General features: G+C 73.6%; 765 protein-coding genes, 2 tRNA genes, 2 rRNA genes, 4 pseudogenes and 1 riboswitch (2 of these 774 cut by a window edge). Of the genes and pseudogenes, 417 read left to right on the top strand and 356 right to left on the bottom strand.

Annotation, left to right across the window (positions count from 1 at the left end; all coding sequences use genetic code 11):
* The 3 genes from AMOR_RS04055 to mtnP form a co-directional block, all read left to right on the top strand.
* Positions 1 to 1,762: ribosomal RNA gene (locus AMOR_RS04055) — 23S ribosomal RNA — on the top strand; it begins 1,216 nt to the left of the window's first position.
* Between the two features lie 146 nt (positions 1,763 to 1,908).
* Positions 1,909 to 2,025, top strand: a 5S ribosomal RNA gene (gene rrf, locus AMOR_RS04050).
* Between the two features lie 146 nt (positions 2,026 to 2,171).
* The gene (gene mtnP / locus AMOR_RS04045; protein ID WP_248355346.1) at positions 2,172 to 3,050 is read left to right on the top strand and encodes an S-methyl-5'-thioadenosine phosphorylase; all 879 of its coding nucleotides are present in this window, start codon (positions 2,172 to 2,174) and stop codon (positions 3,048 to 3,050) included.
* Positions 3,051 to 3,185: 135 nt separating this feature from the next.
* Here the strand turns inward: mtnP and AMOR_RS04040 are convergent, their stop codons facing one another.
* The 7 genes from AMOR_RS04040 to AMOR_RS04010 all read right to left on the bottom strand — a co-directional run bounded on the left by AMOR_RS04040 (position 3,186) and on the right by AMOR_RS04010 (position 7,979).
* Complete coding sequence (locus AMOR_RS04040; protein WP_248358667.1) at positions 3,186 to 3,674, bottom strand: ester cyclase; 489 nt, start codon at positions 3,672 to 3,674, stop codon at positions 3,186 to 3,188.
* Positions 3,675 to 3,842: 168 nt separating this feature from the next.
* Complete coding sequence (gene nikR / locus AMOR_RS04035; RefSeq protein ID WP_248358666.1) at positions 3,843 to 4,262, bottom strand: nickel-responsive transcriptional regulator NikR; 420 nt, start codon at positions 4,260 to 4,262, stop codon at positions 3,843 to 3,845.
* Positions 4,263 to 4,295: 33 nt separating this feature from the next.
* The gene (locus AMOR_RS04030; protein ID WP_248358665.1) at positions 4,296 to 5,078 is read right to left on the bottom strand and encodes an energy-coupling factor ABC transporter ATP-binding protein; all 783 of its coding nucleotides are present in this window, start codon (positions 5,076 to 5,078) and stop codon (positions 4,296 to 4,298) included.
* On the bottom strand, positions 5,078 to 5,647 hold the full coding sequence (locus AMOR_RS04025) for a hypothetical protein (RefSeq protein ID WP_248358664.1): 570 nt from the start codon (positions 5,645 to 5,647) through the stop codon (positions 5,078 to 5,080). The genes AMOR_RS04030 and AMOR_RS04025 overlap by 1 nt, the downstream gene beginning before the upstream one ends.
* Positions 5,631 to 6,266 carry an energy-coupling factor ABC transporter permease gene (locus AMOR_RS04020; protein ID WP_248358662.1) on the bottom strand — a complete coding sequence of 212 codons (636 nt, stop codon included), beginning with the start codon at positions 6,264 to 6,266 and terminating at the stop codon, positions 5,631 to 5,633. The genes AMOR_RS04025 and AMOR_RS04020 overlap by 17 nt, the downstream gene beginning before the upstream one ends.
* A gap of 12 nt (positions 6,267 to 6,278) precedes the next feature.
* Positions 6,279 to 6,719, bottom strand: a complete 441-nt coding sequence (locus tag AMOR_RS04015) for a hypothetical protein (RefSeq protein ID WP_248358660.1) — start codon at positions 6,717 to 6,719, stop codon at positions 6,279 to 6,281.
* Between the two features lie 219 nt (positions 6,720 to 6,938).
* Complete coding sequence (locus AMOR_RS04010; protein WP_248358658.1) at positions 6,939 to 7,979, bottom strand: cytochrome D1 domain-containing protein; 1,041 nt, start codon at positions 7,977 to 7,979, stop codon at positions 6,939 to 6,941.
* Between AMOR_RS04010 and AMOR_RS04005 the strand changes: the two genes are divergently transcribed.
* Entirely contained in the window at positions 7,978 to 9,108 is a 1,131-nt protein-coding gene (locus AMOR_RS04005) for an ATP-dependent DNA ligase (protein WP_248358656.1), read from the top strand. The genes AMOR_RS04010 and AMOR_RS04005 overlap by 2 nt on opposite strands.
* The gene (gene ligD / locus AMOR_RS04000; RefSeq protein ID WP_248358654.1) at positions 9,105 to 10,058 is read left to right on the top strand and encodes a non-homologous end-joining DNA ligase; all 954 of its coding nucleotides are present in this window, start codon (positions 9,105 to 9,107) and stop codon (positions 10,056 to 10,058) included. Before AMOR_RS04005 ends, ligD begins: the two co-directional genes overlap by 4 nt.
* Here ligD and AMOR_RS03995 read toward each other — a convergent pair.
* Both AMOR_RS03995 and AMOR_RS03990 read right to left on the bottom strand, forming a co-directional pair.
* Positions 10,055 to 11,026 (bottom strand): MBL fold metallo-hydrolase, encoded by a 972-nt coding sequence (locus tag AMOR_RS03995; protein WP_248358652.1) that lies wholly within the window; start codon positions 11,024 to 11,026, stop codon positions 10,055 to 10,057. The genes ligD and AMOR_RS03995 overlap by 4 nt on opposite strands.
* Positions 11,027 to 11,141: 115 nt before the next feature.
* Positions 11,142 to 11,354 carry a hypothetical protein gene (locus AMOR_RS03990; RefSeq protein WP_248358650.1) on the bottom strand — a complete coding sequence of 71 codons (213 nt, stop codon included), beginning with the start codon at positions 11,352 to 11,354 and terminating at the stop codon, positions 11,142 to 11,144.
* Between the two features lie 114 nt (positions 11,355 to 11,468).
* Between AMOR_RS03990 and recJ the strand changes: the two genes are divergently transcribed.
* Complete coding sequence (gene recJ / locus AMOR_RS03985) at positions 11,469 to 13,196, top strand: single-stranded-DNA-specific exonuclease RecJ (protein ID WP_248358648.1); 1,728 nt, start codon at positions 11,469 to 11,471, stop codon at positions 13,194 to 13,196.
* 2 nt (positions 13,197 to 13,198) lie between these two features.
* Here recJ and AMOR_RS03980 read toward each other — a convergent pair whose 3' ends face one another.
* Together AMOR_RS03980 and AMOR_RS03975 are read right to left on the bottom strand one after the other, a co-directional pair.
* Positions 13,199 to 14,206, bottom strand: coding sequence for an MDR family oxidoreductase (locus AMOR_RS03980; protein ID WP_248358646.1), 1,008 nt, complete (start codon positions 14,204 to 14,206; stop codon positions 13,199 to 13,201).
* Between the two features lie 143 nt (positions 14,207 to 14,349).
* On the bottom strand, positions 14,350 to 14,577 hold the full coding sequence (locus AMOR_RS03975; protein WP_248358643.1) for a YHS domain-containing protein: 228 nt from the start codon (positions 14,575 to 14,577) through the stop codon (positions 14,350 to 14,352).
* A gap of 262 nt (positions 14,578 to 14,839) precedes the next feature.
* On the opposite strand from AMOR_RS03975, the gene aspS reads away from it, so the two are divergent.
* Positions 14,840 to 16,654 (top strand): aspartate--tRNA ligase, encoded by a 1,815-nt coding sequence (aspS, locus tag AMOR_RS03970; protein WP_248358640.1) that lies wholly within the window; start codon positions 14,840 to 14,842, stop codon positions 16,652 to 16,654.
* Positions 16,655 to 16,956: 302 nt separating this feature from the next.
* Here aspS and AMOR_RS03965 read toward each other — a convergent pair whose 3' ends face one another.
* Both AMOR_RS03965 and AMOR_RS03960 read right to left on the bottom strand, forming a co-directional pair.
* Positions 16,957 to 18,105 (bottom strand): HNH endonuclease, encoded by a 1,149-nt coding sequence (locus AMOR_RS03965; RefSeq protein WP_248358637.1) that lies wholly within the window; start codon positions 18,103 to 18,105, stop codon positions 16,957 to 16,959.
* Between the two features lie 524 nt (positions 18,106 to 18,629).
* Positions 18,630 to 19,166 carry a GNAT family N-acetyltransferase gene (locus AMOR_RS03960; RefSeq protein WP_248358634.1) on the bottom strand — a complete coding sequence of 179 codons (537 nt, stop codon included), beginning with the start codon at positions 19,164 to 19,166 and terminating at the stop codon, positions 18,630 to 18,632.
* Positions 19,167 to 19,257: 91 nt separating this feature from the next.
* Between AMOR_RS03960 and AMOR_RS03955 the strand changes: the two genes are divergently transcribed.
* The 5 genes from AMOR_RS03955 (at position 19,258) to AMOR_RS03935 (ending at position 24,752) form a co-directional block, all read left to right on the top strand.
* Positions 19,258 to 20,892 carry a glycerol-3-phosphate dehydrogenase/oxidase gene (locus AMOR_RS03955; RefSeq protein WP_248358631.1) on the top strand — a complete coding sequence of 545 codons (1,635 nt, stop codon included), beginning with the start codon at positions 19,258 to 19,260 and terminating at the stop codon, positions 20,890 to 20,892.
* A complete protein-coding gene (locus AMOR_RS03950) occupies positions 20,892 to 22,187 on the top strand; it encodes an FAD-binding protein (protein ID WP_248358628.1) in 1,296 nt (431 codons plus the stop codon). Before AMOR_RS03955 ends, AMOR_RS03950 begins: the two co-directional genes overlap by 1 nt.
* On the top strand, positions 22,184 to 22,651 hold the full coding sequence (locus AMOR_RS03945) for a 4Fe-4S dicluster domain-containing protein (protein WP_248358625.1): 468 nt from the start codon (positions 22,184 to 22,186) through the stop codon (positions 22,649 to 22,651). Before AMOR_RS03950 ends, AMOR_RS03945 begins: the two co-directional genes overlap by 4 nt.
* 124 nt (positions 22,652 to 22,775) lie before the next feature.
* A complete protein-coding gene (locus tag AMOR_RS03940) occupies positions 22,776 to 23,702 on the top strand; it encodes a diacylglycerol/lipid kinase family protein (RefSeq protein ID WP_248358623.1) in 927 nt (308 codons plus the stop codon).
* 39 nt (positions 23,703 to 23,741) lie between these two features.
* Positions 23,742 to 24,752, top strand: a complete 1,011-nt coding sequence (locus AMOR_RS03935; RefSeq protein ID WP_248358621.1) for a hypothetical protein — start codon at positions 23,742 to 23,744, stop codon at positions 24,750 to 24,752.
* Between the two features lie 47 nt (positions 24,753 to 24,799).
* On the opposite strand, the gene AMOR_RS03930 is transcribed toward AMOR_RS03935, so the two are convergent.
* Entirely contained in the window at positions 24,800 to 27,559 is a 2,760-nt protein-coding gene (locus AMOR_RS03930; protein ID WP_248358619.1) for an SNF2-related protein, read from the bottom strand.
* A gap of 168 nt (positions 27,560 to 27,727) precedes the next feature.
* Between AMOR_RS03930 and AMOR_RS03925 the strand changes: the two genes are divergently transcribed.
* Positions 27,728 to 29,659, top strand: coding sequence for a zinc ribbon domain-containing protein (locus AMOR_RS03925; protein WP_248358617.1), 1,932 nt, complete (start codon positions 27,728 to 27,730; stop codon positions 29,657 to 29,659).
* A gap of 116 nt (positions 29,660 to 29,775) precedes the next feature.
* Entirely contained in the window at positions 29,776 to 29,937 is a 162-nt protein-coding gene (locus tag AMOR_RS03920) for a hypothetical protein (RefSeq protein WP_248358615.1), read from the top strand.
* A 48-nt stretch (positions 29,938 to 29,985) separates the two neighbouring features.
* Here AMOR_RS03920 and bfr read toward each other — a convergent pair whose 3' ends face one another.
* Positions 29,986 to 30,465: a bacterioferritin gene (bfr, locus tag AMOR_RS03915; protein ID WP_248358613.1), complete on the bottom strand. Its 480-nt coding sequence runs from the start codon at positions 30,463 to 30,465 to the stop codon at positions 29,986 to 29,988.
* 87 nt (positions 30,466 to 30,552) lie between these two features.
* Positions 30,553 to 30,780, bottom strand: a complete 228-nt coding sequence (locus AMOR_RS03910; RefSeq protein WP_248358611.1) for a (2Fe-2S)-binding protein — start codon at positions 30,778 to 30,780, stop codon at positions 30,553 to 30,555.
* Positions 30,781 to 30,920: 140 nt separating this feature from the next.
* On the opposite strand from AMOR_RS03910, the gene AMOR_RS03905 reads away from it, so the two are divergent.
* Positions 30,921 to 31,520, top strand: coding sequence for a phosphorylase family protein (locus AMOR_RS03905; protein ID WP_248358608.1), 600 nt, complete (start codon positions 30,921 to 30,923; stop codon positions 31,518 to 31,520).
* Here the strand turns inward: AMOR_RS03905 and AMOR_RS03900 are convergent.
* Complete coding sequence (locus AMOR_RS03900; protein WP_248358605.1) at positions 31,517 to 32,593, bottom strand: sensor histidine kinase; 1,077 nt, start codon at positions 32,591 to 32,593, stop codon at positions 31,517 to 31,519. The genes AMOR_RS03905 and AMOR_RS03900 overlap by 4 nt on opposite strands.
* A gap of 145 nt (positions 32,594 to 32,738) precedes the next feature.
* Here AMOR_RS03900 and AMOR_RS03895 point away from each other — a divergent pair, with 145 nt between their 5' ends.
* A complete protein-coding gene (locus AMOR_RS03895; RefSeq protein WP_248358602.1) occupies positions 32,739 to 34,157 on the top strand; it encodes a trypsin-like peptidase domain-containing protein in 1,419 nt (472 codons plus the stop codon).
* Between the two features lie 9 nt (positions 34,158 to 34,166).
* Here the strand turns inward: AMOR_RS03895 and AMOR_RS03890 are convergent, their stop codons facing one another.
* Together AMOR_RS03890 and AMOR_RS03885 are read right to left on the bottom strand one after the other, a co-directional pair.
* Positions 34,167 to 34,946 (bottom strand): YdcF family protein, encoded by a 780-nt coding sequence (locus tag AMOR_RS03890; RefSeq protein ID WP_318653848.1) that lies wholly within the window; start codon positions 34,944 to 34,946, stop codon positions 34,167 to 34,169.
* A complete protein-coding gene (locus AMOR_RS03885) occupies positions 34,943 to 35,620 on the bottom strand; it encodes a TVP38/TMEM64 family protein (protein ID WP_248358599.1) in 678 nt (225 codons plus the stop codon). The genes AMOR_RS03890 and AMOR_RS03885 overlap by 4 nt, the downstream gene beginning before the upstream one ends.
* 160 nt (positions 35,621 to 35,780) lie before the next feature.
* On the opposite strand from AMOR_RS03885, the gene thiS reads away from it, so the two are divergent.
* The 5 genes from thiS to AMOR_RS03860 all read left to right on the top strand — a co-directional run bounded on the left by thiS (position 35,781) and on the right by AMOR_RS03860 (position 40,641).
* On the top strand, positions 35,781 to 35,981 hold the full coding sequence (gene thiS, locus AMOR_RS03880) for a sulfur carrier protein ThiS (protein ID WP_248358597.1): 201 nt from the start codon (positions 35,781 to 35,783) through the stop codon (positions 35,979 to 35,981).
* A 2-nt stretch (positions 35,982 to 35,983) separates the two neighbouring features.
* Complete coding sequence (locus tag AMOR_RS03875) at positions 35,984 to 36,757, top strand: thiazole synthase (RefSeq protein WP_248358596.1); 774 nt, start codon at positions 35,984 to 35,986, stop codon at positions 36,755 to 36,757.
* Positions 36,758 to 36,854: 97 nt separating this feature from the next.
* On the top strand, positions 36,855 to 37,868 hold the full coding sequence (locus tag AMOR_RS03870) for a hypothetical protein (protein WP_248358594.1): 1,014 nt from the start codon (positions 36,855 to 36,857) through the stop codon (positions 37,866 to 37,868).
* Positions 37,853 to 40,078, top strand: coding sequence for an Ig-like domain-containing protein (locus tag AMOR_RS03865; RefSeq protein ID WP_248358591.1), 2,226 nt, complete (start codon positions 37,853 to 37,855; stop codon positions 40,076 to 40,078). Before AMOR_RS03870 ends, AMOR_RS03865 begins: the two co-directional genes overlap by 16 nt.
* A 194-nt stretch (positions 40,079 to 40,272) precedes the next feature.
* Positions 40,273 to 40,641 (top strand): response regulator, encoded by a 369-nt coding sequence (locus AMOR_RS03860; RefSeq protein WP_248358589.1) that lies wholly within the window; start codon positions 40,273 to 40,275, stop codon positions 40,639 to 40,641.
* A gap of 29 nt (positions 40,642 to 40,670) precedes the next feature.
* Here the strand turns inward: AMOR_RS03860 and AMOR_RS03855 are convergent, their stop codons facing one another.
* Positions 40,671 to 41,477, bottom strand: coding sequence for a hypothetical protein (locus AMOR_RS03855; RefSeq protein ID WP_248358587.1), 807 nt, complete (start codon positions 41,475 to 41,477; stop codon positions 40,671 to 40,673).
* Between the two features lie 46 nt (positions 41,478 to 41,523).
* Between AMOR_RS03855 and AMOR_RS03850 the strand changes: the two genes are divergently transcribed.
* Entirely contained in the window at positions 41,524 to 42,141 is a 618-nt protein-coding gene (locus tag AMOR_RS03850; protein WP_248358585.1) for a thiamine phosphate synthase, read from the top strand.
* A gap of 10 nt (positions 42,142 to 42,151) precedes the next feature.
* Here the strand turns inward: AMOR_RS03850 and AMOR_RS03845 are convergent, their stop codons facing one another.
* Positions 42,152 to 42,790, bottom strand: coding sequence for a class I SAM-dependent methyltransferase (locus AMOR_RS03845; protein ID WP_248358583.1), 639 nt, complete (start codon positions 42,788 to 42,790; stop codon positions 42,152 to 42,154).
* Between the two features lie 114 nt (positions 42,791 to 42,904).
* Here AMOR_RS03845 and queD point away from each other — a divergent pair, with 114 nt between their 5' ends.
* The 3 genes from queD to AMOR_RS03830 are packed head-to-tail and all read left to right on the top strand — an operon-like array spanning position 42,905 to position 50,075.
* Complete coding sequence (queD, locus tag AMOR_RS03840; protein WP_248358581.1) at positions 42,905 to 43,297, top strand: 6-carboxytetrahydropterin synthase QueD; 393 nt, start codon at positions 42,905 to 42,907, stop codon at positions 43,295 to 43,297.
* A 56-nt stretch (positions 43,298 to 43,353) separates the two neighbouring features.
* Complete coding sequence (locus AMOR_RS03835; protein ID WP_248358579.1) at positions 43,354 to 46,410, top strand: PD-(D/E)XK nuclease family protein; 3,057 nt, start codon at positions 43,354 to 43,356, stop codon at positions 46,408 to 46,410.
* Positions 46,407 to 50,075 (top strand): UvrD-helicase domain-containing protein, encoded by a 3,669-nt coding sequence (locus tag AMOR_RS03830; RefSeq protein ID WP_248358577.1) that lies wholly within the window; start codon positions 46,407 to 46,409, stop codon positions 50,073 to 50,075. The genes AMOR_RS03835 and AMOR_RS03830 overlap by 4 nt, the downstream gene beginning before the upstream one ends.
* 16 nt (positions 50,076 to 50,091) lie before the next feature.
* Here AMOR_RS03830 and AMOR_RS03825 read toward each other — a convergent pair whose 3' ends face one another.
* Complete coding sequence (locus tag AMOR_RS03825) at positions 50,092 to 50,391, bottom strand: DUF2795 domain-containing protein (RefSeq protein ID WP_248358575.1); 300 nt, start codon at positions 50,389 to 50,391, stop codon at positions 50,092 to 50,094.
* A gap of 189 nt (positions 50,392 to 50,580) precedes the next feature.
* On the opposite strand from AMOR_RS03825, the gene AMOR_RS03820 reads away from it, so the two are divergent.
* From AMOR_RS03820 to AMOR_RS03805, 4 genes are all read left to right on the top strand, one after another.
* Positions 50,581 to 51,510 carry a class I fructose-bisphosphate aldolase gene (locus AMOR_RS03820; RefSeq protein ID WP_248358573.1) on the top strand — a complete coding sequence of 310 codons (930 nt, stop codon included), beginning with the start codon at positions 50,581 to 50,583 and terminating at the stop codon, positions 51,508 to 51,510.
* A gap of 323 nt (positions 51,511 to 51,833) precedes the next feature.
* Entirely contained in the window at positions 51,834 to 52,352 is a 519-nt protein-coding gene (locus tag AMOR_RS03815) for a DUF507 family protein (RefSeq protein ID WP_248358572.1), read from the top strand.
* A gap of 150 nt (positions 52,353 to 52,502) precedes the next feature.
* Positions 52,503 to 53,369, top strand: a complete 867-nt coding sequence (locus tag AMOR_RS03810) for a hypothetical protein (protein WP_248358571.1) — start codon at positions 52,503 to 52,505, stop codon at positions 53,367 to 53,369.
* Complete coding sequence (locus AMOR_RS03805; protein ID WP_248358570.1) at positions 53,366 to 53,755, top strand: hypothetical protein; 390 nt, start codon at positions 53,366 to 53,368, stop codon at positions 53,753 to 53,755. Before AMOR_RS03810 ends, AMOR_RS03805 begins: the two co-directional genes overlap by 4 nt.
* A 9-nt stretch (positions 53,756 to 53,764) precedes the next feature.
* Here AMOR_RS03805 and AMOR_RS03800 read toward each other — a convergent pair whose 3' ends face one another.
* Together AMOR_RS03800 and AMOR_RS03795 are read right to left on the bottom strand one after the other, a co-directional pair.
* Positions 53,765 to 54,526, bottom strand: a complete 762-nt coding sequence (locus AMOR_RS03800) for a DUF3108 domain-containing protein (RefSeq protein ID WP_248358569.1) — start codon at positions 54,524 to 54,526, stop codon at positions 53,765 to 53,767.
* A gap of 25 nt (positions 54,527 to 54,551) precedes the next feature.
* Positions 54,552 to 55,304, bottom strand: a complete 753-nt coding sequence (locus tag AMOR_RS03795; protein ID WP_248358568.1) for a DUF3108 domain-containing protein — start codon at positions 55,302 to 55,304, stop codon at positions 54,552 to 54,554.
* A 294-nt stretch (positions 55,305 to 55,598) separates the two neighbouring features.
* Here AMOR_RS03795 and AMOR_RS03790 point away from each other — a divergent pair, with 294 nt between their 5' ends.
* Positions 55,599 to 55,817, top strand: coding sequence for a hypothetical protein (locus AMOR_RS03790; RefSeq protein ID WP_248358567.1), 219 nt, complete (start codon positions 55,599 to 55,601; stop codon positions 55,815 to 55,817).
* 6 nt (positions 55,818 to 55,823) lie between these two features.
* Here the strand turns inward: AMOR_RS03790 and AMOR_RS03785 are convergent, their stop codons facing one another.
* The 3 genes from AMOR_RS03785 to AMOR_RS03775 are packed head-to-tail and all read right to left on the bottom strand — an operon-like array spanning position 55,824 to position 58,628.
* The gene (locus tag AMOR_RS03785) at positions 55,824 to 56,468 is read right to left on the bottom strand and encodes a YggS family pyridoxal phosphate-dependent enzyme (RefSeq protein ID WP_248358565.1); all 645 of its coding nucleotides are present in this window, start codon (positions 56,466 to 56,468) and stop codon (positions 55,824 to 55,826) included.
* A complete protein-coding gene (locus AMOR_RS03780; RefSeq protein ID WP_248358562.1) occupies positions 56,465 to 57,049 on the bottom strand; it encodes a Maf family protein in 585 nt (194 codons plus the stop codon). The genes AMOR_RS03785 and AMOR_RS03780 overlap by 4 nt, the downstream gene beginning before the upstream one ends.
* 13 nt (positions 57,050 to 57,062) lie before the next feature.
* Positions 57,063 to 58,628 carry a peptidylprolyl isomerase gene (locus tag AMOR_RS03775; RefSeq protein ID WP_248358560.1) on the bottom strand — a complete coding sequence of 522 codons (1,566 nt, stop codon included), beginning with the start codon at positions 58,626 to 58,628 and terminating at the stop codon, positions 57,063 to 57,065.
* 129 nt (positions 58,629 to 58,757) lie between these two features.
* Between AMOR_RS03775 and mreC the strand changes: the two genes are divergently transcribed.
* Genes mreC through rodA form a run of 4 tightly spaced genes read left to right on the top strand, consistent with a single transcriptional unit; the run spans position 58,758 to position 63,328 of the window.
* Positions 58,758 to 59,633 (top strand): rod shape-determining protein MreC, encoded by an 876-nt coding sequence (gene mreC, locus AMOR_RS03770; protein ID WP_248358558.1) that lies wholly within the window; start codon positions 58,758 to 58,760, stop codon positions 59,631 to 59,633.
* Positions 59,630 to 60,139: a hypothetical protein gene (locus AMOR_RS03765; protein ID WP_248358556.1), complete on the top strand. Its 510-nt coding sequence runs from the start codon at positions 59,630 to 59,632 to the stop codon at positions 60,137 to 60,139. Before mreC ends, AMOR_RS03765 begins: the two co-directional genes overlap by 4 nt.
* Positions 60,140 to 60,141: 2 nt before the next feature.
* Positions 60,142 to 62,217: a penicillin-binding protein 2 gene (mrdA, locus tag AMOR_RS03760; RefSeq protein WP_248358554.1), complete on the top strand. Its 2,076-nt coding sequence runs from the start codon at positions 60,142 to 60,144 to the stop codon at positions 62,215 to 62,217.
* The gene (gene rodA / locus AMOR_RS03755) at positions 62,207 to 63,328 is read left to right on the top strand and encodes a rod shape-determining protein RodA (protein ID WP_248358552.1); all 1,122 of its coding nucleotides are present in this window, start codon (positions 62,207 to 62,209) and stop codon (positions 63,326 to 63,328) included. Before mrdA ends, rodA begins: the two co-directional genes overlap by 11 nt.
* 211 nt (positions 63,329 to 63,539) lie before the next feature.
* On the opposite strand, the gene trxA is transcribed toward rodA, so the two are convergent.
* A complete protein-coding gene (gene trxA / locus AMOR_RS03750) occupies positions 63,540 to 63,869 on the bottom strand; it encodes a thioredoxin (protein WP_248358550.1) in 330 nt (109 codons plus the stop codon).
* A 160-nt stretch (positions 63,870 to 64,029) separates the two neighbouring features.
* On the opposite strand from trxA, the gene AMOR_RS03745 reads away from it, so the two are divergent.
* The 6 genes from AMOR_RS03745 (at position 64,030) to AMOR_RS03720 (ending at position 69,033) form a co-directional block, all read left to right on the top strand.
* Positions 64,030 to 64,551 carry a hypothetical protein gene (locus AMOR_RS03745; RefSeq protein WP_248358547.1) on the top strand — a complete coding sequence of 174 codons (522 nt, stop codon included), beginning with the start codon at positions 64,030 to 64,032 and terminating at the stop codon, positions 64,549 to 64,551.
* A gap of 61 nt (positions 64,552 to 64,612) precedes the next feature.
* Complete coding sequence (locus AMOR_RS03740) at positions 64,613 to 65,467, top strand: cytochrome C assembly family protein (protein WP_248358545.1); 855 nt, start codon at positions 64,613 to 64,615, stop codon at positions 65,465 to 65,467.
* Positions 65,464 to 66,792, top strand: coding sequence for a glutamyl-tRNA reductase (gene hemA / locus AMOR_RS03735; protein ID WP_248358542.1), 1,329 nt, complete (start codon positions 65,464 to 65,466; stop codon positions 66,790 to 66,792). The genes AMOR_RS03740 and hemA overlap by 4 nt, the downstream gene beginning before the upstream one ends.
* Before the next feature lie 15 nt (positions 66,793 to 66,807).
* The gene (gene hemC, locus AMOR_RS03730) at positions 66,808 to 67,752 is read left to right on the top strand and encodes a hydroxymethylbilane synthase (protein ID WP_248358540.1); all 945 of its coding nucleotides are present in this window, start codon (positions 66,808 to 66,810) and stop codon (positions 67,750 to 67,752) included.
* A 13-nt stretch (positions 67,753 to 67,765) separates the two neighbouring features.
* Positions 67,766 to 68,542, top strand: coding sequence for a uroporphyrinogen-III synthase (locus AMOR_RS03725; RefSeq protein ID WP_248358537.1), 777 nt, complete (start codon positions 67,766 to 67,768; stop codon positions 68,540 to 68,542).
* Positions 68,543 to 68,559: 17 nt separating this feature from the next.
* Complete coding sequence (locus tag AMOR_RS03720) at positions 68,560 to 69,033, top strand: DUF4265 domain-containing protein (protein WP_248358535.1); 474 nt, start codon at positions 68,560 to 68,562, stop codon at positions 69,031 to 69,033.
* A 3-nt stretch (positions 69,034 to 69,036) separates the two neighbouring features.
* On the opposite strand, the gene truD is transcribed toward AMOR_RS03720, so the two are convergent.
* Complete coding sequence (gene truD, locus AMOR_RS03715) at positions 69,037 to 70,482, bottom strand: tRNA pseudouridine(13) synthase TruD (protein ID WP_248358533.1); 1,446 nt, start codon at positions 70,480 to 70,482, stop codon at positions 69,037 to 69,039.
* A gap of 141 nt (positions 70,483 to 70,623) precedes the next feature.
* Between truD and AMOR_RS03710 the strand changes: the two genes are divergently transcribed.
* Positions 70,624 to 70,824, top strand: coding sequence for a twin-arginine translocase TatA/TatE family subunit (locus tag AMOR_RS03710; RefSeq protein WP_248358532.1), 201 nt, complete (start codon positions 70,624 to 70,626; stop codon positions 70,822 to 70,824).
* A 28-nt stretch (positions 70,825 to 70,852) separates the two neighbouring features.
* Here AMOR_RS03710 and AMOR_RS03705 read toward each other — a convergent pair whose 3' ends face one another.
* Positions 70,853 to 71,047 (bottom strand): hypothetical protein, encoded by a 195-nt coding sequence (locus AMOR_RS03705; RefSeq protein WP_248358531.1) that lies wholly within the window; start codon positions 71,045 to 71,047, stop codon positions 70,853 to 70,855.
* 199 nt (positions 71,048 to 71,246) lie between these two features.
* Here AMOR_RS03705 and AMOR_RS03700 point away from each other — a divergent pair, with 199 nt between their 5' ends.
* A complete protein-coding gene (locus AMOR_RS03700) occupies positions 71,247 to 71,504 on the top strand; it encodes a hypothetical protein (protein ID WP_248358530.1) in 258 nt (85 codons plus the stop codon).
* A gap of 92 nt (positions 71,505 to 71,596) precedes the next feature.
* Positions 71,597 to 72,388 (top strand): PHP-associated domain-containing protein, encoded by a 792-nt coding sequence (locus tag AMOR_RS03695; protein WP_248358529.1) that lies wholly within the window; start codon positions 71,597 to 71,599, stop codon positions 72,386 to 72,388.
* Positions 72,389 to 72,398: 10 nt separating this feature from the next.
* On the opposite strand, the gene AMOR_RS03690 is transcribed toward AMOR_RS03695, so the two are convergent.
* Together AMOR_RS03690 and AMOR_RS03685 are read right to left on the bottom strand one after the other, a co-directional pair.
* A complete protein-coding gene (locus tag AMOR_RS03690) occupies positions 72,399 to 73,088 on the bottom strand; it encodes a hypothetical protein (protein WP_248358528.1) in 690 nt (229 codons plus the stop codon).
* Positions 73,089 to 73,137: 49 nt separating this feature from the next.
* The gene (locus AMOR_RS03685; protein ID WP_248358527.1) at positions 73,138 to 73,323 is read right to left on the bottom strand and encodes an Em GEA1 (EM1); all 186 of its coding nucleotides are present in this window, start codon (positions 73,321 to 73,323) and stop codon (positions 73,138 to 73,140) included.
* A 234-nt stretch (positions 73,324 to 73,557) separates the two neighbouring features.
* On the opposite strand from AMOR_RS03685, the gene AMOR_RS03680 reads away from it, so the two are divergent.
* Positions 73,558 to 75,345, top strand: coding sequence for an adenosylcobalamin-dependent ribonucleoside-diphosphate reductase (locus AMOR_RS03680; protein ID WP_248358526.1), 1,788 nt, complete (start codon positions 73,558 to 73,560; stop codon positions 75,343 to 75,345).
* A 3-nt stretch (positions 75,346 to 75,348) separates the two neighbouring features.
* Here AMOR_RS03680 and AMOR_RS03675 read toward each other — a convergent pair whose 3' ends face one another.
* The 6 genes from AMOR_RS03675 to AMOR_RS29700 are packed head-to-tail and all read right to left on the bottom strand — an operon-like array spanning position 75,349 to position 80,780.
* Complete coding sequence (locus tag AMOR_RS03675; RefSeq protein WP_248358524.1) at positions 75,349 to 75,771, bottom strand: secondary thiamine-phosphate synthase enzyme YjbQ; 423 nt, start codon at positions 75,769 to 75,771, stop codon at positions 75,349 to 75,351.
* A 47-nt stretch (positions 75,772 to 75,818) separates the two neighbouring features.
* Complete coding sequence (locus AMOR_RS03670) at positions 75,819 to 76,700, bottom strand: putative RNA methyltransferase (RefSeq protein ID WP_248358522.1); 882 nt, start codon at positions 76,698 to 76,700, stop codon at positions 75,819 to 75,821.
* Between the two features lie 13 nt (positions 76,701 to 76,713).
* Entirely contained in the window at positions 76,714 to 77,160 is a 447-nt protein-coding gene (locus AMOR_RS03665; protein ID WP_248358520.1) for a hypothetical protein, read from the bottom strand.
* Between the two features lies 1 nt (position 77,161).
* Positions 77,162 to 77,995, bottom strand: a complete 834-nt coding sequence (gene proC, locus AMOR_RS03660) for a pyrroline-5-carboxylate reductase (protein WP_248358518.1) — start codon at positions 77,993 to 77,995, stop codon at positions 77,162 to 77,164.
* A 17-nt stretch (positions 77,996 to 78,012) separates the two neighbouring features.
* Positions 78,013 to 79,494 carry an FAD-dependent oxidoreductase gene (locus tag AMOR_RS03655; RefSeq protein ID WP_248358516.1) on the bottom strand — a complete coding sequence of 494 codons (1,482 nt, stop codon included), beginning with the start codon at positions 79,492 to 79,494 and terminating at the stop codon, positions 78,013 to 78,015.
* Complete coding sequence (locus AMOR_RS29700) at positions 79,491 to 80,780, bottom strand: 2Fe-2S iron-sulfur cluster-binding protein (protein WP_318653846.1); 1,290 nt, start codon at positions 80,778 to 80,780, stop codon at positions 79,491 to 79,493. The genes AMOR_RS03655 and AMOR_RS29700 overlap by 4 nt, the downstream gene beginning before the upstream one ends.
* Positions 80,781 to 81,003: 223 nt before the next feature.
* Here AMOR_RS29700 and AMOR_RS03640 point away from each other — a divergent pair, with 223 nt between their 5' ends.
* Both AMOR_RS03640 and AMOR_RS29785 read left to right on the top strand, forming a co-directional pair.
* Positions 81,004 to 82,518: an NAD(P)/FAD-dependent oxidoreductase gene (locus AMOR_RS03640; protein ID WP_248358514.1), complete on the top strand. Its 1,515-nt coding sequence runs from the start codon at positions 81,004 to 81,006 to the stop codon at positions 82,516 to 82,518.
* Between the two features lie 31 nt (positions 82,519 to 82,549).
* Positions 82,550 to 82,855, top strand: a pseudogene (locus AMOR_RS29785) (class I SAM-dependent methyltransferase); the annotation flags it as partial.
* 100 nt (positions 82,856 to 82,955) lie between these two features.
* Here the strand turns inward: AMOR_RS29785 and AMOR_RS03635 are convergent.
* Positions 82,956 to 84,368: a hypothetical protein gene (locus AMOR_RS03635; protein ID WP_248358512.1), complete on the bottom strand. Its 1,413-nt coding sequence runs from the start codon at positions 84,366 to 84,368 to the stop codon at positions 82,956 to 82,958.
* Positions 84,369 to 84,373: 5 nt separating this feature from the next.
* Positions 84,374 to 85,759 (bottom strand): hypothetical protein, encoded by a 1,386-nt coding sequence (locus tag AMOR_RS03630; RefSeq protein ID WP_248358511.1) that lies wholly within the window; start codon positions 85,757 to 85,759, stop codon positions 84,374 to 84,376.
* Positions 85,760 to 86,458: 699 nt separating this feature from the next.
* On the opposite strand from AMOR_RS03630, the gene AMOR_RS29780 reads away from it, so the two are divergent.
* The 4 genes from AMOR_RS29780 (at position 86,459) to AMOR_RS03610 (ending at position 95,518) form a co-directional block, all read left to right on the top strand.
* Positions 86,459 to 86,860 carry a hypothetical protein gene (locus tag AMOR_RS29780; protein WP_404800937.1) on the top strand — a complete coding sequence of 134 codons (402 nt, stop codon included), beginning with the start codon at positions 86,459 to 86,461 and terminating at the stop codon, positions 86,858 to 86,860.
* Positions 86,861 to 86,874: 14 nt separating this feature from the next.
* A complete protein-coding gene (locus AMOR_RS03620; RefSeq protein ID WP_248358509.1) occupies positions 86,875 to 87,747 on the top strand; it encodes a hypothetical protein in 873 nt (290 codons plus the stop codon).
* 118 nt (positions 87,748 to 87,865) lie between these two features.
* Positions 87,866 to 94,555, top strand: coding sequence for an Ig-like domain-containing protein (locus AMOR_RS03615; protein WP_248358507.1), 6,690 nt, complete (start codon positions 87,866 to 87,868; stop codon positions 94,553 to 94,555).
* Positions 94,556 to 94,600: 45 nt separating this feature from the next.
* Entirely contained in the window at positions 94,601 to 95,518 is a 918-nt protein-coding gene (locus tag AMOR_RS03610; RefSeq protein ID WP_248358505.1) for a DMT family transporter, read from the top strand.
* Between the two features lie 238 nt (positions 95,519 to 95,756).
* Here the strand turns inward: AMOR_RS03610 and AMOR_RS03605 are convergent, their stop codons facing one another.
* From AMOR_RS03605 to AMOR_RS03590, 4 genes are all read right to left on the bottom strand, one after another.
* Positions 95,757 to 96,236 carry a hypothetical protein gene (locus tag AMOR_RS03605; protein WP_248358503.1) on the bottom strand — a complete coding sequence of 160 codons (480 nt, stop codon included), beginning with the start codon at positions 96,234 to 96,236 and terminating at the stop codon, positions 95,757 to 95,759.
* A complete protein-coding gene (locus AMOR_RS03600) occupies positions 96,233 to 98,074 on the bottom strand; it encodes a TldD/PmbA family protein (RefSeq protein WP_404800936.1) in 1,842 nt (613 codons plus the stop codon). Before AMOR_RS03600 ends, AMOR_RS03605 begins: the two co-directional genes overlap by 4 nt.
* Before the next feature lie 108 nt (positions 98,075 to 98,182).
* Positions 98,183 to 99,526, bottom strand: a complete 1,344-nt coding sequence (locus AMOR_RS03595) for a nucleotide sugar dehydrogenase (protein ID WP_248358501.1) — start codon at positions 99,524 to 99,526, stop codon at positions 98,183 to 98,185.
* Positions 99,523 to 101,703 carry a heparinase II/III family protein gene (locus AMOR_RS03590; RefSeq protein ID WP_248358499.1) on the bottom strand — a complete coding sequence of 727 codons (2,181 nt, stop codon included), beginning with the start codon at positions 101,701 to 101,703 and terminating at the stop codon, positions 99,523 to 99,525. The genes AMOR_RS03595 and AMOR_RS03590 overlap by 4 nt, the downstream gene beginning before the upstream one ends.
* Before the next feature lie 315 nt (positions 101,704 to 102,018).
* Between AMOR_RS03590 and AMOR_RS03585 the strand changes: the two genes are divergently transcribed.
* From AMOR_RS03585 to AMOR_RS03530, 12 genes are all read left to right on the top strand, one after another.
* Positions 102,019 to 102,594: a hypothetical protein gene (locus tag AMOR_RS03585; RefSeq protein WP_248358497.1), complete on the top strand. Its 576-nt coding sequence runs from the start codon at positions 102,019 to 102,021 to the stop codon at positions 102,592 to 102,594.
* Between the two features lie 484 nt (positions 102,595 to 103,078).
* The gene (locus AMOR_RS03580) at positions 103,079 to 104,929 is read left to right on the top strand and encodes a DUF4091 domain-containing protein (protein ID WP_248358495.1); all 1,851 of its coding nucleotides are present in this window, start codon (positions 103,079 to 103,081) and stop codon (positions 104,927 to 104,929) included.
* Between the two features lie 110 nt (positions 104,930 to 105,039).
* Positions 105,040 to 106,698, top strand: a complete 1,659-nt coding sequence (locus tag AMOR_RS03575; protein ID WP_248358493.1) for a serine/threonine-protein kinase — start codon at positions 105,040 to 105,042, stop codon at positions 106,696 to 106,698.
* A 188-nt stretch (positions 106,699 to 106,886) separates the two neighbouring features.
* Complete coding sequence (locus AMOR_RS03570) at positions 106,887 to 107,384, top strand: MerR family transcriptional regulator (RefSeq protein WP_248358491.1); 498 nt, start codon at positions 106,887 to 106,889, stop codon at positions 107,382 to 107,384.
* A gap of 80 nt (positions 107,385 to 107,464) precedes the next feature.
* Positions 107,465 to 108,010 (top strand): sigma factor-like helix-turn-helix DNA-binding protein, encoded by a 546-nt coding sequence (locus AMOR_RS03565; protein ID WP_248358489.1) that lies wholly within the window; start codon positions 107,465 to 107,467, stop codon positions 108,008 to 108,010.
* Between the two features lie 115 nt (positions 108,011 to 108,125).
* Entirely contained in the window at positions 108,126 to 109,703 is a 1,578-nt protein-coding gene (purH, locus tag AMOR_RS03560) for a bifunctional phosphoribosylaminoimidazolecarboxamide formyltransferase/IMP cyclohydrolase (protein ID WP_248358487.1), read from the top strand.
* Between the two features lie 531 nt (positions 109,704 to 110,234).
* Positions 110,235 to 111,377, top strand: a complete 1,143-nt coding sequence (locus AMOR_RS03555) for an HNH endonuclease (protein ID WP_248358486.1) — start codon at positions 110,235 to 110,237, stop codon at positions 111,375 to 111,377.
* A 364-nt stretch (positions 111,378 to 111,741) separates the two neighbouring features.
* Positions 111,742 to 113,832 (top strand): hypothetical protein, encoded by a 2,091-nt coding sequence (locus tag AMOR_RS03550; protein WP_248358484.1) that lies wholly within the window; start codon positions 111,742 to 111,744, stop codon positions 113,830 to 113,832.
* 58 nt (positions 113,833 to 113,890) lie between these two features.
* Positions 113,891 to 115,153, top strand: coding sequence for a phosphoribosylamine--glycine ligase (gene purD, locus AMOR_RS03545; RefSeq protein ID WP_248358482.1), 1,263 nt, complete (start codon positions 113,891 to 113,893; stop codon positions 115,151 to 115,153).
* Entirely contained in the window at positions 115,150 to 115,665 is a 516-nt protein-coding gene (gene purE, locus AMOR_RS03540) for a 5-(carboxyamino)imidazole ribonucleotide mutase (RefSeq protein WP_248358480.1), read from the top strand. The genes purD and purE overlap by 4 nt, the downstream gene beginning before the upstream one ends.
* A gap of 7 nt (positions 115,666 to 115,672) precedes the next feature.
* Positions 115,673 to 116,941: an LptF/LptG family permease gene (locus AMOR_RS03535; protein ID WP_248358478.1), complete on the top strand. Its 1,269-nt coding sequence runs from the start codon at positions 115,673 to 115,675 to the stop codon at positions 116,939 to 116,941.
* Positions 116,938 to 118,020, top strand: coding sequence for an LptF/LptG family permease (locus tag AMOR_RS03530; RefSeq protein WP_248358476.1), 1,083 nt, complete (start codon positions 116,938 to 116,940; stop codon positions 118,018 to 118,020). Before AMOR_RS03535 ends, AMOR_RS03530 begins: the two co-directional genes overlap by 4 nt.
* A gap of 60 nt (positions 118,021 to 118,080) precedes the next feature.
* Here AMOR_RS03530 and AMOR_RS03525 read toward each other — a convergent pair whose 3' ends face one another.
* Entirely contained in the window at positions 118,081 to 119,205 is a 1,125-nt protein-coding gene (locus AMOR_RS03525; RefSeq protein WP_248358474.1) for a glycosyltransferase family 4 protein, read from the bottom strand.
* The gene (locus tag AMOR_RS03520; protein ID WP_248358472.1) at positions 119,202 to 121,625 is read right to left on the bottom strand and encodes an HAD family hydrolase; all 2,424 of its coding nucleotides are present in this window, start codon (positions 121,623 to 121,625) and stop codon (positions 119,202 to 119,204) included. The genes AMOR_RS03525 and AMOR_RS03520 overlap by 4 nt, the downstream gene beginning before the upstream one ends.
* Positions 121,626 to 121,726: 101 nt before the next feature.
* Here AMOR_RS03520 and AMOR_RS03515 point away from each other — a divergent pair, with 101 nt between their 5' ends.
* The 3 genes from AMOR_RS03515 to AMOR_RS03505 all read left to right on the top strand — a co-directional run bounded on the left by AMOR_RS03515 (position 121,727) and on the right by AMOR_RS03505 (position 124,470).
* Positions 121,727 to 122,773, top strand: a complete 1,047-nt coding sequence (locus AMOR_RS03515) for a class I SAM-dependent methyltransferase (protein WP_248358471.1) — start codon at positions 121,727 to 121,729, stop codon at positions 122,771 to 122,773.
* 96 nt (positions 122,774 to 122,869) lie between these two features.
* Entirely contained in the window at positions 122,870 to 123,706 is an 837-nt protein-coding gene (locus AMOR_RS03510) for an ABC transporter permease (protein WP_248358470.1), read from the top strand.
* A 35-nt stretch (positions 123,707 to 123,741) separates the two neighbouring features.
* Positions 123,742 to 124,470 carry an ABC transporter ATP-binding protein gene (locus AMOR_RS03505; RefSeq protein ID WP_248358469.1) on the top strand — a complete coding sequence of 243 codons (729 nt, stop codon included), beginning with the start codon at positions 123,742 to 123,744 and terminating at the stop codon, positions 124,468 to 124,470.
* Here AMOR_RS03505 and AMOR_RS03500 read toward each other — a convergent pair.
* Positions 124,422 to 125,387, bottom strand: coding sequence for a glycosyltransferase family 2 protein (locus AMOR_RS03500; protein ID WP_248358468.1), 966 nt, complete (start codon positions 125,385 to 125,387; stop codon positions 124,422 to 124,424). The two genes, AMOR_RS03505 and AMOR_RS03500, sit on opposite strands and share 49 nt — an antisense overlap.
* An 86-nt stretch (positions 125,388 to 125,473) precedes the next feature.
* Between AMOR_RS03500 and AMOR_RS03495 the strand changes: the two genes are divergently transcribed.
* The 9 genes from AMOR_RS03495 to AMOR_RS03455 all read left to right on the top strand — a co-directional run bounded on the left by AMOR_RS03495 (position 125,474) and on the right by AMOR_RS03455 (position 134,905).
* Positions 125,474 to 126,883 (top strand): sugar transferase, encoded by a 1,410-nt coding sequence (locus tag AMOR_RS03495; protein WP_248358467.1) that lies wholly within the window; start codon positions 125,474 to 125,476, stop codon positions 126,881 to 126,883.
* A gap of 51 nt (positions 126,884 to 126,934) precedes the next feature.
* A complete protein-coding gene (locus AMOR_RS03490) occupies positions 126,935 to 127,591 on the top strand; it encodes an L-threonylcarbamoyladenylate synthase (protein ID WP_248358466.1) in 657 nt (218 codons plus the stop codon).
* Positions 127,592 to 127,645: 54 nt separating this feature from the next.
* Positions 127,646 to 128,992 (top strand): DUF1015 domain-containing protein, encoded by a 1,347-nt coding sequence (locus tag AMOR_RS03485; protein ID WP_248358465.1) that lies wholly within the window; start codon positions 127,646 to 127,648, stop codon positions 128,990 to 128,992.
* A gap of 81 nt (positions 128,993 to 129,073) precedes the next feature.
* Positions 129,074 to 130,099, top strand: a complete 1,026-nt coding sequence (gene hemB / locus AMOR_RS03480; protein WP_248358464.1) for a porphobilinogen synthase — start codon at positions 129,074 to 129,076, stop codon at positions 130,097 to 130,099.
* Positions 130,096 to 130,332: a DUF4177 domain-containing protein gene (locus tag AMOR_RS03475; protein WP_248358462.1), complete on the top strand. Its 237-nt coding sequence runs from the start codon at positions 130,096 to 130,098 to the stop codon at positions 130,330 to 130,332. The genes hemB and AMOR_RS03475 overlap by 4 nt, the downstream gene beginning before the upstream one ends.
* Before the next feature lie 4 nt (positions 130,333 to 130,336).
* Positions 130,337 to 130,876, top strand: a complete 540-nt coding sequence (locus AMOR_RS03470; protein WP_248358460.1) for an RDD family protein — start codon at positions 130,337 to 130,339, stop codon at positions 130,874 to 130,876.
* A 71-nt stretch (positions 130,877 to 130,947) separates the two neighbouring features.
* On the top strand, positions 130,948 to 133,149 hold the full coding sequence (locus tag AMOR_RS03465; RefSeq protein WP_248358459.1) for a D-alanine--D-alanine ligase family protein: 2,202 nt from the start codon (positions 130,948 to 130,950) through the stop codon (positions 133,147 to 133,149).
* Positions 133,150 to 133,253: 104 nt separating this feature from the next.
* Positions 133,254 to 134,726 (top strand): DmpA family aminopeptidase, encoded by a 1,473-nt coding sequence (locus tag AMOR_RS03460; RefSeq protein ID WP_248358458.1) that lies wholly within the window; start codon positions 133,254 to 133,256, stop codon positions 134,724 to 134,726.
* 68 nt (positions 134,727 to 134,794) lie between these two features.
* Positions 134,795 to 134,905 (top strand): aminopeptidase, encoded by a 111-nt coding sequence (locus AMOR_RS03455; protein ID WP_248358457.1) that lies wholly within the window; start codon positions 134,795 to 134,797, stop codon positions 134,903 to 134,905.
* Positions 134,906 to 134,992: 87 nt separating this feature from the next.
* On the opposite strand, the gene AMOR_RS03450 is transcribed toward AMOR_RS03455, so the two are convergent.
* The gene (locus AMOR_RS03450) at positions 134,993 to 135,883 is read right to left on the bottom strand and encodes a hypothetical protein (RefSeq protein WP_248358456.1); all 891 of its coding nucleotides are present in this window, start codon (positions 135,881 to 135,883) and stop codon (positions 134,993 to 134,995) included.
* A 275-nt stretch (positions 135,884 to 136,158) separates the two neighbouring features.
* Between AMOR_RS03450 and AMOR_RS03445 the strand changes: the two genes are divergently transcribed.
* On the top strand, positions 136,159 to 136,434 hold the full coding sequence (locus AMOR_RS03445; protein WP_248358455.1) for a hypothetical protein: 276 nt from the start codon (positions 136,159 to 136,161) through the stop codon (positions 136,432 to 136,434).
* A 9-nt stretch (positions 136,435 to 136,443) separates the two neighbouring features.
* Positions 136,444 to 136,516: transfer RNA gene (locus tag AMOR_RS03440), tRNA-Ala, on the top strand.
* A 398-nt stretch (positions 136,517 to 136,914) separates the two neighbouring features.
* Here the strand turns inward: AMOR_RS03440 and AMOR_RS03435 are convergent.
* The 8 genes from AMOR_RS03435 to AMOR_RS03400 all read right to left on the bottom strand — a co-directional run bounded on the left by AMOR_RS03435 (position 136,915) and on the right by AMOR_RS03400 (position 148,347).
* Positions 136,915 to 139,728 (bottom strand): M4 family metallopeptidase, encoded by a 2,814-nt coding sequence (locus AMOR_RS03435; protein ID WP_248358454.1) that lies wholly within the window; start codon positions 139,726 to 139,728, stop codon positions 136,915 to 136,917.
* 48 nt (positions 139,729 to 139,776) lie between these two features.
* Positions 139,777 to 140,253 carry a hypothetical protein gene (locus AMOR_RS03430; protein WP_248358452.1) on the bottom strand — a complete coding sequence of 159 codons (477 nt, stop codon included), beginning with the start codon at positions 140,251 to 140,253 and terminating at the stop codon, positions 139,777 to 139,779.
* Between the two features lie 352 nt (positions 140,254 to 140,605).
* Positions 140,606 to 140,758 carry a hypothetical protein gene (locus AMOR_RS03425; protein ID WP_248358450.1) on the bottom strand — a complete coding sequence of 51 codons (153 nt, stop codon included), beginning with the start codon at positions 140,756 to 140,758 and terminating at the stop codon, positions 140,606 to 140,608.
* 353 nt (positions 140,759 to 141,111) lie between these two features.
* Entirely contained in the window at positions 141,112 to 142,476 is a 1,365-nt protein-coding gene (locus tag AMOR_RS03420; protein ID WP_248358448.1) for a protein kinase family protein, read from the bottom strand.
* A gap of 148 nt (positions 142,477 to 142,624) precedes the next feature.
* The gene (locus tag AMOR_RS03415; protein ID WP_248358446.1) at positions 142,625 to 143,251 is read right to left on the bottom strand and encodes a hypothetical protein; all 627 of its coding nucleotides are present in this window, start codon (positions 143,249 to 143,251) and stop codon (positions 142,625 to 142,627) included.
* A 372-nt stretch (positions 143,252 to 143,623) separates the two neighbouring features.
* A complete protein-coding gene (locus AMOR_RS03410) occupies positions 143,624 to 146,167 on the bottom strand; it encodes a hypothetical protein (protein ID WP_248358444.1) in 2,544 nt (847 codons plus the stop codon).
* Between the two features lie 356 nt (positions 146,168 to 146,523).
* Complete coding sequence (locus tag AMOR_RS03405; protein WP_248358442.1) at positions 146,524 to 146,790, bottom strand: EamA family transporter; 267 nt, start codon at positions 146,788 to 146,790, stop codon at positions 146,524 to 146,526.
* Positions 146,791 to 146,880: 90 nt separating this feature from the next.
* Positions 146,881 to 148,347: a c-type cytochrome gene (locus AMOR_RS03400; protein ID WP_248358440.1), complete on the bottom strand. Its 1,467-nt coding sequence runs from the start codon at positions 148,345 to 148,347 to the stop codon at positions 146,881 to 146,883.
* A gap of 263 nt (positions 148,348 to 148,610) precedes the next feature.
* On the opposite strand from AMOR_RS03400, the gene AMOR_RS03395 reads away from it, so the two are divergent.
* On the top strand, positions 148,611 to 149,588 hold the full coding sequence (locus AMOR_RS03395) for a PH domain-containing protein (RefSeq protein ID WP_248358437.1): 978 nt from the start codon (positions 148,611 to 148,613) through the stop codon (positions 149,586 to 149,588).
* Between the two features lie 5 nt (positions 149,589 to 149,593).
* Here the strand turns inward: AMOR_RS03395 and AMOR_RS03390 are convergent, their stop codons facing one another.
* A complete protein-coding gene (locus AMOR_RS03390; protein WP_248358435.1) occupies positions 149,594 to 152,359 on the bottom strand; it encodes a M1 family metallopeptidase in 2,766 nt (921 codons plus the stop codon).
* Between the two features lie 76 nt (positions 152,360 to 152,435).
* Positions 152,436 to 153,431 carry an NAD-dependent epimerase/dehydratase family protein gene (locus tag AMOR_RS03385; protein ID WP_248358433.1) on the bottom strand — a complete coding sequence of 332 codons (996 nt, stop codon included), beginning with the start codon at positions 153,429 to 153,431 and terminating at the stop codon, positions 152,436 to 152,438.
* A gap of 218 nt (positions 153,432 to 153,649) precedes the next feature.
* On the opposite strand from AMOR_RS03385, the gene AMOR_RS03380 reads away from it, so the two are divergent.
* Both AMOR_RS03380 and AMOR_RS03375 read left to right on the top strand, forming a co-directional pair.
* Complete coding sequence (locus AMOR_RS03380; RefSeq protein WP_248358431.1) at positions 153,650 to 155,065, top strand: pyridoxal phosphate-dependent decarboxylase family protein; 1,416 nt, start codon at positions 153,650 to 153,652, stop codon at positions 155,063 to 155,065.
* A gap of 59 nt (positions 155,066 to 155,124) precedes the next feature.
* Positions 155,125 to 156,399 carry an ATP-grasp domain-containing protein gene (locus tag AMOR_RS03375; protein ID WP_248358429.1) on the top strand — a complete coding sequence of 425 codons (1,275 nt, stop codon included), beginning with the start codon at positions 155,125 to 155,127 and terminating at the stop codon, positions 156,397 to 156,399.
* Positions 156,400 to 156,565: 166 nt separating this feature from the next.
* Here the strand turns inward: AMOR_RS03375 and AMOR_RS03370 are convergent, their stop codons facing one another.
* The 6 genes from AMOR_RS03370 to AMOR_RS03345 form a co-directional block, all read right to left on the bottom strand.
* Positions 156,566 to 156,916 (bottom strand): MTH938/NDUFAF3 family protein, encoded by a 351-nt coding sequence (locus AMOR_RS03370; protein WP_248358427.1) that lies wholly within the window; start codon positions 156,914 to 156,916, stop codon positions 156,566 to 156,568.
* 51 nt (positions 156,917 to 156,967) lie between these two features.
* The gene (locus AMOR_RS03365; protein WP_248358425.1) at positions 156,968 to 157,387 is read right to left on the bottom strand and encodes a hypothetical protein; all 420 of its coding nucleotides are present in this window, start codon (positions 157,385 to 157,387) and stop codon (positions 156,968 to 156,970) included.
* A gap of 92 nt (positions 157,388 to 157,479) precedes the next feature.
* Positions 157,480 to 158,853 (bottom strand): CUAEP/CCAEP-tail radical SAM (seleno)protein, encoded by a 1,374-nt coding sequence (locus AMOR_RS03360; RefSeq protein ID WP_248358423.1) that lies wholly within the window; start codon positions 158,851 to 158,853, stop codon positions 157,480 to 157,482.
* Positions 158,854 to 158,881: 28 nt separating this feature from the next.
* On the bottom strand, positions 158,882 to 159,160 hold the full coding sequence (locus AMOR_RS03355) for an oxidative damage protection protein (RefSeq protein ID WP_248358422.1): 279 nt from the start codon (positions 159,158 to 159,160) through the stop codon (positions 158,882 to 158,884).
* 178 nt (positions 159,161 to 159,338) lie between these two features.
* Positions 159,339 to 159,545 (bottom strand): helix-turn-helix domain-containing protein, encoded by a 207-nt coding sequence (locus AMOR_RS03350; RefSeq protein WP_242394706.1) that lies wholly within the window; start codon positions 159,543 to 159,545, stop codon positions 159,339 to 159,341.
* Positions 159,546 to 159,755: 210 nt separating this feature from the next.
* Positions 159,756 to 160,976 carry a molybdopterin molybdotransferase MoeA gene (locus AMOR_RS03345; RefSeq protein WP_248358421.1) on the bottom strand — a complete coding sequence of 407 codons (1,221 nt, stop codon included), beginning with the start codon at positions 160,974 to 160,976 and terminating at the stop codon, positions 159,756 to 159,758.
* 112 nt (positions 160,977 to 161,088) lie between these two features.
* Here AMOR_RS03345 and AMOR_RS03340 point away from each other — a divergent pair, with 112 nt between their 5' ends.
* Positions 161,089 to 161,904 carry a TIGR00266 family protein gene (locus tag AMOR_RS03340; RefSeq protein WP_248358420.1) on the top strand — a complete coding sequence of 272 codons (816 nt, stop codon included), beginning with the start codon at positions 161,089 to 161,091 and terminating at the stop codon, positions 161,902 to 161,904.
* Between the two features lie 13 nt (positions 161,905 to 161,917).
* On the top strand, positions 161,918 to 164,359 hold the full coding sequence (rnr, locus tag AMOR_RS03335; RefSeq protein WP_248358419.1) for a ribonuclease R: 2,442 nt from the start codon (positions 161,918 to 161,920) through the stop codon (positions 164,357 to 164,359).
* A 17-nt stretch (positions 164,360 to 164,376) separates the two neighbouring features.
* Here the strand turns inward: rnr and AMOR_RS03330 are convergent, their stop codons facing one another.
* Positions 164,377 to 164,688: a hypothetical protein gene (locus AMOR_RS03330; RefSeq protein WP_248358418.1), complete on the bottom strand. Its 312-nt coding sequence runs from the start codon at positions 164,686 to 164,688 to the stop codon at positions 164,377 to 164,379.
* 93 nt (positions 164,689 to 164,781) lie between these two features.
* Between AMOR_RS03330 and AMOR_RS03325 the strand changes: the two genes are divergently transcribed.
* The 5 genes from AMOR_RS03325 to AMOR_RS03305 all read left to right on the top strand — a co-directional run bounded on the left by AMOR_RS03325 (position 164,782) and on the right by AMOR_RS03305 (position 171,276).
* Positions 164,782 to 165,528 (top strand): sulfite exporter TauE/SafE family protein, encoded by a 747-nt coding sequence (locus AMOR_RS03325; protein WP_248358417.1) that lies wholly within the window; start codon positions 164,782 to 164,784, stop codon positions 165,526 to 165,528.
* Between the two features lie 252 nt (positions 165,529 to 165,780).
* Positions 165,781 to 166,983 carry an HlyD family secretion protein gene (locus tag AMOR_RS03320; protein ID WP_248358415.1) on the top strand — a complete coding sequence of 401 codons (1,203 nt, stop codon included), beginning with the start codon at positions 165,781 to 165,783 and terminating at the stop codon, positions 166,981 to 166,983.
* Positions 166,962 to 168,974: an ATP-binding cassette domain-containing protein gene (locus AMOR_RS03315; protein ID WP_248358413.1), complete on the top strand. Its 2,013-nt coding sequence runs from the start codon at positions 166,962 to 166,964 to the stop codon at positions 168,972 to 168,974. The genes AMOR_RS03320 and AMOR_RS03315 overlap by 22 nt, the downstream gene beginning before the upstream one ends.
* The gene (locus AMOR_RS03310) at positions 168,971 to 170,131 is read left to right on the top strand and encodes an ABC transporter permease (protein WP_248358411.1); all 1,161 of its coding nucleotides are present in this window, start codon (positions 168,971 to 168,973) and stop codon (positions 170,129 to 170,131) included. The genes AMOR_RS03315 and AMOR_RS03310 overlap by 4 nt, the downstream gene beginning before the upstream one ends.
* Positions 170,128 to 171,276, top strand: coding sequence for an ABC transporter permease (locus AMOR_RS03305; protein WP_248358409.1), 1,149 nt, complete (start codon positions 170,128 to 170,130; stop codon positions 171,274 to 171,276). The genes AMOR_RS03310 and AMOR_RS03305 overlap by 4 nt, the downstream gene beginning before the upstream one ends.
* 80 nt (positions 171,277 to 171,356) lie before the next feature.
* On the opposite strand, the gene AMOR_RS03300 is transcribed toward AMOR_RS03305, so the two are convergent.
* From AMOR_RS03300 to AMOR_RS03265, 8 genes are all read right to left on the bottom strand, one after another.
* The gene (locus AMOR_RS03300) at positions 171,357 to 171,800 is read right to left on the bottom strand and encodes a CBS domain-containing protein (RefSeq protein WP_248358407.1); all 444 of its coding nucleotides are present in this window, start codon (positions 171,798 to 171,800) and stop codon (positions 171,357 to 171,359) included.
* 2 nt (positions 171,801 to 171,802) lie between these two features.
* A complete protein-coding gene (locus AMOR_RS03295) occupies positions 171,803 to 172,507 on the bottom strand; it encodes an ABC transporter ATP-binding protein (RefSeq protein ID WP_248358406.1) in 705 nt (234 codons plus the stop codon).
* Positions 172,508 to 173,230, bottom strand: coding sequence for an ABC transporter ATP-binding protein (locus AMOR_RS03290; RefSeq protein WP_248358404.1), 723 nt, complete (start codon positions 173,228 to 173,230; stop codon positions 172,508 to 172,510).
* Between the two features lie 9 nt (positions 173,231 to 173,239).
* A complete protein-coding gene (locus AMOR_RS03285) occupies positions 173,240 to 174,343 on the bottom strand; it encodes a branched-chain amino acid ABC transporter permease (protein ID WP_248358402.1) in 1,104 nt (367 codons plus the stop codon).
* Between the two features lie 11 nt (positions 174,344 to 174,354).
* Complete coding sequence (locus AMOR_RS03280) at positions 174,355 to 175,221, bottom strand: branched-chain amino acid ABC transporter permease (RefSeq protein ID WP_248358400.1); 867 nt, start codon at positions 175,219 to 175,221, stop codon at positions 174,355 to 174,357.
* Between the two features lie 189 nt (positions 175,222 to 175,410).
* Positions 175,411 to 176,562, bottom strand: a complete 1,152-nt coding sequence (locus AMOR_RS03275) for an ABC transporter substrate-binding protein (RefSeq protein ID WP_248358398.1) — start codon at positions 176,560 to 176,562, stop codon at positions 175,411 to 175,413.
* Between the two features lie 92 nt (positions 176,563 to 176,654).
* On the bottom strand, positions 176,655 to 178,019 hold the full coding sequence (locus tag AMOR_RS03270) for a hypothetical protein (protein ID WP_248358396.1): 1,365 nt from the start codon (positions 178,017 to 178,019) through the stop codon (positions 176,655 to 176,657).
* A 198-nt stretch (positions 178,020 to 178,217) separates the two neighbouring features.
* Entirely contained in the window at positions 178,218 to 180,608 is a 2,391-nt protein-coding gene (locus tag AMOR_RS03265; protein WP_248358394.1) for an endonuclease MutS2, read from the bottom strand.
* A gap of 115 nt (positions 180,609 to 180,723) precedes the next feature.
* On the opposite strand from AMOR_RS03265, the gene AMOR_RS03260 reads away from it, so the two are divergent.
* Positions 180,724 to 181,515: a tetratricopeptide repeat protein gene (locus AMOR_RS03260; protein ID WP_248358392.1), complete on the top strand. Its 792-nt coding sequence runs from the start codon at positions 180,724 to 180,726 to the stop codon at positions 181,513 to 181,515.
* Here the strand turns inward: AMOR_RS03260 and AMOR_RS03255 are convergent.
* Complete coding sequence (locus AMOR_RS03255) at positions 181,512 to 181,976, bottom strand: hypothetical protein (protein WP_248358390.1); 465 nt, start codon at positions 181,974 to 181,976, stop codon at positions 181,512 to 181,514. The two genes, AMOR_RS03260 and AMOR_RS03255, sit on opposite strands and share 4 nt — an antisense overlap.
* A 111-nt stretch (positions 181,977 to 182,087) precedes the next feature.
* Here AMOR_RS03255 and AMOR_RS03250 point away from each other — a divergent pair, with 111 nt between their 5' ends.
* The 12 genes from AMOR_RS03250 (at position 182,088) to AMOR_RS03195 (ending at position 193,692) form a co-directional block, all read left to right on the top strand.
* Positions 182,088 to 182,372 carry a hypothetical protein gene (locus AMOR_RS03250; protein ID WP_248358388.1) on the top strand — a complete coding sequence of 95 codons (285 nt, stop codon included), beginning with the start codon at positions 182,088 to 182,090 and terminating at the stop codon, positions 182,370 to 182,372.
* 28 nt (positions 182,373 to 182,400) lie between these two features.
* On the top strand, positions 182,401 to 183,513 hold the full coding sequence (locus AMOR_RS03245; protein WP_248358386.1) for a glycosyltransferase family 4 protein: 1,113 nt from the start codon (positions 182,401 to 182,403) through the stop codon (positions 183,511 to 183,513).
* 9 nt (positions 183,514 to 183,522) lie between these two features.
* The gene (locus tag AMOR_RS03240; RefSeq protein ID WP_248358384.1) at positions 183,523 to 184,332 is read left to right on the top strand and encodes a polysaccharide deacetylase family protein; all 810 of its coding nucleotides are present in this window, start codon (positions 183,523 to 183,525) and stop codon (positions 184,330 to 184,332) included.
* Positions 184,329 to 185,348 carry a lysylphosphatidylglycerol synthase transmembrane domain-containing protein gene (locus AMOR_RS03235; RefSeq protein WP_248358382.1) on the top strand — a complete coding sequence of 340 codons (1,020 nt, stop codon included), beginning with the start codon at positions 184,329 to 184,331 and terminating at the stop codon, positions 185,346 to 185,348. The genes AMOR_RS03240 and AMOR_RS03235 overlap by 4 nt, the downstream gene beginning before the upstream one ends.
* Before the next feature lie 12 nt (positions 185,349 to 185,360).
* Positions 185,361 to 185,984: an RNA polymerase sigma factor gene (locus AMOR_RS03230; protein WP_248358380.1), complete on the top strand. Its 624-nt coding sequence runs from the start codon at positions 185,361 to 185,363 to the stop codon at positions 185,982 to 185,984.
* Entirely contained in the window at positions 185,981 to 186,796 is an 816-nt protein-coding gene (locus tag AMOR_RS03225; protein WP_248358378.1) for a DUF4384 domain-containing protein, read from the top strand. Before AMOR_RS03230 ends, AMOR_RS03225 begins: the two co-directional genes overlap by 4 nt.
* A 61-nt stretch (positions 186,797 to 186,857) precedes the next feature.
* On the top strand, positions 186,858 to 188,519 hold the full coding sequence (locus AMOR_RS03220; protein WP_248358376.1) for a caspase family protein: 1,662 nt from the start codon (positions 186,858 to 186,860) through the stop codon (positions 188,517 to 188,519).
* A gap of 59 nt (positions 188,520 to 188,578) precedes the next feature.
* Positions 188,579 to 189,568 (top strand): carboxypeptidase-like regulatory domain-containing protein, encoded by a 990-nt coding sequence (locus AMOR_RS03215; protein WP_248358374.1) that lies wholly within the window; start codon positions 188,579 to 188,581, stop codon positions 189,566 to 189,568.
* Between the two features lie 89 nt (positions 189,569 to 189,657).
* Positions 189,658 to 191,076 carry a tetratricopeptide repeat protein gene (locus tag AMOR_RS03210; RefSeq protein ID WP_248358372.1) on the top strand — a complete coding sequence of 473 codons (1,419 nt, stop codon included), beginning with the start codon at positions 189,658 to 189,660 and terminating at the stop codon, positions 191,074 to 191,076.
* Positions 191,077 to 191,131: 55 nt separating this feature from the next.
* Positions 191,132 to 192,304 (top strand): exo-beta-N-acetylmuramidase NamZ family protein, encoded by a 1,173-nt coding sequence (locus AMOR_RS03205; RefSeq protein ID WP_248358370.1) that lies wholly within the window; start codon positions 191,132 to 191,134, stop codon positions 192,302 to 192,304.
* A 3-nt stretch (positions 192,305 to 192,307) separates the two neighbouring features.
* Positions 192,308 to 192,892: a nicotinate (nicotinamide) nucleotide adenylyltransferase gene (gene nadD, locus AMOR_RS03200; RefSeq protein ID WP_248358368.1), complete on the top strand. Its 585-nt coding sequence runs from the start codon at positions 192,308 to 192,310 to the stop codon at positions 192,890 to 192,892.
* Entirely contained in the window at positions 192,889 to 193,692 is an 804-nt protein-coding gene (locus AMOR_RS03195; RefSeq protein ID WP_248358366.1) for a hypothetical protein, read from the top strand. The genes nadD and AMOR_RS03195 overlap by 4 nt, the downstream gene beginning before the upstream one ends.
* 30 nt (positions 193,693 to 193,722) lie before the next feature.
* Here the strand turns inward: AMOR_RS03195 and chrA are convergent, their stop codons facing one another.
* On the bottom strand, positions 193,723 to 194,910 hold the full coding sequence (chrA, locus tag AMOR_RS03190) for a chromate efflux transporter (RefSeq protein WP_248358364.1): 1,188 nt from the start codon (positions 194,908 to 194,910) through the stop codon (positions 193,723 to 193,725).
* A gap of 236 nt (positions 194,911 to 195,146) precedes the next feature.
* Here chrA and AMOR_RS03185 point away from each other — a divergent pair, with 236 nt between their 5' ends.
* On the top strand, positions 195,147 to 195,635 hold the full coding sequence (locus AMOR_RS03185; protein ID WP_248358362.1) for a hypothetical protein: 489 nt from the start codon (positions 195,147 to 195,149) through the stop codon (positions 195,633 to 195,635).
* A gap of 500 nt (positions 195,636 to 196,135) precedes the next feature.
* Here AMOR_RS03185 and AMOR_RS03180 read toward each other — a convergent pair whose 3' ends face one another.
* Positions 196,136 to 198,595, bottom strand: a complete 2,460-nt coding sequence (locus AMOR_RS03180) for an AAA family ATPase (RefSeq protein WP_248358360.1) — start codon at positions 198,593 to 198,595, stop codon at positions 196,136 to 196,138.
* Positions 198,596 to 198,712: 117 nt separating this feature from the next.
* Here AMOR_RS03180 and AMOR_RS03175 point away from each other — a divergent pair, with 117 nt between their 5' ends.
* Entirely contained in the window at positions 198,713 to 199,678 is a 966-nt protein-coding gene (locus tag AMOR_RS03175; RefSeq protein ID WP_248358358.1) for a patatin-like phospholipase family protein, read from the top strand.
* Between the two features lie 3 nt (positions 199,679 to 199,681).
* Here AMOR_RS03175 and AMOR_RS03170 read toward each other — a convergent pair whose 3' ends face one another.
* Positions 199,682 to 200,767 carry a metallopeptidase family protein gene (locus AMOR_RS03170; RefSeq protein WP_248358356.1) on the bottom strand — a complete coding sequence of 362 codons (1,086 nt, stop codon included), beginning with the start codon at positions 200,765 to 200,767 and terminating at the stop codon, positions 199,682 to 199,684.
* Between the two features lie 232 nt (positions 200,768 to 200,999).
* On the opposite strand from AMOR_RS03170, the gene groL reads away from it, so the two are divergent.
* The 3 genes from groL to AMOR_RS03155 all read left to right on the top strand — a co-directional run bounded on the left by groL (position 201,000) and on the right by AMOR_RS03155 (position 205,571).
* Entirely contained in the window at positions 201,000 to 202,634 is a 1,635-nt protein-coding gene (gene groL, locus AMOR_RS03165; RefSeq protein ID WP_248358354.1) for a chaperonin GroEL, read from the top strand.
* Positions 202,635 to 202,782: 148 nt separating this feature from the next.
* On the top strand, positions 202,783 to 204,453 hold the full coding sequence (locus AMOR_RS03160; protein ID WP_248358352.1) for an FAD-dependent monooxygenase: 1,671 nt from the start codon (positions 202,783 to 202,785) through the stop codon (positions 204,451 to 204,453).
* 137 nt (positions 204,454 to 204,590) lie between these two features.
* Positions 204,591 to 205,571, top strand: a complete 981-nt coding sequence (locus AMOR_RS03155; protein WP_248358350.1) for an ankyrin repeat domain-containing protein — start codon at positions 204,591 to 204,593, stop codon at positions 205,569 to 205,571.
* On the opposite strand, the gene AMOR_RS03150 is transcribed toward AMOR_RS03155, so the two are convergent.
* Genes AMOR_RS03150 through AMOR_RS03115 form a run of 8 tightly spaced genes read right to left on the bottom strand, consistent with a single transcriptional unit; the run spans position 205,549 to position 213,193 of the window.
* Positions 205,549 to 206,544, bottom strand: coding sequence for a PfkB family carbohydrate kinase (locus tag AMOR_RS03150; protein ID WP_248358348.1), 996 nt, complete (start codon positions 206,542 to 206,544; stop codon positions 205,549 to 205,551). The genes AMOR_RS03155 and AMOR_RS03150 overlap by 23 nt on opposite strands.
* A 32-nt stretch (positions 206,545 to 206,576) precedes the next feature.
* Entirely contained in the window at positions 206,577 to 207,284 is a 708-nt protein-coding gene (locus tag AMOR_RS03145; RefSeq protein WP_248358346.1) for a mannitol dehydrogenase family protein, read from the bottom strand.
* On the bottom strand, positions 207,281 to 208,060 hold the full coding sequence (locus AMOR_RS03140) for a mannitol dehydrogenase family protein (protein WP_248358345.1): 780 nt from the start codon (positions 208,058 to 208,060) through the stop codon (positions 207,281 to 207,283). Before AMOR_RS03140 ends, AMOR_RS03145 begins: the two co-directional genes overlap by 4 nt.
* 39 nt (positions 208,061 to 208,099) lie before the next feature.
* The gene (locus tag AMOR_RS03135) at positions 208,100 to 208,876 is read right to left on the bottom strand and encodes an L-iditol 2-dehydrogenase (protein WP_248358343.1); all 777 of its coding nucleotides are present in this window, start codon (positions 208,874 to 208,876) and stop codon (positions 208,100 to 208,102) included.
* Between the two features lie 18 nt (positions 208,877 to 208,894).
* On the bottom strand, positions 208,895 to 210,088 hold the full coding sequence (locus tag AMOR_RS03130) for an ABC transporter ATP-binding protein (RefSeq protein WP_248358341.1): 1,194 nt from the start codon (positions 210,086 to 210,088) through the stop codon (positions 208,895 to 208,897).
* Positions 210,089 to 210,103: 15 nt separating this feature from the next.
* On the bottom strand, positions 210,104 to 210,934 hold the full coding sequence (locus tag AMOR_RS03125; RefSeq protein ID WP_248358339.1) for a carbohydrate ABC transporter permease: 831 nt from the start codon (positions 210,932 to 210,934) through the stop codon (positions 210,104 to 210,106).
* A 1-nt stretch (position 210,935) separates the two neighbouring features.
* Positions 210,936 to 211,862: a carbohydrate ABC transporter permease gene (locus AMOR_RS03120; protein ID WP_248358337.1), complete on the bottom strand. Its 927-nt coding sequence runs from the start codon at positions 211,860 to 211,862 to the stop codon at positions 210,936 to 210,938.
* A 17-nt stretch (positions 211,863 to 211,879) separates the two neighbouring features.
* Positions 211,880 to 213,193, bottom strand: coding sequence for an ABC transporter substrate-binding protein (locus tag AMOR_RS03115; RefSeq protein ID WP_248358335.1), 1,314 nt, complete (start codon positions 213,191 to 213,193; stop codon positions 211,880 to 211,882).
* Between the two features lie 185 nt (positions 213,194 to 213,378).
* Here AMOR_RS03115 and xylB point away from each other — a divergent pair, with 185 nt between their 5' ends.
* Positions 213,379 to 214,848 carry a xylulokinase gene (gene xylB, locus AMOR_RS03110; protein WP_248358333.1) on the top strand — a complete coding sequence of 490 codons (1,470 nt, stop codon included), beginning with the start codon at positions 213,379 to 213,381 and terminating at the stop codon, positions 214,846 to 214,848.
* A 281-nt stretch (positions 214,849 to 215,129) separates the two neighbouring features.
* Here xylB and AMOR_RS03105 read toward each other — a convergent pair whose 3' ends face one another.
* Complete coding sequence (locus AMOR_RS03105) at positions 215,130 to 216,497, bottom strand: GGDEF domain-containing response regulator (protein WP_248358331.1); 1,368 nt, start codon at positions 216,495 to 216,497, stop codon at positions 215,130 to 215,132.
* A 23-nt stretch (positions 216,498 to 216,520) separates the two neighbouring features.
* Here AMOR_RS03105 and AMOR_RS03100 point away from each other — a divergent pair, with 23 nt between their 5' ends.
* From AMOR_RS03100 to AMOR_RS03045, 12 genes are all read left to right on the top strand, one after another.
* Positions 216,521 to 217,294 (top strand): chemotaxis protein CheW, encoded by a 774-nt coding sequence (locus AMOR_RS03100; protein WP_248358330.1) that lies wholly within the window; start codon positions 216,521 to 216,523, stop codon positions 217,292 to 217,294.
* Positions 217,295 to 217,432: 138 nt separating this feature from the next.
* Positions 217,433 to 218,776: a response regulator gene (locus AMOR_RS03095; protein WP_248358329.1), complete on the top strand. Its 1,344-nt coding sequence runs from the start codon at positions 217,433 to 217,435 to the stop codon at positions 218,774 to 218,776.
* Between the two features lie 108 nt (positions 218,777 to 218,884).
* The gene (locus tag AMOR_RS03090) at positions 218,885 to 222,022 is read left to right on the top strand and encodes a valine--tRNA ligase (protein ID WP_248358328.1); all 3,138 of its coding nucleotides are present in this window, start codon (positions 218,885 to 218,887) and stop codon (positions 222,020 to 222,022) included.
* A gap of 16 nt (positions 222,023 to 222,038) precedes the next feature.
* Positions 222,039 to 222,875 (top strand): carboxylating nicotinate-nucleotide diphosphorylase, encoded by an 837-nt coding sequence (gene nadC / locus AMOR_RS03085; protein WP_248358327.1) that lies wholly within the window; start codon positions 222,039 to 222,041, stop codon positions 222,873 to 222,875.
* 104 nt (positions 222,876 to 222,979) lie between these two features.
* Positions 222,980 to 223,972 (top strand): biotin--[acetyl-CoA-carboxylase] ligase, encoded by a 993-nt coding sequence (locus AMOR_RS03080; RefSeq protein ID WP_248358325.1) that lies wholly within the window; start codon positions 222,980 to 222,982, stop codon positions 223,970 to 223,972.
* A gap of 49 nt (positions 223,973 to 224,021) precedes the next feature.
* The gene (locus tag AMOR_RS03075; protein WP_248358323.1) at positions 224,022 to 224,786 is read left to right on the top strand and encodes a type III pantothenate kinase; all 765 of its coding nucleotides are present in this window, start codon (positions 224,022 to 224,024) and stop codon (positions 224,784 to 224,786) included.
* A complete protein-coding gene (locus tag AMOR_RS03070) occupies positions 224,783 to 225,334 on the top strand; it encodes a tetratricopeptide repeat protein (RefSeq protein ID WP_248358321.1) in 552 nt (183 codons plus the stop codon). The genes AMOR_RS03075 and AMOR_RS03070 overlap by 4 nt, the downstream gene beginning before the upstream one ends.
* A 1-nt stretch (position 225,335) precedes the next feature.
* Positions 225,336 to 226,475, top strand: a complete 1,140-nt coding sequence (locus tag AMOR_RS03065) for a hypothetical protein (RefSeq protein WP_248358319.1) — start codon at positions 225,336 to 225,338, stop codon at positions 226,473 to 226,475.
* A gap of 56 nt (positions 226,476 to 226,531) precedes the next feature.
* Positions 226,532 to 228,136, top strand: a complete 1,605-nt coding sequence (murJ, locus tag AMOR_RS03060) for a murein biosynthesis integral membrane protein MurJ (RefSeq protein WP_248358317.1) — start codon at positions 226,532 to 226,534, stop codon at positions 228,134 to 228,136.
* Positions 228,137 to 228,291: 155 nt separating this feature from the next.
* Entirely contained in the window at positions 228,292 to 228,507 is a 216-nt protein-coding gene (locus tag AMOR_RS03055; RefSeq protein ID WP_248358316.1) for a hypothetical protein, read from the top strand.
* 14 nt (positions 228,508 to 228,521) lie between these two features.
* Positions 228,522 to 228,887, top strand: coding sequence for a hypothetical protein (locus tag AMOR_RS03050; RefSeq protein ID WP_248358314.1), 366 nt, complete (start codon positions 228,522 to 228,524; stop codon positions 228,885 to 228,887).
* Between the two features lie 102 nt (positions 228,888 to 228,989).
* Positions 228,990 to 229,301: an STAS domain-containing protein gene (locus AMOR_RS03045; RefSeq protein WP_248362666.1), complete on the top strand. Its 312-nt coding sequence runs from the start codon at positions 228,990 to 228,992 to the stop codon at positions 229,299 to 229,301.
* A 181-nt stretch (positions 229,302 to 229,482) separates the two neighbouring features.
* Here the strand turns inward: AMOR_RS03045 and AMOR_RS03040 are convergent, their stop codons facing one another.
* The 3 genes from AMOR_RS03040 to AMOR_RS03030 all read right to left on the bottom strand — a co-directional run bounded on the left by AMOR_RS03040 (position 229,483) and on the right by AMOR_RS03030 (position 232,859).
* The gene (locus tag AMOR_RS03040; RefSeq protein ID WP_248358312.1) at positions 229,483 to 231,267 is read right to left on the bottom strand and encodes a response regulator; all 1,785 of its coding nucleotides are present in this window, start codon (positions 231,265 to 231,267) and stop codon (positions 229,483 to 229,485) included.
* Positions 231,268 to 231,397: 130 nt separating this feature from the next.
* A complete protein-coding gene (locus AMOR_RS03035; RefSeq protein ID WP_248358310.1) occupies positions 231,398 to 232,204 on the bottom strand; it encodes an anti-sigma factor family protein in 807 nt (268 codons plus the stop codon).
* Positions 232,205 to 232,220: 16 nt separating this feature from the next.
* Positions 232,221 to 232,859, bottom strand: coding sequence for a sigma-70 family RNA polymerase sigma factor (locus tag AMOR_RS03030; RefSeq protein ID WP_248358308.1), 639 nt, complete (start codon positions 232,857 to 232,859; stop codon positions 232,221 to 232,223).
* Between the two features lie 384 nt (positions 232,860 to 233,243).
* Here AMOR_RS03030 and AMOR_RS03025 point away from each other — a divergent pair, with 384 nt between their 5' ends.
* Entirely contained in the window at positions 233,244 to 234,569 is a 1,326-nt protein-coding gene (locus AMOR_RS03025; RefSeq protein ID WP_248358306.1) for a radical SAM protein, read from the top strand.
* Positions 234,566 to 235,768, top strand: a complete 1,203-nt coding sequence (locus AMOR_RS03020) for a class I SAM-dependent rRNA methyltransferase (protein WP_248358304.1) — start codon at positions 234,566 to 234,568, stop codon at positions 235,766 to 235,768. Before AMOR_RS03025 ends, AMOR_RS03020 begins: the two co-directional genes overlap by 4 nt.
* A 289-nt stretch (positions 235,769 to 236,057) precedes the next feature.
* Here AMOR_RS03020 and AMOR_RS03015 read toward each other — a convergent pair whose 3' ends face one another.
* From AMOR_RS03015 to AMOR_RS03005, 3 genes are all read right to left on the bottom strand, one after another.
* A complete protein-coding gene (locus AMOR_RS03015; RefSeq protein WP_248358302.1) occupies positions 236,058 to 237,200 on the bottom strand; it encodes an HNH endonuclease in 1,143 nt (380 codons plus the stop codon).
* A 437-nt stretch (positions 237,201 to 237,637) separates the two neighbouring features.
* On the bottom strand, positions 237,638 to 238,135 hold the full coding sequence (locus AMOR_RS03010) for a PAS domain-containing protein (RefSeq protein WP_248358300.1): 498 nt from the start codon (positions 238,133 to 238,135) through the stop codon (positions 237,638 to 237,640).
* A 120-nt stretch (positions 238,136 to 238,255) separates the two neighbouring features.
* Positions 238,256 to 238,795, bottom strand: a complete 540-nt coding sequence (locus AMOR_RS03005; RefSeq protein ID WP_248358297.1) for a hypothetical protein — start codon at positions 238,793 to 238,795, stop codon at positions 238,256 to 238,258.
* An 81-nt stretch (positions 238,796 to 238,876) separates the two neighbouring features.
* Here AMOR_RS03005 and AMOR_RS03000 point away from each other — a divergent pair, with 81 nt between their 5' ends.
* A complete protein-coding gene (locus AMOR_RS03000) occupies positions 238,877 to 239,503 on the top strand; it encodes an alpha/beta hydrolase (RefSeq protein ID WP_248358295.1) in 627 nt (208 codons plus the stop codon).
* Here AMOR_RS03000 and AMOR_RS02995 read toward each other — a convergent pair.
* Positions 239,500 to 240,462, bottom strand: a complete 963-nt coding sequence (locus tag AMOR_RS02995) for a CPBP family intramembrane glutamic endopeptidase (RefSeq protein WP_248358294.1) — start codon at positions 240,460 to 240,462, stop codon at positions 239,500 to 239,502. The genes AMOR_RS03000 and AMOR_RS02995 overlap by 4 nt on opposite strands.
* Before the next feature lie 94 nt (positions 240,463 to 240,556).
* Between AMOR_RS02995 and coaBC the strand changes: the two genes are divergently transcribed.
* The gene (gene coaBC, locus AMOR_RS02990; protein WP_248358292.1) at positions 240,557 to 241,780 is read left to right on the top strand and encodes a bifunctional phosphopantothenoylcysteine decarboxylase/phosphopantothenate--cysteine ligase CoaBC; all 1,224 of its coding nucleotides are present in this window, start codon (positions 240,557 to 240,559) and stop codon (positions 241,778 to 241,780) included.
* A gap of 96 nt (positions 241,781 to 241,876) precedes the next feature.
* Here the strand turns inward: coaBC and AMOR_RS02985 are convergent, their stop codons facing one another.
* Positions 241,877 to 242,074, bottom strand: coding sequence for a hypothetical protein (locus tag AMOR_RS02985; RefSeq protein ID WP_248358290.1), 198 nt, complete (start codon positions 242,072 to 242,074; stop codon positions 241,877 to 241,879).
* Between the two features lie 135 nt (positions 242,075 to 242,209).
* Positions 242,210 to 243,154: a zinc dependent phospholipase C family protein gene (locus AMOR_RS02980; protein ID WP_248358288.1), complete on the bottom strand. Its 945-nt coding sequence runs from the start codon at positions 243,152 to 243,154 to the stop codon at positions 242,210 to 242,212.
* Between the two features lie 68 nt (positions 243,155 to 243,222).
* Here AMOR_RS02980 and AMOR_RS02975 point away from each other — a divergent pair, with 68 nt between their 5' ends.
* The 4 genes from AMOR_RS02975 to AMOR_RS02960 all read left to right on the top strand — a co-directional run bounded on the left by AMOR_RS02975 (position 243,223) and on the right by AMOR_RS02960 (position 247,163).
* Positions 243,223 to 244,113 (top strand): uracil-DNA glycosylase, encoded by an 891-nt coding sequence (locus AMOR_RS02975; protein WP_248358286.1) that lies wholly within the window; start codon positions 243,223 to 243,225, stop codon positions 244,111 to 244,113.
* A gap of 3 nt (positions 244,114 to 244,116) precedes the next feature.
* Positions 244,117 to 245,499, top strand: a complete 1,383-nt coding sequence (locus AMOR_RS02970) for an NfeD family protein (RefSeq protein WP_248358284.1) — start codon at positions 244,117 to 244,119, stop codon at positions 245,497 to 245,499.
* 71 nt (positions 245,500 to 245,570) lie between these two features.
* Entirely contained in the window at positions 245,571 to 246,347 is a 777-nt protein-coding gene (locus tag AMOR_RS02965) for a slipin family protein (RefSeq protein ID WP_248358282.1), read from the top strand.
* Between the two features lie 120 nt (positions 246,348 to 246,467).
* Positions 246,468 to 247,163, top strand: coding sequence for a head GIN domain-containing protein (locus AMOR_RS02960; RefSeq protein ID WP_248358280.1), 696 nt, complete (start codon positions 246,468 to 246,470; stop codon positions 247,161 to 247,163).
* Positions 247,164 to 247,645: 482 nt separating this feature from the next.
* Here AMOR_RS02960 and AMOR_RS02955 read toward each other — a convergent pair whose 3' ends face one another.
* The gene (locus AMOR_RS02955) at positions 247,646 to 248,557 is read right to left on the bottom strand and encodes an isoaspartyl peptidase/L-asparaginase family protein (protein WP_248358278.1); all 912 of its coding nucleotides are present in this window, start codon (positions 248,555 to 248,557) and stop codon (positions 247,646 to 247,648) included.
* A gap of 146 nt (positions 248,558 to 248,703) precedes the next feature.
* On the opposite strand from AMOR_RS02955, the gene AMOR_RS02950 reads away from it, so the two are divergent.
* Genes AMOR_RS02950 through AMOR_RS02925 form a run of 6 tightly spaced genes read left to right on the top strand, consistent with a single transcriptional unit; the run spans position 248,704 to position 253,838 of the window.
* The gene (locus tag AMOR_RS02950; protein WP_248358276.1) at positions 248,704 to 249,885 is read left to right on the top strand and encodes an acetyl-CoA C-acetyltransferase; all 1,182 of its coding nucleotides are present in this window, start codon (positions 248,704 to 248,706) and stop codon (positions 249,883 to 249,885) included.
* A gap of 16 nt (positions 249,886 to 249,901) precedes the next feature.
* A complete protein-coding gene (locus tag AMOR_RS02945) occupies positions 249,902 to 250,603 on the top strand; it encodes a CoA transferase subunit A (RefSeq protein ID WP_248358274.1) in 702 nt (233 codons plus the stop codon).
* Positions 250,604 to 250,614: 11 nt separating this feature from the next.
* Positions 250,615 to 251,271 (top strand): 3-oxoacid CoA-transferase subunit B, encoded by a 657-nt coding sequence (locus AMOR_RS02940; RefSeq protein WP_248358272.1) that lies wholly within the window; start codon positions 250,615 to 250,617, stop codon positions 251,269 to 251,271.
* Positions 251,272 to 251,317: 46 nt separating this feature from the next.
* Positions 251,318 to 252,112: an SAM hydrolase/SAM-dependent halogenase family protein gene (locus AMOR_RS02935; protein WP_248358270.1), complete on the top strand. Its 795-nt coding sequence runs from the start codon at positions 251,318 to 251,320 to the stop codon at positions 252,110 to 252,112.
* An 11-nt stretch (positions 252,113 to 252,123) separates the two neighbouring features.
* Positions 252,124 to 252,483: a TIGR02266 family protein gene (locus AMOR_RS02930; RefSeq protein ID WP_248358268.1), complete on the top strand. Its 360-nt coding sequence runs from the start codon at positions 252,124 to 252,126 to the stop codon at positions 252,481 to 252,483.
* Between the two features lie 44 nt (positions 252,484 to 252,527).
* Positions 252,528 to 253,838 carry a class I SAM-dependent RNA methyltransferase gene (locus AMOR_RS02925; protein ID WP_248358266.1) on the top strand — a complete coding sequence of 437 codons (1,311 nt, stop codon included), beginning with the start codon at positions 252,528 to 252,530 and terminating at the stop codon, positions 253,836 to 253,838.
* Positions 253,839 to 254,054: 216 nt separating this feature from the next.
* Here the strand turns inward: AMOR_RS02925 and AMOR_RS02920 are convergent, their stop codons facing one another.
* The 5 genes from AMOR_RS02920 to AMOR_RS02900 form a co-directional block, all read right to left on the bottom strand.
* On the bottom strand, positions 254,055 to 254,573 hold the full coding sequence (locus AMOR_RS02920) for a hypothetical protein (protein WP_248358264.1): 519 nt from the start codon (positions 254,571 to 254,573) through the stop codon (positions 254,055 to 254,057).
* Positions 254,570 to 256,159: an ORC-CDC6 family AAA ATPase gene (locus tag AMOR_RS02915; RefSeq protein ID WP_248358262.1), complete on the bottom strand. Its 1,590-nt coding sequence runs from the start codon at positions 256,157 to 256,159 to the stop codon at positions 254,570 to 254,572. Before AMOR_RS02915 ends, AMOR_RS02920 begins: the two co-directional genes overlap by 4 nt.
* Positions 256,160 to 256,697: 538 nt before the next feature.
* The gene (locus AMOR_RS02910) at positions 256,698 to 257,258 is read right to left on the bottom strand and encodes a hypothetical protein (protein ID WP_248358260.1); all 561 of its coding nucleotides are present in this window, start codon (positions 257,256 to 257,258) and stop codon (positions 256,698 to 256,700) included.
* A gap of 251 nt (positions 257,259 to 257,509) precedes the next feature.
* On the bottom strand, positions 257,510 to 258,025 hold the full coding sequence (locus AMOR_RS02905; RefSeq protein ID WP_248358258.1) for a hypothetical protein: 516 nt from the start codon (positions 258,023 to 258,025) through the stop codon (positions 257,510 to 257,512).
* 467 nt (positions 258,026 to 258,492) lie between these two features.
* Complete coding sequence (locus tag AMOR_RS02900; protein ID WP_248358256.1) at positions 258,493 to 258,642, bottom strand: hypothetical protein; 150 nt, start codon at positions 258,640 to 258,642, stop codon at positions 258,493 to 258,495.
* Positions 258,643 to 259,395: 753 nt separating this feature from the next.
* Here AMOR_RS02900 and AMOR_RS02895 point away from each other — a divergent pair.
* Together AMOR_RS02895 and AMOR_RS02890 are read left to right on the top strand one after the other, a co-directional pair.
* A complete protein-coding gene (locus AMOR_RS02895) occupies positions 259,396 to 260,874 on the top strand; it encodes a DUF4932 domain-containing protein (RefSeq protein WP_248358254.1) in 1,479 nt (492 codons plus the stop codon).
* Between the two features lie 134 nt (positions 260,875 to 261,008).
* A complete protein-coding gene (locus AMOR_RS02890) occupies positions 261,009 to 262,070 on the top strand; it encodes an energy transducer TonB (protein WP_248358252.1) in 1,062 nt (353 codons plus the stop codon).
* 23 nt (positions 262,071 to 262,093) lie between these two features.
* On the opposite strand, the gene AMOR_RS02885 is transcribed toward AMOR_RS02890, so the two are convergent.
* From AMOR_RS02885 to AMOR_RS02875, 3 genes are read right to left on the bottom strand one after another with little or no spacing between them, the layout of a single operon-like run.
* Positions 262,094 to 263,218, bottom strand: coding sequence for a hypothetical protein (locus AMOR_RS02885; RefSeq protein ID WP_248358250.1), 1,125 nt, complete (start codon positions 263,216 to 263,218; stop codon positions 262,094 to 262,096).
* 7 nt (positions 263,219 to 263,225) lie between these two features.
* Complete coding sequence (locus AMOR_RS02880; RefSeq protein WP_248358248.1) at positions 263,226 to 265,817, bottom strand: TonB-dependent receptor domain-containing protein; 2,592 nt, start codon at positions 265,815 to 265,817, stop codon at positions 263,226 to 263,228.
* A gap of 29 nt (positions 265,818 to 265,846) precedes the next feature.
* Positions 265,847 to 267,106, bottom strand: a complete 1,260-nt coding sequence (locus AMOR_RS02875) for a M48 family metallopeptidase (RefSeq protein ID WP_248358246.1) — start codon at positions 267,104 to 267,106, stop codon at positions 265,847 to 265,849.
* Here AMOR_RS02875 and AMOR_RS02870 point away from each other — a divergent pair.
* From AMOR_RS02870 to AMOR_RS02840, 7 genes are all read left to right on the top strand, one after another.
* Entirely contained in the window at positions 267,105 to 267,815 is a 711-nt protein-coding gene (locus AMOR_RS02870) for a hypothetical protein (protein ID WP_248358244.1), read from the top strand. The two genes, AMOR_RS02875 and AMOR_RS02870, sit on opposite strands and share 2 nt — an antisense overlap.
* Positions 267,816 to 267,825: 10 nt before the next feature.
* The gene (locus tag AMOR_RS02865; RefSeq protein WP_248358242.1) at positions 267,826 to 269,223 is read left to right on the top strand and encodes a VWA domain-containing protein; all 1,398 of its coding nucleotides are present in this window, start codon (positions 267,826 to 267,828) and stop codon (positions 269,221 to 269,223) included.
* A gap of 746 nt (positions 269,224 to 269,969) precedes the next feature.
* Positions 269,970 to 271,358, top strand: coding sequence for a tRNA (N6-isopentenyl adenosine(37)-C2)-methylthiotransferase MiaB (gene miaB / locus AMOR_RS02860; protein WP_248358240.1), 1,389 nt, complete (start codon positions 269,970 to 269,972; stop codon positions 271,356 to 271,358).
* Positions 271,355 to 271,804, top strand: a complete 450-nt coding sequence (locus AMOR_RS02855) for a VanZ family protein (protein WP_248358238.1) — start codon at positions 271,355 to 271,357, stop codon at positions 271,802 to 271,804. Before miaB ends, AMOR_RS02855 begins: the two co-directional genes overlap by 4 nt.
* A gap of 12 nt (positions 271,805 to 271,816) precedes the next feature.
* Complete coding sequence (locus AMOR_RS02850; protein ID WP_248358236.1) at positions 271,817 to 272,344, top strand: gamma carbonic anhydrase family protein; 528 nt, start codon at positions 271,817 to 271,819, stop codon at positions 272,342 to 272,344.
* On the top strand, positions 272,341 to 272,802 hold the full coding sequence (locus AMOR_RS02845) for a cyclic nucleotide-binding domain-containing protein (protein ID WP_248358234.1): 462 nt from the start codon (positions 272,341 to 272,343) through the stop codon (positions 272,800 to 272,802). Before AMOR_RS02850 ends, AMOR_RS02845 begins: the two co-directional genes overlap by 4 nt.
* A gap of 141 nt (positions 272,803 to 272,943) precedes the next feature.
* The gene (locus AMOR_RS02840; protein ID WP_248358232.1) at positions 272,944 to 273,639 is read left to right on the top strand and encodes a DedA family protein; all 696 of its coding nucleotides are present in this window, start codon (positions 272,944 to 272,946) and stop codon (positions 273,637 to 273,639) included.
* Here AMOR_RS02840 and AMOR_RS02835 read toward each other — a convergent pair.
* Positions 273,636 to 275,978, bottom strand: coding sequence for a TIGR02266 family protein (locus tag AMOR_RS02835; protein ID WP_248358230.1), 2,343 nt, complete (start codon positions 275,976 to 275,978; stop codon positions 273,636 to 273,638). The genes AMOR_RS02840 and AMOR_RS02835 overlap by 4 nt on opposite strands.
* Positions 275,979 to 276,168: 190 nt before the next feature.
* On the opposite strand from AMOR_RS02835, the gene guaB reads away from it, so the two are divergent.
* From guaB to AMOR_RS02760, 15 genes are all read left to right on the top strand, one after another.
* Positions 276,169 to 277,632 (top strand): IMP dehydrogenase, encoded by a 1,464-nt coding sequence (gene guaB / locus AMOR_RS02830; RefSeq protein ID WP_248358228.1) that lies wholly within the window; start codon positions 276,169 to 276,171, stop codon positions 277,630 to 277,632.
* 130 nt (positions 277,633 to 277,762) lie between these two features.
* On the top strand, positions 277,763 to 279,319 hold the full coding sequence (gene guaA / locus AMOR_RS02825) for a glutamine-hydrolyzing GMP synthase (RefSeq protein ID WP_248358225.1): 1,557 nt from the start codon (positions 277,763 to 277,765) through the stop codon (positions 279,317 to 279,319).
* A gap of 110 nt (positions 279,320 to 279,429) precedes the next feature.
* Positions 279,430 to 281,358: a hypothetical protein gene (locus tag AMOR_RS02820; RefSeq protein WP_248358223.1), complete on the top strand. Its 1,929-nt coding sequence runs from the start codon at positions 279,430 to 279,432 to the stop codon at positions 281,356 to 281,358.
* 22 nt (positions 281,359 to 281,380) lie between these two features.
* Positions 281,381 to 282,592: a hypothetical protein gene (locus AMOR_RS02815; protein WP_248358221.1), complete on the top strand. Its 1,212-nt coding sequence runs from the start codon at positions 281,381 to 281,383 to the stop codon at positions 282,590 to 282,592.
* 64 nt (positions 282,593 to 282,656) lie between these two features.
* Entirely contained in the window at positions 282,657 to 283,436 is a 780-nt protein-coding gene (locus AMOR_RS02810; protein ID WP_248358219.1) for a tetratricopeptide repeat protein, read from the top strand.
* 13 nt (positions 283,437 to 283,449) lie between these two features.
* A complete protein-coding gene (locus AMOR_RS02805; RefSeq protein WP_248358217.1) occupies positions 283,450 to 285,273 on the top strand; it encodes an AMP-dependent synthetase/ligase in 1,824 nt (607 codons plus the stop codon).
* Positions 285,274 to 285,369: 96 nt separating this feature from the next.
* The gene (locus tag AMOR_RS02800) at positions 285,370 to 285,750 is read left to right on the top strand and encodes a response regulator (protein WP_248358215.1); all 381 of its coding nucleotides are present in this window, start codon (positions 285,370 to 285,372) and stop codon (positions 285,748 to 285,750) included.
* A 104-nt stretch (positions 285,751 to 285,854) separates the two neighbouring features.
* Positions 285,855 to 286,193: an SCP2 sterol-binding domain-containing protein gene (locus tag AMOR_RS02795; RefSeq protein WP_248358213.1), complete on the top strand. Its 339-nt coding sequence runs from the start codon at positions 285,855 to 285,857 to the stop codon at positions 286,191 to 286,193.
* A 17-nt stretch (positions 286,194 to 286,210) separates the two neighbouring features.
* Positions 286,211 to 287,386, top strand: a complete 1,176-nt coding sequence (locus AMOR_RS02790; RefSeq protein WP_248358211.1) for a CaiB/BaiF CoA transferase family protein — start codon at positions 286,211 to 286,213, stop codon at positions 287,384 to 287,386.
* Positions 287,387 to 287,528: 142 nt separating this feature from the next.
* The gene (locus AMOR_RS02785; protein ID WP_248358209.1) at positions 287,529 to 287,789 is read left to right on the top strand and encodes a hypothetical protein; all 261 of its coding nucleotides are present in this window, start codon (positions 287,529 to 287,531) and stop codon (positions 287,787 to 287,789) included.
* A gap of 86 nt (positions 287,790 to 287,875) precedes the next feature.
* On the top strand, positions 287,876 to 289,237 hold the full coding sequence (locus tag AMOR_RS02780; RefSeq protein ID WP_248358206.1) for a hypothetical protein: 1,362 nt from the start codon (positions 287,876 to 287,878) through the stop codon (positions 289,235 to 289,237).
* Between the two features lie 16 nt (positions 289,238 to 289,253).
* Positions 289,254 to 290,189: a metal ABC transporter substrate-binding protein gene (locus AMOR_RS02775; RefSeq protein ID WP_248358204.1), complete on the top strand. Its 936-nt coding sequence runs from the start codon at positions 289,254 to 289,256 to the stop codon at positions 290,187 to 290,189.
* Entirely contained in the window at positions 290,186 to 290,953 is a 768-nt protein-coding gene (locus AMOR_RS02770; RefSeq protein WP_248358202.1) for a metal ABC transporter ATP-binding protein, read from the top strand. The genes AMOR_RS02775 and AMOR_RS02770 overlap by 4 nt, the downstream gene beginning before the upstream one ends.
* The gene (locus AMOR_RS02765; protein ID WP_248358200.1) at positions 290,950 to 291,810 is read left to right on the top strand and encodes a metal ABC transporter permease; all 861 of its coding nucleotides are present in this window, start codon (positions 290,950 to 290,952) and stop codon (positions 291,808 to 291,810) included. The genes AMOR_RS02770 and AMOR_RS02765 overlap by 4 nt, the downstream gene beginning before the upstream one ends.
* 216 nt (positions 291,811 to 292,026) lie before the next feature.
* Positions 292,027 to 292,103: transfer RNA gene (locus AMOR_RS02760), tRNA-Met, on the top strand.
* On the opposite strand, the gene AMOR_RS02755 is transcribed toward AMOR_RS02760, so the two are convergent.
* Positions 292,082 to 292,723, bottom strand: coding sequence for a hypothetical protein (locus AMOR_RS02755; protein WP_404800933.1), 642 nt, complete (start codon positions 292,721 to 292,723; stop codon positions 292,082 to 292,084). The two genes, AMOR_RS02760 and AMOR_RS02755, sit on opposite strands and share 22 nt — an antisense overlap.
* A gap of 358 nt (positions 292,724 to 293,081) precedes the next feature.
* Here AMOR_RS02755 and AMOR_RS29775 point away from each other — a divergent pair.
* The 5 genes and pseudogenes from AMOR_RS29775 to AMOR_RS02735 form a co-directional block, all read left to right on the top strand.
* Positions 293,082 to 293,462: pseudogene (locus AMOR_RS29775) on the top strand (recombinase family protein); the annotation flags it as partial.
* A gap of 94 nt (positions 293,463 to 293,556) precedes the next feature.
* Positions 293,557 to 293,664 (top strand): helix-turn-helix domain-containing protein, encoded by a 108-nt coding sequence (locus AMOR_RS29770; protein ID WP_404800932.1) that lies wholly within the window; start codon positions 293,557 to 293,559, stop codon positions 293,662 to 293,664.
* 120 nt (positions 293,665 to 293,784) lie between these two features.
* Positions 293,785 to 294,114, top strand: a complete 330-nt coding sequence (locus AMOR_RS02745) for a hypothetical protein (protein ID WP_248358194.1) — start codon at positions 293,785 to 293,787, stop codon at positions 294,112 to 294,114.
* A gap of 212 nt (positions 294,115 to 294,326) precedes the next feature.
* A complete protein-coding gene (locus AMOR_RS02740) occupies positions 294,327 to 294,701 on the top strand; it encodes a hypothetical protein (RefSeq protein WP_248358192.1) in 375 nt (124 codons plus the stop codon).
* A 398-nt stretch (positions 294,702 to 295,099) separates the two neighbouring features.
* Positions 295,100 to 295,246: a hypothetical protein gene (locus AMOR_RS02735; protein ID WP_248358190.1), complete on the top strand. Its 147-nt coding sequence runs from the start codon at positions 295,100 to 295,102 to the stop codon at positions 295,244 to 295,246.
* On the opposite strand, the gene AMOR_RS02730 is transcribed toward AMOR_RS02735, so the two are convergent.
* From AMOR_RS02730 to AMOR_RS02710, 6 genes are all read right to left on the bottom strand, one after another.
* Positions 295,236 to 295,664, bottom strand: a complete 429-nt coding sequence (locus tag AMOR_RS02730) for a hypothetical protein (RefSeq protein ID WP_248358188.1) — start codon at positions 295,662 to 295,664, stop codon at positions 295,236 to 295,238. The two genes, AMOR_RS02735 and AMOR_RS02730, sit on opposite strands and share 11 nt — an antisense overlap.
* A 77-nt stretch (positions 295,665 to 295,741) precedes the next feature.
* Positions 295,742 to 296,269 (bottom strand): recombinase family protein, encoded by a 528-nt coding sequence (locus AMOR_RS02725; RefSeq protein WP_404800931.1) that lies wholly within the window; start codon positions 296,267 to 296,269, stop codon positions 295,742 to 295,744.
* Positions 296,270 to 296,396: 127 nt separating this feature from the next.
* Positions 296,397 to 296,825, bottom strand: coding sequence for a hypothetical protein (locus tag AMOR_RS02720; protein ID WP_248358186.1), 429 nt, complete (start codon positions 296,823 to 296,825; stop codon positions 296,397 to 296,399).
* A 42-nt stretch (positions 296,826 to 296,867) separates the two neighbouring features.
* Complete coding sequence (locus AMOR_RS29765) at positions 296,868 to 297,086, bottom strand: recombinase family protein (RefSeq protein WP_404800974.1); 219 nt, start codon at positions 297,084 to 297,086, stop codon at positions 296,868 to 296,870.
* Positions 297,087 to 297,240: 154 nt separating this feature from the next.
* Positions 297,241 to 298,002 carry a hypothetical protein gene (locus AMOR_RS02715; protein ID WP_248358184.1) on the bottom strand — a complete coding sequence of 254 codons (762 nt, stop codon included), beginning with the start codon at positions 298,000 to 298,002 and terminating at the stop codon, positions 297,241 to 297,243.
* A 23-nt stretch (positions 298,003 to 298,025) separates the two neighbouring features.
* Positions 298,026 to 298,268 (bottom strand): helix-turn-helix domain-containing protein, encoded by a 243-nt coding sequence (locus AMOR_RS02710; protein ID WP_248358182.1) that lies wholly within the window; start codon positions 298,266 to 298,268, stop codon positions 298,026 to 298,028.
* 486 nt (positions 298,269 to 298,754) lie between these two features.
* On the opposite strand from AMOR_RS02710, the gene AMOR_RS29630 reads away from it, so the two are divergent.
* The 3 genes from AMOR_RS29630 (at position 298,755) to AMOR_RS02700 (ending at position 300,041) form a co-directional block, all read left to right on the top strand.
* On the top strand, positions 298,755 to 298,883 hold the full coding sequence (locus AMOR_RS29630; RefSeq protein WP_256468116.1) for a hypothetical protein: 129 nt from the start codon (positions 298,755 to 298,757) through the stop codon (positions 298,881 to 298,883).
* 20 nt (positions 298,884 to 298,903) lie between these two features.
* On the top strand, positions 298,904 to 299,152 hold the full coding sequence (locus AMOR_RS02705) for a hypothetical protein (RefSeq protein WP_248358180.1): 249 nt from the start codon (positions 298,904 to 298,906) through the stop codon (positions 299,150 to 299,152).
* Between the two features lie 370 nt (positions 299,153 to 299,522).
* A complete protein-coding gene (locus tag AMOR_RS02700; RefSeq protein WP_248358178.1) occupies positions 299,523 to 300,041 on the top strand; it encodes a hypothetical protein in 519 nt (172 codons plus the stop codon).
* 87 nt (positions 300,042 to 300,128) lie between these two features.
* Here AMOR_RS02700 and AMOR_RS02695 read toward each other — a convergent pair whose 3' ends face one another.
* A complete protein-coding gene (locus AMOR_RS02695; protein ID WP_248358176.1) occupies positions 300,129 to 301,070 on the bottom strand; it encodes a LysR family transcriptional regulator in 942 nt (313 codons plus the stop codon).
* 152 nt (positions 301,071 to 301,222) lie between these two features.
* On the opposite strand from AMOR_RS02695, the gene AMOR_RS02690 reads away from it, so the two are divergent.
* From AMOR_RS02690 to AMOR_RS02680, 3 genes are all read left to right on the top strand, one after another.
* The gene (locus AMOR_RS02690; RefSeq protein WP_248358174.1) at positions 301,223 to 302,026 is read left to right on the top strand and encodes an SDR family oxidoreductase; all 804 of its coding nucleotides are present in this window, start codon (positions 301,223 to 301,225) and stop codon (positions 302,024 to 302,026) included.
* 171 nt (positions 302,027 to 302,197) lie between these two features.
* Positions 302,198 to 302,812, top strand: a complete 615-nt coding sequence (locus AMOR_RS02685) for a dihydrofolate reductase family protein (protein ID WP_248358172.1) — start codon at positions 302,198 to 302,200, stop codon at positions 302,810 to 302,812.
* A 20-nt stretch (positions 302,813 to 302,832) separates the two neighbouring features.
* Complete coding sequence (locus AMOR_RS02680; protein WP_248358170.1) at positions 302,833 to 303,642, top strand: leucine-rich repeat domain-containing protein; 810 nt, start codon at positions 302,833 to 302,835, stop codon at positions 303,640 to 303,642.
* Positions 303,643 to 303,812: 170 nt separating this feature from the next.
* Here AMOR_RS02680 and AMOR_RS02675 read toward each other — a convergent pair whose 3' ends face one another.
* Positions 303,813 to 304,382, bottom strand: coding sequence for a TetR/AcrR family transcriptional regulator (locus AMOR_RS02675; protein ID WP_248358168.1), 570 nt, complete (start codon positions 304,380 to 304,382; stop codon positions 303,813 to 303,815).
* 89 nt (positions 304,383 to 304,471) lie between these two features.
* Here AMOR_RS02675 and AMOR_RS02670 point away from each other — a divergent pair, with 89 nt between their 5' ends.
* The 3 genes from AMOR_RS02670 to AMOR_RS02660 all read left to right on the top strand — a co-directional run bounded on the left by AMOR_RS02670 (position 304,472) and on the right by AMOR_RS02660 (position 309,313).
* The gene (locus AMOR_RS02670; RefSeq protein WP_248358166.1) at positions 304,472 to 305,449 is read left to right on the top strand and encodes a methyltransferase domain-containing protein; all 978 of its coding nucleotides are present in this window, start codon (positions 304,472 to 304,474) and stop codon (positions 305,447 to 305,449) included.
* 19 nt (positions 305,450 to 305,468) lie between these two features.
* Positions 305,469 to 306,335 carry an alpha/beta fold hydrolase gene (locus AMOR_RS02665; protein WP_248358164.1) on the top strand — a complete coding sequence of 289 codons (867 nt, stop codon included), beginning with the start codon at positions 305,469 to 305,471 and terminating at the stop codon, positions 306,333 to 306,335.
* Positions 306,336 to 307,207: 872 nt separating this feature from the next.
* On the top strand, positions 307,208 to 309,313 hold the full coding sequence (locus AMOR_RS02660; protein ID WP_248358163.1) for a hypothetical protein: 2,106 nt from the start codon (positions 307,208 to 307,210) through the stop codon (positions 309,311 to 309,313).
* Between the two features lie 366 nt (positions 309,314 to 309,679).
* Here AMOR_RS02660 and AMOR_RS02655 read toward each other — a convergent pair whose 3' ends face one another.
* On the bottom strand, positions 309,680 to 310,051 hold the full coding sequence (locus tag AMOR_RS02655) for a pyridoxamine 5'-phosphate oxidase family protein (RefSeq protein ID WP_248358162.1): 372 nt from the start codon (positions 310,049 to 310,051) through the stop codon (positions 309,680 to 309,682).
* A gap of 32 nt (positions 310,052 to 310,083) precedes the next feature.
* Positions 310,084 to 310,644 carry an RrF2 family transcriptional regulator gene (locus AMOR_RS02650; protein WP_248358161.1) on the bottom strand — a complete coding sequence of 187 codons (561 nt, stop codon included), beginning with the start codon at positions 310,642 to 310,644 and terminating at the stop codon, positions 310,084 to 310,086.
* 268 nt (positions 310,645 to 310,912) lie between these two features.
* Here AMOR_RS02650 and AMOR_RS02645 point away from each other — a divergent pair, with 268 nt between their 5' ends.
* The 3 genes from AMOR_RS02645 to AMOR_RS02635 all read left to right on the top strand — a co-directional run bounded on the left by AMOR_RS02645 (position 310,913) and on the right by AMOR_RS02635 (position 315,932).
* On the top strand, positions 310,913 to 311,194 hold the full coding sequence (locus AMOR_RS02645) for a hypothetical protein (RefSeq protein ID WP_248358160.1): 282 nt from the start codon (positions 310,913 to 310,915) through the stop codon (positions 311,192 to 311,194).
* A 268-nt stretch (positions 311,195 to 311,462) separates the two neighbouring features.
* The gene (locus tag AMOR_RS02640; protein ID WP_248358159.1) at positions 311,463 to 312,788 is read left to right on the top strand and encodes a hypothetical protein; all 1,326 of its coding nucleotides are present in this window, start codon (positions 311,463 to 311,465) and stop codon (positions 312,786 to 312,788) included.
* A gap of 717 nt (positions 312,789 to 313,505) precedes the next feature.
* A complete protein-coding gene (locus AMOR_RS02635; protein WP_248358158.1) occupies positions 313,506 to 315,932 on the top strand; it encodes a right-handed parallel beta-helix repeat-containing protein in 2,427 nt (808 codons plus the stop codon).
* Positions 315,933 to 316,101: 169 nt separating this feature from the next.
* Here AMOR_RS02635 and AMOR_RS02630 read toward each other — a convergent pair whose 3' ends face one another.
* Genes AMOR_RS02630 through AMOR_RS02620 form a run of 3 tightly spaced genes read right to left on the bottom strand, consistent with a single transcriptional unit; the run spans position 316,102 to position 318,507 of the window.
* Positions 316,102 to 316,887, bottom strand: a complete 786-nt coding sequence (locus AMOR_RS02630) for a DUF2182 domain-containing protein (protein WP_248358156.1) — start codon at positions 316,885 to 316,887, stop codon at positions 316,102 to 316,104.
* 52 nt (positions 316,888 to 316,939) lie between these two features.
* Positions 316,940 to 317,710, bottom strand: a complete 771-nt coding sequence (locus tag AMOR_RS02625) for a DUF899 domain-containing protein (RefSeq protein ID WP_248358154.1) — start codon at positions 317,708 to 317,710, stop codon at positions 316,940 to 316,942.
* A 38-nt stretch (positions 317,711 to 317,748) separates the two neighbouring features.
* Positions 317,749 to 318,507, bottom strand: coding sequence for an SDR family oxidoreductase (locus tag AMOR_RS02620; RefSeq protein WP_248358152.1), 759 nt, complete (start codon positions 318,505 to 318,507; stop codon positions 317,749 to 317,751).
* Between the two features lie 133 nt (positions 318,508 to 318,640).
* On the opposite strand from AMOR_RS02620, the gene AMOR_RS02615 reads away from it, so the two are divergent.
* From AMOR_RS02615 to AMOR_RS02600, 4 genes are all read left to right on the top strand, one after another.
* Entirely contained in the window at positions 318,641 to 319,861 is a 1,221-nt protein-coding gene (locus AMOR_RS02615) for a helix-turn-helix domain-containing protein (protein ID WP_248358150.1), read from the top strand.
* A gap of 25 nt (positions 319,862 to 319,886) precedes the next feature.
* Positions 319,887 to 320,540: a Vgb family protein gene (locus tag AMOR_RS02610; RefSeq protein WP_248358148.1), complete on the top strand. Its 654-nt coding sequence runs from the start codon at positions 319,887 to 319,889 to the stop codon at positions 320,538 to 320,540.
* A 378-nt stretch (positions 320,541 to 320,918) separates the two neighbouring features.
* Positions 320,919 to 322,115 carry an efflux RND transporter periplasmic adaptor subunit gene (locus AMOR_RS02605; protein ID WP_248358145.1) on the top strand — a complete coding sequence of 399 codons (1,197 nt, stop codon included), beginning with the start codon at positions 320,919 to 320,921 and terminating at the stop codon, positions 322,113 to 322,115.
* Positions 322,116 to 322,118: 3 nt separating this feature from the next.
* Positions 322,119 to 325,295 (top strand): efflux RND transporter permease subunit, encoded by a 3,177-nt coding sequence (locus AMOR_RS02600; protein ID WP_248358143.1) that lies wholly within the window; start codon positions 322,119 to 322,121, stop codon positions 325,293 to 325,295.
* Positions 325,296 to 325,319: 24 nt separating this feature from the next.
* Here the strand turns inward: AMOR_RS02600 and AMOR_RS02595 are convergent, their stop codons facing one another.
* The 7 genes from AMOR_RS02595 to AMOR_RS02565 all read right to left on the bottom strand — a co-directional run bounded on the left by AMOR_RS02595 (position 325,320) and on the right by AMOR_RS02565 (position 332,477).
* Positions 325,320 to 325,973, bottom strand: coding sequence for an ABC-type transport auxiliary lipoprotein family protein (locus AMOR_RS02595; protein ID WP_248358141.1), 654 nt, complete (start codon positions 325,971 to 325,973; stop codon positions 325,320 to 325,322).
* Complete coding sequence (locus AMOR_RS02590) at positions 325,970 to 326,944, bottom strand: MlaD family protein (protein WP_248358139.1); 975 nt, start codon at positions 326,942 to 326,944, stop codon at positions 325,970 to 325,972. The genes AMOR_RS02595 and AMOR_RS02590 overlap by 4 nt, the downstream gene beginning before the upstream one ends.
* Positions 326,941 to 327,723 carry an ABC transporter ATP-binding protein gene (locus AMOR_RS02585; RefSeq protein WP_248358137.1) on the bottom strand — a complete coding sequence of 261 codons (783 nt, stop codon included), beginning with the start codon at positions 327,721 to 327,723 and terminating at the stop codon, positions 326,941 to 326,943. Before AMOR_RS02585 ends, AMOR_RS02590 begins: the two co-directional genes overlap by 4 nt.
* Positions 327,720 to 328,796, bottom strand: a complete 1,077-nt coding sequence (locus AMOR_RS02580; protein ID WP_248358134.1) for an ABC transporter permease — start codon at positions 328,794 to 328,796, stop codon at positions 327,720 to 327,722. The genes AMOR_RS02585 and AMOR_RS02580 overlap by 4 nt, the downstream gene beginning before the upstream one ends.
* Before the next feature lie 230 nt (positions 328,797 to 329,026).
* A complete protein-coding gene (locus tag AMOR_RS02575) occupies positions 329,027 to 329,455 on the bottom strand; it encodes a nuclear transport factor 2-like protein (RefSeq protein WP_248358132.1) in 429 nt (142 codons plus the stop codon).
* A 56-nt stretch (positions 329,456 to 329,511) separates the two neighbouring features.
* The gene (locus AMOR_RS02570; protein ID WP_248358130.1) at positions 329,512 to 329,910 is read right to left on the bottom strand and encodes a hypothetical protein; all 399 of its coding nucleotides are present in this window, start codon (positions 329,908 to 329,910) and stop codon (positions 329,512 to 329,514) included.
* Between the two features lie 302 nt (positions 329,911 to 330,212).
* Positions 330,213 to 332,477 carry a M1 family metallopeptidase gene (locus tag AMOR_RS02565; RefSeq protein WP_248358128.1) on the bottom strand — a complete coding sequence of 755 codons (2,265 nt, stop codon included), beginning with the start codon at positions 332,475 to 332,477 and terminating at the stop codon, positions 330,213 to 330,215.
* 457 nt (positions 332,478 to 332,934) lie between these two features.
* Between AMOR_RS02565 and AMOR_RS02560 the strand changes: the two genes are divergently transcribed.
* Positions 332,935 to 333,834 carry a DMT family transporter gene (locus tag AMOR_RS02560; protein ID WP_248358126.1) on the top strand — a complete coding sequence of 300 codons (900 nt, stop codon included), beginning with the start codon at positions 332,935 to 332,937 and terminating at the stop codon, positions 333,832 to 333,834.
* A 61-nt stretch (positions 333,835 to 333,895) separates the two neighbouring features.
* Here the strand turns inward: AMOR_RS02560 and AMOR_RS02555 are convergent, their stop codons facing one another.
* Positions 333,896 to 335,119: an NAD(P)/FAD-dependent oxidoreductase gene (locus AMOR_RS02555; RefSeq protein WP_248358124.1), complete on the bottom strand. Its 1,224-nt coding sequence runs from the start codon at positions 335,117 to 335,119 to the stop codon at positions 333,896 to 333,898.
* Positions 335,120 to 335,351: 232 nt separating this feature from the next.
* On the bottom strand, positions 335,352 to 336,665 hold the full coding sequence (locus AMOR_RS02550; protein ID WP_248358122.1) for a cytochrome P450: 1,314 nt from the start codon (positions 336,663 to 336,665) through the stop codon (positions 335,352 to 335,354).
* A 425-nt stretch (positions 336,666 to 337,090) separates the two neighbouring features.
* Here AMOR_RS02550 and fusA (AMOR_RS02545) point away from each other — a divergent pair, with 425 nt between their 5' ends.
* The 3 genes from fusA (AMOR_RS02545) (at position 337,091) to AMOR_RS02535 (ending at position 341,602) form a co-directional block, all read left to right on the top strand.
* Positions 337,091 to 339,181: an elongation factor G gene (gene fusA, locus AMOR_RS02545; RefSeq protein WP_248358120.1), complete on the top strand. Its 2,091-nt coding sequence runs from the start codon at positions 337,091 to 337,093 to the stop codon at positions 339,179 to 339,181.
* A gap of 14 nt (positions 339,182 to 339,195) precedes the next feature.
* A complete protein-coding gene (locus AMOR_RS02540) occupies positions 339,196 to 340,488 on the top strand; it encodes a hypothetical protein (RefSeq protein WP_248358118.1) in 1,293 nt (430 codons plus the stop codon).
* Positions 340,489 to 340,915: 427 nt separating this feature from the next.
* Positions 340,916 to 341,602: an OmpA/MotB family protein gene (locus AMOR_RS02535; RefSeq protein ID WP_248358116.1), complete on the top strand. Its 687-nt coding sequence runs from the start codon at positions 340,916 to 340,918 to the stop codon at positions 341,600 to 341,602.
* Between the two features lie 62 nt (positions 341,603 to 341,664).
* On the opposite strand, the gene AMOR_RS02530 is transcribed toward AMOR_RS02535, so the two are convergent.
* The gene (locus AMOR_RS02530; protein ID WP_248358114.1) at positions 341,665 to 342,243 is read right to left on the bottom strand and encodes a DUF4337 family protein; all 579 of its coding nucleotides are present in this window, start codon (positions 342,241 to 342,243) and stop codon (positions 341,665 to 341,667) included.
* A gap of 21 nt (positions 342,244 to 342,264) precedes the next feature.
* Between AMOR_RS02530 and AMOR_RS02525 the strand changes: the two genes are divergently transcribed.
* Together AMOR_RS02525 and AMOR_RS02520 are read left to right on the top strand one after the other, a co-directional pair.
* Positions 342,265 to 343,182: a DUF427 domain-containing protein gene (locus AMOR_RS02525; protein WP_248358112.1), complete on the top strand. Its 918-nt coding sequence runs from the start codon at positions 342,265 to 342,267 to the stop codon at positions 343,180 to 343,182.
* Positions 343,183 to 343,271: 89 nt separating this feature from the next.
* Positions 343,272 to 343,859 carry a 50S ribosomal protein L11 methyltransferase gene (locus AMOR_RS02520; RefSeq protein ID WP_248358109.1) on the top strand — a complete coding sequence of 196 codons (588 nt, stop codon included), beginning with the start codon at positions 343,272 to 343,274 and terminating at the stop codon, positions 343,857 to 343,859.
* 102 nt (positions 343,860 to 343,961) lie between these two features.
* Here the strand turns inward: AMOR_RS02520 and AMOR_RS02515 are convergent, their stop codons facing one another.
* Entirely contained in the window at positions 343,962 to 345,884 is a 1,923-nt protein-coding gene (locus AMOR_RS02515; protein ID WP_248358107.1) for an LTA synthase family protein, read from the bottom strand.
* A gap of 218 nt (positions 345,885 to 346,102) precedes the next feature.
* Between AMOR_RS02515 and AMOR_RS02510 the strand changes: the two genes are divergently transcribed.
* Both AMOR_RS02510 and AMOR_RS02505 read left to right on the top strand, forming a co-directional pair.
* Positions 346,103 to 346,342, top strand: coding sequence for a hypothetical protein (locus tag AMOR_RS02510; RefSeq protein ID WP_248358105.1), 240 nt, complete (start codon positions 346,103 to 346,105; stop codon positions 346,340 to 346,342).
* A gap of 143 nt (positions 346,343 to 346,485) precedes the next feature.
* Positions 346,486 to 347,499 carry an alpha/beta hydrolase family protein gene (locus tag AMOR_RS02505; RefSeq protein WP_248358103.1) on the top strand — a complete coding sequence of 338 codons (1,014 nt, stop codon included), beginning with the start codon at positions 346,486 to 346,488 and terminating at the stop codon, positions 347,497 to 347,499.
* Here the strand turns inward: AMOR_RS02505 and prpR are convergent.
* Positions 347,469 to 349,403 carry a propionate catabolism operon regulatory protein PrpR gene (gene prpR / locus AMOR_RS02500; RefSeq protein ID WP_248358101.1) on the bottom strand — a complete coding sequence of 645 codons (1,935 nt, stop codon included), beginning with the start codon at positions 349,401 to 349,403 and terminating at the stop codon, positions 347,469 to 347,471. The genes AMOR_RS02505 and prpR overlap by 31 nt on opposite strands.
* Before the next feature lie 239 nt (positions 349,404 to 349,642).
* On the opposite strand from prpR, the gene AMOR_RS02495 reads away from it, so the two are divergent.
* From AMOR_RS02495 to AMOR_RS02460, 8 genes are all read left to right on the top strand, one after another.
* The gene (locus AMOR_RS02495) at positions 349,643 to 352,060 is read left to right on the top strand and encodes a 3-hydroxyacyl-CoA dehydrogenase/enoyl-CoA hydratase family protein (protein ID WP_248358099.1); all 2,418 of its coding nucleotides are present in this window, start codon (positions 349,643 to 349,645) and stop codon (positions 352,058 to 352,060) included.
* A gap of 50 nt (positions 352,061 to 352,110) precedes the next feature.
* A complete protein-coding gene (locus tag AMOR_RS02490; protein ID WP_248358097.1) occupies positions 352,111 to 353,283 on the top strand; it encodes an acetyl-CoA C-acyltransferase in 1,173 nt (390 codons plus the stop codon).
* A 30-nt stretch (positions 353,284 to 353,313) separates the two neighbouring features.
* Positions 353,314 to 355,092, top strand: coding sequence for an acyl-CoA dehydrogenase family protein (locus AMOR_RS02485; protein ID WP_248358095.1), 1,779 nt, complete (start codon positions 353,314 to 353,316; stop codon positions 355,090 to 355,092).
* A gap of 23 nt (positions 355,093 to 355,115) precedes the next feature.
* Positions 355,116 to 357,149 carry an NADPH-dependent 2,4-dienoyl-CoA reductase gene (locus AMOR_RS02480; protein ID WP_248358093.1) on the top strand — a complete coding sequence of 678 codons (2,034 nt, stop codon included), beginning with the start codon at positions 355,116 to 355,118 and terminating at the stop codon, positions 357,147 to 357,149.
* A gap of 300 nt (positions 357,150 to 357,449) precedes the next feature.
* A complete protein-coding gene (locus tag AMOR_RS02475; protein ID WP_248358091.1) occupies positions 357,450 to 358,253 on the top strand; it encodes an electron transfer flavoprotein subunit beta/FixA family protein in 804 nt (267 codons plus the stop codon).
* 38 nt (positions 358,254 to 358,291) lie between these two features.
* Positions 358,292 to 359,254: an electron transfer flavoprotein subunit alpha/FixB family protein gene (locus AMOR_RS02470; RefSeq protein WP_248358090.1), complete on the top strand. Its 963-nt coding sequence runs from the start codon at positions 358,292 to 358,294 to the stop codon at positions 359,252 to 359,254.
* Positions 359,255 to 359,266: 12 nt separating this feature from the next.
* The gene (locus tag AMOR_RS02465; protein WP_248358088.1) at positions 359,267 to 361,207 is read left to right on the top strand and encodes a (Fe-S)-binding protein; all 1,941 of its coding nucleotides are present in this window, start codon (positions 359,267 to 359,269) and stop codon (positions 361,205 to 361,207) included.
* Entirely contained in the window at positions 361,204 to 363,060 is a 1,857-nt protein-coding gene (locus tag AMOR_RS02460; RefSeq protein WP_248358086.1) for an AMP-dependent synthetase/ligase, read from the top strand. Before AMOR_RS02465 ends, AMOR_RS02460 begins: the two co-directional genes overlap by 4 nt.
* Before the next feature lie 706 nt (positions 363,061 to 363,766).
* Here the strand turns inward: AMOR_RS02460 and AMOR_RS02455 are convergent.
* Positions 363,767 to 364,150 carry a hypothetical protein gene (locus AMOR_RS02455; RefSeq protein WP_248358084.1) on the bottom strand — a complete coding sequence of 128 codons (384 nt, stop codon included), beginning with the start codon at positions 364,148 to 364,150 and terminating at the stop codon, positions 363,767 to 363,769.
* A gap of 265 nt (positions 364,151 to 364,415) precedes the next feature.
* Here AMOR_RS02455 and AMOR_RS02450 point away from each other — a divergent pair, with 265 nt between their 5' ends.
* Positions 364,416 to 365,363 (top strand): hypothetical protein, encoded by a 948-nt coding sequence (locus tag AMOR_RS02450; RefSeq protein WP_248358082.1) that lies wholly within the window; start codon positions 364,416 to 364,418, stop codon positions 365,361 to 365,363.
* A gap of 73 nt (positions 365,364 to 365,436) precedes the next feature.
* On the opposite strand, the gene AMOR_RS02445 is transcribed toward AMOR_RS02450, so the two are convergent.
* From AMOR_RS02445 to AMOR_RS02425, 5 genes are all read right to left on the bottom strand, one after another.
* On the bottom strand, positions 365,437 to 366,990 hold the full coding sequence (locus AMOR_RS02445; RefSeq protein ID WP_248358080.1) for a right-handed parallel beta-helix repeat-containing protein: 1,554 nt from the start codon (positions 366,988 to 366,990) through the stop codon (positions 365,437 to 365,439).
* A 107-nt stretch (positions 366,991 to 367,097) separates the two neighbouring features.
* A complete protein-coding gene (locus tag AMOR_RS29625; protein WP_256468115.1) occupies positions 367,098 to 369,032 on the bottom strand; it encodes a hypothetical protein in 1,935 nt (644 codons plus the stop codon).
* A 309-nt stretch (positions 369,033 to 369,341) separates the two neighbouring features.
* Entirely contained in the window at positions 369,342 to 369,740 is a 399-nt protein-coding gene (locus AMOR_RS02435) for a nuclear transport factor 2 family protein (protein ID WP_248358078.1), read from the bottom strand.
* Positions 369,737 to 370,639: an alpha/beta fold hydrolase gene (locus AMOR_RS02430; RefSeq protein ID WP_248358076.1), complete on the bottom strand. Its 903-nt coding sequence runs from the start codon at positions 370,637 to 370,639 to the stop codon at positions 369,737 to 369,739. Before AMOR_RS02430 ends, AMOR_RS02435 begins: the two co-directional genes overlap by 4 nt.
* Positions 370,640 to 370,672: 33 nt before the next feature.
* Positions 370,673 to 371,224: a hypothetical protein gene (locus tag AMOR_RS02425; protein ID WP_248358074.1), complete on the bottom strand. Its 552-nt coding sequence runs from the start codon at positions 371,222 to 371,224 to the stop codon at positions 370,673 to 370,675.
* A 108-nt stretch (positions 371,225 to 371,332) separates the two neighbouring features.
* On the opposite strand from AMOR_RS02425, the gene AMOR_RS02420 reads away from it, so the two are divergent.
* A complete protein-coding gene (locus AMOR_RS02420) occupies positions 371,333 to 372,004 on the top strand; it encodes a CGNR zinc finger domain-containing protein (protein ID WP_248358073.1) in 672 nt (223 codons plus the stop codon).
* 78 nt (positions 372,005 to 372,082) lie between these two features.
* Positions 372,083 to 372,436: a hypothetical protein gene (locus AMOR_RS02415; protein ID WP_248358071.1), complete on the top strand. Its 354-nt coding sequence runs from the start codon at positions 372,083 to 372,085 to the stop codon at positions 372,434 to 372,436.
* 86 nt (positions 372,437 to 372,522) lie between these two features.
* On the opposite strand, the gene AMOR_RS02410 is transcribed toward AMOR_RS02415, so the two are convergent.
* Positions 372,523 to 373,755, bottom strand: a complete 1,233-nt coding sequence (locus AMOR_RS02410) for a zinc ribbon domain-containing protein (RefSeq protein ID WP_248358069.1) — start codon at positions 373,753 to 373,755, stop codon at positions 372,523 to 372,525.
* A 202-nt stretch (positions 373,756 to 373,957) separates the two neighbouring features.
* Here AMOR_RS02410 and AMOR_RS02405 point away from each other — a divergent pair, with 202 nt between their 5' ends.
* The 3 genes from AMOR_RS02405 to AMOR_RS02395 all read left to right on the top strand — a co-directional run bounded on the left by AMOR_RS02405 (position 373,958) and on the right by AMOR_RS02395 (position 375,813).
* The gene (locus AMOR_RS02405; protein WP_248358067.1) at positions 373,958 to 374,215 is read left to right on the top strand and encodes a hypothetical protein; all 258 of its coding nucleotides are present in this window, start codon (positions 373,958 to 373,960) and stop codon (positions 374,213 to 374,215) included.
* Positions 374,212 to 374,940 carry a ferritin family protein gene (locus AMOR_RS02400; RefSeq protein ID WP_248358065.1) on the top strand — a complete coding sequence of 243 codons (729 nt, stop codon included), beginning with the start codon at positions 374,212 to 374,214 and terminating at the stop codon, positions 374,938 to 374,940. Before AMOR_RS02405 ends, AMOR_RS02400 begins: the two co-directional genes overlap by 4 nt.
* Before the next feature lie 189 nt (positions 374,941 to 375,129).
* Complete coding sequence (locus AMOR_RS02395) at positions 375,130 to 375,813, top strand: hypothetical protein (protein WP_248358063.1); 684 nt, start codon at positions 375,130 to 375,132, stop codon at positions 375,811 to 375,813.
* A 113-nt stretch (positions 375,814 to 375,926) separates the two neighbouring features.
* On the opposite strand, the gene AMOR_RS02390 is transcribed toward AMOR_RS02395, so the two are convergent.
* The 3 genes from AMOR_RS02390 to AMOR_RS02380 all read right to left on the bottom strand — a co-directional run bounded on the left by AMOR_RS02390 (position 375,927) and on the right by AMOR_RS02380 (position 379,811).
* Entirely contained in the window at positions 375,927 to 377,738 is a 1,812-nt protein-coding gene (locus AMOR_RS02390; protein WP_248358061.1) for a carbon starvation CstA family protein, read from the bottom strand.
* A 177-nt stretch (positions 377,739 to 377,915) separates the two neighbouring features.
* Positions 377,916 to 379,094: an NAD(P)/FAD-dependent oxidoreductase gene (locus tag AMOR_RS02385; RefSeq protein WP_248358059.1), complete on the bottom strand. Its 1,179-nt coding sequence runs from the start codon at positions 379,092 to 379,094 to the stop codon at positions 377,916 to 377,918.
* 117 nt (positions 379,095 to 379,211) lie between these two features.
* Entirely contained in the window at positions 379,212 to 379,811 is a 600-nt protein-coding gene (locus AMOR_RS02380) for an OsmC family protein (RefSeq protein ID WP_248358057.1), read from the bottom strand.
* A gap of 339 nt (positions 379,812 to 380,150) precedes the next feature.
* On the opposite strand from AMOR_RS02380, the gene AMOR_RS02375 reads away from it, so the two are divergent.
* The 6 genes from AMOR_RS02375 (at position 380,151) to AMOR_RS02350 (ending at position 388,326) form a co-directional block, all read left to right on the top strand.
* Positions 380,151 to 380,843 carry an RNA polymerase sigma factor gene (locus AMOR_RS02375; protein WP_248358055.1) on the top strand — a complete coding sequence of 231 codons (693 nt, stop codon included), beginning with the start codon at positions 380,151 to 380,153 and terminating at the stop codon, positions 380,841 to 380,843.
* Positions 380,840 to 381,505 carry an NrsF family protein gene (locus AMOR_RS02370; RefSeq protein WP_248358053.1) on the top strand — a complete coding sequence of 222 codons (666 nt, stop codon included), beginning with the start codon at positions 380,840 to 380,842 and terminating at the stop codon, positions 381,503 to 381,505. Before AMOR_RS02375 ends, AMOR_RS02370 begins: the two co-directional genes overlap by 4 nt.
* A 427-nt stretch (positions 381,506 to 381,932) precedes the next feature.
* Positions 381,933 to 384,332: a hypothetical protein gene (locus AMOR_RS02365; protein ID WP_248358051.1), complete on the top strand. Its 2,400-nt coding sequence runs from the start codon at positions 381,933 to 381,935 to the stop codon at positions 384,330 to 384,332.
* A gap of 272 nt (positions 384,333 to 384,604) precedes the next feature.
* Positions 384,605 to 387,076 (top strand): PKD domain-containing protein, encoded by a 2,472-nt coding sequence (locus tag AMOR_RS02360; RefSeq protein ID WP_248358049.1) that lies wholly within the window; start codon positions 384,605 to 384,607, stop codon positions 387,074 to 387,076.
* A gap of 134 nt (positions 387,077 to 387,210) precedes the next feature.
* Positions 387,211 to 387,696, top strand: coding sequence for a YbaK/EbsC family protein (locus AMOR_RS02355; RefSeq protein WP_248358047.1), 486 nt, complete (start codon positions 387,211 to 387,213; stop codon positions 387,694 to 387,696).
* 105 nt (positions 387,697 to 387,801) lie between these two features.
* On the top strand, positions 387,802 to 388,326 hold the full coding sequence (locus AMOR_RS02350) for a hypothetical protein (RefSeq protein WP_248358045.1): 525 nt from the start codon (positions 387,802 to 387,804) through the stop codon (positions 388,324 to 388,326).
* A gap of 11 nt (positions 388,327 to 388,337) precedes the next feature.
* Here AMOR_RS02350 and AMOR_RS02345 read toward each other — a convergent pair whose 3' ends face one another.
* Positions 388,338 to 389,294 (bottom strand): NADP-dependent oxidoreductase, encoded by a 957-nt coding sequence (locus AMOR_RS02345; protein ID WP_248358043.1) that lies wholly within the window; start codon positions 389,292 to 389,294, stop codon positions 388,338 to 388,340.
* Between the two features lie 200 nt (positions 389,295 to 389,494).
* Positions 389,495 to 390,235, bottom strand: a complete 741-nt coding sequence (locus tag AMOR_RS02340) for an inorganic diphosphatase (protein ID WP_248358042.1) — start codon at positions 390,233 to 390,235, stop codon at positions 389,495 to 389,497.
* A gap of 279 nt (positions 390,236 to 390,514) precedes the next feature.
* Between AMOR_RS02340 and AMOR_RS02335 the strand changes: the two genes are divergently transcribed.
* Both AMOR_RS02335 and AMOR_RS02330 read left to right on the top strand, forming a co-directional pair.
* On the top strand, positions 390,515 to 391,360 hold the full coding sequence (locus tag AMOR_RS02335; RefSeq protein ID WP_248358040.1) for a GNAT family N-acetyltransferase: 846 nt from the start codon (positions 390,515 to 390,517) through the stop codon (positions 391,358 to 391,360).
* Positions 391,357 to 391,860, top strand: a complete 504-nt coding sequence (locus tag AMOR_RS02330) for a DUF1801 domain-containing protein (RefSeq protein ID WP_248358038.1) — start codon at positions 391,357 to 391,359, stop codon at positions 391,858 to 391,860. Before AMOR_RS02335 ends, AMOR_RS02330 begins: the two co-directional genes overlap by 4 nt.
* Positions 391,861 to 391,914: 54 nt before the next feature.
* Here the strand turns inward: AMOR_RS02330 and AMOR_RS02325 are convergent, their stop codons facing one another.
* Positions 391,915 to 392,688, bottom strand: coding sequence for a hypothetical protein (locus AMOR_RS02325; protein ID WP_248358036.1), 774 nt, complete (start codon positions 392,686 to 392,688; stop codon positions 391,915 to 391,917).
* Between the two features lie 164 nt (positions 392,689 to 392,852).
* Positions 392,853 to 393,659: a hypothetical protein gene (locus tag AMOR_RS02320; RefSeq protein WP_248358034.1), complete on the bottom strand. Its 807-nt coding sequence runs from the start codon at positions 393,657 to 393,659 to the stop codon at positions 392,853 to 392,855.
* 385 nt (positions 393,660 to 394,044) lie between these two features.
* Between AMOR_RS02320 and AMOR_RS02315 the strand changes: the two genes are divergently transcribed.
* Positions 394,045 to 395,787 carry a methyl-accepting chemotaxis protein gene (locus AMOR_RS02315; protein WP_248358032.1) on the top strand — a complete coding sequence of 581 codons (1,743 nt, stop codon included), beginning with the start codon at positions 394,045 to 394,047 and terminating at the stop codon, positions 395,785 to 395,787.
* Positions 395,788 to 395,826: 39 nt separating this feature from the next.
* Positions 395,827 to 396,279 (top strand): cache domain-containing protein, encoded by a 453-nt coding sequence (locus AMOR_RS02310; RefSeq protein ID WP_248358030.1) that lies wholly within the window; start codon positions 395,827 to 395,829, stop codon positions 396,277 to 396,279.
* Positions 396,280 to 396,375: 96 nt separating this feature from the next.
* On the opposite strand, the gene AMOR_RS02305 is transcribed toward AMOR_RS02310, so the two are convergent.
* Both AMOR_RS02305 and AMOR_RS02300 read right to left on the bottom strand, forming a co-directional pair.
* Complete coding sequence (locus AMOR_RS02305; protein WP_248358028.1) at positions 396,376 to 396,630, bottom strand: hypothetical protein; 255 nt, start codon at positions 396,628 to 396,630, stop codon at positions 396,376 to 396,378.
* A gap of 175 nt (positions 396,631 to 396,805) precedes the next feature.
* Positions 396,806 to 397,327 carry a L,D-transpeptidase family protein gene (locus AMOR_RS02300; RefSeq protein ID WP_248358026.1) on the bottom strand — a complete coding sequence of 174 codons (522 nt, stop codon included), beginning with the start codon at positions 397,325 to 397,327 and terminating at the stop codon, positions 396,806 to 396,808.
* A 137-nt stretch (positions 397,328 to 397,464) separates the two neighbouring features.
* On the opposite strand from AMOR_RS02300, the gene AMOR_RS02295 reads away from it, so the two are divergent.
* Positions 397,465 to 398,322, top strand: a complete 858-nt coding sequence (locus AMOR_RS02295; protein ID WP_248358024.1) for a L,D-transpeptidase family protein — start codon at positions 397,465 to 397,467, stop codon at positions 398,320 to 398,322.
* 54 nt (positions 398,323 to 398,376) lie between these two features.
* On the opposite strand, the gene AMOR_RS02290 is transcribed toward AMOR_RS02295, so the two are convergent.
* Positions 398,377 to 398,718, bottom strand: coding sequence for a hypothetical protein (locus AMOR_RS02290; protein WP_248358022.1), 342 nt, complete (start codon positions 398,716 to 398,718; stop codon positions 398,377 to 398,379).
* A gap of 273 nt (positions 398,719 to 398,991) precedes the next feature.
* On the opposite strand from AMOR_RS02290, the gene AMOR_RS02285 reads away from it, so the two are divergent.
* The 11 genes from AMOR_RS02285 to AMOR_RS02235 all read left to right on the top strand — a co-directional run bounded on the left by AMOR_RS02285 (position 398,992) and on the right by AMOR_RS02235 (position 415,024).
* Positions 398,992 to 402,654, top strand: coding sequence for a phosphoketolase (locus AMOR_RS02285; RefSeq protein ID WP_248358020.1), 3,663 nt, complete (start codon positions 398,992 to 398,994; stop codon positions 402,652 to 402,654).
* A gap of 18 nt (positions 402,655 to 402,672) precedes the next feature.
* Positions 402,673 to 404,772, top strand: a complete 2,100-nt coding sequence (glgX, locus tag AMOR_RS02280; RefSeq protein ID WP_248358018.1) for a glycogen debranching protein GlgX — start codon at positions 402,673 to 402,675, stop codon at positions 404,770 to 404,772.
* A gap of 171 nt (positions 404,773 to 404,943) precedes the next feature.
* Positions 404,944 to 406,308, top strand: a complete 1,365-nt coding sequence (locus tag AMOR_RS02275; RefSeq protein ID WP_248358016.1) for a V-type ATP synthase subunit B — start codon at positions 404,944 to 404,946, stop codon at positions 406,306 to 406,308.
* Positions 406,309 to 406,319: 11 nt separating this feature from the next.
* Positions 406,320 to 406,946 (top strand): V-type ATP synthase subunit D, encoded by a 627-nt coding sequence (locus AMOR_RS02270; RefSeq protein WP_248358014.1) that lies wholly within the window; start codon positions 406,320 to 406,322, stop codon positions 406,944 to 406,946.
* Positions 406,946 to 408,721: a V-type ATP synthase subunit I gene (locus AMOR_RS02265; RefSeq protein ID WP_248358012.1), complete on the top strand. Its 1,776-nt coding sequence runs from the start codon at positions 406,946 to 406,948 to the stop codon at positions 408,719 to 408,721. The genes AMOR_RS02270 and AMOR_RS02265 overlap by 1 nt, the downstream gene beginning before the upstream one ends.
* 12 nt (positions 408,722 to 408,733) lie before the next feature.
* Positions 408,734 to 409,183 carry an ATP synthase subunit C gene (locus AMOR_RS02260; RefSeq protein WP_248358010.1) on the top strand — a complete coding sequence of 150 codons (450 nt, stop codon included), beginning with the start codon at positions 408,734 to 408,736 and terminating at the stop codon, positions 409,181 to 409,183.
* A gap of 8 nt (positions 409,184 to 409,191) precedes the next feature.
* Entirely contained in the window at positions 409,192 to 409,965 is a 774-nt protein-coding gene (locus tag AMOR_RS02255) for a hypothetical protein (protein ID WP_248358008.1), read from the top strand.
* Entirely contained in the window at positions 409,962 to 410,636 is a 675-nt protein-coding gene (locus tag AMOR_RS02250; protein ID WP_248358006.1) for a hypothetical protein, read from the top strand. The genes AMOR_RS02255 and AMOR_RS02250 overlap by 4 nt, the downstream gene beginning before the upstream one ends.
* Complete coding sequence (locus AMOR_RS02245; protein ID WP_248358004.1) at positions 410,617 to 412,452, top strand: V-type ATP synthase subunit A; 1,836 nt, start codon at positions 410,617 to 410,619, stop codon at positions 412,450 to 412,452. Before AMOR_RS02250 ends, AMOR_RS02245 begins: the two co-directional genes overlap by 20 nt.
* A gap of 30 nt (positions 412,453 to 412,482) precedes the next feature.
* Positions 412,483 to 413,298 carry a polyphosphate kinase 2 gene (gene ppk2, locus AMOR_RS02240; protein WP_248358002.1) on the top strand — a complete coding sequence of 272 codons (816 nt, stop codon included), beginning with the start codon at positions 412,483 to 412,485 and terminating at the stop codon, positions 413,296 to 413,298.
* Between the two features lie 7 nt (positions 413,299 to 413,305).
* Positions 413,306 to 415,024, top strand: a complete 1,719-nt coding sequence (locus AMOR_RS02235) for a SulP family inorganic anion transporter (RefSeq protein ID WP_248358000.1) — start codon at positions 413,306 to 413,308, stop codon at positions 415,022 to 415,024.
* Positions 415,025 to 415,167: 143 nt separating this feature from the next.
* Here the strand turns inward: AMOR_RS02235 and AMOR_RS02230 are convergent, their stop codons facing one another.
* Both AMOR_RS02230 and AMOR_RS02225 read right to left on the bottom strand, forming a co-directional pair.
* Positions 415,168 to 415,491, bottom strand: coding sequence for a hypothetical protein (locus tag AMOR_RS02230; protein WP_248357997.1), 324 nt, complete (start codon positions 415,489 to 415,491; stop codon positions 415,168 to 415,170).
* A gap of 231 nt (positions 415,492 to 415,722) precedes the next feature.
* Positions 415,723 to 416,715 (bottom strand): aldo/keto reductase, encoded by a 993-nt coding sequence (locus tag AMOR_RS02225; RefSeq protein WP_248357995.1) that lies wholly within the window; start codon positions 416,713 to 416,715, stop codon positions 415,723 to 415,725.
* Positions 416,716 to 417,497: 782 nt separating this feature from the next.
* Between AMOR_RS02225 and AMOR_RS02220 the strand changes: the two genes are divergently transcribed.
* The 5 genes from AMOR_RS02220 to AMOR_RS02200 all read left to right on the top strand — a co-directional run bounded on the left by AMOR_RS02220 (position 417,498) and on the right by AMOR_RS02200 (position 425,057).
* Entirely contained in the window at positions 417,498 to 418,037 is a 540-nt protein-coding gene (locus AMOR_RS02220) for a hypothetical protein (RefSeq protein ID WP_248357993.1), read from the top strand.
* A 257-nt stretch (positions 418,038 to 418,294) separates the two neighbouring features.
* On the top strand, positions 418,295 to 419,626 hold the full coding sequence (locus AMOR_RS02215; protein WP_248357991.1) for a hypothetical protein: 1,332 nt from the start codon (positions 418,295 to 418,297) through the stop codon (positions 419,624 to 419,626).
* Between the two features lie 144 nt (positions 419,627 to 419,770).
* On the top strand, positions 419,771 to 422,329 hold the full coding sequence (ptsP, locus tag AMOR_RS02210) for a phosphoenolpyruvate--protein phosphotransferase (protein ID WP_248357989.1): 2,559 nt from the start codon (positions 419,771 to 419,773) through the stop codon (positions 422,327 to 422,329).
* Positions 422,326 to 423,306 carry a 1-phosphofructokinase gene (gene pfkB / locus AMOR_RS02205; protein WP_248357987.1) on the top strand — a complete coding sequence of 327 codons (981 nt, stop codon included), beginning with the start codon at positions 422,326 to 422,328 and terminating at the stop codon, positions 423,304 to 423,306. Before ptsP ends, pfkB begins: the two co-directional genes overlap by 4 nt.
* A gap of 5 nt (positions 423,307 to 423,311) precedes the next feature.
* Positions 423,312 to 425,057, top strand: coding sequence for a PTS fructose-like transporter subunit IIB (locus AMOR_RS02200; RefSeq protein WP_248357985.1), 1,746 nt, complete (start codon positions 423,312 to 423,314; stop codon positions 425,055 to 425,057).
* A 68-nt stretch (positions 425,058 to 425,125) separates the two neighbouring features.
* Here the strand turns inward: AMOR_RS02200 and AMOR_RS02195 are convergent, their stop codons facing one another.
* Positions 425,126 to 425,980 carry a class I SAM-dependent methyltransferase gene (locus AMOR_RS02195; RefSeq protein WP_248357983.1) on the bottom strand — a complete coding sequence of 285 codons (855 nt, stop codon included), beginning with the start codon at positions 425,978 to 425,980 and terminating at the stop codon, positions 425,126 to 425,128.
* A 149-nt stretch (positions 425,981 to 426,129) separates the two neighbouring features.
* On the opposite strand from AMOR_RS02195, the gene AMOR_RS02190 reads away from it, so the two are divergent.
* Together AMOR_RS02190 and AMOR_RS02185 are read left to right on the top strand one after the other, a co-directional pair.
* A complete protein-coding gene (locus AMOR_RS02190; protein ID WP_248357981.1) occupies positions 426,130 to 427,107 on the top strand; it encodes an AraC family transcriptional regulator in 978 nt (325 codons plus the stop codon).
* Positions 427,108 to 427,262: 155 nt separating this feature from the next.
* Positions 427,263 to 428,546, top strand: coding sequence for an Hsp70 family protein (locus AMOR_RS02185; protein ID WP_248357979.1), 1,284 nt, complete (start codon positions 427,263 to 427,265; stop codon positions 428,544 to 428,546).
* A gap of 10 nt (positions 428,547 to 428,556) precedes the next feature.
* Here the strand turns inward: AMOR_RS02185 and AMOR_RS02180 are convergent, their stop codons facing one another.
* Positions 428,557 to 429,045, bottom strand: a complete 489-nt coding sequence (locus AMOR_RS02180) for a VOC family protein (RefSeq protein ID WP_248357977.1) — start codon at positions 429,043 to 429,045, stop codon at positions 428,557 to 428,559.
* A 270-nt stretch (positions 429,046 to 429,315) separates the two neighbouring features.
* Here AMOR_RS02180 and AMOR_RS02175 point away from each other — a divergent pair, with 270 nt between their 5' ends.
* Positions 429,316 to 429,738 (top strand): DUF3788 family protein, encoded by a 423-nt coding sequence (locus tag AMOR_RS02175; RefSeq protein WP_248357975.1) that lies wholly within the window; start codon positions 429,316 to 429,318, stop codon positions 429,736 to 429,738.
* A gap of 19 nt (positions 429,739 to 429,757) precedes the next feature.
* Here AMOR_RS02175 and AMOR_RS02170 read toward each other — a convergent pair whose 3' ends face one another.
* Together AMOR_RS02170 and AMOR_RS02165 are read right to left on the bottom strand one after the other, a co-directional pair.
* A complete protein-coding gene (locus AMOR_RS02170; protein WP_248357973.1) occupies positions 429,758 to 430,528 on the bottom strand; it encodes a nitroreductase family protein in 771 nt (256 codons plus the stop codon).
* A 73-nt stretch (positions 430,529 to 430,601) separates the two neighbouring features.
* Complete coding sequence (locus AMOR_RS02165) at positions 430,602 to 431,411, bottom strand: MBL fold metallo-hydrolase (protein ID WP_248357971.1); 810 nt, start codon at positions 431,409 to 431,411, stop codon at positions 430,602 to 430,604.
* A gap of 113 nt (positions 431,412 to 431,524) precedes the next feature.
* On the opposite strand from AMOR_RS02165, the gene AMOR_RS02160 reads away from it, so the two are divergent.
* The 4 genes from AMOR_RS02160 to AMOR_RS02145 all read left to right on the top strand — a co-directional run bounded on the left by AMOR_RS02160 (position 431,525) and on the right by AMOR_RS02145 (position 436,993).
* Positions 431,525 to 432,427 (top strand): LysR family transcriptional regulator, encoded by a 903-nt coding sequence (locus tag AMOR_RS02160; protein WP_248357969.1) that lies wholly within the window; start codon positions 431,525 to 431,527, stop codon positions 432,425 to 432,427.
* 292 nt (positions 432,428 to 432,719) lie between these two features.
* Positions 432,720 to 433,457, top strand: a complete 738-nt coding sequence (locus AMOR_RS02155; protein WP_256468114.1) for an ABC transporter ATP-binding protein — start codon at positions 432,720 to 432,722, stop codon at positions 433,455 to 433,457.
* The gene (locus AMOR_RS02150; protein WP_248357967.1) at positions 433,454 to 435,814 is read left to right on the top strand and encodes an ABC transporter permease; all 2,361 of its coding nucleotides are present in this window, start codon (positions 433,454 to 433,456) and stop codon (positions 435,812 to 435,814) included. The genes AMOR_RS02155 and AMOR_RS02150 overlap by 4 nt, the downstream gene beginning before the upstream one ends.
* A 3-nt stretch (positions 435,815 to 435,817) precedes the next feature.
* Complete coding sequence (locus tag AMOR_RS02145; RefSeq protein WP_248357964.1) at positions 435,818 to 436,993, top strand: efflux RND transporter periplasmic adaptor subunit; 1,176 nt, start codon at positions 435,818 to 435,820, stop codon at positions 436,991 to 436,993.
* 406 nt (positions 436,994 to 437,399) lie between these two features.
* On the opposite strand, the gene AMOR_RS02140 is transcribed toward AMOR_RS02145, so the two are convergent.
* The gene (locus AMOR_RS02140) at positions 437,400 to 438,293 is read right to left on the bottom strand and encodes a transposase (RefSeq protein ID WP_248357962.1); all 894 of its coding nucleotides are present in this window, start codon (positions 438,291 to 438,293) and stop codon (positions 437,400 to 437,402) included.
* Between the two features lie 235 nt (positions 438,294 to 438,528).
* Between AMOR_RS02140 and AMOR_RS02135 the strand changes: the two genes are divergently transcribed.
* From AMOR_RS02135 to AMOR_RS02125, 3 genes are all read left to right on the top strand, one after another.
* Positions 438,529 to 439,746: a sensor histidine kinase gene (locus tag AMOR_RS02135; RefSeq protein ID WP_248357960.1), complete on the top strand. Its 1,218-nt coding sequence runs from the start codon at positions 438,529 to 438,531 to the stop codon at positions 439,744 to 439,746.
* A 14-nt stretch (positions 439,747 to 439,760) separates the two neighbouring features.
* Entirely contained in the window at positions 439,761 to 440,282 is a 522-nt protein-coding gene (locus AMOR_RS02130) for a DUF1697 domain-containing protein (protein ID WP_248357958.1), read from the top strand.
* 386 nt (positions 440,283 to 440,668) lie between these two features.
* Positions 440,669 to 441,565: a 5'-3' exonuclease gene (locus tag AMOR_RS02125; RefSeq protein WP_248357956.1), complete on the top strand. Its 897-nt coding sequence runs from the start codon at positions 440,669 to 440,671 to the stop codon at positions 441,563 to 441,565.
* 63 nt (positions 441,566 to 441,628) lie between these two features.
* Here AMOR_RS02125 and AMOR_RS02120 read toward each other — a convergent pair whose 3' ends face one another.
* The 4 genes from AMOR_RS02120 to AMOR_RS02105 are packed head-to-tail and all read right to left on the bottom strand — an operon-like array spanning position 441,629 to position 444,757.
* The gene (locus tag AMOR_RS02120; protein ID WP_248357954.1) at positions 441,629 to 441,922 is read right to left on the bottom strand and encodes a GYD domain-containing protein; all 294 of its coding nucleotides are present in this window, start codon (positions 441,920 to 441,922) and stop codon (positions 441,629 to 441,631) included.
* Positions 441,923 to 441,959: 37 nt separating this feature from the next.
* The gene (locus AMOR_RS02115) at positions 441,960 to 442,769 is read right to left on the bottom strand and encodes an ATP-binding cassette domain-containing protein (RefSeq protein WP_248357952.1); all 810 of its coding nucleotides are present in this window, start codon (positions 442,767 to 442,769) and stop codon (positions 441,960 to 441,962) included.
* A 2-nt stretch (positions 442,770 to 442,771) separates the two neighbouring features.
* Positions 442,772 to 443,785, bottom strand: a complete 1,014-nt coding sequence (locus AMOR_RS02110) for an ABC transporter permease (protein ID WP_248357950.1) — start codon at positions 443,783 to 443,785, stop codon at positions 442,772 to 442,774.
* A 3-nt stretch (positions 443,786 to 443,788) separates the two neighbouring features.
* Positions 443,789 to 444,757 (bottom strand): sugar ABC transporter substrate-binding protein, encoded by a 969-nt coding sequence (locus tag AMOR_RS02105; RefSeq protein WP_248357949.1) that lies wholly within the window; start codon positions 444,755 to 444,757, stop codon positions 443,789 to 443,791.
* Positions 444,758 to 445,031: 274 nt separating this feature from the next.
* Here AMOR_RS02105 and AMOR_RS02100 point away from each other — a divergent pair, with 274 nt between their 5' ends.
* From AMOR_RS02100 to AMOR_RS02090, 3 genes are all read left to right on the top strand, one after another.
* Positions 445,032 to 445,406 (top strand): ArsR/SmtB family transcription factor, encoded by a 375-nt coding sequence (locus AMOR_RS02100; RefSeq protein WP_248357948.1) that lies wholly within the window; start codon positions 445,032 to 445,034, stop codon positions 445,404 to 445,406.
* Entirely contained in the window at positions 445,387 to 446,301 is a 915-nt protein-coding gene (locus AMOR_RS02095; protein WP_248357947.1) for an SRPBCC domain-containing protein, read from the top strand. The genes AMOR_RS02100 and AMOR_RS02095 overlap by 20 nt, the downstream gene beginning before the upstream one ends.
* Before the next feature lie 283 nt (positions 446,302 to 446,584).
* The gene (locus tag AMOR_RS02090) at positions 446,585 to 447,331 is read left to right on the top strand and encodes a GolD/DthD family dehydrogenase (RefSeq protein WP_248357946.1); all 747 of its coding nucleotides are present in this window, start codon (positions 446,585 to 446,587) and stop codon (positions 447,329 to 447,331) included.
* Positions 447,332 to 447,344: 13 nt separating this feature from the next.
* On the opposite strand, the gene AMOR_RS02085 is transcribed toward AMOR_RS02090, so the two are convergent.
* From AMOR_RS02085 to rpiB, 9 genes are all read right to left on the bottom strand, one after another.
* Complete coding sequence (locus AMOR_RS02085) at positions 447,345 to 448,529, bottom strand: ABC transporter ATP-binding protein (RefSeq protein ID WP_248357945.1); 1,185 nt, start codon at positions 448,527 to 448,529, stop codon at positions 447,345 to 447,347.
* A 25-nt stretch (positions 448,530 to 448,554) separates the two neighbouring features.
* Positions 448,555 to 449,643: an ABC transporter ATP-binding protein gene (locus AMOR_RS02080; RefSeq protein ID WP_248357944.1), complete on the bottom strand. Its 1,089-nt coding sequence runs from the start codon at positions 449,641 to 449,643 to the stop codon at positions 448,555 to 448,557.
* 6 nt (positions 449,644 to 449,649) lie between these two features.
* Positions 449,650 to 450,504 (bottom strand): carbohydrate ABC transporter permease, encoded by an 855-nt coding sequence (locus AMOR_RS02075; RefSeq protein ID WP_248357942.1) that lies wholly within the window; start codon positions 450,502 to 450,504, stop codon positions 449,650 to 449,652.
* A 17-nt stretch (positions 450,505 to 450,521) separates the two neighbouring features.
* Entirely contained in the window at positions 450,522 to 451,418 is an 897-nt protein-coding gene (locus AMOR_RS02070) for a carbohydrate ABC transporter permease (protein ID WP_248357940.1), read from the bottom strand.
* Positions 451,419 to 451,512: 94 nt separating this feature from the next.
* Positions 451,513 to 452,946 carry an ABC transporter substrate-binding protein gene (locus AMOR_RS02065; protein ID WP_248357938.1) on the bottom strand — a complete coding sequence of 478 codons (1,434 nt, stop codon included), beginning with the start codon at positions 452,944 to 452,946 and terminating at the stop codon, positions 451,513 to 451,515.
* A 184-nt stretch (positions 452,947 to 453,130) separates the two neighbouring features.
* Entirely contained in the window at positions 453,131 to 454,702 is a 1,572-nt protein-coding gene (locus AMOR_RS02060) for an FGGY-family carbohydrate kinase (RefSeq protein ID WP_248357936.1), read from the bottom strand.
* Between the two features lie 39 nt (positions 454,703 to 454,741).
* Positions 454,742 to 455,680 carry a zinc-binding dehydrogenase gene (locus tag AMOR_RS02055; protein ID WP_248362660.1) on the bottom strand — a complete coding sequence of 313 codons (939 nt, stop codon included), beginning with the start codon at positions 455,678 to 455,680 and terminating at the stop codon, positions 454,742 to 454,744.
* Positions 455,568 to 456,920, bottom strand: coding sequence for a LacI family DNA-binding transcriptional regulator (locus AMOR_RS02050; protein ID WP_248357934.1), 1,353 nt, complete (start codon positions 456,918 to 456,920; stop codon positions 455,568 to 455,570). Before AMOR_RS02050 ends, AMOR_RS02055 begins: the two co-directional genes overlap by 113 nt.
* Before the next feature lie 203 nt (positions 456,921 to 457,123).
* Complete coding sequence (rpiB, locus tag AMOR_RS02045; RefSeq protein WP_248357932.1) at positions 457,124 to 457,579, bottom strand: ribose 5-phosphate isomerase B; 456 nt, start codon at positions 457,577 to 457,579, stop codon at positions 457,124 to 457,126.
* 373 nt (positions 457,580 to 457,952) lie between these two features.
* Between rpiB and AMOR_RS02040 the strand changes: the two genes are divergently transcribed.
* The 4 genes from AMOR_RS02040 (at position 457,953) to AMOR_RS02025 (ending at position 462,387) form a co-directional block, all read left to right on the top strand.
* Positions 457,953 to 458,954, top strand: a complete 1,002-nt coding sequence (locus AMOR_RS02040) for a dihydroxyacetone kinase subunit DhaK (RefSeq protein ID WP_248357930.1) — start codon at positions 457,953 to 457,955, stop codon at positions 458,952 to 458,954.
* A gap of 3 nt (positions 458,955 to 458,957) precedes the next feature.
* Positions 458,958 to 459,596: a dihydroxyacetone kinase subunit DhaL gene (gene dhaL / locus AMOR_RS02035; RefSeq protein WP_248357928.1), complete on the top strand. Its 639-nt coding sequence runs from the start codon at positions 458,958 to 458,960 to the stop codon at positions 459,594 to 459,596.
* A gap of 67 nt (positions 459,597 to 459,663) precedes the next feature.
* Positions 459,664 to 460,725, top strand: a complete 1,062-nt coding sequence (locus AMOR_RS02030) for a zinc-binding dehydrogenase (RefSeq protein WP_248357926.1) — start codon at positions 459,664 to 459,666, stop codon at positions 460,723 to 460,725.
* 186 nt (positions 460,726 to 460,911) lie between these two features.
* Positions 460,912 to 462,387: a hypothetical protein gene (locus AMOR_RS02025; protein ID WP_248357923.1), complete on the top strand. Its 1,476-nt coding sequence runs from the start codon at positions 460,912 to 460,914 to the stop codon at positions 462,385 to 462,387.
* Here the strand turns inward: AMOR_RS02025 and AMOR_RS02020 are convergent.
* On the bottom strand, positions 462,384 to 462,986 hold the full coding sequence (locus tag AMOR_RS02020) for a PH domain-containing protein (RefSeq protein WP_248357921.1): 603 nt from the start codon (positions 462,984 to 462,986) through the stop codon (positions 462,384 to 462,386). The genes AMOR_RS02025 and AMOR_RS02020 overlap by 4 nt on opposite strands.
* Before the next feature lie 168 nt (positions 462,987 to 463,154).
* On the opposite strand from AMOR_RS02020, the gene AMOR_RS02015 reads away from it, so the two are divergent.
* Entirely contained in the window at positions 463,155 to 463,730 is a 576-nt protein-coding gene (locus AMOR_RS02015; RefSeq protein WP_248357919.1) for a TMEM175 family protein, read from the top strand.
* A gap of 189 nt (positions 463,731 to 463,919) precedes the next feature.
* Entirely contained in the window at positions 463,920 to 464,945 is a 1,026-nt protein-coding gene (locus AMOR_RS02010; RefSeq protein ID WP_248357917.1) for a hypothetical protein, read from the top strand.
* A gap of 12 nt (positions 464,946 to 464,957) precedes the next feature.
* On the opposite strand, the gene AMOR_RS02005 is transcribed toward AMOR_RS02010, so the two are convergent.
* Positions 464,958 to 465,260, bottom strand: a complete 303-nt coding sequence (locus AMOR_RS02005) for a DUF2277 domain-containing protein (RefSeq protein WP_248357915.1) — start codon at positions 465,258 to 465,260, stop codon at positions 464,958 to 464,960.
* Positions 465,261 to 465,554: 294 nt separating this feature from the next.
* Here AMOR_RS02005 and AMOR_RS02000 point away from each other — a divergent pair, with 294 nt between their 5' ends.
* The 5 genes from AMOR_RS02000 to AMOR_RS01980 all read left to right on the top strand — a co-directional run bounded on the left by AMOR_RS02000 (position 465,555) and on the right by AMOR_RS01980 (position 470,721).
* Complete coding sequence (locus AMOR_RS02000; RefSeq protein ID WP_248357913.1) at positions 465,555 to 466,442, top strand: DUF4382 domain-containing protein; 888 nt, start codon at positions 465,555 to 465,557, stop codon at positions 466,440 to 466,442.
* Between the two features lie 100 nt (positions 466,443 to 466,542).
* Positions 466,543 to 467,136: a hydrolase gene (locus tag AMOR_RS01995; protein WP_248357911.1), complete on the top strand. Its 594-nt coding sequence runs from the start codon at positions 466,543 to 466,545 to the stop codon at positions 467,134 to 467,136.
* A 29-nt stretch (positions 467,137 to 467,165) separates the two neighbouring features.
* Entirely contained in the window at positions 467,166 to 467,705 is a 540-nt protein-coding gene (locus AMOR_RS01990; RefSeq protein WP_248357909.1) for a GNAT family N-acetyltransferase, read from the top strand.
* Positions 467,706 to 468,488: 783 nt separating this feature from the next.
* Positions 468,489 to 469,556 carry an HNH endonuclease gene (locus tag AMOR_RS01985; RefSeq protein ID WP_248357907.1) on the top strand — a complete coding sequence of 356 codons (1,068 nt, stop codon included), beginning with the start codon at positions 468,489 to 468,491 and terminating at the stop codon, positions 469,554 to 469,556.
* 385 nt (positions 469,557 to 469,941) lie between these two features.
* Positions 469,942 to 470,721 (top strand): sulfite exporter TauE/SafE family protein, encoded by a 780-nt coding sequence (locus AMOR_RS01980; protein WP_248357905.1) that lies wholly within the window; start codon positions 469,942 to 469,944, stop codon positions 470,719 to 470,721.
* Here the strand turns inward: AMOR_RS01980 and AMOR_RS01975 are convergent.
* Both AMOR_RS01975 and AMOR_RS01970 read right to left on the bottom strand, forming a co-directional pair.
* The gene (locus AMOR_RS01975; protein ID WP_248357903.1) at positions 470,718 to 471,137 is read right to left on the bottom strand and encodes a DoxX family protein; all 420 of its coding nucleotides are present in this window, start codon (positions 471,135 to 471,137) and stop codon (positions 470,718 to 470,720) included. The two genes, AMOR_RS01980 and AMOR_RS01975, sit on opposite strands and share 4 nt — an antisense overlap.
* A gap of 105 nt (positions 471,138 to 471,242) precedes the next feature.
* Positions 471,243 to 473,408, bottom strand: coding sequence for a lipid A deacylase LpxR family protein (locus AMOR_RS01970; protein WP_248357901.1), 2,166 nt, complete (start codon positions 473,406 to 473,408; stop codon positions 471,243 to 471,245).
* Between the two features lie 265 nt (positions 473,409 to 473,673).
* On the opposite strand from AMOR_RS01970, the gene AMOR_RS01965 reads away from it, so the two are divergent.
* The 8 genes from AMOR_RS01965 to AMOR_RS01930 all read left to right on the top strand — a co-directional run bounded on the left by AMOR_RS01965 (position 473,674) and on the right by AMOR_RS01930 (position 485,528).
* Entirely contained in the window at positions 473,674 to 475,020 is a 1,347-nt protein-coding gene (locus AMOR_RS01965) for a carbohydrate porin (RefSeq protein ID WP_248357899.1), read from the top strand.
* Between the two features lie 512 nt (positions 475,021 to 475,532).
* The gene (locus tag AMOR_RS01960) at positions 475,533 to 479,336 is read left to right on the top strand and encodes a hypothetical protein (RefSeq protein WP_248357897.1); all 3,804 of its coding nucleotides are present in this window, start codon (positions 475,533 to 475,535) and stop codon (positions 479,334 to 479,336) included.
* A gap of 66 nt (positions 479,337 to 479,402) precedes the next feature.
* On the top strand, positions 479,403 to 480,065 hold the full coding sequence (locus AMOR_RS01955) for an FKBP-type peptidyl-prolyl cis-trans isomerase N-terminal domain-containing protein (protein WP_248357895.1): 663 nt from the start codon (positions 479,403 to 479,405) through the stop codon (positions 480,063 to 480,065).
* A gap of 57 nt (positions 480,066 to 480,122) precedes the next feature.
* Complete coding sequence (locus tag AMOR_RS01950; protein ID WP_248357893.1) at positions 480,123 to 480,800, top strand: hypothetical protein; 678 nt, start codon at positions 480,123 to 480,125, stop codon at positions 480,798 to 480,800.
* A gap of 34 nt (positions 480,801 to 480,834) precedes the next feature.
* Entirely contained in the window at positions 480,835 to 481,218 is a 384-nt protein-coding gene (locus AMOR_RS01945; RefSeq protein WP_248357891.1) for a hypothetical protein, read from the top strand.
* Positions 481,219 to 481,283: 65 nt separating this feature from the next.
* Positions 481,284 to 482,573, top strand: a complete 1,290-nt coding sequence (locus AMOR_RS01940) for a GPI inositol-deacylase (protein WP_248357889.1) — start codon at positions 481,284 to 481,286, stop codon at positions 482,571 to 482,573.
* Positions 482,574 to 482,584: 11 nt separating this feature from the next.
* Positions 482,585 to 483,433, top strand: a complete 849-nt coding sequence (locus AMOR_RS01935; RefSeq protein WP_248357887.1) for a DMT family transporter — start codon at positions 482,585 to 482,587, stop codon at positions 483,431 to 483,433.
* A gap of 181 nt (positions 483,434 to 483,614) precedes the next feature.
* Entirely contained in the window at positions 483,615 to 485,528 is a 1,914-nt protein-coding gene (locus tag AMOR_RS01930; RefSeq protein ID WP_248357885.1) for a patatin-like phospholipase family protein, read from the top strand.
* An 18-nt stretch (positions 485,529 to 485,546) separates the two neighbouring features.
* Here AMOR_RS01930 and AMOR_RS01925 read toward each other — a convergent pair whose 3' ends face one another.
* From AMOR_RS01925 to AMOR_RS01915, 3 genes are all read right to left on the bottom strand, one after another.
* Complete coding sequence (locus tag AMOR_RS01925; RefSeq protein WP_248357883.1) at positions 485,547 to 487,097, bottom strand: adenylate/guanylate cyclase domain-containing protein; 1,551 nt, start codon at positions 487,095 to 487,097, stop codon at positions 485,547 to 485,549.
* A gap of 84 nt (positions 487,098 to 487,181) precedes the next feature.
* Positions 487,182 to 489,254 carry a multicopper oxidase family protein gene (locus AMOR_RS01920; RefSeq protein ID WP_248357881.1) on the bottom strand — a complete coding sequence of 691 codons (2,073 nt, stop codon included), beginning with the start codon at positions 489,252 to 489,254 and terminating at the stop codon, positions 487,182 to 487,184.
* Between the two features lie 170 nt (positions 489,255 to 489,424).
* Complete coding sequence (locus tag AMOR_RS01915; protein WP_248357879.1) at positions 489,425 to 490,324, bottom strand: ion channel; 900 nt, start codon at positions 490,322 to 490,324, stop codon at positions 489,425 to 489,427.
* A 233-nt stretch (positions 490,325 to 490,557) separates the two neighbouring features.
* Here AMOR_RS01915 and AMOR_RS01910 point away from each other — a divergent pair, with 233 nt between their 5' ends.
* Positions 490,558 to 490,818, top strand: coding sequence for an IPT/TIG domain-containing protein (locus tag AMOR_RS01910; RefSeq protein ID WP_248357877.1), 261 nt, complete (start codon positions 490,558 to 490,560; stop codon positions 490,816 to 490,818).
* Positions 490,819 to 490,857: 39 nt separating this feature from the next.
* On the opposite strand, the gene AMOR_RS01905 is transcribed toward AMOR_RS01910, so the two are convergent.
* The 4 genes from AMOR_RS01905 to AMOR_RS01890 form a co-directional block, all read right to left on the bottom strand.
* Positions 490,858 to 491,790 carry a metallophosphoesterase family protein gene (locus AMOR_RS01905; RefSeq protein WP_248357875.1) on the bottom strand — a complete coding sequence of 311 codons (933 nt, stop codon included), beginning with the start codon at positions 491,788 to 491,790 and terminating at the stop codon, positions 490,858 to 490,860.
* Positions 491,791 to 491,800: 10 nt separating this feature from the next.
* Positions 491,801 to 492,151 (bottom strand): cupredoxin domain-containing protein, encoded by a 351-nt coding sequence (locus AMOR_RS01900; RefSeq protein ID WP_248357873.1) that lies wholly within the window; start codon positions 492,149 to 492,151, stop codon positions 491,801 to 491,803.
* 134 nt (positions 492,152 to 492,285) lie between these two features.
* Positions 492,286 to 493,812 carry a glycoside hydrolase family 13 protein gene (locus AMOR_RS01895; protein WP_248357871.1) on the bottom strand — a complete coding sequence of 509 codons (1,527 nt, stop codon included), beginning with the start codon at positions 493,810 to 493,812 and terminating at the stop codon, positions 492,286 to 492,288.
* Between the two features lie 4 nt (positions 493,813 to 493,816).
* Positions 493,817 to 494,719 carry a carbohydrate kinase family protein gene (locus AMOR_RS01890; RefSeq protein ID WP_248357869.1) on the bottom strand — a complete coding sequence of 301 codons (903 nt, stop codon included), beginning with the start codon at positions 494,717 to 494,719 and terminating at the stop codon, positions 493,817 to 493,819.
* Between the two features lie 237 nt (positions 494,720 to 494,956).
* Between AMOR_RS01890 and trxC the strand changes: the two genes are divergently transcribed.
* Positions 494,957 to 495,409 carry a thioredoxin TrxC gene (trxC, locus tag AMOR_RS01885; RefSeq protein ID WP_248357867.1) on the top strand — a complete coding sequence of 151 codons (453 nt, stop codon included), beginning with the start codon at positions 494,957 to 494,959 and terminating at the stop codon, positions 495,407 to 495,409.
* Between the two features lie 248 nt (positions 495,410 to 495,657).
* Here trxC and hypE read toward each other — a convergent pair whose 3' ends face one another.
* Genes hypE through hypF form a run of 5 tightly spaced genes read right to left on the bottom strand, consistent with a single transcriptional unit; the run spans position 495,658 to position 500,928 of the window.
* Positions 495,658 to 496,716, bottom strand: a complete 1,059-nt coding sequence (gene hypE, locus AMOR_RS01880) for a hydrogenase expression/formation protein HypE (protein ID WP_318653845.1) — start codon at positions 496,714 to 496,716, stop codon at positions 495,658 to 495,660.
* Positions 496,706 to 497,287 carry a D-sedoheptulose-7-phosphate isomerase gene (locus AMOR_RS01875; protein ID WP_248357865.1) on the bottom strand — a complete coding sequence of 194 codons (582 nt, stop codon included), beginning with the start codon at positions 497,285 to 497,287 and terminating at the stop codon, positions 496,706 to 496,708. The genes hypE and AMOR_RS01875 overlap by 11 nt, the downstream gene beginning before the upstream one ends.
* Complete coding sequence (gene hypD, locus AMOR_RS01870; protein ID WP_248357863.1) at positions 497,284 to 498,402, bottom strand: hydrogenase formation protein HypD; 1,119 nt, start codon at positions 498,400 to 498,402, stop codon at positions 497,284 to 497,286. Before hypD ends, AMOR_RS01875 begins: the two co-directional genes overlap by 4 nt.
* A complete protein-coding gene (locus tag AMOR_RS01865) occupies positions 498,399 to 498,668 on the bottom strand; it encodes a HypC/HybG/HupF family hydrogenase formation chaperone (RefSeq protein ID WP_248357861.1) in 270 nt (89 codons plus the stop codon). The genes hypD and AMOR_RS01865 overlap by 4 nt, the downstream gene beginning before the upstream one ends.
* Complete coding sequence (gene hypF / locus AMOR_RS01860; protein ID WP_248357859.1) at positions 498,646 to 500,928, bottom strand: carbamoyltransferase HypF; 2,283 nt, start codon at positions 500,926 to 500,928, stop codon at positions 498,646 to 498,648. The genes AMOR_RS01865 and hypF overlap by 23 nt, the downstream gene beginning before the upstream one ends.
* Positions 500,929 to 501,080: 152 nt before the next feature.
* Between hypF and AMOR_RS01855 the strand changes: the two genes are divergently transcribed.
* The 15 genes from AMOR_RS01855 to AMOR_RS01790 all read left to right on the top strand — a co-directional run bounded on the left by AMOR_RS01855 (position 501,081) and on the right by AMOR_RS01790 (position 514,636).
* Positions 501,081 to 501,413: a hydrogenase maturation nickel metallochaperone HypA/HybF gene (locus AMOR_RS01855; protein ID WP_248357857.1), complete on the top strand. Its 333-nt coding sequence runs from the start codon at positions 501,081 to 501,083 to the stop codon at positions 501,411 to 501,413.
* Between the two features lies 1 nt (position 501,414).
* A complete protein-coding gene (hypB, locus tag AMOR_RS01850; RefSeq protein ID WP_248357855.1) occupies positions 501,415 to 502,215 on the top strand; it encodes a hydrogenase nickel incorporation protein HypB in 801 nt (266 codons plus the stop codon).
* A gap of 84 nt (positions 502,216 to 502,299) precedes the next feature.
* Positions 502,300 to 503,427, top strand: coding sequence for an NADH-quinone oxidoreductase subunit B family protein (locus AMOR_RS01845; protein ID WP_248357853.1), 1,128 nt, complete (start codon positions 502,300 to 502,302; stop codon positions 503,425 to 503,427).
* Positions 503,428 to 503,455: 28 nt separating this feature from the next.
* Entirely contained in the window at positions 503,456 to 505,240 is a 1,785-nt protein-coding gene (locus AMOR_RS01840) for a nickel-dependent hydrogenase large subunit (RefSeq protein WP_248357851.1), read from the top strand.
* A 4-nt stretch (positions 505,241 to 505,244) separates the two neighbouring features.
* Positions 505,245 to 505,493, top strand: coding sequence for a hypothetical protein (locus AMOR_RS01835; protein ID WP_248357849.1), 249 nt, complete (start codon positions 505,245 to 505,247; stop codon positions 505,491 to 505,493).
* 8 nt (positions 505,494 to 505,501) lie between these two features.
* Entirely contained in the window at positions 505,502 to 506,062 is a 561-nt protein-coding gene (locus AMOR_RS01830) for a NifU family protein (protein ID WP_248357847.1), read from the top strand.
* Positions 506,059 to 506,739 carry a DUF5947 family protein gene (locus tag AMOR_RS01825; RefSeq protein WP_248357844.1) on the top strand — a complete coding sequence of 227 codons (681 nt, stop codon included), beginning with the start codon at positions 506,059 to 506,061 and terminating at the stop codon, positions 506,737 to 506,739. The genes AMOR_RS01830 and AMOR_RS01825 overlap by 4 nt, the downstream gene beginning before the upstream one ends.
* Positions 506,736 to 508,049, top strand: coding sequence for a hypothetical protein (locus AMOR_RS01820; RefSeq protein WP_248357842.1), 1,314 nt, complete (start codon positions 506,736 to 506,738; stop codon positions 508,047 to 508,049). Before AMOR_RS01825 ends, AMOR_RS01820 begins: the two co-directional genes overlap by 4 nt.
* Positions 508,046 to 508,546 carry a hydrogenase maturation protease gene (locus tag AMOR_RS01815; RefSeq protein ID WP_248357840.1) on the top strand — a complete coding sequence of 167 codons (501 nt, stop codon included), beginning with the start codon at positions 508,046 to 508,048 and terminating at the stop codon, positions 508,544 to 508,546. The genes AMOR_RS01820 and AMOR_RS01815 overlap by 4 nt, the downstream gene beginning before the upstream one ends.
* Complete coding sequence (locus tag AMOR_RS29620; RefSeq protein WP_256468113.1) at positions 508,543 to 508,665, top strand: hypothetical protein; 123 nt, start codon at positions 508,543 to 508,545, stop codon at positions 508,663 to 508,665. The genes AMOR_RS01815 and AMOR_RS29620 overlap by 4 nt, the downstream gene beginning before the upstream one ends.
* A 499-nt stretch (positions 508,666 to 509,164) precedes the next feature.
* Positions 509,165 to 511,399 (top strand): NADP-dependent isocitrate dehydrogenase, encoded by a 2,235-nt coding sequence (locus AMOR_RS01810; protein ID WP_248357838.1) that lies wholly within the window; start codon positions 509,165 to 509,167, stop codon positions 511,397 to 511,399.
* Between the two features lie 43 nt (positions 511,400 to 511,442).
* The gene (gene mdh / locus AMOR_RS01805) at positions 511,443 to 512,393 is read left to right on the top strand and encodes a malate dehydrogenase (protein ID WP_248357836.1); all 951 of its coding nucleotides are present in this window, start codon (positions 511,443 to 511,445) and stop codon (positions 512,391 to 512,393) included.
* Positions 512,394 to 512,544: 151 nt separating this feature from the next.
* Positions 512,545 to 512,916 carry a GFA family protein gene (locus AMOR_RS01800; RefSeq protein WP_248357834.1) on the top strand — a complete coding sequence of 124 codons (372 nt, stop codon included), beginning with the start codon at positions 512,545 to 512,547 and terminating at the stop codon, positions 512,914 to 512,916.
* Between the two features lie 122 nt (positions 512,917 to 513,038).
* Positions 513,039 to 513,377 (top strand): YciI family protein, encoded by a 339-nt coding sequence (locus AMOR_RS01795; protein WP_248357832.1) that lies wholly within the window; start codon positions 513,039 to 513,041, stop codon positions 513,375 to 513,377.
* Entirely contained in the window at positions 513,374 to 514,636 is a 1,263-nt protein-coding gene (locus AMOR_RS01790) for an RNA polymerase sigma factor (RefSeq protein ID WP_248357830.1), read from the top strand. Before AMOR_RS01795 ends, AMOR_RS01790 begins: the two co-directional genes overlap by 4 nt.
* A 28-nt stretch (positions 514,637 to 514,664) precedes the next feature.
* Here AMOR_RS01790 and AMOR_RS01785 read toward each other — a convergent pair whose 3' ends face one another.
* The 5 genes from AMOR_RS01785 to AMOR_RS01765 all read right to left on the bottom strand — a co-directional run bounded on the left by AMOR_RS01785 (position 514,665) and on the right by AMOR_RS01765 (position 520,731).
* Positions 514,665 to 515,279: a TetR/AcrR family transcriptional regulator gene (locus AMOR_RS01785; RefSeq protein WP_248357828.1), complete on the bottom strand. Its 615-nt coding sequence runs from the start codon at positions 515,277 to 515,279 to the stop codon at positions 514,665 to 514,667.
* Positions 515,264 to 516,754: an amidase gene (locus tag AMOR_RS01780; protein WP_248357826.1), complete on the bottom strand. Its 1,491-nt coding sequence runs from the start codon at positions 516,752 to 516,754 to the stop codon at positions 515,264 to 515,266. Before AMOR_RS01780 ends, AMOR_RS01785 begins: the two co-directional genes overlap by 16 nt.
* Before the next feature lie 82 nt (positions 516,755 to 516,836).
* Positions 516,837 to 519,482, bottom strand: coding sequence for a carbohydrate binding family 9 domain-containing protein (locus AMOR_RS01775; protein ID WP_248357825.1), 2,646 nt, complete (start codon positions 519,480 to 519,482; stop codon positions 516,837 to 516,839).
* A gap of 60 nt (positions 519,483 to 519,542) precedes the next feature.
* The gene (locus AMOR_RS01770) at positions 519,543 to 520,331 is read right to left on the bottom strand and encodes a DapH/DapD/GlmU-related protein (protein WP_248357823.1); all 789 of its coding nucleotides are present in this window, start codon (positions 520,329 to 520,331) and stop codon (positions 519,543 to 519,545) included.
* A gap of 73 nt (positions 520,332 to 520,404) precedes the next feature.
* Entirely contained in the window at positions 520,405 to 520,731 is a 327-nt protein-coding gene (locus AMOR_RS01765) for a hypothetical protein (RefSeq protein ID WP_248357821.1), read from the bottom strand.
* Between the two features lie 230 nt (positions 520,732 to 520,961).
* Here AMOR_RS01765 and AMOR_RS01760 point away from each other — a divergent pair, with 230 nt between their 5' ends.
* Positions 520,962 to 522,755 (top strand): Kelch repeat-containing protein, encoded by a 1,794-nt coding sequence (locus tag AMOR_RS01760; RefSeq protein ID WP_248357819.1) that lies wholly within the window; start codon positions 520,962 to 520,964, stop codon positions 522,753 to 522,755.
* 101 nt (positions 522,756 to 522,856) lie between these two features.
* On the opposite strand, the gene AMOR_RS01755 is transcribed toward AMOR_RS01760, so the two are convergent.
* From AMOR_RS01755 to AMOR_RS01745, 3 genes are all read right to left on the bottom strand, one after another.
* Complete coding sequence (locus AMOR_RS01755; protein ID WP_248357817.1) at positions 522,857 to 523,048, bottom strand: hypothetical protein; 192 nt, start codon at positions 523,046 to 523,048, stop codon at positions 522,857 to 522,859.
* A gap of 97 nt (positions 523,049 to 523,145) precedes the next feature.
* Positions 523,146 to 524,759, bottom strand: a complete 1,614-nt coding sequence (locus AMOR_RS01750) for a glycine--tRNA ligase (RefSeq protein ID WP_248357815.1) — start codon at positions 524,757 to 524,759, stop codon at positions 523,146 to 523,148.
* 171 nt (positions 524,760 to 524,930) lie between these two features.
* Positions 524,931 to 525,410, bottom strand: a complete 480-nt coding sequence (locus tag AMOR_RS01745; protein ID WP_248357813.1) for a CBS domain-containing protein — start codon at positions 525,408 to 525,410, stop codon at positions 524,931 to 524,933.
* Between the two features lie 162 nt (positions 525,411 to 525,572).
* On the opposite strand from AMOR_RS01745, the gene AMOR_RS01740 reads away from it, so the two are divergent.
* Positions 525,573 to 526,475 (top strand): LysR family transcriptional regulator, encoded by a 903-nt coding sequence (locus tag AMOR_RS01740; protein WP_248357811.1) that lies wholly within the window; start codon positions 525,573 to 525,575, stop codon positions 526,473 to 526,475.
* A gap of 37 nt (positions 526,476 to 526,512) precedes the next feature.
* Here AMOR_RS01740 and AMOR_RS01735 read toward each other — a convergent pair whose 3' ends face one another.
* Positions 526,513 to 528,759: an OPT family oligopeptide transporter gene (locus AMOR_RS01735; RefSeq protein WP_248357809.1), complete on the bottom strand. Its 2,247-nt coding sequence runs from the start codon at positions 528,757 to 528,759 to the stop codon at positions 526,513 to 526,515.
* A gap of 243 nt (positions 528,760 to 529,002) precedes the next feature.
* Between AMOR_RS01735 and AMOR_RS01730 the strand changes: the two genes are divergently transcribed.
* From AMOR_RS01730 to AMOR_RS01710, 5 genes are all read left to right on the top strand, one after another.
* Positions 529,003 to 529,203 (top strand): hypothetical protein, encoded by a 201-nt coding sequence (locus AMOR_RS01730; RefSeq protein ID WP_248357807.1) that lies wholly within the window; start codon positions 529,003 to 529,005, stop codon positions 529,201 to 529,203.
* A gap of 11 nt (positions 529,204 to 529,214) precedes the next feature.
* Positions 529,215 to 531,980 (top strand): sensor histidine kinase, encoded by a 2,766-nt coding sequence (locus AMOR_RS01725; protein ID WP_248357805.1) that lies wholly within the window; start codon positions 529,215 to 529,217, stop codon positions 531,978 to 531,980.
* A 10-nt stretch (positions 531,981 to 531,990) separates the two neighbouring features.
* The gene (locus AMOR_RS01720; protein ID WP_248357803.1) at positions 531,991 to 532,365 is read left to right on the top strand and encodes a response regulator transcription factor; all 375 of its coding nucleotides are present in this window, start codon (positions 531,991 to 531,993) and stop codon (positions 532,363 to 532,365) included.
* A gap of 14 nt (positions 532,366 to 532,379) precedes the next feature.
* Positions 532,380 to 533,870: a DUF294 nucleotidyltransferase-like domain-containing protein gene (locus tag AMOR_RS01715; protein ID WP_248357801.1), complete on the top strand. Its 1,491-nt coding sequence runs from the start codon at positions 532,380 to 532,382 to the stop codon at positions 533,868 to 533,870.
* 80 nt (positions 533,871 to 533,950) lie between these two features.
* Positions 533,951 to 534,505 (top strand): hypothetical protein, encoded by a 555-nt coding sequence (locus tag AMOR_RS01710; protein WP_248357800.1) that lies wholly within the window; start codon positions 533,951 to 533,953, stop codon positions 534,503 to 534,505.
* Positions 534,506 to 534,559: 54 nt separating this feature from the next.
* Here the strand turns inward: AMOR_RS01710 and AMOR_RS01705 are convergent, their stop codons facing one another.
* Positions 534,560 to 536,092: a right-handed parallel beta-helix repeat-containing protein gene (locus tag AMOR_RS01705; protein WP_248357798.1), complete on the bottom strand. Its 1,533-nt coding sequence runs from the start codon at positions 536,090 to 536,092 to the stop codon at positions 534,560 to 534,562.
* A gap of 282 nt (positions 536,093 to 536,374) precedes the next feature.
* Between AMOR_RS01705 and AMOR_RS01700 the strand changes: the two genes are divergently transcribed.
* Both AMOR_RS01700 and argG read left to right on the top strand, forming a co-directional pair.
* Positions 536,375 to 537,202, top strand: a complete 828-nt coding sequence (locus AMOR_RS01700) for a 1,4-dihydroxy-6-naphthoate synthase (protein ID WP_248357796.1) — start codon at positions 536,375 to 536,377, stop codon at positions 537,200 to 537,202.
* A gap of 90 nt (positions 537,203 to 537,292) precedes the next feature.
* On the top strand, positions 537,293 to 538,648 hold the full coding sequence (gene argG / locus AMOR_RS01695) for an argininosuccinate synthase (RefSeq protein ID WP_248357794.1): 1,356 nt from the start codon (positions 537,293 to 537,295) through the stop codon (positions 538,646 to 538,648).
* A gap of 111 nt (positions 538,649 to 538,759) precedes the next feature.
* Here argG and AMOR_RS01690 read toward each other — a convergent pair whose 3' ends face one another.
* Positions 538,760 to 541,522 carry an Ig-like domain-containing protein gene (locus tag AMOR_RS01690; RefSeq protein WP_248357792.1) on the bottom strand — a complete coding sequence of 921 codons (2,763 nt, stop codon included), beginning with the start codon at positions 541,520 to 541,522 and terminating at the stop codon, positions 538,760 to 538,762.
* A gap of 128 nt (positions 541,523 to 541,650) precedes the next feature.
* Positions 541,651 to 542,313, bottom strand: a complete 663-nt coding sequence (locus AMOR_RS01685; protein ID WP_248357790.1) for a hypothetical protein — start codon at positions 542,311 to 542,313, stop codon at positions 541,651 to 541,653.
* Between the two features lie 640 nt (positions 542,314 to 542,953).
* Between AMOR_RS01685 and AMOR_RS01680 the strand changes: the two genes are divergently transcribed.
* Positions 542,954 to 543,445, top strand: a complete 492-nt coding sequence (locus AMOR_RS01680; protein ID WP_248357788.1) for an SRPBCC family protein — start codon at positions 542,954 to 542,956, stop codon at positions 543,443 to 543,445.
* 116 nt (positions 543,446 to 543,561) lie between these two features.
* Positions 543,562 to 544,737, top strand: coding sequence for a hypothetical protein (locus AMOR_RS01675; protein WP_248357786.1), 1,176 nt, complete (start codon positions 543,562 to 543,564; stop codon positions 544,735 to 544,737).
* On the opposite strand, the gene AMOR_RS01670 is transcribed toward AMOR_RS01675, so the two are convergent.
* Positions 544,718 to 546,010, bottom strand: coding sequence for an IPT/TIG domain-containing protein (locus AMOR_RS01670; RefSeq protein ID WP_248357784.1), 1,293 nt, complete (start codon positions 546,008 to 546,010; stop codon positions 544,718 to 544,720). The genes AMOR_RS01675 and AMOR_RS01670 overlap by 20 nt on opposite strands.
* Before the next feature lie 315 nt (positions 546,011 to 546,325).
* On the opposite strand from AMOR_RS01670, the gene AMOR_RS01665 reads away from it, so the two are divergent.
* The 8 genes and pseudogenes from AMOR_RS01665 (at position 546,326) to AMOR_RS01630 (ending at position 555,486) form a co-directional block, all read left to right on the top strand.
* Positions 546,326 to 548,527 carry an Ig-like domain-containing protein gene (locus AMOR_RS01665; RefSeq protein WP_248357782.1) on the top strand — a complete coding sequence of 734 codons (2,202 nt, stop codon included), beginning with the start codon at positions 546,326 to 546,328 and terminating at the stop codon, positions 548,525 to 548,527.
* Between the two features lie 125 nt (positions 548,528 to 548,652).
* Positions 548,653 to 549,555 carry an alpha/beta fold hydrolase gene (locus tag AMOR_RS01660; RefSeq protein WP_248357780.1) on the top strand — a complete coding sequence of 301 codons (903 nt, stop codon included), beginning with the start codon at positions 548,653 to 548,655 and terminating at the stop codon, positions 549,553 to 549,555.
* Between the two features lie 130 nt (positions 549,556 to 549,685).
* The gene (locus AMOR_RS01655; RefSeq protein WP_248357778.1) at positions 549,686 to 551,044 is read left to right on the top strand and encodes an NAD(P)/FAD-dependent oxidoreductase; all 1,359 of its coding nucleotides are present in this window, start codon (positions 549,686 to 549,688) and stop codon (positions 551,042 to 551,044) included.
* Positions 551,045 to 551,227: 183 nt separating this feature from the next.
* Positions 551,228 to 552,628 (top strand): annotated as a pseudogene (locus tag AMOR_RS01650) (PAS domain-containing sensor histidine kinase); the annotation flags it as partial.
* A 133-nt stretch (positions 552,629 to 552,761) separates the two neighbouring features.
* Positions 552,762 to 553,118, top strand: coding sequence for a response regulator (locus tag AMOR_RS01645; protein WP_318653880.1), 357 nt, complete (start codon positions 552,762 to 552,764; stop codon positions 553,116 to 553,118).
* Between the two features lie 229 nt (positions 553,119 to 553,347).
* The gene (locus AMOR_RS01640) at positions 553,348 to 553,770 is read left to right on the top strand and encodes a hypothetical protein (protein WP_248357776.1); all 423 of its coding nucleotides are present in this window, start codon (positions 553,348 to 553,350) and stop codon (positions 553,768 to 553,770) included.
* 128 nt (positions 553,771 to 553,898) lie between these two features.
* Positions 553,899 to 554,921 carry a tetratricopeptide repeat protein gene (locus tag AMOR_RS01635; protein WP_248357775.1) on the top strand — a complete coding sequence of 341 codons (1,023 nt, stop codon included), beginning with the start codon at positions 553,899 to 553,901 and terminating at the stop codon, positions 554,919 to 554,921.
* 133 nt (positions 554,922 to 555,054) lie between these two features.
* Complete coding sequence (locus AMOR_RS01630; RefSeq protein WP_248357773.1) at positions 555,055 to 555,486, top strand: response regulator; 432 nt, start codon at positions 555,055 to 555,057, stop codon at positions 555,484 to 555,486.
* A 7-nt stretch (positions 555,487 to 555,493) separates the two neighbouring features.
* Here the strand turns inward: AMOR_RS01630 and AMOR_RS01625 are convergent, their stop codons facing one another.
* The 5 genes from AMOR_RS01625 to AMOR_RS01605 form a co-directional block, all read right to left on the bottom strand.
* A complete protein-coding gene (locus tag AMOR_RS01625) occupies positions 555,494 to 556,498 on the bottom strand; it encodes a cupin domain-containing protein (RefSeq protein WP_248357771.1) in 1,005 nt (334 codons plus the stop codon).
* Positions 556,499 to 556,571: 73 nt separating this feature from the next.
* Complete coding sequence (locus AMOR_RS01620; protein WP_248357769.1) at positions 556,572 to 557,453, bottom strand: aldo/keto reductase; 882 nt, start codon at positions 557,451 to 557,453, stop codon at positions 556,572 to 556,574.
* Positions 557,454 to 557,544: 91 nt separating this feature from the next.
* Entirely contained in the window at positions 557,545 to 559,047 is a 1,503-nt protein-coding gene (locus AMOR_RS01615; protein WP_248357767.1) for a YihY/virulence factor BrkB family protein, read from the bottom strand.
* A gap of 122 nt (positions 559,048 to 559,169) precedes the next feature.
* On the bottom strand, positions 559,170 to 560,444 hold the full coding sequence (locus AMOR_RS01610; RefSeq protein ID WP_248357765.1) for a DNA polymerase domain-containing protein: 1,275 nt from the start codon (positions 560,442 to 560,444) through the stop codon (positions 559,170 to 559,172).
* Positions 560,445 to 560,448: 4 nt separating this feature from the next.
* The gene (locus AMOR_RS01605; RefSeq protein WP_248357763.1) at positions 560,449 to 561,438 is read right to left on the bottom strand and encodes a zinc-dependent alcohol dehydrogenase family protein; all 990 of its coding nucleotides are present in this window, start codon (positions 561,436 to 561,438) and stop codon (positions 560,449 to 560,451) included.
* 158 nt (positions 561,439 to 561,596) lie between these two features.
* Here AMOR_RS01605 and AMOR_RS01600 point away from each other — a divergent pair, with 158 nt between their 5' ends.
* From AMOR_RS01600 to AMOR_RS01585, 4 genes are all read left to right on the top strand, one after another.
* Positions 561,597 to 561,773 (top strand): FmdB family zinc ribbon protein, encoded by a 177-nt coding sequence (locus AMOR_RS01600; protein WP_248357761.1) that lies wholly within the window; start codon positions 561,597 to 561,599, stop codon positions 561,771 to 561,773.
* 48 nt (positions 561,774 to 561,821) lie between these two features.
* Positions 561,822 to 563,549, top strand: a complete 1,728-nt coding sequence (locus tag AMOR_RS01595) for a transporter substrate-binding domain-containing protein (protein WP_248357759.1) — start codon at positions 561,822 to 561,824, stop codon at positions 563,547 to 563,549.
* A complete protein-coding gene (locus tag AMOR_RS01590) occupies positions 563,546 to 564,961 on the top strand; it encodes a sigma-54-dependent transcriptional regulator (RefSeq protein WP_248357757.1) in 1,416 nt (471 codons plus the stop codon). Before AMOR_RS01595 ends, AMOR_RS01590 begins: the two co-directional genes overlap by 4 nt.
* Positions 564,962 to 565,220: 259 nt before the next feature.
* Positions 565,221 to 566,546 carry an anaerobic C4-dicarboxylate transporter gene (locus tag AMOR_RS01585; protein WP_248357755.1) on the top strand — a complete coding sequence of 442 codons (1,326 nt, stop codon included), beginning with the start codon at positions 565,221 to 565,223 and terminating at the stop codon, positions 566,544 to 566,546.
* 87 nt (positions 566,547 to 566,633) lie between these two features.
* On the opposite strand, the gene AMOR_RS01580 is transcribed toward AMOR_RS01585, so the two are convergent.
* The gene (locus tag AMOR_RS01580; protein ID WP_248357753.1) at positions 566,634 to 567,356 is read right to left on the bottom strand and encodes a YebC/PmpR family DNA-binding transcriptional regulator; all 723 of its coding nucleotides are present in this window, start codon (positions 567,354 to 567,356) and stop codon (positions 566,634 to 566,636) included.
* A 280-nt stretch (positions 567,357 to 567,636) separates the two neighbouring features.
* Here AMOR_RS01580 and AMOR_RS01575 point away from each other — a divergent pair, with 280 nt between their 5' ends.
* Positions 567,637 to 569,127, top strand: a complete 1,491-nt coding sequence (locus AMOR_RS01575; RefSeq protein ID WP_248357751.1) for a N,N-dimethylformamidase beta subunit family domain-containing protein — start codon at positions 567,637 to 567,639, stop codon at positions 569,125 to 569,127.
* Positions 569,128 to 569,192: 65 nt separating this feature from the next.
* On the opposite strand, the gene AMOR_RS01570 is transcribed toward AMOR_RS01575, so the two are convergent.
* The 3 genes from AMOR_RS01570 to AMOR_RS01560 all read right to left on the bottom strand — a co-directional run bounded on the left by AMOR_RS01570 (position 569,193) and on the right by AMOR_RS01560 (position 572,325).
* Positions 569,193 to 569,873 carry a methyltransferase family protein gene (locus AMOR_RS01570; RefSeq protein WP_248357750.1) on the bottom strand — a complete coding sequence of 227 codons (681 nt, stop codon included), beginning with the start codon at positions 569,871 to 569,873 and terminating at the stop codon, positions 569,193 to 569,195.
* A 135-nt stretch (positions 569,874 to 570,008) separates the two neighbouring features.
* On the bottom strand, positions 570,009 to 571,262 hold the full coding sequence (locus AMOR_RS01565; RefSeq protein ID WP_248357748.1) for a glucose-1-phosphate adenylyltransferase: 1,254 nt from the start codon (positions 571,260 to 571,262) through the stop codon (positions 570,009 to 570,011).
* Between the two features lie 52 nt (positions 571,263 to 571,314).
* Entirely contained in the window at positions 571,315 to 572,325 is a 1,011-nt protein-coding gene (locus AMOR_RS01560; protein ID WP_248357747.1) for an aldo/keto reductase, read from the bottom strand.
* 183 nt (positions 572,326 to 572,508) lie between these two features.
* On the opposite strand from AMOR_RS01560, the gene AMOR_RS01555 reads away from it, so the two are divergent.
* The gene (locus tag AMOR_RS01555; protein ID WP_248357745.1) at positions 572,509 to 574,626 is read left to right on the top strand and encodes a dehydrogenase; all 2,118 of its coding nucleotides are present in this window, start codon (positions 572,509 to 572,511) and stop codon (positions 574,624 to 574,626) included.
* Positions 574,627 to 574,716: 90 nt separating this feature from the next.
* Here AMOR_RS01555 and AMOR_RS01550 read toward each other — a convergent pair whose 3' ends face one another.
* Positions 574,717 to 575,847 (bottom strand): YbhB/YbcL family Raf kinase inhibitor-like protein, encoded by a 1,131-nt coding sequence (locus tag AMOR_RS01550; RefSeq protein WP_248357742.1) that lies wholly within the window; start codon positions 575,845 to 575,847, stop codon positions 574,717 to 574,719.
* A 262-nt stretch (positions 575,848 to 576,109) separates the two neighbouring features.
* Between AMOR_RS01550 and senA the strand changes: the two genes are divergently transcribed.
* Genes senA through AMOR_RS01535 form a run of 3 tightly spaced genes read left to right on the top strand, consistent with a single transcriptional unit; the run spans position 576,110 to position 579,965 of the window.
* Positions 576,110 to 577,387, top strand: coding sequence for a selenoneine synthase SenA (senA, locus tag AMOR_RS01545; RefSeq protein WP_248357740.1), 1,278 nt, complete (start codon positions 576,110 to 576,112; stop codon positions 577,385 to 577,387).
* Positions 577,375 to 578,334: a selenoneine biosynthesis selenosugar synthase SenB gene (gene senB / locus AMOR_RS01540; RefSeq protein WP_248357738.1), complete on the top strand. Its 960-nt coding sequence runs from the start codon at positions 577,375 to 577,377 to the stop codon at positions 578,332 to 578,334. The genes senA and senB overlap by 13 nt, the downstream gene beginning before the upstream one ends.
* Positions 578,331 to 579,965 carry an alpha-amylase family glycosyl hydrolase gene (locus tag AMOR_RS01535; protein ID WP_248357736.1) on the top strand — a complete coding sequence of 545 codons (1,635 nt, stop codon included), beginning with the start codon at positions 578,331 to 578,333 and terminating at the stop codon, positions 579,963 to 579,965. The genes senB and AMOR_RS01535 overlap by 4 nt, the downstream gene beginning before the upstream one ends.
* A 441-nt stretch (positions 579,966 to 580,406) precedes the next feature.
* On the opposite strand, the gene AMOR_RS01530 is transcribed toward AMOR_RS01535, so the two are convergent.
* The 6 genes from AMOR_RS01530 to AMOR_RS01505 are packed head-to-tail and all read right to left on the bottom strand — an operon-like array spanning position 580,407 to position 586,876.
* The gene (locus tag AMOR_RS01530; protein WP_248357734.1) at positions 580,407 to 581,210 is read right to left on the bottom strand and encodes an ABC transporter permease; all 804 of its coding nucleotides are present in this window, start codon (positions 581,208 to 581,210) and stop codon (positions 580,407 to 580,409) included.
* 7 nt (positions 581,211 to 581,217) lie between these two features.
* Complete coding sequence (locus AMOR_RS01525; protein WP_248357732.1) at positions 581,218 to 581,982, bottom strand: ABC transporter ATP-binding protein; 765 nt, start codon at positions 581,980 to 581,982, stop codon at positions 581,218 to 581,220.
* Between the two features lie 48 nt (positions 581,983 to 582,030).
* Positions 582,031 to 582,747: an ABC transporter ATP-binding protein gene (locus AMOR_RS01520; RefSeq protein WP_248357730.1), complete on the bottom strand. Its 717-nt coding sequence runs from the start codon at positions 582,745 to 582,747 to the stop codon at positions 582,031 to 582,033.
* A gap of 10 nt (positions 582,748 to 582,757) precedes the next feature.
* Complete coding sequence (locus tag AMOR_RS01515; RefSeq protein ID WP_248357728.1) at positions 582,758 to 584,725, bottom strand: branched-chain amino acid ABC transporter ATP-binding protein/permease; 1,968 nt, start codon at positions 584,723 to 584,725, stop codon at positions 582,758 to 582,760.
* Positions 584,726 to 584,737: 12 nt separating this feature from the next.
* Entirely contained in the window at positions 584,738 to 585,616 is an 879-nt protein-coding gene (locus AMOR_RS01510) for a branched-chain amino acid ABC transporter permease (RefSeq protein WP_248357726.1), read from the bottom strand.
* 36 nt (positions 585,617 to 585,652) lie between these two features.
* Positions 585,653 to 586,876, bottom strand: a complete 1,224-nt coding sequence (locus tag AMOR_RS01505; protein ID WP_248357724.1) for an ABC transporter substrate-binding protein — start codon at positions 586,874 to 586,876, stop codon at positions 585,653 to 585,655.
* A gap of 735 nt (positions 586,877 to 587,611) precedes the next feature.
* On the opposite strand from AMOR_RS01505, the gene AMOR_RS01500 reads away from it, so the two are divergent.
* On the top strand, positions 587,612 to 590,671 hold the full coding sequence (locus AMOR_RS01500) for a choice-of-anchor D domain-containing protein (protein WP_248357722.1): 3,060 nt from the start codon (positions 587,612 to 587,614) through the stop codon (positions 590,669 to 590,671).
* A 102-nt stretch (positions 590,672 to 590,773) separates the two neighbouring features.
* On the opposite strand, the gene glgB is transcribed toward AMOR_RS01500, so the two are convergent.
* From glgB to AMOR_RS01480, 4 genes are all read right to left on the bottom strand, one after another.
* Complete coding sequence (gene glgB / locus AMOR_RS01495) at positions 590,774 to 594,439, bottom strand: 1,4-alpha-glucan branching protein GlgB (RefSeq protein ID WP_248357720.1); 3,666 nt, start codon at positions 594,437 to 594,439, stop codon at positions 590,774 to 590,776.
* A gap of 9 nt (positions 594,440 to 594,448) precedes the next feature.
* The gene (locus AMOR_RS01490) at positions 594,449 to 596,473 is read right to left on the bottom strand and encodes an alpha-1,4-glucan--maltose-1-phosphate maltosyltransferase (protein ID WP_248357718.1); all 2,025 of its coding nucleotides are present in this window, start codon (positions 596,471 to 596,473) and stop codon (positions 594,449 to 594,451) included.
* Between the two features lie 104 nt (positions 596,474 to 596,577).
* Entirely contained in the window at positions 596,578 to 598,482 is a 1,905-nt protein-coding gene (locus AMOR_RS01485) for a 4-alpha-glucanotransferase (RefSeq protein WP_248357716.1), read from the bottom strand.
* Positions 598,483 to 598,581: 99 nt separating this feature from the next.
* The gene (locus AMOR_RS01480) at positions 598,582 to 599,049 is read right to left on the bottom strand and encodes an RpiB/LacA/LacB family sugar-phosphate isomerase (RefSeq protein ID WP_248357714.1); all 468 of its coding nucleotides are present in this window, start codon (positions 599,047 to 599,049) and stop codon (positions 598,582 to 598,584) included.
* Between the two features lie 317 nt (positions 599,050 to 599,366).
* Between AMOR_RS01480 and AMOR_RS01475 the strand changes: the two genes are divergently transcribed.
* From AMOR_RS01475 to AMOR_RS01435, 9 genes are all read left to right on the top strand, one after another.
* Positions 599,367 to 600,368 carry a dihydroxyacetone kinase subunit DhaK gene (locus AMOR_RS01475; protein ID WP_248357712.1) on the top strand — a complete coding sequence of 334 codons (1,002 nt, stop codon included), beginning with the start codon at positions 599,367 to 599,369 and terminating at the stop codon, positions 600,366 to 600,368.
* Positions 600,369 to 600,371: 3 nt separating this feature from the next.
* Positions 600,372 to 601,052 (top strand): dihydroxyacetone kinase subunit DhaL, encoded by a 681-nt coding sequence (dhaL, locus tag AMOR_RS01470; RefSeq protein WP_248357710.1) that lies wholly within the window; start codon positions 600,372 to 600,374, stop codon positions 601,050 to 601,052.
* Between the two features lie 3 nt (positions 601,053 to 601,055).
* Complete coding sequence (locus tag AMOR_RS01465) at positions 601,056 to 601,847, top strand: triose-phosphate isomerase (protein WP_248357708.1); 792 nt, start codon at positions 601,056 to 601,058, stop codon at positions 601,845 to 601,847.
* Between the two features lie 42 nt (positions 601,848 to 601,889).
* Positions 601,890 to 602,825, top strand: a complete 936-nt coding sequence (locus AMOR_RS01460; protein WP_248357706.1) for a substrate-binding domain-containing protein — start codon at positions 601,890 to 601,892, stop codon at positions 602,823 to 602,825.
* A 67-nt stretch (positions 602,826 to 602,892) separates the two neighbouring features.
* Positions 602,893 to 604,425, top strand: a complete 1,533-nt coding sequence (locus tag AMOR_RS01455) for a sugar ABC transporter ATP-binding protein (RefSeq protein WP_248357704.1) — start codon at positions 602,893 to 602,895, stop codon at positions 604,423 to 604,425.
* Positions 604,426 to 604,445: 20 nt separating this feature from the next.
* The gene (locus AMOR_RS01450; RefSeq protein ID WP_248357702.1) at positions 604,446 to 605,456 is read left to right on the top strand and encodes an ABC transporter permease; all 1,011 of its coding nucleotides are present in this window, start codon (positions 604,446 to 604,448) and stop codon (positions 605,454 to 605,456) included.
* An 11-nt stretch (positions 605,457 to 605,467) separates the two neighbouring features.
* Positions 605,468 to 606,352, top strand: coding sequence for a TIM barrel protein (locus AMOR_RS01445; protein WP_248357700.1), 885 nt, complete (start codon positions 605,468 to 605,470; stop codon positions 606,350 to 606,352).
* An 8-nt stretch (positions 606,353 to 606,360) separates the two neighbouring features.
* Positions 606,361 to 606,912: an SIS domain-containing protein gene (locus AMOR_RS01440; protein ID WP_248357698.1), complete on the top strand. Its 552-nt coding sequence runs from the start codon at positions 606,361 to 606,363 to the stop codon at positions 606,910 to 606,912.
* Between the two features lie 66 nt (positions 606,913 to 606,978).
* Positions 606,979 to 607,182, top strand: coding sequence for a hypothetical protein (locus AMOR_RS01435; RefSeq protein ID WP_248357696.1), 204 nt, complete (start codon positions 606,979 to 606,981; stop codon positions 607,180 to 607,182).
* 106 nt (positions 607,183 to 607,288) lie between these two features.
* On the opposite strand, the gene AMOR_RS01430 is transcribed toward AMOR_RS01435, so the two are convergent.
* From AMOR_RS01430 to AMOR_RS01420, 3 genes are all read right to left on the bottom strand, one after another.
* Positions 607,289 to 607,984: a hypothetical protein gene (locus tag AMOR_RS01430; RefSeq protein WP_248357694.1), complete on the bottom strand. Its 696-nt coding sequence runs from the start codon at positions 607,982 to 607,984 to the stop codon at positions 607,289 to 607,291.
* Positions 607,985 to 608,073: 89 nt separating this feature from the next.
* Positions 608,074 to 610,671 (bottom strand): PEP/pyruvate-binding domain-containing protein, encoded by a 2,598-nt coding sequence (locus AMOR_RS01425; protein ID WP_248357692.1) that lies wholly within the window; start codon positions 610,669 to 610,671, stop codon positions 608,074 to 608,076.
* Positions 610,668 to 611,651 carry a UbiA prenyltransferase family protein gene (locus AMOR_RS01420; RefSeq protein WP_248357690.1) on the bottom strand — a complete coding sequence of 328 codons (984 nt, stop codon included), beginning with the start codon at positions 611,649 to 611,651 and terminating at the stop codon, positions 610,668 to 610,670. The genes AMOR_RS01425 and AMOR_RS01420 overlap by 4 nt, the downstream gene beginning before the upstream one ends.
* 50 nt (positions 611,652 to 611,701) lie before the next feature.
* On the opposite strand from AMOR_RS01420, the gene AMOR_RS01415 reads away from it, so the two are divergent.
* A complete protein-coding gene (locus AMOR_RS01415) occupies positions 611,702 to 614,308 on the top strand; it encodes a PEP/pyruvate-binding domain-containing protein (protein ID WP_248357688.1) in 2,607 nt (868 codons plus the stop codon).
* 63 nt (positions 614,309 to 614,371) lie between these two features.
* Here AMOR_RS01415 and AMOR_RS01410 read toward each other — a convergent pair whose 3' ends face one another.
* On the bottom strand, positions 614,372 to 615,451 hold the full coding sequence (locus tag AMOR_RS01410) for a hypothetical protein (RefSeq protein ID WP_248357686.1): 1,080 nt from the start codon (positions 615,449 to 615,451) through the stop codon (positions 614,372 to 614,374).
* A 34-nt stretch (positions 615,452 to 615,485) separates the two neighbouring features.
* On the opposite strand from AMOR_RS01410, the gene AMOR_RS01405 reads away from it, so the two are divergent.
* Positions 615,486 to 617,912: an efflux RND transporter permease subunit gene (locus AMOR_RS01405; RefSeq protein ID WP_248357684.1), complete on the top strand. Its 2,427-nt coding sequence runs from the start codon at positions 615,486 to 615,488 to the stop codon at positions 617,910 to 617,912.
* Here the strand turns inward: AMOR_RS01405 and AMOR_RS01400 are convergent.
* The 8 genes from AMOR_RS01400 to AMOR_RS01365 form a co-directional block, all read right to left on the bottom strand.
* Positions 617,887 to 618,747: a phosphatidylserine decarboxylase gene (locus AMOR_RS01400; protein WP_248357682.1), complete on the bottom strand. Its 861-nt coding sequence runs from the start codon at positions 618,745 to 618,747 to the stop codon at positions 617,887 to 617,889. The two genes, AMOR_RS01405 and AMOR_RS01400, sit on opposite strands and share 26 nt — an antisense overlap.
* A gap of 2 nt (positions 618,748 to 618,749) precedes the next feature.
* On the bottom strand, positions 618,750 to 619,916 hold the full coding sequence (locus tag AMOR_RS01395; RefSeq protein ID WP_248357680.1) for a DUF3419 family protein: 1,167 nt from the start codon (positions 619,914 to 619,916) through the stop codon (positions 618,750 to 618,752).
* 58 nt (positions 619,917 to 619,974) lie between these two features.
* Positions 619,975 to 621,495, bottom strand: a complete 1,521-nt coding sequence (locus AMOR_RS01390; RefSeq protein WP_248357678.1) for a wax ester/triacylglycerol synthase family O-acyltransferase — start codon at positions 621,493 to 621,495, stop codon at positions 619,975 to 619,977.
* 139 nt (positions 621,496 to 621,634) lie between these two features.
* Positions 621,635 to 622,168: a xanthine phosphoribosyltransferase gene (gene gpt, locus AMOR_RS01385; RefSeq protein WP_248357676.1), complete on the bottom strand. Its 534-nt coding sequence runs from the start codon at positions 622,166 to 622,168 to the stop codon at positions 621,635 to 621,637.
* A gap of 74 nt (positions 622,169 to 622,242) precedes the next feature.
* Complete coding sequence (locus AMOR_RS01380) at positions 622,243 to 623,382, bottom strand: BMP family ABC transporter substrate-binding protein (protein WP_248357674.1); 1,140 nt, start codon at positions 623,380 to 623,382, stop codon at positions 622,243 to 622,245.
* A 64-nt stretch (positions 623,383 to 623,446) separates the two neighbouring features.
* A complete protein-coding gene (locus AMOR_RS01375; RefSeq protein WP_248357672.1) occupies positions 623,447 to 624,367 on the bottom strand; it encodes an ABC transporter permease in 921 nt (306 codons plus the stop codon).
* On the bottom strand, positions 624,364 to 625,461 hold the full coding sequence (locus tag AMOR_RS01370; RefSeq protein ID WP_248357670.1) for an ABC transporter permease: 1,098 nt from the start codon (positions 625,459 to 625,461) through the stop codon (positions 624,364 to 624,366). The genes AMOR_RS01375 and AMOR_RS01370 overlap by 4 nt, the downstream gene beginning before the upstream one ends.
* Entirely contained in the window at positions 625,458 to 626,984 is a 1,527-nt protein-coding gene (locus AMOR_RS01365; RefSeq protein ID WP_248357669.1) for an ABC transporter ATP-binding protein, read from the bottom strand. Before AMOR_RS01365 ends, AMOR_RS01370 begins: the two co-directional genes overlap by 4 nt.
* 53 nt (positions 626,985 to 627,037) lie before the next feature.
* Between AMOR_RS01365 and AMOR_RS01360 the strand changes: the two genes are divergently transcribed.
* Both AMOR_RS01360 and AMOR_RS01355 read left to right on the top strand, forming a co-directional pair.
* Positions 627,038 to 627,700: a response regulator gene (locus AMOR_RS01360; protein WP_248357668.1), complete on the top strand. Its 663-nt coding sequence runs from the start codon at positions 627,038 to 627,040 to the stop codon at positions 627,698 to 627,700.
* A 143-nt stretch (positions 627,701 to 627,843) separates the two neighbouring features.
* Positions 627,844 to 628,560 carry a sensor histidine kinase gene (locus AMOR_RS01355; protein ID WP_248357667.1) on the top strand — a complete coding sequence of 239 codons (717 nt, stop codon included), beginning with the start codon at positions 627,844 to 627,846 and terminating at the stop codon, positions 628,558 to 628,560.
* Positions 628,561 to 628,573: 13 nt separating this feature from the next.
* On the opposite strand, the gene AMOR_RS01350 is transcribed toward AMOR_RS01355, so the two are convergent.
* Positions 628,574 to 628,972: a hypothetical protein gene (locus AMOR_RS01350; RefSeq protein ID WP_248357666.1), complete on the bottom strand. Its 399-nt coding sequence runs from the start codon at positions 628,970 to 628,972 to the stop codon at positions 628,574 to 628,576.
* 1,061 nt (positions 628,973 to 630,033) lie between these two features.
* Here AMOR_RS01350 and AMOR_RS01345 point away from each other — a divergent pair.
* Entirely contained in the window at positions 630,034 to 630,741 is a 708-nt protein-coding gene (locus AMOR_RS01345) for a transposase (RefSeq protein ID WP_248357665.1), read from the top strand.
* A 93-nt stretch (positions 630,742 to 630,834) separates the two neighbouring features.
* Here the strand turns inward: AMOR_RS01345 and AMOR_RS01340 are convergent, their stop codons facing one another.
* The 6 genes from AMOR_RS01340 to AMOR_RS01310 all read right to left on the bottom strand — a co-directional run bounded on the left by AMOR_RS01340 (position 630,835) and on the right by AMOR_RS01310 (position 640,059).
* Entirely contained in the window at positions 630,835 to 632,931 is a 2,097-nt protein-coding gene (locus tag AMOR_RS01340) for a NarK family nitrate/nitrite MFS transporter (RefSeq protein ID WP_318653844.1), read from the bottom strand.
* The gene (locus tag AMOR_RS01330; RefSeq protein ID WP_248357664.1) at positions 632,928 to 633,461 is read right to left on the bottom strand and encodes a molecular chaperone TorD family protein; all 534 of its coding nucleotides are present in this window, start codon (positions 633,459 to 633,461) and stop codon (positions 632,928 to 632,930) included. The genes AMOR_RS01340 and AMOR_RS01330 overlap by 4 nt, the downstream gene beginning before the upstream one ends.
* On the bottom strand, positions 633,458 to 634,924 hold the full coding sequence (narH, locus tag AMOR_RS01325) for a nitrate reductase subunit beta (protein WP_248357663.1): 1,467 nt from the start codon (positions 634,922 to 634,924) through the stop codon (positions 633,458 to 633,460). Before narH ends, AMOR_RS01330 begins: the two co-directional genes overlap by 4 nt.
* Before the next feature lie 14 nt (positions 634,925 to 634,938).
* Positions 634,939 to 638,553 carry a nitrate reductase subunit alpha gene (locus AMOR_RS01320; protein ID WP_248357662.1) on the bottom strand — a complete coding sequence of 1,205 codons (3,615 nt, stop codon included), beginning with the start codon at positions 638,551 to 638,553 and terminating at the stop codon, positions 634,939 to 634,941.
* Positions 638,550 to 639,074, bottom strand: a complete 525-nt coding sequence (locus AMOR_RS01315) for a cytochrome c family protein (protein WP_248357661.1) — start codon at positions 639,072 to 639,074, stop codon at positions 638,550 to 638,552. Before AMOR_RS01315 ends, AMOR_RS01320 begins: the two co-directional genes overlap by 4 nt.
* A gap of 190 nt (positions 639,075 to 639,264) precedes the next feature.
* On the bottom strand, positions 639,265 to 640,059 hold the full coding sequence (locus AMOR_RS01310; RefSeq protein ID WP_248357660.1) for a DUF3014 domain-containing protein: 795 nt from the start codon (positions 640,057 to 640,059) through the stop codon (positions 639,265 to 639,267).
* A gap of 102 nt (positions 640,060 to 640,161) precedes the next feature.
* On the opposite strand from AMOR_RS01310, the gene AMOR_RS01305 reads away from it, so the two are divergent.
* The 4 genes from AMOR_RS01305 to AMOR_RS01290 all read left to right on the top strand — a co-directional run bounded on the left by AMOR_RS01305 (position 640,162) and on the right by AMOR_RS01290 (position 643,044).
* Positions 640,162 to 640,422, top strand: a complete 261-nt coding sequence (locus AMOR_RS01305; RefSeq protein ID WP_248357659.1) for a hypothetical protein — start codon at positions 640,162 to 640,164, stop codon at positions 640,420 to 640,422.
* Between the two features lie 27 nt (positions 640,423 to 640,449).
* Positions 640,450 to 641,442 (top strand): aldo/keto reductase, encoded by a 993-nt coding sequence (locus tag AMOR_RS01300; protein ID WP_248357658.1) that lies wholly within the window; start codon positions 640,450 to 640,452, stop codon positions 641,440 to 641,442.
* A gap of 18 nt (positions 641,443 to 641,460) precedes the next feature.
* Positions 641,461 to 642,294, top strand: a complete 834-nt coding sequence (locus AMOR_RS01295) for a hypothetical protein (RefSeq protein ID WP_248357657.1) — start codon at positions 641,461 to 641,463, stop codon at positions 642,292 to 642,294.
* Positions 642,295 to 642,363: 69 nt separating this feature from the next.
* The gene (locus AMOR_RS01290) at positions 642,364 to 643,044 is read left to right on the top strand and encodes a DUF6064 family protein (RefSeq protein ID WP_248357656.1); all 681 of its coding nucleotides are present in this window, start codon (positions 642,364 to 642,366) and stop codon (positions 643,042 to 643,044) included.
* Between the two features lie 45 nt (positions 643,045 to 643,089).
* Here the strand turns inward: AMOR_RS01290 and AMOR_RS01285 are convergent, their stop codons facing one another.
* The 9 genes from AMOR_RS01285 to AMOR_RS01245 form a co-directional block, all read right to left on the bottom strand.
* Complete coding sequence (locus AMOR_RS01285) at positions 643,090 to 644,205, bottom strand: metallophosphoesterase (protein WP_248357655.1); 1,116 nt, start codon at positions 644,203 to 644,205, stop codon at positions 643,090 to 643,092.
* Positions 644,206 to 644,270: 65 nt separating this feature from the next.
* The gene (locus tag AMOR_RS01280; protein WP_248357654.1) at positions 644,271 to 647,420 is read right to left on the bottom strand and encodes an efflux RND transporter permease subunit; all 3,150 of its coding nucleotides are present in this window, start codon (positions 647,418 to 647,420) and stop codon (positions 644,271 to 644,273) included.
* Positions 647,417 to 648,607, bottom strand: a complete 1,191-nt coding sequence (locus AMOR_RS01275; protein WP_248357653.1) for an efflux RND transporter periplasmic adaptor subunit — start codon at positions 648,605 to 648,607, stop codon at positions 647,417 to 647,419. Before AMOR_RS01275 ends, AMOR_RS01280 begins: the two co-directional genes overlap by 4 nt.
* Positions 648,608 to 648,691: 84 nt before the next feature.
* Positions 648,692 to 649,558 (bottom strand): hypothetical protein, encoded by an 867-nt coding sequence (locus AMOR_RS01270; RefSeq protein WP_248357652.1) that lies wholly within the window; start codon positions 649,556 to 649,558, stop codon positions 648,692 to 648,694.
* A 77-nt stretch (positions 649,559 to 649,635) separates the two neighbouring features.
* A complete protein-coding gene (locus tag AMOR_RS01265; protein WP_248357651.1) occupies positions 649,636 to 650,964 on the bottom strand; it encodes a TolC family protein in 1,329 nt (442 codons plus the stop codon).
* A gap of 14 nt (positions 650,965 to 650,978) precedes the next feature.
* Entirely contained in the window at positions 650,979 to 654,182 is a 3,204-nt protein-coding gene (locus AMOR_RS01260) for an efflux RND transporter permease subunit (protein WP_248357650.1), read from the bottom strand.
* Between the two features lie 21 nt (positions 654,183 to 654,203).
* Positions 654,204 to 655,322 (bottom strand): efflux RND transporter periplasmic adaptor subunit, encoded by a 1,119-nt coding sequence (locus AMOR_RS01255; RefSeq protein WP_248357649.1) that lies wholly within the window; start codon positions 655,320 to 655,322, stop codon positions 654,204 to 654,206.
* A 53-nt stretch (positions 655,323 to 655,375) separates the two neighbouring features.
* The gene (locus AMOR_RS01250; protein WP_248357648.1) at positions 655,376 to 655,900 is read right to left on the bottom strand and encodes a MarR family winged helix-turn-helix transcriptional regulator; all 525 of its coding nucleotides are present in this window, start codon (positions 655,898 to 655,900) and stop codon (positions 655,376 to 655,378) included.
* 82 nt (positions 655,901 to 655,982) lie between these two features.
* Positions 655,983 to 656,786 carry an alpha/beta fold hydrolase gene (locus AMOR_RS01245; protein WP_248357647.1) on the bottom strand — a complete coding sequence of 268 codons (804 nt, stop codon included), beginning with the start codon at positions 656,784 to 656,786 and terminating at the stop codon, positions 655,983 to 655,985.
* Positions 656,787 to 657,181: 395 nt separating this feature from the next.
* Between AMOR_RS01245 and AMOR_RS01240 the strand changes: the two genes are divergently transcribed.
* The 3 genes from AMOR_RS01240 (at position 657,182) to AMOR_RS01230 (ending at position 661,536) form a co-directional block, all read left to right on the top strand.
* Entirely contained in the window at positions 657,182 to 658,384 is a 1,203-nt protein-coding gene (locus tag AMOR_RS01240; RefSeq protein WP_248357646.1) for an acetate/propionate family kinase, read from the top strand.
* Between the two features lie 38 nt (positions 658,385 to 658,422).
* A complete protein-coding gene (gene pta, locus AMOR_RS01235) occupies positions 658,423 to 660,558 on the top strand; it encodes a phosphate acetyltransferase (protein WP_248357645.1) in 2,136 nt (711 codons plus the stop codon).
* Positions 660,559 to 660,630: 72 nt separating this feature from the next.
* The gene (locus AMOR_RS01230) at positions 660,631 to 661,536 is read left to right on the top strand and encodes a hypothetical protein (protein ID WP_248357644.1); all 906 of its coding nucleotides are present in this window, start codon (positions 660,631 to 660,633) and stop codon (positions 661,534 to 661,536) included.
* A gap of 12 nt (positions 661,537 to 661,548) precedes the next feature.
* Here AMOR_RS01230 and AMOR_RS01225 read toward each other — a convergent pair whose 3' ends face one another.
* From AMOR_RS01225 to AMOR_RS01160, 14 genes and pseudogenes are all read right to left on the bottom strand, one after another.
* Positions 661,549 to 662,415: a ferritin family protein gene (locus AMOR_RS01225; RefSeq protein WP_248357643.1), complete on the bottom strand. Its 867-nt coding sequence runs from the start codon at positions 662,413 to 662,415 to the stop codon at positions 661,549 to 661,551.
* 99 nt (positions 662,416 to 662,514) lie between these two features.
* Complete coding sequence (locus AMOR_RS01220; RefSeq protein ID WP_248357642.1) at positions 662,515 to 662,997, bottom strand: CoA-binding protein; 483 nt, start codon at positions 662,995 to 662,997, stop codon at positions 662,515 to 662,517.
* 168 nt (positions 662,998 to 663,165) lie between these two features.
* Entirely contained in the window at positions 663,166 to 664,056 is an 891-nt protein-coding gene (rbsB, locus tag AMOR_RS01215; protein WP_248357641.1) for a ribose ABC transporter substrate-binding protein RbsB, read from the bottom strand.
* A 35-nt stretch (positions 664,057 to 664,091) separates the two neighbouring features.
* The gene (locus AMOR_RS01210; protein WP_248357640.1) at positions 664,092 to 665,036 is read right to left on the bottom strand and encodes an ABC transporter permease; all 945 of its coding nucleotides are present in this window, start codon (positions 665,034 to 665,036) and stop codon (positions 664,092 to 664,094) included.
* Positions 665,014 to 666,459, bottom strand: coding sequence for a sugar ABC transporter ATP-binding protein (locus tag AMOR_RS01205; RefSeq protein ID WP_248357639.1), 1,446 nt, complete (start codon positions 666,457 to 666,459; stop codon positions 665,014 to 665,016). Before AMOR_RS01205 ends, AMOR_RS01210 begins: the two co-directional genes overlap by 23 nt.
* A gap of 11 nt (positions 666,460 to 666,470) precedes the next feature.
* Entirely contained in the window at positions 666,471 to 666,887 is a 417-nt protein-coding gene (rbsD, locus tag AMOR_RS01200; RefSeq protein ID WP_248357638.1) for a D-ribose pyranase, read from the bottom strand.
* A gap of 165 nt (positions 666,888 to 667,052) precedes the next feature.
* Positions 667,053 to 668,069, bottom strand: a complete 1,017-nt coding sequence (locus tag AMOR_RS01195) for a zinc-binding dehydrogenase (RefSeq protein WP_248357637.1) — start codon at positions 668,067 to 668,069, stop codon at positions 667,053 to 667,055.
* Between the two features lie 436 nt (positions 668,070 to 668,505).
* Positions 668,506 to 669,039: pseudogene (locus AMOR_RS29760) on the bottom strand (cache domain-containing protein); the annotation flags it as partial.
* Positions 669,040 to 669,225: 186 nt separating this feature from the next.
* Positions 669,226 to 669,750, bottom strand: coding sequence for a hemerythrin domain-containing protein (locus tag AMOR_RS01185; RefSeq protein WP_248357635.1), 525 nt, complete (start codon positions 669,748 to 669,750; stop codon positions 669,226 to 669,228).
* 99 nt (positions 669,751 to 669,849) lie between these two features.
* A complete protein-coding gene (locus AMOR_RS01180; protein ID WP_248357634.1) occupies positions 669,850 to 670,308 on the bottom strand; it encodes a hypothetical protein in 459 nt (152 codons plus the stop codon).
* Positions 670,309 to 670,317: 9 nt separating this feature from the next.
* A complete protein-coding gene (locus tag AMOR_RS01175) occupies positions 670,318 to 670,980 on the bottom strand; it encodes a DUF6448 family protein (RefSeq protein WP_248357633.1) in 663 nt (220 codons plus the stop codon).
* On the bottom strand, positions 670,977 to 671,657 hold the full coding sequence (locus tag AMOR_RS01170) for a TetR/AcrR family transcriptional regulator (RefSeq protein WP_248357632.1): 681 nt from the start codon (positions 671,655 to 671,657) through the stop codon (positions 670,977 to 670,979). The genes AMOR_RS01175 and AMOR_RS01170 overlap by 4 nt, the downstream gene beginning before the upstream one ends.
* Before the next feature lie 137 nt (positions 671,658 to 671,794).
* A complete protein-coding gene (locus AMOR_RS01165) occupies positions 671,795 to 673,039 on the bottom strand; it encodes an MFS transporter (protein ID WP_248357631.1) in 1,245 nt (414 codons plus the stop codon).
* 39 nt (positions 673,040 to 673,078) lie between these two features.
* Positions 673,079 to 674,341 (bottom strand): L-lactate MFS transporter, encoded by a 1,263-nt coding sequence (locus tag AMOR_RS01160; RefSeq protein ID WP_248357630.1) that lies wholly within the window; start codon positions 674,339 to 674,341, stop codon positions 673,079 to 673,081.
* Between the two features lie 423 nt (positions 674,342 to 674,764).
* On the opposite strand from AMOR_RS01160, the gene AMOR_RS01155 reads away from it, so the two are divergent.
* Positions 674,765 to 675,511: an SDR family NAD(P)-dependent oxidoreductase gene (locus AMOR_RS01155; RefSeq protein ID WP_248357629.1), complete on the top strand. Its 747-nt coding sequence runs from the start codon at positions 674,765 to 674,767 to the stop codon at positions 675,509 to 675,511.
* A 115-nt stretch (positions 675,512 to 675,626) separates the two neighbouring features.
* Here AMOR_RS01155 and AMOR_RS01150 read toward each other — a convergent pair whose 3' ends face one another.
* Both AMOR_RS01150 and AMOR_RS01145 read right to left on the bottom strand, forming a co-directional pair.
* Positions 675,627 to 676,670 carry an NAD(P)-dependent alcohol dehydrogenase gene (locus AMOR_RS01150; protein WP_248357628.1) on the bottom strand — a complete coding sequence of 348 codons (1,044 nt, stop codon included), beginning with the start codon at positions 676,668 to 676,670 and terminating at the stop codon, positions 675,627 to 675,629.
* A gap of 101 nt (positions 676,671 to 676,771) precedes the next feature.
* The gene (locus AMOR_RS01145; protein ID WP_248357627.1) at positions 676,772 to 677,230 is read right to left on the bottom strand and encodes a response regulator; all 459 of its coding nucleotides are present in this window, start codon (positions 677,228 to 677,230) and stop codon (positions 676,772 to 676,774) included.
* Positions 677,231 to 677,383: 153 nt separating this feature from the next.
* Here AMOR_RS01145 and AMOR_RS01140 point away from each other — a divergent pair, with 153 nt between their 5' ends.
* On the top strand, positions 677,384 to 678,163 hold the full coding sequence (locus AMOR_RS01140) for a HipA family kinase (protein WP_248357626.1): 780 nt from the start codon (positions 677,384 to 677,386) through the stop codon (positions 678,161 to 678,163).
* Positions 678,141 to 678,539 carry a DUF3037 domain-containing protein gene (locus AMOR_RS01135; RefSeq protein ID WP_248357625.1) on the top strand — a complete coding sequence of 133 codons (399 nt, stop codon included), beginning with the start codon at positions 678,141 to 678,143 and terminating at the stop codon, positions 678,537 to 678,539. Before AMOR_RS01140 ends, AMOR_RS01135 begins: the two co-directional genes overlap by 23 nt.
* 2 nt (positions 678,540 to 678,541) lie before the next feature.
* Here AMOR_RS01135 and AMOR_RS01130 read toward each other — a convergent pair whose 3' ends face one another.
* The 6 genes from AMOR_RS01130 to AMOR_RS01105 form a co-directional block, all read right to left on the bottom strand.
* A complete protein-coding gene (locus AMOR_RS01130) occupies positions 678,542 to 679,114 on the bottom strand; it encodes an RNA polymerase sigma factor (protein ID WP_248357624.1) in 573 nt (190 codons plus the stop codon).
* 47 nt (positions 679,115 to 679,161) lie between these two features.
* Complete coding sequence (locus AMOR_RS01125) at positions 679,162 to 679,410, bottom strand: hypothetical protein (protein WP_248357623.1); 249 nt, start codon at positions 679,408 to 679,410, stop codon at positions 679,162 to 679,164.
* Positions 679,411 to 679,722: 312 nt separating this feature from the next.
* Positions 679,723 to 680,922: a 3-phosphoglycerate dehydrogenase family protein gene (locus AMOR_RS01120; protein ID WP_248357622.1), complete on the bottom strand. Its 1,200-nt coding sequence runs from the start codon at positions 680,920 to 680,922 to the stop codon at positions 679,723 to 679,725.
* Between the two features lie 139 nt (positions 680,923 to 681,061).
* Positions 681,062 to 681,487: a DUF309 domain-containing protein gene (locus tag AMOR_RS01115; protein ID WP_248357621.1), complete on the bottom strand. Its 426-nt coding sequence runs from the start codon at positions 681,485 to 681,487 to the stop codon at positions 681,062 to 681,064.
* Positions 681,484 to 682,617, bottom strand: a complete 1,134-nt coding sequence (locus tag AMOR_RS01110; RefSeq protein ID WP_248357620.1) for an energy transducer TonB — start codon at positions 682,615 to 682,617, stop codon at positions 681,484 to 681,486. The genes AMOR_RS01115 and AMOR_RS01110 overlap by 4 nt, the downstream gene beginning before the upstream one ends.
* A 301-nt stretch (positions 682,618 to 682,918) precedes the next feature.
* Entirely contained in the window at positions 682,919 to 683,701 is a 783-nt protein-coding gene (locus tag AMOR_RS01105; RefSeq protein WP_248357619.1) for an acetoacetate decarboxylase family protein, read from the bottom strand.
* Between the two features lie 213 nt (positions 683,702 to 683,914).
* On the opposite strand from AMOR_RS01105, the gene AMOR_RS01100 reads away from it, so the two are divergent.
* From AMOR_RS01100 to AMOR_RS01090, 3 genes are all read left to right on the top strand, one after another.
* Complete coding sequence (locus AMOR_RS01100; RefSeq protein ID WP_248357618.1) at positions 683,915 to 684,283, top strand: immunity 8 family protein; 369 nt, start codon at positions 683,915 to 683,917, stop codon at positions 684,281 to 684,283.
* Positions 684,284 to 684,375: 92 nt separating this feature from the next.
* Positions 684,376 to 685,497, top strand: a complete 1,122-nt coding sequence (locus tag AMOR_RS01095; protein ID WP_248357617.1) for a pectinacetylesterase family protein — start codon at positions 684,376 to 684,378, stop codon at positions 685,495 to 685,497.
* A gap of 146 nt (positions 685,498 to 685,643) precedes the next feature.
* The gene (locus AMOR_RS01090; RefSeq protein ID WP_248357616.1) at positions 685,644 to 686,348 is read left to right on the top strand and encodes a hypothetical protein; all 705 of its coding nucleotides are present in this window, start codon (positions 685,644 to 685,646) and stop codon (positions 686,346 to 686,348) included.
* Between the two features lie 159 nt (positions 686,349 to 686,507).
* On the opposite strand, the gene glgP is transcribed toward AMOR_RS01090, so the two are convergent.
* From glgP to AMOR_RS01070, 4 genes are all read right to left on the bottom strand, one after another.
* On the bottom strand, positions 686,508 to 688,637 hold the full coding sequence (gene glgP, locus AMOR_RS01085) for an alpha-glucan family phosphorylase (RefSeq protein ID WP_248357615.1): 2,130 nt from the start codon (positions 688,635 to 688,637) through the stop codon (positions 686,508 to 686,510).
* 136 nt (positions 688,638 to 688,773) lie between these two features.
* Positions 688,774 to 689,433 (bottom strand): DJ-1/PfpI family protein, encoded by a 660-nt coding sequence (locus tag AMOR_RS01080; protein ID WP_248357614.1) that lies wholly within the window; start codon positions 689,431 to 689,433, stop codon positions 688,774 to 688,776.
* 91 nt (positions 689,434 to 689,524) lie between these two features.
* Positions 689,525 to 690,124: a hypothetical protein gene (locus AMOR_RS01075; RefSeq protein ID WP_248357613.1), complete on the bottom strand. Its 600-nt coding sequence runs from the start codon at positions 690,122 to 690,124 to the stop codon at positions 689,525 to 689,527.
* 79 nt (positions 690,125 to 690,203) lie between these two features.
* A complete protein-coding gene (locus AMOR_RS01070) occupies positions 690,204 to 691,709 on the bottom strand; it encodes a hypothetical protein (protein ID WP_248357612.1) in 1,506 nt (501 codons plus the stop codon).
* A gap of 209 nt (positions 691,710 to 691,918) precedes the next feature.
* Between AMOR_RS01070 and AMOR_RS01065 the strand changes: the two genes are divergently transcribed.
* Positions 691,919 to 692,575 (top strand): alpha-ketoglutarate-dependent dioxygenase AlkB, encoded by a 657-nt coding sequence (locus AMOR_RS01065; RefSeq protein ID WP_248357611.1) that lies wholly within the window; start codon positions 691,919 to 691,921, stop codon positions 692,573 to 692,575.
* Positions 692,576 to 692,600: 25 nt separating this feature from the next.
* Here the strand turns inward: AMOR_RS01065 and AMOR_RS01060 are convergent, their stop codons facing one another.
* On the bottom strand, positions 692,601 to 693,650 hold the full coding sequence (locus AMOR_RS01060) for an NAD(P)H-dependent flavin oxidoreductase (RefSeq protein WP_248357610.1): 1,050 nt from the start codon (positions 693,648 to 693,650) through the stop codon (positions 692,601 to 692,603).
* A gap of 83 nt (positions 693,651 to 693,733) precedes the next feature.
* On the bottom strand, positions 693,734 to 694,726 hold the full coding sequence (locus tag AMOR_RS01055; RefSeq protein ID WP_248357609.1) for a hypothetical protein: 993 nt from the start codon (positions 694,724 to 694,726) through the stop codon (positions 693,734 to 693,736).
* A 203-nt stretch (positions 694,727 to 694,929) separates the two neighbouring features.
* On the opposite strand from AMOR_RS01055, the gene AMOR_RS01050 reads away from it, so the two are divergent.
* Positions 694,930 to 696,006, top strand: a complete 1,077-nt coding sequence (locus AMOR_RS01050) for an HAD-IA family hydrolase (protein WP_248357608.1) — start codon at positions 694,930 to 694,932, stop codon at positions 696,004 to 696,006.
* A gap of 91 nt (positions 696,007 to 696,097) precedes the next feature.
* Here AMOR_RS01050 and AMOR_RS01045 read toward each other — a convergent pair whose 3' ends face one another.
* The 14 genes from AMOR_RS01045 to AMOR_RS00980 form a co-directional block, all read right to left on the bottom strand.
* Complete coding sequence (locus AMOR_RS01045) at positions 696,098 to 702,739, bottom strand: fibronectin type III domain-containing protein (protein WP_248357607.1); 6,642 nt, start codon at positions 702,737 to 702,739, stop codon at positions 696,098 to 696,100.
* Between the two features lie 60 nt (positions 702,740 to 702,799).
* A complete protein-coding gene (locus AMOR_RS01040) occupies positions 702,800 to 704,068 on the bottom strand; it encodes a pilus assembly protein TadG-related protein (RefSeq protein ID WP_248357606.1) in 1,269 nt (422 codons plus the stop codon).
* Between the two features lie 3 nt (positions 704,069 to 704,071).
* The gene (locus AMOR_RS01035; RefSeq protein WP_248357605.1) at positions 704,072 to 704,389 is read right to left on the bottom strand and encodes a hypothetical protein; all 318 of its coding nucleotides are present in this window, start codon (positions 704,387 to 704,389) and stop codon (positions 704,072 to 704,074) included.
* A 17-nt stretch (positions 704,390 to 704,406) separates the two neighbouring features.
* On the bottom strand, positions 704,407 to 705,231 hold the full coding sequence (locus AMOR_RS01030) for a tetratricopeptide repeat protein (RefSeq protein WP_248357604.1): 825 nt from the start codon (positions 705,229 to 705,231) through the stop codon (positions 704,407 to 704,409).
* Positions 705,228 to 706,190 carry a type II secretion system F family protein gene (locus AMOR_RS01025; protein ID WP_248357603.1) on the bottom strand — a complete coding sequence of 321 codons (963 nt, stop codon included), beginning with the start codon at positions 706,188 to 706,190 and terminating at the stop codon, positions 705,228 to 705,230. The genes AMOR_RS01030 and AMOR_RS01025 overlap by 4 nt, the downstream gene beginning before the upstream one ends.
* Before the next feature lie 11 nt (positions 706,191 to 706,201).
* Positions 706,202 to 707,164 (bottom strand): type II secretion system F family protein, encoded by a 963-nt coding sequence (locus tag AMOR_RS01020; RefSeq protein WP_248357602.1) that lies wholly within the window; start codon positions 707,162 to 707,164, stop codon positions 706,202 to 706,204.
* Between the two features lie 3 nt (positions 707,165 to 707,167).
* The gene (locus tag AMOR_RS01015) at positions 707,168 to 708,505 is read right to left on the bottom strand and encodes a CpaF family protein (RefSeq protein ID WP_248357601.1); all 1,338 of its coding nucleotides are present in this window, start codon (positions 708,503 to 708,505) and stop codon (positions 707,168 to 707,170) included.
* Positions 708,492 to 709,652 (bottom strand): AAA family ATPase, encoded by a 1,161-nt coding sequence (locus tag AMOR_RS01010; protein WP_248357600.1) that lies wholly within the window; start codon positions 709,650 to 709,652, stop codon positions 708,492 to 708,494. The genes AMOR_RS01015 and AMOR_RS01010 overlap by 14 nt, the downstream gene beginning before the upstream one ends.
* A gap of 7 nt (positions 709,653 to 709,659) precedes the next feature.
* On the bottom strand, positions 709,660 to 711,120 hold the full coding sequence (locus AMOR_RS01005; RefSeq protein ID WP_248357599.1) for a type II and III secretion system protein family protein: 1,461 nt from the start codon (positions 711,118 to 711,120) through the stop codon (positions 709,660 to 709,662).
* Positions 711,117 to 712,058, bottom strand: a complete 942-nt coding sequence (gene cpaB, locus AMOR_RS01000) for a Flp pilus assembly protein CpaB (protein ID WP_248357598.1) — start codon at positions 712,056 to 712,058, stop codon at positions 711,117 to 711,119. The genes AMOR_RS01005 and cpaB overlap by 4 nt, the downstream gene beginning before the upstream one ends.
* A gap of 32 nt (positions 712,059 to 712,090) precedes the next feature.
* On the bottom strand, positions 712,091 to 712,489 hold the full coding sequence (locus AMOR_RS00995; RefSeq protein ID WP_248357597.1) for a TadE/TadG family type IV pilus assembly protein: 399 nt from the start codon (positions 712,487 to 712,489) through the stop codon (positions 712,091 to 712,093).
* Positions 712,486 to 712,992 (bottom strand): A24 family peptidase, encoded by a 507-nt coding sequence (locus AMOR_RS00990; protein ID WP_248357596.1) that lies wholly within the window; start codon positions 712,990 to 712,992, stop codon positions 712,486 to 712,488. Before AMOR_RS00990 ends, AMOR_RS00995 begins: the two co-directional genes overlap by 4 nt.
* Positions 712,993 to 713,069: 77 nt before the next feature.
* Complete coding sequence (locus AMOR_RS00985) at positions 713,070 to 713,249, bottom strand: Flp family type IVb pilin (RefSeq protein ID WP_248357595.1); 180 nt, start codon at positions 713,247 to 713,249, stop codon at positions 713,070 to 713,072.
* Between the two features lie 347 nt (positions 713,250 to 713,596).
* Positions 713,597 to 714,124 carry a hypothetical protein gene (locus tag AMOR_RS00980; RefSeq protein ID WP_248357594.1) on the bottom strand — a complete coding sequence of 176 codons (528 nt, stop codon included), beginning with the start codon at positions 714,122 to 714,124 and terminating at the stop codon, positions 713,597 to 713,599.
* Positions 714,125 to 714,434: 310 nt separating this feature from the next.
* On the opposite strand from AMOR_RS00980, the gene AMOR_RS00975 reads away from it, so the two are divergent.
* From AMOR_RS00975 to AMOR_RS00965, 3 genes are all read left to right on the top strand, one after another.
* Positions 714,435 to 715,448, top strand: coding sequence for a sugar ABC transporter substrate-binding protein (locus tag AMOR_RS00975; RefSeq protein WP_248357593.1), 1,014 nt, complete (start codon positions 714,435 to 714,437; stop codon positions 715,446 to 715,448).
* 66 nt (positions 715,449 to 715,514) lie between these two features.
* Positions 715,515 to 717,032 carry a xylose ABC transporter ATP-binding protein gene (locus tag AMOR_RS00970; protein ID WP_248357592.1) on the top strand — a complete coding sequence of 506 codons (1,518 nt, stop codon included), beginning with the start codon at positions 715,515 to 715,517 and terminating at the stop codon, positions 717,030 to 717,032.
* A 39-nt stretch (positions 717,033 to 717,071) separates the two neighbouring features.
* Positions 717,072 to 718,304 (top strand): sugar ABC transporter permease, encoded by a 1,233-nt coding sequence (locus tag AMOR_RS00965; RefSeq protein ID WP_248357591.1) that lies wholly within the window; start codon positions 717,072 to 717,074, stop codon positions 718,302 to 718,304.
* A gap of 24 nt (positions 718,305 to 718,328) precedes the next feature.
* Here the strand turns inward: AMOR_RS00965 and AMOR_RS00960 are convergent, their stop codons facing one another.
* The 4 genes from AMOR_RS00960 to AMOR_RS00945 form a co-directional block, all read right to left on the bottom strand.
* A complete protein-coding gene (locus AMOR_RS00960) occupies positions 718,329 to 719,420 on the bottom strand; it encodes a Gfo/Idh/MocA family protein (RefSeq protein WP_248357590.1) in 1,092 nt (363 codons plus the stop codon).
* Between the two features lie 88 nt (positions 719,421 to 719,508).
* Entirely contained in the window at positions 719,509 to 719,928 is a 420-nt protein-coding gene (locus AMOR_RS00955; RefSeq protein ID WP_248357589.1) for a DUF6691 family protein, read from the bottom strand.
* Positions 719,925 to 720,611, bottom strand: a complete 687-nt coding sequence (locus AMOR_RS00950) for a YeeE/YedE family protein (RefSeq protein WP_248357588.1) — start codon at positions 720,609 to 720,611, stop codon at positions 719,925 to 719,927. Before AMOR_RS00950 ends, AMOR_RS00955 begins: the two co-directional genes overlap by 4 nt.
* Positions 720,608 to 720,832, bottom strand: coding sequence for a hypothetical protein (locus AMOR_RS00945; protein ID WP_248357587.1), 225 nt, complete (start codon positions 720,830 to 720,832; stop codon positions 720,608 to 720,610). Before AMOR_RS00945 ends, AMOR_RS00950 begins: the two co-directional genes overlap by 4 nt.
* Positions 720,833 to 721,025: 193 nt before the next feature.
* Here AMOR_RS00945 and AMOR_RS00940 point away from each other — a divergent pair, with 193 nt between their 5' ends.
* Positions 721,026 to 721,628 carry an OmpA family protein gene (locus AMOR_RS00940; RefSeq protein WP_248357586.1) on the top strand — a complete coding sequence of 201 codons (603 nt, stop codon included), beginning with the start codon at positions 721,026 to 721,028 and terminating at the stop codon, positions 721,626 to 721,628.
* Positions 721,629 to 721,631: 3 nt separating this feature from the next.
* On the opposite strand, the gene AMOR_RS00935 is transcribed toward AMOR_RS00940, so the two are convergent.
* The gene (locus AMOR_RS00935) at positions 721,632 to 722,180 is read right to left on the bottom strand and encodes an RNA polymerase sigma factor (RefSeq protein WP_248357585.1); all 549 of its coding nucleotides are present in this window, start codon (positions 722,178 to 722,180) and stop codon (positions 721,632 to 721,634) included.
* A gap of 201 nt (positions 722,181 to 722,381) precedes the next feature.
* On the opposite strand from AMOR_RS00935, the gene AMOR_RS00930 reads away from it, so the two are divergent.
* The 6 genes from AMOR_RS00930 (at position 722,382) to AMOR_RS00905 (ending at position 730,051) form a co-directional block, all read left to right on the top strand.
* Positions 722,382 to 723,152, top strand: coding sequence for an ECF-type sigma factor (locus AMOR_RS00930; RefSeq protein ID WP_248357584.1), 771 nt, complete (start codon positions 722,382 to 722,384; stop codon positions 723,150 to 723,152).
* Positions 723,153 to 723,157: 5 nt separating this feature from the next.
* On the top strand, positions 723,158 to 724,912 hold the full coding sequence (locus tag AMOR_RS00925) for a serine/threonine-protein kinase (protein WP_248362652.1): 1,755 nt from the start codon (positions 723,158 to 723,160) through the stop codon (positions 724,910 to 724,912).
* Positions 724,913 to 725,194: 282 nt separating this feature from the next.
* The gene (locus tag AMOR_RS00920) at positions 725,195 to 725,653 is read left to right on the top strand and encodes a universal stress protein (RefSeq protein WP_248357583.1); all 459 of its coding nucleotides are present in this window, start codon (positions 725,195 to 725,197) and stop codon (positions 725,651 to 725,653) included.
* A 145-nt stretch (positions 725,654 to 725,798) separates the two neighbouring features.
* Positions 725,799 to 727,622 carry a nitrite/sulfite reductase gene (locus tag AMOR_RS00915; protein WP_248357582.1) on the top strand — a complete coding sequence of 608 codons (1,824 nt, stop codon included), beginning with the start codon at positions 725,799 to 725,801 and terminating at the stop codon, positions 727,620 to 727,622.
* 137 nt (positions 727,623 to 727,759) lie between these two features.
* Positions 727,760 to 728,785 carry a sulfate ABC transporter substrate-binding protein gene (locus AMOR_RS00910; protein WP_248357581.1) on the top strand — a complete coding sequence of 342 codons (1,026 nt, stop codon included), beginning with the start codon at positions 727,760 to 727,762 and terminating at the stop codon, positions 728,783 to 728,785.
* 33 nt (positions 728,786 to 728,818) lie between these two features.
* Positions 728,819 to 730,051 carry a porin gene (locus AMOR_RS00905; RefSeq protein WP_248357580.1) on the top strand — a complete coding sequence of 411 codons (1,233 nt, stop codon included), beginning with the start codon at positions 728,819 to 728,821 and terminating at the stop codon, positions 730,049 to 730,051.
* Positions 730,052 to 730,134: 83 nt separating this feature from the next.
* Here the strand turns inward: AMOR_RS00905 and AMOR_RS00900 are convergent, their stop codons facing one another.
* The 15 genes from AMOR_RS00900 to cobA all read right to left on the bottom strand — a co-directional run bounded on the left by AMOR_RS00900 (position 730,135) and on the right by cobA (position 745,111).
* Positions 730,135 to 730,401 (bottom strand): hypothetical protein, encoded by a 267-nt coding sequence (locus AMOR_RS00900; protein WP_248357579.1) that lies wholly within the window; start codon positions 730,399 to 730,401, stop codon positions 730,135 to 730,137.
* Between the two features lie 190 nt (positions 730,402 to 730,591).
* Positions 730,592 to 731,668, bottom strand: a complete 1,077-nt coding sequence (locus AMOR_RS00895; RefSeq protein WP_248357578.1) for a sulfate/molybdate ABC transporter ATP-binding protein — start codon at positions 731,666 to 731,668, stop codon at positions 730,592 to 730,594.
* A gap of 8 nt (positions 731,669 to 731,676) precedes the next feature.
* Positions 731,677 to 732,567 carry a sulfate ABC transporter permease subunit CysW gene (cysW, locus tag AMOR_RS00890; protein WP_449658181.1) on the bottom strand — a complete coding sequence of 297 codons (891 nt, stop codon included), beginning with the start codon at positions 732,565 to 732,567 and terminating at the stop codon, positions 731,677 to 731,679.
* A gap of 77 nt (positions 732,568 to 732,644) precedes the next feature.
* The gene (gene cysT, locus AMOR_RS00885; RefSeq protein ID WP_248357577.1) at positions 732,645 to 733,484 is read right to left on the bottom strand and encodes a sulfate ABC transporter permease subunit CysT; all 840 of its coding nucleotides are present in this window, start codon (positions 733,482 to 733,484) and stop codon (positions 732,645 to 732,647) included.
* On the bottom strand, positions 733,481 to 734,200 hold the full coding sequence (locus tag AMOR_RS00880; protein WP_248357576.1) for a phosphoadenylyl-sulfate reductase: 720 nt from the start codon (positions 734,198 to 734,200) through the stop codon (positions 733,481 to 733,483). The genes cysT and AMOR_RS00880 overlap by 4 nt, the downstream gene beginning before the upstream one ends.
* A complete protein-coding gene (locus tag AMOR_RS00875; RefSeq protein WP_248357575.1) occupies positions 734,197 to 735,474 on the bottom strand; it encodes a sulfate adenylyltransferase subunit 1 in 1,278 nt (425 codons plus the stop codon). Before AMOR_RS00875 ends, AMOR_RS00880 begins: the two co-directional genes overlap by 4 nt.
* Entirely contained in the window at positions 735,475 to 736,377 is a 903-nt protein-coding gene (cysD, locus tag AMOR_RS00870; protein WP_248362649.1) for a sulfate adenylyltransferase subunit CysD, read from the bottom strand.
* A 193-nt stretch (positions 736,378 to 736,570) separates the two neighbouring features.
* Positions 736,571 to 737,020 carry a M67 family metallopeptidase gene (locus AMOR_RS00865; protein ID WP_248357574.1) on the bottom strand — a complete coding sequence of 150 codons (450 nt, stop codon included), beginning with the start codon at positions 737,018 to 737,020 and terminating at the stop codon, positions 736,571 to 736,573.
* Positions 737,017 to 737,973 (bottom strand): PLP-dependent cysteine synthase family protein, encoded by a 957-nt coding sequence (locus tag AMOR_RS00860; protein WP_248357573.1) that lies wholly within the window; start codon positions 737,971 to 737,973, stop codon positions 737,017 to 737,019. The genes AMOR_RS00865 and AMOR_RS00860 overlap by 4 nt, the downstream gene beginning before the upstream one ends.
* Entirely contained in the window at positions 737,970 to 738,935 is a 966-nt protein-coding gene (gene cysK, locus AMOR_RS00855; RefSeq protein WP_248357572.1) for a cysteine synthase A, read from the bottom strand. Before cysK ends, AMOR_RS00860 begins: the two co-directional genes overlap by 4 nt.
* 6 nt (positions 738,936 to 738,941) lie before the next feature.
* Positions 738,942 to 740,108 carry a molybdopterin-synthase adenylyltransferase MoeB gene (moeB, locus tag AMOR_RS00850; protein WP_248357571.1) on the bottom strand — a complete coding sequence of 389 codons (1,167 nt, stop codon included), beginning with the start codon at positions 740,106 to 740,108 and terminating at the stop codon, positions 738,942 to 738,944.
* 3 nt (positions 740,109 to 740,111) lie between these two features.
* Positions 740,112 to 740,387 (bottom strand): MoaD/ThiS family protein, encoded by a 276-nt coding sequence (locus AMOR_RS00845; RefSeq protein ID WP_248357570.1) that lies wholly within the window; start codon positions 740,385 to 740,387, stop codon positions 740,112 to 740,114.
* A gap of 28 nt (positions 740,388 to 740,415) precedes the next feature.
* On the bottom strand, positions 740,416 to 741,690 hold the full coding sequence (gene thrC, locus AMOR_RS00840) for a threonine synthase (RefSeq protein ID WP_248357569.1): 1,275 nt from the start codon (positions 741,688 to 741,690) through the stop codon (positions 740,416 to 740,418).
* Between the two features lie 31 nt (positions 741,691 to 741,721).
* Positions 741,722 to 741,797, bottom strand: a riboswitch (SAM riboswitch).
* A 119-nt stretch (positions 741,798 to 741,916) separates the two neighbouring features.
* Positions 741,917 to 743,752 carry a nitrite/sulfite reductase gene (locus AMOR_RS00835; RefSeq protein WP_248357568.1) on the bottom strand — a complete coding sequence of 612 codons (1,836 nt, stop codon included), beginning with the start codon at positions 743,750 to 743,752 and terminating at the stop codon, positions 741,917 to 741,919.
* 18 nt (positions 743,753 to 743,770) lie between these two features.
* On the bottom strand, positions 743,771 to 745,111 hold the full coding sequence (gene cobA, locus AMOR_RS00830; RefSeq protein WP_248357567.1) for a uroporphyrinogen-III C-methyltransferase: 1,341 nt from the start codon (positions 745,109 to 745,111) through the stop codon (positions 743,771 to 743,773).
* Positions 745,112 to 745,422: 311 nt separating this feature from the next.
* Between cobA and AMOR_RS00825 the strand changes: the two genes are divergently transcribed.
* Positions 745,423 to 747,192, top strand: a complete 1,770-nt coding sequence (locus tag AMOR_RS00825; RefSeq protein ID WP_248357566.1) for a hypothetical protein — start codon at positions 745,423 to 745,425, stop codon at positions 747,190 to 747,192.
* 145 nt (positions 747,193 to 747,337) lie between these two features.
* The gene (locus tag AMOR_RS00820) at positions 747,338 to 747,940 is read left to right on the top strand and encodes a hypothetical protein (protein WP_248357565.1); all 603 of its coding nucleotides are present in this window, start codon (positions 747,338 to 747,340) and stop codon (positions 747,938 to 747,940) included.
* A 123-nt stretch (positions 747,941 to 748,063) separates the two neighbouring features.
* Here the strand turns inward: AMOR_RS00820 and AMOR_RS00815 are convergent, their stop codons facing one another.
* Positions 748,064 to 748,546 (bottom strand): hypothetical protein, encoded by a 483-nt coding sequence (locus AMOR_RS00815; RefSeq protein WP_248357564.1) that lies wholly within the window; start codon positions 748,544 to 748,546, stop codon positions 748,064 to 748,066.
* A 205-nt stretch (positions 748,547 to 748,751) separates the two neighbouring features.
* Positions 748,752 to 749,129, bottom strand: coding sequence for a hypothetical protein (locus AMOR_RS00810; protein WP_248357563.1), 378 nt, complete (start codon positions 749,127 to 749,129; stop codon positions 748,752 to 748,754).
* Positions 749,130 to 749,213: 84 nt separating this feature from the next.
* Here AMOR_RS00810 and AMOR_RS00805 point away from each other — a divergent pair, with 84 nt between their 5' ends.
* From AMOR_RS00805 to AMOR_RS00795, 3 genes are all read left to right on the top strand, one after another.
* On the top strand, positions 749,214 to 749,618 hold the full coding sequence (locus AMOR_RS00805; protein ID WP_248357562.1) for a PaaI family thioesterase: 405 nt from the start codon (positions 749,214 to 749,216) through the stop codon (positions 749,616 to 749,618).
* A gap of 117 nt (positions 749,619 to 749,735) precedes the next feature.
* Complete coding sequence (locus AMOR_RS00800; RefSeq protein WP_248357561.1) at positions 749,736 to 750,035, top strand: muconolactone Delta-isomerase family protein; 300 nt, start codon at positions 749,736 to 749,738, stop codon at positions 750,033 to 750,035.
* Positions 750,036 to 750,133: 98 nt separating this feature from the next.
* Complete coding sequence (locus tag AMOR_RS00795; protein WP_248357560.1) at positions 750,134 to 750,925, top strand: DUF169 domain-containing protein; 792 nt, start codon at positions 750,134 to 750,136, stop codon at positions 750,923 to 750,925.
* Positions 750,926 to 750,928: 3 nt separating this feature from the next.
* Here the strand turns inward: AMOR_RS00795 and AMOR_RS00790 are convergent, their stop codons facing one another.
* Together AMOR_RS00790 and AMOR_RS00785 are read right to left on the bottom strand one after the other, a co-directional pair.
* A complete protein-coding gene (locus AMOR_RS00790; RefSeq protein WP_248357559.1) occupies positions 750,929 to 751,408 on the bottom strand; it encodes an aminoacyl-tRNA deacylase in 480 nt (159 codons plus the stop codon).
* 144 nt (positions 751,409 to 751,552) lie between these two features.
* Positions 751,553 to 752,395, bottom strand: a complete 843-nt coding sequence (locus AMOR_RS00785) for an ATP-binding protein (RefSeq protein WP_248357558.1) — start codon at positions 752,393 to 752,395, stop codon at positions 751,553 to 751,555.
* A gap of 116 nt (positions 752,396 to 752,511) precedes the next feature.
* On the opposite strand from AMOR_RS00785, the gene AMOR_RS00780 reads away from it, so the two are divergent.
* The 4 genes from AMOR_RS00780 (at position 752,512) to AMOR_RS00765 (ending at position 756,319) form a co-directional block, all read left to right on the top strand.
* On the top strand, positions 752,512 to 754,149 hold the full coding sequence (locus AMOR_RS00780; RefSeq protein ID WP_248357557.1) for an ABC-F family ATP-binding cassette domain-containing protein: 1,638 nt from the start codon (positions 752,512 to 752,514) through the stop codon (positions 754,147 to 754,149).
* 62 nt (positions 754,150 to 754,211) lie between these two features.
* Positions 754,212 to 754,853, top strand: coding sequence for a recombination-associated protein RdgC (gene rdgC, locus AMOR_RS00775; protein ID WP_248357556.1), 642 nt, complete (start codon positions 754,212 to 754,214; stop codon positions 754,851 to 754,853).
* Entirely contained in the window at positions 754,840 to 755,487 is a 648-nt protein-coding gene (locus AMOR_RS00770) for a hypothetical protein (protein WP_248357555.1), read from the top strand. The genes rdgC and AMOR_RS00770 overlap by 14 nt, the downstream gene beginning before the upstream one ends.
* Positions 755,488 to 755,554: 67 nt before the next feature.
* A complete protein-coding gene (locus AMOR_RS00765; RefSeq protein ID WP_248357554.1) occupies positions 755,555 to 756,319 on the top strand; it encodes an MBL fold metallo-hydrolase in 765 nt (254 codons plus the stop codon).
* A 56-nt stretch (positions 756,320 to 756,375) separates the two neighbouring features.
* Here AMOR_RS00765 and AMOR_RS00760 read toward each other — a convergent pair whose 3' ends face one another.
* Positions 756,376 to 756,768: a response regulator gene (locus AMOR_RS00760; RefSeq protein WP_248357553.1), complete on the bottom strand. Its 393-nt coding sequence runs from the start codon at positions 756,766 to 756,768 to the stop codon at positions 756,376 to 756,378.
* A gap of 146 nt (positions 756,769 to 756,914) precedes the next feature.
* On the opposite strand from AMOR_RS00760, the gene AMOR_RS00755 reads away from it, so the two are divergent.
* From AMOR_RS00755 to AMOR_RS00745, 3 genes are all read left to right on the top strand, one after another.
* Positions 756,915 to 758,126: a GAF domain-containing sensor histidine kinase gene (locus AMOR_RS00755; protein WP_248357552.1), complete on the top strand. Its 1,212-nt coding sequence runs from the start codon at positions 756,915 to 756,917 to the stop codon at positions 758,124 to 758,126.
* Between the two features lie 75 nt (positions 758,127 to 758,201).
* Positions 758,202 to 758,768 carry a hypothetical protein gene (locus AMOR_RS00750; RefSeq protein WP_248357551.1) on the top strand — a complete coding sequence of 189 codons (567 nt, stop codon included), beginning with the start codon at positions 758,202 to 758,204 and terminating at the stop codon, positions 758,766 to 758,768.
* Positions 758,769 to 759,241: 473 nt separating this feature from the next.
* Positions 759,242 to 759,817: a hypothetical protein gene (locus tag AMOR_RS00745; RefSeq protein ID WP_248357550.1), complete on the top strand. Its 576-nt coding sequence runs from the start codon at positions 759,242 to 759,244 to the stop codon at positions 759,815 to 759,817.
* Between the two features lie 106 nt (positions 759,818 to 759,923).
* On the opposite strand, the gene AMOR_RS00740 is transcribed toward AMOR_RS00745, so the two are convergent.
* The gene (locus AMOR_RS00740) at positions 759,924 to 761,906 is read right to left on the bottom strand and encodes an ABC-F family ATP-binding cassette domain-containing protein (RefSeq protein WP_248357549.1); all 1,983 of its coding nucleotides are present in this window, start codon (positions 761,904 to 761,906) and stop codon (positions 759,924 to 759,926) included.
* A gap of 109 nt (positions 761,907 to 762,015) precedes the next feature.
* Here AMOR_RS00740 and AMOR_RS00735 point away from each other — a divergent pair, with 109 nt between their 5' ends.
* Both AMOR_RS00735 and AMOR_RS00730 read left to right on the top strand, forming a co-directional pair.
* On the top strand, positions 762,016 to 762,510 hold the full coding sequence (locus tag AMOR_RS00735) for an asparaginase domain-containing protein (protein WP_248357548.1): 495 nt from the start codon (positions 762,016 to 762,018) through the stop codon (positions 762,508 to 762,510).
* Between the two features lies 1 nt (position 762,511).
* Entirely contained in the window at positions 762,512 to 763,171 is a 660-nt protein-coding gene (locus tag AMOR_RS00730; RefSeq protein ID WP_248357547.1) for a hypothetical protein, read from the top strand.
* 285 nt (positions 763,172 to 763,456) lie between these two features.
* Here the strand turns inward: AMOR_RS00730 and AMOR_RS00725 are convergent, their stop codons facing one another.
* From AMOR_RS00725 to AMOR_RS00695, 7 genes are all read right to left on the bottom strand, one after another.
* Positions 763,457 to 764,602 (bottom strand): HNH endonuclease, encoded by a 1,146-nt coding sequence (locus AMOR_RS00725; protein ID WP_248357546.1) that lies wholly within the window; start codon positions 764,600 to 764,602, stop codon positions 763,457 to 763,459.
* Positions 764,603 to 765,073: 471 nt separating this feature from the next.
* On the bottom strand, positions 765,074 to 766,828 hold the full coding sequence (gene aceF / locus AMOR_RS00720; RefSeq protein ID WP_248357545.1) for a dihydrolipoyllysine-residue acetyltransferase: 1,755 nt from the start codon (positions 766,826 to 766,828) through the stop codon (positions 765,074 to 765,076).
* Positions 766,829 to 766,842: 14 nt separating this feature from the next.
* Positions 766,843 to 769,506, bottom strand: a complete 2,664-nt coding sequence (gene aceE / locus AMOR_RS00715; protein WP_248357544.1) for a pyruvate dehydrogenase (acetyl-transferring), homodimeric type — start codon at positions 769,504 to 769,506, stop codon at positions 766,843 to 766,845.
* 128 nt (positions 769,507 to 769,634) lie between these two features.
* Positions 769,635 to 770,930 (bottom strand): TolC family protein, encoded by a 1,296-nt coding sequence (locus AMOR_RS00710; protein ID WP_248357543.1) that lies wholly within the window; start codon positions 770,928 to 770,930, stop codon positions 769,635 to 769,637.
* 2 nt (positions 770,931 to 770,932) lie between these two features.
* Positions 770,933 to 772,159, bottom strand: a complete 1,227-nt coding sequence (locus AMOR_RS00705) for an ABC transporter permease (protein WP_248357542.1) — start codon at positions 772,157 to 772,159, stop codon at positions 770,933 to 770,935.
* Complete coding sequence (locus tag AMOR_RS00700; protein WP_318653843.1) at positions 772,156 to 772,917, bottom strand: ABC transporter ATP-binding protein; 762 nt, start codon at positions 772,915 to 772,917, stop codon at positions 772,156 to 772,158. Before AMOR_RS00700 ends, AMOR_RS00705 begins: the two co-directional genes overlap by 4 nt.
* Positions 772,918 to 772,925: 8 nt before the next feature.
* Entirely contained in the window at positions 772,926 to 774,344 is a 1,419-nt protein-coding gene (locus tag AMOR_RS00695; protein ID WP_248357541.1) for an efflux RND transporter periplasmic adaptor subunit, read from the bottom strand.
* Positions 774,345 to 774,495: 151 nt separating this feature from the next.
* Here AMOR_RS00695 and AMOR_RS00690 point away from each other — a divergent pair, with 151 nt between their 5' ends.
* The 5 genes from AMOR_RS00690 to AMOR_RS00670 all read left to right on the top strand — a co-directional run bounded on the left by AMOR_RS00690 (position 774,496) and on the right by AMOR_RS00670 (position 778,433).
* Entirely contained in the window at positions 774,496 to 775,641 is a 1,146-nt protein-coding gene (locus tag AMOR_RS00690) for a YkgJ family cysteine cluster protein (RefSeq protein ID WP_248357540.1), read from the top strand.
* 66 nt (positions 775,642 to 775,707) lie between these two features.
* Complete coding sequence (locus AMOR_RS00685; protein ID WP_248357539.1) at positions 775,708 to 776,484, top strand: class I SAM-dependent methyltransferase; 777 nt, start codon at positions 775,708 to 775,710, stop codon at positions 776,482 to 776,484.
* Positions 776,481 to 776,909 (top strand): thioesterase family protein, encoded by a 429-nt coding sequence (locus AMOR_RS00680; RefSeq protein WP_248357538.1) that lies wholly within the window; start codon positions 776,481 to 776,483, stop codon positions 776,907 to 776,909. Before AMOR_RS00685 ends, AMOR_RS00680 begins: the two co-directional genes overlap by 4 nt.
* Positions 776,910 to 776,977: 68 nt before the next feature.
* Complete coding sequence (locus AMOR_RS00675; RefSeq protein WP_248357537.1) at positions 776,978 to 777,328, top strand: peptidase associated/transthyretin-like domain-containing protein; 351 nt, start codon at positions 776,978 to 776,980, stop codon at positions 777,326 to 777,328.
* 1 nt (position 777,329) lies between these two features.
* Positions 777,330 to 778,433 (top strand): radical SAM protein, encoded by a 1,104-nt coding sequence (locus AMOR_RS00670; RefSeq protein ID WP_248357536.1) that lies wholly within the window; start codon positions 777,330 to 777,332, stop codon positions 778,431 to 778,433.
* Positions 778,434 to 778,484: 51 nt separating this feature from the next.
* Here AMOR_RS00670 and AMOR_RS00665 read toward each other — a convergent pair whose 3' ends face one another.
* From AMOR_RS00665 to ppnP, 3 genes are all read right to left on the bottom strand, one after another.
* Positions 778,485 to 779,819, bottom strand: a complete 1,335-nt coding sequence (locus tag AMOR_RS00665) for a hypothetical protein (RefSeq protein WP_248357535.1) — start codon at positions 779,817 to 779,819, stop codon at positions 778,485 to 778,487.
* Between the two features lie 63 nt (positions 779,820 to 779,882).
* Entirely contained in the window at positions 779,883 to 781,010 is a 1,128-nt protein-coding gene (locus tag AMOR_RS00660; RefSeq protein WP_248357534.1) for a PrsW family glutamic-type intramembrane protease, read from the bottom strand.
* 69 nt (positions 781,011 to 781,079) lie between these two features.
* Entirely contained in the window at positions 781,080 to 781,361 is a 282-nt protein-coding gene (gene ppnP, locus AMOR_RS00655; protein ID WP_248357533.1) for a pyrimidine/purine nucleoside phosphorylase, read from the bottom strand.
* Between the two features lie 181 nt (positions 781,362 to 781,542).
* On the opposite strand from ppnP, the gene AMOR_RS00650 reads away from it, so the two are divergent.
* The 4 genes from AMOR_RS00650 (at position 781,543) to AMOR_RS00635 (ending at position 786,846) form a co-directional block, all read left to right on the top strand.
* On the top strand, positions 781,543 to 784,479 hold the full coding sequence (locus AMOR_RS00650) for a serine/threonine-protein kinase (protein ID WP_248357532.1): 2,937 nt from the start codon (positions 781,543 to 781,545) through the stop codon (positions 784,477 to 784,479).
* A gap of 322 nt (positions 784,480 to 784,801) precedes the next feature.
* Positions 784,802 to 784,972 carry a hypothetical protein gene (locus AMOR_RS00645; protein ID WP_248357531.1) on the top strand — a complete coding sequence of 57 codons (171 nt, stop codon included), beginning with the start codon at positions 784,802 to 784,804 and terminating at the stop codon, positions 784,970 to 784,972.
* A gap of 20 nt (positions 784,973 to 784,992) precedes the next feature.
* Positions 784,993 to 785,931 carry an MvdC/MvdD family ATP grasp protein gene (locus tag AMOR_RS00640; protein ID WP_248357530.1) on the top strand — a complete coding sequence of 313 codons (939 nt, stop codon included), beginning with the start codon at positions 784,993 to 784,995 and terminating at the stop codon, positions 785,929 to 785,931.
* A gap of 330 nt (positions 785,932 to 786,261) precedes the next feature.
* On the top strand, positions 786,262 to 786,846 hold the full coding sequence (locus AMOR_RS00635; RefSeq protein ID WP_248357529.1) for an RNA polymerase sigma factor: 585 nt from the start codon (positions 786,262 to 786,264) through the stop codon (positions 786,844 to 786,846).
* A 200-nt stretch (positions 786,847 to 787,046) separates the two neighbouring features.
* Here AMOR_RS00635 and AMOR_RS00630 read toward each other — a convergent pair whose 3' ends face one another.
* Positions 787,047 to 787,424 carry a tautomerase family protein gene (locus AMOR_RS00630; RefSeq protein WP_248357528.1) on the bottom strand — a complete coding sequence of 126 codons (378 nt, stop codon included), beginning with the start codon at positions 787,422 to 787,424 and terminating at the stop codon, positions 787,047 to 787,049.
* 141 nt (positions 787,425 to 787,565) lie between these two features.
* Between AMOR_RS00630 and AMOR_RS00625 the strand changes: the two genes are divergently transcribed.
* Positions 787,566 to 787,850, top strand: coding sequence for a hypothetical protein (locus AMOR_RS00625; RefSeq protein WP_248357527.1), 285 nt, complete (start codon positions 787,566 to 787,568; stop codon positions 787,848 to 787,850).
* 53 nt (positions 787,851 to 787,903) lie between these two features.
* On the opposite strand, the gene AMOR_RS00620 is transcribed toward AMOR_RS00625, so the two are convergent.
* On the bottom strand, positions 787,904 to 788,266 hold the full coding sequence (locus tag AMOR_RS00620) for a nuclear transport factor 2 family protein (RefSeq protein WP_248357525.1): 363 nt from the start codon (positions 788,264 to 788,266) through the stop codon (positions 787,904 to 787,906).
* A gap of 146 nt (positions 788,267 to 788,412) precedes the next feature.
* On the opposite strand from AMOR_RS00620, the gene AMOR_RS00615 reads away from it, so the two are divergent.
* On the top strand, positions 788,413 to 790,038 hold the full coding sequence (locus AMOR_RS00615) for a peptide chain release factor 3 (RefSeq protein ID WP_248357523.1): 1,626 nt from the start codon (positions 788,413 to 788,415) through the stop codon (positions 790,036 to 790,038).
* A gap of 34 nt (positions 790,039 to 790,072) precedes the next feature.
* Here the strand turns inward: AMOR_RS00615 and AMOR_RS00610 are convergent, their stop codons facing one another.
* Positions 790,073 to 791,146 (bottom strand): 3-deoxy-7-phosphoheptulonate synthase, encoded by a 1,074-nt coding sequence (locus AMOR_RS00610; protein WP_248357521.1) that lies wholly within the window; start codon positions 791,144 to 791,146, stop codon positions 790,073 to 790,075.
* Between the two features lie 91 nt (positions 791,147 to 791,237).
* Positions 791,238 to 792,191, bottom strand: coding sequence for a cation diffusion facilitator family transporter (locus AMOR_RS00605; protein WP_248357519.1), 954 nt, complete (start codon positions 792,189 to 792,191; stop codon positions 791,238 to 791,240).
* A 206-nt stretch (positions 792,192 to 792,397) separates the two neighbouring features.
* On the opposite strand from AMOR_RS00605, the gene AMOR_RS00600 reads away from it, so the two are divergent.
* The 11 genes from AMOR_RS00600 to AMOR_RS00550 all read left to right on the top strand — a co-directional run bounded on the left by AMOR_RS00600 (position 792,398) and on the right by AMOR_RS00550 (position 806,508).
* The gene (locus tag AMOR_RS00600) at positions 792,398 to 793,501 is read left to right on the top strand and encodes an EAL domain-containing response regulator (protein ID WP_248357517.1); all 1,104 of its coding nucleotides are present in this window, start codon (positions 792,398 to 792,400) and stop codon (positions 793,499 to 793,501) included.
* A gap of 275 nt (positions 793,502 to 793,776) precedes the next feature.
* A complete protein-coding gene (locus AMOR_RS00595) occupies positions 793,777 to 794,490 on the top strand; it encodes a hypothetical protein (protein ID WP_248357515.1) in 714 nt (237 codons plus the stop codon).
* Complete coding sequence (locus tag AMOR_RS00590) at positions 794,474 to 795,670, top strand: cytochrome c biogenesis protein ResB (protein WP_248357513.1); 1,197 nt, start codon at positions 794,474 to 794,476, stop codon at positions 795,668 to 795,670. The genes AMOR_RS00595 and AMOR_RS00590 overlap by 17 nt, the downstream gene beginning before the upstream one ends.
* On the top strand, positions 795,671 to 797,476 hold the full coding sequence (locus tag AMOR_RS00585) for a cytochrome c biogenesis protein (protein WP_248357511.1): 1,806 nt from the start codon (positions 795,671 to 795,673) through the stop codon (positions 797,474 to 797,476).
* Positions 797,477 to 797,598: 122 nt separating this feature from the next.
* Entirely contained in the window at positions 797,599 to 798,318 is a 720-nt protein-coding gene (locus tag AMOR_RS00580; protein ID WP_248357509.1) for a Bax inhibitor-1/YccA family protein, read from the top strand.
* A 132-nt stretch (positions 798,319 to 798,450) separates the two neighbouring features.
* Positions 798,451 to 800,217, top strand: a complete 1,767-nt coding sequence (locus tag AMOR_RS00575) for a transporter substrate-binding domain-containing protein (RefSeq protein WP_248357507.1) — start codon at positions 798,451 to 798,453, stop codon at positions 800,215 to 800,217.
* A complete protein-coding gene (locus AMOR_RS00570) occupies positions 800,214 to 801,623 on the top strand; it encodes a sigma-54-dependent transcriptional regulator (RefSeq protein ID WP_248357505.1) in 1,410 nt (469 codons plus the stop codon). Before AMOR_RS00575 ends, AMOR_RS00570 begins: the two co-directional genes overlap by 4 nt.
* 350 nt (positions 801,624 to 801,973) lie before the next feature.
* Positions 801,974 to 803,311: a dicarboxylate/amino acid:cation symporter gene (locus tag AMOR_RS00565; RefSeq protein WP_248357503.1), complete on the top strand. Its 1,338-nt coding sequence runs from the start codon at positions 801,974 to 801,976 to the stop codon at positions 803,309 to 803,311.
* Positions 803,312 to 803,725: 414 nt separating this feature from the next.
* Positions 803,726 to 804,466 (top strand): hypothetical protein, encoded by a 741-nt coding sequence (locus tag AMOR_RS00560; RefSeq protein ID WP_248357501.1) that lies wholly within the window; start codon positions 803,726 to 803,728, stop codon positions 804,464 to 804,466.
* 9 nt (positions 804,467 to 804,475) lie between these two features.
* Entirely contained in the window at positions 804,476 to 804,883 is a 408-nt protein-coding gene (locus tag AMOR_RS00555; RefSeq protein ID WP_248357499.1) for a nuclear transport factor 2 family protein, read from the top strand.
* 284 nt (positions 804,884 to 805,167) lie between these two features.
* Positions 805,168 to 806,508 carry a di-heme oxidoredictase family protein gene (locus tag AMOR_RS00550; RefSeq protein ID WP_248357497.1) on the top strand — a complete coding sequence of 447 codons (1,341 nt, stop codon included), beginning with the start codon at positions 805,168 to 805,170 and terminating at the stop codon, positions 806,506 to 806,508.
* A 5-nt stretch (positions 806,509 to 806,513) separates the two neighbouring features.
* On the opposite strand, the gene AMOR_RS00545 is transcribed toward AMOR_RS00550, so the two are convergent.
* From AMOR_RS00545 to AMOR_RS00520, 6 genes are all read right to left on the bottom strand, one after another.
* Positions 806,514 to 808,055, bottom strand: coding sequence for a hypothetical protein (locus AMOR_RS00545; protein WP_248357495.1), 1,542 nt, complete (start codon positions 808,053 to 808,055; stop codon positions 806,514 to 806,516).
* A 19-nt stretch (positions 808,056 to 808,074) separates the two neighbouring features.
* Complete coding sequence (locus AMOR_RS00540) at positions 808,075 to 808,437, bottom strand: DsrE family protein (RefSeq protein ID WP_248357493.1); 363 nt, start codon at positions 808,435 to 808,437, stop codon at positions 808,075 to 808,077.
* 1 nt (position 808,438) lies between these two features.
* Positions 808,439 to 808,672, bottom strand: coding sequence for a sulfurtransferase TusA family protein (locus AMOR_RS00535; RefSeq protein WP_248357492.1), 234 nt, complete (start codon positions 808,670 to 808,672; stop codon positions 808,439 to 808,441).
* A gap of 385 nt (positions 808,673 to 809,057) precedes the next feature.
* Entirely contained in the window at positions 809,058 to 810,089 is a 1,032-nt protein-coding gene (gene tdh, locus AMOR_RS00530; protein ID WP_248357490.1) for an L-threonine 3-dehydrogenase, read from the bottom strand.
* A gap of 36 nt (positions 810,090 to 810,125) precedes the next feature.
* A complete protein-coding gene (locus tag AMOR_RS00525; RefSeq protein WP_248357488.1) occupies positions 810,126 to 811,319 on the bottom strand; it encodes a glycine C-acetyltransferase in 1,194 nt (397 codons plus the stop codon).
* Positions 811,320 to 811,423: 104 nt separating this feature from the next.
* Positions 811,424 to 813,040 carry a phytoene desaturase family protein gene (locus tag AMOR_RS00520; RefSeq protein ID WP_248357487.1) on the bottom strand — a complete coding sequence of 539 codons (1,617 nt, stop codon included), beginning with the start codon at positions 813,038 to 813,040 and terminating at the stop codon, positions 811,424 to 811,426.
* 481 nt (positions 813,041 to 813,521) lie between these two features.
* Here AMOR_RS00520 and AMOR_RS00515 point away from each other — a divergent pair, with 481 nt between their 5' ends.
* From AMOR_RS00515 to AMOR_RS00505, 3 genes are read left to right on the top strand one after another with little or no spacing between them, the layout of a single operon-like run.
* Positions 813,522 to 814,367 (top strand): hypothetical protein, encoded by an 846-nt coding sequence (locus AMOR_RS00515; RefSeq protein WP_248357485.1) that lies wholly within the window; start codon positions 813,522 to 813,524, stop codon positions 814,365 to 814,367.
* 59 nt (positions 814,368 to 814,426) lie between these two features.
* On the top strand, positions 814,427 to 819,049 hold the full coding sequence (locus tag AMOR_RS00510; RefSeq protein ID WP_248357483.1) for an Lhr family helicase: 4,623 nt from the start codon (positions 814,427 to 814,429) through the stop codon (positions 819,047 to 819,049).
* Positions 819,049 to 819,924, top strand: coding sequence for a DNA-formamidopyrimidine glycosylase family protein (locus AMOR_RS00505; RefSeq protein ID WP_248357482.1), 876 nt, complete (start codon positions 819,049 to 819,051; stop codon positions 819,922 to 819,924). The genes AMOR_RS00510 and AMOR_RS00505 overlap by 1 nt, the downstream gene beginning before the upstream one ends.
* A gap of 47 nt (positions 819,925 to 819,971) precedes the next feature.
* Here AMOR_RS00505 and AMOR_RS00500 read toward each other — a convergent pair whose 3' ends face one another.
* From AMOR_RS00500 to AMOR_RS00490, 3 genes are all read right to left on the bottom strand, one after another.
* Complete coding sequence (locus tag AMOR_RS00500; RefSeq protein WP_248357480.1) at positions 819,972 to 820,439, bottom strand: cupin domain-containing protein; 468 nt, start codon at positions 820,437 to 820,439, stop codon at positions 819,972 to 819,974.
* Positions 820,440 to 820,691: 252 nt separating this feature from the next.
* Entirely contained in the window at positions 820,692 to 823,070 is a 2,379-nt protein-coding gene (locus AMOR_RS00495; RefSeq protein WP_248357479.1) for a N,N-dimethylformamidase beta subunit family domain-containing protein, read from the bottom strand.
* A 310-nt stretch (positions 823,071 to 823,380) separates the two neighbouring features.
* Positions 823,381 to 825,636: a CHASE domain-containing sensor histidine kinase gene (locus AMOR_RS00490; protein WP_248357477.1), complete on the bottom strand. Its 2,256-nt coding sequence runs from the start codon at positions 825,634 to 825,636 to the stop codon at positions 823,381 to 823,383.
* 228 nt (positions 825,637 to 825,864) lie between these two features.
* On the opposite strand from AMOR_RS00490, the gene AMOR_RS00485 reads away from it, so the two are divergent.
* Positions 825,865 to 826,257 (top strand): SET domain-containing protein, encoded by a 393-nt coding sequence (locus tag AMOR_RS00485; RefSeq protein WP_248357475.1) that lies wholly within the window; start codon positions 825,865 to 825,867, stop codon positions 826,255 to 826,257.
* Positions 826,258 to 826,348: 91 nt separating this feature from the next.
* Entirely contained in the window at positions 826,349 to 826,786 is a 438-nt protein-coding gene (locus AMOR_RS00480; protein WP_248357473.1) for a hypothetical protein, read from the top strand.
* Positions 826,787 to 826,851: 65 nt separating this feature from the next.
* Here AMOR_RS00480 and AMOR_RS00475 read toward each other — a convergent pair whose 3' ends face one another.
* A complete protein-coding gene (locus tag AMOR_RS00475) occupies positions 826,852 to 828,822 on the bottom strand; it encodes a Cache 3/Cache 2 fusion domain-containing protein (protein WP_248357471.1) in 1,971 nt (656 codons plus the stop codon).
* A 180-nt stretch (positions 828,823 to 829,002) separates the two neighbouring features.
* Between AMOR_RS00475 and AMOR_RS00470 the strand changes: the two genes are divergently transcribed.
* The 6 genes from AMOR_RS00470 (at position 829,003) to AMOR_RS00445 (ending at position 839,129) form a co-directional block, all read left to right on the top strand.
* Positions 829,003 to 830,997: a sigma-54-dependent Fis family transcriptional regulator gene (locus AMOR_RS00470; protein ID WP_248357469.1), complete on the top strand. Its 1,995-nt coding sequence runs from the start codon at positions 829,003 to 829,005 to the stop codon at positions 830,995 to 830,997.
* 297 nt (positions 830,998 to 831,294) lie between these two features.
* Entirely contained in the window at positions 831,295 to 834,375 is a 3,081-nt protein-coding gene (fdnG, locus tag AMOR_RS00465) for a formate dehydrogenase-N subunit alpha (RefSeq protein ID WP_248357466.1), read from the top strand.
* Positions 834,376 to 834,401: 26 nt separating this feature from the next.
* Complete coding sequence (locus AMOR_RS00460) at positions 834,402 to 836,543, top strand: 4Fe-4S dicluster domain-containing protein (protein WP_248357464.1); 2,142 nt, start codon at positions 834,402 to 834,404, stop codon at positions 836,541 to 836,543.
* A 118-nt stretch (positions 836,544 to 836,661) separates the two neighbouring features.
* A complete protein-coding gene (locus AMOR_RS00455) occupies positions 836,662 to 837,489 on the top strand; it encodes a formate dehydrogenase accessory protein FdhE (protein ID WP_248357462.1) in 828 nt (275 codons plus the stop codon).
* Between the two features lie 233 nt (positions 837,490 to 837,722).
* Positions 837,723 to 838,325, top strand: coding sequence for a DUF1326 domain-containing protein (locus AMOR_RS00450; protein ID WP_248357461.1), 603 nt, complete (start codon positions 837,723 to 837,725; stop codon positions 838,323 to 838,325).
* A 12-nt stretch (positions 838,326 to 838,337) separates the two neighbouring features.
* Positions 838,338 to 839,129 (top strand): DUF2182 domain-containing protein, encoded by a 792-nt coding sequence (locus AMOR_RS00445; RefSeq protein WP_248357460.1) that lies wholly within the window; start codon positions 838,338 to 838,340, stop codon positions 839,127 to 839,129.
* A 121-nt stretch (positions 839,130 to 839,250) separates the two neighbouring features.
* Here the strand turns inward: AMOR_RS00445 and AMOR_RS00440 are convergent, their stop codons facing one another.
* On the bottom strand, positions 839,251 to 839,478 hold the full coding sequence (locus AMOR_RS00440; RefSeq protein ID WP_248357458.1) for a hypothetical protein: 228 nt from the start codon (positions 839,476 to 839,478) through the stop codon (positions 839,251 to 839,253).
* Positions 839,479 to 839,740: 262 nt separating this feature from the next.
* Here AMOR_RS00440 and AMOR_RS00435 point away from each other — a divergent pair, with 262 nt between their 5' ends.
* The 9 genes from AMOR_RS00435 to AMOR_RS00395 all read left to right on the top strand — a co-directional run bounded on the left by AMOR_RS00435 (position 839,741) and on the right by AMOR_RS00395 (position 849,542).
* A complete protein-coding gene (locus AMOR_RS00435) occupies positions 839,741 to 840,223 on the top strand; it encodes a chemotaxis protein CheW (RefSeq protein WP_248357457.1) in 483 nt (160 codons plus the stop codon).
* Positions 840,220 to 840,600 carry a response regulator gene (locus tag AMOR_RS00430; RefSeq protein WP_248357456.1) on the top strand — a complete coding sequence of 127 codons (381 nt, stop codon included), beginning with the start codon at positions 840,220 to 840,222 and terminating at the stop codon, positions 840,598 to 840,600. Before AMOR_RS00435 ends, AMOR_RS00430 begins: the two co-directional genes overlap by 4 nt.
* Positions 840,597 to 842,714: a methyl-accepting chemotaxis protein gene (locus AMOR_RS00425; protein ID WP_248357455.1), complete on the top strand. Its 2,118-nt coding sequence runs from the start codon at positions 840,597 to 840,599 to the stop codon at positions 842,712 to 842,714. Before AMOR_RS00430 ends, AMOR_RS00425 begins: the two co-directional genes overlap by 4 nt.
* Positions 842,711 to 843,943, top strand: a complete 1,233-nt coding sequence (locus tag AMOR_RS00420) for a CheR family methyltransferase (RefSeq protein ID WP_248357454.1) — start codon at positions 842,711 to 842,713, stop codon at positions 843,941 to 843,943. The genes AMOR_RS00425 and AMOR_RS00420 overlap by 4 nt, the downstream gene beginning before the upstream one ends.
* Complete coding sequence (locus AMOR_RS00415; RefSeq protein ID WP_248357453.1) at positions 843,940 to 844,479, top strand: hypothetical protein; 540 nt, start codon at positions 843,940 to 843,942, stop codon at positions 844,477 to 844,479. Before AMOR_RS00420 ends, AMOR_RS00415 begins: the two co-directional genes overlap by 4 nt.
* Entirely contained in the window at positions 844,476 to 846,566 is a 2,091-nt protein-coding gene (locus AMOR_RS00410) for an ATP-binding response regulator (protein WP_248357452.1), read from the top strand. The genes AMOR_RS00415 and AMOR_RS00410 overlap by 4 nt, the downstream gene beginning before the upstream one ends.
* A complete protein-coding gene (locus AMOR_RS00405; RefSeq protein ID WP_248357451.1) occupies positions 846,563 to 847,564 on the top strand; it encodes a chemotaxis protein CheB in 1,002 nt (333 codons plus the stop codon). The genes AMOR_RS00410 and AMOR_RS00405 overlap by 4 nt, the downstream gene beginning before the upstream one ends.
* Before the next feature lie 323 nt (positions 847,565 to 847,887).
* On the top strand, positions 847,888 to 848,964 hold the full coding sequence (locus tag AMOR_RS00400) for a 3-oxoacyl-ACP synthase III family protein (protein WP_248357450.1): 1,077 nt from the start codon (positions 847,888 to 847,890) through the stop codon (positions 848,962 to 848,964).
* Between the two features lie 41 nt (positions 848,965 to 849,005).
* A complete protein-coding gene (locus AMOR_RS00395; protein WP_248357449.1) occupies positions 849,006 to 849,542 on the top strand; it encodes a hypothetical protein in 537 nt (178 codons plus the stop codon).
* 51 nt (positions 849,543 to 849,593) lie between these two features.
* On the opposite strand, the gene AMOR_RS00390 is transcribed toward AMOR_RS00395, so the two are convergent.
* On the bottom strand, positions 849,594 to 850,433 hold the full coding sequence (locus tag AMOR_RS00390) for a class I SAM-dependent methyltransferase (protein WP_248357448.1): 840 nt from the start codon (positions 850,431 to 850,433) through the stop codon (positions 849,594 to 849,596).
* Positions 850,434 to 850,454: 21 nt separating this feature from the next.
* On the bottom strand, positions 850,455 to 851,639 hold the full coding sequence (locus tag AMOR_RS00385; RefSeq protein ID WP_248357447.1) for a 6-phosphofructokinase: 1,185 nt from the start codon (positions 851,637 to 851,639) through the stop codon (positions 850,455 to 850,457).
* A 140-nt stretch (positions 851,640 to 851,779) separates the two neighbouring features.
* Here AMOR_RS00385 and AMOR_RS00380 point away from each other — a divergent pair, with 140 nt between their 5' ends.
* The 3 genes from AMOR_RS00380 to AMOR_RS00370 all read left to right on the top strand — a co-directional run bounded on the left by AMOR_RS00380 (position 851,780) and on the right by AMOR_RS00370 (position 854,581).
* Positions 851,780 to 852,850 (top strand): trans-sulfuration enzyme family protein, encoded by a 1,071-nt coding sequence (locus tag AMOR_RS00380; protein ID WP_248357446.1) that lies wholly within the window; start codon positions 851,780 to 851,782, stop codon positions 852,848 to 852,850.
* 160 nt (positions 852,851 to 853,010) lie between these two features.
* Positions 853,011 to 854,198, top strand: coding sequence for a DUF748 domain-containing protein (locus tag AMOR_RS00375; RefSeq protein WP_248357445.1), 1,188 nt, complete (start codon positions 853,011 to 853,013; stop codon positions 854,196 to 854,198).
* Positions 854,195 to 854,581: a peptidoglycan-binding domain-containing protein gene (locus AMOR_RS00370; RefSeq protein WP_248357444.1), complete on the top strand. Its 387-nt coding sequence runs from the start codon at positions 854,195 to 854,197 to the stop codon at positions 854,579 to 854,581. Before AMOR_RS00375 ends, AMOR_RS00370 begins: the two co-directional genes overlap by 4 nt.
* Before the next feature lie 72 nt (positions 854,582 to 854,653).
* Here the strand turns inward: AMOR_RS00370 and AMOR_RS00365 are convergent, their stop codons facing one another.
* From AMOR_RS00365 to AMOR_RS00335, 7 genes are all read right to left on the bottom strand, one after another.
* The gene (locus AMOR_RS00365; RefSeq protein ID WP_248357443.1) at positions 854,654 to 860,374 is read right to left on the bottom strand and encodes a sensor histidine kinase; all 5,721 of its coding nucleotides are present in this window, start codon (positions 860,372 to 860,374) and stop codon (positions 854,654 to 854,656) included.
* Between the two features lie 4 nt (positions 860,375 to 860,378).
* The gene (locus tag AMOR_RS00360; protein ID WP_248357442.1) at positions 860,379 to 860,768 is read right to left on the bottom strand and encodes a response regulator; all 390 of its coding nucleotides are present in this window, start codon (positions 860,766 to 860,768) and stop codon (positions 860,379 to 860,381) included.
* 215 nt (positions 860,769 to 860,983) lie between these two features.
* Positions 860,984 to 861,598: a serine O-acetyltransferase gene (locus AMOR_RS00355; RefSeq protein WP_248357441.1), complete on the bottom strand. Its 615-nt coding sequence runs from the start codon at positions 861,596 to 861,598 to the stop codon at positions 860,984 to 860,986.
* Positions 861,595 to 861,891 carry a hypothetical protein gene (locus AMOR_RS00350; protein ID WP_248357440.1) on the bottom strand — a complete coding sequence of 99 codons (297 nt, stop codon included), beginning with the start codon at positions 861,889 to 861,891 and terminating at the stop codon, positions 861,595 to 861,597. The genes AMOR_RS00355 and AMOR_RS00350 overlap by 4 nt, the downstream gene beginning before the upstream one ends.
* Positions 861,857 to 863,485 (bottom strand): amino acid adenylation domain-containing protein, encoded by a 1,629-nt coding sequence (locus tag AMOR_RS00345; RefSeq protein ID WP_248357439.1) that lies wholly within the window; start codon positions 863,483 to 863,485, stop codon positions 861,857 to 861,859. Before AMOR_RS00345 ends, AMOR_RS00350 begins: the two co-directional genes overlap by 35 nt.
* Positions 863,486 to 863,495: 10 nt before the next feature.
* A complete protein-coding gene (locus tag AMOR_RS00340; protein ID WP_248357437.1) occupies positions 863,496 to 864,638 on the bottom strand; it encodes an acyl-CoA dehydrogenase family protein in 1,143 nt (380 codons plus the stop codon).
* Between the two features lie 106 nt (positions 864,639 to 864,744).
* Entirely contained in the window at positions 864,745 to 864,948 is a 204-nt protein-coding gene (locus tag AMOR_RS00335; protein WP_248357435.1) for a hypothetical protein, read from the bottom strand.
* 144 nt (positions 864,949 to 865,092) lie between these two features.
* On the opposite strand from AMOR_RS00335, the gene AMOR_RS00330 reads away from it, so the two are divergent.
* Positions 865,093 to 866,538: an aminoacyl-histidine dipeptidase gene (locus tag AMOR_RS00330; protein WP_248357434.1), complete on the top strand. Its 1,446-nt coding sequence runs from the start codon at positions 865,093 to 865,095 to the stop codon at positions 866,536 to 866,538.
* A gap of 68 nt (positions 866,539 to 866,606) precedes the next feature.
* Here AMOR_RS00330 and AMOR_RS00325 read toward each other — a convergent pair whose 3' ends face one another.
* Positions 866,607 to 867,338, bottom strand: coding sequence for a lysophospholipid acyltransferase family protein (locus AMOR_RS00325; RefSeq protein WP_248357433.1), 732 nt, complete (start codon positions 867,336 to 867,338; stop codon positions 866,607 to 866,609).
* Between the two features lie 48 nt (positions 867,339 to 867,386).
* Here AMOR_RS00325 and AMOR_RS00320 point away from each other — a divergent pair, with 48 nt between their 5' ends.
* Both AMOR_RS00320 and AMOR_RS00315 read left to right on the top strand, forming a co-directional pair.
* The gene (locus AMOR_RS00320; RefSeq protein ID WP_248357432.1) at positions 867,387 to 867,920 is read left to right on the top strand and encodes a ribonuclease H family protein; all 534 of its coding nucleotides are present in this window, start codon (positions 867,387 to 867,389) and stop codon (positions 867,918 to 867,920) included.
* A gap of 89 nt (positions 867,921 to 868,009) precedes the next feature.
* A complete protein-coding gene (locus AMOR_RS00315) occupies positions 868,010 to 869,023 on the top strand; it encodes an aldo/keto reductase (RefSeq protein WP_248357431.1) in 1,014 nt (337 codons plus the stop codon).
* 10 nt (positions 869,024 to 869,033) lie between these two features.
* Here AMOR_RS00315 and eutC read toward each other — a convergent pair whose 3' ends face one another.
* From eutC to AMOR_RS00300, 3 genes are read right to left on the bottom strand one after another with little or no spacing between them, the layout of a single operon-like run.
* Positions 869,034 to 869,810 (bottom strand): ethanolamine ammonia-lyase subunit EutC, encoded by a 777-nt coding sequence (eutC, locus tag AMOR_RS00310; RefSeq protein ID WP_248357430.1) that lies wholly within the window; start codon positions 869,808 to 869,810, stop codon positions 869,034 to 869,036.
* Complete coding sequence (locus tag AMOR_RS00305) at positions 869,807 to 871,198, bottom strand: ethanolamine ammonia-lyase subunit EutB (RefSeq protein WP_248357428.1); 1,392 nt, start codon at positions 871,196 to 871,198, stop codon at positions 869,807 to 869,809. Before AMOR_RS00305 ends, eutC begins: the two co-directional genes overlap by 4 nt.
* Complete coding sequence (locus tag AMOR_RS00300; protein WP_248357427.1) at positions 871,199 to 871,726, bottom strand: ferritin-like domain-containing protein; 528 nt, start codon at positions 871,724 to 871,726, stop codon at positions 871,199 to 871,201.
* Positions 871,727 to 871,976: 250 nt separating this feature from the next.
* Here AMOR_RS00300 and AMOR_RS00295 point away from each other — a divergent pair, with 250 nt between their 5' ends.
* Positions 871,977 to 872,861 (top strand): 1-acyl-sn-glycerol-3-phosphate acyltransferase, encoded by an 885-nt coding sequence (locus AMOR_RS00295; RefSeq protein WP_248357426.1) that lies wholly within the window; start codon positions 871,977 to 871,979, stop codon positions 872,859 to 872,861.
* Between the two features lie 3 nt (positions 872,862 to 872,864).
* Here the strand turns inward: AMOR_RS00295 and AMOR_RS00290 are convergent, their stop codons facing one another.
* A complete protein-coding gene (locus AMOR_RS00290) occupies positions 872,865 to 873,188 on the bottom strand; it encodes an FKBP-type peptidyl-prolyl cis-trans isomerase (RefSeq protein WP_248357425.1) in 324 nt (107 codons plus the stop codon).
* Between the two features lie 63 nt (positions 873,189 to 873,251).
* Positions 873,252 to 873,977, bottom strand: a complete 726-nt coding sequence (locus AMOR_RS00285) for an SIMPL domain-containing protein (protein WP_248357424.1) — start codon at positions 873,975 to 873,977, stop codon at positions 873,252 to 873,254.
* Positions 873,978 to 874,071: 94 nt separating this feature from the next.
* Between AMOR_RS00285 and AMOR_RS00280 the strand changes: the two genes are divergently transcribed.
* The 6 genes from AMOR_RS00280 to AMOR_RS00255 all read left to right on the top strand — a co-directional run bounded on the left by AMOR_RS00280 (position 874,072) and on the right by AMOR_RS00255 (position 880,880).
* Positions 874,072 to 874,311: a hypothetical protein gene (locus tag AMOR_RS00280; RefSeq protein WP_248362644.1), complete on the top strand. Its 240-nt coding sequence runs from the start codon at positions 874,072 to 874,074 to the stop codon at positions 874,309 to 874,311.
* A gap of 156 nt (positions 874,312 to 874,467) precedes the next feature.
* On the top strand, positions 874,468 to 876,024 hold the full coding sequence (gene cimA / locus AMOR_RS00275) for a citramalate synthase (RefSeq protein WP_248357422.1): 1,557 nt from the start codon (positions 874,468 to 874,470) through the stop codon (positions 876,022 to 876,024).
* Positions 876,025 to 876,046: 22 nt separating this feature from the next.
* Complete coding sequence (leuB, locus tag AMOR_RS00270; RefSeq protein ID WP_248357421.1) at positions 876,047 to 877,117, top strand: 3-isopropylmalate dehydrogenase; 1,071 nt, start codon at positions 876,047 to 876,049, stop codon at positions 877,115 to 877,117.
* A 92-nt stretch (positions 877,118 to 877,209) separates the two neighbouring features.
* On the top strand, positions 877,210 to 878,454 hold the full coding sequence (locus AMOR_RS00265) for an acyltransferase family protein (protein WP_248357420.1): 1,245 nt from the start codon (positions 877,210 to 877,212) through the stop codon (positions 878,452 to 878,454).
* A 65-nt stretch (positions 878,455 to 878,519) separates the two neighbouring features.
* Positions 878,520 to 879,053: a DUF2378 family protein gene (locus AMOR_RS00260; RefSeq protein ID WP_248357419.1), complete on the top strand. Its 534-nt coding sequence runs from the start codon at positions 878,520 to 878,522 to the stop codon at positions 879,051 to 879,053.
* A gap of 204 nt (positions 879,054 to 879,257) precedes the next feature.
* Positions 879,258 to 880,880 carry a fumarate hydratase gene (locus AMOR_RS00255; RefSeq protein ID WP_248357418.1) on the top strand — a complete coding sequence of 541 codons (1,623 nt, stop codon included), beginning with the start codon at positions 879,258 to 879,260 and terminating at the stop codon, positions 880,878 to 880,880.
* 69 nt (positions 880,881 to 880,949) lie between these two features.
* Here AMOR_RS00255 and AMOR_RS00250 read toward each other — a convergent pair whose 3' ends face one another.
* Positions 880,950 to 882,803, bottom strand: a complete 1,854-nt coding sequence (locus AMOR_RS00250) for a methyl-accepting chemotaxis protein (protein ID WP_248357417.1) — start codon at positions 882,801 to 882,803, stop codon at positions 880,950 to 880,952.
* A 232-nt stretch (positions 882,804 to 883,035) separates the two neighbouring features.
* On the opposite strand from AMOR_RS00250, the gene AMOR_RS00245 reads away from it, so the two are divergent.
* A complete protein-coding gene (locus AMOR_RS00245; protein ID WP_248357416.1) occupies positions 883,036 to 883,860 on the top strand; it encodes an aldo/keto reductase in 825 nt (274 codons plus the stop codon).
* A gap of 6 nt (positions 883,861 to 883,866) precedes the next feature.
* Here the strand turns inward: AMOR_RS00245 and AMOR_RS00240 are convergent, their stop codons facing one another.
* Complete coding sequence (locus AMOR_RS00240) at positions 883,867 to 884,349, bottom strand: hypothetical protein (RefSeq protein ID WP_248357415.1); 483 nt, start codon at positions 884,347 to 884,349, stop codon at positions 883,867 to 883,869.
* Between the two features lie 96 nt (positions 884,350 to 884,445).
* Positions 884,446 to 886,506 (bottom strand): elongation factor G, encoded by a 2,061-nt coding sequence (gene fusA / locus AMOR_RS00235; RefSeq protein ID WP_248357414.1) that lies wholly within the window; start codon positions 886,504 to 886,506, stop codon positions 884,446 to 884,448.
* Positions 886,507 to 886,691: 185 nt separating this feature from the next.
* Between fusA (AMOR_RS00235) and AMOR_RS00230 the strand changes: the two genes are divergently transcribed.
* The 5 genes from AMOR_RS00230 to AMOR_RS00210 form a co-directional block, all read left to right on the top strand.
* On the top strand, positions 886,692 to 887,300 hold the full coding sequence (locus AMOR_RS00230; RefSeq protein ID WP_248357413.1) for a tRNA-uridine aminocarboxypropyltransferase: 609 nt from the start codon (positions 886,692 to 886,694) through the stop codon (positions 887,298 to 887,300).
* Between the two features lie 83 nt (positions 887,301 to 887,383).
* On the top strand, positions 887,384 to 887,827 hold the full coding sequence (locus AMOR_RS00225; protein ID WP_248357412.1) for a hypothetical protein: 444 nt from the start codon (positions 887,384 to 887,386) through the stop codon (positions 887,825 to 887,827).
* 120 nt (positions 887,828 to 887,947) lie between these two features.
* On the top strand, positions 887,948 to 888,538 hold the full coding sequence (locus AMOR_RS00220; RefSeq protein WP_248357411.1) for a DUF2239 family protein: 591 nt from the start codon (positions 887,948 to 887,950) through the stop codon (positions 888,536 to 888,538).
* A 19-nt stretch (positions 888,539 to 888,557) separates the two neighbouring features.
* Positions 888,558 to 888,926 (top strand): GIY-YIG nuclease family protein, encoded by a 369-nt coding sequence (locus AMOR_RS00215; protein ID WP_248357410.1) that lies wholly within the window; start codon positions 888,558 to 888,560, stop codon positions 888,924 to 888,926.
* A 206-nt stretch (positions 888,927 to 889,132) separates the two neighbouring features.
* A protein-coding gene (locus AMOR_RS00210) for a hypothetical protein (RefSeq protein ID WP_248357409.1) crosses the window boundary here: on the top strand, positions 889,133 to 889,829 show its 5' portion. The gene runs 1,511 nt beyond the window's last position; only the first 697 of its 2,208 coding nucleotides appear in the window; its start codon is at positions 889,133 to 889,135; its stop codon lies off the right edge, out of view.

Genomic DNA, 889,829 nt, shown 5'->3' with positions numbered 1-889,829 from the left:
GCATGGCACCGAAGCCACGGGATCAGCGCAAGCTGATCGGTAGGGGAGCGTAGAACCGACGGCGAAGCCAGACCGCAAGGACTGGTGGAGTCTGTTCTAGAGCTGATGCCGATATGAGTAGCGACAAAACGAGTGAGAAACTCGTTCGCCGTAAGCCCAAGGTTTCCTGGGGAAGGTTAATCCGCCCAGGGTTAGTCGGGCCCTAAGCCGAGGCCGAAAGGCGTAGGTGATGGATGACAGGTTAATATTCCTGTACCACCCCGTTGGCGTTGAAGCGAGGGGGGACGGAGAAGGGTAGCGCAGCCGGGTGACGGTTGTCCCGGTTCAAGCCCGTAGGCGGGCCTCATACGATGAAAAGGTGAGGCCATTACGCCGAGAGGTGATGACGTGGGCGTAAGCCCTGAAGTGCGTGATCCCATGCTTCCAAGAAAATCCCCGCGCGGAGCCAGCGAGGTGCCCGTACCGCAAACCGACTCAGGTGGGCGAGGAGAAAATCCTAAGGCGCTTGAGAGAACTCTGGTCAAGGAACTCTGCAATCTACTCCCGTAACTTCGGAAGAAGGGAGGCCCGAAGCCGTGTAAGGACTTGCTCCTGAAGCGACTTTGGGTCGCAGATAAATGGCGGTAGCGACTGTTTAACAAAAACACAGGACTCTGCAAACACGCTAAGTGGATGTATAGGGTCTGACGCCTGCCCGGTGCCGGAAGGTTAAGGAGATTCGTCAGAGCGCAAGCTCAAAGCGATGAACCGAAGCCCCGGTAAACGGCGGCCGTAACTATAACGGTCCTAAGGTAGCGAAATTCCTTGTCGGGTAAGTTCCGACCTGCACGAAAGGCGTAACGACTTCCGCGCTGTCTCGACCAGGGACTCAGCGAAATTGAAATAGCTGTGCCGATGCAGTTTACCCGCGGCAAGACGGAAAGACCCCATGAACCTTTACTACAACTTGCCACTGACACTAGGAATTGCTTGTGTAGGATAGGTGGGAGCCTATGAACCCCGGGCGCTAGCTTGGGGGGAGGCAACGGTGAAATACCACCCTGGCGATTTCTGGTGTCTAACCTGGACCCCTCATCGGGGTTGGGGACAATGGCTGGTGGGTAGTTTGACTGGGGCGGTCGCCTCCCAAAAAGTAACGGAGGCGCGCTAAGGTTCCCTCAGCCTGATTGGAAACCAGGCGTCGAGTGCAATGGCATAAGGGAGCTTGACTGCGAGACCGACGGGTCGAGCAGGTGCGAAAGCAGGTCATAGTGATCCGGTGGTTCTGTATGGAAGGGCCATCGCTCAACGGATAAAAGGTACTCTGGGGATAACAGGCTTATCGCGTCCAAGAGTTCACATCGACGACGCGGTTTGGCACCTCGATGTCGGCTCATCGCATCCTGGGGCTGGAGCAGGTCCCAAGGGTTTGGCTGTTCGCCAATTAAAGCGGTACGCGAGCTGGGTTCAAAACGTCGTGAGACAGTTTGGTCCCTATCTGCCGTGGGCGTAGGAGAAGTGAGAGGATCTGTCCTTAGTACGAGAGGACCGGGATGGACGCACCGCTGGTGTACCAGTTGTCTCGCCAGAGGCATCGCTGGGTAGCTATGTGCGGAAAGGATAACCGCTGAAAGCATCTAAGCGGGAAGCCAACCTCAAGACGACTTCTCCCGGGCGCAAGCCCCTGAAGCCCCCTCGAAGACTACGAGGTCGATAGGCCGGAGGTGTACGCGCTGTGAGGCGCTCAGCTGACCGGTACTAATAGGGCGTGCGGCTTGGTCTCCCTCTTCTCAGGTCGTAGGTGACCTGCTCGAGGTCGAGATCGAGATGCTTCGATTAGAATCTCGCAACTCTGCCGCGCTGCGCGATGCTCCATTACCCTTCGTACGGTTGTCAGAAGGCTTCGTCCTTCTGCTCTTTATACAAGTTTGCGGTGGCTATATCGGTGGGGTCACACCCGTTCCCATCCCGAACACGGTAGTTAAGCCCACCAGAGCCGATGGTACTGCACCGGAAGCGGTGTGGGAGAGTAGGTCGCTGCCGCATCTTTTTGGCCCGCCCGCGCGATTCGCGCCGGCGGGCCTTTTTCTTTTCCGGCTCCGACTTTCCGTCCGGAACGACGCGATGTCCGCCCGTCCGGTGTCGGGGTAGATTCGACCCTTCGCCGCGACCGCGGCGCGAGGAGGCCTTCGATGTCTCGGGTGATGGTCGGAGTGATCGGCGGCACGGGGCTCGGCGAGGCGCTCGGCGCGCTCGGCGGCGGCGAGCTCCGCGAGGTGGACACCCCCTACGGTCGTCCCTCCGGCCCGATCACCCTCGCCGAGGTGGCGGGGGTCCCGGTGGCGCTCCTCGCCCGGCACGGCGAGGGCCACCTGAAGAACCCCTCCACCGTCCCCTACCGCGCCAACATCTGGGCGCTCAAGTCGCTCGGCGTCACCCACGTCCTCGCGAGCGGGGCGGTGGGGAGCCTGCGCGAGGAGGTCGCCCCGCGCCACCTCGTCATCCCGGACCAGGTGATCGACAAGACCCACCGGCGTCCGGGCACCTTCTTCGACGACCTCGCCGTCCACGTCGAGTTCGCGAACCCCTTCTGCTCGACCCTCCGCAACGTCCTCGTGAAGGCCGGGACCGGCTTCCCCACCCGCATCCACCAGGGCGGCACCTACGTCTGCATGGAGGGGCCCCAGTTCTCCACCCGCGCCGAGAGCGAGCTCCACCGCAGCTGGGGCGCCTCCCTCATCGGCATGACGGTGATGCCCGAGGCCAAGCTCGCCCGCGAGGCCGAGCTCTGCTACGCCCTCGTCGCCCTCCCCACCGACTACGATTGCTGGAAGCCGCACCCCGCCTCGCTCGACCAGGCCCGGCTCATCGAGGAGATCCTCGGCAACGTCAAGGCCGCGACCCAGAACGCGCTCGAGCTCGTCCGCCGCGCCGTCCCCCTCGTCGCCGCCCTCGACAAGCCCTGCTCCTGCCAGTCCGCCCTCGCCCTCGCCATCTGGTCCGACCGCTCCCGCCTCGCCCCCGACGTCAAGGAGCGCCTCCGGCCCATCCTCGGGCGGTATCTGGGCTGACGGAAGCCTTCGGGCCTCGGGCGCCGGCGGAGACGGCGCCCGCGGGGCACCGTCGTCCGGGCCTTCGCCGCGAGCGCGCGCCACGAGCACGGCACTTCTGCTCGAGGCCCGACGCCCGAGACCCGTCTCGCCGGCTCAGTGCGGCTGGATCGGCTGCGCCGCCGCCTCGCCCCGCCGGCCGGACGCGGCCATCGCCTCGGGCGACGGCGCGAGGCCGAGCTGCTCGAGCATCTCCGCCCGGTCGAACACGAGGTGGAACGAGGCGACCCGGTCGCCCCGGAAGCGCAGGACCTGGATGTACTCGACGCTCACGTTGCGCCCGGTCGCCGGCAGATCGCCGCCGGGGCTCTTGAGCGTCGCGCGGTGCGTGCCGGTGAACACGCCCTCCTCGACCGCCACGTCGTCGAGGACGTGGACCGCCTTGATGTCCACGTGCGCGTCCGGGAACGCATCGATCCAGCTCTTGTAGAACGCCTTCACCGCCTGCTTCCCGCTGAGCTCCGTGCCCCCGGGCGCCCGCGTCGACACGTCGTCCGTCATGGTCTCCGCCATCGCGTCCACGTCATGCGCGTTGAACGCGCTCGTGCCCTTCTCGAACACCGTACGTACCGTCGAGCTCGCCATGGCCATCCCTCCGTCCTCGGGTTCGGCACGGAGGTGCGCCCGCCGCTCCCGGCGTGCAATGCCCTTCGGGGATCGCCCGAGGCAGGTGGTGCAAACGTCGGCTTGCGCGATCGACCCTTCGCTCGACCGGCGCCCGCGATCCGGCGCCGCGCGCCGGACCGGCGGCCGCTAGCGCAGCCCCTGGCCCGTGGTCGCGGGGACGACCTTCCCGTACTTCACGCCCTTCGTGCTGACGAGCCCCTCTCCCATCGAGACCACGTCCCTCGCGCGCCCGCGGAGGACCAGGACCTCGAGGCAGTTGTGCTCGTCCATGTGGACGTGGAGCGCCGAGACCACCGCCTTGTGGTTCTCGTGCTGGATGTGCGCGAGCTTCTGGGCGAGGCTCGAGGAGTCGTGATCGTAGACCAGCGTGACGACCGCGACCCGCTCCTCCCGCGCCGGCGACTCCGACCACTCGCGCTGGACGAGCGCGTCGCGGATGAGATCCCGGATCGCCTCGGAGCGGTTCACGTACCCCTTCTCGCCGATCAGGCGATCGAACCGGGACAGGAGGTCGTCCTCGAGCGAGACGCCGATGCGCTCCAGCATGTGCTCCTCCGTCGTGGCCCTCGCGGGCGCAAGTCACTCCGCGTCGTGCACGTGGTAGTGGGCGTGCTCGGCGTCCCCGTGCCGGTGCGCGTGGCGGTGGGCGAGGCCGCTCTCGACGAGCAGCCGGTCGTCGCCGAGGAGCGCGCCGGTCGGGCCGTCGAAGAGGACGCCGGCGCGCCCCGGGGCGAGCAGGATCGCGCGCGGCGCCAGCTCCTCGGCGACCGAGAGGTTGTGGGTCGAGTAGATCTGCGTCACGCCCTCGAGCTCCCCGAGCAGCTCGACGAGGCGCGCCGCAGAGGCCGGATCGAGGTTCGCGGTCGCCTCGTCGAGGAGGAGCGCGCGGGGGCCGGCGGCGAGGATCGCCGCGAGCGCGACGCGCTTCTTCTCCCCGCCGGAGAGCTCGAACGGCGGGCGACCGAGGAAGCCCGTGACGTCGAGCCGCTCCGCCCAGCGCGCCACGCGGGCGTCCGCGTCGCCGAACCCGAGCTGCCGCGGCCCGAACGCGATCTCGTCGGCGACGGTGGGGTTGAAGAGCATCGCGTCGACGTTCTGGAACAGGAAGGCGACGTCGCCCCGGAACCGGCGCCTGAAGCCCGCGTCGTCCAGCGCACGCGCGTCGAGGGGGGCACCCTCCCACCCGATCCGGCCCGCCGTCGGGAAGAGCAGCCCGTCGAGGAGCTTCAGCAGCGTCGTCTTCCCGCAGCCGTTCACGCCGAGGAGGACGACCCGCTCGCCGGGCCGGACCGCGAACGAGACGTCCCGGAGCACCGCGCGCCCGGAGAGCTCCATCGAGACGCCGTCGAGGACGAACGACACTAGAACCCCCGGGACCGCATCGCCTCGGACACGTCGCGCGCGTTCCGGGCGGAGAGGGTGAACAGCGCGCCCGTGATCCCGCCGGCGCCCCGGACCACGTCGAGCGCGCCCGGACGGCGCGGGAGGCGGCTCCGCAGCCCGAGCAGCGACTCGGTCGCGAGGAGGCGCAGGGCGTGGATCTGGGCGAGGGTCACGACGACGAGGCGCGAGAGCGTGGGCCAGGGCGCGAGCGCGCAGAGCAGGTCCACCCGCGCGAGCACCGCGAAGGTGACGACGGCGATCACCGCGGTCCGGAGCGCGAGGGCGACGAACGGCGCGGGGTCCGGCCACGCGCCCGCGACGAGGCGCAGCCAGCCGGCGGAGAGCAGCGAGAGGCCGACCGACAGCGGCACCACGGACCGGAGCGCCTTCCCGAGCGTGCCGGCGAGCCCGCGCCGGAACACGAGGCACACCAGGGCGCCCGCGGCGGCGAGCGCGCGCGGGTCGGACACGGCCGAGAGCGCGAACGCCGCCGCGACGCCCGCGGCCAGGAGGGCGCGATCCCGGCGCGGGTCAGGCGGGGACGCCACGCAGGTTGGCCTTCCGCAGGAGGGCGAGCGCGAACACGGTGTAGAGCCCCTCGACGACGCCGGTGACCGCGAGGCTCGGGATCATCATCGTCCAGAACGTGACGGTCAGGGGCAGCGGGAAGTAGCGCTCCGAGAGCCGGTGCTGCAGCCCGAGGACGAGGGCGATCGCGAGCGTCGAGACCTGCGTCGAGAGCCAGCCGCCGGCGAAGGCGGCGCCGCGCTCCGACACGCGCCGGAGGAGCCGGTAGGCCGCGACGCCGGCGAGCGGTCCGAGGAGGCCCATCGCGAGGGCGTTCACGCCGAGGACGGTGATCCCGCCCGCGCCGAAGAAGAGCGCCTGCAGGAGGAGCACCAGCGACTCGCACACGAACGCGAGGAGCGGGTGGTACAGCGCCGCGAGGAGCAGCACGCCGACGAGGTGCGTGGAGGTGCCCCCCGGGACCGGGATCATGATCGTCTGGATCACGAACGCGAGCGCCGTGAGCGACCCGACGACGGGCAGCGACTCCGACGCGGCGCGGCCGAAGTGGCGGCGCACGCCCCACGCCCAGAGCGGCGCCGCCGCCGCGTAGGCGGGGACGGTGATCTGTGGCGACAGGAAGCCGTCGGGGACGTGCATGGGGCGCCGCGCTCAGCGCGCCCCCTTCCGGCGGTAGACCGCGAAGAGCCCGGCGAAGAGGGCGGCGATGGCGGCCACGCCGAGGAGCGGGCGGAGGATGAAGGCGGTGCCGGGGAGGCCCGACTTCCGGGCCGCCGTCGCGGCCGCCGCCGTCACGTCCACGCGGGCGTCGAGGCCGTGCCCCTCCTCGCCGACGACCTTCACCCGCCACGCGCCGGGCGCGTCGGGCACGAACGAGAGCCACCCGTTCCGGTCCGTGCGGCCGGACGCCCACGCGGTCGCCGGGTCGGCCGGAGAGTAGATCTGGTAGGGCGCGTCCGCGACGAGGTCGCCGTCCGACTCGTACACCTTGACGGCGACGGCGCGACCGCGCTCCACGTCGTGCAGGATCTCGTGGGCGTGCGCCAGCGCGGGCCACGCGAGCAGCGCCAGGGTCGCGGCGAACGTCCTCATCTCCTCGCCTCCCGCTCCGGCGCGACGACGGCGGCGCCGTAGCACGATTTTCGAGGAACGTAGTACCGGACCGCTCCGGTCCGCGTCAAGGACGCCGCGGGCGCACGCGCGGAGGCGCCTGACCACCGCGGCGCCTCGCCGCCATCCCGGGCGTCGACGTCCGTGAGCCCGAGCTCCGGCACGGCCGTCTGCGGAACCCCCTCGCCCGGGTGTCGGGGATCATCCCGAGATCGCGACCCCCCACGGCAGCGCCCCCGTCCGGACGCGAATCTTGACGGTCAGTGACGCGGTGTCGATCACGGCGACGTCGCCGGAGGGGCCGGTCGCCACGTACAGCTTGCGGCCGTCCGGGGTGAGCGCGAGCCCCCACGGGCGCTCCCCGACGTCCCTGACGCGCCCGGTCACCTCGAGCCGCGCGAGATCGACGACCAGCACCGTCCCCGCTCGGCCGCCGGAGACGTACGCGCGACGGCCGTCGGCGGAGATCGCGACGCCCATCGGACGCGTCGCCGGCGGGAGGGGCACCGTCGACACCGCGCGGAGCGCGCGCCCGTCCAGGATCGCGATCGAGGCGTCGTCCTCGCACGCCACGACGGCGAGCGCGCCGTCGGGCGTGAACGCGACGCCTCGCGGCCGCCGACACGTCCCGGCGCTGCCCAGCACGACGCCGCGCGCGGGGTCGACGAAGTCCACGCGGTCGCTCCCCTCGCTCGTCACCGCGACGACGCGGCCGTCGGGCCGGGCCGCGACGCCCTCCGGCTCGGCGCCGACGCCGACGGACGCGACGGGAGCGCCGGTCGCCGCGTCGACGATGGCCGCCGTCCCGGCCTCCTCGTTGGAGACGACGAGGCGCCCGCTGCCGGGGACGACGTCGAAGGTCTCCGGGTCCGCCCCGGCGGCGACCGTCGACACCAGCGCTCTCCGCGCCACGTCGACGACCGCGATCCCGTCCGCGCTCCGGTCGGGAAGCCCCACCGCGGTGACGCCGGAGCCGGCGCGGGGCGACCCGCTCACCGCGACGTACAGCTGCGTCCCCGAGCGATCGAGGCGGAGGCCTCTCGGTCGCTTCCCCACCGGGATCGTGGCCAGGACGGCGTCCCGCGCCGTGTCGATCACCGTCACCGTGCCATCGCCCTCGTTGCTCACGAAGGCGAGCGGCGGCGAGGTGCGGGGCGGCGCCGCCTGCGCGCGGGCGGCGACGAGGGTCGCGGCGGAGACCCCGGCGAGGACGAGGAGGGCGCGTGCGCGGACGGTGGGCATGGCCGCGAAGTTGAGCGCGGCAGGCGCGGGCGGCACCGCCCTCGACGTTGCGCCAGCCGCCGACCCCCGCGAGATCTCGAGGGTGGCCGCCTCGCTCGCCCCCGCACCCATGCTCGCCCGGCTCGAGGAGGCGCTCCCCGAGGGCGCGTGGTCCTACGAGCCGAAGTGGGACGGGTTCCGGTGCATCGCCGAGGCGCGCGGCGGGGAGGTGCTCCTGCACAGCCGTCACGGCCGGCCGCTCGGGCGCTGGTTCCCGGAGGTGGCCGAGGCGGTCGCGGCGCTCGGCGCGGAGGTGATCCTGGACGGCGAGATCCTCGTCCGCGGCCCATCGGGCGACCTCGACTTCGCCGCGCTCCTCGCGCGGATGCACCCGGCGGCCTCGCGGGTAGCGCGGCTGCGCCGCGAGACCCCCGCGTGCTTCGTCGCGTTCGACCTCGTCTCCGTGGGCCGCGAGCGGCTCGAGGCGGCGCCGTTCGCCGCGCGGCGCGCACGGCTCGAGGCGCTCCTCCGCGCGCCGCCTCCCGGGCTCCTCCTCACGCCGTCGACGCGAAACGTCGCGCTCGCCCGGCGCTGGTTCGCGGCCGCCGGCGGGAGCGGGATCGACGGCGTCGTCGCCAAGGCGGACGCGGCGCCGTACCAGCCGAACCGGCGCGTCATGGTGAAGGTGAAGGCGATCCGCACGGCCGACTGCGTGGTCGCCGGATACCGCACCTACGCCGGGGAGCCCGCGGTGGCGTCGCTGCTGCTCGGGCTCTGGGACGGACCCGTGCTGCGGCACGTCGGCGTGTCCTCGCAGCTCGCCGAGCGCGAGCGGCGCCGCCTCCACGCGGCGCTCTCGGTGCGCGCGGTGCCCCTCGCAGGCCATCCGTGGGCTCGCGGCTTCAACGTGGACCGGAGCCCGGTGGGGCGCCTCGGAGGCTCGGCGGGGCGATGGGATCCCGGCACCATGCCCCTCGACTGGACGCCACTCGCGCCCGACCTCGTCTGCGAGGTCGCCTACGACCGGCTCGACGGCGATCGATTCCGCCACCCGGCGCGGCTCCTCCGCTGGCGCCCGGACCGGGAGGCGCGCTCGTGCACCCTCGACCAGCTCGCGCCCGCGGGCGCGGCCCGCGAGGCACGGCCGTGAGCGCGCCGGACGTGCTGGAGCTCGCGGTCGGCGGCCGCACCGTCCGCATCACGCGGCCGGAGAAGATCCTGTACCCGGCGACGGGCTTCACGAAGCGGGATCTCGTCGAGTACCTCGTCGCGGTCGCGCCGGCGATGCTGCCGCACCTCGCCGGCCGCGCCGTGACGCTCGCGCGCTTCCCGGACGGCGTCGACGGCGGGTACTGGTTCCAGGCGAACTGCCCGGGCGGGAAGCCGGACTGGCTCCCGGTGGCGGAGGTCACGGGCACGCGCGGCCAGACGCTCCGGTACTGCCGGCTGGAGGAGCCGGCGGCGCTCGCGTGGGCGGCCAACACCGGCGCCATCGAGCTGCACCCGTTCCTCGCCCGCGCCGACCGGCCGGGCGCGCCGACCGCGCTCGTGTTCGATCTCGATCCGGCGCCGCCCGCGGCCCTGCTCGAGGCCGCCGCGGCGGCGCTCGTCGTCCGGCGGCTGCTCGCGCGCGCAGGCCTCGCGGCGCTCCCGAAGACGTCCGGCGCCTCCGGGCTGCACGTCGTCGTGCCGCTCGACGGGACCCAGACGTTCGACGAGACGAAGGCGTTCGTGCGCGCGGCCGCCGAGGCGCTCGCCGCGGCGGCGCCCGACCGCTTCGCGGCGCGCCTCTCCCGGAGCGGCCGCGGCGGGAAGGTCCTCATCGACTGGCGGCAGAACGCGGGCGGGCTCCAGACGGTCGCGCCGTACTCGCTCCGCGGGACGCCGCTCCCGCTCGTCTCGACGCCGGTGAGCTGGGACGAGGTGGAGGACGCCGTCCGCGCGGGAGACGCGGCCCGGCTCGCGTTCGGTCCGGCGGAGGTGCTCGCGCGCCTCGAGAGGCTCGGCGACCCGTTCGCGCCGGCGCTCGCGGGCGGCCAGCGCGTGCCGGCGGCGGACCCGTCCGCGGAGCCGCCCTGGGCGGACGCGCCGCCTGCCTAGCGCCCGACGTCCCAGGGCGAGCCCGGGCCGGTGTCGCCGGGCCGGACCGCGCCCGCCTCTCCGGGGCGAGCCGCGCCGGGCCGGGCCTCCGCGGCGGGCGCTCCCGCCGCGCGCGCGCCCTCTCCGATGGTGAATGCGTGCCGCTCGCCGCGGCCGAGGTACTTCACGCGATCGGAGAGGCCGGCCCCGACGACCGCCTTCACGAAGTCCTGCAGCGGCGAGCGGAACACGGGGTAGTCGTCGAAGTGGACGGGGATCGAGAGGTCGGGCCGCACGATCCGGATGGCCTCCACGCCCTGCGCCGCGTCCATCGTGACGAGGACGCCGAGCACGCGCGCGCCGCCGAGATGCAGGAGCGCGAGGTCGACGTGGGGGTAGCGCTCCGGGATGCGCCGCAGGTCGTCGTGGACGAGGGTGTCGCCCGAGACGTACATCCGGAACATGGCGTCGCCGCTGCCGGCGCCGAGCTCCCACATGCTGCCGATGACCGGCGGGAGCAGCGCCGACACCACCGGCGGTCCGTGCCGCCCCGGCATCGCCGTGATCCGGAGCCAGGCGCTCCCCTTCCGGACGAGCACGTCGTCCCATGCCGAGAGCGCGTGCGTCCGCGAGAACCCCTTCCGCGCGAGCGCGCGGGCCGCGTGGTGTGTGGTGATGACCGGCAGCTCCTTCGGGAGCCGCGCGGTCGCCTCCTCGTCCCAGTGGTCGCCGTGGAGGTGGGACAGCACGCAGGCGTCGAGCGGCGGAAGCGCGTCGATCTCCAGCGCGGGGTCGGTGAGCCGGCGGGACGTCATCCCGTAGCCGAGGTGGGCGCGATCGCCGGTGTGCAGGAAGTTCGGGTCGGTGAGGAGCGTGAAGGCGCCGAGCTGGACGACGGTCGTGGCGGTGCCCACGAACAGGACCGAGCCGCGCTGCGGGCCGGGTCGGTCGAGGCCGGGGCCGAGGTGGAGGATCGAGCTGCGAGCCACGGGGCACCTCCGGGGTTCGGCTCCAAGGTGGCGCCCGGGTCGCGCCACGGCAGGACGCGGTGCCCTGGCCGCGAGGTCGCGCGGCGGAGGGCCCGGCGTCCCGCCGGCGCGCTGCTCAGGGCGCCGGCGCCGGCGCGGGCGCCGTGGAGGTCGTGGCCGTGGGGCCGGGGCGCGCCGACGCGACCTCGACCCTGAGCGCGCGCGGCCGCGACCCGACCGACGCCGCGTAGAGCGCGAGCAGCGCGAAGGGCACGGCGAGCCGGAGCAGCAGCACGAGCGGGTGGGCCGTCGCCCTGCGGCGAAGGCGCTCGATCCGCTGGGCTTCCATGGGCGACCTCCTCGGCAGGGGTGATCAGACGGTGCGTCGCCGGTGCGGACCCGGCCTGCTCGCTCCGGTGCCCCGGCCCCCCCCCTGTCAGGCCGGCGTGCTACCGAGCCCTCCGTGACGGGAGCGCCGGCGAAGCGGTGGGTGGAGACGGCCGTGGACGAGGCGCGCGCGGCGGCGCTCGCGGCGGCGCTGCGCCTCCACCCCCTCGCTGCCCGTGTGCTCGCCGCGCGCGGGCACGACGACGCTGGCGCGGCGGAGCGGTTCCTCGCGGCGCGCCTCGCGGACCTGCCGGATCCGTTCACGATGAAGGGCATGGCGGCGGCGGTGGACCGGATCGTCCGCGCGGTCGGGGCTCGCGAGAAGATCGCCTGCTACGGCGACTACGACGTCGACGGCGTCACCTCGACCGCGCTCCTCGCCGGCTTCCTCCGCGCCGCGGGCGGCGACGTGGTGACCTACACGCCCCATCGCCTCGTCGAGGGCTACGGGCTCAACCGCGACGCCGTGGCGAAGCTCGCCGGGCAGGGCGTCCGGCTCCTCGTCACGCTCGACTGCGGGATCACGAGCGTCGAGGAGGTGCGGGCGGCGACCGCGCTCGGCGTCGACACCGTCGTCGTCGACCACCACACCGTCCCGGTGGAGCTGCCGCAGGCGGCGGCGATCCTGAACCCTCACCAGCCCGGCTGCGACTATCCGTCGAAGGACCTCGCCGCGGTGGGCGTCACCTTCGCGCTCGCGATGGCGCTCCGGAAGCGGCTCCGGGAGCAGGGCGCCTTCGGCGAGCGGCGGCCCGAGCCGAACCTGAAGGACGCCCTCGACCTCGTGGCGCTCGGCACGGTCGCGGACGTCGTCGCGCTCGTCGGCGCGAACCGCATCCTGGTGCGCTGGGGCCTCGAGGCGCTCGCCCGCTCGCGCCGGCCCGGGATCCGCGCGCTGAAGGCGGTCGCCGGCATCGCGGAGGGCACGCCGATGAGCGCGGGCCAGGTCGGCTTCCGGCTCGGGCCCCGGATCAACGCGGCGGGGCGACTCGACGACGCGGGGCGCGGCGTGCGGCTCCTCCTCGCGACGGACGAGCGGGAGGCGCAGGCGCTCGCGGAGGAGCTCGATCGCGAGAACCAGGCGCGCCAGGAGATCGAGCGGCGGATCCTCGACGAGGCGCTCGCCGACGCGCTCGAGCGCGTGAAGGCGGGCGTCCGCGGGCTCGTCCTCGCGCGCGACGGCTGGCACCCGGGCGTGGTGGGCATCGTCGCCTCTCGCATCGTCGAGAAGTTCCACCGGCCGGCGGTGCTGATCGCGATGGAGGACGGCGCAGGGAAGGGCAGCGGCCGCTCCATCGAGGGCTTCCACCTCTACGACGCGCTCTCGGCCTGCTCCGGCCACCTCGCGCGCTTCGGTGGCCACAAGCACGCAGCGGGCGTGACGGTGGCGCGGGACCGCGTGGACGCGTTCCGGAGCGCGTTCGAGGCGCACGCCGCGGAGCGGATCCGGGACGAGGACCTCGTGCCGCGCTGCCGGATCGACGCCTACGTGGACGACCGCGAGATCACCGACCGCGCCGCCGAGGATCTCGAGAAGCTCGGACCCTACGGCGCCGGCCACCCGGAGCCGATCTTCGCGCTGCGCTCCGCCGCCGCGCGCGCCCGCACCGTCGGCGCGTCTGGCGCGCACCTGAAGCTCGTCCTCGGCGGCCGCGGCCTCGACGCGATCGGCTTCGGGATGGGCGACCGCCTCGCCCTCTGCGGAGAGGGGCCGGTGGACGCCGCGTTCACCGTCGGCTTCGACGAGTGGGACGGGCGGAAGCGGCTGCAGCTCAAGCTTCGCGACGTGCGGCGGAGCGGGTAGCCTCACCTCACCGCGACCACCGCCCGCCCGCGCACCTGCCCCGCGAGGATCTTCTCGCTCCACGCGGGCACGTCGGCGAGCGGGATCTCCGTCGTGAGCGCGTCGAGCAGGTCCGGCGGGAGATCCCGCGCGATCCGCGCCCAGGCGCGCTCGCGCCGCTCGCGCGGCGCCATCACCGAGTCGACGCCGAGGAGCCGCACCCCGCGCAGGATGAACGGCAGCACGGTCACCGGCAGGTCGGTCCCGCCGGCGAGCCCGCACGCGGCGACCGCGCCGCCGTAGGCCGTCTGGCGGAGCACGGTGCCGAGCACCGCGCCGCCGACGGCGTCGACGCCGCCCGCCCAGGTCTCCGCCTCGAGCGGCTTCCCGGGAGGCTTCGAGAGCTCGGCGCGGGGGACGATCCGCTTCGCCCCGAGCTTCTCGAGGAACGCGTGCTCCTCGACCCGCCCCGTCGACGCGGCGACCTGGAACCCGGCGCGCGCGAGGAGGGCCACCGCGACGCTGCCGACGCCGCCCGCCGCGCCGGTGACGATCACCTCGCGGCCGCCGGGCTTCACGCCCGCCGCGTCGAGGGCGTCGACGCAGAGCGCCGCGGTCAGGCCCGCGGTCCCGACCGCCATGGCGCGCCGCGCGGTGAGCCCCTTCGGCAGCGGGAGCGCCCACGCGCTCTTCACGCGCGCGAGGCCGGCGTATCCCCCGAAGGACGCCTCTCCGATCCCCCAGCCGGTCACGAGGACCTCGTCACCGGGCCGGAACGCCGGGCTCGCCGACTCGAGCACGGTCCCGGCGAGATCGATCCCGGGGACCATCGGGACCTTGCGGAGCACCTTGCCCTTCCCGGTGACGGCGAGCCCGTCCTTGTAGTTCAGGCTGGAGTACCGGACCGCGACGGTGACGTCCCCCTCCGGCAGATCGGCGGGGGAGAGATCCTCGAGCCGGACGGAGCGGCTCGGGCCGTCCTCCCGGACGACGAGTGCGCGGAACTGCGAGGGCAGCGAGGGCTGGGCCATGTCGCCTCCGGCGCCGCGGGGGGGAGGGGCGGCGCAGACACGAGGGCGCATCCTGCTGGGACGCGCGTGACGGGTCCAGAGCCCGGATCAGGGTATGGCGAGAACCCGGCGTGGCGCCTCGACACTCGGGCCAGGAGAGCCGGTCAGGCGACGCCCCAGCGGACCTTCCGTTCCCCGAACAGCGACCCCGCCTTGGCGAGCTCGCCGACGTGGATCCGCTCGGCCTGGCGCTCGAAGCGGTCCCTGCATCGATCGGAGCAGAAGAAGTACTTCCGCTTCTTGTACTCGAGCGCCTCCGCGTCGTCCTCGATCACCGGGCGGCCGCAGATGGGATCGATCGCCACGCCGCCGTCCTCGTCCTCGGTCCTCATCGCGTCCTCCTGCCCTCCGGGTTCCGTCGTGCACGGACGAGGCCAGCCGCGTCCAGCCTGTCGCGCCGCGGCTCCGCGCGGCCGCCGCGGCCCGGTGCTGCAGGATCTCCAGCCCGCCGGGTGAAAAACCTCCCGGCCCGCGCGGTCGGGACGGGCGCCCGGACGCCCCCCCCGCGGCGTCCGTGCGCGGGCGCCCCGTCTTCCTTGACGCCCGAGTATTCGCGGTGTTAGCTGCCTCTCCCCACGTTTCGGAGGCACGCCTTTGCCGCGCTTCATCACCGAGCTCAAGCGGACCCATTCCTGCGGTGAACTGACCTCTGCCGACATCGGCAAGGAGGTCGTCCTCTTCGGTTGGGTGAACAACCGGCGCGACCACGGCGGGGCGGTGTTCATCGACCTTCGCGACCGGGCGGGCGTGACGCAGGTCGTCTTCGAGGAGGACGTCCGGCCCGACGTCCACGACCTCGCCGGTCAGCTCCGGCTCGAGTACTGCGTCGGCATCCGCGGCAAGGTCGTGTCCCGCGGCGGCAACGTGAACCCGAAGCTGAAGACGGGCGAGATCGAGGTCCACGCGCAGGAGCTCGAGATCTTCAACCGCTCCGAGCCGGTGCCGTTCCAGATCGAGGACAAGACCGACACGAGCGAGGAGAAGCGGCTCCAGTACCGCTTCCTCGACCTGCGACGCGCGCCGCTCCAGAAGACGCTCATGACGCGCGCGAAGGTGAACCACCTCACCCGCAACCACTTCACCGATCAGGGCTTCCTCGAGCTCGAGACGCCGTTCATGGGCAAGTACACGCCCGGCGGCGCCCGGAACTTCCTCGTCCCGTCGCGGCTCAACCCGGGCAAGTTCTACGCGCTCGCGGAGAGCCCGCAGCTCTACAAGCAGCTCTACATGGTCGCCGGCTTCGACCGGTACTTCCAGATCGTCCGCTGCTTCCGCGACGAGGACCTCCGCCTCGACCGCCAGCCCGAGTTCACGCAGATCGACGTCGAGATGTCGTTCGTCGAGCAGAACGACGTGTTCGACGTGATCGAGGGCCTCGTCGTGAAGCTCTGGAGGGAGGTCCTCGGGGTCGAGATCCCGCGGCCGTTCCTCCGGATGCCCTTCGACGAGTCCATGGCGAAGTACGGCAACGACAAGCCGGACCTCCGCTTCGACATGCCGCACGTCGTGCTCACGGACCTCGTGAAGCAGCACGACGGCGGCGGCCTCCCGCTCCTCGCCGACGCGGTGAAGGCGAAGGGGATCGTCAAGGCGATGCGCGTCCCGGCCTCGGCGAACTTCTCGCGCACCGAGATCGACAAGCTCGAGGAGTACGTGAAGGGCATGGGCGCGAAGGGCCTCGCCCGCGCGAAGGTCGGCGAGGGCGGCGAGTGGACCCAGTCGCCGTTCGCGAAGACCGTGACGCCGGAGCTGCGTCAGGCGATCAACGCCGCCTGCGGCGCGCAGCCGGGCGACCTGCTCCTCTTCCAGTTCGGGAAGGAGTCGGTGGTCCACACGGTGATGGCGAACCTCCGCGTGCACCTCGCGAAGAAGATGGGGCTCATCCCCGAGTACGGGTCGGGCGGCCAGTGGCGGTTCCTCTGGGTCGTCGATCCGCCGCTCTTCGAGTACGACGAGGAGTCGAAGACCTGGGCCGCGGCGCACCACGCGTTCACGCGCCCGCGCGACCAGGATCTCCAGTACCTCGAGACGGATCCGGGGCGCGTGTACTGCTGGCGCTACGACCTCGTGCTGAACGGGTTCGAGATCGGCGGCGGCTCGATCCGACTCCACGACCCCGAGGTCCAGGCGCGCGTGTTCAAGGCCATGGGCATCTCGGACGAGGAGGCGAAGAGCAAGTTCGGCTTCCTCCTCGACGCGCTCAAGATGGGGGCGCCGCCGCACGGCGGGATCGCGCTCGGCATGGACCGCCTCGTCATGCTCCTCACCGGCGCCGAGTCGCTCCGCGACGTCGTGGCGTGGCCCAAGACGCAGAAGGGCACCGATCTCATGACCGGCGCCCCCGGCGACGTGGACCAGAGGCAGCTCCGCGAGCTGCACGTGAAGTCGACGGTCGAGCCGGGGAAGTGACGAGCTCGCCCGCGGGCATGATCGCCGCGTGGGCTCCGGTTCACGTATCGTGAATGAATCCCCTCTTCCCCACCGGGCTGACGATTCATCACATCTCGGACCACCGCGACCGTCGCCGCAGGGACGCCGCGTCTGTGTTGGCGAGCGGGGAAGGGGCTCTAGAAGAAGGGGGACGGCCGGGGCGTGCCCGCAGGGGCGAGACGTCGCCGCGGGGATCGGCCACCAAGAAGCCTGCGTCGCGACGACGGCGATGGGGCCCGGCCAGCCGGAGGCTTCGGGAGGCGCTCCGACGCGCCCGACGGTCACGTTGGCCCGGTCAGGGCCGCGGCGGGAACTTCGGCGCACGCACCCGCCGAGCCGGCGTCGCGGCGCCCCGTCGCCGCGGTGGCCTTCCGGGCCGGCGCGTAGCTGTCCATCCATGCATCGCCGAAGATTTTCCGAGCGGCGAGCAAGTTGTGGCGAGCGCAGAGGAGGCGAACGTTCTCGATCGTCGACTTCCCGCCGAGCGCCTTCGGCTGGATGTGGTCGTACTGGAGACGGTGGCGCGAGCCGCAGGTGCCGCCGTTCTCGAGAGCCCACCGGCAGCAGCCGTCGTCCCGCACCCACACCGCCCGCTTCACCTCCGCCGGGATGTGGTCCGGTCTCGACGGCCGCTTCTCGCGCCGCGGCTTCTCGACCAGGCCCTTCCGCTTCTCGGCCCGGTCGAGCAGGAGATCGAGCGCGGCCTCGAGGATCACCTCGGTGCTCGCCCCCGGGTGCGAGTGCGAGAGGGCCTCCTTCGCCGCGGCGACCTTCGCCTCTAACCGCTTCGTGACGGTGAGGTGCATCCGGCGGAGTTCGGCGGTGAGCGGCTCGAAGGTCGGCGGCGTCGTCCGGGAGACCGGGGCGTTCACGGTCCGTGTGTCCACTTTGGCATCGACGAGTTCTGCCGGCGAACCGGGCGCAATGACGCGGGCGGTCGCCAAAGCGCCGAGCTCGAGCGCTGCGGCGGGTTCGGGGTCGCGAGCCGACGGCGGCGCCGCGGCCGCGAGGCGAACGGTCGTCACGACCTCCCGGCGCGGAGGCCGCTCCACCGGCTTCAGCTCAGCGACGACCGACCGCGCCTCCTGCTTCGAGAGGTGGAGGAACCGAGGGATCACCTGGTCCCGGTTCTCCGGCGTGAGCACCTGGGCGAGCTCACCGACGGTGGAGAGGCACAGCTTGCCGTCCTCGAGCGGCTCGACCAGCTCGGGGAAGCGCTGGATGAGCTCGGCGGCGGTCTTCCGGTAGAAGGCCGCGCTCTTCGAGAGCCCGAGCTCCCGGTTCAGGTAGGTGAAGAGGCTCGGGTAGCCGAGCTCGAGCCACAGCCGCTTCGCGTCGAAGTCGGCCAGGGCGACGAGGAAGGCCGCCATCGCGTGGCGCTCGCGGCGGAGGAGCTCGGAGAGGCGGTTCGAGGAGTCGCGAGCGTTCATGCGGGCATCGTCTCACGCGAAAGTTCTCACCCTCCGCAAACGCACGGATTCGAGCACTGGCGCGAGAATTGGCGAGCCGCCTCGCGCCGGGGTTCGGACGCCGCTCGCGACGCGCAACGCGCGCGGAGCGCTGCGGGAGAGGCGTCCTCGCGTGGGCGCGACGCGCGATCCGCGAGAGCGCCGGAGACGTGTCAACCGCCCGACGCGATCGGTTGGGTTCCCCCGAACGCGCCCGCATCCGCGCCTCGCGCCCGGAGCTCGCCGTCATTGCGATGCAGGCTTCTCGGTAGCCGATCCACGCGGTCGACGTTTCCCCACCGCGGACCCGCCTCGGCCGGCCCCCTTCTCAGCCCTCCTTCACTTTCACCGATCAAGACCGGCCGGGCGCAAGGCGCCGGTTCTCGTTCGGCTTGTGATGAATCATGAGCCCACCGGGGGAGAGGGTCAGGGCGAGGGGGCCGTTCGACGTCGGCTCGTCGGCGCCGTCGCTTCTCATCTGAAAGCGCCGAACCCGCCGCTCGTGTTCATCGGACGGCCGTCGCGTACCGCACGGCCTGGAGCTCCGTTCCGCGGAGGTTCACGGTCTTCTCGGCGCCGTCGACGGCCCACCCCTCCTTCTCGTAGAAGCGACGGGCCCGCGGGTTCGCCGCGAGGACCCACAGCACTGCGCGAGCGTACCTGTGCTCGCACATCTCCGCCCGCGCCCGCACCATCAGCGAGTGCGCCGCACCCGTCCCCGCGGCCTCGCGCTCCAGGTACAGCGCGTAGAGCTCTGCCGTGTCGGCCCCGACGTCCGCGTCGCGCGGCGGGCCCCACGCAGCGAAGCCGATCGCCCGGCCGTCGCGCTCCACGAGGGAGATGCGGTGCGCGCTCGCCGGCGCGAGCGCCTCTCGCCAGATGGGCACGCGGTCAGCCGCGGAGAGCGCGTCGAGCGCACTGTCGGCGACGAGGCCGCGGTAGGCCCACTTCCAGGAGTTCACGTGGACGGCGCAGATCGCGGCGCAGTCGCAGGCGTCCGCGAGGCGAAGTGTGAAGTCCGTCGATGCCGGAGTGGTCGGCACGCCAGGCAGCATGCCACCCGCCCGGGGTCAGGGCGCGTGTTTTCCGACGCGCCGCGCCGCCCGCGCGCTACCCTCCCTCCGAGGCGGCAGCGTGGACTACGACGTCATCATCCTCGGTGGGGGCATCAACGGGACGGGCACCGCGCGCGACTGCGCGATGCGCGGCCTCCGGGTGCTCCTCCTCGAGAAGGCCGACTTCGGCGTCGGCGCGAGCGGCAACAGCTCGGGGATGATCCACGGCGGCATCCGCTACATGCTGTCCGACCGCCACGTCACGGCGCTCGCCTGCCGGGACTCCGGCTACATCCAGCGGATCGCGCCGCATCTCCTCTTCCGGATCCCCTTCCTGATGCCGTTCGCGTCGCGGCGCGAGGGCGCGACGCTCCGGGAGCGCGCGACCTTCTACGCGACGGAGGTCTACGTCGGCACGTACGACCTCTTCCAGCCGCTCAAGCGCGGGAAGCCGTCCACCCGGCTCGACGCCGAGGAGCTCTACCGCCTCGAGCCGGGCCTCCGCCCCGGCCTGCACGGGGCGGTGACGCTCGATGAGTGGGGCATCGACGCGTTCCGTCTCTGCGTGCTGAACGCGCTCGCGGCCCGGGGGCACGGGGCGACGATCCGCACGTGGACCGAGGCGCGCCAGGTGATCACCGAGGGCGGCCAGGTCCGCGGCGTCCGGTGGCGCGACGCGCTCACCGGCGAGGAGGGCGAGTCGCACGCGCCGGTGGTCTTCAACGCCGCCGGCGCGTGGTCCCCCGCGCTCGCGCGGGCGAGCGGGGTGAAGGTCCCGATGCGCCCGGGAAAGGGCGTCCACCTCACGCTCGATCGCCGCTGGTCCAACTACGGCGTGATCGTCTCCGCGGTCGACGGGCGGCAGATGTTCCTCATGCCGCACGAGGGCGAGTCCATCATCGGCACCACCGACGACGACTACTACGGCGACCCGGACGACCTCGAGGCGACCAACGACGAGGTCGAGTACCTCCTGGAGGGCGCCGCCTCCCTCGTGCCGGGCGTGCGCCGGGCGCGGATCACCCGCGCCTGGTGCGGCGTCCGCACCACCCTGTACGCCTACGGCCCGAACGAGGACGCGCTGTCGCGCGAGCACCAGCTCCTCGACGGCGCGACGCAGGGCGCGGCGGGGATGATCTCGATCGTGGGCGGGAAGCTCGCCTCCTACCGCGCGCAGGCGGAGGAGGCGACCGATCGCATCGAGGCGCTGCTCGGGCGGCCCGTCACGCCGTGCCGGACGCACGAGGTGCCGCTCCCGGGCGGCGACGCGGTGCCGGACCCCGCCGCGCTCGCGCGCGAGTTCCCGGTCGCGGCGCCCGTCGCGGCGCGCGTCGCGTACCGGCACGGGAGCCGGGCCCGCGACGTGCTCGGGCTCGTGCGCGACGACCCGCGGCTCGGCCTCGTGCTCTGCCGGGACGAGGGGATCCTCGCCGCGGAGGTCGTGTGGTGCTGCCGGCACGAGGAGGTCCGCCGCCTCCAGGACCTGCGCCGCCGGTGCCGGCTCGCCGTCGGCGCGTGCGGAGGCCTGGACTGCGCCCGCGTCGGTGCGCAGCTCGCCGGCCGGACCCTGTCCTGGTCGGCGGACAGGGTCCGCGCCGAGCTCGCGGACCTCCTCGACGCGGGCTGGCGGGAGCGCCGCCCGGTGCTGGATGCCGCGCAGCTCGCCCAGGAGGAGCTGCTCCGCGGTGCGCACGGGCTCGGGGAGGTCGGCTGATGCGCCTCGACGCCGACGTGCTCGTCATCGGAGGCGGCATGGCCGGCGCGGTCGCGGCGCTCGCCGCGCGCGACGGGGGCGCCCGCGTCGTTCTCGCGCGGCGTGCGCCCGGCGCGACCGCGCTCTCGTCCGGCGCGATCGCCGTCGCGCCCGATCCGGGCGCGTCGCCGGACGAGCCGCTCGCCTGGCGTCGCGGCCCGCTCGAGGCGGCGCGGAGGCTCGCGGCGCGCCGGCACGATCACCCGTACGCCGTCGTGGGATCGGCCGGGCTGTGGCGGCTCGGCGAGGCGCTCGGGTTCGTCGCCCGGAGCCTCGACGGCCTGCTCGCGCCGGCGCTGGAGCGGCCGCGCTTCCTGGCGACGCCGTTCGGCACCGCGGCGGGCGTGGCGCTGTGCCAGCGCTCGATGGAGGCCGGCGACCTGCTCGCGGTCCCGGGGCCGCTGACGGTGTGCGGCTTCGCCGGGCACCTCGCGTTCGACGCGGAGCTGGTCGCGGCGGGCCTCGGCCGGTACACGGCGCGCGGCGGCCCGGACGTGATCGCGGCGCAGGTCGGCCTCCCCTTCGACGACCCCGCCGCGCGGCCGCACGAGCTCGCCCGCGCCCTCGAGCGGCCCGGCGCCGCCGAGCGGCTCGGGGAGGCGCTCCGCGCCACGCCTGGGATCGGCGGCGCGGGGACGGTGCTGCTCCCGCCCGTGCTCGGGCTCGACCCTGCCGCACGCGTCCCCGAGCGGATCGCGGCGGCCGCGGGCGTGCCAATCGCGGAGACGCTGTCCGACGTCCCGAGCGTCCCGGGGCTCCGGCTCCACGCGGCGCTCGAGGCGCGGCTCCGCGCCGCGGGCGTCGCGGTGCTCGGCGGCGCGGTCTCGGGGGCGCCGCTGCCCGGGGCGGCGGTGGACGTCGGGGGCACCGCCGTCGTCGCCGGGACCTGGATCCTCGCGAGCGGCCGGTTCGTGGGTGGAGGCGTCGCGCGGCGCGGCGTCCTCCTCGATCCGGCGTTCGGGCTGGCCGTGCAGGCGGCGGAGGGGCGGGAGGCGGGCGTCCATCTCGCGCTCCGCCCGGCGGCGTCCCTGACGGTCCGCGACCGCCGGTCGCCGCAGCCGCTGCTCTCGGCCGGGCTCCGGGTGGACGCGGCGCTCCGGCCGCTCGACGCGCGCGGGCGGCCGGTCCACCCGCGCCTCCTCGCGGCCGGCGCGATCATCGGCGGCCACGAGCAGGCCACCGACGGCACGGGGTTGGGTGTCGCGATCCTCACCGGCTTCCTCGCGGGCCGCGCGGCGGCGGGAGGCCTCGCGTGAGCCGGCTCCGGGCGCTCGCGTACCTCGGGTACCGCGCGACCATCGCGCACCCGCTGAAGCGCCTGTTCCGGCAGCGGGGCACGGGCGAGGCCCGGTTCCGCGCCGCGTACGAGGTCGAGGGGCTCGCGCCCACCGCGGATGCGGCGCGCGAGATCTCCCTCGCGGCGCAGGCGTGCATCTCCTGCGGCCTGTGCGAGACGGGGTGCGACCTCGCGGGCGCCGTCCCGGCCGTCCGCGCGCTCGGGCTCCACGCGACGTTCCGGCTCTACTCCCGCAACCCCGCCGAGCTGCACCTCGCGGCCGGGGCGCTCGACGCATGCGCCGCGTGCGCCAAGGGGTGCGAGTCCCTCTGCCCGACGGGGGTGCCGATCGGACGGGTGGTGGACGCGCTCCGGGAGCGCGTCGCCGCGGGCGCCAGCGCAGCGGCGGGGCCGGCCGGAGCTGCGCCCGCCGACGCGGCGTGACGTCGGGTCACGGGAGAGCCGGGCCACGGGGCAGGGCCAGGGGACGCGGGTGACGGGCACGGACAGACCGGGGTACGCGTTCGGGCACGGGTACGGGCGGGTGGCGCTGGTATCCTAGTGGTCCGTGAAGCCGTACCTCATCGTCAACCCCGCCAGCGCCGCCGGCCGCACCGGCCGGCACTTCGACGCCATCGCGCGCGCTGTCCGCGCGAACGTGGGCGACTTCGACTGCGCCTTCACCCACGAGCCCGGCGACGCCGTCCGCCTCGCTCGGGCGGCGCGCGACGCCGGCGCCGGACTCGTCGTGGCGGTGGGCGGCGACGGCACCGCGAGCGAGGTCATCGACGGGCTCGTCGAGGGGGCGCCCCGCCCGGCGCGGCCGCTGTTCGGGTTCATCCCCCGGGGCACCGGCGGCGATCTGCGGAAGACGATCGGTCTCGCGGGGGACGTGGAATCGGCGGCGCGCGCGCTCGTGACGGGCAGCGAGGCGGTCCTGGACCTCGGCCGCATCACGTTCGCGGGCGAGGATGGCGCGCGCCAGGTGCGGCACTTCGCGAACGTCGCCGGGTTCGGCGTGTCGGGCGTCGTGTCGGCGCTCGTGAACCGCGGCCTCAAGCTGCCGTCGGGGAAGCTCTCGTTCATGCTCGCCAGCGCGCGGGCGCTGCTCTCGTGGTCGGACCGGCCGGTGCGCTGGCGCGCCGACGACGGGCCCTGGCAGGAGGAGCGGCTCACGGCGCTCTCCGTGTGCAACGGGAGGTACTTCGGCGGCGGCATGCTGGTCGCGCCGGACGCGCGGATGGACGACGGCCTCTTCGACGTGGTCGTGTGGAAGGGGCTCGGCCTCCGCGACTTCATCACCAAGAAGCGGATGCTGTACGACGGGAGGCACGTGGAGCTCCCGAACACCCGCGTGCTGCGCGCGCGCACCGTCGAGGCCGAGCCGCTCGAGGGCGCCGAGGTCCCGCTCGACGTGGACGGCGAGGCGCCGGGGTACCTTCCCGCACACATCACCATCCTGCCGGGGGCGCTGCGGATTCGCCTGGGTCGCTGACCTCGCCGGGCAGGGGACGCGGGGACTACCATGGACGCCATGAACGCCATCTTCGCCGCAGCGCTGCTCGCCGCCGCCCCCGCCGGCAAAGGCACCACGCCCGTGGTCCGCCACGAGGGGCAGCCCGCGCCGGAGGTGCGGACGCTCGCCGGGCCCCGCGAGCTCGCCGCGCTGTGCGGCGATCTCACGCCGCTGGAGCGGCTGCGCACGAAGGGCGACGCGCTCGATCGCGGCGAGGCGGAGGTGCGCCACGCGGGCGCGCGCGAGGAGGCCCTCTCCAGCCGGTACGAGGTCACCGTGCCCGGCGGGAAGCTCGCCTTCGCGCCCTACGACGGCCCCGAGCGGCGCCTCACGCTCGCCGAGCCGTTCTCGCTCGTGCTCGGACCGCGCGCGAAGCTGTGGACCGCGTCCGAGCGCGGCCTCCCGGTCGACGTCGACGCCGCGGGCGCGCGCCGGATCCTGGACGCGCAGCGCGCCGGGCGCCTCACGCTGGCGGTGACCTTCGATCTCCCCGAGGACGCCACCTGCGGGGCGGAACCGCGCCTCGGGACCTACACGCTCGCCGTCGATCCCGTCGACTGGCGGTGGATGGACGGCGCGACGACGCTCGCCCGCGGCGGCGCCAACGCCGACCGGCCGCTCGTGACCGCCGCCCAGGGCGCCCGGCCGAAGGTCGACGTCGGTGAGCCGATCGCGGGGCCGGGCGAGGCGAAGAAGGCCGTGCTCGCGCACGCGGCCGAGCTCGAGGCCTGCTACGCGGACGCGCTCCGGGCCGATCCGGCCGTCGACGGCGTCCTCGTCGTGGAGGTCTCGCAGGCGGCGAAGGCCGTCATCGCCGCCGACTCGACCGGCGCGCCGGACCTCGCCGCGTGCGTCGCGCGGGTGCTCGCCGCGCTGCCGCCGCCGGCCACCGGCAAGGCCGCCGTGCCGATCCGCTTCGAGCTGGTCGCGCCGAAGGTGGCCGGCGCCGCGAGCGCGCCTGCTGGCGGGGCGGCAGTGGTCCCGGCCCCCGCAGCGCCCGCGGCGGCGACGGCGCCCGTGGGGCGCTGAGCCGCGAGCGGCGGTGGAAGGGCGGTGCGCGGCGCCGCGCCTGCCGGCTAGACGCAGCGCCAGTACGCGGTCGCCACCAGCGTGCGCCGCTCCTTCACCTCGGACTTCTTCTTCAGCTCGGCGATGGCGCGATCCTTCTCGCCGTACCGCTGCGCCTCGAGCGCGCGGAGGTCGTCGAGCTTGCGGCGGTACTCGCGCTCGGCGCGCTCGAGGAAGGCGCGCCGGTCGCGGAGGGGAAGGTCCGACTTGTCGTGGAGCGCGGCGCGCGCCTTGCCCCACGCGGCGCGGGCGTCCTCCACCGCCTTCCGCGGCGCCGCCAGCGCGTCCTCGACCGAGCGGTCCCAGCGATCTCGCGCGGCGTCGAACGTGTCCCCGATGCGGGCCTGGAGGTCCGCGACGAGCTTCGCGTGGATCGCCGCGAGCGCCTCCTCCTGCGCCTGGCCGATGGACACCGTGGCGCCGCGCGGCCCGGCCTGCGTCTCGTCGGCGGGGAGCGCCGCGAACGCGTCCGCGTCCTCGGCGGGGAGCGCGTGGAACCGCTCGCCGTCGAACCAGAGCACGAGGTGCACCACGCGCTCCTCGGAGACGAGGGCGTCGAGCGTGTACTTGTACGCGAACCACCAGCCCTCTCGGCCGGCGAGCTTGCCGAGCGGGGCGGGCAGGATCCGGTTCGGGAGCTCCAGGAAGGCGACGGCGTCCTGCGGGCGCGCCCGGATCTTCTCCGCCGCGGCCTGAACCAGCTTCGCGCGCTTCGAGCGGCCCTTGGCCGGCCCTTCCAGCACGACGGGCGTCGGCGGCGCCTCCTCGTCGAAGGCAGCGGCGACGAGGGCCTCCTCCTCCGCCTCCCGCCGGGCCACCGCCTCCTTCGCCTTCTGCTCCGCGACGCGGAGCTTCGAGCGGACCTCGCCGTCGAAGCGCTCGAACAGGAGCGCGCGCGCCGCGGCGTACCGGGCGCTGATCCGGTCGTCGAGCTCCGAGCGGAGCTTCTTGAACGCGGTGTCGATCTCGTTCGGATCGCGGCACGACTGGTAGATGTCGAGGACCCGCTTCTCGAAGTCGATGCCGGTCCCGAGCGCGCCGAGGATCTCGTCGGAGGAGCCGAAGACGCCGTCGAACAGGGCGAGCTTCTGGGAGAGCAGGTCGTAGAGCCGCGCGTCGGCGGCGTTCGAGCGGTTGAGGAAGTTCAGGACCAGCACGTCCCGCTGCTGGCCGTAGCGGTGGCACCGGCCGATCCGCTGCTCGACGCGCTGCGGGTTCCAGGGCAGGTCGTAGTTCACGACGAGGTTGCAGAACTGGAGGTTCAGCCCCTCCGCCCCGGCCTCGGTCATGATCAGGATCTGCGTCGTGTTCCGGAACTCCTCGACGAGCGCGGCGCGCTTCTCCGTGCCGCCCACGTCGCCGGAGAGGCACGTGCAGGAGTAGCCCTTCGACTCGAGCAGCTTCTTGAGGTAGTCCTGCGTGCGCCGGAACTCGGTGAAGACGACCGCCTTCTCCGGCCAGCCGCACGCCTTCGCCACCGTGAAGCAGCGGTCCAGGCCGCGGACGAGGGCGTCGCCCTTCGCGTTCACCTGGATCGTGCGAGCGAGCTTCGCGCAGGCGCGGAGCTCGCCGAGCTCGTCGTTCATCCGCCGGAGCGCCAGCTGCCCCTTCGGGCGCGCCGCGGACGACGGGTCGTCGAACAGCTCCTCGACTTCCTCCGCGAACCCGTCCATCTCGAGGATCAGGTCGGCCTGGGCGGTGCACTCCACGCCCGCGATCTTCTGGTCGAGGGTGTCGGCGAGCCGGTCGAGGGTCGCCGCGAGCGCGAACGACGAGGACGCGAGGATCTTGCGGTAGACGAGGACGAAGAGCGCCCGCCGCGCCATCGGGATCGCGTACGCGTCCTCGCGGCGCAGGTACTCCGAGACCCGGTCGTACAGCTCCTGCTCCTGGGCCGTCGGCGCGAAGTCCTCCACGATGGAGCGGCGCGCCGTGTACTTCACGTACTCCTTCACCTGGCGGCGGAGGGTCCGGATCACCACCGGCGCGAGGCGCGCCTTCAGATCGGCCGCCTTGTCCTCGGTGAGCTCGCCCGACGCGTACTGGAGCCGGAACGCCTCCTCGTTGCCGAGGAGCGCGTCGTCGATGAACGCGGCGAGGCCGAGCAGCTCCATGAGGTCGTTCTGGAGCGGCGTCGCGGTGAGGAGGAGCTTCGGGCACTTGCGGAGCGCCTTGCGGAGCGCCTGACCGGTGCGGTGATCCTTGCGGTACGCGTTCCGGAGCCGGTGCGCCTCGTCGATGATCGCGACGTCCCACGGGACCCGCTCGACCTCGCTCACGCGCATCGCGGCGAACGGGTGGGAGCAGATGACGATCCCGCCGGTGTCGAACGGGTTCGTCTTGAGCCCCTGCTTCTCGCGCTCCCGTACGACGTCGCCGTCGACCACGTCGGCGTCGAGGCCGAACTTGGACCGGAGCTCCTCGCGCCACTGGGCGCGGAGCGTGGCGGGCACGAGGATGACGGCGCGCGCCTTGCCCTCGGCGGCGAGCTGCGCGAGGACGAGCCCGGCCTCGACGGTCTTGCCGAGCCCGACCTCGTCCGCGAGGACGGCGCCGCCGGTGGGCAGCGAGGCCAGCGCGAACGCGGCGGCCTCGATCTGATGAGGGTTGAGGTCGACCGCGGAGTGCGCGAGCGCGGGGGCGAGCCGGGACGCACCGCCGCCGCCGCGCGCGGTGAGCGCCTCCGCTGCGACGCGCTGGTGGAATCGCGTGAGCTGGGGCTTCCCGCCCTCGACCGCACGCGCCGCGACCTGTGACACCCCGCCCATCCGCCACGCCTCCCGACCACCTTCGGAGCGCCACGCGCCCGCCCACCCATCACCCTCGGTCCGCCAGGCTGCGAACTGGACAGGACCGCCGGTATCCCGCGATACCGGAGAGCGATACTCTAGCAGCAACTCGATCCGAGGTGCAGGGGCGATGTACCGTCGAAACGGGTGTGCCGCGGGGTCGTGGCATGTGGACGCGACGGCCTCGCCGAGCGCGCCGCGAGGCTCGAGCGCGGGCACAGGAGGGAGCGCAGCGTGAAGTTCGCGTGCGACGCATGCGGGAAGCGGTTCGCGACCACCGACGACCCGGTGCCGGGCCGCACGTACAAGGTCCGCTGCCGGTGCGGCCACACGATCGTGCTGCGCCCGTCGGCGGGCGTCGCCGCCGCGCCCGTCACGGCGCCGCGCGCGTCGCCGCCGCCCATCGTGTCCCGCCCGCCCGCCCCGGCGGCGACTTCCTCGGTCGCGCTTCCGGCGCCGCGCGCCGCTCCCTCGCGCCCGGTGTCGGAGAGCACGACCGCGCACCGCCGTACCGGCGCCCCGCTGCCGGTGCCGACCTGGGACGCGCCGGTCGATCCGTCCACCGGAACGCTGCGCTCGCATCCGGCCGCGACGCCGGAGCGCGATCTCTTCGGTCCCGCGCCGGGCGTCGTGGATGCGGCGCCGGCGCCCGCGCCGGAGCGCCGCCCCGCGCCCGCGCCGCGTCCCGCACCCTTGCTCGAGCCCTCCGCCACGGCTCCGCTGGCCGCGACCGCCTCGCCGCTCGACGATCCGTTCGCTGCGGCGAAGCGCGCCCCCCTCGACGATCCGTTCGCGGCCGAGAGGCGCCCCCCCCTCGACGATCCTTTCCGGGCGGACGCGGCCGCGTCGCGCGATCCCTTCCTCGTGGCGGCGTCGGCGCCGGGCTCCCAGGATCCGTTCGCGCAGGCCTCGGCGGCGGCCGATCCGTTCGCCGCGGCGCCCGCGGTCGCGGATCCGTTCGCCCCGCCGCGCGCCGAAGCAGATCCGTTCGCCGGTGCGCCGGCGGTCGCGGACCCGTTCCCCCCGCCTCCTGCCGAAGCGGATCCGTTCGCCGCGCTCGGCGCCCTGCCGCCGGCGGATGCGCCGGCGCCGAGCGCTCCGGCCGTGCCGGCCCCGGACGACGCCCCGGTCGACGCCGCGCCCTCGTCGCCGTCCGGCGCCGGCGCGACCGCGCCGGTGCCGGACGAGGGCTCGGGCGAGTTCACGCTCGAGCTGTCGCGCTCCGAGTCGCTCCCGGCTCGGGGCGACGCGCCCGTCGGTCCTCCGTCGCCGCCGCGGAGGCGGTCGGTCCTCGCGGGCGTCGCCGCGGCTTGCGTGCTCGCCGCCGCCGGCGGGTTCGCCTCGCTCCGCGCGATGCGGGCGGGAGGGGAGGAGAGGGACGCGAGGCCGAGCGCGACCGCGAGCGGGAACGCGACCTCGAAGCCGATCCCGAGCCCGGTCGCGGCCGCGACGCCGCCGCCGACGCCGGCGCCGACCGCGACCCCGAAGTCGAACGCGCCACCGCCCCCGTCCCCGCCGTCCGGGACCCGGCCGCCGGAACACCACGCGGCCGTTGCCAACGCCCGCCGCGATCCCGCGCCGCGCGCCGACTCGCCGTCGCGCGCTCACCCGCGCTCGGACACGCCGCCCCGGTCCTCGCCGCCCGACAGGGCGCCCGCGCCTGCCACGTCCGGCGTCGCCTTCGAGAGCACGCCCGACGCGCCACCGGCCATCGACCCGGGGATGGCGGCCGCGCTGTCTCGCAAGGCCGATGCGCCCGTCGCGCCGCCGGCGGCGGCGCTCGACCCGGCCGAGGTCGAGTCGGTCGTGTCGCGCGCGCGGCCGGCGTTCGACGGCTGCGTGGCGGATGCGCTCGCCGGCCCGGAAGGCGGCGCCATCGCGGGCCGCCGCACCGGGCTCCTGCTCCTCGTCGCCCCGACCGGGCGCGCCGAGGGGACGCTCGAGGACGCGGACCTCGCCGGACTGCCCATCGGCGCGTGCCTTTCGCGCGCGGCGGCGCGGCTCGCGTTCCCCACGTTCCGTGGCGACCCCGTCGCCGTCCGCGTGCCGATCGTGATCGGCCGCGGCGGCGCTCGGTGAGCCGGCGCGCGAAGGCCCTCGGGGCTCCCACGCGCCGCCCGGAGGGGGCGGGCGGCGGGCGCTGAAATACGAGCGCCGGAGCGCCGTAGGGCTCGGGGAACGGAGGTCACACGATCATGAAGGCCATCGCGCTCCTCGCCCTCTCCATCGCCCTCGAGGCGGGCTTCCTCTTCACGCTCACCGCGCCCGCCCCCGCGACGGTCCGGGCCGTCCCCGCCGCGCAGGTGACCACGGCCCGCGCGCCGCAGGCGCCCGTCGCGCCGCTCCGCCGGTCGTAGCTGGCAGCGAGCCGGCCGTCACCTGCGCAAGCCGGGCGGCGCGGCGGCTCAGCTGTCGTCGTTCTTGATCTGCTCGGCGAGGTAGTTCTGCACGCCGACCTGATCGAGGAGCATGAGCTGGGCCTCGAGCCAGTTGGCGTGCTCCTCCTCGTCCTCCAGGATGTCCTCGAGCAGCTCCGCGGTCCCGTTGTCGCCCGACTTCCGGCAAAGCTCGATGCCGCGGTTCAGGACCGGGATCGCTTGCTTCTCGAGATCCAGGTCGAGCCGAAGCTGCTCCGGGACGTTCTCGCCGATGTTGACCTTGCCGAGCCGCTGCATGTTCGGGACGCCCTCGAAGTAGAGGATCCGCTCGATGACCTGGTCGGCGTGCTTCATCTCGTCGATCGACTCGTCGCGGTTCTTCTTGTAGAGCCGCTCGTAACCCCAGTTCTCATCCATGCGCGCGTGGATGAAGTACTGGTTGATCGCCGTGAGCTCGTTCGTGAGGACCTCGTTCAGGAGGTCGATCACCTGCGGGTCGCCCTTCATGCAGCCTCCGGTCGAGTTCGGGTCGCGGAGTGTTGCCCGCGCCCGGGCCGGATGCCCTCTCCCGGAAGGGGCTTCCCCCGTGAGGCGCTAGGCGGCGTCCTGCTCCGGCTGCTGCTGGGCGGCCTGCTCCACGGACTGGGCGCGAGCGGCCGCCTGGGCGTGCTCCATGGCGACGAGGCGGGCGACCGCGAGCCGGCACGTCCCGCACGAGGATCCCGCCCCGGTGCGACGGAACACCTCGTCGAGAGCATGGCCGGCGGCGGCTTCCTGGCGGATCTGCCGGTCGGTCACTCCCCTGCACACGCAGACGATCACTGCCGTCCTCCAGGGCCGCGTCCAGGGGCCCGGCGAAGATGAGAGGCATTCTCAATATCAGAAGCGGGGCGACGAGGCAATCCCCCGCAACTCTCCGGTTCGCATCCGGGTTCCGGGTCGGGAGGGTTACGATGTCGCCGATGGCGAACGCCCCGGCGCTCCTCCTCTCCGCGTTCCCGCCCGAGCTCGCGGGGCTCGACGCCGCGCCGCCGCCGGGGTGGGTGACGGCGTGCACCGGCGTCGGCGCCGTCGCGGCGGCCGTCGAGACGGCGCGGCACCTCGCGCGCGTCGCGCCCGCCCGCGTCCTGTTCGTGGGCACCTGCGGCGCGTACGACGCGCGGCTCGCGCCCGGCGCGCTCATCGCCGTCTCCGAGGCGATCGCGCTGTCGCTCGACGAGGTGGAGGGGCGGGCGTACCGGCCCGAGATCGAGCGGACCCGCTGGCCCGCGACCTTCCCGCTGCCGCTGCCCGCGTATCCCGTCGCCGTGCCGCCCGCGATCACGCGCACGGCGGACGGAGCCCGCGCGCTCGCCGCGCACGCCGCGGCCGAGCACCTCGAGGTCACCGGCGTCTTCGCGGCGTGTCACTCGGCGGGCGTGCCGGTCGCGGCGGCGCTGGCCGTCGCGAACCGGGTCGGACCGGACGCGCACGCCGAATGGCGGGCGAGCCACGCCGCCGTGAGCCGGGCGCTCGTCGACGCGCTCCGCGCCCGCGGCGTGCTCGGCCGGAGCGCGCCTTAGGCGGCCGGCGGCGCGGCCCGGGCCTCGCGCGGCAGGACCACCTCGAAGACCGTGGAACCGTCCGCGCTCCGCGCCGCCACCTCCCCGCCGTGGGCGCGCGCGATCTCCTTCACGATGTAGAGCCCCAGGCCGAGGCCGCGCGTGTCGTGCCCCGCGCGCCGGAACGGCTCGAACAGGTGCGGCGCGAGCTCCGGCGCGATCGGCGGGCCGCGGTTCTCGACCTCGAGCCGCAGCGCCGGGCCCCCGCCCCGGACGCGCACCGCGACGCCGGCGGCGCGGTCGCCGTGGACGATGGCGTTGCCGACCAGGTTCGAGACGAGCTGCGCGAGGCGCTCCTCGTCGAGCTCGGCGTGGTCGTCGCCATCCACCGCCACCGTGATGGGCACGTCGGGGTACGCGGCCTCGAGCTCGCCGACGACGCGTGCGCAGATCGCGCCGAGCCGCGCCGGCGCGAGCTGGACCGCGAGCACGGCGCCGTTGCGCGTGCGCGCGAGATCGAGGATGTCGCGGATGAGCCCGTCCATCCGGTCCACGGTCCCGCGCATGCGGGTGACGGCCACCCGCTGGCGATCCGCGAGGGGTCCGAGGCGCGGGAGGAGCTCCAGGCCGGCGCGGAGCGCGCCGAGCGGGTTGCGGAGGTCGTGGCTCACCACCGCCACGAGTCGCTCCTGCAGCTCTCCGATCCGCCGGGCCTCCGCGCCCGCGGCCTCCGCCTCCTCGCGCGCACGCTCGGCGCGATCGCGCGCCGCCCGGAACCTGCCGGCGAGGAGCGAGGCGGCGACGCCGAAGAGCACGAACCCGGCGACCCGGTGCGCCTCCTCGCGCGTCGCGACGCCGAACCGGAACGGCTCGCCGAGGAAGAGGAAGTCGAACCCGGCGGCGCAGAGGAACGCCGAGAGCAGGCCGGGGCCCACGCCGCCGTGCAGCGCCGCGTAGAAGACCGCGACGAGCGGCAGGTAGAAGTACGCGCCGCCGAACGGCTGCACGGTGAGCTGCGACAGCGCGACGGCGCCGACCGCGACACCGAAGGCGACCGCGTAGTTCATCGCCACGGACTGCCGGGGGCGTGCCACGCGCGAACCCTAATCCGGCATGCGCGCCGGGCACGACGTTCCATCGGGGCGCCCCCTCCGGCGCCTTCTCCTGCGCGCCGGCTCGCGCGTGGACGAGGCTACCGGGCCCGGACGCGGGTATCCTCACGACCATCGGGAGGACACCATGACCCACCGCTCGCTCGCCCCCTGCATCGCCGCACTCACCCTCGCGGTCCCGCTCGCCGCCCGGGCGGCGAGGCCATCCGCCGACCCGGCCGCCGCGCCGGCGAGCCCGGCCGTGCTTCGTGCGCTCGACGGTGCCCTGGAGGGCGTCGTCGCGAAGGTCTCCCCGGCGGTGGTCCAGGTGGCCGTCACGGGGTACGGTCCGGCCGACGACGAGGGCGACGGCGCGTCCGTCATCGTCCGGCAGCACGCGGTCGGGTCCGGGGTCATCGTCGATCCGTCCGGGTTCGTCGTGACGAACGCGCACGTCGTCGAGGGGGCGCAGCGCGTCCGCGTCCTTCTCCCCCAGCGCGACGGCGGCCCGGGCGCCCACCGCGTGAAGCGCATCCACGACGCGCGCGTGGTCGGCATCGAGCCGGACCTCGATCTCGCGCTGCTCAAGATCGACGCGACCGGGCTGCCGACGCTCGTCCTCGGCAAGCGCGACGTGAAGCCGGGACAGCTCGTGTTCGCCGTGGGGAGCCCGCAGGGGCTCGCGAGCAGCGTCACGATGGGCGTGGTCTCGTCCGTCGCGCGCCAGCCGCTCCCCGATCGGCCGATGCTCTACATCCAGACCGACGCGCCCATCAACCCGGGCAACAGCGGCGGCCCGCTCGTGGACACCGAGGGCAACGTCGTCGGCATCAACGCGTTCATCCTCACCCAGGGTGGGGGGAGCGAGGGCCTCGGGTTCGCGATCCCGGCGCCCGTCGTGCAGTTCGTCTACGAGAGCCTCCGCCGCTACGGACACGTGCACCGGACGGTGATCGGCGTCTCGGCCCAGGAGATCACCGCGGGCCTCGCGACGGCGCTCGGGCTCCCGCAGGACTACGGCGTCGTCGTCTCCGACGTCGCGCCGGAGGGGCCCGCCGCGCTGGCGGGGCTCCAGGCCGGCGACGTGCTCGTCTCGATGGACGAGCGGCCGGTGGACACGATGCCGGCCCTCTCGACGGCGCTGTACCTCCACCCCGCGGGCGCGCCGGTCGGGCTCGTCGTCCGGCGCGGGACGGCCACGAAGACGCTGTCCGTGAAGGGCCGGGAGCCGCCGCCGCCGGAGGAGCGGCTCGCCGCCCTCGCCGACGTGTCGAAGAGCAGCGTCCCCCGCCTGGGCATCGTCGGCGTCGAGCTGGACGACCGGACGCGGCCGCTGCTGCCCGGGCTGCGGGATCCGACGGGCGTCGCCGTCATCGCGCGCACGCTCGACTCGCAGCTCGAGGTTCCGCTCGTGCCCGGCGACGTCATCCACGCCGTGAACCGGACGCCGGTCCGCTCCCTCGCGGAGCTCCGGACGGCGATCCAGGGGCTCCCGGATCACGGCGCCGCCGCGCTGCGCGTCGAGCGCAGGGGACAGCTGTCGTGGGTGGAGGTCGATCTCGACTAGGCCGTCCGCTCACCGCGTCCAGCCGAGGAGGTGGTAGACGAGGCGGCCGGTCGCCTCGCGGAGCGCGTCGGTCGAGGCCGCGAGCTCCTCCGCGCGCGGGAGCCACGACGCGCCGCGCCCGTCGCCCGCGCGCCGGTCGACGGGCAGCGCGTCCGGCTCGAGGCCCGCGGCGCGGAAGCAGCCGAGCGCGCGCGGCATGTGGGCGGCGCTCGTCACGAGCAGGAGCCGCCGCCAGCCTCGCTCGCGAACGATGCGCGCCGACTCGACCGCGTTCTCCCGCGTGTTCCGGCTCGCACTCTCCACGAAGATCCGTTCCGGCGCGACGCCCGCCTCGAGGAGCACGCGGCGGAGCTGGTCCGCCTCCGGGCGGTCGCCCGGGACCGGGAAGACGAGGCCGCCGGAGAGGAGGACGTCGCGCGCCTGGCCGGCGCGGAGGAGCGCCGCGGCCCGGACGATCCGGTCGGCCGCTGCGGTCAGCTCCACCGCGCCGCTCGCGCGCGACGCGGAGGCGTCCACCATCCCGCCGAGCACGATCACGACGTCGTAGGGCGGGTCGGGGTGGAACGTGTCGGGTGCGCCGGCCTCGACCGCGCCGACGACCCGCCGCGAGACGGGCTCGAGGGCGAAGAGCACCAGGACGGTCACCCCGAGGAGCGGGAGCGCTGCGGCGAGCCCGGGGCGGCGGCGCCGCAGCAGGAGTCCGGCGAGGACGAGCACGATCGCCCAGCTGAGCGGCGCGACCGCCAGGTCGAGGACCTTGGAGAGCGCGACGAACACGGGCGGGGTCACCGCTCCGGCGCGGCGGCGGACGCGGCGCCGGTCGCGCTGCGGGCGGCGGCGGCGACCCGGAGACACCCCGCGGCCGCGACCGCGGTGAGGAGCGCCCCGCCGGCGAGCAGCCACCGGCTCGAGGCGGCCCCCGGCGCGGACACGATCCCGCCGAGCGCGGCGTACGTCGAGACCGCCGGGATCGATCCCAGGAGCGACGCGGCCGCGAAGTCGCGGAGCCGCATCCGCGTGGCGCCGAAGCCGAGGTTGACGATCGCGAAGGGCGTCACCGGCGACAGGCGGAGCAGCAGCACCAGCCGGAACGCGTCGCGGTCGGAGAGGCCTCCCGGCAGGGCGAGCTCGCCGCGGGCGCGCGCGGGCAGCCCGAGGCGGCGCCCGGCGAGGAACGCCGCCGACCCCGCCGCGGTCGTGAGCGGCACCGCGAGGAGCGCGCCGGCGAGCGGACCGAACGCGAGCCCCGCCGCGAACGAGAGCGGCGCGACCGGGAGCGCCAGCAGGCCCGCGCCGAGGTAGGCGGCGGCGAACGCGAGCGGGCCCGCGGGACCGAGGCCGCGCGCGGCGCCGGCGAGGCGCAGCGCCCACTCCCGGACGGGCAGCGCGGCGCCGGCGAGGGTCGCCAGCGCGGCGACGCCGAGGAGGAGCGCGAGCCGGCGGGGCACGAGGGGGAGCCGCACGCGCGGAGAGTCGCATGGGACGCGGGCGAGCGCGAGGCGTCGGGGAGGGGGCCGGCGGCGCGGCGGGGCCCCGCCCGCGGCCGCTCTGGCGAGGGGAGGGGTACCGGCGGGTCGCCGGCGTTTGACGTGCTCGGTCCCCCGTTGCTAGATCGCGGGCACCATGCAGGTCAGGTTGAATGGAGAGCTCCGGGAGATCCCGGATGGGATGACCGTCGCCACGCTCCTCGCGCACCTCAACGTGAAGGCGCAGCGCGTCGCGGTCGAGGTGAACGAGACGGTCGTCACGAAGGATCGCTACGAGGCCCAGAAGATCGGGGCGGGCGACTCCGTGGAGATCGTCGCGTTCGTGGGAGGAGGGTAGCCGTGGCCGACACCTGGAGCATCGGGAAGTACAGCTTCACGAGCCGCCTGCTCGTCGGGACGGGCAAGTATCCCGACTTCCCCACGATGAAGCGGGCGCTCGTCGCGTCGGGCGCGGAGGTCGTGACCGTCGCCGTCCGGCGGCTCGACCTCTCGAAGAAGGGCGAGGCATCGCTCCTCGAGTGGATCCCGAAGGACATGAAGCTCCTGCCGAACACGGCGGCGTGCTTCACCGCGGAGGAGGCGATCCGGACCGCCCGCCTCGGCCGGGAGCTGGAGATGGGCGATCTCGTGAAGCTCGAGGTCATCGGCGACCGCCGGACGCTGTTCCCCGACGTGGAGGGGCTCGTCGAGGCGTCCCGCGTGCTCGTGAAGGAGGGCTTCACGGTCCTGCCCTACACGAACGACGACCCCGTGACCGCGAAGAAGCTCGAGGACGTCGGGTGCGCGGCGGTGATGCCCCTCGGAGCGCCGATCGGCTCGGGGCTCGGTCTCCGGAACCCGTACAACCTCCGCATCATCATGGAGACCGTGAAGGTCCCGGTCCTCGTGGACGCGGGCGTCGGCACCGCGAGCGACGCCGCGCTCGCGATGGAGCTCGGCGCGGTCGCGGTCCTCATGAACACCGCCATCGCCGAGGCGAAGGATCCGGTGCTCATGGCGGAGGCGATGCGGGCCGGCATCGAGGGCGGCCGAAAGGCGTTCCTCGCCGGCCGCATCCCGATGAAGCTCCACGCGTCGGCGTCGTCGCCGATGACGGGGCTCCTCGGGACCTGAGGCGACCCGAAACCTGAACCCGGACCCGGGGTGATTCCGGGTACCGGGCGAGCGCACGGCTGGTGTACCCTTCCCTCCTTCGAGGGGAGGGTGACGCGTGACGCTCGCCGTCGTCGTGGTGCTGCTCGCGGTCCATGCCGCGTCGCCGGGAGAGCCTGCGGACCCGCCGGCGCGACCGTCCGACGCCGCGCCGGCGGACGAGGCGCCGGCGGACGAGGCGCCGGTCGCGGCGAAAGCTCCGGCGTCTCCGCCAGCCCGCGCCGCGGACTCGATGCCCGACCCGCCACCCGCGATCACGCCGGCGCGGCCCGGCGACGAGGGCGTCTTCTGGCTCCGGTTCGGCGAGACCATCGCCGGCCGGTTCGTCTCGACCGGCCCGGGGGGCGACGAGGTGGAGCTCCGCACCGGCGATCGGGTGCGCTTCCCCGCGGGCGCGATCGTGGGCCGCTACGGCGACCTGCCGAGGCTCGGGGGTGACCCCCGGGACGAGGATCCCGCGTGCGGCCATCACCTGCACGTCCCCTCGGCCCTGGCGCTCCGCGCGGGCGACGTGGCGGTGAGGGCGACGGCCGCCGCCTTGCCCGCCGTCGACGCCGGCGTGACGCCGTGGCTCACGGCGTCCGTCGCGCTCTCGGTGCCGTCGCTGTACGTTCCGTCGCTGGACGGCGCCTCCTTCCCCCGGCCCGCCGTCGCCGCGAGCATCGCGGTGCACGCGCATCCGCTCGGATGGCTCCACGCGCTCGGCGGCGTGCAGGCGATCTCGGGCCGCGAGGGTGCGGTCGCGCTGCTCTACGGCTCGGTCACCGCCGGCACGCCGGCCGCGCACCTCACCGTGTACGCCGGTCCGCCGCTGCCGGAGGCGGAGCGGCTCGGGCGGTTCGACGCGGTGGTGGTCGCCGCGGCCGGCACCGTCAGCGTCTTCCCGCACGTCGCGCTCGTCGGCGAGGGCTGGGTGACGCCCCGCGCCGACGCGCGCGAGGCGCTCGGCGCGCTGGCGCTGCGGCTGTTCGAGCGACGGTGGTCGGTCGACGTCGGCTGGATCCAGACGACGGCGGGGGAGGGCGCACCGTGGTTCGCGCTCGGATGGAGGGGCACGTGGCGACGAGACTGATCGGGCCGTTCGCGGCGGCACTCGCGGCGGTTGCCGCGCTCTCCGGGTGCGTCCTGCACGACGGCCGCCAGGCGGTCACCATCGAGCCGGCCGGCACGCTCTACGCGTCGGACGCGGTGGTCCTCCGCGTCTCCGCGCCGTCGAAGGACGTCTCGCTCGAGCTCGACGGGCACGCCCTGCCCGGCACGTGGCCGACCGGGCGCGACTTGCGGGTGCCGCTCGAGGCCGCCCCCGGCCGCCATCGCCTCGTCGCCCGCGCCACCTCCGGTGCGCTCCCCTCGTCGGCCGAGCGCGACGTCGAGGTCGACCCGGCGCCGTTCGGGATCGCCTCCGTCGATCCGGCCCCCGGCACCGTCACGGTCGGCGGCGCCTTCAACGTGCGGGTCACGTTCACGAACCGGATCGAGGCGGGCACCACGCCGACGGCGGCGCCGCTGCGGGGCACGCTCGAGGCACCGTCGATGATCGCGGTCGACGGCGACCGCCGCGGCGTGACGCTCACCTTCTCCTCCCTCGGCGACGCCGGCGAGATCGGCGTGGTCCTCGGCGTCCTGCCCGTCGGCCGTCAGTGGGGCGTGTCGTACCAGCTCGGCCCGTGGCGGGCGCCGGCCTTCACCGTCGCGGTGACGTCGCCCGCGCCCGGCACCCGGGCAGTCGGCCCGCTCCACTTCGTCGCGTCGGCGTCGGGCGAGGTCCCGGCAGCGGCCGAGCTGGTCGCCGGGGACCGCGTCCTCGCCGCGCTCGGCCCTCCGCCCTGGGACGTCGCGTTCGACCCGATGGTGCTGCCGGACGGCGTCCACCGGCTCGCGGTCCGCGCGCCCGGGTACCACGTGCAGGGCGCGTTTCCGGACGTCGTCGTCGACTCCACCGTGCCGCGCGTCGTCTCGTGCGTGCCGGAGTCGAGCGCGCCGGATCAGGCGCGGTCCGGGGAGTGCCTCGTCGTCACGTTCAGCGAGCCGGTGTCCGGGTCGTTCGGCGATGCGGCCATCGTCGCCGGCGGCGTGCGACGCCCGACCGCCTCGTCGGCGGCGTACAGCACGCTGCGCCTCTGTCCCACGCAGCCGCTCCCGCCCGAGTCGCTGCCGGTCGAGGAGACCGTCGCGCTGCCGCCGCTCGTCGACGCCTCCGGGAACCCGCTCGCGCCGTTCACCTGCTCCGTGACGGTCCGGTCGTGGCGGGCGACGTACGGGACCGGCGGGATCGCCGCTGGCCTCGTCGCGGCGGACGTCTTCCAGTCCCCCGCCACGTGTCCCTACGACGGTCCGTACGCGCCGACCCTGTTCGCGATCCCGCCGCCCGGCGCGCCCGGCGCGGGGCGGGTCCAGGCCTGGGCCGCGCCGAACGGCGTCTGGTCGCTCGCGTCGGTCGCGAGCGCCGAGGCCGGCTCGACCGCGAGCGATCTCGCGTCCGGTGCTTGGATCGAGCGCACCGGCGCGGGCGTGGGGCACGTCTACTTCTGCGACGCACCCGGGGTCGCGCTGAACGCCGACACCGGCGAGGACGCCCGTCGCCCCGCGGCGGAGCCGGAGTGGCCCTCGATCGCGTGGTCCGAGGCGGATCCCGCGGGGGGACGGCGCATCCGCGTGAAGCGCTTCAGCTACGGCCTCGGCTGGCGGGACGACCTCGGCTCGCCCGCGCGCCTCGCGGACGGCTCGATCGCCGACGCGCCCGCGGTCGCGGCCGACGTCCGTTCGGACGGCTATCTCCGCCAGCTGCTCGCGTGGATCGAGACGGCGCCCGGCGGCGTCCCCCAGCTCCGCGGGGCGGAGGCGGTCTTCGGGTGGACGATCCTCCCGCAGGTGGCGAACCGCGACGCCGCGGTCGGCGTCGTCGACGTGGTCCTGGGCGAGATCGCCTCGTCCACGGGCGCGCTCGCGTGGCAGGAGGGCGATCAGATCGTCGCCGCGCTCCGGCCCCGCGGGGGCGAGTTCGGCGCGGGCCAGGTGCTGAACGTCGACGCCGCGCACGCGGCGCGGCTCCCGCGGCTGAACCTGTACGCCGACGCGCCCACCGTGTACTGGGTCGAGCGCACCGCGTCCGGGGACGAGGTCTGGGCTCGCCGCTGGAGCGGCTCCGGATGGGAGCTCCTGCCGGGCCCGGTCAACGATGGTGCGGAGGGGAGCGCCATCCGCGAGCTCGACGTCCTGGGTGGCACGGTCGTCTGGACGGACGACGCGAGGGTCGTGCGGCTCAGGGAGCGCGGCTTCTAGGGCTTGCTCGGTCCCCATCCCGGACCTCGCCCCCGGGGACGAGCGCCTGCTGGACCACGGCCCCCGCGCTCGGCCGCGCGCTCCGTCGTGGCTGCCGCTCTCCTCCGCGCCGCCGCGGGAGGCGGGCGGCGCATCGGCCGTACCGTTTGCCGCCCGGCGTTCGGATTGCGATCATCACCGGCGGAGGGAGCCGGGTGCCGACCACGCGCAAGATGCTGCTCATCGAGGACGACGCGGAGACCCGCGCCGCCCTCACCGAGCTCTTCACGAAGGCCGGCTTCGGCGTGGTCTCGTCCGACGAGGGCCGCAAGGCGCTGGAGCTCGCCGCCGTGACGAAGCCGCAGGTCGTGGTCCTCGACCTCGTGACCGGCGGCATGAACGGCTGGGAGTTCCTGGAGCGCCGGCGGAGCGAGCCCGCGCTCCGGGACGTGCCGGTCGTCGTGCTGAGCGCCCGCCGCCGCGAGCCACTCGACGTCGACCTCTTCCTCACGAAGCCCGTGGCTCCCGAGGCGCTGCTGCGGGCGGTGCTGGCCCTGACGGCGCGGCCCCGCACCCGGGCGTGAGGCGGAGTCGCCGGCGGTCGCGCGGGCGATCAGCCGTTCGGCGTGATGCGCGTCGCGTCCTCGGCGACGAACCGGAAGACTCTGGAGGGCTTGCCCCAGCTCCCGGCGGTGAAGCCGCGGCAGACCTTGTCGTAGGCCTCGGGGTGCTGGTGGGGCGCGAACTCCTCGACGGTCCCGTGCAGCGCGAAGCCCTGGAACGTGTCCAAGTCGACGACGATGCGGGTCTCCTGCCGGTTCGACTTCAGGTTCATGTACGTCTTCAGCGCGAGACCGTCGCCGTGGTACAGCACCGGCTTCCCGTTCTTCACCTCGTGGTGGAAGATGAAGCGGGGGGAGATGTTCGCGGTCTCCCCGACCCCGACGAGCGCGTATCGCACGCCGCCGACGATCTGCTGCAGCTCCTCGAAGGGCACGTTCTCGAAGAACTTGAGCGTGTAGGGGCTGTGGTGGACGGTGAAGATCGACGATCCCTTCACCACGAGCCCGTCCGGACCATCCTCGAGCAGATCCGAGGCGCTCGTGTTCAGCGAGAGCGGCTTCGTCTTCACCTGGAAGCCCTGGTACTGCTCCACGCGGGTGAGGTGGACGGTGACGCACTCTCCCCTGGTCGGCGAGCGGGCGATCGGCCCGACGAGCGTGATGCGGAGCTCGCGCCCGGTCGGGCCGGGCTCGAGGCGCTGCACCCGGTTCACCGAGACGGCGTTGAACGTGCCGGCGAGGCTCGTCGTCCCCATGAACGACAGCACCTTCTCGTACTTCACCGTCGGGAAATGCGCCGCCTGCTTCGCCTTCTGCTCTTCGAGGAAGGCGAGGAAGCTCTCGAGCTCGCTCGACACGATGCCTCTCCCGCGCAAGGATGAATTCCGGGAGGCGAGATTACGGATGGCGGTCCCGGTTGTCCACCTGATCACGGACCGGCGGCTCTCTGCCGATCTCGAGGCGCGCGCTGCGGCCGCGCTCGCAGGGGTCCCGCCGGGGGCCGTCGCGATCCACCTGCGCGAGAAGGATCTCCCCGGGGGCGCGCTCCTCTCCATGGCGCGGGCGCTCGCCGCGGTGTGTCGCGCCCACGGCCAGCTGCTCCTCGTCAACGATCGCGTCGACGTCGCGCTCGCGGCGGGCGCGGACGGCGTGCACCTCCCCTCCGCCGGCGTCCCGCCCGCCGACGCGAGGCGCCTGCTCGGTCCCGCCGCCCTCGTCGGGGTCTCGTGCCACTCCGCGGACGACGTGCGCCGCGCGCGCGACGGCGGGGCGAGCTTCGCGACGTTCGGACCGGTCCACGACACGCCGTCGAAGCGCGCCTACGGGGCGCCCGTCGGGCTCGGCGCGCTGCGCGCCGCCGCGGCGCTCGGGCTGCCCCTGGTCGCGCTCGGCGGCGTCGACGCGGGGAACGCCGCCGAGGCGTTCGCCGCCGGGGCGCGCGGCGTCGCGGCGATCCGCGCGTGGCTCGCCGGTCCGGATCCCGCCGCCGCGGTGCGCGCGCTCCTCGCCGCCGCGCCGTGAGCCGCGGACGTCAGCGAGGCGCCAGCGCGAGGAAGTACTGGTAGGGGAGGAAGGTCCGCTCGTCGACGAGCCGGAGCCCGGCCTCCCGTGCAGCGGCGAGGAAGTCGTCGCGGGAGATCTTCAGCTCCGGCGGAGGCCCGACCGGCAGCGAGCCCGGGTGGAAGTCGACGTTCACGATCCGGCCGCCGGGCGCGAGCCGGGTCGCGAGCCGCCGTAGCGTCGCGACGCCGTCCGGGAAGTGGTGGAACGTGTTCACCACGAGCACGACGTGGCACGGCTCCGGCGGGATCGGCGCGCCGTCCGTGGCGAGGATCGGGGTCACGTTCGAGACGCCCGCCGCCCGGGCGCGCGCCTCGAGCAGCGCCAGCATCCGCGGTTCGACGTCGATGGCGAGGACGCGCCCCGACGGGCCCACCGCACGCGCGAGCCGGAGCGTGAAGTACCCGGGCCCCGCGCCCGCGTCGCACGCGACCTGGCCGTGCGCGAGCCCGAGCGCGGCGACGACCTCGTCGGGCTTCTGCCAGCCGGCACGGTCCTCGCCCTCCAGCTTCGCGAGGTAGGCCGCGAAGTCCTCCGGGTTGCGGTGACGGTCGAAGCCGCCGTGGTCGTGGCCCGCGCCGTGATCGTGATGGTGTCGGTGTCCGCCCATGCCGGGGGAGAGCCTGGCCCGGCGAGAACGCTTCGCGCCGCGCCAGGGAGGGGCGTCCGGAGGCGGCGCCGCCAGGGTGCGCGCCGCGCCGCACCCGGGTATATTGCGCGCGCCATGGGCAGCCCCGTGTTCGAGATCTCGAAGGACTTCGTGTTCAGCGCCGCGCACCAGATCCGCTTCCACGGCGGCAAGTGCGAGCGGCTGCACGGCCACAACTGGCGCGTCCGCGTGCACGTGCGCGCTTCCCAGCTGAACCGCATCGGCATGGTCATCGACTTCGCCGACCTGCAGAAGCTGGTCGCCGAGGTCGGCGGCCGGTTCGACCACCAGACCGTGAACGAGGTCCCCCCGTTCGACGAGGTGAACACCACCGCCGAGCTGCTGGCCCGCTTCTTCTACGTGGAGACGGCGCGGCGGCTCGAGGAGCGGGAGGCCGGGCGGGTCGTCGTCTCGCGCGTCGAGGTCTGGGAGAACGAGGGCTCGCTCGCGGTGTACCGCGAGGAGTGACGGGCGGGCGCGGTACCGGGCCGGCCTAGTCAGAAGCGCGAAGTAACCTCGACCCCGTGCCCACCCTCTGCCTCGTCGCCACGCCGCTCGCGGCGACGCGCGCCGCGCGCCGCCTCTGCGACGCGCAGGGCGGGATCCTCTTCGGCCCCGCCGTCGCGACCGTCGACCGGATCGTCCCGGGGATCGTCGCCGCCGCGGGCGACCGCCGGCCGATCCTGCCGCCGCTCGCGGAGCGGATCCTCGCGGCGGAGGCCGGCGAGGCGGCCGGGGGGGCGCTCGCCGGGCTGCACCCCGAGAGCGGCCTCGCCGCGGCGCTCGCCCGCGCGCTCGCCGAGCTCAGGCGAGGCGAGGTGACCGCGGCCGAGGCACGGGAGGCCGCCGGCGAGCTCGCGGGCGCGCCCGCCGCGCGCCTGCGGGCCGTCGCGGCGGCGCTCGAGGCGTACGAGGCTCGCCTCGCGGCCCTCGGCGCGCTCGATCGCGCCGGCGCCGCCCGCGTCGCGGCCGAGGCGGCCCGCCGCGGGGTCTCCTCCGCCGAGACCGGCGGGCTCGACCTGCTCGTCCTCGACGGCATCGCGGCGCTCGCGCCGGCGGAGTGGGACCTCGTCTCCGCCCTCGCGGCGCGCGCCCGCCGGACGCGCGTCCACCTGCCGTTCTGGCCGGAGCGGCCCGACGCGTCCGCGCCCGCCGAGCCGCTCCTCCGCCGCCTCGAGGCGCTGCACGAGATGGCCGCGCGGCGCGACGTCGAGGTCGTGCTCCCGCACGTCGACGAGGGCCGCGCGCCCCGGATCGCCGCGGCGCTGCTCGCGATGGGCGGTGGCCGCGCCGCCGCGCCCGCCGGCGACGCAGGTCTCGTGCTCGCCGCGGCGGGGGCCGGCGAGGAGGGCGTGCCGCGGGCGGCGGCGGCCGTCGTCGCGCGACTCCTCGAGCAGGGCCTCGCGCCGGCGGAGATCGCCGTCGTCTCGCCGGCGCCGCGCCGGCACGCCGCGGCGCTCGCGCGGGCGCTCGGCGACGTCGGGATCCCGTTCGCCGCCGGGCGCGGCGAGCCGCTCGCCGCCGTCCCGGTCGTCCGCCTCGTGCTGGACGCGCTCGCCGCGGCCGGAGCCCTGGACCGGAGCGCCGCGGAGCGGCTCCTGGGCTCCTCCTGGCTGTCGCGGCGGGGCGGCGCGGGGCTCCGCGGCCTCCTCGATCGTGCCGGCGCCCTCGACGGCCGCGTCTCGCCCGGCGAAGCGCTCCGGCGGCGCGCCGCGCTCGTCTCCGCCGGCAGCGGCGCCCGCGAGCGCGCGGCGCTCCTCGGCGCCGCCGACGCGGTCGACGCCCTGGACGCGCGCCTCCGGCCGCTCGCCGCGCCCGCGCTCGCCCGGGTCCATGCGGCCCGCCTCGCGGCGCTGGTCGACGGCGCGGGGCTCCGGCGGCAGGCCGCGCGCGGCCCGCGTCCGGTCGCGGCCCGCGACCTCGCGGCGCTCGCCCGCGTCGACGAGGCCGCCGACGCGGTGGTTCGCGCCGTGGCGCTCGCGGGCCGCGGGGAGGCCGCACTTCCGCCGGCCGCCTTCCGCGCGCTCCTCGCACTCGCGATCGACGAGGCGGCGTTGCCCGCCGGTCCGGAGCCGGTCGCGGGCGCGGTCGAGCTGTGCGGGCTCGACGAGGCGCCCGGGCTCGTCGCGCGCGCCGTCGTGGTGGCCGGCGCCGGGCGCGGGGCGTACCCCGCGGCGCCGCCGCCCGAGCCGCTCCTGCGCGACCCCGAGCGGCTCGCCCTGAACCGGCGCGTCCGTCGCGCCGCCGTGCCGGTCGCGGCGGCGCGGCGGGCGGAGGCGCTCCACCGGGCCTTCTCCGCCGCGGCCGCCGCGCGAGAGGCCCTCGCGTTCGTGTGGGCCGCTCCCGGGCCGGGCGGAGGGGGCGGGCCGCTCGCGCCGCTCGCGGCCGAGGCGCTCGCGGCGGCCGGCGTCGCGCCGCCCGCGGCGCCCGACCCGGAGCCGGGGCTCGCCCGGGCGCGCACGCCGCGCCAGGCGCTCCGGGCCGCCGCGCGGGGCGGGGCGGCGGCCGCCGCGGCGCTCGCGCCGACGCCGCTCGCAGCCCGGGCCGCCGACGCCCTCGCGCGCGGCGCGGTCGAGGCGGAGCGGCGGGCGGCGGTGATCGCCGGTCGCGCCGAGCCGGTCGCGGGGGCGGTGGACGGCGCGGCGGGCGCCGCCCTCCGCCGGGCGCTCCCGGAGGCGTGGGCGCCGACGCAGCTCGAGGCCTACGCGCGCTGCCCGTTCCGCGCGTTCCTCCGGATCGGGGCGCGCCTGCCGGATCCCGACGCGGCGGACCTCGAGATCGGTCCCCGCGACGAGGGGACGCTCGTGCACGCGGTCCTCGAGCGCTTCGTGCGTGGCCGCATGGCCCGGCGCGCGTGGCCGCCGGCGGGGACGCCAGAGGACCTCGCGGAGGCGCGCGCCGCGGCGGACGAGGTGTTCGCGCGGTTCGAGCGCGAGGGGCGGACCGGCGATCCCGCGGTGTGGACCGCCCGGCGCGAGGCGGTGCGCGCCCGCATGGAGCGGATGGTCCGCGCCGAGGCTCGCGATCACGGCGGGCTGACGCCGGTGGCGGTGGAGCACCGCTTCGGCCGCGGCGCGCCGGAGCCGGCGCTCGCGGTGTCCGCGGACGGCGAGACGGTGCTGCTCGAGGGCCGCATCGACCGGATCGACGCCGCGCCCGACCGCCTCCTCGTCCTCGACTACAAGAACGCCCGGAGCGGCACCGCCTACCAGGGCGAGCTCGCGCCGGAGGCGCTCGGCGAGACGAGCTTCCAGATCCCCGCGTACCTCCTCGCGGCGGCGCGCGCGTTCCCGGGCCGCTCCCGCCTCGAGGCGGCGTACGCGCTCGTCCGCCGCGCCGAGCGGACGAGGCCGCTCGCGCTCGACGCCGCCGACCCGCTGCTCGCGCCCGACGCCGTCGCCCCGCCGGGCGCGGAGGACGGGGGCGCGCCGCGGTCGTTCGCCGCCGCCGTCGTGGACACGGTGCGGAGGATCCGCGCGGGCCGGTTCCCCATCGCCTCGCGCGACTGCACCGGCTGCGCGTTCGGCGCGGTCTGCCGGTTCGAGGGCGCCGCCGAGCGGCGCGAGGAGGCCGGCACGTGAGCCGGCCCATCGTGTTCGGCCCGGCGGCGCGGGCGCTCTTCGAGCTGTCCGCCCCGACCGCGGTGTCGGCCGGCGCGGGCTCCGGCAAGACCACCGCGCTCGTCGAGCTCTGCCTCCGGCTCCTCGACGGCTCCGCGCTCGGGACGCCGTGCGCGCCCGCGGAGATCGTGGCCATCACCTTCACCGAGAAGGCGGCGGAGGAGCTCGGCGAGCGCCTCCGCGGCGCGATCGCGGCACGCGCGCGCGACGCGCAGGCGGCCGCGCCCGGCTCGGCGGCGGCGCAGGCCTGGCTCGAGCGGCTGCATGCGCTCGATCGGATGGCCGTGGGGACGATCCACGGCTTCTGCGGGCGCCTGCTCCGGGAGCACGCGCTCGAGGCGGGGCTCGACCCGGACTTCGAGATCGCCGACGAGGAGCGCGCGTCCGGCTGGCTCGCGGCCGCGGCGCAGGCGGCGGTCGTCGCGGCGCTCGACGCCGGCCGCCCCGAGGCGCGCGTCCTCGCCGCCGGCCTCGGCGCGAGCGGCGCCCGCGGCGGCCTGCCGGTGGTGGTCGCGGGGCTCGTCCGGGAGCGCTCGACGCGCGGCGACGCCGGCCCGCTCCGGACGGTCGCGGCGGACACGGTCGCCGCCGCCGCGGCCCGCGATCGCCTCCTCGCGCTCGCCGAATCGGTCGTGAACGCCAGTGGGGCGGCGTCGAGCCCGGCCGCGAGGGTCCTCGTCGACGCCGTCGCCGCGGCGCTCCGCGCGCTCGAGCCCGGCGACCGGAGGGATCCGCTCTCCGTCGCGGCCCTCGGCCGGCTCGCCACCCTCGGCGAGGCCGCGCGCGGTCGCATCCTGAAGGCGGACGGTCCGCTGCGGGAGCTCAAGGACGAGCTGGCGGCGGCCGTGGAGGCCTTCCTGCCGGCGGCGGCCCACGTCCTCGCTGCGCCGCAGGAGGCGGAGCTCGCCGCGATCGTGGCGGACGCGGAGGCGCGGTACGCGACGCGGAAGGCCGCGGCGCGGGCGGTCGACTTCGACGACCTGCTCGTGCGCGCCCGCGATCTCCTCCGGCGCGTCGACGCGCTCCGGCCGGAGCTACGCGGCCGCGTCCGCGCGCTGCTCGTCGACGAGTACCAGGACGTGAACCCGGTCCAGCAGGAGCTCTTCGACGTCCTCGCGCGGCCGGACCCGGCCGGGCCCGGGCCCGTGCTCGTCGCCGTCGGCGACCTGAAGCAGTCCATCTACCGGTTCCGCGGCGCGGACGTCGCGGTGTTCGCCCGGCTCGTCCGCGCCTTCGAGGCGGGCGCGGGGCGCGTGCTCCACCTGTCCGAGAACCACCGCTGCGCGCCGGCCGTGCTCGATCTCGTGAACGAGATCTTCGTGCGCGCGCTGCAGCCGCCGCCCGGCGCGCCGCCGCGGGACGACGAGATCGCGTTCGGCGACCGCGACCGCCTCGTCCCGACCCGGCCCGAGGGGGCGCGCCCCGCCTGCGAGCTCCTCGTCGACGACGGCGACGGCAGCGCGGCGGCCCGTCGCGAGCGCGAGGCCCGGGCGATCGCGGCGCGGATCGGCGCGATCGTGTCCGGCGCCGCGGGCGTCGCCGTCCGCGAGCGGCGGCCCGACGGCGGCGAGGCGCCTCGCCGCCCGCGGTCGGGCGACGTCGCGATCCTGTTCCGGCGGCTCACGCAGATCGCCCCGTACGAGCGCGCGCTCCGCGCCGCCGGGATCCCGTACCGGCTCGCGCGCGGCGGCGGCTTCTACCAGGCGCCGGAGGTCCGCGACGTCGGCGAGCTGCTCGCGGCGCTCGCGGATCCTTCGGACGCGGTCGCGTGGGCGGCGCTGCTCCGCTCGCCCGCGTGCGCGGTGAGCGACGGGACGCTGCTGCTCCTCGCGCAGGTGGGGCTCGGGCGGCTCGCGTGGATGGAGGAGGGGACGCTCGCGGCGGAGGTGGAGGGGAGGGTGAGCGGGAGCACGACCGCGACCGCGACGCATCCCCCGTCACACTCGACGTCACCGGATCCGAACCCGAACGCGAACCCGCGCGCCGTGCCCGGGCCCCGCGTGCCGTGGCCCGTGGGCCCTGGCCCGACCGCGACCCCGACCGAACCGCCCTCCGCCATCCCCGCCGCCGAGTGGTCCCGCCTCCTCCGCCTCCTCTCGACGTTCCGCGGCCTCCACGCGCTCCGCGATCGCCTGCCGGTGGACGCGCTGCTCGCCCGCGCGGTGGAAGCCCTCGATCTCGACGCCGCGCTCCTCGCCGGGCCGGACGGCGAGCGGAGGGCCGTGAACCTCGACAAGGCGCTCGCGCTCGCCATGCGGTTCGCCGAGGACGGCGGGACCGCGGCGGCCTTCGCGACGCACCTGCGGACGCAGGCAGCGCGGCCGCCGCGCGAGCCGGAGGCGGAGCTCGAGGCGGCGGACGCCGTCGCGCTCCTGTCCGTGCACCAGGCGAAGGGGCTCGAGTGGCCGGTGGTGTTCGTCCCCGATCTCGGCGCCCGCGCCCGGAACGACGGCCGTCGCGCGCTCCTGGACGGGGAGGGCCGGCTCTGCTCGATGCTGTACGCCCCCGCGCGGGAGGAGTTCGTCGAGACGGTGGCCGTGCGCGCGGCGCGCGACGCCGATCGGCGCTCCGCCGCCGCCGAGTCGCGCCGGCTGCTGTACGTGGCGCTCACGCGCGCGCGCGACCACCTCGTGCTCTCCGGCGAGGCCTCCAACGGGGCGGAGACCTGGCGCGGGCTCGTGGAGGCCGCGCTCGCCGAGCGTCCGGACCTCGCGCGGCGCGTGCCGGTCGAGGACGCGGCGACCGACGCGGCCGGTCCGCCCGTGGACGGCACGGTGCGCGTCGAGCCGGCGGCGAGCGAGCCAGCGGCCGCTCCCGTGCTCGCGCGACCGCCGGTCGTCGCCGCGCTGCAGGTCGCCGTCACCGATCTCGCGGAGTACGCGCGCTGCCCGCGGCGGCACCTGTACGCGCGCGTCCTCGGCGTCCCGGAGCCGCGGGCCCTCGCCGCGACGCCCGCCGCGGACGACCCCGGCCGCGCGACCGCCCGCGGCACGCTCGCGCACGCGATGCTCGCGGAGGCGGATCTCGGCGCGCCTCCGCTCGAGCGCCGCGCCCAGCTCGCCGCGGCGGCGGCACGGCGCGGCTACGATCCCGGCGCCGCGGGCGTCCGGAAGATCCTCGCCGAGGTCGCCCGGTTCTCCGAGTCGCCGGGCGGCCGCGCCCTCGCGCTCGCGGCGCGCGAGGGCCGCGTCGATCGCGAGGTGCCGTTCCTCCTCCGCCTCGACGGCGACGGGCCACCGAGCGTGTACCTCGTCGGCGCCGTCGACGCGCTCGTGCGGGAACGGAGGGGCGAGGGGCTCACCGTCGTGGACTACAAGTACGCGACGCCGCGGCCGGGATCGGCCGAGCGGTACCGGCTGCAGCTGCTCGCGTACGTGCTCGCCGCGGCCCGCGCGCACCCCGGCGCGAAGGTCCGCGCCCGCCTCCAGTTCCTCCGCGGCGACCACCGCGCGATCGACGTGACGCCGGGCGCCGCCGAGCTGGACCGCTTCGCGCGCACCGCGCCGCGGCTCGCCCGCGAGGCGCTCGAGGGCGGCGGCGAGCAGGCGCCCGCTGCGCTCGGGCGCGACGAGGCGCGCTGTCGCGCGGAGGGATGCGGGTACGTGGGCAGGTGCTACGGCAAGTGAGAACGGCGCCCGTGGACTACGGGTGTTTGGTGGGCGCCGCCCCCGTCTCCACCGCTTCCTTCCCGATGTCTCCGCGGTGGTGGACGTCCTTCGAGAACATGCCGAACCTCGCGCTCGCCTCGCCGAACTCGCGCTGGACGTCGTTCGGGCTCGTGTAGATCCGGTCCGGCAGCGACCGGAGGAAGTTGATCGCATCCTGCGGCGCATCCGCTTCCCCCGCCGCGGTCGCGAGGTCGTCGCGCGAGATCGGGTACTCGACCTCGAACAGGATCGCCTGCGGGCTGCGCTCGGGGGGCTCGCCGAAACCTCGGGCCATGTCGCCTTCCTTTCGGGGTGGTGACCTTCAACGTGCGCAGCCCGGACGGAGAGGCCAAGCGGACCCAGCGTCCGGGCAGGCGGACGGCGGCTTTTCCGCTTGCCCTGCTCGGTCGCGACTCTCTAGATTGCGGCGACTTCAGGGTGCTGCGTCCCTTAGATTTCGACCCCAAACACAGGGAGAACCGAAATGCCCGAGACCACGACCGAGCGCGTGAAGCAGATCCTGTCCTGGTACGCCTCCGACAACCCGGGGACGCTCGCCAACCTCCACCGGATGCTGATGACCGGCCGGCTCGCAGGGACCGGCAAGATGGTGATCCTCCCGGTCGACCAGGGATTCGAGCACGGCCCGGCGCGGTCGTTCGCGAAGAACCCCGACGGCTACGACCCCGAGTACCACGTGCAGCTCGCCATCGACGCCGGCTGCAACGCCTACGCGGCGCCGCTCGGCTTCATCGAGGCGGTCGCGCACAAGTACGCCGGCCAGATCCCGTTCATCCTCAAGCTGAACAACTCCGACTCGCTGTCGAAGCTCGGCGGCGCCCCCATCTCCGCGGTGACGGGCTCCGTGAAGGAGGCGGTCCGCCTCGGCTGCGGCGCGATCGGCTACACGATCTATCCGGCGTCCGACGCCCGGAACGAGCAGCTCGAGAACCTGCGCGCCCTCACCGAGGAGGCGAAGGCCCACGGCCTCGTCGTGGTGGTGTGGAGCTACCCGCGCGGCTCCGGCGTGTCGAAGGAGGGCGAGACCGCGGTCGACATCAGCGCGTACGCCGCGCAGATCGCCGCGCAGATGGGCGCGCACATCATCAAGGTGAAGCCGCCCAAGGCGCTCGTCGAGCACCCCGAGGCGAAGAAGGTCTACGAAGAGCAGAAGATCCCGATCGCGACGCTTCCGGAGCGCGTGCGCCACGTCGTGCAGAGCGCGTTCAACGGGAAGCGCATCGTGATCTTCTCCGGCGGCGAGGCGAAGGGCACGGACGCCGTGCTCGAGGAGATCCGGGGCCTGAAGGAGGGCGGCGCGTTCGGCTCCATCATGGGCCGCAACGCCTTCCAGCGCCCGAAGGCCGAGGCGCTGAAGCTGCTCGCAGAGGTCATGAAGATCTACACGACGTAGCTCGGCGCGCGTCGGCGAGATCCAGCGAGGGCGGCGCCTGCGAGGGCGCCGCCCTCGCGCTTTTTCGCGGCACCGGCGCCGCAGCGCGGCGAGCAACCGGCGGTGCGCGCCCCCCGCAGCGGAGCATCCGGGAGGGGCCGTGCCCAGGGGGGCCGGTGCCTCGCCGAGCAAACGCATGGAACATGCCAGACGTGGACGTTTTCGCTTGCCACTTCCGGCAGGCGGGGTTTATACGGCGATACCTTTTCTCCTGCGGTCTTCGCACCGGCTCTGAGTGGCCCGCGGCGCGGACCGCAGGCCGTCGACGGCGAGGGACTCACTCCATGCGGCTTTACCCGAAGGTCATCCCGACGATCGCCCGCGAGGTCGTTCAGACCCTCATGCAGGACGGCGACATCGAGGTCGAGACCCTCCGCATCGCCGACGCCGAGATGGACATGGCGGCGATCATGAAGGAGTACCTCGCCGCCGAGGAGCGGGTGAACGCCGCCACGCGGGAGGCGCTGGAGCGCCGCGGCTACGATCACTCCCGGTTCAACCAGGTGAAGCGCGAGATGGCCGACGTCCGCGGCTTCAAGATGGGGGACGAGGGGATCGAGTACGTCATCGGCCAGATGATCGAGTTCCTGCTCATCTCGAGGAACGTCGAGGAGGTCTACGCCGAGGACAACTCGCTCCGGAAGAAGGTCTTCCAGATCTTCAAGAAGCACCTCGACGTGGACGACGAGATCGATCGCGAGGCGCGCGCCCGGCTGAAGCACCTGCAGGAGGGGACGAGCGCGTGGGACATCGAGTACCAGAAGACGATCGAGCTCCTCCGGCGCTCCCGCGGCCTCATCTAGGGTAGCGGCAGGACGCGGCGGTTCGAGCGGCTCCCGGGACGGGGGCCGTTTTCGTTTTCCGGGCGCGTGCGCGTCGTGCCGCGCGCTCTCCGCGGCGAAGTCGAAAAATTGACCCCCGATATCGCCCGATTACCCTCGGTGTGATCCCGGATGCGGCGCGCCGAGCCCTACTACCGAGGCATCCGCGGCAGCGCCGCGCTCGCGACCGATCGGCTCGCGCCGGACGCCGTCCCCGCGGAGGCGCTCGAGGCCGGCGAGATGCGGCGCGTCCCGTTCGCGGGCGAGCTGCTCGGCGCGGTGCGCGTCCGCTCGGCGTTCGCGCCCATCCCGCTCGACGTCTTCGATCGCGCGTCGGCCGTCCTCGAGGCGGAAGAGCAGGCCGCCTACCTGCACCTGCTGCGGCTCTCCTACGCGGAGGGGCGGAACTGGTGCCGCGCCGGGAAGAAGGACCTCATGGCCCGGCTGCGCCTCTCCGAGCGCCGCCTCCTCCGCGTCCTCGACGCGCTCGTGACGAAACGGTTCGCGCGGCCGCTCCACCGGGACAACCGCGGGACGCTCTGGCGCGTGTACCTGCCCGCCGAGGCGGCCGGCGAGCGCGTCGGGGACGAGGTGCTCCTCGGCCGCGCGGCGCCCGCCGCGGTTCCGGCGCCGCTCCCCGACGAGCAGGTGGCGCGCACGCGTTCGGGCGCCCGGGCGAACGTCGCGGCGGGGACGCCGCGAGCGGCGCCGGGGCTCGTCGTGCGCGACGGCGAGCGGCCCCCCTCGCGCCGGCCCTCGCCCGCGGCCGTCGCGGGAGGAGCGGATCGCGGCGACTGCGTCCGTCGCGGGTCGCTCGAAGGGGAGCTGGCCCGCGCGCTCGCCGCCGCGCGCGGCGAGCGAGACGCCACCGGCCTCGCACGGGCCGAGCGCGAGATCCGCGACCTGCTCGCCGAGGGGCAGGCGCCCGCGCGCATCGCTGCATGCATCGAGACCGTCCGGCGGCGCGCGGCGCGCGCAGCCGGGGAGGGTACGCCATGAACCGCTCTTCCGCCGTCCTGGCCCGCGTCGCGGTCGTCTCCTCCGTTCCCGCCACCGCGCCCGGGCCGGCTCCCGCGGCCGCCCCCGAGGCGCCGGCGCCCGGCAACGCGGTCGACGCGCTCCGCGCCCGCCTGGCCGGCTCGACCGCGCGCGAGCACGTGGTGCTCGACTTCCTCGAGGACGATCTGCGCGAGGCCCGCGCGGCGCTCTCGGCGGTCGCGGCATACGTCGCGAACGTCGAGGCCGCGCTCGCCGACGTGGCGCCGTCGCAGCAGCGCCTGCTCTCGCTGGCGCTCGGCGGCGCCCCGGCCGATCGCATCGAGTACCTCGGCTCCACCCTCGCGAGCGTCCGCCGCCGGCTCGCGCAGGTCGCCGCGCGGATGTAGGGACGGGCACTAGCGGCGCACGCCGCGCGCGGCGGTGAGCATCGCGCGCACGGGTCCCGCGTCCACCTCGCCCACCACGCCGACGAGCAGTCGCGCAGGATCCCTCGAGATCCAGAGGTGGATCGCGGACGGCGGCGCGTTCGGCGCGTTCGCCCGGCGCAAGGAGGCATCGACCCGCAGCGTCTCGAGGCGGCCGAGCGGCGTCTGGACCTTCTCGGTGCGCGGCGCCACCGTCCCCGTCACGCGCCAGTACCGTCCGCGCGCGACGAGGTCGAGGCAGAAGGTGTCGCCGGGCGCGAGGTGTGCGGCGCGCAGGCGGTAGAGCGCCGAGAGCGCGTCGAGGGCCTCGCCCTGCCGCGCGTACGTCGCGGTGCTCCGCCTCCCGGCCACCTCGTAGGTGATCGTGACGTCGGCGCCCGGCGGCGCGAGCTTCGCGTCGCCGACCTTGTGGACCCCGTTCTCGTCCGCCTCCTCGCGGTACCGCTCCGGCCGGAGCGTCCGCGGGTCGACCCAGGAGAGCGCGACCGCCGCGATCCGGGTGAGGTTCGCGAACGACGCGTCGGTCCTCGCGCGGGCGCGGAGCGGCACGATCCGGCCACCCGACATCGGCCGCTCCACCGAGAGCTCGAGCGTGCCCGCCTTCACGATCCCGAGCAGGTCGAGATCGTACGTGAGCGTCTCGCCCGTGCTCCAGGGGAGCGGACCCGCGGGGAGCGGCAGGCCGCAGGGCGGCGCGGCGAGAGCGAGCGCGGCGAGCGCGGCGAGCGTCACGCCGGGAGCATAGCGCAGCGGCGCGCTACCGCGCCGCCACCTCGGCCCCGGGGCGGTAGCTCTTGAGCGTCACGACCATGCTGCCGACGGCGAACTCCGCGGAGGCGCGGACCAGCACGTGCCGCGGATCGTCGGAGAGCCACATGAACGAGTCGCGCTTCGTCGAGAACTTCCCCTCGAGCGCGGTGCGGACCTTCACCTTGACCGTGGGGAACGTGCCGGCGGGCGTCTCGACGGCCTCGCGGGCGAGCACCTCGGCGACGAGCGTGAACTGCTTGTTCCCGGAGCAGACCGGTACCTCGTACCGGTGCCCGACCTGGAGCTCCTGGAGCCGGAGCCACATGAACGCGCTCGTGAGATCCTGCACGTCGGCGGCGACCGGGAAGGTCTCCTCCTTGCGCTTCCCCTTCCGCTGCACCACCACGGTCGCCTGCTTGCCCTCGCGGTCGTACCGCGCCGAGTCGACGTGGTAGTCGCCGATCTCGTACGCGCGGAGGTCGGAGCCGCGCGGGAGCCTCGTCTCGTTGTCCCAGTACGAGACGAGGTTCTCGCGGATGTCGATGACCCCCGCGATCCCCCCGGTCTTCGCCTGGAACAGCACCGGCCAGACGGTGCCCTCGGGCTGGCCGACGAGGATCCGGCCCTCGCCGGTCGGGAGGCTCAGGTACGAGACGCTGAAGACGGTCTCCTCGCCCGGCGAGAACCCGGCGACGGCCGTCGCGGGCAGCGTGGCCGCGACCAGGGCGGCGGCGAGGGCGAGCGGGGCGGTGTGCGACATGTCTCGACTCTCCTCAAGTGCGGCTCCGGCGAGGTCCTCGTCTACCAGCAGCAAGCCGGGTGCCACGCGCCGAGCGGGGGGCGGCGCCACGGAGTTGCTGGGGAATCCGGCTGCCCCGCGCGACGTGGGAGCCGGAAACGCGACAACGGTGTCGTCCGGCCGTCACGCGCCGCACCGGTTGCCCCGTTCAGGAATGGCGCTCGCCCGCCCGGATATTCCCGAGGCGACGCGTCCCGCGGTCGCCGGCTCGCGGAGCGGCCGTGCCTGGTCTACGCTCGGCGACGCGGAGGGACGATGCCGTTCGACGCTGGGTACGAAGAAGACGACCAGGGCTCGTCCGACGAGGGCGGGCGAGAGCGCCGCTTCCAGGACTTCGACTGCCCGGACTGCGCCGCCAACAACCCGTACGACGACGCGTTCGGGGACGGCGACGAGGTCCGCTGCTACTACTGCGGCCAGGAGTTCCGGGCCGAGGTGACCGACTCGGGGCGTCTGAAGCTCAAGGCCACGTGACGGCGCTCACGGCGCCTTCGCCGGCCGGGCGCCGAAGATCGCCGTCCCGACGCGTACGAAGGTGGAGCCCTCCTCCACCGCGATCCTCCAGTCCGCGCTCATCCCCATCGACAGCTCGCGGAGCCCGAGGTGATCGCGGAGCGCGCGCAGCCGGCGGAAGTGCGGGCGGGGATCGTCGCCGGGCGGCGGGATGCACATGAGGCCCACGACCTCGAGCGCAGGCATCGCCGACACGGCCCGCGCGAGCTCCGGCACGGCTTCCGGCGCGCAGCCCTCCTTCGAGGCCTCGCCTCCGACGTTCACCTCGAGGAAGACGCGCGCGACCGCGCCCTTCTGCGCGGACCGCCGCGAGAGCTCCTGGGCGAGCTCGAGGCGATCCACGGTGTGGACGTACGCGACCTTCCCCGCGAGGTACTTCACCTTGTTGGTCTGCAGCCCGCCGATGAAGTGCCAGCGGAGGTCCGCGAGGTCGGCGAGCGCCTCGGCCTTCGCGCGCCACTCCTGCGCGTAGTTCTCGCCGAAGTCGCGCTGCCCCGCGGCGTACGCCTCGCGGATCGCCTCCGCCGGCTGGGTCTTCGACACGGCCACGAGCGTCACGTCGGCGGGGATCCCGGCGCGCACCGCCCGGAGCCGCTCGGCGATCGTGCTCACCGCGGCTCCCAGGGCATCGGGTACCCGGCGCGGCGGAGCAGCTCCGCGGTCTCTGCGAGCGGGAGGCCGACCACGTTCGAGACGCTGCCGGCGATCGCCTCGACGAACGCGCCGCCCGCGCCCTGGATCGCGTACGCGCCGGCCTTGTCGAGCGGCTCGCCCGTCGCGACGTACCACGCGACCTGCGCGGGCGTGAGCATCGCGAACCGCACCTCGGAGCGCACCACCGCGTCGAGCTCGACGCCGAGCGGCCCGGAGACGCGCCGGACGCAGACCGCCGTCAGCACGTCGTGCCGCGTGCCGGAGAGGGCGCCGAGCATGCGCGCGGCGTCCGCCGCGTCGGCGGGCTTCCCGAGGATCTCGCCGCCGAGGACGACGGCGGTGTCGGCCGCGAGCACGATCTCGCCCGCCACCGCGCGCGCCTTCTCCCGCGCGACGCGGAGGACGTAGTCGCGCGCGGGCTCGCCCGGCCGGACGCTCTCGTCCGTGTGCGCCGGGCGGACCTCGAGCGCGAGCCCGAGCTGCGCGAGCAGCTCGCGCCGCCGCGGGCTCTGGGACGCGAGGACGAGGTGGGGGGCCAAGGCGGCCCGTCCTCTACTCGGCCTGCGCGACCGCGCCGCCGAGCAGCGCCCGGTTCTCCTCGATCCGCGCGCCGTCGCGGAGCGTCTGCAGCCAGGCCACGCGGGCCGCCGCCTCCTTCTGCCGCCGGAGCTGCGTCGCGAAGGTCTCGCGCTGGGCCGCGAACGCGGCGTCGTCGGGGCGCTCGCGCACCTTCACGACCGCGACCACCGGGCCGGCCGGCGTGTCGTAGACCTTCGGGAGCACGTCGCCGGCCTTCGCGGCGAGCGCGTCCGCCGCGAGCTCGGGGGCGGGGCCGATCTTCGGCAGGAACTGCGTGCCCGCGGCGAACGCCGGGGTCTCGTCCGCCACGATGGAGGTGGCGCCGAGCTTCACCTGCTTCTTCTTCCCCTCGTCCGTCTTCGGGAACTGCTCGGCGAGCGACTTGCCCTTCCGCGCCGCCTCGAGGGCCGCCTCGGCCTTCTCGTGGACGAGCTTCTGCGCGCGCTCCCTCGAGAGCAGCTCGCGCGCGATGTCCAGGCGCGCGGCCTCCAGCGGCACCTGCTTCGCCGGCACGACCTCCTCGGACTGGATGAGCATCCAGCCGGCGGGCGTCCGGACCGGATCCGAGACCTGACCCTTGTCGAGCGCGAGCGCCGCCTTCGCGAACGCCTCGTCGAAGGTGCCCTCCGCGACGAACCCGACCTCGCCGCCACGGTCCTTCGTGTCGAGGTCCTCGGAGACCTCCTTCGCGACCTTCCCGAAGTCGTCGCCCTTCTTCACGCGCGCCTGCGCGGCCTCGATCTTCGCCTTCGCCGCAGCGTCGTCGGCGGGCGAGGCGCCCGGCGCCACGCGGGCCACGATCCGGCGCACGCGCGCCTTCTTCTTCTGGTCGAAGCGGTCGGGATTGGCCTTGTAGAAGGCCTCGATCTGCTTCCCCTGATCGTCGGCGAACGCCTTCACGTCGGCGTCCGACGGCTTCACCTCCGTCTGCGCGGCGGCGAGCGGGAACTGGACGAACGCGACGGACACCTTGTCGGCGCCGGCCTTCCACGCGGCCTTCACCTCGCCGTCCGAGACCTTCACCGTCTCGTCGAGCGCGGCGACCATCCGGTCATAGAGGAGCTGCTCGCGGAGCAGCGCCTCGAACTTGGCCGGGGACCCGTAGGAGCGCTTCACGAGCTCCTCGTACACGTCGAACCGGAACTCGCCGTTCTCCTGGAACTGCGGCATCCGGCGCACCTCGGCGGAGATCTCCGCATCGGTGACGACGAGACCGCGGCGCTTCGCCTCCTGCACGACGAGGGCGCGCTCGATCACGTTGTCCATCGCGCGCTTGCGGATCTCGACGGCGGCAGGGCCGGTGACGTCCTGGCCGAACTGCGCGAAGAACTGCGCGAGGCGCTCCGCCTGCTCCTCGAAGTCCCGGGCCGGGATCACGGCTCCGTTCACCCGCGCGGCGTAGGCCGGCGTGCCGCCGCATCCGGCCCCGCCCTTGGAGAAGGACCCTGGTCCGAACGAGATGACGAAGACGACGATGATCGCCCCGAGGAAGATCCAGGTGAGGAGGCCGCCCTTGGTGGCGCGAAGGCTATCGAGCATGAACCGGTGCTCCGGGTTGTTATGGTCGGGCGCCCTTCGAAGGGACTGGGCGCCGGAAGGTTGAACACCCTAGCCAACAGGGGCTAAAATGCAAGGGAATTTGGCCCCGCCCGAGTCCCCGGAGAGTACGTGCTGGCATTGCTCAAGCGGTACCGCGAGCTGATCCTCGTCGCGGTCCTGCTCCTCGTTCCGCTCGGCGTCTTCTTCGCTCACGCGAAGAAGCCGAGCGAGCGCTCGCGCCTGGATCGAGCCGTGCTGTGGGTGACCACTCCCGTGGAGCGCGCGGTGGGGTGGACGGTCACGGGCGTGATGAATGGATGGCGCGGCTACGTCGCCCTCCGTGGCGCACGCGAGCGTGCGATGGAGATCTCGCGCGAGAACAACCTCCTCAAGCTCGAACGGCTCGAGCTCCTCTCGGAGCGGGCCGAGGTCGAGCGGATCCGCCGCCTCCTCTCCTTCGCGGAGGGGGCGTCCTCGCGCTCCTACCTGGGCGCGCGGATCATCGGCGTCCGGCTCTCGCCGAGCGGGCTGCAGACGCTCACCCTCGATCGCGGCGCGAAGGACGGGATCGCGCGCATGATGCCGGTCGTCACCGCGGACGGCGTGGTCGGCCGCGTGCACGCGCTGACCGATCACAGCGCCGACGTGCTCGTGCTCTCCGATCGCAACAGCTCCATCGCGGTGCGCGTCGACCGCACCCGCGCCCGCGGTAACGTGCGCGGGCTCGGCAAGCCCGACGCGTGCAAGCTCGACTACGCGCTCCGGACCGAGGACATCATCGAGGGCGACCTGCTCGTCACCTCCGGCACGGACGGCGTGTTCCCGCGGGGCCTCCCCGTCGGGAAGGTGACGCAGCTGCGGCGCAGCGCGAACGGCCTGTTCCAGGACGCTCGCGTCGTTCCGTCGGTGGACGTGACGCGGGTGGAGGAGGTCCTGGTGGTGACCTCCTCCGAGCTGCCCCCGGAGGCGCTCCCCGCCGCGCTTGCGCCGAGCGACAAGCCGTGAAGCCCCTCGCGCACGTGATCTTCGCCCTGCTCCTCGCGGGGCTGCAGGCCGCGATCCTCCGCTGGGCCGGCGGCGGCGCGTTCTCGATGTCGCTGCTCGCGGCGTGCGTCGTCTACCTCGGCCTCCACGGCGGGAACGTCGACGGCTCGGTGGGCGCGGCGGGGGTCGGGTACGTGCTCGATCTCATGACCGGGTCGCCGAAGGGGCTCATGACCTTCCTCGCCGTCCTCGTCTTCGTCATCGTCCGCGCGGTGGCGGCGTCGGTGGACGTCCGGAGCCGCGCCGGGTTCGCCGCGCTCTCGGGGCTCGGCGCGCTCGTCTTCTCGCTGGGCGCGATGCTGCTCCTCGGGTACACCGCCGCGCCGGAGGCCGCGCCCGGGGCGACCCTGGTGGGGAGGATGATCCTCGAGGCGCTCCTCACGGCGGCGGCGTCCCCGCTCGTGCTGGCCGGCATGCGCCGCGTCGACACGCTGTTCCACCGGGAGGAGCCCGGGCTGCTCCGCTGACCATGTCGCTCATCCCTCCCAGCGCGCCCGGCGCGGCGCAGAAGGAATTCAAGCCTCGCCTCGTGTGGGCGACCGGCATCGCCGTGCTCGCGTTCGTCGTGCTCGTCGGCCGGCTGTACCAGCTCCAGATCCTGCAGGGCGACGAGTACAAGGAGCGCGCGGACGAGAACTTCGTGAAGGAGCTGCGCGTCCCGGCGGACCGCGGCCTCGTCCTCGACCGGAACCGGCGCGTCCTCGTCGACTCGCGCCCGTCCTACGACGTGACGCTCACGCCGTACTTCTGCGGGAAACAGTGCGACGACATCCTCTCCCGGCTGGCGACGATGCTCCAGATGTCGCCGGACGAGATGGACCGCGCCCAGCTGCAGCTCAAGAACGCGCGGAAGCTCGAGCGGTTCCGGCCGTTCACGGTGAAGGTCGACATCTCGCGCGAGGAGCTCGACCGCTACCTCTCGCAGCAGATGGAGCTGCCCGGCGTCGACGTGCAGCCGGTGCCGCACCGGAACTACCGGTACGCCGGGCTCGGTGGTCACCTCATCGGCTACATGAACGAGGTCGGCGCCGACGAGCTCAAGCGCCTCAACGAGGAGCTCGAGCGCACCGACTCGCCCCAGGGCGCGTACCTGCTCGGCGACTACGTCGGCCGCCGCGGGCTCGAGCGGCGCTACGAGCGCGAGCTCCGCGGGATCGACGGCAAGGAGCGGATCCCCGTCGACGCGAAGGGGCGGCGCAAGGACGACGCGGACAACCTCATTCCCGAGGACCAGCGGCTCGTCCCGAGCACCCCCGGCGACAACCTCGTCCTCTCGCTCGACTGGCGCCTGCAGGAGTTCGCCGAGAAGACCTTCCCGGCCACCGCCGGCGTCGTCCTCGCCATGGACGCGAAGACCGGGTTCCTCCTCGTCCTCGTCGACCGGCCCGCGCCCGACCCGAACAAGATGTCCGGCCGCATCACCTCGACGGAGCTCGCCGCGATCCACTCCGACCCGCTCCAGCCCGAGCTCTTCCGCGCGATCCAGCAGCACTACCACCCGGGCTCCACGTTCAAGGCGCTCACGTCCATCGCCGCTCTCGAGGAGGGCGTCTACAAGCCGAACACGACCGTCTTCTGCCCGGGACACTTCTCCATGGGCCGCGCGCGGTGGCGCTGCGACAAGGACTCCGGCCACGGCTACGTGGACTTCGAGCACGCGCTCGGCGCGAGCTGCGACGTGTTCTTCTACCAGGCGGGGGCGCTGCTCGGCGCCGACGCCATCGCGAAGTGGGCGCGGAAGTCCGGCCTGGGCGCGCCGACCGGCTTCGACATCGCCGGCGAGATCCCGGGCGTCATCCCCGACGCGGCGTGGCACGACGCGCACATCCCCGGCGGCTACCAGAAGGGCATGGCGGTGAACCTGTCCATCGGTCAGGGCGACGTGAACGTGACGCCGATGCAGCAGCTCGTGTTCTACGCCGCGCTCGCGACCGGCAAGATCTGGCGGCCGCAGGTCGTGCAGCGGATCGAGGACGCCGACGGGAAGGTGCTGCAGGAGTTCGCCCCGGACGTCCGGTCGAAGCTCGACGTCCAGCCGTCCACCCGCGAGACCGTGCTCAAGGGCCTCTTCGCGGCGGTGAACCAGCCGTTCGGCACCGGCTACTACGTGAAGCAGAAGGAGCTCAAGGACGTCGACGTGACGGTGTCCGGGAAGACCGGCACGGCGCAGGTCGTGAAGCTCGGCGCGAGGCGGCTCAAGGCGGAGCAGGTCTCGTACTTCGAGCGCGACCACGCCTGGTTCGCGGCGTTCGCGCCGGCGGAGGATCCGGAGATCGTCGTCGTGGTCCTGAACGAGCACTCCGGGTTCGGCGCGTCGAACGCGGCCCCGACCGCGATGGCCCTCATCCGCCGGTTCCTGGAGCTCAAGAAGGAGGACGCCGCCGAGCGGGCCGGGCCGGCCGCCGCGCCCGCCCCGCTGTCGCCCGGCGCGCCGCCGCCCTCCACGCCGCCACCCGCGGCGAAGCCGCCCACCACCCCCGAGAAGCCGAAGCTCGGCGCCGGCGTCGCGCCCGGGGCCGGGCAGGGAGCGCGCCGTGGCGCCTGACGTCTCGCTCGCGGCGACGCCGCACCGGCGGCTGTTCGCGCACTTCCCCTGGCACGTGGCGTTCCTCGTCCTCGCCATCTCGGCGATCGGGATCTGGAACCTCGCCTCGGCGTCCCGCAGCGCCCACGCGCCGGTCTGGATCTCGCAGAGCTCGTGGATGGGCGCGGGCATCGTGGTCGCGCTCGCGGTGACCCTCGTCGACCACCGCGCGTTCCACCGGCTCGCCTGGGTCTTCTACGCGATCGTCGTCGTGCTGCTCCTGCTCGTCATGGTGAAGGGCCGCTACGTCATGGGCGCGCGGCGATGGCTCACCTTCGGGCCCGTGAACTTCCAGCCGTCGGAGCTCGCGAAGCTGTCCGTGGCGCTCGCGATGGCGAGCTGGTTCGCGGCGGACTCGGAGAAGCGGAAGGACGGCTACGGGCTGTTCGGGATCGTGATCCCGCTCGGCATCACGTTCCTGCCGGCGGCGCTCATCCTGAAGCAGCCGGACCTCGGCACCGCGCTCATCGTCCTCGCGGTGGGGATCACCCAGATCCTGTTCGCGAAGGTGAAGTGGAAGACGCTCGCGCTCCTCGCCGGGGTCGGCGTCGTGGGCGCCGTGCTGGTCTACCCGCACCTGAAGCCGTACCAGAAGAAGCGGGTCGAGACCTTCATGAACCCGCAGGCAGACGCGCTCGGCGCGGGCTACCACGCGACGCAGTCGATGATCGCGGTCGGGTCGGGTCAGGCGCTCGGGAAGGGGTGGGCGCAGGGCACGCAGACGTACCTGTCGTTCCTCCCCGAGCAGCACACCGACTTCATCTTCTCGGTGTGGGCGGAGGAGCACGGCTTCGTCGGCTGCCTCCTGCTCATCGCGCTCTACTTCGCCCTCGTGACGAGCGCGGTGGACATCGCCGGGAACGCCCGCGACCGGTTCGGCCACTTCCTCGCGGTGGGCCTCACCGGGATGCTCTTCTGGCAGGTGTTCATCAACATCGGGATGGTGATCGGCGTCCTGCCCGTGGTGGGCGTCACGCTCCCGCTGATGAGCTACGGCGGATCGTCGGTGCTGGTCATCTACACCGCGATCGGGCTGCTCGCGAACGTGGGGATGCGACGGTTCGTGAATTGACGGGCGACGAACGGGACCTGCCCGTTCCCCGTTACCGTGCCCGTGAGCGTGCCCTATCCCGTGCCCGTGACCCGCTTCCCGTGTCCCCTGGGCCGTGACTCCGTGCCCGATCACCTCGTGCCCGGGTTACGTCTCACGGGCCACGGGCCACGGGAGAGGGGTGACGGGGACGGGCGCGGGCACGTGTACGGGCACGGCCACGGGGGAGGCGCTACCCCGTCACCTTCCGCGCCCCCTCCTCGAGCTTGGTCTTGTCGTTCCCCATCACCGTGTCGACGACGCGGCCGCCCTTGAAGAAGAGCAGGGTAGGGATCGAGCGGATGCCGTACTGCTGGGCGACGACCTGGTTCTCGTCGACGTCCATCTTGGCGACCTTCAGCTTGCCCTTGTACTTCGTGGCGAGGTCCTCGACGACCGGGGCGATGGCCTTGCACGGGCCGCACCACACCGCCCAGAAGTCCACTAGGACGGGGGTCTCACTCTTCAGCACCTCCTGCTCGAAGGTGGAGTCCTTCAGGACGACGACATCGTTCGAGGCCATGCACGCTCCTTCGGTCGTGTTCGAGGCGGTGTAGATACCCGCGCCCTCCGACAGTGGCAAGCGGCGCGGCGGGCGTGGTAATTTCCGGCCCCCGCCCGCCGCACGCCCGGTTGGAGCGCGCCGTTCGGTCCGGGGGGTTTCGGGAGTCCAATCAGGAGCCATGGGCGGTCTGCTCTTCGTCTCCCAGGCGATGCTCGATGGCTGGGCCGAGCAGGGGAAGATCGACTTCGTCGGCAACGTGATGACGCTCCTCGCGGGAGACGGTCGCGGGCGGAGCTATGTCCTCGAGCCGGCGGTCCGGTTCCTGAAGGTGCTGGGGGCGGACGCGGATCCGGGCGGCCTCCTCCACAAGGTGAAGAGCGCGGCGCAGCTCCGGGAGCTCGGCGCCGAGGCCGTGGACGACTCGTGCATCCTGGGCGACACCGCGTACGAGGTGCAGCCCGGGTTCCTCGCGGAGGCGGCGGCGCTCCAGGCGGCGGCCACGGCTCCCTCCGAGCGGGTGGCCGCCTCGGCGGGGCCGGGGTCCTCGACGACCGCCGCTCCGGTGGCAGCCGGGGCGACCCCCCGGGCGTCCGGGTCCACGGCGGGGAAGAGGCCCTGCGGCCCGTTGCCGCGGGAGCTCGCGGAAAAGCGGAAGGAAGCGGAGGCCCTCGCCCGTTTCCTACTGGAGAACATCTCTTGAGGCCCGGCACGGCGCCGGGCGATGCGGCGGGCGGGCGCCCCGCCGCGAGGAAGCACGGACGATGAGCGTCATGTTCCTGCGCGCTGCGACGGCGCTGTACCTCGTGGCCGCCGCCGCGTACGTCATCTTCTTCGCGCGGCCGCGGCACACGCGGCTCGCGACGGTCGGGTTCTGGGTGCTCACGGGCGCGTTCGCCCTCCACGCCGTCGCGATCGGGGTCGGGTGCGCCGAGTTCGGCGGTCAGGAGTTCTTCAGCCTCCGCGGCGGCCTCGTTCTGATGGTCTTCCTCGCCGCGGGCATCTACCTGTTCCTGCAGCGCTGGTACCACATGCCGACGGTGGGCGCGTTCATCACGCCGCTCATGCTCGTGGTGCTGATCCCGGTGCTGTTCGGAGACCCGGGGCACCCGGGCGTACCGCCCGAGACGCTGCGGAACCCGTCGGTCACGGTCCACGTCATGACCATGGTCCTCGGCGTCGCGCTGTTCGGCGTCGCCTTCGGCGTGTCGGTCATGTACCTGCTGCAGGAGCGCGAGGTGAAGGGGAAGCACTTCGGCGCCCTCTTCTCGCGCCTGCCGTCCCTGGAGTCGCTCGATCGACTCAACCAGCGGCTCGTCCGGTCGGGGTTCGTCTTCTACACGATCGGGATCATCGCGGGGACGCTCACCGCGAAGGTCGTCTGGAAGAGCGCCTGGTCGTGGGACCCGCAGCAGGTGGTCTCCCTCGCGGTCTTCCTGCTGTACGGGGCGATGGTCCAGCTCCGCCACACGGGGTGGCACGGCCGCCGTTACGCGCTGCTCACCCTCGTCGGGTTCGTGATCGTGCTCGGCTCGATGGTGACCCTCAAGTCCGTGCCGGGCGTCACGCGGCACGCGGGCGACTACGGCGCGACGGTCCGCGCGGGAGACGCGCAGTGAGCGGCGGGCGGGAGATCTTCCTGGTCGGGCTCTCGCACAAGAGCGCCCCCATCGAGGTCCGCGAGCGCGTCGCGCTCACCGGCGACGCCCTCAAGGCGGCACTCTGCGATCTCAAGGAGACCGAGGGGGTCGCCGAGGCGCTCGTCGTCTCGACCTGCAACCGCGTCGAGGTGTTCGTCCACTCGAGCGGGGACGAGCCGGCGCGCCGCTTCTTCACCTGCCGGTCCTCCGAGGCGAGCGAGCACCTGTACGTGAAGCACGGCGTCGACGCGATCCGCCACCTGTTCCGCGTCTCGTCGAGCCTCGACTCGATGGTCGTCGGCGAGCAGCAGATCCTCGGGCAGGTGAAGGAGGCCTACGGCCTCGCGAGCGCCGCGTCCGCGGCGGGGTCCTACTTCTCGCGCCTGTGCAACCGCGCCTTCGCCACCGCGAAGCGCGTCCGCACCGAGACCGACATCGGCAAGGGCGCGACGAGCATGTCGCAGGTGGCGGTGGAGCTCGTCGAGAAGATCTTCGGCGACCTCCGCGGCCGGTCGATCCTGCTCGTCGGCGCCGGGAAGATGGGCGCCCTCTCCGCGAAGGCGCTCCAGGTGCTCGGCGCCGACCGCATCCTCGTGACGAACCGCTCGCCGGAGCGCGGCCAGGCCCTCGCGACGCAGGTCGGCGGGACGTTCCGCCCGTGGGACGAGCTCACGCGCCTGCTCGTCGAGGCGGACGTCGTGATCGTCTCGACCGGCGCGCCCACGTTCGTGCTCACCCGCGACATGCTGCACGGCGTGATGAAGGCGCGGCGGCACCGCTCGATCTGCCTCATCGACCTCGCCGTCCCGCGCAACGTGGATCCCGCCTGCGCGGATCTCGGGGACGTCTACGCGTACGACGTGGACGACATGGAGAAGGTCGTCGCGTCGACCCAGGAGGCGCGGAAGGGCGAGGCGCTCCGCGCCGAGGCCATCATCGAGGCCGAGGTGATGGCGTTCGCGAAGGAGCGGGAGGCGCGCGCCGCGCTGCCGGTCCTCGCGGAGCTCCGGCGGCACGCGGAGAAGATCGCCCGCGCCGAGGCGGAGCGCACGCTCGCGCAGGTCGGGCTGAAGCTCGACGAGAAGGGGCGCAAGAGCGTCGAGGCGATGGCCCAGGCGATCGTGAACAAGCTCCTGCACGGGCCCACCGCGCGCCTCAAGGAGGCGGCCGCGTCCGGCGACTCGTCCCTGCCCGGCGCCGCGGCGGAGCTCTTCGGGATCGACAACGAGCCGGCGGCGGAGAAGGAGCCGCGCGCCGGCAATGGCACGGGCCGCGCCTCCGCGGCGGCGTCCGAGCGCAGCTAGAAAGGTGAACTCCAGGTGACCATCCGCATCGCGACCCGCCGCAGCCCGCTCGCCAAGTGGCAGGCGAACCACGTCGCCGACCGGCTCCGCACGAACGAGCCGGGCGTCGACGTCAAGCTCCACGAGCTCGTCACCCGCGGCGACCGGATCCTCGAGGTTCCGCTCGCCCAGGTCGGCGGCAAGGGGCTGTTCGTGAAGGAGATCGAGGACGCCCTCCTCGCGAAGGACGCGGAGATCGCCGTCCACTCGATGAAGGACCTCCCCGCGCTCCTCGCCGAGGGCCTCGTCCTCGCCGCCGTCCCGGAGCGCGAGGACCCGCGGGACGCCCTCTGCTCGCCGAAGCACAAGACCCTCGCGGCGCTGCCGAAGGGCGCGAAGGTGGGCACCTCCAGCCTCCGCCGCGGCGCCCAGCTCAAGGCGCTCCGGCCCGACCTCCAGATCGAGGTGATCCGCGGGAACGTCGAGACCCGGCTCCGCAAGGCGTCGGAGGGGCTCGACGCGGTGGTCCTCGCGTACGCGGGGCTCCGCCGCCTCGGGCTCGGCGCGCACGCCACGTACGTCTTCCCGCCCGAGGAGATGCTGCCGGCGGTGGCGCAGGGCGCGCTCGCGCTCGAGGCGCGGGCGGACGACGCCGCGACGCTGAAGCGGCTCGCGCGGCTCGAGGACCCGGCCACCCGCATCCGCGTCGAGGCGGAGCGCGGGTTCCTCGCCCGGATCGAGGGTGGGTGCCAGGTGCCGATCGCCGGGCACGCGACGCTCGAGGACGGCGAGGTGGTGATGCGCGCGCTCGTGGCGTCGCTGGACGGCACGCGCGTCATCCGCGGCGAGCGCCGCGGGTCGCACGCCGACGCGCGGAAGCTCGGCGTCGCGGTCGCCGAGGAGCTGCTGTCGAAGGGCGCCGACGAGATCCTCCGCGAGACCGAGGGGAAGGGCACCGCCCTCTCCGCCCCGAAGCGTTAGCGCGGGAAGGGCCGTGCCACCGCGCCTCGACCGCCGCACCGTCGTGGTCACCCGCGGGAAGGGCGGCGAGGACGCCCTCGCGGCGCGCCTCGCCGAGCTCGGCGCGATCGTCCGCGAGCTGCCGGCGATCGCGTTCGCGCCGCCCGCCGACCCGGCGCCGCTCGACGCGGCGCTCCGCGGCCTCGCGGCGTACGACTGGGTGGTCTTCGCGAGCGCCACCGCGGTCGAGCGCACCGTGGCGCGCCTGCGTCTGCTCGACTTGCCGGTCGGGGCCCTCGCGCGGCCGTCGCTCGCGGCGGTCGGGCCCGCCACGGCCGCCCGCCTCGCCGATCTCGTCCGCGCGCCGGACCTCGTCCCCGCCGAGGCGAAGGGGGAGGCGATGGCCGCCGAGCTCGCGCCGCGCGTTCGCGGCCGGCGGGTGCTCCTGCCGAGACCCGCCGAGGGGCGCCCCGAGCTGCTCGCCGGGCTCGTCGCCGCCGGCGCCGAGGTCACCGCGGTCGAGGCGTACCGGACGGAGGCCGCCGCCGCGGCGGACCTCGCGCGGCTCGCCGACTGGATCGCGGCCGGCGAGGTGGACGCGGTGGCGTTCGCGTCGCCGTCCGCCGTGAAGGCGGTGACCGGCGCCCTCGCCGGGCGTGCGTCGCTCCTCGGCCGGGTGCTGCTCGCGGCGATCGGACCGACGACCGCCGACGCGATCCGGGCGGCCGGGCTCCCGGTCTCCGTCCTGCCTCGTGACCACACCGGGCGAGACCTCGCCGAAGCCATCGCGGCGCGGCTCGGCCCCGGGTAGATTCCATCGGGGGTGCGATGACGACCGAACTCGCCGTGGAGGGGCTCGTCCGGATCCGGGTCCCACTCGACCGCCCGGCCGACGAGGCCGGTCCCGCCGACGACTGGCTGTGGGCCGAGCCGCTCGGGAGCGGGCGCTACCGGGTCGAGAGCAGCCCCTTCTTCGCGTACGGCATCTCCCGCGACGACGTCGTGCGCGCGGCGGACGCCACGGGTCAGGAGGCGCCGCTGCTCGAGGACGTGGTCGAGAAGGGTGGCCACCGGACGCTCCGGCTCGCGCTCGATCCCGCGGTGGAGCTGTCGTCGACGGAGATCCAGGGGCTCCTCGAGCGGCTGCTCGGGCTCGGGTGCACGCACGAGATGCTCCGGCCCAAGATCGTGGCCCTCGACATCCCGCCGCCGGTGGACGTCGGCGCGGTCGCCGGGCAGCTGCAGGCGCTCGCGCGGGATGGGCTGCTGGTCTGGGAGTGGGCCGATCCGCGTCCGAGCTGACCTCTACCGCTTCCTCGCCTCGGCGCGCCGGGCCTTGCGCGCCTCCTTCTCCGCCCGCCGGCGCGCGAGGAACCCGAGCTTCTTCTGCGGAGCGGAGGCAGCCGGCGGTGATACAGCAGCAGACGTCTCCGCGGCGCGCTGCGCGGCCTTCCGCGGCTTGCCGGCCGGCGCGGTGACCGCCGCCCCGGCCGCCGTCTCCGGCGCGGAGGTCTCGCGCTCCTCTCTCTCCCTCGCCCGCTCCGGCCGCGCCCGCATCGGCCGCTCGTCGGTCCGGCGTGGCGCGAGCGACCAGTGGAAGAGCCGCTTCACGACGAGCGTGGCGTAGGCGCCCGGCGGCAGCGTGAACGCCACGTTCACGCGGAACCGCCCGCGGTTCAGCTCGTCCGGCCGCGCCTCGCCCACCGCGAGGCGGCCGGGGTGGACGAGCAGCGGCCGCTCCTCCGGCTCGAAGTGGATCTCCGGCGTGCCCGGCACCGCCAGCGAGGCGAGCGTCATGTCCTCGCGCCCGAGCACCGAGAGCGCCGCGCGCTCCACGCGCGGATCGGAGAAGCGCGTCGCGGGCGCGAGCAGCGGGAAGGACATCTGCCCGAGGAGCCGCGCCCGGTCCGCGTCGAGCGCGTGCGGGAACAGGAGGGTGCCGGCCTGGTACTTCACCGCGAGCAGATCGCGGATCCCGACCACGTCGCGGAGGAACTGCTTCACGCCCTCGTTCCAGAGCCAGCTCTGGTACGCGAACACCTGGAGCGCCCGCCAGCGGGGCTCGGTGCGCAGGAGCGCGCCGCGGTAGTCCTGCGGGTGCGTGCGGAGCCACTTCGTGACGGCCTGGTACCGCTCGGCGCCGGGGAAGGGGTTCCGCGCCCCCCACTCGCCCCAGTGCTCCTTCCAGAACCCCTTCACGCGCGCGTCGTCCGACCGGTCGAGCTCGCTCGGGCGGGCGAGCACGTTCCGGAGCGCGACCTCGAAGTCGCCGCGCATCAGGTCCTTCACGATGAAGCCCTGCCCATGCTTCAGCGAGCCGAACCGCTGCGAGTCGAAGTAGTTCACGACCCCGAGCCGCCGCACCTCGGCGATCGACGCGGGCAGCTTCGCCACGTCGTCGTCGGAGAGGTCGCGGACCGTGACGGCGAACCGGTTCGAGGTGGTGTTCGCGGCGGAGAGCGGCTCCGCGGTCCGGCCGAGGAGCTTGAGGCGCAGGTCGGGATCCTGCAGCTCGATCTCGCGCCCCTCGATCGCCACGAGCTGGGTCGTGCGCCCCTGCTTGTCCTTGAGCCCGCAGTAGCTCACGGCCGCGCGCGGGATCTTGAACCGCGCGCAGATCCGCTCGACCGCGTCGAACGTGGAGAGCTTCTGCTTGTCCATCAGGTAGACGAAGTGCGCGCCACGCGCCGCCTCGTCGAACCGCCAGGACTCCGTCACCTGGAAGTCCTCGGGTCGCTGCTTGAGCTTCATGCGGGTCGCTCCTAGCACGTCGCGGGCGCGCCGGGGTGGTCCACGCTTCGCGTGGACCCGCGCCGGGCCGCCGGCGGGCCGTTTGCGTCCCGACCCGTTCGAGTGTAGTAACGCCCGTCGGGACGGGTCACGGAGGCAGTCATGGGCGGTCTCGGGTTTCCGGAGCTGGTCGTCATCCTCGTCATCGTGGTGCTGCTGTTCGGCTCCTCGAAGCTGCCCCAGCTCGGCGAGGGCATGGGCAAGGCCATCCGGAGCTTCAAGGATGCGATGAAGGACGAGGAGCAGCCGGCCGCCCGGAAGCCCGATGCACCGAAGCCGCCCGAGGGCGGCGCGCAGCCGTGAGCGGAGCGCGGTCGCCCGAGGGGCGCCGCTAGCTCGCCGGCTTGTGCCGGTAGAACAGCACGATCGTCAGGCAGTGGAACTCGTCGTCGCTCGACTGGGTGACGACCCGGTCGACGATCTCGACGTCGGCGTTCGAGCGGATCCAGCGGGTCACGGTCTCGCCGAGCTCCTCGCGCTCCTTGGCCTTGGTGGCGGAGAAGACCTTCACGCCCGTGAAGTGCATCGCGCTCTCCCGTTCCCTCGCCCGCCTCGACCCGCGCGGCGCATCCCCGAGAAGGATTGCCAGCTTTCGGCCGGACCGTCAAGGAAGCGACCGCCATAACATGCGGTATCGCCTCGCGGTTTTCCCTCCAGCCCCGGCCGCGCCCGCTGGTCCCGCGCCGGCGCGCTCCCTACATTTCGCGCGCGGGAGCGGAGGCGTGATGCGCGTGAAGAAGGGCTTCGCGGTCGAGTTCATCAACCGGATCCGGACGATGGAGTCCGGCGAGCTGAACGCCCTGATCGTGCGGGAGGCGGGGGAGGAGCTCGCGCAGTTCTTCCTCTCGTACAGCGCCAACCTCATCTCGCGAGATCCCGAGCGCGTCCTCGAGAACACCTCGAGCCTCATGCTGATGGGTTACCTGATCCGCGCGGCCGAGGAGCGCAACGAGCGGTGGAGCGAGCCCGTCCTGCAGGCTTGAGCGCGGCGGCGCGCCCGGCCCGCGATGTGCTTGGACGAGCCGCGGCCGCGTGCTAACACCCAGGGCCGATCGTCGCCCCGGGGGCCCGCTCGATGCTCATCGATCTGCACGTCCACAGCCACCACACGCGCGGTGTCACCCTCGCGCCGCGCGACGTCGTGCGCCGCGCGAAGGAGGCCGGGCTCGACGGCGTCGCGTTCACCGACCTGAACACCCTGGACGGCCTCGACGAGTTCCGCGCCGCCGGGCGCGACGAGCAGTTCCTGGTCCTCTGCGGCGTCGAGGTCGCGACCGATCGCGGCCACTATCTCTGCTTCTTCCCGGACCCCGCGAAGGTGCCCGCGCCGCCCCAGATCTTCGGCTCCGCGACGCCGTGGCCGGTGCGCGAGGTCCTCGCGAAGGTCCGGGAGCTCGGCGGCGTGGCGGTGGCGGCGCACCCGTACGACAAGACCGTCGAGCGCCCCAGCGGCGACGTCATCTTCACGCTCGAGGGGCTCGCGGCGATCGAGGGGCTCAACGCGCGGCGCAAGGGGCCGGCGAACGATCTCGCCATCGAGGCCGCCGACCACATGAGCCTGCCGTGCACCGGCGGCTCCGGCGCGCACGAGCTCCCGGACATCGGGAAGGCCGCCACGCTCTTCCGCGATCCCGTCGCGAGCGAGGCGGACCTCGTCGCCCAGCTCCGGGCCGGCACCGTGTTCTGCGTCGCCATCGGCGTCACGCCGCAGCCGACGGAGCGCGGGGGCCGCGACGGCGAGCGGCGGGATCGGCCGCCCCGGCGCGAGGAGCGAGGCGAGCGCGGCGGCGACCGCGGCGGCGAACGGAGTCGCGGTGGCCGCGGCGGCCACGGCCGTGGCGGCGGCCGCGGCGGTCACCGGCGGTAGCCTGCGCAGCCTACCTCTCGATCTTCTCCACCCGCTCGTCGCGCAGGTACGCCCGGCGCTTCCCGCCCGGCCAGATCCACTCCTCCGTCCCCGCGGGCCGATCGATCCGCTTCCTCTCCGGGAGGCCCCACGCCATCTCGAGGGCGCGCGCGCCCATCCCCTCGATCGGCTGCTTGCGGAGGATCGCCTCGCGCTGGTCCTGCGGCAGCCCGGCGAAGACGCCGCCGGGATCGTCGGAGGTGAGCACGCGATCCAGCTCGGCGCGGACGTCGTCGAATCGGTTCATGTCGCGCGGGAGCACCAGGACGTACGGGCGCCCGTCGCCGGGGCCGTCGAGGTAGACCCACGGGTTGAACCGCGGCGTCATCATCACGCGATCCGCGATGCCCCAGGTCGTCGGGAACTCGACCTTGCGGACGCGCACCGCGGTCCCCGGCGCGAGCACGCGCTCGGGCGGCGGCGGAGGGATGGGCGTGCCGTCGCCCTTCTCGAGCAAGTCCAGCTCCGCGCCGGGCTGATCGGTGAGGAAGATCTTGGTCGTGTCGCTCCAGAGCGACCCCGCGTACATCGCCACGCGGAGGTAGCGCTGCTGTCCGGCGATCTCGCGGTCCACGCGCGCGCGCTCCGTGTCGGGCACGGTCGCGGGCGTGGCGCAGGCGGCGAGGAGGAGGAGGCCGATGGGGATGAGGGCGCGTCGCATGCGCCCTGTTCTCGCACCGGCGCCGCGCGCGCACAAGCGGCCCGGGCGCCTACTTGCGCTCGGACTGCTTGCCCTCCTCGATGAGCTCGCGGACGCGCTGGCCGCCCTTGTGGCCCAGCTCCGAATAGCCCTTCGATCCGAGCTGCTCCTTGCGGGCCTCGCCGCCGAGCCGGCCCGCCTCGCGCACCGTCATGTTGCCGCCGCGGCGCTCGCGGCCCTTGTCACGTTCGGCCATGGTTCGCTCCCGGTGTTGGCGGGGCCGTGCCCCGCGGACGCAATCTGGGACCCCCCCGAAGGTGCGGCAAGGGCGTGGGCGCGTCGAGGCGGCGTCGGGACAGCACGCGGTCGAGTCGACGCCCGGCGTGTGCGGCGCTCGCTCGCCGGTCGCGGCCGCGCCCGTGCGGCGCGGCGCCCGTGCGGACGGGATCTCGGCCGGCGGCAGGGGCGGGCGCCGGCTAGAATGAGGTTGATGCGGTCGCTTTCCGAGAATGCGCGCCACGTGCTGGAGCGGCGCTACCTGCTCCGCGACGAGAGCGGCGCGGTGGTGGAGACGCCGGAGGCGCTCGTCCGCCGGGTGGCGCGCGCGGTCGCGGCCGCCGAGCCGCCGGCCGAGCGCGGCGCATGGGCGGAGCGGTTCGAGGCGCGCCTCTCCGCGCTCGAGTTCCTCCCGAACTCGCCGACGCTGATGAACGCCGGCCGTCCGCACGGGCAGCTCGCCGCCTGCTTCGTGTTGCCCGTCGACGACGACCTCGCGGCGATCTTCGACGCCCTCAAGTGGGCGGCGCTCATCCACCAGTCCGGCGGCGGGACCGGGTTCTCCTTCTCTCGGCTGCGGCCGCGGGGCGACGTGGTGAAGACGACCCACGGCGTCGCGAGCGGTCCCGTCTCGTTCATGCGCGTCTACGACGCCGCCACCGAGATCATCAAGCAGGGCGGCGTGCGGCGCGGCGCGAACATGGCGGTGCTCGCGGCGGATCACCCGGACGTGCTCGAGTTCGTGGACGCGAAGCGCGGGCCCGGGCTCGAGAACTTCAACGTGTCGGTGGCGGCGCCGGACGCGCTGTTCCGGGCCGCCGACGCGGGCGCGCCGTGGGCGCTCCGGCACCCGCGCACGGGCGCCCTGGTCCGCACGCTCGACGCCCGCACGCTCCTCGACCGGATCGCGCTCGCCGCGTGGGAGTCCGGCGAGCCCGGGCTCGTCTTCCTCGACCGGGTCGAGGCGGCGAACCCCACCCCGGACCTCGGCCGGTTCGAGGCGGTGAACCCGTGCGGCGAGCAGCCCCTGCTGCCCTTCGAGGCGTGCACGCTGGGCTCGGTGAACCTCTCGCGGTTCGTGCGCGGCGGTGCGGTGGACTGGGACGGCCTCGCGGGCTGCGTGCGCGACGGCGTCCGGTTCCTCGACGACGTGCTCGACGTGAACGTCTGGCCGCTCCCCCAGATCGCCGACGTGAGCGGGCGGAACCGCAAGATCGGCCTCGGCGTCATGGGGTGGGCGGACCTCCTCGTCGCGCTCGGGATCCCGTACGACGCGCCGGAGGCGCTCGCGCTCGCCGGGGAGGTCGCGGGCTTCGTGCAGCGGGAGGCCCACGCGGCGAGCGAGGCGCTCGCCGCGGTGCGCGGCGCGTTCCCGGGGTTCGCGACGAGCGCGCTCGCGCGGGCGGGCGCGGCGCCGCGCCGGAACGCGACCGTCACCACCATCGCGCCCACCGGCACCCTCGCGCTCATCGCCGGGTGCTCGTCCGGCGTCGAGCCGCTCTTCGCGCTCGCGTACGTCCGGCGCGCGCTCGGCGACGCGGAGCTCCGGGAGGAGCACCCGGCGGTCGCCCACGCGCTCCGGGCCGCGGGCGCCGACGCGGCGCTCCCCGCGGTCCGCGGCGCCGGCCGCGCCCGCGGCATCGACGGCGTGCCGGAGGCGGTGCAGCGGGTCTTCGCGACAGCCTACGACGTCGCGCCCGAGGCGCACGTCCGCATGCAGGCCGCCTTCCAGCGCCACGTGGACAACGGCGTCTCGAAGACGATCAACCTCCCCCGCGAGGCGACCGTCGGCGACGTGGCGCGCGCCTACGCGCTCGCCTTCGAGCTCGGCTGCAAGGGGATCACCGTGTACCGCGACGGCTCGCGGGAGAGGCAGGTGCTCACGAGCGGCGCCACGCGGAACGGCGAGCGGTGCCCGCAGTGCGACGCGCTGCTCGTGAAGAGCGGCGGTTGCCTGACCTGCACCCACTGCGGGTGGGCGAGCTGCGAGACGACGGAGTGACCCTCACTCACCGATGATCTTCACGAGCACCCGCTTGTCGCGGCGCCCGTCGAACTCCCCGTAGAAGATCTGCTCCCAGGGGCCGAAGTCGAGCCGGCCCTCCGTCACCGCGACGACGACCTCGCGTCCCATCACCTGCCGCTTCAGGTGCGCGTCGCCGTTGTCCTCCCCGGTGCGGTTGTGCCGGTACGCCGCCGGGCTCGGATCGTGCGGCGCGAGCCGTTCCAGCCACGCGGCGTAGTCCTGGTGCAGCCCCGACTCGTCGTCGTTGATGAACACCGACGCGGTGATGTGCATCGCGTTCACCAGGCAGAGGCCTTCGCGGATCCCGCTCTCGCGGACCGCGGCCTCCACCTCCGGCGTGAGGTTCACGAACGCGACACGGCCGGGGGTGTGCTGCGTGAGCGTCTTCCGGAACGACTTCATGGCGCCTCCCTCGCCGCGGGCGGGGACACCCGCGCTCGCGGGAGGTCCTAGCGCGCCGGCGATCCGTCCGCTCGCGCACTCGGCGGGGCAGGCGTCTCCGCCCGCGGCGTCCACGCGACGACGGTCACGGCCGCGGTGACGAGGGCGGGGTCCGGCAGCGCCGCGGCCCGCTCGGCGAGCGTCGCGTCGTCCACGTGCCGCGCCGAGGGGCCCATCGACGCGAGCGCGACGACGTCCGCGCGGCCGAGCGCCATCCTCCACCCGAGCGCGCGCGAGGCGCCCCGCTCGAAGAGGGGCGCCAGCGCGTCGTCCACGCGGCGCCGCTTCTCGGGATCGACGTCGAGCAGCCCCAGCGGCGCGCGCAGCTCGCCGAGGTGCTCCGGCTCGGGCGTCGCGACGACGAGGAGCCCGTCCGGCCGCAGGATCCGCCGGAGCTCGGCGGCGTTCCGGGGCGCGAACACGTCGAGCACGACGCTCGCGCACGCGTCCGCGACGGGGAGCGCCGACCGCGCGTCGGCGGCGATGGCGCCCGCCCGCGGATGGGCCCGGGCCGCTCGGCGGCTCGCGTGCTTCGACAGGTCCACCGCGAGCCCCGCGTGCGCCGGGAGCGCGTCGAGCACCCGCGCGAGGTGACGGCCGGTCCCGGCGCCGACCTCGACCACGAGACCCGGGCCGGCGCCCGCCGCGAGCGCCGCGAGGGCGTCCGAGAGCGGGTCGTAGTGGCCTGCGCCGAGGAAGCGCGCCCGGGCGTCCACCATCCGGGCGTCGTCCCCGAGCAGGCCGGTGCCCTTGCCGGCCAGGAAGCTCACGTAGCCTTGCCGGGCGACGTCGAACGCATGGCCGGACCCGCAGCGCAGGGCGGCCCCTGAGGTCGCGAGCGGGCCGCGGCAGATGGGGCAGCGGAGGGACGCGACGACGGCCGGGTGCATCGGAGGGACGCGCTCAGCGCGCCTCGGCCGGCATGGGACACCCGCTCCCCGGGTGGACGCGCGCAGACGGCACGCCGAGCTCCGCGTCGACCGCGCGGACGAGCCGCGAAGCGAGCCGGCAGACGTCGGGATCGCCGGGGTGCGCGAACGGCGCGTCCCCGATCACCTCGATCCCGCTCCCGGCGCGCTGCACCGTGAGCCGCACCTGCACCGAGCGCGAGCCCACGTCGGCCGGCGAGCAGGTGAGGAGGACGGCGCCGCCGCCCTCGAGGCACACGAGCCGCTCCTCGTCGGCGACCGAGCGCACCGCCCGCTCGACCCGCAGCGCCTGCGCGTCGGCGGGGGCGCCGGGCTCGGCGGGTGGCGCATCGACGCGGACGAGCGCGCGCGGCTCCGCGGTCCGGCAGGCGAGGGCGAGGGCGGCGGTGATCGCGAGGACGGCGAGGCGGGGAGGGGTCACTTCAATCCTTCTTCGACGCGGCCTTCTCGCCGAGCTCGTGCGAGCGGTCCGTCGCGGCCTCGACCGCCGCCATGAGCGCGGCGCGGAGGCCGCCCAGCTCGAGCGCGTGCACGCCGGCGATGGCGGTGCCGCCCGGGCTCGTCACCTGGTCCTTGAGCCGGCCGGGGTGCTCGCCGGTCTCGAGCACCAGCTTCGCGGCGCCCATCACCGTCTGCGCGGCGAGCGCCATCGCGACCGGGCGCGCGAGCCCGACCTTCACGCCGCCGTCGGCGAGCGCCTCGATGGCGAGGAACACGTAGGCGGGGCCGGAGCCGGAGAGGCCGGTCACGGCGTCGAGCTGGTGCTCCTCGACGAGCACCGTGGTCCCGACCGACTCGAAGAGCGCCTTCGCCTGGAGGAGGTCCTCCTCGGTCGCGTGCGCACCCCGGGCGAGGGCGGTCGCGCCGGCACCCACGAGCGCGGGCGTGTTGGGCATCGTCCGGACGATGCGGACGCCGGCGCCGAGCTTGCGGGCGATCGCGGAGATCGGCACGCCCGCGGCGATGGAGACGACGAGCTTGTGGTGGTCGATCGCCGGCGCGATCTCGTCGAGGAGCACGTCGATCGTCTGGGGCTTCACCGAGAGGACGAGGATGTCCGCCTCCTCGGCCGCCTCGACGTTGCTCGCGATGCAGCGGACGCCGTAGCGCTTGCCGATCTCCTCGCGGCGGTCGGCGCGCGGCTCGGTGCAGACGATCTCCTCGGCGTCGGCGGTGCCGGCGCGGAGGAGCCCCTTCACGAGCGCCTCGGCCATGTTCCCCGTCCCGAGGAACGCGATCTTCTTCCGGAGTGCCATGGGCCGACCTTATATCGCTACCCGATGATGAAATCCTCCCTCGACACCGCGCCGCGGGCGAAGCGCTCGACCCCGAACCGGTCGAAGATCTCGTCCTTCCCGCGACCGGTCAGCCAGTCCGCGTACAGCTCCGCGACGGCGGGCGCCATCATGAAGCCGTGGCCGACGAACCCGGAGAGCTGGTGGAAGTTGTCGAGGCCGGCGGGGCCGAGCACCGGGTTGTTGTCGGGCGTGACGTCGTAGCAGCCCGCCCACTGCCGCAGGACCTTCACGCCGGCGAGCGCCGGGACCGCCGCGGTCGCGGCGCGGGCGAAGCGGGCGAGGAAGCGGAGCGTCGAGCCCTGGACGACGCCCTCCGGCTCGGCCGGGTCCCCCATGCCGCCCACCAGCTCGCCCCGCTGCGACTGCGAGAAGTAGAGGCCGTTCCCGAGCACGGACACGAGCGGGTCGAGCCAGGGCTTGAGCGGCTCCGTCACGAGGATCTCGTGCCGGGTGGGTCGGTTCGGGAGCGCGACGCCGGCGAGCGCCGCCACCTGCTTCGACCACGCCCCCGCGGCGACCACGACGGTGTCGCACGCGACCCGGCCGCGGTCCGTCACGACCGCGGCGACGCGGCGGCCCGCCGTCTCGAACCCGGTCACGCGCGTGAAGGTGCGGACCCGCGCGCCGAGCGCCTCGGCCTTCCCGGCGTAGCCCCAGAGGAAGGGCCACGGGAACACGACCCCGTCGTCGGGGTTGTGGCTCGCGGCGAGGAACCGGGAGGCGTCCAGCTCGGGGACGACCTCGAGCGCCTCCGCCGGGCCGATGACGCGCGTCCGGAGCCCCTCGCGGCGGTGGAGCGCCGCGTTGCGCTCGATCCGCGCGACCTGCTCCTTCGTGGGCGCGAGGAAGAGGTAGCCGCCGCGGCGGAACCAGACGTTCACGCCCATCTCCACCGCGAATCGATCGCAGAGCTCGAGCGAGCGGCGCGCGAGGCGGATCATCGTCGGCGTGGACCACTGCGCGCGGACGCCGCCGCCGTTGCGCCCCGAAGCGCCCGCGTTCAGGTACGCGCCCTCCAGCACGAGCACGTCGGTCCGGCCGCGCGCGGCGAGCTCGGCGGCGAGCGCGAGCCCCATGATGCCGCCGCCGACGATCACCACGTCGGCATGCGCGGGCAGCGGAGCCTGCGGGTGCGCCGACGGCACGTCCGTCGCGGGAGGCTCCACCGGGATTCCGTCGTCGAGGGGCAGCGCGGCGGGATCCAGCGTCGCGAGCTCGCCGAGCGCCACGGGCTGGACCGGTGCGCGGGCGGTGAAGGGGACGATCTCCGCGGGGGTCGCGCCGAGGCGGAGGAGCTCGCGCACGACGAGGGCGAGGCAGCTCTTGCCCTGGCACGGCCCGGTGCCGAACCCGGTGTAGCGCTTCACGGACTCGAGGTCCCGGTGCCCGAGGGCGAAGGCGCGGCGGACCTCGTCGAGGGACACGTCCTCGCACGCGCAGGCGAGCTGCTTCGTCACGCGGCCTCCCCGGCGCGCCGGCCGCTCTCGACCGCGCCCCGCGCCGCCATGGCGCCGGTCACCTCGCCCGCCGCGAGCAGCCCGGGCACGCGGGTCCGGCCAGCCGGGTCGACCGCGACGGCGAACGCGTCGCACGCGGCGTCGAGGCGCACCTCCGCCCCGAGCGCGCGGGCGAGCTCCGTCTGCGGCGCGGGCGGCGTCGCGACCGCGATGGTGTCGCAGAGCACGCGGCCCCGCGACAGCTGGAGGCCCCGGACGCGGGCGCGGCCGAGGATGCGTCCCTCCACGTGCGCCACCTCCTCGACCACCATCCCCGCCTCCCGGAGCCGCGCGGCGGCGAGGGCCGGCTCCGGCCCCGTCCCGAGCACCGCGGCGCGCCGGCCCGGCACGACCCCGTGCTCGGCGAGCGCCGCGAGGAGCCCGCGGGCGCCGAACACGCCGGGGCGGTCGCCGTCCTCGAGCGGGGGCGGCTGCGGTGCGCCTCCGACGCACAGCACGATCCGCGCCGGGCGGACGAGCCTGAGGCGCGGCGGCTCGCCGTCGACGCGCAGCAGCGCGAGCGGCGCGCCGCCGTCGCGCCAGAGGCCGAGCACCGTCGCGCCGAGCGCGACCTCGCCGCCCGCCGCCGCGACGCGCGCGAGCACCGCCTCCGTCCACTCCGGGCCGGGATCGTCCGGGAAGCCGAGCCGCGCGCGGAGCCTCCCGCCCGGCCGCGGCTCCGCCTCGGCGAGCAGGACGCGCCGTCCCGCCGCCGCGAGCGCCTCGGCCGCGCCGAGGCCGGCGGGTCCGGCGCCGACGACGAGCGCGTCCCACGGCTCCTCGCGCGGCGCGGGCCCGGTGCGCGCCCCGCCCACCGCCGCCCTCGCCGGCAGGCGCCCGAGCCCCGCGAGCCGGCGCGACACGGCGACGGCGGCGCGGTTCGCGAGCGCGCCCCAGGTCATCAGGTGGTGGTGGTCGAGGCCGTGCGGGTAGACGCGGTCGATCGCGCCGAGGAGATCGTGCGCCGCGTCCGGGAACGCGTTCTGCGTCTCGACGGCGAGCCCGTCGCGGCACGGCGTCCGGCAGGCGCGCTGGTCGGGCAGCCCGTCCGCGCGGACGAGGCAGCTCCCGCACGAGCCCGAGAGGCAGAACGGACCGCGCGGCCGGTGGTACTTCGCGCTCCGCGCCACGAGGGGGCGGCCGGCGGCGAGGAGCGCCGAGGCGACCGTCTCGCCGCGGCGCGCGCGGATCGCGCGGCCGTCGAAGGTGATGGTGCAGTCCTCGGGGAAGGCAGGGAGGCGGGGCATGGAGGAGTGGGCCTCGCGCGAGGATACCGCCGCGCGGGGCGCGTGCACACCGGAAGCGGGAGACCTCCGCGGGTGAGCCTGGAGCGGGCCCCCACGCGTTCACGCACCGTTGAGGCCGTCGCGGGGAGGGCGGCTACCCGCCGCGCGGCGCGATGGGCAGCGTACGCCCGCCCGGCGCCTCGGGTCGGTCTTCGCCGGCGGCGGGCGCGGTCCAGGAGCGTGCATGAGCCGAGATTCCACGATCGTCGTCGGTGCCGGTCCCGCCGGGCTCACCGCCGCCTACCTGCTCGCGAAGGCGGGCAGCCCCGTCACGGTGTTCGAGGCGGATCCCGAGTACGTGGGCGGCATCTCGCGGACGGTCCGGCACCACGGCTTCCACTTCGACGTGGGCGGCCACCGGTTCTTCTCGAAATCGCGCAGGGTCGAGGACTTCTGGACCGAGATCCTCCCCGGCGACATGCTCGAGCGCCCGCGCTCGTCCCGGATCTACTACCGCGGGAAGTTCTACTCGTACCCGCTCCGGGGAACGGAAGCGCTCCTGAAGCTCGGCCCCGTCGAGGCGGCGCGGTGCCTCGCGTCGTACGTTCAGGCGCGCGCGTTCCCGATCCCCGAGGCGCGGACGTTCCAGGACTGGGTCACGAACCAGTTCGGCGAGCGGCTCTTCGAGATCTTCTTCAAGACGTACACGGAGAAGGTCTGGGGGATGAGCTGCCGGGAGATCTCCGCCGACTGGGCCGCGCAGCGCATCAAGGGGCTGAACCTCACCACCGCCGTGCTGAACGCGCTCCTCCCGCGCATCGGCCGGCGCGATCGCTCGCGCGTCGTGAAGACGCTCATCGACTCCTTCCGGTACCCGCGCAAGGGGCCCGGGATGATGTGGGAGGCGTGCGCCGCCAGGACCGTCGCGATGGGCGGGCGGGTCGAGCTCGGCGCCGCCGTCACGCACTGCGCCTGGGACGCGCCCGCGCGGCGCTGGACGGTGACCGTCCGCCGGCGCGACGGCAGCAGCGAGGAGGCGACGGCGGAGCACGTCATCTCCTCCGCGCCGCTCTCGATGCTGGAGCGCGCGCTCTCCCCGAGCCTGTCCGCGCGCACCGTCGAGGCGATCCGCAGCCTGCGCTATCGCGACTTCATCACCGTCGCGGTCATGCTCCGCGACCGGGACGCGTTCGACGACAACTGGATCTACATCCACGAGCCGGGCGTGAAGGTCGGGCGGATCCAGAACTTCAAGTCCTGGTCGCCCGAGATGGTCCCCGACCCGGCGATGGCCTGCTACGGGCTCGAGTACTTCTGCTTCGAGCACGACGCGCTCTGGAACGCGGACGACGCCGCCCTCGTGGACCTCGCGATGAGGGAGCTGTCCATCGTCGGGCTGGGGCGCAGGGAGGACCTCGTGGACGCGTGCGTGGTGCGGCAGCCGAAGGCCTACCCGGTCTACGACGACTCCTACGCCACCCGCATCGACGTCCTGCGCGAGGAGCTCGCGGCCCGGTTCCCGACCTTCCACCCGGTCGGGCGGAACGGGATGCACAAGTACAACAACCAGGATCACGCGATGATGACCGCCATGCTCACCGTCGACAACATCCTCGCCGGCGAGCGGCTCTACGACGTCTGGAAGGTGAACCAGGACGCGGAGTACCACGAGGAGGAGACGGTCCGGGACGTCCACTCGCCGACCCGCGCCGGGTCGCGGCCCGTGCCGGCGCAGGTCGGCGTCGGCTCGGCGGCCTGAGAGTGCCCTCGAACGTGCGCGTGGAGGTCCCGTGCCGCTCCTGAGCCGCTGGGCGCAGGGAAGGAAGCTCGACCGGTTCTTCTCGGCCGTCCCCCGGGACGCGCGGATCCTGGAGATCGGGTGCGGCGGTGGCTGGCTCGGCCCGGCGCTCCGCGCCCGGGGCTTCACCCGGTACACCGGCCTCGACCTGCGCCCGCCCGCGGACGTCGTGGGCGACGTGAACGACTGGCGCCGGATCGGGCTGCGCGCGCAGTCGTTCGACGTGATCGTCGCGTTCGAGGTGGTCGAGCACGTCGACTGCTTCCGCGCCTGCTACGACCTGCTCGCGCCGGGCGGCGCGATGTTCGTTACGACGCCGGTGCCGTCCCGCGACTGGGTCATGCGGGCGCTCGAGGCGGTGGGGCTCAACCAGCGCCGGACGTCGCCGCACGACTTCCTCATCGATCTCCGGGGCGCTCCGCACTTCGAGGAGCGGCAGGTCCGGATCGTCGGCGGGCTGTCGCAGTGGGCGGTGCTGCGGAAGGCGCCCCGGCGGCGCCGGCTCGCGCCGCGCGCGGCGAGACCTCCACCCGAGCGGCGGCACCCGTCCCGAGCGCCGCAGCCGCCGTCGCGAACGTCGAGAGCGCGGTCCAGTACAGATACCTGAACTCCGCGGAGACGGAGACGGCGAGGTACGCGAGCGCGTACGCGAGTCCCGAGAGCGCGATCCACAGCGGGACGCCATCGCGGCGCGCGCGTCTCGCCGCGACCGCGGTGGCGAGCGCGGAGAGTCCGATCCAGAACCAGCCGCGGAACGCGATCCCGTCCCGCGCCCCGTCGCGGACGGCCTCGAGCGCGCGCGAGAGGGACCCGGGGTGGAGCCGCAGCCCCCACGGGTTCGGATCGAGGGTCGCGTGGAACGGGTAGAACGCGGGACCGCGCTGCGTCCCGAGGAGCGCGCGGAAGACGTCCCACCGGTGCGCGAGCCAGGCGCGCGGGTACGTGCGGACGGCGCGGAGCCACTCGGCGGTGAGCTCGTCGCGCCGCGCGGCGAGCCCGTCGAACGGGATCCCGGGGTCGCCGGGGTGGCGCGGGAAGATCAGCGGGCCGCCGGTGAAGGGGGTGTACAGGCGGCGGAGATCCGCGACGGACAGGTCGCGCGCGAGCGTGGACGCGGGGAGCGCCTCGGGGTGGCGCACGTAGATGCCCGCGAGGTCGTACGCGAGGAGCTGCCCGAGCGGCCAGACGTCCCGCGCGCGGGTCGCGCGCTCGACCGCCGCGGGCGCTGCGGCGAGCACTGCGACGGCGACCGCTGCGACGGCCCCCCGCGCGAGCCGACCCGACGGGCGCCGCCCCTCCCAGATCGCCCCCACCGCGAGGGGCGCCGCGGCCAGGATCGCGTTGTGGCGCAGGAGCGTCCCCGCGAGCGCGAGCGCGAGCGTCGCGCCGGGGCGGCCGGACCGGAGCGCGGCGCAGGCGAGGAGGAGCGCGCCCGCCATCAGCCCGTCCTTGCCGAGCATCGCCGCGAACGTCCACGTCGTCGGGGCGGCGAGGAAGACCGCGAGGACCAGCAGCGATGGCAGGGGCCGGGGGCCATCCCGGAGCCCGCGCCAGGAGAGCAACGCGAACCCGCCCCCGATCGTACCGAGCTGCAGCGCGAGGATCCCCGCCGGCGTCCCGAACGACCAGCCGGAGAGCCCGAACAGCACGGCGACGAGCGGCGGGTGCTGGTTGCTGTAGGCGTGCTGAAGCCCCTGGCCGTAGTGGACCAGGGCGTCGATCGACATGAGGCCCGGGCGGAAGGCGGCGAACACGATCGCCGCCCACGCGCCGGCCGCGAGCGCGAGCGCCGCGGCGCGCCGACCGTGCATCGGCTTCATTCCTCCGACCCCGGCGCGCCCGCGGTGGCCGGCGCGTCGGCGAGCAGCATCGCCGTGATGAAGACCGTGATCACCGTCCAGTAGACGTAGCGGAAATCCGCCGCCACGCCGATGACGGCGTAGGCGAGCGTGTACGCGAGGCCCGAGGCGGCCACCCACGCCGCGAGCTTCTCCCTCCGGAGGGCCGCGGCGGCGATGCAGCCGGCCGCCGACAGCGCGAGCCAGAGCCACCCGCGGAAGAGGGGCGTGTCCTTCAGCCGGTGCCGGACCCGCTCTGCGATCCGCCACGCCGCGCCCGCCTTCGGGACGTCGAAGCCCCACGGGTTCGCCTCGATGTCCAGCTGGAACGGCAGGAACACCGGCCCGCGCTGGAGCGCGAGCTGGGCCTCGAAGACCCGGACGCGGTGGCGGAGGTACTCCTTCCACGCCTTCGGCAGCGTGTGCAGCCACTCGGCCTCGAGCTGCGCGCGCCGCGCCGGGAGGAGGTCCTTCTGGATCGTGCGCCGGTTCGGCTCCCAGAAGAGCGGCGCGCCCGTGTACGGCGAATACAGCGCCCGCAGCTCCTCCAGGCTCACGTCCTTCGCGAGCACGGATCCGGCGAAGAGGTCGGGCCGCTCGACCTCGATCCCGGCGAGGTCGTACACGAGCAACGACCCGAGCGGCCACTCGTCGATGGCGCGGACCGCGCGCGCGACCGCGGGCGGCACGACCAGGCACGCCGCGATCACCGCCGCCCCGGCGACGGCCCGGCCGACCCGCGTGCGCGCGAGCTGGGCCGTCATCGGGACGAGCAACGGCACGACCGCGAAGATGGCGTTGTACCGGAGGAGCGCCGCGATCACTGCGGCGACGGCCGCGGCGACCGGGTGACCCCGGCGCAGCGCGACCACCGCGAACACGAGCGGCACCACCATCCAGACGTCCTTGTAGAGCGTGTTCGCGATCCCCCACACCGGCGGCGCGACGAGGAAGGCGACGAACACGGCGAGGGTCGCCACGGGGGCATGGCCCGGACGCCGGACCAGCGCCGCCATCCCTGCCGGGAGCGCGACGACCTGGGCGAGGAAGAGCGGCCACGGAGAGCCCGCGAGCTTGCCCGCGAGTCCGCTCAGCATCGAGCCGAGCGGCGGAGCCCACGTCCCGAAGTACCAGTGGATCCCCTGCCAGTACTGCCCGATGGAGTCGGGCGTCATGAGCCCGGGCTGGTACGCGGCAAAGACCGCGAGTGACCAGCCGACGACGAGCACCCGCAGGAGCGCGGCGCGCGCGGCCTCGTCGCGCGCGAGCGCAGCCATCCCCGACGACCACGCCGGTGCGCTCGCCGGAGCGCCGGCGGCGGGAAGCGCGCCCGCAGCTCCGGTCGAGGTTCGCCACATCCGCATCGGTCCTCCTCCGGGGCTCCGCCGGTGCCCGAAAGGTGGGCGGGGGGAAGTTCCTTTGCTCCGCGCCGCCGGGCAGCGCCGGGCGCGACGAAACTTGGGGCGCCCCCGGCCGACCTCCCGGACGAGCCGGCGACTCGAGCCCATGCCCCTGCGCGACCTCCGGCCCGGTGATCACCGCTTTGCGCGCGCGCCGGGCGGGGCGCGTTATCCTCCAGCGGTGGCGGTCCTCTTCGTGTTCGTCGACGGCGTGGGCGCGGGTGCGCGCGACCCCGACGCGAACCCGCTCGCGCGGGAGCCGTTCCTGCTCTCGCGGTTCGCGGACGGCGGGGGCGCCCCGCTGCCGGACGGGGGCCGCGCGGTGCTCGCCGACGCGACGCTCGGCGTGCCGGGCCGACCGCAGTCCGCGACGGGGCAGAGCACGATCCTCACGGGAGAGAATGCGCCGCGCCTCCTCGGGCGCCACCTCCTCGGCTACCCGAACGCGCCGCTGCGGGCGCTGCTCCGGGAGCGGTCCCTCTTCGGCGCGCTCGCCGCCGCCGGGCGGCGCGCCGTGTTCGCCAACGCGTACCCGGTGGCGTACCTCCGGGCGCTCGGCCTCGAGGCGGAGGGCGAGCCGGAGTTCGCGACCGACGGGCGGCGCCGCGCGCGCCCCGCCGCGACGACGGTCGCGTACGCCGCCGGCGGCGGTCGGTTCCGGACGTGGGACGACGCCGGACGCGGCGCCGCCCTCACGCACGACATCACCGGCGCTCGCGCGCGCGTCCACGGGGCGCGCCTCTCCCCCCGCGCCCCGGAGGACGCGGCCGCGATCTTCCTCGACCTCGCGCGCGATCACGATCTGGCGACGCGCTCGGCCGGCTCGACCGGTTCCTCCGCGCGGTCGTCGCGGGCCTCGCGCCCGGCGACGCCCTCGTCGTCGCGAGCGACCACGGCAACGTCGAGGACCTCTCCACGCGCAACCACACGCTCGCACCCGTCCCGGTGCTCGGGTTCGGCCGTGCCGCGCCAGCGCTGGACACGGTGGGTGATCTGACCCACCTCGCTCCGCTCCTGCTCGGGTTGTGCGGCGTGTCGCCCGCCTTGCGTACCGACGGGGAGTGACGCTAAGTGGACGTGTGCTCCGCGCCGCCGTCCTCGTCCTCGCCGCGCTCGCGACCGGGTGCATCGCGCACCTCGGCGGCGACGGCGAGCGGGTCGAGGATCTCACCGTCGGCCCCGCCCGCTTCCGCGTCCACTACTTCCCGGAGGACGAGCACGCCGCGCGGCAGGTGATCGCCGCGCTCGAGGACGCCGCGCCCCGCGTCGCGCGCTGGGGCGTCCTCGGCGCGCCGGTGAACGTCGTCGTCCACCCGACGCACGCGGCGCTCGAGGCGGCCGTCCACCGGAGCGGCTACGAGTGGCTCCGCGCGTGGGCGCGGTACGGCCAGATCGATCTGCAGTCGCCGCGCACGTGGGGGCTCCTCGGCGCCTCGGATCGCGAGGTGCACGAGCTCGTCACGCACGAGCTGACCCACTGCGCGATGTACCAGCTCGCCGGCGACGAGCTCTCCTGGATGTACAAGGACATCCCGCGCTGGTTCAGCGAGGGGCTCGCGAGCGTGTCGGCGGGGCAGGGGCACCGGCGGGGCGATCTCCGGGACCTGTCGCGCTTCTACGAGGACGCGCTCCCCGGTTCGGGCGACGGCGTGCCCGGCGCCCGCGCTCGCGCCGCCCGCGGCCCGGTGGTCGCCGTCGGCGATCCGCTGCTCGACCCCGACCCGCTCTATCAGGACCAGTCGGAGGTCGTTTACGGGGCGGCCCATCACGCGGTCGTCTTCCTGCTCGCCCGGTACGGCGAGGAGCGCGTCCACCGGATCGTGAAGCTGATGGGGCAGGGCCGGCGTTTCCCGGCGGCCTTCCGGGAGGCGATCGGGATCGGCGACGCGGAGTTCGTGTCGGACTTCCGCCGCTACGTGGTCTGGCAGGGGTGGCGGCGCGACGCCCGGTAGCCTCCTCGTTGGTGTCCCAACAGGCCGTCGCCACATGCCTTTCCGGGCGGATGCCCCGGTTGTGGTCGGTCGTCCGGCCGTGCTACGAGCCTCCTTCCATCCCCCGGAGGTTCGAGGCATGCGCGTCGTCCGCTCGTCTGGCCCGTGGCTCGCCCTTTCGCTGCTCGCCGCCTGCAGCGGGGGCGGCGGCACCGGGGACGCGAGCGCGCCGGCTGCGCCGACGCTCTCGTCGCAGCCGCCGTCGCCGTCGAACCGTACCGATCCGACCCTGGTCGGGTACACGCGCCCGGGCGCGACACTGTCCGTTTACGCCGGCGCCGGCTGCGTCGGAACGCCGCTCGCCAGCGTCCACATCGGCGTGGACGGCGGGTTCGCGGTGAAGGTGACCGTGGCGCCCGGCTCCACGACCGAGTTCAGCGCGGCGGCGTCGATCGACGGCAAGGCGTCGCCTTGCGGGCCCGTGTTCACGTACGTGGTGGACGGCGACGCTCCGGGCGCGCCCGCCGCTGCGACCGTGACGCCCGCGTCGCCCTCGAACGTCGACGCGCCGGTCGTCTCCGGCACCACCGAGCCGCTGGCACGCGTCGCCGTCTTCGCCGACGCGACGTGCGCGGGGTCCCCGCTCGGGACCGCCCCCGCCGCCGGCGCGGACGGCGCGTTCTCGGTGACGGTCCACGTGCCGCACGACGCGACCACGACGTTCGGGCTGGAGGTGACCGACTTCGCGGGCAACACGTCCGGCTGCTTCCCCGGGCCGGTGTACGTCCAGGACGCGACCCCGCCCGAGGCCCCGCTCCTCGCCGCGACCGCGCCCGCCTCGCCCGCGAACGCGGCCAGCGTCTCCGTGTCGGGTACGGCCGAGGCGCTCGCCACGATCCGGCTGCACGCGGGGACCTGCGCCGAGGGGCCGATCGTGGGGACCGGACCCGTCGCCGCGGACGGGGCCTTCGCGGTGGACGCCGCGGCGGCGCGGAACCAGGCCAACACCATCGTGGCGGAGGCGGTCGACGCAGCTGGCAACGTCTCGCCCTGCTCCGACGCGATCGTCTTCGTCGAGGACTCGACGGCGCCCGCGGTGCCGGCGCTCGCCTCGGCGCCCGCGAACGACGTGCCGCGGAACGCGGCCACGATCGTGCTGTCGGGCGCCGTGGAGGCGGGCGCGACGGTCACGGTCTACCGCGGCGCGGCGTGCGACGCGGAGGTCGGCCGGGTCGTCGCGGACGTGGACGGTACGTTCGCCCTCGAGGTCGCCGTCGACCGGAACGCGAGCACGACCTTCTCGGCTCGCGCGGCGGACGCGCTGGGGAACGCGTCCCCGTGCGGCGCCCCGCTGGCGTTCGTGGAGGACTCGACGCCGCCCGCCGCGCCCGTCGCCTCCGCGACCGTGCCCGCGTCGCCCTCGAGCGACCTCGCGCCGGTGCTGGCCGGCATCGCCGAGCCGGCCGCGGTGGTCCGCGTGTACGGCGACGCGGGGTGCACCGGCGCCGCCGGCGTGCTCGGCGAGGGCGTCGCGGGTCCGGACGGCGCGTTCGCGGTGACGATCGCGGCGCCGCGCGACGCCGCGACGGCCCTCCACCTCGACGCGACGGACGGGGCGGGGAACACGTCCGCGTGCGCGAGCGGGCCGCTGTACGTCCAGGACTCGACCCCCCCGGCGGCGCCGATCCTCGCCGGCACCGTCCCCGGCTCGCCCGCGAACGCGGCGGCGGTGTCCGTGGTCGGGAGCGCCGAGCCCGGCGCGGTGGTGACGCTGCACGCCGGCGGCTGCGGCGGCGCCTTCCTCGGCGTCGCGCAGGCGTCGGCGATCGACGGCCAGTTCGCCGCCGCCGTCACCGTGGACCGGAACCAGGCGATCGCGATCTACGCCGACGCGCGGGACGCGGTCGGGAACGCGTCCGCGTGCTCGGCGCCCATCGGGTTCGTCGAGGACTCGACGCCGCCCGCCGGCGTCGTGCTCGCGGCCACGCCGGGTTCTCCCTCCAGCGCCTCCGCGATCGTGATCTCCGGCGCGACGGAGCCGGGCGCGCGGGTGCAGCTGTACCGTGGCGCCGCGTGCGACGCCGAGCTCCTGCCGGCGCCCGCGGTGGACGCCACGGGGCGGTTCTCGGCCAGCGTCGCGATCCCCCAGGATCCGCCCGACGCGACCCTCCCGTTCACCGCGCGCGCCACGGATGCGGCCGGCAACTCCACGTGCGGCCCGGCGCTGACGTTCGTGCACGACCTCACCCCGCCGGCGAGCCCCGTCGCGAGCGGGACCACGCCCGCGTCTCCGGCCAACGACAACGACCCGGTGCTGTCGGGCACGGCGGAGCCGGGCGCCACGGTCCGCGTCTACGCCGGCGGCGGCTGCGCGCCGGCCGCCGTGCTCGCCACCGCCACGGCCGGCGCGAACGGCGCCTTCGCGGTCACCTTCCACGTCGCGAACGACACCACCACCGCGGTCGAGCTCGACGCGGCCGACGCCGCGGGGAACCGGTCGGCCTGCGCGGCCGGACCGATCTACGTGGAGGACTCGACGGCCCCCGGCGCCCCGGTGGTCCTCGCGACGGCGCCGGCGTCGCCCGCCAACACCGCGGTCGTGGACGTCAGGGGGACGGCGGAGCCCGGGGCCGAGGTGGTCGTGTTCGCGGGCGCGTGCGGCGGGCCGTTCCTCGGCACCGGCACCGCGTCCGGCGCGGGGACGTTCACCGTGGGCGTGAGCGTCGCGCGCGACGCGACGACGGAGCTCGTGGCGCAGGCCGTCGACGCGGCGGGGAACGTCTCCGGCTGCTCGACCGCCCTCGCGTTCGTGCAGGACTCGACGCTGCCGGCCGCGCCCGCGCTCGGGTCCAGCCCCTCGAGCGCCCACCCGCAGAACGTCGCCCGGACCGGCGGCACCATCGTCCTGTCCGGGACGGTCGAGCCCGGCGCGACCGTGTCGATCTTCCGCGGCGCCGCGTGCGAGACCCCGGTCGCCGCGCCGGTCGTGGCGGCCGACGGCGCGTTCTCCGCGACGGTGGCGGTGGACGCGAACGCGACGACGGTATTCACCGCGCGCGCGACCGATCCCGCCGGGAACGTCTCCCCGTGCGGGCCGACGCTCGCCTTCGTCGAGGACTCGCTCCGGCCGGCCGCACCCGTCGCGACGGCGACCACGCCGGCCGGGCCGGCGAACGACAACGATCCGGTGCTCTCCGGCGTCGCCGAGGGCGGCGCGACGGTCCGCGTCTACGGCGACCCGGCCTGCGCCGGTCCCGTGCTCGGGGCGGGGGCGGCGGGCGGCGGCGGCGCGTACGCCGTGAGCTTCCACGTCGCGGACGACACCACGACCGCGCTCGCGGTCACGGCGACGGACGCGGCCGGGAACGTCTCGGACTGCGTGCCGGGGCCGATCTACGTGGAGGACTCGACGCCCCCCGCTCGACCGGCGCTCGCGTCCGTCACGCCGGGCTCGCCCGCGAACACCGCGGCCGTGACCGTCGCGGGAAACGCGGAGGCCGGCGCCGGCGTGACCCTCTTCGGCGGCGGCTGCGGTGGGACCTTCCTGGGCGGCGGGAGTGCGGCGGGAGACGGCAGCTTCGTCGTGAGCGCGACGATCCCGCGGAACGCGGCCACCTCGATCTTCGCCCAGGCGCGGGACGCGGCGGGGAACGCCTCGGCCTGCTCGGACGCGCTCGTGTTCGTCGAGGACTCGACGCCGCCGGCGGCTCCCGGACTCTCGTCGAGCCCGCCGAGCGACCACGCCCGGAACGTGTCCGCGGCGGGCGGGACGATCGCGCTCGCGGGCACCACCGAGCCGACCGCGACGGTGAACGTCTACCGCGACGGGACCTGCGGGTCGCTCCTGGGCCCCGCGCCGGTCGCCGCCGACGGGAGCTTCTCCCTGGTCGTCCCCGTCGACCCGAACGCGACCACGACCTTCAGCGCCCGCGCGACGGACGCCGCGGACAACGCGTCGTCGTGCGGTACCCCGCTCGCCTTCGTCGAGGACTCCATCGCGCCCGCCGCGCCGGTCCTCACCGACACCGCCGCTGCGTTCCCGACGGGCCCGACGAGCAACGCCGGCCCGACGTTCTCGGGGACCGCGGAGGCGAAGGCGACGGTCCAGATCTTCACGACGCCCGGCTGCGCGGCCGGGACGCTCGTCTCGACCGGCGTCGCGAGCGCGGCGGGCGCGTTCTCGATCCCGGTGCCGGTCCCGCAGGACACCACGACGACCTTCGGCGCGAACGCGGTGGACGCCGCCGGGAACGTCTCGCCCTGCACGGCCGCGCCGCGGCCGTACGTGCACGACGGGACGCCGCCGGCGTTCGCGGGCCTCGCGACCGTCACCGTCCGCGACGCGGGATCGATCCGGCTGACCTGGCAGGCCGCGACGGACGCGGTGACGACGCAGGACCGGATCGTCTACGACGTGTGCCGCTCGACGTCCTGGGGCGGCTGCACCGGCGGCACGTTCACCGCGACGCCGCCGTCCGTCACCGGCGGCACCGGCACGATCACCTACGACGTGACCGGCCTCTCGCCCGGCACCCGGTACTTCTTCGTGGTCCGCGCGCACGACCAGGCCGGGAACGCCGACCGCAACGTCGCGCAGAAGATGGGGAAGACGTTCGGCAACGGCGCCGTCGCGACCGCGAGCGGCGGCAACGGCGTACCGGCTGCGTCCGGCGGCACGCCCTACTTCACGTGCGTGCTCGACGGCGGTGGGCGCGTGCTGTGCCTCTCGCAGACCGCCGGGATCCCGCAGCTCGGCACCGGCGGCAGCGCCGTGACCGGTCCCGTCGTGGGGCTCCCGCCGGCGGTGGCGATCTCGGCGGGCGAGAGTCACGCGTGCGCGCTGGCGCAGGACGGCGCGATCTACTGCTGGGGCGCGAACGACGGGCAGCAGGTGGGCATCGATCCGGCCGTGAACGCGGGTCCGTTCTCGACGGCGCAGCGGGTGTCCACCGGGGCCTCCACGCCCGCCGTGGCGATCGACTGCGGACGCGCCCACACGTGCGCGCTGCTCGCCGACGGCTCGATCCGGTGCTGGGGCAAGGACGACCAGGGCCAGCTCGGGAACGGCGCGCAGGCCGCCCGCTCCGGCGTGGTGCAGGTCCCCGCGTACCTCTCGCCGCTCGACGGCCGCGTCGTGGCCGCGACGGGGATCGCGGCGGGTGACCAGCACTCGTGCGCGGCCTACGTGGACGGATCGGTCCGCTGCTGGGGAGCGCGTACGCACGGTCAGCTCGGCGACGGCACGGCACTGGTCCCCGCGCCAGCGCCGGCCCTCGCGCCGGTCCCGTACCCGGCGCCGCTCGACGCCTTCGATCGGTACGTCTCGGTGGACGCCGGCTGGACCCACACCTGCGCGCTCACCCTCAAGGGCAAGATCTACTGCGCCGGCGCGAACGGCGACGGCCAGATCGGCGACGGCTCCACGAGCGATCGCATCGCGCCCTTTCCGGTCGGCCTCGCCCAGGCGTCGCGCCTCACCCTCGGCCGGAATCACACCTGCGCGATCATCGCCGCGACCGGGGAGCCCTGGTGCTGGGGCGACGACGCGTTCGGCCAGATGGGCGATCGCGGCAATGCGGACCGGAAGTCGCCCGCGCTCGCGAACGGCAGCTTCACCGGCTGGAAGGCGTTCTTCGCCGGCCAGGACGAGACCTGCGGCGTGAAGAACGGCCAGGCGTACTGCTGGGGCACGGGCGGCTCGGGCCTGAACCCGGCCGCGGGCGGCACGACGCTGAGCCCGCTCCTCCTGAACGGCGCGCCGGGCGCGACGGCGCTCGCTGCGGGGCGCGCGCACACCTGCGCGATGCTCGCCGACGGCGCGGTCCGCTGCTTCGGCTCGAACTCCGCGGGCCAGGTCGGGAACGGCCAGCCCGTCAACGCGCTGCTCCCCGCGGACGTGGCGTCCGGCGCCGGCGCCGTCGTCGCCGGCGGCGCGAACACGTGCTTCGGCACGGTCTCCGGGGCGACCTGCTGGGGGTCGAACGAGTTCCTCCAGCTCGGGGACCCGACGTTCACCGGCCCGATCCGCAACCTCCCGCCGGGCGGCCTCGCCCGCCCGGACTGGCCGGTCGCGATCGGCGATCATGCGTGCGGCGCGAACCCCGTCGGCGCCCTGGAGTGCTGGGGCCGCAACGACCGCGGCCAGCTCGGTCGCAACACGACGGGCGATCCCACCGCGAGCAGTGCGGCCGTGGGCGGCGGTGGCTTCTACGTGCGCGGCGTCACGGTTGGCGCGCTCCACGCCTGCGCCATCGATCGCGACGGCGCGGTCTCGTGCTGGGGTGACAACGGCTCCGGTCAGCTCGGAACGGCAGGCGCGGCGGCCGCGCTGAGCCCTGTCCCCGTGAGCGTGTACGGGCTCACCGAGGACGTCGTGCAGATCGATGCCGGCGGCGGCGACACCACCTGCGCCCGGGACGCCGGCGGCGGGATCTCCTGCTGGGGCGCGAACGCGCACGGCCAGCTGGGCGACCCCTCCAACCTCGCCGCGTCCTCGGACGCGGCGGCGCCGGTCGCCGGCCTGGCCAACGCGATCGACCTCGCCGTCGGCCCGAACCACGCGTGCGCCGTCCTCGCGGAGGGCACCGTCCGCTGCTGGGGCTCGAACGCGAGCGGCCAGCTCGGCGACGGCGGTACGAGCGACAGTGCCACGCCCGTGGTGGCGGCCGGGGTGACCGGCGCGCGCCAGGTGGTCGTCGGCGAGACGCACAGCTGCGCGCTCCTCGGCGATGGCACCGCGCGGTGCTGGGGCGGGAACCTCTCCGGCCAGCTCGGCGACGGGACGACGACGGCGCACGCGGTCCCCGCGCCCGTGGAGGCGTTCCCGTAAGGGATCGGGGCGCGGGCGCCCGGGTCCACGAGGCGATCGCGCCAGATGAGCACGACGAGGAGGCCCATCGACGGGTTCGCGGCCGGCACCATGCTGCTGCTGTGCGCGATCTGGGGTGCGCAGCAGGTGGCGATCAAGCTCGCGGCGCCCGCCGTCGCGCCCATCATGCAGGTCGCGCTGCGGTCCGGGCTCAGCGCGCTCCTCGTCGCCGCGTTCAGCGCCTGGCGCGGCGAGCAGCTCTCGATGCGGGGCCGGACCGCGCGCCCCGGTCTCGTGGCAGGTGCGCTGTTCGCGGCCGAGTTCCTCTTCGTCGCCGAGGGCCTGCGACGCACCTCGGCCTCGCACATGGCGGTGTTCCTGTACACGTCCCCCGTCTTCACCGCGATCGGGCTTCACCTGCTCGTCCCGGCCGAGCGGCTGCGGAGGCACCAGTGGCTCGGCATCGCCGTCGCGTTCGCCGGGATCGCGCTCGCGTTCCTGGGCGGCACGGCCGCGGGCGGCACGATGACGTCCAGGCTCGCCGGAGATCTGCTCGGCGTCCTCGCGGGCGCTGCGTGGGGGGCCACCACCGTGGTGATCCGCACGTCTGCGCTGTCGGAGGCGCCACCCGCGCAGACGCTCCTCTACCAGCTCGGGGTCGGGTTCGTGCTGCTGCTGGCCGTCGCCCTCGGGTCGGGCCAGGCCGGCCGCGTCTCCCTGACACCCGTCGCGTGGGGGAGCCTCGCGTTCCAGGGCGTCGTCGTCTCGTTCGCGAGCTACCTGACCTGGTTCTGGTTGCTGCGGCGTTACCTCGCGACCCGGCTGTCGGTGTTCTCCTTCATGACGCCGATCTTCGGCGTGGCGTTCGGCGTCGTCGTCCTCGGGGACCCCATCAGCAAGACCTTCGCCGGCGGCGCCGTCCTCGTCCTGGCTGGCATCCTCATCGTGAGTGGCGGCGGGCTGCTCCGGGCCAGCTCGAGCTAGACGCGGGAGCGCTCGCTCCGAGCGGAACGCGTGTCGACGTCACGCCTTCGCGTTCTCGTCGCGTGGGGTTTCAGTACTGGAGACGTCCGCTGTGGGGGCGGGGCTCGAACCCTCGCGTCGGCCTGCGCTCCACGTGACCCGCGGCGGTGCCGTCCTGGTGAGGTGCTGCTGCGCATGGTGGGCCGCCCGCAATGCCGTGCGTGCCAGCCGCGCGCGGGAAGGTCTACGACGCGCGCACCTACACGCTCCGCCGCACCAGGCTCGCCACCAGCCACAGCCGGTCCCCGTACGCCCGCTCCGCGCACATCCACAGCCGGACCGGCTCGCCCGCGATCTCGACGTCCGCGCCGGACTCCGGCCCCCACACCCACTCGCGGGCCTCGGCGTTCCCGCCGGTCTTCGGCGAACCCGTGGCCCCGCCGAGCAGCGCGAGCGAGACCCGCACCGGCTCCGCCGGCTCCGCGCCGACGATCTCGGCGTGCGTCACGATCCCCTGCCGGTCGGTCTCGACGTGCGCGACGGCCGCGAGGTCGCCGTCCGCCTCGAACGCGACCTCCGGCTCGGACAGATCGATGTTGAGGAGGCGCCGCCGCTCGGCGTCGAGCGTGATGGGGGTCGCGTAGGGGCGCCAACCGGCGCGGGCGAAGGCGTCGAGCGCGGCGCGCCGGGGCTGGCCGAGGACCCGATCGAGCGGCGGGAGGGGCAGAGGCAGGCTCATCGCGAGGCCTCCTTCGAGGACGGCGCGGACGGCGCGGCGGGCGCGGACGCGGGCGCGGTGGACTGCGGGGTCGCCCGCTCGGTCCAGGGCGCCGGCAGGATCGGGCTCCGCTCGTTCGCCTTCGTCACGCGCTGCAGCTCGAGCTCCCCGATGAGCGCCTCGGGGGCGATGGTCGAGACCGGGACGTAGCCGCTCTCCGCGCCGCAGTAGCCGTTGAACACGCGCGACCAGTCGCCGGTGGCGAGCACCTTGTTGATGCTCGTGAGCGGGGTGCCGATCAGCTCCACTCCGCGGACCAGCTCCTCCTTTCCGGTCTTCGCGTCGACGCGGTAGACGAGCCTGGGCGTCCCCTTGAACGCCTGGTACCCGTACGACATGGTGTTGGTGTTCCCGCCGGTGATGTCGCGGATCACGAGCCCGAACGGCTTCCCCTGCCGGCGCGCCTCCGCCATGAGCATCCGCTTCAGCTCCTCGGAGCTCACGCGCTTCCGCGATTCGACGACGAGGTTCGACATGCGCGCCATGGGCTGTCGGTTCGCCTGGGCGCGGCCGTGGCCGTTGGACCGCTCGAACGGCTTCACCGGCTTGCGCGAGAGGAGATAGCTCTCGAGCTTCCCGTCCCGGACGAGCACCGTGCGCTTCGCGGGCACGCCCTGCTCGTCGAACGCGTACGTCCCGTTGAGCGCGACGCCGCCCACCTGATCGAGCGTCGGGTCGTCCACGATCGTGAGGAAGGTCGGCAGGACGACCTGCCCGATCTGTCCCTTGTAGGTCTGTCCCTCCTGATCGTCGTCCATCCGCTCGCCCTCGAGCCGGTGCCCGACGGCCTCGTGGAACAGGACGCCGGTCGCCTCCGGCTCGAGGATCGCCGGGCCGGTGTACGGGTCGATGGCGGGCGCCGACCGCAGCGCCTCCAGCTCCCGGATCACGGCCTCGGCGGCCGCGCGGAGCGCGTCCGGCGGGGGCAGCTCCGCCTCGGAGCGTGCGTAGAAGTCGCGGCCGTCCTCGAGCAGCTGGCCGTCCGGGGCGCGCGCCACCGCCTGGACGTGGACGCCGTAGATCGTCTGCTCCGTCACGAGCGCGGAGCCCTCGCTCGAGGCGAACCACCGGACCTGCTTCTCCGCGGTGACGCGGACCTGCGAGTCGAACACCTGGGGGTGGTCGCGGAAGGCCGCCGTGGTCTCCCGGATGATCCCCTGCCAGCGCTCGCGATCGAAGGGGAACGGGCGGGGCGCGTCCACGTGGTGGACGGGAGCCTCGCGCGAGAAGCTCGGCGCCCGGTCCGGCTCCTCCTCGCGATACACGGCCTTCGACTTCTTCTTGAAGTAGGCGGAGAGCGCCTCCTTGTACCTCTCGTCGGTCGCGAGCCAGAGCGCGTTCCGCAGCGCCGTCACGTCCCCGTCGACGGGGGCGTCCTTCGGCGCATACCAGGTCGGCCCGTCGTCGCCGCCGCCGCCGCCGATCACGATGGTGGCCTCCTCGGGCCCGGAGGAGTCGAACGCGTACGATCCGACCCGCAGGTCGACGAGGAGGTTCCGGTCCCGCCGCGGGTGGTCGTCGAAGATCGCGCCGTACCGCCCGGTGAGGTCCTGCTTCGAGACGTCCACCACCTGGTACGAGAGGAAGTAGGGCGCCTCGTACCCCTTCAGGCGCAGCCGCTCCATCGAGCGCGCGAGCTCCGCCCGCATCGCGTCGAGGGTGGCAAGGCGGTCGTCCGCGGGCGCGGCGGGCGACGCGGGGGCCACCAGGGCCGCGCTCCCGGCCCGCGGAGCGGCGGGTGTCGAGAGAGCGGGGACGGCGGCGAGCAGCAGCGGGGCGAGCAGTCGGGCGATGGTCACGGGTGCGGTCTCGGGATTCCCGATCGTCTCTAGCACGCCCTGACGCCGCGCGCCGGCTCGCCGGGGCCCCGGCCCGGGGCCGGATGCCGCAGCGGCCCCTCCCGACCCTCACGCCTTCACGATCTTCTCGCGCCCCACCCGGACCGCCCTGCAGGCGTTCCGGGTGTCGATGACGAGGCGGGACCGGTCGACGACCCGCGCGTAGTCGATGGTTGAGTGGTCGGTCGCGATGAGCACCGCGTCCGCGGTCGCGAGCGCGTCGTCGGTGAGCGGGACGCTCACCATGTCGAGGCGGTGCTGGCGCATGCGCGGCACCCGCGGCACGTACGGATCGTGGTAGACGACCTGGGCGCCGCGCTCCTGCAGGAGCTCGATGAGCCGCACCGCCGGGCTCTCGCGCATGTCGTCCACGTCCTTCTTGTAGGCGATCCCGAGCACCAGGATGCGGGCGTCCTTGAGCGTCCGCCCGCGCTCGTTCAGCGCCTCCATCGTCCGGTGGATCACGTACCGCGGCATGTCCGTGTTCACCTCGCCGGCGAGCTCGATGAACCGGGTCTGGAACTCGTACTGGCGGGCCTTCCAGGTCAGGTAGAAGGGGTCGATGGGGATGCAGTGCCCGCCGAGCCCTGGGCCGGGCTGGAACGGCATGAACCCGAACGGCTTCGTGGACGCGGCGTCGATCACCTCGTTCACGTCCATGCCCATGCGGTGGCAGAGCATCTTGAGCTCGTTCACGAGCGCGATGTTCACGCTGCGGAACACGTTCTCGAGGAGCTTCGTCATCTCGGCGACGCGGGTGGACGAGACCGGCACCACGCGATCGAACGACGAGCCGTAGAGCGCGAGCGCCGCCTCGAGGCAGGCGGGCGTGTAGCCGCCGACGATCTTCGGGATGGTGTGCGTCGCGACCCCGGACCCCGGGTTCTCCCGCTCGGGCGAGAACGCGAGGAAGAAGTCGCGCCCGGCGCGGAGGCCGCTCCCGCGCTCGAGGATGGGCAGGAGCACCTCCTCCGTCGTGCCGGGGTAGGAGGTCGACTCGAGGACGACCGCCTGTCCCGGCCGGACGTGCGGCGCGAGCGCCTCGCCGGTCCGCTCGATGTAGGTGAGGTCCGGCTCGCGCTCGCGGGTGAGGGGGGTCGGCACGCAGATGACGACCGCGTCGCACGCCGCGGCCCGGGCGAAGTCGGTGGTCGCCTGGAGCTTCCCGCCGTCCACGGCCTCCGCAACGTCCGCCGCGTCGACCGTCCTGAGGTAGCTCTTCCCGGCGTCGAGGAGGCGCGGCTTCTCCGGATCCACGTCGATGCCGACGGCGCGGAGGCCGCCGCGGCGCGAGAAGGTCAGCGCGAGGGGCAGGCCCACGTAGCCGAGCCCGACCACGGCGATGCGCGCGGTGCGGTCGGCGAGGCGGGAGAGCAGGTGGCTGGCCTGGAGGATGGGCTGCGGCTCGATCATGACGTCGGGCTCCGTTCTTCTGCGGGGAGGTGGAGGAACAGGGTGGCGAGCGCGGCGGGGCACGCGACCGGGCCGGCGAGGAGGATCGCGGAGGCGTCCTCGAGCTCGCCGTAGCCCCGCGCGCGCAGCGCGGGTCCGAGCTCGGGCACGAGCCCCGCGGGGCACGCGAAGGCGACGAGCAGCCGGCCCGCGCCGCCGAGCGGGACCTCGACGGCGTGCTCGGGATCGACGGGACGGCGGAGCCGCGCCAGGAGCGCGAGCCGCGCGAGGGCGGCGGCCTCCGCGCCCGTGACCCGGCGGAGGCGCGCGCGCGTCGACGCGAGCGGCCAGCGCAGCTCGATGGCGTGCGTGCCGCGGCCGAGGATCCGGTCGACGGCGACGAGCCCCGCCTCGGCCGCCCACAGCTCGCGGCGGTGGACCACGCCGGCGCGCGGGACGAAGCCGCGGTGCTCGCCCGCGAGATGGTCGGCCTCCTCGCCGGACGAGAACGCCACGACCCGGGCGCCCGCCGCCTCGGGCAGCGCGAAGATCCGGCCGGGGACGAGCGGCGCCTGCTCGAGCCCGTCCACGACCGCGGTCGCGTGCGCGCGGGTGGAGCGGAAGGCGTCGCGGAGCGCGGGGTCGCGCCCGTACACCGGCATCCCCGGATCGCACACCGCGCGAACGCCTGCGACGAAGAGCTCGAGCGCGAGCTTGTCGTTGTGGTTGTGGCCGCCGATGCCGCGCTGGCCGTTCGGGCCGCACGAGACGAACGCCTCGACCGGCCCGCGCCGGAGCGCGTGGAAGCCGCCGTCGCGGAACACCGCGCTGCGCGGCGCCGGGCCGGGCCGGGCCCCCGCCACCCACTCGAGCGCCGCGGGCCCGAGCAGCCAGGCGACCTCGACGGCGTCGCCCGCGCCGGGCCGGACGAGGAGCGAGGGATCGCGGAGCAGCGCAGCGCCGAGCGGCAGCAGGTACCCGCCCTCGGTCGCCCCGCGCGCGGCGACCGCGAGGACGTGCCCCGAGTCGTTGTCCCCGAGCTGCGGCAGCTCGCCGGAGGACGAGAGCAGCGCCCGCGTCGCGCCGAAGAGCCCCGCGAGGCGCCGCGCGTAGCCGCGGCCCAGGCCCGTCCGGGCGGCGTGCGCGAGCAGCAGCCCCGCCACGTACAGCTCGAGGGAGAAGCGCTGGTAGGCGACGGACCCCTCGAAGCTCGTGCCGTCCTCGTTCACCTGCTCGGCGATGGCGCGGCGGAGCCCGTCGACGGCCAGGGCGCGCCAGCGCGGCGCCTCCGGCCACTCCGGCAGCGCGCCCGCGCACGCGAGGAGCCCCACCCAGTCCGTGACGAGGTGGTTGTTCGGGACGGCCGTGTCGTCCTCGAGGTGGGCGAGCACGAAGCGCCCCGTCGCGACGAGGAGCCGGACGGCGTCGACGGCGAGGGCCGGGTCCGGCTCACGCCGGCGGAACGACAGGATCCAGAGGGCGACGGTGAGGTTCCACGCCCGGATCGCGGCCTCCATCGCGCTCGTCCAGTGGACGCCGTGGCCGACCGGGTTCGCGCGGACGAAGTCCTGGACGGAGGTGGCGAGCGCCGCGGCGAGGTCGTCCCCGTGGCGCGGGTCGAGCACCGCGCCCTGCGCGAGCGCCACCCACTGCTCGCCACGCGCGAGGGCCCAGGCCATCTTCACGTCCAGCTCCGGCGCGGGCGGGAGCGCGCCGGACGGGGCCCAGCCCACGAACCAGCCGCCGTGCACGAAGTCGCGCTGCCAGTCGAGGCCGCCGTCGGCGCGCCGCGCGTCGACGACCCGCCCGTACACCGTGAGGCGACCCTCCGCGGCCGCGTCGGCGCGGGCGACGGTGCGCGCGACCTCGCCCGGCGCGTGCCGCTCGAGGGCCCGGCGGAGCGCGCCGGCCGTCCACGCGGGGCGCGCCGGTCGGGGCCGTGCGAGCAGCGTCGCGAGCGCGGGGGGCGCGTCGCAGCCGAGGACGGCGAGGAGCCGCTCCGGCGGTGGCGCGAGCGGCGGGGCGAGCCTGTTCCAGGCGCCGCGCACGGCGCGCCGCGCCGCCGTCGCGAGGAGGCGCTGCGGGGCCACCCGCGTCGCGAGGAATCCGTAGTAGCCGATCGCCATCGTCTCGTCCGGGGGGACGTCCGCCCGCTCGGAGCCGCGCGCGCCCGCGCCGCCACGGCCCGAGGCCGCCACGGTCCGCGCGCCCCTCCTCCCGCCTCCCGGTCGCGCCCTGGACGGGCGCCAGCCTCTCGGGCAGCACCACGAAGCAAAGGCCCGGCCAGCGCGGTGGGCCGCGAGGGGAGCGCACGGAGCGCGCGGCACGGGGCGCCCGCGGGGCGCTCCGGCGGCGCGGCTCTTCACCGGATGGGAACGAGCTTTCCCATTCGACGGCGCCGCCGCGGGTCCGGATCCGCCGGCGGCGTGTTCCGGGCACTGGCAGGCGCCTTGCTTCACTCGCGGCGGGGCCGGCGCGATGCCGCACGGTCCGGCTCGGTCCGAGGAGGCAGCGTGGGCGGCGCGGTTGCGGTGGGGCTCCTGATCGAGGAGCAGCGGGGCGAGATCACGGAGACGTGGAGGCGCGCCGTGGAGGACGAGCTGGGCGGCGAGCCCGCGATCGGGTTCGCCGTCGGACCGTTCCTCCGGGAGCTGTCGCTCGCGCTCCGAGGGGACGTGCCGCCGTCACGGCCGCGCGGCGCGGACGGCCTGCAACGGTGCACGGTGCTCGTCCGCTCGGGCGCCCAGCCGGCGCGGGTCGCCCGGGAGTTCAAGCTGCTGCACCGGGCGATCTGGAGCGCGCTCCGGCGCGCCGGGCGCATCATCGCCGCCGACGAGCGGCGTGCCGCGGACGAGTGGCTCGACGAGGCGCTCGCCGCGTCGCTCGACCGCCTCGAGCGGGTCCGGATGCGGATCGATCTGCTGGAGCGCGGGCCCGCGGTGGTGCCGGCGAGCCGCGAGGGCGCGCGCCCGGTCGCGACGCCGCCGGCGCGGATCGGCACGGTCCGCCCGCCGCCCCTGCCGCAGGCCCGCCCCGCCGCGGCCCGGCCGCCGCCGCTCCCGGCGTGGCTCGGTCACGTCGGGGAGTGAGGCAGGCACCGTTCGGTGGAGGAGGCCGGGACCGCTCGTGGTGAGCCTGTCGAGCCACGAGCGGATGCGCCGGAAGCGCTTCCCCCGAGCCTCTCGAACGGTCGGGGCGAGCGGGTAGCGCGCCCGGCCTGACGTCCTCCCTTCCCCGGATCGCACCTCCCCGGAGCGATCGCCCCCCATATTCTCCACGGGCGAAGCTGCGCCCGGAGTGAAGCCGCAGCGCCGGGCGCCCGCCCGTGCGCGCGTTGGGGGACCGGGCCAGCACGGCTCGTCCTAGAGCTGCCGCCAGAAAACGAGCGAGCGAGCCGCGTGTGCGGCCGGGTGGGGCCGTGCGTCCTCCCTGGCGCCGAACGTCGGATGGCCTGCGCCAGCGGCCGAGCCACACCCTCCTCCACGCACGTTTGCTCACCAGGGGACGAGAAATTCGGTCGGTAGGCCCTCCGTTTCGGGAGCGCTGCAACGAACCCGGAAAGGAGCCGACCCGATGAAGACCCGCCGAGCCGTCCTCGCCGCTGCCATGGCGCTCACCCTTGCCCCGCTTGCCTCCCGCGCGGGCGAGGTGTGGACCGCCTCCGCGAGCGAGAAGATCCGGCCCGACGCGAAGCCGCGCGCGACGACCGACGCGCGCATCGCGGCCGCCCGCAACGAGTTCGAGGCCTTCCAGGTGGTGGTGACGGGCCCCGCGTCGAAGGTGAGCGCGAAGGCGACGATCTCCGGCCCGTCGAAGCTGGACGCGCCGCGCCTCTTCCGCGAGGACCTCATCGACCTCGCGCACCCCTCGGCGCTCGACGGCGCCACCGGCAAGTGGCCGGACGCGCTCGTCCCGGACGTCGACGACGTCGTCGGCGAGCAGCGCAACGCGTTCCCGTTCGACGTGAGCAGCGGCGAGAGCCGCGCGATCTGGGTGGAGGTCCACGTGCCCGCCGACGCGGCGCCCGGGACCTACCAGGGCGAGGTGACCGTCAGCTCGAGCGACGGCGAGGCGAAGATCCCGTTCTCGCTCGTGGTGTGGGACTTCGTGCTCCCCTCCACGTCCTCGCTCCGCACCGCGTTCAACCTGTCGTACGGGCTGCTCATGGCGGTGCACAAGGTGTCCGGTGACGACCACGCGGCCCTCCGCGCGCGCTACGGCCAGCTCGCCCTCGACCACCACATCACGCTCACCGGCATCACCGACGACGGCGCGAGCTTCGACCCCGCTCACATCGACCGCTTCTACGGGCCGCTCATCGACGGCAAGGCGCCGACGCAGCTCCAGGGCGCGAAGCTCACGGCAGTGAAGTACATGGGCAGCCGCCAGAGCGTGGACGAGCACCGGCAGTGGGCCGGCCTCGCGAAGTCCCGCGGCTGGTTCGATCGCCTCTTCGACTACACCTGCGACGAGCCGCCCCTCACCTGCGCCTGGGGCGACATCGGTCCCCGCGCCCAGGTCGCGCACGACGCCGACCCGGACTTCCGCACGCTCGTGACGACGCAGATCTGGGACGCGCAGGACCACGGCGTCGACAAGTCGATCGACATCATGGTGCCGGTCATCAACTGGACGGACGACAAGCCGGGCAGCGCCGTCGCCGGCGATCAGCGCTCGCGCTACGACGGCTGGCTCCAGTCGGGGAAGACGAAGGAGCTGTGGCTCTACCAGAGCTGCATGAGCCACGGCTGCGGCGGCACGGTGAACATCGGCTCGCCGTCGGACTCGGACAAGTACTACACGGGCTGGCCGAGCTACATGATCGACGCGTCCGCGACCCGGAACCGCGCGATGGAGTGGTTCTCCTTCCTCGAGGACGCGAGCGGCGAGCTGTACTGGGAGACCGCGAACGCGTTCACGCACGACGCCTGGTCGAACCAGTGGGACTTCACGGGCAACGGCGACGGCACGCTCTTCTACCCGGGCACCCCGTCCCGCATCGGCGGCAAGACCGACATCCCGGTCGCGTCCATCCGGCTCAAGATGATCCGCGAGGGCATGGAGGACTACGAGTACCTGAAGCTGCTCGCGGACGCCGGTGACCGCGACGGCGCCCGGCAGGTCGCGCGCGACCTGTTCCCGAACGCGTGGACGACCGACGTCGCTCCCGACAAGCTCGCGGCGGCGCGCGAGGAGATCGCGAAGCGCATCCTCGCGGCGAAGGGGAAGGGCTTCACCGGCACCGAGGGCGCGACCGTCGGCGGTCCCGCCGCCGCCGCCACCGCCACCGCCAGCAAGGGCGGGTGCGGCTCGACGGGCGGCACCGGCGGCGCGACGCTCCTCGCGCTCCCGCTGCTCCTCCTCGCGGCGCGCGGCGGGACGCTCCGCCGGGCCCTCGCCGCGGTCGTGGCGCGGCGTCGGTAGTCCGCGCCGGACGCAGATCGCAGCGCTCGCGGGCGCGGCCGGGATCGGCCGCGCCCGCTCCCTTTTCCACGTTCTTGGTGCCGCGCGACGCTCGGCTACAATCACGGACCGTGCGTACGTTCGGCCGATACCGCCTCCTCGAGCTCCTCGCGTCCGGCGGGATGGCCGACGTGTGGCGCGCCGAGACGACGGGGGCTGCCGGCGTCGTGAAGGAGGTCGCGCTGAAGCTCGTGCGCGGCGAGCACGAGGCGCGGAGCGACTTCGTCCGGATGTTCATCGAGGAGGCGCGGCTCGCCTCCCGGCTCACCCACGCGAACGTCGTCCAGGTGTTCGACTTCGACCAGGTCGACGGCCGGTACTTCATCGCGATGGAGCTCGTCCGCGGCCGGACGCTCGCGGCCGTCGCGGAGCGGGCGCGGGAGCTGGGGCAGAAGCTCGGGCTTCCGCGCGCGGTGCACGTCGGCGCCGAGGTGGCGAAGGGGCTCGCCTACGCCCACCGGCTCCCCGGCCCGGACGGCGCGCCGCTCGGGATCGTCCACCGGGACGTCTCCCCGCACAACGTGCTCGTGTCCTTCGAGGGCGAGGTGAAGCTCGCCGACTTCGGGATCGCGCGCGCGATGAGCCGCGCCGGCCTCACGGAGCCCGGCACCGTGAAGGGCAAGCTCGCGTACATGCCGCCGGAGCAGGCGCGCGGCGGTGGTGCGGTGGACTCCCGCGCGGACGTGTTCGCGCTCGGCGTCGTCCTCTGGGAGCTCTGCGCCGGGCGCCGGCTGTTCGCGCGGGACACCGAGGCCGCGACGTACGCGGCGGTGGTCGACGGCGCGCCACCGTCGCCGCCGTCCGCCTGGAACGAGGCGGTGCCGCCCGAGCTCGACGGGGTCGTCCTGGGCGCGCTCGAGCGGGATCCCGCCCGGCGCACCGCGTCCGCGCAGGAGCTGGCGAACGCGCTCGGCCGCGTCCTGCTCGGCCTCGTGCGCTCGCCCGAGGACTTCGAGCTGCGGGGCCTCATGCATCGCCTCTGGCCGGACGGCGCGACGCCGGCCCCGGCGCGCGCGGTGGAGCGGACCGTGGTGCGCCCGCGGGCGGCTCCCGGCACGCCCGGGGGCGCGATGGGCGCCGCCGCGGACGAGGTGCCGGCGGAGGAGACGGGAGGGGACGGGCTCACGCGAACGGCAGCGCCGGGGACGCGGCGGCGGAGGAGGTGGGCCGCGATCGCCGCCCTCGCCGTGTCGGTCGTCGTGGGCGTGGGAGGCCTTCTCTCGATCACCAGGTCGAACCCGAACCCGAACGCGAACCCGCCCCCGGTGCCCGGCTCCCGCGCCCCAGGTCCCGTGGACCCTGGCCCGACCGCGACCACGGCCGGGGCGGGCACGGAGAGCGGGGCAGGGGCCACGGGCGACGGGACGCGGGTCACGGTCACGGAGAGGCCGGGCACGTCGACGGGCACGGCCACGGGCACGTCGACGGCCACGCTCGCGACCCCGGCACCGACCCCAGTCTCGACCCCGCCGGTCATCCACCCTGCGCCGGTGAAGGCCGCTCCCGCGCCCTCCGACGCGACCTCGCCCGGCCTGCTGCACGTCACCTCGCCGTCCTGGGCGTACGTCTCCGTCGACGGTCGCCCCGTCGGCGAGACGCCGATGACGATCCCGCTCCCTCCCGGCCGGTACCGCGTCCGCGCCTCGCATCCGCGCCACGGGATGCGCGAGGCCTGGGTCGAGATCGCCCCCGGCCGCCGCACCGACTGGGCCGCCGGCCTCGGCCGCTGATCCGCCCCGGACCCGGGGCCGATCCCCTCCAGACCGCGCTTCACGCCGGCCGCCTCGCCGGACGGTGACCGCCCACCTGCGGCGGGACGCCCCGCCGTGGCGCGCCATTCGCGGGTTGACCAAAGCCACTCAATGGATTACCGTCCAAATCAAGTTTTCAGTGTAGGATTAAGAATAGAGAATCCTGAGTGGATTTCCGCGACGACGAGATCGCCCGCCTCGAGCGGGACAGGGCCGCCGGGATCACGAGCGTCGAGGTCGTGCGGCTGTTCGCGGAGAAGGGCGCGCGGCTGTCTGCCGCGACGTTCCGGAAGTACGTGCAGATGGGGCTCTTGCCCCGGAGCCGGCGGGTCGGCCGCAAGGGCAAGCACACCGGGTCGACCGGGCTCTACCCGGTCTCGGTGGTCCGGCGGATCGCGCTCATCAAGCGGATGATGGCGGAGGGCTACACGGTCGAGGACATCCGCGGCAGCTTCGTGACGGTGCGGAACCGGCTCGAGGACGTGGAGAAGGGTCTCCAGGAGCTCGTCGAGGAGCTCACGCGGAAGGCGCGGGCGCACCCGCGCCGCAGGCAGTTCGAGGACGAGCTCGTCCGGGCGGAGCGCGAGGTTCGGAAGGCGCTCGAGCGGATCGAGAAGGTGGGGGGAGCGGTCGCCACGGTGACGGCGCAAGCCGTCGAGGCGTGACGATCGCGGCGCCGGCCCGGCGCCCGTGGATGGTGGACGGCGCCCCCGGGGGCGCCCGTGGCGGAGAGGGAGGGCAGGGGATGAGCGAGGTGAATCGGACCGCGGAGCCCGCGCCGGAGCAGCCGGAGCAGGAGCAGGACCAGGCGCTCGGCGGGGAGGAGCTGGACGGCGACGGCAAGCGGGGCCGGCGGCGGTCGAAGACGATGTCCCGCAAGGAGATCGCGCGGGAGCTGCGGCGCCAGCGGGCCTTCGGGCTCATGGACCCGGAGCTGGACGCGACGATGCGGGAGATGGAGGCTCGCCGGCCGCGCTCGCGCGCCGACTGCGCGAACGGCCCCCGGCCCTGCATGTTCATCTCCTGCAAGCACCACCTCTACCTGGACGTGAACCCGACGACCGGGTCCATCAAGCTCAACTTCCCGGACCGGGAGGTGTGGGAGCTCGACGAGACCTGCGCGCTGGACGTCGCCGACCGGGGAGGGATCACGCTCGAGGAGGTGGGGACGATCATGAACCTCACCCGCGAGCGCATCCGGCAGGTCGAGACGCGCGGGCTCTCGAAGCTCCGCACGATCACCGAGGACGAGCCGCGGATCCCGCCGCCTCACGGCGCGGACGAGCCGTAGCGGTCCCCGGGCGGTATCCGGCGGGCGCCTCCCCGGCGCCCGGGCGGCACCGCGCGCCTTGAAAGCGGACCCGGCGTTCGCTACAAGGGCAGCCCTCCAGAGGAGGTCGCCCTACATGGTCCGCCGTGCGCTCGTCTCGGTCTCCGACAAGACCGGTCTCGTCCCCTTCGCCAGGCGTCTCGCCGCCCTCGGGGTGGAGCTGCTCTCCACCGGCGGCACGCAGAAGGCGCTCGCCGACGCCGGCGTGAAGGTCGTCTCGGTCGGCGACTACACCCAGGCCCCGGAGATCCTCGGCGGCCGCGTGAAGACGCTCCACCCGCGCGTGCACGGCGGCATCCTCTACCGGCGCGGCCTCGCCTCGGACGAGGCGGACGTGAAGGCGCGGGACATCCCGCCCATCGACCTCGTCGTGGTGAACCTCTACCCCTTCCGCGAGGCGGTCGCCGCGGGGAAGCCGTTCGCCGAGTGCGTCGAGGAGATCGACATCGGCGGCCCGACCATGGTTCGGAGCGCGGCGAAGAACTCGGCGCACGTCGGGGTGATCGTCGATCCGGCGGACTACGAGAAGGTCGCCGCGGAGCTCGAGCAGACGAAGGCGCTCTCGGAGGCGACGCGCTTCTACCTGATGAAGAAGGCGTTCGCGCACACCGCGTCCTACGACGCGGCCATCTCCGAGTACCTGACGGCGCGCGAGACGCCCGCCGCGGAGCCGGCGCACTTCCCGCAGACGCTCGCCGCCGTCTACACGAAGGTCCAGGACCTCCGCTACGGCGAGAACCCGCACCAGGCCGGCGCGTTCTACCGGGCCGGCCGCGAGCCGGACGAGCCGACGGTCGCGTTCGCGAAGGTGCTGCAGGGCAAGGAGCTCAGCTACAACAACCTCCTCGACCTCGAGGCCGCCCTCGCCGGCGTGAAGGAGTTCGACGGCGTCGCCGCGGCGGTCGTGATCAAGCACAACACGCCGTGCGGGGTCGCCGTCGGGAAGACGCCCGGCGAGGCGTTCGCCCGCGCGCGCGAGTGCGATCCGGTCTCCGCGTTCGGCGGCATCGTCGCGCTGAACCGCCCGGTGGACTACGCCGCCGCGGAGGAGCTCACGAACCTCTTCCTCGAGTGCATCATCGCCCCGTCCTACTCCGACGACGCCCGCGCGGCGCTCGCCGTGAAGAAGAACCTCCGCCTCCTCGAGGCGCCGCGCCTCGGCGAGCCGCGGTCCGCCTGGAAGCGCCGGCCGGAGGAGCAGCGGGAGCTGCGGTCGATCCCCGGCGGGCTCCTCGTGATGGACCGCGACCTCGGGTCCATCCGCCGCGAGGACTGCAAGGTGATGACGAAGCGCGCGCCGACCGAGGAGGAGTGGCGGGATCTCCTCTTCGCGTGGAAGGTCGTGAAGCACGTGAAGTCGAACGCCATCGTGTTCGCGAAGGGCGATCGCACGGTCGCCATCGGCGGCGGCCAGACGAGCCGCGTCGAATCGGTGAAGACGGCGGTGATGAAGGCCCAGCTCGACGTGCGCGGCTCCTCCGTCGGGTCGGACGCGTTCTTCCCGTTCAAGGACGGCGTCGAGGAGATCATCAAGGCGGGCGCCACGGCGATCATCCAGCCGGGCGGCTCGATGCGAGACGCCGAGGTGGTCGCGGCGGCCGACGCGGCCGGCATCGCGATGGTCGCGACCGGGATGCGGCACTTCCGGCACTAGTCGCGTTCGCGATTCGCGAACGCGAACGCGGTCCAGCTCGCAGTCGCGTTCGCGGTCGCGCGGGTTCCACCCCTCCCCCCGGCAGAGCCTGGGGGAGAGGGCCGGGGCTCATGATTCATCACAACCGAACGAGAACCGGCGCCTCGCGCCCAACCGGTCTTCATCGGTGAAAGTGAAGGAGGGCTGAGAAGGGGGCCGGCCGAGGCGGGTCCGCGGTGAGGAAACGTCGACCGCGTGGATCGGCTACCAAGAAGCCTGCGTCGCAATGACGGCGAGCTCCCGGCGCGAGACGCGGATGCGGGCGCGTTCGGGGGAACCCAACGGATCGCGTCGGGCGGTTGACACGTCTCCGGCGCTTTCGCGGATCGCGCGTCGCGCCCACGCGAGGACGCCTCTCCCGCAGCGCTCCGCGCGCGTTGCGCGTCGCGAGCGGCGTCCGAACCCCGGCGCGAGGCGGCTCGCCAATTCTCGCGCCAGTGCTCGAATCCGTGCGTTTGCGGAGGGTGAGAATTCGCGTGAGACGATGCCCGCATGAACGCTCGCGACTCCTCGATCCGCCTCTCCGAGCTCCTCCGCCGCGAGCACCACGCGATGGCGGCCTTCCTCGTCGCGCTGGCCGACTTCGACGCGAAGCGGCTGTGGCTCGAGCTCGGCTACCCGAGCCTCTTCACCTACCTGAACCGGGAGCTCGGGCTCTCGAAGAGCGCGGCCTTCTACCGGAAGACCGCCGCCGAGCTCATCCAGCGCTTCCCCGAGCTGGTCGAGCCGCTCGAGGACGGCAAGCTGTGCCTCTCCACCGTCGGCGAGCTCGCCCAGGTGCTCACGCCGGAGAACCGGTACGAGGTGATCCCCCGGTTCCTCCACCTCTCGAAGCAGGAGGCGCGGGCGGTCGTCGCTGAGCTGAAGCCGGTGGAGCGGCCTCCGCGCCGGGAGGTCGTGACGACCGTTCGCGTCGCGGCGCCGCCGTCGGCTCGCGACCCCGAACCCGCCGCAGCGCTCGAGCTCGGCGCGCCGGCGACCGCCTGTGTCATTGCGCCCGGTTCGCCGGCAGAACTCGTCGATGCCAAAGTGGCCACACGGACCGTGAACGCCCCGGTCTCCCGGACGACGCCGCCGACCTTCGAGCCGCTCACTGCCGACCTCCGTCGGATGCACCTCACCGTCACGAAGCGGTTCGAGGCGAAGGTTGCCGACGCCGGGGACGCGCTCTCCCACTCGCATCCGGGGGCGAGCACCGAGGAGATCCTCGAGGTCGCGCTCGACCTCCTCCTCGACCGGGCCAAGAAGCGGAAGGGCCTGGTCGAGAAGCCGCGGCGCGAGAAGCGGCCGTCGAGACCGGACCACATCCCGGCGGAGGTGAAGCGGGCGGTGTGGGTGCGGGACGGCGGCTGCTGTCGGTGGGCTCTCGAGAACGGCGGCGTCTGCGGCTCGCGCCACCGTCTCCAGTACGACCACATCCAGCCGAAGGCGCTCGGCGGGAAGTCGACGATCGAGAACGTTCGCCTCCTCTGCGCTCGGCACAACTTGCTCGCCGCACGGAGGATCTTCGGCGATGCATGGATGGACAGGTACGCGCCGGCCCGCAAGGCCACCGCGGCGACGGGACGCCGCGACGCCGGCTCGGCGGGTGCGCGCTCCGAAGTTCCCGCCGCGGCCCTGACCGGGCCGACGTGACCGTCGGGCGCGCCGGAGCGCCTCCCGAAGCCTCCGGCTGGCCAGGCCCCATCGCCGTCGTCGCGACGCAGGCGTCTTGGTGGCCGATCCCCGCGGCGACGTCTCGCCCCTGCGGCCACGCCCCGGCCGTCCCCCTTCTTCTAGAGCCCCTTCCCCGCTCGCCAACACAGACGAGGCGTCCCTGCGGCGACGGTCGCGGTGGTCCGAGATGTGATGAATCGTCAGGGTCCGGGGTGAGGGGGACACGGGCGCCGGGTTCGGGTTCGGGGTTGCCGCGCCTCGTCGAGCCGCGTCGACCTCGGGATCCCACCTCCCGTGTCCGCCGTACGCCGGCGAGCGGTCCGGGTGCGGTACTCTCCGCGCCATGGCGCCCGTGACCTGCCCGTTGTGCTTCGCCGTCTTCGAGGGCGACGCGGCGCGCGCCGGCGCCGCCGTGTGCCCCGGCTGCGCCTCCCGCGCGCAACGGAGGACGCACCGCCCCGCAGCGGCCGCCCCCGCCGTCCCGCCACGCGCACCCGCCCGCGCCGCCGGCCCGTCGCGGCGCGTCCTCGCGGCCGCCGTCGCGCTCGCGCTGGTCGCGGTGACCGCCGGCGTCGTCCTCGGCCGCCGCGCCCTCCGCCCGGCGCCGGCACCGGCGCCGCCGCCGTCCGCGGCCGAGGCGCTCGTCGGGCGCTGGCGCGCCACAGGCGTCCTGCCTCCGGCAGCGTCCCCCGACGACGCCGACGCCGACCGGCAGCTGGCCAACGCGCGCGCCGCGCTCGCGGCCGACCTGCCGGCCCGCGCCGAGGACGCGCTCCGCTACGCGCGCCTCGCCCTCGCTGCCGCGCCGCGCCGGGCCGACGCGGTCGCCGCCTGGGTCTCGGCGTTCGCGGCGACCGTCGGGGACGACACGACCGGCGCGGAGCTCGCCGCCGCGCACGACGTCGTCCGCGACGCGCTCGCGCGCTCGCCCGGGGACGGCCCGCTCCTCGCCGCGTCGACCCGCCTGCTGCTCGCGGTCCCGAGCGCCGCCAACGTCGCGCAGGCGGAGGACGCTGCCCGGCGCGCGCTCGCCGCGGCACCGCGCGACCCGGAGGTCCGGCTCGCCGCCGGGCTCGCGATCGCCGGCCGCGACCCGGAGGCCGCGGCGCGCGAGCTCGAGGCCGCGGCCGCGGACGCGCCCGCGGATCGCCGGCTCATCTCCGCGGCGGCGCGCGCCCGCTGGGCGGCGGGGGACGCGGCCGCAGCGCTCGCCCTCGCCGGGTCGCGGCTCGCGCAGGACCCCGGGCACGCCGGCGCGCTGGCGCTCACCGCGGAGATCGAGACCGCCGCGGGCCGGTGGGACGCCGCGCGCGCCGCGCTCGCGCGGTGGGCGGCGGCGGACGGCGCGGCCGCCGAGCCGCCGCTGCTGCTCGCGCGGCTCGCGTACCAGGTGGATGGGGATCTCGCCGCCGCGCGCCGCCACCTCGACGCGGCGCTCGCGAGGGGCCCCGGCGACTTCCTCGCAGCCCGGATCCTCGCCCACCGCGCCGCGGTGACGCGCGCCGCGGGCGATCGCGCCGCCGCGGTGGACGCGGTGGAGATGGCGCTGAAGCGCGTACCGGGCAGCGCGCCCGCGCGGTTCCAGGCGGCGCTCCTCGCGTTCGAGGCCGCCGACGCGGCCGCGACCCGCGAGTCGGCCGGGGTGCTCGGGGCCCGCGGGGGGCCCGTGGCCCGGGCGGTCCTCGCGGCGTACGCGGCCGAGCTGTCGATGCCGGCCGAGGACGCTGCGCCGGCCTGGCTCGCGGCCGCCGCCGCCGCGCCCCGGGACGCGACGGTCGCCCTCTCCGCGGGTGGCGCGCTGCTCCGGCTCCGGATGGCCGCGGCGGCCCTTCGCGTCTCGGCCGCCGCGCTCGCGCGCGATCCGCTGGAGGCGCGGGTCCGCCACGGCCCCACCGACTTCTGGGAGGGGCCCGCGCCCCTCGCGGACGCGGCTCGAAGGTACGCGGACCTCGCCCGGGCCGAGCCCGGGCGCGCCGCGGATGCGCTCGCGGCCGCGGCCGCGTGCGAGCTGCTCCTCGGCCACACGCAGGCGGCGGAGCGGCTCGCCCGCGGCGCGCTCGCGGCCTCCCCGCAGGCGGCCGCGCCGCTGGCGCTCCTCGCCCAGGTCGCGCTCGATCGCGGCCAGCCCCGGGCGGCGCTCCCGCTCGCCCGCGCCGCGGTCCAGGGCCGGCCGGAGGACGCCTTCGCGAACGCGGTCCACGCCCGCGCGCTCGAGGCGCTCGGACGCCTCGACGACGCGGACCGGGCGTACGGCGCGGCCCTCGAGGCCGTGCCGGATCTCGCGACCGCCCGCCTGGCCGTCGCGCGACTCGCCGCCGATCGGGGAGACCCGGCGGCCCGGCCCGCGCTCGCCGCGCTGGTGCGCGAGGACCCCGCCGTGTGGCCTGCCCGCGGCGCCCTGCTCGAGCTGGACGGACCCGCGCGAGCGCGCTGAGCCCGCCGCGCGGAGGACCGCCCGGGGCCGTTTCGGCGTGGTATAAGCCCGGGCTCTCATGCGAGTCCTCGTCGTCGGCTCGGGCGGCCGCGAGCACGCCCTCGCCTGGAAGATCTCCAAGAGCCCCCTCGTGTCCGCGCTGTTCGCGGCGCCCGGGAACCCCGGCATCGCCCAGGTCGCGACCCTCGTGCCGCTCCAGGCGCTCGACGTCGCCGGGATCACGCGCTGGGCGACGAGCGAGCGGATCGACCTCGTCGTCGTCGGGCCGGAGGCGCCGCTCGTCGCCGGCCTCGCCGATCGCCTCGCCGAGGCGGGCGTGCTCGCCTTCGGCCCGAGCGCCGCCGCGGCGGAGATCGAGGGCTCGAAGGGGTTCGCCAAGGACGTGATGCGCGCGGCGGGCATCCCGACCGCCGCGTACGAGACGTTCGACGCCCTGGAGCCGGCCGTCGCCTGGGCGCGCGCGCGCGGCGGCCGGGTCGCCGTGAAGGCGGACGGGCTCGCCGCCGGCAAGGGCGTCGTGGTGTGCGGCGATCCCGCCGAGGCGGAGGCGGCGCTCCGGTCGATGCTGGTCGACCGCGTCCACGGCGGCGCCGGCGCCCGCGTCGTCGTCGAGGAGCGGCTCGAGGGGCCCGAGGCGAGCTGCATCTGCTTCACCGACGGCGAGCGCGTGCGGCCGTTGCCCGCGGCGCAGGACCACAAGCGCGTCCTGGACGGCGACCGCGGCCCGAACACCGGCGGGATGGGCGCGTTCTCGCCCACGCCCAACGTGACGCCCGAGGTGGCCGCCTCGGTCGAGCGCGACGTCCTCCTGCCGGCCCTCCGCGAGCTCGCCCGGCGCGGCCGGCCGTTCCGCGGCGCGCTCTACGCCGGCCTCATGCTCACGCGGTCCGGCCCGAAGGTGATCGAGTTCAACGCGCGCCTCGGCGACCCGGAGACCCAGCCGCTCATGATGCGCCTCGCCGGCGACGTCGTGCCCGTGCTGCTCGCCGCCGCGCGGGGCGACCTCTCGGGCGTGGAGCTGCCGGCCGATCCGCGGGCGGCGATCGGCGTCGTGCTCGCGGCCGAGAACTATCCGGGCGACCCGGCACGGGGCGACGCGATCGAGGGGCTCGAGGGGCCGTTCGACGCGGACGTCCAGGTGTTCCACGCAGGGACGGCGCGAGGCGCGGACGGGCGGGTGGTGACGAACGGCGGCCGCGTGCTCACCGTCTGTGCGCTCGGCGCGGGGCTCGACGACGCCGCGCGGCGCGCGTACGCCGCCGCGGCGCGGATCCGGTTCCGCGGCATGCAGTTCCGCAGGGACATCGGGAAGAGGCCATGAGTGAACCGAGGGTGCTGATCCTGATGGGCTCCGACTCCGACTGGGAGGTCATGTCGGAGGCGAGGAAGGCGCTCGAGGACATGGGCATCGCCTCGGAGGTGCACGTCTCCTCCGCCCATCGCACGCCGGAGCGCACCGGCGCGCTCGCCCGGGAGGCGGCGGGGCGCGGGTTCCAGGTGCTGATCTGCGGCGCCGGCGCCGCCGCCCACCTCGCCGGCGTGTGCGCCGCCGAGACCGAGCTGCCGGTCCTCGGCGTGCCGCTCGCCGCGAGCGACCTCAGGGGGCTCGACGCGCTGCTCGCCACGGCGCAGATGCCGGCCGGCGTGCCGGTCGGCACGCTCGCCGTCGGCAAGGCCGGCGCGCGGAACGCGGGCCTGCTCGCGGCGCGGATCATCGCCCGCATCGACCCGATGGTCGCCGACCGGGTCCGGGCGCAGCGGAAGCGGATGGCCGAGGAGGTCCTCGCAAAGGACGCCGCGCTCCAGGCGAAGCTCTCGGGCGGCAAGGGGTAGCCTCGCGGTGGGGCTCCTCGATCGCTATCTCGCGAAGGAGATCCTGCTCCCGTTCGCGGCCGGGCTGCTCTTCCTCACGCAGCTGCTGCTCGCGACGCAGATCCTCGGCCAGGCGCAGGTGCTCTTCGGCTCCGGGGTGTCGCTCCGGGACGTCGGCCTCGTCATCCTCGCGCTCATGCCGTACTTCCTCGGCTTCGTCCTCCCCATCGCGTTCGTGCTCGGCGTCGTGGTGGGCGTCGGGCGGCTCGCGGAGGATCGCGAGGTCGTGGCCTTCGGCGCCGCGGGACTCTCCCCGGCGCGCCTCGTCCGGTTCCCGCTCCTGCTCGGCGTGGCGCTCGCCGCGGTCAGCCTGTGGCTCTCGCTCTCGGTGGAGCCGGCCGGCCTGCGCTTCGCGCGCGTCCGGATGAACGACATCGTGAAGCGGAACGTCATGAACGACGTGCGGGGCGGTACGTTCTACGATCAGATCCCGAACTACGTGCTGTACGCCGAGAGGGCGCGCGGCGGGCGCTGGGAGAACGTGCTCATCCACGACCGGTCGAACCCCGGGGCGCCGGTGCTCGCGCTCGCGCGGCACGGACGGCTCGAGCCCGTCGGCGAGGGGCAGGACGTCCAGCTCGTGCTCGAGGAGGGCGAGGTCCACCGCGAGCAGGAGCAGGCGGCGCCGCCGGGCCCCTTGCCGCTCCGGGCCCAGACGCAGGCGCAGCAAGGGTCGCAGGGCGCCGCACCCGCCGGCGCGCCCGCGCCCGCGCCGGCGGTGGCCGAGGCCCCCGCCGGAACCGCCGACGCCCAGGAGGACGCGGACGCGTCCGACGACCAGTACGCCGTCGCCACGTTCGGGAAGGCGCGCGTGATCATCGGCCTCGGCACCGCGCTCACCGACCGGAACGGCGTGTCACGCGGCTCGCGCGAGCAGACCGTCGCCGACTACCGGAGGCGCGTCGCCGAGGCCCGCGCCCGCGGCGACGTGCCGGACGCGCTGCGCTGGGAGGGGTTCCTGCAGCGGAAGGTCTCCGCCGCGCTGGTGCTGGTCCCGTTCGCCCTCATCGCGGTGGCGCTCGGGGCGAACCGCCGCGGCGGTCGCGCGTTCGGCGTCGGCGCGACGTTCCTGCTCGTCGTCGTGCACTACCTGCTCCTGCGCGGCGGCGAGGTGCTGGTCCAGCGCGGGAACCTGGCGCCCGTGGTCGGCCTCGAGCTGCCGAACGTCATCCTCGGCGCGCTCGGCGTCGCCCTCGTCGTGCTGATGAACCACCGCGGTGCGGGGGCGGTGCGGTGATCCTCTTCCGCTACGTCGCCTGGCGCACGCTGGGCGCGTTCCTCGGCGCGCTCGCCGGCGTCGTCGTGATCTTCCTCGCGGTGGACTTCGTCGACAACGCGGCGGGGTTCACGGGGCCCGGCTGGTTCCCGGCGGTCCTCGAGCTGTACGCGAACAAGGCGGCCGGCGTCGTCTACCAGGTCGCGCCGGCGGCCATGCTCCTCGGGGCCGCCATCGCGACCTCGAGCTTCCGGCAGACGCGCGAGTACACCGCGATGCGCGCGGTCGGGCTCGGGCCGTGGCGGATCGCGGCGCCCATCCTGGCGGTCGCGATCCTGTCCGGCGCCGCGCTCGTCGTGCTGAACGACGCCGTGGGCGTGCGCGCGGCGGACCGGGCGGAGGAGATCACCGCGACGCGGTTCGGCCGCGGCGGCGACCTGCGCCGGTACCTCGCGGCACGGGAGCCGAAGCGCTGGTTCCGCGGCCACGACGGCCGCCGCATCTACCACCTGCGCGGCAACCTGCCGGGCGGCGGGTTCGAGCAGGTCACGGTGCTCGAGCTGTCGCCCTCGTTCACCGTCGCGCGCCGGATCGACGCCGATCGCATGCACCCCGACGGCGACGAGTGGGTCCTCGAGGACGTGGTCGACCGGAGGTTCTCGCAAGACGGCCAGATGACCTACGAGGCCGCGCCCGAGCGGCGGTACCGCTTCGACGAGCCGCCGGGCTCGTTCTCCGTCGTGTCCGGTCGCCCGGCGCAGATGCGGTGGAACACGCTCCTCTCCCAGATCAAGCTCCGCCTCCGGCTCGGGCTGCCGGTGCTCGACTTCCAGCTCGAGCGGTACAGCCGCCTCGCGTACCCGTTCGCGGCCGTGCCGGGCGCGCTGCTCGCCATCGCGCTCGCGCTCCGGGCGAGCCGGAAGGGGCACATCGCGGCCGCGCTCGTCGAGGCCGTCGGGGTGTCGCTCGCGTTCTGGTCGCTCCGGGGCGTGGGCGAGGCGCTCGGGCTGTCCGGCCGCGTCGTCCCATGGCTCGCCGAGTGGGGGCCGACGTTCCTGCTGCTCGCCGCCGGCGTCGTCGCCGTCCGGCGCGCACGCTGACGCCGCCGCTCCGCCCGACCGGGCGGTCGCGCCCCGCAGGCGGCGCGGCGGGTGGCTGCGTCACGCCCCGGCGGCACGGGGCTCCGCGGCAGGCGCCCCGGCGCGCGCTGCCGCCACGGCGCGGTACACCCGGAGCGTGGCCGCGGCGCACGCGTCCCAGGTGAGCCCGCGCGCGCGCGCCCGGGCGAGCGTGGCGCGGGCGCGCGCCGCGGTGGGATCGTCGAGCGTCGCCGCGATCGCCGCCGCGAATGCGTCCGGGTCGGACGGATCCGCGTAGGCGACGGCGGGCCCGCCCACCTCCCGGTGGGCGGCGATGTCGCTCGCGACGGCCGGCACGCCCGCGGCCATCGCCTCGGCGAGCGCCAGGCCGAAGCCCTCGAGCCGCGACGGCTGGACGAAGCACGCGGCGGCCGCGTACAGCGCGGGGAGCGCCTCGTCCGGCACCGGGCCCGCGATGCGGACGTGCGGGACGAGATCGGAGTGCGGCGGCGGCGCGGCCCAGCCCCGGCGGCCGGCGATCACGAGCTCGAGCTCGCGGCCGTCCCGGCGGAGCCGCCGGAAGGCCTCCACCAGCACCGGCAGGTTCTTCCGCGGCTCGACCGTGCCGACGGCGAGCAGGTACGGTCGCATCGGTCGCGCCGCGTGCGCCTCGAAGAAGCGCCCGTCCACGCCGTTGGGCGTGACGTGGATCCGGCCGGGCGCGAGCCCGAGCGCGTCGGCGAGGTCCCGGCGCGACGCCTCCGAGACGGTCAGGATGGCCGCGGCGCGCGCGAGGGCCTGCGGGTAGAGCGGCCGGTAGTAGAGGCGCATCCCCGCGCTCGTCGCCTCGGGGTGGAGCCAGGGCGTCGCGTCGTGCACCGTCAGGATCGCCGGCCCGCGCCAGAGCACCGGCGTCGGGAACGCGAGCGTGTGGAGCACGTCCACGTGCGCGCGGCGCGCCGCGAGCGGCAGCCAGGCCTGATCCACCGGCACGCGCGCGGTGAAGGGCGCGACGATCCGCCGGAACGGCAGCGCGCGCACCGCCGCAGGCGCGTCCGGCCGGACGAAGACGACGAGGTCCGGCCGCGGGTCCGCGCGGGCGAGTGCCGTGAGCAGCGAGAGCGCGTGACGCTCGACCCCCGTCAGGCGATCCGGGCGCAGCAGGGTCGCGTCGATGCCGATGCGCACCGCGTCCCCGCCGCTCACGTGCGCGCGCGGACCCCTGCGCCGCGCGCCGCGGCGAGGAGCCCCGCCTCGGCGCGGGCGAGCGCGACGAGCGCGCCGCCGAGGACCCGCTTCGCGCGGGCGTGGAGTCGCGGCACGGTCCGCTTCGCGGCGTCGTTCACCGCGTCCGCCGCGCGGTGCCGGAGCGGTGGCACGACGGGTTCCGCGAGCCGGAGCCGCACGACCGCGGCGCGCCGGGCCGCATCACGGAGCGCGGGCGCCCAGCGACGCACGATCCCGTCGAGCTGGTCGGCGAGCCGGTACCGGAGCGGCGTCTCGAGGGCGTCCGCGCCGGGCGCGGGGCCGGGGCCGAAGAGGCCGAGGAGCGCGTAGGCGGAGAGGGCGTCGGCGGCGCGGCGCGAGGCGCGGGCCGCCACCGCCGCGGGCCAGTACAGCGAGCGATCGTCGTAGAGCGCGTCGGGCGCCCGGGCGTCGACCTCGGCCGCCGGGAGCGCCGGCGCGATGGCGCCGCCCGCGGCGGTCCCGAAGTTGTCGTCGTGGCGCCACGCGCCGAGGAGGCGCGCCTCCTCGGGCGACGGGCTCACGAGGAGCCGGACGAGGACGGCCCGGGCGGCGTGCGCGGGGATGGGGCCGTGGGCCGGGCGGGCGAGCCGGAGGTGCTGCGCCTGGAACTGGAGGATGCCCGCGCGGACGGCGGCGCGGCTCCGGTCGCCCTCCGGATCCGGCGCGCGGCGCTCGAGCAGCGGCTCGGGCCGGCCGCCGGCGCCCCGCGCGTAGCCCAGGACGGATCCGACGGGCGGGAGGCAGAGCTGCTCCAGCACCTCCGGGCTCCGCCCGAGGAGCTCCGCGAAGCGGTCGGCGCGACCCGGCGACGCGACGTACCCCGCCGCGACGCCGCCGTCGAGGAGGACGTCCGCGGCGCGCACCGTCGCGGCCAGGTAGAGGCCGACGAGCGGGCGGTCCGCGCGGTCCGCCGCGAGCGCGCGCGCGAGGAGCCGCTGGATGGTGCCGCCCCAGCCGAGGTCCACGCACGCGACCGGTCCCGGGAACGGCGCAGCCTCCGCGAGGTGCGCCCGCAGGAGCGCCCGCTGCTCGGCCAGCTTCGCCTCGATCCGCGCCCGCGCGGCGGGCCGGAGCAGCGCCGCGACCACGGCCGAGACCGCGCCCTCGGACTCGAGCGGCACGTTCGCGCGGCCGGCGAGCCCGACCTCCCCGGGCGCCACGCCGAAGGTGGCGCACAGCTCCGCCGCGGTGGGTCGCACGCGGCGGACGAGCGCGTCGCGGATCGCGGCCTCGTCCAGGCACGGGATCGCCGCCCGGAACGCCGACTGCCGGGAGATCCACAGCGGCGTGCACCGCCGCCGCTCGCCGCGCGCCGCGAGGGTCCGCGCGACGAGCTCCGAGAGGAACGCCCCCTCGCGCATGAAGAACACCGCGCCCGCGCAGCGGTGGGCGGCGAGCCGATCCGCGACCCAGTCCGCGAACCCGGTGAAGACCGGCCCGAACACCGTCGCGCCGAGGCGGTACGCGTCCGCCAGGTCCGCGGGCACCGCCACGGCCGTGGCCCGCACGCCGGCGCGCGCCCGGAGCCACGCGAGCCCGCCGTCCGGCGCGGGGCTCTCGAGGGTGAGCGCGTCCTCCCGCGCGCGGGCGTGCCGGAGGGCATCGTCCGCCTGCGGGAGGTGGAAGGCGCGGAGCCCGGCGCGCGCGGCGCCGAGCACGTCCGCCTCGTAGCTGTCGCCGAGGTGCGCGATCCGGCGGGCGGGGACGCCGAGCCGCGCCACCAGGACGTCGAAGAGCCGCTCCGCCTTGCACGTGCCGGCGTCGGACGAGGTGAGGACGAGGTCCGGCGCGAGGGGCGCGCCCGCGGCGCGGAGGATGGCCAGGAGGTCGCCCGCCGCGAGGTAGGAGTCCGAGACGATGGCCACGCGCACCCCGCGGGCCTTCGCGCGCCGCGCGAGGGCGAGCACGGCGGGATCGGGCAGGGCGACGGCGGCCTCGACCTTCACCTCGAGCGCGGCCGCCCGCGCGCGGTGCTCCGGCGCGAGGAGCGCCGCCGGCAGCTCGGCGTAGATCTCGGCGAGGCGGATCTCGGTCCCCCGGCCCGCCGTCCGCGCGCGGACGCGAGCCCGCCGCTCCGCGCCGACGCGGATCGCCACGAACGCCGCGGGATCCACCGCGCGTGGCAGGAGCCCCGCCGCCCGGAGCACCTCTCCCACGCGCAGGAACGCGACCGGCGGCGCCGGCACGGCGCGCCCGCAGAGCGTGTCGAAGAAGTCGAGGGAGAGCACCGCGACGTCGCGCGCCTCGACGAGCGCGAGGAGCGGCGCGAGCCGCGGATCCGCGCGCGGGTCGGCCGGGTCCAGCTCCGGGACGACCTGCGGCTCCAGGGGGGAGCGGGGCGACGGGGTCGGGACGGGGGCGGGCACGAGGGCGGGCATGCGACCGTCCGTTGATGGTGACGCGGGCGGCGGCGGGGAAGGGATCCGATCGGGCAGGTGAACGGGCGGGCGGCCGTGCCCTACGTCCGCGGGGAACCACCATGGCCGACCTCCTCCTGCACTCGCTGTCCACCCTCCAGGAGCCCATCCTCGAGTGGCTCGCCGCGGCCCGCGCCCGGAGCGTGGTCGAGATCGGCGCCGAGGCGGGGCTGTTCACGTCCGGGCTGGCGGCGTACGCGGAGCGCGCGGGCGGCGCGCTCACCTGCATCGACCCCGCGCCCACGGAGGCGCTCCGCGCGGCGGTCGCCGCGCACCCCTCCGCGGTCCTGATCGAGGCCCGCAGCCCGGCGGCGCTCCGCTCGGTCCCGGCCGCGGACGCGTACGTCATCGACGGCGATCACAACTACGCGACCGTTCGCGGCGAGCTCGAGGCCATCGACGCGCGGACCCTCCGCGCGGGCCGGCCCACGCTGGTCCTCCTGCACGACGTCGGCTGGCCGTGCGGGCGGCGCGACTTCTACTACGCCCCGGCCGCGCTCCCGCCGGGCGCGGTCCACCCGCACGCGTTCGACCGCGGCGTCGTCCCCGGCGACGCGGGCACGGTGGCGGGGGGCTTCCGCGGCGAAGGGGCCTTCGCGGTGGCGCTCCGGGAGGGCGGCCCGCGGAACGGCGTGCGGACCGCGATCGACGACTTCCTCGCCGGGCGCGACGACCTCGCCTTCGCGGCGGTCCCGTCGGTGTTCGGCGTCGGCGTGCTCTGGCCGCGGGCCGCGCCCTGGGCGGCCGAGCTCGAGGTGCGGCTCGCCCCGTGGCGCGACCACCCCGTGCTCGCGCGCCTGGAGGAGAACCGCGTCGCGCTCTACGTCCGCGTGCTCGCGCTGCAGGATCACGCCGCCGCGCTCGAGGCGGCGCGTCAGGGCGCCGAGCGTCGCGCCGCCGCGGCCGAGGCGCACGCGGCCGCCGAGGCCCGGGCCCGGGCCGCCGCGGAGGCGGAGGCCGCCGCGATGCGCGCGACGCTCGCGTGGCGGCTCGCGGAGGGATCCCGCGCGGTCCGGAACCGGCTCGCGCCGCGCGGGACGCTCCTCCGGCGCACGCTCGACGCCGGCGCCGACGTCGCCCGCTCCGTGCTGGCCGGGCGCGGGCGCTGAGGCTCCGAGCGCGGGACACCCGCCGGGCCTCCTGCCCGACCCGCGCCGTGTGCCCACCTTCCAGGCGGCCGGCCCGCGGCGGGGCGGCGAGGGGACATGGGGAGGGAGGGCATCACCCTGGCGGTCGGCACCGAAACGCGGCTCGTCGCGCCCGGCCCCGTCGCCGCGCTGTGGCGGGCGCGCGAGCTGCTCGCCCTCCTCGTCGCGCGGGACCTCAAGGCGCGCTACAAGCGGAGCGTCCTGGGGATGCTCTGGACGCTGCTCGGGCCGCTCCTGCAGATGGCCGTCTACACGCTGGTGTTCTCGGCGATCGTCCGGGTCCGGGTCCCCGCGTACGCGCTCTACGTGCTCTCGGGCCTGCTGCCCTGGGGGCTCGTGTCGAGCGCGACGCTCGCGTCCACCTGGGCGCTGCTCGGGAACCAGCACCTCATCCGCAAGGTCGCGGCCCCGCAGGCGGTCTACCCCCTCTCGCTCGTGGGCGGGAAGGCGCTGGATCTCGTGCTGTCCCTCGCGCCGCTCGCGCTCGTGGCGTGGATCGAGGGCCGGCCGCCCTCGCCGAGCTGGCTCTTCCTGCCCGTCGCCGTCGCGCTCGCGGTGGCGTTCACCGCCGGGCTCTCGCTCGCCGCAGCGTCGCTAACGGTGTTCTTCCGTGACCTCCGCCACCTCGCGGAGATCGGTTTCCAGGTCTGGTTCTACCTGACGCCGGTGCTCTATCCGCCGAGCTTCCTCGCCGCGCTCGATCCCAGGCTCCGGGCCGTCCTCGCCGCGAACCCCGCGGCGCCGCTCCTGCGCTGCTTCCAGGCGCCGATCCACGAGGGCCGCCTCCCGGCGGCGGGCGAGATCGCGGCCGCCGCGGCCGCCGCCGCGCTCTCGCTCGGCGCCGGCCTCGCGGCGTTCGTCCGCGCCGAGGATCGGCACCTCCACTGGTTCTAGCCGTGCGCGGCGCGATCCATCTAGAGCGGGTGTCGATGCGGTACTGGCTGCGCCACGAGCGCGTCGACACGCTCAAGGAGGCCCTCCTCGGGCGGTTCCGGCACCTGCGCGCGAAGGAGCCGCTCTGGGCCCTGCGGGACGTGTCGTTCCGGGTCGCGCCCGGCGAGGCGGTCGGCGTCGTGGGCCACAACGGGTCGGGGAAGTCGACCTTGCTCCAGCTCGCTGCGGGCGTGCTCCGGCCGACGGAGGGGCGGGTCGCGGTGGAGGGGCGAGTCGCGCCGCTCATCGAGCTCGGGGCCGGCTTCGACCCGGAGCTGTCCGGACGCGACAACGTGTTCCTGAACGGCGCGCTGCTCGGCTTCTCCCGGCGCGAAATGGCACGGCGGCTCGACCGCATCGTCGCGTTCGCGGAGCTGGAGCGCTTCATCGACGTGCCGGTGAAGAGCTACAGCTCCGGCATGTACGCGCGGCTCGGCTTCGCCATCGCGTCGGACGTGGACGCGGACGTGCTCCTCGTCGACGAGGTGCTCTCGGTCGGGGACGAGCGGTTCCAGGAGCGCTGTCTCGAGCGGATCGGGCGGCTCCGGCGCGCGGGGACGACGGTGCTGCTCGTCTCGCACGATCTCGCGCTGGTCGCGGCGCTCTGCGATCGGGCGATCCTGCTCCACGGCGGTGCGGTCGCGCTCGACGGACCGCCCGCGGCTGCGGTCGCCCGCTACCGGGCGCTCCAGGGCGCTCCGGCGGCCGGCACCGCCGCCGGGTAGGCCGCGTTTCCGCCCCGGCCGCCGAGGCGCGCCGCGAGCGCGCCCGCCGCGAGCCGGAGGCCATCGCGGGCGGCGCGGAGCTGCGCCGCGGCGTGGGCGGGGCGGCGCCGGAGGAGCTCGCGCGGGCACGCGAGCGCGACGCGGAGCGCGGCGAGCGCGGGGACGGCGATCAGGGCCGCCGCGAGCGGCATGTGGCGCGCGGCGAGCAGGAGGTGGTTCCGGCCGAGCAGGTAGCGCTGGAGCGGCGAGCCCGCGCCGGTGGTCCGCGCGTAGCCGTGGACGCCGCGCGCCGCCGCGACGAAGCGGCAGCCGATCCCGGCTCGCGCGGCGCGCAGCGAGAGGTCGGCATCCTCGCAGTAGGCGAAGTAGGCCGGGTCGAGGAGGCCGATGGCGCGGAGGGTCGCGGCGCGCAGGAGGAGGGCGCCGCCGGTCACGCCGGGGACGGGGCCGTCGCCGCGCGCGAGCCGCGCGAGCGGGACGCCGAAGTCGCGATCCTTTCCGCGGAGGACCCGGTCCAGCACGAGCCCCGTGGAGTTCACGCGCCCCGGATCGTCGGCGAAGACGAGGAGCCCGTTCCAGAGGCCGCACGCCGGGTGGCGGTCCGCGTCGTCCCGGACGCGCGCGAGCCAGTCCGGCGCGAGCAGCACGTCGGTGTTCACGAGGGCGACGAAGCGGGCGCCGGCGAGCAGCGCCCGGCGCATCCCGGCGTTCGCGCCGGCGGCGAAGCCGGTGTTCTCGCCGAGGCCGAGCCACTCGACCCACGGCCGCGCCGCGACGACGGCCGCGCTCCCGTCCACCGATCCGTTGTCGACGACGATCACGCGCGCCGGGCGGATCTGGGCCCGCAGCGCGTCCAGGCACGCGGGGAGGAGCGCTGCGCCGTTCCAGTTCACGACCACGAAGAAGGTGTCTTCCATGCGCGCGCCGCCGTCGCGACCTTGTGCTCGCCGGCGGGCGCGGGGAACCCCCCCGGCCCCGGGCCGGGGGGGGACTCGCGGGGATCATGCTGAAGGAGCGCGCACGAGCGGTCTCGGCGGGGCTCCGCGCGCTCGATCTCGGGCTCGTCGCGGCGGCGTTCCCGCTCGCCTACGCGGCCCGCGCGAGCGCCGCCCCGGCGCGCCTCCCGGGGCTGCTCCCCGCGGGACGGCACGTCGCCTGGGTCGCGCTCGCGCTCCTCCTCTGGATCGGCGCGGCGGGCCTCGCCGGCGTGTACGGCGCGTACCGGACGCGGTCGCTCCGCGAGGAGCTCGCGCGAGTCGCGCGCGCCGCGGCGGGGCTCGCGGTCGGGCTCATGGCCGCCGGCTGGCTCGCGAAGGGCGACCTGTCGCGCCTGCTGCTCCTCGCATGGCTCGCGCTCGCGCTCGGGCTCCTCGCCGCGAGCCGTGTGGCGCTGCGGACGATCGCGCGCGCGGTCCGGCGCCGCGGCTACAACACGCGGTCGTTCGCGGTCGTCGGCTCGGGGCCGCTCGCGCGCGACCTGCGCCGCCGCTTCCTCGCGCGGCCGGAGTGGGGGTTCAGGTTCGCCGGGTTCGTCCTCGAGGAGGGCGTGGCCCGCCGCGGGCTGCCGGGCCCGGTGCTCGGCCGCGTCCCGGAGATGGCGGATCTCCTCGAGCGCCATGCGCTCGACCTCGTGGTCTTCGCCGTGCCGCGGGAGGGCCTGGCGGACATCGAGGACGCCGTCGCGGCGTGCGAGGAGCAGGGGACGCCGGCGAAGATCGGCCTCGACCTGTTCCCCGGCCTCGAGGCGCCGCTCAGCATCGAGGAGCTGGACGGGATCCCGGTGCTCTCGTACGCCGCCGCGCCGCAGGACGTCCTGAAGCTCGCCGCGAAGCGCGCCTTCGATCTCGCCGTGAGCGCGCTCGGGCTCGTCGTCCTCTCGCCGGCGCTCCTCGCCGCCGCGCTCGCGATCCGGCTCGAGTCGCCGGGGCCGATCCTGTTCCGGCAGCGGCGCGTCGGGCGCGCCGGGCGGACCTTCACGCTCTACAAGTTCCGCTCGATGCGCGCCGGCGCCGAGGGCGAGCGCGCCGCGCTGCTCGCGCTGAACGAGGCGGACGGGCCGGTGTTCAAGCTCCGGCACGACCCCCGCGTCACGCGCGTCGGCCGGGTCCTGCGCCGCACGTCCATCGACGAGCTGCCGCAGCTGTGGAACGTGCTCCGCGGCGAGATGAGCCTCGTCGGCCCGCGGCCGCCGCTCCCGGAGGAGGTCCGCCGGTACGAGCGGTGGCAGCGCCGTCGCCTCTCGGTGAAACCGGGGATCACCTGCACGTGGCAGGTCTCCGGCCGCTCCGACGTCGGGTTCCGGCGCTGGATGGAGCTCGACCTCGCCTACATCGACCGGTGGTCCCTCTGGGAGGACCTCCGCATCGTCCTCCGGACGATCCCGGCCGTCCTCCTCGGCCGGGGCGCGCGGTAGCGCGGGCCCGCGGGCCGGGCGCGGCGCGCGGCGGCCGCGTAAGATGCGCCGGTGCACCCCGAGCTCGAGCGCCGCGTCGCCGAGGCCGCCGCCGTGCTGAGGGCGGGCGGTATCGTCGTCTACCCCACCGAGACCTTCTATGGCCTCGGGGCGCTCTCGAGCGCCGGCGACGCCCTCGACCGGCTCGCGCGCGCGAAGCTGCGGCCGGAGGGGAAGCCGCTCCCGCTCCTCGCGGCCGACCGGGCGCAGGTCCTCGCCGTGGCGACGCTCGAGGGCGCCGCGGCTCGGCTCGCGGACCGGTTCTGGCCCGGCCCGCTCACGCTCGTGCTGCCCGCCCGGCCGGGTCTCCACCCGGCGATCACCGCCGGCGGCGCGACCATCGGGATCCGGGTGCCCGGGAGCGAGCTCGCGCGGGCGCTGGCGGCCGCGGCCGGCGCGCCCCTCGTGTCGACGTCGGCGAACCTCTCCGGAGGACCCCCGCCGGACCGCGTCGAGGCGCTCGATCCCGCGCTCCGGGCGCGGGTGGATCACGTGCTCGACGCGGGGCCGACGCCGGGAGGCCTCGCGAGCACCGTCGTCCTAGTCGAGGGCGAGGCCCTGCGGCTGGTCCGCGCGGGTGCGGTGCCGTTCGAGGACCTCCAGGCCGAGCTCGCGCGCGGCGGGGCGCTCCCGGCGGGGCCGGGAGCGGGGCGCGGCCCGCGACGATGACGCCCCCCCGGCGCCTTGCACCGGACGGGGCCGTGATCTAGGGTCCCAGACCCCATGGCGGACATCGTCCCGTTCCGCGGCATCCGGTACGCAGCCTCGCGGGGGCGGGCCCTCGGGCAGCTGCTGGCGCCGCCGTACGATCTCATCTCGCTCGAGCAGCGGGACGAGCTGCTCCGCCGCAATCCGCACAACATCGTGCATGTCACCGTGGGTGACGATCGTCCCGGCGACTCGCCGACCTCGAACAAGTACACGCGCGCCGGCGAGTACTGGGCGGCGTGGCAGCTCGAGGGCGTGCTCCGCCGGGATCCGGCCCCGGCGTTCTACCCCCTCGAGCAGAGCTTCTGGGCGCCGGACGGCCGGCACGTGAAGCGGCGCGGGTTCATGGCCGCCGTGCGCCTCCACGAGTTCCGCGAGGGGATCATCGTCCCCCACGAGAAGACGCTCACCGCGCCCAAGGCGGATCGCCTCGAGCTGCTCAAGGCCGTGAAGGCGAACCTCTCCCCGCTGTTCGGGCTGTACCGCGACGAGGGCCGCGCCACCGCCCGCGCCATCGACGAGTTCACCACCGGCCACGAGCCCGTCGCCGAGGCGGACTCCGACGACGGCGTGCGCCACCGGCTCTGGCGCGTCGATGCGCCCGAGGCGGTCGCGGCGTTCCGCGCGCTCACCGCGCGCGAGCGGATCGTCATCGCGGACGGGCACCACCGGTACGAGACGTGCCTCGCCTACCGGCGGCTCCTCGACGAGCAGCAGCCGGGGCTCCCGGAGGACGGCGGCCACCACTACGCGCTCTTCTTCCTCTGCCCGATGAGCGATCCGGGCCTCATCCTGTTCCCGACGCACCGGCTCATCTATGGCCTCCGCGACTTCTCCGCGGCGGCGTTCGTGCAGGCGCTCTCCCGGTTCTTCACGGTGGACACCCTCCCCGAGGACATCCGGCGCCCCGCCGGCCGGGCCTGGGCCGTGTCGAAGCTCGCGGAGCACGCCGGGAAGTCCACCGCGTTCCTCATGGTGACGCACGAGGACCAGAAGGCGCGCGTGCTCACGCTGCGCGACGACGCCGACCTCGAGGCGGCCGAGCTCCCCCGGAACGAGACGCTCCGGGCGCTCGACGTGACCGTGCTCCACGGCGCGGTCCTCCAGCACCTGCTGGGCCTGTCGCCCCGCGCCATCGAGGCGCAGGAGAACGTCACGTACGTCCGCGACGCCGGCGAGGCGGTGAACCGCGTCCTCTCCGGCGAGCACCCGGTCGGCTTCCTGCTGAACCCCACGCCGATGTGGCAGGTGGAGGCGGTGGGGGAGATGGGGGAGACGATGCCGCAGAAGAGCACGTACTTCTACCCGCGGCTCCAGTCCGGGCTCGTGATGCGCGACGTGAACCCGCGCGACGTCCCCTAGCGGGCGTCCGGCCGCCCCGGCGCCGGGAGGGCGCCGCGCCGGAACCTTCAAAGTCTCGCCCGAGTGCGCTAGAAAACCGCCATGCCCTTCCCCCAGATCCGCCCCCGCCGCATGCGCCGCACCGAGGTCCTCCGGAGCCTGGTGCGCGAGACGCACCTCGCCCCCGACGATCTCGTGTGGCCGCTCTTCGCGGTCCCCGGCCAGCGCGTGCGGAACGCGGTGAAGAGCATGCCGGGCGTCTTCCAGCTCTCGGTCGACGAGCTGGTCGCCGAGGCGCAGGAGGGCTACGAGGCGGGCGTCCGGTCGGTGATCCTGTTCGGGATCCCGGAGCGGAAGGACGCGCAGGGCACCGAGGCCTACGCCGAGGACGGCATCATCCCGCGGGCGATCCGGGCGCTGAAGGAGCAGGTGCCGGGCATGGTCGTCATGACCGACGTCTGCATGTGCGAGTACACGGACCACGGCCACTGCGGCATCCTCAAGGCGCCGAAGGCCGGTGGGCCCGGGCAGGACCTCCAGGTCGACAACGACGCCACGCTCCCCCTCCTCGCGAAGGAGGCGCTCGCGCACGCGAAGGCGGGCGCGGACATCGTCGCGCCGTCGGACATGATGGACGGCCGCGTCGCGGCCATCCGCACGCTCCTCGACGGCCACGGCTACCAGGACGTGCCGATCCTCTCGTACGCGGCGAAGTTCGCGGGCGCCTTCTACGGCCCGTTCCGGGACGCGGCGGAGAGCGCCCCGCAGCCGGGCCCGGGCATCCCGAAGGATCGCAAGGGCTACCAGATGGATCCCGCGAACTGGCGGGAGGCGCTCCGCGAGGTCGAGCTCGACCTCGAGGAGGGCGCGGACATGGTGATGGTGAAGCCGGCCGTCCCGTACCTCGACATCCTCCGGCTCATCCGCGACCGGGTCGACGTGCCGACCGCCGCGTACCACGTGTCCGGCGAGTACGCGATGATCAAGGCGGCCGCCGAGCGCGGGTGGATCGACGAGGACCGCGTCGTCCTCGAGACGCTCCTCTGCTGCCGCCGCGCCGGCGCCGACCTCGTGCTCACGTACTACGCGAAGCACGCCGCCCAGCTCCTCTCGGGGAAGAAGCGTTGAGCTCCGGGGGCGCGCCCGCACCGGCCTACAAGGTCGTGGAGGTCTCGCCCGTCGCGGACGAGACCCTGGAGCGCGCCCTGAACGAGTGGACGGGGCAGGGGTTCGCCTTCGAGTCGCTGCACTTCGTGATGCGGGAGGGCTCGCACCGGCCGGCCCTCGCATACCTCTTCTTCGTGCGCGGCGAGCCGCCGGGCGGGACGACCGCCCGCGCGGCGAGCGCGGGGCGGGCCTAGAGCGATGCGCGACGCGCGGCCGGAGGGCAGCCCGTACCCGAAGGCGGACCTGACGCTCCGCGCGCTCGCGCGCCTCGTCGACTTCACCATCGCGTTCGCGCTCGCGCAGATCTACCAGCTCGGGCCGATCCTCGCGGCGATGTACCTGCTCGTCGCGGACGGCCTCTTCCAGGGTCAGTCCATCGGGAAGAAGATCTTCGGCGTCCGCGCCGTCGTCGTGCCGCGCCGCGCGCCGGCTGCGTACTACGAGTCGATGCTGCGGAACGCGTCCTTCGCGCTCGTCGCGGTGTTCTGGTCCGTGCCGCTCCTCTGGCCCGTGCTGTTCGTGGCCGGCGTGCCGATCGTGGCGTTCGAGGCGTACATGATCTTCACCGACCGGCTGGGCATCCGGATCGGCGACATCTTCGCGGACACCCAGGTCGTCGACGCGAAGGTGCTGGCGAAGGAGGACGCGGTGTCCCCGAACCTCACGCCCGTCGCGCCGGCGCCCCCGCCGCCGACGGCGAGCGCCACGGGCGCCCACCGCGCCCGCGCGGCTGCATGAAGCCCCCACCAGCTTCAGACCCGAAGGACGAGGCCTTGCCCGCCTAGCGGGACGGCCGAGGTGTGCCCGAGATGCGCATCGCCCTCACCCACAACCTGCGGCTCTCCGACTCCGAGGACGAGGCCGAGTTCGACTCCCGCGAGACCGTCGACGCGCTCGCCGGCGCGATCGAGCGCCTCGGGCACCGGGTGGAGCGCATCGAGGTGTCCGGGCCCGCCTCCCGCACCGTGGCGCGCCTCGAGGCGTTCGGCCCGGACCTCATCTTCAACACGGCCGAGGGCCGCCGCGGGCGCTTCCGCGAGGCCTTCTTCCCCGCGCTCTTCGACGAGCTCGGCATGCCGTACACCGGCTCGGACGCCTACGCGCTCGCGCTCACCCTCGACAAGCAGCTCACGAAGCTCGTCCTCGCGCAGCACGGCGTGCCGACGCCGCGGTGGCAGTACCTCGAGGACGCGCGCCAGCTTCAGGTGAACGCGCTCCGCTACCCCGTCATCGTGAAGCCGAACTTCGAGGGGAGCTCGAAGGGCATCACGCAGGACTCGGTCGTGGAGGACCCGCTCCGGCTCCACGAGGTGGTGGACGAGGCGCTCCGGCGGTATCCGGCGGGCCTGCTCGTCGAGGAGTACGTCGTCGGCCGGGACGTCACGGTGCCGTACCTGGAGGCTGCCGCGCCGGACCGGAAGGGCGTCCTCCAGCCCGTCGAGTACGTGATCGACGAGGCCGCCTCCGCGACGCGCCGCTACGCGATCTACGACTACGAGCTCAAGACGAAGCTCGACCGCTACGTCAGCGTCCGCGCCCCGGCGAAGGTCCGGCGGCACCAGGCCGAGCGGATCCAGCAGATCTGCGAGACGGTGTACCGGCAGCTCGGGATCCGCGACCTCGGCCGGATCGACCTCCGGCTCGGCGACGACGGGCACGTCTACTTCCTCGAGATCAACGCGCTCCCCTCGCTCGAGCCCGGCGCAGGCATCTACGCCGCGGCCGCGCTCGAGGGCCTCCACGCGGACGCGGTGCTCGGGGCGGTGATCCGGAGCGCCGTCGAGCGCTGGGGCATCGCCGACAAGAACGCGCGCCGCGGCCGGCCGCGCCGCACCGAGCGGCTCAAGGTCGGCTTCTCGTTCAACGTGAAGCGCGTCACTCCGGATCCCGCCGGCGAGCAGGACGACGAGGCCGAGTACGACTCGCCGAAGACGCTCCAGGCGATCCGCGAGGCCATCGCGAGCTGGGGCCACGAGGTCGTCGACCTCGAGGCGACGCAGGACCTCCCGGTCGTGCTCGCCTCGACGCCGGTCGACGTGGTGTTCAACATCGCCGAGGGCTTCAAGGGCCGGAGCCGCGAGGCGCAGGTGCCGTCGCTCCTCGAGCTGCTCGACATCCCCTACACCGGGTCGGATCCGGCGGCGCTCTCGGTCTCCCTCGACAAGGCGCTCGCGAAGCGGATGGTCCGCACGCACGGGATCCTCACCCCGGACTACGCCGTGCTCCACACCGGCAAGGAGCGGCTCCCGCGCGAGCTGTCGTTCCCGCTGCTCGTGAAGCCGGTCGCGGAGGGGACGAGCAAGGGCGTCACGAAGAAGTCCATCGTCCGCGACGAGGTCGAGCTCCGCGAAGTCGCCCGGGAGCTCATCTCCAAGTACCGCCAGCCGGCGCTCGTGGAGAGCTACATCGCAGGCCGCGAGTTCACGGTCGGCCTGCTCGGCGAGCGGCGCCCGCGCGTCCTCCCGCCCATGGAGATCGTGTTCCTCGACGCGAGCGACCCGACGCCGATCTACTCGTTCGACATGAAGCAGGACTGGAGCGAGAAGATCCGCTACGAGGTGCCCGCGAAGCTCTCCGCGAAGGAGCTCGACCGGCTCGAGAAGGCGGCGCGCGAGTGCTTCACGGCTCTCGGCTGCCGCGACGTGGCACGCCTCGACTTCCGGATGGACGCCGACGGCCGGATCTTCTTCATCGAGTGCAACCCGCTCCCCGGCCTCGCCCCGGGCTGGTCCGACCTCGTGCTCATCGCCCAGGCCGCCGGGATCGAGTACCGCGGGCTCATCGGCGAGATCCTCTCGTTCGCGATCCGCCGCTACCAGGAGCGGGAGCGGGAGCGCGAGCGCGCCCGGCGCGCCCAGGCCGCCGCGGAGCGCGAGTCGGCCCAGGCGCATGGGGCTGCGCCGACGCACGCCGGCGGCCACGCGGCTGCGGGCGGCAGCGGGACCGGGACGGCCGCCGGCAACGGCGCCGCCAGCGGGAACGCGACCGATCGCCTGAAGCCCGAGGCCTGAACGCCGAGGCCGCGGGCCCGGAGGCCCCGAGCGGCCCGCCGGGGACGCCCGACGGCGCGCTTTTCCCGCTTCGCCGGCGCCCCGCTCCGGGCTAAACGTCTGTCATGCCCGAGATCGCCGCACCCCCGCCCGGCCGCTGTCGCGCGCGCGAGCTCGGCATCTCGCTCGGCCGGTTCAAGCCGGGGAAGTGGAACGCGATCACCGACGTCGCCGGCGTCCGGGTCGGGCACTCCACGATCATCCGGGGCGCGGGCGCCCTCAAGGTCGGGAAGGGCCCGGTCCGGACCGGCGTCACCGCGATCCTCCCGAACACCACCAACATCTTCGAGGAGCGCGTCGTCGGCGGCGGCTTCGTGCTGAACGGTGCGGGCGAGGTCTCCGGGATGACGCAGCTCCTCGAGTGGGGGCTCGTCGAGACGCCGATCTTCCTCACCAACACGCTCTCGGTCGGCGCCGTCTCGGACGCCGCCGTGAAGTGGATGGTCGAGCGCTACCCCGGGATCGGCGGCGAGCACGACGTCATCATCCCGCTCGTCGGCGAGTGCGACGACTCGTGGCTGAACGACATCGCCGGCCGCCACGTCAAGGACGAGCACGTGTACGAGGCGCTCCGGACGGCGAGCGACGGGCCGGTGGCGGAGGGAAACGTCGGCGGCGGCACCGGGATGATCACCTGCGACTTCAAGGCGGGGATCGGCACGTCGAGCCGGAAGCTCCCCGAGGCCCTCGGCGGCTACACCGTCGGCGTCCTCGTCATGTCCAACTTCGGCGTGATGCGGCAGCTCCGCGTCGGCGGGCTGCCCGTCGGCGAGGTGCTCGACGCGCGCTACCAGGGCGTGCAGCGGCGGTCCAGGAACTACGGCTCGATCATCGCCGTCATCGCGACGGACGCGCCCCTCATCACCCACCAGCTGAACCGCCTCGCGAAGCGTGCCGCGCTCGGCATCGGCCGGGTCGGCTCGTCGGCGATGCACGGCTCCGGCGAGATCATCCTCGCGTTCTCCACCGCGAACCAGGTGCCCCGCGAGACGCGGAAGATGGTCTACCGGATGAAGATCCTCCTCGACCAGCGGCTCGACCCGCTCTACGAGGCGACCATCGAGGCGACCGAGGAGGCGATCCTGAACGCGCTCTGCATGGCGCGCGACCTCGACGGCGTGAACGGCACGGTCTCGAAGGCGCTGCCGCTCGAGGACGTGAGGGAGCTCGTCGCCGCTTGGCAGGAGGAGAGCGCCCGGCAGTCGGCGCAGCCCGCGCCGGCGATGCGGCGCCCTGCGCCGCCCGACGCGGGGAGCCGCGTCCGTGCCGGCGCGCACGCCGCGAAGCCGACCGCCGTCCGCGGCGCCGAGGGTATGCCGCGGCCCTCGCGCCCCCCCGGCGCGGCGGGGACCACGCGCATCGAGCGCCCCGACGTCCGGAGCGACTCGCAGGAGGCGAAGCGCGAGGCGGAGGCGCCCCGGCGCGAGCCCGAGCCCGCGGCGGCGCCCGCCGCGGTCGAGGCGGAGCCACGCCCGGGTGAGGCGGGCGCGCCGAAGCCCGGGACCCCCCGGTCGGACGGCGGCCCGACGAGCGGCTGATCACGCCCCGCCGGCCGGCGCCGTGGTATACAGGCCGCCCCCGAGCCCGGGGCCCTTTCGGAGGAAGCATGGCGAACTCGAAGAGCAAGCACACCCGCATGAAGAGCCGTCGCCGCCAGCAGTGGAAGGCGCGGAAGAAGCGGCAGGCGTCCGCGGCGAAGGCGTCGTCGAAGAAGTAGGGCGGCACACGCCACCGACGAGAACGGCGGGCCCGGTGAGTACCGGAGCCCGCCGTACGCGTTTCCGTCGAGGCCGGCGCGCGCCCGTCAGAACATCACCGACACCCCGAGCTCCGGGCCGCGGAAGTCGAGCACCGGCGCGTCCACGCCGTCGCCCGCGACGTGCACCGTGCGCCAGCCGCCGGTGACCGCGAACGGCCCGGCGCGCAGCGCGAGCGCGACGCGGGTATCGAGCACCGGCACCGGGAGCGGCGTGACCCGCACGTGCCCCTCGAGGCCGATGGGGCCGACGACCCCGAGCTGCCCCGAGACGCCGAGGTCGGGGCCGAAGAGCACCTTCCCCGCCCACGGCGCGCCGGCGGCCGTCGCGCCCGCGCTCGGCAGCGACAGCATCGAGCCGCCCACCTCGAAGCGCACGCGCGCGACCTCGTCCGAGAGCACCGACCAGGTGACGTGGGCGGAGCCCCAGCCGACCGGGTGGTGATCCTGGCCCGGCAGGCCGGTCACGCCGTCCTTGTCGAGGCCGTCGAAGGACGCGTTCATGCCCGCGGAGCGGCCGTCGATGGCGAGCGCGAGACCGAGCGCGCCGCCGTCGGACATCCCGGCTCCGCTCGCGGAGAGGCGGACGTGGAGCTGATCCGGATCGGTCTCGGGGTAGCCGTACTCGGGCGCGTGGCCGGTCGGGTACCGGGGGTAGAGCGGGTAGTAGCCCCAGCCCCATCCCCAGCCGGACCAGAACGGCGCCGGCGCCGCGAACGCGACGCCCGACGCCACGACGCGCCGGGGGTAGGGCGCGGGGACGGGGGCGGCGCGGCCGGGCGCCGGCGCCGCGAGGAGCGCCATCGGGGGCGCGACGGCGACACGCTCGTGAGCACGGGGACGGGAAGGGACGGGGCGCCGGGGCCGGTCCTCGTCGGCGCGCGCGGGCGCGGCGGACGCGACGAGGGCGGCGAGCAGCAGCAGAGCGACGGAGCGCATGGCGTGACCTCCGTGCTCCTGGTTCAGCAAGGGGGGTGCCACCGTCGCGGCGCCGCGGGAATGCCGCGGCCTTCCAGCGGAAACGCGGCGCGGCGCGCGGCGCTCCGCGAGCCTCGGCCGCCCGGTGACGCCGGCCCGCCACAGCGGCGTGAAGAGCGGCCTCGCCTCGCCGTCGCGTGCGGGCATCCGACCGGGAGAACGGTCTTGACGGCTGCGCCGCCCCCGCGTTAATGACTGCCCTCCCGCGCGGCCCCCGAAGGTCCGCTCGGGCGAGAGTGACGGCAAAGCTTTTCGAGGCGGTGCGGGACCGGGTGATCCTCCGGTCCCAGATCATGAAGCGGAAGCTGGACCGTTCCGCGACGCGCAGGGAGCTGGACGACGCCCTGCGGCACCTCGGCGAGCGGTACCGAGCGCTGGTGAAGGCGGGTCGGGTGGAGCTGCCCGGCGAGCTGGAGCGGGCGATGCAGAAGGTCGCGAGCCTCGAGGAGAGACTCGCGGAGCAGGACGGGGAGATCGCGCAGCTGGAGCGCGAGCACCCCGGAGCGACATAGCAGCAAGACGGGCCCGTGGCGCAGCTGGGAGCGCGTCTGAATGGCATTCAGAAGGTCACCGGTTCGATCCCGGTCGGGTCCACAGTGAAGACGGGCGGTCAGGGAAACCTGACCGCCCGTTTCGTTTGCCGGGACTGGGCTGAGATCACTTCATCCAGTAATCAGGACGGCGAGCTTCCCTGTACACGCATCAACCGACGCCACCCGGACGCTCGGAGACGCCGCGAAGCTCGCCATCGAGGACGAGCTTGCGGCCTTGAAGGCCGAGGGCTTCGTCGCTTCGCCTCCCGACCGGCCGACCACGCTCGTTCGCCGGCTCGACGCCTTCGACGGACTCCAGGCCCGCGCACGAGGCTGGTCGGACGGGACGAGGGCGCGAGGCGCAGAGCACGACCTCGCGCCGATGCTGCCGCGTCCCGCAGGAGCGCGGACTGCCCATGTTCGGCGGCTGGATGGGCGCGTCCTCCTCGCCCGCGCCGCTCACGGTCGGTCGCCTCCTGCGGGCGCGGCCGCGGAGGGCCGCTTGCCCACCGTGAACCAGACCGGCGAGGTGGCCCCCGTCGCCCAGAGCGCGTCGTTCCCGGCGCCGGTGATCCCGTCCTCGCGCAGGAAGATGACGTGGATCTCGTCGCGCTGCGCGGTCTGGCGCTGGTAGTAGACTTGGTCGTCCTTGCCGGAGAACGTCGGCCGGCCGACGGAGCCCTGGTTGTCCGGCACCACGACCCCGAGCTTGCCCTGGTCGAAGTCGAGGGCGAGCACCTCCACCGACCCATTCGCCGAGGCGTGATCGAACACGAGCCGGGTGTCGTGGTTCTGCCCGAGCGCCGGGTTGCCGACGCTCTCCCCGATCGGCAGCGGCGCGAGGAGCCGGAACGTCTCGCCGTCGGAGAGCCGCATGAGGCTCAGGTCCCAGTACTCGTAGCGGGCGCCGTTCACCGTCGCCCGGTTCAGCGCGTCGTAGACGAGGAGGTCGCCCCGCACGGTGAACTCCATGACGTCGGCGAACACGACGAGGTCCGGCTCCTCCCCGTCGCTCGTCGTCTGGGTCTTCAGCTCGTACGCGCGGCTCTGCTCCGGGTTCACGAGGTCGAACACGTAGATGAGCCCGTCCTCCTTCGTGCTCGTGGCCGCGAGGCGCGTCACGTTCGCGTTCAGGGCGACGCTCCACCAGCCGCCCTGGGTGCTGAGCGCGACGGGTGTCCCCCCGTCCGACGTCGCGGCGTACACGTTCCCGTCCGCCCCGACCCACGCGAAGACGCTGCCGTCGTCGGAGAAGCTCGGCCTGCCGCCCGGCCCGACCGGCGTCGCGGTGATGTCCTTCGGGCCCGGGTCGAAGCTCGGCGCGACCCGGATGACCCGGCCGGACCCGCTGTCGACGACGGCGAGCCAGGGCGTCCCGGGGTTCTCCGGGAGCGGCGACGTGGGCGGCGTGCCCGCGCCCTCCTGGATCCCGACCGCGTCCATCGCCGACGCGACCGCGCGCTCCTCGGCGGAGCCCGACCCGAAGAGCTCGCCCGCCGACTGGACCGTCGCGAGCCGGAAGTCGACGAACTGCGCCCTGCTGAACAGGTGCTGCGTGAGCGCCCGGTACCAGATCCGCTCCGCCTTCTCGATCCCGATCGCGGTCGCGGCCAGGTAGAACGCGCGGTTCGGGATGCCGCTGTTCACGTGCACGCCGCCGTTGTCGTGTTGCTCGTCCGGAGGCAGGTCCTGGTACTCGCTCATGTGGCCCGGCTGCTTCGAGACGACGTTCGCGCCGCCCGGGTCCTGCATGCTCCTCAGCGCGTCGCCCGGGATGGACGGCGTCGTCACGTCCTCGCCCATGAGCCAGTTCCCGCCGCTCCCCCGCGCGTAGAACTCCGTCGCCGTGCCGAACGCGTCCGCGAAGTGCTCGTTCAGCGCGCCCGACTGCGACTCGTACACCAGCTGCGCCGTGTGCTCGACGACGCCGTGCGTGAGCTCGTGCGCGGTCACGTCGAGCGCTCCGGCGAGGTCGCTGAACTTCTGGCCGTCGCCGTTGCCGAACACCATGAACGCGCCGTTCCAGAACGCGTTCCGGTAGTTCTGCTGGTAGTTCACGACGAGCCTCATCGTGCCGCCCTCGCCGTCGAACGACCTGCGCCCGTGGCGATCGCGGTAGTAGTCGTAGACGATGCCGCCCCAGGTCGCGGCGCTCACGGCGTTTTGGAACGCGCCCCAGCTGGACGGATCCTGCGACTTCACGCAGACGAGGTTCGTGCCGCCGCCGTGCTGCGCGTCGAGCACGACGATGGCCCCCTTCGCCGCGTTGGGCATCTGGCTGCCGGCCGCGTCGTACATGTCCTTGCGCGTGTCGATCATCAGGTAGTCGGGCCCGAGCTGGTACAGGCCGAGGGAGCGGGTCGTGTTCGCGAGGTCGACGCCGGTCCCCGTGGCCGGGCCGTCGTCGCGGACGAGGCTCGCGTCGCGGACGATCGTCCCCGTCGTCGCGTCCACGAAGACCTCGCGCCGGTACGCGAGGTCCGCCGCGACCACCACGCGCCACGCGAGGCGGACGCCGGCGTCGTCCGAAAGGAGGACGAGCGTGGCGCTCTCCTCGGACGCGATCACGCCGTCGCGGATCGCGAGCCTCCCCACCGCCACCTTCGCGGCGCGCGCCGCCGGGACGTCGGGGGCGGCCCTCGCGCCGGTCGGCGTCGGCAGGAGATCCCCGCTGAAGCCGATCACCCTCCCGATCGCGTCGAGCCGCACGACCGCATCGTGCCCCCACACGTCCACCCCGGCGTACCGCTGCTGGAAGCGCACGGCGGTGAACCCCGCGCCGTCGCGCTCGGTCCGGAATGCGACGAGCTCCGCAGCGGGGTCGGCGCTCCGGAGCAGGATCCGGTTCTCCGCGAGGAACGCCCGCGCGGTCGCGGTCACGCCCGCGACGGGCGACCCGCCCGCGCGGAGGTCCGCCCCGGCGATGAACCGCGGCGTGCCGGTCCGCTCGTGGAAGGAGACGTGGAACGCTGGCCCACCCCCGCGCTCCAGGCGCGCCAGCTCGGCAGCGCCGCGAGACGAGGAGAGCGACCGCACGTCCCGCCCGGTCGCGACGGCGAGCGAGCCCGCCACCCCGGCCTCGAGCCGACCGCGGACGTCCGCGAGCCGCGCCTCGCGCTCACCGGCGACGGCCGGCGCGGCGCGCGGCTTCTTCGCGCGGAACGGCGCCGCCGGGTCGCCCCGCCCCGGCACCGGCGCGGGGGCGCCGGCGTGCGTCGAGGCGAGAGGAAGCGCCAACACGAGCAGCAGCAGGCAGGCGCGACGGATCGTCATGGTCTCCTCCTCGTAGCGCTGCGCCGCGCCCGGTCTCGCCGGGCGAGCTCATCGCTCCGTTCGGTCGACGACGTCTCGACAGGTCGCGTACAGCGCGTCGAGTGATCCGGGCTCCGCTGCCGCGTCCTCGGCGAGCGGCCACGAGGCCTCGTGCGTCCGGCCCCCAGCCGTCACGCGCACGAGCGCGGTCATGTTCCCCGGCTCGTGCCGCTCCACCTCGAAGAACCGCGCCGCGTTGATCGCGTCCCACAGCGCGCGCCGCGCGTCGGGCGACAGGCGACCTGCGGGGACGGGGTGCTCCTCGGCGCCGAGTCCCCTCCACGCGAGGACGGCGCCGTCCGGCTTCACGGTGCGTCCCTCCCATTCGCCGGTGAAGCCGCCGCCCGCGCCGCAGACGATCGTCAGGTCGGACGGGACGCTCGCGCCCGCCGCGACGGGTCCGGCGCTCTGCTCCGGAGCCTTGCCGTTCGCGCACCCGCCCGCCACCAGGACGACGAACGCCGGCAAGGCGACGCGACGCCTCATGGAGACCCTCCGACTCTCGCGGCGTCACGCGGTGAGCTGCCCCGGGCGGCGCGCGACCTCGGCTGCCGAGCCCACGTCCACGCGCCGCGAGCGGCGGCGTGAACGCGGTCCACGCTACGCGCCTCGAAGCGGACGTCGCAACATCCCGGACGTGGCGCGATGAGACTCGGGGTGGAGGCGGACGCCAGGCCGCTCGCCAGCAAAGACAGCCGAATTCGCGAAAAGCGGAAACGCTGCCGTGGAAGCGAGCCGGCAACCGGAGACCGGCGAGGACCGGCAATCTGACGCGAGGAGAGGGGGCCGGCAGCAGCGCGGGCGGTCACGGAGCCGGCGAGGGTCGCCGATCACATCCCTAGGCGGAGCGCAACGCGCAGTACGAGAGGAAGGTGCGCCGCTCACCGCGGAGCAGATCGATCGTGATCCGAACCACCCCGCGCCATCCGATCACGTGGCACGTGAGGAACGGGTGCAGCGCGACGTGGCGGAATCGAAGTACGCCTTGCATGATCGCTCCACGTGGCCGGTCGGCTCGAGAGCCGTGTCGCCGCTCGCCGCCTGCCGTCGAGCGTGGAGAAGAGCAAGGCGCATGCCCACGTCGTGCGCCGCCGCTCCACGCGTGGCCGCAGGCCTCTCCGCCAAGGGCAGCACGTCGTCGCCGCCGCGTCGCTCGACCGTTCGGCGCCCGCGAGCGCGCGCCGGCACGACGAGAAGTCGCGGCGATCTTCCGACCATTCGGCAGCCGGTCGCGGGTAGCCGGCGCCCGGCCGGCCGAGGCTCACCCGCAGGGCCCCCCGCTTCTCGCCGCTGGACGATCTCGAGCTGCCGCCGATGATCGGGCCATACCGACGCGCCCGCGCTTCATTCGCGAGGGCCTGGCGCCGCCGCCCGGCGCGCCAGGATCCGGCCGAGGCAGAAGGCCGGCATCTCGCGCATCCACGGATGCGCCTGCACCACCGCCGGCGGGTAGCGGCGATAGCTGACGGCGACGGCGACGGCGGCGACGTCGTGGGCGGCGTCGAACGCGCGCGCGAGCTCCGCGCGCCCGCCCCAGGCGCTCCAGCCGGCCAGGTACGCGTCGCGGATGCGCGCCGCGGCGGCGTCGTGGTCGGCGAAGCGGCGGTCGAGGTGGGCCCCGGTGAGCAGCTGGAACAGGCTGAGGAACGGATGGGCCACGCGCACGTCCTCCCAGTCGACGAACGCGCAGCCGGCCGGCCCGACGAGCACGTTGCTCGGCCACAGATCGCCGTGGTCGAGCGCGAGCGGCAAGGGGCCGGCGTCGAGGGCGGCGGCGGAGGCGGCGAGCTCGGGGCCGAGCGCGCGCAGCGCGGCGATCTGGTCGTCGCCGAGGCCGGCCGGCTCGCCGGCGAGGAGCGCGTCGCGGTCGTCGAGGAGCGCAGCGAGCGGCTCGACCAGCGACGCGGCGGTGGCGACGGCGCAGCCGAGCGCGCGCAGCTCGTCGACGGCGTCGAGGCACTGGCGCTGCAGCTCGCCGTAGGCCTGGGCGGCGGCCGTCCACGCGCCGACGTCCTCGGGAGCGGCGAGCGACTCGCCGGCGAACGCCTCCATGAGGAGGAAGCGGCGCGCCGCGTCGACCGCGAGCACCGGCGGCAGGTGCGCCGAGCGGCGCGCCAGCGCGGCGGTGACCGGCGGCTCGCGCGCGGCGGCCTCGGCGACGCTCTTGAAGTAGCGCGCACGCCCGCCGGCGTCGACGCGCAGCACCGTCGAGAACTCCGACACGCGCACCTGCTCGACGTCGCCCACCGGCCCGGCGGCGGCGGCGATCCAGGCGAGGGCGGCGGCGTGCCAGCCGGGCCGGCTCCACGGCGTGTCCTCGGCGACGGCGAGGTCGCCGGCGGCCCAGCGCGTAACGAGCGCGCGGCTGTCGGCGGCCAGCGGCGCCTCTGCGGCGGCGAGCGCAGCGCGCGGCCACCAGCGGCCCGAGCGCGGCTCGGGGTCGACGAGGGGCTCGGCCAGATCGGCCTTGCGCACGCGGTTGGCCACGGCGTCGAACTCGGTGGCGGCGCGGCCGAGGATCACGACGCGGATGCCGAAGCGCTCGCGCATGTGGCGCGCGATCCGCTCCACCTCCGCCGTGTGCTGCTCGTCGCTGACGAAGCCGGGCAGCGCCCACGCGCCGCGCTCGTCGGGCACGAGCCACAGCGCGTCGCCGCGCACGAGGAGCAGCTGATGGTGGAACTCCGGGTTGTCGTCGAGGTAGCCCACGGCTGCAGTACCCGCGGTTCTTAGCCGGCGAGCTCCCGCGGCGCCAGCGGCCGGTAGGCGCCGCGGGAGCTCGCCTGGCGCGTCCCGGCGAGCTCAGCGGCGCGGCGCTGACCACCCCGAGCGCGGCCCCCGACACGTCAGGAGCCGTTCACTCGTGCGCGACGACCGAGCTCGGGACCGGTCCCGGGGCCGGGTCGAACAGGAAGCCGGCGTAGGTCGCCGTGAAGTAAGGACCCGAGCCGACCTCGCCGTCGAACGCGCCGCTCTTCTGGCCCGTCACGGTGAGCGTCCCGAACGCGTCGAGCGCGACGCTCTCCAGCGCCGCGCCTCCTCGCCGGTAGATGTCACCGTCGAAGAGGAAGTACGGCAACAGGCCCGACAGGTGCAACGTCTCTCCGTTCACGACGGACACCTGCCGGATCGTGATCGAGTTCGGAGGCAGGTTCGATGCCCAGGAGTGGGTCGAGTACGCGTAGACGATCGCCGGGAGGTACGGGTGGCGTGCGATGTCCACGACCGGCTCGAGCTCGTCGTTGGGGTTCGAGTTGAAGATGAACCCCTCGGTGCACCACGAGGGCGCTCCCTTGAGCGGCGTTCGCGAGACGTAGACGGCGTGGTAGGTCCAGGTCTCGGCGGTGACGCTGGAGTACCCGACCGCGAAGACGCACCGCCAGATCTCGACGGACTTCACCGGGGCGCCGGGCGCCAGCGGCATTCCGGTCCGCGCTTGCCACTCCGACACGGACAGCCATTCGGACGGGCTCGGCTCCGGCACTCCGCCCTCCACGAGCGCCAGCAGCTGGCGCTGCAGCGGAGGCGGCGGGGGCGCATCACCGCCTGGCGCCCTTGCCCAGGTCGGGTGCGCCGTCGCGAGACACGCCGCCACCAGGATCAGCCGCAGGCCACCACTCCCTCGCATCGGACGATGCCGGGTCGTCATTGGTCCCCCCCCATCGAGCCCCGGGCGTGTGCCCGGCGTCTCGACACTTTCGCTCCGAGTGCCGCCCTGCACGGCGGGGCAGAAGGGGTCCAACCGCATGGTGCGGCGGTTCGCAGGGATGGACGCGCGCCGCTGCGCGTCCCTCGGAAATGGAACGGCCGCCGGCGGGTGCCGGCGGCCGCGGAGGCCCGGGCTATCGAGCAGATGCTACTGGACGTTCACCTGGATCAGGGTGCCAGGACCGATGACCGTCTCGACGGTCGGCGTCAGCTTCACGGAGTCGCCGCCGGGGTTCGCGCCGCCCTTGACCGACAGCAGCCCCGTGTCGGGATTCCCGAAGCCGAACACCGAGGGGACGACGTAGCAGGGCGACGTCGTGCACACGGCTCCGCACGCGGTGGCCGGCGTCGGGGAGCCGGCCGGCTGGTCGCAGTACTTGAGCACGAAGCCCATGCCGAGCCGGTCGAGCTTGTTCGGCAGCTCCGTGATGGTGGGCGTCGAGGTGCCCTTGACGGATGACACCGCATAGGTCGTGACCGTGGGCGAGAGCGGGTTCTGGTTCTCGTCGAGGAAGCCGAAGACCACCTCCGTCGGGACCGCCTTGGCGCCACCCGTGGCCGTCGAGTCGACGTCGACCGGGCTCGGGTTCACGAGCGTGAAGAGCGGCTCCGGCGCGCCCGTGTAGAGGACGCGCGTCTCGGTCCAGATGGTCGTGTCCGCGTCCCACTTCCCGTTCGGCCCGTCGTAGACGCCGTTCGCGTTCAGGTCGACGAAGTACTCGCCGCCGTCGTACGCGCCGTTGTCGTTGGCGTCGACGAACGGCTCACCCTGGTCGACGAACGGCTCACCCGCGTCCCAGACCCCGTTCCCGTTCAGGTCGACGAAGCCCTCCTCGCCGCTCGCCATCACGATGATCGCGGAGAGGCCGTCGCGCGGGTTGTGGCGCCGGGCGAGCGGGGCGGTGCAGACGTCGCCGGCGACCACCGTGCTGGGCTCGCCGGCGACGGGGTCCACGTCGCGGGGCAGCGCATACCCGTCGATCGCGACGGTGTCCGTCGCGAACCCGAGCTCGTTGGTCTGGTCCGTGGCGCTGCTCGGATCGTACTGCGCCGTGTAGACCGGAGGACCGGCCGCCCCTGCCTCGCTGGCGAAGCCGGCGAGGAGCGCCTTCCCGAGCACGTTGTTGAAGCGGTCGGCGAAGAACGCCGTGCAGGTGATCGGGCTCAGCTTGCCGCCGTAGAAGGCGTTGATGCAGTCGTGATCGTAGGCCAGCACGGGGATGTTCCTGGGCGTGCACTCGAGGGAGAGGTGCGCGCCGCTCGCCCTTGCGCCGACGATGGCGATGTCCTGGAGCGTGAAGCTCCGGGTGACCCCGCCGGCGGTGGCGGTGACCTTGACGGAGACGAGTCCCGCCGCCGTACCCGAGTAGAGGTTCACGCTCGCGAGGCCGTCGCTGTCGGGCGTTTCGGTCGGGGAGGCGGTCTGGCCGAGGAACCCGACGCAGCCGCTCGCGGCGAGGCAGGTGGCGGTGTCGGCGGAGAGGGGGCTCGAGATGGTGGAGCGCCCGAGCTGCTGGTGCTCGAAGCGCACCGCCAGGCCGTCGGGGTAGGCCTTCTGCTCGGTGTCGAGCAGGGCGACCCGGATCTGGTTCTGCTCGTTCCACCCCGAGTACTTGACGCCCATGACCGGGCTCTGGACGGACTCGACCACGATCGCGCCGAGGGCCGGCATGGTCACGAAGGCCGACTGGTTCACCGCAGGCACGGCGGTGAGCGCCGCCGTGATCCGGGCCGCGCCGGCCGAGCCGCTCGCCCGGAAGAGCACCGTGGCCGTGCCGTCGCTCGCGGTCGCCGCGGTCGTGGAGGTCGCCGTGCCGGCGCCGGTCACGAAGACGCCGAGGTCGGTGGTGAGGGTGAGCTGCGCGCCCGCCTGGGCCTCGCCGGCCTTGGTGGCCTTCACCGTGATCGTGGTGGTGGCCGCGCCGTCGGCCGGGAGGCGGGTGCGGGCGGGCGTGACCGCGAGGCCGAGGCCCGAGCCCGCGTCGGTGCAGACGCCGCTCGAGCAGACGAAGCTCGGGGAGCCGAGCTTGCAGGGCTGGCCCTCGCACGTGGCAGTGTCGGCGCAGTCGATCTTGCCGTCGCAGTTGTCGTCCTGGTTGTTGTTGCAGGTCTCCGTCGGGCCGGTGCTCGTGCACGTCGAGGTGCCTCCGGTCGCGCAGACGGAGTTCTGGCACGCGCCCGCGGCGCCGCCGGCGGTCACGCAGGCGAGGAGGGCGCAGTCGGGATCGGCGCAGTCGATCTTGCCGTCGCCGTTGTTGTCCTTGCCGTCGTTGCAGGTGGTCTCGTAGCCGACGAAGGCGAGGGAGACGGAGCCGAGCGCGCCGTTGCCGTCCACCGCGTAGATCGTCTGCGGTCCGACGCAGCCGGAGGACGCGCGCGCGTCACAGACCGTGAGCACCGCGCTGGGCGAGGTGAGGTCGACCGACATCGTGGTCGAGCCGCTGGTGAACGTGCCGGCGACGGTGCCGAGCTGGATCGGCCCCTTGGTGGAGCCGGCGACGCTGATCCGCACCGTGTTGGTGCCGTTCGCCTTCACTGCGACGCCGCCGCTCGGCGACGACACGGAGCCCGCGAGGACGCTCGCGGTCACGGTGAGCGGCGGGGCCGGCGGGTTCGACGACTTGCTCGAGCTCTTGCACGCGGCCAGGGCGCTCAGCGCTGCCACGGCCGCCAGGAGTCGGATCCGGAACATGTTCACCTCGGGTTGGAGCCGGGGGTCTGGATGCGCCCGCTGCGCGAGCGACTGCGGAGCACCGCGAGAGCAGCTGGAGAGGCGGATGGTCGAGCCGGGCGTTTCCCCCAGGTGCCCGAGCCCCCAGCCTCGCGGCCGAGCGACCGTCCGGCGCGGGAGCACACCATGCGGAAGGAGCCCCGTCCACCATTTTCGCACAGTTGATTGACTGACGGTCACGGTGGCCCCTCGGTGAGGGGCGCCGGACGCGGCTCATCCGGCCTGCACGAGCGCGACGCCCCCCAGCACCACGAGCCCCCCGACCACCGTCGTCGCCCCGACCGGCTCGCCGATCAGGGCCGCGGCGGCCGCGAGCGTCACGAGCGGCTCGACGTACAGCAGCGCAAGGGCTGGTGGAAGGCGACGCCCACGAAGCCCATCGCGGCGAGCGACGGGAGGGCGTCGCGGGGCGGCCACGCCCTCTCGCGGCGGAGGGCCAGGATCCCGAGCAGCAGGAGGGTGCCGAGCCCGGCGCGGAGGAAGACGAGGGCCGCGGGTGCGATCTCGACGACGACCGCCTTCGTGGCGACGAACGAGATTCCCCAGAACACGACCGCGAGCAGGGCGCCCAGGCGAGGCGGCATGGGACGCGCAGGATACCAACGAAGAGGGGCGCCCCGGTCGATGCCGGGGCGCCCCGAGGCTCCGCTCTCGCGGACCGTGAGCCGGCGGGCCTACGGGCCGACGGCGGTCACGATCGCCTGCAGCTGCGCGTCCGTGAGGCCCTGGGTCATCCCCATGCTCTTGATGAGCGAGACGGAGATGTTCTTCCCCTTGAGGTTGCTCGAGGCGAGGGCGCCGTGGCAGCCGGCGCAGGACTGCGTGTAGAGCGCCGCGCCGTCGATCGCCGGCGGGGGCGGCGTGCAGGCCTGGGTGAGGACGGGAGCGCCGCCGGTGCAGCCCGCGGGGGAGGACGTGAGGACGGTGCGCGTCTGCTGGCCGCTGGTGGGGCAGGTGGCCGGCGCCCACGCGGTGTACGTGAAAGCCGAGCAGGTCGCCGGCGGCGGCGGGGGCGGGGTGCAGGTCTGGGTCAGGACGGGAGCGCCGCCGGTGCAGCCCGCGGGGGAGGACGTGAGGACGGTGCGCGTCTGCTGGCCGCTGGTGGGGCAGGTGGCCGGCGCCCACGCGGTGTACGTGAAGGCCGAGCAGGTCGCCGGCGGCGGCGGGGCGGGGGGCGTGCAGGTCTGCGTGAGGACGGGAGCGCCGCCGGTGCAGCCCGCGGGCGAGGACGAGAGGACGGTGCGCGTCTGCTGGCCGCTGGTGGGGCAGGTGGCGGGCATCCACGACGTGTACGCGAAGGCCGTGCAGGTCGGCGCCGGCGCGGGGGCGGGCGGCGTGCAGGTCTGCGTGAGGACGGGAGCGCCGCCCGTGCAGCCCGCGGGCGAGGAAGAGAGGACGGTCCGCGTCTGCTGGCCGTTCGTCGGGCAGGTGGCAGGCATCCACGACGTGTACGTGAACGCCGTGCAGATCGCCGGGGGCGTCGGCGTCGACGGCGTGGGGAGGTTCTCGGGGTGGAAGGTGCCGGAGGAGAGGTTGCTCAGCGGGCCGGAGAAGATCACGCCGCCCGTCTGCACGTTCGTGACGGTGAGCGTGCCCGACGCGACGGAGAACTTCACGTCGTGGAGGAGGGCGCGGAGGCCGGTCGACGCGGCGCCGTCATCGGTCGCCGGGTTCGTGACGCCGTACAGATCGAAGAGCGGCTTCAGCACCGTGCCGAGCTGGCTCATCATGGCCTCGAAGTCCGTGCTCGGGCCGGTCTCACCCGAGCCGTCGTCTCCGCCGTGCGAGCCCTTCCGGACCGCGGCGTCGGTGACCGGGTTCACGTTGGCGGTCCCGGCCTGCGGCGCCTGCGAGTACATCGCGTGCGTGCCCGACGCGTCGGTCCATTGCGCCTCGACCAGGTAGGGCGCGTGGAGCCCGGTCACGTCGGCCGAGTACATGCCGCTCGGGTCGACGGTCGCGGTGACCTGCTGGGCGGGCGAGGAGGCGTCCCTGACCGTGACCGCGGAGACCGCCTGGTTGGCGGAGACGACGCCGGAGAGCGTCGAGCTCGAGCCGTTCGGGGAGGCGGGGCCGCAGGCCGTCAGGGTGAGGCCGACGGCCGCGACGAGCGCTGCGAGGGTGGTGAGCGTCTTCTTCATGCCTGGTTGTCCCTTCCGATCGGGTGGGTTTTGATGCGACATGGTTCGCGGTCCGTCGGCACCGGCGCGCTGGAACCACGCCGGACCGGGGTGCGCCTGAATTCACGGACCGTGGACCGTGTGTACCGTGCCTGGGTGTCACGTGAGCATGGTACGCAGGCAGACAACCATGCGCCTGGTGTAGGGCGGCAAGCCCCGGCGTAGGTCTGGTGGAGCCGCTCCTCCCACGGGGTGCCGGGGAAGGCGCGCGGTAGCATCGTCCGATGCGCCGCTTCACCGCGCGATGGGATCGCTCGCTCCGGATCTCGACCGCGTTCTTCCTCGTGCTCATCGCCGCGATCGGCGTCTTCACCGCGCGGGCGATGGTGGCCGCGGAGGCGCCCGGGCCGCTCGGCGGTCTCGTCCCGGCGCTGCTCCTCGTCACCGTCGCGCTCGCCTGGGCGTGGGCGCCGCGCGACTTCGTCGTCGACCGGCACACCCGCGAGCTGCGGGTGGAGCGGAACCTCGGTGCGCCGGTCCGGATCCCGCTCGACGACGTACGGATGGTGGCGCCGCTCCCGCGAGAGGCGCTCCGGCGCACGTGGAAGGTGATGGGGACGGCGGGCGTGTTCGGTCACTACGGCCGCTTCCGGGCGCCCGCCCTGGGGGACTTCCGGCTCTACGCCACGCGGCGCGACGGGCTGGTCCTCGTTTCGACCGCCTCGACCCGGTTCGTCCTGACGCCCGAGCCGGCCTCGGCCTTCGTGGAGGCCCTCCTCGCCGCCGCGCCGGGTGCGCACCGGGGGGCGCCGGACGCGATCGCGACGGAGGCGGGCTCGCGCCGGACGCACCTCTGGCTCCTCGCGGCGCTCCTCGCCGCCATCCCGCTCGCGGTCGGCGCGATCGCGTGGAGCGCCTGGTCGCGCGGCCCGCGCGCGATCGCCGTCCGCGACGGCGCCGTCGCCATCGAGCGCAACGGCGCGGAGGACCTCGAGATCCCGCTCGGTGACGTCCACGCCGCCGAGCCGCTCCCGGCCGAGCGGCTCGCCGGGCTCGTCCGCAGCGCCGGCACGTCGGGGTTCGGCGTCCGCTACGGCCGGTTCTGGGCGCCTGCGCTGGGGTCATTCCAGCTCTACGGCCTCACGAGCCGCTGCCAGTACGTGCTCCTCGACACGGCCGCCGGACCGGTCGTGGTGACCCCCGACGAGCCGGCCCGGTTCCTCGCCGAGGTGCGGCGCGGGATGGCGCGGCCGGGCCACTAGTCCGCTCACCGCCGCCCGAAGTACGCGGCGGCCGGCCCACGCTCCGCCTCGCGCTCCGCGGCACAGACCCGGATCGACTCCGCGGTGCGGGCAAGCGACACCGCCATCTCCGGATACGCCTCGAGCTTCGGCCGCACGGCCGCCTCGAGCCGGTCGGCGTCCTCGGCGCGGCACGCGCCCGCCGCGATCGCGGGCACCTGTGCGGTGAAGAACCCCATCCCGCGCGCGAAGCCGTCCACGTCCGAGACGAGCGCGTCGAGGAGGCGGTCCCGGACGCCGGGGCCGGCGTCCGCCAGCACTTGCCGGAGCGGCACGATCCGCTCGCGTGGGTCGAGGTCGTCGCTCCGCAGCAAGGAGAGCGCGCGGGCGTCGAGCGCGGGATCCTCCGTGGACGCGAGCGCGCGGACCAGCCGCATCCGGACCTGCGGATCCCGAGACGCCGCGAGCCGGGCCGCCGCGGCGTCGAACGCCGGCGCGCCGCGCGCGCGGATCGCTTGCTCCGCCGCGACCGCCGCGAGGTCCGGGCTCACTGCGTCGGCGTGGAGCGTCCCGTCGGGGAGGCCGAGCCACGCCGCGCCGCGCCGCGCCGCCTCTCGTCGCACCGCCGGATCGGCGCCGACGCGCGCGAGGAGCGCGACGAGCGCGGCGCGATGCTCGCGCACCTGCGGCGGCTCGCCGGGGCGCGGGTTCCAGCCGAGCCGATCGAGGGCGGGGCGGTACAGGGCGCGCATGCGGGCCGCCACCGCGGGGCGGAGCGCGTCCGTCACCAGCCGGTCGTGCGCGAACGAGAGGGCGGCCATCCCCTGCGCCGCGACCGCAGGCTCCGGATCGCCCGCGAGCGCGCCGAGGGCGTCGAGGGCGTCGGCGTAGGGCAGGGCGCCCGATTGCTGCGCGGCGCGGATCGATCCCGCGAGCGCGACGCGCTCCGGGGCGGAGAGCCGCGGGAGCGCCCGGGCCCGGACGCGCGCGAGATCCTCGGGCGAGAGCGCGACGCGGTAGTAGCCGGCCGCGCCCGCGTTCGGGAAGATCCAGTCCGGGCAGCCGCCCGGGAGGTCGACCGAGGCTTCGCGCGCAGCGAGGAGCACGCAGCGCTCGTCCTCGCGCCCGGCCGTCGACCACCGCACGCAGACCGGCACCTGCCACGTGCCGTCCTGCGCCGCCGCCGAGCCGCGCGGCACCGACCGCGACTGGGACAGGAGGAGGCGGCCCCGGCCGGCCTCGCAGCGCGTCCGCGCCTCGACGAGCGGCGCGCCAGGTCGATCGAGGAAGGTCTCGAGCGGGCCGGCGACGTCGCGCCCGCTGGCGATCGAGAGGTCGGCGAGGAGGGCGCTCGTCGATCCCGTTCCGTGCGGCCGCGCGGCGAGGTAGCGGCGGATCCCGTCCTGGAACCGATCCTCGCCGAGCCAGCGCTCGAACATCGCGAGGACCGCGGCGCCCTTCTGGTAGCTCACCAGGTCGAACTGGGACTCGACGTCCTCCATCCGATCGAGCGGCTTGCGGATCGCGCGCGTGCTGCCGAGGGCGTCCACGCGGAACGCGAGGGCGGCGTCTTCCTGGAACGCGAGCTCGGCCCCGAGCTCCGGCCGCCACCGCTGGACGGCGCGGATCCCCATCCACGTCGCGAAGGACTCGTTCAGCCAGATGTCGGTCCACCACGCCGGCGTGACGAGATCCCCGAACCACTGGTGGGCCATCTCGTGGGCGAGCACCTCGGCCGCGCCGAGCCGCGCGAGCGGCCCGTCCGTGGCGGCGTTCCGGAGCAGGAGCTCGGACCGGTACGCGATGGCGCCGGCGTTCTCCATTCCGCCCACCAGGAAGCCGGGGATCGCGAGCTGATCGAGCTTCGGATACGGGAAGGGCATCCCGAAGTACCGCTCCAGCTCGACGAGCAGGGCCGAGCCGGCCTCGCGCGCGAACGCGACGTCCCCGCCGCGACCGCGCGGGACGACGAAGCGCACCGGCAGCGGCCGCTTGCGGAGCCCGTTCGGCGGAAGCGTCGCGTCCACGGTCTCGAAAGGCCCGACGGCGACGAAGACGAGGTACGTCGGGAGCGGGTCCGTCGCCGCGAAGCGGACGCGCCGCATCGAGCCCGCGGCCTCGGCGCCCTCCTCGGAGGCGTTCGACACGACGAGCAGGTCGGCCGGCGCGTCCACCGTCACCTCGAACGGCGTCTTGAAGCGCGGCTCGTCGAACCCGGGGAACACGCGGCGCGCGTCCACGGGCTCGTGCTGCGTCGCGACGAACCGCTCCGGCGCCTTCCCGTACCGGGCGGCGCCGCGCCCGCCGCCCCACGGCGCCTCCCAGGCCAGCCGGAGGGTCACGGGCCCGGGACCCACCGCGCGCGGGAGATCGAGGCGCGCGACCCCGGAGGGCGTCACCTGGCGCCACGTCGCCGGGAGCCGCTCCGCGCCGGCGACGACCGCGGCGGCGGTGACCCGGAGCGCGTTCCCGTGGAGCCACACGGTCTGCCGCGGGCGGTCGAGCACGACCTGGATCTCCACCTGGCCCCGGAAGCCGGCGTCCCGCGCCGGATCGAGCTCCAGCCGGAGCGCGTAGCGGACCGGGTGGACGTCCCCGGGGAGCTGCAGGAGCGGGGGCGCTTCGTCAGGGACCGCTGCCGTGGGCGAGGCGGGCGAGGCGGGCGCGGCGGCCGGCGCTGCAGCAGCGGCGGGCGCCGACGTCGCCGGTACGGCCGCGGGCGGCCGCGACGACGCGCACGCGACGAGGAGGCCGGCGGCGAGGGCGAGCGAGGGACGGACCGGACGGACCATGCGGGCCTCCGCGGACGAGAGGCTCCGACGCTCGCACGGGGCGGCCCGGACCGCAACGCCCGGCACGAACCATCCGTCACGCGTCGCGGGCGAGCCGCAGCTCGGCGTCCCGCCGCGCGTAGCCCGGCGGGCGATCCGCCGGCGGATGCGCGAGGAAGCTCGCGACGATGCTCGCCAGCCCCCGCTCGAGCGGCGCGTGCACGAGGCCGAGCTCCCGCTCCGCCCGGCCCGGATCCAGGAACGACATCCAGCGGCCGCTGAACGGCGAGACGTCGAGCACCGGGAGGCGCGCCTCTGCGAGCCGCGCGGCCGCGATGGGCCGGAGCTCGGCCCGGCTCCCGAGGAGCGCGCGGAGCCGCTCCAGCAGCTCGAGCAGCGTGGGCGTCTCCTGCTGCGCGAAGTTGTACGCCCGCCCGAAGGTCTCCTCGCGGCCGAGGATCTCGCAGAGGAAGCGCGCGACCTCGCCGCCGTAGACGTGCCGCAGCTGGTGCGCGCCGCCATCGGGGACCAGCACCGGCCCGCCGTCGAGGAGGCGCCACAGGTAGCCCTCCATCCGCCGGAAGTAGTCGAGCTCTCCGTTGACCATCGGGATCCGGACGCGCGTCGCCGGGAAGCCGTCCAGCGCCGCCGCGGCGAGGGCGTCCTCGCACGCGCGCTTCCCGATGCCGTACTCCCAGTCCTCGAGATCGACGGGATCGGCGGGGCGGCCCATCACCGGACCGTCGTAGTCCTCCTCGCGTGCGGGGCGGGGGCAGCCCTCGCGGACCAGGTAGACCTGCCCGGTCGAGACCATCACGAGGTGACCGGCGCGGTCGCGGAGCAGGTCCGCGATGGCGCGCCCGTCGGCGCCGGTGTACGCGGCGAGGTCCACCACCGCGTCGAACCGGCGCTTGCGGAGCAGCCGCTCGAGGTCGCCGGTCGTTCGGTCGCCGACGAGCCGCTCGACGCGGGCTCCGAACGGATCCGGCAGGCGTCCGCGGTTGAGGAGCGTCACCTCGTGTCCGCCGGCGAGCAGGCGCCATCCGAGCAGCCGGCCCACGAAGCGGTTTCCGCCGATCACGAGGGCGTGCATGGGTTCATGGAAGCCGTGGCGTGCGGCGCGGTCAAGGGAAGACGGTGGGCAAGGTGAGGGCCATCGGCCGGCACGGAAGCGGGCCACGGCCCAGCGGCCACGGGACGAGGGTCACGGGCACGGAGAGGCTCGGGTACGTTCACGGGCACGGGTACGGGAACGAGGTGCGTGCGGACTCGCGTTGCGTTGGCGCGTGCCCCGTCGCACACTCCCGGTCCATGGACGATCGAGAGTTCCGCCGCCTCGGCCACGCCCTCGTCGACTGGCTCGCCGATCACCGCGAGCGCCTGCCCTCGCTGCCGGTCATGAGCCCGGTCGTGCCCGGCGCGATCCGCGCTCGGTTCCCGGCGTCGCCGCCCGCCGAGGGCGGCCGGCTCGCCGACGCCATCGCGGCGCTCGACGACGTGGTGGTGCCCGGCATCACGAACTGGAACCACCCCGCGTTCTTCGCCTACTTCCCCTCGAACGTCAGCGCCGCCTCGATCCTCGCCGACCTCGTGTGCGCCGGCCTCGGCGCGCAGGCGATGAGCTGGCAGACCTCGCCCGCCGCGACCGAGATCGAGGAGGTGGTGATGGCGTGGCTCCGGCAGATGGTCGGCCTGCCGCCGGTCTTCTCCGGCGCCGTGCAGGACACCGCGTCCACCTCGACGCTCACCGCGCTCCTCCTCGCGCGCGAGCGGACGACCGGTTTCTCGCAGAACGGGGCCGGGCTGCAGGGCGAGGCCGCGCCGCTCACGGTGTACGCGTCGGAGCAGGCGCACAGCTCGGTCGAGAAGGCGGCGCTCCTCGCCGGCTTCGGCCGGGAGAACGTCCGGCTCGTCGGGACCGACGAGGCCCACGCGCTGCGGATCGACCTCCTCGAGCGGGCCATCGCCGAGGACGTCGCCGCGGGGCGGCGCCCTTGCGCCCTGGTGGCCGCCATCGGCACGACCGCCACCACGGCCCTCGATCCGCTCGCGGCGATGGTGGACGTCGCCGCCCGCCACGGGATGTGGGTGCACGTCGACGCCGCGCTCGCCGGCACCGCGATGGTGCTGCCCGAGTGCCGCTGGATGTGGGCGGGCATCGAGCGCGTGGACTCGCTCGTCTTCAACCCGCACAAGTGGATGGGCATCGGGCTCGACTTCAGCGCGTTCTACGTCCGCGACCCCGAGCACCTCGTCCGCGTCATGAGCACGAACCCGTCGTACCTGCGCACCGCGCACGACGGCGCCGTCACGAACTTTCGGGACTGGGGCATCCCGCTCGGCCGCCGGTTCCGCGCGCTCAAGGCGTGGTTCCACCTGGTCGACGAGGGCGTGCTCGGCATGCAGGCGCGCCTCCGTCGCGACCTCGAGAACGCGCGCTGGCTCGCCGGCGAGGTGGACCGGACGCCGGGGTGGGAGCGGCTCGCGCCGGTGCCCCTCCAGACGGTGTGCCTGCGCCACGTGCCCGACGGCGAGCGGGACGAGGCGCGGCTCGCGGCGGTGAACCTCGAGCTCGCGCGACGGGTGAACGCGGGCGGGCGCGCGTACGTGACGCCGAGCGCTCTCAAGGGCCGGCAGATGATCCGGGTGTCCATCGGCGCGATGGCGACGGAGCGGAAGGACGTCGAGGCGGTCTGGGCGGCGCTGCGGGAGGCTGCGCCCCGGTAGCGCGCTCCCCCGCGCGAGGCAGGTTGCCCCGCCGGCGCCCCGGCGGCATAACTCTTCGGATGCCCACCGCCGCCGGCGCGCTCCTCCTCCTCGTCCCGACCACGAGCTACCGGCTCGACGACTTCCGGGCCGCGGCGCGGCGGCTCGGCGTACCGCTCGTGATCGGGAGCGATCGGTGCCATCGCATCGAGGACGCGTTCGGCCCGCAGCAGGACTTCGTCTCCCTCGACTACCGTCGCCCCGAGCGCGCAGCGGAGCAGATCGCCGAGGGCGCCCGCGACCGGCCGATCCGCGGCATCGTGCCCGCGAGCGACGCGACCGCCGTGATCGCGGCCCTCGCCGCCGAGCGGCTCGGGCTGCCCCGGAACCCGCCCGAGGCCGCCCGGCGCGCCGCCGACAAGCACGCGTCGCGCGTGGCGCTCCGCGACGCCGGCCTGCCCGTCCCCGCGTTCGCGCTTCACCACCTCGACGCCGATCCCGAGGCGGCGGCACGCGCGACGGCGTACCCGTGCGTCCTGAAGCCGCTCATCTTCTCCGCGAGCCGCGGGGTCATCCGTGCGGACGATCCCGCCGGCTTCGTCGCCGCGTGGCGGCGCATCGCCCACCTCCTCGCGGCCACCAAGGCCGAGCGCCGCGCGCGCGAGGACGGCGCGGACCGACGCGTCCTCATCGAGGCCTTCGTGCCGGGCGCGGAGATCGCGCTCGAGGGGCTCCTCCGCAGCGGCCGGCTCGAGGTGCTCGCGCTCTTCGACAAGCCGGACCCGCTCGACGGCCCGTACTTCGAGGAGACGATCTACGTCACGCCCTCGCGCCATCCGGCCGCGCTCCAGGCCGAGGCAGCCCGGATCATCGGCGAGGGTGCTCGCGCCCTCGGCCTCGTCGAGGGGCCGGTCCACGCGGAGTTGCGCCTCGCGCCGTCGGGGCCGGTGATCCTGGAGATCGCCGCGCGGTCCATCGGCGGGCTCTGCTCGCGGACGCTCCGCTTCGGCGCGGGGCTCACGCTCGAGGAGATCCTCGTCGCCCACGCGATGGGCCTGCCGCTCGCGCAGGTCCGGCGGGAGGCGCGGGCGTCAGGGGTCATGATGCTCCCCATCCCGCGCCGCGGGATCCTGCACGGCGTCGCGGGCGTCGAGGCGGCGCGGGCGGTGCCGGGCGTCGAGGACGTCGTGATCACGGTCCCCGAGGGGCACGAGGTCGTGCCGCTCCCGGACGGCGACAGCTATCTCGGCTTCCTGTTCGCGAAGGGCGAGGCGCCGGCGGACGTCGAGTCGGCGCTGCGCGCGGCCCACGCACGCCTCCGGTTCGACATCCGGATGCCGCTGCCGGTGGCGTGACGGTCGGCCGCGCCGTCGAGACCTTCTCGCTCGCGCTGCCCGGCAAGGACTTCGCGACCTACGCGGTCACGAGGCTCAGGCGCGTGCGGTAGCGCGCGGCGAGGTGCGAATTCGTGCTCCTCCCGATTGGCCAGCCGATGCCTGGTCGGCGTGCGGAGCGCTAGCCTCAGCAGGTGACATGCAGGATCGCGTTCGTGTCGTCGGGGCGCTTCCTCAATGTCTCGATGGCCTGAGCCGTCGGCAGGATGAGCAGCTCGATCTTGCGTCGCTCGGCCTCGAGCTTGACCTCGTCCATGACGGGCAGCGCTCCTTCGTGCCCCGTGCCGACGACCAGGCGTCTGCACCGCCAGGGGATGTCCTCATCGACGGACACGGGCGTGTGGCCAAACGCGTCCCGGTACTTCTTGGATGGCTTCTTCTTGCGCTTTCGGATCTTGCCTCGCTCGATCACCACGTCGTGCTCGTAGGTCACCCCGTCGATGCGGATCTCGCCGAATGCGAACGCGTCGAATCTCAAGGCCGTACTCCTTTGCGTCCTTCGCCATGGACGCGGCGTGGTGAGGATCGATCACGTCGCGCGGGCGACCTGCCGCAGCAGGCGCCGGGTCACGAGCCGGTGGCCGCCGCTCCCGATGACCGCGGCGCGGTAGAGCCGGCCGAGGACGCCGGGGAACGCCGCGTGCGTCTGCGCGCGCAGGCGGTCGCCGTCGAGAATGAACGTCAACGCGTACTCGGCGAAGCGGTGGCGACCACGCAGGGCGAGCCGCCGGCCGGCCTCGGCCTCGACCACCCGGAAGCCCGGCACCGCTTCCCCGGGCCGGCCGGCGAACTCGGCCGTGCCCTGCGCGGGGTCGCAGCCCAGGAGCCGCGCGATCGGCGCACCGCCGCCCATCGTGCGGCGCAGGACCTTCAACAGCGCCGTCCAGGCCACGTCGGCGGGGGCGTCGAGCCGCTGACTGTGCTCGTCGATGTAAGGCAGCTGCTCCATGGAAGGCCCTGTCTCGAGCTGGCCTCGCCGTCAGTCCCCTACTTCTTCCAGGATGTCGTCAGCCCTTCAACCTGAAGGGCCCGGGGCTCCGCTCAACAGAACCACGACTCGGTGAGCCGCGGCACCCGCCGCTGATCCGGCGCGAGGACGCGCACGTGCTCGTGCGGCAGCCCCGCAGCGGCGAGGACCAGGCTCCGCACGCGCGCGATCGTCTCGAGGGGCGGCTCGCCGCGCGCGGCGCCGGCCTCGACCTCCGCGGCGATCCGCGGCTGGAGCGCGTCCATCCGCGGGTCGGGGTGGCGCCAGCGCCAGGTGAGCGCGGCGCGATCGAGCCCCTCGAACGCGATGTCCGGATCGTGTTCGAGGAGCGAGCCGGGCGGCACGAGGAGCCGGATCGACAGCTGGACGGGATCGACGTGCCCGAGGAGCCCGCGCGCCTCGAGGACGTCCACGAGGTCCACGAGATCCTGGAGCGTGCTCCACGGCGTGAAGGGGAGGAGCGAGGGCCGGAGCGGCAGGCCGGCGGCGGCGCAGACGTCGAACGCGCGGAGCGCGTCGGCGCGCGTGTGGCCCTTCGCGAGCTTCTCGAGGACGCGGTCCGAGAGCGACTCCACGGCCGACGTGACGAACACCGCCCCGAGGCCGCCGAGCTCGGCCACCACGTCCGGTTGGCCGACGAGGTGCTCCACCTTCGCGGTGAAGTCGAACCCCACGTCGGGGAACCGCGCATGGAGGGCGCGCGCGACGCGGAGCGCGTGGGTCGGGCCGTTCAGGAAGTCCGGATCGCCGAAGGTGACGTGGCGGGCACCGGCCGCGACCTGCTGCGCGACGTCGGCGAGCACGATCTCGGCAGGGACGGCGACGAAGCGGCCGCGGTAGACCGCGGGGATGGGACAGTGGCGGCACAGGTGCTTGCAGCCGCGCGTCGCCTCGACGTAGCCCGCGAGCCGCTCGTCGCCGTCCGGCGCCGCGAGCCGCGCGTAGCGCGCCGGGGACGGGAGCCCGGCGCGGCTCGGGACCGGGTATGCGAGCCGCTCGATCCGCGCCGCCGCCCCGCCGCGCCAGACGAAGGGCGCCAGGTCCTCGCCGCGCTCCACCGCGCGCGCCAGGTCCACGATGGCCTCCTCGCACTCGCCCCCCAGCACCGCCGCGGCGCCCGCCTCCACGAGGAGCTCGGCGTGGAGCGGTGCGTACAGACCGTGGAAGCCGATCACCGCACCGGGGTTCAGGGCGCGGACGCGCGCGGCGGCCTCGAGCCCGAGCCGGAGCGCGGTGTGCATCGGGACGGAGAGGAGGACGAGACGCGCCGCCCGGACCCGTGCCGCGTCGAGCGGCTCCACGGCGAGGTCGATGCACGCCGGACGGAAGCCCGAGCGCTCGAGGAAGGCGCGGGGGAGCGTCAGCCCGTGCGGCGCGTGGCCGAGCTCGTACGTCGAGAGGAGGAGGATGTCGCCGTCGCCGCGCACGAGGCGCCCGGAGCGCCGCCGGCGGGCGCTAGCCCTTCGACGGCGGCGGACGGTAATCGGGCGGGAGCTGGGCGCCCTCGCCGAAGAAGAACTGCTCCGCCTGCTGGAAGAGGATCTCGTTCGTCCGCGGGTCGGCGGCCGAGAGCCGGTACTCGTTCAGGATCATCTTGAAGTGCTCGAGCCACAGCTTCCAGGCGTCCTGGGAGATGTTGTCGTAGATCCGCTGACCGAGCTCGTTCGGGAACGGCTTGAAGGTGAGGCCCGGCAGCTCCTTGCCGAGCTTCTTGCACATCACCATGCGCGCCATTCCATCTCCCTTTCGCGACCGTGTCGTCGTCGTTGGACCGCGGGGAAGATAAGCGATCCCGGGCGTGGATGCCACGCGGACCGCGGCGCGCTCGCCTGGGCCGCTCCCGCCCGCCGGGGGCGGGCGGGCGGGGGGCCCATGTCGCGGCGCGGAACCGGCCGGCCGCAGGCGTGAACCGCTACGACAGGAGCGACGTCGGCGAGACCGCGAGCGCCTTCGCGAGCGACTCGAGCGTGTCGAGCGGCGGCGTCCGCTGCCCGCGCTCGAGCATCGAGATGTAGGAGACGGAGAGCCCAGCCTTCGCGGCGAGCGCCTCCTGGGAGAGCTTGCGGCGGAGACGTTCGCTCTTCAGGTTGACGGCGAACTTGTCTGCGAGTGCGGCCATCGGTCGCTCCAGGGATGTCACGGTGGGTGATGTTCGGATCCCGCCATTCCACTCGCGGCACCCGCACGCTGCGAGTGATAACACCTCCCGCCGGCGCATAGCCAATCAGCGCGTGTGCCATGTTTCCGCGACCTTTGAGGAAGGGGCACGCCCGGGCGCGGCGAGGCTGGACACACGCGCGCAGCGCCTCGACACGGACGGGGGGTGTTCTCACGAAGCGTGCGGCGGGACGAGCAGGATCGCCGTCACGCGCGCGCCGCGCGGCAGCCGGGAGCGCCCCGCGGGCAGCACCGCGAGCGCGTCGTGGCCGGCCATGGACGTGAGATTGCCGCTCGTCTGCGTCCTGAGCGGCTCGAGCTCGAGCCCGCCGTCGCGCCGCCGCCGGGTGTGGCACCGGAGGTACACGGTCAGCTCCGGCGGCTTCTCCTGCGCGGCGGTGAGGCGGCCCTCCACGCGCACGCGCCCGTCGCCGGGGAGGCCGGCGAGCGCGCGGAGCGCGGGACGAACGAACAGCTCGAAGGTTACCAGCGCGCTCGCGGGATTGCCGGGCAGCCCGAAGACCGCCGTCCGGTCCCAGCGCCCGAACGTGAACGGCTTCCCGGGCCGTAGCGCGACGCGCCAGAAGTCGAGGCGGGCGCCGGCGCTCGCCAGGGCTGCGCGGACGAGGTCCCGCTCGCCGACCGAGACGCCACCCGAGGTGACGAGCGCGTCGAGGCCGCTCGCCCCCGCGAGGGAGGCCGCGAGGCTCGCGGCGTCGTCGCGCGCGGTCGGGAGCAGCACCGGCTCGGCGCCGGCGGCCGTCACCGCGGCAGCCAGGGCGAGCCCGTTCGATTCGACGAGCTGCCCGGGGCCCGGGACCTGGCCTGGAGGGACGAGCTCGTCGCCGGTGGGCAGGATCGCGACGCGCGGCCGCCGCCGGACGAGCAGCTCCGTCCGTCCGATCGCCGCTGCGAGGCCGATCGTGCCCGGGTCGACCACTGCGCCGGCGGGGAGCGCCACCTGGCCGGCGGCGAGGTCGGAGCCGCGCGGCCGGACGTACCGACCGGCGACCGCGGCGCGCCCGAACAGCGCGGCCTTCCCGCTCCGCCGGACCTCCTCCTGCATCTCGACCGCGTCCGCACCGGCGGGCAGGACGCCCCCGGTGAAGATCCGGCAGCAGGCGCCCGGCGGCAGCGCCCCCGGCGCCGGGCGGCCGGCGAACACCCCGAACGCGACCGGCAGGCGCGCGCCGGCGCGGGGCGCGTCCGCCGCGCGGAGCGCGTAGCCGTCCATCGTCGACGCGTCGAACGCGGGCAGGTCGCGATTCGAGACGAGCGGCTCCGCGAGGGCGCGGCCGAGCGCTGCGGCGAGGGGGACGCGCTCGGCGGCGAGGGGGGCGACGTCCGCCAGGGCGGCGAGGATCCGCGCGCGGGCGATGTCCGGCGTGAGCACGGTCCGTTCATACCACCCTCGCGGGCGGACGGCCCCACGCCGCGCGGGTCGGCGGCGCGCCCCGCCGCTTCCGGCCCCCGGGCGTCCGGTCCACGTGTAGACTCGGCCCCCGATGCGCTGTCCCACCTGTGGAGCCGAGGTCCCCGCCGCCCCGACCTGCGCCGCCTGCGGCGCGCCGCTCGCCGCGGCGCCGGTCGCCACCGGCAGCCTTCGCTGGCAGGTCGTCGGCGGCAACGCCTTCGCCGCCGCGCGCGTGGAGCTCGCCGCAGGCCAGGCGGTCCGGGCCGAGTCGGGCGCGATGATCTCGATGAGCGGCAACGTCGACCTCCAGTCGGAGCTCCAGGGCGGCCTCATGGGCGCCCTGAAGCGGATGGTCACGCGCGAGTCCCTCTTCGTCTCGACGTTCACCGCGATGGGCGGCCCGGCCGAGGTGCTCCTCGCGCCGCCGGTCCCGGGGGACGTGGTCGGCGTGGAGCTCGCCGGCCGCGCGCTCCTCGTGCAGTCCTCGTCGTGGCTCGGGTCGGATCCCGACGTGCAGCTCGACACGGAGTTCGCGGGCTTCCGCGGGCTCTTCGCAGGAGAGGGGCTGTTCTTCATCCGGATGAGCGGGCGGGGGACCGCGCTCCTCTCCTCCTATGGCGCGATCGTGCGCCGCCCGCTCCCGCCCGGCGCCCGGTACGTCGTCGACACCGGGCACATCGTGGCGTTCGACGCGGCCATGCCGTACCAGGTCCGCAAGGCGAGCCGCCGGGGATGGGTCCGGTCCATCCTCTCGGGCGAGGCCCTCGTGGCGGAGTTCGCCGGCCCCGGCGAGGTCTGGCTCCAGACCCGCAACCTCCGGTCCCTGGCCGGCGCGCTGTTCCCGCTGTTCCCGTCGCAGCAGGGCCGCCAGGGCGGGCTCGGCCTCGGCGATCTGCTCGGCGATTAGCTATCGGAGATGGATGATGCGTGAAGAGAACCAGGCCCGCCGCCGCGAGGCGCTCCTCGAGGAGCTCCGGCGGGCGGCGGGGCGGCCGCTGTCCCTCCGCGAGCTGATGCAGCGGGCGAAGCTCCACCCCGGCGAGCGGACCGACGCGAAGCGGACGCTCCGCGAGCTCGCCCAGGAGGGGCTCCTCCTCCGGGACGGGAAGCGCTACGCGCTCGCCGGCGCGAAGCCGAAGGGCGACGGCGCCCCGCGGCCCGGCGGCCCCTCCGCGCTCGCGACCCCGGGGCAGCGCGTCCGCCGGCCCGGCCGCGGCGGCGAGGTGCTCGGCACGCTCAAGAAGCACCGCGACGGGTTCGGCTTCGTCGCGCGCCTCGACCGGAAGGGCGACGACGTCTTCGTCCCGCCCGACGAGGCCGCGAAGGCCCTCGACGGCGACCTCGTGCGGCTCGAGATCGTGCCGGCGCGCGGCGGCCGCACCGCGGGCCGCGTCGTCGAGGTCGTCGAGCGGCGGCGGCGCCTCCTCGTCGGCACCTACCACGCGCGAGGCGCCCGGAGCTTCGTGGTCCCGGCGGACGAGCAGCTCGACGCGGTGGTGCCCGTCCCGGAGACGTCGGCAGCGAAGGACGGTGAGGTGGTGAAGGTCGCGCTCGACCCGGACGCGGCGCGGCTGCAGGGGACCGTCGTCGAGGCCATCGGGCGGCCGGGCGAGCCGCGCGTCGAGGTGCTGAAGGTGGCGTACGCGCGCGGCTTCGCCGACGTGTTCCCGGAGGCGGTACAGGACGCCGCGGTCGAGACGCCCGACCACGTGCGGTCGGAGGACTGGCGGGGGCGGAGGGACCTCACGGGCCTGCCGCTCGTCACGATCGACGGCGAGGACGCGCGCGACTTCGACGACGCCGTCCACGTGGAGCGCCTCGCCGCCTCGAAGAAGGGAAAGCCGCTGTACCGGCTCGTCGTCGCCATCGCCGACGTCGCCCACTACGTCCGCCCCGGCGAGCCCCTGGACGCCGAGGCGGCGCGGCGCGGCACGAGCGTGTACTTCCCGATGCAGGTCCTGCCGATGCTCCCGGAGCGGCTCTCGAACGGGATCTGCTCGCTCAACCCGGAGGTCGACAGGCTCTGCATGGTCGCCGACCTCGTCGTCGACGGCCGCGGCGAGACGAAGAGCGCGGAGGTGTACGAGGGCGTGATGCGGAGCGCCGCCCGCTGCACGTACACCGAGGTCGCGAAGGTGCTCGAGGGCGAGCGGGTGCCCGGGCGCGAGAGGTTCCGCGAGCACTTCGAGGTCATGGCGGAGCTGCAGGAGAAGCTCACCGCGATGCGTCGCCGCCGCGGCGCGCTCGACTTCGACCTGCCCGAGGCGAAGATCGTCCTCGACGCCGAGGGCGGCGTGGCGACCATCGAGAAGCGGCCGCGCAACCGCGCCCACCGCATCGTCGAGGAGTTCATGCTCGCCGCGAACGAGGCGGTGGCGCGCTGGTTCGGGACGCGCGAGCTCCCGACCATCTACCGGGTCCACGGCACGCCGGACGAGGAGAAGCTCCAGGCGTTCCTCGCCCTCGCCGCGACCCACGGGTTCGACGTCCCGGAGATCCCGGCGGAGCCGCAGGCGCTGAACCGGCTCCTCGAGTCGCTCCGGGGCCACTCGCAGCAGCGGGCGCTGAACCAGCTGCTCCTCCGCGCGATGATGCAGGCGGTCTACACGCCGGAGAACATCGGCCACTACGGGCTCGCGGCGGAGCACTACCTGCACTTCACCTCGCCCATCCGGCGGTACCCGGACCTCGTGGTGCACCGTCTCCTCAAGGAGGAGTGGGCGCACCGGCAGGGCCGCAGCACGCGACGGACGCCGGAGCCCGCGCTCGAGGAGATCGCGGTGCTCTCGTCGGAGCGCGAGCGCGCCGCGATGGAGGCCGAGCGAGAGATCGCGTCGTTCTACGCGGCGCTGTTCATGAAGGACAAGGTGGGCGAGACGTTCGAGGGCGTCGTCTCCTCCGTCGTCGAGTTCGGCATCTTCGTCGAGCTGAAGCGCTGGTTCGTCGAGGGGCTCGTCCGCGCCGAGGACCTGCGCGGCGCCTTCGAGCTCGATCCGGTGCAGCACGCGCTGGTCGACCGCGTGACCGGCCGCGCGTTCCGCGTCGGCGATCCGGTGTCCGTGGACGTCGTGAACGCGAGCCCCGCGAGGCGCCGGATCGAGCTCCGGCTCGCGGGCGAGGCGGCGGCCGCGGAGCGGGCCGGCGGCGAGGGCGAGCGCCGGCCGCACCGGCTCCTCGACCGCGGCCCGCGCCGCGCCGGCGAGCGCGTGCAGAAGCCCGGCGAGCGCCGCGGCACGGGACACGCCGAGCGGGGCGGGCGCGGCGCCGGCAAGCAGGGCGGGAAGGGCGCGAAGAGGGGCGAGCACGGCCCCCGGCCGCACGGGCCGAAGCGCGCGAAGGGCGGGCGCCGGCGGGGACGGTAGGTCCGGAACGTCCGGCGTCAGCCGCCCGGCGAGAAGCGCCCGCGGAGCGCCTCGACGAACCGGCGCGCCTCGGCGACGGGCGGGCGGCGCGCCGCGTGCGCCGCGCCGGCCTCGGTTCGGGGGACCGCCGCGAACGACCCGCCGTCCTCGGGGTCGAGCCGCGCCGCCAGCCCGCGGCCCCCGAGCTCCGCGAAGAACGTCGCCCACCCACAGCGGCCGGCGGGGTCGCCGTGACCCGCCAGGACCGGCACGCCGTCGCGGAGGGCAGGGGAGAGGTGGTGCCGTCCGGCGAAGTGGATGACGTCGCCGCGGTCGATGGTGGTGATCACGGGGCCTCCGACGCCGTCCTACCGCGTCCGCGGCCCCGCGGGAGCCACCCACGCGGGGTGGCGTGGCGAGCGAGGATGCGCTAGTCACGTGCGGTGACCTTCGGACAGGGACTCCTCGTCACCGGCGCCGCCGCGACCGCCGGGCTCGTCAACGCCGTGGCCGGTGGCGGCACGCTCCTCACGTTCCCGTCGCTGCTGCTCGCCGGGCTCTCGCCGGTGTCGGCGAACGCGACGAGCACGGTCGCGCTCTGGCCCGGCCAGCTCTCCTCGGTGTGGGCGTACCGCCGGCACATTGCCGACGAGCGCAAGCACGCGCTCGTGCTCGGCCTGCCGGCGGTGCTCGGCGGCGTCATCGGCGCGACGCTGCTGCTCGCGCTGCGGGAGAAGGCCTTCGAGGCCGTCGTCCCCTGGCTGATCCTCTTCGCGTGCGCGCTCCTCGCGCTCCAGAACCCGATCAAGCGCGCCGTCGGCCACCACGCCGCCGGCAACCACCCGGTGGTGCTCTGGATCATCCAGCTCCTCATCTCGATCTACGGCGGCTACTTCGGCGCCGGCATCGGGATCCTGATGCTCGCGGCGATGGGGATCCTGCTCCCCTCGAGCCTCCAGCATGCGAACGCGCTCAAGGTGCTGTTCGCCCTGCTCTCGAACGGGAGCGGGTTCGTGCTGTTCCTGCTCTCGGGCAAGGTCGACGTGCGGATCGCGGCCCTGATGGCCGTCGCGTCGCTCGTCGGCGGGTTCGTCGGCGCGCTCGTCGCGCAGAAGCTGCCGCCGGCGGGGATGCGGGGGTTCGCGATCCTCGTGGGCCTCGTCGCCGCCGGGAAGTTCCTCTTCCGCTGAGCGTCGGCGGGGTACGGCTGATCGCAGGTGCCGCTCGTGCCGCGGCAAGGCTCCCGCACGGGGTAGGCGATCGCCATTCCGGGCGGCCGGGCGCCCGCCCTCCGCGGCGATGGGGTCGGTGGCGCCACGACCGCTCGTCCGCCTTCGCGTCGCCCGGGGTCCCACCTCCGGTGCGCCTCAGGGAGCCCATGGATCCGCGTCGCGGACCGGTTCAGGCTGAGGGGCGCCCGTGCAGGAACGGGTGGCGCAAGCATGGGAACCGTCGGCGAGATCGCCCTGCCGGCCGCGCCCGATCACGGCGCGCCGCCGGAGCCGTCGCCCGGGACGGAGCACCGCGAGGGGCGGCCCGGGCGCCGCGGGCCGTGGGTCCTCGGCGCCGCGGCGTGCCTCGTCGCGGCGGTGGCCGTCACGCTCGCGGTGCGGCACGTCCAGCGCGCCGCCGCGCTGCCCGACGGCCTCATCCAGGTGAACGGCCGGCTCGAGGGCGACACGGTCACGGTGGCCGGCAAGCTCGCCGGACGCGTCGCGACCCTCGCCGTCCGCGAGGGGGACGTGGTGGTCGCCGGGCAGGTGCTCGCGACGCTCGACGACGCGACGCCGCGCGCTCGCCTCGCGCAGGCGCACGCCGCGGAGGAGGCGGCGCGAGCTCGCGTCGGCGCCGCGCGCGCCGATCTCGCGGTGCTGCGCCAGAGCGTGCCGCTCACCATCGCGGCGGCAGAGGCGTCCGCGGAGGCGGCGCAAGCAAGCCTCGCCAAGGCGCGCGTGAGCGCGGAGCAGGCCCTCCGGGACCGGGACCGCGCACGGGCCCTGCGCGAGGGGGGATCGATCGACGCGCAGACGGAGGAGCGGACCGAGCTGGCCTCGCGGATCGCCGAGGAGGAGCTGCGGCGCTCCCGCGCCGACGCGCTGCGCACGGAGCGCCAGCTCGCGGACGCGCGGCTCGGCCCGGAGCGCATCGCGGCGAAGGCGCAGGAGGTCGAGGTGCTCGAGGCGGCCGCGCGCCAGGCGAGCGCGCAGGTGGCGGAGGCTGCGGCGGTCCTCGACGATCTCCGGATCGCGAGCCCCACCTCCGGCACCGTGATCACCCGGTTCGTGGAGGCCGGCGAGGTGGTCGGGGCCGGGGCGCCGCTCCTCGAGCTCGTCGACCTCGACCGGCTGTACCTCGAGGTGTTCGTCCGCGAGCAGGACGTCGGCCGCGTCCGGCTGGGCCTCCCCGCGCGCGTCTTCACGGACGCCTTCCCCGACGAGCCGTTCCCCGCCGAGGTGCGCTTCATTGCCTCGCGCGCCGAGTTCACGCCGAAGGAGGTCCAGACGCCCGACGAGCGCACGCGGCTCGTGTACGCCGTGAAGCTGTACCTCGCCGCGAACCCGGATCACCGGCTCGGCCCGGGGCTCTCGGCGGACGCGCTCATCCGGTGGAAGGAGGGCGTGTCGTGGGTGAAGCCGCGCTGGTGAGCGCGCGGGCCGTCGTGCGCGCGGCCGGGCTCGTGAAGCGCTACCGCGGGCGTCCGGCGGTGTGCGGGGTGGACCTGCGCGTCCACCCCGGCGAGCTGCACGGGCTCGTGGGCGCGGACGGCGCCGGGAAGAGCAGCCTCATGAAGGCGATCGCGGGCGTGCTCTCGTTCGAGGGCGGGACGCTCGACGTCCTCGGGGAGCGGATCGACTCGGAGATGGCCGCGGAGCGGGTGAAGGCCCGGATCGGCTTCATGCCCCAGGGGCTCGGGCAGAACCTCTACCCGGAGCTCTCGGTCGAGGAGAACGTCGACTTCTTCGCGCGGCTGCGGCTCGTCCCGGCGGCCCGGCTCGCCGCGCGGAAGGAGCGCCTCCTCTCCGTGACCCGCCTGGCGCCGTTTCGCGGACGGGCGATGAAGCACCTCTCCGGCGGCATGAAGCAGAAGCTCGGCCTCGCATGCACGCTCGTGCACGAGCCGGAGCTGCTCGTGCTCGACGAGCCGACCACCGGGGTGGACCCGGTCTCGCGCCGCGACTTCTGGGCGATCCTCTCGGAGCTCGTGCGCGACGGGCGCCTCACCGCCCTCGTCTCGACCGCGTACCTCGACGAGGCGAGCCGGTTCCACCGCGTCTCCCTCCTGCACGAGGGCCGCTGCCTCGCCGAGGGCGACCCGGCGGCCCTGTGCCGGCTCGTGCCCGGGACGGTGGCGCTCGTCGAGACCGAGCGGCAGGCCGAGGCGCTGGCCGCGCTCACCCCTGCGTTCGCGCAGGTGGAGGCGCTCGGGACGGTCCTCCGCGTCCTGGTCGAGGGCGCCGGGCCGTCGGCGGCGATCGCACGCGTGCGCGCCGCGCTCGGCGGGATCCCCTGCCGCGTCGACGCCGCCGAGCCCGAGCTGGAGGACGCGTTCCTCGCGCTCCTCCGCCGGGAGGACGTGGCCCCGGAGGCGGGGGGGCCCGCGTCCGCGCCCCGCGGGCCGGCCGTCCCCCCGGCCGTGACCGGGCGCCACCGCGGCCCGGAGCCCGCGGGGTCGGAGGGCGACGCGATCGAGGCCGACCGGCTCACCCGCGACTTCGGCACCTTCCGCGCGGTCGACGGTGTCACGTTCCGGGTGCGCCCGGGCGAGATCTTCGGGCTCCTCGGCGCGAACGGCGCGGGCAAGACCACGGTGATCAAGATGCTGACGGGCCTCCTGCCGCCCAGCGCCGGACGCGGCCGCGTGGCGGGCGTGGACATGGCCCGCTCCGATCGCGCCGTGAAGCGCCGCATCGGCTACATGTCCCAGGCGTTCTCGCTCTACACCGACCTCACCGTCGCGGAGAACGTCCTGCTGTACGCCGGCATCTATGGCCTCTCGCGGGCGGCGGCGCGCGAGCGCGGCGAGGAGGTGCTGGCCATGGCGGGGCTCTCCGGCCGGCGCGACGCGATGACGGGGGCGCTCCCGCTGGGGCTCCGCCAGCGTCTCGCCCTCGGCTGCGCCCTACTGCACCGGCCCCAGGTCGTGTTCCTCGACGAGCCGACCTCCGGGGTCGATCCGGTGGGCCGGCGCCGGTTCTGGCAGATCCTCTTCGAGCTCGCGCGGCGCGATCGCGTCGCGGTGCTCCTCACGACGCACTCGATGAGCGAGGCCGAGCGCTGCGACCGGCTCGCCCTCATGTTCGCCGGCCGGATCGTCGCCGACGCGCCGCCCGCCGCGCTGAAGCGCGAGGTGGAGCGCGAGGCCGGGCGGCTCCTCGAGATCGTCGCCGATTCCCCCGCGGCGGCGGCGGAGCGGCTGCGCGGCGACGGCGTGGGCGCCCCGGTCCCCTTCGGCCGGCACCTCCACCTGCTGTCGCGCGATCCCGACAGCGACGCGCCGCGGATCCGGGCGAGCCTCGGCGCCGCCGGCATCGCGTGCCGCGCGATCCGGCCGGTGCCGCTCACGATGGAGGACGTCTTCATCTACCGCGTGCGCGCGCTCGAGGACGGGGCGCCGCAGCTCAGGGGCTCCCCGTGAACCTCGCGCGCGTCGCCGCCCTGGCCCGGAAGGAGTGGAGCGAGATCCTCCGCGACCGCATGTTCTTCGCCCTCGCGTTCGTGCTCCCCGCGCTGCTCATGATCGTCTTCGGGTACGGGAGCGGCCAGCCCCTGGAGCACGTCCCGCTCGCGGTCGTGGACCACGACCGGACCGCGACGAGCCGCCGGTACGCGGAGCGGTTCGCGGGCACCGTGTACTTCGACCTCGCGGGCGTCGTCGGGTCCGAGCGTGAGGCCGCGGAGCGCCTCTCCCGCGGCGAGGTCCGCGTCGTGATGGTGATCCCGGAGGAGTTCGAGCGGCGCCTCCTCGCCGGCCGCTCGGCGGCGGTCCAGACCTGGGTGGACGGGAGCTGGTCCAACAGCACCCCGCCGCGATCGATCCAGAGCTACGTCGAGGCCATCGACGCCGCGGCGACGGCGGAGCTCCAGGCCGGCGTCGTGTCAAGGCGGCTCGGGATCCCCGTGGAGCGCGCGGACGCCCTCCTCAGGCCCGTGCGGCTCCAGGTTCGCTATCTCTACAACCCGCAGCTCCGGACGGTCTGGTCCACCGCGCCCTCGATGGTGATGTTCATCCACCTCTTCGTCGCGCCGCTCCTCATGGCGCTCGGGGTCGTGCGGGAGAAGGAGAGCGGCTCGATCCTCAACATCTACTCCTCCACCGTGACCCGGGCCGAGTTCGTCGCGGGCAAGCTCCTGCCGAGCGTGGCGATCGGATGCGCTAACGGCGTCGTGCTGTGGGTGCTCGCCGTGGGCTGGTTCGGGGCGCCGTTCCACGGGAGCCTCCTCCTCTTCGCGCTCGCGACGCTCCTCTACGCCATCGCGACGCCCGGGATCGGGCTCGTGATCTCCCTCGTCGTGAGGACGCAGGCGACGGCGATGATCGTCACCGTCGCTCTCGCGGTGCTGATCGGGACCCAGTACTCGGGGATGTACATCCCGGTCGACGCGATGCCGCCGGTGAGCTGGGTAATCGCGCACCTGTTCCCGTCCATGTACTTCCACGACGTCATCCAGGGCATCTTCCTGAAGGGCATGGGCGCGGCGATGCTCTGGCGCGAGCTCGCGGCCCTGGCGCTCTTCGCGGCGGCGTTCCCAGCGCTCGCCTGGCTCCTCTTCCACAAGCGGAGGCGCGCATGACCGGCCTCGCCCCGTGGCTGCGCCAGGTCTCGGCGCTGACGGCGAAGGAGCTGCGCCAGCTCTGGCGCGACCGCCCGCTCCTCGTCTACGTGGTGTACCTGTTCACGCTCGAGCTCGTGCTCGTCGCTGGCGGGACCCGCGAGCTGAGCCACGCCGCGCTCCTCGTGCGCGACGGCGACCGGAGCGCAGCGTCGCGCGAGCTCGTCCTCCGGCTGCGCGAGCCCTGGTTCACCATCCGCGGAGAGGTGGACGACCCCGGGGAGGCCCTCCGCGCCATCGACCACGGCGAGGCGCGGCTCTTCCTGGACATCCCGCCGGGCTTCTCGCGCGATCTCGCGAAGGGCGAGCGGCCGGTGGAGGTGCAGCTCGTGGTCGACGCGAGCCGCGTCGTGTCCGCGTACCTCGCCCCGGGCTACGCGGCCCGGATCGCGGGGACGCTGTCCCGCGACCGGGCCGCCGAGGCGCTCGGACGCCTCGGCGTGGACCCGCGCGACCTGCCCGTGATCGAGAATCGGCGGCGCACCTGGTACAACCCGAACCTCGACGACGCCTGGGGGAACGCCCTCTCGGATCTCCTCGACATGATGACCGTCGCCTGCGTGCTGCTGCCCGCGGCGGCGGCGGTCCGGGAGAAGGAGCACGGCACGATCGAGCAGCTGCTCGTCTCGCCCATCACCCCGGTGCAGGTGATGCTCTCGAAGGCCCTCTCGATGACGATGGTGGCGCTCTCGGGGACCGCGGTCGCGCTCTTCGGCGTGCTTCGCGCGGCGTACGCGATGCCGGCGCGGGGCAGCGTGCCGCTGTTCTTCGCCATCACCGCGCTCTTCGCGTTCGCGAACGCCTGCATGGGCCTGCTGCTCTCGACCCTCGCTCGCACCATGACGCAGGTGGGGCTGCTCATCGTGCTCACGCTGGTCCCGGTCCTGCAGCTCTCGGGCACCTGGTCGCCGCTCGAGGCCGAGCCCCGGCTGCTCCGCGACCTGGTGAGCCTCTCGCCGCTGCGCCACTACGTGACCGTCGCGTACGGCATCCTCCTCCGCGGCGCGGGCATGGACGTGCTCTGGCCGCGGGTGGCCGCCATCGCGGCGCTCGGAGCCGTCTGCTTCGCCGCGGCCCTGTGGCGCTTCCGGCGGCAGTTCGCGTGAGGTCCCGCTGCGGCGACCGCAGGGCAGGGAACCGGGCGACCGCGCATAGGGGCGACGGAGCGCGCGTCGCCGAGGGGCCTCTACGCCTTCTTCCCCGCCTGCGCCGCGAACCAGATGAGCGCCTCGAGCGCGTTCGTCGTCGTGAGGATGCCGACGAGCGCGCCGCCCGGGTCGATGACGATGACGCCGTTCAGCTTCCGGTCGTGGAGGAGCTTCGCGGCCTCGGCGATGGGCGTCTCCGGCTTCACGGTGTGCGGCGTCGGGTTCATCGCCGCCTTCACCGGGGTCTTCGAGAGCAGGTAGTGCAGCTCCCACTGGTCGAGCGTGGTCGCCTTGGCCGGCATGTAGCCGAACAGCATCTTCTCGGTGACGAGCCCGACGAGCCTGCCCTTGCTCATCACGGGGAGGCGCCGGATGTTCTTCTCCTTCAGCACGTGGATGGCCTCGATGACGGAGGCGTCCTCCTCGATCGTCATCGGGTTCGAGGTCATCCAGTCGCCGACGGTGAGCTTGGTGTCCGCCATGATCACATCCCCAGGAAGGCCTTCTTGACGTGGGCGTTGGCGAGCAGCTCCGCGCCCGTGCCCGAGAGTACCACCCGCCCCGTCTCGAGCACGTACGCCCGGCTCGACACGTGGAGCGACTGGTAGACGTTCTGCTCGACCAGCAGGATCGTCGTCCCCTGCCGGTTGATCTCCTTGATGATCTCGAAGATGTTCTTCACGAGCAGCGGGGACAGCCCGAGCGACGGCTCGTCGAGGAGCAGGAGCTTCGGGTTCCCCATCAGGCCGCGCGCGATCGCGAGCATCTGCTGCTCGCCGCCCGACATCGTCCCGCCGAGCTGCTTCTCGCGCTCCTTCAGGCGCGGGAAGAGCGTGAATGCGCGCTCGACGTTCCGCTCGCGGTCCTTGCGCGTGGCCTTCACGAACGAGCCCATCCTGAGGTTCTCGAGGACGGTCATCTCCGGGAAGATGCGCCGGCCCTCCGGCACCTGCACGATGCCGAGCCCGACCACCTCGTGCGACGCCATCCGGAGGAGGTCGACGTCGTTGAACCGGAGCGAGCCCGAGGAGGCGCGGACCAGCCGCGAGACGTTCTTCAGGATCGTCGACTTCCCGGCGCCGTTCGCGCCGACGACGGTCACGATCTCGCCCTGGCGCACCTCGAGGTCCACGTCCCAGAGGACCTTGAGATCGCCGTAGGCGAAGTTGAGCTTCTCGATCCGCAGCATCTAGGCGACCTCCTCGCCGAGGTACGCGGCCACGACCGCCTTGTTGTTCACGATCTCCTGGGGCGCGCCCTCGGCGAGCTTCTCGCCCGAGTTGAGCACCACGATCCGGTCGCTGATCCGCATGATGGCCTTCATGTCGTGCTCGATGACCATCTGCGTGAGCCCGCGCTTCCGCAGGTCGAGGATGAGCTGGATGATCTCCTCGGACTCGGCGGGGTTGAGGCCGCCCATCACCTCGTCGAGGAGCAGGAGCTCCGGCTGCGTCGCGAGGACGCGCGCGACCTCGAGCTTCTTCCGCTCGCCGATGGGGAGGCCACCGGCGAGGAAGCTCGCCTTCCTCGTCATCCGCACCACCTCGAGCTGCGCCATGGCGACGTCGCGGGCGACCTTCAGGCTCGCGGTGCGCGCCAGCGCGCCCACCATGACGTTGTCGAGGACCGTCATCTTCGCGAGCGGCCGCACCTTCTGCCAGGTCCGCACCATGCCGAGGTGGCAGACCTGGTTGGGCTGGAGCCCGTTCATGCGGACGCCCTTGAACATCACGTCGCCGCGCGACGGCGGGTAGAAGCCCGTGATGCAGTTGAACAGCGTGGTCTTGCCCGCGCCGTTCGGGCCGATGAGGCCCATGATCATCCCCGGCTCCATGGAGAAGGAGACGTCGGAGTTGGCGGCGAGGCCGCCGAAGAACTTCGAGACGTGCTTGATGTCGAGGATGGTCGCCATGGTCGGTCCCTACGCGCCGGCCGCGCCGGGCTCCTCCTGCGCGGCGGCGCGGCGCCGCCGCAGCCCGGCGGTCGCCCGGCGCAGCAGCCCGACGACGCCGTCGGGGGCGAACAGGATCACCACCACCACGAGGATGCCGTACACGAGGAGGTGCGCGTTCGAGAGGTGGGCCTCCACGAAGTCGACGAATTTCGAGTCGGGGGAGAGGACGCCGATCTGCACGAGGCCGCGCGGGTTGCGGAGGATCTCGGAGAGCGGGACGAGGACCATCGCGCCGATGACGGGTCCGTAGATGGTGCCGATGCCGCCGATGATGCAGATGAGGACGAACTGCACCGAGACGTCGATGCCGAACACGATGTCCGGCGCGATGAACTTCACGAACATCGCGTACACGCCGCCGGCGAGGGCGGTGAACGCCGCCGAGATGGCGAGCGCGATGCTCTTGTAGAACGACAGGCTGATCCCGAGCGAGTGGGCCGCGTCCTGGTCCTCCCGGATCGCCTGGAAGTAGTAGCCGAGCTTGGAGTGCTGCACGGCGTAGTTGGCGATGATCGTGAGCACCGCGAGGCCGAGCGTGACGAAGTAGAACGGCCGCTTCGTGATGAACTCGACGTCCTGGCCGAACAGGTGCAGCGTCGGGATCTCGGAGACGAGGAACCCCTCGGCGCCGCGGGTGAAGCCCTTGAAGTAGAGGAACGCGTACCGGAGGATCTCCGCCATCGAGATCGAGGCGAGCACGAAGTACGGCCCGCGCAGCCGGAAGGTGATGCTGCCGATCACGAGGGACAGGAGCACGCCGTTCGCGATGGCCGCGCCGAGGCCCCACCAAGGCGCGATCTTGTTCAGCTCGAGCAGCATCATCGTGGTGTACGCGCCGATGCCGAAGTAGGCGGCGTGGCCCACGGAGTACTGCCCGGCGTAGCCGCCGACGACGTTCCAGGCCTGCCCCTGGATGATCGCGAGGAACAGGATCACGCCCATGTGGAGGACGTAGGGCTTCTTCACGAACTGCGGGAAGATCCAGAGCGCGAGGACGGCCGCGGCGAAGAGGACGAGCTCGAGGATCGCGACGCCGCGCGGCGAGCGGGACGGGAGAGGACGCTGGTTCATGGTGCGCTCCCTCAGGCCCGGGTCTTGCCCAGGAGGCCGGCCGGCTTGAAGAGGAGGAGGGCGAGGAACAGGACGAACACGACGAGCTCCTTGAGGCCGCCGGCGACGTAGACCGCCGCGAGCGACTCCGTGAGCCCGATGATCACGCCCCCGAGCGTGGCGCCGACGATGCTGCCCATCCCGCCGAGCACCACGATGACGAACGCCTTCAGCGTGAAGGCGCCGCCGACCTGCGGGAAGATGTAGTACGTGGGCGAGATGAGCGCGCCGGCGGTGCCGGCCAGCGCCGCGCCGATCCCGAACGCCAGCACGGACGTCCAGCCGACGTTGATGCCCATGAGCTGCGCGGCCTCGCGGTCCTGCGCCGTCGCCCGGATCGCCTGCCCGGTGTCGGTCCGGAGCAGGAACCCGTACAGCGCGACGGTGATCGCCACGGTGATGAGGAACGCGTAGAGGAGCGGCTTCGACACGGAGAGGCCGAAGAGGTCGTAGCTCGACGAAGAGTAGCTCGTGGTCAGGATCCGGTAGTCGGAGGTGAACGCGAGCATGACGCTGTTGCTCATCACGAGGCCGAGCCCGATGGTGAGCAGGATCTGGTTCTGCGGGAGCGCGTTCAGCACGCGGTTGATGAACGCGCGCTGCAGGAACGCGCCCCACAGGAAGAGCGCGGGCGCGACGAGCACGATGGACAGGAACGGGTCGAGGTGGAGCCAGTTGAAGAGGCCCCACGTCAGGTACATCCCGAGCATGAGGAGCTCGCCGTGCGCGAAGTTGATGACGCGCATGACGCCGAAGATCATCGTGAGGCCGATCCCGATGAGCGCGTAGATGCCGCCCACCAGGATCCCGCTCAGCACGGACTGCAAGAAGACCGTCATCCGAGTGCTCCTCCAGCAGGACGCCGTGCTCCCCCGGTCGACGGCGGCCGGTCACGCTACCCCATGCGCGCGGCCGTGAGTGCTCGTGCTGCGCGCCGCGATCGTGGGACGTGCCACGCGACGATCACAACAAGAAGAGCGGGGGTCCCGCGCGGCACGGGCCCCCGCTCCGCCGTCGTCGCGACGCGGCTACTTCCAGCCCGGGAACGGGTACACCGGCTTCGCCTTCGCGGCCTTCGCCGGGTAGACCGTGACGGACTTCCCGTTCTGGTACTGGACCACCGGCATCACGAGCTTGTTCTGGTTCGTGAAGCCGTCGAACGTCTCGAACTTCACGTCGCCGAGGATCCCGTTCCAGCTGCCGCTCGCGAGCGCCGCCTGGATCTTCGTGCGGTCGCCGCCCGCCTTCGCGGCGGTCTCGCCCGCGACGAGGGTCGCCACGTAGGCGCAGGCCGCGTGGTAGGTCGGCTTCTTGCCGAACTTCGCCTTGTAGCGGCGCTCGAACTCCTGGGAGGCGGCCGAGCTCTCGGGCGTCCACTGGGTCACCGAGAAGACGTTGGTCGAGATGTCCCGCTCGCCCTCGAACTGGGCGGTGTCGAACCCGGCGCCGCCGCCGAGGAACGCCTGGGGCTTCAGGCCGACCTCGCGCGACTGCCGCATGAGCAGGATCGCGTCCGCGACGTAGGAGACCATGAAGACGAGGTCCGGGTTCGCCGCCTTGATCTTGGTGAGCGTCGAGCGGTAGTCCGGCGCGCCCTTCTGGTACGCCTCGTCGCCGACGATCTGGAGCCCCTTCGCCTTCGCGTACTCCTTCCCCGCGCTCGAGACGGAGGTGCCGAAGTCGGTGGACTCGTAGATGAAGGCGATGGACTTCGGCTTCCCGAACCCGAGCGCCGCGTCGATGAGCGACTGCGCGTACTGGTGCGCCGGCGCGTTCACGCGGAACACGTACGAGTAGCCCTGCTTCGTGATCTCTTCCTTCGCCGCCGCGGGGACGATCTGCGGGACCTTGTACTGGTGCGCGAGCTTCGCGACCGCGTTCGCCGAGGCCGAGGTGTACGGGCCGACCACGACCGCGACCTCGTCGCCCGTCGCGAGCTGCTCCATCGCGCTCATGGCGACCTGCGGCTTGCCGGTGTCGTCCTGCCGGACGATCGTGACGTTCACGCCCTTCTTCTTGAGATCCTCCACCGCGAGATCGACCCCGTTCGTGAGGTTCTCGCCGATGGGGGCCTCGGGGCCCGTGATCGAGTTGATGAAGCCGATCTTCACCTGCGCCTGGCCGGCGCCCGGCAGGGCGAGGGCGAGGGCGGCCAGCATCTGCGCGACGATCTTCGTCATGAGGTGGCGCTCCTGTGCGTGAGGGCTACCGCGGATAGACGAAGGGCGCCCGCGCGGATTCACGCGGGCGCCCCCGATGTGGTGCGGACTTCTTAGAACTTCAGCTGCGAGGAGATCGCGACCTGCGTCGCATCGTCCTTGTTCGCCGTGGCGCCGTTGAACGAGTTGCCGTGGGTGGTCGTCTCGACCTTGATGGCCTCGACGCCGAACCGCCACCACTTGCCGGCGTTGAAGATCACGCCGCCCGCGAGCTGGGTGCTCTTGCGGCGCGTGCCGGCCGCGGAAGCCGCGGAGGTGAGGTCCGCGTCCTTCGCCTCGCCGAGGCCGTAGCCGATGGTCACCCACACCGCCGGGAGCGGCTTCAGGATGCCCTGCGCCCAGTAGCCGTCGGAGTTGATGGCGCGGCGCGTGTCGGTCGTCGCGCCGAGCGAGCCCTGGACGCCGGGCGAGAGGATGCCGTTGTACGTGTCGTCCATGCCCTTGCCGGTGTAGTACTCGCCCTTCGCCGTCAGGTACGGAACGTTGATCTCCGCGTCGACGCCGAACACGTCCACCGTGATGTCACGGGTGTTGCCCGTGTACGTCGCCGTCGTGTCGAAGCGGCGCTTGCCGTAGCTGTACGCCACGCCGACGGTGCCGTTCATGTCGGGCGAGGCCTTGTACGAGACGGCCGCGCGGCCCTCGACGTCCGGCATGCGGGAGCGGTTGCCGGCGCCGTTGTCCACCGGGGTGAAGCCGTCGGCGGGGGAGACGATCGCCGCCGCCAGCTGGAGGCCGAGGCCGCCGAAGGCGCCCGTGTACGTGCCGCGGAACTGGGGCCCGCGGCGCCACAGGTTACCCGCCTGCCAGAAGAGCGGGTCCGCCACCCACGCGAGCGACTCGGCGAAGAGCGGGTTCACGAGGCCGTAGTCCTGGCCGCCGAGGATGGCGAAGGACTGGCCGCCGGAGAACTTCCAGCTCGCCGTCGCGGAGGCGAGGCGGAGCCGCATGAGGCCGTTGTACCAGGACGTGGACGGCGTGTTCGCCGTCGTGATGGTGCACGCGCCGCCGCCCGCAGGGCAGGTCGCCGACGTCGGCAGGTGGCCGGCCTTGAAGTCGAACTCGATGACGCCGGAGAGGTCAGCGCCCGTGAAGGCCGTGTCCTTGCCGGCGAGGCGGACGCCGAAGCGGGACTGGCGGGCGCTCATGAGGAACGCGCCGCCCGCGTTCGCGCCGGCGACCTGGCCGGGGTAGTCCCGGGTCGTGAAGGTGTCGCCGTCGAAGAAGGCGTTCACGAGGACGAAGCCGTACGGGGTCACCTTCATGGTGTCGTCGGCCGGCTTCGGCGCCGGGGCCGGCGTCGCGGCCGGGGCGGTCTCCGCAGGCTTTGCGGGCTCAGCCGGCGTCGTCTGCGCGAGCGCAGCGAGCGGCAGAGATGCTGCGAGGGCTGCAGCGACCAGCTTCTTCACAGGCTTCATGCAGATTCCTCCACGTACAGAAGCGCGGGGTGTGTCCAGGGTGCGTCATTCCGAAAGCCCGGACGGGTAGCTCCTTCTCTACCACACCAGGCGAACGACCGAGCGCAAAAAAGGTGGCGCGCTGCGGCAAACTTTGCACCGAACGGGGCGTGTTGACCGCGGTCAATGCAACGGATTTTTGACTCCGACGGGTGCGCGCTAATGTCGCAGGGTGACGATCGTGACGGCGTCGCCGCCCTCGTGCCGGTCGCCGCCGCGGAATGCTCCCACGTACGGTGAAGCGGACAGATAGTCACGAAGCGCCTGCTTCAGCGCGCCGGTCCCGTGCCCGTGGAGGATGAGCGCGTCGGGCTCGCCGCCGGCGTAGAGGCCGTCGAGGAACCGCTCCACCTCGCGCAGCAGCTCCTCGACGCGCATGCCCCGCACGTCGAGGCGCCGCTCCGACGACAGCGGCGCGCCGGGCCGCGCCGCGTCCGCAGCGGCGAGCTTCTCGCCCTTGCTCTTCCCGAGGGCGGCCGATCGCGCCTTTCCGGACAGCGGCACGAGATCCGACACCGGGCGGCGGATCTTGAGCGCGCCGGCCCGGACCAGCGCCTCCTTCCCGTCCACCTCGACGACCTCGCCCTCGTGCCCGAGCGACGCGATCCGCACCCGGACCCCGGGCTTCACCTCGCCGCCCGGGAGCGCCTCCGCGCCCGCCTCGGCCCGCGCCTGCGTGGCCCTCGCGGCCTGAGCGACGGTCGCCTTCCACGCCTCGAGCTGCGCCGCGGCCTCCGCGGCCCGCTTCACCGAGGGCTGCGCCTGCAGCGACGCGAGGAGGTCCGCGACCTCGCCCCGCGCGGCCTCGATGTCGTCGGCGAGCGCCGCGCCCATCCGCGCCGCCGCCTCCCGCTCCGCCCGGCGCGCGCTCTCCTCCGCAGCGCGCGCCCGGTCCTCGGCGCGCCGCGCGCGCTCGAGGGTCTCGTCCGCCTCGCGCCGGGCCGCCTGGAGCCGCGCCCGCTCCTCGTCGAGGGCGCGGAGCGCGTCGCCGAGGGCGCCTCCCTGGCCGCCCTTCGCCTGGCGCGCGCGCTCCACCACCGCCGGCGGGAGGCCGACGCGCGCGGCGACCTCGATGGCCGACGAGCTGCCCGGCGCGCCGAGGTGCAGCTGGTAGGTCGGCTGGAGCCGCTCGGCGTCGAAGCCCACCCGCGCGTTGGCGTACCGCGTGTCCACGAGCGCGATCGCCTTGAGCTCGTCGAGGTGGGTCGTGACGAGCACCGTCGCGCCCCGCTCCACGAGCGCCTCGAGGATGGCCGCGGCGAGCGCCGCGCCCTCGCGCGGGTCGGTGTCGGCCGCGATCTCGTCGACGAGCACCAGCGAGCCCGGGATCGCGCCCGCGAGCATGTCCTTCACCGCGGTGAGGTGGGCGGTGAAGGTCGAGAGGTCCTTGGCGAGGTCGCCGCGCTCGTCGATCGCCGCCTTCACCTCGAGGAAGAAGGGCAGCCGGGAGCCCTCCGCGGCCGCGACCGGCAGGCCCGCGCGGAGCATGAGCGCGGAGAGGCCGACCGCCGTGATGGCCACGGTCTTGCCGCCCCCGTTGGGCCCCGAGACGATGAGGGCGCGCTGCGGCGGCACGAGCCGGACGTGGCTCGCGACGACCTTCTTCCCCTGGAGCACGAGGAGCGGGTGCCGGAGCGACAGGAGCTCGAAGCCGCCGCTCGCCGGGGCGACCTCGGGCGCGTGCGCGTCGAGGTCGGAGGCGAGGAGCGCCTCGCCCTCGAGCACGTCGAGGCGCGCCAGGGCCGCGAGGTCGCGCGCGAGCGCCCCGGAGCCGGCGCCGAGCGCCTCGGACAGCTCGCGCAGGATCCGCTGCTCCTCCTCGGCGATCATCGCGGTGGCGATGGACAGCTCGTTCCCGAGCTCGACCATCGAGTCGGGCTCGACGAACAGCGTCTGCCCGGACTGCGACGCGTTGTGGACGATGCCCGGCACCGCCGACCGGCTGCTCGCGAGCACCGGGAGCACGTAGCGCTCGTTCCGGATCGTGAAGTACCGGTCGCGGAGGTGGCGCTGCATCATCTCGTCGTCGAGGAGGGCCTCGACCTGCGTCTTCAGGGCGCGGTGCAGGCCGCGCGCGCGGTCCCGCGCCGCCGCGAGCGCCGGGCTCGCGCGATCCGAGATCGCGCCCGAGGGCTCGATCGCCCGCTCGATCCGATCCGCCAGCGCGGCGCCCTCGGTCAGCGCCTCCGCGACGGCCCAGAGCCGCGGCAGCTCGCCGGCGCGCGCCTCGAGCTGGTCCCGGGTGCGGGCGGCGGCCCGGGAGAGGGCGGCGCACTCCCGGAGCGCGATGGGCTCCAGGACGCCACCCTTCGAGGCGCGGTCGAGGTGCCCCTCCACGTCGCCGACGCCTCCGAGCGGCAGCGCGACGCCGCTCTCCGACAGTCGCCGCGCCTCGTCCACCGCGCGGAGCGCCTCCCTCGTCGCAGCGGCGTCGGGTAGGAACGGCAGCGCCTCGGCGAGCCGGCGCCCCGCGGGGAGGCGGCAGCGGCCCGCGAGGGCGGAGAGGATCTGGGGCCAGCCGAGCTCCTGGAGCGTGTCTTCGGCGCGCATCGCTGGGCGCATCGATTACCCGAGGAGGCCGCGGTCCGCCAGCGGAGACCGGTCCGGCGGTGCGGTGCGGCCGTCCGCGGGGAAGAGGAACGGCGCTGGCGCGTTAAGATGTCGCGTGCTCCGGAACCGCGCCCTCCTGCTCCTCCCCTCCGTGGCCCTCGTCGCCTGCGGCACCCCCGCGGAGAAGAAGGCCCCGCCCCCGGTCGTGGCCGAGGCGCCCCCGCCTCCTGCTCCGCCGGGGCCGCCCCCGGGCCCGCGCCCGGACGTGCTCCTCGCCCGCGCGCGCGTCCTCCGCGCCGACGGCGATCTGGCCGGTGCCCGCGCCCGGCTCGAGGCCGCGCTCGAGGGCGCTCCGGAGTCGGACGACGTGCGGCTCGAGCTCGTGGACCTGCTCGTCGTGGACGGCCGGGAGCCGGAGCGCGCGGCGACGATCCTCGCGGGCGTCCAGGCGCGCGACGGGAACGCCCGCTGGTACCTCGTCTCCGCCGAGCTCGCCGAGCTGCGCGGGGACGCGACGGCGGCGGCGGACGGCTACGGCCGCGCGCTCGCCCTCGCCGACGACCCGGCGGTCCGGCTGCGCCGCGCGGTCGTGCTCGAGGCGCTGGACCGCGGCCCCGAGGCGCTGACCGAGCTGGAGCGGGTCCGCGCGGACCGCCCCGAGGATGCGTTCGTGCGGACCCGGCTCGCGGTGCGGTACGAGGCCGCAGGGCGCCTCCGGGAGGCCGAGACCGAGCTCGTCGCGCTCGCCGAGGCGGCGCCGGACCGCGCCGCGGGGTGGGAGCGGCTCGCGGCGTTCTATCGCCGGACCGGGCGGACCGACGCGGCCCGGCGGGCAGAGGCCCGGGCGGACGCGGCGGCCGGGCGGCGCGAGCGAACGCTCCGGCCGCTGCTCAGGTCCAACCGCTAGGCGGCGCGCGAATCCGGAAGCTCCGACTTCGCGGGCGGCATGACCCGGTCGAGCGCCCAGGCCACGAGGAGCACGCGCGGGATCCCCGCGGCGAGGCTCCCGAGGGCGATCCCCCAAGGGGGCGCCAGGTAGATCGCCATCATGAGCGCCCCGCCGAGGGTCCACAGGCCGAGGAGCGTCCAGGCGAGGGCCCTCCGGCGGTGGGGCAGACCTTCGAACGCCACGGCGAGGAGCGCGGCGATGATGCCGTTGACCGCCGCGGCCATGACGGACACCGTGATGATGACGGCGGTCCGATCGAGCGCCTCGACGAGCCCGCGGAACATCTCGCCGGCGTGGTCGAGGAGGAGGTAGGGCGGGGTGGTGGCCGGCAACCGGGTCGCGAGCGCGTCGAACCCGAGGTGGATCGCGCCCGCGAGGGCCGCGAGGGTGGGTCCGGAGGCGCGGGGCTGGCCGGGCATCTCCGGCGTGTCTAGCAGGTCCGGCTGGCATCGCGCCACCGCGGCCCTCTGGCGAGGTCGCCTGGCCGGTCGAGAACGCGGTGTCTAGATTCGACGCGGAGGAGAGAACCCGTGCCGCACTCCGGTCCCCAGGTCGCGCGCGGCCACCTGCGGCTGGCCCCCGCGCCGGCTGGCCGTCCCCGCCCCGAGAAGCGCTTCGTGCTCGCGTTTCGCGCCCTCGCGGTCGCGCTGCGGGTGGCGTGGGTCACCGCCACCGCGTGGATCGCCGCCGCCCTGGCGCTCACGCCGCTCCTGTGGCGGCGCGCGCCGCTCGGCCGCCGCCTCCGCCCGCAGGCGCGGCGCGAGGCCCGCGTGATCCCCTTCCAGCCACGGCGACAGCAGGCGATGCCGCGGTAACCTCGGGGGGCCGCCCGGAGGGCCGCCCATGAGAATCGGCGTCGTCACCGAGTACTACTACCCGAGCGTCGGCGGCATCCAGGAGCACGTCTTCCACTTCTCGCGCGAGGCGCGCCGGCTCGGGCACTCCGTCAAGGTCGTGACGAGCGAGATGCCCGATCTCGCCGAGGGCGAGGCGGAGCCGGCCGCCGACGTGATCCGCGTCGGGGCGAGCGCGCCCCTCTTCTACAACGGCGGCTTCGGGCGGGTGACCGGCGGGACGGGGGTCGGCGCAGCGCTGCGGGAGGTGCTCGCCCGGGAGCGGTTCGACGTGGTGCACGTCCACGCGCCGCTCACCCCGGTGCTCCCGCTCCTCGCGATCCACCACGCGACCGGCCCGGTGGTCGGCACCTTCCACACGAACTTCCAGCCGGGCCTGCTGTTCCGCCTGATGCGCCGCGCCCTGCAGCGCTACCTCGACCGGCTCGACGCGGCCGTCGCGGTGTCGAACGCCTGCGTCTCGGCCTTCGGCGACGCGCTGCACGCCGACTTTCGCATCATCCCGAACGGCGTCGACGTCCGGCGCTTCGCCCGGGGCCGCCGCATCCGCCGGTACGACGACGGCAAGCTGAACGTCCTCTTCGTCGGACGCCTCGAGCCACGGAACGGCCTGGACCGGCTGATCGAGGCGTTCCACCGCGCGTGGAAGCAGATCGACGCGCGGCTCATCGTCCTGGGGGACGGTCCGCTCATGCCGCGCTACCGCGCGAGCGTGCCCTCGGAGATGGCCGAGGACGTGGTGTTCACCGGGAGGGTCCTCGACGAGCGGCCCGACTGGTACGCGACCGCCGACGTCTACTGCGCGCCGGCGCGGATCGCGAGCTTCGGCGTGACGCTGCTCGAGGCGATGAGCGCCGGGAAGCCGGTCCTCGCGGCGGACATCGACGGGTTCCGGGAGGTGCTGCAGCACGGGCGCGAGGGCGAGCTGCTCCCCGGCGACGATCCCGCCGCCTGGGCCCGCGCCCTCGTCCGGATGGCGCGGGAGCCGCTCCGCGGGACGACGTACGGCGAGCGCGGCCGCCTCACCGCGCAGCGGTACGACTGGGCGGTGGTGACGCGGGAGATCCTGGGGCTCTACCGGTCGATCGGCGTGCGGGGCTGAGGAGGACGCGTGCCGCCCGGGAAGCGCCTCGCGCTCGCCCTCGCGATCGGCTCGGGGGCCCTGCTCCTCGGCGCCGCCGCGCTCCTCGCCGCGCGCGGCCGCCCGCTGGCGGGGCTCGGTCTCGGCGCCGCGACCGTCGCGGCGGCGGCGCTCGTCCTGCAGGCGCTCTGGGCCCGCTTCGATCTGACCGGCCGGAGCGTGCGGCGCGGGCCGCGAGGCGGGCGCGCGGTCGCGCTCACCTTCGACGACGGGCCGTCCGACGACACGCCCGCCGTCCTCGACGCGCTCGATCGCGCCGGCGTCCGCGCCACGTTCTTCGTCCTCGGGCAGGCGGCGCTCCGCCGCCCGGATCTCGTCCACGAGATCGCGCAGCGCGGCCACGTGGTCGCCCAGCACGGCCACACGCACCTGAAGCTCCTCGCCGCGGGTCCGCGCACCGTCGCCGACGAGCTCGACCGGTGCGCGGCGGCGATCCGCGCCGCGGGCGTCGAGCCGGCCCCGCTGTTCCGCGCGCCCCACGGGTTCCGCGGGCCGTTCCTCGGCCCCGCGCTCCGCGCCCGGAGGCTCGCGCTCGTCGGCTGGACGCGGGGCGTGTTCGACACCGCGCGCCCCGGCGCCGACGTCATCGCCTCCCGGGCCTGCGGCCGGATGTCGCCGGGCGAGATCCTCCTGCTCCACGACGGCTGCGGTACGCCCGGGATCGACCCCCGCCGGGACCAGACCGCAGCCGCGGTGCCGGAGATCGTGCGGCGCTGGCGCGAGGCGGGGTACACCTTCGTGACGGTGGACGCGTTCTCGAACACCCGGGGCCAGCGGTGAGCGGGCGCCTCGCGCGCGTGGAGGCGCTCGCAGGGCCGCAGCGCAACCGCGCCCGGCGGACGGCGCTGCGGCTCCTGGGGCTCGCCGTCATCGTGGCGTTCGCCGCGCTCGCGGCGCGCCACGTGGATCTCGGCGGCGTCCTCGCCGTCCTCGCCCGCGCCGATCCCATCCTCGTCCTGCTGGCCTGCGGCGCGAACGTCCTCTCCCTCGCCCTGCACTCGAAGCGGTGGGCGTCGGTCGTCCAGCCGCCCGGCGCGCGGCTGCGGTTCCGCGACGCGTTCGCCGCGGTGACCGCCGGCTTCGCTGCGGGGGTCGTGCTCCCCGCGCGCGCGGGCGACGTCCTGCGCGCGGCCCTGCTCGCCCGCCGCGCGAGGCTCTCCACCGCGTCCCTCCTCGCCGCCGCCGCCCTCGACTACGTCGTCGGGTCCGCCGCGCTCGTGCCGCTGCTCGCGCTCCTCGCGGTGGGGACGCCGCTCCCGGGGTGGGCGCGCACGGCCCTCCTCGCGTTCACCGCGGTCGCCGCCGCAGGTCTCGTCGCCGCGTTCGTGCTCCGCCCGTCGCACCGCACCACCGTCGCACCCGCCGCGCCGAAGGGAGGGCACCGGCTCGCGCTCGTGGCGCGGCTGCGCGCGGGCCTCTCGGCGACCCACGATCCCGGCGCGCTCGGGAGAGCGTTCGCGTGGGGCGTCGCGGGGTGGATGGCCGAGGTGCTCATCGCGCTCCTCGCGCTCGCGGCGCTCGGGCTCCCGACCACGCTCGCGGCGGCCGCCCTCGCCGTCCTCGCCTCGACGGCGGCGAACATCGTGGCCATCTCGCCGGGCAACACCGGCCCGTTCGAGCTCGCGGTGGTCGTCGCGCTCGCCGGGCTCGGCGTCGATCGCGAGCCGGCGGTGGCGTTCGCGCTGCTCTACCACTTCGTGCACCTCGCCCCCGTGACGCTCATCGGGGGTGGGCTGCTCCTCGTCGAGGCGCGCCGGGACGAGGGGCTCGGGGAGGACGCGCTCCCGGGTCCGTAGTACGCTCGCGGCGTGAGCTCGCCGCTCCAACGGCCGGAGGCGTCGCAGCGGGCCGGCGACGACGCGGCGGCGGTCGCGGCCGCGCTCCGCGGCGATCCGGGCGGGCACCGCTCCCTGTACGATCGCCACCGCTCCGCGGTCGCGCGCGTGGCCCGCGGCTTCGCCGACCTCGACGCGGACGACGTGGAGGACGTCGTCCAGGAGTCGTTCGTCCGCGCGTTCCGGAACCTCGCCAAGCTCGAGCAGCCCGCGCGCTTCGGCGCGTGGGTGCTCACCATCGCGCGAAACCGCGCCCTCTCGCGGCTCGCGCGCCGGCGTGCGGGCGCGCAGCTCGCGGACGACCTCTCCCGGGAGGCGGAGACCCTCGGTGAGCCAGAGCGCTTTCCTGACCCCGACGAGGGAGCCGAGCTGGAGGTGGTCCGCCGGATCATCGCCGAGCTGCCGGACGGCCCCGAGAAGGAGACCGTGCACCTCTTCTACGTCCAGGGAGGCGTCACGGCGCGGGAGATCGCCGCCCGGCTCGGGGTCGGCAAGAGCGCGATCACCATGCGGCTCGAGCGGTTCCGCGCGAAGGTGAAGCGCCGGCTGCTGGCAGAGGTGGCCAGGCTCCGCGGCGAGGAGTCTGAACAGTCGTGAGGAACCACCTCGCGGAAGACACCTACCGTCGCCTCCTCGCGGGGACGCTCCCGCCGGCGGAGGCGCGCGCGCTCGCGGAGCACCTCCGGGGCGACTGCCCCGTGTGCGAGGCGTTCCTCGCCGCACGGCCCGCGGCGGACGCGCTCGACGGCAGGGCGGACCACGCGCTCGGCTCGCTCCGTCCCGGCGACGCCGCCGACGCGGGCAACGATCTCGAGTTCCGGCGCATCCAGCGGCGACTCGCGCGCGCCCCGCGCCTCCGCGAATGGCGCGGGCTCGGGCTCGCGGCGGCGGCCCTCGTGCTCGTCGCCGGCCTCGCGGCGCTCGAGTGGGCGGATCGGCGCGGCCCGCTCGCGCCCGGGTGGGACGGCGAGAAGGGCTTCTCGTCGCGAGCGGTGCCGGTGCGGCTCCGGTTCGTGGTGCTCGACCCGGCCGGCGGCATCGAGAAGGGCGTCGCCGGAGAGGCGGTCGGCGCCGGAGCCCGCCTGCAGTTCGAGCTCGAGCTCGGCCGCGCGGCCGACGTCGCGCTGGTGCGCGTGCCGGCGCGCGGCGCGCCGGAGGTGTTCCTCCGCGAGCGCCTCGCCCCGGGGAGGACCACGGTCTCCTTGGACGGCCGGCCGGCGGCGTACCCGCTCGACGGCCTCGCGGGGCCGCAGCGGTTCCTCGCCATCGCGTCACCCGGGCCGCTCGACGAGCGGAGCGTGCTCGCGGCGGCCGCCGGGCTCGCGCCGCCGGCGCGGATCTCTCCGGACGCACCCGGGCTCGAGGGGTTGTCCCTCGACGCGGTGGAGGTGGTCGTGCGGGAACGCTGACGGGCAGGGGACCGCACGGGGTCCTGCGGAGGGGCCGGCCCCCGGCTAGGAACGAGTCACGATGCGGCCGGCGTCGAAACGCTTCGGGCTCACGGGCGCGGTTCTCGCGCTGGTGGCGAGCGCGTGCGCCGGCGCCGCCCAGGTCGAGAAGGGCCGCCTCGTCCCGGTCGACGTGCCGCGCGAGAAGCTCGAGGCGGCGCACGCGCCGCGGCGGGTGGCGCTCCTCGTCGGCATCCAGCGCTTCGACGATCCGCAGTGGCGCCCGCTCCGCTACCCCGACGCCGACGCCCGCGCCCTCGCAGAGGTGCTCCGGGATCCGGCGCTCGGCGCGTTCGACGAGGTGTCCGTCGTCGAGGCCGCGACCCGGGACGGCGTCCGCGCCGCGCTCGCGCGGCTCGCCGACGCCGACCGCGACGAGCGCGACACCGTCCTCGTCTACGTCTCCTCGCACGGCACGCTCGCCCGCGACGCCCAGGGCCAGCTGCGGCGCTACGTCGTCGCCCGCGACACGCGGCTCGACGACGTGGCCGGGACGGGGCTCGCGATGGACGAGCTCAAGGGGGACTTCGACCGGCTCCGGTCACGCCGCAAGGTCCTCGTCCTCGCGACCTGCCACTCCGGCGCGGGAAAGTCGCTCCTCCCGGAGGCGGTGCAGCAGGAGCTCGCGGGTACCAAGGGCGGCTTCTTCGTCCGGCCCATCGAGGAGGTCTCGCGCGCGAGCGTCGTGCTCGCGGCGAGCGACTGGGGCGAGACGGCCCGCGAGGACGAGAAGCTCGGGCACGACATCTACACGCACTTCCTCGTCGAGGCGCTCCGCTCGGGCGCGGACCGGAACGGCGACGGCGCGGTCACGGCCTCGGAGGCGCACGACTACGCGCGCCGGATGACGTACGCGTACACCGGCGGGCGGCAGCGCCCGAGCGCCGAGTCGAGCGAGGTCGGCGTGGACCCCATCGTGCTCGTCGGCAAGGTGCAGCGGACCGGCAAGCCCGAGCTCTACAGCTACGCGACGAGGCTCGACGGCTTCACCGTCCGGGTGAACGGGCAGGCCGTCGCGGATCTCCCGGGCGGCGTCGCCGTCGAGCCGGGCCGGATGCACGTGCAGGTCGCGAAGGGCGAGGGGCCGGAGCTGCTCGACGAGACGCTGCGGCTCCGTCCCGGGGAGCGGATCGACGTGGCGAGCCTGCTCGTCCGGTCCGAGGGACGATGGGAGGTCGGTCCGCGCGTCGCGCTGCTCTCGTTCCTGGACGCGCGGAGCCGCCGCGAGGTGCTCGGGCCCGTCGTGGGGTACGGCGCGGCGGCGTCTCTCCGTGGGTGGCCCGCGCCGTCGCTCTCGCTGCGCCTCGACGTGACCACGGCCTTCGGCCGATCCCGCATCGAGCAGGGCTCGTTCGCGGCGCCGTTCCGGTACCAGGCGCTGACCGCGGGGGTGTCGCTCCCGTGGCGGTTCGAGCTCGCGGCCCTCCGGGGCGGCGCGCTCCTCGCGGGCCCGCGCCTCTCCGCCATCTGGCTCGACCGGAAGTTCGACCTCGCGCTGGCGCCCCCGGGGCAGAGCCTGTTCACGTTCACCCCCGGCCTGCTCCTCGGCGCCGACCTGCCGCTCGGGCGGGGGTTCCGGGCCGGGCTGGAGCTGCACCTCGACTGGATGGTCGTGCGGGTGGACGGAGCCAACCGCTCCAGCGGCTTCGCCGAGCTGCTCGGCGGGGTGGGGTACCGGTTCTGATGCGCGCGTGGCCGGACGGCGGGTCCGCGGGGTCGGACCGGGGAGGAAGGAGCGCGAGGATGCGAAGCGCCGTCGCCGTCGCCCTGGTATCGCTCGCCGCCTGCGGCGGCCTCGAGACGCCGGATCTCCGGACGGGCGTCGTGGTCGGGAGGATCAGCGGCGCGGCGACGGGCGGGTACGTCTACCCGCTCGGCCGGCCCGAGCTGAAGGTCGCGCTCGCGGCGGACGGCTCCTTCCGGATCGCGGCGCCCGCGGGTACGCAGTCGCTCGTCCTCTACGACGGGACGTTCCAGCGCGACCCGGTGACCGGGGCGCTCCTGAGCCCCGGGCGCGCGCAGCAGGTCGAGGTGGAGGTCGAGGGCGCCGACGTGCGCGACGTCGGCGATCACCCCGCGTCCGGGCTCCCGCTCGCGGGCAGCGTGCTGGCGGGCGTCCGGGCCGAGAGCGGCGCGCGCTGCAAGGACCCGCGGTTCACCGTCGACGGCACCGATCGCGACGAGGTCGTGACCGACGGGGCGCCGGCCGCGTTCCTGGCGCCGCTGCCCGAGGGCGACTACCCGCTCACCGTGTCGATGGACGGGTTCCGGTCGCGGACGGCCACCGTCCGCGTCGTCGCGGGCGCGACGACGCCCTACGACACGGAGCTGCTCGTCGACGACGGTGCGGAGGTGAAGGGCTGCGTCGCGACCAGCGGGTGCGACGCGTCCGAGCTCGCGTGCCACAGCGACGACGGAAGGTGCCACTACGACGGCGCGCCGTCCGCCACGTGCGGCGCGAGCTGCGGCATCGGCGGCGCGTGCGGCGCCGGCCTCGCCTGCCAGGGCGGCGTCTGCACCGCGCCGCAGGGCTGCGAAGCCTACTTCGCGGTCGCCGGATCGTGGTGCGTCGCCGACGATGCTTGCGCTGGCGCCCTCGTGAGCGGCACCTGCCGCACGTCGGACGACCACTCCGCCGGGATCTGCACCGCTCCGTGCACCTCCGACGCCGAGTGCGCCGGCTTCGGCGCGGGCGCGAGCTGCTCGAGCAACGTCTGCCGGCCGCACATGTAGCGGTGCGGCTGCGGGGCGGGCGCATAGCCATTCGCGCCGGCCCGGAACCGCGGTAGAAAGGGGGCCCAACTCCCGGAGGGGAACCCCCGATGAAGCTCGTGCCCAGCCTCGCGCTCGTCCTGCTCGCAGCCTGTGCCACGACCGGGCCGCGGCCGGGGGAGCAGGCGCGGACGCGTCCCGACCTCGTCCCGGTCTCGCGGGCGATGCTCGCGATCGAGGCCGCGGAGCGGAAGGGCGACATCGCGGCGCAGCGGGCGCGCTGGACCCAGGCGTCCCAGGCCGCCCCGCGGGACCCGGTGCCCCGCTTCCTTGCCATCTACGCGCAGCCGGAGGGCGACGAGCGCTGGGCCCAGTTCAAGGCGCTCGCCTCCGAGTTCCCGGACTCCGCGCTCGGCCACCTCGGGATGGCGCGGACGTACGTCGCCTGGAACACGCTCGATCAGGCGGATCGCGCGCTCGTCCAGGCCCTCGAGATCGAGCCGGACGAGTGGCTCGCCGTGCTCGTCCGGGCGCGGGTCTCCGAGCGCCGCGGGCGGACCGAGGCGGCCGCGGCGGACTACCGGACGGTCCTGACCGCCGACCCCGAGAACCCCGACGCGCACCTCGGCCTCGCCCGCGTGGCTCGCGCGGCGGGCGACGTCGCGCGCGCCGAGGCCGAGGCGACGCTGGCGCTCAGGGCGTACCCGGACCTGTTCGGCGCCTACGCGCTCCTCGGCGAGCTCGCCGCGTCGCGCGACGACGTCGTGACCGCGGCCGACTACTGGACGGGCGCCGTCGAGGCCGCGCCGCGCGATCGCACCGCCCGCGTCACGCTCGCCCGGCTCCTCGAGAAGAAGGGCGACGTCGCGGGGGCGGAGGCGCAGTGGAAGGCCGCCGTGGACCTCAAGGAGGACGCCGACGCGCTCGCGGCGCTGGCGCAGACGGCGCGCGCGGCGAAGGACGCCGCGACCGAGCAGCGCGCCCTCGAGCGGCTCTCGGCCGTCGACCCGTCCTCCGCCGAGTGGCGGCGGATCGCCGAGATCCGGCTCGCGGCGCAGGACCTCGACGGCGCGGAGAAGGCGCTGCGCCGGGCCCTCGCCCGCGATCCGCGAGACGCGCAGGCGAGCCTCGGGCTGGGCCGGGTGCACGCCGCCCGCGGCGACACGCAGCAGGCGATCGAGGCGTTCCGCGCCGCCGGTGGGATCGCGCGCGCCGATCTCGACGCGCTGGAGCGCCGGCTCAACGTCGAGAAGGTGGGCCGGCCCGACGTGACCCAGCTCCAGAAGGCGATCCAGGCGCTCGTGGACCGGACCTACCGGTCGCGCCTCGCCGAGGCGCCGTCGCTCTCCGGCACCCTCCGGCTCCGCGTGACCGCGGACGTCGCGGGCGCCGCCACGCTCGTCGAGGTGCTGGAGGACTCGGTGCACGATGCCGACGTCCGCGCCTGCGCCTACTGGAACCTCCGGGATGCCGTCTACCCGCAGAACAAGCCGGGCCGCTACTCGTTCACGTTCGCGTTCCGCCGCTAGCCGCGGCGCGGGCGCACGCACCGCCGCCCGGGGGCGCGCCGGGCGCGGGCCGGGCGTGCTGGCCGGGCTGGACGTGCTCGCGGCCGGGCGGTTCCGCGCGCTGCGCGGCCGGCGGGTGGGCCTCGTCTGCAACCCGACCGCGGTCACGCGCGGGCTCGTCCACGCCGCCGACCTCCTCGCCGCCGCGCCGGGCGTGTCCCTCGCCGCGCTGTTCGGCCCCGAGCACGGCGTCCGCGGCGACGCGCAGTACATGGCGGCCGTCGGCGGCGAGCGCGATCCCGCGACCGGGCTCCCGGTCCACTCGCTCTACGGCGAGACCGCCGAGTCGCTGAAGCCGCCCCCGGAGGCGCTCGCCGGGCTCGACGCGCTCGTGTTCGACATCCAGGACGTGGGCACCCGGTACTACACGTACCAGGCGACGATGATGCTCTGCATGGAGGCGGCCGCGGCCGCGCGAATCGGGTTCGTCGTGCTCGATCGCCCGGACCCGATCGACGGCGTCCGCGTCGAGGGTCCGCGGCTCCGCCCCGGGTTCGAGAGCTTCTGCGGCCTCCACGACCTCGCCGTCCGGCACGGGATGACCGTCGGCGAGCTCGCGCTGCTCTTCCGCGCCGAGCGCCGGCTCGACCTCGAGCTCGAGATCGTCCCCTGCCGAGGCTGGCGCCGCGACATGGGGTTCCGCGAGACCGGGCTGCCGTGGGTGTTCCCCTCGCCGAACATGCCGACGCCGGAGACGGCGCTCGTGTACCCGGGGATGTGCCTGCTCGAGGGGACGAACCTCTCCGAGGCGCGGGGCACGACGCGCCCGTTCGAGCTGTTCGGCGCGCCTTGGCTCGACGCGCGCCGCCTCGCGACGGACCTCGCGCGCGAGCGGCTCCCGGGGATCGCGTTCCGGCCGGCGAGCTTCGTCCCGACCTGGGACAAGCACGCCGGCGTGCGGTGCCACGGGGTGGAGCTGTTCGTCACCGACGCGGCGCGGTTCCGGCCGTTCCGGACCGGGCTCGCCTGCGTCGTGCACGCGCGCGCGCAGGCGCCGGACCGGTTCGCCTGGCGGACCGAGCCCTACGAGTTCGTGGCGGACGTGCCCGCGTTCGACCTGCTCTGCGGCTCGGATCGCGAGCGGAAGGCCATCGAGGCGGGCGCGACCGTGGCCGAGCTCTCGAGGGCGCTCGTGCCAGAGGAGCGCGCGTTCGAGCGGCGCCGCCGCCCGTTCCTGCGCTACGACTAGGAGATGGCCGGGCCGGACGCGAGCGGGGGAGGGACGGGCCGCGAGGTGGCGATCCTCGGCGGGTCGTTCAACCCGCCGCACGTCGCGCACCTCATGGCGGCGTGGTGGACCCTCGCCACGCAGGGCGTGAGCGAGGTGTGGCTGCTGCCGTCGTTCCGCCATCCGTTCGGGAAGGCGCTCGCGCCGTTCGAGGACCGCGTCGAGATGTGCCGGCTGGCCGCCCGCGAGCTCCGCGGCGTCCACGTGTGCACCGCCGAGGCGGAGCTCGCGGACGATCCGCTCGTCGGGAAGACGGCGCGCACGCTCGAGCACCTCCACGCGAAGCACCCGGCGTATCGCTTCGCCCTCGTCGTCGGCGCGGACATCCTGCCGGACACGGACAAGTGGTACCGCTGGGATCGCGTGAGGGAGCTGGCGCGGATCGTGGTCGTCGGGCGCGAGGGGTACCCGCCGGTCCCCGGCGCGCCGGATCTCCCCGCGATCTCCTCGACCGAGATCCGCGCCCGGATCGCGCGCGGCGAGGACGTCCGCGGGCTCGTGCCCGAGCGCGTCCGGCGGTACGTCGAGGAGAAGGGGCTGTACCGGTGACGGGGCGCGCCGTCCGCGCGGCGCTCGCCTCCGCGCTCGTCGCGCTCGTCGCGGCGCCCGCGCCGGGCCGCGCCGGGCCGCCGTACGTGACGGACGATCCCGAGCCGGTCGACTACCGCCACTGGGAGCTGTACCTCGCCTCGCAGTGGAGCCGCGACCGCGACGGGAGCTTCACCGGGACGGCGCCGCACCTCGAGGTGAACTACGGCGTGCTCCCCGAGGTGCAGCTGCACGCCATCGCGCCGCTGGCGGTGGCGCGCGCCGCGGGCGGGCCGACGGAGTGGGGCCCGGGCGACCTCGAGCTCGGCGCGAAGATCCGGGTCCTCGACGAGACCGCGTCGCGGCCGCAGGTCGGCGTCTTCCCGCTCCTCGAGCTGCCGACGGGGAGCGCGTCGCGCGGCCTCGGCACGGGCGAGGTGCAGGTCTTCCTGCCGCTCTGGATCCAGAAGAGCTTCGGGCCGTGGACCACGTACGGCGGCGGCGGGTGGTGGCTCACGCGCGGAGAGGGCAGCCGCGACCACGCGGCGCTCGGGTGGATGGTCCAGCGCGAGGTGGCGGACGGGGTGACCCCCGGGATCGAGGTGTTCCACACCGCGGCGGACACCGTGGGCGGCACCGGCGAGACGCGCGTCGCGGCGGGGCTCGTCGTCGACCTCTCGAGCGTGCACCACCTGCTCGCGTCGTTCGGCCGGACCTTCGGCGGCGGCGACGCGCTGCAGGCCTACGTCGCGTGGCAGATCACGCTCGGGCCGGGGCTCGGGGGCGGGCCGCCGGCTCCGGGGCCGGAGCCGCACCGGTGATCCGGGCGCGGCGCGGACGCGCCGCGGGACTCAGCGTGCGAGCGCGATCCCGATCGCGGCGCCGCCGAGGACGAGCCAGCTCGAGTTCACCCGGAACCGCACCAGCAGGACCGCGCTCGCGAGGGCGAGCAGCGCCGTCGGGGCGCCCGTGATGGCCGCGCGCCCGAGCTGCCACGTGACGACCGCCATGAGCGCGAGCGAGGCGACGTTCACGCCGTCGAGCAGCGCGCCCGCGACCGGCGAGGCGCGGAGCCGGGGCACGAACGGGCCGCTCACGGCGACGAAGAAGAACGCGGGGAGGAAGATGCCGGCGGTCGCGGCCGCAGCGCCCGCCGGGCCCGCGAGGATCCAGCCGACGAAGGTCGCGGTGGTGAAGACCGGCCCGGGCGTGACCTGGCCGACGGCGACGGCGTCGAGCAGCTGCGCCTCGGTGAGCCAGCCGAGCCGCTCGACGAGATCCGCCCGGAGGAAGGCGAGGAGGACGTAGCCGCTCCCGAAGAGCACCGAGCCGATCTTCAGGAAGACGAGGAAGAGCTTCGACAGCGTGAGCGGGGCGGCGGCGGCCAGGGTCGCGACCGGCGCGAGCGGGAGCGAGGCGACGGGCGCGAGCCCGGGCGCCACGCCGGGAGCGGCGGGCGGCGACGGGGAGCGTCGCGAGCTGCGCCGGCGCGCGGCGGCGGGGACGACGACGGCGAGCGCCCCGGCCCACGCGAGCACCGCGAGCTCGTTCGCGCCGAGGGCGGCTGCGGCGGCGCTCGCGATCCCGAGGAGCGCGAGGAAGCGGCCCTTCACCGCGGAGCGCGCGAACCCGACGAGCGCCTGGACGATGATCGCCAGCACCACCGGCTTCACGCCGAGCAGGATCCCGGTCACCGCGGGCAGCCGGCCGAAGCGGACGTAGGCCCAGGCGATGGCGCTCACGATCACGGCGGCGGGGAGGATGAAGGCGGCGCCCGCGACGACGAGCCCGGGGAACCCGGCCCGGCGATGGCCGACGTGGATCGCGAGCTCGGTGGAGTTCGGGCCGGGGATGAGGTTGGTCGCCCCGAGGAGGTCGAGCAGCTCCGCGCGCGTGAGCCAGCCGCGGCGGCGCACGACCTCGTCCTCCATCATCGCGATGTGCGCGGCGGGGCCGCCGAACGCGGTGGCGCCGAGGCGGAGGAAGAGGGAAGCGAGCTCGCGGAGGGCCTGGGCGCGGTTCGCGGGTGGGGCGGGCATCGGCAGGGAGAGTGTCGCGCGAGGAGGGGCTGCGTGTCGGGCCCGGAGGGGGCACTGAGTCACCGCGTTCGCTGGGCGTCGGGGTGGCGGTCGGTTCGGTCGAGGTCGAGGTCCGGGTCCGGGGGAAGAATTTCTCCCTCTCCCCCCGCGCTTTTGCGGGGGGAGAGGGCCGGGGTGAGGGGGGCCGCTCGCAGACGCAGGCGAGGCCCTGCTACGCTGCAGGACACGGAGGCACGATGTCCGCCTGGGACTGGGAAGGTCGTGCAGCGGCTGCGCGCGAGGCACAGGAAGCGGCCGGACGGAGCGACGACGTCGGCGCGGCGGCGTTTCGCGCCGCCCTGGACCGCGCCTGGCCGCCGGGGTTCTTCGAGGCGCGCGAGCGGTTGCACGAGGGGCGCGCGACGCGGAAGGACCTCGACCTGCTCATCGACTTCCTCGTCGCGGATCCGGTCTTCTTCCGGAGCGGCTACATCCAGGAGTCCGTGCTGCGCTGGATGAAGCGTGCGCCGCTCGAGGCCGACCAGGCGGAGCGACTGCGCGCGGTCGTCGTCGACGCGATCGAGCGGCGGCATCGGCCGTACTTCAGGCGTTACTGCAGCGTCGCGCGCGCACTCGACACGCCGGGGCTGCGCGACCAGGTCCGGGAGCGCGTCGCGTCGACCGACCCGGCGGTACGGCGGCACGCCGAGTCGGTGATGGACGCGCTCGAGGGGCGGGGACGGTGAGCCGGGCTCCGCTGGGCCCGCGTCGGCCAGGGCTCGGACTCGTGGTGTGATCGTCAGCGCACGTCGACGCGCAACTTGAACGCCGTCCCACCGCTCATCCGAACAGCAGAGCACTTCGTGGGATGCCCGTCACGGAGCGTTCATGCGACCCATCGAGCGTTCGACCTGTTCTCGAGCTCGGGGCAGGACCTGCCTCGCGCAGCTCGCTCTCGGGGACGAGCCCGCCCCCCAGCCGTGGGCAGGCGGCGCGGCGTGGGAGGGCGTTCACCCTTGGCGAACGCCCCCTCACCCTGGCCCTCTCCCCCACGCGATGAAGCTGCGCGGGGGAGAGGGAAGACCTCGGAATGCGCGCCTCGGCTCCGTGAGGCGGTGCGCCTGGCGCTGAGCACGGACTGTCTCGGGTCGCGGCGCGCGACCACGACGGCGGCGGTCCAGCGGATGACGGTCGCGCTCGCGCCTGCCGAGATCGGCAATCCGAGGGGCGCGTCCATCGCGCGCCCTCAGCTCCGCGCGAACGCCAGCCCTTCCGCCCCCGCGTCCACCACCACCCGGTCCCCCGGCCCGATCTCGCCGGCCAGGATCCGCTCGGCCAGCGGGGCCTCCACGAGCCGCTGCACCGCGCCCCGCATCGGGCGTGCCCCGAGGGACGGGTCCCAGCCGCCGTGGTCGAGGAGGAACGCCACCGCGGCGTCCGTCGCCTCGAAGCGAATCTTGCGCTCCGCCTCGAGCCTCCGGGACGACTCCTCGAGGAGGAGGCGCGCGATGCGGGACACGTCCTCGCGCGCGAGCGGGCCGAACGCGACCCGCTCGTCGAGCCGGTTCCACAGCTCCGGCGGGACGGCGCCGCGCGCGGCCGAGAGCACGCGGTCCTCCCGCGGCGCGACCTTCTCCGCAGCGCCGAACCCCATGGTGCCGGTCGCCGTGCGCGTGGCCTCGCCGGCGCCGAGGTTCGAGGTGAGGATCACGACGGCGTTCGAGAAGTCGACCTGCCGGCCGCGGCCGTCGGTGAGCCGGCCCTCCTCGAGCACCTGGAGGAGGAGCATCAGCACGTCCCGGTGCGCCTTCTCGATCTCGTCGAGCACCACCACGCACGCGGGCCGGCGCCGGACGGCGTCGGTGAGCTGCCCGCCCTCGCCGTAGCCGACGTACCCGGGGGCCGCGCCGACGAGGCGGGCGACGCCGGTCGGCTCGGCGCACTCGGTCATGTCGAGCTGCACGAGCGCGTCGGCGGAGCCGTAGAGCGCGTCGGCGAGCGCCTTCGCGAGCTCGGTCTTGCCGACGCCGGTCGGGCCCAGGAAGAGGAACGAGCCCATCGGCCGCCGCGACGCGAACCCGGCGAAGTTCCGCTTCAGCACCGCCGCGACCTTCCTCACCGCCTCGCCGTGCCCGATGACGCGGGCGGCGAGCGCGGCCTCGAGGCCGAGGATCCGCTCGCGGTCGCTCGCCACGAGGCGCGACTCCGGGATTCCGGCCATCTTCGCGACGACGCGGGCGATCTCCTTCTCGCCGACCTCGCGCACGCCCTCGCGCCGCGCGCGGGAGCCGGCGAGGTCGAGGACCGCGACGGCCTTGTCCGGCAGGAAGCGGTCCGTGACGTGCCGCGCCGAGAGGGCGGCGGCCGCGTCGAGGGCGGCCGGCGCGTAGGCGACCCCGTGGTGCTTCTCGTACCGGCCGGCGAGGCCGCGGAGGATCGTCACGGTGTCGGCGACCGACGGCTCGCGGACGAGGACGGGCGTGAAGCGCCGCTCGAGCGCCGGGTCCTTCTCGATGTGCTGGCGGTACTCGTCGTGGGTGGTCGCGCCGATGCAGGGGAACTCGCCTCGGGCGAGCGCGGCCTTGAGCTCGTTCGCGGCGTCCTGCGGGCCGTCGCCGGTCGAGCCCGCGCCCATCAGCGTGTGGATCTCGTCGATGAAGACGACGACCTTGCCGCCGGCCTTCCGGACCTCCTCCTTGATGCCGAGGAGCTTCTCGGAGAAGGCGCCGCGGAGCTGGGTCCCGGCGACGACGCTCGCCATGTCGATCTCGACCACGATCCGCTCGCGGTCGAACCCGCCGTGCTGCAGGAGCCGCTGCGCGATGCCCTCGACGATCGCGGTCTTGCCGACGCCCGGCTCGCCCACGAGCAGGGGGTTGTTCGTGCGCCGCTTGCCGAGGACGTCGATCGCCTCCTCGACCTCTCGCTCGCGACCGACGAGCGGGTCGAGCTTCCCGGCCTCGGCGAGCTCGGTGAGGTTCCGCCCGAGCTGTGACAGCCACGGGAAGGCCTGGGGATCGAGGGCGTGCTGCGAGCGCGGGGCGCGGCGGGCGGCGGGGGGCGCCGCCGCGGGCCGGGCCGGTGCCTGGGTGGAAGCCGGCGCCGGCGCTGCCGCCGGGGTCGCGACCGGGGCGATCCCGCTCGCCGCCTCGAGGTGCTCGAGCGCCTGCTCCAGCTCGCCGTCGAGGTCGCGGCCGTCGTCGCGGGCCGGCTCCGGCGCGCGGCGCGCCACCGGGGGCGGGTGCGCGCCCTGCGGACCGGGGCCGACCTTCACCGGCTGCACGTGCTGGAGACGGCGCGGCATCCGGGCGGTGAAGTAAGAGAGGGCGATGTTCCGCAGCGAGGCGAGCTGGAGCCCGCACGCGCCGAGGAGCTGGTGCGCCGCGGCAGAGCGGACGCGGCTCATCGCGATGAGGAGGTGGAGGCAGTCCACCTCGTCCGCGCCGACGCCCTCGGCCACGCCGCGGGCGCGCTCGCGGAGATCCCGCTCGACGCCCTCGGGCTCCTTGGGCGCGCCGGTCATCGCCTGGAGGATGCGGTCCTCGTCGATCCCGCGGTCCTTGAGGAGCACCTCGGCGCGGTTCGGGACGGTGAAGAAGGCGAGGAGCTGGTGCGCGCTCGTGAGCTTCTGGTTCACGCTCCGGGCGATGTCCTCCGCCTCGGCGAGGACCTGCAGAAGCTCCATCGACTCGATGACCGTGGGCATTCTCGCCGACGATGCGATATCGGCCGGAACCGGTCAATTTTTCGGCGGGTTTTCGGCCGCGGGACGGCGCGAGGCGGTCCGTGCGTTACACTCGCCGGCCCCCGGAGACCTCTTCAGATGCGCGCCGCCCGCACCACCTCGCTCTGCCTCGCCCTCGCGCTGTCCGCCTGCCGGACCGCGGCGCCGCGCCCGTCCGAGCCCGCGCCCGCGGCGCCCCCGGCCGTCGCGCTCGCGCCGCCGGCCCCGGCGCCGCCGCTGGCCGTCCCGGAGCCCCGGATCGCCCTCGTCCTGGGCGGCGGGGCCGCGCGCGGGTTCGCCCACATCGGCGTCATCCGCGTGCTCGAGCAGGAGCGGATCCCCGTCGGCCTCGTCGTCGGCACGAGCGTCGGGAGCCTCATCGGCGCGCTGTACGCGAGCGCGCGCGACTCCTTCGAGCTCGAGTGGACCGCGTTCCAGCTGCAGCAGGACGACCTGTTCGACTTCCGCCTCGTGAACGCCGTCGTCGGGATGGGCTACGCGAAGGGCGAGAAGCTCGAGGCGTTCGTGCGGGCCAAGGTGAAGCAGGAGAACGTCGAGCAGCTCGAGATCCCGTTCGCCGCCGTCGCCACCGACCTGAACTGGGGCCAGCGGGTGGTGCTCGATCACGGCTCGATCGCGCGCGCCGTCCGCGCGTCGTCGGCGATCCCCGGCATCTTCGAGCCGGTGGCGCACATGGGGAAGATCCTCGTGGACGGCGGGGTGATCGACAACATCCCCATCGACGTCGCGAAGGAGAAGGGCGCGGACCTGGTGATCGCGGTGGACATCTCGGAGGACGTCGGGAACGTGGAGATCAAGAACGTCCTCGACGTGCTGCTCCAGTCCACGAACATCATGTTCGCGGAGAACGTGAAGCACCGGAAGCAGGGCGCGGACGTGCTCGTCGCCCCGGACGTCCGCGGCGTCGGGATGCTCGACTTCGGCCAGAAGAAGCGCTGCGTCCAGGCGGGGATGGATGCGACGCGCCGGGCGATGCCGAGGATCCGCGCGGCGATCGAGGCGTGGAAGGCGCGCAAGGCGGCCGGGCTCGCGCCGCGGACCTGAGCGCTACTCCAGCCCGCGCGCGTACAGCTCGTCCTCGTCCAGGCCGAGGAAGTGCCCGACCTCGTGGATGAGGGTGATCCCGATCTGCTCGATGAGCTCCGCGCGGCTCCGGGCGAAGCGCTCCAGGTTCTTCTGGTAGAGGACGATCGACGACGGGAAGTGGCTCCACGGATCCATCGACGCCTTCTGCCCGTAGGGCGCGCCGCGGAACAGCCCGAGGATCGCCGGCGAGAGCGGCGGGTCGGACGAGAGCAGGTCGTCGGCGGTGGGGAGGTCCTCCACCGTGATGGCGACGTTCGAGAGGTACTGGCGCACCTGCTCCGGCATGTCGGCGAGCGCGTCCTCGACGGCCGCGTCGAACGCGTCCGGTGCGAGGGCGATGGGCTTCGGGAACTCGTCCGGCGCGAGCTTGCGGGCCCGGGCGAACCGCCGGCGCGCCTCCTCCGCCTCGTCGCGCCGCTCGGCGAGGAGGCCGAGGTAGTGGTGAGTCCACGGCTCCTCCGGCGCGAGCGCCTCGGCCCGGCGCAGCACGCGCGCCGCCTCGTCGAAGCGGCAGAGCTCGTAGAGCGCGAACCCCATCTCGAGGAGCACGTCCACCCGGTCGGGCTCCTCCCGTTCCGCCTCGGAGAGCCGCTCCAGCGCCTCGGCCGAGCGGCCGAGCTGGTTCAGGGCGGCGCCCTCCAGCCACGCGAGCTCCGCGGCGAGCGGGGCGTCGCCGGCCTTCCGGGCGAGCTTCCGGGCGCGGCGCGCGAGCTCGAGCCCGCGCTCGACGCGCTCGCGGTCGGCGTCGTCCTCCGGGAGGACGTTCACGTAGAAGTCGGCGGCCCCCCGGAGCAGGTCCAGGTCCCCGGCGTCGCGCGCGAGGGCGCGCTCGTACGCCTCGCGTGCCTCGTCGGTGCGATCGAGCTCCGCGAGCGCCGCCGCGCGGTAGTGCAGCGCCGCGACGGAGCGCGGCGCGGCCGCGAGGGCCTCGTCCGCGTGCGCGAGCGCCTCCTCGAGGCGGCCGGCCTCGAACGCGTCCGCCGCCGCGTCGAGGAGCGCGTCCTCGCCTCCGCGGTCGGTGCCGGTGCGATCGTCGAAGCGGCGCATCGCCGGCGACGTAATCGCGGCGTCTCGGCGCTGTCAACGCCGGCGCCCCCGCGCGGGGCCCTGCACGACCCTCCGGTGTTCACCGCCGGAGCAGGCCCGCCGGGAGGCCCGGGAGCCCGCTTGACGGGGTCCCGCTCGCGGTTATGTTAGCGGCCGCCGACGGCGACTGCCAACCCGCGTCCCACGGCAAGTCACTCCAATTACTGACCTTTTCACCAAAAGGAGCTCCGAGATGACGGCCAAGGAGATCGCATTTCACCAGCCCGCCCGCGAGGCCATCCTGCGCGGAGTGCAGACGCTCGCCGAGGCGGTGGCGGTGACGCTCGGCCCGAAGGGGCGCAACGTCGTCATCGAGAAGAGCTTCGGCTCACCCACGATCACGAAGGACGGCGTGACCGTCGCGAAGGAGATCGAGCTCGAGCCGAGGTTCGAGAACATGGGCGCGCAGATGGTGCGCGAGGTCGCCTCGCAGACGTCGGACAAGGCCGGCGACGGCACCACGACCGCCACCGTCCTCGCCCGGTCGATCTACGAGGAGGGCCTGAAGCTCGTGGCGGCCGGCCACAACCCGATGGACCTGAAGCGCGGCATCGACCACGCCGTCGAGCTGGTCGTGGCCGAGCTGAAGAAGCTCTCGCAGTCGACCCACGGCAAGAAGGACATCGCCCAGGTCGGGACCATCTCCGCGAACGGCGACGAGACCATCGGCAACATCATCGCCGAGGCGATGGAGAAGGTCGGCAAGGAGGGCGTGATCACGGTCGAGGAGGCGAAGGGCCTCGAGACGACGCTCGAGGTGGTCGAGGGCATGCAGTTCGACCGCGGCTACGTCTCGCCGTACTTCGTCACGAACCCCGACCGGATGGAGGCGGTCCTCGAGGATCCGTACATCCTCATCACCGAGAAGAAGGTCTCGGCGATGGCGGACCTCATCCCGGTCCTCGAGCAGGTCGCGAGGAGCGGCAAGCCGCTCCTCATCGTCGCCGAGGACATCGACGGCGAGGCGCTCGCCACCCTCGTCGTGAACAAGCTCCGCGGCACCCTCAACGTCTGCGCCGTCAAGGCGCCGGGCTTCGGCGATCGCCGCAAGGAGATGCTGAAGGACGTCGCGACGCTCACCGGTGGCCAGGTCGTCTCCGAGGAGCTCGGCATCAAGCTCGAGCAGCTGACCCTGAAGGACCTCGGCCGGGCGAAGCGCGTCACGATCGACAAGGACAACACGACGATCGTCGACGGCGAGGGCAAGAAGGCCGACATCGAGGCCCGCATCAAGCTCATCCGCGGCCAGATCGAGGAGACCACGAGCGACTACGACCGCGAGAAGCTGCAGGAGCGCCTCGCGAAGCTCGTCGGCGGCGTCGCGGTGATCAACGTCGGCGCGGCGACCGAGACCGAGATGAAGGAGAAGAAGGCCCGCGTCGAGGACGCGCTGCACGCGACCCGCGCGGCGGTCGAGGAGGGCATCGTCACCGGCGGCGGCGTCGCGTACCTGCGCTGCCTCGCCACCCTCGACGGGCTCAAGACCGAGGGCGACCAGCGGTTCGGGGTGCAGATCGTCCGGAAGGCGCTGGAATGGCCGGCGAAGCGGATCGCCACCAACGCCGGCTGGGACGGGCCGGTCGTCGTCGCGAAGATCATGGAGGGCAAGGGGAGCTTCGGCTTCAACGCCGCGACGGAGGTGTTCGAGGACCTCGAGAAGGCGGGCGTCATCGACCCGACCAAGGTGTCGCGCACCGCGCTCCAGAACGCGGCGTCGGTGGCGAGCCTCCTCCTCACGACCGAGGCGATGATCGCCGAGAAGCCGAAGAAGAAGGCCCCGGCGGCGGGCGGGCCCGGCATGGGCGGCATGGACGAGATGGACTACTGATCGACACCTGAAGGCCTGGTTCGGACGTGACGGCGGAGACCTCCGGGTCTCCGCCGTTTTCGTCCGGGCGGGTCACGTCAGGTCGATGCAGCCGCGCCGGTTCCGGGACAGAGAGGACGCCCGGAGCGCCGCCGCGCGATGGAGGACCGTGGGCTCGGATGGCGACGAGTCGCACCTCGACGAGGTTGCCGTCCTCGTCGTCGGGGCGGGGCCGACGGGCCTGGCGCTCGCCGCACAGCTCCGGTGGCTCGGAGTCCGCACCCGGATCATCGATCGCTCGCTCGATCGCGCGCACGAGTCGCGCGCGCTCGCCGTCCAGGCGCGGACGCTCGAGGTCCTCGACGCCCTCGGGCTCGCCGAGCCACTCGTGGCGCGCGGGAACACCAGCTCGCGACTCGTCATTCACCTCGGCGCCCGGCGGATCGCCGAGGCGCGGCTCGGCCGGATCGGCGCCACCGACACGAGGTACCCGTTCATCCTCTTCGTCTCGCAGTCCGAGACCGAGCGGGTCCTGGAAGAGTACCTGGCCGGTTCCGGCGTCGCGATCGAGCGAGGCGTCGAGCTCGTCCGGTTCGAGGTGCACGAACGGTGGGTGCAGTGCGAGCTCCGGCATCCAGGCGGCGGCGAGGAGCGCGTGCGCGCGACCTACCTCGTGGGGTGCGACGGCGCACACAGCACGGTGCGCAAGGGCGCCGGGTTCTCCTTCGGCGGTGGGAGCTATCCCGAGGACTTCGTGCTCGGCGACGTCGAGGCCGATGGGCCTCTGGAGCCCGGCGCGATCAACTCGTTCGTCGGCGGAGGCGGGGTCGCCATGTTCTTCCCGCTCGGCGACCCGGCCACTTGGCGTGTCATCGCGATGCAGGCGCGCGATCCGGGGGCCCGGCGCGACGAGGTCGCCCCGGACGACTCGCCCGCCGGGCCGCTGACCCTCGAGGAGCTGCAGGCCGTCGTCGCCACTCCGACCTCCGGCTCGATCCTCGTCCGCGACCCCGCCTGGCTGAGCCACTTCAGGCTGCACCACCGCCAGATCGCGCAGTACCGCCGTGGCCGCGTGCTCCTCGCCGGCGACGCCGCCCATATCCACAGCCCGGTCGGCGGGCAGGGGATGAACACCGGGATCCAGGACGCCTGGAATCTCGGCTGGAAGCTCGCGCTCGTCGCGCGGGGTACCGCCACCGAGCGGCTGCTCGAATCGTACGATGCCGAGCGGTGGCCGGTCGGCCGGAATCTCCTTCGCTACACGGATCGAGTCTTCTCCACGTTCACTCGCGCTCTCTCCGCCGGCCGGCTCGCGTCCTGGGCCCGCGAGGTCGTGGCGCCACGCGTCCTCCCGCGACTCCTCGACTCGGGGTGGCTACGCGCGATGGCGTTCCGGTTCGTGTCGGAGCTCGGGATCCGGTACCGGCACAGCCCTGCGGTGACGGAGGGGCGTCCGCGGCTTCACGGCGGCCCGCGCGCGGGCGATCGGCTCCCGGATGCGTGGCTGACGCTCGACGGGAGACGCGTGGCCCTGCAGCGTGCGATCGTCGGGCCGCACCTGACGCTCCTGCTGTGCGGGGAGGCGGGGGCGTGGGACGTCGCGCGCCTCGAGCGCTTCTCCGGACTCGTGAAGCTTCGCCATCTCCCGGTCCAGACGACCTCCGGCGCGGAGACCGGCGCGGAGGATGTGCTGTCGCTGCTCGGCGTTCGGGACGCGGCGCAGTACCTCGTCCGCCCCGATGGCTACATCGCCTTCCGGTGCGGCGGCAGCGATCTGGAGGCCGTGACGCGATACCTGACCCGGTGGTTCCGTCGGCCCGCAGCGAACGCCACCGGCTAGCGCCCGGACCGGCGCGTCGCGGGTTCGCGCAGGCGAGCCTCGCGGACGGAGTTGTCAACGCGCGTCGGAACGGGTTGACTCGTCGTCGCCGTCCAGCCGCTCCGTCAGAACCCGCCGCTCGCACCCTCGGTGACCTCATGCGAACCGTCGCTCTCGTGCCGCTCCTCGCCGTTCTCGGCGCGTGCTCCTCGATCCAGCGGGCGGACGGCGTCGCGGGCGAGGAGGGAGACGCGCCCGCGGCGGACTCTGCTGGCGGCGACCGGGCGCTCCTCTGGGAGGAGGCGGTCTCCACGTTCGACGGATCCGCGTACACGTACCGCGTGCTCGTCTTCCCGTCCGAGAGCGCGGCGCGGGCATGTCACGATCGCTTCGTCCCCGCGAGCTGCCGTCAGGCGACCCTGAGCTGGCGCGAGGTCGACACCCGCTCCAACGAGATCCCGCTGCCCCTGCGCGAGCACGTCCTCGCGCTCTCGCCGGCTGGACTGTCCGATCCGTTCCCTGCGCCGACCGGCTCCGGATGGCTGCTGGTGGACGTGGAGCGGCAGAAGCCGAGCAAGTTCGTCGGCGCCGTCGACCCGCAGGCGTGGCTCGCGAAGTACGCGGCGACCGCGCTGCCGCGGCCGCGGGACCTGCGGACCGATCCGGTCCTCGTCGCGCGCCGGGCGCGGAACCGCGTGCGGACGAGCGCCGACCTCGCGGCGGCGCTCGAGAGCGGCGCGATCGCGCCCGCGCAGCTCGACGACCGCCTCTCGAACGGCGCCACCCTGCTCCTGAAGGCGATCTACCTCGGCGACCGCTCGCTCGTGGAGAGCCTGCTGGCGAGCGGGGCCCGCGCCGACAAATGCGGCCTCTCCGCCTGCCCGCTCACGACGGCCGTACTCCTCCGGGAACGCGACGCGGTGCTCCTGCTCCTCGAGTACGTCCACGCGGTCGAGGAGCTCATCGTCATCGGATGGCCCGCGCCGGGCGCGCACGCGGGCGCCGACGCGCGCCGGACCGTGCGGCTCTCGGGCTACGACGGGCCGGGCCTCGCCGTGCTGATGGGGGTGATGCCGCCGCTCGGGACCGCGACCGACCTGTTCCAGCCCCTCCGGTTCACGCTCCGGTTCCGGCCGTAGTCGAGCCCTGCGACGGCCGGACCCCGGCGAGGAGCGCCTCGACCCGCGGCAGCGTCGGCAGCGCCGGGATGGCTCCGCGCTCGGTGGTGGTGAGCGCGCCGACCGCGTTCGCGAACCGGCACGCCTCGCGGAGCGTCCGCGGATCGTCGAGCGCGCCCGGCGCCGCGAGCAGGCGGTGCAGGAGGCCGGCGACGAACCCGTCGCCGGCGCCGGTCGTGTCGACCGTCTGGACGGCGAAGCCCGGCACGTCCTCGGCCAGATCGCGGGTGACGAAGGTGCACCCGGCCGCGCCCCGCGTCACCGCGACGAGCCGCAGCCGGTCGTGCCAGAGCGCGCGCCGGACCGCGGCGAGGTCCCGCGTCCCGACGAGGAAGTCGAGCTCCTCCTCGCTCACCTTCGCGATCTCGGCCTCCTCCCAGCCGCGGAGCATCCCCGCGCGCGCCGCAGCGGCGTCGGGCCAGAGGGCGAGCCGCAGGTTCGGATCGTACGAGACCAGCGCGCCGCCCTGCCGCGCCAGCGCCACCGCCCGGAGCGTCGCGCTCCGCGACGGCTCGCCGATGAGGGAGATGGAGCCGAAGTGCAGAGCGCGGGCCGCGCGGATCGCGTCCGCGTCGACCTCCTCGGGCGCGAAGAGCATGTCGGCGCTCGGGTTCCGGTAGAAGAGGAACTCGCGCTCGCCGTCCGCGCGCAGCGTCACGAAGGCGAGCGCGGTGCGCGCCTCGGCCGAGAGCCGCAGCGGCCCGACGTCCACCCCCGCGTCGAGGAGCGTCCGCGCCAGGAACAGCCCGAACGCGTCGTCGCCGACCTTGCCCATGAACGCGCTCGACGTGCCCAGCCGCGCGAGGCCGACGGCGACGTTCGCGGGGGCGCCTCCGGGCGCCTTCTTGAACGCGGGCGCGTCGGCGAGGCCGGTCCCGGACACCGTGGGCACGAAGTCGACGAGCAGCTCCCCGACGCAGACGACCTCGGCCATGGCCTCACCTCGATCCACCGCGACGCGGCGGGCTACCCGGCGAGCGCGAGCGCGAGCGCGGCGCGCGGGCCCTCCCGCCAGTACGCGCGCAGGAGCTCCTGCAGGAGGGACATGAAGCGCGGCGCCGAGGGGAGCGTGTCGCCGAACAGCTCGCGCATCCCGAGCAGCGGGCCGGGGTCCTCCCGTCCGGCGCGCGCGCGGCGGACGAGCTCGTCCGCCATGGGATCGTTGATCGGCAGCGGGCGCCCCGCGTCGTCCTCGCCGGTGAGGTAGCGGAACCAGCTCGCGACCGTGAAGGTGAGGGCCCGCAGCGGTCCGCCGCGCTCGAGCTGCTCGACGATGGACGGGAGCACGAACTTGGGGATGCGCGCCGAGCCCTCCGTGCCGATCCGCGCCAGCTGATCGCGGAGGGTGGGGTTCGAGAAGCGCTCGACGAGCGTCCGCTTGTACTCGGCGAGGTCGATGCCTGGCACCGCGGGCAGGAGCGGCGTCACCTCCACGTCCATCATCCCCTCGACGAGCCGCCGGATGTCCGCGTCGGCCATGGTCTCGTCCGCGAACCGGTAGCCGAGCAGCATGCCGACGTAGCAGAGCGCCTGGTGGCTCGCGTTGAGGAGCCGGATCTTCATCTTCTCGTAGGGGTGGACGTCGGTGGTCATCTGCGCCCCGACCTCCTCCCACGGCGGCCGCCCCTGCGGGAAGCGATCCTCGATGACCCACTGGCGGAACGGCTCGGTCACGACCGGCCAGCCGTCGTCGATGCCGAACTTCTCCGCACCATCGCCCGGTGCTCGTCCGTCGTGGCCGGCGTGATCCGGTCCACCATCGCGTTGGGGAACGCGCCGTCGGCCGCGACCCAGTCGGCGAGCGCGGGGTCGCGCAGGCGGAGGAACGCGAGGAACATCCGGCGCGCCACCGCGCCGTTCTCCTGCAGGTTGTCGCAGGACTGGACCGTGAAGGGCGGGAGCCCGCGGCGTCGGCGGCGGTCGAGCGCCTCGGCGAGGTAGCCGAAGGAGCAGGTCGGCGCGTGCGGGTGGGCGAGGTCGTGCTGGATGTCTGGGTGCGCGTCGTTGAAGGCGCCGGTCCCCTGGTTCACGTAGTAGCCGCCCTCGGTGATCGTGAGGGAGACGATCCGGCACACCGGCGACGCCATCCGCTCGAAGACCGCCTCCGGATCCTCCGGCGCGTGCAGGATCTCGGTGATCGAGCCGATCACGCGCGCGCGATCGCCCGCCGCGCTCCGCTCCACCACCGTGTAGAGGCCGTCCTGCGCGCGCAGGACGTCGCGGATCCGGGCGTCCTGCGGGAGGAGCGCGACGCCGCAGATCGACCACGGCGGCGCGCCCGGCCGGTGGAGGAGGTCGTCGAGGTAGACCGCCTGGTGCGCCCGGTGGAATCCGCCGACGCCCACGTGGACGATCCCCTGCGGGAGGCCCCGGCGGTCGTAGGTCGGGACCTGCACGCGGTCGCCGAGCGTCCGCAGGGTGGCCTCGCTCAGCTTCGTGGCGCCGCTCATCGCTCGTCCTCCGCCGGCGCGCCCGGCGCGTCGCGACCTTCAGCTCATCCACTGCCCGCCGTCGACGTTCAGCGTCTGGGCGACGACGTAGTCGCTGTCGCTCGACGCGAGGAACACGGCGGCGCCGACGTGGTCCTCGGGGAGGCCCATCCGCCCGTAGGGCACGCCGAGGCCGACGAGGCGCTTCTTCTCGCCGATGGGCAGGTGCTCGTACCTCGCGAAGAGCGCGTCCACCTGGTCCCACATCGGCGTGTCGACCACGCCGGGCGAGATCCCGTTCACGTTGATGCGGTCCTTGATCAGGGCGAGCCCGGCCGACTGCGTGATGCTGATGACCGCCGCCTTGCTCGCGCAGTACACGAGGACGAGCGGCTCGCCGCGCCGCCCCGCCTGCGAGGCGAAGTTGATGATCTTCCCGCCGCGGCCCTGCCGGATCATCTGCCGCGCGCCCGCCTGCAGCGTGAAGAAGAGCCCCTTCACGTTCACCGCGAACACCCGGTCGAAGCTCTCGCGGGTGATCTCCACGACGGGGGCGAGGTCGAACACCGCCGCGTTGTTCACGAGGACGTCGAGGCCGCCGGCGCGCGCGACGATGGCGGAGATCGCCTCGTCGATCGACTCCTGCCGGGTGACGTCGAGCCGGACCGCGAACGCCGCCGGGCCGATCGCGCGCGCGGTGGCCTCCGCCTCCGGGACGTCCACGTCGGCGACCGCGACCCGCGCGCCCTCGAGCGCGTACCCCTCGCAGACGGCCCGCCCGATGCCGCGGGCGCCGCCCGTCACCATCGCGGTCTTCCCCTCGAGCTTGCCGGCCATGCGCGGCCTCCTCGCCGGTCAGCGGTGCATCCCGGGCGCGCCGCCGTCGCCGAGCGGGCGGGGGCCCACGTCCTGCGCGGTCGCGCGGACCCCCGGCCGCCCCGCGAGGTCCTCCGCCAGCGGGTGGCGGGTCGCGCGCGGGATGGCGAGCCCGCCCGCGTCGAACAGGTGACAGCGATCGCGGCCGAGGCCGAGGTCCACCCGGTCGTGCATCCGCACGGCGTTCTCGCCGTCGGCCTCGACGGTGATCAGCTCACCGCCCTCGAGCTTCACGTGGAGGAAGGTGGTCCCGCCGAGCCGCTCGACGACGAGCACCTCGCCGTGGAGCGGTCCGTCGGCGACGATCGTGAGGTGCTCGGGGCGGACGCCGAGCGTGACCTCCTCGCCCTCCTGCAGGTGATCGGGCTCGACCGACACCTCGACGCGCGTCCCGTCGCGGAGCTTCACGGTGGCGACGTCGAGGTTCACGTCGCTCACGGAGGCGCGGAGGAAGTTCATCTTGGGCGAGCCGATGAAGCCGGCGACGAACAGGTTGCGCGGGTGGTGGTACAGCTCGAGCGGCGAGCCGACCTGCTCGACCACGCCGGCCTGGAGGACGACGATCTTGTCCGCCATCGTCATCGCCTCGACCTGGTCGTGGGTCACGTAGATCATCGTGGCCTGCAGCTGATCGTGGAGCCGGGTCAGCTCGACCCGCATCTGGACGCGCAGCGCGGCGTCGAGGTTCGAGAGCGGCTCGTCGAAGAGGAACACCCGGGGGTTCCGGACGATGGCGCGGCCGATGGCGACGCGCTGCCGCTGCCCGCCGGAGAGCTCCTTGGGCTTGCGCGCCAGCAGGGGCTCGAGCTGGAGGACGCGGGCGGCCTCCTGCACCTTGCGGGCGCGCTCCTCGCGGGACTCGCCGGCGAGCCGGAGCGCGAACGCCATGTTGTCGGCCACGGTCATGTGCGGGTAGAGCGCGTAGCTCTGGAAGACCATCGCGAGCCCGCGTCGCGCCGGCGCCACGTCGTTCACCCGCTCGCCGTCGATGAGCACGTCTCCGGACGTGATCTCCTCGAGGCCGGCGATGAGCCGGAGGAGCGTCGACTTCCCGCAGCCCGACGGGCCGACGAAGACGACGAACTCGCGATCGGCGATGTCGAGCGTGACCCCCTTGATCACCTCGACGTCGCCGAAGCCCTTGTGGACGTCCCTCAGCGCGACGGCGGCCATGCGGTGCCTCCGGTCCTACTTCACTGCGCCGAACGTGAGCCCGCGCACGAGCTGGCGCTGGCTCATCCAGCCGAACACGAGGATGGGCGCGATGGCCATCGTCGAGGCGGCGGACAGCTTCGCCCAGAAGAGCCCCTCCGGGCTCGAGAAGGACGCGATGAACGCCGTGAGCGGCGCGGCGTTCGCCGCCGTGAGGTTCAGGCTCCAGAACGCCTCGTTCCACGAGAGGATGATCGCGAGCAGGCACGTCGAGGCGATGCCGGGGAGGGACAGCGGCAGGAGCAGGTGGACCAGCTCGTGCCGCGCCTCGGCGCCGTCCATCCGGCCCGCCTCGAGGATCTCGCGGGGGACCTCGCGGAAGAAGGAGAAGAGCATCCAGACCACGATGGGCAGGTTCACGAGCGTGTAGACCATGAGCAGCCCGACCCTCGAGTCGAGCAGGCCGAGGTCGCGGAAGAGCAGGTAGATGGGCACGAGCACGCCGACCGCGGGGAGCGCCTTCGTGGAGAGCATCCACACGAGCGTGTCCTTCGTGCGCGGCGACGGGAAGAACGCCATGGCGTACGCGGCCGGGACCGCGAACAGGATCGCGACGACGGTCGAGCCCAGGGACACGAAGATGCTGTTCCAGGCGAACTTGAAGTAGTCGGCCCGCTGCTGCACGGCGAGGTAGTTCTCGAAGGTCGGCCGGAAGAAGAGGGTGGGGGGCGTCGCGACCGCCTCCACCTCCGTCTTGAAGCCGGTGAGGAACATCCAGAGGATCGGGAAGAAGACGAGGAGCGCGATCGCCCACGCGACGGCGGTGGTGATCGCCTTCCTCCGCAGCGCGCGGTTCGTGCCGGTCACGTCAGGCCTCGATGTTGCGGGCGATGGAGCGGACCAGGAACACCGCCACCACGTTCGCGAGCACGATGGCGAGGACCCCGCCCGCGGAGGCCGCGCCGACGTCGTACTCGAGGAGGGCGTACCGGTAGATGAGGAAGGCGAGGTTCGTCGAGGCGTACCCCGGGCCGCCGGAGGTGGTGACGAAGATCTCGGCGAAGACGCCGAGCAGGAACAGCGTCTCGATCATCACCACGACGCTGATGGCGCGGGACAGGTGCGGGAGGATGATGAAGAAGAACATCGAGACCGGCCCGGCCCCGTCCATCCGCGCCGCCTCCTTGCGCTCGGGGTCGAGGGCCTGGATCGCCGTGAGCAGGATGAGGGTCGCGAAGGGGAGCCACTGCCAGGCGACGATGATGATGACCGACGTGAGCGGCGCCGCGGAGAACCAGTCGATCGGCTGCAGCCCGACGCTGCGCAGGAGCCAGCTGATCACCCCGTTCGCGGGGTGCATCATCATGTTCTTCCAGATGAGCGCGCTCACCGTGGGCATGACGAAGAACGGGGCGATGAGGAGCACGCGCGCGACGCCGCGGCCGAAGAAGTCCTGATCGAAGAGGACCGCGAGGAGCGTCCCGAGGCCGACGGTGACGACGAGCACCGAGCCGACGAGGAGGAGCGTGTTCCCGATGGCGATCCCGAGGCCCGGGTCGGTGAGCAGGAACCGGTAGTTCTCGATGCCGGCCGCCTCGCGCTCGCCGGGCGAGAGCAGGTTGTAGCGCTGGAAGGAGAACCACAGCGTCATCAGCAGCGGCACCACCGACCAGAGCAGCAGCACCACCACGGAGGGCGCCTGGAGCGTCGCGGCGCTCACCGCGCGCCGCGCCCGGCGCGCCGGCCGGGCCGGCGCGGAGGGCGGGAGGACCACCTGCTGCCGTGCGAGCTCCATCGCGCGCTCTCCGACCGCTACTTCAGATAGCCGGCCCGCCGCATCGTGCGCTCGGCCATCATCTGCGAGGACTTGAGCGCCTGGTCGACCGGCTCCTTCCCGACGAGGGCGGAGGCGATCTGCTGGCCGACCTGCGTGCCGAGCGACTGGAACTCCGGGATCGCCACGTACTGGACGCCGGTGTACGGGACCGGCTGCGCCGTCGGGTGCGCCGGATCGGCGGCGAGGATCGCCTTAAGCGTGAGGTCCGCGAAGGGTGCGGCCTTCTTGTACTCGGGCGAGTCGTAGGTCGACTGCCGGGTCCCCGGGGGCACCGCCGTCCACCCGTCGCTCTTCGCCACGAGCTGCACGTACTCCTTCGACGTCGCCCACTGGATGAACGCCTTCGCCTCCTTCACGTGCTTCGAGGACGCGGGGATCCCGAGCGCCCACGCCCAGAGCCACTGCGCGCCGTTCGGCGTCTTCGCGATGGGCGCCGGCGCGAACGCGACCTGGCTCGCCACCTTCGACTCGCTCGGGTTCGCGAGGTAGCCCGCGGCGACGGTGGCGTCGATCCACATCGCGCACTTGCCGGTGGCGAAGAGGGCCCGGTTCTCGTTGTGGCCGTTGGAGCTCGCGCCGGGCGGCCCGTACTTCTTCATGAGATCGACGTAGAAGGTGATGGCCTGGTGCCACTCGGGCGAGTCGAGCTGCGGCTTCCACTTCTCGTCGAACCAGCGCCCGCCGAACGTGTTCACGAGCGTGTCGACGTACGCCATGTTCTCGCCCCAGCCCGGCTTGCCGCGCAGGCAGATGCCGTAGACCCCCGCCTTCGGGTCGTTCGTGGCCTTGGCGAACTTCGCGATGTCGTCGTAGGTCGGCTTCTCGGGCATCGTGACGCCCGCCTTCTGGAACAGGTCCTTCCGGTAGAAGGTGAAGGAGCTCTCGCCGTAGAACGGCAGCGCGTACAGCTTCCCCTCGCTGGAGAGCCCTTCCCGGATCGGCTTCAGCACGTCGGCGACGTCGTAGGCCGGCGGCAGGTCCTCGTCGAGACGGACGAGCCAGCCCTTCTTCCCCCAGATCGGCGTCTCGTACGTCCCGATGGTCATCACGTCGAACTGGCCGCCCCTGGTGGCGATGTCCGTCGTGACGCGCTCGCGGAGCACGTTCTCCTCGAGCACCACCCAGTCGAGCTTGATGTCCGGGTGCGCCTTCTCGAACTCCTTCGAGAGGCGCTGCATGATGATCATGTCGCCGTTGTTCACCGTGGCGATGGTGACGCGGGTCTGGGCGAGCGCGACGGTCGCCGCGAGGCTGGCGAGGGCTGCGAGCAGGAGGCGGAGAGCAGGCACGGGGTCACCTCTTCTCTGGTGGTGCGGGTGGCTGGGCGTGACGGTGGGACCGTAACGATCGGCTTGCGCGGGGGAGGCGTTCCACAAGGGCCGTGCGGCGCGAACCGATGGGGCCGCGACCGGATGGGCGTGGTCCACGCGCCTCGCAGGGAGCACCGTCGGAGCGAAACGTGGAGGGCCGGCGCATGTTCCTCGGCATCGATCTCGGAACCTCCGAGGTGAAGGTGCTCCTCGTCGACGACGCCGGCCGCGTCGCCGGAGCGGCGGGTGCGCCGCTCGAGGTGTCTCGTCCGCACCCGCGCTGGTCCGAGCAGGCGCCCGAGGACTGGTGGCGCGCGACGGTCGCCGCCGTCCAGCGGCTGCGCGACGCCCACCCTGCCGCCGTCGCCGCCGTGCGGGGCATCGGCCTCTCGGGGCAGATGCACGGCGCGACCCTGCTCGACGCCGTCGACCGTCCGCTCCGCCCCGCGATCCTCTGGAACGACACCCGGTCGGACCGGGAGTGCCGCGAGCTCCTCGAGCGTGCCCCCGCCACCCTCGAGATCACCGGGAACCGGGCGATGCCCGGGTTCACCGCGCCGAAGCTCCTCTGGGTCGCGCGGCACGAGCCGGAGCTCTTCGCGCGCGTCGCGAGCGTGCTCCTCCCGAAGGATTACGTCCGGCTCCGGCTCACGGGCGAGAAGGTCTCGGATCCGTCCGACGCGTCGGGGACGCTCTGGCTCGACGTCGCGCGTCGCGACTGGTCCGACGTGATGCTCGCCGCCACCGGGCTCTCGCGAGCGCACATGCCGCGCCTCGTCGAGGGGAGCGCGCCGTCCGGCCGCCTCCTCCCCGCGGTCGCCGCCACGCTCGGCATCGCCGGCACGCCGGTGGTCGCCGGCGGGGGCGGGGACAACGCCGCGAGCGCGGTCGGGATCGGCGCGATCTCACCGGGGGACGGATTCCTCTCCCTCGGGACCTCCGGCGTGCTGTTCGTCGTGAACGACCGGTTCCTGCCCGCACCGGCGCGCGCCGTCCACGCGTTCTGTCACGCCCTCCCGGCGCGCTGGCACCAGATGAGCGTGATGCTCTCCGCGGCGAGCTGTCTACGCTGGCTCTCCCGGCTGCTGGGCATCGGGGAGGCGGACCTGGTCGCGGAGGTGGAGGGGCTCGACGCCGCCGCGCGGGCGCGCGCGCCCATCTTCCTGCCGTACCTGTCCGGCGAGCGCACGCCGCACGACGACGCCGCGGCGACGGGCGTCTTCCACGGGCTCACGCACGACACGGACCGCCGCGCCCTCGTCTACGCCGTGCTGGAGGGGGTCGCCTTCGGCCTCGCGGACGGGCTCGCGGCCCTGCAGGAAGCCGGCGCCCGGGTCGAGGCGCTCTCGGTCGTGGGGGGTGGCGCCCGGAGCGGCGTCTGGACGCAGCTCATCGCGGACGTGCTGGACGTCCGGCTCGAGACGCCGGAGGGCGGCGAGCGCGGGGCGGCGCTCGGCGCAGCGCGGCTCGCGCAGATCGCCTGCGGTGCGCCGGAGGCCGCTGTGTGCGGTCGTCCGCCCGTGGCACGAGCGCACGTACCGTCACCCGCCAGCGCGACCCTGCTGGCGAACCGACGGGATCGCTTTCGTCGGCTTTATCCGGCGGTTGCGCCGCTCTGGCCTCCCGCCGCCTGATGGCCGCGGCCGCCTTACGCCCCCTTCGGGGATGGCTGGCACGCCGGACCGAAGGGAGCCGACCCGAGGCGACATTGATATCGGGGGCCTATTCGGGTAGGATTTTGACACACGACAAGCGGTCTCGCGTCGCGCGGGCCGCTGGTCGATGACGAGGGCAGCCGTTACTACGTGCTCGAGAGGGCGGAACCCGGCAGTCGTCGTCAGCGGGGCCAGGAGCCGAGAGGTTCCTGGCCCCGCGCTTTTTTGTCTCAGCGCTCGTGCCGGACCCGCGCGTCCGCTCAGCTCCGCTCCCCCGCCGGAACGGGCGGGAGGTCCTTCGACGCCATGTAGACGACGTTGCGGGTGGAGCGCTTTCCCCGGTACATGGCGCGGTCCGCGAGGTCGAGGATCTCGGCCTTCGACTGGGCGTGCTCGGGGAAGCTCGCGAGGCCGATCGAGGCGGTGATGCGCACGCGCGACCCCTCTCGAGAGAGGAAGCGGTGGTCCTCGATGGCGCGCCGGATGCGCTCGGCGACCTTGAGGCCGCCGCCGGAGTCGATCCCGACGAGGAGGACCACGTACTCGTCCCCGCCGTACCGGACGAGCACGTCGTCGTCCCGCACGCACGACCGGAGGACGCGGGCCACCTCGACGAGGAGGCGCGAGCCGGACAGGTGCCCGTACTGATCGTTCACGGTCTTGAACCGGTCGAGGTCCAGGAAGAGGACCGAGAACGGCTTGCCGCCGTCGAGCTCGCGCGCGAGCGCCACCTCGAGGTAGCGCAGGTTGTAGAGGTGCGTGAGGTCGTCGAGGTACGCGAGGTGCTCGACCTGCTGCAGGCGGCCGAGGTTCTTCAGCGCGAGCCCCAGGTTCCGGCAGAGGAACGCGGCGGCCTCGGCGCCCGGACCGTCGAGCTCGCCCGCGACGAGCACTGCCGCCGCCCCGACCACCGCGCCGTCGTCCGTGATGGGGAGGAGGAGGGCGCGCGGCGCGAGCGCGGTCAGCTCGCCGGGTACGATGTCCACGCGCGCGGGGCGCTCGGGCGCGAGCCGCTCGAGCGCTCCGCGGCACAGCCCGAGCAGATCCGCGGCGGGGCCGTACTCGAGGCCGTGCGCGCCGGAGAGGACCCACCCCCCGTCCTGCGCCCGCTCGAGGAGGGCGGCGGCGGCGCTCCGGCACGAGGCGGCGACCGCGGCGAGCGCCATCGGCAGGAGCTTGTCCCGGTCGAGCGTCGCCGCGATGCGCTGGCCGGCCTCGAAGAGCTTGAGGTGGGCGCGGAGGCTCTTGTTCTCGGCGAGCAGCTCGCGCGTCGACAGGCAGCGCTGGACCGTGAGCTGGAGCTGCTCCGGCGTGACCGGCTTCACGAGGTAGTCGGAGGCGCCCGACTTCATGGCGCGGACCGCAGGGTCGACCTCGTCGAGCGCCGTGATGACCGCGACCTCGAGGTTCGGGTCGAGCTGCTTCGCGGCGGCGAGGAGGTCGAGCCCCGACGAGCCGGGCAGGATGACGTCGGTGAGGAGGACGTCGTAGCGGCGCTGCCGGAGGAGCGCGAGGGCGGCCTCGGCGTCCGCCGCGACCTCGACGTCGTAGCCCGCCGCGCGCAGGTAGTCGGCGTAGACGGTGCGCGCGAAGCGCTCGTCGTCGACCAGGAGCACCGCGTGGGCCATCGGGGAACGTATATCATGCCCCCGTGGAGTCCCTCCCCGCGGAGCGCAAGGCGCTGCTCTTCTCCGCCGGCGGCGTGCGCCTCGCGCTGCGGCTCGCGCACCTGCGGGAGATCCTCTCGGTGCCCGGCGACGCCGGCGAGATCCAGGCGCGCGGCGAGGCCGTCCCGACCGCGTTCGTCTCGACGGTGCTGGGGCTCCCCGGGGGGCCGTCGCCGTACGCGCTGCTCACCGAGGGCTCGCCCCGGATCGCGCTCCGCGTCGAGGCGCTGCACGGGATCGTCGACCTCGCCGAGGCCGAGTTCTTCCAGCTCCCGGCGCGCACGCCGCTGCCGCAGCCGGCGCCCTTCTCCGGCGCGGTGGTCGCGCGCGGGAGCGTCGCGCTCGAGCTCGCCGTCGGGACGCTGGGGTTCGCGCCCCTCGAGCCGGCCGAGGAGGCTCCGGAGCCGCCGCAGGGCCTCGGCGCCGTCGCGGACCGGGAGCTGCGGTTCGCGCGGGCGGGCCTGGTGTACGCGGTGCCGCTCTCGGTGCTCGTGCAGGTGCTCGAGGATCCGCCGCTGGCGCCGGTGCCGCTCACGCCGCCGTCGCACCGGGGGCTGCTGTACCACGGCCGCGCGCTCCACCCGGTCGTCGACCTGGCGGCGCTGTACGGGGAGCCGGCGCCGGGGCCAGGCCGGACCGTGCTCCTCGTCGACGCGGGCGGCGCCGGGGTCGGCGTCGTCGCCGACCGGGTCCTCGGGGTGGGGGAGGGCGGTCCCGACGTGATCCGCCCGCCGTGGGACGGGCTGTTCGGAGGGTAGGTCCGGCCGGCCGGCCGCCCTTCGCCGCGAGCGGGCGGCGACGCGAGAACCCGCGAAATGCCTGCCAAATGTTGACACCAGGGGAACCCGGGCGTTACTGAATACGATCCCCTTTCCTCGCCGGTCCGGAACGCACCCATGCCCAAGAACCTGCTCCTCGCGGACGACTCGATCACGATCCAGAAGGTCGTGGGCATCACGTTCGCGAACGAGGACATCAAGGTCACCTGCGTCGACAACGGCGAGGCGGCGATCGCGAAGGCCCGCGAGCTGAAGCCCGACGTGATCCTGGCCGACGTCGTGATGCCGAAGCGGAACGGGTACGAGGTGTGCGAGGCGGTGAAGTCGGACGCCGGCCTCCGCCACATCCCCGTCCTCCTCCTCGCCGGAACGTTCGAGGCGTTCGACGAGCAGCGGGCCCGTGCGGCGCGCGCGGACGGCCACATCGCGAAGCCCTTCGAGAGCCAGGCGCTCATCAACAAGGTCCGCGAGATCCTGGAAGGGAAGGGCGCGCCCGCCGCTGCTCCGGGCGCCCGCCCGGCCGCGCCCGCCGCCGCACCGGCGGCCGCCGCGCCGCGTCCGGGCGCACCGATGCCGCAGCCCGGCGCCCGCCCGCCCGGTCCGGGCATGCCGCCCGCCGGTCCGCCGCGTCCGGGCGCCCCCATGCCCGCCGGCGCGCGTCCCCCCGGTCCCGGCATGATGCCGCCCGGCGCCGTCGCGCGTCCCGGCGCGCCGATGCCTCCGGGCGCCCGTCCGCCCGGCCCCGGCGTCCCGCCCCCCGGCGCGCGTCCGCCCGGCCCCGGCATGATGCCGCCCGGTGCCGTTGCGCGTCCCGGCGCGCCCATGCCTCCGGGCGCCCGCCCGCCCGGCCCCGGCATGATGCCGCCCGGCGCGCGCCCCCCCGGCCCCGGCATGCCGCCCGGCGGCGTCGCGCGGCCCGGTGCGCCGGCTGCGCCCGCGGCCCGGCCCGCCGCCGCGCCGGCGCCGGTCGCCGCGAGGCCCGCGCCGCAGCCCGCCGCTCCGGCGCCCGCGCCTGCGCCCGCCGCCCGGAAAGATCCCTTCGGCTTCGGCGTCGGCGCGCCCCAGGCGGCGCCGCCCGCGCCCGCCGAGAACGACTGGAGCGACATCGACGTCTCGGCCGACGAGCCGGCCGCGCCGCCCGCGGCGGCCGCGCCGCAGCCCACCCCCGCGCCCGTGCGCGCCGCGGCGCCCGCCGCCATCGAGCTCCCCGACGAGCCTGACGAGGCCGAGCTGGCGCCGATGCACGCGTTCGTCCCGCCCGCGGAGGCGACCGGCCACAAGCCGGAGCCCGTCCAGGCCGCAGCCGCGGCGGTGGACGGCGGCGAGGCGGTGCTGCGCGACGCGCTCTCGAAGGCCTCGCGCGAGGTGATCGAGCGGGTCGTCTGGGAGGTCGTACCCCAGCTCGCGGAGACCATCATCCGCGAGAACCTCGACCGCCTCGTGAAGGAGCGCCAGGGCTAGGGCCCGGCGTCCTTCTCGCAAGAAGCAGGACCTCCGCCGCCCCTGGCCCGCGTTCCGCCCTTCCCGGCTGGAACCGCGGGTCGAGCGGCTTCACGGACCGGAGAAGACGTGCTGAACCCCAACGAGAACGAGAACCGCGGAGAGCTCGCGAAGGGCTACGAGCACCGCGAGGTCGAGGCGCGCTGGTACCCCTTCTGGCAGGACCGCGGCTACTTCCACGGCGATGAGAAGGACCGGACCCGCCCGCCGTTCTCGATCGTGCTGCCGCCGCCCAACGTCACGGGCTCGCTGCATCTCGGGCACGCGCTCACGGCGACCATCCAGGACGTCCTCATCCGCTGGAAGCGCATGAGCGGCTTCAACACGATGTGGCTCCCCGGCACGGACCACGCCGGCATCGCCACGCAGATGATCGTGGAGAAGGAGCTCAAGAAGACCGAGAAGGTGACCCGCCACGACCTCGGCCGGGAGGAGTTCCTCCGCCGGGTCTGGGCGTGGAAGGAGATGTACGGGTCCCGCATCGGCGAGCAGCACAAGGCGCTCGGCGCCTCCCTCGACTGGTCGCGCGAGCGCTTCACGATGGACGAGGGGCTCAGCCGCGCGGTCCGGGAGGTCTTCGTCCGGCTCTACGAGGAAGGGCTCATCTACCGGGAGAAGAAGCTCATCAACTGGTGCCCCGACTGCCGCACCGCGCTGTCGGACCTCGAGGTCGAGCACGAGGAGGCGCACCCGGGCGAGCTCTGGTCGTTCGCATACCCGCTCGTCGAGCCGGCCGGCGGCGTCTCCGAGATCGTGGTCGCGACCACCCGCCCCGAGACGATGCTCGGCGACACCGCGATCGCCGTCCACCCCGACGACGAGCGGTACCGCGCCCTCGTCGGCAAGAAGGTCCGCCACCCCATCCTGGGCCGCGAGATCCCGATCATCGCCGACGCGATCCTCGTCGATCCGAAGTTCGGCACCGGCGCCGTGAAGGTCACGCCCGCCCACGACTTCAACGACTTCGAGGTGGGGAAGCGCCACGGGCTCGAGATGATCACGGTCCTCGAGCTCGACGGGCGGATGAACGGGAACGCCGGCCCGCTCGCCGGGAAGGACCGGTTCGAGGCGCGCAAGGAGGTGAAGCGCCTCCTCGCGGAGATGGGCCTCGACCGCGGCACCAAGGCGCACGTGCTTCCGCTCGGCCGGTGCCAGCGGTCGCAGACCGTCCTCGAGCCGATGCTGTCCGACCAGTGGTACGTGAAGATCGAGCCGCTCGCACGGCCGGCGATCGAGGCGGTCGAGCAGGGCCGGACCCGCTTCATCCCCGAGCAGTGGACGAACACGTACATGGCGTGGATGCGGAACATCCACGACTGGTGCATCAGCCGGCAGCTCTGGTGGGGCCACCAGATCCCCGCCTGGTACTGCCCGGACGGCCACGTCACGGTCGCGCGCGAGGCACCCGCGGTGTGCGCCACCTGCGGCAAGGGGGACCTGCGGCAGGACGACGACGTCCTCGACACCTGGTTCTCGTCGGGCCTGTGGCCGTTCTCGACCATGGGCTGGCCGGAGCAGACGGACACGCTCCGGACCTTCTACCCGACGTCGGTCATGGAGACCGGCCACGACATCATCTTCTTCTGGGTCGCCCGGATGATGATGATGGGCATCCATTTCATGGGCGAGGTGCCGTTCCGCACGGTCTACCTGCACCCCATGGTCCGCGACGAGAAGGGCCAGAAGATGTCGAAGACGAAGGGGAACGTCATCGATCCCCTCGTCATGACGGAGAAGTACGGCGCCGACGCGCTGCGCTTCACCCTGGCCGCCCTGACGGCGCAGGGGCGCGACATCAAGCTCTCCGACCAGCGGATCGAGGGCTACCGCGCCTTCGCGAACAAGCTCTGGAACGCGAGCCGGTTCGCCCTCATGAACCTCGCCGGCTACGAGGACCAGGGCGAGGACGCGGCCCGGCTCGCGCCGTCCCCGGCGGACCGGTGGATCCTCGCTCGGCTCCAGCGGGCGGTGAACGAGACCGTCGAGGCGCTCGAGGCCTTCCGGTTCAACGACGCGGCGAACACGGTGTACGCGTTCGTCTGGCACGAGCTCTGCGACTGGTACATCGAGCTCGCCAAGGAGGCGCTGTACGGGGAAGACCCGGCCCGGAAGCGCGGCACGCAGGCGGTGCTGGTCCGGTGCCTCGAGACGGCCTACCGGCTGCTCCACCCCTTCATGCCCTTCATCACCGAGGAGCTGTGGCACGTGCTCCGGTCGCAGGTGAAGGCGGAGGGCTGGTCGGACTCGGTGTTCGCGGCCCCGTATCCCCGGACGGGTGTCGTGGACGAGGCCGCCGAGAAGTCCTTCGGTCCGGTCCTCGGGATCATCGACGCGATCCGGAACATCCGCGGCGAGATGAACATCCCGTTCAAGGTGAAGCTCGGGGAGCGGGTGAAGGTCGAGATCGCCGTCCCCGACCGCGCCACGCATGACCTGCTGCTCGCCGGCGAGCTGGCGCGCGTCCAGCGGGTCGCAGGGGTGGAGGGCGTCAACGTGACCCTCGGTCCGGCGACGCCGCCCGCGCCGCAGTCGGCGGTCGGCGTCGGGCCGGGGTTCGAGGTCCGGGTGCCGCTCGCAGGCGTCATCGACCTGGCCGCGGAGACCGCCCGCGTCGAGAAGGAGATCGCGAAGGTCGAGCAGGACCTGGCCGGCATCGAGCGGAAGCTCCAGAACCCGTCCTTCGTGCAGAAGGCGCCGCCGGAGGTGGTCGAGAAGGACCGGGCCCGGGCGGAGGAGCTTCGCGAAAAAAGAGGAAAGCTCGACGCGCATCGTGCGATGCTCTCGGGCTCGGAGGCGAACCCCGCCAGGAGGGACAGCATGGAGAACCAGAACGAGCCGAAGACCACGAACGACACGCCGGCGGACGCCGCCCCGGCGCAGCCGGAGCAGCAGAGCGCGGTGGTGCAGACGGCCGAGAAGATCGTCGCCGCGGGCGCCGAGGTCGCGCAGAACGCGATCGAGGCGGTGAAGTCCGGCGTCGAGGCGATGGTCCAGAAGGCGAAGGCCGCGCGGAAGCCGGCGAAGAAGGCCGCGAAGAAGCCCGCGCCGAAGAAGGCCGCCGCGAAGAAGGCCGCCGCGAAGAAGGCCGCGCCGAAGAAGGCCGTCGCCAAGAAGGCCGCGGCGAAGAAGCCCGCGCGCAAGGCGGCGAAGCCCGCCGCCCGGAAGGTCGCCGCGAAGAAGCCGGCGAAGAAGAAGGGCAAGCGGTAGGCGAGGTCGACGGCGGATGCCCCGGCTCAGCGCGCACGCCGAGCGCCTCGTCGAGATCGCCCTCGAGGAGGACCTCCTCCTCGGTGACGCGACGAGCGAGGCCACGATCGACGCGGCCGCGACCGGCGAGGGCAAGTTCCTCGTGAAGGAGGAGCTGGTCCTCGCCGGCACCGCGGTCGCGGCGCGCGTCTTCGAGGTGCTCGGGGCCTCCTGCCGGTTCGAGCGCGAGGACGGCGCGCGCGCGGCCCGCGGCGAGCTCGTCGGGACGGCGCGCGGCTCGGTGCGCGCGCTGCTCGCCGCCGAGCGGACGGCGCTCAACTTCCTGCAGCGCCTCTCGGGCGTCGCGACCGCGACCCGCCGATGCGCCGACCTGCTCGCCCAGGGCGGCAGCCGGACGAGGCTCCTCGACACGCGGAAGACCACGCCCGGCTGGCGCATGCTGGAGAAGGCGGCGGTCCGCGCAGGCGGCGGCAGGAACCACCGCGTGAGCCTGGGCGACGGAATCCTCATCAAGGACAACCACGTCGCGGCCTGCGGCGGCGTCGCGGAGGCCGTCCGGCGCGCCCGGGAGCGGGCCGGCGCCATGCTCCGGATCGAGGTCGAGGTCGTCGATCTCCCCGGGCTCGACGCGGCGATCGCTGCCGGAGCGGACATCGTGCTCCTCGACAACATGGACGACGCGGCGATGGCCGAGGCGGCGCGGCGCGCCGCGGGCCGGGTGCTGCTCGAGGCGAGCGGGAACATGACGCTCGAGCGCCTGCCGAGGGTCGCCGCGACCGGCGTCGACTTCGTGTCGATGGGCGCGATCACGCACAGCGCCAAGGCCGTCGACATCTCGTTCGAGCTCGCCTGACGCGCCCGGGACACCCCCGCGGCGGCCGCCCGGGGCCGGTCAGGCGGGGCCCGGGAGCGGCGCCGATTGACACCCGTCACCCGCCCCCGGAAGATCGCCCGACCGTGGCCTCCGACCCGTCCAGCTCCGAGGAGCTCGTCCTCTCCTTCCTCGCCGAGGCGGGGGACGAGTTCGTCTCCGGCGAGGCGATCTCGGACAAGCTCGGGCTCACCCGCGCCGCCGTCTGGAAGCACGTCGAGGCGCTCCGCGCCCACGGCTACCGGATCGACGCGGTGCCGGCGCGGGGGTACCGGCTCGCCGGGATCCCGGACCGGCTGACCGCGCTCGAGCTCAGGCCGCTGCTCAACACGCACGACCTCGGCCAGGTGCTCCACACGTACGAGGAGCTCGGGTCGACGAGCGACCGGGCGAAGGAGCTGGCCGACGAGGGCGCCGCCCACGGGGAGGTCGTGGTCGCCGAGACGCAGACCGCCGGCCGCGGGCGCCGCGGGCGGACCTGGATCTCTCCTCCCCGCCGGAACCTGTACTTCTCGGTGGTGCTCCGCCCCGACCTGCCGCCCGCGCGCGCCGCGGAGCTGACGCTCGTCGCGTCCCTCGCGATCTGCGACGCGCTCCGGCAGGCCGGCGTCGACGCCGGGATCAAGTGGCCGAACGACGTGCTCGTGGGCGGGAAGAAGATCGCCGGCATCCTCACCGAGCTCGCCGCCGAGCCGGACCGGGTGCACTGGGTCGTCGTCGGCGTGGGCGTCAACGTGAACGCGCGGGTCGAGGACTTCCCCGCGGAGCTCCGCGAGGAGGCGACCAGCGTCGCCATCGAGCGGCACGAGCCGGCGCCGCGGGCGCTGTTCGCGGCGGCGTGCCTGACCGCCCTCGAGGGCTGGATCGACGTCCACGCGGAGCAGGGCTTCGCGCCGATCCGCAACGCGTGGCGGGAGCGGTCGGTCACGCTCGGCCGGCAGGTCCTCGTCCGGTCGGACGGCCGGGAGATCGCCGGCGTCGCCGAGGACATCGACGAGCAGGGCGCCCTGCTCGTCCGGACGCCGGAGCGGGTCGAGCGGATCCTCGCTGGCGACGTCCACCTCCTTCGTCCCCGGTAGCGCACGCCCGCGTTGACCGTAACGGCCCGCGAAAGCTAGGCTCCCGCCCGTGCTGCTCGCCATCGACGTGGGGAACACGAACACCGTGCTGGGGGCCTACGAGGGCACCCGGCTCCGGCATCACTGGCGCATCGAGACCAGCCAGACGCGGACGTCCGACGAGTACGGGATCCTGCTCCGCCAGCTCTTCGGCGCGGCGGGGCTCGACCCGTCCCGGGTCGACGCCGTGGTCGTGTCGAGCGTCGTCCCGCCGCTCGCGTTCACGCTCGAGCAGATGGCGGTGCGGTACTTCGAGCGGAAGCCGCTCTTCGTCGGCCCCGGCATGAAGACCGGGATGCCGATCCTCTACGAGAACCCGCGCGAGGTCGGCGCCGACCGCGTGGTGAACGCGGTGGCCGCGTACGAGCGCTGGCGGCAGGGGCTCGTCGTGGTGGACTTCGGCACCGCGACCACCTTCGACGCGATCTCGACCAAGGGCGAGTACCTCGGCGGCGCGATCTGCCCGGGCATCGGGATCTCGATGGAGGCCCTCTTCCGGAGCGCCTCCAAGCTGCCGCGCGTCGAGTTCATCAAGCCGGCCTCCGTCATCGGCCGGAACACCGTCGCGTCGATCCAGGCCGGCCTCGTGTACGGGTACGTCGGCCTGGTGGACGGGATCTGCGCGCGCATGGCCGAGGAGCTCGGGTTCTCGCCCAAGATCGTCGCGACCGGAGGGCTCGCCCCGCTCATCGCCGGCGCGTCGAAGGCGATCTCCGAGGTCGACGAGCACCTGACCCTCGACGGCCTGCGCATCCTCTACGAGCGCAACCGGTGACGGCGGCCCCGCTCACCGAGGCGCGCGGCGGCGACGCCGAGGCGGCCGCTGCGTTCGACGAGGGCCAGGCGGCCTTCGTCGCGCGCGATCTCTCCGCGGCGCATTCGGCCTTCGAGCGCGCGCACCGCCGCGATCCGCGCGATCCCCGCTTCATGTCCTGGTACGGCGTCACGCTCGTGCTGGTCGAGAGGAACTCGAACCTGGGCGTCCTCCTCTGCGACCAGGCGCTGCGCCTCGCCGGCGCCGACCCCGAGCTGCTCCTCAACCAGGCCCGGGTGCACCTCGCGCTGAACCAGCGCGAGCGCGCGGTGCGCGCGGTGGCCCGCGGCCTCGAGCTGTGGCCCGACGACCCCCGCCTCGCCTTGGCGCGCGACGCGCTCGGCACGCGCCGCTCGCCGGTGTTGCCCTTCCTCTCCAGGAACAACCCGCTGAACCGCGCGCTCGGCCGCCTGCGCCACCGGTGGCAGCGGCGTCACGGGCCCGCGTACGAGCTGTCGCCCATCGCCCTCGGCGTCCCCGCCGCGCCCGAGAGCGGCGACCGGAGCTGAGATGCCCGACTGCCCCATCCCGCTCGACGCCCTCCCGAAGCCGCTCCAGAAGCACGCAGACGGGAAGGCGCCCCCGCCGCTCCGGATGATGGGCGCGAAGGGGCTCGTCCCGGCGGTCGCGCCGGTCGACCTCGTGACGCTGCTCTTCGTGCTGTCCTTCGACGCCGACGCGGTCGTGCGGGAGACCGCCACGAGGACGGCGGAGGGGCTGCCCGAGAAGATCCACGGCGTCGCGCTCCGGTCGGAGGGGCTCTCCGGGCCGGTGCTCGACTGGCTCGCCGACCGGTTCGCCGGGAAGGACGCGGCGATCGAGCTCGTCCTCCTGAACGCGTCGACGCCGGACGACACGTTCGCCCGCCTCGCCAGCACGGTGTCGCAGAAGCTCGCCGACATCGTCCGCCAGAACGAGCTGCGGCTCCTCCGCCATGACGCGATCGTGCGGGCGCTCTGCGCGAACCCGAACGCGCTCGCGTCCACCATCGACGGCGCGTGCGACTTCTGCGTCCGCAACGGCCTCACGCTCCTCGACGTGCCGCAGATGGTCCAGGCGCACGAGCGCGTCTACGGCGTGAACCCGGCCGCGAGACCGCCCGAGCCCGTCGAGACCGCCGCGGCGCTGATGACGGAGTACCAGCGCGAGCTCGCCTCCGACGCCGCGCCCGAGGGGTCCCCCCGGGCCGAGACCGAGGAGGAGGCGAAGAAGAAGCTCAACATCACCCAGCGCATCCTCAAGATGAGCGTCTCGGAGAAGATCAAGCTCGCGACCCTCGGGAACAAGGAGGCGCGGACCCTCCTCCTCCGCGACTCGAACAAGCTCGTGTGCATGGCGTCGGTGACGAGCCCGCGCATCACGGATGGCGAGATCCTCTCCCTCGCGAACTCGCGGACGGTGAACGCGGACGTGCTCCGCTACATCTACTCGACCCGCGAGTTCCTGAAGAACTACGCGATCAAGACCTCGCTCGTGAAGAACCCGAAGGTCCCGCTCCCCACCGCGCTCAAGATGCTCTTCACCCTCCAGGAGAAGGACATCAAGGAGCTGGCCCGGGATCGCAACGTGCCGCAGACGATCCAGTCGCAGGCCAAGGCGTTCATGATGAAGAAGGAGCAGGCCGCGAAGATGTCGGCGGGCAAGAAGTAGCGGTCTCCCCGCGGGCGTCCCTCGCCCGGCGCGGCCCCCACGTCATGTCCCAGGAAATGGCGGCCCAGGCGAGCGCGGCCCCGGTGCGGGTCGGCCGGGCGGTGTGGCTCTCCGCGGCGACGATGGCCTCGCGCCTGCTCGGGCTCGTCCGCGACCAGCTCTTCGCCATCCTCATCGGCGCGAACCGGTTCTCCGACGCGTTCGTCGTCGCGTTCCGGATCCCGAACCTGCTCCGCGACCTCTTCGCGGAGGGCGCGCTCTCGTCCGCGTTCGTCCCGGCCTTCGCCGAAGCCCACGGGAACCGCGGGGCCGACGCGGCCTACCGGCTGGGTAACGCGATCGTCGCCGTGCTGCTCGTCGTGGTCGGCACGATCACGATCGCCGGCGTCGCGTTCGCGGGGCCGATCGTGCGGGGCATCGCCCCCGGCCTCGAGGAGCACGCCCTCGCGGCGACGCTCACCCGCGTCATGATGCCGTTCCTCCTCCTCGTGTCGCTGTCGTCCGTCGCGATGGGGATGCTGAACGCGCAGCAGCGGTTCACGGCGCCCGCGCTCGCGCCGGCGGTCTTCAACGTCGGCTCCATCGCGGTGGGCCTCGGCCTCTGGGCGGCGGGGCTCCCGCCGCACCGGGCCGTGATCGGCTGGTCCATCGGGACGGTCCTCGGCGGCGCGCTCCAGCTCGTGGCGCAGCTGCCGTCGCTCCGCGCGCTGGGGTGGCGCCCCCGGCTCGTGCTCGCCCGCGCGGCGCTCGCGGATCCCGGGGTGCGGCGCATCTTCCGGCTCATGGCAGCCGCCGTCGTCGGCCTGTCCGCGACGCAGGTGAACGTCCTCGTGAACACGTTCTTCGCGTCCCACGTGGAAGGCGCGACCACGTGGCTGCAGATGGCGTTCCGGCTGATGCAGCTGCCGCTCGGGGTGTTCGGCGTCGCGATCGCGACGGTGGCGGGCGCCGGGGTCGCGCAGAAGGCGGCCGCCCGGGACATGGCGGCGGTGAACGCGACCCTCGCGTCCGCGCTCCGGCTGATCGCGTTCCTGAACGTGCCTTCCGCCGTCGGGCTCGCGGTGCTGGCCCGGCCCATCATCTCGCTCATCTACGAGCACGGCCGGTTCGGGGCCGCCGACACCGACGCGACGGGGCAGGCCCTGATCTGCTACGCCCTCGGGCTGTACGCGTACTCGGGCGTGAAGGTGCTCGCGCCGGCGTTCTACGCCATCGACAAGGCGCGGGTGCCGGTGATCGGGAGCGTCCTCGGGATGGTCTCGAACGTGGCGCTGAACGCCGCGCTCTTCCCGGCGCTCGGGTACCGGGGCGTCGCGCTCGGGACGTCGCTCGCGGCTGGCGTGAACTACGCCGTGCTCGCGTGGGCGTGGCGCCGGCGGGAGGGGACGCTCGGCGGGAAGGGGATCCTCGTCCAGCTCTGGAAGGTCCTCGCCGCCTCGGCGGTCCTCGCGGTCGTCGCCTGGGCGGTGCAGCGCGGCCTCGGCGGCGTGCTCCCGCCGCGGAAGACGCTGCCGCGCCAGCTCCTCCTCGGGCTCCTGCCCGTCGCGGCCGGCGGGCTCGCCTACCTCGCCGCGGCGAGGGCGCTCGGCATCCCCGAGCTGCAGGAGCTCGCCACGGCGCTCCGCCGCCGGCGTACACCACCCGCCCCGCCTGCCGCCTGACGCGCGGCGTGGCGCCCGCCCGCCCGGTCGCGGCCTCGCCCCGATCGGCCGAGGAGCGGGCCATCTCGGGCCTCGTTCGCCTCCCCGGGGCTTTGGCCGCCCGTGGTGCCGGGTCCTACCTTGCCGCGAGGGACGAACGCGCGAGCGAGGTCACGATGGAGAACGGCGGCAGGGGCGAGGGGACGTCGCAGCTCAGGCGCGACGCGGAGGACATCGCGGCAGACATGCAGGCCCGGCTCGAGGGGCTCCGCGGGTACGCGGAGGACGCGGGGGACTTCATCCGGTCCTTCGCGCGCGAGCGGCCGGTGGCGGCGGTCGCGATCGCGGTAGGGGTCGGTTTCATCCTGGGGCGGATGCTGTCCCGCACGTGAGCGGAGGTGGAGCGATGGAGCAGCGGAGCGGGACGGGCGGCATGGCAGGGCAGGAGGTCGGGGAGCTGACCGACGCGCTGCGCGACCTCGGCAGCGAGGCGCGCGAGGCGGTCGGGCGCCTCGCGGAGCAGCTCGAGCTCGAGCGTCGGATGGAGGAGAGCCCGATGGCGGTGCTGGGCGTGGCCGCCGCGGCGGGGTTCGTCCTCGGGGGCGGGCTGTGGCCGGTGCTCCGGCCGTTCCTCAAGGCGGCGGTCCGGACGGCGCTGTCGCCGGCGAACCTGCTCGCCATCGGCGCAGCGGTGGGCGCGATGCGTGCGGCGCAGGGCCGCGACGACGGGTCGGAAACGACCGCCGGCTCCGCTTCGGGTGAGACACACTGACCGACGCGAGAATCACACGCACTCCGTTGGGTTGGCCCGTTGACCGCTCGGCCCGCCGATCGCACCCTAGACGCCTCTCCGAGAGAGGTGAGGCAAGCAATGATGGACGTGACGCGCGGATCGCACGGCGAGCTCATCATTCGCATAGACGGCACGTTCGATCGGCAGGCGGCCATCCGGCTCTCCGGGTGGCTCGGCGAGGTTCCACGCAACGCGCCGGTGGTGCTCGATTTCTCGCGCGTTCGTGAGTTCCACGACTTCGGCCTCGCCGCCATGGCGGGGCCGCTCGCCGGTCTAGGCGGGGTCCAGGTGCTCGGACTCGGCTGGCACCAGCAGCGGCTGCTCCGGTACTTCGGTGTCGACCTGTCGAAGCTCAGCGTCCCGCTGCGCGGGGACGAAGAGGCGCTCGGGTAACGTCCGGCGGCGGCGCCGCGGCTGCGGCTCCGCCCCGCGCGAACAGGCGTGAGCGGTGCGAAGGCGCGGGGCGCGACAGCGCACCCCGCGCCGTGTCGTTTCTGCGCAGAGCCCGTTCGTGGGGGGCCTGGCGAAGCGTGGCCACGAGTCGACCTTCGACAGGCTCGGGCGAACGGTCAGGTCAGACGTCGCGACCGAGCGCGGCCGCTGCCGCGGCGCGGCGCTCCTTCTCCGCGGGAGTCTCGGCGGGCAGCCCCTCCTCGAGGAGCTGGACGGCGATGGCGAGCGCCTTCCGGACCTTGTCCTTCACCTTCTCGTCGTTCTTGATCTTCTGGTACGCCTTGAGGACACGCTCCTCGTGCTTCGCGTTGGCGGCCTCGACCTCGGCGACGCGCTTCTTCATGTCGGCGGTGCGGGTCTCGACCTCGGCGCGGGCGCCGTCGGCCTCGCCGCGCGCGGCGAGGAGCTCCGCCCGGGCCTCCTCGAGCTGACGCTCGAGCGAATCGGCGCGGCCCGCGGCCTCCTCGAGGGCGGCGAGCTCCTCGGCCTTCCGCCGCGCCTCGGCGACGGCGTCCTCGGCGCGCGCCTCGGCCTGGTCGGCGGAGCGCTCGGCGGCCGCGAGTCGCTGCCTGAGGTCATCCAGCTCGCCCTCGGCGGTTCGCGCCTGCTCCGCGGCGCGGCGCGCCTCCTCGCGGGCCGCCTTCAGGTCGGTCTCGAGCCGGCGCGCCTGTGCGACCGCCGCCTCGCCCTTCGCGCGGGAGGAGGCGAGCTCGACGTCCTTCTCGGAGAGGGCGGACTCGGCCTCCTCGGCCCGGCGCGTCGCGTCGTCGGCGCGCCGGGCGGCGTCGTCCGCGCGCGCGCGCGCCTGCCGGAGCTCCGCGTCCCGGCCGGACGCGGCGGCGCGCGTCTCCGCGAGCGCCTGCTGGGCGTCCGCGAGCTGCCGCTCGAGCCGCGCGGCGCCCGCGCTGCTCGCGCCGGTCGCGCCAACGGGCGCACCGGCGAAGGGGGCCGCCGAGATCGGGATCACCGGCGCGGGTGGCGCGTCGTCGAGCAGCTTGATCCCCGCGGCGCGCAGGGCGTCCGCGCTCGCGCCGCGCACCGGCGGTCGGACCGCCTCGAGCTCGCGGTCCAGCTCCGCAGCGGGATCCGCCGCGGTCGCCTCCGTCTCCCCGAGGGCGGCCTCCAGGTCCAGCTCCGCCTCCGGAAGGGCGGGCGGCGGAGGCGCGAGGTCCTCGTCACCCCCGAGCGCCCCGAGGGCGGCCTCGGTCTCGTCGTCGAGCGGCCCGAGCCCGTCGGACGCGCGGGCCGGCTCGTCCGCGAGCGACGCGACGGCGTCGACGTCCTCGGCGGGGGTGGGCGGCTCGTCCCGGAGGTCGAGCTCGACCGCGGGCGTCTCCGCGCGCGGCGCGGTGAGCCCCTCGAACGCGTCGTCGAGCAGCGCGAGCGTCTCGTCGGCGCCCGCGCTCGCGGCGGGCTCCTCCGGGAGCGCGCCGAGATCGAGGTCCGGCAGCTCCGCCTCCGGCTCCGCCGGGAGCGCCTCGAGCCCCATCTCCTCCTCGAGGGAGACGAGCTCCTCCTCGCCGGCGTTCTCCGGGAGCCCGACGAGCCCGCCGAGCATCTCGACCAGCGCGTCGGAGGCGTACGGCTTGAGCTGGTACGCGTCGGCGCGGACCTTCAGCGCCCGGTGCTTCTCGAACGTGTCCGCGGTCGCCTCGGCGCTCGTGAGGACGAGCGGGATCGTCTTGAGCGCGTCGTCCTTGCGGAGCTTCTGGCAGACGAGGTAGCCGCTCATCCCGGGCAGCTCGACGCAGAGGACGATCGCCGTGGGACCCCACTCGCGGGCGAGGTCGAGGCCCTCCTTGCCGTCCCCGGTGACGCGCACGTCGAAGCCGGTCTGCTCGAGCGCCTGCGAGACCTCCGCGGCGAAGGCAGAGTCGTTCTCGATGAGGAGGATCTTCTTGGACATCGGGTGGTCCCGGCCTGGCGAGGACGCGGCGCGAGCGACGCGCGCACGGTGCGGAAAAAGCTGGGAAATGTTACCCGCGGCCGGCGCGCAGTGTCAAAAGACGCGCCAGCCGCCTGCGCAGCGCGGATCGCTATCGGCCGGCATCGGCCTGCGCGGTCCGGACGAGCTGCAGCAGCGCGGTCTCGTCGAGATCCGAGACGAGCGAGTACACGATCTCGTCGTCGCGCCAGACCGCCACGTTGTAGCCGCTGCCCTTCGTCACCCGCACCACGCCGTGCGCGAGCCGCTTCTCGTCGCCGGGTGCGTCGAAGCGACGCTCGGGATCGTCGACGATGAAGAGGCCGGCCTGCCCGGTGGGGAGCCGGTAGCGGATGTAGGCGGCGGGCCACTGCTGCAGGTTCGAGAGGCGAGCGCCCTCGGCCGCGGCGCCGCCCGCCTCGAGGTGCGGCGGCGCGGGGCGGAAGGGAAGCTTCCCCGTGAACCAGGGGACCATCGACGCCGCGTCGACCTCGAGCGGCAGCGACCGGTGGTGGTACGTGATCGCGTCCTGCACGAGGAGCTCGTTCGGACCGCCCCGGACGACGAGCACGGCGAGCGCGCCGGCCGCGCACGCGGCCATCGTCGCGATGGGCACCGGCGCGAACGCGCGGCGCCACAGCGGCCGCCGCTCGCGCGCGAGCGCCTGCTCGACGCGGGCGCGGAGCTGCGGCGGAGCGCGACCTCCGGGCGCCGTGCCGCCCATCGCCTCGCGCAGCTTCGCCTTCAGCGCGGTGCGCATCCGCGCCTGGGTCTCGACCTTGGCGCGACAGCGTGGGCACGCGGAGAGGTGGGCCTCGGCCTCGCCGATCTCCTGGGCCTCGAACTCGCCGTCGAGGTACGCGTCGAGGGAACGCTCGAGCTCGGCGCAGTCCATCGTCGGAAGGGCGTTCGGCGACATGGCGCGTCCGGGGCCGTCAGGCCGACTTGCCGCGCTTGCGGCGGTACGTCTCGAGGTCGATGCTCTGCCCCTCGCCGGGATCCTGGAGCACGCCGGAGACGACCGCGTAGCTCGCGAGCGCCTTCTGGAGGAGCCGGCGTCCGCGGTAGAGCCGGCTCATCACCGTGCCCACCGGGACGTCCAGGATCTCGGCGATCTCCTTGTACGAGAACTCCTGCAGGTCGGCGAGGATCACGACCATGCGGAAGTCGATGGGGAGCGAGTCGACGGCCTTCAGCACGTCGTCGGAGAGGAGGCGGTCGAAGAAGTACTGCTCCGGGTTCGCGGCGTACTCCGCGGCCTCGCGCGAGACGAACCGCTCGTGCACCGCGTCACGCTCGGAGCCCTCGACGATGTTCCGCTCCTTCACCGACCGGCGATACCGGTTGATGAACGTGTTCGTCAGGATCTTGAAGAGCCACGCCTTCATGTTCGTGCCGCGCTCGAACTTGTCGAAGAAGCGGTACGCCCGGAGGAAGGTGTCCTGGACGAGGTCCTCGGCGTCGCGGTCGTTCTTCGTGAGCCGCAGGGCCGCCGAGTAGAGCGGGTCGATGTGCTTGAGCGCGAGCTCCTGGAACTCGTCGCGGGTGAGGTCGTTCTGGCGCAGGTCGAACATTCGGTTCTCTGAAGCTCCCGATCGGTTCTATTCCGGACGCCGGGCTTCCGCTCCCGTTCGTTCCACTTCTTTCGGACAGGGAAACGGTCCGGCGCCCTTCCAGATTCCCGCCGGACGGGCCCGCCCCTCGCTGGCCGGCGAGGGGGTGGGCGAGCATGCGGAAACCACGACGGATTCTACCATCCGGCGGCGGGGGGAAATACCCCCGCCTACGGGCCAGGCCGCCGGGGAGGGGATCCCGCGACCTCGTCGAGAACGCTCCACGTCGAGAACGCTCGACCGGGCGCGCCGAGCCTGTCGAACCACGAGCGGGCCGGGCCGTGGTAAGACCGCCGGCCGCCCGCGCGCGAGCGCACCCGCGGACGCGCCCTTACCTCGATGGGAATGCCGAGACTGCTCTTCGCCGACGACCGGGGTCGGGTCTACGACCACCCGGACCTGCTCGCGGCCGCTCGCACCGGCGACGCGCTCGTCGCGCCGCGCGAGGCCCCCATCGCGCTCCCGGAGGGCGGCACGCTGTGCCTGCTCCCGGGGCGCCGGCCGGTGGGGGTCGACCCGGAGTCGGGTGCGCTCACCGTGATGCAGGAGGTGAAGGTGGGCCGGCGCCGCATCGTCCCGCACGCGGTCGGCGCGACGCTGCCACCGGGCTTCACCCGGTCGCTGCTGCCGGGCGCGGCGCGGCCGCCGCTCGCGACCGTCGCGGAGACGCCGGTGCTCCCGCAGTGGGCGTACACCGCCGCGGCGTTCGGCGAGGACGGCCCCGTCGTCTGGGCGCTGCGCACCGATCGCCGGAGCCACTGGGACCCGGGGCGGCACTCGACGCCGGACCTGCCGGGCAAGGTCGAGCGGCTCGTCGCGACCGGGAACCCCATCTACCGCCAGCTCGCGCGCTGCGCCCTCGAGTGGCGCTGCTTCACCGCGCAGAACACGTTCTACGGCCGCGACGAGGGGGCGATCCCGTCCTCCGCCTCGTGCAACGCCGCGTGCATCGGGTGCCTCTCCGAGCAGGACGAGGGGATGCCGCCCTCGTCGCACGAGCGCATCACCCGCCCGCCGACCGCGGAGGAGATGGCGGACCTCGCCGTCCGGCACCTCGAGACGGCGACCGGGCACGTGATGGTGAGCTTCGGCCAGGGGTGCGAGGGCGAGCCGCTCACGCGCTGGAAGGAGCTCGAGAAGGCGATCCGGCTGGTGCGCCGGCGGACGTCGCGCGGCTCGATCCACGCGAACACGAACGGCTCGTTGCCCGATGCGCTCGCCCGGCTCGCCGACGCCGGGCTCGACTCCGTGCGGATCTCGACGAACACCGCGTCCCCGGATCTCTACGCCGCCTACTATCGCCCGAGCGGCTACGCGCTCGCGGACGTGGTCCGGTCGATGCGGACCGCGAAGCGGAAGGGCGTGTACGTGGCGGTGAACCTGCTCACGTTCCCGGGGGTCACGGACCGGGAGGGCGAGGCGGAGCGGCTCTGCGCGCTGGTCGCCGAGACGCAGGTGGATCAGGTCCAGACCCGCCCGCTGGCGATCGATCCCGACGTGTACATGGAGATCGCGCGGACCCGCGGCGCGGGCGGCGCGCCCATCGGGATCCCCGCGCTGGTGCGGGCGCTCCGGCGGGCGCGGCCGGGGCTGGTGGTGGGGAACTTCTCGCGGGCGAAGGAGGAGCGGCCGGCGCGCCGCCGTGCCCGCGGCCGGGAGGCGAGAGGATGACGACGGCCGAGGCCGAGCTGCCGCTCAAGAAGGACCTGGCCCGGCACCTCAGGGCGGGGCACCCGTGGGTGTTCCGGAAGGCGGTGGAGCGCGCGCCGAACCGGCTCGCGCCCGGCGCGATCGTCGACGTCACCGAGGACGGGCGGTTCGTCGCGCGCGGCTACTACGACCCGCACTCGGCGATCTCGGTCCGGATCCTGACCCGCGAGCCCGCCGAGCGGATCGACGAGGCCTTCTGGCGGCGCCGCGTCGCGCGCGCCGTCGCGCTCCGGCGCGAGCTGCTCCACGGCACGAACGGCTGGCGGATCGTCCACGGTGAGTCCGACGGGCTCCCCGGCGTCGTCGCCGACCGGTACGACCGGTTCGCGGTGCTGAAGCTCTACTCCGCCGGGCTCACGCCCCACCGCGCGGCGATCGTCGACGCGCTCCGCGCGGAGGTGGACGGGCTCGAGGGCGTCTACGGCCGCGACGAGATCCCGCGGGACGACGACGACGAGGGCGGCGCCGCCGCGGGGCGCGTGCTCTGGGGCGCCGAGCCGCCGGAGCGGATCGCGGTGGACGAGCACGGGATGACCATCCTCGTGGACGTCCGGCGCGGCCAGAAGACCGGCCACTTCCTCGACCAGCGCGAGAACCGGCGGATGGTCCGGGAGCTCGCCGCCGGCCGCGCCGAGGCGCTGAACCTGTTCAGCTACACGGGCGGCTTCTCCGTGGCGGCGGCGCTCGGCGGCGCGCGGCACGTGGTGTCGGTCGACGTCGACCGGGACGCGATCGCGCTCGCCCGCGAGAACTTCCGCGCGAACCAGCTCGATCCCGCCGATCACGCGTTCGCCACCGAGGACTGCTTCGACCTGCTCGCCCGGTACAAGAAGGAGGGACGGCGGTTCGACCTCGTGGTCTGCGATCCGCCGGCGTTCGCGAAGTCCCAGAAGGCCGTCGACGCCGCGATCGCCGGCTACGCGTCCCTGAACCGCGCCGCGCTCGCGGTGGTGGCGCCCGGCGGGCTCCTCGTCACCGCGAGCTGTTCCGCGCGCGTCACCGCGGAGCAGTTCACGGACGCGGTGAAGGAGGCGGCGTACAAGGCGCGCGTCGATCTCGCGCTCGTGCGCGAGACGCGCCAGCCGCCGGATCACCCGGTCTCGCTCCAGTTCCGCGAGGGGCGATACCTGAAGTGCCTGGTGCTGCGCAGGGCGAGCTGAACACGCGCGGGCCGTTTCGTGCCCGTGAACGTGCCCGGCTTCTCCGTGCCCGTGACCCCGGTCCCTGACGATTCATCACGTCTCGGACCACCGCGACCGTCGCCGCAGGGACGCCTCGTCTGTGTTGGCGAGCGGGGAAGGGGCTCTAGAAGAAGGGGGACGGCCGGGGCGTGGCCGCAGGGGCGAGACGTCGCCGCGGGGATCGGCCACCAAGAAGCCTGCGTCGCGACGGCGGCGATGGGGTCCGGCCAGCCGGAGGCTTCGGGAGGCGCTCCGTCGCGCCCGACGGTCACGTCGGCCCGGTCAGGGCCGCGGCGGGAACTTCGGAGCGCGCACCCGCCGAGCCGGCGTCGCGGCGCCCCGTCGCCGCGGTGGCCTTGCGGGCCGGCGCGTACCTGTCCATCCATGCATCGCCGAAGATTTTCCGTGCGGCGAGCAAGTTGTGCCGAGCGCAGAGGAGGCGAACGTTCTCGATCGTCGACTTCCCGCCGAGCGCCTTCGGCTGGATGTGATCGTACTGGAGACGGTGGCGCGAGCCGCAGACGCCGCCGTTCTCGAGAGCCCACCGACAGCAGTCGCCGTCCCGCACCCACACCGCCCGCTTCACCTCCGCCGGGATGTGGTCCGGTCTCGACGGCCGCTTCTCGCGCCGCGGCTTCTCGACCAGGCCCCTCCGCCTCTTGGCCCGGTCGAGGAGGAGGTCGAGCGCGACCTCGAGGATCACCTCGGTGCTCGCCCCCGGGTGCGAGTGCGAGAGGGCCTCCTTCGCCGCGGCGACCTTCGCCTCGAACCGCTTCGTGACGGTGAGGTGCATCCGGCGGAGTTCGGCGGTGAGCGGCTCGAAGGTCGGCGGCGTCGTCCGGGAAATCGGGACGTTCACGGTCCGTGTGGCCACTTTGGCATCGACGAGTTCTGCCGGCGAACCGGGCGCAATGACACAGGCGGTCGCCGGCGCGCCGAGCTCGAGCGCTGCGGCGGGTTCGGGGTCGCGAGCCGACGGCGGCGCCGCGACGCGAACGGTCGTCACGACCTCCCGGCGCGGAGGCCGCTCCACCGGCTTCAGCTCAGCGACGACCGCCCGCGCCTCCTGCTTCGAGAGGTGGAGGAACCGGGGGATCACCCCGTCCCGGTTCTCCGGCGTGAGCACCTGGGCGAGCTCACCGACGGTGGAGAGGCACAGCTTGCCGTCCTCGAGCGGCTCGACCAGCTCCGGGAAGCGCTGGATGAGCTCGGCGGCGGTCTTCCGGTAGAAGGCCGCGCTCTTCGACAGCCCGAGCTCCCGGTTCAGGTAGGTGAAGAGGCTGGGGTAGCCGAGCTCGAGCCACAGCCGCTTCGCGTCGAAGTCGGCCAGGGCGACGAGAAAGGCCGCCATCGCGTGGTGCTCGCGGCGGAGGAGCTCGGAGAGGCGGATCGAGGAGTCGCGGGCGTTCATGCGGGCATCGTCTCACGCGAATTCTCACCCTCCGCAAACGCACGGATTCGAGCGCTGGCGCGAGAATCAGCGCGCTGCGTCGCCCCGGGGTTCGGACGCCGCTCGCGCCGCTCCGCGCGCGCGGAGCGCTGCGGGAGAGGCGTCCTCGCGCGGGCGCGACGCGCGATCCGCGAAAGCGCCGGAGACGTGTCAACCGCCCGACGCGATCCGTTGGGTTCCCCCGAACGCGCCCGCATCCGCGTCTCGCGCCGGGAGCTCGCCGGCATCGCGGCGCAGGCTTCTTGGTAGCCGATCCACGCGGACGACGCTTCCCCACCGCGGACTCGCCTCGGCCGGCCCCCTTCTCAGCCCTCCTTCACTTTCACCGATCAAGACCGGCCGGGCGCAAGGCGCCGGTTCTCGATCGGCTTGTGATGAATCGGCGGTTCTTGGGCCGTCTACGCCGCCGGGCGCATCTCCTCGATCGTCACCTCGACGAAGTCTTCCAGCGGCCGCGCGGAGATGGAGAGGTCGACGCGCCCGGCGTCCGTCTTCAGCCACGCCGGCGCGTTCGCGATGGGCCGCTGCGTCTCGGACACCTTCGTCACCGCGCGCCGGATGGTGCACTCGCGGCAGTGGACGGTCTTCCCGCAGCCCTCCGGCAGCCGCGAGTGAACGCAGGCCATCGCCTCGCCGCCGAGGAGGCCGCGGAGCTCGTGCCCGGACCGTCCCAGCGCCTGGGCCAGCCGGGCGTTGCCGGCGACCACGCGGCCGTCGGCGTCGACGACCAGCACCGGCTTCGGCAGGAGATCCAGGTACTCGCCGAGCCGCATGCCGCCCCAGAGCCGCTCGAAGTATGCGTCGCACGCGCGACACATCCCGTGGCTCACGTCCGTCGCAGCGGCGCCCGGAGCGTCGCGGATCACGGTGCGGCAGTACGAGCAGATGACGCGCATGCCGGGACTGTGCCGCAGGCCGTTGGTGAGCGAAACGGGTGGGGTGTCGCAGGGCGACGTTCCGCTCCCGTTGCCGTGCGCCGGATCGGGCACGCCCACGGTCACGGGGCGGGATCGCCCTCAGATCGCGTCGCCCGGCCCCGGCGCGTGCTCCTCCCCGCAGCCCTCCATGGTCTTCTCGACGACCGCCTCGAGCTGGCCGGCCTTCGCGGCCACGAGCAGCGCGTCGAGCTCCTCCCATCGTGCGTTCGGCTCCGAGCGGAGCAGCGACCTGTAGGCGCGGAGCACGCTCTCGATGCCGGCCGTCTGGATCGTGACCCAGTCCTTCTCCTTCGGGTGCTCGACCTGGTAGGCGGCCATCCCGAACATCGACTGCACGAACAGCAGCCGGCCGTACCGCTCGCCGTCCTGGTCCTGCGCGAGCGCGTCGAGCGGGCCCGAGCAGCCCTGGACGTGGATGTCCGGGATCTCCACGATCCACTGGAGCAGCCACCGCCGCTCGGCATTCGAGCTCTTCGCGAGCGGTTGCTGCTCGAGCCGCCGCGTGGTCTCGACGGCGCGGCGCCGCTCCGTGGGGGTGGACGGCCCGCGCGCGAGGGCGAGGGCGGGCGCGAGGGCGGCGAGGGCGAGGGCGGCGAGGGCGAGGGCTGGGCGGCGCACGGTGGTCGTTCTCCGGGTGTCGGTCGTTCATAACCGGAACCCCGCTGTGAGACAGGCGCCGGCCCGGATAGGATCGGCCAGATGGTGCTCGACGGCCAGTACCTGGAGCGTCCCGCGCTGGTCGACGCGGGCGGGATCACGCTCGAGGGGCTCTACCATCGCGGGACGCGGCGTCCTGCCCTGCTCGTCTGCCCCGCCCCGGGCCCCGGCGGCGGGATGGACGCGCCGGCGGTCGCGGAGCTCGCCTGGGCTGCGGCGCGCGCGGGCCACCCCTCGCTCCGGTTCCAGCACCGCGGCGTGGGCGCGTCGACGGGCGTTCCCGACCCGGGGCGCGCGCTCGACGACGCGGACGCGGCGCTTCGCCACCTCGCGGAGACGGCCGGGCCGCGTCTCGCGGTCGCGGCGCTCGGCGCGGCGGCCGACACCGCGCTCGCCCTCGCCGCGGCGCACCGGGATGTCGTGGACCGCGTCGTGCTGGTCGCGCCCGAGCGGCCGCCGCCGGCGATCGCGGCCGGCCTGCGGGTGCTCGCGATCGTGCCGGAGGTCGGCGCGGCGGCGGGCGCCGCGGTGCTCGCGGCCGCGCTCGGGCCGGGCGGCCGCGTCGAGGTGATCGAGGGCGCGGACCCGCTCTTCCGCGCGGGCCTCCCGCGGCTCGGGCGGGCGGCGGTGGAGTGGATCTCGCGCGGCGGCGCGGCGCCCGGCGTCTAGCTGCCGCCGCGCGCGACCCGCGCCGCGAGCATCGCGAGGAGGAGCGCGACCCCTGCCGCGGCGAAGGCCCAGAGCCGCGGCGGAACGCGCGCGACCGAGAAGCGCGTCGACTGGTCCGTCGGATCGATCCGCGCGATCGCATCGGTCGCGGGCGCCGGGGTGGTCGTCGTGCGGAAGGCCCGCAGGAGGAGGCCGAGGGAGACCATGCCGAACACGAGCCACTGCAGGACGGCGACGACGGGTACCTGCTCGGCGGGCGCGTCCGGCGTCCCGGCGGCGAGCACGAGCCCGGACGCGAGCCCGTTGTTCATCGCGTGGGCCGCGACCGCCGGCCACGTCGAGCCTGCGCGCCAGGCGAGCCAGCCGAACACGGCGCCGAGGAGCACGAGGGCGGGGAGGCGCACCGGGTCGAAGTGCATGAGGCCGAACAGCACCGCCGAGGCGCCGATCGCGGCACCGGCGCGCGCTCGCAGCGCCAGGACGCGCTGGATGTAGCCCCGGAACGCGACCTCCTCGCACACCGGCGCGACGACGCTCGCGACGAGCGCGATGGTGACCCGCTCGGCGAGGGGGGCGTCGAAGACCTTCGAGACGTCGAAGGCGCGGAGCACCCACTGCGGGAGCACCCGCGCCCACAGGAGCATGACGCCGTTCGCGACGAGGAACCCCGCCGCGCCGACGAGCGCTCCGAGCACGACGTGGCGGGCGCGCGGCCGGTCGAGGCCGAGGAGCGGCGCCGGGCGGAGGTTCGAGCCGACCGCCGCCACGACCGGCGGCAGGAGGAAGACGAAGACCTCGGTCCACACGAGCCCGCCGGCGCGCGAGAGCGCCTGCGCGACGAGGCCGGGCAGGAGGAGCAGGACGAGGGCGAGGAAGAACAGCCCCGCGCTCTTGCGCGGCGCGACGGGGGCGGGGGGCGGGGCCGGCGTCGCCGGGAGCGCGGGGGGCGTGGGATCCAAGCGGGGGCATGATAGCGAACGCGGCGGCGCGCGCGCCGCCCTCGTGCGGTGCCTTCGCGCGCGACGCGACGCGGGCTTCCGATAAGATGGCGGCATGGACTTCCGGAGCCGGACGGTGGTGGTGTGCGTCGGCGGCGGGATCGCCGCGTACAAGGCGTGCGAGCTCGTGCGCCTCGTCGTGAAGGGCGGCGGCACCGCGCGGGTCGCGATGACCCCTGCGGCGACCCGGTTCGTCGGCCCGCTCACGTTCCAGGCGCTGTCGGGCGCGCCGGTCCTGACGGACCTGCTCGACACGTCCTCGGACCTCATGTACGGGCACCTCGCCCTCGCGCGCGCCGCGGACCTCGTGGTCGTCGCCCCGGCGACCGCCGACCTGCTCGCCCGGATCCGCGCCGGCATGGCGGACGACGCGGTGACGACCACGGTCGTCGCGGCGACGTGCCCGGTCCTGCTCGCGCCGGCGATGAACACCCGCATGTGGCGGAACGCGGCGGTGCAGGAGAACCTCGCCGTGCTGAAGGGGCGCGGGATGCACGTCGTCGGCCCGGGCGCCGGCGAGCTCGCCGACGGCGACGTGGGCGAGGGCCGGCTCGCGGATCCGCAGGAGATCGCGGTCGCCGCCGCGCGGATCCTCGGGCGCCGGGATCTGGCGGGGCGGAAGGTGCTCGTCACCGCGGGGCCGACGCGCGAGCCCATCGATCCCGTCCGGTTCATCTCGAACCCGTCCTCCGGGAAGATGGGCTACGCCGTCGCCGCCGTCGCGGCGCGCCGCGGCGCGGACGTGACGCTCGTCTCGGGCCCGACGGCGCTCGCCGATCCGGCCGACGTCGAGACGGTCCGGGTCGAGACCGCGGAGGAGATGGCGCGCGCGGTGGAGGCGTTCGCGGGCGCGATGGACCTCTTCGTCGGCGCCGCCGCGGTGTCGGACTACCGGCCGCGCACCGCTGCGGCCCGGAAGATCAAGAAGGGCGAGGGCGAGGAGACGCTCGTCCTCGCCCGCACGCCCGACATCCTCGCCGGGCTGGGCGCGCGCTTCGCGGGGAAGCCCGGCGCGCCGGTGCTGGTGGGCTTCGCCGCGGAGACCGAGGAGGTCATCGCGCGCGCCCGCGAGAAGCTCAAGGGCAAGCGCTGCGATCTCGTGGTGGCGAACAAGGTCGGCGCCCCCGGCGCCGGGTTCGGGGGCGACACGAACCGCGTCGCGCTCGTCTCGGCGGCGGAGCTGGCGGAGATCGAGGGGCCGAAGGACCGCGTCGCCGAGGCGATCCTCGACTGGATCCTGCCGGTGCTCGACGCCCGGCGGCCCCGCGCGGGCGCCTGAGCGCGGCCTGCGGCGACGCGGGCGAGGCGGAGCGCCAGGGGCCGGCAGGCCCGCGACCTCCGCCGCCGCCCGGACCCGCCACGGGTCCGCTCGAAGCTAGACCGGGGTGCGCAGGGTCACCGGGCTCGTCGAGCTGCGGAGCTGCGCGGGGGTCGGGAGCGTCCAGGCATGCGCGATGAACCCGACGATGAGCGCGACGCAGACGCCGAACATCGCGGCGTCCCGGAGCAGCGTCAGGCGGGAGCGCGTCGGGAACTGGGGGATGTGTCGGGTGCTCGGGGTGAGGGTCGTCATGGCGGGTCTCCTTCGTCGTCTTCGGCGGCGCGTCTGCGCGCCTCCTGACGGAGAGACAGGAGACCCGGCCCGATCTGACGGGGCGCGGTGGCGCTCGCCTGCAGCGACGGTGGGCTGACCCGGGGGAGGGAACGCCTATGCGGCGAGCTTCCCGATGGACGGCGGCAGGACGAGCTTGCCGTGGATCCCGCGGCGGAAGCTGTCGCGCGTCTCGAGGGCGATGTCCGCCGCGTCGTCGAACGGGAACCGGTGGCGCGCGGTCCGGTCCTTGAGCTGCTTGCGGAGGTCGGACGCGAGCTTGATGTTCCGCCCGCCGGTCGCGTCGGCGCGTGCCGCCTCGCAGCGCTCACCCTCGGACAGGAGGCCGAGGATGGCCTCGAGCGCGAGCGTGTTCGTCTCGCTCACGAGGTCGGCCTCGAGCACCAGCTTCCGCTCCGGCGCGAGCGCGAACCGGGACAGGTGGTGGAACCGGCTCATCCGCGCGCTCGCGACCAGCCCGCGGAAGAGCTGCTTGGACACGCCGAAGGGGATCACCGAGGAGCCGGTGAGCGCGCGCGCGAGGAACACGTCGTGCCCGCGGATCGCGCGCGTGGACACCTGCCGGGCGAGCCGCGACAGGTCGCGGTCCATCCGCTGGTCGTAGCGGAGCTCCCAGTAGGCGTGGCGGGTGTTCGTCTTGTGGAACGACGCGACGGTCTTGTACGGCACGAAGTAGTTGTGCGCGATCGTGTCGGCCGCGAGGTGGGAGAGGAAGCCGAGGGCGAACGCCTGCTCGTCGCCGGGGCGGGCCTGCTTGAAGACGTTGAAGCCGACGCGCCAGTTGTGACAGTGGTACAGGTACCGCGCCATGTTCTTGCCGACGACGATGTCGGCGGCGAGCGAGCCGTAGAGGAACTCGTTCCCGAAGTCCTGCAGGACCGCGCGGACCGAGGGCTGGACTACCCCGAGGTTCGCGAGCGCCTGCGCCGAGAAGCTGAGGTGCGCGAGGGGTCCCCAGGCGTGGGCGTCGGAGGGCCAGGCCAGGATGGCGACGGCGGCGACGGCGAGGGACAGCGTTGCGAGGAGGCGATGAAGCTTCATCCGGCGTCGATTGTAGGGGCCGGATCGCGCCGCTCGCAACGCGAAGTCCCCAAAAGTTCGAGGTTCATGTGAGCGACGACGTACACGATCCGAAGGACGCGCTGGCGGAGGCGGCGGCCGAGATGATCCGTCATCTCGCCTGGCTGGAGGCGGCGGGCGTCCGCGAGGTCCCCCCGCCCGCGGTCATCCAACAGGTGGCGCCCGTTCCGCATGCCCGTCCCGCAGAGGGCGCGGCCGGGCGGGCGATCGCCACGGCGGCGCCTCGCGCCGGCGCTCCGGATGGCGACGTCGCGCCGGCGACGCCGGCGGTGGCGTCCCCCGTCCCCGCCGCGGCGGCGCCCGGATCGGCGGTCGCCGGCCGCGGGGCGTATGCGCTCTCCGACAAGGGCTGCGGGAGCGACGCGCTCCTCGGCGTCCGCGGCGAGATCGGCGCGTGCACGCGCTGCAAGCTCGCGCGCGGGCGCACGAACCTGGTCTTCGGGGTCGGGAACCCGCGGGCGAGCCTCGTCTTCGTGGGGGAGGGCCCGGGCGAGGACGAGGACCTCTCGGGAGAGCCCTTCGTGGGCAAGGCGGGCCAGCTCCTCACGAAGATGATCGAGGCGATGGGGTTCCGCCGCGAGGACGTCTACATCGCGAACGTCGTGAAGTGCCGGCCGCCGGGGAACCGCAACCCGGAGCCCGACGAGATCGACGCCTGCGAGCCGTTCCTGCGCGCGCAGCTCGCCGCCATCGACCCGAGGGTGATCGTCGCCCTCGGGAAGTTCGCCGCCCACACGCTCCTGCGCGAGACCACCCCCATCTCGAAGCTCCGCGGCCGCTGGCGGGAGTACGCCGGCGTGAAGCTCATGCCGACCTTCCACCCCGCCTACCTGCTCCGCAGCCCGGAGGAGAAGAAGAAGGCGTGGGAGGATCTCCAGCTCGTGATGAAGGAGCTCGGGAAGCCCGTCCCGGGGAGGTGAGCCGTGTCCGCGCTGCGCCAGCCGCTCGCGAGGGCCGCGCTCCGCGCGGTCGCGGCGGGAGGGCTGGCCCTCGCCGTCGTGGTCGCGGTGGCCGCGCCGGCGCCGGTGCCCAGCGCCGTGGGGCCGGCGCGGGTCGTCACGGCGGAGGTGAAGGGCGTCATCACCTCGGGCACCACCGAGTACCTCGTCGCGGCGCTCGCGCGGGCGAAGGCGGAGGGCGCGGCCGCGGTGGTCGTGACGCTCGACACGCCCGGCGGCGCGCTCGACGCCACGCGCGAGGTCGTCCAGGCGATGCTCGCGAGCGAGGTGCCGATCGTGGTGTGGGTCGGCCCCGCCGGCGCGCGGGCCGGCTCCGCCGGGGTCTTCCTCACGCTCGCCGCGCACGTCGCGGCGATGCACCCCACCTCCAACATCGGCGCGGCGCACCCGGTCACCGGGAGCGGCCGCGACGTCGCCGAGGAGGCCGGGAAGGAGATGGCGCGCAAGGTCGAGAACGACACCGCGGCGTTCGCGCGGAGCATCGCTGCGGCGCGCGGCCGCAACGCGGACTGGGCCGAGAAGGCGGTCCGGGAGAGCGTGTCCGTCACCGCCGACGAGGCGGTGAAGCTCCGGGTCGTCGACCTCGTCGCGCCCGACCTCGACGCGGTCCTCGCCGGCGCCGACGGCCGGAAGGTGGCGACCGCCGCCGGCGAGCGGACCCTGGCGGTCCGCGGCGCGGCCCGTATCCCGTTCGAGCCGACCGTCCGGCAACGGCTCCTCATGTTCCTCGCCGATCCGAACGTGATGGCGATCCTGATGCTCGTCGGGCTCCTCGGGATCGCGGTGGAGTTCTACCATCCCGGCGCGATCCTCCCCGGCGTCGTGGGCGGGTTCTGCCTCTTCCTCGCCTTCCTCGCGATGCGCGTCATCCCGGTGAACGTGGGCGCCGTGCTCCTCGTGCTCGTGGGCGTCGGCCTGATGATCGCCGAGGGCTACGTGCCGTCCCACGGGGTCGCCGTCGTCGGCGGCGCCGCCCTCGTCGTCCTCGGGACGCTGTTCTTCATCGACACGAGCCCGCAGGGCGACTGGTTCGATCCGTCGGCGCTGCGGGTCTCGCCGTGGGTGGTCTGGCCGACGCCGGCGGCGATCGCCGGCCTCATCGGCTTCATGGCGTGGAAGATCGCCCGCGGCCGGCGGATGCCGCTCCAGCTCGGGGCGCCCGCCCTCGTCGGGGAGGTCGGCGAGGCGCTGACGGAGGTCGGCCCCGCCGGGGGCGAGGTCTTCGTCCACGGCGAGTACTGGCACGCGCGGAGCGCCGCGGCGATCCCGCGCGGCGCGCGGGTGCGCGTCTCGGCGATCATCGGCCTGACGCTCACCGTGGTGGCCGAGGACCGCGCGGCGGGATAGAACCGCTCCGGGCCGCCGCGGCCGGCTTGACGGTGCGTGCACGACTGGCGGCCCATGGAGGGAGCCGCACCATGCCGAACCTCGTCGGTTTCGCCATCCCCGTCGCCATCATCGTCCTCTGGTTCCTGTCCGGCATCCGGATCGTGAACGAGTACGAGCAGGGCGTGGTCCTCCGGCTCGGGCGCTTCGCCGGGCTCCGCACCGCGGGGCTCAAGTGGATCGTCCCGTTCATCGACCGGATGATCATCATCGACATGCGGATCACCGCGGAGCAGGTGCCGCCGCAGGACGTCATCACGCGGGACAACGTCTCGATGAAGGTCAACGCGGTCATCTACTTCCGCGTGATGCAGGCGGACCGCGCGTTCCTGCAGGTGACCGACTTCCTCTTCGCGACGAGCCAGTTCGCGCAGACCACGCTCCGCTCGGTGCTCGGCCAGGTGGACCTCGACGACCTCCTCTCCCAGCGCGACAAGATCAACCGCCAGCTCCAGGACATCATCGACCGGCACACCGAGCCGTGGGGCGTGAAGGTGACCGCGGTCGAGGTGAAGCAGGTGGACCTCCCGGACGAGATGCGCCGGGCCATGGCGAAACAGGCGGAGGCGGAGCGCGAGCGCCGCTCGAAGATCATCGCCGCGGAGGGCGAGTTCCAGGCCGCGGAGAAGCTCGGGCAGGCGGCCGACGTGATCGCCCGCTCGCCGGGCGCCCTCCAGCTCCGCTACCTCCAGACGCTCGTGGAGATCTCCGCCGAGAAGAACTCGACCATCGTGTTCCCGCTCCCCATCGACCTCGTGAAGCCGTTCCTCGACGCCGCGAGCGCAGCGGCGCGTGCGTTGCCGAAATAGGCGGGCAGCCGCTGCGTAGGGGAGATCGTCCGCTCTGGGGAGAGAGGACCCGGCGGGGGGCGGCACCGGAGATGGCCGGTGCGCCCCCGCGCCGCTTTCCCCGGGCACCGGAGCCACGCGATGCGCCTCCCCGCCGCGCTGTTTCTCGCCGCCGCCACCCTGCCGGCCGCCGCGCACGCCACCGTTCACGGCAACGGCGAGAAGACCACCGTCCGGCGCGACCTGCCCGCGTTCACCGCGATCCGGCTCGAGGGGCGGCTCGACGCGGACGTGAAGGTCGGCGCTCCGCAGGCGGTCGCCGTCACCATCGATTCCAACCTCCAGGGGCATGTCCGGACGCGGGTGGAGCGGGACACCCTCGTCGTCGAGACGGACGAGCTCTCCTACCGCGGCCCCGGCCGCGTGGAGGTCACGGTCCCCTCGCTGTGGGCCCTGCACCTCGAGGGCTCCGGCGACGTGTCGATCGCGGGCGGCTCCGGCGACCTCGAGCTCCGCGTCGACGGCTCGGGCGACCTCCGCTGGAAGGGCGGAGCGGGGAAGCTGAAGGTCGAGATCGAGGGCTCGTCCAACGTGAAGCTCGAGGGCAGCGCGGACGCGCTCGCGCTCTCGATCGACGGCTCGGGCGACGTGGAGGCCGCGGGCCTCACCGCCCGGAACGCCACGGTCGAGGTGTCGGGATCGGGGGACGCGGACGTGACGCTCGGGGGCGGCGCGTTCTCCGGGGCGGTGTCCGGCTCGGGCAGCATCCGGTGGCACGGGACGGCGATGGCGACGAACACGGCGGTGTCGGGGACGGGGGCGATCGTCCACCGGTGACGGCGGCGGCCCCCCTCACCCCGGCCCTCTCCCCCCGCTCCGCTTCGCTGCACGGGGGGAGAGGGAGGACCTCACTTTCCGGCGACCGCGAGCTCGGCCGGGAACCCGACGAATCGCGAGCGCGAGCTCGACCGCGGACGCTCGGAGATCCTCCCCTCTCCCCCACCGGGCGAGAGGGCCAGGGAGGTCCTCACTTTCCGGCGACCGCGAGCTCGACCGGGAACCCGACGAATCGCGAGCGTGAGCTCGACCGCGGACGCTCGGAGATCCTTTCCTCTCCCCCACCGGGCGAGAGGGTCAGGGAGGTCCTCACTTTCCGGCGACCGCGAGCTCGGCCGGGAACCCGACGAATCGCGAGCGCGAGCTCGACCGCGGACGCTCGGAGATCCTCCCCTCTCCCCCACCGGGGGAGAGGGCCAGGGTGAGGGGGCCGGAACCGGATCCTGATGCGAGGACGCGGGCCTCGACGCCGCGCCGCCGCCTCACATCGCCGCCTCGACCGTCCCGTCTGGAAGCGTCCACGCGCGGCTCATGACCGGCGTGTTGTGCGCGAAGCCGACCTCGCCGGACGGGCCGACGAGGATGAGGCCGCCCTCGCCGGCGACGCGCGTGCCGAGCGCCCGCACCGCCTCGCGCGCCGCGTCCATCGGCGCGAGGCCGCGGCCGACGAGGTCGGCGGCGTGGCGGGCGAGGGTGAGCCGGATGATCGACTCGCCGTGGCCGGTACACGACACCGCGGCGAGCGTGTCGTCGGCGTAGGTGCCGCAGCCGACGAGCGGCGTGTCGCCGATGCGGCCGGCGCGCTTGAGCGAGGTCCCGCCCGTCGAGGTCGCCGCCGCGAGGTGCCCCTGGCCGTCGCGCGCCGCGGCGCCGACGGTCCCGTGGCGGACCGCGGTGGCCGCGCCGGCGAGCGCCTTCTCCCACCGCGCGCGCTGCGCCGGGGTGACGAGGGTCGCGTTGTCGACGGCGCCGATCCCCACCTCGCGCGCGAACGCGGAGGCCCCGGCGCCCGCGAGCAGGACGTGGCGCGAGCGCTCCATCACCGCCCGGGCGAGGACGACCGGGTTCCGGACGTCCTTCACGACGGCGACCGCGCCGCAGCGGAGCGAGGCCCCGTCCATGATCGACGCGTCGAGCTCGACCTCGCCGTCGGCGTTCAGGGTGGCGCCGGTCCCCGCGTTGAAGGTCGGGTCGTCCTCGAGCACCCGCACCGCGGCGTCGACCGCGTCGAGCGCCGTGCCGCCGTCGGAGAGCACGCGCCACCCGGCGGCGCAGGCGCGGCGGACGCCCTCGAGGCGCGGCGCGTCGGGACCGCCCGACGACGCGGGATCGTCCGGGAGCAGGTTTCCGGCCCCCCCGTGGACCACGATGGCGGGCGTGACGTACGGTCGCATGATGAGAGGCGGAGGTTAGAAAACGGCGCCGCCCCGCGCAAGCGGGGGAGGGTGGCGTACGTTCGGTTGACGCCCGCGATCGCGTCTCCCTATCTTCGGGGCGCCCCCTGAGTCCTCCCGGGGTCCCTTCTCGAAACGAGGTCGTCATGGCCGGACGCGAAGTGGTCATCGTGGGAGCGGCGCGCACGCCCATCGGCTCGTTCCTCGGCTCGCTCGCCGCGGTGCCGGCGCCCCGGCTCGGAGCGGTCGCGATCCGCGCCGCGCTCGAGCGGGCGGGGCTCGAGCCCGGCGCGGTGGACGAGGTCATCATGGGCAACGTCCTCCAGGCGGGAATCGGACAGGCCCCGGCCCGCCAGGCGGCGATCTACGCCGGGATCCCGGAGCGCGTCCCTGCCTGGACGCTGAACAAGGTGTGCGGCTCGGGCCTGAAGGCGGTCATCTCCGGCGCGCAGGCCATCGCCGTCGGCGACGCGGACGTGGTGGTCGCGGGCGGCATGGAGTCGATGTCGAACGTCCCGTACTACGACCGCGCGGCGCGGACCGGCGCGCGGATGGGGAACGTCGAGCTCGTGGACGGGATGGTCCACGACGGCCTCTGGGACCCGTACGACCGGCAGCACATGGGCATGTGCGCGGAGCACTGCGCCGCGACCTACGGGATCTCGAGGTCGGCGCAGGACGAGTACGCGCTCGAGTCCGGGCGGCGCGCGCTGGAGGCCCAGCGGAGCGGCGCGTTCCGGGCGGAGATCGTGCCCGTCGAGGTCGAGGGCCGGAAGGGCGACAAGACGGCGGTCTCGGAGGACGAGTCGCCGAAGCTCGCGCGGCCCGACAAGCTCCCGACCCTGAAGCCGGTGTTCAAGAAGGACGGCACGGTCACCGCCGCCAACGCGTCGTCCATCAACGACGGCGGCGCGGCGCTCGTGCTCATGAGCGCCGAGCGGGCGCAGCGAGAGGGGCGGAAGGTCCTCGCCCGGATCACCGCGTGGGGCGGCGCGGCGCGCGCGCCGGTGGAGTTCACCGTCGCGCCCGCGGACGCGGTGAAGGTGACGCTCGCGAAGGCGAAGCTCGAGCCGAAGGACGTCGACCTCTGGGAGATCAACGAGGCCTTCGCGGTCGTGTCGCTCGCGAACAACCGGCTGATCGGGCTCGACGGCAGGAGCGTGAACGTCCGCGGCGGTGCGGTGGCGCTCGGGCACCCCATCGGCGCGTCGGGCGCTCGGATCCTCGTCACGCTCCTGTACGCGATGACCGACCTCGGGAAGCGCCGCGGCCTCGCCACGCTGTGCATCGGGGGCGGCGAGGCGGTCGCGGTGGTCGTGGAGCGGTAGTGCAGGAGGGCTGCGGATGAACAAGCTCGTCGATTCGGCCGACGCGGCGATCGCGGACGTGAAGGACGGCGCGACCGTGATGGTGGGCGGGTTCGGGCTGTGCGGCAACCCGGAGAACCTGATCCGGGCCCTCCACCGCAAGGGCGTGAAGGACCTGACGATCATCTCGAACAACTGCGGGACGACCGACCTCGGGCTCGGCGTGCTCCTCAAGGCGCGGCAGGTCCGCAAGATGATCTCGTCGTACGTCGGGGAGAACAAGGAGTTCGAGCGCCAGTACCTCTCCGGCGAGCTGGAGGTGGAGCTCGTGCCGCAGGGGACGCTGGCCGAGCGGATCCGGGCGGGCGGCGCCGGGATCGGCGGCTTCTACACCGCGACCGGCGTCGGCACCCAGGTCGCCGAGGGCAAGGAGACCCGGACCCTGTCCGGCCGCGAGTACCTGCTCGAGCTGCCGCTCAAGGCGGACTTCGCGCTCGTCCGCGCGTGGAAGGCGGACACCTGGGGCAACCTCGTCTACCGGAAGACCACGCGCAACTTCCAGCCGATGATGGCCGCCGCCGCGCGCGTGACGGTGGCGGAGGCGGAGCAGGTCGTGCCGGCCGGCGAGCTCGATCCGGACCAGGTGCACACGCCGGGCATCTACGTGAAGCGCATCGTGAAGGGCGAGCAGTACGAGCGATGGATCGAGCGGCGGACCGTGCGGCCGCGGCCGGCGTGAGGGAGGGGACCATGCCGCTCACCCGAGAACAGATCGCCGCGCGCGTCGCCCGGGAGCTCCGCGACGGCTTCTACGTGAACCTCGGCATCGGGATGCCGACGCTCGTCTCGAACTACGTGCCGCCGGGGGTCGAGGTCGTGCTCCAGTCGGAGAACGGCATCCTCGGCGTCGGCCCGTACCCCTTCGAGGGCGAGGAGGATCCGGACCTCATCAACGCCGGGAAGGAGACGGTCACGGTCGTGAAGGGCGCCGCGTTCTTCTCGTCCGCCGAGTCGTTCGCGATGATCCGCGGCGGCCACATCGACCTCGCGATCCTCGGCGCGCTCGAGGTGTCGGAGCGCGGCGACCTCGCGAACTGGGTCGTCCCCGGCAAGATGGTGAAGGGCATGGGCGGCGGCATGGATCTCGTCGCGGGCGCGAAGCGCGTGATCGTGACCATGGAGCACGCCACGAAGGACGGGAAGCCGAAGATCCTCCGCCAGTGCACGCTCCCGCTCACCGGGCTCCGCTGCGTGTCCGCGATCTGCTCCGATCGCGCCTGGATCGACGTGTCGAAGGACGGCCTCGTGCTGCGCGAGCTCGCGCCGGGCGAGACGGTGCAGTCGGTCCAGGCGATCACGGAGCCGAAGCTCATCGTGGCGCCGGACGTGAGGACGATGCAGCCGTGACCGGTGCCGGCGCGCGGCCCCGCGCGGGCGACGCTCGGGAGGCGGCATGGCCGGTCCGCTGTTCACGCTGACCACCGACTTCGGGAGCGGCTCCGGGTACCCCGCGCAGATGAAGGCGGTGCTGCTGGGGGTGTTCCCGGACGCGCGGATCGTCGACGTCACGCACGAGGTGCCGGCGTTCGACGTGCTGTCCGGCGCGCTGCTGCTCGAGGCGTGCCTGCCCTGGTTCCCCCGCGACGCGATCCACGTCGCGGTGGTGGATCCCGGCGTCGGGACGACGCGGCGGGCGCTCTGCGTCGTCGACGGCGACGGCCGCCGAATCGTGGCGCCCGACAACGGCCTGCTCACCCCGTTCCTCGTCCGCGGCGCGCGCGCCCGCGCGATCGTCGAGGGCGGCGTCCTGCCGGCGCCGCGGAGCGCGACCTTCCACGGCCGCGATCTCTTCTGCCCGGCGGCGGCGTACCTCGCGCGCGGCGGCACGCCCGCGGCGCTCGGCCCCGAGGTCCCGGATCCGCTCCGGCTCGAGTGGCCGGTCGCCGCGGTGTCGGAGCACGAGGTCCGCGGGACGACGCTCGCGCGAGATCCGTTCGGGAACCTCCTCACGTCGATCCGCGCCGCCGACCTCGCGGGTGGGATCGTCCGCGAGGCGAGCGCCGGCGGCGAGCCCGCGCGCTGGGTGCGCACGTTCGGCGAGGGCCGGCCCGGAGAGCTCATCGCGCTCGTCGGCAGCGGCGGCCGCGTCGAGATCGCGGTGCGCGAGGGGAGCGCGGCGGAGCGCCTCTGCGCGATCCGGGGCGTGCCGGTCCGCCTCGTCCTTGGCCCCGCAGAGAGCGCCTGCTAGAGTTTCGGCGGATGTCGCCGAGCGACGACAACAAGCGGCGAGCCACCCGGCTCCACCACGAGATCCCGGTCGCGTACCGGAGCGTGGGGAGCTTCCTCACCGACTGGGCGACGAACATCAGCCACGGCGGCCTCTTCATCAACACGAAGTCGCCGCTGCCGGTCGGTACCACGGTGAAGATCATCATCCAGCTCCCGGGCGCGTCGTTCCCGTGCCGGCTCGACGGGCGCGTCGCGCGCGTCACCGCGTTCGACAACCACGCGAACATGGTCCCCGGGATGGGCATCGAGTTCACCGGGCTCGACGAGCGGCAGAAGCGCGAGCTCGAGACGTTCGTCGAGCGCCTCCGGCTGCAGCTCGAGCAGGTGTAGCCGGCGGCGAGCGCCGCTCTCGCGCGCTAGGATCTCCTCTCCACGTGAAGCTCCCCATCGTCATCGAGGACCTCGCCCCCGGCGGCGAGGGCGTGGGCCGCCACGGCGACCGGACCGTCTTCGTCCCGTTCACCGCGCCGGGCGACCGCGTGCTCGCCGAGGTGCCGGCGGGGGAGGGGACGGCCCACGGGACGCTCGTCGAGGTGGAGGCCGCCGGTGGCACGCGCGTGGCGCCACCGTGTCGCCACTTCGGCGTCCGGGACGGCCCGGACACGGAGTGCGGCGGCTGCGAGTGGCTGCACGTCGCCTACCCGCGGCAGCTCGAGACGAAGGCCCGGACCCTCGCCGAGGCGCTCCGCCGGATCGGGCGGCTCGAGCCGGGCTCGTACTCGATGCGTCCCATCGTCGCCTCGCCCTCGCCGCTCCGCTACCGCGCCCGGGCGAAGTTCCACCTCGATCGCGCGAGCGCCCGGCTCGTCTTCTTCCGCCGGCGATCGCACGAGCCGGTCCGGCTCGCGGAGTGCCACCTGCTGCTCCCTGGGCTCGACGTCCTGCGCGCGGCGGTCGGCCCGGCGCTCGTCGCCGCGCGGCTCCCCGCGCGCGAGGTCGCGCTGGAGTGGTCGGAGCACGAGGGGCGCGGCGCGGCGTGGCTGCTCCTGCCGGAGGTCGGGCCGGCCGCGCGGGCGCGCGCGGCGGACCTGCTCGCCGCGGTCGCCGGGCTCGCGGGCGTCGTGCTGCAGGCGGAGGGCGGGCCTCCGGTCGTGGTCGGCGACCCGGTGCTGCGCCAGGCGCGCGTCCCGGGGCGGCCCGGAGCCGGGCTCCAGCGCTCGCGTCCCGACGTGTTCCAGCAGGCGAACCGCGGCGCGAACGCGGTCCTCGTCGAGACCGCGCTCGGGCTCCTCGCGCCCGACGGCCTGGACGTCCTCGAGCTGCACTGCGGGGCCGGAAACTTCACCGGACCGCTCGCGGCGCGCGCGAGGTCGGTGTCCGCCGTCGAGGTGCAGGGGCCCGCGCTCGATCTCGCGCGGGCGGATCTCGGAGGAGGCCCGGTCCGGTTCTTCGCGGGAGACGCGCTCAAGCTCGCGCTCGCGTTCGCGCGCGAGCCGGGCGGCCCGGGGAGGTTCGGCGCGGCCCTGCTCGATCCGCCTCGCGAGGGCGCGAAGGGGATCGGGGCGGCGCTCCGGGACCTCGCGGTGCCGCGGGTGGTGTACGTCTCGTGTGACCCCGCCACCTTCGCGCGCGACCTGCGGGCGTGCGGAGAGGCCGGGTACCGGGTCGACACGGTCGTCCCCGTCGACATGTTCCCGCAGACAAGACACGTGGAGGCAGTCGCTCTGCTGGTCTCCGAGAAGTAGCGGAAGATCACCTGCTTACGGCGCGGGTCGGTGGTGTGCGGCCGTGTTCGGGGGTGGGGTGGCCGCGATTCTTCCATCCGGAGATCCGGTCCGGATGGAAGTTGCAGGGGCGCGCACGGGGCTTTTCCGAGTACCCCGCGCGCGACGTTCACCGCTTCGATCACCGGCACCACTTGAAGCGCAGAAGGCTTGAGCGGCGGAACCCGCGGCCCCACGTCACGGTGATGCTGGATCCTCGACGACGACGTTCACGTACTGGACCTCGACCAGGGCGATGTGCCCGATCACCTCGGGATGCTGCTGGCTGTTCCTGATCTCAGCCTGGCAGTACTGGAAGTCCCGATGGCGTGACTCGTCGAAGTCGTAGAAGTCGATGAACCGCAGGTCATCGTCAGGGTCGAGCCTATCGACCGGGTGGTCCCAGTAGCTGCCTTGGTCCTTCTTGCGGCTGACCATAGCGGGCACCTCCACGCGCAAGGTGACGTGGAGGAAGTCGATGGGGGTCAGCCACCGCAGGCGCGCCGCGGCATGATCTGCGCTCCCCGTGTTCCGCAACACGATGGCCCGGAAGAGGACCTGCTTCAGCTCTTCCCAATCGTCCCGCGCGTCGTCGCCCGCGAGTGTCGCGGCGGCGAAGGTTTCCGGCTCGCGGAGGAAGCAGTTCCAGAGGTGCCTGGCGGCCTCGCGATAGCGGAGCAGGAGCTGCGTAACGTCCGTGCGAGTCGGGCCCGTCATCTTCCGCCCCGCGTCCTCTCGCCCAGGTACCGCTCGAACGCCGCGAGATCGAGGATCGCGCGCCGGATCGAGCGATAGTCGTCTTGCGGAACCTCAACGAAACGCTCCGTCCCGTCCTCTTCGAGCACCGCGAACAGCCCACGCGGCGCGTTCGACGTGGTCGCAAGGTCCACGTAGCAGCCGTAGTCGAGCGCGTACACATTGAAGCGGACGCCCGCGATGTCGCCCCCGTGAACGCCGCGCTTGAGCACGTGGAGCACCCGCGCATCGTAGAGGGTGCCGATCAGCTGGTGATCTCTCCCCTGCTCCAGCAGGAACGCGCGGGCGTGTCGGTTGCCGATCACCTCCGAGATGATCCACGTGAGCAGGTCGGCGGCGGACTCGTTGGCGTTCACGGCCCGAAGCTTGTCGCGCTGGTACCAAGCGCGGGCTGCCGAGCGTACGTGCTGGACCGAGATCTTCTCCTCGAACGCCTTCTGGGCGGCGAGCCCGAGGATGTTGACCGCATCCCGGGGCACGCCTTCGGACGCACGGACGTACTCGGCGAACGCATTCACCTGAGTGAAGGCGAGGGAGACCAGCTCGTCAGCCGTCCTCGGTGCCCGCGCCTCATTCCCCTCGCTCGCGTAGATCGCGCGCACGTGCCGGAAGAGAAGGTCCCGGAGGAAGGCCTTCGCGCGCTCGGGGTCGTTGTTGAAGACCATGAAGTCGTCAAGGTCGAGGTTCGCCGAGATGTCGGCCCCCAATTCGAGCCCGACGTAGTCACCGGTGTTGGTGCCCAGGCGGAACCAACTCCGCTGCTCGATGGCACCGATCTTCACGGTCATCCCCTTGACGGGCAGCATGCACCTCCGCAGGAAGTCCGCGAGGTACGGCTGAAGGTCTCGGGGAATGACGCTCCACTCGTCGAGCATCAGCCAGAGCCGCGCGCCCGGGAGTGCTGCAACGACATCGGCGAGCCGTTTCGATGCAGAGCCAAAGTGAACCCGGTGTACCTCCTGGCCCTTCTCCGTCCGCCGACGCTCGACGCTCGCGGCTTGGCTAACGTCGGTCCCGGCGGCCATTGTTAGCTTGCCGGTCGTGTCGAGCGACGCGCTGCCGCTGGCCTTCTCTGACGCAGACTCGCTCGCAGCCACGTGCTGCTCAACGGTGCCCGCGACGCGGACCTCGGTCGCCACCTCGGCGAGGGCGTCCAGCCGCGGCAGAAGCTCTGGCTGCGCGGCCTGGGCGAGGTCGGAGTCGCCGAGCGCGAAGGTGGCGAGCTGATCGTGGATCGCAAGTAGCGTGTCCATCAGCAGACGAGTCGCGCGCTCGGAGAGCGGCGCTGTGTCGTCCGAGTAGAGCCCGCCTGACGAGCCGATCGTGCGCATGTCCACGTACAGCGAGACCTGCCGACGCGAACGCGTATATTCGACCAGGTACTTGAGCGCGTGCGTCTTGCCGGTGCCTCGCCGCCCGTACAGAACCTGGTGGTCGTCGTTCGACAGCACCGTGAAGAGGTGCGCGACATCGACGAACGTCTTGACCAACAGCGACGGGTCCTCGCCCTCCGCGCGAAGCGGGAGCTTCAAGAACGCGGTGTTCAAGTGCATTGCCGCGTTATATGCGACGCGTGACGCCGTGCCCAGAGCGCGGAGACGCGGGGCAGCGCCCGGCGACGGTGTCAAAGGACAACCGTCAGGTGGGCCCCTTCGCGATCAACACCCGGGGGGGGGATCGCCGCCAGAGCGTTGGGCGTGAGCGCCGTCCAGCGCCGCTCCGTTGACGGAGCGCGGGCGCTTGCGCGAGCGCAGGAAGAGACCGGGCTCGATACGCGCAACGCCGGCCGTGCGGAGCATTCACGTGCCGACGGGCCAGGCGCGCGGCGACCTTGCAGAAAGGGGACTGCCTGCGGCGAAGAGCCAACCCCGCGCGATCCCATGAGCCTGGCTGCCTTGCATTAATGCGAGGGTTCCCGCCTTCCCGGCGACGGGCTCGCAGGTCACCATCCAGGAGTCTCATCGCGGCGAAGCGCCGGGGGGGCGCCGTGTCCGGCTACGACCAACAAGAAGAACTGGCGGATGGGGACCCGCGCGCGATCAGGCCGGGAGCCGACCTACGCCTAGCCGAGAACGGATCAGAGGCCTACTTCCAGAGCGGCTGACCGGGCTCCTCCCCGGTGATTGCCGTCGAGATCACGCTCTCGCCCGTCGCGTTGCGCGCGGGCGGCTCGGACGGGTTGAGCGGGTACTTCTTCCCGTTGAACGGAAGGCCCGCGTCATGCGCCGGGTGGATCCCACCTCCCGCGACCCGCACGCCGATGTCGTGCCAGCCGTTCGTCACCCGCCGCAGAATCCGGATGGGCGGCCACGTGATCGTGCTGTAACCGACGATTCGAAAGCTCTCCGCATGGGGCTCCAGCACAAGCAGGACGCATCCGCCGGAGCCGCACCACCTTGGCCCCTCAATGTAGACCACGACCTGCTGGGAGCCGTTGTCGCGGAGGTTTACCCAAGCATGGGTATATTGAGTGCTCGGATCTTCAGCGTCGCCGGCCTCGGCGGCCCAGCCGCGAAGAAATGCGCGTAGCGATACCTCGGTGTTGACTGGCTTGGCCTCATCCGAGCCCCGCGCCGAGCCCGCCACGAGCACCGCGCAGACCGCCAGCCCGGCAAGAACGCGCGCCATCCCCTGCACGACCTGCATATTCCCCTCCGCTCGGCGCGCAGGGTAGCCGCAATGCCGACGAGTCACAACCGGCGACGGGCTCGCAGGTACACCGCCAAATGGGACCCACGCGGCGAAAGGCGGGGGTGTCCCCTTAGCCCGGCGATGACCCAGAAGAAGAACTGTCGGATGGGACCCGCGCGCAATCAGGCCGGGGCTCCCGCCATCCCGGCGACGGGCGGCGAGGATCACCGTTGAGGTGGGCCCCGCGAGAAAAGGCCGGGGGCCCCTCACACGCGCGCCGCTGATCCCCCCGGCGTCATCAGGCCGCTCTGGAGATCTGCAAGCACGGCGTCAGCTTCCGCCCCAGCCAGACCGACGGCAAAACGCACCGTCTCGCCGTCATGCTCGAACGCCAACGCCGCTAAGGCACGCACCAGGCGGCCCCGGCGCATGACTCGCCCAGCGGCCTGCGCGCGGAGGTTCATCACCTTTCCCGCCGAGTACTGCTCCGTGCGGCGGCGCCGGATGATGAAGTGCTCGATGGTGATCGACGCCGGCGTTGCTGTGACGACCTCGCGCCCGACGAGGTACCACGCGGTGGCGAGGGCGGCGCCATAGGTGGCACACGCGGCGATCCCGAGCAGGCCAGCCCCGACGAATTCTGGGACGCGGACACCGGATCGAAGCGCTACGGTTACGACGACGACCGCGAGAAACACCCACACCATGCCCCACCGCCGGTAGGGGCGCAGCACGACGCTCACCCGCCCCTGCTCGCGATGCACGGCGACGAGGAGTTGCATGCGCAGAACTCTACCGGCCCCGCTCGCCCGACCGGTCAGAAATGTTGGTCGTCGGGAGGAGTGCTGATCCACGCGCCCTGCACGGTGCACCCGGGGTCGGTCAGGAAGTGTTCTTCCTACGTGCCGCGCGGCGCGCGGTTCCAGCCCAGCGACGGGCTCGCAGGTACACCGGCCCAGGAGTCACATCGCGCGAAAGAGCGGGGGGTGTCCCCATGCCCGGCGACGACCGACAAGAAGAACTGTCGGATGGGACCCGCGGGCGTTCAGGCCGGGGGGACGCCCTGTGCTTCCGTCGACGGGCTCGCAGGTACACCGGCCCAGGAGTCACATCGCGGCTAAGGCCCGGGGGCCCGGCGTACCCGCCGATGCCGGAGTAGAAGAACTGGCCGACGGGATCCGCGCGCGAGAAAGCCGGCCGCAACGCGCGCGCTCCCGTTGGTCCTTCGCCCCTTATGACCGGCCGGCCATCAGGGGACGACGACCTCGAGATCCGCGCTCGCAAGCACCCTCATACTGTCCGTGTCCCCGAGCCACTCGAACACGTTCGCGCGGACCTGCCAAGTCCCGGCGGGGCCGGAGCCGCCCACGTGCGCCCAGCCCATGAACGCTCCGTCCATAAGCGGCGGAAGGTCGTTCGCACAGACGATGCCACCAGACGACAACGGAGGGAGGTTCGCGTTAACCGTCGGCGCGCCCGCCGTGTCACCCAGGACGGACCACGTCAACCCGTCCGTCCCGTCGACCGAGCCATCCCTGAGGTACTCAAGGAACGCGCATGCGCACCCGTCCGCGGCCGGCAACGTCAGAGTCGTGCGGTCCCAGCGGACGGTGACGTGCGGAGCCGAGCTGCCGCCACCGCAAGCGGTCGCAAGCAGCACGCCACCGACGGCTACGGCGAGAACCGCGCTGGTGACGCCACGCCCACGATTTCCCCTGCATGATGCCATCGTCCCCTCCCGAGCAGGACGGCATCATCGCATACGGTGGCCTCCTGACCGGCCGGATCTCGTCAGGCACTGGTGACCAGAATCGATCGTCCTGAGCCAGCCGCGCGGCGCGGTCTCAACCTGCTGCCGCGGCGTCGACCCTCGTCGTCCAGTCCCCCGCTCCGCTGAGCCTCACGTACGTTCCGCGTGCCTTGCGTAAAGGGGAGTGGCATCCGCGAGCCGCCAAGCCTGGATCTTGCTGCTGCCCAGCGTGTGGGACGGGCAGCTCTCGACCACCGCTCGTCGAGACCGAGCCCGCCATCCTCGGGCGCGGCTTCGCAGAGGGAGGCGAACGTGCGGCGCAGGTCATGCGGGGTCGCGGGCCCGCCGGGAAGAGACGAGCCGCGCGAGTGTATGTCACCACCCGTGCGATATACTGTGGGTATGTGTCCCTCCATCGCCCTTGCCCTCGCGCTCGTCGCGGCCGCGCCGCTGCCCTCTACGACGCCGGCGTCATCAGCCGGCCTGGAGGTGCGAGTCGACCCCCGGTTCGAGATCCTCTCGGTCGTGTTCCGGCTGGCAGGGTTCCGCGAGTACTCCGAGAGCGGCCTCCCGGACTACGCCGCGGCGGTCGACGCGCACTTCGGCCCGTTCCGCGATCATCCCGCCGTACGGACCGCGCGGGCGCTCCGCCAGCGCGTTGGGTACGACGCCATCCCGAGCCTGGCGGTCCGGGTGAAGGACGCGCGCGGGTTCGAGCCGATCCGACCGCTCGACGAGCCGGGGCTCGGGCTCGATCGGCGCTGGGATCCGCCCGCCACCGTTGCCTTCCTGGAGGAGGTGGCCGCGTTCGCACAGGCGTCCGGCGCCGAGGACTTCCTCCGCGGGCAGGGTCCGTACCACGCGCTCATCGAGGCCTCCGCGCGCGACGTCCTGGTCTCCCACCTGGACCTGTCGTGGTTCGATCGCACCTTCGGAGCGGGGAGCCGCCCGGAGGTCACGCTGGTCGTGGCGCCGCTGAACGGCCCGAACAACTACTCGTCGTGGCTGGAGGACGGGCCCCGCAACAGTCGACACCTGTTCGCGTTCGTCGGGCCCGCGCTGGCGAAGAAGGGAGAGCCGCCCAGCTTCCGCCCCGGGCAGCTCGGCATCGCAGTGCACGAGCTCCTCCACTCGTACGTGAACCCTTGGGCGGAGAGGCACCTCGGCGATCTCGAGCCGGCGGCTCTTGCGCTCGACGCTCCCGTCGCCCAGCGGATGCGGCTCCAGCATTACACCACGCATACTGTCCTGATCGAGTCGATCGTCCGTGCCTTCACGATTCGTTACCTCCGGGAGCTCGGGAGCGAGGAGCAGGCTCGGGCCGCGGAGGTCGGCGAGGAGCAGATCGGGTTCTACTGGGTCCCCGACCTCGTGCGGCTCCTCGACTCGTATGCCCTCGACCGGATGACCTACCCCAACCTCGACGCGTTCACCCCCCGCATCGTAGCTGCCCTCGACCTGTGGGGGGCGCAGGCTACCGCGCGATACACCGCCTGCGAGGCCTCCCGCCGCGCGCGCACGGCAGGGTTGTTCACCGGAGGGCCGGGCGTCGTCTCGACGGAGCCCACCAACAGCGCGCGGAACGTCGATCCGGCGACGACGGAGGTGCGGGTCGTGTTCGACCGACGGATGAAGCCGATCATGGCGATGATGCCCACCGACGCGGCTTTTCCGGAACTCGTGCCCGGCGCGAAGCCGTCATGGTCCGAGGATGGCAGGGTGCTCGCGTTCCGCGCGCGCCTCCAGCCGGGCCGGACGTACGGCTTCACGCTCAACGATCCCGACTTTTACCCCATGCAGGATGCGGGCGGCGTCCCGCTCACGCCGACGACGATTCGATTCTCCACCTGCGCAGCCCGCAGCCCCTCGCCCACGCCCTGACGCCGCCTTATCGGCCTGGCGCGTCCGCCTCGCGTCGCCTGCCGAGCCCCTGACGGGGTGAGCACGGGCGTCGAATTCTGGTTCGGCGACCCGGGCTGGTACGCTCGTCGCGGCGAGTCCGCCGGGAGGCCGCGATGGGAACCCAGGTGATCTGCCCGTGCTGCGGCCACGGCTGCCCCGCGGTGGCTGATCGCTGCGCGAGCTGCGACGCGGTGCTCGTCCCCGCCGTACCCCCGGCGCCGCACCGGGCCGTCGAGGATCCGTTCGCGGCGCTCGCCGTGCCCGGCCAGGCCTCCGCGCCGGCGAGGCGCCGCGGTCCCGCGCTCGACCGGCCGCGCTGGAAGGGGCCGGCGAGCGGCGCCCGCGGCGTCCATGCGCCGGCCAGGAGCGCCGCGCCGCTGCTCGGCGGCGTGCTCCTGGTGTGCGTCGCGCTGGTCGCGGTGGCGATCTGGGCGGCGCGGCGGATGATCTCCGCCGAGGCGCCCCCCGCAGCGCCCGTCGTCGCGAGCGCCCAGGTCGAGCAGGCGCCCAGCCCGGCGCCGCCGCCGCTCGTCGCGCGCTCCAGCGGCGCCTCCGTTCCCTTCGCGGGTGCTTCCGCCGGGCCCGGCCCCGCGCTCCGCACCGCCGTCGAGCGGCCCGCGGCGGTCCAGCGGCACGCCGCGCGCGCCGAGCGCGGCCACCGCGGGCCCCCCGCGGCCCCGCCGCTGCAAGACGCGCGCGACGAAGCGCCGGCCGTGGTCGGAATCGGCGCGGCGACGGTGGACGCGCCCACCCGCGCCGCGCCGCCCGGGGCCGACGCGGCGCCGGCGCCCGCCGCGCCTGCGAGCCGGAGCGTCGCGCCCGCCGTCGCGGTCGCCTCGGGCGCCCCGCCCGAGCGATCCACCGTGGAGGACGCGCCCCGCTTCGCGACCGAGGGGTTCCGCCGGCCGCGCCTCGTCGAGCCCCGGTGCGTGCAGGAAGCCGTCCGTGTGCCGCGCGGGATCGCGGAGCGGCTCTCAGGCCCCGTGACGATCAAGTTCGCCGTCGCGGCGGACGGGACGGTCGGGCTGTTCGAGGTGGTGGGCGACGTCCCGGACCGGCGCGTCGCCGACGCGCTCTGGACGGCGGTCCGGAGCTGCCGGTTCGTGGCTGGCGCCGACGCCGCCGGGCGTCCGACGCGGCTCTGGGTGGTGATGCCGATCCGCTTCGGCGGGTGACGCGGTCGCTCCGGCGCGACCGTTCAGGGCGCCGCCTCGGCGTCCGCCACCGTCCACGCGACCCCGCCGCGCAGGTCGCGCACCACGCTCCAGAGGAGGACGCGGCCGGAGGCGGGCGCGGTGTACGCGTCCGCCTCCGACGGATCCGTGGTGTGGAGGAGGTCGATGTCTCCCGCGGTGGCGAACCACGAGAAGCTCCAGTCCTCCTGGCGCGTCTCGATGGGCGCTCCGGAGGAGTCGGACCGGACGTACGTCTCGCGGAGCGCGGCGAAGTCGCCGGGGAGCACCGGCAGGAGATCCGCGACCTTCCCCGGCGCGATCCGCGCCGGGGAACCGCCGGGCGGCGTGAGCGCCGCCCCGCCGAGCGTGATCCCGGACACGGCGGGGTTGTGGTTCGGCGGCGACGGCGCGGCGGGGCCGCGGATCTGGATCCGCTTCAGCGACACGACGTGCGGGCGCGACGACCACAGCGTCTCGAAGCGCGCACCGGCCGCGGCGAGCGTCGCGCACGCGTCGGCGGCGGCGGCGAGAGGGGCGAGCTCGGCGGGCGTCGCCTGTACCGCGAGCGCGAGGTCGTCCGCCTCGAGCCCGAGCACCCGCTCCGGTGCGCTCGCGGGATAGGCGTCGAAGGAGAAATCGGCCGGGAGCAGGTAGCGTGGCGCCGGCAGGGTCACGTCCGAGGCGGGATCCGCGGGGTCGCGGCGGACCGTCACCGGGCCGCAGCCGGCGAGGCCGCAGGCCTCGACGCCGCCGAACGAGATCGCGCCTCGCTTGCCGGTGCCGGGGGCCGCGCACGCCGAGGCCGGGTCGACGCCCCCGAGGAGCTGCGCCGGATCCGAGAGCGTCTGGAACTGGACGCAGGCAGTCGAGGTGGGATTGCCCGGGTCCGGGGTGCAGGCGAGGTGCAGCACGACGACCTGGGGCGACGGGTCGACGACGAACGCCGGGAGCGCGACGAGCGTGTCGAGCGCGGCGGTCCCCGGCGCGCTCGGATCGCCGGGCGGCGCGATCTCCGGCGGCTCGGCCCGGACCGCGAGGACGCGGAGCTCCCGGACGCTCGAGGCGGGGTCGAACTTCGGCGTGCAGGCGGCGAGCGCCGCGAGGGCGGCGAGGGCGGCAGGGGCGCAGCGCGGAACGTTCCGGATCATCGCGTCCTCAGTACTCGGCGCGCAGGCCGAACGCGGGGAACAGCGGCAGCCCCGTGACGTAGCCGCGCTGCGTGTAGTCGAAGTTGTACGTGACGCCCTCCGGGTTCTTCCGCGCGGTCACGTTCTGCACCTCGAGGTACGCGGCGAAGGTCCAGGTCCGGTACGTCCACTTCTTGTCGACGCGGACGTCGAGCTGGAAGAACGCCGGCATGCGCCCCGTCGGCGTGCCGGTGCGCAGCCCGGTATACCGGTCCGCGTCCGCGTCGTAGAGCGCGGCGTTGACCGCCTCGTACGGGTTCCCGGAGGTGAAGCGGAGCCGGAAGCCCGCCGCGAGCCCGTCCCAGATCTCCGGCAGGTCCCAGGTCCCCACCGCGACGAGGTTGCTCGGCTGGTCGAACGCGTCGCCCTCCGCCTGGATTCGGCCGCCCGCGACGTGCTGATCGCGCCGCGACCGCGAGAGCGAGTACGCGATCCAGCCGAAGAAGCGGCCGTCGGGATCCCAGCGCACGAGGAGCTCGGCGCCGTACGCGCTGCCGGTGCCGGCGCTCCGGTACCGCTCCGGCACGAGCTGACCATCGCGGACGATCGTCGCGTCGGACGGGAGCGCGAGGTCGAGGAGCCGCTTGTAGTAGAGCTGCAGGTCCACGAAGACGCGCCCGGCCACCCGGCGCTCGGCGCCGACGGAGTACTGCCAGGCGCGCTCCGGCCCGAGGTCGGGGTTTCCCCACTGCTTCGTCAGGTACACGAGGAGCGGGGCCTGATGGTACAGGCCCGCCGCGCCCTTCAGGGCCGTGTCCGGCCCGAGCTGCCACCGCGCCGCGATGCGCGGGTCCACCCACCGGAGCGTTGCCAGGCTCCGGTGCACGTCGGCGCGGACGCCGGGCACGATCGTGACGCTCTCCACCGGCTTGATGGTCGCCTCGACGAACGCGCCCGCCTCGTAGCCGTCGAGCGTCTCGCTCACGCGGCGGCTCGCCGCGTTCGGGTCCGGCACCTCGCCGGGCGGCGGGATCGGCGGCGCGGTCACGTCGATCCGGGCGCGCGGGTACCAGTTGCCGTCCACGCCGGAGGCGATGGTGAGCTGGTCGGACACGACGTGGCTCACCTCCGCGCGGAGCGTGCCGTTCACGGTGGTCTCGTCGTCCGTGAAGATGTCGCCGACCTGCGTCGCGAACTGCGACCATCCCGCGCCCAGGTCGACGAGGACGCGCGTGTCCTCGCTCGCGCGGTGGTCGAGCCGGAGCGCCGTCGCCCAGAAGCGGGTGCCGTAGGAGAGGACGGAGATGTCGCGGAGCCCCTGCGTCCGGATGCCCGCGAGCACCATCCGGTCGTCCGAGCCGAAGACGTCGAGCCGGAGCGTGTCGTCGGGGGAGGCGTGCCAGGCGACCTTGCCCTGCAGATCGTAGTACCGCGGCGCCACGCTCACCGTCGGCCCGTTCTCGATCTGCCGCGCGGCTGCGGTGATGATCGCGTCGGCGTACGACCGGCGCGCGGCGAGTGCCACGCCGACGTCCTCGGAGGGCCGCCCCTCGACGAGCGCGGTCGCGTGGTAGAGGTTCGCGTCGGCGAGCGCGTGCGTGCGCTCGCCGGGATCTCGCGTGACCAGGTTCACGCGGCCGCCGATGGCGCGCCCATACCGGACGCCGAAGTTGCCGGCCTCGAACTCGACGTCGCGGATCAGCTCCGAGGAGTAGATGCTCGTGAGCCCTCCAAAGTGGAAGATCTGCGGCACCTCGTGCCCGTCGACGTAGACGCGGGTGTCGCGCGGGTTCCCGCCGCGGATGACGAGCTGGCCCGAGCCGGCGATGGGGCGCGCGACGCCCGGCAGGTTCTGGATCACCTTCACGGCGTCGCCCGACACGCCGGGGACCCGCCGAATCTCACCCGCGGTGATTGCGACGTGGGAGACCTCGTTCTTCTCCTTCTCGCCCACCACCACGGCCTCGTACTCCTCGGCTGCGGTGCGGCGGAGCCAGTACCGGACCTCCGTCGCCTTCCCGGGCTCGATGACCTCGTCCGCCTCGAGGCGCGCGTGCGCCGCGTCCGTGACGACCACCTTCACCGGGCCGTCGGGGACGCCGGCGATCGCGAACCGTCCCTCGGCGTCGGTGTAGACCGTCCAGCCCGCGGCCTGGACCTGCGCCGCGACGACCGGGAGCCGCGTCCCGCGCTCGAGCACCTGCCCGCGGAAGTTCACGGGCAACGGCTCGGGCGGCGCGGCGGGCTCGGGCGGCGGCGGCGCGAGCGCGAAGGTGAAGCGGTACTCGATCCGGACCGCGGCGGGCTTGCCGTCGATCTCGGCGGGCGAGAAGCGGAGCCGGCGGGCCGCCGCGACGGCCGCCTCGTCGAGGCCGTGGCCGGCGGGCCCGGTCACGATCGCGTCCGTCACCTCGCCCGTCTCGGAGATCTCGAGCTCGAGGGTCACCTGGCCGGTGATGCCCTCGGCGCGCGCCGCCTCGGGGTACTCGGGCTCGGCGGGCTGGACCACCGCCGGTGGGCGGGTGAGCACGCCGGCGCCGGCGGCGGCGTCCGCGCCGCGCGCGGGGGCGGCGGCCAGGGCTGCGATCAGGGCGGCGAGCGCGACGGGGAGGCGGGTCATCCGGTGGCTCCGGGGTTCACCCCCCGAGGCTACACCGCCGCGGCCCGGCTCGCCTCCGCCTCGATCGCGGCGAGCCGCTCGACGAGCACCGGGTGGCTGTAGTGCCACGCGCTGTACCAGGGGTGCGGGTGGAGGTTGGACAGGTTCTCCCCGTTCAGCCGCACCAGGGCGGTCGCGAGCGCGGCGGGTGCCCGCGCGATGCGGATGGCGTACCGGTCCGCCTCGTACTCGTGTCGCCGCGAGAGCCGGGCCGCCAGCGGCGACAGCCAGAAGACGAACGGCGCGCCGCAGAGCGACACGAGCGTGAGCGCGGCCTGGAGCGAGGGCCGGTCGAAGCCGAACGCGGCGTACAGCGGCGGCCAGGCGACCAGGCGCGACAGGACGAACAGGACGACGAGCGTCCCGGCGAGCGACAAGGCGAGGCGGCGGTGGATGTGGCGCGCGCGGTAGTGGCCGATCTCGTGGGCGAGCACGCTCGCCGCCTCGTCGACGCTCATGTTCGCGACGAGCGTGTCGAAGAGGACGATCCGCGGGCGGAGGAGCCCGGTGAAGTAGGCGTTCGAGTGGCCTGAGCGGCGCGACGCGTCCATCACGAAGAGGCCGCGGTTGCGGAAGCCGGCGTCGTGGGCCAGCCGCTCGAGGCGCGCGCGGAGCTCGCCGTCCGGTAGCGGCTCGAACCGGTTGAAGAGCGGCGCGATGAGCGTCGGGTAGGCCCAGAGGAGCACCACCTGGACGAGGACGAGGAACCCGAACAGCCACAGCCACCAGAGCGCGCCGGTGAACCTCATGAACGCGTAGATCGCGTAGAGGAGCGGGACTCCGATCGCCGCCTGGAGGACGACGCCCTTCACCCGGTCGAGCACCCAGAGGCGCGGCGTCGTCCGGTTGAACCCGAACCGCGCCTCGAGCCGGAACGTGTGCCACAGCGAGAAGGGAAGGGCGAGGAGCGCCGAACCGGCCGAGAGCGCCACGAGGTACGCGACGAAGAGGTGCGCGCCGGCGAGGCCGCGACCGGCGAGCGCGCGGTCGAGCGCAGGCAGGAGCCCCGAGAAGAGGACGGCGAGCGTCAGCGCCGCGGAGAAGAATTCTTGGATCAGGGCGAAGCGGCCGTTCGCGAGCGTGTAGGCGCGGCTCCGGTCGGCGGTGCCCTCGTCCACGCGGCCGGCGAGGAGCGCCGGCACGCCGCGGGCGCGGGCGACGTGGCGCAGGTTGAGGAGGAGGAGGGCGGTCTCGACCGCGAGCTGGGCGGTGAAGAAGGCGAGGAAGACTGGCACGACGGGTGGCGTCATGTGTTCCGGTCATACCCCGGAGCGGCCGGCCGCGCAGCCGCCGCGCGTGTTCCTGCTGTCGCCCGCCAACGCCGGGGGCGAGCGGATGGCGCTCGTGCTGTCGGCGCGCGCCCGGTTCGCGCTCGCGCGCGCGGTCCAGGGCGAGGGCGCGCCGATCGGGGAGGTCTTCCGGTTCGCGAGCGGGCTCTACTTCCGCGGCAAGCTCGCGTACGCGCTCGCGTTCGCGCGGCCGCCGGCGGGCGTTCCGGGCGCCCTCGTCATCGCGCCCGGCGCGGGCCTGGTGCCGTCGGACGCGCCGGTCCGGGCCACCGACCTGCGGGCGTTCGCCTCGATCCCGGTGGACGCCCGCGAGCCGCGCTTCCGCGCGCCGCTCGAGCGCGACGCCCGGCTCCTCGCGGAGGCCGTGGGCGACGAGGGGGAGGTGGTCCTCCTCGGGAGCGTCGCGAGCCCGAAGTACGTCGAGCCGCTGCTCGCGATCCTCGGCGCGCGCCTGCTCTTCCCGCCGGACTTCGTGGGCCGCGGCGACATGAGCCGGGGCGGGCTCCTGCTGCGTGCGGTGCGCGCCGGGGCCGAGCTGCCCTACGGACCGGTCGCGGGAGCGGTCCTGCACGGGCCGCGGCCGCCCCGCCTCGCCCCGCTCCGGGGCGCCCGGGCGCTGGACGCTCCGGCGCGGCCGCGCAGGCCGGACGCCGCGCGCCGCCGGGGCTAGACTCCCTGGGATGGAGGCCCGCCTCGTCGAGTTCGCCGCGCTGCTCCGCTCGAACGGGGTCCGCGTCGCGCCGGTCGAGGTGGCGGACGCGGTCGCCGCCGCCGCCCTCGTCGGCGCCGAGGACCGGGCCGGGTTCCGCGCCGCGCTCCGCTCGACGCTCGTGAAGCGCGCCGCGGACGTCCGCGTCTTCGACGGGCTGTTCGACCTCTACTTCTCCGGGCTCGGCCGGATCCTCGAGGGGTTCGAGCGCGGGCTCGTGGCGGAGCTCGAGGAGCAGGGCCTGCTCGAGGGCGACGAGCTCGAGATGATCGCGCGGACCCTCGAGGACCTCCTCGCGTCGGCGAGCCCGCTCGCGCGCGCCGCCCTGGAGGGCGACCAAGGGCTGCTCGCGCGCCTCCTCCGCGGCGCGGCGCTGCAGCTGGACTTCGCCGCGGGGACCCCGGCGCTCGCGGGCTTCCAGGGGCGCCGGCTGCTCGCCGCGGCGGGCGGCGGCGCGCTCCGGAAGGATCTCGAGGCGCTCGAGGAGGCGCTCCGGCGGCGCGGGCTCGACGCGGCGGGGCTGCAGGTCGTCGCCGAGCGGCTCGAGGCGGCGCTGCGGAAGGTCGAGGACGCGGCGCGGCGGGTCGCCGACCTCGAGGGCCGCGCGCGCAGCGTGCGCCGCGAGGGCGGGCTCGCCGGATCGCTCGCGCGCCTCGCGCCGGAGGAGCTCGCGCGGACGGAGACCGCGGTCAAGCGGCTCGCGGCGCGGCTCCAGTCGCGGCTGGTGCGCCGCGACCGGGCGCACCGCCGCGGCGTCCTCGCGGTGCGCCGGACGCTGCGCCGGAACCTCGGGATGGGCGGCTTCCCGGCGCGGCTCCTCTTCCGGCGCCGGCGACCGCTCCGGCCGGACATCATCGTGCTCTGCGACGTCTCCGAGTCCGTCCGGCACGTCACGCGGCTCATGCTGCTCTTCCTCTACACGCTCCAGAGCCGCTTCACGCGCGTGCGGACGTTCGTGTTCGTCTCCGATCTCGCGGAGGTGACGGGCGCGCTGCGCGCGGAGCGGGATCCCGCCCGCGCCGCCGACCTCGCCATCGCGGCGCGCGCGGTCAGCCTCGCCGCGAACTCCAACTACGGGAGGGCGCTCCGGACGTTCCACCGCGACCACCTCGAGTCGGTCACGCGGCGGACGACGGTGCTCGTCGTGGGCGACGGCCGCAACAACTACAACCCGCCGGAGGCGTGGGTCCTCGAGGAGCTGAAGCGCCGCGCGCGGCGGGTGCTCTGGATCTGCCCAGAGGCGCGGCACGCGTGGGGGAGCGGGGACAGCGAGATGCTCCTCTACGAGCGCCACTGCCAGCGCGTCGCGGAGGTGACGACGCTCCAGGAGCTCGAGGACGTGGCGGACGCGCTCGTGCCGAGGGGGTGACGGGGCGCGGGCGGGCGCCGCAGGCGCGAGGAGCGGCGCACAGGAACGCGAGCGGCCCCCCTCACCCCGGCCCTCTCCCCCCGCTGGACTGCGCGGGGGGAGAGGGAGGGCCCAGGCGACGGCGAGCGTCAAGCCCGGAACCGCGAGCGGCGCCCTCACTCCGCGCTGGACTGCGCGGGGACACTCAGGCGACGGCGAGCCTCAAGCCCGGAAGCGCGAGCGGCCCCCTCACTCCGCTGGACTGCGCGGGGACACTCACGCGATGGCGAGCGCCGGTCCGGAACCGCGAGCGGCCCCCTCACTTTGCTGGACTGGGCGGGGACCCACAACGCGACGGCGAGCGTCGGCCCGGAACCGCGAGCGCCCCCCTCACTTTGCTGGACTGGGCAGGGACACTCACGCGACGGCGAGCGTCGGTACGGAAGCGCGAGCGGCCCCCTCACTCCGCTAAACTGCGCGGGGACACTCACGCGACGGCGAGCGTCGGCCCTCTCCCGCGCGACCACGAGCGCGGACGGCAGTGGGATGCGAACGCCATTCCATCGGACGTCCCTCTCCCCCCGGCTTCTCGGGGGGAGAGGGTAGGGTGAGGGGGGCCGCTCTCGTTGCGTGCCGAAACGCCACTCGCGGCGCCACACCGGCGGAGAACCGACTCGCCGATCCCGCGCGCCGCGCCCCGCCCGGTTCGCCGCAGCCCGGAGCGCCGGTTGACTCCGCCCCCCCACCTTCCTTAGTTTCCGCGGCCGATGTCCGACCTCGTCTCGCTCTCGCGGAAGCCCGCCGGCCCGGCGCCGGACGCCCGCCCGCCCGCCGCGCGGAAGGTGTTCGTCCACACCTTCGGCTGCCAGATGAACGAGTCGGACACGCAGCGCATGCTCGAGCTGCTCGGGCGGCACGCGTTCACCCCCGCGGCCACCGCGGACGAGGCGGATCTCATCCTCCTGAACACCTGCGCGGTGCGCGAGAAGGCCGAGCAGAAGCTCCTCTCCGCGCTGGGCCGCTACCGCGAGGTGAAGGCGCGGCGCGGCGCGATCATCGCCGTCTCGGGGTGCGTCGCGCAGCAGGAGAAGGACCGGCTGCTCGCGCGCGTGCCGTACGTCGACTTCGTCTTCGGCCCCGACAACATCGGGAAGCTCCCGGAGATGGTGGACCGGGCGGGCGGGCGCGAGCGGTTCGCCGAGACCGGGTGGATGGACTCCGAGGAGTACGTGTTCCCGCGCGCCGATCCCGAGGCCGCGCGCGGGCGCGTCACCGCGTTCGTCACCGCGATGAAGGGCTGCGACAACGTCTGCGCGTTCTGCATCGTGCCGCACACGCGCGGGCGCGAGGTCTCGCGGCCGTACCCGGACGTCGTGGCCGAGTGCGCCGACCTCGCCGGCGTCGGGGTCCGCGAGGTGACGCTCATCGGGCAGAACGTGAACTCGTACGCGGGCGGCTGCACGTTCGCCGACCTGCTCCGCCGCGTCGCCGCCATCCCGGGCATCGCGCGGATCCGGTTCACGACGAGCCACCCGCACGATCTCTCCGACGCCCTCATCGCCGTGTTCCGCGACGAGCCGAAGGTGATGCCGCACTTCCACCTGCCGGTGCAGTCCGGCTCGGACGCCGTGCTGGTCCGGATGCGCCGCGACTACACCGTCGCGGAGTACCTGGATCGCTTCGACCGGCTGCGCGCGGCGCGGCCCGGCATCGCCATCACCACCGACTTCATCGTGGGCTTCCCCGGCGAGACCGACGCCGACTTCGAGGCGTCGCTGGCGCTGCTCGAGCGGGCCCGCTTCGAGCAGAGCTTCAGCTTCGTCTTCAGCCCGCGCCCGCACACCGTCGCGAACCTGAAGCTCGACTCCGCCCCGGAGTGGCGCGACGTCGCGCGCGACGTGGCGGTCGAGCGGCTCGAGCGGCTGCTCGCGGTGCAGCGCCGGATCGCCGCGGAGACGTTCGCCGCGGAGCTGGGGAAGACGCTCGAGGTCCTCGTCGAGGGGCCGTCCGACGAGCCCGGGGAGCGGCTGGGCCGGACGCCGGAGAACCGGGTCGTCCACCTCGCCGCCGACGAGGCCTCCGCGCCCGCCGGCGCGCTCGTCGCGGTGCGCGTCACGCGCGCGGGGACGAGCTCGCTCTCGGGTGTGCTCGCGTGAGCGATCGCGCCGGCCTGGACGGCGCGCTGCGCGCCGACGAGGCGCTCGCCGCGCGGGCCGCGGACATGAGGCGGGCGGCCCTCGCGTTCGCGGTCCTCGCCGTCGCGTACGCCGCCGCGATCTTCTGGGTCTCGAACCAGTCGAACCCGTTCCCGTTCGTCCCGTCTGGCATCCTCTCGCACGACAAGCTCCTGCACGCCGGCGCGTACGCGGGGCTCGCGTTCCTCGTCCGCCTCGCGCTCGCGGGCACGCGCCTGCGCCGGCCGGCCGCGCTCGCCGTCGCGCTCGCGATCGCGAGCCTGTACGGCGTGAGCGACGAGCTGCACCAGCTGTTCGTCCCGAACCGCCAGTGCGACGTCTGGGACTGGGCGGCGGACACCCTCGGCGCGCTCGCCGGGGCCGCCGTCGCGGCCGCGTTCTTGCGGCGCCGGGGTGGCGCGGGCTAGCATCCGCCCTTGATGGCGATCATCCAGCCGTTCGGGGGAAAGGCGCCCCGCCTGCACGCGCGCGTCTTCGCGGCGGAGGGGAGCGTGATCGTCGGAGACGTGGAGATCGGGGAGGATTCCTCGATCTGGTTCGGCACCGTCGTGCGCGGGGATGTGAACTTCGTCCGGATCGGTGCCCGCACGAACGTGCAGGATCACACCGTCCTGCACGTCACGACGGGCACGCACCCGACGATCATCGGCGACGATGTCACGATCGGCCACCGCGCCGTGCTCCACGGCTGCACCGTCCACGACCGGTGCCTCGTCGGGATCGGGGCGATCGTCCTCGACGGCGCGGTCGTCGGCCCCGACGCGATGATCGGCGCGGGCGCCCTCGTCCCACCGGGCGCGGTGGTGCCGCCGGGAACGCTCGTGATGGGCGCGCCGGCGAAGCCGAAGCGCGCGCTCACGCCGGAGGAGCTCGCGTTCCTGAAGAAGAGCGCGTCGAACTACGTGAGCCTCGCAGGGCGTCACCGGGCGCCCGGGGGCGCGCCGTGACCGCGCTCGAGGCCCTGCAGCGGTCGGTCCTCTTCAAGGACTTCACCGAGACCGGGCTCCGGATCTTCGCGGAGATCGCGCAGCAGAAGGCCCTCCCCGCCGGCACGCCGCTGTTCGTCGAGAACATGGTGGGCGAGTCGCTCTTCATCGTGAAGGCCGGGACCGTGCGCGTCACCCAGCGGACGGCGGAGGGGGAGCGGGAGCTCGCGGTGCTCGGCGCCGGCGAGCACCTCGGCGAGGTGGCGCTCCTCGGGAAGGGCGTGCGCCTCGTCTCGGCGGTCGCCGCGACGCCTTGCGAGGTCCTCGAGATCGCCCACCGCGACTTCTTCCGGAAGGCGGCCGAGAAGCCGGCGGCCTGCCTCAAGCTCGCCCTCGCCATCGCGGCGGACCTCGCCGCGAAGGTGGCCGAGAACCGGGAGCTGCTGCGGGGGCTGCCCGGACGGAAGCCGACCGGGTAGCCGGGCGGGAGGCCGCGCGGGAAGCGTAGTGACCTCCGGGCCGTTCGGATGAGCGCGTCCATCGTCCGAGGGACGAGGGACCGGGTGACGGCAGGTGTGACAATGAGGTAATCGAGGGCGGCCGGGGGGCGCGAGGAGCGGATGCTCGAACAGCTGGTCCAGATGCTGGGAGGGCACTCCCTCCACATCGGCTACGGCTTCGTCTTCGGCACGCTGCTCCTGTGCGGCTTCGGCCTCCCGTTGCCCGAGGACGTCGTCCTCGTGACCGGCGGCGTCCTCGCCTGGCTCGAGGCGAGCCAGCGCCTCGGCGTCGAGACCGCGAGCTTCTCGATCATGGTGCGGGACCCCGCCCTGCTCGCGATGGTGCTCTTCGGGCTCGCCGGGATCCTGGCGGGCGACTCGGTCATCTTCTTCGCCGGCCGCAAGTTCGGGGTGCGGCTCGCCGACTTCCGGCCGCTGCGGCGGCTGATCACGCCGGCGAAGCTCGAGAAGGTCGAGAAGCTCATGCGGCGCCGCGGGAACATCGTCGTGGTGATCGCGCGGTACCTCCCCGGCATCCGCGCCCCGACGTACTTCACCGCCGGCCACGCGGGTCTCCCGTACTGGGAGTTCCTCGTCTTCGACGGCGCCGCCGCGCTCGTCTCGGCGCCGCTGTGGGTCTGCATCGGGTTCTACTTCGGGTCGAACATCGAGGAGGCGGCGCGGTTCGCCGCCCGGTTCGGGCACTACATCCTCGTCACGATGGCGGTCGTGCTGCTCGGCATCGGGCTGCGCTGGCTGCAGGCCCGGCGCGCCGCCGCGAACGCCCCGCCGGCGCCGCAGAGCGAGCGCGACTAGCGGGCCTCGCGGCCGAAGAGCCTCTTCAGGAACCCGCCGACGCCGGGCGCGCGCGCCGGCGCGGCCGCGGTGGCGGCGCCGGGCGGCGGAGCGGGCGGACCCGCGGGCGGCGGCATCGCGAAGCTGCCGGTCGCGCCCTTCGAGATGCCCTGCTCGAGCCGCCGGTGCGCCGCCTGCGGCCCCTCCTTCGCGCTCATCACCGCCTGCACCTGCCGGCCCGTGTTCAGCTCGCGGGCGGTGACGGTGAGGAGGCACTCGGCGCCGAGCTCGAACGTCACGGCGATCTTCACCATCCCGCGCGGCCCCGCCGGCAGCCCGGCGAGCCGCAGGGTCCCGAGGTACTCGCACTCCTCGGCCAGCGGGCTCTCTCCCTGCAGGACCACCAGCTCGAAGTCGGTCTGGCCGTCGCGCGTCGTCGCGAGCCCGTACTGCTTCCGCGCCGGGAGCGGCGTGTTCCGCTCGATGATCGTCTTCACCCGCCCGCCGGGGAGCCCGATCCCGATGGACATGGGGAGGACGTCGATGAGGACCACGCCCTCCGCGCTCCCGAGCGAGTGCGCGAGGAGCGCCGCGCCGACCGCGACCGCCTCGTCGGGGTGGACCGCGCGCGAGGGCGCCTTGCCGAACAGCCCGGCCACCTTCTCGTGCACGAGCGGCATCCGCGACTGGCCGCCCACGAGGAGGACCTCGTCGATCTCCGAGGTCTCGAGCCCCTTCGCCGAGAGGACGTCGCGGCAGACGTTCAGGGTGCGATCCACGAGCGGCTCGACGAGCTCGACGATGTCGTCGCGCGAGAGCGCGGTGTCGAGGGAGAGGGGCTGGCCGTCCTTCATGGAGAGGAACGGGAGCTGGATGGGGAAGTCGGTCCGCTCGGAGAGGGCGCACTTCGCCCGCTCGGCCGCGTCCACGAGGCGGGAGAGCGCGACGCGGTCGCCGGCGAACGGCTCGCCCGTGTTCGCCTCCCAGGCCGCGAGGAGCCGCTCGACGATCCGGCTGTCGAAGTCGACGCCGCCGAGGAAGGTGTCGCCGCCCGTCGAGACGACCTCGTAGACGTTGTCGTTCAGCTCGAGCACCGAGGCGTCGAAGGTGCCGCCGCCGAGGTCGTACACGAGGACGCGCTGGTTCACGTGGCGCCCGAAGGCGTACGCGAGGGCGGCCGCGGTGGGCTCGTTCAGGATCCGCTCGACCTGGAGCCCCGCGAGCGCCCCGGCGCTCCGGACCGCGGCGCGCTGCCGCTCGTTGTAGTACGCCGGGACCGTGATGACGGCGCGGTTCACCTCCTCGCCGAGGTGGTTCTGCGCGACCTCCTTCACCTCGCGGAGCACGAGGGCGGACACCTGCTCGAGCGTGAGCGTCTCGTTGCCGAGGCGCACGGCGGCGAGCCCCTCCGGCCCCTCGACGATCTCGTACGCGAACTTGCTCTTGATCTCCTGGACCACCGCCGAGTCGAAGGCGCGCCCCACGAGCCGCTTGGCGCCCCAGACCGTCTGGCGCGGGTTGGTGAGGAGCTGGGCCTTCGCGAGGTGGCCGACGACGAGCTTGCCGCGCGAGTTCAGCGCGACGATCGACGGCACCGTGTTGTAGCCCTCGCGCGACGGGATCACGTACGGGCGCCCGTCCTTCACGAACGCCGCGCAGGAGTTGGTCGTGCCGAGGTCGATGCCGATGATCGCGCGCGACGGCCGCGCGATCGGCGAGGGCTCCGCGGGCAGGCCGGTCTCGACGCGGAGCGGCCCCGCGGAGAGCTGCTCGATCCGGTGCGGCTGCGAGAGATCCGCCTGCGCCGGCGAGCCGGGCCCGGCGCGCGGGACGGGCGTGAGGGTCGGCGGCGACGCGGGCCGGAGCGCGGGCGGCGAGGGGGTGGCGGCGGGCGGCGTCGGCCGCGGCACCTGCGGCATGACGGGCGTCGGCGCGCGGGTCGGGGTCGGCGTGTGGTCGGGCCGCTGCGCCACCGGGGCGGGGGTGGCGACGCCGGGGGCGACGCCGCGGCGCTCCTTCAGCGAGACCATCCGCTCGACGAGGGCGCGCGAGGCCTCGTCGAGCGACGTGAACTGCACGCCCATGCCCGGCGCGACGGGCGGGTGCGCGCCGGGATCCTCGGCCTGGATCCAGCGGACGACGCCCTGGCCGCGGAGGATGGTCTCGCCGCCCTGGAGCTTCAGCTCGAACTGGAGCGGCGTGCCGACGGGGCGGGGATCCCGGGAGCGGATGAAGATGCCGCCGCGGGAGATGTTCACGGCGAAGCGATCGGCGAACTCCTCGACCGTGCCGTACGACAGCTTCACGAGCAGGCCGACGGCCGTGCGCCCTCCGCCCCGCTTGTCGTGAGGTCCCTCCACCGTGCGCGATTATCTCTTCGCGGGTGCGCGACCAGCAAGCGCTCGTCGCGTGTACGCCGTCCGCCCACCGCAGCTCCGGCGGCGATCGCCGCTCGGTCCGTGTGTCGCCGGGACCGCCGTCGTCCCGCGGGCTTGGGCCCGGTCGCGCGGCCGCCTTGACGGTTCGGATCGCGGTCGTTTATACGTCCGCATGCTCAACCGCGACGACCTCCGACTGGCGCTGACGTTCGACGACGTCCTGCTGCTCCCGGCCGAGTCGGACGTGCTCCCGAAGTCGGTCGAGACGTCGACGCGCTTCACCCGGAACATCCAGCTCAACATCCCGATCGTCTCCTCGGCGATGGACACCGTCACCGAGGCCAGGATGGCGATCGCGATGGCCGCCGTGGGCGGCCTCGGCTTCATCCACAAGAACCTCTCCGTCGAGGACCAGGCCGCCGAGGTCGTGAAGGTGAAGAAGTACGAGTCGGCCGTGGTGACCGACCCGATCACGATCGAGCCGGAGGCACCGCTCCACCGCGCCGTCGCCCTGATGCGCGAGAACGGGATCAGCGGCATCCCGGTGGTGCAGCGCGGGCGCCTGGTCGGGATCCTCACGAACCGGGACCTCCGCTTCGAGAAGAACCTCGAGCAGCGGGTCGAGCAGGTGATGACGAAGGACCTCGTGACCGCCCGCGAGGGCGTCACGATCGAGGAGGCGAAGGACCTCCTCCACCGCCACCGGATCGAGAAGCTCCTCGTGGTGAACGACGCCTTCGAGCTCCGCGGCCTCATCACCATCAAGGACATCGAGAAGATCCAGAAGCACCCGAACGCCGCGAAGGACCGCCACGGCCGCCTCCTCGCGGGCGCCGCCGTCGGCGTCGGCCCCGACCGCGAGGCGCGGATCCAGGCGCTGCTCAAGGCGGGCGCGGACGTCATCGCGATCGACACGGCGCACGGCCACTCCCGCGGCGTCATCGACGCGGTGCGCTCGACGAAGGCGATGTTCAAGGCCGTCGAGCTGGTCGCCGGGAACGTGGCGACCGCCGAGGCCGCCGAGGCCCTCTGCAAGGCGGGCGTCGACGCCGTGAAGGTCGGCATCGGGCCCGGCTCGATCTGCACGACGCGCGTCGTCGCCGGCGTCGGCGTCCCGCAGATCACCGCGGTGGACGACTGCGCGCGCGCCGCGGAGAAGTACGGCGTGCCGATCATCTCCGACGGTGGCGTCAAGTACTCGGGCGACATGGTGAAGGCGCTCGCCGCCGGCGCGTCGTCGGTGATGATCGGGTCGCTGCTCGCCGGCACGGAGGAGGCCCCGGGCGAGGTCATCCTGTACCAGGGCCGCAGCTACAAGTCGTACCGCGGGATGGGCTCCATCGGCGCGATGAAGCAGGGGTCGAAGGACCGCTACTTCCAGGCCGAGGTGTCCGACGCCGACAAGCTCGTGCCCGAGGGCATCGAGGGCCGCGTGCCGTACAAGGGCACCGTCGAGATGAACCTGTTCCAGCTCGTGGGCGGCCTGCGCAGCGGCATGGGCTACCTCGGCTGCAAGACGATCTCGGAGCTGCGGACGAAGCCCCGGTTCGTCCGGATCTCGTCGTCCGGCCTCCGCGAGAGCCACGTGCACGACGTGATCATCACGCAGGAGGCGCCGAACTACCGCGTCGACTGACGGCGAACCGTTCGTGGTGAGCCTGTCGAGCCACGAACGCGCGCGGTAGGTCGCCCTTCGACAGGCTCAGGGCGAACGGAATCGCCATTCGCGGCCGCCCATCGGCCGGACGCACCACCCCGGGACTCGCGTGGACATTCACTCGGAAAAGATCCTCATCCTCGACTTCGGGTCGCAGTACACGCAGCTCATCGCGCGGCGGCTGCGCGAGCTGGGCGTCTACTGCGAGATCCACCCCTGCACCCTGCCCGCGGAGAAGGTCCGCGCATTCGCGCCGAAGGGCATCGTCCTCTCCGGCGGCCCGGCCTCGGTCCTCGCGGAGGGGAGCCCGCGGGCGGACCGGATCGTGTTCGAGCTCGGCGTGCCGGTGCTCGGCATCTGCTACGGCCTGCAGCTCATGGCCCACGAGCTCGGGGGCAAGGTCGCGAAGGCGGCCCACCGCGAGTACGGACCCGCGACGATCGACGTGAAGGCGTCCTCGCCGCTGTTCCAGGGGCTGCCCGCCAAGCTCGACGTGTGGATGAGCCACGGCGACCGCGCCGAGGCGATGCCGCCCGGGTTCGAGCCCATCGCCGCCACGCCGAGCGCACCGTTCGCGGCCGTCGAGGACCGGCGCCGCCACTTCTACGCGCTCCAGTTCCACCCCGAGGTCGTCCACACGCCGCGCGGCAAGGACGTGCTCTGGAACTTCGCGCACGGGGTGTGCGGCTGCTCCGGCACGTGGTCGATGCGTGCCTACGCCGAGATCGCCGTCGAGCAGATCCGCGCCCAGGTGAAGGACGGCCACGTCATCTGCGCGCTCTCCGGCGGCGTCGACTCCGCCGTCGCGGCGCTGCTCGTCCACCGGGCGATCGGCGACCGGCTGCACTGCATCTTCGTGGACAACGGCGTGCTCCGCGCCGGCGAGCGCGAGCAGGTGCAGGACGTCTTCGGCCGGATGTTCCACCTGCCGCTCGTGACCGTCGACGCCTCGAGGCGGTTCCTCACGAAGCTCGCGGGCGTCACCGACCCCGAGGCGAAGCGGAAGATCATCGGCCGCGAGTTCATCGCGGTCTTCGAGGAGGAGGTCGACCGCCTCGCCGCGCACGGCGAGCGCGCCCAGTTCCTCGTCCAGGGCACGCTCTACCCCGACGTCATCGAGTCGGTCTCGTTCAAGGGGCCGTCGGCGACGATCAAGAGCCACCACAACGTGGGCGGCCTCCCCGAGGTGATGAAGCTCGGGCTCGTCGAGCCGCTCCGCGAGCTCTTCAAGGACGAGGTGCGCCGCCTCGGGCTCGAGCTCGGGCTGCCCGCGCCGATCGTCCAGCGGCAGCCGTTCCCCGGCCCCGGGCTGGCGATCCGCGTCCTCGGCGAGGTCACCGAGGAGCGGCTCGCGGTGCTCCGGAAGGCCGACGTCATCGTGCAGGAGGAGATCCGGAACGCCGGCCTCTACGAGAAGCTCTGGCAGGGCTTCGCGGTCCTCCTGCCGGTGCGGAGCGTCGGCGTGATGGGCGACGAGCGCACGTACGAGGCCACCTGCGCCATCCGCGCCATCGAGTCGACGGACGGCATGACCGGCGACTGGGCGCGGCTCCCGCACGAGCTGCTCGCGCGGATGTCCACGCGGATCATCAACGAGGTCCGGGGTATCAACCGCGTCGTGTACGACATCTCGTCGAAGCCGCCGGCGACGATCGAGTGGGAGTAGGTAGGCGCGCCTGCGCGGTTTCACGCTGCGCAAGCGAGCAAAATCGCCGGTGCGTCGTTTGCCCGGGGGACGTTCGGGGCTATCATCCCGCCGGATCGGAGGTCCCCTCGATGCGACCGTCTCGGGTCCGCACCTTGATGCTCCTCGCGCTCTCCGCCCTCGCGGCCGGGTGCCAGGACTACAACTTCAACCCGGTTGGCCACTGCCTCATCCAGCCGGGCCAGCAGCGCATCACGCTGTCGAACCTCTCGACGGCCGACGTGCTGTTCGTCGTGGATGACTCGGGATCGATGGGCGGCGAGCAGCAGAAGCTCGCCGACAACTTCGCCGCGTTCATCTCGAACCTGAACCAGACGAACGTGGATCGCCGCGCGGCCGGGCTCGAGCCGATCGACTTCCACCTCGCGGTCACGACGACGTCGATCTTCATCAGCAACCCGACGTCCGCGACGTGCCGGAACGACTGCCCGGGAGTCACCGGCACGAACGTGTGCTGCGAGAACACGGGCTCGACGCCGGTCCGGCCCCTCAAGCAGGCGAAGTCGTGCAACGCCGCGAGCGACTGCGCGAGCGGCTACTGCGGCACGGACTGCGTGGGGCTCCTCGGCGAGAAGGTCTGCTGCGATCCGGCGACGAAGCTCGTGGGGACGACGGACCAGGCGAACGTCGCGTGCAGCGCGCCCGGCGCGGCGTGCGGCAGCCTCCAGAAGCACTACCGCGTGGACAGCTCGTGCGCGGCGGGCCTCGCCACGAACGGCCAGCTCTACCCGCACGGCGCCTTCGTCGGCGCGAGCAACAACCCCCGTGTCCTCCACTTCGACAAGGAGGTCTACCCCGAGCTCGACGCCACGACCGGTCAGCCGAAACGGGATCCCGCGCTCCCCGCGTGCAGCGACGGGTCGAAGACGTGCAACCGCCAGGGCTACACCGCCGCCCAGCTCGAGGGCTGGTTCAAGGCGAACGTGGTCGCCGGCACCTGCGGCTCCGGCGAGGAGCAGGGGCTCCAGGCCGGACGGCTCGCGGTCCAGAAGGCGCTCGCGGGCCAGCAGCTCGACCTCAGGCCCGATGGCTCCGCGCTCCCGGCGGACTGGCCGCACGCGAACTCGAAGCTCGTGCTCGTCTTCCTCGGCGACGAGGACGACTGCTCGTCGCCCGAGGACGCGGTGGGCGGCATCATCCTCTCCGGCTCGCCGGGGGCCGACACCTGCGTCGCCGACGCTTCGATGGACGACGGCGTGGGCAAGCACTTCGCCGTGACCCAGGTGGTGGACTACTTCGCCGGGCTGAACCGGCCGCTCGGCGCGGCGTTCATCGTCTCCGCCAACAGCGAGACCTGTCAGGACCAGTCGTGCGTGGCGGGCGTGTGCTGTGACTTTCAGTGCACCGGCACCACGGCCGTGTGCACGTCGGACGTGTGCGGCGGTCAGGCCGCGGGCAACCGGTTCCTGGGCGCCGCCAACAACCTCCGGCAGAAGGGCGCCGACGTGGTGGTCGGCTCGATGTGCAACCCGAACTTCGGCACGATCCTGACGCGCATCGCGGACATCGTGAAGCCGCCGTCGGGCCTGGTGCTCCCGAGCGATCCTGCCGGCACGGAGATCACGATCCTCCGGATCGCCGACGCCACCGGGAAGACGCGGAAGACCTGCAAGGGCCCCGCGCCGTCGACGCTCTCCGCCGCCGACGCGGCGGCGCAGGGCTGGGACTGGTGGTTCACCGCCACCCGCGACCAGCTCGCCGACCCGAACCCGTCCACCGTGAGCCGGTTCGTCTACATCAACCACGCGACGCAGAACTGCGAGGCGAACCCCGGCGAGACGTACTCCGCCGACTACCTCGGGCGCCTGCCGGCGGGCGGGTGCCAGAGCCGGGCCGCGTGCTACCGGGACCTCGGCGGCGTGCGGCCGACAGTCGTGACCGCCACGAACCCGGAGCTCTGGACCTGCTACGCCGGCGAGACGCCGGCCGGCTTCGTCCAGCCGACCCCGGACGCGCCCGGGACGTGCCTCTGCGGCGACCTCGGGACCGGGTCGTACTGAGATGGCGGGGAGGGGGAACATCGTGAGGAAGACCATCGGGATCGCGCCGGTGCTCGTCGCGGCGCTCGCCGCGTGCGACAGCGTCCCGGCGAACGCGGTGACGCGCTGCGACTCCGCCGTGAAGATGGGCGCGGCGCGGACGGACATCCTCTTCGTCATCGACGACTCGGGGTCGATGTCGCAGGAGCAGCAGGCGCTGAAGGACAGCCTGTACGCGTTCATCGCCGGGCTCGCGGGGACCGGGATCCAGAACGACTTCCAGATCGGCGTCACGACGACGTCGGTGACCGACTTCGACGAGCAGCAGGCCGAGTACCCCGCGTCGGGCCCGTTCGCCAGCCTGAGCTACCGGGTGCCGTACCCGGCCGGCCGCCTCGTCGCGGTGGATCCCGCAGCGCTGACGGACCCGGCGCTCGCCGGCAAGCTCCTGTTCGGCCCGCCGCCCGCGGAGTTCGTCGGCCCGCGCATCCTCCCCGCCACCTCGCCGACGCTCCAGGACGACTTCAAGGCGAACGTGCTCGTGGGCATCCTCGGGTCCGGGAAGGAGCAGCCGTTCCGCGCCGCTCGCCGCGCGCTCGAGGCGACCGGCCCCGGCGCGCCGAACGAGGGGTTCCTCCGTGCCGGCGCGCGGCTCGCCATCGTCTTCCTCTCCGACGAGGACGACTGCTCGGAGTCGGCGCCGCCGTACGACGCGACGACGAACGATCTCTGCCACGCGGCCGCCACCAAGGCGAACCTCCTCGACCCGGTGAGCGACCTCGTCTCGTTCCTCGACGGTCCCATCGCCGGAGAGGCCCGCCAGCCGATCGTGGCGGTCATCGCGGGCTACGACCGGAGCACGCTCGCGCCGACCGGCTGCGCCACCTCCTTCGACCTGCCGACCCGGTACACGGAGCTCCTCGACGCCCTCGGCCCGGGCCGCACCATCCGCGCGAGCATCTGCGAGCCGATGTTCGACGCCGCGCTCTCGTCGATCGCGAACCTGCTCGTCCCGCAGACGGTCCCGCTGGAGGGGGCCCCGCCGGACTGGCACATGCTGGTGGCGACCGTCACGAAGGCCGGCGGCGAGGTGGTGTCGTGCCCGGTCGCCGCGGCGGGCACGCCCGAGGCGGCCGCCGCGGGCGCCGTCTACACGCCGCCCCTCGAGGGTGGGACGGCCACGGTCACGTTCCAGGGCGCGTGCACGCTCCACCGGGCGGACCAGGCCGACCTGCGGCTGGTCTGCGCCGGATAGCAACGCACAGTGAACCTCCAGACGGTTGCTGCGCAGACCTCCCGTGCCCAGCATGGGAACGCCGATGCCCAGTCGCCTGCTGCTCGTGCTGTGCGCGCTCGCCGCAGCCCCGACCCTGGCCCAGCAGCCGTCGGGCACCACGCCGGCCGATGACGCGGCGCGCCAAGACGCCGGCGCCGGCGCGCTCCTGAAGGAAGCGGACGCCGCGTACGAGCGCCGCGACCAGCCGGGGGCGATCGAAGAGATCCGGACGAAGCTCGAGGCCGCCGAGCAGCGCGCGCCCGGCGACTACGAGGTGCTCTGGCGCCTCGCGCGCCTCTACTTCTGGCTTTCGGACGACCCCGCGCTTCCGAACGACGCGAAGAGCAAGCTCGGCAAGAAAGGCTGGGAATACGGCGACAAGGCGATCGCCGCGAACCCGAACCGCGTCGAGGGCTATCACTTCGCCGCCGCGGGGATGGGGAACTACTCGCTCGGGATCGGCATCTTCAGCGCGCTGCGGCAGGGCATCGAGGGGAAGTTCAAGGACCGGCTCTCGAAGGCGGAGCGGATCGATCCCAACTTCCAGAACGGCAGCATCCAGACGGCGTGGGGACGCTTCTGGTTCAAGCTGCCCTGGCCGAAGTACGACGCGCGGAAGAGCGAGCAGGCGCTCCTCGCGGCCCTGAAGAAGAACCCGGACAACGTCCGGGCCCGCGTCTACCTCGCCGACCTCTACGAGAAGGAGGGCGAGAAGAAGGCGGCGCGGGCCCAGCTCGAGAGAGCAGCGTCGGGCGAGCCGGGCCGGTACGATGCGCCCGAGGAGCGTCGCTGGCAGAAGGTGGCGCGGGACGAGCTGAAGTGAGGAGGGACCTGCGATGATCGCCGAGGCGGAGCTGAGGAAGGGCGCGCCGGTGGCGCAGAACCTCGTCGCGCTGTTCGAGGAGCAGGCGCGCCTGCGTGGCGCGCGCGCGGCGGTGAAGCACAAGCGCGGCGGGGGCTGGGAGGACGTCTCCTGGACGGAGATGGCGAGGCGGGCGCGGGACGTCGCGGACGGGCTCGCGGCGATGGGCGTCCGCCCCGGCGACCGGATCGCGATCATCGGCGAGACGAACCTCGAGTGGATCCTCGCCGACCTCGGCATCCTCGGCGCCGGCGCCATCACCGTGACGATCTACCAGTCGAACCGCCCGGCGGAGTGCCAGTACATCCTGGCGGACTCGGGCGCGCGGTTCATCTTCTGCGACTCGGAGGTCCAGGTCGCGAAGATCCGCGAGGTGCGGGCGCAGCTTCCCGCGCTCGAGGGCGTCATCCGGGCGCAGGGTCCGGCGCAGGGCGAGTTCGAGCACACCCTCGCCGACGTGGAGCGCGCCGGCGCCGAGTGGCGGAACGCGCACCCGCGGGCGCACGAGGAGCGGCTCGCGAAGATCGGTCGCGACGATCCGGCGAGCTTCATCTACACGTCGGGGACGACCGGCAACCCGAAGGGCGTCATCCTCACCCACGGCAACTGGGTCTACGAGGCGTACGCGATCGAGGAGATCAAGATCATCAACGAGCAGGACGTCGTCCTCATGTTCCTGCCGATGGCCCACTCGTTCGCGAAGGTCATCGAGGCGGTGTGGTTCGCGACCGGCGCGACGGCCGCGTTCGTCGAGTCGCTCGACAAGATCATGGACAACGCCGCCGAGGTCCGGCCGACGGTGATGCCGGCGGTGCCACGCATCTTCGAGAAGGCGTACAACACCGTGGTCACGAAGGGCCTCGCGACGCCGGGCCTCAAGGGCAAGCTCTTCCACCTCTCGATGGAGAGCTTCGAGCAGTACGCGACGGCGAAGGAGCAGGGGAAGGAGTACGCGTCGTTCGGGATGCTGATCGGGAAGAAGCTCGTGTTCCCGAAGCTGTCCCACGCCCTCGCGGAGCGGTTCGGAGGGCGGATGCGCCTCTTCGTCTCCGGCGGCGCGCCCCTCTCGCCGAAGATCGCCTGGTTCTTCCAGGTGCTCGGCTTCACGATCCTCGAGGGCTACGGGCTCACCGAGACGTCCGCCGGGACCTTCGTGAACCGGCCGGGTCAGAACCGGATCGGCACGGTGGGCCCGCCGGTCCCCGGCACGCAGGTCCGCATCGCCGAGGACGGCGAGATCCTCGTGAAGGGCGGCTGCGTGATGAAGGGCTACTACGGGAACGAGGCCGCGACCGCGGAGGTGCTGAAGGACGGGTGGCTCTACACCGGCGACATCGGCTTCGTCGACGAGGCCGGCCACCTCAAGATCACCGACCGGAAGAAGGACATCATCGTCACGGCCGGCGGGAAGAACGTCGCGCCGCAGAACCTCGAGAACGAGCTCAAGACCGATCCGCTCGTCTCGCAGGTGGTGGTCCACGGCGACAAGCGGAAGTTCCTCTCGGCGCTCATCACCTTGAACGAGGAGAACGCCCGGAGGTGGGCGGCCGACAACCGGCTCCCCGCCGGCGAGGGTCTCCACCAGGACCCGCGGATGCGCGCGCGGATCCAGCAGGCGGTGGACGCGCTCAACGCGAAGCAGGCGAGCTATGCCACGATCAAGAAATTCGCCATCCTGCCCCGCGATTTCACGCAGGACACGGGTGAGCTCACCCCCACGCTCAAGGTGAAGCGGAAGGTCGTCACGCAGCGCTACCGCGAGGTGCTCGACGCGTTCTACGCCGAGCAGGGTGAATAGCCCCCTTGAGGCGCTCGCGCGTCCCCGGGGGCGGTGGTTAAGTGAGCGTGTGGCGGTTGTCCCGGTCGTGACCGGCCGCATCGGGGAAGGGGTCGCATGGACCAGAGCGGGCTGCGCGTCCTCCTCGTCGAGGACGACGACGACAACCGGGAGCTGATGGCCGAGGTGCTCTCGGCCTCCGGGTGCGAGGTGTTCTCGGCGGCGAGCGGTCAGGACGGTCTCAAGACGCTGTCCGAGCACTCGGTCGACGTCGTCGTCACCGACGTCGGCATGCCGGGCATGGGCGGGCTCGAGATGGCCAAGGCCGCCAAGGCGATCGCGCCGACGGTGCCGGTCGTGATCGTCACGGGGTGGGCGGAGCGCGAGGACATCACGCGCGCCCGCGGGAAGGACGTCGACGCGGTCCTCATCAAGCCCGTCGATCCCGACGCCCTCACCGCCGCGGTGAACGACGTCGTGCAGGGCCGCCGCGTTTGATGGTGAGCGATCGCCGCCTCGGCTCCCTCGCTTGACAGGCCCGGGAGCGGCCAATAGGTTCCACCCGATTCCGGAATCGATCCGTTCGCCCGACGGGAGCGCCGATGGCCGAGCAAGTGACGAGCGTGCAGGACGTCTTCGATCGCCACATCCCCTCGAAGTTCCAGGCGAAGCCGGACGTGCTCGGGAAGATCAACGCCATCTACCAGTTCAACATCAGCGGCCCGGGGGGCGGGAGCTGGTCGGTGGACTGCACCGCGCCCGGCGGGAAGATCTCGGCCGGCTCGACCACGAACGCGAAGTGCACCGTCGCCGCGACCGACACCGACTTCCTCAACATCGTGAACGGGAAGCTCAACCCGCAGATGGCCTTCATGTCCGGTAAGCTCAAGATCCAGGGCGACATGGGGCTCGCGATGAAGCTGCAGCAGATCCTGATCTGAGCGCAGGCGGGCGCCCCGTGCCGCTCCCGCTCGAGGGGATCCGCGTCCTCGATCTCTCGCGCCTGCTGCCCGGCCCGTACGCGACGCTCGTCCTCGCCGATCTCGGCGCCGACGTCGTGAAGGTGGAGGACCCCGGCGGCGGGGACTGGATCCGCTGGATGCCGCCGCTCGCGGGCGCGCAGTCCGGGGCGTACCACGCGCTGAACCGCAACAAGCGCTCCCTGGCCCTCGACCTCGCGCGCCCCGACGGCCGTGCCGCCTTCCTGCGGCTGGCCGGGCGCGCGGACGCGATCGTCGAGTCCTTCCGGCCCGGCGTGCTCGACCGGCTCGGCCTCGGGTACGAGGCGCTCCGGGCCGTGAACCCCGGGCTCGTCCTCTGCTCGATCACCGGCTACGGGCAGGACGGTCCGTACGCGACGCGCGCGGGGCACGACCTCGACTACTGCGCGGTCGCCGGCGTGCTCGCTCTCTGCGGGCCGCCCGAGGCGCCGGCGCCCCCGGGCGTGCAGCTCGCGGACGTCGCGGGCGGCGCGTGGCCGGCGGTGACGGGCATGCTCGCTGCGCTCGTGGGACGCGCCGCGACGGGGCGGGGCGCCCACGTCGACGTCTCGATGACGGAGGGCGCGCTCGCGCTGCTCGCGATGCCGCTCGGGATCGCCGCCGCGCGCGGCACGCCGCTCGCGCGTGGCCGCGAGCTGCTGTCCGGCGGCGCCGCGTGCTACGGCGTGTACGAGACGCGCGACCGCCGCTTCGTCGCGCTCGGCGCGCTCGAACCCAAGTTCTTCGCCGCGTTCTGCGAGGCGGCCGGACGGCCCGAGCTCGCGGAGCGCCAGCTCGAGGGCGGCGGCGCGGGGCCGCGCGCGGAGCTCGAGGCGATCTTCGCCTCGCGGACGCGGGACGAGTGGGCGGCGTTCGCGGCGGCGCACGACGTCTGCCTCGCCCCCGTGCTCGAGGGCGACGAGCCCCGCGCCGATCCGCAGCTCGCCGCGCGCGGCGCGTTCGTCGAGGTGGACACGCCGTGGGAGGGTCGGGCCATCCCGGGCGTGGCCTCGCCCGTGCGGATCCGGGGCGTCGCCGCACCGCGCCGGCCCGCGCCGCGCCTCGGAGAGCACGGGGCCGAGGTGCTCGCGGAGGCCGGGTTCGGGGCGGAGGAGATCGCCGCGCTCCGCGCAGGGGGCGTTCTCGGTGGGTGAGTGGCGGTCCCGGAGCGGTGCGCGGACCCGATCCGTTCGCCCTGAGCGTGGCGCCGAGGCGCTGCGCCGGCCCGGAGTGGGAGGGCGCGCCGGGGTCGTTCGGGTTGACACGACCCGGCGTTCGCCACAATGCTTGCGGTCGATGCGCGCCCTCGTCGCCGCCGGCCTCGCCGTGTTCCTGGTCGTCACGGCCGCGGCGCCGCACGTCCACACGGGGCCCCACGGTGCGGACGACTGCGCCGTCTGCGTCGTCCGTCACGCGGACGCCGCGCGCACCGCGACGCCAGACGTCGCGCCGGTCGTGGTCGTCGTCGCCGCACCCGAGCGCGCGCCGGTGCTCCCGCACCTCGGCGGCGCCCCGCTGGGCGCGGTCCCGGGACAGTCACCTCCGATCGCCGCGTAGACGGGTAGTGTCCGGGTGGCGCGCGTGCGCGCCGCCTGCGCTTCGTCTCCGGGTGGCGCGCCGCGTGCGCGTCGAGGTGAAGAGCCATGCGTACCGTGCTCGCGGCGAGCGTGCTCGCCGCGCTGTCGGCATCCTGGCCGGCTCGCGGCCAGGATCCTGGCGCCGGTGGTTCGGCGCCGCCGCAGCAGCAGCCGCAGTCGACATCGCAGTCGGCGTCGCAGTCCCAGTCGTCACCGCAGTCGCAGTCCACTCCGCAGTCGCCATCGCAGCCCCCAGCGCAGCCCCAGTCCGACGAGGAGAAGCGAAAGCTCGAGGAGCAGATCGCGAAGGAGCTCGGCGCGACGCCTCCCGCGCAGCCCGCCGCCCCCGCCGCCACGCCCGGCGCGGCGCCCGACCAGGGCGGCACCGCACCCGCCGGGCAGGGGCCGCAGGGCGGCAGCCCGTACGCGCGCCTCCTGCTGATGCCGGACCTCAGCGCGATCGGCTCGTTCGGCGCCGCGCTCGACGGCTACGACGTCGCGACGCGGTCGCCGCGCCCCGAGGCATTCGGCCCGAAGGGCACGCCGCACTTCTACTTCCAGGAACTGGAGCTGGGGCTGCAGGCCGTCGTCGATCCCTACGTCCGCGCCGACGCGTTCCTCTCCTTCAACCCGGACGGCGTGGACGTCGAGGAGGCGTATGCCACGACGCTGTCGCTGCCGGCAGGCCTCCAGGTCCGCGCGGGGAAGTTCTTCAGCCCGTTCGGGCGCCAGAACCAGCAGCACCCGCACGTGCTCGAGTTCGTGGACATGCCGCTCGTGCGGAGCCGCCTCCTCGCCGAGGACGTGCTGTCCGGCCCCGGCGTCGACGTCGCGTGGCTGGCGCCGCTGCCGTGGTACGCGGAGCTCCACCTCGCGGCGCAGGACACGGCGCCGTACGGCGAGAAGGAAGGTGGCCTCACGGGCGCGGCGCGCCTGCTGCAGTACTTCCCGTTCGGCGACGCGGCCACGCTCGGCGTCGGGGTGTCCGCCGCGCGGCGCGGGGAGGGGACCGGGGGCGCGTTCCGCGACCTCGGCGGCGCCGACGCGTACCTCCGCGTCCGGCCGCTGCAAAGCCGGTCGTACCTCGCGCTGCAGGGCGAGGTGTACGCGCGCAAGTACCGCGACGTCCCCGGCCAGGACTCCGCGACGCGGACCGGCTGGTGGGCGCAGGCGTTCTGGAGGCAGGACGCATGGTGGGGCTGGGGCGTGCGCTACGAGCAGGCCCCGGCGGGCGTGCCGGACACGCCCGGCGCGACCGCTGCCGGCATCGAGCAGCGCGTGTCGGCGGTGGGCGCGTGGCTCCCGTCGGAGTTCCAGCGCATCCGGCTTCAGCTCGCCTGGGACCGGCCGCCGGGCGGCGGCGGCGGGCCCGAGGTGCTGCTCCACTTCGAGTTCGGCATCGGCGCGCACGGCGCGCACCCCTTCTAGAGAGGACCCCTCGGACATGAACCCGGCAACGAAGCTCCCCTCGCTCCTCCGCCTCGCCGCCGTCGGCGGCGCGGCCCTCCTCGCGGCGCTGCCGCTCCGCGCCGCGGCGGCCGTGAAGGTCGTCACCACGACCGAGGGCCTCGCGGCGCTCGCGAAGGACGTCGGCGGCAAGCGCGCCGACGTCGAGAGCCTGTCGCGCGGCGTGCAGGACCCGCACTTCGTGGACGCGAACCCCATGCTCGCGGTGAAGCTCCGGAACGCAGACCTCCTCGTGGACGTCGGCCTCGAGCTCGAGATCGGCTGGCTCCCGCCGCTCGTGAACCAGTCGCGGAACGCCGACATCCAGCCCGGCGGCAAGCGCCGGCTCACCGCGGCGAGCGCCGTGACGGTCCTCGACGTCCCGACCGGCCCGGTGGATCGCAGCCGCGGCGACCTCCACCCCGCGGGCAACCCGCACTTCCTCACCGATCCGCGGCGTGCGCTCCAGGTCGCGGCGGCGATCGCCGACAGGCTCGCGGCGCTCGACCCCGGCGGCGCCGCCGATTACCGGCAGAACCTGTCCGCGCTCCGGAGCCGGCTCGAGCCCGCGATGGCACGATGGCAGGCGCAGCTCGCGCCGGCGAAGGGGAGGAAGATCTTCACCCAGCACCGCACGTTCACGTACTTCCTCGACTGGAGCGGGATCGTCTCCGCGGGCGAGATCGAGCCGCGCCCCGGCGTGCCCGCGCCCCCGAGCTATCTCGCCGAGCTGGTCGGCCGGGCGCAGCGCGAGGGCGTGAAGGCGATCGTCGTCGAGGACTACTACGACACGAAGTCGGCCGAGGTCGTCGCCCGTCACGCCGGGGCCACGCTCGCCCGGATCCCCGGCGACGTCGGCGCGGAGCCGGGCACGCCGACGTACGAGAAGTACATGGACATGCTCGTGTCGCGCGTCGCGGGAGCGCTGCGATGAGCGCGCTCGTGGCGCTGGAGCGGGCGACGGTCGGGTACCGCGGGCGCGCGCTGCTTAACGGCGTCGACCTGGTGGTCGATCCCGGGGCGTTCCTCGCGATGGTGGGCCCGAACGGCGGCGGGAAGACCACGGTGCTCCGGTCGCTGCTCGGCGCGCTGCCGCTGCTCGGCGGCCGGCTCGTACGGCCGCGCCCGGTGCGGGTCGGGTACGTGCCGCAGCGGGACCACGTGGACGCGGTCTGGCCCTTCACGGCGGGCGAGGTCGCGCTGATGGGCCGCGTCCCGGGGCTCGGACCGTGGCGGCGGCCGGGTGCGGAGGACCGCGAGGCGGTGCGGCGGGCGATGGCGACGGTCGGCATCGAGCACCTCGTCGACATGCCCTACGGCGAGATGTCCGGCGGCCAGCGGCAGCGCACGCTCATCGCGCGGGCGCTCGCCGCCGAGCCGGAGCTGCTCGTGCTCGACGAGCCGACGAACGGGATGGATCCCGCGGCCGAGCTCGCGACGATGGACCTCCTGCGCGCGCTCCACCGCGCGGGCGGGCTCGCCATCGTCATGGTCTCGCACCGGCTCGAGGCGGTGGCGAACTACGCACAGGCGCTCGCCTTCGTGGACAAGGACCAGACCCTGTTCCGGGTCGGCTCGCTCGAGGAGATGCTCCGGCCGGAGGCGCTCGGCGCGCTCTACGGCCGGCCCGTCGCGGTCCGCGAGTTCGAGGGGCGGCGGATCCTCTACCCCGTGAACGGGGCTGGAGGTGCCGCGTGAACGAGCTCGCGCAGCCGGGCAAGCTCGCCGAGTTCCTCTCGGCTCGGGAGATCTGGGAGATCCCGCTCGCGGCCTCCGTCGTCGCGGGGGCGCTGCTCGGGTTCCTCGGCGTCTACGTGGTGCTGAGGCGCACCGTGTTCGTGTCCGCGGCGCTCACGCAGCTCTCGACGCTCGGGCTCGTGGCGACCCTGCTCGTCGAGGAGCGGGTGCACATCGAGACGGAGCACGCGTCGGAGCAGCTCGCCGTCGCGATCCTATTCTCGGTCGCGGGCGCGCTGGTCCTCGGCGCGCTCCGGCCGCGGCGGCTGCCGGCCGAGGCGAGCGTCGGCGGCGCGTGGGTGGCGGCGTCGGCCGCGGTGGTGCTCGGCGTGAGCCAGCTCGTGCATGCCGCCCACGACCTCGGCGGGATGGTCTTCGGGAACGCGGTCGCGGTGCCCGCCGGAGACCTGATGGTGATCGCGGTGGTCGCGCTCGTCTGCACCGCGGTCCACGCCCTGTTCGCGAAGGAGCTCGCGTTCGTGTCGTTCGACCCGGAGACCGCGCTCTCGCTCGGGATGCCGGTGGCGCGCTGGGACGCGCTCCTGTTCCTCACGATCGGGCTCGCGATCCCGGTGACGGCGCGGGCGCTCGGCGCGCTGCCGGTGTTCGCGTTCCTGACGCTCCCCGCGGCGGCGGCGCTCCTCGCCCGCGTGGGCTTCCGCCCGGCGTTCGCCCTGGCCGGCGGGATCGGCGTGATCTCCGCCGCGGTCGGCTACGTGCTGTCGTGGTTGTGGGAGATCCCGACCGGCGCGACGATGGTCGTGATCGCGGCGCTGTTCCTGGTGCCAGGGGCGCTGATGCGTCGGGGGCGGGGGTGACAGGCGGGCAGGGCGACGCCAGGGATCCTCCGTTCGCCCTGAGCGTAGGGCGCGCGGAGCGCGCCCGGAGTCGAAGGGGCGGGCGAGGTCCAGCGGCTCCACGCGGGCCAGCGTACGAGCGGATTCCGGCCCCCTTCGCTGGCTTCGAGAAAAGTCTTGACCGGCGGGGGGGCCACCTGTAGAACCCCGCCTCGCTTCGACGCTTTTCCCACCTGACGCGGGGTGGAGCAGCCAGGTAGCTCGTCGGGCTCATAACCCGAAGGTCGCAGGTTCAAATCCTGCCCCCGCAACCAGTCTGGTAGTCACCCGCCCCGCTGCCCTCCAAGGCAGCGGGGTTGGTCTTTTTCAGGGTCAGGCGCACCGCGTAGCCATCCGGCGAGGGCTCCATGAGGATCCCCTCCACGACCGCCTGGAGCAGCGCCTTGCCCTTCTGCGGCTTCGCCAGGACGGCGCTGGCGAGGTTCTCGATGACCGCGAGGACCGCTGCGCGGGAGTACGACGGGGGCGGCGTCGCGGCCTTGGCGGCGGGAGCCGCCAGGGCGAGAGCCGTGCGGGCGTCCAGCAGCTTCGCCTCCTCGGACTTCAGCTTCGCGGCGAGGGGCTCGGAGTAGCCGATCCGGGCGAGCGCCTCGGTGACCTTCTCGACGCGGGCCTCCGCGGACCGGACCTCCCGCTCCAGCCGCGCCACCTCGTCGTCCCGGCGCGCTGCTCGCGCGCGGGCCCGCTGGTTGGCCTCGTACGCGTCCGCGAGCCACCTCTCGTATTCGGGGGACGAAAAGTAGGACCGGAGCGCGGCCACGACGGCGTCCGTCAGGCGCGCCTCACCGATGGTCAGCCCATTCGCGCAGACCGACGCGCCCTTGTGGTGGCGCGCGGAGCAGCCGTACTGCGCGTAGGTCCGCCCACCCTTCATTTTCCGCGACACGATGGACAGGGGGGAGCCGCACGCCCCGCACCGGAGCAGGCCTGAGAGGACGTGGTCGAGGTAGCCGCTACGCCCTGGGCGCCCAGGGCGTAGCGGCGACCTTCGCCGCTTGGTCCTTCAGCCAACTCGCCCCCATGCGGATCCGCTGTGGCACGCGAGCCGAGGCGATGGCGAGGCGCATCGCCCGTTCCCCGGCGTCCGCCGCCAAGGTCAGAGGCTCCTGCCATCCGGGCAGATGCCAGGTGCGCGCGTCGATGTTGCGGCCGACGACAGCGACGCCAACCGTGTCCATGGAGGCCGAGGTCGAGCGCGACAGCCGCCGCATCGCGCCGCGTAGACCGGAGGCATGGACAACATCCCGACCCGCCGAGCCGCCCTCTACGTCCGCGTCTCCACCGACCGCCAGACCGCCGAGAACCAGATCGCCGAGGTCCGCCAGCTGGTTGCAGCCCGCGGCTACGAGCCGGTGATCTACGAGGAGGTGGAGAGCGCCGCGAAGGCCCGCCCCGTGCTCGACCGGATGCTCGGGGATGTTCGCGCTGGCCGCGTCCATCGCGGTCTGGGCACTGGACCGTCTCCACCGTTCGATGACGGGCGCGATCAACACCGTCCTCGAGCTGGATGCTTGGGAGCCCCCGTGCTGTCCGTCCGCGAGGGCTGGCTGGACACCTCCGGGCCCGTGCGCCCGCTGCTCGTCGCCATCTTTGGTTGGGTCGCGGAGCAGGAGCGGACGAGGCTGATCGAGCGCACGAAGGCGGGGCTGGAGCGGGCGAGGCGGGAGGGGAAAGCGGCTGGGGCGGCCGAGGGCGTCCGCGCTCAAGGTGGCCGCAGCCGTCGAGCGTGTCCGCGCCGGGGCGTCCATCCGCGAAGCCGCAGAGGCCGTTGGGGTGAACAGGGAGACCGTGCGGCGCGCCGTCCTCGCCGGGTGACAGCAAAGGGCCACCGGAGCGACCCCGTGGAAGCTCAGGCCAGCGGGCGGCCGCGGCGCGGACAGCGAAGGGGTCGTTTTTGGGCCGAGGTCGTCACCTGGGCAGAGGTAAGATCGCGCGATGGCCGCGCCTGGCGATGCCTCCGACGCCGCTCGGTTCCGTTCTTCGCTGCCTCTCGCGTCCGTCGCCGCCGCTGCCCTCACGGGCATCTGGACGTATCTGGTCCTGCTCCAGACTCCACCTCCGACGTGGTTCTTCTACGCTGGGGCTCACGGTCTCGACGCACTCGGCTGGCTGTTCTTGGCGTTCATCTGGTCAGGACTCTTGTGGGCATCCATGCGGCGCCCGCATCGCCGCTGGGCGGTCATGGCATCGGCGTCTATCGCGCTCACTCTCATCCTTGCGGTCTTGATCGTGAATGCGTGGGCGGGGTTCGTCGGTATTCCCTGATGCCCCCCGGGGCTTTCGCGGCGCTGTGACTCCCAGCCGGTGCACCTGCGAGCCCGTCGCTGGGCTGGAACCGCGCGCCGCGCGGCACGTAGGAAGAACGCTTCCTGACCACACCCTGGCGCTCCGCGCTGGGCATGAACATTCGCTCGCCCCGTGAGGCCATCCTTTCTAGCCGTGGCAGATGCCCAGCCAACTGGACGACGACGGTGGGTATGATGGCGCGCTGCGACGAGCGCTTTGAGAGCCGCGCCGAAATGCGCCCAGACACCGACCTCCGACCGATCTGGCTTCGCACCACGCACCAGTACTGGAAGGCGGTGCTGGCCTCGATCCTGTACCCAGCTCCCGTCGTCACGTTCGCCGCATCGTTCCTCGATCCGGAGCCGGAACGCGCCGCATCTTGGATGATCGCGACGGGCGCGGTGTGGCTCCTCGGGGGGCTCGTCGGGGCCTCCGTGAAGTGCCGCGTCTGCGACGAGTGGGTGTTCTTCTGGGCGTGGAGGCCGCCACAAACGCCTGCTGTGCTTTTTCGCATCGAGCGTTGCCCCAACTGCGGAGCGCGTTCGAACGACGAACGCCTCTGGTAGGCGCGCCGCGGTTCATCCGGTGCACCCCCCCCGGGGTTTCGCGGGCGATGTGACTCCTAGACGGTGGACCTGCGAGCCCGTCGCCGGGGGAATGCTCAGCGGCGACCGCGATCCTGGTACCTTGTCCTGCGATGCCTCCGCGCATACGACCCCTTCGCAATGGAGACGCCATCGGCAAGCCGGGGCATCGCAGCTCTTTTCGCCCCGCTGTGTGGGCCACGTGCGCCCTGCTGTTGGTCACCGCTTCGAGCGGGTGCCGGTCCCGCGAGTCAGCCGTCGACGCCAACCGCCTGTGCGCCCTATCCGCTGAAGTCACCAAGACGGGCAACAGCGACGCTCTTCTTGGAGAAATCGAGCACGAGATTGGGATCGAGCGGAAAGATCTCCGCGTTGATCGCATGGGGATCTTCATTCCGACGAGCGCCTTCTTCGTCGAGGAGCAGGGCATCTTCGTGGCAAGACCGGACGCCGTGCTGTCCGAGAGAGGGGATCCGGCGTTCGTCCGCGTGGAGTCGTGCATCTACCGGTACTCGATCAAGGGGTAGCCTCAGTGACGGCGCCCGCGCTTAGGCGTGGGGAGTGCGCCCGCAGCCTCGGCATGAAGAACGAGATCGGCCCCGGAGCGGGGGACTCCGAGGGCAGATGCGGGCCCCCGCAACCAGTTAGTTCAACACCGGGACGGCCGCTCGCCAGAGCGGCCGTTTCGCTTTTCAGCCGCAGGGTGGCCTTGAGCCGTCCGTCGCCCTGCGGCATCAGGACGACAGTCTCGACCAGCTCGGCGAGCCTTGCGCGGGCCTGACGGGGCTTCTTCGCGGCAATCTCGGCCAGATCGGCGAGTCGGTCGAGGAGAATTGCCGCCGAGAGCTTCGGGCGGACGATCCGCTTCGGCGTTCCTGCCGCCCTGGCCAGCTGCGCCCGCAGGCCCCTGGCCCGCTCCTCCTCGACCCGGAGCTTCCGCTCCAAGGGCTCCGAGTAGCCGATCCGGGCGATGGCGTCGGCGACCTTCTCGATGCGAGCCTCCGCGGCGGCGAAATCGGCGGTCAGTCGGGCGTGACCATCGGTCGAAGCGGCGCCCCGCCGCGCCGCGCCTCGGCGGCGGCGGCTACGTCGGAGAGCCAGCCCGCCACTTCAGGGGAGGCCAGGCGCTTCCGAAGCGCCGTAAGCACCTCCACGTTTAGCGTCCGCTCGCCGATCGTGCGCTTGTTCGAGCATCCCATCTCACCGCGCGAATGACGGGTCGAGCAGCCGAACCGAGCGTACGCCACGCCGTCCTTGATGCGCCGGGCGACGACCGACATCGCGCCGCCGCAGACGCCACACCGCAGGAGCCCTGACAACGCATAGCCGGTCGACTCGCGTTTCCGGTTCGACGGGCGGGCATTGCCGGCGTGGCGCGCCTGAACCCTGGCCCACAGTTCCGGAGACACGATGGCCAGGTCCCGCCGCTCCGTGCGTACCCACTCCGCCTCGGGGCGCGCGATGCACCGGCGCTTGCCGGTCGCAGGGTCCTTGGTCCACTTCCGCTTGTTCCAGACGAAGCGGCCCACGTACCGCTCGTTGCGAAGCATCGAGTGGAGGAGGCTCTTCGACCACCCGGGAGCGCCCTTCTTCGCGGCGCCGTCGGCGGGAGCCTTGCGGCCAGCGAGCCCGCGGAGAAGGCCCAGAGCGCCCTTCGAGCTTTACGGATAGTGCTCCTCAGTGCACCGGGGGAGACGACGTCACCCACGTCTTTGCTGAAGGTCGCGAGAGCGACCAAGCGACTGCCACTACTGGCGCGCCGTTGAGAATGACCACGGCCACCGGCACGATGAAATCGACCGGGCCGGGCCGCGCTGCCGCAAGCGTGATGAGCGCCACCAGCAGAATGAGCGCGAAGACGAGCGATGTCGCGAAGCTGACGGCGAACGCCACGTAACGAGTCCGCGCGCCGCGCCGGAGGAGTCCACGAACCGTGAACATCGCGAACGCGGGGCACAGAGCCAACGAGATGACCGTCACCACCTGCGCGAACAGGTCAACCCCGGTGTGGTCAGTCAACCCGGCCACGCTGTGGGCAAACGCGGCGAGCCCGAGCAGGCCAACCAACGATGCAGCGATGATGGCGACGAGTATGGAACGGGGCATGGCAGTACCGACTCTACCGGATGGTCAGCCCCAAGAATAAAGCTAACGGCGTTTCGTCGGCGGCAGCGCGCTCGTGTCGCCGATCAGCCAGGAACGCGCTGGGGGACAGGGCGCTCGCTGCCCGCTGATGGAGGTGAATTTCCGTTGGTTCCACGCCCAGCGGCCCGCGTACTTGGGGTTTCGGAGCAGCGCGCGCACGGTGGACATGGCCCACCCCTTGATCGGCTTCTTGCGCGCGGAGTCCTCCAGCGGCGCCGGGATGTGCTCGGCGTTCAGATCCTTCGCGATCCGCCCCGGAGCCTTGCCCGAAAGTAGTCCTGCTCGATGCTCGATGCGTCCTGATGGTCGGTGGAGAACCGGGCGTGGATCGCGACCTTAGGGCTCCGCACCTGTTTGGCAGTGTCACGCCGTAGCTCTAAGGGGAGCCCGGCGGATCGTCCTGTTGCAGGGCGTCCACGATGGCCTGGGCCCGGCGGACCACCGCAGCGAAGGAGGGCCGGGTGGGGAGAGCAGCTCCGACACAGCGGCGGTAGGCGTCGAAGGCTGCGTCTTCTCTGCGAGGGCCCCACTTCGCCTCGCAGGCTGTGATCTGTTCGAGACCCGGGCTTAGGTCCGTGCTCACAACGTAGATCCGGTTCCCCCGTTCAACCTGCACCACGAGCGTAGCGGGAGGCCAGGGACCTATGTCCTGCGCCACCAGGCCGACGGAGGCTCGAGCCCGCTGGGTCGAGGGCCCGTGCCGCACCGGGACCTCAGTGAAGGAGGTGTAAGCTGCGTCACCTATCACGGTTGCGCTGACGAGGACCTCGTCCACCGTTCGATAGTCAAACGACTTGGTCGTGGCCACAGTGTGCGCGAATAGGGCCCGGGTGGTGACGAAGAGGGTGCTTGACTGCCACTTGAAGAGGAGGCCGTCCGCCATCTCCGTTGAGCCGACGCCCCAGAACCCGTCGTAAGCGGGTGCGCCCGGCCCCTGGATCCCGGCGAGCCGCACCGGACCGATGATTGCCCGAAGCTGGCTTGCCAACTCGGCACGTGCTCGGTCCTGGTCCTTCTCCATGCCTCCGTCGGCACAGCGGATGTTGGCCGCGGCCCGGGCGTCCAGGTACCGTTGTTCAGACGCGGAAGGCGCGGGAAACGCGGCGACGTGGAGGGCGAGGAGAAGTGTGAGCTGCATGAGAGATGAAACTATACGTCCTGCTACGAGGGGCGGCGCAGCCAAGAGCGCGCGGCGATCGCGCCCCCCGTCACCTTCTCGATGGCGAGCGCGGCGCCGAGCGTCGGGGTCCGCTCGCCTCGGCAGTAGCGGTCGAGGCTCGCCTTGGTGACCCCGAGGGCCTTCGCTACCTGCTCCCGGGTGCGACCCGATCCGTCGATCCACTTGGACAGGGCGTTCTCGCTCGCCCGGGGGCGGCCCCTGCTGCGTGCCGTGTTAGAAACCATGTGGGTTTTATTCTGACGGGCCGCGGACGGGCTGGTCAAGCCGAACGCGAGCGCCCCGACGACGGCCCTGCTCAAAATCCCCCCTCCCGGGCCCCCTACTGCCGATCGCCAGGCAGCAACGCGGCAAGCGCGAGACAGCCAAGACCGACGCAAACCAGGATGAAGCCTGGCCTGGTGAACGCGCCCGTCGCCGCGAGTCTCTCGAAGAGGCTCTGGGTGAGGGCCTTGGGGTTTGTTCGGGGAAATGGCAGCGCCATTACTCCGACCGCGGCAAGGCAGATACCGACGACTTGCAGGATCTGTTTCGCGCGTCTCACAGCGCGAGCATACCGACCATCCACTGAGTCTGCGGGACTACTTGTCGAGACGTGCGGCGGCAAGTGTGTAACGCCCAAGTACCGGCTGCCCCCCCCCGGGCTTCGATCCGCTGGATCCCATCTGACGGTGCACCTGCGAGCTCGTCGCCGGGGTAGCATCGTGCTTCCCATGATCGACCGGCGTGGCCCCGGGCCTATCTACTCGGACAGCCCCGCTTTCCAGATCGAAATCGAGCTGGAGAGCGGTGACGTGATTGAGATCGAGGCGCGGAACATTGTGATCGCCCCAGCTGCCTAGGGCTGCCACTCGCTGATCTCATGAGGCCCTTCTTCCTCGAGCCGGCCTTCTGGAGGTCCGCCATCTACGCGGTCCTCCGCTCGCTCGGGATCTCCCGCCAGAACGCCTACCGCGTGATGGTCCGCGCCGAGCCCATTTGGCTGCAGGATGAGCAGACGGGCAAGCGCGAGGCGTTTGGCCGGTACGCTACACATGTCGTGATGGCCCAGTGTGACGCTGACGCCCGAGTCGCTGCTGTTGAACTGGTGCGCGAGGCGTTGCGTTTGTAGGCGGAACGACGGACCCCAGGTCGCAACGAGTATCGAGCCCCCGCAACCACTGTTAGACGGACTGAGGACCCCGGATCCCTTGATCATTCCAGCCACGCGGTAGCCTTCCGGGCACGACGTGAGGGCCAGCGGGCCGAACGCTCGGGCGAACGTGGCGCGGAGCCGATCGGGGTCCTTCATCCCGAGGTGCGCGCGAGGGCTGCTCGATGGCGACCAGATCGGCTGTGTCGCGCTTCTTCAACTTGCGCGTGGGCTGGCAGCGCGCGGACGGTGGACATGGCCCACCCCTTGATCGATATTCCCTTTACGCTGGACGGTAGGGTCTCGATCGACCTCATTCCAACGGGCTTCAGGCCGTGAGGGGCTTCTGATGCTGCCGCTGAGCGATCCAAGTTGGAAGGCTCTCAAGGGCGGCTACAAGGTGCCCTATGACGCTTCGGTCCCACTGGCGCGGCTGGAAGCCGGGGACGACGTGTGGGAGGAGCTTTGGCAGGAGCTTCACCACCAGGGCGACGTAGGCGAGGCCTCGTACGCGTCGGTTCCGCACCTGGTTCGCATCTGTAGTGATCTCCCAAGTCGCGACTGGAACGTCTACGCGCTCGTCTCGACCATCGAGGTGGAGCGACACCGAAAGTCCAACCCTCCGCTTCCTGAGTGGGTCCGTGCTGACTACGAGAGGGCGCAGAAGAACCTGTTGGCGCTCGGGCTCAAAGACCTCGGACGCGTCGAGGACGCGCTCACGATCCGCAGCATCCTCGGCGCCGTGGCACTCGCGAAGGGGGCTCTCAAGTTGGGGACGTGGATCGCCTTCGCCGATGAGTCGGAGATCGACGAGATGCTCAACGACCGCCAAGCATGGTCGGAGCTTTACCGGCAGGACTTGCCGTAGCGTCGAGCCAGTCCGTCAAACTGGACCAGCACGCCCCCGCAACCACCGTCATCTACTATTGGTGAATCGTGCTCAGGTCGCACGTGCTCAGGTCGCACCACTTCGAGCGCGCCTGGACGAGCTGCCCGTCGGGCCGGGTTGGCTCTGATCGCTCCTCAGGAAGTCCACCAACGCTTTCAGCTTGGGCGCGAGGTTCACGCGGCTTGGGTAGTACAGGAAGTACCCGGGAATCTGCGGGCAGTACTCCTCGAGCACCCGCACCAGCCGCCTCTGGGAGACGAGCTGACCCACCATGCTGTCGAAGACGTACGCGAGCCCGAGCCCCTCGACCGCCGCATCGACGAGGACGGCCCCGTCGTTCGTGACCACTTGCCCGTCGACCGCGATCTCGAAGTCGCTGCCGCGCTCCCTGAATCCCCAACGAACCACGCTGCCCTTCGTGTTCCGCAGGTTGATGCAATCATGAGCATGGAGCTCGGAGGGATGTGATGGCTTCCCGCGTCGCGCGAAGTAGGAAGGCGCGCCCACCACCACGACCTGCTGGTCGGCGCTGACGCGGACGCCGATCATCTCGCGGTCGAGGCTCTTTCCGAGGCGCAGCCCCGCATCGAATCCCTCGGCGACGACATCCGCCAACGCCTCGTCCAGCGAGATGTCGATCCGAATGTCCGGGTACGCAGCCAGGAACCGCGCCAGCTTCGGCTTCAGGACATCCGCGTAACCGGTCCGCAACATGGTGAGACGCAGCAGCCCGGCAGGACGCCCGCGCAGGGCTCCGAGCGACTCGATCGCATCGTCGATCCCGTCGAGCGCCGGCTTCAGCCGCGCGACGAATTGCGCGCCCACCTCGGTGAGCCCGACGCTCCGGGTCGTGCGCTGAACGAGGCGCACCCCAAGTCGCTCCTCCAGCGCGCGAACGCTCTGGCTCATGGCGGACGGGGTGACGCGCAGCTCGGCCGCGGCGGCCCTGAAGCTGCGCTTCTGTGCGACGCGAAGGAGCGCCCTGAGCCCGGACAGGTCGTCACGCATAATGCAGCTCTGCTTAACAGCGCATGCACGATTCGGCGTCTTCTTCCGACGCTTTCCCCTGCGTAGGTTGGCTCCGTGGCGAGCGAGAACGGATCGCTCGTCGGGAACCACACGCTCGACGACGAGAAGATCGTCCGCCTGGAGATCGGCTGATGTCTCGCGAGATGCATCACCGCGTTGATCCGACGGAGTTCGCAGGCAAGCGCGCGCTGGTCACGGGCGGCACCGAGGGTGTGGGCGAGGCGACCGTGTGGCGCTTGGCCGCTGCGGGTGCCAAGGTCGCGACCACGGCCCGCTCCGGGCTGTCGAACGGCCAGTCACCCGACCTCTTCGTCCAGGCCGATCTGAGCACGGTCGCTGGCGTGGGCGAGGTCGTCCGTGCCGTGCTCGAGCGGTTCGGCAGCCTCGACATCCTCGTTCACAACGTCGGAGGGTCGTCTGCGCGGGGCGGCGGGTTCGCTTCGCTCACCGACGAGCTGTGGCAGCGGGAGCTGGAGCTCAACTTGCTGGCTGCCGTGCGCCTCGATCGTGCGTTCCTGCCGTCGATGTTGCAGCAGGGCTCGGGCGCGATCGTCCACGTCACGTCGATCCAGCGCCGTCTTCCGCTCCACGAGGCGACGCTCGGCTACGCCGCTGCCAAGGCGGCGCTGGCCACATACAGCAAGGGATTGTCGAACGAGGTGGGTCCGAAGGGAATTCGCGTGAACGCCGTGGCGCCGGGGTTCACGGAAACGGCGGCGGCGCATCGGCTCATCCTCCGCCTCGCGGAGGAGCGTGGCGTGGACGAGGACGCCGCTCGGCAGGGCCTCATGGAATCGCTCGGCGGCATCCCGATCGGCCGCCCGAATCGCCCCGAAGAAGTCGCGGAGCTGATCGCGTTCCTCGTCTCCGACCGAGCTCCGTCGATTCACGGAGCGGAGTACGTCATCGCTGGCGGTACGATCCCGACCGTCTAGGGGCCAGTCAGCGGCGCCGTCTCGCATGGGGCGCGACCGATGGCCGTTTCCCGGCCGCCGGGTCGAATGCGTGGGTCCCCCTTCCAACGGCTCGTCGGGAGGCCATCTCTTCTGTGCCGAGTCTGTCGATTCGGGCCGGTGTGGTTCGTGGTCCTGGTGGAGGACGAGAGTATGCCCAAGATCGTCGTGAATGCATTTCTGACCCTGGACGGGGTCATGCAGGCTCCCGGCGGCCCCGACGAGGACCGCGACGGTGGCTTCGTGCACGGAGGCTGGCAGGCCCCCTATCTCGACGACGTCGGGGGACGGCTGGTCACCGAGGGGATCGCGGACGCCGACGGCTTCCTGCTCGGGCGCAAGACCTACGACATCTTCGCCAACTACTGGCCCAAGGTCACCGACCCCAACAACCCCATCGCGACCGCGCTCAACTCGCGGCCAAAGTACGTGGTGTCGCGCAGCCTCGATCGCGTCACCTGGAACAATTCCAGCTTGATCAAGGGCGACGTGGTCGCCGAGCTCCGGAAGCTCCGGCAGCAGCCCGGCCGGACCGTGCACACCTGGGGCAGCACCGACCTGCTCCAGACGCTGCTGAAGAACGACCTGATCGACGAGTACCGGCTGTTCATCTTCCCGGTGGTGCTCGGCTCCGGCAAGCGGCTCTTCGGCAGCGGCACGGTGCCGGTAACGCTCAAGCAGGTAGAGTCGGTCACGACCGGCAAGGGCGCGACGTACCACCGGTTCGAGCGCGGCGGGAAGCCGGAGTACGGGCAGATCGGCACTTAGATCGCCACGATGGCCCGCCCATGCCGGCCCTGCCCGCTCGAGGCAAGCAGACGGAAAGGAACCTGATGCGGCCCAGGCCGACGAGGTGGGTGGCGTTCGTAGTGGCGATCGTTGCGTCCCAGCCCAGCGCAGCGGCGGAGCCCGCTGCTGCCGGCAACGGCCGGAAGACGACGATCACCGTGACCGTCGACGAACTGGGGATGCTCTCGTCTTCGGATCCGGCGCTCGCACGCGTGAAGGAACTCCGGATCGACGCAACGTGCACACGGACGCTCGAGACCGCGGTGCCGCTGCCGGCTACTCTTGGAGACCTGGCCACGCTGGAGGCTTTGCACCTTGGCCCGGAAGGCCGCCAGGACTGTGACCTGGTGGTCACGCTGCCGGCAAACCTCGCGAAGCTGAAGAAGCTCAAGACCCTGAGGGCAGACGATGCGTTCGAGCCGACCTACGCGGTCCCCTCGTTCATCGGCGAGTTGAGTGCGCTCGAGAACCTCGGGCTCATGCGGTCGCATCTCGCTGCCGTTCCGGACTTTGTCGGCAAGCTGAAGCGCCTCAGGCTGCTAACCCTCTGGAGGAACGAGATCCGCGTCGTTCCCGAGTTCCTCGCAGAGCTCCCGGAACTCGAAGAGATCGATCTCTCGTACAACGAGGTGCATCGACTGCCGCCGGTGCTCGCGAAGGCCCGCGCCCTGCGGCGGATCAGGTTGGGGAACAACCACCTCACGCTGGCGGAGCAGGAGCAGTTGCGCCGCGAGTTCCCGAACGTGGCGTTCGATTTCGCGAACGAGTACGACGACGGCGTGGCGAACGACGAAGCGTCGGGGCGTTGAGCGAAGTGCCAGCGCGGGCCGCCGCTTCTTGGGCCAGCGTCACGGCTCCGACGTAGCGCTTCAGGAACTCGCGCCCGCGCTCGGTACCTTCTCGACCCCCGTGCTCCAGAGGCCTATTCCAGATCCCAGGGCACGGGTGCGTCCACCGCCCGGCATGGCTGGTACTGACGTCAGCGCGACGCTCTCATTCCGTCCAGCGTGACCTCGACGAGCCTGCGCACGGCGCTTCGGTTCGGCAGGCTGCCCGCGGCCGTGAGCGCGTGAAGGCAGTACGTGGCCAGCTCACCCGGCGCGACATCGTCGCGAACGTCACCGGCCTCCACGCACTCGACGAGGAGGCCCTGGAGCAGCTCTCTCAACTGCTGCTCCCCTCGTGAGACGTGCTCGCCGCGATGCAGGAGCGCCGCGAGCTCGGTGCGCTGACGCTCGTGGCAAATCACCCCGAACGACTCGAGCACCGCTCGGAGCCGCTCGCCAGGTGCTCCGCCCCCGCTCCGGAGCGAGGCGAGCCTCTCGAGATGAGCGGCGACGTGCCGCTCGTGCCATGCGACGAGGATTCCCTCGACGTCCGGATAGTACTTGTACAGCGTCGCGCGTCCGATGCCGGTCTCCTCGGCGATCCGGGACATGGTCACCGAGCGAAGCCCGTGCTTGGCCACGAGCGCGGCGGTGGTGTCCAGGATCGCGTCCCCGACCTCACGACGGTGCTCCTCGATGGTGTCGCTCCAGAGCTTCGGCACGACACCAGTATACCCCGATGCGGAGCGATACACCGTGACTTGACAGAGACACAGTGTATCGATAAGTCTCCGTCGTACTGGAGGCATGGATGATCTGGCGGAACCTGATCGCAGCTTCGCGTCGGAAGAGGATTCCCGTTCATCTGCTCGCCGGGGGCTCGCTGGTGACGTGCGCGGTCCTCCTGGCGCACGCGCGGCCCACATGGCGGGCCATCGGCATCGCCGCAACGGCGCCGGTGGCGCTCCATGCCGGGGCGGTCGTCGCCGTCCACCTCGGCGTTGGAGTCGCCGCCGCTGGGGCGCTGCTCGTCGGCTCCCGCTCGCGCCGGAGGGCGTACCAGGGGAGGAGCGACGCGTTCGGTGCGACGCTGCACTCTCCGCGGCTCTACGACTGGCTGGCGGCCGCACACTCGCTCGGCGCGAGCGCGCGCGTGCACGAGCGCACGCTCGACGTCGCGGGCGTCGCCGCGGGGGAACGCGTGCTCGACGTCTGCTGCGGCACCGGAACGCTCGCGCTCGCCGCGAAGCGGCGCGTGGGGGCAGCAGGTTCGGTAAACGGCGTCGATGCGTCCGCGGAGATGATCGCACGCGCGAGGGCCAAGTCGGCGCGAACCGGCCTGCCGGTCACGTTCGACGCCGGCGCCGCGCAGGCGCTGTCTTTCCTCGACGCGACCTTCGACGTCGTCACCTGCACGCTGGCGCTGCACCACCTGCCCGAAGCGGCGCGCGGGCGGGCCCTGGAGGAGATGGCACGCGTGGTCAAGCCCGGCGGCCGGATCGTGATCGTGGAGTTCGGGGCGGCGCGTGGGGCTCGGGCGCTGCTGAATCCACTCGCGCTGCTCCACGGGCGCGACGCCGGGGCGCTTCTCGAGCGGACCACGGAGTCGTTGAGGCGTTCCGGATGCGGGCCTGTCGTCACGGGTGCCCTTGGCCCGGGGAGCCTCGCCTACGCACTCGCGCGCCGCGACGCGCAGCAGGCGGCTGACAAGGGTGAGGAGGTCGCTCGTGGTCGTGGCGTGCATGGCGCCGTCCCCGGCGGAAGCCGCGCGGGCGTTCGGGAGGCATGACGTGAGGCGGGACGATTGCTTGCGGACGAATCGAGTGCGCGTCGACTGGTCTGCACCGCAGGGACATGTTCGAGCGGGGCCGCTCGCCGTCCGGGTCCTCGGCTGCGGCAGCCCGACGCTCCTGCTCCATGGGCTTCTTGGATCGAATCGGTACTGGGGCGGCGCCTTCGACCGGCTCGCGGACGGAGGGACCTTGCTGGTCCCGGATCTGCTCGGGTTCGGCGCATCCCCGCGACCGCTCTCCGGGTACGGACCGGAGGAGCACGGGCGCGCCGTGATCGCGTCGTTGCGCGATCTGAACGTCGGCGAGCCACCGCTCGTCGTGGGCCACTCGCTCGGTGCGTTGATCGCGATCTGGCTGGCGTGCAACCATCCCGAGCTGGTGAGGGGCGTGATCGCGTTCGCACCGCCCCTCTTCCGCGACGCTCGGCATGCGCGCCGGCAGATCGCGAAGCTGGGCGCGCTCCAGCGGGTATTCGGGCTCGAGAATCGAGCGGCGACCTGGCTCGCCGGGCTGGCGTGCCGCAACCTCTGCTCGGCGCGCCCGCGCCTGGCGACGCGGCTCTACTCCGCGCTCCGCCCCGCCTTTCCCGGCCCGGTGCTGGAGGACGCGACACGGCATTCGTGGAGCTCGTACTCGGAGACCGTGACGCGGGTGATCCTCGCTGCAGAGGGAGCGGAGTGGGTGGCAGCGGCACGCCCGCCGATCCTCATCGTGGCGGGAACCAGGGACCGGTACCTGGATCTCGGGTTCCTTCGCGAGCTCGTCGATGGACGCCCGCGTCACCGGCTGGAGGTCTGGGATGGCGAGGGACACGATCTCCCCCTCACTCGGCCGGATCGGTGTCTCGACAGCATCGAGCGCTGGCGGCGCGTCGCGCCGTGAAGCCGAGCGCCCGACCCGAACCGGCGAGGTACGCGTGGAAGACGCGAGCCTCCCATTTCTTTCGCAGTCGTCGCCGGGCCCCCGGTGCCTTCGCCGCGATGGGACTCCTGGGCCGGTGGACCTGCGAGCCCCTCGCCGGGCGGTCTTCCCGTCGCGGGGCGCCGAGGCACGAGCGACCAGGGCCATGCGGCGCTCTCGGTCCTGTCAACGTGCTCAATGAGCAGCTCGACCGACCGACTGACCAACACGGCCGAAGATGCGAGCAAGGCTTCCGGCCAGCGATGGTCGTTCAGGAACCAGGTAGCCGCGGCGAGCGAGCGAAGCGCACGTGCACGGTGTGCGCGGCCCGCGTGGCGGCTCGTCGCCGTGAGCGTGTAGCTGCCGGTCTTTGCGCCGCGGCCAGCCGGCGCGGACGGGCCGAAAGACTTGCGGGCGCCACCTCCAGGCCTGGGCCACGCGAAGCGACACCACCTGCTCCGCCCCTGGGTCGGCGTGAAGACATCGCTGACAGTTGGCCAACGTTCACGAGGACGAACGTCTCGGAAACCCATCAAGGACCCGATCCGTTTCGCCGCAGGCTTCAGAGAACGTGCTCGCCGTGAAGGCCAGCGCCTATGCTCGACATTGTTGGGTCCACGGACGGGGGCACCATGCGCTTGCGCAATAGCGTCGCTTCCGGGGTGCTGTGGACTTGTCTCGTTTGTACCTCGTGTCATCACGAGAAGAGCGCGCCCCCGATCCCGTCTCCGACGGGAATCCGATTCCCACCGAAAGACGTGGCTGGTGCCGTCCACGCCATCGCCGTCGGGGATGACGGGACCGTCTACGTCGGCGGGAGCTTTGGGCACGCCGGGCCGCCGGAGGGCTCGGGGGTGCCGCTCTCGGAAGCCACGGGGGAGCCGATCGAGCCGTTTCCGGTGGTGGATGGGCACGTCGCAGCCGTCGTGCCTGATGGGCGGGGCGGCTGGTACATCAGCGGCTCGTTCACGCAGGTCGGGGGGGTAGCGCGAAGCGGGATCGCGCACCTGCTGGCGGAGGGCTCGCTCGACCTCGCCTGGTCACCCGCGGTAACGGGTGGCGTGCTGGCCTGCGTCGGCGGGACGCTCTACGTACAGTCCTGGACGTTCGACGCGAAGGCCCTGGAGTTCATCACCAAGCTCCTTGCGCTGGACCCCTCCGGTCAGCCTACCGCCTGGCAACCGCCTCCCGTGACGGGCTTCGTGTCTGCGCTCGCCGTCTCTGGAAACACGGTGTACGCGGGCGGAGACTTCACCGCGGTCGGCGGCGAGCCGCGATCTCAGCTCGCGTCGTTCGACGCCACCACCGGCACGCTGACCGCCTGGGCGCCGCAGCTGAGTGCCGGCATCTACCATGGGACCTCGACCGTCCAGGCCCTGGCGCTCGTCGGAGACGTCCTGTACGTCGGCGGCTCGTTCGACAAGGTGGACGGCGAGTCCCGCATCGGCTTGGCGGCCTTCGACGGATCCGGCCAGCTCACCTCCTGGGGACCGCCGATCTACTCCGGGTCCGTGTTCGCGCTCGCCGCCCGAGGGTCTACCATCTACGTCGGCGGCTGGTTCGAAGCCTTGGGCTCGGAGGCCCGTTCTGGCCTGGCGGCCATCGACAGCGGCGGCCAGGTCCTGCCCTGGGGCCCTGCCACCGACGGCACGGTACTGGCGCTCGCGATCGACGGCGACACGATCTTCGTCGGCGGAGGGTTCACGGGGATCGGGGCCGTGCGCCGTTCGAGGCTCGCGGCCGTGGGCCTCGACGGTGCCGTCAGCGGGTGGGCTCCAGAGCCGGACCCGGGGCCAGAGCTCGTCACGGCGAGCGGCGTCTGGCAGTACGACAACCACGGGGTTCTCGCCCTGGCCGCCGCCTCGGGGAAGGTGTTCGCGGGCGGCAACTTCGAGTACGTCGGGAGCCGGAGCGTCCGTCGGGGGCTGGCCGCCTACGACTCCGCAGGACACCTGACGACGTGGGCGCCCCACGTGGATGGCGAGGTGTGGGCTCTCGCCTGGAGCGCGGGCCGTCTGTATGTCGGCGGTGATTTCCAGGCGATCTCCGGCACGCCACGCGCGAACCTCGCGTCAGTGAGCGCCGCGGGCGAGGTCTCCTCCTGGAACCCCGGGGTCGGCGGAGCGGTCCATGCGCTTCTCGCCACTCCGGAGGCGCTGTTCCTGGGCGGCGCGTTCGCGATCGTGGGGGGGCGACCCCACCTGAACCTCGCAGCGGTCGGGCTGGATGGCGGGCCGCCGCTCACGGCTGACCAGTCTGGCTGGAACCCGTCGCCCAACGCCGTCGTCACCTCGCTGACCGCCGAGGGCGGTACGCTGTACGTGGGCGGGTATTTCACGGGCTTCGGCAGCACCGAGCGGCTGGGGCTCGCCGCGTTCGATTCGCGGCTCAGCCTCGCGCCGTGGGGACCGGCCCTGGGCAGGGCGACTCCCGATCCTGCCGATGCCCCCGGTGCGACGGCGCTCGTTGCTCGCGGCGGCATCGTCTACGTGGCGGGACACTTCGACACGCTGGCTGGCAACGCCAGTACGTGCGTGGCCCTCGTGGACGCGAACGGCCAGGTGCTGGATGCCTCGGTGGCAGATGGCCTGTACTACCCCTGGAACGAGGTCAGCGCTCTCACCGCGACGGACGATAGGCGCGTGGTGATGGTGGGCGAGCTGGCGGCTCTGTTTTGGGAGTCGCCGTGGCCGCCGGGCCTGCGCTCGGACATCACGGGTGCAGCGTTTCTCGGCGCCGGCGGGTTGTCGACCGCAGTTCCGGTCCCGGCCTACGTCCTGGACACCACCCGGCTGTCCTTCCTCCCGCGGGCGCGGGCCGTGGCGGTCGCCGGAGGCAAGGTCTACGTCGGCGGCGTCTTCCACTGGGATCTCCCCGGGGGTGGCGTCGTTGACAACCTGGCCGCCGTCGACACCGCCAGCGGCCAGATCGCGGACTGGACACCCATTCTCCGACCGTGAACCGACGAACGCATTCACGAGTCCGGGGCTGACGTGCACCGCGCCTTCGCCGGGCGTGGTCACCTGCGCGGCGGGGACGTCGCAGGCGACGTGTTGCCGCCTATTCCCGAAGTAGCCGTGACGGAGATCTTCGCGCAGGAGGGAGCCTAGCCACCGGCGGGGGTCGGGTGCCACGCGCCGGCTGGGTGGCCCGGTCGATAGGCTGACTGACTCGGCTTCATCGAGCCCGGCGCGCTCGAACCGAGAAGCGCGCGACGGCTCGAACTGCCGACGTTTCGCTGCCACGAGGCGCCGTCGAGGGTCGACGTCACGGCGGCCAAGCGGGGTCCTGTCGCGGGTGTTTCCTCCTCCGATCCACGCCGCGCGCTAGATCGTCTGGGTGGCGGACTCGACCGCGACTGCCAGCGTGGCGCGCGCCCAGCCGAAGCGCGCCTTGATGACCTCGAAGTCCGGCCCGGAGGTCACGAACGACGCCTTGCCCCTCACCAGGAACCCTGTGCCGGCGCCCTGCAGGCCCCGGACCTTCACGCTGCCCGCCGTGAGCAGGACGCGATCGTCAAAGGCGACGTTCGCCTCGGTCTTGTTCATGTAGCCGGCGGGGATGAGCAGCCTTTCGTCATTGGAGATGATGACGTAGGAGTTCCAGGTGTTCACCATGTGCGGTCCGTCCTGGCCGACCGTGGCGATCGCGACCACACCCTCGTGCTTCAGCACCTCTCGCAGCTTCTCGGGAATCATCTCTTCCTCTCTTTCCTGCTTCGATCCGAGCTTCACGCCCGGCGCCGCTTCGTGCTCCGTGCACCGGCCGTCCTGCGCTTCCCCGGCGTTCGCTCGCTCCTGCGGAGTTGGAACCAGCGCTCGGCGTCCCGCAGGTACTGCTCTGGAGCCTTCCTCTCGAACTCGCGGCCCAGGTCGGCCAAGGTCTTGGACGCGAGGAACTGCTGGAGGGCGCGCTCCGCCTCCTGCATGAAGAGATGGATCCGGCACATACCGGTGACGCTCCACGCCGGCGGCGCCTCTCCGAACAGCGCGCAGTGCCGCCGGATCTCGGCGCACTCGAACAGCGTGCGATCGGGATCGACGGCCGTGAGGACGTCGTGAACGGCGATCCGCTCCGGACGCCGCGCCAGGACGAACCCGCCGCGGACGCCCTCGCTGGCCCGCACGAGGCCCGCCTTCTCGAGGCGCGTGAGGATCTTTGCGAGGAACCTCTCAGGCAGCGCCTGGAACGTCGCGAGATCCTTCACGCTGACCGGCTCCGCCCTCGCCGAGAGGACGAGGAGAGAGTGCAGCGCGTACTCGGCTCCTGCTCCGTACAGGGATGATTTCAACTAGCACCTCACGGGTCGCAGATAGCGCGAAGGGGAGTCGCTGTCAATGGAGCTGGTCCGCACGCGCTCGTGCGGCCCGCGCGGTGGTCGTCGCCGTCATCCGCACCGGCGGACGACGAATGGAAGACATTCGGGCACCGCGGGCTTCCTCGGGTGCGGTCGTTTGGTGGCCCGCCGCGCGCGCTTCGGTCCCGTCTGGTTGCCGACGTTCGCGCGTCGCCATGAGGCGACGCTGGAAGTCGGCCGCGTTCAGCGGTAGGAGCAAGGCATGAAGATCCTCCTCGGATTGACCAAGGTCTGGACCACCACCGAGCGCCGCCAGCTGAAGCAGGTGGACCTGCGAGAGTTCCTGATGGAGCACTACCCCCGGGAGCACGGGTGGCGCGATGAGAAGGAGGCCCTCGTCTTCCTCCAGAACGCGCTCGGGACCGAGTACCTGCAGCAGGTGCTCCGGTCGATGAAGGACGACAGCAGGAACGTGATCACCCGGGAAGATCCCGAGGTCACCCAGAAGAAGTTCTGGTTCGAGAAGTGCGAGGACGGGAAGTAGGGAAGTAGCCGATCCCTGAGGACCTCCGAGCCGCGTTCGCGCTGGAAGAGATCCTCCGGCTGGCGGGGCACCGGACGCGCGTCGCCGGGTCGACGGCGGCTCTGCCGTCGACCGCCTTTCGCACGCGCACGCTCGACGCCATCATCTCCGACGAGGCACGGTCACGGGATCGAGCGGGCCACCCAGCCGGCGCGTGGCACCCGACCCCCGCTGTTGGCTAGGCTCCCTCCGGGAAGTACGGCGCCGCACTGGCGGCCGGGAGGGCACCTTGAGCGCGGATGGCGACGTCACCTGGCAGAAGGCGCTGGAGATCAACCTCGACGCGCGAATCTACGGTGCGCTGGCGGAGATCGGCGCGGGGCAGGAGGTGGCGCGCTGGTTCTTCCGGGTGGGCGGCGCGGCGGGCACCATCGCGAAGTCGATGTCGGCCTACGACATGACCGTGTCCGACCAGATCTACGGGAAGGCCGGTCGCTACGTCTCCCGGGAGCGCTTGCTCGCCATGCTCGACCACGAGTACGGGCTGCTGCTGGAGCGGCTCGGGAGCAGTCGAGGCCACGAGACGTGCTTCTTCGCGTTCGCGGACACCGTGGCCGCGCGCAACTACCAGGGGACGAACGTTTGCCGCGGGTGGATGGGGCTGCGGTTCCAGCACGAGCCGGGGGCCCCGCCGAGCGACGTGCTCCTCCACGTGTTGCCGCTCGACGCCACCAACGCGGCGCAGCAGGAGGCGATCGGGACGCTCGGGGTCAACCTGATTCACACCGTCTTCCACGGCAGGCTCGCGCCGCCCGCCGACCTCCTTCGACCGCTCCTGGACGGCCTCTCGCTCGATCGGGTCGAGGTCGACGTCGTGCACGTCTCCGGCCCGGCGTTCGGTAGCTTCGACCCGGTGGACCTCGGCCTGGCCCTGCTGCGCGCCGAGGTAGCGCGTTGCGTCCTCTTCGATCCGCCCGGCCACCTCGTCCCGCCGGTCGACGTGGTGCGCAAGCGCGCCATCGTGATCGAGCGCGGCCGGTTCGCGTCCGGCAGCCCGGTATACGCGCGGCTGATGGCCGCCGGACTCGCGGAGGTCCGGAGGGAGTTCCCCGCGATGGAGAAGCCCGCCGTCGGGGTGTTCGAGCTGTCCGTCAACAGCATCCGCGAGTCGCTGGGGCCCGAGGAGCTGGCGCCGCGCCTGCGGCCGCTCCTGGCCATGTCCTACCCGGTGCTCGTATCCCGGCTGCGCGAGAGCTTCCAGCTCACCCAGTACCTGCGCCGCCTATCGCGCGAGGCGCTCCGCTTCGTGGCGGGTCCATCCTCGCTCGTCGAGCTCCTCGACGAGGCCCATTACCGTGAGCTCCCGGGCGGCCTGCTCGAGGGTGTGGGGAGGCTCCTGGCCGACAACGTCCGCGTCTATGTCCATCCCATGGATGTGGATGCCTTCCGGAGCCACCTCACCAGCTACGGCGTCGATCTCGCCGGGCTGTCGTTCCCGGGCGGCGGGACCGTGACCGCCGAGAACGTGCGGTTGCATGGCCCGATCGGCCATCTGTACGGGCACCTGCTGGCGCGCGGCTGGATCGTCCCCATCGTCGCGGTCGAGTCGGCGTAGCTCTTCGGCCGCCGGTCGGACGAACATTCACCAATAGTATCGGGGCGACGAGCGGCGGGACGCTCGGCGTGAGCCGGGCTCCGCGTCGCGACCTGTCGTCTGACGCCGGGTCCGGTGCCGGGCACGGCATCGCCGGAAGCCGCTCGCGGTGCGAGCGCCCGGATGCTCCTGGCGTCGGAGCCGACGGCAGGGGAGCGCGCACCAAGCGGGCCGGGAGCAGAGCGCTCGGTCGGCGCCTCGCCGACCCGAAGCGGGTTCGCCCATTCGCGGAGCGTTCGGAAATCCCACGAGGGCAGGCGTTCGGAGCACCGCCAGGTCGTCGCCTCCATCACTGACAGTTCACGCACTCGCCGGGTGGGCAGATGTAAGCCCTCGTATGTAGGCGCTTTCTCACAGACTGACCCCCTCGCGTGAGGGTTTTTCCCTGGTCCGCTCCTGTGTAGATCTGCCCGCCGGGTATCCCTCAACCCGGTGACCCCGAGTCGAGGGACAGGGGCGGAACGGGCGGCCGATATCGGCCCACGCGAAAGAGGCTAACGAATGAAGCACAGCCGTCTTCGATACCAAGTGGCTGCCGTGCTGGCGTGCGTTCATCTGCTCGCCTGCGGTGGCGCGAACGACGCAACCGGCGCGGGCGACCAGTCGGGGGTCGCAATCAACCCGGCCGAAGCGGATCTGAGCCCTGGCGCAGCGACGCGCTTCAGCGCGACGGTCCCGGTGGCCTGGTCCGTGGTCGAGCCGGAGGGCGGCACGATCGATGCCTCGGGCGCGTACGTCGCCCCCGCGACGGAGGGCACCTACCACATCGTCGCGCTCGCGGCGAACTCGACGCAGAAGTCGGCGTCCATCAACGTGAAGCGGCGCGTCAAGGTCGCGGTGAGCCCGACCGCGGCGACGGTCGACGAGAACACGCAGCTGCAGCTCGCCGCGACGGTGAGCGGAACGGGCGACAGCACCGTCATCTGGTCGGTCCAGGAAGGCGCCACGGGCGGCACGGTCGACGCGACCGGCAAGTACACCGCGCCCGGCGCGACTGGCACCTATCACGTCGTCGCGACGAGCCACGCGGACCCGACGAAGTCGGCCACGTCCGCCGTCAGCGTCACCGCCGCTCCCGCTCCCGCTCCCGCCGTCGCCGTCGCGGTGACGCCGGCCACCGCCTCGGTCTTGACCGGCGCCACGGTCCAGCTCGCGGCGGCGGTGACCGGGAGCACCGACACCGCCGTGACCTGGAGCGTCCAGGAGGGCGCCGCCGGCGGGATCGTCTCCGCGAGCGGGCTGTACACGGCGCCCGCCACCGCCGGCACGTACCACGTCGTCGCCACCAGCCACGCGGACCCGACGAAGACGGCTTCCTCCACGATCACCGTGACCGCTCCGCCCGTGACGATCGCCGTGACCGTGAAGCCGGCGACGGCCTCGGTCGTCGCGGCCGGCACCGTCCAGCTCACCGCGACCGTCACCGGCTCCACGGACACCGCCCTGACGTGGTCGGTGCTGGAGGGCACGGCCGGCGGGATGGTCTCCGCGAGCGGCCTGTACACGGCGCCCGCCACCGCCGGCACGTACCACGTCGTCGCCACGAGCCACGCCGACCCCTCGAAGAGCGCCACGGCGACCATCACCGTCACCGCTGCGTCCGCCCCCATCGCCGTGACCATGAACCCGACGACGGCCTCGCTCCTCACGGGCGGCACGGTCCAGCTCACCGCGACCGTCACCGGCTCCACGGACACCGCCGTGACCTGGTCGGTGCAGGAAGGCTCCGCCGGCGGGACCGTCTCCGCGAGCGGGCTGTACACGGCGCCCGCCACCGCCGGCACGTACCACGTCGTCGCGACGAGCCACGCCGACGCCTCGAAGAGCGCCACGGCGACGGTGACCGTCACGGCCAGCGGGACCACCCAGCCCGGCTACTACGCGTCGCCGAGCGGGTCCGGGACGAACTGCACGCTCGCGAGCCCCTGCTCGCTCTCCACGGGTATCGGGAAGCTCAGGGGCGGAGACACGCTGTTCCTGCGCGGCGGCACGTACAACCAGACCGTCGCGGTGGGCACCTCGGGCACGGCGAGCAGCCGCATCACGATCGCCGGCTACCCGGGTGAGACGGCGATCATCGACGGCGGCGACACGCTGCCCTCCGGCAGCTGGGGCGTGCTCGTCAGCATCACGGGGAGCTACGTCACGCTCCGCGACCTCGAGGTGAAGCGCAGCCTGTGGATGGGCATCAGGCTGTCCGGGACGTACGATCAGGTGATCAACGTCTACGCTCACGACAACTGGGAGAACGGGATCCTGGTGTCCGGCAACTACGGCCTCGTGGAGGGCTGCCGCGTCTACAACAACGCGAAGTCGAACGTGAACTGCTCGCTCTCGCGCGGGAACTGGGCGAGCGGTCTCTCCGCCGCGCGCACGCCGACGGGCGTGATCATGCGCAAGAACACGGTCTGGAACAACTGGGGCGAAGGGATCTCCGCCTTCGAGGCGTACAGCACCACCATCGAGGACAACGTCTCGTACGACAACTACTCGGTGAACATGTACATCTCCGACGCCGTCGGGACCCTGGCGCAGCGCAACCTGATCTACGCCACCGGGGCGATGACCTGTGGCGGGTCGCAGCTCGGGATCGCGATCTCGAGCGAGGCTCAGTCGCCGAACAACTCCGACACGACCCTCATCAACAACATGGTCGCGAACACGAAGATCAACTTCTACTTCTACAGCGCGGACACGGACGGCATGACCAACACGCTCATCGCCAACAACACGTTCGTGAACTCGAAGTCGGGAGCCAACTTCAAGATCGGCGACAACCGGGTGCACGTGAACACGGCGATCAGGAACAACCTGATCCTGCAGGAGACCTCTCCTGCGATCGCCGACGTGAACGGCTCCGGGCTGGTCTTCTCCAACAACCTGTGGTCCAAGACGCCCGTCTCGAGCGCGGCGAGCTCGACCGACGTCATCGCCAACCCGCAGCTCGCCAAGACGGGCTCGGCGGTCAATCTCACGGGCGATTACTTCAAGCTCCTGCCCGGCTCTCCGGCGATCGGCAAGGCCGTCGTGCTCCCCCAGGTCACCGTCGACTTCTTCGGGAACGCGCGTACGACCACCCCGGACATCGGCGGCGACGAGCTGTGACGCGGCCCGAGGCCCCCGCCCGCCGGGCGGGGGCCTCGCCCGAAGCGGCCAGGAGCGGGTGACTCCCAGGCGTGATGCAACCCCCGCAACCGGTCTCGTAGTCAACGACCCCGCTGCCTTCCGAGGCAGCGGGGTTCGTGTTTGTTCACTCGCACGCGACGCGGATGCCTCATCCGAGCCCGGCTGCTCGCGCGATCAGAAGCAGCCCGGCCCCCAAGACGACGGCCCCGATGGCTCGGGCGACGCGCTCACCGGCCGGTGCGAGACGTTCGACGGTGATGGCTGCCGTCACGACAGCCATCGCGCGAAGGTCCATGACCCCGATGACCAGGAGGACCGCCATGGGACCGGCACAGCAGAAGCTGCAGTGGAGGCCGAGGCGCAGGCCGTGTCGCCAGGCGGTGCCGGCGTCGGCCGGCAGCGTACGGCCACGCCCCGGTGCCTCCCGGCAGCAGGCGAGCTGACGCGCCTTCCACGCGGTGAGCTGGAGGGAGCCGGCGACGAGGACGACCACGCCGACCGCGATCGGCGCGGCGCGCGCCAGCGCCGGCTCCTCCATCTCCACTGCCGCCAGCGCGACGCCCAGCGGGAAAGCGGCAATTCCGAACACGGTCCACACGAGGAAGTAGCCCACGCCCACGAGCGCGGTCAGCCGGCCGAGGCGCCCGGTCCTGCCGACGGCCTGGCGGTAGCGCCGCAGCATCGGGACCAGGGACGGCAGCATCATCGCCACCATCATCACGACCCACATGCCGAGGAACGACGCCGCGGCGCCGGGCCACGTCTGTCCGGGCATCCGCATCCACGCCATCGACATCGTCCAGCCGCCGGGCATCGGCATCTCGCCCATCGCCGACATCGACGCGCACCAGCCGATCGTCACCGCCGCGCTGGCAGCGAAGAGCAGCGCTGCGATGCCGAGAAATGCTCGCTGGGAAGCTCGGTCGGAAGCCATGCGTCGTGAGTTCTCCGGTCCCGCAGGTGCGCCACGACCACCACGACATCGCTCAGCCGTTCTCGTACTCGTCGTGGCGGCGCCACCAGACGCCCGTCTCGTTGCGCCCCTTGGGCGCGCGGTCGAGCCACTGGTACATGCCCCAGAGGCCGTCCAGTCCGCGCGCATAGGTCGAATAGGCGTGGTAGACGACGCCGTCCTCGAGCACGAACGCGCTCATGCCCGGCCTCTCGCGCGTGTACGTGGCCGCGTCGGTTCCGGTCGTGGCTGCGATCTCGCCGACACGTCCCTCGCCGCCGGCGTCCCGAACGAACTGCCACGCCTCCTCGCGCCGGTAGTTGTATTCGATGCCCCCCTCGCGCTGTTGGTCCTCGGTGAACCGGACGTTGAAGTCGGAATTGAAGTCGCTGCCGAACGAGGACGCCCAGGGAAAGGTCCACCCCATCCGCCGCTTGTACGCCTGCAGCTTCGCGAGCGGCGCCCGCGACACCGCCGAGAGCGTGACGTCGTGGTTGGCCAGGTGGACGGCGAAGCCCTCGAACCCATCCGCGATCGCCGAGCAGGACGGACACCCCGCCGTGTAGTCGGGCCCGAACATGAAGTGGTAGACGAGGAGCTGCGAGCGCCCTCGGAAGAGGTCCGCCAGCGAGGCGCTCCCCTCGTCGGTCTCGAATCGATAGTCCTTGTCGATCCGAACCCACGGCAGCTCCTGCCGCCGCCGCGCCACCTCGTCGCTGCGCCGCGTCAGCTCCTTCTCCGCCTCGAGCAGCTCGAACCGCGCAGCGAGCCACTCCCTACGTGTCCCGGTCGTGTGCTTCGTCATGGCTGTTCTCTCCTTCCTTCGTCTGTCCTTCGTGACTGTCACGCCGCGGAGCCCGAAAGCATCGCAGCGGTCATTGCGGCGATCTGCCGTTCCGAGGTCTTCGGCGAGGCCCCGAACTGCCGGCCGAATTCCACCGCGTACGGGTCCGGGAAGATGTCCTCCTGCCCCGCCTCGATGCCGTCGAGGATCGCGAACGCCACGTCCCGCGGCGAGGTCTTCGGCAGCTCGAGCCCTCGGGTCATGTCGGTGTCGACGGGTCCCGCGTAGACGCCGAAGACCGAGGTGCCCTGCGCGCCGAGGAGGATGCGCGCGGCCTGGGTCAACGAGTGGAGCGCGGCCTTCGAGGCGCTGTAGGTCGGGAAGAAGGGGACGTTGGTCAGGCCGGCCGCCGAGCCGATGTTGACGACCGCCCCCCCGCCGTTCCTGGCCAGCGTCGGCGCGAGGTGGTGGAGCAGCTGCAGAGGCCCGAAGTAGTTCACCTCCATCTCGCGCCGGGCCTGGTCGAGGACCGTTGAATCAGCGATTCCTCTGGCGAGCACCACACCGGCGTTGTTGAAGACGAACTCGACGTCCGAAGCCGCGTCTCCGGCCGCGCGGATCTGGTCCACGTCGGTCACGTCGAGCCGCAGCGAAACGAGCCGCTCGTCACGCAGGGCGCGCAGCGCCTCCGGATCGCGCGCCGTGGCGTAGACCTTCCTCACGCCGCGGGCCAGGAGCGCCTCCGTCAGTGCGCGCCCGATGCCGCGGTTGGCGCCGGTCACCAGGGCCACCGCTCCTTCGATTCTCCGTGCCTTCATCGTCGCTTCCTTTCTCGTCGTTCGGGGGCGTCAGCCCGCCCCTGTCGGCAGGGTCCAGCCCTGCACAGGGCGAAACGTAAAGGCCGACGAAGCGGGGCGGGAGTAACAACGGCGACGCGGTTAAGAACGGACGATGGATTCCTCGATCACCGCGGCAGGGCGCGCGCTGCGCGCGGGGGATCCGCTCGGCGCGCTCAAGCGCGTCGCCCTGCGGGACGACCCGGCGGCCCTCGCGCTGCGCGGGATCGCGATGGCCCAGCTCGGGGAGCTGGGGCGGGCGCGGGAGCTGCTTCGACGCGCGGCGCGGGGCTTCGGGCCGCGGGAGACGCTCGCGCGGGCGCGCTGCCTCACGGCGGAGGCGGAGGTGGCGCTGGGGGCGCGCAATCTCGCCTGGCCGCCGCGGGTGCTGGCCGAAGCCCTGCGCACGTTCGCCGCTCGTGGTGATCGGGAGAACGCGGCCCACGCCCGGCTGCTGCAGATCCGTCGCCTCCTGCTGCTCGGCCGGGTCGACGAGGCGGACGCCGCGTGCGCGACGCTCGACCTCGGCGCCGGGCCCGCCCGGCTCGCGGCCATCGCCGCCCTGGTCACCTTCGAGATCGCGCTCCGCCGCGGGCGAGCCGATCAGGCGCGGGAGGCCCTCGCCAGCGCGCGGGACGCGGCGGCGCGGTCGGGCATCGGGGCGCTTTGCGCGGAGGTCGAGCAGGCGGGACGGACCCTCGCCCTGCCGGCGGCGCGCCTCGTCGCCGCGGGCGAGGCGCGGTCCCTGACCCTGGCGGAGGTCGAGGCGGTGCTCGCCTCACCGGACCTGGTCGTCGACGGATGCCGGCGGGTGGCACGCCGGGGAGAGCGGGTCGTGCGGCTCTCGCGTCGGCCGGCGCTGTTCGCGCTGCTGTATGGTCTGGCGGAGGCGTGGCCCGGCGAGGCGGCGCGCAAGGACCTGATCGAGCGCGCGTTCGGCGCGCGGCGGACGAATCCATCCCACCGCGCGCGCCTGCGGGTCGGCATGGGACGCCTGCGCCGCGAGCTGCGGCCGTTCGCGGAGATCCGGGCCACCGCAGGTGGCTTCAGCCTGGTGGGGCGAGGGGCCGCGACGGTGCGGTTGCTGGCGCCTCCGATCGAGAGCCCCGACGCCTCCGTCCTGGCGCTGCTCGCCGACGGCGAGGCCTGGTCGACCTCGGCGCTGGCGCTGGCCCTGGGGTCCAGCCAGCGAACGGTGCAGCGCGCCCTGGTCGCCCTCGAGGAGGCCGGCCAGGTGCGCGCGCTGGGCCGCGGCCGCTCCCGGCGCTGGCTCTCCGCGCCGGTGGCCGGATTCGCGACGGCCTTGTTGCTCCCGGCCTCCGACGGATTCGAGTAGGGAAGAGAAAGGAAAGGAGCAGGCGATGGGCAAGGAGACTCAGCCGGCCGAGATCGTGCGCGAGTACGGTCCGTTCCCCGGCGCACCGCACGTGCACGGCGTCAGCTTCGACGGCAGCCTGGTCTGGTTCGCCAGCGGCGAGAAGCTGCAGGCCTTCGAGCCGGCGAGCGGCAGGCTCGTGCGCGCCCTGGACGTCGCCTGCGACGCCGGGACGACCTTCGACGGCCGGCACCTCTTCCAGATCGCGGGCGACCGCATCCACAAGATCGATCCGGCGACCGGGGAGGTCCTGTCGACGATCCCGGCCCCCGGCGGCGGGCGTGACTCGGGGCTGGCGTGGGGCGAGGGTGCGCTGTGGGTCGGGCAATACCGTGACCGGAAGATCCACCAGATCGATCCCGACACCGGCGCGATCCTGCGCACGATCGAGTCGAGCCGCTTCGTCACCGGAGTCACCTGGGTGGACGGCGAGCTCTGGCACGGGACCTGGGAAGGCGACGACGCCGACATCCGCCAGGTCGATCCCGAGACAGGCGAGGTGCTTGCCCGCCTGACGATGCCCGAGGGGACCGGGGTGAGCGGGCTGGAGTCGGACCAGGGCGACCTCCTCTACGCCGGCGGTGGCGGGAGCGGCCGGGTCCGCGCCGTGCGGAAGCCACGCCGCCGGTCAGGGCGCTAGTCGCAGCAGCGGCCAGGTCTCCTTGGCGACGTTCGCGGGCTCGTCCCCCTCGAACGCGAGCAGGCCGTACTTTCCGTAGTGCGGCAGCTTGCGGGCGAGGCCGGGGAGCGCGGCGGCGTGACGTCCGACCGGTTCGGTCGGCCGCCGCCATCGCGGAGACGCGGGAGGAGGCTCGCGCTCGCTCGACGCCCGCGCGGTCGGCGCGACGCGCCGGGGCCGGACTTCACTCGGCCCGCGGGAGCGCCAGCTCTCCGGGGCGCGTGCCTTCAGCCTGCTTGGTTGCAGAGGATTCGAACAACAGCGATCGGGGGGCCCCGTGGAGCGCGACGCGGCGAGGCGCTCGCGCCGCCATTGCACGGGGGCGCGACGAGGTGAAGCATGCGACTTCGCATCTTGGCCGTCCTCGGTTCGACCCTGTTGATCGGCGCCTGTCACCGGGGCGCGGCGCCGCCCGCGCCGCCCGCTCCGACGGTGCAGGTCGTCGCGGTGGAGAAGCGGGACGTGCGAATCTACAGCGAGTGGGTCGGCAGCCTCGACGGCTTCGTCAACGCGGAGATCAAGCCTCAGGTCACCGGCTACGTCCGGAAGCAGGTGTACCGGGACGGAGCATTCGTTCGCAAAGGTGAGGTGCTGTTCCTCATCGACCCGCGCGACTACAAGGATGCGGCCGACGAGGCCCGGGCCACGCTCGACCGGAACATCGCGGCGCGCGCCAAGGCGCGCCTCGACGTCCAGCGCGACCGGCAGCTGTTCGCCGGACAGGCCATCACCCGCCAGCAGCTCGACAACGATCTCGCGGCCGAGCGTGAGGCGACGGCCGCCGTCGAGGCGTCCCGCGCCAGCCTCCACCGGGCGCAGCTGAACCGCGGCTGGACCCAGGTGACCTCGCCGATCGACGGCATCGCCGGCATCGCGCAGGTGCAGGTCGGGAATCTCGTCAACGCGTCGTCGACGATGACGACGGTCTCGCAGGTCGAGCCGATCAAGGCCCAGTTCAGCATCAGCGAGGTCGAGTACCTCGGCTCGGTGCGCGGAAGCCGCTGGGCCGAGCCCGGGCGTTCGGCCGACCCTCCCCTTGAGGTCATCCTCCAGGATGGCACGGTCTACCCGCACCGCGGGACCGTCGTCGCCGTGAATCGCCAGTTCAGTCCGCAGACCGGGACGATCGCGATCCAGGGCTCGTTCCCGAACCCGGGGAACGTCCTGCGGCCCGGCCAGTACGCGAGGGTCCGCGCCGCGACCGAGGTCCGGAAGGACGCCCTGCTCGTGTCCCAGCGCGCGATCAACGAGCTGCAGGGCAGCTACCAGGTCGGGGTCGTCGGACCCGATGGCAAGCTCGAGGTGCGCTCGGTGAAGACCGCAGGACAGGTCGGCGCGATGGCGATCGTCCTGCGCGGCGTGCGCGCAGGCGAGAAGGTGGTCGTGTCGGATCTGGCGCGCATCAGGCCCGGGATGGAGGTGCGCGCGGTGCCGGCGTCCGGCGGGTCCAGCGCAATGGCGTCGCCCCCCGAGCCGGCGTCGCACGAATCCACCGCATCGGCATCGCCCACCGGGTCTTCGTCGCGGAGCAGGTAGGCCATGTCGCGCTTCTTCGTCGGCCGTCCGATCGTGGCGATGGTGATCGCGATCCTCATGGTGATCGTCGGTGGGGTGGCGATCTTCACCCTGCCGATCGCGCAGTACCCGAACATCGTGCCGCCGCAGATCCAGATCACGACCACGTACACCGGCGCGGACGCGCTCGCCGTCGAGGAATCGGTCGCCACGCCGATCGAGCAGCAGATGTCGGGGGTCAACAGGCTGCTCTACGTACGGTCGACGAACGCGAACGACGGCTCCTTCAACCTGCAGGTGACCTTCGACGTCGACAGCGACATCGACGTCGACCAGGTGAACACGCAGAACAAGGCGGCCCAGGCGCAGGCGCTCCTTCCGTCGGACGTCACCAATTACGGACTGAGCTACGTGCAGTCCACCGGCCTTCCGCTGCTCGCGATCTCGCTGTACTCGCCGAAGGGCACCCACGACCCGCTGTTCCTGGCGAACTACGCGACGATAAACGTGAACGACACGATCCAGCGCGTCCCCGGCGTCGGCCTGATCCGGGTCTTCGGGAGCGCCGATTACGCGATGCGCATCTGGGTCAAGCCGGACCGGCTCGCGAAGCTGGGCTTCACCGTCTCCGACCTCGTCTCGGCGGTGCAGGCGCAGAGCACGGTGAACCCGTCCGGCCGTGCAGGCGCCGAACCGGCCCCGAAAGACCAGCAGTTCACCTACACCATCCGGTCGCAGGGGCGGCTGCTGAGGCCCGAGGAGTTCGGCAACGTCGTGCTGCGTCTCAACCCGGACGGATCCACGGTGCGGCTTCGCGACGTGGCCCGGATCGAGCTCGGAGCACTGACGTACACGCAGATCGGCCGCATGAACGGGAAGCCGGCGATCGTCATCGGCGTCTACCAGACCCCGGGATCGAACGCGCTGGCCGTCGCCGGCGGCGTGAAGCGGACGATCGCCGAGCTGAAGCAGCGGTTTCCGGTGGACGTGGACTACGGCATCTCGCTCGACACCACGGTGCCCGTGACCGGGGGAATCCAGGAGATCGTCATCACGCTGCTGGAGACCACGCTCCTCGTGGCCCTGGTGGTCTTCCTGTTTCTGCAGAGCTGGCGCGCCACGCTGATCCCCCTGATCGCCGTGCCGGTGTCGCTCGTCGGGACGTTCATGGTGTTCCCGCTGCTCGGGTTCTCCATCAACACCCTCTCGCTGTTCGGTCTCGTGCTCGCCATCGGGCTGGTCGTCGACGACGCCATCGTGGTCGTGGAGGCGGTCGAGCGACACATCGACGATGGCATGTCGCCGCGGGAAGCCACCCTGGCCGCGATGAAGGAGGTTACCGCGCCGGTGGTCAGCGTGGCCGTCATCCTCGCGTCCGTCTTCATCCCCATGGGGTTCATGAGCGGGATCACCGGCCGCCTGAACAAGCAGTTCGCCGTGACGATCGCCGTCTCGGTCCTCTTCTCGGCCTTCAACGCCCTCACGCTCTCCCCCGCGCTCTCGGCGCTGCTCCTTCGTCCACGGGCGGAAGCGAAGGGGCCGCTGGCCCGCTTCTTCCGCGGGTTCAACGGCGTCTTCGACCGGGTCCGCGAACGGTATGTCGGCGTCTCGGGGTTCCTGATCCGGAAGGCGGCGATCGGGCTCGGCCTCCTCGCGGCCTTCACAGCCCTGTCGGTCGTCGCCGGCGACCGGGTGCCCTCCGGCTTCCTGACCGAAGAGGACCAGGGCTACTTCTTCATGAACGTCCAGCTCCCCGACGCGGCCTCGCTCCAGCGGACCGACGACGTGTGCCGCAAGATCGACGCGATCCTCTCGGCCACGCCCGAGGTCCGGTCGTTCAATACCATCGCGGGCTTCTCGATCCTGAGCTACAGCTCGGCGACCTACAACGGCCTCTACTTCGTCACGCTCAAGGACTGGTCCGAGCGCCCCGGTGCGCAGCACGCCGCGGCGGCGGTGATCAGCCGGCTGAACGGAGAGCTCGCGTCGAAGATCGACGAGGCCATCGCCTTCGCGATCCCACCCCCGGCCATCAGCGGTCTCGGCACCTCCGGTGGCTTCTCGGCGTGGCTCCAGGACCGCAGCGGCGGCGATGTCCCATTCCTCGCGACGCACCTCGACGCGTTCATGGCCGCTGCGCGCAAGCGGCCCGAGGTGGGGAGCATCAACACGGTGTTTCGCCCGACGGTGCCGCAGATCTACGCCGACGTCGATCGCGACAAGGTCATCAAGCAGGGTGTCAGCGTGAGCGCGGTGTACCAGACGCTGCAGGCCTACCTCGGCGGCGCGTACGTCAACCAGTTCAACCGGTTCGGGCGGACGTGGAGGGTCTACCTGCAGGCGGACGGCGAGCAGCGCCGCAGCGCCGACGACATCGCACGGTACTACGTCCGCAACGGCAACGGCGAGATGGTCCCGCTCTCGGCCTTCGCCTCCACCCGGCGCGTGTACGGCCCCGAGTACACCAACCGCTTCAATCTCTATCGCTCCGCCCAGGTCATCGGCTCGCCGGCCCCGGGCTTCAGCTCCGGCCAGGTCCTCGCCGCGCTCGAGCAGGTCGCCAGCGAGGTCCTGCCCCGTGAGATGAGCCTCGCGTGGGCGGACCTCTCCTACCAGCAGCGGACGGCCGGCCGCAGCGCGCCGGTCTTCGCCCTCTCGCTGGTCTGCGTCTTCCTCATTCTCGCTGCCCTCTACGAGAGCTGGTCGCTGCCGTTCAGCGTGCTCCTGTCCGTGCCAATCGCGGTGTTCGGCGCGCTGGCGGGCCTGTGGCTGCGAAACTTCGACTTCAACGTGTACGGGCAGATCGGGCTGGTGATGCTGATCGGGCTGGCGGCGAAGAACGCGATCCTGATCGTCGAGTTCGCGAAGGGGGAGCTCGAGAAGGGCCGGCCGCTGGCGGAGGCCGCCCTCGCGGGCGCGAAGCTCCGGTTCCGTCCCGTCCTCATGACCTCGTTCGCGTTCATCTTCGGGTTGCTTCCGCTCTGGAATGCCTCGGGGGCCGGCGGCCTGTCGCGGAGGCAGATGGGAACGGCGGTCATCTCCGGGATGCTGACGGCGACCGTCATCGCGATCTTCATCATCCCCATGCTGTTCGTGCTGGTGGAACTCTGGAGCGGTGCGGAGAGGAGGCGGCGCGAGGGCGGCTCCGCGGCGCTGCCCGGCGCGCAGGACGGCGCCTCGGCGCCGGCGCGTTCCCGCTGACGGCGTGGACGTGTCGCGCCGCTCTCATCGACACGCCGGTCCTCCCGTGGTCGTCGGCCCCCGCGCGAGGACCGCCTCGACGTCGGCGACGAACTCCTTCATGATCGCCGAGAGCCCCTCGTTCCAGGCCGTGGCGATGGCGTCGGCCGTGCGCCTCGCGGCGCGGGTGCGGCTGGAGTACTCCTTCTCGAGGAGGGGCGGACCGCGAGCGGACGTGTCCGTGTCTCCACCGATCGTGACGACGAAACGAAGCCGCAGGACGGCGGCGGCGTCGTCGGCCCGCCTGAGGTCGCCGGAGATCTCGGACGCGTAGACCTCCACCACGAGGCCCGCGCGAAGCGCTGCGCCCGGCTCGACGACTTCGCGCGCGAACGTGGCGTTGCGCAGGTACCCGCGAACCGCTCCGGAGAGCAGATCGCCGGGGGGCGCGGCGAAGATCGCGTAGTGATCGCGCTCGAGACGATGGTCGCCGGTCCGGTAGAGGAGCTCTCGAGCCTCGAACGGAGGAGCGACCTCCACCCTCCTCACGGAGACGACGTACGTGCCAGCGGAGCGCCGGGTCTCCTCCACCGGCGGTGGATCGATCGAGAAGATCTGCGGGACGACGGCCGTCCTGGTCAGGCAGCCCGCGGCCACGGCGAGAGCGGGCCAGAGTCCCCCGACGAGGCGAGGCTTCATCGTCGCGGCACCGACTCGTCGAGGCTGCGCACCGGAGCCGGCTTCTCCCCGAGGAGGAAGCCGGATGGATACCTGTTCAGCTGCTCGATCGCGTCGTTCAGGTGGCGCGCGGCCTCCCGCGTGCTGGCGAGGGCGTCGTTCAGCTCGCGGACGTCGACGTCGCCCAGCCGATCGACGAGGCGCTGGATCACCGCGTTCGACTGCTGCAGGCCTCCGAGGAGCCGGTCGGCGTCACCCGCCAGGGCGTCGAGGTGCATGCGGGCCAGGGTCCCCCGCGTCTCGCTGGCGAGCGCCCGCACCTCCAGCGTGGCGGTACGCCCGGTCGCAGCCACCTGGTTGAGGTTGGCGCCGAGTTGCTCGAAGTCGAGCTTCGAGAGTCTCCCGAGCGTCTCGTCGGACACCTGGAGCACGTGGTCGAGGCGCGCGCCCAGACGCTCCACGTCGAGCTTTTCCAGATTGGCGACCGTCTTCTCGACGGACGTCACGATGTGGCTCAGCTGGCCCTCTGCCGACGGGATGACCTCGTTGCCCGGCTTCCACGAGTAGGCGAGGGGAGGGTTCTGGGCGGCGTCGACCACCTCCAGCGCCAGATAGGCCGAGCCCGTTATCCCCACGGGCATGATGATCGCCCGCAGTCCCCTGAGGACGGCTTCATCCATCGTGACGCCGGTGGAGGGTGCGGGGACCACGGCCTCCGCGATGTCGAAGTAGACGACGACGCAAGGCGGCGCGCCGCCTGGGTACTCGATCCACGAGAAGCTGATCTTCGTGACCTCGCCGACGCTCACGCCCTTCAGCTTCACGACCGAGCCGACCGTGAGCCCGTCGACGTTCCCTGCGACGTAGGTTTCCAGCTTCACCTTGTGCTGGAGCCGGCGCGCGACGCCGAAGAAGAACAGCGAGGCGACGACGAGCCCGGTGGCCGCGACGACGAACGCCCCGATCCTGAATTCCCTCGATCGCTCTCTCATGGCACCCCGCCCTGTGGGTCCGCTTCCCGCCTGAAGAACCGTCTGACGGTCGGGTCCTCGGAGTGATCGCGGAGATCCGCCGGCTTGCCTTCCGCGATGATGGTCTTCGTGCGCGCGTCGAGCAGGACGCAGCGATCCGCGATCGCATACGTGCTCTGCAATTCGTGGGTGACGACGACGAAGGTGATGCCGAAGTCCATCGAGAGGAAGCGGATGAGCGCGTCGAGGCCGGCCGAGGTGATCGGGTCGAGCCCCGACGAGGGTTCGTCCAGGAACAGGAGGAAGGGATCCAGGGCCATCGCCCGCGCGATCGCCGCGCGCTTCTTCATGCCCCCAGACACCTCCGCCGGCGTCTTCCATGCGGCCGCGCGTATCCCGACCTGGTTCAGCTTGGCGAGCGCGACGAGGTCCTTCTCGTCGGAGTGGAGCTCGGTGAACTCGTCGAGCGGCAGGCGCACGTTCTCCAGCAGCGTCATCGAGCCGAACAGGGCGCCGCTCTGGTACATCACCCCGAACTGGCGGAGCAGGCGCGCGCGTTCCTCGCCACGTGCGGTGACGACGTTCGTGCCGTCGATCGAGACCTTGCCGCGCATCGGCTCGCACAGTCCGATCATGTTCTTGAGCAAGGTGCTCTTCCCGCTCCCGGATACGCCGAGGATGACGAAGACCTCTCCGCGGCGCACCTCGAACGTGAGGTGCTGCTGGACGACGCGGTCGCCGTATCCGAGCGTCACGTCGTCGACGACGATGACGGGACCATCGCCCGGCGATCCGTTCATACCTTCGCCAGATACGTGAGCGCGGTGAAGAGGGAGTCGATGAGCACCACGGAGAGGATGCCCGCCACGACCGCGCGCGTGGTGGACACTCCCACCGCGCTCGGACCCTCCCCCGTCTCCATCCCGCGCTGGCAACCGATGGTCGCCACCGCCACACCGAAGACGAGCCCCTTCGAGAGCCCCACGACGACGTCCGACACGCGCAGCGCGGCGACGAGCTGTTGCCAGATGAGGGCGGGATGGAAGCCGATGGCCAGCATGACGGTCGCCCCGCCGAGGACGCCGACCGCCATCGCGTACGCGGTGAGCAGCGGCGTCAGGAGCGTGCCTGCGAGCACCCGCTGGATGACCAGGAACCGGACCGGGTCGAGCCCCATGGTCTCGAGCGCGTCCAGCTCCTCGTTCACCTTCATGGTGCCGAGCTCGGCTGCGAACGCCGATCCCGAGCGACCGGCAAGGACGACCGCCGTCATGATGGGCCCGAGCTCGCGAACCATCACGAGCCCGATGGTGTTGGCGACGTAGATCTGCGCCCCGAGCGTCGCGAGCGTCTGGGCGGCCTCGAACGCGATGATGAGCCCGGTGAGGAAGCTGATGAGCGACACGATCGGTACCGCGTCCACGCCGGCTCGATCGAAGACGCGCGAGACCTCGCTCCAGCGCATGGTCCGGGGACGGCTCGGCGTCGCGGCGAACGCCTGGGCGACCGCGCCGAGGAAGGCGACGTGCTCGCGCGCATGGTGCAGCAGGTCGATGGTCCAGGAACCGATCGCCTCGAGCGTGCCGAGCGGTCGCGGTCGTCCCTCGTCGCTGGACGGCGGCTCCTCAGGGCAGAACGGCGCGAGGATCTTCGCGAGCTCGGGGCGCAGCCCCACGAGGCGCGCCGTCACGCCTGGCGTGAAACGACCCTCCGTGAGCTCGTAGAGGATGGCCATCCCCGACATGTCCCCTCGGCCCAGCCCCGTCACGTCGACGTCGAGTGAAGCGATGCGCGCGTCGGCGAGGCATTGCGCGACGTCGCGCCGGACTCGGGGGGCCGTCCAGACGTCGAGCGGCCCGAAGAGCGCCAGCACGGCGCTCCCCCCCGGCCCTTCCGTCAAGCGGACCGACGGCTGCGAGGGGGTCGGAGGCATTCGAGAGCTCCACACGAGGCCGCCCACCTCTTGTCGACGGGCGCCGTGACACGCATCGGCCCATGTGAGGCGCCGGGGCCGGGTCGGCCCCCTCGGTCCCGTCCACGTCCACGGCGAGCAGCCGGCGAAGGGGTTCCGACTCCGCGGTGGGCGCCGCTCAGGCGCAGCGTCTAGGGCATGGCGGCGGTCGTGGATACGTCCGTCTCAGGACTCGCCGTGATGAAGTGCTGCGCAATGGGGGTGCCCGCGAACTTCTGCCCCATCAAGCGGGAGAAGAGCAGCATCGAGCTGGTCGGTCGGTGGTTCACCGCGATGTGCTGGGCCTGACCGGCGGAGTTGAAAGAAACCATGACGACGACGCCAGTGGGCTTGCCGAGGACCCGAGTGGTGTAGTCCTCGAGGAAGCCGTGGTCGCCGGCGGGCCCGGCGTAGCTGAACTCCTGGCCCTCATAGATCTCGCGGGCGGTGACCACGATTGAACGGACGGTCTCCGCGCCGTGCGCGGTGCCGTTCATCGCCGCGCCCTCCAGGGTGACGTCGTCGGCCAGGTTGTCCAGCCACGCCGGGTAGTAAGGCTTTCCCTTGTATGTCGATGTCATGCCGTGCCTCCTTCGGAATCCGGCAGCGGACCGGCGGCCATGCATACGGGTCCGTTTCAGGACTGGTTCGTGATGAAGTGCTCGGCAATGGGGGTGCCCGCGAACGTCTCGCTCATCAATCGGGAGATGAGCAGCACCGACCTGCGTGGCCGGTGGTTCACCACGATGTGCTGGGCCTGCCCGGCGGCGTTGCGGGTCACCGTGACGACCACGCTGGTGGGCTCGCCGCGGACGTGAGTGGTGTAGAGCTCGAGGAAGCCGTCGTCGCCGTAGTCACCGGCGAAGCTGAACTCCTGGCCCTCATAGATCTCGCGGCGGGCGGTGTCCACGATTGAACGGACGGTCTCCGCGCCGTGCGCGACGCGTTCCATGAACGCGCCCTCTCCGGTGACGTCATCGGCCATGTCGTCCCGCCACCACGGGTAATAGGGCTTTCCCAGATATGTCGATGTCATGCCGCGCCCCTCTCGGAATCGGATGTCATGCGACGGGATCCGTGCGCGATGTGGCTATGCCGTCGTGGCCGCGAGAGTCGTCTCCGGTACGTGGCGAGTGCAAGAGACGAGCGGTCCATGTTCCCTCCGCCTCGCGCTCGCCCGGCCGGAGCGTTCTTCGATGACCAGGACGGTAGACGCGAACTGCGCAGGCAGCTGCAATCGTGCCCCTCGGCCGCCGGCCGAGGATGGAGTCAGGGGATCGCGAGGCGTGCGCTCGCTCGACGCCCGCGCGGTCGGCGCGACGCGCCGGGGGCCGGTCTTCACTCGGCCCGCGGGGGCGGCGGCACGAGGGCGATACGAGCGGGGAACGGCGCCCGGGCCGGGAGCGCGGCGCCGGGCACGAGCCCGACCGCCATCGGGGAGGCGAGCGCGGTCCACGTCTCCTTCGCGACGTTCGTGGGCTCGTCGCCCTCGAACGCGAGCAGCCCGTACTTCCCGTAGTGCGGCAGCTTGCGGGCGAGGCCGGGGAGCGCGGCGGCGCGGTCCGCGCCCACGAAGGCGATCACGTGCGCCGGATCGGCCGGGCTCCGCGCGACCGCCACGACGGCGCGGTCGGAGCGTGCGAACACGCGCTCGCCCTGGCGGAGGGCCTGCGCTCCGAGGACGGCGCCGTGCGGCGCGAGCGCCGCGGTCACCGCCGGGCGCAGCCTGTTCTCCCAGCCGAGCACCCAGACCGCCTTCCCGGGCGGCACGCGCGGGAGGTCGACGTCTGCCACGATCTCGACCCCAGGCTCCTTCCAGCTCTCGGCGAGCGCGCGGTAGGCGGCGAGGAGGGGGGCGGGGGCCGACGATGGCAGCACGAGGACGCGGCGCGCGGCGCCGAGGGCGCCCGAGAGGGCGGGCGGGAGCTCCGCCGGGTCGACGCGCCGGAAGACGTCGAACTCGGGATCGATGTCGAGGCGGACCGGCGCCTCGTCCACCGGGATCGTGAAGCGCTGCCGCGGCTCGGTCATCCGGATCGTGCGCCGCACCACTTGCGGCGAGGAGGGCAGGGTGAGGTAGACCGGGACGTCGATCGCGTACGGCTCCCCTGCCTGCACCTGCGCGAGCGCGAGCTCGACGTCGCGCCCGCCGTGGCGCGTCACCACCTTCGCCGACTCCACTCGCAGCGCCGGCGCGCCCGGGCGATCGATCCACTGCGCAAAGAACGGCGAGAGGTCCTCTCCGGCGGCGGCGCCCATGGCCCGCGCCACGTCGGTGAAGGACGCCTCCCGGAACTTCTGCTCGCGGTAGAACGCCCTCAGCGCCGCGACGAACCTCGCGTCGCCCATGCGCTCGCGCGCCATGTGGAAGACCATCAGCACCTTGTCGTAGCCGATCGCCTGCGTCTGCGGATCGTGCCGCGCCCGGAACTCGCGGACCGCGCGGTCGCGGCTCTCTCCGACGTAGTCCGCGTACCGCTGCAGCGCGGTCCGGCGGTAGTCGGCGCCGCGGCCGGCCTGCTCCGCGAGGAGGTGGTCGGCGAGGTAGGCGGTGAGCCCCTCGCACCAGTTCCCGCGCCGCGGATCGACGTAGACGCCGTTTCCCCACCAGTCGTGGAGGACCTCGTGGGGGTAGCTCGTGTCGACGATGAACGGCAGGCGGAGGACCTGCGGCCCGAGGAGCGTGAACGAAGGCATCCCGAGGCCCGTCTCCCAGAAGTTCTCGACGACGGCGAACTTCGGATACGGGTACGGTCCGATGAGGTGGTCGTACATCTCCAGGTACCGGGCGCCCGCGGCCAGGTACCGCTCCGCGAGGGCGGGATCGTCCGCACGGAGGAGCACGTGCAGCGCGACCGGGCCCGCCTCGCGCTCGTGCTCCGCCCACGCGCCGGCGACCAGGTAGACCTCCTGCTGCGGTTCCGGGCTGTTCCAGCGCACGCGGGTGCCGCCGGCGCCGCGCTCGTGCGAGACCCGGCGACCCTGGGAGATCGCGTCCCACCCCGGCGGAACGCGGACGTCGAGCGTGAAGGCGACGAGATCGTCGGACACCTCCGGCACCCAGCGCGTCGCGCCGGAGAGGAGGGCGCCCTCGGGCGAGACGAGCCCAGGGCTCTCGCCCATCTTCCTGGCGTACTCGGGGCCGCCGTCCTCGGTCGGGTGGAAGACCTCTCCGCTGTAACGGATGGTGAAGGTTCGCTCGCCCGGCGCGAGCGTCACGGCGAAGTGCTCCACCGGGACGGGCGACGGGCCTCCCGTGTCGGGGTCCGGGTGGAGCGCCGGCCCGTTCGGCGATCGGGTGAGGGGCGCGGCGGAGCCGGCGCGCTCCGGGGAGAGCCCGGCGTGGAGCGTGAAGACGATCCGGTCGCCGAGGCGGGCGCGCAGCTCCGGCGAGAGCGTCACCTGGTCCTCGACCAGAACGGCCCGCTTCTCGGGGAGAAGCGTGACGCGCAGGTCGTGCTGGACCGCCGCGGTCGAGGTCGCCGAGGGCGACGGGGACGCCGCCGCTGGCGGCGCGGTGGGCGGGCGCTCGCGGCCGGCGCAGGCGCCGGCAAGGGCGAGGACGGGGAGGATGCGGAGAATGCGCCCGAGGCTGGCGGCCATGGTCGGGCGCCGGCGGCGCCCCGCGTCACCTACTGCGCCGGCTGGACGGGCGCAACTTGGCAGTGGGCCGTCCAGGGCATCGCGCGGAGCGTCGACCCCGGGGCTGGCGCCTTCCTGGGGCCCGAAGGCCGGCGGTGCGCCGGGGCGCGCGCGGGTGTATGACGGCGCGGGAATCCGGACATCGAGCTCCGCGACTCGGACGGGCGGGGCGATCGCGGGAAGCTCTCGCCGCGGTGGCACTCCCGGACGGTGGACCTGCGAGCCCGTCGCCGGGGTAGGATCTCCGTTCCTCCGACAGAACGGCAGGAGTTGGTCGCCATGGAGTGCACGTGAAGAGCATTGCGGGTTCTTCGGCGGGCGGTTCTCGCCATCGTCGTCATGCAGGACGGCTCGAGCGACACCTCCCCCGCGCCGGCTCTCACGGAGCACCCCACCCGCCGCCGCAGGAGATGACGCGATGACCCGCCGCGGCTGGATCCTGTTCCTCGCGCTCGGGGTGATCTGGGGCGTTCCTTACCTCCTCATCAAGGTCGCCGTTCGCGAGCTCACCCCGGCGAGCCTGGTGTTCCTGCGCACGGCGCTCGGGGCCGTCCTCCTCCTGCCCGTGGTGATCCGTCACGGGAACTTGCGCGCCCTGCTCGCGCACTGGCGCCCGATCGCGCTCTTCACGGTCGTCGAGATGGGGATCCCGTGGCTGCTCCTCTCGCACGCGGAGCAGCACGTGACGAGCTCGCTCGCGGGGCTGTTCATGGCGAGCGTGCCGCTCGTCGGAGGCGTCCTTGCGCGCGTCACGGGAGGCCACGAGCCGCTCGGCGTGCGGCGCTCCGTCGGCCTCGTGGTGGGGCTCGCGGGGGTGGTGGCGCTGCTCGGGCTCGACCTCGGCCGCGGCGATACGCTCGCGATCGTGGCGCTCGCGATCGTGGCGCTCGGCTACGCCGTGGGCCCGATGATCATCTCGCGCCGGCTGGCGGACCTGCCCGTGCTCGACGTGGTGGCGGCGTCGCTCGCGCTCTGCGCGATCGGCTACGCGCCGGCCGGGCTGGCGCAGCTCCCGGCCACGATGCCTGCGCTGGACGTGATCGGCGCCGTCGTGGTGCTCGGGGTCGCGTGCACGGCCGTCGCCTTCCTGCTCTTCTTCCGGCTGATCGCGGAGGTCGGTCCGGTGCGGGCGACGGTGATCACGTACGTGAACCCGGCCGTCGCGGTGGCGGCGGGGGTGGCGTTGCTCGGCGAGCCCTTCACGCTGGGGACGGGCGCCGGGTTCGTGCTCATCCTCGCCGGCTCGTGGCTCGCGACCGGCCCCGCGTCGGTGGGATCCGGTGCGGCGGAGCCCGGGGAGACCGTCGCAGCGGAGTGAACGCGGGGCGGCGTTCGCGAGGTGCGACACCGTCCGCTCGTCGGAGGCGTCTCGGCGACGATCAGCTCGGGGCCATCGAGGCCTGGCCGGAGGACGTCATCGCGCGGACGTTCTCCGCGGAGAAGAACTCCGCGGGGGAGATCGTTCCGGCGTTCATCTGCGCGAACCGGGTCATCGCCTGCTGGTTGCCGCTGATCGCGCGGAACAGCTGCTGCACCTCCGGCGGTGGCGGCTCGAGCGTCGCGAGCTGGCACGTGAACTCGTACATGGAGAGCACGTGCTCGTCGCGGTCGCGCTGGTAGTCGCGCATCGCCTCGTCGAACGGGCGAGCTCCGGTGAGGGCTTCGTCCAGGGCGCTCACGCACCGCTCGGCGTCACGGAAGGCGTCCATGATCCCCTGCGCGGTGATCGGGTCCTTGTTGTACCCGGCGTCGCCGACCAGCGCCCACCCGGGGCCGTACGGCTTCCGGAAGAAGTTCGGCACCGGCGTGCCGGCGAACCGCTCCACGCGCTTCGCGCCGCGAAGCCGATCGGCGAACTCCGGCACGAGCTCGAGCACCGCGAGGTAGTTGCCCTCGACGTCCTTCTTGATCGCCTCGAACTCCGAAAACGGCCATCCAGCGACGATCATCGTCAGGCCGTCGTGGGTCGGCGCCACCCCGAAGCCGCGGTGCGGGAGAACGTAGGTCTCGAACCGCCCGCCCATCGGAAGACCGCTCCAGTAGGTGTAGTAGGGAGCAAGGAGCGGCGGCTTCTCGTGGTATCGCTCGGGACGGACCTTCTCGGCCACGAGCGAGTGCCGTCCGTCCGCACCGACGACGACCTCGGCGTGCTCCGTGACCGGGGCCCCGCCGCTCGCGCGGCCCTTGATCCCGACGACGCGCCCGCCCTCGGCGACGATGTCCTCGACGGTGAAGCCTTCGCGGATCTCCGCCCCGGCGTCCACCGCGGCGTCGACGAGCAGCTTGTCGAGCACGGTGCGGCGCGGGCAGTACGCCACCGGGAACTCCGCGGTCCCGGGCGAGCCGCTCAGAACGAAGCGTCCGAAGTCGAAGGCGTACGTGTGGACAGCCGGGCAGCCCGTCGCGACCAGGCGGTCGAGCAGCCCCCACCTCGACAGGGCAGCCACGCCGAGCGGGTGCACCATGTGCGTGGAGAGCGTGTCGCTCGGGAACGTGGCGCGATCGACCATCAGGACCCGGTAGCCGCGGCGCGCGAGCAGCATCGCCGTCGGCGAGCCGGCACAGCGCGCTCCCACGATGATGGCGTCGTACGTCCTCGCCATGTCGGGCTCCTTTCGTTCACGCCCGTGCGTGCCCCAGTCCCGCTCGCGCATGCACTTGTCGACTCCACCGCGGGTCGCAACCAGGTCGCGTCCGTCCGGTTGGGTCGGCCGCTCGCCACCGCGGGCGGCCGGACGTGGCGTGCGATCGCCCGACGGCCGCACCGCCGGCGCGACGGGGCCGTCCGTCACTCGGCGCGCGCGAGCGGCGAGGGTCCGCGCGGGGGGGTGGCGATCATGGGAGCCCTCCGGTGCCGGTCGGCCGCAGGATCATCGGCACGCCGGGCTTCGGACGCAGCGTGAGCCCGGGCTCGACGTCGACGCGGGAGCCCGGCACGAGAGCGAGCTCGTAGCGCTGCGCGACCATCGCGACCACGAGCTGCAGCTCGATCGACGCCAGCCAGGTCCCGATGCAGCTGCGTGGTCCGCCTCCGAACGGAAAGTACGCGAACGGCGCTGAACGACGCTCGGGCGCGAACCGATCAGGATCGAAGCGGTCGGGCTCCGGCCAGAAGGCAGGGTGGCGATGCGTCACGAACGGGCTCAGCAGGACGATCGAGCCCGCCGCGATCCGATGACCACGGATGCAATCGTCCTGAAGCAGCGTGCGAGCGGTCACCCAGGTGGGCGGATAGAGGCGCAGGACCTCATCGATGACCCGGCGCGTGTGGACCAGCGTGGGGAGATCGTCCGCGCCCGGCGAGCGGCCATCGAGAGCTTCGCGAACCTCCGCACGAACGGCCTCGCTGGCGGCGGAATTCGTCGACAGCACGTAGAAGGTCCACGCCAGCGCGCTCGCGGTGGTGGTGTGGCCGGCGAAGAGGATCGCCTTCAGCTCGTGGCACAGATCGGCAGCGCGCATCCGTTCGCCGCCCCCGACGTCGTGCGCGTCCAGCAGCGACGCGAGCAGCGTCCCTGCAGGCGGAGCATCCTCGCAGGCGCGAGCGACGTTCGTGCAGACGAAGGTGTCGATCGTCCGCAGCGCGGTCTGGAACCGGCGCTGGGCAGGCGTCGGAAGCCCGAGCGAGCCGAGAGGACTCCAGAGCCGACGATTGGCATGCTGCAAGGCCTGGTCGAGCGCCTCACCGACGGCTCGAGCCTGCGCCTCGCCGACATCGCCGAACACCAGCTCGACGATGACCTCCTGCGTCAGATGGGTCATCTCTCGCGCCACGTCCACGGTCTCGCCGCGCGCCGCGATCGACGCCCAGCGGTCGAGCATCTGCGCCGTCGTCCGGGTGACGATGGGGAGGGACGGGAGCAGCGACCTGGGCCGGAAGGCTGGCCGCATCAGGCGGCGCTGGCGGCGCCAGTGCTCGCCGTCGATGGTCGTGAGACTGTCGCCGAAGACCGCTCTCACGCGCGAGGCCGTCGGAGCCTTCGCATGGAGACCCTGATCGTCCTCGAGCACGTGCCGTACGTCCTCGGGGTGGCTCAGCAGATACGCTCGGCGGCGCCCGAACGGCATGCAAACGACGTCGCCGTACCGGCGCATGCTCTCCAGGAAGAAGCCGAGCGGATCTCGCCGCGCCAGGAGGAAGACGCCCATGACGGGATGACCGCGAGGACCGGGAGGCGTGTCATCGCCGCGGCGCAGTCCGCCGAGCATGCTCCGTAACTAGCCCGTCGGAACGCGCTCCGCCGCAAGAGCAGTTCATCGCCCGGTCCAGCCCATCGGCGCGCCACGGCCACGATCCCCTTCGGGACCGCCTCCGGGCGCTCCCCGGAGGCCGCCGCGCGGTGCCGAGTTGCATCACCGCCCTCGAATATGCGAGGTTGCGCGCGCGCGACGAGGTGATGTGGGTGAACGTCGCGCATCATCGCACCCGCCGCGCGGCTCGCGAGAATGAACGCGACGCGCGACGGGTTCGTCACGAGCGGCGTCCATGCTCGCCCGACGGATGAACGGGCAGCCGCGCCGCGCAACCGATTCGCCCCATGTCGCTCGGTCCGCCGCGCAGGTGGAGGTAAGACGTGTACACGGATTTCTCGAAGCTCCGGAACATCGGGATCTCGGCCCACATCGACAGCGGGAAGACCACGCTGACGGAGCGGATCCTCTTCTACACGAACCGCATCCACGCCATTCACGAGGTGAAGGGCAAGGACGGCGTCGGCGCCAAGATGGACTCGATGGAGCTCGAGCGCGAGCGCGGCATCACCATCGCCTCCGCCGCGACGCACTGTGAGTGGAAGGGGCTCCACTTCAACATCATCGACACCCCCGGGCACGTCGACTTCACGATCGAGGTCGAGCGGTCGCTGCGCGTCCTGGACGGCGCGATCCTGGTGCTCTGCGCCGTCGCCGGCGTCCAGAGCCAGTCGCTCACCGTCGATCGCCAGATGCGCCGCTACAAGGTGCCGCGCGTCGCGTTCGTCAACAAGTGCGACCGGTCCGGCGCGAACCCGCTCCGGGTGAAGGATCAGCTCCGCGAGAAGCTCCAGCACAATCCGGTGCTGATGCAGCTCCCGATCGGCCTCGAGGACAAGTTCGAGGGCGTCGTCGACCTCGTGTCGATGAAGGCGGTCCGCTTCGGCGGCGAGGACGGCCAGGAGATCACCGAGTCCGAGATCCCCGCCGCGATGCAGGCGGAGGCGGCCAAGGCGCGCGAGGAGATGCTGGACGCCGCGTCCATGTTCTCCGACGAGCTGACCGAGGCGATCCTCGAGGACCGCGTCACCGAGCAGCTCATCAAGGCGGCGATCCGCAAGGGGACCATCGAGCTGAAGCTCACGCCGGTCTTCATGGGCTCGGCGTACAAGAACAAGGCCGTCCAGAAGCTGCTCGACGGCGTCGTCGACTACCTCCCGGATCCGACCGAGGTCGTCAACGAGGCGCACGACCTCACGAAGGACGAGCAGAAGGTCGTCATCACGATCGACAACGACAAGCCGACCGTCGCCCTCGCGTTCAAGCTCGAGGACGGCCGGTACGGCCAGCTCACGTACCTGCGCATCTACCAGGGCAAGCTGCAGCGCGACATGTTCATCACGAACATGCGCACCAAGAAGGACCACCGGATCGGGCGGCTCGTGCGCATGCACGCGGACGAGATGGAGGACATCGACGCCGCCGGGTCGGGCGACATCGTCGCGATGTTCGGCATCGAGTGCAACTCGGGCGACACCTTCACCGACGGCACGGTCAAGCTCAACATGACCTCGATGCACGTGCCGGATCCGGTGATCTCGCTCTCCATCAAGCCGGTCGACTCGAAGAGCGAGACCAACATGGGGAAGGCGCTCCGGCGCTTCACCCGCGAGGACCCGACCTTCCGCGCCGGCGTCGACGAGGAGAGCAGCGAGACGATCATCCGCGGGATGGGCGAGCTGCACCTCGAGGTCTACATCGAGCGGATGAAGCGCGAGTACAACGCGATCGTCGAGGCCTCCCCGCCGCAGGTCGCCTACCGCGAGACCGTCAGCCAGCGCGCCGAGTTCGCCTACACGCACAAGAAGCAGACCGGCGGGTCGGGCCAGTTCGGCCGGGTGTGCGGGTACATCGAGCCGTGCGAGCAGAACTACGAGTTCGTCGACGACGTGGTCGGCGGCGCCATCCCCCGCGAGTTCATCTCCTCGGTCGAGAAGGGCTTCAAGTCCATGCTCGCCAAGGGCCGTCTGCTCGGGTTCCCGGTGGTGAACGTGCGCGTCGTCATCAACGACGGCGCGAGCCACGCGGTCGACTCGTCCGACATCGCGTTCCAGGAGGCCGCGCGCGGCGCGTGGCGTGAGGGCTTCGACCGCGCGAAGCCGCGGCTCCTCGAGCCGATCATGAAGGTCGTCGTCGAGACGCCCTCGGAGTTCTCGGGCGGCGTCCTCGGCGGGCTCATGCAGCGGCGCGCCATGATCATCGGCTCGCAGGAGGACGGCCAGCTGTCCCGGATCGAGGCCGAGGTTCCGCTCGCCGAGATGTTCGGGTACTCCACGACGCTCCGGTCCTCCACGCAGGGCAAGGCGGAGTTCACGATGGAGTTCTCCCGGTACCTGCCGGTCCCCGCCGCGATGTCCGAGGAGCTCATGAAGAAGGAAGCCGCCAAGAAGGCGGCCGCGGCCGGCAAGAAGTAGCTTCCCCCCGGGCCATGATCCGGCAGGAAGCGATCCTCCAGAGTCCGCTGCGGATCCTCGACCGGTGGATCCGCGGCGGCCTCGGCAAGGGTCACCTGGGCGTGATCATGGCGCCGGCGGGCGTCGGGAAGTCTGCCTGCCTCGTGCAGATCGGGCTGGACGCGCTGCTGCGCGAGAAGCCCGTCCTTCACGTCGCGGTCGGGCAATCGGTGGAGCACGTCTCCGCCCGCCACGACGCGCTCTTCGACGAGCTGGCGGAGCGCGTCGACCTGGCCGACCGCGGGCGCGTGCGCGAGTCGATCGCCCACCGGCGGCTCATCTGGTCGTCGGCGGAGGGCACCTCCGGCGCGCGCGCGCTCGACGAGGCGCTGGCGGCGTTCCAGGCGAACCTCGGGCTCGTGCCCCACACCATCCTCGTCGATGGCTTCGACTGGGGCGAGCCCGGGTGCACCGCGACCGTCGGGGCGTTCAAGGAGAGCGCGGCTCGCGTCGGCGCCGAGCTCTGGATGACTGCGCGCGCCGCGCGCGGCCCCGAGCTCGGTCGCGGCCCGCGCATCTTCCCGCTGGCGGACGACAGCGCCGCGCTCGTCGACGTCGGCGTCTTCCTGCAGCCCCACGGACGGCACGCCCGGCTGACGCTGGTGAAGGACTTCGAGCGGTCCCCAGCGACCGACGTCTCGCTCGTGCTCGAGGGCGGGACGCTGCGGCTGCCGAGAGACGACGAGGCGCCGCCGCCGCTCGAGCTCTCCCCGGGGGACTTCACGCTGCTCGCGAGCGCGTCCTCCGGCGCCGAGGAGGAGTTCGGCGTCTGCGCCGAGCGATGGGGCGTCCGGGAGGTGAACTTCACGTTCGGCGGCCGTCGCGGGATCGCCCGGACGCGCGGGCTCGTCGAGTTGAGCGAGGACGAGCTGAGGATCGGCGAGGTCAGCGCCGCCTACGTGAAGACGCACATGCACCGCGCGTTTCCGGACTCGGCGGAGCTGCGGCGCGTGCTCCAGGCCATCTGGCACCAGGTGAGCACGGCGGGCGAGGTGTTCTCCGTCGGGGCCGTCAACGCCGACAAGACTGCGCACGGCGGGACGGGCTGGGCGGTCGAGCTGGCGCGGCACTGGGGAAGGCCGGTCCACCTGTTCGACCAGGAGCGGAAGCGCTGGCTCCGGTGGGACGAGCGGGACTGGGTCGACGTGGCGCCGCCCGCCATCACGCACGAGAGGTTCGCGGGCGCCGGCACGCGATCCCTGTCCGACGACGGCCGCGCGGCGATCCGCGCGCTGTTCGAGCGGAGCTTCGGGGCTCCGCGATCGTAGGCAGTCCGTACGACGGCTCGCCGGACCTGGCGGGGCTCGTCATTCGGCGGTCCGCTCCAAAGAGCTTGACCGTTCGCGGCGCGCGGTCGGTGCGACGCTGGAGACTGAACAGTCGCCCGTGGGTTGCCGAGGGGCGGCCTGGGCGACGATCCTTACGGTGATGCACGTAGCCCCAGCACGCCGAGCGCTCGGGCGAGGGCGCCGGGAGGAGCCGGCGTTGTGTGCCATCGCCCTTCCGCTCGTGCATCACGCGGACGTCGACATCGAGCGCGCGAGCCGCGCGCGTGGTGAACAATTCAACGTGCGGCCTTGGTCGCACCTCGGATGAGCGATCGCGCGCGGCCCCGGCTGCGAGAACATTCCAGCCGTCGGGGCGCCCCGGGAAGAAGGCGCGTGGGCGCATCCAGACGTCGCGGAGGAGGATCGCATGTCCAGGCTGATGCTCGTTCTGGGGATGGCGGCCATCATCGGCTGCGCAGGAATCAGCAAGGAGCAGTACGGCGCCAAGGAGGCGGAGGCGGCGAAATACAAGGCGGCGTTGCAGGACGAGAGCGGCAAGGTGGCCGCGCTCGAGGCCAAGGCCGCGTCGCTCGAGCAGCAGAACGCGGCGCTGCAGACTCAGGTGAGCACGGCGCAGTCGCAGCTCGAGACGACGACGGCCAAGCTGACGGAGCAGAGCGGGGAGTACGAGAAGCTCAAGGACCGGACGATCCGGCTCAACGAGCGGCTGCTCTTCAAGGAGGGCTCGTCGAAGCTCACCCCCGAGAACAAGCGCACCCTCGACGCCATGGCGGACGCGATCTCGCAGGTGAAGGACAAGGCCGTCCTCGTCACGGGGTACACGGACAACGCCGAGGCGGGCGGGAAGGGCGCCAAGGTCCAGCGCTGGCAGCTCTCGTCGGCACGCGCACTCGAGGTCGCGAAGTACCTCGCCGGGCGCGGGCTCGATCCGACGCTCATCGGCATCGCCGGCTTCGGCGAAGGCAGGCCCATCGCCGCGAACGACACGCTCGCGAACCGGGCCCTGAACCGCCGCGCCGAGATCGCGCTCACCCCGCCCACCATCGAGCTCAAGACCGTCGACGTGAACCCCGCGACGGTGGAGATGAAGTAGCCCGAGTCCGGCCGTTGCTCTCGGGACCTGGCCCGCAGGATGGCCGCGTGGGCCTCGCCTGGTCAGCGGAGCGCCATCAGGGCCGAGATGATCCCGGCGCCGCCGAGCGCCAGCGAGCAGACCCAGACGATCCGGAGCCGTGTGAGCGCCGCGACCGCCCCGAGGGCGATCGCAACCTGGAAGAAGGCGACGGCGGCCGCGTAGCGGTGGTGTGCGTGGAGGAGGTGCTCCGCCTCCCGCTCGCGCGCGTCCCGCTCCGCCTCCTTGTCCCTGGCCTTCGCCTGGATGTCCTGCTGCTCGTCGGCGTATTGCCGCTGCCGCGCGAGCGTCTCGGCTGGAGCGGCCTTCCCGGCGGCCAGCCAGGCGGCCGCGACTGCGTCCGCGACCGCGCCCTTCACGCCCTTCGCCTGGTAGTAGGCCCACTGATCGCTCGCCTCGGCCTGGAGCCGCGTCGCCTCCGTCTTGAGCGCGAGCGCCTCGTTCACCGTCGAGCCCGCCTGCAGGCTCGCGCCCGCTGCGAGCGCAGCGAGGACGGAGGTGGTGAGCGCGATGGTCCGCACGAGCGATCCGCCGTCGTGCTCCGCCTCTTCGTGGATGGCCTCGTGCAGTCGCTCGGTCTCGACCTCGGGTCCCTCGGGCATCGGCTCGTCGCTCCCTTCGAGATGATCCCCACCTCATATCGTGGCTCGAGCGCCTTTCGCACGGTCGCCGGCGAGGGCCCCACGCCGCCGATCGGTCTGCCGCCGGGCGAGTCGATCCAGCCCGGATTGGCGCTGCACCCGACCGGCCCGGTCGACCAGGATCCGGCGGACGTCGCGACGGGGGCGAGCGTGGAACATCGCGGGCGGGTTCGGGTGGAGCGCGGGCAGAAGCGGGTGAGGGGATTCCTCGGCGGGCAGCTCGTCTTCGACACGCGGGCGCCGGTCCTGGTCTGGGAGGTGCCCTACTACCCGGCCTACTACGTCCCGCTCGGCGACGTGCGGGCCACGCTGATCCCCGCCCCCCGGCGCGAGCAGTCGCCCAGCCGCGGCGAGGCGGAATACTTCGACGTGAAGGTGGAGGGGCGGACCGTCCGCGAGGCGGCGTGGCGGTACCCGAGATCGCCGCTGGAGGCGCTCCGCGAGCTGGTGCGCTTCGAGTGGAAGGCCCTCGACGAGTGGCTGGAGGAGGACGAGCCGATCTACGTCCACCCGCGCGATCCCTACACGCGCGTGGACGTCCTCGCCAGCTCGCGCCACGTCGAGGTGGTCGTCGAGGGCGTCAAGGTCGCCGAATCGCACCAGCCGCGGATCCTCTTCGAGACCGGCCTTCCGCCCCGGTACTACCTGCCGCTCGCCGACGTGCGCCTCGAGCTGCTCGTCCCCTCCGGCACCACCACCCGGTGCCCGTACAAGGGCACCGCCACGTACTGGTCGCTCCGCGTCGAGGGGCGGCTCCTCGAGGACCTGGTCTGGACCTACCGCGCGCCGTTCGCGGAGGCCCAGAAGATCGCCGGCCTGGTCGCGTTCTACAACGAGAAGGTGGACCTCTACGTCGACGGCGAGCTGCAGCAGCGGCCGAGGACGCCCTTCTCGGACTGACGTCGGCGTGGCAATGGCGCGGACGTCGCGAGCCGCGCACCTCGCCAGCCAGCGAACCACGGGCGGGCAACTTCGCCGATACTGCGCCGATGAGCTCGACGCCTCCGCTCCCGGCGCATCCCTTCCGCGTCCGCCACCCCGGAGACGGCCTCGGCGCGCCGGCCCCGCTCGATCTCATCGTGGAGGGCAGTGCCTTCGGCAGCGGCACGCATCCGACCACCATGAGCTGCCTGGAGGTCCTCGCCGCCCTCGCCCCGCTCGAGGGCCTCCGCGTGCTCGATCTCGGGAGCGGCACCGGTATCCTCGGTCTCGCCGCCCTCCGGCTCGGCGCCGCGGGCGCTCTCTGCGTGGACGTCAACCCGGAGGCCGTGGCGAGCTCTCTGCGCTCCGGAGAAGCGAATGGGCTGGCGGACAGGCTCTCGCACAGGGCCGGCACGGCGAGTGACCTCGCCGGCGAGGCGTTCGACCTCGTGGTCGCCAACATCGGCGGCGAGCTGCTCATCGACGAGGCTGCCTGCGTCGCGCCGCTGGCCCGGCGCGGCGGGCGGCTGCTGCTCTCGGGCGTGCTGTCGGGCTATGCCGCGGATCTCCAGGCGGCCTATGCGGCGCAGGGCTGCCGCGTCGTCGAACGACGCTTCCCGGGCGCGTGCTGCACGATCCTGATGACGCGAGGGTGATGCTCGGTGCGAGCGGGATCTCGAGCTGAATGAGTTCACGCGGGCCGCCGGATCGCGAACACGGCGTCGACCGCTCGCGTCACGGCCTCCACGGGGCAGCGATCAGGGATGCCCCCGTGCGTGGAGCATCCCGGGCGGCGCCGGCAGCATCCACCGGAAGAGATCCTGGTTCACCTCCGCGCGCGATATCCGAAGCTCCCGCGCGGCGTGGTCCGCGAGCGCGTCGCAGCGCGCGGGCGGCACCGGCGCGCCGGTCGGCGCCTCGAGGCAGGCGAGCGGCCCCCAGCGTCCTTCCGGGGAGAGGTACACGAGCTCCGGCGACACCGCGGAGCCGTCCGGGAACACCACCGGCCGCGGCGGATCGGAGACGAGGCTGCGCCCGTGGAAGAACGACGTCTCCGGCGGCACGCCGAGCAGATCGGCGACCGTCGGCGCCACGTCGAGCTGGCCCGCGGGCGCCGGCCGTGGCCCCGCATGTGCGCCGGCGGGCAGCCGCACGAGGAGCGGGATCCGTCTCTCGTACGTGAGCCACCGGTCGGCGCGCGCGGGAACGTCGACGAGCTCCGTGCCGGAGGCCGTCCGGGAGACGCCGTTGTGGTCGCCGTAGACGACGAGGATGGAGCGGTCGAGCACGCCCGTCGCGCGGAGCCGCTCGACGAGCGCCCCGACGGCTGCGTCGGTGAACCGGACCGAGTTCAGGTAGTCGCCCACCATCGTCCCCTCGAGGGCGCCGAGCGGCAGCGCGCGCGGCAGGTTCGGATCGACGAAGGGCGCGTGGTTCGAGAGCGTGACGAGGACGGCGTAGAAGGGCTCGGGCAGCGTCGCGAGGCGCTCCGCCGCCTGCTCGACGAAGCGCACGTCCGAGAGCCCGAGGCCGATCACCGGGCTCGCGTCGAAGTCCCGGATGCTGAAGAACCGCTCGTACCCCATCGTCGGGTACATCCGGTCGCGGTTCCAGAAGTTCGGCCAGTTCGCGTGCATGGCCACCGTGCGGTAGCCGGCCTCGCGCAGCACCTCGGGGAGGCAGCGGAGACGGGCGTCGTAGCGCTCCGTGAACACCGCGCCCGTCTCGAGCGGGTAGAGCGAGCACCCCGCGAGCAGCTCCGCGTCGGAGGTCGTCCCCTGGCCGACCTGCGAGAACGCCTCGGGGAACGTGAGGCTCTCGTGCGCGAGGCGATCGAGGCTCGGCGTCACCGGTGCGCCGTTCACGATCCGTCCGACCGCGGACGCCTGGACGGACTCGAGCTGCACCACGATGACGTCCTTCCCGCGCTGCGTTCCGTGGAGCGGACCGGCCGGCACCGTCCGTGCGCGGTGGTAGGCGATCGCCTCCGGGAGCGACGAGCGCGCGGAGCGGTCGAGGCGGCGCAGCGCGAACGTGGCGGCGTCGAACAGCTGGTACCCGACCACGTTCAGCGCCGTGGCGACCTCGGTGCGCGCGATCCCCATGTGACGCGGGCCGGTGAGCGGTCGCTCGAGGAGCGGGGCGGCGGCGGTCGTGAAGAGCACCACGCCCGCGATCGCCAGCGCGTTCGCGTGCCACCGACGGGTCGGCGAGGGCTCGCGGCCGCGCCACACGGCGGCCATGAGCGCGAGCACGGCGACGTCCGCCCACAGGGGCGCGTCGCCCCGACGGAACAGCGGCAGGATGGCGCCTCGAACCTGCGCCGCCTGCGAGGCGAAGGCGAGGGTCGCGACGGAGCCGAGCTCGGAGAACTGCCGATGGTAGAGGATGTGGGCCTGGTAGACGGCCGTGAGCGTGGCGTCGAGCGCGAGCAGCGCGATGAGCTGCGCACGCCCGTGATACCGGAGCGCGATGCCGAGCACGACCATCGCGACCGCCACGCTCGCCACGAACGCGGTCGCGGGCACCGATGCGCCTCCCTGGAAGGCTGGCGACCACAGGAGCTGCTTTGCGACGAGCCAGGCCCCGAGCACCGCGGGCACCAGGACGGGGCGGACGGCGCGCCCGGCGCGGCGCGCGAGGAGGATCACGACACCCGACCATCGGGGCAACGGCGGCACGTCGGCAAGGTAGCGGGACGCGACGCGCGGCGCCCGGGAACTCCACCGGTGAGGACCGAAGGCGGGCTCACGCCACGCGACGCGTGGCGCGCCCGGCTGAAGCCGTCGTGGCGTTCGGGCGCACCGGGTCGGAGCGCCCGCGGCGGAGGCCCGCCATCGGGCGACGAGATCACGCGCGGTCTGCGCGAAGATTCCTCCTCGACGCGAGGAGGCCCGGAATGATCGCCGACGACGTGGTGGTCGCACGCGCACCGACCGCGGACTGGGACCGCGCCGAGCGCGAGGCGCGGCAGGCGGCGGCGTTCGTGGCGGCGTTCGTGGGCGTGCCCGCCGTGGTCGCCGCCTCCACCGCCCTCGCGATCTTCGCGCTGACGTCGCTCGTGCTCCTCGCGCCGCTCGTCGCCGCAGTGCTGACCTGGGTGGCGTGGCGCTACGGACGGCCGGAGCGCGGGGGCTGACCCGTCGCTGCCAGCCCCGGACGAGGAGCGCGCCGCGGACCCGGCGCGGGCCTCCGGCGCGCCGAGAGCGCGACGAGCGTACACGCGAGGCCGTGCGCCGCGAGGAGGACGCCCGGCCCGGCGCCGGTCAGGACCGTGAAGAGATGAGAAGCGCCGCAAGGATCGTCTCGGTCGTCGCCATCGCGGTCCTGCTGGTCGTCACCCTCGTCGTCGTCCGCCTCCGGCTAGAGGACCCCTTCGCCACGTTGCCACGGGCGCCGCCGGCCGCGCTCGTCGCCGAGCGCGAGGCGTGGGCCGAGCGCTGGCGCGACCGGACTCTCGTCCACGTGACCCTCGACGGCGGCGCGGTGGGGCCGGTGCGCTTCGTCGTGAGCCTGCCGGAGCCGCTGCCGGAGACTCCGCTTCCGGTCGTCGTCGTGCTCGGAGGCCTGCGCGGAGGGTCGAACGCGATCCGCGAGCTCGGCGAGGTCGCCGGGGACGCCGGCCCGAACGCGATCGTGGGCTTCGACTGGCCGTTCCCGGACCGGGAGCCCGGCCTCCTCGAGATCGTGCTCGAGTCTCCGGCGTGGCGCCGGAACGCGCTCTCCGTGCCGGGCCAGGTCGACGTGCTGCTGCGGTGGGCGGCGGATCGGCCCTGGGCGGATCGCGGGCGGGTGAGCTTGCTCGGGTTCTCGCTCGGCGGCTTCGTCGTGCCGGCGGCCCAGTGGCTCGTGGAGCGGCGCGGCGAGAACATCGGCTGGACGGTGATCGCCTACGCCGGCGCTCCGATCGGCGACGTCATCGCGCGACATCCGAAGGTGAAGCCACGGTGGCTGGCGGGCGCGCTCGGCGCGGCCTCCGACCTCCTGCTCCGCCCCGTCGAGCCGTCGTTCTACCTGCCGGAGCTTCACGGTCGGTTCCTCCTGCTCGGCGGACGCACGGACCGGTTGATCGCGCTCGCAGCGGCGGAGCGGATGCGGAGGCTGACGCCGCAACCGAACACCGTGCGGTTCATGGAGGGAGACCACATGGGCGTCGGCGCGGGGAAGCAGGCGCTGCTGCGCGAGGTGATCGCGTCGACGCGGGCGTGGCTCCTCCAGGAGGGCGCGATCGAACCTCCGCGCGCGCGCGCCGACGGACCGGCGCCTCAGCCCGGCCGCTCGCCGAGCTTGCGGTAGATGGTGGACCGTCCGATCCCGAGCCGGCGCGCGGCCTCGGAGACGTTGCCACCGCACTCCGCCACGACGCGCCGCAGGACGGTCATCTCCTGCTTCTCGCGCGCCTCCCGCGCCGTGCCGTGCGGCGGGGCGGCCGGGGGCGTCTCGAGCAGCTCCGGGAGCACGAGGCGCAGGCTCGACTCGAGCCGTTCCTTCGGCGGCGCGCCAGTCGAGAAGAGCAGCGCGAGGCGCTCGAGGACGTTCTCCAGCTCCCGGACGTTCCCGGGCCAGGCGTAGCCTTCGAGCTGAGGCCGGACCAGCGCCAGCGCGCGCGCGTGCGCCCCGGGGACCCCGTGGCGCGCCAGCGCGCGCTTGAGCAGCTCGGACGCGATCACGACGGTGTCCCCCGGGCGCTCCCGGAGCGCCGGGATGTGGAGCGGCAGGATGTGCAGCCTGAAGTACAGGTCGCTGCGGAACTGGCCGGCGGCCATCGCCTGCCGCAGGTCCCGGTGCGTGGCCGCCACCACGCGCACGTCCACCGGCGTCGGGTCGTTGCTGCCGAGCCGTAGCACCTGCCGCTCCTGCAGGACCCGGAGCAGCCGCGTCTGGAGCATCACCGGCAGATCGCCGATCTCGTCGAGGAAGATCGTCCCGAGGTGCGCCGCCTCGAAGAGGCCGGGGCGTCCGCCGCGTCGCGAGCCGGTGAAGGCGCCCTCCTCGTACCCGAAGAGCTCCGACTCGAGGAGCGTCTCGGGGAAGGCGGCGCAGTTGATGGCGACGAAAGGGTGCTTCGCGCGACGGCTCGCGGCGTGGATGCCCTGCGCGACCAGCTCCTTCCCGGTGCCGCTCTCGCCCGTGACGAGGACGGTCGCGTCGGTGCGGGCGTACCGCTCCGCCAGCTCCCGGACGTCCCGGATGGCCGGGGAGTCGCCGAGGAGGCCGTCGAGCGAGTAGCGCGCCTCGAAGCGGCGCGGGCGATGCCGGGAGCGGAGCCGCTGGTCGAGCCGCTCCACGAGCGTCTCGTCGTGGCACGCCAGCACGGCGCCCTCGATCACGCCCCGCTCCCGCAGCGGGATCCGGCTCGCCACCACCGTCCGGCTCCCGAGCCGCTCCACGCTGTCGTGCTCGGCCGCGCCGGACTCGAGCACGCGGTCGAGCCCGAGCTGCGGCTGGAGTGAGGAGAGCGGACGCCCGAGTGCCTCCGCCTCGGAGATGCCGAGGAGCCGCTGCATCATCGGGTTCACCGAGACGACCCGCTCGTTCGCGTCCACCGCCGCGATCGCGACCTCCATCCGATCGACGACCCGCTGCAGGTGCTGCCTCCGCGCCGCCTCGGCGCGGACGATCTTCGCGATGTCGGCGGCCTGCTGCACCGCGATCGACAACGAATCGGTGCCGTAGAGCAGCACGGCCTCGAGGCCCGCCTGCTCGGCGAGGTCGCAGACCGGCCCGGGACCGACGATCACCTCGAAGCCGCGCGCTGCGAGGTCGCCGACGTGCGCGCGGGCCTCCTCGGGCGAGACGTAGGGGAGCTGCGCGATCTCCTCGAAGTCGAGGATGTCGCGCGCCTGCTCGAGGCCCGGCACCACCCGGACGAAGTTCACCACGCCGATGCGCGGCGACGCCCTGCGGGCCTGCACGAGCGCTGCGAGCGCGTCCACCGTCGAGGCGCCCACGACGACCACCGGCAGGTCGGCGTGGTCCCGCAGGTACGCGCCGTTCGACCCGGCGGCCACCAGCACGTCGACGACCTCGCCGGCGCCGCGGAGCTCCCGCAGCGTCTTCAGCGCCTCCTCGAAGCCCTTGTCGAAGACCCGGACCTCCGCGACGTCCGCCATGCGCGGCGCGACGCTCTCGAACACCTTCCGGAGCCGGCTCGTGCTGAAGGCCCAGACCACCGGGCGAGTCGCGGACGCGTGGGTCATGCCGTCTTCTCCTGTCCCGCGCGAATAGCACACCTGTCCCAGTGCGGGACACCGGGCGGCCCCGAGCGGGGGCGTCCGGGCGCGCGTCGCGGGGATTCCCGAGCGCCGTCCGAGGCCTGGGCTCGTGACGTGCCACTCGAGGCGCGTGGTCCGGCGGTTGCAGCGTCCGTCCAGCACATCGACGCGAGCGGCCTCGTCGGCGCCCGCTCACCGCGCAGCTCACGCGCCCGGAGGACCCGATGAACCCCGCTCCCGCAGACGATCGCTCCATCACCCTGCGGATCGACCGCGTCGCGGTGCTCGGGGCCGGCGTGATGGGCGCGACCATCGCCGCGCACCTCGCGAATGCCGGGCTCCGCGTCCTCCTGCTCGACGTCGTCCCGAAGGAGCCGACGCCGGACGAGTCGGCCGCGGGCCTCACGCTGAACGACCGGGCGGTGCGGAACCGGGTCGCGACGGCCGGGCGGGCGGGGCTCGCGCAGATGAGGCCGTCGCCGCTCTATCTCGCCTCCGACCTCGACCGGATCGAGGTGGGCAACCTCGAGGACGACCTCGCGCGGCTGCGCGAGTGCGACTGGGTGGTCGAGGTGGTGGTCGAGAACCTCGCCGTGAAGCGGCAGCTGCTCGGGGAGAAGGTGGCCCCGCACGTCGCCGCGCACGCCGTCCTCTCCACCAACACCTCGGGGCTGTCGGTGAACGCGCTCGCCGACGCGCTGCCCGCCTCCCTGCGTCCCCGGTTCCTCGTCACCCACTTCTTCAACCCGCCGCGCTACATGCGGCTGCTCGAGATCGTCCCGAGCCGCCACACGGATCCGGAGGTGACCCGGCGCATGGCGGAGCTCCTGCGCCGGCGGCTCGGCAAGGGCATCGTCCACGGCAAGGACACGCCCAACTTCGTCGCGAACCGGATCGGGGTCTTCGCGATGTGCAACGCGATCCATCACATGCTCGACCTCGGCCTGACGGTGGAGGAGGTGGACGCGGCGTCCGGGCCCGCCACGGCCCGGCCGAAGAGCGCCTGCTTCCGGACCGCGGACCTCGTCGGCATCGACACGCTGCTGCACGTCGCGAGGAACTCGTTCGAGCTCCTGCCGGACGACCCGCAGCGCGAGACCTTCCGGCTGCCCGGCTTCGTGACCGACATGGTGGCGCGCGGGCTGCTCGGCGACAAGGCGAAGCAGGGCTTCTACCGGAGGACGCGGGGCGAGAAGCGAGAGACGCTCTACTTCGACCACCGCACCGGGGAGTACGTCGCCGCGCGGCGGCCCAGGTTCGCTTCCGTCGACGCCGCGCGGGGGATCGACGATCCGGCGCAGCGGCTCCGGGCCGTGCTCGCAGGGTCGGACGCGGCGGCGACGCTCGCCTGGCGCAACCTTCGCGACACGCTCCTCTACGCCTTCGAGAGGATCCCGGACATCGCCGACGACGTGGTGAACGTCGATCACGCGATGCGGTGGGGATTCAGCTGGGAGCTCGGACCCTTCGAGATGCTCGACGCGATCGGCGCGGCCGAGCTCGTGCGGCGCGCCGAGGCCGACGGCGTGCGGGTGCCGGAGAGGCTCCGGTCGATCTCGCGCTTCTACGCCGTCGAGGATGGCCGCCGGAGGTTCCTCGACCTGGGCGGCGGCGGCTGGCGCGACGTCCCGGTGGCGGCCGGGGAGATCGATCTCCGGCTCCTCGAGGAGGCCGGCGCGGTCGTGGAGCGGAACGCCGGCGCCTCGGTGCTGGACCTCGGCGACGGGGTCTTCTGCCTCGAGTTCCACTCCAAGATGAACGCCATCGGTGGCGACACGCTCTCCATGGTCCACCGGGCCGTCCGGCGCGCCGAGGCGGAGGGGCAGGGGCTCGTCATCGCGAACCAGGGGAAGAACTTCTCCGTCGGCGCGAACCTGGCGCTCCTCGTCGCCGCGATCGCCGAGGGCGCCTGGGACGACGTCGCGCTCACCGTCTCCGCCTTCCAGAAGGCGACCATGGCGTTGAAGTACTCCCGGGTTCCGGTCGTGGCGGCGCCGCACGGCCTCGCGCTGGGCGGGGGGTGCGAGCTCTGCCTGCACGCGGACGCGATGAACCCGCTCGCCGAGACGTACATGGGGCTCGTCGAGGTCGGCGTCGGCCTCCTCCCCGCCGGCGGCGGCACGAAGGAGCTGGCGCTCCGCGCCATCCGCCTCGCGGAGCAGTACGAGACCGACGTCTCGCCCTTCATCACGAAGTCCTTCACCACGATCGCGATGGCGAAGGTCTCGACCTCCGCGGCGGAGCTCGAGTCGCTCGGACTCCTGCGCCACGGCGACGGCATCACGCTCGCCCCGGATCGGCTCATCCACGACGCCAAGCAGAAGGTCCTCGCGCTCGCCGCGAGCTACCGCCCGTCGCAGCCGGCGAGCGGCCTCCCCGCGCCGGGCCGGAGCGTCGCCGCCAGCATCGCGACGCAGCTCTGGAACATGCGCGCGGGCGGCTTCATCTCGGAGCACGACGAGACGATCGGCCGCGCGATCGCCGGCGCGATGACCGGCGGTGACGTTCCGGCCGGCACGCTCGTGACCGAGCAGTGGCTCCTGGATCTCGAGCGCGAGGCGTTCCTGAGGCTCTGCGGGGAGCGGAAGACCCTGGAGCGGATCCAGCACATGCTGAAGAAGGGAAAGCCGCTCCGCAACTAGCCGGCGCCACCGCCGTTCCGCACACGCACCGCACGCACCGGAGAGCCTCCATGAGCGCAGCCTACGTCCTCGCCGCCGTCCGAACCCCCGGCGGGAAGGCCAAGAAGGGGAAGCTGAAGGACGTCCGGCCCGACGATCTGGCCGCGCTCGCGATCCGCGCGCTGCTCGACCGGTCCGGGATCGACCCGCGGGACGTGGAGGACGTCCTCCTCGGCTGCGCGTTCCCGGAGGGCGAGGCCGGCATGAACGTCGGGCGGATCGCGGCGATGAAGGCGGGGCTGCCGCACGAGGTGCCGGGACAGACGGTGAACCGGTTCTGCGCCTCGGGCCTGCAGACCATCGCCACCGCGGCTGAGCGGATCCTCGCCGGCGGCGCGGACTGCGTGATCGCCGGGGGCACCGAGTCGATGAGCCTCATCCCGATGGGCGGGCAGAAGTTCAGCGCCAACCCGGGGCTCGCCGGCGCTTGGCCCGAGGCGTACGCCTCCATGGGGATCACCGCCGAGATCGTCGCGCGGAAGCACCAGGTCTCGCGCGCGGACCAGGACGCCTTCGCCGCCGAGAGCCACCGGCGCGCGGCCGCGGCGCAGGAGACCGGCCGGTTCGGGGACGAGCTCGTGCCCGTCGCGGTGGAGACCGCGGCGCTCGTCGGCGGCAAGCTTCGCAAGCGCACCGAGACGCTGGCCGCGGACGAGGGGGTCCGGCGCGACACGTCCCCCGAGGCCCTCGCGAGGCTGAAGCCGGCCTTCCAGGTGGACGGCACGGTCACCGCCGGGAACTCCTCGCAGATGACCGACGGGGCCGCGGCGGCGCTGGTGGTCTCCGAGGCGTTCCTCGCGCGCACCGGGCTCCAGCCGCTCGGCCGGTTCGTCTCCTTCGCGGTGAAGGGGGTGCCGCCGGAGCAGATGGGGATCGGGCCGGTGGAGGCGATCCCCGCCGCGCTGAAGCGGGCCGGCGTGGCGAGGGGCGACGTCGCGGCCTTCGAGCTCAACGAGGCCTTCGCGGCCCAGGCGCTCGCCTGCGTCCGCGCGCTCGACCTGGACCCCGCGCGCGTGAACCCGCTCGGCGGCGCGATCGCGCTGGGGCACCCGCTCGGCTGCACGGGCGCGAAGCTCACGGCGACGCTTCTCCACGAGCTGCGCAGGTCCGGCGGCCGGTACGGCGTCGTCTCGATGTGCATCGGCGGCGGCATGGGAGCCGCCGCGGTGTTCGAGCGCAGCTGATCCCGCCGGACGACTCACAGGAGGCAGGCCATGGCCAGCAGGCTCTTCAAGGGCGCGGAGTACCTGATCGCGCGGGCGACGAAAGACGACGTCTTCACGCCCGAGGACTTCACCGACGAGCAGCGGCAGATCGCGGACACCACCACGTCCTTCGTGAGGGACGAGGTGCTGCCCGTGTACGAGCGGCTGGAGCGCCAGGAGGCCGGCCTGGCCCGGTCGCTGATGAAGAAGGCGGGCGACGCCGGCCTGCTCATGATCGATGCGCCGCAGCAGTACGGCGGCCTGGAGCTGGACAAGGTGACGAGCGTGCTCGCCGCCGACCGGATGGGGCCGGCGGGCGCCTTCGCGGTCTCCTACTCGGCGCACACCGGCATCGGGACGCTGCCGCTCGTCTACTACGGGACGGACGCCCAGAAGGCGCGCTACCTCGGGAAGATCATCTCGGGGGAGTGGAGCGCTGCGTACTGCCTCACCGAGCCGGGCGCGGGCTCGGACGCGCTCGGCGGCACCACGACCGCCACGCTGACCGCCGACGGCAAGCACTACCTGCTCGACGGGACGAAGCAGTTCATCACGAACGGCGGCTTCGCGGACCTCTTCACGGTCTTCGCCAAGATCGACCGCAAGCACTTCACCGCCTTCCTCGTCGAGCGCACCTTCGAGGGCGTGACCATCGGCCCGGAGGAGAAGAAGCTCGGCATCAAGGGGTCCTCCACGACCTCCGTGATCCTCGAGGGGGCCAAGGTGCCGGTGGAGAACGTGCTCGGCGAGATCGGCAAGGGGCACAAGATCGCCTTCAACGTGCTGAACGTCGGGCGGTTCAAGCTCGGCGCCAACGTGAACGGCGCGGCGCGCGCGGCGCTCGCCGAGGCGGCGGCCTACGCCAACCAGCGCAAGCAGTTCGGCGTCCCGATCTCCAGCTTCGGCGCGATCCGCGAGAAGCTCGCCGATCGGGTCGCGGACCTCTTCGCGGCGGAGGCGCTGATCTTCCGGCTCGCGGGGATGATCGACGACCGGCTCGCGACGCTCTCGAAGGCCTCGCAACGCTATTACGAGGAGTACCAGCTCGCGGTGGAGGAGTACTCGATCGAGAGCGCCATCGCGAAGGTCTACTGCAGCGAGGTGCTCGCCGACGTGGTGGACGACGTCGTCCAGATCCACGGCGGCTACGGCTTCACCCAGGAGTACAAGGCGGAGCGCCACTACCGCGACGAGCGCATCAACCGGATCTTCGAGGGGACGAACGAGATCAACCGCCTCCTCGTTCCCGGGACCATCCTGCGGCGGGCGATGAAGGGCGAGCTCCCGCTGCACGGCGAGGTCGGGAAGGCGATGGAGGCGATGATGTCGCCGACCGCGGACGAGCCGGACGCCGGCGACGTCTTCGCCGCCGAGAAGGCCACGCTCGCCGGCCTCAAGAAGGTCTTCCTCGTGGTCTCGGGCGCCGCGGTCCAGAAGTTCCGCGAGCGGATCAAGGACGAGCAGGAGGTGCTGCTCGCGCTCGCCGACGTGGCGATCCAGATCTTCGCGATGGAGAGCGCGGTGCTGAGGGCCGACCGGATCTCGCCGGCGCTGTCCGAGGAGCGCCGCGGCATCGTCGGGGACGCGGTGAAGGTCAACGCGTTCGGGGCGGTCGAGAAGGTGGCCAGCGCCGCGCGCCGCGCCGCCTTCTACGTCCTCGACGGCGACGACCTCACGATGATCCTGAGCGGGATCCGGCGCTTCACCCGGTACGATGCCGGCGGGCTCCTCGAGGCCAAGCGCCGGCTCGCCGCCGCCACGCTGGCGCGCGAGCGCTGCCCGCTCTAGGCTCGCGCCCGAGGACCATCGCCTTGGCCGGGCCGTACCCGCACCTGCTCTCCCCGCTCGACCTCGGCTTCACCACCCTGAGAAACCGGGTGGTGATGGGCTCGATGCACACCGGGCTCGAGGACCGTCGCCGCCGGTTCCCCGAGCTGGCCGCGTTCCTGGCCGAGCGCGCGCGCGGCGGGGTGGGGTTGCTCGTCACGGGCGGCTTCGCCCCGAACGTCGAGGGGTGGCTCGCGCCGTTCGGCGCGACGCTGGCCACGCGCGGCGCGGCCCGCGCGCACCGCCAGATCACGGGGGCCGTCCACGCGGAGGGCGGGAAGATCGCGCTCCAGATCCTGCACGCCGGCCGCTACGGGTGGTCCCCGCTGGCGGTCGCCCCGTCGAGGCTCCGGTCGCCCATCTCTCCGTTCACTCCCCGCGCGCTGACGGCGCGGGGCATCGAGCGCCAGATCCGGGCCTTCGTGCGCTGCGCGATCCTGGCGCGCGAGGCCGGCTACGACGGCGTCGAGGTGATGGGCTCGGAGGGCTACCTCCTCAACCAGTTCCTCGCCCCCCGCACGAACCGGCGGTGCGACGCGTGGGGGGGGAGCGTCGCCCACCGGCAGCGCCTCCCGGTGGAGATCGTCGCGCGCATCCGTGCGGCGGTGGGGCGCGACTTCATCCTCGTCTACCGGCTCTCGGTGCTCGACCTCGTGCCCGACGGGAGCAGCTGGGAGGAGACCGTGACGCTCGCCCGCGCCATCGAGCGGGCGGGCGCGACGTTCGTCAACACCGGGATCGGCTGGCACGAGGCGCGGGTCCCGACCATCGCGTCGTCCGTCCCGCGAGCGGCGTTCGCCTGGGCGACGGCCAAGCTGCGGCGGGCGATCGGCATCCCGGTGTGCGCCGCCAACCGGATCAACTCGCCCGACGTCGCGGAGCGCCTCCTGGCGGAGGGGAGCGCCGACCTCGTCTCGATGGCGCGGCCGGTCCTCGCCGATCCGGAGTTCGTCCGGAAGGCGGCGGACGGGCGCGCCGACGAGATCAACACCTGTATCGCCTGCAACCAGGGCTGCCTAGACCACGTGTTCACGGGGCGCCGCTGCTCCTGTCTCGTGAACCCGCGCGCCTGCCGGGAGACGGAGCTCCGCTGGAAGCCAGCCGCCCGTCGCAAGCGCGTCGCAGTGGTGGGCGGCGGCCCGGCGGGGCTCGCGTGCGCGACGGTGCTCGCGGAGCGCGGACACGACGTCGAGCTGTTCGAGGCGGCCGCCGAGGTAGGAGGGCAGCTGGACATGGCGCGGAGGATCCCGGGCAAGGAGGAGTACCGGGAGACGATCCGCTACTTCCGGCGCCGCCTGGAGGTGACCGGCGTCCGCCTCCACCTCGCCCACCGCGCGCGGGCTGCGGAGCTCGTCCAGGGCGGCTACGACGACGTCGTGCTGGCGACCGGCGCGGTGCCGCGCGACCCGCGCATCCCGGGCCAGGACCACCCGATGGTCCTCTCCTACGTGGACGTCCTCCAGCGCGGGGCGCCGGTCGGCGCGCGCGTCGCCGTGGTCGGCGCGGGCGGCATCGGCTTCGACGTCGCGGAGTTCCTCGTCCAGCCGCACGGCGCCGCCGGGCCGGACCTCGCTGCCTGGCTGCGGGAGTGGGGGGTCGCGGATCCCGAACGGGCGCGGGGTGGGGTGGTGGAGCCGCGCCCGGTGCCGCCCGCCCGGCGGGTGTGGCTGCTGCAGCGGAAGGCGACGAAGCCCGGCGCCGCGCTCGGCCGGACCACCGGCTGGATCCACCGCGCGACGCTGGCGATGAAGCAGGTCGAGGTCCTCGCCGGCGTGCGCTACGAGCGGATCGACGACCGGGGGCTCACGATCGCGCTCGGACCGGACCGGCGGGAGCGGCGCCTGCTCGAGGTCGACCACGTCGTCCTCTGCACCGGCCAGGAGCCGCTCCGGGACCTCGAGGCGCCGCTGCGGGCCGCCGGCGTGAAGGTGCACCTCGTCGGCGGCGCCGAGATCGCGGTGGAGCTGGACGCGAAGCGCGCCATCGCCCAGGCGAGCCGCCTCGCCGCCACGCTCTGATCGCGAGCACCGGTCGTGGTGAGCCTGTCGAACCACGATCGGGCGCGGCGAGCCCGCCCTTCGACACGCTCAGCTCGAACGGATGACGCTGTGATCATGCGGCATCACGAGGCGTCGCCCACGCCTCGCCCCCGCGACTGTCCCGGCCGTCCGGACACCTGTCCTGCAGCGGGACAGGCGGCGCGGCACGCCTCGCGCTCGCGCGCCGCCTGAGCCTGCATTTGCGGAGTGAATCCGCCCGGTGGAGCCGGCGTCGTCACCCCGGGAGCCCGTGGTCTGCTCGTTGCAGCAGACCGGGACATGGCGCTCAAGATCCTGGCATCGGTGACGCGGGTCGAGGACCCCGAGTCGAAGATCAAGGTGAAGCCCGACGGCACGGGGATCGTGACCGACGGGGTGAACCACAAGATGAACCCCTTCGACGAGATCGCCGTCGAGGAGGCGCTCCGTCTCAAGGAGAAGCACGGCGGCGAGGTGGTGGTCGCCGCGATGGGCGGGGACGGGTCCGTGACCGAGATCCGCGCCGCACTCGCGATGGGCGCCGATCGCGGCATCCTCGTGCGGCACGACGGCCCGCTCGACCCCGTGGTCGCCTCGGCCCTCCTCGCGAAGCTGTTCGAGGCCGAGAAGCCGGACCTGGTGCTCCTCGGCAAGCAGTCGATCGACGACGACCAGGGCCAGGCCGGCCAGTACCTCGCCGCGCGGCTGGGGCGCCCGCAGGCCACGTTCGCCTCGAAGAAGGAGAGCCTCGAGAGCGAGGCGGAGCGGAGGAAGGAGCCCGGGCTCACGCTGTCCGCCGACGGCAGGTCGCTCGCGGTCGTGCGCGAGGTGGACGGCGGCGTCGAGACGCTCGAGCTGAACCTCCCCGCGGTGGTGACGACGGACCTGCGGCTCAACAAGCCGCGCTTCGCGTCGCTCCCCGGGATCATGAGGGCGAAGAAGAAGGAGGTGAAGGACCTCCAGGCGACCACCCTCGGCGTGGACCTCGCGCCGAAGGTCGTGGTGAGGCGGCTCGCCGAGCCCCCCGTCCGCGCGGGCGGCCAGAAGGTGCAGGACGTCGAAGAGCTCTGGAAGAAGCTCCACGAGGAGGCGAAGGTCCTCTAGGACCTCGCCTCGCGCTCACCGTGAACGGGAGAGATCCGATGTCGAACGTCCTCATCGTGGCCGAGCAGGCGGGCGCCGCGTTGCGCAAGGCGACGCTCCACGCCGTCGCGGCCGGGCGGGAGCTCGCGCGCCGCTCCGGCGGCAGGCTCCACGTGGCGCTCCTCGGTAGCGGCGTGAAGGCGCTCGCGGCCGACCTCGCGAGCCACGGCGCCGAGGTGCACGTCGCAGACTCACCCCGGCTCGCCCATCCGCTCGCCGAGGCGCACGCGCCGGTGCTCGCCGCGCTCGCCAGGGCGGTGGACGCGACCTTCCTGGGCGCGGCCGCGACCGCGTTCGGCAAGGATCTTCTGCCGCGCGCCGCGGCGCTCCTCGAGGCCGGCATGGCGAGCGACGTGCTGGCGTTCCGCGGCGAGGGGCCGGCCATCACCTTCGAGCGGCCGATGTGGGCCGGGAACGTTCTCGCCGAGGTCGAGATCACGACGCGGGTGAAGGTGTTCACGATCCGGCCGACCGAGTTTCCCGCCTCCGCGGCGGACGGCGCGGGCACGGTGCACGACGCGCCGGTCGCGCCGGACGCCGCCGCCCCCGGCACCCGCTTCGTGTCGTTCGACGAGGTGAGGAGCGCGCGCCCCGAGCTGACCGAGGCGCGCGTGGTGATCGCGGGCGGGCGCGGGACGAAGGGCGATTTCAGGGCCCTCGAGGCGCTCGCCGACCTCGTGGGCGGCGCGGTGGGCGCGAGCCGCGCCGCGGTGGACGCGGGCTGGGCGCCGAACGACTGGCAGGTGGGGCAGACCGGGAAGGTGGTCGCGCCGGAGCTCTACCTCGCCGCCGGCATCTCGGGCGCGATCCAGCACCTCGCCGGCATGAAGGGGTCGAAGGTGATCGTCGCGGTCAACAAGGATCCCGAGGCGCCGATCTTCCAGGTGGCCGACTATGGGCTCGTGGGCGACCTCGCCCAGGTGCTCCCGGCGATCGCCGCGAAGGTCGCCTCCAGCCGGTGAGGGCTCCCGTCCATGAACCCGGCCCTGACCACCGTCCTCCTCGGCGCGGCGCTCGGCTTCTTCGCGGTCACGGTGGCGCGGCGGCTCCTGCCGCTGCGGGCCCTCCGTCGCGACGAGCGCCTCGACCGGCCCGCCGAGCGGCTCTCAGGCCTGCTCCGGTACGGGTTCGGCCAGCGGCGGCTGCTCGACCGCGAGGAGCTCGCCCCCGGGGTGCTGCACGTGCTCCTCTTCGCCGCGTTCGTCGTGCTCGGGCTCCGGACCATCACGCTGTTCGGCATGGGCTTCGATCCCGGGTTCCACCTCCCTGCGCTCGCTCCGGGCTCTGCGCTCGGCCGGGGGTACCTGTTCCTGAAGGACGTCGCGGTCTGGGCGGCTGCGGCCGCGGCGGCGGGGTTCCTGTGGCGCCGGCTCGTGACGAGGCCGCAGCGGCTGACGCGCTCCTGGGAAGGGACGCTCGTCCTGGCGTTCATCCTCGGCCTCATGGTCACGGAGATCGTCTTCGATCGCGTCGGGGCCGCGTCGGCGGCGGGTCGCGCGAGCTACTGGGCGCACCTCGTCCTCGTTCTCGCCTTCCTGTGCTTCCTGCCGTTCGGAAAGCACTTCCACGTCGTCACCGCCCTCCCGAACGTCCTCCTGCGCTCGCTCCCGCCTGCCTCCGCGGCGCTCCGGACGCTCGATCTGGAAGTCGAGGGCGTTGCCTTCGGGGCGCGGTCCATCGCCGATCTCTCCTGGAAGGAGGCGCTCGACGTCTACAGCTGCACGGAGTGCGGCCGGTGTCAGACGCGCTGCCCTGCGTTCCTCACCGGAAAGCCGCTCTCCAGCAAGGCGGTGAACGGGGCCCTGAAGCACCACCTCGTCGCCGAGGCGCCGGCTCTCAGCCGGCTGGCGTGGGCCTCGGGGGCGGCGGCGCGAGCGCGCGGGACCGAGGCGCTGCCCTCTCTCGTCGGCGAGGTGATCTCCCCTGAGACGATCTGGTCGTGCACCACCTGCGGCTGGTGCGAGACCGCCTGCCCGGTGCTCGTCGAGAACATCCCGAGGATCGTGGACCTCAGGCGTCACCAGGTCCTCGTCGAGGCGGCGATGCCCGAGGAGGCGGGGCGCCTGTTCAGGAACCTCGAGACCCAGGGCAACCCGTGGGGCATCGGCTCGAACAAGAGGGCGGACTGGTGCGCGGACCTCGACGTCCCGCGCGCGGCGGACGGCGACTTCGAGTGGCTCTTCTTCGTGGGCTGCGCAGGCGCGTTCGACGATCGCCAGAAGAAGGTCTCGCGCGCGATCGTGCGGATCCTCCGCGAGGCGAAGGTCTCCTTCGCGATCCTCGGCGAGGAGGAGACCTGCACCGGCGACGCCGCGCGGCGCCTCGGGAACGAGTACCTCTTCCAGACGCAGGCGTCGGCCCTCGCGGCGACGCTGAACGGGCACGGCGTCACGAAGATCCTCGTGCAGTGCCCGCACTGCCTGAACGCCCTCGCGAACGAGCTGCCCCGGTTCGGAGGCCGGTACGAGGTCGTGCACCACACGCAGCTCATCGCGCGGCTCATCGGAGAGGGCCGGCTCCCGCGCGGAGCCGTCGCGCCGCTGGAGGGGGCGGGCGTGACGCTCCACGATCCGTGCTACCTCGGCAGGCATGCCTGCGAGACCGCCGCCCCCCGGGAGGCCCTCGCCGGCGTCGGCATCGACGTCACCGAGATGCCGCGCAGCGGCCGCACCGCGCTCTGCTGCGGCGCCGGCGGCGGACGGATGTGGCTCGACGAGGAGGCTGGCACACGCGTGAACGAGCACCGCGTCGCCGAGGCGGTCGAGACGCTCGGCCCGCGCGGCGGCGTCGTCGCGGTGGCGTGCCCATTCTGCCTCACGATGCTGAAGGACGGCATCGCGGAGGCTGGGCGAGAGGACCGGCTCCGCGTGCTCGACGTGGCGGAGATCGTCGCAGCGGCGTGGGAGGCGCCATGATCGGGGAACCGCGATCCGTCCCGGCGCTCTTCCTGGAGCGCGTCCGGGAGTCGCCCGGCGAGGTGGCGTACCTCTTCCCCGACTACGGCGGCTGGACGAGCATCACGTGGAGCGACCTCCGGATGGACGTGCGCGCGGTCGCCCTCGGGCTCGCGGCGCTCGGCCTCGGCGCCGAGGAGCGCTGCGCGATCCTCTCGTCGAGCCGCATCGAGTGGGTGATCGCGGATCTCGGGATCCTGTGCGCCGGCGGCGCCACCACGACGATCTACCCATCCTCCACCGAGGAGGAGTGCGCGCACATCCTCGCCGACTCCGGGGCGCGGGTCTGCTTCGTCGAGGACGACGCGCAGGCCGCGAAGATCCTCGCCTGCCGCGCGGCGCTCCCCGCGCTTCTCCAGGTCGTCGTCTTCGACGGCACCCCCACCGAGGACGGCTGGGTGATCTCCTGGTCCGTGCTCCACGCGCAGGGGCGCGCGCTCCGGGCGACGCGGCCGCGGCTGTTCGAGGAGCTGGTGGAGACGATCCGGCCTGCTGCGCTCGCGACGATCATCTACACCTCGGGGACGACCGGTCACCCCAAGGGCGTGGAGCTGACCCATGCCTGCTGGCTCTCGCAGTCCGCCGCCCTGGAGGCGACCGGCATCGTCGATCACCCGGAGCCGCTGCACCTGTTCTGGCTGCCGTTCGCCCACTCCTTCGGGAAGATGATGATCACGCTGCAGCTCCGGATCGGGTTCCCGACCGCGATAGATGGGCGGGTGGAGCGGCTCGCGGAGAACTTGCTCGCGATCCGTCCGACCATCGTCTGCGGCGTGCCGCGCGTCTTCGAGAAGATCCGGGCGGCGGTGCTGCAGCGCGCGCGTGAGGGCGGCGTGCTGCGGCGCGCGCTCGCCCGGTGGGCGCTCGAGGTGGGCGCGGCGGGGGTGCGGCTCGACCGGGAGGGGCGATCCCCCGGGCTCGTCGCGCGTGCGCGGCGCGCCCTCGCGGACTGGCTCGTCCTCCGGAAGGTGCGCGCGCGCTTCGGCGGACGCCTGCGATTCTTCTTCTCCGGGTCGGCGCCCCTGGCGCTCGAGGTCGAGGAGTTCTTCTCGTCGGTGGGCGTCCAGATCCTGGAGGGCTACGGGCTCACCGAGACCTCCGCCGCCACGCACGTGAACCTGCCGTCGAGAGCCCGCGCCGGGACGGTGGGGCCGGCGCTGCCGGGGATCGAGGTCCGGCTCGCGCCCGACTCGGAGGTGCTGCTCCGCGGGCCGTGGGTCATGCGCGGCTACCACGGGATGCCCGAAGCCAGCCGGGACGCGCTCGACGGGGAGGGCTGGCTACACACCGGCGACATCGGCCGGATCGACGCCGACGGCCACCTCTCGATCTGCGACCGGAAGAAGGACCTCATCAAGACGGCGGGCGGCAAGTACGTGGCGCCGCAGGAGATCGAGGGGACGCTGAAGGCGCTCTGCCCGCACCTCTCGCAGGTGCTCGCGCACGGAGACCGGCGCCCCTACGTCACCGCGCTCGTCACCCTGGATCCGGTGCTCCTCCGCGCCTGGGCCGCCGCCCGGGGGCTCTCCGCGCTCGCGCCCGAAGAGCTCGCCCGCCACTCCGACGTGAAGGTGCTGATCCAGGACGCGGTGGACCGGATGAACCTCAAGCTCCCGCGGTTCGCGACCGTGAAGCGTTTCGCGATCGTCCCGGCCGAGTTCAGCGAGGCCGCCGGTGAGGTCACGCCGTCGCTGAAGCTGAAGCGTAAGGTCATCGAGGCGCGCCACCAGGCGGTCCTCGACGCCCTCTACGAGGACCCTGGGGGTGCCATCTCCGGCCGGCGCAGCGCTTCCGTCGCAGCCTCTCCTTCCTAGGCCCCGACGTCAGGCGGTGCGGCCCCACGTGGCGACTCGGGGTGCCGCTCATCCTGCTACTCTGGACACGCGGGACCGGGGGCCTCCGGGCTTGCCGATCCCCTTGCCGAGGTCGGCCCAGCATGAGTGACGTGTCAGGACCAGTTCACGATCCGAATGCCCGCGCACCCGTGGCCCTCGTCGCTCCTCCATGGCGGCTCTTGCCCGTGCTGACGATGCTGATCCTGGGCCTCGGCGCCTGCGGTTCCGACTCTGGTCTCTCCTGTCGCGAATCCATCGAGTCATATTGCGCGAGCGCAGGCCGGTATCCTGCGTGCAGCTGGCTCGACTACGGCTCGCCACCTACCGTACCCGTGAACGGATGGCTTTCGACCTGCGGCCCTTACAACGTGGCGCACGCGGGAGGGCCGGGTACCGACACGGCGGGCTACTACGATCAAACGACGAACGCGCTCGTCGCAGTCGTCGTGCATCAGGCGTGGTCGCCACCCGTGGCCTGCTTGGCGGGTCCGTCGCGGTTCACGGAACCATCGTGCGAGTGAGGCGCGGCGGCCATAACCACGCCACCGTGCTCGTCACGGGCCCGCTGCCCTCGCAGGGAACGGGTCACCGCTTCCGGGGCGGCAGCGCCTCGTACGGGTGACGTGAGCGGTCGGCGACGGCGGATCGGGATCGTCCGGAAGACGATGAGACGCACCGTCGCGCGTCATCCGAGCAGCGGCTGGGTCGTCGCCCGCGGATCCTTGCGGAGCGCCGCGGCGGTCCAGAGCGCGCCGGCGAAGTCGATGACGCCGACCAGGATGAGGATCGGCTTCACGAGCCCGGCGAGCACGAACGCGATCAGGAACACGAGCACGGCCACGCGCGCGTGAACGGTGACCCGAGCGTATGGAAGGAACTCCTCCCGCCCGAGCCGGACGTTGAAGTACGCGATGATGAGCACCAGCACGCCCACGACACGGATCCAGACCTCCGCCGTCGGCGGCAAACCGAAGACCCCGAGCAAGAGGTTCGGTACGAAGACGAGGAGCGCTCCGAAACCGGCGAGATACCAGCCGAACACCACGAGTGAACGAGCGACTGCGGACATGACGCCTCCCGTCGACCGACAGGACACGGTAGCAGGAGAGCGCGTGTCCGCAACGGTTCGATCGAGCAGGACGGTGCGGAGCGGGGAAACGACGAGAGTGTACGAGCCCGGGCGGCGGCCGACGGTTCGTTCGTACCTCGTGAGCTCGGTCGAGATCACCGTGGGTGCACAGGCAAGTCGACGAGCGCGGGCCGCCGAGAGTGACATCCCGAAACGGTCCCGATACGCTCTCGTCACGGCGCCGGATCGGGCGCGGGAGGCGACAGTGCGAATCGTCGTCGTCGCGAACAAGTACTGGGAGGCGGATCCGCTCGTCGGGGTCCTCTCGTCCGATGGGGACCGCGAGCACTTCCCCGGTTCGAGAGCGGTGGTGCCGCGCGCTCGACCGCGCGGGTTCGGGGCGCTCGAGATCCACCCGGTGATCCGGCCGTCGCCCGAGCGGGACGTTCCCGCCACGCCCCGGCTCCGGTTCGCGCTCGCGGGCGCCGCGGTGGAGGTCTGGTGCCTGCAGGACCTGATGGATCCGGGGCAGAGCTCGTCGAGCTCCGAGGAGAAGCGCCGCGTCGTCGCGCGCGCCTTCGTGGGCGGCACGAAGCCGTCGCTCGTCGTCGCGGTCGGGACGGCCGCTTCACCGGGCGGCGCGGCGCAGCCCGGGAGCGTCGTCGTCGGCCGTCGCTTCCTGGTGCACGACGGAGATCCGGGCAACCCGAGGAGCCGACTCGTTCTTCCAGCGGACGTGCGGGACGTCCTGCTCGACCCCGGCGGCGATCCCGAGCTGTTCGGCGGAGTGCCGGGCTCAGTCTTCGAGGAGGTCCGAAAGCGGCTCGTGCGACCGCCCTCCGGTGCGGACCCGGTCGACCTTCGGCTGGGCGCCGAGCTCGTCTCCGTCGGAACGCTGAACGTGACCGACTACGCGAAGTACAGGGCGGTCGACCCGGAGTCGCTCCGGAGCTTCGAGGAGGCTGCTCGTCGACCGGGGGCTCCGGCCCCGCTGGTCGCGGCGTCCGTCGAGACGACGCACGGACTCATCGGGCTCGCCGCGCGGGACGTGTCCGCCCCGTTCATCTGGGTCTCCGGCATCGCCAACGCGGTGGGTGACTACGACGACGTCGTGCGACCGCGCGAGTACGTCCAGAACTTCGCCGCGGCACACAACGCAGGCGTCGCGGTCGCGTGGCTGTTGCCCGAGGTCGTGCGCCGTCTCGGCGGGTAGACGCTGCCGGCGTGGCCCGCCGGGGCAGATCGCGGAGAGGAGAGGGCCGGAGGATCCACGCCCGGCTACGGCCTCACGGCACCTCGACGGCCCCCGCCGTGCACGCGGCCGCGCGGGGCTGGCCACGCTGATCGGTCGCCGGGCAGCCGTGGCCCCGCGCTCGCGCAGGGCTCTCCGCCCCGGGGAGCATCGTCTCGGTCGGACCGCCATCGAGGCCGAGCGAACCGAGCAGTGGATCGGCGACGGTGAGGCCCCGCGTGCAGAGCGCGCCCTCCGGCCACTGGAGGTCCCCGCCGGCGTCGCCGTGCGTCACGTCGCATCCCGGCGACCACATGGCGGTGTTCCACGAGACGAGCGTGTTCTGGAGGGCGAGTCCGGCGCCGAAGATCGCTCCCGCGACCACGTCCTGCCCGGTCGCGTGGTTGTTCGCGATGGTGCAGTTGAGGAGCGTGCCGTTCGGCGAGCCGGAGAGCCAGATCCCACCGCCGTTGGTGCCGTACGCGACGTTCTCGGCGATGGTCGCGTTCGCGAGGAACGCCTCGCCGCCGTGGATCCAGACCCCGCCGTTGTGGAACGCCTGGTTGCGCGAGATGGTGCTGTTCGTGATCGTGAGCCGCAGGCCTTGCAGGTAGAGCCCCCCCGCGTTCCCGGCGTCGGCGGGCGTGACCCGGTTCGCGTCGACGATCGACGCGTTCATCGTGAACGAGCCCGTCGCATCGTTCGATACGCGGAAGACGCCTCCGCCGAGCCCGCCGGCCGCGTTGCCCGCGATCCGCACGCCGCAGAGGATCGCCTTCTCGCGGGTGCCGTCCATGTAGATGGCGCCGCCGCAGCCGCCCTGGCCCGGGTTGCCGCCGGATCCGCTCGCCGCGTTTCCTGTGAACGCGCTGTTCACGACCACGAGGTCGGCGTTCAGGCTTCCGATCGCGCCGCCGTTGCTGGCAGAGTTGCCGGTGAAGGTGGACTCGACGATCACCGTCTCCCCACCGCCGAACCCGTAGATCGCGCCGCCCGCGGCGTCCTGGCCGGCCGCGCGCGCGCGGTCGTTCTCGAACGTGCAGCTCACGACGGTGAGGCTGCCGCCGTCCCGGTAGATGGCTCCCCCGCCCACGGCGGTGTCGTCGCCCGTGGCCGGCCCCATCCCGTCGCGGAACACGAGTCGCTGCACGGTGAGCCGCGGCGTCGCCTGGTCGTAGCTCGAGTCGAGGAAGAGGATGCGAGACGTGCCACCGCCGGAGAGGGTCACGAGCCCACCGCCGTCGAGGACGGTCTCCTTCCTGAAGACGATCGCCGACGAGACGGTGATGGTGACGGGCGACGGGCCACAGGCGAAGACGATGGTTCCACCCGCCGCCGCCGCCGCCTGGAGCGCCGCCGCCGTACAGCTTGCGGGCGTCCCATCGCCGACGACGGTGGTCGGGGTGGACACGTCGGCGAGGCGGGCCGGCGCGTCGCAGGTCGGCAGCGGGACGGCGCGGACCGCCGGAGCGCCCGAGGCGGAGCATGCGGCGACGAGCGCGGCGGCGACCGCGAGGCCTGAGCCGGGCGGAGAGGGCCGGGCGCTTCGCCGGCGCGAGAGGTCGGGGCCTGATCCGTGAACCGTTGGAGGCACGGCGAACGATCTCATGGGCAGCCCCGCCACCTCCAGCGCGAGCGGCAGGGGCCGCGGATCGCCGTCACGACGCCAGGGACCAGCAGGCAGGTTCCTGCTGGATTCGCCTCGCGCCGACCGCGTCAGGTGCCCTCGGCGAACGTCACCTGCCCCGGCCGTCCCGGCGGGCCGTCCGGTCCGTCGGCTCCGCGGGAACCGTCACTGCCGTTCGCCCCGCTCGCGCCGCCCGGGAGCGTCGTGACCTGGCCATCGGCGTCCGTGCAGATCGTGCCCGATCCGCCGCTCCCGCCACGCCCGCCCGATCCCCCGGAGCCGCCTCTGCCTCCCGCGCCGCCGGGACCGCCGTCGCTGCGGATGACCGTTCGCAGAACGGCGAGCACGCGGTCGCGCGCATCGGGCTCGGCGACCACCGAGACGCGGATGTCGCCGCCCACGCCGCCCGGTCCTCCGGCGCCACCGTCGCCGCCCCGCGATCCGTCCTGGCCGCGCGAACCGTCGGAGCCGGGAGACGAAGGGCACGAGGCGCTCCAGCCATCCGACCCGGACGAGCCATCCGAGCCGGGCCAGCCGTCCGTGCCGGGGTGGCCCGCAGCTCCGCGGCTGACCACGTGAAACGCGGGCGCGTCCTCCCACTCGACGACGGCCTGGAGCTGGCGCTGCCCGGCGGTCACCGAGTAGACGAGGCGGGTGAGTCGGCCGTCCACGACGATGTCGAGGCTCGGGCCTGGAGCGCCGGGCTCCGTGCCGGCGAGGACGAGGTCCGGGGGCGCGCGGAACTGGAGCGACCACTCCAGGGCGGCGACGCGCCGGCCGCCGACCGTGAAGGGGACGACGAGGCGGCGCCCCTGGCGCGAGAGATTCACGGCCTCGGCCTCGCCGATCCAATCGGTGAAGTGCAGCACGCCGTCGGGGTCGATCGTGGCGAGCGGCGTTTCGACCCGGACGTCGCCCGGCGCGAGGCAGGGGGTCACGTCCAGCTCGTCGACGGGGGCGCAGACGGTGAGCGGGGCCGAGACGCCATCGAGCAGCACGTGCAGGCTGCCCCGGGTCGGCAGCTCTGGAAGGATCGAGGGCGTGGGCCGCTCGCTCGTGTATCCGAGCAGCCTCGCCGATTGCTCCGGAACGTGCTGCTCCACCAGCACCTCGCGTGCCGACCCGAGGGAGGGCTCGATCCAGCCGCGCACCGGCGCGTGATCGTCGATCGAGATCGCGTTCGCGCCGGTCCGCATCACCGCGTCCTCCACCGCGGCCACCTCCTTCCGAACCTCGGGGAACGGGGAAGCGCGGAGGTGCAGCTGGACGATCCGGCGTCGCGCCTCCGTGCGCATCGTGACGCTCGGGAGACGGGCGACGGCCCAGCGGAGCGTGCGCTCGTCCTGCGCCTCCACGAGCGAATCGAGCACCGGCGCGTCCACGGCACGGTCCTGCCACCGGCCGCGCTCCAGCTCGAGCAAGGTCACCAGATCGGCCGCACGCGGCCGGCCGGCGGGACCGAGGCGGTTCGCCTGGAGATCGCGCCTGAGCGCCGCGCCGACCTCTCTCGTGAGCGCGGAGGGCGCGGTGCGGCTGGCGTCGCGCTCGGCGTAGAGCTGCTGGAGCGCATCCAGTCGAGCCTGCTCGCCGGCGTCGAATTCGAGGTGCGGATCCTCGACGGTGTCGAGCGCGGTCTGCAGGACGTCTCCGAGCAGGGCCCTCGACGTCTCCGCGTCGGCGCTGCGCAGCAGAGCCTCCATGCAGGGGAGCCAGACACGGGGCGCGATCTTGCCCTCGCGAAACCCGCGGCCCAGGGCCGCCCGCGCTTCCTCGTCCATGCGCGTGAAGTGGGACCCGGGCGAGCGCACGTCGCAGACCGCGGCGCTCGCGTCCGGCTGGCTCAGGTACGCGACCAGGGCGGCGCCGTCCGCGTGGACGCTCAGCTCCGCGGCTGTCATCGGTAGCGGGTACTGACGGCGGCCCGCGGCGCAGCCGAGCGTGGACCAGAGCGCGACCCAGAGCGCAAGCGTTCCGTACCGCCGTTCCGTCCAACGCGGCGTGCGGATGTGTCGAACGGTGAACATGGAGTCCTCCCCCCGGACACATGGCTCGACGGCACGCGCAGGGTACCGCCGGGAGGCAGGTGCGTCGATCGGTCCGCTGCCGTCGGAGGGCCCGTTTCGAAAGACCCGGGACGAGGTGGAAGGTTAAGGGCGCATGTCGTCGCCGGTCGGGGCGGTAGCCATCGGAGTAGATGCGCGCCGCCAGCGCGAACATGGGGACTCGTGCGCGCTACGGGAGGTCCGCCCCTGGAGTGCCGTCTCGGCTGCGGCACTCCAGGAGCTCGCGCGTGGCGCGCGGCGGATCACTCACGGCCCCCGCGGACGAGGTCCTCACTCCTGCAACGCCTCCAGCACCTTCGCCGTGTCCGTGTACTGGACGAAGCCGGCGATCTTGCCGTCGCGCACGGTCCAGACGTGGGCGAACGGCGCCGTCATCGATCGACCCGTCTTCCGGTACTTGCCACGGTACGCGCCGAGGGAGACGACCCGCTCGCCCTCGGCCACGCTGGACACCGGCCGCGCGGAGAAGGCTTCCCAGTCGCGTTCCAGAGGCGCGAGCAGACCCTGGACCACTTCCTCGGGGGTATGCCAGGTGCCACCGTGGTACGGGAAGCGTTCGGCCTCGGTCCACTCGAGCCGCGGCGCGAGCATCCCGACGAGAGCGAGCACGTCTCCGCGGGCGAGCACTTCGTAGAAGCGACGCACCACCTCGATGGGATCGGTCGTCACGGGCGGTCCCCTCTCGGCGAAGACGCGGCGCGGTCGACGCCCTCCGGGAGCTTGCGCCTCAGGAAATCCCGGATCGCCGTGGCGATCTCGGCGGCGTGCGTCTCCAGGGCGAAGTGGCCCGTATCGTAGAAGCTCACCTCGGCCTCCGGTTGATCGCGCTTGAAGGCCTCCGCACCCGCCGGCAGGAAGAACGGATCATTCCTCCCCCACACGGCCAGCACGGGGGGACGTCTCGTACGCAGGTAGCCCTGGAACGCCGGGTAGAGCGTGACGTTGCTCTGGTAGTCGAGGAAGAGGTCGAGCTGGACCTCGTCGTTGCCGGGCCGGGCGAGCAGGGCCGAATCGAGCGTGTAGCTCTCGGGCGCGACCAGGGTCTCGTCGGCGACGCCGTGGAGGTACTGGAACCGTGTGGTCTCCGGCCGGAGGAAGTCGCGCAGCGCCGCTCGGTTCGCCGCGGTCGGCTCCTTCCAGTACACCTGGATCGGATTCCAGCCCTGGCTCAGTCCCTCCAGGTAGGCGTTGCCGTTCTGCGAGATGATCGCCGTCACCCGCTCCGGGTGCCGGACCGCCAGCCGGAAGCCGAGCGGCGCGCCGTAGTCGAACACGTAGAGAGCGTAGCGCCCGAGCCCGAGCCTCTCGGTGAAGCGGGCGAGCACGTCGGCGAGGTTCTCGAACGTGTACGCGAAGTCCGCGCGAGCCGGCGCGTCCGAGAAGCCGAATCCCGGCAGGTCGGGAGCGACCACGTGAAAGCGGTCGGCGAGCAGAGGGATGAGGTTCCGGAACATGTGCGAGGAGGACGGAAAGCCGTGGAGCAGGAGGAGCGCCGGGGCTTCCGGCTTTCCGGCTTCACGGTAGAAGAGGGTGACGGAATCGACGTGGACGGTGCGATGGCGAACCATGACGTGTCTCCATTGGTACGGGTGGAAGCGGCGCTACGCGGGCGAGGGGGCGCGGGCGGCCTGCCCGCGGTGGGCGACGATCAGGGCCGTCGGCAGCCCCACGAAGAACATGTGGTCCAGGAGCATCGGGACCAGCTCGACGGCGCGAACCGGCGATCTGGGCACTGCCGTGAACGGCAGCACCACGAAGTTCATGAGGAAGTAGATGGCGGCTCCGTAGAGGATTCCGCTCGCCACCGGATGCTCGCCCAGGATCGCGAGCCGCTGCGACGAGGCGATGAAGAGGGCGGCGAACGCAAGCGCGAGGAAGAAGTGGATCGCGAAGCCCAGGAGAGCCGTGACGAGTCCTCCCTGGAAGGCGGCCGTGCCCAGCAGACCGCTCGCGATGAACTGCAGCACGCCGAGCACGGAAAGCGCGTGCAGCACGAACACGTAGAGGACGACGGCGACCGCAGCATCCAGCGCGCCGGTGATGAGGCCGGCCTGCACGATGTCGCGGAGCAGCTCCGAACGCGCTCTCGACGCGCGCCCCGGGGGAGAGCGAGCAGGAGAGGGGTGGCCATCGCCGGGATCGAAGTTCTTCATCGGACTGCCTCCATGTCGGTTGGGGTGCGGCTCTAACCGTCTGAAGTCTTCCGAACCGGTTAGTCGTTACAACTGGCTCGGCAGATTCGAACCGGTTATGGTTCAACCATGCAGGATCGCTTCTGGCTCGTCGGGAACCATCTCGCGGTCGACTTCGTCAACACCGTGCTCGGAACGGACCTCCGAACAGAGGCGCTCCACGACTGGGGTGACGTCCTCAGGTTCCTCGTACGCGCGGGAGCCCTGACCGAACGCGAAGCGAGGCGGGTGAGACGCCAGACGCGCCGCGAGCACGCGGAGGCCGCCGCCTACGCGGCGGCCCTCTCGCTACGCGACATGGTGCGCGAGCTCGTCACCGAGCGGGCCTCCGGGAAGGCCCCGGCCCTGGAGTCGATCAGCCGTCTGAACTTGGAGCTGGAGGCCGCAGCGACGTATCCCCAGATCCGTGAGACGGACGAGGGCTGGTGGCTCGAGGACCTTCCGGTGAATCGCTCGTGGTCGGGTGCCCTGGGACGCATCGCGCTCGCTGCAGCCGGGCTGGCGGTGCGCGGCGCCGGCTCGATTCGCAAGTGTGCGAACCCGGAATGCATCCTCTACTTCCGGGACGCATCCCAGGCCCAGGTTCGGCGCTGGTGCTCGATGGCGGTCTGCGGAAACCGCGCCAAGGTCGCAGCGCACGCGCGCCGCGCCACCGAGACCTCGATCAGGAGTCGCGTATCGACGCCGCGCGGTCAGCTCGCTGCGGACGCGTCCACTCCTCGTATACTTGCGAAGCCGTAGCCCGGCAATCGGAGCGGAAGAATGTGGCCTTTCCGGAAGAAGCCCGACCCCGCACCGCCCCCGCGCGCGTGGGGACCGGTGGATACGCTCTTCGCGACCTACGTCCTCGACGTCATCGGGCACCTCACCCCGGAGAAGGAGCGGTCCGTCATGTCGATGGCGCCGAAGCTCCGGCAGGCGCTCGGGACGACCGCGACGGAATGGAGAGCCGTCGTCGCCGAGGCGCTGCACCTCTCGGCGACGATCGACATCGCGATCCTCGACCTCTGGCACACGAACGGTGACGCGGCAAAGGCCGCCGGAACGACGCTCACTCCCGACGCGTTCGCCGGGATGTTCGTCGAGGAGTACAGCAAGGACGGTTCGCGGGTGGACGTCTGGCCGGGCGACGCGCTCGACCGGGCCAAGGCCCGGATCGCACGGCGCTCGTAGCGCGGTGTGGATTGCGAACGAATGGTGCTGGGGCCCGGGTCTCGCGGTCCGATCGGGGCAGCGGATCACGTCGACCGCTCCGCCCGTCAACCGGTGCCGGGGAGCCCGCCCGCCGTCGAAGCCGCGCCGCACTCGGAGCAGAACGGCGCGTGCACCGGCGTGGGGCCGCCGCAGGATCCGCACGTCCGTCGCTGGCCGTAGCCGCAGAAGGGACATGCTCGCGCTCGAGGCGGGAGGCCCTTGCCGCAGCGCTGGCATTGCTCCTTCGCGATTCGCCGCTCGATCAGCCGCTCTCGCGAGAAGAGCCAGCGCTGGATGGCGAACACCGTCGCGAGGGCGGCCGCGACGGAGGCTGCGATCACGAGGTAGTGCCAGAGCGCGACGAGCTTGAGCGAAACGAGAAGCTCGATGAGCCGCTTCAGGAGGCGCTTCGGGAGGACCTCGTAAACGGCGTCGGCGATCCGGAAGAGCAACGGGATCGACGCCACGACGACGAGGTGCGAGGAGACGAGCGCCTGGAGCCCGCGGCCCCGCCGCGCGCTCGCCGCGTGCCAGGTCGCGAACGCGGCGAGGAGGGGCAGCAGGAAGATCAGCTGCATGCCGAGCCGCTTCACCGGGTACCAGCGCTCCAGCTGGCGCAGCTCTGCGGCGAGGGCGACGGCGTCGCCGGTCCCCATTGCGTCGAGCGCAGCCCAGAGGGCGGTCACCTGTGGCGAGTCACCGATGCGGGCATCGATCTCGACGAGCCGAGCGCGTGCTTCCTCGATGGCCGCCGTGCGACGCTGGACCGTGGCCAGGATGGCCTCGACGTCGGGCCGTTCAGCCGCGGGCTTCGCGAGCGACTCCAGCAGGTGCGTGTCGTAGGCCCCCTTCTCGCGCGCGAGCGTCGTCTCGGCGTCGCGAAGCTCCGCGGTGAGCCCCTGCCGCTTCTCCAGAAGTCCCCCCAGCTCTCCCTGGGCCGCGATGGCGTCGAGCGGTACCAGGACGCGGCGGCAGGTGGGCACGGCCTCCGGCTCACGTTCCTCGGGATCCCTGTAGAGCGATCGGCGCGACGCCACCGCCGCCGCGAGCCGGTCCAGCCGGCCCCCGGGAGTCCACGCCCGCTCGATCACGATCTCGCGGCAGAGCTGCGGGATGCGCCCCGAAGGCGACGCCAGCTGCTGCGTGTGGACCTCGAGGCCGTCGAAGATCGAGACCAGGATGAAGACGTCGAGGAGGAGCACGACCGCGAGCGCGACCTTGTGGAGCGACTGCTCCTCCCCGGTGCGCGTGAGGCTCCGGTAGATCGCCGTGAGCGCGGTCTTCACTTTCGCGAGCATGGGGGCCACGGTCGCACGCACGGTGACTCCGGGCAAGGTCCCGGGCACCACGAGGGAAGGGCGATGCCGGCTCGACTCGTCGCCGAGGCGCTGCGCCTCTCGCACCGCTCCGGACGGCGGTCGTCGCTGACCCTAGAGGGATTGGCGGCGCCTCACGGTTCGTCCTAGCCGGGAGGTGTTCGCCGAGTACGGGGAGGCTTCGATGGCCGAGATGAAGAACCCCACCGTCAGCAAGCTCCTGCGCGTGCTGGTAGCGGGGGGCATGGCGCTGGCGGGGGTCGCGGGGGTCCGCGCCGAGGACAAGGGCGCGGCTCCCACGGAGAAGACCGAGAAGGCGAAGGAGAAGGACCAGGAAGCCGAGAAGGCCAAGGCCGAGAAGGCCGAGAAGGAGAAGAAGAAGGCCGACGAGGAGAAGAAGAAGGCGGCCCAGTCGCAGGGTGACGGAGTGAAGGGCTGGTGAGCCGCCCGGGCGCCCGACCTGCCGGGAACGTTCGCGCGCTGGCGGCCTCGGCCTGGGCGTTCCGCTGGAAGGTGGAACGAGAGGCGGAGGTCCGGTTCGAGACCCTGGCCGAGCGCCTCGAGGCGCTCGACGAGCCCCCGCACCTGGTCGATCTCGCGCGTCGCGCCGCCGCCGACGAGCGGCGGCACGCAACGCACTGCGCCCGCCTCGCCGCCGAGCTCGGCCAGCGCGTCCCGGCGCGTGAGCCGCCCCCGCCGCCCGCGGTCGCGCCATCAGGGCTCGTGGAGCAGGACGCGGTGACCTACGAGCTGGTGGCTGCCTGCTGCGTGGCGGAGAGCGTCAGCGTGGCGGTGCTGACGACGCTCCTGCCGGTAGCGCGCGACCCCTCGCTCCACGAGGTGCTCCGGGAGCTGGCCGCAGACGAGGTCGCGCATGCGCGGCTCGGCTGGGCGCATCTCGCCATCGCCGCTGCGCGGCGCCGGACCGCGTTCCTCGGTCCGCTCCTGCCGGCGATGCTCCAGGGCAGCATCGACGACGACCTGTTCCACCCCGTCGAGCCGGACCGCGAGGACGAGGCGCTCCTCGCCGTCGGGGTCCTGCCGCACGCCACGAAGCGCGACCTCTTCGTCCGTGTGCTCGACGAGGTGATCTTCCCCGGGCTCGAGGGCGCGGGAGTGGACACGGCCGCGGCGCGGGAGTGGCTCGCGGCGCGGGCACGGAGATGATCACCTGGACGATCGAGGTCCAGGCATGCAAGCGCAACGCTCAAGCGGGAGCGGACGCCCACCGCACTCCGGGCCGGTTCGACCGCGGGCCGGGTGCGCCAACGAGCCGCGCCCATGGAGGCACGGCATCGATATACGTCGCGCGAGGAGGATCGCCATGCGCACGCGCATGCGGGCCACGGCGGGTCGATGCTCGCCGTCGCGGGTGCAGGGCACCAGGTCATGCAGGTTCGGCAGCTCCTCGGGATCCAGCGGCGCGTGGAGGCCCATCGGTTCCGCACGATCGACCGATTCATGCCGGAGCGCGACATCCGCGAGCGCGCCGAGGCCGTCGTGCGCGCCCCCGCGGAGCTGGTGTTCGAGGTGGCGCGGTCGATGGACGTCCAGTCGATCCCGCTGGTTCACGCCATCTTCTGGGCGCGGAGCAAGCTGCTCCGCGCCACCGCGCCGCCCCGGGAGCCGAAGGGGATCGTCGAGGAGACGCTCGGGCTGGGGTGGGGCGTGCTCTCCGAGCGTCCGGGCCGCGAGATCGTGATGGGCGCCTTCACGAGGCCGTGGGAGGCGAACGTCGTCTTCACGGCCCTGCCGCCGGACCGGTTCGCCGCGTTCGCCGATCCGGGCGTCGTCAAGATCGCGTGGACGATCGAGGCCGAGCCCGTCGGCGCTGCGCGCACGCGCATCGCGACCGAGACGCGCGCCGTGGCGACGGACGACGACGCGCGCAGGCGCTTCCGCAGGTACTGGCGCCGGTTCGGCGCCGGCGCGGTGCTCATCCGGTGGCTCATCCTCGCGCGCGTCCGACACGAGGCCGAGCGGCGGCATCGAGCGACCTCCACCGGCCCGGTCGAAGGGCGCGGCGGCGTCGACCAGTAGTGATGGTGCGAACGTTGGCGCGCGGTTCGTCCGGCCGGCCGTCGCCGCGGAGGGCGCGAAAGGCCCCGACCGCCTCGCGGCGATCGGGGCCGGGGAACGGGTGGAGACTGGCGCTACTCCTCCACGTCCACCACCACGAGCTCACCGTACTTGTCCTTCACGAGCGCCTTCACCTGGAGGAGCTCGAACCACTTCCGGAAGGCCTCGAGGAACACGAGCGCCATCAGGATCATCAGGGTCACGGAGAGCCCGACCTTGAGCCAGTCCTGCTTCGGCCAGTAGTTGTTCACGACGTTCAGGTATCCCGCCGTCATGGTCACCGGGATCATGAAGATGCCGGGCACGGCCGAGACCCACGCGTATCTCGCCTTGCCCATCCGGATCAGCATCGTCGTGCAGATGATGAGCGCGCTCGTGGCGAGGAGCTGGTTGGACATGCCGAACAGAGGCCAGATGGTGGCGATGTCGCCCGTGTAGACGAGGTAGCCCCAGGCCCCGGTGAAGAGGAGGCTGGTCAGGACGATCCCGGGCATCCACTTCTTCTCGTCGAGCTTCGGGAACACCTTCCCGAGCATCTCCTGGAGCATGTAGCGGCCGACGCGCGTCCCGGTGTCCACCGCGGTCAGGATGAACACCGCCTCGAACATGATGGCGAAGTGGTACCAGTAGCTCGCGAGCCCCTTCATGAAGGGGACCGCCGAGAAGATGTAGGCCATGCCCACCGCGAGCGAGACCGCGCCGCCCGGGCGGCCCTGGAGCTTCTCGCCGACCTCCTGGGCGAGCTCGGGCAGGTGCACCGGCACCATCCCGAGCTTCGCGAACGCCGGCGCCGCGGAGTTGATCGCGAAGTAGTCGGCGGGCACGAGGACGCAGGCGGCGACGAGGGCCATGATGGCCACCACGCCCTCGACGAGCATCGCGCCGTACCCGACGAACGCGATCTCACGCTCGCTCCCGATCATCTTGGGCGTGGTGCCGGTCCCGATCACCGCGTGGAAGCCGGAGAGCGCGCCGCAGGCGATCGTGATGAAGATGAACGGGAAGACCTTGCCCGGGATGATCGGGCCGCCACCGCCCACCCACTGGGTGACCGCGGGCATCTCCAGCTGCGGGTGGACGACGAAGATGCCCGCGACGAGCATCAGGATCGTGCCGAGCTTCAGGTAGGTGGAGAGGTAGTCGCGCGGGCAGAGGAGCACCCACACCGGCAGCACCGACGCCGCGAACCCGTAGGCGGGGATGAGGAGCGCGATGGTGCTCTTCGGGAAGGTGAACCAGCGCGCGAGGGCCGGATCGGCGGCCACGTGCGGACCCGCGAGGAGCGCGAGGAAGAGCAGGACCACGCCGATCACGCTCGCGCCGAGCACGTCACCCGGGCGGACCTTGTAGAGGTAGAGCCCCATGAGCAGGGCGATCGGGATGGTGCACGCCACCGTGAACGTGCCCCAGGCGCTCTCGAAGAGCGCGTTCACGACCGCGATGGAGAGACCGGCCAGGGTGAGGATCAGGATGAAGAGGACGGCGAACGAGGCGAGCGTGCCGGCGGCCTTGCCGATCTCGTGCTCCGCGATGAGCGAGAGGCTCTTCCCCTTGTGCCGGACCGATGCGAACAGCACCACCATGTCGTGGACGGCGCCGGCGAGGACTGCGCCGATGATGATCCAGAGCGCGCCGGGCAGATAGCCGAACTGCGCGGCGAGCACCGGCCCGAGGAGCGGGCCCGCGGCGGCGATCGCGGCGAAGTGGTGGCCGAAGAGGACGTACTTGTTCGTCTTGTGGTAGTCGTGCCCGTCCGCGAGCGCGACCGCCGGCGTGACGCGAGCATCCTTCACTCCGAGCACGTGGTTCGCGATGAAGAGGCCGTAGAAGCGATACGCGATCGCGAACACGCAGAGTGCAACGAACACCAGCGTGACTGCGTTCATGTGGACCCTCCCAGAGGCCCTTCCAGGCGCCCTGTCGAGCCTCGAAGGGTACACCCGGTCGAAATGCCCGTTGGCTGACTTGGCGCAGCCGGATTGGGAATGATTGCCGCACCGCGCGGCGGCGCAATGCCGCGCGGCGGAGGGTCGCGGTTTTACGGAGGGGCAATCCGCAGGCGCCTAGACCGCTTCGGCGCGGGCGGGCTCACGGTCGAGCGCGAGCAGCATCTCCGTCTCGCCGGCCATGTGCCGGGCCAGGAGGTGGTGGTCGCGCTTCGCCTGGTCGAGATCCCATGCGAACGACGCGACCCGGTCCGTCACCTCGAACAGGCCGAGGGAGAGCTCGTCGCGAGTCGCCTGGTACCCGGCGAGCGCGTCGTCGGTGCCGGCCACGATGGCGCGCGAGAGCAGCTCCGCATCGCGCAGGGCGTCGGTCAGACCGTGGGCCGTGAGTGGGTCCTTGAAGTACCCGGCGTCGCCGACGAGCGCCCAGCCTGGTCCCCAGGCGCGGCGGAGGAACCCCGTCGTGCCGGGAAAAGATCGGAGCTTCGCGTCGAGGCGCGCGCTGGCGACCGCCGGCGCCAGCTCCGGCGTCGCCTCGGCGAGGGCGCGCCGGTACAGGGCGTCCAGGCCGCCGCGGAGCTCGCGGAGGAAGCGCGCCGGGGGAAGCGCCACGAAGACGCAGGCGCGACCATCATTCGTCGGGATCGCGCCAGCGCTGACGCCGGGCCGGTAGTACCAGTGGTAGCCGTCGAGGGCGAGCCCGGCGAAGTGGCCGTACACGACCGCGGTCGCGCTCCGGCCGGCGCGCTCGACCGGTGCGCCCGCGAGCCGAGCGACGGGCGATCGGATGCCGTCGGCCCCGACCACGACGTCCGCCTCGACGCGGGTGGTGCGACCGCCCGCGCCGGCGAGCACGGCGCCCGCCACCCGGCCGCGCGCGTCGCGGACGAGGTCGACGGCGGTGACGCCGTGGACGACTTCCGCTCCAGCGGCCGCTGCGGCTCGCACGATCAGCGGGTCGAGGACGGTGCGCCGGGGCGCGTACAGCGCGTCGATCCCGTCGCGCGCCTTGATGGGCACCAGGATCTCCTCCTCGCCGTAGTGGAAGGTCGCCGATCGGATGGGCGGCGTCCCGGCCGCCTGGAGCGCTCGCAGGAGGCCCCAGCGGTGGAGCTGCAGCACGGCGCCGCGCATGAGGGCGTGCGTCGAGAGGGTGTCGTCCCCGAGTCGCCCACGATCGACGGCCAGGACGCTCAGGCCAGCGCGAGCGAGGAGCATCGCCGTCGCCGCGCCGGCGGCACGGGCACCGACGACGATGGCGTCGTAACGAGATCGGAAGCTGGGTCCTGTCTGCATGGTCGTCTCCTCCCTTCGGCCCGGGCATCACGTCGCCCGATGCGCCGGGCGACCGTCCGCGAATGAACGCCGCCGGTCGTCCGCGCGAGCGTGGACGGCCGGCGGCATCGACGTGCGTCACCCCGCGCTGACCGAGATCGCGACCGGGATCCCGTTCGTGAGGACGTCGTACACGGCAGAACGGGCGCGGGACTGCTCCACGATCTGAGCGAGCTTCTCCGGCGAGGCGTCACCCTTGATCTTGACGCTGACCCGGAGCTGCTCGTAGCCGTTGCGAACCTCCTCGGAGAGGCCGAGGATCCCGCGGAGATCGATGTCGCCTTCGACGGTGGACTCGACCTCGGCCAGCCGGACGCCGCGCGCCGCCGCGATGTTGCCGATCCCCGCCGTGATGCAGGCCGCGATGGCGTGGAGCAGGAACTCCACCGGCGTGGGACCCTGGTCGCGGCCGACCAGCACCTGCGGGTGATCCGCGTCGAAGGTGAACTCCCGCACGTGCTTCCGCTCGCCGCCGGCGCCGTGGAACGACTCCATCCGGCTGCGGCTGTGAGTGCCCTGCTGCCATCGATTCGTGGCCCGGAACTGGAACTTGGCGAGCGCCGGCTGGTGCTTCACCGCGTCGAGCGTGGCGAAGAGCGTCGGGGTGTCGACGCCGTTGAGCGGCATGGGCGTGCGGGGCTGCTTCGCGGTCTGCGTGGTGGTGGGCGTCGTCTCCATGTCTCGATTTCCTCCATGTCGCCCGAGGGACCGGGATCGGTCTCGTGGTGGGCGGACGAAGCGGATACGGAGTGCGCGCGCTCCGGTTACGGAGCCCTTCCTCGGCGACGACTCGCGACGGGGGCCATCCGAAATCCTGCCCTGCCGGCGGAGTCGCCCCGTCCAAGGGGTGCAGCGCGGCAACCGTCGGCAGCCCTTCCGAGCGCCCTGGCAAGCCACTCACTGCTTCCACCGGCTCCACGCGACCCGGCCGGACCTCGAGACCACCATGGCGCCGCCCGGTCGCCCATGGCCGTAACCGGAGGAGCCCGGGCGCGTATTGCATGCGACGAGGTGACCATGGAGGCAGTGATCGGCCAGGTTGCTGCCATGACGGCCGGCAGAAGCGACGTCGACGACGCAGGCGCGTCTCGTGCCGACCGCGCCATGGAGCGGTACGCCTGCGGCGAGGAGCCGGCATTCGTCGTTCTCTACGACGAGCTCGCGCCGCGGCTGTACCGCTTCGCTCTCCGCTGGACCCGGAGCCGAAGCTCGGCCGAGGACACGGTGCAGCAGACGCTCTTCCAGATCCACGCCGCCCGCCACCGTTTCGTGCGCGGCAGCGCCGTCATGCCCTGGGCCTACGCCATCGCCCGCCGACTGCTGATCGATCTCGGCCGTCGCGGTGAACGCGAGGAGCTGCGGGCCCAGGACGTTCGCGATCCCGACGAACCGGCCACGGCCCCTTCCCCGGAGGAGGCGCTCCACCACCGGCGCCTTGAGGCGGGGGCGCGGCGCGACTTCGCCTCGCTTCCGGCCGCCTGGCGCGACGCCTTCGAGCTGGTGAAGCTCGAGGGCCTCTCGGTGGCCGAGGCGGCCGAGGTGCTCGGCATCACCCGCGGAATGGTGAAGGTTCGCGCCCACCGCGCCACCGCGGCGCTCCGCAAGGCCGTTGCCCGGCGACTTCGCGGCGCTCCGGAGCGAACGGCTCGCCCCGCGCCCAACCGCAAGTCACGGCCAGGCCACGTCCGCGAGGGAGGAGTACCCACATGATGCCCCCCGACTCCCTGAAGCTTCGCGTCCTCGAGGCGGTCCGGCAGCGTCCCGTGCCGCGCCGGACGGATCGGCTCCCGGCCACCGTCGCGCTTGCGGCGCTCGCCACCCTCGCGATGTCCGCCGTGCTGCAGTGGGGCCCGCTCCTCTTCGGCGACGTCGGGGGGGTGACTCACGCCCTCGGACGGCCGGTGGAGAGTGGAGGCTGGATCCTCGCCGGCACCGTCGCGCTCGCTCTCTCGTCCTCCTTGCTCGTGCTTCCCGTGCGGCGCTCGATGCTCTTGCCGTCGCGCGGGCTGCTGCTGGGCGTCGCGATCGGCGTGCCGTTGCTGGTCGGGGCGTGGCTGATGCTCTGGCACACCACCTACGACGATCCCTTCACGCGCGTCGGCTGGCGCTGCTTCGCGCTCACCGCCATGACTGCCCCCTGGCCCTTCGTGACTCTCGCCTACGCCAGCCGCGGCCTGGAGCCGCGGCACCCCCGGACGGCCGGAGCCGCCCTCGGAACCGTGGCCGGCGCCTGGGCGGCCGTGATGGTCGAGCTCTGGTGTCCGCTGGCGGTGCCCGACCACGTCCTCGTCGGCCACGTCCTGCCCCTCGTCGCTCTCGCGCTGGCGGGCGCGGCCATCGGAGTCCGCATCTTCCGGCTGCGGCGCGGATAGCCGGTCGGACGGTGTCGGTGCCGTCCGGATCGTCATGACCCCCCGGCCGCTCCCCGCGGCGAGGGGGAGTCACGCTGCCCGTCGAGCACCGCGGTGGCGGGATCTCGAGGCCCACGACGAGGGGGCCCCGAACGTCGGGAACAGACCCACCGCCTGGTTGTTTCGCTCTCAAACGAACCCTCCGGGCCGGGAGCGTCTCTGACCGGAGGGAGAGGGCGTATCCCGCGCCCTCTTGCACCGACTTGGGTGTAGCGGGCAGCCGTCGTGCCCGAGCGAAAGGCTTCCCATGAACATCCGGACCGCGACTCTCGCGGCTCTCGCGAGCTCGACTCTCCTGCTCTTTGCCTGCGGCGGTGGAAGCAGTGGGGGCGGCACCACGACTCCGCCCACCGCTGGCACGATCGCCGGCACCGTCGTGAAGGGCCCCGTGAGCGGCGCCACGGTGACTGCGTACGCCATCACCAACGGCACGATGGGCGCGCAGGTCGGCGGAGGGGCCACCGACTCGATGGGGAACTTCTCCATCTCCATCGGCGATTACTCGGGCCCGCTCATGTTGCAGGCGAGCGGTGGGACGTACGCCGACGAGGCCACGGGGACGACGATGCCCATGCAGCCCGGGGACGTGATGGCCTCCGCCATCCCTTCGGTGGCAGCGGGCGCGACGACCACGGGGATCCAGATCACGCCGCTGACCTCGATGGCGCACTCGCGCGTGCACCACATGACGGGGGGCATCACGGCGGCGAACATCTCGACCGCGAACGCCGCGATGGGCGCCTACTTCATGGTGGGCGACATCCTCCACACCGCTCCGATGAACCCGATGGTGGCCGGCTCCGGCACCGGCGCCAGCCAGGACGCGAAGAACTACGGCATGGCCATCGCGGCGATGTCCCAGTACGCGATGTCCATCGGGATGCCGAGCTCCTCGGGCATCGTCACCGCGATGATGGATGACGCCTCGGACGGCGTGATGGACGGCAAGATGGGCACCGCTCCCGTCGCCATGGGTGGCGGGATCGCGAGCGGGACGATGATGCAGGGGACCGCGGGAACGACCGGGCTCGCGACGGCGATGACCGCGTTCGTGGGGTCCGCGGCGAACAAGTCCGGCGTGACAATGACGGACATGCAGGCGCTCGAGCACCAGCTCACGTCTGCCGGCGGGCAGCTCCCCGGTGGCGGTGGCGGGACGACGACCGGGATGATGTCGGGCACGGCGGTGAAGGGGCCGGTCGGCGGCGCCACCGTGACGGCCTATGCCATCCAGAGCGGCATGATGGGCGCCCAGCTCGGCAGCGCGCCCACGGATGCGGCGGGCAACTTCAGCGTGTCGCTCGGGTCGTATGCGGGTTCCGTGATGCTCCAGATGACCGGCGGCACGTACGCGGACGAGGCGACGGGCTCGAACATGCCCATGCTCGCCGGCGACGTGCTGGTGGCGTGCGTTCCGGCGGTCACCTCCGGCTCTACCACGACGGGCATCCAGGTGACCCCGCTCACGTCGATGGCGCACGCCCGGGCGAGAGCGATGACCGGCGGGATGACGGACGCCAACATCGCCACCACGCACACCGCGGTCGGGACGTACTTCTCGGTGAACGACATCCTGCACACGGCGCCCATGGACCCGATGGTGCAAGGCTCGGGCAGCACCGCCACCCAGGACATGAAGAACTACGGCATGTCCATCGCCGCGATGTCCGAGTACGCGAAGACGATCGGGATGACGACGTCGTCGTCGGGGATCGTCACCGCCATGATGAACGACGCCTCGGACGGCATCATGGACGGGATGATGGGCTCGACCGCCGTGTCGATGGCGGGCATGGGCGGCATGATGGGCGGGACGATGCAGCCCTCGGCCGGCACGTCCAGCCTCTCGACGGCCATGTCCGCCTTCATCGGCTCCGCGATGAACAGGTCGGGCGTCCAGCTCGCCGACATGCAGGCTCTCATGAACCAGCTCGCGGGCTCGAACGGGCAGCTCCCCGGCGCCGGCGGCGGAACCACCCCGCACGGCACGATGACCGGCACGGCGTTCATGGGCGCCATGTCCTCGGGCACCATGAGCGCCTACGCGGTGAGCAACGGCACCATGGGTCCGCGGATCGGAACGAGCACCGTCGACGCATCAGGCAACTTCACCATGTCGCTCGGCGCCTACGCGGGAACCGTCATGCTGCAGATGACCGGCGGATCCTTCACGGATGAGGCCACCGGTGCCTCGATGACGATGCAGGCGGGCGACGTGATGACGGCCGTGGTTCCGTCGGTCACGGCCGGCTCGACGACCACCGGGGTCCAGGTGACGCCGCTCACGTCCATGGCCCAGGCCCGGGCCCAGGCCATGTCCGGCGGCATGACGGCCGCGAACGCCGGGGCGGCGAACACGGCGGTCGGGAACTACTTCATGGCGGGGGACATCCTGATGACCTCGCCGATGGACCCGGCCGTGGCGGGCTCGGGGACCGGCGCCGACCAGAGCCGGAAGAACTACGGCATGTCCATCGCGGCCATGTCGCAGTACGCGAAGACCATCGGGATGACCGTCTCCTCCTCCGGGATGGTGACCGCGATGATGAAGGACGCGTCCGATGGCACGATGAACGGGATGATGGGCTCCACCTCCATCGCCATGGGCGGGATGGGCGGGATGATGGGAGGGTCGGGCACGATGATGCAGTCGAGCGCCGGAACCACCGGCATGGCCACCGCGATGACCGCGTTCGTCGGGTCCGCGATGAACAGGTCCGGCGTGCCGATGGCCGCCATGCAGGCGCTCGTCGACAAGCTCAACGCCTCCACGGGCGCGATCCAGTAGAGCTGGCTCGTCTCGCCCCAAGCGGCGCGGCGGGGTGAACGAACGAGGGCTCCGATCGGTGACCGATCGGAGCCCTTCGTGTATCCCGGCCGATCCGAGCTGGCGATTCACCGCTGCACCCAGAGTCCGAGTAGCGGTCCTCCCGCACCTTCACCCGAAGTCGAGCATACGGACCGTGGACTGGCGTCGCCGAGACCCCGGGGCAATCCCCAGCCTTGTCTCCCACAGTGCACATCGGGCATCATCGACGTCCACTCTGCGTCGAGGTGTGCATGGCAAACCACCGTCTCGCCGGCATCGCGTTTGCCTGCGTCCTCGTGTCCGCCGCCGGTTGCACGAAGACCTCCGACCACGCGTGCAGCGGAGCTGCCCCCATCGCAGCGGCCGGTCCCGATCGAACGGTGGCGCGGAACACGGCGATCCCGCTGTCAGGCTCGGCGGCGGGCGCGAGCGGTGACGTGTCGTACTTCTGGCGGCTCGAGACGATCCCCGCGGGCAGCACCGCGGCGCTCTCCGCCGCCGACACCGCGAGCCCGACGCTCACCCCCGACGTGCCTGGGGTCTACGTCGCTTCGCTGACGGTGAGGGATGGCTGCGCCGCGAGCGCCCCCGACCTCGTCGTCGTCTCGGTCCCGAACGCCGCTCCCTTCGCGCTCGCCGGGTCCGACGTGTGGGTCCAGCCCGGCGCGAGCGTGACGCTCCGGGGCGGCGAGAGCGCCGACCCGGACGGCGATCCGCTCACGTTCCGCTGGTCGCTCGCGGTGCGTCCCGCGAGCAGCGCCGCGGAGCTCTCGCAGGCGGATGGGCCCACTCCCACGCTCGCGACGGACGTCGCCGGGACGTACGTCGCGGTCCTCGTGGTGAGCGACGGCCTCGCGCAGAGCGCGCCGTCCGCGGTCGTCGTGCATGCGGGCGAGGCGGGCTTGTCCGAGGCGTGTCTCGGGGTGGCGCCGCCGGTGGCACGGGCAGGTCCGGATCAGACGCTGTCCTACCCGACGACCGTATACCTGAGCGGTGCCGCGAGCACCGGTCCGTCGCTGTCGTACCGCTGGACGCTCACCAGCGCGCCGGCGGGGAGCACTGCGCCCCTGAACGGGGCGACCACCGTCTCGCCGACTCTCTGGCCCGACCGCTCCGGCGTGTACGTCGTGACGCTCGTCGTGAACGATGGTTGCCAGGACAGCCCGGAGGACGCGGCCACCATCACCATCCCGAACCACGCGCCGACGGCGTACGCGTACAACCCCGGTACGGTGCCGGTGCTCGTCCCGATGACGCTCGACGTCAGCGCCTACGATTACGACAGAGACCCGATCACCTACGCCTGGACCGTCGCACGCGCGCCCGCGGGCAGCGTGGCGCGGATCTCGGATCCGACCCTGCCGCGGCCCTCGTTCACGCCGGACGTCGAGGGTCAGTACGTGTTCTCGGTCGTGGTGAGCGACGGATCGCTCACGAGCACGCCGGCGACGCTCACGGTGACCGCGGCGAACCAGCCGCCGGTCGCCAGGGCCGGCTCCGATCGGAGCGCGAAGGTCGGCGGGACGGTGACCCTGGACGCCTCGGCGAGCACCGACGCGAACGGCACGTCGCTGCAGTACACCTGGTCGCTCACGAAGCCGGCTGGCAGCGCGGTGACCCTCTCCGGCGCGGACACCGCGACCGCCTCGTTCGTCCCCGACGTCGTCGGGACGTACGTCGCGCAGGTGCTGGTGAGCGACGGCGTGAACGCCGCGACCGACACCGTGAACGTGGCGGTCTGGCCGACGGTGGAGCGGCTGACGCACCGGGTGATCGACGCCGCGTACTCCAGCGCGCTCGACGTGGTGGTGATGGTGGCCGCCGATCCCGACGCGCTGTATGTCCTCGATCCTCGCACCGGGGCCGAGACGGCCATCGCGCTCGACCTCCCGCCCTCGTCGGTGAGCGTCGGGCCCGACGGCCACTTCGCCGCCGTCGGGCATACGAAGGCGGTCTCCTACGTCGACCTCGTGGGCGGCGTGGTGGTCAAGCGGCTCCCGGCGACGGGCGACGTGGCGGAGGTGGCGCTCGGGAACGGTTACGTCTACTGGCTCCCGCGCACCAGCCCGGACCGGATCCGCATCCTCTCGCTCGATCTGGCGACCGGCGCGGAGAGCTACGTCGTCTCGGCCCAGACCGGCACCGGCCGTGTCCAGCTCTCGCCGACCGGCGGAGCGCTGTACGTCGCGCCGCTCACCACGTACGGGTACGGAGGCGCGATCGAGCACTACGACGTCTCCGGCGGCAACCTGTTCCTCACGACGTCGTCCAGCTCCGGTACGAGCTCCTGCGGCGATCTCTGGATGTCGCAGTCGGGGACGCGCGTGTTCACGCGCTGCGGGGCCGCTTACCGCGCGTCGAGCTCGTGGATCGAGGATCTCGCCTTCGCCGGGAGCATCTCGCCGGATCCCTCCGCCTACTCGAGCTGGTTCACCGTGCGGCACCTCGCGGACTCGACCGCCGCGGGCGAGCTTTCGGCGATCGCGAGCGACGACGCGTCGTCGTACTCCGCGGCCGACGACCGCACGCTGCGCCGTTACCGGGCGGATGGGCTGTCGCTGCTCGAGATCGCGCCGTTCCCGTCGGAGGCGCTGAACGGGACCGCCTACGCGTGGAGCGGCCGGTTCGTCTTCTACCGGGCGGACGGAAGCGAGCGGTACGTCATCCTGCAGCTCCCGCCGGCCGCCGGCGCCCTCGACGACTTCGGCATCGCCACGTTCTGAGCGGGTCGCCGAGGGCGTGTCACGCCGCACCCGCGAGCAGCTCGGGTCCCACGCCCGCTGGATGACCCTCGCGCGCAGCGCGGGTGTCTTGCGCCGGCTACACTTGCGATCGCCCACCAGCCGGGGGTCGTTCGATGCCGCTGAAGGCGAGTGCTCAGAAGGTCCAGGACGCGCTGCGGGCGGCAGGGTTCTCGAATACCGTCGTCGAGCTGGCCGACTCTGCCCGCACCGCTGCGGACGCGGCCGCCGCGGTCGGCTGCGACGTGGGGCAGATCGTGAAGTCGCTCCTGTTCGAGGCGAAGCCCAGCGGGCGCGCCGTCCTGGTCGCCGCGAGCGGGAGCCATCGCGTCGACGAGCACGCGATCGCGGCGGTCGTCGGCGAGCGGATCGGGCGTGCGTCGGCAGAGTTCGTCCGCGAGCGGACCGGGTTCGCCATCGGGGGCGTGCCGCCCATCGGGCACGCGCGGCCGGTCGTCGCGATCGTCGACGAGGCGCTCCTCGGGTACGAGCGGGTCTGGGCGGCGGCGGGCCATCCGCACGCGGTGTTCGCCCTCACGCCGGCCGAGCTCTTACGAATGACGGGAGGGACCGTCGCCCGGATCCGTGCTGGCGCCGCGTGACGCGGCGCCCGGTAGGGGCTCGCCTCCGGAGGTGCTCCCGGTCCGGAGGTCCGTCGTGAAGGGGCCGGGCTCGCGCGGCGGATCGCCGCCCGTTAGAGCCCTGGCGTGCTCGAGCCCGCGCTGCCGCCGCTCTCCGAATGGGAGAACTTCTACGTCATCACCGGCTCCTCGGCGGCCGCCCTGACCGGTCTCATGTTCGTCGTGGTCGCGCTCCGCACCGACGCGAAGCTGGAGGAAGCGGAAAGCGGAGTCCGCGCCTTCGGAAGCCCCAACGTCGTGCATTTCTGCGCGGTGCTGCTGCTCGCCTCGATCCTCTCGATCCCCAGCCAGACCACCTGGAGCCTCGCGCTCTGCGTGAGCGCGACCGGGATCGCGGGCCTGGTGCTCTCGGGGTGGGTGCTGCTGCAGGCGCGGCGACAGCACATCTATGAGCCCGTGCTCTCGGACTGGATCTGGCACGTCGTCTTGCCCCTCGTCGCGTACGCCGCGCTCGTCGGTGCGGCGGTCGCGCTGTACCATCGCCCGGCCCCGGCGCTCGACCTGGTCGCAGCCGTATCGCTCCTCCTGCTGTTCATCGGCATCCACAACGCGTGGGATTCGGCGGTGTGGATCGCGGCGAGGAGAGTGTAGGCGCCTCCGTCCTAGTGGATTCGCAGCGCGAGCTTGCCGAGGTGGTGCTGCTGGATCTCGCGGTGCGCCCGGGCCGCTTCCTCGAGCGGGTACACCCGCCCGACCTCGACGTGGAAGGGGCCGGCTCCGATCAGCCGGTTGAGCCGCTGGAAGGCGTCGGGGCTCGGCTCGCCGTCGTAGGCCTGGAGGGTGACGCCCGCGGGCGCCCTCGGCGCCGGCTCGACGCCGTTCGGAAACGCGATCCGGCCGCCCCTCCGCATCGTGGCGAGCGCCGCGTCGAGGCCCTGCCCCGCGACCAGCACCAGCGCGGCGTCCAGGCCGCCGGGCGCGAAGTCGCGAGCCGCCCGCGCGACGTCGTCCCGCTTGCCGTCGACGGCCGCGTCCGCCCCGAGCCTCCGCACCAGCGCGATGCCGTCGGGCCCGGAGGCGACCGCGAGGACCTTCGCGCCCATCCGCTTCGCGAGCTGCACCGCGAGGTGCCCGATCCCGCCGCTCGCGCCGTACACCATGAGCGTCTGTCCCGCCGCGAGGTGAAGCTGATCGTCGAGGCCGCGCAGCGCCGTCACGCCGTCGGCGCCGAGCGCGCCGGCCTCCTCGGCGCTCATCCCCGGCGGGATCGGCGCGATCGCGTCCTCGTCGAGCGCGACGAACTCCGCGTAGAACCCGCCCTCGAAGGAGTACGCGTAGACGCGATCGCCGATCCGGAAGCGCCGCACGTCGGCCCCCGTCGCGACCACCTCGCCCGCTCCGTCGTTCCCGATGACCCGCGGAAACCGGCTCTGACCCAGCTCGATCTCGCCGGAGCGGACGTAGGGGTCCCAGACGCCGATCCCGGCGGAGTCCAGCCGGATGAGGACCTGCTTCGGCCCCGGCTTCGGCACCGGGAGCGTCTCGGTGTGGAGGACCTCGGGCCCACCGTACCGGTCGAACGCCGCCGCCTTCATCTGCGCAGGGATGGATGCTTGCATGGCCGCTTCCGCTCCTCTCGTCGAGTCCGTGCACCGGGATAACGCGGCCGCGGCTCGATGCACGGCTCCCGCGCGCCGATCCGAGGGCACGATCGGATCGGCGGCGGGTCCTCGCGGCTCCCCACCAGGCATCGAGGTGAGCGGCCGAGGATCTCTCGGAGGGCCTGTCGAAGGGGGGCGGACCGCTCGGCGCTCTCGGCTCAGCGGTCGCCGTGCCGGGACGGCGCGGTCACGGCCGACGCCGCGTACGTCGTCATCGCCTCGTCGAGCACCTGGTTGGCGGCGGCGAGGTCCTCGAAGGCGGGCACCTGGATCTCGCCCGGCCCCTTGTAGCTCTCGAACCACGTCTTCAGGATGGTCGTCACGCCGGCGTTCCGGAGATCGTCGAGGCTCATGCCGTCGAAGGGCGAGCCCGGCAGGACGGCGATGAGCTTGTCGTCGGGCTCTCCGCCGTCGACCATCCTCATCACCGCGACGACCTTCACGGCCGCGACTGCGCCGCGCAGCTCCGTTCCGCCGATCACGACGACGTCGAGCGGATCGCCGTCGCCGCCGAGCGTGCGCGGGATCATCCCGTAATTGCCAGGGTACCCGAGGTACGCGACGGTCCGCGGCTGTCCCTTCTTGAGCTCCCAGAAGAGTCGCCCGGTCGTGACGTCGGTCTCGAACTTGCGGACGTCGCCCTGCGGGATCTCGATCACCGCATTGATCGTCCCATCGGCGTTCCTCGCGCTGAAGTCGGTGTAGACGTTCAGCTCCTGGTTCGCGAGGAACACGAGCGTGTCCGGAACGCCCGCGGCGTAGTCGCCCTGGACGAGCTGGTACCCGGGCGCGAGCTGGAGGTCGAGCCGGTCCTTCCAGTCCGACGCCGAGACGGCGGCGGGGGCGAGCGCGAGAAATGCGGCGGCGGTGATGAGACGGCGCAGTGCGGTGCGATGCATGAAGCCTCCTCGTCGTGGGGTCGAAGCCGGCTGGCTGGTCCCTGAGCGCTAGCTTCTTCGTGCGCTCCGCCAGGCCGGAGCGAAAACGTACCCGATCGCGCCGCGCGCGCTGAGAGACATAAGCGCGCACTCGGAGTTTCTGTTCACTCATCGGCCGGGCGCGCGCCGAGCCTTCGCCCGGCTCGCCAGCGGTACCGCGCACGCCGGGCGGTGACTGCACCCGACGGGCCCGCCGCAGCACGGCACGTACGGGCGTAGCCTGTGTTCGAGGTGTCTCAGATGAGCTCCGAGCGCCGGCGGATCACGGTCGTCGATCTGTCCCCCGAGTACGAGCGCCTGTATTTCGTCTGCCTCGAGGACTGGCCGGGCGCCGAGCTCGCCTACGCGGGCGATCACAAGGCCCGCTGGTTCCGCGACATGCGCGACCGGGGTCTGCGCGTGAAGCTGGCGCTCGACGCGCACGGCCGCGTCGGAGGGATGATCCACTACGTGCCCATCGAGCGCTCCCCGGCCGTTGGGCGCGGTCTCGAGTTCATCCTGTGCATCTGGGTTCACGGCCATGCCTCGGGGCGCGGTGACTTCCAGGGGCACGGGATGGGGACGGCGCTGCTCGAGGCCGCCGAGGCGGACGCGCGGGCGCGTGGGGTGGACGGCATGGTCGCCTGGGGGCTCGCGCTGCCGGTCTGGATGCGCGCATCCTGGTTCAGGCGTCACGGCTACCGGCGCGCGGATCGTCGTGGCCTGGCGTCGCTCGTCTGGAAGCCGTTCGTCGACGGCGCCGAGCCGCCGCGCTGGCCGGCGGTCACCGGCAGGCGCCCCGAGCCCGTCTCCGGGAAGGTGCTCGTCACCGGTTGCGTCAACGGCTGGTGTCCCGCCCAGAACCTGGCCTTCGAGCGCGCGAGGCGGGCGGCGGCGACGTTCGGCGATCTCGTGGAGTGCCGGAGGGTGGACACGACCGATCGCGAGGCGATGCTCGCGTGGGGCGAATGCGACGCGCTGTTCGTGGACGGCCGGCGCGTCCGCACCGGGCCGCCGCCGTCCGAGGCGAAGCTCGCCGCGCTCATCCGCAAGCGCGTGCGGAGGCTGCGAAGGGCGACCGCGCTCGTGACATCATCCCGGCGATGAAGAAGAAGAGCGAGAAGCGGAAGCGCCCCTCGACGGCCAAGCGGCCGAAGCCCGCGGGGGCCCGGCCGAAGGCGCAGCGCCCCGCGCGAGCGAAGACGCCGCGCGCCGGCAGGACCGCGCCGCGCCGCGCCGACTTCGGCGAGCCGATCGAGGCGTTCTTCACCAGGCAACCGCCGCACCTGCGCGCGATCCTCGATGCCCTGAGGAAGCTCGTCGATGAGACCGCGCCCGACGCGACCGCCTCGCTCAAATGGGGAATGCCGTTCTTCAGCATCGAGCGCGAGATGATGTGCGCGCTCGCGGGGTTCAGGTCACACGTGAACCTGATCCTCGCCGGGCCTCCCGGCGCGTTCGCGGATCCGGAAGGGCTTCTCGAAGGAGAAGGGAAGACCGGTCGTCATCTCAAGCTTCGCGCGCTCGACGAGCTGCCCCGCGAGGCCGTGCGTGGCTGGCTTCGCGCCGCCGCGAAGGTCGCCCGGGAGAAGGCGGCTGGACGCTGACGGCGTGCGGTCCGCGCGCCGCGCCTTCGTTCTGCCCGAGCGGCGAGGCCGCCATCATCCGCGGTCGAGCGCGTGGCGCGCCGCGGCGAGTCGTTTGCGCAGCTCCGGAACCGCGCTCGCGGCGGCGGGGCTCGCGCCGAGCTCCCCGATCGCCTCGTCGACCGTGTCGAGCCCGAGCGAGAGCCCGAGGCGCGTCATGGCTTGGCTCATCGCGCCCTGGAAGGCGGGATCGGCCCGCAGCTCGGTCTCGCCGAGCGCCTGCGCCTTCCCGACCAGCTCGGTGAGGACGGCGACCGCCCGGCGCGCGTTCGCCGGCGAGTCGAGGCCGCCCGACCTCGTGAGCTGCCGCACTTCCGGAAGGCTCGTCGCGAAGCGCCGGAGCGCCGCGGCCTGCTCCGGGCTCCGGGGCCGATCCTGGTGCATGACGGCCTGCGCGGCGCCCATGATCGCGAAGGGCGCGAGCCCGTGCTCGAGGATCGGCCGGCCCGAGATGACGCCACCGAGGGTGAGGCCGAGCATCCCCAGGGCGCCGAGCCCGTGCACGAGGTGCAGCAGCTTGCCTTCGATGGCGAACACCTCGCGCGCCAGCGCGCGCACCGGCGAGAGCCCGAACCCGGCGGCCGCGAGCAGGGTCACCAGCGATTCCGTGGAAGCACCGTGGAGCTTGAAGTGCTCGTGCGCGGCGAACGCCGCGGCGGCGACCGCGAGTGACGCACCGTGGAGGAGGAGCCGGCGCACGAACGATCCCGCCGCAGAAGGCAGAGCGGCGGACGTGAGGCTCGCGGGAGCGAGATCATGGGCCGCGCTCGTCCTCGTCTTCGCCGCCATGCGCCCGGATCACTATTCGCAGCCCCGATCGCCGCTTGCGCCCGGATGTGGCGTGACGCTGCCTCTGGACGGCGGGGGGACCTTCGCGCCTCCTCGGCGCGCTGCCCGCGGTTCGCCCGACCGCTCGAAGCGAATGCTCCCGTCGAACGAACCCGTTTGCATCCTCACGGGAGCAGCGCCTCGGTCACGGCCTGCCGCATCACCTCGGCCAGCGTGTCGAGCGAGCCGCTCGTGTCGGTGCGGGTCGTCGCCACCGTGCGCGTCTGCGAGCGCGACTCGACGCTCATCAGGAATGGCAGCGGCCGACGGCCGAGGCGCATGAGTCGCTCGTCGTAGAACGCGCTCCTCGCCTTCTCGCGCAGCCGCCGCGCCAGCTCGGCCATGTTCGCGGTGCTGGAGGGTTGCATGCCTGTTCCCAGGCACGAGAAATCGAGCTGGCTCTCCGCGAGCGTCGCTGCACGTCCATCGCGTGCGTAGACGAAGATCACCTGCTCGCCGGTCTCCTCGGACGAGCGCGACGTCTTCGTGGAGGTGCGGGTCATCCAGAGCCCGCCCGTCGCGACGGCGGCGCCGAGCGAGAAGCTCTTCGACCGTTCGGTGCGCGTGACGTCGGAGCGCGACGCGCGGAGGCCGCGCAGGATGGCCATCACGTCGGTCCACTCGAACACCGCCGGGTCCCCGAAGCGAGGCGTGAACGTGATGCCCGCGTCGTCGAAGGCGAAGGAGTGGGCGACCGTGCGGTCCTTGTCGGTCGGGCAGCGGACGTCGACCGAGAGCGCGGCCAGCCCGGCCTTGCGGAGCGCGACGACGAGCAGGGCCGCCTCGTCCGGCTCGAGCCGAGCCAGGAGAGCAGGCGGCTCGGGCGCGAGGCGCATGCGGGCTTCTGCCAGCGTGAGACCCGTGGCGTCCGCCACTGCTCGGGCGGCCTCGTCGGGGCTCGCCACTGCGCGCGCGATGGCCACGAGCTTCATCCGGTGCACCGTAGCAACCTGATGAGCCCGATGTCGACGCGCCGACCGAGGAAGCGCTCGCACGAGCGCGGCCGCGAACGCGACGGCGGGGACCTGCGCCCCGATGAGACGAGAGGCCGGGCAATCTCCCGGCGCGGCCGCCGTTCGAGCTCGCGGTGGCGCTCCGGCTGAGAGTTCGGGGGCACCCGTCCAGACGCCGCCGGGTGCACGCGGACCGGTGGGTCCGCTGGGCGCCGCGCGCGTGCACCCTCTGCGTGCCGCGCCTACCCGTGACGTTCTGCCGCGTTGCAGGTGCCCGACATGCCTAGGCGGCGATCCGTGACGTTGGTCCCGGCAGTGCATTCTCTGCGCGCCGGCACGAACACCAGGCATCGGAGGATCTTGCGTGCGACTTCGCCTCGGCGGAAAAGTGGTCACGATCCTCGTCCTCGCGCTCGCGTTCGTCGCGCTGGTCGGCGCGACCGGGCTCGTCGCTCTCGCGTCCGTCTCGAAGGTGGTCGACGACTACGGACAGGCGAAGGTCCCGCAGCTGCAGGCGCTCGGGCGGCTCGCGACCGCCGTGGCGCGCGCGAGCGCGGCCGCGTCGGCCATCGAGAACGGGACGCTCGACGCGGACGTCCACCGCGCCTCGCTCGCGCTCGTCGCGCGGCAGGAGCGCGAGGCCGCAGAGGCCGCGCGCGCGTACGAGGCGGTGCCGCGGGCGGGCGACGCGAGCGGCGCGGCGGTCGCGCCCGCGCTCGACGCGTGGAGCAAGGACCTCGACGCGCTCGCCGCGGCGGCCGGGGAGCGGGGGAAGGCGGGAGAGGAGGGGCGGTTCGCGGAGATGGCGGCGGCGCAGCACGCCGTCACCGACGCTCACGAGCGCCTCCGCCGCGACGCGCAGGCGCTCCTCGAGCTGATCGACACGAGCGCCACGGCGACCCGCGCCGCCGCGGATGCCCTGAACGTGCGCGCCGCGGAGGCCGGGGCGGACGCGCGCCACCGGATCCTCGCCGCGTTCGGCCTCGCGGCGGCGGTGCTGCTCGTCGCCGGGGTGGTGCTCGTCCGGTCCATCCGCTGCGGCGTCGCCTCGGTGGCGCGCGCGGCGGAGCGGATCGCGGGCGGCGACCTGCGCGACGCGGTGGAGGTCACGAGCCGCGACGAGCTCGGGGACCTGCAGGCCGCGATCCGCACGATGGGCGAGCGGCTCGCGACGGTCATCGGCGAGGTGCGCGGCGGTGCCGAGGCGCTCACCACCGCCGCGGGCCAGGTCTCGGCGACGGCGCAGCAGCTCGCGACCGGCACGGGCGAGCAGGCGTCGAGCGTCGAGGAGACGACCGCCTCCCTCGAGGAGATGAGCGCGTCGATCGGGAACAACGCCGAGACCAGCCGGCGCACCGAGGCGACCGCGCGCGACGGCGCCCAGGCCGCCGACGAGGGCGGCCGCGCCGTGGCGGAGACGGTCGACGCGATGCGCTCGATCGCCGAGAAGATCTCGATCATCGACGAGATCGCCTACCAGACGAACCTGCTCGCCCTGAACGCCGCGATCGAGGCGGCCCGCGCCGGCGAGCACGGCAAGGGCTTCGCGGTGGTCGCGACGGAGGTCCGCAAGCTCGCCGAGCGGAGCCAGAAGGCCGCGAAGGAGATCGGCGAGGTGGCGACGCGGTCGGTGTCGGTCGCAGACCGGAGCGGCCGGGTCCTGGGCGAGCTCGTCGTGACGATCCGGAAGACCTCCGATCTCGTCAACGAGGTGTCCGCCGCGTCGCAGGAGCAGCTCGCGGGCGTGTCGCAGGTCTCGCGGGCGATGGCCGTCGTGGACCAGGTGACGCAGCGGAACGCGTCGGCCGCCGAGGAGCTCTCCTCCACCGCCGAGGAGGTCGCGGCGCACGCCAGCACGCTGCAGCGGCTCATGGAGTTCTTCCGGGTCGACGAGGGGCGGGCCGTCGTCGCGCCGATGTCGGCGCCGCGCCCGACGAGCGCGCCGCGCCCGCCGCCGCCGAGCCCCGTCGCCGCGCCGCCGGTCGCCAGGCCGCCCCTCGCGGTCGCGGCTCGCGGCCCGCGGCTCGCCGCGCCGTCGACTCCGCCGCTCCACCCCGCTGCGCACGAGCCCGCGCCGTCCGGCGACGCCGGGTTCGTGCGGTTCTGACGTTCACGCCTCACCCGAGAGAGCCCGAAGGAGAAACCCATGCGCAAGCTGCTCGCCCTCGCCGCCCTGGCCTTCGTCGCGGCCGCGTCCGTCCGCGCGGAGGAGTTCGCCACCACGAAGGACGCCGAGCTGATGGTCCACCAGGCCATCGCGTACATGAAGAAGGAGGGCAAGGAGAAGGCGCTCGCCGCGTTCAGCGATCCGAACGGCCGGTTCCGCTACAAGGACCTGTACGTCATGGCGTACGACCTCGACGGGCGCTGCCTCGCCCACGGCGCCAGGAAGGACCGCGTCGGGAAGCTCTTCATGGACGAGAAGGACGTCGACGGGAAGACGTTCGTCCGCGAGCGCATCGAGGTCGCGAGGAAGCACGGGAAGGGGTGGCAGGAGTACAAGTTCGCGAACCCGACCACGAACCGCGTCGAGCAGAAGGTCGTCTACTTCGAGCTGTGGGACGGCGTGGTCGTGGTCTGCGGCGCGTACAAGAAGTAGCGCCACCTGGCGTCGCCGGCGGCGAGGCGGGGCATCGCCGGCCCGGGGCGGCCGGTCACCGGCACTGCGTGGTGCTCGGCCACCCCGAGTGCTGCATCAGATCGTCGCGACGCTCCTCGACGACCTCCCGGGCACCCGCGGCCCCTGACCCGTCCAGCGGTTCCTCAGGAGGCCGGCCTCCGCCACGGCGTCGCGGAGCGCCCGCGTCACGGTGGCGAGCACCGCGAAAGGGATCATCAGGATCCCGATCACGGGCACGGTGATCACGAGGACGCCGAGGATGGCGATGATCGCCGCGAGTGACTGACCGTAGGACGGTGACTCCTGCGGGATCGTCTTCGACTGTTGCATGGTGTTCTCCCTCCGTTCGCGGGCAATCGTGCGCTGAACGGCAGGGCAGCCAGAACACGCAAGAACAGATGAACCATCAGGCGGCGTGATGGAGCGACCGCGCGCACCGCTGCGCCGCGCGGGCAGGGGCGCTCGTGACTCGCGTCAGAAGCGCGCGCCGCGCGCGACGACCCGCTCACCGGATCACGAGGCGAGGTCGCCGGCGACGCACGAAGTCCGCGATCGTGTCGACGGCCTCGTCGGTGCCCGTCGCGACGCACCCCAGCGTCCAGTCGATCGCGGTCACCGGGTAGTGCGTCGCGTCCATCCCGCGCGGCGGACCGTGGATCCCGACCGCGGCGCCGGTGAAGCCGCGCGCGGCCTGCTCCGGGGTCGGATAGGCGATGGGGATGAACGTGCCGTATTGCTCCGAACGACGCGGCGCGCCGAGGCCATAGTTGCCGAGGGGCGTCCGGCCGTCGCCGCGGCGGCGCTTTCCGACCCCGCTCCGGCCGATGGCGACGGCGAACTGCGCCGCTGCCACGCCGTCCGTGCAGAGCCACAGCTCGTGTCTCTGGGTGTGCACCACGACCGTGTAGCCCGACGGAGGGCAGCGGGGCTCGTCGACGTCGTCGGCTGCGGCCGGTGAGCAGATCGACAGGAGCGCAAGGCCCCACGCGGCGAGCACTCCAGCCTTTCGCGTGGCGCCGTTCGTCATCGGCGCCACATCCTATGCGCTCCCGCGCGCGCCGGCATCTCGCACGCGCCGGTGCCGCAAGGGCGCTCGCGGGCGGGCGCCGTCTGCGGGATCCTGCAGGTGGTCTCGTCCTCTCGCGCACCACGCGGGAAGTCGACATGTCGCTGCTTATCCTCGCCGTCCTGCTCGCTGCACGTCCGGGTGCGGGGGCCCCGTCACGCGACGAGGTGTTCGGCGAGATCGGCTCGCACGTCGTCATGCCGGACGAGTCGCTCATCGAGATCGCGCGCGAATACGACGTCGGGTTCAACGAGATCGCGGCTACGAACCGGCGCCTCGACCCGTTCATCCCGCGCGTCGGCGCGGTCGCCGTCATCCCGACCGCGTGGATCCTGCCGGCTGCCTCCGCTCCGGGCACTGTCGTGGTGAACCTCTCGGAGATGCGGCTCTACCTCCTTCGGACCAGGCGTGAGCCGCCTATCACCTTCCCGATCGGAGTGGCCGTCGAGGCGGCCGCGACCCCGCTCGGCGTCCTGACGATCATCCAGAAGACCGTCGCGCCCACGTGGCACCCACCCCCGTCGATCCTGGAGGAGGACTCGACGCTGCCGGCGGAGGTGCCGCCGGGCCCCGAGAACCCGCTCGGCACCCACGCCCTGCGGCTCTCGAGGCCCACGATCCTCATCCACGGCACGAACAAGCCGTTCGGCGTGGGGAGGAAGGTGTCCCACGGCTGCATCCGGCTCTACCCGGAGGACATCCCGCGCCTGTTCCAGCTCGTGCAGATCGGCACGCCGGTCGCGATCGTCCGGGAGCCGGTGAAGGTCGGGCTGCGAGAGGGGCGAGTCTTCGTCGAGATCCACGCGGACGACACGCTCGCCCTCGACCTCCTGGAGGAGTCGAAGCGGCTGCTCCGCGAGAGGGCCGTCCTCGGCCGCGTGGATCTGCGCAAGCTCGCCCAGGCGGTGCGGGCGAGGGGCGGCATCCCGGTGGACGTCACGGAAGACGCCGGCTGACGGTGCGGCGCGCGCGACGGCCTCGGCCGCACCGCGGCCCGGGGGCGAGCACCGCTACTTCTTGCCTTTCGACTGGGCCAGCTCGAACGCCTTCGCGGACTTCTGCGCCGCCTCTTCCGCCCGCGCCGCGGACAGCTGGGCCTCCTTCACGGCGTCGTCCGCACGGGTCGACGCCGCGGAGAGCTTCTGCAGCTCCGCCGTCTGTGCGTCCAGCTTCGCGTTCATCGCCGTCTGCTGCTGCTCCAGCGCCGCGAGCCGGCTCGCGAGCGGATCGACCTTCTGCTCGACCGCGGTGAGCCGCTCGGCGAGGGGATCGACCTGCTTCTTCACCGCCCCGTTCGTCGCGCAGCCGGCGACGAGGAGCCCGAACGCCACCGCTCCGATCACGCGCATCATCGCATCTCCTCCTGCGGGGTCCGCCACCAGTCTCCTCTCGCCGCGCGCGCCCGCGGGCGGCGGGATGGGGAGAGCCCTCGTTCGACACGGCGAGGCGGGTGCGACGGAGCGAGCGGGGTGCGCTCGTCGTGAAGGCCGGCGCGCAGGCGACCGCTCGCGACCGACGCCACTCCCGCGGGGCCCCGCCTCGGGGTCCTTCCCCACCGGGCCTGGCCTCGGCGCTTGCCCACCCCCGGAGGCGCGCCCACAATCGCGCGCGAGCGGGGGCCCGACATGTCCGAGCTGTTCCTGGCTCTGAACGCGGGGTCCTCGTCGCTGAAGTTCGCGTTGATCGCGGATCGCGGCGGCGAGCACCTCGTGCACGACGCACGCGGCCAGGTCGACCGCGTCACGGGAGAGGGTGAGCCGCGCTTCGTCGCGCGCCGGACGGACGGCGCCGTCCTCGAGGAGCGCCGGTGGCCGGCGAACGCCTACGTCGGCCACGCCGGTGCCCTGAAGACGATCCTCGCGTTCGTGCGGGACCGGGTCGGCGAGGGGACGCTGGCGGGGGTGGCGCACCGGATCGTCCACGGCGGAATGGCGTTCGACGGGCCGGTGCTGGTCGACGACGCCGTGGTGGCGCGCCTCCAGACCCTCGTCCCGCTGGCGCCGCTGCACCAGCCGCACAACCTCGGCCCCATCCGGCTGCTGCGCGAGCTCGCGCCCGAGCTGCCGCAGGTGGCCTGCTTCGACACCGCGTTCCATCGCTCGCTGCCGCCGGTCGCCGAGCGCTTCGCGCTGCCCGAGGAGTTGCACGCCGCCGGCCTGCGGCGGTACGGCTTCCACGGGCTCTCGTACGAGTACGTCGCCGCGGCGCTGCGCGAGCTCGACCCCGTCGCCGCGCAGGGGCGCACCGTCGTGATGCACCTCGGCAACGGCGCGAGCATGTGCGCACTGCGGGGAGGGCGGAGCGTCGCGACGACCATGTCGTTCAGCGTCCTGGACGGCCTCTGCATGGGGACGCGGTGCGGCGCGCTCGATCCCGGCGCCGTGCTCTGGCTCCTGAAGTCGCGCGGTCTCGAGGCGTCCGAGGTCGAGAAGCTCCTCTACGATCGCTCGGGGCTGCTCGGCGTGTCGGGCACGACGAGCGACATGCGCACGCTGCTCGACTCCAGCGACCCGCGCGCCCGGCTCGCGGTCGACCTCTTCGTCTACCGGATCGTCCGCGAGCTGGGGGCGATGGCGGCGGACCTCGGGGGCCTGGACGCGATCGTGTTCACCGGCGGCATCGGCGAGAACGCAGGAGCCGTTCGCGAGCGGGTGTGTCGCGGCGCGGCGTGGATGGGCGTGGAGCTGGATCCGGGCGCGAACGCGGCCGGCGGCCCGCGCCTCAGCGCGCCGGGGAGCGGAGTGGCGGCGTGGGTCGTCCACACGGACGAGGAGCTGATGATGGCCCGCCAGGCGCGTCGCGTGCTGGCGGGATGGCGCCCGGAGGCGCAGCAAGGAGCGCGTATGACCGCGAGAGCACCGATCCTCGAAGGAGTCGCGACGCTGTCTGCTTACGGACCCGCGCGCGCGACGGTCGCGGGCGCTCCGCTGACGCCCGAGGAGGTGCACCGCCTCGATGCGTTCTGGCGCGCGTGCAACTACCTCGCGGCCGGCATGATCTACCTGCGCGACAACCCGCTCCTGCGCGAGCCCCTGCGCCCGGAGCACGTGAAGGACCGGCTGCTGGGGCACTGGGGGGCGAGCCCGGCGCTGTCGTTCCTCTGGACCCACCTCGACCGGATCATCCGGGCGCGCAACCTCGACGTCCTCTTCATGGCGGGACCCGGGCACGGCGCGCCGGGCGTGCTCGGGCCGATCTACCTCGAGGGCACGTACTCCGAGGTCTACCCGGACAAGAGCCTCGACGAGGAGGGGCTCCGCCGCTTCTTCAAGCAGTTCTCGTTCCCCGGCGGCATCGGCAGCCACTGCACGCCCGAGACGCCCGGCTCGATCCACGAGGGCGGCGAGCTCGGGTACGTGCTCGCGCACGCCTGCGGCGCCGCGTTCGACAACCCGGACCTGATCGTGGCCGCCGCCGTCGGCGACGGCGAGGCCGAGACCGGCGCGCTCGCCACGTCCTGGCACATCGGCAAGTTCCTGAACCCCATCCGCGACGGCGCGGTGCTGCCCGTGCTCTCGCTCAACGGCTACAAGATCAACAACCCCACGCTGCTCGCGCGCATCTCCGCCGAGGAGCTGGTCGAGCTCCTCCGAGGCCACGGCTGGACGCCGTACCTGGTCGAGGGCTCCGATCCGGAGTCGATGCACCAGGCGATGGCAGCCACGCTCGACGCCTGCGTGGAGGCCATCCGCGGCGCGCAAGCCGAGGCGCGCCGCACCGGCGCGGCGTCTCGCCCGCGCTGGCCCATGATCGTCCTTCGGGCGCCGAAGGGCTGGACCGCGCCGGCCGAGCTCGACGGCCACAAGCTCGAGGGCTCGTGGCGCGCCCACCAGGTGCCGATCCCCGGCGTGAAGGCAGACCCCGCGCGGCTCGCCCTGCTGGAGCGGTGGATGCGGAGCTACCGGCCCGAGGAGCTGTTCGACGCGGCCGGCGCGCCGCTGGCGAGCCTGCGGGAGGTCGCGCCGAAGGGGACCCGCCGGATGGGCGCGAACCCGCACGCGAACGGCGGCCTCCTCAAGCGGCCCCTCCGCATGCCGGACTTCCGGGCGTACGCGGTCCCGGTGGAGGCGCCGGGCGCGTCGCGCGCCGAGAACACCCGCCCGCTCGGCGCGTTCCTCCGCGACGTCATGAGGAGCAACCTCGACAACTTCCGCGTGTTCGGCCCGGACGAGACCACCTCGAACAAGCTCGACGCGGTGTACGAGGTGTCGCGCAAGCTGTGGCTCGCCGAGACGTTCCCGGAGGACGCCGACGGCGGGCAGCTCGCTCCCGACGGGCGCGTGATCGAGATGCTCTCGGAGACGACGCTGGAGGGGATGCTGGAGGGGTACCTCCTCACCGGGCGACACGGGTTCTTCTCCTCGTACGAGGCCTTCGTCCACATCATCGACTCGATGTTCAACCAGCATGCGAAGTGGCTCGCCACCTGCAACCAGCTCTCGTGGCGCGAGGAGATCGCGTCCCTCAACCTCCTCGTCACCTCCACGGTGTGGCGCCAGGATCACAACGGCTTCACGCACCAGGATCCGGGATTCCTGGACGTCGTCGTGAACAAGAGCGCGGAGGTGACGCGGATCTACCTGCCGCCGGACGCGAACTGCCTGCTCTCGGTGGCGGACCACTGCCTCCGGAGCGAGAACTACGTCAACGTGATCGTCGCCGACAAGCAGCTGCACCTCCAGTACCTGCCCATCGACGCAGCGGTCGCTCACTGCGCGAAGGGGGTCGGCATCTGGGACTGGGCGAGCAGCGACGAGGGGCAGGAGCCGGACGTCGTGATGGCGTGCGCGGGGGACGTCGCGACCCTCGAGGCGCTCGCCGCCACGGCCCTGCTGCGCGAGGCCTTCCCCGACCTGAAGCTCCGGTTCGTCAACGTGGTCGACCTGTTCAAGCTGCAGCCGGACACGGAGCACCCCCACGGCCTCTCGGACCGCGACTTCGACTCGCTCTTCACCGTGAACGCTCCGATCATCTTCAACTTCCACGGTTACCCGTGGCTGGTCCACCGCCTCGCCTACCGGCGCAAGAACCACCCGAACCTGCACGTGCGCGGCTACAAGGAGAAGGGCAGCATCAACACACCCCTCGAGCTGGCCATCGAGAACCAGATCGACCGGTTCAGCCTCGCGATCGACGTCATCGACCGCGTACCGCGCCTGCGCAGCGCCGGGGCCCACGCCAAGGAGCGCTTCCGCAACCGGCAGATCGAGTGCCAGCAGTACGCCCACGAGCACGGCGTCGACCCCGCCGAGATCGTCGGCTGGCTCTGGCCCGTCGCAGGGAAGTGAACGACGCCGAGCTCGACCGTGCTCCGGACTCGCCCTGGCTCGCGCTTTCCCCCCGGGGCGACGGTGCGGGCCGGCGGCGTCAACTTCTGCGTCTTCAGTCGCCACGCGACGCGCGTCGCGCTCCTGCTGTACGCGGACGCGACCAGCCCCGAGCCGTTCCAGGTGATCGAGCTCGAGCCGGAGCGGAACCGGACGTTCTTCTTCTGGCACGTCTTCGTCGAGGGGCTCCCGCCGGGCACCCAGTACACGTGGCGTGTCGACGGCCCATCGGACACGCAGGAGACCGGCCGCTCGTTCAACGCGCGCAAGGAGCTCGTCGATCCCTGGGCGCGGGCGGTGACGGACGCCGTCTGGGATCGGCGCCGGGCCGCCGACCCCGACGACGCCGGTCACGTCGGCTTCCGGGCGGTCGTGACCGGGCCCTTGCATCCCCGCGAGCGGGCGGCGCCGAGCGGCCTCGCCGGCGCCGTCGTCTACGAGCTGCACGTGGGCGGGTTCACGCGCCACCCGTCCAGCGGCGTCGCGCACCCCGGCACGTTCGCGGGGCTGACGGAGAAGATCCCGTACCTGCGCGAGCTCGGCGTGACGCACGTCGAGCTGATGCCGGTCATGGCGTTCGACGAGCAGGACGTTCCCGCGGCCGTGCGCGCGCGGGGGCTGCGCAACTACTGGGGCTACAGCACGCACAGCTTCCACAGCCCGCACCCGCGCTACTGCGTCGACCCGGCGGCGGCCGACCGGGAGTTCCGCGCGCTCACGGACGCGCTGCACGCGGCCGGGATCCGGGTGCTGCTCGACGTGGTGTTCAACCACACGGCGGAGGGCGGCCGGGACGGGCCGACGATCAACTTCCGGGGGCTCGAGAACGAGGTCTTCTACCACCTCGACCCGGCCGACCGGCGGCGGTACCGGGACTACACGGGCTGCGGCAACACGGTGAACTCCAACCACCCCATCGTCACCGCGTTCATCGTGCAGTGCCTCGAGCACTGGGTGCAGGAGATGGGGGCCGACGGGTTCCGGTTCGATCTCGCGAGCGTGTTCGCTCGCGACACGCGCGGGGAGGTGATGTCGGACCCGCCGGTGCCGTGGGCCTTGGAGACCTCGCGCGTCCTCGCGCGCGTTCCGCTCATCGCGGAGGCCTGGGACGCGGCCGGTCTCTATCACGTCGGCTCCTTCCCCGGCATGGCCTGGGCCGAGTGGAACGGGCGCTATCGCGACGCCGTGCGCCGGTTCGTCCGCGGCGATCCCGGGATGGCCGGCGAGGTCGCGACGCGTCTGGCCGGCAGCGCAGACCTGTACGCCCCCGACGGCCGGCTACCCTGCAACAGCGTGAACTTCGTCACCTGTCACGACGGCTTCACGCTGAGCGACCTCGTGAGCTACGACGCGAAGCACAACGAGCCGAACGGCGAGGGCGGGCGAGACGGCGTGGACGACGACGCGAGCTGGAACTGCGGCGTCGAGGGCCCCACGTCCGACCCGGCCGTCACGGCCCTCCGCCTGCGGCAGGCCAGGAACCACCTCGCGATCCTCCTGCTCTCCCGCGGCGTGCCGATGCTCCTCGCCGGCGACGAGGTCCTGCGGACCCAGCGCGGGAACAACAACGCGTGGTGCCAGGACAACGAGCTCTCCTGGCTCGACTGGAGGGCGACGGACGGCCAGCGGGACATGCTGCGCTTCACGCGCGAGGTGATCGCCCTCCGTCGCCGTCACGCCTGCATCCAGGCCAACCGCTTCTTCGATGGGAGGCCGGTCACGGGCCGCGCCCTTCCGGACGTGTCCTGGCACGGAGCCCGGCTCGGCGTGCCGCCGTGGCAGGGCGGCGAGGACCGCGTCCTCGCGCTCACGATGGCCGGCCGAGCCGCGGACGAGGAGGACCTGCACGTCGTCCTCAACATGTCCGACCGACCCGCCGACGCGGCGCTCCCCGCGATCCCGGGCAGGCAGTGGCACGTGGCGATCGACACGTCACGAGCACCTCCGGAGGACGTCGTCCCGCGGGAGCGGCAGCGGCCGCACTCCGGGCCGTCCTGCCGGGTGGCCGCTCGGACCGTCGTCGCGCTGGAGGCGCGCGCGATGAGCGGTCGCGAGGACGGTGTGGCTCGCTCGCCGTAGCGCCAAGCGGTCAGGTCCGCTCGCCTCGCCCCTGATCGAGGTGGAGCCTTGGTCCCATTTTCCGGCGGCCGTGGACCTGTGACCATTCGCACCCGGCGACCCGGCGGTCCGCACCTGCGCGCTCGCGACTCGCGAACCGGCCGCCGTCGTCTCGACGAGGGGAGGCCCCGCATGGCGGGCTCGCAGCAGCTGCTCCGTTACACGCGCGCCACGGCGATCGTCGGGGACATCCTCAAGCTCCGGGCGCGCGACGTCGGGCTGGGCGACATGGCGATCGTCGAGTCGGGCGACGGCGAGGAGTCGCTGGCGCAGGTGATCCAGCTCGAGGGCGCCGAGGTGTCGCTGCAGGTCTTCAGCGGCGGCAAGGGCCTCTCGACGGACGCGACCGTGCGGTTCCTCGGGCATCCCACGCAGGTGACCTACTCCCCGTTCATCCTCGGCCGCGTGTTTCGCGGTGACGGGCGGCCCATGGACGGCGGTCCGGACCTCGCCGGCGATCGGCAGGTGGACATCGGTGGACCGTCCGTGAATCCGGTCACGCGCGTCGTCCCGAGCCGGATGATCCGCACCAACGTGCCGATGATCGACGTCTTCAACTGCCTGGTCGAGAGCCAGAAGATCCCGATCTTCTCCGTCGCCGGCGAGCCGTTCAACAAGCTGATGGCCCGCATCGCCATCCAGGCGGACGCAGACGTCATCGTCTTCGGCGGGCTGGGGTTGATCTTCGACGACTACCACTTCTTCCGCACGTGCTTCGAGGACGAGGGGATCTTCGGCCGCGCCGTGATGTTCGTGAACCTCGCGTCGGACCCCATCGTCGAGCGCGTGCTCACCCCGGACCTGGTGCTGAAGGTCGCCGAGCGCTTCGCGGTCGAGGAGAAGAGGCGCGTGCTGGTCCTCATGACGGACATGACCGCGTACGCCGACGCCCTGAAGGAGATCGGCATCGCGATGGAGCGGGTGCCCTCGAACCGCGGCTACATCGGCGACCTCTACAGCCAGCTGGCCGTCCGGTACGAGCGGGCCTGCAGCTACCAGGGAGCGGGCTCGGTCACGATCCTGACGGTGACGACGATGCCGGGGAAGGACGTGACGCACCCGGTCCCGGACAACACCGGCTACATCACCGAGGGGCAGCTGTACCTGCACGACGGCGTGATCGACCCGTTCGGATCCCTCTCCCGCCTGAAGCAGAACGTGATCGGCAAGGTGACCCGCGAGGATCACGGGCAGCTCATGAACACCATGATCCGGCTCTACTCCGGAGGGAAGGAGGCGCAGCAGAAGCAGGCGATGGCGTTCGATCTCTCGGATCACGACCGCAAGCTGATCCGGTTCGCCCAGCTGTTCGCCGAGCGCTTCATGGATCTGGACGTGTCGCTGCCCCTCGAGCGCGCGCTCGATCTCGGCTGGCAGACCATGGCCGAGTGCTTCGAGCCCGGCGAGCTGCTCATGAAGCAGGCGCTCGTGGAGAAGTACTACCCGCGCGAGAAGCCGGCCGCCGCGCCCGCCGCTCCTCGCGGGCCGCGCGCCTAGGGGTTCCGACGATGCCCGTCGCGCTCAGCAAGAGCTCCCTCCAGCAGCAGCGGGATCGGCTCCGCCTCTTCGAGCGGTTCCTGCCCTCGCTCGAGCTGAAGCGCCAGCAGCTCACGGCGGAGTACAAGAAGGCGGTCGAGGAGCTCGCCGAGGCGGAGCGCGCCGCGGCGCGGGTGGGCCGATCCCTCGAGGCGCTCCTGCCGCTGCTGGGGACCTCGGCGACGAAGCTCTCCGGGCTCGTGCGCGTGCGTCGCGTGGAGGTGGTCGAGGAGGACGTCCTCGGGCTGCGCCTGCCCGCCCTGGGCGCCGTCGAGTTCGAAGTCGCGGAGTACTCGCTCATCGCGACCCCCGCCTGGCTCGACGACGCGGTGACGTGCATCCAGGAGGCGGCCACCCAGCGCCTCCGCGTCCGCGTCTACCGCGCACGCGTCGCCCGGATGCAGGGCGCCGTCCGCCGCGTGTCCCAGCGCGTGAACCTCTTCGAGAAGGTCCTCATCCCGGGCGCCCACCGGGACATCGCCCGCATCCGGATCTTCCTCTCCGACGTGGAGCGATCCGCGGTGGTGACCTCGAAGATCGCCAAGGGCAAGCGCGCCCGCGAGCGCGCGGGGGGGCAGGCGGAGGGGGGAGGGCGCTGATGGCCATCGTGCCGCTCGCCAAGGTGACGCTGTACGGCCCCGCCGCCGAGAAGGAGGCGGTGCTCGAGGGGCTCCAGCGCCTCGGGTGTCTGCACCTCGTCGACCTCCATCCGGGAGCGGCGCGGGGGCCCGACGCGGCCCGCGCCGGCCAGCGCGCGCGCGAGGCGCTCCAGTACCTCGAGGACAGCCCCGTGCGCCGCCGCGAGCCGGAGCGGCCGGCCGCCGTCGACGTCGAGGGGCTGGTGAGGGAGGCGCTCGAGGTCCGCGATCGCGCTCACGCGCTCGCCGAGGAGCGCGAGCAGCTCCGCGCCCGGGCGGCCGAGCTCGAGCCGTGGGGCGACTTCGAGCTCGCCGGCTGGGCACGTGACGGTGCGCTGCGGTTCTCGTTCCACGTGGTCCCCCTGTACAACCTCGCGCTCCTCGCGGCCGTCGACGCCCCCTGGAGGATCGTCGGTCGCGATCACCGCTTCGCCTACGTCGTGGTCGTGGCGCCCGAGCCGCCGCCGGGCATGCCGGGTGCGCCGGTCGCGCTCGATCCGCGGTCCCTCTCGACGGTGCGGGCACGCCTCGAGCACGTCGAGCGCGAGCTCGAGGAGCTCGACTACCGTCGAATCGGCCTGACGCTCCACGCCAGTGCGCTCCGCGCAGCCCTGGACGCGGCCGACGACCGCGCCGCCCGGGAGCAGGCGGCGCGCGCGACGCTGGAGCGCGACGAGGTCTTGGCGGTCCAGGGCTGGGCACCCCGGGACCGCGTCGCGGCGCTCCGGCAGTACGCCACCGATCGACGGCTCGCGATCACCGTCGCGGAGCCCGGTCTCGGCGAAGCTCCCCCCACGCTGCTCGCCAATCCGCCGGCGCTCCGCGGCGGTGAGGCGCTGGTGAACTTCTACCGGACCCCCGGCTACCACATGTGGGATCCGTCGAAGGCGGTCTTCCTGAGCTTCGTCGCGTTCTTCGGGATGATCCTCTCCGACGCGGCCTACGGCGCGGTGCTGGGCCTGGGGACGCTCCTCGCGTGGAGACGGCTCGGGCGAGCCGCGGGTGGGGCGCGCGGGCTGCTCGCGGCCCTCGCGATCTCGTCCGTCGTCTACGGCGTCCTGGTGGGCAGCTACTTCGGCTGGGTGCCGCCGCGGGGCTCGCTCCTCGCGAAGGCCCACCTCCTCGACGCCGAGGACCAGGGCGTGATGATGCTGATCTCGATCGGCATCGGCGTCGCGCACCTCTCCGCCGCGAACCTCACCTCGGCCTGGCGCCGGCGGCGTTCGCTCGCGGCGCTCGCCCCGCTCGGCTGGACCGTCGTCCTGCTCGCAGGCTTCTGGGTCGGCGTCGCGCGGGCCCACCCTGGCGCGGTGCGGCTCGGCCTCGGCGGCGTCGGACTGGGGCTGGCCCTCGTGCTGCTCTTCAGCTCCGAGCACCCGGTGAGCTTCGCGCCGCGGGCGCTCGTCTCGCGGCTGCTCGAGGGGCTGAAGGGCATCACCGAGGTCTCCAAGGTGTTCGGCGACGTGCTCAGCTACCTGCGCCTCTTCGCGCTGGGGCTCGCCGCGATCAAGCTCGCGGAGGCGTTCAACTCCCTCGCCGCGAGCTCGTTCGCGCTCCGGGGCGTCGGGATCCTGCTGGGGATCGTGGTGCTGGTGGCGGGGCACGCGATCAACCTCGCGATGGGGATCCTCGGCGGCGTCGTCCACGGCCTGCGTCTGAACGTGATCGAGTTCTTCAACTGGAGTCTCCCCGTGGAGGGCGAGCCGTATCGCGCCTTCACCAGGAAGGCGGCCTAGGAGGGCCTGAAGATGGAAACCCACATCGCGCTCATCGGCTGGATCGGCATCTACGCCCCCGTCGCGCTCGCGGCGCTCGGGAGCGCCATCGGCTGCACGAGGGCGGGGAAGGCCGCCTGCGGCGCCGTGCTGGAGGTGGACGGAGGGTACGGGCGCTACATCGGGCTCTCGGTCCTGCCCTCGTCGATCATCATCTACGGCATCGTCATCATGTTCACGCTGAACCGGCCGGTGGCGCCGGCGACCTCGCCGGGCCTCTTCGCCCTCGGCGCGGGCGTGGGCATCGCGCTGCTCGTCATCGGCGTCCTCCAGGGCGAGTGCTGTGCCGCCGCGATCAACGCGAGCAAGGAAAAGCCGGCGGTCTTCGGGTTGATGGTCACGCCCGCGGCCATCGTGGAGGGCCTGGCCGTGTTCGCGTTCGTGTTCGCCCTCATCGTCAGCGCCGCGCTCCCGAAGAGCTGAGGACCGTCATGGCCAGAGAACGCAAAGAGTCGTCCGCCGCCGCGGCGGCTCCGGCAGCCCCGGGCGACCCCGGCGTCGAGTCCGCCGGCGTCGAGGCCCTCATCGGTCGGCTCCGGGACTCGGGGATCGCGCAGGGCCGGACCGAGGCCGAGGCGATCGTCGCCGCGGCGAGGCAGGAGGCCGCTGAGCGGGTCTCCGCCGCGCGCAGGGAGGCGGAGGAGCTCGCGGCTCGCGCCGAGGAGGAGCGCGCCAAGCTGAAGGCCGCCGCCGAGGGCGCGCTCGCCCTGGCCGCACGAGACACCATCCTCGCGATGGAGAGCGACCTCATCGACCGATTCGAGAAGATGCTGAGCCGGCTCGTCAAGGGGACGCTCGACGACCCCGGGTTCCTCCAGCGGGTGATCCTCGAGGTGGCCGGCGCGGCCGCCCCGCGTGGCGGACGCCTCGAGGTGCTCCTCCCCGCGACCGTGGCCTCGCTCGACGAACTGCGGAAGAAGCCGGAGGAGGCGACGCCGGGGACGCTGATGCACTTCGTGCTGTCCGCGGGGGGCGGACTGCTGCGCGAGGGCGTGACCTTCGGCACGAGCGAGGAGGTGCAGGCCGGCATCCGGGTCAAGCTGGTCGGCGAGGACATGCACGTCGAGCTCACCGAGGGTGCGATCACCCAGCTCCTGCTGAGCCACATGCTGCCGCGGTTCCGCGCGCTGCTCCGCGGCGCCGTGGTGCTCGACGCGGGCGGTGCGCGCGAGGCGCAACCGGACCGGAAGGCGGCGTCGCGATGAGGTGGCCCTGGCGCCGCTACCACATGCTGATCAGCAGCCTCCCGGCGCTCCCCACCCGGTTCGACGCCGAGCGGCTGCCGATCAGCGCGGAGCGGCTCCAGGACCGCCTGCGGATGCTGGATCCGGAGGACGGCCGGGAGATCCGGCACCTGCTCGAGATCCTCGAGTGGACCCAGCGGTTCGCGGAGACGACCGACGCCGCGGTGGTGGCGCGGTACCGAGAGCTGATGCGCGGGATCTCGCATCCGCTGCTCCGCGAGGCCGCGGCCAGGGCGGTCGCCGCGCGCATGATCGCGACCGCGCTCCGCCGCCGGCGGCGGGGGCTCGGGCCGCCCGCGATCGGCATCGGCGGGTGGGTCGACCACATCCGCCGCCACTTCGGCGAGCCCGACCTCGGGCTCGCCCACGCCTTCCCGCGCGTCCCCGAGCTGCGCCGACTCTTCGACGAGGGCGACGCGCTCGGGTTCCACCGCGGCCTGATCGACGCGACGTGGGTCTGGTTGAAGCGGCGCGCCGACGACCACCACTTCACCTTCGAGGCGGTGGCGCTCTACGTCGGGCGCTGGGAGCTCATGCACCACTGGCAGCAGCTGGAGGCAGGGCGAGGCCGGGCGGTCTTCGAGACGCTCGTCGCCGAGGCCCTGGGCGAACATGCCGACGTCTACGCCTGACGCGCGGGTGGTGGGAGTCACCGGCAACATCGTGAGCGTCGAGAGCGACGCTCCGATGACGAAGAACTCGATCGTCTACGTCCGCACCGGCGAGGCCCGCCTCGAGGGAGAGATCCTCCGCGTCACGGGCCGGCGTGCCGACGCGCAGATGTTCGAGGAGACGCAGGGCGTGCGCGTCGGCGATCCCGTGGAGCTCACGGGTCGGATGCTCTCCGCCACGCTCGGCCCGGGGCTGCTCGGGACGGTCTACGACGGCCTGCAGAAGCCGCTGCGGGCCCTGGCCGAGCGCGACGGCTTCTTCCTGGCGCGCGGCAGGTCGGTCGACGCGCTCGACGCGACCCGCCGGTGGACGTTCGTCCCGAGCCGCGAGCCCGGGGCGCGCCTGCGGGCCGGCGACGTCGTGGGCACCGTCGCCGAGCACCGCTTCACGCACAAGATCATGGTCCCCTTCGGCGAGCCCGGCGAGGTGGAGCTGCTCTCGATCCCCGGGGGCGAGCTCGGCGTCGACGACCCGGTGGCCCGGATCCGCGACGCCGCCGGGCGCGTGCGCGAGCTGACGATGGCGCAGCGGTGGCCGGTGCGGCGTCCCGTGCCGGAGAGGCTGCTCCGCCGGCGGCTGTGCGAGCGGCGGTTCCCGGAGGAGCCGCTCAGCACGACGATCCGGCTCATCGACACCTTCTTCCCGATCGCGCTCGGCGGGACCGCCTGCATCCCGGGCCCGTTCGGCGCCGGGAAGACGGTGCTCCAGGGCCTCATCGCGCGCTTCTCCACGGCCGACGTCGTGGTCCAGGTCGCCTGCGGCGAGCGGGCGGGCGAGGTGCTCGAGACCATCGAGGAGTTCGGGAGCATGAAGGACCCACGCGGCGGCCGGCTCATGGATCGGACGGTGGTGATCTGCAACACGTCCTCGATGCCGGTCGCCGCGCGCGAGGCGTCGATCTACATGGGGATCACGATCGGCGAGTACTACCGGCAGCAGGGGCTGAACGTGCTCCTCATCGCCGACTCGACGTCGCGCTGGGCCCAGGCGATGCGCGAGACCTCGGGGCGCCTGGAGGAGATCCCCGGCGAGGAGGGCTTCCCCGCCTACCTCGACTCGGCGATCAAGGGGATCTACGAGCGGGCCGGAGTGCTCCGGACCAACGACGGAGCGATCGGGAGCCTCACGATCATCGGCACCGTCTCCCCGGCCGGGGGCAACTTCGACGAGCCGGTCACTCAGTCGACGCTCGGCACCGTGAAGTCGTTCCTCGGCCTCTCGGCGGCGCGGGCCTACAAGCGGTTCTACCCGGCGGTGGACCCGCTCATCTCGTGGTCGCGCTACCTCGACCAGCTCCGGCCCTGGTTCGACACGCGGCTGCGGCCCGGCTGGACCGAGTCGGTGGCGGCGCTCTCCGAGCTGCTGCAGCGTGGCGACGCCATCTACCAGATGATGCAGGTCACGGGCGAGGAGGGCGTCACGCTCGACGACTACGTGACGCATCAGAAGGCGCTGCTCCTCGACATGGTCTACCTGCAGCAGGACGCCTTCGACAAGGTGGACGCCTCGACGCCGCAGGCCCGCCAGAAGGAGGCGTTCGAGCTCGTCTGGAGCCTCGTCCAGCGTGACTACGCGTTCAAGGACAAGGAGGAGTCACGCCGGTTCTTCACGCAGCTGACGGGGCTCCTCAAGAACCTGAACTACGCCGCGGCCGGGTCGCCCGAGTACGCCTCGTACCGGGCGCAGATCGACGAGCTGGTGAAGACGCTCGGGCGGGCGCCGGCCCCGGCGCCCGTGGCGGGCGCTCCTGCTGCCGGGGCGGCGCTCGGAGCCTGACCTCGAACGGCAGCCGAACGGAGGCGGTCCATGGCGAGCAACGACAAGACGGTGGCGCGCGAGGCGGCTCGGCTCAAGCGGAAGGAGTACGAGAAGGAGCTCGCGAAGCTGCATGTCGAGCTCGTGAAGCTCCAGGAGTGGGTGAAGCACGAGAAGCTCAAGATCTGCGTCGTGTTCGAGGGGCGGGACGGAGCCGGCAAGGGCGGGACGATCAAGGCGATCACCGAGCGCGTGAGCCCGCGGGTCTTCCGGGTGGTGGCCCTCCCGGCGCCGACCGACCGCGAGAAGACGCAGATGTACGCGCAGCGCTACCTCGTCCACCTCCCCGCCGGCGGCGAGGTCGTGCTGTTCGATCGCAGCTGGTACAACCGGGCCGGCGTCGAGCGCGTGATGGGGTTCTGCTCGGAGGCGGTGGCGAGGCGGTTCCTGGAGGGCATTCCGCTCGTCGAGCGTGCGATGGTGGAGTCCGGGATCGTGCTCCTCAAGTACTGGCTCGAGGTGAGCCAGGACGAGCAGACCCGCCGGCTGCAGGCGCGCATCGACGATGGTCGCAAGATCTGGAAGCTCTCGCCGATGGACCTCGAGTCCTACAGCCGCTGGTACGACTACTCCCACGCACGGGACGAGATGTTCGCCGCGACCGACTCGCCGTTCGCGCCGTGGTACGTCGTCCGCTCCGACGACAAGCGGCGCGCGCGACTGAACGTGATCCGGCACCTGCTCTCCCGGATCCCGTACAAGGACGTGACGCGGAGAGAGAAGCGCCCGAAGCTCCCGGAGCGCCAGAAGCGGAACGGCTACGTCGAGCCCGGCTATCCGTACAAGTACGTCCCCGAGGAGTACTGAGGCTCGCGTGAGCTCGCCGCTCCCGAGCGTCCGCGCCGGGGCCGGCGCGCCGGGACACCGGAACACCGCGTGGCTCGGGTGGCTGCGCGGTTACGAGCGCGCCACCCTGGCCGCCGACGTCCTCGCCGGGCTGACCGCGGCGGCGGTCGTGCTCCCGAAGGCGATGGCCTACGCGACCGTCGCGGGGCTTCCGGTGCAGGCGGGCCTCTACGCGGCGTTCCTACCCCCCATCGTCTACGCGGCCCTGGGACGCTCGGCGGTACTCAGCGTGAGCACCACCACGACGATCGGGATCCTGGTGGGATCGGCGCTGACGGAGGCGGTGCCGGGCGGCGACGCGGCGCGCCTCATGGCGGCGGTGGCGACGCTCTCGCTGCTGGTCGGCGTGATCCTGCTGGTCTCCGCGGCGCTCCGCTTCGGGTTCGTGGCGAACTTCATCTCCGAGCCGGTCCTGGCCGGCTTCAAGGCCGGGATCGGCGCGGTGATCGTCGCCGATCAGCTCCCGAAGCTGCTCGGGCTCCACGTCCAGAAGGTCGGGTTCTTCCGCGACCTGCTCGCGATCGTCCGCGCCGCGGGCGGGGCCTCGATCCCGACGCTCCTGCTCTCCGTCGCGGCGGTGGCGACGATCCTCGCGCTGAAGCACTGGATCCCACGGGTCCCGGCCGCTCTCGTCGCGGTCGCGGCGGGGATCGCGGCGAGCGCCCTCCTCGCGCCGTGGTCCCTGGGCATCAGGACCATCGGGACGATCCCTGCCGGCCTCCCGTCGGTGGTCCGGCCCGACCTCGGCCTCGTCGAGGCGCTGTGGCCCGCGGCCCTCGCGATCGCCCTCATGAGCTTCACCGAGACGATCGCGTGCGGCCGTGCCTTCGCAGGGCCCTCGCAGGCCCGGCCCGCGTCGAACGTGGAGCTGCTCGCCACGGGCGCCGCCAACGTGGTCGGCGGGCTGTTCGGGGCGATGCCGTCCGGTGGGGGCACGAGCCAGACGCTCGTGAACCAGCGCGCGGGAGCCCGGACCCCGATCGCCGGCCTCGTGCTCGGGATGGCCTCGCTCGTCACGCTGCTCCTACTCGCGCCGGCCCTCTCGCTCATGCCCGAGGCGGTCCTCGCCGCGATCGTCCTCGTCTACTCGGTCGAGCTCGTCAGCGTCCGCGACTTCCAGGCGATCGCCGCGATCCGGCGCACGGAGCTCGTCTGGGCGCTCACCGCGTTCGCCGGGGTCCTCCTGCTCGGCACGCTGCGCGGGATCCTGGTCGCGGTGATCACCTCGCTCCTGGCGCTCGGGTACCAGGCCAGCAACCCGGCCGTGTACGAGGTGGCGCGCAAGCCGGGGACGAACGTGTTCCGGCGGCGGACCGACGAGCACCCGGAGGACGAGACCTACCCAGGCCTGCTCATGGTCCGGGTCGAGGGGCGGCTGTTCTTCGGCAACACCGAGCGCGTGCTGGACCTGCTCGCGTCGATCGTCCAGCGCGCGGACCCGAAGGTCATCGTGCTCGACTGCAGCGCGATCTTCGACCTGGAGTACTCGGCGCTGAAGATGATGAAGGAGGCCGACGATCGGGTCCGGAGCCGCGGGGCCGAGCTGTGGCTCGCGGCGCTCAACCCTCAGGCGCGGCGGGTCGTGGAGCGGTCGCCGCTGGGGAAGGCGCTGGGGCGCGAGCGGATGTGCTTCGACCTGGAGCACGCCGTCGCCGGGTGGGAGCGGCGGGAGGCCGCGCGCACCTGATCGCGGCGGCGCGAGCGTCGGGGCTTCCCGATCGGCTCCTCGTCTCCGAGGGGATCGGGTGGTGGGCAACCGTCACGGACGATCCCGGCTGACGGTGCGGCGTCCCCGATGCTCCGCCGCACCGCATGCCGGAGCGATCCGAGCTACTGCTTCCTCGCGCCCTTCACCTGGGTCAGCTCGAACGCCTTGGCGGACTTCTGCGCCGCTTCCTCCGCCCGCGCCGCGGACAGCTGCGCTTCCCTCGCCGCATCCTGCGAACGAGCCGCCGCGGCGGTGTTCTGCTCCAGGCTCCTGCGGAGAGCCTCCATCTCGGCCGTCTGCGTGTCCAGCTTCGAGGTGACCGCCGCCTGCTGCTGCTCGAGCGCCGTCATCCTCTCCTTGAGAGGATCGATCTGCTTCTCCATCTTGCTCGTCGCGCAGCCCGCGGCCAGCATCCCGAACGCCACGACTCCGATGATTCGCCTCATCGCGCCTCCTCCTGCACAGGGTCCGGCTCAGTCTCCCTTCTCCCGGCGAGGGAGCGGACGGCGCGATGGGGGGCGCCCTCGTTCGACATCGCGATCCGGGTGCGACCGGGGATCGCGCCGCGGCGAACGGGCGCGGCGCGGGCTTCTCGGAGCGACGTGGCAGGGCAGGGCGACGGCGGCGCTCGGGCGGATCGCCACGGCGCGATCACGTCCTCGCCAAGGGTGTGCTTCTCACCACGCGTACGCCTCGGGCGCCTCGCCCCCGGGACCGGGCCAGATCTCGTCGATGGCGGCGAGGGTCGCCGCGTCGAGCTTCAGCTCGGCCGCGCGGAGCGCTTCCTCGAGCTGCTCCATCGTTCGCGGACCGACGATGGGCGAGGTCACGCCCGGCCGGTGGAGGAGCCACGCGAGCGCGACGTCCGCGGGGCGCTGCCCGAGCTCGGCGCAGAGCCGCTCCCATCGCTCGAGCCGGGGGCGGTGCTTCTCGATCTGCTGCTGGCTCCGCGCGGTGGCCCGCCGACCCGAGGAGGCCTTCTGGAGCGCGCCGCCGAGGAGGCCGCCGCCGAGCGGGCTCCACGGCAGGATCGCGAGGCCGTAGGCGCGGCAGGCGGGCACGACCTCCAGCTCGACGGTGCGCGCGGAGAGGTTGTAGAGGCTCTGCTCCGAGGCGAGCCCGAGGAGGCCGCGCCGCGCCGCCGCCTCGTTCGCGCGCGCGATGTGCCAGCCGGCGAAGTTGCTCGACCCGACGTACAGCACCTTCCCCTGCTGGACGAGCAGCTCCATCGCCTGCCAGATCTCGTCCCACGGAGTGTCGCGGTCGACGTGGTGCATCTGGTAGAGGTCGATGTGGTCGGTCCGGAGGCGCCGGAGGCTGTCCTCGCAGGCGCGCCGCACGTGGTACGCGGAGAGCCCGCGGCCGTTCGGCCCTTCCCACATCTGCCCGTACACCTTCGTCGCGAGGACGATCTTCTCGCGGCGCCCGCCGCCCTGGGCGAGCCAGCGCCCGATGATCTGCTCGGTCGGGCCCTCGCGCGGCAGCGTGTCCCACTGCCCGAACTTGTACCCGTACATGTCCGCGGTATCGAAGAAGAACATCCCCGCGTCGAGCGCGCGGTCCATCAGCCGGTGCGAGTCCTGCTCCGTCGTCTCCGGCCCGAAGTTCATCGTGCCGAGGCACAGCCGGCTCACCTTGAGCCCGGTCCTTCCCAGTCGTGTCGTTTCCATCCTCGGATGATGCGTGGCCCGCCGGCGTCCGTCACGGGAAAGCGGCGCCCGGCCTCGATCGCTGCGAACATGAGGGAGAGGGTGCCTCGCATGCCTTTCCTCATCCGCGAGATCCCGGCCGACGGCCGCTCGGTGCCGTGCTGGAGCAGAAGACCTCGCGCCGGGAGCGGCTGCAGTGCAACCCGCGAAAGCGCGCTTCAATCGAGCGTGCCCGCCAGCGGGATGCAGCGCACGACCGTACGCCGCGCACGCGATCGCTTCGCGGCAGGACCCTGCCCCGACCGTTTCTGATCGAACCTCGCGGCCTTACGCCCGCCCGGTTGTGGGATGCGTTCTAATCGTCGGTAGGCAGCTTTTATCGGAACGACTGGCGGAAGGGAGCGAGCGGCGCCAGCGAACGCGCGAGAAGGGCGCCACGTTCACGCTCCTGCTGCCGCTGGTCGCGGATGCGCCCCGCGCCTCCGCCTCCCCCTGCTCCTTCGCCCGACCGGCTCCCGATCCAGGCGAACATCGCGTAGGCGCCCGCGCGGCTGGGCGGCCGGTCGAAGCAGGAGCGACGCGAACGCGTGACATCGGAGAGGCGGAGCGTTCGGCACCACACCGAACCGAGCGCTCGCGAGGGGCTCCGCGGGCGACGAGCGAGAGAACTGGAGCCGTCCCGAAGGACCGCGGGCCATCCGCTCCCCAGCATTCCCGAGCGTCTCGCTCCCAGGTGCGCAGACGTAGCTCGAGCGCCACATTCTGTCGTGCCATGCGCGGAGCGCGCGCGGCGGAGGTGGACCATGGACGTGAGGCTACATCATCATCTGTGGAGCGTGGCGGTCGGGACGGTCGTCGCGGCGCTGGCAATCGTGGTGGCGCCGGGTCGCGCGAGCGCCCAGGCTCCGCCCGCGCCGGTGAACACCCTGCTCGACTTCCATGAGATGGCGCCGGTGACGTCACCATTCATCGGGACTGCGAACCCGATTCGTGGTGTCGCGGGGGGAGCGCTGCCGTGGGCGATCACGCATGCCGACGGGACGCTCCGTTCAGACGGGGCTCTCGAGGTGAACGTGTTCGGTCTCGTGCTCGCGAACGACCCGGCGGTCCCGCCGAACCAGCAGAACACGAACCCGAGCCCGGCCTTCGTCGCCATCGTGAGCTGCCAGTCGGTGGAGGGAGGCGCGCCGAAGGAGGTGAACGTCACGACGCCTCAGGCTCCGGCGTCGCCGACCGGCGACGCGCGGATCCAGGCGACGGTTCAGCTCCCGACGCCTTGCCTCGCGCCGGTCATCTTCGTCGCGGGGACGAACGGAGCGTGGTTCGCAATGACGGGTCGCTGATCCCGGCACGTCGTCGCTGCTCCAGAACGTCCGATTCGCGTATCGGAACTCCCGGAGGTCGCCGCCGGAGTGGTGAGCCGACTCGAGTACCCGGATCTGAGGTTCTCCTAAGTGAGGGAGGTGTCCGCAGACATGCTGCAGCGACGCCGCTGCGGACGGTGAAGCCGTCATTCTGCGGCCGATGGTGTCGGGGTACAGCGGATCCGGCCGCCGCCCCGCGCCCGCGTTATGCTGGCCGACGCACGGAGGTCCGCACCATGCCCGATGAGACCCAGCTCGCGAGGACCGTCGCCACCGCCATCCTCGGGATCGATACGCTCTGGGGCGGCGACGTGATGAACCCGTCCGGCACGGGCCGGTACATCGCGGACTCCTGGTTCTCCGACGAGCCGCTCCCGGAGGCGTACACCCACCCCGCCGCGGCGCGGCTGCGGGAGTCGGGCGGCGTGGCGGCGCGGTCCCCGGACCAGGCCGCGATCGACGCGTACCTCGCGGCGGTGGACGTGCCCGGCGCGATCGACGAGACGATCGGGCAGGGACGCGCGCTCGGCGGCGTGCGCGGCGCGTTCCTCGTCGGCCAGGGCGAGTCCCTCCGCGTCGTGTGGGAGCTCGTCGAGGAGCTGCGCGGGCGCGGGCCGAAGGTGCCGTACGAGCGATGCGTCGTCGCCTCGACGGGGAGGTCGCCCGAGCCGTCGCGGCCGGATCGGAAACGGCAGCTCCTCGCCGAGCTGCTGCGCGTCCCGGCCGAGCCGGAGCGGCTCCTCGCCGCCGTCGATGCCTGGCGCGGCGAGCGGCTCGTCCCCCGCAAGGCGATCGAGCTGCTCGCCCGCGGCTTCATCGCCCAGCTGGACGAGGGCGCCCGCCGGCACGTGGTGCCCCACCTGCCGGCCTCGCTCCACGCCATCCCGCGCGCGAACGTCGCGTTCCTCCCCATCGAGAACGCCCCGTTCTCGGGCTCGATGAACTACGTCGGTCGCGCGCGCGACCGCGACGGCTCGCCCCGGTACGAGGCGACCTACGAGATCAACGCCGCGCTCGAGATCTCGATCCCCGAGTTCGTGGACCTCGTCGCGCACGAGGTGGTCCCGGGTCACGCCACGAACTTCGCGCTCGCGCAGGCCCTGTACGTCCAGGGGAAGCTCGGCTTCGAGGGCACCGTGCTCACGATGAACACGCGTGGCGCGGCGCTCTCCGAGGGGCTCGCCAACAACGCGATCCTGATGGCGTTCGGCGTGAAGGAGGTCGAGGAGCTGCCCGACCCCGACCTCCGGATCGGCATGCTCCTCGCGCTCCTCCAGGACGATGCGAAGAACCAGGCGTCCTGGCTCACCTGGGAGGAAGGGCGCCCGCAGGACGAGGTCGCCCGCGTGCTCCGGAGCGACTACCTGTGCTCCGAGGAGCGGGCCGGGAAGCTCTCCGGCGCCTGGGGACGCCACCCGCTCAACGGGCGCATGTACCTGCCGTGCTACCGTGCCGGCACGGAGAAGGTGGCCGAGCTCCGGCGGCGCCATCCGCCCGAGAAGGTGATCCCGGCGCTGTACCAGGTGTTCGGCCTGGTCGACGTGGTGACCATCGATCGCGTGCTGTGACGGCCGGGCGGCTCGTTCCCGACCGGCGGCTCGCCCGGTACCCGCCAGGGCCCGTGGACGGCGCAGCGCCGTCCGCCCCGTCGCGGTCGCCCGCGGACGAGAGGGGCCGTTATGTCCGTGCGGTCCGCGCCGAAGGAGGAAGACATGGCGCTCCTGTCCCCCTCGCTCGTCCGGCTCGGGGCCGCGCCGGCCACCAAGGAGCAGGCGATCTCCGACGCCGGGAGCATGCTCCTCGCCGCCGGCTACATCGACGCGGGCTACGTCCGCAGCCTCCTCGCCCGCGAGGAGGTCGCGAACACGTACCTCGGGAATGGCGTCGCCATCCCGCACGGGATGGTGCAGCACCGGGCCCTCGTGAAGCGGACGGGCGTGGCGATCCTCCAGGTGCCGGCCGGCGTCGTCTGGAACGAAGGCCAGGTGGCGAAGCTCGTGGTGGCGATCGCCGCGCAGTCGGACGAGCACATCGACGTCCTCAAGCGGCTCACGCGCCTCATGGGCGACGAGGACGCGCTCCGCCGGATCATCGACGCCCGCGATCCCCAGGAGGTCGTCGCCGCGCTCGGCGACGGCGCGGCCCCCCGCGCCGCGGAGCCGGCCGCGCCCGCCGAGGACTTCCCCGAGGCCTTCGCCATCGCGCTCGAGTACCCGACGGGCCTGCACGCGCGGCCCGCGACGCGGTGGGTCGACACCGCGAAGCGGTTCGGGTCGGAGATCCGCGTCCGGGCCGGAGTGGAGTCGGCGAGCGCGAAGAGCCTGGTGGCGCTGCTCCAGCTCGGCATCCGGGCGGGGCAGCTGCTGCACGTCTCGGCGCGCGGGCCGGACGCGTCCGCGGCGCTCGACGCGCTCCGTCGCATCATCGTCTCGCTCGTCCCGGAGGAGCAGGCGCAGGCGCGCGCCGCGGAGCAGGCGGCGAAGGCGGCCGCGTCCGGATGGACGCCGCGCGCGTCGCCGATCTCGATCCCCGGCGTGGGCGCCAGCCCCGGCCTCGCCATCGGTGCCGTGCGCCAGCACCGGGCGAGGCGACTCGACCCCACCGACGCGCCGCGGGGACCCGAGGTGGACGGCGCGCTCCTCGACGCGGCGCTCGAGGCGGTCGCCGCCGAGCTGGAGGTGCTCTCCGTCGAGACCGGGAAGCGCGTCGGCGCGGCCGAGGCGGGGATCTTCCGCGCGCAGCGCGAGCTGATCCGCGACCCGGCGCTGGTCCGGTCGACGGCCGTTCACGTGGTTTCGGGCCACGGCGCGGCCTGGGCGTGGCGGCAGGCGCTCGACGAGCACGCCCAGGGGCTCCGCAGCGTCCCGAACCCCCTGCTGGCGGCGCGCGCGGCGGATCTCATCGACGCCGGGGAGCGGGTGCTCCGTCGCCTCATGGGCATCGACGGCGACGCGCTCGAGGTGGACGCGCCGAGCATCCTCCTCGCGGAGGACCTCTCCCCGTCCGACACCGCGACGCTCGATCCGGAGCTCGTGCTCGGGCTCTGCACCGCGCACGGCGGGCCGACGTCGCACATGGCCATCCTCGCGCGCACGCTGGGCGTGCCCGCGATCGTCGCCGCCGGCGGCGCGCTGCTCGAGGTGGAGGACGGGACGCCGGTCATCCTGGATGGCCTGCTCGGCCGGCTCTACGTCCAGCCGTCGCGCGAGGACATCGAGTCCGCCCGCCGCTGGCAGGCGGACGAGGCGGAGCGCCGGCGGCACGAGGCCGAGCTGCGCGCCCAGCCGGCGGTGACCGCCGACGGCCACCGCGTCGAGGTGGCGGCGAACGCGAACCGCCCCGACCAGGCGGCCGCCGCGCTCGATGCCGGCGCCGAGGGCGTCGGCCTGATGCGCACCGAGTTCCTCTTCCTCGAGCGTGCGAGCGCACCGGACGAGGAGGAGCAGGCCGCGATCTACCGGGCGATGGTCGACGTCATGGCAGGCCGCCCCATCGTCATCCGCACGCTGGACGTCGGCGGCGACAAGCAGGTGCCGTACCTCGATCTGCCGCGCGAGCAGAACCCGTTCCTCGGGATCCGCGGCGCGCGACTGTGCCTGCGGCGCCCCGACCTGTTCGAGCCGCAGCTCCGGGCGCTGTACCGGGCCGCGCGGCACGGGCCGCTGTCCATCATGTTCCCGATGGTCACGACCATCGAGGAGGTCGAGCAGCTCCGCGGCCTCGCGGAGCGCGTGCGCGCGCAGCTCGGGGCACCCCGGGTGCCGCTCGGCATCATGGTGGAGGTGCCGTCGGTCGCGGTGATGGCGGAGCAGTTCGCGGAGCACGTGGACTTCTTCTCGATCGGCACGAACGACCTCACCCAGTACACGCTCGCCGTGGACCGGGAGCACCCGGAGCTCGCCGCCATGGCGAACAGCCTGCACCCCGCGGTGCTGCGGCTCATCGAGCGGACCGTCGCGGGCGCGCGCGTCCATGGGAAGTGGGTGGGCGTCTGCGGCGGCCTCGCCGGCGACCCGCTCGGCGCGGTCATCCTCGTCGGGCTCGGCGTCGACGAGCTGTCGATGAGCGCCCGCGACATCCCGGCGGTGAAGGCGCGGCTCCGCTCGGTGACGCTGGTCGCCGCGCGGGAAATCGCCCTGCGGGCGCTCGGGTGCGAGACGGTCGCGGAGGTTCGCGCGCTCGAGGCGGCGGTGGACGGGGCGGGGACGGAGCACGAGGCGGGGTCGCTGCCGGGGGCGTTCCCGGGGGCACTCCCGGGGGCACTCCATTGATCGGCGGCGCCACGGAGGGGGCACCCGGGCCCCGAGCTCGCGTCGCGACCCTCACGCTCCACCCCGCGCTCGACCAGACGGTCACGCTGGAGCGGCTGACGCCCGGCGCGGTCCACCAGGCGGAGGGGATGCGGTTCGACGCGGGCGGCAAGGGCGTGAACGTCGCGGCGTTCCTCGCCGACGCGGGCGTGACGGTGGCCGCGACCGGGCTGCTCGGCGAGGACAACGCGGCCGCGTTCACCGCGCTGTTCGCGGCGAAGGGGATCGAGGACCAGTTCGTGCGCGTGCCGGGGACGACGCGCATCAACGTGAAGCTCGTGGAGACCTCGCGCCGCGAGACGACGGACATCAACCTCCCCGCGGCGCGCGCGCCCGTCGAGGCGCTCGACGAGCTGGACCGGCGCGTGCTGGCCCTCGCGGAGCGCTGCGCGTGGTTCGTGCTGGCGGGCAGCGTGCCCGCGGGCGTGCCGCCCGACGTCTACGCCGACATCATCGCGCGGCTTCGGGCACGAGGCTGCCGCGTGGCCGTGGACACGAGCGGCGCCCCGCTCGCGCACGCGCTCTCGGCGGCCCCGGACCTCGCCAAGCCGAACCGGGCGGAGCTCGAGCAGCTCGTGGGTGAGCCGCTGCCGACGCTGGCCGAGGTGGCTCGCGCGGCGCGCGACCTCCGCCGCCGCGGTCCTCGCCTCGTCGTCGTCTCGATGGGGGCGGAGGGCGCGCTGTTCACCGGGGAGGAGGGCGCGTGGCTCGCCCGCCCGCCGGCGGTCGGGGTCGCGACGACGGTCGGGGCGGGCGACGCGCTCGTGGCGGGCCTCGTCGCGAGCCTGCTCCGGGGTGACGGGCTCGAGCAGGCCGCGCGGCGCGCCACCGCGTTCGCCGCTGCGAAGGTCGGACGCGTGGGCCCGCACCTCGGGCCCGCCGACGCGGTCCGCGCGCTCGAGGCGCGGGTCGACGTGCACTCGTTCCGGGAGGACTGATCGCCATGGCCAGGATCGTCGCAGTCACCGCGGCCCAGAACGGGATCTCGACGCCGTTCCTCGCCGCCGAGAGCCTGCGCCAGGCGGGCGAGTCGCTCGGGCACGGGATTCAGGTCGAGGCGCACGGCAGCGTCGGTGTCTGCGGCCGTCTCTCGGAGGACGCGATCCGCGCGGCGGACGCGGTGGTCATCGCCGCGGACGCCCCGCTCGATCAGGCGCGCTTCTCGGGGAAGCGGGTGCTCGTCGTCGGCACGCGGGCCGCCATCGTCGATCCCCGCGCCGTCCTCCTGGACGTGCTGGGAGAGGCGCTCGCTCCGGCGCCGCCGGCGGGGACCGCGGCGGAGCCCGCCGCGCCCGCCGAGGGCCCCCGGGACATCGTCGCGATCACCTCCTGCCCGACGGGCATCGCGCACACGTTCATGGCCGCGGAGGGGCTGGAGCAGGCCGCAAAGGCGCTCGGGCACCGCATCAAGGTGGAGACGCAGGGCTCGGTCGGCGCCCGGAACGAGCTCTCCGCGGACGACATCCGGAACGCCGCCGTCGTGGTGATCGCCGCGGACACGAAGGTGGACAAGAGCCGCTTCGCCGGGAAGCGGGTGTACGAGACGAGCACGAAGGCCGCCATCGGCCACGGCGCGGACGTGCTCCGCACGGCGCTGAAGGACGCAGCCGCCACGGCGGCCGGCGCCGACTACGCGAGCGCCGTCAAGGAGGCCAAGGCGAGCCAGACGGCGAGCCGCACCGGCGTCTACAAGCACCTCATGACGGGCGTCTCGTACATGCTGCCGTTCGTGGTCGCCGGCGGCCTGCTCATCGCCATCTCGTTCGCGATCGGCGGCATCTACGCGTCGGACGACGCCCACAGGGGCACGCTCGCGTGGGCGTTGTTCCAGGTCGGCGCGAAGGGCGGCTTCGCCCTCATGATCCCCGCGCTCGCCGGCTACATCGCGTTCTCCATCGCCGACCGTCCGGGGCTCGCGCCCGGGATGATCGGCGGCGTCGTCGCCGGGATGATCGGCGCGGGGTTCCTCGGCGGCCTCGCCGCGGGCTTCATCGCGGGCTACGGGACCCGGTGGCTGAACGGCGTCCTCCGGCTGCCGCGCAACCTCGAGGGGCTGAAGCCCACGCTGCTCCTGCCCCTCGGCGGGACGCTCATCGTCGGGCTGCTCATGCTCTTCGTGGTCGGCGCCCCCGTCGCGCTCCTGCTGCGCGCGCTCGAGACGTGGCTGAAGGGCATGCAGTCCGGCAGCGCCGCCGGCCTCGGCGCGCTGCTCGGGGCGATGATGGCGTTCGACATGGGCGGACCGGTGAACAAGGCGGCGTACGCCTTCAGCACCGGGCTCATCGCGAGCCAGGTGTACCGGCCGATGGCCGCGGTGATGGTCGCCGGGATGACGCCGCCGCTCGGGGTCGCGCTCGCGACCTGGCTCTTCAGGAACCGCTTCACGAAGGACGAGCGCGAGGCCGGGAAGGCGGCGGGCGTGCTCGGGCTGTCGTTCATCACCGAGGGCGCGATCCCGTTCGCGGCGCGCGATCCGCTCCGCGTCATCCCCGCGCTCATGCTCGGCTCGGCGATCGCGGGCGCGCTCTCGATGGCCGCGGGGGTGGAGCTGCGCGTCCCGCACGGCGGGGCGTTCGTCCTCCCCATCCCCAACGCCGTGACCCACGTCGGGATCTACCTCGTGGCCCTCGTCGCGGGCTCGGTGGCGACCGCCCTCATGCTGCGGGTGACGCTGAAGCCGGTCGTCTGAGCCGCGAGCCGCAGGGCCCGTCACCCCGGCGCGGCGCAGGCGCAGGGGTGACGGACCCGGCGCTCGCCTCACGCGCGGACGATCACCGCCTCCAGGTAGGTGCCCGGGACGGCCAGCGTCCCGTCACGCGCAGCGTTCTGCTCCTCGAGCAGCGCGGTGAGGTCGCGCTCCAGCCCCGCCCGCGCGTCGGGCGCGAGCGCCAGGAACGCGCGGTGGATCGGGCCGTACCAGGTGCGGAACACCTCGATCCAGTGCGCCGCCGAGCGGTACCGGAACACGTGGTCCCGGCGCGTCGCGCGGACCTCGCGCGCCGCGTGCCCGAACAGCTCGTCGAGGCGCTGCTCGGTCCCCCACGCCGACGGGGGGCGCAGCCCGGGGGGCGGAGGCACGTGCCTCCCGACGGTCTGGAAGACCTTCCCGATGAAGCCCTCCGGCGTCCAGCTCGCGAGCGCGATGCGGCCGCCGGAGCGGCACACCCGCAGGAGCTCGCGCGCAGCGCGCGGCTGGTCGGGCGTGAACATGACGCCGAAGGTGGACAGCGCGACGTCGAACGTGCCGTCGCCGAACGGCAGCGCCTCGGCGTCCCCGTGGCGCAGCTCGAGGGCGAGCCCGTCCGCGGCGGCGCGCGCGCGGGCCCGGTCGAGCAGCGATGGCACGTAGTCGACGCCCGTCACGTCCGCGAAGCGTCGCGCCGCCGCCAGCGCGGCGTTGCCGTTGCCGCACGCGACGTCGAGCACGCGCTCGCCGGCGGACACGCCGGCGGCCTCGCAGAGCGTCTCGCCGACGATCTGCAGGGTGGTGCCGATGACGGCGTAGTCGCCGGCGCTCCAGGTGGACTGCTGCTTCGCCTTGATCGCCGCGAGATCCGGGGCGGCCGGGCTGCCGGCGGCGGGCGCGGGGGTCGGGGACAGAATGCTCTCCATGACGTTCTCCTCAGGTCGGGTGGCGTGATCGCCGCGGGCAACATAGGAGTGCGCCGTCGGCCGGAACCTGCTCGCTTCGCCGTCTCCGTTGCCCTTCCGTCCGGCGACTCGTTTGGGGTCAGGGCACGACCCGATCAGCGGAGGAGCCGATGAGCGCCGACCCGCTTGCGAACGTCCTCGGCTCGGTGCGGCTCACCGGCTCCGTGTTCTTCCGCCTCGAGTGCGCGCCGCCATGGGTGGCCGAGGCGCCGCCCTCGAGGGCGATCGCGGGCCGCGTGATGCCCGGCGTCGACCACGTCATCGAGTTCCACGCGATCACGCGGGGGCGCTGCCTGGCCGGGATCGTGGGCGAGACGCGGTGCGTGGTCGAGGCGGGCGACGTCATCTGCTTCCCGCACGGCGACGCGCACGTCCTCTCGAGCGCGCAAGGGCTGCGCGCGACGCCCGACCTCTCCCCGTACACCAGGCCGCAGGACGCGCCGCTCCCGTTCTGCGTGAAGCTCGGCACCGGGCCGGTCGAGACGGAGCTGGTGTGCGGCTTCTTCGGATGTGACGCGCGCCCGTTCAATCCGCTGCTCGAGGCGCTCCCGCGCGTGCTCCGCGCGAGCGACCGGGACGGCCGGCGGAGCGGGTGGCTCTCGCGGTTCCTCGAGGTGGCGGAGGCGGAGTCGCGGAGCCCGGGGCCGGGCGGGGCGGGGATGCTGAGCCGGCTCTCGGAGCTGATGTTCGTCGAGCTGGTGCGCCGGCACGTGGAGACGCTGCCGCCGGACCGCACCGGCTGGCTCGCCGGGCTCTGCGATCCCCACGTCGGACGCGCGCTGGCGGTGCTGCACGCGAGCCCCGGCGACCCGTGGACGCTCGAGCGGCTCGCGCGGGCGGCAGGGCTCGCCCGCTCCTCCCTGGCGGAGCGCTTCGCGGCGCTGATCGGCGATCCGCCCATGCAGTACCTGACGCGCTGGCGCATGCAGGTGGCGGCCGGTCAGCTCGACACGACCCACGACGGGGTGGCCGCGATCGCCGCGCGCGTCGGCTATGCGTCCGAGGCGGCGTTCAGCCGCGCGTTCAAGAAGAGCGTCGGGATGCCGCCCGCGGCCTGGCGGAGGCGGCGGGCCGCCGGGCACGGATGAGGACCTGGCTCGGACGGACGCGAGCCCTCTCGATCGGCCCGCCTGCCCGGCACCCGCCCGGCTGAGCGGCCGCTCCACGGTGGCCGGCCGCCGACTTTCGCGGTACACCGGCGCCCGGTGCTGCGCCCGGCGGTGCGGACCGCCCGGAGAGCGGCATGTCGGACGTTCCGAGCATCTACGCGATCGACTTCGGCACGAGCAACTCGCTCCTCGCGGCGGCGAACCGCGAGCGCGTGTTCGACGCCGTGCCGCTCGATCCCGGGGCGTCCGACCCGACCGTCCTGCGGAGCATCCTCTGCTTCCCGGACGCGGGCGGCGTGTTCGTGGGCGGCGAGGCCCTCCAGCAGTTCATCGAGCACGGGGCGGAGGGTCGCCTGCTCCGATCGATCAAGCACCACCTCGGGACGCGCTCGTTCCGCGGCACCATCATCCGCGGGCGGCTGGTCTCGGCGGAGGAGCTGGTCGGGACGCTGCTCCGGCAGATGCGGCTGCGCGGCGACGCGTACTTCGGGGTGGAGGTGCGGCGCGTGCTCCTGGGGCGCCCCGTCCACTTCGATGGCGACGACGACGCGTTCGCCGAGGCCCGGCTGCGGAAGGCGGCGGAGCTCGCCGGCTTCGAGGAGGTTCGCTTCGTCCCCGAGCCGGTGGCCGCCGCGCGCGCGTTCGGCGCCGCGGCGCAGCGGGACGAGGTGGCGCTGATCGGCGACTTCGGCGGCGGCACCTCCGACTTCACGGTGCTCCGCGTCGGTCCGCGCGCGCTCGGCAGGGACGACGTGCTCGCCGTCGGAGGCGTCGCCGTCGCCGGCGACGCGCTCGACGCGTCCCTGATGCGCGCCCAGGTCGGCCGGCACTTCGGCGCCGAGGTCCAGTACCGGGCGCCGTTCGGCAACAACGTGCTGCGGATGCCGCAGGGGATCGTGCAGCACCTCTGCTCCCCGGCGCATCTCTCGATCCTGCAGCGGCGCGACATCGCGAGCTTCCTCGCCGACGTGCGCAGGTGGTCGCTGTCGGAGCACGATCGCCGCAGGATGGACCAGCTCACGACGCTCGTGGAGGAGACGCAGGGGTTCCACCTCTTCGAGGCGATCGAGCGCGCGAAGCGCGAGCTCTCGACGAAGCGCGCCGCGCGGATCACGTTCTCTCATCCGGGCATCGAGGTGCGGGAGCCGGTGACGCGCCCCGGGTTCGAGGAGGCGAGCCGGCGCGAGGTGGACGCGATCCTGCGGTGCCTCGAGGAGACGGTGCGGGCGGCGGGCGTCGGGTTCGGCGACGTCGAGGTCGTCTGCTGCACGGGCGGCACCGCGAAGGTCCCGCGGATCGCCGCCGAGATCCGGCGCCGCCTGCCGGCCGCGCGCCTCGAGCAGTTCAAGGGGTTCCACTCGGTCGTCGCGGGCCTGGCGCACGAGGCGCAGGAGGCGGAGCGGGTCCGGGACGCCTGAGGACGATCGGCTAGCCCCGGTACGCCTTCTCCAGCTCCGCGACGTCGAGCTTCTTCATGCGGAGCATCGCCTCCATGACGCGGCGGGACCGGGCGCGGTCCCCGGCCCTCATCAGCTCGCCGAGGGCGGCCGGGACGATCTGCCACGAGACGCCGTACCGGTCCTTCAGCCAGCCGCACTGCTCGATCGTGCCGCCGTCCGAGAGTGCGGCCCAGAGGCGGTCGACCTCCGCCTGGTCCTCGCAATTCACGAGGAACGAGATGGCGTGGTTGAAGGGATCCAGCGGCCCAGCGGCGATCGCCATGAACTGCTGACCGGCGAGGGTGAACTCGACGACCTGGACCGAGCCGGCCGGGCCGCTCGGCGTGTCGGCGGGGATGGGCGTCACGCTGTCCACGCGGGAGCCGGGGAAGAGCGAGACGTAGAAGTTCGCCGCCTCCACGGCTTCGCGGGCGAACCACAGGTGGGGGACGATCTTCGGGCGGACGATCCTGGCCATGGGAACCTCCTCGGTCGGGGTGCGGCGCGCTGCGGCGATCCCGGCGCGTCCGCGTGATCTCCGTGGATCGACACCCGCGTGCCCGGCGGATCATCGCTCCCGGATGGGTGAACGGCCGTGCGCGACCCGCCGGCGAACGAGGAGGCCCGCGGCGCCCGGTCCGCGACTCGGCGCCCGCGCGCGCCGCCGGGAGGGTGGCCCCCACGGGCCTGTCGGCGCTACCGGTCGACCGGTGGACGATCCGGCGCGCGGAAGAGGAGGAGGGCTGCCATGGGTGCGCCGTTCTTCACGGAGAAGAGTCGTCCCCCGACCGAGACGGCGATCCTCTCGGCGCTCGGCGGATCGGGCGGCGCATGGCGCGAGCTGTTCGACGGGATCCGGGCGCAGCACCCGGACGTCAGCGAGCGCTGGGGCTACTACACCGACGGGAAGAGCTGGCTCCTGAAGGCCTCGCGGAAGTCGAAGACGGTGTTCTGGCTCTCCGTCGAGCAGGGCGCATTCCGGGTCGCGTTCTACTTCCCGGAGCGCCTCGCAGGGACACTGCTCGCGAGCGACCTCTCCGAGCGCTGCAAGGCGGAGATCCGTCGCGGCGCGTCGAGCGGGAGGCTTCGTCGCGTCGCCGTGACGTTCGGCCCGCGGCGAGGGCTGCGGGACGTGATGACCTTGATCGCGCTGAAGAAGACGTTGCGATGACGAGACCGCGCGAGCCACGTCACGGGCGCCGTGCTCTCGATGGACGGCGGCGCCGCTGCGACGGTCGTCCGACGGGCGCGCGACGGCGCTCGCCCCGGCTCGAGGGAGGCGCGCGTTCCGGCCGCCGCGGGTACCCGACGGTCTGCCCGAACAGCACGCGCTGGTCGTCACGCAGGCTCAGCCTCGCGGAGAGTCCCGACCGGTCGCAGTTGTGGAACCAGGCCGCCAGCCCCGCGGACGCGGCGAACAGGTACACGTTGGCCGCGATGAGGCCGGTGTCGACGTAGTAGTAGGACCGCTGGACCTCGGGATCGCGCAGCCCGGGCTCCCGGAACCCGGACGTGTGAACCAGCCTGTCGACGTCCGCGACGTAGACGAGGCGAACGGGAGCCCCGGCGCCGCCGCCGGCCTGACCCCGGCCGATCGCGAGGCGTCGCAGGTCACCGGCCACCACGGGAACGAGCCTGTGACGGAACGGGTCGTACAGGTACGTCCCGTCCCGCAGCGCGGCGTAGACGTCGATCTCCTGCGAGTTGCTCGCCGACGCCGCGGTCCTGCCGGGGAGGCCGAAGGGTCCCTTCTCGCGGTTCACGCCGCACGCCGCCCAGAGGAGCTCGGACAGCGTCTGCAACGAGAGCTCATCATCGCCGATCTCGCGCGTCGTCTTCCGGAGCCGCAGCGCCGTCGCGAGCGAGCCGCCGGGGTCGGGGCCGGGTGCCGGCAGCTCGATCGGCTGGAGCTCGTGCAGACCGCGCTTCCTGGTCCATCCGCTCGCCATCCTCGCGATCATCGTGACCTCGCACCGGGGATTCTAGCCGAGCAGACCTCGTCCCCCTTGGAGCAGCGCGCGCGGGCGCAGCGCGTCACCCGCGGAGCTGCGGGCCCGGGCCGCGCCCGCGCGCGAGCGACACCGCGGTGCGCTGCCCCGGCTCGAGCACGAGCAGCCGCGAGCGCTGGCCGAGGACCTCGAACGCGTGCGCGAGGTCTTCCGCGCTCTCGGTGAAGTGGGCCCAGCCCTGGTCGTGGACGGGCACGAGCGTGGCGTCGGGGAAGGCGTGCGCCGTCTCGAGGGCGTCGTTCGCGTCCATCGTGAGGTGGAACGCACCGCGGGTCCGGGCGGAACCCGCGAACGGCACGACCAGCCTCGGCCGGAACCGGCGGGACACCTCGGCTGCGCCCTCGAACCAGACCGTGTCGCCCGTCACGTACAGGAGATCGGCGCCTCCCGCATCGGTCACCACGAACCCGGTCACGTCGCCGGCGATCGGCTCGATCCCCGGAGGCCCGTGCCGCGCCGGCGTCGCGGTCACCGTCCACGCGCTCCCGTCGCGGCCGACGAGCGTGCGCCGCTCCCAGGGCCCGAGCCCATCCGCGCCGGGCAGGCGGCGCGCGCCCGCGGGCGTGGTCAGCACCCGCTGCGCGCCGGCGAGGGACGCGCGGCCGCCGCGGTCGAGGTTGTCGGGGTGCTGGTCATGGCTCAGCAGCACGGCGTCGACCGGGCCGATCGCCTCCGCGGACAGGGCAGGTCCGGAGGTCTTCGTCAGGGTCACCGAGCCGGAGGCATAGGCCCCCGGCGGATCGAAGGTCGGATCGGTCAGGAGGCGCAGGCCGGCGAGCTCGACCAGGAGCGTGGGGCCGCCGACGAGGGTCAGGTGGACGGTGGGTTCGGTCATGGGATCCTCCGGGCGTCCGGTCTCCAGGACCGCCGGCCTGCTGCCGGCGGCCGGGGACGGATGCGCCGCTCGCACCCAACCTGCCTCGCCCGCGGCTGTGCGACAATGGGCAGATGCGCACCACGGCTGATGATCCCCGCACAGCCCCGCTCGACTGGGAGGACGTGCGTCACTTCGTTGCCCTCGCCCGGGGTGGCACGCTCTCGGCCGCCGCGCGCGCCCTGCGGGTCCACCACGCCACGATCGCGCGCCGGGTCGCCGGGCTCGAGGCCGCGCTCGGCCGCGCGCTCTTCGATCGCGCCGCCGGGCGGTACGGGCTCACCGCGGCGGGCCAGGCCGTCCTGGAGCGCGCCGTGGAGATGGAGCGCGCCGCGGCGACGCTCGCGGAGCGCGCGGCCGGCGCGGGCTCGTCCGGGCTCGTGCGGCTCACCTCGACCCGGGCGCTCCTCGACGGCTTCCTGCTCCCGCGCCTCGCGCCGCTGGTGGCACGCCATCCCGAGCTGGAGCTGGAGCTGCTCGGCGAGTCGCGCCCGCTCAGCCTAGCGCGCCACGAAGTCGACCTCGCGCTGCGGATGGGCGCGCCCAGGCGCGGCGAGCTCGTCGGGCGCCGCGTCGCGACGATGGCGTACGCCTTCTACGCAGCGCCGGTGGTGGTCGCGGCGATGGAGACCGGGACGCCGCCGCGGCGGATCGGGTTCGACGAGGCGAGCGGGTGGTTCCCCGAGGCCGCGTGGCTCGCCGAGCGCTGGCCGGAGGACCGGCCCGCGTACCGCGCCAGCAGCTTCCTGTCGCAGCAGCTCGCCGCGCGGGCCGGGCTCGGGCTGGCGCTCCTGCCGCGGTTCATGGGCGACCCCGATCCGGCGCTCGTGCGCGTGTTGCAGGAGCCGCTCCCGGCGGCTCGGCCGATCTGGCTGCTCCGGCGCGCCAGCTCCGGGCGCGATCCACACGTTCGTGCCGTCGCCGACTTCGTGATCGGGCTGTTCGAGCGCGACCGGGCGCTGCTCGCCGGACGTTGACCGCGGCAAGGAGGCGCTTCAGCGCCAAGGGGCCCCCGACCTCCTCGCCGAGCTGGGCGGGCGACCGCCCGCAACGCCGGGCCCGGAGGATCGCCGGCGGGACCGCGCGGTTCCCGGCCGCCGTGCAATCGGCTCGGCCGGCGTGTCGGCTCGGCCGGGTCTGCGCGTCGAGGCGAATTTCCGCCCAGGCTAGGGAGCGAGCGAGGCCTCCGGTCGCGTCGGATCGAGGCGACCCAGGTCGGCCCGGAAGCGCCGCGGCATCGGTGCGAGCATCGACAAAAAGGAGGAGTTCGTGCCCGAGGCGGTCCGTCCGGAGGGCGCGCCGCGCAAGCCGGCGTTCGAGGCGCGTGGGCTCGAGAAGACCTACCGGATGGGCGAGGTCGACGTCCCGGCGCTCCGCGGGGTCGACCTGGAGCTGTTCGACGGCGAGCTCGTCGTCATCCTCGGGCCGTCCGGCAGCGGCAAGTCCACGCTCCTCAACATCCTCGGCGGCCTGGACGTCCCGACGGGCGGCCGCGTGCGCTACCGCGATCACGATCTCGTGGGCGCGACGGCGGCCGACCTCACGATGTACCGCCGCGAGCACGTCGGGTTCGTGTTCCAGTTCTACAACCTCGTCCCGAGCCTCACCGCCCGCGAGAACGTCGCGCTCGCCTGCGAGATCGCACCGCACCCGCTCGCTCCCGAGGAGGCGCTCCGCCTCGTCGGACTCGAGCACCGGATGGATCACTTCCCGGCACAGCTCTCCGGGGGCGAGCAGCAGCGCGTCGCGATCGCCCGCGCGGTGGCGAAGCGCCCCGACGTGCTGCTCTGCGACGAGCCGACCGGCGCGCTCGACGCTCTCACCGGGCGCATCGTCCTCGAGGTGCTCGAGAGCGTGAACCGCACGCTCGGGACGACCGTGGTCGTCATCACGCACAACGCGGCCATCGCGGACATGGCCGACCGCGTGGTCCACGTCGGCGACGGGCGCATCGCGCGGATCGACGCGAACGCCGTGCGCCGCCCCGCCTCGGAGGTCACCTGGTGACCGCGCTGGATCACAAGGCGTGGCACGACCTCGCGCGGATGCGCGGCCAGGCGATCGCCGTCGCGGCGCTCGTCGCTTGCGCCATGGCGGCCTGGGTGACGACCGCGCTCACCGAGCGCGCGATGGTGGGGACGCGCGACGCGTACTACGCTCGGGAGCGGTTCGCGGACGTGTTCGCGTCGGCCCGGCGCGCGCCCGAGTCCGTCGCGGCGCGCCTCGCCGCGGTCCCCGGCGTCGCCGAGGTCGAGACCCGGGTCGTGTCGGCGGGCCGGATCGAGCTCCCGTCCGGCTCCACGGCGCGCGGGGTGTTCGTCTCGCTGCCCGACCTCGCGCCGCCGCGCCTGAACCGCCTGCACGTGCGCGCCGGCCGGGCGCTCCTGCCCGACGAGCACGGTGCGGCCCTCGTGACCGAGGGGTTCGCCGAGGCGAACCGGCTCGTGCCCGGAGACGACATCTCCGCCGTCGTGAACGGGCGCCGGGAGCGGCTGCGCGTCGTTGGCGTCGCGCTCTCGCCCGAGTACGTGTACGCCATCGGCCAGGGGATGGTGTTCCCGGACGACCGGAGCTTCGGCGTCTTCTGGATGGCGCGGACCGACCTCGGAGCCGCGGCGGGGCTCGAGGGCGCGTTCAACGCGGCGGCGCTGCGGCTCGCCCCCGGCGCGTCGGAGCCGGCCGTGATCGCGGCGGTCGATCGGATCCTCGAACCGTGGGGCGGCGCCGGCGCCTACGGGCGGGGCGATCAGATCTCCCACCGGTTCCTCTCGGACGAGATCGGGCAGCTGCGCGCGATGTCCGTCGTCGTGCCGGCGATCTTCGGCGGGATCGCGGCGTTCCTCCTCTCGGTGATCGTGTCCCGCCTCGTCGCGGCGCAGCGCCAGCAGATCGGGATGCTGAAGGCGATCGGGTACTCGGACGCGGCCGTCGCGCTCCACTACGCGAAGCTCGTCGGCGCGATCGTGATCGCCGGCGCGGTGCTGGGCGCGGTCGCGGGGGCTGGCCTCGGCCGGGGGCTCGCCCGCATGTACGCGAGCTTCTACCGGTTCCCGTTCCTCGTGTACGAGGACGCAGCCTCCGTGATCGCGGTCGGCGCAGGGCTGAGCCTCCTCGCAGCCATGGCCGGGGTGGCGAGCGCGGTCCGGCGCGCCGCGCGCCTGCCACCCGCGGAGGCGATGCGCCCCGAGCCGCCGGCCCGGTTCCGGGCGACGCGCCTCGACCGGCTCGCGCTCGTGCAGCGGCTCCCGCCCGCGTGGAAGATGATCGTCCGGAACCTCTCCCGGCGGCCGGTCCGGGCGGCGCTCTCGACCGTGGGGATCGCCTGCGCCGTCGCCGTCATCGTCGTCGCCGGGGCGATGGACGACGCGCTCGCTCACCTGCTCAAGGTCCAGTTCGAGCAGGCCCGGCGCGAGGACGCGATCGTCGTCTTCTCGGATCCGACCGGGCGTGACGCGCTGTTCGAGCTGCGCGCCATCCCGGGCGTGCGCGCGCTCGAGCCTTACCGGCACGTCCCCGCCACGCTGCGGAACGGTGCGCGCAGCTACCGGATCGAGGTGGCGGGGCTCGAGCCCGGGGGGAAGCTCTGGCGGCTCGTCGACGTCCGCGAGCGGACGGTCCCGGTCCCGCCCACGGGACTCGTCCTGTCGACGCAGCTCGCGCGCATCCTCGCGGTCGAGCCGGGTGACACGGTGATCGCGGAGGTGCACGAGGGGCGCCGGCCGGTGCTCTCGCTGCGGGTCGTCGCCCTCGTCGACGACTTCGTGGGGGTGGCGGCGACGACCAGCCTCGCGGCGCTCGACGACGCGCTCCAGGAAGGACCGCTCGCGAGCGGCGCGCTCCTCACGCTCGACCCCGGCACGGAAGCCGCCGTCGAGGCACGGCTCTCGGCCCGTCCGCGCGTCGCGGGCGTCACGCTCGCCTCGACGTTCCGACGCGCCATGGAGGACGTGGTCGCCCGGTTCATGGGAGGCGTCGTCGCGGTCCTGATCGGGTTCGCGCTCGTCCTCGCGGGCGGCGTCCTCTACAACGCGGCGCGGGTCGCGCACGCGGAGCGAGAGCGCGAGCTCGCCACGCTGCGGGTGCTCGGGTTCGGCGTGGGCGAGGCGTGGCGCATCCTCGCGGGCGAGCTCGCCGTCCTCGTCGCCGCCGCCGTGCCGCTCGGGATGGCGCTCGGCGTCGGGCTCGTCGCGCTCTCCTCGAGCGCCATGACGTCGGACCTGTTCCGGCTGCCCGTCGTGGTCGGGCTCGGCACCTGGGCGATGTCCACCGGGACGGTGCTCGCGGCGGCCGCCGTCCTCATCCTGCTCGCACGGCGCTGGGTGGCGCGGGCCGATCTCGTCGAGGTCCTGAAGGCACGGGAGTGAGCCGTGAAGCGAACGTGGACGGTGGCTGTGGCAGGGCTCGGGGTGGCGGCGGCGGCCGGCGCCGTCCTGGCGTCTCGCCGCGGCCCGGAGGTCGAGGTGGCGACCGCAGCGCGCGGCTCGATCTCCGAGACCGTCGAGGGCACCGGCAAGGCGCGCGTCCGCGAGCGCCACGTCGTCGCGTCGCCCGTGCCCGGCGCGCTCGAGCGCGTCGAGGTGCACGCCGGGGACGCGGTGCGTGAGGGCCAGCCGGTCGCGTGGGTCCGCCCGCTCGCCCCGGCGCCGCTCGACGCTCGCACGCGCGCGGAGGCGCAGGCGCGCGCCGCGGCCGCGCGGGCTGCCGAGGCCGAGGCGGCCGCGGCGGTCCGGCGCGCCGAGGTGGCCGAGACCGACGCGTCGCGCGCGCTCGCCCGGGCGAGGCTCCTCCTGACCGGCGACGCGCTGGCGGCTCGGGACCTCGAGACCTCCGAGGCCGCCGCCGGCATGGCCGCGCAGGAGGTTCGCGCGGCGCGCGCGGCCCTTGCGCGCGCACGCGGCGAACGGATCGCCGTCGAGGCCCTGCTCGCGTCTCCGTCGGGCCGCGGGCCGGCCCAGCCGCTCGCGGCGCCCGCGGCCGGGGTGGTGCTGCGCGTCGTGCAGGAGAGCCCCGGTCCCGTGCAGGCGGGTACGCCGGTGGTGGAGGTCGGGGATCCGCGGGACGTCGAGGTCGCGCTCGAGCTCCTCACCGAGCAGGCCTCGCGGGTCCGTCCCGGCGCCGCCGTGGAGCTCGTCGCCTGGCCGGGCGACGAGCCGCTGCGCGGCGTCGTTCGCCGGGTGGAGCCGTCGGCGTTCACGAAGGTGAGCGCGCTGGGCGTCGAGGAGCAGCGCGTGCTCGTGCTCGTCGATCCCGCGGGAGACCGCGCCCGCTGGGCCCCGGTGGCGGACGGGTGGCGCATCGAGGGCCGCGTGGTCGTCGCCGAGCGGGCCGACGCCGTGAAGCTGCCCGCGAGCAGCGTGGTGCGCGGCGATCGCGGGTGGGGAACCTTCGTGGTGGAGGGCGGGCGAGCGCGGCTCCGGCCCATCCGCCTCGGGGCCTCGACCGCGGACGAGGTGGAGGTGGTGTCCGGCGTGTCTCCGGGAGAGCGCGTCGTGCTCCGGCCGACGAGCGCGATCGAGGACGGGGCGCGGGTGCGGACCAGGTAGGGCCTGCTCGCCAGCTGTGTCGCGGACGACGTGTGCGGTCCCCGTCCGAGAGTTCCCGTGCATCAGCGGTGCGGTCCCCGTCCGAGAGTTCCCGGCGGCGTGTCCTTTGGCCGCCCCCGTCCGAGAGTTCCCGCGCAACAGAGTGACTGTGAGTGACGGCCGCTCGCACGAGGCGATCGGCTGCCCCGTCCGAGAGTTCCCGGGCATGGCTGCGGTCCCCGTCCGAGAGTTCCCGGGGCCCGTCCCGCCCCCGTCCGAGAGTTCCCGCGCAACAGAGTGACTGTGTCGAGACGGCCGCTCGCACGAGGCGATCGGGAACGTCAACGCGGGTACACGCGCGCCCGGACCAGAGGCCCCGGCGGTGCGTGCCGTCGTCGTCCCGGAAAAACGGCGCGGCGCGGTCGCCCTATCCGGCCGCGGCGCAGGGAACGCCGTGGAGGACGCGCAGGAGGTAGGTTCCGTGCGGAAAGAGGGTGTCGTCAGCCCCGGCTCGCCGAGCGTTCCAGGCCCCGCGGTAGGAGCGGAGGAACTCGGCGAGGCGCCCGAGAGTCTCGATGCGCTTCCACTTGTCGCCCGCGGCGACGCGCGGATTGAGGGCGCGCCGGGGCTCCCCGGGCGCGGGTCGGGCGAAGGGCTTCTGCGCGAGCACGCGAGCGACGCCGAGGAACCCGCCGCGCCCCTTGTAGCGAGCCCGCGCGTCCGTCTCCCGGCGCTCGAGCGCGCGCTGGAGCTCGGCTCGGAACTGCTCGGGCGAATCGAAGCCGGGCGGCACCGTGAGCTGAAGGGTCACCCGGTCCGGAAGGCCGCCCTTCGGGTCGAAGAAGTCCTTCGGTCGCTCCACGACGAAGGGGGCGCCGCCGATCCGCTCCGGGGCGGACCACAGGCCCGGCCAGGCGCTGCCAGATGCGACGAGGCCCGCCTCGACGGGATTGGCGAGCACGTAGGCGGCCTTGTCCACGATGTCGCTGGGCGAGACCAGTCGGACGGCGCTGTACGTGTCGGGAGCCCAGAACGTTTCCCAGCGCCCGAGGGAGGCGTTGACGGCCCGCGCGACGAGGGCGTCGAGGAACTGGTGGAACGCGGGGAGGTTCGCGTCGGGGTCCGTAACGACCATGTGGACGTGATTGGAGAGGACGCAGAGGGCGTGGATCTCCACGCGGTAGCGCGCGGCTGCGAGCGCGAGGACGTACAGGTACGTCTGGCTCGTCGCGCGGGACGGCCTGAGGAGGAACTGCCGTTGCGCGCATCTCCGCGTGACGAGGTAGGAGGCGCCCGGAACGACCTGGCGAGGAGCGGTCATGCGGGCGGCGAGGACACGAACCGTGCCGCGAGGAACCCCGCGGATCGGGTAGACTCGGCATGCGATGCATGGTCCGCGAACCGGCCGCATCGGACGAAAGCCGGAACTCTCGGTCTGGGTGAGGGGGTGAGGCGAGGCTGCAGGAGCCAAGCCAAGGCCGTCGGCGCCCCGTCCTGCCGGGCACCTCCAAGAGAGGCACTGGCGGCCACGCGCACCGGACCATATGGGTCATGGGATGAAGCCTGCGCTCGAGAGCACGTTGCGGCGCCCGGGAGCAGAGGGGGCGTCTGCGGATCGCGTCGAGGTGCTGCTCCGGGCAGCGCTCGAGCTCGCCGCCGCGCACGACCTCGGGGAGATCGCGGATGCCGTCCGGCGCGCCGCGCGCGAGCTGACCGGGGCCGACGGGGTGACCTTCGTGCTCCGGGAAGGCCCGCTCGTCCACTACGTCGACGAGGACGCCATCGCGCCGCTGTGGAAAGGGATGCGCTTCCCGGCGACGATGTGCATCTCCGGCTGGGCGATGCTGAACCGGCAGGCGGTGGTCGTCGAGGACGTCTTCGCGGACGACCGCATCCCGCACGACGTGTACCGGCCGACGTTCGTGAAGAGCCTCGCGATGGTCCCCGTCCGTCCGGAGGATCCCGTCGCCGCGATCGGTGCGTACTGGGCGCACCACCACCGCGCGACGCCCGACGAGCTCCGGCTGGTGTCGGCGCTCGCGGGGTACGCGGCCGTCGCGCTCGAGAACCTCCGGCTCGTCTCCGATCTGCGAGAGGCGGTCGCCGCCCGGGACACGTTCCTCGCGATCGCTGCGCACGAGCTGCGGACGCCGCTCGCCGCGCTCGCGCTGCAGGTTGGCATGGCGGAGCGCCGCGTCTCCGCGCCCGACGCGCAGCTCGACGGCGTCCGCGGCGCGCTCGACCGGATCTCGCGGACCGTGAAGCGGCTCGGCGGCCTCATCGAGCACCTCCTCGACGCGTCGATGGTCGGGCAGCACCGCATCCCGCTGCACCGCAAGGAGGTCGATCTCGCGGCCACGGTGCGCGACGCCGCGGAGGCGCTCGGCGATCCCGCCCACGCGGACATCCGCGTCGAGGCTGCGAGCGCCGTCGTCGGCCGCTGGGACGCGGAGCGCATCGAGCGGGCGGTCTACAACCTGCTCGCGAACGCGGTGAAGTTCGGGTCGGGACGGCCGATCGAGATCGCCGTGGCGGCGGTGAACGGGATGGCCCAGCTCACGGTCCACGACCGCGGCATCGGCATCCCCCCCGAGGCGCAGGCGCGGATCTTCGACCGGTTCGCGCGGGCCGTCCCGACCGCGAACTACGGAGGGTTCGGGCTGGGGCTGTGGCTCACGCGGCAGACGGTCGAGGCGCACGGGGGAACGATCGCGGTGGCGAGCGCGCCGGGCGAGGGTGCGACGTTCACCGTGAGGCTCCCGCTCGCGGCCTGATCGGTGCCTCGCGCATGAGACGCTACGCGGCCTTCCTCCGGGGCGTGAGCCCGATGAACGCGAAGATGCCGGAGCTCCGGGAGGCCTTCGAGGTGGCCGGCTTCACCGAGGTCACTACCGTGCTCTCGAGCGGCAACGTGATCTTCACCGCGCGGGCCACCCCGGGTCCGGCGCTCGAGCGGAAGGCCGAGGCGGCCATGAAGACGCGGCTGGGACACGCGTTCCCGGCGATCGTACGGGAGCTCGAGTCGCTCCGCCGGATGCTCGAATCGGAGCCGTACCAGGACTTCCGCCTGGAGCGCGCGGCGAAGCGCGTCGTGACGTTCCTGCGGGAGAAGCCCGCGGCCATCCCCGAGCTGCCGATCGAGCGCGACGGAGCGCGCATCCTGCGCATCGAGGACCGCGAGGTGTTCAGCGCCTACGTCCCGGGCCCGCGGGGGCCGGTGTTCATGGCGCTGATCGAGAGGACGTTCGGCAGGGACGTCACCACCCGCACCTGGGACACCATCGGGAGAGTCGCCAGGCAGGGTGCGTGAGCGACGAGGTCGTCACGACGACGCCAGCGAGGCCGCGGAAGAGCGCGCGGTTCTCCAGAGGGCGATACGGTGATGCGTCGTCGTCGACCTCGGTCATCGGTGGGCCTCGGGTGCGGGCGCGACGGACGCCCTCGGGTGAGGATTACGCGCGAAGCCGGTCCGCGCGGGGGCGTCGTGAGGGAGGCGTCCCGCCCGCCCGCCGCGCAAGAGAGGCTGCCGGCCAGCGGCCGCGCGTTATGACTCTCCGGGAACCACATGCCGACGGGCGCGCCCGTCCGGGGGGATCTCGCCCCATGCCGCGTTCGTCGACGGTCGCATCCTCGCTCACCGCCGCGCTCGTGCCGTTCGAGCGTGCTCTCCTCGAGTTCGTGCGGTAGCCCGTCGCGATGCGCGTCCACCTCGTCGACGGCACGTTCGAGCTGTTCCGGGCGCACTTCTCGCCCCGAAGTCCCGCCCACCGGGCCGCGGCGGGGTGGGAGGCGAAGGCGACCGTAGGCCTCGCGATCTCGCTGCTCGGGCTCCTGCACGACGCCGCCGAGGCGGTGACCCACGTCGCCGTGGCCTTCGACAACCCGATCCGCTCGTTCCGGAACGAGCTCTGGCACGCGTACAAGAGCGACGCCGGGGTGCCTTCCGAGCTTCGCGCGCAGTTCGACGCGGCGGAGGAGGCGACGCGGGCGCTCGGCGTGACGGTGTGGTCGATGCGCGACCTCGAGGCCGACGACGCGCTCGCCACCGGTGCCTTCCGCTTCCGCGAGGCGGTCGAGCAGGTCCGCATCGTCACGCCGGACAAGGACCTCGGCCAGTGCCTCGCCGGGCGGCGGGTGGTGATGGTCGACCGCATGCGCCGGCGCGAGCTCGACGAGGAGGGGCTCCTCGTCCGCCGCGGCATCCGCCCGGAGAGCGTGCCCGACTACCTCGCCCTCGTCGGCGACTCCGCGGACGGGATCCCCGGCCTCCCCGGGTTCGGGGCGCGGACGGCGGCGCGCCTGCTCGGCGCCCACGGGAAGCTCGAGGGCATCCCCGCCGAGCCCGCGCGGTGGCCGGCGGCGATCCGCGGCGCGACCCAGCTCGCGCGAACGCTCGAGGCCGGACGCGACGCCGCCGCCCTGTACCGGCGCCTCGCGACCCTCGTCACGGACGCGCCGCTCGCGGAGTCGCTGGAGGACCTCCGCTGGCGGGGCATCCCGCGGGCCGACTTCGAGCGGTGGTGCGCCGCGGTGGACGCCCGTCCGCTCGTCGCCACGCTCGACGGGCGGAACGCCCGGTGGTCGGACGGCTGACCTCGGCGTCCGACGCCCGGCGAGGCCACGCCGCGGTCGTCGAGCCGACCGCGCGCGCCGACCTCACGGAAGCGCTGCGACGAGCTTGCGGAAGTCGCCCTCCGGGAACGCCCTGAAGGTCTCGGTCCGCACGTTCCCCAGCGAGCCGATCGCGAGGAGGATCTTCGCCGCCGTCTCGTCGTCGGGCACCTCCGAGATGACGAGCATGTCGTAGGTACCCAGCAGCAGGTAGAACTGCTTGAGCTCGCCTCCGGCCTGCTGGAACGCCTTCTTCGCGGCATCGACCCGCTTCGGGCCGTCCTTCACGGTCCGGATGCCTTGATCCGTGTAGCGCAGCAACGAGACGTACGTCGCCATCTGCTGCCTCCTTCCTCGTTCCGGAACCACCACGCCGTCAGCAGAGGACCTCGGGAGACAGGTCCTCCGGGCGTTTCGCGCCGGTCATGACCGCGACCGTCTCCGACATCGTGATCTTCTTCGGGTTCACCACCGCGGCGCGCCTGCCCAGGCGCGCGATGTGGATGCGGTCGGCGATCTCGAACACATGGGGCATGTTGTGGCTGATGAGGATCACGGGGAGCCCGCGATCGCGGACGCGCCGGATCAGCTCCAGCACCATGTTGGACTCCTTCACGCCGAGCGCCGCGGTCGGCTCGTCCATGATCACGACGTGCCGCGCGAAGGCCGCGCTGCGCGCCACCGCGACGCCCTGGCGCTGGCCGCCCGACAGCGTCTCGACCGTCTGCTTCATGGAGCGGATGCCGATCTGCAGCTCCTTCATGTGGGCGACGGCGCGCGCCATCATCTCCTTCTTGTCGAGCATCCCGAGGAGCCGGCCGAGCAGTCCGGTCCGCTTGACCTCACGCCCGAGGAACAGGTTGTCGACGATGGTCATCGCCGGCGCCACCGCGAGGTCCTGGTAGACGGTCTCGATCCCCTGGCGCCGCGCGTCGAGCGGCGAGGTGAAGTGGACCGGCTTTCCGTCGAGCAGGATCTCGCCCGCGTCCGGCACGACGGCGCCGGACAGCGCCTTGATGAGCGACGACTTGCCGGCGCCGTTGTCGCCGATCACCGCGAGCACCTCGCCGGGCAGGAGCTCGAAGTCGGCGCCGTCCAGCGCCGTGACGTGGCCGTATCGCTTCACGAGGCCACGGGCGGCGAGCACCGGGGTCGGACGGGTGAGGGTGGAGGTCGCGATCGCCATGGTCAGCCCCTCCGGCGGGAGAGCTGGTCGGTGGTCACCGCCAGGATGACGAGGATGCCGGTGATGAGCACCTGGTAGACCGAGGAGACGCCCATCAGCGTGAGGCCGTTCCGGAACACGCCCACGATGAGCGCGCCGAGGAGCGTGCCCAGGACCATGCCGCGTCCGCCGAAGAGGCTCGTCCCCCCGAGCACCACCGCGGTGATGCTGTCGAGGTTGTCGGTCTGGCCGGCCTGCGGGTCGCCGACGCCGGTCCGGGCGACCAGCATCAGGGCGGCGATCCCGTAGATGAGCCCGGCGAACGTGTAGACGAGGAGCGTCAGCCGCGCGGTGCGGATGCCCATGAGCCGCGCCGACTCGGGGTTGTTCCCGAGGGCGTAGACGTGGCGCCCGGGGGCGGTCTGCCCGAGGACGAACCACGCGACGAGGTACATGAGGATCATGGCGACCGTGCCGTAGGTCACCTCGGTCTGCCCGATCCGGAAGGTGTTCCCGAGCGCGGTCATCTGGTCCGGCAGGCCGGAGACGCTCTGCGCCTGCGAGTAGAGCTGCGTGATCGCAAAGGCGATGTTGAGGGTGCCGAGAGTCACGATGAAGGGCGGCAGCCGCACGAGCGTGATGAGCGCCCCGTTCAGGAACCCGAACGCGGTGGACACCGCGAGCCCGCAGGCGATGGCGAGGTAGGGGTTCAGCCCGAGGTCCACCGCGAACTTCGTCATCACGATGGAGCCGAGCGCCATCACCATCCCGCAGGAGAGGTCGATCCCCGCGGTGAGGATCACGAGCGTCTGGCCGATGGCGACCACCCCGACCACGCCGACCTGCTGGAGGATCAGCGAGAAGTTCGGCCCCGCGAGGAAGCGGTCGGTCCGCCACGCGAAGAACGCGCACGCGAGCACCAGCGCGACGACGGAGCCGAGCGTCGCGAGCGACGGCAGCCGGGCGCGCTCGAGCCGCTCGGCGGCCGTCGTGGGGATCGGGGGAGACGCGAGCGGCGCGCGCGCGGTGGTGGCCACGGCTCACTTGCCCCAGCAGTTCTCGAGCCCGAACTTCGAGTCCTTGCTGTCGACGCCGGACTGCGGCTTGTCGGTGATGAGCGTGACGCCGGTGTCGGTGTAGCCGGACGCCTTCTTGCCGGTCTTCGCGTACTCGACCCCGGCCTCGACGCCGAGCGAGGCCATCTTGAGCGGGTACTGCTGCGAGGTCGCGCCGAGCGTGCCGTTCTTGATGTTCCGCACGCCGGTGCAGCCCCCGTCCACCGAGACGATGATCACGTCCTTCGCCTTGCCGGCGGCGCGCAGCGCCTGGTAGGCGCCGGCCGCGGCGGGCTCGTTGATCGTGTAGACGAGGTTGATGTCCGGCGCGCGCTGCAGGCAGTTCTCCATGGCGGTCTGGCCCTTCGCCTGGTCGCCGCCGGTGTCCTGGCTGCAGGCGATGCTCGGGTCGCCCTCCTGGATGCCGAACCCCTTCAGGAAGCCGTCGTGGCGGAGCTTGCCCACGGTGATGCCGGGCGCGAGGTCGAGGGTCGCGATCCGGGCCGGCTTGCCCTTCATCGCCGCCTTGGCCCACTCGCCGATGAGGACGCCCGCCTTGAAGTTGTCCGTCGCGAAGAGCGCGTCGGTCGCGTCCTGCGGTTCCGTCGGCGTGTCGAGCGCGATGACCAGCACGCCCGCGGCGCGCGCCTTCTTGATGGCGGGGACGATCGCCTTGGTGTCGCTCGGCGTGATGAGGATCGCCTTCGCGCCCGCGGTGACCATGTTCTCGATGGCCGTCATCTGGGTGGCGTTGTCGCCGTCGAACTTGCCCGCGGCGCTCATCAGCTTGGCGCCGTTCGCCTTCGCGGCCTTGTCGGCGCCCTCCTTCATCTTCACGAAGAACGGGTTGGTGTCGGTCTTGGTGATGAGGCCGACCGTGACGGTCTGGGCGCGGGCCGCAGAGCCAGCCGTCATCGCCAGGATCATCGCCGCGAAGCGCATCGGTGCGTTCATGTCGGATCTCCTCGAGGGTGCGGAGGTTTCACGGCCGGCGCACCCGGCGTGGCGGCTGACATACCGGCCGCTGCGCGGGTGCGGAACGCGGCGCGGGTATCCTTGATGGGCCATCCCGCGAGGTGCGGCCCCGCTCCACCCGGAGAGGGGGGCCGGCGGAGGGCCCGGCGGCCGGCACGCCGGCCTCCTCCGGTTGCGTCGCGCCGGCGCGGACTTGCACGGCATCGATCCGGTTCTTACTTAACCAACGGGTTAACAACGCCCACGGGACCCGATGCCGGACCGCCTCGACGCCACGCTCTCGGCCCTCGCCGACCCGACCCGGCGGGCGATCGTCGCGCGCCTCGCGTCGGGCGAGGCGTCCGTGGGCGAGCTGGCCTCGCCTTTCGACATGAGCCTCCCCGCCATCTCGAAGCACCTCAAGGTGCTGGAGCGGGCCGGCCTCATCACCCGGGGGCGCGACGCCCAGCGGCGCCCCTGCCGCCTCGTGCCCGTGCAGCTGAAGGCGGTGTCGGACTGGGTGGAGCAGTACCGCCGGTTCTGGGAGGAGAGCTTCGACCGCCTCGACGAGTACCTCCGCGAGCTCCAGCGCGTGGAGGCGAAACCCGGAGCACCGAAGGAGAGCGGACATGGCCGCAGGAAGCGTTGAAGCGGGCGCCGGAGCCGGCGCGTCGGATCGGGAGCTCGTCGCGGCGCGGGAGCTCGACGCCCCGCGCGACCTGGTGTGGACCGCGTGGTCCGAGCCGACCCACGTCGCACGCTGGTGGGGTCCGCGGGGCTTCACGAACACCGTCGAGCACATGGACGTCCGGCCCGGCGGCGCGTGGCGGTTCGTGATGCACGGCCCCGACGGGACCGACTTCAGGAACGAGATGCGGTACGTCGAGGTGGTCAGCCCGGAGCGGATCGTGATGGATCACGTCTCCGGACCGAACTTCCGGATGACCGTCACGTTCGCGGAGCGCGGCGGGCGGACGACGGTGACCGTGCGCATGACCTTCGAGTCCGCCGCGGAGCGGGACCGCGCCGTGGAGCAGTTCCATGCCGACGTCGGGCTGCGCGAGAACCTGGACAAGCTCGGCGAGTACCTCGGCGCGACGACCGCCGCCCGGCCGCCGGAGGAGATGGTCGTGACGCGCGTCCTCGACGCGCCCCGGCCGGTCGTGTTCGAGGCGTGGGCCCGGCCCGAGCACCTCGCGCGCTGGTGGGGGCCGCGCGGCTTCACCCTCTCGTCCTGCAGCATCGACTTCCGGCCAGGCGGCGCGTACCGGATGGTGATGCGCGGACCGGACGGCGCCGACTACCCGTTCCACGGCGTCTACCGCGAGATCGTTCCGCCCGCGCGCATCGTCTTCAGCGCCGTCATCGGCCCCGGGCCGGGGAACGCCGTCCGCACGGTGGTGACGTTCGAGGAGGAGGGATGGAAGACCCGGCTCACCGTGCGCCAGACGGTGCCCGCCATGGAGGGCGCCGCGCGCGGCCAGCGTCAGGGTTGGACCGAGAGCCTCGAACGGCTGGCGGACGACCTCGCGGCGCTCGGATGAAGCGCTCCTGGCCCTCCCCGCGGGTCAGCCGATGAACGCGGGGACGCCCGGAGCTCCGGCGGGCAGGCGTTCGCGCCGACCCAGGCGGGCCGCTCCGGAAGACGAGGGTCGCCTCACCCCGCGCAGACCGGAGAGTCCCCCTGCGCGTGTCACGGCGCCGCGGAGGCGACCTTCCCGTTGAACACGTCGGCGGCGCCGAGCACAACCTCACCAGCCGCTGTCCAGGGGGGCAGGAGTCCGGAGGACGCCCCCAGGAGCAGCGCAGGGAGCGGGGTCCCAGGGCATGTTCGACCTGACGGGGAAGACGGCGATCGTCACCGGCGGTGCAGGCGGAATCGGGCTCGCGATCGCGACCCTCTTCGCGGCGCGCGGCGCGAATCAGGTGCTCGTCGGACAGAAGGCGAGGGTGAAGGAGGTCGCCGCCAGCCTCCCGGGCGGCGACGCGCGCCACGTCGGCGTGATGGGCGACGTCGCGGACGCGCGGTCGGCGGCGGAGGTCGTCGACACCGCGCTCCAGCGCTTCGGACGGATCGACGTCCTCGTGAACAACGCGGGGATCTCCGTCGTGGAGAGCGCAGAGGTGCTCCGGGAGGCCGACTTCGATCGCGTGATGGCCGTGAACGTGAAGGGCCCATTCCTCATGTCGCAGGCCGTCGGCAAGGTCATGATCCGGCAGGGATCGGGCCGGATCGTGAACATCGCGTCCCAGGCCGGCGTCGTCGCGCTCGATCGGCACCTCGCGTACTGCACGAGCAAGTTCGCCCTCATCGGCCTGACGAAGGTGCTCGCGCTGGAGTGGGCGAAGCACGGCATCACGGTGAACGCCGTGTCCCCGACGGTCGTGGAGACGCCACTCGGGAAGCGCGTGTGGTCGGGGGAGGCCGGCGAGGCCATGAAGAGGAAGATCCCGACCGGCCGCTTCGCGCAGCCGGAGGAGATCGCGGCGGCCGTGCTCTACCTCGTCAGCGACGTCGCCGGCATGATCAACGGCGAGAACCTCGTCATCGACGGTGGCTACACGATCCAGTGATCGCGCCCGCCGCTCAGCTCGCGACGTCTCCGCCGTGCAGCAGCGCGGTCTGGCTCTCGGCGGCGACGTCGCCGCCGTGCAGCAGCGCGATCTCGCTCTCGACGTCGAACAGGTGAAGTGCCTCGGGCGCGAGGCCGAGCGCGACCTGCGTGTCGACGGTCGCCTTCACGTGCTGGTCGGCCACGGCCAGCACGAGGCAGCCGCCGATCTCGATCCCGACGTAGGTCTGGTCTCCCAGCCACTGGTTGGAGACGACGGTCCCGTAGACCCTCGGGACGCTGCGCCCGTTGGTCTCCCCCACGATCAGCTTGTGAGGTCGCAGCCCGACGTGGACGCGCTTTCCGTTCGGGACCCGGCCCCGGGCGCCGGGGGGCAGCGGGATGGCGAAGGCCCTCCGGCCTTGCTCGTCCTCCACGACGACCTGGAGCGTGCCGCCGTCGTCCGCGGTCTGGCCCTTCAGGAGGTTCATCGTCGGCTCGCCGATGAACGACGCCACGAAGAGGTTGGTGGGCCGCTCCTTCAGCTCCACCGGCGAGCCGAGCTGCTGCAGCACGCCCTCCGACATGACCGCGATGCGGTCCGCCAGCGCCATGGCCTCGGTCTGGTCGTGGGTGACGAACACCGAGGTCATCTTGTGCTCGATGAGGTAGTCCTTGATGCGCGCCCGCAGCTTCGCTCGGAGGTGCGGCTCGAGCTGTGACATGGGCTCGTCGAGCAGGAACACGTCCGCGTCGCGCACCAGCGCGCGGGCCAGGCTGACCCGCTGCTGCTGCCCGCCGGAGAGGTTGGGCGGGTAGAGCGGCAGGATGTCGGAGATCTCGAGCAGGTCCGCGATCATCCGCACCCGCTCGCTCGCCTTCTCCTTCGGCATCCTCCCGCGGAGGAGGCTGAAGGCGATGTTGTCGGAGACGCGGAGCGGGGGGTAGAGGGCATAGCCCTCGAACGCCATCGCCACGTTCCGCTCGGCCGCCTTGAGGTGGTGGATGGGCCGGTCGCCGACACGGATGGTGCCCTCGGTGACGGACTCGAGGCCGGCGATCATGCGAAGCGTCGAGGTCTTGCCGCAGCCCGAGGAGCCGACGAGCCCGATGATCTCGCCGTCCTTGACGCTGAGGCTGAAGTCCTTCACCGCGCGTGTGGGCGGGAGGTCCTTCTGCTGATACACCTTCGTGACGCGATCCAGGGTGAGCGAGGCCATAAATCGGGGATCCCCGTTCCGGGCGCTACAGCCGCGCTCCGGTCTTGGCGTCGAAGAACATGGTCCGTTCCAGGTCGAGGGTGGCCCAGCCCTTGCGGTGTCCCCGGGCCGTCGCGAGGGAGTTGTCCTCCGGCTGGCTCGCCAGGATCTCGGTCGCGTCCGGGGTCTTGAGCAGGGTGACCGTGCGCACGTTGAAGGGGGTCACCGCCTCGAGCTCCACCGGGATCCCGTTGGGCACCGGCTCGAAGCTCAGGCCCACGTCCTCGGGCCGGACGCCGAGCTCGCACTCGCGCCCGTCCAGCCGGTTTCGAGCCGCCCCGAGCGCCACGGGCTGACCGCCGATGACGGCGTGCACCTCGCCGTCGCCGTCGCGCGTGGGACGGATGCGGAAGAGGTTGATGGGCGGATCGCCGAACAGGTTCGCCACGCGCCGGTTCCTCGGCGCGCGGTAGACGGTCTCCGGAGTGTCGAGCTGCTCGAAGCGACCGTCGAGCAGCACGCCGATGCGATCGCCGAGGGCGAGGGCCTCCTTGTAGTCCTGGGTGACGTAGAGGACGGTGGACTCGAACTTCCGGAAGATGCGCGGCAGCTCGAGCCTCATCTCGTACCGGATCTTGGCGTCGACGTTCCGGAGCGGGTCGTCCAGCATCAGCACGGCCGGACCGTGCACCAGGCTCCGGCCGAGGGACGTGCGCTGCTTCTGCCCATTCGAGAGCTGCCGCGGCAGGTGGTCCAGCACGTGATCGATCCGCAGCAGCGTGGCGATGTCGTGGACGCGCTGCTTGATCTCCTGCTCGGGGAGCCTCCGCGCGCGGAGCGGGCTGGCGATGTTCTCGAAGGCGTCCATGTGCGGGTAGAGGGCGAAGTTTTGGAACGCCATCGCCACGCCGCGCTCCTCGGGACCCTGGTCCATCACGGAGCGACCGTCGATCAGGATCTGACCGGCGTCGGGCTCGAGCACGCCCGCGATGATGCGGAGCAGGATCGTCTTGCCGACGCCGGAGGGTCCGAACAGCACCACGCACTCGCCGCGCCCGACCTCGAGTGAGAGGTCCTCCAGGACCCGCTTCTTGCCGAACGCCTTCGAGATGCCACGGGCTTCCAGGTAGGCCATGACCGCTCACCCCTTGACCGCGCCGAGGCTGAGCCCCTCGACCAGGTAGCGCTGCGCGTAGAGCGCCAGCACGAGCGTGGGGATGATCGACAGCACCAGGGCGGCGGCGATCGTGCCGTACTGGATGCCCGACGCCGTGATGAACGCGAGCGCGCCGACCGTCACCGGCTGGACCTCGCTCGAGCCGAGGATCAGCGCGAAGATGAAGTTGTTCCACGCGAAGATGAAGGCCAGGAGCGCGGCCGCTGCGATGCCCGGACGCGCCAGCGGGATCGCGATCCGGGCGAGGCTCTTCCACCAGGGGTGGCCGTCGAGCCGGTACGCGTGCTCGATGTCGGGGCTGATGTCCTCGAAGTAGCCGCGGACGATCCAGAGGATGAGGGGCAGCGTGATGAGCTGGTACACCCAGACCAGGCCGAAGTAGGTGTCGTAGAGCCCGATGTCCTGGAAGTACAGCTGGAGCGGCAGGAGGATCAGGATGGGCGGCGCGAAGCGGAACGACAGCAGGGTGAAGGCGATGTCCTCGCCCAGCCGGAACTTGAAGCGCGCGAAGGCGTACGCCGCCGGCACCCCGAGCACGAGCGAGAGCGCCACCGAGCAGGCGCTGAGGAGGAAGCTGTTCCAGAGGTTGTGCATGTAGTCGGTGGTCAGCGTGCCGACCGACGTCTGGATCTCACCGGAGATGAGGGACGCGTAGTTCGCCAGCGTCGGCTTGAAGAACAGGCTCGGCGGGGTCCGCAGGATGTACTCGTTCGTCTGGAACGACATCAGGAAGACCCAGACGATCGGGAACAGGAAGAAGAGCGCCACCACCAGCAGCAGCACGCCCCGCACGATCTTCCGCAGCACGTTCTTGTCCATGCGGTCCCTCGCAGCGCCTAGGTCTGCCCGCGCGCCTTCGCGCGCAGCTTGAGCCAGTTCTTGATGAAGACGGTCGACAGCGCGTAGGTGATCGCCCACAGGACGATGACCAGCGCCGCGGACTTCCCGATGCTGCCGAAGGAGAACGCCTCGAGGTACGCCTGCACCTGGAACACGGTGAGCGTGTCGCCCGGACCGCCCTGCGTCATCGAGTAGATGATGTCGAACTGCTGCATGCTGTCGAGCATGCGGAACAGCGACGCCGTGAGGATGTACGGCGTGAGCATCGGCAGGGTGATCCGGAAGAACACGAAGGTGGGCGGCACGCCGTCCAGCTCGGCGGCCTCGAACGGCTGCTTCGGGAGCGCGCGAAGGCCGGCCAGCAGCAGGATCGTGATGAACGGCGTGTACACCCACGTGTCCACCAGGACGACCGTGAACAGCGCCGAGCGGGGCGAGGACGCCCACTTGAAGTCGTGCACGCCGAGGACGCTGACGAGGTAGCTCATGACGCCGAAGTTCGGGTTCGTCATGAGCTTCCACATCAGCGCGGCGATGGCGGGCGCGACCATGAGTGGAAGGATCAGGAGCACGCTCATCGCGTCGTTGATCCAGTTGCGCTCCCGGAGCAGGAGCGCGATCCCGAGCCCCAGGACGAGCTGTACGCCCACCGTGAACACGGTGTACTCGAGCGAGACCCGGACCGTGTTCCAGAACGAGCCGGAGACGAACAGGCTGAGATAGTTCTGGAACCAGATGAAGCCGCGCGCGTCGGGGAAGGCCAGGTTGTACCGCTGCAGCGAGTACAGGATCGCGGTGAAGAACGGGATGAGGATCCCGATGCACACCAGCAGGGCCGGCAGGCTCAGGAGGTAAGGCAGGACCCGCGTCAGGGTGATCCGCTTGCGCTCCACGCTGGCGCGACTCGCGAGAGGAAGTTCAGCCACTGGTCACTCCACGTGGGGCGGACGGCTGGGGCGCCGGTGTCACCACCGGCGCCCGTCCGAGTTAGATGCCCACCTCGCGCAGCTTGCCCTGGAGCGACTGCGCGAGCTTGTCGAGGCCTTCGTCGACCGGGATCTGGTTCGCGTACATCTGCTGCAGCATGGCCGCCCAGTCGGTGGTGAACTCGGGGAAGAGCTGCTGCGGCGTGAAGTAGATGCGCGACTGGCCGATCGACTTCTGGAACTGGTTCAGGTACCCGGGATAGCTCTTCTCGAGCCGCGCCTCGAACTTGGGGACCTTCCAGACCGAGTCGCGGACCGGGTCGACGAGGTCCGCGTTCACCGCGCCGAAGGTGGTGTTCTCGGTCCCGGACGCCCACTGGATGAAGTACCAGGCGGCCTCCTTGTTCTTGGAGAACGCGCTCATCGCGAGGGACCAGATCCACACGTTGGGGGTCGGCGCGCTGGCGGCCGGGTTGGGCGTGAACGGCAGGTACGCCAGGTGGCCGGCCTCCTTGGTGCCGCTGTTCTGGAAGTACCCGAGGATGTCCGCGTCGAAGATCATCGCGGAGTTCCCGGCGCCGAGGTCGTTCCCGACCTCGTACCAGGTGTACGTGGGCCAGTTCTTCGGGCCGCCCTTGCGGATCATGTCGACCCACATCTTGTGGAACGTCTTGCTCTCCGGCGTGTTCATCGCCGGGGTGAGCTTGCCGTTCTTCACCACGAAGTCCTTCTGGCCGTAGTTGGTGTAGGCCGAGAGGAACCCGGGGTGGATGGTGGCCCAGCTGCGGCTGCCGCGGACGCCGACGCCGTACATCTTGCCGCCCTGGCTGATCTTCGCGGCCTTCTCGATCATGTCCGGGAGGTTCGTCGGCGGGGTCATCTTCAGCTGATCGAACACCGTCTTGTTGTAGGCGACGTTGTTGATCTCGAACCCCCACGGGATGGCCCACTGCTTCGAGCCAGGGCCGCCCAGCTCGGACCCGGCCTTGCCGTCCCAGGCGGTGGACTTCCGCAAGTTCTCCGTGACGTCGTTCCAGTTGTAGGTGTCCGACGTGTACTTCGGGTCCTTGAGGTACTCGTTCATGTCGACGATCTGCCGGGCCGGACCGTACTTCCAGGTCTGGTACGCGCCGGTCATCAGCGCGTCGTACTGCGTGGACCGGCCGGCCAGCGCGGTCGTGACCTTGTCGAAGTACACGTCCTCCGGGAAGATGTCGTAGGTGACGTTGAGGCCGGTCAGCGTCTTGAAGTTCTCGAGGTTCTTCAGCATCGCGTCGACGTAGGGGTGCTTGTTCAGGAGCAGCTTGAGGCTCTTGCCCTTGAACTTCTTGAAGTCCGGGCCTCCTGCGGCGAGCGCGTCCGTCGCGAACGAGTTGAGGAGCACGCTCGTGGCCACCGCGCCGATGCCGAGCTTGGCCATCCGCTCGAAGAGCTCCCGGCGGCCCATCTTCTTCTCGTAGTACGCCTTGATCAGATCCTTCTTCCGGTTCGACATGAAGCCTCCCCGTCGTCCTGCATGACCCTGCGTCGTGCTGCGTTTGGCTGCCATCGAGCTGCACCACTGCTGCTGCGTACCGCTCGGCAACTCCCATGGGGTCGGACGTGAAGAGGACGGGTCTGGATGAGCTGCCGGTGTTCTCTCTCCTCCTGATGCCGCGCTCCGTGCATGGGCGTCCGCCTCACGTCGGATTCGCGAGCGCCACGAGCGCGGCGAAGCGGGTCTTCAGATCGGCGTACAGCCCGAGGTACTGCTCGTAGTAGCGATCGTAGACGGCGGCCTCGGCCGGGCTCGGAGGGTAGCGGCGGTACAGGTCGCTCGTGCCCACCCAGTCCACCAGCTGCTCCTCCTTCACCACCCCGAGGCCCACCGCGGCGAGCATGGCGTCGCCCAGCGCAGCCTCGCCCCCGGCCGCGGCGGCGAGGACCGTTCGCCCGGTCACGCTCGCCATGATGCGGCTCCACAGCTCGGACCTCGCGCCGCCGCCCACGACCGCCAGGTCCGGGTCGAGCGCGTATCCGGCGCGCTGGCCCGCCTCGACGTTGTGGCGCAGCGCGTAGGCCACGCCCTCGAGGAACGCCCGGTAGAGATGGGCGCGGGTGTGGAACAGCGTCAGCCCCACCACCGTCCCCCGAGCCCTGGCGTCCCAGATCGGGCTGCGCTCGCCCATGAAGTACGGCAGCACGACGAGGCCGTCGGATCCCGCGGGCACCTTGGTGGCCGCGGCGTCCAGGACGCCGTAGGCGGTGAGGCCTGCGCCACCCCGGGTCCACTCCTCGATCGCCCGTTCGCCCTGGCCCAGCTCGTCGCGGAACCACTTCGCGACCGCGCCGGCGGTGGAGGCGCCGCCGAAGGTGTACGTGGAGCGCTCGGGGTGCAGCACGTACGGCATGCTCACGAAGCCGGGCTCGCGAGGAGCCTGCTCGTGGATGAACCCCCAGCACATCGAGGTCCCCATCATCGCGACGTGCTGCCCGCCGCGGAACACGCCGGCGCTCAGGGTCGCGACGGCCGCGTCGACGCCGCCCGCGCACACCGGCGTCCCCTCGAGGAGCCCGGTCAGCTCCGCGCCGGTACGGTGGAGCTTGCCGACCACGTCGCTGGACGCGACCAGCCGGTCGGGGAGCTTGTCGCGCGGGATGCCCAGCGCCTGCGTGGTGGTGTCCGACCAGCGGCGCTGGCGGAGGTCGAAGACGCCGCCGATGTTGCCGGCGGACGAGAAGTCCACGGCGATGTCGCCCGTCAGCCGGTGGATGAGGAACGCGTTCGGCGGGAGCAGGTACCGGGTCCGGTGCCAGAGCTCCGGCTCGTGGTTCTTGATCCAGAGGATCTTCGTGAACCCGTAGTACGAGTCGACGCCGTTGCCGGTGACCGCGTACAGCTCGTCGAGCGGCAGCGCCGTCCGGACCCAGTCCGCCTCGGCCTGGGCGCGCCGGTCGAGCCAGATCAGGCACGGCCGCAACGGCTCGATGCGCGGGTCGACCGGGATCCCCGAGCCGCCGTACAGGCTGCTCACCGTCATCCCCAGCACCTGCCGAGGGGAGATCCCCGACCGCTGCACCGCCCCGCGGACCGCCCCGGAGAGCCCCTCCAGCCAGACCTGAGGCCACTGCTCGGCCCACAGCGGCCGCGGCGACAGGAACCCGTACTCCGTGGCGTGCTGCGCGACGATCTTCCCCGACGCGGTGGTCAGGACCGCCTTCGCTCCGGTCGTACCGGCATCCACGCCCAGCAGATAGGTCGTCTCGGCCACGGTGCTCCCCTCGATCGGGTTCCGTGTCGCGCAGGGTACTCAGGGCTCGAGCATGATCTTGATGCCCTTGCCGGCCAGCAGCTGGTCGATGCCTTCCTGGAACGCGCTCAGCGGCAGGCGCGTCGTCACGATGGCGTCCGGCTTCACCACGCCCCGGTACAGGTAGTCGATGGACCGCGGGTAGCAGTACGGCCCGAGGTGGGCGCCGTGGATGTTCAGCTCCTTGCGGTCGCCGATGATCGACCAGTCCGCGACGGTCTTCTCGCCGAACACGCCGAAGGCCACGAACGTGCCGAGCTTGCGGAGCATGTCCAGGCCCTGCACCACCGCGGGCGCGTAGCCGGAGGCCTCGATGAAGACGTCAGCGCCGTACCCGCCCGTGAGCGACTTCACGCGAGCGACCGGATCGGACTCCTTCACGTTGATGGTGACGTCCGCGCCGAGAGCCTTTGCCTTCTCGAGCCGCTCCGCCTTCACGTCGGTGACGATGATCTGCCCGGGGTGCTTGAGCTTCATCACCTGGAGCATCAGCAGGCCCAGGGTCCCCGCGCCGGCGAGCACCACCGTGTCGCCGAGCTGGATCTCGCCGCGCTCCACGGCGTGCATCGCGCAGGCGAGGGGCTCCACCAGGACGCCGGCCTCCCGGCGGATGTCGCCCGGCATCCTGTGCACCCGGGCGTGCGGCCCGAATCGCATGTACTCCGCCCAGGAGCCCTCGGCGACCTCCCGCTGGAAGCCGTAGATGTCGTGCTTCTCGCACATCCAGTACTGGCCCCGCGCGCAGTACCGGCACCGATCGCAGGGGTAGATCTGCTCGGCGATGGCCTTGTCACCGACCTTCACGCCCCACTTCTCGGCGGCGCCCTCACCCAGCTCGACGACCGTGCCGAAGAACTCGTGCCCCGGCGTGACGGGCGGCTTGAGCCAGCCCTGGAACATCTCGGCGCCGGTGTAGCACTTTCCGTCGCTGCCACAGATCCCCGTGGCGTCGATCCGGACGATCGCCTCGCCCGGACCGGCCGCGGGTCTCGGGAGCGTCTCGAGCCGGTAGTCCTTCGGACCGTAGTTCCGCACCGCCAGCATCGTGTCGTTCACGGCTCCGCTCTCCTCTCGTGGATCTCCCGACGGTCGGCCACGCCTCGCGGCGCGACGCGACGCCGGTTCTCTTCGCCTCCGACCTTCGCCGCTTCCCCTTGCCTCCATGGAGCTCGATGCGCGGCGGCGCCGTGGAGCCCCGGACGATCAGGCGTGGCAGCACCCGGACGGTGGTGGGCTCGGCCCGGGTCCCCTCGAGCAGCCGCAACAGGAGCGCCGTCGCCTCGCGCGCCATGGTCTTCTTGTCCTGCTGCACCGTGGTGAGCGGGGGGATGCACAGGCGGCTCATCTCGATGTCGTCGAAGCCCACCAGGGACATGTCCTGGGGGATGCGGATCCCGAGCTCGAGCAGGCTCCGCCAGGCACCGACGGCCACGATGTCGTTGGTGGCGAAGATCGCGGTCGGCGGCGGGGCGTCGCCCTCCATCAGCCGCCCCACCTCGTAGCCGAGCTCGATCGCCTGCGGCCCGGTCAGCTTCCGGACCGGCTCGATCACCTGGCCCGCCCGCCGGAGCTCGTCCAGCACCGCGGTGAAGCCCAGGATCCGCTCGCGGACGTTCGTGTCGGACGGCTGCCCCGCCAGGATCGCGTAGCGACGATGCCCCAGGGCGGCGAGGTGACGGGCCGCGAGCCGCCCGCCGAGCCGGTTGTCGGTGGTCACGGAGCGCTGGCCCTCGACGCCGCGGTCGATGCAGACCAGCGGCACCACGAGCCGCTCGAACCGGTCGCGCGGCGGCCGGTCGGCGTGGATGAGCAGGATGCCGTCGACCTGCCGGTTCTCCAGGTTGTCGAGGTGCTGCCGCTCGCGCTCGGGGTCCTGGGAGGAGTCGCAGAGCAGCGTCTGGAAGCCCTTCTCCCAGAGCGCGTGCTCCACCGCGCGCGCGATCTCCGCGTAGAACGGGTTCGAGATGTTGGGGACCACCAGCCCCACGCTCTGCGTCCGGCGCGAGCGGAGGCTGCGCGCGCCGAGATGGATGCGGTAGCCCAGGACCGTGATGGCCTTGTCGATCTTGCGGGCGGTCTTCGGCGAGACGCGGAACGAGCCGTTCAAGTGATTCGAGACGGTGCCGACGGCGACGCCGGCCACCCTCGCTACGTCCTTGATCGTGACCCTGGCGCTCATCGGTTCGCCCGAGCTGCCTGCGCCGACGCCTTGAATCGTTTCAACGCGAACGGCGGCAGGCTTCCACTTCTTTCGACGTGCTGCAACACCTCCGTCCGGAGCACCTCCCGGAGGCGGCGGCCGTACGCCCGCTCCGGGTCCCTCCCCGCGAGCGCCCACGCACGCGCCGGGAGAGGCGCGGTCCGTCCCCCGTTCGAACGGGATCAGCCGCGGGTCGCCGTGCGCCGCTCGTACTCCCGGATGCGCTCGACCTTCGGCCCGGAGCGGGCGGGCTCGAACTCGGAGTCGAGCCAGGCCTTCACGATGCTCTTGGCCAGCTCGGGCCCCACGACGCGCGCCCCGATCGCGAGGATCTGGGCGTCGTTGCTCTTGCGGGCGCGCTCGGCGGAGTACGTGTCGTGCGCCTGCGCAGCCCGGACGCCGGGCACCTTGTTGGCGCAGATGGCCATCCCGATCCCGGTGCCGCACATGAGGATCGCCCGCGGGAACTGCCCGGCGGCCACCTTCTCGGCGACGGCGAAGGCGATGTCCGGGTACTGCACCGGGCGATTGTCGAACGTGCCGAAGTCCTCGACGGTGTGATCCAGCTCCACGAGGTACTTCTTCACCAGTTCCTTCAGGTCATAGGCCGCCTCGTCGCAACCGATGGCGATCTTCATCCCTGATCCTCCGACGCGCGGTGTCATCCAGCGGTGCGCGCGTGGCGCTGCGGCGAGCACCCGCCGGCTACCCTTTGTGTCCCAAGCGGCGGTGTCAAGTCGACCGCGCTCGCGAGGCCCTCGCCCGTCTGCCCCGCAGGGCGGGAATGGCGAAGACACGTCCCGGGAGACACGTTGACAGGTCGCTCGCCAGAGGTTCACGTTCACGCGATTGAATCGTTTCGATCGCGAGCGCCTCGCGAGTGCGAGCGCTCGCTCCGGCCCCACCTCGGGAGGCGCCCGTGACCACGAGTCGAGACGGAGCTCGAGTCCCGGGTCCACCGACGGCGGGTAGACGATCCAGCGCGCGCGACGACGCGCGGAGGGAGGCGGCATGAACCGGATCTTCAACGACCCCGACCTCGTGGTGGAGGACATGCTGCGGGGCTGGCTGCAGGTGCACTCGGACCTCGTCGCCGCGGCCGAGAACCGCCGCGTCGTGAGGCACGTCCGGGCGCCCATCGCCGGCAAGGTCGGCGTCGTCACCGGAGGCGGCTCGGGTCACGAGCCGGCCTTCCTGGGCTACGTCGGAGACGGCCTGGTCGACGCCGTCGCGGTCGGGGAGATCTTCTCCTCGCCCACCGCCAAGAGCTTCTTCGACGCGTTCAAGGCCGCCGACGCCGGGAAGGGCGTGGCCTGCCTCTACGGCAACTACGCCGGCGACAACATGAACGTGAAGATGGCCATGAAGATGGCCGAGAAGGAGGGCATCCGCGTCAGGACCGTCGTCGCCAACGACGACGTGCCGTCGGCACCGAGGAGCGACCGCGAGAAGCGGCGCGGGGTGGCCGGCGAGATCCTCATGTGGAAGGTGGGGGGCGCCAGGGCGGCCATGGGCGGCAGCCTCGACGAGGTGATCACCGCCGCCCAGAAGGCCATCGACAGCTGCCGTTCCATCGGAATCGGCCTCTCCGCCTGCACCATCCCGGCGGTCGGCAAGCCGAACTTCGAGATCAAGGACGGCGAGATGGAGGTCGGCATCGGCCATCACGGCGAGCCGGGCATCAAGGTCGTGAAGACGACCTCGGCGAACGCGATGGCCGACCTCATGCTCGAGACGGTCCTGCCCGATCTGCCCTTCGAGGCGGGGATGGAGGTCGCGGTGCTGCTGTCGGGGCTCGGCGCGACGCCGATCATGGAGCTCTACATCCTCCAGGCCCGGGTGGCCGAGATCCTCGCGTCGAGGGGCATCCAGATCAGCCGCCATTTCGTGGGGAACTACTTCACCTCCCTGGACATGATGGGAGTGACGCTCACGGTGATGAAGCTGGACGACGAGCTGAAGGCGTGCCTCGCGTACCCCTGCCGCTCGGTCGGCATGACGGTCGAGGGGTGAACGGTGGACCAGGTCAGGAACGACGCCGCGGGTTTCGTCGTCACGGACCTCGTCGCGGTGATGAAGGCCAACCGGGCCTACCTCTCCGAGATCGACGGCGCCATCGGAGACGGCGATCACGGCATCAACATGAGCAAGGGCTTCGGCGCGGCGGGCGAGCGGCTGGCCGGGGCGCCGGCCGGGCTCTCGCAGGCGCTGGCGACGCTCGGTGAAACGCTGATCGAGGGCGTCGGCGGCTCGATGGGGCCGCTCTACGGCAACTTCTTCGGGGCGATGGCCGAGGCCGTCGGGAAGCGCGACGTCGTCGACGCGCCGACCTTCGCGGCGATGCTGGACGCCGGCCTGGCGGCGATCCAGGAGATCGGCGGCGCGAAGGTCGGGGACAAGACGCTCCTCGATGCCCTCGTCCCCGCGCGTGACGCGTTCGCCGCCGCGCTGGCGGCCGGGCGGTCGTTCTCCGACGCGCTGGACGCGATGGCGGCAGCCGCCGAGAAGGGCAAGGAGTCGACGCGAGACCTGGTGGCCCGCGTCGGGCGCGCCAGCAGGCTCGGGGAGCGCTCGAAGGGCGTCCTCGACGCGGGGGCGACGTCGTGCGCGCTGATCCTGGGATCGATGGCCAGATCCCTGAAGAGCCAGCTGTAGGTGCAGATCGAGTGGGACGGACCGGTCGAGGAGCCGGGCTTCGAGCAGGACGTGAAAGGAGCACCCCATGAGCGACACGATGGTTGCGGTACGGAATTACGCCCCGAGGGACTTCAGGGTGGAGAAGATCCCCCGTCCCACCGCCGGCCCCGGCGAGGTCATCATCAGCATCGACGCCGCCGGGATCTGCGGCAGCGACGGCAAGACCTTCATCGGCGCCGAGTCGTTCTGGAACTCGTGGGTGAAGGCCCCCGTGGTGCCCGGCCACGAGTTCTTCGGGACCGTGGTGGAGCTCGGGGAAGGCGCCGCGGAGAAGTGGGGAATCCAGAGCGGCGACAAGATCATCGCCGAGCAGATCTACCCCTGCGACAAGTGCCGGTTCTGCCAGCGCGGGCAGTACTGGATGTGCGAAGTGCACGACATGTATGGATTCCAGAAGCACTGCAACGGCGCCTGGGCGGAGTTCATGAAGCTCGGCCCCCGCTCGCGCATCCACAAGATGCCGAAGGACATCAAGCGCGACGCCGGAGTCCTGGTCGAGCCCCTCGCCTGCGCGATCCACGCCGTGGAGCGGGGCGAGATCCAGCTCGGCGACACGGTGGTGCTGGCCGGCGCCGGGACCCTGGGCCTCCTGATGCTCCAAATCATCAAGCTCAAGAACCCCGGGCAGATCATCGTCACCGACGCGAAGCCCGAGCGGCTCGAGAAGGCCAAGGCCCTCGGCGCGCACGTGACGATCAACGTGAAGGAGACCGACCCCGCCGCCAAGGTGAAGTCGCTCACCGACGGCTACGGTGCGGACGTATTCATCGAGGCCACCGGCTACGCGCCGGCGGTGGTGCAGGGCCTCGACCTGCTCCGCAAGCTCGGCACCTTCGTCGCGTTCGGCGTGTTCGGGGACAAGACCACGGCGGACTGGTCCATCATCGGCGACCGCAAGGAGCTGAACATCCACGGCGCGCACCTCGGGCCCTACTGCTACCCGAAGGCGATCGACTATCTGTACAAGGGCATCGTGCAGCACGAGCACGTGGTCACCACGCACCTGCCGCTGGTCGAGTTCCAGAAGGGACTCGACGAGCTGCTCTCCGGCAAGGGCGTGAAGATCATGCTGCAGCCGCACGCGTAGCGCCGCTCTGCACCCGCGTCCCCTCTCCGTCCGCGGCGCGACCACCGCGGCCGCGGCGGAGCCGGGGGACGCGCCGCGGGAGGAGACGCCTTCCGCGAGACTCTAGGGCTTTCGCGGTTCCGCGCGTGCTTCCCGAGCGGCACGGTCGTCGCACCTGCGCCCCATCCCATCCAAGGAGGGGCGCACATGTTCCCGAGAACCGTCTCCGCCGCTGCAGTCGCACCACCGGATCCGACTCCCGATCTCCCCGGGTCCGGCCCCATCCGCCGCGCAGAGGCGCGCGCAGCCGATCGGCTCGAGCCGGGGGTCCACGCCGCGCCGCTCTCCGCCGTCGCGTCGCGCCCGCCCTCGGACCCGGTATCGCTCGCGGGGCTCGCCGCCTGCGTCGGCGACGCCCGCGCGGCGGCCCTCTCGCCCGCGGACGGCCCTCCGGATCCGGCGACGTTCGCCGCGCTCCGGGCGCGGCTCGAGAAGGCGCGCGCGAAGCTCCCGCCGGAGTACCAGCGAGCCGTCGTGGACCCCCTGCTGCGGACGCTCGACGGCCTCGGCCCCCGCGGGTTCGCGCGGGTGCTCGCCGAGGATCCGGAGCGCGAGGGCGACGCGGCGCTCCTGCTCGACGTCGCGCAGGCGGTGCTGCAGCACGGAGAGGGCTACCAGGCTCGCGCGACCTCCGCGTTCCAGGAGGTCGTGAGCGATCTCTACGAGGGGTTCCTGTCCGCGGAGGACCGGCGCGGCGTGAAGCCGCCGGATCGCGGCGTGCTCCCGCCGCTCGTCCGCTGGGGGAGCGCCGAGGACGGGCCGTACACGTGGTCCGCGACTGCCACCGCGTCGCTGGAGGTGGGCGCGCCGATCGTGAGCCTGCCGGCGGCGAACGCATCGGGCGGGCTGCTCGCGTGGCCGGCGCTCGCCCACGAGACGGCGGGGCACGACATCCTCGAGGCCGACGACGGGCTCCGGGACGAGCTCGCAGGCGCCGTGCGGGACGGCCTCCTCGCCGAGAGGATGGACCCGTCCCTCGCGGACTACTGGGCGGACCGGATCGACGAGACGGCGGCGGACGTCCTCGGAGTGCTGAACATGGGCCCCGCGGCGGCGGTGGGGCTCGTCGGCTACTTCCGGGCGCTGAACGGTGCGTGGAACGGGACGCCGTCGCTCCGGAACGTGGGCTCGCCGGAGGACCCGCACCCGGCGGACATCGCGCGCGCCTACCTCGCGGCGGAGACGGTGCGGCTCCTGTCGTTCAAGGGGGCGGCGAGGTGGGCGGACCGGCTGGTCGCGGAGGCGGATCGGGACCTCGGGCGGATCCGCCTCGGGGACCTCGCCGTCACGGCGGGCGTCGCGAAGGCGTCGGCGGCCGTGGTCGCGCGGGCGATCGTCCGGACCCGGCTCGGAGCGCTCGAAGGACGGGCGCTCGGCGACATCCAGGACTGGCGCGATGCGGACGAGGCGATCGTCGCCGACCTGCGGCGGGCGCTGAAGGAGGGGGAGGGGAGCGGCGGCGCGGGCAGGTACGCCGAGGGTGCCTACGCCGCCCACGCGGTCGCGGCGGGGGTGTACGAGGCGGTCGCCGGGACCTCCGACCCGGCGAAGGCCATGAGCGGGATGATCGGCGTGCTCGCCGAGATGAGCGCCGCGACCTCGCGGGGCGACCTGGCGGCCTAGCTGCGCAGGGATTCACGCGCGGGGCCCGCGAGGTCCTCGAGGACCTCGCGGGCGTCCGGATCGGCGCCGAGCACCGACGTGGGCAGCCGCCGGAGCGCCAGGTCGGCGAGCTGCGCCATGCCCGGCAGGTCCTCCGGGATCCAGAAGCGCGTGCCACGCGTCGTCGTGACGTAGAACCACCGCTGGACGGGGTTGTAGACGACGCGCGCGACGTCCCGCCAGCCGACGCGGCGTCGCATCAGCACGCCGACCCGCTCCAGCCCAGTGTCGTCGGCGACGAGGCGCGACCGGAACGCGGAGAGGAACTGGTGCACGCTCACGGAGAGCGCCAGCACCGTGACGACGGCGCCACCTGCGAGCGAGGCCGCGCCCATGCGCCCCAGCATCCAGGAGCGCGCCGTCACGCTCGCGATGAGTCCGGTCGGGAAGAGCGTGCCGACGCCGAGCAGCAGCGCGTACTGGCGCGGGGGGCGCAAGACGAGCTGCCCGTCGACGAGCGGGACGGGCCCGGGCACCGGGAGCGGACGGCGACGCCACAGCGCGCGGGCGCCGATCAGCACGAGGACCATGACTGCAAACGCGACGGAGCTCTGGAGCACCGGCCCACTCTGCCCGTTCCCGGGCGGCGCGTGAAGCAGGAGTCCCTCGCCCGGCGTCCGCGGGAGGGCGCGGCTGCCGGAGACTCGGACCCACCCGGGACGCGCCCGCGGTGGTGCGGCCGAGCGCGTGCTCGACCATCCAAGCTGTCTCACGCGGTCCGCGGAGCGATGAACAAGGGACGACTCGAGGCCTTCAGCGACGGCGTGATGGCGATCCTCATCACCATCATGGTCCTGGAGCTCAAGATCCCGCACGCGGCGGACGTGCACGCGCTCGCGCCGCTCGCGCCGATCTTCCTCACGTACGTGCTGAGCTACGTCTACCTCGGCATCTACTGGACCAACCACCACCACCTGCTGCACGCCGCGACCCGCATCGACGGCCGGATCCTGTGGGCGAACCTGCACCTCCTGTTCTGGCTCTCGCTCGTGCCCTTCGTGACCGGCTGGATGGGGGAGAACCACTTCGCGGCGACGCCCACGGCGGTGTACGGCGCGGTCCTGCTCGCCGCGGGGATCGCGTACGTGCTGCTGCAGGCCGCGATCATCGCGGACGAGGGACCGCGATCGAAGCTCGCGATCGCCATCGGGAGGGACCTGAAGGGCAAGATCTCGCCGGTCATCTACGCCGTCGCGATCCCGCTCGCGTTCGTCCGCGAGTGGATCGCGGACGCGCTCTACGTCGCCGTGGCGCTGATGTGGCTCGTCCCCGACCGTCGCATCGAGTCGCGCTTCCGGGACTGAGCGGCGCCGGTCCGGCGCGTCGCGGTCATGTGGTGGCTGGTGCCCGCGTCGAGCTCGTGCCGGCCGTCGCGCGGCCGTGACGGTGGGTGCGAGCCCCTCGTCGCCGCGCCGCACCGCCCAGCGTGCGATGTCCGGTGGCACCGGCTTCCGGAACGTGCTCTCCTGTCGGGAGTCCCAGGGGGAGCCCACATGCCCGTCTTCCGCCTCGCCCGCGCCGCGGTATGCGCCACGCTCGCTGCCGCGCTCGCCCTCGCCGCCCCACGGGTCTTCGCGGCGGACACGGTCCTGCCCTTCGGCATCCCCGGGCATGGGCGGCTCCAGCTCGCGATCCCGGAGGGCTGGCAGGTCGAGGCGCGCCGGATCGAGGAGCCCGGTGGGCTCACGATGCGGCTCGCGCCCGTCGACGGACCGGAGCTCCGCGTCCTCGTCACCGTGATGGTTCCGCCGAACGGGCCCACGACGGTCGACGCGCTCCGCGCGGGCGCCGAGCGGAATGCGCGCGACCTCCAGGGGGGCGCGGCGGAGGAGAAGCTCCCCGTCGAGGAGCGGTCCGGCCCCGCGGCGCACCTCGCCTTCGTCTCGGCGACGGACAAGCGGTGGCAGGACCGCGAGCCGCCGGAGGGCGAGTGGCGTCACGTCACCCAGGGCGCCGCCGCGACCGGAGACCTGCTCCTCGTCTTCACGGTGCTGGGGAGCTCGAAGGACGCGCCCGCCCGCGCCCGCGCCCTCGAGCTGCTCGCGAGCGCGCGCCACCTTCCCGCGGGCACCGGGCCGAACGCGATCCGCGTCGCGGCCGGCCGCAGGACGCTCGCGGCGGAGCTGCCCGGCCTCGACGTGCTCCGCGTCGGCGCTCGCCCGGGCGGCGGGGGCGCGATGGTGATGGGGACGCTGCCGGGCGGCTTCGCGGTCACGCTCACGGTCGAGCGGACGACGGGGCTCACCCGGCCCGAGGAGGTCCGGCAGCGGCGCTGGACGGAGGGCGCGTCGCGCTCGCCGCTCGAGAAGAAGGACGTGCAGCTCTCGTCGCGCGGCGACATGGCCGTCGTCGGCTACCTCGTCCCGCGGGTCGAGGCCGCCGAGGTCCGCCAGCGCCACGTCCACGGATACCTGCTGCGCGAGGACTTCGCGGGAGAGGTGCACCTCTCGAAGATCCGGTACGTCCCGGAGGACGCCCCCGCCCTGGAGCGACTCCTGGGCTCGGCTCGGCTGGAGTAGCCGCCGGGGAGGTCACGAAGCCTTCGACGGCTGCGGCGCGCGCGATCGGCTCGCCTCGCGCGTCGCCCCGCGGGCGCGCGCCTTCTCCCGCTCGTGCTCGCGCGTCCGCACGGCGGTGCGCGCGTGGAGCGAGGCGAGGAGGCGCCGGGTCGTCGCCGCGACCTCGTCGACGGCCGCCTCGAACGCGGCTGCGTCGACGGCTGGCGGCTGGCGCAGCCCGCTCACCTTGCGGACGTACTGCAGCGCCGCGGCGCGGACCTCCTCGTCCGTCGTGGGTGGGTCGAAGTTGTAGAGCACGCGGATGTTCCGGCACATGCGGGTTCATTAGCCGCCGGGGGGCGGCGCGTCCACACGCGGCGGCTCCTCCCGCCTGCACCTGCACCGCGCGCAGTGAGGCACGCGCTGGTGAGGCGCATGCCGGCCGTGCCTCGGACCGGGCCGGCCGCGCGCGAGTGAACGGTTCGGGACGCTCCGGTGTCCCGAACCGTACACCCTCTCCGCGGGCGGCACCTCGATCGCCCGATGTTCCGGCCTCCTCACGGGGGAACGGCGGTTGCACCGCCGTGATCCGTCGGACACGACCCCCGGCTTCAACTCGAGAGGAGTCTCATGAATCGCAATCGCATCCTGGTGGGCGCCGCGCTGGCGCTGGCCGCGCTCGGTGGCTGCGGCGGCAGCGCCCAGACGGGCAAGATCTCGGTCCTGCTGAAGGACGCGCCGGCCGCGTTCTCGGCCGCCGTCGTCACGATCACCGAGGTCGACCTCGTCGGCTCGGGCGGAACGACCGTCCTCAGCACGACGAAGACCACGACCGACCTGCTGAAGCTGGCGAACGACACCGCCCTGCTGGTCGACGGCGCCGTCGTGCCGGTGGGCACGTACTCGCAGCTCCGGTTCGTCATCACCGGCGGCTACGTCGAGGTCGGCGGCGTCCTCTACGCCTCCTCGCCGACGTACGAGGGGCTGCCGGAGGGCGCCGTCGTCGGCGGAACCCTGCGCATGCCGAGCTTCGCCGAGTCGGGGCTGAAGATCGACCTGCCGGCCGGCGCCGCGACCGTCGGGACGGCGGCGAAGGTGGTGCTCGTCGACTTCGACGTGTCGCAGAGCTTCGGGCAGGACGCGGGCGCCTCCGGCGCCTGGGTCATGCACCCCGTCGTCCAGGCCACCGAACTGCAGCTCACCGGCGACGTCGCCACCACGCTCGCCCTCGCGCCCGGGGTGACCCTGCCCGCCGGGAAGACGCTCGCGGACTTCGAGGCGGTGCTGACGCCCGGCGCCGGCGGGGATGGCACGACCGTGCCGCTCGCCGCGGACGCGTCCGGCGTGTACGGCGTCACGTTCAAGTACCTGCTCCCCGGCGCGTACACGCTCACCTTCTCCGGGCCGAGCGGCGTCACGTTCGCGACGTCGCCGGCCGTGCCCGCGACCGTGACGGTCTCGTCGGGCCAGGTGACCGCCGCGCCGTTCCTCGTGACGTCGGTCGCCGCCGCGCCGTAGCCGGACTCGACGCCAGGCCGGGCGCGCGGCCGGGACCCCGGGGCGGCGGAGCTTCGCGGCAGTGCTTGTGCCGCGCGCTCCGCCGCCCCATCCTTGGGCGATGGACCGGACGCTCATCCTCGATCCCGCGGCCTGCGCGCTCGTCGTCATCGACCTGCAGCGCGGGATCGTGGCGTCGCCCACCGCTCCGCACGCCGTCGACGACGTGGTCGCGAACGCCGCGCGCCTCGCCGACGCGCTGCGCGGAGTGGGCGGGCTCGTCGTCCTGGTCCGCGTCTCGGCGCGCGCGGACGGGAAGGACGCGCTCCGGCCGACGCTCGACCCCGACTCGCAGCAGCCGGCCGCGGCGCGCGCGCCGGACTGGGCCGAGCTCGTGCCGGCGCTGGCGGGCCACGCGGACGACCTCGTGCTCACGAAGCGGCAGTGGGGCGCGTTCTACGGCACGGAGCTCGACCTCCAGCTCCGGCGACGCGGCGTCCGCACGATCGTCCTCTGCGGGATCTCCACGAACGTCGGCGTGGAGAGCACGGCGCGCGACGCCTACGAGCGCGGCTACGATCAGGTGTTCGTCGAGGACGCCATGGCGGCGCGCTCCGCGGAGGAGCACGCGCACAGCGTCACCCGCATCTTCCCGCGGATCGGCCGCATCCGGAGCACCGCGGAGGTCGTCGCCGCGCTGCGGCCCGCCCGCTGACCGCTCGCCGCGCCAACCGAGGCCACCTGATGCTGCGACTCCAGACCGAGCACCTCTCCCTCGAGCCGTTGACGCGCGACGACTACCCCTGGCTGTTCGAGCTCTACGGCGACGTCGAGGTGATGCGCTACATCTCTGGCGCGGGCCGCTCGCACGAGGAGTCTCGGAAGAGACTCGACCGGCACCTTGCGCAAGGGGAGGCGCTCGGCTTCGGCCATTGGATTGTGCGCGCCGGCGAGGGTGGCGAGCGGCTGGGAAGCGCGGCGCTCATGGTGCGTGAGCCGGGCTTGCCCGTCGAGATAGGGTTCGCGCTGGCTCCAGCCGCATGGGGGCGCGGCGTCGCCACCGAGGCGGCGCGCTGCCTGCTCGCGCACGCGCTCGGGACGTTGCGGCTCCCGCTGGTCCATGCCTTCGCCGATGTGCGCAACCTGGCCTCTGGCCGCGTGCTCCTCAAGGCCGGAATGCGCGATGTTGGCCTCTGCACGGGCCCCTACGGCGGAACCGACCGTAAGTACGAGCTGACGCGCGAGCAATGGTTGGAAGATCTCGATACCCGAGCGGTTCCGTAGCGCCCCGTCGGCAGGGGAGCCGGCAGAGTCAGCGGCTCCGGAGTCTCCGTCGCCTGGAAGATCCTCGGCCTGAGATGAGGGGATGCATCAGGAACACCGGTTTGCCGAGGCCCCCGACGCCCTCGGAGTGGAACCTGCTCATGGGAACGTGATGCGATACCTTCTGCTGGAGGAAGATGCCCGGGCTGGCGATTCATCACATGTCTCCGCGAGGCCCGGCGCGTCGGCGATCGTGACCGCGGGAACCTTCGCGGCCGGCAGGTGAGCGGGGAAGGGGCTCGAGAAGAGGGGGACGGCCGAGGCGGAGCCGCGTCGACGGGACGTCGCAGCGTGGATCGGCTTCCAAGAAGCCTGTGCTGCGGCGCCAGCCATCCGGGGTCGAGCCGGCTCGAGCCGCGGGCCGCGCGCGGGGAACAGCTCCGCGGGGACCGGCTCGATTCGAACGATGCGACGAGGGCCCGTGTGCCCAGCCTTTGCCCGACGAACACCGGTTCACAGAGGAACCACTCTCAGTGAATGCCCATCCGCAAGGCCGCGGAGCAGCGCGGATGAATCCCGGCCGCACCCAACGGGAACTGCACTCTGCGCTTGACGTGGGGGCGGCGAAAACCGGCGTTCGCGCCCGCGCTCACGCGGGAACGGCGCTGCTGGAGCGATGGCTCGGCGGCGTGCTGCGCTGGACGTCGCCGAGGGGTCCGCGCGGCGCCCCTCCGCGTTCGCTCGTCAGCGGGCCGTTTCCGTGCGTTCCAGGAGGCCTCGAACACGCGTGCGAGAGTGCTCTTCATGGACACCGCACGCGCACTCTCCGCGAACCTCGCCTCTCTCCTCCGGCGCGAGCACTCCGCCCTCGGCGCGTTCCTCGTGGCGCTCGCTGACTTCGACCGGCGCCGGGCGTGGATGACGCTCGGGCACGCCTCGCTCTTCGCGTACCTCCACCGCGAGCTGCGGCTCTCCAAGGCGGCGGCCCAGTACCGCAAGGTCGCCGCGGAGCTGATCCAGGAGGTGGCCGCGGTGGGCGAGGCGCTCGGCGAGGGCAGGCTCTGCTTGACCTCCATCGTCGAGGTTGCTCGGGTGGTCACCGCCGAGAACTGGGAGACCGTGCTGCCCAAGTTCTTCGGGCTCTCCCGGCGAGAGGCGATGAAGGTCGTCGCGGAGCTCCAGCCGCACCCCGCGCCGCCGACCCGGACCATCGTCTCTCCGGTGCGGACCGCGCCCTCCGAGGTCGCCGCCGGCCCCGCCTTCGCACTCCCAGCCCTTCCGCTCGAGGTCGGGCCGGCGGGGAACTGCACACCCGGTTCGTCAAGCGAACTCACTGATCGTGAAGTCAACACGTCTGCCCCCACGCACAGGCCCGCCGAGGTCGTCCCCCTCACCGCGGACCTGCGCCGGTTCCACCTCACCGTCTCCGATCGCTTCCTCAAGAAGCTCCAGGCGGCGAGGGATGCGCTCGCCCACGCGCGCCCGGGAGCGACGGAGGAGGAGCTCCTCGAGGCCGGCCTCGACCTCCTCCTCGAGAAGGCCGCGAAGCGGAAGGGCCTCGTCTCGAAGCCGCGGAAGACCCCGCCGCCGGCGAAGGCCGATCACATCCCGGCGCACGTGAAGCGGGCCGTGTGGGAGCGGGACGGCGGCCGCTGCCAGTTCCGGCTCCCCTCCGGCGAGATCTGTGGCTCCACGCACCAGCTGGAGTTCGATCACATCGAGCCGGTCGCGCTCGGCGGCGCGTCGACCGTCGACAACGTCCGGATCACCTGTCGGCGGCACAACATCATCTCGGCGCGGAGGGTCTTCGGAGACGATTGGATGGATCGGTACGCTCCGGGCAAGGCCTCGCTCCCGGCCGACACCGGCTGAAGTAGGCCCCTCCCGGACGCGAACATGGCCCAGCGAGAACGGCGCGCCGCCGCTCCTCGACGCGCGGGCGCGCCCGGGCGTGCCTCACCTTGGGCCGGCCGCCGGGCGGCGGATCGGCCTCGCCTCGGCGCACGCGTCTTCGGAGCCGATCCTCGCGGCCACGCCCCGTCCCCGTGGTGCCGCTTCGGCCGTCCCCACTCGTTCATTGCCCATTCACCGCCTGCCCAGCAGACCGCCCCACCAGCACGGCAACGAACAGTCATCGACAGGGTTCGCGCCGAGAAGTGACGAATCCTGAGCGCGCGGGGTCACCGCCCGCCGACCTCGCGGGATCCTGCCGCTCGGCCCCTTCCCGGGACCGCCGCCGCGATGCGATGCTGCCGCCGTGACCTCCGCCGAGCTCGGCCGCGTCGCAGCAGCGTTCCTCGCCGCCCTGTTCGCGGCCGCCATCAACTCCGTCGCGGGCGGGGGGACGCTCATCTCGTTCCCCGTCCTCGTCGCCCTCGGCCTCCCGTCCGTCGTCGCGAACGCGACGAGCACCATCGGGATCTGGCCCGGCACCCTGGGGAGCATCTGGGGGTTCCGCCGCGAGCTCGCGCGGTCGGAGCCGGTGATGCGGTGGCTCGCGATCCCCTGCTTCATCGGCGGGGCCGCCGGGGCGCTCCTGCTGCGGCGGACCTCCTCCGCGACGTTCGACCGGATCGTCCCGTTCCTCGTGCTGTTCGCGTCCGTGCTCTTCGCGGTCCGCGGCGCGATCCAGGACTGGCTCCGGACGAAGTCCGGGGTGGAGCACCGCAGCCGCGCGTGGCTGACCGGCGCGGTGCTCGCCACGCTCGCCGTCGGCGTCTACGGCGGCTACTTCGGCGCGGGGATGAGCATCATGATGCTCTCGATGCTCGGCATCGTCGGGATGAGCGACATCCTCGAGATGAACGCGCTCACGAGCCTCTTCTCGTTCTGCGTGAACGGCGTCGCCATCGTGGTCTTCGTCGCCGCCAAGCTCGTGTACTGGCCCTTCGTCCTCGCGATGGCGGCCGGTGCGCTCATCGGCGGCTACGGGGCGGCGGGGATCGCGCGGAAGCTCGGGCGGAAGGTGGTGAGCCGGCTCGTCATCGTGGTCGGGTTCACCGTCAGCGCCGTGTTCTTCGTCCGGAAGTTCGGCTAGCGGCTGCGGCCGCGAAGCGCGTCGAGGCTCCAGGGGCCGCCCCCCTCGGCGGAGAGGTACAGGAAGACGAACGAGTAGAGCGCCGCCGGTGCGCCCTGGTTGAGCACCGGCCAGAACCCGTGCGGCGCGTGCCCGATGAAGTACGCCACCGCCATCTCGCCCGAGAGCAGGAACGCGACCGGTCGCGTGAACAGGCCGACGAGCACCAGCGCTCCTCCGAAGGTCTCGAGGACCCCGGCCACGCCGGGCAGCGACGCCACCGGCACTGTGGCGCCGTTCGGCATGATCGCCCCCGGGAACGCGAACAGCTTGGCCGTGCCGTACTGCATGAACAGGAAGGCGGTGACGATCCTCAGGACGCTGAGCAGGTACGGCGACCACGCGCGCCACCGCGACACCAGACCGGGATCGTTCACGCGTCCTCCAGGGTCACCCCGGGTCTATCGTCCACGGCGAAGCCCGTCCGCGGGATCGAGGAGCCCGTGATGGGTATGCCGGCGCGGCGCCGCGGCGGGTGACGCTCAGTACACGAACGACATCCGGAGCTGCCCGACGCGGTGGACGCTCCTCGCGCCCGCGGGAGCGGGCTCGAGCTCGCTCGTGCGCAGCAGGTTCGCGTACCCGAGCTCGAGGCCGCCGAGCCGCGCGACGAGCCCGACGTCGAGCTCGCCGACCCGGTGCGCGATGGAGACGAGCGGCGTCACGCCGTCCCGGAGCGCCCCCTGGATGAAGCCGTCGTACGCCACCCAGCGGCCGTCCGCGCGCGCGAACCCGTACAGCTCGAGGCCGACCGCGGGGCGGGTCGTCCGGCGCGCCGCGGCCATGAGGCCCGTCCGGAGCTCGAGCCCGAGCGACGCGGCGTCGAACATCGAGCCGGCGTCGACCCGGGCGCGCGGCGAGAGCCGGAACGCGAGCAGCGAGCCCGACCACGGCGTCAGGCCCCCGAGCGCGACGCTCGCCTGGACGAGGTCGAGCTGGTATCGGACCGCGACGTCGGCCGTGAGGCGGTTCCGCGTCTGGTAGACCGACCAGCCGGCGGGGGCAGGGGGGCTGGCCGCGTCGCCGGACAGGTCTCGCAGGAGCTGGTGGAAGCTGGTCTGGACCGCGCTCGCGCCGGATCTCGGGCCGGTCGTGCCGAACGCGACGTCGACGCCGACGGCGCTCGCCCCGTCGCCGCGCGCGTCCTCGCCGGCCCGGAGCGAGAGCGGAGACCGGTCGAGCGCGAGCTCCCACAGGAACGCCGCGTAGAGCCAGCCGGCGTAGGGCCGGTCGTGGCGCAGCGCCTCGAGATCCACGGTCCGGATGTCCGACGGCGTGTAGATGTTCTGGCCCACCGCGAAGCCGAGCCGCTCGCGGCCGCGGCTGGAGAGCGGCGCCGGCGACTCCCAGCGCGTGGAGACGCGGAGCCCCTGCGTGTACTGGGCGTCGGTGGGGCGCGGCCCGAGCGCGAGGGCGTCGTTCTCCTCCTCGATGGTGAAGCGCGACCCGCCGCCCTCGGGCGTCCAGGTGGGCTCGCTCTCCAGGACGTGCAGGTCCGGGTGGCGGGCCCGGGCGAGGCCATCGGCCGCCGGCGTCACCGAGGCCGTGAGGGTCGTCGCCGCCGCCTCCGCCGGAGGGATCGCGAGGAGCCGCGCCCGCGTCACGGTGGGGGCCGGCGAGGACGTGCCGGCCGCCGGTCGGGGCGGCACCGGCGCGGCGGGCCTCGCCGGCTCGCGGGCTGCCACGGCGGCCGTTCGCGTGACGACGCAGGCGCCGTCCGCGTTGGACCAGAGCTGCTGCACCGCGTACTCCACCCCGCCCGCGCCGGCGATGGTCCCGTTCAGCCCGGCGCAGATGTCGCCGATCTCGCCGTTCACGGGATCGTACCAGCCGAGGGGCGGCCCCACCGTGGCCGCGAGCCCGACCGCGGGATCGGTGATCGCCTCCGCGAGCTCGTGCGACGCCACCGACGTCGCGTTGCGGAACGGCGTGTCGTCCCCGCAGCCGAGGTCGCAGCCGGAGCCGGCGGACATGTCGGGCATGACCGCGTAGTACACGTCGCGGCCGCTCCACCGGAACGACCCGTGGTACGCGCACAGCGTCCGGCAGCCGACCTGGTCCCCGAGCGTGATCGTCTTCCCGGCGGGGAAGTAGAGCATGTACAGGGTGTCGACGTTCCCGGCGGCGTCGACCTCCGGGGCGGGCAGGGTGCCGGCGTCGAGCTGCGCCGCGAGCTCCTCGACGATGTCGGTGTCGTCGATCCTGGCGCCGGCGCTCGCCGGGGCCGGCACGATCCCGACGCGGCCGACGAGCCTGCCTCGCCCGATGTGCTGGTCCGTGCCGGGGCCGCCGCCGGAGGCGGTGCGCGTCGTGTCGTACTGCGAGAGCCCGTCGAGGTAGGCGCTGCCCGTCACGCCCGCGAGGAACGACGGGAGCGACTCGGCCCCGTCGCCGGCCACGAACGGCGCGTACTCCCCGGGACCCCAGAGCACCATCACGACCTGGACGTTCGAGATGACCCGGCCGCCGAAGTACTGGAGATGCGCCTGCGGGGGCGCCGCGCGCGCGGCGCCGAGGATGGGCATCGGGTGTCGAGGCCCCCCGGCGAGTGCGGGGTTGCAGTTCGCCGGGTGCGCGGGCTGCGGGGCGGACAGGGCCGCGAGCGCGGCGGCCGCGAGCGCGGCGCGGGAGACGCGAGCTGGAGACATCGGCAGGACCTCCTGGGCGGGCGCGCCGCGCGGCGGCCGCGCGCCAGCCCGGGCGCCCATGGACCGCGCGCCCGCTCGAGAGCGTGCTCATCGGGCGAGCGTTTCGGAGTTGCCTGTTCCGGGGCCGCCGTCGGATACCCGCGCAGGCCGTGAGGGGGCGGGTCGTGAACGGCGGGAACCACACGCCCCCGTTCGCCGCTACACTCGCGCCGGACGAGGGTGGATGCGCTCGTGTCGTTCCATCGAACGCGGCGGTGAAATCGGGATGCGAGCGGTCGCCCGGCTCGCGGCCGTCCTGGTCGTCGTGCTCGCGCGCGCCGCGCTCGCCGCGGGCCCGGACGGTCCCGGCGACGCCGCACCGGGCGCGGACGCGGCGGCGAGCGAGGCGGAGCGGCTCTCGCTCCACTACCAGGCCACCGTCGCCACCCAGTGGCACCCCCGCTTCCCCGCGCCCTACTCGGGCCCGAACAGCATGCAGCCCGCGCCGGAGTCCGCCACGTCGGTCGTGGCGGACCTCTTCCTCGGCGCGCGCCTCTGGCGCGGCGCGGAGGTGTACCTGCAGCCGGAGCTGAGCGGTGGGCGCGGGCTCAGCTCGACGCTCGGCGTCGCCGCGTTCCCGAGCGGCGAGGTCTACCGCGTCGGGAACCCGACGCCCTCGGTGATCGTCGGCCGGGCCTTCCTGCGCCAGGTGATCGGGCTCGGCGGCGGGGCCGTCTCCGTCCCGGGGGGCCCGAACCAGCTCGCCGGCGCCCGCGACCGCGACGCGCTCACGCTCACGGTCGGCAAGGTGGCCACGACGGACTTCGTGGACGCGGTCCCGACGTCGAACGATCCGCACACGCGCTTCATGAGCTGGGGCCTCTTCGCGTCGGGCGCGTACGACTACCCGGCGGACACGCGCGGCTATACGTGGGGCGTCGCGGCGGAGCTCACCATCCGCCGCTGGTCGGCGCGGGCGGGCGCGTTCCTCGAGCCGAAGGTCGCGAACGGGATGGAGCTGGAGTGGAACGTCGGCCGGGCGCGCGGGCTCGTCGGCGAGGTCGAGGCGCGGTTCGAGCTCGCGGGCCGGCCCGCGGCGGCGCGCGCGCTCGCCTACCTGAACCGCGCGGACATGGGGAGCTATCGCGACGCGCTCGCGGCGGCGCCGCCCGACGTCACCGCGACGCGCGCGCCCGGGCGGACGAAGGCCGGGTTCGCGGCGAGCGCGAACTGCGACGTCGGCGGCGGGCTCGCCGCCTTCGCGCGGTTGAGCGCCGACGACGGCGCGACGGAGACCTGGGCGTTCACGGAGATCGATCGCTCGGCCGCGCTCGGCGTGGTGCAGTCCGGGGCGCGCTGGGGGCGGCCGGACGACGAGGCCGGCCTCGGGGTCGTGGTGAGCGGCCTGTCCGACCTCCACCGCCGGTACCTGGCCGCCGGTGGCCGCGGGTTCATCCTGGGGGACGGCGCGCTCCGCTACGCGCCGGAGGTCCTCACCGAGGTCTGGTACCGGGCGGCGGTGACGCGGGAGGTCTCCGCCGGCGTGACCTACCAGCCCATCGTGAACCCCGCGTTCAACGCCGACCGCGGCCCGATCCACGTGCTCACCGCGCGCGTGCACGTCGCGTTCTGAGGGCGCTGCGCTCGCACTGCCGGTGCTGCTCACTCGACGGGCAGGCGCTCGCGCAGGTGGCAGCTCGGACGGCGTATTCCTGTCAGTGAACGCGGGACCGTGTATCAGATGGGGCGTAAACGGACAGGTTGCGTCGTGGATGGGGGAGACCGGCCGGGTCGGTCCGAGGGGGTCCGAACGACGTGCGCGGACCCAGAGTCAACCGGCTCGATGAAGGCAACATGCTCGTAATGTCGGTCGGTTCGACGGATCGACGCGCACGAGCGCGCATGCAGGTGGCGGTGAGGACCTGCCGCCGCGTACGCACCCGTTCAGGCGTACGCCGGATGAGGATTCACTGCTTGTACCCACATCCACCGACTCGTTGGCTGCGACACCGTTGACCACCGTCAGCGCCTGAGCGCTTGGCCGGGAAGGGAGCCCCCGGCGAGCGTCCAAGAGCAGCGACACCGCGACCTCGCACCGAACCAGCGCAACCGCGCTGGGCGGGCACGGCGCGACGGGAGGTCACCATGAACTGGAGACGCAGTCTCGCGAGGCGAGCGACGCTGATCGCGGTCGCCCTGGCGTGCGCGGTCGGAAGCGCACGCGCGCAGTCCACGATGCCCGCGCCGGACTACTTCGGCGCCGCGAACTGGGCGAACAGCCCGCCGATCCACAAGTTCGTGAACACGCTGCCGGGGCTCTGCGGGATCTCGCCGTGGGGCACGGGCGGCGCGAACGAGCTCGGTCAGTGCATCCCGGTCGCCACGCCGGACACGAGCTCGTACCCCGGCAGCGACTACTACCAGATCGGCCTCACCGAGTACGCGCGGCAGCTCCACGCCGACCTGCCCGCGACCAGGCTCCGCGGGTACGTGCAGCTCGACGCGTCCGGCAACGCGCCTCCCGGCGCGAACCAGTACCTCGGGCCCCTCATCCTCGCGACGCGGGATCGGCCGGTCCGGATCCGGTTCCGGAACCTCCTCCCGACCGGCTCCGCCGGCGACCTCTTCATCCCGACGGACACGACGTACATGGGCGCCGGTGACGGTCCGCTCTGCGCCGATGGCACGCCGGCGACGCCGACCTCCACCTGCGTCCGCGCCCGGTACACGCAGAACCGCGCCACGCTCCACCTGCACGGCGGCAACACGCCGTGGATCAGCGACGGCACCCCGCACCAGTGGACCGCGCCGGCCGGCGAGAGCACGTTCTACAAGAAGGGCGTCAGCGCCCGCGACGTCCCGGACATGCCGGCCACCGGCGACGGCGAGCAGACGTACTACTGGACGAACCAGCAGAGCGGCCGGCTCATGTTCTACCACGACCATGCGTACGGGCTGACGCGGCTCAACGTGTACTCCGGCGAGGCCGCGGGCTACCTGCTCGTCGATCCCGCGCAGGAGAGCGCGCTCGCCGCCGCGACGGTCCCCGGCACGATCACCGGCGCCCCCGACTACGCGCACCTCGTCCCCCTCGTCATCCAGGACAAGACGTTCGTCCCGGATGCGACGACGCTCGCCGCCACGGATCCGACGTGGGACGCGACGAAGTACGGCGCCCTCGGGAGCCTCTGGTTCCCCCACGTCTACGTGCCGAACCAGAACCCGTACGACGCGAGCGGCGCGAACCCGGTGGGACGCTGGGACTACGGCCCGTGGTTCTGGCCGCCGCAGAACCCCGCGACGCTGCTCTCTCCGCCGGTCTCCTGCACGAGCACCGCGTACCCCGGCCAGTCGATCACCTGCCCCGGCACCCCGAACCCCTCGGGCACGCCCGAGGCGTTCATGGACACGATGCTCGTGAACGGCACGGCGTACCCGTCCGTCCAGCTCGAGCCCGCCGCGTACCGCTTCCAGATCCTGAGCGCGGGCAACGACCGCACGCTCAACCTCGGCCTGTACTACGCCGCGACCGCCGCGGGCGTCGTCTGCAAGGGCGGCGCGGTCGCCGACCTCGGCACGTGCACCGAGGTGTCGATGGTGCCGGCCGTCCCGCCGACCTCGACGTCGGCGCTGCCGGCGTGCGCCACGCCGACGGCCACGAGCGGCGCGGGGCTCGCCCTCGCCGACACGACCGGCGGCGCGCCGGTGAACGGCACGGGCCTGCCCGCGGGCTGCTGGCCGAGCACGTGGCCCACCGACGGGCGTGACGGCGGGGTGCCGGATCCGACCACCGCCGGCCCGGCGATCGTCCAGCTCGGCACCGAGGGCGGCCTGCTCCCGGCGCCCGTCGTGATCCCCTCGACCCCGGTCGGCTACGAGTACAACCGGCGGAGCATCACGGTCCTGAACATCTTCTTCCACGGCCTCCTCATCGGCCCGGCCGAGCGGGCGGACGTCGTGGTGGACCTCTCCTCGGTGCCCGCGGGCTCGGCGCTCATCCTCTACAACGACGCGCCGGCGCCGGTCCCCGCCTTCGACACCCGGTTCGACTACTACACGGGCGACCCCGATCAGACCTCCACCGGCGGCGCGCCCACGACGCAGCCGGGACTGGGCCCGAACACCCGCACCGTCATGCAGATCCAGGTGAACGGCACGTCGACGAACGCGATGCCGTTCTCGCTCGCCGCCCTCCAGGCGGCCCAGCCGGCGGCCTTCGTCGCGACCCAGGACAAGATCATCGTCCCCGAGACGGCGTACCCGGCCGCGAACGGCGGCGCGTCCGCCGACGGCTACGTCCGGATCCAGGACACGTCCATCTCGTACTGGAACGGCGGCCCGGTGCCCGGGCTCACGCTCACCAGCGGCGGGAGCGGCTACTCCACCGCGCCGGCCGTCACCATCTCCGGCGGCGGCGGCACCGGCGCGACCGCCACGGCGACCCTCGCCGTCCGCCCGGTGGCGAGCCTCGCGCTCACGACCGGCGGCAGCGGCTACACCTCCGCGCCGCTCGTCACCCTCACCGGCGGCGGCGGCACCGGCGCGACCGCGACCGCCACCCTCACCGGCACGACCGTCGCGTCCGTGGCGGTCACGAGCGGCGGCTCCGGGTACACCTCGGCGCCCGCAGTCACGCTGTCCGGCGGCGGCGGGAGCGGCGCGACCGCGGTCGCGACGCTCAAGGCCAAGAGCGTCTCGACCATCACGATCACGAACAAGGGCACCGGGTACACCTCGGCGCCGGTCGTCATCATCACCGGCGGCGGCGGCGCCGGCGCGGCGGCGACCGCCGCGCTCACCCCGACCTCCGTCGGCGCGCTCACCGTGACGAACGGCGGCTCGGGCTACTCGTCGGCGCCCACCGTGGCGTTCTCGAGGGGCGGCGGCACCGGCGCGGCCGCGACGGCGACGCTCGCCCCCGCGGCGGTCGCGGGCGTGACGCTCACGAGCGGCGGGACCGGGTACACCTCCGCCCCGACGGTCACGTTCACGGGTGACGGCACCGGCGCCGCCGCGACGGCGAACACCCCCACGTTCGCGATCCTGCCGAAGACGATCCAGGAGCTCTTCACCCTCGACTACGGCCGGATGAACGCGACGCTCGGGGTCGAGCTGCCGTTCACGAACTTCCTCACGCAGACGACGATCCCTTACGGTTTCGTGGATCCGCCCACGGAGATCTTCAAGGACGGCGAGACCCAGTTCTGGAAGATCACGCACAACGGCGTCGACACGCACTTCCTCCACTTCCACCTCTTCACGGTCCAGGTCCTGAACCGCGTGGGCTGGGACGGCGCCGTGAAGCCGCCGGACGCGAACGAGCTCTCGTGGAAGGACACGGTGCGGATGAACCCGCTCGAGGACATCGTCGTCGCCCTGCACCCGGTGAAGCAGACCCTCCCGTGGCAGCTCCCGAACAGCGTGCGCCCGCTCGACGTCACGCAGCCGGTCGGCACGACCTCGACGATGGCCTTCACCAACGTCGATCCCTCGAACCAGCCGGCGGCGGTCGTGAACGACACGACGAACTTCGGGTACGAGTACGTGTGGCACTGCCACATCCTCGGCCACGAGGAGAACGACATGATGCGGGCGATGGCCTTCGTCGTGCCGCCGGCGGCCCCGTCCGCCGCGGCCGCGACGGTCACCGGCACGTCGAAGTCGCAGAAGGTGGTCGTGACCTGGGCCGACAACTCGGCGAACGAGACGGGGTTCACGGTCCAGCGCGCCCCGGCCGCCACCGGCCCGTGGACGAGCGTCGGCAGCGTCGCGCCGGACGTGACCACGTTCACGGACGCCACGGTCGCGAAGAGGACGACGTACTGGTACCGCGTCGTCGCGAACGACGTGGTCGGCTACACGCGCGCCTACGCGTCCCCCGCGTCGGGCTACCCGAACGTCGCGGCGGACTCGGCGCCGTCGCCCGCGGTGAGCGTCGTCACGCAGTGACGGACCGGTCGCCGGGGGAGGGCGCTCCGCGCTCCCTCCCCCGGCGGCTCCTCCCGGGGAGCGAAGATGAGCACCTGGCTGCCGATGGTGACCGCCGCCGTCCTCGCCGCCGCCGGCGCGCGGGCGGCGCCCCCGAAGACCGAGCGCGAGCGGCTCAGCTACGCGCTCGGCGTGGATCTCGGCCGGCGGCTGCGCGCGATGCCGCTCGAGGTCGAGCCGGCCCTGGTCGCGAGCGGCGTCGAGGACGTGCTCGCCGGCCGGACGCCCGTCCTCGCGGACGAGGACGTCCGCGCCGCGCTCGAGGCGATGCAGGCGGAGCTGAAGGCACGGCAGGCGGCGAGGCTCGCCGCGGCGGTGGGCGAGAGGTTCCTCGCCGAGAACCGCAAGAAGGACGGCGTCGTGACGCTGCCGAGCGGCCTGCAGTACAGGGTCGTGAAGCCGGGCGACGGCCCCGTCGCGAGGGACGGCGCGGCCGTCGCGTGCCACTGGCGCGAGCGCCTCGTCGACGGGACCGAGCTCGACAGCTCGTACCGCCGCGGCGGCCCGACCACCGTGAAGCTCGACGGCGACGTCATCGCGGCGTGGCGCGAGGTGCTGCGGCTCATGCCGGAGGGTTCGCGGTGGGAGCTCTTCGTCCCGCCGCACCTCGCCTACGGCGAGCGCGGCGAGGGCCGGGTCGGCCCGAACGCGACCCTGGTGTTCGAGCTCGAGGTCCTGGCGGTGCGCTGAGCGGCCCACCCGAACGGGCGCGGGCGCCGCGACGCGGCCGCGCCGGAGGAGCGGCACATGACGAGCCGAACGATCCAGGGGCGGAAGAGCCCTGCCGCGCGAGTCGCCGGGGCCGCTGCAGACGGCGCCGAGGTGAGGCGCGCCCGCCGGGTCTTGGCCGGCGGCGCGGTCGCGATCGCGCTGCTGTTCGGCGGCGCGGTGGCGATCCTCTCCCGCGAGCCCGGCTCGGCCCCGGCCGTCCGACCGGGCGCGCCCGCAGCTCCGGGACGCGATCCGGCGCCGCTCGCCCTCGCCGCGCCGGAGGTCCCGACCCCGCCGCCGGCGGCGGTGCCGCGCCCGGTCCCGGCCACCCGGCCGCCGCCGCCCGCGCCCGAACGCGTCCCGGGGGTGATCCCGCGCGCCGCGCCCCACCGCCTCCCGCGCGGCTCGCCCGCGCCGGTCGAGCTCTTCGCCGGGCTCGCCGCGCTCCAGGCGAGCGTCGCGGAGTGCGCGCGGGAGCACCGGGGCCCGGCGCCGGGGTCCGCAGCCGCGCCGGCCGGGCAGGCCGTGTTCATGCTGGACCTCGAGACCCTCGATCACCGGGTGCGCATCGTCGAGGCGCCGGTCCAGGCACGCGGCGCCGCGACCGAGGACGCCCTCGCGTGTGCGCGGGGCGTGCTCCTCGGGCACGAGATCCCGGTGCAGGTCGCCCGGCCCGGGAGCCGGATCCAGCTGCCGCTCGCCGTGAAGCTCTGAACCGTCCCGTCCACCCGACTCGAGGAGGAGATCCATGTCCAGACACGCCCGGAAGAGCTCCACCGCCGCACGGTTCGTCGTCGCGCTCGCCCTGCTGACCTCCCTCGCCGGCGCCGCGTCCGCCGGGGAGCAGAAGCAGGCGGCGGCGGCCGCGCCCGCGGCGTCGCCGCCGAGCCCCGCCGCGGTCCAGCCGGCCGCGCTCCACGCGTGCTCGCAGCGCGCCGACCTGCTGTTCGTCCGGAAGTGCCTCCAGGCCTGCATGATCGACTCCAAGACGAACACGCGCGTCATGCAGCAGTCCCGCGAGCGCGAGGAGTGCCAGCTCCGGTGCGGTCACCAGCCGGAGATGGCGTCCTTCGTCCAGGCGTGCCTCGAGCGGGCCGCCCGCGTCGCCGCGGCCCCGGCGGCGGTGCGCTGACGGGCGTCGCTCGCCTGCTTTCGGGAGCGGGCGCGGCGCGCGCGGCGAGGATATGTCGAGCCGGCGTGACCGCGCCGCGGACCATCGATGTCGTCGGCCTCTGCGGGTGGGGGCGGCTCGCGGTCGACGCGACGCTCGGCCTCGCGCGCGTCGTCGAGGCCATGCACGCCGAGATCGCCCATCCTCCGTTCCTGCCGGGGAGGCGGCCCGGGGGGCGGACCCGGGGGATCACGGGCCTCGTGTACCGGAGCATCCGGGGCGGTACGCGCCTCGCCGGGCTCGCCTGCGAGGCCGGGCTCGCGCTCGCGGACCGCTGGCCGGCGGAGGGGAACCCGACGCCGCGCGCGGAGGCCGTCGTCGCGGCCCTCAACGGCATCGTCGGTGACCACCTCGCCGCCACCGGCAACCCGCTCGCGATCCCGATGCAGCTCCGGCGGGACGGGCGGCCGCTCGTCCTCGAGCGGCGCGTCCTGACCGGGGCGATCCCCGGGGCGAGCCGGCGGGTCGTCGTCCTCGTCCACGGCTTCTGCATGGACGACCGGAGCTGGGCGCGCGGGGGACACGACCACGGGGCCGCGCTCGCGCGAGACCTGGGCTGCACGCCGGTGTACGTCCGCTACAACTCCGGCCTGCACGTCTCCACGAACGGGCGCAGCCTCGCAGCGCTGCTCGAGGAGCTGGTCCGCGCGTGGCCGGTGCCGGTCGAGGCGCTCGCGATCGTCGGGCACAGCATGGGCGGCCTCGTGGCGCGGAGCGCGTGTCACCAGGCCGCCGCCGGCCTCGCCTGGCTCCGGCGGCTCGGCGCCCTGGTCTTCCTGGGCACGCCGCACCACGGCGCGCCGCTCGAGGTGGGCGGCCAGTGGCTGCACGCGATCCTCGGCGTGAGCCGGTACACCGCTCCCCTCGCGCTCCTCGGCCGGATCCGCAGCGCGGGCGTGACGGATCTCCGCCACGCGAGCCTGCTCGACGAGGACTGGCAGGGTCGCGACCGGTTCGCGCTCGGCCGGCGGCCGGCGGCCGTCCCGCTCCCGCCCGGCGTGTCGTGCCTCGCCATCGCCGGGCGCATGCGCCGCGCCGGCGCGGTGCTCGGCGACGGCCTCGTGACGGTGGACGGCGCCCTCGGCCGCCACCGCGATCCCCGCCGCGCCCTGGCGCTCGACGAGGCGCAGCGGTGGGTCGCGCAGGGCGTCGGTCACCTGGACCTGCTCGGAGACGCCGGGGTGTACGCCCGGCTCCGCGCCGCGCTCGCCCCGGGCGCGAGGGGCTCCTCGGGCTCCGGCGCCGCGCGCCGGCCGCGGACCCACCCCGCCCGGTGCGCGCCGACGAGCTCGCGGCGGCGCTCCGGGCCGACGTAACGTCGCGGCTCATGAGTCCGTCGCGCGCTCGCCCGTCCCTGCTCCGGATCGCCCTCCTGACCGCGGCGACCCTGGCCTGCTTCGCGGCCAACTCGCTCCTCTGCCGCGCGGCGCTCGGGCCCCGTCGCGCCGACCCGGCGACGTTCACGCTCGTGCGCATCGCGTCGGGCGCCGTGGTCCTGGCGCTCGTGCTCGCCGCGCGCCGCGCGCGACCCGCCGGCGGGACGCTCGGCTCGGCGCTGGCGCTCTTCGTCTACGCCGCCGCGTTCTCGCTCGCGTACGTCCGCATCGGCGCCGGCGTCGGCGCGCTGCTGCTGTTCGCGGCCGTGCAGGTCACGATGCTCGGCTGGTCCGCGGTCCGCGGCGTGCGGCCCCGGCCGCTGCAGGTCCTCGGCGTCGGGGTGGCGCTCGCCGGGCTGACGTGGCTGGCCGCGCCCGGCGCGAGCGCACCGGACCCGCGCGGCGCCGCGCTCATGCTCGCGGCGGGCGCCGCGTGGGGCGTGTACTCGCTCCGCGGCCGCGCGGCGGGCGACCCGCTCGCGACGACCGCGCACAACTTCCTCCTGTCCGTGCCGCTCGCCGTCGCCCTCGGGGTCGCGTACGCGCGCGGCGCCTCCGCGAGCCCGGCGGGCGTCGCGCTCGCGGTCGCCTCGGGGGCCCTCGCGTCGGGCGGGGGCTACAGCCTGTGGTACGCGGTCGTGCCCGCGCTGGGGGCGACCCGGGCGGCGGCGGTGCAGCTCGCCGTCCCGGTGCTCGCAGGCGCCGGCGCGACGGTGTTCCTCGGCGAGCAGCTCACGGCCCGCGTCGGCGTCGCCGCGGTGGCGATCCTCGCGGGGATCGCGGTCACGCTGCGGAGGTGAAGCGCCGGCGAGGTCTCCCGCGCGCGGGACGGTGTTCACCCGCGCCGCCGATCCCGGCGGCCGGTCGCCCGGCGGAGGGGCCGGCGCCCGGGCCGCCGCGAGGCCGGCTCCACGTGAGGTCCGATCGCGGTGCCCTCATCGGACGGCGATCCTCCGCGCGGGCGCGCCTATCGCATGCGGCGTGAGCCCGCCGCCCGACAGCGCCGCCCCGGGAACCGCCGAGCTCGGCGGTGGGGGCGGGCGCTCCGATCTCCTGAGCGCGCTGCGGCGGGAGCGGCTCGCCGCGAACCTCGTCGCGCTGCTCGGGGCCGAGGACCCGTCGATCGCCGACGACCTGCTCGCGCTCGGGGAGTGGAGGCGGGTGCCGGGCGGAGAGTGTCTCTTCCGGCAGGGGGAGCCGGGCGACAGCATGTACCTCGTCGTCACCGGCCGGCTGGTCGCCGTGCGGGAGGATCGCTCGGGCCGGCGGCGGGTGGTGGGCCAGATCCGGGCCGGCGAGAGCGTCGGCGAGATGGGCCTGCTGGCGCAGCAGCCCAGGACCGCCACGGTGCGGGCGTCGCGCGACAGCGCGGTGGTCCGGATCTCCGAGGGAGCGTTCCAGCGCGTCGTCGCCAGGCATCCCCAGCTCGTCGCCGGCACGGCGCGCCTCGTCATCCGCCGGACGACGGAGCTCATCGGCGGCGCCGCGGCCGTCGAGCGGGCAAGGAGCATCGTCGTCGTGCCGCTCCGGCCGGCCGCCGGCTGCGCGGAGTTCGTGGAGCGCCTCCGGCGCGCGCTGGAGCGCCGCGGCCCGACGCTCGTCGTCGATCGCGCGCGCGCCGACGCCGCGCTGTCGGCGCGCGGGATCTCGCCGGCGAGCAGCGACGACGCGCGCAACCTCGTACTGTCGAGCTGGCTCGACGAGCAGGAGCTCCGCCACGAGGCGCTCGTGTTCGAGACGGAGCGGATCGCCGATCCCTGGACGGAGCGTTGCCTTCGCCAGGCGGACGTCGTGCTCCTCCTGGCGCCCTTCGGAGAGTCGCCCGACGTCGACGAGGACGAGCGCCGGCTCGCGCGCGGCGACGGCGACGGACCGCGCCGCGAGCTCGTCCTGATCCATCCCGCTTGCGCGGCCCCGCCGGTCGGGACCGCGCGGTGGCTCGCGCCGAGGCGGGTGGCGCGCCATCACCACGTCCGGCGGGACCGCGACGACGACGTCCGGCGGCTGGCGCGGTTCCTCACCGGCGACGCCATCGGCCTCGTGCTCGGCGGCGGCGGCGCTCGCGGGTTCGCGCACCTCGGCGTGATCCGGGCGCTCCGGGAGGAGGGGATCCCGATCGACGCGGTGGGCGGCACGAGCCAGGGGGCCATCGCGGCGGCGACCGTCGCGATGGACTGGGACGACGCGACCATCGAGGAGGTGCACCGGCAGGGCTTCACGCGCCGCAACCCCATCGGGGACTGGGCGCTGATCCCGCACCTCGCGCTCGTGAAGGGCAGGCGCCTCGACGCGGCGCTCCAGCGCTGCTTCGGCGCGGTCGAGATCGAGGACGCCTGGCGCTCGTTCTTCTGCGTCTCGGCGAACCTCACGCTCGCGGAGCCCGCGATCCACCGGAGGGGCCCGGTCTGGAGAGCGCTCCGGGCCAGCGTCTCGCTGCCCGGCATCCTCCCGCCGGTGGTCATGGGGGAGCACCTGCACGTCGACGGCTCCCTCCTGGACAACCTGCCCATCGAGCCGATGCGCGGGAGCGGCGCGGGCCGGATCGTCGCCGTGGACCTCTCGGTGAGCAACGAGGGCGCCCGGCTCTCCGGCGGGAAGCTGCCGTCGCTCGTCGACGTGCTGAAGGAGCGGCTGCGCCCGGACGGGAGCCACCCGCGCGCGCCGGGCCTCGCGGCCATCCTCGTGAAGTCCGCGATGATGTCGAGCACGCAGCGCGCCCGCGAGCTCCGGCCCGGCGTCGATCTCTACCTCGCGCCGGAGCCCGCCGAGATCGGGTTCCTCGACTGGAAGGCGCTCGATCGCGGTATCGAGCTGGGCTACCGCTACGCCAGGCAGGAGCTGGCGCGCCGCGACGTCGGGCGGTGGCGGGAGGACGCTCGCCCTCTGCGCCCATGAGAGCGTGCGGCGCCGCTCTCAGCGCGCGGCGTCCGGCGACCACTCGAGGCGATACACCTCCACCGGCGAGGCCCTCCCGCGGAGCGCTCGCGCCCCGAGCGCGCAATAGCCGAACGACCCGCGCGTGCGCTCGAACGTGGTGGGGCCGACGTACACCGTCCCGGGTTCCGCGATGCTCTCGAGCCGCGAGGCGACGTTCACGGTGTCTCCGAGGACCGTGTACTCCATCCGCTCGGGAGAGCCGAACGTGCCGGCGGCGACGCGCCCCGTGTTCACCCCGATGCGGATCGCGAGGCGTCGATCCGGGGAGAGCCGGGTGTTCAGGTCCGCGAGGCGCTCGAGCATGCGGCACGCGCAGCGGACGGCGTGGTCCGCGCCCTCCGGGTCCGGCACCGGCGCGCCGAAGATCGCCATCAGGCCGTCCCCGATGAACTTGTCGAGCGTGCCCCTCTCCGCGAACACCGCGCGCGTCATCTCCCGGAAGTACGCCCGGAGCAGCTCGGTCAGCTCCGGCACCGGCAGCCGCTCCGTGAGCTCGGTGAAGCCGCGGATGTCCGAGAACAGCACGGTCACCTCCTCGCGGACGGACGAGCCGAGCGGATCGTCCTCCTGCCCCTCGTGGGCGAGGATCGCTTCGGCGACGGCGGGAGAGAAGTGCCGGAGCAGCTTCGAGCGCTGGAGATCCGCGGCGCGGGCGCGCTCCAGGTTCCGCGCCCGCTCGATGGCGAGCGCCGCCTGGTACGCGGCGACCGTCACGAGCTCGAGGTCGTCCGCGGTGAACGGCTCGACGACCGCGCGGTCGAGCACGAGGGCGCCGAGGATCCGGTTCTCGGCCCAGATCGGCACGCACGCGCAGGAGCGGATCCCGGCGAAGACGACCGACTGGCTCGTCGCGAACCGCTCGTCCTGCTGCGCGTCGAGCACCAGCAGGCCGGCGCGCGCCCGGACCGCGGCGGAGACGATCGTGGTCGACAGCCGCGGCGGCGCACCCGGCGGCTCGTGCGCCCGGGGCACCATGGCGCCGGTCTCGTCCATGAGCAGGAGCGTCGAGCGCTCGGCGCGCGCCTCCGACGCCACCGCCCGGAGCAGATGGGAGAGGCTGTCCTCGAGGGACGAGGCCTCCACGAGCGCCCTGCCGATGGCGTTCAGCACGGCGACCTGGCGTCGCGCCGACCCGGCAGCCGCGGTGGCCGCCTTGCCGCCGATCTCCCGCGCGACGTCCGCGAGGAAGCGGACCGCGGTGGCGTTCCGGGGGACGCCGCCGCGCGCGCGGCCTTCCTGCGCCGCGTTCCGGATCACCGCCTCGGTCTGGCCCAGACAGACGCGCGATCCGTCCCGGACGGGCGCCTCGCTGATCCGCCGGCCATCCAGGTACGTCCCGTTCCGGCTACCGAGGTCGACGATCCACCACTCGGCCCCGCGCCGCTCGAACCGGCAGTGCCGGCTGGAGATCCACGAGTCCGGGATGGCCGCGTCGCAGGTCTCCGCGCGCCCGACGATCGTCGGGTCGTGCTCGAGGAAGAACACCGTCCCCGCGCGGGCGCCGTTCGAGACGAACAGATCGGGCATGCGCGTCGGGAGTCGAATGCCCGCCGCGGCCGGCGCCCGCCACGAAAAGCGCTCGAGGGGGGCTCGCACCGCGGGGGCGCGCGATCACGACTCGACGATGAGCGGCCGCATCATGTCGTGCTCCTCGTGCTCGAGGATGTGGCAGTGCCACACGTACTCGTGGCCCCCGGTGCGCGGGCTCGGGGGCACCGAGAAGGGGACGTCCGGGAGATCGAATCGCATGATCACGGTGGTGCACTCGCCCGGGTTCATCCGCACGGTCTCCTTGAAGCCGCGCTCGTTCGCGTCCGGACCGCGCGCCGGGCCGGTGAAGGTCGGGGTGCCGTCCCAGAGCTCCGGATCGAACGGGCGACGCGAGAGGATCTGCACGTTGACGAGGTGGAAGTGGATGGGGTGCGTGTCGCCGGTGAGGTTGAAGACGTTCCAGACCTCGACGGAGCCCGCCGTCGGGTTCTCCGTGGCAGGGGCGGAGTAGTTCCGGCCCCACGTCGGGAGGCCCTGGGTGTCGAGCCCTGCCTGCTCGGCCGTGCCGAGCCGCTGGATCAGCCGGCCGAGGTCGTCGAAGTCCTCGTTCAGCGTCAGGTTGCGGACCCGGGCGCCGCGCGGGGAGAGCTTCTCGATGCGCGGCAAGATCGATCCTCCGCCGCGGCTGTGGTCCTCCGACGCGCCGCGCATCGCGTTGGCGCGGAGGACATCGAGCGTCCTCGGGTCGGCGCTCCCGACCCGCGGCACCACCCGGAACTGCAGGAGCGTGCGCGTGTTGGGGCCCTGTCCGAGCGGCGTGCTCGGGGCGCCTCCGATGGCGGTCTGGTCCGCGTCGCCGGTGAAGTAGTCGTTGCGCGGATCTCCGGACGGGAAGGGCGCCGGCGCGTCGGAGTAGAGGATAAGCTTCGCGCCGAGCGGGACGTCGGAGAAGTCGATGATGACGTCCGCGCGCTCGGCGGGCCCGAGGAGCAGCGTGTACCGGTTCGCGTTCCCGTTCTCGTCGAAGGTGATCTGCTGGGGAGGATCGTTCAGGAGGACCGGGAAAGGCAGGAAGCCGCCCTCGGTGCCGATCTGCACGAAGGCCGGCCCTGCCCTCGAGAGATCGGCCTCGCTCCCGCTCGCGTCCGAGTAATAGAGCTGCAGGTTCAGGAAGCGCGCGTTCGAGCCGTTCAGGATCCGGAACCGGTAGTGTCTCGGCTCCACCTCGAGGTACGGGTAGGCCGCGCCATTGACCATGCTCGTGTCGCCGAAGAACTCGGGCACCACCGACGGGATGGGTAGGGGCCCGCTGACGGCGCCCGGTGGGTCGTCGTCGGGGCCGTAATCCCACCGTCCGGTCGGATCGGAGGCCTTCTCGTAGCGGTATGGGTACCAGAGATCTCCGCGTCGGCCGAAGACGTAGTTGGGATCGCTCCCGTCGACGAACGACTTCTCCTGGATGATGAGCGGGATCTCCCGCGAGGGAATGAAGCTCGCGTCGATCAGTCCGAGCTCGACGTCGTCCCGCAGGATGTACGCGCTGGCGAGGCCGGCGTAGGCGTTGAGCCGGGTCGTGCCCAGGGCATGGTCGTGGTACCAGACGAGCCGCGCGCTCTGATCGTTCGGGTAGTAATAGGCCGCGGAGCCCGGGACCGGCCCGGCGTTCAGGAAGCTCTCGCCGTGCGCGCCCTCGGGCGTGAACCACGAGAACGGCCCGCCGTCGCTCGTCCAGGGCACGAACCCGCCGTGCAGGTGCGCGGTGATCCGGTTCTTCGGTCCCTCCGCCCCGGGGATGGTCGTGTCGACCGGGAGCGGATGCCCGCTGGGGAGGCGATTGAACAGGGTCAGGCGGACCGGCCGACCCTGCTTCGCGACGATGACGCCGCCGAGATAACGGTGGTTGGGGGACTGGCCAGCGGTGACGTCCGCATAGCCCCACAGGCGCGAGGGCGGCAGGTCGGGATGGAACGACTGCTCGAACTCGGCCGCCTCGAGCCGGTAATGGTCGGCGCCCGGGAACGTCGTCGTGTCCGGCGTCGCGACGGGGATCCCGGCCGGCCCGAGCCCGGGCAGCGCCTGGATGAACTTGCGGAGGTTCCGCGGGCTCTGCGAGTACGCCCAGGCGAACCTGGGGAAGACCGCGACCGCGGCCCCGCCGAGCACCGTCCATTTCAGGAATTGCCGACGCTGCATGACTCGACTCCTGCGTGAGCTGGCGACGATCCAGTTGCGCACATGGTCATCGACGCGCGAGGCCCTGGAGGCGAGGCCTTGCGGAGTGACTCGAACACACGCGACCGTCACGGAGCGTGATGGGGCCGGCACGGGGGTCAGCGATGTTTGACGCCGCCCCAGGACCCGGCTCACGCCTCGCCGTACGGGAAGCCCGGCGCCGGCTGCGTGGGCGTGACCTCGTGGAACCGCCGGAGGTCGAACAGCAGGTTCCCGTCCTCGGTCTCCGACAGCACGTCCGCGAGGCGCGCGCCCCAGGCGATCGCCGGGGCCAGCCACGTCCGCTGCGCGTGCACGTGCTGGCCGGACACCTCGTCGACCCCGTTCACCTCGAGCGTGAGCTCGACCTCGCCGGCCGCGAGCGACGCCGGCGTCTCCCCCAGGAGCGGGCTGCCCGGGCCGACCCGGTGCAGGACCAGCCAGGCCCGGGAGAGCGACGGCGCCCGCGACCGGACGAGCGGCAGGTCCAGGTAGCGGTAGATGGCGACGCCCTCGGGCGTGCGGGTCGTGCGGGAGAGCGTGAGCCGGAAGGCGACGTCGACGATCCGGCCGCGCCGCTCGTTGCCGACGCGGAACATCACCGTCGGCGTCCCGTCGAGCGGACCGAACGCCACGCGGGAGGAGAACGCGACCCGCGCCCGCGTCTGCGAGAAGCGCGCGAACACGAGCCCGGTCGCGAGCGCGGTCGCCACGAGCCCGGCGACCGACTCGGCGACGACGAGCGCGTTCGCCGCGCGCGTGACCGGGTACATCGCGCCGTACCCGATGGTGCCCATGGTCTGGATGCTGAAGAAGAACGCGTCGAGGAACGAGCCGGGGGCGGCGTTCGCGATGCCCCCCGTCGCGAGGTACAGCCCGGCGAAGAGCGTGTTGAGCGCGAGGTACGCGACGACGATGAAGCCGAGCGCGGCCCACCCCGGCACGCGCAGCAGGCCGTGGTACAGGTCCCGGAGGTTGAAGGGCGGACCGCCGACCACGCGGACCTCGTAGCCCTCCGCCCGGTAGACCTCCCGATGGTCGAAGACGCGCATGGGCGGAGTCATGGCGGCCAGGCGGCGCGGGTGCACGGCCGGGCGTGCCGCACGCCGTCGAGGGCCGCGGCCGGCGTGCGACCGCGGCCGGCGGGAGCTAGACGAGGTCCGTGTCCACCGCGTGGTCCGTCCGTTCGTTCGCGAGCGCCGCCGCTGCCATCCTTGCCCTCGCCGCACCGGCGCGCGCGCTGGGCGGACACGGGCACCCCTCGGGCGCAGAGCCGCCGTCGCCCATGATCTCGCGCGTCGAGCCGCGGTCGGGTCCCTCGACCGGCGGCACCCGGATCACCATCACGGGCTTCAACCTCGCCCCGGGCGCGATCGTGAAGGTCGGCGGCGTCGCGGCGACGGGCGTCGAGGCGGTGGGCCCCGGGAAGCTGGTCGCGGTGACGGGCCCGCACCCGCCGGGCCGCGTCCTGGTGTCCGTGACCAACCCGGACGGCAGGACCGGGTCCAGGGGCTGGAGCTACCGGTACGTGGCGGCCGCGCCCTAGGTGTGGGACCGGTCCTACGGCGCGGCGGCGACGCGCGACCTACCGGACCAGCGGGTGATCGACCACGGCCAGCGGGCCGGTCCGGGGCACGTACGTGACCGTCCGGACGCCGAGCACCTTCCCGAGCCGCTCGGCAGGGACCTTCATCGGGCCGGGCGCGGGCGCCGTGCCCGGCGCGGGCTGCGGAAAGGCCGTGGAGGCCGCGGTGTGGAACGTGATCTGCCCCTCGACCTTCTGGAGGATCTGGTGGATGTGACCGTTGAGGACCGTCACCGAGCCGAAGCGCCGGAGGAGCGCGAGCGCCTGCTCCCCGTCGGCGGTGGTCCAGCCCCACGCGGGGTAGACCGACCAGAGCGGCACGTGCGCGTACACCACCACGGGCGTGCTCGCCGCGACGCCCTCGAGGTCGCCGCGCAGCCAGGCGAGCTGGTCGGCGCCGAGGATCCCGAGCCCCTCGCCCTTGTACGAGAGCACGTTCACGAGGCCGACGAAGTGCACGCCGGCGAGGTCGAAGCTGCGCCAGCCCTGGCCGGTGGTGCCCCGGCCGAAGCGCGCGAAGAACTCCTTGCCGCCGTCGACGAAGACATCGTGCTCGCCGGGCGTGAAGAAGGTCTCGCCGGCGCGCACCTCCTTGAGCCGCTCCGCGACGAGGTCGAACGCCCCCGCCTTCTGCGCGTGCGAGAGGTCGCCGGTGTGCAGCAGGAGGGCCGGCGCGGGCGCCACCTCCCGGATCCGCGCGATGGCCTGCCCGAAGCTCGCCATCGCCTCGGGGTTGGCCTCCCCCTTGAACCCCACGTGCGTATCGCTGATCTGGACGAACCGGAACGCATCGCGCGCGAGCGGGGGAGCCTGCTCGTCCGCGAGGGCCCGCGACCGGAGCAGGCCGCCCTCCAGCGTCCACACGACCCCCGTCCCCGCCCACGCCATGCACCGGAGGAACGTCCTGCGTCCGTGACCCCGCTCGTCGCTCATGGCCGCCTCCTCACTGCACCACGACCGTGCCGGTCATCGTCGGGTGGAGCGCGCAGTGGTACGGGAACGAGCCCGGCGCGTCGAAGGTGAAGGTGTACGTCTCGCTCGTGTCGATCCCGCGCGAGGCGAACGCGCCGCCGTCGGACGTGACGGTGTGCGGATCGTCGTCCTCGTTCACCCAGCGCACCGTGGCGCCGCGCGGGACGGTGACGGTCTGGGGCAGGTAGCGGTGCGCGGAGATGCGGACCTCGCGCGGCGAGGCCTGGCCGGGGCCGGCGTCGCCGGCGGCGGCGATCAGGAGGCCGGCGCAGGCTGCCACGGCCAGCGTCCGGATCCTCGATGCGGTTCGGGTGGGGATCATTTGCGTGTCTCCCTTCGTCGGGTCGTCGACGTGGCGGACGCCGAACCGCGCCGACGGTTCCGGCGCGCCCCCGATGGACCGCGCCGGAACCGCCGCCCGCGGGCTCCACTCGATCCTGGCGAGGCGGCGTGCGGCTACGCCCTCGTCTCCGACGTGGACTCGGCGGAGCTCGAGCTCGTGGCGAAGGCACCGTGGAGATTCGCGGGCCGGCAGGCCCCGAGCACGACGCCCGACCGCCCGGGCACGACGACCTCGAGCGGCGCGCCGGCTCCGCCCGATGCGCGCGCGCCCGCCGCGCCCACCTCCAGCAGGCACGGCGGCGCCGCCCGCGGGAGGGGCACGCTCGCGCGAGCGGCCGCCGTGCCGGCGTTGACGGCGACGATCACCGTCTCGCCACCGGCGACGCGCTCGAACACGAGGAGGTCGCCGGCCGCGTGGAGGGGCCGAAGCGTTCCGCGGCGGAGCGGGGCGTTCGCGCGGCGCACGGCGGCGAGGCGGCGGTGCAGGTCGAGGAGGGCGAGGTCCCAGCGCTCGTGCGACGGGTAGCCACCGCGCGACGCCGGCGGGAGGCCGCCCTGCATCCCGACCTCGTCGCCCGCGTACAGGCACGGCGCCCCGGGCAGCGTGAAGAGGAGCAGCGCCCCGAGCTCGACGCTCGCGCGGTCGCCGCCCGCGACCGTGAGGAAGCGCGCGGTGTCGTGGGTGCCGAGGAAGTCGAGCTGCGCGAGCGGGATGGGCCAGGGATGGCGCGCGACGAGCCCCTCCACCTCGCGCGCGAACCCCGCCGCGTCGAGCGGGACCTGGGGCGGGGTGCCGGGGACGAGGTGCTCCGGCCGGATCCGTGCGCCGGCCGCGAAGCGGTGGATGGCGCCCATGAGCGGGTAGTTGGTGGCGCCGTCCCACTGCGTGCCGTCGAGCCACGCCGAGGCGTCCGTCCAGCACTCGCCGAGGAGGTACGCGTCCGCGCGGACGGCACGGGCGCGCCGGCGCAGCTCGCGCCAGAACGCGACGTCGCCGACGCCCGCGGGCGCGTCGAACCGCCATCCGTCCACGCCGCGCCGGAGCCAGTGCTCGACCACCGAGAGGACGTGCTCGCGCACCGGCGGGTGGTCGTGCGCCAGCTCCGGCATGGTGCGGTTCCCGTTCCAGCAGGCGTAGTTCGCGGGGCGCGACGGATCGAAGGGCGAGAGCGGCCAGCCCGCGATCCGGAACCACCGGCGCCACGGAGACCGCTCGCCGTACTCCAGCACGTCGAGGAAGGGCGGGAACCCGAGGCCGACGTGGTTGAACACGCCGTCGAGCACGACCCGCAGGCCGCGCGCGTGCGCCGCCGCGAGCAGCGCGTCGAACGCCGCGTCGCCGCCGAGCAGCGGCTCGACGCGGAGGTGGTCGATCGGCTTGTACCGGTGATGCGTCGTGGACGGCCAGATCGGCGTGAGGTACAGGGCGTCCACGCCGAGCGCGAGCAGATGGTCGAGGCGCGCCGCGAGACCGCGCAGCGTCCCGCCCTTGTAGGCCCGGTGCGCCGGCGGAGCGTCCCACGGCTCGAGCGCGCCGTCGTCCCACGGGTGCGGGCTCGGCTCGGGATCGCGCGCGAACCGGTCGGGGTTCACGGCGTAGAACACCGCGTCGTGCACCCAGGCCGGAGGTCCGAGGTCCACTGGCTCAGCCCGGGTCGGCGCCGTGGACCCTGCGGTACTCGGCGAGGACGCGCACCGCGCTCAGCTCCGGGTGCGCCAGCTCGTCGGAGGCGATGCACAGGCCTGCCACGATGGTCCCGAGGCGCAGCGCGACCGGCCACGAGCGTCCGAGGAGCCACCCGTGGAGCACGCCCGAGAAGAAGGCGTCCCCGGCGCCGTTCGTGTCGCGCCGCTCGAACCCCGGCGCGATGGGCGTCTCGATCCAGGTCCCGTCCGACGTGAGCGCCGTCGAGCCGTCCCGCCCGTGCGTGCAGACCACGAGCCGCTTCCCGGCCGCGATCAGCCGCTCCATCCACGGCCGGTGGTCCGGCAGCGCGTCGGAGCTCATGAACAGGTAGTCGGCGGCCTCGACGAAGTCCCGGTGGTACGCGTCGCGCCCGTTCCAGTCGTGGACGTCGCACCAGATCGGCTTCCCGGCGCGGCGCAGGGCCGGGACGAGGCGCCGGCAGTAGTTGTTGATGTTCAGCGCGATCGCGTCCTGGGACGGGAAGAGCCGCTCGAGGCGCGCCTGGTCGAACCGGGGCTCCTGGGTCGCGTACGCGACGTAGATCGAGATCCGGCCTCCGTCGGCGTCCATGAGGTTCACGTGGCGCTCGGTGCCGGCCGGATCGGGATCCCAGAGGAGCGTGACCCCGGCGCGCGCGAGCGCCTCCCGCACGCGCGCCCCCGGGACGTCGTCGCCGAGCATGGCGTGGAACGTCACGTCGACGCCGAGCCCCCGGAGGTTCAGGGCCTTGCCTGCGCCGGTCGCGCCCACGGCCTCGTGGGAGCCGCGACTGAACACGGTCTGCGAGCGCGGCTCGGGGAACCGGTCCAGGCGGATCATCGTGTTCCAGGCGGCGCCGCCCAGGACCAGGACCTTCGCCACGGCGAGTCCTCCGCCGGATCGCCCGCTCCGGCCTCCCCGCCATCTTAGCGGGTGCGGGGCGCGCCGGAGCGCTCCCGCGGGGGCCGCCGCGCGGCGCGGCCGGAACAAGGGCGACCGCCCAGCGCTCGTGCGCGCAGCACGCTCGAGCGCCGGGCTCGCTCTGCGGGGGCACCCGCGCGCGACCGGCGAGCCGGGCCCCGGAGCTGGTATCTCAGGTGGACACCACGGGAGTCGCCCATGCCCTCGCCCCTCATCTTCCGGTGCCCGCGCTGCGGCGCCATGAACCGGATGACGCTGCTCGTCACCGATCGCCAGGCGGTGTGCGGGAAGTGCAAGTCGGACCTCGACACGTCCGGCACCCCCGAGCACGTCGACCTCGCCGCCCTCGAGGGCGCCATAGCGTCCAGCCCGGCGCCGGTGATCGTGGACTTCTGGGCGCCCTGGTGCGCGCCGTGCCGCGCGTTCGCACCGGTGCTCGAGCGCTTCGCGCGGGAGCAGGCAGGGCGCTTCGTGGTCCTCAAGCTCGACACGGAGGCGCAGCCCGCCGCCGGCGCGCGGTTCGGGATCCAGGCGATCCCGACGCTCGTCGTGTTCCGCGATGGCCGCGAGGTGGAGCGCGTCTCGGGCGCGCTGCCGCTCGAGGAGCTTCGCCGGTTCGCGGTCGCTGCGGCGGCGAGCGTCTCGGCGTGAGCGCGGACGTCGGCGGCCAGAGACACCAAGGGCCCTGACAACGAAGCTTCAGGGCCCGAGGCGGTCGGCTGTTCGCCGCGAGCCCGGCGCGCCTTGGGGGCACGTCGAGTACGGCGGTGGTCGGTCGCTCGCGCCCTGCACAGTCGGCCGAGGCGGGAACGCTGGCAACCGACAACCATTGAGTAGGGCCGACGCGCACCGTGCTCAACCGCCTCGTTGGGGGTCAAACGGCGTTCCGGCGCGCGGGCTCAGCAGATCCTGGGCAACGCCTCGCCGAACGGGAGATCGAGGATGCGCCGGCCGCCGATGGGCGTCCGGAGCGTGACCATCCCCCGGTGCTCCCCGGTGACCGTCCCGATCCGCGCCGCCTCGCGGCCGAGCGGGTCGGAACGCATCGCGTCGAGCGCGCGCGCGGCGCCCTCCTCCGGCACGAACGCGACCACCTTGCCCTCGTTCGCGACGAGCAGCGGGTCGAGCCCGAGCAGCTCGCACGCACCGCGCACCGCGTCCCGCACCGGGATCGCCCGCTCGTCCACCTCCACCCCGACGCGGGCGCGCGAGGCGATCTCGACGAGCGTCGCCGCGACGCCTCCGCGGGTGGGGTCGCGCATGGCGTGGACGTCCGGGAATGCCTCGAGCACCGCGGCGATCAGCCGGTGGAGCGGCGCGGTGTCGCTCCGGACGTCGCCGCCGAACGCGATGCCCTCGCGCTGCGAGAGGATCGCGACGCCGTGGTCGCCGATGGGACCGGACAGGAGGACGGCGTCTCCGGGCGCGACGCGGCGCGACGACAGGCTCGCCCCCGGGAGCGGGACGCCGATCCCGGCGGTGTTCACGAAGAGCTTGTCGCCCTTGCCGCGGTTCACGACCTTGGTGTCGCCGGTGACCACGAGCACGTCGGCCGCCTCCGCGGCGCGGCGCACCGACGCGATCACGCGCTCCAGCTCCGCGAGGGGCAGCCCCTCCTCGAGGATGAACGCGAGCGACAGGAAGAGGGGCCGCGCCCCGCCCACGGCGAGGTCGTTCACGGTGCCGTTCACCGCCAGCTCGCCGATGTCGCCCCCGGGGAAGAAGAGGGGCGTCACGACGTAGGAGTCGGTGGTGAACGCGACGCGGCCGCCGCCGACCGGCAGGAGCGCCTGGTCGTCGAGCGGCTCGAGGAACCGGTTGCGGAACGCGGGGAGGATCAGCTCCTCGACCAGGCGGGCGGTGAGCTTCCCGCCGCTCCCATGGCCCATCAGGATCTCCTTCGCGTCGGCGATGGGGATCGGGCAGTCGGTGAACGGTGCCGTCGCGTCAGAGGACATCGTCCTCTCCCAGGGCCACGTGCACCTCGTCCCAGAGCAGGTGCAGGAGGACCGTGTGCGTCTCCTGGACGCGGTGGATCGACCACGTCTTCACCACGAAGCAGTGATCGCAGACGTCCGGCATGCGGCCGCCGTCGCGGCCGGCGAAGCCGATGGTGAGGAGGCCCAGCTCCCGCGCCCGCTTGAGCGCGCGGTTCACGTTCGCGGACGCGCCGGACGTCGAGATCCCCAGCGCGGCGTCGCCCGGGCGGCCGAGCAGCTCGAGCTGATCGACGAAGACGCGGGAGAAGTCGGTGTCGTTGCCGATCGCGGTGAGCGTCGTCCCGTCCGTGGTGAGCGCCAGCGCCGGCAGCGCGCGCCGCTTCTCGACGATGGGGTGCACGAACTCGATCGCGACGTGGGCCGCGTCGGCGGCGGACCCGCCGTTGCCCATCACGAGGAGGCGCCCGCCGGCGCGGAACCGCTCCGCGAGCGCGCGGACGCAGGCCTCGAGGGCGCCGGCGCTCTCCTCGAAGAACCGGAGCTTCACCTCCGCGCTCTCGCGCGCCTTCCTGAGGATGGCGTCCCTCATCCCGGGACCTCTCGCGCCGCCTCGGACTCGAGGTAGCGCCCGTACTGGTAGTAGGCGGCGCACGCCCCCTCGGACGACACCATGGTCGCGCCGAGCGGGGTCTGGGGGGTGCACTGCCGGCCGAAGGCGGGGCAGTCGCACGGCTTCTTCAGGCCGCGGAGGATCTGGCCGCTGATGCAGAGGGGCGACTCGCGCGTCACGATGTCGTCCACCTCGAACAGCCGCTCGGCGTCGTGCGCGCGATACTCGTGGGCGAGCTTGAGGCCGGACTTCGGGATGGAGCCGACCCCGCGCCACTTGCGGTCCGACACCTCGAACACCTCGAAGACGAGGTCGCGGGCGGGCCGGTTGCCCTCCGCCGACACGGCGCGGACGTACTGGTTCTCGAGCTCGGCCCGGCCCGCCTCGAGCTGGCGCACCGTCATCCAGATCCCCTCGAGCAGGTCGAGGGGCTCGAACCCGGTGATCACCATCGGAACGCGGTAGCGCTCCGAGAGCGACGCGTACTCGCGGAACCCCATCACCGCGCAGACGTGGCCCGGCCCGAGGAACGCCTGCACGCGGTTGCCGGCGGACTGGAGGATCGTGGCGATGACCGGCGGGACCAGCACGTGGGAGACCAGCATGGAGAAGTTCGTCACGCCCTCGCGCCGGGCGCGCCACACCGCCATGGCGTTCGCCGGCGCGGTGGTCTCGAACCCGACCGCGAAGAAGACGACCCGCCGCGACGGGTTCTCCCTGGCGATCCGGAGCGCGTCCAGCGGCGAGTAGACGACCCGCACGTCCGCGCCCTGGCCGCGGAGGTGGAGGAGGTCGCCGCGCGAGCCCGGCACGCGCAGCATGTCGCCGAACGAGGTGAACACGACGTCCGGGCGCGAGGCGATGGCGTGGGCGCGATCGATCATCTCGAGCGAGGTGACGCACACCGGGCAGCCCGGGCCGTGCACGAGCTCGACGGCGGGCGGGATCACCCGGTCGATGCCGTAGCGGACGATGGAGTGGGTCTGCCCGCCGCAGACCTCCATGATCACCCACGGCCGCGTGACCGTCTCCGCGATGCGCTCGGCGAGCTTCGCCGCGAGGGCGGGGTCGCGGTACTCGTCGACGTACCTCATGAGCCGGGCTCCGGTCCGGGCCGGTCCGCCGTGAGCTCGGCGGTGTGACCCATCACGTCGAGGGCGCGGTAGGCGCGCAGCGCCTCCTCGCGGTCGACCTTCGAGATCGCGAAGCCGACGTGCACGAGCACGAAGTCGCCCACGTCGGCGTCGGGCAGGCACTCGAGGCACACCTCGCGGGAGATGCCCGCGAAGCGCACGTCGGCCATGCGCACGCCTTCGTCGCGCCGGACGCTCACCACCTCACCGGGGATCGCGAGGCACATGCGCCGCCCCTCCTCCGCGCGCGAGGCGGTGGGCCGCGATGGCGGCCTGCCCGAGCGCGATGCCGCCGTCGTTCGGCGGGACCTTCCCGTGTCGCAGCACCTCGAACCCCGCGCCGGCGAGCAGCGCCGCGCAGCGCTCCGAGAGCCGCCGGTTCTGGAAGCAGCCGCCGGAGAGGGCGACCGTGCCGAGCCTCGTCTCCTCGCGGGCGCGCCCGCAGGCGGCGCCGACGGCGCGCGCGAGCGTCTCGTGGAAGCGCGCGGACGCGGAGGCAGCCCCCGCGCCGCCCCGCAGCTCGGCCGCGAGCGCCCGGACCATGGGTCGGAGGTCGACCTCCGTGCCGGCCCGGCCAGGGGCGAGGGCGAACGGGTAGGGGGCCGCCTCGCCCGGCGCCGCGACCCCCTCGAGCTCGACGGCGGCCTGGCCCTCGTAGCTGATCTCGTCGCGGACGGCGCAGAGCGCGGCGACCGCGTCGAACCAGCGTCCCGCGCCGGTGGCGCGCGGCGACGCGACCCCGCGCGCGAGCAGGTCGCAGACCGCGGCGAGGCGCGGCGGCGGGATCCGCGCGAGCAGGTCGAGCGGCTCGCCGGCGTCGAGGAGCGCCGCGCAGGCGAGCCGCCACGGCGCGCGGATGGCCGCCTCGCCGCCCGCGAGCGCGATGGGGCGGAGCCAGGCGAGGCGGCGGAACCCGCGGAGATCCACCGCCAGGACCTCGCCGCCCCAGAGGTCGCCGGCGGGGCCGCAGCCCGTGCCGTCGAAGGCGATCCCGAGGACCGGCCCCCCGCGGCCGTGCTCCGCGAGGCAGGCGGCGACGTGCGCGTGGTGGTGCTGCACCGGGACGCGCGGGAGGCCGCTCGCGAGCGCCCAGCGCGTGGACGCGTAGTCCGGGTGGAGGTCGTGGGCGACCGCCTCGGGGCGGACGCCGAGCAGGCGCGGCAGGCGCTCGATCACCTCGGCGAAGAAGCGGTGCGTCTCGACGTTCGAGAGGTCGCCGAGGTGCGGCGAGAGCACCGCCTCTCCGCCGCGCGCCAGGCACACGGTCGCCTTGAGCTCCGCCCCGACCGCGAGCAGCGGCGGCGCGGCGTCGAGGAGCGGCACGGGCTCCGGGACGAACCCGCGGGCGCGCCGGAGGATCAGCGGCCGGCCGTCGACGACCCGGACCACCGAGTCGTCCGCCCGTGCGTGGATCTCGCGGTCGTGCAGCAGGACCGCGTCGGCGAGCGGCGCGAGCCGCTCGAGCGCCTCGGCGTCGCTCCGCGCGATGGGCTCCTCCGAGACGTTGCCGCTCGTCATGACGAGGAGCCGCGGGCCGTCGGCGAGCAGCAGGTGGTGGAGGGGCGTCGGCGGCAGCATGAGGCCGAGCTCGGGGAGGCCCGGCGCGACCGACGGTGCGACGCCGGCGCCGAGGCGCGCCGGGAGGAGCACGATCGGCCGCGCCCGCGAGGCGAGGAGCGCCGCTCCGGCCTCGTCGACCTCGGCGACCGCGCGGGCCTCCGCCAGGTCGCGCGCCATGATCGCGAACGGCCGGTGCGGCCGGCGCTTCGCGACCCGGAGCCGCGCCACGGCGGCCTCGTCGCGCGCGTCGGTGGCGAGCAGGTAGCCGCCGAGCCCCTTCACCGCGACCACACCGCCTCCGCGGAGCACGGCCACGGCCGCGGAGACCGCGGCGTCTCCGGTCGCGGCCGGCCGCCCCGGAGCGCGAAGCTCGAGCCGCGGGCCGCAGGCTGGGCACGCGTTGGGCTCGGCGTGGAACCGCCGGCTCCCCGGGTCCTCGTACTCGGCGCGGCAGGCCGGGCACAGCGCGAACCGGTCCATCGTGGTGCGCGCGCGGTCGTACGGCACGTCGCGGACGATGGTGTAGCGCGGCCCGCAGTCGGTGCAGTTGACGAACGGGTAGCGGTGCCGCCGATCGCCCGGATCGCCGAGCTCGCGCAGGCATTCGTCGCAAGTGGCCGCGTCGGACGGGATCGCGGCGCGCGCCGCGAGCCCCGTCGCGCTCGCGGCGACGCGGAACCCCGCCTCGCCGAGCGGCGCGAGCGGCGCGACCTCCACCGCGTCGATGCGGCAGAGCGGCGGCGCCCGCGCCCGGAGCAGGCCGGGGAAGGCCTCGAGCGCCTCGGGCGCGCCCTCGACCTCGATCCACACCCCGTCGTCGTCGTTCCGGACGAGCCCGGCGAGCCCCGCGTCGCGCGCGAGGCGGAACACCGTCGGCCGGAAGCCGACCCCCTGCACCGCGCCCCGCACGCGGATCCCGCGCCGCATGGCCGTCCGTGGTCCGACCTCTCGCTCCGTCGCCCGCATCGTGCGCGTGGTCCTGCCTCAAGGTTGCGCGGGGCCGGACGCTCCGCGAACCCCCCGGGTCGGCCGGGCCGCGGCCTTGCCCGCGGCGGCCCGAGGGGCCACGTCTCCCTTGCATGCACGAGCTCGCCATCGCGGAGAGCGTGGTCGATGCCGTCGGAGAGCGGGTGGGCGGCGCGCGCGTGACGCGCGTCCTCGTCGAGGTAGGGCGGCTCACCTGCGTGGAACCGGACGCGCTGAGGTTCTGCTTCGAGGCCTGCGCGCGCGGCACCGCGCTGGAGGGCGCCGCGCTCGAGATCGTCGAGGTCTCCGCCCGCGCGACGTGCCGGACGTGCGGCGCGCGGGATGCCGAGGTCGACGCCCGCGTGCCGCTCTGCGCCTGCGGGAGCGCGGACCTCGAGCTCGTCGCGGGCGACCGCCTCCTCGTGCAGGCGGTGGAGGTCGCCTGACATGTGCGCGACGTGTGGCTGCTCGGGGACGGCGGGCGCGGAGCACGGGGCCGGCGACGAGCACGCGCACGTCGCGCCGCACGTCCACCCGCACGGGCACGAGCACGCGCCCGGCGCGCCGTGGCGGGCGGCGGCCTCCCCGCGGCTCCTCCGCCTCGAGCAGGAGGTGCTCGGGAAGAACGACCGGATCGCCGCGGAGAACCGCGCGTGGCTCGCCACGAAGCGGGTGACGGCGCTGAACCTCGTGAGCTCCCCCGGCGCAGGGAAGACGACGCTCCTCGAACGCACGCTCCGCGCGCTCGCCGGCGAGGTGCCGATCTCCGTCGTCGAGGGCGATCAGGAGACGCCGCTCGACGCCGAGCGGATCCGTGCGACCGGCTGCCCCGTCGTCCAGATCAACACCGGGCGCGGGTGCCACCTCGACGCGGCGATGATCGCGGACGCGCTCCGGAGGCTCGCGCCGCCGGCGGGGTCGCTGCTCTTCGTCGAGAACGTCGGGAACCTCGTCTGCCCGGCGCTCTTCGACCTCGGCGAGCGCGCGAAGGTGGTGATCGCGTCCACGCCGGAGGGCGAGGAGAAGCCGCTCAAGTACCCGCACATGTTCCGCGCGAGCGCCCTGATGCTGCTGAACAAGGTCGACCTGGTCCCGCACGTCGGGTTCGACGTCGCGCGGTGCCTCGCAAACGCACGTCAGGTGAACCCGCGCCTGGAGGCGATCCCGATCTCGGCGACGCGCGGCGACGGCCTCGACGCGTGGCTGGCGTGGCTGCGGACGCGGCTCGGCGCGGCGAGCGGGCGCTGACGCCGCGGGCGCCCGGACCGCCCTGCGTTGCGGCCCCACGGCGACGTACTCACGTTTCCGGGCGACATCCGCGGGAGGCCGGGCATGGCGCGCACGAGGTCGGGCGTGGACGAGGTCCACATCCTGTGGATCTCGGAGGGGATGAGCTGCGACGGCGACACGGTCTCCGTCACGGCGGCGACCAACCCGGCCATCGAGGACGTCGTGCTCGGGCTCGTCCCCGGGCTCCCGAAGGTCCACCTGCACAACAAGGTGCTGGACTACTCGCTCGGCGGCGAGGACTACCTCGCGGTGTTCCGCAAGGCGGCTCGCGGCGAGCTCGAGCACCCGTTCGTGCTCGTGATCGAGGGCTCCATCCCGAACGAGCACGTGAACGGGGACGGCTTCTGGACGTCGTTCGGGAACCGGCCGGACGGCCAGCCGAAGACGCTGAACGAGTGGATCGACGAGCTCGCGCCGAAGGCCTGGGGCGTCGTGGCGGTGGGCACCTGCGCGACCTACGGCGGCATCCACGCGATGGCCGGGAACCCCACCGGCTGCATGGGGCTCGCCGACTACCTGGGCTGGGACTTCCGGAGCGCAGGCGGCCTCCCGGTGGTGAACGTGCCGGGCTGCCCCGTCCAGCCGGACAACTTCATGGAGACGCTGACCTGGCTCCTCTACCAGGCGGCCGGCCTGAACCCGATCATCCCGCTCGACGAGCAGCTCCGGCCCACGTGGCTCTTCGGGAAGACCGTGCACGAGGGCTGCGACCGCGCCGGCTACTACGAGCAGGGCGACTTCGCGCTCGACTACAACTCGCCCAAGTGCCAGGTGAAGGTCGGCTGCTGGGGGCCGGTGGTCAACTGCAACGTCCCGAAGCGCGGCTGGATGAACGGGGTCGGCGGCTGCCCGAACGTGGGCGGCATCTGCATCGGCTGCACGATGCCCGGCTTCCCCGACAAGTTCATGCCGTTCATGGACCAGCCGCCCGGGGCCGCCGTGTCGAGCAGGCTCATCCGGACCTACGGCCGGCTCATCCGCACGCTCCGGAGCATGACGAACGACACCGTGAGCCAGGAGCCGCGCTGGCGGCACGACCGGGCCGAGCTGACGACCGGCTACGACCCGCGCTGGTCGACCGGCGGGGCCGGCGCGCGCAGCTACCGGGAGCACGAGCGGGAGCTCCACGCCAGCCACCCGGCGACGGCGAGCGGCCCCGAGCCGCGCTGAACGCAGCACCCGGACCAGGGGAGGGGAGATGGAACCGACCGTCGGCGCGCAGCCCGAGCGCAAGCTCGTCGAGATGGCGTGGGACCCGATCACCCGGATCATCGGCAACCTGGGCATCTACACGAAGATCGACTTCGCGAACCGGGAGGTGGTGGAGTGCAAGAGCACCTCGTCGCTCTTCCGCGGCTACAGCGTGTTCATGCGCGGGAAGGACCCGCGCGACGCCGGCTTCATCACGAGCCGGATCTGCGGGATCTGCGGCGACAACCACACCACCTGCTCCGTCTACGCGCAGAACATGGCGTACGGCATCAAGATGCCGCCGCTCGCCGAGCTGATCGTCAACCTCGGCGAGGCCGCCGAGTACATGTTCGACCACGCCATCTTCCAGGACAACCTGGTGTTCGTGGACTTCTGCGAGCGGATGGTGAAGGAGACGAACCCGAAGCTGCTCGAGCAGGCGGAGCGCACGCCGGCGCCGCACGCGGACGTCCACGGCCACCGCACGATCGCGGACATCATGCGGTCGTACAACCCGTTCCAGGGCGCGATGTACCGCGAGGCGCTGCAGATGAGCCGCCTCACGCGCGAGATGTTCTGCCTGATGGAGGGTCGCCACGTCCACCCGTCGACCGTGTACCCCGGCGGCGTCGGCACCGTGGCGACCCCGCAGGTGTTCACCGACTACCTGTCCCGCCTGCTCAGGTTCCTCGACTTCGCGAAGAAGCTCGTCCCGCTGAACGACGACCTGATCGACTTCTTCTACGAGGCGCTCCCCGGGTACGAGAAGGTCGGCCTCCGCCGGACCCTGCTCGGCTGCTGGGGCTCGTTCCAGAACCCCGACGTCTGCGACTACAAGTACAGGACGATGACGAAGTGGGGGCGCGCGATGTACGTGACCCCGGGGATCGTCGTCGACGGGAAGCTGGTCACCACCGACCTCGTCGAGATCAACCTCGGGCTCCGGATCCTGCTCGGCAGCTCGTACTACGACGACTGGGAGCAGGAGCAGACCTTCGTGCAGGAGGATCCGCTCGGGAACGCCATCGACAAGCGGCACCCCTGGAACCAGACGACGCTCCCGAAGCCGCAGAAGCGGAACCTCGAGGACGGGCCGTACAGCTGGGTGATGAGCCCGCGCTGGTTCGACGGGAAGGACCACCTGGCGCTCGACACCGGCGGCGGGCCGCTCGCCCGGCTCTGGGCGACGGCGCTCGCCGGCCTCGTCGACACCCCGTACGTGAAGTCCACCGGCCGGAGCGTGACCATCGACCTGCCGCGGAGCGCGAACTACCCCGAGCGGCGCTACGAGTGGCGGATCCCGGAGGCGGGCGCGAACACGCTCGAGCGCACGCGCGCCCGCGCGTACTTCATCGTGTACGCCGCGGCGATGGCGATGCACTTCCTCGAGCGCGCGATGGACCTCGTCCGCCAGGGCGACGTGAAGGTGTTCGAGGACTTCGCCGTCCCGGACGACGGGATCGGCTGCGGGTTCCACGAGGCGGTCCGCGGCGTGCTCTCGCACCACCTCGTCGTCCGCGACGGGAAGATCGCGAACTACCACCCGTACCCGCCCACCCCCTGGAACGCGAGCCCGCGCGACGAGTACGGGACACCGGGGCCCTACGAGGACGCCGTGCAGGGGCTGCCCATCTTCGAGGAGAACGGGCAGGAGTCGTTCAAGGGCATCGACATCATGCGGACGGTGCGGAGCTTCGATCCGTGCCTGCCCTGCGGCGTCCACATGTACCTGGGGAAGGGCCGGGTCCTCGAGCAGCGGCACTCGCCGATGCTCGGGCTCGGCGCGAGGTGACGCCATGGCGCGCAAGTCGAGGTGGTTCGCGAACCTGCGGGTGGGGAGGCGCGACGTCGCGCCGACCGCGCCCTCGCACGTCCCCGGCATCCGGGAGGGCAACCAGCCGGGCAGCATCGAGCGGGAGGTCGGGATCCATCAGGACCCCAGGGATCGCCGGTTCGCGACCGCCACCGCCGAGCGATCGACCGGGATCAACCCGCGCGCGCGGAACCCGATCGATCCCCGCATGCCGAACCTCCAGCCGTCGTAGGGGACGCCATGGCGCCGGACCCGAAGGGCGAGGGCGACCGGATCGCGCGGCTCCTCGACGAGCTGCGAGGGATGGCGGGGCCCACGACCTGGCAGCGCATCGAGGAGCTCGTGCGCCGGGTGGTCGGGCTGTACGGGGCGGGCCTCGGACGCATGCTCGCGCTCGCCGCCGCCGACTCCGGCCGGCTCGATCCGGCGCTCGTCGCGCGCCTGTGCGACGACGAGCTGGTCTCGAGCCTCCTCCTGCTGCATGGGCTCCACCCGCTCCCGACCGAGGAGCGCCTCGCTCGAGCGGTGGAGGCGCTGCGGGCCCAGCTCGGGGCGGACGTCCAGCTCGACCTCCTCGGCGTCGGCGCGGACGGCGTCGTGCGGCTGCGGCTCGCCGTCGCGCCGGGCGGGTGCGCGTCCTCCGGGGCCGCGCTGGCGCGCGCCGTGGAGCAGAGCCTCCTCGAGGCCGCTCCCGAGGTCGCGCGGGTCGAGCTCGCGGGCGCGGCGATCGCGGAGCCGCAGCGCGAGCGGCTCGTCACGCTCGGCCGGCCGCCGGGGTCCGGGGAGGCTGCGTCGCCATGACCGCCCTCGCGGCGCTGGCGCGCTTCGCCCGGCCGCCCCCCCGCGCGCCGGACCCGCAGGAGGAGGCCTGCGAGCTGTGCAGCGCCCCGGCCGGCCCGGGCCACCCGCACGTCGTCGACCTCGACCGCCACACGATCCGGTGCGCCTGCACGACCTGCGGGCGGCTCTTCGTGCAGCCCGCCGCGGGGACGCGGTTCCGGACGATCCCGTCCCGCGTCCTGAGCGAGCCCGGCTTCGAGCTCACCGAGGCGGACTGGGCGGCGCTCGAGGTGCCGGTGCGGCTCGCGTTCCTCTTCCGCAGCACGGCGATGGGGCGCTGGGTCGCCGTCTATCCCGGTCCGGCGGGCGCCATCGAGTCCGCGCTTCCGCTCGACGCGTGGTCCCGCATCGCGGCGCGGAGCCGCCTCGCGTCCTGCGCCGAGCCGGACGTGGAGGCGCTGCTCGTCCGCGGCGAGCCCGCGGCGGGGCCGGGCGTGGCCGGCGCGGGGCGCCTCCAGATGCTGCTCGTGCCCATCGATCGCTGCTACGCGCTCGCCGGCCGGCTGCGGAGCGCCTGGCGGGGCTTCGACGGCGGCCCGGAGGCGCGTCGCGCGATCGACGCGGCCTTCGCGGAGCTGTCGGCCCGCGCCCGCCCGGTGCTCGTGGCGCCGCCCGGCACGGGAGGAGGGCGGTCATGAGGCTCGATCGCGCACGCCGGATCGCCGACGCGGTCCTGCTCGAGGGGTACGTGCTGTACCCGTACCGCGCCTCGGCGCCCAAGAACCGCTGGCGCTTCTCGTTCGGCGTGCTCGCGCCGCGCGCCTGGAGCGAGGCGGGCGGCTGCGAGCCGTGGTTCCTCGAGGCACGGTGCCTCGTCGAGCCCGCCGGGACGCCGCGGCTCTCCGGCCGGCTCCGGTTCCTGCAGGCGCGCCGGCGTCTCGTGGAGGAGGCCGTCGCCGGCGGCGGGGGAGCGTTCCGGGCCGTCGAGGCGCTCGATGCCGGCGGGCGGCTGCTCGTGCCCTGGGACGAGGGCGAGCTCCGCGAGATCGCGCTCGACGGGACGCTGGCGGCGGGCGGCCCCGAGCGCGTCGAGAGCTTCGAGCTCCGCGGCGACACCGAGGTCGAGCCGGTCGCGGACGCGGCGGGTGGAACCGCCGGGCGCGTCTCGTGGACCCGCTCGCCGGTGCGCGGCGAGGTGCGCGTCGCGTGCGAGCCGGTCGACGCGGATCGCCCGCTGCTCCGCGTCCGGGTCCGGGTGGAGAACCTCACGCCCTGGGGCGACCCCGGCGCGCGGCGCGAGGCGATCCTGCCGGCGTCCTGCCTCTCGACGCACCTCGTCCTCGCCCTCGAGGACGGGGCGTTCGTGTCTCCGCTCGATCCGCCGGAGTGGGCCGCGGCGGCCGCCGCCGCGTGCCGGAGCGTCGCCACCTGGCCGGTCCTGGCGGGAGAGGCGGGCGAGCGCGATCTCGTGCTCTGCGCGCCCATCATCCTCTACGACCACCCGCGCCTCGCGCCGGAGAGCCCGGGCGACTTCTTCGACGCGACCGAGATCGACGAGCTCCTCGCCCTCAGGACGTCGACGCTCACCGAGGCCGAGAAGCGGGAGGTCCGCGCCACCGACCCGCGGGCCGCCGCGCTGCTCGACCGCGTCGAGGGGCTGCCTCCGGAGCTGCTGGAGCGGCTGCACGGCGCGACGCGCGCGCTCGACGGCGCCGAGATGATCCCGCGGCCGGAGCCCGCGCCGGAGCCGGCGACGTTCCGCCCGGGCGACCGCGTCGTCCTCCGCCCCGGGGCGCGCCGCACCGACGCCCAGGACCTGCTCTACGCGGGGCACGTCGCCACCGTCCGCTCCGTCCGGCGGGACGTGGACGACCGGGAGTGGCTCGCGGTCACGATCGACGACGACCCCGCGGCCGAGCTGCACGACTGGTACGGCCGCTACCACCATTTCCTCACCGACGAGGTCGAGCGGCTCGCGCCGGCCCCGGCGCCGGAGGTCGGGCGGTGAGCGCGCCGGTGCTGATCGCGGGCGTCGGGAACGTCTTCTTCGCGGACGACGGGTTCGGCGTCGAGGTCGTGCGGCGCCTCGCGGAGGAGGCGCTCCCGGCGGACGTGGAGGTGACGGACTTCGGGATCGGCGGGCTGCAGCTCGCGCTCCGGCTGCTCGACCCCCTGCGGCTCGCCGTGATCGTGGATGCGCTGCCCCGGGGCGGGGCGCCCGGCGCCCTGTACGTCGTCGAGCCGGCGCTCGACGCGGCGCCGGAGGGGACGGGCGGCGGCGCGCACGCGATGGACGTCGGGGCGGTCCTCGCCACGGCGCGGGCGATGGGCGGGAAGCTCCCCCGGATCCTGATCGTCGGGTGCGAGCCCGGCGCGATCCAAGCGCGGATGGGGCTCGGCGACGCCGTCGAGGCGGCGGTCGGTCCCGCGGTGCGGCTGGTGCGGGAGCTCGTGGACCGGGCGCTGATGGGCGACGTCGCCCCGGTGGAGGAGGCGCGGTCATGAGGAATCGGAGCCGGACGCGGGGCGTCGTGACGGTGGGCCTGGTGATGGCCGGGGTGGCGCTGGTCGCGCTGCCGTTCGTGCCGAGCCTGCGCCGGTACGCCCGCATGAAGCGGATGTAGCGGCGCGGGCCGGATCGGCGACCTCCGCCAGCCGCGCTCGCGTCCTGACGCGCCAGAAATATCGCGCGCGCGCCGGCCGTTCGGTCTTCGCGCGCGTCGGATTCTGGACCGCTCCGGTCCCCGGGCGGGCGTCGCTCGAGGGTGCCGATTCGCGCATCGGGCGCACGCATTGCGCATTGCGCACGACCTTTGGCCGTGACCGTGACCCGCGCGGCGCGCGCGCCTCCGCGCGGGCCTGGTTCACGACCGGCGCGGTCGATTTATCTGCCCGTTCCGACGTGAGAAAACCCGCGCCGACCGATTGAGTCGAGCCAGCGGATCGGGTAGTTGTCGCACTCCATCCAGACCGGCCGCGCAGAGGACAGCCAGCCGAGGGCTGGAGCCCGGGAGCCCCACTCGCTCTGCCAGACGAGCCCAGGCCCTGGAGCGGGGTGAGAGGCACTCGAGACCGTTGGTGAAGTTCGCTGCCCGTGAAACAGGAAAACCAAGGAAGAGGGACATGACGACGAAGACTTCCACGATCATCTGGACGGAAATCGACGAAGCGCCCGCGCTGGCCACGTACTCGCTGCTCCCGATCGTCCAGGCATTCACGAAGGGCACCGGCGTCTCCGTCGAGACGCGGGACATCTCCCTCGCCGGCCGGATCATCGCCAACTTCCCCGAGAACCTGACGCCGGCGCAGAAGATCCCCGACTACCTCGCCCAGCTCGGCGAGCTCGCCCGGACGCCCGAGGCGAACATCATCAAGCTCCCGAACATCAGCGCCTCGATCCCGCAGCTCAAGGAGGCGATCAAGGAGCTGCAGGGCAAGGGCTACAAGATCCCGGACTACCCCGAGGCGCCGAAGGACGACGCCGAGAAGGCGATCCAGGCCCGCTACGCGAAGTGCCTGGGCAGCGCCGTGAACCCGGTGCTCCGCGAGGGCAACTCGGACCGCCGCTCGCCGCTCTCCGTGAAGGCGTTCTCGAAGAAGAACCCGCACAAGCTCGGCGCGTGGTCGCCGGACTCGAAGTCCCACGTCGCGCACATGATGGGCGGTGACTTCTACGCCCACGAGACGTCGATGACGGTCGAGAAGCCGATCGACTACCGCATCGAGTTCGTCGGCGCGGACGGGAAGGCGACCGTCCTCAAGAAGAAGGCGCCGCTCAAGGCGGGCGAGATCATCGACTCGACCCACATGAGCGTGAAGGCGCTCCGGAAGTTCTACGAGGAGCAGATCGAGGACGCGAAGAAGAACGACGTCCTCTTCTCGCTGCACCTCAAGGCCACCATGATGAAGGTCTCCGACCCCGTCATGTTCGGCCACGCGCTCACCGTCTACTTCAAGGACGTGTTCGCGAAGCACGGCGCGGCGCTCAAGCAGGCCGGCGTGAACCCGAACCTCGGCCTCGGCGACCTCTACAAGAAGATCCAGACGCTCCCGGCCGACAAGCGCGCCGAGATCGAGGCCGACATCAAGGCCACCTACGCGGTGCGCCCGGCGCTCGCGATGGTCGACTCCGACAAGGGCATCACGAACCTCCACGCGCCGAACGACATCATCGTCGACGCCTCGATGCCCGTCGTCGTCCGCGAGTCCGGGAAGATGTGGGGCCCGGACGGGAAGCTGAAGGACGCGAAGGCCACGATCCCGGACCGCTGCTACGCCACGATGTACCGGGAGATCATGGAGGACTGCCGCAAGAACGGGGCGTTCAACCCCGCGACGATGGGCAGCGTCCCGAACGTCGGCCTCATGGCGCAGCAGGCGGAGGAGTACGGCTCGCACGACAAGACCTTCATCGCCCAGGCGAACGGCACGATCCGCGTGGTCGACGACGCGAGCGGCGCGACGCTGCTCCAGCAGAGCGTCGAGGAGGGCGACATCTTCCGCATGTGCCAGGCGAAGGACGCCGCGATCCGCGACTGGGTGAAGCTCGCCGTCACCCGCGCCCGCGCCACGAAGGCCCCCGCGGTCTTCTGGCTCGACAAGGCCCGCGCGCACGACGCGCAGGTCATGTCGAAGGTCGAGACCTACCTGAAGGAGCACGACACGGTCGGCCTCGAGATCAAGATCCTCCCGCCGGTCGAGGCGATGCGGTACTCGGTCAAGCGGATCCGCGAGGGCCTGGACACGATCTCGGTCACGGGCAACGCGCTCCGCGACTACCTCACCGACCTGTTCCCGATCCTCGAGATCGGCACCAGCGCGAAGATGCTCTCGGTGGTCCCGCTCCTCGCCGGCGGCGGCCTCTTCGAGACCGGCGCGGGCGGCTCGGCCCCGAAGCACGTCCAGCAGTTCGTGAAGGAGGGCTACCTCCGCTGGGACTCGCTCGGTGAGTTCTCCGCCCTCGGCGCGTCGCTCGAGCACATCGCCGCCACCTCGAAGAACGAGAAGGCGGCCGTCCTCGGCGAGGCGCTCGACAAGGCCATCGGCAAGTTCCTCGACAACAACAAGTCCCCGGCCCGCAAGGTGGGCCAGATCGACAACCGCGGCAGCCACTTCTACCTCGCCCTCTACTGGGCCGAGGCGCTCGCGGAGCAGACGAAGGACAAGGAGCTGCAGGCGCGCTTCGCGAAGGTCGCGAAGCAGCTGGGCGAGAACGCCGCGAAGATCGACGCGGAGCTGATCGCGGCGCAGGGGAAGCCGGTCGACACCGGCGGCTACTACCGGCCGGACACGAAGAAGACGACCGCGGCGATGCGTCCCAGCCCGACGCTCAACGCGATCGTGGATGCTATGGCGTAGGTGAAGGGTTTTCCGAACCAGACCTCTCTTCAAGGAGACTGACATGGCCAGGAAGAAGATTGCTCTCATCGGCGGCGGGCAGATCGGCGGCGTCCTCGCTCAGCTCGCGGCGCTCCGCGAGCTCGGCGACGTGGTCCTCTTCGACATCGTCGAGGGGCTGCCCCAGGGGAAGACGCTCGACATCGCCGAGGCGGCGCCGGTCGACGGCTTCGACGTGAGCCTCAAGGGCACGAACAGCTACGAGGACATCAAGGGCGCGGACGTCGTGATCGTCACCGCCGGCCTGCCCCGCAAGCCGGGCATGAGCCGTGACGACCTCATCTCCGTCAACTCGAAGATCATGACGAGCGTCGCCGAGGGCATCAAGCAGTACGCCCCGAACGCCTTCGTCATCGTGATCTCGAACCCGCTCGACGCGATGGTGACGCTCTGCCAGCGCATCACCGGCTTCCCGCACAAGCGGGTGGTCGGCCAGGCCGGCGTGCTCGACTCCGCGCGCTTCGCGGCGTTCATCGCCTGGGAGCTCGGCGTCTCCGTGAAGGACGTCACCGCCGTCACCCTCGGCGGCCACGGCGACGACATGGTGCCGCTCGTCCGCTACACCAGCGTCTGCGGCGTCCCGGTGATGGAGCTCCTCGAGCAGAAGTACGGCGCCGCGAAGGCCGCCGAGGTCATGGCCGCGATGGTCAAGCGGACCCGCGGGGCGGGCGGCGAGGTCGTCGCCCTCCTCAAGACCGGCAGCGCGTTCTACTCGCCGGCCTCGAGCGCCATCGCGATGGCCGAGTCGTTCCTCAAGGACCAGAAGCGCGTCCTCCCGACCTGCGCCTTCCTCAAGGGCGAGTTCGGCGTGGACGGCCTCTACGTCGGCGTGCCGGTCGTCATCGGCGAGGGCGGCGCGGAGAAGGTCCTCCAGCTCAAGCTGAACGCGGAGGAGCAGGCCATGATGGACAAGTCGGTGAAGGCGGTCCGCGAGCTCGTCGCGACCCTGAAGTAGCCGACGGCGCGGCTCGCGCCGCGCGCAGGGCATCATCCGAGGGCGCCGCTCCGAGAGGGGCGGCGCCCTCTTCGCTTGCCCGCTCGCCGGGGCTGCGCCAGGCGCCCGCCGACGCTAGGACCCCATCCTCCCCCGAACCGTGGAGCGACCGATGGCCGAGGCGAAGACGTACACGGGCGGCTGCCACTGCGGCGCCGTCCGTTACCGGGTGACGGCGGACCTCGACGGCGCCCTCGCCTGCAACTGCTCGATCTGCCAGAAGACCGGCACCGCGCTGACGTTCGTCCCCACCGAGCGGTTCGACCTGCTCGCCGGCGCGGATCACCTGACCGACTACCAGTTCGGCAAGAAGGCCATCCACCACCTGTTCTGCGACCGGTGCGGGATCCGCTCGTTCTCGCGTGGCCGGGGCCCCGACGGGCGGGAGATGATCGCCGTGAACGTCCGGTGCCTCGACGGCATCGATCTCGCGGCCGTGCCCATCCGGTCATTCGACGGCCGGAGCTTGCCCGTCGACGGCTGACCGCGGCGGGCGGGGCCCTGCGCGGGGCGTGGGCCGGGACCGCCGCGACCGTGTCCGGTCCGGAGGTCCTCGATCGTCGAGAAGGCGAGACCGGAATCCACCGGCACCACACGAGGTACGACATGGCGAGCTTCATGCTCATCTTCCGCGGCGGCGACTCGAGCGGCGACTCCCCCGAGCAGCTGCAGCAGCACGTGCAGAAGTGGTTCACCTGGTTCGAGGGGCTCCGCAGGTCGGGCGTCTACTCCGGCGCCGGCGCGCCGCTCGAGCGGTCCGGCAAGGTGGTCCGCGGCGCGGCGAAGACCGTCTCCGACGGCCCGTTCGCGGAGGCGAAGGACCTGGTCGGCGGCTACGCGATCGTCGAGGCGGCGAACCTCGAGGCGGCGGTCGAGATCGCGCGCGGGTGCCCCACCTACGAGAAGGGCGGCGCCGTCGAGGTGCGGCCCGTCCGCGTGATGTGAGCGCCGCCGACCTCCGCCTCGCCGATCACCTGTTCCGCCACGAGGCGGGGCGGATCGTCTCGTCCCTGGTCCGCGTCCTCGGCGTCCGGCACCTGACGCTCGCCGAGGATGCGGTCCAGGACGCGCTCGTGCGGGCGCTCGAGACCTGGAAGTTCGGGCGCGCGCCGTCGAACCCCGCGGCCTGGTTGACGCGCGCCGCCCACAACCGGGCGGTCGATCTGCTCAGGAGGCAGGCGACCTTCGGTCGCCTCGCCCCCGAGCTGGAGCGCGCGCTGGGGCTGTCCGAGGCGGAGCTCGGGGGCGCGGGGGCGGAGGAGGCGATCCCCGACGACGAGCTCCGGCTCATGTTCTCGTGCTGCGATCCGGCCCTCGCGCCGGCCGCGCAGGTCGCCGTGATCCTCAAGTACCTGTGCGGCTTCTCGGTGCGCGAGCTCGCCCAGGCGTTCCTCTCCAGCGAGGCGGCCATCGAGAAGCAGCTCTTCCGCTCCCGTCGCGCGCTGGAGGCGCGCGGCGGGCTGCTTGAGGTCGGCGATCCCGCGCTGGTCCGGACGCGGCTCCCGTCCGTCCAGGACGCCATCTACCTCCTGTTCAGCGAGGGCTATCACGGCGCGCATCCGCAGCAGGTCATCCGCGAGGACCTCTGCCACGAGGCGATGCGGCTCGGCGTCCTCCTGTCGCGGCTCCCGCCGGCGGCCGGTCCCGAGACGCAGGCGCTCCTCGCGCTGTTCTGCCTCCTCGCCGCCCGGCTCTCCGCGCGGATGGACGACGACGGGAACCTGCTCCTGCTCGCGGAGCAGGACCGCCGCCGCTGGGATCGGGAGCTGATCGGCGAGGGGCTGCGCAGGCTCGACCGGTCCGCCGAGGGGGACGCGCTCACCGCGTGGCACCTCGAGGCGGCGATCGCGGCGCGCCACGCCCAGGCGGCGAGCTTCGCCGAGACCGACTGGGCGTCGATCCGCGCGCTCTACGACCTGCTCGCGCGCCTCCGCCCGACGCCGGTGGTTGCGTTGAATCGCGCCATCGCGGTGGGCATGGCCGACGGGCCGGAGGCGGGGCTCCGGGCGCTCGCGGAGATCGACGGCCGCGAGCGGCTCGCCCGGTATCCGTTCTTCCGCGCGGCGTTCGCGGAGCTCGAGCTCCGCGCCGGGCGGCCGGCGCGCGCGGCGGAGCACCTCCGCGCCGCGCTGGGGCTCGCGCGGAACCCGGCGGAGGAGGCGGTGCTCGCGCGCAAGCTCGCGGCCTGCGGGGGCGACGCGTGACCGCGGCACCGGCGGCGCGGCCGGCCGGTCACGCGTCGCCGCCCTCGAGCAGGCTCTGGAGCCCGGCGAGCTGGAACCGCCAGAACGCGCGGAACGCCGCGCGGATGGCGTCCGGCTCCTCGTGGGCCGCGAGGACGTCCACGATCATCGAGACGGTGCTCTCGAAGATCCGCAGGAGGACGAAGCGCGCCTCGCGGGGCACGGGCCGGCCGCCGTGCGCGCGCTGGTACCGGACGGCCATGCGGGTCAGCTCGGCGGCCACGAGCGGGCGCACGTGGCCGAGCGGGGAGCCGTCGGCGCGGCCGAGCAGCACGACGACCTCGCGCCGGTGCGCGATCCAGAAGTCGAGGAGCGCGTCGGCGGGCGCGGCGCCGACGGTCGCGCGGCGCCAGTCGGCGACGGTCGCCAGCTCCCGCACGCGCCGCCGCAGCAGCCGCAGCAGCCGATCGGCGATCTCGGGCGGCACGGCCGCGTGCAGCAGCGTCTCCTTGTCCGGGAAGTACCGGTAGACGTTCCCGGTGGACACGCCCGCGGCGGCGGCGATGTCCGCGAGCCGCGCGCCGCGGTAGCCGTCCGCGACGAACGCGGCGAGGGCCGCGTCGACGAGGCGCCGGCGGACGTCTTCCTTCAGGCGCTGCGCCATGGACCCTCGGGCGGCTTCGGCAGCGCCGAGACGGGGGGGCGGCGGTGGCGCCACGGCGCGGCCTCCTCGAGCGCGTAGGCGAGCTCGAGCAGGAGCGCCTCCCGTCCGACGCCGGCCGCGAAGTGGCAGCCCACCGGCAGCCCTCCGGCGGTCCAGTGCAGCGGCACGGACATCGCCGGCACGCCGGCGATCGAGTGGATCGGCGTGTACCCGGCGAGGACCTCCGTGAACGCGATGCACGCATCCGCCGGGCGCGCCGGCGACAGCACGCCCAGCTCGAACGGCAGGATCGGGATGGTGGGGCAGAGGGTCGCGTCGAACCCCGCGATGAACGCGGTCATCGCCGCGCCCGCCTGGACCAGCGCGCCGATCGCCGCCGGCACGGCGCCCGGGGGCGCGCGCTCGGCGCGCTCGGCGAGCTCGAGCGTGAACGGCTCGAGCAGCGACGGCAGCGCGGCGACCCCGGCTGCCTGGCGGACCTGCGCGACGAGGGGCGCGACCGTCGCGCCGGCCAGCAGGAAGAACGCGTCGCTGACCGCGCGCGCGTCGAAGCGCGGGCCGGCGGAGTCGACCGTCTCGTGCCCGAGCCGCTCGCACAGCGCGCGGGCGGCGGCGAGCCCCGCGGAGACCTCCGGGTGCGGAACGAGGCCGAACGCGGTGCGGTCGTACACGGCGATCCGGAGGCGGCGCGGGCGCGCCGCGGGCGCCAGGTCCCGCGCGGCGAGCGGCGGGAGCGGCGCCGCGGCGTCCACGCGCTGCGTCGCGAGGAGGAGCGCCGCGCTGTCGCGCACCGTGCGGCTCACGCAGTGGTCGTTCACCATCATCGCGAGCGGCGCGCCCGCCGGCAGGCCGGCGTCGCGCTCGCGGCCGCGCGATGGCTTCAGCCCGAACAGGCCGCAGGCAGATGCCGGGATCCGGATGGACCCGCCGCCGTCGGACGCGTGGGCCATCGGGACGAGGCCGGCCGCCACCGCCGCCGCGGAGCCGCCCGACGATCCCGCCGGAGACCGCGCCACGTCCCACGGGTTCCGCGTCGCGCCGCAGGCGAGCGTCTCCGTCGTGCCGAGCAGGCCGAACTCGGACGTCGTCGTCTTGCCGACCACGATGAGCCCGGCGTCCTCGAGCGCCTGCGCGTACGCCGAGCCGCCCGGCGCAGGCTGGCCGTGCAGGAGGCGAGAGCCGGCGCCGTACGGGAGCCCGGGGACGGCGAGCAGGTCCTTCGCCAGGAACGGCACGCCCGCGAAGGGGCCTTCGCGGAGCGGCCCGCGGGCCGCGGCGCGGGCGCGATCGGGGTCGATGGCGGCGAGCGCGTTCAGGGCAGGGCCGACGCGCTCGATCCGCGCAATCGCGGCGTCGACCAGCTCGAGCGGCGTCGCGCGGCGGGTGCGCACCAGCTCGGCCTGGGCCGTGGCGTCGAGCTCCGCGAACGGGTCGGGAGGGGACGCTGCGGGGCGGGCGGGGGAGGGGGTGTCCATGGCGGGTCTCTCCGGGGCGGCGGGTCCCTAATAGCGAACAGCGTATTCGCTATTCGCTCTCCGCGCCACCCCGATCCGCGGCTCAGGTCTCCCACCACCAGGCCCACTTCACGAGGACCGTCTCGATCGTCGGCCCCCGGAAGAGCCCGGCCGGCGCGACGCTCGTCGGCGCGGGGGCACCCTGCGCCGGCAGCTCGCGCTGCGACCGCGTGTAGACGACGTACAGCGTCGAGCCGAGCCGGTACTCCCAGCGGACCACCGCGTTGACGTTGGCGACGGCGTCGTGTCCGCCCGGCGCGCCGGGGTAGGCCAGCGGGGCGAGGTCCGAGGTCGACACGCGGCGCCGCTGCGGGAGCGAGGCGCCGTAGAAGTCGCGGCCGTAGCGGATCGCGGAGGTGAAGAGCTGCGCGTAGAGCTGCGCAGTGAGCCTCGGCGTGAAGACGAGCTGCTGCCGGACGGTCACCGAGAGGAACTCGGGGTCCTGGTCGCCGAACACGGCGGTCTCGTCGGGGAGCGTCTCGATCCAGCGCGGCCCCTGGGGCTTTCGGCCGTACGCGACGTCGAGGCGGGTCTCGAGCCGGTCGTGCGGCCTCCAGTAGGCCGTCAGATCCAGGCCGACGCCCGTCCGCGGCGCGAAGGGGCCGCGGCGCAGCGTCCGGTACGCGAACACGTCGCCGCTCGCCTGGAGCCGCCGGTTGGGATCCGATTTCAGGATGAGGACGGCGAGGACGTCGCCGATGCGCTCGAACGGCACGCCGGCGCCGGCGATCTCCCGGGTGTCGTACTGCGGCAGCTCGAGCGCGACCTTCGCGCCGATCGTCTGGTAGCCGGGGAGCTGCAGGGACGCGGCGAGGCTCGTGTTGACGCCGCGCGGGAGCGACGTCCCGTCGGCGCTCCAGTTCAGGTCGAGGTTGTAGTCCACCTGGAACGCGTGGAACGGGCCGAACCCGCTCGGCCGCACGTAGTGCACGTCGAGGTCGGCCCACTGGTAGTTCGACAGCGGCTGGAAGCCCACCGCGTTCAGGTCGAGCCGCGGATCCTCGTACACGTAGGTCACGTCGAACCGCCAGGGCTCGCCCCCGAGCTTGCCCGCACGCAGGTGGCCGCCGTAGCCGAGATCGCCCGCCCGGAGCACCGTGCCGTCCTGCAGCGTGCGCCCCTCCGGCGGGCCGCCCACGGCCTGCGACGCCTCGAGCTGGGCGAAGCCGCCCCAGTCGCCGGGGACGGTCAGGTCCACCCCGACCGCGTTCCCGCCGTGCGAGGCGCACCCGGCCGCCGCGTAGTCGGCGTCCGTCGCGAACTCGCTCCGCCGGCAGCGGGGCTCGAGCGGCGTCGCCGCGGTGAACGTCGCGCCTGCGGTGGTGCGGCCCCCGAGCCGCTGCCTCGCCACCGCGGCGAAGTAGTTCGTCGTGACCGGGTGGGCGGCGGGGAGGGCGTCCTCGGGGCCGAGGTGGAACGGGAGGGTCGAGTGGAACCGCCAGCGGCGGTCGGGCCGCTCCTCGTACGGCGCGAGCGCGCCGGGGTCCGCGCTGCCGTAGCCGACGGGGACCAGGGACGCGTTGCCGGCGCCCATCACGAGGGAGTCGAGGACGCCGAGGTCCAGGCCGGGCCGGACCGCCCCCGTCACCTTCGCGGCGCCCAGGATCGGCGCGTCGATCCCGATTCGCCGAGAGTAGAAGAGCTGCTGGGGAGACCCGTACTCGCTCCCGACCGGCTGGAAGATGTCGAGCCCCTCGAGGAAGAACGGCCGCTTCTCCGGGAAGAACGGCTCGGCGTTCGAGAGGTTCTGGATGACCTGATCGGTCTCGACCTGCCCGAAGTCGGGGTTGAGGGCGGCGGTCAACGTGAGCCGCCTCGCGATCCTGGTCTTGAGGTCCAGGCCGACGTCCAGCCCCGGGTCCAGGAGGCGGGGGCCGGGCCGGGATGGATCCGAGTACTGCGGCCGCAGGGAGGCGCGCGTCGCCGCGTAGGGCAGGAGCTCGAGCCCCTGCCGCGGGTTCAGCTCGACGAGCCCCTCGAGGCGGCCGAACCGCGACACGACGAGCCCGCCGGCGTTCACCGGGTTCGCTTCGCGGGGGATGGGCACGGAGTCGAGGACCTGGTGCGTGCGCGGGATCGTGCGCCGGACCAGGATGCCCCAGCGCTGCTCCGGCGCCGAGGAGAACCGGAGCTGGTGGAACGGGATGGCGACCTCCGCCGACCAGCCGCGCGCGTCGACCGACACCGCCGCGTCCCAGACCGCGTCCCAGCTGTCCGTCGCGTTCACGTCGGCGAACAGGAGCTGGTCCCGCAGCACGCCCGCCGCGTTCACGGTGAAGTCGTACGCCGTCCGGCCGTCCGCACCGGTGTCGAGCGCGATCTCGACCTGGTCCGCCGTCGGATTGCCGTCGCGGCGCGCCAGCTGCCGGACGATGGCGCCGGGCTCCGGATCGAAGCACGTGATCCCGACGTACAGGGTCTCGTCGTCGTAGACGACGCGCACCTCGGTGCGGAAGCTGGCCGGGACCCCGGCCCGGGGGAAGCTCTCCACGAAGCCGGAGAAGACGGGTGCCTCCGCCCACGCGGCGTCGTCGAGCCGACCGTCCAGGTGGACGTGCGCCGAGATCCGCCGCGCGACGATGTCCCCGGGATCGGCGGCGGCGGCTGCGCAGGCGAGCAGGTACGCCAGCGCGGCCGCGACGCGCCTCGCGCCGGCCCCGTCGCTCGGTCGGGTGTCGGTCCCGGACATGGCAGGTCCTCGTGCGACGGCCGGGTGGCCGACGTCACCTCACGCCAGAGTGTACGGCCCTCACCCGTCCGTATTTCGACTTTCGCCCGACGGCGGACGGGTCGGCTGCGCGGGGGTCGAGCGGCGTCGCCGTCCGACGCGCCGCGCCGGGACGCCCGCCCAGATCTCGCCGGGCGCGACCTTCGCGCCCTTCGAGAGCACCGCCCCGGCGGCGATGACGGCGCCGTCCCCGATCTCGCAGCCCGGGAAGACGACCGCCATGAGCCCGACGGTGACGTCTCGGCCGATGCGGACGGGTGCCGTCACGAGCTTGCCGCGCTCCGCCGCGTGGCAGACGAGCGTGACGTCGCCGCCGATCACCGTGTCGTCGCCGATCGAGATGAGGTTCTGGTCGGCGACGATCGCGGTGTTGATCTGCACCCGCGCGCCGACCCGCATCCCCATGAGCCGGTGGTAGAGCGGCAGGAAGGGCGTGACGCGGATCCAGTTCACGAACGTGAAGCGCAGGAGGAGCGTGAGCGCGTTGTAGCTCGCCCAGCGCCAGGCCCCGAGCGACAGGTACTCGAACCGGCCGACCGGCGTGCCCACCGAGAGCGTCAACCAGCGGGCGAGCGGGAGGACGACCAGCAGGGCGAGGCCGAAGACGAAGTACGCCGCGGCGCCCGCGACGCAGAGCAGGAGGACGCGCGGCGCTCCGGAGAGCGGGGCCGAGGCGCGCACCCACAGCCAGAGCTCGACGGCGGGCCACGCGGCGACGCCCAGGATCACCGCACACTCGGCGAACAGCACGAGCGTCACGAGCACCTGGAGCGGCGTGAACAGACGCGCTCTCCACCCGGCGACGACCATGAGCACCCTCCCGCGGCGTGCAGCGTCGCGAGCTTACCGCGCCCGGCGGGCGCCGCGGCGAGGCGAGCGTGCTCTAGGGCCGGGCGGACGGCTCGATGAGCTCGACGAGCGCGCGCGCCATCGCGCGGACCTCGCCGTCGACGCCCCGCCGGTCCAGCGCGGTGCGCGTGGCGGCCACCTGGGACAGGACGTGCCGTCGCTGCTCCGGCCAGTTCCGGACGGCGTGCGTGCCGGTCTCGTACACGGCCGCGATGGCGTCGAGCGCGTCGCGGACCACGTCGCGGAGCGCCGCGCCGTGCTGGTGCCGGAGCTGCGCGTGGCCTTCGTCGTCCGCGAGCTGCTCGAGCTCGCTCACCGCGGTGGCGAACCGCGACGCGAACTGGGTCGTCTCCTCTCCCATCTCGTGCTCCTCCGGTGCGCTCGAACCGGAGCGCGCGCCCAGCTTAGCGCGGGGCGCGCTGCGCCGGCGCTCGACGGTGCACCGTCCCGTACACCGCGGTGTACGCGCCGGGACAGCCCCGCGCCGCGAGCGCGTGCAAGCCCGCGACATCCGGTGCGGGCACGGCGGTTGCTCGGGGGCCCGGCGGGGGACGGACGCGGTCGGACGCGAACCCGCAGGTGGAGGCGCACATGTCGCGAAATCGGATCCCATTGCTCGTGCTGCTCACGTCGACGGTCGCGCTCCAGGCCTGCGGCGGCTCCAGGAAGCCCTCCGGTCCGGAGGTGACCAGCCTCGCCCCGGCGACCGGCACCTCCAGCACGGTCGTCGCGATCTCCGGCGCGGGCTTCACGGGGACGACCGCGAGCCCGCCCACCGTGACCTTCACGCCGTCCGCCGGGGGCGCGTCGTACCCGGCCCAGGTCGCGTCGGCCACCGCGACGGGCGTCGACGTGGCGGTCCCTGCGGTCCCGGCCGCGCTCGCCGCGGCCGGCACCGCCTTCGACGTCACGATCGAGAACCCCGGCGGAGGCTCGACCACGCTCCCGCACGCCTTCACCATGGCGGCGCCGACGCTCGCCGACGTCAACGGCGGCCTGGCGGGCAGCGGAAGCCAGAACAGCCTCTTCATCGTGGACGGCGCGGCGTTCGGCGATCTCTCCGCGCAGGCGGCGGGATACTCGGTCGACTTCCGCGACGCCGGTTCGGGCGCGGTGGTCGCCTCGGCGGCCGTGGGCTACGCCGCCGGTGACTGGACCAACATCTACGTCGTGGGCACGGTGCCCGCCTCCCTGTCGACCGGCACGACGTACCAGGTGACCGTCACGACCCCGAGCGGGACGAGCGCGCCGCGCACGTTCGAGGTCCTCGGCGGCGTTCCCTTCAGCCCGTCCCAGATCCAGTGGTCCGCGACGTCGAGCCTCCCCGTGGCGCAGCAGGGCTTCTCCGCCGCGGTGGCCGCGATCGGCACGACGAGCTACGTGTACGCGATCGGCGGCAACGTGGCGACCGCGGCGACCGCGGACGGCAAGGCGTCGAACGTGAGCACGGTGTACGTGAACCCGATCGACGCCGCGACCGGCGCGCTCGCCGGCGCGACCTGGACGACGGCCACGCCGCTCCCGGACCAGCGCGGCTTCGCCGCGGCCGTCGTCGCCGACGCCGCGAACTCCCTCGTCCCCGGGAACGGCAACCTCTACGTCCTCGGCGGCCTCGACGGCACCGGCGCGGCGACGAGCACCGTGTATTTCGCCTCGCTCGCGTCCGACGGGACGATCCCGGCGGCCGGCGCGCCGGGCACGTGGGCCGAGACCACTCCGCTGCCCCAGGCGCTGTTCGCCACGAGCGCGGTGCTCTTCCATGGCCGCATCTACGTGGCGGGCGGGAACGACTCCACCGGCGCGCCCGTCGCCAAGGTCTGGGCCGCGAAGATCCAGGCCGACGGGACGCTCGCGGCATGGGAGCCGCAGCCGGACCTGCCGGCCGCGCTCGCGTACCACCAGCTCGTCACGTCCGCCGGGTACCTGTACGCGCTCGGCGGGGACACCGCCGCGGTGGACCCCGTCACGAACGCGCTGGCCGCCACGAGCCAGTCGGCCATCTACTACGACCAGATCGACATCCGGAACGGCGCCCTCGTGAGCGCGGCGTGGACGACGAACGCGTCGTCCCTGGGCAAGGCGCGCGAGAAGTTCACCGCGGTCGTGGCGGGCAGCTACGTCCTCGTGAGCGGCGGCCTCTACAACGGCGCCTCGACGGGCTCGAGCGAGCAGAGCTACGCGCAGCTCGGGTCGCAGGGCGCCATCGGGAGCTTCAACGGCGCCACCGGCTCCCACACCATCGCCGGCTCGGCCTCGGGCTACGACTTCTACAACCACGCGGCCGCCTTCTTCGTCGACGGGGCCGGCGCGCCCCACGTGCTGGTCCTCGGTGGTGCCGACGTGGGCGCGGGGACCGTGCACGACGGGGTCTGGTACCAGCACTGACCGGCGCGGCGGGCGTCGCGAGGCTCCCGCCGGCGAGGCCCGCCGGCGGGAGGCCGCCGCGTCGCGAGACGAGCGCTTCGTGTGTACGGTCACCCGGCGGCTCACAGCCCCGCGCCGGGCTCGTCCGCCCCCATCGGCATGCGGTCTCCGCGGGCGAGCTCGTCACCGGCCTTCCGGCCCGGCGTCCGCTCGGCTTCGGGCTCGCCGGCCGGCGTCACGTCCCTCGTCGTCCGGGGGGGCTTCACCGGAGCGCTCGTCTGCGTGCGAGGCATCTCGGGCTTGTCGGTCGCCATGGCGGCACCTCCGACCCGAACGATGCGGACGGCGCGGGTATCTTGCCGGAGGCCGAGATTGGCCCGCCGGCCCCCTCGCTCGCCGCTGCTGCCCTCGCTACCGCATCTTCTCGCGCAGGTAGGCCTCGAGCTCCGGCACGGCCACCCGCTCCTGCGCCATGGTGTCCCGGTGGCGCACGGTGACGGTGTTCGCGAGCGCCGCGTCCTTGCCCTCGCCGAGCGTGTCGAAGTCGACGGTGACGCAGAACGGCGTCCCGATCTCGTCCTGCCGGCGGTAGAGCTTCCCGATCGCGCCGGTGTCGTCGTAGACGACGCGCATCGCGCCGGTCGCCTGGAGCGTCCTCCGGATCCCCTTCGCGGTCCCGACGATGCCGGCGTGGTTCTTCTTGAGCGGCAGCACCGCGACCTTGATCGGCGCGAGGTGCGGCTTGAAGTGGAGGACCGTCCGGTAGAACTCGTCGATGACCGGGTCCACCTGGCCACGGAGCTTCTTCGCGACCTCGATCCCGTCCGCGCCCGGCAGCGAGAGCAGGCCGGCGATGGACGGCAGCCGCTCCCCGAGCCCCTGGGCGATCCGCTCGCCTTCCGCGACGATCGCGTCCTTCGCCGCCGCCGGGAGCTTCTCGTTGCGGGCGGCGGACCGCAGGAAGGTCGCGAGCGCCTCCTCCACGGGCTTCAGGCGCTCCGCCGGCGCGGGCTTCACCTGCTCCTCGGCGTACGCCTCGCTGAGCAGCGCGAGGACGCCGCGGTCCACGCCGGCGGACGGCTCCACCACGAAGGGCACGACGTGCTGCTTCGAGTCGGGGTCGAACCAGGTGAGCTTGTCGGTGGCGTGCGCGTTCGGGCTGACCCGCGCCCGGAGCCCGAGCGAGCCCTGGTCCCGGCTGTGCGAGCCGAGGTCGTAGTCGGTGCGGTTCGCGATGCCCTCGAGCTCCTCGAGGCCGTGCGGGAAGCGGTAGAGGAGGTCCACCGTCGCCTTCGCGTAGTGGGCGAGCTCCTCCTTCTTCTGGTGGTACGGCTCGAGGTTCTGGCGGGAAAGGCCGACCGACAGCCACCAGTCGATCCGGTCCTGGACCCACTTCTCGTGCCACCGCTCGTCCTCGCCGGGCCTGACGAAGAACTCGATCTCCATCTGCTCGAACTCGCGCACGCGGAAGATGAAGTTCCGCGGCGTGATCTCGTTGCGGAACGCCTTCCCGATCTGCGCGATGCCGAACGGCAGCTTGCGCGAGGTCGAGTCGAGGACGTGCTTGAAGTTGACGAAGATGCCCTGCGCCGTCTCCGGCCGCAGGTACGAGAACGACTCCGGATCCGGGACCGGGCCGACCTGCGTCTTGAACATCAGGTTGAACGGGCGCGGATCGGTGAGCTCGGTGGAGCCGCAGCTCGGGCACTTCCCGGAGATCTGGTCGGCGCGCCACCTGAGCTTGCACGCCTTGCAGTCGACCATCGGGTCGACGAAGGTGTCCTCGTGGCCGGAGTAGCGCCACGTGAGCTTGTTCATGAGGATCGCGGCGTCGATCCCCTCCATGTCGTCGCGCTCCCAGACGTTGGCGCGCCACCACGCGAGCTTGAGGTTGTTCTTCAGCTCGACGCCGAGCGGGCCGTAGTCGTAGGTGCCCTGGAGGCCGCCGTAGATCGCGGAGCCGGGGAAGATGAACCCCCGGCGCTTGCAGAGGGAAACCAGCTGCTCCATCGTCTGCGCGGCCATCGGCGTACGCTCCTTCGGGTGCGGTTGCGGAGGGGAAGGGCGCGCATCCTACACCGACTCGCGCCGACGTTCCCGTCCCGAACCGCCGGGGGCCGCCCTGTGGAAAGTCGAGCGGGCCGGCGGACGCCCGTCCGCCGGCCCGCTCCCGCGCCGATGATCGCGGCCCGCGCCTCAGCCCGCCATGCGCTCGTGGTGGAACATCGTCACGATCGGCTCGCTGAGCTGGCTCGCGCGGCCGCCGCGGATGTAGCTCTCGAGCTGATCGATGCTCCACTGCTTCTCCTCGACCACGAGGTCGACCAGGTCGAGCATCGAGATGACGCCCACGATCTCGCCGCCCTCCTTCACCGCGAGGTGCCGGGTGCGGCGGCTCCGCATGAGCTGCGCGCACTCCGCGTCCGTCGCGTCGGCGGAGACCGCCGGGACCTGGGCCCGCATCGCCTCGCCGAGCGTGGTCCGGCTCGGGTCGGCCCCGGCCGCCATCTGCGCCACGAGCTCCCGCTCCGTGACGAGGCCGACGAGCTTCCCCTCGCGGCGCACGCCCACCGACCCGATGCCGTGCTCCGACATCACGCGCGCGGCGTCGTCGCACGTGGCGGATGCGGCGAGGCAGACGATGTTGCGAACGACCCGATCCCGAATGGTGACCATGATCCGATACCTCCGCGGGCGTCCGGGTCCCGAGCCCCGCGACCGCCACGCGAGGCATCATGGCCGGACGCGCCGCGGACGCCTCGTCGCAAGACCGGATGGACCATAACCTACGCTGATGGAGCACATGGTCGGGGCGAGGAGTTCTGATAAGTTCGCCGCATGAGCCCGGTCGACCCGCGCAAGCTCGAGACCTTTCGCGTCGTGGTGCAGACCCGCAAGATCTCCAGCGCCGCGAAGCTCCTTCACCTCTCGCAGCCCGCCGTCACCGCGCAGATCCGCGGTCTCGAGGAGGAGTGCGGGCGCGCGCTGCTCCTCCGCTCCTCCAAGGGCGTCACGCCGACCGACTGGGGCCTGCGCCTGCTCGAGGCGGCGAAGCAGGTGCACGACGTCCTCGGCGCCCTGGAGGGCGCCTTCCAGGGCGAGCCTGCCGTCGGCGAGGAGGTGGTGCTCGGCGCGAGCATGACGACCGCCGCGTACGTCGTGCCGCCGCTCGCCGCCGGCTATCGCGCCATCAACGGCCGCGTCCCGTTCCGGCTCCAGGTCAGCAACACCGCGCGCGTGCTGGAGTGGGTGGCGGACGGGCGTGTTCCGCTCGGTCTCGTCGAGGGCGCGACGCGCTCGTCGCGCGTCCATCTCGAGCGTTACCTCGAGGACGAGCTGGTCCCGGTGGCGGCGAGCTCGGCGCGGGACCTCTGCCGGATCACCCGCGCCGCCGAGCTCGCGAGCGTCCCGCTCCTGTTCCGCGAACCGGGATCGAACACGCGCGCCATGGTGGAGGAGGCGCTCGCGCCGGTGCTCGGGGCGCGCGAGATCCGTCGCTCGGAGCTGCTGTTCGGCTCCAACCAGTCCATGAAGATGGCGGCGGTCGCGGGGCTCGGCGTCGCGTTCGTGTCGCGCTGGAGCGTCCAGCTCGAGGTGAGCGCCGGGACGCTCCGGGTGCTCCCGCTCCGCGATCTGCGCATCGCCCGCACGTTCTCGTGGGCGACGGCCTCCTCGAAGCTGCACGGCGCGGCCGGGCGGTTCCGGACGTGGGCGCTCCGGAACCCGCCGGCGCGACCGTAGCCGGCCCGGGCGACGGGACGCTCCCCGGTTCCGTGCGCTACGGCCGTCGCGCCGGCGGGCGCGCTCCCGGGGGCACCGCCGCGACCGCCGGCGATCGCAGCAGCCGTCCCGTGCCGACGAGCCAGAGGATCCCGCCGAGCCCTGCGAAGAGCGCGAGCGCGACGCCGTCGCTCTGCGCGAACTTCGGCGCGAGCCGGCCGAGGTTCACCGCCGCGAGGAGCGCGCGGGTCGGCTCCGTGAGCTGCGCGAGCGCCACCGCCATCCCCGCGACGGACGCGCCGGCGATGAGCCCGGAGCTGAAGAGCACGCCCGGCCCGCTCTCCGCCTCGGCCTCGGTCTCGACCCGGGCGGCGCGGCCGACGAGCGCGCGGACGACGCCGCCCACCATGATGGGCGCCGAGGTCGAGAGCGGCAGGTACACGCCCACCGCGAAGGCGAGCGACGACAGGCCGCAGAGCTCCAGCACGATCGCGATGCAGACGCCGAGCAGCACGAGCCCCCAGGGCAGCCGCTGCGACATGATCCCGTCGATGATGAAGGACATCAGCATCGCCTTCGGCGCGCTGAACTTCGACACCTTCTCGCCGCCCTCGCGGCGGTCCACGCTGCCGTTGATGCCCGGGTCCTCGAGCCACCGGATCCGCCCCGCGTCGTCGACGAGGTACTTCCCCGCCGGGACGCCGCCGCGCGGCTCCGTCAGCCTGAGCACGTGGTACTCCGCGCGGTCGAGGCCCGCGTCCGGGCCGGTGAGCCGCGCGCGCTCGGGGAGCGTCGCGACGTCCGCGCGGAACCCCGGGTAGTCGCGGCGCGCGAACACGGTGCTCGCGTCGTTCAGCTTGAGGAGCACGAACCCGATGACGAGCGCGGACGAGAGCGTGCCGATCAGGATCGCGATCTGCTGCCGCGAGGGCGTCGCGCCCACGAGGTACCCGGTCTTCAGGTCCTGCGAGGTGGTCCCGCCGTTCGACGCCGCGATGCACACGACGGCCGCGACGGAGAGCGCGGCCACCTTGTCCCGCGCGCTCACCCACCCGAGCGCGAGGAAGATGAGGCTCGTGAGGAGCAGCGTCGCGACGGTCATCCCGGAGATCGGGTTCGAGGAGCTGCCGATCTCGCCGGTGAGGCGCGAGCTGACGGTGACGAAGAGGAACCCGAACGCGACGACGAGGATCGCGCCGAGCACGTTGATCCGGAGCGACGGCGCGAGCGCGCAGGCGACGACGAGCGCGAGCGCGCCGGCGCCGACGAGCCAGCCCGGGAGGTCGCGGTCGGTCCGCGGTCGCGCCGCGCGGGCGCCGCCCGCTCCCCCGCGGAGGCTGCCGAGGCCGCGCGCGGCGCCGCCGACGATGGTGGGGAGCGCTCGCGCGAGCGAGACGATCCCGCCCGCCGCGACCGCGCCGGCGCCGATGTAGAGGATGTACTGGTGCCAGACGTCGTCCGGCGTCATGTCTCGGATGAGCTGGGTGGCGGGGAAGATGGGCGTCGCGGCGGTGGAGCCGAAGAGCTTGATCGCCGGGGTGAGCACGAGCGCGGAGAGGATGCCGCCGGCGCCCATCGTGAGGGCGACGCGCGTCCCGATGATGTAGCCGACGCCGAGGAGCTCGGGCCCGACCTCGAGCGAGAGGCTCGCGCCGTCGAACCACCGCCCGAACACGCGCTCGGGGATGTCCTTGAAGAGGGCGAGCGCCTTGTAGCCCAGCGCGAAGAGCGCGCCCGCGCCGAGGCCGGCGAAGACGATCTTCCCCGTCGTCGCGCCCCGCTCGCCCGTGACGAGCACCTGCGCGCAGGCGGTGCCCTCGGGGTACACGAGCGTCCGGGCCTCCTTCACGATGAGCGCGCGCCGGAGCGGGATCATCATGAGGATCCCGAGGAGCCCGCCCAGCACCGAGACCAGGATCACGTGCCCGACCTGGAGGTCGTAGCCGAGGATGAGCAGGGCCGGCATCGTGACGCCCACGCCGAACGCGATGCTCTCGCCGGCGCTGCCCGTGGTCTGCACGACGTTGTTCTCGAGGATCGTCGCCTGGCGGACGCGGAACAGCCGCGAGAAGGCCCGGAAGATCGTGATCGAGAGCACGGCCACCGGGATGCTCGCGCTCACCGTCACGCCGACCTTGAGGACGAGGTACATCGAGCTCGCGCCGAACAGGATCCCGAGCAGCGCGCCGACGACGACCGGCACCGGCGTGAGCTCGGGCACCTCGGCGCTCGCCGGAACGAACGGCCGGTGGGCGGGCGGCTCGGCGGCGGCGGAGGGCGGGACGGACTCCTCGGGGCGGCTCATGGCGACTCGGGCGTGCCGCGGACGAGGCGGCCCTCGCACGCGGCGGGCGCGTCGGGAGGTGCTACCGGCCCCGGAGCGGCAGCGCCACTCGATCGGCCGCGCGCCGTCTTCACCCAGCGGAAGAACGGCCCCGGGGCGGCCCAGGCACCCGGTCGGGGCTCAGGCCCGCCCCGGGGCGCGCGCCGCTCGCATCCCTCCGCCGCTGCGGCGCGTATAGTCGGGTCTGCGGCCCGCGAGGTGCTCATGAAACGCTCGGGCAACACGGGGCAGCGGCTCGTCGCCATCTTCCTCATGGGCGTCGTGCTGCTCGACTACCCGATCCTCTCGCTCTTCGCCCGCTCCGCCGACCTCGCGGGGATCCCGCTGCTGTACGCGTACGTGTTCGTCGTCTGGACGCTCGTGATCGGGCTGCTGGCGGTCGCCGTCGAGCGCCCGCCGGGTTGAGGATCGCCGCCATGCTCCGGGCGTGGGTCATCGTCCTCGTTTCGTTCGCCTACCTCGGCGTGCTGTTCGCCATCGCCTGGCTCGGCGACCGGCGCGCGGCGCAGGGCCGATCGATCATCGCGAACCCGTACACGTACGCGCTCTCCCTCGCGGTGTACTGCACGACGTGGACGTTCTACGGCAGCGTCGGCCGCGCCGCGTCGAGCGGCGTCGGGTTCCTGCCGGTCTACCTCGGGCCGACCCTCGTCATCGCGCTGTGGTGGTACGTCTGGCGGAAGGTCATCCGCATCAGCAAGACGTACCGCATCACCTCGATCGCGGACTTCGTCGCGTCGCGGTACGGCAAGAGCCAGAGCCTCGGCGGCATCGTGACGGTCATCGCCGTCCTCGGCGTCATCCCGTACATCTCGTTGCAGCTCAAGGCGATCTCCGGCTCGTTCACGATCCTGCTGCACTACCCGCAGATCGTGATGCCCGCGAAGGTCGAGCAGCCGTTCTGGCAGGACAGCGCGCTCTACATCGCCGCGACGCTCGCCGCGTTCGCCATCCTCTTCGGCGCCCGCCACCTCGACGCGACCGAGCGCCACGAGGGGCTCGTCGCTGCCATCGCGTTCGAGTCGGTCGTGAAGCTGGTGGCGTTCGTCGCCGTGGGCGCCTTCGTGACGTTCGGCCTGTACCGGGGCTTCGGGGACGTCTTCCGGCTCGCGCAGGAGACGCCGCGCCTCCGCGGGCTCATGACCGTCGGGAGCGGCGGGTACGCGACGTGGGGGTTCCTCACCGTCCTCTCGATGCTGTCGATCATGTTCCTGCCGCGGCAGTTCCAGATCTCCGTCGTGGAGAACGTCGACGAGGACCACCTCGCCAAGGCGATCTGGCTGTTCCCGCTCTACCTGCTGCTCATCAACGTGTTCGTGCTGCCCGTGGCGCTCGGCGGCCTGCTCCACCTCGGCGGGCAGGGCGTGGACGCGGACACGTTCGTGCTCACGCTGCCGATGTCGCAGCGGCGCGAGGCGCTCGCCCTGCTCGCGTTCATCGGCGGGCTCTCCGCCGGCACCGGGATGGTGGTCGTCGAGACCATCGCGCTCTCGACCATGGTCTGCAACGATCTCGTGATGCCGGTGCTGCTGCGCTGGCGCTGGCTCCGGCTGCACGAGCGGACCGATCTCTCAGGTCTCCTCCTCACGGTCCGGCGATGGGCGATCGCCGTCATCCTGATCCTCGGTTACGTCTACTTCCGCGCCGCCGGCGAGGCGTACGCGCTGGTCGCGATCGGGCTCATCTCGTTCGCCGCGGTGGCGCAGTTCGCCCCGCCCATCCTCGGCGGCATCTACTGGAAGGGCGCCACGCGCGCGGGCGCCATCGCCGGCCTCTCCGCCGGGTTCGCGGTCTGGGCGTACACGCTGGCGCTCCCGTCCTTCGCGAAGTCGGGGTGGCTCCCCGCCGGCTTCCTCGATGACGGGCTCCTCGGCGTGAGGCTCCTCCGGCCCCAGCAGCTCTTCGGGCTCACCGGGCTCGACGACATCTCGCACGCGCTGTTCTGGAGCCTGCTCGCGAACGTCTCGCTCTACGTCGGGGTGTCCGTCGCCGGCCGGCCCGGCGCGGCCGAGACGGACCAGGCGGCGCTGTTCGTGGACGTCTTCCGTCACACGCAGGGGCTGGAGCGGTCGCGCCTCTGGCGCCGCAGCGCCTCGGTCGCCGATCTGTTGCCGCTGCTCGGACGCTTCCTCGGGCCGGACCGCGCGCGCGACGCGTTCCTCGCCCACGCGCGGCGGCGTGGCGTCCGCGCGCCGGAGGACCTCCCGGCGGACGCGGATCTGGTCCACTTCGCGGAGACGCAGCTCGCCGGCGCGATCGGCGCCGCGTCGGCGCGCGTGATGGTCGCCTCGGTGGTGCAGGAGGAGCCGCCCGGCCTCGACGAGGTGATGGACATCCTCGACGAGGCGTCGCAGGTGCGCGCCTACAGCCGCGAGCTGGAGGAGAAGTCGCGCCAGCTCGAGGCCGCCACCGCCGAGCTGCGCGCCGCCAACGCCCAGCTCCAGCAGCTCGATCGCCTGAAGGACGACTTCATGTCGACGGTCACGCACGAGCTAAGGACCCCGCTCACCTCCATCCGCGCCTTCTCGGAGATCCTGCGCGACACGCCGGACGCGCCGCCCGCGGAGCGGGCGCGCTTCCTCTCGATCATCGTGAAGGAGGCCGAACGGCTGACCCGGCTCATCAACCAGATGCTCGACCTCGCCAAGATCGAGTCGGGCAACGCCGAGTGGCACGCCTCCGAGCTGGACCTGCACGAGGTCCTCCGGGAGGCGGTCGACGCCACGAGCCAGCTGTTCCGCGCCAAGGACGTGTCGCTGTCGGTCTCCATCCCGGAGCCGCTCCCGCGCGTCCGGGCCGACCCGGACCGGCTGATGCAGGTCCTCATCAACCTGCTGTCCAACGCCGTGAACTTCAGCCCGCCGCGCGACGGCCGCGTCGAGGTCCGGGTCACGGCGAACGACGAGGCGGTCCGCGTCGACGTGCTCGACAACGGCCCCGGCATCAGCCCGGCCGATCACGCCACCGTCTTCGAGAAGTTCCGGCAGGTCGGCGACCGCGCCGGCGAGCGGCCGCGCGGGACCGGCCTCGGGCTCCCCATCAGCCGCCGCATCGTGGAGCACTTCGGCGGGCGGCTCTGGGTGGACAGCGAGCTCGGGCGCGGCGCGACGTTCTCCTTCGTGCTGCCGCTGCACCCCGGCGCGCACGCCGCCGACGCCGGCGCGGCGCGCACCGCGGGGTAGGAGGCGAGGGATGGCCCACCGGATCCTCATCGTCGACGACGAGCCCAACATCGTCATCTCGCTCGAGTACCTGATGAAGCGCGCCGGGTACGAGGTAGCCGTCGCGGTGGACGGCGAGGAGGCGCTCCGCGCCGTGGCCGAGCAGCCGCCCGATCTCGTGATCCTCGACGTGATGCTGCCCCGGCTGAACGGGTTCGAGGTGTGCCGCCGGCTCCGGTCCGACCCGCGGTGGAGCGGCCTCCGGATCGTCATGCTCACCGCGAAGGGCAGGGACACGGAGGTCGCGAAGGGGCTCGAGGTGGGCGCCGACGCGTACGTCACGAAGCCGTTCTCGACGCGGGACCTCGTCGCCCAGGTCGGCGAGCTCCTGCAGAGCCGCCGCTGACCCGGGAGGGCCCCATGGCCGAGCGCGAGGCGGCGAAGCAGGTCGAGGCGGTCGAGCCGGCGGAGGCGGGCGGCCGGCGGGCGGGCGTGACCATGTTCAGCCCGCTGTCCGCGATCCTGCGCCGCCCGGTCACCGTGCCGCTCGAGGCGACCGTCCGCGAGGCGCTCGAGACGATGGAGCGCGCCCGCGTCGGCTCCGTGGTGGTCGCGGATCCGCGGCGCGGGTTCGCCCTCGGCATCTTCACGCTGCAGGACCTGGTGCGGCGCGTGACGCTCCCGGGCGGCGATCTCCAGCAGCCCATCGCCGCCGTGATGACGAGCGGCCTCATCACGCTGCCGCCGGAGGGCACCGCCCACCAGGCCGCGCTGACGATGGCGCGGAACGGCGTGCGGCACGTGGTCGTCGTGGACGCCGAGGGCCGTCTCGCCGGCATCGTCTCCCAGAACGATCTGTTCGGGCCCCAGCGCGTGGGCGTGAAGCAGATCAGCACCGAGCTCCAGGCCGCCCGGGACATGGACGGGCTGCGGAGCGCCGCGCTCGGGATCCGCCGCCTCGCCGACGAGCTCCTCGCGCAGGGCGTGAGCGTCGAGACCCTCACGCACCACGTCTCCACGCTCAACGACCTCCTCACCATCCGGGTCATCGAGCTCACGGCCGACGAGCTCGCGCCGCCGCCCGTCCCGCTGTGCTGGATCGCGCTCGGCTCGGAGGGCCGGCTCGAGCAGACGTTCAGCACCGACCAGGACAACGGCATCGTGTTCGAGGCGGACGAGGACGACGCGGAGCGCGTGCGCGAGGGGCTGCTCCCGTTCGCGCGCGCGGTGAACGATCGGCTCCACGCCTGCGGGTTCCCGCTCTGCAAGGGCGAGGTCATGGCGGGGAATCCCCGGTGGTGCCTCACGCTCGACGAGTGGCGGCGCACGTTCGTCCGCTGGATCCAGGTGCCCGATCCGCAGGCGCTGCTCAACGCCGCGATCTTCTTCGACCTGCGCGCGGTGTACGGGAACGCCACGCTCGCCGAGCGGCTCCGCGCGACCCTCCTCGCCGCCGCGCGGGACCGGCCGCTGTTCCTGCGCCACATGGCCGAGAACGCGCTCCAGTGCCGGCCGCCGCTGGGCGTCGTCCGCGACTTCACCTACGACCGCTCGAAGGAGTACCCCCACACCATCGACCTCAAGATGAACGGGTCGCGCCCCTTCGTCGACGCTGCGCGGATCCTCGCGCTCGCGCACGGCGTCGCGCACACCAACACGGCGGAGCGGCTGCGGGCCGTGGACGCGGTCGCGCCGTTCGCGCCGGGGCGCCTCGCCGCCATCGTCGATGCGTTCTACTTCGTGCACCTGATGCGGCTGCGCAGCCAGCGGGAGCCGCCGCGCCCCGGCGCGGCCCCGAACCGCATCGATCCCCGGCAGCTGAACGAGCTCGATCGCCACGTGCTGAAGGAGGCGTTCCGGCAGGCGCGGCACCTCCAGACGCGGCTCGCCCTCGAGTACGGGCTCCCGTGAGCGCCGGCGCGGCCCGGGGCGGCTCGCCGGCCGGGCACCGCGACCGTGCCGTGCGGTATGCTCGCGCGCCGGAGGTCCCCATGAAGACGACCCGTCTCCTGCTTTTGACGATCATCGCGCTGAGCCTCGCCCCCGCGCCCGCGCGCGCGAAGGCGCCCGCCGCTCAGGGTCTCGAGATGCACCGCCAGGGGGCGGGGGAGCCGGACGCGAGCGGCTGGAGCGACGCGCGCTCGACGCATGGCGGCTTCTCGGTGTCCGTCCCGGGCAAGTTCAACGACTTCAGCGTCCACGATCGCGCGGCGGACGGAACCGCGCTGGTCGCCCACGTCGTGGGGACCCGTACCCAGGACGGCGTGAAGTTCACGGCGCTCACGCTCGTCCGCGCCGACCGGCGTGTCGCGGGCGACGCCCTGGAAACGATCGCCAGGAAGATGGACGGCAAGCGCAAGGACGTGAAGTACCGCGGGATGGCCGGAGTCGAGGTCGCGCTTTCCAGCCCGCAGAGCGCCGGGGTGATGCGCGTCCTCAGGGGCAAGGACCGCATCTACCAGCTCATCGTGGAGTACCCGAACGCGGTGGCCGCGAGCATGCCCGAGAACGTGAGGCGGTTCATGGAGTCGCTGCGCGTGCGGTGACGCCGAGGCGGCCGGGCCCCTCACGAGGCCACGGCCGCCCCGCCGCGCGGGCCATCAGGGATCGCGCGCGCCGATCGCCGAGGTCACCGGCCCCTCGCTCGACAGCGCCGGCGTCGCGACCACGTTCCCCGAGGTGCTGGAGCAGCCCGCGGCGCCCGGGCCCTGCGGGCAGCCCCACCAGTTGTCCATCGCGAAGACGGTCGCCGTCCCGGTGTTGGCGACGCCGGTCGCATCGCGTCCGACGAGGGCGTTCAGGAACACCGTGGCGCCCGTCTCCGTGTTGCCGACCCACACGTCGATGTCCTCGTCGGAGATCCGGTTCTGGGTGACCGTCGTCCCGACGATGGGCGCCGCCGGACCGAACCCCGGGAAGGCCCCGTTGCTGAAGATCTCGATCCCCATCCCCGGCGGCGAGGCGCCGGCGGCCTCCTCGTCTCCGCCGTTTCGCCTGATGACGTTCCCGATGATGACGTTGTGATCGGCGTTGCCGTTGGCAGCGTGGACGTGGATCGCCACGCCGGGCTCGCCGTTGTCCTCGATGACGTTCCCCGACACGAGGTTCCCGGACGACCTCGTCGCCGAACCGGGCGGGATGCCCGGGTTCGCGAACATGCCGGTCCCCGCGGCGCCGTTGTGGCGGAGCACGTTTCCGACGACCGAGTTGCGGACCACCCCGTTCCCCTGGAAGACCCCGTTGACCGGCGGCGCGAGCGTGCACCCGGTCGCGTCGCTCGAGCCCGGCGCGCAGGCGAGGTGCGAGGCGAGGGTCACGCCGCAGTCGCCGCCGGCCAGCTGGTTGTCCCGGGAGGTGTTGCCGGTGACGAGGTTCTCCCGGCTCTGGCCGGTCTCGTCCGTCAGCAGGATCCCGCCCTTGTTGTCGTGCACGGAGTTGCCCTCGACCACCGCGCCGACGACGCTGCGGAGGTGGATGCCCTCGCCGCAGTCGTCGTTGTCGTCGGGGAAGTTGCCGGGGCCGCCGGGGAACGCGTCGGGGCAGCACACGATCGCGTTGGTGCCGGGCGTCTGCGGGGGGACGAACGTCGGGCAGGGCGGCGTGCCCTGACCGACGGTGGCGGTGATCGCCTGGTCGTTGTGGGCGACCTCGTTCCGGGCGAGGTGCACCTCGCGCGCGTCCTCCACCAGGATGCCCTCGCGCGCCGCGTTCTCGGCGACGCAGCCCTCGACCGTGACCCGGTCGACGCCGCTCACGAGGACGGCGTGGTCGAGGCCCTTCGCGTCGAGGGTCACTCCCCGCCCGCCCCCGCCGGCGCAGCGGAGCGTGAGCCCGGTCAGCGAGGAGGCGTTCGAGGCGTCGCTCCGGATCGCCGCCACGGAGCACGCGGGTCCGCTGCACGTCGCGGTGTACCTCCCGGGCTTCACGACGATCGTCGTGTGCGTCGAGGACACCGCGTCGATCGCCGCCTGGATCGTGGTGGCGCAGCCGCCCGCGCCGGACGGTGCGACGCACGCCGTCGCCGCCGCCCTCGCCGTCCCGCCCGAAACGAGGAGGATCGCCGGGACGCTCCACGCCGCCAGCGCCGCCCACCTCGTGACACCACCACGTCGAGGAGCATCACTCCCGAGCATGACTCGCCTCCCTGTCCCGTGAAAGTTCGAGTGAAGATGGCTCTGCGCGGGGACCGGGAACATGCCCCCCCTGGAGTCGGCGGAAGACGGCATGTCACCGCGAGTGATCGCGCGAGAGCTCCGGGCCGGCGCGGCGATGCGACGTCAGCCCTTCGAGCGCGCGTCGCGGCTCGATGCACCGCCGCGGGCCCCGACCCCCGGCGCGCGGGCGTGCCTCCGCCTCGGCGGGGCGCGCGCCCGCTGGCCCCGCGGCCGCCGGTCGTGTAGGAGATCCTTCCCGCCATGACGCTCACGCTCGGCTTCTCTCCCTGTCCCAACGACACGTTCATCTTCGACGCCCTCGTGAACGGGAAGCTCGACACCGGCGGGCTCCGGTTCGACGTGGTCCTCGAGGACGTGCAGACCCTCAACGAGTGGGCGCTCGAGGGCCGGCTCGACGTCAGCAAGATCAGCTACGGGGTCCTGCCCCGAGTCGCGCGGGAGTACGTGCTGCTCGCCTCGGGCGGCGCGCTGGGGCAGGGCGTCGGGCCGCTGCTCGTCGCCCGCCCGGGGCTCGACGCCTTCCGCCCGGACTCGATGACCGTCGCGATCCCGGGCCGCGACACGACCGCCCACCTCCTGTTCTCGCTCGCGTACCCGGACGCCGCGCGGAAGCAGTTCCGGGTCTTCTCGGAGATCGAGGCCGCCGTCGCGAGCGGGTCGGTCGACGCCGGCGTCATCATCCACGAGGGCCGGTTCACGTACGCGTCGAAGGGGCTCGTGAAGCTCGTCGACCTCGGAGAGCACTGGGAGGAGCGCACCCGAGCTCCGATCCCCCTCGGCGGGATCGTGGCGCGGCGCGGGCTCGGTCCCGCCGTCGCGCGGGACGTCGAGCGGCTCGTCCGGGCCAGCGCGGAGCACGCGCGCGCCGCGTACCCGCTCATCACCGGCTACGTGAAGCGCCACGCTCAGGAGATGGACGAACGGGTGATGCGCCAGCACGTCGACCTGTACGTGAACGACTTCTCGGTGGACCTCGGCGAGCGGGGCAGGGCGGCGGTGCGGACGCTCCTCGAGGTGTGGGCGCGCCAGAACCCCGGGGTCGCGGTCGGGCCGGATCCGTTCCTGTAGCGAGCGCGGGAAGCCGGGCAGGCGCCCGACCGTCTCCGCCGGTCATCCCACGCTGGAATGCGGCCGGTTTTTCTGCTACGTGGCGGGGCCATGAGCCGGATCTACAAGTCGCTTCCGCCGAAGGGGACCCCGCTCGGCATCGCCTTCAGCGGCGGCCTCGACACCCGCTGCGCGGTCGCCTGGCTGTCCGAGCAGGGCATGGCCGTCCACGCCTACACCGCGGACCTGGCCCAGCCGGACGAGGCCAACCCGGCCGACATCCCGCCCATCGCGCTCCAGCACGGCGCGGTGAAGGCGCGGCTCATCGACTGCCGCGACGCGATGGTGCGCGAGGGCCTCGCCGCGATCCAGTGCGGCGCGTTCCACCTGTCCGCCGGAGGGAAGAAGTACTTCAACACGACGCCGCTCGGCCGCGCCGTGACGACCACGGCGATCGTGCGGGCGATGCGCGAGGACGGCGTCCACGTCTTCGGCGACGGCTCGACGCACAAGGGCAACGACATCCAGCGCTTCTACCGGTACGGCATCCTCGTCGACCCGGACCTGCGCATCTACAAGCCGTGGCTCGACCAGGCGTTCGTGACCGCGTTCGGCGGCCGGAAGGAGATGAGCGAGTACCTCGAGCGGCGCGGGCTCCCCTACAAGATGGGGACCGAGAAGGCGTACTCGACCGACGCCAACGTGCTCGGCGCGACGCACGAGGCGAAGGACCTCGAGCGGCTCGACTCCAGCATGCGGATCGTGAACCCGATCATGGGCGTCGCGCACTGGAAGCCCGAGGTCGCGGTGAAGCCGGAGGAGGTCACCGTCGTCTTCGAGCAGGGCATGCCGGTCGAGCTGAACGGCAAGCGCTTCGGCTCGCCGTACGAGCTCTTCCTGGAGGCGAACCGCATCGGCGGTCGCCACGGCCTCGGGATGAGCGATCAGATCGAGAACCGCGTCATCGACGCGAAGAGCCGCGGCATCTACGAGGCGCCGGGGATGGCGCTGCTCCACCTCGTCTACGAGCGGCTCCTCTCGGCGATCCACAACGAGAACACGCTCGATCTCTACTTCACGCTGGGCCGCCGCCTCGGCCGCCTCCTCTACGAGGGCAAGTGGTACGACCCCGAGGCGATGATGCTCCGCGAGGCGCTCACGCGCTGGATCGCCACGGCCGTCACCGGCACCGTCACGTTCGAGCTGCGGCGCGGCGACGACTGGACGATCCTCTCCACGAAGGCGCAGTACATGAGCTACGCGCCCGAGAAGCTCTCCATGGAGCGCGTGGAGGAGCCGGCCTTCACGCCGGAGGACCGGATCGGCGCCCTCGAGCTGCAGAACCTCAACGTGGGCGACAACCGCGCGCTGCTGCTGCACCACCTCGACTCGCTCCGCAAGCTCGGCGCGAGCCGCAGTGGACCGAGCATCGCGGCGCTGCTCGGTGCCGGCGACGACGAGGAGTGACGGGACCGCGGCCGCGCCGGCCGCGCAGCCTGCGATCGAGAACGGCCGCCCGGAGGCGGCCGTTCTCGTTTCTCGGGTGCACCGCCACGGGGCGGGCGGGCGCCGCAGCTCTCACTTCACGTACACGGGGACCGCCGCGCTCGCCGTCGCGTGCCCGGTCGTGTCGAGCGCCCGCGCGGTGAGGGCGTGAGCTCCGCGCGGGACCTTCCGTACGTCCCAGAGGAATCGCCAGGGTGGCGCCGTGACGGCGCCGACGAGCTGCCCGTCGGCGTACCAGTCGACGCGGACGACCCCGAGGTCATCCTCTGCGCGCGCCGTCAGCTCGGCGGTCTTGAAGAGGACCGCGCCCGGTCCGGGCGAGGCGATCTCCACCTTCGGCGGGGCATCGGCGACGGTGATCGCCTGCTCCGGGCTCGCCCCGACGTTGCCGGCGGCGTCCGTCGCCGTCGCGCGGAGCAGCACGGTCCGGCCCGGGAACGGGGTCGAGTCCCACGCGGCCTCGTAGGGCGGGGCCTCGTCGCGGCCGACGAGCACGCCGTCCACGTAGAACGACACCCCGGTCACGCCCACGTCGTCCATCGCGCTCGCCCCGAGCGCGACCGTCCCGGAGACCAGCGCGCCGGCGGGTGGGCTCGTCAGCGCCACCGCCGGCGGCCCGAGGTCCACCGGCCGGATCACGTCGAAGGAGATCTCAATCTCGGGCGTGCAGCTGCACGGGCCGGTCGCGGCGGTCAGCGCCTGGATCGACTCGCAGGCGCAGGCCGAGACCCGGTACCGGCCGAGCGCGGACGGCGCCCAGCTGGCCTGGAAGGGCGGAGCCGCGACGGACGCGACGACCGCGCCGTCCACGAGGAAGTCCACCGCCAGCACGGGCTGGCCGCCGGAGACTTCCGCGGCGAGCGTCGCGGGGCCGTAGAGCACCTCGCCGTCGGCCGGCGAGGTGAGCGTGATGATCGGCGGCGGGTCGATGACCACCTCCACCGGGTCCGACGCGCCCTCGCGCCCCGCCGCGTCGCGCGCCACCGCCACGAGCGTGTGCGGGCCCGCCGTGACGGACGTGGTGTCCCACGGGAAGCTCCACGGGAGCTCGGTGCGAGACCCGACCGTCACGCCGTCCACCCGGAGCTCGACCCCCGCGACGTAGACGTCGTCGGACGCGCCGACGTCGATCTGCACCACCCCTTCGACGGCCTGGCCGGGCGCCAGCCCGGTGATCACCACGAACGGCGGCCACAGGTCGGCGGTGACCGTCGCCGCCGCGCTCGTAGCGGCGTTGCCGGCGCGATCGGTCGCCCTCGCCGTCAGGCGGTGTTGCCCAGCCCCGAGATCGACGGCGGCCTCGTAGGGCGGCGCGCAGGCCCCGGCCGCCGGCACGTCGTCCACGAGGAAGGTGACGCAGTCCACGCCGCCGGCGTCGCGCGCGGCGGCGCGGACCTGGACCGGCGTCGCCACGACCGCGAGGTCGGCGGGCGAGGCGAGCGCGACCAGCGGCGGCGCGAGGTCCGGCGCCACGAAAGCGAGGACGTCATCGTCGATCACGGCTCCGTCGCACGTGCCGGGGGCGCCGCCGTCGCGCACCACTGCGCGCACGACCCGGCGGCCGCCGGGATCGGACCGCGAGGGGGCGATCCGGAGGTCGGTGCCGTGGCGGATCCCGTTCGGCGGCGAGAACGTCTGGAGGAGCGTCCAGCCCACCTCCTCGTCGAGCACGTACAGGTCCAGCGCGAGCGCCCACCCGCCGGGATCGCTCGCCCAGGGGCCGCCCAGCTCCACCTCCAGGCGGGCGGAGACGCCCGGCGCGAGCGGCTGCCCATCGCGCGAGAAGACCACCATGCGCTCGATGAACGGTCCGTACGGATCGTCGAGACGCTCCGGGCACCCCCACCAGCCGGAGGTCGGATCCCCGCAGCCCTCGGCGGCGCCGCCGCCTTGGAGCGCGCGGCCGCTGCCGCACGCGGAGGTCGGGGCATCGCAGGCGGGGACGCCCCACGACGCATCGCACCCCGCCGCCGTGGCGAGCGTCAGCCTCACCTCGTCGAAGGTGGCGCCGCCCGTCTCATCGAACGCGTAGGCCTGCACGAGCGCCGGCCCGGCCTCGCGCACGGGCGACGACCACAGCGCGGGAAAGGTGGGCGCCTGCTCGGAGACGACCAGCTCGTTCTCGAGGACATACTCGACCCGAGTGAGCGGGAGGCCGGCGTCGCGGATCGCGAGCGGGACGTCGCCCGTGACCACGGTCCACGGCCCGGGCGAAGCGAGGAGCCACGGCGCCGGCGCGTGGCCGGCTTCGACGGCGAACACGAGGTCGTCGCTGTCGCCGAACGCTTCGCAGTCGCTCGCGCCGGCGGGGAGGGCGACGGCGCGGAGCACGTGCAGCCCCCCCGCGGCCGGCTCGAACGTCGTGCGGACGGTCGCCTCCGCGCCCTCGCCGAGGTCGACCCAGTCCGGCGGGAGCTCCTCCCACCACGGCCGGGTGGCGTCGTTCGCGTGCCAGCGCTGCACCGTCACGAAGCCCGTGCCGGAGACGGTCACGTCCGCCTCCACCGGGCTGCCCGTGGCGATCGGCGCGCCGTCGGCCGACGCGACCGCGATCGCCTGGACGGCCGGACCCGAGCCGCCAACCCCTGGGCAGCCCGAGCCGAGCGTGTGCGGCCCGTTCACCTCGGGCCCCGCCGCATCGGGCCCGGCCAGGGCGACGCCAGAGCTGCAGCCCCGGGCCGTCTCGAGGCAGGCGGGGACCACTCCGAGCGGCTCGAAGAGTCCCGCCTCGGCAGCGGCGGTCACCCCGGCCTGCGGCTCCGTGGACGTCGATCGCCCGCACGCGGCGAGCAGCACGACGCCGCACCAGGCGAGCCCGATCGCGGACCTTCTCATGTGGTCTTCCCCCGAGGTGGACGCCGGCGGTGGGCGGCGGCGAGAACGGCGAGGAGTGAACGACCGGAGCCGCCGGTGGGCGCCTGCTCCGCGAGCGCGCCCCGGCGGCTCCTCGTCTCAAGCGTGCGTTACAGGGTCGGCACCGCGTCCTTCACGAGCCGGACCTCCTCGACCGTGAAGGCGCCCTTGCCGAGGAACGCGCTGGCCGCCCACGCGCCGGCCTGCGAGCTGCCGTCGACCGCGGTGCGCGCCTGCACCTCGATCGTGTGATCGCCGACGCCGACGTTGGCGGCGCCGAAGAAGAAGGCGTGGGCCGCCTCGGTGTCGAGGATCAGCTGCAGGACCTCGTCCTGGTACCGGCAGCCGGAGAGCGTGCCGTCCGCAGCGATGTCGCACGCGAAGCCGTCGAACTGCGCCATCAGCGTCTGCTTCCGGCGATCGAACGTCACCGGGCCCGGGGCGGCCACCTTGCCATCGACCAGGACCTGGACCTCGATCTTCGCCTCCGCGCTCGACGTGTCCTTCGTGTACCTGCTGCTCGAGACCGTCGTGTCGGTCATCAGCGAGGTCACGATGGACACGCCGAACATCAGATCCTTCTGCGAGGAGGTGTGGATCGCACCCGACATGACGGTCGTCCACCCGCCGACGTAGTCGGTGGGAGCGAGCAGCGTGGTCGCCCGCTGGAGCGCCTTCACCTCGCCCATCTTCATCTCGACCTTCGCGGACTGCGCGGAGGCCACGCCCGACAGCAGCACGACGGCGAGCACCATCTTCAACAGCGTCTTCATGTGTTCCCCTCCGGGAATTGACTGTGGGTGGAGCACGCCAGGCAACGGCGTGGGCGGCACCGTAGCAATCGACTGTCGGTGCACTACGCGGACGGATGGGTTTCGTCCTTCCTGGTTGGCCCCGACGTGCGCGACCGGAGGGGACACGGCCGCCGCGCGAAGACGGCGTGCGCGCGAGGCGAGGCGGGATTGTGCCGGTAGTCCAGACGGTTGGACCGCGATCGCGACCTGCTGCGGAGGGGCTGGCTCCGCGACCGACCCGGCAGTGGTCCCCATCAGAGACGGACCTGGGGAGAACACCACCGCAGGTGAAGTGACGGACGGTGCGTCCGCGAATTCACGCACGGTCAGCGCCCGGCGAGCCGCGCTCGCGCTCGTGCGAGCCCGGCCCCGCGGTCTCGAGCGGCGCGACCAGCGCCAGCGCTCGCGGCGCTGCTCGTCGGCGGCGTCCGGGCGCTCGGCAGGCGTTTCGAGGACCTGCACGGCGGTCGGGCGTGCAGGGGACCGGGACGGCGGTCCCTCCTCGCCTCATCGGCTGCGACGGGTCGCCGCTCCCCGGTTGACCGGTGCCGGCGAGCCGGGGGAAGGCGGCGCGCGGCGTGAGAATGGGACCGGCGGGAACCGGAGCACGGAGGAGATCATGGAGCGGATCGAGAAGTCGGTGTCGATCCAGGCGCCGGTGGCGCGCGCCTTCGAGTACCTGACGGAGCCCGCGCACCTGCTCGCGATCTGGCCGAGCCTGGTCGAGACCACGAACGCGGTGGTCCGCGCGGACGGCGGGCACACGTTCGACTGGAAGTACAAGATGGCGGGCCTGCCGTTCCACGGCCGGGCGGCGACGATCGAGATCGCGCGGGACCGCCGCCGGGTCGACCGGAACGAGGGCGGCATCCCGAGCATCTTCACCTGGACGTTCGCGCCGCGCGACGGCGGCGTCGAGGTCGCGCTGGCGATCGAGTACGAGCTGCCGGTGCCCGTGTTCGGGCGCCTGGCGGCGCCGTTCCTGCGGCGGGTGAACGAGCGCGAGGCGGAGACGCTGCTCCGGAACCTGAAGGAGCGGCTCGAGGCGGCAGAGCGCGCGGGGATGCGCGAGACCGGCGGCCGCCCGCCGGAGCCGGCGCCGCCCGTCTGAGCGGGGTGGTCGCGGGAGCCCTCGCGGGCGCTGCTCCGGAGCGGCGCCGCGCCCGCCGAGGGTCGTCCCACCTCGTCCGGTGCGGCCGCTGACGCAGGGACTGAAGGGAGGACGGCATGGCCTTCACGAGCTGCCGTGCGACGCGCGCCGAGCGGGCCCAGCCGATGGCGGGCGACGCCCTGGTCGAGGACCCTGTCCTCACGCTCACGCACGCCATCGACCTCTCGGTCTCGCCGGCGCGGGCGTGGCCGTGGCTGGTGCAGATGGGCGCCGGCCGGGGCGGCTGGTACAGCTGGGACCGGCTGGACAACGGCGGGCGTCCGAGCGCCGACCGCCTCGTCCCGGAGCACCAGCGCGTCGCCCCCGGCGATGTCCTGCCGGCGATCCCAGGCGCCACGGACGTGTTCCGCGTCGCGCGCGTCGAGCCCGGGCGCGAGCTGATCCTCGCGTGGCCCGCGCCGGACGGCGGCCAGCGCGGCAGCTGGGAGTTCCTCCTCCTCCCGGCGGCCCGCGGCCGGTCGCGCGTCGTCGTGCGCGCTCGCCTCGGCGCCCGCGCCCTCGCCGCCGCCCGCGAGGGCACCGCCGGGCCCGGGGAGCCCGTCGCCTCGCGCATCGAGCGCGCTGTCCTGAGGCTGCCCCTCGTGCTCCTCCGGCCGCTCGGCGCCCTCGGACACCGGGTGATGCAGGCCCGGCAGCTCCGGGGGATCAAGCGCCGCGCCGAGCGCGACGTCCGGTGGGGCGCGACCGGCGACGAGCTCGCCCGCGCGATGCCTGGCGACGGCGTGGTGCCCACCCCGAGCCACCACGCGACATGGGCGGTCACGGTGCGCGCGCGGCCGGAAGAGATCTGGCCGTGGCTCGTGCAGATGGGGAAGGGGCGCGGCGGCCTGTACAGCATCGACTGGCTCGATCGCCTGTTCGGGTTCCTCGACGCGCCGAGCGCGGACCGCGTCCTCCCGGAGTGGCAGGGGCTCGCGCCCGGGGACGTCATCCCGGTCGGCCGGACCCGCGGCTGGCCGGTCCACGCGATGGACCCGCGCCGCACGCTCGTCCTCCGCATCGCGGAGGACGACATCCTCGTCACGCAGTCCTGGGGCCTGTACCCGCTCGACGCGGAGACGACGCGCCTCGTGCTGCGGGTCCGGGCCGCCGTCCCCGCCGGTCCGCGGAGCGCCGTCCTGCTCGCGCTGCTCGTCCCGCAGGAGCAGGTGATGGTGCGGGCTCAGCTCCGCGGGATCCGCCGCCGGGCGGAGACGCTCGCGCGCGCGCGCGTCACGGCCCCGGCGCTGTGAACGTCCCGGGCGAGACGGCGAACTGACCGTCGAAGTTGGTGACGATCACCTGGTAGACACCGGGGTTGAGCTTGGGCACGGCGACGGTGAGCTGCGTCGCCGACTTCTGCGTGATCGACGCGAGCGTGCCGCCGAAGGAGACCTGCAGCCCGGCCCGCGCGCCGGTCGCGTCGGCGGAGAAGTCCGTCCCGGTCACGACGACCGGCGAGCCCCTCGGCCCGGTGTCCGGCGTGAACGCTGCCGGGGCCGGCGGGTTGCCGTAATGGAAGCCCTGCACCGTCGTGGACTGCCCGTCCGCGTTGGCGACGGCGATGTCGACGAACCCGTCCGCCGCCGGCCCGAGGGGGCTCGACGGGATCGTCACCGTCAGCGTGCCGCGGAGCGGGTCGTAGGTGAGGCCGGTCGCCGGCGCCCCGCCGAACGTGACCGCGACCGTGTTCTGGAGGCCGCTGCCGGCGAGGAGGAGCAGCCCGCCGCCCGCCTGGGGTGAGCCGTGCACGTTGGTGGCGGTGACCACCGGCGGCGGCGCGACGTACGTGTACGCCGCGGGGAGCGTGGCGGACTGGCGATCGGGGTTCGTGACCGTCACGTTCACGGGACCCGCCGCGCCCGGAGGCGTGACGATCGCGATGGAGGTCGCGGTGATCGTCCCGACGACCGCGGCGGCGCCGCCGAAGCTCACGGTGGACCCGGCGACGAAGCCGGAGCCGGTGAGGGTGACCGTCGTGCCCCCCGCGGTGAGGCCGGATGCCGGGGTGATCCCCGCGATCGTCGGCGAGGTCACGGCAGGCGGCGGGGGCGGCGGCGGCGGGGGCGGCGGCGGGGGCGGCGGCGGAGGCGGGGGCGGCGGCGGAGGAGGGGGCGGAGGCGGAGGCGGAGGCGGGGGCGGCGTATTCGCGTCGAACTGGAGCGCGGACGGGATCGTGGTCCGTTCCCCGTCCGGGTTCACCACCGTCACGTCCACGATGCCGGGCGCGTGCGCGGCGGCGACCGCGACGAGCTGGCCGCGATCGATCCACCGTGCGTCTCCTGCCGACGTGTCGGCGCCGAAGAGGACGCGCGCGCCGGGCTCGAAGCCGTCGCCGTGCAGGATGACGGTGCCTCCCGTCGCCGGCACGTGGCCGGGGTCGAGCGACGCGAGCGAGGGCGGGATCGGGCCGGAGGCGGACGCGGGCGCGGATGCGGAGCCGCCGCACGCGGTCAGCGCGGCCGTGAGCAGCGCGACGAGGAGAGTGAGCTGGAGCCGGGGACGTCGGGTTGGCTGGGGGATCACGTTGCCCTCTCGCCCATCGGGGCGTGGTGGGTTCGCTTTGCGTGACACCCGCTCCGCCCAGGCTGCCCCGGCCCGCGTGGGGTCCGGGCTCGGCGGTGCCCTCCCGAGCGCGGCAAGTCCCGGGGACGTCGTCGTCCGCCCCACGCCCTGTCCCGGGCTCACCCGACGCCCGGCGAGACCTGGTCACGGGGTTGGTCGGGCATGGACAGCGGACGCTGCCCACGCGGTGGTCCCACCCGAGATCTCCGCCCTCGAACTGAGCGACGCGCTTTCCGACGGAACGCGCCGCTGCTCGTCAACGTCGGAGGGCACGACATGAAGACGACATGGATGAAGGTCACAGAAACACTCGCGGTCGCGGCGGCGCTCCTCGGCGCCACGCCGGCGACCGCCGCGCTGCTGGATCGCGGGCCGCAGGATCCGACGCTCGTGTTCCCGCAGTGGTACCGGGATCTGAACGGGACCGCGCTCGGCCTCTGCCTCTCGCAGGCCCCCTCGCCGAACCCCGCCGCCGGCCTGAAGCCGATGTGCTTCCCGCTCGCCGCGGATCCCAACGGGTTCGCGGGCAACCTCGGGCCCGAGATCTTCTACAACGTGCTGAACGTCAACGTCGGCAAGGGCGCCGCGGCGGGCGGCACCTCCACCTTCGCGCTGCGTTACGTGGCCGGCCTCGAGGCGTCGTACCTGCCGCTCGGCGTCCCGGTGCACGGGACGGAGACCGTCTTCGCGCGCATCCGCATCACCATCAACTCGCAGGCGCCCGGCACGTACACCGTCACGCATCCCTTCGGCATCGAGGTGTTCCCCGACGTCGGCACGGGACCCCGGGCGGTCTTCTACACCGTGGACATCCCGATCGGACCGGTGCTGGACTTCGACTCCGCCCTGGGCGGTCGGCTCGGCCCGTTCATCCAGTGGGACGTCGTGAACGCGGGTGAGACGCTCACCGTCGGCACCCAGCAGTTCGTCGGCGATCCGAACTACGACCACACGTTCACGGGCAGCCCCTTCGGGACGAACTTCGTCCGCGTGGACGGCCCGCCCGGATCGAACCTCGACGGCGCGGGCAACGACTTCATCGTGCAGCCGCTCGGCGCGGTCTCCGGCCAGCGCTGGACCGCGCCCATCGCCACCGCGTTCAACGTCCAGAAGGCGGTCTACTCCCGGAACGCGACCCTCAACACCGTGGACGTCTGGGCGACGTCCGCGCCGGGCCAGAAGCTCGTCCTCACCGGCGTCGACCTCCCGAGCCTCCAGCTGAAGGAGTTCCCGCCGGGCAACTACTACGGCCACATCGAGGAGCCCGCCGCGTTGTTTCCTCCCGCTTCCGTGACCGTCACGAACCTCTCGAGCAACCCGGTGAGCTCGAAGACCATCCAGCTCGTCGATCAGCTCGACGCCACGGCGACCTACGACTCGGCGACCGGCGCGCTCGCGGTCTCCGCGACGAGCAGCGATCTCTCCGGTCCCACGCTCACGGTGCTGGGCTCGTTCGGCGGCTTGATGACCGCGGGCGCGACCCCCGGCACGTACACGTTCAACGGGCTCGTGCCGCTCACCACCGAGCCGCCGACGACCGTCAAGCTCGAGTCGAATGCGGGCGGCGTCTTCTCCGCAAGCGTCGACGTCCTCGCCGGCGCGCCCATGAACGTCCCCGGCCTGCCAGTGGCCGTCGCCGACGTGCCCCTCGTGGCGGGCTCCGGTCCGACCCTCATCGACGTCTCCACGAACGACACCTTCGCCGGTGCGATCCAGGTCCTGGTCCTCACGCAGCCCGCCACCGGAACGGCCGTCGCGGCCGCCTCCGGCGGTAACGTGACCTACACGCCCAACCCCGGCGCGAGCGGCCCCGACAGCTTCACCTACGTGATCCAGGACGCCGTGGGCCTCTCGAACGTCGCCACGGTCAGCTTCACCGTCCCCTTCGTGGCCCCGCCGCCGACCGCGAACGGCGACAGCTTCGCCATGCTGCAGGGGACCTCGCGCACCTACGCCGTCCTCGCGAACGACGTCGCGGGCACGGGCACGACGATCGATCCGGCGAGCGTGAAGATCGCCGCGCTCCCCGTCCACGGCAAGGCGACGCCGAACCCGGACGGCACCATCACGTACACGCCGGTGGTGGGCTTCAACTCGGCGCTCGACACCTTCTCGTACACGGTGGCGAACACGGCCGGGACCGTCTCCGCCCCGGCGACGGTGACCGTGGACGTCTTCGGCGGCCCCGAGTCGGTCTCCATCGGCAAGGCGATCTACACGGTGTCCAAGGCGAAGTGGAACATCGTCGGCTCGACCAACTGGTTCGGCCCGGCCCTCACCCAGCTCACCGCCACCTGCTGGACGGGCACGGCCGCGGCGCCGACCGCGACCACGCTCATCGGCACGGCCCCCATCGACACGACCGGCAAGTTCGCGCTCGTGCCCGTCGGTGCGACGCCGACTCCGGTGAACCCGTCGTCGGTCACCTGCCAGACGTCGAGCGGCGGCCTGAAGAGCGCGGGCGTCACGTTCCAGTAGCGGGTCCGCCCGCCGCGCCGTGACGGGGGAGGCCCCGGCTCCGCGAGGAGCCGGGGCTTTCTCTCGTGCTCGGGCAGGCGCTCGGGGGACGGCGACGCTACGACGGAAGACACGAGGAGGACCGCATGGCCGCGACCACCGACCGGGATCTCTTCCCCGGCTTCACCGACGAGCGCATCCGCGTAGGCGAGGTGACGCTCCGCGTCCGCCGCGGCGGGAGCGGCCCGCCGCTGCTGCTCCTCCACGGCTACCCGCAGACGCACGCGATGTGGCACCGCGTTGCCGGGCCGCTCGCGGCGCGGTTCACGGTCGTCCTGCCGGACCTGCGCGGCTACGGCGACAGCGACAAGCCCCCGTCCGCGGCGGATCACGCGCCCTACTCGAAGCGCGCGATGGCGCGGGACCAGCTCGAGCTGATGCGCGCGCTCGGGTTCGAGCGCTTCGCGGTCGTCGGCCACGATCGGGGCGGGCGCGTCGCGCACCGCCTCGCGCTCGACGCGGCGGGCGCGGTGACCCGGCTCGCCGTCCTGGACATCGCGCCGACGCTCGCGATGTACGAGCAGACCACGATGGCGTTCGCCACGGCCTACTACCACTGGTTCTTCCTCATCCAGGCGGAGCCGCTCCCGGAGCGGCTCATCGGCGCCGACCCGGACCTCTTCCTGCGCACGAAGCTCCGCGGCTGGAGCCAGGGGCGCTGGCCGTTCGACGACGCCGCCGTCGCGGAGTACCTCCGCTGCTTCCGCGACCCCGCGACCATCCACGCGTCGTGCGAGGACTACCGGGCCGCCGCGACGATCGACCTCGAGCACGACCGGCTCGATCGCGACGCCGGACGGCACGTGGGCTGCCCGGTGGTCGCGCTCTGGGGAGAGCGCGGCACCGTCCACCGGCTGTTCCGGCCGGTCGAGGAGTGGCGGCGCGTCTGCGCCTCGACGGTCGAGGGCGGTCCGCTCCCGGCGGGCCACTACCTCGCGGAGGAGGTCCCCGCCGAGCTGCTCGGCGCGCTCGAGCCGTTCCTCCGGTGAACCGGGTCGCGCGGGCGCGAGAATGTGGACCGCGCCGGTGGACATTGCCCGGCCCCGTGGTGTACACGAGCCCGGTTGCGGCGCCCCCGGCGCGAGCGCGGGACTTCCGCTGCAGCGGCGAAGGAGCGGTGTGGAAGCGCGACAGGACAGGGGCGTGCCCGCGCACGTGGTGGTCGTCGGCGGCGGGTTCGCCGGGCTCTACGCCGCCCGCGGGCTGGCGCGGGCGCCGGTGCGGATCACGCTCGTCGACCGGCGGAACCACCACCTCTTCCAGCCGCTGCTGTACCAGGTCGCGACGGCGGCGCTGAACCCCGGCGACATCGCGGAGCCGATCCGCCACGTCCTCTCGCGGCAGCGGAACGCCCGCGTGCTGCTCGCCGAGGGCGCCGCCGTGGAGCCCGACGCCCGCCGGCTCCGGCTCGCGGACGGCCTCGCGCTCGACTACGACTACCTCGTCCTCGCCGCCGGCGCGACGCACTCCTACTTCGGCCACGACGAGTGGAGCCGGTTCGCGCCGGGCCTCAAGACGCTCGAGGACGCGGAGGAGATCCGCCGCCGGGTCCTGACCGCGTTCGAGCGGGCCGAGGCCGATCCGGACAGGCAGCGCCGCGAGGCGCTCCTCACGTTCGTCGTGATCGGCGGCGGACCGACGGGGGTCGAGCTCGCGGGCGCCCTCGCGGAGATCGCGCGCTACACCATCCCGCGCGACTTCCGGACGGTCGCGACCGAGCGGGCGCGCGTCATCCTCGTCGAGGGCAACGACCGCGTCCTGCCGGCGCTCCCGCCCTCGCTCTCGGCGGCGGCGCAGCGCGATCTCGAGCGGCTCGGCGTGCACGTCTGGACCGGGAAGCGCGTCACCGGCGTCGATCCGCGGGGCGTGCAGATCGGCGAGGAGCGGGTGGCGGCGAGGACCGTCCTCTGGGCCGCGGGCGTCGCGGGCGCGCCGCTCGCGAGGACCCTCGGCGTGCCGCTCGACGCCGCCGGCCGCGTGCTCGTGAACCCCGACCTCACCGTGCCCGGCCACGAGGAGATCTACGTGGTCGGCGATCTCGCGGCCGCGCGGAAGAGGAGCGGCGAGCCGATCCCGGGCGTCGCGCCGGCGGCGATCCAGCAGGGGAAGCACGCGGCGCGCAACCTCGTCGCGACCCTCCGCGGTCGCCCGCGGACGCCGTTCGTCTACTTCGACAAGGGCGTCATGGCGACCGTCGGCCGCGGGCGTGCGGTGGCCGGCTTCTGGCGGATCCGGATGACCGGGATCCTCGCCTGGTTCGCCTGGCTGTTCATTCACATCTGGTTCCTGGTGGACTTCCGGAACCGCGCCGCCGTGATGTTCCAGTGGCTCTGGCACTACCTCACGTTCAAGCGCGGCACGCGCCTCATCCTCGAGACGCCGGAGGAGGAGCGGTTCCGTGCGGTCGTGGGCGTCGCGCCACCGGACCTCGACGGGTGGCCGCCGAACGAGAGCGACACCGAGCGGATCGTCGCGTAGCGCAGCGCAGCCTCTGCGCGCCGGAACGCACGCCGGGCCGCGGCAGAGCCGCGCACCCGAACGGACAGATCGATCTCTGCCCGGTCGCTCGTCCGCCCGCCCGGGGACTCGCGAGGTGATACGGTGCGGCCGCGCCGGGGGTCCGCAGGCACGGTGGAGGCGATCGGCGCGGGTACGCAAACCATGCCGGAACGTCGGACTGCCGCCGAGCGTCGGCTCATCGCGCCGGACCCGGACTACGGGCCGGTGTTCCACCTGGTCAACGACGCCATCTTCGTCCACGACGCCGAGACCGGCGCGACGCTGGACGTGAATCGCCGTGCCGAGGAGATGTACGGCCGGCCGCGGACCGCGCTGATCGCCTCGACGATCGCGGACCTGAGCGACGGCCGCTCGCCGTACGGGCAGGGCGAGGCGATCGCGCACCTCCGGGCGGCGGCGAGCGGCGCCGCGCGCATCTTCGAGTGGCGGGCGCGGCACCGCACCGGCCGGCTGTTCTGGGTCGAGGTGAACCTCACGCGCGCGGTCATCGACGGGCGCGACCGCCTGCTCGCGGTCGTCCGTGACGTCACGGACCGCAAGCGCGCGGAGGAGGCGCTGCGCGACGCGGAGCGCCGAGTCCACGACGTGCTCGACGCGATCCCCCAGCTCGTCTGGACGAGCAACCCGGCCGGCCGCTGCGAGTTCCTGAGCCGGCAGTGGGCGGAGTACACGGGGAGGGCGGTGGAGGAGCTGCTGGCCGAAGGGTGGCTCACGCGCGTCCACGCGGACGACGCCGCGGCCGCGCTGGAGGCCTGGAAGCGGGCGGTGCGCTCCGGCGCGCCGCTCGACGTGCAGCTCCGGCTCGCGCGGCACGACGGCGCGTACCGGTGGTTCCGCACGCGCGCGGTGGCGCTGCGGGACGCCGAGGGCCGCATCACGCGGTGGTTCGGGACGAACACCGACGAGGACGACCAGGTGCGCGCCGAGGCCGCGCTCCGGGAGGCGGACCGGCGCAAGAGCGAGTTCCTCGGCGTCCTCTCGCACGAGCTGCGGAACCCCCTCGCGCCCATCCGCAACGGCCTGTACCTCCTCGACCGCGCGCCCCCCGGCAGCGCTCAGGCGGCCCGGGCGAAGCAGGTGATCGAGCGGCAGACGGAGCACCTCACCCGGCTCGTCGACGACCTCCTCGACGTGACCCGCATCTCCCGCGGCAAGATCGAGCTCCAGCCGGCCCCGCTCGATCTGCGCGAGGTGGTGCAGCGCACGTGCGACGACCACCGCACCCTGTTCGATGGCCGCGGGATCGCGCTCGCGGTGGCGAGCACGGGCCCCGCGTGGATCGAGGCCGACCCGACCCGCGTCGCTCAGGTCGTCGGGAACCTCCTCCAGAACGCCGCGAAGTTCAGTCGCGAGGGCGGCACCGTCGCGGTCACCGTCTCGGCCTCGGCGGGGTGGGCGGAGATCCGCGTCCGCGACGACGGGATGGGGATCGCGCCGGACCTCCTGCCGCGGGTCTTCGAGCCGTTCGTGCAGGCGGACCTCGGCCTGGCGCGGACCCAGGGCGGGCTCGGGCTCGGGCTCGCGCTCGTGAAGGGGCTCGTCGAGCTGCACGGCGGGACGGTGCGGGCCTCGAGCGCGGGCGCGGACCGCGGCGCCGAGTTCGTTGATCGCGCTGCCGCTGGCGGCGCCCCCGCAGCAGGTTGCGGAGCGGCCCACGCCGCCGGCCTTCCACGCCGTGAACGTGCTCGTCGTCGAGGACAACGTCGACGCGGCGCAGACCATCGCCGAGGTCCTCGAGCTCGAGGGCCACCGCGTGCACGTCGCCACGGACGGCCGATCGGGGCTCGCGCGGGCGCGCGAGCTCCGGCCGGACGTGATCCTCTGCGACCTCGGCCTCCCCGACCTGGACGGCTGCGAGGTGGCGCGACGGCTCCGCGCCGACGTCGCGCTCCGGTCGATCCGGCTCGTCGCGCTCAGCGGGTACGCGCAGCCCGAGGACCGGCGCCGCGCGCGAGAGGCCGGGTTCGACGCGCACCTCGCGAAGCCGGTGTCCGTCGCGGAGCTGGTCGCTGCGCTCGCGCGCGACGCGTGACGCGCCGTCAGGGGCAGAGGTCCCCGGCGCGCCGTTCGCCACGACGGCGTCCACCCGGCGCGCCGCCACTGCGGCGGGCAGCCGATCGCCCGCGATCGCGAGCCGGGCGGGGGCATGCGTCCCGGGTGCGGCGTCCTCCGGCGCGGGCGTCAGATCCGCGCGCGTCAGCGGTCGATCAGGTAGGGACTGCGGCGCGACCGTGGCGCGCCGGGCTCACCGGAGGACGACCATGACGATCTCGAGGCAGAGGACCGATCCGCTCTTCCACCAGCTCGCGCCACGGCTCGCGGCGTCCGGGGCGCTCCTCGCCCTGCTCGGCGCGGCGCCGGTCGCAGCGGCCGACGACCAGCCGCCGTACGCCGGCTCCCACGACGACGCGTCATACGGCGATACGACCCACACGACGCTCGCGACGGAGTCCGGGCCCGCGGGCGAGGCGCCATCCGGCCGCGCGGACGATACCTCGTACGCGGGGCTGCGCCACGCGACGGTCACGGCGACGGTCCTGCCGGCGGGCGTGCCCGCGCTGGCGTCCGGGCACGACGACACCGAGTACCCCCATGCTGCCGCGACCCCGAGCACGGCGCTCGCGAGCGCTGCGGCCCCGGCGTCGCGCGCGCAGGCCCTCACGGCGCGCCGTGCATCGCGGTGAGGACGTCACGGGACGTACCCGGCACGCGGCCTGGTCGGCCTTGAGGGGCGCGACACCGAGCCCTGGAGCCCTCCTGCGGGACCGCGGCTAGCATCGAGGCCGTCGCATCCTGGACCGGGGCATCCGCCGTGCGCCTCATCGTCCTCGGGCTCGTCCCGCTCTCGCTCGTCGCCGGCGCATGCGCGACGTCGGCGAGCCTCGGCCCGGAGCCGGCGCGCTCCGCTCGCGCGGGCGTCCGGCCCGGCGGAGTGATGGCCGAGGCGGAGGAAGCGCTCCGGCGCTCGGAGTGGCCGCGTGCGGAGGCGCTGCTCGCTGCGGCGGAGCTCGAGGACGCGGGAGCACGTCCCACCGCGCTGCGCGCCGTCGCGGTGTACCGGCAGGGGCGCTACGCGGAGGCGCGCGCCATCGCCCGGAGCTCGCTCGAGCGCGGAGAGACGTACGAGGCCCGCCTCGTCGAAGGGCGCGTGCTCGCACGGGATCGCAGGCTCGAGGACGCGGCCCGCTCCTACGAGCGCGCGGTCGCGCTCGCGCCAACGAGCGCCGAGGCAAGGGCGGCGCTCGTCGCGGTGCGCCTCGCCCTCGGCGACGAAGATGGCGCGAGGCGCGCCTACGTGGCGCTCGCCGCGGTCGATCCGCTCGATGCCGAGCTTCGCGTCTGGGAGGACGTCCTCCGCGTGCCGCCGGACCCGGACGCGCCACGCGACGTGGTGGACCGGTGCGCACGCGGGACGGCCGCGCGCCTCGCCGGCGACGATCGCGCGGCAGGTGCGGAGCTCCGCGCAGTGCTCGAGGTCGCGCCGGCGTGTGCGCACTGCTGGGCGGAGCTCGGGAAGTCCGCGTGGAGGCTCGGGGAGGTCGAATCGGCGGAGGCCGCGTTCCGTCGCGCCCTCGGCGCGTACCGCCCCGAGCAGCAGGGGCTGCGCGCCGACACGCAGGGCCTCCTCGCGGCGCTCCTCGTGGAGCGGGGCGGGGACGCCGCCGAGGCGATCACGCTCGCGGCGGCCTCGCTCGCGGTGCGGGCCGACCGGGCGTCGACCCGCGAGGCGCTGATCCGCGCCTGCTCGACCGTCGAGGACCCGGGCTGTCCGGGCGGCGCCGCCGGGAGGGGCCGCACGGCCGCGCCGGGGGCCGGTGCGCCCGCCGCGCGCTGAGGCTCGTCCCGGAACGGGCACGCGCCCGCCCGGCACTTCCACCTGGCGGCCGTCGTGGCTTCCCTGTGGCCGCTCGCCCGGTGCCCTTGCGGCGCGTGCACCGCGTCTCCACGGTGCCAGGCGGGAGGGAACCATGGTCATCGAGGAAGGGCACCCGGACGCGTCCGCGACGGACCGAGAGGGCGTCGAGGACGAGCCACGCGGGGACTTCCGCGCGCGCGTGCTCGTGGTCGAGGACGAGCATGAGCTGCGTGCGCTCATCGCGCGGTGGCTGGAGACGAGGGGATACCAGGTCGTCGAGGCGCCGGACGGGCGAGACGCCGTCGAGCTGCTCGAGGCGGGGCTCGAGCCCGACGTGATCCTCCTCGACCTCACGATGCCCCGGATGGATGGCCGCGCGTTCCTCGAGTGGCTCCGGAACGAGCCGAAGCATGCGCACCGGCGGGTGATCGTCGCGAGCGCGTACCTCGAGGACGAGGCGCCGGTCGACGCCGACCGGACGTTCGCGAAGCCGTTCAGGCCCGACCTGCTCGAGCGCGAGCTCGCGCGTCTCGTCGGCGAGTAGCGCGGCGCTACGGATCCTCCTTCACCGCAGGGTCGAGCGGGAACGTCGCCGCGCTGCGGGTGCCGACGAACGTCTTGCGGCGACGCGAGCGGGGGAAGTCCACGATCTCGATCGTCTCGCGCGACCACGCGTCTCCACCCTGGACGTAGACGAGGTCCTCCCCCGCGCCCGCGCGGACGTTGTGCGCCGGGCCGCCCGCGGGGAAGCCGAGGAAGTCGCCGGGACCGAGCTCCACCTCCGCGTCGCCGATCTCCGCGACGCCGCGCCCGGACAGGACGTACATCCACTCCTCGTCGTGCTGGTGCACGTGGTACGTGAACGAATCCTTCCCGGGCGGGACGCGGGCGAGGACGACCGCCACGCGCCTCAGCCCCGCCGGGCGGGAGAGCGGCGTGAGGTGGATCTCCGACCGCGGGTTCTCCGGGTGGCTGTAGACGCGAGGCTCCCCACGCTCCGCGGCCCGCACGACGGGCCGGGGCGGCCGGCCCGCCGGCGCGGCCCCGACCAGCTCCGCCGGCAGCTCGGCGCCGGCGGGCAGGAACGGGATCTCCGCCGCGAGCGGGTACACCGCCACGCGCCGGCCGATCCGGACCATGCGGCGCCCCAGGCGCGGGAAGTCCGCCACCTCGACGTCGGGGATGACCTCGCCGCCGACGAGGAACAGCAGCCGCTCGCCCGACGTGTTGCGGAGGTGATGCCCGACTCCCGGCGGAAAGCCGACGAAGTCGCCGGGGCCGAGCTCGTGCTCGGCGTCGTCCACCTCGACCACCCCGCGCCCCTCGAGGACGAACAGCCACTCCTCCTCGCGGTGGTGGACGTGGAAGACCGCGGACTCCTTCCCGGGGGGGAGCCATGCGAGGTTGACGGCGATGCGCCGGAGGCCGGCCATCCGGGACACGATCCAGCCGTGGATCTCCGAGCGGGGGTTGTAGGGATGGCCGCTCGCGAAGTCGGGACCGCGCTCGGTCGCGCGGACGAGCACGCGAGGCGCTGCGGGGGTCGGGTCGGGCATGCTTCCCCTTACCGCTCCGGAGGCACCTGGTGGTGGCCCCCCTCGGGGCGTTCGCGTCGGGAGCGGCCAGCGATCAGACCTGGCCGATCCACCCCTCGCCGGCACGAAGGAACGCGTCCCGCAGCGCCGCGGTCAGCTCGGGCGGGAGCGGACCCGCCTCGACTGCGCGCACCGCCTCCTCGAGATGCGCGGGGCTCGCGGTCCCGAGGAGGATCGACGCCACGCCGGGCGCGTGCGCCGCGAAGCGCGCGAACAGCTCGGGGAGGGGGAGACCGCGCGGGTCGAGGCGCAGCGCGCGGAGGCGGTCCCAGTAGACCTCGGCGTAGTGCCCGGTGGGCCGCTCCCGGAAGCGCCACGGCGCGTTCGCGAGCGGACGCTTCGCGAGCACGCCGAGGCCACGGAGCCGCGCCTCGCGGACGGGCCCCTCGAGCGCGCGCTGGTCGCAGACGTTCACCGACAGCTGCACGGACCCGAACGCGCCCGAGCGCACCGCCCACTCGAGCGCGTCGCCCTCTCCGGAGTAGGCGGCGACCCGCGCCTTGCCCGCGCGCACCGTCGCCTCGAGGGCGGCGACCACCTCTCCGCGGCGGAGCGTCTCGAGCGGGCACGAGTGCAGGTGCACGACGTCGAGGCGGTCCGTGCGCAGCCGCCGGAGCGCGTCCTCGACGCCGAGCGTGACGGCCGGGCCCGTCCAGTCCGCGTGGCCCGGCACGCCGTAGCCCACCTTCGTGGAGATCACCACCGCGTCGCGCCGGCCGGCGAGCGCGCGGCCGAGCCGCTCCTCGGACGCACCGTAGCTCCGGGCGGTGTCGAGCAGGTTCACGCCGAGGTCGAGCGCGCGGTGGACGAGCCGCTCGACGTCGGCCTCGGCCTGATCCGGCGCGCCTACGTGACCGGCGCCGAGCGCGACCGCCGACACCGCGAGGCCGGTGCAGCCGAGGAGCCGCTGCCGCATGAAGACCTTCTAGCGGGCGCGCGTCGCGGGGGCCAGCGGCGTCGCCACCGGCGGTGCGCCGCCGTAGCCCGATGCGGGTGGGTGTCCCCGGTCAACCCGGGACGTCGGGCTGCTTCGCGTCGAGGACCGCCCGGCCGTCTCCATCGTCGCGCGCGCGGGGTGGAGGCGCGGGCGGCTCCCGGTCGCGGTCCGGGCGGTCCCGGTCGCCCCGGCTCGGCCGATCCCGCTCGCTCGCGAGGTCGGCGAGCTCTCGCAGCGTGAGGTCGTGGGGCGAGCGCCGGCGGTCCTCCTCCTCGGCGCGGAGGAGCTGCTGCAGGTCAGACCCGAGGTGCCGCTCGATGCCGAGGCGCACGTCGTCGACCCGCGGATCGCGGCGGAGCGCGTCGCGGACGTCGGTCGCCCGCAGCGCGTCGACGTCGCCGCCCGGGACGTACACGATCACGTGGCCGCAGACGGCGCGCAGCAGCACCCCCCCGCGCACGAGCGCCCCGAGCACGTCGTCCACCGTGGGCGCGGGCACCTCGAGCAGCGCGGCGAGGTCGCTGGCGGTGCGCCGCGGCCCGCCGGACAGGAAGTCACGCGTCACCCGCGCGACCGCCGCGATGGCGAGCGACTCCCGGAGCGCCTGGTCCGCGTGCTCGCCGCCGTGCATCCGCAACCGGACCGACTGCTCGTCCTGGTGGCTCGACGCGATCTCCGCGCCGAGGAGGACGATGACCCAGGAGACGTACGTCCAGACGAGGAAGATCGGGATCGCGCCCAGGACCGAGTAGATCGCGTTGTACCGCGCCACGCCCATCTGCAGCTGGATCTGCAGCACGAGCGCGCCCTGCCAGAGCAGCGCCGCGACGGCGGCGCCGATGAGCGCGGAGAGGATCCGGATGCGGACGTTCGGGAGGATCACGTAGATCGCGAACAGCGCGAGACCCACCACGGCGACCGGTGTGAGCCCGAGCGCCCAGTCGATGACCGGTCCGAGCCCGAGGCGGTCGCGCAGGAACAGCACCACGCTCGAGCTCTGCGCAGCCGCCGAAGCCGTGGTCGCGACGAACACGAGGAGCGGTGCCGTCACGAGCAGCGTCACGTAGTCGGTGACCTGTCGAAGGACCGGGCGCGTCGTCTTCGCGCCGAAGACGTCGTTCAGCGCCGCCTCGACGCTCGAGACGAGGGTGATGCTCGTGTACACGAGCGCGACCAGCCCGACGGCCCCGAGCTTCGAGAAGTCGGTCGTGTCCACGAAGGCGAGGATGCGGACGACCGCCTGGTGGAGGGCCGGGTTCGGGGCGAAGGTCTCGTCCAGGTACGGCCGCACGGTGCCCTGGACGAAGGTGCGGTACGCCCCGAAGCCCTTCAGGATCGCGAACGCGAACGCGAGGAAGGGGACGACCGACAGGACGCTGAAGTAGGTGAGGGCGGCCGCCCGGACCGTCAGCCGGTCGTCGAAGAAGCCGCGCGCCGTCGAGTAGATGATCCGGCTCGCCCGGTAGAGCGCTGCCTTCCACCAGGGCAGGTCGGAGAGACGGACGTCCCAGATCCGCCCGGTGAAGAAGGTCCTCAGGCGGACGAGCGGGCTCGTGATGATCGCGCTGGGCAACACCTGGATCCTTTTGGCGGTGCCGCGGGACCGCAAGGTCGGGGCCGGGATGCATCGGGGGCGGGTAGTGCCGAGGTCGAGGTCGGGGGCCTCGAGAGGCGTCCTCCCTCTCCGCCCCGTTCCTACCCCCTGGGATCCCACAGCTCCTGATCGAAGTCCGGCTCCGGCGGCTCCTCCGGCGGCCGCTCGTCCTCCGGCACGTGCTGCAGGTTCACCCTCACGCGAGTCCAGGTGGTGTACCGCCCTCGCATCGCGTCCACGAGCACGTCCTCGGGCGCGAGCCGCGCCGCCGCCCCGGGGTGGCGCGCCTTCCACCGCGCGAGCCCGCCGAGCGCGTCCTCCTTCCGCGCCGCGCGGGCGATCGTGACGACCGGGAGCTTCGCCCGGCGGGGCGCGCCGCGGCGCCGCGACGGCTGCACGCGCGGGGGCTCGTCCTCGGTCTTCGCGTAGTGCGGCGGCCAGGGCGCGTCGCCGAGGCCCGCCGCGCGCTGGCGCGCCGAGAGCTCGAGCAGCGCGTCGAGCGTGCCCGGGGCGGCGTCGATGCCGGCGCCCGGGTCGCCGAGGCGCGCGAACCGCGCCGGGACGGTGCGGAGCGTGAAGTCCGCCGGATCGCAGTCCGGCAGCTCGGCCCAGGTGACCGGCGCCGAGACGCGCGCGTCGGGCGTCGGGCGCACCGAGTACGCGGAGGCGACGGTGCGATCCTTCGCGTTCTGGTTGTAGTCGAGGAACACGCCGCGCCGCTCCTCCTTCCACCACTTGCTCGTCGCGAGGGCCGGCGCGCGCCGCTCCACCTCGCGCGCGAGCGCGAGCGCCGCCGCGCGGACCTCGGCGAAGGTCCAGCGCGGCGCGATCCGGACGTAGACGTGGATGCCGCGCGAGCCGCTCGTCTTCGGCCAGCCCGTGAGCCCGTGCTCGCGGAGCACCTCGTCGACGAGGAGCGCGACGGTGCGGATCTGGGACCACTCGACGCCGGGCACCGGGTCGAGGTCGACGCGCAGCTCGTCCGGGTGGTCGAGATCGCCGGCGCGGACCGGGTGCGGGTTCAGGTCGATGCAGCCGAGGTTCACCACCCACGCGAGCTGGGCGGCGTCGCGCACGACGATCTCCCGGGCGCTCCGGCCGGACGGGAACCTGAGCTCCACGACGTCCACCCAGCCCGGCCGCGACTCCGGCGCGCGCTTCTGGAAGAAGAACTCGCCCTCCGCGCCGTCCACGTAGCGCTTCAGCGCCATGGGCCGGTCGGCGACGCCGCGGAGCGCGCCTTCGGCGACGGCGAGGTAGTACGAGACGAGGTCGAGCTTCGTGATACCCGCCTCCCGGAAGTAGAGCTTGTCCGGGTTCGAGATCGCGACCTCGCGGCCGGCGACGTGGAGCAGCTCCTGCTTGCGCTTCGCCACGGGCTCACCGGCCGGGGACGAGGACGGCGGCGCCGTCGAGCGCCCCGCCGCGGAGCGCCTCCAGCGCGGCGTTCGCGTCGCGGAGCGCGAAGGGGGTGACGGTGGAGCGGAGCGGGACGCGCGGCGCCAGCGAGAGGAGCGCGTGGCCGTCGGCGCGGGTGAGGTTCGCGACCGAGCGGAGCACGCGCTCCTCCCAGAGGAGCGCGTAGGGGAACGACGGGATGTCGGACATGTGGATGCCGGCGCAGACGACCGTGCCGCCCGGCCCGACGGCGCGCAGGGCGGCTGGGACCAGCGCGCCCACGGGCGCGAAGAGGATGGCGGCGTCCAGGGGGGACGGGGGCAGGGCGTCGGAGGGGCCGGCCCACGCCGCGCCGAGGCCGCGCGCGAAGCGGGCCGCGCGCTCGTCGCCTGGGCGCGTGAACGCGAACACCTCCTGGCCCTCCGAGCGCGCGAGCTGCGCGACGAGGTGGCCCGCCGCGCCGAAGCCGTAGATGCCGAGCTTGCGCGCGGGGCCCGCCATCCGCCACGCGCGGTAGCCGATGAGGCCCGCGCAGAGGAGCGGCGCCGAGGCGACCGGGTCGAGCGTCGCGGGGAGCGGGAACGCGAAGCGCGCGTCGGCGACGGTGTAGTCGGCGAAGCCGCCGTCGCGGTGGTAGCCGGTGAACCGGGCGGACCGGCAGAGGTTCTCCCGGCCCGAGCGGCAGTACTCGCACCGCCCGCACGTCCAGCCGAGCCAGGGGACGCCGACCCGGTCCCCGGGCCGGAGCGTCGCCACGTTCGCGCCGGACCGGACGACCTCGCCGACGATCTCGTGCCCCGGGACGACCGGCCGGCCGAGCGGCGGGAGGTCGCCGTCGGCGACGTGGAGGTCCGTCCGGCAGACGCCGCACGCGAGGACGCGGACGAGGACGTCGTCCGGCCCCGGCTCCGGGACCGGCAGGTCGCGGGCGGCGAGCGGCGCGCCGGGCCGTTCGACGGTCATCGCGAGCATCGGCTCCTCCCGGCGTCCGCGCGGGGGACCGCCTCCGGGGCGGCCCGCTCCGAGCACCGTCGATCCCATGTCCGGCGCCGCCGACGCGCGCTGCACCCCGCGGAGGGCATCGACGGCGTGGGTCGCGAGCCCATGATGGCGATCTGGGAGGTGGAGCGATGCCCGTCTACGAATTCTACTGCCGCAAGTGCCAGAAGGCGTTCACCGCGGTGATGCACGTGTCCGAGCACGACGCCGACGTCGCGGAGTGCCCGGAGTGCCGCCGGAAGGACGAGGTGGAGAAGCGGCTCTCGACGTTCACCGCGGTGACGAGCCGGAAGTCGGCGTCGGTGTGAGGCCGAACCGCGCCGGTGCGGCCCGTCCGGCGCGGTAGGATGATGGGCGTGCCCCGCCCGACGTGTCTGCTCGCGGTCGCCGCGCTCACGGCCTTCGGGCCCGCTCTCGCCGCCGATCCGGCCCCGACCGGCTCCCGCACCATCGTGGTGGGCGGCGACCGCGACTACCCGCCCTACGAGTTCCTGGACGCGGACGGCCGCCCGGCCGGCTACGACGTCGATCTCACTCGCGCCATCGCCGAGGTGATGGGCATGCGGGTGGAGATCCGGCTCGGGAGCTGGGCGGACATGCGGGCCGCCCTGCGCGACGGCCGGATCGACGCGCTGGAGGGCATGTCGGTCTCGGAGGAGCGCGAGGCGCAGTTCGAGTTCACGCCGCCGCACACGATCGTCCACCACGCGATCTTCGCCCGGAAGGGCACGCCGCCGGTGGCCTCCGTGGACGCGCTGCGCGGGCACCGCGTCATCCTCCACCGCGGCGGGATCATGGACGACGTGCTCACGGGCGCCGGCATGGGCGACACGCTCATCCGGACCGCTACGCCCGCCGACGTCCTGCGGCTGCTCGCCTCCGGCGAGGGCGAGTACGCGGTGGTCGCTACCCTGCCCGGAACGTACATCGCGCGGCAGCTCGGGCTCACGAACATCGAGCCCGTCGCGACGGGCATCGCCGCCCACCCGTACGCGTACGCCGTCCGCGAGGGCGACGCCGAGCTCCGGACGCGCCTCGCGGAGGGGCTCGCCATCCTGAAGAAGACGGGGCGGCACCAGGCGATCTACGATCGCTGGCTCGGCGTCCTCGAGCCGCCGGCGGTGACGTGGGCCACCTTCGCGAAGTACGGCGCGGTCGTGTTCGTACCGCTCGTCCTCGGCCTCCTCGGCGCGCTCGCGTGGACACGCTCGCTCCACCGCGAGGTCGGCCAGCGGACCGCGTCGCTCGCGCGCGAGGTGGCGGAGCGCCAGAAGGCGGTCGAGGAGCTCCGGGTGAACCAGCAGCAGCTCGTCCAGGCCGACAAGATGGCCGCGCTCGGCGTGCTCGTGTCCGGGGTGGCCCACGAGATCAACAACCCGAACGGCTTCATCCTCCTGAACATGCCCACGCTGAAGGGCATCTACCTCGACGCGCTGGAGATCCTGGACGAGCACCACGGCGCCCACCCCGACCTCACCCTCGGCGGCATCGAGTACCCCGCCGTCCGGGACGAGGTGCCCAGGATGCTGGACGAGATGCAGGGCGGCGCCCGGCGCATCAAGCGCATCGTCGAGGACCTGAAGGACTTCGCCCGCCGTGAGGATGCCCCCGCGATGGCGCCGCTCGACCTGAACGCCGTCGTCCAGGCGGCGGTCCGGCTCGTGGAGCCGTCCATCCGCAAAGCGACGCGCCGCTTCGACGCTACGTACGCCGCGGCGCTCCCCGCGGTCCGCGGCAACACGCAGCGGATCGAGCAGGTGGTCGTGAACCTCGTGCTCAACGCGTGCGAGGCGCTGCCGGCGCCGGAGCGCGGCGTCTCCGTGACGACGGGGGCGGACCCGGCGCGGGGCGTCTGGGTGCGCGTCGCCGACGAGGGCGTCGGCATCGCGCCGGAGCACCTGCCGCGGCTCGCCGATCCGTTCTTCACGACGAAGCGCGAGTCGGGCGGGACCGGCCTGGGGCTGTCGGTCTCGGCCGGGATCGTGAAGGAGCACGGCGGGACGCTGACGTTCGAGTCGCGCGTCGGGGAGGGGACCGCCGTCACGCTCACCCTGCCGGCCGCGGCGGGCGGAGGCCAGGCGTGAGCGCAGCCCCCTATCCGGCGTTCCCGGTGTTGCTCGTCGACGACGAGGTCGCGTGGCTCCGATCGCTCCGCTACACGCTCCAGCGCGCCGCGGGCGTGACCAACGTGCTGCTTTGCGAGGACGGCCGCGAGGCGGTCGATCTCGTCGCCCGCCACGACGTCGGGCTGGTGCTGCTCGATCTCACCATGCCGCACGTCGCCGGCGAGGAGATCCTCGGCCGGCTCACCGCCGAGCACCCGGCCGTCGCGGTCATCGTCATCAGCGGCCTGAACCAGGTCGAGACGGCGGTCCGGTGCGTGAAGTCGGGCGCCTTCGACTACTACGTGAAGACGACCGAGGAGGATCGGATCGTGGCGGGCGTCGTGCGCGCGATCCGGATGCTCGAGCTGCAGCGCGAGAACCGCGACGTGGCCGCCCACCTCCTGTCCGGCACGCTGCAGCACCCCGAGGCGTTCGCGTCGATCGTGACGCGGAGCCGCGCGATGACGACGACGTTCGCGTACGTCGAGGCGGTGGCGAGGAGCTCGCAGCCGCTCCTCGTCACCGGCGAGAGCGGGACCGGCAAGGAGCTCGTGGCGCGCGCCGCGCACGCGCTCTCCGGCCGCCCGGGGCCGCTCGTGACGGTGAACGTCGCGGGCCTGGACGACGCGGTGTTCGCCGACACCCTGTTCGGCCACGTCCGCGGGGCGTACACCGGCGCGGACCAGGCCCGCCGCGGCATGATCGAGGAGGCCGCGGGCGGGACGCTCTTCCTCGACGAGATCGGCGATCTCTCCATCCCTTCACAGGTGAAGCTGCTCCGGCTCACGCAGGAGGGCGAGTACTTCCCGCTGGGCAGCGATCGCCCGAAGCGGCTGCAGGCGCGGCTGCTCGTGGCGACGCACCAGGACCTGGCGGCGAAGCAGGGCGACGGGAGCTTCCGCCGAGACCTGTACCATCGCCTCCACACGCACCACGTGCGGCTCCCGCCGCTCCGTGAGCGGAAGGAGGACCTGCCGCTCCTCCTCGAGCACTTCCTCGACGAGGCGGCGCGCGAGCTCGGCAAGCGCAAGCCGACGGCGCCGCGGCAGCTCGTGCAGCTCCTCGCGACCTACTCCTTCCCCGGGAACGTCCGCGAGCTCCGCGCGATGGTCCACGACGCGGTGACGCGTCACCCCGGCAGCATCCTCTCGATGGACACGTTCCGCGAGGCGATCGAGAAGGGCAGGGGTGGGGCGCCGCCCGCGGTCTCGGCGGCCGCCCCCGGACGCGGCAACCCGTTCTCCGCGCTCGACGAGCTGCCGACGTTCCGCGAGGCCCACGATCTCCTCCTGGAGGAGGCGCTCGCGCGGAGCCAGGGGAACCAGACGCTCGCGGCCCGCCTCCTCGGCGTCACGCAGTCCGCGCTCAGCAAGCGGCTGAAGGGGCGCTGACGGGCAGGATGATGGGCATGAGCCGCGGAATGGCCATGCCGCCGGTCATGATCGCGGAGGTGCCCGGAACCGCAGGGTTCCGCGGCACCACGCCGATCCCGGCATGAGGGGCGGAATACCGATCTCCCCGCCGCGACGGCGCGGCGCCCGCGTCGTTGCTCGTTCCCGGCGCGGCGACCGCCGCCGGCACGGCGCGTGCTCTCCGGTGCCCCAAGTGCCACCGCGGACACACCGTCCGCGTCACCACCGGAGGGATCCCATGCTCACGTTCTGGATCGAGTTCCTCATCGTCCTCGGCGCCATCCTGCTCGGCATCCGCCGTGGCGGCGTCGCGCTCGGGATGATCGGCGGCCTCGGCGTCGCCATCCTGACGTTCGGCTTCCGGGCGCAGCCGTCGGAGCCACCCATCAACGTCATGCTCATCATCCTGGCGGTGGTCACGGCCTCCGCGACGCTGCACGTCGCGGGCGGTCTCGACTGGCTCGTCCAGCTCACGGAGAAGGTGCTCCGCAAGCACCCCAGGCGCGTCACGCTGCTCGCGCCGCTCGCGACGTTCGTGCTCACCGTCTGCGTTGGCACGGGTCACGCGGTGTACGCGCTGCTGCCGGTCATCTCCGACGTCGCACTCCGGACGCGCATCCGCCCGGAGCGGCCGATGGCGATCTCGAGCGTGGCCGCGCAGATGGGGATCACCGCGAGCCCGGTCGCCGCCGCGGTCACCACCTTCCTCGCCTTCGCCGCGAAGTCCGCGCACCCGGTCGGCCTCTTCGACATCCTGAAGATCACGCTGCCCGCGGGCCTCGTCGGCGTGATGGCCGCCGCGTTCTGGAGCATGAACCGGGGCAAGGACCTGGATCAGGATCCCGAGTTCCAGCAGCGGCTCCAGGACCCCAAGTTCCGCCAGGCGCTCGACGTCTCCGTCACGACCCTCGACAAGGAGCTGCCCCGGAGCGCGAAGCTCTCGGTGGCGCTCTTCTTCTCGGGCGTGGGCGCGATCATCGTCCTCGCGCTCTTCCCGTCGCTGATCCCGTCGTTCAATGGAAAGTCCGTGCCCATGACGACGGTCGTCCAGATCGTCATGCTCGCCTTCGGCGCGTTCATCCTGTTCGCGACCAACGTGAAGGCGGCCGACATCGCGCGGTCGAGCGTCTTCACCGCCGGCATGATCGCGGTCGTGTCGATCTTCGGGATCGCGTGGATGAGCGACACCTTCGTGAGCGCCAACAGCAGCCTGCTCGTCGGCAAGATCAAGGCGATGGTGGAGATCGCGCCCTGGACCTTCGCGCTCGCGATGTTCGCGGTCTCGATGTTCGTGAAGAGCCAGGCCGCGACCCTCACGATCATGATCCCGTTCGGCCAGGCGCTGCAGCTCCCGACGTCCCTGCTCCTGGGCCTCATCCCGTCGAGCTACGCGTACTTCTTCTTCGCGTTCTACCCGAGCGACCTCGCCGCGATCAGCATGGACCGGACCGGCACCACCCGCATCGGGAAGTACCTGCTGAACCACAGCTTCATGGTCCCCGGGCTCATCGGCGTCGGCGTGTCCACCTGCGTGGCGTATGCGCTGAGCCGGATGGCGTCCTAGCGAATCGGGCGCCTCGGGCCTCGGGTCACGGGCGGGTCGGCGCCCGCGGTCCGGGGCCCGACGCCCGTCCCGGCGCCGCGGCCCGGCTCACGCGAGGTTGTGGAACACCCGCTGGACGTCCTCGTCCTGCTCGAGGGCGTCCACCAGCTCGAGGACCTCCTTGGCCTGGTCCTCGGGGAGCTCGACCGGCGTCTGGGCGACGTACTCCGACTCGGCGGAGAGGAGCGGGAGCTTCCGCGCCTCGATGGCGGACTGCAGCTGGCCGAAGCTCGCGAACGCACACCGGATGATCACCTGCGGCTCGCCCTTCTCGCCCTTGCCCTCGCCCATCTCCTCGAGGCCGTGGTCGATGAGGTCGAGCTCGAGCGCGTCGAGGTCGATCCCCTCCGGCGCGAGGCGGAACACGCCCATCTTCTGGAACTGGAACGCCACGCTGCCGGTCGTGCCGAGGTTCCCGCCGTGGTTCTTGAAGTGCATCCGCACGTTCGCGACCGTGCGCACCACGTTGTCCGTCGCGGTCTCGACCACGACGGCGACGCCGTGCGGGCCGTACCCCTCGTAGAGGACGACCTCGTAGGCCTGCTGGTCCTGGCCGCTCGCGCGCTTGATCGCGGCCTCGACCTTGTCCTTCGGCATGTTCGCGCCGCGGGCGTTCTGGAGCGCGCGGCGGAGCGCCGGGTTGTTGTCGGGATTCGGCCCGCCGGCCTTCACCGCGATCGCGATGTCCTTGCTGATGCGGGTGAAGACCTTCGCCATCTTGTTCCAGCGCGCGAACATCGTCGCCTTGCGTGTCTCGAAGATGCGTCCCATGGTGTTCTCCTCCGCGGCGCTCGGTGCTGTCCGGACGTGGCCCGGCACGGGCGGATATCGCACCCGCCCCACCTCGCGCAAGCACCGTGTGGCCGCGGCGGCGCACGGCGCGCGGCACCGCGGGAGGCGGTCCGCGGGCGCGGCGTCTCCGCCGTCGCCGTCCGGCCGCCCGGCCGTCCGGCCGCCCGACGAGCGGGGCGCGCCCGAGCGGAGAGTTGAGCGCCGGTCGGGCGGACCCCCACCATTCATCGCCGCACCGCGGCGACGAAGGGGAGAACGGATGACTCGACGTGGGGCCGTACGGCCGGGGCTCGCGCTCGTGCTCGTGGCGCACGTCGCCTGCGGCGGCAGCGGGGGGCGGATCGGTCCACCGACGCCGCCCTCGCCGCCCTCGCCGCCCTCGCCGCCCTCGCCGCCGCCCCCTCAGCCCCCGCCGCCCGAGCAGGTGTCCCTGGTCGCCGTCGAGAACCAGAAGCCGGGCGGCACCGGCTGGAACCTCCAGCACAAGGCCCCCGCGGGCGTCCTCGAGGGGTACGCGAGCGCCACGAGCGTGGAGCACGGGGAGGCGCTCGACGTCCACGTCTCGTCGAACCGTCCCGCGCAGGTCCGGTGGGAAGCCTGGCGCATCGGGTGGTACGGCGGCGCCGGCGGACGGCGCGTCGCGCAGGGCGGCCCGTTCGCGGCGGGCCCGCAGCCGACGCCGGCGGCCGACCCGACCACCGGCCTCATCGCATGCCGCTGGCCGGTGTCGTTCACCGTCCAGACCGGCGCCGACTGGACGAGCGGCGTGTACCTGCTCGCGCTGACGCGGGACGACGGCTTCCAGAGCTGGGTCCCGTTCGTCGTGCGCGCCGACGAGCGGAAGGCCGTGGGAGTGTTCCAGGCTTCGTTCACGACGTACCAGGCGTACAACCCGTGGGGTGGGCGCAGCCTGTACGGCACGAACCCCGCCGCGGAGGTCTCGTTCGACCGGCCCTTCGGCGAAGGCAACGGTACCGGTCACTTCTTCCGGTACGAGGCCGACTTCGTGGGGTGGGCCGAGTCGCGCGGCTTCGACCTCACGTACCTCACGAACCTCGACGTGGACCGCGATCCCTCGCTCGTCCTCGGGCAGCGGATCTTCCTGTCCGTCGGCCACGACGAGTACTGGTCGCGCAAGGAGCGCGAGGGCGTCGAGGCCGCGCTCGCGGACGGGACGAGCCTCGCGTTCTTCTCGGCGAATGCGTCGTTCTGGCAGATCCGGCTCGAGCCCTCGCGCGACGACGGCCGCCCCCAGCGGACGCAGGTCTGCTGGAAGCTCCGCTCCGCGACGGCCGACCCGCTGCGCGGGACGCCGCTCGAGACGACGCAGTGGCGAAAGCCACCGGTGAACCAGCCGGAGAACGCCCTCATCGGCGTCATGTACACGGCGTGGGAGAACCCGCCCGCGTCCACCTGGATCGTCCAGAACGCCGGCGCTTGGCCCTACGACGGCACCGGCGTGAGCGACGGCGACGGGATCCCCGGGATCGTGGGGTACGAGACGGACAGCACCGTCGCCAACGGCGCGACGCCGGCGGGGCTCGTCGTGCTGGCGCACTCGCCGATCGTCGACGTGAACGGGCGGCAGGGGTTCCAGGAGGCGGCGGTCCGGGACCTCCCGAACGGTGCGTTCGTGTTCGCGGCGGGGACGATCGAGTGGTCGTGGGGGCTCCGGACCGACGGCGGCGATCCGCGCGTGAAGAGGATCACCGAGAACGTGCTCAGGCGCGCCGGGCTCGCGCCGCAGTGAGGGGCGGCGCGGGCGCGTGGTAGAGCGCCCGCGCGCGTCGAGCCCGTCGTCGCCGCTCTCCGGCGCTACCACACGCCCGGCACGAGCCGCCAGCGGACGCGGCGCGCGTACGCCGCGTACCCCGGCAGCTCGCGCGCGAGCGTGGCGTCCTCGAGGGCGGTCCGGAGCACGACCCACGCCGCCGCCGCGATCGCCGCGGGCAGCGCCGGCGCCGAGCGCAGCAGGAGCGGGGACGCGAGCGCCCAGCCCACGAGGCCGAGGTAGCCGGGGTGGCGGACGCGCGCGTACGGCCCGGAGTCGACGACGTGGTGACCGACGTCGTGCTGGATCCGGACGGTGCCCTCGAAGAACGGGTTCACCGCCATGGCGCGCGCGGACAGGGCGAGCGCGAGGCCGAGCAGGATCGCGCCGAAGGCCGCAACCGGCGCCGGGAGCGGCGCGGCTCCGAGGCGGTGGCCGACGCCGGCGGAGACGGCGATCCCGGCCATGAGCGGCCAGAACGCGGCGTTCCACCAGAGATCCCAGCTCTTCGCGCCCTCGCCCACGGCACGGCGGCGCGCCCGCAGCGCGGGGTTGCGCCGCGCGACGTACGCGCCGTGCGCGAGGAGGGCGGCGGCGAGGACGCCGTGGTGGAGCCACCCCGAGGCCCAGGCGATCGTCCCCGCCGCCAGGAACGGGATGACGAGCCAGGCGGCGAACACGGCGACGTTCCACCCGCGCAGCGCGGCGATGCCCCGAGCGCCCATGGCGGTTCCCGCTCGCGACGTCACCGCCGGTGCCCGCGGTCGCGGCGGACGCAGGACGGGGCGCGTGGCGAGCTCGCGCGGATGGGCCACGTCACCGGCCGCGAGCTGCTCATGGCCGGGCGAGCCCGCCGGGCGTCAGATCACCGCGCCGTCCCGGATGACGCCGCCCTTCGGCACGATGACGACGCCCTCGCGGATGTAGTAGCCGTCGCCGTCCGCGTGCTGGGCGCCGGCCTCGTTCAGGATCCGGACGCCGCGCCCGATCCGGGCGTTCTTGTCGATGATCGCGTGCTGGATCACGCAGTCGCCGCCGATGCCGAGCGGCGGGTGCCCGCTCGCGCGCGCGCGCTCCATCTCCTCCAGCGACTCGTACGCGTCCGCGCCGAGCACGAGCGTGTCGCGGAGGCGGGTCCCCGCGCCGATCCGGCTCCGGATCCCGATCACCGATCGCTCGATCTCGGCGCCCATCAGGATCGACCCCTCGGACACGAGCGCCGATCGGAGCGTGCAGCCCTCGATGCGGGTCGCGGGCAGGAAGCGCGGGTGCGTGTAGATCGGGCGGCGCCAGTCGTGGAAGTCGAACGGCGGGATCGGGCGCGTGAGGTCGAGGCCGGCCTGGAAGTACGAGGCGATCGTCCCGACGTCCTCCCAGTAGCCGCGGAACACGTGCGCCTGGACCTGCGTCCGGCCGATGGCGCTCGGGATGACGTGACGCCCGAAGTCGACGAGCGCGCGATCCGAGATGGCTTTCTCGAGCGCGGCGCGCTCGAACATGTAGATGCCCATCGACGCGAGGAACCCGCGCCCGTAGCCCGGGATGTCCGACTCGAGGTCGTCGAGCCGATCGGGGCCGGGCTTCTCCTCGAAGTGGATGATCCGCCCGCGGGCGTCGACCTTCAGGATGCCGAACCCGGCCGTCTGCTCCCGCGGGACCGGGATAACACCGACCGTCGCGGCGGCGCGCTGGTTCCGGTGCGTCGCCGCGAAGTCGCGGAAGTCCATCTGGAAGAGCTGGTCGCCGGAGAGGATGAGCACGTCGCGGCTGCGGTGCGCCTTGAGGTGCCGCAGGCTCTGCCGGACGGCGTCCGCGGTGCCCTGGAACCAGTCGCCGCTGTCGTCCGTCTGCTCCGCGGCGAGGATCGTGACGAACCCGCGGGAGAAGACGTCGAACTTGTACGTCTGGCCGACGTGGTTGTTGAGGCTCTCCGAGTTGTACTGCGTGAGGACGAAGATCCTCCGCAGGTTCGAGTTCAGGCAGTTCGAGATCGGGATGTCGATGAGGCGGTACTTCCCGCCGATCGGCACGGCCGGCTTCGAGCGCTCCTGGGTGAGGGGGAAGAGACGCGTGCCGCGCCCGCCGCCGAGGATCACCGCGAGGCAGTCTTCCATGGCGGGATCCTTGAGGCGGCCAGGCACCCCTGTCGAGCGCCGCGGGACGGACCTAAGGGGTATGGGGCCGCGCGGGGCGCTCGCTGTCGAGCATCGCCATCTGCGGGCCGCCGTACCGATCGCCCGCGACGGCCTCGGCGGGCACCGCACGCTCGATCCGGTCGAGGTCCTCCGGGGCGAGCCGCAGGTCGAGCGCGCCGAGCGACTCCCGGAGCTGCGCCCGCGTGCGGGCGCCGACGAGCGGTACGATGTCGTCGCCGCGCGAGATCACCCAGGCGATGGCCGCCTGCGCCCGGGTCGCGCCCTGCTCCCGCGCGACGGCGTCGAGCGCGTCGGCCAGGGCGAGGTTCTTCTTCAGGTTTTCGGCCTGCCAACGCGGCGCGTGGGCCCGGAAGTCCCCGCCGCCGACCGGCTTCGCCGGCGTCGCGCCGAGCAGGCCGCGCGACAGGACGCCGTACGCCGTCACCCCGATCCCGAGCAGGCGTGCCGCCGGCAGGACCTCCCGCTCGATGCTGCGGCTCATGAGGGAGTACTCGAGCTGGAGCGCCGTGATCGGGTGAACGCGGTGGGCGCGCCGGATCGTCTCCGCGCCCATCTCGGACAGTCCGACGTACCGGACCCAGCCGGCGCGCACGCAGTCGGCGATGGCGCCCACGGTGTCCTCGATCGGGACCGCCGGATCGAGCCGCGCGGGCTGGTACAGGTCCACGTGGTCGGTGCCGAGGCGCCGCAGCGTGTACGCGAGCGCCGTCTTCACCGCCTGCGGGCGCGCGTCGAAGCCGAGCCACGCGCCGTCGGGGGCGCGCTGCGCCCCGAACTTCACCTGGATGAAGACGCGGTCGCGGCGTCCGCCGCGGAGCGCTTCGCGGAGGAGCAGCTCGTTGTGGCCCATCCCGTAGAAGTCGCCGGTGTCGAGGAGGGTCACGCCCGCGTCGAGCGCGGCGTGGATCGTGGCGATCCCCTCGGCCTCGTCGGCGGGGCCGTACATCCCGGACATCCCCATGCAGCCGAGGCCGAGGACCGAGACGGTGGCGCCCTTCGGCCCGAGCGTGCGGGTGAGCATGGCCGTTTCCCTAGCGCGGATGGGATCGGCACGCCGCGTCGGGGCAGCCCTCGCGCTCAGCCGCCGCGGGAGCGCGCGCTTGCGCGTCAGCCTGCCGCAGGGCCCGCTTCGGATGGCCCCACCGGTCCCGGCCGAACCCTGCCCCGGGCTGGCGCATGATCCAGGTCGACGGCAGCGGAAGCCATGAAGAACATCGTCAGCATCAGCCTCGGCGCGAGCGCCGGCGACTACGACTTCACCACGCGCTTCAGGGAGCAGTGGTTCCGCGTTCGCCGCTTCGGGACCGACCACGACGTCCGCAAGGCGCTCGATCTCCTCGCGCGCTGGCAGGGCGAGTGCGACGCGATCGGGCTCGGGATGGTCAGCGACCACCAGCTCGTGGGCACGCGGCGGATCGAGGATCCGATCACCGCCGAGCTCGAGGCGGCGGTGAGCGAGGTGCCGGTGACCACCGGCGCGCGCCTCCGCAGCTTCCTGGACGAGTGGACCATCCGGCACATCCAGGAGCACGAGCAGCATTACTTCACGAACGCGCGCGTCCTCTTCCTCTCGGGCCTGACGAACTACCGGACCGCGCAGGTCCTCTCCGAGTACACGCACAACATGAGGTTCGCGGACCCGCTGCTGCAGCTCGGGGTCCCGAAGCTGCTCCGCTCGATCCCGCAGCTCGACGCCTACGCGGGGTTCACGTCCGTGCAGCGCCGCCTCCCGAACCTCTGGCCGAAGGTACCGCCCGGAGTCCGGGAGGCGTGGACGCGGCGGGTCCTCCGGAAGCCGCTCCACAAGGCGACGGTCATCGTCGCCCCGCACGACGACCTCGCGCCGTTCGGGCTCGAGGAGCTCGCCGGCAAGATCGTGCTCACGTCCGCGATCCCCGACGAGCAGGTGAAGCGGCTCGGCGACCAGGGCGTCGACGTCGTCATCGACCGCACGCCGAAGCTGCTCGAGCGGGTGGTCGGCCTGAACGTGATCGAGGCGATGATCGTCGCGGCCCTCGGGCGTCAGCACCGCGACGACGTGCTCCACGACGAGTACCTGGAGATCTTCGGCGACCTGAAGCTCCAGCCGAGGATCCTGTTCCCGTCGGGCAGGACGCGGCGGGTGAACCGGTTCGCGTTCGTCATCCACCCCCTGTCGCGCGAGTACCTGAAGGCGTCGAAGCCGGTCGAGCTGGCGTCGCGCATCGCCCCCTCGATCGTGCTGCCCATCCTCGAGAGGCTGATCGCGTACTCGCCACCCTTCGTCTACTCACGGGTCACCGGCATCAAGTCGCCGACGGGCGTCGAGGCCGAAGGCTGGCTCATCACCGTGGGGGGCACGCCGAAGGAGCTGCTCGCGCACAGCCCGGAGTTCACGTACCGGCGGCTGCTCGACGCGGCGAAGATGGCGGAGCGCCTGGGCGCCCAGATCATGGGGCTGGGCGCGTTCACGAAGGTCGTCGGCGACGCCGGCGTCACCGTCGCGAGGCGGGCCAGCATCCCCATCACCACCGGGAACAGCTACAGCGCGTCGGGCGCGCTGTGGGCCGCGGCCGACGCCGTGAAGCGCATGGGGCTCCTCTCGCGCGACGAGCGAGGCAAGGTCGCCGGCAAGGCGATGGTGGTCGGCGCGACGGGCGCCATCGGCTCCGTGTGCGCGCGGCTGCTCGCGATGGCGTTCGAGGAGGTCCACCTCGTCTCGCCCGAGATCGGGAAGCTGCTCACGCTCCGCGAGGCGATCCTCGCGGACACGCCGGACGCGATCCTGCGCCTGTCGAGCCAGGCGAACGAGAACCTGCGCGACATGGATCTCATCGTCACCGCGACGTCCGGCGCCGGGAAGAAGATCCTCGACATCATGAAGGTGAAGCCGGGCTGCGTGATCACGGACGTCGCGCGGCCGCTCGATCTTCCGCCATCGGAGGTCGCGAAGCGGCCGGACGTCCTCGTGATCGAGTCGGGCGAGATCCAGCTCCCCGGCGACGTGCAGATGCGCGACATCGGCCTCCCGAAGGGCGTCGTCTACGCGTGCCTGGCGGAGACCATCGTCCTCGCGCTCGAGGGCCGGTTCGAGACGTACACGGTCGGCCGCAACATCCAGTGGGAGAAGGTGAAGGAGATCTACAAGCTCGGCCTCAAGCACGGCATGCGGCTGGCCGCGATCTCCGGCGTCGAGGGGCCCTACTCGGACGAGGACATCCGGCGCGTCCGCGACCTCGCGCTCGCAGCGCGAGCCCCCCGGCAGGGCGGCGAGCCTCCACGGGCAGGCGCGCGCGAACGCGGTCGCCCTGCGGTGGAGCCGCAGGCGCACGCGCGACCCTGAGCGGAAGGCGAGCGGCCGCCACGCCGCGGAGGCCGGTGGGCCCGTTACCGTCCCGTCGTACGCCGGGCGAGCCTCACGGCGTCACGGGGTTCACCGTCCGTACGTAGCGGTGAACTCCGCCCGCGCGAGCGCGGCGCTCCGCGTGACGAAACCGATGAGCCCGCCCGTGGAGGTCGGGCCGAGGCCCTGCGAGGCGAGGTCGGCGGACTTCACGGCGTACAGCGTGAAGACGTACCGGTGCGGCTTGTCGCCGGCGGGCGGGCACGGGCCGCCGTACGCCGAGACGCCGAAGTCGGTGTAGCCCTGGGTCCCACCCGCGGGCGAGGCGCCCGGGATCCCGGCGCCCTTCGGGATCGACGTCGCCGTCGCGGGGATGTCGAACACGAGCCAGTGCCAGAACCCGCTCCCCGTCGGCGCGTCGGGGTCGTACATCGTGAGCACGAACCCTTCGGTTCCCTGGGGCGCTCCCGTCCACTCGAGTCCGGGCGAGACGTTGGCGCCGGTGCAGCCGAAGCCGTCGAAGACTTGCTCCGCCGGGACGGTGCCGCCGGCGGGAACCTCCGCGCTCGAGAGCGTGAACCCGCTCACCGTCGGCGGGATCTCGTGCGAGGTCGGGGTGCCGGGCCGTCCGTACTTCGCGGTGAACGAGGTGCTCGCGATCTCGTTCGCGCGCGCGGAGAAGCTGACCAGCGCACCCGGCGCGTTCGCGTCGAGCCCGAGCGAGTCCACCTTCAGCGCGTGGATCGTGAACACGTACCGGTGCGCCGGATCTCCCGCCGGCGGGCACGGACCCCCGTACCCGCTCGCGCCGAAGTCGGTGTAGCCCTGCACGGAGCCCGCCGGCGCGACGCCGTTGCCGGGCTTGCCGGCGTCCCGCGCGAGGCTCGACGCCGACGCCGGGATGTCGAAGATGGTCCAGTGCCAGAACCCGCTGCCGGTCGGCGCGTCGGGATCGAACACCGTCACCGCGAAGCTCTTCGTCCCGGCCGGCACGTGCTTCCAGCGCAGCTCCGGCGAGACGTTGCCGCCGGTGCAGCCGAAGCCGTCGAAGACCTGCTCCGCCGAGACCGTGCCGCCCGGCGCGACCTGCGGGCTCGAGAGATCGAACTTGTCGCTGCCACACCCGGCGAGCAGCGCCGCGGCCGCGAGGGCGAGGACGAGGGGCAGGAGGAGGCGCATCGCCACCGCGGCGGGCGCGAGGAGCGTGGGTCTCTGCTGCATGGGCGACTCCGGAGGAGGGCGGGCGCCGTCCCGAGGGACGTGGCCGGGCGAGCGCGCGCCGACAGGCGGAGGATGGGACCGCCGCGCGGTCGCGTCCGGTCCCACGCGGGGCCGGCTCTCGCGGTCCGCACCCGCCCCGGCGTGATTCCCGCCGCGGGGGCGTCGCGGGCGTGACGCGAAAGGGGCCGCTGCCGGCGCGGCGCGGCGCGGCGCGGCGCGTCGGGGTTGCCGCAGGCAGCTGCCCGCTCTAATCGGGACAGGGATGGACGATGCGGTCGGAGCCTGGATCCGGGATGCCCGCGCACGGACGCTGGCGCTGGGCCGCGCCCTCGCGCCAGGCGCGCTGCTCGGCCCGCGCCTCGCCATCGTCAATCCGCCGCTCTGGGAGCTGGGCCACGTCGCGTGGTTCCAGGAGCGCTGGATCCTCCGTCGTGCCGGGCTCCCGCCGCTCCGCGCCGACGGCGACGCGCTCTACGACTCCATCGCCATCCCGCACGACCGCCGGTGGGAGCTGCCGCTGCCGTCGCTGGCGAGCACGCTCGAGTACCTCGCCGCGGTCGAGGCCGCGGCGCTCGCGCGCCTCGCCGCGGCGAGCGACCCGGCGGACGCCTGGTTCGCGTGCCTGACGGTCTTCCACGAGGACATGCACCTCGAGGCGATGGCGTTCACGCGACAGACGCTCGGCGATCGCGCGCCGCCGCTGCCGGGCACCGCGCCCGCGCCCGAGGGCGGCGGCCCGTGCCCCGGCGACGTGGCGGTGCCGGGAGGCACGTTCCTCCTCGGCGCGTCGCCGGACGAGCCGTTCGTCTTCGACAACGAGAAGTGGGCGCATCCGGTCGCGCTCGCGCCCTTCCGGATCGCGCGGGCGCCGGTGACGCAGGCGGACTTCGGTGCCTTCGTGGACGACGGTGGCTACGCGCGGCGGGCGCTCTGGAGCGACGCGGGCTGGCGCTGGCGTGAGGCGGCGGGCGTGGACCGGCCGGCGTACTGGGAGCGCGCCGGCGATCGGTGGGCACGCCGGGAGTTCGATCGCGTCGTGCCGCTCGCCCCGCACCGGCCGATGGTGCACGTGAACTGGTGGGAGGCGGAGGCGTGGTGCCGCTGGGCGGGACGCCGGCTCCCGACGGAGGCGGAGTGGGAGGCCGCCGCGGCGGGCGAGCCCGGTCCGGACGGCCGCCTCGCGGCGCACAAGCGGCGCTTCCCCTGGGGCGACGCGCCGCCCACGCCGGAGCGCGCGCACCTCGACGCGCGGGTGCTCCACCCCGTCGACGTGGGCGCGCTCGCCGCGGGAGACAGCGCCTTCGGGTGCCGCCAGCTCGTCGGGAACGTCTGGGAGTGGACGGCGAGCGACTTCCTGCCGTATCCCGGGTTCGTGCCGGATCCGTACCGCGAGTACTCCCAGCCGTGGTTCGGCACCCACCGGGTGCTCCGCGGAGGCAGCTTCGCCACGCCGGCGCGGCTGCTGCGGAACACGTGGCGGAACTTCTACACGCCGGATCGGCGGGACATGTGGGTGGGGTTCAGGACGTGCGCCGTCTGAGCATCGCCATCGCGACGCCCGCCGGCCGCGGCTCGCACAAGGGCAACCGGGTCACCGCCGTCCGCTGGGCGGGCCACCTCCGCGCGCTCGGGCACCACGTCGTCGTGGCGGAGGGCTGGGACGGCCGGCCCTGCGACGTCCTCGTCGCCCTGCACGCGACCAAGACGCACGAGGCCGCGGTCCGGTGGCGCGCGCGGCGCGGCTCCGCCCCTCTGGTCGTCGCGCTCGCCGGGACCGACCTGTACGAGGACCTTCCCGACTCGCCCGAGGCCCGCGGCTCCCTCGAGCTCGCGACGCGAGTGACGGTCCTCCAGAGGCTCGGGCTCGCGCGGCTGCCGGCGGAGGTGCGCGCGAAGACCCGCGTGATCGTCCAGTCCGCGCACCCCGTCTCGCCGCGCCCGCCGCCGGAAGGCGTGCTGCAGGCGTGCCTGCTCGCGCACCTGCGCGAGGTGAAGGGGCCGTTCCTCGCCGCGGAGGCGGTCCGGTGTCTCCCCGCGCGCTCGCGCTGGCGAGTGGTCCACCTCGGCGCCGCGCTCGATCGCGACGCGGCGGAGCGGGCGCGCGCGGAGATGGCGGGGACGCCGCGGTACGTCTGGCGCGGCGATCGCCCGCGCCGCGAGGCGCTCGGCGTCCTCGCGGGGAGCGACGTCCTCCTCGTCACCTCCCGCCTCGAGGGCGGCTCGAACGCGGTGTCCGAGGCGATCGCCGCCGGCGTGCCGGTGCTCTCGACCCGGGTGGACGGATCGGTGGGCGTGCTCGGGCCGGAGTACCCCGGCTTCTTCCCCCCGGGCGACGCGGCCGCGCTCGCGGCGCTGCTCGTGCGCGTCGAGGACGAGCCGGAATTCCTCGCGGCGCTTCGCCGGGCCACGGCCGCCCTCCGGCCGCTCGTCGATCCCGCGCGCGAGCGGGAGGCGTGGCGCGCGCTCCTCGCGGAGCTCGCGCCGTGAGCGCCGCGGGCCCGCCGGCGCCGCCCTGGTGGCAGACGGGCGTCGTGTACCAGGTGTACCCGCGCAGCTTCCAGGACACGAACGGCGACGGCATCGGGGACCTGCCCGGCATCACCGCGCGCCTCGACCACCTCGTCCGCCTCGGCGTCGACGCGGTCTGGATCTCGCCGTTCTACCCGTCGCCGATGAAGGACTTCGGCTACGACGTGTCGGACTACACCGACGTCGACCCGATGTTCGGCACGCTCGCCGACTTCGACCGGCTGCTCGCGGCGGCGCACGCCCGCGGGCTCCGCGTGATCGTGGACTGGGTTCCGAACCACACGAGCGACCAGCACCCGTGGTTCCAGGAGTCGCGCCGGAGCCGGGACGACCCGCGGCGCGGCTGGTACGTGTGGCGCGACGCGCGGACGGACGGGTCGCCGCCGAACAACTGGCTCTCGAGCTTCGGCGGCCCGGCCTGGACCTGGGACGCGCGCACGCGGCAGTACTACCTGCACTCGTTCCTCCCGGAGCAGCCGGACCTCGACTGGCGGAACCCGACGGTGCGCCACACGATGCTCGGGACGCTCGAGTTCTGGCTCGATCGCGGCGTGGACGGCTTCCGCATCGACTGCGCGCACGCGGTCATGAAGGACCCAGCGCTCCGCGACAACCCCCCGGCCTTGCCTCACAAGCTCGCCTTCCACAAGGACATGGGCGAGTACGGGAAGCAGCTCCACGTCCACGATCGGTCGCATCCGGACACGCACGGCGTGTACCGCGACGTGCGGCGGCTCCTCGACGCGTACTCCGAGGAGCGTCCCCGCGTGTCGATCGGGGAGATCCACCTGTTCGACCTCCGCGAGTGGGTCTCGTACTACGGCGCCGAGCTGGACGAGCTGCACATGCCGTTCAACTTCACGCTGCTCGCGATCCCGTGGACGGCCGTCGCCGTGCGACGGACGGTGGAGGCGATGGAGGCGGCGCTGCCACCGGGCGCGTGGCCGAACTGGGTCCTCGGCAACCACGACGAGGACCGCGTCGCGTCGCGCATCGGCGCGGAGGCGGCGCGCGCGGCGATGGCGCTGCTCCTCACGCTCCGCGGCACGCCGACCTTGTACTACGGCGACGAGCTCGGCATGGAGAACGTCGAGATCCCGCCGGAGCGGGCGCAGGACCCGTGGGGCAGGAACGTGCCCGGGCTCGGGCTCGGGCGCGATCCCGAGCGGACGCCGATGCAGTGGGACCGGGGCCCGAACGCCGGGTTCACCGCGCCCGGCGTGGAGCCCTGGCTGCCGCTCGCGCCCGACGCGCCAGTCCGGAACGTGGAGGTGGAGGCCGGGGACGAGGAGAGCGTGCTCTCCCTCACGCGCCGGCTGCTCGCGGTGCGGCGGGCGCGCCCGGCGCTGAACCGCGGCGCGTACCGGGCCGTGGGCGCGCCGGAGGGCGTGCTCGCGTTCGAGCGGATCGCCGGGGGCGATGGGGTGCTCGTGCTGATCTCGTTCGTGGACCGGGCGGTCCGGGTGCCGGTGCGGGAGGGGGTGGGGCCGGTGCTGGTGTCGACGCGCCCGGAGCCGGCGGGGCGGGAGGATGGCGCGTACGAGCTGCAGGCGTGGGAGGCGGTCGTGCTGGACGCGGCGTCGACGTGACCGTGCCCGTTCACGTTCCTGTTCCCGGATCGCTCCGTGCCCGTGACCCGCGTTCCGTGGCCCCTGGCCCGGTCTCGAGACGCCCTGCTGTGCGCGGGGGGAGAGGGGGAACTTCTCGGTGCTCGCGTTCCGGACCGTTTGGCGCGATCGCTTGGTCACCCCGTTCGCAGCCAACGCCGCCGCCAGCAGCAACAGCCGCAGCAGCAGCAGCCGCAACGTCACAAGCGACGCCGCACGTCGAACGTGAACGTCGAACGTGAACGTCGAACGTGAACGTCGAACGTCGAACGTCGAACGTGAACGTGAACGTCGAACGTGAACGTGAACGTCGAACGTCGAACGTCGAACGTCGAACGTCGAACGTCGAACGTCGAACGTCGGGGTCGCAGTCGCACTCGAACGTCCCGTTCGCCGTTCACCGTTCGCGCTACGCGTTCTCGCTCACGTCACCGACTCCGCGCTGTACCGCGCCAGCAGCCCCGTCCGCACCGCGTACCGGAACACCCGCACGAAGAGCCACGAGGCCAGCAGCACCTCCGTGACGGCGAGCGCGACCGCCCACGCCATGTCGCCGAGCGGGACCGGCTTGCCCGCCAGCATCGCGCGCAGGGCCTCGAAGACGTAGGACGGCGGCAGCGCGCGCGACACGACCTGCATCCAGGCCGGCAGCGTCGCGAGCGGGTAGAAGACGCCCGCGAACGGCGAGAGGACCGCCGGGATCGGCCAGATGAGCCACTCGGCCGCCGGGCCGAGCCGCAGCACGATGGCGGTCCCCACGATCCCGAGCGCGATCCCGAACAGGAAGAGGACGAGCAGGAACGGCACGAGGGCGAGCCCCCAGCCGAGCAGCGGGAGCCCGAACGCCGTCCACGCCAGCGTGATCATCACCGCGAGCGCCACCGTGCTCGTCAGCACGCTCGACGCCACGAGCCCGCCGACGTACTCGGCGATGGAGAGCGGGGCGGAGAACACGTTCAGGAAGTTCCGCGCCCAGACGTCCTCGAAGAACGCCATCGTCACGCCCTGCATGACCCGGCCGAAGAAGTCCCAGAGGAGCACGGCGCCGAGGAGCACCGGCACGAGGTCGAACCCGGGAGACGTGACCGTGTCGAGCCACCGCGTGATGAAGCCCCAGAGCACCACGTCGATCGCCACCCAGGCGAACAGCGGGATGACTCGGGCGGGGCTGCCGCGGAGCAGGTAGAGCTGCCGGAGGACGAGCGCGGCGGTGCGGGACGGGCGCATCGAGGGCTCAAGCCCGCTCGAGCGCGAGCGGCTCCCGCGCCACGGCGATGAACAGGTCCTCGAGCGTCGCACGCCCGTGCTCGCGCGGCAGCGTGCGCGGGTCCCCCTCGAGGAGGATCCGCCCGCGGGACAGGAACAGCACCCGGTCGCACACCTCCTGGACCTCGAGCATGTTGTGCGAGGTCCACAGCACGCCGCCCGAGCCCCGCGCCGCGAACGCGCGGATCCGCGCGCGGACGTCCTGCGCCGTCGCGGGGTCGAGCGACGCGGTCGGCTCGTCGAGCAGCAGGAGCCGCGGATCGTTCAGCATCGCCTTCGCGAGCGACACGCGCGTCTGCTCGCCGGACGAAAGCACGCCGCACTTCGTGTCGCGGAAGCGCACGAGGTCGAGCTCCCGGAGCAGCGCCTCGATCCGTCCCGCGAGGTCGCGCACGCCGTACATGAGGCCGAAGACGCGGAGGTTCTGCGCGACCGAGAGGTTCCCCGGCAGCGGCGCGTACACCGCCGCGAAGTTCGTCCGCTCGAGCGCGGCGCAGCGGCGCGTCGCGACGTCCACGCCCTCGACGCGGATCGTCCCGGACGTCGGCGCGAGGACGCCCAGGATCATGTTGATCGTCGTGGTCTTCCCGGCGCCGTTCGGCCCGAGCAGCCCCACGATCTCGCCGCGGCCGACCTGGAAGGAGACTCCGTCCACGACGGCGGCGCCGCCGAACGTCTTCCGCAGCGCGTGGGCGACGAGCACGGGCGTCGTGTCGGCGGGCGGGGTCGGCATCCAGCGAAACCTGCGGCGGCGCGCCGGCCGGGGCCAGCGCGCGGCGCTTCACCCGAGGTACGCCGCGAGCACCCGTGGATCTCGCGCCAGCTCGGCGGGCGTGCCCTCGATGGCGATCCGCCCGCGCTCCATGACGTAGGCGTGGTCCGCGACCTCGAGGGCGGCCTTCGCGAACTGCTCGACGAGGAGCATCGTCATGCCCTCCTCCTTCAGCCGGCGGATCGTCCGGAAGACCTCCTGCACGATCACCGGCGCGAGCCCCATCGACGGCTCGTCGAGGAGCATCACCTTGGGACGGGCCATGAGCGCGCGGCCGATGGCGAGCATCTGCTGCTCGCCGCCCGAGAGCGTCCCGGCCGCCTGGCGGCGCCGCTCCCGGAGGCGCGGGAACAGGTCGTAGACGCGGTCGAGGTCGGGAGCGGCGCGGGAACGGAACCCGAGGAAGCGGGGCAGCCGCCGGTACGCGCCGAGGAGCAGGTTGTCCTCCACCGAGAGCGGGCCGAAGACCTTCCGCCCCTCCGGCGAGTGGGCGAGGCCGAGGCGCGCGATGCGCGAGGCGTCGAGGCCCTGGACCGGCTTGCCGTCGAGCAGCACCCGGCCGCGCGCCGGGCGGAGGAGCCCGGACGCGACGCGCATCGTGGTCGTCTTCCCGGCGCCGTTCGCGCCGATGAGCGCCACCACGGTGCCGGGCTTCACCTCGAGCGAGGTGCCGTGCAGCACCGCGCTGAGCCCGTATCCGGCGTGGAGATCCTCGAGGACGAGCATCCGTGCTCCTCTAGCCCGGCACCGGCGCGCCCGCCGCCGGCTTCGGCGGGTGCCCCGCCTCGACGTCGCCCAGGTACGCCTCGATCACCCTCGGATGGCGCTTCACCTCGTCCGGGGTGCCCTCAGCGATGAGCTTCCCGCCGTCGAGCGCCGTCACCACGTCGCAGAGCTGCATCACCACGTCCATGTGGTGCTCGATGAGGACGATGCTGACGCCGCGCCGGTGGACGCGGCGGATGATCTCGATCTGCCGCACGACGTCCGGCTGCGCGAGCCCGGCCGCGGGCTCGTCGAGGATGAGGACCTCGGGCTTGCGAGCGAGCGCGCGGGCGATCTCCAGGAACCGCTGCGCGCCGTAGGTGAGATCCTTCGCCGGCGTGCGGGCCTGGTCCGCGAGGCCCACGAAGTCGAGCAGCGCGAGCGCGTCCGCCTGCGCGCGCCGGTCCTCCGCGCGGCCGAGGCCGAGGAGCACGAGCGGGAGCGGGCTCCGGTACACGCCCTTCAGCGCCACCATCACGTTCTCGAGCGCGGTGAGGCCGGTGAAGAGCTGCAGGTTCTGGAACGTCCGCGCGACGCCCGCGCGCGCCGTCTTGAAGAGGCTCCCGGACGGGAGCGGCGCGCCGTGGAGGAGGACGGCGCCCGCGCTCGGCGTGTACAGGCCGGAGACCACGTTCACGAGCGTGCTCTTCCCGGAGCCGTTCGGCCCGATGAGGCCGTGGATCGAGCCCGCGCGCACCGAGATCGTCACGCCGTCGACGGCCTTCACGCCGCCGAAGTGACGCTTCAGGTCCCTGAGCTCGAGGAGCGCCGCGCCGTCCACCGGGCGCGCCGGCAGGACGTCGTCGATCGGCGCCGCGGCGGGGAGGGGCGGCGGCGCGATCCGGAAGAGGCGGGCGAGGAACCGGGTCAGGAACCCCATGAGCCCCTCGGGCAGCCCGACCACGACCGAGAAGAGGATCAGGGCGAAGATCGCCTTGCGCCAGTCCTCCGTGTTCTCGACGATGCGGCCGCCCACGACGAGCGTCCCGGTGGCCACCATCGGCGCGATGGCCTGGAACGGTCCCATCGTGCGGCGCAGCAGCCCGCGGCCGCCCGCGACGAGCGCCACGAGCAGGCCTGCGCCGGAGAAGACCTCGAAGAGGAGCCGGTTCGAGAGCAGGTTCGGCAGCAGCGCGACGACGGTCGCGCCGACGACGGCGCCCCACAGGCTCTTCCGCCCGCCGAGCACGACGCCGAGGAGCAGGATGACCGTGAGCTCGTACACGAAGCTCTGCGGCTGCAGGTACTGGAAGTTGAACGCGTAGAGCGCGCCGGCGAGGCCCCCGAGCCCGGAGCCGAACGCGAAGGCGGCGACCTTGTGCCGGTAGGTGCCGACGCCCATCGCGTCCGTCGCGATCGGGCTGTCGCGGAGCGCCTCGAAGGCGCGCCCCCACTGCGACGAGAGCAGGTTCCGCATGGCCATCCAGACGAGCGCCAGGAGCGCCATGCAGAGCCAGTAGAAGTCGCGCGCGTCGAGCGCGTGCCCGAGGAGCGCGGGACGGACGAGGGAGAGCCCCTGGGCGCCGCCGGTGAGCCCCTCGAGCTCGTTCAGCGCGGTGGTGGTGAGCGCGGTGAAGCTCAGCGTCGCGAGGGCGAACTGCGGCCCCTCGAGGCGGAGGGCCGGGAGCGCGAGCAGCGCCCCGAACACGAAGCACACCGACGGCGCCACGAACAGCGCGCCGATGATCCCGATCCCGAGCTTCGTGAGCCCGATCCCGGCGGCGTAGGCCCCGAGGCCGAGGAACGCGGCCTGCGCGAGGTTCACCTGGCCGAGGTAGCCGACGGTGACGTCGAGGCCGATGAGGAGGATGCCGTAGATGGCGAGCAGGGTGAGGAGGCCGAGCGCGTAGGCGTTGTGCACGCCGAGGGGGAGGGCGAGGAGCAGCGCGAACAGGGCCAGCTCCGCGCCGCGCACCAGGAAGAGCCGTCGAAGATCCATCGGCGCCGGCTCCTAGACCTTGCGGATCGCGGCCTTGCCGAACACGCCCGTCGGGCGGACGGCGAGGGCGAGGATGAGGAGGACGAGGCCGGGCGCCTCGCGCCAGCCGCTGCCGATGGTGAAGCTCGCGAGGCTCTCGAGCGCGCCGAGGAACATGCCGACGATCACCACGCCGAACCCGGACTCGAGCCCGGCCACGACCGCGACCGAGAACGCCTTGAGGACGAGCGCGGAGGCCATCGTCGGCCCGACCGTCGTGATGGGCGCGACGAGGATCCCGGCGAGCGCCGCGACCGTGCCCGAGAGCGCGTACGACAGCATGATCGTCCGCCGCGCGGAGATGCCCATGAGCTCCCCTGCGTCGCGGTCGGCCGAGACCGCCTCGAACGCCTTCCCGAGGAGCGTCTCGCGCTTGAAGAGCTCGATGAGGACCATCACCGCGAGGACGCCGACGGCCACCGAGAGCTCGAGCGCGGTCACGTCGACGCCGAGCACGTGGATCGGATCCGTCGGGATCGGCGTCGGGAACGGTCGGTCGTCGCGCCCCCAGACGTTCTCCGCGAACGAGAAGAACAGCAGGCCGAGGATGATGGTGAGGAGGATCCAGCCCTCGCTCCGCTGCTCGAGCGCGAGCCGCACCCCGGCCCGCTCGACCACGAGCCCGAGGGCGGCCCCGAAGAGGAGCCCGAGCGGGACGACGAGCCAGTAAGGGAGCCCGTGGTCGATGAGCGTCAGGCTGAAGAACGCCGACACCATCACGAGCTCGCCCTGGCCGAAGTTGATGCTCTTGCTGGTCGCGTAGGTGAGCTGGAAGCCGTAGGCGATGAGGGCGTAGACGAGGCCCATCAGCGCGCCGCTGACGGCCATCTGCGCGTAGATCGAGAAGGGCACGATGGGCGCTCGTCTACCCCGGCCTGCCTGACTCGGCTACTTCTTGCCGCCCTTCGCGAGCCGGGCCTTGTCGGTCTCGTTCGCGAAGACCACGCGGCCGTCCTTCACCATGCCCATCACCACCTGCTCGCGCCGGAACGCCTCGTGCGTGTCGACGTTCGACGGGTCCCACTTCGAGTACGGGTGGCTCCAGGTCGCGATGACGCCGCTCACCGGCTCCTTCAGGTCCTCGAGCGCGTCGCGGATCTTGAGGCTCTCGGTGGAGCCCGCCTGCTTCACCGCAGCGGCGAAGAGGTACACCGCGTCGTAGCCCTGGGCCGCCGAGACCGGCGACGCGATGCGCTGCACGCCGTAGGCCTTGTGGTAGGCCTCGATGAACGCCTGCGCCTTCGGCGTGATCGGCTCCTCGATGAACGTCTGCGGCATGAGGGTGCCGTTGCCGTTCTTCCCGGCGTTGTCGACGTAGTTGGACATCGACAGCGTCCAGCCGCCGATGAGCGGCACCTTCATCCCGATCTTCGCCATGCCGTTCGAGACGGCCGCGAGCTCGGGGCCGATGCCCCAGATGAGGATCGCCTGCGCGCCGCCCGCCTTCGCGCGGAGGAGCTGGGCGGTCATGTCCTTGTCGCCGATGTTGAACTTCTCCGTGGCGACGACCTGGAGCTTGTCGCCCTGCTTCTTGATCTGGTTCAGCAGATCGTCGCGCCCGGACACGCCGTAGTTCGTCGAGTCGTGCAGCAGCGCGACCTTCGTGAACTTCCGGTTGGTCGCGTCCTCCACCACCATCGCGGCCTGGATCCCGTCGTGCGCCGCGAAGCGGAAGATGGAGAGCTGCTTCGGACCGTCCGGCTTCGCCCACTGCGTCATCGACGCGGAGCCCGCCGCCGGCGTGATGATCTTCGTGATCCCCTTCTCCTGCAGGAACTTGTCGCCGGCGAGGACGACGCCGGTGTTCACGGACCCGATGACGCCGGAGAGGTCCGGCATCGAGGCGAGCTCCTGGCCGATGAGCGCGCCGCGCTCGTTCTTCGCCTCGTCGTCGCGCTCGATGATGTCGATCTTCAGCTTCCGCCCGCCGACGGGGATCCCGCCGGCGGCGTTGATCTCGGAGATGGCGAGCTTGGCGCCGTCCCGCATCGAAGCGCCCATCGGCGCCGAGCCGCCGGTGAACGGACCGGTGATCGCGATCTTGATGGTGTCCGCGGCGAGGGCCGGGACGGCGAGGGCGCACAGCAGCAGCGTTCCGAAGAGCCTCTTCATGAGTTCCCCTGGGTGGGATGATCGACCATGCGTGAACGCAAGAAACGCCTTCAAGAGTACGCAAAATAAGCGCTTTGCCCTGGCAGGTGGTACGTTTGTTCGCAGTACCCCGCTGGGGTGCGTGCGGCGCGACCCGGGTAACGTCGTGTCGGTCCAGGCGGCTACTTCCGCGCGGGCTCGGCGTGCTCCGCTCTTCGCCGTGCTCGGCGAGCGAAGACTCGACGCGATGAATGACCTCCCTCGCGCGACGGGACTCGTGATGGCCTTCGCTCCTGAACGGGGGCCGCCGGACCACGAGAGGTGCCCATTTGAGCGTGCCCCGATCGGGACACGCTCTCAGTGGCCGATTCCCGAGTCGCACGCCTGAGGAGGTCTCGGCCCGGGTTCGCCAGGACCCCGATATCGCTCGGGCGTTCGCCTCCTTGCTCCCCCAATGGGGGCTACTCCCGACTGCGACGCAGCGTGAAATCAGGCCTGTGGTCGTGGCGGCCACCTCGTCGTACATCGGCGCATAACCACAGGATTTGTGTGCAGTTCGAGGGTTCCCACGGATGCTTGCCCGTGGTAACCGATCGCTCGGAACGTCCCTTGAGCATGTGACGCATGGTCGTGGGTCGTTCCCGCGTTCAGCGGCGGGCTACCGCACCGGGGCTCCCCCGGTGTGACCCGGTGACGCAGCGCTTCCGGTCACCGAGACGCCGCCGAGCGTGCAACCAGCCACCCAGGAGGAGAGACGTGGGCGCGATCATCAGAGCCGTACCGACGACCCTCATCTTCATCGCCCTGCTGCTGTGGGCCCCGCACGCGGACGCCAGCTCGAGCTACTTCACGAGCCAGTGCGCTCCCTGTCACGACGCCGCCGCCGTGGGCTCCACCGCCACGACGTGCAACGGATGCCACTCGCACGGCACCCACCCCGACTCGTCCAAGTCGTCCATCAACCTCACCGGCACGACCAACGCGACCTCGTACGCGCCGGGCGCGACCGTGAGCGTCACCATCAACGGCGGGTACCGCACCGGCTGGGTCCGCGCGTACCTGTACGACCAGACCGGGAAGCAGCTCGCGATCAGCACCGGCCCGAACGGCATGGGCGGCGGCGCGAGCTTCCCGATCACCCTCACCGGGCCGGCGCCGACCACGCCGGGCACGTACACGTGGAAGGTCGCCTGGTACGGCAACAAGTACGACGCCAGCGGCGCCGCGTTCGGCGCGAGCTGGACGCCCGATCCGAACAACCCGAACCACGGCCAGGAGATCGTCTCCACGAACTCCTTCACCGTGACGGCGCCGTCCGCGCCGACGGTCGCCCTGAACCCGGGGACGCTGAACTTCGGCAACGTGAACGTCGGCGCGACCGGCTCGCTCACCACCCAGCTCCAGAACACCGGCACCGCCGCGCTCACCGTGAGCGCCATCGGCCGCTGCGCGAGCCCGGCGACCAGCACCGAGTTCGCCTGGTCCTCCGCCGCCCTGCCGATCACGGTCAACCCGGGCTCCGGGACGACCCTCACCGTCACGTACACGCCCACCGCGGCGGGCGGCGACACGGGCTGCATCGCGCTCACGACCAACGCCTCGAACGGCCCGACCACCAACCTCGCCGTGAACGGCACGGGCGTCGTCCCCGCGGCGCCGAAGATCGCCGTCTCGCCCACCGCGCTCGCCTTCGGCAACGTGACGTCCGGCGCGACGAGCGCGAAGACGTTCACGATCTCGAACACGGGCTCGGCCACGCTCACCGGCTCGGTCGCCCGCGCCTCCGGCACCAGCGCGGAGTACACGTTCACCCCGGCCACGTTCAGCGTCGCGGCGGGCGGTAGCCAGACCGTCACCGTGACCTACGCGCCGGTCGACACGACCGCCGACGCCGGGTCGCTCACCGTGACCAGCAACGACACGACCAGCCCGTCCGTCGCCGTGTCGCTCTCCGGCACCGGCGTGGCCGCCCCCGCGCCGTCCATCGCGCTGTCCCCGAGCACGCTCGCGCTCGGGACCGTCACCGTCGGCAGCTCGGCGTCCCTCACCACGCAGGTGAAGAACGCCGGCACCGCGCCGCTCAACGTCACCGCCGCCAACCTCTGCACCGGCACGAGCGCCGAGTTCGCATGGTCGCCCGCGGCCCCGTTCACCGTCGCCGCCGGCGGCAGCACCACCGTGACCGTCAGCTACAAGCCGACCGCGGCGGGCACCGACTCGGGCTGCATCGCGTTCACGAGCAACGACACGGCGAACCCGCAGGTGAGCCTCTCCGTCTCCGGCACCGGCCAGGCCGCGGCGGCGCCCAAGATCGCGGTCGCGCCCACCTCCCTCGCGTTCGGGAACGTCACCGTCGGCTCGCCGAGCTCCAAGACGTTCACCATCTCGAACTCGGGCACGGCGTCCCTCACCGGCACGGTCGCGGCCGCGGCCGGCACGAGCGCCGAGTACGCCTTCTCGCCGGCGACGATCAACGTCGCGGCGGGCGGCAGCCAGGTGGTGACGGTCACCTACACGCCGACCGGCACCGGCACCGACTCGGGCGCGCTCGCGGTCGCGAGCAACGACACGACGAGCCCGACGGTCTCCGTCTCGCTCTCCGGCGCGGGCGTCACCGCCCCCGCTCCCGCCATCACGCTCGCCCCGAACGCGCTGGCGTTCGGCTCGGTGATCGTCGGCCAGCAGGCGTCGCTCACCGCGCAGATCCGGAACGGCGGCACCGCCGCCCTGAGCGTCACCGGCATCGCCGCGTGCGCCGGCACCAGCGCCGAGTTCGGCTGGTCTCACTCCGCGCCCCTCAGCGTCGCGGCGGGCCAGAGCGCGACCATCACCGTGACGTACCGGCCCACCGCGGTCGGCACGGACTCGGGCTGCCTCGCGATCTCCAGCAACGACGCGGCGAGCCCCACGGTCAACCTCGGCCTGAGCGGCTCGGGCGCGGTCCAGACGGCCCCCGCCATCGCGCTCGACCCGGCCGCGCTCGACTTCGGCACCGTCACGGTCGGCGGCTCGGCCTCGAAGACGGCGGTGGTGAAGAACACCGGCACCGCCACCCTGAACGTCACGGGCATCGCGCCCTGCTCCGGCACGTCCTCGGCGTTCAGCTGGACGCCCGCGGCGCCGCTCGCGGTCGCGCCGGGCCAGGGCGTCACGGTGACGGTGACCTACAAGCCGTCCACCGCCAACACCGACTCCGGCTGCGTCGCCTTCTCGAGCAATGACGCGGCGAACCCGCAGGTCAGCCTGTCGGTCACCGGTACGGGCACGCAGCCGCCGGTCCCGAGCGTCGACGCCGACCTCGACATCGACGAGCTGAAGGTGCCGGGACGCGTCGACGCCCGCGCCGGGGCCTCCATCACGCCGCGGATCGAGCTGGAGAACCGGAGCCCGGTCGAGGGCACCGGCACCGCGACGCTCGTCGGCACCCTCGCCGGCGTGGAGGTCTACCGCCAGACGATCCCGGTCACCGTGCCGGCGCTCGGCGAGGGGAACTTCGCGTTCCCCGCCTACGACGTGTCCGCGGGCTCCCGCGGCACGATCAGCTGGACGGCGACGGTCGTCGATCAGGATCCGGACGTCGATAGCGCCACGGGCGCCACCGTCCTGGCCCCCGGCGGCGGGCGGAACGGCTGGAACGACCGCGGCACCTCGGGCGGCACGTCCACGACGCAGGACGCGGTCACCGCGGGCGCCGCGAGCGGCACCGCCGGCGGCTGCAACAGCGGCGGGACCTCGGGCCTCCTCGGCTTCGTGGTCGCAACGATGCTCCTCGCGCTGCGGCGCCGGCTCGGCCTCGCAGCGGTGAGGTCCAGGTAGGAGTGGGCGCAGGGGAGGGCCTCCGGGCCTTCTCCGGCGCAGGCTGAAGGATCGAGGGCCCGCCGGCACGACGCCGGCGGGCCCTCGCGGTTTCCGGCTGCCTCACCCCGGCTCGCGCCGGAAGAACAGCGCTCCCAGCGGCGGCAGGGCGAGCGCGAGCGAGTGGAACCTCCCGTGCGCGCCGACCGGCGCCGCCTCCTGGCCGCCCAGGTTGCCCCAGCCCGTCCCGCCATACCGCTCCGCGTCGCTGTTCAGCACCTCGCGCCAGAAGCCGCCGTGCGGCACGCCGACGCGGTAGCTGTGCCGCGGCACCGGCGTGAAGTTCAGCACGACCAGGATCTCCGGATCCGCCTCGCCGCCCTTGCGGAGCAGCGCGAGCACGCTCGACTCCGAGTCCGTGCAGTCGATCCACTCGAAGCCGGAGGGATCGAAGTCCTTCGCGTGCAGGGCCGGGCTCTCGCGCATGAGCCGGTTCAGGTCCTCGACCCAGGCCGACACGCCCGCGTGCGCGGGGACGCCGAGCAGGTGCCAGTCGAGGCTCCGCTCGTGGCTCCACTCGAGCCCCTGCGCGAGCTCGCCGCCCATGAAGAGGAGCTTCTTCCCCGGCTGCGCCCACATGTACCCGAGCAGGAGCCGCAGGTTCGCGAACTTCTGCCAGGCGTCGCCCGGCATCTTGTCGAGGAGCGAGCGCTTCCCGTGCACGACCTCGTCGTGCGAGAGCGCGAGCACGAAGTTCTCGGAGAACGCGTACATCATCCGGAACGTCAGCTCGTTGTGGTGGTACTTGCGGAAGATGGGCTCGTGGCGGAAGTACGACAGCGAGTCGTGCATCCACCCCATGTCCCACTTCATGCCGAAGCCGAGCCCGCCGACGTAGGTCGGGCGCGACACGGCCGGCCACGCGGTGGACTCCTCCGCGATGGTCTGGACGTCGGGGTACTCGGCGTAGACCACCTCGTTGAAGCGCCGCAGGAACCCGATCGCCTCGAGGTTCTCGCGGCCGCCGTGCACGTTCGGGATCCACTCCCCGGGCTTCCGCGAGTAGTCGAGGTAGAGCATCGATGCGACCGCGTCCACGCGGAGGCCGTCGACGTGGTAGCGGTCGAGCCAGAAGAGCGCGCTCGAGAGCAGGAAGCTCCTCACCTCGTTCCGCCCGTAGTTGAAGATGAAGCTGTCCCAGTCCGGGTGGTGGCCCTGCCGGCGGTCCGCGTGCTCGAAGAGGTGCGTGCCGTCGAAGTACGCGAGCCCGTGCGCGTCCGCCGGGAAGTGCGAGGGCACCCAGTCCAGGATCACGCCGATACCCCGCCGGTGGAGCGTGTCGACGAGGAACATGAAGTCCTGCGGATCGCCGTAGCGGCTCGTCGGCGCGAAGTAGCCGGTCGTCTGGTAGCCCCAGGACCCGTAGAACGGGTGCTCGGTGATCGGCATGAGCTCCACGTGCGTGAAGCCCATCCGCTCGCAGTGATCCGCGAGGAGGGGCGCGAGCTCGCGGTAGGTCAGCGACCGGTTTCCCTCCTCGGGCACGCGTCGCCACGAGCCGAGGTGGACCTCGTAGATGGCGATGGGGCTCGCGAAGCCGTTCCGCTCGTGCCGCGTCCGCAGCCAGGTCTCGTCTCCCCAGGCGTAGTCGAGATCCCATACGATCGACTGCGTCCCGGGCCCGGCCTCGTGCTTGAAGCCGAATGGGTCCGCCTTGTCCACGGCGTAGCCGCGCTCGCGGGAGCGCACGTGGTACTTGTAGACGGCGCCGCGCGCCACGCCGGGCACGAAGCCCTGCCACACGCCGGACGAGCCCAGCGGCCGGAGCACGTGCGCGTCCTTGCTCCAGCCGTTGAAGTCGCCCATCACGGTCACGCGCTCCGCGTTGGGCGCCCAGACCGCGAACGAGGTCCCCGCGACGCCCTCCACCGTCGTGAGGTGCGCGCCGAGGGAACGATACGCGCGGTGGTTCGTGCCCTCGTTCCAGAGGTGGAGGTCCGCGTCGCTCGGGCCGCCGCCCGGGAGCACCGCCCCGCCGCCCTCCGCGCCCCGCGCCGTCCGCGCTTCCCGCGCCGCGGCTCCGCGCGGTGCCTCCCGTGATCCCTTCGCCGGCATCGTCGCCTCCTCGTCCTCGGCTCGGGCCGCTGCGCCGCCGCCCACGAGATCCGCGATCCCCTGGAGCGGCAGCGCCACCCAGCCCGGCCTGTTGTTCAGCTCGTACGCGAGCTCGTAGAGAGCCTTCTCCATCAGGTGCAGGTCGAGCAGGTCCCGCAGCTCGGCGCGGCTCGACGGGAGCACGCGGCCCTCGCCCGCGGCGTCGAGGTACGCGCGCAGGTACGCGGCCGCGACCCACACGTACCAGCACCGGGCCCAGCGTCTCGCCCGGCCCGACGGGGCGCCGCCTGCGTCGCGCCCCAGGTGGCTCGCGAGGCCCTGGTACGCCGCGTAATGGAACGAGCGGATCATGCCGGCGACGTCGCGGAGCGGCGACGCCTTCGCGCGGCGCGCCGCGAGCGGCCGCGCCGGCTCGCCCTCGAAGTCGATGATCACGAAGTCGTCGCCGGTCGAGAGGACCTGGCCGAGGTGGTAGTCGCCGTGCACGCGGATCCGCGGCGACGCGAGCGGGCGGCGCAGCGCGGCGCGGATCCGCTCGTCGACGTCCGCCTCGTGGCCGAGCACGAACGCGGCGAGCGCCCGCGCGTCGGGCGGCAGCTCCTCGAGCCGCCGCCGCAGGAGGCCGAGGCCGCGACGGAGCGCCGCCCGCGCCTCCTCGTGGAGCGCGCGCCGGTCTTCCGGCGAGAACGGCTCGGGCCGGAAGGCCTCCACGTCGGGGTGGCTCGCGAGCGCGAGGTGCAGCTCCGCGGTGCGCCGCCCGAGGAGCGCCGCCGCGCCGAGCGCGTCGCCGGCGAGGGCGCGGATCTCCCGCGGTGGCGCCGCCTCGGCGAGGTCCTCGAGCGGCGCGTCCGGGGGCGCCGGCGGCTCGCGATCCGCGGCGCGCGCGAGGAATGCGCGCACCTGCGCGAGGGTCGCGGTCCAGGCGTCTCCCTGGTTCCGCACGTAGCCCTGCAGGAGCGCGAGCGCGTACGGCTCCCCGTCGCGCGGCTCGTAGGCGATGGTTCCGAGCGCGGGCGGAGCGCTCGGGAAGTGGGCCACGTCGGTGAGGAACGCGCCGACCTCCAGCTCCGGGTTCGGCCCCGCCTCCGTCCGCCGGAGGAGCTTCAGGACGAGCCGGTCGCCCCACCGGATCGACGTGTTGCTCTGCTCCGCGCCGAGCGGCGTCGGCTCCGAGGCGTCGTTCGCGCCGGCGTGCGCTGCGAACGCGTGCGTCGGGGCCGCCACGAGCGCGCCGCCGTCGCCGGTCAGCCGCCGGCCCTCGCGGATCGCGGCGAGGAGCGCCCGAGCGAGGGCAGGGTCGCGATCGGCGGCGTGGAGCAGGCCGGCGTCCGCTCCCGCGTGGACCTCCGCGAGCGCCGCGTCCGGCCAGGCCGCGAGCACCTCGTCCGCGCGCCGCCCGCGCACGAGCGCGACCGGCACGGCGTAGACCTCCGGCTCGCCCTCGTCGTACGAGACGCGCAGGAGCGCGATCCGCGGCGCGTCGGCGCCGGCCTCGACCGGCACGGCGTCGAGCACCGCGACGGCGCGGACGTGCCGGGCCTTTCCCCCGAACCAGCGGTGCGCGACGAGCCACGCCGGGAGCGCCGCCTCGAGCGCGGCGCAGGTGGGGGCGCGGAGGGCGTCGGGCCACGCGCCGGGGACGGTGAGCCTGGGGAGCGGGTCCGGGGTGGGCATCGTCCCGCCTCACCCGAAGTAGTCGAAGTCGCGCTCGGTGCGGACGCGACGCCGGATCCGGAAGATCTGCGCCGGCGAGACGCGCGGATCGAGCTCGACGTAGTTCCGGGACCCGTGCCAGAGGTACCGCCCGCCGCCGAGCAGGTCGTGCACCTGAAATGGCTCCTCGGTCGCGAGCCCGAGCGGTGCGAGCGGCAGCTCGAGCCACCCCGCGTGGACGTGGTGCGGATCGAGGTTCACCACGACGAGGACGACGTCCGCGAGGTCCTCGGTCGCCTTCGAGTACGCGATGAGCTGCTCGTCGTCGATCGCGTGGAAGGTGAGCCCGTGGTCGGACTGCAGCGCCGGGTTCTCCCGGCGGATCCGGTTCACGCGGGCGATGAAGTCGCGGAGGCCGTCGGGCCGGTCGAGGTCCCAGTGCCGCAGCTGGTACTTCTCGGAGTCGAGGTACTCCTCGCTCCCCGGGTGGACCGCGCGGCCCTCGACGTGCTCGAACGCGGGGCCGTAGATCCCGTAGCTCGCGGCGAGCGTGGCGGCGAGGACGAGCCGGGCCTGGAACATCGGCCGGCCGCCGTACTGCAGCGCCTCCGGGAGGATGTCGGGCGTGTTCGGCCAGAAGCTCGGCCGGAAGAAGTCGTGGACCGGGGTGCGGCCGAGCTCGCCGAGGTACCGCGTCAGCTCCCACTTGGTGTTGCGCCACGTGAAGTAGGTGTACGACTGCGAGAACCCGAGCTTCGCGAGCTGGTACATCACCTTCGGCCGCGTGAAGGCTTCCGCGAGGAAGATGAGATCCGGCCGCGTGCGCCGGGCCTCCGAGATGAGCCACTCCCAGAAGCGGAACGGCTTCGTGTGCGGGTTGTCGACGCGGAAGATCCGGACGCCGCGGTCGGCCCAGAGCTCGACGACGGCGAGGAGCGCCGCCCAGAGCTCCCGCCAGCGCGGGTTCTCGAACTCGATGGGGTAGACGTCCTGGTACTTCTTCGGTGGGTTCTCGGCGTACTGGATCGAGCCGTCCGGCCTCCGCCGGAACCACTCGGGGTGCTCCTTCACCCACGGGTGATCCGGTGAGCACTGGAACGCGAGGTCGAGCGCGACCTCGAGGCCGAGCTCGCCGGCACGCGCGACCAGACGCCGGAAGTCGTCGAGCGTCCCGAGCGCGGGGTGTATGGCCTCGTGCCCGCCCTCGGGGCCGCCGATCGCCCAGGGGCTGCCGACGTCCTCCGGCGACGCCTGGGGCGCGTTGTTGCGGCCCTTGCGGAAGGCGCGGCCGACGGGGTGGATCGGGGGAAGATAGAGGACGTCGAACCCCATCCCCGCGACGTACGGGAGCCGCTCGATCACGTCCTGGAAGGTGCCGTGGCGCCCCGGCTCCGGGGACGCCGAGCGTGGGAAGAGCTCGTACCACGCGGCGAAGCGGGCGCGCTCGCGCTCCACCGTGACCGGCAGCTCGCGGCCGTGGCGGCCGGCGCGGCTGCGGTCGGCGTGGCGCGCGGCGACGAGCGCGAGCGCGTCGTCGAGCGCGCGCGCCGCGCGGTCGTCGAGGGGGCCGGCGCCGCGCAGCTCCGAGGCCCAGGCGTGCAGCAGCGTCGCGTCCGCTCCGGAGGCCCGCCCGGCGGCCTCCTCGACGAGCTCCGCCCCGACGAGCAGATCCACCGCCTCGACCGTGCCCGCGACGGCCTTCTTCTCGAGCCCGCGGCGCCAGCTCTCGAGGGGATCGACCCAGCCCTCGACGGTGTAGACGTACGGCTCGAGCGCGGAGACGACGAACGCGCCCCGCCAGCGGTCGTTCCCGAGCGGCTCCATGTCGACCTCGGTCCACGCGGCGTCGCGCGCACGGCGGTGGCGGAGCACGACCGTGATCGCGTCGTGCCCCTCGCCGAACGCGTCCGCCTCGACGACCACCTTCTCGCCGACCGTCCGCTTGATCGGGAAGCGTCCGCCATCCACCTCGGGCGTCACGTTCTCGACGACGACGCGCGGCGGGCGGCCGCCTTCCGGCGGCAGCTCCGGCCGCGCGCGTGCGCGCTCCGTCATGTCCCTCGTCCTCGCAGCGGGTTCCTCGAAGCACAAAGCTTGGGTCCCGCCCCGGAGCGCGCACGCGTGCCGCGAGGCGACCCGGCGCCCGCCGGGCGGCCGGCTCAGGCGGCGGAGCCCCGCGCCGCGGCGGCGTCGAGCGCCGCGAGCAGGTCCGGCCGTACGGCGGCGAGACGCGTGCCCTGCGCCCGCAGCGCCCGCGCGAGCGCCCCGGGGACGTCGAGCGCACGGCCTGCCGCGCGGCGCGCGGCGTACCCGGCGGCGAAGTCGGGCGGGAGGCGCATCGACCAGTTCGCGTCGGAGACCGTGCCCGGCGTGTTGTAGGCGGCGCGCGCGCCGAGCAGGTCGATGAAGGAGACCATCACGTTCCGCGCCGGGCCGACGAACAGCTCCGCGAATCGCGCCTGCGCGAGCGCGCCGGGGTCGGCGGCCGCGTCGCGCGCCCACGCCTCGCGATCCTCGCCCTCCGGGAGGAGCCGCGACGCGAGGTGCTCCGCGTGGCGGCGCGCCGTGCCCGCCGCGACCCAGCTCTCGGCGACGCGCCAGATCGGGCGAGTGTCGTGGTTCCCGAGGAGGATCCAGTCCTCGGGCCGGGCGTTCTCGCCGCGATACACGTCGTCCGCGCGGTCCAGGTCGAGCTTCTGCGTCACGCGGAACCGGCCGAGCCCGTGGCGCTCGACGACGCGGCGGAGCGGGTAGGGCTGCGTGCTCAGGATCTCGCAGGCGACGTCCCGGGGGTCGGTCGCCTCGGCGATCACGACGTCGAGCAGCGCCGCGTACCGCTCCACCTGCGCCTCGTCGAGCGTCGTCACCCAGCCGTCGGCGTGGCGGGGCAGGGTCCGGTCGAGCTGGTCGGCGCGCGCGATGGCGAGCGGCGCGAGCTCCGGGAAGTCGGGCAGGTCCGGCGACTCGCGGAGGCGCGCGCCGCTCCGCACGGCGGCGCGCGGATCGCCGGTCGCGCGGTACACCCAGGGGCAGACGAGGCCGTGCGGGTGATCGATCCGCACGCCGTCGTGCTCCGAGAGGAGCTTCCGCGCGCGGGCCCTCACGAACCCGATGGCCGGGCCGTCCGTGCCGCCGGGCCCGTGGTACGCCCGCGGGTCGAGGACCGCGAAGCCCCAGGCCTGCCCTCCAGGATCGGTCCGGCTCGGCGGTGCGCCCATCCGCCACCCGGCGAGCAGGAACGATCGAGCGGCCCAGGCGTCGCGCTCGGACATGCCGACCTGGAGGTCTCCGAAGAGCGCGAGGCCGAGCGCCCGGGCGCGGGTCCGCACCGCCGCGTGCTGCACGTGCGCGAGGAGCTGCACGAGGGCGTAGTCCTCGATCGCGTCGGCGTGACGGGCGAGGAGCGCGCGGCGGCGCCCGTCCGCGTCCGCCTCCTCGCCGGGCGCCGGCGAGAGCAGCGTGCGATCCGCCGCGTCGGGCCAGTCGCGCCACGAGGCGCCGCCGTGCCGGGCAGCCAGCACCTCGTACAGCGCGTCGCGCTCGAGCCACCCGGCGTGCTCCCGGCGGAAGGCGTCGAGGCGGGCGGCGAGGTCCGCGATGGCGCCGCCCTCGCCGCGCGCGCGCCGGGCGCGGAACGCCGCCGCGACCTCCGCGAGCGCGCGGGCGTTCGCGGCGTGCGCGTACGCGTACGCGACGCGCCGGGGCGGCGCCGGACAGGCGGCCGCCGCGGCCTCGAGCGCCTCCGGGCGGAGGAGTCGGCCCCACTCCGGCCGCGTGAGCGGCGCGAGCGCGACGGAGAGCGGGCTGCGAGAGAAGAGCGTTCCGTCGTACGGCGACGGGTTGGACGCGGACGTCGCGCCGGGCGGGCCGAGCTGGATCCCGTCGAACCCGAGCTCGGAGGCGAAGGCGAGCAGTGCGCTCGCGCCGTCCGAGGCGGGCGTGCCGTGGCCCACGTCCTCGCCCGGCAGGGTGGGGAACGCCGCGCCGTGGATGCCCAGCAGGAAGCGCCGGATCCCGAGGGCGGAGAGGGCCTCCCGGACGAGGAGGCGGAGCGACGTGGACACGCGAGGGCGAACCTAACCCCGGACGGTCGCCGCCGCAGGCGCCGCCCGTGCCGGTGCGCTCCGGCGGCGGATCGCCTCCGGCCGGGTCGCGGCGGAGGTTCAGCCCGCATTCACGATGGCGCCGTGCGTGCGCCGCTCGTAGGCGCGGATGAGCTCGACCTTGCGTCCCGAGCGCGCCGGGTCGAACGACGCGGCGAGCCAGGCCCGGACGATGGTGCGCGCGAGCTCCGGGCCGACGACGCGCGCGCCGAGCGTGAGCACCTGCGCGTCGTTGCTCCGGGCTGCGCGCTCCGCCGAGTACGCGTCGTGAGCCTGCGCCGCGCGGACGCCGGGCACCTTGTTGGCGCAGATGGCCATGCCGATCCCCGTCCCGCAGAGCAGGATGGCGCGCTCGAACATCCCGGCGGCGACCTGCTCGGCGACGGCGAAGGCGACGTCGGGGTACATCACCGGCCGGCGATCGTACGTCCCGAAGTCCTGCACGTCGTGGTGGAGCTCGACCAGCTCCTGCTTGATGAGCTCCTTCAGATCGTAGGCGGCCTCGTCGCACCCAATCGCGATCCTCATGCGATGCCTCCCCCCTCGCGTTCGGGGCAGACGCGCTCGAGGGCGTCGAGCGGCTGTCCGGGCGGGAGGATCGTCGCGCGCCGACGGCGGTGAAACGCGTTCGTTGGGGCGCAATCGAATGCCGCGCGCGAGCGAGCGCGCGCCTCTCCGGGGCGCGGCGCGGCGGCTCGTTGACGCCCACGGGCCGAGGGGGGACGCTCCGCACGACCTCGCGGGCATCACGCCGCTCGAGGGGCTCCACGCTCGACTGGCCTCACCCGCGACCACGTCGGCCGCCCGCGAGCCGGCCGCGCGCGAGCCTCCGCAGGAGGTGGGGCGTGCTGATCAAGAAGATCGTCAACGATCCGCGGAACGTGGTTCCGGAGCTGCTCGACGGCCTCGTCGCCGCGTACGGCGGCCGCGTCCGGAAGCTCGCGGACGTGAACGCCGTCGTGAGGACGGAGCTGCAGGACGGCAAGGTCGGCGTGCTCCTGGGCGGGGGGAGCGGCCACGAGCCGCTGTTCGCCGGCTTCGTCGGGGAGGGGCTCGCCGACGCGGCGGCCTGCGGCAACGTCTTCGCGGCGCCCTCGCCGGACACGATCCTGGCGGCGACGCGCGCGGTGAACCGCGGCGCGGGCGTGCTGTACGTCTACGGGAACTACGCCGGCGACGTCATGAACTTCGACATGGCGGCGGAGCTGGCCGCCGACGAGGGGATCCGGGTCGAGACGGTGCGCGTGTGGGACGACGCCGCGTCGGCGCCCGCCGCGCGGACGCAGGACCGGCGCGGCATCGCCGGCGATCTCTTCGTCATCAAGATCGCGGGGGCGGTCGCGGCGTCCGGCGCGAGCCTCGCCGAGGCCCACCGCGTCACCTCGCGGGCGCGGGACGCGACGCGGTCGATCGGCGTCGCCGTGGCGGCGGGGTCGATCCCCGAGACCGGCGCGAGGACGTTCGAGCTGCCGGACGACGCCATCGAGATCGGAATGGGGCTGCACGGCGAGCCCGGCGTGTCGCGCGAGAGGCTGCTCCCCGCAGACGCGCTCGTCGACCGGATGCTCGACGTGATCCTGCCGGACCTCCCGTTCAGGGGCGGCGACCGGGTGTGCCTGCTCGTGAACGACCTCGGCGCGACGACGACGATGGAGCTGCTCATCGTGACGCGGCGCGCGCACCAGATCCTGCGCGCCCGGGATGTCCGGGTCCAGGACACGCTCGTCGGGAGCTTCTGCACGTCCCAGGAGATGGCGGGCTTCTCGCTGTCGCTGCTCCGGCTCGATCCGGAGCTCGAGCGCCACTGGACGCGCCCGGCGGCGTCCCTCGCGCTCACGAGGGGGTGACCGATGGACCGCGAGCAGCTGGACCTCGAGAGCGCGCGCGTCATGTTCCTCCGCGTCTCCGACGCGATGGTCGCGAGCAAGGACCTCCTGACGGAGCTCGATCGCGCGATCGGCGACTCGGATCACGGCATCGGGATGGCGCGCGGGTTCGAGGCCGTCCGGCGGGAGCTGGAGCGCCCGCCGTTCGGGTCCGTCGGCGCGCTGCTGCACTGCATCGGCACCGCGCTCCTCCGGTCGATGGGCGGGGCGTCCGGCGCGGTGTTCGGGACCCTGTTCCGGGGTGGCGGCGCGCGGCTGCACGACGAGCGCGCGCTCACGAGCGCGGCGCTGGCCCGGTTCCTCGAGGATGGGCTCGAGGCCGTGCAGGCGCGCGGCGGCGCCCGGACGGGTGACAAGACGATGGTCGACGCCCTGGAGCCGGCGGCGCGAGCGGCGCGGGCCCGGGCGGGCGAGCCGCTCGCGCGGGCGCTCCCGGCGGTCGCGGAGGCCGCGCGGCTCGGCGTCGAGCGGACGCGGGACCTCGTGGCCCGGATGGGCAAGGCGCGGACCCTCGGTGAGCGGGCGCTCGGGCACGTGGATCCCGGCGCCGCCTCCGTCCACCTCATCCTCCGCGCCATGGCGGAGTTCGTGTCGGCGAGCGCCTCCGAGGAGGCCTCCGCCGGAACCGGGGCCGGGGAGGCGTGAGCCATGCGGCGCCGGACGTGGATCGGGACCGGCTGGAAGATGAACTTCCTCCTCGCGGACGCGGAGGGCTACCTCGCGGAGCTCGGGGCGTTCCTGCGCGGGGCGGGCGACGGGCTGCCCGCGGTGTTCGTCGTCCCGCCGTTCACCATCCTCCGGAGCGTGTGCCAGCGGGCGCGCACCCTCCCGCTCCTCGTCGGCGCCCAGAACATGCACTGGGAGGCGCGCGGCGCGTACACCGGCGAGATCTCGCCGGCCATGGTGAAGGACTGCGGCGCCGCGCTCGTCGAGCTCGGGCACTCGGAGCGGCGCGCGATGTACGGCGAGACGGACGCCGCGGTGAACCGCAAGGTGCTCGCCGCGCTCGGGTGCGGCCTCGTCCCGCTCGTCTGCGTCGGCGACACCGCCGAGGAGCAGCGGCTCGGGGTGGCGGCGGAGTCGGTGGCGCGCCAGGTGAAGATCGCGCTCCACGGCGTCCCGCGGGACCGGGTGGGGGACGTGGTCGTCGCGTACGAGCCGGTCTGGGCCATCGGCCAGGACGGGACGCCCGCGTCGCCGGAGTGGGCGAGCGCGCTGCACGCGGTGGTCCGCGAGGCCATCGCGGCGCTCCACGGGGCCGAGGCGGCGGACCGGTGCGCGGTCCTCTACGGCGGCAGCGTGACCCCGGCGAATGCGGGCGCGCTGCTCGCGGCGCCCGACGTGGACGGCCTCTTCGTCGGGCGCGCGGCCTGGGCTCCGCAGGGGCTCGTCGCGCTCGTCCGGATCGCGATGGAGGCGCGCGGGAGGCGCGCGCCGTGACTGGAGCAGGCGGCTGAAGGACCAAACGAGAGGGAGGATGCGATGAAGCGGTGGCTGGTTTCGATGCTGATGGCGGTGTTGCTGGTGCCTTCGCTGGCGTCGGCGCAGAAGAAGGAATACCGGTTCGTGATCATCCCGAAGGTGGTCCACCCCTGGTTCGACCTGGTGCACGAAGGCGCCCGGGCCGCGGCCAAGATGCTGGAGCAGCAGACCGGCGCCAAGGTGACCATCGAGTACCGCGCGCCGCAGAAGGCGGACGTGGTGGAGCAGAACCAGATCCTCGAGCGCGCCATCGCGACGCGGCCCGACGGCATCACGATCGACCTGCTCGACGAGAAGGCCAACAAGGCCGTCCTCGAGGAGGCGGTGAAGCAGGGGATCATCGTCACGATCTTCGACTCCGAGCCTCCGCGCGGGATGGAGCTCACGAGCGTCGGCAACGACTTCTGCGAGCAGGCGCAGATCGCGTCGCGGCGCCTCGTGGAGATGCTGGGCGGCAAGGGCGAGGTCGCGATCATGATGGGCGTCCCCACCGCGCCGAACCACATGATCCGCGCCGACTGTCACGAGAAGCTCTTCAAGCAGTTCCCGGGCATCAAGCTCGTCGCGAAGGGCATCGACAACGACGAGATCGAGACCGCGCAGAAGCAGGCGGCCGCGATCATGCAGGCGCACCCGAACCTCCGCGGCTGGGTCTCCTGCGACGCGGCGGGGCCGATCGGCGTCGGCATCGCCATCAAGGAGGCAGGGCGCGTCGGCAAGGTGCTGTCGGTCGGCCTCGACGATCTCCCGCAGATGATCGAGCTGATCCGCGACGGCGTGGCGGACTCCTCCGCCTCGACGAAGCCGCGGACCCAGGGCTACTGGGCCGTCATCGCCATGTGGCAGGGAAAGCTCGGCGGCTACATGCCGAAGCGCATCGACACCGGGATCGGCGTCATCAACAAGGTGATGACGACGAACTACAAGGGGTTCTAGCGCCGAGAGCGGCGCGGGGTGACGCGCGCACGCCGGTGCGCTGCGCCGCCCCGCGGCAGGGGGCCGCGTGCCGTTCCTGGAGGTCCGCGACATCCGCAAGGAGTTCCCGGGCGTCGTCGCCCTGGACCGGGTGGACTTCTCCGTGGACCTCGGGCGGGTCCACGCCCTCGCGGGCGAGAACGGCGCCGGCAAGTCGACGCTCGTGAAGATCCTGACCGGCGTCGAGGCGCCGAACCGCGGCCAGGTCCTCATCGACGGGCGGGACGCGCTCGCGCAGCACGCGCTCTTCGACGAGGTCGCCTACGTCCCCCAGGAGCTGAACCTGTTCCCGCACATGACGGTGGCGGAGAACCTGTTCATGCCGTTCGGCAAGTCCGGCGTGGGCGGCCTCTTCCTGTCGCACGCCGCGCTGAATCAGGCGGCGGAGCCGTTCCTCGAGCGGTTCAAGATCGCGGCGCGGCCCGAGCAGCGCGTGCGCGACGTCGGCGTCTCCGATCAGCAGCTGCTCCAGATCGCCCGCGCCTCCACCCGGAGGCGGTTCAAGGTGCTCATCCTCGACGAGCCGACGAGCGCGCTGACCGACGCCGAGGTGGAGCGGCTCTTCGCCATCGTGCGAGAGCTCCGCGCGACGGGACACGCCGTCATCTTCATCTCCCACAAGCTCGAGGAGATGTTCGCCATCGGGGACGAGGTCACGGTGCTCCGGAACGGCGAGAAGGTCGGTCACGCCGAGATGGGGGCGATGACGCAGGCGGAGCTCATCCGGCTCATGTCCGGCAAGGACGTGAAGGTGGACGACGTCTTCCGCCCCGCCGGCCCGACCGGCCGGCGGATCCTCGAGGTGGAGGACCTCTCCGGCCGCGGCTTCGAGGGCGTGTCGTTCTCGCTCCACGAGGGCGAGATCCTCGGCTTCGCAGGCCTCGTGGGCGCCGGCCGCTCCGAGGTGATGCAGACGCTGTTCGGGTTCCGCCCCGCGTCGCGCGGCGCCGCGTGGCTCGACGGCGCGCCGTGGAAGCTCGGGGACACGGCGCACGCCGTGCGGCACGGGATGCTGTACTTGTCGGAGTCGCGGAAGGAGCACGGGATCCTGCCGCTCCTCAGCCTCCGCGAGAACATCGCCATCTCCGTCCTCGGCGACGTCGTGACGGCGGGCCTCGTGTCCGACGCGCGGGAGCGGAAGATCGTCCAGGACGTCATCCGGACCTACGACATCAAGACGTCGTCGATGGACAAGAAGGTGATGTTCCTGTCCGGCGGGAACCAGCAGAAGGCGATCATCGGCCGGGCCATGGCGTGCCGGCCGCGCATCCTGATCTTCGACGAGCCGACGAAGGGCATCGACGTCCGGACCAAGGTCGACATCTACGGGATCATGAAGGCGCTCGCCGAGAAGGGCGTCGGGATCATCCTCGTCTCGTCCGAGCTGAACGAGCTGCAGAAGTGCGCGAACCGGATCATCGCCATGCACCACGGGCGGATCGTCGGGGAGTTCGCCACGGAGCGGACGGGGCAGCGGGAGCTGGTGGGCGCCATCATCGGCGCCGCGCCGGAGCAGGCACCCGCCGGCGCGCCGGCGGCGAGCGAGGCGCGCGCCACGTGAGCCGCGCGGGGGGTACGGTCGTGCCGCAGGTCGAGCTCGGGCAGGCGGAGGTGGCGCGGGAGAAGCGGCGGCTGGTGCCGCGGCGGGTCGCGAGGCTGTTCTCGAATCCGCTCGCGGGTGTCTTCGCCGCGCTGGTCCTGATCTTCGTCGCGTCCTGCTTCCTCTCGCCGTACTTCCTCACGCCGTTCAACATGCTGATCGTCTCGCGCGCGCTCGCGTTCGTGGGGATGGTGACCATCGCGCAGGCGCTCCTCATGATCATGGGGGAGCTCGACCTGTCGCTCGGCGCCATCGGCGGGCTCTGCGGCGTGCTCGGCGGCATCATGATGGTCGAGCTCGGCTGGGACCCGTTCCTGGCGTTCGGCCTGTGCCTGCTGTTCGGCGTGCTCTTCGGGCTCGTGAACGGGCTGCTCGTCACCGTGCTCGGGCTCAACTCGCTCGTCGTGACGATCGGCATGGCCGGCGTCTACAGCGGCCTCAACCTGGTCATCACCAGGGGCCTCGCGATCACGGGCATCCCGGACTCCATCGGCTTCCTCGGCAAGGGCGTCTACCTCGGCGTCCCGATGCCGTTCGTGATCACGCTCGTGCTGCTCGCGCTGCTCACCGTCGTCACCCAGAAGACGCCGTTCGGCCGCTACGTGTACGCCCTCGGGAACAGCACGGCCGCCGCGCGGATGCTGGGCATCCCGGTGGGCCGGATCCGGGTCGCCTGCTTCATGATCGCGGGCTTCTGCGCCTCGCTCGCGGGCATGCTGATGGTCGCGCGCCTCGGGACGGCGCAGCCTTCCATCGGCGAGATCTGGGTCATGCCGTCCATCGCCGGATCGGTCATCGGCGGCGTAGCCACCACGGGCGGGATCGGCTCGCTCCTGGGCGCCATCGTCGGCGCCGCGATCATCGGGGTCATCCAGAACATCATCGTGCTGTTCGGCGTCGCACCATACTGGCAGTCCGTCGTGAGCGGGGCGATCGTCGTGCTCGCCATCTCGTTCGACGCCGTCTCCCGCCGCTACATCAAGAAGGAGTGAGGGGAGGAGCCATGAAGCTCGGCGTGAACCTGTCCTTCGCCGTGAAGCGCTGGATCGACCCGCCCGAGCTCGCGGCGATCGTCCGCGAGCAGCTCGGGGTCGCGTACGTACAGTACACCTGGGACCTGTCCGACCCGTGGTGGCCGGAGCGGCGGCGCGACCGCGTCGCGCGCGCGTACGCCGACGCGTTCCGGGCCGAGGGCCTCACCGTGGAGAGCACGTTCGGCGGGCTCGCCTCGTACACGTACAACAACCTGCTCGCTCCGACGGAGGACCTGCGCCTCGCCGGGTACGAGCACCTCGAGCGCGCCATCGACATGACCGCCGCGATGGAGGTCCCGGCCGCGGGGATGCCGCTCGGCGGCTACTCCTACTCGGACGCGAAGGATCCGCACCGGCGCGAGGAGCTCTACGCGAACGCGCTCGGCATGCTCGCCGAGCTGGCGCGCCACGCGCGGCGCCGGGGGCTCTCGACGCTGCTCGTCGAGCCGACGCCGCTGGCGACCGAGTTCCCGTCCTCCGCGGAGGACGCGCTGCGGCTCATGACCGATCTCGAGGGGCGCACCGAGATCCCGGTCCGGCTCCTCGTCGACTGGGGGCACGCGCTCTACCGGCCGCTGTTCGGCGGGGGCGCGAGCGTCGACGCCTGGATGACCCGGTGCCGCGACTTCATCCAGGCGTTCCACGTCCAGCAGACCGACGGCAGCCTCGACTGCCACTGGAGCTTCTGCCGCGAGGGCCTCGTCACGCCCGCCGGGCTCCGCGCGTTCTGGGACCGACACGGCCTCGACACGCAGACGTTCTTCCTCGAGATCATCTATCCGTTCGAGGCCGACGACGACGCGGTGCTGCGCGACATGATCGCGTCGACGCGCCTCGTCCGGCAGGCGGCGTGAGGCCCGCCATGACGAGCCTCTACCGCGCCGCGCTCGACGACCTCGCCCGCGTGTTCGAGCGGCTCGACGAGGGTCCGGTGGACCGCGCCGTCGAGGCGCTCGCCGCCGCGCGCCGGATCGCGCTGTACGGCGTCGGCCGCGAGGGGCTCCAGATCAAGGGGCTCGCCATGCGGCTCTACCACCTCGGCCTCCTCGCGTCCGTCGTGGGCGACATGACGACGCCGCCGCTCGGGAACGGCGACCTCCTCGTCGTGTCCGCCGGCCCGGGCCACTTCGCGACGGTCGAGGCGCTCCTCGGCGTCGCGCGACGCGCCGGCGCGCGGACGCTCGTGGTGACGGCGCAGCCCGAGGGCGCGTGCGCCCGGCTCGGCGACCTCGTGGTCCCCGTGCCGGCCCAGACCATGGCGGACGACCACGGGCCGACCGCCTCCGTGCTGCCGATGGGGTCGCTGTACGAGGGCGCGCAGTACGTGCTGTTCGAGGTGCTGATCCTGAAGCTCAGGGAGCGGCTCCGGATCGACCCCGAGGCGATGCGCGCCCGCCACACGAACCTCGAGTGAGCGGGAGCGGAGGCGCGAGCGGACCGGCCGTCCCGGCGGGCGCGGTCGCCGGGGTACAATCGCCGGATGAGCGTGGTGTGGCACGTCACGATCGACGGGGTGCCCGCGTGCACCTCGTCCGTCCTCGGGCCGGACGAGTGCCTCGAGCCGCCGATCTGCGGGACCCGCAACCGGGCGCGCGCCGAGGACTACGCGGCGATGCTCCGGGAGCGCCACCCGGCGGCACGGGTGGACATCGTCGAGCACGGCTGCCCGATGCGGGGCGAGTGAGGGGAGCCCCGGGGGGAGAGCGGCCGGCCGTGCGCCGAGGACATCGTGCTCACCGCGGATCCGGTACGGCTCCGGCAGGTCTTCGACAATCTGCTCTCGAACGCGCTCACCGCCGGCGCGCGCTTCCGCGTCCCGCTGCCGGTGCGCTGACCTTCGACGCGTCCCCGGCGCGCAGCCGGAGCGCCTCGTATCGCCCCGCGGCGGGGAACGCGGGAACGCCCTCCGGCCGCCGCGCCCACCAGTTCATGACCACCGCCAGCCGGAGCGGCGTGGCCGGCCGCAGCCTGCCGTGCGGGATCTCGCCGTTCGCGTCGAGGACGCCGTGCGTCGCGTCTCCCGGGAAGACGGCGAGCCGGTTCGGCCGCGGGCGCACGAGGTCCAGGCGGTCGAGGTCGTCGGGCGCGCGGGCGGGGTTCGCGTCGCTGGCGGGCGCGTCGGTGACGGCGAGGAGGCCGCCCCGGCAGCGGTTCAGGAACAGCACCGACGAGCAGGACGGGTGCGCGAGCACGCCGGTCCGCCCGAAGAGCGCCTCGTCGCGATCCTGGTGGAAGTCCACCTGCACGTCGCTCGTCCGCATCCGCGAGAGCCACCACTCGACGCCGGCGATCCCGCGGCGGCAGAGGGCCGGAAGCCGCGCGCGGATGGCGAGGGCGGCCGCCTCCGGGAGGGCGGCGGGCTCGCCGAGATCGAACCAGAAGGTGGTGCGGTACGTACGCCGGAGGTTCTCGCTCCCGAGGGCGCGCACCGCGCCGGCGAGCCGGGCGTGGAGCGGGACGGGGAGGGCGCCGTCCAAGACGGCCACGAGCGGCCGGCGGCGCGCTCCGTTCGCCCGGAGCGGAGCGTCGCGGCGTCCGCGGCGAGGCGAGCTCGAAGGGCGAGCCGCCGGGGGGCTCACGTCGATCCGTCCAGGACGGAGACGGTCCCCTGGCGCCCGTCGACCTCGACGCGCGCGCCGTCGGGGATGGCGCGGGTGGCGCCGTCCACCGCGAGCACGGCGGGGATCCCGCACTCGCGGGCGATGACGGCCGCGTGGGAGAGGAGCCCCCCGGTCTCCGTCACGACCGCGGCGAGGCGCGGGAAGATGGTCGTCCAGCCCGGATCGGTGAACGGCGCCACCAGCACGTCGCCCGGCTGGATCCGGCTGGCGTCCTCGATCCGGCGCACGACGCGGGCCACCCCCCGCGCGCGCCCCGGCGAGCAGCCCGCGCCGCGCAGCGCGGCGCCGGGCGGCGGCGGCGCGTGCGGCTCGAGCCCGTGCGTCGAGCCGATCTCGTTCGGAGCGTCGAAGCTGCGGAAGGAGCGGAGCGTGCGCAGCCCCGCCCTCGCGCGGCGCCGGACCTCGGCGGACGGGAGCGTCCCGTCCACCGCGCCGAGGACCTCCTCGCGGCGCAGCGTGAAGACGTCGCCCGGGTCGGCGAGCGTCCCGGCCACCGCGAGCCGGCGCCCGGCCTCGAGCATCCAGCGCCGGACGAGAGCGTAGACGCGGCTCGAGCGATCCCGCATCTCCTCGCGCTCCCAGGTGAACGTCCGCAGCCGCGCGAGCCGCGAGCGGAAGGTCGCGCGGTCGAGCGGGCCCGGGAGCGCGCGGAGCGCCCGGTCGCGCTCGGCGAGGTACGCGTCGTGGCGCGTGCGCGCCGTGCGGGCGGGATCCGCCTCCTCGCTCCACGTCGCGTGGGCCTGCTCCATCAGCTCGCGAACGAAGGCCAGGTCCTCCGGCCACCGCGGGGCGCGGAGGTCCAGCTCCTTCCGGCTGCGGTGCGGCCACCGCGCCGCGAACGCCGCGACCGTGCCGTCGTCGAGCGGGCGCCCCGCGCGCCGGAGGGCGCCCACCGTGGCGTGGAGATCCACGAGCGTGCGCACGTGCGAGAGGTCGAGGAGCCCGCCGACCAGGGTGGGGTAGTCGAGGCCACCCTCCACCCGCCGCGCGGCGCGATCGAACGCGACCTTGAAGTCGAGCTTGGCGTTCGACGTGTTGTAGATGGTCTCGAAGTAGCTCGCCTCGGTGTCGAGGTGCAGCGACTCGACGAGGGCGCGGAGCGCGGCGGCGTACGCCGCCGCGGGCAGGGCCTCGAGCGCTGCCGGCGGGGCATCGAACGGGCGCGCGCGGTCCGGGAACGCCGCGAGGAACCGCGCGTTCTCGCGGCGCCGCCGGCGGTACCCGAGGTGCAGCCTCACCAGCACGGGGATCGCGGGCAGCACGGTCCGCGGCGTCGCGGGCGTCACCCGGCCCGTCCCCTCGTAGGCCGGCACGATCCCGAGATCCAGATCGAAGTTGCGCTCGACGAAGCCCGGCAGGCGCAGCACCGCGGCGCGCGCCTCGCCCAGGTTCCAGTACGGCCGGCCGAAGAACATGCGCGACCACTTCGCGCGGTGCCCCCGCGGGACGAGGCCGATGGACCGGAGGTACCGGGGCATCGAGAGATCGAAGGCGGCCTCGTACAGCGACCACATGAGCGACGCGCAGACGTCGGAAGACACGCCGCCGTCGCGGAAGTCGGCGGTCGTCCACTCGCCGAGATCGGGCGCGAAGTGGAGCCGCGTGATGGGGCGAGCCTGGACGAGCTGGACGCGGCCGCCGGCGCGCGCCCACTCGACGTCCACCGGGAACCCGAGGTGCTCCTGCACGGCGGCCCCGAGCCGGGCGAGCGCGATGGCGGCGCCGTCGTCGAGCGTCGAGCGTCCGGCGCCGTCCGGCGCCACGGCGCCGTGCGCGCGCGAGAGCACCCGCCCCGCCGCCTGATCCACGACGAGGTGGTCCGCGGGGACCGTGCCGGAGACGAGCGCGTCGGCGAGCCCGAACGCCGCCTCGATCACGGTCTCCGTCTCGCGGCCGGTCATCGGGTTCACGGAGAAGAGGACCCCGGCCACGTCCGGCTCGAGCTGGCGCTGGACGACGACGGCCATCGCCGGCAGCGCCCGGGCGCCGCCGTGCGCGCGGAGGTACGCGGCGAGGCGCGGCGTGAACAGCGACCCGACGCAGCGCCGGATCGCCGCGAGCACGGCCGCCTCGCCGCGCGCGCCGAGCACGGTCTCGTACTGACCGGCGAAGCTCGCGTCGGCCCGGTCCTCGAGGGCCCCCGACGAGCGGACCGCGACGGCGCCGCCGCCGAGCAGCCCGTCCGCTGCCGCGCGGAGCGCCGCGGCGAGCGCGGCGGGGACGGACGCCGACTCCACGCGCGCCCGGACGGTCGCGAGCCACCGGTCCTCGTCCGCGGAGGGCGGTGCGGCCGTGCGACGGCGCAGCTCGGCGGGCGCCGCCCCGACGCCCGCCCCCTCGAGGAGCGCCGCGCACGCGGACGCCGTGACGACGACGCCCGCGGGCACGTCGAATCCGCCCGCGAGGAGCGCGCCGAGGCCGCGCGCCTTCCCGCCGACGATCGAGGGCGGCGCCTCCGCCGCGAGCGCGAGCGGCAGGACGAGCGGGGTGGTCGCGCTCGCCGCGGCCGCGGTGTCGTGGGCGTCCTGCGGCTCGCGGCCGGCGGGGCTCATGGGAGGAGGGCGACCCCCCGGGCCCGCGCTGCGGCGAGGACGAGGCCGAGCGCGGCGGCGAGCGCGTGGGCCTCCACCGCGGGGCGGAGCCGGCGCGCGCCGGCCGGCGAGGGCGCGCGCAGCAGCAAGCCCGCCGCGATCACGGGCGGCGCGGCCGCCGCCGCGAGGAGGGCTGCGTACGCAGGGCCGAGCGCCGCGGCGCGCCCCGCGGCGGCGAGGAGCACCGAGGACGCGACCGCGAGCGCGGCCGGCAGCGCCCCGGCGGTTTGGAAGCCGGCGCGGGCGGACCAGGTCTCGTAAGCGGTCTCCTCGGAGGGCACCCGCACCTTCCGCGCGATCTCCCAGGCCGCGACGGGCAGGTACAGGCCCCCCACCAGCGCCAGGGTGGCGCCCGGCGCGGGACGTGCGCCGGCGGCGGCGGCCCCCGCTGCGGCAGCGAAGGCGAGGAAGAGGAGCGCGAGCGGGTTGTGCGTGACGAACGCGAGGATCAGGTCCCGCGCCATCGCGGGGTGGAAGAACCACCGGGCCGACAGCCACGCTCCGACGAAGCACGCGCCTCCGAGCGCCGCCACCGCCGGGGGCTGCGCGCCGAGGAGGAGCCCGAAGAGCGCGGCCACCCCGACGCGGGCGCGGCGGAGCTCCGCCGCGGCGATCTCGCCGGTGACGTGCGGCCGGTCCGCGAAGCGAGCGTCGCCCGCGCTCGCGAGCCGCCGGTCGGTGTCCCAGTCCTTGAGATCGTCGCTCAGCCGGAGGTAGAGGGCGAGCAGCACGCTCGAGGCGGTCGCGGCGGCGACGGCGCCCGAGAGCGGCAGCGGCCGGGCCCCGGCGAGCGCGGCCGCGCCGAGCTGGGCCGCGAGGGACAGGACGGCGGTCGCCCCGGCCTCCGACGGGCCGAAGCGCGTCGCGAGGTAGCGCCCGAGCCGGGCCGCGCCGCTGCGCGCCGCGGCCGGGCGACCGGGGAGGGTCGAGGCGCCGGACACGCGGCGATTGTACCGTCGGGGGCGGACGAAGTGCGCGGTATGATCCCCGTGTGGCCTTCCTCCACCGCGGCGCCCCGCCCGAGACGACCTCGCTGCTCGGCGGCAAGGCGGCGCGGCTCGGCGAGCTCGGGGCGCTCGGCCTCCCTGTCCCGCGCTGGGTCTGCCTCCCCGCCGAGATCGGAGACGCGGTGCTCGCGCGCGCGCGGCCCGAGCTCGAGGTGGCCCTCGCCGGTCTCGAGGGCGCGCCCGCGGCGGAGGCGCCCTTCGCGGCCGCTGCGGCTCGCATCCGCGCCGCGGTGCTCGCCGCGGGGCTCCCGGCCGACGGCGCCGCGGCCCTCGACGCGGCCCTCGCCGGGCCGCTCGCGGCGGCTCCCTCGCTCGCGGTGCGATCGTCCGCGGTCGGCGAGGACTCCGGGCGCGACTCGTTCGCCGGGCAGCTCGACTCGTTCCTGCGCGTGCCGCGGAGCGAGGTCCCGGCGCGCGTGCTCGAGGTCATCGCGTCGGCGTACGGCGCGCGGGCGCTCCTCTACCGGCGCGTCCGCGGGCTCCCGCTCGCCGGCGCCCGCGTCGGCGTGATCGTGCAGGAGATGGTCGACGCCGCGCGCGCGGGCGTCCTCTTCACCGCGAACCCGACCACCGGCGACCGGGGCGAGGTCGTGATCGCCGCGGGCACGGGCACGGGCGAGGGGGTCGCCGCGGGGACTGCGGCCGCCGACATCGTCCACGCGGAGCTGGGAACGGGCGCGGTCCGCCGCGTCGCGCGCGCCGGCGCGGCGGCGATCCTGTCGGATTCGGACGTGGCGCGCCTGGTGGCGCTCGGCCGGCGCATCGCGGGTACGGCCGGCGTGCCGCAGGACGTCGAGTGGGCGATCGACGCGGCGGGCGCGCTGCACCTCCTGCAGGCGCGCCCGATCACGGCGTTCGCCGCGGGGCGCGAGACCGTGCTCGACTCGTCCAACATCGCCGAGAGCTACCCCGGCGTCACGCGGCCCCTGACGTTCTCGTTCGTGCGGCCCGCGTACGAGCGGACCCTCCGGCAGGCGTCGCGTGCGTTCGGCGTCCCGGAGGCGACGCTCGCGCGCGAGCGGGCGGTCCACGCGAACCTCGTCGCGCTGGTGGACGGGCGCATCTACTACGCGATCCTCGGCTGGTATCGCCTGTACCAGCAGCTCCCCGGCTTCGCGTGGGCCCTGCCCGCCTTCGAGAAGGCGCTCGGGCTCCCGCCCCGGCTCGTCGCCCCGGCGCCGCCGCCGCGGGGCCTCGCGCGCCTCGGGCGCGCCGCGATCGTCGCGCGGACGTGGGTCCGGCTCGGGTCGCTCCTGCGCGGCCTCGACGGCGAGGCGCGCGTCTTCGAGGCGCGCCTCGACGCGGAGCGCGCCCGCCTCGCGGTGGTCGACCTCGACGCCCTCGACGCCCACGACCTGCTCGACGAGCTCGATCGGCTCCAGGACCGGCTCGCGGAGCCGTACGCGGTGGCGCTCGTGAACGACTTCTTCACGTTCCAGCTGCACGCCGTCGTCGAGCGGCTCCTCCGCCGCTGGGGCGTCCCGGACGCCGCCGCGGCGCGGGACGGGCTGCTCGTCGGGATCCGCGGCGTCGCGAGCCTCGAGCCGCTCCGGTCGGTGGCCGCGCTGGCGCGGCTCGCGGCCGCGACCCCGGCGGTCCGCGCCGTGCTCGAGTCCCGGCGGGACGACGCGGACGCGTGGACGGTCCTGCGGGACGCCCCGGAGGCGGCGGCGTTCCGGGCCGCGTGCGCGGCGCACGTCGCGCGCTGGGGTGACCGGACGCTCGAGGAGCTGAAGCTGGAGACGCCGAGCCTCGCCGAGGCGCCGGGCGCGCTCGTGGCCGCGGTGCGGAACGCGCTCGCCGCGGGCGCGGATCCCGCGACCCTCGGGCAGGGCCCGCGGGGCGAGCGGGACGCGGCGGAGGCCGCGGTGGCGCGCGTCCTGGCCCGCCACCCGCTGCGCCGGCTCGTCTTCCGCTGGGCGGCGGGGCACTGGCGGCGCGGCGTGCGGCGTCGCGAGGCGCTCCGGCTCGCGCGCGCCAGCGGGTTCGGGATGGCGAAGCGCGTGTTCCGGGCCCTGGGGCGGCGGTTCGCGCGGGAGGGGCTGCTCGACGACCCGTCCGAGCTCCTCTGGCTCACGGTGGACGAGGTCGACGGCGCGGTGCGGGGCCACGCGGTGACGCGCGACCTCCGCGCCCTCGTCTCCCTCCGGCGCCGCGAGTGGGGTGTCTACGAGGGGCGCGTGCCCCCGCAGCGAGTCGTCGTCCACGGGATCGTCGCCGCCCGCGCCGTCGAGGAGGCGCTCGCGCCCGGCGGGGCCCGCTCCGGCGTGCTCCGCGGCACCGGCTGCTGCCCCGGCCGCGCGCGTGCTCCGGTCCGCGTCGTCCGCGAGGCGCGCAGCCAGCCGGTGCTCCGGGGCGAGGTGCTCGTCGCCTCCACGACCGACCCCGGCTGGATCTTCCTCATGGTCGGCGCATCGGCGCTCGTGGCGGAGCGCGGGAACCCGCTCTCGCACACGGCGATCATCGGTCGCGAGCTGGGGCTCCCGACCGTCGTCGGCGTCCCCGACGCCACGCGCCTCCTCGCGGACGGCGAGCTCGTCGAGGTGGACGGCGCCGCGGGGACGGTGACGCGGGTGGCCGTCAGCGGCTAGATGGAGCCCGCTGCGGCCAGCGACCGCAGCTCCAGGAGGTTCGTGAACCGTGCCGTAGGCGGATCACAGCTCCCGCCCGTACAGCGCATAGCACCGCGTCGCCGGGAACCGCCGCACGTGCGCCCGGAAGTCGGCGCGGGTGAGCGCGAACACGAAGCGCTCGTAGCCCGCGTCGAGCGCGTCGCGGCAGCCCGCCGCCACGAGGCCCGCGACCGCCGCGCCGCTCCGGGCCTCCGGCGCGACCGCCACGGTGTGGAAGACGACCCGGCGCGGGAGCGGACCGCCCATCCAGCGGCCCCAGCCCGCGGCCTCGCCGCTGAGCGCGCGCACCTCGTCGATCCAGTCCGGCAGCATGTAGCCGAAGCCGACGTCCCGCCCCCCGGCGTCGACGACGAGCTGGAGGTGCCGGGGCGGCAGGACGACGAGCAGCGGCCCGAACAGCCGCGCCAGCTCGTCGAGCGGGAACGGCACGTAGCCCGGATAGCCGGCCCAGGCACGATCGAGCAGCGCGTGCAGCCGCGGGAGCACGGCGGCCGGGTCGCGGTCCTCGAGCGGCTCGATCCGCCAGGGCGCTCGGCGGGCGACGTGGGCCATCGTGCGCGCGAGCGCCGCCACGGCGTCGCGACCCTGCTCGTGCGCGGTCCAGCGGAACACCGGCGCGAACCCGGCCGCCTCGAAGTGGTCCACGTAGCGCGGCGGCGTCCGGGGCTCCGTGAGGTACGGGTCGGTGTCGAAGCCGTGCGTGAGGAGGCGGTACGCGCGGTGCGCGCCGCCGTTCATCGGCCCGACCGCCCGCGCGCAGCCCCGGGCGCGGAGCCACCCGGTCGCGGCGGCGAGGAGCGCGGCGGCCGCCTCCGGATCGTCGGCGCATTCGTAGAACCCGACCTGCCCGAGGGCGCGACCGGCCTCGTCGAGGAGCCGCGGATGGACGAGCGCGGCCACCCGGCCGACCGGCGTGCCGCCGCGCCGGGCGAGGTAGGGCTGGATCGCGCCGCCCGGGACTGCCGCCCCGGCGACCTCCCCGAGCGCCGAGGCCCGGAACGGCGGGATGAAGTCGGGATCGCCGCCGCGCAGCGCGGCCGCGAGATCGACGAAGGCCTCGAGCTCCCCGGGCCCCGCCGGGGCCACGCGCAGTTCCGGCATGACGCACCCTCCTTCGGCGCAGGATACTCCGGTCATGGACGGGGGCGGGCAGCCGGAGGCGCGGGCCATGCGGCACGAGGGCGGCCAGGTCGCGCGCGTGTACGCGCGCCTCGTCGCGCGGCCGGCGCCGTTCGCGGCGGCGGCGCTCGCGCTCACCGCGGTCCTCGGCGTCGCCGCGGCCCGGGTGCGCCCGGACTTCTCCCTCGAGCAGCTCTTCCCGATCTGGGACCGGCAGCGCGCCGAGTACGACCGCTTCAAGGCCCGGTTCCCGGGCGAGGACGCGCGCGCCGTCGTGATCGTCGAGGCGGACGACCTCTTCACGCCCGCCGGAGTGGCGCGCCTCGCCGCGCTCGAGGCGGACGTCGGCCGCGTCAAGGGCGTCACGCGCGTCGTCGGCCCGGCATCGGTCGAGCACGGCGTGCGGACCCCTTTCGGCCCCGCGCGCGAGCGGCTGCTCTCGCCGGAGCTCCCGGCCGGCGAGCTGCGCCTGCGGGCGGCGGCGGCCCGGGAGGACCGGCTGCTCGCCTGGAACGTCTTCGCCCCGGACGGCCGGAGCGTCGCGATCCTCGCCGACCTCGACCGCGCGACGGCGGGCAGCGACGCCGGGCGGCAGACCTTCGTCCGCGCCGCGCAGGCCGTCCTCGGCCGGCACGCGCGCCCGGGCCAGGCGCTCACCCTCTCCGGCCTCCCCGCGGTCCGCGCCCGCATCGCCGCGCTCGTGAACGAGGACGTCTCGCGCCTCGTGCCGCTCGCGATCGGCGCCGTGCTCCTCCTCCTCGTCCTCGCCTTCCGCAGCGCCGCAGCGGCGGCGGGCGGCCTCGCGGCGATCCTCGCCGCGCTGGTCTGGAGCTACGGCGTGCTGGGGCTCCTCGGGTGGCCGCTCGGGGCGCTCATGGGGATGATGCCGGTGGTCGTCGTCATCGTCTCGGTCGCGGACAGCGTCCACATCCTGTCCGAGCTGCACGCGGAGCTGCGCGCGGGGGCGGCGCCGGCCGGCGCGCTCGCCGGCGCGATGACCCGCACCGTCGTCCCGTGCCTCGTCACCGAGCTGGTCCTCGGGGCGGGGTTCCTCACGCTCGTCGCGGTCCGGATGACCGCGGTGATCCAGTTCGCGGTGATCACCGCGATCGCGATGCCGCTCGCGTGGCTCGCGAACGCGCTCGTCCTCCCGCTCGTGCTCCGCGGGACGGTGCGCCGCGCGCCGGCGGTCCGCGCGCCGCCGTGGGCGCTCGGCCGCGCCGCGGCGGCGACCGCCTGGATGGAGCGCCAGGCCTTCTCCCACCCGCGCCGCGTCGTCGCCGGCGCCGCGCTGGTCCTCGCGGCCGCCGGCCTCCTCGCGACGCGCGTGCGCATCGAGTACCGCGTGTTCGACGACCTGCGGCCCGGCTCGGAGGTCGCCCGCGAGATCGCCCGCGCCGAGGCGGCGATCGGGGGGATCGTCCCCATCGCCATCCACGTGGAGGCGGACGCGCCCGGCGGCGCCCTCGATCCCGCCGCCGTCCGGCTCGCCGACCGCGCCGCGGCCTTCCTCCGGAGCTTCCCGGAGATCCGCCAGGCGAACGCGCTCGGCGACTTCGTCCGGCCCGCGTACGCGCTCGTCGCGGGCGAGGGCGACGGCGACGGGCTCCCGGCCTCGCCGGAGGCGATGGCGCAGGTCCTGGAGGCGCTCGGCGATCGGCGGGTGACGCTCGACGTCCTCTCCCCCGACCGCCGCGCGCTCGCCGCGGTCGGGCGGGTGCTCGACGTCGGGGTGGCGCGCACCGACGCGATCGTGGAGGCGGTCGAGGCGTGGGTCGCCGCGGAGCGGGTGCGGCTCGCGGCGGACCCCGGCGCCCCGCGCCTCCGGCTCGCCGCCACGGGGCAGCTCGTGCTGTTCCAGGACGTGAGCCAGCAGCTCCTCGGAGGTCTCGCCGCGAGCTTCGGCGCCGCGATCCTGCTCTCGCTCGTCCTGATGAGCGTGGCGCTGCGCTCCTGGAGGCTCGGGCTCGTGGGGCTCGTCCCGAACGCCTCGCCGGTCCTGCTCGTCCTCGCGTTCATGGGCGCGACGGGGATCCCGCTCTCGCCGGTGACGGTGATGGCGTTCTCGATCACGCTCGTGATCGCGGACGACGACACCATCCAGCTCCTCACCCGGTTCCGCGAGCACCACGCGACGGCGGCGGCGCACCTCCCGCCGGCGGAGGCGCACCGCGCCGCCACCCACGCCGCGCTCGGCGAAGTCGGGGTCCCGATGCTGGTCTCGGGCGCCGCGGTCTCGGCCGGCTTCGGGCTGCTGCTCCTCTCCGGCTTCCTCGGCCCGGCGCGGCTCGGCGCGCTCATCGCCGCGACGCTCGGGGCCGCCGTGTTCGCGGACCTGTTCCTGACGCCGCTCCTGCTCGTGCACCTGCGGCCGCTGGCGACGCGGGAGCGCCGGACGTCCTCCCTCTCCCCGCGCGTCAGCGGGGGGAGAGGGCCGGGGTGACGGGGGCGGTCGCCCACGCGATCGCCCGTCCGATCCTCACGGCCGTCTCCGCGCCCCGCGCGCTCGCGGCGACGACCGCCGGGTCGAACCGGAGGACGCCGGGGCCGGCGAGCAGCACCAGTGTGGATCCGCCGAAGGCGAACGCGCTGCGCGGCGCGCCCTTCGCGACCGCCACGCCCGGGGTCGCGAGATGCCGGATCGAGCCGACGAGGAACCCGCCCACGTCGACGAGGACGAGGCGGCCGAAGCGCTCGGCCTCGAGCGTCGTCACCGTCCGGCGGTTCAGCACGTAGAACGGCGCCTCGTTCCCGGGCCGCGGCGAGACCGAGCCATAGCCGCCCGGGACGAGCCGCGGCGCGGAGGGTACCCCGGCGCACGGGAAGACGAGGCGGTGGCAGTCGGCGACGTAGAGCCGGAAGATCGCCGCGCTTCCGCCGGCGAGGGTCCGCGCGAGCGCCGCGTCCGCGACCAGCGTCGCGAGGTCGAACGCGACCCCCTTCACGACGAGGCGCGTCCCGCCGCCGACGGGCGCGGTCACGAGCAGCCGCGCATCCGCCGGCGAGACGAGCGCGTCCGGATCCGGGTCGATGGGCCGGGCGCCGGGCGCGAGCGCGCGGGTGAAGAGCGCGTTCAGCGTCGGGAAGCCGCCCGGCGGGATCACCGCGTCGGAGAGGTCGATCCCGTACCGCGACACGAGCCAGGGCACGAGCGGCGCGGAGGCGCGGCTGCCCGCGAGCGCGCCGACCGCGGCGTGGAGCGCGCGCGATCGGGTGAGCAGCGGCCGGAGCCGCCTCCCGGCGGCGCTCGCGTGGAGCCAGTCGAGGAAGGCCTCCATCGCTACTTCCGGACCGTCGCGACGAGGCAGCCGGAGTACCCCGGCGTGCGGCACCCGTCGTCCACGGCGCGCGCGATCGCGTCCTCGACGACGATCTCCGGGAAGCGGCCGCGCGGCGGCTCCCGCCGCGTGTTGACGAGGTTGGTCCACGCGCAGAGGCGCGCGCCGGGGCGGGCGACGCGGACCAGGTCGCGGAGGAGCGCCTCGAACCGCTCCTCGGGCATCCAGTCGAAGCAGTTCGAGAGGCTGAAGACGTCGACGCTCGCGTCGGGCGCCGCGGCGAGCCAGGCCTCGAGATCGCCCGTCGCCGGCCGGAGCCGGTCGAGGCGGGCGCGGAGCGTCGCCGGCGCGCCGCGGCGGAGCCAGGCGGGGCAGCGGCGGTCGTCGGGGTACGTCCGACGGAACAGGTAGTGCAGGTAGAAGTTCTCTCGCGCGGGCACCTCGCGGAGGAGCCGCTCGACGGCGGCCCGGAAGCGCGGCGCGGGCGATCCCTCCCGCGCGTAGGTGAAGTGGCTCGGGTCGAACGCGCGGTCGAGGACGAACCGGCTGAAGGCGACGCCGAGGAGCGCGCGCCAGGCGAGGCCGTTCCACTCCTCGTCGTAGAACCTCCGCTGCCGGGCGGCGTCGTCCTGCTCGAGGAGCGTCCGGACCCGGCGCTCCCCCTGGAGGAGCGTGACGGCGCGTCCGATCGCGTGGAGGTAGCGGTCCTGCTTGCCCGCCAGGGCCGCGCCGCGGGCGATCACCTGCCCGCGCGCGTCCCAGTACGCCCGGTCCACCGGCGCGAGGGCGGCCCGGGCGCGGCCGTAGAGTGCGGCGCGATCTCGCGCCGGGCGGAGCCCCAGCGCCGCCCAGACCTCGGCCTCGTCGAGCGTCCGGAGCGCCGCGGTCTTCAGGGCGAGGAGCGCGGTCTGGTGCGGATTGAAGTCGAGGGCGATCACCTCGCCGGCGTCGGCGAGCAGGAGCTGCAGCGCGAAGCACCCGCCGGAGGTGATCGCGAGCGCGCGCTCGCCCGGCCGCGGCCGCAGCCCGAGCTCGACGACGCGCTCGTCCTCCCACACCGACGAGTAGCCGATGCCCTGGAAGAACGGAGCGGTCCGGAGGTCGGTCGCGGGGAGAGGTGCGGGCGCGGCGCGGGCGGGCGACGGGGCCATCACCACCGAGGAGACCATGGGTGGAACGCGAGGTCGACCATCGAGCGCCGGTCGGTCGAGCGGCGCCCTCGGGCGCTCACGCCGGGAGCGGCGCCGGCGCCGCCGCCGGCTGCGGGTCCGGCACGGCGGCGGGGAGCGGTCCCGGTGCGGCTCCGGCGGGCGCAGGCACCGCGACCGTGCTCCCGTCGCCGCGGCCGGGCGCCGCCGCCGACGCCCGTGCGCGCGCCGGGGCGGACGCCTTCGCGGGCTCGCACAGCTCCGCCAGCTCCGCCTCGAACCGCGCCACGAGGCCTGCCGGGTCGGGCAGCGCCGCCGCGTCCGCCCGGACGCCGACGCGCACCGCGCCCGCGTAGCTGAGGATGCTGACCCCGAGCGCGAGGCGCGACGGGCTCGGCACCCAGAACATGACGTCGTCGAGCCGGTGGCCGGCGAGGTGCAGCTTCCGCGGGGGGCCGGGCACGTTCGTCACGACGAGCGAGGCCTTGGACGTGAAGAACGCGTTGACCAGCTGCTCCGCGGCGACCGGGATCCGCCCCAGCGCGGCGAGGACGCCGAACGTCACCACCGCGTCCGGCCGGCGCTTCAGCTCCCGCATGCGCGCGTGGAGCGCGGCGACCCGGTCCTCGGCGGTCGCCGCGCCGATCGGCAGGTCGAGGAACACGAGCCCGAACGCGTTCCCGAGCGCCGCCGGCCCGTCGAGCGGGCGCAGGTTCACCGGTACGATCGCCCGCACCTCGCGGTGGCCGACGCCGTCGCCGGTCGCGCCGAGCCACGCCCGGAGCGCCCCCGTGAGCGCGCCGATGAGGAGGTCGTTCACCGTCGCGCCGCGGGCCTGGCCCGCGTCGCGGACCGTCCGGAGCGGGAGCGGTCCGGACCACGCGACCCGCCGCTCGCCGGACAGCGGCCGCTTCAGCGCCGTGGCGGGGTCCGCCGGGAGCGCCGCGAGCCGCGCGAGCGTGGCGGCGAACACGCCGGACGTGCCGAGCACGTCGAGCGCGCGCGCGGGATCGTGCAGCGCCGCGCGGAGCGTCTCCCCGGGGTGCTCCACCAGCGCGAGCGCGGGCGGTCGGCGCAGGGCCTGCGGGTGCTTCCGGCGGGTGGGCGGCGGCTCGTCCACGAGCGACAGGAGCACGGCGACGAGCGCGAAGCCGTCGCCCACGCAGTGGTGCACCTTGACCACGACGGCGCTGCCGCGGCCGCCGCGGTCGACGAGATGGACGCGCCAGAGCGGGTGGAGCGGGTCGAGCGGCTCCGTCGCGACCTCGCCGACGAAGGCCTGCAGCGCCTCGTGGCCGGGGCCGATGCGACGGCGGGAGAGGTGCCGCCCGAGGGAGAAGTCCGGATCGTCCTCCCAGGCCGCGTACCCGAGCCCGAACGGCCCGCCGTGCACGACGCGCTGCCGGAAGCGCGCGTGCGCGAGCAGCCGCCGCACGATCACCGGCCGGAGCTCGCGCATCGACACGCGGTCCGCGAACGAGAGCACCGCGACGACGTCGGCGGTGTTCTCGCGCCGATCCATGTGGAGCCACGCGGCGTCCACGGCACTGAGGAGCTCGGTCGCCATCTGCGCCCCCGCACCGCCGAGAGCCGGCGGCATCGAAGAGCGTCCTCCCCGAGCGCGCCATCGGCGGCGGCCCTTCGTGGCCCCCGCTCCGGCCTACCCCGATCGGCTCAGCTGGTGACGTCAGTGCGGCATCAGGACGCGACACTGCGTCCTGCGCCCCGCACCGCTTGTGCTACCGCCCGCCGCCTCGGCTCTTGATCGGCGAGACGAATTGGTAGTCGATGTCCCAGGGGAAGTAGATCCACTTCTCCTGCTTGAACTCCTTCACGAAGGTGTCGACGATCGGCCGCCCGAGCGGCTTCGCGTACAGCGTCGCGAAGTGCGCCTTCGGGAGCGTCTCCCGCACCGCCTTCGCGGTCCGCCCCGTGTCGACGAGGTCGTCGATGAGGAGCCAGCCCTCGCCGTCGCCCTCGACCTTCTTGAGCCAGCGGAGCTGGCCCTGCTTCTGCTCCGCCCCGCCGTCCTCGCCGCCGTAGCTCACCACGCACACGGTGTCGATGAGCCGGATGTCCAGCTCGCGCGCGACGAGCGCCGCGGGGACGAGGCCGCCGCGGGTGATGGCGATGATGCCCTTCCACTCGCTCCGGAGCTCGTGCAGCACGTGCGACAGGTAGCGCGCGTCGCGGTGCAGCTCCGGCCAGGAGATGACGATCTCGTCCTTGTACGGCGTGCCGCCGTCGGAGGGGGATCCGGGATCGCGCGTCATGTTGGCTCCTCGTCGCCGCGTGGACCGGGGCGAGGGGACGGCGAGCCGTCCCCGCGCCCCGGGCCGCCCGCGGGCTACTTGCCGCTCGGGACCTTGCCCTCGACGCCCTTCACGTAGAAGTTCACGGCGCCCTTCCACGCGTCGTCGGCGACGACGTCCTTCGCGAGGACCTCCTTGCCGGAGCTGTCGACGAGGGGGCCCTTGAAGACGGCGATCTTCTCGGTGCGCAGCCCCTCCTTCGCGTCCTCGACGGCCTTCTTCACGTCGGCGGGGACGAAGTCGGCGACCTTCACGAAGTCGGTCATGCCCTCCTTCACGCCCCACTTCGTCTCCTCGGTCTTCCACGTCTTGCCGAGGACGTCGTTCAGGGCCTTCTCGTAGTAGACGCCCCAGTGCAGCGCGCACGAGCCGAGGTGGGCCTTCGGCGCGAAGGCGCTCATGTCGCTGTCCCAGCCGAAGGCATACTTGCCGGCGCGCTCCGCCGCCTGGAGCACCGCCGTCGAGTCGGTGTTCTGGAGGAGGACGTCCGCGCCCTGGTTGAAGAGCGACTGGGCCGCCTCGGTCTCCTTCGGCGGATCGAACCAGGAGTTCACCCAGACGACCTTGGTCTTCACCTTCGGGTTCACGCTCTGCGCGCCGAGGGTGTAGGCGTTGATGTTGCGGAGGACCTCGGGGATGGGGAACGACGCCACGAACCCGAGGGTGTTGGTCTTGGTCATCTTCCCGGCGACCACGCCGGCGAGGTAGGCGCCCTCGTAGAACTTGGCCTCGTAGACGCGGAGGTTCGGCGCGGTCTTGTAGCCGGTCGCGTGCTCGAAGTAGACGTCCGGGTTGTCCTTCGCGACCTTCACCATCGCGTCCATGAAGCCGAACGAGGTGGCGAAGATGACCTTGTTGCCCTGGGCGACGAGGTCGCGGATGACGCGCTCGGCGTCCGGGCCCTCGGCCACCTTCTCGACGAACGTCGTCTGCACCTTGTCGCCGAGCTTCTCGACGGCGTACTTGCGGCCGAGGTCGTGGGCGTAGGAGTAGCCGGCGTCGCCGACCGGGCCCACGTAGACGAACGCCGCCTTGAGCGGCTCGGGCTTCGTCGCGGCGGCGGGCGCCGGGGCCGCGGCGGGGGCGGGCGCCTCCTTCTTCGAGCTGCAGCCGGCGAGGATCGCGGCCGCGATCGCGGCGCCGGCCGCGAGGCGGTTCAGTGACGAGAGCTTCATCTTCGGCATCTCCTGTCGGATCGAGTTGGGCCTGCGATGCTGCTGACGCGGTGAAGCGCTCCCGTCATGCGCCCGGGAAGAAGGGCTTCCCGAGCGAGGCGGGCATGTTGAGCCGGATCCAGAGCGGGTTCCGGGAGATGAGGACGAGGACGACGACCGTCGAGACGTACGGCAGCATGCTCATGAACTGCGGCGGGAACTGGACGCCGCTCGCCTGGAGGTGCAGCTGGAGCATGGTGACGCCGCCGAACAGGTACGCGCCGAGGAGGATCCGCGCCGGGCGCCACGTCGCGAACACGGTGAGCGCGAGCGCGATCCAGCCGCGGCCGGACACCATGCCCTCGACCCAGAGCGGCGTGTAGACGACGGAGAGGTACGCGCCCGCGACGCCGCAGAGCGCCCCGCCGGCGACGACGGCCGCGAGCCGGATCCCGCGCACCGGGTACCCGAGCGCGTGGGCCGACACCGGGGACTCGCCCACGGCGCGGAGCACGAGGCCGGCGCGCGTCCGGTAGAAGAACCAGGCGACGGCCAGCGCGAGCGCGATGGCCACGTACACCATCGGGTGCTGCTGGAAGAGCGCCGGCCCGAGCACCGGCACGTCGCGCAGCCCCGGGACGCCGTGCACCGGCGTGTCCTCGAGCCGCTTGCCGACGTAATCGATGCCGACGAACGCCGAGAAGCCGGACCCGAAGAGGCTCACGGCGAGGCCGGTGGCGTACTGGTTCGTGTTGAGCCAGATGACGAGCCATCCGAAGACGGCCGCCACGAGCGCGCCGGCACCGGCGCCCGCCGCGAAGGCGAGCCACTCGCTCCCGGTGTGGAACGCGGTGGCGAAGCCGGCCACCGCCGCGATCAGCATGAGCCCTTCGGCGCCGAGGTTCAGCACGCCGGCGCGCTCGTTCACGAGCAGGCCGAGGCCGGCGAGGGCGAGCGGCGTCCCGGCGCTCAGGGTCGCGGCGACGAGCAGCGAGAGCGCGTTCACGCGGCGCCCCCCGCCCGCGCCGCGTGCGCGGCCTTCCAGCGCGCGCGGTAGTGGATGAGCGTGTCGCAGGCGAGCAGCGACAGGAGCAGGATGCCCTGGAAGACGCCGGCCAGCGCGGACGGGAGGCCCACGCGCGACTGCGCGAGCTCGCCGCCGATGAGGAACGTGGAGAGGAGCAGGCTGCCGAGGACGCAGCCGAGCGGGTGGAGCCGGCCCACGAACGCGACGATGATGGCGGTGAAGCCGTAGCCGCTCGAGACGTGCGGCGTGAGCTGGCCCATGGGCCCGGCCACCTCGAACGCTCCCGCCACGCCGGCGAGGCCGCCGGAGGCGAGGAGGGTGGTCCAGACCGCGGCCCGCGAGGAGAACCCGGCGTAGCGCGCCGCGGCCGGCGCGGGCCCGCCGATCTGCAGCTGCAGCCCGCGGTACGTCCAGAACATGAAGAGCCACACCCCGACCGCCGCGACGAGGGCCGCGACGAACCCCCAGTGGAGCCGCATCCCGCGCACCATCCGCGGGAGCTCGGTGCTGGCGGAGAACGTCACCGTCTGCGGGAAGTTGAAGCCGTGCGGGTCCTTCCACGGCCCGAACACGAGCCAGGAGAGGAGGAGGTTCGCGACGTAGACCAGCATCAGGCTCACGAGGATCTCGTTGGCGTTGAAGCGATCCCGGAGCCACGCGACGATCCCCGCCCACCCGGCGCCGCCCACGGCGCCGGCGAGCACGAGCATCGGGAAGAACGCCCAGGGCGACAGCGTCACGTTCGCGTTCGTGATCCAGAGGGCGAGCCCGCCCGCCCCGATGGCGCCCAGCAGGAACTGGCCCTCGGCGCCGATGTTCCAGACGTTCGAGCGGTAGCACATCGCGAGCCCGAGCGAGCAGAGGATGAGCGGGGTCGCCTTGAGCCCGAGCTCGGTGAGCGCCCGGACGCCGTTGAACGGCTCGATCAGGAAGACGGAGAGCGCCCGGCCCGGATCCTTCCCCAGCGCCGAGAAGAGGATCGCGCCCGCCGCCACGGTGATCCCGAGGGCGATCACCGGGGAGAGGACGCTCATCGCGAGCGAGGGGGCGCTGCGGCTTTCGAGCCGGATCACCGGGCCTCCCCCGCCGCGGCGGCCGGCGCGTTCCACAGCCCGCTCATCCACTCGCCCACCTGCTCCACCGTCGCCTCCGAGGTCGGGATCGACGGCGAGAGCCGCCCCCGCGCGATGACGTGCAGGCGGTCGGTGATCGCGAAGAGCTCCTCGAGCTCCTCCGACACGACCAGCACGGCGCAGCCCGCGTCGCGGAGCGCGATGAGCTCGGCGCGGATCTGCGCGGCGGCGCCCACGTCCACGCCCCAGGTCGGCTGGGCCACGAGGAGGACCTTCGGGAGCGCGTCGAGCTCGCGGCCGACGATGTACTTCTGCAGGTTGCCGCCCGAGAGGCTCTTCGCCACCGCGCCGGGGCCCGACGACTTCACCCGGTACCGTCCGATGATCGACGACGCCTGCGCCCGCAGCGCGCGCCGGTCGATCCAGCCGAGGGCGCGGAGGGCCTCCTTGCGCGTGAGGAGCAGGTTCGACGCGAGCGAGAGCGACGGCACCGCGCCGCGACCGAGGCGCTCCTCCGGGATGAAGTGCAGCCCGAGGCGCCTCCGGTGCGCCGCGCCCATCCGACCGATCCCGCGGCCGAAGAGCGACACCGCCCCCGCGTCCGCCCGCGGGTCCTCGCCCGAGAGCGCCGCGAGCAGCTCCTGCTGCCCGTTCCCCGACACGCCGGCGATGCCGACGATCTCGCCCGCGCGCACGTCGAGGGAGATCCCCTCGAGCGCCACCGCGAACCGGTCGAAGCGGGGGAGCGTGAGATCCCGCACGCGGAGCGCGACGTCGCCGGCGGTCCCGGTGCGCGGCGGCAGCCGGGGCGGGTCGGAGCCGATCATGAGGCGCGACAGGCTGGCGGTGGTCTCGAGCGTCGGGTCGCAGCGCCCGGTCACCTTGCCGCCCCGGAGGACCGTGCACTGGTGGCAGAGCGAGCGGATCTCGTCGAGCTTGTGGCTGATGTAGAGGATGGAGCAGCCGGTCGCGGCGAGCTTCCGGAGCGTCTCGAACAGCTTCTCGACGGCCTGGGGCGTGAGCACCGAGGTCGGCTCGTCGAGGATGAGGAGCTGCGGGTTCGCGAGCAGCGCGCGGACGATCTCGACCCGCTGCCGCTCGCCGACCGATAGGACGTGGACGGGCTTTTCGGGCTCGAGCTCGAGCCCGTACTCGGCGGCCTTCGCGCGGATCCCCTCCGCGACGGAGCGCAGGGTGACCTTGCGGTCCAGCCCGAGCCAGACGTTCTCGGCGACGGTGAGCGTGTCGAACAGCGAGAAATGCTGGAACACCATCGCGATGCCCAGCGCCCGCGCCTCGTGCGGGCTGCGGATCTCGACCGGTGTGCCGTTCCAGCGGAGCTCGCCCGCGTCGGGCAGGAGCGCACCGTAGATGATCTTCATCAGCGTCGACTTGCCGGCGCCGTTCTCCCCGAGGACCGCGTGGATCTCCCCCGGCTGCACCGTGAGCGCGACGTCGTCGTTCGCGACGACGGACGCGAAGCGCTTCGTGACGTGCTCGAGCTCTAGCCGGGGTGGGGCCATCCGAGAAGCCGCGGATACTACCCGCAGGGGGTGACAAGGGGGAGTGGTATCGGGTGGGCGCGTGGACCGGCCAGGGCGGCCGGGTCTCGCTCGCCTGCCTGGTGGGCGTGCTCGTCGTGGAGGACCAGCCGGACGACCGCGAGACGCTCCGCGACCTGCTCGAGCTGCTCGGGGCCGAGGCCGGTTTCGACCTGCACCTCACGAAGCCGCCCGACCCGGAAGCGCTCGCCGGCTCCTCGTGGAGCGCGCGGCCGCCCTGCCGGGGGAGAGGGCCGCGCCCGGTCGCTGACCTTGGCCGGCGGCGGGCAGGGTACGATCGGGCGTTGCGCCGGCGACGCCCCCCCGCCAAGACACATCGCATGGCCAAGAGCTGGGCGGACGTGCACGAGGCCGCGCGGGTGACCGCGGAGGCCCTCCACCGGGAGGCCGCAGCTGCGCGCGCGCAGGCGGAGGCCGCTCGCGAGCGCGCCCAGGCGCTGCTGGCGGTGGCGGACGCGAACCGGCGCGAGGCTCAGGCTGCGCCGGACGAGTACTTCGCGGTGTCGCGCTGGCACCAGGCGACGCTCGCGGAGACGCGCGCCCGCGGCATGGAGCGCGAGGCCGCGGAGCACGAGACGGAGGCGCGCACCGCCGACGCCGAGGCGGACACGGCGCACGCCCGGTCCGACGCCTCGCGTGCACGCGCGGATCGCGAGGGCGCCGGCGCCGGCCGGTGAGGAAGAACGCCGCGGGCGGCGGCGTCCGCTCGGCTGCGCACAGCCGAGCACCTTCGCCCACAATCCCAACTGCCCAACCGGCCCCGTCTTCGCCCCGCGTCACAATCATCGCCCTCGCTCGTCAGAGCAAGGTGGGGGACACGATGGGGGAACGAACGTCGACCGGGGAGCGCCTCCGGCTCGCGGAAGCAGACCTGCTCACGCCGGGGCTGATCCACGAGGTGCGGACGCCGCTCACGGCGATCAAGGCGGGGCTCATCCTCGTCGCGCGCGAGCTCGGCGATCAGGTGACGCGGCTCGAGCACTGGGACCTCATCACCGCGCAGGTCCAGCGCCTCGAGGAGCTGTTCACGACGTGGCAGGAGCTCGTGGAGCGCGACGCGGGCCGGCCCCAGCCGTTCGACCCGATCGTCGTCGTGAGGCGGGCGGCGGAGCTGCTCCGGTTCCGGCTGAAGCGGCTCGGGCCCGGGTTCGACATCGTGGCGGAGCTCCCGGACGCGAAGGTGCAGGGGCAGCCGAACGCGCTGCTGCACGCGATGACGAACCTGCTCGCCAACGCCGCCGATGCGGTCGCGAGCGGTCCGGGGCGGATCGAGCTCCGCGTCGCGCGGATCGACGGCGCGGTGCAGGTGCGCGTGGCGGACGACGGCGTGGGCGTCCCGCAGGACCTCCGGGCCCGCATCTTCGAGGCGCGGTTCACGACGAAGCGCGACGGTACCGGCCTCGGCCTCGCCATCGCCCGCGGCGTCATCGAGGCGAGCGGCGGTCGCCTGTGGCTCGTCCCGGAGGACGATCCGGCGCGGCGGCCGTGGTCGAGGACCGAGTTCGCGATCGCGTTCGCGGAGCGGGACGGCGGATAGGAGCGCCGCGGGGCTACGGCGCCCGCGGCGACGCCTCGTTCGGCGGCGGCGGCGTGGAGCCCGTGGCCGGCGACACGCCCGCGCCGACCGGGGAAGCCTTCCCGCCGCCCTGACCCTCGCGCGTCATTCCGCGGACGTCGACCGGGATGCAGCGCACCCCGCCACCCGGCGCCTCCTCGCAGTACTCGCCGGCCTGGCGCGATTCGCAGAGGCCGCTGCGTGGGTTGCAGACCGTCCCATGCGCGCACATGGCGTAGCACCCGCCCTCGGCGCGCTGCGCGGCGGAGGCGCCCACGGCGACCGCGGTGTTGATCGCAGCCGCACCGACCGTGTACGGCGCGGTGGAACCGCAGCCCGCGAGGACGATCGCGGTGACGAGCGGCGCGAAGAAGAGCGGCGCGAGGCGGGGCATCGGGCGGAGATTAGCTCTGCGTGCGGGGGGCGTCGAGCCTCGCGAGAGGCCGGTTGCGGTGGTCGAGGCTCGAGGCCGATGCCGATGCCGATGCTCGAGGCCGAGGCCGAGGCCGAGGTCGTGGCCGTGGCCGAGCCCGAGCCCGTGGCCGTGGCCGTGGCCGTGGCCGTGGCCGTGGCCGTAAACGTGCCCGCCCCTCCGTGGCCGTGCCCCGCCTCCCGTGGCCCGTGGCCCGTGGCCCGTCGACCGTGCCCGACGGAGAGTGAGCTTGCCGGGGGCCGGTTAGGGGAACGGCGCTCCCGCGCTCGGCGCGGCCGGCCGCGCGGACGTCGCAGTACTGGACACCGACACGGAACGCGTGCCGGTCACATGGGCAAAGAGGGGGAGGGTGGGCGGGGCGTGGCCGTGGGGGGCGTGGAGGTTGGGGCGGGGGCGCGAGGTTGGGGCGGGGGCGCGAGGTTGGGCGGGGCGAGGTTGGGGCGGGGGCGCGAGGTTGGGGCGGGGCGAGGTTGGGGCGGGGGCGCGAGGTTGGGGCGGGGGCGCGAGGTTGGGGCGGGGGCGCGAGGTTGGGGCGGGGGCGCGAGGTTGGGGCGGGGCGCTCGAAGCGCTTCACGGCGATCGGAACTGAACCGCAGGAGGTGACCGCGACCGAAGCTGCGTGACCTCGACCTCCGCGAGGAAAAACCCCAGGCGAGTGTCACCCATCAGCCCGGTCCAAAACGTCACCTGTCGGCCCGGTTGCACATACCATTCAAGACATCGCTGACACTTCGGTGAAGGGTCTTCGGGCCGGAGGGGTCGGAGTCGCGGGGTCGGGCGAGGGGCGAGGGCGATCCAGGTTGGGCCCCGGAAACAAATTCCCCCTCTCCCCCCGCGAAGCGAAGCGGAGCGGGGGGAGAGGGCCGGGGTGAGGGGGGCCGCCGGAAAATCGGGCGTCACGCGCGCGCCGACCGTGTGCGCGACTCGGAACCACGGCGCAAGGCGGTGGTCGGGGAGCAAGGCCCACCCGCTGGCCGGCGCGGCGTGTCAGACCTTCGTCGCAGAATAGTGCCCAATTCAAGATGGCACGACCGATGAAGATCGCGCAGCGTTCGTTCGAGTTCACGAGCTGGGGCGGCGCGCGGAAGGGGGCGGGGCGTCCGCGGAAGCCAGGGGCGAGGCTCCGGCACGCTGCGCGTGCGCCGCTCGCTTCGCGCTTCCCCGTGCTCGTCACGATGCGGGCGGTCGCGGGGTCGCCGAACCTCCGGCGCGGGGCCGCGTACGCGGCCGTCGAGGCAGCGATCGGTGCCGCGAACCTCGGGGGCGGGGTCCGCATCGTCCACTTCTCCGTGCAGACGAACCACGTGCACCTGGTCGGCGAGGCGGTGGGGACGTCGGAGCTCTCGCGCGGCCTCCAGGGGCTCTCCATCCGCATCGCCCGCGGGGTGAACCGCGCGACGAGGCGGCGCGGGAAGCTCTGGGCCGACCGCTACCACGCGCGCGTGCTCCGCACGCCTCGCGAGGTCCGGAACGCGCTCTGCTACGTGCTGCAGAACGCGCGGCGGCACTCGGACGTCCGCAGGGGCATCGTCGAGCCGGGCTGGATCGACCCGTGCTCCTCGGGGCGGTGGTTCGAGGCGTGGCGGGGAGAACACCGCGCGGCGCCGAGAACGGATGCCGTCGCGGAGCCGCCGCCCGTCGCCGCGCCGCGGACGTGGCTCCTCTCCACCGGGTGGCGGCGGTGGGGTCTCATCGACGTCGACGAGGTGCCGCCGGCGGCGTTCGGCTGAACGCAACGCGGCGTGGCGCGACGGCGCTCACGGAACCGAACTCGTGCGCGGCTCGAATTCGATTGCTCTCGAACCGGAAGCGCCGCCCCTCCCTCAGCAGGGCATCTCCGCCCCGCGGCGCGCGTAGAACCAGATCGTGAGGCCGACGCAGGTCGCGTAGTAGACGACGAAGCCGAAGAACGCCGGGACGGGACCGCCGGTGAGCGCGAGCGAGGTCCCGAAGGCCTTCGGGACGAAGAAGGCGCCGTACGCGGCGAAGGCCGAGGCGAACCCGATCACCGCCGCGGCCTCCTTCGTGGCGGCGCGCTGCGCCCGGTCCCGCCCCGCCGCCGTGCCGTCGGCGGCGCGCGCGTGCTGCGTCGCGAAGATCACCGGGATCATCCGGTAAGTGGAGCCGTTGCCCACGCCCGTCGCGAGGAACAGCAGGACGAAGCTCGCGAGGAACGGCCCGAATCGGCCCGGTACGCCGCCGTGGGGCAGGAACGCGACGGCGGCCAGGGCGAGCGCGATCATGGCGACGTACGTCGCGAGCGTGACGCGCGCGCCGCCGAGGCGATCGGCGAGCCACCCGCCGACGGGCCGGAACAGCGCGCCGAGGAGCGGGCCGAGGAACGCGTACCGCGCCGGGTCCACGCCCGGGAACGCGCTCTTCACGAGGAGCGGCAGCGCCGCCGAGAAGCCGATGAACGAGCCGAAGGTCCCGAGGTAGAGCCACGACACCAGCCAGGTGTGCCTGCGCCGGAAGATCACCGCCTGCTCCCGGAAGGACGCCTTCGCGCTCGCCACGTCGTCCATGCCGAGCCAGGCGGCCGCGGTGGAGAGCAGCACGAACGGGACCCACACGAAGCCGGCGTTCTGGAGCCACACCCGGTGCTCCACCCCGTCCCGGAGGTAGGTCTGCGGGGCGCCGCCGAGCGCGCCGAAGACGCCCGCCGTCACGACGAGCGGGACCACCACCTGCATCGCCGAGACGCCGAGGTTCCCGAGCCCCGCGTTGAGGCCGAGCGCGGTCCCCTTGAGCGCCTTCGGGAAGAAGAAGCTGATGTTCGCCATGCTCGACGCGAAGTTGCCGCCGCCGAGGCCCGCGAGCAGCGCGAGGGCGAGGAGGACCGGGTACGGCGTGGTCGGGTCCTGGACCGCGATCCCGATCCCCACGGCCGGCACGAGGAGCGAGGCCGTGGTGAGCGTCGTCCAGAGGCGCCCGCCGAGGACCGGCACCGCGAACGAGTAGAAGACGCGGAGCGTCGCGCCCGAGAGCCCGGGCAGCGCGGCGAGCCAGAAGAGCCGATCCGTCCCGAGCCGGAAGCCCGCGTCGGGCAGCCGGACGACCACCATGCTCCAGACCATCCAGACCGCGAACGAGAGGAACAGCGCCGGGATCGAGATCCAGAGGTTCCGCCTCGCGACCGCCTTGCCGCGCCGCTGCCAGATCGCCGGCACCTCGGGGTCCCACTCCCGGAGCACCTGCGGCTCGAGGGCGCGCTCGCGGAGGGCGGCGGCCACGGGCCGCGGCAGCGCGACGCCGGACTCGGCCGTCCACACCTGCGCGGCGCGCGGGCGGAACGGGAACCGGAACGGGAAGGTAACGACGTGCACGAGGCGGGAGAACGGGACGAGGGCGAGGAGCGCGAACGCGAGCAGGGCGTGCAGCTTCACCGGCGCCGGGAGCATCGTCGCGAAGGACGGATCCGGCGCCAGCGCGAGGAGCGAGCGGAGCCACGGCACCGCCGTGTGCAGGTACCAGATGGAGCCCCAGCGGAGCGAGAACGCGACCCAGACGCCGAGCGCGACCTGGGCGAGCAGCAGCAGGAGCACGAGGACGTCGACCGCGGTCGTCGCCGCGCGGACCCGCGGCACGGCGAGGCGGCGGACGAGGAGGATCACCGCGCTCGCGACGGCCCAGAGCCCGAGCGCGAGCCCGAGCACCTCGAGCGCCTGCAGGCGCGCGGGGCTCGCGAGGAGCCGGCCCCAGGGGCCCGGCGCGAGGAACGCGAGCGCGTGCGCGGACAGCACGGCGAGGATCGCGACGTGCCACGGCAGCGCGCCCCAGAACAGCACGCGCGACTCGAGGACCATCGAGGACCGCGCCGTCACCGGAGGCCCGAAGCCGGTCAGGCGGAACCCGAGGCCGGCGAGCGCGAGGACCAGCGCCGCGTACGGCAGGGCCGCGTACAGCACGGTGTCGGTCATGGGGCGACCTCCTCCGGGCCGCCGGCCCCGAGCGCGCGGCAGAGCGCGTCGAGCGCGGCGCGATACGGGTTCTCCGCCGGGAGCGCCGCCGCGAGGCGGCGCGCGCACGGCCGCAGCGCGAGGTCGGCGAGCTCGCGCGCGGCGTCCGAGTCGCCGGCGTCGGCGAGGAACCGGAGCACCTCGGCCACGTGGTCCGGCAGCTCGGAGCCCGGGGCATGCCCGGCTGCGGCGTAGGCCTCGGCGAGCCAGGCGAGGAGGGCGTTCCGGCGCGCGCCCTCGCCGCAGAGCAGGAGGCCCAGGTACGGGCTCGCGGCGGGGCGGAGATCGAACGTCGCGGTGTAGAGCTCCTCCGCCTCGCCCGGACCGATGGCCCGGAGGGCGTCCGCGCACCGGAGCGCGGGCGTGGCGACCTCGGGAGCGAGTGCGGAAGCGGCGAGGCGCGCGCGGTCCACGGCGTCCGGCGTGGGATACGAGAGGAGCTCGGCGAGGAGGCGGGCCGCCTCGGGCGCGATGATCGCGGACGCGCTCACGACGTCACCCTGCGCCGGAGCCCCACGAGCCCCTGGATGCCGGGGTCCCGATCGGCCTCCCCCTCGCGCGCGAGCGGCGGGTGGACCACGCGCTCCCGGAGCGTCGGGAACACCGTGAGGCGGTGGATGGCGTCCGCGGTCGCCTCGTCCAGGCCGGCCTCGAGCAGGAGCCGCGCCGCGTCCGCCGCCGTCACGTCGCCGGCGGTGCGCGCGCGGCGGTGCGCGCGGACGGCCGCGAGCGCCTGCAGCGCGTCCACCACGACACGCTCGTTCCCGGCGGCGAAGAGCGAAGCGAGGTAGCGGATCGGGATCCGGAGGGCGGCGGGATCGGCGAGGAGGTCGTCGCTCACCGGCCGGGCCCCGTCGCTCCGGACGGCGCGCACCGGCGAGAGCGGCGGCACGTAGAAGACCATCGGGAGCGTCCGGAACTCGGGGTGGAGCGGGAGCGCCAGCTCCCAGTCGCGCACGAAGCGATCGACGGGCGACCGGCGCGCCGCGGCGAGGACCGCCTCACCGAGACCGGCGCGCGCCGCCTCCGCGGCGACGTCCGGATCCGCCGGGTCGAGGAGCGCGTCGCGGAACGCGTCCACGAGCCGCTCGTCCGGCGCGCGAGCGGCCCGCGCGGCCGCGTCGGCGTCGTACAGCAGGACGCCCTGGTAGCGGATCCGGCCGGTGCACGCGTGGAAGCACGCCGGGGCGTCGCCGCTCTCGAGGCGCGGATAGCAGCCGATGCACTTCTCCGACTTCCCCTCGAGCCACGAGTGGAAGGTCTTCTTGTAGGGGCAGGCCGGGACGCACATCCGCCAGCCGCGGCACCGCTCCTTCGCGAGGACGACGATGCCGTCCTCGCCGCGCTTGTAGATCGCGCCGGACGGGCACGCCGCGGCGCACGCCGGGTTCAGGCAGTGGTTGCAGGTGCGGGGGAGGTGGAAGAAGACGAGGCGATCGAAGGCGAGGAGCGCCTGCCGCTCGTCGGGATCGAGGGCGGCGAGGTTCGGATCGGCGGCGGCGTGCACGGCGGAGCCGCCGAGGTCGTCGTCCCAGTTCGGCCCCGCCGACGGATCGATGGGCCGACCGGTGATGGCCGACACCGGGCGCGCGGTGGGCAGGTCCTTCGTCGGGTCCGCGCCGAGGAGGTCGCCGTACCGGTACGTCCAGGGCTCGTACTGATCGTCGAGGGTCGGCAGCGTCGGCGGCTGGAAGAGCTGGTCGAGCACGTGCGGCCGGCTCCCGAGCCGGAGGCGCAGCTCGCCGCCCGCCAGGACCCACCCGCCATGGTGCCGCTGCTGGTCCTCCCAGAGCGGCGGGTACCCCGTGCCGGGGCGGGTCTCGACGTTGTTCCACCACATGTGCTCCGAGCCCTTGCGGTCGGTCCACAGGTTCTTGCAGACCACGCTGCACGTGTGGCACCCGAGACATTTGTCGAGGTGGAACACCGACGCGAGCTGCGCGCGGACCTCCATGTCGTCCTCCTCGCCTAGTACTCCGGGGCGCGCTCCAGCCGGCGCACCACCACGTAGCTGTCGCGGTTCGTGCCCGTCGGGCCCCAGTAGTTGAACCCCCACGAGATCTGGCCGTAGGCGCCCAGCATCAGCGTGGGCTTGAGCCGGATGCGCGTGAGCGAGTTGTGGATCCCGGCGCGGCGTCCGCCGCGGAGCGGCGACCGGGGCGTCGCGACGGTGCGCTCGGGCGCGTGGTACTGCAGCGCGATCCCCGGCGGGACGCGCGCGCTCACCACCGCCTTCGTGACGACCGCGCCGTGGTCGTTCACCACCTCGACCCAGTCGCCGTCCGCGATCCCGGCGCGCGCCGCGTCCGCGGGGCAGAGCCAGAGCGGGTGCAGGCCGCGCGAGAGTGTCAGCATCCGGACGGTGTCGCCGTACGTCGAGTGGATGCTCCACTTGCCGTGCGGCGTGACGAAGGCGAGCGTCAGCGTCGGGCCGTCCACGTGCGTCGCGAGGAGGTCCTGCAGGTGCTCGGGATCGAGCCGCGGCTTCCACGTGGGCAGCCCCTCGCCCGCGGCGAGGAACCCGGGGTGATCGAGGTAGAGGTGGGCCCGGCCGGTGAGGGTGCGCCACGGCACCCGCCGCTCGACGTTCAGGACATAGGCGGAGTACGGGCGGCCGCCGCTGGGATCGCCGGTCCAGCACGGGCTCGGAAGGACGCGCCGCGGCTGCGCGGCGAGGTCGTCGAACGTCATGCGGACCCCGCGGGTGGGCGCGGCGAGATCGGCGAGCGGCACGCCCGTCTTCCGCTCCTCGGCCTCGAAGGCGCGGTGGCCCATCTCCCCGTTCGTCTCCGGCGCGAGCCGGAGGATGACCTCCGCGACGTCGCGCGCGGTCGCGAGCGACGGGTGGACGCGGCCCTCGATGGCCTCGCCGGGCCGCTCGCGGGCGAGCGCGTCCCAGACGTCGGCGATCGGCCAGGAGATCCCGTGCGCGCCGATGCCCAGCTCGCGGGCGAGGGGCCCGAGCGCGCGGAACCGCCGGCCCAGGCCGGCGTAGTCGCGCGTCACGACGGCGAGGCCCGGCATCGTCCTCCCGGGTTCCGGAGCGCACGCCCCGGTCGTCCAGTCGCCGGCCTCCGGATCGCCCATCTCGCCCGGCGTGTCGTGCTGGATCGCCGTCGCGACGACGTCCTCCACCGGGTCCGGGAGGTGCACCGCCGCGAGCGCGCTCACCTTCTCGGCGAGCGCCGCGAACGCGTCGAAGTCGCTCCGCGCCTCCCAGCAGGGCGGCACCGCCGCCTGCATCGGGTGGATGAACGAGTGCAGGTCCGTCGTGGAGAGGTCGTCCTTCTCGTAGGACGTGGCGGCGGGGAGGACCACGTCCGACAGGAGGCCGGTCGTGGTCATCCGGAAGTCGAGGTCCACCACGAGGTCGAGCTTGCCCTCCGGCGCGTCGCGCACGGTGACGTCGCGCGCGCCGCCGGACGCGGCCGCGTCCTCCGCGACCGACAGGGCGGGGGTCCCGAGGTAGTGACGCAGGAAGTACTCGTGTCCCTTGGCGCTCGAGGAGAGCGCGTTGCCGCGCCAGACGAGGAACACCCGCGGCCAGGCCGCCGGAGCGTCCGGGTCCTCGACCGCGAGACGGAGGGTCCCCTCCTTCAGCGCGGCGACGACGTGGTCCACGATCTCTTTCGCGCTCGCCGCTCCCGCGGCGCGGGCGTCGCGCGCGACCTCGAGCGGGCTCCGGTCGAACTGCGGGAAGAACGGGAGCCACCCGCGGCGGACCGCGGTGATCTGGTGGTCGAGCGTGTGGTCGGCCCCGCCGCGCGACGCCGGGTCGAGGCGCCGCTCGTGCTCGGCGCGCTCGTACCGCCACTGATCCGAGTGGACGTAGTGGAAGGAGGGCGCGTTCTGGAACCGCGGCGGGCGCGCCCAGTCCAGGGCGCCCGCGATCTGCGACCAGGGCGCGACGGGCGCGAGCTTCTCCTGGCCCACGTAGTGGTTGAGGCCAGCGCCGTTCCGGCCCACGGCGCCGACGAGCATCAGGTTCGTGAGCGCGGCGCGGTAGGCGAGGTCGGCGTGGTACCAGTGGTTCACGCCGGCGCCGATGACGATCGAGCACCGGCCTCCGGTCCGCTCGGCGGTCCCGGCCCACTCGCGGGCGAGCCGGATCGCCACGTCGCGGTGCACGCCGGTGTAGCGCTCCTGCCACGCGGGGGTGAACGGCGCGTCGGCGTCGTCGTAGCTCGCCGGGTACTCGCCGGCGAGGCCGCGCCCGACGCCGTGCTGGGCCATGAGCAGGTCGAGGACGGTCGCCACCGCCACGCGGCCGCGGTCCGTCTCCACCCAGCGGACGGGCACGCCCCGGCGCCAGGTGCGGCCGCCCGCGAAGTCCGGGAGCTCGACCTGCAGGACCGCGTCGTGCCGCTCCAGGAACGAGAGCACGGGCGCGATGCGGGCGCCCGTCTCGCCGTCCTTCAGGTGGAGGTTCCACTGGCCCTTCCGCGCCTGCCACCGGAAGCCGAGGCTGCCCTGCGGCATCCGGGGCGCGTCCGCGCCGCGGTCCCAGACCACGAACTTGAAGTCGCCGTGCTCGGTGGTCGCGTAGCGGGCGAGGGCGCTCGCGCGGAGGAGCCGGCCCGGGGGCGCGGCGCCGCCGGGGCCGGGCTCGAGCGCGACGAGGAACGGCGCGTCGGTGTTCTCCGCGAGGAAGTCGCGGAAGAGGGGCACCTCGCGCGCGGCGTGGAACTCCGAGAGGAGCACGTGGCTCACCGCGAGGAGCAGCGCGCCGTCCTGGCCGGCGTGCGCGGGGATCCACCAGTCGGCGTGCCGGCAGGTCGCGTTGAAGTCCGGCGAGACGACGACGACCTTCGTCCCGTCGTACCGTGCCTCGGAGAGGAAGTGCGCGTCGGGCGTGCGGGTCACGGCCAGGTTCGCGCCGAGCACCAGCACGTACTTGGAGTTGAACCAGTCCGCGCTCTCGGCGACGTCGGTCTGCTCGCCGAACACCTCGGGCGACGCGTTCGGCAGGTCGCAGTACCAGTCGTAGAACGACAGGTTGACGCCGCCGAGGAGCTGCAGGAACCGCGAGCCCGCCGCGAACGACACCATCGACATCGCGGGGATCGGCGAGAAGCCGGCCACCCGGTCCGGCCCCCAGCGCCGCACGGTGTGGACGATCGACGCGGCGACGAGCTCGAGGGCCTCTTCCCAGCTCGCGCGGCGGAAGCCGCCGCGCCCGCGGGCGGCCTGGTGGACGCGGCGGCGCTCGGGGTCGTCGACGATCGACGCCCACGCCTCGACGGGGTCTCCCTTCTCCGCCTTCGCGGCGCGCCACGCGTCGAGGAGTGCGCCGCGGACGTACGGGAACTTCAAGCGGAGCGGCGCGTACAGGTACGTGGAGTAGCACGCGCCGCGCTGGCAGCCGCGCGGCTCGTACGGCGGCACACCCTCGAGCAGCGGGTAGTCGGTCGCCTGCGACTCCCAGGCGACAATGCCCTCCTTCACGTGGACGTTCCGCGAGCAGCTGCCGGTGCAGTTCACCCCGTGCGTGGAGCGGACGGTGCGGTCGTGCTGGTGGCGCTCGCGCCACGCGCGTTCCCATCGGCGGGAGGCCGGGTCGAGGATGTCCCGGAGGAAGCTCATCGCGACCCTGCCTTTCCTGGTGCGCGGGCGAGGCGGGCGCGGAGCGCGGCCCGCACCGGCGGCATGCGCCGCCGCGAGACGAGGAGGAAGAGGCCGAGCAGCGCGAGGGCCACCGCGCCGGCCAGGAGCGCGAGCCGCCCCTGCGAGCCGGCCTCGGGCGGCACCGCCCGTGGCTCGAGCAGGAACGCGGTGACGTGGGCGCGCTCCTCCGGCGTGAGGGCGTGCCCGCGGTAGACCGGCTCCATGCTGGGGAGCTGCACGTCGGCGAGGAGCGCGTCGAGCGCACCCGCGTCGTAGGAGGCGCGGACGTCGGAGAGGTCGGGGCCGAAGCTCGCCGACCATGCGAGGCCGTGTCCCGCGATGGCGTGGCAGGCGAGGCATGGAGCGCCGCCGTTCTGGAGCCGGGCCTCGCCGACGAAGAGCCGCTCGCCGGCGCGCGCATCGTGCGGCGCCGGCTCGACGGCGCGGGCGAGCGCGACCGCGCAGAGCCCCGCGGCGCACGCGAAGGGGAGTACGCGCATGAGGAGCCTCCGGTGCGGGAGCCGACGGCCACTGCCGTCAGGACACGGATAGTTGCAGCACCGACGGGTGGAGGTCCCCAGGCAGGGATCGGGCCCGAAATTCGACCGAGCGTTGATCGGGATCAAGTGCGCTGGTGCGCGATCCCGAGCGGATCACGCGCGACGCAGCAGCGCGCACCCGCGGCCCGCGTCACCGGGGCGCGGCGACGATGCCGGGCAGCCCGAGCGCTTGCTGGAGCTCGCGAGCCTTCGCCTGCACAAGGCGCGCGTTCCGGGGCCCCATCCGCAGCAGGTGCTTCTCGACCGGCCGCAGCGCCTCGAGCGCAGGATCCTCGAACACGAACACGCCGCCCTCGTCCTTCACCGCGACCTCGCCGTCGCGGACCGGCGCCGCGACGAGCCGCTGGAGGGCACGGGCCGCCGCGCGATCGAGGGCGCCCTGCGGATAGCCGAGCGCCCGGTACGCGGTCTCGAGGGCCGGGTGCAGCGCGCGATACGCCCGCGCGAGCAACGGCGCGTCCACCGACGCCACGGCGCCCGCGAACGCGTCGTACCGTGCGTACGCGGCCGGCGCGATCACCTTGCGCTCACCGGACGCGACGACGGTGAACGGCTTCGACGGCGCGAGGAAGTCGAGCACGCGCCGGGGAGAGACCCCCTCCGCCAGGTTGTCGATCAGGACGGCCGCGCGGGCGAGGACATCGTCGCCGGCGAGCGCGCGGCGGAACAGCGGATCTGCGCTCACCGGCTCGAGCTGGGCGCGCACGTCGGCGGGCGTCGCGGTGGCAGCGAGCGGGGGCGGTGGCGGCGCCGCGACCTCGGGCGCCGCGGCGGGCTCGGTCGCGGCGGGCGGCGCCGCGGGGGGCGGCCGGTGCCCGCGCCACCAGGTGAACGTGACGGCGCCGGCGACCACGAGGGAGAAGGCGATCGCCGCCCATTCTCCCGCGGTGAGGGGGCCGCGTCGTTTCCGGTCGGTGTCGGGCATGGTGGGCTCGGGCGCGGGCTCTCGCGGGCATCCTAACGGAGCGCACGCGAGGGTAGTCGGTCCCCGGAGGGGCCGGCGCCCGCCCGCCATGCCCGCCGCGTTGTGGGCGGCGCCGCGCGCGCGGTACAGTCACCGCCCTACCCCCGGAGGCGCGACCTGAGCTCCTGGAGCTGCCGCCACGAGTCGAACGGCATCTGCAAGAAGGTGGACGGCGCGTACTGCCGCCCCGGCATGAAGGGCTGCGTCCTCGTCGGCAAGGTGAAGTTCGCGGACGGCGTGATCCCGTCCCCCGTCTGGCCGCCGGACGCCGAGCGGACGCCACGCCCGGCCGAGCCGCCCGGCGAGGGCTCCGGGCGGCGCTGACCGCGGGCCGCCGCTATCCCCGAGCACATGGACTCGACGCGCCTCGGCCGGACAGGCCTGCGGGTGTCCCGGCTGTGCCTCGGGACGATGACGTTCGGCAAGCAGTGCGACGAGGAGACCTCGCGCGCGATCCTCGACACCGCGTTCGCCGCCGGGGTCACCTTCATCGACACCGCGGACGTGTACCCGCTCGGCGGTACGTTCGAGACGGTGGGCCGGACCGAGGAGATCGTGGGGCGCTGGCTCCGCGGGCGGCGTCACGAGGTGGTGCTCGCCACGAAGTGCTTCGGCCCGATGTCGGCGCGCCCGTGGGATCGCGGGAGCTCGCGAAAGCACGTGCTCGACGCCATCGATGCGTCGCTGCGCCGGCTCGGGACGGACCACGTGGACCTGTACCAGCTCCACCAGCCCGATCCGGAGACGCCGATCGACGAGACGCTGCGGGCCCTCGAGGACGTCGTCCGCTCCGGGCGCGCCCGGTACGTCGGGTGCTCGAACTTCCTCGCGTGGCAGGTGGCGCGCGCCCTCGGTCGCAGCGAGGCGCTCGGCGTCGTCCGGTTCGAGTCGGTGCAGCCACGGTACAACCTCCTGTTCCGGGAGTTCGAGCGCGAGCTGTTCCCGCTGTGCCTGCAGGAGGGCATCGGGGTCATCCCCTACAACCCGATCGCGGGCGGGCTCCTCGCGGGCCGTCACCGGCGCGAGGCACCGCCGCCGCCGGGCTCGCGCTTCACGCTCGGTACTGCGGCGAAGCTCTACCAGGACCGCTACTGGAACGAGCGCATGTTCGAGACCGTCGAGGCGCTCCGGCCGATCGCGCGCGAGGCCGGCCTGGACCTCGTCACGCTGGCGGTCGCGTGGGTGATGGCGAACCCCGCCGTGACCGCGCCGATCATCGGCGCGAGCCGTCCGGAGCAGCTCGGGCCGTCGCTCGCCGCCGCGGAGAAGCCGCTCGCCCCGGACCTGAAGGAGCGGCTCGATGCGCTCACCGTCCAGTACCGGCGCGGCGACGCCGCGCGGTGAGCGGGCGCGTGGATCCCCGTGTCCGGCCGGCGCACCGTCCCTGCCGCCGTCCTCGCGGTCGCCCTCGTCGCGGGCTCGGTCCCGCGGGGCGCCGCCGCGCTCGACCGGTTCGAGATCCAGGTCTACACCACGGAGATCGACGACCCGGGCCAGCTCGGCCTCGAGCTCCACCTCAACTACACCGCGCGGGGGATCCGCTCGTCCGAGTTCGCCGGCGAGATCCCGCCCGACCGCGCCGTACGCCTCACGCTCGAGCCTTCCATCGGGGTGGCGGAGTGGCTCGAGCTCGGCGCGTATCTCCAGTTCCTGAGCGCGCCCGGCGGAGTCCAGCGGTTCGGCGGGGCGAAGGCGCGGGCCAAGCTCGTCGTGCCGGAGCGCGTGCAGCGAAGGCTCGGGTCCCCGCTGTTCCTCGGGCTCAACGTGGAGGTCTCGCGCATCCCCGGCGCCATCGAGCGCGACCCCTGGGGCACCGAGCTCCGGCCCATCGTCGGCTGGGAGAGCGGGAGCTGGCTCGTGAGCTTCAACCCGATCGTCGGGTTCGCGCTCACGGGGCCGGACCGGTTCCGGCCCGAGCTCGAGCCCGCGCTGAAGGTCGCGTGGAACACGCAGCGCGGGATCGCGCTCGGCGCCGAGTACTACGCCGGGCTCGGCCCCGCCTCGGACCTGCTCCCGGTGCGCGATCAGGAGCAGCTCCTCTTCGCGGTGGTCGACTACGCGCGGCCGAGCGCGACGCCCGTCACGGAGGGCCGCGTCGCATCCGGATGGGAGCTGAACCTGGGGCTCGGCGCCGGGCTCACGTCGGTCACCGGCCAGCACCTGGTCGCGAAGGCGATCGTCGGCCGGTCGTTCTAGGGCGCGAGCGGGCGCAGGGACGCGACGCGGTCGCCTTACCGGGCGCCAGGGATTACCGGGGCGCGCCGGATGCACGACCTCCCGGCCGTGAGGTTGCCGTTCACGGTCGAGCAGTTCTTCGAGGTCTTCGCCCGCTACGGCGCGGCGATCTGGCCTGCGCAGCTCGTCGCGTACGCGCTGGGGCTCCTCTGCCTCGCCGCGGTGGTGGGCGGCGGGCGGCGCACCGGGCGCGCGGTGCTGCTCGTGCTCGCGGCGTTCTGGGCCGCCGCGGGCGCTGGCTATCACCTCGGCTACTTCCGGCGCATCAACCCGACCGCGACCGGCGCGGGCCTCTTGTTCCTCCTCGAGGCGGCGCTCCTCGTCCGCGCGGCGCTGCCGCGGGACGGCCTGTCGTTCCGGCTGCGCGCAGCGCCGCGCGTGGTGCTCGGGCTCGTCTTCGCGGGTTACGCCCTCGCGGTCTATCCCCTGCTCAACCTCGCCGCGGGGCGCGGCCTCACCGCGTCACCCGCGTTCGGCGTGACGCCCTGCCCGGTGACGATCTTCACGTTCGCGATGTTCCTCCTCGCGGATCGGCACGTTCCGTGGACCCTCGTGGCGATCCCGCTCCTCTGGTCCGTCGTCGGGCTGGCCGCGGCGTTGCAGCTCCGCGTCCCCGCCGACTACGGGCTCGCGGTCGCCGGCGTGGTCGGGACCGTCGTCCTCGCCTCGGGCCGGAGGACCCGCCGCGTCGCGGCGCCCCTGGTGCGCTGACGCGCGCCGCCCACCGGGGGTCGCGCCTCGACGAGGCGCCGGCGTTCAGCGGCACTCGACGGGGCGGCAGGGGCCGTCCCGCCCCGCGTCGCAGCAGTGCAGCGCGGCGCCCTGGAAGTCCTCGAACCGGACTCGCCACCCCTGGGCGTCCGCCTCCAGGATCGCGTACCCCCACGCGCTCGTTGCGAAGTGGACCTGGGCGGCGGCGGGGGTCCGCACCTTGAAGGGCATGAAGCCGCCCATGGCCGTGCTCCCGGAGACGAAGACCTCCATCGAGCCGAGCGACAGGTGCTCGAGCGTGTGCACGTGTCCGCCGAGGAACGCCACGGCGCGGCCGCCCGCGGCGAGGACGAGGCGGGCCATCCGCGCCCGGAACGGCGACGGGCCCGGCCCGACGCGATACCCGTGCGCGGCGGCCGGCGGGTGGTGGCCGACGAGGAAGCACATCGGCCCGGCCCCGCCGCAGGGCGCCACGGCCTCGCGCACGAACGCGAGCTCGTCCTCGAGGGTGAAACCGCCGTAGTCCGCGACCGCGACGTTGGTGTCGATCACGATCAGCCGGACCGGCCCGCGGTCCACCACGTAGTGACGCGCAGGCATCGTCCACCCCGTGGACCGGTGCGCCACCTCGAGGCAGGCGCGCCGGCGCGACGCCTCGTCGACGGAGAGCCCCTTCACCGCGCACCGGCCGCCGCCCCAGCCGACGTCGTGGTTCCCGAGGGCGAGGTACATCGGGAGCGGGCCGCCGTCCCGCGCGCGGAGCGCGCCGAGCGCCGCCTCGTTCTTGCGCCGGAAGGCGGGATCGTCCGTCGCCGCGCCCGGCGCCACCGCGGCGCCGTCCGGGAGGAACCGGCAGGCGTCCGCGCCGGCGCGCGCGGGGTCGGGACCGCAGTAGTACAGGTTGTCGCCGAGCTGGATCGCGAGGTCGAACGGGTGCGCGGCGCTCTCCCGCCGGATCGCGCGCGCCACCAGCCCCTGCGCCGGCGTCGAGTAACCGAAGTCGCCGAACACCAGGATCCGGACCTCCGCCGGACGCGGCGGCGGCGCGGGCGCGAGCGGGTCGAGCTCGTAGACGTCGTGGACGCAGCCGAGGAGGAGCGCGGCGACGAGGGCCACGCCCCGCATCCACTCCAGGGCCGCCGTGTCGAGCGAATGGTCCACCCGGGGTGCCTGTCCCTCGCGCGGGTCGCCGGCCACTCCCTTCCGGTGCGCGGGGCCGGGGCGCTTCAGCGCGCGCGCGCCGGTCGCGGCTCGCCCGGCGCCGCGCCGGGCTCGCCCTCGCCCACCACGTGCAGCCGCCGGTGGCGGATGCGCGCGAGCCACTCCGACAGCTCCTCCATGTACACGTAGAACACCGGCGTCACGAACAGCGTGAGCAGCTGGGAGAAGAGGAGCCCGCCGACGACGGAGAGGCCGAGCGGGCGCCGCGACTCCGATCCGGCGCCGAACCCGAGCGCGATCGGCAGCGTGCCCATGAGCGCGGCGAGGGTCGTCATCATGATGGGCCGGAAGCGGATGCGGCAGGCGTCCTCGATCGCCTCCCGTGCCCCGCGGCCGCGCGCCCGCTCGCCGATCGCGAAGTCGATCATCATGATGCCGTTCTTCTTCACGAGGCCGACGAGCATGATGACGCCCACGAACGCGTAGATGGACAGCTCGGTCCGGAAGAGCAGGAGCGTGAGCAGCGCGCCGAAGCCGGCGAAGGGAAGGGCGGTCAGGATCGTGATCGGGTGGATGTAGCTCTCGTAGAGGATCCCGAGCACGAGGTAGATGACGAGCACCGCGAGGAGCAGGAGCCACCCGAGCCCGGAGAGCGACGACTGGAAGGCGTCGGCGATGCCCTGGAAGCGCGTCGTGACCGTCGGTGGCAGGATCTCGTGGGCGGCGGCGTTCACCTCGGAGACCGCCGTGCCGAGCGAGGCGCCCGGGTCGAGGTTGAACGAGATCGTGACCGCGGGCAGCTGGCCGGAGTGGGAGACGGAGAGCGGCCCGACGCCCGGGACGAGGCGCGCCAGCGACTCGAGCGGGACGAGCTGCCCCGAGGGCGCCCGGACCTGGAGCAGCCGGAGCGCGGCGGGGTCCGCCTGGTACCGGGGCTCGAGCTCCACGATGACCTGGTACTCGTTCACGGGCGTGTAGATCGTCGACACCTGGCGCGAGCCGTAGGCGGTGTAGAGGGCGTCCTCGATGGTCTGCGGGGAGACGCCGTACGACGCGGCCCTGTCGCGATCGATGTCGAGCGTCACCTGCGGGCTCGTGAGCTGCAGGTCGCTCGTCACGTCCCGCAGGCCCGCGAGCTTCCTCATGCGCGCCTCCAGCTGCGGCGCCGCCTTGTAGAGCTCGGCCGTGTCCGGGTCCTGGAGCGTGACCTGGTACTGGCTCTTCGTGAGCTGGCCGCCGATGCGGATGGGGGGCGGGTTCTGGAGGTAGGCGCGGATGCCCGGCACCTGCATGAGCTTCGGCCGGAGGCGCTCGATGATGCGGTCGACGGACGGCCGCTGCCCGCGCGGCCCGAGCCGCATGAACATGACGCCCGTGTTCGAGCCGCTCGCGCCGCGCGCGCCCGCGCTGGACATGAGCCCCTCGACGGCCGGGTCCTGGATCCCGATCTCGGTCAGCGCGAGCTGGTGCTGCGCCATCGCCTCCCAGCTCACGCCCTGCGCCGCCTCGGTGAACGCGAAGATCTGGCCGGTGTCCTCGCTCGGGAGGAAGCCCTTCGGGACGGCGGCGAAGAGCGGGATCATCGCCACGAGCGCCAGCGCGGTCACCGCGACGACGGCGCGGCGGTGGTCGAGCGACCACCGGAGCCCGCGTCCGTAGGCGGCGAGCATCGCGTCGAACCCGCGCTCGGTCACGCGGTAGAAGCGGCCCGGCGGCCGCTCGGACCGCTCGCGCAGGAGGCGGGCGCACAGCATGGGCGTGAGGGAGAGCGAGACGAACCCGGAGACGAGGATCGCGACGCCGATCGTCACGGCGAACTCGTGGAAGAGGCGGCCGACGATTCCGCCCATGAAGAGCACGGGGATGAACACCGCCGAGAGCGAGATCGTCATCGAGACGATGGTGAACCCGATCTCCCGGGCGCCCTTCAGCGCCGCCTCGCGCGGGGGCTCGCCCAGCTCGACGTGCCGCACGACGTTCTCGAGCATCACGATCGCGTCGTCGACGACGAAGCCGACGGAGAGCGTGAGCGCCATGAGCGACAGGTTGTCGAGGCTGAACCCGAGCAGCCACATCACGGCGAAGGTCCCGACGATGGACATCGGGAGCGCGAGGCTGGGGATCACCGTCGCCCGGACGTTCCGCAGGAAGAGGAAGATCACGCCGACCACGAGGAGCAGCGTGAGGACGAGCGTGAGCTTCACGTCGTGGACGGACGCCTCGATGGGGAGCGACCGGTCGAACAGCACGGCGACGTTCACCGAGCGCGGGAGCTGCGTCTCCATCTGCGGGAGGAGGCGCTTCACCGCGCCCGCGACCTCGACGGTGTTCGTGCCGGGCTGCCGCTGGATCGCGAGGACGATGCTCCGGCTCGTCCCGTGGTGCGTCGCGTACCAGGCGGCGGTCTTGTCGTTCTCGACGCTGTCCTGGGCGCGGCCGACGTCGGAGAGGCGGACCGGCGAGCCGTTCCTCCACGCGACGACGAGGGGCGCGTACTGCGCCGCCTCGGTGAGCTGGCCGGTCGCCTGGACCGTCACCGCCTTCGTCGGCCCGTAGAGCGTGCCCGTGGGCAGGTTCACGTTGGCGGCCTCGACGGCGGACGCCACCTCGTCGATGCCGAGCCCGCGGCTCACGAGCTGCTGCGGGTCGAGCTGGATCCGGACGGCGTACTTCTGGGATCCGAACACCTGCACCTGCGCGACGCCGGGCACGCTCGAGATCCGCTGCGCCATCAGCGTCTCGCCGTACTCGTCGATCTGCGACAGCGGGAGGGTCTGCGAGGTGAGCGCGAGGTAGAGGATCGGCATGTCCGCCGGGTTCACCTTCTGGTAGGTGGGCGGGGTCGGCAGGTTGGGCGGCAGCTGCCGGCTCGCGGCGGAGATCGACGACTGCACGTCCTGCGCGGCCGCGTCGAGGTTGCGGGAGAGGTCGAACTGGAGCGTGATCTGCGTCGCGCCGAGCGTCGACGTCGAGCTCATCGACGCGAGGCCGGCGATGGTCGTGAACTGCCGCTCGAGGGGCGTCGCGACGGACGAGGCCATCGTTTCGGGGCTCGCGCCGGGCAGGGCCGCGCTCACCTGGATCGTGGGGAAGTCCACGTTCGGGAGGTCGCTCACCGGCAGGAGCCGGTAGGCCGCGGACCCGAACGCCAGGATGCCCGCCATGACGAGCGTGGTCATGACCGGCCGGCGGATGAACGGGGTCGACAGGCTCATGGCGTCCTCGCCTGCACGCGCGGGCGCTCCGGCCGCTCTCGCTCCGCGTGTTGCGGCTCCGCGCCGCCGGCCGGACGCGACGCCTCCTTGATCGCGACCCGGGCGCCGGGCTCGAGCCCGAGCTGGCCGTCCGTGACGACGCGCTCGCCGGGGCCGAGCCCCTTCGCGACCACGGCGATCCGCGCGTCCGATCGCGCGACCGCAATGGGCCGCTGCTCGACCGTCCCGTCGCCCTTCACGACCCACGTGAACGTGCCGGCCTGCCCCGTGACGACCGCCGCGGCTGGCGCCACCACGGCGCCGCGGAGGACGCCGAGCGTCACGGAGACGTCCACGAACTGGCCCGGCCAGAGCGCCTCGTCGTCGTTCCGGAAGGTCGCCTTCGCGAGGATCGTCCCGGCGGCCGGGTCGACGGTGTTGTTGACGAAGGAGAGGGCACCGTCGTGCGGCGGCGTGCCGGGCGCCGTCGCGGTGACCCGCATCTTCCCGAGTCCGTTCCGCAGCGCCGCGACGTTCGCCTCGGGGACCGTGAACGAGACGTACACCGGCTGCGTGCGCGCGATGACGACGAGCGGGTTCGCCTGGTTCGCCTGCACCACGTTGCCGACCTGCACGAGCACGGCGCCGGTGCGGCCGGAGATGGGCGCGTCGATCCTGCAGTTCGCGAGGTCGAGCTCGGCCTTCCGCACCGCCGCCTCTCCGGCGGCGACGTCCGCGTCGAGCGCCGCCGCGGTCGCGAGCGCGGACTGGTACTGCTGCCGCGTCACGTACTCCTTCTTCACGAGCTCCGCGTAGCGCCGGGCGTCGGCGCGGGCGTTCGCCGCCTGCTCCCGCGCCCGCGCCCGGGCGGCCCGAACCTGCGCGAGCGCGGCCTGGTACGGGCGGGGATCGATCTGGAAGAGCTGCTGCCCCTCCCGGACCTGCTCGCCGTCCGCGAAGGAGACCTTCACGAGCTCACCGCCGACGAGCGGGCGGACGGACACCGTCGTGAACGCCTGGACCTGACCGACGGCGCCGAGCGTGTCCGGCACGTCCCGGCGCTCGGTCGTCCCCACGACGACCGGCGTCGGGGGCCTCGCCTGCCCGGCCGCCTTTCCTCCGCGACCGGCGCCGTTCCCGCAGGCGATGACCAGGAGGGCCGCCGTGACCCACCGCCACCGCGCGAGGGCTCGAGGGCGTCGTGGCACGCCTCAGACGGTGCCCATGGGCGGGCGGGACCGCAGCGCGACCGGCCCCGCCGGAGCGAGGCCGCGTCGCGCCCGCGAGCCGGGCTACAGCTTGTCGCCGGGCTGCGGCTGCGGGACGCCGTCCTGCGGCGGCGGGGCGCTCCGCTGCGATGCCCCCGTCCCCGCGCCCCCTGGCGGCTGGGCCGTCGTGCTCGACGAGCCGGTGCCCGAGGTGTCGCTCCCCGGCGACCGGGCCGACGCGCCGGGCGCGCCCGACGACCCGGTCCCGGTGTCGCTCCCCGGCTGCGAGGCGCCGGCGCCGGCGCGCGAGCCCGTCGGGTTCCCGCTCATCACCTGCACGTGGGTCGCGGTGGGCACCGTGCCGCCGGCCTCGTACGCCACGCGGGCGTCTGCGCCCTGCTGGATGTCCGCCGCGGACGCTGGCTGCCCGTCCAGCAGGATCTGCGTCTGATTCGTGATCCGGAAGCTCATGTCGTCGCCGCTCCGGGACCTGACCGCGAGCTGGTTGGAGCTCGCTCGCGTCACCTGCCCGGCGACCGTGAGCTCGCCGCGCCGGACCTGCTGGCCCTGCTCGGCGAGCGTCTGCGACGCCTGCTGCTGCGCCTGCTGCGCCTGCTGCGACGACTGCTGCGTCAGCTGGTTCGCCTGCTGCTGGGTCTGCTGTGCCTTCGCCTGCTGCTGCTCCGCCTTCTGCTGGTCCTGGGTGAGCTGCTGCTGATCCTTCTGCACCTGCGCCTGCGCCTGCGCCGCCTTCTGCTCCTGGTCCGCCGCCTTCTTCTGCGCGTCGTTCGCGGACTCGAGCGCCTTCTGCGACGTCTCCTGCTGCGCTTGCACCCGGTTCGCGGTCGGATTGCTCGCCTCGGACTTCTCCCCGCGCATGCTCGCGCACCCGGTGCCCGCCATCGCGAGCAGCCCGGCGCACGGCAGCGCCCATCGCCTCGTCGTACCCATGGTGTTCCCCCCGTTCCGTTCAGGGAGAAGGTGTGCGCCGCGCGGTGCGCGGGCAACGGGGCGGCGGGGAACCGGGTCTACGGGAAGCGGCCGGTCGCGGCGAGCAGGTCGAGGCGCCCCTGGCGGACGGCATCCTCGGCGACGACGGCGGCGGTATCGGCGTCGCGCGCGCGCTGCTCCGCGTCGACCACGTCGAGGCTCGTCGTCGCCCCGGCGCGGTAGGCGTCCTCGACGAGCGCGAGCGCGGCGTGCGCCCGCTCCGCGCCGCGGCGCGCCTGCGCCAGCGCCGCCTCCGCGTGCCGCAGCGTCACGAAGGCGCCGCGGACCTCGGAGCGCGCCTGGAGCGTGAGGCCGTCGAGCTGCGACCGCGCCTCGGCGTCGAGGGCGTCGCGCTCGCGCCGCTGCCCGGTGCGGAGCCCGCCCTCGAACAGCGGGAAGGACAGGACGAGCCCCGCCTGCCAGCCGTCGCGGGGCGTCGTGGAGGTCGAGGGGTCCTGCAGGAACGTCAGCGACACCGCCGAGACGGTCGGCAGCCAGTCGGCCCAGCTGTCGCGCGCGACGCGGTGAGCGGCGCGGGCGCGCTCGCGGGCGGCGCGCAGATCGGCGCGGGCGTCCTCGGCCGCGCGCACCGCGTCCTCGGGGCTCGTCACGCCGGCGGCGAGATCGGGGTCGGTGCGCGCGTCGAGCGGCCCGTCCGAGCCGGTGGCGATCCCGAGCGCCTCCTGCGCGCGGGAGAGGCCGGACAGGGCGTTCTCGAGCTGCACCTCCGACGTCGCGAGCTGCTGGTCGGCGCGCGCCTCGTCGAGGGCGTTCCCCACGCCGCCCGCTCGCCGGTGCCGCGCGAACTCGAAGTGGGCGCGAGCGGTCTCCACGGCGCGCCGCGACACCTCGACGGCGCGGCGCTGGGCGAGGATCGCGAGGTACACGCGGCCGGCGACGAGCGTCACGCTGCGCCGGACGTCCGCCTCGCTCGCACGGGCGACGTCGACGGCGTCCCGCGCGTGCGACCACTGGTACCAGCGCGAGGGCGCGAAGAGGGGCACGGACAGGGCGACGCTCCCGTACTGCTGGTCCTGCGCCGCCGTGACGGTGCTCCCGAGGCGCCGCGCCGAGTCGAGGTGCGTGTACGTGCCGTTCACGGCGAGCGCCGGGAGCGAGGGAGAGCGCGCCTGGACGAGGAGCGCGTCGGCGCGGGAGACCTCCTCGGCGGCGATGGCGGCCGAGGTCGCGCGGGTGGACGCCAGCCGGATCGCCTCGTCGAAGTCGACGGCGGGGATGGTCGGCACGTCCTCCCAGGCCGGCGGCGTGGCGCCGGGCGCGGGCGTCGCCGGGGCGGGAGCCGGGGCCTGGGCGCGGACGGCCGGGGCGGCGAGCAGGGTGAGCGCGAGGAGCGGGAGTCTCGTCATGAGCTGGGTGGACATCAGTGCCCCGCCGCCTCGGGCGCGAGCTGCGCCTCGGCGTCGTCGTCGCGGTGCTGGTGCCTCGAGTACCGCTCGAGGAGCGTGTACAGCGCGGGGATCAGGAAGAGGGTGAAGAAGGTCGAGACGGTGAGGCCGCCGATCACGGCGCGGGCGAGCGGGAGGTTCGTCTCGCTCCCCTCGCCGATCCCGAGCGCCATCGGGATGAGCCCGACGATGGTCGCGATCGTCGTCATGAGGATGGGGCGGAGGCGGGTCTTCCCCGCGAGGACGGTCGCCTCGACGAGCGGCATGCCGCGCCCCTGGAGCACGCGCGCGAAGTCCACGAGGAGGACGCCGTTCGAGACGACGATGCCGACCATCATGATGACGCCCATGAAGCTGTTCACGGACAGCGACGTGCCCGTGAGCCAGAGCATCGCGTAGACGCCGGAGATGCCGAGCGGGACCGAGAACATGATGACGAGCGGGTCGAGCAGCGACTTGAACTGCGAGGCGAGGATCATGTAGACGAGCGCGATCGCGAGGATCGCCGCGAAGATCAGGCCCGAGAAGGCCTCGCGCTGCGCCGCCGTCTGCCCGCCGAGCTGGGCCGTGAACCCGTCCGGCGGCGGCACGTCCTGGAGCGCCCGCTGCACGGCGCCGCTCGCCGTGCCGAGGTCCTTGCCCGGCGCGACGTTCGCTGTCACGTCGATGATGCGCTGCAGGTACTTCCGGTTGACGAGCACCGGGCCGGACGAGCGCTTCACGGTGGCGATGTTCGCGAGGTTCACCACCGGACCCGCCGGCGACTTCACGAAGATGTCCGGCACGTCCTGCACGTGGTCGCGGAACGCGTCGTCCAGCCGGACGTTGATGTAGTACTGGTTGCCCGTCCTCGCGTCGATGTAGGGGATGGGCGAGAACTGGTTCGACCCCGCGAGGCTCGTGAGCACGGTCTGGGCGACCTGGGTCTCCGAGAGCCCGAGCCGCCCCGCCTTCTCGCGATCCACGAGCACGTCCAGCTCGGGGTAGTTCTCCTCGCGCGAGATCTGGACGTCCGTGAGCAGCGGGTTGCCGGCGTCGTCCCTCAGCCCGCGGAGCGTCCCGAGGAGCCGCTTGGCGTAGTCGCCGCCGGCGTCGAGGTCGTAGCCGACGATCTCGACGTCGATGGGCGCCGCGGATCCGAAGTTCAGGATCCGCTTCACGATGCCGCCGACGAAGAAGTAGACCTGGGTCCCCGGGAACTCCTTCTGGACCGCGCTCCGGACCTTCTCGGCCATGGCCTGGTCGGTGAGCCCGCGGTCGACGTGCGGCACCAGGTTCACGTTCAGGTTGCCGGCGTGCGGCCCCGTGTTGCTCGTGAAGATCGCGCTCCGGCCGAGCGGGAGGCCGGTGTCGGAGATCATCGTGGTGACGGCGGGGGAGCCATCCTTCGCGCGCTCACCGCGGAGCGTCCGCACGACGGTGTCCTCGAGGCGGGCGGTGACCTGCTCCGTCCGCTCGACCCGCGTCCCGATGGGCGTCTTGTAGTTGAGCGAGAACTGGCTCTCGTCGGTCTCCGGGAAGAACTCGGTCCCGATGCGCTTCGACAGGAAGAGCGACGCGATGAAGACCGCGAGGATGCCGACGATCACCGGCAGCCGGTGCCCGAGGACCCACCGCAGCGACCGCGCGTACGCCTCGTCGAGCCGGTCGAACCGCGACGTGACCCAGGCGGAGAACGGGTGCCCTCGGCCGGGCCCCTCCGCCTTCAGGTACTTGAGGCAGAGGATCGGCGTCACGGTCCGCGACACGAAGAAGCTCATGATGAGCGCGAACGCGATCGTGAGGGCGAGGGGCAGGAACAGGTTCTTCGCGACGCCCGCGAGGAACACGACCGGGAAGAACACGACGATGGTCGTGACGGTGGAGACGAAGATCGGCATCGCCACCTCCTGCGCCGCGTTGAGGACCGCGCTCCTCCGGTCCTGCCCGAGCGCGAGGTGGCGGTGGATGTTCTCGAGCTCCACGATGGAGTCGTCGACGAGCCGGCCGACGCCGAGCGCGAGGCCGCCCAGCGTGAACACGTTCAGCGTCTGCCCCGTGAAGTAGAGCAGCACGAACGTCGCGACGATCGAGAGGGGGATCGCGACGGCGATGATCCCGGTCGCCGAGAGGGAGACCAGGAACACGAGGATCACGGCGACGGCGAGGAGCCCGCCGGTGACGGCCTCGTGCTCGAGCGAGCTGATCGCCGCGCGGATGTAGGAGGACTGGTCGAAGGAGATCGAGAGCTTCACGTTGGGCGGCACGCCGCGGAGGTTCCCGATCGCCTTCCGGACCGCGTCGACCACGCCGACGGTGTTCGCGCCGGGCTGCTTGAGGACGCGGAAGAACACGCCGCGCTCCCCGTTGATGCGGACGATCTCCGTCTGGTCGGCGGTCCCGTCCTCGACCCGCGCGACGTCGGAGACGCGGACCGGCGCGGCGGTCGCGGCGTCCGGCGGGCGAACGACGACGTCCCGGAGCGGCCGAGCCTCGCCGAAGGACGTGTTGGAGAAGACGTTGTAGTCGCGGTCGCCGGCGCGGAGGTTGCCGGAAGGGAAGAGCAGGTTCGAGCCCTTCACCGCGCTCACCACGTCGAGGATGCCCAGCCCGCGGGCGCGGAGCGCGTCGCGGTGGACCATCACCTCGATCTCGCGGACCTTGCCGCCGCCGACGCTCGCGCTCGCGACGCCCGGGATCCGCTCGAGCTGCGGCTCGATGACGTTGTAGCCGAGGTCGTAGAGCTGCTTCTCGTCGAGCCCCTCGCCGCTCATGGCGATCTGGACGACCGGGATGTTCGTCACGTCGAACTTGATGACGAAGGGCTGCTGGATGCCCGGCGGGAGCGTGTTCAGGATCTGCGCGATGCGCTGCGACACCTCGAACTGCGCGTTGTCGAGGTTGGTCCCGTACTGGAACCAGACCGACACGAGGGACACGCCCTGCTTCGACGTGCTCTCGACGCGGTCCACGCCCGGCGAGGCGGACACGGCCCGCTCGATCGGCATCGTGATGGACTTCTCGATGTCGACCGGCCCGGCGCCCGTGTAGAAGGTCGCGACGCGGATGATGGGGATGTCGATCTGCGGGAACAGGTCGACGGAGAGGCGCGTCAGGGAGACCCACCCGAGGGCCGTCACCATCAGCGACATCATCAGGATGAAGATCGGATTCCGGAGCGCGAGGCGCGTGAGCCACATGGCGAGCGAGTCCTGCCTGAGCTAGGGGGTGGTGGCGGTGAGCGGGCGGCCGGAGAACGGATCCACGTTCTTCTGGGCGCGCACCGCGGCGCCGTCGGAGAGGACGTCCATCCCCGCGGTCACGATCTGGTCGTCGTGCGACAGCCCGTCGACGACCTCGAGCCAGTCGCCGCCGTCCACGCCGGTGCGGATCGGGAGCCGGCTCACCTTGTCGCCCTTGAGGACGAAGACGAAGCTCCGCTCGTTCGAGATCTGCACCGCCGACGCCGGCACCACGACGGCGTCGCGGTGCACGTCCGTGACGATCGCCGCGCGCCCGTACATGCCGGGGCGGAGGACGCCGGTCGGGTTCGGGATCTGCACCTCCGCATCGAGGGTGCGGGCCACCGGATCGAACGCGGGCGCGATGCGCACCACGCGCCCCTGGATCGGCCGCCCGGGCAGCGCGTCGAGCTCGACGCGCGCCTCCTCGCCGATCTTGAGCCGCTCGACGTCGCGCTCGTTCACCGGGACGAAGACCCGGAGCACGTCGAGCCGCTGCACCGTCAGGATTGCGCCGGACCCGGCGGTGGGGCCGACCAGCGCGCCGGGGTCGAGGCGGCGCACCGCCACGAACCCGTCCAGCGGCGACTCGATGCGCATCTCGCCGAGGCGCGTCGCGAGGGCGCCGACGTTGGCCTGGGCGGCCGCGAGCGTCGCGTCCGCGGTCGCGACGTTCGTCTGGTCCTGCTGGAGCTCCTGCTGCGAGACGAAACCGCCGGGCGCGAGCCGCTCGGCGCGCTCCTTGTTCGCCCGCGCGAGCGCGGCCGCCGCCTGCGCCTGCGCCAGCGTCCCGCGGGCGGCGGCGAGCTGATCGGGCAGGTCGGAGGGGCGCACCACTGCGAGGAGCTGCCCGCGGCGGACGCGGTCGCCCCGGTCCACGAGGACCGCGTCGAGGTAGCCGAGCGTCTTCGCGCCGACGTCCGCCTGCTCGAGGGGGCGAAGGTCCACGGGGGCGCGGATCTCGGCGGGCACGTCGCGGTGGCTGACGGTGGACACGGTGACGGCGGGCGGCGGGCGCGTGCGCGGGGCACTCTCGGCCTTCTTGCAGGCGGCCACGGCGAGGAGGGCGGCGAATGCGGCGGCGGTGCGAGTGGTCACGGCGGGACCTCGGAGTCTTGCGGGCTGCGGGGGCGGGTGGGGCGATCGGCGGCTCAGGCCGGGACGGCCCGGGAGGCGCGGCGCCGGCGCGACGCGGGCCGCGCGGCGCCGCCTCCGGGCGGCGCGGCGGGATCGGACGCGGAGAGGCGCTGGAGGGCGGCGACGATCTTCACGAGGGCCGCGCGCGTGGCCTCGCGCTCCGCGGGGGAGAGCGGCGCGTCGACCGCGGCGCGGACCTCGCGCGCGAGCGGCAGGAGGCGCGCGGCGAGCCGGTCGCCCTCGCGGGTCAGCGCGAGCTGGACGCGGCGGCGGTCGCTCGCGTCGCGGACGGCCTCGACGAGGCCGCGCGCGACGAGCGTGCGCGTGACGCGGCAGGCGGTGGCCTCGTCGATCCGGAGGCGCGCCGCGAGCTCCGCCTGCGAGCGGCAGCAGCGCTCGGCGATACCGACCAGGACCCAGAACTGGCGCGACGAGAGGTCGAGGGCGCCGATCCGGCTCTCCACCAGCTGCCGGACGCCCTGCCGGACCGCGGCGGCGAGGAGCCCGATGGGCTCCGCGGGAGGTGGAGATGGTTTCATCGTCAAGGGTTGATAGGTCAATCGACCGCCGCCCGTCAACGGGGCTCCGCGCGCCGGGGTCGGTCCGCCCGGCGCGGCGGCCCTACGCGGGCACGCGGTGGCGCGCGAGGAACGCCGCCGCGACCTCGACGGCCCGCGCCCCGGCTCGCGCGCTCGCGTGCGGCGCGTGACCGGCGTCGAGGAGCTCGAGCGTCGCGCCGGGCAGCGCCGCCCGCGCTGCGTCCAGCTCGCCCGGCTCGGTCCGCGGATCGTGGCGGCCGTGGAGCAGCAGCGTCGGCGCGCGGATCTCGCGGAGGCGGCCGTCGTGGAGGTCGGCCCTGCCGCGCCCGCCCTCCGAGATGATGTCGAGCCAGGCCCGGCCTCCGGCGGCGATCACCTCGCGCCAGGACGCGCCGTGGTCGCGCTCGAGCGCCTCGACGACCGGCGCGCCGAACCGCTCGGGCGCGGTGACCCCGGTCTCGAAGAACTCCACCGACGCCGGCTTCGCGGCGACGACGTGCACGGCCTCGAGCACGAGCGCCCGGACGCGGTCCGGCGCGAGGATCGCTGCCCACGCGGCGATCACCGCCCCGTCGCTGTGGCCCCACAGCGCCGCGTCGCGGACGCCGAGCGCATCGAGGACGAGCAGGGTCTCCTCCGCCATGAGGCGGTGGAACCCGCGCGGCAGCGCCGCGACCCGGTCCGAGCGGCCGTAGCCGACCCGATCCGGGGCGAGGACGCGGTGCGAGGGGGCGAGGGCGTCGATTGCCGAGTCGAACGGATACGCCTCGTACCCCCACCCGCCGTGGAGGAGCACGACGGCGGGACCGGCGCCTCGGGCGCGGACGTGCACGTGGACCGGGGAGCGATCCGGGATCATCGGGGAGCGAGGGAGCGACAGGAGCACGCGATCTTCCTAGCGAAGCGGCGGGGCGCGCGCCGCTCGGCGCGTGGATCCGACCGGAGCGGTCCTCATCTCGGCGCGCCCTCGCCGCGCGCCTCGCGACGGCGCGCGAGCGGGAGACGACGCGGCGCGGCAGGGTGCGGCCCGGACGCAGCGTGCACCCTCGATCGCCACGCACCGGGCGTCGCGCGCGGGCGGGGGAGCCCGCGGAATCGTCGCCCGGCCTCTTGCGCGAAGTCGGCAAGATGTGCGAGCGATGTAAGCCCCGAGGCCATCGAGTAGACGCGAGGCTTACGGTCCCAGACAACTGCAGTTGGCTGATCCACGCGCCGGAGGGTCCGGCGCCGACCAACCGATTTCTCTTGCCCGCGGATCGCAGCACACGCGGAGTGATCACGATGAAAATCCTCGTCCTCAACTGTGGCTCCTCCTCCGCGAAGTTCGCGGTCATCGACGCCAGCACCGGAGAGGAGCGCCTCTCCGGCATCGCGCAGCGCCTCGGCTCGCCGAGCGCGTCGCTCGACTGGAAGTTCGCCGGCCAGAAGCGCTCGAAGGTCCTCCACCATGCCGAGCACGGCGCCGCGCTCCGCGAGGTCGGCGAGCTGCTGAACGAGGTCGGGCTCGCGAAGGAGATCGCCGGCGTCGGCCACCGCGTGGTGCACGGCGGCGCCAAGTTCTCCGGGTCGATCCCGATCACGTCGGAGGTCGTCGCGAAGATCGAGGAGTGCATCCCGCTCGGGCCGCTCCACAACCCGCCCAACCTGCTCGGCATCCAGATCGCGCAGGACCTGTTCCCCGACCTGCCGCAGGTCGCGATCTTCGACACCGCGTTCCACCAGACGATGCCGCCGCGCGCGTACCTGTACGCGGTGCCGTACGAGTGGTTCGAGAAGTACGAGGTCCGGCGCTACGGGTTCCACGGCACGAGCCACCGCTACGTCTCGCAGCAGGCCGTCCGCCAGCTCGGGCTCGATCCCGAGGATCACGCCATCGTCACGGCGCACCTCGGCAACGGCTGCTCGCTCGCGGCGGTCCGCGACGGCAAGAGCATGGACACGACGATGGGCCTCACGCCGCTCGACGGCGTCGTCATGGGCACCCGCAGCGGCTCCATCGACCCGTCGATCATCGCCCACATGAAGAAGGCGCTGCACCGCTCCGCCGACGACGTGATGGACGCGCTCAACAAGCGCTCCGGGCTCCTCGGCATCTCCGGCCTGTCGAACGACATGCGGACGCTGCAGGAGGCCGCGGACCAGGGCCACGCCCGCGCCGCCCTCGCCATCGACAAGTTCTGCTACTCGGTCGCCAAGGCCGCCGCCGGCATGATCGTGTCGCTCGGCCGCGTCGACGCACTCGTCTTCACCGGCGGCATCGGGGAGAACGCGGTGCAGGTCCGCGCCCGCATCGTCGAGCTGCTCGGGTTCGCCGGCTTCGCGCTCGACCCGCACGTGAACCAGACCCACGGCAAGGCGCAGCGCGGCCGGATCACCCGCAGCACGAGCCCCATGGCCGCCGTCATCGCGACGAACGAGGAGCTGATGATCGCCATGGACACCGCGGAGATCATCGGCCGCGGCGAGAAGGTCGCTGCCGCCTGACCGAAGTCCCCGTTCCCTCCACTCCCGAGGACTCCCCGATGCCCCGCGTACTGCTCGTCGCCCCTGCGGGCCGCCAGGTCGGCCTCACCAGCGTCTGTCTCGGCCTCGTCCGCGCCCTCGATCGCGAGGGCGTCCGCGTCGCCTTCGCGAAGCCCATCGCCTCCCGCGGCGAGGACCGCTCCGCCGCCTACGTGAAGCTCGGCGCCCGCCTCGACGCGCCGGCGCCCATCTCCCGCGCCGTCGCCGACGAGCTGCTCGCGGCGGGCGACGACCAGACGCTCATGGAGCAGGTCGTCGCGCTCTGCGCCCGCGCGGCCGAGGGCGCCGACGTCCTCGTCGTCGAGGGCATGTCGCCCGAGCCGGGCATGGTGCACAGCACGCGCATCGACGCGCTCATGCTCCGGGCGCTGGACGCCGAGCTCGTGCTCGTCGCCGCGCCGCGCGGCGAGAGGCCCGCCGAGCTCGCGGACGCCGTCGCCATCGCGGCGCACGGGTACGGCGCGTCGTCCGAGGCCCGGACGGTGAGCTGCATCCTGAACCGCGTCTCGGCCAACGCCACCTCGGCCCGCGCGGCGGAGCGCCCGCAGTGGCTGGGCGCAGCGGCCGACGGCGAGCTCGGCGCGACCGAGATCGCCGCGTACGAGGCGGCGCTGGCGGCGGAGAAGCTCAAGACCGTGGCGGTCGTCCCGTCGCGCTGGGAGCTCGCCGCGCCGCGCGTGCGGGATCTCGCCGCGGCGCTCGGCGCCCGGGTCGTCCGCGCCGGCGACATGGACCGGCGCCGCATCCGGAGCGTCGGCGTCTGCGCGATGACGGTCCCGAACGCGCTCCGCGCCTTCGTGCCGGGCGGGCTCGTCATCGCCCCCGGCGACCGGAACGACGTCCTCCTCGCCGCGTCTCTCGCCGTGCTGGGCGGCACGCCTCTCGCGGGCGTCCTGCTCACGGGCGGCCTCGAGCCCGACGCGCGCATCCTCGCCCTGTGCGAGGAGGCCCTCAAGACCGGGCTCCCCGTCCTCGCCGTGGACGAGGACAGCTTCCCCGCCGCGCAGGCCGTCGCCGGGCTCGACCCGGAGATCCCCGCCGACGACGCCGAGCGGATCGACCAGGTCATGAACGTGGTCGCCGACCGGATCGACGCGGAGTGGCTGAAGTCGCTCGCGCGGTCCAACCGCCCCCGGCGGCTCTCGCCTCCCGCGTTCCGCCACCGGCTCGTCGAGGCGGCGCGCGCCGCGAACAAGCGGATCGTCCTCCCCGAGGGGACCGAGCCGCGCACCATCGCCGCCGCCGCGATCGTCCAGGAGCGCGGGATCGCCCGCTGCGTCCTGCTCGGCAACCCGGACGAGGTCCGCGCGGTCGCGGCGAAGCAGGGCGTGACGCTCCCCGTGTCGCTCGAGATCCTCGACCCGGTGGCGCTCGCGCCGAGCTACGTCGAGCCGCTCGTGGAGCGGCGCAAGGCGAAGGGCATGACGCCCGAGATGGCGAAGAGCGAGCTCGCCGACTCCATCATGGTCGGCACGGTCATGATGGCCCTCGACGAGGTGGACGGGCTCGTGTCGGGCGCGGTCCACACGACGGCGCACACGATCCGCCCGGCCCTGCAGCTCATCCGGACGGCGCCGGGCTGCAACCTCGTGTCGAGCGTCTTCTTCATGTGCCTGCCGGAGCAGGTGCTCGTGTTCGGCGACTGCGCCGTGAACCCGAACCCCACGCCCGAGCAGCTCGCCGACATCGCCGTCCAGAGCGCCGACTCCGCGAAGGCATTCGGCATCGAGCCGCGCGTCGCGATGCTCTCCTACTCCACCGGCACGAGCGGCGGCGGGCAGGACGTCGAGAAGGTGAAGCTCGCGACCGACCTCGCCCGGAAGCTCCGCCCCGACCTCGCCATCGACGGGCCGCTCCAGTACGACGCGGCCATCGTGCCCGAGGTCGGCCGGCAGAAGGCGCCGACGTCCAAGGTGGCCGGCCAGGCCACGGTGTTCGTCTTCCCCGACCTGAACACCGGGAACGTGACCTACAAGGCCGTCCAGCGGAGCGCGAACGTGGTGAGCATCGGCCCGATGCTGCAGGGCCTCGCGAAGCCGGTGAACGACCTCAGCCGCGGCTGCCTCGTGGAGGATATCGTCTTCACGATCGCGCTCACCGCCATCCAGGCGGAGCAGCGGAAGTCCCGCGGGTAGCGCCGGGGGGCAGGGAAGGCACAGATCCTTTTCCCGCCCCGGTCGTTCCTCCCTCGAGAGAGGAGAACGACCATGCGCTTCCCGACCTTCGCCGTCCTCGCCACCCTCCTGGCCTGCGCTGCCCCGGCGCACACCTCCGCCCAGGCGGAGGTGGCCGCCCGCGGCGGGCCCTACACCGTCGACCTCGTGGACGAGGGCGGCGCGGTGCTGCCCACGTTCGAGCACCGCGGCCGCACCTACGTCCTCGGATCCCTCGGTCGGCGCTACCTCGTGCGCGTCCGCAACGGGACGCCGCGCCGCGTCGAGGTCGTCGTGTCGGTCGACGGGCGCGACGTGCTCGACGGCCGGCCCGCGGCCCTGGAGAGGCGCGGCTACGTCGTGGAGCCGTGGGGCGAGGTGACCGTCGACGGGTACCGGCTGAGCCTCGACGCGGTGGCCGCGTTCCGGTTCAGCAGCGTGCCGCGGTCGTACGCGGCGCGGAAGGGCGACGCGCGCGACGTGGGCGTGATCGGCGTCGCCGTCTTCCGGGAGCGGACGCCGCCCCCGATCGCCGCCCCGTACCCGCGCCCGTACGAGGAGGACGAGCGGGCCCCGTACGACGGCGATCCGTCGGCGTCGCGCGCGCGCCCGGGCGCCGCCGCCCCGGAGGCCCGGAGCGACGCCGTCCCGGCCCAGCCCGCGCCCGGCGCGACCGCGAACGCGGAGCGGCGCCGGGGCACCGCCCGTCCCGGCCTCGGCACCGAGTTCGCGGAGGAGCACGGCTCGCGCGCGTACCGCGTGACCTTCCAGCGGGAGAGCGCGCGCCCTGCGCAGGTGGTGACGCTCCGGTACGACGATCGCGACGGCCTGCTCGCGCTCGGCGTCGACGTCGACCGCGCCTGGTACGGCCGCGCCGACGACGCATGGCTCCGCGAGACGGCGCAGCCGTTCCGGCGGAGCGGGTTCGCGGAGCCGCCCCCGGGGTGGCGGGAGCGGTAGGAGCCGCTCAGCTCAGACGCTCGCGGCGGGCGAGGCGGCGGGAGCGCGCGGCTCGGAGCCGGTCCGCGCCTTCCGCCAGCGGTTCAGGTCCCGCACCGTCTCGAACCGCTCGCCCAGCAGCGCCGAGAGGCTCCGCAGGATGGCGCGGACGACGCGCGCCTCGCAGCCGGCGTCGAACCGGATCTGCTCGTCCAGCCAGCGCTCGAGCCAGGCGGGCTCCGGGAGCCGGCTCTGCACGGTGTCGTTCGGGAAGAGCGACTGGTTCACGTGCAGGTTCGTCGGGTGGAGCGGCTTCCCGCCCCGGCCGCCGCTCGCCATGAGCACGCCGATCCGGCCGAACGCCGCGCGCGCCGCCTCCCCGTCCCGCTCGAGCGCCCGCTGCATGTAGCGGAGGTAGGCGCCGCCGTGGCGGGCCTCGTCCTCGGAGATGAGGCCGTAGACGTGACGGATCACGGGCTCGGTGTGCCAGTCGGCCGCCCGGCGGTACCACCGGGTGAGCCGCAGCTCGCCGCAGAAGTGGAGCATCAGCGTCTCGAGCGGCGGGGCGGGGTCGAACGCGAACCGGACGGCGTGCAGCTCGTCCTCGGTGGGCACGAGGTCCGGGCGGGCCCGGCGCAGGTACTCCATCAGCACGAGGGCGTGCTTCTGCTCCTCGTAGAACCAGACCGACATGAACGCGGAGAAGTCGCTGTCGTGCCGGTTGTCGCGGAGGAACATCTCCGTCGCGGGGAGCGCGGACCACTCGGTGATCGCGTTCATCTTCACCGTGAGCGCCTGCTCGTCCGACAGCGCGGACGGATCCAGCCGGTCCCAGGGCACGTCGTCGGCCAGGCTCCACCGGGCGCGCTCCAGGTTCTTGAACAGGTCGGGGTACAGCATCGTCTGGCGGCTCCGCGGGCTCGAGGGAGCCGGGGTTCTAGGCGCGGGCTGTCTCCGCCGTGTCACGGCGCGCGGAGACGTCCGCGCGCGGGGAGGCGCTCACGCCCCGATCGCCCGCCTGCTCTCCCGGTGCACGCCGCGGAACCGGCCGTGCAGGCGGTGGAACCACCCCGCCCCGGGGAGCGCCATGAACGGGCAGAGGTCCACGATCGGCGCGATGCCGGCGGCCTCGCAGAGCGCGATCGCCTCGGGCGACGCGGCGCCGGGGCCGCCACCCCGGTGCATCCAGACGCGGCGAACGCCGGCTGCGACGCAGTCGCGGACGGCGTCCGCGGTGCGGGCGGGCGGGGTCATGAGGAGCGCCGCGTCCACCGGAGGAACCACGTCCTGCACCCGCGGAAAGCAGCGACGGCCCTCGACCTCGGCGAGGGCCGGGTTCACCGGCACGACGTCGTAGCCCTTCCGGATCAGCTCGCGGAGCACGTGCCGGCTGAAGCTCTTCTCCTCGCGCGACGCGCCCACGAGCGCAAAGCGTCTCCGCGCCAGGAACTCCCGCCCGGCGTCCAGCCTCGTCGCCGTCATGTTCGGCCTCCTCGCGCGGGGACCCCGCGCCAGGACGAGCATATCCCCGCGGCGCAGGCTCGCGGGCGGCTCCGCGTCGCATCCCCACGCGGCGAGCCGCCCGCCCGCCGACGTCCCGGTCGCTCCGTCGCGACCGGGGACGCCGGAGGGAGGAGCCCGGATCGCCTCCTACTTGCAGCTCGCGTTCGAGACGAGCTTCAGCGCGACGGGGATGAACTCCGTCTTCGCCGGCGCCGTCCCCTTGAGGAGCGCGGCCGCCTTCTCCACCGCGAGGCGCCCCATCTCCGCGGGCTGCTGCGCGACGGTCGCCGCCATCTTGCAGGCGTTCACGGCCTTGACGGCGTCGTCGGTCGCGTCGAACCCGACCACCTTGATCGGCCGGCCGCTCGCCTGGATGGCCTGCACCGCCCCGAGCGCCATCTCGTCGTTGTGCGCGAACACCGCGTCGATGGCGCGCTGCGCCTGGAGCACGTTCTCCATCACCGAGAGGCCCTGCCCGCGGTCGAAGTTCGCCGTCTGCCGGGCGACGACGGTCACGCCCTTGCAGCGCGCCTTCAGCTCGTCGTTGAAGCCCTTGCCGCGGTCGCGCGCGGCGGAGCTGCCGGGGATGCCCTCGAGCTCGACGACGTTGCCCTTCCCGCCGAGCAGCTTGCAGAGGAAGTCGGCCGCGAGCTTCCCGCCGGCCACGTTGTCCGAGGCGATGTGGTACGCGACCTTGCCGCCGCTCGCGGCGCGATCGACGGTGATGACCGGGATCTTGGCCGCGTTCGCCCGCTCGATGGCGGGGACCACGGCGGCGGCGTCGGTCGGGTTCACGAGGACGACCTTCACCTTGCGCTGGACGAGGTCCTCGATGTCGGCGACCTGCTTGTCCACCTTGTCCTGCGCGTCGAGGACGACGAGATCGACGCCCGCCTTGGCGGCGGCGGCCTTGGCGCCGTCCCGCAGCGTGACGAAGAAGGGGTTGTTGAGCGTGGAGACCGACAGCCCGATGGCGTCCTTCGCCAGGGCGGGGCCGGCCAGCGCGAGCGACGTGAGCACGACGAGTACGCGAGACATCTTCGTGGACCTCCCGATCCGAGTCCTTCGTTCCGTCATTCCTTCCGTGTGGCGACGAGGCGATCGATGAGCAGCGCTCCCAGGATCACACCCCCTTTCACGATCTGCTGGTAGAAGGCCGAGACGTTCAGCAGGTTCATGCCGTTGTTCAGCACGCCGATGATCGCGGCGCCGACGAACGTGCCGAGGACGCTCCCGCGGCCGCCCGAGAGCGACGTGCCGCCGACGACCACCGCCGCGATCGCGTCGAGCTCGAACCCGCTCCCCGCCGTCGGCTGCGCGGAGTTGAGGCGGCCGGTGAGCACGAGGGCGCCGAGCGCGGAGGCGAGGCCGGCGTACGCGTAGGTGAAGAGCTTCACCTTCACGATGGGGAGGCCGGACAGCCTCGCCGCCTCCTCGTTCCCGCCGACCGCGTACACGTTCCGGCCGAGGCCCGTATAGCGCAGCAGGAAGTGCGTGAGCGCGAGGAAGCCGAGCATCACCCAGACGGGGACCGGTACGCCGCCGAAGGCGCCGTTCCCGAGCACGCCGAACGCGTCCGGGAGGCCGGTGATCGGGCGCCCGTCGGTATAGACCAGCGTCGCCCCGCGGAAGATGGTGAGGCCCCCGAGGGTCGCGATGAACGGCGCGATCCGCGCGCCCGCCACGAAGAAGCCGTTCACGAGCCCCATCCCCGCGCCGAGCACGAGGGCGGCGATCATCGCGAGCGCGGGGGCCCATCCGGCCATCGCGGCGCCCGCCGCGAGCGCACCGCTGAATGCGAGCACCGAGCCGACCGAGAGGTCGATGCCTCCGCCGACGATGACCGTGGTCATCCCGAACGCGAGGAGCGCGTTCACCGAGATCTGCCGGAGCACGTTGAGCAGGTTCGAGGGTTCGAGGAAGCTCGGCGAGAGGATCGAGAGCGCCGCCGCGAGGACGACGAACGCCAGCAGGATCCCGTACCGGGAGAGCCACTCACGCAACCGCGCCGGTGACACGGGCGACCACCTCCTCCCGGCGCAGCGGCGCCGTCAGCTCAGCGACGACGCGGCCGCCGCGGAAGACCAGCACCCGATCGCATAGCCCGCAGAGCTCCTCGGTGTCGCTCGACGACACGACGAGGCCGAGCCCGCCCCGGGCGAGGTCGTCGAGGAGCGCGTACACCTCGTACCGCGTCGCGACGTCGACGCCGCGGGTCGGCTCCTCCAGGAGAAGGACCTCGGGCGCGGTGGCGAGCCCCTTCGCGAGCACGAGCTTCTGCTGGTTCCCGCCAGAGAAGGTCCGGGCGAGGCGCTCCGGGTCCGGGGGCCGCACCGAGAGGCGCTGGAACCACTCCTCCACGACGCGCCGCTCGCGCGCGCGGACCACGACGCCGAGCCGCTCCAGGGTCGGCAGGATCGAGAGCACCACGTTCTCCCGCGCGGCGAGCTCGAGGACGAGCCCCTGGGCCTTCCGGTCGGCGGGGACGAGGAACACCCGCCGCCGGAGCGCGTCGATGGGGCGCCCGATGGGCTCGCCGCGCCAGAGGGCGCGGCCGCGGAGCCCGAACATCGCCTCGAGCGCCTCGCTCCGGCCGGACCCGACCACGCCCGCGAGCCCGACGATCTCCCCCCGGCGCAGCGCGAGCGACAGCGGCGCGAGGCGGGGCGCCTGGACCTCGAACGTCCCGAGCACCTCACCGGCGGGGTGCGCGGGGCGCTGGTACGCGCGGACCTCGCGGCCGACCATGAGCGCGACCACGCGCGCGGGCGTGAGCTCGCCGACGCCGGTCGTCGCCACGCGCTCGCCGTCTCGGAGGACCGTCACGCGGTCCGCGAGCTCGAAGATCTCCTCGAGGCGGTGGCTGATGTACGCGACCGCGACGCCCTCCGTGCGGAGGCGCCGGATGAGCCCGAAGAGCTGGTCCACCTCGCCGGCGGACAGGGTCGCGGTCGGCTCGTCGAAGACCATCACCTTCGCCCGCTGCGCGAAGGCCCGCGCCACCGCCACGAGCTGCTGGGCGCCCGCGCCGAGGGACGACACCTTCGCGTCTGGCGGGAGCTCGAGCGCCATCTTCCCGAGGAGCGCCCGCGCGGCCTCGTACAGACGCCCGTAGCGGACCACCACCGGCAGGTGTCCGAGCGCGAGGTTCTCCGCGACCGTCAGCTCCGGGACGAGGTTCAGCTCCTGGTACACCATCACCACGCCGGCGCGCTGCGCCTCGGCGACGTTGCGCGGCCGGAGCGGGCGGCCGTCGAGCTCGACCTCGCCGGCGTCCGGCTGGAGGGCGCCGGACAGGACCTTCATGAGCGTGGACTTGCCGGCGCCGTTCTCGCCGACGAGCGCGTGGATCTCGCCCGCCTCGAGCGCCAGGTCCACGCCGCGCAGCGCCTCGACGCCGCCGAAGCGCTTGCGGATCCCGCGCATCTCGAGGAGCGCCACGAGGGGACCTCCTAGAACACCACGCCGCTCCAGAGGATGACGTTCGCGTACGGCGTGAACTCGCCGGTGCGGACCACGGCCCGGGCGCCGCGCACGAGCCGCTTCAGCTCCCCGTGCGGCACGACCTCGATCCCGTGGGCCTTCACCTTCGGGAGCGCCGCGAGCCGCGCGCGCAGCGCGTCCCGGACCGGGGCCGGCGTCCGCGCGTCCACCTCCGTCGCGATCGTCGCGCGCTCCACCTCCATCTCGGCGAGCACCGCCTCGAGCACGTCCAGGAAGGGCGGCCTCCCGGGCGCGTACGCGAGGTCGATGCGCTCCACTCCGGCCGGGATGGGGAGGCCCGCGTCGGCGACGACCAGCGCGTCGCCGTGGCCGAGGAGGGCGATGATCCGGGACAGCTCGGGGTGCAGGATGGCGCCGCGCTTCATGCGAGGCCTCGCTTGCCGCCGCGGGAGGGGCGGGGCGGCGCGGTCTCCGCACGGTGAGACCGCAGCCCGTCCGGTGGCCGCGTCTGCCGGAACAAACCACCTTCCGGCGTGATCGTCATCATCCGTCGCGCGTCGTTCCCCCGGGCAAAAGGACGCGACCAACCTTCACGGTACGAGAACGGCGCGACCGACGAGACGACCCGCCTGGAGGCTGTCGATCGCGTCCTGGAACCGCTCGAGCGGGAGCGTCCGGTCCACCACCGTCCGGACCCGGCCCTGCGCGACCAGGTCGACGGCGAGGCGGAGCTCCGCGAGCGTGTTCCCGACCGACGCCGTGACGACCTGCTCGTTCACGACGAGCTGGATCGGGTGGACCTGGAAGGCGTCCTCGGAGTAGCCGACGAACACGAGCCGGCCGCGCTTCCCGAGGGCCTTCACGCTCGCGTCCATCGTCTCCCTCGTCGCGACGAGCTCGAACACGACGTCCGCGCCGCGCCCGCCGGTGATGGCGCGGACGCGCGCCGCGACGTCCTCCGCGCCGGCGCGCACGACCGCCTCGGCCCCCAGCTCCCGCGCCTTCGCGAGCTTCGCCTCGGACCGGCCCACGGCGATCACCCGCGCGCCCTGGAGACGCGCGACCTGGACGAGGCCGAAGCCGACGCCGCCGGCGCCGTACACGACCACCCAGTCGCCGAGCGCGACGCGCGCCAGCCGCGCCGCGTGCACCGCGGTCGTGACGCCGCAGCCGATGGGCGCCGCGTCCGCGTCGGACACGGCGTCCGGGAGCGGCACGGCGTTCCTGGCCGGGGCGCGCACGCGCTCGGCGAAGCCGCCGTCGGTGAAGAAGCCGTGCTCCGCCCGCGGCGCGGCGCAGAGGTTCTCGTCGCCGCGGAGGCACTCCGGGCACTGGCCGCAGCCCGCGTAGTAATAGACGATGACCCGCTCGCCGACGCGCGACAGCGGCACGCCCTCGCCGACCCGCTCGACCCGCCCGACGATCTCGTGGCCGAGCGTGAGCGGATGGACGCCGAGGTCGAGCAGCCCGGAGAGGAAATGCAGCTCCGTGTGGCAGAGCCCGGCGGCGGTGACGCGGACGATCACGTCTCCCGGACCGGGCTCCGGGGCGGGGACGTCCTCGAGCCGCAGGGGCTGCCTCGGGCCGTGGTAGCGAAGGGCACGCACGAGACGCTACGTAACGGCCCGGCGGCGTCGGGGCCACGCGCTGCGGCGGCTCTCCGGACCGGACCGGAGGTCTGGGTCGGGGACGCCCGGGGCGGGGCGTTCCGCCTCGGCGCCGGCTCTACCTCGGGTGGACGTGGTGGCGGACGAGGAGGGCGCCGACGACGTGGCCGCCCGCGTTGAGGACCGGGAACGCGCCGCCGACGTACCGGAGCTTCCCCTCCGACCACTCGCCGGTCACGCGCCCTCGCGCGGGCAGCTTCGCGAGCGGCACGCCGATCGACATCGGCCGCGCGCTGGGACACGTGCTGTCGACGAGGACGACCTCCGGCCGCTCGTCCCACCGGTCCTGGCCACGCACGCGGGCCAGCTCCTTCCGGTCGACGTGCTGCTTGTCGACGACGAGGGTGTAGTCGTCGCCGGTCTGCTCCTTCATGCGCACGAGGAAGTGATCGATTTCCTCACCGAGCTCCATGTAGCCGACCACGGCATCGCCGTCCCGGATCGGCTTCACGACGCGGAGCGCGAACGCGGTCACGCCGAGCTCCTTCCCCGCGCCCATGCCGTGCGTCGCGATCGCCTTCGCGAGGGTGTCGCGGCGCACGACGTCGTCGTGGGTTTCCGGCGCGTGCACGCGCAGGAAGCACGTCGGCACGGGCTCCGGGTCGAGGAAGTACCAGTGCGTGACGTGGAGCTCGGCCTTGAGCTGCTGGAACCGTGGCTGTGCGAGCGCGAGGAGCCCGGCGCGGTCGCGCGCGCGGTACGCGTCGATCAGCGCGCGGTCGGCGACGAGGGTGTCGAGCGCTCGCGATAGCGTCTCGATGTCCTTCCGCTCGAGCGCATCGAACGAGTGCGCTGCGAGCCGGATGGAGGCGTCCCCCCAGTCGGAGGCGCGCGCCGACGGTGCGGCGGAGAGGACGATCAGGGCGGCCGCTGCGAGCAGCGGTCCGAGCGGGCGGGGACTCCGGGTCATGATCGTGTCCCGATCTGCGGGTGCTCCTCGACGGGAGCGCCCGCCGGATGAGCAGACCGGACCTTGACAGACCGTGCAATGGGGCAAGCTGACGCGGGCGACGCGCACGAGGTGTGTCCCGTGGTGCGCGCACACCGCCCTACGCCCGTTTCCGCGCGCTCGAGCACCGGGAGCGCGGCGTCACCTTCACCGCGGCTCGCGCTGCAGCGCAGAGACCCGGAGCGCCTCGGCCGCGGTGCGGATGGCTCGCGGCCCGTCGTAGTACGCCGCGACGCGAACCGGCGGATAGGCGCGGAGGCGCAGCAGCACGTCGTCCTCGCGTCCGGCGAGCGCCGCCTCGCACTGTGCGTACACGCCGCCGGGGTCCTCCTCGAGGCGGTCGTGGGGGGTGAGGATCGTGAGGAGCTCCCGGATGAGCTCGTGCGTGGGAGAGGGGACGAGGAGCGACGCGATGGCCCCGTGCTCGACGCGGAGCCGCCTCGCGTCCGGGAGCGGCTCGCCGCCGCGGGCCGCGCGCGCGGCCGGGAGGAGGATCTTCTCCTCGAGGGCGATGTGCCTGAGCAGCCCGGCGCGGAAGGCATCGAACGAACCCCGATCGACGGCGCCGGCCGGGGCGGCGGCGGCGGCGAGGAGCGCCTCGAGGCGCGCGTGGTCCTCCGCGAGGTAGGCGGCGATCGGGCCGCGCCCGGCGGTGTCGATGGGATCGTCCATGGGACCTCTCGGCGTCATCCGTTCGCCCTGAGCCCGTCGAAGGGCGGCTCGCCGGGCCCGTTCGTGGCTCGACAGGCTCACCACGAACGGCTCTCGCGATCAGTCCTCGTCCTCGTCCTCGGCCGCTCCCATGAGCAGCCGGTGCTGCGCCTCGACCACCATCCGGTCCACGATCCGGAAGGCGGCCGTCCGGAGGGCGTCGTCCTCGCGACCGTCGTCACCGTCGTGCCCCGCGCCGAGGAGCGCGAGCACGGACCAGTCGGTGCCCGACACCGGCAGGTAGCTGTCCGGGAGGTACCCGTCCGCCGAGGCGCGGAACGGCTCGTTGTCGCCGTGCGCCGGGCGGACCACGAGGAAGCGCCCTCGCCGGTCGTCGCGGTGCGCCTCGACGAGCCAGCCCCGGCGGGCGGAGTCGCGGACGCGCGCGGCGCCGAGCCGGCCCGCGCCGCGCTCGATCCGCTGCCACGCCTCGGCGGCGTCGGGGGGCGCGCCGGGCGCCGGGGGGGCGCGGGCGGCGGCGCGGTAGCGCTGGAGGAGGTCGGCGGCGTCGGAGGGCATCGGTATCTCCTAGTGTCCGCGGGGCTCGGCGGCTGCGTCGCGCGCGCCGTGTCCTTCCACGGCGCCGACGGGGGCTGCGCCGCCGGCCGCTTCCGCGGCGCCGTGGGCGTCGCCGCCTCCCCGGGCCGCCGCGTGCACCGCCTCGGCCCAGTGGACGAGCGGGACGTACGCGGCCACCCAGCGCCGCCCCGCGGCGACGTCGGCGCCGGGCGGGCGCTCGGCCGCGAGGCGCGCGAACCGCTCGCGCACGCCCCCGCGGACCGCGTCCACGAGCAGCGCCTCGACGGCCGCCGGGTCGCCGCCCGCGACGGCGCGGTCCACCGCTGCCACCGCGGGGTCGAGGGCCTCGCCCGCCGGCTTCAGGCCCGTGTACGGCGCGCCCTCGCCCGCGCGGTGGAGGCGCACGACGGTCTCGAAGAACCAGGTGTCCGCGACGGCGCGGGCGTCCTTGCCTGCCTTGCGGGCGGCGCGCGCCTTCGCGAACGCGTCCCGGATCTCCGCCTCGTGCGCAGGCTGGATCCAGGCGAGCACCGGGTTCAGGTCGCCGCGCTCCAGGGCGGCGCGTGCCGCGCCGACCACGGGCCCGTCGAGCGTGTCGCAGTGGGCGCGCGCGAGCCCGGGCGCGAAGAGAGCGCCGGCGAGGGCGAGGGTGAGGATGGACTTGCGAGTCATGGCGTGCTCCTCCGGCCCGTACGACCTGAAGTGCGCGGGGGACGGGATCCCGCGCTCCGCGGCCGGGCCGGTCCGCGGAGGAACGTCTCGAGCGCCGCCCAGACCCGCTGGGCGGAGCCCCCCGCGCCGCGTGCGGGGCGGGTGCCGTGGTGGCCGAGGGCGAGGATCGCGCCGAGGACCACGACGGTGGCCTCGTCGGCGCCGACGCCGGGCGCGAGCAGCGCATGCCGCTCGGCTTCGGCGAGGCATGCCTGCACGAACGCGACGGAGCGGTCGCGGAACCCGGATACGCGCGAGACCCCCTCGGGCGGCGCCGCGAAGGCGAGCTCCTCCGACACGAGGAGACGGGAGATGCCGGGCTCGGCGCGGATCACGCCGACCCGGCGGAGGAAGAAGGCGCCGAGGCGCTCGAGGGGATCGTCCGCCTCGGGCGGGAAGCCCTGGAAGAGCAGCTCCTCGACGCGGTCGATCGCCGCGAGGACGATCGCCTCCTTCGTCGGGAAGTGGCGGAACAGGGCGCCGTCGGTGACGCCGACCTCGGCCGCGATGGCCGCCGTCGTGAACCGGCGGAGGCCATGCGCCGCGATCACGCGCAGGGCCGCCTCGGCGATCTCGTGCCGGCGGTCCTCGCCGGACTTCCGGATCCGGGGCGCGCGGGTGGCGGTCGGCGTCGTCATGCGTCGATCGTAAGTAAGTACGTACTCACCAGCAACCCCCGGCGGGGGCCCGCCGGGACCGCTCCCCGTCCCCCACGTGAGGCGGGGGCAGGCCGGGGGATGGGGCCGCTCGCGCTCGAGCGGCGTGCTTCCGGGCGCTACGCCGCCGTCCGCGGCACCGCCCGCCGCCGCGCGGCGCCGAGCGCGTGCCGGCGCCCGACCGCCGCCCACACGACGAGGGAGAGCGCGGAGAACGCCGCGCCGGCGGCGCAGACGCCCGGCCATCCGGCGGCGTTCCAGGCCCACGCGCCCGCGGTCGACCCGAGCGCGCCGCCGGCGAAGTAGGTGACCATGTAAACGGTGTTGAGGCGGTTCCGCTGCTCGCCCGAGAGGCCGAGCACGGTCGTCTGGTTGGAGATGTGGTTCGCCTGCACGCCGAAGTCGAGCACGACGACGCCCGCGGCGAGGCCGGCGAGGGAGTGGCCCGTCACGGCGAGGAGCCCGAACGACGCGAGCACCGCCGTCATCGCGCCGAGGTTCACGATGGGAGCGCCGTGGCGGTCCGCGAGCCGGCCGGCGATGGGCGCTGCGACGGCGCCCGCGACGCCGACGACGCCGAACAGCCCGGCGACGCCGCTGCCGTACCCGAGCGGCGGCGCCGCCAGGTGGAAGGCGAGCGTCGTCCAGAAGACGCTGAACGCGGCGAAGGCCATCGCCCCGAGGAGCGCATGGCGGCGGAGGAGCGGCTCGTCGCGGACGAGCCGCGGGAGCGAGGCGAGGAGGCGGGCCCAGGACGCTCCGGGGGTGGAGGGCGCCTGCCGCGGCAACGTGGCTCGCAGGACCGCCGCGACCACGACCATCAGCACCGCCGCCCCGACGTACGTCGCCCGCCACCCGACCCGACCGCCGACGACGCCGCTGACGGTCCGGGAGAGCAGGATGCCCACCAGGAGGCCGCTCATCACGAGCCCGACGGAGCGCCCGCGGGCGCCCTCCGGCGCCGCCGCGACGGCGAACGGCACCACGAGCTGCGGCACGATCGTGGTCGCGCCGAGGACGAAGCTCGCGGCGGCGAGCGCCGCGAGCCCCTGCGCGGCGGCAACGGCGAGGAGCGCGACGGCGACCGCCGCGGTCATGACCACGATGAGGCGGCGCCGCTCGTGGCCGTCCCCGAGCGGCACGAGCAGGAGCATGCCGACGGCGTAGCCGGTCTGCGTGGCGGTGGAGACGAGGCCAGCGGCGCGCGCGGAGACGTGCAGCTCCGCGGCGATCATCGGGAGGAGCGGCTGGCTGTAGTAGAGGTTCGCGACCGTGAGCCCCGCGGTCGCGGCGAGGAGCCAGAGCAGCCGCCGGAGCGTTCGGTCGGGATCGTGGGGGATCGCGCGGAGGGGGGAGGATGGCACGGCGCCGTAGGATAACAGCGCCGGCCACCGGCGCAGCCTCTACGCCGCCCGCTTGCCGAGCCGGATGGTGAGCTCCCGCTCGTCCACGTTCACCGAGACCTGGATGTAGCTCAGCATCGCGAGGACGAACGCGCAGCTCACGAGCACGCCGGCGATGTTGTACGCGCCGGCGTACGAGCCGGTCTGGTCGGCGATCCGGCCCGCGAGCGTCGGGCCGACGACGCCGCCGACACCCCACGCCGTGAACAGGATCCCGTAGTTCACGCCCATGTTCTTCGTGCCCCAGTAGTCGGCGGCGGTCGCGGGGAAGAGCGCGAGGCACGCGCCGTAGCTGAAGCCGACCACCGCGGCGCCCAGGACGAACCCGGCGATGGTGCTGAATCCGGAGAAGAAGAACATCACGAGCGCCTGGGTCACGCAGACGAGGGCGATGGTCACCGAGCGCCCGATGTAGTCGGAGATGATGCCGGCGATCACCCGGCCACCGGCGTTGAACACCGCGAGCAGCGCGACGAACACGAACCCGATCTGGATCGTGCCACCGGACTGCACGGCGACGATCTTCGCCATGTGCCCGATGATCATGAGGCCGGCCGTCGCGGCGCACGCGTACTGCAGCCACAGCATCCAGAACGCGGGCGTCCGCACCACGTCGCGCCACGTGAGGTCGACCCCGGCGCGCGACGCGGCCGAGGCGACCTTCTTCGGGACGACGTGACCGGCGGGCGGGTTCCGGATGAGCTGCGAGAACGCGGTCGCGACGACGAGGAAGGCGACGCCGAGGATGCGGAACGCGGTGGAGACGCCGAGCGTCGCGAGGAGGTGCTTCGACAGCGGCGCGATGTAGACCGGCGCGATGCCGAACCCGGCGACCACGAGGCCGGTGATGAGCCCCTTCTTCTCGGGCGGGAACCACTTCACCGCCGCGGGCGTCGCGGCCGCGTAGCCGAGGCCGAAGCCCGTCCCTGCGAGGAGGCCGAACCCGGCGACCGCCGGCCAGTGCAGGGCGGGCGTCGCGAAGCTCGCCACGCACAGCCCGAGCCCGGTGAGCACGCCGCCCATCGTCGCGACGAGCCGCGGCCCGAGCCGATCCTGCAGCCGCCCGGCGGGCACCATCATCGCGGCGAAGCATGCGATGGCGATGGTGTACGGGAGCGTCGCCTCCGTCTTCGTCCACCCGAAGCCGCCGCGCGCGACGGGCTCCGCGAGCTGCTTCGCGAAGATGCTCCATGCGTACAGGATCCCGAGCGCGAGGTTCAGCCCCATCCCCGCGAGCGTCACCAGCCAGCCGCGACGGTTCATCTCGTCCTCCCCCGTGATCCGCTCGCGCCAGCCTCCACCGCCGGCGCGTTCGTCGTGCGTCCACGACGTTTGCGAGCGATTGCCCGCGATTGACGCAGAAAATCACCGGAAACCGGCCGAGTCACGCGCAATGAATGCAGTACCGTATTTGCGCGATGGCCAGCGCTGGCGGTGCGGCAGCGAGTCATGTGCAATGAATGCGGACCGGAATTTGCGCGATCCATCACGGTCCGTGACATGACGACTGACCGGGATCCAGGCCATCCCCCGAAGGCGCGCGGCGGGATGTGCCCGGCGGGCGCGTCGCGGGTGGAGAGGCCCGTCACCCTCGGCGGGCGCGGCGCCAGGTCGCGCGCCCGCGGATGAGGTACCCTCGCCTCGAGAAGCAGCCGAGCGGCCCGCGAGGGTGGAGGAATGGACGCCATGATGAAGAACCGTGTGGTCCTCGTGACCGGCGCGAGCCGCGGCATCGGAGCCGCGACCGCGAAGCTGCTCGCCCGTCACGGCGCCGCCGTCGCGGTGAACTACTTCCAGAGCGAGGCCCCGGCGCGCGCGCTGGTGGAGGAGCTCCGGCGCGAGGACCGCCGGGCGGTCGCGGTCAAGGCGGACGTCCGCGACCCGGCGCAGGTGCAGGCGATGGTCGCCGAGGCGACCGCCGCGCTCGGCCCGATCGACACGCTCGTCGTGAACGCGTCCATCGGGTTCCCGATCCGGCCGTTCGTCGAGTACGAGTGGGCGGACTTCCAGGCGAAGCTCGTCGGCGAGCTCGGCGCGGCGTTCCACTGCTGCAAGGCGGTCGTCCCGGCGATGATCGCGCGGCGGTCGGGCTGCATCGTCGCCATCTCGAGCGGCCTCTCGCGCCGGCCCGGCCCCGGGTTCTGCGCGCACAGCACCGCGAAGTCGGGGCTCGATGCCCTCGTCCGCGCGCTCGCGCTGGAGCTCGGGCCCTCGGGCATCCGCGTGAACGCGGTCGCGCCGGGTCTCACCGAGACGGACGCGACGGCGCACCAGCCCGCGGCGCAGAAGGAGATGATGGCCCGCATGACGCCGCTCGGCCGCAACGGGCTGCCCGACGACGTCGCCGGCGCCGTGCTGATGGTGGCCTCCGACGCCGGGAAGTTCCTCACCGGCGTCTACGTCCCGGTGAGCGGCGGGACGCTCATGCCGTAGCGCGCGGGGCGCGGGCTCGGGAAGAGGGAGCGCGCGCTCGCGCGCCAGTACCTCGACGACCTCGACGCGTTCGAGGCGAAGCTGGCGCAGGCGGGCCGCCGAGGCGGCCCGGGGGCTACAGGGACTTCAGGTCGATCGAGAACCGGTACCGGACGTCGCCCTTCACCATCCGGTCGTACGCCTCGTTGATCTTCTGGATCGGGATCACCTCGACGTCCGCGGTGATGCCGTGCTTGCCGCAGTGGTCCAGCATCTCCTGCGTCTCGGCGATGCCGCCGATGAGCGATCCCGCGAGCGTCTTTCGGCCGCTGATGAGCGAGAACGCGTGGACCGGCACGGGAGCCGGCGGCACGCCGACGACCACCATCGCGCCGTCCACGCGGAGCATGCCGAGGTACGCGTCGTAGTCGTGCGGCGCGGAGATGGTGTCGATGATCAGGTCGAACCGGCCGGCGAGCTTCTTGAAGGTCGCGGGGTCCGAGGTGAGGGCGAACCCGTGCGCCCCGAGCCGCCGCGCGTCGGTCTCCTTGCTGCGCGAGGTGGAGAGCATCGTGACCTCGGCGCCCATCGACGCCGCGAGCTTCACGGCCATGTGGCCGAGGCCGCCGAGCCCCACCACGCCCACGCGGTCCCCGCGCTCCGTCTTCCAGTGCCGGAGCGGGGAGTAGGTGGTGATGCCCGCGCAGAGGAGGGGCGCCGCGCCCGCGAGGTCGAGCCCGGGCGGGATGCGGAGCGTGAACCGCTCGTCCACGACGATGCGCGACGAGTACCCGCCGTACGTCGGCGTCTTCCGGTCCATCTCCGTGCCGTTGTAGGTGAAGGCGGCGCCCTTCTCGCAGAACTGCTCGAGATCGTGGCGGCACGGGTCGCAGGTCCGGCACGAGTCGACCATGCAGCCCACGCCCGCGACGTCGCCCGCGCGGAGCCTGGTCACGTCCGCGCCGACGCGCGACACCCGGCCCACGATCTCGTGGCCCGGGACCATGGGGAAGAGCGCTCCGCCCCACTCGTCGCGCGCCTGGTGCACGTCGGAGTGGCACACGCCGCAGAACGCGATCTCGATCTCGACGTCCTTCGGGCCCGGCTCGCGGCGGGGGATCTGGTACGGCGCGAGGGGCGACTTCGGGGACTGCGTGGCCCACGCCTTGACGGTCGGCATGCGGGACTCCTGATCGAAAAATGGAGCCCGACGTGTAGCGCAGGAACGCTGCGTCCGCATGCGGAACTGCGAGGTCCGCCTGGCGGGTCGCCCGCGGTGCGCTACCAGTGCTGCGGGCCGGACGGCGCGCCCGAGACGACCTCCTCGATCACGTCCACCGCCACGGGCTTCGCGAGGTGCCGGCTGAAGCCCGCCTCGGCCGCCCGCCGCCGGTCCTCCGGCAGCGCATACCCGGTCACGGCGACGAGATAGGTGCCGGAGAGGGAAGGATCCGCCCGGATCGCCCGCGCGACCGCGTAGCCGTCCATCTCGGGCAACCCGATGTCGCACAGCACGACGTCCGGCAGGAACGCGCGCGCCTTCTCGAGGCCCGTCCGGCCGTCGTGGGCGACCTCGACCTCGTAGTTCCACATGAGGAGCATCTCCCGGAGCGTCTCGGCCGTGTCCGGGTTGTCCTCGACCACGAGCACGCGCCGCCCGGCGGCGTGCGCACGCGGCCAGCCACCGCCGGTGCGGGGTGGAGGGTACGGACGTCGCTCGAGCTCTTCGCCGGGATCCATGGGCGGGCGGTCGGTCGTCGTGCCGGGGACACGCCGGTAAAGCACTTTCGTAACCAAGTTACACCAGCCGAGGCCTCGCGCGAGGTTCGCCCAGGCGAGCGCCCCAACGCAAGCCTCGGTGACTGCCGAGTCGGGTCGAGTTACGGTGGACCCATGAGGACCGTCCGCGCCACGAGGTACGTGACCCCGCTCCGGGAGGGCGGGTCGCTGCCCGCCATCGTGGAGGCGGACGACTCGGGCCTCTACGTGGTCAAGTTCCGGGGCGCCGGCCAGGGCCTGAAGGCGCTCGTGGCGGAGATCGTCGCGGGCGAGCTCGCGCGCGCGGCCGGCTTGCTCGTCCCGGAGATCGTGCGGCTCGAGGTGGACGCCGCGCTCGGGCGAAACGAGCCGGACGGCGAGATCCGCGAGCTCCTGAGGGCGAGCGTCGGCCAGAACGTCGGCCTCGACTACCTCCCGGGGAGCGTCACGTTCGACCCGGTGGCCGGCCCGCGGCCCGAGCCGGACGACGCGTCGGACATCGTCCTCTTCGACGTGCTCGTCTCGAACATGGACCGGAGCGTCCGCAACTCGAACCTCCTCACCTGGCATCGCCGGCTCTGGCTCATCGATCACGGCGCCGCGCTCTACTTCCATCACGCATGGGAGCGCGCGGACGGCACCGCCGAGCGGCCGTTCCCGGCGGTGAAGGAGCACGTCCTGCTGCCGTGGGCCACCGCGCTCGCGCCCGCTGCGGCGCGGCTGCGGACCCGTCTCGAAGGTGGCGCCGTCGCGCGCGCGGTCGGCGAGGTTCCCGACGCCTGGCTCGGCGGCGAACCGCGCTTCGGCACGCTCGCGGAGCACCGCGCCGCCTACGTCGACCACCTCGAGCGGAGGCTCGCGGCACTCGGGACCCTGGCGAAGGAGGCGGATCGTGTCCGCGCCGAGCTCGTTTGACTACGCGGTGGTGCGCGTCGTCCCCCGCGTCGAGCGCGAGGAGTTCGTGAACGCCGGCGTCATCCTGTTCTGCCTGGAGCGCGACTTCCTCGGCGCCCGGATCGCGCTCGACCGCGAGCGGGTCCGCGCGATCTTCCCCGGCGCCGACCTCGACACCATCGAGGAGCACCTCCGGTCGATCCCGCTGATCTGCGCCGGCGGGGAGGGGAGCGGGCCCATCGGCCGGCTCTCCGCGCGGGAGCGGTTCCACTGGCTCGTCGCGCCGCGGAGCACGATCGTCCAGGTGTCGCCGGTGCACGCCGGCCTCTGCGACGATCCGGAGCGCGCCCTCGAGCACCTCGTCGATCGCATGGTACGGCTCCCCGCGGAGCGCTGACGCTACGAGAGCAGCCCCGCGTCGCCGGCGAGCCTCGACAGCCGCTCCTTCAGCCGCTCGAATCGCTTCGTGAGCGTCGCCGCGGTGACCGGTCCGCCCTGATCCAGGGACAGCACCTCCGCGACGTCCGCCCACGAGAGGCCCTGGTCGACGCGGAGCACGAGGAGGATCTGGTCCTCGAGCGAGAGCGCCTCGCGGAGCCGGTCGAGCGCGCTGCGCTGCTGCTCGACGCGCACGCCGGAGCCGGTGGAGAGGCTCGCCGCGAGCGCGGACGCCTCGCCGGTCTCGAACGCTCGTCCGCGCCGCCGCCACGCCTCGCTCCGCACGTTCAGCGCGGCGTTCGCCGCGATGCGGAGCGCCCACGTCCGGAACGACGCGCGGCCCTGGTAGGTCCCGATCGAGCGCCAGAGGTGCTCGGCGAACACCGAGAACGCCTCCTCGGCGTCCGCGTCGTTGCGCAGCGACGCGCGCAGGAACCGCAGGATCTCGCCGTGGTACCCGCGGATCGCCTCCGTCGCCGCGCCGCGGAGATCCCCGGTCGCGAGCAGCGCATGGATGCGGTCGTCGGGCGTCACGCGCGGATTCTAGGGACGCGCGCCGTCCCGCGCGGGGCCAGGCCCCGTCAGGTCACCGCGGCGCGCCGGCGCTCCGCCCGGACGGCGAGCACCCCGAGGACCGCCGCGACGACCGGCGAGAGGACCGTGACGGCAAGGATCGCGAGCAGGACCACCGCGCCGCCGAAGAAGGCGAACGCCGCGGCCGCCAGCGTCGCGACGAGGACGACCGCCAGATCCTTCACCCAGGTGCGAGGGATCGGGGTCGCGAGTGTGGTCTCGGCCGGGTACTGCAGCGCATCGAATTCGGACGCCATCACGGACCTCCGCGGTGCGACCGTCGCGGCGACGGCCGCTTCGATACGTTCGGATACTCCGTCGCGAAGGCTGGCGCGATGCGGCGTTCTGTCTGGATTAGCAAGTCAATCCGAGGTGTTGCGGGCTAGTGCTAGACGACGATCAAGAGCAACCCGAACGCACGGTCGAGAAAAGGTGAGCGTTCCGCGGCTTCATCGACCGGAACCGTCTACGTTGACCGGAGAAGTCGATGTCGTGCGTCGGGGGCAGCCCATCAAACAGACGCCCGCCACAGGCTTCAGCCGCGAAGTCGAAGGGCATCGGCGCCGCGATCACAGATCGAAGCAGTCGACGAACATCACCTCGTCGCGCCGCGAGCGGATCCGCTCGAGCAGCGCGTCCGGCGGCCGCTCGCCCACGTCGATCGCGCAGCTCGCCGCCTGGGCCTGCTCGAAGATCGTGTTGCGGACCTCCTCCACGTTGATGCCGGCCTCGCGGATGATTCCGAGCACGTTCGCGAGGACTCCCACGCGGTCGAAGTGGCGCACGACGAGGCGGGCGCGGGCGGGCGTCTTCCGCGCGACGTTCACGCAGTTCGGCACCTCGCCGCTCCGCACGAACGCCTCGACGATCCGCACCGTCTCGCGCGCGATCGCGTCCTGCGCCTGCGCCGTGGAGGCGCCGATGTGGTGGGTGCCGTAGACGTCCGGGAGCTGCGCGAGCTCGCTCTGGAACTCCGCCTGGCCCTTGGCCGGCTCGCCTGCGAACACGTCGGTGGCGACCCGCAGGCGCCCGGCCCGGACGAGCTCGAGGAGCGCCGCCTGGTCGACCAGCTCGGCGCGCGCGGTGTTGACGAGCGCCGCGTTCGGCTTCATCGCGAGGAGGACCTCGCGCGACACGACGCCCCGCGTCTCCCTGGAGAGCGGGAGATGCAGCGAGAGCACGTCGCTCGCCCGCGCGGCGGAGAGGAGATCGGGGGCGCGCTCGATGCCGAGCGCCTTCGCGCCCTCGGCGGTGAGGGAGCGCGACCACGCGAGCACCCGCATGCCGAGGGCGAGCGCCCGCGTGGCGACCTCGCGCCCGATGGCGCCGAGGCCGGCCACGCCGAGCGTGCGTCCGTACAGGCCTGCGGCCTCGGAGAACCGCTTCTTGTCCCAGCGCCCGGCGCGGAGCGCCGCCACGTTGTCCGGGATCCGGCGATCGAGGGCGATGACGAGCCCGATGGCGAGCTCCGCGACGGCGATCGAGTTCTGGCCGGGGCAGTTCGCGACGTAGACGCCCTTCTGCGACGCCGCGGCGACATCGATGGTGTTCACGCCCGCGCCGGCGCGGATGACGAGGGACAGCGCCGCCGCGCGGTCGAACACGTCTGCGGAGACCTCCTTCGAGCGGACCACCAGGATCGACGCGTCCGCCGCCGCGGCGGGGAGGTCGCCCGCGGAGACGTCGGCGCGGTGCTCCACCTCGAGCCCGAGCGCGGCGAGGTCGGAGAGCCGGTCCTTCGGGAAGGCGTCTGCGACGAGGATCTTCACGGTGGCCTCCGCTGCGGATCGGCGGCCCGCACCGCTCGCGACGGCGCTACCGCCGGGTCGAGGTCGAGCGTCTTACCGCCGGGGGAGGGAAGCACAAGGGCGCACCGGGGGGACCCCCGCAGGGCCGGCCGGCCGCCGTTCACGTCGCGGCGCCGAGCCGAGGCGGCGGGAGCGCCGGCCGCGGGCCGCCGGCGTCCCATCGCCGCGCGGCCTCCAGCCACGCCTGCACCGCGGGCCGCAGCCGCGTGAGGTCCACGAGGCCGAGGTCGCCCGCCGCCTCGAGCTTCGCGAGCCCGGCCCCGAGCAGCTTCACCATCCCCGCCGGGCGGCCGTGCACGAGCCCCTTGTGGAACCCCGCGGCGATCTGGATGAGGCCCTGGAGCAGGAGCCGCACCCGGCCGGCCTCGCCGCGCCAGGCGTCCTCCCAGACCTCGTGCGCCTCGAACCACCGGGCCTCGTCGAAGCGTCGGCAGCCCTCCGCGAGCGCCTGGAGCGTCGCGGCGGACGGTGCGGCGGACGGCTTCCCCACCCCGGGGATGTAGCCGGCGCGCCGGCGCGTGGTCACGCGCTCTGGAACCGGATCGGCAGGACGACCCAGATCGACACCGGCCGGCCCTGCGCGTCGGATCCGGCGATCCACCGGCAGGAATGGACCGCCTGCACGATCGCGTTCCGGATCCGGACGTCCGGGACGTCCCCGAGCACCTCGATCCGCTCGACCGCGCCGCTCGGCAGGACCGCGAAGCGCACCACGTACGGGCCCGAGGTGAAGCCGGCGAGCTCTCGCGGCAGCCGGACCGATCGCGCGACGCAGCCGGCGGTCTCCTCGACGGGCTTGCGGAACCCGGCCGTCGCCCACAGCGGCGCGTCCTCGACCTCGTCCGCGCGCTTCGCCGTGGTCGCCGCCGTCGCCGCGGCGACGCTCGCGCCGCCGCCCCACGCGCCGCCCCCCTCGCCTCCGACGACGCCGCCGATGACGCCCTCGTCCACGGCGGCGGCGTTCGCCGGCGCCGCGCCGGGATCGCCCCAGTCCTCCACCGGCTCGCCGGGATCCGGCGGCTTCATCGCGACCTGGACCTCGCGCGGCTGGAGGAGCGCCGTCGGCGGCGGCGGGCGCACCCCGCGTGGCCGGCCCGGCCCCGGGGGCGTCGCCGTCGCGGGCCGGCGCGGCGCGGGCGCCGCGGGCAGCCCGGGCGCGCGCGGCGGACCGGGAGCGCGCGGGAAGGCCGCGGCGAGCTTCACCTCGACCATCGGGAGCTCGGGCGGTGTGGGCTCGGTGAGCGCGGCGGCCGCGGCGGCGACGCAGCCGGCCCCCACGACCTCGAGGGCCGCCGCGACGACGGCCCAGGCCGCGCGCCGTCCCGCCCGCTGCGCGAGATCGCGGCGCTGCACGGCGGAGAACACAGGCGCCGCCGGCGCGGGTGCGGGCGCCGGGTCGGCCGGGAGCGGCAGCGCCACCTCCTCTCCCGGCGCCCCGGCGACGCGGCCGAACAGGCGCCGCGCGCGCTCCGGGTCCCGGACCTCGGCAGCGTCGGGCGCGGGGTCCGGGGGCAGCGGGATGGCGTCCTCTCCATCGCTCCCTGCGACGCGACCGAAGAGCCGTCGCGCACGGTCGGGATCGCGGATCTCGGGCGACGGCGGGGGAAGAGGGTTCAGGCTGTCGGCGGGATCGACCTTCAGGATCGTGTCGAACATCGGCGTCCTCTCGTCCGCGGCGCGGCCGCGCTTCCCGCGCCGCCCGGGCTACCGCTCGGAGGTCCACCTGTCCGTATGGATTACGCCCGGCCGCCGCGGTCGTCCGGCGGTACGTTGTCGCTGCGTGAAAGAGGGAACGCCGCGGGGCTTGCGCCGCGAGGCACGCGCCCGGCGGCGCACCACTCCGCAGGAGCACGCGCCCGATGCGCACGCCAAAAGAGGTCGCGGAGCGCGCCGTCACCGCTGCGGGTGCGCGATGGCGCTGCAGGCGCGTGGCAGCCGCACCGCGCCCGGGAGCTCCTCACGTCCCGACGCGGCCGAGCGGCTCGCGCGCGGGGTGCGGGGCGTACAGGATGATCTCGAGGACGGGATCGAGCTGGTACACCACGGCGTGAGGCTCGAGCTCGAGCGCCGCGAGGTCGCGGGCCATCCCGTGCTCGGAGCCGAGGTCCAGCCTCGCGGCGTGGCGCCGGAGCGTCTGCGCGTGCTGCCGGCTGTTCATCTCCACGGGCGCGCAGAGGAGCCGCCCGTCCTTCATCGAGTAGAGCTTCACGTGCGAGCGCCCGGTGCCGTAGAGCTTCAGGTACTCGCCGTCGAGCGTGAGGATCCGCCGTCCCGCGTCGGAGACGGAGCACGTGAACCGGTCCTGGGATCGCGTGAACGTCACGTCGGCGATGAACTTCGGGTACCCGTACACCTCGACGCCGCCGGCGCGCGCCGGCTCGGTCGTGACCGGGAGGTGGAGCACGTAGCCGTGCAGCGCGTGGCGGAGCAGCTGCCCCGCCGCGTGGAGGAGGGGTAGCGGCCGCCGGCCGAACGCGACCATCGCCGAGACGATCACCTCGGCGTACGGTCCGATGTCCGTCCGGCGGTGCTCGAGCGCCGCGACGTTCACGAGGCAGCGCCCGGGCCGGAGCTCGACCGGGTGGAGGTCAGGGTCTGGCACGAGCGGCGCCACCTTGGCGGTCGACGCCGTGAACGCGGCCACCATCGCGGTCGAGTCGTAGTAGAAGATGGGCAGCGGACCGGTGAAGCCGCCCGCCGTGATCTGCGTCTGCTTCACTCCCTGGAAGAAAGCCGTCATCGTCGTCCTCCTTCCCCGGGCGGTCGCCTCGCGCCTCGGAGCGGACGCACCCGGACGGACACGATGATCCGCCTTTCCGGCCCGCGTGGACGTTCGCCACGGCGGGGCGGCTAGGACGGGGGGACGTCCTGAAGGGGCGGCGCAGGAGGGGCCGGCGAGGTGCCGGCCGGCGACGCCCTGCGTCGGGGCCGCGGGCGTGCTTCAATCCCACGCATGCGCGCGCGCCTGAAGGCCCTCCGGAGCGACGAGATCCACGACCTCGCGCGGTGGGTGCCCCCGCTGCCCGACGAGTTCGCCGTGCCGCTCGTGCTCGAGGTCGGGCCGCTCGGCCTGCGGGGTCGCGAGCGGTTCGATCTGCTCGTCGTCACGCCGCGGTGGCTGCTCGCCCGCCACGGACCGCGCGGCGCGGTGCTCGGACGCGGGCTGCTCGTCGTGTTCGAGTGGAGCCTCGAGCGGATCCGGAGCTTCCTGGCCCGCGAGGTGGAGCGGTGCACCGGGCCGACCTGGCCCGACGTCGCGCGGAAGGTGGCGCGCATCGCGGAGTGGGAGGGGGAGGGGGACAACGTCGTCGGGCTGCGGTAGCCGCCGGCGCCATTCGCTGTCCGTGTACGACATGTCGGGTTGAGCGCGCACCCTCGTCGCGACGACGATGGGCCGTTCCGGGAGGGAACGCCATGATCGATCGCCGCGCCGTCCTCGCCGTCGTGCTCCTCCTCGCCGGCTGCGCGCCGGGGTCGACGCCGCTCGTCCACCAGGGCTACCAGGGAAAGCCGCCGCTCGGCGCCGCGATCCCCGAGGCCGACATGCCGCTCGGGAGCTGGGCGTGGATCCCGTTCGACGACGCCTTCTGCGGCGACGGCTCGACGACCGGCCTCGCCGTGAACCGCGGCAGCGGCCCCGACCTCGTCGTCTTCTTCGACGGCGGCGGCGCGTGCTGGGACTACACGACCTGCGCCGCCGGGACGGCGGTGGACAGGTCCTACGGGCCCTCGGAGTTCGAGGTCGAGCGCGCGGACTACATCCCGAGCTCGTTCACGGACCGCTCGCACCTGCCGCCCGCGCTGGCGGACGCCACGGTCGTGTTCGTCCCGTACTGCACCGGCGACGTGCACGGCGGCGACGCGGTGAAGACGTACGGCAACGCGCTCGTCTCCGAGACCTGGCACCACGTCGGCCACGCGAACGTCATGGCGTTCCTCGCGCGGCTCGGGCCCACGTTCCCGAGCCCGCGGAAGCTCGTGGTCGCCGGGTCCTCGGCGGGCGGCTTCGGCGCGCTCGTGAACTACGAGGCGCTCCGCTGGTACTGGCCGGACGCGAGCGGCTACCTCGTCGACGACTCCGGGCCGGCCCTCGTCGGCGGCGACGTCCCGTCCGACTTCCGCGCCGCCTGGTACGCGTCCTGGGCGCTCGCGGAGGCGCTCGACCCCGTGTGCCGCGACTGCCGCACCGATCTGTCCGCGGCGTTCACGGCGATCGCGAAGAACCACCCGGCAGACCGGATCGCCTTCCTCTCGCACGCGCAGGACCCGGTGATGAGCGCGTTCATGCTGGACCTGCCGGCGGGGTTCGAGGCCGCACTCCGCCGGCTCGACGCGGACGTCCTCGAACCGCTCGCGCGCGCCCGCGTCTTCTACGACCACGACGGCACGACCGACGCCCACATGCTGCTCACGCCGCTCGCGCCCTACGCGGGCGACTACGTGGCGTCGCACGTCGAGGGCGGGACGAACCTCGAGGCCTGGCTCGAGGAGATGGTCTCCGACGATCCGGCGTGGGCCTCCGTGCTGCCGCCCTAGTCCCGCGGTGGCCGGGCCCTCGCCCGCGCGTTCGTGCGGCGGGCCGTGAGTGGACCGCCATCCGGTCGCCCCGGCCGGTCGCGCCTGACGGCGGCCGCCCTCACCTTGTGCGGGTGCGCCCCGCGTGGGCGCCGAGGAGGGCACACATGGAACGCATGGCCATGGCAGGACGGGGCTGGACGCTCGGCGTCTCCGCTGCCGCGCTGCTGATCGCGGCGGGTTGCCAGAAGCAGGGCGGGACCCAGGGCGGCAGCGCGCAGAAGCAGGGCGGCGATCAGCAGGCGACCGCGAGCCAGTCGAGTCAGCAGGCCGAGCAGTCCAGCAAGCAGGCCGCGGACGCAGACAAGAAGGCCGCCGACGCGCAGGGGAAGATGGCGAGCGACCAGAAGGATGTCCGCGAGGCGCAGCAGCAGCTCACCGAGACGCAGCAGAAGGCCCAGCAGGACCAGTCCAAGGCGCAGCAGTCCGAGCAGCAGGCGAGCCAGGCTTCGCAGCAGGCACAGCAGCAGACGGCGAGCGCGCAGCAGGCGACGCAGCCGCAGTCGGGGCAGGACACGCAGCAGCCGGCGGGCGCGCAGCAGTCGGCGCAGGCCTCGTCGCAGCAGAAGGACGTGAGCGGGCAGATCGTCAGCGCGAGCGCTCAGGAGATCGTGCTGCGGCAGGGAGGCGGCGGGCCCGACCTCCGGCTCACCGTGGGCCCGCAGACGTCCGTCATGGTCGGCGGTCAGCAGGGCTCGGTGTCGGATCTGAAGGAGGGGACGCAGGTCCGCGCGTCGTACAGCGGCTCCGCCGACAGGCCGCAGGCGATCCGGATCGAGGCGCAGGGCGCCAGCAGCGGGAAGCAGCAGTAGGCGGAAGCCCACGGCCTCGGGGCTCGGCTTCAGCCGTGGCTTGGCCTCGGGCTCCGCCTCGGGCCTGGGCGTCGGGGGCTCGAGGCAGGACCCGCGCCTTCCCTTCTCCCTCTCCCCCCGCGCGAGCGGGGGGAGAGGGCGGGGCTTGCGCGGGGACGATCACGGGCTGTAGACGTGCGCGACGTAGTCCTCGAGCGTGCGGGCGGTGATGAAGCGCGGCCCGATGCTCTGGAGAGACGCCTTCACCTGCCGCAGCCACGCGCGCGGGACCCCTGCCGCGTCCCGGTCGTAGAACAGCGGCACGACCTCGCGCTCGAGCAGGTCGTAGAGCGCGGCCGCGTCGCGCGCGTCCTGGGCGGCCTCGTCCGGTCCGGGCTCGCTCCGGATCGCCCAGCCGTTCCGGCCATCGAACGCCTCGCACCACCAGCCGTCGAGCACGCTCAGGTCGAGGCCCCCGTTCAGCGCGGCCTTCATCCCGCTCGTCCCGCTCGCCTCCTGTGGCGGTCGCGGGAGGTTCACCCAGACGTCGCAGCCCGCCACCAGCTTGCGCGCCATCTCCATGTCGTGGTCCTCGAGGTACACGACGCGCTCGGCCACGTTCGGCTCGCCCTTGAGCTCGAAGATGCGCTGCACGATGGCCTTCGCGCCCTCGTCGCGCGGGTGGGCCTTGCCGGCCATGACCACCTGCATCGGGTGCGGCCCGGCGAGCAGCGCGAGCGCGCGCGCCGGGTCGGCGACGAGCAGGTGGAGGCGCTTGTACGAGGCGACGCGCCGGGCGAAGCCGACGGTGAGGACGGCCGGATCGAACGCGCGGTCGGCCCGCTCGACGTACGCGATGGGCTCGCCGCGCGCGAGGCGATCCGAGATCGACCGGGCGCGCGCGAACGCGACGAGGTCCGCGCGGAGCCGGCAGCGCACCGCCCAGAGCTCCTCGTCGGGGAGCTCCTCGACGCCGGCCCAGCGCGCCGGATCCTCGGGGTGGGCGGTCCACTCGGGGCCGAGGTGTCGCGCGAGCAGCGCGCGCATCGGCTCGGCCATCCACGTGGGCAGGTGCACGCCGTTCGTGACCGCGGCGATGGGCACCTCCGCCGCGGGCAGGCCCGGCCAGTGCCGCGCCCACAGCTCGCGCGAGACCTCCGCGTGGCGGCGGCTCACGCCGTTCGCCGCCCGCGAGGTCCGGAGCGCGAGGTCGGTCATCCCGAACGGTGCGTCGTCGCTGGTGCCGGGCGGCCGCCCGAGGGCGAGGGCCGCGGCCGGCTCGATCCCGAGCGTCCGGAGCCACGGACCGAGCACGGAGACGACGTCGGCGGGCGCGTACGTCTCGTTCCCCGCGGCGACCGGCGTGTGCGTCGTGAAGACGATCCGGCGCCGCACCTCCCCCACGGCGCGCTCGAGCGTCTCGCCGCGGGCGAGCGCGTCCCGGGCGAGCTCGAGCGCGGCGAGGGCTGGGTGGCCCTCGTTCAGATGGAAGACGCCGGGGCGGATCCCGAGCGCCGCGAGCGCGCGCACCGCTCCGACTCCGAGGAGCGCGTACTGCATGAGGCGGTACTCGCGGTCGCCCACGTAGAGCTGCGACGTCACGAACCGGTCGATGGGCGCGTTCTCCGGGACGTCGCTGTCGAGGAGGTAGAGCGGGACCGCGCCGACCTGCGCGCGCCAGACCGCGGCGTGGACGGCGTGGCCCCGGAGCGGCACCTCGATCGCGACCGGCGCGCCGGCCGCGTCCACCGCGCGCTCGAGGGGGAGCTGCTGCGGCGGCACCACCGTCCAGTACTCGTGCTGGAGGCCGGAGGGATCGAGCCGCTGGTGGAAGTAGCCGCGGCGATACAGGAGCCCGACCGCGACGAGCGGGACGGCGCGGTCCGACGCCTCCTTCAGGAGATCGCCGGCGAGCACGCCGAGGCCGCCCGAGTAGATCGGGAGCGAGGCGTGGATCGCGTACTCGGCGCAGAGGAACGCGACGGGCGCGTCGCGCGTCCCCGCGGGCGTCGCGCGCGCCGGCGCGGCGCGGGCGGCGTCGAGCGCGTCGGCGAGCCGGTCCATGGCGGCGCGCAGCGCGGGATCCGCGGCGGCGCGCGCGAGCGCCGCAGGCGCCGCGAGGCGGAGCAGCCGCACCGGGTTCCGGCCGCAGGCGTCCCAGAGCTCCGGGTCGACGGAGCGCCAGAGCGCCTCTCCCTCCGGGCGCCAGCTCCACCCGTAGTCGAACGCGATGTCCGCGAGCCGCCGGATGGGGGCGGGGAGCTGATCGGCGAGGACGTCCTGCGCGCGCTGCGAGGCCGCGTGATCCATGGGGGTGGGGCGGCGCGGAAGGCGCGCCGCGGCGATGGAGCGTAGGCGCCGCGCGCGCCCGGCGGCGGCGGGGCCGGTGGGTTCCTCCCATCGCGCGATCCGGCGCGGCGCAGGGCGGGGTCGGACGCCGGTCGGGTCAGGTGTGGACCACGCGGTCGTCGCGGTACACGCCGTACGCCGCCTGGTACTCCATGACGCGGGCGACCTCCGCGAGGAACGCCTCGTCGTAGCCCGCGCGGCGCAGCAGGTGGAAGCCCATCTCCATGCCGGACGTGATCCCGCCGGCCGTGATGATGCGCCCCGCGTCCACGACCCGCGCGCGGCTCGGTCTGCACGCCGGCGCGATCTTCGACAGCCGATCGAGCGGCACCATGCCCGGCGGCGTCGCCTCGACGCGGTCCGGCTCCTTGCGGCTCGTCGCAGGGAGGCCGTCGAGGAGCCCCATCTTCGCGTAGACCCACGACCCGGTGCAGACCGCGGTGAGCAGCGTCGTCTCGGGCAGCGCGCGGATGAACGCGTGCAGCCGGCGGTTGTACGTCTCCTGCCGCGTCCCGTAGCCCCCGGGGACGAGGAAGGCGTCCATCGCGGGCTCGTCCGAGAAGGCGTAGTTCGGGAGCACCGTGAACCCCGCCTGAGCCTGCACCGGCCGCATCGCGTCCGCGATCAGGAACGCGTCGAGGTCGGCGTCGAACCGGCGCGCGACCGAGAACACGCCGTACGGCGCGGCGAAGTCGACGATCTCGGCGTCCTTGAAGACGTAGATCCCGAGCCGGAACCCGGGGCGGGTCGGAGCCATGCGCGCACCTCCGCCGGATTGGATACCCGGGGACGGCGGCGGTGGCGCGCCCCCGTCAGGTTCGAGGGGTGACGGACGCGCGCCCGTCCCGTCAGCGCTCGCCGCCCGCGCGCGACTCGTCCCGCCAGCCGTCGACGGTCGCGGTGGCCGTGCCGCTCACCGGCACCGCCGGGGCCCAGGTCGCCGGGACGTCCACCGTGTTCCCGAGCACCTCGTAACGGCCACCGCCGGTCCGGACGGCGACCTTCCCCTCCACCTTGAACGCGAGGGCGAGCGCGAGGCGGCCGCCCTGGACGCGCCCGGACCCCTTCGTCAGCCGCGCGTCGACGCGGCCCCGCGCGTCCGGACCGTCGAGCGTCACGGCGCAGCGCTGGCCCGCGTCGAGGGCGAGGGCGCCGCCGTCTCCGAGCCGGGCCGCGAGCTCGCACCGGTGGCCCTCCGCCGCGAGCGCGACCACGAGGTCGCGCTGGCCCGGACCGGGCTCGAGCACCGCGTCCGCGAACACCTCCTCGTCGCGATCGAGCGCGGGTCCGGCCGAGACGCGACCTTTGCCGTGGAGGCGGTACGTGCCGTGGACGTCGGGCTCCGCAGCCCGCGCCGCGGAGTCCGACCGGACGAGGACGGGCGCTGCCGCCGCCGCGAGGGCGACCGCGAGCACGCGAGCGGCGACGTGGCGAGGGGCACGGGTCACGGCGGCCGATCATGCCACGAGGGGAGGGAGTCCGCCGTGTCCGGGCGGGGAGAGTCGGTCGTGGCCGGGGAATGCGGGGTCACGGGAACCGGTCGGCGGCGGATGCGGGCGCCAGGGCCGGGGTGACCGTCAGCCCGGGCCGCACGAGGACCGCGAAGCTCCCGTCATCGTAGACGCACGGCCAGGCCAGTCGCCGCCGCAACGCGTTGCCGCCGGGCGGAACGAGGACGGCGTCCGCCGGGTACTTCGAGAGGATGTCTCGCGGATTCGCTCGGCCGCCGTAGAAGGCCATGACGTCTTCGAACACCTGGTCGGGGTAAGCCGCCTCGTAACGGCCGTCGAGCGACACGTGGACCTCCGGGTGGAGCTTCCACGAGACGTACGCACCGGTCTCGAACGTGGTCATGAGGTTCCCGCGGAACCCGCTCGCCTTCAGGAACCGGGTTGCGCCGACGGGGTATGCGAGGGAATGGCCCGGGAGCGGCGACGGGCTGTTCGGCACTTCCAGCAGCCAGGGCGACCGCTGCGCAAGCAGCAGGATGAAGAAGAGCGCGAGCCCGGTGGCTGCGACTGCGGTCGCGCGAGCCGAGCGTCGCGTGATCAGATCGACCTGGCGCGCGAGAGGAGTTCCGACGAGGAGCGGCGGAGCGTGGCTGAACCAGACGACCGCGAACACGGGAAGCATCCGGCTCGCTCTCACTGCCAGCAGCGCAGTGACGGCGACGAGGAATGCTCCCTGCCAGACGCGCGCCCCGTCGCGCAGGCGCGCCCCCTCGCGCAACCCGTAGGCCCAGAGTGCAATCGCCAGGATGAACGCGAGTCGTTCCAGGCCCAGGCCGCTGGCGGTGACCAGCGAATCCCACTCGGGAATCCGCGTGCGAGGCAACGTGAGCGCTCTCGAGAGGTACGCGTAGTACGCGCCGCCCCAGGGGTTCGCCAGCACGAGCATCGCCTCGACGGCGATCAGCGCGACGACGTGGCGCACGGGCCGTCGCCAGACCGCTCCCTCGATCGCATGACAGCCGAGCAGGAGGGGGCCCAGCACGAAGCCGCCGTGGAGGTTCAACCACGGCACGAACAGCAGCGCGTGCGCCAGCGGCCAGCGTCTGCATCCGGCGCGGTCGCGCTCGATCATCCCGACGGTGATCGCCACGAGGAAGTACGTGTAGAGCTGCGCGCGGACGGGGCTGAACCCTCCGCCGGCGAGCAGGATCGCCACGGGGGCGGTCAAGACGAGCGTCGCCAGGTCCGCGCCGGCGCTCCGCGCGTTCCGCCCCGTCGCGATCGCGAGGCCGGCCGCGAGCCCGTACTTGAGCGCGAGGATCCCCGAGCCGCCGAGGAGCAGGGCCACTCCGAGCGCGATGAAGCCCGCCAGCCACTCGTGGTGAATGACGGACGGAAGCACCGGCGTGAAGGCGAACACGTCGGCGCGCGGGATCGCGCCCGTCCGGAGCGCCTCTCTCGCGAGCGCCATTTGGTGATAAAGGTCGGGATCGGCGACGTTCGCGGAGATCCGAGAGGCGAACATCGCGACGAGCGCGCTCGCGACGGCGATCCGCACGGCGACGTTTCGCTCCGCCCTCAAATCGCTCCTCCGACCGCCAGACGACGTGGTTGCCGGCGTTCAGCAGCGGCGTGGCACAGATGCTATCCCGCGCCGAGGAAGCCCGTGATCGGGGAAAGGCAAGCCCGCCCGGATCGCGACGGCGAACGCTTCCAGGTCCCCTCCGTCGCACCCCATCGTGGGGGCGCGCGCGGGCGGCTGCGGGCTCCGGTCGTTAATTGAATCGTCGCGTGCCCTCGCCGCTCCCCTACCAGCCGAGCCTGTTCGCCCCGCCGCGGCCGACGTTCGATCGGACGTTCACCGACGTCCGGCGGATCGCGCTCGATCCCGAATCGTGGATCGATCATGCGCCGGGCTGGGTGGAAGGGTCGGACGCGCTCTTCGAGGAGCTCCTGGCGTCGAGGCGCTGGGGCCAGCGGCGCCGCTGGATGTACGACCGCAAGGTCCTCGAGCCGCGGCTCACCGCCCCGTGGAGCGCCCAGTCGGGCGAGCCCCTCGAGCCGCCCGTGCTCGAGGAGATCCGGCGCGCGCTCTCGGCCCGCTACGGCGTCGTCCTCGACTCCGCGGGGTTCAACCTCTACCGCGACGGAGCCGACGGCGTGGCGTGGCACGGCGATCGGATCCGTCGCGAGATCCCGGACCCCATCGTGGCCCTGGTCTCCCTGGGAGAGCCGCGAAAGCTGCTCTTCCGCCCGCGCGCCGGCGGCCACTCCGTCGCGTTCCGGCTCGGGCGCGGCGATCTCCTCGTCACCGGCGGGCGGACGCAGCGGACCTGGCAGCACTGTGTGCCGAAGGTCGCGCGAGCGGGAACGCGGATCAGCGTCGCCTTCCGCCACGGCCTGGATCCCCGCGGTTACGGCGAGCCGACGGAGACGCCGGAGGGCTGACCCGACCCGCGGCGGACGGCGCGCGTCAGGTGCCCATCTCGTCCACCAGGCGCCGCACCAGCTCCGCCGCGGGGAGCGCGCGGACCCGGGCGACGCCCTGGCCCGCCCAGAGCGACAGGTAGTCCGGCTGCCCCTGCTTCGCCGCCGCCTGGCGCATCCCGCGCGTGAGCGCGTTCTGGAGCGGGTAGGGGAGGATCGCGCCGGGGCGCCCCTCCGCGGCGGCGATGAAGGCGTTCGCGAGGCCGCGGGCGGGACGACCGGAGAACGCGCGGGTCACGACCGTCGTGTCCGAACGCGCCGCGAGCAGCGCCTGCTTGTAGGCGGGGGACGCGCCGGACTCGGGGCAGGCGAGGAACGCGGTGCCGAGCTGCGCCGCCTGCGCGCCCGCGGCGAGCGCCCGCGCGACATCGCGCCCGTCCATGAGGCCCCCCGAGGCGATCACCGGGACGCGGACCTCGCGCGCGATGGCCGCGGTGAGCTCGAGCGTCGGCACGAGCGCGGCCTCGAAGGCGCCGCAGAACGTGCCGCGGTGGCCGCCGGCCTCGCCGCCCTGCGCGACGATGGCGTCGACGCCGGCGTCCGCGAGCGCCCGCGCCTCCTCCACGGTGGTCGCGGTGCCCGCGACGAGGATGCCCCGCGCCCGCACCCGGGCGAGGTCGTCCGCGGCGGGGACGCCGAAGGTGAAGCTGAACAGCGCCGGGCGCGTCTCGAGCACCGCCTCGAGCTGCTCCGGGAAGGGATCGGGTGGTACCGCCGGGAGCGCGGGCGCCGGGAGGCCCAGCCGCGCGTGCGCCTCGGCGACCACCCCGAGCGCCGCGCGCGCCTCGACCTGTGCTGACGCGGGGTAGCCGCCCGCGAAGAGGTTCAGGCCGAACGGGCGGTCGGTGAGGGCGCGGATCCGGCGGCACGCGTCGGCGATCTGCTCGGGCGAGAGGTACGCGGCGCCGACGGAGCCGAGGCCTCCCGCGCCGGACACCGCCGCCACGAGCTCGGGCGTGGACGGCCCGCCCGCCATGGGCGCGAGGAGGATGGGAAGGTCGACGCCCAGCCGCGCCGTGAGCCCGCTCCGTGCCATGAACGTCCTCCGCTGCGCTCGCGAGTGCGGCGGCGGCCCCTCTCGGAGGGCGAGCGCGGCGCGCCGCCGGTGCCGGGAGGAAGCTAGCGACGCGCCCGGGCCGCGAGCAGCGAATTCGGCGGTTGCCCGAGGCGGCGGGCCGCGAGCCGGGCGTCGACGACGTCCACGGTCGTTCGGACCTCGGCGAGCGCGTCCGGCTCGCAGAGCGCGCGCGCCTTCCCGATGCCGAGCTCGATGAGCGGAGCCAGCGCGGCCCCGGCGCCCTCCGGAAGGCCGAGGTACCCCTCCGCGAGCCGCCCCGTCGCGACGGCCAGCTGGTGGGCCGCGTCCGGCTGCATCAGCGCGAGCCCGTTCAGGAAGAGCGACTGCCGGAAGTCCGCCTCCGCGGCCACGACGAGGGCCTCGGCGCGGGCCCGGTCACCGGCGACGGGCGCGAGCACCGGACCGAGCGACTCGACGAGGAGCCTTCGGACGTCCGCGGTCGGGCAGAGCGCCGACTGCACCATCCAGGGACCGACCTCCGGGTCCGCCTCGACGAGGAGCAGGTCCACGGCGAGCTCGACGAACTGGTGGCAGACCTCCAGGAGCTGGGCGGGCTCGAGCCGGATCCCGCGCGCGGCGAGGAGCGGCTCGACCGCGGGCCCGATCTCCGCCGCCAGGAGCTGCGCCTTCGCGATGACGTAGCCCTCGCGGCGGCCCGCGACGACCCCGGCGACGTGGGCGGTCGCGTCGGTGCCCCAGGCCTCGTTGTGGGTCGCGAACCCGAGGGCGAACGCGCGCTCGTCGTCGGTGCGCGCGCGAGAGAGCGGCGCGAGGTTCGCCCGCGCGCTCTTCCGGTCGTGCAGGACGGCCGCGAGCGCCCGGCCTTCCCGCGTGAAGGTCGTGTTGAACAGGTCCACTGCGTTCGCGCCGTACATCCGCAGGCACAGCTCCCGCGGGCTCGCAGAGCCCGCGCTCCGGGCCGAGTGCAGCGCGATGTACGCGTGCCCGCCGGCGCTCCACGCGCAAGCGGTCGCCGGCGCGGCGCACGCGAGCGCCATCGCCAGCATGGCGTAGGCCTTCTTCCCGAACGACATGTCTTGATCCCCCGATCGACGGAATGCGATCGCCATGGTGCCTCCGGGGCAAGCGCCCGGCGCCGGCGACTCGGGTGCAGTCGAGGGACCCCATCCCCGCCGGGCCTTGCCTCGGGCGCGCGGTGCCCTCGAGGCCGTACCCCGCCGGGCGCGCGGCACCGGCGCGCGGGCTCGCGGAGGCCGCGCGGGTTAGGACCGACGCGATGAAGGTCGACCACGTCGGCATCGAGGTGCAGGACCTCTACGCGATGGAGCTCTTCTACCGGAGGGCGCTCGGGTTCGAGCCCGCGTACCGCTACGTGAGCCGGAACACGCCCGGGCTCCGGACGGTGTTCCTGCGTCGCGGCGGGGTCTCGCTCGAGCTGCTGGAGCGGCCGAGGGACGAAGCGTTCCTCGCCCGGCGAGCCGCGGCGCCCGACCACCTGTCGCTGGAGGTCGAGGACGTGGACGCGGAGCACGCCCGGCTCGCCGCGCTGGCGCTCCCCGGTGCGTCGCTCCGGCCGCCCCGGGACACCGGCGACGGCTACCGGGAGGCGGAGCTCCGGGATCCCGAGGGGAACGTCGTCGAGCTGTCCGTGCGGATCCGCCCGCCGCCGCCGATCCCCGTGCGCGGCGTGATCTTCGATCTCGACGGCACGCTGGTGGACAGCGAGGAGGTCTACTACGAGGCCGACCGGGCGGTGCTGGCGCGCCGCGGCGTGACGCTCACGCGGGAGGACAAGCGCCGGTACATCGGGCGGGGCAGCCTCGAGATGATGATCGACGTGCGCAGCCGGCACGGCCTCGCGGAGAGCGCCGCGGACCTGCTCGCGGAGAAGAACCGGGAGTACCTGGCGCTCGCCGGCGCGGGCACGCGCGTGTACCCCGAGATGAGGCGGCTCCTCGACCTCGTGCGCGCGCGCGGCGTCCCCGTGGCGGTCGCGTCGGGGTCGTCGCCGGTGGTGCTCGAGACGCTGCTCGACGCGCTCGACCTCGCGTCCGCGTTCGCGGCGGTCGTCTCGGCGGAGCAGGCCGGGCGCGGGAAGCCGGCGCCGGACGTCTTCCTCGAGGCCGCGCGCCGCCTCGGGCTGCCGCCGCAGGAGTGCCTCGTCGTCGAGGACTCGCCGTTCGGGGTGGAGGCCGCGAAGCGCGCGTTCATGTCGTGCATCGCGGTGCCGTACCTGCTCGACGCGCCGCTGCCGGACGCCTTCGTCATGGCGGATCTGCTGTTCCCGGAGGGGATGGCGGGGTTCGACGCGGCGCAGGCGTTCGCGTGGATCGAGGCGCGGCTCGCGGAGTGAGAAGCGGCCGCGCTGCGCCGCTCGTCCACTGCGGTCACGTCACGAGCAACCTCACCTTGGCGGATCGTCGCCACCAGGGCTTCGGCCCTGCTCAGGGGAAGGCGGCCGCGCCCGCCGCGGCGGTCACCGCCGCCGCGGTCGCCGCCGCCGTCGTCACGGAGCGCGTGCCCGAGTAGTAGCCGTACGCGCCGCCGCTGCTCCGAGCGCGAACCCGGTACCAGTAAGTCGTGGCTGCGGCGAGCCCCGTCTCCGTCCAGCTCGGGGCGGTGGCGCTGGCCACCTGCGCCCATGGACCGGCCGCCGACGTCGCGCGCTCGAGCGCGTAGATCGCCGCGCCGCCCGGCGGCGCGGTCCAGCTCACGGTGACCGAGGTGTCCGTCACCGCCGAGAACGTCGGCGTTCCCGGCACGCCGGGCGCGGTGACGACGCTCGCGGTGGTCGAAGGTGGACCGTCGCCGCCGGCGGTCGTGCCGCGCACGCGGTACCAGTACGTCGTGTTCGCCGCGAGCCCGGAGCTGGTGAAGGGCGGCGTCGTGTCGGCGCCGATCTGGGTCCAGGGGCCGCCCTCGGCCACCGCACGTTCGATCTCGTAACCGGTCGCGTTCGTCGCGACGGCCCACGTGACGCCCACCGACATCGCCGTGACGGACGTGAACGTGGGCGTGCCGGGCATCCCCGGGAGCGCGACGGCCGGGTCCGGCGCCGTGGTCACGGAGCCGGTCGGCGAGTACGCGCCCGCGGTCCCTGCCGCGTTCGCCGCGCGGAGCCGGTAGTGGTACGTCGAGTTCCCGGTCAGGCCGGAGTCGCCGAAGGAGGTCCCGGTGAGGTCCGTCGCGAGGATCGACCACGGGCCGAAGGGGCTCGTGCCCCGCTCGAGCTGGTAGGTCGCGGCGCCGCCCGCGGGCGGCGTCCAGCTCACCGTGAGGGCTTGCGCGGCGACCCCGCTGAACGTGGGCGCGGCCGGCGCCCCGGGCGCGGTCGTGACGCTCGCCTCCGGCGAGTACGGACCGTCACCCGCCGCGTTCGTCGCGCGGACGCGATAGACGTACGAGGCGTTCGGGGCGCGCCCCGCGTCCGTGTACGCCGTCCCCGTCCCCGAGACCACCTGCGTCCACGTCGTCGTGCCGGCGCTCGCGCGCTCGAGCCGGTAGCTCGTCGCGTTCACCGCCGGCGCCCAGGCGATGCGGACGGAGAACGCGCTGATGCTCGTGAACGTCGGCGCGCCGGGCGCGCCGGGTAGCGTCGTCTCGTCCGCCGCCGTCCTGACGGACGCCGCCGTGGATGGGAGGCCGTCGGCCCCGTCGGCGTTCGTCGCGCGGATCCGGTACCAGTAGACGGTCCCCGCCGCGAGACCCTGGTCGGACCAGCCGAGCGCGGTGACGCCGCGGGCGACGCCGACCCACGGTCCGCTCGAGCCGGCGGCGCGCTCGAGGGCGTAGCTGGCCGCGCCGCCCGCCGGCGCGGTCCACGCCAGCGACACGCTCGTCTGCGTGACGGCGGCGAAGCTCGGCGCGCCGGGCGCGCCGGGGAGCGTCGTCACCGGGGACTCGGGAGAGTACGGACCGGGGGTGCCCGCCGAGTTCGTCGCGGTGATCCGGTACGCGTACGACGTGTTGGGCGCGAGGCCGGAGCTCGTCCAGGACGTGGTGAGGAGGGAGGTCGCGACGTTCGTCCAGACCCCGTTCGCGCCCGTCGCCCGCTGCACGTTGTACCTCGCCGCGCCGGCCGCGGCCGCCCACTGCACCGTGACGGAGGTCGCCGCGATCTCCGTGAAGGACGGCGCGCCGGGCCTGTCCGCGAGCGTGATCACGGAGCGCACGCCCGAGTAGGCGCCGGCCGTGCCCGCGGCGTTCAGCGCGCGGACGCGGTACCAGTACGTCGTCCCCGCCGAGAGGCTGGACTCGGCGTGGGTGAGCGCCGGCACGACCGCGGCGGTCGTCCAGGGCCCCGCGCTCCCCGGCGCGCGCTCGAGCTCGTACGTCGTCGCGCCTCCGGCAGGCTCCGTCCAGCTCAGGGCCGCGGACGTCGTCGTCACGGAGCCGACCGAGAGCGTACCGGGGACGTTCGGGGCGGTGATCACCGGCGCGGTCGAGTACGGCCCGTCACCGCCGGTGTTCGAGCCGCGCACTCGGTACCAGTACGAGGTGTTCGCGGACAGGGACATGTCCACCCAGCTCTTCGCCGCGATGACCGCGATCTGCGTCCACGCGCCGGGGGCTCCGCCCGCGTCCGCCGCCCGCTCCAGCTTGTACGTCGTCGCCCCGGAGGCGTCCGTCCAGGCGATCGTGAGCGACGTGGCGCGCACGTTCGTGAACGTCGGCGCGCCCGGCGCAGCCGGGGCCGCGGCGGTCGTCCGGACGGAGGCGCTCGTCGAGGTCAGGCCGGCCGCGGCGGCGGCGTTGACGCCGCGGATCCGGTACCAGTACGTCGTGCCGGGCGAGAGCGTCGCGTCGACCCACGACGTCGCGGCCACCCCGTCGACCACGCGGGCCCAGGGCCCGGCGGCGGCCGTGGCCCGCTCGACGACGTAGCTCGCCGCGCCGCCCGCCGGCGCCGTCCAGGTCACCGTGACGGAGGTCGTGGTCACGTTCGAGAACGTGGGCGCTCCGGGCGCGTTCGTGAGCGTCGTGACGGTGCTCGCCGGCGAGTAGGGCCCGTACCCGCTCGCGTTGGCCCCGCGGACCCTGTACCAGTACGCGGTGTTGGCCGTGGCGGCGTCGTTGTAGTACGAGCCCGTGAGCCCCGCCGCGACGACCGTCCAGGGGCCCGACGGATCCGGCGCGCGCTCGACGTGGTACGTCGTGGCGCCCGTGATCGGCGACCACTGGATCGTGAGCGAGACGGTCGACACGCCGGAGAAGGTCGGGGCGCCCGGCGCGGTCGGCAGCGTGGTCACGGCCAGGATCGCCGACCAGCCGCTCGCGCCACCCGCGGCGTTCACCGCGCGCAGCCGGTAGTAGCACGTCGTGCCCGGCTGCAGCCCCGAGTCCGTCGCGCTCAGGGCGGTGGTGCCCGTCGCGACGGGGGACCATGGACCGTTCGCAGAGGGCGCGCGCTCCAGGTCGTACGCCGCCGCACCCTGCGCCGGCGCCGTCCAGAGGACCGTGATGGACGTGCTCGTCACGTCCGCGAACGTCGGCTTCCCCGGCACGTTCGGGAGCGTCGTGGCGCTCGCCGCGGGGGAGTACGCACCGTCGCCGCTCGCGTTCGACGCCCGGACCCGGTACCAGTAGGTCGTGTTGGCGAGGAGGGCCGTGTGCATGAAGGTCGTCCCGCTCGTGACGACGGCGACCGTGGTCCAGGGACCGGTCGCGGCCGGTGCGGTCTCGAGCGCGTAGCTCGTCGCGCCGGTCGCGGCGGGCCAGCTCACGGTCAGGGACGCCGCGTCGATCGCCGGGAACGCCGGCGAGCCCGGCGCGGGAGGGATCGTCGGGACCGACGCGGTCGCGTACGCCGTCCAGAGGCCGTCCGCGTTCGCAGCCCGCACGCGGTACCAGTACGTCGTGCCGGCGGCGAGGCCGGTGTCGGCGTACCCGAGGCCCGCGCCGGTCGTGAGGACGGTCCACGGCCCCGTGGCGCTGGTGCCGCGGCCGAGCTCGTAGCGGGTTGCGCCGCCCGCCGACGCGGTCCAGGAGACCGTCAGCGTCGAGGTCGTCACCAGCGAGAACGTCGGGGCGCCCGGCGCCCCGGGCAGGGTCGTGACGGAGGCGAACGCGGAGTACTCGCCGGTCCCGGACGCGTTCCTCGCGCGGACGCGGTACCAGTAGCGCGTGTTGGGCGCGAGGCCGGAGGCGTTCGTCCAGGTGGTCGCGGTGAGGCCGGACGCGACCTGGCTGAACGTCCCGGGCGCGCCGGCGCCGCCGTCGGGAGCCCGCTCGACCAGGTAGGTCGCGCCGCCCGCGGCGGCGGCCCAGGCGAGCGTCACGGAGCCCGCGCCGATGGCGCTGAACGTGGGCGTCCCGGGCGCGCCGGGGAGGGTGATGACCTGCGAGGTCGCGGAGTACGCGCCCGGGCCGGCCGCGCTCACCGCACGGACGCGGTACCAGTAGGTCGTCCCCGTCGAGAGCGACGCGTCGGGCGCGCTCGGCCCCGTCACGCCGGTCGCGACGCGCGTGAACGTCCCCGTCGCGGAGGTCGCCCGCTCGAGATCGTAGCTCGCGGCGCCGCCCGCGGGCGCGCTCCAGCTCGCGGTGAGGCTCGTGGCCGTGATCGCGGTGAACGTGGGTGCGCCGGGAGCGGCGGGGAGGGTCGACCCGGCCGCCGCCGGGGAGAACGCGCCGTCGCCCGTGGCGTTCGTCGCGCAGACCCGGTACCAGTAGCTCGCGTTCGCCGCGAGCCCGGTGACGGTGTGGCTGGCCGCCGTGAGGCCCGCCGCCACGAGCGTCCACGGGCCCGCCGCGCTCGCCGCCTGCTCGAGCCGGTACCCCGTCGCTCCGGCCACCGCCGTCCAGCTCACGGCGAGGGACGCGTCGCTCACCGTGGCGACGACGGGCGCGCCCGGCGCGGCCGGGCGCGTGAGCACGGACGCCGCGGCCGAGTACGTGCCCGGGACGCCACCCGCGCCGTACGCGCGGACGCGATACCAGTACGTCGTCGCCGCGCCGAGGCCCGTGTCGATCGCGCTCGTCGCCCCGATCCCCGCCGCGATCGCCGCGAAGGGACCCGAGGCGGCTGGGCCGCGCTCGAGATCGTAGCCGCTCGCGCCGCCCGCCGGCGCCGTCCAGCTCACCGTCACGCTCGTCGCGTCGATCGCTGCGAAGGTCGGCGTCCCGGGGGCGTCCGCGAGCGTCGTCGCGGTCGCCTGGGCAGACGCCGGGCCGCTGCCCGTCGCGTTCTCGCCGCGGACGCGGTACGCGTAGGTCGCGTTCGGCGCGAGGCCGGCGTCGACGTGGGTCGTCGCCGTCACGCCGGACGCGATCGCCGTCCACGATCCCGCGGGCGCGAGGCGCTCGATGAGGTAGCGCGGGGCGCCACCCTCCGGCGCGTTCCAGTTCAGCGTCACGCTCGTCGCCGTCACGCCCGTGAGGCTCGGGGCCCCCGGCGCGCCGGGGAGCGTGGTCACGCTGGTCGCCGAGCCGAACGTCCCGGCGCCGGCGCCGTTCAGGCCGCGGACCCGGTACCAGTGAGGTGTGTTCGGCGACAGCCCGCCGTCGTCGAAGGAGGTCGCGGCGCCCGCGAACACGACCTGGAACGCGCCGGGCGCGCCGCCCGCGTCGCCGGCGCGCTCCAGCTCGTGGCTCGTCGCGTCGGGGGCCGCCGTCCAGTCGACGGAGACCGAGGCGGTACCCACGTTGCGGTACGTCGGGACGCCCGGCGTCCCGGGGAGCGCCGCGGCGAAGCTCGCCGTCACGGACGCGCTCGCCGTCATCGTGAGCGTGCAGCTCGTCCCGGAGAGGGGCGTGCACCCGGACCAGCTCGCGAACGCGGAGCCCGCGCTCGCCGTCGCGGTGAGCGTGAGGGTCGCCCCCGTCTCCACGTCCGCGGAGCAGGTCGGCCCGCAGTCGATGCCCGGGGGAGTCGACGTCACCGAGCCGGCCGTGCCCTGGACGGCCACGTCGAGCCGCTCCGTGGTCGTGACGAAGGCGGCGGCGAGCCGCGCGACGCCCCCCGCGGCGACCCGGTGGACGGCGAGGTAGCGGCCGTATCCGGCGAAGGCGAGCCCCTGCCCCGGGGACGCGGCCGCGGCGTCGACCGCGAACTCCGCGCCGACGGACGGCGTGGCGCGGATGCGCGCGCCGAACGCGCCGGCCCCGGCGCGCTGGTACACTGCGAGGTAGCCGATGCCGTCGCTCGCGACCGCGAGCGGCGCGCCGGCGCCGGCGGCCGCGAGCGGGACGCCGGCCGGGTCGAGCACGCCCGTGTCGTCGAGGCGCGCCGCGGTCAGCTCCCAGGCGCCGCTGCGCGCGTCCCTCCACGCCACGAGGTAGCCGCCGCCGTTCGAGGCGACGACCGGGGCGAGCTGATCCTCGGCCGCCCCGGAGACGGTGGACTCCGGGGAGACCGCGCCCGCCGCGCTCACCCGCGCGGCGACCACGTCCGCGGTCCCGGCGAGCGGCACGTCCTCCCATGCGACGAGCCAGTCCGCGCCGTTCGATGCCACGCGGGGGCTGCGGTGCGCGCTCGCCTGCTGCGAGACGGCGACCCCGTCCGGGAGCGGAAGCGTCCCGTCCATCCGGACCACGGCGCCCATGATCGCCGGCGTCGCGGGATCGTTCCGGCCGTCCTGCCACACGACGAGGAACTCGCTGCCGAGCGCCGCGACCGCCGGGCGCTCCTGCGGACCCGGCGCCGGGCCCGCCGCGGGCTCCGAGACCGTCGACACGTCGAAGCCCGACGGGTCGAGCACCTGTCCGCTCGAGGACACGCGCGCCGCCCGGACGTCCCAGTCCGCGGGGCCGGCCTCGGCCCAGACGACGAGGAAGCCGCCCCCGCTCGCCGCGGCGACGGCCGGCGTCGCCTGCGCCGCGCCCGGCGCCGCCGGAGGCGCGAGCTGGAACCGCTGCGCGACGACGGTGCCCCCGGCGTCCAGGAGCGCGCCCCAGACCGTCGCGCCCTCCTCCCAGACGACGAGGTACGTCGCCCCGTCGAAGGCGACGTCGGGCGCCTGCTGGGGCGAGGGCCCCGCGAGCGCGGTGAGGTCCACGGGAGAGACGGTCTGGGCACGGCCGTCGAGCGGAACGGAAGACACGAGCAACGACGTCGCGCAGAGCGCGACGAAGGACGCCGGCCTCATTCGACCCCCTCTGTCCGCAGGGGCCCGGGTGCACGCGCTCGGGCCCGCCGCGATCCCCGATCAGCGCACCAGCCTCAACGCATAAGGTGAAGTCCCCGCCCAGAGGCATCCGACGCTCGTGGCCTTCGGGTCCTCCTGATCGCAGAAGAGCTGGATCGCGATGCAGAACCCGCCCTTCGATGCAGGGTCGAGCCTCAGTTGCTCGTCGTCGCAGATCTTCGTCATGGGCACCCTGTTCGGGGGGAGGATGTTGAAGGGCTCGCAGCGCGCGCTCACGACGCCCACCGTCGCCCACGTCACGATCTCGGCGGATTGGTTGTAGTGATCCGCGCCGCCGCAGGTGGTCTCGCTCTCCCCGGGGTAGACCACGATCGGCACCTGTCCGAGCCAGAGCGGGACGCCGTCGGCGTTCACGGCCAGGCTTCCGTCGCATGTGGACGAGGCGCCGTTGCCCGTATCCGCCTTCCAGCGAATCTCCTCGCAGACGTTCCGGGGCCCCTTGCCGTACGGGCAGATCTTGTCGCAATGAGTCGTCATCCCGTCCTGGCCGTCCTGGTTGTTGATCATCTCTCCGCGCTTGGCGCATTGCGCGCCGTCGCGAAGGATGTCGCAGGCGAGGCTCCCGTTCGCGGCATCCACTCCGTTCAGGCTCGTGATCCCGGCGGTGTCCTCCGGCTGGGGGCTGAGGCCGATGAAGTATCTGCTCCCGCAGCGCAGCTGGTTGTTCGCGAAGATGCAGCCTTTCCGGAGCACGAACGGAAGATCGCAGGATTGTTGACTGCATGGGCCGCCACTCAATGCGATGGCCTCGGCGTCGACCTCCTGGGTCCCGGAGTTCCCGACGAGCCGCCCGAACACGACCGGCACCTCGCCGCCCCCGGCTCCGCCGGCCGCCCCGACCCTGGCCGCGACGACCCGGACCGCATTGATGTTCGCCGCGTCCGCGGCCGTGGTCCCGCTGATCGCGCAGAACCGGTAGCCGTCCGGGTTGGTCGCGCCGGCCTGGATCCCCCCCACCTCGCCGCAGGTGTGCCCGGGCTCCACCCACGCCCCGAGCTCGACCGTCCTGGGCTCCACGTCGTACCTGTCGGTCGGGTGGGCCCGGGCGTAGTTCTCCGCGTCGGCGCGCGCCCCCGCGAGCTCGAAGTTGTCGTTCGTCCCGTTCAGCCGCTTCGCGCCCGCCAGGGCGGCGGCGTCCGCGCCGTTCTGGAGCTCACCCCGGACGGCCAGCAGGTGGCCGACGTCGAGGGACAGCGCGACGAACCCACAGAGCAGGACGAGGACGATGGCGACGACGACCCCGGTCGATCCGTGCTCGCCAGAGCGCATGGCTCACTCCCTCGGGACGGAGGGCGCGGGCCGCATCGGCTGCTCGCGCGACGGCGGAGCGACGATCACGTAGGGCTCGGGGGTCACGTTCACCCGGCCGTTCTTCGGGACGAGCGTGCTCCGGTAGTTGTCCGTCGTGATCGCCGCCTCCTGCGCGTCGAGGCCGCTCACCGCCGCGGCCGGCTGGCCGGTTCGCTGCGCCTGGGCGGAGAACGCCTTGACGTAGGACTCGGAGTGGTGAGCCGAGAGGTGGCGGTCGCCGGAGCAGGCGGCGACGCCGAGCGCGAGCGTGAGCGAAAACGACAGCGGGATGGTCCGCATGGTCCCCTCCAGTTGGTTCATGCGCCCGGCGGCGTGCCGGCCGCCGCGGCCGGCGTCGCGGCCGACGGCGACACGTCCGGCGGGATCTCGCGGCCGAGATCCTTCGCGACGCGGGCGAGGTTCTTCCGGGCGGCGGCCGCTCCCGGGTCGAGGCGCAGCGCCTCGACGTAGAGATCGTAGGCCTGGGGGAGCGCGGCGCGGCGCTCGTAGGCCCAGCCGAGGTTCGTCTTCGCCTCGGCGGGCGTCCCGCCGTAGGCGAACTGCTCGGCGGCGTGGGTGAGGTCCCCGACCGCCGCCAGCGCGAAGCCCAGGTTGTTGCGGATCCGCGGGTCGGCGGGGGCCGAGCGGGCCGCTCGCCGCAAGACCTCCACGGCTTCCCGGGCGCGCCCGTGGGCGAACAGCGAGAACCCCAGGTTGTTGAGGTACGCCGCGGTCGTGGGCTCCAGGTCCGCGGCGCGCCGGTGGTGCTCGAGCGCGTCCTCCGCGCCGTTCCGGGAGTCGTACAGGACCGCGAGCGCCGAGTGTGCCCGGGCGGACTTCGGGTCGAGCCGGACCGCCTCCTTGAGGTCGCCCTCCGCCTCCGGATACAGGCCCTGCTCCCTGTAGATGATCCCGCGCAGCAGGTACCCGTCGGCCCGCTTGGGCTCGGCACGGCAGAGCGCGTCGGCCACCGCGAACGCCCGGGCGTAGTCGCGGCGCGCGATCAGCTCGCCGGCGAGCTCGCGCTGCGCGCCGACGACGTCGGGGCGGGGCCCGCCCGCCCCGGCGCAGGCGGCGAGCAAGACCGCGAGGAGCATCGGAGCCCCGCGGGCGAGGCGGGTGGTCCCGGAGCGGCGGCTCATCGTTTGCCTCCCAGCCACGGCAGCAGCTGCTGCGCGATGTTGATGATCGCCGGCCCGACGATGATCGCCATGAGGCTCGGCAGGATGCAGAGCACCAGGGGAAGCGTCATCTTGACGCCGACGTACGCCGCCTTCTCCTCGGCACGCTGCATGCGCCGCACGCGGATCCCCTCCGCCTGGACGCGCAGCGCGATCGCGACGCTCGTGCCGAAGATCTCCGTCTGCGTGAGGGTGGCGGAGAGCGACTTGAGGTCGCGCACGCCCGTGCGCGCGGCGAGTCGTCGGAACGCCTCGATCCGCGGCATGCCCGCCTTCACCTCCAGGAACGTCGTCCGGAACTCGCCGGACAGCTCCGGCCAGGCGAGCCGGATCTCGTCGGCGACGCGCTGGAGCGCTGCGTCGAGCCCGAGCCCCGCCTCGACGCAGGTCACGAGGAGGTCCAGGGCGTCCGGCAACGCGCGCTCGATCTGGGTCTGCCGGCTGCGGGTGCGCGACGAGAGCCACAGGTCCGGCAGGTAGAATCCCGCCGCGAACACGACCACGCCGACGACGAACACCGGCTCGATGTGGTCGGCCTTGCTCGCGTTGTACAGGAGCAGGGCACCGAGGAAGCCCGTGGGCAGGGCGATCTTCGTCGCGAGGTAGGCCGTGACCGAGCTCGCGCCGCGGATGCCCGCCTGCTGCAGACGCGACTCCAGCCTGACGAGCTCCTCGCGCCGCGACGGCCGCGCGAGCCACGCCACGGACGCCAGCGCGCGGCGAAGCGCGCCGGCTTGCGTCGGCGTGGCGGGCACCGCCTGCGCCGGCGCGAACGGGCTCGCGGTGCCCTGCGCAAACTCGGCGAGCCGTGTCGCGAGGGCGTGCCTGCGAGTCCGGAAGGAGGCGAGGCCGAGCACCAGCGCGGTGAAGGCTGCGACGGCGAGGGATGCGATCTGGAGCGCGAGCGGGTCGAGGTGCACGGCGTCCTCCGTCAGATGTCCACCCGCGTGAGCATGACGAGCCAGACCACACCGATGAGCCACATCCCGGCGGCGAACGCGAGGATGAGCTGGCCCGTGGGGGAGAGGAGGACCAGGAAGTACGTCGGGTTGACGATTCGCAGGATGAGCGCCATGAGGATCGGGAGCGCGCCGAGGATGATCCCGGACGCACGACCCTCTGCGGTGAGGGCGCGGAGCTTGCCGTAGAACCGGTAGCGGGCCCGGATCGTCTCGGCGATGTTCCCGAGGATCTCGGCGAGGTTGCCGCCGGTCTCGCGCTGGATCACCGCGGACACGGCGAAGATCTTGAGGTCCCGGTTTCCGGGTGCGCGCTCCGTCATCTGGACGATCGCGGAGTGGACCGGGAGCCCCAGCCGCTGCGACTCGAAGGCGCGGCCGAACTCGATCGACACCGGGTCGGGCATCTCGGTCGCGACGATCTGGAAGGCCGAGGTGAGCGCGTGCCCGGCGCGGAGCGACCGGGACATCATGTCGAGAGCCTCGGGGAGCTGCTCGCTGAGCTTCCGGCTCCGGCTCGTCCGCGCGAGGACGAGGAGCAGGTAGGGGACCGCCGTGGAGGCGAGCCCGAACATGACGCCCAGGAGGAGCCCGAGGCGCAGTACCGCGGCGACGGCCACGCCGGCGCACAGGGCGAGCGCGGTCAGGGAGAACAGCTGCGCGACGGTCAGCCGGGAGTCCGCCTGCGAGAGCAGCTTCTCGGCCCGGATCGCGAGCGGCACGTGGCGCAGCAAGGCGTCGAGCCAGGGGGTCGCCGCCAGCCGGTCCCTGCGGAGGAGCGTCGCGCCGGCGCCGGAGCGATCGCCGGCGACGGCCTCGAGGCGGCGCTTCAGCTCGTCCCGCCGCCGCTCGCGCGACCAGCGGACGAGCTGCCGCGTCCCCTCGAGCACGCCGATGCCGATGACGCAGAACAGGATGACGAGGAGCTGGCGCACGGCTCAGGCCCCGAGGACGGGTTCCAGGACGGTGGCGAGGTCGATCCCGAAGCGCTCGATCCGCGAGAGCACCTTCGGCCGGACGCCGGTCGGTCCGAGGTGGCCCAGGACCTTCCCGTGCTCGTCGACCCCGCGCTGCTCGAACTTGAAGATCTCCTGCATGACGACCACCGGCCCCTCCATGCCGGTGAGCTCGCTCACGCTGGCGAGGCGGCGGACGCCGTCCGTCCCGCGGCTGAGCTGGACGATCACGTTCAGCGCGCGGGAGATCATCTGGCGCGCCGCGGTCTCGGAGAGCGTGATGCCGGCCATGCCGACCATCGCCTCGATGCGGGTCAGCGCGTCGCGCGGCGAGTTCGCGTGGATCGTCGTCATCGAGCCCTCGTGCCCCGTGTTCATCGCCTGGAGCATGTCGAGCACCTCGGCGCCGCGGACCTCGCCGACCACGATCCGGTCCGGGCGCATGCGGAGCGCGTTCCGGACGAGATCCCGCGCGACGATCTCCCCCTTGCCCTCGATGTTCGGAGGGCGAGACTCGAGGCGGACGATGTGCGGCTGCTGGAGCTGGAGCTCCGCGGAGTCCTCGATCGTGACGATGCGCTCGTCCTCCGGGATGAAGACGGAGAGCGCGTTCAGCATGGTCGTCTTGCCGGTGCCGGTGCCGCCGCTGATGAGGACGTTCAGCTTGGCCCGGACGCACGCGGCCAGGAACGAGAGCGCCTCCCGGTTGATGGAGCCGTGGGCCAGCAGGTCGCGCGCCGTGAGCGGCGATCGGCCGAAGCGCCGGATCGAGAGGATCGGGCCGTCGATGGCGAGGGGAGGGATGATGGCGTTCACGCGCGAGCCGTCCTGCAGGCGCGCGTCCACCATCGGCGAGGTCTCGTCGACGCGGCGGCCGACGCGCGACACGATCCGGTTGATCACCTGCATCAGGTGGTCGTTCGAGTCGAACCGGACGCGCGTGAGCTCGAGCTTCCCGGCGCGCTCGATGTAGACGGTCTCGCCGGTGTTCACGAGGATGTCCGAGATGCTGGGGTCGGCGAGCAGCGGCTCGAGGGGCCCGAGCCCGGTCACCTCGTCGAGGATCTCCTGGATGAGCCGCTCGCGCTCGAGCTGGTTGAGCGGGACGCCCGAGCTACCCACCATCCCGCTCACGATCCCGCGGAGATCCGCGCGCAGCCGCTCGGACGGGAGCTTCTCGATCGCCTTGAGATCGAGGCGATCGATGAGGCGCCGGTGCAGCTCCGATTTCACCTCGCGGAAGGACTCCGGCGCCGCCTCCGGGCCCGAGGGCTCCGGCGTGCTGCCCGGGCCTTGCCGGATGCGATCACTGAGCCGCATGGCCCATCCCTCTGGCGAAGAGCCGCTTGAGGAGCGACGGGCGGGTCTCGGCCTCGTCGGCGGGGGCACGTCCCAGGAGCGCCGCGAGCTGCTCGACTCCCTTCGTCGTGGCCGAGCGCGGCGCCTCCTCGAAGAGGAGCTGCCCGCGGTTCACGGCTCGGATCACCGCAGGGTAGTCGTTCGGGACCGTCGCCGCGATTGGCAGGCCCACCGTCTCGGAGACCACCGCCGGCGTGATCTGCAGCCCCTTCTGGAACCGGTTCACGATCAGCTTCAGCTTGTCGTCGGCCCCGAGCCGGCGGAGAAGGTCCACGCAGCGGCGCGCGTCGCGGACCGCCGGCACCTCCTGCGTCACGACGAGCATGATCTCGTCCGCCGCGTCGAGCGCGGCGACGGACACCTCGTCGAAGCTGCGCAGGCCGTCGAGCACGATCGCGCGGTAGTGCTGGCGCAGGAAGCGCAGCATGCTGCTCAGCAGCGCCGGCTCGATCCGGTCCGACTCCTCGATCCGGTGCGACTGCGCGATGACGCGGACGCCGGAGGCGTGCTGCACCAGCGTCGAGTCGAGCAGCTGGCGATCGAGCCGCCGCATGTTCGCGATCACGTCCAGGATGGAGTAGCCGCCCTGGAGGTCGAGGAACGCGAGCACGTCGCCCATGTTCAGGTTCAGGTCGATGAGGCAGGTGCGGTTCCCTCCGCGCTGGAAGGCTCCCGCGAGATTCGTCGCGAGCGTCGTCCCTCCGACGCCGCCCTTCGCCGGGAACACGGCGTAGATCCGGCTCGCGTCCGCGGACCGGTTCGGCTTCACCTGGTCCCGCAGCGCCCGCGCCAGCTCCGCGTCGTCCCCGGCGAGCACGAACTCCCGGGCGCCGGCGCGCATCGCGTGGAGGATGAGGTCCGGGTCCTTGGTCAGCCCGAGCACGACGACGCGCACGCCCGCGCTGGAGAGCTCCCGGACCACCCGGAACCCGCGCTCCGGATCACCGTCGAGGCTCACCACCGCGGCGGACGTCGCGCCGTTCCTGGCCGGGGCCGGATGGCCGCGGCCGTCGCCGAGCGGGACGATCTCTGCGTCCTGGAACTCCGAGCGGAGCCGCGCCTGGATCGCGGGCCGGACGCCTGACATCAGGATGGTCGCGGATTGCATGTCACCCTCAGCGCGAGAAGCCGCGGGCGCCGGAGGGCCCGCCCTCGATCGTGGCGGGCGTCACCCGGGGCGTCCCCGGCGTGCCGCCGCCGTCAGAGCCCAGCAGGAAGAACTCGAGATCGTTCGGGTTGTTGAGCTCGCGCTCGCTCGGGAGCGGAGGAAGCTGGTGCGGCGCGACCGGCTTCGCGAGGCGCGCGGTCACGACGACGAGGAGCTCGGTCTCGTCGCGCCGGTACTGCGAGGAGCGGAACAGGGCGCCGATGATCGGGAGGCTCCCGAGCCCGGGGACCTGCTCGACGTTCGAGCGCACCTTGTCGGAGAGCAGGCCGGCGATCGCGAAGCTCTGGCCGTCGCCGAGCCGGATCGTCGTCTCGCTGTGGCGAGTGGAGAGGCCGGGGACCGTCGTCCCGCCGATCGTCACGCCGAGCGACTGATCGATCTCGCTGACCTCCGCGGCCATGTCGAGGTGGATCGTGTCGCCGGCGATCACCGTCGGCGTGAACTCGAGGAGGATGCCGAACTTCTTCCACTCGACCGAGATCTGCCCGAACGAGCCCCCGAGGGGGATGGGCAGCTCGCCGCCCGCGAGGAACTTGGCCTGCTGCCCCGAGAGCGTCACGAGGGTGGGCTCGGCGAGCACCTTCGCGAGCCCGTTGGACTCGAGCAGGCTCAGCATGGCGGAGAACGGGAACTCCGGGAACGAGGAGACGAAGAGCGAGAAGCCGGTATTGAACTGCGGGACGTTCACGTCCGGAGGCATCCCCGGGGCGGCGAGCCCGCGCGGCCCGGTGCCCGGGATCGACGGGTTCTGGGAAGTATTGAGGAAGTCGCCGGGGTTGATGCCGCGTCCCGTCATGCCGGCGATGACCTCGCCGTTGGTGGACTTGTGGAAGAGGTTCACGCCGATCTGCCGCACCCCGGAGCGCGAGACCTCGGCGAACCGCACCTCGAGCTGCACCTGCTGGTTCCCGGCGACCTTGATGAGGTTCGCGACCTGCCTCGCGTGGAGGCGCGCGACCTCGACCACCCGCTCCGGGACCCGGACGTCGGACACCTCGCCGGAGAGGATCACGAGCTCGCCCGCGCCGGTGACGGCGATGCTCTCGCCGGGGAACAGCTCCTTCACCTGGCGCCGGAGCGCCTCGAGGCTCTTCGTCACCTGCAGCGAGATGACGAGCGGGTCGTTGTTCCGGTTCCACAGGGTGAGGTCGGTCGTCCCGGCGCTCCTCGCGGTCAGGAGGAGCTGGGTCGGCGTCACGACCTTCAGGTCGGCCACGGAGGGATCGGCGACCGCGACGCGGCCGATCTCCTCCGAGAGCACGAGCAGCCGGTTCTGCCCGGACTCGAGCGCGAGCTCGGCGGCCGCGCCGACGGAGCGATCGATGCGGAGGGTCGGGACGGCGGCGGGCGTGGCCGCGATCGCGGAGGTGGCGACGAGGAGGAGCAGCGCTGCAGCCCAACGTCTCATGGATGGGTCTCCTGCGCCTCGAAGGCGCGCTTCTCGTAGAGATCACCCCGCAGGATCTCGATCACCTGCTTGTTCGGCGCGGCAGCCGCCGCCGGCACCACCGCGCGCGGCGCCGGGCGGCCCGCGGGCCGGTGCGCGGCGGCGACGACGGGGGGCGGCTCCGGCGCGGCGGTGGCGAGCAACACGGGTGGCGTGATGCCCCGCGTGTCCGCGTACAGCTCGTCGGTCAGTCCGCGAAGCGCGAGGAGGATGTGACCCTTCGAGGCCGAGAGCGCGAGGCGCTCCGCCTCTTCGCTCGTCACCGTGAGCGTCGCGACCGTGACCGGGACCGCTTCCCTCGCATCCTTGCCGCGGTGCTCGATGTCCTTGCCGACCGCGAGCACCTTGATGTTCTGGAGGACGATCTTCGACACGAACGGCGCCTCCTGCCGCGGCTGCATCGTCACGATGACGTCCACGTGATCGCCGGGGTGGATGAACCCAGCGACGCCGACGACCTCGTCGACGCGGACCGCGACCGCGCGCATCCCCTCGGGCACCAGCGTCGCGAGCCCGCTCCGCGCGCCGGCTCCGCTCGCGAGCTTCGCGGAGAGCACGGGCTCCCCGCGATACACGGTGACGACGCAGACCTGGTTGACGAGCGCCGCCGGATCGGCCACGGCGCCTTCCGGGCGGGCGGTGGCGGGCCAATCCACCTGCTGCAGCCACTCGGCCTTGATGGGCGTCGCGATGGGAATGTCGACGGCCGCGACGACGATCCGGGTGGTGGGCACCCGGGCGGCAGCGACGCGGGCGTCCATGTAGCGCGTGAGCAGCGCGGCGGCCGCGATCGCCGCGACGACCGCGAGCGTCAGGAGGACGATGCCTCGGACCGGCACCGACTTCTTGTGCTTGCCTGGCGGAGGCTGCGGTTGCGTGTCTTCGGATCGAATGGCCATGGCTTCCCCAGCTCCGCGTCAGCGGGCGTGACTCACTTCCGCATCTCCGCGTAGGCGACGATGTCGTCCGGCATCAGCAACCTCATCAGCCCCGTGACGGATCCGCCCACGTGGTAGGTGATCCGGACGCACGACGACTCGGCCCTCGGACAGGTCGTGTCGATCTCGGCCGTCGCGGCGCGCGGCGTGGCGAGCGAGTTCTCGAGGTACGTCCGCGCGGCGGTCTCGGCCTGCGTCGCCGCGTCCACGCCGTCGGGGAACTGGAGGGTCCCGACGCGCGCGCCCTCGCGGGACGCGTTCACCACGACCGCCCGGGTGAAGAAGTAGTAGCCCCAGTCGATCGTCCCGCACAGGAGCGCGACGAGGACGGGAAAGACGAGCGCGAACTCGACGGCGGCTGCCCCCTGCTCGCTCCAGCTCCTCCGGCTCATGACGCTCCTCCCGAGAGGACCGCGTACGCTGCGCCCGCGGCGATCGCGACGCCGTACGGCACGGTCAGGCCGCGCCGAGCGGTCGCGAACCTCGACGCGAGGGCGGCCGCGAGGGGTGACGTCGACGGTGCGAGGCTCGTCCCCCGCGCCCCCTTGAGCGCGACGGAGATCGACAGGACTCCGCCCACGAGCGCCGTCGCCAGCAGGAACCTCGGCAGCCCCTCGGTGCCGACCCACGCGGCGGCCGCGGCTGCCAGCTTGAGATCGCCTCCACCCATCATCCGGAGCTGCCAGGGCACCCAGAGCAACGCCCCCGTGATCACCGCCGCCGCCAGGCCGGCGCCGACCCCCGCGCCGCCGTGCGCGACCCCCTGCGACGCGAGGCCCGCAGCGAGCACCGCGAGGCCGAGCGCGTTCGGGATCCGCCTGTACAGCGCGTCCGACAGCGCAGCGGCGATGAGCAGCGCTCCGCAGAGCGCGGCGATGACGGTCGGGTAAGCCAAGTCCCCCTCGGCTCTCCAGGTTCCGGAGACTGCAGTGCGGAGGCCCGGACCTGGCGGCCCGGGCCACGGTACCGTTGCTACGGCGCGACGCCGCCGGTCGTCAGCTGACCAGAGACGTTGGTGAACGCGGTGTTGAGCTGCTGCCCGAGCGTGTAGACGATCCCCACGATCACCGCCGCGATCAGCGCCACCATGATCCCGTACTCCACCGCCGTCGCGCCTTCCTCGTCCTTCCACAGCCGCATCAGCTTCGTCATTTGTTGCCCCCTCCGGCCCTCGCCGGATTCGATCACCGTTGGTGAACGAGACTATCGGTGTCGATGTGCGGCACTGTAAGGGTCCACCCGGTTGCGCGACTAGCCCGCTCGATGGGTCCCCTCATCGAGCCATCACGCGCGCACGGGACGTCACTCCGTCGCGTTCGACGGAGGCGCGCCGCGCGGGTGGAGCGTCCTTCCTCGACAGGTGCGTCCGCGCGCCGCGAAGTTCACGCCGCGGCTGCGGCGAACGCCACGATCGAGGAGTCGGGAGGTGGCCGGGTGTCGCGGCCGCACGCTACCGGGGCGTCGCGATCACGGGACGGCCCGCGCCGGCGCGCGACGATTTACCGCCGGCCGCCGGAATCTCCCGACCCCGCCGCCGCCTCGATCCGCGCCGCCTTGTCAGGCGCGAGGCGCTGCGCGAGCGCGAGCCCCATCTCCACACCCGGCTCGCTTGCCGCGTCCCGGCGATGCTCGGTGAGATCCTCGTGGATCTTCGTGAAGGCCACCCGACCGTCGGGTCGCGCCTCGGCGCGGTAGCGGATTCCGGCGAGCCAGCCGGTCTCGAGCGTCCGCGTCCCGTCCTTCGCCGTCTCGGTCTCCCGAGCCTTCGACGTCAGCCGGTCGTAGAGGTTCACCGACTGTCCGACCAGCTCCGCATCCTTGCCGGCGAGCGGATATCCGCGGTCGGCGAGCAGCCGGATGACGGTCGTCCAGACGGTGTCGAGCGGCTGCTCGTAGCGGATCCCGTCCAGCTCGCGCGCGAGCTTTTCCTGGCGCGCACGCTCGGAGCCCGGACCCACGCAGGCGAGGACGGCGGCGGCGAGCGCGACGGAGGCGAGGGCGGCGGCGGACGGTGCGGGGCGGGGCATGGAGGCCTCCTCTGCGGCACGAACGCCGGACTCTAGCGCATCGCGCCCCGTTCGCCCTCCGGAGAGGTGTCCGGTCGCTCGCCATGCCGCCGCGGTGCGGCGAACCGCCCGGGGCGCTCCGGCGCCAGGAGCGTCCCGCCGGCGTGGGCACCGCACGCCCAAGATGGAGCGTGCGGTCGCGTCGTTCACGCGACGGAAAGCGAGCGTGCCTATAGACGGGGGCGCTGCGGGGGCCCGACGACGCGCGCTCGTGCGTCTCGTCGGCGGTCGCGAAGACCCGGCCCGTGGCCCGACAACCGGAGGTCCATCCATGAGAAGGGCGATCACAGGCGTTCTCTTCGCGAGTGCGGTCCTGCTCGCGGTGCCGCGCGCGTACGCGGCGAGCGGCGTGAAGATCGGGCTCTCGCTCCCGACCCAGCGAGAGGAGCGGTGGGTCCGCGACCGGAAGGTGATGGAGGAGGAGGCGAAGAAGGCCGGCATCGACCTCCGCGTCCAGGTCACCGACAACGACGCGTCGAAGCAGGTGGCGCAGTGCGAGAACCTGCTCTCGCAGGGGATCAAGGTCCTCATCCTCGCGCCGCACGACGCGTCGAGCGCGTCGGTCATCGTGGACAAGGCGTCGAAGGCCGGCGTGAAGGTCATCAGCTACGACCGCCTCGTGACCGACTCGCCGCTCGACTACTACTACCTGTCGTTCGACAACGTGAAGGTGGGCGAGCTGCAGGGGCAGTTCATCACCGGCAAGGTGCCGAAGGGCAACTACGTCGTCCTCGCGGGCTCCCCCACCGACAACAACGCGAAGCTCTTCCGCGCCGGCGCGATGAAGTTCATCGAGCCGCTCGCGAAGAAGGGCGACATCAAGATCGTGATGGACCAGTGGGTGAAGGACTGGCAGCCGGCTGAGGCGCAGAAGATCATGGAGCAGGCGCTCACGTCCTCGGGCAACAAGGTGGACGCGGTGCTCGCGCCGAACGACGGCACCGCGGGCGGCGTCATCCAGGCCTTGGCGGCGCAGGGCCTCGCAGGGAAGGTCCCGGTGACCGGGCAGGACGCGGAGCTCGCCGGGGCGATCCGGATCATGCAGGGCACGCAGGCGATGACGATCTTCAAGGACACGCGCGAGCTCGGGAAGAAGGCCATCGCGATGGCGGTGGACCTCGCGAACGGGAAGCCCATCGACACGCAGGGGAAGGTCGTGAACAACAACAAGAAGGACATCCCCTCGGTCCTCCTCACGCCGCAGATCGTGACGAAGGAGAACCTCGAGAAGGTCCTCATCGACAGCGGCTATCTGAAGAAGCAGCAGGTCTTCAAGAAGTCCTGACGCAGCTGTGAGGGCGGGCGCGGGGCCGCTTCCCCAGGGAGCGCCGCGCCCGCCGCGGGGGCGCCCATGGCCGAGAACATCCTCGAGATGCGGAACATCACGAAGGAGTTCCCGGGTGTCCGCGCGCTCGACGGCGTGACCTTCGAGGTACGGCGCGGGGAGATCCACGCTCTCGTCGGCGAGAACGGCGCCGGGAAGTCGACGCTCATGAAGGTGCTGAGCGGCGTGTACCCGCACGGCACCTACTCCGGCGAGATCGTGGTCGATGGGAAGGTGCAGCAGTTCGGCAGCATCCGCGACAGCGAGCACGTCGGGATCGCGATCATCTACCAGGAGCTGGCGCTCATCAAATACATGACGATCGCCGAGAACGTCTTCCTGGGCTCCGAGCTCGAGCGGGGCAAGGGCGTCGTCGACTGGAACCGCACCTACCAGGAGACGGACAAGCTCCTCGCGCGGATCGGCGTCCGGCTGAATCCGGCGACGCGCGTCATCGACCTCGGGGTCGGCGCGCAGCAGCTCGTGGAGATCGCGAAGGCGCTCTCGAAGAAGGCGCGCATCCTCATCCTCGACGAGCCCACGGCGGCGCTCACGGAGCAGGACACCGACAAGCTCCTCGGGATCCTCGAGGGCCTCCGCCGCGAGGGCGTCACCTGCATCTACATCTCCCACCGGCTCCGGGAGGTGATGCGCATCGCGGACCGGATCACCGTGCTCCGGGACGGGAAGACGATCGTCACCGACGACAAGGCGAACATGTCCGAGGAGCGGATGATCCGGAACATGGTCGGCCGCGACCTGTCGAACCTCTTCCCGCGGCGCCCGCGCACCCCCGGGGAGACCGTGCTCGAGGTGCGGAACTGGACGGTCGCGCACCCGGTCACGGGCGAGCTCGCCTGCAAGGACGTGTCGTTCGAGGTCCGGCGGGGCGAGATCCTGGGCATCGCGGGCCTCATGGGCGCGGGCCGGACGGAGCTCGTGACGAGCCTCTTCGGCGCCTGGGGGAAGAAGAAGGGCGGGGAGCTGCGGCTCGGCGGAAAGCCGGTCCACATCCGCGACGCGCAGGACGCCATCGCCCGCGGGATGGGCCTCGTCTCCGAGGACCGCAAGCGCTACGGCCTCGTCCTCGGGATGGACGTGAAGGAGAACTCGACGCTCGCGAGCCTGAAGCGGATCGCGCGCCTCGCGGTGATCGACAAGAACCAGGAGATCAAGGTCGCCGACCGGTACGTCCGGGAGCTGCGGACGAAGACGCCCTCCCTGGAGCAGCAGGTCCGGAACCTCTCCGGCGGGAACCAGCAGAAGGTCGTGATCGCGAAGTGGCTCCTGACGGAGCCGCGCGTGCTGTTCCTCGACGAGCCCACCCGCGGCATCGACGTGGGCGCCAAGGTCGAGATCTACAACATCATGAACGACCTCGTGGACAAGGGGGTCTGCGTCGTCATGATCTCTTCCGAGCTCCCCGAGGTGATCGGGATGAGCGATCGGATCCTGGTGATGCACGAGGGGAAGCTCACCGGCAGCCTCGTCCACGACGAGGCGACCGAGGAGAAGGTGATGCACCACGCGACGGGCGCCGCCTAGCGGCGATCGGCGCGCCGGCCTCGGCCGGCGGAGGTCCAGATGGCCACCACGATGGTCCAGGCACCGGCGGGGACGCGCGAGGGCAAGCTTCGCGACCTGCTCGTCGGGTCGGTCAAGCACAACACGAAGCAGTACACGATGGCCCTCGCCCTCGTGGCGATCTGGGTCATCTTCGCGCTGCTCACCGACGGCGTCTTCATCACCGCCCGGAACCTGTCCAACCTGTTCGTGCAGACGGTGACCACCGCCATCCTCGCCATCGGGATGGTGCTCGTCATCGTGGCGGGCCACATCGACCTCTCGGTCGGCTCGGTGCTCGGCTTCACGGGCGCGGTCTGCGCGATGTTCATGATCCAGCGGGAGTGGGGCGTCGCTCCGGCCATCGCCGCGACGCTGATCTCGGGGCTCCTCATCGGCGCCTGGCACGGCTTCTGGATCGCGTACCGGAAGGTGCCGGCGTTCATCGTCACCCTGGCGTCGATGCTCGCCTTCCGCGGCCTCATCATCGGGATCACCGGCGGCCAGACGCAGGGGCTCGAGATGGCGCCGGAGGCCGCCGCGGAGCGGTTCAAGCTCATCGGGCAGGGCTACATCCCGACGTTCCGCGCGGCGGCGGAGGGGCAGCTCCACGACACGAGCCTCCTCGGGCTCGCGGCGGTCATCGCCATCTTCGTCGTCTGGAGCTTCCGGAAGCGCGCGGCGCGGCGGCGCTTCGGGTTCCCGGTCCTGCCGGCCTGGGCGGAGGGGGTGAAGCTCGCCTTCGTCTCGGCGATCATCGCCCTCTTCGGCCTCATCATGGTCATCTACCTCGGCATTCCGTGGTCGATCGTGCTGCTCCTCGCGCTCGCGGTGGTGTTCAACTTCATCGCCAACGACACCACGTTCGGCCGCCACCTGTACGCGATCGGCGGCAACCCGGACGCCGCGCGCCTCTCCGGCATCAACGTGGCGCGGAACACGTTCATGCTGTTCATGGTCATGGGCGTCATGACCGCCGTGGCCGGCATCGTCTACACGTCCCGCCTCAACGCCGCGACGACCAGCGCCGGCCAGAACGCCGAGCTCGACGCCATCGCGGCGGCGGTCATCGGCGGCACCTCGCTGCTCGGCGGCGAGGGGACGATCTTCGGCGCGCTCGTCGGCGCGCTGGTCATGGCGTCGCTCGACAACGGGATGAGCCTCATGAACCTCGACATCACGTTCCAGTACGTGATCAAGGGGCTCATCCTGCTGCTCGCCGTCTGGGTGGACATGGCCCAGCGCAAGAAGTGACCCGGGGCGCGTCGGGCTCCGGCCTCAGGCCTCGACGTCCACCCAGCGCCGCTCCTCGGCCGCGCGGGCCACCGCGTCGAGCACCGCCTGCACGGCCGCGCCGTCGCGGAAGTCGGGCGACACCGGGCCGCCGCGCGCGATCGCCGCGAAGAACGGGTCCGTGAGCCGCCGGTACGCCTCCGCGCGGCCGCTCCGCTCGTCGACGCCGGCGAGGCGGGCGGCGAGATCCTGCGGAAGCGGGACGGGCTCGAGGCCGGCGCGGGCCGGAGTCCCGGCGAGGACGCGGCCCTCCCACGTCGGATCGAACCCGGGGTCCGCCTCGTAGACGAGCGACGCCTTCGTGCCGTGCAGCTCGACGCGCTGGTGATTGCCGCGCCCTGCGACGAGCTTCGACGCCTGGAACACCGCCTGCGCGCCGGACGCGAGCTCGGCGAGGAACGCGCAGCTCTCGTCGGCGTCGGCGACGCCGCCCGCCCGCTCGCGGGTGACCGTCTGCCACATCGCCGCGACCCGCGCGAGGTCGCCGAGCCACCACCGGACGAGATCGACGAGGTGCGAGCCGATGTCCCCGAGCACACCGGTCCCGGAGACGGCGCGCTGCATGCGCCACGCGAGCGGCTTGTCCTCCTTGAGGTGCGAGGCCGTGAAGTAGGTCGCCGTCGCGTGCAGCGGCCGTCCCAGGAAGCCCGCGTCGACGAGCCGCTTCACGTGCGCCGCCGCCCCGACCGCGCGGTGCGTGAAGAACGTGAGCGTCTTGCGCCCCGCGGCGTCGGCCCGGGCCGCCATCTCGCGCGCCTGGCGGAGATCGAGCGCGAGCGGCTTCTCGCAGATCACGTGCAGGCCGGCGTCGATCGCCGCGAGCGCCTGCTCCCGGTGCAGCGCGTTCGGCGTGGCGAGCACGACGGCGTCGAGACCGCCCGCGGCGACGAGCTCGCGCCAGTCGGTGAACGTGCGGGGAATGCCGTACTTCGCGGCGAGCGCGCCGAGCCGCTCCGGGTTCCTCCCGCACAGCGCCGCGAGCTCGACGTCGGTGCGGGCGCGGAGACCCGGCAGATGCTCGAGGTCCGCCCACCAGCTCGTCCCCACGACGCCGACCCGGTACCGTCGCTCCGCCATGGCGCGCCTCCGTCCTGCAGTCTCGCCGTCAGCGACCGGATAAGGCGGCCGGAGGGGCGCCGCAACGGGGTCGTGGCTCGGCGCCGCGCTACGAGGCGCAGGACCCCGAATCCCAGCGGAGGAGCGCCTTCAGGCGGTTCCCGATCGCCGCCCCGACGAGGATCCCGCCGAGCGTGAGCAGCGCGATCGCCTTTCCCTCGCCGAGCTGCGCGAGGATCGCGCCGGGGCAACCGCCGGAGATCGCCCATCCGATCCCGAACAGGAGGGCGCCCGGGACGGTGCCCCTCCGCAGCGGGCGGCGCGGCATGCCTGCGTTCCGGCAGTGGATGCGGAAGCCGATCGCGGCGAGCACCACGGCGCCGCCGAACGCGAGCAGCAGCCGGACGTCGGTGAACGTGAACATCCGGTGGAGCTGGCCGAAGTCGCTGAAGCCCGCGCCGGAGAGGACCGCGCCGAGCGCGAGGCCGACGACCCCGAGCTTCAGGTGGACGGCGTGGCGGCGGATCACGGGTGCACCCCCGAGATCACGAACGACGTCGCGACCGCGGTCGCGAAGAACGCGGCCGTGGCCGCGAGGCCCGCGGGCTGCATCCGGGAGCAGCCGGAGAGGCCGTGGCCGGTCGAGCAGCCGCCCGAGAGGACCGTGCCGATGCCGACGAGGACGCCGCCGCCGAAGAGCGCGGCGACGGCGCGCGCGCCCGTGCCGAACAGGCGCGCATGATCCGGTCCGGCGTCGAGCGTGGGTCGCCAGCTCCCGTGCGCGAGGCGGAAGAGCAGGGCGCCCGCGATCACCGCGACGAGGAAGGTCGCGTGGGCGCCGACCGTGGGCGTGGTCGCGGGAGCCCCGCATCCCGCCGCGCATCCCTGCGGGGCCGCAGCCGCAGCCGCGCCGCACGGCGTGACCGCCCCCGGCTCGGCGACCTCGCCCGCGAGGACCGGCAGGCCGCCGTCCGGGAGCGTCGGTCCGGGTCCGAACGCCTCCGCCGTCGCGGCGAGCAGGGCCGCCTCGAGCGCGGCCTCGTCGGAGGCGCGCGCGCGGAACCGGTCGGCGGCGAGCTCCGCGCGGAGGTTCACGAGGCGCGAGAGGATGCCGGACACCCCGAGCGGCCGGCGCGCGACGACGCACGACCCGACCGTCACCAGCGCGAGGCCGATGGCCGCGAGCCACCAGGGGAGGAAATCGCCGGTCACGGCTTTCCGACCAGCGCGTCGATGTTCAGCTCCCGGCCGTTGGGGAGCAGGCTCGCGGGAACCGCGCGGCCCTCGCAGGACAGGCGGTAGCGTGCGCAGCCCTCGAAGTTGCCGAGGCAGTAGAAGACCTGCCACACGCGCAGCGATCCCCGGAGCCCGAACTTGGGGAACAGCTCGCAGGTCGACACGTGGGAGCACTGGCGCTGCACGGGGGCTTGCATGGGGTCCCTCCTGCCCGGAGTATCCACCAGGACGATCCGTCCGTCCTGTCGGGCGACCTCGGTGGAAGGGACCCGTCCCACAGCGACCCGCGGCCGCACTGCGCGAAGTCGCGCGGGCGCGTGAGAGAGAACGCCGCGCCGGGCGTAGGAGAGGGGCGGGGCGCGCTGCTGCGCCCTCGGAAAGGCACACACCATGTCCCCTTCGTACCGCTTCGCCCTCCTCGCGCTCGCCGGCGGCCTCGCCGCCTGCGCGGGCAACCAGAAGGCCGTGAAGGCCAGCACCGACGTCGTCGACGCCGCCCCTGCGGCTCCCGCGAGCGCTCCGGTCGCGTCCGAGCCGACCCTCGAGAAGGGCGCTTGCCGCGCCGACTCGGACTGCGGCGACGGTCAGACCTGCACGAGCGGCCGGTGCGTCGCCGCGACCGCCTCCTGCGAGCCCGTGCGCGTGCACTTCGCGTTCGACTCCTACCAGCTCGACGCGAAGAGCACCGAGGCGCTCCGCGAGAGCGCCCGCTGCGTCGGCGACCGCAAGGCCGCGGCGCTCCTCGTCGAGGGGCACTGCGACGAGCGCGGCACTCAGGCCTACAACGTCGCCCTCGGCGCCCGCCGCGCCGAGGTCGTGAAGAAGTACCTCAAGGACCTCGGAGTCTCCGCCCGCATCGAGACGGTCTCGTTCGGCTCCGAGATCCCGCTCGTGCAGGGCTCCGACGAGAAGGCCTGGTCCGAGAACCGCCGCGCGGAGCTGAAGCTCCCCGGCGAGAAGCGGTCGGACGGCGGCCTGGTGGCCGCGCACTAGCGTCTATGCTGCCATCGCCCGGGCCACGCGCCGCGCGTGGGCCCGGGCGTGGCCGACCTGCGCGTTCACGGCCGTGTAGGTGCGGCCGAGGCGCTCCGCGACCTCGGCGATCTTCTCGCCGCGGAGGTCGATCGCGACGAGGGCCTCGACCTGGCCCTCGGGCAGCTCGGCGAGGATCCGCGCGAGATCGCGGCGGGCGTCGGCGCGGCGGTGGTCGGCGTCGGTCCCCTCGCGCGCCTCGCCGGCCCGGTCCACGAGGCGGAGCCGCCGGGAGCGGGCGCGGAGGTCGCCGACGGCGGCGTTCCGGGCGATGACGCCGAGGAGCGCCTCGGGCGTCCCGCGCGAGGCGTCGAAGCGGGGGAGGCCCGACGCGAGGAACGCGACGAGCGCGTCCTGCGCCCGGTCCTCGACGTCGGGGTGCGTGGTGGGGAGGCGGAGGACCGCCGCGGCGGCGGCCCGGGCGTGGGCGGAGAGCGAAGCCCAGCGGGCGCGCTCCCCGGCGGGGTCGCGGCGGCCGGAGGCAGGGCGGAGGTGGGCGATATGGGTGGTCATGTCGGTGAGCTCCCGGGGGCGATCCGCGCCCCTCGGACGGGAAGCGCCACCGATCGCCCGCCTGGCCACCAGGGCGGTCCCGGAATTCGGCGCAACCCCGCGCCGTTCCGATTGAATGTGGAGAATCGACGCCCTGCGGCTCGGGTGAGGTGCCAGCGCCCGGCCCCCTGGCGTACGCTGCGCCCTCGACCCCCGGGCGCGATGGCGGCAGACGGATTTCGAGAGCAGAGCGTCGAGCGGCTCGTGGCGGAGGCCTACGAGGACCTCCGGGAGCGCGTCCGGCAGATGAGCCGCGGCGCGCCGCCGACCCTCGCCGGCACCGCCGGCCTCCACACCGCGCTCGAGCGGATCCTCCGCCGCCGGACCGTCTTCCGCGACCGGCGCCACTTCACGGCGCACTGCCTCTTCCTCATCCGCCGCCTCTGGATCTCCCGCTGGCGCGCCACGGCCCGCCGCACCCGGCGCGAGGCGGCGGCGCTCCTCCCGGTGCTGACCCTCGTCGCCGGCGAGCCGATCTCCCCGGCGCGCGACGAGACGCTCGCGGTCCTCGAGCTCATCGACCGGCTCCGCACGGACCGCCACGTCGCGCGCCGCCGCCGGATCGCGCGCGCCGTCGAGTGCCACCTCGTCGCCGGGTTCACGCAGGCGGAGACGGCGGAGCTGCTCGGGGAGTCGAAGGCGATGGTGCAGCAGCGGATCGCGTTCTTCCTCGCGTGGGCGCGGCTCGCCGTGGCGCCGGACCTCGCGCTCGTCGAGCGGGCGGTGGCCGCCGCGGCCGCGGACCGGCGGCTCGCGCGCGGGCCGGCGATCGCCGAGGTGGCGCGGCGGTTCTACCTCTGCGGCGAGCCGCGCGCGACCATCGCCGCGGCGCTCCGGGCGCCGCCCGAGCGCGTCGAGCGCGACCTGCACCTGTTCGCCGCTTGGGTCGCCGCGCGCGCGGCGAAGGGCGGCGGCGAGGAGGCCGGAACGTGAGCGGGATGGGCGCGGACCTGATCGTCGAGGTGGCGCTTCGCCACGACCGGAGCGAGTGGCCGCGGCTCGTGCCGCAGCTCTGCGCCGGCGACGCCGAGCTCGAGGCGCTCGTCCGGGCGCTCCTCGTCCACTACGACCGCCCGGACGCGCCGCTCCCCGACGGTCCGTACCCGTGCACCGTCGGGCCGTTCACGCTGGAGCGCGAGCTCGGCGCGGGCGCGCACGGCAAGGTGTACCTCGCGCGGCGGCCCCCGCTCGACGGGTACGTCGCGCTCAAGCTGCTCCGGCCCGGCCCCGGCATGAGCGAGTTCGTGGAGCAGGTCCGCCGCGAGGCCGGGCGCGCGCGGCGGATCCCGAGCGCGCACGTCGTGCCGGTGTTCGACGCCGGTCGCATCGACGGCGGGCCCTTCTACGTGGAGATGGCGGTCTGCGCGGATCCCGACGAGGAGAGCCCCGGCTCGATCCGGATCGGCCGCTCGCTGCGGGACGCGCAGCCCGGGCTCGCGCCCGAGGAGGCCGCCCGGCTCGTCGAGGACCTCGCCCGCGCCGTGCACGCCGCGCACCGCACCGGGATCGTGCACGGCGACGTGAAGCCCGAGAACGTGCTCCTCACCCCGGAGACGCACCGGGTGATGCTGGCCGACTTCGGCATCGCGACGTCGCTCGCCGCGAGCGTGGCGTCCGGGTCGACGCCGATCGGGACCATCGCGTACATGGCGCCGGAGCAGTGGCGGGACCGCCTCGCGCCGTCGCCCGCGTCCGACGTCTACACGCTGGGCGGCACCCTGTACTTCCTGCTCTCCGGCGCGGCGCCGCACGCGCGCCGCGAGGCGGGCGGCGACGCGCCGCCGCCGCCGCTGCCGGCCGCCGTCCCGCCGCGCCTCCGCGAGATCGTCCAGCGGGCCCTGGCGCCGCGGCCCGAGGACCGGCCGCCCTCCGCCGCCGCCCTGGCCGAGGAGCTGGCGCGCTACCGGGCCCTCGAGCCCACGTGGCACGACCGCCGGTCGCTCACGCGGCGCGCGCTGCTGTTCGCCCGTCGCCACGCCCGCGAGCTCGCGGCGGCCGCCGCCGTCCTCGCCATCGTCCTGCCGCTCGGCATCGCGGGGTACCACGTGCTCATCGGGCGCGTCGGCGAGCTCGCCGCGCGGGAGGCGGAGCTGCGCGGGCGCATCGACGACCTCGCGCGCTCGCGCGCGGACCTCGAGCGGGACGTCGCGAAGCTCGAGGGCGCGGCGGACGCGAAGCAGAAGGAGCTGGCCCGCACCGAGGGCCGCCTCCAGCAGCTGCCGCGGCTCGAGCAGGCGCTCGGCGCGGCGAAGGAGCAGGCGGCGCAGGCGGAGGCGGCGCTCGCGCGGCGAGACGCGGAGGCCCGCGACGCCGCGGTCCGCGCCGCGACGCTCGAGGCGCAGCTCGCCGGAGCCCGCGACGCCCTGGCGGAGTCGCAGGGGCGCGAGCGCGCCGAGCGCGAGGAGAGCGCAACGCGCGAGGCGTCGGCCCGCGAGGACGCCGGCCGCGCCGCGGGTGAGCGCGACGAGGCGCGCCGCCGGCTCTCCGACGCCGAGGCCCGCGTCCGGACGCTCGAGCGAGAGGTGCGCGACAAGGACGTGGCCCTCGCGGCAGCGCGCGCGGCGGAGGCGGCGCGGGCGTCCACGGGCGCCGGCGTCCCCGCGCCCGACGCGCGCCGGGGCGCAGCGACCCCGGCCTCGGGCACGGCGCCGGCAGGGACGCGGCGGCCGGCTGGCGAGGGGGCGGCGCCGTGACGGCTGGCCGGGCGCCCTGAAGCGCTCCACGGGCCCGGCGGCAGGGGCCGACCCGCCGCGTCCCGGTCGTGGCTCGACGGGCTCACCACTGCGCGTTGCCGTGAGGGCTGCGGCACCGTCCGTTCGCCCGGGGCCCCGCCTTCGGGAGCGCCCCGACCGGCGGCGCGCGCTCCTTCACGCTGGGCGTACGATCGACTTGGCTTCCGGGCGCTCGCGAGGGCCTGGCGCGGCGCCCGCGCCGCGCGGCACGCCGGTTCGCAGGCGCGCCGCTGGAGGTGGGTCATGACCGAGTGGAAGAAGATCCTCTGCGCGATCGACTTCTCGGAGCTGTCGCGGATCGCGATGCTGCACGCGGCCGAGCGGGCCCGCGCGACCGAGGCCGAGCTCACGCTGGTGAACGTCATCCCGAAGACGCACGCGTCGATGATCGCGGAGGATGTCCTCGCGCCCTCCGCGGGCGAGGTGACGGAGCAGCGGCTCGAGGAGATGGACCGGAAGATGGAGCCGTGGCGCGACGAGGCGGCGCAGATCAGCGGCGCGGCGGTGCGAACGCGGATCCTGGTCGGCGACGCGGCGGACAAGATCGTCAAGTTCGCGCACGACGACAAGACGGACCTCGTGGTCATCGGGACGCACGGCCGGACCGGCGTGGCGCGCGCGCTGCTCGGGTCCGTCGCCGAGAAGGTGGTCCGCGAGGCGCCGTGCTCGGTGCTGGTCGCCCGGCGTCCGGTCGCGACGTGACGGCCTGACGGGCGCCACCGCCGGCGAGCGGGTCGGGACGCGCCAGCGCAGGGCGGTGGCGCGGCAGCGAGACGTCTGTTATACCGGACATCCACTATAGCGGACGACCGGCTCGAGGGGGCCGCGCGCCGCGGTGGAGGAACCGGTGCCCACGCTCGCCCCCTCGTCCCGGGAGCGCGCGCCGTTCGCGGACGCGCGTGACCTGGACGACTTCCTCGAGATGCTCGCGCGGTTCGAGCGCGGAGAGGTGACCGCCGAGGCCTGGCGGCAGTACCGGCTCCTCCTCGGCACCTACGGCCAGCGGCAGCCGGGGGACGTCCACATGCAGCGGGTGAAGATCCCGCAGGGCGTCCTGTCCGCGGCGCAGCTCGAGGCGCTGGCGGAGGTCGCCGTGGAGCACGGGCGTGGCTTCGGCCACGTCACCACCCGGCAGAACCTGCAGCTCCACTTCGTCGCGGCGCGCGGCGCCGAGGCGGCGATGCGCCGGCTCGTGGACGCCGGCATCACGACGAGGGAGGCCTGCGGGAACTCGGTCCGGAACGTCACGGCGTGCCCGCTGGCCGGCGTCTCCGCGCGCGAGGCCTTCGACGTGACGCCGTACGCCGAGGCGTTCACGCGCCACTTCCTCCGCCACCCGCTCTCGAGCACGCTCCCGCGGAAGTTCAAGGTCGCGTTCGAGGGCTGCCCGGACGACCACGCCGCCTGCGCCATCCACGACCTGGGCTTCTTCGCGCGCACCGCGCCGGACGGCCGCCGCGGGTTCCTGGTCCGTGCCGGCGGCGGCACCGCGACCGTGCCGGTCGCGGCGCAGCTCCTCGTCGACTTCCTGCCCGCGGAGGACGTGCTCGAGCTGTCCGAGGCGGTCATCCGGGTGTTCCACCGGCTCGGCGATCGCGTCCACCGCCACGCCAACCGGATGAAGTTCCTCATCCGGAAGCTCGGGTTCGAGGGCTTCCGCGCCGAGGTCGAAGCCGAGCGTTCCCGCGTCCGCGCGGACGGCGCGCCGCGCCTGTCCTTCGACGTCGCCTCGCCGCCCGAGGAGCTCGCGCCGGAGGGCACCCGGCCCGCCGCGCCCGGGCCGGAGGCGATCGCCGCGCGCGTCCGGGCCCAGGCGCCGCGTGGGCCCGGCCTCGTGCCGGCTGTCGAGCCGGACCTCGCGCCGGCCGCCGCGCTGCGGGCCGCGTTCGAGCGGACCAACGTCCGGCCCCAGCGCCAGGCGGGCTGGGTCGTGGTCGAGGTCGTGCTCCCGCTCGGCGACGTGACGGCGGCGCAGCTCTCCGTCCTCGCCGACCTCTCGCGCGCGTACGGCGACGGAACGGTCCGCTTCACCCGGGAGCAGGACGTGGTGCTTCGCTGGGTCCGGCGCGAGGAGGTGGGGGCGCTCCACGCGCGGCTCGCCGCCGCGGGCCTCGGGCGCGCGGGGGCGGGCACCGCCGCGCGGGTGACGAGCTGCCCTGGCGCGGAGAGCTGCAAGCTCGCCGTCACGCAGTCGCGCGGCCTCGGGCGACTGCTCGAGGAGCACGTCCGCGCGCACCCGGAGCTGGCGCTCCCGGAGCTCGACCTCAAGGTGAGCGGCTGCCCGAACGGTTGCGGCCAGCACCACGTCGCCGCCATCGGGTTCCAGGGCAGCGCGCGCAAGGTCGACGGGCGGGCGATCCCGCAGTACTTCGTGCTGCTCGGCGGCGCGGTCGGCCCGGACGGCGCCCGCTTCGGCCGGCTCGCCGCGAAGATCCCCGCGCGGCGTGTCCCGGAGGCGCTCGACCGGCTCGTCGCGTTGTACGCCGCGGACCGCGCCGTCGGCGAGAGCGCGCCGGCGTTCTTCGCGCGGGTCGATCCGGCCCGGGCGCGCGCCGTGCTCGCGGATCTCGCGGAGCTCGCGCCGGACGCGCTCCGGCCGGAGGACCTCGTGGATCTCGGCGACGCCGCCGCGTTCCGGCCCGAGAGCGGCGACGGCGAGTGCGCCACGTAGCCTCCTCGGCGCCGCCTCGCCGCGGCTGCCGGCGAGTAGCCGGGCATCCGCTTGACTGGAGGTCCGTCCGTCATCTAGGTTGTCCATCCGTAATAACGGATGACGCGCCCGACGGGCGCATGACGCGGAGGATGGACATGAAGGCACGGATCGGAAGCTGGGTCGGGATCGCGGCGGCGCTGGTCGCGCTCGTCGGAGGTCGCGCGGCGCGGGCGGCGGACGCGAAGGAGGTGCAGCTCCTCAACGTCTCGTACGACCCCACCCGCGAGCTGTACGAGGCGGTGAACGCCGCGTTCGGGAAGCAGTGGCTGGCGAGGACCGGCCAGAAGGTCACGGTGAAGCAGTCGCACGGCGGCTCCGGGAAGCAGGCGCGCGCGGTCGTGGACGGGCTCGAGGCGGACGTGGTGACGCTCGCGCTCGCGTACGACGTGGACGCGGTGGCGAGGGCGGGCCTCCTCCCGGCGGACTGGCAGAAGCGGCTGCCGCAGAACGCCTCGCCGTACACCTCGACCATCGTGTTCCTGGTCCGGAAGGGCAACCCCAAGGGCCTCCGCGACTGGGACGACCTCGTGAAGCCGGGCGTGTCGGTCATCACGCCGAACCCGAAGACCTCCGGCGGCGCGCGCTGGAACTACCTCGCGGCGTGGGCGCACGCGCTCCGGAAGAGCGGCGGCAGCGAGGCGAGCGCGAGGGAGTTCGTGAAGGCGCTCTACCGCAACGTGCCCGTCCTCGACTCCGGCGCGCGCGGCTCGACGACGACCTTCGTCGAGCGCGGCATCGGCGACGTCCTCCTCGCGTGGGAGAACGAGGCGTTCCTGGCGGTGGAGCAGCTCGGGAAGGGGCAATTCGAGATCGTCGTGCCGCGGACGAGCATCCTCGCCGAGCCGCCGGTCGCGGTGGTGGACCGGAACGTGGAGCGGCACGGCACCCGCGCCGTCGCGCAGGCCTACCTCGAGTTCCTCTACGGGCCCGAGGGGCAGGAGCTCGCGGCGAAGAACTACTACCGGCCGCGCGATCCGAAGGTCGCGGCGAGGTACTCGGCGAAGTTCCCGAAGATCGACCTCGTGACCGTCGACGGCGTGTTCGGCGGGTGGCAGAAGGCGCAGGCGACGCACTTCGCCGACGGCGGCGTGTTCGATCAGATCTACGTCCCCGGCGCGTAGCGCAGGCCGCCCCCTCACCGGAGAGACCACACCATGAACCGCATCTTCCAGGCCGCGCTCGCGGTCGCGCTCCTCGTGTCCTCTCGCGCCGGCGCCCAGGAGGGCCCGAAGGCCGCGCCGGACGCCCCCGCATCCTCCCCGGAGCCGGTCGCGCCTGCCGAGCCCGCGGCGCCGCCCGCCTCGGCGCCGCAGGGGCAGCCGCCGCGGCCGCCCTCACCGCCCGCGGCCGACGCGCCGCCGAAGCCGACCGCGGCCGCGCCGTACGCGCCGACGTTCTGGGGCTTCGTGAACGTGCAGTACGCCAGGACCGATCCGCCAGCGCCGGGCGTGGTCAGCTCGACGTTCCAGCTGCGGCGCGCCCGCATCGGGGCGCGCGGCGACGTGACGCCGAACGTCGGCTACGCCGTCCTCTTCGACGGCGCCGACACGTCCCTCAAGGACGCGTACGCCGCGCTGAAGCCGGTCCGCGGGCTCGAGCTCCGCCTCGGCCAGTGGAAGACGCCGTTCGGGTACGAGCAGCCCGAGAGCGACACCAAGCTGCTCTGGGTGAACAGCTCCTACGTCGTCCAGGCGCTCGCGCGCTCCACGTCCACGACGAGCGTCAACGCGACGCCGGACAGCCGCGACCTCGGGGTCGGGCTGCTCGGGAAGTGGACCGCCGGCGCGATCGGGGCGGAGCTGGCCGGCTCGCTCGTGAACGGCGCCGGCCCGAACCGGACGGACGACCTCGACACGAAGAACGCGTGGGGACGGGCGGGGGTGCTGATCAAGGGCGGACGGGTCGGCGTCCGCGCGGGCGGCTCGTTCGGCTACGGCCGGCAGGTCGCCGGCCTCGGCGCCAACGGCAAGTTCGACGGCGTGGGGACGCCCGTCGACGATACGTACTTCTGGTTCAAGACGTACGGCGCCGACGTGGAGGTGGACACGCCCATCTTCTTCGCCGCGGCCGAGTGGATCCAGTCGGAGCGCGACGTCCGCACCTACACGAGCGCGACGAGCTCGACGGCGAGCGCGTTCACCGCGCGCGGCTGGTACGCCGGCGTCTACGGAAAGACCCCGTGGAACCTCGGGCCCATCTTCCGCGCCGAGCGCTACGACCGGAACCGGAACGTGGCGGGCGACACGAACGAGCGGTACACGATCGGCGCCTACGTCGACGCCGTGCCGCTGAACGCGCGCCTCATCTTCAACTACGAGGCGGACCGTTCGGAGAAGGCGGTGCGGACGGGCGACAAGGCCATCGTGTTCGGGCAGGTGATCTTCTAAAGGGGGAGGGGACCGCAGCGAGGTGGCCCCGGCGTCCTGCGCGGACGCCGGGGCCTCGTCGTCTCCGGCCCTGCCGGCCCGGCCTATCCGCCGATGGGCGCGATGCCGCGCGCCTCGTCGGTGCTCGACGGGGCCGAGGCGAGGCGCGGCGCGGAGACGAGGGGAGCCGCCTTGGCGATCGCCCGCGCCTCGTCCGTGCTGCTGACGATCGCCGGCGAGGCTTCGTCGGCGCCACTGACGACCGCGGGACGGGCGACGGCGCGGGCCTCGTCGGTCGAGCTGGGCGTGAGCGCGAGTGCGGAGCTGGCGGAGAGGGCGACGGCGGCGACGACGACGAGGCGACGGATCATATTTTGGATCTCCTGGGGTGCGAGGTGGACACGCATTCGGAGTGCAGGCGGCGTGCCCGGGCGCGGACGGCGGCGGGATCGCGTTCGGCTGCGCTTCTGCGTGATCGACGCCGGAATCGCCAGAACGTTCCGCATCACACGTGACCGGAATGGTCACGCGGCGCGCGCCCGCGCCGGCCCGCCAGGAGGCTCACAGCCCGCTGGCGGTCAGGCTGTCCTGCTCTCGCTCGTGCGCCGGGAACACCCGGACCCGGCGGGGCGAGACGTGGACCGCGTCGCCCGGGGCGAGTCCGAGCGCCTCGCTCTTCCTGAAGTCGAGCTCGACCTCCACCGCTCCGCCGAAGCGCGGCGCGGCGAGCTCGACGCGCACGGCCGCCCCGAGCGGCACGAGCCGCTCGATGCGGGCGGCGAAGCTCCCCGGCACGGGCGCGCGGTGGACGTCGAGCTCGTGGGGGCGGACGTACACGTGGGCGCGCGTGCGCTGGCCGGCGCCGGGCGCGGCGAACTCGAGCTCGTTCACGAAGGCGCGGTCGCCCTCGACGTGGCCCTGGAACACGTTCACCGCGCCGAGGAACCGCATCACGAACGGGCTCGCCGGCTCCTCGAACACCTGCGCGGGGGTGCCGACCTGCTCGATCCTTCCGGCGTTCATGAGGACGATGCGGTCCGAGACCTCGAACGCCTCCTCCTGGTCGTGGGTCACGAAGACGCTCGTGACGTGCAGCTCGTCGTGGAGGCGCCGGAGCCACCGGCGCAGCTCCTGGCGGACCCGCGCGTCGAGCGCGCCGAAGGGCTCGTCGAGGAGCAGGATCTCCGGGGAGGTGGCGAGGGCGCGGGCGAGGGCGACGCGCTGCCGCTGGCCGCCCGAGAGCTGGTGCGGGTACCGGCTCCGCAGTCCGTCGAGCTGGACGAGCGAGAGGAGCTCGTCCACCCTCGGCGTGATCTCGGCCCGCGGGCGCTTCCGCACCTTCAGGGCGAACGCGACGTTCTCGGCGACGGTCATGTGCCGGAAGAGGGCGTAGTGCTGGAAGACGACGCCGACGTTGCGCTCGCGGGCGCTCCGGGCCGAGACGTCCTCGCCCCCGTGGTGCACCTCTCCGGCGTCGGGGTGCTCGAGGCCGGCGATGATGCGGAGGAGCGTGGTCTTCCCGCAGCCGGACGGCCCGAGGAGGGCGACCAGCTCGCCGTCGGGGATCTCGAGCGAGACGTCGTGGAGGACGGGGTGATCGTCGAAGGCCTTCCGCAGGCCGCGCACCGAGATGGACATGGGACCTCCTAGGCGGCGCCGGGATTGGCGCGCCGCGCAGCGTCGCGCCGCGCGAGGTGCTGCTTCCACTCGAGCGTCTTCTTCGCCACGAGCGTCACCAGCGCGAGGATGAACAGGAGCGACGCGACCGCGAACGACGCGCGGAAGGCGTACTCGTTGTAGAGGATCTCGACGTGCAGCGGGATGGTGTTGGTCACTCCGCGGATGTGGCCGGAGACGACCGACACCGCGCCGAACTCGCCCATCGCCCGCGCGTTGCAGAGGATGACGCCGTAGAGCAGGCTCCACTTCACGTTCGGGAGCGTGACCTTCGTGAGGATCTGCCAGCCGCTCGCGCCGAGCACGTGCGCCGCCTCCTCCTCCTCGACGCCCTGCGCCTCCATGAAGGGGATGAGCTCGCGGGCGACGAACGGGAACGTCACGAACACCGTCGCGAGGACGATCCCCGGCACCGCGAACACGATCTTGACTCCGTGGTCCTGGAGCCAGGGGCCGAACCAGCCGTGCGCGCCGAAGAGGAGGACCGTGACCATCCCGGAGATGACGGGCGAGACGCCGAACGGGAGGTCGATGAGGGTGACGAGGAGGTTCTTGCCGCGGTAACGGAAGCGGGTGATCGACCACGCCGCGGCGAGCCCGAAGACCGCGTTCAGCGGGACGGAGACGGCGGCGACGAGGACCGTCAGCCGGATCGCGGCGAGCGCGTCGGCGTCGGCGAGCGCCTTCCACCAGAGCGCGAGCCCGTCCTTCAGCGCCTCGTGGACGACCACCGCGGCGGGGACGAGGACGAAGGCGGCGAGGAAGGCGAGGGCGAGGCCGACGAGGGCCCCCTTCACGAGGGGCGGATCGTCGGTCGGGCGCCGCGGGCGCGGGCGCGGCGACGCGGCGCGGGCCGGCAGCGTCCGCGCCGGAAGCGGCGCCACCTCGGGCGCGAGCCCGGCGGTGCGCGGCGAGGCGATCGCGTCGTGTGCGCCGGTCACGCCTGCCCCGTGCGCGTCCGGGTCCAGGCCTGGAGGCGGTTGATGGCGAGGAGGAGGACGAACGAGGCCGCGAGGAGCACCATCGCGATGGCCGCCGCGCCCGCGTAGTCGTACTGCTCGAGCCGGGTCATGATGAGGAGCGGCGCGATCTCCGTCCGGAGCGGCATGTTGCCGGAGATGAAGACGACCGATCCGTACTCGCCGAGCGCGCGGGCGAAGGAGAGGGCGAACCCGGTGAGCGCCGCGGGGACGATGGCGGGCAGCAGCACCCGCCGGAACGTCTGCCAGCGCCCGGCGCCGAGCACCGCCGCCGCCTCCTCCACCTCCGGATCGAGATCCTCGAGCACCGGCTGCACCGTCCGGATCACGAACGGGAGGCCGATGAAGGTGAGCGCGATCGTGACGCCGAGCGGCGAGAACGCGCCGTGGATGCCGAGGGGCTCGAGCCACCGTCCGAGCCAGCCGTTCCGGGAGTAGACCGCCGTCAGGGCGATGCCGCTCACCGCGGTCGGCAGGGCGAACGGGAGATCGACGATCGCGTCGACGAGCGAGCGTCCCGGGAACCGGTAGCGCGCGAGCACCCAGGCGACGAGCACGCCGAAGAGGACGTTCACCGCGGCCGCGGCGAGCGATGCGCCGAAGCTGAGCCGGTACGACGCGAGCGCGCGCGGAGACGCGACGATGCGCAGCGCGTCGGCCCAGGAGAGGGCGCTCGAGCGGAGCGCCAGCGTGGAGAGCGGCACCAGCACCACCAGGCACAGGTACAGGACGGTGAACCCGGTCGAGAGCCCGAAGCCGGGCAGGACGCCCGGGGAGCGGCGCGCGGCGCGGCTCACGACCGGCGCGGCTCCCCGCCCGGCGTCCGCTCCACGTGCAGGCCGCACTCCTTCTTCTCCTTCCCGCGCCACCGGCCGGCGCGCGGGTCCTCGCCGGGCCCGACCGGGGAGGTGCACGGCGCGCAGCCGATGCTGGCGTACCCCTGCGCGTGGAGCGGGTTCGTCGGCACCTCGAAGCGGCGCACGTGCTCGCGGACGCGCTCGGCGGTCCAGGCGGCGAGGGGGTTCACCTTCACCAGCCCGAACCGGGCGTCCCACTCGACGACCCGGGCGCTCGCGCGATCCGGCGTCTGATCCCGGCGGATGCCGGTCACCCAGGCGTCGAGCCTCGCGAGCTGGGACCGGAGCGGCACCACCTTCCGGACGTGGCAGCAGGCGTCCGGGTCCTCCTCCCACGGCGGCGGGCGGCCCGGGACGACGAGCGGCGCGTCCGGCCGGATGGCCTCGATCGACACCCCGTAGCGCTCCTCGAGCCGCGTCCAGAGCGCGTAGGTCTCGGCGAACAGGTACCCGGTGTCGAGCGTGAAGATGCCGACCGGCAGCCGCGCGCGCGCGATCACGTCCACGAGGACGCAGTCCTCCTCGCCGAAGCTGTTCGCGAGCTGGATCCGGCCCGCCGGGAACCGTGGCGCGACGGCCGCGAGGATCTCCTCGGGCGCCTTCCCCTCGAGGTCCGCCGCGAGGGCGGCGAGCGCGTCCTTCCCGACGACGCTCACAGGATCATCCCCGCGCCGACGGTGTCGTTCGTCGCCTCGTCCACGACCACGAACGCGCCGGTCTCGCGGCTCTCGGCGTAGCGATCCGCGGCGATGGGCACGGCGAGCCGGAGCGTCACCCGCCCGATGTCGTTCATCGCGAGCCCGCTGGTGCCGACCTGCTCCAGCGCGGCGAGGTCGATCTTCCAGGCGATGCCGGAGACCTGCGCCTTCGTCTCCCGCGTCGTGTGGCGGACGACGTACTTCCGCGCCGCCGAGAGCGGCCGCTCGGACAGCCAGCAGACCACCGCGTCGACGCTCCTCGTCGCCTCCGGCGCCTCCTCGGGGCGGACCAGCATGTCGCCCCGGCCGACGTCGACGTCGTCCTCGAGGACGAGCATGACGGACTGCTCGCTCCCGGCCTCCCGGAGGGAGACGTCGCCGATCCGGATCTCCTTCACGCGCGTGGTGAGGCCCGACGGCAGGACCTGCACCGCGTCGCCCACGGCGATCTCGCCGGACTCCACCCGGCCGGCCACGCCGCGGAAGTCGTGGTGCTCGCGCGTGTGCGGGCGGCAGACCCACTGGACCGGGAACCGGAACGCCTCGCGGGCCTCGGTGTGGGCCGCCGGGGCGTCCTCGAGGATCTCGAGGAGCGTCGGCCCGCCGTACCAGTCGAGCCGGCTCCCGCGCTCCACGACCATGTCGCCCTCGAGCGCGGACAGCGGGATGAACCGGACGTCGGCGATCCCGAGCCGGGCGGCGAAGGCGAGGTAGTCGGCGCGGATCCGCTCGAAGACCTCGGCCGACCAGCCGACGAGGTCCATCTTGTTCACCGCGATGACGAGGTGGCGGACGCCGACCAGGTGGGCGATGTACGAGTGGCGGCGGGTCTGGGTGAGCACGCCCCTGCGCGCGTCGACGAGGATGATCGCGAGGTCCGCGGTGGACGCGGCCGTCACCATGTTCCGCGTGTACTGCTCGTGCCCGGGCGCGTCGGCGATGATGTACTTCCGCGTCCCGGTGGAGAAGTAGCGGTGCGCGACGTCGATGGTGATCCCCTGCTCGCGCTCCGCCTGCAAGCCGTCGGTGAGGAGCGAGAGATCCACCGCGTCGAGGCCGCGGCGGCGCGAGGTCCGCTCGATGGCGTGGAGCGTGTCGGCCAGGATCGACTTCGTGTCGAGGAGGAGCCGCCCGATGAGCGTGCTCTTCCCGTCGTCGACGCTGCCGCAGGTCGTGAACCGGAGGAGCCCGCGGTCGGGCGGCGCCTCGAGGCGTTGGGCGGGGACGGACATCTAGAAATAGCCCTCCTTCTTGCGCTGCTCCATCGAGGCGTCCGAGGTCTGATCGTCGAGGCGGGTCGCGCCGCGCTCGGTGATCGTGGTCGTCGCCGTCTCGGCGACGATCGCCTCGAGCGTGGTGGCCGCCGACTCGACCGGCGCGGTGCAGGTGATGTCGCCGACCGTGCGGAACCGGACCGTCAGCTCCTCGACGACGTCGCCGGGCCTGGGCGGCGTCACCTCGGTGACCGGCACGATGGCGCCGCCGCGGCGGACGACGGGGCGCCGGTGCGCGAAGTAGATCGACGGGAGCTCGAGCCGCTCGCGGGCGATGTACTGCCACACGTCGAGCTCGGTCCAGTTGGAGATGGGGAACGCGCGGATGTTCTCGCCCTTCCGGATCCGCGCGTTGTAGAGGCTCCACAGCTCGGGGCGCTGGTTCTTCGGGTCCCACTGCCCGAACTCGTCGCGGAAGGAGAAGATCCGCTCCTTGGCCCGCGCCTTCTCCTCGTCCCGCCGCGCGCCGCCGATGCAGGCGTCGAAGCCGAACTCGGCGATCGCGTCGAGGAGCGTCACCGACTGGTGCTTGTTCCGGGGCTCGAGCGGGTGGGCGAGGACCACCTTGCCGGCGCGGATGGAGTCCTCGACCGAGCGCACCAGGAGCCGCTCGCCGAGCTCCGCCGCGCGGCGGTCGCGGAACGCGATCACCTCGGGGTAGTTGTGGCCGGTGTCGATGTGCATGAGCGGGAAGGGGAAGCGCGCCGGCCGGAACGCCTTCTCCGCGAGGCGGAGGAGGCAGATGGAGTCCTTGCCGCCGGAGAAGAGCAGCACCGGATTCGCGCACTGCCCGGCCACCTCCCGGAGCACGTGGATCGCCTCGGCCTCGAGCCAGTCGAGGTGGGAGAAGGCCTGATGCATCGGGATCGCCACGTTCACCTCGTCGCGCGGGCGCCGGGCCTCGCGCCTGCCGGTGGATGAGTATCCGGCATAACGGATGACGGCATCCTAGATAGCGGATGGCCGTCCGTCAAGCTGCGGCGGTCGCGCTGCCCTGCAAGCATTCGCACCGAGCGAGCGGCGCGGAGCGCCACGGAGTCGAGGGGCGAGCCCGTCAGGTCAGCGGACGCTCCACGAAGAGCCCCGCCTCGAGGACGTACCGGCGCGTCTCGGTGACCTTCCCGCCGCGCACGCCGAGCACGAGGTACTCCGCGCCGGGGAGGAGCGGCTCGCCGTCGACGAGCGCGTCGGCGCGGTCCTTCTCGGAGAAGTACGCGCCGACCTCCACGTGCGAGTGCCACACCGCGACGATCTCGCCACGGCCGTCGAGCAGCGACTCGTGCACGCGGAGCTGCGCCCTCGGATCCATCAGGTACGAGGTGCGGCTCGTGCGCGGGAACCGCTCCGGATCCTGGGCGTGGTACCGATCCGCGACGTTCGGCACGGGGACGACCTCGACGGCGCCGCCACGCTGGACCACGAACCCGCAGGCCTCGCGCTCGGGATCCGCCTCGCAGAGCGCCGCGATCCGGGCGAGCACCTCGGGGCCGTAGGCGGCGGTCACCAGGCGATCCTCCGCTCCCACCGGCGCGGCTCGAAGTAGCGGTCGGCGCGGTCCGGCAGGACCGTCACGACGTTTCCGCCGCGCCCCTCTGCCGCGAGCGCGCGCGCGACGCGCAGCGCGCCGGCGACGGCCGCCCCCGCCGAGTGCCCGACGCGCAGGCCCTCCTCGCGCCCGAGCCGCTCCGCCATCTCCCAGCCCTCGGCCGTCGGCAGCGAGATCACTCCGTCCAGCTCCTCGGCGCGGTAGATCGCCGGCACGATGGAGCTCGCCATGTGCTTCAGGCCCTCGAGACCGTGGAGCGGCTCAGCGGGCTCGACGGCGAGGCACCGGACGCCCGGGACGCGCGCCCGGAGGCCGCGCGAGGTGCCCATCACGGTGCCGCCGGTCCCGATGCCCGCCACGAACGCGGCCACGCGCCCCTCCAGCGCCTCCGCGATCTCGACGGCCGTGCCGAGCTCGTGGGCGCGCGGGTTCTCCGGGTTCCCGTACTGGTCCGGGTAGAACCAGCGCGCGGGGTCGTCCGCGACGAGGGCGCGGACCTTCCGGATCGCGCCGTCGGAGCCCTCGAGCGGATCCGAGAAGATCAGCTCCGCGCCGAACGCGCGGGTGATGCGCTTCCGCGCGGCGCTCACGTTCGACGGCATCACGAGGGCGCAGCGGAGCCCGAGCGCGGCGCAGATCCAGGCGTAGGCGACCCCGGTGTTCCCGCTCGTCGAGTCGACCAGGGTCTTCCCCGGGCCGAAGCGGCCGTCGGCGAGCGCCGTCTCGATCATGCGTAGCGCGGCCCGGTCCTTCACCGAGCCGCCCGGGTTCGCGAACTCGCACTTCGCGTAGATGGAGACGCCGGGGAGGTCGGCCCCGATCCGGCGGAGGCGCACGAGCGGCGTGTTGCCGACGAGGCGGGCGAGGGAGTCCACCGGGGCCGGGCCGTGGGGGAAGCTCGGTGCGCTCACGGCCGCGCCCCCTCGAACCACTCCGCGAACGAGAAGTACCGCTCGCCGGTGTCGGCGAACACGGTCGCGACCACCTTGCCGGGCCCGAGCGCGCGCGCGACGTCGAGCGCCGCGACCGCCGCCGCGCCGCTCGAGACGCCGACGAGCAGCCCCTCCTCGCGGGCGAGGCGCACCTTCATCGCCCAGGCGTCCTGGTCGGAGACGGCGATCACGCGGTCGTACGCCGACCGGTCCAGGACCTCGGGCACGAACCCGGCGCCGAGGCCCTGGATCCGGGTCGGGCCCGGCGCGCCGCCGGAGAGCACGGCGCACGCGGCCGGCTCCACGGCGACGAGCGCCACGCGCGGGTGCTCCCGGCGGAGCACCTCCGCGACGCCGGTCAGCGTCCCGCCGGTGCCGACGCCGGCGACGAACGCGTCCGGCGCGACGCCGGCGGCCCGGAGCTGCTCGACCAGCTCGCGGCCGGTGTGCGCGCGGTGCGCGGCGGGGTTCGCGGGGTTCGCGAACTGCTCGACGAGGAAGGCGCCCTCGCGCTCCGCGAGCTCTCGCGCGCGCGCCACCGACGGGCCCATCGCCCTCTCCGCCGGCGTGAGCACGAGCTCGGCGCCGTACGCCTCGAGCGCCTGCCGGTGCTCGAGGGACGTCGAGTCGGGCAGGACGAGGGTGAGCCGGTAACCCTTCACGGCGCAGACGAGGGCGAGGCCGATGCCGGTGTTGCCGCTCGTCGCCTCCACGACGCGGCCGCCGGGCCGGAGCCGCCCGGACCGCTCCGCGGCCTCGATCATGGAGATCGCGATCCGATCCTTCACCGAGCCGCCCGGGTTGAACGACTCGAGCTTCGCGAAGACCGCGGCGCCCTCGGGGACGACGACGCGCCGCAGCCGCACCACGGGCGTGCCCCCCACCGCGTCGAGGATGCTCTCGAGCGGCGGGGCGGCGCGCGGGCGGTCGCGGGGCGGCATTCCGGGCTAGTAGCGCGGCACGGTCGGGTCGATCTCCTCGCTCCAGCGGAGGATCCCGCCGGCGAGGTTCCACACGCGGCGGAAGCCGGCCGCCTGCAGCTGGCGGACGGCCCTCGCGCTCCGGCCGCCGCTCTTGCAGTAGACGATCAGGTCGCGCGCGCTGTCGAGCGTCGGCAGCGCCTCCGCGAACGAGGAGAGCGGGGTGAGGCGCGCGCCCTCGATCCGGCCGATGTCCCACTCGTGCGGCTCGCGGACGTCGATGAGGTCGAACGCGTCCTTCCGCCGCCGCCGCGCGTCCAGCTCCGCGGGCGTGATGGTCGGGATGCCGTCGGTCTCGTCCGGCTGGCCGCGGATGCCGCAGAACTGCTGGTAGTCGATGAGCGCCTGGATCTCGTGCGTGCCGCACGCCGGGCAGCTCGGGTTCTTGCGGAGCTTCACCGTCCGGAAGTCCATCCGGAGGGCGTCGAGGAGCAGGAGGCGCCCGACGAGCGGCTCGCCCGCGCCGACGATGAGCTTCACGGTCTCGGTGGCCTGCACGAGCCCGAGGAGGCCCGGCAGCACGCCGAGCACGCCGCCCTCCGCGCAGGAGGGGACGAGGCCCGGCGGCGGAGGCTCGGGGTAGAGGCACCGGTAGCAGGGGCCGTCCGTGGTGCAGAAGACGGTGGACTGGCCCTCGAAGCGGAAGATGGATCCGTAGACGTTCGGCTTCCCGAGGAGGACGCAGGCGTCGTTCACGAGGTAGCGGGTCGCGAAGTTGTCCGTCCCGTCCACCACGAGGTCGTAGTTCCGGATGATTTCGAGCGCGTTCTCGCTCGTGAGCTGGGTGTCGTACGCGACCACCTCGACGTGCGGGTTCACGTCGTGGATCCGGTCGCGCGCGGACTCGACCTTCTTCCGGCCGACGTCCTTCGTCCCGTGGATCACCTGGCGCTGCAGGTTGGTCACGTCGACGACGTCGAACTCGACCAGGCCGAGGGTGCCGACGCCGGCCGCGGCGAGGTAGAGGCCGATGGGCGAGCCGAGCCCGCCCGCGCCGACCATCAGGACGCGGGCGGCCTTGAGCCGGCGCTGCCCCTCGACCCCGACGTCGGGGATGATGAGGTGGCGGCTGTAGCGGAGGATCTCCTCCTGGCCGAGCTGCGGGAGCTCCGAGGCGGGACGCCCGATGGACATCGGTTACCCTCCGGCGATGGCGGGGACGACGACGATCTCGGCGCCGTCCGCGACGGGCGTCTCGAAGCCCTGCTGGAACCGGATGTCCTCGTCGTCGAGGTAGAAGATCACGTACGGGTACGGCTTGCCATCGGGGCCACGGAGCCGCGATCCGAGATCCGGGTGGCGCGCCGTGACGTCCTGGATGACCGCGCCGACGGTGGCGCCCTTCGCCTCGTGGACGGTCTGGCCGCCCGCCGACTTGGCGAGCACGGTGGGGAGCCTCAAGGTGACCGGCATCGTTTCGCTCCTGAAGGGTGACGGGGTTCTAGCGGGACGCCTCGACGAGCGCTGCGACCTCGCGCAGCTTCCCGGCGACGACGGGGGCCTCCGGCAGCGCCGGGAGGACGGCCTCGACCGTCTTCAGGCCGTTGCCGGTGATGCAGAGGACGAGCTCGTCCGTGGGCCGGAGCTGCCCCTCCCTCGCGAGCTTCAGGGCGGCGGCGACGGTGACGCCGGCCGCCGTCTCGCCGAAGACGCCCGTCGTCTCGGCGAGCAGCCGGATCCCGGCGACGAGCTCCTCGTCCGTGACCGCCGCGGCGCCGCCGCCGGAGGTCCGGATCGCCTTCGCGGCGAAGCGGCCGTCCGCGGGGTTCCCGATGGCGATGGAGCGCGCGATCGTCCGGGGCTGGACGGGCTCGATCTTCTCGCCGCCGCTCGCGACGAGGTTCACGATGGGCGCGCAGCCCGCCGCCTGCGCGCCGTACATCCGCGGCGCGGCGCCGTCGAGGAGCCCGGCGGTGCGCAGCTCGCGGAAGCCCTTGTCGAGCTTCGTCAGGAGCGAGCCGCCCGCCATCGGCGCGATCACCGCGTCGGGGGTCCGCCAGCCGAGCTGCTCGCCGATCTCGTGGGCCATCGTTTTCGACCCCTCGCCGTAGTAGCCGCGGAGGTTCAGGTTGACGAGCCCCCAGCCGAACCGGTCCGCGACCTGCGCGCAGAGGCGGTTCACGTCGTCGTAGGTCCCCTTCACCCGGACCAGCCGCGGGCCGTAGATCGCCGTGCCGACGATCTTCCCGACCTCGAGGTCCTCGGGGACGAAGATCCAGGCGGCGAGCCCGGCGCGCGCGGCCTGCGCTGCGACGGAGTTCGCCAGGTTTCCGGTCGACGCGCAGCCCACGGTGTCGAGGCCGAGCCCGACGGCGGCGTTGAGCGCCACGGCGACGACGCGATCCTTGAACGAGCAGCTCGGGTGCGAGACGGCGTCGTTCTTCACGAGCGCGCGCCGGACGCCGAGGGCACGGGCGAGGGCCGGCGCGTCGAGGAGCGGCGTGAAGCCGGTGTCCTCGGAGACGACCGGCGCGTCGAGGATCGGCAGCCACTCGCGGTACCGCCAGATCGAGCGGGGGCGCGCCTCGATCTCGGCGCGCGTGGGCAGCCGCCGGGCCGGGTCGTACACGGGCTCGAGCGGGCCGAGGCAGTGCTCGCACACCGCGACGGGGGACGGATCGGAGGGGGCGCCGCAGAGGCGACAGGACAGGGACGCGAGCCGGGGGCCGGACCGCTTGGCGACGGCGGTGCACGCCGCCGCGACGGGCGAGGACATCTGTCTTCCTTCCGCCCCGCCCGGGGGTATTCACCCGCAGGCGAGGAGCTTTTTAGCGGTTGGATTCACGTGGCCGCAATACGCCGCAAATCGCCACGGGCTGTCGTCGTCGCTCCCGGCCGGAGCCACCGGGCGAGAGCGCACGAATCCTAGGTAGCGGATACCCGTCCTGTCAAGCGGACGGGCGGACAAAAATCCGAGATCACGGACGCCGGCCCGAACGGGCTCAGGCCGCGCATTCGCCGTCGCCGACCTCGGGCCGGAAGACCTCGTCCGAGCCCGGCTCCACGAAGTCCTCGGCGCGCGCGTCCGCGAGCGCGAGCTCCTCGAGCGGGGCCAGCACCGCCCTCGCGCGGTCGAGGGCGCGGGCGAGGAACGGGCCCGGCGCCTCGCCCGGCGCGCGCTCGGCCCGCCAGAGGGCGACGAGGCGCGCGAGCGCGTCCGGCACGCGCCGCGCCGGGATCTTCGCGGCGAGCCGGCCGAAGGTCGCGCCGGTCTCGCCGACGCTCCCCCCGACGAGCACGAAGTATTGCGGGATCGTGCGCTCGCCGAGCCGGCGCGCGCTGCCCTGGAGGCCGACCGCCGCGAGGTGGTGCTGGCTGCAGCCGTTCGGGCACCCCGAGGCGTGGACCGGGAACGCCGCCTCGGCGAGCGCGTCCCGGCCGAGCCGGTCGCGCAGCTGGCGCTCGGCGAATCGCGCGACAGTGCGCGGGCTGGTCACCGCGAGGCGGCAGGCCTCCGCGCCGGGGCAGGAGACGATGTCGTCGGCGGTGCCGGCGGCGCGGACGAGGCCGGCGGCGGCGAGGCCCGCGTACAGCGCGGGGACCTCCGCGCGCGGCACCCAGCGGAGGTGGAGCTGGCCGCCCGGCGCGAGGCGGACCGTGCCGTCGCCGTGCGCGAGGGCGAGGTCCGCGAGGACCTCCAGCTGCGCGGCGGTGAGATCGCCCTGCGGGGCCGCGACCGTCACCACCTCGAACCCCGCCTGCCTCTGCGCGCGGACGTTGGTGCGGCGGAACGCGTCGAGGGCGGCGAGCGGCGCCTCGAGCAGTGGCACGACCTCGGGCGGGAGCCCGGGCCCGCGCGCCGGCGCGGCGGTCACGCGGCGGGCGATCTCGGCGGGCGCGGGCGCCTGCGGCCGCGCGAGGGCGGGAGCGCGCTCCTCGGGCGGGCGCTCCGGGTCGAACGGGAGGCGCGGCGCGCCCTCCGCCTGCACGCGGATCAGCTCGGCCTGGACGAGCTCGCGGAACGCGGCCTCGCCGAGGTCGCGGACGAGGAACTTGAGACGGTTCCGGGCCTTGTTCACGCGGTCACCGCGCGCGTGGAAGATGCGGACGACCGCCTCGGCGAGCGCGAGCACGTCGGCCGCGGGCAGGAAGTCGACGAGGACGAGCCCCGAGGTGCAGAGCGAGGACGTGCCGCCCGCGGCGGTGACGCGGAAGCCGCGGATGGTCCGGCCGGCGACCTCGCGGACGGCGGCGCGGAACCCGAGGTCGTGGATGGGCGTCGCGACGTGGTCCGTGGCACAGCCCTCGAAGGCGATCTTGAGCTTCCGCGGCAGCGCGTTCGCGAGCGGGTGGCGGAGGAAGTGGCGCGTCGCCGCCTCGGCGTAGGGCGTCGGGTCGAAGACCTCGTCGGCGGAGACGCCCGCGAGCGGGCAGGTCACGACGTTCCGGACGGTGTTCCCGCCCGCGCCAGCGGTGGTGAGGCCGGCCTCCGCGAGCCGGCGGAGCGCCGGCTCGAGGTCCGCGGGGCAGACGAAGTGGAGCTGGAGATTCTGCCGCGTCGTGACGTGGCCGAACCCGCGCGAGAAGCGCGCGGCGACGTCGGCGAGCGCCCGGAGCTGCGCCGCGTCGGCGAGCCCCTGCGGGATCTTCACCCGCAGCATGTGCACGCCGTCCTGGCGCTGCGAGTACGCGCCGCGCGCGACGCGGTAGGCGCGCCAGCCTTCGGCGTCGAGCTCGCCGCGCTCGAAGCGGCGGAGCCGCTCGACGAAGGCGTCGATCTCGGAGGGGTCCGCGAAGGTGGGGCGGGCGCGGCCGGCGGGGAGGGTCGAGGTGGTCATGGCAGGGGTCCTTCGGGCTCAGCGGTCGCCGGCGGCTGCGCGGGGGCGCTCGCGGACCGCTGCGAGGGCCGCGACGGCGCCGACGACGAGGGTGCCGGGGAGGTGGGCGCGGTCGCCGGGCAGCGGCGCGGTGGCGAGCTCCGCGAGCGTGCCGGTCCAGGTGAAGGCCTCGACGCTCGACGCGCCGAGGAGGACGGCGGCGGGCGTCGCAGGATCCCAGCCGCGGGCGCGGAGCCGCGCCGCGATGCCAGCCCGGGCGCCGACGCCCATGAGGACCACCAGCGTGAGCGCCGCCGGTGCGATGGCGTCGAGGAGGGGGCCGTAGGTGCCCTCGGCGTGGCCGGAGACGACGGCAAAGCCCGCCGCGAGCCCGCGGTGCGTGACGGGGATGCCGGCGAGGGCGGGCGCGGCGATCGCGGAGGTCACGCCGGGCACGATCTCGAAGGGCACGCCGGCCTCGGCGAGCGCGAGCGCCTCCTCGCCGCCGCGCCCGAGCACGAAGGGATCTCCGCACTTCAGCCGCACGACGCGCTGGCCGCGGCGGGCGGCGCGCACGAGGAGCCGCTCGATCGCACGCTGCGAGACGCTGGGGCGCCCCGCGCGCTTCCCGACGTGGAAGCAGTGGGCGCGCGGCGCGAGCGCGAGGGCCGCCGGATCGACGAGCGCGTCGTAGAGGACGACGTCCGCCTGCCCGAGCCGCTCCGCCGCCCGCCGGGTGAGGAGGCCGGGATCGCCGGGGCCTGCGCCGACGAGGGAGACGAAGCCGCCGGGGAGCGGCGGGGTCGCCGCGGCGCCGCGCCCGCCGGCGTAGAGCGCGTTCAGCCGCTCGAGGAGGAGCGGGCGGCGCGTCGCCATCGGCACCCGTGCGCGCTTCCACTCCGCGCGCGCGGCCTCGGCGGCGTCCATCCAGGCGGAGAGGTCGTCGGGCAGGACGGCCTCGAGCGCCTCGCGGAGGAGGCCGGCGAGGGCGGGCGCCTTGCCGCCGGTCGAGACCGCGACCGTGGCCCCCCCGCGGCGCACGACGCCCGCGGTGTAGACGGTGGCGTGGTCCGGATCGTCGACGGCGTTCACGAGGATCCGCCTCGCCTCGGCCGCCTCGGCGACGGCCCGGTTCACGTCCGGGGTCGCGGCCGCGACGGCGAGCCAGGCGCCGTCGAGATCCGCGGGCGCAAAGCCGCGCCGGTGCACGACCGCCGCGAGCGCGGCGACCTCGTCGCGAAGCTCCGGCGCCACCACCGTGATGCGCGCGCCGGCCTCCGCGAGCTGCCGCGCGCGCACCGTCGCCATCGCGCCGCCGCCGACGAGCAGGACGTCGCGGCCGGAGAGCTTGACGAACAGCGGGAGGAGGGGCTCGCTCATGTCGATCCGGTGCCGCGCGGCACGGTGAGAGCCCGGGAGGGCCCGCGTCGCCGGGACCTCCCCGCGAGCGCCCGGGACGCGAGGACGATTTCATCCTAGATGGCGGACGGATCTCCCGTCAAGCAGAACGTCCGTTTTAGCGGATGGCGTCGCAGGCCCTGCCGTGGCGCCGCCGAGGGGCCGGAACGCGGACTGTGCGTACGTTACGTCGGCCCCCCGCCTGCGGCCTCCTCCTGATTCTTCTGCTTCGCGCGACTTCCTCTAGAATGGCGCCCCCTTCACCCCGGCCGCGGCCCTGGAGCCACAGATCCATGCCTGACACCCGCAAGCGCAACCTCATCGCCCAGTGGGCCTTCGACACCCGCCCCGTGCTGCTGCGGTTCCACCTCTGGCTGGAGGACGTCGAGGTGGAGCGGCACCAGCCGGACCCGGTCTCCGCCCACAGCTTCACGCCGCGCGGCATCGCGCGCTGCCTCGCCATGACGTCGGCCGCGACCGCGCTCGGCACGCGCCTCTACGGCGAGTTCGGTGCCGGGGCCGGGAAGGACAAGGCCGCCTACAACCAGGTGAAGAAGTCCGCGGACGCCATCAGCGCCTACGTGATGAGCGAGGGCCTCTGGCACCTCACCCGCACGCTCCCCGAGAACCACGCGATCATGGTGTGCCTCGGCGAGGGGCTCATGCCGAAGGCCGGCGAGACGCCGGAGATGGGCGCGAACCCGCTGCTCGGGTTCGGGCGCGTCTACGCGCGGCCCGAGGTGGCGCGCCAGGTGGATCGCCTGGTCCACAAGCTGCTGAACGACCCGAACCACTCGTTCGAGGAGTTCTACGCGAAGCTCCAGGAGAAGGGCATCACGCTCTGGGGCGCCGCGGTCGACACGCTCGAGAACACCTCGCGCTTCGCCGAGGGCAAGCTCACCGGCCCCATGGCGGTGTTCCACCTGTTCGACTCGCCGCTCACCGTCTCGCGCCCCTACGAGTCGTACATGGGGTGCCTCACGCTGCCGCGCCGCGTGGCGGCGTCGGCGGAGCGCGACTCGCTGCTCCTCGACTACCGGACGCCGCGAAACCAGGTGATGGAGGCGATCGAGGCGACGTACCCCGGCATCGAGCGGAAGAACGTCCACGTCTGGACGCTCCGCGGGAAGAGCCGCGTGGGCCGCCTCGGCAAGCGCTGGGAGGAGTGGAAGGCGCTCGGCGCGCACCTCGTCGAGGACGGGTGGAAGGCGCCCTCCGGGATCGAGGTCTTCACCGACTCCGGCACGTACGCCCCCACGTTCCTCGTCGGCAGCTGGCAGGACGCCGCCGGCGCGACCCACGTGTTCCTCTGCGACGGATACGCGGCGACGGCGGAGGCGATGCAGGCCTCGAGCCTCTCCTCCGTGCTCGACGTCGACTGCACGATGGCCGTCTTCTCCCCCGAGTTCGCGCTGCCCTGCGGCGAGGAGGGCAAGCTCATGCAGCTCGACCCGCGGGCGCCGGACTTCTCGCGGCGGGTCGGCGAGCTCTTCGGCGGGCGCGTGCTCGAGGCCGGCGAGGTGAAGACCTACGCCGAGGCGATCGAGGAGGCGGCCTCCTCGAACATGCCGCTCAAGCAGCGGGTGATCCGCGCCGACGACTTCCTGCCGGAGAAGAAGTGGGGTGTCCTCGCGAGCATCGGGTACATGTGCGACGACCCGTACACCGGCTCTCCGGGCGTGGAGCAGGTCGGCGAGGGGCTCTACCGCGTCACGACGCAGCTCGCGACGCGGAACGCGTCCGCGCGGATGGCGTTCACGTTCCGGCTCATGGAGCCGGTCTCGGAGATGCGCCACGTCTTCAGCCCGCTCCTCGTCCGGTTCCTCTCCGGCGTCGACTGGACCCGTCGCCCGGTTAAGATCTCCGACTCCGGCCGGATCCGGAACGAGCTCCAGACGATGCTCTCGCAGGCGCTCGAGCACGACGGCGACACCATCCGCGTCCACTTCGATCGCGTGGACGACAAGGTGATGCCGAAGGACAAGCAGGCCCGGATCCGCCAGGTGCTCGAGTGGTACAAGGCGAACCACCCGGTGTGGTTCGAGTGGCTCGAGGTCGCCTGACGGGGCGGCGTCCCGCGGCCCGGCCCTACCGCGCAGGGCGCCCTCCGCGGGGGCGCCCCCGCCGGTCGCCCGAACGTGCGGTGCGCGGCGGCGGCGGAGCCCTACGTTCTCCCTGACCGGCGCTTCGCCGGGGGGAGGGACGCACATGGCCCGACGTCTCGCGCTTTCGCTCGCCGGTCTCCTCGCGCTCGCCGCCTGCGGCGGGAGCAGCAGCAAGGGCTCGACGCTCACCGCGACGGGCGCCATCGCCGTCACCGCGAACCAGTTCACGTCGGTCACGCAGTCCATCACTTGCCCCATCGCCGGTGGGTCGATCGGCGCGGCGTTCGCGGCCGTCGGCGCGTCCGACCAGTCCGGCATGTGCGGGTACTTCCAGCGCGGCCAGGACAAGCAGAACGCCAAGTCCATCTTCGTCGTCGCGGTGAACGTGAACCCGCTCGGCGCCGCGACGGTCACGCCGGGGACCTACACCATCACGACCTCGCCGAGCGCCACGCAGACTCAGTACGCGGCGGTGATCGTGAGCCAGAACGACGCGTCCTGCAGCCCGACCGATGTGGAGGCGACGGGCGGGACGGTGACGATCACGTCCGTGAGCGGCGGGCGCATCCAGGGGAACGTGAACGCGACGTTGTCGAACGGCGGAGCCGTGAACGGCTCGTTCGACGCGCCGAGCTGCGCGTACACGCTCCCGGGCGACCTCTGCTCCGGGACGCTGACGCCGCCGGCCGGCACCTGCGTGCCGTGACCGCCACGCTCCGTCCCGCAGCCGCGGGCGCCATCGCCGGCGCGCTGACGCAGAGTGGAGACGGAACGGCCGGCGGCGCCCGCGCGGGCGCCGCCGGCCGTCGTACGGCAGAGGAAGTCCGGCTCAGCCGCGGACGAGGCCGCGTGGCGTGAGCGTCACCGCGTCGCCCGGCTGGAAGGGCAGGGCGCCACGGTAGGTGTAGGTCTCGGTGCCGCCGTCCTCGAAGCGGACGAACACCTCGTAGAACCGATCCTCGGCAGCGCCGGAGCTCGCGGCCGCGCCGACCACGGCGCCGCCGACTGCGCCGACCACCGCGCTGCCCGCGTCGCCGCTCCGGTGCGCGTACCCCCACCGGTCGTAGTGCGTGTGCCCGCCGACGGCGGCGCCGAGGAGCCCGCCGATGATCGCGCCGGCGACCGCGCCCGCAGCCGGATCGCCCTGCTGCCGCTGGACCGTCTCGCGCACCTGCTCCACGCGGCCGTACCGGACCCACTCCTCCCGCTGAGCGTACGGGTCGCCCCACGTCCGGGTGGTCGTGGTCGTGGAGACGCAGGCCGGCAGGAGCAGGGTGGGCAGGAGGGCGAGCGCGAGCTGGCGGGTTCTCATGGAGGGCTCCGGGTCGGTGGCGGCGAACGGCCGCGTGGTGCCGAATGAAGGGGTTTGCATGGGGCGGACCACGGCGCCGGCCCGGATTTCCTCCGTCGCGCCAAGGTGTTGCGCTGCCGGGCGGCCGCCGCTGGCGTGACCGCGCGGCACACCCGTGTCGTCGTCGCTCGCGCGTCGTGGAGGGCGCCCGGGTCCCCTGCCGGGCTCACCTGCGCCGGATCACCGTCGTGGTCCAGATCGAGGCGGGGCGCTCGGGCTCGTACTCGGGCCGTGCCTCGCCGCGCTCGATGGCAGCGCGGAGCTCGTCCTTCTCGGCGTCCGTCAGGTCGGGAGAGAGGAACTCGAGGACCTTGATGCCGCCGTCGGGGCCGCGGGCGAGCTTCACCGTCACGCGCTCGACGCCGGGATCGGGGCGGACGTCGAGCGTCGTGCCGTGGGCGCTCGGATCGCGGACGGGCGTCGCCGAGGCGGCGCGGGACTGGGCGGACGGGTGCGTCGAGGCCGAGCCGCCGGCGCGACAGGCGAGGGCGCCGGCGACCGCGACGGCCATCGCGGCGAGCGAGGCTGCGCTGCGCGTCCGCATGGATGAAGCGTACACCGCGGGCGCCTCCGGCGTGCCGGGGCGCGGCGCGCCCGCATGGGGAGGGCGAGGGCGGTAGGATGACGCATGGCCGACCTCCGGACGTTCCTCTCGACCGGCGACCGCTTCGCGGCGGGCGTCGGGATCGAGCTCGTCGAGGTGCGCGAGGGCTTCGCCCGCGCCCGCCTCGAGCTCGGGCCGCAGCACCTCAACGCGGCCGGCGTCGTGCAGGGCGGCGTGGTCTTCACGCTCGCGGATCTCGCCTTCGCCGCCGCGTCGAACTCGCACGGGACGGTGGCGCTCGCGGTGTCGGCGACGATCTCGTTCGTCAAGGCGACGCGCGGCGGCGGGCTCGTCGCGGAGGCGCGCGAGGAGGCCCTCTCGCGCAGACTGTCGACGTGCACCGTGCGGGTGACCGACGAGGCGGGCGCGCTCGTCGCGCTGTTCAGCGGGTCGGCGTACCGCAAGGACGATCCCATGCCGCCGCCCTGACGCGGTCTGCCGCACGACCGCAGAGGGCCGTGCCGGGCGCGCCCGAGCCTCCCATTCCTCCAACCGTCGTGCCGGGCCGGCCGCATGCCGGGCGTCCCGGCCGCGATGGGAGGCCCGATGAAGTTCCTGGTGATGTGGGAGCTCGACGTGCCGCGGATGTCGCCCGCGCTCGTCCAGGCGGTGCTGCGGATGCCGGATTACGCGAAGGACGTCATCGCGCGGAAGAAGCTCGACAAGCGCTACCACGTCGTCGGCAAGCACGGCGGCGCCTGGATCTACGACGTGGACTCCAACGAGGAGCTCGAGCGCCTGCTCGCGCTGGCGCCCGTCTACAACTTCGCCCGGTACCAGGTCTACGCGCTCGCCGACATGGACACCCCGGCCGACATCATCCAGCCGGCGCAGGCCGGGCCCTAGGCTGCGGCCGCGCGCCCCCGGCGGGGCCTCCTCGAACGGCCGCCTCGCGTCGCTGCTACGCTCCTCCCTCCGCCGCGCGCCGCGGCGAGGAGGAGCGCATGGACGCGTCCACGCTCAACGCACAGCTCGAGAAGCACCTGCGGGTGTCCACGTTCCCGGTCGGCATCCGTTCGCTCGCGCCGGGCGAGCCGGCCCCGCCGAAGGCGAAGCGGCCGCTGCAGCACCTCGGGGTGAAGGTCGCCATCTGCCAGGGGATCGGCTTCGCGCGGCGGTACGGGTGGACGCTCGCGATGGGGGGAGAGGACCTGTCCTGCCCGATCGCGAAGGCCGTCTTCGGGTTCGCCCCGCGCAACGAGTACTACACGTCGGGTGCGCTGGCGGACGGCATGTACGCGTCGTGCCGCGAGGCGGGCGCGCGCTTCGAGGAGGCGCTCGCGAAGTACGAGCCCGGCGAGACGGGGCTGGTCGTCGCGGGGCCGCTCGGGAGGATCGACTTCGTGCCGCAGACGGTGCTCGTCTACGGGAACTCGGCCCAGGTGCTCCGCCTGCTGAACGCGTGCCTCTTCGAGAAGGGCGGCGCGATCGGTGGCGAGTTCTCCGGACGGGGCGACTGCTCCGACATCGTGATCCGGTCGCACCGGCAGCAGAAGCCGCAGGTCATCCTGCCCTGCTACGGCGACCGGATCTTCGGCATGACCGCGGACGACGAGATGGCCTTCACCTTCCCGTTCGCGATGGCGGAGCAGGTCGTGAAGGGGCTCGAGGGGACGCACGCGGGCGGCGTCCGCTATCCGATCCCGGTGTACCTGCGTTACCAGGCCGAGTTCCCGAAGTCCTACCAGGAGCTCGAGAAGCTCTGGGCCGATCCGGAGGCGAAGGACCGCGGCTGACCGCTAGGCCCTCAGCTCGGGCGCGCGGATCCCGAGGTTCGCGACCGGCTGCACCTGCTCGCAGCGGAGCCACTCGCCCGTCTCGAGGACGATCGCGTCCTCGTGGGTGCCGGCCGGCATCACGAGCTTCCGCTCGAGCAGCAGCTTCTCGTCCACGAAGATGGGGATCCCGAACAGCGCGAGCGGCGGCTCGGCGCCGGGGTCGCACGGGCGGAAGGTCGGCCAGAACTCGGACTCCGGGACGAGCTCGGCCGTGGAGGCGGTGGTCTCCTCGAGCGTCCCGAGGCTCACGCGGTCGGTCGCCGCGACCACCGCGAAGGCGAGCTTCCCGTTCAGCCGGACCACGACCGGCTTCGCGACGCGGTAGCCGCTCACGTGCTCGGCGGCCGCGAGCTCCTGGGCGGTCAGCGCACGCGCGTGCGCGTGGTGCTCGTAGTCCGGGTGATGTTCCCGCAGATGCGTTTCGATGAGGACGGGGATCATGGCCACCTCCGGGTAGGATCGTCGATCGGTTCCATTGTGCGCCGGGGGGGAAGGCCGCCCGCGGGCCCGTGGGGCGTCCCGGAACGGGCCGGCAACCGCGCGGGACGCCGGGCGGCCGTCTGCCGCGCGCCCGGGCAGGGGCGCTCACCAGAGGTTCGCGACGTCCGGCGCGTCCGCGCGCGGCTCGAGGGCGAGCGCGTCGCGGGAGCACCCGGTCCGGCACGTGCCGCAGCCCCAGCACGCGGTCCGGTCGAGGGCGATCTGGCGGGGCCCCGCCTTCCGGAGGGCGCCGAACGGGCAGAGCGGGAGGCACAGCCCGCAGCCGGAGCAGCGTTCGGGATCGAGGCGGGCGACGTCCTCGCCGCGCCACATCACCCGGACCTTGCCCTGGAGCTGGACCTTCATCGCCATGCAGCCGCTCGGGAGATCGCAGTTGCAGATCGCCGCGATGAACGGCGTCCCGAAGGTCCAGACGGTGTGCGCGAGCCCGCCCTCCTCGCACCGCAGCAGGTACGCGAGAGCCTGCTCCGGCGTGAGCTTCTCGAAGCCCTCCGCGCGGGGCCCCGGCTCGTAGCGCGCGAACACCTCGCGGAGCACGGCGTCGTGCGGCGTCACCGTCGCCACGATGCAGCAGGACTCCGCGTCCGAGCCCTTCCGCATGGCGCCGCGGCAGACGCAGGGCACGCGCGTGATGTTCGTGGCGATCGCGAAGATCCGCTCGCACTGCTCGATCGGGACCGGCTGGCCGAAGTGCTCGCGCTGCTGCCGCTCCGAGAACGCCTCCGCGAGGCCCGCCCGGACCGGCTCCGGCGCGAGGCGGATCGCCCGGAGCCCCACCTCGATCCCGCGGCGGTACCGCTCGAAGCCCCCGACGAAGTCGACCATGTACCCGCGCCTGCGGAGGTCCGACTCGAGGTCCGCGGCGTAGCTCTCCGCGGCGAGGTACCAGCGCTTCCCGTCGCCGTGCTTCACGCAGAAGGTGCACATCGGTCGGCCCCCCTCGGACGAAGGCTCGAGGAGAGCACGCGGGCGGGCGCCCGTCCACGAGGCCGGGCGGGTCCGGCCTTGTGGCGGAGGCCGCCGCGTGCGAGAACCGCGCCCCCGTGATCCGGTTCGACGGCATCTCCAAGCAGCACGGCCATCAGCTCCTCTTCGTCGAGGCGTCGGCCGTCATCCACCGCGGCGAGAAGGTCGGCCTCGTCGGCCCGAACGGCGCCGGGAAGTCGACGCTCTTCCGCCTCGTCACCCGCGAGGAGCAGCCGGACGAGGGGCAGGTCTCCATCGACCGCGGCGTCACCGTCGGCCACTTCTCGCAGGAGGTCGGCGAGATGTCGGGCCGGAGCGCGCTCGCCGAGACGATGGACGGCGCCGGGCCGGTGTCCGAGGTGGCCGCGGAGCTGCACGCGCTCGAGCACGCGCTCGCGGATCCCGCCCGCGCCGACGAGCTGGACGCCCTCGTCGAGCGCTTCGGGCACGTCCAGGCGCGGTTCGACGAGCTCGGCGGCTACGCGCTCGAGGCGAGGGCGCGGGAGATCCTGGGCGGCCTCGGGTTCACGCCGGAGATGATGGACGGCGACGTGGGCACGCTCTCGGGCGGCTGGAAGATGCGCGTGGCGCTCGCGCGGATCCTCCTCATGCGGCCCGACGCGATGCTCCTCGACGAGCCCTCGAACCACCTCGATCTCGAGTCGATCATCTGGCTCGAGGAGTTCCTGAAGGGCTACGAGGGCGCCATCCTCATGACCTCGCACGACCGCGAGTTCATGAACCGCGTGGTGTCGAAGATCGTCGAGATCGACGGCGGCGAGCTCACGACCTACTCGGGCGACTGGGACTTCTACGAGCGCGAGCGCGCCATCGCCGACCAGCACCAGCAGGCCGCGTTCGACCGCCAGCAGGCGATGCTCAAGAAGGAGCTCGCCTTCATCGAGCGGTTCAAGGCGCGGGCGTCGCACGCGGCGCAGGTCCAGTCCCGCGTGAAGAAGCTCGACAAGATCGAGAAGGTCGATCCCCCGAAGACGCGGAAGACCGTCGACTTCGAGTTCCGTGCGCCGCCCCGCTCCGGCGAGGACGTCGCGAAGCTCGCAGGCGTGACGAAGCGCTACGGCGCCCGGCCCGTGCACGACGGCCTCGACTTCCTCGTCCGCCGCGGGGAGCGCTGGTGCGTCCTCGGCGCGAACGGCGCCGGCAAGTCGACGCTGCTCAAGATGGTGGCCGGCGAGACCGCGCCCGACGCGGGGGCGGTGACGGTCGGCGCGAGCGTGAAGATGGGCTACTTCGCCCAGCACGCGATGGAGGTCCTGAAGCCGGACGAGACGGTGTGGGACACGCTCCAGGGCGCGTTCCCCCGGGCGTCCGTCGGCTCGCTCCGGACCCTCGCCGGCTGCTTCGGCTTCTCCGGCGACGAGATCGAGAAGCGCTGCAGGGTGCTCTCGGGCGGCGAGCGCGCGCGGCTCGTGCTCGCGACGCTCCTCTTCGATCCGCCGAACTTCCTCGTCCTCGACGAGCCCACGAACCACCTCGACGTGGGCACGAAGGACATGCTCATCCGCGCCCTCGCCGGGTTCGAGGGCACGATGCTGTTCGTCTCCCACGACCGCCGCTTCCTCGCGGCGCTCTCGAACCGCGTCCTCGAGCTCGGGCCGGACGGGCCGGTGCCCTACGGCGGCGGCTACTCCGAGTACGTCGCGCGGACCGGGCGCGAGGCGCCGGGCCTGCGGCCGGCGGCGCGCGGCCGCTGAAGAAGCCCGGACCGTCCGACCGGCTTGACGGCGGCCGCCGCATCCCCCATCTTCCGCGCCCCATGCCCGTCCTCGGCGGTGCCGTCACCTTCTCCCGCTTCCACGCGGAGCACGCGCGGAAGCCTCCCTCCGACCTCCGGCGCTGGGTCGCGCGCGCCCTCGCCTCGAACGCGTTCGAGCCGCTCGATCCGAAGCGCGCGGAGGAGGACCGGACCGCCGGGTTCGTCGAGCTCGAGGATCCCGACGCGACGGAGTTCGCGAGCGTCCTCCAGGGCGAGCACGCGCTCTTCGCCTTCCGCGTGGACTCGATCAAGGTCCGCGCCGCCGCCGTGAAGGCGGAGGTGGAGCGGTGGGCGGCGACGGTCACCGCCGAGAAGGGCCGCCCGCCCGCGAAGCGCGAGAAGGCCGAGCGGCGCGAGATCGTGCGGCAGCAGCTCCGGCAGAAGGCGGAGCCGGTCTCGAAGGTCCACGACGTCTCCTGGAATCTCGAGAGCGGACAGGTCGCGATCTGGGCCGCCTCGCGGAAGATCGTCGAGGAGGCCGCGGCCGCCATCGAGGCCGCGTTCGAGGTCCGGCTGCACCCGGTGACGCCGGGCGCCGCGGCGGCGCTCGCGAAGGTGCCGGAGCGCGCGCTCCTGCCGACGGCGGAGCTGGTGGGCGTGGGCGCGGTCGCGAGCGCGGAGGTGGACCGTGGCGAGGCGTGATCAGGCGCGGGCGGAAGCGGCGTTCCTCCGGGGCGACGCCGGGGTCGACGGCCGGGCGACCGACGAGGAGACCCGGGATGCGGCCGAGGTCGAGAAGGACAAGGCCCGCGAGCAGCTGCTGCGCGGCCGGACGTACCTCGGCCGCGAGCTCCTGACCTGGCTCCTGTGGCGGTCCGAGTCGACTGCCGCGGTGACGGCGCACGAGGGGACCGACGTCGAGGTCGTGTTCGCGGGGCGCATCACGCTCCGCGGGCTCGCGGGCGACGTCACGGAGGTGGTCGCCCGCGGCGCCGCCGCGCCCTACGCCGAGCAGGTCCGCCGGGCCCTCGACGCGGGGCTGCTCGTGCACCAGGCTCGCCTGCGGATCACGCACGGAGAGCAGATCTTCGAGGCGACGCTCGACGCCGAGTTCCTCGACGTGCGCGCGGCCAAGCTGCCGGAGCTGCTCACCGAGGCCGAGGACGACCGGCTCCTCGAGCGGCTCGCGCTCGCGGAGAAGCTGTCGGCGCTCGTCGACGCCCTCGTCGGGACGTTCCTCGAGGTCCGGGCGAGCCCGACCTGGAAGCGCAAGGTCGTCCCGGCGCTGAAGGCCTGGATGCAGGTCGACGCGGAAGCCACGCGCGCTCGCGCGTGAGGCCGGGGCGCCTCGATCGCCCCCGTAGAGGTCCTCACGTCGAGCCGAAGGCGGTAGGGTTCGCTGCATGAAGCGTCTACTCAAGTGGGTCGGCGTCGCGCTCCTGCTCGTCGTCCTCGGCCTCGGCGGCATCGTCTTCGCCGCCTTCCACGGCCTGTCGCCCATCGAGGACGGACGGAAGCTCGACGGCGTGGAGGTGGTGAAGGATGGCATCGTCGCCTGCTACCTCGTCGATCTAGGCCCGGGCGAGGTCGCGCTCGTGGACGCCTGCAACGACGACTCGGCCAGGGCCGTCCGAGCGGCGCTCTCGAGGCGTGGGCTCGGCCCCGACGCGGTGAAGGCCATCCTCCTCACTCACGGCGACCTGGACCACATCCGTGGCGCCCTCGCCTTCCCGCGGGCGCAGGTCATGGCCCTCGCGGCCGACGTCCCGCTGGCCGAGGGGCGCGAGATCCGCATGCTGAAGTGGCTGCGCTCGCCGAAGGACACCGGCGTACGCGTCGGACGCGTCCTCTCCGACGGCGACGTGGTCGAGCTCTCCGGCGTCGCCTTCCGCGTCCACGCCGTGCCCGGCCACACCAGGGGGAGCGCCGTCTATCTCGCGCGCGGCGTCCTCTTCATGGGCGACAGCGCCGAAGCCACGACCGAGGGCGCCCTGGCGCCCGCGAAGCGCCTCACGAGCGACGATCCGGCGCAGAACCGGGCCTCGCTCGCGAAGCTCGCCGCGCGGCTCGCTCCGGTCGCCGCCGACGTGCGGTTCATCGCGCCCGCGCATTCCGGCGTGCTGGCGAAGGGGCTCGCACCGCTCGCCGACTTCGCCCTCGCGCACTGACGCTGGCCCGGCGACGGGTCGAGGTCGCGGCGGGTGACTCCGGATCGCGACCGATCTCACGGCGACGGCGACGTCCGCGACTCCCCTGCGTGCGTGCGGACCGCTTCGAGCAGCGCGCCGGCGTGGACCGGCTTCAGGAGCGTCGCGCGCGCCCACGGGTACGCGTAGCCGGGCGGGAGCGCCTTCGCGGTCATCACGACGAGCGGCAGGTCCGCCAGGACCGGCTCCTGCTCGAGGAGGCGGCGGAACCGATCGGCCGGCATCCCCGGCATCATGATGTCGAGGAGCACCAGCGCGGGCGGCGTCGCGCGGAGCAGGTACGCCAGCGCGTCGTCGCAGCTCGACGACGCCAGCACGCCGTAGCCGGCGCGCTCGAGCACGTCGGTGAGGGCGTCCCGGACGAGTTCGTCGTCCTCGACGATCAGGATCGTTCCCGCGGCGGGGCTCACGTCCGCACCATAACCATCGAACCCGGCAAGCCCCATGCGCTGCGACCGGCCCGCTCGGGTGGCCGGCGAATCGTGCGACCCGCCCGCTTGCTCCGGCGCGGGACAGGCCCCACCGTCGAAGCCCGCCCTGCGCCCTGGAGCCGGACATGCGCGAGATCGAACGCCGCAGGTTGCTCGCCTCGATGTCGGCAGAGCTGAACGCGGGGGTCGAGCTCGAGAGCGTGCTCAGGACCTCGGTCGAGCGGAGCGTCACGCTCCTCGGGGGGCACGACGGCGCGCTGTTCCTGATGGAGCCGGGCGGCGTCGCGATCCGCGGGCTCTTCGAGCACTGGCCGCGCCAGCGCACCGGGGCGGTCATCTCTCTCGAGCGGCTCCCGCACACGCGCCAGGCGATCGCGCGCAGGCGGGCCATCTGGTTCACCCAGGCCGACGCCGACGGCGACGAGGGCGCCTGGCTCGAGCGGGTCGGGGTGACCGCGGAGATCGCGGCGCCCATGCTGTCCGGGCCCGGGTGCACCGGGCTCCTCTACGTGAACTTCACGGCTGGCCAGGCCGTCCCCTCCGACGACGACCTCGAGTTCGCGCGCGACGTCGCGGCGCACTGCGCGCTGGCGATCTCGCGGGCTCAGGCGTTCGAGGCGGAGAAGCGCGCTCGGCTCTCGGCGGAGCAGGCGGCGCGCGAGGCGCGGCAGGCGGTCGAGCTGCTCCGCCAGCTGCTCGGGGTCGTCGGCCACGACCTCCGCACGCCCCTCGCGGCGGCGATGATGACGGTCGACCTCCTCCGCGACCGCGGTGGGGACGAGGAGACCGGGGCCGCGCTCGCCCGGGTCGCGGCCGCCCACGCGCGCATGGCCGCGCTCACCCGGGACCTCGTGGACTTCGGCAACATCCGCTTCGGTGCAGGGCTCTCGCTGGACAGGAGGCGGACGTCGCTGGACGCGGTCTGGTCGGAGGTCGAGGCCGAGCTGCGGGTCGCGTTCCCCCGTCACCGGATCGCCGCCGAGATCCCGCCCGGGCTGTCGGGAGAATGGGATCGCTCCCGGCTCGTGCAGGCGATGGCGGGCGTCGCGTACGAGCTGCTGTCGCACTCGCCGCGGAACGCGCCGCTCGAGGTCCAGGCGACGGCGGACGGCGAGATCGTCCGCGTCGTGTTCAGCGTGCGGGGAGGGGAGATCCCGGACGCGATCCGGCAGCGGCTGCTCGATCCGTTCTATCCGCGCCCGAGCGGCCGCACGGGCATCGGCGTCTACGTCGCGTCCCAGGTGCTCGCGGCGCACGGCGGTGGGGTGGAGACGAGGGCGAGCGCGGAGAGCGAGCCGGCTCGGCTGGTCGTGCGCCTGCCCATCGTGTGCGACTGAGCGACACGGGCGTCGTGGACCGCGGCGCCGCGGCGCACGGCGTCCGGGTCGGTCATCTGCCAATGTTGGCGGCGGATGTGGCTCTGGCCCCGCACGAACCTGACGCTCGTCTCTCCCCTGTCGTTCCTGGAGTGCGCGCAGCGCATCGAGCGGCTCGTGAAGGGGCCGCCGCGCGCCGAGGCCGGGCAGACGGCTCCGCCACCGTTCGAGGGGGCCGTGGAAGGACGAAGGTTCCGGGTCCGGCGCCGCGTCCGTTTCCGGATCCTGAAGGAACCCTCGCAGCCGTGGCTCGAGGGCGAGATCGAGCCGGGGAGCGGCGAGTCCGTGATCCGCGCGAAGGTTCGTGGCTCGGTCGCGCCGGGGCTCCTGGTCGTCGCCGTGGTCGCGGTACCTGCCATCCTCCTCCTCGTGAACGACGTTGCCATGTGCCTCGCCGCGTGGAAGCTCGGCCCGAACGCCCCGTTTCGCTGCGCGCCGGACGCGACGCACCTCCTCTACTCGGCGTTCCCGGTCGCGCTGACGTTCGCCCTGTACGCAGCCACGCTCGCGTGGCGCGCGCGCGAGGTGAGGCTCGCCCTCCGTCTGCTCGAGTCGATCGCGCGCCCGGCGGTCGGACCGCGGCGGTCGCTCGTGCCTCGGTGACGCGTCGGCCCGTCGTTCCGCTCCGCGCCGGCACCTCAGCGCGGTCCCGTTGCGCCCGGCTCGTGACCGCGCACCGCCCACGCGACGAGTCGACTCCAGCGACCGACGTGCGAGTCGTACGCGGCTCCGATGGTCCAGACGTCGTTCGCCGAGCGCTCCTCGGGCATGTTCGCTCCGCGACCCAGGCAGGCGTCCCAGGGACCTCCTCGGCTGCAGCGGCTCCCGTTCGCGCCGTTGCATTCCGCACGATCCTACTGGTCGTCACGCCCCGCCGCCCGGGCGGCGGACACCGCCGGCGCGTCGCGCGATGACGAGGCCGCGCGGCACCCGCGCTGCGTCCCCATCCCTCGGGCCCTGAGACGCGTCGTGCTCTCTTCGGGCAGCCGTCGCGGCGGTTCGCCTTCCCGATGTTTCCCGAGCAGCACAGAGACCGAGGGGGAAACATGACCAGGGGAGCAAGATTCGTCCTTGCCGTGGCAGCGCTCATGGGTGGGCTCGGCGCGACGCCCGCCAGGGCGGGTGATCACGATCACGACGGTGCATCGAGCCCATACATCGTGGGGACGTGGAAGTTCGCGCCGAACCCCACGCAGTCACCGAGCGTGGACACCGAGTTCAGGTTCATCAACCCGACCAAGCTGAACGTCACCCTCGAGTACGCCTTCTTCGAGCTGGACGGGACGTTCTGCGGGTGTGACCGGGACGACTTCGCCCCGAACAAGACCACCATCTACACGATGCTCGCGGAGGAGCTGCTGCCGCCGCCGCTGCCCGGTGGCCCGCCGGTGTTCAGCTGCAAGGGCACGAGCGGCGCCCTCAAGTCGATCGTCTTCCTGAACGACGGGGAGCGGATCATCCTCGACGGCGCGTCGCAGGTCGGGTTCCAGACACACGCCTTCGGCGATCTCGTGGAGACCGACACCTCGCTCCAGGGCAAGGTCATGACCGAGGCCGCGATGCAGAGCGTCCCGCTCTCCGACAAGACGCGCGAAGAGATCCGGAAGATTCACGAACAGTGCGTGACGGTCAACGGGCCGCTGTCGCAGTGACCCTGCCGAGACGTTGCCCGCGCGTCGCCATGCGTGGGCCGGCGGCTCCGCCGCGATCGTGACGGAGCCGCCGGTTTCCGGCTCGCATCACGCAGGCCGTCCCAGGTCACGGCCCGCCCGCGCGCAGCGCCTCGAGCTCCTGCCACCGGGCATAGAGCCGCTCGACCTCGCCGGACACCTGCTCCAGCTCCGCGCGCATCCCCGCCACGGCGCCGCCGTCCTTCTGGTACGTCGCGGGATCCCCGAGCGCGGCCTCGAGCGCCGCCTTCCGCTCCTCGGCGTCGAGGATGGCGGCCTCCATGCCTTCCAGCTCGCGCTGCTCCTTGAAGGAGAGCTTGCCGGGCTTGCGCGCGCGCGGCTCGGCTGCGGATCCGCTGGGGCCCCTCGGCTCCGCGCCCGCTGCGCGGGCGCCACGCTCCGGGCGAACGGCCGCCTGAGCCTCCGCGCGCGCGGCCGCCTCGGCCTGCTCCTTCAGGGTCCGGTACGTCTCGTAGTTCCCCGGGTACCGCACCGCGCGGCCGTCGCCCTCGAACGCGAGGATCGCCGTGGCCGCCTTGTCGAGGAAGTAGCGGTCGTGCGTGACGAGGAGGACGCTGCCGTCGAACTGGAGCAGCAGCCGCTCCAGCACGTTGAGCGTCACGAGGTCGAGGTCGTTGGTGGGCTCGTCGAGGACGAGCACGTTCGCGCCCTCCAGGAACAGCCGCGCGAGGAGCAGCCGGTTCCGCTCGCCGCCCGAGAGCGCCTTCACCTGCATCCGCTGCACGGTCGGCGGGAAGAGCAGGTCGTCGAGGTAGTCGCGCAGGGCGACGCGCCGGCCGGAGAGCTCGATGTAGTCCTCGCCGGTCTTGCCGGGGGGGCTCCCGCCGGCGGCCTCGTACAGCGTCTGCTCGGGGTCCAGCTTCGCCCGCTGCTGGTCGTAGTAGGCGACCTTCGTGCGCTTCCCGGTGACGACCTCGCCGGCGTCGGGCGCGAGCTCGCCGAGGAGCACCCGGAGGAAGGTCGTCTTCCCGACGCCGTTCGGCCCCACGATGCCGACCCGCTCGCCGCGCTGCAGGGTGAAGTCGACGCCGCGGAGCACGGTCCGGCCCTCGAACGCCTTCGCGAGTCCGTGCGCCTCGAGGACCACCTGCGAGAGCCGCGGCGGCGCCGCCACCTGGATCTCCGCGACCTTCGGCGCGCTGAAGCCGCGCTCCGCCATGAGCCGCCTCGCGCGGTCGATGCGCGCCTTGCTCTTCGTCCGCCGCGCCTCGACGCCGCGCCGGAGCCACGCCACCTCCTGCGCGATCCACCGTTCGCGCTTGTGCTGCGCGACGGACGCCAGCTCCTCCGCCTCGAGCTTCTGCGCGAGGTAGGCCTCGTAATTGCCGGGAAAGCTCGTGACGCCGGCGCCCGGCGTGATCTCGACGATCCGGTCCACGAGGTCGTCGAGGAAGTAGCGGTCGTGCGTGACGAGGAGGAGCGCGCCGCGGTGCGCGTCGAGCTCCTCCTCGAGCCAGTCCACCGTGTCGGCGTCGAGGTGGTTCGTCGGCTCGTCGAGGAGGAGCAGGTCGGGCCGGGTGAGCAGCGCCCGCGCGATGGCGACGCGCTTCCGGGTGCCGCCGGAGAGGTCCGCGACCGCCCGGTCCCAGTCCTTCACCCCGAGCCGGTCCAGCAGCCGCCGCGCCTCGTGCGACGTGTCCCAGCCGCCGAGGTGCTCGATCCGCTCGGAGACGGCCGCCAGGTCGGCGACGAGCCGCGCGTGCGCCGCCTCGTCCCGCTCGGACTCGAGGCGCGCCGACAGCGCCGCGTGCGCGTCGAGGGCGGCGCGGAGGGGCGCCCGGGCCACCTCGAGCTCCGACGCGACCGTCGCGCCCTCCGGGAAGGCGGGCTCCTGCGGGAGATAGGTCACCGTCGCGCCGCGCCGGAGCTGGACCTCGCCGCGGTCGGGCTCGGACGCGCGGGCGAGGATGCGCATCAGGGACGACTTGCCGGACCCGTTCACGCCGACGAGGCCGACGCGCTCTCCCTCCTCGATGGTGAGGGTGAGCGCGTCGAAGATGGTGCGGCTCCCGAACGAGAGCCGGAGGTCGGCGGCGTGGAGCAGGGTCACGGATGCGCTCCTTAGCGCGGAACCGGGGCGCCGCGCCACCGAAGCGCGCACTTCCGGCGCGGCGGCCAGGCGCCGTATCATCCCGGCGCGCCCCGACCTGGAGACGAGCGTGACCGAGCCCATCCGCGTGTTCGTGACCGGCGGCACCTTCGACAAGGAGTACGACGAGCTGAAGGGCCGCCTCTACTTCAAGGACACGCACCTGCCGGAGATGCTGCGGCTCGCCCGCTGCCGCCTCGACGTGAGCGTCCGCACCCTCATGATGATCGACAGCCTCGAGATGACCGACGCGGACCGGCGCATCGTCGTCGACAGCTGCCGGAGCTGTCGCGAGGCGCGGATCGTCGTCACGCACGGCACCGACACCATGGCCGAGACCGCGCGGGCGCTCGTCGCCGCCGGGCTCGGCAAGACCGTCGTCCTCACGGGCGCCATGATCCCGTGGGCGTTCGGCTCGTCGGACGGGCTCTTCAACCTCGGGAGCGCGCTCTCGTTCGCGCAGGTGCTCCCGGCCGGCGTGTACGTGGCGATGAACGGCCGCGTCTTCGCGGGCGACCAGGTGCGGAAGAACCGCGAGAGCGGGATCTTCGAGGAGGTGGGGTAAGGTGCGCCGCCTCCTCGTCGCCGCCGTCCTCCTCGTTGCGTCGCCCGCCCTCTCGCGCGCCGCGTCCACCGTCGCGTGTCACTGCTACAAGGACCGGACCTTCGACCCCGGCCGGCCGGCGGCGGCGGACCCGTACGTGCTCGCCACGACGCGGAGCTCGCTCCTGTCCGCCGCGTACGGCGCCTCGAAGGCGGCCCTCGTCCGGGCGGTGATGAGCGGCACCTCCCCCGACGCGCTCTGGATCGCCTACTGGGTATCCGGGCGGGCGGACCGCAGCGCCTCCGCGCTCCTCGACGCCGCGGGCGCCGGCCAAGCGTGGAAGGACGTCCTCGCGGGCGCGGAGGGGCTCGGACCCGCGTTCGACGCGGCGCTCGCGCGCGGCGCGAGCGAGAGCGAGAGCGAGCTCGCGGCCCTCGCGGTGGACGACGTGCTCGTCGCCCGCACGGGCGCGGACGCCGCCGGCGTGCGCGCGCTCCGGGTCGGCAAGGCGTCGTCGGAGGAGGTGATCCTCGCGACGGTGCTGGGCCGCAAGACGGGCGCGCCCGGTCCGCAGCTCCTCGAGCGCATCCGCTCGGGCGCCGCCACCTGGGGCACGCTCCTCGCGGAGGCGGGGCTCGCCCCCGAGGCGCTCGACGGGCTGGTCCGCGCGGGCGTGCGGTGAACGCATGCTGCTGCGGTGGTTCGCCCCCGCACCGTGGCCCTCCCCCGGGGCTGTTGGTTCGTCACATGTCTCCGCGTCCCGTCGCACCAGCGTCGTCACCGCGGGGACCTGCGCGACCGCTGGGCAAGCGGGGAAGGGGCTCTAGAAGAAGGGGGACGGCCGGGGCGTGCCCGCAGGGGCGAGACGTCGCCGCGGGGATCGGCCACCAAGATGCCTGCGTCGCGAGGACGGCGATGAGCCCGGCCGGCCGGAGGTTCCGGGAGGGCGCTCCGGCGCGCCCGACGGTCACGGTGGCCCGGCCAGGGCCGCGGCGGAAACTTCGGAGCGCGCACCCGCCGAGCCGGCGTCGCGGCGTCCCGTCGCCGCGGTGGCCTTGCGGTCCGGCGCGTACCTGTCCATCCATGCATCCCCGAAAATCCTACGCGCGGCGAGCAAGTTGTGCCGAGCGCAGAGGAGGCGAACGTTCTCGATCGTCGACTTCCCGCCGAGCGCCTTCGGCTGGATGTGGTCGTACTGGAGACGGTGGCGCGAGCCGCAGACGCCGCCGTTCTCGAGAGCCCACCGACAGCAGCCGCCGTCCCGCAACCACACCGCCCGCTTCACCTCCGCCGGGATGTGGTCCGGCCTCGACGGCCGCTTCTCGCGCCGCGGCTTCTCGACCAGGCCCTTCCGCTTCTTGGCCCGGTCGAGGAGGAGGTCGAGCGCGGCCTCGAGGATCTCCTCGGTGCTCGCCCCCGGGCGTGAATGCGAGAGGGCATTCTGCGCCTCGGCAACCTTCGCCTCGAATCGCTTCGTGACGGTTAGGTGCATCCGACGGAGGTCGGCGGTGAGCGGCTCGAAGGTCGGCGGCGTCGTCCGGGAAATCGGGGCGTTCACGGTCCGTGTGGCCACTTTGGCATCGACGAGTTCTGCCGGCGAACCGGGCGCAATGACACAGGCGGTCGCCGGCGCGCCGAGCTCGAGCGCTGCGGCGGGTTCGGGGTCGCGCACTGGTGGCGCCGCGGCCGCGACGCGAACAGTCGTCACGACCTCCCGGCGCGGAGGCCGCTCCACCGGCTTCAGCTCAGCGACGACCGACCGCGCCTCCTGCTTCGAGAGGTGGAGGAACCGGGGGATCACCTCGTACCGGTTCTCCGGCGTGAGCACCTGGGCGAGCTCACCGACGGTGGAGAGGCACAGCTTGCCGTCCTCGAGCGGCTCGACCAGCTCGGGGAAGCGCTGGATGAGCTCGGCGGCGGTCTTCCGGTAGAAGGCCGCGCTCTTCGACAGCCCGAGCTCCCGGTTCAGGTAGGTGAAGAGACTGGGGTACCCGAGCTCGGCCCATAGCCGCTTCGCGTCGAAGTCGGCGAGGGCGACGAGGAAGGCCGCCATCGCGTGGTGCTCGCGGCGGAGGAGCTCGGAGAGGCGGATCGAGGAGTCGCGGGCGTTCATGCGGGCATCGTCTCACGCGAATTCTCACCCTCCGGAAACGCTCGGATTCGGGCGCTGGCGCGAGAATCAGCGCGCTGCGTCGCCCCGGGGTTCGGACGCCGCTCGCGCCGCCTCACGTGCGTGGAGCGCTGCGAGCGCGGCGTTCTCGCGCGGGCGCGGCGCGCGAACCGCGCGACCGCCGAGGAAGCGTCAACCGCTCGATCCGATCAGTTGGGTTCCCCCGTAAGCGCCCGCGCTCCGTCGCGACTTCTGCGGTCGCTGCCACGCAGCCTTCCTGGAAGCCGATCCACGCAGCCGACGTTTCCCCGGCGCGGACCCCGCCCCGGCCGCCACCCTTCTTCTCAGCCCTCCTCACGTCCGCCAATCGGGCCCGCTCGGGCGCGAGGCGCCGCCCTCGACGGAGTTGTGACGAATCATGAGCCCGGTTGGACGGAGGGTAACATTCGAGCTCGGGCGCGCGGGTCACGCCGGTTACAGCATCGCCCTCCGCATGTCCGCGAGCAGGGCCGCGAGGTGGGTCGTGAAGCGCGCCGCGAGCGCGCCGTCCACCACGCGGTGGTCGTAGGACAGCGACAGGGGGAGCACGAGCCGCGGCCCGAACTTCTCGCCGTCCCACACCGGCTTCGTCTGGCTCCGCGAGACGCCGAGGATCGCCACCTCCGGCGCGTTGATGATGGGCGTGAAGAACGTGCCGCCGATGCCGCCGAGGCTCGAGATCGAGAACGAGCCGCCCTGCATGTCCGTCGCCGAGAGCTTCCCCGCGCGCGCCTTGGCCGCGAGCTCCGCCGTCTCCCGCGCGATGTCGAGGACGCCCTTCCGGTCCGCGTCCTTCACGACCGGGACCATGAGCCCGTTCGGCGTGTCGGCCGCGAAGCCGATGTGGAAGTAGCGCTTCAGGACCAGGGTCTCGCCGTCGAGCGACGCGTTCAGCTCCGGGTACCGCTTCAGCGCCGCGACGCACGCCTTCACGAGGAACGCGAGCAGCGTGACCTTCACGCCCTCCTTCTCGTGCTCGCGGTTCAGCTCCTGGCGGAACCTCTCCAGCTCGGTGATGTCCGCCTCGTCGTGCTGCGTGACGTGGGGGATCATCACCCAGTTCCGCGAGAGGTTCGCCGCGGAGATCTTCTTGATGCGCGCGAGGGGCTGCGCCTCGACGGGCCCGAACTTCGCGAAGTCGATCTTCGGCCAGGGGAGGAGGTCGAGGCCGGGGCCGCCGCGCGCGGGGGCGCCGCTCGCCGCCGCGTGCATCACCTGCTTCACGAACCCCTGCACGTCGTCCTTCAGGATCCGGCCCTTCGGCCCCGTCCCCTCGACGCGCGCGAGGTCCACGCCCAGCTCGCGGGCGAGCTTCCGGATGGACGGCGACGCGTGCGCGACGCGCCGCTCGCCCGGCTCGGCCGGCGCGGCGAGCGCGCGCGCGGCGGCCGCCGCGGTGCCGGCCGGCGCGGGGGCGGCCGGCGCGGGGCGCTGCGCCGCGGGCGCGCTGGGCGGGGCGGCCGGCGTCGGGGCGGCCGCGGGAGGCTCGGGCGCGCGGGCCGCGGCGGGAGCGGGCGCAGCGGCCTCCGCGGCGGCGCCCTCGAGGAGGACGACCACGCTCCCCTCGCTGACGCGGTCGCCGGCCTTCACGCGGACCTCGCGCACGGTGCCCGCGGCGGGGGAGGGGACGTCCATCGTCGCCTTCTCCGACTCGAGGGTCACGAGCGGATCGTTCGGCTTCACGGCGTCGCCCGGCTTCACGAGGACGTCGATGATCGGCACGTCGGTGAAGTCGCCGATGGGCGGGACCTTCACTTCGAGCGGCTCCGCGGCAGCGGGGCGGGCGGCGGCGCCGTTCGCCCGCGACGGCGCAGGCGCCGTGGGTCCCGCGGCCGGTGCCTGGGCCGGGGCGTACGACGGCGTGGTCCCGCGGGCCTGCGCGGCGGCTGCGGGCGCGGGCGGAGCCGCCGGCGCGGCGGGCTCGCGGACGGCCGCCTTCGCGCCGTCGGCCTTCGCGGCGTCGAGGACCGCGACGAGGCTGCCCTCGCTCACGCGGTCCCCGGTCTTCACCTTGAGCTCGCGGACGGTGCCGGACGCAGGCGACGGGACGTCCATCGTCGCCTTGTCCGACTCGAGGGTGACGAGCGGGTCGTTCTCGTTCACCGCGTCCCCCGGCTTCACGAGGACGTCGATGATCGGCACGTCCTTGTAGTCGCCGATGGGCGGGATCTTCACGTCGATGCTGGCCATGTCTCCCCCGGCCCCTACACCGTCCACGGGGCGGGCTTGTTCGGATCGATGCCGTACTTCTGGATCGCCTCCGCGACCTTGGTGACCGGGAGCACGCCGTCGTCGGCGAGGGCCTTCAGCGCCGCGACGGTCACGTGGTGCCGGTCGACCTCGAAGAAGCGGCGCAGCTTCTCGCGCGTGTCGGACCGGCCGAACCCGTCGGTGCCGAGCGTCACGTACCGCTGGCGGACCCACGGCCGGATCTGCTCGGGGAACGTCCGGACGTAGTCGGTGGCGGCGACGACGGGACCGGGCGCCTCGGCGAGGCAGAGCTCGACGTGGCACCGCTTCGCGGGCGCGCCCGGGTGCAGCATGTTCTCCCGCGCGATCGCCTTCCCCTCGCGCGCGAGCTCCGTGAAGCTCGGGCACGCCCACAGGTCCGAGTCGACGCCCCACTGGCTCTTCAGCAGGTCGGCCGCGGCGATCACCTCGCGGAAGATCGCGCCGGAGCCGAGGAGCTGGACGCGCGGCGCGCTCGGCGCGGAGCGCGCGCCCGCCTTGAAGAGGTACATCCCCTTCACGATGTTCGGCACCGCGCCCTCCGGCATCGCCGGGTGGACGTAGTTCTCGTTCAGCACGGTGATGTACCAGTACGCGTCCTCGTTCTCCGCGAGCATCCGGCGGAGCCCGTCCTGCACGATGACGGCCACCTCGTACGAGAAGGTCGGGTCGTACGAGTGGCAGTTCGGGATCACCGACGACTGCACGTGCGAGTGGCCATCCTCGTGCTGGAGCCCCTCGCCGTTCAGGGTGGTCCGGCCCGAGGTGCCGCCCACGAGGAACCCGCGGCAGCGCATGTCGCCTGCCGCCCAGGCGAAGTCGCCGGTCCGCTGGAACCCGAACATGGAATAGAAGAGGTAGAAGGGGACGGTCGGCGTCGCGTGGATCGAGTACGCCGACGCCGCCGCCATCCACTCGCACATCGCGCCGGCCTCGGTGATGCCCTCCTGGATCACCTGGCCCTGCCGGTCCTCGCGGTAGTAGGCGAGCTGCTGCGCGTCCTCCGGCGTGTAGAGCTGGCCGACGTGGCTCCAGATCCCCATCTGCCGGTACATGCCCTCCATGCCGAAGGTGCGGCCCTCGTCCGGCACGATCGGCACGACGCGCGGCCCGAGCTGCTTGTCGCGCGAGAGCAGCTGCATGATCTGGACGAGCGCCATCGTGGTGGACAGCTCGCGGTCCTGGCTCGACTGGAGGAGCCGGTCGAAGGCCGACAGCTCCGGCACCTTCAGCGTGATCGGCGCGCGGCGGCGGCGCTTCGGCCGATCCCCACCGAGCTCGCGCCGGCGCGCCTTCATGTACTCGAGCTCCTTCGAGCCCTCCTCGAACCGGAGGAACGGCAGCTTCTCGAGCTGGTCGTCGGGCACCGGCAGGTCGAAGCGGTCGCGGAAGCGACGGACCGCCTCCACCGGGATCTTCTTCTGCTGGTGGGCGATGTTCATCGCCTCGCCGGCCTCGCCCATTCCGTAGCCCTTGATGGTCTTCGCGAGGATGACGGTGGGCTGGCCGACGTGCTTCACCGCGGCGTCGTAGGCCGCGTACACCTTGAAGGGATCGTGGCCGCCGCGGTTCAGCCGCCAGACGTCCTCGTTCGACAGCTCGGAGACGAGGTCCTTGAGCTGGGGCGTGTTGAAGAAGTGCTCGCGGACGAACGCGCCGTCCCGGGACTTGTAGACCTGGTACTCGCCGTCGACCACCTCCATCATCCGCCGACGCAGCGCGCCGTCCTTGTCCCTCGCGAGGAGCGGGTCCCAGTGGCGGCCCCAGATCACCTTGATGACGTTCCAGCCCGCGCCGCGGAACGTGCTCTCGAGCTCCTGGATGATCTTGCCGTTCCCTCGCACCGGCCCGTCGAGCCGCTGGAGGTTGCAGTTCACGATGAAGATCAGGTTGTCGAGCTTCTCCCGCCCGGCGAGGTCGATGGCGCCCATCGACTCGGGCTCGTCCATCTCGCCGTCGCCGCAGAACGTCCACACCTTCCGGCCCTCGGTGTTCGCGAGGCCGCGGTCGTGCAGGTAGCGCATGAAGCGGGCCTGGTAGATCGCCATGTGCGGGCCGAGGCCCATCGACACGGTCGGGAACTGCCAGAACTCCGGCATGAGCCAGGGGTGCGGGTACGAGGACAGCCCGTTGCCGTCGACCTCCTGCCGGAAGTTGTCGAGCTGCTCCTCGGTGAGCAGGCCGAGCAGGTACGCGCGGGCGTAGATGCCGGGCGAGGAGTGGCCCTGGATGAAGACGAGGTCGCCGCCCTTGTCCTCGGTCCAGGCGCGCCAGAAGTGGTTGTAGCCGACGTCGTAGAGCGTCGCGGCGGAGGCGAAGCTCGCGATGTGGCCGCCGACGTTGGTGTGCTTGTTCGCCCGGACCACCATCGCCATCGCGTTCCAGCGGACGTAGTGCCGGATCCGCTGCTCGAGCGCGAAGTCGCCGGGGAAGCGCGCCTGCTGCTCCACCGGGATGGTGTTGACGTACTCGGTGTTCGCGGAGAACGGCAGGTACGCGCCGCGGCCGCGGGCCTGCGCGATGAGCCGCTCGATGAGGAAGTGGGCGCGGTCCGGGCCCTCGCGCTCCAGCACGCCCTCCAGGGCGTCGAGCCACTCGCGCGTCTCCTGCGGATCCGTGTCGGGGAGCTTCTGGTCCATGCCGTCTCTCGATTCTGGGAGGAACGGCGATGACCTAATGGGGCCGACCGGGCGGATCAAACCGCCGTTTGGGCCCGAGGAGGCGGGGCGGCCCGGCGACCCCCCTCCGAGTGGGCCGGGTGCGCCGTCTAGCGCCGGCCCAGTGCCGCGAGGAGCTGCGCCCGCGCGCTCGCGAGCTGGTACTCCGCGTTCACCTGCTGCGCCTCGGCGTTCGTCGCGGCGAGCTGCGCGTCGGACAGCTCGAGCGCGCTCCCCGCGCCGGTCCGGTAGCGGCCCTCGGCGAGCCGGAGCTGCTCGCGCGCGTTGTCGAGCGCGTCCCGCGACGCGTCCAGGCTCGTCTTCGCCGCGCGGACCGTGAGCCGCGCGTTCTCGAGGTCCACCCGGATCTGCTGCCGCAGCGTGTCGCGCTGCGACGTGGCCACGGTGACGTTGGCGGCGGCCTCGGCGACCTGCGCGCGCGTGCGCCCCCCCTCGAAGATGGGGACCGTGAGCGTCGCGCCGAAGGCGACGTTCCAGGTCCGCCGCAGGTCGGGCGCGTCCGTGCCGACGTCGGTCGCGCTCGCGCCCACGGACAGCGCGGGGAAGTACCCGCCTCGCGCCGAGCCCAGGCTGGAGTCGGCCGCCTCGAGCCGCCGCAGCGCGGCGGCCAGGTCCGGGCGATCCCGGAGCGCCTCGTCGAGCAGGACGTCGGCGGTCGCGTCTTCGCCGTCCACCGGGAGGAGCGTGTCGCTCGCGACCTCGTAGTCCAGCGGGCCCTCGACGCCCATCGCCTGGTTCAGGCGGGCCCGGCCCGTCGCGTAGTTGTTCTCCGCCTGCACGAGCTGGACCTGCGCGTTCGCCACGCTCGTGCGGGCGGTGGCGAGGTCGATCGGGGGCCGGGTCCCGATCTTCACGAACGCGTCGATCTGCGCGAGGTGGGCCTGCTGGTTCTGGAGGGTGGCCCGCGCGACCTGCGCGAGGTCCCGGGCGGCGCGCGCCTGGAAGAACGCGGTGCGGACGTCGAGGACGGTGGTGAGCTCGCTCTCGCGCGCGCTCTCCCGCTCGGCGTCGGCGCTCCGCCGCGCCGCGGTCCACCGTCCCGTCGTCTGGCCGAAGTCCCAGACGAGCTGGTTCGCGCTCGCGGTGAACGAGAACTGGTTCTGGGTGTCGAACGAGCCGGTGGAGGCGCCGCCGAGCGTGGTCCCGTTCGTGGTCCGGCGGAAGATCTGGGCCTGCCCGTTCACCTGCGGCAGGAGGTCGGCCCGGGCCTGATCGGCGCGGGCGCCGGCCGCGGTGGCGGACGCGCGGGCCTGCGCGAGCTGCGGCTGGTGCGCGACGGCGGTCTGGACCGCCTCGTCGAGCGTGAGCACGCGCGGCGGCGGCGCTTCCGCGGCGCGCGCCGCCTGGGCGAGGGCGGCCGCGAGGAGGAGGGCGGGGATCCGCATGGCTATTCGAACCTCAGGGCCTGGATGGGATCGAGCCTCGACGCCTTCCGCGCGGGGTACAGGCCGAACCCCACGCCGACGAGCCCGCTGAACGCCACCGCGATGACGATCACGTCGGGGCGCACCAGCATCGGCCAGCCGAACGACTGCGCGAGTCGTTCGGCCGTCAACAGCCCGAGCCCGACGCCGATGGCGCCGCCCGCGACCGCGAGCGCGAGGGACTCGACGAGGAACTGGAGGAGGATGTCCCGCGGGCGGGCGCCGACGGCCATCCGGATCCCGATCTCCCGCGTCCGCTCGGTGACCGACACGAGCATGATGTTCATGATCCCGATGCCGCCGACGAGGAGCGACACCGCCGCGATGGCGGCGAGCAGCGTCGTCAGGGTGCGCGTCCCCTCCTGCGTGGCGTTCGCCATCTCGGTCAGGTTCCGGATGGAGAAGTCGTCGTCCGCGCCCTCCGCGAGGCGGTGGCGGTCGCGGAGGAGATCCGTGATCTGCCGCTGCGCCTTGGCGGTCGCGTCGGCGCTCGTGGCGCCGACGAAGACGACGCCCTGCACGACGTTCTTGAGGCCGCCCTGGATCTTCGCGCCGAAGGTCGAGTACGGCACGAACACCCCGTCGTCGTAGTCCTGGCCCATCGGCGACTGGCCCTTCGCGGCGAGCACGCCGACGACCTGGAACGGAACGTCCTTGATCCGGACCGCCTGCCCGACCGGATCGGCCCCGCCGAAGAGCTTCTCCGCCACGGTCTTCCCGAGGAGCACCACCTTCGTCCCGGAGTCGATGTCCGAGGGCGCGAAGATCGCGCCACGCGCCGCCGGCCACGACCGGATCTGGAAGTAGTCGGGCGAGACGCCGTTCACGACCGTCGTCCAGTTCTGGTCCTCGGCGATGACGGACGCGGTCGAGCGCAGGCCGGGGGACACCCAGCGCACGGAGGGGACCTCGGTCTGCACCGCCTTCACGTCGTCCCAGGTGATCGTCGGGAGCGAGCCGAACCCGCCCTGGACGCCGCCGGAGGTCGTCGTCCCCGGCATCACGATGAGCATGTTCGAGCCCATCGCGGCGAAGCTCTGCTCCACCCGGACGCGCGCGCCGTCGCCGATGGCGACCATGGCGATCACGGCGCCGACGCCGATCACGATGCCGAGCGCGGTCAGGAAGGAGCGCATCTTGTTCCGGCGCAGCGCGCGCCAGGCGACGCGGATCGTCTCGAGCGGGTTCACGGCCGACCCTCCCCCGCCGCGGCCGCCGGCGCGGCCTCCTCCGGCTCCGCCGGCCTGGGCGTCGCGACGCGCGGCGTCCGCCGCTCGTCGGATCGGACGAGCCCGTCCCGCATCGTGATCACGCGCCCGGCGAACTCCGCGATGTCCGGCTCGTGCGTGACGAGGACGACGGTGATGCCGTGGCGGCCGAGCTCCTGGAGGAGCGCCATCACCTCGACGCTGGTCCGCGAGTCCAGGTTGCCGGTGGGCTCGTCCGCGAGCACGAGGCGCGGCCGGGTGACGATGGCGCGCGCGATCGCGACGCGCTGCTGCTGGCCGCCCGACATCTGGTTCGGGTGATGGTCCGCGCGGTCGGCGAGCCCGACCGCCGCGAGCGCCTCGGTCGCGCGGGCGTGGCGATCCCGCGCGTGGAGCCCGGAGTAGAGGAGCGGGAGCTCCACGTTCTCGAGCGCGCTCGTGCGGGAGAGGAGGTTGAAGCTCTGGAAGACGAACCCGATCGTGCGGTTCCGGATCCTCGCGAGGGCGTCGCGGTCGAGGCGGGAGACCTCGTCGCCGGCGAGGCGGTAGACGCCGCGGGTCGGGCGGTCGAGGCAGCCGAGCACGTTCATGAGGGTGGACTTCCCGGACCCCGACGCGCCCATCACGGCGACGAACTCGCCGTCGGCGACGTCGAGCGTGACGCCCCGGAGCGCCTGCACGGAGACGTCGCCCATCTCGTAGGTCTTCGCGACGTCGTGGAGCTCGATCAGCGCGGCCATCGGCGCTCCTAGAGCAGCCTCGGGCCGCGGCCGCCCGTGGCGCCCGCGGGGCGACCACCGGCGCCGCCGGAGGCGTCCACGACGCACGCGTCGCCCGGCTGGAGGTCGCCCTGGATCACCTCGGTCATCGTCCCGTCCGAGATGCCGGTCCGGATGCGGAGCTCCACGGGCTTGCCGCCACGGAGCACCCACAGCGTCCGGCGGCCCGGCTCCTCGCGGCCGCCTGGCCCGGCCGCGCCGGTGCCGTTCACTGCGGTGCGGCCGTTGCCGGCGTTGCCGTTCGCGCGGCCGGCGTCGCGGCCGCCGGCCGGCGGGCCGCCGGCGCCGGGCTGGGAGCTCGCGCTCCCCGGCGCGCCATCCGCGTTCACCTGCGCGCCGGGCGCGGGCGCCGCCGCGCCGCCGCGGCGCCGCCCTCCGCCATCGCCCGCAGGGGCCGCGCCGCTCTCCGCGCGGATGGCTGCGAGGACCTCCGGAGCCGGCCGGAACCGGAGCGCCGCGTTCGGGACCCGGAGCGCGTCGTCGCGCTCGGCGTACACGAAGGTCACGTTGGCGGTCATGCCCGGCCGGAGCTTCAGCTGCGGGTTCTGCACGTCGATCACCGCGTCGTAGGTCACGACGTTCTGCACGGTCTGCGCGGCGTACCGGATCTGCCGCACGACGCCCTCGAACTTCTCTCCGGCGAACGCGTCGACGGTGAACGTCGCCGCCATCCCGTCCCTGAGCTTCCCGACGTCCGCCTCGGCGACGTTGGTGTCCACCTGCATCCGCGCGAGGTCCTCGGCGATCACGAACAGCGTCGGCGCCTGCAGCGACGCCGCGACGGTCTGGCCCACGTCCACGTTCCGCGAGATCACCGTGCCGTTCGTGGGCGAGACGATCCGGGTGTACGCGAGGTTCACCTCCGCCTGGTGGAGCGCCGCCGCGTTCTGCTGGACCTGGCCCTTCGCCGCGGCGACCCCGGCGCGCGCGGCGTCCGCGTTCGAAACCGCCGTGTCGCGGTCCGCGAGGGCGACGAGCTTCTGCTCCGCGAGCGCCGCGGTCCGCTGCGCGACGCGATCCGCGTCGACGGCCTGCGCCTTCGCCTTCTCGAGGTTCCCCTGCGCCGCGGCGAGGTTCGCCCGCGCCTGCTCGACCGCCGCCTCGAAGAGCTGCGGGTCGATCCGGGCGATGAGCTGCCCCTTCTTCACGGACGAGTTGTAGTCGACCAGCACCTCGGCCAGCCGGCCGGAGACCTGGCTGCCGACCTGCACGGTGACCACGGCGGAGAGCGTCCCGCTCGCCGTCACCTTGGCGGTGAGCGGGCCGCGGTCGGCCTGCGCGGTGTCGTAGCGAACGCCCGCCGGCTTGCGCGTCGCGCGCCAGGCGAAGATCGAGCCGGCGACGAGGACGGCGGCTGCAGCGAGGATGAGGAGGCGGCGTCTGGTCACGTTGTCTCTCCGCCCCCGGAAGTATCGGGCCGCCGTTGCGACGACCTGTGGGGAACGTGAACGATTGTTACGGGCCGGGAGGGTAGACGACCTGCGGGATCCGCACCCTAGATTCCCGCACGGCCCGGCCCGGGCCCACACGGACTCCACGATGCCGGCGCTCCGCGACGCGCTGCCCGCTCTCTACCACGATCTCCTCGGCGCGCCCCTCGACCGCGAGGTGCCGGAGGAGTCGAAGGCGACCTGCGCGTCCTGCGCGATGCTCGAGGGCGGGTGCGGCGTGGTGCCCTCGCTCGACGGGCGGCCGCGCACCTTCCGCGCCGACACCAAGTGTTGCACGTTCCACCCGCGCCTCCCTGGCTACCTCGCGGGGGCGCTCCTCGACGATCCCGACCCGCGGCTCGCGGAGGGACGCCGCCGCGTCGAGGCGCGGATCGCGTCGCGCGTCGGCGTCCTGCCCGGCTGGATCCACCCGCCGCGCGCCTACACGCTGCTCTACGACGGCGCGCGCGGCGCGTTCGGCCGCGCCCGCGGCCTGCGCTGCCCGTTCTACGACGAGGGGACGGGCGCCTGCACGATCTGGGCGCACCGCGAGGCGGTCTGCTCGACGTACTTCTGCCGGTACGTCGCGGGCGCGGACGGGCGCGCGCTGTGGACCGCGGTGAAGGAGTACCTCTCCCTCGTGGAGATCCAGCTCGTCCGCGCGGCGCTGCTCGAGGTCGCGCCGGAGCTGCTCGAGAGCGAGCTCGACCCGGCGCCGCGCACCGCGCCGCCCGGGCCCGAGGACATCGACGGCGCCGCGCCGCCGGACGCGGAGTACGCGGCGGCGTGGGGCGCGTGGGCGGGGCGCGAGACGGAGCTGTATCGCGCCTGCCACCGCTTCGTCCGCGGGCTCTCCGCGGCCGACGTGGACGCGCTGCTCGGGCTCGACGGCACCCTCGCGCGCCGGAAGCTCGCGCGCGCCGCCGACGCCGCGACGTCCTCCGCGCTCCCGCCCGTGCTGCGCCTCGATCCCTCGACCACGGTGGCGTGGCTCCCGGACGGCTCGGTCGCGCTCGGCGCGTACAGCCCGCTCGAGGCGGTGGCGCTGCCGGGCGAGGCGTACCGCCTCCTGGCCAAGTTCACCGGCGACGCGCCCGTCGAGGCGGTGCGGGCGCGGCTCCGGGCGGAGGACCGGGCCGACCTCGCGGACGGGGTGCTGCTGGAGCTGTACCGCCACCGGGTCCTCGCGCCGCCGCCGCGCCGCGCCGTGCCGGCGCAGGGACCGCCGCCGCCGGATGCCACGCACACCCGGTGAAGCCCCGGTTTCTGCTGGCGCTCGCGGGGGTCCCGCGCCTAGTTTTCGGCCCGCGGAGGCACCGCCGTGGCCCAGGGCTTCAAGGATCACTTCTCGGGGGTGGCGGGCGCCTACCAGGCGTTCCGGCCGGGCTATCCGCCGGCCCTCTTCGACTGGCTCGCCGGCGCCGCGCCGCGCCGCGACCTCGCCGTGGACCTCGGCTGCGGGAACGGGCAGGCGTCGGTCGGGCTCGCCGGCCGGTTCCAGGCGGTGATCGGGATCGACCCGAGCGCCGAGCAGGTGGCGCACGCGGAGCGACGCGCCGGCGTGAGCTACCGGGCCGCCCCCGCCGAGGCGACCGGCCTCGCGGACGCGTGCGCGGACCTGGTCATCGCCGCGCAGGCGTTCCACTGGTTCGACCCGGCGCCCTTCGCCCGCGAGCTGGCGCGCATCTGCCGTCCCGGCGCGGTCTTCGCCGCGTTCACGTACGGCCGCTCCAGCGTCGCGCCGGAGATCGACGCCCACGTCGACCGGCTCTACACGGACATCGTCGGCCCGTACTGGCCGCCCGAGCGCGCCCACGTCGAGAGCGGCTACCGGACGCTGCCGTTCCCGTGGCCGGAGCTGGCGGCGCCCACGTTCGTCCTCGAGGAGCGCTGGGACCTGGATCGACTGCTCGGCTACCTCGGCACCTGGTCCTCGGTGAGCCGCTACCGGAAGGTGCGCGGCGAGGACCCGCTCGTGCTCGTGCTGGACGACCTCGCCGCCGCGTGGGGGCCGCGCGACCGCATCCGGACGGTCACCTGGCCCCTCACCCTGCGCGCCGGCCGCGTCGGCGCGTCCCCCGACCCGGAGCTCCGATGAAGCCCTCCCTCGTCGCCGGCATCGCCCACCACTTCCGCTACCGCGTCCCCGACGACAAGACCGTGCCGCACGTCTACCCGGAGTCGCCGCTGTTCCGGGACATGCCGGAGGTGTTCGCGACGGCGTACATGGTCGGCGCGCTCGAGTGGGCGTGCATGGAGGCGATGCAGCCGCACCTCGATCCCGGCGAGCAGTCGGTCGGGACGGGCGTCTGGGTGACGCACACCGCGGCGACGCCGCCCGGCCTCATGGTGACGGTGGACGTGACGGTGCTGAAGGTCGAGGGGCGGAAGGTGACCTTCTCGGTGAAGCTCCACGACGACGTCGAGGCCATCGGGGAGGGCACCCACGAGCGCGTCGTCCTCGACGGCGAGCGGTTCCGGAAGAAGGCGCGGGAGAAGGCGGCGGCCGCCGTCCCGAGGTGACAACGGCGCCGCCCGCGTGCTCTCATCTCCGGGGTTCCGGCGCCGCGCGCCGGGGAGAGGGAGGGCGCATGCGTCGTCTGGAGCGGCTGACGCTCGGGCTCGTGTCGAGCGTCGTGACGGTCTTCATCGCGTGCTGCTACGGCATCCCGTACGCGTTCAGCAAGGGCGGGAAGGTCGTGGACGCGGGCACGAAGCTCGGGATCGGCGGCATCCGCGTGAGCTGCGCCGATCGCTCCGAGTCCACCTGGGCGGACGGGAGCTTCTACTTCGCGTTCCACCCCGGCGAGCCGGACTGCGCCGCGCTCCGCTTCGAGGACGTCGACGGCGCGGACAACGGCGCCTACCAGCCGAAGCTCGTCGAGGGTGTCCCCCCGGGCGAGCAGCGCGACCTGCTCGTCGAGCTGGATCCGGTCCCGTAGCGTGGCGCGCGGCTGGCCGAGGAGAGCCCTTCACCCGCTGTATCGGCGGCTGGAGACGCGCGTCCACCCGCTCCGTTACCTCTTCCTCGAGGTGACGTCGCGCTGCAACCTGCGCTGCCGCCACTGCGGCTCCGACTGCGACCGCACCCCGCGCGACGGCGAGCTCTCGACCGACGAGTGGCTCGCCGTCGTGGACCGGATCGCGGACGGGTTCGACCCGCGTACGCTCGTGCTCGTGCTCACCGGCGGGGAGCCGCTCTGCCGCCCCGACCTCGACCGGATCCTGGAGCGGATCCACGCGCGCGGCCTCGCCTGGGGGATGGTCACCAACGGCCAGGCGCTCGGGACGGCCGCGCTCCGCCACCTCCTCGGGCGCGGCCTCCAGAGCCTCACGGTGAGCCTCGACGGGCTCCGGCCCTCGCACGACGCGCTCCGCGGCGCGCCGGGCGCGTTCGACCGGGCGCTCCGGGCGATCCGCGCCGCCGCCGAGGCGCACGCCGCGGGGCTGCTCCGCTTCACCGACGTCGTGACCTGCGTCCACCCCGCGAACCTCGACGAGCTGCACTCCGTCCGCGCGCTCCTCGAGGCGAGCGGCGTTCCGGCGTGGCGGCTCTTCCCGATCTTCCCGAGGGGGCGCGCGCGGGAGCACCCGGACCTGCTCCTCGGGCCGGCGGAGCTCCGGCGGCTGCTCGACTTCATCGCCGCCGCGCGGCGCCCGCCGGGCGCGCTCCGCATCCAGCTCTCCTGCGAGGGCTGGCTGCCGCCCGCCATCGACCGCGCCGTCCGCGACGAGCCGTACTTCTGCCGGGCCGGCATCTCGGTCGCGTCGGTGCTCTGCGACGGCGCCATCGGCGCGTGCCCGAGCGTGAGCCGGGCGCTCGTGCAGGGCAACGTGCGCAGCGACGATCTCGTGGAGGTGTGGGAGCGCCGGTTCGCGCCCCACCGGGAACGCGGCTGGATGCGGACCGGCGCCTGCGCAGGGTGCCGAGACTTCCCGCGGTGCCTCGGGAACTCGCTCCACCTGTGGGACGGCGAGGCCGGCGCGACGGCGTGCTGCACGCGGGACGCGGCCTGCGGGGGCGCTCCCCCCCTGCGTTCGCCATGAGCCCTTCGACTCCGGATCCTCCCGCCCTGCGCTCGGTGCAGGCGGAGGGCGCTATCCCGGGCCCACCGTGGGCGGCCTTGCCGGCGTCACCGGCCGCAGATCCGGCGAGCCGTCCGGCAGCGACGGGCGGATGTCGGGGCGGTGGCGGCTGAGCGCCCCGGGCGGCAAGGCCGCGAGCGGGATCACCAGCAGCACGCCGAGCGCGAGCGTCGGCGCGAGGAGGCGGCGCGCGAGCCAGAGCGCCGCCGCGAGCGCGAGCAGCCCGCCGAAGAGCGCGCGCTCGAACCCGGGCGCGCGCACGCCGACGAGGACCCAGTACCACTCGAGGATCCCCGCGGCGCCCCAGGCGGCGTACGCGAGGAGCAGCGGGGGCGCGAGGCGCGGGAGGCGCGCCAGCGCCGCCTCGAGCCCGGCCGCCGCGAGCAGCCCGAGCGCCGGCGCGATCTCGACGAGGTAGCGGCTCTCGCGCCACGCGTCGGTGAGGCCGATGCGGAGGAACGAGAGGAGCAGGAAGAGGAGCGCGATCGGCGGGAGCAGGAACCGGAGCGCGCGCGCCGGGCCGAGGAGCGCCAGGGCCGCGCCGAGCGCCTCGAGCACCACGAGCACCGGCGGCTGCGAGAGCTTCAGGGCCGTGAAGAAGTAGCTGTGGACGAGCTCGCCCCAGCCGACGCGGACGCCGACGAGGCCGCGGTACGGGCTCTCGGTGACCATCCAGCGGACGTCGTCGTAGGCGAGGGCGCCGACGAGCCAGTAGAGCGCGAAGGGCGCGAACGCCGCCGCGGCCGGGCGGACGTCGCGCCACCGCCACAGGATCGCGGCCGCGCCGGCGGCGACGAAGGCGGGCCCCTCCGGCCGCGTGATGCCCATCCACCCGAGGCCCGCCGCGACGAGCCACGGCCGGTCCTCCGCCCAGCCGAGCGCCGCGACCGCGAGCGCGGCCGCGAAGGGCAGCTCGGTCATGGTGGACGCGCCCTGGCCGAAGAAGTCGTACTGCGCGAGGACGAGCAGCCCGGCCGCCCAGGGCCGGACGAGCCCGAGCCGGCGCGCGGCGAGCATCGTCGCCGCGAGCGCGACGAGCGCCGGGACGATCGCCGCGAGCCGCGCGGCGCGGTAGCCGAACGCGGCGGGGCCCGCCTGGAGGAGGACGAAGCCGGGGCGGTCCCAGGGGAACAGGATCGCGCGCGGGTCCTTCGGCACGTCCCGCAGGTGCATGTAGTGCGCCCACGCGTCGTGGATCGCGGCGAACGGGGAGAGGATGGCAGCGGCGGCGAGGAGCGCCGTCGCGAGCGCGAGCACGGCGCGCTCGGCCGGGCGGAGCTGTCGCGCGAGGGCGAGGGCGAGCGCGAGCGCGGCGAGCCAGACGGCGAGGAGGAGCGGGACGATCACGGCGGACGGCCGCGGAGGATACGCCTCCGGGCGGCCTCGCGCGCGGCGAAAGCGGCGGCGCCGTCAGCCGAGCTGGTGCTCGAGGTGGTCGACGCCGCTCGCCTCGTTCGCCGCCCGCGCCATGCACCGGACGAGCACGTGGAGCGTGAACGCGATGACGACGAGCGCGAGCGCGGGGGTGCCGGCGAAGAAGTCGTAGAGCCCGTGCAGCGCGGCGACGCCGGCGAGACCCGCGATCCGGAAGGTCCACCGCCGGCGCGCCTGCCACTCGGCCAGGGCGACGAAGTACCCGGAGATCCCGGCCCACGCGCCGTGCATGAACGGGGTGAGGAGCAGGCGCGTCAGCGTCCCCTCCAGGCTCTCCTGGCTGAAGACGCCGAGCCGGTACGCGAGCCGGTCGTGCGCCTCGAACTGCGCGAGGTAGGCGAGGTTCTCGGTGGCGGCGAAGGCGAGGCCGCTGATGGCGCCGAGGAAGATCCCCTGCCGCAGCGTGAGCCGCACGCCCAGGACCCCGCGCCACATCGCGAGCGCGAGGAGCGGCAGGATCTTGAACGCCTCCTCGCGCACGCCCACGCCGAGCACGAACCCGGCGAGGCGCGCGAGCGCGCTCCTCGAGACGATGAGCGCGTCGGTCACGAACGGCGGCGTGGACAGGTACGCCATGAGCGCCGGGATCGTGAACGCGATGGACGCGACGTACATGAGGGCGGCGAGGATCCCGGTCCGCCGCTCCGGCTGGACGAGCCGGTGGAACAGCACCGCCCAGACCAGGGAGAAGTAGAAGAAGAGCCAGCTCGTCGGGTCGTCGGCGCCCAGGGCGAGGATCAGGATCGGCGCCGCCGCGAGCGCGTACAGCATCCAGAACCGGGACGAGGTGAGGAGCGGCCACATCTCTCGCGGCGAGAAGTACTCCGCGAGGAGCGCCGTCACGGTGCGCGCCGGCGGCCGCCGCGCCGCGGGATCCGGGCCGGCCGGCTCGCCGCGCGGGAGCGGCGGCACGCCGGACGGGCCGGCGGGCGGGAGCGGAGGCGGCGGGGGGACGAGGACCTCGCGGAGCGGGGTCGGGCCGGCGCCGTCCTCCGACCACACCGGCGTCCCGTCCGGGAGGACGCCGCCCGCGGACAGGCCGGAGAGCTCGTCGAGCGTCGCCGGGCCGCGCACCGACCCCCCGGCCGCGTAGTAGTAGCGCATCGCCCCTCGGATGTTAGGCACGCCGCGGGGCGCCCGGCGCGGGCGGGCGGGGGGTGCGGCCTCCAGCGCCTACAGGAACTCGCAGAGGTACGCGGCCGGCGCGGTCGCCTTCACGTCGAACCCGCTCTTCGCCGGGACCTCGAACACCGTGCCCGCCGGGTACGGCACCCAGGCGCCCTCGCCGGCGCGCTTCACGAGCAGCTCGCCCGAGACCACCGTCATCCGCTCGGCGGCGTCGGTGCCGAAGTGGAACTCGCCCACGTCGATGACGCCCGCGGTGGCGCGGCGGCCGTTCCGCTCGAACCCGAGGCTCTGGACCTTCCCGTCGAAGTACGTGTTGTGCTTGATCATGGCGGCGCATGGAAGCACGCGGCCGCGCGGGAGGTCAACGCGCCGGGTGCCTCTAGCCCCGCCGCGGCAGGTCGCCGCTACGTCACGCGGACCCGGGGAGGATCCCGTACCGTGCGTGCGGGGTGACGGGCCCGGTCCTCTGGTAGAAGGGGCGCCGGTTCCAGCGCGGTGGGGAGGCAGCGTGTCGAAGCAGGCGATCCCGGCGCCGGAGAGCGCAGATTCCCCCGCGCGCCCGGCCGATCGCGAGCACCTGACGACCCAGCTCTCGGCGCTCCTCGCCGAGCTGGCCCGCACCGACGAGATCCCGGTCGGCGCCGCCGCGTGGTCGCCGGAGCTGAGGCCCGGCGGGAGCATCGGCCGGTTCCGGATCGTCCGCGAGCTCGGGAAGGGCGGCTTCGGGATCGTCTTCGAGGCGGACGACGGCGACCTCGGCCGGCGCGTCGCGGTGAAGGTCCTGCGGCCCGGCACGAGGATCGCGGCGCACGCGCAGGGCTGGCTCGAGCGCGAGGCGCGCGCGGTCGCGAGCCTGAACCACCCGAACATCGTCACGCTCCACGACTTCGGGAACGGGCCGGCCGGACCGTACCTCGTGTTCGAGCTGCTCCAGGGGACGCCCCTCGACCTCCGCCTCCGGCGCGCGCCGCTCCCGCTCGAGGAGGCGCTCACCATTTCCATCGACGTCGCCCGCGCGCTGGTCCACGCCCACGCGCAGGGCGTCGTGCACCGCGACCTCAAGCCCGCGAACGTCCACCTCGGCCCCGACGGCCGCGCGAAGGTGCTCGACTTCGGCCTCGCCCACCTCTTCGGCCGCGGCGGCGGCTCCGGCGGCACGCCCGCGTACATGGCGCCGGAGCAGTGGACCGGCGGCGGCGACGCGCGGAGCGACCTCTTCGCGCTCGGCGTGATCCTGTTCGAGTCGCTCACCGGCCGCCGGCCGTACCGCGCGGAGAAGAGCTGGAGCGAGGCGCAGGAGCCCGGGCCGGCGCCGGTGCTCCCGCTCCGTGCCGCCCCCGCGGGGCTCCGGAAGCTCGTCGGCGCGCTCGTCGAGCGGGACCCCGCGAAGCGGCCGCAGGACGCGCGCGACGTGCGCGACGCGCTCCTCGCGATCCGGCGCGCTCACGCCGGGCGCGTCCGCCGGCGGGTCTTCGCCGGCGCCGTGGCGTCGGCGGTCGTCGCGGCATCGGTCGCGGGGTGGCTCTTCGCGACGCGCGAGCCGCCCGCGGGTGAGCGGACGAAGGCCGTCCTCGCCGCCCTGGAGAACGTCTCCGGCGAGCCCGCCCTCGACGCGACGCCGGGCCTGCTCCAGGCCGCGCTCGCGCCGTCGCGCCGCGTCCGGCTCGTCCCGCCGGCGCGGCTCGACCAGCTCGCGCGCGAGGCGCGGCTGCCCGACGCGCCGCGGCTCGACGCCGAGCGCGCCCGCGCCCTCGCGCGGCTCGCCGGGGCGGCGGTCGTGCTCGTCCCCTCGGCGCGCCGCGAGGACGGGCGGAGCGTGGTCGAGGTCCGCGCCGTCGAGGCCGAGAGCGGGCGGACCCTGTTCGTCGCGGACGCGCCGGTCGCGCGCGCGGACGACCTCGCCCGCGCGGTGGACGTCCTCGCCGACCACGTCCGGAAGGATCTCGCCGAGCGCGCCGCGGACCGGAAGATCCGGCGGCCGGTGACGCAGGCGGTGACGTCGAGCGCCGAGGCGGCGCGGCACTACTACGAGGGCCTGGACTGCCTCGCGCGACGCCACGCGGCGCCGTCGGCGTCGACGGGGTGCGCGAAGCAGTTCGAGGACGCCCTCGCCGACGACCCCGGCTTCGCGCTCGCGCACTACCAGCTCGCCCTGATCGCCTCGCCGCAAGGCGCGCCAGCGGAGTGGTCGCGGCCGCACCTCCAGGCGGCGCTCGGCGCGGTCGATCGCCTGCCGGCGCGGGACTCGGACCTGGTCCGCGCCCTGGCAGCGCGGCACGCCGGCCGCTTCGACGAGGCGGCGCGCCTCTACGAGGCCGCGATCGCGGAGTCGCCGGACGACCCGGCCGCGCTCCAGGCGGCCGCCGATCTCCAGATCGCCCGCGGCGACTGGGCGGCGTCGCTCCGCTACCTCGAGAAGCTCGTCCAGCTCGCGCCGGAGCAGGAGGAGCCGCTCATGGAGTGGGTGGAGAGCCTCGGGCGGCTCGGCCGCCGGGACGACCTCCGGGAGCTCGCGGCGCGGGTGGAGGCGGAGCCGCGCTCGGCCCGGCGCAGCCAGGCGCTGGTCCAGGCGCAGCTCTGGCTCGGTGCGCCGGAACGGGCGCTCGCCGTCGCGCGCGAGGCGGTCGCGGAGCGGGGCGACGCGGAGGCGCGGCTGGTCCGGATCGCGGCGATGGCGACCGGGGACTTCGTCGCGGCGGAGGCGGCCGCGCGGGCGGAGGCCGCTGCGCTTCCGGAGCAGCCGGGGCGCTCTGCGTTGATCGCGCGCGCTCTCGTCGGCCAGGGCAGGGTGAGGGACGCGCTCCGGCTCGTCGACGACGCGGCGGCGAACGGGATGCGAGTGTCGCGATTCGACCCGAGCGGTGTCCAGGAGCTCACCTACCGGTTCACGCGAGCGATGCTCGTCGCCGCTCGCTGGGATCGGGCGGCGGTGGCGGGGGAGGCCGCGCGCGTGGTCGCGCTCGATCACGGGACCATCTACACCGGTACGCTCGCCCTCACGGTCGCGCTGGTGGGGGACGACGCGCGCGCGGCGCCGCTCGCCGACGGGTCGCGCTGCGTCCGGGAGTCGCTCGACGCGCTGCGCGCCGCGCACGCGGGTGACGCGACCGCTGCGTTGGCCCGACTCGCCGTGCTCGAGGCGGAGGATCCCGCGCCGACCGCCTGCCTGGCGCCCGCGTATCTCGCGGCGGAGGTCGCATCCTCGGCCGGTGACCACCGGGAGGCGCTCGCCGCGGTCGCGCGTTTCCGGCGCGTCCCGCCCGCCGGCCAGTGGCACCCGTCCGCTTTTCTCCGGTCGGTCCTCATCGCCGCGCGCGCTCATCACGCGCTCGGAGACGATGCCGCGGCGCGTCGCGAGGCCGATCGGCTCCTGGCGATTCTCGCGCGCGCCGACCGCGATCTGCCGCTGCTCCGCGACGCCCGCGCCGTCGGAGCGCGGTTCTGATCAGGGCACCACGACCCCGTGCGCCCCGAGCCGACTGACCGCGGTTCGCCCTAAAGCGAGTTCGACCTCCGTTCGCCAGAGGCAATCGCCTCCCGTTCGCTGCGAGCCAATCGACCCCATTCGGCCTGAGCCGGTCGAAGGGCGGCTCCGGCCGCGCCCGTAGTTCGACCGGCTCACCCACGAGCGGGCTGATCAGGCGCGGTCGGCTGCGATGAGCCGTTGCTGCTCCGACGTTCAGTGATCGGCGGATCGTGTCCGCCCCTCCGGCATTCCTTGCCCCGCTAGCCGCGCGAGCCACGCGCGGTCGAACGAGGAGGCACTCATGTCCGGAACGTACGAGACCAACTTCATCTTCGATCTCACCCGAGCGCCGCTCTGCCCGCCGCCGCGCGACAAGGCGGCCGACGTCGAGAGCGACGCGACGGCCGCCGCCGAGGTCCCCTTCGGCCTCGAGGCCGACGACGCGGCGCCGTCCGCGCCCGTGACCCCGTAGCGCCGAGGGGAAGGGGAGCCGTGATCCTCGCCATCACCCACGCCGGAGACGAGCACGCGCCTCTCGTCCTGGACGCCCTCGCCCGGCAGGGCGCGGCCGCGACGGTCCTCGACCTCGCGGACCTGCCGGTGCGCGGGCGGGTGGTGGCGGGGTACGGCCCCGACGCGCGTCCGCTGGAGCTGCGTCTCGGCGCGACCACCCTCGTCCGAGCGGACGAGGTGACCGCCGTCTGGTGGCGCCGCCCGCGCCCGTTCACGCCGGCGCCCGGGCTCGGCCTCGCCCACGCCGACTTCGCGGTGCGCCAGACCGGCGAGGCGGTGATGGGCTTCCTCGCGTCGCTCCGCGCGACGTTCGTGAACGCGCCCACCGCGGACGAGGCCGCCGGCCACAAGCCGTACCAGCTCGCGCTCGCGTCGGCCGCCGGCCTCGCGGTCCCGCGGACGCTCGTGACGAGCGATCCCGACGAGGCGCGCGCGTTCCTCGCGTCGCTCGGCGACGGCGGCGCGATCCACAAGCCGCTCCTCGCCACCGAGGCGCACGCGCGCCCGACCCGCCGGGTCTTCCCGGCCGACCTCGCGAGGCTCGACGCCGTCCGCCTCGCGCCGGTGCTCTTCCAGGAGCGGATCCCGGGCGTGGACGTCCGGGTGACCGCGGTGGGCGAAGAGCTGTTCGCGGCGGAGATCGACGCGCGGGAGACGGCGTCGCCGGACGACTTCCGTGACGCCTACGCCTGCTGCCGCGTGAACGCCTGCGCGCTCCCCCCCGCGATTGCGTCGGGCCTGCGGAGCCTCATGCGCGACCTGGGACTCCTCTACGGCGCGATCGACCTCCGCCGCCGCGACGACGGCGCCTGGTTCTTCCTCGAGGTGAACCCCGGCGGCCAGTGGTTCTTCGTGGAGCAGCGGACGGGGCAGCCGATCACCGCGGCGCTGGCGGCCTTGCTGGCAGGGGATGCGTGAGCCACGTACCGCGAACGAGCCCCCTCACCCTGGCCCTCTCCCCCGGTGGGGGAGAGGGAAGATTCCATGGTGGTCCACGGTAACGGTCCATCGCCGAACGGTGAGGGTGGTCTTTGGAGACCACCGGTCGGTGATCTTGGAAGACCGTCTTCCCTCTCCCCCGCGCGGCTTCATGCGTGGGGGAGAGGGTAGGGTGAGGGGGCGTTCGCCGACGGTGAACGCTCCCTTCCGCGGCGCCATCCACCCCAGGGTTTTCCCGATAGTCCAGGGCCTGCCCGACCCACCCCGCCCACCCTCGACCCGGCGGGAAACCCGGGTTACTTTCCGTACATGCAACCGGTGGAGGCCCGCATCCGCGCCGCGCTCGCTGTGGCCGACCACCGGGCCGCCGCCTCCGAGGTCATCCGTGGCTACGGCCCCCGCGTGCTCGGCTACCTCCACCGTGTCCTCGGCGACAGCGACGACGCAAGCGACGCCTTCTCCCTCTTCGCCGAGCAGGTCTGGCGCGGCATCCCCGGCTTCGAGCAGCGCTCGTCGGCGAAGACGTGGGCCTTCAAGGCGGCCTGGAGCGCCGCGATGAAGGTGAGGGACGACGCCTGGCGTCGTCTCGGCCGGCGGCTCGACTCGAGCGAGGCGAGCCGGCTCGCCGACGAGGTGCGGACGCACACCGCCGTCCGCCTGGAGCGGCAGCGCGCGGAGCTCGAGGCGCTCAAGGCCGAGCTCTCGATGCAGGACCAGACGCTGCTCGTCCTGCGCGTCGACCAGCAGCTCTCCTGGGACGAGGTGGCGGACGTGCTGTCGTCCGGGGGCGCTCCGGTCGATCCCGCGACGCTGCGGAAGCGCTACGAGCGCATCAAGGCCCGGCTCGCCGAGCTGGTCCGCGCGCGACGCTCGGACGACGATCTCCCGAGCTGACCTCCGTGCGGCCGCAAGGTCGCGCAGCGGCTCGTGTTCAGGCCGTCGCGGTCCATCGGGTTAACCCCTATTGTCACATCCCCCCGCCGCGGCGTTCCATGGAAGCGGGATGCTTGGTGGGTGTCCCTGAACAGGCTGGGGGGTGGGGAGGAGGCGCTGCTCTCGCGAGGGCTCCTCCTCCCCCTGTTCATCCGCGGCGGTCACGCGTACTGCGCGACGCCGTTCCCGAACGACCAGTTCTCCTTCGCCACCTCGACGAGCGAGACCAGCACGTCCTCGCGCCGGACCCCGCGCTCCGCGAGCAGGTCCGCGATGCGCGCATAGAGCGCCTTCTTCATCTCGATCGTTCGACCGGCGTTGAGCGTGATCTGGACGATGACGATCCCGTCGCCGCGAGCGATCTCCAGGTAGGACGGGTCGTAGACGATCGCGTCCGCCGGACGCTCGACGATGATCTGGAACCGATCCTTGGGCGGAACGTTGATGGTCTCCACCATCGCGCGGTGGACCGCGTCACCGATGGCGGCGCGGTCGGCGGCGGTGCGGCCGGGCTTCAGGTCGATGCGAACGAGGGGCATGGGGTCCTCCGGGGAAGGAGGAGAATCTAGGAGCGGCCGCGCGAACCGCGCCCGGCTCGACGAGGCGCCGGGCCGATGCCGCCCGGCCGGCCGGTGCCAGCCTGCGGATGCATGCCCAGGGTGGAGCCAGGAGGCCGCACCATGGGCGAGAGCCGCGACGCGAACGATCCTCGCGATCTCATGCGGGCCATGGACAAGGAGACCCGGGCCGAGTTCGAGGAGGCCGAGATGTCGGACACCGGCGGCCAGGAGCACGCGACCCGCGAGGATCGGGGCCAGCCGGAGCGCCGGGCGGAGGAGCGGAAGCGCCCGGGCCAGATCGCCCGCGCGACCGCAGCGCCGGACGACTCCGAGGCGCGCGTCCCGAAGGGCGACGTGGCGACCGGCGCGGACCGAGATCCGGGCGGCTCCGGCGACCGGGGCTGACGACCCGGGAACCGCAGCGCTCATCGAAGGGCGACCGTCGGTCGCACCTCACGCTACGGAGCGGGCACCGGCGTCTGCTGATGGACGGCGAGCTTCCAGGCGCCGTCCTCCTCGACGTAGACGCTCGTGACGAGCGCGGCGTACGGCGCCTGGCCCTCGCGCCGCGCGAGCGCGCGATACGTCAGGACCGCCGTGCTCTCGGAGAGCCGCACGGCGCGCCGGTCCTCCAGCGCCCAGGAGGTCCACGGCTTGGTGGTCGCGACCGCGCCGATGGCCCCATCGCGGTCGAGCACGCGCGCCGGGTGCGGGAACACCATCACCGCGTTCGCGGCGAGCGCGCGGCGGTAGAACTCCGGATCCCCCGCCGACGCCCAGAACCGGTCCTCCAGATCGACCAGCCGCCTCGTGAGCTCCATGGGGCCTCCACGCCGGCACGCGGCCCGGCACCGGATCGAGGTATCACCGCGGCGCGTCGCGCGCAGCGCTCTCGGGCGGGGACCCCCGGGGGAAGGCCGGCCGGCTGTCGCAGGCCGCCCCGGCGTGTTAAGACCCCCGGTCCGCCATGAGCCAGCACGAGATCGCCCGCCGGCGCACCTTCGCCATCATCTCTCACCCCGACGCGGGCAAGACGACCCTCACGGAGAAGCTCCTCCTGTACGGCGGCGTGATCCAGCTCGCCGGCGCCGTCAAGGCGAAGCGTGGCCGGGCGAGCGCGGTCTCCGACTGGATGGAGATGGAGCGCGAGCGCGGCATCTCCATCACGACCTCCGTCCTCCAGTTCCCGTATCGCGGCTTCGCGTTGAACCTGCTCGACACGCCCGGCCACGCCGACTTCAGCGAGGACACCTACCGGACGCTCCACGCCGTCGACGGCGCGGTGATGCTCCTCGACCGCGCCAAGGGCGTCGAGGCGCAGACGCGCAAGCTCTTCCGCGTCTGCAAGCAGCGGGCGATCCCGATCTTCTCGTTCGTGAACAAGATGGACCGCGCCGGCCGCGATCCGTTCGACCTCATCGGCGAGGTCGAGAGCGTGCTCGGCATCGGCGTCTTCCCCGTCACCTGGCCCATCTTCCGCGGCGGCGTCTTCCGCGGCGTGTGGCACCGGCTCGCGAGGCGCGTCTACCTCTTCGACGCGGGCCACGCCGCGTCGTCGGCGGGCCTCGGCGCGGAGCGGCCGCCGGTCGAGGTGGCGGGGATCGACGATCCGCTCGTCCGCGCCGAGCTGGACGACGAGGGCTACGAGCGGCTCAAGCACGACGCCGAGCTGCTCGAGCTCGCGGGAGACGGCTTCGACCGCGAGAAGTTCCTCGAGGGCGCGCTCTCGCCCCTCTTCTTCGGGAGCGCCATCAACAACTTCGGTCTCGAGGCGTTCCTCGAGTCGTTCTGCGAGCTGATGCCCCCGCCCCGCCCGCGCGCGACCGACCAGGGGCCGGTCGAGCCCGCCCGCGACGAGTTCAGCGGGTTCGTGTTCAAGATCCAGGCGAACATGGACAAGGCGCACCGCGACCGCGTGGCCTTCGTCCGGATCTGCTCGGGGAAGATGACGCGCGGGATGAAGGTCACGCACGTCCGGACAGGCAAGGAGATCCGGCTCGCGAACCCGTCCACGTTCATGGCCCGCGATCGGACCGTCGTGGACGAGAGCTTCCCGGGCGACGTGGTCGGCGTGCACGACCCGGGGACGTTCGAGATCGGCGACACGCTCACCGGCGGCTCGACGTTCTCGTTCGAGCCCATCCCGAGCTTCGCGCCCGAGCACTTCGCGCGGCTCGTGATGGTGGACCCGCTCAAGCGGAAGCAGTTCGCCCGCGGCATCGAGCAGCTCGCGCAGGAGGGGACGATCCAGCTCTATCACCCGCCCGCGGGCCGCGCGGGCGACCTCGTCCTCGGCGCCCTCGGGCAGCTCCAGTTCGAGGTGGTGAAGTACCGCCTCGAGTCCGAGTACGGCGCGCAGGTGCGGCTCGAGCCGGTCCCGTGGCAGCTCGCGCGCTGGCCGGCGCGGGCGGACGGCGCTCCGCTCGACCTCGACGCGCTCTCGGACGCGGTCGAGGGGATGGTCGTGCTCGACGTGCGCGACCGTCCGGTGGTGCTCTTCGACCGCGCCTGGGCGCTGCAGACCGCGGAGCGGCTGCACCCCGAGTACGTGTTCGGGGAGACGGCGACCGGGGTCGTCGTCCGCGCCGCCTAGCGGCCGGTCAGGGTCGCGGGCGCCCGACCCTCGTCTAGCCGCGCTTCCGCGCGGGCAGCACGTCCTTCAGGATCTCCCGCGCCGACCGGATCATCTCCTCGGTCGTCTCCCACGAGACGCACGCGTCCGTGACCGAGACGCCGTACTTCAGCTGGGACTTGTCCGGCGGCAGGATGGGCTGGCTGCCGGCGCCGATGAAGCTCTCCACCATGAGCCCCACGACGGACCGGTTCCCCTCGCGGATCTGGTGGACGACGTCCTTCATGACGAGCGGCTGCAGGTCGTGCTTCTTCCACGAGTTCGCGTGGGAGCAGTCGACCACGATGTTCTGCGGGAGCTTCGCCTTCGAGAGCGCCTGCTCCGCGAGCGAGATCGACACGGTGTCGTAGTTCGGCCGCCCGCCGCCGCCGCGGAGCACCACGTGTCCGTAGCGGTTCCCGCGGGTGCGGATGATGGCCGTGCGCCCCTGGTCGTTGATGCCGAGGAACGCGTGCGCGCCGCGCGAGGAGAGGATCGCGTTCACGGCAGCGTCCACGTCGCCGTCGGTGCCGTTCTTGAACCCGACCGGCGTGGAGAGGCCGGAGGCCATCTCCCGGTGCGTCTGCGACTCCGAGGTGCGCGCGCCGATGGCGGTCCAGGCGACCAGGTCGCCGTAGAAGTGCGGCGCGATCGGATCGAGCGCCTCGGTGCCGGCGGGGATGCCGAGCTCGTTGACGGAGAGCAGGAACCGGCGGGCCTCGAGCATGCCCTCGTCGATCCGGAACGAGTCGTCCATCCGCGGGTCGTTGATGAAGCCCTTCCACCCGAGCGAGGTGCGCGGCTTCTCGAAGTAGACACGCATCACGAGGTGGATCGTGTCGGCCACCTCGTCGGAGAGCGCGCGGAGCCGGCGAGCGTAGTCGAGACCGGCGACGGGATCGTGCATCGAGCACGGGCCGACGACGACGAAGAGCCGCGGGTCGCGACCGTCGAGGATCGCCTCGATGGTGCGGCGGCTCTGGACGACGGTGCGCGCCGCGCTCTCGGTGAGCGGGGCCTTGGCCTTCACCTCGTCCGGCGAAGGCATGAGGTCGAAGGCGGCGACGTTCAGGTTCTCGGTCTTCTGCATCCCGTGGTCCGTCCGGCGAGGGTGGGCCCACCGGAATAGCTCATCTCGGGCCGGCTTGCACCCCGCGTCCGCGTCGTCCCCGACTCCAGAGTCAGCGGGCGGCGCCGGCGGGAGGCCGCGGCTCGGTCCCCGGAGCGGCGCGGTCGAGCCCGACGTCCTGCCAGGACGTCGGATCCTCGAGCGCCTCGAGGTGCGTGATCACGTTGCAGTTCGGGACGACGGCGCGGATGCCGCTCTCGATGTCCTCGAGGAGCGCGTGGCCGCGGGAGACCGTCCAGATCCCCGGGACGAGCACGTGGAGCGACACGAACCGGCGGGGGCCCGCCTGCCGCGTGCGCAGCGCGTGGAACTGGACGTGCTCGGTCCCCTCGTACCGCGCGAGGACCTGCCGGAGCGCTTCCTGCTCCTGCCCCGGCAGCGCGCGGTCGAGCAGGCCGCGGGCCGAGCGGCGGAGGATCTGGACGCCGGTCCAGACGATGTTCACCGCCACCGCGATGGCGATGATCGGGTCGAGCCGCTGCCACCCGGTGAGCGCCACCGCGCCGATCCCGACCAGCACGCCGGCGCTGGTCCAGACGTCGGTCATGAGGTGATGCGCGTCCGCCTCGAGCGCGATCGAGTGGTGGCGGCGGCCCGCCTTGAGCAGCACCCGCGCGACGCCGAGGTTCACGAGCGACGCGCCGGTCGACACGACGAGGCCCAGGCCAGCCTGCTCGATGGGGCGCGGCGCGAGGAGGCGGGCGATCGCCGTCCAGGCGATGGCGACCGCGGCGAGCAGGATGAGGGCGCCCTCGGCGCCGCTCGCGAAGTACTCCGCCTTGCCGTAGCCGTACGCGTGCTCCTCGTCCTCGGGGCGCGCCGCCACGTTCAGCATCGTGAGCGTCAGCGTGGCCGCGACGAGGTTCACGATCGACTCGAGCGCGTCGGAGAGGAGGCCGACGGACCCGGTGAGCAGGTACGCGACGGTCTTCAGCGCGATCGTCACCACCGCCGCGGCGATGGACAGCCACGCGAAGCGGGCGAGGGACATGGGACGGGACGACATCGATCCCTCATTGCCGCGTCCGGGCAGGGTCGCGCAAGCCTCTTCTGATGGCCGCGCGCCCTGTCGCAGGCGCCGCTCGTCCCCGGGTCGGCCACCGCGTGGGGTCGCGGAGCCCCGGCGTCAGCCGCCCGGTTCTCGCGTGCTTCCGCTGGCACGGCCCCTGCTCCCCCACCTCGGCGGACCCCTGCAGCGCCCGGAGCCGGACCATGAGCCAGGTGCTCCTCGTCGAAGACGACCCCATCGTCCGGCACGCCTACACCAAGGTGCTCCGGTCCGGTGGGCTCGCGCTCGAGACCGCCTGCGACGGCGAGGAGGCGCTCGAGAAGGTCCGCGGCGGCGGCTTCGACGCCGTGGTCTCGGACATCAACATGCCCCGGCTCTCCGGGATCGAGTTCCTCCGGCGCCTCCGGGAGCTGTCGCTCGACGTGCCGGTCGTGCTCGTGACCGGCGGCCCCGCCATCGAGACCGCGGTGCGCGCCGTCGAGTACGGCGCGTTCCGGTACCTGACGAAGCCGGTGGACATCGAGGCGCTGCTCGACGCCGTGAACCGCGCGGTGCAGGCCGGCGCCGAGCGACGGCGCCGGCCCGCGCCCGCGGCCGCCGACGGGACCACGCTCGACGGCGCGATCGACCGCCTCTGGATGGCCTTCCAGCCCATCGTCTCCTGGAGCGCCGGGACGGTGTTCGGGTACGAGGCGCTGGTCCGGTCCGACGCTGCGGGGCTCCGGGACGCCAGCGCGATCCTCGCGGCCGCGGAGCGGAGCGGGCGGCTGCGCGACCTCGGCCGCGCCATCCGCGCGCGCGTCGCCGCCGCCGCACCGGGCGCGCCCGACGGCAAGCTCCTCTTCGTGAACCTCCACGCGAGCGACCTCGCCGACGAGGCGCTCTACGAGGCGTCCGCGCCGCTCTCGGTCCACGCGCGGCGCGTGGTGCTCGAGATCACCGAGCGCGCGGCGCTCGAGGGCATCGATGCGCTCGCCGAGCGGCTCGCGGCGCTCCGCGCGCTGGGGTACCGGCTCGCGGTGGACGACCTCGGCGCGGGCTACTCCGGCCTGGCGAGCTTCCCCGCGCTCCAGCCCGAGGTCGTGAAGATCGATCTCTCGCTCGTCCGCGGCATCGACCGGAGCCCGCTGCAGCAGCGCGTCGTGCGGTCCGTGACGGAGCTCGGCCGCGAGCTCGGCGCACGCGTCGTGTGCGAGGGGATCGAGGCCGCCGCCGAGCGCGACGCGCTCGTCGCGCTCGGCTGCGATCTCCTCCAGGGCTATCTGTTCGCGCGGCCCGAACGGGTCTTCTCGACGCCCGTGCTCTGAAGAGGGAGAGACCGCCTTCCGGGGCGGGTCACCTCGGGGCGCCTGGAAAATCCAAAAGCCTGACGGGCACGTGCGCTGCCGCGGCATAAAGCCGCGGGTCCTCAAGGTTTGATCGGGATCATGTCGCAGGGTAATGTACGCCCGCCCTGCAGGAACGGATGCGTTCCTGCGGCCCGCGCGTTGATCAGGCGCAACCGCGCACGACGTTCAAGTCGCGGTCGCAGCCTGGGCGGGCAACCGAGCGCCGGGACGTCCCGGCGTCGAGAGGAACACGGATGAACGAAGCTGGACCTTCGCAGCACCGCCGGAGCCGGAACCGCTCCGGCAGCGCTCGCGCCGCGATCACCCTCGCGGTCGTCGCGCTCGCGACGGCGATCGCGGGCTGCCAGCGCGACGAGGTGAGCCACTTCCGCGTCCCGAAGGCGACGGGGACGGGGCTCGCGGCCGCCGCGCCGATGGGGGCGATGGGCGGCCCCGGCCCCATGACGGGCGCGGACCCGGGACAGGGGCCGATGGGCGGCGGGATGGAGGGCGACGTCGCTCCGCCGCCGGCCCCCGAGGGCGGCGGGCTGCGCTGGTCGCTCCCGAAGGGCTGGTCCGAGACGAAGGGCGGCGGGCCCATGCGGTTCGCCACCATGCGGCCGACCGGGGCGGGGAAGGCCGAGGTCAGCGTGATCGTGCTCCCCGGTCCGGCGGGCGGCGAGCTCGCCAACGTGAACCGCTGGCGGAACCAGATCGGGCTCGCGCCGCTCGCCGACGCGGACCTCCCCGCCCTGCGCAAGACGGTGAAGGCGAAGGTCGGCCCCATCTCGGTCTACGACTTCACGTCCGACGGCCAGAAGAAGAGCCGCGTGGTCGCCGGCCTCACCGAGAATGCCGGCAGCACGTGGTTCGTCAAGCTGTCCGGGGACGCCGAGGCCGTGTCGGCCGCGCGCCCCGCGTTCATGAGCCTCCTGGAGAGCCTGCGTTCCGATGCCGACGCCAAGTGATGCCCGCCACAAGTTGTGGGACGCCGTCACGTCCCTGAAGCTCACCATCCTCTGCATGGGCGCGCTGATGGTGCTGGTGGTGTCCTGCACGCTCGCGCAGGTCCACCTCGGCACGTTCGGCGCGGTCGACGTCTACATGCGGCGGTGGCTCGTCTGGTGGGACGTCCCCGGCTCCCCCTGGTCGTTCCCCGTGTTCCCCGGCGGCGCGCTGGTCGGTGCGCTGCTCGCGGTGAACCTCGCCGCGGCGCAGTTCCGCCGCCTCGAGCTCTCCTGGAAGAAGGCCGGCCTCTGGATCGTCCACGCCGGGCTCATCCTGCTCGTCGTCGGCGAGTTCGTGACCGGCATGTACCAGGTCGAGACCCAGATGGCGATCGAGGAGGGCGCGACGACGAACTTCATCGAGAGCCCGCGCCAGACCGAGCTCGCGATCGTCGACACGACCGACCCCGCCGCGGACGACGTCTACAGCATCCCGGAGTCCCTCCTCGCCCACGCGGGGCAGATCCCGATCCCGGGCACGCCGGTCACCCTGAACGTCCGCCGGTATTACAGGAACGCGTCCATCGCGATGCGCCAGCCCACCGACCCGCCCGCGCTCGTCACGGCCGGCACCTTCACGAACGTCACGGTGCGCGAGGCACCGCCGGTCTCACGGGACGAGGAGATGAACGCGACGACGGCGCTCGTGGAGCCCATGGCCGGCGGCCGGAGCTACGGCACGTGGCTGGTGTCCGCGCAGCTCGGCGCGCCGCAGTCGTTCACGCACGAGGGCCGCACCTACCAGCTCGCGATCCGGCCCCGGCGCATCTACCTGCCGTACACGGTGACGCTGAAGAAGTTCCGGCACGACGTGTACCCGGGCACGAGCATCCCGAAGAACTTCTCGAGCCTCGTCCACCTGTCGAACCCGGCGAAGGGCGAGGAGCGGGACGTGCTCATCTTCATGAACCAGCCGCTGCGGTACGACGGCAAGGCGTTCTACCAGGCGAGCTTCGGCAAGAACGACACGCTGTCGATCCTGCAGGTGGTGCAGAACCCCGGCTGGCTCCTGCCGTACGTCTCGTGCGTGCTCGTCACCATCGGGCTCCTCGTCCACTTCGCGATCACCCTTCGACGTTCGGTGCGGCGGCAGGCGGAGGCCCACGAGGGCACCGCCGGCGCGGCCGCGGTGGAGGCGTAGATGAAGACCAAGGCCACCCGGCTCGCGTTCTGGGGCGCTGCGATCCTCGCGCTCGTCGGCGCGGCGGTGATGCTCGTCCCGCAGGGCAAGGTCCGCGGCTTCGACGTCGACACCTTCGGGCACCTCCCGGTGCTCGAGGGCGGGCGCGTGAAGCCCGTCGACACCGTGGCGCGGAACGCGCTCCTCATGATCCGCAGCCAGCAGGAGTTCCGGCACGAGGGGAAGACCGTCGTCGCCGACGAGTGGCTCCTCGACGTGCTCTTCCGGCCCGAGGTCGCGGATCAGCAGAAGGCGTTCGTCATCAACGACCCCGACGTGCTCGGGATGATGGGGGTCCAGCAGAGCGCGGACCGCTACTTCTCCTTCAAGGTCCTCCAGCCTCATCTCGACGAGATCCAGCGGCAGGGCGAGGCGGCGCAGATGAAGGAGGCCAAGGAGCGGAGCCGGTTCGAGGGCGCCATCGCGAACCTGTACGAGCGCGTCTACCTGTACGTGCGGCTCAAGAACACCGTCCAGCTCGAGCAGACGCCCGGGCTCGCGTTCGAGCTCGCCTCGCTCGGGACCCCGAGCTCCGCCCAGCGCCGCGCCGTGATCTCGCAGGCCGCCTACTTCCGGCCGTTCGTCACGGCGGGCACGACCAACGAGGCGTGGCGGAACGCGGGCGAGGCGCTCGACGACGCCGCCCGGGGCCGCCAGAACCCCCAGCTCGGCGCGTGGGCTCGGATGTCCGTCGCGTACCGGGCGGGCGACGCCGCGAGCTTCAACCAGGCGGCGCACGACGCCCTCGCGGCGGCCGGTGCGGTCCAGGCGGACCTCGTCGCGCAGACGGGGCACGAGCTCGTCTTCAACCGCGCCCAGCCCTTCTACGTCGGCATGGTGCTCTACGTCCTCGCCCTCCTGGCGGTGTTCGTCTCCTGGATCTGGAAGCCCGGGTGGACCCGGCCGGCGGGGTACGGCTTCCTCGTCGCGGGCGCGCTCGTACACACCGCGGGGCTCGTCTCCCGCGTGATCCTCCAGGGGCGGCCGCCGGTCACGAACCTCTACTCGTCGGCGGTGTTCGTGGGCTGGGGCGCCGTCATCCTGGGCGTCATCCTCGAGCGGATGTACCGCAAGGGGTTCGGCACCGCGGTCGCCGCGGCGGCAGGGTTCGCGTCGCTCATCGTCGCGCACCACCTCACCGGCGACGGCGACACGATGGAGATGATGCGCGCGGTGCTGGACTCGAACTTCTGGCTCGGCACGCACGTCGTCACGATCACCATCGGCTACAGCGGTACGTTCCTCGCGGGCGCGCTCGCCATCGGCTGGACGATCCGCCGGCACCTGTCGCGCGGCGGGGGCGACGAGGCCACGTCGAAGGCGATCATGGGGATGACCTACGGGGTCATCTGCTTCGCGCTCTTCTTCAGCTTCATCGGCACGGTGCTCGGCGGCATCTGGGCCGACCAGTCCTGGGGCCGGTTCTGGGGCTGGGATCCGAAGGAGAACGGGGCGCTGCTCATCGTCCTCTGGAACGCGATCATCCTGCACGCGCGCTGGGGCGGCTACGTCCGCGAGCGCGGCATCATGGCGATGGCGATCTTCGGCAACATCATCACGAGCCTGTCCTGGTTCGGCGTGAACATGCTCGGGGTCGGCCTCCACTCGTACGGCTTCATGGACAAGGCGTTCTGGGCGCTCGCCGGCTTCATCGCGTCGCAGCTCCTGATCATGGCGTTCACGCTCCTGCCGCCGCAGTTCTGGCGCGCCGGGGCGTTCTCCGGCGGAGCCTCGAAGCACGAGCCGGAGCCGGCGCCGGGGAAGTAGTCGCCGCGTCGTCGGCGTCGTACCGGAGGGGCGGCCGCACGGGGCCGCCCCTCTTCTCGTCTCCGCGCGAGCGCGTCCGGAAGCCGCGCGGCGGGGGCGGCCCGGTGCTATATCCTCCGCCCATGCCATTCGATCCTGCCCCTCCGTACCGTCAGCCCGCCGCTCGCACGGTGCTCGTCCGCGGCGCCTCCGACGTCGAGCGCGGCTTCATGGCCGCGGTCTACCGCTGGATGACCCTCGGCCTGGGCGTCACCGCGCTCCTCGCCGTGGCCGTCGCGAGCTCCCCGGACGCGATCCGGCTCGTGTTCGGGAACCGCATCCTCTTCTTCGGGCTCATCCTCGCCGAGCTCGGGCTCGTCATCGCCCTCTCGGCCGCGGTGAACCGCCTCTCCGCCGCCGCGGCCGGAGGCCTCTTCCTCGTCTACTCCGCCCTGAACGGCGTGACGCTCTCGATCGTGCTCCTCGCGTACACGGGGACCTCGGTCGCGCTCGCCTTCGGCGCCACCGCCGGCACCTTCGGCGTGATGAGCGTCTACGGGACCGTGACGAAGCGGGACCTCTCCTCCTGGTCGAGCTTCCTCTTCATGGGGCTCATCGGGATCGTCATCGCGAGCGTGGTGAACATCTTCCTGCGCTCCTCGATGATGTCGTTCGTCATCTCCTGCGCGGGCGTGCTGGTGTTCACCGGCCTCGCCGCCTACGACACGCAGAAGCTCCGCACCATCGCGCGGGCGGGCGGCGCGACCGGAGCCGTCGCGGTGAACGGCGCCCTCGCGCTCTACCTCGACTTCGTGAACCTGTTCCTGATGCTGCTCCGGCTCCTCGGCGGCCGCCGCGACTAGGGCAGGGGAGCAGCGGGGCGGTCGTCCTTCCGGGGCCGCGTCGTCCACCACGGGGCGGCGCGGCCCCACCCTTTTCCGGCGGGTCCCGCGCGCTTGTGGGCGCGGGTGGGGCGCGGTACCGTTCCGCGCTCGATGCGCCGCCGCTCCCTCGCACCGCTCGCAGCCGCCCTGCTCGCGCTCGCCGGGCCCGCGGCGCGCGGGCAGGACCTCGCAGGTGCGGCGGTCGGCGGCGGGACTCGCCGGACGATCGTCGTCGGCGCCGATCGCGACTACCCGCCCTACGAGTTCCTGGACCGGGACGGGAAGCCCGCCGGCTACAACGTCGAGCTCACCCGCGCGATCGCCGAGGTGATGGGGCTCGAGGTCGAGTTCCGCTTCGGCGACTGGTCGGAGATCCGCGCGGGGCTCGACGCCGGCCAGATCGACGTCCTCGAGGGCATCTCCTTCTCCGACGAGCGGGCGCGCACGCTCGACTTCTCCCCGCCGCACGCCATCGTCCACCACGCGATCTTCGCCCGGCGGGGGACGCCGCCGGTGGCGTCGCTCGAGGAGCTTCGCGGGAAGGAGGTCATCGTCTTTGGCGGCGGCATCATGGACGAGACGCTCACGCAGCGCGGCCTCGGCGCGACGCTCGTCCGGACCGGGACGCCCGCCGACGCGCTCCGGCTCCTCGCCTCCGGCGAGCACGACTACGTGGTGGTCGCGCTCCTGCCCGGGATCTGGATCACCCGGGAGCTGCAGCTCACCAACGTGGTCCCCGTCGCGCGCAGCATCGCCGCCGAGCGGTACGGCTTCGCGGTGCGCAAGGGGAACGGCGAGCTGCTCGCCAGGCTCGACGAGGGGCTCGCCATCCTCAAGAAGACCGGCCGCTACGAGGAGCTCCACCAGCGCTGGCTCGGGGTGCTCGAGCCGCAGGGTCTCTCCCTCGGGACCGTCGCGCGGTGGGCGACCCTGGTGCTCGTGCCGCTCCTCGCGATCCTCGCCGGGACGGTGCTCTGGTCGCGATCCCTGCAGCGGCAGGTGGCGGTCCGCACCGCGTCGCTCGCCCGCGAGGTGGCCGAGCGGAGGCGCGCGGTCGAGGAGCTCCGCCAGCACCAGCGGCAGCTCGTGCAGGCGGACAAGCTCGCGGCGCTCGGGGTCCTCGTCTCCGGCGTCGCCCACGAGATCAACAACCCCGTCGGCCTCGTGCTCCTCAACATGCCGCTCCTCAAGGAGACGTTCGGGGACCTCCTCTCCGAGCTCGACGCGCGGGGCGGGAACGAGGGCCTCACGATTGCGGGCCTGCCGTACGCGCGCCTCCGGGAGGAGCTCCCGGGCCTCCTCGACGAGATGCACGCCGGCGGACGCCGCATCAAGCGCATCGTCGACGACCTGAAGGACTTCGCCCGGCGCGAGGACGACCCGGCGCTCGAGCCGGTGGACCTGAACGACGTCGCCCGCGCGGCCGCGCGGCTGGTCGGGAACGCCATCCGCAACGCGACGGACCGGTTCGAGCTGGCCCTCGGGGACGGGCTCCCCCGCGTCCGCGTGAACTCGCAGCGGATCGAGCAGGTCGTGGTCAACCTGCTCCTCAACGCCTGCGAGGCGCTGCCCGACGCGAGCCACGGGATCCGCCTCTCGACGCGGCACGACGCGGAGCGCGGAGAGGTGCTGCTCGAGGTGCGCGACCAGGGCGTCGGCATCCCCCCCGAGCACCTGGCGCGCATCGAGGAGCCGTTCTTCACGACGAAGCGGACCGCGGGCGGGACCGGGCTCGGGCTCTCCGTGTCCGCCGGCATCGTGAAGGACCACGGCGGCACCCTCAGGTTCACATCCGAGGTGGGCGCCGGGACCGTCGCGACGATCGCGCTCCCCGCCCTCGCGCCCGCCGACGCGGAGGAGCGGAGGAGCGCGGGGTGAGCGAGGGGAGCGCGGCCGCGTTCGGGATCCTCCTCGTCGACGACGAGCCCGCCTGGCTCCGCTCGATGAGCCTCGCGCTCGAGCGGTCGGCCGGGCTCCGCCATGTCGTCACCTGCCAGGACCCGCGCAAGGTGATGGAGATCCTCGCGGGCGACGACATCGCGGTGGTCCTGCTGGACCTCACGATGCCGCACCTCTCCGGCGAGGACCTCCTCCCGAGGATCACCACCGAGCACCCGGACGTCGCCGTCATCGTGGTCTCGGGCCTGAACCAGGTCGAGACCGCCGTGCGGTGCATGAGGCTCGGCGCCTTCGACTACCACGTGAAGACCGAGGAGGAGGACCGGCTCATCGCCGGCGTCCTCCGCGCGCTCCGGATGCAGGAGCTGCAGCGCGAGAACGTGGAGGTCGCGACGCGCCTCCTCTCCGGCGAGCTGCGCCACCCGGAGGCGTTCGAGGGGATCGTCACCCAGGATTCGACGATGCGAACGCTCTTCGCGTACGTCGAGGCGGTGGCGAGGAGCCCGCAGCCGCTCCTCGTCACCGGCGAGAGCGGCGTCGGCAAGGAGCTCGTGGCGCGCGCGGCGCACCGGCTGTCGGGCTGCGCCGGGAAGCTCGTCGCGGTGAACGTCGCCGGGCTCGACGACGCGGTGTTCGCCGACACGCTCTTCGGACACGTCCGCGGCGCGTTCACCGGCGCCGACCAGCCGCGGCGCGGCATGGTGGAGGAGGCGGAGAACGGGACGCTCTTCCTCGACGAGATCGGCGACCTCTCGATCCCGTCGCAGGTGAAGCTGCTCCGGTTCCTCCAGGAGGGCGAGTTCTTCCCGCTCGGCGCCGACCGGCCGCGGAAGGTGCGGGCGCGGGTCATCGCGGCGACGCACCAGGACCTCGCCGCGAAGGAGCAGGCGGGCGCGTTCCGGCGCGACCTCTACTACCGGCTCCGGACGCACCGGGTCCGCGTCCCGCCGCTCCGCGAGCGCAAGGACGACATCCCGCTCCTGCTCGAGCACTTCCTCGAGGAGGCGGCCCGCTCGCTCGGGAAGAAGCGGCCGACGCCGCCGCGGCAGCTCGCGCAGCTGCTCCAGACGCACGACTTCCCCGGCAACGTCCGCGAGCTCCGGGCGATGGTCTTCGACGCGGTGTCGCTCCACAAGGACCGGGTCCTCTCCATGGACGCCTTCCTCGAGGCGATCGGCCGGGCCGGGGAGCCGCCGCCGGGCGAGGCGGCCTCCGACCGGAACCCGTTCGCGGGCGCGGAGCGGCTGCCCACGTTCGACGAGGCCCTCGAGCTGCTCGTGCGCGAGGCGATGACGCGCGCGGGCGGGAACCAGACGCTCGCGGCGCGGCTCATCGGCATCTCGCAGCCGGCGCTGTCGAAGCGGCTGAAGGCGTACCGGCGCTGAGCGGCGCGCAGCGTCCGCGTGAACGTCCGGTGACCTCTTCCGAACGGGCATTCCGCAGGGAATGATGATGCCCGCGGGAATGCCGGTTCCAACCCCGCGGGATCGCGGCGCTCCGCCGCGGATCGCGGGCGGCGCGATTCCCGCCGGAATACCCGTTCCGCGCGGCCCTGCGGCGCCGATGCGAGAGTCGCCCGCGTCGTCACGCCACTTTTTCGATCTCGCCGCTGCCCGGCCCGGCGGCACCGCGCGTGCTCAGGAAGAAGGCTCCAGAAAACGCCGGGTTCGTCGACCGGAAGCATCGACGAACGGCGGCGCGCCGCCGGGGAGCGCCCCCGGGAACAGGAGCCCACGTGAAGCGATTCGCTCGCAGCCTCTACCTGCAGGTGCTCGTCGCGGTGGCGCTCGGCGCCGTCCTCGGCCACCTCTACCCGTCCACCGGCGCAGCGATGAAGCCGCTCGGCGACGGCTTCATCAAGCTCGTGAAGATGCTCATCGCGCCGATCGTGTTCGCGACGGTGGTCACGGGCATCGCGAAGATGGGCGACCTGAAGAAGGTCGGCCGCGTGGGCCTGAAGGGCATCGTCTACTTCGAGCTCCTCACGACGGTGGCGCTCGTCATCGGGCTCATCGTCGCGAAGATCGCGTCGCCCGGCGCGGGCATGAACGTGAACCCGGCGACGCTCGACGCGAAGGCGGTCGCGACCTACACGACCGGCGCGCAGCAGCACGGGACGGTCGAGTTCCTCATGAACGTGATCCCGAAGGACGTCGCGGACGCGTTCGCGAAGGGCGACATCCTCCAGGTCCTCCTCTTCTCGATCCTGTTCGGCGTCGCGCTCGCGAGCATCGGGCCGGTCGGGAAGACGATCACGGAGTTCATCGACGGCCTCTCCTCGGTCCTGTTCAAGATCGTGAGCTACGTGATGAAGCTCGCGCCCATCGGCGCCTTCGGCGCGATGGCGTTCACGGTGGGTAAGTACGGCGTCGCGACGCTCCTCAGCCTGGGCAAGCTGATGGCCTGCTTCTACGCGACCTCCACGGTGTTCGTCATCGTCGTGCTCGGGTTCGTGATGCGGTCGTGCGGCCTCTCGATCCTCCGGTTCCTCCGCTACATCAAGGAGGAGATCTTCGTGGTCCTCGGCACGAGCTCCTCCGAGTCCGCGCTGCCGCTCATGATGCGGAAGATGGAGAAGCTCGGCTGCTCGAAGCCGGTCGTCGGCCTCGTCGTGCCGATGGGCTACTCCTTCAACCTCGACGGCACGTCGATCTACCTCACGCTGGCGACCATCTTCGTGGCGCAGGCGACCGGCACGCACCTCACGCTCGGGCAGGAGCTCGAGATCCTCGCGGTCCTCCTCCTCACCTCGAAGGGCGCGGCCGCGGTCACCGGCGGCGGGTTCATCACGCTCGCCGCCACGCTCTCCGTCGTCGGGAACATCCCGGTCGCCGGCCTCGCGCTGCTCCTCGGCGTGGACCGCTTCATGTCCGAGGCGCGCGCCATCACGAACCTCATCGGGAATGGCGTCGCGTCGGTCGCCGTTTCCCGCTGGGAGGGCGAGCTGAACGTCGAGCGGGCCCGCAGCGTCCTGGCGGGCGAGGTCGCCATCGACGACGAGGCCGAGCTGACGCCCGAGCCGATCCCCGTCCCGGCGATGCTCGACGACGCCGCCCTCAGCGCGGGCAAGTAGACCCCGACGAAGGAGCACGACGCACGATGAAGCGCCTGTTCACGATGCTGCAGCGGTTCTGGGCGGGTATCTCGGAGATCGACAGCCGCACGGCCTGCCGACCGAGCGAGAACCCGACCCGCAAGTAGGCAGGCCGACCCCCCTTCGGCTGGCCTTGCGCCGGTCCGGCTCCAAGCCGGGCCGGCGTTTTCCTTGGTCGAATAGGGCGCGACGCCGGTGCTCCCGTCGGCGGCGTGCGCGCCATGCCGGCGAGGGCGCGCAGGGCGCGGGAGCGCAGGAGCCGTTCCGCGGACGCCTGCGGGGCGCTCGTCGCGGCGGCCGAGAATCAGTTGGCGTCCAACGGGATCGCATCCCCGATGACCCCTGCGCGCCCCCCTGCGTGTGTGTAAGAATAGGGCAGCCGAGGAGTCCGCCATGAGGACCACGCTGAAGCTGGTCGTTACGCTGGCGCTGGCCACGCTCCTCGCTCCCGCGATCTCGAGGGCCCAGCAGGAAGAGTGGACCAGTGAGCCCGACGACACGGCCGCGAGCAAGGAGCCCACTGTCGCCGAGCCGAAGGAGACGCCACCCCCGCCGCCGGCCAAGATCCCCGCGCCGCCGCAGCAGCAGCAGCAGCAGGCTGCTGCGCCCGATGGGCAGTGGGTCTACACGTCCCAGTACGGCTGGGTCTGGATGCCGTATGACTCGTCGTACACGTACGTCCCGCCGGATGGTGGCGGCGGTTACCCGTACATGTACGTCTACTACCCGGTCTACGGCTGGTGCTGGGTCGGGGCGCCGTGGGTCTGGGGATACGGCCCGTGGCCGTATTTCGGAGTCTACGGAGCCGTCGGGTTCGCCTGGTACAACTACTACGCTCCGTACTACCACTACGGGCACGGGCACGGGTACACGTACCCGACGCGTCCATACCCTGGGCATCCGGTCCCCGGGCGTACGTACCCGACGCGCCCTTACCCGACGCGGCCGTACGCGACGCGTGCGCCGTTGCCAGGGAGCGCGCCTGTCTACCGCGGTCCCGTCGCCGTTCCGGGGTTCCGCGGAGGACCCGTGATGCGTCCGGTGCCTGGGGGCGGCGTCGGAGTCGGCGCTCCCCGCGGCGGCTTCGCCCCTCGCGGCGGCGCCGTCGGCCGCGGCGGCGGCGGCCACCGCTGATCCCCGTCCATGAAGGACGACGGGACCTCCGAGCCGGATCTCGCGACGGAGCCGCGGCTGCTCGGCGTCCTCGAGGAGCTGCGCGCGCGCGAGCCGATCTTCCATCGCCCCGAGCTCGGCACGACGCGCGCCGAGCTCGAGGCGCAGACGGGGGCGGACTTCTGGGAAGTGGGCGCCTCCGGGCGCCGGTACGGTCGCGCCTTCGTGCTCGCGACGGTCGAGGACCGCTGGTCGTGCCCGCACGACGATCCGTGGGAGACGAGCGAGTTCCACTGCCGGGAGCTCGGAGAATCCACGTACGCGCTCACCTACACGCTCCGTCAGCGCGAGCGCGTGACGCGCCGGCTGACGATCTGGCGGAAGGTGGACGGCGCCTGGAAGATCCTGTTCCACCAGGGGACCGTCGTCGCGGGGTGAGCGGCGGTCGGTCCGTTGCCACCGGCGGCGATGGGCCGGTCGGCGCGCGCAGACGAGGGGCCAGCACACAGGCTCTCGCCATGCGCGCAGAATCGCGAACCTGCGATCGCCGTAGCCCGCGAGTGAGTGCCCACCGGTAGCGTGGGCGCCCGCTCGTCGAGCGGTCAGCTTGCACTCCTCTCGTTCGAACGCTCGAAGCCGCAGCCGCCCGAGGCGCCTGCCCGGCTTGGAGGGGACTCATGTGGACTGCTCGATGCAATTCCAGGCGGAACGCCCATGCGCGCTTGCGGGCGCCGCTCCGCGCGCTGGTCGTCCTGCTCGCCATGCCGCTCGCGCCGGCTGCCGCCGGCTCGAACCACGATACGGGCATCCGCGCCGCCGCTCAGGGGATCGGTGATCCGCTCCCCGGGCTCACGGCCGAGGAGCTCGCGTTCTTCCAGGCCGGCCTGCAGGACTTCGTCGTCCGGGCATCCGTGCAGGGCGACGCGGTGATCCCGGGCACCGAGTCGGGCCTCGGGCCGCGCTTCAACCTCGACAGCTGCGCCGGGTGCCACGCGCAGCCCGCCGCCGGCGGGACCAGCCCCGCCGTGAACCCGCAGGTCGCGATGGCCTCCGCAGCCGGGGCGACGAACCGGGTCCCCTGGTTCGTCGCGCCGGACGGCCCGATCCGAGAGGCGCGATACGTCGCCCGGCCGGACGGGTCCCGCGACGGCTCGGTGGTGCAGATGTACGTCATCACCGGTCGGACCGACGCGCCCGGGTGCTCCCTCCGGCAGCCGGACTACGGCGCCGCCGGCGATCCCGTGACCGGTCAGGGCGGCGACCCGAACGTCATCTTCCGGATCCCCACGCCCGTCTTCGGGGGCGGGCTCATCGAGGCGATCCCCGACCAGGCGATCCTCGACAACATGCGCGCGAGAGCGTTCGCGAAGATGCTGCTCGGCATCTCCGGTCATCCGAACGTGAGCGGGAACGACGGGAGCATCACGCGCTTCGGCTGGAAGGCGCAGAACAAGTCGCTCCTGATGTTCGCGGGGGAGGCCTACAACGTCGAGCAGGGCGTCACGAACGCGCTCTTCGGGAACGAGCGGGAGGAGGACCCGGGCTGCGCCTTCAACCCGCTGCCCGAGGACTTCGCCTCGTTCGTGACGGATCCGGGCACGGCGCACGCCGGGATCACGAAGTTCGCGGCGTTCATGCGCTTCCTCGCGCCTCCGGCCCCCGCGCCGGACACGCCGGCGATCGTCCGCGGCCGTGCGGTCTTCGCGAGCACCGGGTGCGTGCTCTGCCACACGCCCACGCTGCGGACCGGCAAGGCGAGGACGGCGGCGCTCTCGGAGCAGCCGGTGAGCCTCTACTCCGACCTGCTCGTCCACGACATGGGCGTCGGGCTCGCGGACGGCGTCTCCCAGGGTACCGCCGGCCCCCGCGAGTTCCGCACCGCGCCGCTGTGGGGCCTCGGATACCGGATCTTCCTGCTTCACGACGGCCGGACGCGGGACCTCGGTGACGCCATCGAGGCGCACGCGAGCCCGGGCAGCGAGGCGAACGTGGTGGTCAGGCGCTACCGGCAGCTCGGGAGCGACGACCGGCAGGCCCTGGTCGCGTTCCTGCGGTCGCTGTGAGCGCCCTAGTCACCACGCGCGAGGTGGCGCCGCCGGAGGGCGCGTGCAGCGTGAGCGAGCACCCGAAGCTTGTCCGCGGCGACGGCCGCGGACGCGATCGGGTTGTCCGCGAAGGTCGCGAACCCGCAGTCCGGGTTGAGGAGCACGCGCTGCGCACCGAACAGCTGGACCGCGTGCTCGGCGCGGGCCAGGACGTCGTCCGCGACCTCGACCGTGGCGAGCTTCTGGTTCACGAGGCCGACTCCGATCCGCTTGTCGTCTGGCAGCCCCCGCAGCACCTCGAGCTCACCGGCGCGCGGAGTCGCGAGCTCGAGCAGGACGGTGCCTACCGGCGCGCGCGTCAGGAACGGCAAGAGCGGGCGGTAATCGCCGGCGAGCGCCACCCGCTCGTCCGGCGTCCAGTTGCCGCGGCAGATGTGCAGCGCGAGCCGTTCGCGCGGAAGGCCGCGGGTCAGCTCGGCGAGGAGGGCCTCGGCGAATCCCAGCTCGGCGTCGGGAGAGCCGCGCGCGTCCAGGACGCCGCACATGAACGTGCGGTTTCCCGTCACGCTGCCGCCGAAGACGACCTCCGACAGCACCGGCTCGTCGATCTGCACGAGCGCCGCGCCGGCAGCGAGGAGGAAGTGAATCTCCTCTCGCAACACGCGGACGACGTCCTTCGCGAGCGCCTCACGATCCGCGTAAGCCCGATCCGAGATGCACTCCATCCACATCGTGCGGGTGAGGAGGTAAGGCCCGGGCAAGGCGACCTTCACCGGCAGCACCGTCTGCGTCTTCGCGAACTCGAGCTCGTGGACGGCGAGCGGTCGGCTCCGCGAGAGCGGCCCGAGCACGGCCGGGTGGCGCACCTTCCCCGCCGGGACGTCGAGCGCGCGCAGCTCCCGCTCGAACTCGGCGGGATCGCTGACGTACGAGAGGAGATCGGTGATCGGGACGAGCTGGCAGTTGTCGAGCCGCGCGCCGATGAAGCTCGCGTAGTTGTCGCGTCGCTGCTCTCCGTCGGTCACGACGTCCACGCCCGCCGCGACCTGCGCCGCCACCGAGAGCTTCACCGCGTCGTCGGCCGTCTGCTCGAACTCGGCGTCGCCGAGCTTCCCCTCGAGGTGCGCGTGCAGCGCCTCCAGTAACCAGCGCGGGCGCGGCCAGCTGCCGACGCCCATCACCGACAGCGGCGCGACGGCCGGCGCTGGCGCAGGGGCCGGAAGCAGCTCGGGCACCTGCACCGGCCTGGCAGGGCGGACGGTGCCCACCCGGGTTGCCGGTGCCGTCGCAACGGGCGCCGGCGGGACGAACTTCCCCTTTGCGACGAGGAAGCTCGAGCCGCCGGCGCCGTCCTGTTGCGAGACGAGCTCGTTTCCCGTCATCCGGCACCAGGCCGGAAGGTCCACGCGCACCGACGATTCGGAGGACCTGATCTCCAGGAGCGCGCCGTCCGCCAGCGGATCGATGTGCTGCCGGATGAGGAGCAGGAGGCCGCTCCCGCAGTCGAGGCTCCCGCCGTCGAAGCTGGCCTGCGGCTGGTACGGGTGACGAGGTTCGGAGCTCATCATTTTCGACTCTCGCTCGCTAGTACGAGATGCAGGCGGCACCGGCGGCGAGGAACTCCACGAGCTTCGCGCCGCCGACGATCGTCGCCCTTTCGATGAGCGCCTTCTCGTCGAGTCCGCGCTTCTTGAAGCACGGCGAGCACACGTAGATCGTGCCGCCGGTCTTCACGAAGTTCGAGACCAGCTCCTTCAGCGGAGCGAAGCCCTCCTCGTGGATCTCCTCGGCGTACCCCTTCACCGCGATGCGCACCGCCTCCGTGGAGAGGAACACCAGCGTCTCCTGCGCGGACGCCACGGAGGCGTTCGCCACCACGAACCCGACGGTCGCCTTGTCGGTGTCGTTCTTCGCGTGCGTGATCGAGACGCAGAGCTTTCCAGGCATGTCAGCTGTCCTTTCGTCGAATGAAGTACTGGGGGTGTTCCGCTCGGAGGAGCGGGTGTCCGGTCATGCGGCACCAGGCCGGGATGTCGTGCGGCGCCCCGAGATCCGTCGCGGTGAGCTGGAGGACGGCGCCGGGCTTCATGGCGCGCATCCGCATCGCGAGCAGGAAGACGAGCTCTCCGCACCCCATGCCGCCGGCATCCCACGCGTCATCCGCGTGAAAGGTATCGTCCATGTGCTCGATGCCTCGTCCTGCCGACGACGTGAACGCACGAGTCGCCGTGCGCCGACGAGCCGCGCCCCGGCTTCCCGGAATGAAGGTCGTTAGCGGCGGAGGAGCAGAGGTGAAGATCCTCCGACCGCGCTCCCTGATCTGTCTTGGGAAGCCACCGGCTCCCCGGCCTTGCGGCCTCAGCGCTCGCGGGGCGCGCGCGACTCGATCGCGATCAAGATCCTCACCTCCCTTCGGTTCTGCTTCTACCAGCAAGCACCCGGAGGTTGCACTGCTTCCGTGAAGGGAGGGGTTCGTCGGAGCAGACAGGAGCGCGTCGCGTATTCGAGCACCATCCGGTGCGCGTTGCCGACGAGGTGCCCGGCTGGCGGAAGCCCCCGAGGCTCCCTCACGCCTCCCAGTCCAGGATCACCTTCCCGGACTGCCCGCTCCGCATCACGTCGAAGCCGCGCTGGAACTCGTCGATCGGGAAGCGGTGGGTGATGGCGGCGGAGATGTCGAGCCCGCTCTGCAGCATCGCGACCATCTTGTACCAGGTCTCGAACATCTCCCGCCCGTAGATGCCCTTCAGCACGAGCCCCTTGAAGACGACCTGGCTCCAGTCGATCGCCTCCTCCCCGGGCATGATCCCGAGGAGCGCGACGCGGCCGCCGTGGTTCATCACGTCGATGAGCTGCCGGAACGCGCGGCCGTTCCCGCTCATCTCCAGGCCGACGTCGAAGCCCTCCTTCATCCCGAGGTCCTTCATGACGCCGCGGAGGTCCTCGCGGGCGACGTTGACGGTTCGGGAGGCGCCGAGCTTCGCGGCGAGCCCGAGCCGGTAGTCGTTCACGTCCGTCACCACCACGTGCCGCGCCCCGACGTGGCGCGCGATCGCCGCCGCCATGCAGCCGATGGGGCCCGCGCCGGTGACGAGGACGTCCTCGCCGACGAGGTCGAAGGACAGGGCGGTGTGCGCGGCGTTGCCGAACGGGTCGAAGATCGCGGCCACGTCGTCCGGGATGTCGTCCGGGATCCGGTAGACGTTCACCGCGGGGATGACGACGTACTCGGCGAAGGAGCCGGGGCGCTGGACGCCGACGCCGACGCTGTGCCGGCAGAGGTGGCGCCGCCCCGCGCGGCAGTTCCGACAGAAGCCGCAGGTCACGTGGCCCTCGCCGGAGACGCGGTCGCCAGGCTTGAACGCCTCCACCTCGTCGCCGACCCGCTCGACGCGGCCGACGTACTCGTGGCCGACGATCATGGGCACCGGGATGGTCTTCTGGCTCCACGCGTCCCAGTTGTAGATGTGCACGTCCGTGCCGCAGATCGCGCTCTTCACGACGCGGATCATCACGTCGTGGACGCCGACCTCCGGCGCGGGCGCGTCCTTCACCATCCAGATGCCTTCCTGGGGCTTCGACTTGACGAGGGCCTTCATGGCGCGGCTCCGGGTGTGCGGGCAGGGGAGGAGGGATCAGCGGATGACGCCGAGGTCCCGGCCGACCTTCGCGAACGCGGCGACCGCGAGGTCCAGGTCCTCGCGCGAGTGCGCCGCGCTCATCTGCGTGCGGATGCGCGCCTGGCCGCGCGGGACGACGGGGAAGAAGAAGCCGACGGCGTAGACGCGCTCCTCGAGGAGCCGCCGCGCGAACTCCTGCGCGAGCGGGGCCTCGTGGAGCATGACGGGCACGATCGGGTGCTCGCCCGGGAGCAGCTCGAACCCGAGCTTCGTCATCTCGGTCCGGAAGTGCCGGGCGTTGTCCCGCAGCCGGCGGCGGAGCTCGTCGCCCTGCTCGAGCATGTCGAGCACCGTCAGCGACACGGCCGCGATCACCGGCGGGAGGGTGTTCGAGAAGAGGTACGGCCGCGCCTTCTGCCGGAGCCACTCGACGACCTCGCGCGACGCGGCCACGTAGCCGCCCGCCGCGCCGCCGAGCGCCTTCCCGAGCGTGCCTGTCACGAGGTGCACGCGGCCCATCACGCCGTGGTGCTCGGGGGTGCCGCGGCCCTTCTCGCCGACGAACCCGACCGCGTGGCTGTCGTCCACCATCACGAGCGCGCCGTGCCGCTCCGCGAGGGCGCAGATCTCCGGCAGCTTCGCGAAGTAGCCGTCCATCGAGAACACGCCGTCGGTGACGACGAGCTTGAAGCGCGCCCCTGCCGCGTCCGCCTCGGCGAGCCGCGCGGCGAGGTCCGCCATGTCGCCGTTGGCGTACCGGTACCGGCGCGCCTTGCAGAGCCGGATGCCGTCGATGATCGACGCGTGGTTCAGCGCGTCGGAGATCACGGCGTCCTCCTCGCCGAGGAGCGCCTCGAAGACGCCGCCGTTCGCGTCGAAGCAGGAAGAGAACAGGATGGCGTCCTCGAACCCGAGGAAGCGCGCGAGCCGCCCCTCGAGCTCCTTGTGCACGTCCTGGGTCCCGCAGATGAAGCGGACGGACGACATCCCGAAGCCGTAGCGGGGGAGCGCCTCCCGGCCCGCCTCGACGAGCTCCGGCCGCCCCGCGAGCCCGAGATAGTTGTTCGCGCAGAGGTTCACCACGCGTCTGCCGTCGGCCTCGACCCACGCGCCCTGCGGGCTCGTGATCACCCGCTCCCGCTTCACGAGCCCCTCGGCGTCGAGCTGGGCGAGCTGCGTCCGGAGGTGTTCCTGGAAGGCGCGCGTCATCGGGCGACCTCGGTCGGTTGGAGGACGAACGGCGCCCTCCTTGTAACCCGGAAGAGGCCCTCGCGCCGGTTTCCCGGGCGGGGATCCGGTCGCCGGGCTGGAGTCTACCGTGCGTGACCCCGCCGCTCGGGCCAGCCGCGCCGTGCGTCCCGCAGGATCTCCCGTGCGGCGTTCCGGCCGCACGCGCCCATGACTCCGCCGCCGGGGTGCGTGGCGGCGCCGCAGAGGTACAGGTCGCGCACCGGGGTGCGGTAGTCGGCGTACCCCGGCAGCGGCCGCAGGAAGAAGAGCTGCTGGGGCGTCATGGCTCCCTGGAAGATGTTTCCGCCGGTGAGCCCGAACCGCCGCTCGAGGTCGAGCGGCGAGAGCACCTCGCGGTGCAGCACCGAGGCGGGGAACCCGGGGGCGACCCGATCCACCAGCTCGACGCACCGGTCGGCGAACGCCTCCTTCCGCGCGTCCCAGGTCCCCTCGGCGAGGCGGTACGGCGCGTACTGCACGAACATCGACATGACGTGGCGCCCCGGCGGCGCGACCGTCGGGTCGACCACCGACGGGATCGTGCACTCGATGACCGGCTCCTCCGAGGGCCGCCCGCGCGCGGCGTCGGCGAACGCGCGCTCCAGGTAGTCGAGCGACGGCGCGACATGGATCGTCCCGCGATGCTGGGGACCCGGCGCGTGACCGGGGAGGGCGCCGAAGCTCGGCAGCTCCGACAGCGCGAGGTTCACCTTGAGCGACGCGCTCGAGAAGTCGAGGGCGCGGATGGCATCGGCGACGCCCTCCGGCAGGTGGGCGGGGCCGGCGAGGTCGAGGAGCGTGCGGCGCGCGTCGGCGCTCGAGGCGACGCGCCGCGCGTCCAGCTCGGAGCCGTCCGCCAGGATCACGCCGTCCGCCTTCCCCTCCCGGACGCGGATCCGCGCGACCGGCGCGCCCGTCCGGATCTCCGCGCCGGCCGCGCGCGCCACGGCCGCGAGCGCCTCCGAGAGCGCGCCCATGCCGCCGCGCACGTAGCCCCAGACGCCGCGGACGCCGTTCACCTCGCCCATGACGTGGTGGAAGAGGACGTACGCCGTCCCCGGCGTGGACGGCGACGCCAATGCCCCGATGATCGCGTCCGTCGCGAGCGTCGCCTTGAGGGCGTCGGACTCGAACCAGCGGTCGAGGACGGGGCGCGCGGCTCCGACGAGGAGCTCGATCGCGCGCGGGCCGTCCGGGCCGAGGCGGAGGAGGCTCCAGCCGAGCCGTGCCAGCCGGAGCAGGTCGCGGGGGCGCCGCGAGAACGGATCGGGGGGCGTCTCGAGCAGGGTCGGCTCGACGACTCGTGCGATCCGGTCGAGCATCGCCTCGTAGGCGGGGAACCGCTCCGCGTCCCGCGCGGAGAGGCGCGCGATCTCGCGGCGGTTCAGCGCGGGATCCGGCCCGAGGAGGAGCGACCGGCCGTCCGGGAGCGGCGTGAACGACGACGGGCTCCGGGGGAGCACGACGTAGCCGTGCCGCGCGAGGTCGAGGTCGCGCACGATCTCCGGTCGGAACAGGCTCACCACGTACGCGGCCGTGGAGACCTTGAACCCGGGCCAGGGCTCCTCGGTGACGCACGCGCCCCCCACGCGGTCGCGCGCCTCGAGCACGATGGTGCGGAGCCCGCCGCGGGCCGCGTACGCCGCCGTGACGAGGCCGTTGTGTCCGCCGCCGACGATCGCGAGGTCCCACGCCTGCACGGCTGCTTGCCTAGGAGGGCCGGAGGCGGCGCGCAAGGCGGGGTCGAGGAGGGGGGGCGGGGCGGGTCCGGGGGACGGGCCGGGGGACGGGCCGGGGGACGGGCCGGGGGCCACGGGCCACGGGAAGCGGGACACGGGAACGAATGACGGTGACGGAAACGGCAACGGTAACGGTAACGGGCAAGAAGGCTAGAGACGCGTGCCGTTCCCGTTGCCGTTACCGTTCTCCGTTGCCGAACCCGTTCTCCGTGACCCGTGACCCGTGACCCGTGTCCCGTGTCCCGTGTCCCGTGTCCCGATTTTGCGTGAGCCGTTCACCGGTGCTCGACCGACAGCCGAAGCACTCCTCCCTTCCCCGCCGCGCGCGTGAGGGGTCCCCCCCGTGCCACGACGGGCCGGCGCATGCCCGGGGGCTCCCCGCCCGTGCGCCGGGGGTGCAACGTCGCGGGGCCGGTGCTCTCCCCCGCCGGCGCCCGCCCCCATGTCCGTCACCACCCTGGTGCTGTCCCTCGCCCTCGCCGCGAGGCTCTCGCCCGCGCCCACCGCCCCGTCGAGCCGGAAGCCGTCCGAGTGGTCCGCCTACAACAAGGCCCGTGCGGAGGCGGGGCTGCTTCCGCGGAAGGCGGCGCGCGGCACGACGCAGGTGTCGCCGTCGCTCGTTCGGGACCTGCCGGCGACGGCGATGTCGCTCGACGCGGCGCCGCCGGTGCGGGTGGTCGAGCCCACGGAGGGCGCGAGCGCGGGGCCGGCCGTCGCGGCGCAGCCGGTGCCCCCGGCGGCGGCGGTCGCTCCGGAGCCGGCGCGGGTGCCGAGGGTGGCCGTCGAGGAGCCGCCGCCGCTGCGCCGTCCGACGGCGACGCAGCGGCAGGTGCTGGATGCGGTGCGGCGTGCGTCGGCGGCCGCCGCGGTGGAGCGGAGCGCGCGGGCAGATGCGGTGCCGCCGCCCGCGGCGCCGGAGGAGCCTGCGCGGGCGCCGATCGCGCCCGTGGTGGCGGCGGGGCAGAGGATCGTGGAGGAGCCTGTGGTTGCGGCGCAGGCCCCGCTGATCGCGGTGCCGCCGGCTGCGGCGGGGGCGACGCCGGTGGTGGCGGAAGCCGTCTCGGTGGGGCCGCCGCCGGCCCCTGCGTCCCCGGCTCCAGCGCCGGCGTGGACGGAGCCGCCTCGGGTGGCGGTCCGGGAGCGGTCGCGCGCTGGCGGTGCGCAGCTGGATGCGGAGGGCGGGGCGCTGCTCGCCGGGCTCCAGGGCGCGAAGGTAGAGCTGCGGGTCGTGGCGCGGGTCGGGAGCATGACCGTTGCCGTGGAGCGCCCGGAGATCGCGCTGAGATAGTGGTGATCGTTCGGGTACACCACCCTGCCTCCGTCGGCGCCCTGCGTTACAACAGGCGGGTGCCCGAGCGTGGCCCCGCCCCGGACGTGCCGTTCCACCCCGCGGTCACCGCGTGGTTCGCGCGCGTCTTCGAGGCGCCCACGCCGGCGCAGGCGCTCGGCTGGCCCCCCATCCACCGGGGGGAGAGCACGCTCCTCCTCGCGCCGACGGGCAGCGGCAAGACGCTCGCGGCGTTCCTCTCGTCCCTCGACCGGCTGATGTTCGCGCCGGAGCCGCCCAGGAAGGAGCGGCTGCGCGTCCTCTACGTCTCGCCGCTCAAGGCGCTCGCGGTGGACGTCGAGCGGAACCTCCGCGCGCCGCTCGCCGGGATCTCACAGGTCGCGGCGGACCGCGGCGACGCCTTCCGCGTGCCTGCCGTCGCGGTCCGGAGCGGCGACACGCCGGCGAAGGAGCGCGCCCGCTTCAGCCGGGACCCGGCGGACATCCTCATCACCACCCCGGAGTCGCTGTACCTGCTCCTCACCTCGAACGCGCGCGAGGTGCTCCGCTCGGTCGAGACGGTGATCGTCGACGAGATCCACGCGCTCGTGCCGACGAAGCGCGGCGCGCACCTCGCGCTGTCGCTCGAGCGGCTCGAGGCGCTCGCCGGCCGGCCGCTCCAGCGCATCGGCCTCTCCGCCACGCAGCGTCCCCTCGACGAGGTGGCGCGCTTCCTCGGGGGCGCCACGGGAGGCGCCACGTCCCGGCGCGGGCGAAGCGCGGCTGGCACCGTCCGCGCCCTCGGCGAGGTCCGCGACGCCGCGGCCGCCCCCGAATGGCGGCCCGTCACCATCGTCGACGCGGGCGCGCGGAAGCGCATCGAGCTCCGCATCGAGGTGCCGGTCGAGGACATGTCGCGCCTCGGCGAGCCGCTCGAGATCCCGGACGGCCCCGCGTCGCAGCCCGTGCGCGCCTCGATCTGGACGGCGATCCACCCCCGCCTCGTCGAGCTCGTGAAGGCGCACCGCTCGACCATCCTCTTCGTGAACAGCCGGCGCGTCGCGGAGCGGCTCGCGGCGGCGCTGAACGACCTCGCGGGCGAGCTGCTCGCGCAGGCGCACCACGGATCCATCGCGCGCACCCAGCGGATCGCCATCGAGGACAACCTCAAGGCCGGCAGGGTCCGCGCGCTCGTCGCCACCTCCTCGCTCGAGCTGGGCATCGACATGGGCGCGGTCGACCTCGTCGTGCAGATCGAGGCGCCGCCGTCAGTGGCGAGCGGGATGCAGCGGATCGGGCGCGCGAGCCATCAGGTCGGCGGTACGAGCCGGGGCGTCGTCTTCCCCAAGTACCGCGCCGACCTCGTCGCCTGCGCCGCGATCGCCGAAGCGATGCAGGAGGGCGCCGTCGAGGAGACGCGGTATCCGCGCAACCCGCTCGACGTCCTCGCCCAGCAGGTCGTCGCGATGGTGTCGCTCGACGACTGGACCGTCGAGGACCTCCACGCAGCGGTCCGGCGCGCGGCGCCGTTCGCCGAGCTGCCGCGGACCATCTTCGAGGGCGTCCTGGACCTGCTCTCGGGCCGCTACCCGTCGGAGGAGCTCGCGGAGCTGCGCCCGCGCATCACCTGGGACCGCGTGCGCGGCGTCCTCCGCGCGCGGGAGGGGGCCCGCCGCGTCGCGGTGGTGAACGGGGGGACGATCCCGGACCGCGGCCTCTACGGCGTGTTCCTCGCGGGCGGGAAGGCCGGGCAGACCCGCGTCGGCGAGCTCGACGAGGAGATGGTGTTCGAGTCGAAGGTCGGCGAGACCTTCATGCTCGGCGCGTCCACCTGGCGGATCGAGGACATCACCCACGACCGGGTCCTCGTCTCGCCCGCGCCGGGCGAGCCCGGGAAGATGCCGTTCTGGCACGGCGACGCCGCCGGCCGCTCGCTCGAGCTGGGGCGCCGGATCGGCGCGCTCGTCCGGGAGCTCCGCGACGTCCCGCGGTCCGCCGCCGTGGAGCGCCTCCGGACGCGCCACGGCCTCGACGCGCGCGCCGCGGAGAACCTGGTCCGCTACCTCGCCGACCAGGCCCAGGCGACGGGGGCGGTGCCCGACGACCGGACGCTCGTCATCGAGCGGAGCCGGGACGAGCTGGGGGACTGGCGGATCTGCCTCCTCGCGCCCCTCGGCACGCCGGTCCTCGTGCCGTGGTGCATGGCGGCGGTGGCCCGCGTCCGCGAGCGGCTCGGCGTGGAGGTGGAGACGCTCTGGACGAACGACGGGTTCGCCATGCGGTTCCCGGACGCGGACGCGCCGCCCGACCCGGCGCTGCTGCTCCCGGAACCGGACGAGCTCGAGGACCTCGTCGTCGGCCAGCTCGGCGCGACGGCGCTCTTCGCGGCCAGGTTCCGCGAGGCCGCCGCGCGGGCGCTGCTCCTGCCCCGGCGCCGCCCCGGCCACCGCGCCCCCCTGTGGCAGCAGCGGAAGCGCGCCGCCGATCTCCTCGCGGTCGCCTCTCGCTTCGGGGAGTTTCCGATCCTGCTCGAGGCCTACCGCGAGTGCCTGCGCGACACCTTCGACCTCCCGGCCCTCGTCGAGCTGCTCCGGGACGTCCAGGCCCGCCGGGTCCGCGTGGTGACCGCAGACACGCGCGCGCCGTCGCCGTTCGCGGCCTCGATCCTCTTCGGCTTCGTCGCGAGCTTCATCTACGACGGCGACGCGCCCCTCGCGGAGCGCCGCGCGCAGGCGCTCGCCATCGACCAGGCCCAGCTGCGCGAGCTGCTCGGCGAGGCGGAGCTGCGCGCGCTCCTCGACGCGGACGCGATGGCGGAGCTGGAATCGCGGCTGCAGCACCTGCCGCCCGAGCTGCGGGTCCGGAGCGCCGACGGCGTCGCCGACCTGCTGCTCCGCCTCGGCGATCTCTCCCGCGCGGAGATCGCCCGCCGGAGCGCCACGCCCGAGGTCGCGGCGAGCGCCGACCGGCTCGTCGCCGAGCGGCGCGCGGTGCCGCTCCGCATCGCCGGCGAGGAGCGGCTCGTCGCGGTCGAGGACGCCGCCCGGTACCGCGACGCGCTCGGCGTGCCGCTCCCGCCGGGACTCCCCGAGGCGCTCCTCGCGCCCGTCCGCGAGCCGCTCGAGGGCCTGCTGCTCCGCTTCGCGCGCCGGCACGCGCCGTTCACGACCGACGAGGTCGCCGCGCGGCTCGGCCTCGGCCGCGCCGCCGCGGAGCGCGCCCTCGACCGGCTCGTCAACGCCGGACGGCTCCTCGAGGGCGCGTTCCGGCCGCACGGCCGCGAGCGGGAGTTCTGCGACGCGGACGTCCTCCGGAGCCTCCGCCGGCGGTCGCTCGCGCGCCTCCGGGAGGAGATCGAGCCCGTCGAGCCGCGCGTGCTCGCCCGCGCGCTGCTCGCCTGGCACGGCGCCGTCCGGAAGGGCCACGGCCTCGACGCGGTGCTCGACGCCGTCGAGAAGCTCCAGGGCGCGCCGATCCCCGCCTCGATCCTCGAGACCGAGGTGCTGCCGGCGCGCGTGGAAGGATACCTGCGCGGCGATCTCGACGCGCTCGCGGCGTCGGGCGAGGTGCTCTGGGTGGGGCTCGAGCCCATCGGCGAGCGGGATGGGCGCGTGGCGCTCTACCTCGCGGACGCGCTCCCGCGCCTCATCCCGCCGGAGCAGCCCGCCCCCCCGGCGCCGGAGGGCGACCGCGAGCAGCGGATCCTCGACCACCTCGCGAGGCGAGGCGCCTCGTTCTTCGCCGAGCTGCACGAGGCCGCGGGCGGCGGCTTCGCCCAGGCCACGGTCGACGCGCTCTGGACGCTGGTCTGGCGCGGCCTCGTCACGAACGACACGTTCCAGGCCCTCCGCGCGTACGTCGAGACGGCGCCGCGGCGCGAGAAGCGCCGCCGCCACGAGCGGCGCACCGGAGTCGGGACCGGCGCCTACCGGTCCAGGCTGGCGGCCCCGCCCCCCGCCTCGGGCCGCTGGACGCTGGTCGCCGCGCGGCGCGAGGCGGGCGGCCGGCCCCGGCCGTCGCCGACCGAGTGGAGCGCGGCGATGGCGCAGCAGCTGCTGCACCGGTACGGCGTCGTCACGCGCGGCGTCGCTGCCGCCGAGGGGCTGCCGGGCGGGTTCAGCGCGGTGTACGAGGTGTTCCGGCACCTCGAGGAGGCGGGACGCATCCGCCGCGGCTACTTCGTCGCCGACGTCGGCGCGATGCAGTTCGCGCAGGGCGCGGCCCTCGACCTGCTCCGCGCCGCGCGCGAGCCGGCCGACGCGCCCGAGGTCGCGACGCTCGCCGCCGCCGATCCCGCGAACCCCTACGGCGCGCTGCTCGAGTGGCCGCCGCTCCCGGGCGCGCCGGACGGGAAGCGGCCCGCGCGCGCCGCGGGGGCTCGCGTCGTGATCGTCGACGGCGACCCGGTCGTCTACCTCGGCAAGGGCCTCCGCCAGCTCCTCGCCTGGCTCCCGGAGGCCGAGCCGGAGCGCTCGCGCGCCGGCCGCGCCGCGGCGCGCGCCCTCGTGGACCTGGCCCGCGGCGCGCAGGGCCGCGACGAGGGCGTCCTCGTCGAGGAGGTGAACGGCGTGCCCGCGGCGGAGCACCCGCTCGCCGGGTTCCTGGTCCAGGCCGGCTTCGCGCCCTCCGGCGGCGCGCTCCGGCTCCCGCGGCGCAGCTTCCCGCCGACGGTCGTGCTCCCCGCCGACGCCGACCTCGGTTGATGCCGGAGGGCGACACTCTCCACCGCACGGCGGCCACGCTGCACCGCGCGCTCGCGGGGCGGACGGTGGTGCGCTTCGAGACCGTGCTCCCGAAGCTCGCCCGCGTCGACGTGGACCGGCCGATCGCGGGCCGAACCGTCGAGGCCGTCACCGCCGCCGGCAAGCACCTCCTGATGACGTTCTCGGGCCAGCCACTCATCGTTCGGCCCGAGCGTGGCGGCCGCGCCGCGGCCGCGGAGTCGAAGGCCGGCCCGCTCGTCCTCCGCACCCACCTCCGCATGAACGGGACCTGGCACCTGTACCGGCCGGGCGCGCGCTGGCAGCGGCCGCGGAGCGCGATGCGGATCGTCGTCGAGACCGCCGATGCCGTCGCGGTCGCCTTCGACGTCCCCGTCGCGGAGCTGCTGGACCGCGGCGCGCTGGCGCGCCAGCGTGACCTCACGCGGATGGGGCCGGACCTGCTCGCGCCGGACTTCGACGCGGCGGAGGCGGCGCGGCGCCTCCGGGCGCGGCCCGACGCGGAGGTCGGCGAGGCGCTCCTCGACCAGGCCGCGGTCGCGGGCGCGGGGAACGTCTTCAAGTCGGAGATCCTCTTCGTGGCCGGCGTTCACCCGGCGCGGCGCGTCCGGGAGCTCCCGGACGTCGACGTCGATCGCATCGTCGCCGAGGCCCGGCGGCTCCTCCTCGCGAACGTCCGCGCGGGGGCGCCGTCCGGCCGGCGCACGACGGGGCGGTGGAACCCCGGGGAGCGGCTGTTCGTCTACGGACGGGGAGGCGAGCCCTGCCGCCGGTGCGGGGCTCCTGTCGCGTTCGCGCGGCAGGGGATCCACGCCCGGGTGACGTACTTCTGCCCGCGGTGCCAGCCGGCTCCGTGAGCGCGGGCGGCGGCGGGTACGGATCGCGGCGAGGCGGGACCGGGAGGCTACTGCTCCACCGGCCGGAGGCCGTAGTGCCCCATGACCCTCGCGATCACGTCGGGCGGTGGCAGGCCCGTGGTCGCCGCGGCGGCCATCTCGCGGAAGTAGTCGAGATAGCGCGCGGCGACGATGACGTTGAGGAAGCGCACCCGCTCGCCGCTCTCGTTCCAGATCGCGTGGGGCACGTTGACCGGGATCGTGAACGAGCTGCCTGCGGTGGCGGTGAGGGTCCGCTCGCCGAGCTTCACCCCCATCCGTCCTTCGAGGACGTAGATCGTCTCGTCGTGCTCGGTGTGGACGTGGGGCGGGATGCGGAACGTGGTGCCGCGGAACTCGGCCACCGCGAGGTTCATCCGCGTGCCGGAGCCGTTCTCCTTGACGATGATCTCGAGCGGTCCGAGGCGGAAGGCCTCCCCGTCGTCCTGACCGAGGTGTACGGCGGGTCCGCTGGCGGCGGTGGTCGGCTGGTTCATGGCGCTCTCCTGCTCGTGGGATCGTGGCTGCGAGGGTCCGTTAGCCCGGGAACGACGCGCCGACCGTCGTCATGAAGGGCGCAAGGAGGCGATTGCGTGGGCGGATGCGACGTGAGGCCTAGAGCGATCGGGAGATCGGAGCGGTCCACGTTGGTTCGGTCCCTGGGTCGCATCCGCCGGCCGCTCGACCCGCCGCTCGGTCGGATCGCCTGATCCGCGCTCGCGGCGCGCGTAAGCCGTCCCCGTCCCGCGCTACGGGTTCAACGCCCGGATCGCCCCGTTCGCCGCGTCCGCGACGTACACGCACCCGTTCGCCCCGAGACCGAGGCCGGCCGGGAGCCCGAGCTCGGCGGTCGACCCGGGGCCGTCGACGGCGCCCGGCGCTCCCGTGCCCGCCCACGTGGAGACCACCGTGTCGGTCGTGCCGGTCCCGGGGAGCACGGCGCGGACGCGGAAGCCCGCCGGATCCGAGACGAGGAGCTGACCACCCGTGAACACCGCGCCGGCCTGCGGAGCGAGCCGCGCGCGGTTGCCGCGCCCGTCCACGGCGCCGAGGGCCCCGCCCGCCAGCGTGATCACGGTGTGGGCGGGATCGGCGCCGATCGCCTTCACCTTCCCGGTCACGCTGGACACGACGTACACGCGCCCGTCCGGCCCCGCCGCGACCGCGGTCGGGTAGACGAAGCCCGCGGTCGCGCCCGGGCCGTCCACGTCCCGGCCGGCGCCGCCGGCGAGCGTCGTCACGTTCCCCGCCGCATCGATGGCGCGCACGCGGTCGTTGGCGGAGTCCGCGACCAGCACGCGCCGGTTCAGGGCGTCGTAGGCGAGCCCCATCGGGAAGGAGAACCGCGCGTTCGCCGCGGACCCGTCGACGCGGCCAGGCTGGCCCATCGCGCCCGCGAACGTGGTCACGATGTGGTCGGGGTCGGTCCCGATTCGGCGGATGCAGCCGCTCACGGTGTCCGAGACGAGGACGCTCCCGTCCGGCATCGAGAGCAGGCTGGTCGGGTGATCGAACCTCGCCTGGAGCCCCGGCACGCCGTCGAACTGCGGCAGGCGCGAGGCCGCGAGGTCGCCCGCGAGCACGGAGATCGCCCCGGCGGTCGTCACGCGGAGGATGCGGTTGTTCCGCGGCTCGGCGACGGCGAGCGTGCCGTCGGGGAGCATCGCGACCCCCGTCGGACCGGAGAGCCCGGTCGCACGCGTCGTCACCGAGCGCGCGAACGGCCCCGACGGCGGGGCGTAGACGGATCGTGACACCCCGCCGGCGCCCACGCCGGCCGGCACGTCGAGCCCGAGCGCCTGGCGGAGCACGTTCGCGGTCATCCGCTCGACGCGCGGATCGTAGGCGTCGTCGGACGGGTCGAGCCCCTGCGGCCAGCGGATGCTGCCCGCGTCGAACACCAGCGCGCCGCTCGGCGCCCGGTAGTGGACGGCGGCGGCGAAGCCGGGGCTCCCCTCGGCGTCGAGCACCGGCGACCGCGCGTCCACCCGCAGCCCCGGCGGATCGGCGCCGTTGTCCCCGACGACGTCGTACTCGACGCCGACCACGAGCGGGAGCGTGTCGCCGGCGCCGAGGCCGGTCCCCGCGAACAGCCAGCTCGACGGGTCGGTGACGACCAGCGGGAAGGAGAGGAGGAGCCAGGATTCGTAGTACGCGCCGACGAGCCCGTTCTCCGGCCGCGCGATCTGCGGGTCGCGGAAGCGCCCGGTGCGTTCCGGGCCGGAGACGGGATCCGCGCCCGGGTCCTGCTGCGTGCTCTTGTAGCAGGCGATGACGCGAGGGTTCGCCGGCGCCTGCGCCAGGTCGTCGTAGCGGATCTTCCAGTAACCGGTGTTCGCGCTGAAGAAGAGGAGCGGCATGCCCGCGTCGCGCACCGCCTCGAGCGTGTCCCGGATCGCGCCGGACCAGTACTCGTCGTGGCCCGCGACGACCACCGCGCCCGCGCGGAACACGTGGCGCCAGCCGCGCACCGAGACGTCGACGTCGGTGGTGTACGAGACGTCGTAGCCGTTCCGCTCGGCGAACCGGACGAAGGGCAGCTCGTAGTAGAGCATCGGCCCGAGGCCGCCGGAGCCGCCGTACGGCCGGTCGAAGCTGACGAGCGGCGGGAGGCTCCCCGACACGACGTGGCCCGGATCGTCGTACAGCGAGGTCCCGCCCCAGGAGTTGTACGCCTGCCACGTGTTGACCGCCGCCTGGAAGAGCAGGTCCGCGGGGCGCTCGTCCACGACGACCACGGGCGCGAACGCGACGACGCCGTCGTCGCGGAGCAGCTTCACCACGTGGAGGCCGGACACCGCCGCGCCGTCGATCGGGATCGTGAACGCCGCGGGCCACGCGCAGCGCACGAGCCCGGTCCCCGGCGCCGGCGGGCACGGCGGCTGCGGCCCGACCGTCGCCGGGCCTCCGGAGGCGATCGCGCGCGCGCCCGCACCGCCGTACCAGCCGAGCCGGTAGAGGACCCATGTCACGCCGCGCGCCACGTCAGAGCGCGCCATGATCCGGGTCGTCTCGCCGGCGTGCGCGGAGACCCGATCCGCGTAAGCCTCGAGGTGCCCGCCGCCCGCCTGCCCGTCCGCCCAGCCCCAATCGCCGCCGTTGGCGTTCTCCGCCGGGATGGGGTTCACGTACCCTGCGGCGCGGCCGACCGGCCAGGCGGTGCGGAGCGTGGGGCCGGTATCGGGCGGCGGGGGCGGAGGTGGAGGCGGTGGCGGGGGAGGTGGAGGTGGCGGAGGTGACGGGTCGACCGGGGGTGGGTCCGCGTGCCCGGGGTGCGACGGCGCCCCGGAGGGCGCGCAGGCGAGCAGCGTGGCGGACAGGAGCGCGAAGGAGAGGGCTGCCGGCCGCCGCATCTCTCGAGACGGTGCGGCGTGCGACCTTCGCGCACAACGCCCCGTCTACGCACCGTGAACCCGACGTCACTCCCGGTCCGCGCGATCACCGCGCCGGCGCGCCGGGGTGCTGCTCCGCCCGGGGCACGGGGGCGAGCTCCGCCACGCGCGGAAGCTCGACGAGGAACGTCGCGCCGGCGCCGGGCGCGCTCTCGATGGAGACGCGACCGCCGAGCGCCTCGACGATGCGGCGCACGATCCAGAGCCCGAGCCCGAACCCGCCGTAGTTCCGCTTGGACACGGCGCGCTCGAACCGGTCGAAGATGCGGCGCTGGTCCGCCTCGGACACCCCGATGCCACGATCCTCGACGGCGAGCGTCGCGCGGCGGCCCTCCCCGGAGACGCGGACGTCGACGGGCCGCCCCGGTCCGTACTTCACGGCGTTCGAGAGCAGGTTCGTCAGCACCTGGTCGAGCCGCAGGCGGTCCCAGCGGCCGATCACCGGCTCGGGCGCGTGGAGCCGCAGCGCGCACCCGGCGCGCGTGGCCTCGTCGCCGAAGCGCTCCACGACGTCGGCGGCGAGCGCGGCGAGGTCGACGTCCTCGAGCTCGAGCTCGAGCCGCCCGGCGGTGATCCGGGTGAGGTCGAGCAGGCTCGCGACGAGGCGCGTCAGGCGGTCGACGTTGCGGCGCACGACCTCCGCCTTCCGCTCGAGCGACTCGGAGCGCTCGCGCCGCGCGGTCGCGAGCAGGCTCTCGGATTGGAGCGCGAGCGAGGTGAGCGGCGTCTTCAGCTCGTGGGAGGCGATGGAGAGGAACTCGTCGCGCGCGTGCACCGCCTCCTGCGCGCGCCGGTACAGCCGCGCGGTGTCCACCGCGGCGGCCGCGAGCCGGACGAGATCCTCGACGAGGGCGGCGTCGGCACGCCCGAGCGTCCGCGCCCGGGTGGCGAGGAACGTGACCGCCCCGAGCGCCTCGCCGCGCGCGCCGAGCGGCGCGGAGAGGGCGACCTCGAGGCCCGCACCGGCGAGCACCCGGGCGAGCTCGGGCGTGGTCGGCGCCGGCGGCACCGACGCGGGCCCGGGCCGGATCCGCGGGTGCGACGCCGGGAGGACCGCGAGCTTCGCCGGCTCCACGCCCGCCGCGGCGAGGCCGTCCGCGAGCCGTCGCGCCGTCGCCGGGTCCCGGTGCGCGACGCGCCAGAGCGGTCCGTCGGGCTCCAGCACGCAGATGAGGCACGCGTCCGCGACCCGCCCCGCCGCGAGCCGCGCCACGCGCCCGAGCGTGCGGTCGTAGTCGAGAGACGCCGCGAGCGCCTTCCCCGCGCCCGCGAGGAATGCGGTCCGGCGCGCGGCCTGCTCGGCGCGGCCGCGCGCGCGGACCTCGGTGCGGGTGATCCAGGCGAGGAGCGCGGTGAGCGCGAGCCCGAGGGCGATCGTGGCGGGCGGGAGCGCGCGCTCCGTACGCGTGGCGAAGCCGGGGAGGGCGGTGAAGCGCAGGAGCCAGGTCCGGCCGGCGACGGGGATGCGCCTCTCGAGCGCGCGGCGCGGGCGGTCCGGCGCGTCGCCGTCGTCGTGGAGGAGTTGCGCCGGATCGGGCTTCGCGCCGTCGTAGACCGCGACGCTCACCGGGTGGCGGCCGACGCTCTCCAGCGCGGACGCGACGAGGTCCGTCGCGCGGAACGGCGCGTACATCCAGCCGACCAGGGAGGCGGGATCTCCCTTGCGCGCGAGGACGGCCGCGTACAGCAGGAACCCCGCCTGCCGCTCCGCGCCCGCCTCCTGGACGAGCTCCACCTTCCCCGAGGCTTCCACGTCGCCGGTGTTGCGCGCGCGCTCCATCGCCGCCCGGCGGATTGGCTCCGAGTACATGTCGAACCCGATGGCGCGCGCGTTTCGCCAGTCGAGCGGATAGAGGTGGACGATGGCGCTGTAGAACGGGCGGTCACCCTCGGGCCAGACGCGGTAGCCGTCGCGACCGGCGGCGCGCTCCGCCGCCTCGTGGGCCGGCACGGCCCGAGGGGAGAGCGCGACGGCCCAGCCGAGCCCCTGGATCCCGGGGTAGTGGTCCTGGAGCGCGAGGCTCTCGGCGTAGACCTGGAACTCCCGCGCGGCCGGCGGTCGCTCGAGCGCGGTGACCGCGGCGCGGGTCGCCCGCAGCATCTGGGTGTACGCCTCCATGCGATCGCGCACGGCGGCGGTGCTGGCGCTCACGATCTCGCCGAACCGCGCCTGCTGCTGCGCCTCGACGCCGGCGCGCACGAACAGCCAGGCGCCGATCGTGACCGCGAGGCCCGTCGCGACGACGGCCGCGAGCGCGGCGTGGCGGCGGACGCGGGCGGGGATGTGGAGGGTGCTCGGCATCGATAGGCCGGAACCCCCGGGGGGGCCCGCCGCAAGCTAATCCACCCGCACGCGTCCTGCACGGACTCTGCGCAGGCGCCGGGCCGCGCGCGTGTCTGCGCGCGATGCCGCCCAGTGAACGCGGCGGGCGCCCGCCACCCGCCCGGGGAGCCGATCGTGCGCGCCGCGGGGCGTTGATTCCGCGCCGAGACTCGGCCATACGTGCGGAACCTCCGGGGGACCCCGCGCATGCTCCTCGTGAAGACCCACCTCGACAAGAGCCGGATCCACGGCATCGGCCTGTTCGCCTCCGAGCCGATCCGGAAGGGCACGGTGATCTGGCGCCTCGATCGCGCCATCGACGTCCAGCTCACGCCGGCGCAGATCGAGGCGCTCGCGCCGCCCGCGCGCGCGCAGATCCGGAAGTACACGTACCGGGATCGGATCCTCGGGACGTACGTCCTGTGCGGCGACGACGCGCGCTTCTTCAACCACGACCGCGAGCCGAACTGCCTCGACCTGCCCGACGCGAACGGTGGCACGACGGTCGCCGCCCGCGACATCGGCGAGGGCGAGGAGCTGACCTGCGACTACGCCACGTTCGACGCGGACCACGCGCAGCACGGCGACAAGGGCTTCTAGCCCACCTCGGCGCCGGACGCCCACAGCGACAGCCGCACGGCGAGTGTCTACGCTCCCTCCGCCGGCGCACCCGCGCCACATGGAGGACGCGATGAACTCTCGACGGACGATGCTGGGCGCGGCCGCGCTCGCCGGGCTCCTCTGGGCGGCGCCCGCGCGGGCGGGGACGGCGCTCGGGCTCGGCGCGGACTACCTGCTCGACCCGGAGGTCGGCGCCTTCCAGGCGACGCTCGCCGTCGAATCGCCGCTCGCGCGGCACCTCACGATCGGCGGGCGCTTCGGCGCCATGCTCCTCACCGATCCCGGCCGCCTCGGAATCCCGATCGATCTCCGGCTCCGGCTGCGCACCGGCGGCGTCTATCTGGACGGCCTCATCGGGCCGTGGATCGTGCTCGACGACGGGGACGCCGTGCGGTTCCACGCGGCGGCCGGCTTCGGCGTGCTCGGCCGATCGGCCTCGTTCGGCCTCGAGGTCGGCGTGCTCAACTCGACGGCGATGGTCGGCTTGCGGCTCGCGTTCCCGCTGTGATCGGCGGCGACCGGGCAGGGTGAGCCCGTCGAACCGCGAACGGGCGCGATCGCCCCTCGACAGGCTCAGGGCGACCGGGACGCGGTGTGGGCGACCGGCCGTGCCTCACGGTCCGCCGCCTTCACCGCGAACTGCTCGGTGACGATCTCGAACGCGCCGACCACGCGCCCCGCGGGGTCGCGGAGCGGCACCGCCGAGTAGAGGATGTGCAGGTCGAGCCCCTCGGGGTGGGCGTCGGTCTCGCTGCTCGCCTCGCCGTTGCGCGCCATCGCGCGGGCGCAGGCGCACCGCTCGGTGCGGCAGTCGCCGCTCCGGAAGCTGTCGTAGCACTTCGTGCCGACGAGCTCCTGCTGCGACCTCCCGAGCAGGCTCGCCCCGGTCTGGTTCATGTAGCGGATGTCGTAGTCCGGGCTGATGATCATCGCCGGCGTGGGCATCGCGTCGAGGTGGCTGACGAGCGTCGACAGCGTCGCGTTCACGCCCTCCACGATCCGGCGGAAGTCGCCGTGGTGGCGCGCCGGATCGGCGCGGACCTCGAGCCGCCCCTCGACGGCGGCGCGGGTGAGCCGGTCCATGTCCTCGACGAGGCGGCGGACCTCGGCCTGGGCCGACTGGAAGCTCCGCGTGAGCTGGTCGCGGTCGGACCGGAGCACGAGCGGCGTCGAGAGATCGCCCTCGCCGAGGGCCGCCGCGCCGCGCGCGACCTCCTGGAGGTAGCGGATCGTGCCGCGGAACGCCTCCGCGAGGCGGCCGACCTCGTCGCCGGACCGGTACGTGACCGCCTGCTGCACGTCGCCCTCCGCGATGCGCTCGGCGGCGAGCGCCATCGCCTCGAGGGGCGCCGCGATGCGCGCGGCCGCGAGCCGCGCCGCCCAGATCGCGGCGAGGACGAGCAGCAGCGCGACGACGGCGACGACGAACACCGAGGTCGCGAGGGACGTCTGCACCTGCCGGAGCGCCGCGACGGCCTCCTCGCGGTCCATCTCGGCGACGATCACCCAGTCCCACGGCTCGAAGTAGCCGACGGCGGCGACGCGCTCGCGGGTCCCGCCCGCCGCCGCGCGCGGGTACGAGACCTGGACGATCTCTCCGGGCCGCGCGGCGAGCGCGGCCGACACGATCTTCTGGACGTGCGCCTGGCCGGCGGCGTCCGTGGCGCCCCACGCGTCCTCGCCGTCCACGTGGCCGGGCGGGGGGATGAGGTAGTGGCCGCGCTGGTTTCCGCTCGCGCCGAGCACGTAGATGGTGCCGCTCTCGCCGATGCGCGACGCGGCGACGCCGGTCCGGATGCCCTCGAGCGCGTCCTGCCGGAGGCCGATGAAGAGCATGCCGGCGACGCGGCCCGCGGCGTCGCGGAGCGGCTCGTAGCCGGAGAGATACCAGGCGTCGAGCACGCGAGCGCGGCCGCGGTAGGTGTCGCCGCGGAGGACCGTCGAGACCACCGGGTTCGGCCGGCCGTCGGGATCCACAGCCGGGATGTACGTGCCGATGGCGCGGCCGCCGCTCCGGTCCGGCACGGTGGTGGCGACGCGGATCATGTCGCCCCGGTCGTTCATCCGCTGGAAGAGCGTCGCCTCGGCGCCGACCAGCTCCTTCACGCGATCGACGAGCACGGTCGGCCGGGAGCGGTCCGCGTTCTGGCCGGCCCACGTCCTCCCGAGGAGGAGCTTCGGCAGGACCGCCTCCGTGACGCTCCCGTCGAGCTGGTTCCGGGCCTGCCAGGTGACGGTCTCCGGCGAGAAGGAGAGCGGGCCGAGGCGGTCGAGCTGGTCACGGGCGACGCGGAGGCTCCGGGGCACCTGCGCGGAGAGCTCCTGGTGCGTCGCCTCGCACAGCGTCCGCAGGTCGCGCGCGGCCCGGGTGAGGGTCTCCTCGGCGAGCCGGCCGACGCCGCTCTCGACCTTGCCGGCGATCCGGCCGTGCTGGATGGCGAAGACGACGAGGAACGCCGCGACGAGGAGCGCCGTCGGCAGGAGCGCGACGACGAGGATCTTGCGACGGAGGTCGAGGTCGCGGGTCGAGATCGCCTTGAGCACGCCGTCACCTCCGTCGCGAGCGGTCACGCCGCGCCATCCTGCACGATCCGAGCCCGCCCCGGTGGGGAGCGGGCGCTCGCCGGCAGGCGGGCTGCACCCCCGGCGCGAGGTCTGCATATACCCCGGACGTCACCCCTTGAGCGACCCTCGACTGCCCCGGTACGCTGCGCCGGCGTGCGGGTGGACCCGGCAGACCGATCGGCGATCAGGCGCCAGCTCGACCGCGCGTGGGCGCGGTTCGTGAGCGACGGTGAGCTCTCCGACGTCCGGCCGGACATCGCCCGCTCCTGGACGCGGGCGCGGGACGTGTACCGCGTCGACCCCGCGCTGCGCCGCGCGCCCGGCGTCCCGATGGACGACCTCTGGGAGCGGCGCTGCGCCCAGGACGAGGTCTTCGAGGTGGCGCGGCCGGTGCTCGCGAGCTTCTCGGCCCGCCTCCGCGACGACGGCCACGTGCTCGCGTACCTCGACGCGGCGGGCTGGATGCTCTGGCTCGGCGGAGACCCACGCGTCGGCGAGGCGCTCGCCGCGTCGAACTTCTGCCCGGGGGCGAGCTGGCGCGAGGAGGCGACCGGCACCTCCGGGCCGGGCACCACCCTCGCGGAACGGCGGCCGATGGAGGTGTTCGCGTCCGAGCACTTCGTGGAGGCCTGGCACGGGTGGACGAGCGCGGCGGCGCCGATCCTCGCTCCGGACGCCGAGGCGCCGCCGGTCGGGATCGTCGATCTCACCGCGTCGTGGGACGCGCCCGCCCCCCCGGCGATCGTCACGGCGGTCGCCATCGCGGCGGCCATCGGCGAGCGCCTCCGCGCGCGGCAGGGTATCCGCGACGCCCTCGTCCGCTACGCGATGCGCGGGGCCCGCGACGCGGGCGACGCGCTCGTGGCGGTGGACGGGCGGGGTCGGGTGCTGGAGGCGAACGACGCCGCGCTCCGGCGGCTCGCGCTCGAGGGCGGCGAGCTGCCCGCCGCGGCGCGCGAGCGGGTGCTGGCGGCGCTGCGCGGCCCGGCCGCCGCCGCGGACGACGCGCTCGCCATCGAGTGGACCGGGCCGGGCGAGGAGCGACGGCGCGCCGTCGGCGCCGCCGTCCGCCACGAGCGCGCCGTGGTGGGGGCGATCCTCCGCGTCCTGCCGCCCGCGGGGCGCGGGCGCGCCGCCCCCTCGGTGCCCGCGCCGGGGGTGGTCCGCGACGCCTTCCAGCGCATCCTCGGGCGCTCCGATCGCCTCCGCGCCGCGATCGATCTCGCGCAGGTGGCGGCCCGGAACGACCTGCCGGTCGTGCTCCACGGCGAGTCGGGCACCGGTAAGGAGCTGTTCGCGCAGGGGATCCACGCCGCGAGCGCGCGAGCGGAGAAGCGGCTCGTCGCGCTCAACTGCGGCGCGATCCCGACGACGCTCATCGAGGCCGAGCTGTTCGGGTACGAGCCGGGGACCTTCACCGGCGGCCAGCGGGAAGGGAAGGCCGGCAAGCTCGAGGAGGCGAGCGGTGGCACGCTCTTCCTCGACGAGGTGAGCGAGCTGCCGCCGCAGGCGCAGACGGCGCTGCTCCGCGTGCTGCAGGAGGGCGAGGTGGTCCGGCTGGGCGGCAGCAAGGCTCGGCCGGTGGACGTCCGGATCGTCGCCGCGACCAACCGCCGGCTCGACGACGAGGTCGCGGCGGGCCGCTTCCGCCACGACCTCTTCTTTCGCCTGAACGTCCTCGCCATCCCCATCCCGCCGCTCCGCGAGCGCAGCGAGGACGTCCCGCTCCTCGCCCGCGCCCTCCTCGCCGACGCGGAGGAGCGGATGGGGCGGAGCGGCCTCGACCTGTCCGCCGCCGCCCTCGACGTGCTCTCGCGCCACCGCTGGCCGGGCAACGTCCGCGAGCTCAAGAACGTCGTGCTGCGGGCGGCGGCGGTCGTCGCGACCCCCGTCATCGAGCCGCGCGACCTGCTGCTCGCGGACATCCCGGAGCCGCCGTCGCGGGGGCGCGCCGTCGCCCTGGACCGGCCCGGGCCGCTCGCGCCAGAGCGGCGCGTCGACGGGCCGGAGGGAGAGACGGACGAGCCGGGCCGGGACGAGCTCGTCGCCGCGCTCGACGCGTCCGGCTGGAACATCGCCCGGACCGCGACGTCGCTCGGCGTCTCCCGCATGACGCTCTACCGCCGCCTGCGCCGGTTCGGCATCACCCGCTGACGCTCGCGCCGGCGCGTGTGCGCCCGCCACCTCCTGTCTCACGGTCTGTCACGTCGCCTGTGACATGTCACGTCGCCTCGTGACACTCCGGGCGGAGTGTCCGTGACCCTCCCGCGCTCGCTCCGGCAGAAGCTGCGCGCCGCTCGCCTCGCCGTCCTTCGGGCGCGCGCGGGTTGCGCGGCGGGTTTGCTCTCGGTGCGAGTCGATCTCCGGCGCGCCGTGGCGTGCTCCTTGCTGAAGGGCGCCGCACGTCCGCTAAACCCTCAGCGGCTCAGGTTAAATCGACAGGAGCACTCGATGAATCTCGGCAGGAGAAGCTGGTTGAAGATCGCCGCCGGCGGGACCGCCGGGCTCGCGCTCGCGGAGCTCGGCTTCGGTCCCGGCGAGGCTCGAGCCGCGACCCGCGGGCTGAAGCTGCAGGGCGCGAAGGAGTTCACGACCGCCTGCAACTTCTGCTCGTGCGGCTGCGGGATGGTCGCCCACGTGAAGGAGGGCAAGCTCGTCAACCTCGAGGGCGACCCCGATCACGTCATCAACTTCGGCGCGCTCTGCTCGAAGGGCGCCGCGATGAAGGCGACGCACGAGTCCCCGCAGCGCGTGAAGGCGCCGATGTACCGGGCGCCCGGCTCCGACCGGTGGGTCGAGATCGGCTGGGACGAGGCCTACGAGAAGCTCGCGAAGAAGCTCAAGGCCGTCCGCGACGCGACCTGGGTCGCGACCGAGAAGGACAAGGACAAGGACGGCAACGAGGTCGAGTACCCGGTCAACCGGACCGACGCCATCGCCCTCCTCGGCGGCGCGCAGCACACGAACGAGGAGTGCTACCTCTGGAACAAGATGGGCCGTCTCCTCGGGACGAGCTACGTCGAGCATCAGGCCAGGCTTTGACACAGCCCCACGGTCCCCAGTCTGGGGGCCTCCTTCGGCCGCGGCGCGATGACGAACGGTTGGGCTGACCTCCAGAACGCCAAGGTCTTCCTGATCGAAGGGTCGAACTGCGCCGAGAACCACGTGATGGCGATGAAGTGGATCCGCAAGGCGCAGGAGAAGGGCGCCAAGATCATCCACGTGGATCCGCGCTTCAACCGCACGTCCTCGATCGCGGACGTCTACGCGCGCATCCGCCCCGGCGCGGACATCGCGTTCCTGTCCGCGGTCATCAACCACGTCCTCGCGAACAGGCTGTACGACGAGGATTACGTGAAGACGCACACGAACGCGCTCTTCCTCGCGAACGACGCGTTCGGCTTCGACGAGGGCGTGTTCTCGGGCTACGACCACGAGAAGCACAAGTACGACCAGGGCTCCTGGGGCTACGCGGTCGACGCGAAGACGAAGAAGCCGGTGAAGGCCAAGGACCTCGACGATCCGAAGTCCGTCTTCGCCAAGCTCAAGGCCCACTTCGCGCGCTACACGCCCGAGCTGGCGGAGCAGGTCTCCGGCGTCCCGGCGAAGCAGATCGTCGAGATCGCCGAGACGTTCGCGAAGAACAAGCCGGGCACCATCCTCTACGCGCTCGGGATGACCCAGCACACCGTCGGCATCCAGAACATCCGGTGCTACGGCATCCTCCAGATGCTCCTCGGGAACATTGGCGTGGCGGGCGGCGGCGTGAACGCGCTGCGCGGCGAGCCGAACGTCCAGGGCGCCTGCGACATGTCCGTCCTGAACGGCTACATGTTCGGCTACCTCAACTACCCGAACCACGACGAGCCGACGCTCAAGGCCTGGACGAAGAACAACGGCACCTTCCGCGCGAAGATGACCGTGAACGGCCTCAAGGCCTGGTTCGGCGAGAACGCGACGGCCGACAACGACTTCGGCTTCGCGTGGCTCCCGAAGAAGAGCGCGAAGAAGGACTACTCGGTCTACGGCATCCTCGACGCGGCCTACGCCGGCACCGTCAAGATGCTCTGGGCCATCGGGCAGAACCCGATGGTCACGAACCCGAACCTCGCCTACGTCCACGAGGCCCTCTCCAAGCTCGACATGCTCGTCGTGCAGGAGCTCTGGGACACCGAGACGGCGTCGTTCTGGCAGCGCCCGGGGACCGACCCGAAGACGATCCAGACCGAGGTGCTGCTCCTCCCCGCGAGCTACTTCATGGAGAAGGAGGGCACCATCTCCGGCTCCGGCCGCATGGTGCAGTGGCGGTACGCGGCGGTGAAGCCGCCCGGCCAGGCGAAGACGGACATCGAGATCCTCGACACGGTCTTCCGGAAGGTCCGCGACCTCTACAAGGGGTCGGTCGACCCGAAGGACGCGCCGCTCCAGAAGGCGACCTGGGACTACGCGCAGGCCTCCCTCGCCGAGGACGTGCTGAAGGAGATCAGCGGCAGGGTCGTCCGCGACGTGACGCTCCTCGACGGCAAGGTGCTGAAGGCGGGTGATTACGTGGGCGGGATCGGGCAGCTCCAGGCCGACGGCTCCACGTCGTCGGGCGCCTGGATCTACGCGGGCGTCTACGGCGGCGGGAAGAACCTCGCGAAGCGCCGCGACAACGCCGACAAGTCCGGCATCGGGTTCTACAAGGACTTCGCCTGGACCTGGCCCGGCAACATGAAGGTCCTCTACAACCGCGCGTCCTGCGACGCGAGCGGCAAGCCCTGGCCGAACACGATCCCGATCGTCGCCTGGGACGAGACCGAGAAGAAGTGGAAGGGCAAGGACACGCCGGACGTGCCGGACCCGACGAAGGGCCCGGAGACGCCGGAGGGCCAGCGCGCGTTCCGGATGAATGCGGAGGGCGTCGGCCGGCTCGTCGCCGGGCCGTACAAGTCCTTCAAGGATCCCAAGGACGAGCTCCCGGTGGACAGCTCGTACACGCCGAAGGACGGCCCGCTGCCGGAGCACTACGAGCCGGTGGAGAGCCCGGTCGCGAACGTGCTGCACCCGCACGTGCAGAACAACCCGGTCCTCAAGTACCCGCGCGTCAAGGGCAAGCAGCCCATCGGCACGTCGAAGGACTTCCCGTACGTGCTCATGACGTCCTCCATCGCGGAGCACTGGTGCGCCGGGTCCACGACCCGCAACGTGCCGTGGCTGAACGAGCTGGTGCCGGAGCCGATGTGCGAGCTCCCGGAGAAGCTCGCGGAGCAGCTCCGGGTGAAGACCGGCGACCAGGTGAAGGTCTCGTCGGCGCGCGGCGCGGTGACGGTGAAGGCGGTCGTCACGAAGCGCATGCAGGTGATGAGGATCGCCGGCCAGGACGTGCCGGTGGTCTGGATGCCCTACAACTGGGGGTTCAAGGGGCTCAGCACGGGGCCGAGCACGAACTACCTCACGATCGACGCGGTCGACCCGGGAGCCAGCACGCAGGAGACGAAGGCGTGCCTCGTGAACGTCGTGCGCGCGGAGGAGGCGGTGGCGCAGCGGTAGCTGCGGCGCGCACCGAGGAGACGATCATGAGCAACGCGACCCTCATCGACACGACGAAGTGCATCGGGTGCCGCTCGTGCCAGGTCACCTGCAAGCAGTGGCACGACCTGCCGGCGGAGAAGACCCAGCTCCAGGCCGCCGGCAAGGGGCTCCAGAACCCGACCACGCTGTCGTCCAAGACCTTCACGGTCCTGACGTACAGCGAGGTCGAGGATCCGAAGGCGCCGGGCGGCCTCCGGTACGCCTTCGCGAAGCGGCAGTGCATGCACTGCGAGGAGCCGGCCTGCGCGGCGGCGTGCCCGGTGACCGCCCTCCACAAGACGAAGGAGGGGCCGGTCACCTACGACGACTCGAAGTGCATCGGCTGCCGCTATTGCGTCTGGGCCTGCCCGTTCGGCGTGCCCACCGCGGAGTGGGACTCGCTCGCGCCGAAGATCCGCAAGTGCGACATGTGCCACGACCGCCTCACGCCGGCGATCCCGGACGAGCGGAACGGCAAGGCCCTCTCCGACGAGGAGCGGAAGCGCTTCGCCGCGGCGCACTCCGTCCCGGCGTGCGTGAAGCAGTGCCCCGCGGGCGCGCTCACCTACGGCGATCGCGAGGCGCTCCTCACGGACGCGCGGGCCCGCATGGCCGCGAGCCCGGGCAAGTACGTGGACCACGTGTACGGGGAGAAGGAGGTCGGCGGGACGAACATGCTCTACCTGTCCGCCGTCCCCTTCGAGCGGCTCGGGTTCCGGACGGATCTCCAGACGGAGCCGCTGCCGCAGCGGAGCGCCGTCGCCCTCGGCGCGGTGCCGCCGGCCGTCATCGGCGTCGGCGCGGCGCTCGGCGGCGTGTACGCGCTGTCGAAGCGGAAGACCGAGGTGAAGAAGGCGGAGGAGCACCACCACGAGTTCGCCCCGGTCTCCCCGAGGAAGCTCTGGACGCCGGCGAACCTCCTCCTGGCGGCGCTGATGGCGTTCGGCGGCGTCAGCTTCATCGCCCGCTTCGCGCTCGGCCTCGGCGGCTCGACGAACCTCAACGACACCTACGCCTGGGGCCTCTGGATCGTCTTCGACCTCGTGTGGATCGCCATCGCCGCGGGCGCGTTCGCCACGGCGGGCCTCATCTACGTGTTCCAGCGGAAGGACCTGTACTCCATCGGACGCTCCGCCGTGCTGATGGGGCTCCTGTCCTACTCGTTCGTCACCGTCACGCTGCTCGCCGACCTCGGCCTGCCGTGGCACTTCTACCAGCTCGGCCTGCAGGCGCCGCACCACTCGGCGATGTTCGAGGTCTCGTGGTGCGTCGGCCTCTACGTCACCGTCCTCGCGTTCGAGTTCTTCCCGGTGCCGCTCGAGAAGCTCGGGTTGAAGTCGGCGATGGAGACCTGGCAGCGGTGGTCGCCCTGGTACGTCGTGTTCGCGGTGTCGCTGTTCGTCTACCTGATGTCGCGCAACGTCCTGTACACGGCGGGCGCGGCGGCGGTGTTCAGCGTCCTCGCGGTCGCGTTCCGGACGAAGCCCGGTGAGAAGCCGGTGCCGATCCTGCTCGCCATCGCGGCGGTGACCCTCTCCACCATGCACCAGAGCTCGCTCGGCTCGCTGTTCCTCCTCATGCCGGACAAGCTCGACAAGGCCTGGTGGTCGCCGGTGATGCCGGTCTACTTCTTCCTCTCGTCCATCGCCGCGGGCCTGGGCCTCGTGATCCTCGTGGAGATGTGGATCGCGAAGGCGTTCGGCCGGAAGCTCCGCGTCGAGCAGCTCGCGGCGCTCGGCAAGACGGCGTTCTGGGCGCTCCTCGCCTACGAGGCCTTCCGCGTCGGCGACCTCGCGGTCCGGGGCCAGCTCGGCCACGCGCTCGGGAAGCCGCTCTTCCTCGTCGAGGTCGGGGTGGGCGGCGTGGTCGCCCTCGCGCTCCTCGCGACGGAGGGGCTCCGCCGGAAGCCGGCGGTGCTCGGCCTCGCCGCGGCCCTCGCCACGGCCGGGATCGTGCTGAACCGCATGAGCGTGGTGGTGTTCGGGATGACGCTCCGCGGGTCGGCACCGCAGGACGCGCCGGCGCGCTACTTCCCGAGCGTGTTCGAGTGGGGCATCTCCGTCGGCCTCATCGCCGCCACGATCTTCCTCTTCGGGCTCGCGGTCCGGAACCTGCCGGTCCTCCCGAAGGAGGAGCCGGGGCACTAGGAAGGGCGTCGGGCCGGGGCGCGTCGGCTCCGGCCCGATCCCACGTGAATGGTCGTTCACGGCTCCCGGCGGCTCGCGCTGCCGGGAGCTTTTGCTTTCTCTAAGAAGAGTGCCTCACATGACCCTCTCCGAGTGGATCCAGCAGCACCCGTTCCTCACCAAGATCGCCGGGCTGCAGGGCCGCGTGGACGCGACCGCCGCCGCGTTCCTATCCGCGCCCATAGCGCCGCCGGCGTGGGACGCCTACGCCGCGGATCACGCGAGCGGCGTCCCGCTCCTCCACGCGACCCATGTCGCGATCGACCTCGCGCCGGCGGCGACGCTCGTCCGCTCGCTCGCCGCCGACGTCGCCTCGGCGCCGGTCCCGCCGGGGCTGGCGCGCGACGCCGGCGAGCTCGTCGCGGATCTCGCCGCTCCCGACGCCGCTCCCGACGCCGCTGCCCGCGCCATCGCCTGGGTCGTGCGCGGGGAGGGGAGCGCGCCGGCGCGCCACGGAGGCCTGCTGGTCTTCCTCGGGTGGGCCGCCCTCCGCCGCACCCTCGAGCCGGTGAAGGACGCCTACCGCGCCTGGAGCGGAGCGCAGGCGTGGCGGCAGCCGTACTGCCCCACGTGCGGCGCGCCGCCGGTGCTCGCGCAGCTCGTCCCCGAGGGCGCTGGCCGCGCGCGCATCCTGTGCTGCGGCCCGTGCGGGACCACCTGGGCGTGGAAGCGCATCGCGTGCCCGCACTGCGGGAACGAGGCGCAGGATCGGCTCGACGTCCTGGAGGTCGACGGCGAGGAGGGGCTCCGGCTCGATACGTGCCGGTCGTGCAACGGCTACGTGAAGACGATCACGCGCGAGCCGGTGGAGCCGTTCCTCCTCGCGGACTGGACCACGCTCCATCTGGACGCGCTCGCGAAGGAGCGGGGGCTCGAGCGGCGGGGATCGAGCCTCTACGACATGTGACGCCGCTGCGGCGGCCGGCTCGCTCGACCGGCGATGGCCCGGCGCTCCGGCCGAAGAGCGCGTCACTCGCCGCACCGCTGCTGTGCGGCGGATGACACCAGTGGCCCCTCACGGGCGACGCGGTCTCCCTGGCGCCACCCGCGGCGAGGGTTATGGCGGTCGTGGCTTGGGGGCGCTCTGGCCGCCTCGAGCCGGTGATCGCGCCTCGTCGCGCGTTTCGAGGAGGGGTGGAGATGGCGGGGAACTGGAGCGTGTCCGGGCAGTACTGCGAGGCCTGCAACTGCGAGGCCGCGTGTCCGTGCGTCGTGCTCGGCCCACCCACCACCGGCGAGTGCACGGTGGTGATCGGCTGGCACATCGACAGGGGCCGGTACGAGAAGGTCTCCCTCGACGGCCTCAACGTGGCGCTCGCGGCGTATGCGCCGGGTCCGATGACCCAGGTGAAGTGGAAGGTCGCGCTGTACGTGGACGACCGCGCGAACCCGGAGCAGCGAGATGCGCTCGCCAAGATCTTCTCGGGCCAGGCCGGAGGGGCGCCGGCGGCGCTCGGGCCGCTCGTGGGCGAGGTGCTGGGCGTGAAGAGCGCCGCGATCGAGTTCCGGGCCGAGGGGAAGCGGCGCGCGCTCCGGATCGACGGCGTGGCGGACGCGGAGATCGAGGCGGTGTCCGGGCAGGGAGGGAACGACGTCACGCTCTCGAACCACCCGTTCACCGCGGTCCCGGGATTCCCGGCCGTCGTGGCCCGCTCGAAGCGCGCGAGCTACCACGATCACGGCCTCGCGCTCGAGGTCACGGGCAAGAACGGCTTCTACTCGCCGTTCGACTACCGCCCGTAGCCCGGGGGTGCGATGCAGGCGGCGACCGCGCTGGAGGCCGTGCTCCGCCGCGACCGGTGGATCGTCGGCGCAGGCGTCGCCGGGGCCTCGGCGATCGCGTGGGCCTACCAGGCCTACATGGCCTGGGGCATGGAGCACGGGTCCTCGCTGATCGCAGCGCTCATGCCGCGGATGCAGGCGTGGACCGCGCTCGACGCGGCCCTCTTGCTGGCGATGTGGGTGCTCATGATGACCGCGATGATGCTGCCATCGGTCGCGCCGACCGTCCTCGCGTTCGCGGAGGTGAACCGGCGGCGTCGCGAGGCGCGCAGCCCGTTCGTGCCCACCGGTGTGTTCCTCGCGGGGTACCTCGGCGCATGGGCGGGGTTCAGCGTGGTCGCGACCCTCGCGCAGGAGGCCCTGCACGCCGCGGCGCTCATGTCGCCGGCGATGATGGCGCGGGGGCCGGTGTTCGCCGGCAGCGTCCTGCTCGCCGCCGGCGTGTTCCAGTGGACGCCGCTCAAGCACGCCTGCCTCGCGCGCTGCCGGTCGCCCCTATCGTTCGTGCTCGCTCACTGGCGCGACGGGGCCGGCGGCGCGTTCCGCGTCGGCCTGCTCCACGGGAGCTACTGCGTGGGTTGCTGCGCCCCGCTCATGGCGCTGCTGCTCGTCAACGGCGTGATGAACGCAGGGTGGATGGTGCTCCTGTCCGTGCTCGTGCTCGTCGAGAAGCTCGCGCCCGCCCACCTGTCGATGCACAGGGCCGTCGGCGCGTCGCTCTGTGCCTGGGGACTCTGGGTGCTCGCCGGTCACTGGGGCGAGTGAACGCAGGAAGGCCGGAGGGCTCCGCGTCGCTCGTCCGGGAGCTCCCGATCGAGAGCGCGGGGCCGTTCGACGTGTCGGGCGGCGTGCCCTGCGCCGCGGTGATCTCCGGGGCCGGGCACGCTCACCGCTCCTCCCGCTGGAACAGCGTCAGCTCCCACCGGTCCGCGGGCTCGTCGTGGCGGACGAGGTACACGGCGCCGTCGTCGCCGCGGAGCTTGAAGTACCGGTGGTCGGGGCCGTACCAGCGATCGATCACCTCCACGACCTCGACGCGGCGGTCGCCGAGGACGAGGCGCCGCGGCGTCTCCTCCCCGCGGTACCCGGCGTAGCACTCGACCTTCAGGTCCATCGCGGTTCGGCTCATAGCGTCCGCGCGAGGCGGGCTCAACCCGCGATGGCCCGGCGTGTTCGCCCCCTGCGCCGCGCCACTCCACCGCAGCGCCACCGTCCCGTGGCCGGGTGACGACCACCTCAGGGTCTCCAGGGCTGCACGGAGGGTGAGGTCCTCGCGAGTCGCCCTTTTTCTCCCCATCGCCCGTGAGGACGGGCGTTTACCGATCGTGCGTGCGCGCGGAGGATGACCCGCGGTCGTGGTACGGAGTTTTCACGGCATGCGGCAGATGCCGTCTGCCGTCGCGCAGCCCCACCTTCAGCGCCCCACCTCGGACGACGAGGTGCGTGCAGGCGAGGAGCTGCTCGTCGCGCGCGTCGGACCGTGGCGCGTCCTCGTCCCGATGAGGCACGTGGCACGCGTCCACGCGGCCGCGCTGCCCGCGGCCCGTCTGGCCGGAGCGCCGGTCGTGGCCGTCGACGGCGCGCAGTGGCCTGTCGTGTTCGTGGCGAGCCTGCTCGGCGCGGACGAGGTCCGGCTCGGCGCCAGCGACCAGCTCGTCGCGGTGCGGGGCGGCGGACGCTGCCTGATGCTGTGGGTGAACGCCGTCGAGGACGTCGTGGAGCACGCGCCGGCGCCGCCCGCGGGCGACGTCGCGCCCCCGGACCTCGTGGCCGGGTACTCGGGGCCGCGCGCGCTCGCGGTGCTGGACGTCCCGAGGCTGCTGTCGCTCGCCGGCGCGGCGGGCCAGGGAGCACCATGAAGCGGATCCTCCTCGTCGACGACAGCCGCGTCACCCGCGAGCTGATGAAGGTCTACCTGATCGCGCGCGACGTCACGCTCCTCGAGGCGGCCGACGGCGCGGAGGCCCTCGCCAAGGCGAAGGCCGATCCGCCGGACCTGATCCTCGCGGATCTCCGCATGCCGCGGCTCGACGGCGTGGCCCTGTGCGAGGCGCTCCGGGCGGATCTCCGGACGCGCGGCGTGCCCGTCGTGATCCTCACCTCCGATCGCGACGCCGAGACCGTTCTCCGGGCCCGCGCCGCCGGCGCTCGCGAGGTCCTCCAGAAGCCCATCCAGCCCCAGCCGCTCCTCGACGCGATCAACCGCCACCTCGCCCCGGACGCCGCCCGCCCATGAGCCCCGTCGAAGTCGCAGCCATCCACCGGAAGGTCTTCGCCCGCATCCTCCTCACGGCCGTCCCGAGCGCCGTCGTGGGCGCGTACGTCTTCGGCCTCCTCATCGGGCTCGACGACGCCGCGCTGGGGAGGGCGCTCGTCGGCCTCCTCGGGCCGATCCTCGTCGTCTCCGCGACGCAGCAGTTCCTCGTCTCGCGCGCCCTCGTGCGCGCCGCGCTCGCCGAGCACCCCGGGGAGCCTGCGGGCGCGCGGCTCGCCCGGATCCTCGAGCTGCCGCGCAAGGTCGAGGTGCTCTCGAACCTGCTCGCCTGGCTCGTGGGCGGGATCACCTTCGGCCTCCTCGCGATGTGGATCTACGGCAAGCCGCTCGGCGTCGTCCCCGCGGGCGCCGCCATCGCGTTCTTCGCGTCGCTCTTCCCGGGCATGATCCTCGTGCTGCTCGTCGAGGAGGACGTCCGCCCCGCCGCGCTCGCGGAGGCGGCGCGGGCGCCGGGCCTCTCGCCGAGGGGCGGCGGGCTGTTCTGGCCCCGGCAGCGCTGGTACCTCCCCTACGCGTTCGGCGTCGCGCTCCTCTCGCTCGTCGCCTTCTCGGGGATGGTGCTCGTCTCGAAGTACCAGCAGTCGGTCGAGCACCTGGTCGCGCGGCTGCACGCGAGCGGCGACGGCGTGGCCGCCGACGTCCTCCACGCCGACTTCGACCAGCTCGCCCGCGGGACGGTGCTGCCACTCCTCGGGATCGCCCTCGTGATCCTCCTCGCCTTCGGCGTCACCGGGCTCCTGCTCGCGCGCCGGCAGGCGCGGGCGGCGGCGGAGGTGGAGGCGTCGCTGCGGGCCATGGCGGCGGGTGCGCCGCGCCTGCCGAGCTGGGTCGCGACGGACGAGATCGGCGACCTCGCCACCGCGACGGCCGGCATCACGGAGGAGATGCGGCGCGTCTTCGACCAGCTGCAGGCGATGGCGAAGGGGGACCTCACCCGCGACCTCGAGGGCGAGAGCGGCCTCATCCAGGCGTTCCGCGACTCGCGGAGCGGGATGCTCGAGCTCTCCCGCCGGATGACCGCGCTCTCCCGCGGCGAGGCGGTCGGCGGGGCGCGGATCCCCGGCGATCTCGGCGACGCCTACGAGCGGCTCCAGGCCGCGTTCGAGGCGATCGTCGCGCAGGCGCGCACCATCGCCGGCGGCGATCTCCGCCGCGAGGTGGACGTGCCGGGCGCGCTCGGCGAGGCGATGCAGCGGATGACCGGCAACCTGCGGGTCGTGGTGGGCCGGACGCAGGGCGTCTCGGGCGACGTCGGCAGCATCGTCGTGAGCCTCCAGTCGGCAGCCGCGCAGCTCTCCGCCGCGACGACGGAGCAGGTCGCCGCGGTGACCGAGACCGCGAACACGATGACCGAGATGGCGCAGACGTCCGCCGTGTCGGCCGACCGCGCCGGCGAGCTCATCCGGCAGGGGGAGGCCGCGGCGGCGGTGGTGGAGGACGGGGGAGCGACGGCGGACGGCGCGGCGCAGGCGATGACCGCGATCTCGGGCTCGCTGGAGCGCGTCTCCCAGGCCTCCGCCGCGCTCGCGGAGCGCGTGCAGCGCATCGACGGCATCACCGAGACGGTCTCGTTCCTCGCCGACCAGTCGTCGACCCTCGCGATCAACGCCGCCATAGAGGCGGCCCGCGCCGGAGAGGCCGGGAAGGGCTTCGGCGTGGTCGCGCGGGAGATCCGGGCGCTCGCCGCCGACTCCCGGAAGGCGGCGGCCGAGATCCGGGAGCTGCTCGCCGAGATCCGGGACCGGACGGGCCAGGTGGACGGCGCGGTCGGGGCCGGCGCGCGCACCGTCGACGACGGCGTGAAGCTCGTGCAGCGGCTCGGGGAGGTCGTGGGCCAGCTCGGCGTGACCGTGCACGACTCGGTGGGCCTGATGCGGCAGGTCGAGGGCTCCGCGCGCCAACATCAGGCGGGCGTGGGGCAGGTCTCGCAGGCGCTCACCAACATGCAGAAGGCCTCGGAGTCCATCCGCGACGGCGCGCGCCTGCTCGGCGACCTCTCGGCGAAGGCCCACGAGCTCGCGAGCAGCCTGCAGAAGGCGGCCGGCGCCTACACGCTCCCGGAGGCCCGGGCGTGATCGCGGCGCTGGCCGCCGCGCGCCGCGCGCTCGAGGCTGCCTACGGCCTCGCGCTCGAGGGGCTCTCGGACGACCAGATCGCGACCGCGGTCGCGGGCGCGGGGCCCGCCGCCGATCCCGCGGACCCCGCGTACCTCGCCCGCGTGGTCGATCGGCTCCCCATCGACGAGAGCTGGCTCTTCCGCGACGACGGCCTCTGGGAGTGGCTGCGGGACGAGGCCGGCCCCGATCTCCTCGACCGCGCGGCGGCGGCGGGCCGGCCGGTCCGGATCCTCTCCCTCGGCTGCTCGTCGGGGCAGGAGCCGTTCAGCGCCGCCCTCCTGTTCCTGGACCTGCTCGAGCGCCGGGGGATCCCCGCGTCCGCGGCCACCGCCTTCGTCCGCATCGTCGGCGTGGACCCCTCGCCGGCGCGGGTCGAGGCGGCGCGCGCCGCGATGGTGCCCGGGTGGTCCGTCCAGCGCTGCCGGCCGGAGTGGCTCCGGGGCCGGGTCCGGCTCGACGACCCGCTCACCGGCCGTCACCGCATCGACCCTGCCGCCGCTGCGCTGTGCAGGTTCGACGTCGGAAACCTCCTCGACCTCGCCGCAAGCGGGAACGCGAGCCTCGGCGGACACGATCTCGTCTTCTGCCGCAACGTCCTCATCTACTTCCGCGCCGCCGAAGCCGAGCGCGCCGCCGTCTCGCTCGCGCAGGGGCTCGACCGCGGGGCGCTCCTGGTCGTGTCCGCGCCCGAGGCGCACCTCCTCGCGGCCGGCGGGCTCGAGGCGGCGGGGCACCTCGGCGCCGGCCGCGCGCCGGCCGCCTCGCCCACCCGCGCGCCGCGCCCGCGCCGGCGTCCCGTCGCGCGCGTGGCCGGCCCACACCCCCGGGCGCGGACCGTCGCGTCCCAGGGGCCCGCCATCGCGGCGCCCGACGCGCGCTCGGGGGAGGAGATCGCCGCGCACCTCCACGCCGCGCTCCAGCACGCCGGCGCCGGCCGCACGGCCGAGGCGCTCCGCGCCGCGCGCGCGGCCCTCTTCCACGACCCGCGCCACCTCTACGCGCGCCTGCTCCTCGGCCAGGTGCTGCTGCCCGTGGACGGGCCGCGCGGCCGCGAGGTACTGCGGGAGCTGCTCGACGCCGCGGAGCGGCTGCCCCCCGACCAGGCGGTGCCGTGCGCGGAGGGCCTGTCGGCGGCGCAGCTCGCCGCCGCGGCGCGCGTCCTGCTGCAGGGACCGGAGCGCGCGTGACGCTCGCGCTGGGACTCCCGAGGATCGTCGTCCAGGACGCGGACGCCCTCGAAAGGCGCGCCCGGGCCCTGGCCGAGCCCGCGACCGAGGAGGGCGGCGGCGACGCGCTGCGCGTCGTCGTGTTCCGGCTGGGCGGCGCACCGTGCGCGATCGACGCGGCCGTCGTGGAGCGGGCGGTGGTCGCGCTCGCCTCTCCGTTCGACGTCCCGCTCGCGTCCGGTGAGGAGCGCACCGTCGCGTTCGTGGAGGAGCGGCCCCTCGCCGTCGCGGACCTCGCTGGGCTCGCCGCGCGCCGCCCGCGCGCCGCGGCGGCGCTCCACGGCGCGCCGGCGCTCGTCCTCCGCGCCGACGAGGGCCTCGTGGCAGTCGTGATCGACGGGCCGCTCGAGCTCGCCGAGGAGCGGGTCGCGGCCTCGGCCGTCGACGCCGACGGCTCCGCCCTGGGCGTGCGGATCGCGGGGCGCCTCGCCGGGGGGGCGGCCCTCCTCGACGGCGGCTGGCTCGCGGCGTGGGCCTGGAAGGCGGCATCCGGATGAACGTGGACGCGGCCACGCGGGCGCGCCTCGTCGGCCTCTTCGTCGCCGAGGCCGAGGAGACCGTCCAGGCGCTCCGCCTCTCCGCGGCGCGGGTCGCCGAGGGCGATCTCGGCGAGCCGCTCGTCGAGTTCGGGCGCGTCGCGCACGGACTCAAGGGCGCGGCGGCCGCGCTCGGCTACGAGGCGCTCGCACGCGGGCTGCACGCGCTCGAGGCGCTGGCGCTGGGGCTCCGGGACGCCGCCGCCGCGGACGCGACGCCGCGGCTAAAGCGCGTCGGCGCCGCGATCGACGCGCTCGAGGAAGGCATCGCGCGCATGGGCTCGAGCGGCGGGGACGGGGTCCCCGGCGACGTCGTGGCGCGCCTGCTGGCCCTCGTCGGGATCGGCGACGTCACCCCGCCGCCGGGCGCGACGGCGCCGGAGCCCGGCGCGGTGGATGCCGCGCCAGCGCGAGCGGCTGCCGCGCCGCGCGCCACGGCGGAGGCGGCGGAGCGCGTCAGCGTCCCCGCCGCCGACGTGGACGAGGCGCTCCGGCTGGCCGCGTCCCTCGCGCGCGCCGCGGTCCAGCTCCAGGAGGCGCTCGCCGCGGGCGCCGTGGCGGACGGCGCCGCGCAGTCCGTCGCGGCGTCGGCGGTGGCGCTCGAGGCGCTCGTGGCGTCGCTGCGGCTGGTCCCGGCCGACGGGGCGCTCTCCGGGCTCGACGGTGAGGCCGCCGAGCTCGGCAAGCGGCTCGAGAAGCGGGTGACCCTGGCAGTCGCCGGCCGGGAGGTGCGCGCCGATCGCCGGACCCTGCAGGCCGCCCGCGGCATGATCCGGCACCTCCTCAGGAACGCGATCGACCACGGGATCGAGCCGCCCGCCGAGCGCACCGCGGCGGGGAAGCCGCCGGACGGGCGGATCACGGTGTCGGTCGAGGCGGTCGAGTCGACGCTGCGCGTCGAGGTCGCGGACGACGGCGCCGGGTTCGATCTCCCCGCGCTCCGGCGCGAGCTGGCGCGCCGGACGGGGGACGCTGCGCAGGTCGAGGCCCTCTCGGACGACGTCGTCCTGCAGCGCTGGGCGTTCGAGGGCGGCTCGACGCGGACCACCGCCACCGAGATCTCGGGCCGGGGGCTGGGCCTCTCCGCGGTGGCGCAGCTCGCGCGCGGCGCGGGCGGCGCCATCCAGGTACGCTCGGTCCGCGGCCTCGGCAGCGCGGTCGCGTTCACGCTGCCCCTCGACGTGTTCGCGGTGGAGGCGCTGGTGGTGGAGGCCGCGGGGAGGACGTTCGGCATCCCGCTCTCCGCCGTCGAGCGTACCGTGCACCTCGCCGCGGCCGGCGCGGCCGTCCACGAGGGGCCGTCCGGCTGGACGATCGCGGTCGACGAGATGATCCTCCCCCTCTGCGCTCTCGCCGCCGCGGTGGGCGGCGCGCTGCCGACGGGCAGGGAGCGGTTCGCGGTCGTCGTCCGGAGCGACGGGCGGCAGGCGGCGCTTTCGGTCGACGAGGTGGGGACCGTGGTCGGAGTCGTCCCCGCCGCGGTCCCGGGGGTGGCCCAGCCGAACGCGCTCGTGACCGGCCTCGCGCGGCTCGGCGACGGAACCCCCATCGCGCTGCTCGACCCGCGCCTCCTCCTCGAGCGCGCGCGGGCGGCACGCTCCGTGCCCCGCCCGGCGCGCCCGGTGCGCGAGGACCGAGCGCCGGCGCCGGCGCGCGCGGAGCGCCCAGCGGGGCGCCTCGACGTGGTCCTCGCGGAGGATTCGCTCGCGACGCGCGAGGTGCTCCGGGTGCTCCTCGAGGCGCAGGGCTTCCGGGTCCGGCTCGCCGCGGACGGCGAGGAGGCGCTGCAGCGCGTCGCCGAGGCCGCGCCCGACGTCCTCGTCTCCGACGTGAACATGCCCCGGCGCGACGGCCTCTCCCTCACCCGCGCGCTGCGCGCCCGGGCCGGGACGGAGCGCCTCCCGATCGTCCTGCTCACGTCGCAGGACGACGCCGCGACCCGCGCCGCCGGCGCTGCGGCGGGCGCCGACGCATACCTCGTCAAGTCCCAGTTCAACGCCGGCGTGCTGGCGGAGACGCTGGCGCGCCTCGGCGTGAGGCCCGCATGACGTCCGTCGCGGTGGTGCTGGACGACTACGCCCTCGCGGCCGTCCCGGGGCTGGACGGCGAGCTGGCGCGGGCGGGCGCGCTGGTGATGCGCGCGTTCCAGGGTACGCCGAGCCCGCACCTGCTCCGGCGCTACCGCGGCGCGGCGGTGGTCGGAGGGCCGGATCGCGCGGGCCTGCTCGCGCGACTCGAGCGCGCCACGACGTCCGTCGCCGCCCCGGTCATCGGGATCCTCCCGCCCGGCGTCCCCGCCGGTCCGGAGCTTCGCGGACCCGGCGTCGTCGACCTCGTCCCCGCGGGCGCCCCCGACATCGCCGCGCGGATCCTGTTGATGGCGAACGTGCCGGTCGTGTCGGCCGCGCGCGCGCCGCGCCCCGGCGCCGGGATCGCGGCGGCGCCGGCCCCCGTGCGCGGGAGCGGCGCCCCGGCCGACGTCATCGCGATCGCGAGCTCGACGGGCGGCGTCTGGGTGCTGGCGGCGCTCCTGCGGGAGCTTCCGTGCCGCGGCCGCGCCGCCCTCGTCGCGCAGCACATGGAGGCCGAGTTCGTCCCGTTCTTCGCCGAGTGGCTCGAGGGCGCCTCCGGATGGAGGACGGTGCTCGTGGACGCCCCCGTGCCCCTCGCGCCCGGGGCCGCGTACGTCGCCGTCGGCGGGCGGGACCTGCTGCTCGACGGCTCGGTGCTCCGCGCCGCGCCCTCGTCCTCCCGCTTCGTGCCGTCGGGGGATCGCCTGCTCGCGTGCGCGAGCCGGCTCGGGGCCCGGGCGACGGGCCTCGTCCTCTCCGGCATGGGCACGGACGGCGCCGCGGGGCTCGCGGAGATCGCCCGCGCCGGCGGCGATGCGTTCTGCCAGGCACCGGCCACCGCCGTCGTGCCGTCCATGCCCGAGAGCGCGCTCCGGCGGACGCCGGCAGCGGTCGCGCTTCCACCCGCGGCGCTCGCCGCGGCGCTCACCGCGCGTGGCACCGCGCTTCACGCCGGTCCCCCCGCCGGGACGTGAGCACGCTCCGTGTCGAATCCTGCGCTCGCCTCGACGTCGCGGCTCGCCCACGCGCCGGGTCGCGAGGAGAGGATGTCGGTCCGGGTCGGCACGGCACCGTCGGTGTCGTTCACCAAAAGTGGCACCCTCGTCGCAAGGTCTCGGGTCATGTCCCGAGAAGCACCCCCCGTCACCAAGTGTTGGACCTGCAACGTCCGGCACTTGCGCGCGTGCCGCGAACGGGTGTCGCCGACCCTGGGTACCGACCTGCACCCGGGAGCGCGACGGAACACCGCAGCGCGCCTCGGGACGCGCGTCGCGCGCCGCCGGAGGGAGACCGGATCATGAAGACCGTCCGTTACGTCGGAGCCGGAGCCTACGTCCCACCGCGCGTCGTGAAGAACGACCGCATCACGCGCGCGATCCCGGGGTGGTCGCCGGAGCGGATCGAGCAGCGGACGGGGATCCGCGAGCGGCGCTTCCTCTGGGACTTCGACGCGGAGAAGGGCCAGGCGCTGCCGCCGCCCGAGGACGTCGAGGGGCCGCGCTCGAACACGGACATGGCGGAGGCCGCGGTCCGGCAGGCGCTCGACCGGGCGGGGCTCACGCCGAGCGATCTCGACGGCCTCTACCTCGTCACCACCACGCCAGATCGCCTGAACTTCTGCCATGACGCGGTCGAGCTGCACCGCCGCCTCGGGTGCCGCTGCGACGCCAGCGCCGTCGTGATCGACTCCGGGTGCGGTGGCGCCGTCTACGTCGCGGACATGGCCCGGAAGCTCATCCTCTCGGGGCATGCGAAGACGATCGCGGTGGTCGCCTCCACGTTCGCCTCCGCCTATCTCGACCGCGAGATCTTCACCTCGGAGATGCCGGGCAACCGCCGGGTGAACGCCTTCCTCTCGATGTACATGTTCGGCGACGGCGCGGGCGCGATCGTGCTCCGCGGCGACGAGGGGACGCGCCTCGGCGTGATGGCCTCGACGTCGGGCACGGATCACCCGCAGCTCGTCATCCACCGCGGCGGCGGCGCCCAGGTCCAGCCGAGCCGCGCCACGATGGCGGACCACGCATTCTTCGTCGACGGTCCGACGGTCGCCCGCGCTTATCCCGAGTACATGATGCGCGCGGTGGACGAGCTGCGCGCCACCGCGCCCGAGGTCGTCCCGGAGATCCAGCGGTACTACCTGCACCAGGCCAACAAGCTCGTCCTCCTCGGCTTCGCCGATCGCGCCGGGATCCCCCAGGATCGCGTGCCGGTGAACGTGGACCGCTACGGCAACACCTCGGCGGCCTCCACGCTGCTCCTCTTCGCGGAGGACGTCGCCGCAGGTCGCGTCAAGCTCGGCTCCGGCGAGCCGGTCCTCTTCGCCGCCGTGGGTGCGGGCGTCCACTTCGGCGGCCAGATCGTCCGCGTGTGAAGTAAGCTGACGGTAGCTCGTTCACCGGAGGAGAACACCACATGTCCATCCAGCGCCTCGCCGTCGCCCTGGTCCTCGCCGCGCTGTCGCTGCCCGCCGCCGCCGGCGAGCGCGTCTACCTGCTGCGGTCCCAGGAGCACCCCGACGTCACGCCCGCGTGCCCCGCCGGCGACACGGTCCGCCTCGGCGCGTACCTCTACGCGCCGCGGAGCCGCGCCTCGGACGGGCTCGTCATGAAGGACGCCGGTCGCCCCGTCGGCACCGCGATCGGCTGCGGCAAGATCCTGACGTACACGCCGTTCGATCCCAAGGTGAAGAGCCCGTTCTCGATGGTGTTCGCCCTGGACGACGGGACCTTCACGGCGCAGGGGACCTGCGAGATCACGAGCCTCACGTTCCCGGTGCCCGGCGTCCCCGCGCCGCTCCTGCTCGTCGGGTGCGCGCTGAAGGTGAACCCGGACGCGGCGCTCGGCGTCGTGAACGGCGTCGCGACCAGCGCGAGCGTCTTCACGCCGGTGGCGCTCCCCGGTTACGGGACCGGCTCGTTCTGGACGCTCCAGCTGTACACGAACGACTGATCGCGCGGAGCGGACGCGGGTCCCGGCGCGACCGGCGCCGGGACCGCTCCCTCAAACGCCTCGCGGCTCCGGCACGCGGCCGGCGACCACCGGCACGAACCAGACGGCGTAGCCGTGGGGATCGCGGATCGTCGCGATCTGATCGTCGAAGTGGGCGACGACGTCCGCGCGGCTCCAGCCGAGATGCTCGGCGAGCGCGTCGGAGTAGCCGTCGCGCCACGCGAGCCAGATCGCCGCGAACGTCTCACGCGCGACGCGGAGCGTGTCCACCACGACGTAGTCGACGGTCACGTCCTCGAGCTCGAGATCGCGGAGGATGCCCGGGGCGCGGCGGCCCACCAGCATGTCCGTCCCCGTCGCCGCGCCGAAGCGCGCGGGCGCCGCGGGCCAGAAGGCGTTCGCGTCGAGCTTGCCGCGCGTGAAATGGATCATCGCGTAGTCCTCCGCGATGAGGTGCACCACGCCGCCCGGGCGCGTCACGCGGACCAGCTCGGCGATGGCGCGCTCGGGGTGCGGCACCGCCTGCAGGACGTGGCGGCAGACGACGAGGTCGAACGTCGCCGCGGGCAGGCCGAGGTCGAAGATCGAGCGCTGCTCGAACCGCGCCCGGCCGCCGAGGCCGGCGTCCGCGGCGCGGGCCCGCGCCCGGTCGAGGTGAGGCGTCAGGAGATCGACGCCCAGCAGCTCCGCGCCGGGGAAGACCGCGGCGAGGCGGACCGTGCCCTCGCCGGTGCCGCAGCCCGCGTCGAGGATCGACGCATCCGCCGGCACCCGGTACCGGGCGAGGAGCGGCGCCTCCTGCGGCCAGATCGCGTCCGCCTGGGCCGCGAGGGTGCGGACCATCGACTCGTCCGCCATCTGGGCGGCCTGGGGGAAGGAGTGGTCGGGCATCGGCGCGCGCGGCCCGGCTCCTCACATCTTGTTCAAGAAGATCGGGAGCCCCCGCTTGTTCGCGTAGATGGGGCGCAGCCGCTCCTTGTTGTACATGGTCTCGACGTCGACCTTCCGCGGCCCGAGCTTCGGATCCGGGATCTGCACGAGGTCGTACTTCCCGTCCACGAGCGCCGACATGATGCCGCTCTTGTTCTCGAGCAGCGCGTCGAACGCCATCGTGCCGAAGGTGAGGGCGACCATCTTGTCGATGAAGTCGGGATCGCCGGAGCGGAGGTCGTACGTGAGGTCCGAGACGATCGTCTCCTCGCCGGTGCGCCGCTTGATCTCGTCGGAGAGCGACTCGGCCACGCTCGCCTTCTTGCGGTGGCCGTAAGCGTCTGGCTCCCCGTACTCCTGCACCTTGTAGCCCTCCCACTCCGCGCCCTCGGAGAGGACCACCAGCGCGTACGACGACGGGTTCTCCGCCTTGTCCCGGTGGAGCAGGTCGACGAGGAGCTCGAGCTTCGGCTTGTACTCGGGGATCAGGCAGCGGATCGACGACACGTACGCGGTGTAGAGCGACGTGAAGCCGGCGTCGCGGCCGAAGACCCGGAAGATCCCGATCCGCTCGTGCGAGCCGACGGTCGTCCGCTGCCGCTCGATGGCGTCCATCGCGCGGGTGATCGCGGTGGAGAAGCCGATGCAGTACTCGGTGTTGCGGACGTCGTTGTCCATCGTCTTCGGGATCGCGATCACCTTGAACCCCTGCGCGTGGAGCTTCTGGGCGTAGGAGAGGGTGTCGTCGCCGCCGATGGCGAGCAGGTACTCGAGCCCGAGGCCGTCGAGGTTCGCGAGCACCTGCTTCGAGAGGTCGTACGTGACGGTCGTCTGTCCGGCCTTGGTGCTCTGCGCGGACGGGAACGTCTGGCCGGCGAGGTGGCGCGGCAGCTTCTTCATCTTCGCGGGGTTGGTGCGCGACGAGTGGAGGAACGTGCCGCCGGTCCGGTCCACCGTCCGCGTGTTGTCGCGGTTGAGGGGGAGGACGTACTTGGCGCGGCTCGCGGGATCGGAGAGGTCGAGGTGCGTGAGCGCCTCCCAGCCGCGCCGGAGCCCCACGACCTCGATGTCGTGCTCGGCGCCGCGGTAGACGACGCTCTTGATGACGGAGTTCAGGCCGGGGACGTCCCCGCCGCCCGTGAGGATGCCGACGCGCTTTTTCGCCATGGCCGCATCCTAAACGCCTTCCCCGGCCGGCGCAGGAATCAGAAGCACGTCACCCCCGGCGAGGGCCAAGGTGCCCGGCGCACGAGCAGGCCGTGTCGAGGCGCTTGCGCCGGGCGGGCTCCGACGCGACCATGCGCCGCATGAGCCAGCCTCTCCGTCCCGAGACCCTCGCCCTGCACGCCGACGCGGGCATCGAGGCGACGCCCGACGTCGCCCCTCCCATCCACGTCTCCACCACCTACGTCGCGGGCAACTCGGAGGGGCTCGTGTACTCGCGGTCCGACCACCCGACGCGCCGCCGCCTGGAGGCGGTGCTCGGGGCGCTCGAGGGCGGCCACGCCGCGGTGTACGCGTCCGGCCAGGCCGCCGCCACGGCGGCGCTGCTCCACCTCGCGCCGCGGCGCGTCGCGATCGCCCGCGGCGGGTACCACGCCACGCACTACGCCATCGAGGCGCTCGCGAGGTTCGGCGTCGAGAAGGTCCCCCTCGACGCGCCCGTCGGGAAGGGCGACCTGATCTGGCTCGAGACCCCGAAGAACCCCACCTGCGAGCTCCAGGACATCGCCGCCCACGCCGCGCGCGCCCGCGCCGCCGGCGCCTGGCTCCTCGTCGACGGGACGTTCGCCACCCCCGTCCTCCAGCAGCCGCTCGCCCTCGGGGCGGACCTGGTCTACCACTCCATGACGAAGTTCCTCTCCGGCCACTCCGACGCCCTCGGCGGCGTCCTCGTGGCCCGGGAGCCGAAGCTGGCGGAGGCGCTGCGCGCCGCGCGCACGCTGTCCGGAGCGGTGCCGGGTGCGCTCGAGACCTGGCTCGTGCTGCGCGGCGTCCGCACGCTCTCGCTCCGCGTCCGGCAGCAGACCGCGACGGCGACGCGCCTCGCGGCCTTCCTCGCGCCGCGCGTCGCGCGCGTCTGGCACCCGTCGCTCCCGACGCACCCCGGGTACGAGCTCGCGCAGCGGCAGATGAAGGGGCCCGGCCCGATGCTCTCCATCGAGCTCGGGAGCGAGGAGGCGGCCCGGGCGCTCCCCGGCAAGCTCCGGCTCTTCCAGGACGCGACGTCGCTCGGCGGGGTCGAGTCGCTCGTCGAGTGGCGGCGGCGGCAGGACCCGGAGGCGCCGCCCGCGCTCCTCCGGCTCGCGGTCGGGATCGAGGACCCCGCCGATCTCGAGGCGGACCTCGCGCAGGCGCTCGACGCCGTGGGCGCCTGAGCGCCGGCCTGCCTCGCGGTGCGCCGATCGCCGGCGCCCGGCGGCGCGGCCCCGCGTGGCGGCGGGCACGGGCCCGGCCGGCACGCCGGGGCGCGCGGGGGCGCCGGTGCCGACCTCGGCGGGGGTGCGCAGGATCCCCCCGGGAGGTCCGTCAAGCGCCGTGCGCCGGGCCGGGAAGGTCGTCGCCATCGTCGTCGCCGTGCTCGCCGTCCTGGCGATCGCGCTCCACCTCGCCCTGGATCCGCTCGCTGCCTGGTACACGCGGCGGATGCTCGCCGGGATGGACGGAATGCGCGGCACGTTCTCCGGGGTGAACGTCCGGCTCCGGGACCTCTCGTACGAGATCCACGACCTGCGCATCGAGAAGACGACCGCAGGCGGCGCCGCGCTCCCGTACTTCGCCGTCGACCGCGCCGAGTTCGGCCTGTACGCCACCGAGCTCCTCCACGGCCACCTCGTCGCCGCGGTCGAGCTCGACCGCCCGCGGCTGAACCTGCTCACCGCGCCGGCGCGCCGGGACGAGGAGGGGGAGGGGAAGGGGAAGAGCGAGGCCGCGAGCCAGGAGCCGAAGGAGGCGCCCAAGGTGGGCCGGCGCCTCGAGCGGCTCGCGCCGTTCCGCCTCGACCGCGTCCAGGTGCGCGGGGGCGAGATCCTCTGGATCGACGCCCGCGAGAAGGAGCGGCCTCGGCTCCGCCTCCACGGGATCGAGGCCACGCTCGAGAACTTCGCGACGCGGGCCGCCCTCGCCAAGCACGAGCCCACCGTGCTCGCCGCCCGCGGCACGCTCCAGAGGTCCGGGAAGGTCACCGTGTTCGCGACCGCCGACCCGCTCGCGAAGGGACTCACCTTCGCCGGGGAAGGGAAGCTCGAGGGGCTCCGGGCGGACGAGCTGTCGGACCTGCTCGGCGCGAAGAGCGGAGTCGCGCCGGAGAAGGGCGTCCTCGAGATGGCGGTCGCGTTCACCGCCGTGGACGGGAGGCTCGACGGCGGCGTCAGGCCGGTGCTGAAGGGCGGAGAGCTGAAGGCGGCGAAGCCCGGGCTCGCGAACAAGCTGAAGGAGCTGCTCGGGAACGCCGCGCTGAAGATCTTCGCCGACGACACGCACGGGCGCGACGCCGTCGCCACGACGGTCCCGATCCAGGGGCGGGTGGAGGGGCCGCAGGTCCAGGCGGTGCCGACGATCGTCGGCATCCTCCGGAACGCGTTCGTCCGCGGCCTCACCGCGAGCTTCGGCGCGCTCCCGCCCCCGAAGGCGAAGGAGAAGGAGAACCCGCTGGAGCAGGCGCGGCGCGGGCTCTCCCCGGGCCACGGTCCGCCCCGGGCGCAGCCGAGCGGAGAGAAGGGGTGAGCCGCCGCGCCGCCGTCATCCTCCTCCTCGGCGCGCTCGCTGCGGGCTGCCCGAAGCGGCACCCCGAGGAGCGCGTCCGCGAGGAGCAGCGGCCGGAGCAGCCGGACCGGCCGCAGGCGAGCGGGGTCCCGCCGCGGGAGGGACGGCCGCGCGTCCCCGCCTCGCCGGAGGGGCTGCTCGCGCCCGGCGCCGTCGGCGACCTGCAGCAGGCGCTCGCGGATCGCGGCTACCTCGCCGCGCACCGGCGGGGCGAGCTCGACGAGCCGACGACGCGCGCCCTCGAGAGGTTCCAGGGGCACGAGGGGCTCGCCGAGACCGGCGTGCCGGACCGCGAGACGCTGCGGCGCCTCGGGATCAGCCCGGAGAAGGCGTACGGTCGGTGAAGCGCGCGGCGGGGGTGGTCCGCGGCAGCGTCGGAGCGCGGCGCCGATTCGCGGTGACGCCGGCCGCGAGGCTCAGCCCGGCGCGTCCTCGCGGGGCTGGAGCGGCAGCTCGACCGTGAACGTGGAGCCGCGGCCCAGGTCGCTCTCCGCAGCGATGCTCCCCTGGTGCGCCTGCACGATCTGGCGCGCGATGAAGAGGCCCAGGCCCAGCCCGCCGTAGTGGCGTGTGTTGGTGGCCCGCTCGAAGCGCTCGAACACGTGCGGCAGCCGGTCCGGCGAGATGCCGATCCCGTGATCGCGGACCGTGATCCGGACGCCGCCGTCGGTGCGCGCGAGCGTCAGGTCGATGGGCTTGCTCGCCCCGTACGAGAGCGCGTTGGACAGGAGATTGGTGAGCAGCTGGTCGATGCGCGAGCGGTCCCACCGCCCGGCGATGGCCTCCGCCGCGTGCAGCGTGACGGGGGACCCCGCCCGCTCGATCGCCACCTGCATGCGCTCGACGACCTGCCGCGTCTCGGCGACCAGGTCGCAGTCCTCCAGGGCGAGCTTGAGCCGGCCGCCCTGGATGCGCACGACGTCCAGCAGCTGCGCGACGAGGGCCGCGAGGCGCTCGGTCTCTCGCGCGGCGATGGTGAGCATGCGGGGCGCGATGCGCCCGGCGTGAGCGCCGCGCTCGAGGCTCTGCACCACCAGCTGCAACGACTGGATCGGCGTCCGCAGCTCGTGGGAGGCGATGGACAGGAACTCGTCCCGGATGCGAATGGCCCGCTGCGCCTCCCGGTACAGCTGCGCGTTGTCGATGGCGATCGCGGCGCGATCGGCCAGCTCCCGGGCGAGCTCGAGGTCGGTGCGCCCGTAGCGGCCCCGCGTGCCCGAGGTGAGCGTCAGCGCGCCGAGGGGTTTCCCCCGCGCCAGCAGCGGCACGATCACCGCGCTCCGGCTCCCCATCTCCGAGACGAGCCTCACATGCTCGTCGTCGTCGCAGAACGAGCGGAGGACCTCGTCGGTCAGGTCGGACACCAGGAGCGGCTCGCCGCTGCGCAGCACCCGGGCGGCGGGGTGAGGCGCGTCGAGCCGCGGTGGATAACGCTTCCGGAGCTGCTCGAGCACCGGCTCCTTGGCCGGATCGGCGTGCGCGCCGGCGATGCGCCGGATCTGCCGGCCGTCGAGGAGATCGATGAGGCACCAGTCGGCGAGCGATCGCACGCACAGCTGACCGAGCCGGACGAGCGTCTCCTCCACGTCGAGCGACCCTGCGAGGAGCGCCCCCGCCTCGGCCAGGAACGCGGACCGATGCTCCGCCTCCTCGGCCGCGGCCTTCGCCTGCTCCGCGGTCCTCCTCGCGTCCTCCGCCGCCGTCCTCGCCGCGCGCTCCTCGGCGAGGAGCCGCGCGTTCTGCATGGAGATCGCGGCCCGGGAGGCGAGGAGCCTCAGCGCGATCAGCCGGTCGGGCGTGAAGGCGCCCGTGACGAGGCCGTTCTCCTGGTACAGGAGACCGACGAGCTCGGCCTGGCGCAGGATCGGGAGGCAGAGCACCGACCGCGGCCTGCGCAGGGTGAGGTACGGATCGGAGGCGAACCTCCCGGGGTCGGTGGCGGCGTCGTTCAGGATCACCGGCTCCCGCGTCCGCCGCGCGTACTCGACGATCGAGGCGGGCACGAGCGACGCCGCGGCGGGCTGGCGCGGCGCGCCCGCCGCTCCCACCGGCACCGACGGGAGGAGCCGCGTCGTCACGCCGTCCTCCGTGGCGACGGCCTCGGCCTCGAGGGTGAGGTCCTCGCCGCGCGCCAGGACGAGGCACACGCGCTGCGCGCCCCCCTGCTCGAGCGCGACCTTCAGCAGCGTGCCGAGCAGCCTGTCGAACAGGATCTCTCCCGCGATGGTCTCCGACGCCTTCATGACGGAGAGGAGGTCCAGGTGCTCGGATCGGACCGCGATCGTCGCGGACGGGGCGAACGGCGCGAACTCGAGGACGTCGGGATGGAGCCGCTCGAGCTGCCGCACCTTGCCGTCGGCCCCCCAGCGCTGGTAGCAGGCGCGCGCGTCGCGGAGATACGAGTCGGCGAACGCCACGAACCCTCTCGCTCGGTAGAACCTCGACGCGAGCTCGTAGGCGATCGCCTCGTTCTGGACGAACCCGCTGTCGCGTGCGCACTGGATCGCCCGCTCGTAGAGGCGCATCGCCCCCAGGTCGTCGCCCGTGACGCGGGCCACCTCTGCGGAGACGAGCGCGCTCTTGCTGGCGAAGTTCGCGGCGCAGTTGTCGGCCCACTCCCGGAACTGCGCGTCGTGACCGCGGAGCGCCTCCAGGTACTCCCGCTGCTTCTCCGGCGGCGCGCCCCCGTGTGCGGCGGCGAGGGAGAGCGCGCGGAAGTAGTGGTACTCCGGGACCTGCATGTGCCCGGGCGTCGACCAGAGCAGGGCGCGCGCCCGCTCCGACGCGTCGAGCGCCTCCGCGTAGTCTCCCGACATGAAGCGCGCGGCGAGCTTCAGGATGAAGTACCAGCAGACGGTGAGCGGCCTGACCTCGCGCTCCAGGTGCTGCTCGAACGCCCGCTGATCGAAGGTCGCGTCGTCGAACGCCGAGAAGCTGGCCGTGAGCCCTCGCATGTCCTGGATGAAGCGTTGCATGCTGACGATCTCGTCGACGACCGGCGCGTACCCGGCCTTCCGCACGAAGTCGAGGCGCACCTCCGATTCGCGAAGGACCGTCTCGAGCGGCGAGCCCTGCGTCAGCATCACCGTGACCATGTGGTTGGCGCAGTAGCAGGCGTAGGTCAGGTCGCCGACCTCGACCGCAGCGCGGAACCCCTCCCGGAGGTACTCGAGATCGCCCTTGAGCGGCTTCGTCCAGAAGTTGATGAGATCGCCGAAGCAGATGTCGATGCGGGGCTTCAGGGCGACGAGCCGGTGCTTCTGCACGTAGTCGTAGGCGAGCTTGCCGAAGCGATAGCCCTCCTGGTACTTCCCGAACACCGGACCGAGGGTGATGCCGAGCCAGACGTAGCCGACCGCGGACGCGTCGGCGTTTCCGTGCCCGAGGCACAGGTTCACCATCTGGCAGCTCAGCCGGAGGAGCAGGTTCAGGTCCGTGAACATGGCGGCGACCGTCGGCGCCGCGAGCGCGCCGAGCGCGGCCTGCGTCTCGCGATCGGTCATCGCCGGCAGATCGATGAGGTCCTCGATCTGGCGCTCCCCGAGCTTCCGCCAGAGCTCGTCGTAATCCCGCTGCACCTCCTCCCGGGTGGGGTGGGGGGTCAGCTCGATCCCGAACAGCGAGATGCACTGGAGGGCCGCGTCGATGGCCTTCTCGTTGTCTCCCTGGGTCGTGTGCAGGTCGACCAGGAATTCGTAGGCGGCGGCCTTGTCGATCTCGTCGCGGGCGTGGGCGAGCAGCGTGGCGACGAGCTCCTGGGAACGGGCGCGGTCGCCGAGCAGGTACTCGAGCTGGGCGAGCTCGAGGTGCAGGCCGTACGCGAGCGGGTAGTCGAGCGTCCAGCCCTCGTCGCCGAGCAGGGCGATGCCGCTGCGGACGTAGCGCGCGGCGCCGTCGTACGCGGCGGAGGCCTTCGCTCGCCGCCCGGCGATGAGATCGAGCCGCGCGACCTGCTGCTTCTCGCGCCGATCGATGATCAGGGAGGAGCCGAGGTCGAGCTGGTTCACGATGTCGAACACGCTCTCCGGGAGCTGCTCGGCGGGCGTATGGGCGAGGAGCAGCTGGCCTATCCTGAGGTGGGTCGCGCTGCGCCGGTCGGCGGGGATGAGCGCGTACGCGGCCTGCTGCACGCGGTCGTGGGAGAACCGGTACCTGCCGCGCGACCGGTCGAGGAGCCCTTCGCGAACCAGCTCCCACAGGTCGCGATGGGTCTGCTCCTCCGAGCGGCCTCGGAGCAGCGCCAGGGTGTCCGCGCCGGTGACGTTCCCCACGCAGGCGGCGAGCATCACCGCCTCCTGCGCCTCGCCGGACAGCCGCTGGAGCTTCGCCACCATCAGCTCGACGACGTTGTCGGTGTACCCCTTGGCGCGGGCGGACGCGGCGTCGAAGCGCCACGCCAGCGTGTCCGCGTCGAACCGGATGAGCCGATCACCCCGGAGCGAGAGCAGGAACTGGATGGCGAAGAACGGGTTCCCCGCCGTCTTCTCCGCCACGAGATCCGTCAGGGGCGCCGTCTGCTCCGGGGAGCTCCGCAGCGCGTCGGCGACGAACTGGTCGAGGTGCTCGCGGGAGAGCGGGGGCAGCACCAGCTCGCGGACCGGGATCGCCGTCCGCAGCCTGGCCAGCAGCGCCACGAGCGGATGGGCGGCGTCGACCTCGTTGTCGCGATAGGCGCCGATCGCGAGGAGGTACCGGGTCTCCGCGTGCGTGAGGACGTCCGCGAGGAGCTCGAAGCTCGCGGCGTCGGCCCACTGGAGGTCGTCGAGGAACAGCGTGAGCGGGTGATCCTTGCACGCGAACACGCCGAGGAACTGCCGGAACACCAGGTGGAAGCGGTTCTTCGCCTCGGTGAGCGGGAGCTCGGGGACCGCGGGCTGCCTCCCGATGATCAGCTCGACGTCGGGGATGATGCCCGCGATGAGGCCGCCGTTCATGCCCAGGGCGCCGCCGAGCCGCTCCCTCCACTCGGCGATGCGATCGGCCCCCTCGGCCACCACGTCGAGCACCAGCCTCCGGAAGGACTGGGCCAGGGTCGAGTAGGGGATGTCGCGCTTGTACTGATCGAACTTGCCCTCTGCGAACAGCCCCCACCGGCGGACGATCGGCTTCTGGATCTCGTGGACCAGCGACGACTTGCCGATGCCCGAGTAGCCCGAGACCAGCAGCAGCTCGGGAGCTCCGGTGTCGACGACGCGCTCGAAGGCGCCCAGCAGCGCGGCGATCTCCCGATCGCGCCCGTACAGCCGCTGCGGGATCTGCAGGCGGTCCGGGACGTCGCGCTGTCCCGGCGGGAACGGAGCGACGTGCTGGGTGGCGCGCCACTCCGCCAGGCAGCGCTCGAGATCGGACTCGAGGCCGCGAGCGGTCTGGTACCGGTCGTCGGCCATCTTGGCCAGGAGCTTCGCCACGATCCGCTCGAGCTGCTCCGGCACTCCCGGAACGATCTGGGACACGGAGGGTGGCGCACGGGCGACGTGGCAGTGGACCCACTCCAGGGGATCGCGCGCCTCGAAGGGGAGGCGGCCCGTCAGCATCTGGAAGAAGGTGACGCCCAGGGAGTAGAGGTCGGTCCGGCTGTCGACGGCGCGGTTCATGCGGCCCGTCTGCTCCGGCGACATGTACGGCAGCGATCCCTCGATGAGCAGCGGTGGCCGAGGCGCCTGCTGCTCGCGCGGCAGCCGCGTGGCGAGGCCGAGATCGGCGAGCTTCACCTCCAGCGTGCGGGGGTGGACCAGGATGTTCTCGGGCTTGAGATCCCGGTGGATGACGCCCTGCTGGTGGAGCTCGGAGACGGCGCCGGCGATGCCCACGGAGAGTGCGAGGAACCGGTCCGTCGCCATCGGTCCCGCGATGCCTGAGTCGAGGGACTCGCCGCCGAAGTCCTCGAGGACCAGCACCGGCAACCCCTGGTAGGTCTCGAGCGCGAGGGGCTTCACGACCGCTCCGCCCTCGAGGGTGATCCCGATCTCGTGCTCGTGCCGGAGCCGCTCGACGTCCTTCGGTCGGCAACGCTCGGAGTCGAGCACCTTCAGCACCACGGGCACGTGATCGAGGTCGCGGATCGCGCGGTAGAGCGCCGTGCGGCCGTCGTTCGAGAGCGTCTCCCGGGTGGTGTACTGGGGAGGAGCGTGCATCATGCCCTCACCCCTCGGAGAGGCTTCGCGACGCCGACGGGTCGGCGGAACGGGCAGGCGGAGCGCAGTGACGCTCCACGACCGAGAGCAGCCGGTCGAGGTCGACGGGCTTGAGGAGCCACTCCACCCCGAGGCCGCTCGCCACCCCGGGGGCGTCGCTGTCTCCGGAGAGGATCACGACGGGGATGGCGGCGAGCTCGGGTTCGGCGCCTTGCAGATCGCGGAACGCTCGCCCGTCCATGCCGGGCATCCGCAGGTCCAGCAGGATCACGCCCGGGCGGAGGCCGCCCCGGAGCCGATCGAGCGCCTCCGCGCCGTCGGCCGCAGTCACCACCGGGTAGCCCTCGACCTCGATGACGGCCTGGACGACCTCGCGAATCGAAGCGTCGTCGTCCACCACCAGGACCGGACGGCGATCAGCCGACGCCGGACTCACTGCGGGACGGCTTGTGGTGAGCGCCACGCGCGTGGAGCCGCACCGGCACGGAGCCGGAGGGCTGCCCTGTGTTCCTTCGAGCTACAGTCGACTACAGCGCACACCCCCTGACCTGTCAACCCGAGCCCCGCGTGGACTCGGCCTGGCGCGACGGCGGGCGAGCGCTGCGCCGGCGCTCACCCGATGAGCGCGCCCGACCCCGAGAGCGCCACCACGCGCGCCGGCACACCGACCGCCACGCCCTTCTCCGGCACGTTCGTGACGACGAGCGAGTTCGCGCCCACCACGGCCCCGGCGCCGACCTTCACCGGGCCGCTGACGGTCGCCTTCGGGCCGATCCAGACGCGGTCGCCGAGGACGGGCGCGCCGCGCCGGACCGTCCCGCCGATGCCGAGCGTCACGCCCTGCGAGAGGTTGCAGTCCCGCCCGATCACCGCGCCGGGGGCCACCCAGATGCCGCCCGAGTGGCCGATGTAGAGGCCCGGGCCGATCCGGGCGTCGGGCGAGAGGCAGATCCCGAGCGCCACGCGCACCGCCTCGTGGGCGAGCGAGTGCGGGAGCTTCAGCGCGAGGCGCGCTGGCGCGGGCGCCTCGTCGCGGAGCCACCGCCCGAGGCGGTACACCGCGAGGGCGGCGACCGCCTCCGTGTGGACGGCGATCCGCAGCCGCTCCCAGAGCGTCTCCGCGCGCGCGTACCGGAAGTACCGCCCGAGGTCCGCGCGGAACGACTCCCACGCCCCCGGCTCCGGCGCGGTCCCCGGCGCCCGGGCCGCGACGGCGGCGGCCCTCACGCCCCCTCCGCCACCGCGTGGCGCGCCGCCTGCTCCCGCCGGATGGCCGCCGCGAGGGTCGCGATCGAGCGCAGGTCGCCGGGATCGCCGACGGACATCAGGTCCACGCGCCAGCTCGCGTCCACGAAGGACAGGATCTGGAGCAGGCCCAGCGAGTCCACCCGCCCGGTCTCGACCAGGTGCTCCTCCGTCGTGAGGCCGTCCGGCGCGGCCGCGACCTCCCGTGCGACGAACGCGAGGAGCGCCCCCTCGATCCCGTCATCCCCGCTCCGCCGTCCCATCCCGTCCGCCATGTCCGTCCCCCCTCGCTTCCCATTCGGCGCGCAGGCGCGCGCGATCCGCCTTGCCCGTCGAGGTCCGCGGCAGCTCCGGCCGGACGTCGAGCCCCTCCGGCACGAGGTAGGTCGGGAGCCGCCCGCCCATCCACGCGCGGAGCGCGCGCGGCTCCACCGCCTCGCCGGCGCGCGGTACGACCGACGCGACGATGCGGTTCCCGTGGCTCCCGTCCGGCAGCGGCACGGCGACGGCCTCGCGTACGGCGGGGTGGGCCGCCAGCGCCGCCTCGATCTCCCCGAGCTCCACCCGGTGGCCGCGGACCTTCACCATGTGATCGCGGCGCCCCCGGAACTCGTAGCCACCGCCGGGCAGCAGCCGCACGCGGTCGCCCGTGCAGCAGGCGGTGCCCGGGAGCCCTCTCGGGTCCGGCCGCAGCATCGCCGCGGTCCGCTCCGGCGCGTTCCAGTAGCCGAGCATCACGTGGCCACCCTTCACCCAGAGCGTACCCTCGACGCCCGGTCGCTCCACGATCTCCCCCTCGTCGTCCACGACGAAGGTGTCGAGGCCCTCGCAGCCGATCCCGATGGGGACGGGCTCGGTGCGCTCGTCGGGGATGTCCGGCCCGAGCACGTGGTAGGTGCAGACGTTCGTCTCCGTCGGGCCGAAGAGGTTCACGAGCGTCGCCGCCGGCAGCGCGCGCCGGAGCCGGCGCAGCCCCGCCACCGGGAAGACCTCGCCCGCGAAGAGGAGGAGGCGGAGCGCCCGCGGAGGCCGCGCCGCCAGCCCGTGCTCGAGCATCGACGCGAGGATGGACGGCACCGAGTACCAGACGGTGATGCCCCAGGCGTCGAGCATCCGGACGAGGTGCGGGGCGAGCATCGCCTCCGTCGCGGAGAGGAGCCGCACCGACGCGCCCGCGCCGAGCGACGCCCAGAGGTCCGAGATCGAGAGATCGAAGTGGAAGGGCGCGTGGCTCGAGAAGACGTCGCCGGGGACGATCGCGAACCTCCGCTGCACCCACCGGACGAACGCCGTCGCCGACGCGTGCGTGTGGGCGACCCCCTTGGGCGTGCCGGTGGAGCCCGAGGTGTAGAGGACGTACGCGAGGTCGTCGGGCCGGGGCGGCCGAAGGTCCGCCGGGTCGAGCGCGGCCGCTGCCTCGAGCCGGTCCAGCGGGACGCCTGACGCGACGGCACGCGCGCGGTCCGCGCCGGCGCCGTGCACGAGGACGAGCCGGGGAGCCTGCCCGTCGAGGAAGCCGGGGAGGAGGTCGAGCTTCGGCGCGTCCACGACGAGCGCGGCGAGCCCGCAGTCGAGCGCGGCGGCCCGGCAGCGCGGCCAGGGCGAGCGCGGGTCGAGGGGGACGTACGCCGCGCCGGCGCGGAGGACGCCCAGGAGCGCCGTCACGGCGGCGGGCGTCTTCTCCATCCAGACGCCGACGCGGTCACCGCGCCCGATGTGCGCGGCGGCGAGCCGGGCCGCGATCCCGGCGGCGCCGGCGTGCAGGTCGCGGTACGAGAGGACGCCAGCGCCGCTCGCGACCGCGATCTTGCCGGGCGCGGTGCGGGCCGCCCCCGCGTCCAGGCACTCGACGAGCGTGCTCGGGTCCATGAACGCTCCCCTAGAGCCCGAGCAGCCGGGCGATGATCTTCCGCTGCATCTCGGAGGTCCCCGAGTAGAGCGTCCCGGGGATCGCGTCGCGCAGCTCGCGCTCGATGCCGAGCTCGGTGGTGTAGCCGTAGCCACCGTGCACGCGGAGCGCCGACATCGCCTGCGCGACGTGCGCCTCGGAGACGAAGAGCTTCGCGATGGCCGCGTCGAGGACCGCGTCCTTCCCCGCGTCCTTGCGGGCCCCGACGCGGTACAGGAGCAGGCGGCCGGCCTCGAGCGCGACCTTCGCGTCGACGATGGCGTCGGCGACCGGCGCGAACTTCCCGATGGGCTGCCCGAACTGGCGCCGGACCTTCGCGTACGAGACGGTCTCCTCGAGGAGCCGCTCCATCGCGCCGAGGTGCGCGGCGAAGATGCACGCGCGCTCCCACTCCATCGCGGCGCTGAAGATCCCCATCCCGGCGCCCTCCGCGCCGAGCCGCTGTCCGGCGGGGACGCGGCAGCCCTCCAGCACCACCTCGCCCATGGGCGACGTCCGGAGCCCCATCTTCGGGATCGGGTCCGAGAGGCCGAGCCCGGGGGTGCCTCGCTCGACGAGGAACGCCGTCACCCCGGCGGACCGCGCCGCCGGGTCGACCGTCGCGAACACGAGCACGAGGTCCGCGACCGGGCCGTTCGTCACGAACGTCTTCGTCCCGGTGAGGACGTAGGCGTCGCCGTCGCGGACGGCGCGCGTGGCGAGCGCCATCGCGTCCGATCCCGACCCGGGCTCGGTCATCGCGTGCGCCGCGACGAGGTCGCCCCGGCAGAGCGGCGGCAGCCACCGCCGCCGCTGCGCGTCCGTGCCGAACCGTAGCAGCGGCAGCTGGACCGCCCACAGCTGCGCGTTGAGGGAGAAGACGAGCCCGTTGTCGCGGCAGGCGCGCCCGAGCGCCTCCATTGCGAGGAGCGTCGTGGTGAGGCTCTGGCCGGAGCCGCCGTGCTCGGGCGGGATCGGCAGGCCCTGGAGGCCGAACTCGGCGCAACGGCGCCACAGCGCCCGGTCGAAGCTGCCGCGCCGGTCGCGCTCGGCGAGGCCGTCGTTCAGGGTTCGCCCGAACGTCCGGACCGCGTCGCAGAGCGCGCGCTGCTCGTCGCTTGGCTCGAAGTCCATCGCCGCCCCCCTCCCGCACGCGTCCCGCCGCCCGGTGGTAAGGAGTGGGGTCCGCGCGCACACCCGCGCAACCGCCCGCGGTGGAGCGTCCCGCCGGCGGCGCGCCTCACCACTCCGCGAGCCGGCAGTCCTCGCACGCGCGCATGTGGTGACCGTAGGGCCGGATGCAGGCGAGGCAGACCCGGCGCGCGCAGATCGCGCAGGCCGTCGAGTCCTCCCGCCGGACCGTCTGAGCACACGACGGGCAGTGGATCAGGAGCACCGGCTCCGTCCCGTTCCCGCCGGGAGGCTTTGGTCCGTCGGGCCTCACGAGCCCGATCTGTCGCCGGCGGCGCGCGGTGTCAGCGACCCGGGCGGGCCCGGCCGGCGCCTGCGCGGCCGCTGCTGCCGCCCTTCCGGAACGCTGGTATCTTCCGCGCGCCGCGCCGACCCCGTCTCCCCCGGAGGCTCCACCATGTCCGACCTCGCCGACCTCGAGCCGAAGCTCCTCTGGAACTACTTCCTCGGCCTCTCCCGGATCCCGCGCGGCTCGAAGAACGAGACCGCCGCGATGGCCTGGGTCGTCGACCAGGCCATCGCCGCCGGGTGCGAGGTGGAGCGGGACGCGGTGGGCAACGCGCTCCTCCGCAAGAAGGCCGCGCCGGGCCGGGAGGACCGGCCGGCGATCGCGCTCCAGGCCCACGTCGACATGGTCTGCGAGAAGAACGAGGGCACGCCCCACGACTTCGCGAAGGATCCCATCGCGGTGTACCGCGACGGCGACCGCGTCCGCGCCCGCGGCACGACCCTCGGCGCGGACAACGGCATCGGCGTCGCGGCCGCGCTCGCGGCGCTCGCGGCGAAGGACGTGCGCCACCCGGCGCTCGAGGTCCTCGTCACGATCGACGAGGAGACGGGCCTCACCGGCGCGAACGGGCTCCAGCCGGGGTGGCTCCGCGCACGGCGGCTCCTCAACCTCGACAGCGAGGAGGAGGGCGAGCTGACCATCGGCTGCGCGGGCGGGGTCGACTCGACGGCCACCCGCCGGGTGACGCGCGTCGCGCCCGGCGCGGGCCGGAAGGCGCTCCGCCTCAAGGTCTCGGGCCTCAAGGGCGGCCACTCCGGCATCGACATCGGCGCGGGCCGCGGGAACGCGGTGCGGCTCCTCGCGGAGGTGCTCGAGGCCGTCGTCCTGCGGCACGACCTGCAGCTCGCGAGCGTCCGCGGCGGCAACAAGCGGAACGCCATCGCGCGCGAGGCGTCCGCGATCGTCCTCGTGGACCCCGCTCGCGAGGCCGCGCTCGCCGCCGACGTGGCGCGGCTCGCCGGGGAATGGCGGGCGGCGCTCGGCGCGCTCGACCCGAACCTCGCCGTCGGCCTCGAGCCGGCGCAGCCGGAGGCGGTCCTCTCCGCCGCGGACGCCCGCGCTGTCGTGGGGCTCCTCCTCGCGGGCCCGCACGGCGTCGAGGCGATGAGCCCGGACATCGCCGGGCTCGTCCAGACGTCCACGAACATGGGGATCGTCGAGACGCACGCGGACCGCGTGGAGGTGAACTTCCTCACCCGCAGCGCCATCGACGCCTCGAAGCGCGCGCTCGCGGCCCGCATCGCGGCCGTCGCGGCGCTCGCGGGCTTCGAGGTGTCGGGCTCGAACGGCTACCCGGGGTGGAAGCCAGAGCCGCGGAGCGAGCTCGTGAAGCTCGTCGACGGCGTCCACGAGGAGCTGTTCGGCAAGCGCATGATCGTGAAGGCGATCCACGCCGGCCTCGAGTGCGGCCTCATCGGCGAGAAGTACCCCGGGATGGAGATGGCCTCCATCGGCCCGAGCATGTGGGACGTGCACACGCCGGACGAGCAGGTCTCGATCCCGTCCGTCCAGAGCTTCTGGAGGTTCCTGGTCGGGATCCTCGAGCGGGCGTAGGAGCGTCGACGCGGCGCTCGCCCCGTGGCCCGTCGCCGTGCCCGTGGGCGTGCCGGCTCACGGCACGGTCACGGGTCACGCTCCATCTCCCCCAGCGCCCCCGCGATCGCGCGCCGCGTCTCCTCCCGGAGCGCGTCGACGTCCTCGAGCCGCCGCCCCGTGGTGGGGATCGCCGGCAGGATCCGCACCCGGATCCTCGCCGGCTGGAGCAGCGGCTGGTCCGGGGCCATCGCCCGGCCCGCGCCGGAGATCGCCACCGGCACGATCGGCACGGCGGTCTCGATCGCGGTCTTGAAGGGCCCGGCCCGGAACGGCCGCAGCGTACCGTCGCGGCTGCGCGTCCCCTCGGCGAAGAGGCCGACGGGGATCCCCGCCTCCACGTACCGGCGCACGCGCGCCCTCGCCGCCGCGCCGCTCTCGCGATCCCCTCGCAGCACGGGCACGTGGCCGCAGAGGTGGAACGCCCAGCCTATCCACGGGAACCGGAACACCGACGCCTTCCCCATCCACTTCGCCTCGCGCGGTAGGCAGGCCACCGCGAGGGCGTCGATCATCGACTGGTGGTTCGGGACGACGACGAACGCGCCGGGCTGGGGCGGGTAGGCGCCCTCGATCTCCACCGACCACAGCGGCGCGGCGCGGAGCAGGATCTCGCCGAGGAGCCGGACCGCCCGGCTCGTCGCGAGGCGGTGCCGATCGAACGGCCACGTGACCACGAAGACGGCCAGGGCGACGGGGAACGCGAGGAACAGGATGCTCGCGGCGAGGAGGTAGGTGAGGGCCGTCGCGATGAGCCGCACGGCAGGAGCTTACCGGAGTCAGGGCGGCGGGGTAGGGTGCGCGTCCGCATGTCCGGCACCGCCCGCTTCCTCGTCTACGCCGACGGCTCGGCGCTCGTGAACCCCGGCGGCCCCGGCGGCACGGGGTTCGTCGTCCTCGACCGGGCCCGCCCCGCGCTGCGCTTCGGCGGCACGCGGTGGGTCGAGGACGGCGGGTACGCCGTCACGAACAACCGGATGGAGCTCCGGGCCGTGCTCGAGGCCCTCGATGGGCTGCCGGCGGGCGAGGCCGTCGAGGTGATCTCGGACTCGCGCTACGTCATCGACGCGCTCTCGAAGTGGATCCACGGATGGCGCCGCAAGGGCTGGAAGACGGCGACCGGCGAGCCGGTCCTGAACCGCGACCTCATCGAGGCGCTCGACGCGCGCGCCCGCGAGCTCACCGTCGCGTACCGCTGGGTCCGCGGCCACGACGGGCACGCGGTGAACGAGATCGTCGACGCGCTCGCTCAGTCGGCCGCCCGCGGCGTGCCGGGGCCCGACGAGTCGGCGGTCGTCGCGGCGCTCCGGGAGATCCGCGCGCTCGCGCCGCGCGAGGCGTAGCCGCGGACTGATTCTCGGCCTGGCCGCCCGGCCGCCCCCGCTGCTCCCGCGAGCGACCCGCAGCGGCCACCTTGTACCCGGGAGGCGCCATGACCCGCCGGGACTTCCTTCGCGCCACGCTGGCGCTGACCGTCCTTCCCGCCGTGGGCTGCGGCGGCGGGAGAGCAGGCGGCGGTGGAGGTGGAGGAGGGTCCCAGCCGACGCCGCAGCTCCCGCTCCGGAGGCTCGGCCGCACCGGCGCCGCGGTCTCGGCGATCGGCCTCGGCGGCTACCACCTCGCGGTCCCCGCGTCGAAGGACGAGAGCATCCGGATCGTCCGGACCGCGATCGACGGAGGCATCACCTTCCTCGACAACTGCTGGGACTACCACGACGGCGAGAGCGAGCGCCGGATGGGCGAGGCGCTCCGGGACGGCTACCGCGACCGCGTCTTCCTCATGACGAAGATCGACGGCCGGACGAGGGCGGCCGCGTCGCGGCAGATCGACGAGTCGCTCCAGCACCTCGGCGTCGACCATGTGGACCTCATGCAGCTCCACGAGGTGATCCGCCCGAGCGACCCGCAGCGCGCCTTCGACGAGGGCGCGTTCGAGGCGCTCGACGACGCCCGGCGCGCCGGAAAGATCCGCTTCATCGGGTTCACCGGCCACAAGTCGCCCGGGATCCACCTCGCCATGCTCGACGAGGCGGCGCGCCGGGGCTTCACGTTCGACACCGTGCAGATGCCGCTCAACGTCCTCGACGCGCACTACGACAGCTTCGAGCAGCGCGTCCTCCCGCGCCTCGTGCAGGAGGGCATCGGCGTCCTCTCGATGAAGCCGATGGCGGACGGGCGCATCGTCCAGCGGGGGCTCGCGACCGCGGAGGAGTCGCTGCGGTACGCGATGAGCCTCCCGGCCTCGTCCGTGATCACCGGCTGCGACTCGCTCGACCGCGTCGAGCAGGCGCTGCGGATCGCGCGAGGGTTCCAGCCGATGTCGGAGGCGGAGGTGAGCGCCGTCCTGGCGAAGACGGCGCCGGCCGGCGCGAGCGGCGCCGACGAGCGGTACAAGACGAGCGAGAGCTACGACGGGACGACGCAGAACCCGAGCTGGCTCGGGTGACGAGACGCGCTCATCGCGGCAGCGCCGGCGAAGCGGCGCTCCCGCCGAGGTGCGCGACGCCCGTCGTCCCGCCGGCGAGCCCCGCGGCGACGATCCCGTCGATGCGCTCCGCGGCCTCCGCGTAGCCGAGCCCCTCCGGCCGGACGTTCGAGACGCAGCTCCGCTCGGCGTCGGTCCGGCCCGGTTGCGGCGCGAGCGTGAGGTAGACGCCGAGGCTATCCGGTGACGAGAGCCCGGGACGCTCGCCGACGAGCACCGCGACGAGCCTCGCCCCGAGGCGCGCGCCGACCTCGTCGCCGAGCGCGACCCGCGCCTGGAGCGCGATCACCACCGGGACGCCCGTCCATCGCTCCGAAGCCCGGGCCGCGAGCGCCGCGAGGAGCGGCGGCGCGTGCCGCACGACGGCGATCGCCGAGAGCCCGTCGGCGAGCACGACGGCCACCGGCGGCGGTGGATCCGGCGCCGGCGCGAGGGCGGCGGCGGACGCCGCGTCGAGGCGGCGCCCGAGATCCGGGCGGAGGAGGTAGGTCGCCCGGTCCGGCGCGGCGCTGCGGACGAGCCGCGGGGCGTGGTCGAGGGCGCGGAGCGCCGCCTCGAGCCCCGGGGCGTCCAGCGCCGCGTGCACCGCGTCGCGCGCCCGCGCGTGCGCGAGCCCGAGGCGGAGCAGCTCGCGCGTGGGCAGCGCCGGTCCGGCGCGGCCGAGCCCGATGCGGGCGGGCGTGAAGCGGCGGAGCGCCGCGAGCGGGCCGCCGGGCGGCAGGTCCAGCGGGTCGGGATCGCCGCTCACGACGCGGCGACCTCTCGCGCCGCGGCGAGGAGCCGGCTCCCGGCGGCCGGGGGGATCGGCATCCCCGCGTCGTCGACGAGCTCCATCCGCGCGAGCCACGCCTCGAACTCGGGCGCGCGCCGGAGGCCGAGCACGCTCCGGAGGTACAGCGCGTCGTGGAACGACGTGCTCTGGTACCCGAGCATGACGTCGTCCGCGCCCGGCACGCCCATCACGTACGCCACGCCGGCGACGCCGAGCATCGTGAGCAGCACGTCCGTGTCGTCCCCGTCCGCGTCCGCGTGGTTCGTGTAGCAGACGTCCACGCCGAGCGGGAGGCCGAGGAGCTTCCCGCAGAAGTGGTCCTCCAGGCCGGCGCGGACGATCTGCCTCCCGTCCGCGAGGTACTCCGGCCCGATGAACCCCACGACCGAGTTCACGAGCAGCGGATCGAACGCGCGCGCCACGCCGTAGGCCCGGGCCTCGAGCGTCTGCTGGTCGACGCCGTGGTGGGCGTTCGCCGAGAGCGCGCTCCCCTGGCCCGTCTCGAAGTACATCACCTGGTCGCCGACCGTGCCCCGGCGGAGCGATCTCGCCGCGGCGTGCGCCTCGCGGAGGAGCGCGAGGTCCACGCCGAAGCTCCGGTTCGCCGCCTCCGTCCCGGCGATGGACTGGAAGACGAGGTCGACGGGCGCGCCCGCCTCGATGGCGCGGAGCTGCGCGGTGACGTGGGCGAGGACGCAGGTCTGCGTCGGGATCGCGAGCCCCTGGACGAGGCGGTCGAGGAGCCGCCACAGCGCGAGCAGGTCGGGGAGCGCGTCGCCGGCGGGGTTCACGCCGATGACCGCGTCGCCGGCGCCGAGCAGGAGCCCGTCGAGGACCGCGGCCGCGACGCCGCGCGGATCGTCGGTCGGGTGGTTCGGCTGGAGGCGGACCGACAGGCGCCCGGGGAGCCCGATGGTGTCGCGGAACCGGGTCACGACGCGGCACTTCCGGGCCGCGACCACGAGGTCCTGGTTCCGCATGAGCTTCGAGACCGCCGCCGCCATCTCCGGCGTGATCCCGCGCGCCGCACGCGCGAGGTCGTCGGGCCCGGTCGCGTCGTCGAGGAGCCACTCGCGAAACGCGCCCACGGTGAGGTGGGCGATGGGGGCGAACGCGGCCCGGTCGTGCCCGTCGACGACCAGGCGCGTCACCTCGTCGACCTCGTACGGGACCACCGGCTCGGCGAGGAGCGCCGCGAGCGGCAGGTCGGCGAGCGCGCACCGCGCCGCCATCCGCTCCTCCGCGCTCCGCGCCGCGATCCCCGCGAGGTCGTCCCCCGAGCGGTGCGGCGACGCCTTCGCGAGGAGGTCCTTCAGGTCCTCGAACCGCCAGCCGACGCCGCCGACCGTGTGGGCGAAGGGCACTCAGTTCCCCGGATCCGACCCCGGCGCGTCCGCCTCGTCCTCCTCGACGTCCGGTCCGGGCGGCAGGCGGACCATGCGCGCGCGGACGAATTCCCCGTGCCGCTCCTCCTCCGCCCGGAGATCCTGGAACAGCGCGCGGACCTCGGGGTCCTGCACGTGCGGCAGCGCGCCGTCGAAGAAGTCGCGCGCCTTCTCCTCGGCGCGGAGCGCGACCTCCATCGCCTGGCGGGCCGACATGAACACGCGCGGCGTCCCGCGGTCCGGGGCCTCCAGGTCGTCGATCATGTCGCGGGTCACGCTCGTGGTCTGCCCGGCGAAGAGCTGCGCGCGGCGGTCGGAGAGCTGCTTCCGGTGCTTGGCCTCGTTCTGGGCCATCATCCGGAACATGTCCGAGGCGTCGCCCGGGTAGCGCCCGCCGACGATCCGCGTGAACTCCTCGTACCGCTCCTGCGCCTCGTCCTCCATGAGGATGGCAAGGTCGAGGGCGTCCCTGAGCGTCAGCCGCGCGAAGTCGATCCCCTGGGTCATCGCTACCTCCGGTGGCGGGTCCGTACGACGCAGTCCTCGTAACGGGCGCGGCAGCCTGTCGCGAGCGGAGCGCCGGCGTCCGGGCGGGGGCCCGGTGGGCCCGGGCGGCGGGCGTGCGGCTCGCGCGCGCCGACGGAAGAATCGGTCCGCCTGGGGACGTTCCCTCCGGGGGGCGCCGACCATAGAGTGGCCGGCGTCTTCGAAAACCGCGCGGGCCGCCGACCGCTCGCGACGTGCAGGGGGACCAGCGATGCTGCAGAAGCTCCGGAGCGCGGAGGCGTCCGCGCCCCCGGTCATCGACCACGCCCTGCTCGAGCGGACGGTCATCCCGGCCATGCGCGCACTCCTGCGCCTCGGGTACTTCAAGCTCGAGGTCGAGGGGGCGGAGCACCTGCCGCGCGACGGCCGGGTCGTGTACGCGATGAACCACGCCGGCTGGTTCCCGCTCGACGGGTTCTTCACGGGCCTCGCGGTGTTCGACGCCATCGGCCCGGACCTCACGCCGTTCTTCGCGGCGCACGACGCCGCGCTCGCCGCCCCGCTGCTCGGGCCGTTCCTTCGCCGCCTCGGCGCCGTGCCGGTCTCGTGGATGAAGCGGCCGGAGAAGCTGCCGCCCCAGATCCGCGCGTGCGGGATCTTCCCGGAGGGCGTCGAGGGGAACTGCAAGCCGTTCTGGAAGGCCTACCGGCAGCGCGCCTGGAAGCGCGGGTTCGTCCGCGTCGCGGCGGCGCTGGATGCGCCGGTCGTACCGGTCGCGGTCCTCGGCGGGGAGGAGAGCCTCCCGGTCGCCTGGACGGTGCGGCGCCTCGAGCCGGTGATCGGGTCGATCCTCGGGCTCCCGCTCTCGCTCGTCCCGCTGCCGGCGCGGTGGAAGATCGTCTTCCACGAGCCCGTCCGGATGGACGGCGTGCGCGACGCGCTCCGCGACCCCGACTACCAGGGCGCGATGGCCGCGCGCGTCCGGGCGACGGTGCAGGCGACGCTCGACCGGAACGCGGCGGGGAAGCCCCTCGCGCGGCTCTCGGCGCTCGTGGAGAGCGCGGCGCACGTCGCGGAGGCGGTGCCGCTCGTCCGGCGGCCGCCGCTCCGCGCTCCGCGCGCCCCCCGGGGCCGGCACCGCGCCGCAGGGGCGTGAGGCTCAGTACACCGAGAGCAGCTCGATCTCGAACACGAGCGTCGCGTTCGGCGGGATCTCCGGCGGCGCCCCGCGCGCACCGTACGCGAGGTCGGCCGCGAGCGTCAGCTTGCGCTTGCCGCCGACCTTCATGCCGGCGACGCCCCGATCCCAGCCCTCGATGACCTCGCCGGCGCCGAGCCGGAACGAGAACGGGCTGCCGCCCACCGACGAGTCGAACTGCTTCCCGTCGGTGAGCCAGCCCGTGTAGTGCACCTCGACGGTCTTGTCCCGGACCGCCTCCGGTCCCTTGCCCTTCACGAGGTCCTCGATCTGCGGCTTCGACATGGCGCGCTCCCGTTTCGGACGAGAAGGCGCGAATCGTAGCCGCGCCGCCCGCCTCGCGCCACGTCAGCGGATCGCGAACGTCACCTCGACCTGCCCCGAGACCTCGACCTCGCCGGGCGACACGGGCGCCTCGCCACCCTCCCTCGCCACCGCCCGCATCATCGGGATCGGTCGCGGCGCCGCGGCGGCCTCGTCCACCGAGAGGACGTCGCCGAGCCCCACGCCCGCCGCCTTCGCGATCGCCTCCGCCTTGGCGCGCGCGTCGCCCACGGCCCGGGCGAGCGCCTCCCGGCGCTGCGGCGCCGGATCCTCCTTCTCGAAGGAGAGGCCGCGCAGCGTGTTCGCGCCGGCCGCGACGACGCGATCGAGCACCGCCCCGAGCCGCGAGACGTCCCGAACCTTCACCCGGACCTCGTCGACGACCGTGTAGCCGGTGATCGGCCCCGGGCTCCCGTCCTTCCACGGCCGGTTCACGGTGACGTCGTGGCGCGTCGTCTGGACGTCCTTCTCGGCGATGCCGGCCTGCGCGAGCGCCTGGAGCAGCCGCTTCTGCTGGGCGGCGGCGTCGGCCGTGACCTTCCCGAGGTCCTTCCCGGTCGACTCCACGCCCGCGTCGACGACGGCGAGGTCCGGCCGGACCGCGACCTTCCCTTCGCCGGTCACGCTGATGGCGCGCGGGCCGAGGGCGGGAGGCCACGCCGGCGCCGGCTCCCGGGGCGGGACCTGGACCTGGGCGGCGGGCGCGACGGGGAGGGCGAGGAGCACTGCGAGGAGCACGGCACGGTTCACGGGGACCTCCGGTGGTGTCGGCCGTAGCAACGCGCGTCCGGTGAAATCGATCCAGCCCCTCGCGGGGGCGCGGCGCAGCGCCGGCGTGGGTAGAATGCGGCCCGTGGAAGCGCTGCTCGATCGCGGGAACCCGCTCCACTGGGTGGTGGTCGTGGTGCTGCTCGTCTCCGGCGCGGCCTGCGCCTGGATCGGCGTGCGCGACGGGTTCGTGCGCCGGACCATGTCGACGAGCGGCGGGCGGCTCGTCGGCGGGAAGGCGGTCGCGGCCGGGGTCCTGTACGTCGTCACCGGCCTCGCGGGCGTCGCCGGGGCGCTCGCGTTCCTGCTCCGCTGAGCGACGGCGCCGGGCGCCCGCTGGGCTCGATCCGGCGCGGCCTCCGTGTATAGTGAGGTGCGGTCCTTCGGGACCTCGACCACAGCGGACGGCTGAGCGGCCGGCGGATCGGGAGGCGATCCGGCGGGCGGGGGCGCGTCGTCCCAGGAGCACGCCGTGATCCAGATCTACGACACGACCCTCCGCGACGGGACGCAGCGCGAGGGCATCTCCCTCTCGTGCGACGACAAGCTCCGGATCGCGCGCCGCCTCGACGAGCTCGGCGTCACGTTCATCGAGGGGGGCTGGCCCGGGTCGAACCCGAAGGACGCCGAGTTCTTCGAGCGCGCCCGCGACATCCCCTGGCAGCACGCCAAGATCGCGGCGTTCGGCTCGACCTGCCGCGTGAACGGCGGGCCCGAGGACGACGCCAACATCCAGGCGCTCCTCGAGGCGCGCACGCCGGTCTGCACCGTCGTGGGCAAGACCTGGACCCTCCACGTCTCGGAGGTGCTCCGCACCACGCGGGAGGAGAACCTCCGCATCATCGAGAAGAGCCTCGCCTACCTCCGGGCCCAGGGGCGCCGGGTCGTCTACGACGCCGAGCACTTCTTCGACGGCTACCGCGCGGATCCCGAGTACGCCCTCGAGACGCTCCGGGCCGCGGTGAAGGGCGGGGCCGAGACGCTCGTCCTCTGCGACACGAACGGCGGCTCGCTCCCGTGGCAGATCGGCGAGATCGTCCGGAAGGTCCAGGCGGCCGTCCGCCACCCGCTCGGCGTCCACTGCCACAACGACTCCGAGTGCGCCGTCGCGAACTCCCTCGCCGCCGTCCACGAGGGCGCGGTCCAGGTGCAGGGCACGGTGAACGGCTACGGCGAGCGCTGCGGCAACGCGAACCTCTCCTCGATCGTGCCCGCCCTCGAGCTGAAGATGGGCCTCCGCTGCCTCCCCGAGGGGAAGCTCAAGACGCTCTTCGAGGTCGCGCACTTCGTCGCCGAGGTCGCGAACCTCGCGCCCGACGAGCACCTCGCGTACGTCGGCAAGTCCGCCTTCGCGCACAAGGGCGGCATCCACGTCGCGGCGATGCGCCGGAGCGAGACCTCGTACCAGCACGTCGATCCTGCGCTCGTCGGCAACCAGATGCGCGTGGTGGTGTCCGAGCTCTCGGGCCGCGGCAACCTGCTCTCGAAGGCGGAGGAGTGGGGGCTGAAGGTCGGCGAGGGTACCGACGTCGCCGCGGTGCTGAACGACATCAAGGCCCTCGAGGCGAAGGGCTTCTCCTTCGAGGCGGCCGAGGCGTCGGTCGCGCTCATGTTCGCGCGCCGCAAGCCCGGCTACCGCCCGCCCTACGAGCTCGTGGACTTCCTCGTGGCCGTCGAGCACCGCAGCGGCCGCGGGCTCTTCGCCGAGGCCATGGTGAAGGTCCGGGTCGAGGGCGAGGTGCACCACACCGCCGCCGAGGGCGACGGCCCCGTCGACGCGCTCGACGCGGCGCTCCGGAAGGCGCTCGCCGGCCGCTTCCCGCAGATCGCGGACCTGCACCTCTCCGACTACAAGGTCCGCATCCTGGACGGGAAGAACGGGACCGCGGCGGTCACCCGCGTCCTCATCGACATGCAGAAGGGCAAGCGCCGCTGGAGCACCGTCGGCGCGAGCCCCAACATCATCGAGGCGAGCTGGATCGCCCTCGTCGACGCGGTCGAGTACGGGCTCACGCTCGCCGACAACTAGAGAACGGAGAACGAGAAGCGACATGAACGCGAAGATCGTGGTGCTGCCGGGGGACGGGATCGGGCCGGAGGTGACGGAGCAGGCGGTCCGGGTGCTGCAGGTCGTCGCGCGGAAGGAGGGCCATTCCTTCGCCTTCTCCGAGCGGCTCATGGGCGGCTGCTCCATCGACGCCCACGGCGTCGCCCTCACGGACGAGGTCCTCGCCGACTGCAAGGCGTCGAGCGCGGTGCTCCTCGGCGCGGTCGGCGGCCCGAAGTGGGACGACCCCACCGCGAAGGTCCGCCCGGAGCAGGGGCTCCTCGGCCTGCGCAAGGGGCTCGGCGTCTTCGCGAACCTGCGGCCGGTGCGCGTCCACCCCGCGCTGGTCGACTCCTCGCCGATCAAGGCGGACCGGCTCGCCGGCGTCGACATCCTCGTCATCCGCGAGCTCACCGGCGGCCTCTACTTCGGGCAGCCGAAGGGACGGGACACGAGGAACGGCGCGGAGCGCGCGTTCGACACGCTCGAGTACTCGGACTTCGAGGTGCGCCGCGTGGTCGAGCTCGCGTTCCGGCTCGCGAAGGGCCGCAAGAAGAAGGTGACGAGCGTCGACAAGGCGAACGTCCTCGAGTCGTCGCGCCTGTGGCGGCAGATCGCGACGGCGATCGGCAAGGCGAACCCGGACGTCGCGCTCGACCACATGCTCGTCGACACCGCCTCGATGCGCCTCGTGACGAGCCCCGCGACCATGGACGTCGTCGTCACCGAGAACATGTTCGGCGACATCCTCACCGACGAGGCGTCGGTGCTCGCGGGCTCGATGGGCATGCTCCCGTCCGCGTCCATCGGCGCGACGGGCCCCGGCCTGTACGAGCCGATCCACGGCTCGGCGCCGGACATCGCGGGGAAGGGGATCGCGAACCCGGTGGGCACGATCCTCTCGGCCGCGATGCTCCTCCGGCACTCGCTCGGGCTCGAGGCGGAGGCGGCGTCCGTCGAGCGCGCCGTCGATCAGGCGATCACCGACGGCTGCCGCACGGGCGACCTCGGCGGCAAGCTCGGGACGAAGGCGATGGCCGACGAGATCGTCAAGCGGCTCGAGGCGGGCCGGTAGGCCCCGAACGACCGCGACGGACCCCGCGGGGCCGCCTCCGGGCGGCCCTCGCCGTTTGTGCCCCGGGCGCGCCGCGGGCAGAATCCGGCGCCGTGCCCGCCCCCGCCCGCGCCCTCGCGTCGCCCGAGCCCGCCGCGCCGGAGCGGCCGTCGCAGGCGCCGCGCCCAGGGGGGCTCCCAGCCGGGAACATCCGGACCCTCGACGGCCTCCGCGGCGTCGCCATCGGCGGCGTCCTCGCGTGCCACTTCCTGAACGCGTGGCCCGGCGACGGCGTATGGGACCGGCGCCTCGTCGCCGCGCTCGGCCTCGGCTGGACCGGCGTCGACCTCTTCTTCGTCCTCTCCGGGTTCCTCATCACCGGGATCCTGGTCGACACGCTCCAGCGCGACGAGCAGGGGCGGGCGCTGCCCTCGTGGGGGTGGTGGTCGTCCTTCCTCGTCCGTCGCGCGCTCCGGATCTTCCCGCTCTACTACGCGGCGCTCTCGGTGTTCGGCCTCGCCGGCCCCGCGCTCGGCCTCGTGGACCCGTGGACCTTCGGCCGGTGGGGCTGGTGGTACTGGAGCTACCTCGGGAACTGGGCGTACCCGGCGCACCAGGTCATCCCCGCGCTCTCGCACTTCTGGTCGCTCGCCGTCGAGGAGCAGTTCTACGTCGTCTGGCCCGCGGTCGTGCTCGTCGCGGCGCGACGGCGCCTCGTGCCGCTCGGCTTTACCGCGGGCGCCCTCGTCGCGGCCGGGCCCGCGCTCCGGGCCGCGATCGCGACGTCGGGGTGGCCGGTCGGCACCGCGTACCGGGTGACGCCGGGCCGCCTCGACGCCCTCGCCGCGGGCGCGCTCCTCGCGGTGCTGCTCCGGTCGGAGTCGGGCCGCGCCGCTGCCCGGCGGGCCTGGCCGTGGGCGGCGCTGGCCGGCGCGGCGGCGTTCGTCGCGCTCGGCGCGCCGCGCGGCTTCGACATGCACGACCGCGCGCTCGAGATCTGGAGCCACACCGGCCTCGCGCTCGCCGCCGGCGGCCTCGTGGCCGGGGCGGTCCTCGCGGAGGGCACGCGCGGCGCGCTCGCCCGCGTGCTCGCCGCGGCGCCACTCCGGGCGCTCGGGCGGTACAGCTACGGCCTCTACGTCGTGCACTACCCCGTGCACGTCGGCGCGCTCCGAGCGCTCCGGTCGACGCCGGCTGGCGCCGCGCTCCTCGCGAGCCGGGCGGGCTACGCCACGTACGTCGCGGGCGCCGCGCTCGCGAGCCTCGCGCTCGCGTGGGTCACCTGGCGTGCCATCGAGCGCCCGTTCCTCCTGGCGAAGGAGCGGCTGGCGCCTCGCACGGCCGGTCGCGTCGGGTAAGCGAAAATTCTAGGGGGATCCCGGGTTCCTTCCCGCGCCCGTTCCGTGCGACATTCCGCCGCCCCATGGACGTACGGTGCTTCTACGGACGGTTCGTGAACGCGATCCTCGCGTACCTCGCGCCGCGGCTCGGCCCGGACGCGCGCGCGGGCCTCGTCGCGGCGGGGATCGACCCCGACTCGCCGCACGACATCTACCGGGCCTCCACGTTCTACGCGGCGCTCCCGGTGCTCGCGGCCGCGGTCGCGCCCGGCGCAGACCCGGACGCCGCGGAGCTCGCGCTCGGCCGCGAGGTCCCGGCCGCGTACGCCGGGAGCGAGCTCGGGCGCGGGCTCGTCGGCTACTTCGCGCAGCTCGGCGTCCGGGCGACGCTCCTCGAGGCCCAGACGTTCTTCCGGACCGGCGGCAATTTCATCCAGGTCCGGGCGACGCCGCTCGGCGAGCGCTGCATCCGCCTGCACCTCCGCGGCACGGGAGGCTACCCGCACTTCTACCGGGGCGTCCTCGAGGGCGCATACCACCACTCTGGAGAGACCACCGTCCGCGCCGCGCTCGTGGAGCACACGGCGGACGCCGCGACCTTCGACGTCACCTGGTGAGCGCGGGAGCGCCGGCGGCGGGTCGCCGCGGCGCGCCCGAAACCGGACCGCTCCGGGCGAAAATTCCGTCGCGATCTCGCCCGCCTTCGACATCGACACCGGCCGCCCGGTCGTGGTTTCCTTGCGCCCCCGGCATACACGGCACCGCGGCACCGGTTCACCCCGTGCCGCCCGCCCTCGACCTCGCGCGAAGGAGAAGACGCCATGGCCACCCCCGAGTTCCGTTACCAGGACCCCTTCCCGCTCGGGAAGGACACGACCAAGTACCGGCTGCTGACGAAGGAGGGCGTCTCCGTCGCGCAGTTCGACGGGAAGGAGATCCTCAAGGTCGAGCCCTCCGCGCTGACCCGGCTCGCGAAGGAGGCGATGCGCGAGGTGTCGTTCTTCCTTCGCGCGGACCACAACGAGTCCGTCGCGAAGATCCTCTCCGATCCCGAGGCCTCGCAGAACGACAAGGGCGTCGCGATGGCGTTCCTCAAGAACGCCGAGATCGCGGCCCGCGGCGAGCTGCCCATCTGCCAGGACACCGGCACGGCGACGATCATCGCGAAGAAGGGCCAGCAGGTCTGGACCGGCGCGAAGGACGAGAAGTACCTGTCCGAGGGCGTCTACCTCACGTACACGGGCGAGAACCTGCGCTACTCGCAGACCGTCGCGCTGAACATGTACGACGAGGTCAACACCGGCACGAACCTGCCGGCGCAGATCGACCTCTACGCGACCGACGGCGCCGAGTACAAGTTCCTCTTCATCGCCAAGGGCGGCGGGTCCGCGAACAAGACGATGCTGTACCAGGAGACGAAGGCCCTCCTCGCGCCCGACAAGCTCGAGAAGTTCCTCGTCGACAAGATGAAGTACCTCGGCACCGCCGCGTGCCCGCCGTACCACATCGCCATCGTGATCGGCGGCACCTCCGCCGATCAGTGCGTGAAGACGGTGAAGATGGCGTCGGCCAAGTACTACGACGCGCTCCCCACCGAGGGGAACAAGGACGGCCAGGCGTTCCGCGACCTCGCCCTCGAGAAGCGGCTGCTCGAGAAGGCGTACGGCCTCGGCATCGGCGCCCAGTTCGGCGGCAAGTACTTCGCCCACGACGTCCGCGTGGTCCGCCTGCCGCGGCACGGCGCGTCCTGCCCCGTCGCGATGGCGGTCTCCTGCTCCGCCGATCGCAACGTGAAGGCGAAGATCAACAAGGACGGGATCTGGCTCGAGGAGCTCGATCACGACCCGTCCCGCCTGATCCCGCTCGAGATGAAGAAGGGGAAGCACGACCACGGCGTCCGGATCGACCTGAACAAGCCGATGAAGGAGATCCTGGCCGAGCTCTCGAAGCACCCGGTCTCGACGCCGCTCCTCCTCACGGGCACCATCGTCGTCGGACGCGACATCGCCCACGCGAAGTTCAAGGAGCTCATCGACGCGGGGAAGCCCGTGCCGGAGTACCTCCTCAAGCACCCGATCTACTACGCGGGCCCCGCGAAGACGCCGCCCGGCAAGGCCTCGGGCTCCTTCGGCCCGACCACCGCCGGCCGCATGGACAGCTACGTGGACCTGCTCCAGTCGCACGGTGCCTCGATGGTGATGATCGCCAAGGGGAACCGCAGCCAGCAGGTCACCGACGCGTGCAAGAAGCACGGCGGCTTCTACCTCGGCTCGATCGGCGGCCCCGCCGCGGTGCTCGCCGAGGAGAACATCAAGAAGGTGGAGTGCATCGACTTCCCCGAGCTGGGCATGGAGGCGGTCTGGAAGATCAACGTCGTCGACTTCCCCGCGTTCATCCTCGTCGACGACAAGGGGAACGACTTCTTCAAGAAGCTGGGCGTGTAGCTCCGCGCTCGATCGCCGCTCCGGGACCCCGGTGGCCGCCCGCCGCCGGGGTCTCGCCTTCTCGGGCGGTCACGCCGGAGGCGGCGGTCTCCGAGGCGGTCGCGCGGCGTCGACCGCGAAGTACGCCGTGGCGTCGCGGAGCTCGTCCGCGCGCGCGCGGAGGCTCTGGGCCGTCGCGGCGATCCGGTCGGCGGCGCCGGCGTTGCGCTGCGTCGTCTCGTTGAGGCCGTCGACCATGCCCCGGATCTGGGCGGCGCCGCCGGCCTGCTCGCGGCTCGAGGCGGCGATCTCGCGGACCAGCTCGGCCGTTCGCTGGATCTCCGGGACCAGGCGAGCCAGCCGCTCTCCCGCGTGCTCCGCGACGACGGCGCTCGCGGTGGACAGCTCGCCGATCTCGGCTGCCGCGACCCGGCTCCGCTCGGCGAGCTTGCGAACCTCGCTCGCCACCACCGCGAACCCCTTGCCCTCCGCGCCGGCGCGGGCCGCCTCGATCGCGGCGTTGAGCGCGAGGAGGTTCGTCTGCCGTGCGATGTCGTCCACCACCTCGATCCGCTCGGCGATGCGCTTCATCGCCTCGACGGCCTCGCGCACGGCGCGCCCGCCGTCCTCCGCGGCGCGCGCCGACTCCGCCGCGAGCCGCTCGGTCACCTCCGCGCTCTCCGCGTTCCGGTCGACGGAGGCGCTGATCTGGGCCACCGTCGCGGACGCCTCCTCGGCGGCGGCAGCCTGCTCCGAAACGCCGCGCGAGATGACGACCGCACCGCCGTCCAGCTCGCCGCTGCCGTCCGCGACGGCGACCGCTGCGCCCTGCACGCGCGACGCCACCTCCCTCAGCCGCGCCACCATGTCCTTCAGCGCCGCCAGGACCCGCCCCGCTTCGTCCATGCGCTCCACCGCGATGTGCACGGTCAGGTCTCCGCCCGCGACCCGAGCCGAGACGCGCACCGCCTCGTCGAGGGCCGAGAAGCTCCGCCGGAGCGCTCCGTAGACGAGGGCGCCCGCGAACGCCAGCATGGACGCGAAGAGCGCCACGAGGAGGAGCACGTTCCGCGTCGCCGCGGAGAACAGCGGCGTGTGATCGCGGGAGAAGAGCAGCACGCCGGCGGGGTCGCCCGCGGCGTCGCGCAGCGGCCCCGCCCCGACGACGATCCGCCGTCCGCCGTCATCGACGAGCCGCACGATCGTGCCGGACTCGGCCAGGTCGAGGTTCACGGCGCGGGCGAGCCGCGTCGCGAGCGCCGCGTCCGTGCCGTGCAGCAGGCGCCGGCCTCCCACCGGGTCGCCCTTCACGTCCGCCTGCTTCGCCGCGAGGTAGCGCTCGTCGAGGAGCAGCGCGACCTCCGCGCCGGTGAGGGCGCGCGTCCGCGCGAAGAGGTGGTCGATCTCCTCGGCGATCTCGATGTAGCCGAGCAGCGTGCCCGCCTGCCGCACGGGGAGGACCGCCCGCAGCGAGAAGAAGTTCTTGCCCATCTCGATGCCGGACGCGAGCCGGCCGGTGTCGCGGGCGCGAAGGTAGGTCGCGCGGGTCAGGACGTCCCCGAACTGCTCCGGCTTGTGCACGCGCAGGATGACGCTCCCGTCCGGCGCGATGAAGTACATGTGCGTGACGTTGTTCCGCTCCCGGAGCTCCCGGAAGAGCGGCGTCGCGACCGCGAGCAGCGCGCCCCGGTCCGCGGCCGCGAGGGGGCCGCGGAGCTCGCCCACGTGGGAGAGCGCGGTGAGCGCGCGAGACAGGCCCTCGGCGTCCGCCTCCACGCTCGCGCCGAACAGGGACACGTTGTTCGCCATCTCGCCGGTGGCGGCCTCGAGCAGCTGCCGCTCCTGCGCCCGGAAGGCGAAGGCGCCCACCGCGACGACGGTCGCGGCGAGGACCCCGCCGAGCGTGAGCAGGAGGCGGCTCTTCAGGCTGGTGCTGCGGATCATCGGGCTCCGTATCGGGCAGCCCCCCGGGTGCGACATTCGCCCGGGAGTCCTCGACGCGTCCATCTCGTGAGCGCAGGACAGCGGGCGTGAGTCATCGGCGCCCCTGCGGGTGAAGAGACGCAAGCGTTCGCTCCTGGCCACGATCCTCGGGGGTTCCCGACCCGTGCTTGCGGTACGATGCGGGGACCCCACGAGACGCGGACCGCGCCGCGAAGGCGCTCAAGGAGCACGAATGCTCGTAAGGCAGGTGCCACGCACCGGCGAGTCCGTCCCGGCGCTCGGCCTCGGGACCTGGCACAACACGTGGCACGCGTTCGGCGAGGGCCGCGCGGGCGCGGACCGGGCCGCGATGGCTGACCTGCTCGGCGTCTTCTTCCGGGGCGGCGGGAGTGTCCTCGACAGCTCGCCGGCGCACGCGGGCGCGGAGGCGGCCCTCGGCGGCCTCCTGCGGGACATCGAGGGGATGGTGAGCCCGTTCGTCGCGACGAAGATCCGCGTCACCGGCCGGCGCGAGGGCGAGGCGCAGCTCGCGGCGGCGCTCGACCGCCTCGGGCGAGTGGACCTCATGCAGGTCCAGAACCTCATCGACGTCCGGACGCACCTCCCCACGCTGCGCGCGGCGAAGGAGGCGGGTCGGATCCGCTACATCGGCGTGACCCATTTCTCGCCGGGCGCGTTCGACGCCATCGAGGCGCTCGTCCGCGCGGGGGAGGTGGACTTCGTCCAGATCCCCTACTCGCTGCACGCGCGCGCCGCGGAGGGCCGGCTGCTCCCGCTCGCCGCGGAGAAGGGGACGGCGGTGATCGTGATGCTGCCGTTCGAGGCGGGCGGGCTGTTCGCGCAGCTCCGCGGGCGCGCGCTGCCTCCCTGGGCGGCCGAGCTCGGATGCACGACCTGGGCGCAGCTCCTCCTCAAGTTCGTGCTCTCTCACCCGGCGGTCACGTGCGTCATCCCGGCGACCGGCCGGCGCGAGCACCTCGAGGACAACATGCGCGCCGGCGAGGGGCGCCTGCCCGACGAGGCGCTCCGCGCGCGCATGATCCGCGAGCTCGGCTGACGGGGGCTACGGGCCTTCCCGGGCGACCGAGGCTGCCGGGCCGTTGGCGTCCAGCCTCCAGCGGAGGCTCACGACCACCTGTCCCCACCCGCGCGGCTCCCCGCCGGCCCGCGCCGGGGCGTAGTCGAGCCGCACGTTCGACTCCGCGACGCGCGAGGCGATGGTCGCCAGCGGCCCGAAGCGCGAGCGGGCGAGGAGCCCGAGGAGGACCTCGCCCCGCCGGATGCGCTCGCCCGGAGCGGCACCGCCGGGGACGGCGAAGGAGGGCGCGGGGCAGACCTCGGCGAGGCAGGCGGGGGTCCCCGGGACGGAGCCGGGATCACGGACGGTCGCGTCGAGCCCGAGCGTCCGCATGGGATCGGGTCGCACCGACCGGAGGTGCAGGGTGGCGGTCGACCACCGTGGGCCATCGGGCGGGCCGAGCGGGGCGCCGCGGACGGGGAACACCGCGGTGAGCACGAGCGGCAGCACGGCGGTGATTGGACCCATCGTGAAACAAGATGGTGCTCGCGCACTCGCGCCGCAGCGGGAGCGCCCGGGAGCCGGGCGCCCGAGGGGGCGGGGGAGCGAGCCCGCCGGGCGCCCTCAGGCTGCGTCGTAGCGCTCGAACTTCATCGTGAAGAGCGCCCGGCCCTGCGTCGCCGAGCGGAGCTCGGTCGCGTACCCGAACAGCCGCCGCAGCGGAGCCTCCGCCTGGAGCACCTTCACCGCGGCGCCCCGGTCGGCGACGTCGAGGACCGCGCCCTTGCGGGCATCGAGCCCCCCGATCACCGCGCCGAGGTGCTCGGCAGGGAGCACCACCTCGAGCCGCATCACCGGCTCGAGGAGGACGGGGCGCGCCTTCGCGGCGGCGGTCCGGACCGCGTCGGCCGCCGCGATCTTGTACGCGAAGGGCTTCGAGGCGCCGTCGCGCCAGGTCGCGCCGGTGAGCGTCACCTCGACGTCCTGCAGCGGGTGCCCCTCGAGCACCCCCGCCTCCGCCGCCTCCCGCGCGCCGTCCTCCGCGAACCGGCGCACCTCCTCCCGCAGGAACGGCAGGGCCGCCGCCGCCGCCGAGAGCCGGAAGGCGAACCCGCCGCCCCGCGGGAGCGGGGCGACGCGGACCGCGACGGCGCCGAACAGCGGCCCGTCCTCGGTGGTCCGCTCGAACGCCGCCTCGGCGTCGGCGGCCGCGGTGATCGTCTCGCGGAGCAGGACCTGCGGCGGCCCGGTCCGGACCGCGAGGCCGAACTCGCGGCGGAGGCGCTCGGCGACGATCTCGAGGTGGAGCTCGCCCATGCCGGACACGAGCAGCTGGCCGGTGTCGGGGTCCTCGCCGTGGCGGAAGGTCGGATCCTCGTCGGCGATCCGCCCGAGCGCCTCGACGAGGAGCTCGCGCTCGCGCTGCGACGGCGCCTCGATCGCCTGGGAGATGACGGGCTCGTACGCGGAGAGCCGCTCGAGCACCAGCGGGTGGCTCTTGTCGGTGAGGGTGTCGCCGGTGCGTGTCTCCTTGAGGCCGGCGACCGCGAAGATCTGCCCGGCGCCGAGCGACGGCACGCGCTCCTTGTGCGCGGCGTGCATGAGGAGCACGCGGCCGACCTTCTCGAACCTTCGCTGGCTCGCGTTCCAGACCGCGTCGCCCTCCGCGATCCGCCCGGAGTAGACGCGGACGAAGACGTGCCGGCGCTTCTCGTCGAGGAGCGACACCTTGAACGCGAGCGCGAGCAGCGATCCGCTCTCGGTGGCGAGCCGGCGCTCCTCCTCCCCGGTCTCGGGGTTCACCCCCGCCGGCGGCGGCACGTCGAGCGGGGAGGGCAGCCAGTCGCACACCGCGTCGAGCACCTGCGGCACGCCCTTGTTGCGGAGCGCCGAGCCGCACAGCACCGGCACGAACCGGCCCGAGACGGTCGCGCGCCGGATCGCGGCGCGCAGGCTCGCCTCGTCGAGGTCGCGGTCCTCGAGCACCGCGTCGGCCGCGGCGTCGTCGAGGTCCGCGAGCGCCGCGACGAGCGCCGCCCGCCCGGCCTCGCCCGCCGCGGAGATCCCCGGCTCGACCGTGTAGGCGCGCGGGTCGTCCGGGTCCCCGAAGCGGACGGTGCGGCGCGCGACCAGGTCCTCGAGGCCGGTGAACGCGGCCTCGGCGCCGAGCGGCCGCTGCACCGGCGCGATGACGTGATCCGGGAAGCGGGCGCGCAGGGAGGCGAGCGTCATCGCGAAGTCGGCGCCCACCCGGTCCATCTTGTTCGCGAAAGCGAGGCGCGGGACGCGGTAGCGGTCGGCCTGCCGCCACACGGTCTCGCTCTGCGGCTCGACGCCGTGCGCGGCGTCGAACACCGCCACCGCGCCATCGAGGACGCGGAGCGATCGCTCCACCTCGATGGTGAAGTCCACGTGCCCGGGCGTGTCGATGAGGTGCAGCTCGTGGCCGGCCCACTCGAACCGGGTGACCGCGGAGGTGATGGTGATCCCGCGCTCGCGCTCGAGGTCCATCCAGTCCATCACCGCGGCGCCCTCGTGGACCTCGCCCATCTTGTGGGTCCGGCCGGCGACGAACAGGAGGCGCTCGGTGAGCGTCGTCTTCCCGGCGTCGATGTGGGCCATGATCCCGATGTTCCGGATCGCCCGCATCCGCCGCTCGGCGGCCGCTGCACCCCCTCCGCTCATCGCAGGTCCCTCCGCCGCGCGTGCGGCCGTCGCGGGAGTATAGCGGGGCCGGCCGCCGCGCCGGGGCGGCGGGAACGCGCGGACCCCTGGCCACACGGGGCGGATGCCCGGGCGCCCGGGAGGCGGGCGGGTTGCCGCGGCGAGGGCTTGAACCGGAGCGTTCGACCCCCTAGGCTCCGCGCCCCGTGCGCGAGACCTGCCGCCGCTGCCTCCGACCGACCGCGCACTGCGTGTGCGCCGACCTGCCGGAGATCCCGACACGGACGCGGGTCGTGCTGCTCCAGCATCCCCGCGAGGCGCGGCTCGCCATCTGCACGGCGTGGCTCACGCGGATCGCGCTCCCGAACTCGGAGCTGCACCGGGGCGTGGCGCTCGACGGACGGCCGCCGCTGTCGGACGTCGCCGCCGATCCCTCGGCGGCGCTGCTCTTCCCCGGCCCGGGCGCCGTGCCCGCCGCGGCGCGCGCCGAGGATCCGCCCCGGATCCTGGTGGTCATCGACGGGACCTGGGTGCAGGTCGAGAAGATGCTCGAGGCGAACCCGCGGATCGCTGCGCTCCCCAGGATCTCGGTCGCGCCCGACCGGCCCGGAGGTTACGGCGACCTGCGCCGCGAGCCGGAGCCGGATTTCATGTCGACGCTCGAGGCGACCGCGATCGCGCTCGGCGCGCTCGAGGGCGACCCGGCGCGGTTCGAGCCGATGCGGGCGGCCTTCGCGCGGATGGTCGAGCTGCAGCTCGCGGCGGCCCGCGACCGGCGGAGCCCGAGGCACCGGGGGCCGCGCGGCGGCGGGTGACCGCCCCGCGGCAACGAATCACGCTCGGTGGATGCGACCCTGTGTAGACTGTCCGTCCAAGCGATCAGGGAGACAGGGGCCACATGCGAACCAGACAGGAAGAACGGGGGCGACTGCTCGTGCCCGCGTTCGCGGCCACGGCGCTCGCGACGCAGCTGGCTTGCGGCGTCGTCACCGAGGGGATCGGGCGGTGCGGCGCCTACACCGACACGCCCGGCACGGCGCGCATCACGGTGGTCGAGGCGGCTCCGGCGGATCAGAGCAACTGCACGAACGATCCCGTGCGAGTCCTGTTCGACTTCACGCCGGCGGACGCGGACCTCGTTGCGTCCCGAGCTGCGCGCGACGTCCAGCTCACGATCGGCTCCGGGCAGAATCCGCCGCGCGCCTGGGTGACGGCCTCCGGGCTGACGATCGGGTCCGAGCACCCGGCCATCCGCTCCGACCAGCCGGTCGGGCCGTGCAAGCCGGTGGTCTTGAAGCTCACGGACGTGGACGGGGCGGCCGGGCTGAGCGCCTGCTACTGACCGCCCGGCCTTCCGGCGGAGTATTTGACCCGGGCGATATTGACGCCGAGGTCCGGCCGCGCTACACCTCCGCACGATTCACCCGGGTGAAATACCGGGGACGAGCGCGACGGAGGATCCATGTCGGACGATGATCGGTTCACGGCGTTCGTCGGGGAGCGGCTCCTCGCCTCCGGGCCGAGGCGCGACGTGCTCCTCGCCCTGAAGACCCACCACGACGCGGGCGGGGGCCGGGCGCTCGTCTTCAGCGACGCGACGGGTCGCCAGGTCGACTTCGACCTGCGCGGCACGCCGGAGGAGGTCGTCGCCCGCGCCGAGGCGCGGAAGAAGGCGGGCCCCGGGCGCCCGAAGCTCGGCGTCGTGTGCCGCGAGGTGTCCCTCCTGCCCCGCCACTGGGAGTGGCTGGAGCAGCAGCCGAACGGGATCTCGGCGGCGCTGCGGCGGCTGGTCGACGATGCGCGCAAGCGCGAGCCGGATCGCGAGCAGGCGCGGCGGGTCCGCGACGCGGCGGGCCGGTTCATGTGGTCGATGGCGGGCGATCTCCCCGGGTTCGAGGAGGCCTCGCGGGCGCTCTATGCCGGCGACGGCAAGCGGCTCCGGACGCTCGTCAAGGCGTGGCCGAAGGACGTCCGCGCCCACGTGCTGACGCTCGCGGACGAGGCCACCCGGCTCGAGAGCCCGCAGCCGCCGCAGCGGCCCGCGAACCCCTGAGCGCTGGAGCGAGGACACCATGGACCGGAGAGCCGCGCTGAAGCAGCGCGCCCGCGAGACGAAGACCGAGGCGGGCATCTACCAGATCCGGAACGTCCGGAGCGGGCGGGTGCTCGTCGCGAGCACGCTGAACCTCAAGACCATCAACGGCGCGCGGATGACGCTCGCGCACGGGCAACACCGGAACGCGGCGCTGCAGGCGGACGTGGCCGCGCTGGGGGTGGACGCGTTCGTGTTCGAGGTGCTGGAGGTGCTCGAGGAGCCGGAGGACGGGCTCGTCTACCGCCGGGACGCGCTCGAGCGCCTCGAGGCGGCGTGGCTGGAGAGGCTGCAGCCGTACGGCGTTCGCGGGTACAACGCGCCGCCGGGGGCGGGCCGCAGGGCCTGAGCACGCGCCTTCCCCGCCGCACGGCGTGGCGCTGCCGACGGCTGCGACCCTGTTTCGGCGCGCCGCAGCCCGGCGGGGGCCTCCGTCGGTGCCAGGAGCGCGCGACGTGCGCCGATCGGGTCGTGACGGCGCGCGGCGCGCCGGGGTTGCGCGCCGGGCGGGATAATCGCGGCGCGCCGCCGCCGGCGGTGCACCGAGGAGGACCCGTGCCCCAGCCGACGTCCGTCGCGATGCCCGCCCCCGAGCCCACGGCGCCCTCCGAGCCTCTTCCTCCCGCCCCACCGCATCGCTGGCGCTTCCACCGCGTCGGTGGCCTGGACCAGGTGCGGCTCGAGACCGGCGAGGATCTCGCCCACCTCGACGACCTCGATCCGAAGCTGTGGGTGGCCCTCTCCTGCCCGACGCGTGGGCTCGAGCTCGACGGCCACACGCTCGAGCTGCTCGACACGGACCGGGACGGCCGGGTGCGCGTGCCCGAGGTCGTCGCCGCGATCCGCTGGTGCCGGGAGCGGCTCCTCGACCTCGAGGCGCTCGTGAAGGGCGGCGGCGCGCTCCACCTCGCGGCCATCGATGCGACGCGGCCGCAGGGACGCGTGCTGCTCGGCGCGGCGCGGCTCGTCCTGCAGCGGCTCGGGAAGCCCGACGCGGACGCCATCTCCGCCGCGGACGTCGCGGACACGGCGCGGCTGTACGAGAACACGCTGTTCAACGGCGACGGCGTGATCCCGCCGGAGGCGGCGCGCGACGCCGGGACCCGGCAGCTCGTCCAGGACGTCATCGCCTGCCTGGGGAGCGTCGCGGACCGGAGTGGAAAGCCGGGCATCGACGCGAAGCGGCTCGACGCGTTCTTCGAGGAGGCGGCGCGGTTCGACATCTGGACTCGCGCGGGCGAGCAGCCCGACG

The organism is Anaeromyxobacter oryzae, assembly GCF_023169945.1.
Lineage (GTDB): Bacteria > Myxococcota > Myxococcia > Myxococcales > Anaeromyxobacteraceae > Anaeromyxobacter > Anaeromyxobacter oryzae.
The sequence above is the reverse complement of the archived record's forward strand: the minus strand, read 5'-3'. Positions and strand labels throughout refer to the sequence as shown.

Bases quoted from the DNA above. Each gene is read 5' to 3' on its own strand.
- mtnP (WP_248355346.1), top strand. From the start codon at position 2,172: ATGTCTCGGGTGATGGTCGGAGTGATCGGCGGCACGGGGCTCGGCGAG.
- AMOR_RS04040 (WP_248358667.1), bottom strand. From the start codon at position 3,674: ATGGCGAGCTCGACGGTACGTACGGTGTTCGAGAAGGGCACGAGCGCG.
- nikR (WP_248358666.1), bottom strand. From the start codon at position 4,262: ATGCTGGAGCGCATCGGCGTCTCGCTCGAGGACGACCTCCTGTCCCGG.
- AMOR_RS04020 (WP_248358662.1), bottom strand. From the start codon at position 6,266: ATGCACGTCCCCGACGGCTTCCTGTCGCCACAGATCACCGTCCCCGCC.
- AMOR_RS04015 (WP_248358660.1), bottom strand. From the start codon at position 6,719: ATGAGGACGTTCGCCGCGACCCTGGCGCTGCTCGCGTGGCCCGCGCTG.
- AMOR_RS04005 (WP_248358656.1), top strand. From the start codon at position 7,978: ATGGCCGCGAAGTTGAGCGCGGCAGGCGCGGGCGGCACCGCCCTCGAC.
- AMOR_RS04010 (WP_248358658.1), bottom strand. From the start codon at position 7,979: ATGCCCACCGTCCGCGCACGCGCCCTCCTCGTCCTCGCCGGGGTCTCC.
- AMOR_RS03990 (WP_248358650.1), bottom strand. From the start codon at position 11,354: ATGGAAGCCCAGCGGATCGAGCGCCTTCGCCGCAGGGCGACGGCCCAC.
- AMOR_RS03980 (WP_248358646.1), bottom strand. From the start codon at position 14,206: ATGGCCCAGCCCTCGCTGCCCTCGCAGTTCCGCGCACTCGTCGTCCGG.
- AMOR_RS03975 (WP_248358643.1), bottom strand. From the start codon at position 14,577: ATGAGGACCGAGGACGAGGACGGCGGCGTGGCGATCGATCCCATCTGC.
- AMOR_RS03965 (WP_248358637.1), bottom strand. From the start codon at position 18,105: ATGAACGCTCGCGACTCCTCGAACCGCCTCTCCGAGCTCCTCCGCCGC.
- AMOR_RS03950 (WP_248358628.1), top strand. From the start codon at position 20,892: ATGCGCCTCGACGCCGACGTGCTCGTCATCGGAGGCGGCATGGCCGGC.
- AMOR_RS03935 (WP_248358621.1), top strand. From the start codon at position 23,742: ATGAACGCCATCTTCGCCGCAGCGCTGCTCGCCGCCGCCCCCGCCGGC.
- AMOR_RS03930 (WP_248358619.1), bottom strand. From the start codon at position 27,559: ATGGGCGGGGTGTCACAGGTCGCGGCGCGTGCGGTCGAGGGCGGGAAG.
- AMOR_RS03920 (WP_248358615.1), top strand. From the start codon at position 29,776: ATGAAGGCCATCGCGCTCCTCGCCCTCTCCATCGCCCTCGAGGCGGGC.
- bfr (WP_248358613.1), bottom strand. From the start codon at position 30,465: ATGAAGGGCGACCCGCAGGTGATCGACCTCCTGAACGAGGTCCTCACG.
- AMOR_RS03905 (WP_248358608.1), top strand. From the start codon at position 30,921: ATGGCGAACGCCCCGGCGCTCCTCCTCTCCGCGTTCCCGCCCGAGCTC.
- AMOR_RS03895 (WP_248358602.1), top strand. From the start codon at position 32,739: ATGACCCACCGCTCGCTCGCCCCCTGCATCGCCGCACTCACCCTCGCG.
- thiS (WP_248358597.1), top strand. From the start codon at position 35,781: ATGCAGGTCAGGTTGAATGGAGAGCTCCGGGAGATCCCGGATGGGATG.
- AMOR_RS03850 (WP_248358585.1), top strand. From the start codon at position 41,524: ATGGCGGTCCCGGTTGTCCACCTGATCACGGACCGGCGGCTCTCTGCC.
- AMOR_RS03845 (WP_248358583.1), bottom strand. From the start codon at position 42,790: ATGGGCGGACACCGACACCATCACGATCACGGCGCGGGCCACGACCAC.
- queD (WP_248358581.1), top strand. From the start codon at position 42,905: ATGGGCAGCCCCGTGTTCGAGATCTCGAAGGACTTCGTGTTCAGCGCC.
- AMOR_RS03825 (WP_248358575.1), bottom strand. From the start codon at position 50,391: ATGGCCCGAGGTTTCGGCGAGCCCCCCGAGCGCAGCCCGCAGGCGATC.
- AMOR_RS03820 (WP_248358573.1), top strand. From the start codon at position 50,581: ATGCCCGAGACCACGACCGAGCGCGTGAAGCAGATCCTGTCCTGGTAC.
- AMOR_RS03815 (WP_248358572.1), top strand. From the start codon at position 51,834: ATGCGGCTTTACCCGAAGGTCATCCCGACGATCGCCCGCGAGGTCGTT.
- AMOR_RS03810 (WP_248358571.1), top strand. From the start codon at position 52,503: ATGCGGCGCGCCGAGCCCTACTACCGAGGCATCCGCGGCAGCGCCGCG.
- AMOR_RS03805 (WP_248358570.1), top strand. From the start codon at position 53,366: ATGAACCGCTCTTCCGCCGTCCTGGCCCGCGTCGCGGTCGTCTCCTCC.
- AMOR_RS03795 (WP_248358568.1), bottom strand. From the start codon at position 55,304: ATGTCGCACACCGCCCCGCTCGCCCTCGCCGCCGCCCTGGTCGCGGCC.
- AMOR_RS03790 (WP_248358567.1), top strand. From the start codon at position 55,599: ATGCCGTTCGACGCTGGGTACGAAGAAGACGACCAGGGCTCGTCCGAC.
- AMOR_RS03775 (WP_248358560.1), bottom strand. From the start codon at position 58,628: ATGCTCGATAGCCTTCGCGCCACCAAGGGCGGCCTCCTCACCTGGATC.
- mrdA (WP_248358554.1), top strand. From the start codon at position 60,142: ATGTCGCTCATCCCTCCCAGCGCGCCCGGCGCGGCGCAGAAGGAATTC.
- trxA (WP_248358550.1), bottom strand. From the start codon at position 63,869: ATGGCCTCGAACGATGTCGTCGTCCTGAAGGACTCCACCTTCGAGCAG.
- AMOR_RS03745 (WP_248358547.1), top strand. From the start codon at position 64,030: ATGGGCGGTCTGCTCTTCGTCTCCCAGGCGATGCTCGATGGCTGGGCC.
- AMOR_RS03740 (WP_248358545.1), top strand. From the start codon at position 64,613: ATGAGCGTCATGTTCCTGCGCGCTGCGACGGCGCTGTACCTCGTGGCC.
- AMOR_RS03720 (WP_248358535.1), top strand. From the start codon at position 68,560: ATGACGACCGAACTCGCCGTGGAGGGGCTCGTCCGGATCCGGGTCCCA.
- truD (WP_248358533.1), bottom strand. From the start codon at position 70,482: ATGAAGCTCAAGCAGCGACCCGAGGACTTCCAGGTGACGGAGTCCTGG.
- AMOR_RS03710 (WP_248358532.1), top strand. From the start codon at position 70,624: ATGGGCGGTCTCGGGTTTCCGGAGCTGGTCGTCATCCTCGTCATCGTG.
- AMOR_RS03705 (WP_248358531.1), bottom strand. From the start codon at position 71,047: ATGCACTTCACGGGCGTGAAGGTCTTCTCCGCCACCAAGGCCAAGGAG.
- AMOR_RS03700 (WP_248358530.1), top strand. From the start codon at position 71,247: ATGCGCGTGAAGAAGGGCTTCGCGGTCGAGTTCATCAACCGGATCCGG.
- AMOR_RS03695 (WP_248358529.1), top strand. From the start codon at position 71,597: ATGCTCATCGATCTGCACGTCCACAGCCACCACACGCGCGGTGTCACC.
- AMOR_RS03690 (WP_248358528.1), bottom strand. From the start codon at position 73,088: ATGCGACGCGCCCTCATCCCCATCGGCCTCCTCCTCCTCGCCGCCTGC.
- AMOR_RS03685 (WP_248358527.1), bottom strand. From the start codon at position 73,323: ATGGCCGAACGTGACAAGGGCCGCGAGCGCCGCGGCGGCAACATGACG.
- AMOR_RS03680 (WP_248358526.1), top strand. From the start codon at position 73,558: ATGCGGTCGCTTTCCGAGAATGCGCGCCACGTGCTGGAGCGGCGCTAC.
- AMOR_RS03675 (WP_248358524.1), bottom strand. From the start codon at position 75,771: ATGAAGTCGTTCCGGAAGACGCTCACGCAGCACACCCCCGGCCGTGTC.
- AMOR_RS03670 (WP_248358522.1), bottom strand. From the start codon at position 76,700: ATGCACCCGGCCGTCGTCGCGTCCCTCCGCTGCCCCATCTGCCGCGGC.
- proC (WP_248358518.1), bottom strand. From the start codon at position 77,995: ATGGCACTCCGGAAGAAGATCGCGTTCCTCGGGACGGGGAACATGGCC.
- AMOR_RS29700 (WP_318653846.1), bottom strand. From the start codon at position 80,780: ATGCCCCGCCTCCCTGCCTTCCCCGAGGACTGCACCATCACCTTCGAC.
- AMOR_RS03640 (WP_248358514.1), top strand. From the start codon at position 81,004: ATGAGCCGAGATTCCACGATCGTCGTCGGTGCCGGTCCCGCCGGGCTC.
- AMOR_RS03635 (WP_248358512.1), bottom strand. From the start codon at position 84,368: ATGCACGGTCGGCGCGCCGCGGCGCTCGCGCTCGCGGCCGGCGCGTGG.
- AMOR_RS03630 (WP_248358511.1), bottom strand. From the start codon at position 85,759: ATGCGGATGTGGCGAACCTCGACCGGAGCTGCGGGCGCGCTTCCCGCC.
- AMOR_RS03615 (WP_248358507.1), top strand. From the start codon at position 87,866: ATGCGCGTCGTCCGCTCGTCTGGCCCGTGGCTCGCCCTTTCGCTGCTC.
- AMOR_RS03610 (WP_248358505.1), top strand. From the start codon at position 94,601: ATGAGCACGACGAGGAGGCCCATCGACGGGTTCGCGGCCGGCACCATG.
- AMOR_RS03605 (WP_248358503.1), bottom strand. From the start codon at position 96,236: ATGAGCCTGCCTCTGCCCCTCCCGCCGCTCGATCGGGTCCTCGGCCAG.
- AMOR_RS03595 (WP_248358501.1), bottom strand. From the start codon at position 99,526: ATGATCGAGCCGCAGCCCATCCTCCAGGCCAGCCACCTGCTCTCCCGC.
- AMOR_RS03580 (WP_248358495.1), top strand. From the start codon at position 103,079: ATGAAGACCCGCCGAGCCGTCCTCGCCGCTGCCATGGCGCTCACCCTT.
- AMOR_RS03565 (WP_248358489.1), top strand. From the start codon at position 107,465: ATGAGCGAGGTGAATCGGACCGCGGAGCCCGCGCCGGAGCAGCCGGAG.
- purH (WP_248358487.1), top strand. From the start codon at position 108,126: ATGGTCCGCCGTGCGCTCGTCTCGGTCTCCGACAAGACCGGTCTCGTC.
- AMOR_RS03555 (WP_248358486.1), top strand. From the start codon at position 110,235: ATGAACGCTCGCGACTCCTCGATCCGCCTCTCCGAGCTCCTCCGCCGC.
- AMOR_RS03550 (WP_248358484.1), top strand. From the start codon at position 111,742: ATGGCGCCCGTGACCTGCCCGTTGTGCTTCGCCGTCTTCGAGGGCGAC.
- purD (WP_248358482.1), top strand. From the start codon at position 113,891: ATGCGAGTCCTCGTCGTCGGCTCGGGCGGCCGCGAGCACGCCCTCGCC.
- purE (WP_248358480.1), top strand. From the start codon at position 115,150: ATGAGTGAACCGAGGGTGCTGATCCTGATGGGCTCCGACTCCGACTGG.
- AMOR_RS03520 (WP_248358472.1), bottom strand. From the start codon at position 121,625: ATGCCCGCCCTCGTGCCCGCCCCCGTCCCGACCCCGTCGCCCCGCTCC.
- AMOR_RS03515 (WP_248358471.1), top strand. From the start codon at position 121,727: ATGGCCGACCTCCTCCTGCACTCGCTGTCCACCCTCCAGGAGCCCATC.
- AMOR_RS03510 (WP_248358470.1), top strand. From the start codon at position 122,870: ATGGGGAGGGAGGGCATCACCCTGGCGGTCGGCACCGAAACGCGGCTC.
- AMOR_RS03505 (WP_248358469.1), top strand. From the start codon at position 123,742: ATGCGGTACTGGCTGCGCCACGAGCGCGTCGACACGCTCAAGGAGGCC.
- AMOR_RS03500 (WP_248358468.1), bottom strand. From the start codon at position 125,387: ATGGAAGACACCTTCTTCGTGGTCGTGAACTGGAACGGCGCAGCGCTC.
- AMOR_RS03495 (WP_248358467.1), top strand. From the start codon at position 125,474: ATGCTGAAGGAGCGCGCACGAGCGGTCTCGGCGGGGCTCCGCGCGCTC.
- AMOR_RS03485 (WP_248358465.1), top strand. From the start codon at position 127,646: ATGGCGGACATCGTCCCGTTCCGCGGCATCCGGTACGCAGCCTCGCGG.
- hemB (WP_248358464.1), top strand. From the start codon at position 129,074: ATGCCCTTCCCCCAGATCCGCCCCCGCCGCATGCGCCGCACCGAGGTC.
- AMOR_RS03470 (WP_248358460.1), top strand. From the start codon at position 130,337: ATGCGCGACGCGCGGCCGGAGGGCAGCCCGTACCCGAAGGCGGACCTG.
- AMOR_RS03465 (WP_248358459.1), top strand. From the start codon at position 130,948: ATGCGCATCGCCCTCACCCACAACCTGCGGCTCTCCGACTCCGAGGAC.
- AMOR_RS03460 (WP_248358458.1), top strand. From the start codon at position 133,254: ATGCCCGAGATCGCCGCACCCCCGCCCGGCCGCTGTCGCGCGCGCGAG.
- AMOR_RS03455 (WP_248358457.1), top strand. From the start codon at position 134,795: ATGGCGAACTCGAAGAGCAAGCACACCCGCATGAAGAGCCGTCGCCGC.
- AMOR_RS03450 (WP_248358456.1), bottom strand. From the start codon at position 135,883: ATGCGCTCCGTCGCTCTGCTGCTGCTCGCCGCCCTCGTCGCGTCCGCC.
- AMOR_RS03435 (WP_248358454.1), bottom strand. From the start codon at position 139,728: ATGACGATCCGTCGCGCCTGCCTGCTGCTGCTCGTGTTGGCGCTTCCT.
- AMOR_RS03430 (WP_248358452.1), bottom strand. From the start codon at position 140,253: ATGAGGCGTCGCGTCGCCTTGCCGGCGTTCGTCGTCCTGGTGGCGGGC.
- AMOR_RS03425 (WP_248358450.1), bottom strand. From the start codon at position 140,758: ATGCAAGGCGTACTTCGATTCCGCCACGTCGCGCTGCACCCGTTCCTC.
- AMOR_RS03410 (WP_248358444.1), bottom strand. From the start codon at position 146,167: ATGTTCCGGATCCGACTCCTGGCGGCCGTGGCAGCGCTGAGCGCCCTG.
- AMOR_RS03405 (WP_248358442.1), bottom strand. From the start codon at position 146,790: ATGCCGCCTCGCCTGGGCGCCCTGCTCGCGGTCGTGTTCTGGGGAATC.
- AMOR_RS03400 (WP_248358440.1), bottom strand. From the start codon at position 148,347: ATGAAGAAGACGCTCACCACCCTCGCAGCGCTCGTCGCGGCCGTCGGC.
- AMOR_RS03395 (WP_248358437.1), top strand. From the start codon at position 148,611: ATGCGCCGCTTCACCGCGCGATGGGATCGCTCGCTCCGGATCTCGACC.
- AMOR_RS03390 (WP_248358435.1), bottom strand. From the start codon at position 152,359: ATGGTCCGTCCGGTCCGTCCCTCGCTCGCCCTCGCCGCCGGCCTCCTC.
- AMOR_RS03385 (WP_248358433.1), bottom strand. From the start codon at position 153,431: ATGCACGCCCTCGTGATCGGCGGAAACCGCTTCGTGGGCCGGCTGCTC.
- AMOR_RS03380 (WP_248358431.1), top strand. From the start codon at position 153,650: ATGGACGATCGAGAGTTCCGCCGCCTCGGCCACGCCCTCGTCGACTGG.
- AMOR_RS03375 (WP_248358429.1), top strand. From the start codon at position 155,125: ATGCCCACCGCCGCCGGCGCGCTCCTCCTCCTCGTCCCGACCACGAGC.
- AMOR_RS03365 (WP_248358425.1), bottom strand. From the start codon at position 157,387: ATGGAGCAGCTGCCTTACATCGACGAGCACAGTCAGCGGCTCGACGCC.
- AMOR_RS03355 (WP_248358422.1), bottom strand. From the start codon at position 159,160: ATGGCGCGCATGGTGATGTGCAAGAAGCTCGGCAAGGAGCTGCCGGGC.
- AMOR_RS03350 (WP_242394706.1), bottom strand. From the start codon at position 159,545: ATGGCCGCACTCGCAGACAAGTTCGCCGTCAACCTGAAGAGCGAACGT.
- AMOR_RS03340 (WP_248358420.1), top strand. From the start codon at position 161,089: ATGCGCTGTCCCACCTGTGGAGCCGAGGTCCCCGCCGCCCCGACCTGC.
- rnr (WP_248358419.1), top strand. From the start codon at position 161,918: ATGATGCGTGAAGAGAACCAGGCCCGCCGCCGCGAGGCGCTCCTCGAG.
- AMOR_RS03320 (WP_248358415.1), top strand. From the start codon at position 165,781: ATGGGAACCGTCGGCGAGATCGCCCTGCCGGCCGCGCCCGATCACGGC.
- AMOR_RS03305 (WP_248358409.1), top strand. From the start codon at position 170,128: ATGACCGGCCTCGCCCCGTGGCTGCGCCAGGTCTCGGCGCTGACGGCG.
- AMOR_RS03300 (WP_248358407.1), bottom strand. From the start codon at position 171,800: ATGGCGGACACCAAGCTCACCGTCGGCGACTGGATGACCTCGAACCCG.
- AMOR_RS03295 (WP_248358406.1), bottom strand. From the start codon at position 172,507: ATGCTGCGGATCGAGAAGCTCAACTTCGCCTACGGCGATCTCAAGGTC.
- AMOR_RS03290 (WP_248358404.1), bottom strand. From the start codon at position 173,230: ATGGCGACCATCCTCGACATCAAGCACGTCTCGAAGTTCTTCGGCGGC.
- AMOR_RS03285 (WP_248358402.1), bottom strand. From the start codon at position 174,343: ATGAACCAGCGTCCTCTCCCGTCCCGCTCGCCGCGCGGCGTCGCGATC.
- AMOR_RS03280 (WP_248358400.1), bottom strand. From the start codon at position 175,221: ATGACGGTCTTCTTGCAGTCCGTGCTGAGCGGGATCCTGGTGGGCGGC.
- AMOR_RS03275 (WP_248358398.1), bottom strand. From the start codon at position 176,562: ATGACGAAGATCGTCGCGCAGATGCTGGCCGCCCTCGCCCTCGCCCTG.
- AMOR_RS03270 (WP_248358396.1), bottom strand. From the start codon at position 178,019: ATGAAGCCTGTGAAGAAGCTGGTCGCTGCAGCCCTCGCAGCATCTCTG.
- AMOR_RS03265 (WP_248358394.1), bottom strand. From the start codon at position 180,608: ATGCGCGCCGAAGACACGCTCCAGGAGCTCGGCTGGCCCCAGATCCTC.
- AMOR_RS03255 (WP_248358390.1), bottom strand. From the start codon at position 181,976: ATGCCCGGCCAGCCCCGCGCCTCCGGACCCACCCTCGCGGCCCTCGCG.
- AMOR_RS03245 (WP_248358386.1), top strand. From the start codon at position 182,401: ATGAGAATCGGCGTCGTCACCGAGTACTACTACCCGAGCGTCGGCGGC.
- AMOR_RS03220 (WP_248358376.1), top strand. From the start codon at position 186,858: ATGCGGCCGGCGTCGAAACGCTTCGGGCTCACGGGCGCGGTTCTCGCG.
- AMOR_RS03215 (WP_248358374.1), top strand. From the start codon at position 188,579: ATGCGAAGCGCCGTCGCCGTCGCCCTGGTATCGCTCGCCGCCTGCGGC.
- AMOR_RS03210 (WP_248358372.1), top strand. From the start codon at position 189,658: ATGAAGCTCGTGCCCAGCCTCGCGCTCGTCCTGCTCGCAGCCTGTGCC.
- nadD (WP_248358368.1), top strand. From the start codon at position 192,308: ATGGCCGGGCCGGACGCGAGCGGGGGAGGGACGGGCCGCGAGGTGGCG.
- chrA (WP_248358364.1), bottom strand. From the start codon at position 194,910: ATGCCCGCCCCACCCGCGAACCGCGCCCAGGCCCTCCGCGAGCTCGCT.
- AMOR_RS03185 (WP_248358362.1), top strand. From the start codon at position 195,147: ATGTCCGCCTGGGACTGGGAAGGTCGTGCAGCGGCTGCGCGCGAGGCA.
- AMOR_RS03180 (WP_248358360.1), bottom strand. From the start codon at position 198,595: ATGCCCACGGTCATCGAGTCGATGGAGCTTCTGCAGGTCCTCGCCGAG.
- AMOR_RS03175 (WP_248358358.1), top strand. From the start codon at position 198,713: ATGCGCGCCGCCCGCACCACCTCGCTCTGCCTCGCCCTCGCGCTGTCC.
- AMOR_RS03170 (WP_248358356.1), bottom strand. From the start codon at position 200,767: ATGCGCCGCTTCGACGATCGCACCGGCACCGACCGCGGAGGCGAGGAC.
- groL (WP_248358354.1), top strand. From the start codon at position 201,000: ATGACGGCCAAGGAGATCGCATTTCACCAGCCCGCCCGCGAGGCCATC.
- AMOR_RS03155 (WP_248358350.1), top strand. From the start codon at position 204,591: ATGCGAACCGTCGCTCTCGTGCCGCTCCTCGCCGTTCTCGGCGCGTGC.
- AMOR_RS03150 (WP_248358348.1), bottom strand. From the start codon at position 206,544: ATGGCCGAGGTCGTCTGCGTCGGGGAGCTGCTCGTCGACTTCGTGCCC.
- AMOR_RS03140 (WP_248358345.1), bottom strand. From the start codon at position 208,060: ATGAGCGGCGCCACGAAGCTGAGCGAGGCCACCCTGCGGACGCTCGGC.
- AMOR_RS03135 (WP_248358343.1), bottom strand. From the start codon at position 208,876: ATGGCCGGCAAGCTCGAGGGGAAGACCGCGATGGTGACGGGCGGCGCC.
- AMOR_RS03130 (WP_248358341.1), bottom strand. From the start codon at position 210,088: ATGGCCGCCGTCGCGCTGAGGGACGTCCACAAGGGCTTCGGCGACGTC.
- AMOR_RS03120 (WP_248358337.1), bottom strand. From the start codon at position 211,862: ATGGAGCTCGCACGGCAGCAGGTGGTCCTCCCGCCCTCCGCGCCGGCC.
- xylB (WP_248358333.1), top strand. From the start codon at position 213,379: ATGTTCCTCGGCATCGATCTCGGAACCTCCGAGGTGAAGGTGCTCCTC.
- AMOR_RS03105 (WP_248358331.1), bottom strand. From the start codon at position 216,497: ATGGCCCACGCGGTGCTCCTGGTCGACGACGAGCGCTTCGCGCGCACC.
- AMOR_RS03095 (WP_248358329.1), top strand. From the start codon at position 217,433: ATGCCCAAGAACCTGCTCCTCGCGGACGACTCGATCACGATCCAGAAG.
- nadC (WP_248358327.1), top strand. From the start codon at position 222,039: ATGCCCCGGCTCAGCGCGCACGCCGAGCGCCTCGTCGAGATCGCCCTC.
- AMOR_RS03065 (WP_248358319.1), top strand. From the start codon at position 225,336: ATGCCCGACTGCCCCATCCCGCTCGACGCCCTCCCGAAGCCGCTCCAG.
- murJ (WP_248358317.1), top strand. From the start codon at position 226,532: ATGGCGGCCCAGGCGAGCGCGGCCCCGGTGCGGGTCGGCCGGGCGGTG.
- AMOR_RS03055 (WP_248358316.1), top strand. From the start codon at position 228,292: ATGGAGAACGGCGGCAGGGGCGAGGGGACGTCGCAGCTCAGGCGCGAC.
- AMOR_RS03050 (WP_248358314.1), top strand. From the start codon at position 228,522: ATGGAGCAGCGGAGCGGGACGGGCGGCATGGCAGGGCAGGAGGTCGGG.
- AMOR_RS03045 (WP_248362666.1), top strand. From the start codon at position 228,990: ATGGACGTGACGCGCGGATCGCACGGCGAGCTCATCATTCGCATAGAC.
- AMOR_RS03040 (WP_248358312.1), bottom strand. From the start codon at position 231,267: ATGTCCAAGAAGATCCTCCTCATCGAGAACGACTCTGCCTTCGCCGCG.
- AMOR_RS03035 (WP_248358310.1), bottom strand. From the start codon at position 232,204: ATGTCGCCGAACGCCCTTCCGACGATGGACTGCGCCGAGCTCGAGCGT.
- AMOR_RS03030 (WP_248358308.1), bottom strand. From the start codon at position 232,859: ATGTTCGACCTGCGCCAGAACGACCTCACCCGCGACGAGTTCCAGGAG.
- AMOR_RS03025 (WP_248358306.1), top strand. From the start codon at position 233,244: ATGCCGAGACTGCTCTTCGCCGACGACCGGGGTCGGGTCTACGACCAC.
- AMOR_RS03020 (WP_248358304.1), top strand. From the start codon at position 234,566: ATGACGACGGCCGAGGCCGAGCTGCCGCTCAAGAAGGACCTGGCCCGG.
- AMOR_RS03015 (WP_248358302.1), bottom strand. From the start codon at position 237,200: ATGAACGCCCGCGACTCCTCGATCCGCCTCTCCGAGCTCCTCCGCCGC.
- AMOR_RS03010 (WP_248358300.1), bottom strand. From the start codon at position 238,135: ATGCGCGTCATCTGCTCGTACTGCCGCACCGTGATCCGCGACGCTCCG.
- AMOR_RS03000 (WP_248358295.1), top strand. From the start codon at position 238,877: ATGGTGCTCGACGGCCAGTACCTGGAGCGTCCCGCGCTGGTCGACGCG.
- coaBC (WP_248358292.1), top strand. From the start codon at position 240,557: ATGGACTTCCGGAGCCGGACGGTGGTGGTGTGCGTCGGCGGCGGGATC.
- AMOR_RS02985 (WP_248358290.1), bottom strand. From the start codon at position 242,074: ATGACGACCCTCACCCCGAGCACCCGACACATCCCCCAGTTCCCGACG.
- AMOR_RS02980 (WP_248358288.1), bottom strand. From the start codon at position 243,154: ATGAAGCTTCATCGCCTCCTCGCAACGCTGTCCCTCGCCGTCGCCGCC.
- AMOR_RS02965 (WP_248358282.1), top strand. From the start codon at position 245,571: ATGCCGAACCTCGTCGGTTTCGCCATCCCCGTCGCCATCATCGTCCTC.
- AMOR_RS02960 (WP_248358280.1), top strand. From the start codon at position 246,468: ATGCGCCTCCCCGCCGCGCTGTTTCTCGCCGCCGCCACCCTGCCGGCC.
- AMOR_RS02955 (WP_248358278.1), bottom strand. From the start codon at position 248,557: ATGCGACCGTACGTCACGCCCGCCATCGTGGTCCACGGGGGGGCCGGA.
- AMOR_RS02950 (WP_248358276.1), top strand. From the start codon at position 248,704: ATGGCCGGACGCGAAGTGGTCATCGTGGGAGCGGCGCGCACGCCCATC.
- AMOR_RS02945 (WP_248358274.1), top strand. From the start codon at position 249,902: ATGAACAAGCTCGTCGATTCGGCCGACGCGGCGATCGCGGACGTGAAG.
- AMOR_RS02940 (WP_248358272.1), top strand. From the start codon at position 250,615: ATGCCGCTCACCCGAGAACAGATCGCCGCGCGCGTCGCCCGGGAGCTC.
- AMOR_RS02935 (WP_248358270.1), top strand. From the start codon at position 251,318: ATGGCCGGTCCGCTGTTCACGCTGACCACCGACTTCGGGAGCGGCTCC.
- AMOR_RS02930 (WP_248358268.1), top strand. From the start codon at position 252,124: ATGTCGCCGAGCGACGACAACAAGCGGCGAGCCACCCGGCTCCACCAC.
- AMOR_RS02920 (WP_248358264.1), bottom strand. From the start codon at position 254,573: ATGACGGGCCCGACTCGCACGGACGTTACGCAGCTCCTGCTCCGCTAT.
- AMOR_RS02910 (WP_248358260.1), bottom strand. From the start codon at position 257,258: ATGCAGGTCGTGCAGGGGATGGCGCGCGTTCTTGCCGGGCTGGCGGTC.
- AMOR_RS02905 (WP_248358258.1), bottom strand. From the start codon at position 258,025: ATGCAACTCCTCGTCGCCGTGCATCGCGAGCAGGGGCGGGTGAGCGTC.
- AMOR_RS02900 (WP_248358256.1), bottom strand. From the start codon at position 258,642: ATGGACGGAGCGTTCATGGGCTGGGCGCACGTGGGCGGCTCCGGCCCC.
- AMOR_RS02895 (WP_248358254.1), top strand. From the start codon at position 259,396: ATGTGTCCCTCCATCGCCCTTGCCCTCGCGCTCGTCGCGGCCGCGCCG.
- AMOR_RS02890 (WP_248358252.1), top strand. From the start codon at position 261,009: ATGGGAACCCAGGTGATCTGCCCGTGCTGCGGCCACGGCTGCCCCGCG.
- AMOR_RS02885 (WP_248358250.1), bottom strand. From the start codon at position 263,218: ATGATCCGGAACGTTCCGCGCTGCGCCCCTGCCGCCCTCGCCGCCCTC.
- AMOR_RS02880 (WP_248358248.1), bottom strand. From the start codon at position 265,817: ATGACCCGCCTCCCCGTCGCGCTCGCCGCCCTGATCGCAGCCCTGGCC.
- AMOR_RS02870 (WP_248358244.1), top strand. From the start codon at position 267,105: ATGTGTTCCGGTCATACCCCGGAGCGGCCGGCCGCGCAGCCGCCGCGC.
- AMOR_RS02875 (WP_248358246.1), bottom strand. From the start codon at position 267,106: ATGACGCCACCCGTCGTGCCAGTCTTCCTCGCCTTCTTCACCGCCCAG.
- AMOR_RS02865 (WP_248358242.1), top strand. From the start codon at position 267,826: ATGGAGGCCCGCCTCGTCGAGTTCGCCGCGCTGCTCCGCTCGAACGGG.
- miaB (WP_248358240.1), top strand. From the start codon at position 269,970: ATGTCCGACCTCGTCTCGCTCTCGCGGAAGCCCGCCGGCCCGGCGCCG.
- AMOR_RS02850 (WP_248358236.1), top strand. From the start codon at position 271,817: ATGGCGATCATCCAGCCGTTCGGGGGAAAGGCGCCCCGCCTGCACGCG.
- AMOR_RS02840 (WP_248358232.1), top strand. From the start codon at position 272,944: ATGCTCGAACAGCTGGTCCAGATGCTGGGAGGGCACTCCCTCCACATC.
- guaB (WP_248358228.1), top strand. From the start codon at position 276,169: ATGCTCAACCGCGACGACCTCCGACTGGCGCTGACGTTCGACGACGTC.
- AMOR_RS02820 (WP_248358223.1), top strand. From the start codon at position 279,430: ATGCGACCGTCTCGGGTCCGCACCTTGATGCTCCTCGCGCTCTCCGCC.
- AMOR_RS02810 (WP_248358219.1), top strand. From the start codon at position 282,657: ATGCCCAGTCGCCTGCTGCTCGTGCTGTGCGCGCTCGCCGCAGCCCCG.
- AMOR_RS02805 (WP_248358217.1), top strand. From the start codon at position 283,450: ATGATCGCCGAGGCGGAGCTGAGGAAGGGCGCGCCGGTGGCGCAGAAC.
- AMOR_RS02800 (WP_248358215.1), top strand. From the start codon at position 285,370: ATGGACCAGAGCGGGCTGCGCGTCCTCCTCGTCGAGGACGACGACGAC.
- AMOR_RS02795 (WP_248358213.1), top strand. From the start codon at position 285,855: ATGGCCGAGCAAGTGACGAGCGTGCAGGACGTCTTCGATCGCCACATC.
- AMOR_RS02785 (WP_248358209.1), top strand. From the start codon at position 287,529: ATGCGCGCCCTCGTCGCCGCCGGCCTCGCCGTGTTCCTGGTCGTCACG.
- AMOR_RS02780 (WP_248358206.1), top strand. From the start codon at position 287,876: ATGCGTACCGTGCTCGCGGCGAGCGTGCTCGCCGCGCTGTCGGCATCC.
- AMOR_RS02775 (WP_248358204.1), top strand. From the start codon at position 289,254: ATGAACCCGGCAACGAAGCTCCCCTCGCTCCTCCGCCTCGCCGCCGTC.
- AMOR_RS02770 (WP_248358202.1), top strand. From the start codon at position 290,186: ATGAGCGCGCTCGTGGCGCTGGAGCGGGCGACGGTCGGGTACCGCGGG.
- AMOR_RS02755 (WP_404800933.1), bottom strand. From the start codon at position 292,723: ATGAAGGGTGGGCGGACCTACGCGCAGTACGGCTGCTCCGCGCGCCAC.
- AMOR_RS02745 (WP_248358194.1), top strand. From the start codon at position 293,785: ATGGCCGCGCCTGGCGATGCCTCCGACGCCGCTCGGTTCCGTTCTTCG.
- AMOR_RS02740 (WP_248358192.1), top strand. From the start codon at position 294,327: ATGATGGCGCGCTGCGACGAGCGCTTTGAGAGCCGCGCCGAAATGCGC.
- AMOR_RS02735 (WP_248358190.1), top strand. From the start codon at position 295,100: ATGGGGATCTTCATTCCGACGAGCGCCTTCTTCGTCGAGGAGCAGGGC.
- AMOR_RS02725 (WP_404800931.1), bottom strand. From the start codon at position 296,269: ATGCTTCGCAACGAGCGGTACGTGGGCCGCTTCGTCTGGAACAAGCGG.
- AMOR_RS02720 (WP_248358186.1), bottom strand. From the start codon at position 296,825: ATGCCCCGTTCCATACTCGTCGCCATCATCGCTGCATCGTTGGTTGGC.
- AMOR_RS02715 (WP_248358184.1), bottom strand. From the start codon at position 298,002: ATGCAGCTCACACTTCTCCTCGCCCTCCACGTCGCCGCGTTTCCCGCG.
- AMOR_RS02710 (WP_248358182.1), bottom strand. From the start codon at position 298,268: ATGGTTTCTAACACGGCACGCAGCAGGGGCCGCCCCCGGGCGAGCGAG.
- AMOR_RS29630 (WP_256468116.1), top strand. From the start codon at position 298,755: ATGATCGACCGGCGTGGCCCCGGGCCTATCTACTCGGACAGCCCCGCT.
- AMOR_RS02705 (WP_248358180.1), top strand. From the start codon at position 298,904: ATGAGGCCCTTCTTCCTCGAGCCGGCCTTCTGGAGGTCCGCCATCTAC.
- AMOR_RS02700 (WP_248358178.1), top strand. From the start codon at position 299,523: ATGCTGCCGCTGAGCGATCCAAGTTGGAAGGCTCTCAAGGGCGGCTAC.
- AMOR_RS02695 (WP_248358176.1), bottom strand. From the start codon at position 301,070: ATGCGTGACGACCTGTCCGGGCTCAGGGCGCTCCTTCGCGTCGCACAG.
- AMOR_RS02690 (WP_248358174.1), top strand. From the start codon at position 301,223: ATGTCTCGCGAGATGCATCACCGCGTTGATCCGACGGAGTTCGCAGGC.
- AMOR_RS02685 (WP_248358172.1), top strand. From the start codon at position 302,198: ATGCCCAAGATCGTCGTGAATGCATTTCTGACCCTGGACGGGGTCATG.
- AMOR_RS02680 (WP_248358170.1), top strand. From the start codon at position 302,833: ATGCCGGCCCTGCCCGCTCGAGGCAAGCAGACGGAAAGGAACCTGATG.
- AMOR_RS02670 (WP_248358166.1), top strand. From the start codon at position 304,472: ATGATCTGGCGGAACCTGATCGCAGCTTCGCGTCGGAAGAGGATTCCC.
- AMOR_RS02655 (WP_248358162.1), bottom strand. From the start codon at position 310,051: ATGATTCCCGAGAAGCTGCGAGAGGTGCTGAAGCACGAGGGTGTGGTC.
- AMOR_RS02645 (WP_248358160.1), top strand. From the start codon at position 310,913: ATGAAGATCCTCCTCGGATTGACCAAGGTCTGGACCACCACCGAGCGC.
- AMOR_RS02630 (WP_248358156.1), bottom strand. From the start codon at position 316,887: ATGGCTTCCGACCGAGCTTCCCAGCGAGCATTTCTCGGCATCGCAGCG.
- AMOR_RS02625 (WP_248358154.1), bottom strand. From the start codon at position 317,710: ATGACGAAGCACACGACCGGGACACGTAGGGAGTGGCTCGCTGCGCGG.
- AMOR_RS02620 (WP_248358152.1), bottom strand. From the start codon at position 318,507: ATGAAGGCACGGAGAATCGAAGGAGCGGTGGCCCTGGTGACCGGCGCC.
- AMOR_RS02615 (WP_248358150.1), top strand. From the start codon at position 318,641: ATGGATTCCTCGATCACCGCGGCAGGGCGCGCGCTGCGCGCGGGGGAT.
- AMOR_RS02610 (WP_248358148.1), top strand. From the start codon at position 319,887: ATGGGCAAGGAGACTCAGCCGGCCGAGATCGTGCGCGAGTACGGTCCG.
- AMOR_RS02605 (WP_248358145.1), top strand. From the start codon at position 320,919: ATGCGACTTCGCATCTTGGCCGTCCTCGGTTCGACCCTGTTGATCGGC.
- AMOR_RS02600 (WP_248358143.1), top strand. From the start codon at position 322,119: ATGTCGCGCTTCTTCGTCGGCCGTCCGATCGTGGCGATGGTGATCGCG.
- AMOR_RS02595 (WP_248358141.1), bottom strand. From the start codon at position 325,973: ATGAAGCCTCGCCTCGTCGGGGGACTCTGGCCCGCTCTCGCCGTGGCC.
- AMOR_RS02590 (WP_248358139.1), bottom strand. From the start codon at position 326,944: ATGAGAGAGCGATCGAGGGAATTCAGGATCGGGGCGTTCGTCGTCGCG.
- AMOR_RS02585 (WP_248358137.1), bottom strand. From the start codon at position 327,723: ATGAACGGATCGCCGGGCGATGGTCCCGTCATCGTCGTCGACGACGTG.
- AMOR_RS02575 (WP_248358132.1), bottom strand. From the start codon at position 329,455: ATGACATCGACATACAAGGGAAAGCCTTACTACCCGGCGTGGCTGGAC.
- AMOR_RS02570 (WP_248358130.1), bottom strand. From the start codon at position 329,910: ATGACATCGACATATCTGGGAAAGCCCTATTACCCGTGGTGGCGGGAC.
- AMOR_RS02565 (WP_248358128.1), bottom strand. From the start codon at position 332,477: ATGGCCGCCAGCCTCGGGCGCATTCTCCGCATCCTCCCCGTCCTCGCC.
- AMOR_RS02560 (WP_248358126.1), top strand. From the start codon at position 332,935: ATGACCCGCCGCGGCTGGATCCTGTTCCTCGCGCTCGGGGTGATCTGG.
- AMOR_RS02555 (WP_248358124.1), bottom strand. From the start codon at position 335,119: ATGGCGAGGACGTACGACGCCATCATCGTGGGAGCGCGCTGTGCCGGC.
- AMOR_RS02550 (WP_248358122.1), bottom strand. From the start codon at position 336,665: ATGGGCGTCTTCCTCCTGGCGCGGCGAGATCCGCTCGGCTTCTTCCTG.
- AMOR_RS02540 (WP_248358118.1), top strand. From the start codon at position 339,196: ATGATCCGGCAGGAAGCGATCCTCCAGAGTCCGCTGCGGATCCTCGAC.
- AMOR_RS02535 (WP_248358116.1), top strand. From the start codon at position 340,916: ATGTCCAGGCTGATGCTCGTTCTGGGGATGGCGGCCATCATCGGCTGC.
- AMOR_RS02530 (WP_248358114.1), bottom strand. From the start codon at position 342,243: ATGCCCGAGGGACCCGAGGTCGAGACCGAGCGACTGCACGAGGCCATC.
- AMOR_RS02525 (WP_248358112.1), top strand. From the start codon at position 342,265: ATGATCCCCACCTCATATCGTGGCTCGAGCGCCTTTCGCACGGTCGCC.
- AMOR_RS02520 (WP_248358109.1), top strand. From the start codon at position 343,272: ATGAGCTCGACGCCTCCGCTCCCGGCGCATCCCTTCCGCGTCCGCCAC.
- AMOR_RS02510 (WP_248358105.1), top strand. From the start codon at position 346,103: ATGATCGCCGACGACGTGGTGGTCGCACGCGCACCGACCGCGGACTGG.
- AMOR_RS02505 (WP_248358103.1), top strand. From the start codon at position 346,486: ATGAGAAGCGCCGCAAGGATCGTCTCGGTCGTCGCCATCGCGGTCCTG.
- prpR (WP_248358101.1), bottom strand. From the start codon at position 349,403: ATGACCCACGCGTCCGCGACTCGCCCGGTGGTCTGGGCCTTCAGCACG.
- AMOR_RS02495 (WP_248358099.1), top strand. From the start codon at position 349,643: ATGAACCCCGCTCCCGCAGACGATCGCTCCATCACCCTGCGGATCGAC.
- AMOR_RS02490 (WP_248358097.1), top strand. From the start codon at position 352,111: ATGAGCGCAGCCTACGTCCTCGCCGCCGTCCGAACCCCCGGCGGGAAG.
- AMOR_RS02485 (WP_248358095.1), top strand. From the start codon at position 353,314: ATGGCCAGCAGGCTCTTCAAGGGCGCGGAGTACCTGATCGCGCGGGCG.
- AMOR_RS02475 (WP_248358091.1), top strand. From the start codon at position 357,450: ATGGCGCTCAAGATCCTGGCATCGGTGACGCGGGTCGAGGACCCCGAG.
- AMOR_RS02470 (WP_248358090.1), top strand. From the start codon at position 358,292: ATGTCGAACGTCCTCATCGTGGCCGAGCAGGCGGGCGCCGCGTTGCGC.
- AMOR_RS02465 (WP_248358088.1), top strand. From the start codon at position 359,267: ATGAACCCGGCCCTGACCACCGTCCTCCTCGGCGCGGCGCTCGGCTTC.
- AMOR_RS02460 (WP_248358086.1), top strand. From the start codon at position 361,204: ATGATCGGGGAACCGCGATCCGTCCCGGCGCTCTTCCTGGAGCGCGTC.
- AMOR_RS02455 (WP_248358084.1), bottom strand. From the start codon at position 364,150: ATGTCCGCAGTCGCTCGTTCACTCGTGGTGTTCGGCTGGTATCTCGCC.
- AMOR_RS02445 (WP_248358080.1), bottom strand. From the start codon at position 366,990: ATGAGATCGTTCGCCGTGCCTCCAACGGTTCACGGATCAGGCCCCGAC.
- AMOR_RS29625 (WP_256468115.1), bottom strand. From the start codon at position 369,032: ATGTTCACCGTTCGACACATCCGCACGCCGCGTTGGACGGAACGGCGG.
- AMOR_RS02430 (WP_248358076.1), bottom strand. From the start codon at position 370,639: ATGGTTCGCCATCGCACCGTCCACGTCGATTCCGTCACCCTCTTCTAC.
- AMOR_RS02425 (WP_248358074.1), bottom strand. From the start codon at position 371,224: ATGAAGAACTTCGATCCCGGCGATGGCCACCCCTCTCCTGCTCGCTCT.
- AMOR_RS02420 (WP_248358073.1), top strand. From the start codon at position 371,333: ATGCAGGATCGCTTCTGGCTCGTCGGGAACCATCTCGCGGTCGACTTC.
- AMOR_RS02410 (WP_248358069.1), bottom strand. From the start codon at position 373,755: ATGCTCGCGAAAGTGAAGACCGCGCTCACGGCGATCTACCGGAGCCTC.
- AMOR_RS02405 (WP_248358067.1), top strand. From the start codon at position 373,958: ATGGCCGAGATGAAGAACCCCACCGTCAGCAAGCTCCTGCGCGTGCTG.
- AMOR_RS02395 (WP_248358063.1), top strand. From the start codon at position 375,130: ATGCTCGCCGTCGCGGGTGCAGGGCACCAGGTCATGCAGGTTCGGCAG.
- AMOR_RS02390 (WP_248358061.1), bottom strand. From the start codon at position 377,738: ATGAACGCAGTCACGCTGGTGTTCGTTGCACTCTGCGTGTTCGCGATC.
- AMOR_RS02385 (WP_248358059.1), bottom strand. From the start codon at position 379,094: ATGCAGACAGGACCCAGCTTCCGATCTCGTTACGACGCCATCGTCGTC.
- AMOR_RS02380 (WP_248358057.1), bottom strand. From the start codon at position 379,811: ATGGAGACGACGCCCACCACCACGCAGACCGCGAAGCAGCCCCGCACG.
- AMOR_RS02375 (WP_248358055.1), top strand. From the start codon at position 380,151: ATGGAGGCAGTGATCGGCCAGGTTGCTGCCATGACGGCCGGCAGAAGC.
- AMOR_RS02370 (WP_248358053.1), top strand. From the start codon at position 380,840: ATGATGCCCCCCGACTCCCTGAAGCTTCGCGTCCTCGAGGCGGTCCGG.
- AMOR_RS02360 (WP_248358049.1), top strand. From the start codon at position 384,605: ATGGCAAACCACCGTCTCGCCGGCATCGCGTTTGCCTGCGTCCTCGTG.
- AMOR_RS02355 (WP_248358047.1), top strand. From the start codon at position 387,211: ATGCCGCTGAAGGCGAGTGCTCAGAAGGTCCAGGACGCGCTGCGGGCG.
- AMOR_RS02345 (WP_248358043.1), bottom strand. From the start codon at position 389,294: ATGCAAGCATCCATCCCTGCGCAGATGAAGGCGGCGGCGTTCGACCGG.
- AMOR_RS02340 (WP_248358042.1), bottom strand. From the start codon at position 390,235: ATGCATCGCACCGCACTGCGCCGTCTCATCACCGCCGCCGCATTTCTC.
- AMOR_RS02335 (WP_248358040.1), top strand. From the start codon at position 390,515: ATGAGCTCCGAGCGCCGGCGGATCACGGTCGTCGATCTGTCCCCCGAG.
- AMOR_RS02330 (WP_248358038.1), top strand. From the start codon at position 391,357: ATGAAGAAGAAGAGCGAGAAGCGGAAGCGCCCCTCGACGGCCAAGCGG.
- AMOR_RS02325 (WP_248358036.1), bottom strand. From the start codon at position 392,688: ATGGCGGCGAAGACGAGGACGAGCGCGGCCCATGATCTCGCTCCCGCG.
- AMOR_RS02320 (WP_248358034.1), bottom strand. From the start codon at position 393,659: ATGAAGCTCGTGGCCATCGCGCGCGCAGTGGCGAGCCCCGACGAGGCC.
- AMOR_RS02310 (WP_248358030.1), top strand. From the start codon at position 395,827: ATGCGCAAGCTGCTCGCCCTCGCCGCCCTGGCCTTCGTCGCGGCCGCG.
- AMOR_RS02305 (WP_248358028.1), bottom strand. From the start codon at position 396,630: ATGCAACAGTCGAAGACGATCCCGCAGGAGTCACCGTCCTACGGTCAG.
- AMOR_RS02300 (WP_248358026.1), bottom strand. From the start codon at position 397,327: ATGACGAACGGCGCCACGCGAAAGGCTGGAGTGCTCGCCGCGTGGGGC.
- AMOR_RS02295 (WP_248358024.1), top strand. From the start codon at position 397,465: ATGTCGCTGCTTATCCTCGCCGTCCTGCTCGCTGCACGTCCGGGTGCG.
- AMOR_RS02290 (WP_248358022.1), bottom strand. From the start codon at position 398,718: ATGATGCGCGTGATCGGAGCGGTGGCGTTCGGGCTCCTCGTCGCCGGC.
- AMOR_RS02285 (WP_248358020.1), top strand. From the start codon at position 398,992: ATGTCCGAGCTGTTCCTGGCTCTGAACGCGGGGTCCTCGTCGCTGAAG.
- AMOR_RS02275 (WP_248358016.1), top strand. From the start codon at position 404,944: ATGGCGGGCTCGCAGCAGCTGCTCCGTTACACGCGCGCCACGGCGATC.
- AMOR_RS02270 (WP_248358014.1), top strand. From the start codon at position 406,320: ATGCCCGTCGCGCTCAGCAAGAGCTCCCTCCAGCAGCAGCGGGATCGG.
- AMOR_RS02265 (WP_248358012.1), top strand. From the start codon at position 406,946: ATGGCCATCGTGCCGCTCGCCAAGGTGACGCTGTACGGCCCCGCCGCC.
- AMOR_RS02260 (WP_248358010.1), top strand. From the start codon at position 408,734: ATGGAAACCCACATCGCGCTCATCGGCTGGATCGGCATCTACGCCCCC.
- AMOR_RS02255 (WP_248358008.1), top strand. From the start codon at position 409,192: ATGGCCAGAGAACGCAAAGAGTCGTCCGCCGCCGCGGCGGCTCCGGCA.
- AMOR_RS02250 (WP_248358006.1), top strand. From the start codon at position 409,962: ATGAGGTGGCCCTGGCGCCGCTACCACATGCTGATCAGCAGCCTCCCG.
- AMOR_RS02245 (WP_248358004.1), top strand. From the start codon at position 410,617: ATGCCGACGTCTACGCCTGACGCGCGGGTGGTGGGAGTCACCGGCAAC.
- ppk2 (WP_248358002.1), top strand. From the start codon at position 412,483: ATGGCGAGCAACGACAAGACGGTGGCGCGCGAGGCGGCTCGGCTCAAG.
- AMOR_RS02230 (WP_248357997.1), bottom strand. From the start codon at position 415,491: ATGAGGCGAATCATCGGAGTCGTGGCGTTCGGGATGCTGGCCGCGGGC.
- AMOR_RS02225 (WP_248357995.1), bottom strand. From the start codon at position 416,715: ATGGAAACGACACGACTGGGAAGGACCGGGCTCAAGGTGAGCCGGCTG.
- AMOR_RS02220 (WP_248357993.1), top strand. From the start codon at position 417,498: ATGGACGTGAGGCTACATCATCATCTGTGGAGCGTGGCGGTCGGGACG.
- AMOR_RS02215 (WP_248357991.1), top strand. From the start codon at position 418,295: ATGCCCGATGAGACCCAGCTCGCGAGGACCGTCGCCACCGCCATCCTC.
- ptsP (WP_248357989.1), top strand. From the start codon at position 419,771: ATGGCGCTCCTGTCCCCCTCGCTCGTCCGGCTCGGGGCCGCGCCGGCC.
- AMOR_RS02200 (WP_248357985.1), top strand. From the start codon at position 423,312: ATGGCCAGGATCGTCGCAGTCACCGCGGCCCAGAACGGGATCTCGACG.
- AMOR_RS02195 (WP_248357983.1), bottom strand. From the start codon at position 425,980: ATGGAGAGCATTCTGTCCCCGACCCCCGCGCCCGCCGCCGGCAGCCCG.
- AMOR_RS02190 (WP_248357981.1), top strand. From the start codon at position 426,130: ATGAGCGCCGACCCGCTTGCGAACGTCCTCGGCTCGGTGCGGCTCACC.
- AMOR_RS02185 (WP_248357979.1), top strand. From the start codon at position 427,263: ATGTCGGACGTTCCGAGCATCTACGCGATCGACTTCGGCACGAGCAAC.
- AMOR_RS02180 (WP_248357977.1), bottom strand. From the start codon at position 429,045: ATGGCCAGGATCGTCCGCCCGAAGATCGTCCCCCACCTGTGGTTCGCC.
- AMOR_RS02175 (WP_248357975.1), top strand. From the start codon at position 429,316: ATGGGTGCGCCGTTCTTCACGGAGAAGAGTCGTCCCCCGACCGAGACG.
- AMOR_RS02170 (WP_248357973.1), bottom strand. From the start codon at position 430,528: ATGATCGCGAGGATGGCGAGCGGATGGACCAGGAAGCGCGGTCTGCAC.
- AMOR_RS02165 (WP_248357971.1), bottom strand. From the start codon at position 431,411: ATGACCGAACCCACCGTCCACCTGACCCTCGTCGGCGGCCCCACGCTC.
- AMOR_RS02160 (WP_248357969.1), top strand. From the start codon at position 431,525: ATGCGCACCACGGCTGATGATCCCCGCACAGCCCCGCTCGACTGGGAG.
- AMOR_RS02140 (WP_248357962.1), bottom strand. From the start codon at position 438,293: ATGACCGCTCCTCGCCAGGTCGTTCCGGGCGCCTCCTACCTCGTCACG.
- AMOR_RS02135 (WP_248357960.1), top strand. From the start codon at position 438,529: ATGAAGCCTGCGCTCGAGAGCACGTTGCGGCGCCCGGGAGCAGAGGGG.
- AMOR_RS02130 (WP_248357958.1), top strand. From the start codon at position 439,761: ATGAGACGCTACGCGGCCTTCCTCCGGGGCGTGAGCCCGATGAACGCG.
- AMOR_RS02125 (WP_248357956.1), top strand. From the start codon at position 440,669: ATGCGCGTCCACCTCGTCGACGGCACGTTCGAGCTGTTCCGGGCGCAC.
- AMOR_RS02120 (WP_248357954.1), bottom strand. From the start codon at position 441,922: ATGGCGACGTACGTCTCGTTGCTGCGCTACACGGATCAAGGCATCCGG.
- AMOR_RS02115 (WP_248357952.1), bottom strand. From the start codon at position 442,769: ATGGCGATCGCGACCTCCACCCTCACCCGTCCGACCCCGGTGCTCGCC.
- AMOR_RS02105 (WP_248357949.1), bottom strand. From the start codon at position 444,757: ATGAACGCACCGATGCGCTTCGCGGCGATGATCCTGGCGATGACGGCT.
- AMOR_RS02100 (WP_248357948.1), top strand. From the start codon at position 445,032: ATGCCGGACCGCCTCGACGCCACGCTCTCGGCCCTCGCCGACCCGACC.
- AMOR_RS02095 (WP_248357947.1), top strand. From the start codon at position 445,387: ATGGCCGCAGGAAGCGTTGAAGCGGGCGCCGGAGCCGGCGCGTCGGAT.
- AMOR_RS02090 (WP_248357946.1), top strand. From the start codon at position 446,585: ATGTTCGACCTGACGGGGAAGACGGCGATCGTCACCGGCGGTGCAGGC.
- AMOR_RS02085 (WP_248357945.1), bottom strand. From the start codon at position 448,529: ATGGCCTCGCTCACCCTGGATCGCGTCACGAAGGTGTATCAGCAGAAG.
- AMOR_RS02080 (WP_248357944.1), bottom strand. From the start codon at position 449,643: ATGGCCTACCTGGAAGCCCGTGGCATCTCGAAGGCGTTCGGCAAGAAG.
- AMOR_RS02075 (WP_248357942.1), bottom strand. From the start codon at position 450,504: ATGGACAAGAACGTGCTGCGGAAGATCGTGCGGGGCGTGCTGCTGCTG.
- AMOR_RS02065 (WP_248357938.1), bottom strand. From the start codon at position 452,946: ATGTCGAACCGGAAGAAGGATCTGATCAAGGCGTACTACGAGAAGAAG.
- AMOR_RS02050 (WP_248357934.1), bottom strand. From the start codon at position 456,920: ATGAGCGCCAGGGTCACGATCAAGGACGTAGCGAGGGTGGCCGGCGTC.
- rpiB (WP_248357932.1), bottom strand. From the start codon at position 457,579: ATGAAGATCGCCATCGGTTGCGACGAGGCGGCCTATGACCTGAAGGAA.
- AMOR_RS02040 (WP_248357930.1), top strand. From the start codon at position 457,953: ATGAACCGGATCTTCAACGACCCCGACCTCGTGGTGGAGGACATGCTG.
- AMOR_RS02030 (WP_248357926.1), top strand. From the start codon at position 459,664: ATGAGCGACACGATGGTTGCGGTACGGAATTACGCCCCGAGGGACTTC.
- AMOR_RS02025 (WP_248357923.1), top strand. From the start codon at position 460,912: ATGTTCCCGAGAACCGTCTCCGCCGCTGCAGTCGCACCACCGGATCCG.
- AMOR_RS02015 (WP_248357919.1), top strand. From the start codon at position 463,155: ATGAACAAGGGACGACTCGAGGCCTTCAGCGACGGCGTGATGGCGATC.
- AMOR_RS02010 (WP_248357917.1), top strand. From the start codon at position 463,920: ATGCCCGTCTTCCGCCTCGCCCGCGCCGCGGTATGCGCCACGCTCGCT.
- AMOR_RS02005 (WP_248357915.1), bottom strand. From the start codon at position 465,260: ATGTGCCGGAACATCCGCGTGCTCTACAACTTCGACCCACCCACGACG.
- AMOR_RS02000 (WP_248357913.1), top strand. From the start codon at position 465,555: ATGAATCGCAATCGCATCCTGGTGGGCGCCGCGCTGGCGCTGGCCGCG.
- AMOR_RS01995 (WP_248357911.1), top strand. From the start codon at position 466,543: ATGGACCGGACGCTCATCCTCGATCCCGCGGCCTGCGCGCTCGTCGTC.
- AMOR_RS01990 (WP_248357909.1), top strand. From the start codon at position 467,166: ATGCTGCGACTCCAGACCGAGCACCTCTCCCTCGAGCCGTTGACGCGC.
- AMOR_RS01985 (WP_248357907.1), top strand. From the start codon at position 468,489: ATGGACACCGCACGCGCACTCTCCGCGAACCTCGCCTCTCTCCTCCGG.
- AMOR_RS01970 (WP_248357901.1), bottom strand. From the start codon at position 473,408: ATGTCTCCAGCTCGCGTCTCCCGCGCCGCGCTCGCGGCCGCCGCGCTC.
- AMOR_RS01965 (WP_248357899.1), top strand. From the start codon at position 473,674: ATGCGAGCGGTCGCCCGGCTCGCGGCCGTCCTGGTCGTCGTGCTCGCG.
- AMOR_RS01960 (WP_248357897.1), top strand. From the start codon at position 475,533: ATGAACTGGAGACGCAGTCTCGCGAGGCGAGCGACGCTGATCGCGGTC.
- AMOR_RS01955 (WP_248357895.1), top strand. From the start codon at position 479,403: ATGAGCACCTGGCTGCCGATGGTGACCGCCGCCGTCCTCGCCGCCGCC.
- AMOR_RS01950 (WP_248357893.1), top strand. From the start codon at position 480,123: ATGACGAGCCGAACGATCCAGGGGCGGAAGAGCCCTGCCGCGCGAGTC.
- AMOR_RS01945 (WP_248357891.1), top strand. From the start codon at position 480,835: ATGTCCAGACACGCCCGGAAGAGCTCCACCGCCGCACGGTTCGTCGTC.
- AMOR_RS01935 (WP_248357887.1), top strand. From the start codon at position 482,585: ATGAGTCCGTCGCGCGCTCGCCCGTCCCTGCTCCGGATCGCCCTCCTG.
- AMOR_RS01925 (WP_248357883.1), bottom strand. From the start codon at position 487,097: ATGCCCGATCTGTTCGTCTCGAACGGCGCCCGCGCGGGGACGGTGTTC.
- AMOR_RS01920 (WP_248357881.1), bottom strand. From the start codon at position 489,254: ATGCAGCGTCGGCAATTCCTGAAATGGACGGTGCTCGGCGGGGCCGCG.
- AMOR_RS01915 (WP_248357879.1), bottom strand. From the start codon at position 490,324: ATGCGCGTCTTCGACCATCGGGAGGTCTACCGGGCGGAGGGCTACGAG.
- AMOR_RS01910 (WP_248357877.1), top strand. From the start codon at position 490,558: ATGATCTCGCGCGTCGAGCCGCGGTCGGGTCCCTCGACCGGCGGCACC.
- AMOR_RS01905 (WP_248357875.1), bottom strand. From the start codon at position 491,790: ATGAGCGACGAGCGGGGTCACGGACGCAGGACGTTCCTCCGGTGCATG.
- AMOR_RS01900 (WP_248357873.1), bottom strand. From the start codon at position 492,151: ATGATCCCCACCCGAACCGCATCGAGGATCCGGACGCTGGCCGTGGCA.
- trxC (WP_248357867.1), top strand. From the start codon at position 494,957: ATGCCCTCGCCCCTCATCTTCCGGTGCCCGCGCTGCGGCGCCATGAAC.
- hypE (WP_318653845.1), bottom strand. From the start codon at position 496,716: ATGTCCTCTGACGCGACGGCACCGTTCACCGACTGCCCGATCCCCATC.
- AMOR_RS01875 (WP_248357865.1), bottom strand. From the start codon at position 497,287: ATGAGGGACGCCATCCTCAGGAAGGCGCGCGAGAGCGCGGAGGTGAAG.
- hypD (WP_248357863.1), bottom strand. From the start codon at position 498,402: ATGAGGTACGTCGACGAGTACCGCGACCCCGCCCTCGCGGCGAAGCTC.
- AMOR_RS01865 (WP_248357861.1), bottom strand. From the start codon at position 498,668: ATGTGCCTCGCGATCCCCGGTGAGGTGGTGAGCGTCCGGCGCGACGAA.
- hypF (WP_248357859.1), bottom strand. From the start codon at position 500,928: ATGCGGCGCGGGATCCGCGTGCGGGGCGCGGTGCAGGGGGTCGGCTTC.
- AMOR_RS01855 (WP_248357857.1), top strand. From the start codon at position 501,081: ATGCACGAGCTCGCCATCGCGGAGAGCGTGGTCGATGCCGTCGGAGAG.
- hypB (WP_248357855.1), top strand. From the start codon at position 501,415: ATGTGCGCGACGTGTGGCTGCTCGGGGACGGCGGGCGCGGAGCACGGG.
- AMOR_RS01845 (WP_248357853.1), top strand. From the start codon at position 502,300: ATGGCGCGCACGAGGTCGGGCGTGGACGAGGTCCACATCCTGTGGATC.
- AMOR_RS01840 (WP_248357851.1), top strand. From the start codon at position 503,456: ATGGAACCGACCGTCGGCGCGCAGCCCGAGCGCAAGCTCGTCGAGATG.
- AMOR_RS01835 (WP_248357849.1), top strand. From the start codon at position 505,245: ATGGCGCGCAAGTCGAGGTGGTTCGCGAACCTGCGGGTGGGGAGGCGC.
- AMOR_RS01830 (WP_248357847.1), top strand. From the start codon at position 505,502: ATGGCGCCGGACCCGAAGGGCGAGGGCGACCGGATCGCGCGGCTCCTC.
- AMOR_RS01825 (WP_248357844.1), top strand. From the start codon at position 506,059: ATGACCGCCCTCGCGGCGCTGGCGCGCTTCGCCCGGCCGCCCCCCCGC.
- AMOR_RS01820 (WP_248357842.1), top strand. From the start codon at position 506,736: ATGAGGCTCGATCGCGCACGCCGGATCGCCGACGCGGTCCTGCTCGAG.
- AMOR_RS29620 (WP_256468113.1), top strand. From the start codon at position 508,543: ATGAGGAATCGGAGCCGGACGCGGGGCGTCGTGACGGTGGGCCTGGTG.
- AMOR_RS01810 (WP_248357838.1), top strand. From the start codon at position 509,165: ATGACGACGAAGACTTCCACGATCATCTGGACGGAAATCGACGAAGCG.
- mdh (WP_248357836.1), top strand. From the start codon at position 511,443: ATGGCCAGGAAGAAGATTGCTCTCATCGGCGGCGGGCAGATCGGCGGC.
- AMOR_RS01800 (WP_248357834.1), top strand. From the start codon at position 512,545: ATGGCCGAGGCGAAGACGTACACGGGCGGCTGCCACTGCGGCGCCGTC.
- AMOR_RS01795 (WP_248357832.1), top strand. From the start codon at position 513,039: ATGGCGAGCTTCATGCTCATCTTCCGCGGCGGCGACTCGAGCGGCGAC.
- AMOR_RS01785 (WP_248357828.1), bottom strand. From the start codon at position 515,279: ATGGCGCAGCGCCTGAAGGAAGACGTCCGCCGGCGCCTCGTCGACGCG.
- AMOR_RS01780 (WP_248357826.1), bottom strand. From the start codon at position 516,754: ATGGACACCCCCTCCCCCGCCCGCCCCGCAGCGTCCCCTCCCGACCCG.
- AMOR_RS01775 (WP_248357825.1), bottom strand. From the start codon at position 519,482: ATGTCCGGGACCGACACCCGACCGAGCGACGGGGCCGGCGCGAGGCGC.
- AMOR_RS01770 (WP_248357823.1), bottom strand. From the start codon at position 520,331: ATGGTCGTCGCCGGGTGGAGAGCGCGTCTGTTCACGCCGCTCCAGGTG.
- AMOR_RS01765 (WP_248357821.1), bottom strand. From the start codon at position 520,731: ATGGGAGAGGAGACGACCCAGTTCGCGTCGCGGTTCGCCACCGCGGTG.
- AMOR_RS01760 (WP_248357819.1), top strand. From the start codon at position 520,962: ATGTCGCGAAATCGGATCCCATTGCTCGTGCTGCTCACGTCGACGGTC.
- AMOR_RS01755 (WP_248357817.1), bottom strand. From the start codon at position 523,048: ATGGCGACCGACAAGCCCGAGATGCCTCGCACGCAGACGAGCGCTCCG.
- AMOR_RS01750 (WP_248357815.1), bottom strand. From the start codon at position 524,759: ATGGCCGCGCAGACGATGGAGCAGCTGGTTTCCCTCTGCAAGCGCCGG.
- AMOR_RS01745 (WP_248357813.1), bottom strand. From the start codon at position 525,410: ATGGTCACCATTCGGGATCGGGTCGTTCGCAACATCGTCTGCCTCGCC.
- AMOR_RS01740 (WP_248357811.1), top strand. From the start codon at position 525,573: ATGAGCCCGGTCGACCCGCGCAAGCTCGAGACCTTTCGCGTCGTGGTG.
- AMOR_RS01735 (WP_248357809.1), bottom strand. From the start codon at position 528,759: ATGAGCCGCCCCGAGGAGTCCGTCCCGCCCTCCGCCGCCGCCGAGCCG.
- AMOR_RS01730 (WP_248357807.1), top strand. From the start codon at position 529,003: ATGAAACGCTCGGGCAACACGGGGCAGCGGCTCGTCGCCATCTTCCTC.
- AMOR_RS01725 (WP_248357805.1), top strand. From the start codon at position 529,215: ATGCTCCGGGCGTGGGTCATCGTCCTCGTTTCGTTCGCCTACCTCGGC.
- AMOR_RS01720 (WP_248357803.1), top strand. From the start codon at position 531,991: ATGGCCCACCGGATCCTCATCGTCGACGACGAGCCCAACATCGTCATC.
- AMOR_RS01715 (WP_248357801.1), top strand. From the start codon at position 532,380: ATGGCCGAGCGCGAGGCGGCGAAGCAGGTCGAGGCGGTCGAGCCGGCG.
- AMOR_RS01710 (WP_248357800.1), top strand. From the start codon at position 533,951: ATGAAGACGACCCGTCTCCTGCTTTTGACGATCATCGCGCTGAGCCTC.
- AMOR_RS01705 (WP_248357798.1), bottom strand. From the start codon at position 536,092: ATGCTCGGGAGTGATGCTCCTCGACGTGGTGGTGTCACGAGGTGGGCG.
- AMOR_RS01700 (WP_248357796.1), top strand. From the start codon at position 536,375: ATGACGCTCACGCTCGGCTTCTCTCCCTGTCCCAACGACACGTTCATC.
- argG (WP_248357794.1), top strand. From the start codon at position 537,293: ATGAGCCGGATCTACAAGTCGCTTCCGCCGAAGGGGACCCCGCTCGGC.
- AMOR_RS01690 (WP_248357792.1), bottom strand. From the start codon at position 541,522: ATGAGAAGGTCCGCGATCGGGCTCGCCTGGTGCGGCGTCGTGCTGCTC.
- AMOR_RS01685 (WP_248357790.1), bottom strand. From the start codon at position 542,313: ATGAAGACGCTGTTGAAGATGGTGCTCGCCGTCGTGCTGCTGTCGGGC.
- AMOR_RS01680 (WP_248357788.1), top strand. From the start codon at position 542,954: ATGGAGCGGATCGAGAAGTCGGTGTCGATCCAGGCGCCGGTGGCGCGC.
- AMOR_RS01675 (WP_248357786.1), top strand. From the start codon at position 543,562: ATGGCCTTCACGAGCTGCCGTGCGACGCGCGCCGAGCGGGCCCAGCCG.
- AMOR_RS01665 (WP_248357782.1), top strand. From the start codon at position 546,326: ATGAAGACGACATGGATGAAGGTCACAGAAACACTCGCGGTCGCGGCG.
- AMOR_RS01660 (WP_248357780.1), top strand. From the start codon at position 548,653: ATGGCCGCGACCACCGACCGGGATCTCTTCCCCGGCTTCACCGACGAG.
- AMOR_RS01640 (WP_248357776.1), top strand. From the start codon at position 553,348: ATGACGATCTCGAGGCAGAGGACCGATCCGCTCTTCCACCAGCTCGCG.
- AMOR_RS01630 (WP_248357773.1), top strand. From the start codon at position 555,055: ATGGTCATCGAGGAAGGGCACCCGGACGCGTCCGCGACGGACCGAGAG.
- AMOR_RS01625 (WP_248357771.1), bottom strand. From the start codon at position 556,498: ATGCCCGACCCGACCCCCGCAGCGCCTCGCGTGCTCGTCCGCGCGACC.
- AMOR_RS01620 (WP_248357769.1), bottom strand. From the start codon at position 557,453: ATGCGGCAGCGGCTCCTCGGCTGCACCGGCCTCGCGGTGTCGGCGGTC.
- AMOR_RS01605 (WP_248357763.1), bottom strand. From the start codon at position 561,438: ATGCTCGCGATGACCGTCGAACGGCCCGGCGCGCCGCTCGCCGCCCGC.
- AMOR_RS01600 (WP_248357761.1), top strand. From the start codon at position 561,597: ATGCCCGTCTACGAATTCTACTGCCGCAAGTGCCAGAAGGCGTTCACC.
- AMOR_RS01585 (WP_248357755.1), top strand. From the start codon at position 565,221: ATGCTCACGTTCTGGATCGAGTTCCTCATCGTCCTCGGCGCCATCCTG.
- AMOR_RS01580 (WP_248357753.1), bottom strand. From the start codon at position 567,356: ATGGGACGCATCTTCGAGACACGCAAGGCGACGATGTTCGCGCGCTGG.
- AMOR_RS01575 (WP_248357751.1), top strand. From the start codon at position 567,637: ATGACTCGACGTGGGGCCGTACGGCCGGGGCTCGCGCTCGTGCTCGTG.
- AMOR_RS01570 (WP_248357750.1), bottom strand. From the start codon at position 569,873: ATGGGCGCTCGGGGCATCGCCGCGCTGCGCGGGTGGAACGTCGCCGTG.
- AMOR_RS01565 (WP_248357748.1), bottom strand. From the start codon at position 571,262: ATGGAAGACTGCCTCGCGGTGATCCTCGGCGGCGGGCGCGGCACGCGT.
- AMOR_RS01560 (WP_248357747.1), bottom strand. From the start codon at position 572,325: ATGCTCACCCGCACGCTCGGGCCGAAGGGCGCCACCGTCTCGGTCCTC.
- AMOR_RS01555 (WP_248357745.1), top strand. From the start codon at position 572,509: ATGAAGAACATCGTCAGCATCAGCCTCGGCGCGAGCGCCGGCGACTAC.
- AMOR_RS01550 (WP_248357742.1), bottom strand. From the start codon at position 575,847: ATGCAGCAGAGACCCACGCTCCTCGCGCCCGCCGCGGTGGCGATGCGC.
- senA (WP_248357740.1), top strand. From the start codon at position 576,110: ATGGACGATGCGGTCGGAGCCTGGATCCGGGATGCCCGCGCACGGACG.
- AMOR_RS01530 (WP_248357734.1), bottom strand. From the start codon at position 581,210: ATGCGCCCGTCCCGCACCGCCGCGCTCGTCCTCCGGCAGCTCTACCTG.
- AMOR_RS01525 (WP_248357732.1), bottom strand. From the start codon at position 581,982: ATGCCGACCCCGCCCGCCGACACGACGCCCGTGCTCGTCGCCCACGCG.
- AMOR_RS01520 (WP_248357730.1), bottom strand. From the start codon at position 582,747: ATGCTCGTCCTCGAGGATCTCCACGCCGGATACGGGCTCAGCGCGGTG.
- AMOR_RS01515 (WP_248357728.1), bottom strand. From the start codon at position 584,725: ATGGATCTTCGACGGCTCTTCCTGGTGCGCGGCGCGGAGCTGGCCCTG.
- AMOR_RS01505 (WP_248357724.1), bottom strand. From the start codon at position 586,876: ATGAAGAGGCTCTTCGGAACGCTGCTGCTGTGCGCCCTCGCCGTCCCG.
- glgB (WP_248357720.1), bottom strand. From the start codon at position 594,439: ATGCCCACCCCGGACCCGCTCCCCAGGCTCACCGTCCCCGGCGCGTGG.
- AMOR_RS01490 (WP_248357718.1), bottom strand. From the start codon at position 596,473: ATGACGGAGCGCGCACGCGCGCGGCCGGAGCTGCCGCCGGAAGGCGGC.
- AMOR_RS01480 (WP_248357714.1), bottom strand. From the start codon at position 599,049: ATGAGGATCGCGATTGGGTGCGACGAGGCCGCCTACGATCTGAAGGAG.
- dhaL (WP_248357710.1), top strand. From the start codon at position 600,372: ATGGACCGCGAGCAGCTGGACCTCGAGAGCGCGCGCGTCATGTTCCTC.
- AMOR_RS01465 (WP_248357708.1), top strand. From the start codon at position 601,056: ATGCGGCGCCGGACGTGGATCGGGACCGGCTGGAAGATGAACTTCCTC.
- AMOR_RS01460 (WP_248357706.1), top strand. From the start codon at position 601,890: ATGAAGCGGTGGCTGGTTTCGATGCTGATGGCGGTGTTGCTGGTGCCT.
- AMOR_RS01445 (WP_248357700.1), top strand. From the start codon at position 605,468: ATGAAGCTCGGCGTGAACCTGTCCTTCGCCGTGAAGCGCTGGATCGAC.
- AMOR_RS01440 (WP_248357698.1), top strand. From the start codon at position 606,361: ATGACGAGCCTCTACCGCGCCGCGCTCGACGACCTCGCCCGCGTGTTC.
- AMOR_RS01435 (WP_248357696.1), top strand. From the start codon at position 606,979: ATGAGCGTGGTGTGGCACGTCACGATCGACGGGGTGCCCGCGTGCACC.
- AMOR_RS01425 (WP_248357692.1), bottom strand. From the start codon at position 610,671: ATGAGCCCCGCCGGCCGCGAGCCGCAGGACGCCCACGACACCGCGGCC.
- AMOR_RS01410 (WP_248357686.1), bottom strand. From the start codon at position 615,451: ATGCCGGAACTGCGCGTGGCCCCGGCGGGGCCCGGGGAGCTCGAGGCC.
- AMOR_RS01405 (WP_248357684.1), top strand. From the start codon at position 615,486: ATGGACGGGGGCGGGCAGCCGGAGGCGCGGGCCATGCGGCACGAGGGC.
- AMOR_RS01400 (WP_248357682.1), bottom strand. From the start codon at position 618,747: ATGGAGGCCTTCCTCGACTGGCTCCACGCGAGCGCCGCCGGGAGGCGG.
- AMOR_RS01395 (WP_248357680.1), bottom strand. From the start codon at position 619,916: ATGGTCTCCTCGGTGGTGATGGCCCCGTCGCCCGCCCGCGCCGCGCCC.
- AMOR_RS01390 (WP_248357678.1), bottom strand. From the start codon at position 621,495: ATGCCGCCGGCTCTCGGCGGTGCGGGGGCGCAGATGGCGACCGAGCTC.
- gpt (WP_248357676.1), bottom strand. From the start codon at position 622,168: ATGACGCGCGATCCCGGATCCCCCTCCGACGGCGGCACGCCGTACAAG.
- AMOR_RS01380 (WP_248357674.1), bottom strand. From the start codon at position 623,382: ATGAAGCTCTCGTCACTGAACCGCCTCGCGGCCGGCGCCGCGATCGCG.
- AMOR_RS01365 (WP_248357669.1), bottom strand. From the start codon at position 626,984: ATGGCCCCACCCCGGCTAGAGCTCGAGCACGTCACGAAGCGCTTCGCG.
- AMOR_RS01355 (WP_248357667.1), top strand. From the start codon at position 627,844: ATGGGGGAACGAACGTCGACCGGGGAGCGCCTCCGGCTCGCGGAAGCA.
- AMOR_RS01350 (WP_248357666.1), bottom strand. From the start codon at position 628,972: ATGCCCCGCCTCGCGCCGCTCTTCTTCGCGCCGCTCGTCACCGCGATC.
- AMOR_RS01345 (WP_248357665.1), top strand. From the start codon at position 630,034: ATGGCACGACCGATGAAGATCGCGCAGCGTTCGTTCGAGTTCACGAGC.
- AMOR_RS01340 (WP_318653844.1), bottom strand. From the start codon at position 632,931: ATGACCGACACCGTGCTGTACGCGGCCCTGCCGTACGCGGCGCTGGTC.
- narH (WP_248357663.1), bottom strand. From the start codon at position 634,924: ATGGAGGTCCGCGCGCAGCTCGCGTCGGTGTTCCACCTCGACAAATGT.
- AMOR_RS01320 (WP_248357662.1), bottom strand. From the start codon at position 638,553: ATGAGCTTCCTCCGGGACATCCTCGACCCGGCCTCCCGCCGATGGGAA.
- AMOR_RS01315 (WP_248357661.1), bottom strand. From the start codon at position 639,074: ATGCGCGTACTCCCCTTCGCGTGCGCCGCGGGGCTCTGCGCGGTCGCG.
- AMOR_RS01310 (WP_248357660.1), bottom strand. From the start codon at position 640,059: ATGCCCGACACCGACCGGAAACGACGCGGCCCCCTCACCGCGGGAGAA.
- AMOR_RS01300 (WP_248357658.1), top strand. From the start codon at position 640,450: ATGGACTCGACGCGCCTCGGCCGGACAGGCCTGCGGGTGTCCCGGCTG.
- AMOR_RS01290 (WP_248357656.1), top strand. From the start codon at position 642,364: ATGCACGACCTCCCGGCCGTGAGGTTGCCGTTCACGGTCGAGCAGTTC.
- AMOR_RS01280 (WP_248357654.1), bottom strand. From the start codon at position 647,420: ATGAGCCTGTCGACCCCGTTCATCCGCCGGCCGGTCATGACCACGCTC.
- AMOR_RS01270 (WP_248357652.1), bottom strand. From the start codon at position 649,558: ATGGGTACGACGAGGCGATGGGCGCTGCCGTGCGCCGGGCTGCTCGCG.
- AMOR_RS01265 (WP_248357651.1), bottom strand. From the start codon at position 650,964: ATGACGAGACTCCCGCTCCTCGCGCTCACCCTGCTCGCCGCCCCGGCC.
- AMOR_RS01260 (WP_248357650.1), bottom strand. From the start codon at position 654,182: ATGTGGCTCACGCGCCTCGCGCTCCGGAATCCGATCTTCATCCTGATG.
- AMOR_RS01250 (WP_248357648.1), bottom strand. From the start codon at position 655,900: ATGAAACCATCTCCACCTCCCGCGGAGCCCATCGGGCTCCTCGCCGCC.
- AMOR_RS01240 (WP_248357646.1), top strand. From the start codon at position 657,182: ATGAAAATCCTCGTCCTCAACTGTGGCTCCTCCTCCGCGAAGTTCGCG.
- pta (WP_248357645.1), top strand. From the start codon at position 658,423: ATGCCCCGCGTACTGCTCGTCGCCCCTGCGGGCCGCCAGGTCGGCCTC.
- AMOR_RS01230 (WP_248357644.1), top strand. From the start codon at position 660,631: ATGCGCTTCCCGACCTTCGCCGTCCTCGCCACCCTCCTGGCCTGCGCT.
- AMOR_RS01225 (WP_248357643.1), bottom strand. From the start codon at position 662,415: ATGCTGTACCCCGACCTGTTCAAGAACCTGGAGCGCGCCCGGTGGAGC.
- AMOR_RS01220 (WP_248357642.1), bottom strand. From the start codon at position 662,997: ATGACGGCGACGAGGCTGGACGCCGGGCGGGAGTTCCTGGCGCGGAGA.
- rbsB (WP_248357641.1), bottom strand. From the start codon at position 664,056: ATGTCTCGCGTACTCGTCGTGCTCACGTCGCTCGCGCTGGCCGGCCCC.
- rbsD (WP_248357638.1), bottom strand. From the start codon at position 666,887: ATGAAGCGCGGCGCCATCCTGCACCCCGAGCTGTCCCGGATCATCGCC.
- AMOR_RS01185 (WP_248357635.1), bottom strand. From the start codon at position 669,750: ATGGACGATCCCATCGACACCGCCGGGCGCGGCCCGATCGCCGCCTAC.
- AMOR_RS01180 (WP_248357634.1), bottom strand. From the start codon at position 670,308: ATGCCCTCCGACGCCGCCGACCTCCTCCAGCGCTACCGCGCCGCCGCC.
- AMOR_RS01175 (WP_248357633.1), bottom strand. From the start codon at position 670,980: ATGACTCGCAAGTCCATCCTCACCCTCGCCCTCGCCGGCGCTCTCTTC.
- AMOR_RS01170 (WP_248357632.1), bottom strand. From the start codon at position 671,657: ATGACGACGCCGACCGCCACCCGCGCGCCCCGGATCCGGAAGTCCGGC.
- AMOR_RS01160 (WP_248357630.1), bottom strand. From the start codon at position 674,341: ATGAACCGTCGCGGCTGGCTGGTGACGCTCGCGGGGATGGGGCTGAAC.
- AMOR_RS01155 (WP_248357629.1), top strand. From the start codon at position 674,765: ATGATGAAGAACCGTGTGGTCCTCGTGACCGGCGCGAGCCGCGGCATC.
- AMOR_RS01150 (WP_248357628.1), bottom strand. From the start codon at position 676,670: ATGCCGACCGTCAAGGCGTGGGCCACGCAGTCCCCGAAGTCGCCCCTC.
- AMOR_RS01145 (WP_248357627.1), bottom strand. From the start codon at position 677,230: ATGGATCCCGGCGAAGAGCTCGAGCGACGTCCGTACCCTCCACCCCGC.
- AMOR_RS01140 (WP_248357626.1), top strand. From the start codon at position 677,384: ATGAGGACCGTCCGCGCCACGAGGTACGTGACCCCGCTCCGGGAGGGC.
- AMOR_RS01125 (WP_248357623.1), bottom strand. From the start codon at position 679,410: ATGGCGTCCGAATTCGATGCGCTGCAGTACCCGGCCGAGACCACACTC.
- AMOR_RS01110 (WP_248357620.1), bottom strand. From the start codon at position 682,617: ATGTTCGACACGATCCTGAAGGTCGATCCCGCCGACAGCCTGAACCCT.
- AMOR_RS01105 (WP_248357619.1), bottom strand. From the start codon at position 683,701: ATGACGGCTTTCTTCCAGGGAGTGAAGCAGACGCAGATCACGGCGGGC.
- AMOR_RS01100 (WP_248357618.1), top strand. From the start codon at position 683,915: ATGCGCGCGCGCCTGAAGGCCCTCCGGAGCGACGAGATCCACGACCTC.
- AMOR_RS01095 (WP_248357617.1), top strand. From the start codon at position 684,376: ATGATCGATCGCCGCGCCGTCCTCGCCGTCGTGCTCCTCCTCGCCGGC.
- AMOR_RS01090 (WP_248357616.1), top strand. From the start codon at position 685,644: ATGGAACGCATGGCCATGGCAGGACGGGGCTGGACGCTCGGCGTCTCC.
- glgP (WP_248357615.1), bottom strand. From the start codon at position 688,637: ATGGATCACGCGGCCTCGCAGCGCGCGCAGGACGTCCTCGCCGATCAG.
- AMOR_RS01080 (WP_248357614.1), bottom strand. From the start codon at position 689,433: ATGGCTCCGACCCGCCCCGGGTTCCGGCTCGGGATCTACGTCTTCAAG.
- AMOR_RS01060 (WP_248357610.1), bottom strand. From the start codon at position 693,650: ATGGCACGGAGCGGGCTCACGGCGCGGCTGGGCGTCGACCTTCCCATC.
- AMOR_RS01055 (WP_248357609.1), bottom strand. From the start codon at position 694,726: ATGTCGTTCGGGAAGAAGGCCTACGCCATGCTGGCGATGGCGCTCGCG.
- AMOR_RS01050 (WP_248357608.1), top strand. From the start codon at position 694,930: ATGAAGGTCGACCACGTCGGCATCGAGGTGCAGGACCTCTACGCGATG.
- AMOR_RS01045 (WP_248357607.1), bottom strand. From the start codon at position 702,739: ATGAGGCCGGCGTCCTTCGTCGCGCTCTGCGCGACGTCGTTGCTCGTG.
- AMOR_RS01040 (WP_248357606.1), bottom strand. From the start codon at position 704,068: ATGCGCTCTGGCGAGCACGGATCGACCGGGGTCGTCGTCGCCATCGTC.
- AMOR_RS01035 (WP_248357605.1), bottom strand. From the start codon at position 704,389: ATGCGGACCATCCCGCTGTCGTTTTCGCTCACGCTCGCGCTCGGCGTC.
- AMOR_RS01030 (WP_248357604.1), bottom strand. From the start codon at position 705,231: ATGAGCCGCCGCTCCGGGACCACCCGCCTCGCCCGCGGGGCTCCGATG.
- AMOR_RS01015 (WP_248357601.1), bottom strand. From the start codon at position 708,505: ATGCGGCTCAGTGATCGCATCCGGCAAGGCCCGGGCAGCACGCCGGAG.
- AMOR_RS01010 (WP_248357600.1), bottom strand. From the start codon at position 709,652: ATGCAATCCGCGACCATCCTGATGTCAGGCGTCCGGCCCGCGATCCAG.
- AMOR_RS01005 (WP_248357599.1), bottom strand. From the start codon at position 711,120: ATGAGACGTTGGGCTGCAGCGCTGCTCCTCCTCGTCGCCACCTCCGCG.
- cpaB (WP_248357598.1), bottom strand. From the start codon at position 712,058: ATGGCCATTCGATCCGAAGACACGCAACCGCAGCCTCCGCCAGGCAAG.
- AMOR_RS00995 (WP_248357597.1), bottom strand. From the start codon at position 712,489: ATGAGCCGGAGGAGCTGGAGCGAGCAGGGGGCAGCCGCCGTCGAGTTC.
- AMOR_RS00985 (WP_248357595.1), bottom strand. From the start codon at position 713,249: ATGACGAAGCTGATGCGGCTGTGGAAGGACGAGGAAGGCGCGACGGCG.
- AMOR_RS00980 (WP_248357594.1), bottom strand. From the start codon at position 714,124: ATGCCCCGCCCCGCACCGTCCGCCGCCGCCCTCGCCTCCGTCGCGCTC.
- AMOR_RS00975 (WP_248357593.1), top strand. From the start codon at position 714,435: ATGAGAAGGGCGATCACAGGCGTTCTCTTCGCGAGTGCGGTCCTGCTC.
- AMOR_RS00970 (WP_248357592.1), top strand. From the start codon at position 715,515: ATGGCCGAGAACATCCTCGAGATGCGGAACATCACGAAGGAGTTCCCG.
- AMOR_RS00965 (WP_248357591.1), top strand. From the start codon at position 717,072: ATGGCCACCACGATGGTCCAGGCACCGGCGGGGACGCGCGAGGGCAAG.
- AMOR_RS00960 (WP_248357590.1), bottom strand. From the start codon at position 719,420: ATGGCGGAGCGACGGTACCGGGTCGGCGTCGTGGGGACGAGCTGGTGG.
- AMOR_RS00945 (WP_248357587.1), bottom strand. From the start codon at position 720,832: ATGCAAGCCCCCGTGCAGCGCCAGTGCTCCCACGTGTCGACCTGCGAG.
- AMOR_RS00940 (WP_248357586.1), top strand. From the start codon at position 721,026: ATGTCCCCTTCGTACCGCTTCGCCCTCCTCGCGCTCGCCGGCGGCCTC.
- AMOR_RS00935 (WP_248357585.1), bottom strand. From the start codon at position 722,180: ATGACCACCCATATCGCCCACCTCCGCCCTGCCTCCGGCCGCCGCGAC.
- AMOR_RS00930 (WP_248357584.1), top strand. From the start codon at position 722,382: ATGGCGGCAGACGGATTTCGAGAGCAGAGCGTCGAGCGGCTCGTGGCG.
- AMOR_RS00925 (WP_248362652.1), top strand. From the start codon at position 723,158: ATGGGCGCGGACCTGATCGTCGAGGTGGCGCTTCGCCACGACCGGAGC.
- AMOR_RS00920 (WP_248357583.1), top strand. From the start codon at position 725,195: ATGACCGAGTGGAAGAAGATCCTCTGCGCGATCGACTTCTCGGAGCTG.
- AMOR_RS00910 (WP_248357581.1), top strand. From the start codon at position 727,760: ATGAAGGCACGGATCGGAAGCTGGGTCGGGATCGCGGCGGCGCTGGTC.
- AMOR_RS00905 (WP_248357580.1), top strand. From the start codon at position 728,819: ATGAACCGCATCTTCCAGGCCGCGCTCGCGGTCGCGCTCCTCGTGTCC.
- AMOR_RS00900 (WP_248357579.1), bottom strand. From the start codon at position 730,401: ATGATCCGTCGCCTCGTCGTCGTCGCCGCCGTCGCCCTCTCCGCCAGC.
- AMOR_RS00895 (WP_248357578.1), bottom strand. From the start codon at position 731,668: ATGTCCATCTCGGTGCGCGGCCTGCGGAAGGCCTTCGACGATCACCCC.
- AMOR_RS00875 (WP_248357575.1), bottom strand. From the start codon at position 735,474: ATGTCCGTCCCCGCCCAACGCCTCGAGGCGCCGCCCGACCGCGGGCTC.
- cysD (WP_248362649.1), bottom strand. From the start codon at position 736,377: ATGCATCAGGCCTTCTCCCACCTCGACTGGCTCGAGGCCGAGGCGATC.
- cysK (WP_248357572.1), bottom strand. From the start codon at position 738,935: ATGCCGCCCCGCGACCGCCCGCGCGCCGCCCCGCCGCTCGAGAGCATC.
- moeB (WP_248357571.1), bottom strand. From the start codon at position 740,108: ATGTCCATCGGGCGTCCCGCCTCGGAGCTCCCGCAGCTCGGCCAGGAG.
- AMOR_RS00845 (WP_248357570.1), bottom strand. From the start codon at position 740,387: ATGCCGGTCACCTTGAGGCTCCCCACCGTGCTCGCCAAGTCGGCGGGC.
- thrC (WP_248357569.1), bottom strand. From the start codon at position 741,690: ATGTCCTCGCCCGTCGCGGCGGCGTGCACCGCCGTCGCCAAGCGGTCC.
- AMOR_RS00835 (WP_248357568.1), bottom strand. From the start codon at position 743,752: ATGACCACCTCGACCCTCCCCGCCGGCCGCGCCCGCCCCACCTTCGCG.
- cobA (WP_248357567.1), bottom strand. From the start codon at position 745,111: ATGAGCGAGCCCCTCCTCCCGCTGTTCGTCAAGCTCTCCGGCCGCGAC.
- AMOR_RS00825 (WP_248357566.1), top strand. From the start codon at position 745,423: ATGCCTGACACCCGCAAGCGCAACCTCATCGCCCAGTGGGCCTTCGAC.
- AMOR_RS00820 (WP_248357565.1), top strand. From the start codon at position 747,338: ATGGCCCGACGTCTCGCGCTTTCGCTCGCCGGTCTCCTCGCGCTCGCC.
- AMOR_RS00815 (WP_248357564.1), bottom strand. From the start codon at position 748,546: ATGAGAACCCGCCAGCTCGCGCTCGCCCTCCTGCCCACCCTGCTCCTG.
- AMOR_RS00810 (WP_248357563.1), bottom strand. From the start codon at position 749,129: ATGCGGACGCGCAGCGCAGCCTCGCTCGCCGCGATGGCCGTCGCGGTC.
- AMOR_RS00805 (WP_248357562.1), top strand. From the start codon at position 749,214: ATGGCCGACCTCCGGACGTTCCTCTCGACCGGCGACCGCTTCGCGGCG.
- AMOR_RS00800 (WP_248357561.1), top strand. From the start codon at position 749,736: ATGAAGTTCCTGGTGATGTGGGAGCTCGACGTGCCGCGGATGTCGCCC.
- AMOR_RS00795 (WP_248357560.1), top strand. From the start codon at position 750,134: ATGGACGCGTCCACGCTCAACGCACAGCTCGAGAAGCACCTGCGGGTG.
- AMOR_RS00790 (WP_248357559.1), bottom strand. From the start codon at position 751,408: ATGATCCCCGTCCTCATCGAAACGCATCTGCGGGAACATCACCCGGAC.
- AMOR_RS00785 (WP_248357558.1), bottom strand. From the start codon at position 752,395: ATGTGCACCTTCTGCGTGAAGCACGGCGACGGGAAGCGCTGGTACCTC.
- rdgC (WP_248357556.1), top strand. From the start codon at position 754,212: ATGCCCGTCCTCGGCGGTGCCGTCACCTTCTCCCGCTTCCACGCGGAG.
- AMOR_RS00765 (WP_248357554.1), top strand. From the start codon at position 755,555: ATGAAGCGTCTACTCAAGTGGGTCGGCGTCGCGCTCCTGCTCGTCGTC.
- AMOR_RS00755 (WP_248357552.1), top strand. From the start codon at position 756,915: ATGCGCGAGATCGAACGCCGCAGGTTGCTCGCCTCGATGTCGGCAGAG.
- AMOR_RS00750 (WP_248357551.1), top strand. From the start codon at position 758,202: ATGTGGCTCTGGCCCCGCACGAACCTGACGCTCGTCTCTCCCCTGTCG.
- AMOR_RS00725 (WP_248357546.1), bottom strand. From the start codon at position 764,602: ATGAACGCCCGCGACTCCTCGATCCGCCTCTCCGAGCTCCTCCGCCGC.
- aceF (WP_248357545.1), bottom strand. From the start codon at position 766,828: ATGGCCAGCATCGACGTGAAGATCCCGCCCATCGGCGACTACAAGGAC.
- aceE (WP_248357544.1), bottom strand. From the start codon at position 769,506: ATGGACCAGAAGCTCCCCGACACGGATCCGCAGGAGACGCGCGAGTGG.
- AMOR_RS00710 (WP_248357543.1), bottom strand. From the start codon at position 770,930: ATGCGGATCCCCGCCCTCCTCCTCGCGGCCGCCCTCGCCCAGGCGGCG.
- AMOR_RS00700 (WP_318653843.1), bottom strand. From the start codon at position 772,917: ATGGCCGCGCTGATCGAGCTCCACGACGTCGCGAAGACCTACGAGATG.
- AMOR_RS00690 (WP_248357540.1), top strand. From the start codon at position 774,496: ATGCCGGCGCTCCGCGACGCGCTGCCCGCTCTCTACCACGATCTCCTC.
- AMOR_RS00680 (WP_248357538.1), top strand. From the start codon at position 776,481: ATGAAGCCCTCCCTCGTCGCCGGCATCGCCCACCACTTCCGCTACCGC.
- AMOR_RS00675 (WP_248357537.1), top strand. From the start codon at position 776,978: ATGCGTCGTCTGGAGCGGCTGACGCTCGGGCTCGTGTCGAGCGTCGTG.
- AMOR_RS00660 (WP_248357534.1), bottom strand. From the start codon at position 781,010: ATGCGCTACTACTACGCGGCCGGGGGGTCGGTGCGCGGCCCGGCGACG.
- ppnP (WP_248357533.1), bottom strand. From the start codon at position 781,361: ATGATCAAGCACAACACGTACTTCGACGGGAAGGTCCAGAGCCTCGGG.
- AMOR_RS00645 (WP_248357531.1), top strand. From the start codon at position 784,802: ATGTCCGGAACGTACGAGACCAACTTCATCTTCGATCTCACCCGAGCG.
- AMOR_RS00635 (WP_248357529.1), top strand. From the start codon at position 786,262: ATGCAACCGGTGGAGGCCCGCATCCGCGCCGCGCTCGCTGTGGCCGAC.
- AMOR_RS00630 (WP_248357528.1), bottom strand. From the start codon at position 787,424: ATGCCCCTCGTTCGCATCGACCTGAAGCCCGGCCGCACCGCCGCCGAC.
- AMOR_RS00625 (WP_248357527.1), top strand. From the start codon at position 787,566: ATGGGCGAGAGCCGCGACGCGAACGATCCTCGCGATCTCATGCGGGCC.
- AMOR_RS00620 (WP_248357525.1), bottom strand. From the start codon at position 788,266: ATGGAGCTCACGAGGCGGCTGGTCGATCTGGAGGACCGGTTCTGGGCG.
- AMOR_RS00615 (WP_248357523.1), top strand. From the start codon at position 788,413: ATGAGCCAGCACGAGATCGCCCGCCGGCGCACCTTCGCCATCATCTCT.
- AMOR_RS00610 (WP_248357521.1), bottom strand. From the start codon at position 791,146: ATGCAGAAGACCGAGAACCTGAACGTCGCCGCCTTCGACCTCATGCCT.
- AMOR_RS00605 (WP_248357519.1), bottom strand. From the start codon at position 792,191: ATGTCGTCCCGTCCCATGTCCCTCGCCCGCTTCGCGTGGCTGTCCATC.
- AMOR_RS00600 (WP_248357517.1), top strand. From the start codon at position 792,398: ATGAGCCAGGTGCTCCTCGTCGAAGACGACCCCATCGTCCGGCACGCC.
- AMOR_RS00595 (WP_248357515.1), top strand. From the start codon at position 793,777: ATGAACGAAGCTGGACCTTCGCAGCACCGCCGGAGCCGGAACCGCTCC.
- AMOR_RS00590 (WP_248357513.1), top strand. From the start codon at position 794,474: ATGCCGACGCCAAGTGATGCCCGCCACAAGTTGTGGGACGCCGTCACG.
- AMOR_RS00585 (WP_248357511.1), top strand. From the start codon at position 795,671: ATGAAGACCAAGGCCACCCGGCTCGCGTTCTGGGGCGCTGCGATCCTC.
- AMOR_RS00580 (WP_248357509.1), top strand. From the start codon at position 797,599: ATGCCATTCGATCCTGCCCCTCCGTACCGTCAGCCCGCCGCTCGCACG.
- AMOR_RS00575 (WP_248357507.1), top strand. From the start codon at position 798,451: ATGCGCCGCCGCTCCCTCGCACCGCTCGCAGCCGCCCTGCTCGCGCTC.
- AMOR_RS00560 (WP_248357501.1), top strand. From the start codon at position 803,726: ATGAGGACCACGCTGAAGCTGGTCGTTACGCTGGCGCTGGCCACGCTC.
- AMOR_RS00555 (WP_248357499.1), top strand. From the start codon at position 804,476: ATGAAGGACGACGGGACCTCCGAGCCGGATCTCGCGACGGAGCCGCGG.
- AMOR_RS00545 (WP_248357495.1), bottom strand. From the start codon at position 808,055: ATGAGCTCCGAACCTCGTCACCCGTACCAGCCGCAGGCCAGCTTCGAC.
- AMOR_RS00540 (WP_248357493.1), bottom strand. From the start codon at position 808,437: ATGCCTGGAAAGCTCTGCGTCTCGATCACGCACGCGAAGAACGACACC.
- AMOR_RS00535 (WP_248357492.1), bottom strand. From the start codon at position 808,672: ATGGACGATACCTTTCACGCGGATGACGCGTGGGATGCCGGCGGCATG.
- tdh (WP_248357490.1), bottom strand. From the start codon at position 810,089: ATGAAGGCCCTCGTCAAGTCGAAGCCCCAGGAAGGCATCTGGATGGTG.
- AMOR_RS00525 (WP_248357488.1), bottom strand. From the start codon at position 811,319: ATGACGCGCGCCTTCCAGGAACACCTCCGGACGCAGCTCGCCCAGCTC.
- AMOR_RS00515 (WP_248357485.1), top strand. From the start codon at position 813,522: ATGTCCGTCACCACCCTGGTGCTGTCCCTCGCCCTCGCCGCGAGGCTC.
- AMOR_RS00505 (WP_248357482.1), top strand. From the start codon at position 819,049: ATGCCGGAGGGCGACACTCTCCACCGCACGGCGGCCACGCTGCACCGC.
- AMOR_RS00500 (WP_248357480.1), bottom strand. From the start codon at position 820,439: ATGAACCAGCCGACCACCGCCGCCAGCGGACCCGCCGTACACCTCGGT.
- AMOR_RS00490 (WP_248357477.1), bottom strand. From the start codon at position 825,636: ATGCCGAGCACCCTCCACATCCCCGCCCGCGTCCGCCGCCACGCCGCG.
- AMOR_RS00485 (WP_248357475.1), top strand. From the start codon at position 825,865: ATGCTCCTCGTGAAGACCCACCTCGACAAGAGCCGGATCCACGGCATC.
- AMOR_RS00480 (WP_248357473.1), top strand. From the start codon at position 826,349: ATGAACTCTCGACGGACGATGCTGGGCGCGGCCGCGCTCGCCGGGCTC.
- AMOR_RS00460 (WP_248357464.1), top strand. From the start codon at position 834,402: ATGAGCAACGCGACCCTCATCGACACGACGAAGTGCATCGGGTGCCGC.
- AMOR_RS00455 (WP_248357462.1), top strand. From the start codon at position 836,662: ATGACCCTCTCCGAGTGGATCCAGCAGCACCCGTTCCTCACCAAGATC.
- AMOR_RS00450 (WP_248357461.1), top strand. From the start codon at position 837,723: ATGGCGGGGAACTGGAGCGTGTCCGGGCAGTACTGCGAGGCCTGCAAC.
- AMOR_RS00445 (WP_248357460.1), top strand. From the start codon at position 838,338: ATGCAGGCGGCGACCGCGCTGGAGGCCGTGCTCCGCCGCGACCGGTGG.
- AMOR_RS00440 (WP_248357458.1), bottom strand. From the start codon at position 839,478: ATGGACCTGAAGGTCGAGTGCTACGCCGGGTACCGCGGGGAGGAGACG.
- AMOR_RS00435 (WP_248357457.1), top strand. From the start codon at position 839,741: ATGCGGCAGATGCCGTCTGCCGTCGCGCAGCCCCACCTTCAGCGCCCC.
- AMOR_RS00430 (WP_248357456.1), top strand. From the start codon at position 840,220: ATGAAGCGGATCCTCCTCGTCGACGACAGCCGCGTCACCCGCGAGCTG.
- AMOR_RS00425 (WP_248357455.1), top strand. From the start codon at position 840,597: ATGAGCCCCGTCGAAGTCGCAGCCATCCACCGGAAGGTCTTCGCCCGC.
- AMOR_RS00410 (WP_248357452.1), top strand. From the start codon at position 844,476: ATGAACGTGGACGCGGCCACGCGGGCGCGCCTCGTCGGCCTCTTCGTC.
- AMOR_RS00405 (WP_248357451.1), top strand. From the start codon at position 846,563: ATGACGTCCGTCGCGGTGGTGCTGGACGACTACGCCCTCGCGGCCGTC.
- AMOR_RS00400 (WP_248357450.1), top strand. From the start codon at position 847,888: ATGAAGACCGTCCGTTACGTCGGAGCCGGAGCCTACGTCCCACCGCGC.
- AMOR_RS00395 (WP_248357449.1), top strand. From the start codon at position 849,006: ATGTCCATCCAGCGCCTCGCCGTCGCCCTGGTCCTCGCCGCGCTGTCG.
- AMOR_RS00390 (WP_248357448.1), bottom strand. From the start codon at position 850,433: ATGCCCGACCACTCCTTCCCCCAGGCCGCCCAGATGGCGGACGAGTCG.
- AMOR_RS00385 (WP_248357447.1), bottom strand. From the start codon at position 851,639: ATGGCGAAAAAGCGCGTCGGCATCCTCACGGGCGGCGGGGACGTCCCC.
- AMOR_RS00380 (WP_248357446.1), top strand. From the start codon at position 851,780: ATGAGCCAGCCTCTCCGTCCCGAGACCCTCGCCCTGCACGCCGACGCG.
- AMOR_RS00365 (WP_248357443.1), bottom strand. From the start codon at position 860,374: ATGATGCACGCTCCTCCCCAGTACACCACCCGGGAGACGCTCTCGAAC.
- AMOR_RS00350 (WP_248357440.1), bottom strand. From the start codon at position 861,891: ATGGCGGACGGGATGGGACGGCGGAGCGGGGATGACGGGATCGAGGGG.
- AMOR_RS00345 (WP_248357439.1), bottom strand. From the start codon at position 863,485: ATGGACCCGAGCACGCTCGTCGAGTGCCTGGACGCGGGGGCGGCCCGC.
- AMOR_RS00340 (WP_248357437.1), bottom strand. From the start codon at position 864,638: ATGGACTTCGAGCCAAGCGACGAGCAGCGCGCGCTCTGCGACGCGGTC.
- AMOR_RS00330 (WP_248357434.1), top strand. From the start codon at position 865,093: ATGTCCGACCTCGCCGACCTCGAGCCGAAGCTCCTCTGGAACTACTTC.
- AMOR_RS00320 (WP_248357432.1), top strand. From the start codon at position 867,387: ATGTCCGGCACCGCCCGCTTCCTCGTCTACGCCGACGGCTCGGCGCTC.
- AMOR_RS00315 (WP_248357431.1), top strand. From the start codon at position 868,010: ATGACCCGCCGGGACTTCCTTCGCGCCACGCTGGCGCTGACCGTCCTT.
- AMOR_RS00300 (WP_248357427.1), bottom strand. From the start codon at position 871,726: ATGACCCAGGGGATCGACTTCGCGCGGCTGACGCTCAGGGACGCCCTC.
- AMOR_RS00295 (WP_248357426.1), top strand. From the start codon at position 871,977: ATGCTGCAGAAGCTCCGGAGCGCGGAGGCGTCCGCGCCCCCGGTCATC.
- AMOR_RS00290 (WP_248357425.1), bottom strand. From the start codon at position 873,188: ATGTCGAAGCCGCAGATCGAGGACCTCGTGAAGGGCAAGGGACCGGAG.
- AMOR_RS00280 (WP_248362644.1), top strand. From the start codon at position 874,072: ATGCGGCCCGTGGAAGCGCTGCTCGATCGCGGGAACCCGCTCCACTGG.
- leuB (WP_248357421.1), top strand. From the start codon at position 876,047: ATGAACGCGAAGATCGTGGTGCTGCCGGGGGACGGGATCGGGCCGGAG.
- AMOR_RS00260 (WP_248357419.1), top strand. From the start codon at position 878,520: ATGGACGTACGGTGCTTCTACGGACGGTTCGTGAACGCGATCCTCGCG.
- AMOR_RS00255 (WP_248357418.1), top strand. From the start codon at position 879,258: ATGGCCACCCCCGAGTTCCGTTACCAGGACCCCTTCCCGCTCGGGAAG.
- AMOR_RS00250 (WP_248357417.1), bottom strand. From the start codon at position 882,803: ATGATCCGCAGCACCAGCCTGAAGAGCCGCCTCCTGCTCACGCTCGGC.
- AMOR_RS00245 (WP_248357416.1), top strand. From the start codon at position 883,036: ATGCTCGTAAGGCAGGTGCCACGCACCGGCGAGTCCGTCCCGGCGCTC.
- AMOR_RS00240 (WP_248357415.1), bottom strand. From the start codon at position 884,349: ATGGGTCCAATCACCGCCGTGCTGCCGCTCGTGCTCACCGCGGTGTTC.
- fusA (WP_248357414.1), bottom strand. From the start codon at position 886,506: ATGAGCGGAGGGGGTGCAGCGGCCGCCGAGCGGCGGATGCGGGCGATC.
- AMOR_RS00225 (WP_248357412.1), top strand. From the start codon at position 887,384: ATGCGAACCAGACAGGAAGAACGGGGGCGACTGCTCGTGCCCGCGTTC.
- AMOR_RS00220 (WP_248357411.1), top strand. From the start codon at position 887,948: ATGTCGGACGATGATCGGTTCACGGCGTTCGTCGGGGAGCGGCTCCTC.
- AMOR_RS00215 (WP_248357410.1), top strand. From the start codon at position 888,558: ATGGACCGGAGAGCCGCGCTGAAGCAGCGCGCCCGCGAGACGAAGACC.